Source organism: Pedobacter africanus (assembly GCF_900176535.1).
Taxonomy (GTDB): domain Bacteria; phylum Bacteroidota; class Bacteroidia; order Sphingobacteriales; family Sphingobacteriaceae; genus Pedobacter; species Pedobacter africanus.
The window spans coordinates 2,595,221-3,441,396 of sequence record NZ_FWXT01000001.1; the positions used below are offsets into that span (position 1 = coordinate 2,595,221).

Genomic DNA, 846,176 nt, shown 5'->3' on the forward strand with positions numbered 1-846,176 from the left:
ACCGTTCAGCAAACTTATAAGGCTTACGACTGGTATGAAGCCCGTGAGGAGCGCCGTAAGCTGAGAAGGGAAAGAAATTATCAGCTTAACCTCAACAACGGCTACTATTACGGCAGTCCTTATTATTATCCTTCCATAAGCTATGGGCATTACGGTTTTGGCAGAGGATTTGGTTATGGCGGACATATCGGCTATAGCTGGGGCAACAGCAGACCCTGGTTTGGATGGTAAAAAATAAAACGAGTAGAAACCTTATATTCAATAAAATGCAATTTAAAAAGTTAATGACCATAGCGGCTATTGCCGTTTCCGGAATGATGATCGCATCATGCTCCAGGCAAGTTACACGTGTAAATACCGATCAGGCAATCGACGTAAGCGGTAACTGGAACAATACCGATTCCAGGCTGGTTGCAGAGGAAATGACCCAGACTGTTTTAGGCGGCAAGTGGTTATCAACACATCTGGAAGAGAAACAAGGCAAAAGACCGGTCGTGGTTGTTGGTGTGGTAAAAAATAAAAGCCACGAACATATTGATGCCGAAACCTTTGTTAAAGATGTAGAACAGTCTTTTATAAAAAGTGAACGTGTACGTTTGGTGCAGGGCGGTAAAAAAAGAGAGGAGCTACGTGCAGAGAAAGCAGATCAGCAGGACAATGCATCGGTATCTACCATGAAAAAATTTGGCCTGGAAAATGGTGCAGATTACATTCTTCAGGGCTCTATCAATTCTATTGTAGATTCTCATAAACGCAAGAAAGTGGTTTATTATCAGGTAAACCTGGAGCTTACCGATATTCAGACCAACGAGGTGGTATGGATTGGTGATAAGAAGATCGCTAAATACGTTAAGAATTAGTCGGCAGCAGCCCGCTAAAACAATATGACAAATATCCGCAGGAATATTTTTAAAGCATCATTCCTTTTAGGGATGATGCTTTTTCTTTTCGGCTGTGCCAGTTACAATGACATGATCGCCTCTTACTACAAGCAGGTATCATCTGGTAACTACACGGACGCGCAGAAAGAACTGGAGAAGAACAAACTGCTGCAAAAGCCACGTAACAAATTGCTTTTTTTAATGGAGAAAGGCAAAATAGGCCACCTGGCTGGCGATTATGAGAACAGTAACCGTTATTTCAATGAGGCTGATCAGCTGCTGGAAAACGGTATGGGCGGGGCCATGGATGCAGTGGTTGGGACCTTGGTGAACCCTATGACGCAGAGCTATAAAGGAGAAGATTTTGAGAAATTTATGATCCATTATTATAAGGCCTTGAATTACGTGTATCTGAACCAGACTGAAGATGCCATTGTAGAAGCAAGGCGCATCAGTCTGCAATCGCAGGAACAGGGCGATAAGTTCAATGATAAAGACAGCCGATACTCAAAAGACGCGTTCTCTTTAATGCTTCAGGGACTTATTTACGAGCGGGACGGTGATGTAAACAATGCTTTTATTGCTTACAGAAATGCCGCCGAAGTTTACCTGAAAAGTAAGGATCAAACCTATTACGGCGTAAAAATGCCTTTGGAATTGAAACAGGATGTGCTGCGGATGGCCGATAAAAATGGTTTCACTGCCGAGCTAAGCCGTTTTGAAGAGCTGTTTGGAATGAAATATGAGCAGAAGAACGAGCCTGAAGGTGGCGCACTGATCTTCTTCTGGGAAAATGGGCTGGCTCCCGTAAAGAAGCAGGAGGAGTTGTTTTTTTCACTGATTAAAGGCAGCAATGGCGACCTGTTTTTCACCAACCTGGGCGGAACGATTGTGATTCCTTTTAACCATGCTTACAGCAACAGCAATTTCAGCCTGAATGGTGTAGAAAGCCTGCGCGCTACTTATCCAAAATATGTAGCACAGACCCCTTATTACAGCGGTGCCACACTGGCCAATGGGCAGCAAACTTTTTCATTTGAAAAAGCAGAAGATATCAATGAGCTGGCATTTAAAACCCTGGAGCAGCGTTTCATGAAAGAGATGGGTAAGGTTTTAACCCGCCTTGCGGTTAAAAAAAGTGCTGAATACGTCTTAAGGCAAAGCGCCAAGGGCAATGGGAAAGATGGTAAGGACAATTCTCTGCTGGAAGGCCTGGGTATAGGGATGCAGTTGTACAGCCTGCTTTCAGAAAAGGCCGATACCCGCAACTGGCAATCACTGCCGGCCCAGATCAGCTATACCCGCATACCCCTGAAAAAAGGACCTAATACCATTACCCTTAGCTTAAAGAATGCCGGAGGAGCTGATGAAACAAAAACGATAGAGGTGAACGGTACGGGGAAACTTCAGTTCTATAATTATTCTACTTTACGCTAATTATTGCCAACTTGCGTTGATTTTAACAAATAGTACCCACACAGTATGCAACAACCCTTTGACATCAATATCGGACCAGACGCCTATGCAGTGTTCCCGGAAGGAAATGATACCTATGTGATCTTTAAAAACGGCAAAGAATATGTCCAGATCCAAAAAGACACCGAAGAGCAATGGTTAAAACTAGACCCGGAAACGGCTTTGCCGTTGTTTGAGCCAGATGAAGAGATCAACGCCATAGGCCGGGAAATTGTGGCTTATGTGCCTGATGAGGACGACGACGACAATTTGAGCATATAGAAGATTAAGCTGTCCAGCTGTCGCGGTCTAAGCTCCGGTAATGAATGGCTTCGGCCAGGTGCTCCAGTTTAATCTCTTTGCTTTCTGCCAGGTCGGCAATGGTTCTGGCCACTTTTAAGATCCGGTCGTAAGCGCGGGCCGAAAGCCCAAGCTTTTCCATGGCCTGTCTGATCAGGGCCTTTCCTGCCTCGTCTATTTTACAGATTTCTCTAACTGCCCTGGGAGCCATCTGTGCATTATAATGCAGGTTGTTGTTGGCCTTAAACCTGGCATCCTGTATCGTGCGTGCGCGGATGACCCTGTTCCTGATCACCGAACTTTTTTCTGCCTGTACCTGCGATGTCAGTTCGTTAAAATTCACCGGGGTTACTTCCACATGCAGATCGATGCGGTCTAACAAAGGACCGGAAATTTTACTCATGTACTTCTGCACCTGTCCTGGTCCGCAGATGCACGTTTTCTCCGGATGGTTATAGAAACCACAAGGGCAGGGGTTCATAGAGGCAATGAGCATAAAACTGGCCGGATATTCGACACTCAGTCGCGCCCGGGATATGGTTACTTTCCTGTCTTCCAAAGGTTGTCGCATCACCTCCAGTACACTGCGTTTAAATTCGGGCAGTTCGTCTAAAAAAAGCACCCCATTATGGGCAAGGGAAATTTCCCCCGCCTGCGGGTTGGCACCCCCACCTACCAGGGCCATGTCGGAAATGGTGTGGTGCGGACTGCGGTAAGGCCTTTCTGTCATGAGCGATTCTGCAGCACCCAGTTTTCCCGCTACCGAATGTATTTTTGTAGTTTCCAGAGCCTCCTGCAGGTTTAAAGGAGGCAGTATTGTGGGAAGCCTTTTGGCCAGCATGGTTTTTCCCGCTCCGGGCGGGCCGATCAGGATCAGGTTATGTCCGCCTGCTGCTGCGATCTCCAGTGCCCGTTTGATGTTCTCCTGGCCTTTTACATCCGAAAAATCCTGTTCATAGCTGCTTACATGATTAAAGAACTCGTCTCTCGTGTTTACAACAACCGGTTCCGGCTCTGCGGTTCCGTTAAAGAAGGCTACCACCTCTGCCAGGTTACGCATACCATACACCAGCAGATCTCCCACAATCGCCGCTTCCCTTGAGTTGGAGACCGGCAGTATAAAGCCTTTGAAGCCTGCCGATCTGGCCTGTATGGAAATGGGCAGGGCCCCTTTTATGGGCTGCAGACTGCCGTCGAGCGACAGCTCTCCCATGATAAAGTATTTGTCTGTTTCTGCAGTACTTTCCAGCTGCGCTGAGGCAGCCAGAATGGCGATGGCAATAGGCAGATCATAGGCCGAACCCTCCTTTCGGATGTCGGCCGGAGCAAGGTTGATGACGATTTTTTGCCGGGGCATTTTTAGCCCTGCCGATTGGATGGCACTCTCAATCCTTCTTAAACTTTCTTTAATGGCATTATCGGGCAGGCCCACAATATGGTACCTATTGCCGCCGCCTATGCTTACTTCGATGGTAATGGTTAAAGCGTTTACGCCAAAAACGGCGCTTCCGTATGTTTTTATCAGCATAAGATGAAATCCGTATAAATCACTGTTGTGAATCTATACGGATTTCATCTTATGGTAGTCAAAAAAGCCAGATTATTTTTCCAGAAATGAATTACATTCTTCCCTGCGGCATTTTAGGCATGTTTTTCATCATCCTGGCTGCGGTGGCCGGATTAGAGAATTGCTTCATTACCTTACGCATGTCCTCGAACTGTTTGATCAGTTTGGTCACATCTTCTACCTTATTGCCAGAGCCTTTGGCAATACGCAGTCGGCGGCTTTGCTGAATGCTGTCCGGATTTTCACGTTCGTATTTGGTCATCGACTGGATAATGGCTTCTACATTTTTAAAGGCATCATCTTCTATGTCCACATTCTTCATCATCTTTCCTACTCCAGGGATCATACCCATCAGGTCTTTCATGTTACCCATTTTTTTGATCTGCTGGATCTGGTTGTAGAAGTCGTTGAAGTCAAATTTGTTTTTACGGATTTTTTTCTGAAGTTCGGCAGCCTCTTTCTCATCAAACTGCTGTTGGGCACGTTCAACAAGGGAAACTACGTCACCCATGCCCAGAATACGTGAAGCCATCCTGTCAGGATAGAATACGTCAAGGGCCTCCATTTTTTCACCGGTACCAATGAACTTGATGGGTTTGTTTACCACAGATTTAATGGAAAGAGCAGCACCACCACGGGTATCGCCATCCAGTTTGGTAAGCACTACCCCGGTAAAGTCCAGACGGTCGTTAAACGCTTTGGCAGTATTTACAGCGTCTTGTCCGGTCATGGCATCCACTACGAACAAAATTTCGTGTGGCTTTGTGCTTTCTTTTACAGCGGCAATCTCGTCCATCATTTGCTCGTCTACTGCTAAACGGCCAGCTGTATCTATAATAATTACGTTATTGTTTTGTTTTTTACCCTCGGCAATGCCTTCCATCGCAATGCCCACCGGGTCTTTGGACGTGGTATTGGCATATACAGGAACGCCGATCTGCTCGCCCAGGATCTGAAGCTGGTCAACCGCTGCCGGACGGTAAACATCGCCTGCAACCAACAGGGGTTTCTTTCCTTTGCTTTTCAGGAAGTTGGCCAGTTTTCCGGTAAATGTAGTTTTACCCGCACCGTTCAAACCTGCTATCAAAATAATGGTAGGATTTGCTTTCAGGTCAAGTTCTGTAACCTCCCCACCCATTAAGGCGGTAAGCTCATCGTTCATTACTTTGGTTAGCAATTGACCCGGAGAAACAGCTGTAAGTACGTTCAGGCCAATCGCTTTTTCTTTTACCTCGTCGGTAAAGCTTTTGGCTGTCTTGTAATTTACATCGGCATCCAGTAAAGCCTTACGGATTTCTTTCATGGTCTCGGCCACATTGATCTCTGTAATGCTTCCTTGTCCTTTTAAAACTTTAAATGCGCGGTCTAGCTTATCCTGTAAATTTTCAAACATTTTTCTTTAATGCTTAGTGTTCAATTTTTTGTAGCCCCAAAGGTAATTAATTTTGGAGGAAAAGATTGGCTAATAATAAAAGTATTAGCGGGGGAAAACAAACATTACACCAAGCGCAAGGGCCTGGCTGGCCTGTATCTTGGTATCGTTGTCTTTGTCAAATAAGCCTACACAGGTCAGCGAAACATTCATCAGCCGGTTTAATTTGGAGGTTACAGAAACATCCAGGCGGTGATCTACATGTGCCAGCGCCCTGTCGTATGGTATGAACATCTGGTACCTGGCCTTAAGCATGGTATTGGTCAGTACCTCTTTTTCAAAATTGCTTACAATCTGAAAAGCCAGCTCATTTTTGAACTTTTTGTTGAAATCGACTCCGTATTTGGTGGCGGCCCGTTTATTTTTTGCCGGGTTATCCGGGTCATTGGGATCTTGGGTAATGTAAACGGCAGTATCCAGAACGAAGGTTTGTCGCGCACTTCCTGTACCAATCCGGGTAGAAAAGAATTTATTAGGTTTATATTCAAAACCGAAGGACTCAGTCAGATAGCCGGGCGCCATGAACCTGGAAATGAGGTTGGGGAACTCTCTGCCATCACTGGTTTTGCTATAGGAATAACCTGCATCGAACTGCGACTCAAAGCTCACCGATCCAAAAAAATACCAATTTTTAGACAATTGTAAGGCTGCTTTATTATCCCAGAAAATACGATCTCGGGTCTTTTTCTGCAACTGGTCCTTATTTTTTACCTTACCATATTCCAGGACCACCTCGCTAATATAACTATAGCTTTCTTTAGCGTATTCGGCTTTATAATTTACCAAACCTCCTACTGCCAGTGAGTTTACCCCACCACCTTTCCAGTTGTTGGAAAATGTAGCCTGGTTTACATTGATCCCCACTGAAGTCCTGGTTTTCCAGTAATTTACCCGTGCATCTACTACAACAGGGTTCAATTCAACGGGCTTAAACGGAATGGTTCCGGTTCTTGAAGGTAGCGGACTGCGTTTTAACTTAATGTCAAGACCTTTGGTGTTGATAGGGATGGTGTCAACCTCCTGCGCGCGCAGGCTGGTGATACCCATAAAAACGAACAGTAAATAGGCATAAAAAATCTTCATTGCTACAAAGAAAAACAAAAAAGTGCTTGATTAAAAGTTTAATAGCAAACTAATTGGATCGGGGGATGCCAGAAACATGCTTTAGCAATATTTTAACCAGGCAAAGAACGGCCTGTTCCTGAGGTAAAGCGGCTTATGGTCGCAGGCATAGGCCTCTTTTTCAAAAACGATATTAAAATAGGCCAGGTAATGGTTTTTATACCTGATCAGGTTAACAAGGTAATTGAACAGGTACAGCAGGTAAAAAGGGAAAACCAGCAATTCCAGTTGCTGCCTCAGATGTATGCGTTCATGGTTGATCAAAACCGGATCGGCTTTCTGGCCTTTGTTCTTTAACAGGATAAATGGAAAAAGGGCCATGGCATTGGCCGGTATTTTGGGTACGATGATGAACCAGGGCCTCAAAACTCTTCAACTTTGATCTTTGGCAGTGCCGGCAGCCTGAAGGCCGATGGGTTCCGCTTATAACTGGTGTAACTGTTTTGCAGGTAAACTACAAAGGCATAATCGGAAGCGCCCAGTACAAACTGGTAAGAAGGGCGGTATTGCTGCATAAAGTCTGTGAGTTCAAAATCACTGATTCTTAAAATCCTTTTTACGTAATCTGGTGTGAAGCGGTAATCGACAATTGCTTCCTTATAGTCGCGCTCCAGTATTTTTTGTAAATGCCGTGCATTTTTTCCCTCCCGGCTCAGCAGGTTATATATGGCATCAATTCCCAGACCGGCACCTCCAAGGCCCAGGTTAAGCAGATCTTTCGCTTTTCCCTTGTCCAGCGCATATTTATACTCCTTAAGCGTTTGCTCGTGCCGCTGCATTGGGGTATACTTATTGCCCACAATAGAAACCTCCCTTAAGGGGATCCCCAGTGATTTTAGCTGGAAATAAACAGCTTTCTGGTTTTTTACCACCAGGGTATCCGGGGCATAGCCCTGCAAAACGGCAAATAAGGTGTCCCCCGCTTTGGCCTTAATGCCAAATTCCCCTTTAGGGTTATTGTAAATTCCTTCGTCGTTGGCCGGGTTATAAACATAAACTTTGGCCAGCCGTTGCCTGGAATCCTTGTCTACCACAAAGCCCTGCACCAGAGTTTGCTGTGCAAAAACTTTAAAAGCTAAACCGTAAAAAATAAGCAGGAGACCTAAAAACTTCATTTAAAACAAAATTACAAGATAACGATATCTGTGTAATAATATTAACATTATTTAACTAAGATCAGTTTTTGGCCGATTTTAATCCCTGTATCTGTAAGGTTGTTTAAGGATTTCAGATCGTCAATGCTGATTTTGAACTTTTTGGAAATGCCATAAAGGGTATCCCCTTGTTTTACGGTATAGGATGCCGGTTTAAATACAGGCGCTATATCCGGTTGTGCCGCGCCGGCTGTGTCGGCTGCTACAGGGGCGGATATTCTTAAAGTGTCCGGGGTTTTGATCACCTGTTTTGACGGAGGGGTGTCAACCGGAGTGAATTTCTTTTTCTCATTGGGGATGTTGGCATTGATCTCGGAAAAGACCTTGTCCTCGCGCTTCAGTTTGTCTTTCTCGGATTCGGGCTGATCGTACTGGTACAATTGATATTTGTCTATCACATTGATCAGCAGGTCCGGATATTTAGGGTTAGTGGCATAGCCGGCTTGCTTTAAGCCGTAGGCCCAGTTCTTATAATCGTTTTTATCCAGCTCAAATAAAAAGCTGTAGCGCTTTCTTTTCAGGAACTCTGAATGGTCTTTGTAAGATTCCCGCGCGTCTTTATAAACCCTGAAGCAGTCGTTCGCCTGGTCATCATCCTTGTAATAGGCTTTTCCCTTCCATTCGGAGGTACATTTAATGCCAAAATGGTTGTTGGCATATTTGGCCAGACTGCTGTTTCCGCTTCCCGATTCGATGATGCCTTGTGCCAGGGTAATGCTGGCAGGTATGCCGTATCGGTTCATCTCTTCGATTGCTACGCCTTTAAACTGCTCGATATAGCTTAGGGTGGTGAATGATTTGGCGTCCGGGTTTGCCTTATTGGCTGCCTTTTCAATCTGTTTATTGTTCCGGCTGTATTTTTTTGTTTTGCAGGCACTCAGAAAAACAACTGCAAGGGCCAGGACAAATAGTTTTTTGTTCATTATAATTTTAGTTTTTGCCCGGGCTTAATTGCCGGACTCTTTAGACCGTTCTTTTTCATTATCATTGCCGGTGTAGTGTGGCGCACCCTGGCAATGTTATGCAGGTTGTCGCCCCGTTTAACCGTATAGGTTGTTAAGCTGCTGCTTTTGCGTCTGGGGCTTGCTTTGGCTACAGGCGCAGTAGGCTCTACATAATCATCCGGTCTTTCATCATATTGGTAAAGGTCGTTTTTCCTGATGATGTCAATGATTTGTGCTGCCCAGGTCCTGCTGCGGGCGTATCCTCCCCGCTGAATGCCCCTTGCCCAGTTTTTATAATCGTACTGGTTATATTTATCAAATAGCTTGCTAAAGGAAACCCTGCTTTTCAGAAATTCAAGAAAATGACCGTACGACTCGGCTACCGTGGGATAATCTTTATAGGAAGAGCGGATCTCGTTATTGCTGTTGGGGCCCTTTATGCCAAAATGATTGTTCAGGTAGCGGGCAATTTTGCTGGTTCCTGAGGCCGATTCATGAATGGCCACAGCCAGGATAACACTTGCCGGGATTTTGTATTCGCGCATCAGCATTTGGGCGGTTTCAGCATAGGTGCTGATGTAATCGTCAGTAGTTTGTGCGTCAGCATGGAAAGTGAACAGGGTAAAACTTAGCCAGGTATAAAATACTGTTTTAAGCATACTTTATTTTTTTCTGATGACAAACAGACCATCTCTCACCGGGAGGATAAGTTTCTCTACCCGGCTGTCTGCCGCTATTTTATCGTTAAATGTAGTGATATTTTTAGTGTCTTTGTCTGGGCTGCTGCTGAGTACTTTTCCACTCCACAGCACATTATCAACAATGATGAGCCCGCCCGGCCGTACCCTGTCGAAGATCAGGTCGTAGTATGTGCCGTTGTTTTTTTTATCGGCATCAATAAAAACAAGATCAAAGATTTCATCAAGGGAATGAATGGTTTCTGTCGCATCCCCCAGGATGTAATTTATTCTGGAATGGTATGGGGAAGCTTCAAAACTACGTCGTACCATTTCTTCCAGTTCTTCGTTGATATCCAGGGTGTAAATAATGCCGTTCCCGGTTAAGCCTTCTGCCAGGCAGAGGGTAGCATAGCCGGTAAATGTGCCTACCTCCAGGATCCTGTTGGGGCTGGTCAGCTTACTGAGCATGCTCAGTACCCGGCCCTGGTAGTGTCCGGAAAGCATTCTGGGCATCAGAACTTTCAGGTTGGTTTCCCGGTCTATCTTTTGCAGCAATTCGCTTTCAGGCTCGCAATAATTGAGCAGCAGCTGCTGCATGTCTTCATTAATTAAACTCATCTTCGAATGCTATAAACGGGGTTGTTCCATAAAATATTGCAGGATCAGGATGGCCGATATCGTGTCAACCCTTTCTTTGTTCCTCCTGTCCTGTTTTTTTAATCCGCTTTGCAGAATGGTCTGATGTGCCATTTTGGAGGTAAAACGTTCATCTATCCAGTGCTGTGGAATATCGGGAAAGGTTTTTTTCAGGGTTTTTGCAAAGCCCTTTACGTGCTGTGCCGATTCGGAGGGCGAACCGTCCATTTGTTTGGGGTCGCCAAAAACAAAGGCCTCAACGGGCTCCTTAGAAAGGTATTTTTTTAAATATTCGATAATATCTTTCGGGTGTATGGTGTCTAATCCGGTTGCAATAATCTGCAGGGGATCTGTAACAGCGATCCCGATACGCTTGGTCCCATAATCAAAGGCAATAATCCTTGGCATAAGGGCAAAGATAAGTAAATTCCAAAAAGGGACCAGCTATTGGACAAATCAAGGGCTGCTCAAGGTTTGCTTCGGGTTTTGTTGGGAAAAGAGGTGCTTTGTCCCAGGCAGCCTCAAACCAGTCCCGAAGCAAACCTTGAGCAGGTAGCAGGTTGTCCTGTTCCTGTCAAGTTTAAGGGGGCTTACAGGCAAGTGTTAAAATTTTACTATTTTGCACCAAATGCAATTTAAAGAGATCATCGGTCAGGAGAATATAAAGCAGCAATTGATACAGACAGTTGCCGAGAACAGGATTAGTCACGCCCAGTTGTTTTTGTCCTGCGACGGCAGCGGGGCGTTGCCTCTGGCCATTGCCTATGCACAATACATCAACTGCCTCGACAAAAAAGCCGACGACAGCTGCGGAGAATGTTCTTCCTGCCGTAAATACGAAAGGTATATTCATCCCGATCTGCATTTCTCTTATCCCTTTTTCGCTTCAAAAGATGTAAGGGTTGCTGTTGATGTGCTGGAAGAGTGGCGCAGCATGCTGCTTGCAGATCCTTATTTTGATATAGACATCTGGCGTTCAAAATTGAGTGCCGAAAATAAACAGGCCAATATCAATATTGCTGAATGTCATGACATCATTAAGAAATTAAGCTACAAAGCTTTTGAAGCCAAGACAAAAGTACTGATCATGTGGCTGCCCGAATACCTGGATAAGGAGGGCAACGCTTTACTTAAAATCATTGAAGAGCCACCTCAGAATACCCTATTCATTCTGGTGGCCAATAACCAGGAGCAAATTCTTTCTACCTTGCTTTCGCGTACGCAGATTGTGAAAATACCAAAGCTTTCCTACGCCATTGTAGAAAATTACCTCATGGAAGGCCATGGGTTGCCGGAAAATCAGGCTACAGAATATAGTTTTCTGGCAGATGGAAACCTGATTGAAGCAAAATCGCTGGTTTCCAATACGCAAAACGAAAATGCAGATAAGTTTGCCGAGTGGCTGCGCATGGGCTATGGGAACAGGGTTTTGGATTTGACCGGTTTCGTAGAGCAGATTGCGGGATGGGGAAGAGAAAACCAAAAGAATTTTTTAAAATACGGGATCAGCTTTTTAAGGGAATGCAGCCTGCTGCTTAGCGGAGCTGAAGCGCTGGTAAAACTGCCGCCCCGGGTATTGGAAACCGCTAAAAAACTGGCAACGCATGTGCTGGACCTGAACATGGCAGATGCCATTATTTCAGAGCTGGAACAGGCACATTATCATATTGAAAGAAATGCGAACCCGAAAATTCTGTTTTTAGATGTATCTTTACAATTGGTAAAAATAATTAAGTTTAAAACGCTCCCGAAAGGGACTCAATATATATACAATTAGTATGGGATGTGGAAGTTGTTCTACCGGTGGCGGTTGTGCCCCCGCAGGCTGCAAAAGTAATGGCTCTTGCCTTACTGGTGGATGCGGAAAAATGGAAGTTTACGATTGGCTGTCAAATTTGGACATGCCCTCAAATTATAAGCCTTTTCAGGTAATTGAAGTTAAATTTAAAGGAGCAAGGAAGGAATTCTTTGTGAATAACGATAACATTTATCTTGAAATTGGCGAACTTGTAGCGGTTGAAGGCCCTACAGGTGGTTACGATATTGGCCATGTTTCACTTACCGGAGAGCTGGTGAGAATGCAAATGAAACGTCGAAAGACTACGCTGGACCAGGTTACCCGAAAAATTTACAGAAAGGCTACGGAAGCGGATGTAGAGAAGTGGAAAGTTGCAAAATCCATGGAGTGGGAAACGATGCACAAAGCCCGTACCCTGGCCCTCGACCTGCGCTTGTCTATGAAGATCAGCGACGTGGATTACCAGGGAGATAAAACGAAAGCAACTTTCTTTTATACCGCCGAAGGCCGTGTCGATTTCCGGGAACTGATCAAGAAAATGGCCGAGACCTTCAGGATCAGGATTGAAATGCGCCAGATTGGTATGCGCCAGGAAGCCGGACGTTTGGGCGGAATTGGCTCGTGCGGACGGGAGTTGTGCTGCTCTACCTGGCTTACCAATTTTAAAACCGTATCAACTGCCGCGGCCAGATACCAGAACCTTTCCTTGAACACCCTGAAGCTTGCCGGTCAGTGCGGTAAGCTGAAATGCTGTTTAAATTATGAGTTGGATACCTATCTTGATGCGCTGAAAGATATTCCAGACCGCGTAGACAGCTTACAGACAGAAATCGGTGTGGCCAGGCACCAGAAAACCGATATTTTTAAAAAACTGATGTGGTTTGCCTATCCGAATACGGAAGACTGGATTCCCCTGAAAGTGGACCGTGTGAAAGAGATCATGGCCATGAACAAAAGAGGCCAGAAGCCAGTTAACCTTAAAGAGGAAGCTGTTGCCTTGGTTAGCACGGCGGTGCTGGATAAAATACCGGATTACGAAAATGTGGTTGGCCAGGATAGTTTGACCCGCCTGGATGATAAGCCACGCAACAAAGGCAATAAAAACAGGAACAACAGCCGCAACCGCAACAACGGCGAGCGTGGAGAGCGTTCAGATCGTGGAGAACGTGACCGGTCTGAAAGGCAGCAAAAGCCTCCGCAGCAGGGAAAAAACAGGCCTGAAGGGAAAAAAGAAAATACTCCTGGTCCGCAGCAAGGTCAGCCTAAGCCTAAAGCGCCCCAACAGCAGGCGGCGGGGTCGCAGCAAGCAGGAGAAGTAAAACCATCGGGCAACAGAAACAACCGTAACAGGAACAATCGCAGAAAAAAGCCAACGGACAAGCCTAAAGATGAACCGCAGTAAAATTTTACTCTTATTCGTTGCACTGCTGGTTACCTTTAGTAGCTGCGACACCAATAATATTGCTGACACCAATCAGACCATGCCTTCGCGCAACTGGAGTTATGCCAATAAAGTAAAGGTGGTGGTTGACATTAAGGACATCAGTAAACCGTTTAACATCTATTTTAAGCTGCGACATACTGCAGATTACCGCTATGCCAACATCTTTGTGCTTTTTAACGTTAAAAGCGTCCAAAAGAAGCGTAACAGAAGGTATGAGTTTAAACTGGCGCAGGCCGACGGGCAGTGGAATGGTTCAGGTTCAGGAAATCTGTATACTTATACTTTCCCTTTGCTGACCAATTTTAAATTCCCCGCTCCGGGTAAATACGAGCTGGAGCTGGAACAGAATATGCGCGATAACCCGCTTAAAGAAATAAGCGACGTGGGCATTAAAGTCGTCTCCGTAAATTAAAGTAAGGGAAGGAGCTGTTCAAGGGCCATTCCTCTCGATCCTTTTAACAATACCAAGCTGTTTTTTATGGGATTGTGCTTTAAAAATTCAGCGGCTTCGGCCGGGCTTTCAAAGAATTGTCCTGTGTGGTTTCCTTTTGCAGTATGGAAATCTTTTCCAATAAAGATCAGGGTATCCACCTTTAGCTTTTCTGCCTGTTCCACAATGTTCTGGTGCTGTACTGCAGATTCCTGCCCCAGTTCAAACATGTCTCCTATGATAATGGCTTTATTTTCGCCGCTCAATTGAGCAATGTTGTTTAACGCTGCTGACATGCTGCTGGGATTGGCATTGTAAAAGTCGCAGATTACGGTATTGTGCGCTGTTTTGCTGATCTGAGAGCGGTTGTTGTTGGGTGAGTAGCCCGAAAGGCCTGTGTTGATCTGTTCAGGGCTCAGTTCAAAGAACTGTCCGATGCAAATGGCGGCAAGGATGTTCTCGAAATTATACGCGCCGGTAAGCTGAACGTTTGTATGAAATGTACCTGATTTATTTCCCCAATTGAGTTCAATAAGCGGATCGGCTTTCAACAGCTTTCCGGAGATGGTGTTGCTGGCTTCCGTACCGTAATAAACCACTTTATTTAGTCCGGCTTTTTCGCTCATCTCCAATAGATAAGGATTGTTCCTGTTGATGAAGGCGAAGCCATGATGCGTTTTGAGGTAGGCATATAATTCTGCTTTTCCTTTTTTTACACCCTCAAATCCACCAAATCCATCTAAATGGGCCAGGCCTACATTGGTAATAAGACCATGTGTGGGCTGTGCAATACTGCAAAGAAACGCTATTTCCTTTTGATGGTTGGCCCCCATTTCTATGACGGCCATTTCTATTTCGGGACCTAGTGACAGCACAGAAAGCGGAACACCGATATGGTTGTTCAGGTTGCCCCTGGTTGCAAATGTTTTGTATTTGCGCGAAAGTACTGTATTGATCAGCTCTTTGGTAGTCGTTTTGCCATTGCTGCCGGTTAAACCCACTACCGGAATATCAAGTTGGGCACGGTGATGTCTGGCCAGGTCCTGCAGCGCGCTGAGCACATCTGCCACCAGCATGCAGCGGTCGTTAACCTGGTAATCTTTATTGTCGATAACCACATATGCAGCCCCCAATCCCAATGCCTGTTCTGCAAAGGTATTGGCATCAAATTTTTCACCCTTAAGGGCAAAGAAAATACAGCCCGCTACAATATTCCTTGTATCTGTACATATCGTTCTATGTTTGAGGTAATGCTGGTATAAGGAGCCGGTGCTGGTCATATGCTAAAATTAATGCAACAAATTTATTCTAATGAAGCCTAAACAAAGAATAATCTTTATTATTTTGGTATATTGACTACAGCATACCAGGCCATCACGAATGTAAACGAATCTATATGGTAAAATGCCTTCTGTTCTCTTTTTTGTTGTGGTGCGGCTGGAATATTGCGGAGGCACAGGTCAAATCTCCTGATGATTTCCTGGGCTATTCATTGGGGAGCAGGTTTACCTCGCACAATAGGACGTTGGAGTATTTCCGGTACCTAGGCAAGATCGTTAAAAACATCAGGCTTGTAAATTATGGAAAAAGCTATGAGGGGCGCGATCTACTGGTTGCTATTGTATCGGCCAAAGAGAACATAGACAACCTGGAACAGATCAGGAAGAATAACCAGAGCTTAAGCAGGGGCGAAAAGAGCTTAGCAAAAGCCATTAAGCAACCAGCGATACTTTGGCTGAGTTATAATGTTCACGGGAATGAGGCCAGTTCAACGGAGACGGCTTTAAAAACACTATACGTTTTGGCAGAAGGTAAACTGCCGGGCGTTCAGGACTGGCTAAAGAACACGATTGTAATTATAGACCCTTGCCTTAATCCGGATGGCAGGGAACGGTATGTCAATTATTTTAACAGTGTAAGCGGAACAAAGCCGAATCCTGACCCGATGGCCAGGGAGCATACCGAACCCTGGCCCGGAGGAAGATCTAACCATTATTACTTTGACCTGAACCGCGACTGGGCCTGGCAAACACAGGTAGAAACGCAGCAGCGCCTGGTGTTGTATCAAGACTGGATGCCCCAGGTTCATGTTGACTTTCATGAACAGAATTACAATGAGCCTTATTATTTTGCCCCAGCTGCCGAGCCTGTCCACCAGGATGTGACCCCCTGGCAAAGGGAGTTTCAGGTTACCGTTGGAAAGAACAATGCCAAATATTTTGACCGCAAAGGCTGGCAGTACTTTACAAAGGAGCAATTTGATCTGTTATACCCGTCTTATGGAGATACTTATCCTTTATATAATGGCGCAATTGGCATGACCTATGAACAGGGAGGTATCGGTGCCGGGTTGGCTGTGATCACTATAGATAAGGATACTTTAACACTGAAAGACCGGATCGATCATCATTTCACCACCGGAATAGCCACGCTGGAAACGGTGTCAAAGAATGCAGACAAGCTGGTAGACGAGTTCAGAAAGTATTTTGAAAAGGCATTGGTTACTCCTCCCGGCGTTTTTAAAACCTATGTGGTAAAGGCTCAAAATCTGAGCAGGCTAAAGCGCCTGGCGGAGCTTTTAAGGAAGAACCATATTGAGTTTGCCTTTGGTGGCAGCAGGCAGCTAAAGGGGTATAATTATGAAACAGGAAAGGTAGAGGCTTTTACAGTAGAGCGCAATGATTTGATTGTTAATGTAGCGCAACCCAGGGCCATGCTGGCAAATGTGCTCTTTGAGCCGCAAACAGCGGTGAGCGATTCCAATACCTACGATATTACGGCCTGGGCTTTGCCTTATGCTTACGGGTTGAACGCCTATGCCTGTAAAGAATCTCTAAAGGGAGCGCAGCCCTTTCCGGAAGCACCTGCTGCTGCGGTATCAGGCGTTGAAAAGCCCTATGCATGGCTTTTACCCTGGAACGCTATTGAAGATGCAAAGGTCCTGATGGCCTTGCAAAAAGCCGGTATCAAAGTAAGAATGGCCGAGGAAGGTTTTACGGTTAAGGGCAAGGCTTATCCTGTGGGCTCTTTGCTGGTTTACAGGCCGGAAAATGAAAGATCGCTTAAAGACCTGGCTACGCGGATTGCATCAATTGAAAAGACTTTTAAAATAAAGTTTGAGCAGGCTGCCGGAGGTTTTGTAGATAAAGGAAAGGATTTTGGCTCCTCGGTGTATCCGATATTAAATGTACCTAAGGTGGGCATTGTTGCCGGACCAGAGAGTTCTGCCCAAAGTATGGGTGAAATATGGTACTTTTTTGAGCAGGAACTTGGCTATCCCTTAACCATTATTAGCCTGGATGATATTGGTGCCCTGGATATCAATAAAATCAATACATTGATTTTTCCGGATGGCGCTTATGGGGACAACATCAATGAAAAGCTGGAAGATTGGATTAAGATCGGGGGGCGGTTAATTTTAATGGAAGATGCGATCCTGAGCGCTGTGGGAAAGAAGCCTTTCGATGTGCAAAAAAAAGAGCAGCTTAAAGATGAGCTAGTGATTAACAATACGCCAAGATTCTTTAGCCGCAAACAGGCCAATTTATCGAATGCAATTCCAGGGGCAATTTTAAAAGTAGAACTTGACCATAGCCACCCTATTGCAGCTGGGTTGGGGAATTATTATTACACGCTGAAAACAGATGATAGACTGTATGAATTCTTAAATAAAGGCTGGAATGTTGGAGTGCTGAAGCCCGGAAGTTATGTTGCGGGAATTGCAGGGGAAGGGGTTCTGAAGAAATTGGGCAACGGGATGCTTTTTGGTGTACAGCCGGAAGGCAAAGGGGCAGTGATTTATTTCGGAACGAATTTGCTTTTCCGGTCGTTTTGGGAGCACGGGAAACAGTTGTTTACCAACGCGATTTTTTTGGTGAATTAGGTGGTTGTAACTGAGCAACGTAAAATGTTGCATTATGTTTTGTTAAAAGATGTTAAAATGTATATAGCGGCGGGTTTTGAAAATTAGTTTAGAATAAAAATCTTTTATAACTTGATTTGTTGGAATATAATTTCAAATATTTTAATTATTCCGTTTTTAATTTTGTGCTTTCTTGTCATAAAATTGTCATATGTAACAATGTTGTTGTGGATAGTTATGCACGCATATTAAAATCCACTATCTTTAGGGTAATTATTAACTAACCTAAATTACTTTTTATGAAAAGACTTGTACAAAGTTTGTTCATATTGCTCTCCTTGGCGGGGTTCTCCGCTATGGCGCAAAATAGAACAATTACGGGTACAGTTACAGCCAAGGATGATGGATTGCCATTGCCTGGTGTAAGTGTAAAAATTCAAAATTCCACTGGAGGAACAACAACCGGAGGCGACGGCAAGTATGCCTTGAGCATACCCTCTGGTGAAGTAACCTTAGCATTTTCTTACCTGGGATACCTTACAGAGGTTAAAACTGTTGGCAGCAGCAATGTGCTGAATGTGGTTTTGTCGCCTGATGACAGGATGCTCAGTGAAGTTGTGGTGACAACCTTTGGTATCGAGCGGAAAACCAAGGCAATTGGCTATACGGCTTCAACATTAACCAATGCTCAATTGGCTCAAAAATCGGAACCGGATCCGTTAAGGGCGTTGACCGGAAAAGTTGCCGGTGTAAACATTATTGCTTCCAATGGTGTTCCCGGAAGTGCCACAAATATTACGATTCGTGGTAATACTTCATTTTTAGGGAATAACAAGCCATTAATGGTTGTGGATGGTATTCCTTTTAATAACTCTTCCGATCAGTCCGGTGCTTCTACCCTGGTAAACAACAATGCGGTATCTAACAGGGCGGTAGATTTAGACCCGAACAATATTGAAAGCGTTGTGGTGATCAAAAGTGCTGCGGCCGCGGCTTTATATGGTTCAAGAGCCGCCAATGGTGTTATTTTGATTACAACTAAGACAGGTAAATCGGGAGGAAACAAAAAAGGTTTTGAAGTTTCTTTGCTGAGTTCTTATGCCTTTGAAAACGTTGCTAGCCTGCCAGATTATCAGAACAAATATGGTGCTGGTAGCGAGTTTAACTATTCAAATGCCAATGGCAGTTGGGGGCCAGCTTTTAACTCGCCAAGCATATATCCGCAAGGCAACGGAATTGCTGCAGATGGGACGATTCCGCACTGGTATGCTGGCAATGCTGCTTTTCCTCAGTTCCCAGCCGGAACAAGGGCACCTTACCAGGCTTATCCAAACAATGTAAAGGATTTCTTCCAGACAGGCTCGGTGTTTGAAAACCAGATCCAGATGAGTAGTGGAGGCGAAAAAGGGAATTTCACAGTGTCGGCATCTAAAAGTAAAAATGATGGTGTCATTGACTTTTCTGATTTTGTGCGCTCAACCCTAAACGTTGGAGGAAATATGAAGCTAAATGATAAATTGACCGTTATGGGAACTTTGTCTTATGTAAATTCCAAACAGGATGGTTTAATCCTCGGTGCACAGAACGGGGTAGGCCAGGCCTCCGCTTTTGCAAGGACTATGTATTTTGCCCGAAACTGGAATCTGTCTGATTTCAGCCAAATGCCTTATCAAAACCCGGTTACATTGGGCCAGGTATTCCCGGTTGCAGGGGTGGATAACCCTTACTGGTCTATCCGGAACAATACCTATAAAAGCGACGTGAATAGGGTTTATGGTAACGTGGGTGCGAGTTACGATATCAATAGCTGGTTAAACCTGAATTATAAAATCGGTTTGAACCAGTTCTCTGATACCCGTATCAGGACAATCCGCAGGGGCTCCGTCGGTGCCAGTGGTATTGGTGAAGTCACAAATGATGACATTTATAACCAGGAAATAGAATCGACTTTTCTGGCGACAGTAACCAGGCAACTCACACCTGATTTGGGATTCAAAGGTATTTTAGGTCATAACGTGAACCAACAAACCAGGAAACGCCAGTCGGTAGTGGGTACAAATATGGTGGTGTTTGATATTGATGACATTGACAATACAGCGAACGTACTGCCAAATGGAGGGATATATACGCAAAGGAGATTGATTGGTGCGTTTGCCGATGTGCAGCTTGATTATAAATCTTATTTGTTTTTAAACCTCACCGGGCGTAACGACTGGTCGTCTACCCTGCCAAAATCGAACCGCAGCTTTTTCTATTGGGGAGCAAATGCTTCTTTTGTGTTTTCTGAATTGATCAGAGATAAAACACCATGGCTTTCTTATGGAAAAATAAGGGCGAACTGGGCTAAGGTAGGTAATGATGCAACTCCATATCAGTTGATCCCTACATATACAGTGAATCCTGTTTTAGGAAATAATGCCAGCAATTTGACCTTTCCATTTTTAGGTGTATCTGCAGGAACAGCAGGAAACCAATTGTCAGACCCTAATTTGACTCCTGAGTTTACCACAGAAAGGGAAGTTGGTTTGGAATTGAGATTTTTGAATGACAGGATCGGAATTGACGCGACTTATTACGACAAAAAATCAACCAATCAGATTGCAGGGATCACTGTTGCTGCTACCTCTGGTTTTACAAGTAAATTAACGAATTTTGGAGAAATGCGAAATAGGGGTTTTGAGTTGGGTTTAGATCTGAATCCATTTAAAACTTCGGATGGCTTTAGTTGGAATATTTATGGTGTGTTCTCTGCCAACAGAAATAAAGTGGTAAGCTTAACTGAGGGACTAAATGAAATTTCTGTTGTTCCCGGTTTTGGGGACCCTGCTGTTGTATTGAGGCCTGGAAGGCCCTATGGTATTCTGGTTGGAAGCAAGACTGCTAAAGACTCAGAGGGGAATGTGCTGATAAACAGGGTAACTGGTTTGATGATTAAAGTTCCTAATATGGAAATTGGAGATCCTAACCCGAAATTCATCGCAGGCTTAACAAATACTTTCAGTTATAAAGGAATAAGTCTGGGTGTTGTAGTTGATTACAGACACGGAGGCGACTTGTATTCCGGTACGGTGGGCCAGTTATTGGGCCGTGGTGTAACCACTGATACGGATGACCGTTTAACGCCGAAAATTATAAAAGGTTTCTACGGAGATCCGTCTCCTCCTTTCCAGCCAATCCTGGATGGCAATGGTAATAAAATTCCTAATCAAGTGCAGACCACCACAAACGATCTGTATTTCAACGCAAACGGGTTAAGCGGCCAGAACGATCTACTAATTTTTGATGCTAGTGTTTTCAGGTTAAGGGAAATCTCATTAGGTTATATGATTCCAAAAAAATGGATTGAAAAAACACCGATCTCCTCATTAAATGTTTCGCTTACTGCACGTAACCTGTATTTCTATGCCCCAAATTTTCCTAAAGGAACCAACTTTGATCCTGAAACCAGTACTTATGGTGCTGCCGATACCAGGAACATATCAGGTATAGAATATACCAACGCGCCTAGCACAAGAAGATTTGGTTTGAACCTGAGAGCGACATTCTAATCAATTCATTATATAAAATTGATACAACATGAAAAATAGATATAAATACTTTACAGGGCTGGCAATAATTGGCTTCTCTGTTATTTTTGGGGGATGCCAGAAGAATTTTCTGGATATCAATACCGATCCGAATAATCCGACTGATCTTCCTTTAACGCAAATTTTACCGGCCGCGGAAGGCGGGCTTACATTTAACTTATGTCAGAATGTTGGCGGGATCAATTCTGCAACCTCTACATTTGTGCACCAGATTGTGAATTCCCGGGTAAATGACTATGTAATAGATGGTACAAACTTTCAAAACGCATGGGGTTACGCAGGTGGTTCATATGGCGTGTTCCCTGGGGTATTGTACGATTTGCAGACCGTAATAAACAAAGGGACAGCGCAAAATGCACCACATTATGTAGGTGTTGCACAAGTGCAAAAGGCATATGTATTTAGTCTTTGGGTTGACCTTTTTGGCGATGTGCCTTATTTTGACGCCTTAAAAGGAAATGATGATCTGAAACCTAAGTATGATGCGAGTTCGGCCATCTACGACGATCTTTTCGTACAGTTGGATAATGCCATTACCAATTTAAGTGCAGCCTCTTCGTCGCTTTCTCCTGATGTTAACAGTGACCTTATTTATGGAGGAGACAGAACAAAATGGATCAGATTGGCAAATAGCATTAAATTAAAATTATATAATCAGGTTCGGTTAAAACGTAATGTTACAGCCCAGATCAATGCCTTAATTGCAGGAAATAACCTGATTTCAGCAGAAGATCAGGACTTTCAGCTTAAATTTGGCACTTCATCTTCACCTGAAAACAGAAATATTGGCTTCTTTGCCAATTATGGTACTGGACAGCGCGAGAGTTTTGTAAGCCCATTTTTTTATACCATTTTAAAGAATTCGGCCGATCCGCGGATGCCTTACTACATCTATAACCAGCTTACGCCAACAGGCAATCCCACCAACCCTGTCGATTTCAGGGATGGACGGTTCCTTTCTGTCCGGTTTGCTTCTAAAGGGCCAAACCGTAATCAGGACCAGCGTACATTCCAATCGCTTGTGGGGCTTTTTCCGGTAGGCGGCCGGTATGACAATGGAACTGGTGGGGCAGCGTCATTGACTAGCGGACCTGGAGATGCCCCTGTGCGGGTTTTAACCAGCTATCAGGTTAAATTTATCCAGGCAGAGGCTGCATTAACTATAGGTACAACAGGTGCTGCGGATGCGCTATTGAGGGCAGCTATGGTAGAAAATTTTGCGAAAATTAATAAACAAGCTGCAGCTGTTCCAGGCTCTGTTCAGACCGTTCCTTCAATTACTGATTTGGCCAGGGATACCTATATTAACGCCATTATGGCTAATTATGCAGCGGCCACAACAACTGATGCAAAATTAAATATCATTATGACCCAAAAATGGATTGCCAGTTTTGGCTATGGCATGGATGCTTATACAGATTACCGCCGTACAGGTTTCCCGGCTATACCAAATACTACTGGTGCTGTTGATCCGGAAATGGTGAGTATAAGAACTTTCCCCTTCCGTTTGCCATATCCTAATTCTGAGCAAAGTTCTAATCCTAATTTTCCTGGTCAGCCTGATATATATGGTACTGCCGGAAAAATATTCTGGTCCAATTAAATACGCATACATATGAAATATTTAAAATTCTTACTCATCATAGGTTTAATTACAGGCACGGTTGCCTGTAAAAAGAGCCGTTATCCCGAATTTGAAAATTCGGCAAATGCACAGTTTACACGCACTGCTGCAACCGGAACAGCGGCAGCTCCATATAATAATGGAACGCTGAGCAAGGCGGCGCCTGCTACTGCAGATCAGTTTTTGTTAAAAGTAGTAGAGAGCGGAAATGTGCAATCTGTGGCTGTAATGGTAGATTATAGAAAAGCCACTGCACCAAATACAACTGTTTATACACAGCAGTTTGCATCCATTACCAGCTGGCCTCAAACCTACAATGCTAGCTTGAATAGCTTGGTGACACTGTTTGCATCTAACGGCCTCACGGTAGGTGGTTTGGCCGTAGGAGATAAATTTGTTTTCCGCATCGTAATTACGCTGAACAGCGGCACAGTTATTTCTGAACAAGCGGCTATTATGAATGCTGCACCTTATGCAATTACATTAACATATACTGTTGGGGCTTAGCCTCAATTTGTAAGGTTATAACAAAAGCGCCAATTTTCATCATGAAAATCGGCGCTTTTGTTATAAATCCGTTTTGGATTAAAAACAATTTCAATTTTCTCATTTTTCTGCCTTGACAGATTTAATTGCATCTAACACTTTAAAAAAGGTGACTTTTGCTTATTGAATATAAATAATTTAGCTAATGATTAAAATAATTTATCCGGTTTGTTAAAGTGTGTTAAAAGTTTTGTGATCTGGGCTGTGAATATTAAATATTGAAATTTTGTTTTGTTATGCTGGAAAAACAAAAATAATATTCTAAAATAAAACTTTTTTCAGTGCTAAATTGTTAAATGTTCATGTCACGGAAGTGTCATTTGTAAATGAGCTGTCTCTGATATGCTATGCATGCATATCATATTCGGTATATTTGACAATTATTAACTAACCTAAATTTTTTTATCTAATGAAAAAACTTCTACAAAGTTTGTTCATTTTGATGCTAGTTGCAGGAGCAGCAATAGCTCAGGATCGGACAATTACAGGTACGGTTACAGGAAAGGATGATGGCTTGCCAATTCCCGGAGTTTCCGTAAAAATTGTAGGTACTCAGACCGGTACCTCTACAGATGCAAATGGGAAATATGCACTAAAAGCCCCTTCAGGCGCAACATCTATTCAGTTCACCTCAATTGGTTATACGCAATTAACACTTCGTTTGGGAGCGTCAAATGTTTTGAATGCTACCTTATCAACAGATGCACAACAATTAGGTGAGGTTGTAGTAACAGCCTTAGGTGTTTCTAAAGAGAAAAGAACTTTAGGGTATTCTGCACAGGCGGTTAAACCCCAGGACATCCTAAACTCCAGGGAATCCAACGTAGTGAATGCCCTTGCTGGTAAGGTTGCTGGTGTTCAAATCAATAACTCCGGTGGTCAGGCAGGTTCTTCTTCAAGGATTACCATTAGGGGTACCACTTCATTAATTGGAAATAACCAGCCGTTATTTATCATTGATGGTATTCCAATGGATAATTCTACCAACAGGGGGATTAGCGAGACGGATGAAAGCGCATTGTTTAATGGGGCCGGAGGAAACAGGGGGATTGACCTTGATCCGAACACAATTGAAACAATGACCGTTTTAAAGGGAGCTGCGGCATCGGCATTATATGGTTCGAGAGGAGCGATGGGTGTAATTATGATCACAACCAAAAGAGGAAAGAAAGACGCCAACCGGAAATATCCAAAAGTTTCTTTTTCTTCCAGTTTAGCCCTTGACAATGCCTTTACAGACGGTTATCAGACCTCTTATTTGCAGGGTACCTTGGGTAAATATAAAAACGGGTTGCCACCTACTGCAGGTGGGTATTCAGAAAATGGCGGCGCCACGCAGACATCTGCCAGCTGGGGACCTCATAAGGACAGTGTAAGCCAGGCGGTGATCAGTGCCATCGGCATGCCTAAGGTTATGGATCCAAGAAAAGAGTTTTATCGTACAGGTAAGGTATGGAATAATTCAGTGTCCCTTAGTGGTGGAACAGACAAGTCTACCTATATCCTTACTTATTCAAATCTGGACCAGCAGGGTATCGTTGAGAAAAATACCTTTAAAAGGAATAGTATTACCGGTAATTTCTCTTCACAGCTAGGTAGTAAATTTAATACCAGCACATCTGTGAATTATACCAATTCCAAAAACATGCGGATGCCTGAAGGAAACTCTAAGCGTTCATACCTGTATTCATTGAACTTTGCCCCTATTAGTTTCGATAGCAAGGCCCAATATGAATTGGCGGGTAATCGGTCTTGGACAAATGAGGCCGGATTTAACAACCCTTACTGGTTATTGGATAACATCGAAATGCCAAGTAGCGTAGATAGGTTTGTGGTTTCAAATGAATCCACCCTCGAAATTTTACCTTGGTTGAAATTAACCAACAGGGTTGGTCTGGATACCTATACTGATAACCAGGCAGAACACGTAAATGTGGGTACGATCAGTGTGCCCAGAGGTAGGATGTATGATGCATTGATCAAACAAACACAGATTAATAATGACCTGATCTTAAATGCTGATTATAAGATCAATGATGATATGAAGATTTCCGGGTTGATCGGTAATAACATCAATCAGCGGAAATTTGCAAGAAGAACAGTAAGAGGCTTGGACATCATTCCTGGTTTCTATGACATCACCGGAGCCCAAACTACAGAAGCGCTTCAGGCAGATGAGCAAAGGAGGCTGATTGGTATCTACGGATCCGCAACTTTTGAATATAAAAACTTTCTTTATTTAAACGCTACAGCAAGAAATGACTGGTCTTCAACTTTACCGGTGGATAACAATTCATTCTTTTACCCATCTGTATCTGCAGGTTTTGTATTTAGTGATGTACTGGGTCTGAACAATAACAAATATTTCAACTATGGTAAGTTGAGATTGCCTTATGCTCAGGCTGGTAATGATGCTGATCCTTATTCAGTTTATCAGACTTATGTAAGGGCAAACCCAGGGGATGGCCAGAGAGGAAACATTGCTTTTCCTTTCAATGGAGTGAACGGCTTTGAAAGAAATGCGCGTTTGTATAACCAAGGGCTTGTTCCTGAAAAAGTGACAGAAAAAGAAATCGGTTTGGAACTGAAGTTTTTCAAAAACAGGTTAGGCATTGATGCTGCTTACTACGATAAAGTCAGCAGGAACCAGATCCTTCCACAGGAGGTATCCGGTGCTAGTGGTTATGTAGACCGCATGATCAACGCAGGTGAGATTTTGAACCGTGGTATAGAGGTAACATTAAATGCGACGCCAATACAAACAGAAGCATTTAGCTGGGATATCGCTGTAAATTTTGCAAAGAACCGTTATAAATTAAAATCTATCGCCGAAGGTGTAGATAACATTTTCCTTGCGGGTTTTGAAAGTCCACAGATCAGGGCCGATAAAGATTACGGCTATGGTGTAATATGGGGAACCAGGTTTGCCCGTAACGACCAAGGCAAGATGCTGATTGACGACGATGGTTTGCCTATTGTTGCGGATGACCTTGGGCCAATTGGTAATGTGACACCTGATTGGACAGGCGGCATCAGAAATACTTTTAGTTATAAAGGACTGTCGTTATCTGCTTTGTTTGACATCAGACATGGCGGAGACATCCTTAACTTTGATTTGTACTACTCTACTTTTTATGGAACAGCTAAGGTAACCGAACAAAGAAACACTATGAAACTTTGGGAAGGTGTAAGACAGTCTGATGGCCAGCCAAATACAACGCCTGTTTTACAGGATCAGGCCTATTTCCAGAACTGGTATACTACTTCGTACGAAACATTGGTTGAAGATGGTGGTTTTGTGAAGTTAAGAGAAGTTACACTGAGCTATAATCTGCCGCAAAAACTTATCGCTAAAACCCCTTTTGAGTCTATCGGTTTTTCTGTTACCGGGCGTAACCTTTGGATCAAGTCTGATTTTAGTTTTAAAGATCCTGAAGGCAGCTTGCTGGGTAATGGAAATGCACAGGGCTTTTATCATGCAGTTACCCCGGGAACAAGAGGAGTTACTTTTGGTCTTAACGTTAAATTTTAAAGAAAGCTATCATGAAAATAAAATATATCATATACCCCGTTGTATTTTTATTGCTGACTGCATTATTCAGTTGCAAAAAATACCTGGATGTTAATAGGGATCCCAATAATCCTTCTGAAGTAACAGAAGGATTGATGACTTCGGCGATCATCAGCACATTCTCTTACGAAGTTGCCGGCGGATACCCGACCAGGGTAACATCCTTTTGGACAAAACACTTAGCTTATGCTACCCCAGGGCCACATGAAGGTAATTATTACCTTGTTGCCAATGATGTAGATAACTTCTGGAGATATTCTTCTTATACAGCCATCATGGGAACTGCAAAGGAACTCATTGAAAAAGCAGATAAAAACGGAAATCCATCTTATGCTGCAATTGGAAGAATAATTATGGCCTGGAACCTGGCTTACCTGACCGAGTGCTATGGCTCTATTCCATATACTGATGCCTTTAAAGCAGAAAGTGGAAATACCAAGCCAAAATACGACTCACAGGAAGATATTTACAAGCAAATTCAGGCTTTGTTGGATCAGGCAATTATCGATGCGGGAAAAGGAACAGGACTTAAGCCTGGCACAGAAGACTTCATTTATGGTGGAACAATGTCTAAATGGGTGCATTTAGCCAATACCTTAAAGGCAAGGTATTACCTTAGATTATCAAATGCTCCTGGATATAGTGCGGTTACTCAGGCAAACCTTGCATTAGGCGCTTTAAATGCTGGATCTATTACGGCAGCAGAAGCTCCTTTTTTCCAGTACATGGCTGCTACAAATTCTGATAACCCATGGTATCAGTATGCAATTGACGGTAAATGGAGTACCACCCCAAGGCCGTCGCAATATTATGTAAATCTGTTGCAGAATTCTAATGATCCTAGGATTGCATTCCAAGTGGCAAAAGTTGCCACTGGTGCAAATGCCGGAAAGTATATTGGTGTAACAAATGACGGCCCTCCGATTGCAATTGCCAATTATTCGCCAATTGCACCTTTTTATAGTGCCAGGGATGCAAAGTTAAATCTAGTGGTTTACGCGGAAGTTCCTTTTATCAGGGCAGAAGCGGAATTCCTTAAAGCAGGAAAAGTGGTGAATGCTGCTGTGATCTCAGCCTATAATGATGGGATTGCTGCTTCAATGGCCCTGTATGGCATTACAGATTATACAGCTTATGCGGCAGCCAATCTTCTTACTGTTGCTACGCCTTCGGCTACTGCGTACAGGATGATTATGACTCAAAAATACATTGCCAACTACCTGCAGTTTGAGGCCTATAATGACTTTAGAAGAACTGGTTACCCTGTGTTGCCAATAAACAATGAAGTTTATGACGGTGAGGATATTGATATCGAACCTTATATGAATATTGTTCCTTTAAGATTCCCTTACCCTTCATCAGAAAGGTCATATAATGCTGGAAACATCCCTTCCGATGTTCCTATTAACCCGGTAAATGCAATGCAAGTACCATTGTGGTGGGATAAGTAGATTCTACTACGGCAAAAAAAAGCCCCCGTAATTAATGGGGGCTTTTTTTATTATAAAGAATTTTAGGTGCGTTATTTCTCTTTATTAACTCAATTTAAAAAAGTTGTTTTACTATTTAAATGAAGCTTAGATAGGACAATTTAAGCAGTAAATTATAGTTACTTGTTTTGAAATAGTTAAGATCTCACCGTTACTTTTGGTTATTTTAACCTTGATAGTTTTGGTATTTGGCGCAGTTCCCGCCCTTTTTGGTACAAGTGTAATGCTAAAGTCTGTTAATCCACTAACTACTGTGAAATTGGTTGGGATTATCCATTCATAAGTTTCGCCTGGAGAACGGTTTCCTACAAAATAAGTGTAATCTACCGTGGTATATGCTTGGTCTGGGCCTTCTATATAAGGAACAGCAATACACATTCCGTTTGCATTTGCATAGTTCTGGCCGTTTGCGTCAATGTCTGCTTGTGCTTTCGCATCTGCGTCTGCTTGTGAGATGAGGGACTTATGTTTATTCGCGGTGACAATATAAGTTACTGCTGTAGGTGTCAAATTTGGACCACAGTTGTTTTTCGTAAAAACAGCTGAAGCCTCGGTATTATAGTATACTTGTTTACAGGTTAATGCAGCGTTCGCAGCATTTTGTCCCTGAGCATCAATTCTGGCATCTGCCAGCGCGTTGGCTTCAGCCTGGGTTGGAGCGGTAAATGTATTGGCAGGTACAGTATAGACATATGGGTCTGATTCGAACCCAGAACTACAATCATTTTTATAGAAAGTTCTCGACCGAACCTGATTACCATATGATGTTGGTACAGGAGTAGGATTTACTGTAATTTCGCAAAAAACTCTCTCGCTACCCGAGCCCCCGGTTCCATTGTATGAAACTTGAAACGCTATTTTAATTTTTATAGCAGCTGTATATGAATTGTTAATAGTAGCTTTAAAGCTTGTGGGTCTTTGGGTGGCTATCGAGTAGAAATCGGGGAGCCCATTCATTACCGAAGAAATGTAGCCAGCATATGATGAGCCGGGAGTAATGCTGATAGAATTAATTTCTGAAAGATAGATGTTTGTAAGATACTTTGTGGCAGTTTCGCCAGAAGTAGTTATTGTTACCTGGTCTCCCGAATTAATGGTAGCACTTGAGGGGCTGAAAGTTTGGGCATACCCCTGCAGGCAGCAGATAATTGCACTGCATAATAGAAAGAGTTTTTTCATAAGTTTTGAAATTTTGAGAGTTTGAGAAATCGCATTTATCGAATATACTAATTATTTCAGGTTGTTGAACTTATAATTGAAGCCAATGAGGAAATAATTTTTAAGGTTGTTGTATTTAATTGTTTGTGTGTAGTAAGAGCTGAATAAATTATTATCATACCTGAAGGAATTGAAGATGTCGTATCCTTTTATCCATACTGAACCATAGTTTTTTAAGATAGACTTTTTGATTTCCAGGTTTAACGCAGCAGTAAAATTGCTTCTGTTTTTTGTTTGGCTGTAGTTGATTATTGGGGAGTTGATAAGCCGGAGCCCTAGTAAGTTTATTGCTACCTGATCAGAATAGGTAAAATTAATCTGGTTGGTAATCCCATTCTCATAGATATACCTGTTGTATTGAGCGGAAACGGACGATGAAAGGCTTATATCGTTGTTCAGGAAAGATTGGTTTAGCGTAAATGTATTTGAAATGTTTAATCCCTTTGTTAACGATACCTTTTCATTTACTTTAGTAGGAGACTCATTATAATCAAGGCTAATCCTGTTGTATAGTTGCTGGCTGGTTTTTAAAGATTTCCGAAGTAAAAAAGCAAAATTTGCTGCGCTTGAAGAACCAATGTTATCAAAAAAATAGTACTGGGCAAAATTGTTACCCGTTGAAGCATTAATGCCGTGTTTTTGATAATAGCGGTTAAGACCAAATGTAATTGAATAATTTGTAACCTCACTTTTTTCAACTGAATAAGATGCTGTGAAAAAGTGCTTAATCTCTGGCTTTAAATTTATATTTCCAATCATCATGGATGAAATGTCAAAAGAGCCATTAAAATTGGTTAGTTGATCTGAAGTTGGGTAGCCGGGCTTTATTCCATAATTTAAAATAAGTGTATTCTTATTATTAACCCTGTATTCTAATTTTGTATTAATATCCATGTTAAAAAGGGGATTCGCTTTTTTAGAATTAAAAGCCCTTGAATTCAGAATGCCATCAAAACTTCCTTCCAAGGCTACTTTATCGAAGGTTTTGTGATAAAGGACCCCTGTTGTCCAGTAACCCATAGCCAGTTCATTTTGTCCTGGAGGTAGATTTTCGGCATACACTGGCGAGATTTCTGTTTTAAATTTTAAATTTTCATTTCGGTATGATCCATTAAATCTTAAATATGAAGTAATTCCCAATGGTTCGATCAGGTAACTTTCCATTTTGGACAATACTTCGGATGCTTTTCTCCACCCAGTAATCCTTTCAATCCTAGGAGTTCCACTAGAGTCTTTTTCCAAGTTATTTATCTCAGTATTTCTGTAGGTGTTAATTTTTGAAAAAATGTCGAAACCTAATATTCTGCCTTTTTTCTCGGGAAAAAAATGCTCGTAGTTAATGGTATTTAAAACACTCGTACTATGTACATCTTTTTTCCTCCTGAGGTAAAGTGAGGTTTTTAATGATTCAGATTCGAAATCATAGTCAGATGTATCGATGGTCGTGGTTTGATTGTAGTTTATGGTATTTCTGAATTTTAGCTTATTAGCGGAATCTATCTTGTAGATTAAATTAGTGGACAGATCTTCTATCATGAAAGAAGAGGAAGCGGTTGTTGTTTTAGTTATTGAAGTCTGGCGTATTACTTCTTCTGTTCTTTCAGAATTAGACATAAACTCTTTCTCTTCTTTCTTAACCATACCGGAAAGGCCATATTCCAGTTTCTTCTTGGCATTACTATATGTCAATTTCGCGAATTTGCGACGGGTGTTGTTTCCCATCGCCGAAAACCTAATAATTGGCTCTGGAAGATTAATGGGGTTGTCGATATTATTTACTCCGGCACTTAACGAGATTTGTTCCTTTTTCCTGTAGCTAAAGTTATCTGTTGCCAAAAAATATCTTTGTCTGCTTCCAATGCCTGGCGCGCCATTACCAAATTTTCCTTTTTGATATGCGGATTTTAAATTCAGATTAACCTTAACCGTCGGCCTTATCAATGTAATTTGTGTTATACTGTCAATATCGGTTTCTACAACTTCAATATTCTTTAATACCAGGGCTGGCAGCTTGTCATAAATCGATAGATTATTCTTCCCAAAAAAATCTCCTCCATTTACCAAAACTTCAGAAACTGGTTTCCCTTTGTAAAAGAGCTTTCCATTTGCATCTTTATAGAAACCTTTTTGAGAAAACAGATTATCGATCATAATGGAACGTTCAAAATTCTCATTCGATAAGTCAATAACTGTGGTGTCTCTATACCGTTTGTTTCTTTTGATAACCACTTCTTTGAGTTCAATTGCTTTAGAGTTTAGTTCAAAGATGCCAAGATCTTTTTTCCTCTGTTTTTCATTTTCATCGAAACTTTTTTGATTTCTGTGAACGTCTAAGCTATGATAATTAAGCTGAGAGATCCGGAGACTTGTATGTTGTTTATATTTATCCGTTGAAAGATAAAATAGACCTAAACTATCTGTTTTAGCTATTTGGATAACTTCTTTGTTTTTATACACTTCAATTGTAGCACTTGCAAGTGGCAAACTTGAGTTGTAGTCAATCACCTTTCCTTTCATGACCTCGGAAGTCTGGGCCTTAGCGAGGTCAACAGAAATAAAAATCAACAAAAAAAGGAGAGCGCATTTTGCCATTTATTCTTGGTTTGTTATGATTTATTCCTCAAGTTTAGATAACAATTAAAGGGTATAGAGACAATATTAAGGCTATGTAGCTGAATAAGCAAACAAATTGGAGGAAACTTCTATTCTATCCGATGAACTATGAACTATTACTACGTATGAAGCAATAACCGAAGATCACTACAATAACTATTATCCCAACATACACCCATACCTTCCCAGGCTCACTCTTTTTAACCTTTGTCTCTTCTTCAGTCTTCTGCTAACTTCAATTGACCAGACTTAGCCTGGTCAATCTTTTCTTTTATATGGCGAAATTGGTAAAAGCCACGATCGTTCCAGTAGATAAAAATCTGGGTTTCCTTATTTGCGCTTTTCAAAACCAGTTGGCGTTGCTCTATTTCCTTTGCTGATGACTGCGCATAGCTTGTCGTGGTTTTGCTCGTCTTTTTAAACAAGCCACAGCTGCTGATGGCCATTTTTGCAAACATAAAACCATTTCATCTGGAAGACCCTTTCCTTGTCCAATCAGCATAGCGGTAAATGGTTTTGGCATGTCTAGTTCTCCTGTGCACGCCATCCCCATCCCTGCTGCCCGATAAATTTGTATTGGCCTCAATAGTGTTTATCCAGGTACCCCTGATGCTTTCCACAAAACCAACCTGGGCAATCCTTTTAAGCGCAGGGAAATACAACCCGAATACAACCCCAGGCTTTGCCGTATTCGCAAGCCGACTTGTGGGAAACAAAGCCGGAGACACCAGCTTGTGCGGGGCAAAGGATATCCTGCTTCTTTAAAACCTATGAAATAAATGCCGCGCAATAAGCATGGCCCTTATCCAGACCAACGGCTGCTAAATAGTGCTCTATCCTGGTTCCATCATTGCGTCCTGTAGCTTCCCTTACACCAATTTCGGCCCGGGCTATGCTTAGCAGATGGCGTTCAGGCATCCTATAGCTGCCAGCAGCAGTAAAGTAAAAGATGCAAAGTAAAATCCTAATTGATAACATAAGCTTAATGTTTTAAATTGTGAAACCATGTTGCTTAAAGCGGGCAGGCCTAGCAGAACCCAAACCTTTTGCAAAAGCCACCAGCACAAACCGGCCACTAGCAGAAAGAAGATAAGGCCAAGCAAAATCAGCAGCCAGATATTGGGATCTATATAGCCTATGTTCGGGTCGGAGCCCGTTATAACATGCGGCAGTATTTGCCAGAGCAAAAGCAATAAACCCCAGCAAATAGCCGGAGTTATTAACCAGCTTGCCTGTTGATGGTGTTTTAAGTGTGTTTCTTTCCGAAACCTCTCCCTTTAGTATTTTTAGTGTATTCATTCTGTTTATCATTTAATGGTTTAAAATTTAGAAAACTGTTCAGGCTATTGTGCCAGCTGCACGTCACCCAGGTGTCCGTCTAAGCCGCTTTTCAAGAACAAGAACAGCCTCCTGTTAATTCAGCCTATAGCACCGTGAATTCTCCAATATATTCGCTGTACGATACAAGCTTGCTATTGATGGTTGATCTGAAGCTGATGTAGCAATGCACATCATCGCCAGCGTAATCTGGTGGCACGGTTAGATTGTAGCCCAGGGCAGAACGTGCCGCGGCGCCTGGCAAAACCACAAAGGTGTTTTTTACAGGATTGTACACCACTACATTTGCCCTGTCGGTCGCGTCTTTGTACTTGCCATCAGGTACGGTGTTTAGCCAGGTAAAATCAATTCGGCCGGCAGTAGTAACGGCTACCTGAATACCATTGGCCAGCAGCAGTTTGCCCCGGTTAATCTTTACCTTGGTATAATCTATGGTAAAGTTTGGCGCCACACCGGTAATTGCATTTTCCAGATGATAGGCTACAGCCTGGTTCATGGCACTGGTAGAACCATCGCCAGAGCCAAAGCCCATGTCAATAAAGTTGGATAGGCGTGCCGTAAAGGCGGTAACCAAGCCAAACTTAATGCGCTGGTTAATTTGTAATTGTGTAGCGGCCTTGCTGTTTTTACGGGGCAAGCCCCTGATCACATCTCGGTTGCGCCAACGTGCACCTACAACGGTGCCGGCCTTATTGCTGAATCCGCCAAGGATCCCTTGTCTGATGATTCGCTATAGTGCAGCCGCTAAGGTACAACAATAATCGTTATGGGCATTAATCTATTGTCTCTTCCCTAAGTTGTCAGAATTTGGTAGTCGAGACTCTTTATTAATACCTCTTAAGAAGTAAAATTTATGCTGTTGTTTATTTCATTGGCCGTTTTTTAATTAATCGTTCTGCTTTGTTCATATTGTTTTAAGTTATCCCTGTTTTCCAGATAATTACTGAGACGCCTAATTATTAAGTCCAATTTCTCATTTTGCTTTGCTATCTGTTTATCAATTTGATCGAGCCTTGCAAGCAGGCTTTTATAGTCCAATAAGACTTCACTGGCATTAACTATTTTGTTCATATATGGGTTATTAATGTCAAATCGTTAATTATTTTTTAATTTTGGGGTAGCCTTTTTACGTTTAGCATTTATTGTTTTAATGCTGTTCATACTTGGGAGGTTTTCCGGCATAGTACCACCTAATTCCTTTATGGTTTTTCTAACTTTCTGCCCTACTTCAAAGTGGGTTTTATTTGCTTTTTCTTTGCTATTGATACGCTCTCTCCGTAACTTATCTTCTGTTTGCGTAACCCTAAAAAGGTTTGCAGCCAGTTCTGAACCTCCCATATGGTCTAATATATTTTGGCCCTTTTTGAGATTTTTAAGCTTATGTATTCCACTGGCATCTAATCCATTGTACAGCCCTTGTAGCCAAAGTTTTGGAAGATTGCATAGTCAATCGGATCAATTACCCCTGCTCCACAGGCTGCACCCGCCAAATGCTTATTTTTTTCATTCATCTCTTTTCGCAAAAACAACCGCTTTTCATCTTCACTATTTAGGTTTTGATAAGCTTCCAATTGTTGCATCTCTTGTATGCGGGTTTGCACCGCAAAATAAGTCTGCCCTAATGCTACAACCTCTTTACCAGGATCTGCATTTTGAACAATCAAGTAACACGCGTACCGGGATAGTTTTACACTTGGGTAAGATTTGGTGGCACCTTTACCATGTCTGATCTCCTCGTTGAAGTCAACGATGTGATCGTCGGTGCTGTAGCCGCTATTTCGGCAGGCTTCTTTAGCTTTCTCGACAACAACAAGAAAATTTCTAAAATCTGCATATTCCAATACTTTTGCCAGTTTGCGGCCAGTCCAATACTCATTCCCATTTTCGTCTAGTTGTTTGAGTTGCTCAAAAACCGGCAGGCCATTATCTTTTATTTCTTCTGCTATCATATTTGATATAGTTACAATCAAATATGATAATAATAACTTAAACAATCAAATATTTCTCATTAATTAATTTGATGTGTTTTGTTATAAAATCTTGAATACTTTCACAGAATTTTGACAGAAAAATATTGTTGTGCTGAAACTTGCGCGTCATTCCTTTCACAGTCAGAATTGGCACCTAACCTGAAATTTAACTTCCGCTTTTTTGCTGCCTTCAATTTCGTCCAGGCCACTGCCTATGGTATTAACCCCACTGTAGCTGTAAAGCGCATACCTGCCCAAATTGGGGGTTATAATCGCCCAGTACCAGCTTTTTAAGCCTGCCCAGCTTAAATAATGCCAGATGGCCAGAGAGATGATCCATGCCTGTTTTTTTGTTAAAGAGTGTTTCTCCGGCATCTTTTTCCCTCACCAACGCCGCCGAAAGGATATTTGAAAACTGGTACCTGTACCTTAACAAACACTTTTTCGGGGCTGCCTAAATACCTGCTTCCAGCGAGTGCTTTAAAACCCTTTTGTTGTTGCATTAACCGGGCATACGTCAAAATAAGATCGTTATTGCCCCTGCTTAGCAAGCTTTTCATCTTTAACTGGTCATAACCTTCAGCTAAGCTTAGGCTTACAAAAGGCAAAAGCCTGTTATGGTTGTAATGTCAAAGCCGGGTATGGCCTGCAGCTCCAGCACATCCAGTAATTTGGTATTGCTCTGGAAGTAGTTAAAAAAACTGCCTATTTGTGCTGCCGATAGGAATACCAGGCTCTTTAGTTGCTCTGGTGTGGTTTTATTGAGGTTAATGGGATGCTTACGAAAATAAGCCAGCTTTTCGGTTAGTTCCGACAGGTCGGTATCTTCCGGTAAATTTTCGGCAAGGCTCTCTATAATATCCTTAACCTTTTCATCTTCCTGGGCCAGGCCGCTAAAAGCCGGGAACAGGAAAAACAATACATATAATATTTTCATTGTGAAGGGTATAAATCAGACCGATCACAACCTTTTTTAGGAAATAAAAAAATAATTTTATAAGACCTTGCTTATGCAATCAAGGACAGTTCTGCATTTTCCTGTTTAACGGCCAGCCTCACCTTAGCCCCAACCACCATCGCTCTGTTATCATTGATATGTCCTACAGGAAAATTAAAACACACCGGGTAATTGTATTCCTTAACGACATCCCATATCACCTGCTCTGGTGTTTGCCCAAAAAGGATACTCTCCGGGGTCATTTCATTAAATGCGCCTACAATCAGGCCCTTTAATTTAGCCAGTTTGCCGGCCCGCTTCAATATCCGAATCATGCGGTCGATAGCATATTCATGCTCGCCAACATCTTCTATAAAAAGGATTTTATCTGTATAATCCATCTCAGATACAGAGCCCTGAACGGCAATCAGCAGGGTTAAATTGCCACCGATTAAAATGCCTTCAGCAGATCCGTCTCTGCCGGGAAAACTATTTTCATAAGTATAACTTACTGCTTCGCCAAAAAGCGCCGCATGGAGCGATTCCAAAGATTCAGGAGATGCCTCATCAAAAGTATAAGGCATCTGGCCATGGATGCTTTGAACACCTGTTTCAGCAAGTAAATGCGAAAGGAGTACCGTGATGTCACTAAATCCAACGATCCATTTGGGCTGGGCTTTAAACTTAGTGAAATCAAGTTCGTCAATGATGCGTATGGTACCATAGCCGCCTCTTCCGGCAATAATTGCTTTAATTTCCGGATCATCTAAAAAGCGCTGCAGGTCTGAGGTCCTTAACGCATCATTGCCTGCAAACTGATGATAAGTTGCCTGTACCGTTTCACCTGTAATTACCTCCAGCCCCCACTGTTCCAAAATCTTTATTGCGTTATCAATAGGTTTTGGGATTTTCTTGGCTGGGCAAACAATTGCAATTTTGTCGCCTTTTTTTAAATAGGGTGGCTGTTTAATCATAGGTAAAACACTTATCTTTGACAAAATAATAAAAATAGTTTTGGATAACAGTAAAATAAAAAGATATACGGTTACAGCCGCGCTCCCTTATACCAACGGACCGGTACACATTGGCCACCTGGCGGGCGTTTATTTGCCTGCAGACACCTATGTAAGGTACCTGCGCTCCAACAAGAGGGATGTGAAGTTTATTTGCGGCTCTGATGAAAACGGTGTTCCTATTACACTTAAAGCCAAAAAAGAAGGGGTTACCCCTCAGGTGGTGGTAGATAAATACCATAAAATTATCGGTGATTCCTTTAAGGAATTTGGCGTTTCATTCGACATTTATCACCGCACCTCTTCGCTGATGCACCATCAGACGGCATCCGACTTTTTCGAGAACCTTTACAATAAAGGCGTTTTTACTGAAGAAGTTACAGAACAGTATTACGATGAAAAAGCCCAGACTTTTCTGGCCGACCGCTACATTACCGGAACTTGCCCTAAATGCGGAAATGAGAACGCCTATGGCGATCAGTGCGAAAACTGCGGCAGTACACTGAATGCAACCGACCTGATCAATCCTAAATCTACCTTGTCTGGTGAACCTCCGGTAAGAAAAGAAACCAAGAACTGGTTTTTGCCTTTGGATAAATACGAAGACCAATTGAGAAAATACATTGATGGCCATAAAGAATGGAAGCCAAATGTGTTTGGACAATGCCAATCCTGGTTAAATGCAGGCCTACAGCCCCGTGCCATGACACGCGACCTGGATTGGGGGGTTAAAGTGCCTTTAAAAGATGCCGAAGGAAAAGTGCTTTACGTGTGGTTCGATGCACCGATAGGCTATATCTCGGCCACAAGGGAATTGTTCGAATATGCCCGCCTCGATGTATGGAACCCTAAAGCCGAAGAATACTACATCAACCAGAACGAAGTGGAAAAAGGCAGCTGGGAAGATTATTGGAAAGACGAAAACACCAAACTGGTGCATTTTATTGGTAAAGACAATATTGTTTTTCACTGCATCATATTTCCTGCCATGTTGATGGCGCATGGCGACTATATCCTTGCCGACAATGTGCCTGCCAATGAATTTTTAAACCTGGAAGGACAAAAAATATCGACCTCTAAAAATTGGGCGGTATGGTTAAACGAATATCTGGAGGAGTTCAAAGATAAACAGGATGTGTTACGCTATGTATTAACGGCAACCGCTCCGGAAACCAAAGACAACGACTTTACCTGGAAAGACTTTCAGGCCAGGAACAACAATGAGTTGGTAGCTATCCTGGGGAATTTTGTGAACCGTGTGGTAGTGTTAACACACAAATATTTTGGAGGTAAAGTGCCAATGTGCATGCACCTTACCCCGGAAGATCAGCAGGTGATAGACGAACTGGCAGCATATCCGGCCAAAATCAGCGCTTCAATTGAAAATTACCGTTTCAGGGAGGCTTTGAGCGAAGTGATGAACGTTGCCCGTTTAGGGAACAAATACCTGGCAGATACAGAGCCATGGAAGGTCATCAAAACAGACGAAGACCGCGTGCGCACCATTTTAAATATCAGCTTGCAGATTGCTGCCAATATAGAAATCCTAATAGAGCCATTTCTGCCTTTTACGGCCGATAAGCTGATGAAAATGCTAAACTATGGTGGCCATCAGTGGGAAAATGCGGGTAAGCTGAATTTATTGCACCGCGGCCACCAGCTGAACGAGCCTGTGCTGCTGTTCGAGAAGATTGAAGACGAGACTGTGCAGGCCCAGATAGACAAGCTAAACAAAAGCAAAGCCGATAATGCGACTGCTAATGCTGCTGCTGCCCCGGCAAAAGAGAACATACAGTTTGAACAGTTTACTGCGGTTGACCTCCGCGTAGCAACCATCATTGCCGCAGAAAAGGTGGAAAAGACCAGGAAGCTGCTTAAATTGACATTGGATACAGGAATTGATCAGCGTACAGTAGTGTCGGGTATTGCCGAGTATTACAAGCCGGAAGAGATCATTGGGCAACAGGTAAGCTTAATTGTGAACCTTGCCCCGCGTGAGATTAAAGGAATTGTTTCGCAGGGAATGATCCTGATGTCGGAAGATGCAGATGGTAAGCTGGCCTTTGTAGCGCCAATAGCTAAGCATCAGAATGGTAGCGCGATTCGCTAAATAATAATAAACAGTACAAAATTGTTTAATAGGTTATTTAAACAAGACGTTTTATTGCTATATTTGCGGCCGTTACTTTTTAGGTAACATTGGTTTCGTAGTTCAACGGATAGAATAGAAGTTTCCTAAACTTTAGATATGGGTTCGATTCCCGTCGAGACCACGGATTTGGCCAGCAGTTATATGAACTGCTGGCTTTTTTATGCCCTGAAAACTGTAATTCCTTCCTGCAAGGAAGGGGAGGTTGAAATAAAATTTACTCCTGGTAAAGTGCATGGTTGGATTTTTATAAACTAAATAATTATTTCGATGATTGTGAATCAAGGGGTTTAACTTTGTGTAAACCTTTATATTTAAAATTTGCACCCGGTATTCATTACAATTATTGGCTCAATTTTTATCCTGTGCCTGGCCATAGTAAAACTGCTAATTTTTGGCAGGGAACGGCTATATTTAAACCTTTTGCTATGTTTTGCCATCTTTGGCGTGATCTGGTACGGCTTTATTTATGTGCTTACCAATTCCGGATTGATAAGAGAATATCCAATATTATTTAATAAAGGCCTGCCGGTCTATTACCTCATTGCGCCCTGCTTTTTTCTGTACATCAGGGGGTGCCTGGATCCGAAACATGCGAGTTTTAAACCAAAACATCTGCTGCATTTGTTCATTGTTGTTCCGGCGCTGGTTTCCATTGCGCCCTATACTTTTGCCAATGCGGCTACTCAGCAATGGGTAGTAAACCAGATACATAGCAATGTAGGCTTTGCTTTTAGTGACAATAGGTATATTGTCCAAAATTGGCATTGGACTACTTTTCCGCTATCAGCTTTACTATATACGCTATTGCAATTCCGCCTTGCTGTCCTATCGGCAAAGGCAAAAAAGTTTCCAGGAAAGACGATAACCTGGATTCTTGCGTTTACCACTATTTGCGGTGTCATTTTTTTTGGAATGCTTACCGTGAATATAAGTATCCTTGCAAATTTCGATGATGCCTGGCGCATCCTGAAATCAGGAAGACTGGTGTTCTTCCTCGGACTAACCCTCCTGGTGCTAAGTGGCTCTTTTTTCCTAAGCCCGGCCCTTATCTTCGGTTTTGTTCGTGTGAAAGCTAACGGATATACCAGGGCCAGAGCGCGGTTAAGCCGGCAGGAAAACGAATTCAGTGAAAACCGAGTTAAATTGTATGACAATGCGCTTGTTGCCAGGGTTGAAGATTACATCAGGCAAAGCCAGGTTTTCAGAAAGACCGGGCTTACGGTAAGTGACCTTGCTTCCCAGCTGGAAGTGCCCAACCATAAATTGTCCGACCTTTTCAATAACCACTATAAGCTTAACTTCAACACCTATATTAACAATATGCGTGTCCTTTATGTAAAAGACCGGCTTGAAGCGGGGGAATGGAAACAATTTACTTTAGAGGCAATTGCCCAGGATGCCGGATTTTCCTCCCGGAATACTTTTTCGCTTGCATTTAAAAGGATAATAGGGGTAACACCATCCAATTACCTGACCGCGCTGAAAGATAAAGCCGCTTAAATACATGTCCTGATTTTCAAAATCAGTGCATTAAAAGCCTTTTGTTACGCAATAAAAGCAGATTTATTCATGAATTTTTGCAACGTGGAAACCTCAATCCCTTTCCACGTATAAGCCAAACATTGTAACTGTTTTCATGAACAAACGTCTTCTTCTTTTTTTTATTGCGCAGTTTTTTACCTGCGCTGCAGCCTTCGCGCAATTTACCTTAACCGAGAATTTTAAGAAAAGTTATGCCCCTGGCATTGTTATGGGGGGCGATGCCATTTTAACCTCGGGTAGTGTTGACAATGTAAATCAGGGATGGTTGAGACTTACCCCGAATATTGGTAATAAAAGGGGATATGCTTATATAGATAAGGCATTTCCATCGACTTTGGGGGTGTTGCTTGATTTTGAGTACAAAACCTGGCATGATGACAATAACAGCGGTGCAGATGGCATCGTGGTTTTCTTGTTTGACGGTTCCGTTACGTCCGGTCAATTTGTATTGGGAGGTACAGGTGCAGCGTTGGGTTATACACCGAGAACGGATGTTACCCCAAGCCAAGCCGGTTTGAAGGGGGCTTACCTTGGTATTGCCCTGGATGAGTTCGGAAATTTCTCTGCCGCCGCCGGGACGCCCGGGGGCACTGCGCCAGGGCTTACCGCTCAGCAAAGACCTAATAGTATTACAGTAAGGGGCAGGGAATCGGACAATTACAGAATATTGGCTACTTCGAACCCACCGGGCGGTACACAGATACAGTATACTACAAACACGGCAACCAGACCTGCTGATGCTTCGTTTTACCGTAGGGTGCAGGTAGAAATAAAACCGAACGCTACCGGTAAATATGATATCATCGTAAGATGGGCTACCACGCCTACCGGAGCCTTAACACAAGCATTCAGCTACACGCTGGTCGATCAGCAGGGAGTCAGCTATACGCCTCCTTCTACTTTGAAAGTCGGTTTCACTTCTGCTACGGGTGGTTCACAAAACAACCACGAGATCCGCAACCTCACTGTAACTACTCCGGGAAACGTGAGGGTTGGCAAAAGAGCAGATAAGGATGTACTGCGGACAATTTCCAGCGGAAATGCCAACCAGGTCACTTATACCGTTGAAGTTGTAAACGATAATAGCGTTGCACTTAATAATATAGAATTTAAAGACAGGTTAACAGATGCCAATGGTGTTCTGATTCCATTAAGTGCGTTTAACATTAGCAGTGTAAGTCATACCGGTTTCCTGGCAGGTACTACGGTAAACAAAACAGGTACAACGAATGAGCTTCTGGGCAGCCTGAACATGGCCGCGGGAGCAACAGGAAAAATTACGGTTACCGGAACTTTAAGTGCGGTACCCGCAGGGAACACGCTTCGAAATACGGCGACAATCAATCCGACAGACATTACAGACCTGGACCCGGACAACAACGTTGCCGAAGTAAATACTCCGGTGCTTGCTGAAAACGTGGACCTTACGATTGCGAAAACTGTGGGCGTCCCATGTCTTAATGCGGCAAACGGAAATGATTTTAATGTCGTCGTTTCCAATGTAGGTGCGGTGGCCACCTCTGGAAATAAGATCGTGGTAACCAAAACCTACCCAACCAGCTATACTTTTACTGCGCTTTCCAACCCCAACTGGACTTTAAGCGCAAGGACTACCTCCGGGTCGAATTATGTTTACACTTATACGTATACAGGGGGTAATCTGGCCTCAGGGGCAAGCGCTTCGCCAATAAGCTACCGTATTAAAGTTCCATCAGGTGTAAGTTCCTACCCTGACGATATACAGGTAAATTATTTAAATAACGCTAATGCAAATATAGAAGTTGCGGCCAACCAGGGCAACAATACCGCAAGCAATACCATTGCAACAGTTTCGGCCAAACCAGCAGCGGTTGCAACGGTTACCTATTGTCTGAATTCTACGGCAGCAGCACTCTCTGCCACGCCAACAAATGGCAATACTTTATTGTGGTACAGGACCAAGGGCGGGGTATCATCTTTAAATGCACCGGTACCTAGTACCACAACCGCAGGAAATACCAGTTATTTTGTTACCCAAACCAATGGAAGCTGCGAAAGTGATTACGCCGAAATTGTAGTTACTGTACAGGCCGCAGTTAATGCCGGTGGCATTGCAGGCAATCAAACCATTTGCAATGGTTCGGCGCCTGTGGCCCTGACCTCTTCAACGGGAGGTAGCGGCGGTACCTCCGGGGCGACGGCAGCTTACAGATGGGAACAGTCTGCCGATGGCGGAACTTCCTGGACGGCCATACCCGGTGCAACCACCACCACCTATGCGCCGGCAGCGCTTACAACCACCACACAGTTCAGGAGGGTTTACAGTACAACACTAAATGGTGTGTCTTGTGAGGCCGCTACCAATCCTGTTACCATTACGGTTCAGAACATAACTGGTGCCGGAACCATTGGTGCCAATCAAAGTATCTGTACGGGAACAGTCCCGGCGGCCTTTACTTCAGTTACCAATGGAAGTGGATCAGCCGGTGCTACACTCAGTTACAAATGGGAAAGTTCTACAAACGGGACCTTATGGACAACCATTAACAATGCAACATCGGCGGGCTATACCCCAACTGCGGCCTTAACCGCAACAACCCAGTTCAGAAGGACGACAATCTCTACACTCAATAGCGTTGCCTGTTCTTCAGTGCCATCCAATGTAGTTACCGTTACGGTTAACCAGGTCCCTACCACTGCAAACGCAGGTCAGGATGCAGAACAGTTTAATTCCGGCGTGTTTACTTTACAGGGCAATGCACCGGCTGTAGGAACGGGTTTGTGGACCGTAGCAAGCGGAATAGCAACTATTGATGATCCAGCTAACCGCAATACTACTGTGACCATTGCAGAAAACACCAGCGCAACTTTAAGGTGGAGCATCAGTAATGGCCCTTGCGCTATTTCTGCCGATGATGTGAAAATTACCTATACCAAAAGGGCCGATTTACAGGTGAGCAAAACGGTTGACAAGGCAACACCAAAAGTTGGAGATAACGTGACTTTTACCATAACAGCTAAAAACAACGGGCCAAGTGATGCGAGCGGGGTTAAGGTTACAGATATTTTAAAAGCAGGCTATACTTTTGTAAGCAGCTCTTCAGCAAATTATACTCCTGCGGACGGGGTATGGCTGCTGGGTAATCTCGAAAATGGCGCGGCCCAAAGCCTTACCGTCATTGCACGTGTGAATGCCAATGCCCTAGCCTCAGATTATAGCAATATTGCCAGTATCTCCGGGGGAGAAACAGATCCGGACGGGAGCAACAATACCACAACTTTAAATACAGTTGTCCCTGTTCCTTCGGCAGATATTGAAATCAATAAAACCGCCACACCAAAACCTGCAGTTGCAGGTCAGTCCCTTACCTATACCATTACTTTAAAAAACAACGGGCCTAGTACGCTTAAAACTTCTGATGTTTTTGTGGTTACAGAAAACCTTCCGGCAGGGTATACGGCCAATGCTTTTACCCCTTCGGCGGGAACGTTTAACCCGGCTAATGGAAACTGGAACGGACTGAACCTGGCCGCAGGCCAGCAGGCAACTTTAAGCATTGCAGGAACAGTTGCGGTAGCAGCTAGCGGAACATTGACCAATACCGTTTCGGTTGCTGTTCCGGCCACAATTTCAGATCCGAACATCAGCAACAACAGTAAAACCGACAATACGGTAATTGGCCGGCAGCTTGATCTGGGCATTAGCAAAACATCGTCGCCAAAACCTGTAATTGCAGGTAACAACTTAACCTATATCCTTACTTTAAGCAACAATGGCCCTTCGGCTTTACTGGTATCAGATGTTGTAAAACTGAATGAAAACTTTCCCGCAAATTACACCGCCTCAACCTTTACCCCATCGGCCGGGGTTTTTGACAAGAACACCGGAAACTGGACCGGGTTAACCTTAACCCAGGGACAAACTGCAACTTTAACCATTACAGGTACTGTGGCAGCAAATGCTGTAGCAACGCTGAGCAATACCGTGAGTATTACTGCCCCAGCTGGCACTACTGATAACAATACGGCAAACAACACCGCTACCGAACTGACTGCAGTTAGCCGCTCTATTGATTTTGAAATCAGCAAAACCGCAACGCCAAAACCGGCAATAGCTGGTGAAAACTTAACCTACACCATAACATTGAGCAACAAAGGTATAAGTGCAATGAGTGCTGCCGATGTTTTAAAGGTTACCGATGTCCTGCCCCCGGGCTTTACCGGGGCCAGCTATAATGCGTCGGCAGGTACTTATAATGCGGCCACAGGAGATTGGACCGGTTTAACCCTGGCCAGCGGGCAAAATGCCAGTTTAACCATTACCGGGAAAGTGGCTGCGAGCGCCACCGGCACGCTGACAAACAAAGCCGTTTTAACCGTACCTGCCGGAATAACCGATCCGACCGGAACCAATAATGAATCGACAGACAATACCACTATTGTGGCCAAGCCTGTTCTGGCCATTACCAAATCGGGGGCTTCAGGCTTAACAGCGGGCTCCACGGTAAATTACACCCTCAAAATTGTAAATACCGGAAGCAGTGATGCCATCAATGCACAGATCAATGATGCTGTTCCTGCATCGGTAGAAAATGTAACCTGGGCCGCTACACCTAATGGGGCTGCCACATTGGTTTCCGGAGGCACCGGGAATGGCAATGCTGTAGCACTGAGGGCCAACATTCCGGCAGGAAATGTAAATAACTATATCAGCGTCAACATCAGCGGAACATTAAACCCGGGGGCTGCGGGCAATATCATCAACACCGCTTCGGTGCTGCCTGCAGAGCCTCAGGGCTCGGGGAGCAACTCCTCGGTAAATGCCAACGTAACCAGTTCATCCGGAATTGTGGTGTCAAAAGCAGGCGCATCTTCGGCCGCAGCCGGAGACGCGATTGCTTACCGGATTGAAGTTGGAAATAACGGGCCAAGTAATGCAACAGGAGTTCAGATCGCAGATCTCGTTCCGGCGGCATTGACCAACGTGAGCTGGACAAGCCAGGTTCAGGGTGGAGCAGCCATAATCAGCGGGGCTGCCGGCTCAGGAAACAACATCAACCTGATTGCGAATGTACCGGCTGGTGTACAGCATAAAGTCATTTTGAATGTAACAGGAACAGTAAAGCCCGATTATGCAGGTTCCATTACAAATACTGTTGTTGCCACGCCACAGGAAGCGGGCAGCACACCCATACAGGCGCAGGCAGTAACCGGTGTTAACAGCAGGCCGGTGTTTACAATTGTAAAAAATGGCCCTACTACGGTAATTGCCGGTAATGCCATTGCCTATACCATTACGGTAAGAAACACCGGTCCTTCCAATAGTTTGAACACGGTAATTACCGATAACATTCCTTCTGGTATTACCAATGTAGCCTGGACAAGCAGCGTTATAGATGGTACCGCCAGCATTACCACCGGGGCAAGCGGAACGGGAAATGCCCTGAGCATGACCGGAAATTTTAATGCGAACAGTACCATACAGATCAATGTAACCGGAAAAGTAAGCTCAGGACTGCTGGGCAATATCACCAATTCGGCAACCGTTAGCCCGGCCGAAGCTGGTGTTGTACCGGTAACTTCAAATGAAGTGAAGACTTCAGTAAATACAAAATCCGGATTAACCATAGCCAAGAACGGGCCATCCTCGGTGATCTCCGGTACCAATATCACCTATACCATAGAAGTTGGAAATATCGGGCCAAGCGATGCCCTGAATGCAGCAATTACCGATTTAATTCCTGCAGAAATACAAAACCCTTCCTGGACCACCGCTACAACGGGTGGCGTAATCATAGTTAGCGGTGGGACCGGGAATGGGAACAACCTTCAGACTGTGGCCAATATTCCGGCCGGAGCAGGCAATAAAGTAGTAATTACCATTACCGGCAAAGCAAGTGCAGGCTATAATGGAAGCGTAACCAATACCGCAAGCGTAACGGCAAGCGAGCAAAACAGTGCTTCTCCACAATCCTCGGTTACCACCACGATCAACAGGCTGCCCGCGGTATCAATTACCAAAAATGCCCCTTCTTCGGTTATTTCGGGAGCCAGCATCAACTATAGTATCGATGTTATCAATACCAGCACTGCTGATGCGCAAAACCTGGAGATCAAAGACCTTGTTCCGTCAGAAATCAGCGCAATAAGCTGGACGGCCACTGCAGCAGGCGCTGCTACGATAAACGGAACTGCCTCGGGAACTGGGAATAGCATTGTTTTCACAGGAAATATCCCCGCTGGTGCAGCAAACAAAATCACACTGCATATCAGTGGAAAGGTTAGCCCGGCCTACAATGGCATATTGAGCAATACGGCAACGGCAACACCTGCGGAAACCGGTACTGCAGCAAAAACCTCTACGGTTAATACAGTTGTACAGAAAATGCCGGTACTTTCCATAGAGAAGACAGGGCCGGAAAACATCAGTGCAGGTCAAAACATCAGCTATACTTTAAAAATTAAAAACAATGCTACTGCAGATGCCGATTTGGCCGCCATTACAGATAATGTTCCTGCTGCTATCCAGAACGTCACCTGGTCTGCAACGGCAAGCGGCGCAGCGAGCATTAATGGCCCGGCAAATGGTAACGGAAACAACATCAGCCTGCTGGGCAATATCCCATCGGGAACGGGAAATGAAATTTTGGTTACCATAAATGGAAAAGTAAGCCCATCTGCAAATGCCAGCCTCTTAAACACGGCAACAGTTACCCCTGCGGAAATTGGTGCTGAAGCTAAAACATCAAATACCATAACTACCCAGGTCAGCAAAACACCTTCAGTTAGCTTGATTAAAACCGGCCCGGCTACAGCCAAAGCAGGGGAAACGATTACCTATATTATAGATGCGGTTAATGCCGGCCCGTCTAATGCCGATAACCTGGCGATAGCGGATGTGCTGCCTGCAGTTCTAACCAATGTTACCTGGACTGCCCTGGCCAGCGGAAACTCAACTGTTGCCGCAGCTTCAGGTACTGGAAACCTGGCCTTAAACGGAAACCTGAATGTAGGTGATGCCAACAAGATCAGGGTAATCATTAGCGGAACCATACCGGCAAACCAGTTAAATACAACCATTTCAAATACAGCGACAGCAACTCCGGAAGAGACGGGCCTTACGATCAGTTCCAATGCGGTCAATACGGTTATTGCTAACAGGAGCAACATTTCCATCCTAAAATCAGCTCCTGTGTCTGCTAAGGCAGGCGAGCTGATAAACTATACATTACTGGTAAAAAATACGGGGCCAAGCAATGCTTTAAATGCAAGCATCGCCGATGCTGTTCCGGCCGACATTCAGAATGTAAGCTGGACGGCTGTTGCAAACGGAACTGCAAACATCACTTTTGGTGCTTCGGGAACAGGAAATGCAGTGAATGTTAAAGCCGATCTTCCTGCCGGGGATGCCAACACTGTTCTGATCCAGATAACGGGGAAACTCAACCCGGCATTTACCGGTATATCGATCAGCAATACTGCTTCGGTTACCCCTGCTGAGGCCGGAAACCCTGCGGTTAATTCCAATGTTGCGGTTACTTCAGTAAGCAAACAGGCAGACCTGAGAATTTCAAAAACCGGTCCGGCAACCCTTTTTGCCGGTGAACAGGTCACTTATACCATTTCTGTAGAAAACCAGGGGCCGGGAGATGTTACTGACGCAACGATCAGCGACATGCTTCCTGCGTCCATCATCAATGCCAGCTGGACTGTTGTGACTCAAGGTGCTGCCACGACTAACCTAAGCAGCGGAACCGGAAACCTGAACCTTAACGCAGCTTTGAAGGCGGGAGGAACAGATAAGGTTATTGTTACTTTGGTTGGTACGGTAGATCCGGCTTATCAGGGCGCCGATGTGATCAATACCGCTACTGCGGTACCGCCATCAGGGGTTACAGACCCAAGTCCGGCCAGTGCTGTGGTAACTACGGCAATTGCACGAAAAGCCAATGTAAGGATGGTGAAATCCGGGCCGGCAAATGCGAAGGCCGGTGAGGAAATAGCCTATACCTTAAAAATTACAAACCAGGGCCCAAGTACGGCCACAGGTACAACGATTATTGATAACCTGCCGGCGGGTATTGCCCCGGGATCTGCAACCTGGACCGCCACCGCTACTCCGGGGTCCAGTGTAAGTGCAGCTTCGGGAACAGGGAACATTAACCTGACAGCAGATATTGCCCCGATTTCAGGCGTTATAGAAATAAAGATCAAGGCTTTGGTAAGCCCTTCGCTAACTGACGCTGCTTTGATCTCAAATACGGCAACTGCCGCGGTTGCTGCCGGCATTACAGATCCGGAACCCGCAAACAATACCTCAACATTTAGTACCATTATAGATAACGACCCGAATTTTACGGTAGCCAAATCCGGACCTGCAAACGCAAATGTAGGCGATCAGATCACCTATACAATCCTGGTTAAAAATACCGGTTCGGGCGATATTACCGAAGCCTTTATTGTAGATAATGTGCCAGACGATGTTGAAGTACTTAACTGGACGGCAACTGTCAATGGTACCGCTTTGATTAAAGCCGGTTCGGCATCATCGGGTACAACGAACAATGTGTATACTGTTGCAGATATTCCTACAGGTAATAACAGTGTATTGATTACCATTAACGGACTGATCAAACAAAGTGCCGGTTCTACCTTCACAAATAAAGCGGAAGCAACTTCAGGCGTAGTTAAAGGCAGTTCGGTCTCCACAAGTGTTAACCGCTCAACCGATATTGCGGTGATCAAAGCTGGTCCTCAGACTGCCTCTGCCGGCGAGCGCATGACCTACACGATAAATGTGTACAACAATGGCTCGGTTGATGTTGCCGGTCTGGTGATTACAGACAATGTGAATGCCTTGCTTACAGATGTAAGCTGGACGGCAACCGCAACAGGCTCGGCACGGATCAGCTCGGTACCAAACGGTACAGGTAACAATGTACAGTTAACCGCAGATATTTCCGGTGGCCAGGATAACTACATCACGGTTACCATTAATGGAAAAATTCCTTCGAATGCTGTTTTAGGCCCTTTGTCCAACACCGCAACGATAACGCTGCCTGCAGGTGTTACAGATTACAATATGGCCAACAATACCTCGCAGGTAAGCACGGCTGTCATTAGTAACCCAACCCTGGTGGTACAAAAAACAGGGCCTGCTACAGCTGCTGCAGGAAACCAGATCACCTACAAAATTAAAGTAGACAACACCGGTCCAAGCGATGCCGCTACGGTAAATATTGCAGACCTTTTACCGGCTGAACTTACTGCCATACAATGGCAGGCTTCAGTTGATGGTACAGCCGCAAGCATTACCGGGGCAAACAGCGGAACAGGAAATGTGGCTGTAAATGCCGGTATCCCTGCTGGCGCACGTGTGGTGGTAGATTTGACAGGTACCATTAACCCTGATTTTGCAGGAACCATAAAAAACACCGCAACAGCTAAAATAGGCAGCAACCCTGCAGTATCCTCACCAGAAATCAATACTGTTGTCGATAAATTAACAAACCTGACCATTGTTAAGTCTGCCGCAAATGCTTTGAGTGCCGGACAACCGATTGTTTATACCATTGAACTGGGTAACAACGGCCCGAGCAACGCTTTCGGAGCAGTATTAACGGATAACATTCCGGCGGCCATCCTTAACCCAGCCTGGTCTTCCAGTGCTTCGGGGGGTGCTATGGTTACAGCAAATGGCACAGGAAGCGGAAATACGCTGTCCCTGACCGGAAATATTCCGAAGGGCGGAAAGATCTATGTTACCATTAATGGTACATTAGCTGCCAATGTAAGCGGAAACGTTTCAAACACAGCAACAGTTACCCCTTCGGAACCAGGAAACCCTCCTGTTGTTTCCACCCCGGCTGTTACCGCAGTAAAACAGACACCTGGGCTGCTGCTCACAAAATCTGCCCCAACGCTTTCTTCTGGTGGCAGGAGCATTACCTATGCTCTTAAGCTGAGCAATTCAGGGCCTTCTGATGCAACGGGAACGATTTTAACGGACGCCGTTCCTGGGAATGTTGAAAATGTGAGCTGGACCAGTAGTACTTTGAATGGGGCAACGGTCCTCTCCGGTGACACAGGTTCAGGGAATAACGTATCCTTAACCGCCAACATTCCTGCAAACGGAAGTATAGATGTCCTGATCAGCGGTACAATTAACCCATTGTTCAAAAATACGTTGGTCAATACAGCCACTGCTATGCCATCAGAACCAGGTATTCCGAAAGTTCAAAGCACAGCTTCCACATCGGTTACACCGGCAGTAGATTTTGCGATCTCGAAAAGCGGTCCGGCAAATGTATCTGCAGGCGAAACGATTAACTATCAGGTTGTAGTTAAAAACAATGGCCCGAGTACGGCATTGAATGCGCTGATTGCAGATGTTGTTCCGCCAGAGATCAGCAACGTAAACTGGACGGCCACTGCAGAAGGTGCAACTGCAATTTTATCTGCAGATCAGGGCACAGGCAATAACATTTTAGTAAATGCCGATCTGCCATCAGCAGCGGCCGATCGTATTGTGATAAATATTACCGGAACGGTTTTATCTTCATTTAATGGAACCATCAGCAATACCGCAAGCGTTACCCCTGCTGAAACCGGAACAGCCGTAATTTCTACACCCGTTACAACGGTGGTGAACAGGCAGCCTGTAATTAAGGTTACAAAAGGAGGTCCGGCCATATTGAAGTCTGGCAACAGGATCAGCTACCTGATTAAGGTAGTAAATGAAGGGACAGCTGACGCGCTTAACCTGGCCATAAACGATGCTGCACCAGCAGTACTTACCAATGTAAGCTGGACTGTAGAAAACCTTGGAGCAGCAACAAGTTCGGCAACCAGCGGCTCTGGTGACATCAACATCACAGCAGACCTTCCGGCAGGGGCTGCAAATGCGGTTAACATTTATGTGAGTGGAGAAATTCCGGCTGCTTTTGATGGTACAATCCAGAATTCAATCACTGCGCAGCCTTCAGAGAGCGGGGCTTCAGGCTCAACATCCTCGGTGTCAACCACAGTTTACCGCTCGGCTTTAACGCTGGTTAAAACGGCTTTAAATGCGGTAAGCAAAGCTGGTGACATCATCAACTACGAACTGAGCATCAGCAATACCGGCACCTCTGTTTTAACAAACCTGGTTATTGAAGACGCAGGCGCAGATGCAGGTAGCATTACACCTGCAGGTATTGCATCGCTGGCAGCAGGGGCTACCGTTAAGGTGGCCGCTAAACACACGCTTAGCCAGGCCGATGTAGACCAGGGCAGGTTCAGCAATAGTGCTTCAGTTTCGGCAAAAGCCCCGGACGCTACTGAAATCAGTGATATTTCCGGAAACACAGCGGGAGATGATTTGCCTACGGTGGTACAAATTACACCAGCCCCGGGGCTAACACTTGTTAAAAAGGTAAGCGGAACTGTTCCAAACCAGGCCGGACAGATCATAAACTATGATCTGACGGTTAAGAACACAGGTAATGTTACCTTAAGCAATTTGCTGGTAACCGATGCGAATGCCGTTGTTTCCGGTAGCCCGATCATTCAGCTGGCACCTGGCGCAAGTGCCGTTGTTACGGCAAGCCATGTGCTTACACAGGCCGATGTAGATGCAGGGACCTATGTTAACACTGCAGAAGTTACCGCCAGTCCGGCTATAGGGACTAATGTTTCCGATAAATCCGGAACAGCGGAAACAAATGATGATCCGACGGTAAGTACGATTGTACCTGGCGGAAGCATGAGTCTGACCAAAGTTGCAAACAATACCGGGAACAAGGCTGGTGATGTGATCAATTATACCATAGTCGTAAAAAATACAGGAAATGTCACTTTAAGCGATGTCGTGGTAACTGACACAGGAGCCGACGCGGGATCTGTTCTACCTGCAGCCATAGCTGTTTTGGCACCAAATGCAACGGCAACCTTAACCGCCCGCCATACCTTAACCCAAAATGATGTAGACAATGGAAGTTACAGTAACCAGGCAGCTGTTACTGCGCGGGATACCAAGGGAACACTTGTTGTAACACCTAAATCGGACGATCCGAATACACCGCAGGCAGACGATGCAACGGTAGTGGGCATTGCAGAAAACGGAAGTATGATTTTGACCAAAGCTGCTGACAATACAGGGACCCAGGCTGGTGATGTGATCAGCTACACGATAACGGTTAAAAATACCGGCAACGTAACTTTAAACAATATTGTAGTGAGCGATCCTGGTGCAGATGCCGGATCGGTAAGCCCTGCAAGCATCGCAAGTCTGGCGCCAAATGCAACTGCTGCGGTTACAGTAAAACATACTTTAACACAGGCAGAGGTAGATGCAGGTACATTTAGCAACCAGGCATCGGTTTCTGGCAATACGCCAAATGGAACTGTAATCAGTAAGCTTAAATCCGATGATCCGAATACACCGGAATTGGACGATGCGACGGTAATTACAGTTGTACCTAACGGATCAATGCGTTTAACCAAGGTTGCCGATAATACCGGAAGCAAAGCCGGCGATGTGATCAATTACACCATTGTGGTAAAAAACACGGGTAACGTAACTTTAAGCAATATTGCTGTGACTGATGCTGGTGCGGATGCAGGCTCAGTAAGGCCGGCGGGCATCACCAGCTTAGCCCCGGATGCAACGGTTACAGTTACCGCAAAACACACCTTAACCCAGGCCGAAGTAGATCATGGCAGTTACAGCAACCAGGCTTCGGTTATAGCAAAGGATCCTAAAAACACGAGCATTTCAACACCTAAGTCCGATGATCCGAGTACACCTGCAGTTAACGATGCTACAGTGAGTACCATTGCGCCAAACGGAGCGATGCGCCTGACCAAAGTCGCCAATAATACGGGTACAAAAGCAGGCGATGTGATCAATTATACTATAATAGTCACAAATACAGGCAATGTATCTTTAAGCCATATTGCTGTGACCGATGCCGGTGCAGATGCCGGATCGGTAAGCCCGGCAAATATTGCATTGCTGCTGCCAAATGCCACGGCGACGGTAACCGCAAAACATACCTTAACACAGGCTGAGGTAGACAACGGCAGCTATAGCAACCAGGCCTCTGTCACTGCAAAAGATCCTGCAGGTGCGGTGATCTCAGGTCCGAAATCCGATGATCCGAATACCCCGGCAGTTGAGGATGCCACAGTGAGTGCCATTGTTCCAAACGGAGCTATGCGCTTAACCAAAGTGGCAGATAATACGGGTGCAAAGGCCGGTGATGTGATCAATTACACCCTAGCGGTGACCAACACGGGTAACGTAACTTTAAGCAATATTGTGGTAAGCGACCCGGGTGCAGATGCCGGTTCAGTAAGCCCTGCAATCATTGCCAGCTTAGCGCCAGGTGCTATGGCTACAGTTAGGGCCAAACATGCCTTAACCCAGGCTGAGCTCGACAATGGCAGTTACAGTAACCAGGCCTCGGTTGCTGGCAACACGCCTAAAGGGATAACCATCAGCAATCCTAAATCTGACGATCCGAATACTCCTGCGGCAAATGATGCAACAGTCGTTAGCCTCACTTCCAGTCCGGCCATTACCCTGGTTAAAACCGGTATTGTAAGTACGGATGCCAATGGTGTAAGCTATAGCTTCATCATCAGGAACACAGGAAACGTAACACTATCGGCCATTACCATCAGTGATCCGAAAATCGGGCTGACCAGAACAGTTTCAGGACTGTTGGCGCCGGGGATGTCGATTACAGAAACAGCGGTTTATACTTTAACACAGGCCGATAAAAATGCCGGGAGTGTAAGCAATAGTGCAACAGTTGTGGCACAGGCACCGGGCGGACAAAGCGTAAGTGATGTATCCGGAACTGCCGAGAACAACAATACAGCAACGGTAACGCTTATCCCTCAGAAGCCTTTGATCTCCCTGGTTAAAACAGCCAGTTTCAGCGGAAATAAAATCACCTATACTTTTACCATCAAAAACATAGGAAACATTACTTTAAACACCATCGAATTAACCGATGTTAAGCTGGGAATAACCAGCAAAGCGATAGCCAATAGCTTGTTGCCTGGTGCTTCCGTTGTAACAGCAGAGGTCTATACTTTAAGCCAGACCGATAAAGACCTGGGCCAGGTGAGCAATACCGCAACTGTTCAGGCTAAAGATCCTTCAGGTGCTTCGGTGCAGGATGTATCCGGAACGGCGGAAGGGAATAACACGACCACAGTAACTGTGGTTCCAAAATCACCGGTTGCTGTTGACGACAAGTTAGAAACCAAAGCCAACAGCCCTGTTGTGATACCGGTGCTCAACAATGATGATCCGGGGAATTCAAGCTTTGATCAGTTGACCGTTGAAATCGTAACCCAGCCTCAGCATGGTACAGTAAAAGTGAATACTGATGGAACGGTAACCTTTAGCCCTAATCCGGGTTACACCGGTGCAGATGCTTTCCAGTATCGTGTAAAAGATGCCTTTGGGTATTACACGAATTTGGCTACGGTAACGATCAATTCAAACTTCTTCGAGATCCGTGTACCTAATTTGTTTACGCCGAATGGCGATGGAATAAATGATACGTTCGAAATCAGGGGACTGAACCAGTACCAGGACAATGAGCTGAGCATATTCAACAGATGGGGCAATGAGGTTTTCAGACAGAAGGGTTATCAGAATACCTGGACAGGAGAAGGCCTAAATGAAGGAACATATTATTATGTCCTGAGGGCAAAGCGTATTGGAAGTAACCAGTATGAAGTTTTCAAAGGTTATGTAACCCTGATCAGAGCATTTAAAAAATAGGAAACAGACAGGTTGGGCTTTTAATAGCCCAGCCTGATCAAAAGGATACAAGATGAAGAAACTGATATTATCAATTACGGGATTAATATTTTTCCTTGTGCAGTCTGTCTCAGCACAACAGGATGCGCAATTCAGCCAGTATATGTTTAATGGCATATATATCAATCCTGCCTACGCAGGGTACCGTGAGCAGCTCAATGTTCATGCTTTTTACCGGAGCCAGTGGACGGGGATTGATGGTGCGCCTAAAACCATGTCTCTGGCCGTGGATGCCATCGCCAATGATGGAAATGTTGGCCTGGCTTTCCAGGTGTCGAACGACAAATTGGGCGCACAGACTAACCTTTCGGCCTATGCAAGTTATGCGTACCGGTTGAGAATGAATGCAGATGGAACATCAAGACTGGCTTTTGGGGTAAGCGGAGGACTTGTACAACTGGGTATAGATGGATCCTTACTTAACCCCAATGATCCCGAGCCTTTTCAGTCCGCAGGCTTACAAAGTACTGTTGTCCCTGATGCCAGAGCTGGGGTTTATTATTCCAATGATCGTTTCTATGCCGGGTTTAGTGTCGATAACCTGCTGTCGCAATACATTGATGTAAAAAAACATGCCTTTATTCCACAGCCTAAACCCCACTTTTATTTAACAGCAGGAATGCTGCTGCCATTTTCCGCTGATGTGTTGTTAAAGCCATCTTTCCTATTGAAGGATGACCGTGGCGGTCCTACAAGTTTAGATGTAAGCGCATTCCTTATCCTGGCCGAAAGGCTTTGGATTGGAGGGGCGTACCGCACGGGGGTTAAGTTGTATGATAAGTCCTATATACAGCAGGGCTTGTCCAATCTCAATTCTGCTGTTGCGGCGGTACAGATCTTTCCAACCTCAAATTTAAGAATTGGTTATGCCTACGACTTTTCAATGGGTGCGATGAGGGGATACAGTAACGGCACACATGAGCTGTCCATTGGTTATTTCTTTAACCGCAAAAAAGTCCGCATGCTAAGCCCCAGGTATTTTTAAAACCTTGGAGGTTAAAAAGTTTTAATGCATTTGAGCAATCGAAAAAATATAAAGAAATGAGAAGAACCCAACCGCTGGTATTAACTGTTTTAATATTGCTGTTAAATCTGAGTATTGTACAGGCACAATATATTTTAAAGGAAGCTGATCAGCAATTTGACCTGCTGAACTATGATAAAGCGATCGCGTTATATACACAGGCATACAGGAAAAAAGCAACCGCATATACTGCCCAGCGCCTTGCGGAAGCACATCGGTTAAAAAATGATTATCCTGCAGCAGAGCACTGGTACGCAGTTGCCGTAAAGCTGCCCGACAGCAAGAACGATAACATTTTAAATTATGCAAAGTCATTGCAGCAGAATACAAAATACAGCGAGGCCAAAGCACAGTACCTAAATTATTTCAGTAAAGAAGATACCCTTTCCTCAACTGTAAAAGCACAGCTGCTGGCTTCCTGTGATTCTGCAATCAATTGGATGAAAAGCCCGGCACAGGTTGAGGTCAATAATCTGAGTTCTGTTAATGGGCCTCAATCAGATTGGGGAGCGGTGATGTATCAGAATGCCCTCGTATTTGCATCCGACAGGGCAAATCCTAACGGCAATCATTATGTCAAAACACCATTCTTAAGATTCGATGGGGCTAAATTCCCTGACAGAAAGATTTATGGCTGGACGGGGAACGCTTACCTTAAACTTTATGTGCAGCAAGGTACCGATAGCATAGGGGCTTTTCCGGTTAATGCCCAAACCAATTACCATATTGGTGCGGCTAGTTTTACCGCCGACGGAAACACCTTGTACTTTACCATGACCCGCATACCTGAAAAACTGGTTAAAGACAAGCGCAATACCGCCACCATTAATGTAGAGATCTACAGCAGCAAAAGGTCTGATAAAAAATGGGAAGAACCAATTCCTTTTAAATACAATAATGCGAATGCCTGGTCTGTAGGCGATCCGTTTATTTCCGGTGATGGCAACAGGCTCTATTTTGTTTCAGATATGCCGGGCGGTTTAGGTGGAACGGACATTTATTATGCAGATAAACTTCAATCGGGCGAATGGGGAGATGCAGTGAATTTTCGTGAGGTAAATTCTGAAGGGAATGAGCGTTCTCCATTTATAACTAAGGAAGGGTTATTTTATTTTGCTACCGATGGCAGGACAGGTATGGGGGGGCTGGATGTTTTTAGACGCGCTAAAAATGCCTCTGGAGAAGACCAGATTGAAAATTTAGGATTCCCGGTTAATTCCCCCCAGGATGATTTTGCATTCCATACAGATGTAAATACCGGGATATCCTATCTTTCTTCAAATCGTTTTGGTGGCAAGGGCAGCGACGATATTTATAGTGTAGAAAACAAAATCATAAACAGCCCCGCCATCGTTGCTAAAGAGCCAACAGATCCTCTGGCTGCCCGTAAAGAATTGCCTCAGCAGCCTGCTGAAACCAATCAGCCTGTCCGACTGGAAAACATCTATTACGATTTTAACAAATGGAATATACGGCCTGATGCTGCGGTGGAATTGGAAAAGTTGGTGGAGATCATGAAAGACAACTCGGGGATCTGGATTGAACTGGGTTCACATACCGACAGCAGGGGCAAGGATGCTTATAATTTTAGCTTATCCCAAAAAAGGGCAGAGTCTGCCGTTAGGTATATCATTTCAAGAGGAATAGAAAAAAACAGGATAGCGGCCAAAGGATATGGAGAAACACAGCTGTTGAACCGGTGCTCAAATGGAATAAAATGCACCGAAGCAGAGCACCAGCTCAACAGAAGAACAGAATTTAGAATAATTAAGAAATAAAAAGTTTTACCACCACTTTAGCGGGAATTCCAGCTGGTCAACTGAACTTACGATCAGATCGGGTTTAAAGGCGTATTGGCTTAAACGTTCTTTTTTGGCTATGCCAGATAGCACCAGTACCGTTTTGTAGCCCATTTGTACCCCACCCTGTATATCGGTTTCCATGGTATCTCCAATTACTGTAGTTTCTGCGGTTTCCAGGCCTAGATATTTTCTGGCCGAACGCATCATTACCGGGCTTGGCTTGCCAATTACAAAGGCTTTCCGGCCTGTTGCCTCTTCAATCATGGCGGTAGTTGCGGCAATGCCCAGGTTATTCCACCCTGGTTTCTTAGGCGAAGGATCCTGGTTGGTGGTAATAAATTTTGCCCCTGCCAGGATCATGTCTACAGCGCGCTGTACCATTTCCAAGGTAAAATTTCTGCCTTCGCCCAATACTACAAACTCCGGATCGGTGTTTACCAGGTTAATTCCATTTTCATGTAAGCTGGTAATCAGCCCTCCTTCGCCCAATACATAGGCTGTTCCGTTTTGACTCTGATCGCCCAGGAATTTGCCGGTGGCCATGGCGCTGGTGTAAACATGGTTTTCTGTTACTTCAATGCCCAGGAGCTTTAGTTTGCGAACCACATCAAGCCGGGTGCGTTGGCTGTTGTTGGTCATAAAGGTAAAGGGGATGTCGTTCTTAAGCAGGCTGTCAATAAACTTGTCAGCACCCTCAATTAATGTTTCTCCACTATAAATGACACCATCCATGTCAATCAAAAGTCCGTGTTTCATAAATTTCTTCAATTAAAATAATGTTCAGCCTGCTCGTACGATTTATATGGGTCAGTGCAAAGATGCAGAGATAAATTTAAAACAAAAGTTAAATCTTGTAAATGATATATTTGTGCATGTCATCACATCACATTATTCGCGAGAAACAGGAGCCGGCCCTTTATATTCATGAGTTGGGGGCCTTTAATGAAGAATACCTGGGGCAGCTGCTGGAATGGAGCCCTACCCTGATTGTAAATGGGCCGGTATATGAAAAGGCGCTTAGCATGGGCTTAAAGGTCGATGCTGTAGTCAGTTCAGGAGAAACAGACGCATTCCAGGAAAACACGAAAGTGATCAGCGCGGGCAAGGAAGCTTTGGATGCTGTCCTTGATCATCTGATTGCCGAGCAATATCCGGCGGTTAATGTGATCGATGTTCATAGTAATTTAAGGGAGCTGGGCAGCTATATTGAGGCCATCAATATTGTGGTGTTCACTGGCACCGAAAAAGCCTATGCCATCAAAAAAGGGTTTAAAGTGTGGAAGCCAAAGGGAAGTTTATTCAGAATTGATGTGCTCTCTTATTTTGAGACCAGCAACCTCCGCCAGGAAGAGAACGGCGACTTTGTTGTGATCGATGATGGTTTTGTTGAATTTAATTTCTCAACCGAGTACCTGTTTATTTCTGAAGTATTGTAATCAGGCCAGCCAGGGCCGGCCTGATGTGAACTTATTCTATTAATCTCGGGATTCTTGTAGGTGTATCTGTTCCCTTAATGATGCTGATGGCACTTTTGGCAATACTCTTTATCGTCGACAGGATATTGCTGGTGTCCAGCGTTTCATACTCATCTTTTACCGTATGGTAAAACTCATCCTTGTCGATCTGGTCGGTACTGATGGTATGGGCAGGTACGCCCAATGCGGCTAATGTGGCGTTATCGCTCCGGTAAAACAACTGCTGGCGGATATAAGGATCGGGATGAAAGGTAAATTCCGTACCGGCAAGGTTTTTCTGCAGTATTTTTCCGAAATCAGATTTGTCATAGCCGGTAATAAAGGCAGCATTTTTTCCAAACTTGCTTTCTTTGCCGATCATCTCTATGTTAAACATGGCCACCACATCATCGGGGTTTAGCTTTTTGGAGAAATGACGGGAGCCAAAACCACCGATCTCCTCGGCGGTGAAAGCGATAAAGATGAGCGTGCGTTCATTGTTGTTCAAAGCCTTATAGTATTTGGCCAAAGCAATTACAGCAGTAGTACCAGAAGCATCATCGTCTGCACCATTGGCTATACTGTCGGTTCCGTTGGCTTTAATGATCCCCAGGTGATCGTAATGGGCCGAGAAGACAACGATTTCATTGGGTTTGGATTTGCCCGGGATCATTCCCGCCACGTTAAACAAAGGGCGCTGATCCGTAGAATCCTTAAAGAAGGTCTGGCGGTAGCCTGTTTCGCCCTTCAGGGGCATCAGGCCAATGTTTTTAAATTCTGACTCAATAAAAGAGGCCGCTTTGTCAATGCCCGGACTAAAAGTTGCCCGCCCCTGCATGTCGTCACTGCTCAGCGTCTTAATCAGCTGGTCAACATACCCTGCTGTGATGATCTTGTTGATGTCCTGTGCCCAGGCCAGCTGTGTAAATAGTAAGGCCAGTAAAGTGTAAATGGTTTTTTTCATGTATAACAGTAAGTTTAGTTTTTATGTTTAGTGCTCCCAGTTGTGGTTTTTCAGGTCCTGATAGGCCTGCCCTTTTATAATTTCCCTGCGCTTTTCGGTTTCTGTTGAAACCTTCGTTTCATGGGTCCCGTCTGCTACCTCTGTTTCATATTCCCGCTCTTTATCCGATTGGTAAATTTGTGTTTGCTCAATATTTTCTACTGAGTGGTCGTAAGGCCCTCTGCTGCTCATCAGCTTTACAAATACCGGTAAACATTCAAAGAATATGAACAAAAGACCGATAAAGGTTACCGCCAGGTAGGTACTGGTATCCCTTGTGCCATCCTTGTTAAAGCCCAGCTGTCCCAAAGCCCAGTTCCTGTCGGCAAAGCCGGCAATACTGGTCAGGCTGTCCAGCTGTTTGCCCGTATACAGCTTTTCGCTCATTAACCCATCAAATTGCTTTCTGTCTGCCACAAATTTCTCCAGGTTCCTGACGTCGGCCGCCAAAGTATCCAGTTCCTGTTCCCTTTGTTTTAGCTCGGCCTCTTTTCTTTTGGCATAAGGGCCGTAGCCCATGATACCGGAGGTTTCGGTAGTTTTATTGCCAAAGATCTCAAAATTGAGTTTTTGCCGGTCGGTTTTAATGGCGCCGGCCATAGAATCCCTTTGGGCCCGGCTTTCATTCAGCTTGCCCATTTCAATGGTATACTTGTTCTCAAAAGCAGCATTCAGGGTATCAATTTTCGATCGCTGGTTGTTCAGGTAACTCACCTTCAAACGTTCTTTGATCTCCTTGTCGAATATTTTGAGCTCTAAAGGTCGTGATATGACAATCCCGATTATGATAGCCAGCAATATACGGGGGGTAGCCTGCAGGATCTGCTTATTGGTGCTGGCGCTTTTGTTGATGCTGGATACGATGTAACGATCCATATTAAAAATGGCCAGTCCCCAGATCAATCCAAACAATACAGCAAAAAATACAGCCCCGCCATCACCTTTAAAAACAAAATACATGGCATATCCCCCAGAGAGGGCCGCAAACAAGCCGGTAAAGAATATAGTGGCGCCAATGCCTATATATTTATTATGCTCTGTAGGATGTTTTTCCAGTGTGGAAATGTGGGCCCCCGAGCAGAACCAAAAGAAACGCGATATAGAATTCATGACCTCTAAGCATCAAAGTTAATAAAGAATACTATTTAAACGCCCGGGGTATGAAGTTGTTACAGTAATTTGCTTGAAATGATCAGATTATCACATCTAAGTGTCTAAAAAACAGTTTTTTTACAATGAATGATTTCGGCATTCTGTATCTTTGGAAAAATCAAATGACATGATAAAAGAAATAACAGTTCAGGAGCTTAAAGAAAAAATTGACAATAAAGAGGATTTTCAATTGATCGATGTTAGGGAAACATTTGAATATGAAACCTCCAATCTGGATGGCCTGAACATACCTTTAGCTGGTATTTTAATTGAAGCAGATCAGATTGCACAGGATAAACCTGTTATTATTCACTGCAGAAGCGGAAAGAGAAGTGCTGCGGCTGTAATGCAATTGGAAGCACAACTGGGTTTAACCAATTTGTATAACCTTCGGGGGGGAATTCTTGCATGGCAGGAGGCTTTTGATCCAAACATGCCTGTTTACTAAGCATGGGAAAGAAAATTGCATTAAACGTTTTTTATAACCTAGGCATCATCATTTCTGTTTTTGGAATGGTATGGGGATATAACAACGCCAAATATTTAGCCATAGCCTTATTTGTAGTTACTGCAGCCTTTTTTGTTTATTTAAAGGTACAGCTGGTAAAGGAGATGCGCAATACCCTTAAAAGGAAGTAAAAAGACCGGGGTCTATTCCCTCCAGTCCTAGTCCCGGCAGCTGGTTAAGCTGGTATTTTCCATCAGCCATTGCCGGGGCATTAAACGGGTTGTTTTTGGTCAGCCAGGGGCCATCCAGGTCTGCCCAGTCGCACAATGGTGCCAAAGCTATACCAGCTTGTGTGGCACAGGAGGTTTCACTCATGCAGCCAATCAGTACCTTCATTCCAAGTGATCTTGCTTTCAGGATCATCTGATGGCCTTCGTACATGCCCGCACTTTTCATCAGTTTGATATTGATGCCATGGTAAGCACCCCTTAAACCTTCCAGGTCTGTTAAGCGCTGTACGGCCTCATCAGCAAGAATTGGAATAGGGCTGCGTGCCGTAAGCCAGGCATTGCCTTCCAGGTTGGCCTTGTCCATAGGTTGTTCAATCAAAAGTACTCCATTGTCGTGCAGCCAGTAGATCATGTCTATGGCCTGTTTTTTATTGGTCCAACCCTGGTTGGCATCTACATATAAGGGCAGGTTGCTCACACTCCTGATGGTATTGATCAGCTCCTTGTCATTGTCTCTTCCCAGCTTTATTTTCAATACTTTAAAACCCTTTGCATCGGCCACTTTTTCCCTGATCACCTCCGGAGTGTCAATACCAATGGTGTAAGACGTAACCGGCATTTTTGATGGATCGGCCCCATATATCGCATAGCAGGGCTTATCCAATAGTTTTCCGTTAATGTCGTTCAAGGCGATGTCAATCGCTGCTTTTATCGCCGGATGCCCCTTTTCTACACTATCCAGGTATGCCATGATCTCTCCGAAATCGAAGGGGTAAATAAACCTGTTCCAGTCCACCCGCTTCAAAAAGTTAACTGCAGTTTCTACACTTTCGCCCATATAAGGCACCATTGAGGCTTCACCATAACCATCTGTATTTTCATAGGTTAAGCGGATCAGCATTATTGGGGTACTGGTGCGCGAGAACTTTGCAATTGCAAATGGGTGCTTTAATTCAAGGTTATACGCAGTGTAGGCGAGTTTCATGGGCAGGATACTTTGGTAATTTGAAGGTTAAAAAAAATTGCCGGGGGCTAATGTAAAAATAATATGCCTAATATTGTGCCTTGTATGAGCAGCACAATATACCAACCCTTTAAGAACTTCGATTTTAAATATAAAAGTTGCTTTTTAAGCGGAGATACTTTTAAATCGCCAATTGAACAGATCAATATACTGCCTGCATGGCTGCTGGGGGTAGCCCATTTTAGCGGTGAAGAACAGATTAAATTGCTGGATGAAAGTGTGCGTTCCTATAATGCCTTAAAGGTCCCATGTAATACAGAAATCCTGACACACTTTATACAGCCGCTCGAAGAAAAGGTTTCGGCTGCATTTGCAAAGGGTTATGAAGGGGTATCGGCACTGGATGAAGCAGACTTATTTAAATGGATCGGTAAGTTTATTTACGGATTGATTTATATTGAAATGAATGCTGCCGTTCGGCTGCAGCAACTGAGTGCCGACGGATTAAATATGTCGCAGGGACTGATGCATAAGTTTGGTAACCTGAATACCATGATCCAGAGCATTTACCTGGATGTGGTATTTGAAGATTTTATACCCTGGTCTATCGTTGTGGTTCCGCTGGAAAATAAGGAGACTCCCTTTAGTTTCCGCGACGAGATCAATACGCTCACTTTCTCTTTAAAACTTAAAGACTTCGGCATCATTGCCTGTTTGCAGGACAATGGGACGAACAAAAAATATCACCAGGAGTTGCTGGACCAGATCGAAGAAAAGCCCTTGTCTGCCGAACAGTTTGAAGAACTTTGCGCCCGTTTCTTTTATTCGGCCTATTTGTTTAACCGTTTGCCTGAATATGCCATTATGCCTGTTGAGGGCTCGGTTTATATTGATGCCATGCCACTTAAAGGAACTTTAAACAAGCCGCTTTTTGATCACTGGCAGCATAAAACCTATGCACAGGTATTGCAGGACTTCTGGAAACCCTGGGGGCATACGCTGTTTGAGATCATTAAAGACCCGACCAAACCAATGAGTTATTTTGACCCGGCCGCACTACCGGAAACGAATTAACCGATTTTAGCCATCAGCTGGCTGATGAAATTGGGAATGATTCCGGGAACAATCAGCACCGATATGATTAAGCCGGTTAAAGCGCCAAAAAGGTGTGCGTCGTGATTAATGTGGTCTCTTGCATTTTTCGACATGTAAGCGCAGTATACCAGGTAAAGAGGGCCAAAAATGATTGCCCAGATAGGAATCGGAAGCGGAAATATGATCATGGTAGAAAAAGGCTGACATAGAATATAGCTGAACAAAACAGCGCTTATAGCACCAGAGGCACCAAGGCTATTGTACCACATGTCATCTTTATGGCGTATTACCGAGGGAATATCACTCAGTATTAACCCAAGAAAATAAACTACAGCGAACCGCAGAGAGCCTATCATTGCTTCTAATTGGAAGGCAAAGAAAAAGAAGGTCATCATATTGAACAGCAGGTGCATCCAGTCCGCATGAATCAACCCGCTGGTTATTAGGGTGTATATCTTATGTTTACGTGATACACTATAAGGATGCAGCATGAATTTGCCATACACTCCATGGTTGTAAAAAGCGTAAACGCTGGTAATGATGGTAAATACAAAAATAAATGAAGCAACAGGGGTGTGGATTAAATATTCCATTCTTATTTAAGTGATAATTGGGTTTCAGCAAGCAGACGGGCTATCGGGTACCTGTTGTGCGTTTTTTCGTAATAATCAGAATTTTTATAGATAAAGTCAAGCTGTGCCTCAGCATTTTTACTTAATGCAGGGTCTTTCTGTTTATGCTGTTCCAGTTTTTCCCTTAATGTAGGGTCTTTCTTTAAAAGACCGGCTGCTGTATCTTCAAACACATAGGCCGAAAAATGCTCTTTCATACCTAAAATGGAATCGAAAAAATTCCAGTTAAAAAAAGAATCGGTGGCCTGCGGCTCCAGGGTTTCTACAATATACCGGTTTACAGGCTGGTTCACATAAACTACATAGTCGCCTTCATAAAACTGAAGGGTTTGTTTTGCCGGGCTAACTTTTACCGCAGAGTGTACATAATGCCCCTCAAACGGTTTAGCTGTAGTTTTATAATCTGCAATATAATATACTTCAACCGGTATGGCGGTATCTTTTGTTAGCCGCTGCATTTTTACGCGGTTTAGCTTTAGCAGACCTATCACCTTGTCCCAAGCCTGAGGGATAATATAGGCAATAGGTTTATTCAATGTAACCGCCGGTTTGTAGGTATTCCAGTAGTTAATGGTTTTGGTATAAGGCGCGGCGCGGTCGTAATAAAGTCTTTCCAGGCCGCTTACTTCACTTGGTTTCTGTTTTGCTGTATACCCTTTAAATTCCAGCGCTTCCTGTTTTTCCTGGTCCAGCTTCCACTCTACGGTAAACTCTTTCTGATTGGCCGTTTCTTGATCTGCTTTATGTTTGTTTTCTACCAGTTTTTTTGCATCCCTGGTTACGATCTCAAGATAGGTTTCTAAAAGCTTATAGGTGGCATCCACACGCTTGTCATAAGCTTTCAGCATATGGGTTTCCGGCATAAAGCCGATGGTGTTGTGCAGGGTGGTGTAACCGGTTGAGTAGCGAGGGGACTCCAGGAAACCTGTAATTCCGGCATCAGGTGTTTCTTCTACAGAATTTACATAAGGGATCATTTCATAACCCCGCTGCTTAATGCCTGCATAAAGATCGGGTAGCAAAGTTTTAGTCATGTAAGCCGAGAGCCCCGGATTTAATTTATCCTTATGGGTCGGGATCAGCGTCATGGTGTACTGGTAGTCGGCCCCGTTGCTGGTATGCGTATCTACAAAAATCTCAGGCTGCCAGATGTTGAATATTTCCTGGAAACTGTGCGAATTCTGTGAATCTGTTTTAATGAAATCCCTGTTCAGATCGTAGTTCCTGTTGTTTCCCCTGAAGCCATAGGCCAGTGGGCCATTCTGGTTCGCCCTGGAGGTTCCGCTGCGGTTAAAAATCCCGTCAATGTTATAGACAGGAATGATACAGATGACCACATCTTCCGGCAGTTTACCCGCTTTCAGCAGGTCACGCGCAAGCATCATACTGGCATCAATCCCTTCCGGCTCCCCAGGGTGGATACCATTGTTGATCAGTAGCACACACTTGTTGTTTTTTCTTACCGTTACCGGGTCAAAAACCTTGTCCCTGGCCAGTACAAAAACACTTAACGGCTTGCCAAAATCTGTATTGCCATAGGTAAGCAGTTTGCATTCCGGGTAAGCCTGTTCAAGCAACTGGTAGTGCCTGATCACCTCGGGGTAGGTTGCTGTTTCTTTTTTACCGCTTAATTCGTATGGGGTGTGCTGGGCTGATGCATTCATAAATAACAATAAGAGCAGTAAATTTAGGAAATGTTTCATTACCCACGTGGCTTTTGCTAATACAATGATTTTATGGAAAGCCCCATAGGGCCAAAGTAGTATTTTAAGCCGATGGAGAAGTAGTTATAGATGTCTGGATGGCCGCTTCTGAATCTAATCGGAGAATCATCATAGCCGTCCAGGCCTTCGCCCAGCGTGATGTTTGACTGGTAATTCACATTAAGCCCGTATCTGTAATAGCCCGATCTGTCCGTAAAGTTAAAGTTAATGCCCAGGTTTAAGGGAACCAGCAGGTCGGTAGACTTGTCCTTTCCGGGAAAAATATAACCACTGCCGTCCGGCTTTTCCCTTACTACAAACTTCATCTTGTTCATGATGGCACCTACACCGGCCCCTATGTATAAGCCTTTTATGGCATTGGCAAAATCACTGTGGTTATAATCTATCAAGGCGCCAAGTGCCAGCTTGCCATTCAGGTTAATGGCCTTATAGGTATTGATGAACTGGCGCATGTTGGGGTCTTTATAAACATCTCCTCCGTTGATCTCTCCAAACTGACCTTCCATCCCTAAACTGATAAAAGGGGTCAGGTAATAATCTAAAGTCCCATATCCCGACAAGCCGAAATCGTGTTTATTCAGATCGGCAAAGGACTGGGTAATGCCTGCGCCCGTTCCAAGGCTCAGTTTGTAAAAGTTAGATTGTGCTGCGGCATTTACATATAGTATAACGGGCAGTAGTAGCGCTAAAATTGTTTTCAATTGATCTTCATTAAATTATTAGGCAAAAACTATAATCTTTCTATAACTTTGGATTTTCATAAGAGTATGCTAATTTATACAAATAAAAATAAAAGCCTTCAAAACAGGTTTATAAAATACGTGCAAATCGACACGCAGTCAGACCCTTTGTCGCCTACTGTACCTTCAACAGAAAAACAGAAAAACCTGGGCCGGTTACTGGTGGAAGAGCTGCTGGAACTGGGTATTGCCGATGCACATCTTGACGAATATGGTTATGTTTATGCAACCATCCCTTCCAATTCAGATAAAAAGGTGCCTGTGATCTGTTTCTGCTCCCATATGGATACCTCTCCGGATTGCAGCGGGTACAATGTAAAGCCAATTATCCACGAGAATTACCAGGGACAGGACCTGGTATTGCCCGATGACCATTCCGTTGTGCTAAAGATGAAGGAACACCCTGATTTGAAAGACCAGATCGGCAACGACATCATTACGGCCAGCGGGACTACTTTGCTTGGGGCCGACAATAAAGCCGGTGTTGCAGAGATCATGGAAGCTGCAGCTTTCCTGGTACAAAACCCTGACTTTAAGCATGGCGAAATTAAGATCTTGTTTACACCTGATGAAGAGATTGGCCGTGGGGTAGATAAGGCAGACCTAAAGAAACTGGGGGCTGATTTTGCCTATACCATAGATGGTGAAACACTGGGCTCAATTGAAGATGAAACCTTTTCGGCAGATGGGGCGGTTTTAACCGTAAAGGGGGTAAGCGCTCATCCTGGTTTTGCGAAAGGCAAAATGGAAAGTGCCATTAAAATCCTTTCTGACGTGATCAGTGCACTGCCGGCAGACTGCCTGTCACCTGAATCAACCGAGGGTAAAGAAGGCTTTATTCATCCCGTTACCATTAGCGGTAATGTAGAGCAGGCCGAAGCCCGCTTTATTCTGCGCGCCTTCAATGATGAAGAGCTGGCCGCTAACGGTGAACTGCTAGATGCCACTGTTCAGAACATCATTGAGGATTTTCCAAACTCATCGTATGAACTGAAAATATCAGAGCAGTACCGCAACATGAAGCAGGTGCTGGACAAATATCCTCAGATCATTGAATATGGTATCGAAGCCATCAAGAGGACTGGAATTACCCCTAAGCGGCAAAGCATCAGAGGTGGAACAGATGGTTCACGCTTGTCGTTCATGGGCTTACCATGTCCGAATATCTTTGCAGGAGAGCATGCCTTCCATGGTAAGCAGGAATGGGCTTCTGTACAGGATATGGAAAAAGCGGTAGAAACCATAGTGAACATAGCTGCCATCTGGGAAGAGCGTTCCTAGAGCGCTTAGGGGCGTCTTCTTAAACTTTTAAGGTTAACCTTGCTAAATACTGGTCATTTTCGTCTTCGAAGATGACCTCTGTGCGCCATCCTGTCTGCGTAGCAATATCCGTTAAGGTTTTCTGGTCTACATATACCCATTTAAACCAATTTCCTTTGACACTTTTGTACTCATACCTGAAGCTGACCTCGCCAAAGTACCCGCTTTCAGGGAAGGGGATTTCGAGGTAAAGATAAGAAAGGTCGGAACTGTCGAAAACCAATTGCCCATCAGTGTTGATGAGTTCTTTTGCCTGGTTGAGAAAAGACCTCAGGCCGGGTAAAGAGCCTGTCAGGCCAATACCGTTCATCATAAAAAGCAGCGTGTCGTATTTTTTTCCTTCAGGTTTATAGGTGAGAATGTTGCCTTCTATAGCCTGTTTGAGGCCGCGCTGTTTCATGATGGTTACCGCGGCTGCGGATATGTCCATCCCGGTAACGTCGAGGCCTTTTTTTTGCAGGATAAGGGCGTGGCTGCCTACCCCGGCACCAACGTCGAGCACACGGCCCCTGCATAAATCAAGGGCCTTAAGCTCCAGCTCAGGCATTTCATTTTCATTCCTGAAATAAATGTCGACCGGCATTTCTTCGGGTTCGTCATAAGAATTATGCACCCATAAAGTTTCAGCGGGTGGTTTTATAAACTGGTCTTTTAAAGCTTCTCCGAATATATCCATGCGGCAAAGATAGGAAACCCGGTGTTTTAAAGCTCAAATTCCTCGTGATATTCAGGAATGGCTACATTGCTAAATCCGGCAGCACTTACCCGCAGCGCAAAGTTCTGTTGTACATCGTATTCTCCATGAACAAGGAACACTTTTTTCACTTTTGAAGCATCCTGAACAGAAAGGAACTGGAGCAGGTCTTCAAAATCGCCATGTGCGCTCATTGATTTTATGGATTGTATTTCTGCAATTACATCATACTCCTGTCCAAAAAGCCATACCCTTTTTTGTCCGCCTATAAGCCTGCCGGCCAATGAGCCCGGACTGGCATAGCCCACCATTAAAATGGTATTCTTTTTATCGCTGATGTTGTTTCTGATGTGGTGCCTTACCCTACCTCCTTCGGCCATGCCTGATGAAGAAATGATCACGCAGGGCTGCTGATCGCTGTTTAAAGCTTTAGACTCGGCTACGTCTTCAATAAAACGAAGGCCTTTAAAACCGAAAATATCACGATCTACTTTTAGCACTTCCTTTACACCATTGTTGTAGACTTCGGGGTGGCTCCTCAAAACTTCTGTTGCTTCGAGTGAAAGCGGGCTGTCGACATAGTAAGGAATGGCCGGAAGCTGATTTTTTAATTCCAGTCCGTTTAGGGCGTAAAGCAGCTCCTGTGTGCGGCCCACACTAAATGCAGGTATAATTACTTTTCCTCCTTTTTCCAGGCAGGTATGGGTAATTACCTGCAGCAGCATATTTTCTATCGGGTCAAGGTCAACATGCAGGGAGTCTCCGTAGGTCGATTCCATAACGATGTAATCGGCCTGTGGAAAGGTTTGCGGACTTTTCAGCAGCAAATCGCCATAGCGTCCAACATCCCCGCTAAAGGTAAGCCGGGTTTCTTTTCCTTCTTCATTTATCTTAAGATGTACGGCGGCACTACCTACAATATGCCCTGCGTCTGTAAAATAAACAGAAATATCCGGACTGATATCAAAATTCTGATTGTAAGGTATGGTTTTAAACTGGCTTAAAGTTTGATGAACGTCCTTGTCTGTGTAAAGCGGCATTTCCTGATCTTCCACACGTTTGATTTTTTTGTTAGCGTATTCAGCATCCTGCATCTGAATCTTTGCTGAATCCAGCAACAGGATCCGGGCGAGGTCTTTGGTGGCAGGTGTACAGAATACAGGCCCCCTAAAGCCTTCTGCCACCAGACGGGGCAAAAGCCCGCAATGATCTATATGCGCATGCGATAAGATCATGTAATTAACCTTTGCGGGGTTAAAGCCAAAAGATTCGTTCAGCTTTTCGGTGATGTCGCCCATCCCCTGGAAAAGTCCGCAGTCCAATAATAGCTGTACTCCATTGTTTAATGTAACCAGGTGTTTACTGCCTGTAACGGCGCGTGCCGCCCCATGAAAAGCAATCTTCATTCTTGTCTTTATGTGGCTTAGGCTCTTACTTTTGCTAGCGTATCTTTTACCTGATCGGTCACATCTGCCAGTTTTTCTTTGGAGGCATCTAAAAGGTCACAAAACCAGTCAGACATTTTATCTTTCATCTCTCCTGTTTTATCTGATGACAATATCAGGGCAACAGCAGCACCAAGGGCAGCTCCTGCCAATACGCCTGCAATTATTTTAGTTTCTTTCTTCATGGTTTCTCCTTTTATTTAATCTGTAAATGACGTTGTAAGATAAACAAAAATAGGGCCGAATGGTTTAGGTGCAGACAGTATTGCATAAAAAAGCCGGATAACAATTAAGTTGCCCGGCTTTTTAATAGGGATGGATGAATATTATTTTACATTAACACCTTCAAATTTGAACATTGCGTCCTGAAAGTTGTTTACTAATGACATTTCTATATCAGAATTAGACTGAAAAGAGAAGATCACTACCCTGCTGCTACCGGAAGAAGACATATACTGTTTAGTCGCCTCTGCATAGAGAAAATTTGAAAAGGTTAAAGCAGCAAAAGTGCCGTACTCTTGTCCACTTACTGGTTCAATTGCAACTTCATTGGCCGCTTTTCTGGTTACTTTAATTTTAACATTGTTGTAGTCTACTGTACCTACAGATAATTTTCCCTGATAGGTTTGCGACACCTGTGCCGATTTGTCCTGGCCATCAGGATTTGGTTCTTTGTCCTTGCTGCAGGCAGCAAAAATGGTAACAAGCAATAGAATTGGATAGATGATTGATTTTTTCATAATTAAATAAGAGTTGGTTTGAAAATATTTAGCCATGCCTGTTGTAAAAACTGTGCCAAAGCATAGGGGTAGTCTCAAGGTTATTCTCTTGAACCATTAGAATTAACTACTGGTTTACCGCTAATTGTGCTGTTTGTTAATGGATTGTGTTCTTGATTATCTTTGTATGATAATTGACGTTTCTTTTGGTAAAAGAAACGCTGCAAAGGATAAGATGTCTGTAAAAAGAAACAGAATTTAAGGTGCTTTATCTATTTCAAGGCTTCCTCTAGCTGCTGAATTAATTTGGTCCTTTCCATTGGGTATCCTGCTTTTGAAAGTTCATAGCGACCATCTTTTTTTATCAGGAAATAAGTTGGGTAGCCTTTGCCCTTTACCGCATTCATGACGCTTTCGGTCAAAGTCTGACTAGCCAGAATATGCGTGCCTTCCAGATTAAAATAGCTGATCAGTTCTTTCCATGCCTTTGTGTTGCCGGTATCGTAGTTGGCAACATAGAAGTATTCAAGATCTTTGCCTTTAAAATGTTTTTTAATCTCGGCGCTGTTTTTTTCAATTTCCTGCCTGCATGGGGAGCACCAGGTTCCCCACATGTCAACCAAAACTGTTTTGTTTTTGGCCAGTTTTAATAGGTCATCGAGCGTGTTTAATTGTTTGGCAGTACTATCGGCAAAAACCATACGCTCATTTAAACCTCGTTCCTGCCTCTTTTTAACGGCGTTCACAATGGTTTTTAATTTCGCGTCATATTCGCTGACCGGATATTGATCTTTAAACCTGCTGTAAATGTTCAGTAGATTTTTCGGATCACTGTTATCTATAGCGTCAACAATCAGATGTGCGTATAGATATTCTGCTGTTTTGCCTTTAAAGTATTTCTTGATAATCTTCTCTCTCAAAGCGTTGCTCTTATCTGCCATATACTCTTCTTCTCCCTTAAACTGATCTCCGCCGTACCATTCCTTGTAAAAAGCGTTCTTATTTTCATATTGTTCAGTCCATAATGCTTCTTTTTTTCTGCCTAGAAAATCGGTGATCAGAAGGGTGTAATTGCGAGAAGATAAGGCGTTCGGGTTGTCGAGTGGCTGTATATTGAACAAACTGTCCTGAATGGATTGCCACTTGTCAAGATTACGTTTGTATGCCGATTTAACCTGGAATTTGTTGTTCTCTTTAAAACTAAAATAAGCGCTTGCAGCCCAATAAGTCAGGTTAAGTTTTTTAGCCTCAATAAATTCCTTAGTGGGTTTATAACGGGTACTATATTTTTCCAGCTCAGTCTTATACTGTTTTTCTTTTTTTAAAATTGCACTGATGACCCTGTCGGGTACCGTGTCTCCGTAGAACTTTTGCGGATCAAAACCTGAGGAGCCCTTGTAAATGGATTGGTTGTTATTGCTCCCTTTTCCCGTTACGGCTATTTGGTAATCTTTGGCTAGCATATCAGCATTAAATGTTAGCTTATCGCCAGGAGAAAGAAAAAACGAATAGGATAACCATTGATCAGATTTGCTGCGCTCGCAATAAAAGTCGAACGACCTGGGCCTTGTGATTTTTAAGCTGTAGGTTGCTTGCCCGTTTTTATTAAGCGGTAAAGAGACTTTTTCTTTGCCATATCGGGATAAATTATTTTGAGGGGATAAGGTACAATTGCAGGAGCCGGAGTTTTTAATGTTGAAATGGATGGTAGCAGTTTGTGCAGGCGTAGAGCCTGTGTACAAAATAACCAGAAGTACAGAGCAGATAATTTTTTTCATCACTAAAGATAGACCTTTTTTAGAAAAGCAAAAGCTGTAGTATATGAAAAAGATATATAAACAGAAACAGGGACCACCTGGCGGTGCGTCCCTGTTATAAGATGGTTGATCCACCACAGATCAACCTAAACCAAACAAACTGCAACTATAACGATGGATGTTGTGCAAATGTTTTACGGAAATGGAAAAAAAGTTTTTGATGACTGTTTAATGACTATCAAAGGCAATATATAGCAGCTGTAAGCAGGAGATACATTTTTTGATAGTAAAGTATTTTTGCTGAATTAAGGTAATAATTAATTAATATTGAACTGATTTCTTGAATGTTGTATGGATTAACCAATGAAAATTAACTATAGCTCTTGTCCGGATATTGAACTCGTTAACTTATTGTCTGAAGATGATGAGCATGCTTATTTGGAAATATTCAGCAGGTACAATAAATTACTTTACAGCCATGCTTATAATAAACTTCGGGAAAGAGAAGACGCAAAGGACATTGTTTCGGAAGTCTTTTATGCACTTTGGGCAAAGCGGCAGCAAACTTTACCAAGGGAAAACCTGGTGGGCTACCTTTTTATGGCGGTACGTTATAAAATTGCCGACTTTTTGTCCAGAAAACAGGTAAAGCAGAATTATATCGCATCACTGCAAACTTACATCGATCAGTCCGGGGCCTATACAGATCACCTGGTGCGCGAGAAACAACTGAAAGAGATTATTGAGGAGGAGGTTTCGGCCCTACCTGCACGCATGCAGGAGATCTTCAGAATGAGCAGGTTTGAGCAGATGAGCCACAAGGAAATTGCAGAAAAACTGGAGCTTTCGGAGCAAACCATTAAAGACCAGGTTAAGAAAGCGCTCAGGATTTTGAGGATTAAATTAGGTCTGATCGCATATTTAACGCTTTTTTTTAAAATATTTTAATTTTTTCGTTTCCCCATCCCCCCTAAGCAGGACTTGTCCGACTTATAGTTTAATCAACCAGATAGACCAGATTAAATGAACAGGATAAAAGCCACTGAGCTTCTGCGTAAATACGTGGAGGGCACTTGCACTGATGAGGAGCAACAGCTGTTTGAGCAATGGTACGCAAATCTTAACAGTGAAGATCATCATCTTCTGACAGAAAACGAACTTAAACTGGCCGAACAGGAAATGCTGGGCAGACTGCCCGTTTCAATTCCTGCAAAAACTGTACGTCTTTGGCCTTATGCTACTGTTGCCGCTGCTATTGGCTTTGCTATTGTTGCAGCATTGTGGTTGTACAAACCCGATCCTAAAACCAGCAACAGCAATATGGAGATCCAGGCCCGGAACAATATTCTTCCGGGAAACAATAAAGCCATACTGACCCTTGCCGATGGCTCCAGAATATCACTTACAGATGCCATGAAAGGTGAACTTGCAGAGCAGGCAGGTGTAAGCATTACAAAAACCAGGGATGGCCAGCTGGTATATCAGATAAAAGATTCCGGAAAAAATGCAAACGTTTACAATACCATCGAAACCCCCAGGGGAGGGCAGCATCAGGTCATTCTTCCGGACGGGTCTAAAGTTTGGCTGAATGCAGCATCATGGTTAAGGTTCCCTTCTTCATTGGCGCTGGCTACCGAGCGCAGGGTAGAGTTAAGGGGAGAAGCTTATTTCGAAATTGTACACAAAAGCCAGCATAGCCCTTTTGTTGTAGTTACTGCTAAACAGGAAATAGAAGTACTGGGTACACATTTTAATGTGAGCAGTTATGCCGATGAAGGAACGACCAGGACAACGCTGCTGGAAGGCGCTGTCAGATTGAATGTTTTTACCGGACAATCTTACGTACTTAAACCTGGTCAGCAGGCAGTTTCTGGGGAAAACCAGGCAATAAACATCAGAAATGTAGATGTTAACGCGGCGGTAGACTGGAAAGAAGGGCTTTTCGTATTTAATAAGGAAAGTCTGGAAAGCATTATGCAAAAGTTGTCGCGCTGGTACGATGTGGATGTTGTTTTTGAAAATGAGCAACTAAAAAAACAACTTTTTGGTGGCAGAGTATCCCGTTTCAGTACGGTTGCCGAAGTGCTGGATGTTTTGGAACTAACAGATCTTGCACATTTTAAAACGGAAGGGAGGAGGATTATGGTCGTCAAATAGCTACCCATACCGTAATCCGTAAAAAAGCCAGATGTGGTTGCAACACAACTGGCCAATGTCCGGGTCACGTTCATAAAACTGGATTGTTTCAACTTTAACCCAAACTAACCAAATGTATAAAAAAAAGACCAAGAAACTTGGGATACCCGAGGGGTATGTCCATAAACTTCTGCTAATTATGCGAATCGCCACCGTAATACTAATAGCAACGATCATGCAGGTGAGTGCAAAGGGACGTGCACAAACTTTGTCGTTCATTAAAAACAACACCACTTTTAAGGAACTTTTTGCTGAAATTAAGACGCAGACCGGCTATAATGTGGTATGGCCTGCGGAAAAATTTGACGAGAACAGAACACTGAACGTAAAGTTTAGCAATACCCCGCTGGCCAGTGTTCTGAGCCAGACATTTACCGGTCAGCTGATCAGTTATTCTGTTAAAAACAAAACCATTGTGCTGAAAACCAATGTGCCGATGGCCCAGGTTTACCAGGAAACAATATCGGGCCAGGTGACCAATGCGGCTAACAACGAGCCCCTGCAGGGGGTCAGTGTTATTGCATCGGGCAACGCACTGGTAACGCAAACCGATGCCAGGGGAAATTACAGTATTAAAGCTGATAAAGGTTCGCTGAAGTTTACTTCTGTAGGTTTTGCTGATACCATTATTAATATTAATGGACGAAATACCATTAATGTGCAGATGCGGCCATCCAACACCAAACTTTTTGAAGTTATTGTGGTGGGCTATGGAACACAAAAGAAATCAGATGTCACAGGGTCCATTGTTTCCATCAATGAACAGGCCTTAAAAGAAGTACCGGTCATTAACCTTTCACAGGCGCTTCAGGGAAGGGGGTCTGGTATTGATATTCAAAAAAGTGGCGGTAACAGTAAACCTGGTGCCTCTCCGGTAATCAGGATCAGGGGTGCCAGGTCGCTGGGTGCAAACAATGACCCCTTGTTTGTAGTTGACGGTATCCCCTACAATGGTAACATTAACGATTTAAACCCCGATGACGTGGTATCTGTTGACGTGCTTAAAGATGCTTCTTCAACCGCCATTTACGGATCAAGGGGAGCCAACGGGGTGATCCTTGTGACCACCAGAAGGGGTAAGACGGGAGAAGCGGTAGTCACTTACAGTGGTTACGCCGGTGTAACCAAAAACCTGGGTAAGATAGACGTAATGGATGGTAAGCAATTTGAAATGCTAAAAAAATGGGCGGTGGTAAATGGGAATTTTGTTAACGGAGTACCTAAATATACTGGTATTGATGATCCCAAAATTATGACGGATGGTATTTTTGCGCCACAGGAACTTGAGTCTATTCAATTGGGCAGGAGTACCGACTGGCAGGATTTGATTTATAAAAACGGAATTACCACAAACCATCAGATTGGTGTATCCGGAGGGTCTGAAAAAACACAATATGCTTTGTCCGGAGGTTATCATAATGAGACCGGAATTTATCCCGGGCAGTCTTTTGAACGCTTTACCGCTAAAATAAGTGTAGATCAGAAATTAGGTAAATATGTTCGCGTTGGGTTGAATAGTATAAATACCTTTAGCTATGTTAAAGGTGAAGGGGCCAACCCGATGGGGCAGGTACTGCGTGCAAGTCCGCTTGCCACACCTTACGATGAAACAGGAAAGCTATGGGGATTTGTACCCGGTAGCGCAAACCAGGTATGGAACCCACTGGGCGATTTCGTAGAAGGGGCTAAAATAGAAAACAGAAAACGTTTCGGAACATTTACCACCCTCTATCTCGAAGCTAATTTGGCTCCGGGGTTAAAATACCGCTTTAATGGAGGTGCGGAAATAAAGTCTGATGTTTACGGAAATTTTTATGCCAGTGCCACTTCAAATAACCTGGGCGGTTTATCGACTTCCAGTAACCGTACCGGCTTTAGAACAGACTATACATTGGAGAACATTCTGACTTATGATAAGGTAATTGCCGATGATCATAAAATAAATTTTACCGGATTGTTTTCTTTACAGGAAGCCCAAAATCAATCCAATAATTTTAATAACAATAACCTGATTGCAGATAACCTATGGTATTACAATCCTCAGCTGGGCTCCAATCTTGTTGGATCAGGGGATTATAGTAAATGGTCGTTATTATCTTATATGGGCAGGCTTAATTATGCTTTAAAGGATAAATACCTGTTAACGTTGACCGTACGGTCAGATGGCTCTTCACGCCTGGCACCAGGAGGTAAATATAAAGTATTCCCCTCGGCTGCTGTAGCATGGAACCTGAGCCGGGAAGATTTTATTAAAAATGTTACGGCTATTTCAAATCTGAAACTAAGGGCTTCTTATGGAATGGTTGGTAATACTTCTATTGATGCCTATGCCACACTGGGGCAGCTTACCGGGGCCAACTATAATTTTGGCGATAAGACAACTACAGGATTATATCTTTCTAATGTGCCAAATCCGGCATTGACCTGGGAAAATAGCACAACGGCCAATGTGGCATTGGATTTTGGATTTTTGGACAACAGGATCGTAGGCTCAATTGAGGCTTACCAGGTGCATACAGATAAATTGTTGTTGCCACAAAATCTTCCTTTCACCTCGGGCATTCCTAATGCCGTTTTAACAAATGTTGGTAAAACGGAAAACCGGGGACTGGATTTCCAGCTAAGTACGGTAAATTTTAAAGGTGATGGCAAGAAGCAATTTAGCTGGACTACCGACCTGAACGTTTCTATCAACAGAGGAAAAATTACCCAGTTGCAGGAGGGGGTGCTAAATGACATTACCAATAACAGGTATGTAGGGCAGCCCATCGGGACTATTTTTGATTATAACAGAATTGGTATCTGGCAAAATACTCCGGCAGATACCGCAGAGGCAAAAAGGCTTGGGCTCACATTAACCACCGGAACAGGCTCTGTGATTGGCAACATCAGACTTGCAGATACAAATGGAGATGGTAAAATAACAGCAGACGACCGGATATTTATAGGATCGAGCCAGCCAAAATGGTCTGGAGGTATGACCAACAGGTTTGCCTATAAGAATTTTGACTTTACAGTAGTAACGTTTGGAAGGTTTGGCAGTACCATTATCAGTAGTGTACACAACAGTGGATTTGCCAATACCTTTCAGGGAAATTACAACAACCTGGATGTAAACTACTGGACACCTACAAACCATGAAAACTACTGGCCAAAACCAAATGCGGCATCAACCAATACACCCAACAACTCTACGCTTGGGTATTTTAGCGGCACATTTGTAAAGATCAGGAGCCTGGCCCTGGGTTATAATATACCAGCACCGTTTGCTGCTAAAATAGGAAGTAAATCGTTAAGGGTATATGCTTCTGTAAACGATGCATTTATTCTTTTTTCCAAATATAGAAGCATATATAAAGGTATAGATCCCGAGGCGATAGGAAGTAATAACAGGAGCTCTGTAGGTGTAGATACGCCTGCAAGTTATTCTATGACTTTTGGTTTGAACATGACTTTATAATTCAAATGATCAAGATTATGAAAAAGATAGCTATATACCTTGCTGTGTGCCTGTATCTGACACTCGCTGCAGGTTGTAAAAATACACTGGTTGAAGAACCACATTCTGATTTAACCCCCGAGTTTTTTTCTACCGCACAGGGTTTTCAGAAAGGGCTTGATGCGGCTTATGCAGGTACCCGCTCTTTTTGGGGCAATCAAAACCTTTTTACGATGACGGTAATAGGGACCGATGAGTTCTATACCGGAAAGGACGGCAACAACAACATCAATAAATACAATAGTAATTACGATACGGCCAACGGAACGGTAGAGGCCATCTGGAAAGACTGTTACATGAACATCAATACCTGTAATGGTGTGATAGACAATTCTGCTGCAGTAACGGGCCTGGCCGATGATCTTAAAAGCAGGATTGTAGCCGAGGCTAAATTTCTGCGCGCCAATTATTATTTTATCCTTGTGCAATTCTGGGGGGACGTGACTTTAAATAAAACTTTCCAGAATACGCCTACTACATCTGCAACACGTTCGCCAATGGCAGAGGTTTATGATTTTATTGTTAAGGACCTTCAGGATGCAATTGCCACACCGGCTTTTTACGCCAATCCGAAATCATCTGGTGCACTTCCAGGGGTAGCTACAAAAGCTGCCGCACAGCATTTGCTGGCAAAAGTGTACCTGACCAGGGCTGGTTCTTCGGCAAAAAAAACAACTGATTATACAGATGCCTACAATATGGCCAAAACCGTAATTACTACCAGCGGCTTGTCGCTGCTGCCCGATTTTGGTGATGTATTTGCTGAAGGAAATGAAAATAACAATGAGGTGATATGGACTGTTCAGCACACTTCTAATTTAGCTTACAATGGTCCGAACAACAGCGGCGGTGCCGATAATGTACTGAACCACATGTGGGTACCCCAGTACGAACTGCGCCCTGGTATGCAACGTTCTGTAACTTATGGCCGCCCTTATATCCGTTGTGTGCCTACCGCATGGTTAACCAATGTGGCTTTCCAGGAAAGGGTAAACGATACCCGTTACAACAAAACCTTTTTAACAACCTGGATTAGTAACAATGCGGCTTCGCTGCCTAAATGGCTTGCGCCGTTGCCACCTGGAGCGCCGGCTAATGCTGTCGTTGGACAAGTTAAATTCAATGTTGGAGATACCGCTATATTTATGCCTGGATTTGATGTAACTGATGCTAAAATTGCCGCTACCAGGTACTTGCTGATCCCTCCCCGTAAATATGACATTACGCTCTCTCCTTACATGAAAAAGTACAATGATACCAAGCGTGCCGATTTAAATTACCCATCTATCAGACCGGTAATTGTTTATCGGCTGGCCGAAACTTATTTAATTGCAGCAGAGGCTGCCTATATGGGCGGGGGCACTATGACAGATGCGATTGACAACATCAATATAGTAAGAAGAAGGGCCGCTTTTCCAGGCGCAAATCCTGCCGTAATGAATGTAGTATCCATTCCTTCTATTGATTTTATTCTGGACGAACGGTCGAGGGAGCTTTGCGGCGAAAATGTGAGGTGGTGGGACCTGGTGCGTACCAGTAAACTGATAGACCGTGTAAAAACGAAAAATTACAATCCTGAGGCCGCTGCCAACATTAAACCATTCCACGTGTTGAGACCAATACCACAAAAACAGATAGATGGGGTTACAACAGGCCCCAAATACCCTCAAAACCTGGGCTGGGAATAGTCAAACCAAGGCTGCCTGTAAAGGCAGCCTTTTTTTAGATAGGTTATTAATCCTTAAATCATGAAAAAAAATATATCCGTATCCCTGGTGGTATTGGTCTGCATTGCCTTCTCCGCTTTATCTGTAAGCGGCCAGAAAACAAGTTCAAAAGCCGAAATTACTTATGGCCCTCAACCACCTAATATTGCGGCAATAAGCGCCGATAGCGTTATTGTGATTAGCGGAAGTACTTATCGTTTTACGGTGGATACCCCGGAAGATAAGGGATTGGTAACTACAAATATTAGAGCAAAGGAGCTTCCGGCCCAGATTGCATCCAAAGATGGATCTGTCCAGAAATATGCGGTGCTGGATGGCAAAGGTGTTTTAAAAACCGAAAGTGCAATAGAGAATGGCGACAGACTGCAGGTAATTTCAGCAGATGGAAAAACCAGTAAAACTTACCACATCGGTACAAAAAATATGGCGCTTAGCGGTAGCCTGGTGTTACAGCAAAAGGCAGTAACAGTGGGTACGCTGACAGACCTGGTGCTTTATTTTACGGCAGGACAAAGGAGTCCGGATGCCCGCGTTAAAATCTATTTCCCGGCTGGCATTGAAGTTAACCCGAACAACACTACGGTAAATGTAATTGGCCGGGGCGACGTAAAACTAAAGGACCTGCCCACACAATCCATCGGTCGGGTAGGAACCAAATATTCCTATAAAAAGGTTGGCGATTACAGTCTTTCAAAAACAAGTAACGGAGGGACTGTTCTTGTGCTGGAGCATCTGGATTTAAGACCTGCAAATGGGGCCGATCTGAAAATGGTGGTTTCAGGTGTAAAATTTGTGAAGCCGGGAAACTATCCCTTTAGCGCTACCTATTCCACGTCTAAGCCAGAGGTATTCATCAGCCCGGGAACAGGACGGGAAACCACGGTGCTTACCGTTACAAATGCGCTGTCAAACTTTGAAAGGGTAATTGCCAAAAACTTTCAGTATAAAGAAGATACTGAAACCTATACCAAACTGAACTTTAAGTTTGCATTAAGCGAAGTGCCGGCAGGTATACAGCTCATGCAATCTCTCGACAGGGGGAAAAGCTGGGCCCCATCAGCTGCCACAATTGATAAAAAGAAAGGGACTGCTGCAGTATCCAGGTTAAAGCCCCATCAGTTCTATACTTTCAGGTTGCTGATTAAAGGTGGGATGCATAAGGGTTTTTCCAATACTGTAAGCTTTTATTCAGGAAAACTGGATGTAAAAAGCTTTGGAGCCGGTGCCGATGGAAAGAAAGACGATACAGAGGCAATAAATAAAGCGATCACTTACCTTAACCATATTGGGGGTGGTACATTGCTGTTCAGTGAGGGGACTTACAATGTCAGGACAGTTCATTTGAAAAGCAATGTTTACCTGTATGTAGCCAAAGGTGCTGTCATTAAAGCCATAAAAGGTGCTGATGCACCCGAAACTACCTGGTTTAGCGATAAAAAATACCGCTCAGGACTTTCACCTACAGCCCCGGGTCCGTATGCAGATCCTGAAAACTACATGACCAAGCAGGATGTTGGCCACCATTACTTTAGAAATACCATGTTTTTTGGAGAAAGGCTGGACAATGTAAAGATCATAGGAAGCGGACTGATCACCGGCGACGGGAACCTTGTAAATGGGGACAATGTGATGAACAATGCACCCGATAACCGGGCCGACAAAATGTTTACCCTTAAGCTTTGCACAAACGTGGAGATTGGCGGCTTGTATAGGAATGAAGATTTATGGTATGATCCTGCTAAAGATGAACCTTATTATATACTTAAAGACGGGACAAAATCATTTAATCATGACGATATGTTAAAAATTGAACGTGCAGGGCATTTTGCATTACTGGCAACAGGGACAGACAGTATTAATGTGCACGATACCTATTTTGCAAAATACCATAGCACCAACGCGCGTGATATTTATGATTTTATGGCCTGTAACTATGTTCGCGTAACCAATATTTATTCAAAGGTAAGCTCTGATGATATCGTTAAGCCGGGGTCGGACTGCTCGCTGGGCTTTACCCGTCCGGCCCGCGATTATAAGGTGCGCAACATTATTGGTGATACCAACTGCAACCTGTTCCAGATTGGCTCGGAAACGGCTGATGATATTAAAGACATTTGCGTAGATAACATTTATGTGCTGGGTGCCAATAAAGCAGGTTTCTCCATTTCGACCAATGATGGGGCGCATATCAGTGATATTCATCTGAACTGCGGGCACACCGGAAAATTGCATTCCCGATCTAAAATGCTGCGGACCAGAACCCCTTTTTTTATTTCCATATCTAACCGGGCACGTATTTTAGGAGCCGAGGTAGGCAGGTATGTTTTTATGGAAAACGGGATTAAACATGACGAGCTGCTGGTGAAAAATGTCAACATCGGCCAGGTAGAAAACATCATTATCAACGGGATCGATATTACTGAAGTTTATGGTGGAAGTTCGCACGGCGGGAAAAATGGCCGATGGAAGGCCTTCGATGGTAAACAGAACAAGGCCACCCCTATAGTTGCTGGTTATAAATTGCCGGATGCTGAAGTTGTTGAAGGAGGGCTTGATTTTAAGTTGCCCAACGGACAGCATACAGGTTACATTAAAAATATTGTATTTAATGATGTACATGTTCTGGTTAAAGGAGGGAGCCCTGCATCCGATAAGGATAATATACCGCCTGAACTTGGTGTAGGGCAGTACAATGTAGCCAACCTAAAAGTTCAGCCATCTTATGGCTTATGGGCCCGTCATGTCAAAGACCTGGCGGTAAGCGGAAGTTCTTTTAAATATGAGCAGCCTGATGGACGTTATGCTATTTTTCTCGACGATGTAATTGGGGCAAAAATATCGGATGTAAAACTAACTAGTGGTAATGAAGAGGTAATAGGGTTAAAGAATGCGGTAAATGTACAGCTAGATGGCAAAAATCTATGACCACCTTTAGCCATCATGATACTTTATTTTGTGTCGGGGATATTGCTGGGCTAAAAAAGCATTAAGCGCAGGGTAGAAAAACAGATGAGGTAAATTATCATTACTTTTTAAATAATTATCTGTTCAACTGTTTGACAATTAAATATTTCTATCTATCTTTGCAGTCCCTAAAAATTAGGGGAATAAACAATTGTTAAACAAATTAAATACAAGCAAGTGAATACGTTAAGTTACAAAACTGTCTCTGCCAATGCAAAAACTGTTAACAAACAGTGGGTTGTTGTGGATGCTGAAGGCGAGATTTTGGGGCGCTTGTCATCGAAGATCGCTATGATCATTCGCGGAAAAAACAAGCCTGAGTACACCCCACACGTAGACTGCGGTGATAACGTTATTGTTATTAATGCAGACAAGATCAAGTTGACCGGGAATAAATTTTCTGATAAAGTTTATATCTCTTACACTGGTTATCCAGGTGGTCAGCGTTTCATTTCTCCAAAAGAGTTAATGGCGAAACATCCTAAACGTGTTATCGAGAAAGCCGTTCGTGGTATGCTACCTAAAACTAAGCTTGGTGCAAAATTGTTCACCAACCTTTTTGTTTACACAGGTGCTGAGCATCCTCACGCAGCGCAATCACCAAAAACCATTAAACTTTAATTAAAGAAGAAATGTCAGTTACAAATACTTCAGGAAGAAGAAAAACAGCTGTTGCACGTATCTATTTAAAAGAAGGCAACGGCGCAATTACCGTAAACGGTAAAGACCATAAAGTATATTTCCCAACATTGCCTTTGCAATATATCGTTAACCAATCGTTCGAAGTTGCTGAATTGGTTGGCCAGTACGATGTACAGGTAAATGTTGCCGGTGGAGGTATCAAAGGTCAGGCAGAAGCAGTTCGTTTGGCTATCGCCAAAGCTATTGTTGAATTAGACGCTGAGAAAAAATCAGCATTGCGCGCTAAAGGGTTAATGACCCGTGATATGCGTATGGTTGAACGTAAGAAACCAGGACGTAAGAAAGCACGTAAGAAATTCCAATTCAGTAAACGTTAATCTTAAGGAGACAAAACAATGGCAAGAACTACATATCAAGACTTATTGGATGCAGGTGTACACTTTGGTCACCTTACCCGTAAATGGAACCCAAAAATGGCGCCTTACATTTTCATGGAGCGCAATGGTATCCACATTATAGATTTAAATAAAACTTTAACTAAAACTGAAGAAGCTGCTTCAGCGATCAAACAGATTGTAAAATCTGGTCGTAAGATCCTTTTCGTAGCTACCAAGAAACAAGCTAAAGAAATCGTTGCTGATCAGGCAAAAAAAGTAAATATGCCTTACGTAACCGAGCGTTGGTTAGGTGGTATGTTAACCAACTTTGCTACCGTACGCAAGTCGATCAAAAAGATGGCTAACATCGATAAAATGACTAAAGACGGTACTTATTCGATCCTTTCTAAGAAAGAACGTTTAATGATCCAGCGTGAGCGTATAAAATTGGAAAGCTTATTGGGTGGTATTGCAGATTTAAACCGCTTACCAGCTGCTATCTTTTTAATTGACGTTAAAAAAGAACATATCGCTGTTAGCGAAGCGTTGAAATTGAACATTCCAACTTTTGCAATGGTTGATACCAACTCTGATCCTTCGAACATTGATTTCCCAATCCCTGCGAATGACGATGCTACTAAATCTATTTCTTTAATTACTGATGTAATCATCAAAGCAATTGAAGAAGGTTTAGATGAGCGCAAACGCGAAAAAGACGAAGAAACTGAAAAAGAAGCCGTAGCTGCTAAAGCTGCTGCTGATGCTCCTGAAGCTGCTGCTCCTGGTGCAAGAAGGAAAAAAGTTGAAGCTGAAACCGAAGAAGGTACAGGCGAAGAAGGTTAAATAAAATATAAAAGAAATAAAATGTCTACAGTACAAATTTCTGCAGCTGATGTAAACAAATTGCGCCAACAGACCGGAGCCGGTATGATGGACTGCAAAAAAGCACTAATTGAAACTAACGGTGATTTTGAAGCCGCAGTTGATTACTTACGTAAAAAGGGAGCTAAAGTAGCAGCTTCACGTCAGGACCGCGATTCTAATGAAGGTGTTGTAATTGCTAAAGCAACTGCTGATGGCAAACGTGGTGTGGTTATCGAGCTGAACTGCGAAACTGACTTCGTTGCAAAAAATGCTGATTTCGTAGCCCTGGGCAACAAATTTGCTGATCTGGCTATCGACAAGAACCCTGCTTCCCTGGAAGACCTGCTGGCTCTTGAAGTTGACGGATTGAAAGTAGCGGATCTGATCATTGAAAATACTGGTAAAATCGGTGAGAAAATCGGCATCTCTAAATTTGAGACCGTAACTGGCGAAAAAGTTGTTCCTTATATCCACGGTAACTACCGTTTAGGTGTATTGGTTGCTTTAAACCAGGCTGGTGCTGGTGTAGAAGAAGCCGGTAAAGACGTGGCAATGCAGATTGCTGCAATGAACCCTGTTGCTCTGGATAAAGGTGACGTAGATGCTACTACTATTGAGCGTGAAACTGAAATTGCAAAAGAGCAGATCCGCGCTGAAGGTAAGCCTGAAGAAATGGTAGAAAAAATTGCTGCTGGTAAATTGAATAAATTCTACAAAGACAGCACTTTATTAAACCAGGAATTTGTTAAAGATTCATCTAAAGATGTACGTAAATTCTTAAATGACGTATCAAACGGTTTAACTGTTGTTGCATTTAAGCGTGTACAATTAGGAGCTTAATATTTAATTAATTTTTTTTAAAAGAGCCTCCTGTTTTCAGGAGGCTCTTTTTTTTGTTCTATATTTATCCCTATAAACTTTGATCTTACCCTATGATTGCGATTACCAACTGTAAGCTTTTTATAAATGGCGCCTTGCATACCGATCAATCTGTTTTAATTGAAAAGGGGAAAATAACAGCAATTTCGACCGCAGAAATACCAGAAGCCTATGAGCTTATGGATGCGGAAGGAGCTTATCTGTGCCCTTCATTTATTGACCTTCAGATTTATGGTAGCGGTGGGCCGCTTTTTTCCGCCTATCCTTCGGTGGCCACCCTGAAACAGATGGATGCTGATCTGATGGCCAAAGGAACTACAGGCTTCCTGGCCTGCGTCGCTACCAATAGCATGGAGGTGATGTATGAAAGTATAGCCGCGGCTAAAGCTTACTGGCCAGAGCGTAACGGCTTTTTAGGCCTGCACCTGGAAGGACCATTTATCAACCCCAAACGTAGAGGCGCACATGTAGAAGCTTTTATTCATAAGGCCGGAATGGATGAAGTAAAACGCCTGCTGGATGCGGCCGATGGTACGGTAAGGATGATGACCCTGGCCGCCGAGCTGCAGGACGACAACGTGATCAGCTATTTGCTGGACAATGATGTCGTCTTATCACTGGGCCATAGCGATGCCAGCTTTAGCGAAGCTACGACAGCTTACAACAAAGGATTTAAGACGACCACGCATTTATTTAATGCGATGCCTCCCATTCATCACAGGGCCCCTAATTTACCTGTCGCAGTATTTAACCATCCTTCGGCCATGGCCAGTATTATTGCGGATGGCAGTCATGTCGATTTTGAAATGGTCAGCATCAGTCACAGGTTAATGAAAGACCGGCTTTTTCTGATTACAGATGCGGTTACGGAATGTAGCATCGGACCATACCAGCATCAGCTTTTGGGCGATAAATTTATCACTCCTGATGGTACGCTTTCGGGCTCTAACATCACCATGCTACAGGGCGTTCGGAACTGTGTGGAACATTGTCATATTGCGCTGCCCGACGCTTTAAAACTGGCGTCCGAAAATCCTGCAAAATTAATGGGGTTGACTCAGGAAATAGGTTTTCTTAGCATTGGTAACCGTGCAAACCTGCTGTTGCTCAGTCCTGAACTGGAACTTAAAAAAGTTTTAGTAGATGGTTTATGCATTTAAGCCCTGATGAATTAAAACAGATTTTATTTTTTCGCAGACCTTTGATTTTTTTCATCGGTAGCGAAGAGATCGATAAAATTGCTCTTTTCAGCAATTTTATCTAAGTTTGAAGCCATGAAGTATAAACGGATCCTGCTAAAATTAAGCGGCGAATCGCTGATGGGCGAAAAACAATATGGTATTGATAATGAGGTAGTAAGGCAATATGCTGAAGACATTAAAGCTGTACACGACCAAGGACTTGAAATCGCAATTGTTATTGGAGGGGGAAACATTTTTAGGGGATTAAGTGCAGAGAAGTCGGGTATGGACCGTGCGCAGGCCGATTATATGGGGATGCTGGCCACAGTAATCAACAGCATGGCGCTGCAGGACGCGCTTGAAAAAGTTGGTTTAAAAACCAGGTTGCTTACCGCAATAAAAATGGAGCAGATCTGTGAACCTTTTATCCGCCGCAGGGCTGTACGCCATCTTGAAAAAGGACGTGTTGTTATTTTTGGTGCAGGAACCGGTAATCCTTATTTTACCACAGATTCGGCCGCTGCATTAAGGGCCATTGAAATAAAGGCTGATGTAGTATTGAAAGGGACACGGGTTGATGGCATTTATACCGCTGATCCGGAAAAAGACCCGGCAGCGACAAAATATTCTGAGATTTCCTTTAAAGAGGTTTATGCAAAAGGCTTAAATGTGATGGATATGACCGCCTTTACCCTTTGCGAGGAAAATGATTTGCCAATTATTGTTTTTGACATGAACAAAACCGGTAATTTCATGAAAATTGCAAATGGAGACGGGATAGGTACATTGGTTAGGAGCTGATGCTAAATAAATTTTATATTTTTGGTTAAATTTTACAATTATGAATGACCTCATAAAGAAACAATTACAAGATGCTCAGGCCACTATGGATAAAGCCATTTTGCATTGCGAAGCTGAACTGACGAAGATCCGTGCAGGTAAAGCATCGGCAGGAATGCTGGATGGCATCATGGTTGATTATTACGGAAGTCCAACCCCGCTAAGCCAGGTGGCAAGCATCAATACGCCTGATGCACGCACATTGATCCTGCAGCCCTGGGAGAAAACATTGCTTACACCTATTGAAAGGGCCATTATGGAAGCTAATATTGGCATCAACCCACAAAATGATGGTATTGTGATCCGTTTGGTGGTTCCCCCGCTCACAGAGGAGCGTAGAAGGGAACTGGTGAAAAAAGTTAAGGAAGAAGCAGAAAGAGGCCGGATCACTGTACGTAACATCCGTAAAGATGCCAATGAGAAAATCAAAAAATTAAAAGGAGAGAGTGTTTCTGATGATGAAATCAAAACCGGGGAAGCTGAAGTACAGAAAATCACAGATGCCTACATCATCAAAGTGGATAAACATGCTGAAGCCAAAGAAAAAGATATCATGACAGTTTAATCCCCGGATTATAATCTGCTTGTAAATTAAAGGGAATGAAGGTAATGCTTCACTCCCTTTTTTTATTTTTAACCCCTCAAACAAAAATTGATCTATGAATTTACTGCTGGAATATTTAAAAAACCATAAATGGGTAGTGGTTTTAGCCCTTTTTCTTGCTGCAGTTAACATCGGATTTTCTTTGCTGGACCCCTACATTACAGGTAGAATTGTAGATGAGTTCATTGAAAAGAAGGATGTGCTGAACAAAAGCCAGTTTATTTTGGGTGTACTGGGCCTGGTGGGCTTAAGTGTTGGAGCTGCAATGGTGTCCAGGATAGCAAAGAACTTTCAGGATTATTTTACCAGTATCATTGTGCAAAAAGTTGGGGCACGTATGTATGCTGACGGACTAAAACATTCGCTGGAACTGCCCTATCAGGTTTTTGAAGATCAGCGCAGCGGTGAAACACTCGGCATTCTTCAGAAAGTAAGACTGGATTCAGAGAAATTCATTACCTCTTTTATCAGTATCCTGTTTGTCAGCCTTATAGGGATGGTATTCGTTATCGTCTATTCGGTAACGGTAAGCTATAAGGTAACCCTCATTTATTTTTCTGCAATTCCCATCATCAGCTTCGTGAGCTGGTTCCTGAGCAGGAAAATAAAGACCATTCAAAGAAAAATCATTGGCGAAACTACTGCATTGGCCGGATCAACAACAGAATCTTTAAGAAATATAGAGTTAGTTAAAAGTCTGGGCCTTGCCAATCAGGAAATTGAAAGACTCAATAAAACTACCTACAAAATCCTGGGACTGGAACTTCGGAAAGTGAAATATGTAAGAAGCATGAGCTTTGTGCAGGGCACAACTGTAAATTTTGTCAGGAGTGTAATGGTAGTAGTATTGCTGATTCTCATTTTTGAAAACACCATTTCACCAGGACAGTATTTTTCTTTTCTTTTTTACTCTTTCTTCCTTTTCGGGCCGTTACAGGAGTTGGGCAATGTTATCCTGGCCTGGCGCGAAGCTGAAGTTTCGCTTGGGAATTTTAAACGTATTTTAAGTACTCCGGTAGATGCAAAGCCACTTAACCCGGTTAAACTGGAAAAAATAAATAAGCTGGCTTTTGACTCCGTTAGCTTCAAGCACCTTACGGGGAAACACAACGCATTGAACAATATCAGTTTTACCACTCATAAAGGAGAAACCATTGCTTTTGTCGGGCCCTCGGGTTCCGGTAAAACGACACTTGTAAAACTGCTCGTGGGACTTTATCAACCCGGTGAAGGTGAAGTCTTTTACAACAACAGCTCTGGCAGGGAAATAGACCTGGACCTGTTAAGAGAAAAAATAGGTTTCGTTACACAAGATACGCAGCTTTTTTCAGGCACTATCAGAGAAAACCTGCAATTTGTAAGGCCTGGTGCAACAGATGAAGAATGCATGCGTGTATTACAGCAGGCGGCGTGTAACAATCTGCTGGCGCGTGCAGAGAATGGCCTGGATACCGTAATCGGAGAAGGAGGGGTGAAGGTATCTGGCGGGGAGAAACAACGCCTTTCCATAGCCCGGGCGCTTTTACGTCAGCCTGATATCCTGGTTTTTGACGAGGCAACATCTTCCCTGGATTCTTTAACTGAGGAAGAAATTACTGCAACAATCAGGGATATATCGGAACATACCAGTCACATCACCATTTTAATCGCCCATAGGCTGTCTACGATTAAGCATGCAGACCGTATCTATGTATTGGAACGGGGACATATCATTGAAGAGGGGAAACACGACGATCTGCTGGCCCTGAATGGCCTTTATTATGCCATGTGGAGGCAACAGATAGGAGAACGCCTTGAAGAGAGCGTTTAAACTTTCTGCTCATTGATGTCCTGCAGGCTCAGCTTCATCAGCCCTTTTGTTTTGAGGTAGGTAACCCCGGCCACCACAATGGTCATGCTGCCGCCGAATACTACTGCAGGAACAGTCCGCATCAGCTTGGCCGTTAAACCCGATTCAAAGGCGCCGATTTCGTTGGAGGAGCCAATAAACATACTGTTCACGGCCGATACCCTGCCACGCATTTCATCTGGCGTGAGCAGCTGCATGATCGTAGAGCGGATCAGTACACTTACACTGTCAAATGCGCCTTCCATGAACAGGAAGAACAGGGTGAGGTAAAAGTTTTTGGAAATGCCATAACAAATGATGCTTGTTCCAAAGCCGGTAACGGCAATGAGCAGGTTTCTCCAGGGTTTATTCATTGGCGAAAAGCGGGTCATGGCCAGCATGGTAATTACCGCCCCTGCCGATGCTGCAGCCCGCATAAAGCCCAAACCTTCGGAACCAACCTTGAGGATGTCGTTTGCAAAAACCGGCAACAGCGCCACCGCACCCCCAAAAAAGACAGAAAAGAGATCCAGGCTCATCGCACCCAGCATCATCTTGTTCTTAAATACAAACTTCACACCTTCCGTAAGGCTTTTTACGATGTTCTCCTTAGGGATAAACCTTGGAGGTACGGGTGTTAAAAGAAAGATAAAACCAAGCGCCACCAGAATAAAAGCAATAATAACCGCATAGGTGGTGGTTACGCCAAAAAACGCATAGATCAAACCGCCCACTGCCGGGCCCAGAATTGAAGCGGTCATGTAAGCTGAACTGTTCCAGGTACTTGAGTTTGGATAAAGTGCTTTGGGGACTACCTGCCCCATTACCGAAAAAGCGGCCGGACTATAGAAACCGCGAGCTATACCTATCCCGAAGATCATCAGGTACATCACCGGTACCACATATCCGGCAGGCACATACGCATGCATTTGCGGAATGGTAACCAGCATCATTACAAATGAACACAAAAATACCGTTGCAAAGATTTTCATCAGCAAACCGCGTTTTTCCGATTTATCGGCAACGTAGCCTCCGTATAGTGCAATGCCGATAGAAGGGACGGCCTCACAAAGCCCTACCAGGCCAAGGGCCAGCGGGTCTTTCGTCAGATGATAGATATGGAACCCAATAATTACAGCCTGCATCTGGTAGGCAAACGTAAAAAAGAACCGCATGCCCACATAATATCTGAATTCTTTAAGTCGTAGCGCTGCGTAGAGGTCGGGTTTTTCGGTTATGGCTGTCTGATCGTCCAAGGGTAGATACTTTAGACAAAGCTAAAGAAAAGTATTTACATGATCTTGTCATAAAATGACAGGTAGGCGTCCCGCATATCCTCTGCCTGGTTAATGGCTGCGGAGGCTGCAATTCCGAATATCCCGGTATGCATCAATGGTTCGATATCAGGAATGCCCACGCCCCCAACGGCTAGCACCGGTAAATCAATTGATTTTTCTTTCAAAATCTTCATGGCATTCCTGTACCCTTCAATGCCGAGTAAAGGCAGCTCGTTAGGTTTGGTAATGGTGGTATAAAAAGGGCCAAAACCCGCATAATCTGCGCCTTCAGTGGCCAGTCTTATTAAGCCCTCAGCTGTATTTGCCGATCCTCCTATCGTAACGGCCTCGCCGAGCTCTTCCCTCAACCGAACAAAATCTGCGTCCATATCTTCTATATGAAAGCCCTGGATATCTGCCTTGCCGTTCAGCTGCACATGATCTGTAACGATCAGGGTCGCGCCCCAGTCGTCACAAATCCCTGCAATGGCATTGATATCTTCCAGCAATGCCTCCTCATTTTTTGTCAGGCAGCGGTATTGTATCCATTTCGCACCGGACTCGCAGGCAATCTGTGCCTGTTCAATATGGCTCAGCTGTGGAATGTCGTGGGTAATGAAATGCAGTTTTTCAATGAATTTCTTCATGATGGAATTAAAATTTCAGGTTCAGCGAAATTAAGAAATTAGTTCCGGCCTGAGGAAAGTAAAAATTCTCTGTTGTTTTTCCCCATGGGTAAATGGAGCTGTAGGTATAACCATTGCTCTCATATTTCTCATTAAAGATGTTGTTCACCAATACCCCTATGTTGATGTTTTTAATTCCCTTTAAACGGAAATCGTAGCCTAATCTGGCGTTGCTGACCCAATAAGCATCGAGCCTGCGGCTTTCGTTTTGTGTATTGTCCATGTACTGCCGGCCTACATATTTACTTTGCAGGGCTATGGCAAAGCCCGATAGCGGTTTATACACCAGCTCTCCAAACAATACCGTATTGGGCGAGAAAGCAATATCCGGGCTGGCGTAGGTAGTTGCCTGCATACCTATAAAATCGAAATTGGCATCGTATTCTGCAATGTAATCAATATAGTTTTTGATCTTGTTCCTGCTTAAGGCTGCATTGGCGTTCAGGGCAAACTGTTGGCTGATCACATACGAAGCGTCCAGCTCAATACCCATTCTTGAGCTTTTGTCTACATTCTGACGGTAAGGGTCACCTCCGTCATTGATCTCGCCGGTGAAGATCAGCTGGTCTTTATAAAACATGCCGTAGACATTAATTCCTGCATCCAGACTGCTGTTTTTGAAGCGATAGCCAGCTTCTATATTGTTCAGCTGCTCCGGTTTTGGTACCGGCAAGCCGCTTTTCAGGTTGATGAAATCATCGCGGTTGGGCTCCTTGTTTCCCACACTGAACGACGCATAGACATTGCTTTGCCCATCTACAAAATAAGTAGCCCCGGCTTTGGGATTAAAAAAGTTATAATTATTGTGGAAATCAAGCGCATTACGGTTCTTGTCTGTTCCCGTAATGGCGTAAGCCACATTCCTGTATTGTAAATCGGCGAACAGGTTCAGCTTGTCGTCAACCGTATAATTTACTTTCAGAAAGCTGTTAAAGTCGTCTTTGTTGCCTTTACCATCATAATAATGACGGTCATTGTCGCCGTTTGAGGCATATTCGGCCCAGATCACCTGACCGAAATGCTTGCCCCTGTACTGGTTGTAGGCACCACCCAATGTAAAGCTTAAGTCAGACACGGGCAGGTAATTGAAAGCATAGGTAAAACCATAAAAATCATTGTCCAGCCAGCGCCTGCGCACCAGGTTTGTTCTGCTTACAGACGATCCTCCGATAGTGACATCGGGCAGGCCGTACTTACTGAACTTTTGGCCGTTTTTATATTCTTCGAAATAACCTTTTCCAGCCGTATAATGCAAGGCCCCGTTAAAAGAGAACTTTTCGCTGAACTGTTTTGCGTATAGCGCCTGGTAATGGTTTTGGGTATAATTGTCGTTCTGGTCCTTATACGTAAACTGGTTGTATGTACGGTTGTTTGAATTAAACAGCTTCAGGGAATCGGCCTCGGTATAGTACAAATAATCTCTGTTATTGGCATAATGCTCCTTTAAGCCCTCCAGGTTGCCACGCAGCTTAGCCTCAGGTACCCCGTTCCAGGCCTGGTAGGTTTTTTCCTGCCCGGAGAAAACATTGACCCGCAAAAGGTCTGTTTTGCCGTAGTACGCTCCGGAAAGGAAATACGATTTAAGGTCGGATGCCCCGCGGTCAACAAAACCATCGGATTTGATCCTTGAAAGACGTCCGTCGAAACTCCATTTGCCGTCTATCAGCCCGGAGCCCAGCTTAACGGTATTTTTTAAAGTCCCGAATGAACCTGCCGAATTGTTGAGTTCAGCATAAGCATTCTCCGAAAAAGAACCGGTCTGGATATTGACACTGCCGCCAAAAGCGCCCGCCCCATTGGTTGAAGTCCCTACACCGCGCTGGATCTGTATGTTGTCTACAGAAGAGGCAAAGTCGGGCATGTTCACCCAAAAGGTACCCTGGCTTTCGCTGTCATTGTAAGGAATCCCGTTTACCGTAATGTTGACCCTGCTGGCATCGCTGCCCCGGATCCTGATGCCTGTATAGCCCACGCCTGCACCCGCATCAGAAGTTACCACCACACCAGGGGTATTATTGATAATGAAAGGCAGGTCCTGCCCAAAGTTGTTTTGTTCAATTTCCGTTTTGCCAATATTTTTATAGGTTGTGGCCGAGCGGTCGCCTGCCCTTGTTGCCCGTACTATCACTTCATCTGCCAGGAATGCCTGGGGGCTGAGTACAAAGTCCAGTGTAGCATCTGTGGCTATCCTGACTGTTTTTTCTGTGCTCAGGTAACCGATATAACTGGCTGTTAGCACATAGGTGCCGGCTTTTAAGTTGTGGAACTGATATTTTCCCTGTGCATCTGTGATTAGGCCCGTGGCTTTATGCTTCAGTCTTATTGATGCACCCGGAAGTGCCTGTCCTGATTTTTCTGATACGCTACCGGAAATACTGAATTGTGCCATAGCAAAGCATGGCAATAGCAGCACGGCTAAGGCCGCAATAATTGATTTTTTCAACTGGCTTGTTTTTAAATAATGTTTCATACTCATCTCCCTCCGCCGGCATTATCCGGATCAGGTGCATACATCTGCGTACAGATGTATAGGGTATACTCTCAGCCTTTTTTTGTGTTTTTTACAAACAAGGCACCCCTTTTTGATGAAACAAAGGTACTCGCTTATTTTATCAATAGCAAATCCTCTACCGCTGAAATGGCATTACTCAGCCGGTCTTCCGCTCCGCCTACAACCACATAGTTTGCATTTAAGGCTTTAAGCTCTTTATGCCATACTTCCATGAAATGTTCCCGCTGATGCGGGAAGTCGCGCAAAGGGTCTTCCTGCCAGGGCAGGTCAATATCCATCAGCAGGTAAAAATCATAGCGATACTCAGGCAATGCATCAAGGACTACCTGTGGGGTTTCCCCGAAAACTTCATCGCTCCAGATCTTAACAGTAAGGAATGTGGTGTCACAAAAAATCAGGTCTTTTTGTGCAATGGCCAGTATCGATGCTTCCAGCGCAACCTGCCCGTGAAACATATTGATTTCGTCCTGTAAATTACAAGGCTCAGTTAATGCTGCACAGTAATAGCGGGCATACTCGGGCACCCAAAGGGTTTGGTAATGGGTCGCCAGCTGCGCTGTAATGGTCGATTTGCCGGTGCTCTCCGGACCAACAATGGCAATTTTTTTAATTTTCCTGTTCACGATAAGCCCTCCTCCAGTCTAAATAACCAACTGCTGCAATGTAAATGTATATGGCATACATCAAGGCTGTTGCATACAAATTTTTAGAAACATACATCCCTACATAAATGATGTCAACAAATATCCAGATGAGCCAGTTCTGTATCACTTTCCGGGCCAGGAATATCTGGGCAACCAGGCTGCAGGCGGTACAAAAACTGTCCAGATAAGGAAAGGAGGCGTCTGTTTTTTTATAAAGCAACTGCCCCAGCAGGAAAGTAAAAGTGACAATGCCAATGACCGACAGCAATATTTCTTTCTGGTTGATATTGGCGACGGGCCTGGAGGCCTCCGGGTTATTCCTGTTTTTGCTCCAGTAATACCAGCCATAGATGTTCATGAAAAAGAAGTAAAACTGAAGCCCCATATCTGCATACAGCTTCGATTCAAAGAAAATAAAAATGTAGATGACCACACTGACGATAGCTACGGGCCAGCTGTAAATGTTGTTTTTGGCTGCCAGCCATACACATAATATCCCGGTAAATACACCAAACCATTCCAGTGCCCCGGTCTGGATAAAGAATTGGGAAAAGCTGTCCTTCAGTAATTCGATCATCGCCCAAAAGTACTAAATGCTTCTGCATAAAAAAATCCGGCAGGGATGAACGCCCGTACCGGATAATAAACCAAACAAACTATTTATGAAGATTACCCTCATGAAAGAGGATTTTTTGAATCTTTATTTTAGAAACGCTAATTCTATGCATGTAGTACAAGATGCAGACCAATAGTGGCTATTCCCCTGTTTCGTGACGATCGGATGACCCCGTCATATTTTAGTTACATTTTATAAAACAAAACCCGGTCCCGTTTGTCTATAACAGGCGAGGAGAGAAATATGGCAAATGCTTACCAATTCATTAAAGGTTAAATTAAAATTGATGAAACATGAAAAAGTTAAGTTTTTTGGCGATGGCGGGATTGCTGATCGCTTTTTTCGCCTTTACTTTTATTAAAGATGGTGGCATACAAGGTAAAGTTACTCCTCCCGAAGGAGCCGTTCAGGTGCTTGCAGTTTCTGGGAAAGATACCCTGAAAACAGAAATCAACAACGGCAGCTTTTTGTTTGCGGCCGTAAAGCCGGGCACTTATACGTTATGGGTAAAAGCTAAAGCACCTTACAAAGATACTTCCCTCGAGAATGTAGCGGTAGTGGACAGCTCGACAACAGATGTGGGCGAGATCAAGTTATTGCAGTAATAAGCCTGAAAAAACTACATTTGGAGGACATTTAGTCCTCCTTTTTTATTTGCAGGGGTTTTTTAAAAAATAGCTGATATTTAATACACAAAACTGTATCTTTGCATCCCGACAGAAGAAGTCGGGAATTTTATAGCTCATCAAGAGCATCTCTGCACCACTCCTATCTGCAACACCATTTATTACCCATAAACACATTAGACTTTTTAAAGCCTTATGCCAAAAGACACCTCCATACGCTCAGTATTAATTATCGGATCGGGCCCTATCATTATTGGTCAGGCTTGCGAATTTGATTACTCCGGATCTCAAGCCGCTTTATCTTTAAAAGACGAGGGGATTGAAGTTTCGATCATCAATTCAAATCCTGCGACAATCATGACCGACAAAGTGATTGGCGACCATGTTTACCTCTGGCCTTTAACGGTAGATTCAATAGAGCAGATCCTTCAGGAACGCAAAATCGACGCTGTATTGCCTACCATGGGCGGACAAACAGCCTTAAACCTGTGTATTGAGGCAGACGAGCGTGGAATTTGGGAAAAATATGGGGTTAAAGTAATCGGTGTGGATGTCGCCGCAATCGAGAAAACAGAAAACCGGGAAGCCTTCCGCCAGCTGATGGTAGATATAGGTGTAGGAGTTGCAAAATCAAAAATTGCCAACTCTTTCCTTGAAGGTAAAGAAGCGGCCCAGGAAATTGGTTATCCGCTGGTTATCCGTCCTTCCTATACCTTAGGTGGTTACGGAGGTGGTTTCGTACACAAAAAAGAAGAATTTGACCAGGCCCTGAAACGCGGCCTTGAGGCTTCTCCAACCCACGAGGTATTAGTAGAGCAGGCGGTTTTAGGCTGGAAGGAATACGAACTGGAACTGCTGCGGGACAGCAATGATAACGTAATCATTATCTGTTCTATTGAAAACTTTGATCCGATGGGTATCCATACAGGAGATTCCATTACCGTAGCACCGGCAATGACCTTGTCCGACCGTTGTTATCAGGATATGCGTAACCAGGCGATCAAAATGATGCGTGCCATCGGAAACTTTGCCGGCGGTTGTAACGTACAGTTCTCAGTAAATCCCGACAATGATGAGATCATCGCTATCGAGATCAATCCCAGGGTCTCGCGTTCATCTGCGCTGGCCAGCAAGGCAACAGGATATCCGATCGCTAAGATCGCCGCTAAACTGGCCATAGGATATAACCTGGATGAACTGGAAAACCAGATCACCAAAACAACATCGGCCTACTTTGAGCCTACATTAGACTATGTCATCGTGAAAGTACCACGCTGGAACTTCGATAAGTTTAAGGGGGCCAATATGGAGCTGGGCCTGCAGATGAAATCTGTAGGTGAGGTGATGGCCATTGGCCGTACCTTTATCGAGGCCCTTCAAAAAGCGTGTCAGAGTCTGGAAATCGGCCGTGCAGGTCTGGGCGCCGACGGCAAACACAAAAGAAATATAGACGAGATCATGCATGGCCTGGAGCACGCCAGCTGGAACCGTTTGTTCCTGATCAAAGATGCCATGAGCATGGGCGTGCCATTGGAGTCAATCCGCAAAGTTACCCGTATCGACAAATGGTTCCTGTCGCAAATACAGGAACTGGTGCATCTGGAAACAGAACTGAAACGTTATTCACTAAACAATATCCCTAAAGATTTCTTCTTTACCTTAAAGCAAAAAGGCTTCTCAGATGTGCAGATTGCCTACCTGCTGGGCAATGTAACCGAAGATGAGGTTTACGAACGCAGAAAATCTTTAGGCATCAGACGCGTATATAAAATGGTGGATACCTGTGCTGCCGAATTTGCTGCACAAACCCCATATTACTACTCCACTTTTGAAGAGGAGAATGAATCGCAGCCTTCCGACAGGAAAAAAATTATCGTACTGGGCTCTGGTCCAAACCGTATCGGTCAGGGTATAGAATTCGATTACTCTTGTGTACACGGTTTGCTGGCTGCTAAAGAAAGCGGTTTTGAGGCGATCATGGTAAACTGTAACCCTGAAACGGTATCTACAGATTTTAACATGGCCGATAAGCTCTACTTTGAGCCTGTATTCTGGGAGCATGTTCGCGAAATCATTGAGCTGGAAAAACCGGAAGGGGTAATTGTACAGCTGGGCGGACAAACAGCTTTAAAGATGGCCGAGAAACTACATGAAAATGGCATCAGGATCATCGGTACTTCATACAATGATATGGATGTTGCAGAAGACAGGGGCCGTTTCTCTGATCTGCTGAAAGAACTGGAGATCCCTTATCCTAAATACGGCGTAGCAGAAAATGCTGAAGAAGCCATCGTGGTGGCCAATGAAGTAGGATACCCGGTCCTGGTAAGACCCAGTTATGTACTGGGCGGTCAGGGAATGAGCATCGTGATCAATGACGAAGACCTGGAAAAAGCTGTGGTAAAACTGCTGGGCGACCTGCCAGGAAACCGCGTGCTGATCGATCATTTCCTCGACAGGGCAGAAGAAACGGAGTCTGACTCGATCTGCGATGGCGAGGATGTGCATATTGTAGGATTGATGGAGCACATAGAGCCTGCGGGCATCCACTCCGGAGATTCAAGTGCGGTACTGCCGCCTTTCAGTTTATCTGAAAAGGTGATGAACGATATGGAGGTTTACTCTAAAAAAATTGCCAAAGCGCTGAATGTAATCGGATTGTTAAACATACAGTTTGCGGTGAAAGATGAGAAAGTATATGTGATAGAAGCCAACCCAAGGGCGTCGAGAACGGTTCCTTTCATTGCCAAGGCTTACGATGTGCCTTACATCAATATTGCCGCTAAGGTAATGCTGGGGGTGAATAAGCTGAAAGACTTTACCATCGAACGCAAGCTGGAAGGTTATGCAATTAAAGAACCGGTATTCTCTTTCAACAAATTCCCGGAAGTTACCAAAGAGTTAGGCCCGGAAATGAAGTCTACTGGCGAGGCAATCCGCTTCATCAGGAATACGGAAGATCCTTACTTCAGGCAACTCTATAAAGATAAGTCGATGTATTTGTCTAAATAACAGAAAAGTCCCGAAAGGGACTTTTTTTATTTACCACCTTTAAGACTTGGTCCAGATCCGGGTATTCAGGTCCAGGTCCTGAATGATTCCGTACATGAAACGGATGATTTCCATATCCTCGTTTAAAAAGGCCGGGTCCAGAAGGCTCTTGCGTAGCGGAGGTTCAAAATAATCTTTGTTTAATGGAAAGGCAATAAAAACACTGGACCCGATAAATGAAACAGCTATGGTATAGCTGCACCTGGCGTTTAAAGCACAAAGCCGTTCCATTAGCGCCGGGGTTAAAATGTACCTTGCTTCCACCTGATCGGTAGAATAGGTGACGAACTCTTTTTCGAAATCAGGGTTTTCCAGTTGCACCAGTTCTCTCCCCGAAGTAGAAAAGATAGGCATAGCTTTGGCCACCCATGCGCCTAATGCGGTACCTATATCCTTTGGCCGTACAACAGTGACACCGTTGAAATGTTTGTTGAAATCGGCATTAAATACGATCCCTTTCAGTATGGTATGCCAGTGTTCCTGTCGCCCGTTTTTGGTTTGGGTTACGGTTTTGTATTCGGCGTGGAGCTCAGAAAAGGAAAACTTCGTTTTTCCGGCGGTCCCCCAGATCTGGTCCTCGCTCGAATAACGGTCGGGCTCCATAGTGAATAAACGCGAATAAATGAAATCTTCTTCAGACAGGCCTGTAGTATAGTCTATTTGCAGGCTTTCATCAATTTCTTTCAAAGCCATGGCTACTACCCGCTGTTTAAAGCCGTGCCTGTAATAACCGAATCTGGTATTCGATTTACTGAGAAAAATAAAGCCGGCAATCAGTAAGGCCGCCCCAGCCACCGCTCCGGGTATAACAAAGCCTGAAAAAAATCCGGCTGCGATCAATACTATGCCTCCTGCAATGAACAGGTAGCTCTTTGTTTTGAGTGCTAAAACAGTTTTTCTTTCCTCCTCCAGTTCGGCTAGGGTATGCTGTAACGATTGCTGCCCTGAAGTGCTGTATTCCATTAGCTGTTAAACAGATCTTTTGCGCTGATGTTTTTGCGTTCTTCTTCTGTGCTGGCAAGGACCTCCATCGGTTGAAAGTTCATCATGCCCGCCAGCAGGCTGCCAGGAAACATCATGATGGCATTGTTGTAGGCCGTAATCGATGCATTGTAATTGCGCCTTGCAGCGGCAATCTGTTCTTCGCTCTCTGTCCAGGTGCTTTGCAAATTTAAAAAGTTCTGATTGGCTTTCAGGTCGGGATAGTTCTCTACATTCACCATCAGGCCCTTCATGCTCGAGCTGAGCTGATTGTCTATTTCCAGTTTCTCTGCATTGGTCATATCCGGATTTGCGGCCTTGCTCCGCAGCTCAACAATTTTGCCCAGAAGGCTTCCTTCGTAATCCATGTACTGCTTAACTGTTTCAATAAGGTTCGGCAAAAGGTCAAACCTTTTTTTAACCATTACATCAATAGCTGAAAAGGCATTGGTTACCTGGTTTCGTTTTCCAATCAGGGAATTGTAAATCACAATCCCGATGATAAGTACTGCCAGGATGATTAGCGTTATGATCATTTCTTGTTTTTTTGAATGAATAGATAGGCTAAATATATGTAGAAAAATTCAAAAAAAAATCCTCGTTACCTTACGATAACGAGGATAATCATCCCTATTGTTTGTTAAAATCCATAAATGAACGTTAACGCTTCAATTAAGGCAATTTGCAGGCCATTTTAAAAATGACTTTGATTGTTTGTTTAAGTTGCTGATATATAGGTGTATATGTTATTTGCTAAAAATAATATATAATGAAAAACGTAGAAATAAATACCCTAATTGTAGAATAAAGAGTATTTATTTCTACAATTTAGTCCTATCCGAACAGTATAGAAAATACATCCTCGATCTTACTTACTGCCGTAATCTCAATTTTATAGCGTTCGGTTACCAGTCCTTTTTTATTGTAATTGGAAATAAAGATCCGCTCAAAGCCCAGCTTTTCCGCTTCCATAATGCGTTGCTCAATGCGGCTTACGGCCCTGATTTCTCCGGAAAGCCCAACCTCTGCCGCAAAGCATATTTTTGAAGAAATGGATATTTCTTCATGCGAGGAAATGATGGCTACCATAATGGCGAGGTCTATGGCCGGGTCTTCCACTTTTATACCTCCGGCTATATTTAAAAAAACATCCCTGGTGCTCAATCTGAACCCACACCTTTTTTCAAGTACAGCCAGCAGCATGTTCATCCTTTTGGTGTCGAAGCCATTTGACGACCGCTGCGGCGTTCCGTAGGCGGCGGCGCTCACTAATGCCTGGGTTTCTATTAACATCGGCCTGGCGCCTTCTAAGGTGGCAGATATGGCGATTCCACTTAGCTCTTCTTCCCTTTGCGAAAGCAGGATCTCCGAAGGGTTCGATACCTGTCTCAATCCTGAGTTGTGCATGGCATAAATCCCCAATTCTGCAGCAGCCCCAAACCTGTTTTTGATTGCCCGCAATATCCGGTATACATGGTGCCTGTCGCCTTCAAACTGTAAAACAGTATCCACCATGTGCTCCAGTATTTTCGGGCCGGCTATGGTACCATCTTTGGTAATGTGTCCAATCAGGAATACCGGAGTGTCGGTTTCCTTTGCAAAACGGAGCAGCTCTGCCGTACATTCCCTAACCTGAGATACACTGCCTGGCGTAGATTCTATGTGTGCAGAATGCAATGTCTGTATGGAATCAACGATTACAATATCGGGTTCCAGTGCTTCCAGTTGTTTGAATATGTTTTGTGTGGATGTTTCTGTAAGGATATAGCAGTCGGCCTCGGGCTTGTCAGTAATGCGCTCTGCCCTCATTTTGATCTGCTGCTCACTCTCCTCGCCAGAAACATAGAGGATCTTTTTTCCGGGGATGTTCAAGGCAAGCTGCAGCATCAGCGTAGATTTTCCAATCCCGGGTTCACCGCCAATTAAAATTACAGAGCCGGCCACCAATCCGCCGCCCAGCACCCGGTCCAGCTCCTTATCGCCGGTTAAGGTACGTTCTTCGGTAATGGACTGAATGTGGTCTACCTTGTTGGGCTTATTTGCGCGCTCCATACCCGTATTGGTTTTCCAGGAAGGGACCTTTGCCGCTGCTTTTTCAATAACTTCTTCTACAAAAGTATTCCATTCATTACAGGAAGGGCATTTGCCCAGCCATTTAGCAGATTCATATCCGCAGCTCTGGCAAAAATATGCTGATTTTGTTTTAGCCACTTTATTTTATTTTAATGAAACATTTCGTTACCCTGAATATTCCAGGACCCCTTACTGTAACGCAGCTTTCTCTTTCGAGATCCTGACCTGAGTCGTAGCCGAAAGCTACGTGGTAAATTAATCACCTGCTGTAAGCGCGCTAAGGGCTCGGTGCAGGATGACAGGATGCACAGGAAAATGCGATATTTGTAAGGGTTTACGAATTTAGGTTAAATTCCAATAAGATCTGCTTCCAAACAAAACAGGCCTGATCTCTGTAATGAAATCAGGCCTGTTGAACAACCAATGTGCTGTTATAATTTGATCTCTTCGTCTTTAGACGAAATGAAGTGGAATTCTGTAAGGTTATAAGAGGGTACAGCTTTAATTTTTATGCGCTGTCCGAATTTAAAGAACCACTTCCACTGCAGGGAAATAAATCCCTTTTTGATAAAAGCTTCAATGTAAGGATGTACACAAAGTGTAATATTTTTTTCGTTTTGCTCCTGCAAAATATAGGTCAGGTTGTTTTCAATGTCATCCATCAAAACAATGCTGGCCTTAATTTCTCCCGTACCATCACAGGTTGGGCATTTCTCGCTGGTTACAATGTTCATCTCCGGTCTTACACGCTGACGGGTGATCTGTACCAGACCAAATTTACTTGGCGGAAGTATGGTATGCTTGGCGCGGTCAAGCTGCATCAGGTCTCTCAGATGATCGAACAGGATCTTCCTATTGGCCGCTTTGTGCATGTCAATAAAATCGATCACCACAATACCGCCCATATCACGTAAGCGAAGCTGACGGGCAATTTCTTTTGCTGCTTCCTTGTTCACCTGCAGGGCATTGTCTTCCTGGTTTTCCTTGCTTGCTGTTCTGTTGCCGCTGTTCACGTCAATCACATGCAGGGCCTCGGTATGCTCTACCACCAGGTAAGCGCCGCCGGCCAGGTTTACCGTTTTTCCAAAAGCATTTTTAATCTGCTTTTCAATTCCGAAATGCTCAAATATCGGCTCTTTATGCCGGTACAGTTTTACGATCTTTTCCATCTCCGGAGAGATCTCATGAACATAGGAGCGGATATCTTCGAAAAGATTACTGTCGCTCACATAAACATTCGTGAAATCAGTACTCAGGATGTCACGGATCAATGTTGATGTACGGTCCATTTCTCCCCATACCCGTTTGGATGGTTCAGCATCCGGAAGCTTCTTGATAAAGCTTTCCCATTTAGCTACCGAATCCAGAAGATCTTTCTGAAGTTCGGCAACGCCTTTTCCTTCCGATACGGTTCTGATGATGACACCAAAATTCTTCGGCTTAATACTTTCAATAATCTTTTTTAAACGATTACGTTCAGTATTGCTCTTGATCTTTTTTGAGATGGAGATCACATTTGAGAAGGGCACCAATACAATATATCTTCCTGCAATAGAAAGATCAGAACTTAAACGCGGTCCTTTAGTTGAAATTGGTTCTTTAGCGATCTGGACAGGCAGTACCAGGTTTTTAGCAACTACTTCTGATATTTTACCTGCTTTATTAATGTCACCCTCTAACTTGAAATTATCAAGTAAAGTGCCATTAACAGAGCCGTTTCGCTTAATTTTCGTAAGCTTTATTAAAGATTGGACTTGCGGGCCCAGATCGAAATAATGCAGGAATGCATCCTTTTCATAACCTACATCTACAAACGCAGCATTCAGGCCAGGCATAATTTTCTTTATACGGCCTAAATAAATGTCGCCTACAGCGTAGTTATTATCAATCTGTTCCTTATGAAGTTCTACAAGTTGTTTGTCTTCAACTAAAGCTATGGTTACTCCCTGAGGAGATGAATCTATAATTAGTTCCTTTACCAAAAGCTACAGATTTTAAGGTATAAATACCTTATTTAACACATGGACAATAAAAAAAAACTTGCTGCCAACAATTAAAGGCTACGATCACAAATCCTAGCCTTTTTTAGTTGTGCAATACATTAAGAAAAATTATTTTTTCTTATGTCTGTTTTTTCTTAAACGTTTTTTGCGTTTGTGCGTAGCCATTTTATGTCTCTTTCTTTTTTTACCGCTTGGCATAGTTTTAAATTTTAAATATTTTTATAAATCTGTTTATTAATTTTTGCTGCTCAACGCTTTAACTTTATCGTCAATAAATTTTGATAAGGTAGCATTGCCAGCTAATTTTTTACTTTTTAAGTAAGCATCGATCGCTTCCTGGTTTTTTCCAAGGTTTTCATAAGCCGTTCCCAGATAAAAATAAGCATCTGGTGTAGGTTTTATGGCAATGATGCTGTTAAACCTGGTAATCGCTTTGTCAAACTGACCCGATTTGATGGCAAAAGTACCTAAGCTCATGTTAGCTTTTAAGTTCTTAGGGTCTTTTTTAACCACATCCATCAGCATGGCTATCCCCTGCATTGGCATGCCCATTCCATTTACTATGGTTATGCCCAATCCGGTTTTAGCATCCGCGCTGGTAGAGTCTATCTTTGCCGCATGGGTATAGGCCGTGTTGGCTTTTTGTAACAATGCAGGCTGCAATAAACTGTCACGGGTATTGTCAAAAGCTTTTAAGAACCGGTCGCCGGTTACCAGCCAGTTATTTAAGCTCTGCTCCTTTTCTGCTACGATCTCTAAATACAGTGCGCTGGGAACAGCTTGTTCCACATCGTCCCATTTTTGGGCCAGTAATTTCGCCGCTTCAGCTTTTTTAGCTTCCGGAGCCGATTTAAAGGCGTTTTCCAATGAAGTGATCTCGGCAGAGAGGTTTGCACTCAGTAAATTCTTGCCAGTAGTTGAAACCTCATTTAAATTAATAGCTGCTGTTTCAGTGGCGGCCATCTGACCACCAGCAGGAACAGCAGCTTTAGGCTCTTCTTTTGGCTTCACCAAACCTTTAATATCCCTTGTAAACAAAAATGCAACGAGCAAAACCATTGCACTTATTAAAATAATTTGTTTAGAACGGATACTGTTTATCATGGCTATTAAGCTTCTACACTAAGTTTTTTAGAGTTGTTTTTTACCTTGTCAACAAAAACCTTTGCTGGTTTAAAACTTGGTACAAAGTGCTCAGGGATGATGATCGCTGTATTTTTAGAAATATTTCTTGCAGTTTTTTGTGCTCTCTTTTTTACAACAAAACTACCGAAACCTCTTACATATACATTTTCGCCACCGATCATACTGTTTTTGATGACCTTGAAAAATGCCTCAACGGTTTCTTGTACATCTACCTTTTCAATTCCTGTTTTCGTTGATATTTCTGAAATAATATCTGCCTTAGTCATATTTTTTGTTTTATTAATTTACTGTGTGTTGTATATTATAAATGTTTTGGGGTTGCAAAAGTATTGCTTTTTAATGAGATAGGAAAATAAAAGATGATTTATTTGTCAGTTCTTCCATCACCGTATTGCAAGTTTTACGAAAATCAAATATTTACCCCGTATTTTTACAGCCATGAGTTTTCAAACTGAAATCGTAAACTGGTACTTTAAAAATAAGCGGGCACTGCCCTGGAGGGACACTACAGATGCCTACGTGATCTGGTTATCTGAAGTGATCCTGCAGCAAACCCGGGTAGAACAAGGCTTGCCCTACTTTAATAATTTTTTACAAAACTATCCAACAGTTCAGGATTTTGCCGCTGCAACGGAAACACAGGTCCTGAAATTATGGCAGGGGCTGGGCTATTACTCCAGGGGGAGGAACATGCTTTTTACGGCAAAGCAGGTATGCGAGCTATACAACGGACAATTCCCAACCAGTTACAACGAACTGATCAAACTAAAAGGGGTGGGCGAGTACACTGCGGCTGCCATAGCCTCTTTTTCTTCAAACGAAGCCAGGGCGGTGTTGGATGGGAATGTATTCCGGGTATTGGCCCGGTATTTCGGGATAGCGGAACCCATCAATAGCACAGCAGGAAAGAAACAGTTCCTGGAACTGGCGCAATCGCTCATCGAAGGCCAGGAGGCTTCGGTGTACAACCAGGCCATTATGGAGTTTGGTGCAATGCAGTGTAAGCCCAAATCGCCCGCCTGCAACAACTGCCCATTGGAAAGAACCTGTTTTGCCCGTAAACATCAGCAGGTGGCCAGCCTCCCTGTTAAACTCAATAAGCTCAAAAAACGTACCCGGTATTTCAATTATTTCCTCTGTACAGATAGGGAAAACATCCTGGTTAAGAAACGGAACCCGGGCGATATCTGGCAGGAACTTTACGATTTTCCGCTGATTGAAACGGATAAAAATTACCTGGAAGACCAGGAGCAATTTAGCCATATGCTCAAAAAAGCCTTTGGTAACGACTGTAAAATCACCGCTTTATCGCAGCAGAAGCATTTATTAACACACCAAACTATATATGTTCAATTTTTTGGTTTAGATAATTATATCATTAACTTTAATCAGAATGCAGAAATAAAATGGGTCTCATTGCAGGAGTTTGACGAATTGCCGCAACCTAAAGTGATCTCCAGTTTTGTAGCTAAGCATCTTATTACATAGAAAAACCAAAGTTCATGTCAGGTATTAACAAAGTTATTTTAGTCGGACATTTAGGCAAAGATCCTGAAGTCAGGCATTTAGACGGAGGTGTAACTGTAGCCAGTTTTCCACTGGCAACCTCAGAAACCTATAATAAAGACGGCAAGCGCGTAGAGCAAACAGAGTGGCACAATATCGTTTTGTGGAGAGGCCTGGCAGAAGTTGCCTCCAAGTATTTGCAAAAAGGTAAACTGGTGTATATCGAGGGTAAATTGCGTACACGCTCCTTTGAAGACCGGGAAAAAGTAAAGAAGTATGTTACTGAAGTGGTGGCAGAGAATTTTACTATACTGGGCAGGAAAAGCGATTTTGAGCAAACAGCGGTAAGCAGTGAAAATGCAGCCGCGCCAAAAAGCGAAACGGAATACCCAGATCTTACAGATCCTTCGGGCGATTTGCCCTTTTAAATAAAAAGGGTGCTTTTAAGCACCCTTTTTATTTTATTCTACCGTTACCGACTTGGCCAGGTTCCTTGGCTGGTCTACATTGCAGCCTCTCAAAACCGCTATATGATACGATAGCAATTGCAGTGGTATGGTTGCCAGTAAAGGCAAAAATGCCTCACTTGCATCCGGTATCTCTATGCAATAATCGGCCATTTTTCTAACCTCAATATCACCTTCGGTTACAATAGCCAGTACAATCCCTTTCCGGGCTTTCACTTCCTGGATATTGCTGATCACTTTCTCGTAGGAAGAGTTCTTGGTGGCGATCACCACAACTGGCATTTCTTCATCAATTAAAGCGATGGGGCCGTGTTTCATCTCGGCAGCAGGATAGCCCTCTGCATGGATGTAAGAAATCTCCTTCAGCTTTAAAGCCCCTTCCAGCGCTACAGGGAAACCGCTTCCCCTGCCCAGGAACAGGCAGTTCCGGGAGTCCTTGAATTTCTCAGAAATTTCCTTGATCATCTCATTCGACTCCAGTGCCATCTGGATCTTCTCCGGAATGCAATCCAGTTCAGTTAACAGTTCCACCAGTTTGGAATGGGTTAATGTTCCTTTTTGCTGTGCCATGTAAAAGGCCATTAGCGTAAGTACCGTAACCTGTGCGGTAAAGGCTTTGGTAGAGGCAACCCCGATTTCCGGCCCGGCATGGGTGTATACACCCGCATGGGTAAGCCTTGGAATGGATGCACCCACCACGTTGCAGACCCCAAAAATGGTGGCACCTTTTTCCTTGGCCATTTCTATGGCGGCCATTGTATCCGCTGTCTCACCAGATTGGGAAATGGCGATAACTACATCTTTCTCGGTAATGATCGGATTGCGGTACCTGAACTCTGAGGCATATTCAACCTCAACCGGGATGCGCGCATATTCTTCAATCAGGTACTCGCCCACCAGTCCGGCATGCCAGGACGTGCCGCATGCCACAATGATAATGCGGTCTATGTTCTTTAATTTATCGGCATATTCTTTTATTCCGCCAAGCTGCACCTTGCCCTCGTTCGGATAAATACGGCCCCGCATACAATCTCTTATCGAGCGTGCCTGCTCAAAGATCTCTTTCAGCATAAAATGCTCATAGCCGCCTTTTTCCAGCATCTCCAGCTTCAGTTCCAGCTCCTGGATATACGGACTCTGAACTACATTGTCCAAACGCTTGATCAGCAACTCATCGCGTTTTAAAAATGCGATCTCATTGTCGTTCAGGTAAATTACATTTTTAGTATATTCTACAATAGGGGTAGCGTCTGAGGCAATAAAATACTCCCCGTCGCCAACACCAATCACCATCGGGCTTCCTTTCCGGGCTGCAATCAGCTGGCCAGGTTGTTCTTCATCCATCACTACAATGGCATAGGCCCCGCTTACTTCATTTAAAGCAAGTCTAACCGCCTCTAAAAGATCAGTGTTGTCGTTTTTATAGATTTCTTCAATCAGGTGTACCAGTACTTCCGTGTCTGTATCGCTTTTAAACTCATGGCCACGCGTCAGCAGTTCTTCCTTAAGCGTTGCATAGTTCTCGATGATCCCGTTGTGGATGATGCTCAGCTTGCCATTGTTTGAAGTATGCGGGTGGGAATTCCTGTCGGAGGGTGCACCGTGTGTTGCCCATCTGGTATGGCCAATCCCGATCGATCCTGAAAGGTTTTTCCCGGCAGCAAAATTTTCCAGTTCCTGTACTTTTCCTGCCTTTTTATAGATATTTAATCCCGAATCGTTAATCAAAGCAATACCGGCACTGTCATAGCCACGGTATTCTAATCTCTTTAGTCCTTTAATAACAATGGGCCAGGCTTCTCTATGGCCTATGTAACCAACTATTCCACACATACAATAGGTTTATATTTAGGTATAAAAATAAATCCCCCGAAATTAAATATTCCCGGGGGATTTGACCACATCATCTGGCTAATTTTTTTAATTGACCTGTGTGTAATAAATATTCAATTTCAGGAGCTTATCTGCTGCAGCCGGATTTTTTTTCCATTTGCTGATGATCGATCTTGCTGCTGAAGTTACAGGAGGACTGATGTTAAATTCTGTAAGTGAGCTTGGGGCCAGGAAAGTTCCGTAATCTTCGGTTTTTCCATCCATTAAATCCTGTATATAGCTGGTGATGTTAAAAATATAACGCTTTCTAACAGAGTCAAAATAGCCGCCAAACAACAATTCGCTTTCCAAGGCCCTTGCATCTCCAATGTAAGTTTGGGTTCTGCGATCGTTATCTGGTACGTTGGCCCGCTGACCGGCAATGTCGTACCTGTACAATGAAAGTCGCTGCGCAGCGCTGAAAGGCAGTACGTCTGTTCCGGCGCTGAGGTCAATTACCAGTTCGGCTTTGTTGATCACTATTTTGGTATTCGCATTTCCACCTTTTGCCGGATCTGCTTTTTTATCTGCAAGGAATTTCTTGAGGTAAGGGAATGAAATTTTGTTTTTCAGTCCGCCCAAAGCCTGTAAATAAGTTACAGTATAAGGTGTAGCCGGGTTAGGATTGTCCAGTTGGGTTTTAACAGGAGTACCTGTATAATCATGTTTGATGGAAGCGTGTACCGGTCCGGCAGAAGCACCTGTTGAGCTGTTGCTGCCAATCGGGAAGTTTACCACTACCGTATCGGTATTGGCCGGAGTTGTGGCATTTGGCCGTTTATAATAGATCTCTACCCTGCTGTCCGACGCGTTTGCCGTAAAAAACATCATCCCGCCTTTGTCCGTCGCGCTAGAGGTCACATTCAATCCTTTAAAAGCCTTCCAGAAGTTGGCCGCTTTAGATAAGGTTACCGAGTCCAGGTTCATGATGTTGTTCTGGATAAACGCATTTGTCAGTTTAATCCTTACCTGTGGGACTACCGATTTAAGGGTGTCAGCACCTCCGGTTACAATATCTGTAATCTTAAATTTAGTGTTTGGCTTGATCTTTCCGCTATAAGTACCAATAACTGTGGGCTGAACAGGCCAGGTTTTATCTGTAGTGTACGATGTTTCTTTAGAAAGATCGTTGGCCAGCTGTTTTACCGTAAAGGTATAAACAGGGGCAATGGTATCGCCATAGAACTGCGTAGCATAAGGTAAAACCAATACCGCAGAGTCAATTACAGCGCCTGTGCCAAACTTATAGTCTGCCTGTGGCAGGCCAACCGACATGGATAGCGCGGCCTCCGATTTGCCAAAATCGGGATCGGTCATATAACCCAGTGGGTACCTTAAAAGACCTACGCCCGAACTAAGATCCTCTTTAAGTGTTTGAGAGGTAACTGTAACGCTGTCTACAAGCTCACCAAGTATGCCCTGGCCATCTTCCGTACCCAAACCAATGGTGTTGGAATCTTTACAGGAAGCAAAAAGAAAAAGACCTATCAACAGGGTTAATAAGTCTTGTTTTGTAAATTTCATATATATTTTAATAACCTGGGTTTATGCTATTGAAGCCAATTCTTCATCCGAAATCTCCTCATATAAAGAATAGAAGTTTTCAAAATTTTCGGTTAAATTATAAGCTAAAGTTGGTTTATTAGAATCTTTAACAAATTTTAACACATTTTCGCTGATGTTCTCATCGGCCAGAACCACAGCATCCGAGTAGCTAACAGCCCCCATATGCAAGGTATTGCAGTCTGCATTTTCAAATATCTTGGTGTCTTCAGCGGTCATGGCGTTCATGATCGCCTTTTTATGCAGATCGGCATTTAAAGTCTCGGTAAAGCAGTTCTCATAAATGGAGTAAACAACTTTTGAGTTTTTAAATGTAGGGTCGTTTTTGTACGTAGTTTTAATGTAAGCCGGTACCAGCGCGGTCATCCAGCCATGACAATGTACAATATCCGGTGCCCAGCCTAATTTTTTAACGGTTTCGAGCGCGCCTTTGCAAAAGAAGATTGTTCTTTCGTCGTTATCGGCATAAAACTTATCTTCCTTATCCCTGAATACATACTTGCGTTGAAAATAATCTTCATTGTCCAGGAAATATACCTGCATGCGGGCCGCAGGGATAGAGGCTACTTTAATGATTAAAGGGTTATCATTGTCGTCAATAATGATGTTCATTCCTGAAAGACGGATAACCTCATGCAATCTGTTCCTTCTTTCATTGATATTCCCGAACCTAGGCATCAATATGCGGATCTCAAATCCTTTATCCTGCATTGCCTGAGGTAATTGACGGGTAATTTCAGAAATCTTTGTGAGTTCAAGGAAAGGCGACATCTCGTGTGTAACAATCAGTAGCTTCGTTTTTGCCATCTCCATATTCTAAATAAAAATTTATGTTAAAGAAAAGATTATCAAGGGGCAAAGGTAAGCAAAATAATAACATTTATCAATATTATACGCAAGATGTTTTGTTGCTTGGGTATAAATAAGCAACTTTGCCCCTTGAAATTTTACAGGCTGGTTTGGAAGTAATAAATACTATTGCGGCATTAAAGTCGCTGCTTGGGCCAATTCAATTGACTCAACAGAAAATTGCCCTGGTACCTACAATGGGTGCCTTGCATAAAGGACATGTATCGCTGATCAAAATAGCACAGCAACAGGCTGATGTGGTGGTGTGCAGCATTTTTGTAAACCCTACCCAGTTTACAGATCCCAAAGACCTGGAAAAATACCCCCGCCCGCTGGAGCATGACCTCAAAATGTTAAGTGAAGCAGGCTGTAATGTGGTATTTATGCCCTCGGTTACAGAGATGTACCCCAAGCCCGAAGCCTGGCATATAGACCTGGGGCCGGCAGAGTTTCTTTTAGAGGGCGAATTCCGCAAAGGACATTACCAAGGCGTAACGCAAATCGTAAAAAAGCTTTTTGATGCCGTAAACCCCGATGTGGCCTTTTTTGGACAGAAAGATTTTCAGCAGGTACTCATGATCAAAAATATGGTCGCCTATTTCGACATGCCCTTGCAGATTGTTTCCTGCCCCATCATCAGGGAGGCCGACGGACTGGCCATGAGCTCGCGCAACATACACCTTACTGCGGCCGACCGTAAAAATGCACTGGTGCTGAGCCGTGCGCTCAGTTATGTTCAGGAAAATTTTGCTGACAAAAGCATTCCCGAGCTGCTGAAGGCTGCCAAAGAGATGATCAAAGCAACCCCGGGTGTAGCGCTGGATTATTTCACCATCGCCAATGGAGAAACCCTTTTGCCCGAGGAAGATAAGGCGCATCACAATATCGTTGCGCTGGTGGCGGCTAAAGTAGGCCAGACCCGCCTCATTGATAATATGATACTCAACTGAAACAAGAAAAACCAAGCATTGATAAATTTAGTTTAACTTTGCACCATGATTATCGAGATCTTAAAATCGAAAATACACCGTGTTAAAGTAACACAGGCAGAACTGAACTATGTTGGCAGCATCACTATTGACGAAGATCTGATGGATGCAGCCCAGATCATTCCCAACGAAAAGGTGCAGATCGTAAACAACAACAATGGCGAGCGTTTCGAAACCTACGTGATTAAAGGTGCACGTGGCAGTGGTACCATTTGCCTGAACGGTGCAACAGCCCGGAAAGTTCAGGTGGGCGATATCCTGATCATCATGTCTTACGGTTCCCTGCCCATAGAGGAAGCAAAAAAATACCATCCCATACTTGTATTCCCAGATGATAACAACCACTTGTTGAAATAGCTTAGTGTATTTTATTGCAAAATAATATTATGCAGCCATAGTAATTTGCCGGAGAATATATAAATTTGGCGTAACTTATTATTTTACAATATTATTATGCGATTTCAATTAAGTGAAGAACAATTGATGATCCAGCAGGCCGCCCGCGATTTTGCGCAGAACGAACTGAAACCTGGAGTTATCGAAAGAGATGAGCACCAGAAATTCCCTGCCGAACAGGTAAAAAAGCTTGGCGAACTGGGTTTTCTGGGAATGATGGTATCAGAAAAATACAATGGCAGTGGCCTGGATGCATTATCGTATGTACTGGTTATGGAAGAGCTGTCTAAAGTAGATGCATCTGCTTCGGTGGTCGTTTCTGTAAACAACTCACTGGTTTGCTACGGACTGGAATCTTATGGTTCCGAATATCAAAAGGAAAAATATTTAAAGCCACTTGCCGCTGGCGAAAAGATCGGTGCTTTCTGCTTATCAGAGCCTGAAGCCGGGTCGGATGCGACTTCGCAGCAAACCACAGCTGAAGATAAAGGCGATCATTACCTGCTTAACGGGACCAAAAACTGGATTACCAATGGCAGTACAGCTTCTACTTACCTTGTTATCGCACAAACAGATAAATCTTTGAAACATAAAGGCATCAATGCTTTTATCGTAGAAAAAGGAATGGAGGGTTTTACTGTAGGACCTAAAGAAAATAAACTGGGTATCAGGGGGTCTGATACACACTCGCTGATGTTTAACGATGTAAAAGTACCTAAGGAAAACCGCATAGGCGAAAATGGCTTCGGCTTTAAGTTTGCCATGAAAACCCTTGAGGGGGGGCGGATAGGTATTGCTGCTCAGGCATTGGGCATTGCTGCTGGTGCTTACGAACTGGCGCTGCAATATGCACAACAGCGCAAAGCTTTTGGTAAGCCCATTGCTGAGCACCAGGCCATAGCTTTCAAACTGGCCGATATGGCTACACAGATTGAAGCGGCCAGGATGCTGGTTTACAAAGCTGCCTGGCTCAAAGATCAGGGAGAACCTTATACACTGGCCGGCTCTATGGCCAAGCTATATGCTTCTAAAGTGGCAATGGACGTTACTGTTGAGGCAGTTCAGATTCACGGAGGCTACGGCTTTGTAAAAGAATATCATGTAGAGCGCCTGATGCGTGATGCAAAGATCACACAAATTTACGAAGGGACTTCCGAGATCCAGAAAATGGTAATTTCAAGGGAGATTATCAGGTAAAATGTTGTGGAGGTTCGGCTAAGAACAAAATTACCATTCTCTTCGTCCGCGAATTTTTAAGGCGCGAAAAGCACATAAAAATGATGCGTCCTCTGAGGAGGTAATTTTGTTTTTAAACGCCGAATTTGATTGTTTAATCTTTATCGCCGAGTTTAAACGCTTAGTCTTTGTCCGTTCCGGCAACGGCATTAAATACGGCCTTGATCAGTGCTACTACAATGGCCAGAAAAGCTGCTGCCCAGAAACCGGTGGTGTTGAATCCGCTCATCAGGTTGTCTACCAGTAAAATCATCAGTACCGTAATGATAAAAGATACCAAGCCTAATGTTAAAAAGTTAACAGGAAAGGTCATTACCCTTAAAATAAATCCGATAGTGGCGTTGGCCAGGGCTATTAAAACCGCGGCAATAATTGCCGTTCCGTAACCGTCTACCTGTACACCTGGAACGATGTAAGCCCCGATCAGTACGGCAAGGCCCATTAATAAAATTTCTACAATAAGTCTCATAATGTTTAATTTAGTGATATGGTTAAAAGTGTTGTTAAGTTATTTGCTGTTTTGTGTACCCTGGTGTGTTTGCTTGCCTGTTCATCTGCAAATAATAAGCCACTTTTAATTGGTTTTACGGCCGACAGTACGGCTATTGTTTTTAAGGGCATTGACAGAGCAGGTTTGCTGCAATTAAAAAGTATTAAAAATACCGATTCCATATTGTATAGCCTGATTTCTGTTTTAGAAACGCCTTCAGAAAAAAACCCGGCAATTCAGGAGGCGCCTGTTGAAGGGCGCTTTAAGCTGGGCAACGACAACTTGGTTTTTATTCCTTCCAGGCCGTTTGTTAAAGGTCGGGACTACCTGGTGATTACCCATTTGAACACCAAATTTGGAACGCTGAAAGATGCAATCAGCGGTGGATTGAACAATAGGGTTAAACCTGTACACCAATTATTAAGCAGGTAAAATGAAAGGGTAGCTAAAAGAATAGCGACCGGGTTTTGTTCGAGATTGATTTTAGGTTTATACAATGTTCATACAATAGTTATACAATTTTTATACAATGCTGATACAATTAAGTATTGTATAAACAAAGTATAATAAAAGCTTAAGAATTGTTAAAATAAAGTTTTATACTTAAATTAGTATCGGACTCATCTTAAATTACGTTAGAGCAGATTATGGGAAAAGCACCTGAAGGGATCGCCGGCCCTGTTTCCGGAAAAGTAGGCCCGCATGTCTACTATATTCTTAACGGCAAACCTTGCGTACGCAGTCTTCCAAGTAAAAGAAGCGGCAAAAAAACAAAAAGGGAGAAAAACAATACCACTGGTTTTGCAAAAGTACAGGCTTTTTTACGGCCTATCCAGTTGTTCTTAAAAGTAGGTTTTAAAAATTACGGTACTGCAACAGGCGGTTATAAAGGGGCGGTGTCTTATGCCTTGAAAAATGCGGTTGAAGGGGAGCATCCTGATCGGTTTGTGAACCCGGAAAAAGTAAGGGTTTGTGGTGGTGAGCTTCACTTCCCTGAGGCTTCGGATATTGTTGTGGAACCAGATTATACAGTGAGGTTTAACTGGAGCAAGGAAATTGGTGCGAACGGCAATTCGCGCGACCAGGTTTTTATGCTGGCTTATTGTCCCTCCGATATTGCGCTGCTAGGTGGCAAGGCAGTGGGCATTTCCACCGGTGCTTTCAGGATGACCGGAACAGATAGCCTGCAGCTTAGCCCTCAACGCCTGCCACAGCAATACCATATTTATATGGGCTTTATTGCCAGAGACAGGTCGCAGCAGGCACATAGCCAATATATGGGCAAGGTATTGGTGCCGGCCAGATAAATATTCCTTTGGAAAAATGTTGGCAATACGAACTTCCATGTCTGATTTCAGGGCAGAAGAATGGCTGGTAAACCTGCCGTTTTATGTGATTGCTGAATTGAAAAACCTGATTTGATTGTCTGGCTAAGCTATTGATTGCTAGCCGGCATTTTTATTTTGTAAAAATATTTCTTACATTTGCGGTGTAATAGAGGTAAGAGGGGACAGGAGTCCCCTCTTTTCTGTTATTGGCAAATTGGTTATGCAGGTAGAAAAAAGAGTAACAGAATTAGTTGAAGAGAAGATTTCGGACAGGCCCGAGCTGTTTTTAGTTGAGGTAAAAATGCTGCCAAACAATAAGCTTATTATTCATGTAGATGGCGATGAAGGGATCAGTATCCAGGATTGTGCGGCCATCAGCAGGCATGTAGGCTTTCATTTGGAAGAGGAAAATACAATTGAAAAAGCTTATAACCTGGAAGTCTCTTCACCAGGTGTTGGAGAGCCCTTAAAATTGAAGAGGCAATACCTTAAGAATATCGGCCGCGAGGTAAGTGTTAAGTTAAATGGCGGCGAGGTAAAAGAAGGAAAATTGCTGGCGGCGGATGAACAAGGGATTTCCATCGAGGCAAAAGTTAAAGAAAAAGGCAAAAAAGTTCAGCTGGTTGAAACCAGGGCAGACTTTGATAATATAACAGAAACAAAGGTTTTAATTTCATTTAAATAAAAATGAGCAATATTAATTTAATCGATTCATTTCAAGAGTTTAAAGACTTCAAGAACATCGACCGTCCTACAGTGATTAGTGTGCTGGAAGAGGTATTTCGCAGTATGTTGCGTAAAAAATATGGTACTGATGAGAATTGTGACGTAATCGTTAACCCGGATAACGGCGATTTGGAAATCTGGCGTACCAGGAAAGTGATGGAAGATGGTTTTTCTGAGGATGACGATCTGGAAATTGAACTTGCAGAGGTGAAGCAGCTGGACCCGGATATGGAGGTTGGAGACGATTACATCGAGCAGATCACGCTGGAAAGCTTTGGCCGCAGGGCAATTTTAGCTGCCCGTCAGACCCTGGTTTCTAAAGTTCTAGAACTGGAGAAAGACGAGATCTTTAAGAAATATAAAGACAGGGTTGGCGAAATTGTTACCGGTGAGGTTTACCAGGTATGGAAAAAAGAGACTTTGGTGCTGGATGATGAAGGCAATGAGTTGATGATGCCTAAAACGGAGCAGATTCCTGCCGATTATTTCAAAAAAGGAGATTCTGTTCGCGCGGTGATCCTGAAGGTGGATATGGTAAATGCTACGCCTAAGATCATCATTTCGAGGATTGCCCCTGAATTCTTACAACGTTTGTTTGAGATTGAGGTTCCTGAGATCTTTGACGGTTTGATCACCATTAAAAAGATTGTTCGCGAACCAGGTGAAAGGGCTAAGGTCGCTGTTGAATCTTACGACGACAGGATTGATCCGGTAGGTGCCTGTGTGGGTATGAAAGGCTCACGTATCCATGGTATCGTTAGAGAACTTAAAAACGAAAATATTGACGTAATTAACTTTACCAACAATATTTCGCTCTATATCACCAGGGCCTTAAGTCCGGCCAAGATCACTTCTATTAAGCTGGATGATGAAACCAAACATGCTTCGGTTTACCTGAAGCCAGATCAGGTTTCATTGGCTATCGGCCGTGGTGGTCACAACATTAAACTGGCAGGTAAACTGACTGGTTACGAGATCGATGTATATCGTGAGGCAGGTGAAGAAGATGAGGATGTGGATATCGAAGAATTCTCTGATGAAATCGATAGCTGGATCATTGATGAGCTGAAAGCGATAGGCTGTGATACGGCGAAAAGTGTGCTGGCACTTTCTGTAGATGAATTGGTAAAACGTACCGATTTAGAGGAAGAAACCATCAAAGAAGTGATGAGTATTTTGAAATCAGAGTTTGAATAAAATGCTTGTCAACGTGTTTACAAAATTCTGTAGTTATTAAAAACTAATTGACTACACATGAAATAAACAAGAATAAACGTTACTTTTGTATAAGAACTAATAGAAAAAAAGGATATCAATGTCAGACGACAAACCAATAATTTTATTTAAGGCAGTTAAGGAACTTAACGTAGGCATTGCTACGGCCGTTGAGTTTTTGGAGAAGAAAGGCTTTTCTGTCGAGAATAAACCCACTACTAAGCTCTCCCGCGACATGTATAATGCATTGTTGAAAGAGTTTCAGGGCGATAAGATCGTAAAAGAAGAAGCCAATCAGATTGTTATTGGTAAAATCCGTCGTGATGAACCTGAAGTGACTGAAAAAGTTACGGACGCACCTAGAAAAAATGTTGAATTTGAAAATGAAGGTGTTTTAATCAAAAACCTGAATGCTTATACTCCTCCTGCTGAAAAACCAAAAGAGGAGGCTCCTGCTGCTGAGAAGGCAGAAGAAGGTGCTTTACCTGGTGTGAAAATAGTAGGAAAGATCAACCTTGATGATTTAAATGCTAAAACGCGCCCTGTTAAGAAGGAAGAAGCTGCAGAACCGGAACCAAAAGCTGAAGCACCTGTTGCTCCCGCCGCTCCGGTTGAAAAAGCACCTGAGCCGGTAAAGGAAGTAGAGAAGCCGGTTGAACAGCCTGTTGCAGAAATAAAACCTGAACCTGTTAAGCCAGTGGAAACACCTAAAGCCGAGGAACCTGTGGTAAAAGCTCCTGAACCAGCAGCTACACCAAAAGTGACTCCTGAACCGCCGAAAGCGGACAAACCTGAAGAGAACGAGGTCATCAAAGCCCGTTCTGTAAAACTTTCGGGCCCGAATATCATTGGAAAGATTACTTTACCGGTAACGCCGGACCGTAAATCTCAGCCGGTGGCATCATCGGGCGAGAGTGCGGATGCAAAAAGGAAGCGCAAGCGTAAGAAAACCCCGGGAGGACATCCTGGTCAGCCGGGACAACACGGCAACCAGCATGGTGGTCAGCAGGGCCAGCAAGGCGGGCAACAAGGTCAGGGCGGAGCGCCAAGGACAGGTGCGCCTTCATTTGGTAACAGACCGGATTTTAGAAATAACACAAATAATGCGGCCAACAGGCCTAATTTTAGGAACAATAAGCCAGGAGCTCCAGCTTCCGGACCTAAGGAAGAGCCTACGGAAAAAGAAATACAAGACCAGATTAAAGCAACGCTTGCACGCCTTAGCGGCGCAGGTAAGTCTGGTAAATTTGCACAACGTGCCAAACTTCGTCGCCAGAAACGTGACGATGTGGCCATGTCGGCAGATGAAGCGGCAATGGAGCAGGAACTGCAATCGCGTGTACTTAAGGTAACCGAGTTTGTAACTGCAAACGAGCTGGCAACGATGATGGATGAGCCGGTTACAAAAATTATCGCGACTTGTATGAGTCTGGGTATGTTTGTATCCATTAACCAGCGTCTGGACGCTGAAACTCTAACAATTGTTGCTGATGAGTTTGGCTACGAAATTCAATTCGTTAAGCCGGATGATGAAAGCGATGTGCTGATTGAAGAAGAGGATAATGAAGAGGATCTATTGCCAAGGGCACCAGTGGTTACCATTATGGGACACGTGGATCATGGTAAAACATCTTTGCTGGATTATATCCGTAAAGCCAATGTGGTTGCCGGCGAGGCGGGTGGTATTACCCAGCACATCGGGGCCTATATGGTAACGACTTCGACAGGTAAAAAAGTAACCTTCCTGGATACACCGGGTCACGAGGCCTTTACGGCGATGCGTGCAAGGGGTGCCAAGGTTGCGGATATTGCCATTATTGTGATTGCTGCGGATGATGCCGTGATGCCTCAGACAAAAGAGGCCATCAACCACGCACAGGCTGCAGGGGTACCATTGGTATTTGCCTTTACAAAGATTGATAAACCGGGAGCAAACTCCGATAAGATACGTGAACAGCTGTCGATCATGAATATCCTGGTTGAGGATTGGGGAGGTAACTTCCAGTCGCAGGAGATTTCTGGTAAAAGTGGCTTGAATGTAGACCTGCTTTTAGAAAAGGTATTGTTGGAGGCCGAGTTGCTTGAGCTTAAGGCCAACCCTAATAAACGTGCTACAGGTAGCGTAATTGAGGCTACATTGGATAAAGGACGTGGTATTGTAACTACAGTGCTTGTTCAGGCAGGTACACTTAAAATAGGTGATCCTATTCTTGCAGGTAGCTATAGCGGACGTGTGAAAGCTTTGTTTAATGAGCGCGGCCAGAAAGTAGATAAAGCGGGCCCGTCTGTGCCGGTACAGGTATTGGGTATGCAGGGCGCACCTACTGCTGGTGATAAGTTCAATGCACTGGAAAGTGAAGTTGAAGCCAGGGAGATTGCGAACAAACGTTTACAACTGATGCGCGAGCAAGGCCTTCGTACACAGAAACACATTACACTGGATGAGATCGGCCGTCGATTGGCTATCGGTAACTTTAAAGAGCTGAACCTGATCGTTAAGGGTGACGTGGATGGTTCTATCGAGGCTTTATCAGATTCATTGCTGAAACTTTCGACTCCGGAAATACAGATCAATATCATTGGCAAGGCCGTAGGTCAGATCTCAGAATCTGATGTATTGCTGGCCTCTGCTTCTGATGCGATCATTGTTGGTTTCCAGGTACGTCCTTCCCCGGGAGCACGTAAACTGGCCGAGGCTGAGCAGATCGACATCCGCCTGTACTCTATCATCTACGATGCCATTAACGAGATTAAAGCAGCGATGGAAGGTATGCTGGCGCCAGAGTTTGAAGAGAAGATCACGGCTAACGTTGAGATCAGGGAGACCTTTAAAATTACCAAGGTGGGTACCATTGCCGGATGTATGGTATTGGACGGAACAATTACCCGTAATAGTAAGGTACGTATCATCAGAGATGGTGTGGTAATTTACACTGGCGAGCTGGCCTCGCTGAAACGTTATAAGGATGATGTGAAAGAAGTAAGCAGGGGTTACGAGTGCGGATTGAACATCCAGAACTTTAACAACATTGAAGTAGGCGATATTGTAGAAGCCTACGAGCAGGTTGAAGTGAAACGGAAGTTGTAATAATTCCTTTTAGATATGATAAAGGCGTTGAGAGAATTCTCAACGCCTTTTTTGTTTTCGGGATTATGGGTGCTGTAGTTTGTTTAAAAAAATAATTGCAACGTTTCTGTTGTTTATACCAGAATATTGTTGGCGTAATAGGGGTGCTCATTCACGTAAGATATCCCGTGGTTCGCGTAATAAAATTGCCATTGGAATTTTGTTATGGTAGCTTTAGGCTAAACTTTTTTATTTAAGAACATGTTTTCAGCGCTCACTCCACAGGGTTAATTTCTCGTCAGATCATAATTCCCAAAATTTTTTAATTCTTACACGGGCTAAAAATAGCTGTACTTGATACGCCTCCTGCTTTTACTGCTCCGGTTAGTGGTTCTGTACCTCTTTATGAATATGCGTCGGATACAAAGAGAGTATTGACTACTACTTACTATTCAAGTTATCCTGAACTTACTTACAACGGAATCCTTGGGTATGTATTTAATTCACCGGTTACAGGAGCGGTTCCCCTCTATCAATATTTTCGACAAGAAAGTGGAAATCGTTTCTATACAGTGGTTCATGATACTCCATGGGGTTATACAGGCGGGGATATAGTATGTTATGTGTATCCAAATCAATCAGTCAAAACTCTACCTGTTTATCAACACTATAAGGGAGGTGCAACAGGAGGTTATCACTTCTACACTAATTACCCCGGTGTTCATGAGAATTATGAGTTTCAGGATGTTCAATTTTATCTTTTGCAGAATAAGCAGCCTACAACTAATCCTTTGCCTGATGACGATTATGCGGAGGTCTATTGCTATTGGAACCCCAACATTAATGATCACTATTATACAACAGTAAAGAAAGACTATTGGGGTTATACCTATGAATTTGTCTTAGGTTATGTTTCAAGGACTCAAAGGCCAGGAATGGTACCACTTTATAGTTACTATAAATCGGCGGATAATCATTTCTATACAGTTCAGAAACAAGATTACTGGTCCTATTTATATGAAGGAATAGTCGGATATGTGTATACAACAGCAGAATCTGGAACGGTTGGTGTTTACAGTTATTATAACGATTATTCAGTAGATCATTATTATAAAACCTCCAATACAACTATTCCTGGCTATGCTAATGAAGGAATAAAGTTCTATATGATGCAGTACAATTATTAAATCAAATATTAAAGAGGGTATCTTTTTGGATATCCTCTTTTTTTTAATAGCTTCGGCAAAGCTTTACTAGCGGAAGAATTGTCCTCATATAGAATATAATTCTTCTGAATCTAAAACACATGGATTTTTTTTACAATCTTCACTATAATAGTCTTCAGAAAAGGTCTGATCTTTTATTATTCTTATTTAAAAACCGGTATAGGGAATTTCTATTTAACTACAAACATGCCTTTGACGATAAAAAAGGATTGGAAATAGGTGGCCCTAGTAGTTTTTTCTCCTCAGAGATTCTTCCAATATATAAATGGGCAAAGCAGGTCGATGGATGTAATTTTACCAACAACACAATTTGGGAAGGTGATATTGATACCAGTCAGTATAGATATTTTGCTGGGAAAACTGGAAGGCAATACATCATGGAGGGAACAGATCTTTCTGAGATAGAAGATGAAAAGTATGATTTTTTATTGTCGTCCCATAATTTAGAACATATTGCAAATCCATTAAAGGCAATGAAGGAGTGGATTAGAGTGATAAAACCAGGCGGTTTTTTACTGTTAATTTTGCCCGATAAAAGGTTTACATTTGATCGCAAAAGGCCAGATACCACTTTCTCTCATATTTTATCAGATTATGAAAACAATGTTGATGAACATGATTTGACTCATTTAGCTGAAATTTTGGAACTTCATGATTTGAAGTTAGACCCAGGGGCCGGAAAGGATTTTAATATATTCAAAAAAAGATGCGAAAATAATTTTGAGGTGAGAGGGCTTCACCACCATGTTTTTTCATTTGATCTGATGGAAACATCAGTTCAGTATTTTGATCTCAATGTACTAACAAAATATGATGTGCCCCCCTATCATAAAATAATTCTGGCAAAGAAATAATAATCAGAGAGTTTATATGGGCTTGAGAAGTATAGTTGCTGATAAAATCAGAAAATCAAAGCTAACTAAAATTGAAGCAGAGTTAGAGCGAATTCAAAAATGCCCTCGTTTTACACCAGGCTATACCGATATATTTGGCCTGCAATTCAGGTTTCATGATAGCTTGAGTTTTGTCATTACCTATAGGGAGATTTTCATTAATAAAATATATGCGTTTAAGGCCATTCCGGGTAAAAATGTAATTCTCGATTGTGGTGCAAACATGGGCTTAGGAACACTTTATTTTGCCCGGAATTACCCGGATCATATCATTTATGCTTTTGAGCCAGATCCTCAAATATACCAGGTTTTAAAGGAGAATATTGAAACACTTAACCTCGGTAATGTGGTCTTGCTGGAAAAGGCAATATGGGATAAAGAAGAGACGCTGGCATTCTATGGGGACAATGGAATGAGGAGCAGAGCTAATACCGGCTATCTGGATCAATCCCTACCAACTAATGTTGAGTCTGTGCGACTATATAATTATTTAACGTCGGAGATAGATTTTTTAAAGCTGGATATTGAGGGAGCAGAAAATACTGTATTGAGAGATTGTAAAGATAAGCTTCAAAATCTAGGTTCTTTTTTCTTTGAATATCACAATGATGTTAACCAAGCTCAAACGTTAGATCAATTATTAGCCATTGTAAAAGATGCGGGGTTTCATTATTACATTAAAGAATCCTGGACAAGAACGAGTCCTTTTGCCGATAAAGAACTAATCGGAGGAGTTTTTGATATGGCTATTAATGTTTTTTGCTATAAGCAGTGATAACACCAAATTTTAGAACTCCTTCTGACCATGATTTCTATCATAATTGCTTCTGCTAATAAAAATCTACTTAATGATGTAAGTGTCAATATCCGCGAAACTATAGGAGTTGAATATGAAATTATCAGTTTTGACAATGCAGGTGCAGCAAAGGGGATTTGCGAGGTTTATAATAAGGGTATTCAAGCAGCCAGATATAATCTGATCTGCTTTATGCATGAGGACATCTGCATAAAGACGTCTAACTGGGGATTTATAGTTCAAGATTGTTTTGATACACGGCCCGAACTTGGTTTACTGGGAATTGCGGGTGGACGTTACAAGACCTTGTTTCCGTGTTCATGGTATATTGGTTCGGAAAAATCAGATCGCTATCAGTTGCTGCAGCATTTTAAACACCAGACAGTTGCGGCGAAAGTAGACTTTAATAATCCGAATAATGAGAAGCTATCGATGGTTTCCAGCATAGATGGTGTTTGGTTTTGCACACGGCGAGAGGTTTTGAATGAAGTTCGGTTTGATGAGTTGCTTTTAAAAGGCTTTCATGGATATGACCTTGATTTTTCATTAAATGTTGGTAAAAAATGGGACATAGGCGTTACATTTGATGTGCTATTAGAACACTTTTCAGAAGGAAAATATGATCGTGAATGGGTAAAAAGTATTTTGCTTGTTCATAAAAAATGGAATGAGACCTTACCAAAGCAAGCTGGAAATGATTTCGACAAACAAGAATGTGCGGCATTAGAACAGAAGGCTTTTGAAACGCTTATGTACGCAATGGCTGAAGCAGGTTATTTGAAAGTGCAAATGCGAAAGGTATTATGGAATAGTAAACTGCCGGGCATTTTGGGATGGAAAAGATATTTTAAAATGCATTGCTTTATTTCAGCTCTTAGAGTTCAAGCCGTTTAAACTATCGGAGCAGTTACCTCATATGCTTTTGAAAATCTGCGTTATCTGGCGGCTGATATTGTCCGGTGCATACTTTTCAATGGCAGAAAAGGAATGAGAGGCTAGATGCTTCCAGAGCGTTTCGTTGTAATATAAGTTGATGATCTGATATGCAATTTCTTCAGTTGTATTTGCAATTAGGACATGATGCCCATGTCTTAGATTCATACCTTCGGCACCAATATCCGTGGTGATGACGGGAAGGCTGAATTCCAGGCTCTGACCAATTTTACCTTTCATGCCTGCCCCATATCTTAGCGGTGCTACAAAAATCCGCGAAGATGTAAAGTAGCTGGTCACATCTTCAACGTAACCCGTTACCTTAACCAGAGCTGATTCTAGCTTTAGTATTTCTGGAGTGGGGTGACTACCAATTATGGTCAATTTAATATGTGGGTGATCTCTCCACACAAGCGGCATGATTTCCTTTGTAAGCCACATAACTGCATCTACGTTGGGAGTATGGTAGTAGCCTCCTATAAAACAAATCCCTGATCTTTCTTTATATGGAAAGGTGTTACCCACATAGGGAATATGGACATTTGGGATAACCCTTACATTTCTGGCTCCTTTATCATTTAATATCTCTGCTTCAGTTTCTGTTATTGCAATGGTCACATCTGCTTGTTTTGCTAACGCTATCTCCTCGGACATGATGCGGTCTACAGATTCGATTTCTGTCTGGGTTATAGAACCTTGTAGTTTAAGTCGCCGCTCTTCCCGAATGAAATGTAAGTCAACGGTATCATATACCCAGGTAATTGAAGGGTTTGTTTTAATTAATGAAGCGTAGATCTGATTGAGTTCGGGCCTTGATATCCATGCAATGTTTATTTTCCGAAGCACTTCTCCTAGCTGCTGAAAGATGTCTTTGTCAAAATGTTCTGGATACAAAACACGTATCCCAAGATTTATAAGCGCTGAAAAATAAGGCTCTGTTCTTAGGCCGTCATGAGGTAGGAAAACCACATTAAAATTCAGGGACCTAAATATTTTTAACAGTTCAAATATCCGTCTCGATCCTGAGTCTTTATCGTATGTGGGAAGGGTAACGTCTATGAAGAGAACCGTATTGCTTCTATTAAACTTACCGGCAGCCGCTTCATGCGAAAGTTCTGGGGAAAAAGTGCCTAAAACATCAGCCCATTTGTCTTTGAATTTCTGCGCATTTATTTGTTGATATTCTTTTATGCTGCCTCTTTTAACGGTCTTACCAGAGCTTATGCCTTCAAAATGTATAACGTGGGATAAAGGTTGGTAGTAAACTTTTTTATTTAGCTGATAACGAATAGCCATACAGAGGTCCGTATCTTCATAATAAGCTGGTGCGTAGCGTTCGTCGAATCCCATAAGCAGATCAAAATCTGCTTTGGCCAGCAATATGCTTGCTCCAGAGCAGTAGTCGGTTTGCCTGAGGTAATTAAAGGTCCATAGATCCGGGTTTTGATATTTGCCAAAATTGGCTGGATTGCCTAAATGATCAATTAGACCGCCAGCTTCTTGAAGCAATCCATAAGGATAAATCAATTTACTGCCTACAAGGCCAGTTTCCTTATCATTGTTGAAAACCGCAAGCATTTGATAAAGCCAATCCGGCTGCACTTGAGTGTCGTTATTCAGGAAACATAAATACTTACCTTTTGCAAAGGCTGAAGCTTTGTTACACGATTTCAAAAAACCAAGGTTCTCTGTATTTTCCAGATATTTGATATGGCTGACCTCCTTAAGAAATGATGCGGTACCATCCGACGAACAGTCGTTCACGATAATTATTTCGTAACCAACATTCTGAGTATTTGCAAGAATTGATTTCAGGCAATTGTAAGTATGGTTGAGGTGATTGTGCACAGCAATAATTATACTTACAACTGGGCTTGCTTCTTCTTTAAACTGCAATGGTGTAAATATAGGGTTTTCCGGCATCAGGCCAGAAATCTCTAGTTTGTATAAGCCAAAAATACGTTTGAAGAACTGACTTGGGTTATTAGATCCCAGATATTTTTTGTACGGATTTTGATTAAAACGAAAGAGGTTGATAAATACCAGAAAAAGACGCTTAATTAAAAGTGGCAATAAATCCTTTTTCAAAAAAATGTTACTTTGGCCCTCGTCGACATAGATATAATATTTTTGAATGATTTTAAAACAGGTTGTGTAATTTTTTTTATCTACCCATTTGGTGAATTTTTTTGAGCTCATATGATTATTGTTGGCGACCTTTAGAAGATTTCCATTTTTGCTTAAATCCTTTCCAGATGCCAATTGGAACTAGCCGCATAGGACTGTTTTTAGTGGATAGCGGATGGTTTATTATTTCTTCAATGATTTTTTTATTGTTTGGTTCGATGCTGTCCTTGGTTAGCCAATATTGAATAAACTTTTTCTTATAGGCATTATGATAAACCGACTCACAGATCATTTTTTCTTGATACAATTGATTGATGACCTGTAATTCTTCAATAAAATTAAGCCCGCTTTGGGAAACTTTGCCCGTTACATCATTGCTATGTTTTCTAAAATAGTTTAATAACCTGCCACTGATGTGAACCTTACCCAGTTTGGCCAGTTCTATCCAGAAAAGCCAATCGCCGCAAAATTTGTAATTCACAAAATCTTTTGGTATATGATAAAACAGATCTTTTTTCCAGATTACCATGCTGGCATTGAAAATCGAATTATTGGCCGACATTCTTTTTTTTATAAATTCATGACCGTCAACTACTTCGGATAAGAAGGAGTGCTGGGATTGCCACTGAATTATATTGGTGTTTTGAATGCAATAAGATTGACAATAGCTAATCACTGTATTTTCTTCTTTGGTTATCCCCGCTATTAATTCTTCCAGTAAGTTGGTTTCACACCAGTCGTCACTTTCAGCGATCCATATAAATTCTCCTTTTGCTTTAGATATCCCTTTTTCCCATTGTTTGAAAGTACTGCCGCTGTTTTGTTCATTGTAAATGATTTCGGCTATTTTAGGGTGGCTGTGATATTGTGCTATCACTGTTTTACTATTGTCAGTTGAGCAATCGTCTAATATGATAACTTCAAAATCCTGATAAGATTGGTTCAATATACTTTCTATTCTTTGTACAAGATATTCGGCATGGTTATAATTGGGGACAATAACAGAAACTTTGGGACTATCCATGTATCTTCGTGTTTTAAATTCAAATATACTATGTCTTTAGTGAATGGCCTTGATTATTCTGTTATTATCTGTACCTATAATCCTGATCCAAGACTGCTTCAACGCTGTTTAGTTGCTGTAAGTCTATTAGATGTCCGTGGAATTGCTTTGGAAGTTATTTTGGTAGATAACAACAGTACTGAGCCATTAAGAGGAGCAGATTATGTAAAAGAATTTTTAAATAAAACTCCTCATGCAAGTTTGATTGAGGTGAAGGAACAGGGGCTTAGCTTTGCAAGGATTGGCGGAATTAAGTCTTCTAAAGGCAATTGCATTGTTTTTTTTGATGATGATAATGAGCCAATACCTTCTTATATACAGGAATTGCACATTCTTCGCAAAGATTGCCCGCATGTTGCTGCCTGGGGGCCTGGCGAGGTAGATGTAGATTTCGTTGATGGAATAGATTCCCGTTTAGTAACATATGCGAGGGAAGCTTTTCAGGATAGGCATGAAGCAGTGATGGCTTATGCTAACCAGCGCCTTTGGCAGGACTGTTATCCTTTTGGTACGGGACTTTGTATAGAAAGAGAATATTTGATAGGATACATTGAATTAGCTGAGCTGGGGAAGTTTACTTTGTCTGGAAGAAAGGGCGGGCAAATGAATAGTGGTGAAGATACCCAGATGATCTTTTACTGTATAAGTAGGGGTGCCGCTGCCGGGGTATCACCAGCTCTTAAGATAACACATATGGTGCCGCACAAACGAACGTCACTTAACTATCTGAAACGGCTGGCTTTTGGAACCAGCGTTTGTTACAGTACTTGTCTCGTAGAAGTATTTCCTGACTATCTGGAAAAACTGCGCCCGATTAGCGAGTGGAAATTTGCATTTAAAACACTGAAGAGGTATTTCCTGCTGCTGTTCAATTCCAGTCCGCGCAAAACTTTAGGCCTTGTGGGTTATATAGGTTCTGTAGCCGGTGATTATATGGTTTTAAAAAGAAAGCTGCCTAATTCGGTAACCTGGGTGCTTAAAAAATTAAGGGCTATCTAAAAACAGCTTTCTTAACCACCTTTTGAATCGCCTTCGCACAGAATAGTGTTTTCTTCTTCTTTCTTCCAGGTTCAGTTCCTTATTAAAAGTGAAGTAATCTGCACCTTTCTCTGGAAGGAAATATTTGGGGTGGGTTATTTTGGTTATTTCCTGTAAGGGCAGGTTTGCAAATGTCGCGTTGGGATCAGGGGTATGGGTAGCATCGGCCCTGAACCCAATATTCCGGATCAGGTTTACATTGGGGTTAACAGAAAGTGAATGGTTAAAATAATTGATCAATGTAAGCTGATAATCCCAGGTATCTATTTCTTTCAATTGTAGCTTTTTAAATATAGAAAACCACTGTGCCGCAAGAAACTCGTCTTCAAATATATTCCTGAGCTGGTGTTCAACCTCTGCTTCTTTATAATTGCTAAGGTTTTTATCATAGTCGTTCCAAACCCTGCGCCAGGATGCCCAGCCCCATACATTGGTAGCCAGGCCAAAATAATAACTGGCATCGCCCCAGGTTTGGCCCAGCTGCATATTGGTGCCCGTGATGTGCCTGATGCGGCTGTCGTTCCTGTACCTGTCCAGCATCTCGTCGCAGAAATAGAAGAAGCTCTTTGCCGGTAAACAATCATCTTCCAGTATTATGCCTTCTTCCTCTTGTTCGAAAAACCAGGTTATGGCCGAGGATATCGCATCCTTACAGCCCAGGTTCTTTTCACGAAAAAGTGTTTTTACCTCACAGTCCCAGTCTATATTGCCTACTACCGCAAGGGTTTCTTTGCACAATCTGGTATCTTGTTCATTGCCTGTACGAGGGCCGTCTGCAGCAATATACAATTTTGAAGGCCTGGCTTCCCTGATTTCATTTAAAACCTTTAACGTGGTATCAGGCCTGTTAAAAACAAGGAATAAAACCGGTGATTTGGTAGGGTACATGGTCATGGAGTGAGTTCGTTATAGCAGTTAAGCGTTTTGTTGAGACAGGATTCAAATGTAAATTCCTTGAGTTGCTCATATCCATCTATACTGCGCTTATTTCTTAAGCCAGGGTTTTCAATGAGTTCGGAGATGGCCTGGGTAATGGCTTGTTCCCGGTTAGGATCGAAGTAACTTACCGCATTTCCACCAACCTCTGGCAAACAAGAGGTGTTACTGCTAGCCACAGGGCACCCGTTTTTAAAAGCTTCCAGCATAGGCAGTCCAAACCCTTCTTCCAGGGATGGGTAAATGAACAACAAGGCCTGCTGATAGAGCTGTTTCATTAAAGGGTCTGAGGGATTGATCTGGATTATTTTATTTGTTATGCCCAAAGTGGAGAATACTTCAATTTCTTTTTGTGTAAATTTTCCTCCTCCGGCGCAGATCAGGTAAGGGCTATTTTGTTTGCTGATGAGGCCGGCAATCGCATTTATTGTTGGAAGAAAGTTTTTGTAGGGTGTATTCCTGTCACCAACATACAACATATAATTTTCCGGAAGGTTTTCTTGTGCCGGTTCGATCTGCCTGTCGGGCAGTCCATGATAGATCACCCTTATTTTATCTTTTAAATGCGGATAGTAACCTACAATACCATCCCGGGTATAATTGGATATGGCAATGATCAGGTCTGCGGCTTCCATGCATGCCCTTTTGTTGGCGATCACCCGATCTGAATCGTTAAACAGCTCAGAATGATTTTCATGAATCATATCATGTACCGTCACTATCAGCGGCTTATTCAAATAAGGTAAAAAATAAGGGTCGTAATAGGTTGCATGAAAGATATCAAAGTTGGTTTCCTTTATTTTCTTAATACAGTATTTCAGGTTCCAGTGGTATTTTTTGCTGGGTTTCTTTAATAACAGCTTACCCATTTGTGTGCTTACCAATTGGGGAAAGTTTCTGACATAGTAATTATAGGAACATACCAGGGGTAAAATGGCGGTATAGGCTTCAGTTTGATTAACTGCCGTGATGAGATTGGCAAAATAGCGGGTAATGCCCCCATACTTCTGCAGATCGAACATCTGTGGATCATATAATATGGTGTGCTTATTTGTCATTCTTGTTTTTATGAAACAGGGTTTCTTTAAGTTTTTTAAACATAAAGCGCAGCCATGGCCCATAGCCATGATATTTTTTAATCAGCTGGGCTTTTCTTTCTTCAAATAAAAGGTCGTCTTTCAGAGAGGAGATGCCCGTATGGTTAAAATTGGCAATGGTATAGTCCAGGTATTTCATGCTAAATTCCGGATCGGCAAAGCATTTCATATTCAAATGCCTATCGGCCGCTATTTTATATTCCAGATCGAAACGGTATTTTTCAAAAACACGTTTGGGATAAAATATAGATTGGTGGCATATGCCGTTTTTTGCCTGGTTATAACTGCTGATGTGGCTTTGGCATTTAACCCCTTTGGAAATGATGCTGCCATAATAAATGGTATGTTTGTTCTCCAGTGTCTTCGCCATATCGGAGAAACCGGGTAAAAGTGTATCGTCTGCACCCAGGAAATAAATCCAGTCGCCCGTAGCCAGGTCCAGCGCCTTGTTCATGGCATCATAAATGCCCTGGTCTTTTTCACTGATCCAATTGTTGATCAGGTCCTCATTTTTTTTTAAAATATCAATGGTCCCATCCTCGCTGGCCCCATCGGCAACAATAACTTCTATGGGCGCATAGTTCTGGCTGCGGATGCTGTCCAGGCAAGACTGAAGGTCTTTTTCTGCATTGTAAGTCACTATGATTATCGATACTTTGTCCATCATATTGTTATACCTGGGCCAGACCATTGGTGCATGTTTTTAGCTGTTGTTCCATAGCTGCTTTCACTGCATCGGAATGCAGGGCCTCCTGTTCACGAGACGAGAGTTCGTGTTGCAGATGAAACTGCACAGCTTTAAACTTAACGGATTTTTTAAGGATATTGTTGTTGATAAAGCGGGCTGCCAGCTCTTCATCTTCATGCCCCCAGCCCTGCAGGGCATTGTTATATCCGTTGACGCGTACATAATCTGACTTCCAATAGGCCAGGTTGCTTCCCCTTACGCTGTTTGAATTGTTCTGCTTTTTGGTAAACATAAAAGCCAGGAAAGGAAGCCGTATGGAATTGAAACGATGGATGATCCCCCTGGAAAAATAATTGAAATTTGTTTTGCCGCTCTGGTATGCCGCGGCGATTTCTTTGCGGCTCAGATGGGCCCGGGTTCCCCTTACAAAGGTTCCTTTTTCGGCAAGGCCGATATGATCCTCAACAAAATGCTGGTTTAAAATCACGTCGCCGTCAACCTGGACAATATAATCGCCAGATGCAGCTTTAATGGCCTTGTTTAAGATAATGGCTTTTCTAAAGCCCAGGTCTTCATGCCATATATGGATTAAAGGAACCGGAAAGTTTGCCTGAAACTGCTCAATCAGCTCCCTGGTTTCAATGGCCGAGCCATCATCTGCAATAATCACCTCTAAGGGCATTACTTTCTGCCTCATTATGCTCAGTAAGCATAATTTAAGTGCCTCAGGCCAATTGTAAGTTGCCACTATTAGGGATGTTGCAATCATAATGGTGCAGATAGTTATTCAGAGAAAGTCTGCATATCTATTAAACGTCTGTATAAGCCGTCGTTTCTCATCAGTTCACTATGGGAACCTTGTTCAACCACCGTGCCATTGTCTAACACAATGATCAGATCGGCATTTTGTATGGTCGATAAACGGTGTGCGATAATTAAGGATGTCCGGTTTTCCATTAACTTATAAAGGGCTTCCTGAACCAGTTTTTCCGACTCGGTATCCAGCGCAGAGGTAGCCTCGTCGAGCAGCATTAATGGCGGATTGCCCAGGATTGCCCTTGCAATACAAAGCCTTTGTTTCTGGCCACCAGATAAACGGATGCCCCTGTCGCCGATAAAGGTTTCGTAGCCGTTTTCTGCATTCGTAATAAATTCATGGGCATTGGCAATTTTTGCAGCCCGTTCTACCTCTTCATAAGAGGCGTCTGGTTTGGCAAAGGCGATATTGTTAAAAATGGTATCGTTAAACAGAATGGATTCCTGGTTTACAAAGCCCATTTGCGCTCTTAAAGAATCGGTATTTACATCTTTCAGGTTAACACCATCCCAATAGATATTTCCTTGCTGTGGTTCAATAAACCTGGGCAAAAGGTCCATTAGTGTAGATTTTCCTCCGCCTGAAGGCCCTACAAGCGCAACGGTTTTACCTTTGGGGATTTCTATGTTTACACGCTTTAATATCGGTCGTTCGCCGTAGGCAAAAGATACATCTTCCAGGCGGATCGAATCTTTAAAGGATTTGACAACAACAGCGTTAGGTTTGTCAATCACCTCAGGCTTGGTATCAATCAGGTCCAACACGCGTTTACCTGCAGCAAGACCGGTGTGTATCCCTGTAAACGCATCAGATAATGCTTTTGCAGGGCGGGTAACCTGTGAAAAAATGGCAATATAGGCAATGAACTCTGCAGAGGTTAGTGTCGATTCGCCATTTAAAACCATAGAGCCGCCAAAATATACAATGCCAGCAACCATCATTACCCCCAGGAATTCTGAAACAGGGGAAGCCAGTTGCTGCCGGCGTACCATTTTACGCGTAATATTGGAATAGGTAACGTTTTCCTGGTGAAACCGGTCCTTTACATATGTTGTAGCATTGAATGCTTTTACAATTTTGATCCCGGCCAAAGCTTCATCCAGATAGCCCAACATGTTTGCAAAAGTTTCATGGGCCTGTGTAGCTTGCTGCCTTAATCGTTTTACAATTTTTGCAATGATAAATGCCGAAAGGGGGATAACAAGCAGGGAAAACAAAGTTAATTTTGCGGAAATAGAAAAAAGCAACACGATGTACACAATCAGGGTTACAGGCTCCTTGAATACCACCTGCAGGGTATTGGTCACCGTGAATTGCACCACCTGTACATCTGATGATACTTTGGAAAGGATATCACCTTTTCGCTGACTGTTGAAATAGCCCAGGTGCAGGTTCATCACATTGTTGAATACTGATTTTCTAAGGCTAAGCAGGGTATGGATCCTGAGGTCCTCCATGATCCGGGCAGAGAAGTACTTGAAGATATTAGATAGAAGTACAGAGATCACAATCGTGATGCATACGAATTTCAGGGCTTCCTGTGAGCCATAATTGCCAACGAAATAGTCTGTCAGTTCTCTGAACTTGGCCATCACGTCCCACCATGAAGCTGGTTCAGCCGCCACTTCAACAGCTTTTTTATGGTTGAATAAAGTATCTAGTAAGGGTGCTAATAAAGCAAGGTTTAAGGTGTTAAAAAGTATGTACAGTAGGGTCGCAATAACATAGGGTATAGCAAACTTTTCAATAGGCCTGGCGTACGATAATAACCTGAAATAGTCTTTCATTTAAAGTTTTGAAATTTTCCAAAGGTAAGGATTTACGGCAATGTTTAAAATACGGGCAATATGCGTACTTTATCTACAATGCTTCGAGGCTAAAATAAATTGCTTTTATTTGTACATACAGAAGCTGAAATGAATACCCTTTTATCACTGATCACAGAAATTGAGCACGGAAACTTTAATGCATTGGCAAGGGCCATTACTTTGGTCGAAAACGACATCCCGCCGGCTGCGGAATTGTTAAGGTCAATAAATGTTGAAGTCAATGTTCCGGTGATTGGCATAACGGGCCCTCCTGGAGCAGGTAAAAGTACGCTGGTAAATGCCATTACCGCCAAGATAACCGCGGACGGTAAAAAGATAGCAATTCTGGCGGTCGACCCTACTTCTCCTTTTAATTTTGGCTCGTTGCTGGGTGATAGGATCAGAATGGCACAGCAGTTCAATAACCCTAATGTTTATATCCGTTCTTTGGCTACACGGGGCGCATTGGGTGGTATATCGGCAAAAACCATTGAGATTGTGGATGTGCTGAAGGCCGGCGGATTTGATCTGATCCTGGTTGAGACTGTTGGGGTGGGGCAGTCGGAAGTAGAAATTGCCGGACTTGCAGATAAGACAGTTGTGGTACTGGTGCCTGAATCGGGAGATGAAATTCAGAATATCAAATCAGGTTTAATGGAGATTGCCCAGGGCTTTGTGGTGAACAAGGCAGACCGGGAAGGGGCAGATACTTTTGCAAATAACCTGAAAAAGCTGGTTCATCAGCAACACCAGGTAATCCCGGTTTTTAAGACCGTGGCCGATAAGAATGAAGGAATTGACTCGCTTTGCGATTGGCTGCTGAAGCCTGCCGTAGCCGACAATAGCCGTAGGTCATTTCTACTGGCGGAAAAAGCGTTTAAGATTATTCAGCATTACCGCATGACGAATGTAGACAGGAAGCGGCTGCGGGAGGAAATAGATAAGGCATGGCATAAACCGGGCTTTAACATTTATCGTTTTACAGACAATTGGAGCTGAAATTTACCTGCTGTCTCAAAAACAGGACTTCGTTGTATGTCGTATTAGGACAATAATGAACAGATTTTTAACAAAATGGCAATATTTAATACGTTGTTGAAGTGTATTTTGAACACTGGCGTTAAAGCCACGATGATTTCATTGCCGGGAAAATTGACTTTTTCGGTGTTTTAGACAGTGTTTTTCTCTGTATTTAACCTAATTGAGGTTATTTTTTGAGAATTTAGAAGTTTGGAACGGAGTTTGTGTAAGTGTTTTGAGAATTTAAAAATTTGTTTAATTTTGCTACACAAAAAAATTATACAATTAAAATTTGTTTAACCTTAAAAAAGAAAAATTATGAATTATTCTACTTTAAAAAAGGGTCTGGCGGCCTCTCTGGTAGCTTTAATGGGTGCTACAACCCTTGCTACTGCTCAGGACGCTTCGACTTCTTCTTCGGCCAAGGTATTTGGTGGAAGAGGCCAGTACAGAACGTGGTCACTGGGTGTTAACGGTGGTGTTTTATCTCCGTTCATCGCTATTGGTGGTACCAACGATTTCACGAATGCTGATGTAAACTTAGGTTATGGTATCTCGTTGAGAAAACAATTAGGTCATGCATTTGGCTTAGAAGGTAACGTTTTCCGTGGAAAAATTTCAGGAACCAACAAAGATGGTGGTCCTGCTGCACTTCCTGGCTTAACTTCTTTCGAAACTGAATTGGCTTATGCTGCAGATTTAAGAGGTGTTGTTAACGTTGCAACTGTTGACTTCTTACGTCGCGAAAACTCTGTTAACTTCTTCGTAACTGCTGGTTATGGTGTTGCTGCTTACAGGGCTGCATTAAACGGTGCTGATCCTAAAGATTTACCAGAAACTTTTGGTAAAGACGGAGACAAAAAATACATCAAAGAAGCTTATATCCCAGTTGGTGCTGGTATTAAATTCAAAGTTTCTGAGCGTGTTTCCTTCAACTTGGGTTACACTATGCACTTTGTTGATGCTGATAACCTGGACGGAGTTTGGGCTAAAGCAACTACTAAAGACAAATTCTCTTACGGATATGCTGGTTTAGAATTCTCATTAGGTTCTAAATCTAAACCGAACCTGGATTGGGTTAACCCATTGGCTTTGATGTATGATGAATTGAAAGATCCTTCATTACGTCAGGAAGTTGAAGCTTTGAAAGGCCGTGTGGCTAACATCGAGAAATCTGTTGAAGATCTGAAAAAAGATAGCGATGGTGACGGTGTAGCTGATCAGTTTGACAAATGCCCAGGTACTCCAGCTGGTACTGCTGTTGATGGTTCAGGATGTCCTCTACCTAAAGCACCAGAGCCTACTGCAGTTAACACTAGCAACCTGACTGGTTTCGAAACTATCCAATTTGAATTCAACTCTTCAGTTTTAAAAACTGAGGCTTACCCAACTTTAGATAAATTATCTTCAGTATTGCGTGAAAACGGTGGTAAAGTAACTGTAAACGGTTACGCTTCTAGCGAAGGTACTGCTGCATACAACCTGAAATTATCTAAAGACAGAGCTAACTCTGTTAAAACTTACTTAGTTAACTCTGGTGTTAACGCTAGTCAAGTTGTAACTAAAGGTCATGGTGAAGCTAATCCAATTGCTTCTAACGATACTGAAGAAGGTCGTATCCAGAACCGTCGTGTTGAATCAGCTAGAAACTAATTATTTTCTAATTCATACGAAAAAGAGGGCTTCAATTTTGAAGCCCTCTTTTTTTTATTTATACCTTTGTATAGCTATGTATCTATTCAGAAAAAAAGACCCGAACCGACCTATAAATACCAATATCAGGATCATGCACATCATTAATGCTATTGCCATTATTGTGTTTGCCGCAGGTGTTTTATGGAAACTGATGGCATGGCTTTTTAAATAAAAAATAAAGATGAAAAAGATAATCAATACCACAAATGCCCCTGCGCCGATAGGCCCCTACAACCAGGCTGTAATGGCCAATGGGTTTTTATTTTTATCTGGCCAGGTAGCCATCAATCCCGAAACCGGGGGGCTAACCCAGTCGTCTATTACTGAGGAAACCCACCAGGTGATGCGCAACATCAAAGCTGTTTTGCTGGAAGCTTCCTACAGTTTTGAAGATGTGGTTAAGACCACAATCTTTTTATCAGACATGGCGCTGTTTGCCGAAGTGAATGAAGTATATGGCGCTTATTTCGAAACTGATTTTCCGGCCCGTGAAACTGTAGCTGTAAAAGGCCTGCCAAAAGGGGTGAATGTAGAGATTTCGATGACTGCATATAAGGGCTAAGCTTTGCAAAAGTCTAACCTCCGGTATTTCTTTGCTGGCATTTTATCTTTTGCTATCTGGGGTTTTTTCTCTATTCCCTTGAGAAACCTGAAAGCCTATCCTTCCGAAGAGATTCTGTATTACCGTATTTTTACTTCGCTGGTTTTCATCTGGCTGGCCATTTTCATCTTTAGAAAAAAGCAGCTGAAGGCAGATCTGGATTACCTCAGGTCTATTGAAGTAAGAGGAAAGCGGATCATCCTGTTGCAGCTTGTAGCCTCAACCTTGCTGCTTACAGGAAACTGGTATACCTATATTTATGCGGTAAACAATGTAAGCCTGCAGTCGGCTGCCTTTGCCTATATGGTTTGTCCGCTCATTACCGCCTTTGGCGGATTTATAATTTTAAAAGAAGCGCTCTCCCGGCTAAAACTGGTTTCGCTGGGGATTGCACTGTTAAGTATCCTGCTGCTGGCTACGGGTTCCCTGATAGAAGTGCTCTGGTCTGTGGTTATTGCTTCATTGTATGCCTTTTACCTCATTATACAACGCAAGATGCAAAACCTCGATAAACTGAATGTACTTGCGGTTCAGATTGCTTTGGCGGTGCTGTTGATGCTGCCCTTTTACCTGGGCAAGCATGCCGGCATCCCCAACGATCCCTGGTTCTGGGGAAATATTATTGTGATTGCGGTTTTCTTTACCATTATCCCTTTGTTCATGAGCCTTTATTCTTTGATCGGGATTCCGTCCTCTACTTTGGGCATTATCATTTATATCAATCCTATCATTGCTTTTACAGTGGCCATTTTTTATTTTGGTGAACAGGTGGATGTTCACCGTTTGTTTGCCTACAGCTTGCTGCTGGTATCTGTGATTGTATTTAATTGGGGCATCTTAAAAGATATCCTTACATTTAAAGGGAATAAGAATATTCCATTGAAAAATAGTTAAAACCTTGTTTACTGCTACCTTAGATACAACGATCGAATATTTGAAGGGCGTAGGTCCCAAACGTGCCGAACTTTTACAGAAGGAACTGGGCATTTTTACCTATGAACAATTGCTCAATTATTTCCCTTTCCGCTATATCGACCGAACGAGGTTTTATAAGATAAATGAGCTCAGTACCGAGCTTCCCTATGTTCAGATATTGGGGCGTATAACCAGTAAGGAACAGGTTGGTGAGAAACATAAAAAGCGGATTGTAGCAAAATTGGCTGATGAAACCGGTTCTATCGAACTGGTGTGGTTCCAGAGTTTAAAATGGGTTGATGAGCATGTAAGCAAGGGCAAAGTTTACATCGTATTTGGAAAACCATCAGTATTCAATGGTAGTTACAGCATCTCTCATCCGGATCTGGAAAGTTATCCCCGTCCTGCAACAGTTACAGGCAATCTGCGGCTGCAGCCTGTTTACAATTCGACCGAAAAATTAAAGAAGTTTTTTTTAGACAGCAAGGGCATACAGAAATTGCAAGCTTTGCTGTTGGAGCAGCACCTGCGGGAGGTTAGGGAAACCATTCCGGTATATATTCTGGAGAAATATCAGATGCTTTCCCGGAAAGAGTCGGTTTTAAATATTCACTTTCCAAAGGATGTAGCGACTTTAAAAAAGGCCGAGAGCCGATTGAAGTTTGAAGAGCTGTTCTTTATCCAGCTGCAGCTACTGTACAATAAGCAACTTCGCGAACTCAAATTTAAGGGTCATTTGTTTGAAACCGTAGGCGAGCGCCTCAATACATTTTATAAGGAAATATTGCCCTTCAATCTGACCAACGCGCAGAAAAGGGTGATCAAGGAAATCAGGCTGGATACACAACGTGGCATTCAGATGAATAGACTGGTGCAGGGAGACGTGGGGAGTGGTAAAACTGCGGTGGCTTTGATGAGCATGCTGCTGGCCAATGACAATGGATATCAAGCCTGTATGATGGCCCCTACAGAGATTCTTGCCCGTCAGCATTACGAGTCTATCGCATCCTTGCTGAAAGGCCGTTTGGTTAATGTCGCAATCCTTACGGGCAGCAGTACCAAAAAACAAAGGATCCAGCTGCACGCGGCGCTTGAAGCTGGCGAAATTGACATATTGGTGGGCACGCATGCCCTGATTGAAGATAAAGTGGTGTTCAGGAACCTGGGCATGGTAGTGATTGATGAACAGCACAGGTTTGGCGTGGAGCAAAGGGCAAAGCTCTGGCGCAAAAATGCGGTTCCCCCGCATATTCTGGTGATGACTGCAACGCCCATACCCAGAACGCTGGCCATGACCATGTACGGCGATTTGGACGTATCCGTAATAGACGAACTTCCAGCTGGAAGGAAGCCTGTTGAAACCAGGCATTTGTTTGAAGGACAGCGCCTGAGGATGTTTGGTTTTATGAAGCAGGAGATTGCCAAAGGCCGCCAGGTATACGTAGTTTATCCGCTGATCAAGGAAAGTGAAAAATTGGACCTCTTACACCTTGAGGCAGGCATAGAGCAGATGGGCTATCAGTTTCCACGGCCGCAGTACCAGATCAGTATTGTGCATGGAAAAATGAGCAATGCAGACAAGCAATATGAAATGCAGCAGTTTATAGAGGGGAAGAGCCAGATCATGGTGGCAACCACGGTAATAGAGGTTGGCGTGAATGTCCCTAATGCTTCTGTGATGATCATAGAGAATGCGGAGCGTTTTGGGCTTTCGCAATTGCACCAGCTGCGCGGCCGTGTAGGAAGGGGTGCGGAGCAGTCGTTTTGTATCCTGATGTCTGGAAATAAACTGAGTGCGGACGGAAAGTTGCGCCTGGAAACTATGGTCAAGACCAATAATGGTTTCGAGATATCCGAGATCGACCTGCAGCTCCGTGGACCTGGCGACATTACGGGCACACAGCAAAGCGGGGTACTGGAATTAAAAGTAGCTGATCTGGCCAAAGACCAGCTCATCCTGCAGGAAGCACGGAATACCGTTATAGAGGTATTGGCCAAAGATCCGCAATTGGAACTGCCTGAAAACAGTTTGCTCCGGACTTACCTGTCTAAAAGGCACAAGGGCATCGCTTTCGATAAGATATCCTGATTAATCTTCGTCGCTTCCCGGCAACGAGCCTGCACCAGAATAGGCCCCCTTGCGGATAACAGGGACACCGAGGTGTTTATACAGTTCATCAAGTTGCATCAAACTGCCATTGGTTAAATTGCCCAGAAATATAATGACGATATCCTTTTGGAAATCCCGCACATAGATGTGCCTGAAGCCATGCCACCAGCCTGTATGATACACTACTTTTCTGTTTTTTTCTCCGTCAAATATGCGCCAGCCATAACCGTAGTTAAAGTGACCTTTGATGGCTTTGTTCCTGCCTTTATATGCTGAGTCCAGACTTTTTTGTGTTAATAATCTGCCGTTCTTCAGGTATTTATCATACAACACCAGATCGTGCAAAGTGCTGTAAATACCTTTATCACCAACTGGTCCGTCTAGAAAATTTTGCACTACCGAATAGCGGAAGCTGTTGCGATCGTGGCCCACAACATCAACAGGTATTTTTTCATATTCTGTTGTGGAATATACATGGGTGTTCTTCATCCCTGCAGGTTTAAAAACGTGCTCCATCATGTACTGTGAAAAACGCTGGCCTGTCACCTTTTCTATAATGGCGGCAAGCACCATGAAATTGGAATTGTTGTAATGAAAAACGCGATTGGGTTTGGTGTAGGGATTCGGTTTTTTATCGGCTATAACCTCCATCACCTCCTGGTTGGATACACCTTTTTTCATGTTGCGCTTTTCCTTGCGCCAGATGTCATCAATAAAATAGACGTAGTTCATCATCCCGCTGCGGTGTGACAATAAAAGCTCCACTGTAATTCCCTCGTAAGGGAAGTTTGGATAGAATTTTTTTACATCGTCGGTCAGCTTCAATTTTCCTGCTTCTACCAACTGCATGATGGCAACCCCGGTAAAGGTCTTGGTGATAGATGCGAGTTCAAATTCGGAGTTTATTTTTAAGCTGTCGCGGTGCAGGTAATCGGCCCAGCCGACGGCTTTCTCATAGATGATTTTTCCACCTTTTGCCACCAGCATATTTCCGTTGAAATTATATTTTTTATGTAAGTTCTGTACAAAATCAGCAATCCATTGGTCGGCTTTTGCCGGGTTGTAAACCAGTGCCAGGCTATCGGCCCGGTCGTCTTCCTTAACTCTGACCTTTTTATCGGCTTCGGCTTTTTTAGCTTTTTCTTCTGGCGTTGAACATGAGGAGAGGGATAAAATGCTTAGTGCTGTGATTATGGTTAAGAACTGAAACTTCATGAAGGATAGTATACGATTTAAAAAGTCGAAAAATAAGGATTTTTACCCCTTTAAACGTAAAAGAGTTTTAAACATTATATCATTTGTTACATAAATAAAGATCATTGAGGGACAAAAACATTAAATTTGGGGACAACAAAAAATAGAACAAATGAATTTTAGAACAGAACACGATACGATGGGTGAAGTGCAGGTGCCTGCTGATAAATATTGGGGTGCTCAAACTGAACGTTCAAGGAATAATTTTAAAATTGGTCCTGAGGCCTCTATGCCAAAGGAAATCATTCATGCTTTTGGATATCTGAAAAAGGCAGCTGCGTTGGCCAACACAGAGCTTGGTGTTTTGAGTCAGGATAAGGCGGATCTGATTGCAAAGGCTTGCGATGAGATCATTGCCGGCGAGTTGGATGAGCAGTTCCCGCTGGTGATCTGGCAAACCGGGTCAGGTACGCAAAGCAACATGAATGCCAATGAAGTGATTGCCTATCGTGGGCATGTTTTAAATGGTGGTGCATTAGGGGATGAAAAGAAAGTGCTGCACCCTAATGACGATGTAAACAAATCGCAGTCTTCAAACGATACCTACCCTACTGCTATGCATATTGCTGCGTATAAGCAGGCGGTAGAAGTGACCCTTCCGGGCCTGGAAAAACTGCATGGCACCCTTGCTGCAAAATCGCAGGAGTTTGCTGCTATTGTTAAAACCGGCCGTACCCATTTTATGGACGCTACACCTTTAACATTAGGGCAGGAATTTTCCGGTTATGCGCAGCAAATCAGTAATGGCATCAGGGCCATTAAAAATGCCCTGGTAATGATCAGTGAGCTGGCATTGGGCGGTACCGCTGTGGGCACGGGGTTAAATACCCCGAAGGGTTATGATGTATTGGTCGCTAAAAAAATAGCTGAGTTGACAGGCTTGCCATTTGTAACCGCGCCCAATAAATTTGAGGCCCTGGCAGCGCATGATGCCATGGTTGAACTTTCGGGCGCTTACAAACGTGTGGCTGTTTCCCTGATGAAGGTGGCCAATGATGTAAGGATGCTGAGCTCCGGCCCAAGATCGGGAATAGGTGAGATCATTATCCCCGACAATGAGCCGGGTTCTTCAATTATGCCTGGCAAAGTTAATCCTACACAGCCTGAAGCACTCACCATGGTTTGTGCACAGGTAATTGGAAATGACGTAGCCGTAAGTATTGGTGGAAGTACCGGTCATTTTGAATTGAATGTATTTAAGCCGGTAATTGCGGCTAATGTATTGCAATCTGGCCGTTTGATAGGTGATGCTTGTGTTTCATTTAATGACCATTGTGCTGCAGGGATCCTGCCAAACCTTCCGGAGATCAAAAAGCACCTGGAAAACTCATTGATGCTGGTTACTGCGTTGAACCCGCATATAGGCTATGAGAATGCTGCAAAAATTGCAAAGAAAGCACATAAGGAAAATAAAACACTTCGTGAAGCAGCTGTAGAACTGGGCTTGCTGACTACCGGGCAATTTGAGGAATGGGTGCGTCCGGAAGAGATGGTAGGCAGTTTAAAGTAAGCCGGGTTAGCTGGAAAGATATGCTGAGATTGTTGTTTGGCTTTTTGTTGATCCTATGTATTGCGGTTTCATGCAGGCGGTTACCTGATGTACAGGGAAAAGGCGAAGCATTTTTGCAGGGGGTATGGAACCAGGACAGTATCGCGAATGCCGACAAATTACTGAATTACACGCAGCATAAATTCAGGTTTACCTGTGACTCCTTTTATGTGGATCTTACCACACACTCTAAAGTGAATTACTATTCAGATTCCTGTTTTAATGGAGGGGTCTGGAAGGAGTATGCCAAAGGGGTGTATGAAGTGAGGGCCGACAGCCTTTTCCTGGTTGGAACTTATACCAAAGCCAATTATAAGCAGAAGATTTCCGGCTGCTATCGGATTGGACAGTATATACAAACTTTTTACATCAGGTCGGCCGGCCAGGACCAGCTGAAGCTGGAAAGCACCAGCAATCAGAGGGATTGTACCCTGGCCTTAAAAGAACGCATCACCTGTAAGCCTAAAGAATTATAGTAATGAACAAGAAAGTAATGATAAAAATGAGTAAAGGCCTTCTGGCCTTTGCCTTTGTTTTATACATGCCGCTACATGCAGGGGCCTGGGGTATGCTGGGACACCGGATAGTTGGGCAGATTGCCGAAAGTCACCTTAGCGGCAAAGCCAGGAAAGGTGTGAAAGAGGTATTGGGTAACGAAAGCCTGGCTATGGCAAGTAACTGGGGCGATTTTATCAAGTCGGACCCTGCCTACGATTATTTATACAACTGGCATTTTGTAAACCTGCCTGCCGGGTTAGACAAACAGGGGGTATTTGATCTTTTAGAACAGGAAAAATCGCCGAACGTTTATAATAAAATCCCGGAAATGGCGGCCGTATTGAAGAACAGAAAGACCAGTGCTGAAGAAAAAAGACTGGCAATGCGCCTGCTGATCCACTTGGTGGGTGATTTGAACCAGCCCATGCATACCGCAAGGAAAGAAGACCTTGGCGGCAATAAAGTATTTGTAACCTGGTTCGGTGAAAAGTCTAACCTGCACAGGGTTTGGGACGAATCACTGATCGAATACCAGCAGCTAAGTTATACAGAGTACGCAAATGCCATCAACTTTCCTTCGGCCGATCAGTTGAGTACCTGGCGGAACAGTTCTTTAAAAGATTATGTCTATGGTTCTTACATGGCCTGCAACAGAATTTATGCCAACGTTAAACCTGAAGAAAGGCTGAGCTATAAATATAATTTTGAGTTTGCAGGCTTGTTGAATGAACAACTGCTTAAAGGAGGGATTTGTCTGGCAAATATCCTGAATGACATTTATAAATAGCGGATATGAAGATACTGATGGTTTGTTTGGGCAATATATGCCGTTCGCCCCTGGCAGAAGGTATTATGCGACAGCTGCTGGAGGAGCAAGGGCTGAGCTGGGAGGTTGCTTCTGCGGGGACGGGCGATTGGCATGTAAACCAGCCTGCAGACAGGAGAAGCATCGCCATTGCCAAAAAATTTGGATATGATATCTCAAAGCAAAGGGCAAGGCATTTTGGTAAACAGATGTTTGATGAGGCAGATCATATCCTGGTGATGGACCGGAATAACCTCAGAGATGTGCTGAAACTGGCAGAGAATACCGAACAGCGTGAAAAAGTGAAACTGTTTTTGGCCGGCGATCTGGAAGTGACAGACCCCTATTATGATGACCAGCTTTTTGAGCCTGTCTTTTTAGGTATCGAGGAACGTTGCAAGGCATTGATAGAGGAAATGAAACTATAACGATGGAACCACTCAAGCTTTTTATGTTTTTGCTGGGTTGTAAGCCCCCGGGCCGGCATACCGAGCAGCACGATATCTTTTTTACAATCGGAATTTCATTGGCAGCAGTGAAACAGGATATCATAGACTTCTGGCCAGAAGCAAAGGGAAAAATCCATATTGATGCCTGGAGAATGGTTGACAGAGTTGGGGAGTATCAACTGAAGGTTGTGCCGGCTGCAGAAAAATTAGATGATCAGAAAAATAAACTGTTTTTTTTGAACCTGGGCGGGTACAGAAAAGGCGAGTTTGATGAATTGCATTATAAGCTGTTGATTGTGGCGGACAGTCTGGGCACAGCTTCTAAAACGGCTAAAGAGACTGCCTTTTATAAACACACGGGGTTTGAAGGGGCGGTGTCGCATATTGACGACAAATACGGAATTGACGTAGATGACGTTTTTGAAATAGCAGATGTCCTTCCATCAGGTGTTAAAAGTAAATACAGGTTACAACTAGAGGTGGGTGCCGATGGGCCTGCCGATGAAATGCACCTGGGTTATTTGCCTTTAAGCAGGCTTTGATTTCATAGCTTTTGATTTAGTTTACAGCTGCTTAAGTAAATTTATCCTATCTTTAGCGAATGAACAAAATTTGTTTGATATTGATTGGCCTTTTTTTTTCCAGTAAGGCCATGACCCAAACCGGTACCTTTTTGTCGCAGGACTCACAACCGGGCAATGGGGCTGTAAATATTGTGGTGTCCAATCTGGATGAGAATGATGGCGACGATTATTTTGCGGAGGCAGAAAAGAACGAGCGCCGCGGAGACCTGAACGATGCGATCACTTTATTTGGAAAAGCTGCATTCGAATACAACAGTGCTAAAAAATTTTCACAATATGGTTCAGCACTTTTAAGGCTCGCCAATGTGCATTACCTGCTTGCCCATTATTCGGAAGCAGAACAGGTAACCCTGAACGTTGCCTTAAAGAATTACGCCAAAATTGGCAGCAGAGCGGGGCAGATGGAGTCATACGGACAGCTTGGCAAAATATATCTGGCCGCAAATAAATTGACGCAATCGCTCTGGTTTTATACACAGCAGGGCATACTGGCCCAACAGATGGGTAACAATAATGCCTATATCGATTCTATATTGGGCCTGGCACAGGTTAAGATCAGAAAAAAAGAATACACCCTTGCGGCAAGGGACCTCAACAGGGCCGAACTGCTGGCAAAGTCTTCCAGTTTAGCCAGGTTTAAGGGCCAGATTAAAGAAGCCAGGGCACAGATCCCGGCTAAAGTTATGGCAAAGAAATAGTTGCCCTGTCAAATATTTGCAGCTCAAATAGTTTTTTTGTATCATTGATTCTATAGTATTTGACTACTTTTGGGTATGTTTACAGAAAAGAGACAGTATTATTACTGTCTCTTTTCTGTTTATTTCTGAAATTGGTATCATATTAGTGCGAAATATAAAAATGGATTTTAAAAATGTTAAAGAGATGTTGAAGAAGATATTACTGGTAACCTTTACTGCCGCCGTTCTTGCCTGCCACGCTGCCCCTAAAACACAGCCCCTGGTTCAAGGTGTAAGCAACATTGTGCCTGATGAAAAGCAAGCACTGGTATGTAAGGAAATTGTGGGGTTGATAGAGAATTATAACTACAAGAAAATTAAAATTAACGATTCCATTTCTTCACTGGTACTGGATAAGTACATCAAAGATCTGGACCCTTATAAGTACTATTTTCTGGCTTCTGATATAAAAGAGTTTGAGAAGTTCAGGTATTCACTTGATGATGATTTCCGCAATGGAGACCTGAGTGCACCATTTTATATTTTTAATGTTTACCTGAAACGTTATAACGAATTTCTGACCTATGCTTTTACAGAGATTAAAGCGAAGCAGAATTACACCCAGAATGAAACCTATGTATTTGACAGGGAAAAGATGCCATGGACCAGTTCTAAGGCTGCATTGGATGACCTTTGGAGAAAAAGGGTAAAATATGAGCTGGTAAACTTAAAAATTGCAGGGACACCGGAAGCCAAGAACGTAGAAACTCTGACAAAACGATATGAGGCGCTGAAATCCCAGTCGTCTAAGCTGAACAACCAGGATGTTTTCCAGACAATCATGGATGCTTTTACCGAAACCATTGATCCGCACACCAATTATTTTAACCCAACCAATGCCCAGCAGTTTAACGAAGATATGGCCCGTTCTTTTGAAGGGATTGGTGCCAGGCTGCAACTGGAAAACGAGGTGCTTAAAATTGCTGAAGTGATTCCCGGAGGACCTGCCTTTAAGAGCAAGCTACTGAGTGCGGGCGACAGGATCGTTGCAGTTGCGCAGGGTGCCGGAGAATTTGAAGACATTATTGGCTGGAGGATAGAAAGTTCTGTGGCTAAGATTAAAGGCCCTAAGGGAACCAAAGTAAGGCTTAAAATTATTCCTGCGGGAATGGAAATGTCGGCCAAACCGGTAATTATTGAATTGGTAAGGGAAAAAATTGTAATGGAAGACCAGTCTGCCAAAAAGAAGGTACAAACCATACAGTCAAACGGCAAGCCTTATAAGATCGGAATCATTACTGTGCCTGCATTCTATGCCGATTTCAAAGCGGCAAATGCCGGTGACCCCAACTATAAAAGCACTACACGTGATGTAAGGTTATTGATTGATACCTTAAAAAACCGCGATAAAGTAGATGCCATTGTAATGGACTTACGTGCAAATGGAGGTGGTTCTTTGGTTGAGGCGATTGATTTAACAGGCTTATTTATCAATAAAGGGCCGGTTGTGCAGGTTAAGGATCTTAGGAACGGGGTAGAAGTGAGCGAAGACAACAATCCAGGTGTAGCCTGGGCCGGGCCTTTTGGTGTTATGGTTGACAGACTGAGTGCTTCTGCATCTGAAATCTTTGCAGGTGCTATTCAGGACTATGGAAGAGGAATCATCATGGGCACACAAACCTATGGAAAAGGAACGGTACAATCCTCGATTGACATGAATAAGCTGGTTAATCCTTCCATCATTCAAAGGCTTGCTGCACTTGTTGGTAAAACCGGTAGTGTGATAAAAACTGAAAAAGAAGGAATCCAGCTTGGCCAGATCAATTTAACGATGGCGAAGTTTTATCGTGTAACTGGTAGCAGTACCCAGCATAAAGGGGTAATGCCTGATATTGAATTCCCTTCTTTATACCCAATGGACAAGATTGGTGAAGATACAGAGCCTTCCGCTTTGCCATGGGATGAAGTAAAAGCCTCTAATTTTACACCGGTGGCGAACCTTGCGCCGCTTAAGCCAGGTCTGATAGCGCTGCATAAACAACGGATGGCCAAATCGCTGGATTATAAAGTAATGGAGCAGGACATTGCAGAGCTGAATAAAAGCGATAAAGAAGTTTCGGTTTCTTTAAATGAAGTAAAATTAAAACAGGAAAGAGACAGCCTTGAGGCGAAAAACCTGGCTAAAATCAACTCATTAAGGGCTTCAAGAGGTCTGCCTGCCGTTAAAAAGGGAGATAAGATAAAGAAAGAAGAGAGCTTTGATTTTGTACAGGATGAGAGTCTGAGGATCATGGCCGACTTTATGCAAATGACTGATCCTGCGGGGAAAGGCCTGGTAAAGAACCAAACTCCTTTGAAATAAGCTCACCTAAAGTATTTCAACAAAAAGGCTCCTGGCACAATGTGTCAGGAGCCTTTTTTACATTAGTGGCAGTTATTTCCCAGATTTATCCTGGGTGGCTTTCTGTATTTGCATGGCCATCATTTCTTTCATCGTACGGTTCATACCTTCTGTGGAACCATCCAGGAAGATGACATTGCCTTCGCTGTTTTCTGCAAATTGTTTGATGGATTCCGTCCACATTGTGAAGAGAATAACCGAGATATCCAGATTGGCTTCTTCCATTTCCTGGGCCGCTTTGGTCATACCATGTGCAACCTCAGCCCGGAAGAGGGCAATACCCTGTCCGCGTAACTGTGCAGCCTCGCGTTCTGCTGCGGCTGCAATTTTAATGGCATTCCCATCGGCTTCGGCACCTTTGGTCTTGGTGATCAACAGGGCCTGGCCTTCGTTTTCTGCCGCGGCCTTCAAGTTGTTGGAGGCCACTACCCTGCTCATCGAGCGCATGATCTCTTCATCAAAGGTAATGTCGTTCAGCTGCAGGTCCTGCAGGTGATACCCCCAGCTTTCCAGTACCTGGTCTATCTGCTGCTTTACGTGTTCTACAATTTCGTTCCGCTGGGCAAGTACATTCGCCTGTTTTTGTGTAGCTACATAGGCCCGGATAGAGCCTTCTATGGTGCGGATCAGGGCCTGCATCAGGTTGTTGGAGTCCACAAACTTAAAAGCTACGTTTTTGATGGTTTCTTCGTCATGGTTGATGACAGAATAAAGCAGCATGGCTTTAAAATAAACATTGGCCTGGTCTTGTGTAACCGCCTGAAAGGACAATTCTACCGATCTGTTCTGTATAGAGATCCTGGAATGGATGTTTTCGATCAGGGGGATTTTTAAGCTCAATCCCGGGCGCAATAGCCTCCTGTATTTTCCGAAGATGGTAATTACAGCAATTGTCCCTTGTTTTACGGTAACAAATGAGCTGATCAGGACAATAAAAGCTACAAAGAGAAAAATGTAAAGCGAGTAATTCATAAGTCGTTTTTAAATGATGAATAATTTATTCAAGATACGAACAAATCTGAATGATAAGCGGTTTTTGTTTCTGGAACTGAACATTACATGCAGGCACGGATGTTGTATATGGATAGTGAACTAAATTTTAAACGTTATGAATGTAAAAAGAACATTTGGTACCATATTAACTATTTTAGGCATAATAGGGCTTATTTATGCAGGGTATGGATTTATTAATCATAGTATGCAGAGCCGGGAATTGATTGTTGCCGGGATCATAGGGCTTATTTTTTTCGTTTCAGGAATAGGTTTGGTCAAGAATACAAAAGACGAGTCTTAATCCATTAATTCAATACGGCCTGATCCGGAGAATTTTAGCCGGTGACCCGGGAAATCGGCATTGGTTAGCGATTTGATCTTCTTAAATGCCCCCTGGTTTTCATCTAAAGTCAGGCGGTTAACTTTGTCCTGTTTTACAGATACCACATCGGCATACAGAAAATCACCTTTGGCGTTTATTTTTAATTGAAGTAATGGTGCTATGCCATTAGGACCTTTAAGGCTAAACATACCATAGGTACAAAAGTTGCCGAGGCTGTAAGCGATAAACTTGTTCCTGTATACTTCCACCGCCCTGGTGACATGCGGGCCATGTCCAAGCACTATGTCTGCCCCGGCATCTACTACGGCATGGGCAAAGGCATATACATTACCCCTGTTCTCACCATAAAATATTTCCTTACGTTTTAAAACGTGCTCAGCTTTGGCGCCTTCGGCACCCCCATGGAAAGAAACGATCACAATATCGGCCTGTGCTTTCAGGCGTCGTACCAGTTGTATGGCACTGTCTGTCTGGTTAATGGAAACGGTATTTTCGTTTGGTGCGAAGGCACAGAAAGCATACTTAATACTATCTTTTTCAAAAATGGCATAGGGATGGGATTGTAGCCCGGCATATGGAATTTCCAGGGAATCCAGAATCGCTGCGGTGCGGCTTCGGCCTTTGAGCCCGAAATCGCCCACATGGTTGTTGGCGATGCTCAACAGGTTAAACCCGGCTTTTTTGATGATGCCTGCGTACCGTTCTGGCATCCTGAAAGCGAAACAGCTGTTGCTGTTCGGGTCTTTGCATTTGGTAGACTTGCCATTGTCGAGCAGACAGCCCTCCAGGTTGCCAAAAACAATATCACCTTGCAACAGGCTGTCCACTGCTTTAAAACTATGGACTGCATCATCAGGAGGTAGATTTGATTTTGTTGGATAGGCAGAGCCGATCATGATATCACCAACGGCAACAATAGCTAATGTATCTTTTTTAGGAATTACTGGCGTGTCAATCTGAACCTTTTTGGGTACACTGGCGGTATTATTGGAGCAGCTTAGGGCAATCAGTGCAATTTTTACACTAAGCAGGGCTATTGCTGAAAGTTTCAATGGTCTATTCCTGGATCAGGTCTTCCTTAACACCGTCTAATATCCGACCACCCTTGTAAAAATATCTTGAATAATAAGGCTCGTTTAAATTGCTGATTACTACACCTCGACTGGAAGAGGCATGGGCAAAGCGGTTATCGCCCAGGTAAATTCCGATATGTGTGATGCTCCTGCTTTTGATTTTAAAAAATACGAGGTCGCCTTCTTTCAGTTCGTCTTTTGGTAGCGGGTCTACCATGCTGAAAATATCACGGGAGTTACGTAATATGGTAGTGTTGAAAACTTTATCGTAAATGGCTTTGGTAAAAGCCGAACAGTCAATTCCTTTCTGAGTATTTCCTCCGAACCGGTAAGGGGTTCCAATCCATTCGTAGATGAATTTGTATAATTTAACATTGGAGGTTGCATCTACCGCAACGCCCATAACCTGTGAGAAATATTGGGATGCTAAGTTGTCGGGGTCTGCTAATTTATTGGTCTCTTTTGTTTTTGTTTGCGCATTTACAGCTGTTAAACTGCACAAACCAATGAGGGAAGAAAACAAAAACTTTTTAATCATGTTATACTGTTAAGTTTGGGTATTAATCACTTACACTTAAACGTACACCACTAGGGCTTATTGTCAGGCTGTCAAAACTATGTATTTTACAAATGTTATCCAAATGTATTGTTTCTAAATGTGAAAGTTATTAACAATTTTGGCATAATGCTTTATTTTTTTGCACCATATAAGTTTCGGCTGGTTCTAAATTAGAAGCAACTTTATGATGGTTTATCGGGGATCTGTTTGCTTAAAATTTGTCAGGATGTCTATATGCACTAATATTGACCTTGTTAGCACTTCTGATAGATGGGGTAAAATAAGCTTCCTTAGTGTGCATTTTACATCATTTACTTCTATATATTGCAATAAAAAAGTAGATTTGCTCTCGTAAAAAAAATCAACACCCCAAAATGAGTGCAGTAGAAATAAATAAAGATACCTATCTGAAGTGGTTTGAGTCGATGTTGCTGATGCGCAAGTTCGAAGAAAAAACCGGTCAACTTTATGGACAACAAAAAATCCGTGGTTTTTGTCATTTATACATCGGTCAGGAAGCTGTAGTAGCCGGAGCGATTTCCGCGCTTCAGCCTGAAGATACGATGATTACTGCTTACCGTGATCACGCTCATGCATTGGCAAAAGGTGTAAGTGCAAACAGCATCATGGCCGAAATGTACGGTAAGGTAACTGGCTGTTCAAAAGGTAAAGGCGGTTCGATGCACATGTTCAGCAAAGAATTCAATTTTTATGGCGGGCATGGTATTGTAGGGGGGCAGATCCCTTTGGGTGCAGGTATTGCATTTGCTGAAAAATATAAAGGCACTAAAAATGTAAACGTTTGCTACATGGGAGACGGTGCCGTACGCCAGGGAGCTTTAAACGAAGCTTTCAACATGGCCATGCTGTGGAAACTCCCGGTTATTTTCGTTTGCGAAAACAACGGTTATGCCATGGGTACTTCGGTAGAACGTACCACCAACATGACTGATATTTATAAAATTGGTTTAGGTTTTGATATGCCATGTGCCCCTGTAGATGGTATGGACCCGGTTGCAGTACACAACGCAATGGATGAGGCAGCACAGCGTGCCAGGAACGGAGAAGGACCAACTTTCCTGGAAATGAGAACTTACCGTTACCGTGGACATTCTATGTCTGACCCTGCCAAGTACCGTACCAAAGACGAGCTGGAAGAATATAAGGCTAAAGATCCGATTGAACTGGTGAGAGAGGTAATCCTTAAGGAAAAATATGCTGATCAGGCCTGGATCGAGGAAATTGAAAATAAAGTAAAGCAGATTGTTGATGAGTCTGTAAAATTTGCTGAAGAATCTCCATTCCCGGATGCCTCAGAATTGTATACTGATGTATACGTGCAGCAGGATTATCCTTATGTAAAAGATTAATTAAGAACGCATTTCAATAGATATATAGCATGGCTGAAATAGTTAGAATGCCCAAAATGAGCGATACCATGACCGAAGGGGTGATGGCTAAGTGGCATAAAAAAGTTGGCGATAAAGTAAAGAGCGGCGATGTAATGGCCGAAGTGGAAACCGATAAGGCGACCATGGATTTAGAATCCTATTGGGATGGTACCGTATTGTACATTGGTGTAGAAGAAGGTAAGGCCGTTCCTGTTGATGCAGTTATTGCTGTTATCGGTAAAGAGGGCGAAGATTATAAAGCTGCTTTGGACGCAGAAGGTGCAGCAGCCCCTGCAGCTGATAACAAGACTGCCGAAGCAGCCCCTGCAGCGGAAAAAAATGATGCACCTGCTGAGGAAGCCAAAGGCGGATTGTCTGAAGCTGAGCTGGCAGCAAAAGGTGTTACGGTAATCCGTATGCCTTTGCTTAGCGATACCATGACTGAAGGCGTAATTGCGGAATGGCATAAAAAAGTTGGCGATAAAGTTAAAGACGATGATATCCTGGCCGATGTGGAAACCGATAAGGCAACCATGGAGGTAATGGGCTATGCCAGCGGAACTTTACTGCACATTGGTGTGGAAAAAGGGGCTGCGGCAAAAGTAAATGGGATCATCGCCATTGTAGGACCTGAAGGAACAGACATCAGTGGTATCCTGGCGCAAGGAGATGTTCCTGCCAAACCAGTTGCTGATGCGAAGTCTGATGCCCCTGTGGCAGAAAAAGCTCCTGAAGCAAAAGAAGCTGCAGCTGTTTCGTCTGGAAACGGCGAAAGGGTAAAAGCATCTCCATTGGCCAAACGCATCGCGAAAGATAAAGGAATCGATCTTTCACAGGTTGCCGGAAGTGCCGATGGTGGTCGTATCATTAAAAAAGACATAGAGAACTTCAAACCTGCTACCGCAGCTCCGGTCGCAGTATCTTCATCTGCCCCTGCTGCAGAAAAAGCTGCACCGGTAATCCCTCAGTATGTGGGTGAAGAGAAATTTACCGAGAAACCAGTGTCGCAGATGCGTAAAGTGATTGCTAAGCGTTTAGCAGAGAGCTTGTTCACTGCTCCGCATTTTTACCTGACCATCAGTATAGATATGGACAATGCAATGACTGCCCGTACGGCAATTAATGCGGTTGCTCCGGTTAAGGTTTCTTTCAATGATATCGTAATCAAAGCGGTGGCTGTTGCCTTAAAACAACACCCTGCGGTGAATTCTTCATGGGGTGGTGATAAGATCCGTTTCAACGAGCACACCAATATCGGCGTAGCGATGGCGGTGGAAGATGGCTTACTGGTTCCTGTGGTTCGTTTTGCAGATGGCAAATCCTTATCTCATATCTCTGCCGAGGTTAAAGAATACGGACAGAAAGCAAAAGCCAAAAAACTGCAGCCATCAGATTGGGAGGGTTCTACCTTTACCGTTTCTAACCTGGGTATGTTTGGTATTGATGAATTTACTTCTATCATCAATTCCCCTGACGGCGCGATCCTTTCTGTAGGTGCGATCCAACAGGTTCCTGTTGTTAAAAACGGAGCCGTTGTACCCGGTAATGTAATGAAGCTGACTTTAGGCTGTGACCACCGTGTGGTTGATGGCGCTACTGGCGCTGCATTCCTGCAAACATTAAAAGGATTGCTGGAAGAGCCAATCAGGCTGCTGGCTTAACATCAGCATTAAGAGCGCTTAAAGAGCGCATTAAATAATATAAAGGTTGTCTGCCCATTAAAGCAGGCAGCCTTTTTTTATGCCTGTTAGTTTTGTACTTTTGCGCCTATGTCAAACATCAAACCCTCTTTAGCAAAAGGAACCCGAGATTTTTCACCACAGGAAATGGTGAAACGCAATTATATTTTTGATACCATTAAAACGGTATTTAAAAAATATGGTTATGCCGAAATACAGACCCCGGCAATGGAAAACCTGGCAACACTAACCGGAAAATACGGTGATGAGGGTGATAAACTTATATTTAAAATCCTGAACAGCGGTGATTTCCTTTCCAAGGTGAAACCAGAGCAGATGGCCCAGGCCAATTCAAATGCCATCACCTCATCCATCAGTGAAAAAGCGTTGCGCTATGACCTCACAGTGCCCTTTGCCCGGTATGTTGTGATGCACCAGAACGACATTGCCCTCCCCTTCAAACGTTTCCAGGTGCAGCCTGTATGGCGTGCAGACCGCCCGCAGAAGGGGCGTTACCGCGAGTTTTATCAATGTGATGTTGATGTGGTGGGCTCAGACAGCCTGTTAAACGAGGCAGAATTTGTATTGATCTACCAGGAAGCATTGAGTAACCTTGGTCTTAAAGACTTTACTATAAAAATCAACAACCGCAAGATCCTTTCCGGAATTGCGGAGGTGGTGGGTAAACCCGAACTGATTGTTGATATGACTGTTGCCATTGACAAGCTGGATAAAATTGGTTTGGAGGGCGTGATCAAAGAACTCCTGGAGCGTGGCTTTACTGAAGCGGATATTGAGCAGTTAAAGCCGGTTATTTTGCTGGAAGGTTCCAATACCGAGAAGTTAAACAGCCTCCGGGCGGTGTTGTCCGCATCAGCCACAGGCCTTAAAGGAATAGAAGAGATAGAACAGGTTTTTGAATATTTAGCTGGAATGCTTATGCCTGAGGCACCGAAGCCAGACCTGGAACTGGACATCACACTGGCAAGGGGATTGAACTATTATACGGGCTGTATATTTGAGGTGAAAACCAATGAGGTAGCAATGGGAAGTATAGGCGGTGGCGGTCGTTATGATGACCTTACTGGAATGTTTGGGCTGAAGGGCTTAACAGGTGCGGGAATTTCTTTCGGCGCAGACAGGATTTACGATGTTTTGCAGGAACTCAACCTTTTCCCTGAATCTGCAGCAGCAGGAACAAAGGTCCTGATCAGCAACTTCGATCAGGATGCCGAAAGATATGCATTACCGATACTGCAGCAGCTGCGCAATGCCAGCATTGCCACAGAGTTGTATCCTTCTTCAGCAAAGCTGAAAAAACAAATGAGCTATGCAGATGACAAGGGTATCCCATTCGTTATCTTAATTGGAAGTGATGAAATGCAGACGGGATTACTTACTTTAAAAGACATGCAGAGCGGCAAACAACAAAAGCTTACAACGATAGCTATAATAGACCTGTTAAAGCGCTAATAGGTTTTGCCGGCCAGTATACCTTCAATCCGGTCCAGTAATTCATCTATATCAAATGGTTTCGGCAGGAAGCCATTTGGTTTGTATTCTCCATGTTGTATATTTTCTGCTGTATATTTTGCCGATATCAGCAACACGGGGATATGCGCTGTGGATGAATTTGTTCTGATCTCCTTTAACAAATCCCTTCCATCACCGTCTGGAAGCATGATGTCCAGGATCACCAGATCAGGTTTCATCTGGTCAATATGGGTCATCATATCTGCACTTTTATTCAGGCCGGTTACTTTATACGATTCGCTTTGCAGGATCAGGGTGATCACATCAAGAATGGCATGATTGTCCTCAATGACAAGTATCTTTTTGTATGTTGTGGTATTTTTTTTCAATTCGACCAGTTTGAGTTGCAAATATATTAAGTAGAATGATTTGTTTATCTAATTTTTATTTTTTTTAAACAACCTCGCCTGAAGTCATATTAGCGCCATGTTCTCAAGTCCGGATGCCGGAATAATCACAGAATTGATTAATTTTGGCTCCAATTGAAAAAGAAGCACCAGCATATTCATCGGCACCTGTCGATTTTGCTGTTATGGGTATTTGCCATAGCACTTACTCCTTTTGGTGCTTTTCATAACCACAAACACGAGGAAACCTCTTGTACAGGTCATCAGAAAAACTGTAAGCATAAATTGCACGTCAGCAATCACAATGACGATTGTCTGGTATGTAAGGTCCATTTTGAAAAGAATTACCTGAAAGCACAGCAGTATTTTCCCACCTACACCACTTATACGCATGCCAGGCCGTATTATACCGTACTGAGTGGTACTTATGTTGAACTGATCGGCCTTTCTCTCAGAGGCCCCCCTGTAGTTTAGGTACCTCTTAACAGGCAGTCTGCTGCCTTATTTTTATCCATACCCTACATTTCATAAACCTGCATCGCTATGCTATGGCCCTGCAGTAAAATAACAGATAAATGAAAAAGACCTATCTTTTACTATATACATTATTGTGCTCATTTTTTACATTGAGCGGCTTTGCAACCGATATGGCCCAGTTCAGGGGCAAGGTTGTTGATGCTTCAGACCAGAGCCCGCTGGTGGGGGCAACCATTTACATTACAGATTTAAAGGCCATTACCACAACCAATGCACAAGGTGAATTTGTTTTAAAGAATGTGCCTGCAAAAGGAAAATTCCTGCTGGAAGTCCGTTATGTGGGTTACAGAACCTATTCTTCAGTGGTTGACCTCGGCAGTCAAAATGGCTTGTCCATTTCCCTAACCCCATCAATTATTGAAAGCGCCGAGGTGGTGATTACAGGCTCACCCTTTAGTTCCAGCAACAAGACGAGTAGTTTATCGGTCGTGACGGTGGGCAAAACGAAACTGGCGCAGGCAGGGAGTACCAACTTAATGGACGCGATTGCCAAAATACCTGGTGTTGCTCAGGTAAGTACGGGTGGGGCAATCTCCAAGCCTGTTATCCGTGGCTTAGGTTATAACCGGGTCTTGACCATGGTTGACGGCGCCCGTGAAGAAGCCCAGCAATGGGGGGATGAGCACGGAATAGAGGTTGACCAGTTTTCGGCAGCAAGGATAGAAATTTTAAAGGGACCGGCAAGTTTACTGTACGGTTCGGATGCCTTAGGCGGGGTGATCAATGTAATTGATGACCTGGTTCCTGCTCCGGGGGTACACAATGGAGAGTTTACCAGTAACTACAGCACCAATAATGGCCTTACCGCTTCTTCCCTAATGCTGCAGGGGAATGAAAATGGTTTTGTATATCGTGGCCGTGCATCTTACAAAAATGCCTACGGCTTTAGGTATAAGGACACCACAGTGCCCAATTCTGGTTTCAATGAACTGAATTTTAACGGGATGCTGGGCCTGAACAAGAGCTGGGGCTATTCTCACCTAAGTTTCTCCCGTTTTCATACCAATATCGGTCTGGTAGAAGACGGGCCTGATGAAAATGGCAACTATTTAAATGAAGATGGGGAGCTTATCTCAAATGCGGCAGCAAAGGAGCGGAGGCTGGGATTGCCTTATCAGGATATCAATCACTACCGTGCTGCTTTAAACAGCAATTTTATTTTAGGTAAGGGCCAGCTGAAAACCATTTTTGCCTTTCAGAACAACATCAGAAAGGAATTTGAAGAAAGTATAAGCGAGCCGGGTTTGAACCTGAACCTCAAATCCTATACTTATGATGTAAAATATTACCTCCCGAATATAGGAAAATGGGAACCTGCTTTTGGCCTGCAGGGCATGTACCAAGACAATGTGAATAAGGGAGATGAGTTTCTGATCCCCGATTACAGCAGCAATAACATTGGTGCATTTGCTTACTTGAAGAGAAATTTTGAGCAGGGCGCGATCAATATAGGTGCGCGGTACGATTATAAAAAGGTGAACGGGAAAGACCTGAATTTTGAAGGGGAACAGGTGTTTTCAGGTTTCAGTAATGAATTTTCCAATGTATCAGGATCAATAGGCCTTGCCTTTGAGATTGCGAAAAACCTGGTGCTTAAAGGGAATGCAGGATCGGGCTTCAGGGCGCCGAATATTGCCGAGCTCGGGGCAAATGGCCGACATGAAGGAACTTTCAGGTACGAGATCGGTAACAACAAGCTAAAACAGGAAACCAGTCTGCAGTTTGATCTGGGCCTGGAGTACAATGCAGAAAATGTAAGCTTTGGCTTAAACGCTTATGCAAACCGCATCTTTAATTACATATACCCGGGCAACTTTAACAACGAAACCATGCCTTTTGAGAACGAGGATGGTAGCATGGGAACACTACCGGTATACCGTTATGTACAAACCAATGCAGATTTAATTGGGGGCGAGGCCTCGGTAGATTTTCACCTGGTGAAATCATTGCATTTTGAAAACTCTTTTGCCTATACCCGGGGTGTTAACCGCGCCAATGATACGGCGCTGCCTTTTATTCCGGCAGCAACCATTAACAATGAGATCAGGTTTGAGCCCAATATTAAAGGGTTTGCAGACAGCTACATTAAGGTTGGGGTAAACAATACCTTTAAACAAGCCCGCTTTGATAGTTTTGAAACACAGACCGATGGTTATACCTTGCTGGATGCCGGAATCGGGACAAGCATCAATACCAAAAGGGGTAAGCTGAACCTTTGGATAACGGGGCAAAACCTACTGGATAAGCAGTATTACAATCACCTGAGCAGGTATAAGCCTGTAAATATTTACAATCCGGGCCGGAATATAACCTTTGGCATCAGTGTACCGTTTTTATAGTCAGTAAAACCCTTAATAAAATAGCCTGGGCATATTGTTCAGGCTATTCTTTTTCCTTTAAATTTCCGGGGAGTTATAATAATGCTTATGTTTAGAACTTTCGCTAACACTTATTGTTCTTTCAGAAAAAACCTATGTTAAAAAAAATATCATTCTCCATTTTAATGCTTTGCGGGCTTGCTTTTACGGCAAGTGCACAACAGGTAGATACCCTGTCCATTACATTAGAAAACGTTAAATACGCATACCCTGTAAAATATTTCCCTATAGTTGCAGAAGGCCAGGATTTACGCATGGCGTATATGGATATTGCGCCTACACAACTGGCTAATGGACGTACTGTAGTTCTTTTTCATGGGAAGAACTTTGGGGGCTATTACTGGACAGGGGTAATCAGGTCTTTAACCAGCAGAGGGTTCAGGGTAATTGTGCCTGACCAGATCGGCTTTGGTAAATCGTCTAAGCCATTTATACATTACAGTTTTCACCAGATGGCTGCCTGGAACAAAGCTTTGCTGGACGCTCTGAGCATCCAAAGGGCCAGTATTTTAGGTCACTCTATGGGCGGAATGCTGGCTACGCGTTTTGCGCTGATGTATCCCGATCAAACCGAAAAACTGCTGCTTGAAAATCCGATCGGCCTGGAAGATTACCGTCGCTTTGTTCCTTATGTGAGTACTGATGAGCAATATAAAACCGAATTGAAGTCGACAGCAGAGAGCATACGTAAGTATTATCAAACTTCTTATTTCACCTTGTGGAAACCAGAGTACGAGGAACTGGTGCGCATAGCAGGAGGTGTAACCAATAGTGCCGATTTCCCGCGCTGGGCAAAGGTTGCGGCCATGACTTATACCATGATTTACGAGCAGCCTGTAGTGTACGAGTTCATTAACATTAAGGTGCCTGCCGTTTTGTTTATAGGTAAAGAAGATAAAACGATAGTAGGAAAAGGCTTGCTGAGTCCCGATCAGCAAGCACTGTATGGGCAGTACCGGTTTTTAGGGAAACAAACTGCCGCGAAAATTCCGGGAGCCAAGATCATCGAATTTGACGGATGCGGTCATATTCCACATATCGAAATACCAACAGAGTTTAATGTGGCTTTGCTAGGCAGCCTGTAATTTACTGCTTTGCCGGATCCTGTAAAAAGGTTTCTGATAGGATATGATAAAGCTCGGGGTGTTTTTCTTTTAACTGTCCGGGCTTTTCAAAAAAGTATTCAGACACTACGGCAAAGAATTCTGCTTCGTTGGTAATGGCGTAGGGGTTAATGTCCGACTTTCCCTTTTCAATACGCTGCATTTCCTTGTGGATCATTTTTACCCAGGGAAGGGTATACTCATGCTTCATTAAATTGTCGGGTACACCATCTGTTGCACCGTCAGACTTGTCCAGTAAGTGAACGAACTCATGGATGGCGGTATTCTCCTTATCGGCCATATTGGAAAAACCCAGGTGTAATGCCGATTTGGAGAGGATCATTTGTCCGTTCATATATCCATCGCCTACCATCCCTAAAATACTCCGCTCCTTGCCTTCAAACTGAAAATCGCTATTAAATGTATCGGGATACAACAGCACGCTCGACAGGTTTTTATATTGCCAGTCTTCTTCGAAGCCAAATACAGGAATAATGGCGCTGGAGGCAACGAGTAGCCTGTCGAGGGCTTCAATGGGGATGCCCACACCTTCAATGCGTACATAGGCTAAAAATGCCGCTATCTTATGCTCAAAGCGTTGCTGGGCTGTTGTGTTGAGTTGCTGGTAATAGTGAACATGGTGTGCCAAAAGGTTCCGTTCCTCTTCAGTAAGGTTGTTTATGGGCCCCTGTCCTGACTTATTGCCCCTTAGTATAAAATAGACAACAATTATAAATACCGGAATAAGTACAAACAGAATGGAATTCATGCGTTATGCTTCCAGGATTTCCAATTGGGCAATGATTTGCTCTTCTGTAACCGGATAAGCCACGTCATTCACGATTGATTGGTAAACTGCTTCAAACAAGCCGATATAGTTTCCTTTTTCAGAATCAATATAGGTTGAGGAGGGCTTTCCCTCTTCATCCATAATGGTCAAACGACCTTTGCTATCAGCCGGTTCAATGCCATAGGCAGGATTATCTAATTTCATCCCTTTTAACAATTGTTCTTCCTGTACATCGGAGCGGCCTTTGACGAATGAGCCTGCGGAACCGTTCAGTACAAATGCTTTTTGCGGATCTGCAACCAGCAGGCTAGAGGTAAGGAATATATTGAGGTCGTCGGGGTAGGCCAAATGGATCATAAAGTAGTCGTCCACTTTAGTACCCGGCCGGTGTTTTCCCAATACTTTATAAAAGGACTTGGGTTTCCCGAACAGGCTGATGGCCTGATCCAGGAGGTGAGGCCCCAGATCATAGAGCAGTCCGCTGGCAGGGTGGGGCTCTTCTTTGAATGTTTTAGGCCCGATCGCCTTCCTGTAACGGTCAAATCTGTAGTGGACCTCATTGATCTGGCCCAATTGCCCGCTTTCAACTACTTTTTGAATGGAGGTACAATCGCTGTCCCACCGCCTGTTGTGGTAGACAAAGATCTTTTTACCTAAACTTTCCGCAAGCATAAACAGTTCTCTGGCCTCAGCAGAAGTCGCAGTAAAAGGTTTTTCGACGAGGATATGCTTGCCTGCCTTTAACGATTTTTGTGCGTAATCGTAATGGGTGTAATTGGGTGTATTGATAATGATCAGTTCGATCTGCTCATCTGCAATTAAGTCGTCTATAGTATCATAGCTTATAATTCCGGGGTAATCTGCGCTTGCTTTCTTCTGCGTCCGCTCGGTTACCGCATGCAATTTAAACCCCGGGTGTTTATCTATAAAAGGGGCATGAAAAACTTTTCCTGACATCCCATATGCCATTATACCTGTTACAATTTCCGTCTTCATTGTTTAAAATTCTGTGTTAAGCGCCGTTCGGATCAGTTAAAATCCCTGGCTGGCTAAATTTAGCTAAATCAGTTTGGTATTCGGACAATATATTGCAATAAACCTACATTGCTAATTGTATCTTTGCCGTATGAAACCTGCAGAAACACATGCGAAATGGAAAATTTTGCAACAGAAGATAGCGGATGAGTTCGATGCGGAAGCACCTGATTTAAAAGTAATATTGTTTTTGATTGGGGTGCAGGAACTGGGTAAGGGGCCACGTAAGTACAGCAAGCGTCAGAAAGAAGAGCTGATGCACATTGCTACCTGCCGTTTGTTAAGTGAAATGGGCTTTTATGAACTTGAAGGCCTTGATCAGGACGGCTGGCCACACTGGAAACTGGTTAAACCCGTCCCTTCCTTTGCGATGATGGAGCAGGAACTGCTGCTCAAATCGCTGGCCATACATTACTTTGAAGATATCTACGAATTTTAGCTTTAAATTGAAAAACCCGAAGTACATGGTACAACGGGTTTTCTTTTTATAGGTAGATGTAAATGTGCTGAATTATTTTCCTTGCTGCTGTGCTTCTTTTTTCAATTGATCGTTGGCAACAATAACCACCTCAACCCTACGGTTGGCAGCTCTTCCTGCTTCAGTTGCATTGTCTTCAATTGGCTCAGAAAATCCTTTACCGATCGTGATCAGACGCGAAGAAGGTACACCTTGTGACACGGCATAAGCTTTAACGGCTGCAGCTCTTCTTTCAGATAAGCTCATGTTGTAAGACTCTGTACCTTTATTATCGGTATGACCAATTACTTTAATATCTGTTCCCGGATACTGGTTTATCGATCCTGCCAATGACTTGATGTTTGTTTTTGCCTGGGCTGTCAAATCAGATTTGTCAAAGCCAAAAAGGATACCGCTATCAAATTTAACGATGATACCTTCACCCTCACGGATAACTTCGGCATTTGGGATGGCATTTTGTATCTCTGCAGCTTGTTTATCCATTCTTTTGCCGATAAAACCACCTGCTGTACCACCCACGGCTGCACCTATAATAGCACCAACTGCTGTGTTACCAGCTTTTTTACCGATGATTGCGCCAATAACACCACCCGCTGCCGCACCAATACCCGCTCCTTTTTGAGTTTTTGTTAAACTATCACAACCTTGAAATGCCATGGCACCAAGGGCTAATGCTATACTAAATGTTGCTATTTTAAATTTTGAAGTCATCATAATGTTATCATTTGTTTATAGGATCAACAAATCAAACCTGATGCCAATCTTTTTTGTTTCCTGATTTTAGCGTTGTGCATCCTCAAATTAAGACAATCTACGAGTTAGTCCCGGAGAAACAGTTAGGGCAGAAGCGGTGGGTGACCACAATACTATACAATCCTTATTCGGCAAAATATGCTTCCAGTTCCTTTAGCGTATTTTCATCTTTATGGAAGTCTTTAATCACCACGCCTTTTTCCAGGAGGATAATCCGGTCGCATACGTCGGTTACATGATTCAGGTCGTGGCTTGAAATTAAGGTTGTCATGGTTTGCTGTTGTTTTAAGGATTTGATCAGTGTTTTAAGCCTGATCTGTGTGGTTGGATCCAGATTGGCGAAAGGCTCGTCCAAGATCAGTAGTTCCGGATTTTGCATCAATGCAGCTGCAATCCCAACCTTATTCTGGTTTCCCTTAGAGAAATCGCGGATGTATTTCCCTTTGTTAAGTATCTCACCGTTAAAAAACTCCTTGTAACTTTGCAGGTAATCTTTGACATCCGCCAGGCTAAGGTCATGCAGGCTGCCTATAAACACAAAGTACTCTTCTGGCGTTAGGTAATCGATCAGAAAACCTTCATCCAGGTAAGAAGCGGTATAGTTTTTCCAGTTGTCGCTGTGCATCACGTCTTCACCTTTTGAGAAAACCGAACCCGAAGTTGGGCGGATGAGGTCTAAAACCATGCGGAAGAGCGTGGTTTTTCCGGCGCCGTTGTTTCCTACCAGTCCAATGGTTTCTCCTGCACCTATTTTCAGCTGTGCAATGTCTACAACAGGCCGCTGGCCATAAACTTTTTTTAAATCCTGTATTGCTAACATCATATTATTCTCTAAACCCTTCGGCTATTTTATATCGTTGTTTTTCAAACTTTCTGGTGATGATGTTGACCCAATACCCACGCATGAAGATCATAATGAGGCCAAATAAGGAAACAATCATCAGGCCTATATAGGGTTTGTCGACCAGGCCAAAGGGAATGTATATTAAAATGGGGGTAAGCGTGTAAGGGAGCATGAGCAGCCATTGATTGGCGCTTATGCCCTGGTAATTAAAGGTCGCAGCTTTGTTGATTTCCAGTCTTTTATAATTGAAGTTGGCCAGGTAAAGCACCACTACAGTTCCGAAACCAACATTATAAAGATAGGCGGTTAAGTGCAGCAACAGTAGTTTCGGGCTTAAAAATCCATAAAAGCTGGCGAGCAGCGTAATCAGGGTGCAGGCAATTGTAAAGAGCAGGAATTTGGCTTTTATAAAATCCTTAAAGCTGATTTTATTGCTAAGCAAACCATCAAAATGGGCACTTTGCCAGGCAAACATGAATTGCCCGTACATCAGAATAGAAACGCCGGTCATAAAGATGGCCCCAAACATCATCTGTCCAAAGGCATCTGTTGCAATTGCTTTTTGCTTATAAAAGATAAAGCCATAAAGCAGGAACAGAAAGCCCATAAATAATGAGGTGCGGGAACGTTTATGTCGTAAAATCAGTTTTAATTCTAAAGCGGCCAGTTCGCCTGTCTTGCCAAAACGGTTTAAAAATGGGTAGTCTGTACTTACCTTTTTTTCTTCTGCGGCGTTCAGCTCTTCTGCGTATAAATTTTGCCGCAGATAACGGCTGTTGAAATAAAATATCAACAGGGCAGCTACAGAAAAACCAAGCGCCGTTAACGGCTGTCCTGAAATGATCCTGAAAATAGAGTCGGATCCGCCCATGATGGAGATGATCTTATAATATTCCAGAACTGCGAAAAGGCCGATTACTGCAAGCCCGATCACCGTATACCAGATGTTGGTTATGGACTTTCGCTTAATGTACAATACCAGGTAGTTGTTAAAAAAGGCAATGGAGAGTATGGCAACAATATACATCAGGGTTACCCAGGCTCCGTATGCGGGCACTATTTTTACGAAACAGAAAGGCAGGAACAACAGGAAAGGCCAAAGGTTAAAGGCCGAAAACAACGCCCTGATGTTTAAAAAACTGATGATTTTGCGCTTCGGGATCTTCAGGTGAAGATAAGGAACTATGCTTAGCGTGGGTAGTTCCTGCAGTTGCAGGCGCATCACAAAATCAAAGGCAAAATAGTATAAAATGATACCGTTGAAACTTTTGATGATGTTCTGGTCGGGAAATACTTTTGAAAGGAGCGGAGCCATTCCAAAGCCTGCAGCCAAAACTACGATCAGGAAATACAGTAAAAAAAAGATCAGTACGATCTGTGCGGCCAGGCTGCCCTTGCGGTTCCTGGAGCGCCAGAAGGCTTTCCACTGATGGTTTAAAAAGGTACCCAGCATATCAATAGTTGTACTTATTTTTCCAGTTTCTTCTCAATTGTTCTCTCAGTTTTTCTTCTGCCGGATTCTTGCCCGGATCGTATAATTTGGTGCCGGCCAGCTGTTCCGGCAGATATTCCTGTTCCTCAAAGTTGCCCTCATAGCTGTGCGAATATTTATAATCCTTGCCATAACCGATGTTCTTCATCAGCTTAGTTGGTGCATTGCGGATGTGCAGGGGTACAGGCAGGTTTCCGGTTTGTTTAACTAATGCCTGGGCATGGTTAATGGCTTCATAGGCAGCATTACTTTTTACAGAAGAAGCCATATAGGTAACGGCCTGGGAAAGGATGATCCTGGATTCGGGAAAACCGATCACGTTGACGGCCTGAAAACAATTGTTGGCCAGTAGCAGGGCGTTGGGGTTTGCATTTCCGATATCTTCGGAGGCAAGGATCAGTAACCTGCGTGCAATAAACAGCGGATCTTCCCCTCCTTCTATCATCCGGGCCAGCCAGTACACAGCCGCATTTGGGTCACTTCCCCGTATAGATTTGATAAATGCAGAAATGATGTCGTAATGTTGTTCACCCGCTTTATCGTATAAGGCCAGGTTCTGCTGGGCATGCTCCAGCACATTTTCATTGGTCAGGACTATTTTACTGCCACCGATACCATTAATGGCAATCTCCAGTACGTTCAGTAATTTCCTGGCATCCCCTCCTGATAAGCGGATCAGCGCTTCATGTTCCTTGATGGTAATTTTCTTTTCCTTCAGGAGCACATCCTGTTTAATGGCTGTTTGTAGTAAACCGGATAGTTCAGCCTCATCCAGGGCCTTCAGAATATATACCTGGCAACGGGAAAGCAAGGCCGATATGACTTCAAAAGAAGGATTTTCTGTGGTAGCACCAATCAGGGTTACCAGCCCGCGCTCTACGGCACCCAGCAGGCTATCCTGTTGTGATTTGCTGAAGCGGTGTATCTCATCTATGAAAAGAATGGGCAGGCCCATCAGGCTATCCTTTAATAAGGCTGCTCTGTCTATGACATCCCGGATGTCCTTTACCCCGGAATTGATGGCGCTAAGGTTAAAAAAAGGACGGTCCAGTGTTTGCGATATGATATAGGCCAGGGTAGTTTTGCCAACCCCCGGAGGCCCCCAGAATATCATTGAAGGTAATTGTCCGCTTTGTATAGCCTTTCTCAGTACGGCATCAGGGCCTACCAAATGTTTTTGCCCCACATACTCATCCAGGTTTTGGGGGCGCATACGTTCGGCTAATGGAGGGAGGTTCTGCATAAGCGTAAATATACTAAAAAAAGTAGCAAAGAAAATGCTTTGTTTATGCGCTTTCTTTCGGGCCGGCCTTAGGTTTTTTCTTCCAGAACTTACGTTTAGGCTTACCGGTGTCACTTTTTTTAGGGGATTTATGTGTGGATGGGCTTACCGCAGTTTCCGAAAGGGCCTCGCCAAGATGTTCAGGTAAAGGAATTCTTTCGATCTGTTTCTCGATCAGCTTTTCTATGCTGGTCAATTTCCGTTTATCCCTGCTGTTCACGAGCGTAATGGCCGTTCCTTTAGTGGCAGCCCTTGCAGTACGTCCGATACGGTGCACATAATCTTCTGCATCATGGGGTACATCAAAGTTAACCACCAGGTCTATGCCTTCCACATCAATACCGCGACTCAAAACATCGGTACCTATTAAGATCGGCAACTGTCGGTTCTTAAATTTCAGCAGAATGCTTTCCCTTTCTTTCTGCCCAAGGTCTGAATGGAAGGCTTCGGCTTTAAGGCCAAGGTTCCTGAATACCTTACCCAGGTTTTTAACCTTTTCTTTGGTGGAGGCAAAAATGATCACACTTTTATAGGTATCTTCTTTTAAGATTCCTGTCAGCAAAGGAATTTTTTGCTCGTCGTGGACAAAATAAATCTGCTGTAGGATACCCTCTGCAGGCTTGGAGATCGCAATGTTGACCTGCTCCGGATGCTTTAACAGGTTTGCTGCCAGTTTCCGGATCTTTGGTGGCATAGTTGCCGAAAACATAACTGTCTGCCTTTTCTGCGGCAGATAGCTTACAATGCGCATGATGTCATCATAAAAACCCATGTCAAGCATCCTGTCGGCCTCATCAAGCACCAGGTGCTGCAGCTGGTCGAGTTTTAAAACACCGGAAGAAAGGTGTGAGATCAAACGGCCTGGCGTGGCAATAATGATGTCTACCCCTTCACGCATCGATCGTTTTTGCTGCTCATAGGCAATGCCATCCCCACCTCCGTAAACCGTTAAGGAGCTGATGTTTGTGAAATAAGACAGTGCCTCTACCTGCAGATCTATTTGCTGGGCAAGTTCTCTTGTCGGCGCCAGGATCAGGGTGTTGTTGTGGCGGTTTTCTGTTTCAACGATCATGTTCATGATCGGCAACAGGTAGGCGCCGGTTTTTCCGGTTCCGGTTTGAGCGCAGGCAATTAAATCTTTCTTATTTAAAATAAGCGGAACTGCCTGCTGCTGTATTGGGGTTGCATTGCGGAAACCCATCGCTAATAACCCTTCTAACAGTTCAGGGTTAAAATTAAAATCTTTAAAATCCAATATACTTTTATTGTTGTTAGTATGTTACCGTATAAAAGTAATGCTTTTATTTCTATTTATTCTTATCTGCATAACCAAACACCTTCTGAAGCAGAGAAGATGACCTTGCCCCCAGATTGTCCCTGATTTTAAGCTCTTCCTGCGCCACCTGAATAAACATACCGTCTATCGCTTTTTGGGCCACATAGTCGGAAAGGTCGGTGCTTACCGGCTTTACCAGTGGGATTTTATTGTATTGCCCTGCCGCGTCGCCCCAGTATTTAGTGGCGCCTACAGTGGCCAGGCTTTGTGTAATAACTGGTTTAAATTTTTCCATCAGCTGTGCTGTGGTTACCCTTTTAAAATAAGTGGTGGCTGCATCTTTACTGCCCAGCAATATATTGGTGGCATCGGTAATGGTCATTTGTTTAATGGCCGAGATAAAAATAGGCTTTGCCTCTTTGGCTGCACTCTCGGCTGCGCGGTTCAGACTCAGGATTACATTGTCGGCCAGTTTTCCCATCCCCAGGCTGCGTAAAGTTTTTTCCACTTTCTGGGCTTCCGGAGGGAAAAGGATCTTTACAGCCATATTGCCCAGAAAGCCATCTTTTGCTGAAAGTAGGTCGGCCCCTCTGGAGGTACCAATTTCCAGTGCCTCCTTAATGCCCATTCCGATCTCCAATGCACTCGGCGTACCTGTGGTACCTGTTGTGCTCCCGGTTTTACCGGTAACCTGCTTTAAAATATTTCCGAGTTTGATCTGGCTGTAAGCCCCGGATGTATTGAATGATAAACCGGCAGCCAGGGCCAGGTATATTAAACTCTTTTTCATTCCTGTTGTTTTTGGGCTGAAGATAGCAAATCTTCTGCCACCTTTGGCTCCAGTCCAGCATATTTATTGATCAGGCGGTTCAGCAGCTGGTTCAGGTACTCTACCTGGTAACTGCCAACTGTCGGTTTCAAGTGACTGTTTCCTATTCCGCTGTCATCTGTTAAGAATACATAGGTTCCATTGGTTCCGATAGCCATAAAACGCATTAAAAATTCTGTGCGTTTGTCGATGCCGCTGGCTACAACCGGGATTAAGGCTATCCCGCGTGAAGCCGCTTCTTTTACCGAACGCTGGATGCTTTTTATCCTTGCAGCGTCGTAATGTGGCGGAGCATCCAGGATCATGAACATGAGCCTGGCCGACGTCCCGGTTTCAGACCATCGTTGCTGGTAAATCGCATTTTCCATCGCCTCTTCTACTGCTTCTTCAAAATCGCCCCCGCCGTCGGCGTACTGATTGGCCAGGTTCCGTTTTACCTTTTGGAGGTCCTGCTCAAAACCGAAATCCCGGATGACATATTCATCACCCCTATCCCGGTAAAATACCATGGCTGTGCGGGTGTTCAATTGGCTTTTGGTGTTCAGGCGGCCAATGATATCTTCCAGTTCCGACTTCAGGTAGCTGATCTCATCACCCATAGAACCCGTTGCGTCGACCATAAACAACACCTCCAGGTTCGTGATTTTTTCTGCGGGCTTGTCTATAGAAATATTAACCTTGCGCGTATTTTGTGCAAACACTTTTTTGTAGATTTCCTGTCCCTCCCGACTTTCGACCATTATGGTCAGGCCTTCTTTGCTGTTGTTGTATATGGATGGCCATAACTCGGCCTTGCCTTCAAAATTGGTTTTTGCTTTCCATACCGGGTTCCCGTTCTGTAGCGCTGTAACGACATACCCGATCAATGGCCGCTGCTGCTTATTGCTGAGTTCTACGCTGATGCGGCTGCCGGTATAGAAAGACCAGTACGATTGCATGTCCGACCATTCCTGCGTATTCATCAGATTGCTCCAGAAGGCCCAGTGCTCGATGTCGTTCCATTCGCCGGCCGTAAGCTGGTTTGACTGAGGTTTTGGTCTTTTTGGCCATGGACCAGGGGCGGGGGATTTCTTGTCGCGGACTGTTGCCGAGCGCGCACCACGTATAGAGCTTGTGGAAGCTGATGCGGCTATGCCTGCTGCCTTGCTTTCCAGGGCCGGAGCCGGCTCCCTGTGGCCGGATATTGCTTTAGCTTTGCCATATCCCGTTACCACAACCTCGGCCAGGCTCACGTCACTCGCTGCCATGGATACATTAACCGTTAATCCGCCATTCAGCTTTATAATAGCGGTATGGTAACCGATATAGCTAAACTTCAGATGCTGCTCTTTATCTTTTACACTGATGGAATACCTGCCATTTTTATCGGTAACTGTACCTGTCTTACTCAGCAGCGCGGTTACCGCGACACCCGCCAGCGGGCTGCCGCTATCCTTATCTTTTACTGTTCCACTAATAGTTTTAGCGCTAAGGGGTTCAAATGCTGCAAACAGCAACATCAATACTGGAAACAAAATCTTTTTCATAGCCGTTGTTTGGACTTATGATGTCAGCTTTGCAGAAATTCCATACCAGTGTCAAAAAATATTTTTATACTTGGGCAGCCGTTACCGTTTTACAGCCTACGATTTGACATCACCTATGTTTTAAACAACCTTTGAGATTTATAAAAAATAACGCCCGGATACAGGAGCAGGATGATGCTGCTTTGATTGCGCACTACAAAAGCAGTGGCGATCTGGAAGCATTGGGCACACTTTATAACCGCTATATGCACCTGGTGTTTGGGGTGTGTTTAAATTATCTTAAGGATGAGGAACAGAGCAAAGATGCGGTAATGCAGATTTTTGAAGAGCTGGTATTGAAACTGAAGGTCCATGAGGTTCAGAATTTTAAAAGCTGGCTGCATGTGCTCACCCGGAACCATTGCTTAATGGCCCTTCGCAAACAATCTAAGCACAATACGGTTTCAATAGACGATACTTTTGTGGAAAACAGGGATTTTGTGCATCTTGATATGGATGATACAAAAGAGAAGAGGCTGACCGTGATGGAAAAATGTATGGAAACGCTTTCCCTGGAGCAGCGCATCAGTGTTGATCTGTTTTATCTGCAGGAAAAATGTTATAAGGAAGTTGCAGACATTACAGGCTACGAAATGGTTAAGGTGAAAAGTTACATACAAAACGGAAAAAGAAATCTTAAAATTTGTATAGAGAAGAACAGCGGTGAATAAAGATTGGTTAGATATAGGTGTTTTAGAAGATTACCTGGACGGTAAGCTAGATGCTAAGACCATGAACAGGGTGGAGCGCGAAGCGCTTGAAGATCCTTTCGTGGCCGAAGCCCTGGCCGGTCTGAGCGAATCACCAAAACGTTCCCTGAAGTCGCTGTCATTGCTCCAGAAACAGTTGCAGGAAAGGGTTGCAGAACAGCATACCCTAAAGAAAACCTCGGTGGTTACCTGGCAGCGTTTGAGCATTGCGGCTGCGGCTGCAGTGATGTTTATTGCGGTGAGTGTAATGTTCTGGATGCGCGAAAATAACCTACGGAAAGAACTGGCAGGCAGCACCAAAAAAGTAGATGTAACCATCTCGGCAGAAAATTCTGTTATGGCTGATACTCCCATTGCAGTGGCAGCAGCGCCGGTTCCTGCAATTGAAAACACAGACCGGAACCAGGTGAAAGAAAAGGAAATTGAAAAGGCTATAACAGCGGCGAAAACCAATACCTATGCAGCCAGGGCCAAAGCTGAATCAGTTATAGTGCAGAACCGGGTAGCCCCAGCCCCTGCAACTCAGCAACTCAACGAAGTTACAGTGGTTGGATATGGGGTTCAGCGAAAACAGAACATGACGGGTTCCGTATCTTCATTTGCTGCTTCATCACTGGCAAATGTGCTGAGTGGCCGGGTAGTGGCCCAGGACGATGGAAAACCTTTGCCAGGGGTGTCGATAAGTATGCGGGGAACCAATGTCGGTACAGTTACAGATAGCAATGGAGAGTTTAAAATTATTGCAGATACGGCTGTTAAGGCAGCGATCCTCCGTGCAAATTATATTGGTTTTAACGGCGCAGAGATGCTTGCAAAAGCAAATTTGCCGGTAAACATTGCGTTAAGCCCGAATAACCAGCAATTAAATGAAATGGTGATTACAGGCTTATATAAAAAGAAGGGACTGGCCACGGATAGTGAGAAGGTGGAAGGGGCGCTTAACGGAAAAGCCGCCGGGATCAGGATCCGCGGCATGAGCACGATAGCAAAAACCACCGCAAAGCTGGCTTCCAACCCTGTTGGGGGCTGGGATAAGTTATTTGACTACATCAAAGCAAACAATGCTTTTGCCCATGAGCCTCAGACAGGGCAGGAAGTTGAACTGAGCTTCAAGGTTGACCGTAAGGGTAATCCGGCGGATATAAGGATCATTAAAGGTGCAGAGCTTAAATACGAACAGGAGGCAATCAGGTTGCTGATTAACGGCCCTAAATGGGAAAAACCTGAGAAAGCCCGGGAGCGGATGACCTTTACCATAAACTTCTAAACAAAAATGCCCGGGGTTTAAATCCGGGCATTTTTGTGAGTATATAAACTAAAACCTTCTGCTTAAAAGAACAGGTGGATGATGCTGAATACAATGGCAGCAAGTGTAGCAGAAACGGGGATGGTCAATACCCATGCCCACAATAGGCTTACGGTAACCCCCCACCTTACTGCAGAAACCCTTTTTAACAGTCCTACGCCCACGATAGATCCGGTAATGGTATGTGTGGTAGAAACCGGGATACCAAAATGCTCCGTAATACCAAGGGTTACCGCGCCTGCAGATTCGGCTGCAACACCTTCAAAAGCATTTACCTTGGTAATTTTTGAACCCATGGTTTTCACAATTTTCCAGCCGCCGCTCATGGTTCCAAGCGCAATTGCTGCATAACAGGAAATAGGCACCCATTCCGGCATCGCATCGCCGGAGTTTAGCTGATTGCCTGCTACCATGGCTACATAAATGATACCCATAACCTTCTGCGCATCGTTACCACCATGGGTAAAGCTTAGTGCAGCAGAGGAGATCAGCTGCAGGCGTTTAAACCATTTTTCGGCCACTGAAGGTCTTGCATTTTTAGAGATGTGCAAAATAATGATGGAGATGATCACCGAGATCACCATACCTATAACCGGGGCCAGGACAATAAAGGCCACAACTTTTAATATAGGGGCCAAATTGATGGCCGACATAACGCCTGCACCTAATGAAGCTGCCTTTGCCATACCTGCACCCGCAAAACCACCTATAAGGGTGTGCGAAGAACTGGACGGGATACCAAACCACCAGGTAAAAAGGTTCCAGGTGATGGCCGCTAAAAGGCCTGCCAATATGACTTCCAGGGTAATAAAGTTTTCTACTACCGTTTTGGCAATGGTGTTGGCTACTTTGTGGTCTGTAAAATAAAAATATGCGGCAAAATTGAATACTGCCGCCCACAGTACCGCCTGGAAGGGCGAAAGTACTTTTGTGGATACAATGGTTGCAATGGAGTTTGCAGCATCGTGAAAACCGTTTATATAATCGAAGGCAATAGCCAGAACGATTACAATAACCAGTAACGTAAATGTAGATACCATTTTTTAAGCTTTAAGCATTCTTTACCAAAATAGATTCCAGCACATTTGCTGCATCCTCACATTTATCTGTAGCCAGTTCAAGGGTCTGCAGCACTTCTTTTTGCCTGATCAGTTCGATGGCATTGGTTTCAAATTCGAACAAACGGGCAATTGCCAGGTTACATACGTAGTCGGCCTGGTTTTCCCCGCTGTTGATCCTGACACAGGCATCAGCAATTACACGGATATTTTTAAAGCTTCTCAGTTCTTTGATCGCCTTTTCAAGGTCTGTACACATTTCAACCAGCAATTCAGCCAGTTTAATCATGGCATCAGCAATATTGGTTACATTGTACAATTCAATATTACTTGCCGATGCATGGATATAATCTGCAATGTCATCAACCGCACTGGCCAGGGCATGGATATCTTCCCTGTCGAAAGGCGTAATGAAGTTTTTACTTAATTCAAGAAAAATGGAGTGGGTAATGTCGTCACCAACATGCTCAAGACGCTCTACTTCTTTGATGTGCTCTTTCCTTTTCTCCAGGTCGGTAGCACTCAGTGCAAGCAGCAGGGCCTGTGAAATTTTCAATACATTGCTTCCTGCCTGCTCAAACAGGGGCTGAAATTTCTTGTCTTTAGGGGTAAAGAACTTAAAAATGCTGTTCATATTAATTTAAAATATGATGCAAAAGTATGAGAGTAATGTTAAGTTAGTGTTAAGTGTTAAGTTATTTTTGAAAATGCACTTTGTTGTTAACCAATCTTTTCAAGTGTAAAAGCAAAAGTTGTCCCGATTTGCAGGGTACTCCTTACCGTGATGATCTGTTCATGCGCTTCCAGGATATGTTTTACGATAGCCAGGCCAAGGCCGGTACCGCCCTCTTCCCGGGACCGGTGCGAATCTATCCGGTAAAAGCGCTCGAACAGGCGAGACAGGTGCTTTTCATCGATGCCTATCCCGTCATCCGTTACCTCTATCAGATACTGGTCATGCAGTTCAAAGATTTTAATGGCAGTAGAACCCTGTTCTTTACCATATTTTAGTGAGTTGTGGATCAGGTTGATCATGACCTGTCTGATCTTTTCCCGATCGGCCCTTACAAATGCCGGATGGGTATATTTATCTTTAAAGGAAAGTTTGATGTTTCGCTTTTTGGCGCGGTCTTCAAGACTTTCCATGACTTCTTTAGCCAGCAGAACGAAATCAAACTTTTCATAATTGATCGGGATCTCGCCGGTTTCCAGCTTCGATATGGAATCCAGGTCGGTAATCAGGTAACTCAGCCGCTCTACATTTTTTTCGGCTTTGTCCAGGAATTTCGCCGCCATCTCCGGATCATCGGTAAGGCAGTCCTGCAAAGTTTCAATATAACCTTGTATGGCGAACAAAGGGGTTTTAAACTCATGCGATACATTGGACAAAAACTCCCTTCTGAACTGCTCCTGCTTTTTCAGCATTTCAATCTCACGTTTTTTTGCTCCTGCCCATTCTTTTACTTCCTGTTCTACATCATTAATAGGATCAGAACTTACGTATTCGCCTAGCGCATCTTTAAGGTCTTTGCCCAGTTTCAGGTTATGGATCATTTTATAGATCAGCACGATTTTGGAATAGATATATTTTTCGAGCAGGTAATAGAAAACAATGAAGCTGGTGATAAAAGTTACTACAAAAGAAACCAGCATAAAATACCAGCTTTGCTGGAAATAGAAATTAACAAGGCCTATAGATAGGCCTACTGCAAAGGCAGCAATTAATACAAGGACACTTAATTTCATTACAAAAGCTTTAGGCAAACGGCCCTGGCCGTTTTGGACCAATTTACAAGATTAATGTGATATGAATGTTTTTTCTGTAAGATATTTCCAATATCTTTTTGGAACGTGCCGGACATGCAGCCTGGTATTTTTGCGTGCAGTAATATTTGTACTTTTAAAGTAGTCCTTCCAGAGTATGGCGTAAAGGCTTTCTTTTTTATCGCCGAGGTGTTGTGCGGGTTTCTGCAGCAATTTTTCACTTTCAGGCGCCAGCTGAACCTCTTCAACAGTGTTCAGGTTATAATGCAGGCCGTAATGCCTTTTGATGTCATATATGATCCATTGCTGGTCTGCATAACGATTTTTGAAATGAAACAGCAGTAAGGGCAGTACATTGAAGTCGGGATCTATAGCGCAGTAGAAAATGCCATCTGCGGCATGTTGAAATCGGATGAATGCTTCCATGCGGTGTTTTTCACGTTCCACTTTCTTTGCCATTTGTGCAATGGCCAGCACATAAGGGTTGCCGTAATTGGCTTCGGCACCCGGGGGATGTGTGAAGATATAGCAGGCAAAAGAAAACAGGCTTTGATAAGCTGCTGCGTCTTCCGACAGAAAAGTACAGTAAAAGCGCCTTATCCAGTCTTTGGTCAGTCGTTTTTCCAGGCCTTTCCAAACTCTTTCGGCTTTTTTCTGGTCAGAATAGACGCTAAAACATTCATTAAAGGCTTCAGGTTGGTAGGTTTGTTTTGTTTTTAACAATACTCCGCCAGGCTTGCGCTCGAACCAATCGAATATCGCACAAAGAAGGCCTTCAAAGCTTCCGTCAAATATATAGGTCATAGTCAGGTTTTTCAGAATAGTGCCAGTTGTTTCAGGTCGTTTTTAAGGTATTTACTTTGGCTTTCTGCCAGGATAAATGATTTGATCTGGGTAGCCTGATAATCTCTCAACTGATAAGGTGTGTCTGCACAGTGGATAAAGTAGCGGGCCTTATTGTAGGCGATGCCAATTTTCTTCAGCTGATCTGATCTCAGCTTCCCGAACTTACGGGCCTGCACAATCTTCAGGGCAGAACTTAGCCCTATGCCAGGAATGCGGAGTATCATTTTGTAGGCAGCCGTATTGATGTCCACAGGAAAGTATTGCAGGTTCCGGAGTGCCCAGCTTAGTTTGGGATCTATATCTGCATCCAGGTTTGGATTGGCATCATTGAGCAGTTCATTTACATGAAAACCATAAAAACGCATCAGCCAATCGGTTTGGTATAGCCTGTTTTCCCTAACCAGCGGCGGCTGTGATCCCAGGAGCGGGAGGCGTTTGTCGTTACTGATGGGAATATAGCCAGAGTAATAAACCCTTTTCAACGAAAATTCTTTGTAAAATGCTGCGGCAGTGTGCATGATGTCTTTATCAGTTTCGGGACTTGCCCCGATAACCATTTGCGTGCTTTGCCCGGCCGGAACAAAAACCGGAATGCTTTTGATCAGCTTTCTTTCATCCTTAAACTGTACAATTTGCTGCTGTACCAGGCCCAATGGCTTTTTAACGTCTTCATGGCTTTTTTCGGGTGCGAGTAACTTCAGTCCGCTTGCAGTAGGCATCTCCAGGTTAATACTCATCCTGTCGGCATATAAACCTGCTTCTCTAATGAGTTCGTCACTGGCGCCAGGAATGGTTTTCAGATGTATATAGCCGTTAAAACGTTCCTCAAGCCGTAGTTTTTTTACAATCCTGAGCAATCGTTCCATGGTAAAGTCAGCATTTTTAAAAATGCCGGAACTGAGGAAAAGGCCTTCGATAAAATTGCGCCGGTAAAAGTTGATAGTAAGCGAAACCACTTCCTCAACCGTAAAAGCTGCCCGGGCAATATTGTTGCTCTTTCTGGAAACACAAAAAGCGCAATCGTAAATGCAATGATTGGTGAGCAGGATCTTTAGGAGGGAAACGCAACGCCCGTCTTCAGTATAAGTATGGCAGATGCCTGATTTGTGGCTGTCGCCCAGTCCCTTATTCTCATTCTTCCTCGTCCCGCCACTCGATGAGCATGATACATCATATTTTGCTGCATCGGCCAGGATATTCAGTTTTTCCCTTATTCTCTCATCCATAATTACCACATTTGCTAACAAATATAGTAATTTCGCTAATTATAATAGTATTTTGTGATTAAACTTCAGTATAAAATTGTTCCAGGTAAGCCAGCATAAAATCGTGCCGCTGCTGTGCCATTTTTTTCCCTTCATCCGTCTTCATCAGGTCTTTAAGCCTCAATAGTTTTTCGTAAAAATGATTGATGGTAGGAGCGGCACTGTTCTTATACTCTTCCTTGCTCATGTTCATGTTGGGTTTGATGTTGGGATCGTACAATACCCGGTTCTTATAGCCTCCATAAGTAAAGGCACGTGCTATGCCAATGGCACCTATGGCATCCAGACGGTCGGCATCTTGTACCACGTCCAATTCTTTAGAGGCAAAGCTGATCTCACCCAGACTGGCCTTATAGCTGAGGTTCCGGATAATCTGCTGTACATGTTCCGCTATTGCTTCGGGCAGGTTAATGGACCGCATAAAATCACCCGCTATACGGGGGCCTATTTCTTCATCCCCGTTATTGAACTTGGCATCTGCAATGTCATGCAGCAAGGCAGCCAGTGCTACGATGAGTTCGTCGGCCTGTTCAATGGCGTTAATGCGGAGTGCATTTTTATATACCCGTTCAATGTGGAACCAGTCGTGACCAGCCTCAGCATCGGCAAGTGTGGCTTTTACAAAGGCTGTGGTTTGTTCAATAATAGTATACATAGGATAGATAGCTTATCGTTTCGGACGCTCTTCGTCTGGTCTGCGGCTTCCATCGTACAATTCGTACTCCAGCATGCGGCAATCGAGTTTCCCATTATAAAATTCGACCTTACGGTCGGCTTTAAGTCCAATTTTTTTTGCCAGATCGGGGTTCCCGGTAAAGATATAGCCAAAATATCCTTTACAATGCTGTTTCATGAAATCACCCATGCGTTTATAGGTCGCCTCCAGTTTGGAATGCACACCTAAACGTTCTCCATATTCGGGGTTAAAAACTATCACGCCTTTTCCGGTATCGGGTACCGGGGTATCCGCAAAGTCGCACACCTCAAAAGTAATGAGCGTATCTACACCAGCTGTTTTGGCATTTTTACGGCTTACCTCTACCGCATCTTCCGATAAATCAGTAGCGATGATCTGCAGTTCTGCATTTTTGATCACCTGATCTTTAAGGATTCGTCTTTCTGCAAAAAATACCTGCTCATCATAGCCCATGATGTGCATGAAACCATAGTTCATGCGGAAAAGGCCGGGGCGTCGGTTGGTGGCAATTAATGCCGCTTCAATGGCCAGGGTACCAGACCCGCACATAGGATTTACAAAAGGTGATTTCTGGTCCCATTTGGTAGCCATTACCACACTTGCGGCAAGGGCTTCCAGCATAGGAGCTTTTCCCGGAATCTTGCGATAGCCATGCTTGGCCAGGGTTTCTCCCGAAGTATCTAAAAATATAGCTGCTTCGCTGTCTTTCCAGTATAAATGCACCACCGCCTTGTTGGCATCCGGGCCCGAATTAGGGCGCAGGCCTTTTTGGGCTTTAATGCGGTCAACAATAGCATCCTTAACTTTTAAGTTTGCAAAAAGCGGGGTGGTAATGCTGGGGTTATCCACATTCGAGGTTACAGAAAAGTAACCCGAGAAGTCGATCAGCTCTTCCCATGGCATTTCCGACAGTTCGCTGTACAGCTCATCCGGGGTATTGGCGCTGAAGTTTTTCAGGCAATACAGGATCTGGCTTGCACACCTCAGGTTTAAATTGAGTTTAATACATTCCGTCAGGGTGATGTTGAGTTCTACCCCGGTTGGAAAATCCCTGACAATCTCGTAGTTCAGTGCTTTAACCTCTTCCTGGAGGTAGGGGGAAAGGCGCTTGTTACAGGTGATGATCACCTTGCTTTTGGTGTGGAAAACTTGCATAATTAATTCTGCGAAGTTATCAATAAAAATATAGAGATTTGAACTTCGTAGTAGAATAAAAGAGTATTTGATATGGAAATAAAAGGAAAGGTGCATGAAATTGGTGCATTACAACAGGTGAGCGAGACTTTTAAGAAAAGAGACCTGATTATAGAGTATGCAGAAAACCCAACTTATCCTGAATACATCAGGTTTGAAGCCTTACAAGATAAAACCGCTTTATTTGACAGCTTGAAACAAGGTGATGACGTTGAGGTTTCTTTCAATTTACGCGGTCGTCCCTGGACGGACAAAACAGGTAAAACATCTTATTTTAACAGTTTAGTAGTATGGCGCATTAACGCACTGACCAATAGTGCAGCTGCTGCGTCTGCTCCTGCATATGCCCCACCAGCTGATTTAAACAGCGCTCCGGGCGAGGAAGATGATCTTCCTTTTTAAGAGCTTTTTTTAAGTAAACAAATTGACCAATCTGCCGGAAGCCTTTCCGGCATTTTTTTTGCCTCCTTCTTCGGGTGCCAGGCGGGGCAGCCAGCACCTTCGGCCTACCCTGGTTATGCCTTTCCTTTGCCTTTGTTCGGAAAAAGTACCTGTTTGGGATACAAGGGGGCACAAGCTCCGAACAAAGGCCGGCAAAAGCCCGGTTTAGCCCCAGTTCTTTCTTTTTTTTTGTGTTTATTTAGAATAATTAAAAATAGTTTACATTGTAACGCTTGATTTGCATAGATTTGCGACTGTTTAGAATTAATCCAAACAACGCAGTCATGAAGAAAACTTTATGTAATTTAAATTCTGGCGCTCTCTTATATACGCTATTAAACGCTTTTCTGGCGTTTACCGTACTAACGGCATCTGCACAGCAAAATGCGACGATTAAAGGCCGCGTAGTTACTGCCGAAGGAAAACCCGCTGAAGGGATTTCGGTGAAAATAAAAGGCAGGAAAATGGGCGATGCCACAAATGGCAAAGGAGAATACAAAATCAGCAATGTTTCTCCGGGCGATTATACCTTACAAATTTCGGCAATCGGTATCTCTTACCAGGAAAGACGGGTTACCGTGGCTGGCGGAGAAGAAGTTCAGCAAAACTTTTCCCTGGATGAAACCAACGCCAGGCTAAATGAAGTAAATATCATAGAAGGTCGGAAAAATAAATTTGCAGCGAGAAAGAGTGAAACCGTTGCCAAAATGCCCTTAAGGAACCTGGAGAATCCGCAGGTATATACCAGCATTGGTAAAGAACTGATGGTTGATCAGATGGTAACCAATTTCAATGACGCTTTGAAGAACTCGCCAGGTTTAGATAAATTGTGGACTTCGACCGGACGCGGCGGAGATGGCGCTGCTTATTACGCTTTACGCGGTTTTACCATTCAACCTACTATGGTAAATGGCGTGGCAGGCTTAACCAATGGCGATCTTGATCCTGCGGGGATAGAAAAAATTGAGGTGATCAAAGGCCCTTCAGGTGCATTGTTTGGCGGAACATTGACCAGTTTTGGTGGTCTTATCAATATCATTACCAAAAAGCCTTTGGATACCTTAGGCGGATCGTTAAGCTATACCGCCGGTAGTTTTGGTCAAAGCCGCTTAACCGCTGATGTGTACGGCCCGGTAAATAAAGATAAAACGCTGTTGGCACGGTTTAATGCCGCTTACCATACCCAAAACAGCTTTCAGGATGCGGGTTTTAAAAAGTCGTTTTACTTTGCTCCGGCCATTGAATACCAGGCTTCTGATCGGCTAACTTTAAATCTGGATGCAGAATTCTACAGCTACGAAGGTACAAACCCTTTGATGGTATTCTTAAACAGGAACAGGCAGCTGATTGCACGCAGACCGGAAGAATTGAACTTTGATTGGAAGCGGTCATTTACAGCAAATGACATTACGGTTAAAACCCCTTCCGTGAATATCCGTGGGAAAGCCAATTATAGAATTAATGATCAATGGGTATCAGAAACCAATTTATCACGTAGCTATCGCCAGTCAGACGGATATTACCAGTATGTGATGTTTCTGGGCGCAAATGATATTGACCTGAGCAGATTGGCTGCTTATCAGAATTCGACCAGCACAGCCATTGCTGTACAACAAAATTTTATCGGTGATTTTAAAATTGGAGATTTGAGGAACCGTCTGGTTGTTGGTCTGGATTTTTTAAGTCAGCACAACATCACCAACAATTCCCCTTATGTAACATATGATGTACTTCAGCTCAATGACGCACAATTTAATGCCAACTACATTAAATTCAACCGGTCGGGCCTGATTACCAAAATCGGGGCAAGCACAGCAGTACCTTCAAAAAGCAGCAATGTGATGAATGTTTATAGTGTTTATGCTTCAGATGTGCTAAACATCACCGATCAGCTGATGGCGATGGCAAGTTTAAGGATAGACCGTTTTCATAATCAGGGCACTTTTAATCAGGTTGCCGGCGCAAATACCGGCGCTTACCTGCAAACAGCGTTTTCTCCAAAATTCGGTCTGGTTTACCAGGTTATTAAAGATCAGGTTTCCATTTTTGGAAATTATATGAACGGATTTAAAAATTCTGGAAATGCTACGATATTTAGAGACGGCAATTTTGAAGACAATAGCCCGCTTAAACCGCAACAAGCCAATCAAATTGAAGGTGGGGTTAAACTGGACGTGCTTAGGAATAGGTTGAGCCTTACCGCTACCTATTATGACATCTCTGTAAATAACATGCCGCTTAGTTTAAGTGCAACAGATAATTCGGGGACTACCCGTAATTATACCGTGCAGGATGGTACGCAAAAAAGCAAAGGTTATGAGTTTGATTTGACGACAAATCCTGTTGAAGGCTTGAATGTTGTGCTGGGCTACAGCCATAACGATAGTAAAATGACTAAAGCCAGTCCGACCATCGAAGGCAGAAGGCCGGTTAGTGCAGGACCTGAAGACCTGGTAAATTTCTGGCTGAACTATACGGTGCCTAATGGAGTGTTAAATGGTTTAGGTGCTGGCTTCGGTGGTAACTACGCCAGCAAAAACGTCATTACCAGCACAACAACCACCGGCGATTTTACCTTGCCCGCGTATACTGTGCTCAACGCCTCCTTGTTTTACAACATGGCCAAATTCCGCATTGGCTTAAAAATGGATAACCTGACCGATAAGCAATACTTTAAGGGCTGGACCACAGTTGAGGTGCAGCAGCCAAGAAGTTTCATGGCCAATATTTCATTTAAGTTTTAAGGCCTGATGGCAGCCGAAAACAAAAAAGTTAAAATCGCAAAAAGCCGGGCCAAAAAGGTTGCCGGCATTTTGCACTTATGGTTCGGGCTGGCCTCGGGTATTGTGGTCATGCTCTTGGGCATTACAGGCTGCCTCTTTGTTTTTCAGAAAGAGATTTCTGATGTCGTATACCGCGACCAGCTCTTTGTGAAGCCTCCAGCAAACGCAATTACATTACCAGTTAGCCAGCTGAAGGAAATTGCCCAAAAGGCGTTGAACTGTAATAATGTGTATGTGACCACTTACACCAATCCCGAAAATGCCTGGGAGTTTATGTATTACAAAGCTGGAGATAAAAATGCCCTTACTTTTTTTGGCGCAGTAGCTGCTTATAAATCGGCATTTATCAATCCCTATACCGGGCAGTTGACCGGCATCATGGACTATGAGAAGAATTTCTTTGTTATTGTAAAATACCTGCACTGGAGCCTGCTGCTGAACGACAAATATGGACAACCTGTTGTGGGTTACAGTACATTGATATTTGTGGTGATGTTAATTACCGGACTGATTCTGTGGTGGCCGAAAAACCTGAAGAAAAGCAATTTCAATAAGAGTTTTAAGATCAACTGGAAAGCCAGGTTTAAGCGGCTTAACTACGACCTGCACAATGTACCGGGCTTTTATGCCCTGCTCATTACCCTGGTGCTGGCACTTACAGGAATGGTATGGGCCATGAAGTGGTTTCAGACCATTGTTTATGTGGTAGCGTCACAGTCTATTACTCCGCCAAAGCCAAATACCCTTGTTTCAGATTCAACTGCAGCTGCTTTGAAAGATCCTTTGAGCATTGCCTTCGAAACAGCCCGAAAGCAGTTCCCGGATGCGAGAAGGATCACTTTGTCGGCCCCGGACGAAGGGGATAAGACCGGCCTGATCAGCGCTTCGGGTTACCGCGGGAAAGAGGACTATTATGATGCAGACGTCATTTATTTCGACCAGTTCACGGGGGCTGCGCTGGGCCGTGAGAATTTTAAGGACAAGAACAATGGCGAGAAGATCATTACGATGAATTATGATATACACGTGGGTGTAATATTGGGATTGCCCGGAAAAATTCTTGCTTTCTTTTCCAGTTTTGTTGCCGCCAGTTTACCTTTCACCGGTTTTATCATTTGGCTGGGCAGGGGTAAAAAGAAGAAAAAGGCAATGCTGGCTACTTAATCCGGCTCCATACTTCATAAATTTTTGCACCCTTACTGCTTAGTCCGCTATGGTGCCATGCACCGTCTTCCAGCTTACCATCGAAGGCTAGTGAGGCACCAACGCGACTGTTATCGCGGGAAAAGAACTCGATGTTCTCGGTATATTTTCCGTCTTTAAAAGTATAGCTGCCGCCGCCTGTGCCTGAAAACTGTTTTTTTTCCGGGTCTATAGCTACCCACTGAAATTTAGTGCCGGTCAGCATTTTATAGGTTTGTCTTGTGCCACTCTGGTGTATGGCTGCAATTTTTCCATCCTCTTGCATCCTGCCGGTAATCCGCCATACGCCTGCCAATGGGGCTTTTCCATCATCGATGCGTTTGAAATAGACACGGCCTTCGGGTGCGTGCAGTGAAAGGGCATTGTCTGTAGCACTAAAATTTACATTCATGGGTAAGCCAACCTGCGAGGAGTCAGCACTATTGAACAGGATGGTGCTTTTGATCTGATCATTTTTGATTTCATATGATCCGCCCCGTGTCATTATAAATTTACTGCCCTGGGATACCGTATGAAAATACATGCCATCCATAAAGAACAGATGGTGTGTTTTGTCGTCTTCATTAAATTCCCAGGCCCCGGTAATAGAAGCTGTTTGTGCGTAAATGCTGCAGGTACTGCCAAATATAAATGCTATAAATAAAATGATTCTCATGAGCGGTATGCCATCGCTTTTAAACTGGGCAGAAGGCTTATAAATATAACAATTGTAGAGCAGGCCTGTGTTAAAAATTGTTAAATAAGGCGTTTTGTGTGAATGCTTGCTTATTTTTGAGTAGTTTATCATGAAAAAAAGGAGCCTTTGGCTGATCACCGGCCTCATGACCGTAGCCTTGCTAGGTGTGTTTGTAATGCAATTGTATTACATAAGGGAGGCCTATAACCTTAAATCCCAGCTTTTTGAACAAGATGTACAGCAAGCGCTGGGCACAGTAGTGAACAAGGTGCAGAAGATTTATGCTGCGGGACATATCAATAAAAAAGATGACGAACTCAGAAAAGAAAGGGAAAGGGATTTTAGGGTAAAAGCACAGCAGATTGTCGATTTTAAGGAAAAATACAAGGAAGAGGAAGCAAAACGTAAGCTGGAACAGCAGAAAAAGATCATTGCCGACCTGAACCTGCGTGATGCTGAAGTAAAAAGGGCCTTCCTGAGGGCACAGATGATTAGTGAGGATGTATTCCGCGAAATCTCCAACCCGAATAACAAAGGCAATTCTTCCCTGCAGGTAGAGGTTAATTTTGGGGTGGATGATTTCGGTAATGTAATCGGTAATGTAAGCCAGACTGTAATTTCCAAATCGGGTTCTGCTTTTTCTGTTGGTGGCGCCAAGCTCCCTGACAGCATCCGGTACCTGGCCACAAACCCGCGAACCTTAATGCCAATGACCGTTTCTATTGAACGTGTGAGGCCGGAAATTGCCCTTAAATTTAAAACCGAAGACCACATTGCGGAACAGAAATACGAACAGGGTTTGAAAGCACTGATGCAGGATACGCTTGCGCTTGAGGGAAACAACCTCAGTCTGCTGGAAGATGTGGCCAAAGAAATGCGCCAGGTATATGTGCCCATCAACCAGCGTGTGTCAAGGGATGTGCTGGATACCCTCATCAAAAAAGAAATGCTGGACCGAAACATTACGCTGGCCTATGACTTCTGGCTGAAGCTCGCCAACAAAGATTCTGTGCTGTACCAGAAAGTGGCTAACGGTTTTGTGGATCCGCTGCCGCAGAATACCTATCGGACTACTTTGTTCAGTAACGATGTATTTAATGATCCGGGGATGCTATACCTGTATTTTCCGAATAAAAATTCCTTAATTCTGAGTAATATGTGGGCAACCATGGCCTCTTCTGCAGGCCTGCTACTCGTGCTTATCTTCATTTTTACCTATACCATATACGCGATCCTGAAACAGAAAAAGATCTCGGAAATGAAAACCGATTTCATCAATAACATGACCCACGAGTTTAAAACGCCTGTGGCCACCATTATGATTGCGAGTGAAGCACTGAAAGACCCGGAAATTGTGGAAGACAAAGGCAGGGTAAGCAGACTGGCCGGCATCATTTACGATGAGAACGTACGCCTGGGCAATCATATAGAACGTGTTTTAAGCATTGCCCGGCTAGAAAAGAAAGAGCTGAAACTGGAGCATAAGGAAGTAAATATTCATGACCTGATCGCTGCGGTGGTAGACAGCATGAGCCTGCAGCTGCAAAAGAAAAACGCTGTGCTGACCTTAAACCTGAATGCTCCGGAATCGCTTATTTTTGGAGATGAATTGCACCTTTCCAATGTGTTTTATAACCTGGTTGACAATGCCAATAAATACAGCACCGAGCCCCCGGAAATCACGATTACCACCCGCAATACAGGTAAACACCTCCTGATCGCCATCGCCGATAAAGGTATTGGCATGACCAAGGAACAAACAAAACGCATCTTTGACCAGTTTTACCGGGTACCAACAGGCAACCTGCACGATGTGAAGGGCTTCGGTTTAGGCTTGAACTACGTACAGGATATTATTGAGCAAATGAATGGAACCATCAAGGTGCATAGTGAAAAGGATAACGGGACTACATTTGAAATCAGTTTACCGCTAAACCATAACCATAACAGATGAAAAAAATTCTATTGGTAGAAGATGATCCCAATCTTGGATTGCTCTTACAGGATTACCTTCAATTAAAAGGCAAATTTGATGTTGTATTGTGTACCGACGGAGAAGAAGGATTAAAGGCATTCAGCAAACAGGAATTTGATCTCTGTATCCTTGATGTGATGATGCCTAAAAAGGATGGGTTTACCCTGGGCAAAGAGATCAGGAAAATTAACCAGGACGTGCCGCTTATATTTGCAACAGCAAAAGCCATGATGGAAGACAAAGCCTCGGCTTACGACCTGGGAGGCGACGATTACATCACCAAGCCATTCAGAATCGAAGAATTGCTGCTCCGCATTAATGCTTTGTTGAAGCGTACCGCAACCAAGGAGCAAAATGATGTTACTCCTGCACAAACACAATTTCAGATTGGCGATTACGTATTTGACTATACTACACAACTCATCAGCTACCAGGGAATCATGCAAAAGCTGTCTACTAAAGAGGCAGAATTATTACGCCTGCTGTGCCTCAAGAAAAACAGCGTGCTTACCCGGGAGGAAGCCTTGCTGAGCATCTGGCATGACGACAACTACTTTAATGGCCGAAGTATGGATGTATTCCTGAGCAAACTGCGCAAGTACCTCAGGGACGACCCTAAAGTTGAGATCCTGAATGTACATGGCAAAGGTTATAAACTGCTGGTGAACTAAAGCACCAATGGCCGGATAAAACTGTTTATCTGGTTTTCCCGTCCTCCCCATTTGCTTACCAACTTGTTGATGGTTTCCATCAATCCTTTATTGTTTACAGGCTTTCCTTTAACAGGTGGTTTTATTTCGTTCTCCGGAACAGACTTGTCGGTTACCGTTTTGGCAAACCAGGTAATGTGATCGTGGGGCAGGGCCAGGCCAAGGATCATTCCCGGCAGGCCGGTAAAGGATTCCGGTCCGCCCGAAACCGGGATCTTATCGGTATAAAAGGCGACCACATAAACTGAATCCATAATGATGGCATTTGCCCTCCGGCACTCGTAGCCGGCAATGGTGCGGATCTCATTGGTCAGCTTCCAGTTGATCTTCCGGGTACTGTCTTTTACCAGGAAGGTTTCTTCAAAGAGCTTCTTTTCTGTGGTAGAAATGCTGCTGTTCAGATCGGTATAAATCGTGTTGATCTGTCCTGCCCCGGTATCGAACATATGGCCATCCGTTTCTGCCACGGGGGTAAATAAAGATTTATCGCCAGAGAATTTCAGTATACTTTTGGAGATCTTAAACTGAGGGGTGTTTTTTTTCATGTCTTCGAACATGCTTCCGAACCTGGCGTCGGTTGAACTGCCAAAATTTTTCTTCATCAGCGCATGCTGATTGGTGCTTTTTTCAAATTCGATGACGCCGCTTTTTGTAAAGCGCGCATTTTGAGCAAATAAGCCAAATGTGCTGAAAATTAAGCTTGTAAGTAAGATGAACTGCGTTTTCATGGTGTTTTATTTATAGTACGCCCATTTTGTTGAAATCCCAGGATAGGGACAGCATAAAATAGCGACGGATCGTAGTGTAAGTATTTTGATTGATCATGTTGCCCGAAACTGACCTGCTGAAGCCTGAGTTCTGGTTAAGGAGGTCTTTACCCGTAAGCGTTAGCACAAGGTCTTTTGACTTCATGAACTTTTTGCTGATGTAGGCATCCCAGATCAGACGGTTCAGCGACTCGTTGAAGGTCTGGCTTTTGCCGGTATATTGGTATGTCCCATCGGTACCGATCTCAATACTGCCCGGCAGGGTTAACCCGGTGTCGAAATTCCCATTGGCACCCCAGCTGTTGTTGCTGGTTTTGATGCCCCTTAATGTGCTGCTTGAGGTGTTATAGCCCGGACTTAAATTTAAACTGAAGTTGAATTTCTCTTTGTAATAACGGACGGTAGGTCCAAGGGAGTAATTTAAGGACTTGGAAGTGTTCAGTATCCCATTGGAAATGCTGTAGCTCTGATTTCCGCTGACATTGGCGCTGGTCTGTAAGTTTATTCCCTTGATCTTTCTGCCCATATTTGCCATCACCATGAAATTGATGGGGGTCTTGTTGTTCAGGTTTATGGCCTGGGTAGTGGTGATACCCGCATCATCAGTAACCGTATTGCTGGAAATGGCGTTTGAGGTAAAGCTGAAATTACCGCTTATCCATAAGTTCTGCTCACTCAGCATTTTGAAGGAATTGTAGGATATGTTGATGTTGCTGCTAAATGAAGGCCGCAGGTCTGGATTTCCAAGAACAATGTATAAAGGGTTGGTGTTGGCCCTGTAAGGTTGGATTTGCTCCATGGAGGGCTGACTGGTATTGCCATTGTAGTTGACCCTTAAAGAAGCGCTTCTGCTGAAATTGTAACTGTAGCCAATTTGTGGGGCCCAATTGATGAAGTTCCGCTTTAAGGTCCTGTCTTCGTATCTGTCGAACTGTTTGAATTGTACGGCAGTAAGCCTGGTCCCGAAATTCAGAATGGATTTCCCCTTTTTATAGTTAAAGTTGAAGCCTCCGTTGTTGGTCATCTGGTCCAGATCAAAGTTGTTGCTGAATTTAAGGTCCAGATCGTCATAATTGCCGGCGGCGTCTTTGTTGAAGGAGCGTTTGTCGGAACTGCTGTTGTCGATATTGAGGCCATAATTTAAGATCATGGACAAAGATTTGGACAAAGGCTCAGTATAGGTCGCATTGCTGCTAAAGGCAGATTTAAGGATCTTACTGGTTTTGAACTGGTCAATATTTACCGTACTGTCCAGCTGGTTCTGTTCGTTAAAGAAACGGTTTTCGGAATTCAGGAAGCCGGAGCTGGTGTTTTCGTTCACTGATTGCTTTAAGTTTACAGAAAGCGTACGCCCCTTTTTTTTCAGCTTTTTTGTCCAGAATGCTGTGGCGCTAACGCCCTTATTGTTCCCTTCATTGGTAATCGTTCTGATGTTCTTGTTTAAAAAGCTTTCATTCTCCCTTTGGGTAGAAGCATTATAGGTGTCATCAGAATTGGTGTTTTTAAGCGAGCCACTTACCGTTACCTTCAGGTTTGAAGTAGAGTCGATCTGCATGTTAAATGTCCCGTCCAGTTTCTGGCTGAAAGAAAAATTATCGGATTGCTGGTTGGATGCCGTGGTCATATTTCCGTTCGGGAGCGTGTTGATGCTCAGGCTACCCGCTTCTCCTTTTGTACGAACAGAACCCAGCTTATAATTGCTGTTGATGCCGTATTTGTCTTTCCATTTGTTTTCATAATGGAAGCCTGCATTTTTGTTGACCGGGATTCCCCCTGCGCCGCCACCACCCATGTCAAAGTCATCCGAGCTCATGCTGTAGGCCATCCCCATCGCACCACTGCCGTCCATAAATTCAACGACATCATAAGACATCCCATTGCCCAAAGACTCTCCGGTATTTCCTGTGGAACCATACACAGAAGCCTTTTGTTTGCCTTTGAAAATATTTGCTGTTACCTGACCCTTGTAAAAGTCGCGCGTGCCCCCTCCGACTTCAGCTTTACCAAAATAACCATTCTTCTTATCCTCCTTAAGCTTAATGTTGATGGTCTTTGATTTTTCACCGTCATCTATGCCGGTAAAGGTGGCCTGGTCGCTTTTTTTATCGTATAGCTGCACTTTATCCACCATATCGCCCCGCAGGTTTTTGGTCACCAGTGTAGGATCGTCCCCAAAAAACTCTTCCCCATCCACCAACACTTTATTCACCTTTTGTCCTTGTGCGGTAATCTTCCCGTCCTTGTCTACCTGTATCCCCGGCAACTGTTTCAGCAGGTCTTCCACCTTGGCGTTGGGCGGTAGGTTATAACTGCCGGCATTAAACTCAGTGGTGTCGCCTTTTATGGTAATGGCGGCAGCTTTTCCTTTAATGATGACACCCTCCAGTAAGGTTGATTTCAGGATGAGGTTAATAGGCCCAAAGTCTTTGACAGGGTGCAAACTATCGAGCACAAAATCTTCGGTATAATCGGCATAGCCGGGATAGGTGATCAGCAGCATAAACTTACCCGGGCGCAGACCGCCAAGATTAAAATTACCGGCTGTATCGGCCCGCGTATATTTGACCAGTGTAGAATCTTTTTTGTTGAGTAATACAATTGAGGTATTTACCAGTTTGTAGGTAGCCATGGAATCCGTTACGGAGCCTTTCATGGCATAGGGGCGCTGGGCAAATACGAATAAAGTATTCAATACCAGCAAGAGGGTTAAATAAGTCAGTTTCATTGTGTGTGGTTAGCTCATGCTAAGCTATAACTAAAAGTTTAGTAATAGAAGTCTGCAAATGTTAAAGTTTGTTAAACAATGTTAAAAGCGATGATTTTGCTAAATATGATTACATTTAGGTTTAAATGTTACAAGACATTAAACTCTACCTATGAAACTCAAACTTCCATCTTTACACGCTTTATGGCTCAGCTTTCTGAGGGTTGTTGCGCGTTTTCCCTTACAGGCAATAGTTGCCCTTGCGGCAAGCATTGCCTGGTGCTATGTGGTCGATATTCCTTATACCAATCCGCACAGGGAAGAGCAGCTTATGGAATTTTTGGCAGTCTGTAACCTGGCCCTGACGCTGTTACTGGCGGCCGACCTCTATGCTGAAGTGAACCATTTTGGTAAAGCAAAACAATGGTCCCTGCGTTTACTGATGGTATTGCTCTGTGCTGGCCTTTACTTCCTGCTCAAGCCTTATTTTTACCTTGCAGATATGTACCGCCTTGGCCTGCTGGCTTTCGCCTTTCACCTATTGGTGGCTTTTGCCCCTTTTATCGGCAAGGGAAGTCTGAATGGTTTCTGGCAATACAATAAATCGCTGTTCTTAAGGATCCTGACTTCAGGATTGTACGCTGTAGTATTGTTTGCCGGTTTGGCTATTGCGCTGGGCGCCATCGACGGCCTCTTTAATGTGAAGATTGGCTGGCAAACCTATATGCGGCTGTTTGCGGTGGTAAGTGCAGGTTTCATGACCATTTTCTTCCTGGCGGGTGTTCCCGATGATTTTGATGCGCTCAATAAAGAGGAAAGTTATCCTAAAGGCCTTAAAATATTTACACAATACGTACTGATTCCACTGATGACCATTTACCTGGTGATTTTGCTGGTATACGAAGTAAAGATCATGCTGAGCTGGCAGCTGCCCAAAGGACTGGTATCTACCCTGATTCTGGGCTATGCCGTCTTCGGAATCCTCTCGCTGCTGCTGGTTTATCCCATTAAAGAAAAAGAAGGCAATGGCTGGATGAAGCTTTTTTCCAGGTTCTTTTACGTGATGATGATCCCCCTGGTCATACTGCTGCTCCTGGCGGTATGGAAAAGAGTGGGTGTATATGGCATTACCGAATCACGATATATTCTGGTGGTCCTTGCGCTGTGGCTAACCATAGTTACGCTCTATTTCCTGGTCAGCAAAAAGCAGAACATCAAAATTATTCCGGTTAGCCTCTGTATCCTGGCGCTGCTGGCTACCTATGGCCCGCAAAGTGCATTTTCTGTTTCCCGGTATTCGCAGGTGGCCCGTTTGAAGAAACTCATGGCCTCTAAAAAGGATAAAGACATTAAAGAACGTGGCCCGGTGGTAAGCTACCTGGTTGACCGCCACGGACTGGCCGTATTACAGCCTTTTACCAAAAGAGACCTTAGGGAGATTGAAAATAAAATAGAAAAGAATGCCGATAGCCTTTCGCGATATTCCGTAATCAGCATCAAAACAGATACAGCCAACGTCTTGCTCAACATCAAATACGATCCCCGCAATTCTTACATCGACAGCCGCCGTTTTGAAACAGAAACAGGCACCCTCTTACCGGTTAGTGGTTATGACTACGTTGTCGCCGTTGAAAATTACCTGGACAAACAGCACTTTAAAGTGAATGGGGTGGATGTAACGGTTGAAAAGACAAATCAGTATGGGAACCTGAAACTGAAGGTGGGCACTGCAGCAGCAGTAGAATATGATGTGCGAAAGCTGGCAAGGGATGCGGTTGCCTTGTACAAAGCGGGTAAATTAAAAGGCAAAAAGGAGGATTTGGGAATGTCCTATATGCCTTCGGAAGGACTTTCTATAACAAAGCAGGTGGGTGGACTGGAGATAAAACTGGTGATCACGCTTTTAAATACGACCACCAATACCACTGAAGAAGAGGAACTCAACAAGTGGTTGAGCTATAATGGTTACCTGCTGGTTGGGTCAAAGCGGTAATTCTTGTTAGATTTGCATTATGCTGAATCCAGAAAATGCAAATCTAACCGGAACTGATGGGGTCAAAGCTGCCGGCGGCCTTGATGCACCCAACGCGCTTACGGGGTTGGCGGCAAGGTTTGTAAACTATACGTCTAAACACATTTTCCTTACGGGTAAAGCCGGTACGGGCAAAACAACTTTTTTACGGCAGCTGATGGAATTGACGCATAAAAAGGCGGTAATTGCTGCTCCAACGGGCATTGCAGCCATCAATGCCAATGGGGTTACCATTCATTCCCTTTTCCAGTTGCCTTTCGGCGCCTACCTGCCCAAGCAGCCTGCCGCAGATGGAGGGCATTACAATCAGCAGTACAATACACCGAAATCCATAGTCAGGCATCTGAACATGACCGCTGCCAAACGCAAGGTGCTTACAGATATGGAACTGCTCATTATTGATGAAGTAAGTATGTTGCGGGCTGACCTGCTGGATGCCATTGATATGGTGCTGCGCTATGTCAGGAGAAACAACAACGCCAGCTTTGGCGGGGTGCAGGTGCTGTTCATTGGCGATCTGCACCAGCTGCCGCCGGTTGTAAAGCCTAATGAATGGACCATGCTGGCACAATTTTACAACAGCGCTTACTTTTTTGATGCCCATGTCCTGCAGCAGCATCCGCCGGTATATATAGAACTGGAAAAGATTTACAGGCAGGCCGACGATGTATTTATCAATCTGCTAAATAACCTGAGGAATAACCAGGTAAACCAGCAGGACGTGGCCTTGCTCCAAAAATATTACCAGGCCAATTTTAAGCCCTCGCTGAACGATAAATACATCACCCTGACTACCCATAACAACAAAGCAGATGCGCTGAACAAGCAGAGCCTGGAAGAGTTGAAAACCCCTTCTTACCTTTACATGGCCAGGGTAGAAGATGAGTTCAGCGAATATGCCTATCCTGCAGAACAGATCCTGGAACTGAAAGTTGGGGCGCAGGTGATGTTCATCAAGAATGACTCCAGCGGGGAGCAACGCTTTTTTAACGGAAAGATAGCCACCGTTACCGCACTTAAGCCGGATCAGATAGAGGTGCAGACCGAGGGCAATAACCTGAAGGTCATTGTAGAAAAGTACAAATGGGAAAATATCAGGTACACTACTGATAAGGTGAGCGGCGAAATAAAAGAAGAGCTGATGGGGACTTTTACCCAATATCCGCTCAAACTGGCCTGGGCCATCACTGTACATAAAAGTCAGGGCCTGACTTTTGATAAAGCCATTGTCGATATTGGCAATGCTTTTGCTCCCGGACAGGTTTATGTGGCCCTGTCGCGCTTACGCTCGCTCGACGGGCTGGTGTTGACCTCCCAGATTTCAGGCTCAGGCATCCGGCAAGACCAGAATGTCTCCTTTTTCTCTAAAAACAAACAGGAGCCTGCTGTGCTCGAAAATCAGATCAGCCAGGAGAGCGAAAACTTTTTACAGTCCTACCTCCTCCAATGTTTTGATCTTGCCCCGCTCGATAATTATGTATATGAACACGTGCATTCCTATACCAAGGACATTAACAAATCGGCCAAGCAGAAACACGTGAAATGGGCCGCCCAGCTATTGAAAGAGCTGAGCGAGGTAAAAGCAAATGCCAGTAAATTCCTGCTGCAGATCCAGCGCCTGTACCAGGACAAATCGGATAGCGGACTACAGACTTTGCTTGACCGGACTACGGCTGCCGAAAATTATTTTAAGCCATTGCTTTCCGGTTTTTCGAAAAGGATATTTGAAAGGATGGAGCTGGTAAAGCAAGATAAACAGGTGGTGGCTTACTTAACTGAATTGCTCGAGATGGAGGCGCTGTTTTATGAACAGGTCAAAAAAATATGTAAGGCAAGTGCATTGCTCAGCGCTACGATCAACGGTAAAGAGTTTACCAAAAAGGATGTAAATGCGCTGCTGAGCCAGGCTGAAAGGGCGGCACAGATGGAAAAGGTATTTGCCATGCCTGGTAAGCTCGATTTTACGGAGAGGAAAACAAAAAGCAAAACCAGCGGCTCAAAAACAGTAAAAGCAAAAAAAGAAAAGGAGCCTAGGGCCGATACCAAAGAGCTTTCGCTAATCCTGCTGAAAGAAGGAAAAACCATTCAGGAAATTGCCGAGGAACGCAAAATGGTGATCGGTACGATAGAAGGTCACCTGGCGCACTATGTGGCCAAACAGGAAATATCCGCCAAAGACATCATTGGGGGCAGAAAGCTGGAGAGGATCCTGGCCGCCATACAGGAACTGAAGACTTTACAGATGAACCCGATCAGGGAGTACCTGGGCCGCGATTACTCTTACGGAGAAATTAAGATTGGCCTGGCTGCCCATCTTGCGGAAAGGGAATAGTGCCTTCAAAAACCTTTTCAGCTGGGCCGCAAAGGAATACGTTGCTAAACTGTTCCCCGTTGTAATCAAAGCTAATGCGCAGATCTCCACCGAGAACTTTTACCGGGGTTTCAATATGCCCGTTCTGGTGTTTGTGCTGTGCCATGGACAGGGCAACAGCGGTAACACCTGTTCCGCAGGCATAGGTTTCGTCTTCTACACCGCGTTCAAAAGTGCGCACAAAGAGGTAGTCGCCTTTGTCTTCGACAAAATTAACGTTAATCCCCTCTTTTTTATAAGTGTCATTGTTACGAATGGCTTTGCCGTTCTGGTATACATCATAGCTGGCCAGGTTTTGCATCTGTAGTACATAATGCGGCGATCCGGTGTTGAGCACATAAGCATCCCCATCGGTATTGATGGTGTCAATATCAATCATCTGCAGGTCTACCCAGTTGCCCTCTGCTGAAATTTTGGCATAATGAGGGCCATCTACTGCCAAAAAGTTAGTTTCCTTATCAATGATGCCCAGGTGTTTGGCAAAAGCTACAATGCAACGGCCGCCATTGCCACACATGCTGCCCGGCCGGCCATCGGCATTAAAATAAAGCATCTCAAAATCATAATCAGGATTGCTGGTCAGAAACATCAGCCCATCCGCCCCGATCCCAAATCGACGGTCACACAGTTGTTTAACCCGTTCATAATCAATATCTTTGATTGGGCCGGTTCTGTGATCGATAAGAATGAAGTCGTTTCCGGCTCCCTGGTATTTGAAGAAATTTATGTTCATTTTGATGACCTGCTGGTATTTAACATTTTTTAACAGTATTCATGACGCATTACAGATGCAAATATCGTTGATATGGTATTAAATTTGAATAAATCAATGAAAAGAATTGTTAACGGTTTTTTTAATGATAAAATTTAAACTGATATATAAATGAAAAGACTAGGATTGATAGCGTTGGCTGCATTTATAGGTGGTGCGGCTGCAATTGGTGGCTATAAGTTATTAGAACCAAAAAATGGTGAGCTGGTGTCTTTTGCAGACCAGCAGAAAGTGTTGTTTGCAAATAACCCGAAAATCTCTTCGGCGGGCACGGTAGATTTTGTTGAAGCTGCGGCGGCGGTCTCTCCGGCTGTTGTCCACATTAAAACTTCTTATTCCGGAGGCGGTTCAGAAGGAAGGGCACGTTCTTCTTCACCTTTTGATATGTTTGACGATTTATTTGGTGGTGGCGGCCGCAGAATGCAGCGCATGCCAAGGGCAGCCTCTGGTTCGGGAGTGATTTTAACCCCTGATGGTTACATTGTAACCAATAACCATGTGGTAGACAATGCCGATAAGATTGAGGTGATCTTATCTAATAAACGTAAGGTAAGTGCCAAAGTGATTGGTAAAGACCCAAATACGGATTTGGCCCTGATCAAAGTAGAAGCCACTGATCTGCCTGTAGTGAAAATGGGTAACTCTGATAATGTGCAGATTGGGGAATGGGTATTGGCAGTTGGTTTCCCGTTAGACCTGCAAACTACTGTTACGGCTGGTATTGTTAGTGCCAAAGCCAGAAGCATTGGTATTTTGGGCAGACAACAGCAGCAAGACTTTACAGAAGAAGAATACGAAGAATACCGCAGGACTGGTAAAGCGCCTGAAAGAACAAACAGCAGTATAGAATCTTTTATTCAGACCGATGCTGCCATTAACCCTGGAAATAGTGGTGGTGCACTGGTAAACGCAAGCGGCGAGCTGATCGGTATCAATGCTGCAATTGCATCGCAAACCGGTACCAATGAAGGCTATGGTTTTGCTATCCCGATTAACCTGGCTAAAAAGATCCTGGACGACTTCAGGAAATATGGTAGCGTAAAACGTGGATATATAGGGGTTTCTTTCAGACCATTGGATGCTGATTATGCAGAAGAACTAAAAATCAATGACATCAATGGATTGTATGTAAGCGAAGTGCTTCCAAACGGAGGTGGTGCAGCTGCAGGTATCAAAAAGGGGGACATTATTAAAAAAGTAGACGGTGTTGCAGTATACGATTCTCCGGACCTTCAGGAAAAGATCGGACGCTTAAGCCCTGGGGATAAAGTACAGCTGACTTTGCTTAGGGATGGTGCTTTGAAAGATGTAAAGGTTACTTTGAGGGGCGACAACAGCGTTGGTGTAAACACTTCAAAACTGGCTGAGCGCTCGAGCGGAACCAGCTTAGGTAAACTCGGAGCTTCTTTTGAGCCTGCATCAGCACAGCTTAAAGCACGTTATGGTGTGAAAAACGGTGTTGTAGTGAGCAACATAGAAACAGGTAAACTGTTCGACTCATGGGAAATACCTAAAGGTGTGCTGATCACTTCAGTGAATGGAATACCAGTAAACAGCGCAAAAGATGTAGAAAGTGCTTTGCCAAACTCAAGGAATGGCATGACCACGATTTCCGGAGTAGGATCACAAGGCAGATTTACCTATTCACTGACCACAGGAAGGTAATTTCAGGCTAATTAAATTGACGAAGGCTGTCTCCCAAAAGGAGGCAGCTTTTTTTGTGGGAATTGTTAATGAATAAAGTTTTCTATAAGGGACCTCTATTGTTACAACTTCAATTATCATTGAATTGTAATGTTAGAATGTTTCTAAATAGCTGATTTGTGCTTGGAATTAACCATTTAATTCTTTTATTAAATACTTTTGCACATAACAGAAATAAAATAAACAATCTAATGGCAAGTTTCGGAAACGCTTTTTCCTCATCAATTGGAAAAAAATTAATAATGGGCATAACGGGCCTGTTTCTCATTTCATTTCTTTTAGTGCATTGCTTTATCAATGCCCTGATTTTTGTTAATGATGGCGGCTTAACCTTTAACATGGGAGCCCACTTTATGGGTACCAACTGGTTGATCCGGGCAATGGAAGTGGTATTATTTGCAGGTTTACTTGCGCATATTTTCCAGGGCTTCAGGTTAACATTTCAAAACCAGGCGGCAAGACCGGTAAAATATGCGGTGAACAATGGCGCAGCAAATAGTAAATGGTACTCCCGCTCTATGGGCTTACTGGGAACTTTGTTGTTGATTTTCCTGATTGTACACATCTCGAAGTTCTGGGTAATGTCGCGCTTTACAGGCATTCCTACAACAGACGCAAACGGGAATCACGACCTGTTTGCGGTAATGGTAGAAACCTTTAAAAACCCGCTGATCGTTTTGCTTTATGTATTGGCAATGGTTTCCCTGGCTTACCACCTGTTACATGGATTTGCTTCGGCTTTCCAGACACTGGGATGGAACCACAAGAAGTATACACCGATTATTAAAGCAGTTGGGGTTTGGTTTTCTATCCTGATCTCACTGATTTTTGCTGCTATGCCGGTAGCAATGTACCTGGGCCTTATTAAATAATTTTAGCATAAAAGACATGTCAGATTTGAATTCAAACATACCAGAGGGAGAATTAACCACAAAATGGACTAAGTATAAGTCTTCTGTGCCTTTGGTTAACCCGTCAAATAAAAGAACGATAGAGGTGATCATTGTGGGCTCAGGTTTAGCAGGCGCTTCGGCAGCAGCAACCCTGGCTGAAATGGGTTATAAGGTGAAGTGTTTCTGCTTCCAGGATTCACCACGCAGAGCACATTCCATTGCAGCACAAGGTGGTATCAATGCAGCAAAGAATTACCAGAACGATGGTGATAGTGTATACCGTTTGTTTTATGATACCATTAAAGGTGGCGATTACCGTGCACGCGAAGCCAACGTACACCGTTTGGCCGAGGTTAGTGCAAATATTATAGATCAGTGTGTGGCACAGGGTGTTCCTTTAGCCAGGGAATACGGTGGTTTATTAGACAACCGTTCTTTTGGGGGCACTCAGGTACAAAGAACATTTTATGCTGCCGGACAAACCGGACAGCAATTACTCTTGGGCGCATATTCTGCTTTAGAGCGCCAGATAGGTATGGGTAAGGTAGAAATGTTTACCCGCCATGAAATGCTTGAAGTAGTAAAAATTGATGGTAAGGCACGTGGTATCATTGCCCGCAACCTGATCACAGGAGAAATTGAGCGTCATTTCGGTCATGCTGTAGTATTGGGCACAGGTGGTTACGGAAACGTTTTTTACCTTTCAACCAATGCGATGGGCAGTAACGTAACTGCTGCCTGGAAAGCGCATAAACAGGGGGCTTATTTTGCCAATCCCTGCTACACACAAATCCACCCTACCTGTATCCCGGTTTCGGGCGATCATCAGAGCAAGCTTACACTGATGTCTGAATCGCTGCGGAATGACGGCAGGATCTGGGTGCCAAAGAAAAAAGATGATCCGCGCAAGGCCTCTGAAATCCCTGAAGAGGAAAGGGATTATTACCTGGAGCGCAGATACCCTGCTTTTGGTAACCTGGTGCCACGCGATGTGGCGTCAAGAGCGGCAAAAGAACGTTGCGATGCTGGTTATGGCGTAGGTGCATCTAAACTGGCTGTATATCTTGATTTTAAAGCCAATACAGAGCGTTATGGTCGTATTGAGGCTGCTAAGGCGGGCAATCATAACCCTGATAAGGAAACCTGTATGCGTTTGGGTACTGAGGTGATCAAAGCCAAATACGGTAACCTGTTTGACATGTATGCACAGATCACGGGCGAAAATCCTTACGAAACACCAATGCGGATCTATCCTGCAGTGCACTATACCATGGGCGGACTTTGGGTGGATTATAACCTGATGACCAGTGTACCTGGGCTGTATTGCACAGGTGAGGCCAATTTCTCTGACCATGGTGCCAACCGTTTGGGGGCATCGGCATTGATGCAGGGCCTGGCAGACGGTTATTTTGTATTGCCTTATACCATTGGGGCATATTTATCGAAAGAGATCTCCGTGAAGGCCATTCCTACAGACCACCCGGCTTTTGTTGAAGCCGAGGCAAGGGCAAAAGGTATTCTGGATAAGCTGATCAATATTAAGGGAACAAAATCGGTAGATCATTTCCATAAACGCCTGGGACACATCATGTGGGAAAAATGTGGCATGGCCCGTAATGAAAAAGGGCTAAAGGAAGCGATTGAGGAGATCAGGGCATTGCGTGCCGAGTTCTGGAGAGATGTTCGCGTACCGGGATCGGCTGATGAGCTGAATACAGAACTGGAAAAGGCAGGTCGTGTGGCCGATTTTATAGAACTGGGCGAATTGATGTGTATCGATGCATTAAACCGCAACGAAAGCTGTGGTGGCCATTTCCGCGAAGAGTATCAAACGGAAGAGGGCGAGGCACTACGTGACGATGAGCATTATGCTTACGTTGCTGCCTGGGAATTTAAGGAAGGAGTAAACTTTGAACTGCATAAAGAAGAGTTGAAGTTTGAAAATATTAAAGTAGCACAAAGAAGTTATAAATAGTACAATATCATGAGTACAGGAAATATGAACTTAACGCTGAAAGTTTGGCGTCAGAAAAATAACAGGACCAAAGGTGCTTTGGTGGATTATAAGGTGTCTGATATTTCGCCTGATATGTCTTTTTTAGAGATGTTCGATGTGCTGAACGAGCAGCTGATCAATAAGGGCGAGGAGCCTATTGTGTTTGATCACGATTGCCGTGAAGGTATCTGCGGAATGTGTTCCATGTTCATTAATGGCAGACCGCATGGTCCTAAAGACCTGGTAACGACCTGCCAGTTGCACATGCGTTCATTTAAGGATGGCGATACGATTGTGGTTGAGCCATGGAGGGCGAAAGCTTTCCCGGTAATTAAAGATTTAACAGTAGACAGAACTGCATTTGACAGGGTGATTGCCGCAGGTGGTTTCATTTCGGTAAATACCGGTAATGCACAGGATGCGAATAACCTGCCGATCCCTAAGATTCAGGCTGATGCTGCTTTTGAAGCTGCGGCCTGCATTGGCTGCGGGGCCTGTGTAGCCACCTGTAAAAATGCATCGGCTATGCTGTTTGTTTCTGCAAAAGTATCCCAGTTGGCATTGCTGCCGCAAGGACAGCCGGAGCGCTACCGCAGGGTACAGAGTATGGTTGCGCAAATGGATGCGGAAGGTTTTGGTAACTGTACCAATACGGGAGCTTGTGAAGCGGAATGCCCTAAAGGCATCTCGTTAGAGAACATTGCCCGTATGAACCGGGATTTTTATTCTGCAAAATTTGTATCTGAGGAAGATATTTAATAGTTTTATAGCACCGAGACAAGGTGCCACATTGCAAAAAGCCAGCTATATCAGCTGGCTTTTTGCGGTTTTTGTGGTTTGGTTATGAAAGCGCGTTGTTTATTCTTTTTCGGAGCCTGTTACTACGACTTCTTTAAGGTTTACGGGCTTACCTGTTTTTGTGGTGATCAGGATAACCCCATTTGCGGCTTTGGCGCCATATAATGCACTGGCCGCTGCATCTTTCAGTATGGTTACGGATTCAATATTATCAGGCACCATACTGCTCATATAGTTGCCGCTTACCGGGGTACCGTCAACCACATAGAGGGGATTGGCTGACCCGGTGCCACTAAGCGATATCAGGTTTCCTTTTTCGTCCCTGAAGCTGATCCCATTGCCCGGTCTGCGCAGTTGCAGGCTACCGGTTTTTAGCTGGGTTGGAGGGGTGTTTGCTTCGCCCAGGCTAAAGCTGATAGGAATATTATACTTTACACGTACAGCTTTGCCCCCTTGTGTTCCAGGTACCCACCTCGGAGATGCCTTAATCACCCTTACGGCCTCTTCATCAGTACCGCTGCCCAGTTTTCTTTCTACCCGGATCCCGGTTAACTCCCCATCTGTCTCGACGATGAAGGAAAGAAATACTTTGCCTTGTATTTTATTCTTTTTGGCTTCTTCAGGGTATTTTATCTCGCCTTTCAGATATTTGTAGAAGTTGGTCATCCCTCCTGGAAAAGTAGGTTGTGTTTCAATAGAAACAAAATCGTAGATTTTTGAAGCATCGTAGGAGCCATTGTTTCCTACTACCTGTGGTCCCTTATAGCCGGTAATAAAGATATCGTTGAGGGAGGTATAGCCTTTTACCGAAGCCGGTCCCAGTTTTTCAGTAGTTCCAACCCCGTCGCTCAGGTAAAAGATGAACCTAATGGCATAACTGCCATTTTTAATAGACTCAAAGCCCGGAAAAGCCAAAACAACACGCATTACTTCGGCATCACATCCTCCGCCTAATTTTTTAGCAATACCAAGATCTTCTATTGCTCCATCCTTAATTTTGAAGCGGATAATGGTATTGCCCTGAATGTTGTTTTTATGTGCCTCGGCAGGATACCGGGTCGTCATTTTTAGGTACCTGTAGAAGGCGTCCCAGGAGGCATCGTTTTTATAAGTCATATCTCCGGACTCAGTAGGCAGGCCGGTTTTCAGTACCCGGCTTTGGCGGCTTTTTATATCCGGAACTGTAATTTTGCTGACCTGCGGAATAATAGCTTCATTAACTACTTCTTTAACTACCTCTACAGGATTGTTCAGAGGGATTTCATCTGCGATGTCCTGGATCTTTTGGTTGTCTCTGATGGTTGCCGATGACAAAAGCAGTGTTATGGCAAACAGGGGCAGGAACAGACCGTATTTCAGAAATACGGTTCTTTTTGAACGTTGTTTATGTAACATAAAAATTCTTTTTTTAATCAGAGACTTATTGAAAAAACTATTGGTAAGGGTGCTGGAAGAAACACCAAAAGCATTGCTGAGCAACAAGAGCGCGTATTCTTTTTTATCGCCCTGAAATTCCGCCGCAGCTTCATCTGCGAGGTATTCATGGATATTCTTTACGGCGCGCTTATAGGCATAAATAACCGGGTTGAACCAGGTAAACAGGCTCAGCAGTTCAAAGAAGATGACATCCAGACTGTGAAGCTGGCGCATGTGTACCTCCTCGTGCCTGTTGATGGTTTGTACCTGTGGAAGGTTTGCGTCCACCTTTTTGCGGTTAAAGAAGGAGAATGCCGATCCTGGTCCTCCCTGTTTCAGCAGCATACTTACCGAGCTGAGTTGCCAGATCAGTTTGCCGGCAAAAATGAGTACACCGAGGACATAAATAAAGACGATAACATTGCCGGGACTAAAGTGGTCTGTTGCTGCCGGCTCAACAATCACCTGGGTCATGAAAGTGTTTACTTGTGCCACGCCCACATATACCGGTTCGGCCACGGGTTGTTTACTGAACCATTCGAACCTTAAAAAAGGAATCGCCAGGGAAAGAAGCCCGGCAGAAACCAGGTAAATCCGGTTCAGGGTAAAATAAGTTTCCTTGTCTAACAATAACTTATAGAAGCCATAAAATACGATGAGGTAGATGTTGACTTGCAGGATGTAATGTGCGGTACTCATCTTGGTCTGTTTTTAATTTTGTTAATCATTTTAAGGATTTCATCCACATCGCTCAGGTCGAGCTTTTCTTCTTTCACAAAAAAGGAGAACATGCTTTCCACAGAGTTTTCGAAATATCCATCGAGCAGTTTTTCTGTAGCATGACGCTTATAGTCTTCCCTGGTGATAAGTGGATAGTATTGGTGCGACTTGCCGAAGGCCTCATGTCCGATAAAGCCTTTGGTTTCCAGGATCCTGATAATAGTAGATACGGTATTATAGGCTGGCTTTGGCTCTGGCAGAAAATCCATCACCTCTTTAACGAAACCCTTTTCTATTTGCCATAGAATTTGCATGATCTGTTCTTCTGCCTTTGTTAGGTCCTTTATTTCCATATTTAGTTTTGTATTGTCAGTTTCATCCGTTAATTATATCGTATAACGCGTATTTTACGGTATAACTAAAGATTTAGTATAAACTTATAACTAATATTTTAGTTTTCAAAATATTTTTCAAAAAAAATGGCGGTATCCACCGCCATATCCAATTATTAACTAAACTAAATTTATGATAGAATCCTCTATTACCTAGAGAATGGATTTGCTATTTTAATGAGGGATGCCTTTGCTGGCTTTTTGGCTGCAAACTCTTCATTCTGGTCCTGATTGCTGCTGCCTGCAGCAAATGTCAATAGCATCATGATAAAGACAGGGATCAATAACAATAAAAATGGTGATGTATTTGCCAGGGTTTTCATAGTTGTATATTTTTATTTGTGGTTGTTTTTTTGTTCAGGAACTTCTCGTCCCTGTTTGATGAAACAAATAGAACCATAAAAAAAATGCTGCTAAAATGTTTTAGACCAAGTGCATAATATCCTAGATAAACGGTTAAAATGAATAGTTTTGTAGTTAAAGCCTCCGTTTGGCCCGTTCGTATAAGAAAAAAGCCAGTTGGTCGAAAGCAGCTGCTTTAAAATAATTAGATTGGTGTAATTTGAATGCGATTATAAAAAGAGATTTTTAATGAAAGGTAAAGGCCCCCTTGTTGTACATCTGTTCTTTTGGCTCATTATTTTGGCCATATTGCTTTGGGATACCTTTAGTGGAAACCAGGCCCCTTCGCGCTATGAGGTGGCCGTTAAGCTGGGTTACTTTGCAGTGATCAATCTTTCTATCTTTTACATCAATTACACCTTATTGATCCCTATTTTGATAGAGCAGAAGAAACGGTATGGATTATATGTACTTTCCATTTGCCTGTTGATTGCCGTTATGGTCATCATCAAGACGGTTGTAGCCAGTCTGAACAGCGATTTCTTTCTGTCTTATTTCAGTCCGGATACCGGACAGATCGAATATTACGAGATCACCAAATATGTGATATTTGCCATTTTTGTATCGGGCTTTTTTGTGGTCGTAAGTGCGCTTTTAAAGTTTGCCATCGACTGGTTTGGGAGCGAGCGGATACAGCGCGACCTGGTCAGTGAAAAACGCGACATGGAGCTGCAGTTCCTCAAATCCCAGTTGAACCCGCATTTTCTGTTCAACTCTTTAAATAATATCTATTCACTGGCTTATCAGAAATCAGATAAAACGGCAGATGCGATTCTGAAACTCTCAGAGATCATGCGTTACATGATCTATGAAAGTAATGATAGCTGGGTTTCATTGAGCAAGGAGATTACCTATGTGCAAAGTTATATTGAACTGCAAAAGCTGCGGTTTAAGGATGGAGCGGCAGTGGAATTTACCGTTAACGGTGAAATAGACGATCAGCCGGTGGTACCGCTGATCCTGATCTCTTTTGTGGAGAACGCATTTAAGCATGGCGTAGCCAATGACCCTAAGGACCCCATCCGCATCAATATCATCGCCAACCAGAAAATATTGCATTTCAGCATCAGTAATAAAAAGAACAAACACAACAAGGACCAGATGGGCGGAGTAGGTTTGAACAATGTGGAACGCAGGCTGCAGCTGCTTTATCCGGAGCGATATAAATTAAATATTGTAAATTCGGCTACTCATTATACCAGTGAATTAATGCTAGATATATGACAAAGTTAAAATGTATTGCGGTTGATGATGAGCCGCTGGCGCTTGATATTATAGAGGACTACGTTTCTAAAGTCCCCTTTCTGGAATTAGTTAAACGTACAGAAAACGCTATTGAGGCTTTGCAAATGGTACAGGCCGGTGGTGTGGATATTGTGTTTCTGGATATACAGATGCCGGAACTGACGGGAATCCAGTTTTTAAAGATTGCCACCGGAAAAGCAGATTATATTTTAACAACGGCCTATTCTCAGTATGCGCTGGAAAGTTATGACCTGAATGTTTCGGATTATTTATTAAAACCCATTGCTTTCGACCGCTTTTATAAGGCTGTAGAAAAGGTACACAATAAAACAAAGGCGTCGGCACCGGTAGAAACCATTCAAACATTTCTAGCACCTGTTCCCGCGGCTGTCCCGGTTAACCCGGTACAGGACTTTATTTTTGTGAAAACAGAGCATAAAATCCAGAAGATCGAGCTGGATGATATTCTTTACATAGAGGGCTTGAAGGATTACATCTCCATTTTTACCAAAACAGAAAGGGTGATCACTTTACAGAATATGAAAAAGATGGATGAGACCCTGCCTAAGGGACAGTTCATCAGGGTGCACAAATCCTATATCATCGCACTCGATAAAATTGAAAGTATAGAGCGGAGCCGGATCAGTATAGGCGATAAGATCATCCCGATAGGAGATACCTACAGGGACGAGTTTTTTAGACATATAGACAATAAGAATATTTAAAGCGATTGTGCAGGTTTAACCTGGTTTAGCTTTACCCTAATTGCATTTTCTGCTTCGAGTACAATTTCCTCGGGGTTTTTGCCGCTAATGTCGAGCGGTTTCAACACTGTCCAGCGTAGTTTTTCGCCAAAACTCAGGGGATATGCGCCGTACCTTACCAGTTTCCATGAGTTTTCGATGGCTACCGGTACGATGAGTGCATTGGGTACAACTTTAAGCAGAGTGGCAATGCCGCCCACCTGGAAAGCTTTCATCCGTCCGTCTTTGGCCCGGGTGCCTTCGGCAAAGATCATGGCCGACCAGTTTTTTTCTTTCATCCTCCGGCCTAGTTTAATGAGTTCAGACACGGCTTGTTTGCTGTCCTTCCGGTCGATATTCGCACCTCCGCCATACTTAAGGTTGTAGGAGATGGAGGGAATGCCCTTGGTAAGTTCAATTTTAGAGATGAATTTTACATGATATTTCCTCAGGAACCAGATCAGTGCCGGAATGTCGTACATGCTCTGGTGATTGGCCACGAATATAATCGGCCTGCCGGTTGGCAGTTCCTGCTTGTTCTGAAAACTGACAGAGGAACCCATCAGCAGGTCGCTGTAGGTAAGAAAAAAGTTCAGTACATCAACGGAGGCCTTATGTGCATTGTATCCCAAAAACCGGTAACAGAGCCATTGTATGGGATGGAAAATGAGGAGCACCAATCCGAAAAAGACATAAAAAACGGGACTGAAGATGTATCCTAAAAACTTATTCATGGTCGATAATGGAATAGTGGTTACAAATGGTTTTCCTGGATTAATATTTTCGTCCTTAAGATGGCGGCTACGCTGATGCTGTCGGTAATTTCGCCGCTGATCACCATGTGGTAGGCTTCTTCAAAGGGGAGTTTGCGCAGGCTGAGCTGTTCGGTTTCTTCGGGAGCGGCCTCTCCCTGGCTTAACCCCCGTGCAATATAGATGATGGCCAATTCATTGCTTACGGAATTAGACAGGTGCATGCGCTGTATTTCTATCCATTCTGCAGCGTGTAGCCCTGTTTCTTCCATTAACTCACGCTGGGCACTTTCCAGCGGGTCTGATTCAAGTGGCCCTCCGCCTTCAGGAATCTCCCAGCTGTAGGCTTTTAGCGGGAAGCGGTATTGACCTACCAGCCAGGTGTTGTGGTGTTCGTCGAGCACCATAATGCCTATGGCATAGTTTTTAAAATGAACCTCTCCGTATATGCCCTTACCGCCGGAGGGGTTGATCACATTGTGCTCTGTCAGGCCGATCCAGTTGTTTTCATAGATCTTGTGGCTGTCTATCGTTACCCAGGGATTATGCTCTTCCATGGGCGCAATATACGAATTTCTGGTTTCAGCACCGCTAGTCAGGCTTGGGCGGAGGGGGAACTTTTTTTATTTTGGTGAAGCGGTAGCTAAGGCTCAGTGTAACATTGCTGGTGTTGCTGGTTGAATAGCTTTGCAGGCGGAAATTGACCCCTTCACTAAACAGGGTATTGTTGCGCCTTCCAAAGGGGTCGCTTACGCTGATGCGTGCATTGAGCCTGTTTTTAAGAAAGACTTTTCTGGCAGCCATACTGCTGGTCACCGAACCTTTGGCTCTGCCCTGGGCATTTACGTTGTTGGCGTAATTAATATTGGCCTCAAAGGCAGTTTTTAGCGGTAACTGCATAGATAAACCCACTGCACTGCGGATGCTCAGGCCTTTTCTGTTCAGCGCCGAATTGAGGGATGAGGTGTAATTACTTTGTGTGAGGGTAAGATTGGCATTGGTAGAGAGTTTTTTGTTTGGCCGGTAATTACCGATCAGGATCAACCCGAAGATATCATTAGTGCCTACATTGTAATAGGTAGTTTCCGATTTGGCTACTCCATCTGTTACGGTAACAGCACGGTAACGTTCGATTACACCGCTGCTGGTTGAATAGGACAGCCGGGGCGTAAATGACCATTTCTCGCCAAAGGCACCAAAGCTGATGTCCATCTGGTGGGTATAGGCGGGTAACAGATCTGGGTTACCATAGGAAATGTTCAGGGTATCGTTGTCATTGATCTGAGGGTTTAAGGCAATTTCACGTGGGCGGTTGATGCGGACACTATAGGTAGCGCCAATATTGTATCTTTTTTTGAAGAAATGGTTGAAGGAGATATTGGGGAACAGACTGAGGTAGGGTTTAACGTTATAAGTGTTTGCAGCTGAGCTTGTGGACCGGGAAGACAGGTCAAAGTCCACATCGGTAAGTTCTGCCCTTATGCCTGCTTTTACACCGATGCTTTTGCCCCGGTAGTTGTAAGCGGTGTAACCGGCAAAAATTCGCTCATTATAGAGGAACTCATTGCTAAGTCTTTCAGAAATCACATATTCCTGAGTACTGAAGTCAAAATCACGCACAAGCTGGTCGTTGTTGTTCCTGCGATAGTTGTACATGATTCCAGCCTCCAGTTGGTCCCTTTTCTTAAAAACAGGCCGGTCGTAATCGATATTGAAGGTTAATCCATCATTGCCTGTGCCATTGGTATTTTCCCGAAGGGAGGGTTTTCCGGTAACCGGTAAGGAATACTTCTGGTCCAGTATCCGTAAGTTATCGTTGTTATTGGTATTGTAGGTTAAACCGATGCTGAGCTTGTCGCCACTTTCTGAACCTTTAATGCTATAGTCGGCATTAAAAACGAAATTGTGGCTGCTGCCATCTGTCGCACTGATCTGGTTACGTACACGTTTTAGCACAAAATCTTCATTCAGGAAATTAAAATCAGTACCCGCCCTGCTGCTGCTGCTGTTGTTATTGAAGTTGGAGTTAATGCGCAGGTTTTGCTGTGGGGTAATGTCCCAGTCGAGCCCCGCCCTGAAATTTCCCCCGTTACTGTTGCTTCTGTTGCTGGCGTAATTGTCGTAATAAAAGGTTGTATCCTTCACCAGATCAAAATTCTCACGGTAGGAATGGGAGGTGCTTTTGCCGATGTTGCTGCGGTAAGCGGCCCCGCCGGTTAAAGCGTAATTTTTACTGCGATAGGAGGCGTTGGTATTCATATTGGTGTTGCCCTGGAGTCCGGCTGTTACGCCCGCATTGCCATTAAAGCCTATGGAAAAGCCTTTTTTCATGACAATATTGATGACCCCTTCACCATCGCCCGAATACCTGGCGGGTGGATTGGTCATGACTTCTATCTTTTCTATAGCATCTGAAGGGAGGACATTCAGGAGGTCAGCAATGTTGGAGGTCATGTAATCCGAGGGTTTACCGTCGATAAAGATCCGGGTAGAGCGCTTTCCGGATATGGTGGCATTGCCATCGATATCTACCTGTACCATTGGTACGTTTTTGAGGATATCAGTAGCAGTACTTCCTTCGGCCAGTATAGATTTGTCTACATTATACGTGATCTTATCGGCAGCAAATTCTATGACAGGTTTTTCTGCGGTGATGGTTACTTCGCTCAGGTTATTCTGGTCGCTGCCCAACTTAAGTGTACCCAGGTTGCGTTCAAAGTCTTTTTCTGTAAGGATGACCTCGTTGATACTGAGACTGGCAAAGCCAACAAAGCTGATCTTAACCTTATACGTACCATATTTAAGGGCGTTGAGCTTAAATACACCATTTTCATCTGTTGCCGTGGTTTGAAAGGGCCGTTCAGAATTGGCCTCATAAACCGCTACCACAGCCGATGGGATAGGGAGCGCGCCTACCTCTTCAATTACCTTACCGGTGATGCTGCCTTTATCGGCCACAGTATGGGCCTGCAGAGCGGTTGCATTGAGCAGAAGCAGGCTGAATATGAATATGGCGTAGTTTTTCAATGTCTGGTCTGTGTATTAAAATGATTCTTCGTCTGAGCGCATTTCCTGCTGATCAGATTTTTTATTCTTTTTAAAGTTAAAATCATTTTTACCAAATCGGTAAGCATAAGTTAAACTGGCCATGGTGCCTTGCATGTTACGTCTGAAATCGGTAATGGCATTGGCCGCACCTGAGGTCATGCTCCAGTTCCTGGTATTGAACACATCCTTGATATTGAAACTGAGGGAGGATTTTTTGTTTTTGAAATCGTACTTTGCCCCCGCATCAACTACATAGTTGGAATTTCTTTTTCCTTGTGCCATGACCTCTCTGGAGCGGTAGTCGCCTTTGATTTGCAGGGTAATTTTGTAAGGGAGCACAAAGTTATTGGTCAGGTTGGCATTCCAGCTGAAACCTGAATTGTCGACAATGCCATAGGCGGGCACACCATTGATTTTACGCTGGTAAAGATTGATGTTGGTGGTAAAGTTCCAGGCTTTAGCGACATCAAAACGACCGATGAGCTCCAGACCGCTGGACAGCTCCCTGGTTAAGTTTTGCGGGGTAACAATGGTAACGCCGTTTTCGTCTGCTTCCGTTCTGATGCGCTGGATGACATCATTGGTCTGGCGCATATAGGCTGTGGAAATGAAAGTAATTTTTTTCCAGTATTTGCTGTAGCTCAGTTCGTAGGCATGTACATCTTCGGGTCTTAGGTTGGGGTTACCCTGACGCCAGATCAGTGGGTCGGATACATCCAGAAAGGGGTTGGTGTCCCATCCCCGGGGCCTGTTTACACGCCTGCTATAGCTCAGCTGCAGCTGTTGCTCGGCCTTGAATTTCTGGGTAAGGAAGATGCTTGGGTAAAGCCGGGTATAATCTACCTTGCCCGGAACATAACTTAATCCGCCGGCTTTATCATACATGCCCAAACGAGTATCCAGCGTTGCATCTTCGGCCCTTAAACCTACCTGGTATCCAAAATTCTTTACCTGATTCTGGTAATTGATATAAAGGGCATGTACCTGGTCTTTGCTGTTAAACTCGTTAGTGAGCGCAAAATTGATGTCGTATTCTCCGCTCAGGTGGTTAAAATTTGTCGAGAACATGTTGTTCTCTGCATACCGGATCTGGCTGCGGTAACCGGCTTCGATTTTTCCTGTTGTACCTACGGGGAGGGTGTAGTCGGTTTGCACATTATAACTCCTGTTGGTGCCTTTGCCATCGTTGATCTGTATCACCGGGAGGGTATTTACTTCCGAGCCGTTGGCATAATATACGTCGGTAAGGTAATTCTGGTAGTTGTCGTTGGTGCCGTCAGAAAAGCTGAAGTTAAACGTGAGTTCCTCTTTTGGTTTTTTAAATTTTTGTACGAAATCCAGGCTCAGGTCGTAATTACCGCCCGAACCGTCGTTAGTATTGTCCCTCCTGCTACGTTCGAGCGGATTTTTTGAAGGGTTCAGCTTGTCGATACTCAGCAGCTCGCTCCGTTCGTTGTCCCTGATGTTGAAACCGCCTGTAAAGCTAAGGATACTTTTTTCGGCCAGATAATAATCCAGTCCCGCTTTAAAGTTGTGCCCCTTGTCCAGCGATTTGGAATCTGTAAGCTGATTGGCAAATGCAGTTGGGAATGTAGGGTTCAGGTAAGTGATGTTGCTGTAGCCGCCACCCAAACGGTTTCCATAGCGGTAGCTGTAATTCCCATAAATATTTACCTTGCTGTTTTGAAAACTAAGGCTGGTATTGGCATTGTAGTTGTCGCGGTTACCTGCGGTAAGTGCCAGGGAGCCGTTTAGTCCCAGTTTTTTGTTTTTCTTTAATACGATATTGATGATGCCCGATTGCCCTTCGGCATCGTACTTTGCCGATGGGTTGGTAATCAGCTCTACACTTTCGATGGAACTGGCAGGGATGGATTGCAGGATCTGCGCTACATTGCCCCCGGCAATCATGGAAGGTTTTCCATCGATCAGGACCTTAACACCCGTTGAACCCCTGAGGCTTACATTGCCGTCCATATCGGCCTGTACTGAAGGAACGTTCTGCAGCAGGTCGGAAGCAGAGCCGCCTTCGCTCACCAGGCTCTGGTCAACCGAAAATACCTTTTTGTCGATGCCCAGCTGCATCGTGCTTTTTTGGGCAGTAATTGCCACTTCTTTTAATGCGGTGCCTTTGGCAGGTTTCATTTTTATGGTTCCCAGGCTGATCTCTTTCTGTGTATCGGAAATGGATACAGAATCCCTGACCATGGTCTGGTAGCCTACGTAACTTATTTTAAAGGTAAAAACACCTTTCGGTAGGGGCGTCATCACCAGATTTCCGTTGGCGTCGGTTTGCATTCCTTTTACTACGGCTTTTGTTTTCCTGTTGAGGATCATGGCTGAAGCAAAGGGAATGGTCTCATTGGTTTGGGCATCTACAACCTTGGCGGTTATTTTGCCGTTGTCTGTTTGTGCATTAAGTTTTACAGAGGAAATACAAATGGCAAGCGTTAAAATCAGAACTTTGTAAAAGTAGTTGGTCATTAAGGTGGTTTTGTGTGTGTTTAGTTGGACAAATAAACGATTAGGAAGTTTAAAAACCCGGGCGTAACTATTTTATTACAGGTTAATTGAAGAATATGATCGATTACAACAGCATTTTTAGCGAAGAAGGCTTGAGCTACGCAGCTTACAGGAATTTAATTGACGAGCTTTTAGCACAGCATAAAACTACGGGACCCGACCACTCAGAAGCTATGCTGCATTATACCAAAATGAATGTGCACCGCATGAGCCGGGTAGACAAGACTGTAGCCTTGAATGAGGATCTTTTAAATGCATTGACTTCCCTGAACGGAGCGTACCGTTTGCTGGTCATATCTGAAGGATGGTGCGGCGATGCAGCGCAGATTGTACCCGTATTCAATAAGATTGTCAGTGCTTTCCCCGAAAAGTTTAAGCTCAGGTTTGTATTGAGGGACATGAACCTTCCTTTGATAGATGCGCACCTGACCAACGGGGGCAGGGCAATACCTGTACTGCTGGTGCTGGATGAAGCCGGAAATGTATTGACCAAGTGGGGACCCCGACCCAATGAGATCCAGGAGCTGCTGATGGAATGGAAAAAGGAAGAAACAGATATTATGGCGCTGGCAGAAAAACTGCACGGCTGGTATGCCAAAGACAAAACCACCAGCACTCAGGAAGAACTTGCTTTGCTATTTTCAGGATTAAAGCAGGTTTAATCGACAGTAACGGTTAAGCCCTCCTGCTGCAGGATTTTACGATAGACTTCCATTTCTGTAAAAGAGCCTTCCAGAACGGCACATTTCCCTTTGTTATGTACTTCCCAGGCTATTTTTTCGGCCTGGTTTTCGGAGTAGTCCAGGTATTTCATCATGCAATGGATCACATGGTCAAAAGTATTCACATCATCATTCCAGAGGATTAAGCGATGAACAGTTTTCAGGGAAGTCAGGATTTCTTCTAATGTGAATGTTTCTTCTTTTGTTTCTGTTGACATCTTACAAAAATAAGCTTATTTCAAAATAATGTTGCAGTTAAAGTTATTTTTGCTTAAAATTAAATAAAGCCAAGTATGATGCAGCGTTCAAAGATTGCCGGAATAGGTTATTATGTCCCAAAAAATGTTTACACCAACAATGACCTGTCGCGTTTCATGGAAACCAGCGACGAGTGGATACAGGAGCGTACCGGGATCAAAGAACGCAGGTTTGCAGACAGGCTGGAAGAAACAACCACTACCATGGGCATTGAGGCGGCTAAAATAGCCATACAGCGGGCGGGTATTACCAATCAGGATGTCGACTTCATTATTTTTGCTACGCTGAGCCCCGATTATTACTTTCCGGGCTGCGGGGTATTGCTGCAACGCGAAATGGGCATGAAGGAAGTTGGCGCACTGGACATCCGCAACCAATGTTCGGGCTTTGTCTATGCACTTTCCGTTGCCGATCAGTTCATCAAGACCGGCATGTATAAAAATATACTGGTAGTAGGTAGTGAAAAACATTCGTTTGCCATGGATTTTGAAACACGCAGCCGCAATGTATCTGTCATATTTGGTGATGGTGCCGGGGCGGTGGTATTGCAACCCACGCAAAAAGAAGGACAGGGGATTTTGAGTACCCATTTGCACAGTGACGGAGCGGACGCAGAGATTCTGGCAATGTTTTACCCGGGCGCGCATGCCAATAAATGGCTTAAAGATAAACCCGGTTATCCGGACCAGGAGCTCGGGGGGTTATTTTTAACAACTGAGCAGCTGGAAAGCGGGGCCGCATTGCCTTATATGGATGGGCCTGCAGTATTTAAAAAGGCTGTAGTTAAATTCCCGGAAGTCATCAATGAGGCCTTAAATGCAAATAATCTGACTGCAGCGGATATCGATATACTGGTGCCTCATCAGGCCAATTTGCGCATTAGCCAATATGTGCAGCAATTGCTTGGGCTTGGTGACGACAAAGTGTTCAATAACATTCAGAAATACGGAAATACCACTGCCGCTTCGGTTCCCATTGCACTTTGCGAAGCCTGGGAAGCAGGAAAGATCAAAGAGGGCGACCTGGTTTGCCTGGCCGCTTTTGGTTCCGGCTTTACCTGGGCCAGTGCGCTGATCAGGTGGTAGCAGCTTAGCTGCCCTTTGCCGAGCGGGTCATCTGCTCAAAGGCATCCCACATTTCGCTGGGAATGGCCTCCAGTCCGTTGAACTGCCCTGCGCCCTGAAGCCATTCGCCCCCATCTATGCTGATGACCTCTCCATTAATATAACCTGCAAAATCGCTGATCAGGAAAGCGGCCAGATTGGCCAGTTCCTGATGGTCGCCTACACGTTTCAGGGGAACCCGGTTTTTAAAGTCGAACTTTTTTGCCAGATCGCCGGGCAGCAGGCGTTCCCAGGCACCTTTTGTAGGAAAGGGGCCCGGCGCGATTGCATTGGTACGGATGCCATATTTGCCCCATTCTACTGCCAGCGAGCGGGTCATGGCCAGTACACCTCCTTTGGCACAGGCAGAAGGCACTACATAGGCCGATCCGGTAAAGGCGTAGGTGGTTACAATATTTAAAACACTGGCCTGCTGCTTTTCTTTGATCCAGTGTTTGCCAAAGGCCAGGGTGCAGTTTACAGAACCTTTTAAAACAATATCAATGATGCTTGAAAAAGCATTTGCAGACAGCCTTTCTGTTGGTGAAATGAAGTTGCCTGCGGCATTATTGAGCAACGCATCTACTTTTCCGAATGTTTTAAGGCTTTCGTTAAGCACATTTTCTACCTGGGTATAGTCGCGCACATCACAGGCTAGTGCCAGTACTTTGCCTCCTGTTTCCTTCTCCATTTCGGCAGCTGTTTTTTGCAGTACGTCCAGCTTGCGGCTGGTGATCACCAGGTTGGCGCCTAATTTCAGGAAATAAGTGCCCATGGCCTTACCTAAACCGGTACCTCCACCGGTAACCACTATGGTTTTGCCTTTTAAGGCATCGTCTCTTAACATGGGCTGATTGAACATAGGCTTATTTCTTTTGAAGGTTACCGATAATGGTTTTCAGGATACTTCTGGTGGAGGGCGACCACCATTGCTGTAGCATTACTTTAAGGGCAGCACGCTGATCTGCACTGGTTGCGGCGATGAGGTCCTGCCGGATGTTGAGCTTGCTCTGCGTCCAGGTGTTGCGTTCCATGGCCATGTATTTCCTGATCTTACGTTCGGCAGCAGTTAAAATGCTGGCCGGATTGGCCAGTTCATCTACCAGGCCAATCTGCAGGGCTTCATCCGGACTAAAAAGCTTCCCTTCCAGCAGGCTTCGGGTGGCATTGGCCTGACCCAGCCAGAAAGCATACAGACTAAAAATGCTGTTGGGTACAATGATGCCAACCGGAACTTCGTTTAAGCCAATGATGTATTTTCCTTCGGCCATGATCCTGTAGTCGCAGGCCAGGGCAATTACGCAGCCCCCGGCCGGACTGTGACCATTAATGGCAGCAACCAGCGGTTTTTTAAAGGCTGTGATGTTGGCGCTGAAATCCAGGAACAGGTGCCAGAAAGATTCGGCCTCTGCTTCGGAATAGTTGTACAGCTCGATCAAGTCCAGTCCTGCCGAGAAAAAGTGTTCCTTACCGGTGATGATGACACCCGCAATATTGGGATCGGCCGATATATTTTTCAGCATATCGTTCAGTTCCGTAATCATTTCCCGGTTCAGGGCGTTGGACTTGCCCCTGTCGAGCGTAATGATGCTTAAATGGTCTTTTATCGTGACTTTTATCGTATTCATTCAGATTTATTTTACTTCATAGGTATAAACCGTTCTGGCCAGGTGACCCATCACATCTATTCCCTCAATAACAACGCGGTAGGTCCCTGCTTCGTCTGTATTGAAATAATTAATTGCTGCTTTTCCTTCTTTATCTGTTACCACATGCGGGTTCCAGTACACAGTGCTGCGCAGGTCTGGCCGGCTGTCAGTTGTTCCGGGCTCATATTTCGGAGAATAAAATTCCCTGATGGTATGGTAGCCTTTAGGGGCAAAGGTAATGATGCCCGGGGCAAAGGTAGATCCTGCAAAACCACCACCTCTTTTTGTGGTGATGATAAGCACACCGCCCCCTCCGCGGGAACCATAGATAGCCGTATTGCCTACTGATTTTAACACTTCAATACTTTCCACATCATTGGGCATAATGTTGTCCAGAAAATCTGCTTCAACATGCATGCCGTCCAGAACAATCTGCATAGGTACCTTGCCGCTAAGACTGCTGAACATGTTCCTGGTAAGATACGGAATGCCATTTTCAATAATCAACCCTGCCACGCGGCCCTGCAGGCACTGGGAGAGTGTGACACAGTTTTGCAGCATCTCGGCTGTAATGATGAAATCGGCCCTGCCTGCCCCGTTTAAGTTTGAGGAGTTCTTGGCGTCGTTTCTTTTTTCTACAATCTTGACTTCATTGAGCATCAGGCTCCGTTCCAGCAATCCTCGTTTGGTCAGTTCGTCGAAATAATTGTTACTGCGTTTCAGGTAGGCCTGCAAAGCCTCATTTACGTTCACTTCAATATCACCAGTGTTTGTATTTTTGGTAACGATCTGACCAGGCACAATATCCAGCTTAATGTCGACACTTTTTTTGTTTTTGGCGGTGCGGCCCTGTACAATAAATTTGGTGCTGTCATTAAAAATGAGGTTATCGAAGTTAAAACGCCCCTGGGCATCTGTTAGTGTATCAATGGCAAAAAAGCCTCCTGAAGAAGAAAATAAAGAAACCTTGCTGTTTGGCAGAGGTTTGCCACCGTAAGAGGTAATGGTACCACTGATGGCCAGGGATCTTTCGGGCTGATAACGGATATTTGGTGGGATGTTATTGATGATGTTTTTCCAGAGGATCCGACGCCAGCCCTGGGTCATGAGCAGGTTATCGAGTGCCTGAGCAGTCTTTTCATCGTTATTGAGGAAATAATAGTTTGGTTTTTCGATATAACCTGCCAGGTCTGAGCGAAGCAATAGGCTGGTCAGGATATTTGTCTCATTTTCCGGATCGGGCTTAACCGAAGCGGTATTGGTTACTGCAATAGAAAAACTGCCCTGTATCGGCTTCTGGGCAAACTGGCTAAGCAGGCTGATGTCTACTTTTTCTCTTTTACTGTAAGTGGGGTTAAGTTTTTCTACACCGGCTTTGATGCGGTCTTCAGTATTGTTTACAAAAGCCAGTCGCTCTGCAACAGGGTTGTTTGTCGCATTGAATAGCGTAAACTGTATGATGCCTGAAGGCAGATCCTTTTTGGGTATGCTTGCCGTAACGATCTGTTTCTGGGATGTGGCCTTGGTTACAAAATAAACATTTCCGCTATGCTGGGCCACCAATTTGAGCTCACTGGTGCCGATCAGGTCGGCCGACATCAATATTTTCACCACAATCTTTTCAGGATTGCTGCTATTTACAGATAAAACATAGCCACTTGGCAATACTTTGGGCAGGGCAAACGTTTGTTCCGAACCATCTTTGAATTTTACTTTTGCGGAGTAGACTTTTCCTGGCTGGGGGTTTACTACAAAATTGCCCATGCCAAGGTGTGTGCTCTCAAAACGGTTTACCTCTGTACCTTCGTTGTCTACAATAAGTCCGGCTACATCTTCGCCCAGACCGCTTGAATTTACGGCCTTTACGGCTATTTTATTAGGCAGGCCCTCTACCAGGTTACCGCCTTCTGGAAAGAACTGCACATCTACGGCATTTGAAGTAGCTTTTAAGGGGATGCTCTTGGTTGCTTTTTGTTTGTCAGGTAAATTTATGGTGGCCACAATTTTTCCTGATTTGTACAAGGCGGGCTGTGTATTGAGGTAGCTGATGGTGATTTCGCCTTCGGCATTGGTAGTTGCTTTCCCCTTGGCAAGGCTCCGGAAGTTGAGTTGTAAATCATAATTGACTTCACTATCGGTATAAGGAAGCCCGTTTTTATCTGCAAACTTTATTTTTGCCGTCACTTTTTCGGCTGTGTTTTCCTTACTGTAGCTGTAGTCGGTATGGGTGAAGACCCGGTTAGCCCAGGAGTTTCCTATTTTTATGGTTTTGTCAAAAAAGAACTCAGTGCCCGCATTTCTCATCCATTGGGTATAGGCCCGGATTCGGTAATTGCCTTCAGACAGGGTATCCGGGAGTTTGAAATCGCCCCAGCTGATTCCGCCGCTCAGGGGTTGTTTCAGCTGTGTTTTTATGGAGTCCTTCTCATTGATGAGCTCTACATATAAGGCCTGACTGATATTTGAGGGTGCCCCGCTTTCGGTATTGATCACATAGGCTTTAAACCAGATGTCATCGCCTATGGCATAGTAAGGCTTGTCGAGGTGCAGGTGTACCTTTTCCTGAGGATATTTTTTGTTGTAGTCCTGCAGTCTTTTAAGCAGTTCATCAAAAGGCGGATCTGCCAGTTTAGCAACAAAAGAGCAGCAAATGCCAAGCACAACCAGGGCAGGAACGACGGATTTAAGTTTCATAGTGTGAGCATAATTAACAAAGCCTCAATATACAAATAATTGAGGCTAATTATGCGAATTAAAACTTATTCTTCCACATCATGCTTTCTACGGGCTTTGTGGTTTTGTTGTTGTATTTAGCGTTGCTTTTGGTGTTGTACAAGGTGCCTATATGGCCTTCAACAACAAAATAAATGAGCTGTCCAATGGGCATACCTGCATATACGCGTACGGGCTGGGCACAGGAAATCTCGAGCGTCCAGGTATTGCAGAAACCCACATCACCTTTACCCGCCGTGGCGTGGATGTCGATTCCAAGCCGTCCGGTACTGGATTTTCCTTCCAGGAAAGGAATATGGACATGGGTTTCGGTATATTCCAGGGTAACACCCAGGTACAGGGTGCCCGGCTGGAGGACATAACCTTCTTTAGGGATTTCAAAATGCTCTACCTTGTTGTGTGCTTTGGCATCCAGTACCCTGTCTTTATAGGTGGCAAGATATTTACCCAGGTGCACATCGTAGGAGTTGGTACCCAGGCATTCGGGTCTGAATGGTTCAATAATAATGGTGCCTTTATCTATTTCTTCAATAATTCGTTTGTCGGACAGGATCATTTTTAAATGAATATTTGTTGTTTAAAGGTCAGGAAGCCTGCAAAAACCAGATTATTCTCTTTAATAAGTTTAAGTTTGCAGGTTTCTGGTATTTGGACGAAATTATGATTAATTTAAGATACTTTTGCATTGTTTTCTAAAATAGAGATGCCTGTAGTTTTTAATAAAAATATTGACGATAAGACCATACTTGCGGTATGGAAAATCGAAGAAACAGAGGAACAGTTGCTTTCGGCTTTACAGCTAAAACAGCATGAACTGGATATCATCTCCTCCTTAAATAACGGTAAACGTTTGCTGCACTGGCTGAGTACACGTGTGCTGCTCAGAACGATGCTGAATACCGATGAATATATTGATTGCCGGATGGACGAACATGGGAAGCCATATTTACCCGATCTGGATTATCACATTTCACTGAGTCATTCCTATGATTATGCCGCTGTAATTATTGGCAAGACCAGAAAGGTTGGTGTGGACATTGAGCTGATCAAGCATAAAATAAAAAGTATCCGGCATAAGTTCCTGTCGGACATTGAGCTGGCACAAAGACAGATCGGGGACAACATTAATGGCTTGTACGTTTGCTGGTGTGCCAAAGAAGCGATCTATAAGTGGAATGGCAGAAAGGGACTTGAATTTAAACAGGATATGCACATCCAGCCCTTCAAGCTAAAGGCGGAAGGCAGTCTGAATGCACTTGTGGATCTGCCTGAAGGTACAGCGAATCTGTGTGTGCATTATTTTAAAATGGGTGATGACTACATGCTCGGCTATGTGGTAGCTTAATTTTTGGCAATGAACAAAAAAGTAGAATTTATAGATTGGGGACTTACCGACTACCATCATGCCTGGCAAAAGCAGGAGGCTGTTTTTGAGGGAACCGTGGCTTTAAAAACACAAAACCGGACCAACAACACGCAACTGGAAACGCCTAACTACCTGATTTTTTGTGAACACCCACACGTGTATACCCTCGGTAAAAGCGGGCAGCCGGAAAATCTGCTGCTGGATGAGCAGGGCTTGCTGGAGAAGAAAGCGACTTATTATAAGATCAACCGGGGCGGAGACATTACTTATCATGGACCTGGCCAGATTGTAGGCTATCCCATCCTCGATCTGGACAACTTTTTTACAGATATACACCTTTACCTGCGGACATTGGAAGAGGCAGTGATTTTAACGCTTGCCGATTTTGGTATTGCTGCAGGTCGTTATGAAGGTTATACCGGGGTATGGTTGGATGCGGATAATGACAAAGCCCGAAAAATTTGCGCCATGGGGGTAAGGTGCAGTCGCTGGGTAACCATGCATGGTTTTGCATTTAATGTGAACACTGATCTTGATTATTTTAAAAATATTGTGCCCTGTGGTATTGACGATAAAGATGTAACTTCCATTCAGCGCGAGCTGGGATATGCACCTGACATGGATGAGGTTAAGGCGAAACTGAAAGGTCACATTGCCCGTCTGTTTAAAATGGAGTTGTTTTAGGGTGTTGAAAAAACATGAAGTTCATAGTTTTGATTTTTTAGAACAAACCTTATCTTTATAGAAAAACTACTTTAAAAAAACAAACTATGGATTACAACTCAGAGTACGCAGCAGCCGGAGCCGGCATTGGAGCTGGAATGGTTATTTTTTATCTTGCCATACTGGTTTTGGTATATGCAGGGCTATGGAAAATTTTTGTAAAAGCCGGAAAACCAGGATGGGCGGCAATTATTCCCATCTACAATTTAATTGTGCTTATCGAGATCGTGGGTAAACCAATGATCTGGATATTATGGTTATTGATCCCTTGCGTAAATATCGTATTTGCGGTTTGGTTGTATAACCTGTTGAGTAAAAGCTTTGGCAAAACAGAAGGATATACTGTGGGTATGATTTTACTGCCTTTTGTATTTATCCCGATGCTGGGTTTTGGTGATGCAAAATACCTGGGCCCTTCAGCTGCAGAAGCACAAGCCGGATTTGCAGGTGGAAACAACCCATTTGGCGTAAATAATCCGTTTAACAACACAAACGATCCTTTCAACCAGCCGCCGACAACCCCTAACGCATAATTGTTGGTATTGGAAACATACTTATTATCCGCCTGGTCTTCTTTTTTAGATCAGGCGGATAGTTTTTTTCTACCCTGCCCGTTTAAGGCCCTTACCGGCATTGATTGCCCTGGCTGCGGTTTTCAACGTTCGTTCTTTGCGCTGTTAAAGGGCGATTTGCAGGAGAGCTTTCATTTATACCCGCCGACCATTCCGCTGCTGATCACTTTTGTTGTGGCCCTCTCCGCACGGTATCTGACCGGTAGAAATAACGACAAGCTCGTTAAAACGCTATACCTTATTACAGGAACGATTATCATCGGAAGCTATTTATTTAAGATATTTGTCCCACATCAACATTGAGCATAAATATGATAAATGACCATACCATCAGCTATCTGGCCCTTGGCGACTCCTATACAATTGGAGAGGCCGTTCCGGCAGCAGGCAGTTTCCCGTATCAGCTGGCAGGGCGGTTAAGGGTGGAGCAAATCATTGTTGAGGAACCGCACATCGTTGCGACTACAGGCTGGACCAGTAGTGAACTTCAGGCGGCCATTAAAAATGCGGCCCTGGCCAGAAAATTTGATTTGGTTACCCTGCTGGTAGGGGTCAATAACCAATACCGGGGAGAATCCATAACGGTTTACCGCCGGGAATTTGCTGCTTTGCTGCAAACTGCGCTCGATTTTGCAAGGGGGGACAAAGCCCGGGTATTTGTACTGTCGATACCCGACTGGGGTGCAACGCCCTTTGGCTTAGCCAGCGGGCGCGGACGGGAAGCGATTGCTTTGGATATAGATGCATTCAATGCCGTCAACAAAGAAGAGACTTTACTTGCCGGCCTCAGCTATACTGACATTACACCAGCTTCCAGAGATGCAGTTTCTGACCCTCTACTGGTAGCGGAAGACGGCTTACACCCCTCAGTAAAAATGTATTCAGATTGGGTAAATAATTTATTGCCCGCGGTGTTGAAGGTTTTAAAGTAGCTAATGTACCAGTGAAGTCTGGTGGTTATAATCTTTCACTACTGTTTTTAAAAATTCCATTTCGTTCATGCCTTCGGGCTTGGTAACCGCCAAAATGCTGGCTACTTTTGCTGCAGTGGCATAAATAAGATCAGGATTATAGGTTTTATAGTAAGTGGCAATCACTTCGTGAATGAGTTCTATGTCCCGGTCGCTCAACAGGTTGACGTTGGCAAAGACCGGATTGTAGGTTTCTTCAACCGGGTGAAAAGCGATATGGTTAATATTTGTACGCGGAACAGTTTTAATAACCGTTGTTCCGGCCACCATATCACCAATCCTTTGTTTGTTCTCGGATACTGCCACAGAAATCAGGGCACCTAGCTGGGCGGTTAACCAGAAATCCACCAGCCGGAACAGCCAGCGGATAAAATATTGCCCAATACTGGCCTGACCACCATTCAGACTGATTACTTTGATTTTCAGCAGGCGTTTGCCTACACATTGTCCGTTCATTAAGATTTCACAAATGAGGTTATAAAAAACGAACCCGGCAGCGTACAGGCCAATCAGTAGGTAGAAAAAATAAGGTGATCTGTCGAGTGCCCCAGAAAGCCCGGTGAGCACAACAAGGAAAACAAAAATCAGGTATAAACCCAGGAATACGGCCAAATCTATTAACCTTGCTGCTATACGTTCGCCTAGGCCCGCAACCGGATAGTCAATATCTATGTGCTGACTGGTATTTACCTTTATTGTTTCCATACTTATTCAAATATAATACTGATGTTCAATTTATTCTTGTAAAATTGTTTTTTGTAGCTATTTTAACAGAAAATTACATTCTACCAAAATCTATGAGAGAGGCGCTGTTTGTCAAACAAAATTCAGGGAAGTGGAAATCCTATGAGCAGTTGCAAACAGCGAACCCCGATGAACTGGCCGAGCGTTTCATTGACATCACCAACGATCTGGCCTACGCTAAAACCTTTTATCCAAAATCCCGAACTACTGCTTACCTGAACGGATTGGCTGCAGGTTTGCATCAATCCATTTATAAAAATAAGAAGGAAGACACCAGCAGATTCATCACCTTCTGGAAGTTTGAATTGCCAGAGTTGTTTTACACCTACCGGCGTCAATTGCTGTATGCTTTTTTATTTTTCCTCGTCTCGGGTGCCATGGGTGTACTTTCTGCAAAATATGATGATACCTTCGTAAGGCTCATTCTAGGGGATGGTTATGTGAATATGACTAACGAAAACATTGCCAAAGGGGATTCTTTTGGTGTATATAAACAGCAAGGCCCTGTAGAAATGTTTTTTATGATTGCCATCAATAACGTCTATGTTTCGTTGCTCACTTTTCTGAGTGGGATCTTTTTGAGTGTTGGACCAGTTTTTATGTTATTGCGGAACGGGATTATGCTGGGATCGTTTGAATATTATTTTTTTAGCAGGGGACTTGGAATTGAGTCCATCCTGGTGATCTGGATTCACGGCACACTGGAAATCTCGGCAATTATTATTGCAGGTGCCGCCGGACTGGTGCTTGGGCATGGCCTGTTGTTCCCTAAAACCTACACGCGCTTTCAGGCATTTAAGAACAGTGCAAAAGATGGGACAAAAATTGCCCTTGGGCTTGTACCTATCTTTATCGTAGCCGCATTTTTTGAGGGTTTTATTACCCGTTATACCCATATGCCTTTGTGGCTAAGTATAAGTATTTTAGGTGGATCGCTGGCATTTATCATCTGGTATGTTATTGTCTACCCGGCCAAACTTTATAAACGCAATCAAATCAGCTAAGCATGTCAGAAAAAATTGAATTTAAGAAATTGAGGGAGTTTGGGGAGGTCATTAGTGATACCGTTTTGTTTATAAAACAGAACTTTAAAGCCCTGCTAAAGGTGTTTGTATATTTCTGCGGCTTTTTTATTGTTGCAGGTATCATTGCTTCGGTGATACAGCAGCTGGGCTTGCAGGGCGCAGCCAAAGATCCTGGCAATCCCTTTAAATTTACCCGGCTGGATGAGATTTTTACGGTTAGTTATTTTATGGTTATTGTGTTTACCTTGTTTACCTACACGGCGATCAATGTTTCGATACTCAGTTTCATCGTATTGTACATCGAAAAACAGCGTAAGGCCCCTTCCCCGGAAGAAGTCTGGGCTTATTTTAAATACTATTTTGTGCGGGTTTTCTTCAGCGGTCTGTTCATTAGCGTTTTTGTGGTGATTGCTTTTACTTTTTGCCTTTTACCTGGTATCTATGTTTTTCCGGCCATGTCGCTGTTCTCTGCTGTAATGGTCATGGAGAACGGAAGTTTTAGCTATTCCTTTGGCCGGTCATTTAAATTGCTGAAAGACCAATGGTGGGTTACGGCGGGAACCATTTTTGTAATCTGGATGATTGCCTATGCCAGTATGTCTTTTGCGTCTTTGCCAGCTGTATTTTTAACGATGGCCGGGACTTTTATGCCGGTGTCGAATGAATGGAGTAAGGTGATGATCGTTATCGGCACGATAGTGCAGCACCTGTGCTATGTATTTATGATGATTCCGGTGATAGGCTGTGCCCTTTGCTATTTTAACCTGGCTGAGCGGCAGGAAAGTACAGGTCTGATGGATCGGATTAACCAGCTGGGGCAAAAGAAAGATCACCTGAGCGGCTTAGAAGAGGAGTATTGAGATGTATAGAGCGCTCGTTCTTTTAGTATTGTTGGGTATATCTGCCGCATGTTTTCCTGCAGCTGCGCAGGCATTGGCCCCGGGTAAGGAAGCGCTGATCAAAAATGACAGTACAAGGCTCGAACTTCGCAATTTTGACCAGCAGAAAATACAGCAGTATAAGGCAGAAAAAGAATTTCTGTATGAGGAGGCCGCGCGTATAGACCTGAGTTACTGGGAGAGGTTCTGGCGATGGTTCTGGGGCTTGTTTGATGGAGTGGTAAGCAATGAATATTCAGGAGGGGTTCTGAAATACCTGGTTATGCTGTTGGCAGCAGGTCTGATCGTTTTTGCAGTAATTAAATTTGCCGGGCTCGATTTAAAAATCTTTGCCGGAAAGGCCAAGGCTGTAGATGTTCCTTACAGCGAATCGCCCGATAACATTCATGAGATCAACTTTAATGAGGAAATAGATAAGGCAGTTGCTGCGGCCAATTACCGGCTCGCGGTACGTTTGTTCTACCTGAAGTCCCTGAAGCTGTTAAATGACAGGGCACTGATAGACTGGCAGCCGGAAAAAACCAATCAGAACTACATCAGCGAGCTGACCGATCCTGATAAAAAAAAGGTATTCACAGCATTGACCATGCAATTTGAGTACATCTGGTACGGTGAGTTTTTTATCGACCGGGAACACTTCATTGAAGTTAAGGATAATTTTGAACGGTTTAACCTTGCAGCTAGATGAAGGGGCTGAGGTTATATCTTATCGGAACTGCACTGGTTACCCTGGTGTATCTGACTGCGCAATATTACAAGCCCAAGCCAACGGACTGGACCCCAACTTATTTGAAGGAAGATAAGGTTCCTTTTGGTCTTTTTATCCTTTACCAGGAATTGACCGCTATATTTCCGGAGGCAACAGTAAAAACAACCCGGCTTCCGGTATACAATACATTGAAGGATAAAAACTTTGAAAATACCAATTACCTGCTCATTAACGGTGATGTTAAAATAGATGAGTACGACTTTAAAGAACTCGCTAAATACATGAACAAAGGCAATCATGTCCTGATTGCAGCTTTTCAACTGAGTGATTTTTTACAGGATACCCTGAACATTCAACTCAATTCTGTGCTCAACCCTCCGAATAAAAAAGGAACGCCCATCAATTTTGTAAATCCGGCGGCAAAAACAGCCCGGGATTATGTTTTTGAAAGGGGCCTGAGCGACCAGTATTTCAGCAAACTGGATACGGGCAGGGCACTGGCCCTGGGCAGAAACAACAAGGGCGATGTGACCTTTGTAAAATATCCTTTTGGCAAAGGTGCCCTGTATATCTTGCCCAATCCGCAATTGCTTTGTAATTACAGCCTGCTGCACAAAGATGGGCTGGATTATGCATCAAAACTTTTGTCGCACCTCCCGGCAGCCAAAACGATCATCTTTGATGAGAACAATGCCAAAGGCAACGCCGAAGAGGCGTCTGTGCTTCGTGTGTTCCTGAAACATACCCCCCTTAGCTGGGCCTATTACCTGGCGCTGGCCGGCTTGCTGGTATTTGTGCTTTTCGAAATGAAGCGCCGGCAGCGGATCATTCCTGTTGTTGAACCCTTAAAAAATACCTCGGTAGATTTTGTGAAGGTAGTAGGCAAAGTATATTACCAGCAAAGGGATAACGGCGACATTGCCCGGAAAAAGATCAGTTATTTCCTGGAACACCTCCGGTCGGCCTATCATTTGAAGACCACGCAGCTGGACGATGAACTTTTAGCTGCAGTTGTTCTTAGGTCTGGTGTGGAGCAGGAGCTGGTGCAACAGTTATTTAAGCTGATGAACCAGCTGGACAAAGCTGCATTTATAAGTGATGAACAACTCATCGCACTCAATAAAACAATAGAGAAATTTTATAAACAAGCCCAATAAATTATGGAAGCGGAAATGTTTACCCAGAGAACGGACCTTACACAGCTCAATACTGCAGTAGAGCAGGTCAGACAAACGCTGGGCAAGATCATTGTAGGTCAGAAAGATACGATAGATTTTTTAATTGCAGGCTTACTTGCTGACGGTCATGTACTGCTGGAAGGTGTACCTGGAGTGGCCAAAACCTTAAGCGCCAAGCTGGTTGCCAGGAGTATTGATGCTTCATTTTCGCGCATCCAGTTTACACCCGATCTGATGCCTTCAGATGTGCTGGGCACCTCGGTATTTGACCCTAGGTCTGCCACCTTTGAGTACCGTAAAGGCCCCATCTTTGGGCACATCATACTGGTAGATGAAATTAACCGCGCCCCGGCCAAAACACAATCGGCCTTGTTTGAAGTAATGGAAGAAAGGCAGGTTACGGTTGACGGGCATACCTATCAGATGGAAGAGCCTTTTATGGTATTGGCTACCCAAAATCCGATAGAGCAGGAAGGCACATATCGCCTGCCCGAAGCGCAGCTGGACCGCTTTCTGTTTAAAGTTGAGGTGAAATATCCGAGTCTGGAAGAAGAAACAGCCATCTTGTTGAATCAGCACCAGCAGAAACTGGATGAAGAACTGAAGGAAGTGAAAGCTGTTTTAAGTATTGAACAGATCAGGGCCTGCAGGGCGATCATAAAAGGGCTCCATGTAGAACCAAAGCTGATTGAATACGTGGCAAAGATTGTCCATGAAACCAGGAACAACAAATCGCTTTACCTGGGTGCTTCGCCCCGGGCCTCGCTGGCCATCGTAAATAGTGCCAAAGCCATTGCTGCCATGCAGGGACGCGACTTTGTGACTCCGGAAGACATTGTTAAGGTTGCCGCACCAGTACTGGCTCACCGGATTATGCTGACACCGGATAAAGAAATGGAAGGGCTTACCGGCAGCGACGTGGTTGCACAGATCATCCAGAAAATAGAAATACCAAGATAAACCCGGCAGATTGAAACACCTGATCAGAAAATATTACACCGACCTGTTCTTAGGTAAGCGTTTTTTTGCCGCAACCGGCTTGTGCGTGACTTTATTCCTGTTCTCTTTCTTCTTGCCATGGCTGGGCGACCTACCCTATATCTGCTTTTGTGTATTTGTATTGCTGGTATTATTGGACCTGTTGTTGCTGTACCGTACAAAGAGGGGTGTTTTTGTGCGTCGCGACCTACCGGAACGTTTAAGCAATGGGGATGACAACGAACTGTATATTTATATAGAGAATTTTTATTCTTTTGCGGTAAGGCTTGGCATTATAGATGAAATCCCCTTTCAGTTTCAAAAGCGGGACCTTTGGTTCAAGAGCAGTCTGAAAGCGGGGATGCACAAAACCATTACCTATACCTTAAGGCCTGTAAAAAGGGGTGAGTATCTTTTTGGAAAGATAAGGCTCTACGTCCAGTCGCCACTTGGGCTGGTTAGTAGGAGGTTTAATTTTGGAGATGAAGACATGGTCCCTGTGTACCCCTCGTTCCTGCAGCTCCGGAAATATGAGCTGATGGCCATTTCCAACCGGTTGAATGAAATTGGCATCAAAAAGATAAGGCGCCTGGGGCACAGTATGGAGTTTGATCAGGTAAGAAACTATGTGCAGGGCGATGATTACAGGACTGTTAACTGGAAAGCGACCGCACGTAAGGGCGACCTGATGGTTAACTCCTTTACTGATGAAAAGGCACAGCATGTGTATTGCGTTATCGATAAATCCAGAACTATGAAAATGCCTTTTGAGGGATTGAGTTTATTGGATTATGCCATTAATGCCAGCCTGATCCTGTCTAACGTGGCCCTGGTGAAGGAAGATAAGGCGGGGTTGATTACTGTTGCCGAACAAACGGCAAGTATTGTACCTGCCGATAGGCGCCCTGCTCAACTCGGTAAAATAATGGAGGTGCTGTATAAAGAAAAGACAAGATACCTGGAACTGAACATGGAGGCCTTATATAGCAGCATCAGGGCAACTTTAAAGCAACGTAGTCTGGTGGTATTTTTTACCAATTTTGAAAGCATGTCGGCCCTGAACAGGCAGCTTCCTTTTTTAAAGCGCATAGCGCGGTTCCACCTGTTGCTGATCGTATTTTTTGAAAATACCGAACTCCGGGCCTTAACAGAAAAGCCTATAAGGAATGTGGAAGATATTTATACTCAAACCATAGCGGCTAAATTTGCTTACGAGAAAAAGCTGATGGTAAAGGAGCTGGCAAAACATGGTATACTGAGTATACTTACCCCGCCGGATCAGCTCACTATAAATGTAGTGAACCGGTACCTGGCCATAAAGGCCCAGCAAAAAATATAAGCCGCTAGCATTCCGGTAAACTGATCGGGATATTGGTTGCCAGTCCTCCGTCTGAGGTTTCCTTGTATTTGGAGTTCATGTCGAGTGCTGTTTCCCACATGGTGTTGACAACCGCATCAAGGCTCACTTTGGCTTTGTCAGGGTTGCTTTGAAGGGCAAGCTGACTCGCTGTTATCGCTTTTATGGCGCCCATGGTATTTCTTTCGATACATGGGATCTGCACAAGGCCGCCTATAGGGTCGCAGGTGAGGCCCAGGTGGTGCTCCATGGCAATCTCTGCCGCCATTAAAACCTGGCGCTGTGAGCCACCCAAACATTCCGTTAGTGCAGCCGCTGCCATAGCAGATGATACACCAATCTCGGCCTGACAGCCGCCCATTGCCGCGGAAATGGTTGCTCCCTTTTTAAAGATACTGCCAATCTCAGATGCGCAGGCAATGAACTGCATGATCTTCTCGTCTTTAAAGCCATCACAAAAAGTAATGTAATATTGCAGTACTGCCGGGATCACACCGGCAGCGCCATTGGTAGGGGCAGTTACCACCCTGCCAAAAGACGCGTTCTCCTCGTTTACGGCAAGGGCAAAGCAGCTTACCCAGTCTAAGGTATAATTAAAACCATTACCGCCTTCCCTTATGGCCATCACCCAACTGGCATAGTCGGTGTACACCTGGCTGCCCAGCAAACGTTTATTTAGGGCCCAGGCCCTCCGGGCAACATTCAGGCCTCCAGGTAAGAACCCCGAAGTGTGGCAGCCACGGTAAATACAATCTTTCATTACCGTATAGTGCTGCATAATACCTTTTTTGGTTTCTGCTTCAGTGCGCCATGCCAGTTCGTTTTCCATCACAATTTCAGATACCTTTAAACCGGTAGACAAGCACCAGTGCAGCAATTCGCTTGCTTTATCTACAGGAAAGGGCAGGTCTACCTGTTCCTTTTCACTTCCATTTTCGCCCTCTTTCACTACGAAGCCACCACCTATAGAATAATAGGTTTCGGAAAAGGCCTTTCCAGAGTCTAAAAAGGCCTGAAACGTTACTGCATTGGGATGAAAGGGCAGGCTTTCAAAGAGAAGGAAAATGAGGTCGTCATTATAATTAAAGGTAGTGGGCCGCTCGCCGGAAAGCGACAGCAACTTTTCTTCTTTAATAGATGCAATGGTGGAATCGATGGCATTGACATCAAAAGTAACCGGATCCGCACCCGAAAGTCCCAGTAAGATGGCCACATCTGTACCATGACCTTTGCCTGTTTTTGCGAGTGAACCATACAGCAGGATTTTTACCTGCTGAACCTGTTCCAGCAATCCGTTTTGTTTTAAAGATGCCGTAAATTGTTGTGCGGCTCTCCATGGCCCTAATGTGTGTGAGCTTGACGGGCCAATGCCTATCTTGAAAATGTCGAATACCGAGATTTGTTCCCTTTGCATAAAACAAAGCTACTATAGTTTGCTGATATTGTTGATACGTTAAGCCTGGGATATGCTTAAAAGTCAAAAGCAATGATGTTTTTATCCTGCAGCATGCGGTCAACAAAGGATTTGTGGTTTTTTGGACTGCCAATGGCGATCCATGTACCACTAATGATGCCGTTGGCCAATTCCTGTTTCCCTCTGGAAAGTTTTAGTTTAGAGGTTTTGATGTCCTGTTCGTATTTCTCAAGGCTTTCCCCTTCATACCTTTTTACGATGCGGTATATTCTTTTGGTGAAGCGGCGTTCTGCCATTTCCTCCAGAAAAGGGAAAATAAGCAGTGCAAGTAAAACGACCAGGGTTACACCTACGGCTTGCTCATAGTAGCCGGAACCAATGGCCATACCTATGGCGGCAACAATCCAGATGACACACGCGGTGGTTAGGCCTTTTACCTGGTTGTCTTCCTTAAATATTACCCCTGCGCCCAGAAAACCAATTCCGGTAACAATGTTTGAAGCAATACGATCGTGACTGCTTAGGCCTATTTTAATGGAAAGAATGGTAAAAAGGGTAGAACCCAGGCCAATCATGATCATGGTTTTTAGGCCCGCTTGTTTGCTCCTGAATTCCCTTTCGGCGCCGATAAGGCCACAGAGCAGGGTGGCCATTAAAAACTTGTTGACCTCACTTTGTGTAAGGAAATGATTGCTCTCAAGAATGTTCTCCATAGCTGATTAAATGATCTAATATAACAAAGATTCCTGTCAATAGAAATCGTAGCAGCGCAGGCCATTGAATTTATTGTAGCCAGAGCTGTTAGGAAAGTATTTTTCGTAGCCAATGCTGGCTTCGGTGGTGCCGCTGGTATTGGTATAATTTATTTTTGAGGTGGTGGCATCATGGCTTAAACCCAGGCGTAGCTTTTCTCCGTTCCTGCTGCCCTTAAAGAGGTCGAAAATGAGCGAAACCACTATCGCATCCGGCCCGCCCTGGCCAGCGCTGCGGTACCAGATGCCGGTATTCAGACCTTTGTACTTGAATTGTGCCCCGGCACTCATAGATGTGGAACTGGCCTGTTTGTAATAAACCACAGATGGGATGAGGTAAGCACCATCATCCTGATTATAATCGTAATAGGCACTCAGCGGAATTTTGTAGCTGGCATTCGCCGTGATGCGCATGGGCAATTTGGCTACCGTGCCGCTAAAAGATTCGTCTGGCTGGTTGATGTGGTGGACCGCTGCACCTACCATCAGGTTCCGGAACACGATGTTTGTCCCGCCCGCGGCGTCAAAAAACATTTTGGTGGCCTGGTCCGGTGGCTGGGCTGCCGATACACTTCCGGGAATGTAACCCAGTCGTTGGTCTATCTGATCAGAAAATACGAGTTTGCTCCAGTCGATCTGTCTGTTGGTAAAACCAGCCTGGATGCCGAATGAGGCTACAAAACCATCACCGCCAACACTGTAGGAATAGGTGGCAGCCGCATTGTTTTTGACCAGAAATGCCGTTCCTTCACTGCTGCGGGTAAACATCAATCCTACGCCTCCTGCAAATTTGGAGATGTTCAGATCAGCTGACGCTGTGATATAGGATAAGTCGCCGCTAAGGCTGGTCCACTGGTTACGGTAAATGAGGTTTAGCCTGATATCGCCTTCAAATTGCCCAGTGAGGGATGGGTTGAGGTAAATAGGCGAATTGAAGAATTGCGAATAAATATGATCCTGGGCCTTTACGGATAAGCTGGCCATCATCGTTAACAACATCGTTATGTATACTGATCTCCCCCTCATTGTTATCTGATTAAATGTATTGCCCCGGTACGTTTAGGTGGTGAGCTGTCGTAAGTCATCCCCTTCCATTCTGAACCGTTGACCATTTTTACGTCTATTTTCCAGTAATATACACCCTGCGGCATGGCGGTGCCTTTAAATGTGCCGTCCCAGCCCTCTGCAGGCCGGCCTTCTTCCAGTTTGGTGGTTTCCCATAAAAGCTGCCCCCATTTGTTGAATACGCCAAAGCGCCAGGACAGGATGCCCGATCCTTTGGCGCGGAACTCGCGCAGTTCGGGCCTGGTATCTCCCGGGGTAAAGGCATTCGGTACAAACAGGTAGCCAGGTACGCCTTTAATGGTTACGTTTTTAAATGTAGTTGTAAAACAACCCTGCTGATTGGTGGTTTTAAGGGTTACTTTATATGTGCCTGTATCCAGATAGGTATGGCTTGGGTTTCTTTGCGAAGATGTAGTGCCATCACCGAAGTCCCATTCCCAGATGCTTGGGTTGTTGGTACTTTCGTCCTGGAAATTGAAAGTATAGTCAGGGATGCTGATGAGTGTCGAAGGATTGACATTAAATGCCGCTACAGGGGGCTGTACAATGCGGATAAACTGGTTCTTGATAACGGTCATTGAGCAGCCCAGCGCATTGGTTGTGGTAAGCGTTACTGCGTAATATTCCTGTGTGCCTGTATAGATATGTGTCGGTTCAAATTCGTTAGACACAGGAGAACCGTCCCCAAAATTCCAGGAATAGCTAACCGCGCCTGTGCTGGTATTGGTAAATTTTACGGCCAAGCCTGTGCAACCGAGTGTATTCAATGCACTAAAGTCTGTCTGTGGCTGTGCACGTACTACTATAGTTTCAGATGTGGTATCTGTAGAGCAGCCATTGGTTGCAGTTAAGAGTACCTTGTAGGTCCCCGGATTGGTAAAGGTGTACTGGAACCTCTCAGGAGCAATGATGGATACCCTGGGCTGGGAACCATCGTTAAAATCGACTGTATAACTTGTTGCTCCGGTGGTATTGTTATCGAAGGTAACAGTATGCGGAGCACAGCCAATAAGTTCAGGGCCATTTACCACCAGTTGCGCATTTACTGTATTTGGTCTCACAATAATCTGATAGGGGGTAGTGGTAATGGTGCCGCATTGATTTACAGCGGTGAGTGTGGCATTAAATGTTCTTACCGTTGTGGTGGTCCGGTAAATGTGGGTTACCGTACTCCTGTCGGTTGTCTCAACTGGAGCGGTTCCGTCTCCGAAATTGAAAGTATAGGTAATTCCGGTTTGTGCCGGTGAATTGTTACTGAAATTAACGGTCAAGGGCGAACACCCATTTGTGGTACTTGGTGAGAATATTGGCCTTGGGGGCGATTTTACCAGGATGTTAACTTTTGCTGAATCTGTTCCGCAGCTGGTAATTGAGTAAAGAGTAACCACATAGGTGGTATCTTTACCCGAAGCATCAGGCTGAAAGGTAATGGTTGGTGGGTTGGCATTGTTTGAGCTTTGGCCATTGCCGAAGTTCCATCTGAATGTAGCACCGGCGTTAAGGTCGGAATTGTTTACGAAATTTACCTGCAATGGGCCGCAACCTTGTGTGGTGTTCTGTGTAAACGAGGCCGGTACAGCCTGGTTGGTACTGAACACATGGCTCATTTCGTGGCTGGTACAGCCCAGGCTGCTGGTTACAAGCAGCCTGATGGTTACTGATTGGTTACTTCCTGTTATGGTGTACCCAGGGAATGCTGGTCCTGTACCGATCTGTGTGGTTCCCGCAAACCAGGTGTATGTACCGTTTCTGTCGGGATGCTCAACTACAGCAACAGGCAGGGCAAAAGGAAAACATCCGATGTCACTTGTCCAGCTGAACTCTGCAAGTGCATTCGGGTTCACCGTTATTTTTACCGGATTACTTGGAATTGCAAGGCTTCCGCAAGCTGCAGTACTGGCATTTCGTCTGAAATAAGTTGTTGCAGTAAGTGCCAAAGGCTGATAATCGATGAAGTTGGCCCCGCTTATATCGGTCCATGTTGTACCATCAGGACTGGATTGCCATTGATAACTGAATGTGCCGTCTCCTCCTGTGGGAGCAATTCCTGTGAGCGGTTGAGGTGTACTTCCAGCACATATGATTTGATCTGCAACAATGTTGTTGTCCTTTATGGCAGGCCGCACATTGATTGTCCATACATTACTGGTGTCTGTACATCCTCCGCTGGTTACTATCCTGCGGAAGCTGACTGTGCCTCCGGTATTGAGGATAATGACCAGGTCTTTGTCCGTACCATCGCTTAGTTGCGGTCTCCAGGGATCGGTATTTACCTGAGATTCCCATTGATAGGTATAGTTTCCGTTGCCCCCTGTAGGAACACTTCCATTCAGGATTACTTCCTGGCCGTTGCAGACAATGGTAACTGTACTGGCAATGCTTTGGTTGAGGGGAGGGTTGTTGGTGATAATAACCTCATCGTTGGTAGGTCCGCAGGCACCGGTTCCGGTTATGGTCCATACAAAGCGGTAGGTCTGGCCTGCAATTAAATTGCTTACCGTACTTGTCGGACTGGTAGGATCCGTAATGCCTGCCGATGGAGCTCCGGCAGGGATAGTCCAAAGCCCGGTTTCGCCTGGGTTGGCCGGGGCATTTCCTGCCAGTATCGCAGTCCTTTCATTGCACAATATCTGATCCATACCCGCATTGGCCACTGTAGATGCCGGTGATACCGTGATCATCGTTGCCGTGGAAGGCATACTGTTGCATTGTCCATTTTGCACTATTGCCCTGTAATAGGTTGTAGCGTTCAGATTGCTAAAGGAGTAGGTTGTACCGATATTTGTACCGGTAATGGTTGTCCAGTTGGTGCCATCAGGACTGCTTTCCCACCTGATCACTGATCCCAGATGTCCGCTAAGCGTAATTGTGCCGGTATTCGTACCAGCGCATACCGTGGTAGGTGTACCTGCTGTTGTACCTGGGACTGTAGGTTCATTAACGATAATTTCAACCTCGTCAGTAGTTGCTGAACAAGCTCCTAGTGCTGATATGGTCCAGGTAAATCGGTACCTCTCACCGGGTTTTAATCCATTTACAGTTGTTGTGGGGCTATTTGGGTTGGCGAAAGTAACGGCTGTAGTGTTGCTGGTGGTGGTGTTCGTCCATACACCTGTCCCAACTGTCGCTGTATTTCCTTCAAGGGTATAACTACTGGCAGCACAGATACTTTTATCAGCCCCTGCATTGGCAACGGTTAATGCAGGATCAACATTTATTGTAACGGTTACCGGTGTTCCGGGACAGCCTGTAGCAGAATGAGGTGTGATGATATAGGTTACACTTCCTTGTATTGTTCCGGTATTGATGAGCACATCATTTAGAATTGTTATTGCAGCAGGAGTTGAATTACTGGTGTTCCCTGTTACGCCATTAGCTGGAGTACTGGTCCAGGTATAGGTAGTCCCCGATAAATTTGAGGTTAATGCAATATTGGTCGATTCGTTGCTGCATACTGTAGTTTTTGCCGGTGTAGCAGTGAGTATAGGTTTTGGTGTAATGGTAACTGTAAGGGTAAAAGTTTCGCCCGGGCAGCCATCATTGTTAGATGTTATCGTATAGGTAACGGTGGCGTTATTTAAAGGATCACTGTTCGATAATAAATCAGCTATAAGGATGCCGGGTGCTGCTGAGTTTGCATAGCCGCTTGCATTGGTTGAGCCTGTTGCGGTCCAGGTGTAAGTGGTATTAACCAGATTGGACGTAGGTGCATAATTTGCCCGGGTATCTGTACATATACTTTTTGTCGGACTGCTGGTAATGAGTATTTCTTTTTTTATGATAATTCTAACTTCATCTGTAACACTGGAGCATGGGGCTTCAAGTTGTGTGTCCGCTGTGAAATTCAGCACGACTAATCCATTTGTTCTTTCCTGAGCAGTTGGAATGTAAGTGGTAACAGGGTTGGTTCTGTCTCCAAACGTACCCAATCCACCAACCCATCTCTGATTGGTTATGGCGCCGGTGTTAGCGGCACTGAGCTGTACCATATTTTGCGTAAAGCAAATGGTCTGATCTGGTCCGGCATTGATCTGCGGGGCTGGGAAAAATTCTAAAATTTGACTGTCCTTTACGCCTAAGGGATTACATGTATTTTTATGGGTTACTGTAATTTTATAGGCTATGTTTCTTTTAAAATTAATTGATGGATATTTTGTATTTGGTCCCGTTCCATCTTCGAAGCTATAATCAGCGTTGGTTAAAGGCGTACCGGCAATATCTGTAACTTCCCATGTATATGTGTCTGAAAGAGGGATTTGGGTTCCTGTGAGCGTTGTTGTTGTTACGGTTCCAGGGGCATCATCAAATTTATAGGTGCCTAAAGTGCAGAGTTTCTTGTCAGGGGATAAAACTGCTACCGCCGGGCCATTTATAATCACAATCGGATCAGGAGAAACGGTTCTGAAAACACCACAGGAACCTGAAGTTATTTCGAGTGCAATAGTATATACCCCTGGTTCAGTAAGATTAAATTCAGGATTAGGGATTCCGTTTGTAAATGTTGTAAAGCGAACTCCATTTGCATTGGTCACTATCCAGTTATAAGTATGGTTTGGGGGTGGGGTACAACCTGGGTCAATAAACGACTTGTCCTGTACACGCACAGTAAATGGGGCGCAACCGGTAGTTCCCCCAATAATATCGAAAGCTGGCCGAGGGGGCTCCTGTATACAAATGGTCGTGGTAAATTCACTGGGCAGGCAAATTCCTACACCGTTTGAGGCAACCAATCTTATCGTATGGATACCCTTTGTAGTAAATGTATAGTCTAAAGGATCTGTATTAGATGTTTCTTTCACTTTAACTCCATCTACATACCATGTATAATCCATGATTGGAGAACAGTTAGCCCTGGTACCACCAATTGAGGCATTTGTAAACCTAATAGATGTATTAATACAACCAACAGAGTTTACTGGTGTAATTCGTGCGATAGGGTTAATGAACACCTGCGCATAGGCTGTTACTGGTCTGCTAAAGTTACAAATCAGACTGATGGCATTTATTGTTGCCTTGAAAGAGTTGAGTATAGGAGGGTTTCCTGGAATTGCTGGTTCGCCACAGGAGCTTCTGGTATAATTATGCGAAACCCTTGATGCGTTGTTGACTACGTCATAAAGTGTAGATTCACTGGTCGAGCCATCACCCCAGTCTACTCTATAGATGGTTCCAGGGTAATTGTTGTCTATACCACCGGCTAATGCAAGCTCAAATGATACCCTTGCCGTTTGCCCCGGCCCATTGATGCAGCCAATATTTTGTCCGCTGTCCTGAATGTTCACCAACAGGGGAGTATTGTGCAAAAAATAGGATCGGATAGATTTTACATCAACTCCCCCAATATTAGTTGTTGATGTAACCGTTACTGAATAATATCCTAAATCTATTCCTGTCAGATCTACTCCGGTACCTATAATCTCATTAAAATTTGTGGAAGTTCCGGTCTTCAGGTTTTTCAAAGTAATGACAACTGAACTTGGCGCTGCAGCATTGCTTTTTACCATCATGCTCTGGCCATTGATTGCTTCGGCCGGACACCAACCAATATGATCAGGCCCGAGAACCCTGTTTTGATTGCTTGGTGTAAGTGTTATAGTGGGGGCTGTCACATTACGAATATCTATTGTTCCAGGAACAGCGATAGTTTGAGCGGGATCGCTGGCTACAATCCTTAATTTGTAGCCATTTCCCGCTGGTAAAGCCGGTAGGATTCCATTAATGAAAGGAGTGTAAAATCCAGTAAATGAGCCTATTTGTGTGCCGTTTCCCGCGAAATTTCCTGAAGCGTCTGAGATATATAGGGTAAAGCTATTTCCGATACCAAATTCTGATTGATTGTTTGGAAAATTAATCGGAACCGTTACGGTACTTCCGCTGCCATACGGCCCTGCATCAACCGTACCAATAGTGATCTGAGAAAATACCTCAGATATTTGGAATAAAACGAGAGCAACTACTAAAATGAGTAAACGTTTTACCATATACACGGGATGCTGTATAAAAGTAAATATTTTTTTGCTCTAATTAATTATTTTGTATTAAAACGGGCCAAAATAAAAAAAAGCCACGGAATTCTGTTCCGTGACTTTCTTCTTATTTAAATATGGTTTTTGTGATTACATCATGCCGCCCATGCCGCCGCCGCCCATTGGAGGCATACCAGCACCGCCGGCAGGAGCATCTTCAGGATCATCAGCCAATACACATTCTGTTGTTAACAACATTGCTGCGATAGAGGCTGCGTTTTCCAATGCTACACGACCAACTTTAGTAGGGTCAATAACACCTGCTGCGATCAGGTTTTCATAAACATCTGTACGTGCATTGTAACCAAAGTCAGCTTTGCCTTCTTTAACTTTCTGTACAACGATAGAACCTTCAATACCAGCATTCTGGCAAATCTGACGTAATGGCTCTTCGATAGCACGCTTAACGATAGCAATACCAGTAGTTTCGTCTTCGTTAGCACCTTTCATGCCTTCCAATGCTTCAATCGCGCGGATGAAAGCCACACCACCACCTGCAACGATACCTTCTTCAACCGCTGCACGGGTTGCATGTAAAGCATCATCAACACGGTCTTTTTTCTCTTTCATTTCAACTTCAGAAGCCGCACCTACATAAAGAACTGCAACACCACCAGCTAATTTAGCCAAACGCTCCTGTAGCTTTTCTTTATCGTAATCAGATGTTGTAGTCTCAATCTGAGCTTTGATCTGGTTCACACGGGCTTTGATGTCTTCAGACTGACCAGCACCATTAATTACAGTAGTATTGTCTTTATCAACAACAACTTTTTCAGCAGTACCTAAGTAGCTCAGATCTGCATTCTCTAATTTATAACCTCTTTCTTCAGAAATAACAGTACCACCGGTTAAGATCGCGATGTCTTCCAGCATGGCTTTTCTGCGGTCGCCAAAGCCTGGTGCTTTAACGGCAGCAACTTTCAGTGAACCACGGATTTTGTTTACTACCAATGTAGCTAAAGCCTCGCCGTCTAAATCTTCAGCGATGATCAGTAATGGCTTGCCGGTTTGAACTTGTTTTTCCAGAACAGGCAGCAATTCTTTCATGTTGCTGATCTTTTTGTCATAGATCAAAATGTAAGGGTTTTCTAATTCCGCTTCCATTTTATCTGCATTGGTTACAAAGTATGGAGATAGGTAACCGCGGTCAAATTGCATACCTTCAACTGTTTTTACTTCAGTTTCAGTACCTTTTGCCTCTTCAACGGTAATTACACCGTCTTTACCAACTTTACCCATTGCTTCAGCAATCAGCGCACCAATTACTTCGTCGTTGTTGGCAGAAATCGCAGCAACCTGTTTAATTTTGTTGTTGTCTTCGCCTACAGTCTGCGACTGTGATTTCAGGTTTTCAACGATGGCAGCAACAGCTTTGTCAATACCACGTTTCAAATCCATAGGGTTTGCACCGGCAGCTACGTTTTTAATACCCGCAGTAACAATTGCCTGTGCCAGCACAGTCGCAGTTGTAGTTCCATCACCTGCAATATCAGCAGTTTTAGAAGCTACTTCTTTCACCATCTGCGCACCCATGTTTTCAATAGGGTCTTTCAGCTCAATTTCTTTTGCTACAGTTACACCATCCTTGGTAATTGCTGGTGAACCGAATTTTTTGTCAATGATTACGTTACGGCCTTTTGGACCTAAAGTTACTTTTACTGCATTAGCCAAAGTATCAACACCTCTTTTCAGGGCGTCGCGGGCTTCTACATTATATTTTACTTGTTTTGCCATTTCTTAAATCTGATTAAGTTTACTGTTTAAATGTTATTCCAATTATCCTACGATAGCGTAGATGTCGCTTTCGCGCATGATCAAATAGTCTTTACCGTCAATAGGAAGCTCAGTACCGCCATATTTACCATAAAGAACCACATCACCAACTTTAACTACTGGTTTCTTACCTTCTGAGTCCTCTTCTGAAACCGAAACCACAGTGCCTTTTGATGGTTTTTCTTTCGCAGTGTCAGGGATATAGATTCCTGATGCTGTTTTTTCTTCTGCCGCAGCAGGTTCAACAATAACTCTGTTTGCTGTACCTGAAATTGGTTTAAGGTTTAAAGCCATAACTTGATATTAATTTATTTTTTTAGTTAAAAATTAAAATTCATATTTCGTACGTAATTGTACACCGGTAACCCATCAGTTTTTATGCCAATACAAATATGCTTGACAAATTTGCATTGCCCTGTCAGCTAAGGTATTTTGACGGAGCTTTTTTGTGTCAGAGTGGCAGGATACAAAAAAAGCCCGGCACAATTGCACCGGGCTTTCTATAAGTTAAGCTTATTTTTATTTCTTGGTGGTATCCTTAGCTGTGGCAGGAGTAGCAGAAGGTGCCAAACCGCTTCCTATTGGTGAAGGAGCAGGTGTTTTGTCCAGATGCTCCTGTATTTTAGAAGCGCCGGCGGCAGACGAACCACCAGATTTTGCAATTGTTGTAATCGATAAAGAAATCACTACAACTAAAGTCAATAAAACCCAGGTGCCTTTTTCCAGAACATCACCCGTACGTTGTACGCCAAACATATTGCTGCCAGCTCCACCTGTTGCCAGGCCACCGCCTTTAGGATTTTGTACCAAAACAAACAGCCCTAAAGCAACGCAAATAATGATCAATAAAATAATTAAAAAAAGCATAATGTGTTATGTTATTAAATTTTCTTTTCTATAGATTGGATAAGGTCGGCAAAGTAACGGCTTTTTTCTGGAAACTTCAAACTTAATTTTTCATAAGTCTCTATCGCTTTGTCGTAAAGCATTTGCTCGATGTAAATTTTGGCTAAAGTTTCAGAGACGAGGTCGTTATGGTCCTCAGCGCTTTTTTTAGCCTTGTTCTCATTATCGATCTGTTCCGGTTTTGGCGGACTGATCTGAGGATCTTTCTTGATGAAACTTTCGATGATCTCATCTCCTTTGGTCGGTGGCCTTAAACCCTCCTTAGGATAGGTAGCATCTTCTTCAGCATCAAAAGGGCTTTGCATATGAAATATGTGTTCTACATATTGCTGCTGCAGTTCACCTGGTTGATGAGGTACACCCGTCTTTTGCTGCCTTGCCGAAGGCATATTTTTCGGGGAGGCGTAAGGCTGAAAAATCTGCTGATGCTCCTTACGCGTTTTGGCCAGCCACCATAAAAAGGTGTAAGGGAGCTTGTCGTCGTCATATTTACTGATCACAACAGGCTCTTCCTGGTTGGCCGCTTCCATTTGTTCAGGCACATCCTGATAGACCATAACTGGTTTTTCCAGTTCGGGGATGGCTGTTTCTACCGTAAAATTCTCCTGAAAGGCAAAGAAGTCGGCCGATACAATGTTTTCGATAACCAGACCCTCCTCCAGTTTAGACTGCTGATTTGTAGGGTCAAACTCTTTAAAGTCGACTTCACTGATTTCCTCAAAGGTCTCCTGCTCATCTGCAGGCAGGTTCAGGTCCCCTTCAGTTTCGGCCAGGACTTCAGCAATTGCATCCATCTCAATCGGCTCCGGCTGACTGCTTACGGTATCAGCAGCAGGAATGACGTTGAAGGTCATATCGACCAGATCTTCCGGCGCATGTATCAGATTGTGCAGCAGCTGTCCGTTTGTGTAAAGTGCCGCGGTCGCCAGGCTATCATTCTTTTCAGGGCTTTGTAAGTTGGCTTTGGCCAATAAAAGGTGCAGGGGCTGGAAATATGGATAACGCTCGGTTAAATCTTTCAACAGCAAGGCATCGTCTTCTACAATTTCCTCAGGCGCTGTAAGCCATGCTGTCAGTTTTTGCTTTATGTCTAATTCCTGCTCCACGTTGCTAAGTTAACAATTGAAACTTCAATTTAGCTACCAATTTGCAAATGCTTTGTTAAAAATGTCCTCCGTAAGCTGCGCAAGTACATCTTTTACCAGTCCCTGTTCCATGCTCTGAAAGCTGCCTGTTAGCGGAAAATCTTTGAAGCGTTCAAAAGATTGCTCAAAGCTGAGCTTAGGGTTCAGGTTATTGGTATATTTTACCATGATGGTGATGCTTAACCTGTTGGCACCTGCCGTTGGCCTGTTGTTGTCCTGTAAAGCTACCGGGCTAACCGAATAGCCAGTGATATTGCCAGAAAAAACACCGTGCGCATCGTTCTGTGTGATGCTCAGGCGCGTCTGGTTACGAATCCTGGTTTTCAGCTCCTCAGTAAACAGCGAGCTTAAATAAGGCACCACCAGCGGAGCGTTGTTCTCAAAAGTAACTACCGAAACGGTTTTCATCTCGGCGGGGATAGAGGCGCCATTCAAGCCTATTTTACATCCGCTGAATGTAAAAAACAACAAGACAATTACTGCTAGTTTTTTCATCCTTAGTTTAAGTTCAGTTCTTTAATCTTTCTGTATAAAGTGCGTTCTGATATGCCCAGCTCCTGTGCAGCAAACTTACGCTTGCCCTTATGCTTTTTTAAGGCTTTTTTGATCAGATCGGATTCCTTATCAATCAGCGAAAGGGATTCTTCCACTTCTTCGGCATCCTGCGTATAGTTGTATTCACCTGAAGGACTTTGCAATGGGTTTTTGATGGTCAGCGTCGCTTCATTGCCCAATGTCTGGTCTACATCCTGGTACAGCTGGTTGATATAATGCGGATTGTCGGCAATAATATGTGAAGTGTTGCCGCCACTCTGGATGATCTCGGCAACCAGCTTTTTCAGCTCAACCATATCTTTCTTCATGTCAAAAAGCACTTTATAGAGAATGTCGCGCTCTGAAAAGTCATCTTTACTGCCACTATTGTTGATGGCCATAGGCAGGTTGCTGCCGCTTTCATTCGGGATATAGTTTAGCAAGGCTGCGCCTGTTACGTTCCTGTCTTTTTCCAGTACGCAAACTTGCTCGGCTATATTTTTCAACTGTCGTACATTGCCTGGCCAGCTGTAATTGGTGAGGATCTGGATAGCATCAGGCTCAAGCTGTATGCCCGGGCTTCTGTATTTATCACTGAAATCAGCAGAAAATTTGCGAAATAACAGGTAAATATCCTCCTTACGCTCGTGTAAAGCGGGTATACGCAGAGGTACCGTATTCAGCCTGTAGTATAAATCTTCACGGAATTTTCCCGATTTTACCCGGTCATAAACGTCTACGTTGGTTGCGGCGATGATCCGCACATCTGTTTTTTGTACTTTGGAAGAACCTACACGCAGGTATTCCCCGCTTTCCAGCACCCTTAGTAAACGGGCTTGTGTGCCCAGGGGCAGTTCGGCCACCTCATCCAAAAAAATGGTACCACCATTAGCCACCTCAAAATAACCTTTACGGGCTTCATGGGCACCGGTAAAGGATCCTTTCTCATGCCCAAACAATTCTGAATCGATGGTGCCTTCCGGAATGGCCCCGCAGTTTACGGCAATAAAGGCACCATGCTTACGGGCACTCATCTGGTGAATAATGTGCGAGAAAACCTCTTTACCGCTACCACTTTCGCCGGTAATTAACACAGACATGTCGGTTGGCGCCACCTGTCTGGCTATATCTATTGCCCGGTTCAGCAACGGAGAGCCACCTATAATTCCAAACCGGTTTTTAATATCCTGTATATCCATTTATACTTTTTTCTAGTTCACCACTGTACCTAGCAACGTAGCTGAAGTACAACGGTCTATATGCACATTTACATACTGACCGGCTTTTACCCCCTCTGTAGCGGGGAAAACAACCATTGCATTCTGGTCGTTCCGGCCACAAAAGTCCTTATCCGATTTTTTAGAGGTCCCCTCTACAAGAATCCTAACAGTTTTTCCAACAAATTGTTGCAGGCGGAACAAAGAAGTTTCCTGTTGTTTGGCTAGGATCTCGGCAAGCCTGCGTTTTTTTACTTCTTCAGGGATGTCATCTTCCAGCTTTCTCGCAGCCAATGTTCCCGGTCTTTCCGAATAACTGAAAGTGAAAGCGAAATCATAGCCTACGTAGTCCATAATGCTCAGGGTTTCCTGATGCTCTTCTTCTGTTTCCGTACAAAAGCCTGCAATGATATCCGATGAGATGGCACAGTCGGGTATGATCCGTTTGATGGCGTCCACCCTGTTGATGTACCATTCCCGGGTATAAGTACGGTTCATCAATTCCAGAACCCGTGTGCTGCCGGATTGAACAGGCAGGTGTATGTAGTTACAGATGTTATCGTATTTGGCGATCGTGTACAAAACTTCGTCCGTAATGTCTTTAGGGTGGGAAGTGGAAAACCTGATCCGGAGTTCAGGGCTGATCAGCGCAACTTTTTCCAGTAACTGGGCAAAGTTAACTTCAATTGCCAGGTTTTCGTTGTTTTCTTGCGTATCAGTACCCTTCCACTTGTAAGAATCGACGTTTTGCCCCAATAAAGTAATCTCCTTATAACCCTTGTTAAACAGGTCCTGTGCTTCGGCAAGTATAGAATGCGGATCCCTGCTTCTTTCGCGGCCTCTTGTAAAAGGCACAACACAGAAAGAGCACATGTTGTCGCAGCCGCGCATGATAGAAATGAATGCAGTGATGCCATTTCCGTTCAAACGTACGGGATTGATATCGGCATAAGTTTCCTCACGGGATAAAAGCACATTGATGGCTTTCTGGCCACTTTCTACCTCGTTCAGCAACTGCGGAAGCTCACGATAGGCATCAGGGCCAACCACAACGTCAACCAGTTTTTCCTCTTCCAGGAATTTAGATTTCAATCGCTCGGCCATGCAGCCGAGTACCCCTACAATCAGTTTTGGATTTTTGCGTTTCTCTGCTCCGAATTGCGACAATCTGTTGCGTACCCGTTGTTCTGCGTTTTCACGGATAGAGCAGGTGTTGATGAATACCACATCAGCTTCTTTATAGTCGCCCGTAGTTTCAAAACCCTGATCCAGTAAAATCGAGGCAACAATTTCGCTGTCGGCAAAATTCATCTGGCAGCCATAACTTTCAATGTACAGCTTCCGGCCATTGCGTACCAAAGGTGCATCAACAACCAAAGCCTCACCCTGGCGCGCTTCATCGTGTTTCTTATCTGTCAGCTCTAAATCAATCATAAATAATCACTTTTATGGGGCTTCAAAAATAAGGAATAATATTTACAAATGACAAATTGGCAGAAATATTACTTTTCAATAGAACTTGAGCAGAAAAGCCCTTTGTAACCAATTGATCATAACAATATATTGAAGGTTCATATTGAATTTAAAAAGGCTTTAGCCGAGGGGAATCCGAAAGAAACCCGAAATGAAGCCGGTATGAACCTGCTATGAAAAAAAAATACAATAAAAGAAGCAACGCTTATAGGACTTTTTAGTGAAGGCGTTGTCTTGTATGCAGATTTTGGGAAAAATATGCTTCAATACTGCACTTTATTTAATTCATTGTATCTGACGCGTGGCCTGGCCATGTACAATTCACTTTTAAAGCATTGCCGTGATTTCCACCTGTATATTGTGGCATTTGATGACGATTGCTTTTATGCTTTGTCGAAACTGCAGCTGGAACATGCTACGATCATTCCATTAAGCGATTTTGAGAATGAAAACCTGTTGGCGGTAAAGGCAGACAGGACGGCCGGCGAATACTGCTGGACTTGTGCCTCTTCATCGGTTAAGTATTGCATAGAAACTTACGGGCTCGACCATTGCACCTACGTTGATGCGGACCTCTTGTTCTTCAGTAATCCAAAAGTATTGTACGATGAAATGGCTGAAAAGTCAGTGCTGATTACAAGCCACAGGTATACACCGCAGTTCGACCAGAGTGCTACCAGCGGAATTTACTGTGTGCAATATGTAACATTTAAAAATACAGCAGAGGGCATGGCTGTTTTAAATAACTGGGTTAATGCTTGTCTTGAATGGTGTTTTAACAGGTTTGAAGACAATAAATTTGGCGATCAGAAGTACCTGGACACCTGGACACAGCAATTCAGTGGGGTACATGAGCTGGAACACCTTGGCGGTGGCGTAGCGCCGTGGAACGTACAGCAATATGCTTTTGATCACGCCTCGGGAAGTATTCAGGGACTGGAACTGGCCAGCAATAGTCGTTTTAACCTGGTTTTTTATCATTATCATGGATTTGCCTATGCCCTAAACAACAATTATATGCTGACCAATGATACCTATCCTTTAAACCGGAACCAGATCAAACATATTTACAAACCTTATGTTCTGGCGCTTTCAGAAGCAGAAGGCCAGATTGAACTATTGGAAGAAAACATTCAGGCTTATAAGGCCACCAATGATGGGGCCTGGGTGAAACAAGTGATCGGAAGATCGGTGCTGTTCTTTTTAAGAGGATTTTATAAGCAATTCTATTCCAAACGTGCCATAGAATACGGTTTCCAGAATTAATGAAGCCATAGTTCCTGAAATTTAGTATTTTAGTGCTTGGTTAAAACACTAAAATGAGCAAGATCATCAGGGGCATGGCAGGAATAATTGTGGCTGCCGGTCTTTTTTTTGGGACAGGCTGTAAGAAGCAAGAGGGATCGGAAGATACGCGGATTAAACCTCCCGTCAGGACTTATGTGGTAACGGCAAGGATAGATAAAAAAGGTACCAACAGCAATTCTGAGGGAACCGCTGTGCTAAAGGGTACTTATGATGAGGGAACAAAGGAATTGAATTATACACTTGAATATAAAGATCTGGTACCTCAATTAATTACCCTCAGAAGCGGAGCCAAAGGTTCTGTGGGAACTTTGGTAAAAGAGCTGTATGTGAATACAGCTGAAAAGGCAGCTCCTTTAACGGTAAAAGGGGGATTTACCTTAACCTCTTTGCAGGAAAGGAATTTGCTGAAAGGGCAGTGGTTTGTTGCTATTGGTACTTTGACATTAAATCCTGAGATATCGGGGATACTTACACTGAAGCAAAAGTAGGATTGGCATGGGGCAGGTGGGCTTTAAGGATGAAGACAGGCATTTGCTGGATGCAATTGTACAGCAAGACAGGCAGCAATTTGAAGTGTTGTATAAAAAATATTATCAGCAACTGTTCGCCATTGCCCTGAGATATGTTGAACATACACAGGTGGCAGAGGAAATTGTACATGATGTATTCATCACCATATGGGATAAAGCGGCGTATTTAAATATTCAGCATTCGGTGAAAGGTTACCTGTTTAAATCTATTGTGAACTCGGCGCTAAACTATATAAAAAAAAATAAGTCAGATGCTAAAAAACAATTACAGTATCTGTCGGTAAGCGATACAGAAAATGTGGTACAGTACCAGGATGATGAAGCCGATGAAGCGATGTTAAATGCTTTGGAAGAAGCGTTGAAGCTGCTTCCCGATAAATGCAGACAGGTAATGTACCTTAGCCGGTTCGGAAAATTGAAACAACAGGAAATTGCCGATCAGATGGATATCTCGATAAAAACAGTTAAAAACCATCTAACCTATGGTTTTCAGAAACTAAGGGAGCACCTGGAAAAACGAAAACAAATGATAATTTCTATTTTAATACTCTTAAATATATTAACGCAAAAATGAACCTCTTATGAAACAATTTGAAACAAACGAAGAATTGATATATGCCCTGATCATAGATGATCTGGATGGGGCAATTACACCTTCGGACAAGGTTTTCCTGTATCAATGGAGGTCTGCTGCCGCTGAAAATGAAAATACCTATCAGGACTTTTTAAGCGTTCAGCTGAATATGGATAAGTTGTACCAAAGAGACAGGTCTGATGTAGAGAATTCCTGGAAGGCCCTGGACAAGAAGATCGTACAGAAGCTGCAAGCTCAGCAGTTTCCACAAAAAGGGCGAAGTATCCGCTTTTGGTTCTCAGCTGCAGCTGCGGCGATGATACTTTTGTCGCTGACTTATTATTTCATAAATGACAGCAGGTATGTCGTTGTTTCTACAGCAAATCATACTGCAATTACCCGTGTTGTTTTGCCCGACGGTACGGAAGTGAGCCTCAATGCAGGAACAACCATCAAATACCTTAAACACGATTTTGTAAAACATAGAAAACTGGAACTGAAAACCGGAGAGGTCTTTATTCATGTTGCCCCGCACAATGATTCACGGTTTAGTGTTGACCTGGGGGATGTGACAGCTGAGGATATTGGCACAAGTTTTAACGTGGTCAAAAATGATAAAAAAGTAAGCGTTATTGTGGAAGAAGGGAAAGTTGCCCTTAAGCATTTACAACTGGACAGGAGCGTAATGCTAAGCGCCGGAAAACTCGGTGTTTATGACATCGGTACCCAGGCACTTGCGGTAGCCGACAATCCGAATGTCAATTACAAGGCCTGGCTTGACAGGAAGTTTATTTTTAAGGAAATCTCTGTCGTGCAGGCTGCGGAACAGCTGGAAAAAGCCTATCAGGTACCGGTCAGGGTTAAAGATGAATCTTTAAAAAACCGAAAGCTAACGGCCAGCCTGCATTATCAAACTTTGGATAGCGCTCTTGCAGTAATTTCTGCATCTTTGCAGTGCAAGGTAACCAAAGAGAAAAACAGGTATGTTTTATCAGACCATTAAACAAGCATTTTTTACACTTCTTTTTTTTTGTCTGTTCTGCTCTGCAAAATCTTTTGCCCAGCAAGGAAACCTTCTTGAAAATAAAATTACCATTCAGTTGCCTGCAGACTCCCTGATCAGGACGCTGCTCAGGCTGGAACAGAAAAGCGGGAGCAATTTTGCTTTTGATCCTGACCAGCTCAGAACCATACGGGTTCCCGGAAGCCGCTTCGTGGAAGCTCCACTGAGTAGGGTACTCGACAGGATCCTGTTTGGTACTGGCCTTGGTTTTAAGCAAATTGGTAATGATATTGTAATTGCACCTGAAAAAGCGCAGGCATGGACCATTCATGGGCATGTGCGTGACCGCTCGAATGGAGAAGAACTGATTGGCGCTACGGTTCAGGTCCCTGCCCTTGAGGCTGGCATCAATACCAATCAGTATGGCTTCTATTCTATTTCTATCCCCGAAGGGACTTATTTACTGCTCATTTCGCATCCTGGCTACCAGAACGTCCGGAAGATGATCCGGCTGGATAGAAACCGGCAGGAAGAAATAGAGCTTGCCCTGAAAGAGCGCAATCTGGAAGAAGTGGTCATTAAAAGGTCTGACGTCAGCCCTAATCCGATATTGCGCAACGAGCAGAATTTTGGGCCGAGACAACTTAGCCATGTACCCTATTATGCCGGTGAAACCGATGTAATGAAAAGGCTGCAGATGGAAAATGGCATTAAGAACATTACAGAAGGTAGTTCTGCATTGTTCGTCAGGGGTGGAAATTCGGATCAGAACCTGATTTTGCTGGACGAGGCCATTGTTTATAACCCCTCTCATCTGTATGGACTGGTATCGGTTTTCAATGCGGATGCGGTAAACAACCTCCAGGTTTACCGGGATTATATGCCCGCCAACTTTGGCGGGAGACTTTCATCGGTAATTGTAAACAGGATGGCAGAGGGTAATAGTAAAGAATTTCATGTGAATGGCGGAATTAACCTGATGTCAGCCCGCATAGCAGCTGAAGGTCCCATAGTGAAGGATAAAAGCTCGTTCATCGTGGCTTACCGTCGCAGCCTGCTGGACGTATTCCAAAGCCAGTTTAAACTCTTTAATCCCAACTCTGTTTACTACGATATCAATGCCAAGGCCAATTATAAAATAAACAAGGACAACAGTATTTTTTATTCGGCTTATATTGGAAAGGATCACCTGCTCTCAGAGAATTCCTACACCAACGATTGGGGTAATTTAACCTCCACCCTACGCTGGAACCATATTTTTAATTCGAGGGTATTTTTAAATGTTTCGGCCATTTATAGTAATTACAGCAACCTGCTTGACCTGAATGCCGATACTTTATCGCAAAAAAGTCAGTGGAGCACTGGTGTAAGAGACCTGACCTTAAAGGCTGACTATACCTATTTCCGCAGCCCGACGAACCAGATTAAATTTGGCATTTCGGGCATATATCATCAGTTTTCTCCTGGTGAAATGTTCCGGCAGGAAGCTTTTGAGTTTAACATTTCCAGGGACAGATCGATTGAGACAGCAATTTACTATGCCCAGCAAATTTCCCTGGGCAGGCGTTTTGAATTAAACTATGGATTGCGGATGGGTTTTTTCAGGAACTCCGAGGAAAAGCGGAATGTTTTTGACGATAAGGGGAACAGGCTGAAGAAATATGAGCATACTTTCTTTGCCAATCCCGAACCCAGGCTGAACATCAGCTATCTGGCTGCGGCAAACCAGCGCATATATGCTACTTATAACCTGAACTACCAATATTTGCAGCTGATCCAGAACAGTACCCTGGCTTTTTCTTCGCTGGAACCCTGGATTCCCGCTTCAGCAAAAATCAAACCTCAAAGGTCCAGTCATGTTGCGCTTGGCTATCGCTATGCGCCATTGAATTACCTCTTTTCGGCCAGTGTATATTATAAAAGGTTAAGCAACCAGCTCGACCTGACGGGACATGCCCAGATTATCCGTAACCCAGAGGTGAGGACCCAGTTGAAGGCCGGCAGCTCAGACGCTTATGGCCTGGAATTGGAGATGAGTAAAACTGCAGGCAAGTTTTCGGGAGCCTTAGCTTACAGCTATTCCAGGGCCTACCGGAAAATTGCCGGTATAAATTTTGGGGAACGTTTTGTGGCCAATTATGACATTCCGCATGAACTAAAGCTTACCGCCAGGTACGAACTGAACAACAGGTTTTCATTTCAGTCGTTTTTTACCTATACAACCGGCCGTCCGCTTACTTTGCCTGTAGGCTACTACCAACATGATGGCCTTAACGTGCCTATTTTTGAAGGAAGAAATACCGACCGTTTCCCAGATTTCAGCAGGCTGGATATTTCTGCACAGTACCGGCTACAATCCAGACTTGGCGGAAAGCGTGCCCTGTCGCATACCATCTCAATAGGGGTTTATAATTTATATAACCGAAAAAATCCCTTATATTACCATCTGAACTCTTCTTCATTTGAATCAAAAAGAAGTACTATTGAATATGGTTTCGGTTTTTACCCATGGCTTGCATATAGCTTTAAAATTTGATCTCTGATATGTGTTGTTTCAGAAATTATATAGCGGTGCTGATGTTGTTTCTTTGCTTTAGCGGTTGTAAGAAGATAGCTATGGAGGATTCCTTTTTAAAACCTCGCAGGGTATACGACCTGGCAGTTGAGGGTGGGATCAATACGCTGACCAGGCCCCAGTACATCCGGCTTACCAAACCAGCCCTGCATCCCGATTCGACACCTAAGCCCATTTCAAAAGCCTCGGTAGTGGTGAACGACGGAAAAACAAATATGGTGTTCCGGGAAACGACTACAGCAGGTGTGTATACGGTAACAAACCTTAACGATCCGAACTACAACTATGCCTACACGCTAACCATAAAATACGACAATAAAACTTATACTGCTGTAGACACCCTGAGACAGGTAGTCAATATTGTAGACGATTTTTTACCACTGTCGGCGCGCCAGCGCAGCGAAACCAAAACCGTAGATGGCACCATTCCCAAACATACATTCGGCTATGTTAACCCTAATAAATGGTTCATAGCCTACCAGGATATCCCCCTCTGGAACCCGGCAAAATTTGATCAGACCAAATATTACAGCTACACACATATCCTTGGTTCACCGAATTCCTTATATCCTCTCAACAACCTGAAAAGAACATTTACATTGGGGCAGGACGACTATATCTCGATATACAAAATTTCCCTGTCGGAAAATTATGCAAAATACCTTTATGCCGTGTTCATGGAGACCGACTGGAGTGGCCTGTTTTCGAGCGTGCCGGTAAATGTTGAGGGAAATATTTCCGGGAATGCGCAGGGATATTTCTCCGTAAGTGATGTGGACATGCGGAGGTACAAGGCCCGGGAGCTGTAACATTTTAAACATTAGGGGTCGCTTTGTTGTTAATCCATGACAGTTTAACAAGAACAGCATGGCCGATAAAAAAGCTAATTATAGATTCTGGAAATGGGTAGGTGGCATTTTGTGCGCCTTACTCATCATTGTTGGAGCCGCTGCCTGGTACCTGAGCGCAAAATGGAAGCCCATCATTACCACTAAATTAAAAGCAGCTGTTTATGACAAATCCCGGCATCTTTATACCCTCGAATTTAAAGATGTCAGCATTAACCCTCTTACAGGAAGTGCTGCCTTGCATGAGGTATCACTGTTACCCGACACCGGTGTATACCGGCAGTTAAAGATGGCAGACCTTGCGCCGGCCAATATTTTTCAGTTGAAACTGAAAAAATTGCAGATCAGCAGGCTGGGGATTTTAACGGCATGGTTCAAAAAGAAAATCGCTATGAACGCCATTGTACTGGAAAACCCCTCCATCAATATGGTTCACTACCAGATCCGAAAAAAAAGAGACAAGGATACCACCGATTTGTACAAAATGATCGCTGAGCAGTTTCGTTCTTTACACGTTAGAACGATCCGGGTTGTGAATGCTGATTTCGACTATATCGATGGGGCAACCTCAAAAAAACTAAATTCTGTGAAGCACCTGAACCTGTATATAGACGATTTTCTGGTGGATTCCCTTTCGCATTCGGATACCCTGAGGTCGTATTATGCTAAGGATATCCGCTTTGAACTGACGGGCTACAGGTCGCTAAGCAAAGATAAAATGTATACTATGAAAGTGGATTCAGTCAAAGGATCGGTTAAAGAAAAATCCATCACTGTTACGGGCTTTCAAATGATCCCGATGTACCCTGAGCTCGAATTCTCACGCAGGTACACTTATGGAAAAGACCGTTATGACCTGCTCTTCAATAAAATCAGTGTCACAGGGATGGATTTTGCCAGGCTTGATGCAGATGGATCTGTTCATGCCAAAGCCCTGAGCCTGGGCCCTGCAAAGGTTGGCATTTTTGTAAACAGGGAGCTGCCGCCGCCACCAAATTTCAACAAGGTCAGAAATTTCCCTCATGTAGCCTTAAAGCGGCTTGGGGTTTCTGCGATTATAGATACTGTGAAACTGAAAAATATCGACCTGGCTTATACAGAGTACAACCCCATTAGCCAGAAAAAAGGTACTGCTTACTTTCAGAATATTAAAGGAAACATTTTAAATGTGACCAACGATTCTCTGCAGCTGTCCAGAAATAACCATGCTATAGCCGAACTGTCGGCCCTGGCTATGAAAACCAGCCAGATTGATGTGCGGATAGATTTTAACCTTACGGCAAAAAATGCGGCCTTCAGCTATAGGGGCCGGGTAGGGTCAATGAATATGAAAACCCTGAACCCAATGGCCAGGGACATGGGGCTGGTAGAGATAGAAAGCGGGCAGATGCAGAAGGCTGATTTTAATATTAATGCCAACGCAGGAGGATCTTCTGGGACCGTAAATTTCTACTATACCGATCTTAAAATAAAGCTCCTTAAAGAAGGAGAAGAGGGCTTACCCGCTAAAAAGAAAAGCTTTCTTTCTTTTCTGGCTAATGAGCTGCTGATAAAAGATGCCAATCCGGCAAAGGGGGAAGTGGCGAGGACCGCGCGGATTAGCTTTCAAAGAACGCCTGCGGCCTCGTTTTTTAACCTGATGTGGAAAAGCTTTTTTATAGGTATGCGTGAAATTGTAGGGATTGGAGTAGTGCCTGTAAAAACACCTGAAGAGGCCATGGAAAAGGTTAAGGATAAGAAACAGGAACGAAAGGAAAAGCGGGAGGCGAAAAAGCAGGAACGACTGAAGAAAAAAGGAGAATAAAAATGTATATTGGGGTTAAACTACTTGCCTATGACCGTAAAAACCCGTCAAAAATACATGATCCTTAAGTGGTTTGGCGTCGGGTTACTCTTTGGTATAGCGTTTCTGGCCGCCATGACCTGGTACCTCAGTATTAAATTGAAGCCTATCATCACCAGGGAAATAAAAGAACTCGTGGCCACGTCAACGGAGCAGCTTTATCACATAGAATTTTCTTCTGTAAGCACCAATGTCTTAACCGGTATATCTGCCCTGCATGAAGTAACGATTATTCCTGATACCAACGTCTACCATCAGCTGATTGCCTTAAAGCGGGCACCCAATAACCTTTACAAAATAAAGCTGAAGAAACTTGCGGTCAGAAATTTCCATGCCTGGCGGGTATGGCGGGAAAAGAAACTGAATATAGACCTGCTGTTGTTTGACAACCCCTGTGTGGTAATGACCAACCGGCAGTTCGATTTTAATGAAAATAAATTGCCACATCCCAGAAAATCGCCGTACGACTACATTTCCAAATACCTGAAGGAATTGCGCATCGAAACCATAGATTTTAAAAATGCCAGCTTTAAATACATCAATAAGAACAGTGCGAAGCCCGAAACGGACTCGATAGCAAACCTGAATGTTACGCTGAAAGACTGGCTGATCGATGCCCATTCGGCTGCGGATAAAAGCAGATTGTACCTGCTGAAGGATGTGGTCATCAACCTCAAGGATTATACATTTGCCACGCCCGATAGTTTATACCATGTGAACCTGAACCAGCTGGATTTTTCAGCGTCCACAGGCGAGCTGAACATCAAGCGTTTTATGATTGTTCCCCGTTTGGATGAAATGACTTTTGCGGATCCGCTTGGCTATGCAAAAGACCGCTACAATGTGCAGATGAGTAATATTAACCTGAAAGGGATCAACCTGCCATTGTACATTTTAAAGCAGGAGCTTTTTGCCCGGGAGATGAATGTGGCAAACGGGTCTGTTGCGGTACTGAACAACAATGCCTTCCCGAAAAAGGTGGAACTGAAAACCGGACGCTATCCGCAGCAACTGCTGCAAAAGGCAAAAGGACAGCTCACGATAGAAAAACTTAATCTGAGCAATATTGACATCAGCTATTCTGAGTTTAATCCAAAAAGCGGGCATAAAGGTACAGTTACTTTTGCACAGACTTCGGGAAGTGTAAGCAATGTAACCAATGTGGAAAGGACTAAAGCCAAAAACCCGGTAATGGAGGCCGGTTTTACCACCTATCTGATGGGCTCAGGGAAGCTGGACCTGAATTTTAAGGCCAATCTGGATGCTAAAGATGGCGCTTTTTCGTATTCGGGAGTGCTGACCAACCTGGACGGGCGTACCCTGAACCGCATGACCAAGCCGCTGGGACTGGTAAAGGTGAACAGCGGAAATTTTAAAAAGCTCGAATTTGCTATTGAAGCGAATGACAGGGAGGCAAAAGGGAATCTTAGTTTAAACTATAACGATTTGTCGGTTGCCCTGCTCAAAAAGGTAAAGGGAGAAGAACGTCTGGTAAAGCAGGGGCTGATGTCCTTTCTGGCCAATGCCCTCATCATCAATTCTGATAATCCCAATGCTGCAGGCGTGTTTGTAACAGCCCCGGTTTATTACAAAAGGGTAGAAACGGCCTCGTTCTTTAATTTTATCTGGAAGACCCTTTTGCAGGGTATAAAATACAGTGTTGGCCTGACACCAGAAAAAGAAAAGCGGGTAAAGGCACAAATATCCCGGTTTGGGAAGATGAAGGCCGAGCGGCAGGAGCGGATAAAAAGAAGGGCCGAGCGGAAAGAAAAAAATAGCCCCTGAATTTCAGGGGCTACGTATGTAAGGGCTATTTCAACAATTCCTGGGGAACCGGCCTGTTCAGCAGGTTCTGGTAATAAAAACGAAAGCGTTCTGCTCTGTCGTGAGGCGATTTTATACCACCCCAGCCATGCCGGCCTCCCGGATAGATCATCAGCTCAAAATGTTTGTTTGCATTCTGCAGTTTATCGATGAGCTGTATGGTGTTTTGCATGTGCACATTGTCGTCCATATCGCCGTGCATAATGCGCAGTAAGCCCTTGTAGTTGTTTACATAAGTCAGTACCGATCCGTTTTTATAACCTTCAGGGTTTTCCTGTGGGGTATCCATAAAACGTTCTGTATAATGGGTATCGTAAAGTTCCCAGCTGGTTACAGGTGCTCCTGCATAACCAAAATCAAAATCATTTGCCCCCATAGTTAAAGCCATACAGGTCATGTACCCGCCATAGCTATGACCGGTAATCAGCAGCTTTTTGTTGTCTACCCATGGTTTGGCTTTTAACCAGCGTGCTGCAGTAGTATAATCTTTCATTTCCCATTTGCCCAGGTTACGGTGCATCAGCGCAACACCTGCTTTCCCGAACTGGCCCGAAGCACGGTGGTCTACAGCAATTTGTATGATCCCCTCATTGGCCCACCATTGGTTTCCGGTCCCTTTCCAGGTATCGGTTACTGTTCCTGCATTTGGACCGCCATAAATACTCATGACCACAGGATACTTTTTGTTCTGGTCAAAATTTGTAGGATAGGTAATTGCTGCTGGCAGGTTATAGCCGTCATCGGTAGGGATGCTGATCATTTCGGTTTTACCAAAGGCATACTGATCAAAATCGGCCGAACGGCTATCGCCAAGGTCTTTAATGATTTTACCTTTATTGTCCAGTAATGCCCTTTTTGGCGGTATAGAAACATTGGAATAGGTGGTGATGAAATAACTTGCGTCTGGCGACAGCTGTACCTGGTGCGTATAGTCGCCAAAAGTCAGGCGCTTGAAGCTCTTGCCACTGTAGTCTGCACGGTAAAGATCAGTTCGGGTTGAGGCTTCTTTACGGGCCATAAAGTAAATCACTTTGTTTTTTTCGTCTACATGCATCAGATCGGTCACCTGCCACTTGCCGCTGGTGATCGGGTTTATAAGCTTCCCCTCCAGTGTATAAAGATAAAAATGAGCCCAGCCTGTCTTGTCACTCTTAAGGATATAGTGTTTTTTGTCCTGCAGGTACGTTATCCGGCCATCATAATCCAGGTCTACCCAAGAAGGTTGTTTTTCGTCATATATCTCTTTTTTAGCCCCCGTAGCGGGATTCACCGCGTAAAATTTCAGGTTGTCCTGTCCGCGGTTCATCCATTGTACCATCAGGCTGCTGCCATCGTAACTCCAGTAAGGTGTGCCAAAATACTGGTCGTCTTTTTCATTAAAATCTGCCCATACAATAGGTCCGCCATTGGTTTTTACAAAACCTACCCTGACTTCCGGGTTGGGATCACCGGCCTTTGGATAGCGTGTCTTTTCTACATAACCATGCTGACCAGCAGCGCCGTTGATTGGGAACATGGGTACCTTGGTGTCATCAAAACGCATAAAGGCAATGTGCTTGCTGTCCGGTGCCCACCAGAAGGCCCGGTAATTGGTTGGCCTGCCAAGGATTTCCTCATAATATACCCACGACGACCAGCCATTGTAAATTACATCCGTCGCATCTGTGGTATACCTGGTCTCTTTTGCGGTCTCTGTATCTACAGAAAATAAGTCGTTGTTACGTGTAAAACCTACGTGTTTGCCATCGGGCGATAAGAGCGGGTTTTTCTCCTCGTCTTTGTCATTAGTCAGGCGTTTTGGCTCGCCCTTGCCATATTGGATATAGATGTCGTTGTCTTTAACGAAAACATTGACGTTGCTTTTTGGAGGAGGGGTATAAGCAGTTTTCGCCCCGGTTTTTAAATCTACAGCATACAATTTGCGGTCTTTGGCATCAACTTCCAGATAGTGGTTAGTGTCGCTCCAGCCAGCTACCATGCTCATTGGTTTGGTTAACGAGGGCTGTCCGCCAAATATTTGCTGTTGGTTTAGTTGTTTGAGCTGGGCCTGCGCATTGCTGCTTAAAAACAATACGCCGGCTAAGCCCAGGATTAAGTGTGGCTTCATTTGAATAAGTGTAGTTAGTTTTATAGGGTTTAAAATAAAGCTTGGAAATGCTAAAGTAATAAAAAAGGCGCCTCTTTAAGGCGCCTTGAAAAAATAATCTTTATGTTACAATACCCAGTTCCAGCCAAATTCGTCTGGCACCAATCCGTAACGGATGTCGTTCAGTGTTTTTGCAATGCCTGCTGAAATGGTACGTGTTGCAGGGTCTGTTAAAGTATAGGTTTTACCTTGGTAACCAATTTCGCCGATAGGGGTAACTGTGGCAGCGGTTCCGGCAGCAAACGCGTCGGTCAGTGTGCCATTCTCAATTCCTGCTATTACTTCCTTTACACTTACACGTCTTTCTTCAACCTCAACACCGGCTTTTTTGGCCAGCTGAATAATGGTGTCGCGGGTTACACCATCTAAAACGGTGCTTCTTACCGATGGGGTCACCAATTTACCGTTAAGTACAAAGATCAGGTTTGCAGTCCCTGCTTCTTCAATAAATTCATGTGTAGCAGCATCTGTCCAGATCAGCTGATCAAAACCTTCTTTCTGTGCTTCGGCAAAAGGATATAAAGAGCGGGCATAGTTGCCTGCGGTTTTGGCATAACCCACTCCGCCGTCATCTGCACGGGTATATTCTGTTTCGATTTTTACTTTTAAAGCTTTGCTATAATAAGGGCCTGTGGGCGTGGTTAATAAGGCAAAGGTGTATTTGTCTGATGGTTTTACGCCCAAATAAGGGTCGGTTGCAAACATTACCGGACGAATGTACAGTGAATAGCCTTCCTGTGCCGGTACCCAGCGCTCATCAATTTCGATCAGTGCAGCGATGCCCTGCATAAAGATTTCTTTTGATATCTCTGGCATTGACATACGTACCGCCGATTTGTTGAAACGCTCAAAGTTCTTCTCTGGTCTGAAAACACTGATCTTACCATTTTCCAGGCGATAAGCTTTCATTCCCTCAAATATTGCCTGACCGTAGTGCAGTGCAGAAATGGCAGGGCTCATTGGAATAGGCCCGTAAGGCAGGACCTGCAGATTACCCCAGCTCCCGTTATCATATTCTGCAATAAACATATGGTCAGAAAATACCTTCCCAAATGGCAACTGGGAAAAATCAGTTACCGTAAGCCTGCTCTGTTCAGCCTTAGTGATCGTCATATCAAGTGTATCATTCATTGTAGTAAAAGTTACCTGATGCAAATTTACGATAAATATCTGTCTGGTAGTTAATATAAAACCCGGAATTTTATGGTATGCTCAATCTTTTTCAGGGATTTGAACAATTGTTTATCGTATTCTGTGTTGATATCGGTAATTACATAGCCTATACTCGGATTGGTCATCAGGAACTGGCCCACGATATTGATGTTGTGTTTTGCAAAAATGGTGTTCACCTTCGCCATGATTCCCGGAACATTTTTGTGGATGTGAATCAGGCGGTGTGACTTGTCAATTCGTGGCAATTGTAAATTAGGGAAGTTGCTGCTGAGGTAGGTGGTTCCCGTGTTCATGAAGTCAATCATCCGCTTAGGGATGAAGATGAGGTTGCGGGGGTTGTGTTTTGCATCGTCAAATACCACTACGCCCTGCTCAGTGCACATTGCCGTGTCTACCTTGCCTTTGGTGCTGCCCAGGTAACCCAGTGTTTTCAGTTTAACCGCTCTTTTCAGTTTTTCGGGTTCAAGCTTTTCTCCATCAGCCAGCAGCAGCATGTGTACATCTGCTACATATTTTTCTTCGAAAGTGGCTTTGTGGCGTACAGAGAACCCATCCTTCTTTAGCATATCAATGCTTTGCGTGTCCACATCGCCTATAATCAGGCAAAGGATCCTGTTTTTTGGATAGGATATGGCCCTTGGCAGGTTGTTTACATATAAAAACTCATCAAAGCTTGGGGTAATGTGGTCGGCTTTTTTTATAATGCTTTCCCGGGCGATGTTTTCTGTAAAAGCGTAAAACTTTTTGATGAGACCACTTTCGCGTAGTTGAAAATCAGAGTACCCATCGCCGATGCCATACAAATCGCCCTCGAGGTTCATCTGCTGCATCAGCTTTACCTTTCCACCTTCTTCGCTCAATGGGTTGGAATGGTCGTAGTCTATAATTTTGCCGTCACCGGTTGTGACAAAGGTATTGGCATAGATGTTTTCTTTTTTAATGTGATACTGGCTAACCACCGGTGTGATGAACTCTTTGAAACCTCCGGAAACGATCAGCACTTCATCTGCATGTTTTTTAAAGAATGCCGCATTGCGCGAAAATGAAGCAGATACCTTTTTCTTTAAGCGGGTAATCAGCTGCTTCAAATGATCTTCATTTGCTTCCAGCAGTTTTACCCTCTGGGCCAGACTTTCGCCGAAGGAAAGTTTGCCTTCCATGGCCAAATTGGTGTAATCTTCAATTTTTTGAAAAATAGCCTCTTTTTCAGGGTGTTTCTTCAGGGAAATGCGTGCCAGTTCATCTAAAGCTTCAACCTGCGTAAAGGTGCTGTCGAAATCAATGATGTAAAAATTCTTTTGCTTCATCCGTTCAGGAGTAATGATATTTAGGTGGTAATAAGGTGGTTAATAATTATGTCAAAGATATAAAACCATTTGATTTTTTGCCAATCCTTAAAATAAATCAACGAAATCGTAGTAGTTTGTTAACGATTAATGAAAAACGTAATGGAGATGAAAAATTAATCTGCTTGCTTGCAGATCTCTTCAATGCTTTGTTTTAAGGGTTTAAAGGTAATCCCGATAGCTGCTTTTATCTTCTCGTTGCTGTAAAGGCTTTCATTTAAGCTGCTCCTTGCCGCATCACTTGTAAGCGAAGCGGGTTTGCCCGTAAATAGGGTGCCCAGTTTTGCGACCCTCCAGGCAATGGCCAGCATCCAGGGCTTTGCTTCTCTTGCGGGAGATTTAACCCCATAGCCACGGGCTATTTCTCCAAAAAACTGTTTGTAATGGTAATTCTCCGATGATATGGTAAAACGTTCTGCTGTTGCCGGGCTATCCATCAATGCCATCATGCTTTTGGCTACATCCGCTACATCCACGAATCCTGTAGCACCCCTGGTATAGAACGAGAGCCCATCTTTCACGAGTTTAAAAATAGCGCCACTGCCTTCAAAGCCCGCAGCTGCACCAATAATGACTGAAGGGTTTACAATGAGGGCATCAAGGCCTTCGGCAATGCCCCGCCATACTTCCATTTCTCCCTCATACTTGGAAACCGCATAACTATGGGCTTTCACATCATATTCCCAGAAATCTTTTTCGGTAATCAGTTCTCCTTTTTTCGCATTGCCCAATGCAGCTACTGAACTTACGTGCAGCAACCGGGCGTTATGGGCTATACAAAGATTTACAATGTTGGCTGTACCTTCAATATTGACCCTCAAAAGCTTTGCTTTGTCTTTAGGGTTAAAAGAAACAAATGCTGCACAATGGTAAACCTGCTCAACGCCTTCAAAAGCATCTTCCAGATCAGAAAGGTTGTTGATATCGGCAATAACCCATTCCACCAATCCGTTGTCTTTGATGAGATCCGGAATAACGGAGCCCTCTCTTTTTAATGCCCTGAGCTTTATGCCCTGTCCGGTTAGCTGGTGTATCAGTTCTGAACCTAAAAAACCAGTGGCGCCGGTAACCAATATCATATTATTTTTTTTAGGATGTTCATTAAAATATGCGCTCAAAAATAGATATTTGATGCCATACATTTATAGCGGAATATGTCTTTATCAGATTTTTTTTCTCCGGTAAACCCAGACAGGTTTACACCAAAACAGGGATTTTATACCAGTCAGCTAGGTTTAAAGGCCGGGTTTTTTACGGACAAATTCCCTGATCTGGGCGAAAAAAAATACGATATTGCCATTTTTGGTGTGCAGGACGACCGGGCTGCGGTAAATAACGAGGGTTGTGCACTGGCTCCCGATTATTTCAGGTCCCAGTTTTACAGTTTAAATGAAGGGCCGTTTATTTCCAGGATCATTGATCTGGGAAACATTAAAGCCGGGGCGTCCATTTCAGATACTTATGTGGCGGTAAAAACCGTGGTTGCCGAATTGATTAAGCTGGATATCCTTCCAGTGATCATTGGCGGGGGCCAGGACCTGACCTATGCGCAGTACCTGGCTTATGAAAGCCTGGAGCAAAAAGTAGACCTGGTGGTGGTTGATAGTAAGTTTGACCTCGACGAGGAAGACGAAGAAGGATTAGCAGCCAAATCGGATACCTATCTGAATAAAATTTTGCTGCATCAGCCCAATTACCTCTTCAATTTCAGTAATATCGGGTACCAGACCTATTTTGTAAACCAGGACAGCCTAAAGGTGATGAGCAAACTCTATTTTGACGCACACCGTTTGGGAGAGTTTGCCAGTGACATTACTTTAACGGAACCCATCATCAGGAATGCAAGTATGATCAGTTTCGATATCAGCGCTATTCGCTCCTCTGATGCAGGTGCCAATGCGAATGCCAGTCCGAATGGCTTTTATGGCGAACAGGCCTGTGCCATTACCCGTTATGCAGGGATGAGCGACAAGCTTACTTCCATTGGCTTTTATGAATTTAACCCCGCATTTGATCAGAACGGACAAACAGCCATGCTGCTGGCACAAATGGTATGGTATTTTATAGAAGGTTATTATAACCGTAAAAAGGATTTTCCGTTGAGTCCAAAATCGCAATACCTCATTTACAGGGCAAGCTTAAATGATGGGTCTGCTGAGATGCTTTTTGTAAAAAGCAAGAAATCGGACCGCTGGTGGATGCAGGTGCCTTATCCTACTGGTATCTCCAAGAATGAACGTTACCATCTGGTTCCCTGCCGTTATGACGATTATACCACAGCTGTAAATGGCGAAATGCCCGATCTTTGGTGGCGGACCTTCCAAAAGCTACTATAATATTACATTAAACCCTGCGTTGTAATTTCAGTCTATTGAGTAAATTTGAACTACAAATAACTTTAACTTATTATTGAAATTATGAAAAAGATCGTATTGATCGCAACCTGTTTGTTGCCTGCCGCTGTTATGGCACAAGGTAAATTTACCATCAACGGTAAAGTTGGCAACCTGGGTTCACCCGCAAAAGCTTACCTGACGTATGGCCCGAGAGCCACTCCGGTAACAGATTCAGTTGACATTAAAGGGGGTAAATTTGCATTTACAGGCTCCACAGAAGGCATAAGCCAGGCTTCCATCAGGATCAAGCACGATAGTGCGCCTGTTAAACGTGGTGTTCCGGGAGACGCACTTACTTTTTATCTGGAGCCTAAAGCTATGGAGATCGTATCGGCTACCGATTCAGTAAAACATGCTGCAATAAAGGGCTCAAAAGTGAATGAGGACAATGCCAAATACAAGGCCATGACCAAGTCGGTAAATGAAAAAAATGCCGCTTTGATGGCCGAGTACTACGGTAAAACCCCTGAGCAGCGTAAAGATGAGGCTTACATGAAAACGGTAATGAGCCGTGATGAGGCCATCAGGAAGGAAACTGCTGAATTGAATAAAAAATTCTATGCGGCAAACCTGGATTCTTATGTGGGCCTTGTGGCTTTCAGAAGCATTATGGATGTTGATGGCGATCTGAAAGGAACAGAAACAGACTTTAATAAGTTCTCTGCTGCTGTTAAGGCTACAGACCTTGGTAAAAGCATTGCACAGGCCATTGATGCTGCCAAAAAAACAGGAGTAGGACAATTGGCGATGGACTTTACACAAAATGATGTAAACGATAAGCCGGTTAAATTGTCTGATTTCCGCGGAAAATATGTATTGCTTGATTTTTGGGCTTCATGGTGCGGTCCTTGCCGTGGCGAAAACCCGAATGTGGTAAAAGCTTATAACGCTTATAAAGACAAAAACTTTACCGTACTTGGTGTGTCATTGGACAATCCAGGTAAAAAACAGGATTGGTTAAATGCAATTGAAAAAGACGGCCTGACCTGGACACACGTGTCGGATCTTAAGGGATGGGACAATGCTGCTTCCAAAATGTATGGTGTGCGTGGTATCCCTGCAAACTATCTGATTGATCCTTCAGGAAAGATCATTGCTAAGAATGTAAGAGGTGAGGAACTACAGAAAAAACTTGCTGAAGTTCTGGGCGCAGGACAGTCCAAATAACCCTTATGATAAGGTAATTTGGTGTCTTATGATAAAAAAAGACCGCTGAGTGCATCACTTCAGTGGTCTTTTTTATTTGTCGGAATTGGCCCCCTAAAATGGCGCCGCTGCCCCTGCTTTATTGTTGAACATCTGGCTAACTTTAATTGTTCATTATAAAAACAAAAGAAGATGGAAACGAAAACAGCTAGCAGCAGAATGCAGTCACTGGTCATACTTTATGACATGCATACCGATTACTTTATAAGGGCTTTGGATGGCATTTCCGATCAGGATGCCCAAAACCGTTTAGATACCAAAGCCAATCATGTGGCCTGGCTTACCGGAAGCCTGGTTCAGGAAAGATTTGAAATGGCTAAGCTTTTGGGAGTAGAGCAGAGCCCAGCTGCAAATGAATTGTTTAAAGATCATCAAGGGATTCAGGACAACGTTACTTATCCGTCACTGAAGACTTTTACTAACGACTGGAAAAAGATCAGTCCATTATTGAGAGATGCTTTTATCAATGTAACAGATCAGCGCCTGAACGAAATGATTGAAATGCCCGGAATGAAATTCAGCTTATTTGAATATGTGACCTTTTTAATTTACAGGGAGGCCAATTGTATCGGGCAGATTGCTTTATGGAGGCGCTTAATGAATTACCCGGGGCTGAAATACGATTAAGCCCATAATTGGTATGTTTTTTGCTGAAAAGCAAGGGGTTAGGTAATGTGAAAACATTAACAGAACCCTCTATGGCTACAAAGACAACCAATCTAGAATCGCAGCAGATCCCATTGCAGAATGAATGCTGTCCGGTTTTTATCAAGTATTTTGAAGGGTATAAGTACCATGAAATTGCTGCAGCATTAAATTTGCCGCTGAAAACGGTTAAAGAACGGCTTAGAAATAATAAACGCAGGTTAAGGATCAATCTCAGGATGTTCGCCCGGCATTTCAGGACTGCCCTGCATGATTTGTAAATATACAATACCTATGTACAGAAGAGGCCGGGGCACCGGCCTCTCTTATTTTGGAATAAATATATTCGGTTTTTTAGGAAATAAGGTCAAACCCAATGTCTTCCCTAAAGTATTTGCCGTCAAAATAAATGCGTGCAGCATCAGCTGTTGCAGATTGTAGAGCTTCAAACTGGCTGTTCTGCAGACTGGATATCGCCAAAACACGGCCCCCGTTTGTTTTTACCACACCACCCTCCAGGACTGTTCCGGCATGGAATACCTTTGAGTCCCGCACATTCTCAATCCCGCTGATGGTTTTGCCTTTTTCATAGTCGCCTGGATAGCCGCCGGCAACTATCATTACTGTTGCCGCATTTTTAGAGCTGATTTCCAGTTTAAAGCCTTTTAGTTTCTTTTTTGATGCAGCAAGGAAGAGTTCTACCAGATCACTTTCAATTCTTGGGATTACACTTTCGGTTTCCGGATCGCCCATACGGCAGTTGTATTCTATAACCAGGGGTTTTTCGTTTACTTTGATCAATCCGAAGAAAATGAAGCCGGTATAATCTATATTGTCTTTCTTTAAGCCATTGATGGTTGGGATAATGACATCGCGTTCTACTTCATCCATAAAGGCTTTGCTGGCAAAAGGTACCGGAGATACTGAACCCATACCACCGGTGTTTAAGCCGGTATCGCCTTGACCGATGCGTTTATAATCTTTCGCTTCCGGCAGAATTACATAGTTCTCACCATCGGTAAGCACAAATACAGAAAGCTCTATGCCATTTAAAAACTCTTCTACAACAACTGTTGCTCCTGCATCTCCAAACTTACCACTTAGCATCAGTCTCAGTTCTTCCTGAGCTTCGGCTGTATTGTCCAATATTAAAACACCTTTACCTGCGGCCAGTCCGTCTGCTTTTAAAACGATAGGAAGGGCGTGCGATTGCAGATAGGCCAGTCCTTCTTCCAGGGTTTCACTGGTAAAAGAGCGTGAGGCTGCGGTAGGGATACCATGGCGGGCCATAAACTGCTTGGAAAAGTCTTTGCTGCCTTCCAGAATGGCGCCTTCTTTTTTAGGGCCGATCACCGGAATGCCTGCAAGTTCTTCATCATTCACAAAAAAATCGTGTATTCCATTTACCAGGGGTTCTTCAGGACCTACAACAACCAATGCAATATTTTCTTTAAGTACCAGAGCCTTTACTGCTTCAAAGTTATTGGGGTTAATGTTTGCATTTTTACCGTAAGCATTTGTACCGCCATTACCCGGGGCGATAAACAGTTGTGAGCATTGAGAAGATTGACTGATCTTCCAGGCAAAAGCACTTTCTCTGCCACCGGAACCTAATAGTAAAATGTTCATTCGCGTTTGATTTGTTGTTTTATCTGATGGATCGCCCATCTCCGGCAAATATACCGCCTAACTCAAACAAATCCTAAACTTACCAGTAAACTGTATAGAGTGCTACCAATATTCCGATAATAATGAGCGCGCCGACAGCAAAACTCCGTGTTGTTTTGAACATGCTGGGATCTACTTCCAGTCCTTTTGGACTTACGCCCTTTTTATTTTCAATTGTACTGATGATGTACATGCCCAGTGCACAAAACAGGAATACAAAGCCCATTCTGTCGAGAAAAGGAATTTCATACAGCATGGTGCCGTTTTCCTGTTTTACCAGTTTAGAAAACCCAAAGGCTTGCAGAAACTCCAGATCTATAATTAACGGCAGTTTCTTTAGCAATACAGATAATGAAAAGCCACCAAGCGTAGCAAATAAGGCTGCGTTTGAAGTGGTTTTCTTCCAGAAAAAACCTAATATGAACATTGCAAAAATACCCGGGGAGAAAAATCCAGTGTATTCCTGGATAAACTGGAAACCTCCCTTTTTATCGATGCCAAGATGGGGGGCGATTACTACACCCAATATCATGGCTACAATAATGGTAATTTTACCTACCATTACCAGATTACGCTCAGAAGCTTCCTTCTTAATGGCTTTTTGATAAATGTCGAGTGTAAAAATGGTAGCAATGCTATTCGCTTTACCCGCCAGTGAGGCCACCACTGCAGCGGTCAGGGCTGCAAAGGATAGGCCTTTTAGTCCGGCTGGCAATAGGTTCAAAAGTACAGGATATGCCCTGTCCGGGTTAATGGTTCCATCCTGTAGCATCTCGGTCTGAAATGCGCCGTCTTTGTATAGTACGTAGGCGGCAATGCCTGGAAGTACTACTATCACAGGCATCAACAACTTCAGGAAGGCGCCGACCTGAATACCACCCCGGGCTGTATTCAGGTCGGCGCCAAGAGCCCTTTGAGTAATGTACTGATTGCATCCCCAATAATTCAGGTTTACAATCCACATGCCACCTGCCAATACGGTTAAGCCCGGTAAATCTATATAGCTTTCGTTGTCGGGTTTAAGGATCATATGGAAATGCTCTGAAGCTTTTTGTGTCATGACAGCATAACCCCGTAAAATTCCCTCAGCACCATAATGTTCTGAAACCAGGTTTAAGGCAAGATAGGTGGTGGCCAGTCCACCAAGTATAAGAAAGAATACCTGGATTACATCAGTGTATCCAATCACCTTCATTCCACCTAGTGTAATGATAATAGCGAATGCAGCGATGGCATACATGCATAGGTTTATATCAAAACCAGAGATGCTGCTCACTGCCAGGGCGCCCAGGTAAAGAATTGAAGTTAAATTGACCACGATATAAAGCAGCAGCCAGAAAACTGCCATGATCATGGCTACTGTACTGTTGTATCGCTGGTGCAGAAACTGGGGCATGGTAAATATCCTGTTTTTAAGGTACACCGGGATAAAGAATACCGCCACAACAATAAGGGTTGCCGCTGCCATCCATTCGTATGTGGCAATGGCAAGTCCCATTTTAAAACCTGAACCGCTCATTCCGATGAATTGCTCAGCCGAGATATTTGAGGCGATCAGTGATGCCCCGATGGCCCACCAGGTTAATGAACCTTCTGCCAGGAAATAATCTTTTGACCCGGCGGATGCCGATTTTTTCTTGTTATAGATGTAGAGCCCATAAGCAGCTACAATGATAAAGTAGATAAAAAATACAATATAATCTTTGGTATCCAGCAGGTTTTTGCTCATGAGATTGTTTATTTGGTTCGGATTGGTAAAGCGTTTTAAAGCCTGGGTTTGGTTCCTTTCAGGCTGTAATATAAGTTGAAAAGGTAACAGGGTATTAGAATGAAGTAGGCATACTGATTATTGGTGTATTTAGCTAAAGCGCCATAAACAAGTGGCATAATGGCACCGCCCGCCACACCCATGATCAGAATTGCTGAACCGCGGTTCAGCAATTTCCCCTTTAAGCCTTTAAGGGCTTGCGGCCATATGGCGGGCCACAACAATGCATTGGACAGGCCTAGCAAGGCAATAAAGATAATGGAGGCAGTACCCGGTACAAATATCGCCAGTAACGATATGCAAATACCTAGACAACTAGAATAAGTGAAAGCTTTTTCCTGAGAAATGATCCTGGGAATGGCAAATACCCCAAACATATACCCTAGCATGGTACTGGCCAGTGTATAAGAAGTAAGGTGTTTGGCAATATTTAAGGATAAGCCATGATAAATGCCATAATTGCCAATGGTATCTCCAGCAATCACCTCTAATCCTACAGTCGAAAATATGGCAATAAAACCCAGTATAAAATTTTTTCTGACCACAGCTGCTTGTTCAGTGGGGCTGTTGTTTCTGCCTGCAGGGGCCACAGGGTTTTCAATTTCAGGCAGGTGTGCAAACCTGATCATATAGGCAATAATCAAAAGTATAGCCGTAAGTACAAGATAAGGCATAATTACTGCGTGGGCGAGGTTATCCAGCCGTGCCTGCCGCTCAGCATTCCCCATGCTTTGCAGTTCGGCAATCAGCCCATCCGAATTTTTTAGAATAATGGCACCCAGGATAAGGGGGGCTATTACACCTGCGAACTTATTGCAGATCCCCATAATGTTAATACGCTGCGCGGCCTTTTCTGGTGGGCCGAGCAGAGTGATGTAAGGATTTACAGCGGTTTGCAGCAAAGTTGTGCCGGTTCCAACCACAAATAGCCCCAACAGAAACAGTGGGTAATAGCGCATCTGTGCAGCAGGAATAAAAAGAGCACAGCCGACTGCCATGATAATCAGTCCTAAACGCATTCCTTTAACCATACCAGTTTTCTCCAGGATCTTGCTGGAGGGAATGGCCATAACCGTATACGATATGTAAAAAGCAAAAGTAACCAGGTAAGCCTGCCATTCTTCCAACTCGCAGGCAATCCTCAGATAAGGAATAAGCGTCCCGTTAACCCAGGTAATGAAGCCAAAAATGAAGAAGAAGGCCCCGATGGTAATGATTTGTCGGGTAAGGACATTCTTCGATGGCGCAGGTATGGTCAAGGTCTCATGTGGCATAATATCTGGTTTTAAGTAAGTCTTTCATATAATTGTTGAGCGCCCACTGATGGGCAGCTGCATCAGCTCTTTTTGAAGCCATATAGGGGTAAGGGCCGAACTCCGAAGTGAAGGTAAAAACACTGGATTTTCTTTTTTCCTGCATCTCAAGCACCTTGTCCCAACATTTTAGATGATGATCAAGGGCCTCTGTCCATTCCGGCTCACGTGGATCACCTACCTGTGGCCCCTGGGTGAAACCAATACGGGAATGAATGTGTGCTGTTCTGGACAGTGCCAGGTCAACCGCAAATGCCTGATCTTCCAGATAGCTTTCTGCAACTGCAAACCAATGTGAAATGTCGAGTGTTAATTGCAGCCAGGGCAGCTTTTCCAGGTAGGCGTGTGTGGTATGTGCAGCAAAGCTGAATTTCCCCCGATGTGTTTCATGGACAATTGGCACGCCGGTCTTTTCGCTGATCTCTTTTGCCAGTGATAAAAGGGCTATATTCTGCTCAAAACTAAAGTGATCTTTTCCGGTATGGGAAGTAATAAACAGCGGTTTGGTTTGGGCAATTGCCAGCAGTCTGGATTCCATTTCCTGCCGGTGCACCTTAAAATCAGGACTTACCGTATCCCAGTGCACGGCGATTAGTTTTAAATCCAGATCGTCAAGGGCGCGTATCATTTTTTTTTGTACAGCCGGGTCTGCCGGGAGGCTGACCTCCAGGCCATCGTAACCCGCTGCTTTTACCTTCCTTAAGAAAACGGCCCATTCCAGCTGCTCGCTGCCCCAGTGTGTACAGAAAAACAGTTTTTCCATGCTAAAGCGCCAGCTCTTTTTTTGGGTCTATCAGTAAGGGGAAAAATTGTCCGCTTATTTTTTCTCCTTTAGGGATGGCAGGAGTGCCAGGCATTAGTTCTTTTTCCGTATCGGAAATCGTACCATCTGCAAACATATTTAGCACAAATGCCCTTCTCGATCGTTCGGATTTATTCTCATACGAGCCATGTACCAATAAAGGATGATGGAAAGTCCCATAACCTTTTTTTAGTTCCATAGGTATTGGTTTAAATGCTGCTTTTTGTTCTTCCGTCAAAAACGACATCAGTCCCTCCATTTCGCCTGCCAATTCCGGTTTATCCAGTAAACCCCACTTATGACTCTTCGGTACATAATACATGCAGCCGTTTTCTGTGGTGGCGTCATCCAATGCTACCCAGCAGGTTAGGTGCTGAAGAGGCACTGTGCGTGTCCAGTAAGAATAATCCTGGTGCCAGGCCACAACACCACCGTGTTTTGCCGGCTTACAGAATAGCTGATCGTGCCAGAAACGTACAGCGCTATCGCCCAGTAACTGACTGGCGGCCATTACAAAGGCCGGGTTCCATAAAATGTCGTGAAAAGCTGGTGTTATTCGCCAGGCTCCAAGTGCATGAAACAAAACCGACTCCGGATCAGTTGAAGCATTTGAAAAGAACTGATGAAATAAGGTATGATCCGGAAGGTTAGGGTCTGAGATCCGTACCAGGTCCTCATTTAACTGATCTACCTGCCACTCTTCCAAAAACTTTATATCGCTCAGGTAGCCATTTTCTTTAAAAAACCTGACCTGCTCGTCGTTGAGGCGGTATTGTTCCCATTCATTTTTATTGGCTGGCCATTTGAAAAAGTCTGATACCAGCTGGTGGTATTCAGAAAGATCTTTAAGTTGATTTGTATTCATCTTTTCTAATTTTAATCCAATTTATTAAGTAGTTATCGCTAAATGTTCCTGCTTATTCAGCAGGCCATTAGTATACAGTTGTTTGATGAACCGAAACGACCTGTCTTCAAAGGGAAGTTCGTAGGGTAAAACTTCTTTACGGACAATTCTTAGTTTGGATATAGCCTCAATCTCGTGTTGCACACCCTTAAAAAAAGCCTGGCACCATTTTAATGGCAGCGCCAGTGGGTCTGCCTTGAGCCAGTCGGCCAAAATCTTGCCGGCTTCAGCCGTATCTCCCGATTGCTTCAACAGCAATATACTTAGAAAATCTGTAGATCCGTACGGGCTATGTTGATAGTGTTTTCTATAATCCACTATTTTACGGGTTAGTGCCCGCCTTTCTGAAATGTTGCCTTGTTCCATGCAAATGAGTTCCATATAATCTTCAAGGCGCTCATCCACATGATGGGGTTTGCCGATACCCATATTTTCGGGCCATGTTCTGGCCAGGCCAATATGCGCTATTGCCTTTTCCCGATCGCCTGTTATTATTCCTTTCATTGCCGCCAGGAGGTGGGTTTCCCGCCAGCTGTTCCTCCCCTCGGAAGCGCCTTCATTAGGAAGTACGGTCATGTTGGCCATCAGTGCAATACCTTGTTCCAGGTTTTGGGTATACATAAAGCATCTGGCCAGTTTTAAGCCCAGATAGTAATTATCGGGGTGTTGTTTGTACCCTTTTTTTGTCACCTGAAGTGCCAGGTTCCAATTCTCATTTTCAGCGTGATATTTAGACAAGCCTAATATGGTTCGCCATTCATTGGGCGCCAGCGCAAAAGCCTGTTTCAGGTCCTGGAGGCATCCTTCCTGTTCAAGCTCCTTTTTTAAATTTGCCCTTACTATATAGAACGGATAAAAATCCGGCAGCTGCCGACAGCTGTTTAACAACGAAAGCGCTTCGTCTTTCCGAAGGTTTTGAATGTAGGCCATGGCCAGGTAATATTTAAATTTCCATTCTTCCTGTTTAGCTACTGCCCAATACAATACATTTACATCTTCTTCACGGTGAGGGAAAACAAACTCAGGGCTTGAGGATGCAGCCAGATCTAAGGTCGGCTTTATCTTTTTAACTGCACCTGAAACAGAATAAAGATAGGCTTTCCAAAGATGTACCATTGCGTAATCCGGAGCGGCATCAAGAATTTGAAGTGCATCCTGATGAAGATTTAAGTTGTAGTAGAAAGCTGCGAGCTCGATATAGGTTTCGTAAGGCATTTCGCTTTCAGTAAGCCTGTTTACTGGCAATTGTTTTGCCTGTGCCAGTTCATACTTTGCCAGGTAATTGAGGGGATCGCTGATCAGTAATTCTTTGATCAGGCGCATCGCTTCTTCATTGGTTCCCTTTAGTTTGTGCACAATTATGCTTAAATATAAAGCTTGCAGGTTACCGGGACCGTACTGCTGTGCTTTTTTAACATAATCGTAGGCCTTATCGACCTGCCCCTCGCGGATATTTATTTTGGCCAGTTCAATAAAAGCTGCAGCCCTGAATTCTAGGGATTGACTGGCAATTGAAAAGCCATCTTTGGCATCGGCCATATTTTGCAGACGGTCGTTCAGTAGTCCATAGAGATAGTTTGCTTCAGGATGATAGGTGTCTACAGATAGGACGTCAATGATAAGATGGAGTGCTTCTTCATATTTCATTTGCCTAAAATATAAGCCAGCAAGTCCGCTGAGGGCTTCCATAAAAAAGGGATCTTGCTGCAGACAAAGCAGGTATTGATCTATAGCGCGATCGAAAAAACGTTGCCGTTCCCACTCTTTAGCCTGTATGCAACAGGCCTGTACAGATTCTGAATCGTATGCAGGATTTGTTTTTGTTGGACGTTTCAATGCAGTATGTTGTTCCAGACCGTTGTAGATCATGGTTTGATCCAGGAAAACCTGTACCTCTTTTTCCTGCATAGCAAAGGGGAGTGTAAAACTGCAGTTTTCCATTGCCCTCAAATCAATTTTTTCTGCTAAAATCTCCTTTTGGTAATGTAAAACCCTAAAAGTTTGTGACAAAGGTTTGTTGGCGCAAATGTTAATTTTATTCCGGCCATTCTGCGAACTAATGTAAAAGGAAAGTTGCCGGTTCCCATAAGTCAGCCCGCCTGTATTTTTTACAGGAAACCAGTGCTCTTCCCAGGTATCGTAGGTATAGGGTAAAAAGGAGCGGTGTTTAAAAGGGGTTTTGGAACTTGCAGCAACACTTTGATTAAAAAGGCGTCCGCTTTGAACTTCGGTATATTGCCCATCGGTATCCGTTAGCAAATCTTCCCAAATCATTCCGTAACGCGAAAGGCCCCATATCCATATTTTTTTTCCTGGTTTTTCATCGTAAGCGGCTGAATGTCCCATGCCAAATTGCTGGTCATGCCAGTAACAGCCCCAGAAATCGCTGTAGGCTCCAAAAACATGATACGACTTGTATTCTCCGTAGTCATTTTGATTGTAGAAAGATATTTTCCGGTTCTCCTCATCTTCAGGCCAGTTTAGTGCTGTTCCATCATGACCCAAGCGCTGCTGTCCCGGGTAAACGTATTCCAGGTTCCCTGAAGTTTTTATACCCACGTTGTTCCATTGATAGTAAGACTGCGGCATGCAGCTGTTGTTGTGCCACCAGCTTTTGGTACTGAAGTAGGCCGTATCTTTGGGCAGATTGATCTCAACGCGCCATTCGGTGCGTGAAGGCCAATCGGTAGCCCCAATGAAACAGCTTACACTGCCATCCTCGTTTTCTATCATTTTATAGTCGACCGGTGCTGAACAGGAGGGCGTATGGCCAATGATGCCCATATTTATTTCCATACCGCCCGATGTCCAGGGCCCCCTCATGGCAACGTCCCTGAATTTTACGGTATGGTTAAAGTAAATAAATTCTTCGGCTGTCGACTTCTCTATAGCACCCCATATTTTGCCGCCCACGGCAGGATTGATCCAGATCTTGATGTGCTCATTCTCCATTACAATCATCTCCCAATCCTTATCGTAACTTTTATTGGTATATCCATCAAACCTATTGTAAGGATATAGGCGGCCAAATTCAGGGATAGGGCTGGGATCTGAATAAGGATAGGTTTTAAGTGAAACAAGTTCCTTTTTGATACTGGCTTTTTCTATAGTGTTGATGTATTTCATTCGATCTCATGAACTGAGCCGCAACAGATAGTCAGGCCCAATGTATTTATATAATCAAACTTAGGGAACAATAAATTAAGAAACAAGCTGACAAGCAAAAAAATGTGTGCGCACACACTAACTTATTTGTTGAAATAATGGATAAAATGTATTTTATTTGTAATACGCATACATTTTAATATTTCAGCATTATAAAGAACATCAGGATAGCGTCTATTTATGTTTATCTTCCAAACTAAATAAATACATTTGTTAAATTTTTTGATGTGATAAAGCCGGGAAGGCCGTTGAAATGTATTGCTTTAAAATATGGAACGCTTAAACTAAATACTACAAAAATAAACAGGAGATGAAAAACATCCGTATTAAGGATATTGCTGTCAAAGCAAAAGTATCTGCAGGTACTGTCGACCGGGTATTGCACGACCGGGGGAATGTTTCGGAAAAGGTAAAGGAAAGGATCCTTAAGATCATTGAAGAGATGAACTACGAGCCTAATTTTATGGCCCGAGCGCTTGGGACTAAAAAGGAGTATCATTTTGCAGCTTTGATAGGCGATCCGAAGTATGATGCCTATTGGCTTGACCCCAAATCGGGAATCCAAAAGGCTGCTAAAGAAGCCAGGCAGTATGGAGTTAAGGTAACCTTGTTTATGTTCAATCCATATGATCCGGGTTCGTTTATTAAAAAGGCAGAAGAAGCGAGCCGAAGCAATCCGGACGGAATATTGCTGGCGCCGATGTTTTACCGTGAGGTACTTCCTTTTTTTGAGGCTTGGAAGGCAAAGGAAATCCCTTTTGTATTGTTCAATACCCAGATCGCAGAATTTGATCCTTTAAGCTATATCGGACAGGATTCCTATCAAAGCGGGCAGGTTGCCGGGAAGCTGATCCATTATGGACAGCCAAATCCCCCATCTGTACTCATTGCCCATATAGATGAAGAGATCAGTAATTCTGCTCACCTTACAAAGAAAGAACAGGGCTTGAGGAATTATTTCCTCCAAAATAACCTGAGCCATCAATATGAGATCATCAAGGCTGAACTGAACCTCCGCAACTATGCCCTGTTTGTTGAACAGCTGGATGCCATATTTGAGAGCAATCCGCAATTACAGTTTTGTTTTGTGACTACTTCCAAGGCCTTTGAAATTGCGAGGTATTTTGAACAGAAATTTATCAGCCACATCCGTATCATTGGGTACGACTTGATCCCACAAAACCTGCATCACCTGAATAAGGGATCTATCAGTTTTCTGATCAATCAGAACCCACTTGGACAGGGCTATTGGGGTATCAATCAGTTGGTCGATCATTTGGTCTTTAAAAAAGAGATTTCGGCCATAAAATTCCTTCCCCTGGATATTGTGACCAAAGAAAACCTGAATTATTATATCGATGATTCTTTACTTTACAACCGGTTTTGAGGCCAGTGTGGTATGCCTGTCTTATAAGTAGGGGTTAACTGGTATCTGTACAAGATGATAACCAGCAGCTTTTAATTGCTGAAGTTCCTGTTCGTTTGGTACTTCTTTGAAAATTATACTGGTCAGCACCTGGCTGCAGCATAACCTGAGGCTCACCATCAGGTCAAATATTCCTTTCTTTAGCTTTAGTTTTAAAAAGCTGAAGTTACTGTTGGTGGCCAGAGCAGTTTCTGCCCCCTTATAATAGAAATTGCTGTTGATCCTTTTAAAGGCAATCAGACGTAGATTTATTCCTGCCGCCAGCTTCTCAAATTCCCGCTCAGAAACTTTGTACACGAAGTTTCCTACGGGCTCGTAGGAAAAGCGGTTTTTCCAGACTTTCTGCACAAGCTTGTCGCTAATGGCAGAAAGGAGGTTTGTCACAAACAGCAGGATCGGCATTTTGATTACCGGGTCCTGAGGTTCAATGATCATCACGCCTTTTCTAGCTACCCGGAGCATTTCATATACCGCCATAAAGGGACGGGGAAAATGGTGGTAGGTTTCCTTACACAAAACGTAATCGAAACTATTGTCGTCAAAAGAAAGCTTTTCCGCATTTTCTGCAGAAAAACTCTGTATAAACCCTTCCTGATGGGATACGTTTAGGAAATCGCTGTTTAGATCGGTAGCATGTGCAGTACTGCCGTTTCCTTTCGAAAGGATATAATTTGCGTCCATTCCATAGGCATCACCTACGGTTAGCCAGGATGTGTCCGGTTTTTTCAGCAGTGGATCCAGGCAGGAAAAGATAATGTTCTGCAGCCAGTTGTTAATCGTATTTTCACCTGCGTCCTTAAATTTTTTAAAAAAAGCTTTTTTGGATTCCTCTGTAGGAAAAAGGTTATTGTACCAGTTTCCGTGTTTATTGTAGCTATCTTCTTGAAACATCTGCTTTTTTTTAGCAAGGTTATAAAAAAACTGCCATTATCCGAAATCAATTGTTCCAAAAAACTCAGGCTGATGAAAATCAGGCTTGGGGGAATGAATGTTATTCCAGACCAGGTAATGGGGCTGGGGAAGGTCATCTCCGCACTTAAAAAAATTGCCTTTGCACAAGATGCTGCTAACTGCATTAATCTGATGAAAACAGAATACTGTAAAAGGTATGACAAGGGCAAGCTCCCAGCAAGCCAGGTTTTCGCTTTGTGCATTTTTAAATGAGCGGCTGTATTTAATTTGCCTGACCACTGCCTCAGCAAGATATGCCCTTTCATTTTTCGTACCAAAGCCCATCAATCCTGTGCCTTCATTGTTGAATTCGAAATTGTAATATTTGGGCTCCTGGTTAAAACCTATGAAAAACTCCACGCAACTATCTTTATAAACCGGGTCATTGATTTTATGATAAAGCGGGATACTAAAAGGCTCACTTACAAAGTATTTGAGTAGAATGCAGTCCTGTCCATGCGCAATTGAAAAAGTAGCGGTTACCGGTGCTGTATACCCTTTCCAGGGCGAAATCGCAATAGGATGCCGCTTTAACCCGTTTAGCAGATCAGAAACTTTTGTGAGGTCTGATCTGCTGTTTATGTTTTGAAGGGATGGGGCCCAAACTGTCATTTTACTTTTTTGTAGCCTATTTTTTCAAATGGGATATTTCTGAACCCGGGAATCTTTCTCCAGATTATTGCATCTGGCCTGAGCTTAAAGTTTTCTGCTGCATAATTTTCAAAGCCCGGATCTTCGTTGGTTTCATAATTGCTGTCTGTAAAAGGCAGCCATTCCTGCTTTCCTTCAACACGGTTCAGCATTTTTACCAATACATTTCTTGAAAAAGTGTCCCGTTTCGGAATTTCGGGATTGTCTTCAAAATACTTTGACAACCAGGGGTAGCGGGTAGCATATGGTGGCTTTTTATAGTTCACAGCTTCCAGTCTCTTTTGAAAAGTGCCATCCTTTGCCAGCATGGCTTTTGCCCAGTGTTTCAGACGGTCGTCTATATGTCCGGCATATTTCGTCTCAATAAAAATGTTATTGTGGTAGGGATTGTCCCTGCCTCCACCAACAAAGCCGGCCACTGTTCCGGCCTTGTAAAAAACATTGTCGTACACTTCCATCCCGCAGGCCCCGTCGTCATGATAAACAGCCATGGTTTTGTGGTCCCCACCTATGTGGTGAAAATAGTTATAGCGTACAATCTGTCCCTGTTCTGAGGGATTTCGGCCGAAATATAAGGCGCCCATGTCATCTGAATCCATAACCAGGTGATGAAAGTTGTTGTATTCTATCAGGTGGTTGTTGCCATGCAGCATTACTCCTGAAGAAGGAGCATTGTAGATATCGCAATTGGAAATGCGGTTGCCCACTCCTGTAATCCAGATACCCGGGCGGTATGATCTTTCGATGCGGTTAAAGTCGTGTATGCTGCAGTTTTTGATGTAATTGTTTCCCGGCTCAAGCGTCAGTCTGTTGCCCCCACTAATCAGAAAGCCTCCAGAGCCGGTATTGTACACCTCGCAGTTCACAATACCATTGTTTTTCCCTGCTTCGCGATCAAAAGTAGTATGATCGTAAACGTATTGGACCAGGCTGCCTATAGTTCTTGATTTGGGCTGTACCGCAAATACACTCAGACTGTCTGATTCTGCTTCTACGCCCTTCCCCATAAAAATGGCAACCATGCCAAGGTTGGTAAACTTGCAGCCATCTATCAGTACTTTTTCGGTTCTTTCCATAGTAATGCCTATGCCCCTGCTACACGTAAAGTTTAAGTTCTTTATCGTTACATTACGTACATCGTCTATCGCAAGCAGTGGTGTTTCCAGTTCAGATAGCTCGAGCTTGCTTAAATTATCCGGTGGCAAAAAATAGAGCATTCGGCTATCCGTATCTACATAGTACTCTCCCGGTTCGTCAATTTCTTCGGGTAGATTGTAAGCTTGCCAGGCCCGCCATGGTTTTCCACTGCCAAATCCATAAGAATGTGGTTTGAGGGTGGTAATGGCCTTTTTAACTGTGTCAATGCCTTTCAGCGGGACCGCATCATCAGCGTAACCCCACATAAAAAAGCCTGCAATCCAAGCGTTATGGGGTTCTTTCCATCTGGAAGGACGGTTGATGTCTTTATAGGTAAATGTTCCTCCGCGGTTGGTTGAATCCCCCCATCTTGGTATTGATCCTGTATCCAATACCATGTGGATGGGCACAGTGCCTTTATTTGGCCATCGGGCTATTCTGCCCGGTTCGTCATTTGTGAAAATCTCTAGTGCTGCGGGGGCAAAGGGTCTGGTGAAGCCCGTCATTCGTAATTTTCCGGTGTTTTTAATACCTGCTTCCTTTAAGTTTACCTGTCTGATCCTGTCTCTGAATTCCGGTAAAAAGCGCTCCAGGTATGACGGATCGCTAACCGGTTTAATCAGTTTTTGAGGAATGATCTTCCCTCCATGTAAAATAGGTTTTTCATTATTCCAGGCTTTAATGGTTAACGGAACTGATGAATTCCAGGTTTTGTGCTGCACAATCTCCAGGGTGCTGGAAATGGGGTATACCCCACCACGTAATATAATCTCTATAGGCTTTTTTGTTTTTCCGCTACGGATATTGGCCAGTTTTAATGCCTGTTCTATAGTAGCCAGCGGAGCTTTAATTTCTCCACTGCCTGTTTTCTTCCCTGTTGGCGAAACATATATTTTATAGGCTTGTTGTGCATAGATTGGCAGTATGCCTATATTTAACAGCAGCAAGCCTGCAAGCCGCCTTTTTATGCCAGTAACAATCATAAGCTCTTTTTCTGGTAATTATTGATTTCTTTTAATGACGATCAGGAAGCCTTTTTCTCCTTCAAGGTCAATCTCCCTGTCAAGGTTGACTTTGCGTTTCTCCTGAAAGTCGGTAATTGCAGGAATCTCTGCGGTTATCTGATCCGGATTAAGACCAAGCGCTTTCCAGTTGATATTCAGTTTACATTTTTGCGGCTCTGACGTCCAGTTGGCTACTGCAATGATTACTTCATCTTTTCCTTTGTATACGGTAGCCTCTGTTTTTTTATTGTCTGTTTTCACCGGAACATCATCGTTCCAGAATCCGATCATCTGTTTGCGTTCAATATGGTAGTCGTCCCAGAATTTCCAGATGTGTTCAGGTGTTTTTGCTTTGAACCAGCCGAGTCGGTTGGTGATGCCAAAAACCATTCCCCGCCATGGGTTTCCGCCTTTGTTCAGCATTTGCGAGGATAACCCAAAAGGGACACCGCTGACTTCTATCAGCCAGTAATCGGATGACCTGTTGTAATCCCTGGCTTCGCCTACCCATAAATGATCGATATAAGGCAGCATGTCCATGTAAAGGTTCAGTGATGATGCCCATTTGGCATATTTGTTATAGTGATTCCAGGTATGCATGTCAATTTTAGCTCCCGGGCGGTCCCTTTCCAGAATTTTACGGGTTCTCTGCATAGTTTCCCTGTCAAGGGCCAGGTCATCCATATAAATGCCATCTATGTTTAATTCTTTGCACATCCATTCCAGCCCACCCAAAAAGAAATTGTTCAGCCTGGAATCTGGTCTGGTCAGTACTGCAAGGTCCTGACGGCCTTTGTATTTGCCAGAGGTAAACGTGGCTACCCAACCGGGGATAAAATCCTTCTTGAGGTTTTGCCCCAGCCATGGATGTACCCCATTTGGATTTACCAGTGTCCTGGTAGCCATACCCGGGCCCGGATAAATGATCTCATCACCCAGGGCACGCATAGTCCATAGTTCAGGTGCATTTACACTGATCTCTCTTGTGGTATAATAAATCTTTGTTTTAAATCCTTTTGTATGACTGCTGTCTATAAATGCTTTCAGGTCTGGTACGTTGTCATTTGCGAAGGGATAATCGAGGAAGGGATAAATATCCTTTTTGTGGTGTACGTTAATGATGTTTGCTCCATGTTCCTGAGCAAGCTTAATGGTGTTGCTGGTGGTGTCGATATCTGAATGATAATAGCGGTCGTTAAACTGTATGTCCTTATTGATAAGTTTGAAAGGCGTTACCAGGAATTCAGCATCAAACTGGTAGGTCTCTCCCTTTTTCAGGATGCGCTTTCCGGAATAGGCCTTTATCATTACAATTTTATCCTGTTTGTAAATGTCTACCCCTCCTTTGTTCCCGTTACCCCAGGATTCAGGTTCGTGGAGCGGGCCAAAAGGGTAATACAGGTTAACAAGCTGGCGTTGGTAGTTTTTTCCTTTAAGTTTTAATTTAAGTCCGCCGTTTACCGCTCCCATCCATACCTCGTCCTGGTGTTTTTCCTGAACGTCCCATTTCCAGTGCCAGTCGGCCGGACTAAAGCCCCCCTCCTTATCCAGCCCCATCATATAGGTTGCTTTCTCCGGGCGCATGGGTACCAGTAGCCTGATGTCATCAATTGCGATGTCTTTTGAAGCGGTTACCAGGGCACTATATCCTATAAAACCATCATAATCTGCACGACCTTTAACGGTAACAGTAATCTCTCCGCTGGTCAATTTTGTTTCCCAATGGGTAGAGGCAGGGAAATGGTCGTCAAATTTTAGGGCATTTGGTCTGAGTGCGAGTTCTTTTCCATTCTGTTCAATAATGAACCTGATGGGTGCAGCGATGATCGGCTCGCCCTTTGGCAGGATCAATTCATTATTCTTGTCAAAATAAGTCTGTATATCAATCGGCAGGCCTTCGTTCGATAATTGTATGGTCCTGCCCAGAATGGAGATGTGCTTTTGCTCACGCGCTACCTGCTTGAAACCATTCGTGATGCCATCGTCGAGTGCAACTTTTGTATTCAACCAAGCCAGCCGGGACAGTTTCGTTTCGTCATTATAGCCGTGATTGGCAATGATATTTCCATTTACATTCAAGCTAACCTCTACAGTTGTTGCGGGTAAGCCCTCGGGTTTAATCTGGATCTGTCCTCTGTATACTCCCTTGTAGTCTTCGGGAATGGATATCCCAAACCATAGCGGTAAAACATTTTTAGCGCTGAGCTGGAGCGATTTGGAAAATTTTTCCCCTTTAAATGAAATGCCACCGGTATTAAAGCAGGTAACGTCTTTGATCGACTGGCCTCCGCTTCCGCTCAAAGGAGAGAGGTTCACCTTTATATTATTTAGTGTAAGCGCATCGGTATAAACACCTACCTGAAATACGTAATATTCTCCTGGCTGTGCAGTGCCTTTAAAAGAATTCATCTCAGCTGCCGAATAACGGGTCCATTTTTCTGGCAGACTGTCCAGCAGTCTGATCGGGTTTTCACGGCTCTCCGGGAATGTAAAATATTTTTTATTTGGAAACCTCTTTATGAAAGACTTTACATCTGCTGGTTTTGCGGGTTTAGACATGATTGTCGGGTTCAGTCCGATGTACCCTGTCAGTTTCGTTTCCCGAATGGCATCTATATCAATTGGGTGCAGGAGCTTGTCTTTGTTTTGCGCGTAAACAAGGCTTGCAATGAGCATCAGCGAAGAGAATAGCAATTTTTTCATAATGTTTTGATTGATAAAACAAATGGAACGGTTTATAGTTGGTTGTGGCAATTAAAGCCTTTTCTGATTTAAAATCGCTCGCTGGCCTGGTGCCAGGATGAGCTGTAAAACAAAAAAAGCTATAGTCCAAACATAGTAACAAAAAGTGGTTAATAAAAAATAATTTCAAAATTGTGTTCGCACACATTAATATTTTATTATGTTTGTGTAAGCAAGATGGGATAATTCTGTGTTCGCACACTTAGTTTGATTTGGCTTGCTTAACATTGGCTGCGCAATTTAACCGTAGCACAGATGACCAGAACCAAATACTTATAAACCTAATTCCTGATGTATGACAAAACTCAAACTACGAAATTGCGGCTTTTTAAACCTGAGAGTTGCAAAAATGATGCTTGTGGCTGTTTTTACAGTTTTACTGGGCTCTGCCGGTAGAGCTATGGCAGCTGTAACGTTGCATGCGCCTATTACTGTTACCGGTAAGGTGATGGATGAGAAAGGCGAAACCATTATTGGTGCCAGTATCAAAAGTTCGGCCGGTGGCGGGGCAGTTACGGATGGCAACGGAAATTTCTCCTTGAGCACAGAACCTACTGCCACACTTACCGTAAGTTATCTGGGATATGTTTCCCAGGAAATTAAAATAAACGGACGTACTAAGATTAACGTTACCCTGGTTCCTTCCCCAAATCAATTGAACGATGTGGTGGTTGTAGGTTATGGTACGCAAAAAAGGAAGGATGTGACTGGGGCTATTACTACGATTAAGTTTGATGAAGGTCCCAAATCATCTATGCCATTTATGAACGTACTGGAAGCCATTCAAGGTACCCCAGGCATCAATGTTGGCCCTTCTACTTCAGCCGGTGCTACACCTAATATAGTGGTAAGGGGACAGAACTCTATTGCAGGCGGTTCACCTATAATTGTGTTGGATGGGGTTATCTTTAACGGTGAGTTAAATGAAATTAACATGAATGATGTCGCTACCTACGACATCCTTAAAGATGCGAGTGCCGCTGCTATTTATGGATCGCAGTCGCAAAATGGTGTGGTGCTGATTACAACCAAACGTGGAAAGACAGATAAGCCGCAGGTGAATTTTGGGACTTACTATGGCATTCAGAACTGGACACGTGTTCCTAAGATGAAATCAGGAGAAAACTTTCTGCAATGGAGAAAAGACAATTTATCCATCCGCGGGCAGGACATTAGCGACATCACAAAAGTGCTGTCGCCTTTAGAACTGAAGGCATATAATGAAGGTCATGAATTGGATTGGATGGATGAAATTACGCAATATGCTCCTGTTCAAAATTATGAGATCAATGTATCAGGAAGAACAGAAAAGCTGAACTACTATTTTTCTGCTGGTTTTCTGGACCAGAAAGGGGTGCTGTATAACGACAAATTTACCAAGCCTAACCTTACACTCAAACTGGAAAATACCATCACAGACTGGTTATCATTTGGTGCAAACGCCTATTACTCATCACGAGACTTTTCCGGTTTTTCGCCTAATTTATACATGGCTACTTATATGTCCCCTTTTAGTTATAAATACCTGGAAGGGACAGATGATAAGATCTTGCAAAGGTACCCTTCTGGCCACACCTCTTTATTTAATCCATTCTGGGGAAATCCGACCAATGCGCTATTCCCAGGAATGTACGATGACGATTTGAATAAACAGTACAATATAAGGGGAACCGGCTTTGTAAATGTGAAGGTGCCTTTTGTAAAAGGGTTAAGTTACCGCTTTGAAGCAACAGGAAATAAATCAACCAGCGAACTGGGCTATTTTCATCATGAGTTTGGTGAGGTAAATACCTTGCTCCCGGCAAATGTGGCCAATCCGCTGCAGTTTTTGTCTACTACAAATGGTTATCGTTCTACAGAACAGGAAAATTCATGGCTAATCAACAGCTTGTTTTCTTATAACCGCTCTTTTGGTGTACACAATATAGATGCGCTTTTTGGATATACCAGAGATTATTCCTCTACTCAGCTTACAAGATTCAGCGGTGCCGACTTTGCAAAGGCGGGAACTACCGTGCTTGGATATAACGGGCTTCATCTGGCCACTACCAAAGATGGCAAAACAGAGCTGGCTGACGTGAAAAACGTGGGCTATTTTGGGAGACTGGCATACAATTACAAACAAAAATACTATGCTACTTTTACATACAGAAAAGATGCGAACTCTGCTTTTGGTGCAGATAATAAATGGGGAACCTTCCCTAGTGCTTCGGTCGCCTGGGCCCTTTCGGAAGAAGATTTTATGAAGAACAACTCTTTTGTAGATTATCTTAAGCTCAGGGTTTCTTATGGAAAGCTGGGTAGCCAGGCCGGTACTGTTTATCAAACGATTGCCTTTACAAACGGGAACAATAATACTGTGTTTGGCAATGTTACGACCCCAACCAGTACTCCTGCAAATCTTGCCAATCGTCAGTATAGCTGGGAAACTACCCTGGGCTTCAACTTTGGCATCGATTTCCAGTTATTTAACAACAGGCTTTCAGGTAATATTGATGGATATGCGACAAAAACCTATGATCAATTGCTGACCCGGGCGCTTCCTTTCTTCACCGGTTTCAGCAGCATCAAGGCGAATACCGGTGAAGTGCGAAACAAGGGGATAGAAATTTCTTTAAATTCTGTGAATATAAAGTCTGAAAGTGGCTTTAACTGGAGTACAGGTGTAAGCTTCTGGTTGAATAGAAACAAGCTGGTAAGTTTATACGGCCTGGATGTAAATAAAGATGGCAAAGAAGATGATGACATCGCAAATGGTCTGTTCATAGGAAAATCATTGGGTGCAAATTTTGACTATACAGTAGATGGCATTGTTCAAAATTCTGATACGGAATATATCGCTAAATACAGAACAGCAAGCGGCGGACAGTTGTTTTTTCCGGGAGATTTAAAAATCCGTGACCTGAATAATGATGGGGTAATCAATGAAGCAGATAAATCTGTAGTTGGATATGGAAAAGAGAATTTTAATTTCAATATTTCCAATACATTCAGCTACAAGAATTTTCAATTGTTTTTTAGCATCAATTCTATTGTTGGGGGAGGTAAAAATAATTTCTTCAGTTCTACCAACTTAAGAGGTCAGTTTACCGGTGCGACCTTACCAACTGTAGGAAACTGGCTTGATCTGCCATACTGGATGCCAGACAATGAAAACAATAAATACCCAAGGCCAAATTATGCCAATACCTATCAATACGGGTTTTATCAATCCAGAACCTTTGTTCGTTTGCAAACTGCTTCTTTAAGCTACAGTTTCCCTAAAACCATTACCGATAAAATAAAAGTAGACAACCTCAAAGTATATGTAAGCGGAACAAACCTGATCACATTAACGGGCTGGACGGGATTAGATCCAGCAAATGGGGCGCAGATTGGCGGAAATGGAGGTTCTTCGAATAGCAGTGTCAACCTTTCTAACCCTTTAATGCGCACGGTGTCTTTTGGACTAAACCTTGGATTTTAATAAATACTAGAGCTATGAGATCATACAAAAATATTGCAATGGCAGTAACAGCAGGACTGATGTTATTCAGTTCCTGTAAAGATGACGCCTTTTTAAATGAAACTTTGAAAGACAGGTTAAATACTGAAACCGCTTATACCAATAAAGCCCAGTTCGATGCCTTAAGTGCCAATATGTATCGAAGCATACAGCTGATGTACAATACAGCCGATCTTACCCACGAAGCTTTTATACTGGGATTGGGAACAGATGTGGCTTTTGACCCCAGAGATGATGCCGCTAAATTTAATAATTGGGGACTAGTTACTTCACGGGAGCCCTTTTCTGAGGACTGGTTTAACCTGCAGTATGCAATCATCAGGGATGCGAATACCCTTATTGAAAATGCTTCTAAACCGACTGTGTTATGGGTAAATGACGCACAGAAAAATGAAACGCTCGCTGAAGGTTATTTTTTCCGGGGCTTTGCCTACAGGAACCTGGCCAACATGTATGGAGGCGTGCCGATTGTAGATAAACCGGTCGACAATGCAAAGATCGATTTTGTCAGAAACACCCGGGAAGAAGTATGGGCCTTTGCAAAAAAGGATCTTGAGTTTGCAAGAACAAATCTGCCTTTAACAACAGCAAGTCCGGGCCGGGTGATCCGTGCAGCGGCCGACCACGTTTTAGCGGAAGTAAGCATTTGTCTTAAAGATTATGATGGCGCTATTGCGGCCGCTACCAGGGTAATCGATGGAACGGATGGTGCATATTCATTAGTCAATGCCCGCTTTGGTGCCAGAAGTTCCGAAACGGATAAGGACTATTATTACGATTTATTTGTAATGGGGAACCAGAACCGCCAGACGGGAAATAATGAAGGTATTTTTGTGGCACAGTTTGAACAAACTTCTACAGGTGCTGCTGTTATCGGGGGTACCCAGTTTGCCGGGCGGCCATTGATTGAAAGGATGATGTGGTGCAACTACTGGGGCTTGGCCAAGGCTGGTTACAACAACGTTGCGCAGGACAGTACAGGACGTGGTGTTGCTTATTGCCGCCCCACCAATTATACCAATTATACCATCTGGAAAAATGCGGGCACCGATATCCGGAACAATGAAACCAACATCAAACGCAAATACTATTTCGCGGCCAACGTGGGTAGCTTTAAAAAAGGCGACATCATCCCTAAATCCTTTTTAACCACCCGTGATGATACGATGATCTATGTTTATCCCAACTGGGCGAAGTTTGGCACAGACAAACACATTGCCCAAAAACCTGATAATGGTTACGTAAGGGATTTCTATCTGATCCGTTTACCTGAAACCTATTTCCTGAGAGCAGAAGCCTATCTCGGCAAGTCAAGAGCTGACCTTGCAGCGGATGACCTTAACGTAGTGCGCAGGCGTGCGAAGGCCCCATTAGTTGCCGCAACAGACGTAAATATCGACTACATCCTTGATGAGCGGGCAAGGGAATTGTTTGGAGAGGAATTCCGGATGATGACACTGACCCGGCTTGGTAAACTCTATGAGCGGACCAAAAAATATGGTTATGAAAGGGCTCAGGAATCAGTTCAGATGTTTAACAACCTGATGCCTATACCACAGACTGCAATAGACCGTAACGTAGGGGCCCAAATGCTCAACAATCCAGGCTACTAAACGCTTTCCATACACACAAACCAAAAATTGCGCAGGAAGAATTCCTGTGCAATTTATTCTTTTACGCAATCGATTGCCAGACCAGAAGACATATGCGATTAATTAGACCCACACTACTCTTCTTAACCTTTATCCTATGTTCGAATACCCGGGCACAGGAAAAAAGTGGTTACATCCCTTTAACCCAAAAGGAAAGACAAAAAGTGGAGCTGCTCCTCAGTAAGATGACACTGGAAGAAAAAGCGCATCAGCTGGCCTCTTTTTATCCCAATGGGAACAAACGACTCAATATCCCGCATATGCAGGCCGGAGAATGCCTGCATGGTGTTGTTGCAGCGGGAACCACTTCTTTCCCCCAGGCCATTGCCATGGCCAGCTCCTGGGATCCGGAACTGATAGAACGTATAGCTACTGTAATTGCAAAAGAAGCCCGCGCGCTAGGCATCCATCACTGCTATACACCCATGTTGGGTGTGTTGCGCGATGCACGCTGGGGACGTTTTGAAGAGGGGTACGCGGAAGACGCCTACCTGGTCAGCAAAATTGGGGCGGCCTTTATCAACGGCCTGCAGGGCAGGGGGAAAGCGCGTTTCAGTAAAGACCATGTAGTGGCTACAGCCAAACATTTTGTGGCCGACAGCGAACCGCTATTGGGTGCAAACGGTGCTGCGGTTGAGATTTCCCTGCGCAGCCTGCACGAGGTCCACCTGCCACCCTTTCGGGCTGCCGTGGAAGAAGCAAATGTGGGCTCGGTGATGCCCGCACACCATACCTTGAATGGAGTGCCATGCCACATCAATACTTATACTTTAAACGATGTTTTCCGGAAGGAATATGGCTTTGGCGGACTGGGTGTTTCCGACAATAACGACCTGCGCTGGGTCCAGGACCGCCTCTTCGCTACCGAAACCCGGGAGGAAACGATTGGGAAGGCATTGGAAGCCGGCGTTCATACCGAGCTGGCCTTTAAACAGACCTGGGCCGATAAGCGTATGTACGGGCCTCCGCTGGTGGCTGCCGTAAAAAGTGGTAAGGTGCCGGTAAAACTACTGGATGAGGCAGTCAGGAAAGTCCTGGAGTTCAAAATCGCCCTGCGACTGGATGAAGAAGAAAACCCGCTTGGCAAAGAGATGACCGAGCTGCAAAAAGGAACAAAAGATGCAGATGTAAATGCCGATGTTTTTTTTTCGCAGATTGACGGTTCTTTATCCAGTCCAAGAAAGGGTTATCAGGAGGTACTCAATAACCCTGCGCATGATGCGCTCGCCCTGGAAGCTGCTCGTAAAAGCATCATCCTGCTAAAAAACGCGAATAACCTGCTGCCCTTCAGAAGAGATCAGTTCAAAAAAATTGCCGTAATAGGCCCCAATGCCGATACCATCCGATTAGGGACTTATTCTACCCAGCAACCCAAACATTTCATTACAGTTAAACAGGGCATTGAAGATGCGGTAGGCAAAAATGCCGGGGTACTTTATGCCAAAGGAACAGATATACAGCATCCTAATGCACAGCAGATTACTGAAGCAGTAGACATCGCCCGGGAGGCTGATGTCTGCGTGCTGGTATTGGGCGATGACGATAAAACGGTAATGGAAAATGTGGACCGGGATGATATTGCCCTGCCAGGCGAACAGGACAAACTTATGCAGGCCATAATGGCCACCGGAAAGCCGGTAGTGCTGGTTCTCCTGCATGGCCGTCCGGCAGCGATACAATGGGCCAAAGACCATGTTCCGGCCATCTTAGATGGCTGGTTTCTGGGCCAGGAAACAGGGAAAGTAGTTGCCGAAGCCCTTTTTGGCAACATCAATCCCTCCGGAAAACTAACCGTTACCTACCCAAGAAATGTTGGACAGGTCCCGGCTTTTTACAATACTTTAATACCTGGCCGGCCCAGAATGATGTGGGGTACAGCAGAGGGGGCTACCTATCCTTTTGGATATGGTATCAGTTATACACAGTTTAAATATTCGGATGTAAAGCTGTCGAAAAGTACAATGAACAGCCGGGAAACCACTTTTGCAGAAGTAGAAGTAACCAACACAGGTAAAGTAGCGGGGGATGAAATTGTTCAGCTTTACATACGTGATGATATTTCTTCCCTTGCCCGCCCCATTAAAGAACTCAAAGGCTTCAAACGCATCAGCCTGAAGCCGGGCGAAACACAAAAGGTTGCCCTGCCTATCAATTCGCGTGCGCTTGAGTTCTGGAAGGATGGCCGCTGGATTACTGAGCCAGGGAGCTTTACCATAATGATGGGGCCCAGTTCCGAAGAATTCAAAACCGTTAAACTTCAACTGACCAAATGATGTACAGACGCCGTTTCCTATCTCTTATACCACCTGCAGCTTTAATGGGATTAAACTTTAATGCCAATGCCACTCCGGTGCCGGTTAACCTGCAGTCTGAAAATGCCGTTATTAAAAATGCGGAAAGCAGGGAATACTGGGTCTCGGTGCTTACCAAAATAGCCAATCCTGTGCTGGAAAACCTTAGCAGAGGAACCCTTAAGAAAAATATGCCGGTTGAAGTTAACCCCACCAGTACTTACGACCGCAGCAAAGTAACCTATCTGGAGGCTTTCGGCCGTTTAATGGCGGGAATGGCGCCCTGGCTGGAACTGGGCCCAGATCAGACAGAGGAGGGGCGTTTAAGGGGGAAATACATCCTGCTGGCACGTAAAAGCCTGGCCAATGCGGTAGACCCGGTCTCACCCGATTTTATGCAGTTCAGCTCACAAAAATATGAACAGGCACTTGTCGACGCTTCATTTTTAGCACATGCACTGATCAGGGCCCCCAAAGAGCTCTGGGAGCCCCTTGATCTTAAAACCAAAACCAACGTGATCAAGGCCCTTAAGGCTACCCGAAGCATTAAGCCCACTTATAACAACTGGCTGCTTTTTATGGGCATGATAGAGGCCTTTTTAATCCGCATAGATGAAGGAGGGGATGTCGTGCGTGTAGACTACGCCCTCAAGAAGCTGGAAGAGTGGTATAAAGGCGACGGCATATATGGTGATGGGCCGAAGTTTCATTTTGATTACTACAACAGCTTCGTGATACATCCGATGCTGCTCGATATTGTAAAAATAATGACGGATAAAGGTCTCGAAAAACCAGAAGTTTACGATACGATATTAAAGCGGGCCGTGCGTTATGCAGATATTCAGGAACGCAGCATTTCTCCTGAAGGTACATTTCCACCGATCGGAAGGTCGCTCGTTTACCGTTTTGGCGCCCTGCAGGCACTTGGGCAAATCGCACTGCTTTCCAAACTCCCGCCAAACATTCAGCCTGCGCAGGTGCGGGGGGCCATGTCGCTGGTGATTAAGCGAATCATAGAAGCACCAGGGACATTCGACAAGAATGGCTGGCTTACCATCGGATTTTGCGGCCACCAGATAGATGTAGGTGAATATTACATGTCTACCGGAAGCTTATATCTATGTACTGTAGGCCTGCTACCTCTTGGCTTGCCGGCTAACGATATGTTCTGGATAGGCAAACCGGCCGACTGGACCTCCAAAAAATTATGGACAGGTATAAATATGCCTGCCGACCATTCGATTCCATAAAACCTCTAAATAAATGAACCACAAACCAAACAAACCAAAAATTTACCTGTTGCTTTCCAGCATGCTCATTTGCTGCTCGCTCTACGCACCGGCGATGATTCATGAACTGCGAAAAAACACATCCTATCCTGATCCGGGAATTTTTAACCCTGCTGTCTTTCAGCGGGTGGTTACAGGAACTGTCTTTGACGAAACAGGACAATCCCTGCCTGGTGCAACCATTAAAGTAGAAGGGGCTGAGCGGGGGGCTGTAACCAATATAGACGGTAAGTATACCATCCAGGTGAACAGTGATACCGAAGTACTTATTGTTTCTTATATCGGCTATATCAGTCAGAGAATTGTGATTGGAGATAAGAAAGTGCTGGATGTAAAGCTCTTGCCCAATCCAAAAAATGCACTTGATGAAGTTTCTGTAGTTGCCTTTGGTGTGCAGAAAAAGGAAAGCGTCATCGGTTCGATCACTACTGTCAAGCCGGGTGATCTGAAAGTCCCATCCAGCAACCTCACCACTGCCCTTGCAGGCAGGGTTGCAGGCGTAATTGCGTACCAGAGAAGCGGTGAACCCGGAGCCGATAATGCCGATTTTTTTGTCCGGGGGATCACCACCTTCGGCACGAATACCCGGCCCCTTATCTTAATTGATGGAATCGAACTCACCACCACAGACCTGGCTAGGTTGCAGACTGATGATATTGCTACCTTCTCTATCATGAAGGATGCTACTGCTACGGCACTGTATGGTGCACGCGGAGCAAACGGTGTAATTCTGGTAACAACCAAACAAGGTGTTGCCGGCAAGGCAAAAGTGTCTTTAAGGGTCGAGAACTCTGCCAGTACGGCCACCAGTGATGTTGAACTCGCAGATCCGGTGACCTATATGAAACTGGCAAACGAGGCAACGGCTACCAGAAGTGCCATCACACCGGTGCCCTACCTGGAAGATAAAATAGAAAATACCGCAAACGGCCTTAACCCCCTGGTCTTTCCGGCGAACGACTGGAAAAAAATGCTGTTTAAAGACTATGCTACCAACCAGCGGTACAACTTAAATGTTAGCGGCGGAGGTACAGTGGCCAGGTATTATGTAGCAGGTGCTTTTACACAGGACAATGGCTTGCTTAAGGTCGATAATAAGAACAACTTTAACAACAACATCAACTTAAAAAGCTACTCGTTGCGTTCCAACGTTAATATTGACCTCACTAAATCTACAGAACTGATTGTCCGCCTGAGTGGTAATTTTGATGACTACAACGGACCAATTGATGGAGGTACCACAATGTACCGCAAGGTAATGCGTTCCAATCCTGTACTTTTTCCGGCCTATTATCCCATCGATAAAGACCACCAGTTTGTAAGGCATATCATGTTTGGTAATGCCGGTCTGGCCAACAACTATATCAATCCCTACGCTGATATGGTAAGAGGCTACCGCGATGAAAGCAGATCGCAAATGCTGGCGCAGTTTGAACTTAAGCAGGGCCTCAATGCCATTACCGAAGGACTTTCTGCCAGGGCAATGGTGAATTTAACCCGTACCTCCAACTTTAGTTACACCCGGTCTTACAATCCCTTCTATTACCAGCTGGGAGGGTACGATCTGCTGACCGACAGCTATTCGGTATCCATAGCCAATACCAACGGTACAGAATATCTGGGCTTTTCGGAAGGGCCAAAAACCTTAAATTCTACTTTTTACTTTGAGTCTACCCTGAACTATAACCGCACTTTTGCCTCAAAACATGAAATAGGCGGATTGCTTGTAATGATAGCCAGGCAAAGTCTGAATGCCAACGCGGAAGACTTACTTCAATCCCTTCCTTCACGTAACATGGGGATATCAGGCCGCGCAACCTATGCGTACGACAGAAGGTATTTCGCAGAGTTTAACTTTGGTTATAACGGAACCGAAAGGTTTGCCGCGAATAACCGCTTTGGTTTCTTCCCATCCGCTGGTCTGGCCTGGAGCGTTTCTAATGAGAAGTTCTTTGAACCCCTGAAGCGGGTAGTGAGCAATTTAAGGCTCCGATATACCTACGGACTGGTAGGCAACGATCAAATTGGGGATATCAGGGACAGGTTCTTCTACCTGTCCAATACAGACTTAAACAATGCAGGCCGTCGCGCAGTCTTTGGAAGGGATTTAACCGAAGTAAAAAATGGTGTAGTAGTGCTCAGGTACCCTAATCCCAACATCACCTGGGAAAGGGCCATCAAACAAAACATGGCCATGGAGCTGAGCCTTTTTGGAAAAGCCAATATCATTGCCGAATATTTTACCGAACAACGCGACAACATTCTCATGTCACGGGCCTCCATCCCAAATACCATGGGTCTGTCTTCCGATACCAAATCTAATATCGGCGAGGCAAGCGGCCGTGGTATCGATGTGTCGCTCGATATGCAACATTCCTGGAACAAAGATCTTTGGCTGTCTGTACGCGGAAATTTTACTTATGCAACCAGTAAATACAAGGTATATGAAGAACCACAATATGCTGAGCCCTGGAAATATAGGGTAGGGAACTCCCTGCAGCAAACGTTTGGCTATATCGCAGAACGTTTATTTGTTGACGATCAGGAAGCAGCAAACTCACCGAGGCAGGAGTTTGGTGGTGTGTATGGTGGTGGAGATATCAAATATACCGATGTAAACCGTGATGGAAAAGTAAACGAGGCCGATATGGTGCCTATCGGAAATCCTTCCGTCCCTGAAGTGGTATATGGCTTTGGTTTTTCGCTTAGCTATAAGAAATTCGATATTTCTGCTTTTGCGCAAGGTTCGGCCAATCAGTCGTTCTGGATTGATCCCGCAGCCACTGCACCTTTTGTACCCTATTTTTATCCGAATACATCCGAATCAACATCCGGCAGGATATTTACCAATCAGCTGCTTAAGGCCTATGCCGATAGCCATTGGTCTGAGGAAAACCGTGATGTTTATGCCACTCTTCCCCGTCTCAGCAACACACCAAATGCCAATAACAACCAGGTTAGTACCTGGTACATGCGCAATGCGGCTTTTTTAAGGCTTAAACAGGTCGAAATTGGGTACACCTTTCCCAAAAAACTGGTCGAACGCATCAGGGCGGCAAACTTCCGTATTTATGCAAGTGGTACCAATCTGCTCATGTTCAGTAAGTTTAAAATATGGGATTCTGAAATGGCAGGCAACGGCCTCGGCTATCCCCTGCAAAAGGTCTTCAACTTCGGACTCAACTTAACCTTTTAATTAAAATTTAGATGTACGATATGAAATATTTTATAAAAAGGAGCTGGGCAGCAAGGGTCGCCATCCTTATTATTTTTTCTGTATTAAGTGCCTGTAAAGACTATCTGGATATTATTCCTGATAATATCCCTACCATAGACAATTCTTTTACGATGCGTACAGAGGCCGAGAAATACCTGTACACCTGTTATTCCTATATGCCTAAAGATGGCAATCTGGAACAGGACCCCTCACTACTTGGCGGGGATGAGATCTGGGCAATCGACGGCCCTCCTAAACCCAACTTTAACCATACCATTTTTAATATTGCCCAAGGCCGTCAGGCGACTATAAACCCTGTTGGAGAAAACATCTGGGTAAACCTATATCGGGCATTGCGCGATTGTAATATCTTTCTGGAGAACATTGGTAAAGTGCCCGACCTGAGCGAAGAAGAAAGGGACCAGTGGATTGCAGAGGTTAAATTTCTGAAAGCCTATTATCATTTCTACCTGGTTAGAATGTACGGGCCAGTTCCCCTGATCAAAGAAAATTTACCTGTTGAGGTTGATATTTCGTCTGTTAAAATTTCGAGGGCGCCTGTCGACGCCTGTTTCGCTTATATCGTGCAGCTTATTGATGAGGGCAAGGACGATCTTCCTCCGGTTGTCGCCGACCCGGTTAAAATGCTGGGCAGAATCACAAAGCCTATTGCCTATGCTTTAAAAGCCAAGGTGCTGGTTACTGCAGCAAGCCCGTTATTTAACGGAAATTCGGAACAGGCTACCCTAAAAAATCCCGATGGTACCCAGCTCTTCAATCAGCAGGTGATGCCTGCAAAATGGGATGCTGCGGCCCTGGCCTGCAAAGAGGCTATTGACATTTGTGAGGCCGCAGGTCACCGCCTTTATAAATTTGACCGTGCAAACTCAACTTTTGTGCTTACAGATCAGATCGTTCAGCAGCTGTCGCTCAGAAATGCTTTCACTGAAAGGTGGAACCCCGAAATTATCTGGGCAAACACCCAGAGCCTTTCGGCGAACACACAGTTGCAGGCCACACCGAACGTAGATTTTCGATATCAGGACAATAATGTTATCGGTTATGAACTTGCCCCACCCCTGAAAATAGTGGATATGTTTTATACCAAAAATGGCATCCCGATAGAGGAAGACCTTCAGTGGAACATCAACCAGCCAGCGGTACGGGCCGGAACACCAGCAGATCAGCGGTACATTAAACTTAATTATGAAACTTCCTCTATTAATTTTGACCGCGAGCCTCGCTTTTATGCCAGCCTTGGTTTTGATGGCGGGGTATGGTATGGCCAGGGTTATTATACGGATGCTACCCCTACCGGAACTTATTATGTCTCGGCAAAAAAAGGACAGCCCAATGGCAAGGGAAAGCCAGACTTTGGCTCGGTGACGGGTTATTTCATTAAAAAATACGTGCATTTCCAGAATACCCAGGGGGCATCGGCAGGTGATTACAGCATCAACAACTATCCATGGCCTATTTTCCGACTGGCTCAACTGTACCTGCTGTATGCAGAAGCGCTGAACGAAAAAAGCGGTCCTGCTGCAGAGGTATATAAGTACATTAACCTTGTGCGGGAAAGAGCAGGGCTGCCGGCTGTAGAGGTTGCCTGGCCTACCTATTCCAGCAATAAGACCAAACATTTAACCCCTACAGGTTTAAGGGAAATCATTCACCGCGAAGAGCTCATCGAGCTGGCATTTGAGGGCGCACGTTTCTGGGATTTGAGAAGATGGAAAGAAGCGCCCCAGGAATATGTCAAGCCTATTCAAGGCTGGGATATTGAGCAGTCGAGCACCAGCTTGTATTACCGCAAAAGGCTGATTTTCTCGCCAAGGTTCGGATTGAAGGATTATTTCTGGCCTATCCGCGACAATACCATATTAAACAATAGAAATTTAGTTCAGAACATAGGCTGGTAGCTTATCATTATAAATAGCATTGTTATGAAAAAAATAGCATACCTCATTATTGGCCTGTTCATAGCGGCAGGTTTGCAAGGCTGTAAAGAAGACCCACGGCTGGATCATCATGATACCAATGCTCCTGCGCCTGCACAGGTAACAGACTTTAAGCAGGAAAATACCCCGGGAGGGGCAAATATCATTTACCGGTTAAATGCAGATGTTAATCTGGCGTACCTGAAGGCGGTATATGAAATCCAGCCCGGTGTTTTTAAAGAAACCAAATCCTCAGTATATACCGACACACTTAAACTGGAGGGTTTTGGCGATACCAGGGAGTACGACATCAAAATCTATAGTGTAGGCAAAAACGAAAAGGAATCAGCCCCGGTTATTGTTAAGATCAAACCTCTCCCTCCACCTGTTGAGCTCGCTTTTAATGATCTGAGCATTGAGCCGGGTTTTGGTGGGGTAAAGGTGAGGGTTAAAAATGAGCTGCAGGCCAGCCTTGCCATAGTGATTGATGCCGATACATCCGGAAGCGGATTGCTTAGGCCCCTGCAAACATTTTATACCAAATCTGCTGCCGGATCTTATTCTGTCCGGGGCCTTACCGCTACGCCTAAAAAATTCTCTGTTTACCTTCGCGATCGCTGGGGAAATAAGTCGCAGGCCATTGTAAAGGACCTTACACCGTTGTTTGAACAGCGTGTTCCCAAGCCCTTTGCCATGTATGCACTGCCAACCGATCAGGCTGCGCTTGCGCCCAATGTGCTTGCCAATATATGGGATGGCCTGGTTAACCTGAACATTTATGCATCTGCAAATAACTCACCTATTCCACAGTGGTTCACGGTCGATCTTAAAATTCCTGTGGTATTGAGCCGAATGAAAATGCATCAGCGCACACCTCCCTATACCTATACCGGGGCCAATGTAAAAGTGTTTGAATTGTATGGATCCAATGCGCCTGCCCTCGATGGCAGTTGGGCTTCCTGGACGCTCATTGGTAAATTCGACTCTTTTAAACCTTCGGGCAGTGTAGGTGTAACCAAGGAAGATGAGGCTTACGGCTTTACCAATGGCGAAGATTTTGAAATGCCGGATACACCACCGGCTTATCGCTATCTGCGTTTTAAAACCTTGGAAACCTGGGGCGGAACCGGACAGGTTACCCTGGCGGAAATCACTTTTTGGGGCAAACTATAAATTAAAACAGTCAGAAAATGAAAATCAGAATATATTTATCAATTGTATTGCCTGGCATTTTTATGCTTTCTGTGCTCTCCGCCTGTAAAAGAATGGATAGTACATATGATCAGTATGTGGTGCCCAATGGCATCATCTACCCCGGAAAAGCCACCGCGCCAAGTCTCAAGTCAGGATATAACCGCGTACAGATCTCCTGGTTGCGGGGCACCGATCCAAAGGTGGTCAGGGCAAGGATTTATTGGAACAATTTTACGGATTCAGTAGAAGTTCCTGTTCCGGCAAACCAGGAGGTGATCACGCACACCATCTCCAATCTTTCAGAAGACTACTACAGCTTCACGATCAAAACATTTGATAAAGATGGTCATGTATCAGTTCCGGTTGAGGTATCGGGAAATGTTTTTGGCGAGCGATACCGCGCTACATTGCTAAACCGCGTGGTATTATCGTCAACAATTAACCTGGCAAATGTACTTACGCTTCAGTTTGAACCCGCCTTGCCCGGCAGCACCATTGTCAAATCAGAAGTGGAATATACCAGTACCTCTGGGGTTTCGAAAACCGTGACAGTTTTACCAGGGGTCTCGTTGCTGCAACTAACCGACTATAAGCTGGAAACCGGCTATAAGTTAAGAACCCAGCATTTAAGCCCCATTGCAATGGATCCACTTTATGCTGCTGATCAGCTGGTGGAAAACTTTTTGCTTAACAAAACAGAATGGAAGGTGATCGATTTTTCTTCGCAAAACCCCGACGCCAATAACGTTAGTGTCCCGGCAAATATGATTGATGGAAATCCTGCTACACGTTGGCTTACCCTGGCCAGCACCTCAAAATATCCACATCACATTACCGTTGATCTGGGCGCGGCAAGAACTGTGAAAACAGTAAGCCTTTGGCGTTGGGTGCAGGCCGCACCTGACGAACGTGGGCCTAACGTGGTACAGTTTTTTGGAAGCGCAAACAACACCACATGGAATGATCTGGGGACGTATAATTTCGACCGTTTAACCAATAACGAACAAATCTATGCCCTTCCCGCTTCAACACAGTTCCGTTACCTTAAAGTTGTTGCCATCAGCGGCCCTCAAACTTATGTCATTCTGGGAGAAGTAAATGTAACCGTGAAGTAATATGAACATAAAATGTAAACTATCCAGGCTCTGCTATCTGCTGTTATCCATACTGCTGACGGGCTGCGCATCGCAGGAAAAAAACTTCAAGTCAGATCCTGCGCTGCTGGTCCGGATTGACAGTAATTTTGCCAGTGCTGGCAGACAGTACCATCTGCTAATGAAAAACCTGCCGCCCGGGCAGTTCCCGAAAACCTATTATCCCCTCACAGGAAAGTTTGAAGCCTGTAAGTCCGACTGGTGGGTAAGCGGTTTTTACCCTGGCTCGCTCCTATACATTTACGAGCAGACCAAAGACCGCACGTTATTGGATGAAACCCGGCGCATTTTAAAGCTACTTGAAAAAGAGAAAAACAACAGGACCACGCACGACCTTGGCTTTATGATGTATTGTAGCTTTGGACAGGCAAATGCCATTAGCCCGCAACCCGGTTACAAAGAAGTTCTGATCGAAAGTGCAAAATCCCTGGCCAGTCGTTTTAATCCTAAAGTGGGTTGCATCCAGTCCTGGGACGCCAAGCCGGATGAGTTCCTGGTCATCATCGATAATATGATGAACCTGGAATTGCTTTTCTGGGCAGCGCGCGAGACCGGGGATTCCAGCTATTATAACATAGCAGTAACCCATGCCAATACCACTATGAAAAACCATTTCAGGTCAGATTACAGTTCTTATCATGTGCTCAACTACCATCCCGAAACTGGTGCTGTACAACAGAAAAGGACAGATCAGGGCTATGCTGATGAGTCGGCCTGGGCACGTGGGCAAGCATGGGGATTATATGGCTATACCCTGATGTATCGTGAAACCAAAGACCATAAATACCTGGATCAGGCCAACCATATTGCTGCATTTATCCTGAAAAACCTGCCGGATGACAAAGTCCCTTACTGGGATTTTAATGCCCCCGATATTCCAGCGGCATTAAGAGATGCCTCTGCAGGAGCGATCATTGCCTCGGCATTACTGGAACTCTGTAGTTACAATAAAGGTCAAAATGCACAGATCTTTTTCAAAACTGCAGAAAAAATAATCAATACACTGTCTTCTGATCGGTATACAGCCGCCGAAAAGAGCAATGGGGGATTTATTCTTAAACATGGTGTAGGGCATATGCCCAAAAGGTCAGAAATTGATGTGCCGCTTACTTACGGCGATTACTATTACCTGGAAGCCATGAAACGATACAAAAGTTATGCAGATTAACTTGCTTCATTTAAAGTGAAATATCATGAAAAGTTTAACCAGAATAGTCTTTTTGCTTGCTGCAGCACTTCCCCTGATGAGGGGATATGCACAGAAAAAAAATGGTGTACCGCACGATACAAGGTTTAGTGGTTATCCCTCGAGGGCTGCGGACTTCGATGTGCGTCCGGGCTTTACCAATCCACCACGGGGTTACGGCAATGTACCCTTCTTTTGGTGGAACGGGGATACACTCTCACGCAAACGCCTGACAGAACAGCTCGATATCCTTAAAGAATCCGCTACGGATGGTTTTGCAGTGAGTTATCTGCATACGGATCCTAAAGGCGCTGATGCCGAGTTAAACAAAAAAATGGGCTACGGACTTTATGGACGGACAGAGCCCGGTAACCCAGCTGTGTATTCTGATGAATGGTGGAAGACATGGAATTGGTTTTCAGGGGAAGCTGCTAAAAGAGGTATGGCCGTTGGCCTCGACGATTATACTATTGGCTGGGTAGGCAATGGGTATTCCACTGACGAAGTACGTGACCTGGAAAAGTTCAGGTCCTATAAAGGGACCCTGGTGATAAAAATCGATACAGTAAAGGCGGGGGGCTCACTAAAAAAGCTGCTCCCGCCAGACCTGGTCAGCCTTACTGCCTGGCCGGTTAATGGCGTAAAAGGTAAGTCCGTATATATTGACCTGAAGGCCAAAGTTAAAAACGGGGGCATCGATTTTAAAGCCCCCCGCAGTGGCGATTGGAAGGTTTACACGATAGTAGCAGCCAACAATTATATGCTACACCCCGATCATGGCAGAGAACTGGTAAAGCACTATTTTCAACGGTTTGAAGATAAAATGGACGCACAGGGGCGAAAAGGCATGAATTACTTTTTTCAGGATGAACTTTTTATCCCTTTCAACATGAATACCTGGTCGGAAGATTTTGCGGTACAATTCAGCCGCATAAAAGGTTATGACGTGCTGCCCTATCTTCCTGCTTTAAAAGAAGATATCGGGGCCATTACCCCTAAAATACGGATGGACTATGCCGATGTACTGATGGAACTGGCAGAAGAAAGATATTTTAAACCCGTTTACAACTGGCATGCCAGCCGGGGCCTTATTTATGGCTCAGATAACCTGGACAGGGGCTTGGAACCGCTCAATTATGTAGATTATTTTCGGGTAGAGAGCTGGTATACCGCGCCTGGAAACGATGCTCCGGCCCGGGGCTCTTCGTTTATCCAAACGAAGGTATCAAGCTCGGTTGCTCACCTATACAAGCGTCCGCGCACATGGCTCGAGGCTTTTCACAGCATGGGCTGGGGTAGTAGCGGTGAATGGCTGACAGAACAGCTCGACCATCATTTTATAGCGGGAGGGAACCTCATTTGTATGCATGGACTCTATTACACCACGCATGGCGGATGGTGGGAGTGGGCACCGCCCGATTTTCACTACCGCATGCCCTACTGGCCGCACATGAAGAAATGGCTGGAATATGGCGAGCGTTTGAGTTACCTAATGAGCCAGGGCACCCATGTTAGCGATATTGCCTTAATGTACCCTACCGAACCGATGCAGGCTTTTCCTGGCAGTAGGCCGGATGTAAGTTTTGCCACTGCAAAAACACTAAGCAATGCCGGGCTGGATTATGACTTTATGGATTACAGGTCACTTCTTAAAACAGAGATCAGTGACAAATCGCTGAAGGTCTCAGACATGTCTTATAAAGTACTTATACTGCCTGATATGAAGGCGATGCACTATGAAGCCCTGCAGCAGGCATTAAATTTTTACCGCAAAGGAGGAATCGTAGTGGCTACAGGCAGCTTACCTATGGCCAGTACGCGCAAAGGTAGTGACGATCCAGAGGTTGATGCCCTTGTAAAGGAAATCTTTGGCCTAACGGCGAAGGAGCAGGAGGCGGGTAAAAAAGCAGGTATTCATCAGAACGCGGCCGGCGGTAAGGGTTTACTTGCGGATACACTGAACATTGCTGCCTTGGTGGCACAGCACATTACACCTGATTTTATTCCAGGGGAAGGCGGTGGTAAGGTATTGCACAGAAAGATCGGTAACAAAGACCTTTACATGACCATGAATGTAAAACCTGGCAATGAAGTTTTTTATCGGGTACAGGGGCGCCCCGAATTGTGGGACGCCAAAACTGGTGAAACCAAAGTTCTGCCTGTTGTAAAGCAGACAACAGCAGGCACTTATATCCGCTCGGAAGTGGGCTACACAAATTCTTCAATCATTGTCTTTTCTCCTGGAAATGCGGTTATTGAAAGCAAAAAACAGGCTGAAGCTGTAGTTGCTGACCGAATTCAGCTCAAAGGAGATTGGAAAATAGAATTTCTGCCTACGATGAATAACAAATGGGGAGATTTCCGCTTGCCGGCTTTTGATGGGCTGATCAGCACTGAGGCCCGGACCTTTAAATTTAGTACTAAGGCCGGTGCCGCCCCCGACTGGACCGCGAAGTCTTTTGTCGATGACAACTGGCAGGAAGGGATTTATGATTACGGCTACCAGATGCAGTGGCTGCTGGATTCCACTTCCAATAATTTTGAGGCTTTAGTCGACCAGGCGCTTAATGATAAACTTGATGGCTGGAAACCTTATCGCTTCAGTTGGCGTTTTGGTGTCTGGGATCACCCGGGCCCTCAAGGTTACCACGGACTAAAGGCCAGGGTAAACGACGGTTTCCTTATTCTGGATGGGGCTGGTGATCATCTTTTTAAAACCTATGTTTATGCCCCTCAGGAGCAGTTGTATCATGTTGAGCTGGGTGAACGGCTGCCCGATCGTTTTTATGTGGATGGTAAAGCTTTAAAAGACACTAAGATTAAATTAAGTAAAGGCTGGCACGCTGTTTTGGCGGCTTATACCGGCGTGCCTAAAAAAGGATATAAGAGAGGGCCAAACTCCCGTGATGAACGTCCCAGAAGCGCAATTGTATTTTTGCCGGCTGCAAATCCGCTTCCGGAAAAAGTGTCTCCTTATTCCAGCATACTTGCCATGCGCTGGTACCAGGCATCGCACCTTCGGTTTGATCCTGCCAGGGGCGAAAACAAAACCTATTGTTACCGTTTTAAATCCACACCAGGCCTGGAGAAAATGGAAATGGGTATTTATGGTAAAAAACCTGCGGTTTGGATTGAGGGTAAACAACTGAATGAAAAATACGTAACACTGCTGAAAACTGAAGCAGGTTTAAATACTTATAGCATAGTTATGCCTGTTAAACATGAAAAGGTAGTTGAAGTGGCTATGCAGATCGAAACCGAACCGGGTATTCAGGATGTGGCCGTATTTCCTTTTCCTATAAAGCTATTTTGCCATACGGGCTTGCTGGAAGCCGGTGATTGGGCATCAACCGGACAAATGCTGCATTACTCTGGTGGTTTGTATTACCGGAAAACTTTAACCCTGAGCGAAGCACAGCTCAAGAAGGAAATCTTCCTTGATTTAGGTGAAGTGGTAGCCACTTGCGCCCTCAGGGTGAATGGACAGGAAGTGACGACAATGATGTCCCCTCCTTATAAAGCAGAGATCACTAAATTCCTGAAAGCAGGAGACAATCAGCTGGAGGTTTTGGTATACAGCACCTTGTCCAATCATTACCAGACCATTCCATCAGCCTATCGCGGAATCCCTCGCGCCGGGCTGATCGGACCTGTTGTACTTGAGCTGGGGAAGTAAAAGGGCTAAATGTAAAATGGCCGTGTCAACATAATCACACGGCCATTTACCTATTGCAATGAATTTAACTCAATAGCTCCTGCAGATCGCGATCTGCCGTTGGTATTTTTTTCAGGAAATCATCAAAACCAGCATTTTCCTGCGATGTGTACATGCCGTAGGCATCCAGGATATAACCAATCTGGCCGTCCTTGTCCTCCAATAAATAAAGTACAGAGTTATCGCCCGGATCAGAATCACCTTCAAAACGGTAGGTTTTTATAATGGTCAGGTCTTCCGGATTATAGATCTTATTGACACCAACCCCCTGCATTTTGCCATGGTCGGTCATTTTAATTTCGTTATCCAGGCCTTTGGTTCTCAGTTTTTCTAAAATCTGGCTCAATGTGTTCATTTCTATAGGATGTTCCATGGTTTCTATTTTTTGTAATAGAACAGCGGGGGAGTGAAATAGTTTTAGCACAAATCGGTTTATCCTCGATCCGGCTTTGAGACTGGTTTGAGATTGCCTTTATTTTAAATCAAAGAATAGCCTTTCTTAAAACACTCTTTATACAATTGCTAATTGTTTAAATATTGTATGAATAATGTTTAAGCATTGTATTAACATTGTATAAACCTTAAACGAAACTGCTACAGATCCCTGACTAACTTGCGGAAAAAATGCTGATTTTAGAGATAAAAAAAGCCTTTCTATTTGTGCAGAAAGGCTTTCATTATTTTGCTGACTATTTTTTATAAATCAAAAGCAGTTTTTACTTTATCTACAAAATCCAGTTTTTCCCATGTGAACAGCTCAACGGTAACTGATTTTTCTTCACCGTTAGGTGATCTGAAAACCTTGGTTACGGTTTCCGGCTTGCGGCCCATGTGTCCGTAAGCAGCAGTTTCGCTATAAATCGGGTTCCTCAGTTTCAGGCGCTGCTCAATGAAATAAGGGCGCATATCAAATATACCTTCAACGATCTTAGCGATCTCTCCATCGGTTTTATTCACTTTGGAAGTACCGTAGGTATTGATATAGATACCCATAGGCTGCGCCACACCAATGGCATAACTTACCTGCACCAGAATCTCATCTGCAACACCGGCAGCAACCAGGTTTTTGGCAATGTGACGGGTAGCATAAGCTGCGCTTCTGTCTACCTTGCTCGGGTCTTTTCCAGAGAAAGCACCACCACCATGGGCACCTTTACCACCATAAGTATCCACAATGATCTTACGTCCGGTTAAACCGGTATCCCCATGCGGCCCTCCGATCACGAACTTGCCGGTAGGGTTGATGTGGTATTGGATCTTATCGTTGAATAAATGAGCGTATTGAGGGTATTTGGCAATGATGCGCGGGATCAGGATCTCTACCAGGTCTTTTTTGATCTTGGCCAGCATTTTAGTTTCTTCATCAAAGTCATCGTGCTGGGTAGAAATTACAATGGCATCAATACGGACAGGTTTGTTGTCGTCTGAATACTCCAGGGTTACCTGCGATTTGGCATCCGGGCGTAAATAAGTGATTTCCTTATTTTCGCGTCTTAAGATAGCCAGTTCCTGCAAAAGGGTATGGGAAAGGTCTAATGCCAGTGGCATATAGTTTTCGGTTTCATTGGTGGCGTAGCCAAACATCATGCCCTGGTCGCCCGCACCCTGCTCTTCTTTGCTGGAACGGTCTACCCCCTGGTTAATGTCCTGGCTTTGTTCATGTATGGCCGAAAGGATCCCGCAGGAGTTGGCTTCAAACATATACTCACTTTTGGTGTAACCGATTTTGCGGATCACCTCGCGGGCAATCTGCTGCACATCCAGGTAAGTGGTAGATTTTACTTCACCAGCTAAAATCACCTGACCGGTAGTTACCAGGGTTTCACAGGCTACTTTAGATTCGGCATCAAAGGCCAGGAAGTTGTCAATTAGGGCGTCCGAAATCTGATCTGCGATCTTATCAGGGTGCCCTTCTGAAACAGATTCTGATGTAAATAAATACGACATTTTAAATAATCAATTTAATGAGTAAACAATTATTAAAATGGAAGATGACCCTGTAAACAGGCGGTAAAATGAAGTGTATGACAGGTTAGCACTTTTTTTTACGTGGTTGCAATCCCGCTATTTTTAGATAGCATCGCAAATCAGTCCACTTTAGTGCCGCAAAATTACATTATATATTTAAATAGTCAAAAAATATCGATTATTTTGTAGATTAATATAACCGGGAAAGGCTTTGTCAAAATCGAATATCTTATTTATTATCAATCCCATATCCGGCGGAAAGGATAAGCTCAGGATTCCTGGGCTGATTGACGCGAATTTAGACCGGCAGAAATTTAATCCAAATTTCGCTTTTACTGAATACATTGGCCATGCTTCTGAAATAGCCGAAGAGGCTGCAAACAAAAATTTTGACATCATTGTGGCCGTTGGCGGGGATGGGACGATCAATGAAGTAGGTACCAAAGTGATGCAACAGCATAAAATACTTGGAATACTGCCTTTTGGCTCGGGAAACGGTCTGGCCAGGTTCCTGAGGATACCCATGAATACGGTAAAAGCCATAAAGGTGATCAACGACCTCCGGGTCAGGCAAATCGATACTGCAACATTTAACGACAAGCATTTTTTTAACATGGCCGGAATGGGGTTTGATGCCCATATCAGTTCTGTATTTGCCGGAAATAAAGGCAGGGGCCTGAGCGGTTATTTAAAGCTGGGCCTTCGCGAAGTGCTGAGCTACAAGCCGCAAACCTACCATATTGTAATCGATGGAAAGGAATATGTACGGACAGCCTTTGTGATCAGTCTGGCCAATTCATCGCAGTATGGGAACAATGCGCATATTGCACCTGCCGCCTCTGTTACCGATGGCTTGCTGGATATTTGCATTGTTAAGGAATTTCCGATGTACAAGCTGCCGGTGCTGGCTTATGAAATGCTGAATTCCAAGACAGACAATTCAAATCTGGTGGAAATCATAAAAGGGGAAAATATACGCATCCGCAGGCCAAAGGACGATGCAATCCATATCGATGGTGAACCCTTTTTTATGGGCCAGGAGATTGCTGCATCAATTCAACCTTTGTCCTTAAACATCATTACACCAGATTATGAAGGCTAAAAAGAAAACATTGAACGATTTTGGTGGGATTATGTATTCTACCGACCCTTCTTTTATTTATGAAGACCAAAATGCAGGCCCGGCCGAAGAGCTGGCAAATAACCAGCAGGACCTTAGGGTTATGCTGGACCGCAAGAACCGCGGGGGGAAAGCGGTGACCTTGGTAACTGGCTTTATTGGAAGTGATGAAGCGCTGGATAAACTTGGGAAAATGCTGAAAAGCAAGTGCGGTGTAGGTGGGTCGGCCAAGGACGGAGAGATTTTAATACAGGGCGATTTCAGGGATAAAGTGTTGCTGCTGCTCCAAAAAGAAGGCTATAAAGCAAAAAAATCTGGCGGTTAAAAGCTAAATATGAAATCGTTTTAAATTACTGGTATACAGGTAGTTGTGTGTTAGTGTACCGGCGACAATAAGTAAATTTTTCGGGCAAAATCATGTTTTTTCCCTTTTAATCTGTATAACTTTGCCGGACTAACTTATTTATTTATGAGCAAAGCTTTTATGCTTAAGCCTGATTTGAACTATCTGAACCTGGATTCGGACAGGGCATTATATCAGCTTAATGTAGCAGAACTGGTTGAAGAAGCCTTGAAGAACGGAGAAGGCACGCTTGCCGATACCGGTGCATTGGCGATCGATACGGGAAAATTTACCGGCCGTTCACCTAAAGACAGATTTATTGTTTGTGACGCCATTACCGAGCGTGCGGTATGGTGGGGTGACATCAACATCAAATTTGACCCGACAAAATTCAACTCACTTTTTGAGAAGATCACCACTTACATGAACAAAAGTGATTTTTATGTAAGGGATGCTTATGCCTGCGCAGATGAGCAGTATAAAACTACCATCAGGGTAGTTACAGAAACTGCTTATCAGAATCTTTTTGCGAATAACCTGTTTTTGCGCCCTATAGCTGAAGAATTGGGTTCAAGACCAGAGTGGACCATCATTGCTGCTCCCACCTTCCTGGCCGATCCGGATGTGGATGGCACCCGACAGTCGAATTTTTCGATCCTGAATTTTACCAGGAAAATGATCATTATTGGTGGCTCTGGTTATACCGGGGAAATCAAGAAAGGGATATTCTCTGTACTTAATTTTGTTTTACCTGAACAGCGGAACACCTTATCCATGCATTGCTCGGCCAATGTAGGCAAGGACGGAGACACGGCGATCTTTTTTGGACTGTCGGGCACCGGGAAAACCACACTTTCTGCTGATCCGGAACGTGGCCTGATTGGCGACGATGAGCATGGCTGGAGCGAGAACAGCGTTTTTAACTTTGAAGGCGGTTGTTATGCAAAATGTGTGGACCTGACTGCTGAAAAAGAGCCTCAGATCTTTAACGCCATTAAATTTGGATCTTTACTGGAAAATATCAATTATTTTCCGGGCACACATACTGTTGATTTTTCGAATATCGATAAGACAGAGAATACAAGGGTGGCTTATCCGATTCATTATATCGACAATGCCATCATTCCTTCAATTGCGGGAATGCCAAAAAATATTTTCTTTTTAACTGCAGATGCCTTTGGCGTGCTGCCTCCCATTTCCAAACTGAGTGCAGGGCAGGCGATGTTCCATTTCGTATCGGGTTATACAGCTAAGGTTGCAGGAACCGAGGCGGGTGTTACTGAACCTCAGCTTACTTTCTCGGCCTGCTTTGGAAAGGCTTTTTTACCGCTGCACCCTATACGTTATGCCAGCTTGCTGGGAGAAAAGATGCGCAAGCATCAGGTTAACGTATGGCTCGTCAATACCGGTTGGAGCGGCGGTGCGTATGGTGTAGGAAAACGGATGAAGCTGGCTTATACCCGTGCCATGATTACAGCAGCGCTGCACGGTGAGTTTGAAAATATAGCTTTCGAGGCCGATCCGGTATTTGGACTCCATATGCCATTGAGTTGCCCTGGTGTTCCTTCTGAAATACTGAACCCAAGAAATACCTGGACAGATGCAAAGGAATATGATCAGAAGGCCAACGAACTTGCCGGGGCATTTATAAATAACTTTAAACAGTTTGAAGCTGATGCGAGCGAAGAAATGCTGGCATCCCTGCCTAAAGTTGTTGAAAACACACATTAAAAGCATTTTTTTTACGAAAAATTTGCATTTCAATTTTTTTTTAGTTTTAATTGCGAAAGATTGTCTCCCCACCGAGGCAATCTTTTTTAATTATAACTAATACGTGAGGGGAAATACTCGGGGAATAGACTAACGATTATTTAATTTGGAATTAAAATCAAAATTATAATTTTGTTGTTACAACAATTGTTTATAATGGTCGTTGTGTGTATTACGGAATATTTAATCTAATTTTAAAAAACAAAGTACTAAAAACTAAAAAACTAAAAAAAAATGGCAAACGCACCAAAACCTACAACAGTAAAGAAAGAGAGCTCGTCAGCTTCAAATTTATTCGCAACCTTAACAATTCCTATTTGTATCATCATCGGAATCTGTGTTTACAAATTCATCTTCGGTGATAGGGGCAACTTTATCGACGGCGCTGATCCTGATTTGCACGATACACTACCGAAAGTAGGTAACTATATGGGTATGGCTTACAAAGGCGGAGTGATCGTACCTATACTTTTAGGGATGTTCCTGATGGTAATCGTATTCTCTATTGAGCGTATGATCGTGATCAGCAAAGCTACCGGCAAAAGCGGATTAGATTCATTTGTTAAAAAAATCCAGTCACTTTTAAATTCTAATAACATCGAGGCTGCTATGGCAGAATGCGATAAACAACAAGGTTCTGTTGCAAACGTTATCAAATCAGGTTTGAAAAAATACCGTGAGATGGAAGTAGAACCTAATATGGATACAGATCAGAAATGTTTAGCTATTCAAAAAGACATCGAAGAAGCAACTACTTTAGAAATGCCAATGTTAGAGCAAAACTTAACTGTAATTGCTACCTTGGTATCTGTAGGTACATTGACCGGTCTATTGGGTACAGTAACAGGTATGATCAAGGCCTTTGGTGGTTTGGCCAACTCTGGTGCTCCGGATCAGGCTGCGCTTGCAACTGGTATCTCTGAGGCTTTGATTAACACGGCTACTGGTATCGGTACTTCTACCTTCGCGATCATCATGTACAACATCCTTACTTCTAAAATTGATAAGTTAACTTACGCAATTGACGAAGCTGGTTTCAGCATCATCCAGACTTACGCTAGTACGCATAAATAAAAAATAATGAATTTTTTTTACCGGCTTTATGGAAAACCGGAAGAATAAACATCATTAGTAAAAACATTAATAATTTTTAAATTATGCCAAGAGCAAAGGTTCAGAGAAAGAGTACTTCGATAGATATGACCGCCATGTGCGACGTATCTTTCCTATTGCTTACTTTCTTTATATTAACAGCGACAGCACGTCAGCCTGACCCTCTGGATGTAACCATTCCTTCATCGACTTATAAGCTTAAGGTCCCTGATACGGATATGGGTATATTATCTATTGGAAAAGGTAAAGTGTTTTATGAGATTGTGGGACAGGATGTAAGAAAAGCTACCTTGCCTAAAATGGGGGAGAAATACGGCATTCAGTTTACTCCTGAAGAAATTCAGCGATTTGGGGTAGTAGGCTCTTTCGGGGTTCCAATCCAGAATTTAAAGCAGTTTCTAGCTATGAATGCTGACCAGAGGAAAAAGTTTCAGGAAACATCTGCTGGGATACCTGCTGATTCCACCAACAACCAGCTTGCTGAATGGTTGATGCAGTCCCGTCATTCAGTTGCTGAATTGCATTCTACACAGATGCGTGTGAGTATTAAGGGTGATGCGAATGAAGAATATCCTACTGTTAAAAAGATAGTTGACATTCTTCAGAAGCAGAAAATTAACAAATTTAGTTTAATTACGTCTGCCGAAGGCGGAGCGCAATAATTATATAACATGGCAGAATTAGATACCTCCAGCGGGGGTGGCAAAAAAGGCGGGAAAGTAAGAACCAAGAAAGCGAATACCAAGGTAGATTTAACTGCCATGGTGGATCTGGCCTTCTTGCTGATCACCTTCTTTATGTTAACCACCTCCCTGTCGAAACCGATAGCAATGGATATTGCAAAGCCTGATAAGGACGATAACTCCCAGGAGCGGAACGAACTGCGTGCATCTGAAACGATGACAATTTTGTTGGGTAAAAACAATAAGGTTGCATGGTATATGGGCGAGGCAGGAAAATCAACGCCTAATATTGAGAGTTTTTCTGATATTAGGAAAACAATACTTGACAATAAAAAGAAGGTAGCAGATGCTACGGGTGGCAGACAGATCATTATGGTGATCAAGCCTACTTCCGGGGCAACTTATAAGAACTTTGTTGACATTATGGACGAGTTGGCGATCACCAAGATCACTACCGCGCCTGCAATTGATGACGAGAACATTACTGATGCTGAAAAAGATTTCATGAAACAAGGTGGAATTTTATAATAAAATAATTAACGATATTAAATAGTAGGCTATGTTTGGTTCTAAAATAGATTTATTAAAAACAGAATGGCTTGACGTAGTATTTGCGAATAAGAACAAGAAATATGGAGCCTATGAGCTGCGTAGGGAAAGTTCCTCCATTACTACAAGGGCCTTATTGATATCAGCAACTGCGTTTGTGCTGTTATTCATCTCGCCGAAGATCTTTAGCTTGATCAAAGGCAAGCTGCCTGAAGATGAGGTAGTGAAACAGGTTGAGGTAGTGGTTGCACCCCCTCCACCGGTAAACCCGGAGACCCCTCCGCCGCCACCGGTTGAGCCTCCGCCACCAAAACAAGACCAGGTAAAATTCCCTCCTCCGATTGTAAAACCGGATAATGAGGTGGTAGATAAAGAGCCTGTTCAGATTGAAGATTTGAAAAAAGCTGATCCGGGTCAGAAAACGATTGCCGGTGACCCTGATGCTGACATTGTGATTGCCGGACCTGTAGGGGACGGGCCTAAACAGGCAGCAGTTGTAGAGGACACCAAAGTTTATGACTTTGTGAGTATCGAAACCCAGCCAAGCTTTCCGGGTGGTATGGACAAATTCTATGCCTACCTGAAAAAAACGGTAAGGTATCCTGCAATGGCCCAGGAAAATAACATTCAAGGTAAAGTGTTTATGTCTTTCGTTGTGGAAAAGAATGGTGCATTGACCGACATTAAAGTGGAAAGAAAACTTGGTGGCGGTACCGATGAGGAAGCCATTAGGGTATTGAAAGAAAGTCCGCGTTGGACTCCAGGTATCCAGAATGGTAAACCTGTACGTGTAAAATACAACATTCCAATCAGCTTTACGTTATCGAATTAAGAATGTTTAATCTTGAAACATTTAAACAGAAATCGCCTCAACAGCGATTTCTGTTCATTTTAGGCCTGGTCATGTTCCTTTTTTACATGGTATTGGGCAGCATGCTAATTTTTGGGACAAAGCTATTAAGCGAGTTTCAGCCCAAATACCGGATTATGCTGGGTTGTTTGTTGATCGTGTATGGAGTGATCCGGTTCATCCGTTTAATGAACCAGAAGCCGGAAGAATAAGCGTATAGCGTTAACCCCTCTTTGCTCAAATAAATTAAAATATCATTTTCAATGAAAAACCTTGGTTTTATCCTTTTATTGACTGTATTTGTTGCCTGCAAGCAAAAGCCAAAACCGGTAGATGCCGTAGAGCAAACACGTACATCCGGTAACGTAGAGATTTTGGTTGATGAGTCTTTCTCTAAAGTGCTTGCCGATCAGATCGAAGTATTTAAAACGGATTATGCGAATGCGGAGTTTAAGATCAGGGAGGGGAATGAACAACAAATTATCCCTACTTTTTTAAATGACAGTGTCAGGGTAATCGTTTTGTCGAGAATGCTGACCAAAGATGAGGACAATAGCTACAGAAAGCGGAGTATTGTCCCTAAAACATCAAGATTTGCAATTGACGGGATCGCTTTAATTACGGATAAGGAAAACCCGGACTCAAATATTACCGTAAATGAAGTGATAGCGGTTTTAAAGGGGACTTCGACCAGTGGCAAGCAATTGGTGTTTGATAACGCTTATTCGAGCACTTTAAGATATTTTAAAGAGCTTGCAGGTATAAATAGCCTTCCTGCTAAAGGTGTTTATACTTTAAAGACAAATAATGATGTAATTAAGTATATTGCGAAAAATAGGGGGATAATTGGTGTGCTAGGCGTCAACTGGCTGATGACCAATGATGACAGTATGTCAGCCGAGTTGGCTAAGGTAAAACAGATGGGGGTTAAGAATTTAAAAGGGAAAAAGGGGGATGATGCGTTTTATAAGCCTGTTCAGGCGAATTTGATCAGCGGCATTTATCCGTTTTTAAGAAATGTATATTTCATTGATGCTCAGGGTAGAGATGGTTTAGGCACAGGTTTTGCAAACTGGTTAGTAAGCCAGAGGGGACAATTGATTGTACTTAAATCCGGACTAGGTCCGCATAAACTGACTTCAAGAGATTTTAATTTTAAGAATACGAACTAAATTTTATATTTGAACCACGAAGCACGTAAACGGTGCTTTGTATGAACTAAAAATCAATAGACGAACCATGAAAATGACAAAGAAAGCAATAACCTTAGGTTTAGGGTTGGTAGTGATGGGTTCTGCCTCTTTTGCTCAGAGCTTAAACGACGCGAAGAAGGCGATAGATGCCGAACAGTATCAGAAAGCGGCTTCTATGCTGAAAACATTGGTAAATTCACAAGCCTCTAAAGGTGAGAATTACTATAGTTTAGGCGAAGTTTACCTTAAAATGGACTACGTAGATTCGGCACGTGCGGTATTTACCAGAGGAGTAACTGCAGATCCAAAAAATTCACTGAATTATATCGGTTTGGGAGAAGCAGATTTGCTGTCAAATAATGCCGCTTCGGCAAAGACAAACTTTGCAAAAGCGGTAGAAGTATCTTCTAAAAAAGATTACATCCCGCAATTGTATATCGGAAAAGCTTATATCTCTACAGATAAGCCTGACTTTGAGGCGGCATTGCCTTATTTGCAAAAGGCAGATGAACTGGATGCCAATGATAAGGATGCAGAAACTTTTGTTGCTTTAGGTGATTATTATGCCTTGCAAAATAAAAACTCTGAAGCCTTGCAGAATTATATGAGGGCAATGAACATCAACGAGAACCTTTTGAGGGCCCCTGTTCAGATTGGCCGGATGTATAAAGATTCGAGGGCCTTTCCAGAGTCGGAAGAGCGTCTGAAAGAAGCGATTGCTAAAGATGCGAACTATGGCCCTGCTTACAGGGAGCTGGCAGAACTTTACATGCAATGGGCTAATCAGGTGCCTGCTGAATTTGCAACAAAGTCAGCTCAGGCATTGGAGAATTACAAGAAGTATCTGGATCTTACTGATAAATCTTTTGAATCTAAATTGCGCTATGCTCAGTTTTTATTTTATGCAGGAGACTTTAAAACCCTGGAGCAGGTAACTTCAGAGATTGCTGCAGCATCTACAAATGATCCTAAATTACCTGTAGTGTTAAGGCTGCGTGGTTATTCTGCATTTGAAAATAAAAATTATCCTGCCAGTTTGCAGTATATGAACGACTATTTTGCGAAAGTGGACAAGAGCCGGATTATTGCTTCCGATTATCTATATTTAGGGAAGGCACAAGCTCAGAACAAACAAGATAGTTTAGCCGTAATAAACCTCACCAAAGCTGTTGAAATGGATTCTACAAAAGCGGAGGCATTGGCGGAGGTGGCTAAAAGTTACTATGATGCGAAAAATTATCCAAAGGCGATTGCGACTTACGATATCGTAAACAAATACAATCCTAATGGAAAAGGTTCTTTGTATAATTACTATTACCAGGGGCTAGCAGGATATTTCCTTTATGGACAAGGTTATAGTGCAAAAACCAATCCGTCAAAAGATCTTTTGGTTAAAGCGGATGCTGCTTTTGCAAGTTTGCTGAAAGGTGCCCCAGGTACTATTGATGCCATACTCTGGAGGGCAAGGGTTGCAAACTTTATGGATAGTGATACAGATCCTAAAGGCTTGAAGCTGCCTTATTATCAGCAATACCTGGATTCGGCTGAAGCGCGTGTGGCTAAAAATGTACAGCCAGCCCCATCACCGAAAAGCATGGTTGAGGCTTACAACCAAATTGCAGGTTTTGCCGCTTATAAAGAAGATAAAGCAAAAGCGAAACTGTACTGGGATAAAGCTTTGGCTTTAGATCCTCAGAATGCTACAGCTCAGGAAGGATTAAAACAGCTGGCCGGACCAGCTCCTAAGGCACCGGTTAAGAAAAAGTAATAAATTGAGTAATAAAATGAAAAGGCAGGGTTGTTATCCTGCCTTTTTGTTTTATTTTTGTTCCAAATTATTGTCAAATGGAAACACAAAGTGTACCTGTAGATTTTTTACCCATTATATTTCAAGTTGTTGTTGCTTTAGGTTTTGTGGTTACCACACTTATTGCTACCCACTTTTTAGGCCCTAAAAGAAAAACCAAAGATAAACTGGAGACTTTTGAAGCAGGGATAAAAACAATTGGTAATGCGCGTCAGCCTTTCTCTATCAAGTATTTTCTGGTAGCTATCCTCTTCGTGTTGTTTGATGTTGAGGTGATCTTTATGTATCCATGGGCGGTGAATTTCCGGGATCTGGGCATGACCGGAATGATAGAAATGTTTGTATTTATGGGCACCCTTTTACTAGGCTTTATATACGTATTGAAGAAGAAAGCACTGGATTGGAATTAGTCTATTTAGATCGTTTCTAAATGCTGATGATGTAAATCATTTGCATCAAAAAATTGTAAATTTGTGGTTCATTCTTTAAAGGAATGAACCTTTTTCGTTTTTTATCATGAGTGACATCAATATAGTAGACGCGCCGCCAGGCATAGAAGGATCTGGGTTTTTTGCAACCTCCCTTGATAAAGTTATTGGTTTGGCTCGCTCGCATTCCTTATGGCCTCTGCCATTTGCCACTTCTTGTTGCGGTATTGAGTTTATGGCAACAATGGGTTCTCATTATGATTTTGGTCGTTTTGGATCTGAACGCTTAAGTTTTTCGCCCCGTCAGGCAGATCTGCTTATGGTGATGGGTACCATTGCAAAAAAAATGGCGCCGGTTTTAAAACAGGTTTATCTGCAGATGGCCGAGCCACGTTGGGTAATGGCCGTTGGCGCCTGTGCGTCGAGCGGGGGTATATTTGATACTTACTCTGTATTGCAGGGTATAGATGAGATTATTCCTGTCGATGTGTATGTGCCGGGCTGTCCTCCAAGGCCTGAAGCCATTCTGGATGGCTTTGGTAAGATCCAGGAGCTGGTTAAAAATGAATCTTCAAGAAGGAGAAATTCTGAGCAGTATAAGGAAATGTTGGCTTCATACGGAATACTATAATGGCAGAAGTAACTAATCAGACAGTAATTGAGTCGTTAAGCGCAAAGTTTGGGGATAAAGTGACTAATGTGAATGAGCCTTATGGTTTGCTTACTTTTGAAACTACCAAAGATGTAATTATTGAAGTGCTGAGATTTTTGAAGGAAAATGACGCTAGGGGCTTTAGTTTCCTTACAGACATTACAGCAGTACACTACCCGGAAAAAAAGCATGGCATTGCCGTGGTTTATCACCTGCACAACATGGTAAGCAGGATCAGGGTAAGGGTAAAGGTGTTTATAGATGAACAGCATCCTACAATCCCTACAGCAACTGTGCTGTGGAATGGCGCCAACTGGATGGAACGCGAAACGTATGATCTGTTCGGTGTAAAATTTGAAGGGCACCCGGATTTGAGAAGGATTTTGAATATGGACGACCTGGGTGTGCACCCGATGCTGAAGCAATATCCTTTGGAGGATCCGAACAGAGTAGATAAAAAAGACGAATACTTTGGTAGATAAGTAATTATGAATCACAATCAGCCAGTATATACAGATAATGATCCGCAGAGTGAGTTGGTTACCCTGAACCTGGGCCCAACGCATCCGGCAACACATGGTGTTTTCCAGAACGTATTACAGCTGGATGGGGAACGAATTGTAAGTGGTGTTTCTACTATAGGGTATATTCACCGCGCTTTTGAAAAGATAGCTGAACACCGCCCTTTTTACCAGATTACCCCGCTTACAGACAGGTTAAACTACTGTTCTTCGCCCATTAATAATATGGGCTGGCACATGACGGTGGAAAAGCTGTTGAACATACAAACGCCAAAGCGTGTAGATTACCTGAGGGTAATTGTGATGGAGCTTTCGCGAATAGCAGATCACATTATCTGTAACACCATTATTGCCCAGGATACCGGTGCAACTACTACCTTCCTTTATCTGTTCCAGTTCAGGGAGCATATCTATGAAATTTTTGAAGAAGTATGTGGTGCCAGGTTAACGACCAATATTGGCCGCATTGGCGGTTTCGAGCGTGATTTTAATGACATCGCTTTTGCTAAGATCAATAAATTCTTAAAAGAGTTCCCGGTGGCACTGAAGGAATTTGAAAGCCTGCTAAACAGGAACAGGATCTTTATAGACCGTACTTCGGGCGTTGCCTGTGTAACACCGGAGCAAGCTTTGGATTACAGCTGGTCAGGTCCTTTGCTGCGCGCTACGGGGGTGGATTACGATGTGCGTGTAAGTGAGCCATATGCTTCTTATGATGATTTTGATTTTGAAGTGCCGGTAGGTACTGCAGGCGATATTTACGACCGTTACCTGGTTCGTAACGAAGAAATGTGGCAGAGTATACGCCTGGTTGAACAGGCTATGCAGAAACTGAAGAACGAACCTGCAGGAATTTTCCATGCAGATGTTCCAGAATTCTATCTGCCTGCCAAAGAAGAAGTGTACAACAATATGGAGGCCCTGATCTACCACTTTAAAATTGTGATGGGCGAGATAGATGCACCAAAAGCCGAAGTTTACCACGCTGTTGAAGGTGGTAACGGTGAGCTTGGTTTTTACCTGATCAATGATGGAGGCAGAACACCCTACCGTCTGCATTTCAGGAGGCCTAGTTTTATAAATTATCAAATGTTTGCACCCATGAGTAAAGGCATGCTGTTATCGGATGCCATTATTAACATGAGTAGCATGAATATTATTGCAGGAGAATTAGATGCTTAAAGTAGAAGAACAACAACCTGTAGAATTTTCATCGGCTTTGATGGCAAAGTTTGATGAGATTGTAAAAAGATATCCGGAAGGACGACAAAAATCGGCCTTGCTGCCTATCCTGCATGAAGTGCAGGCAGAACTGGGCTGGTTAAGCACTGATGCCATGAACAAGGTTGCCGCTTACCTGGATATTCAGGATATTGAAGTATATGAAGTGGCTTCGTTCTATACCATGTACTTTTTAAAGCCTCAGGGCAAGTATACGCTGGAGGTTTGCAGAACCGGACCTTGCTGTTTGGTTGGTGCTGAAAAACTAATGAGCCATATAGAAAACCGGCTTGGCGTGAAAGAGAACGAGGTGACTCCGGATGGCTTGTTTAGCTGGAGAGGTGTAGAGTGCCTGGCCGCCTGTGGCTATGGACCAGTTTTACAGATTGGCCCGGAGTATACATTTTATGAGAACCTGGACGAGGAAAAGGTAGATAAATTGATAGAAGATTTACGCAGAAAATAATGGGACGTAAACTGTTATTAGAACATATTAATGTACCAGGCATCAATACTTTTGATGTTTATCGCCAGAAAGGCGGGTACCGCGCAGTAGAAAAGGCATTGAAAACCCTTACTCCTGATGAAGTAGTAGAAGAGGTAAAGAAGTCTGGCTTGCGCGGCAGGGGTGGTGCGGGATTCCCTACGGGGATGAAATGGAGTTTTCTGGCTAAGCCTGAAGGTGTGCCCCGTTACCTGGTGTGCAATGCTGATGAATCTGAGCCTGGAACGTTCAAAGACCGTTACCTGATGACACACATTCCGCATGCATTGATAGAGGGGATGATCGTTTCCAGTTTTGCACTGGGTGCAAATACCTCTTATATCTATGTGCGTGGAGAAATGATGCCGCAAATCCGTATCCTGGAAAAAGCAATTGCAGAGGCAAAAAATGCGGGTTTCCTCGGTAAAAATATTTTAGGCTCGGGTTATGACTTGGAACTGTATGTACAGCCCGGGGGTGGCGCCTATATCTGTGGTGAGGAAACAGCCCTGCTGGAATCACTGGAAGGTAAAAGGGGTAATCCAAGGATCAAGCCTCCTTTCCCGGCAATTGCCGGATTGTACGGCTGCCCTACTGTAGTAAATAACGTAGAGTCTATTGCTGCTGTGGTGCCTATAGTGAATGATGGCGGCGATGAGTACGCAAAGATCGGTATAGGCCGGAGTACAGGAACGAAATTAATTTCAGCTTCTGGTAACTTGGTAAGACCAGGTGTATATGAGATAGAACTGGGTCTTCAGGTTGAAGAATTTATTTATTCTGAGGAATGGTGCGGAGGTATTGCCAATGGTAAGCGCCTGAAAGCTACTGTTGCCGGAGGATCATCGGTGCCTATATTACCTGCCAATTTAACTTTAAAACTGGCTAACGGCGAGCCGAGACTAATGAGCTATGAATCATTGTCGGAGGGCGGTTTTGCTACCGGAAGTATGATGGGTTCGGGTGGCTTTATCGCGTTTGATGAAGATCAGTGCATCGTTAGAAATACCTGGAACTTCTCGAGATTTTACCATCACGAGAGTTGCGGACAATGCTCTCCTTGTCGCGAAGGAACCGGCTGGATGGAAAAAGTGCTGCATCGAATAGAGTATGGACATGGCAAAATGAGTGATATTGATTTGCTGGTTGATGTGTCTAAAAAGATAGAAGGAAATACGATTTGTCCGCTTGGTGATGCAGCCGCATGGCCTGTTGCCAGTGCGATCAGGCATTTCAGGGACGAATTTGAGTGGCATGTAAATGAGCCTGTAAAGAGCTTAACTACTAATTATGGGCTGGCAAATTATGCCGAGCCAATTGCCAAAGCTGTTACTACAGAGAATTAACATCAGACAATCTTTAACAATGAGTGATAAAGTTAAGGTAACCATAGACGGAATAACAGTAGAAGTAGCGCCAGGTACCTCTATCCTGAATGCTGCAAGACAGATCGGGGGAGATATTGTGCCGCCTGCGATGTGCTATTATTCTAAATTAGAAGGCAGTGGCGGTAAATGCCGTACCTGCATTGTTAAGGTAAGCAAGGGTTCTGAAAAAGACCCGCGTCCGATGCCCAAGCTGGTAGCATCCTGTCGTACAACAGTAATGGATGGGATGGAAGTGATGAACATCACTTCTCCGGAAGTGCTTGAGGCACGTAGTGGTGTGGTGGAAATGTTATTGATTAACCACCCTTTGGATTGTCCGGTGTGTGACCAGGCCGGTGAATGTGACCTGCAGAACCTGGGCTATGAACATGGTTTACAGAAAACGAGATATGAATTTGAACGCCGTACTTTTGAGCGTATAGATATAGGTGATAAGATACAGCTGCACATGAACAGATGTATTTTGTGCTACCGCTGCGTATTTACTGCCGATCAGATCACCAACAAAAGGGTTCATGGGATCCTGAACAGGGGCGACCATTCGGAAATCTCTACATATATCCAGACAGCGGTAGACAACGATTTTTCGGGTAACGTTATTGATGTTTGTCCGGTTGGTGCCTTAACAGATAAGACCTTCAGGTTCAGGAACAGGGTTTGGTTTACCAAACCTATTGATGCCCATCGGGATTGCCCTACCTGTAGCGGCAAAGTAACCCTGTGGTATAAGGGAGAAGATGTTTTAAGGGTAACTGCACGTAAGGATATTTATGGCGAGGTGGAAGAATTCATCTGCAATACCTGCAGATTTGACAAAAAGAAAACGGCCGACTGGGTAATAGAGCACCCTACCCACATCAGCGATACTTCTGTAATTGCTTCCAATCATTATGAAACTTTAAAACCGCTTCCGGTAATACAGCCCAATCCGAAACTGCAGGCCGCAAATAAGGTTGAACTAGAAAAAACCACTAAATTCTAATGGATATAGCTTTTGTAATAGAAAAATTTGTACTTGTAGCTATCATTTTTGGTATCAGTTTACTGATTGCCATGTATTCTACTTATGCGGAAAGAAAAGTGGCGGCATTTTTACAGGACAGGCTTGGGCCGGATAGAGCTGGTCCTGCCGGAATGTTCCAGCCCCTGGCTGATGGTTTAAAGATGTTTATGAAGGAAGAAATCATTCCTTCAAATTCCAGCAAATGGTTGTTTATGGTAGGCCCGGGACTGGCCATGCTTACGGCCTGTATCGGTACTGCGGTGATCCCGTGGGGAAGTCCGATTACAATTGGCGATAAAGTAATTCCTTTGCAGGTAACAGATATCAATGTGGGCTTATTGTACATTTTTGGTGTAGTTTCATTGGGTGTTTATGGTGTAATGATTGGTGGATGGGCATCGAACAATAAGTACTCTTTGCTGAGTGCCATACGTGCCGCTTCCCAGAACATCAGCTATGAAATTGCCATGGGCTTATCTATCATTGCCCTGCTATTGGTGACCAATACATTGAGTTTAAAAGAAATTGTAGAGCAGCAGCACGGCTGGCACTGGAATGTACTGTACCAGCCCCTTGGTTTTATCTTGTTTATGGTTTGCTCTTTTGCAGAGACCAACAGGGCCCCTTTTGATTTACCAGAGTGCGAAACCGAACTGATCGGAGGGTACCACACAGAGTATTCTTCTATGAAGCTTGGCTTTTACCTGTTTGCTGAATACATCAATATGTTCGTTTCATCGGCGGTAATGGCTACTTTATATTTTGGTGGTTACAACTATCCGGGCATGGACCAGATGGCGATATGGTTAGGACCAACCTGGGCACCGCTTTTCGGGACCCTTGTTTTCTTCATTAAGATATTTGCATTTATATTTTTCTTCATGTGGGTGCGCTGGACCATTCCGCGTTTCCGCTACGATCAGTTGATGCATCTGGGTTGGAAAGCATTGATCCCACTTGCGATAGCAAACATCGTGATCACTGGTATTGTGATTGCAATAATTGAGAAGTTTTAAAGCCCGCATCTGCGGATAAATAATAAGGAGGTTTAATGGAACCATTGACCAGTAAAAAGAAAGTATTAGAGAAAAAGCCCCTGACCCTTGCCGAGCGTCTTTATTTGCCTGCAATTGCCAAAGGGATGTCTATTACCATAAGCCACTTTTTTAAAAAAGAGGCCACCATCCGGTACCCAGAAGTGGAAAGAGAGTTTTCCACCAATTTCAGGGGGATGCACTCGCTGAAAAGAGATGAAGAAGGAAGGGAACGTTGTACCGCCTGTGGGTTATGCGCGCTATCCTGCCCGGCAGAAGCAATTACCATGATTGCTGCAGAACGGAAACCGGAGGAGAAGGATTTGTACCGGGAGGAAAAATATGCCTCCGTGTATGAGATCAATATGCTGCGCTGCATTTTTTGCGGGCTGTGTGAAGAGGCCTGTCCGAAAGAAGCCATCTACCTGGATGGCCCGATTGTTCCCTCCGATTATCTGCGGAAAGATTTCATCTATGGTAAAGATAAGCTGGTTGAACAACCATTAACTAAGAAATAAATAAACTAAACAAGAAAAATTAATGGGTACATCGGTATTCTATTTTGTAGCAACATTAAGTATCATCTTTTCTCTCCTGGTTATTTTTTCAAAGAACCCGGTGCATAGTGTGCTTTACCTGATCGTTACATTTTTTACTTTTACGGTTCACTACATCCTGCTGAATGCACAGTTCCTTGCAGTGGTAAACTTCATCGTTTACATGGGGGCTATCATGGTATTGTTCCTTTTTGTACTGATGCTGCTGAACCTGAATAAGGACAATGAGCCGCTTAAATCGGGCTTGCTTAAGGTAGTGGGGGTAATTGCGGGCTGCTGCCTGCTGGTTACACTGGCCGGAGCTTTAAAAGCAACAGCTATTTCTGATCCTGTTGTGCTGAAAAACGCAAACCTGGGACTGGTAAAAAATCTGGGCAAGGAATTGTTCGGCCCTTTCATGCTGCCATTTGAACTTTGCTCTATTCTATTGCTTTCTGCAATGGTAGGAGCCATATTGTTAACTAAAAAAGAAAAAGTATAATGGGTAACATTACTCAGGAATTACAAGGCGTTCCGCTTAACCACTACATTTGGCTAAGCGCCATTATTTTCACCATCGGTGTAATCGGTGTACTGACCCGCAGAAATGCAATTGTGATCTTCATGTCTGTGGAGCTGATGCTGAATGCAGTGAACTTATTACTGACGGCCTTTTCGGTACACAGTAATGATCCTTCAGGTCAGGTATTTGTATTCTTTATCATGGCTTTAGCTGCTGCAGAGGTTGCAGTAGGCCTGAGTATCATTGTAATGGTTTACAGAAATACCCAATCTACCGATATAAATGTATTGAATCGCCTTAAGTGGTAATTATTAAGAAGAATATAAGATGATAAATTTAGTTTGGCTGGTTCCGTTGATTCCTCTGTTGGGCTTTGTAATAAATGGTCTTGGGAGAAATTCACTATCTAAAAACCTGATTGGTTTTATAGGAAGCAGTGTGATATTCATTTCATTTGCAATCAGTGTAGGGATCTTTTTTGAACTGGGTGCAGATGCCAATAAATCTCATGAGTTATTTCTTTTTAACTGGATCAGTGCAGGAAAGCTTGACATTCCATTGTCATTCCTTGTCGATCCATTGAGCTCGCTGATGTTGCTGATCATTACTGGTGTGGGTTTTCTGATCCACATTTATTCGATTGGCTATATGCACAATGATGAGGGCTTTGGTAAATTCTTTAGCTACCTGAACCTGTTCATCTTTTTCATGCTCCTGCTGGTTCTAGGCTCAAATTATATTGTGATGTTCATTGGCTGGGAAGGTGTAGGGCTTTGTTCTTACCTGCTGATTGGCTTCTGGTATACCAACACCAGTTATGCTTCGGCGGCTAAAAAAGCCTTTGTCATGAACCGGATTGGCGATCTTGGTTTTTTGCTGGGCGTATTCCTGATTTTCACCACCTTTGGCAGCATTGAATTCAGCAAAATCTGGCCTCAGGCAGCAAGTATGCTTCCAGGGAATGGTATTATTGCTTTAATTGCTTTATTGTTATTTATTGGTGCCTGCGGTAAATCGGCCCAGTTGCCCTTGTTTACCTGGCTGCCTGATGCGATGGCAGGTCCAACCCCGGTGTCGGCACTGATCCACGCAGCGACCATGGTAACTGCCGGCATTTATATGATTGCCAGATCGAATCTGCTGTTCGACCTTGCCCCGATGATCCAGCATGTGATTGCCATCGTTGGTCTGGCCACTGCAATTGTAGCTGCCATTATTGCTTTAACCCAAACCGATATTAAAAAAGTACTGGCCTATTCAACGGTATCCCAATTGGGCTATATGTTCCTTGGGCTGGGCGTAGGGGCTTATAATGGTGCTTTTTTTCATGTCATTACCCATGCTTTCTTTAAGGCATTACTTTTCTTATGTGCCGGTTCTGTGATTCATGCTTTGCACCATGAACAGGATATGCGCCATATGGGTGGATTGCGTAAAAAGCTGCCGGTAACCTTTTTGACCATGCTGATTGGTACGATTGCTATTGCCGGTTTACCTCCGTTCTCTGGCTTCTTTTCTAAAGATGAAATTTTAGCACATGTTTACCTTCACGATAAGGTCATGTGGGGAATTGCTGTATTTGGAGCTTTCTTAACCGCATTTTATATGTTCCGGATGTTGTTTCTTACGTTTTACGGTAAATATAGGGGAACACATCATGCAGAAGAGAAGATTCATGAGTCGCCAAAATCTATGACCATTCCATTGATTGTCCTGGCAATTTTATCTGCTATAGGTGGGGCAATTGGTATTCCTGAGGCATTAGGGGGAGGCCACTGGCTGTCGCATTGGTTATCGCCTGTAATCAAACACACAGGAGAAGCACCTGACCATGCTACAGAATACATGCTGATGGCAGTTTCCGTAATAGGGGTACTAATCTCCATTGCTCTGGCTTACGGTAAATATGTAAAGCAAAACCATATTCCTGTACCCGATGAGGCGAAACGTCCGGCCTTTGCCAATCTTTCGTACAACAAGTTTTATTTTGATGAAATCTATGATGCAGTGATCAGGAAACCCTTGGATGCGTTGTCAGGCTTTTGCTATAAGATTGTTGACAATAAGATCGTGGATGGCATTGTAAACGGCTTTGGCTGGACTGCATCTGAAGCCAGCAAAGGTCTGCGTCTGATCCAGTCGGGAAATGTTGGCTTTTATATTTTTATGATGGTGATTGGCATCATCTCATTGTTATTGTATACTTATTTATCTCTGTAAAAGATCGTTCAAGAAAAGATAATGGAACAACTTTTAATACTTCTTCTATTTTTACCATTGCTTGGTGCCCTGGTTACCGCATTTTCCGGAAATGCAGCAAAGCATGTTGCATTAGGTTCGGCAGTCGCTTCTCTGGCCCTGGCATTGATCATGGTATGCAATTTTATACCGGATGCAAGTACACAATTTGTTGTAAACTGTCCCTGGATAAAGAATCTTGGCATCAGTTTTCATGCAGGGATCGACGGGATCAGCATGATCACTATATTGCTGACCAATGTACTTGTACCTTTGATCATCCTGGCTGCTTATCAGCATCAATATAAAAGTGCAAATGCATTTTTTGCATTGATCCTGTTTATGCAGACTGGTTTGCTGGTGGTTTTTACGGCAATGGATGCCTTTCTTTTCTATATCGGATGGGAGGCAGCCCTAATCCCAATTTACTTTATCTGCGCCATTTGGGGGGGTAAAAACAGGATAAAGGTAAATATGAAGTTCTTTGTATATACCATAGCTGGTTCTCTGTTTATGTTGCTGGGGATCATTTATCTTTATTTGCAAAACCCAGCCAGTAACTTCGACATACAGGCTTTTTATAGCCTGAACCTTGATGCCACACAACAGACCTGGATATTCTGGGCCTTCTTTGTGGCTTTTGCCATTAAGATGCCGATATTCCCTTTTCATACCTGGCAGCCGGATACTTATACCGAAGCTCCTGCGGCAGGAACAATGTTGCTTTCAGGTATTATGCTGAAAATGGGTATTTACGGTGTGATCAGATGGTTATTGCCTGTAGTGCCTGAAGGGGTTGCCCAATGGGGACAGCTGGCTATTATTTTATCCATTATCGGGGTGGTTTACGCCTCACTGATTGCTTTTACACAAAAAGACGCAAAGCGCCTGGTGGCTTATTCTTCAATCGGTCACGTAGGCCTGATCTCGGCGGGTATCTTTGCGTTAAACGTGCAGGGAATGCAGGGGGCCATGATCCAGATGCTAAGCCATGGCATCAATGTAGTAGGTTTATTCTTCGTGCTCGACATCATTGCCAGTCGCCTGGGTACTTATAAGATTGCAGAATTGGGCGGAATTGCAAAGCAGGCCCCTAAGCTGGCCATTGTATTTTTGATCATTGTGCTTGGAACAGTTGCCCTACCGGGTACCAACGGCTTTATTGGCGAGTTCCTTTTATTGATCGGTATTTATCAATATAACCTCTGGGCTGCTGTATTTGCTGGCCTTACCATCATCTTTGGTGCGGTTTATATGTTCAGGATGTACCAGAATGTAATGCTGGGCAAAACCAATGACCTGACCATTGGCTTTACAGATATCAAAGGTTCGGAACAGCTGGTGTTGTACATCATCTGTGCATTGGTTATTGTTTTGGGGGTTTACCCTAAACCGGTTTTGCAACTGTCGGAAGCGTCGGTACAACATTTATTAGAACAGGTAACTCAAAAATTAAATCAGTAAAAGAAGGAAATGAATATCATCATAACAATAACTGTTACAGCTTTAGTAGTGCTTTATGCAGGTTTGTTTAAAGCTAAAAAAGCATTATTACCCCTTACCTTACTGGGTTTGCTCCTATCGCTGGCATTTGTAGTTACAGGCTGGAATGCCGATCAGACTTATTATGGCATGATGCAAATGGATAATTTTGCATTGGCTTTTACTGGTTTAACGGTTTCGGGAACTTTACTTATATTTTTGCTTACACAGAATTATTTTGCTGCCGATAGTGAAAACATAGCGGAATATTTTACGCTGATTCTGTTTGCGCTGGCAGGTATAGTGATCATGGTTTCCTATAAGAACATGTCGATGCTGTTCATTGGTCTGGAGATCATGTCTGTTAGCCTCTACATTCTTGCAGGTATCAGAAAAGGGAATTTTGCTTCTAATGAAGCGTCCCTGAAATACTTTCTGATGGGTGCTTTTTCAACAGGCTTCCTGTTGTTTGGTATTGCACTGATTTATGGCGCTACCGGATCTTTTGACCTTGATACCATCAACAAGTTCCTGGTGAGCAATTATAAGACCATACCAGCTATGTTTTACCCTGGGGTGATTCTGTTGCTGATCGGTTTGTGCTTTAAAATCGGAGCTGCACCATTTCACTTCTGGACACCCGATGTATATGAGGGGGCACCTACGCTGATCACGGCATTTATGTCGACCGTAGTTAAAACCGCTGGTTTTGCTGCATTTTTAAGATTGTTTGCTGGCACCTTGGCTCCACTGCACGATTTTTGGCTGCCACCAATGATGGGTATTGTATGCTTAACATTGCTGATCGGTAATGTTACAGCCCTGTTCCAGAAAAACTTTAAAAGAATGCTGGCTTACTCGAGTATATCGCATGCTGGCTATCTGCTTTTCTCGCTGATCACCTTAACGGGCAATTCATCCAGCAATGTACTGGTGTATGCTGCAGCCTATACTTTTGCCAGTATCATAGCCTTTGCTGTACTGATCCTTGTGAAACAAAAAACCGGAAATGACAGCTTTGAAAGTTTCAATGGGCTGGCGAAACGTAACCCTTTAACGGCCCTGGTGCTTACCGTGGCCATGCTATCGCTGGCAGGCATCCCGCTAACTGCCGGTTTTATCGGTAAGTACCTGATGTTTGTAAATGTGATGAAAGAATACCAAGTATACCTTGTGGTATTTGCCATTTTAAATGCACTGGTTGGCTTTTACTATTATTTTAAGGTTATTGTTGCCATGTACTTCAAAGATGGGCACGAAACCGAGCTCCAGACCCCTGCGCAGTACCAGGTGGCATTGGTATTGTCGGTATTGATTACGGTGATTTTGGGCATATATCCGGCTGTAATTTTAAATCTGATATAGTCTATTCTCTAGATAATTATTTGTAGTTTTACGAATAATTGAAATATGCAAGATTTCTGGAATACGTTACAGCACTTCATTGATCCCGAAAAATTACTTAGAGAAGGTGGTTTTTACGTTGTAATGTTTGTGATCTTTGCTGAAACAGGCTTGTTCTTTGGATTTTTTCTTCCGGGGGATTACCTCTTGTTTCTTGCCGGGATGTTCGTGGCAACAGGTAAATTAGATGTAAATATATATGTCCTGATCATCGGCTTATGTGTTTCTGCTGTATCCGGTAATTTTGTAGGTTATTGGTTTGGACGAAAGACGGGGCCTGTGCTTTACCATCGAAAGGAGTCTTTCTTCTTTAAAAGACGTTATTTGAAGGCAGCAGAAGAATATTATCATAAGCAAGGGGCATTTGCACTGATTATGGGTAGATTTGTCCCGATTGTAAGGACCTTTGCGCCAATTTTTGCCGGTGTCGTAAAGCTGGACTTCAAAAGGTTTGCTTTATACAACGTAGCAGGTGCATTGATCTGGATTGCATCTTTAACTTTGCTGGGTTATTTCCTGGGCAAAAGGTTTGAAAAAGAAATTAACGATTATTTATTATATATAATTATAGGCTTTATTGTTATTACAACTATTCCATTAATCGTCACATTTGTGAGAAAGAAGGTAGTGAAGGATAACAATGACGAATTATCAAATACGCAACAATAAAATGAAAGACGACCATCACCCGTGGCACAGTGTTTCTCCAGGCAATAACGTGCCTGAGACTGTAAATGCCATTATTGAAATTCCAAAAGGATCAAAAGCAAAGTACGAAATCGATAAGGATTCCAATCTGATAAAATTAGACCGCGTGCTGTTTTCATCAGTAATGTATCCTGCAAATTATGGCTTTATCCCGCAAACTTATTGCGATGATAATGACCCACTTGATATTCTGGTATTGTGTTCCGTAGATGTTTACCCCATGACCATCATAGAAGCTAAAGTTATTGGCGTGATGCATATGGTAGACAATGGCGAGCAGGATGACAAGATCATTGCTGTAGCCAAAAACGACCAGTCGGTAAACTACATCAACGACCTGGCTGAGCTGCCTCCGCATACCATGAAAGAAATTGTTAAGTTTTTCCAGGATTATAAGGCGCTCGAAGAAAAGAAAGTAACCATCGAACATTTATTGGGTGTACGTTATGCCCACAAAGTGATACAGGAAAGTATAGAGCTTTACGACAAGAAGTTTAGAAATAATTCTTAAATGGAAGCATTTAAAATATTTTTTACCTTTTTTCTGGTAGCCCTTAATGGTTTTTTTGTTGCGGCCGAGTTCGCAATAGTAAAGGTCAGGGCTTCCCAGATTGAGATAAAAGCTAAGTCGGGTAGCAGGGTAGCGAATATCGCTAAACACATTACCCAGCACTTGGATGGATATCTTGCTGCTACGCAACTGGGGATTACACTCGCCTCTCTGGGGCTGGGTTGGGTCGGTGAATCGGTGATGCACAGTATTGTGCATGATCTGCTGATCAATTTCTCTCTTTCAGAGGTATACATCACTTCTATTTCTACCGGAATAGCCTTTATGTTCATTACCGTAATGCACATTGTATTTGGAGAGCTTGCCCCTAAGTCGGTAGCGATTCAAAGACCAGTTGCCACCACACTTTTCATTGCATTGCCGCTGCAGGGTTTTTATCTGATATTCAGGCCATTCATCTGGGTGTTGAACGGATTTGCCAATGTGGTGCTCAAGATCTTCGGCATTTCCAATGTAGGCGGGCATGATTCTGTGCACAGTACGGAAGAATTACATTACCTGCTGGATCAGGGTAAGGAAAGTGGTGCGCTGGATACCAATGAGCACGAGCTGATCAAGAACGTTTTTGATTTTAATGAGCGTGTGGTAAAAAATATTATGGTTCCGAGAACCAAAATTATGGGTGTAGAGGTTTCTACGCCTAAAAAAGAAGTTGTAGAAAAGATCATTGCAGAAGGATATTCCCGCCTGCCGGTATACGATGACATTATTGATAAAATCATCGGTATCGTCCATGCCAAGGATATCCTTCCTTTACTAGCGGAAAATAAAGACTGGGGCTTGAAGGATATCATCAGGAAGCCTTACTTTGTTCCTGAAACCAAAAAGATCAACGACCTGCTGAGTGAGCTTCAGCAAAAACGCATCCAGATTGCCATTGTCATTGATGAATTTGGAGGTACTGCCGGTATGGTTACCCTGGAAGATATTGTAGAAGAAATTGTTGGCGAGATCCAGGATGAGTACGACGAGGAAAAACCTAACGTTGAAAAGATCTCGGATACGGAATTCATCATCAATGCTTATGCTACGGTTTATGATGTGAACGAGCACCTGCCGCATGATCTGCCGGAGGATGAGGACTTTGATACCGTAGGCGGACTGGTTTCCCATGCTTTTGGCAAGATACCCGAGGTTGGCGACAGTGAGGAATGCTACGGTTACCTGTTCACGATCCTGAAAAAAACTGAACAGAATATAGAAACCATAAAACTGGAACTGGTCATCAGCAAGAAGGATATGATCGACCTCCACTAAAATCAGCACCATGCATGTTTTTTATACCCCGGATATCAGCGCTGATGCGTATTTGTTAAATGAGGAGGAGAGCAGGCATTGTACGAAGGTCTTGCGTTTGGGCTTAGGTGCCCAGGTTTACCTGATTGATGGTGTTGGGGGGCTTTACAAGGCAGAGATTACCGGCGAAACAAAGAAAAATGTAGCCCTTAGGATAATAGAAACCCAAAGAGAATACAACAAGCGCAGGCAACATCTTCATATCGCCGTTGCCCCTACAAAAAATATAGACCGTTTGGAATGGTTCCTTGAAAAGGCTACTGAAATCGGTATTGAAGAAATCACACCCGTGATCTGCGAGCGGTCGGAACGTAAGGTGGTTAAAGAAGACAGGCTATATAAGGTAATCACATCGGCCGTAAAGCAATCGCTCCAGGCTTACCATCCTGTATTGAACCCGCAAATTGCTTTGGCTGACTTCCTGAAGCAAAATAGCAATAGCACTAAGATGATTGCCCATTGCCTGGACAATGAACCCAGGCAGTATATGTGCGAGGTGATACAGCCAGCACAGGGCTATACCGTCCTGATTGGGCCTGAAGGCGATTTTACGCCTAGGGAGATTGAAATGGCTTTGCAGGCAGGCTATAAACCCTTAACTTTAGGTAATACAAGGCTCAGGACGGAAACCGCCGCTCTGGCAGCCTGTTTTGAAGCAAATTATTTAAACAGATGAAAATCAGGTTAGGCGGTTTTTTGGTATTGTTGCTGCTGAGTAGCTTTTGGGTTCCTACCTATAAAATGGCCAAGCTAAAGTATAATGGCGGCGGTGACTGGTATGCGAACCGGACAGCGTTGCCCAATCTGATCGATTTCTGTAATAAAAACCTGAAAACCAATTTTAGTCCGCAGGATGCCATTGTAGAAGTGGGCAGCGCAGAGATTTTCAATTACCCTTTCGTTTATTTAACTGGCCATGGCAACGTTGTTTTTAGTACTGCCGATGCAGCCAACCTACGCAGGTATTTGACAGGTGGCGGTTTTTTGCATATCGACGATAACTATGGCCTGGATAAATTTATCCGTACGGAGATGAAAAAAGTATTCCCGGAGCTTAATTTTGTTGAACTTCCGGCAAGTCACAGCTTGTACAATCAGAAGTATAAATTTCCGAATGGCTTACCTAAGATACATGAGCATGATGGCAAAGCACCCAAAGGATATGCCCTGATATGGGAAGGTAGGATGGTTTGTTTTTATACCTATGAATGCGATTTAGGCAACGGCTGGGAAGATTTTGGTACCTATCCCGGAGATACACAGGAAAAGCGCTCCAGTGCACTTAAAATGGGCGCCAACCTGATACAGTATGTATTAACACAATAGAATAAGCAGATGAAAGTAAAAGTAAATGATCATTATAATTTTGAGGTAACGCTTGAGCGGGACTTGCTTACAATAGAAGGTGCAGCTGTTCAGCTGGATTCATCGGTACTGTCTGAAAAACATGTAAGCGTCATCTACCAGAACAGGTCTTACAATATAGAGCTGGTGTCGGAAGACAAGAGTGAAAAAACCAGCTTAATAAAAGTAAATGGTAATTTATACCATGTTGCCATTCAAGATCAATATGATCTGTTGTTGCAGCAGCTGGGGTTTGACAATTCCAAAACGAGTAAAATGAAGGAGATTAAGGCACCAATGCCAGGCCTGGTGCTGAATGTGGTTGTGGAGGAAGGGCAGGAAGTAAATAAAGGGGATAACCTGCTGGTACTTGAGGCCATGAAAATGGAGAACATTATCAAATCACCTGCAGGTGGAACTGTAAAAAAGGTCCTTGTCAGCAAGGGTGATAAAGTAGAAAAGAACGAAATACTGATACAGTTTTCATAAAAAAGGGCAGGTTAACCTGCCCTTTTTTATGAAAAATATAATCTTTAACGGCTTTTAAAAGCTTTTGCCGGTTTCGTTTTAAACTGTGGTTTTCCGGTCGATCTGATCTCTGGTGCGCCCAGCATGGTCATGGCACACCTGAAGCCGATATCGGCTGTAGCCTCATCTTGCTGCATGAACCGTCTGCTTGCCGGGTTTAACCATAATGCCTGATCGTTCCAAGAACCACCTTTGTAAACTCTTGATTTGTCATTGATCAGGGTAATTTCTCCATACAATTCACTTTGCGGGTCCCTGTAACCCCTTTGGTCGGCGTAGGTGTTTTTTATCGAATCAGCAGGTTTGTTTGCTGAAGCCTGTTTTTCCGCCCAGGTCTGTTTTTTTGCATAAAGTGCATCCGTCATCACCGGTTTATTGTATTTGTCAATAGCCAGCTTTCCAGTTGCAGGGTCAGCAATTTTTTTGTCCTGATAATAGTTCCCACGATATGGGTTAAATGCGTCTGCCGCTTCAAAAGTATGCGAGCGGTAAACATCGGCCACCCATTCATTTACGTTCCCAGCCATATTGTAAAGTCCAAAATCATTTGGCGTATAAGACCTTACGGCTACCGTAATACTACCTTTATCGTTCAATGAACCGCCTACACCCATATAATCGCCTTTGGTCCTTTTAAAGTTGGCAAGGATCAAACCACGGGTACTTTTCTTTGCCGAGCTCAGGCCCAATCCACTCCATGGATAGATCTTATTGCTGTTGATGTTCTCGTATTGCGTATTGCCAATAAGGCCCAAAGCTGCGTATTCCCACTCTGCTTCTGTAGGTAAACGGTAAGGCTGTTTTAAAATGCCATCTTCCAAGCGTACTGTTCTGGTGGCCGTATTTCTACCCCCTGTAGTACCTGCTGCCGCTGTATTTGCAGGATTAAGGTCCTTCATGGCCTTTTTACCTTTGTCGTCATGCTGTCCGGCCAGGTAGGTATCTGTGCTAAAAGGACCAGTTGGCAGCGGAGTTGCGGCGGATGTGGTGTTGGCCCTTGCTGATCCACCATTTAAATCCTTGAAGGTGGTCATTAAACCACGCTCGCGAAGCAGAAGTTCGTTCACACGGTCTGTCCGCCATTCGCAATACCTTTCAGCCTGCTCCCAGGATACACCTACAACAGGATAATCCTGATAAGCAGGGTGTCTCAGGTAATTATCTACATAAGGCTCATTGTAGGAAAGCGGCCTGCGCCATACCAGCGTGTCTGGCATTTCGTTATAATAATACTCGTAATCTTTAGGAAAATTGGTACGGATCCAGTTCAGGTATTCCAGCCAGTTGGTATTGGAAACCTCAGTCTCATCCATATAGAAGGAAGAAACTGTAGTCTCCCTTTTGTGGTTGTACGAACTGAGCTCCTGTCCAGGAACATTGATGGCGCTTCCGCTCATTACAAAAACACCGCCTTCTATCTCTACCAGTCCGGGGCCTGGACCGCGTTTGTACCTGTTGTTTACTACAAAACCACCATATTCCTTCTTGTTATAGTCCATGCCGGTTTTGTCTGATTTGCCCGACCTGGATTTACAGGAGACAAAAGAGGTTACAGCCACAAGGGATATAAGTAAGTATAAGTATGTTTTCTTCATATGGGAATGATATATATGTTCTTTTAAGGCGCCTGATGTTTTGTCTAAAAACACTTTAGCACTACTAAGAGTTAAAATTACGTAAAAAAAGGGTTACGCACCAAGAAGATAATTAATAAAGTGAAAATAACTTTCCGGTTTAAAACCAATAGTTAGGGCAACAATACTTTGAAATTACTGAACACTATGTTAACTTGCAGACAATAATTGTTTAAAATTATTTATAGCGGATGAATTTTAGGTGTATTGTTAAAGCTGCTTTAAGCGTTATCTCCTTAGTGGCAGCTGGAGCAACGCTGCGTGCCCAGGTAGTCCAGCCGGGTACCCAAACCAATGGCAGCCAAGCGAACAACATCATTACTGCGGTACCTTTTTTGCTGATCACACCGGATGCACGTGCAGCTGGTATGGCCGATGCAGGTGTAGCTGTGCAGCCCGATGCCAATGCCATGAGCATTAATCCAGCTAAGCTCGCTTTTTTAGAGAAAAAATACGGTTTTTCTGTTTCCTATAGCCCATGGTTAAAAAGCCTTGTTCCGGATGTAAACCTGACGTATGTCAGCGGTTTCTATAAACCGGATGAGCGAACCACACTTGGCAGCGCGCTGCGTTATTTTAACCTCGGAGAGATTCAGCTTACAGATATAAACCAGCAGGACCTGGGTGTTTACAGTCCGAATGAACTGGCCTTTGACCTGACCTATTCCAGACGTATGGGCGACAGTTTTTCCCTGGGCACCTCGTTGCGTTATATTTATTCAAACCTCAGCTCAGGACAGTTCACTGCCGGACAGGAGACCCATGCCGGATCGGCACTCGCAGTGGATGCATCTGCTTACTTCAAAAAACAGACGGTATTTTTGGGCACTGACGCCATACTTTCGGCCGGGCTCAACATCTCCAATATTGGCACTAAAATGAGTTATTCTGATGGGGGGAACCGGTATTTTCTGCCTGCAAATTTAAAAATCGGGGGAGCATCCACTTTTTTGATGGACGACTATAATCAGGTTACCTTTGCCCTTGATTTTAATAAACTGCTTGCGCCAACAGCACCCGTTTATGACGGAAATGGAAAGATTTTGCAGGGAAGGGACCCTGATCGTTCTGTTCCGGCCGGGATTTTCGGATCCTTTACAGATGCACCGGGAGGTTTCAGCGAAGAGATTAAGGAAGTAAATATAGGGGCAGGGATGGAATACTGGTATAACCAGCAATTTGCCTTCAGGGCAGGTTATTTTTATGAAAGTCCAAAAAAGGGAAACAGGCGCTACGCTACAATTGGGGCCGGGTTAAAATATAATGTATTCAATATTGACATTGCCTATCTTATTGCCAATGCCGAAAAAAGCCCCCTGGCCAATACGCTAAGGTTTACCATGCTTTTCAATTTTGGAGAAGTAAAGCATTGAACAAATACAAAAGATTAAACAGATAAAGAGAATGAAGATTAAAGTAGGTTTTGGATTTGACGTACACCAGTTAAAGGAAAATCATCCTTTTATTGTGGGAGGGGTTCAACTGGAACACCATAGCGGCGCTTTTGGGCACTCTGATGCTGATGTGCTACTGCATGCCATATGCGATGCTTTGCTGGGCGCGGCCAATTTAAGGGATATTGGTTTCCATTTTAAAAATATAGATCCCCGCTGGAAAGGAATTAGCAGCCTGATCCTGTTACAGGAAACTGTAAAACTGCTCAAAGAAAAAGGCTATGAAATCGGGAACATCGATGCCATGCTGTGTATGGAAGCACCTAAAATCAACCCGCATATCCCTGCCATGCAGCAAAATATTGCTGAAGCGGCAGGGATATCAGTAGAAGATATTTCTATCAAGGCCACCACCAATGAGCAAATGGGCTTCGTCGGAAGGGAAGAAGGTGTTGTTGCTTATGCCGTGTGCCTGATACAGCGGTAGATCAGGCTTGTTTCACAAACTGAAGTTCACCCAGGATTTTCACTTCTTCGCTTACCATTACACCGCCTGTTTCCAACGCAGCATTCCAGGTTAAACCAAAATCTGTACGGTTGATCTTGCCGCTGATGGTAAAACCGGCTTTGGTATTTCCCCAGGGGTCTGTAGCAATACCACCAAACTCTACATCCAGTTTTACCGGTTTGTTGATGCCTTTAATCCCCAGATTGCCTTTTAACTTGTAAGTGTCGTCATCTTTTTCAAGTGACGTAGACTCAAAAGTGATTTTCGGGAATTGATCTGCGTCGAAGAAGTCACCGCTTTTCAAATGGTTATCGCGGTCGTTGTTTCCCGTGTCAATAGATGCTGTATCGGCTTCAAATTTAACACTGGCATTCTCGAAATCATCTGATGGACTGGTTAATGATGCGCTTAACGATTTCAGACTGCCAGTTACAGTAGTAATCATTAGATGTTTTACTTTAAATTGTAGTTCGCTGTGTGCGGGGTCTAATGCCCAGTTTGTAGTTGCCATAATATTGTTGTGTTAGGTATTTCAATTATTTAACAACACAAAGTTATGGCGCTATGTTTAGCCGGACATTGATGTATGATAAGAAAAAGTTAAGCTTTAAAATGCTTATGTGCCAGGTCTTTGCGTACCCTGCTTAAAGATTCTGGTGTAATGCCCAGGTAGGAGGCAATCATCCATTGTGGTACCCTTAACGTAAGATTGGGGTACAGCTTGATAAAATTCAGGTAACGTTCTTCAGCCGTTGCGCTGAGCAGCATATTGATCCTTTTCTGCATAAACCTGATGGAATTGTTTAATATGGTGTGGTTCAGGTCATGCATGCAGGGTACTACCTTGGCTGCTTCATTGATGTAATCCTTTGGGATCACAACTGCTTCGGTATGCTCAATAGCATCAATAAAGAAGTCAGAACCTTCATTAAAAAGCATACCATTACGGTCTGACAACCACCATTGCTCAGGGGCAAACTGAATGATGTGTGTTTTGCCTTTGCTGTCGATGGAATAACTGCGTAGGAGGCCGCTCATCACAAAATAACCATGCGTAGAAACTTCACCCTTCATCAGGATCATTTCATTCCGTTCAAAGGTTTTTATTCTCAATTTGTCAGAAATCAGCGCAAACTGTTCGTCGGTAAGGGCTACTTTATTTTGTAAATAGGCTTTAAACTGTTCCAGCATAAGGATATGGATGAATGCTATTTTTTATGAGGTTCAATATTGGAGAAGTCCACGCCGCATTTGCAATTGCCCCCACAAGCACCTTTTTTTTGAAATATTGCACGGTAAACCATACGCCCTACATATAATATAGCGGCAGCAAAAAGTAATATCACCAAGATGCTTTGAGTATCCATAATACAAAATTAGCAGACCTCTCTGCAATTGGGGTCTGTCAAATGTCAATTTACTGTTCCATGAGGCCAATTGTTCCGCCTACCCAGTCAAAATCCTGATTGTACCTCACCCCAATCATTTTGCCCCGGCTTAGCCTGGCCAGGTTAATGCAGAGCCTGGGCGCTTCGCCCTCAGGCCATAAGTACATGAGCCTGATCTCTACCTTTACCCCGCCATCAGGGGCTTGTACCACCGGCTCATATGCTACCTTTTTCTGCAGGATCCAGTTTTCGGGATCAGGAATGCCATGTATGTCGGAGGCTTTTACGTCTATGATTACACCCATCCCTGCAAAAGAGAACAAGGGTTTCAGCACATAGTTTTCCAGATCGGGCGGAGTGCTTTTCAGGGTATTCAGAAAAATAGTTTCGGGGACAAACCTGCTTTTCAGGAAAGGCATGGTGTATTTGCTTATCCTGTAAAACCAGTTGGGGTGGGTAATCCATTCTATATCCAGTTCGGCTCTCGGGTCAAAACTTTCCTTAAACAAGCCGATCTGACCGGCAATCTCATCAAAGATCAGCCGGTTATATATCCTTCTTAACCTAATCTTCTGCTCTCCCTCCCGGTAAAACAGCTCATTCCCTTCTTTAAAGATATCGGTAAGGCTTAATATTTTTATGCCTAAGAGGGCCTGTGTCATAAAAAAATCTATAGCTGTTTTCTGGTTCGGGGCATCCAGGTCCATCAATGCCACTTCATGAGGCTGGTTAGGGCCTACGATTACTTTTTTCAGCAGATCGATGTATTCACCTTCATCCATTCCCCCAAAATAGGGCGTTAAATTTTCGGGCAGTTTAAATGTGCTCTTATAGGCTTTCCCCAAAACAGCCTGGAAGCCATATAAAGACGGGAAGCCCTGCATTTCTATCAGTTTCGGCGTAAGTTTGCCTTGCTCATCTTTACAAACTCCAAAATCAAAAGTCAGAAAATGAGGGTGGCTATTTTCTCCAGGCACATTCCACTGTACAGGAATAGCATTTTGTGTGGATGCGATGAAATCCGGTCCTTTAATCAGGTTAATGATGTCTTCCCCGGCTGCAACTAGCTGTTCTTTTAAGGATGCCGGGATAAAAACAGGTGTCTCCGCCACGCGGAAAGGAATTTTTGTATATCCTTTCTGCAAGGCAAGGATCAGTTTCCGGTACTTTTCTTCGGAAAAGGAAGCGTTGAACTGCTTTCGGTACTGTGCGATCATATCAGGCCTCCTGTAAAGTGTTAATGGCCTCATTTAAAAAATTAGGTAAAACAATGCGCTGCGTTAGGGCAATCCGCATCGGGTCGTCCAGGCTATTGAGCATGTCGTAATACTTTTGTTCCCCATGATTTTTAATGATGACTTTCTTTTTGTCTTCCTGCAGCAGGTAGGTTTTCATGCCCAGGGGATCAGCTTCCGGATGAAACTGGGTGCCTACAATCTCTTTGGTAAAGCGTATAGACATTACACAGCGTTCCAGATCAACATGCGGGCGCTCTTTTTCCAGGGCCAGCACGCTGGCTTCGGCGGCACAGAACAAGGCATCGTTGGGGTTGGTCACCTGCCAGTCGCGGCTGTCTACCGTATAAAAAGGATTTGGCAATCCGGCAAATAAGGTGTCGTCTTCCCCTTCTTCCGTCAGAAAAACAGGAAAAATGCCAAAAGCCGTAGAGCGCCTTCTGATCACCTGGCCCAATCCGAATTTCCGGCAAGCCATCTGGAAAGAGTGGCAGATTAAAAAAACGTGTTTTTTTAGCTGTGTGTTATTTTTATTAAAGGCCACAAGATCATCCAGCAACTTAAAGAAATTATTTTCCCATTGCTGGCCTTCGCCATCGTAAGGACTGCCAGGGCCACCACTTGAAATATAGATGTCGTAATCCAGACCGGGTATTTCGTCTTTTTGTCTTAAATCAAACAGATCAAAGCATAAATCCAGTTCCATTTCCTCCCTGTAACGCAGCAAGACTTCCTGTATCCCTCGCATTCCCTGGTTGGTAACCCCGTTATTCATGTCAATAACAGCTACCTTAATCTTATTTCTGTCGGTCATAACCACTACTTAGCCCCAATCAATGTTTGTGTAGTAATGTAGTCTACTACGGCCTCAAAGTTACCAAATTGTTCGTAAACAGACAATTGCCGGTCAGCTCCTGTTCCGTTTTCCAGTATCTTCGTCACATAATTGATTTCGTTGCGGCAGCCCAGGTCGTCTACCACATCGTCTACAAAGTCGAGCAGTTCCAAAACCAGATTGCGACAATTCACTTCCATTTCCTTGCCGAAATCGATCAGGTTGCCGTCGATCCCATAACGTGCAGCCCGCCACTTGTTCTCGTTAATGAGTGCCCTGGAATAGCTGATGAACTTCATGTTTTGCAGGCGAAGCTTATACAATTTGGCACATAGAGCCTGGAAAAGGGCCACAAAAGCCATGGTTTCGTCAATCAGCATCGGGCAGTCGCAGATCCTGAACTCTATGGTCTCAAAAAAAGGATGTACCCTGATGTCCCACCAGATCTTTTTGGCATTGTCGATGCTGTTGGTCTTGATGAGCAGCTTTACGTAGTTGTCGTAATCTTCAATACTGTTGAAAATATCGGGGATGCCTGTCCTCGGAAATTTGTCAAATACCTTCGTACGAAAGGATTTATAGCCGGTATTTCTGCCCTCCCAAAAAGGAGAGTTGGTAGACAGCGCAAATACATGGGGCAAAAAGTAACGCACCTGGTTGGCAATGTGTATGGCCAGCTCTCGCGATTGAAAACCCACATGCACATGCAGGCCAAAGATCAGGTTGGAACGGGCTGCCTCCTGAAGTTCATTTACAATTTCGCTGTAGCGTGGGTGTTCAGTGATCAGCTGCTTTTCCCAATGGGAAAAGGGATGTGTGCCTGCCGCACCTATTCTCAGGCCGAGTTCTCCTGCAAGCTGGGAAACTGTGTAACGCAGCTGAGAAATCTCTTCCCGGGCCTGTGTTGTATTTCTGCAGATACCGGTGCCCACCTCTACTACCGCCTGGTGCATTTCTGCCTTTACCTGGTCTTTGTGTATTTTTTGTGCTGCTTCAACTATTTTCTGGTCGTGCGAGGTCAGTTCCCTGGTCACAGGGTCTATTACCATATATTCTTCCTCGATCCCAAGTGTAAAATCGTTCATCATGTTTTTCCCTCCTAATGGTAACTGTTCTTATTTTTTAGCTGCAGCAGTTTTAGCAGGGGCTTTTTTTACTGAAGGTTTGCCAATAAGCGGTAAGCCTGCCGCGCTGGTCTTGATGTACTCGCCCCAGGTCAGATTGTCCTGGTCGTTTACCTGTGCCCTTGCCCTTTCAATGGCATACTTTGCGCTGGTTTCTACCACCCAGTCGAAGTTTTCCTGTCCAACGCTGGCTACATCAGCATCCGGCGCCGGGTTACAGAAATCTATGGCATACGGAATCCCGTCGCGTACGGCAAATTCCACGGTATTGAAGTCATAACCCAGGTACTGGTTCAGCTTAAGTACATAATTTTCGATGGTTTGCAGCAGCTTTTTACTGGAAGGGGGGGTGTTTACCACGTAACGCAGGTGAAAAGGGTTGCGGGGTTCGTATTGCATAATGCGTACATATTTTCCACCAATACAATAGCAGCGGAAGTATTCCTCAAAAATGATCTCTTCCTGCAGCATCATTACCGTTTGTTTGGTCTGACTGTGCTTGTCGAAAAAGTCTTCCTTATCGTTTAACTTGTAAACTTCTTTCCAACCTCCGCCATCAAAAGGCTTCATATAGGCCGGAAAACCGGTATATTGAAAAATCGCATCCCAGTCTAACGGAAATACCAGATTGCTGAACGACTGGTCTGAAGTATCATCCGGCTGTTCGTAAGAAGGGACCAATGCTGTTTTTGGTACCGGTACACCTAGTTTTTCTGCAAGGGCATTATTAAAAAATTTCTCATCGGCACTCCACCAGAAGGGGTTATTGATAACAGCCGTTCCGGTAATCGCCGCGTTTTTCATCGCAGCGCGATAAAAAGGGACATCCTGTGAAATACGGTCGATAATGACTGCATAATTTAAAGGCTCGGCCTGGAAGATCTTGTCGATACTGACAAATTCGGCCCGGAATTCCTTTCCTCCCATCTGGTTCACACGTTTTACAAAAGCTTCCGGAAAAGATCTTTCCTTCCCAAATAAAATTCCAATTTTTTTCATCTTTCAATTTGTTTTTCAGGGGTATATATTCAGTTTAGGGATGTCTGTTGATAGGGGTTTATGGCAATTGACTTAAATATTCGGGTAACATTTGCCGCCATATGGGCCAGTCGTGATCTGCATTCTGTCTGATGTCCAGCCAATGATGGATACCTTTGTTGTGCAGGGTCTGAGACATACGTTCATTGTCTGCACGGCACATGTCCCGGTCTGTGGTGCCAAGTATGATCTTCATGTGCCAGAGCTCCGGGTTGTTGTCGTTTGGTACAAAATCTACAGGGTTGTTAAAATAAACGTCATCGTTATAGAATCCGTCAAGCTGTCCTTTTATGTCGAACGCACCACTCATACTGAACAGGTGGCTCACTAGCCAGGGATGCCTGAAAGCAAAGTTGGCGGCATGGTAGCCTCCAAAACTGCAACCTGCAGCAATGATCTTTGCGTGCCCGGTTTCCTGTCGCATCAGGGCCGAAACTTCTTCGAGCAACAGTTTATCATACCAGATATGGTTTTTTACCCTGTCTGCCGGATGGATGTCTTTATTGTACCAGCTCATACGGTCTATACTGTCTGCGCAGTACACCTTAATCTTTCCCTCGTCTATGAACCAGCGAATGGAATCTATCATTCCAAAATCCTTATTCTCAAAATACCGGCCCATGCTGGTAGGAAACAACAACACCGGGTAGCCGCTATGTCCAAAAGCGAGGAGTTCAAAATCGGCGTTCAGATTGTGACTATACCACTTTTTATATGCTTCTTCCATAGCGCGACAGATTAGATGCTTTAAGTTAGACAAACAATTTGTTAAAGAGCAAACAATAATTGCATTTATTCGTCTTAATTTAACTTTTTTACAAAAAGCACTGAGTCGCTCAAGTATTTTTTACAGAGATTATTAACTTTGCGAATTATTTGTGAGAAAGGGGAATCGCTGAATTATGTATACTGTCATGTTACTTCCGGAAGTTGTAAAAACTGAACATATTTTAAAATCTGTTTGCCTGAAAAGGGAAGTAGCGCTGGAGATCTTTATTCCGGAGAACCTGCTGGGCAATGAGCAGCTGAACCTGCTGTTGCTGAACGATGGACAGGATACAGGAGCACTTCAGCTTCAGGAAACATTGAACCGCCTTTACCGCAATTTTAAAATGGAGCCACTTGTTGTGGTTGCCATTAAAGCTGGCACTGAGCGCCTGCAGGAGTATGGCGTGGCTGGTATGCCTGATTTTTTGGGTAGGGGAAGCAAAGCTGGAGCTTATACCGATTTTATCATAAAAGAGCTTGTGCCATTTGTACAGACTGAAGTTGAATTGCCGATCAATGGCAAGCGGGCTTTTGCAGGATTTTCGCTGGGAGGGCTTAGCGCTTTTGATATTGCCTGGAACAATGACAACTATTTTGATGCGGTAGGTGTTTTTTCCGGATCTTTCTGGTGGCGGAAAAAAGACCTGAAAGAAGGTTACACCGATAATGACCGCATTTTGCACCAAAGCATAGCAGAAACAATAGCAAAGCCTGAACTGAAATTCTGGTTAATGACCGGAACGGAAGATGAGCAGGCCGACCGGAACAGGAACTTTATTATCGATTCTATTGACGATACAATTGATGTCATTAAGGAGCTCCTGAAAAAAGGCTATGAGCGACCACATGACATCTGCTATTATGAAATGGTTGGGGGCAAACATGAAGTGCCTACCTGGGCAAAGGCGATGCCTGCGTTTTTATGCTGGGCGTTTGGCCGGAAAATTACACCTATAGATTAATTTCTGCATAAAAACTTAATACCTGGCTTAAGCTAATTGCTTGATATGTCGATAATAAACGCTATCTTTGCGCGAAAAATCAGACGCATTTTATGCAAAAAATTAGAAATATAGCAATCATAGCCCACGTTGACCACGGTAAAACTACACTGGTTGATAAGATCTTACACTCTTGTTCAATCTTCCGTGATAACGAACAATCCGGGGATTTAATACTTGATAACAACGATCTGGAACGTGAGCGTGGTATCACCATCGTTTCGAAAAACGTTTCGGTTAAATATAAGGATGTTAAAATCAATATCATTGATACTCCGGGTCACGCCGACTTTGGGGGTGAGGTAGAAAGGGTATTGAAGATGGCCGACGGTGTACTTTTACTTTGCGATGCTTTTGAAGGTGCGATGCCTCAAACCCGCTTTGTAACTCAAAAAGCACTTTCTTTAGGTTTAAAACCAATAGTCGTTGTAAACAAGGTAGATAAAGAAAACTGCCGCCCTGAAGAGGTGTACGAGCAAATTTTTGAATTGTTCTTTAACCTTGAAGCAACTGAAGACCAGCTGGACTTCCCTGTAATTTATGGTTCTTCCAAACAAGGATGGATGAGTACAGACTGGAAGGTCCCTACTACAGATATTTTTGCGTTACTGGATACTGTAGTTGAAAGCATTCCGCCTGCACCTGTTAACGATGGTACGCTGCAGATGCAGATTACCTCACTTGACTACTCTTCTTTCGTTGGCCGTATCGCTATCGGGCGTGTACATCGCGGGAGCATTAAGGAAAACCAGCCGGTTACCCTGATCAAACGTGATGGAAAGATTGTAAAATCGAGGGTAAAAGAATTGTATACCTTTGAAGGGCTTGGAAAAATTCGCACTACAGAGGTCAAATCTGGTGACATCTGCGCTGTTGTGGGTATTGAAGGATTTGATATTGGCGATACGATTGCTGATTTTGATGCTCCGGAGCAACTGCCCGTAATCAAAATTGACGAGCCGACGATGAACATGCTGTTCACCATCAATAACTCTCCTTTCTTTGGTAAGGAAGGTAAATTCGTGACTTCACAACGTGTGAAAGAACGTTTGTACAAAGAGATGGAAAAAAACCTGGCGCTGAAGGTTGTTGAGACCGAATCGCCTGATGCCTACCTGGTTTACGGAAGAGGTATCCTGCACTTGTCGGTACTGATCGAGACCATGCGTCGTGAGGGTTATGAAATCCAGGTTGGCCAGCCGCAGGTTATTGTTAAGGAAATTGACGGTAAAAAATGTGAGCCGGTTGAGACCCTGATCGTGGATGTTCCGGGTGAGGTTGCTGGTAAGGTAATTGAGCTGGTAACGCAGCGTAAAGGCGAGCTGCTGATCATGGAGCCAAAAGGCGATCTGCAGCACCTTGAGTTTGAGATTCCATCACGTGGTATCATTGGCTTAAGGAATAACGTGCTTACGGCAACAGCAGGTGAAGCCATCATGGCACACCGTTTTAAAGCCTACGAGCCATGGAAAGGAACTATTCCGGGCAGATTAAATGGTGTTCTGGTGTCTATGGAAAAAGGCAATACTACTGCCTATTCAATTGATAAATTGCAGGACCGCGGACGTTTCTTTGTTGATCCTGGAGTGGATATTTATGAAGGCCAGATCCTGGGTGAACATATACGCGATAATGACTTGGTAATCAATGTGGTTAAAGGAAAAGCGCTGACCAACATGCGTGCTTCTGGAAGTGACGACAATACCCGTATTGCACCAGCCATTAAATTCTCATTGGAAGAGGCTATGGAGTATATCCAGGCTGATGAATACATTGAGGTAACGCCGGTAAGCATGCGTTTACGCAAGATCTATTTGACAGAGAACGAACGTAAGATCAATGCGAAGAAATTTCAATAATTAGCATCTTGCTTTGAAAATAGAAAACCTGTAAGCCATGGCTTACAGGTTTTTTTATGGGCTTAATCGTTGGTTTTGCGGTGGCGGACAAAATATACTGCCAGGTTGGCCGCAATCACAATGTGGTTGATGAGGTTGGGCACCAAGCCATAGTATCGGGTAAATATGCGGAAGCGCTCTTTTAAGCTGGCCAGATGTTTTTTCTTGGATATGCCACCAACCAGGTATTTGGCTACATACATATGGGTGTTTACAATGCTGGATGCATTTTTAGTTGCCCTGATGATCCAGTCGATATCTGAACTGTATTTATATTTAAGGTTAAAAGCCCCGGCTATGCTCCTTTTTACATAGATAGCCTGGTGGCTAATGCTCATGCCATATTTAAAGCTTTTCCAGTTGAAGTGTTCCGGAGCACAGTGACGCCTTTGGCCCAGGCTTTGCCATTGTTCATTGAACATTTCGGTTTCGCCGTAATAGATGTCGGCCGATGCAGCACTTTCAAATACTTCTTTCACGGTTTCAGGAGCATACAACTCATCGCCAGAGTTCATAAACAAGACGTAGTCGCCCGTTGCCAGCCGAAGACCTTTGTTCATGGCATCGTAAATGCCTTTGTCGGGTTCGGAAATGAATTGCGCCAGCCTGGATTTATAGTTATAAATGATGTCTTTGGTACCGTCAGTTGATGCGCCATCAATAATGATGTATTCTATATTCGGATAGGTCTGGTTCAGTACAGAACGCATGGTGCGTTCTATGTCTTTCACGTTATTGTATACGATGGTGATGACGCTTAATTTTGGTTGCATGGGCTTGGACAAAGGTTATTTGGGTTGGAGATCGAGGAGCGACTGGTACAATAACTGGTGCTTTCCGGCAATAACAGCTTCAGAGAATTGGCTCAAGATGGTCCGACGTGCTTCTTTCTGGATATCAGGAGCATTTTCATCGTGATACAGCCATTCTATTCCGGTGGCCAGGTCTTCAGCCGACTGGTATTCGGCCAGATACCCGTTTTCGAGGTGTTTTACCATGTCGGGAATGCCGCCGGTTTTAAATGCCACTACAGGCGTTGCACAGGCCAGGCTTTCCATGACAGTATTGGGCAGATTATCCTCCAGCGAAGGGGCGATGAACACATCGGCAGCGGAATAACACTTGGCCAGGTGCTCATCGTTGTTGATGTTGCCTAAAAAAGTGGTCTTGAAAGGGAACTCCGGCAGTTCAGCATTGCCTTTATTACCAAATATGACCAGTTCTATCTTTTCTTTTATGATGCCCGGCCTTGTAGCCAGGTCGTTTAACGCATCAATGAGGTACGAGGTGCCCTTGTGCTTGTCATTTTTTGAGGGCATAAAGCCGCTCATCATGACAAATTTTTCGGGGCTGATCTTCAGTATTTTTTTTGCTTCTGCTTTTACATAGGGTTTAAATACCTGGGTTTCGATGGTATTGGGAATTACAGTCACCTCCCTGAAGCCCATAAGGCTGCTTATCTTTACTGACTTTGCCATCCAGTTGCTTGGGGCAACGATATGGCAGTTGAGTTCGGAGTAGGCTTTCTTTTTGCGCATCCAGGTTTTATGGGAAAGATCGTTTTTTCCGTTGAACCTGAGTAGGGGGCAGGAACCGCATTCTTTGTGGTAGTTTTCGCAGGAGTAGCGGACATGGCAACCACCGGTAAAGGCATTGCTATCATGAAAGGTCCATACAACTGGTTTTTCCAGTTCATCCAGTTCGGCCAGGAATTTGGGCGATAGGAAGCCATGATTGATCCAGTGCAGGTGTATAATATCGGCTGATTTAACTTCAGGATGATCGATAACTGAGCGCCCAAACCATTGCAGGGAAAAAGGTGTTTTTACGGCTTTTGTAAATGCTTTTGACAGGTAACGCTCGGCCAGGATATGGAATATTGCCCAGGCTTTTTGAAATGGGTTTTTACTGAAGGTACCTGTCTTGCTGCTGGGGCTGAACTGGAAATAGACCATCACTTTTGATGAAGTTCCCGAAGCATTCAATGCCTCACTTAACCGCAGGCAGGCACGTCCGGCGCCGCCGTTACCTTCGTACGTATTTAAGTGGACTACTTTCAATTTCTCAAATTTACATATTATTGTTAACCTTTATTAAAAGTGTTACGTATTTTCGCTGCTTCAGGAGCTTTGCCCAGCAGTCGGAAAATTTAGCAAATAATACGTGAAAATAACGACAGGTAAGGAAACTTGTTGTCGGTTTATTTATTGAAGAAAGCATTATTATGGATAATCTGTTAACAGACAGATCATTTTGGGTAAATTATTGGGAGCGTAAAACCGGCTTGTCGGTTAGGATTCCTGCAAACTATTTGTTCCATGAGCAATTATCTGCCATCATTAAAGGACAGTCTGTAAAAACAGCGATAGAGCTTGGCGGTTTTCCAGGTTATTATGCGGTTTTTTTGAAAAAATATTTTAGCCTGGATGTTACCCTGCTGGATTATTTTGTGCATCCTCCGGTTACCAGGGGTTTATTGGAAGCCAATGCGCTGAAAGAAGAGGATATTCATATCATTGAAACAGACCTGTTCAGTTATGTGCCGGAACAGCAGTTTGACCTGGTACTGTCTTGCGGGCTGATTGAGCATTTTAAAGATACGGCGGATATCATTAACCGACATATTGCCTTTGTAAAACCGGGCGGAACCTTATTTATTACCCTTCCCAATTTCAGGGCTTTAAACGGCTGGCTTCAAAAATCTTTTGATAGGGAAAATTACGATAAACACAACATCGGCTGCATGGATCCCCGCCTTCTGGAAAGGATTTGCAGGGAGGCGGGCCTTACCGTTGTGCAGTCGCGGTATTTCGGGCATTTTAGTTTATGGCTGGAAGATGAGCAGCAAAAGCCCGCAGGCCTGCGCCTGTTTAAAAAGGCACTGTGGCTGGTGGGTAAGGTATTTACCAAAATATTTCCCTTTAATTCAAGGCAATTGTCACCTTATATCATTCTTGAAGCTAGAAAGCCCTAAGTTTAAAACTGGTACTGCTCTGCCCCTGGCTTAGCTTTTTAAACGCTGAATGACGTATCGTTTTAATCTTTGCCAAAGGGAACCTTTCCTGGTGGAGAGGAAGTGTTTTATGGCTGCATACGCTTTTGGATCTTCTTTGATCTCATCTGGGAACGTGGAGATTGGTTTTGGATTGATGATTACGTTGTAAATTTCATTGATCCCGGAATGGACACCACTGCCGTCGTGACCAATGTTATTGACCATTGAATGGGAGGGATTTAGGGTGAGGCCGCCCCTTAAAAAAATAGAAGCATACCAGCGGATTGCCCAGGAATTGTTCTTCCCATTTTTAAAATCGAGCATTTGTTTCCAGAAATTCATGTTGTGCTCTATGGAGAAAGCATTTTTTTGATTTTTGTCAAATCCCGATATAAGTATATCTATATTGGGCTCAAAGTGCTGCCAGGCCCTATCCCATGTGGCCCATCCCCAGCTGGTTGCTGCACGGTAAAAAAAAGTTTCAGGCAAGTCCGGGGCTTTCAGGTTATACATATATGCCCCGATATGCATCACTTTGTCTTCTTCGCGGTACTTATTCAGGGCTTCGTTAAAATAGGTTAAGGTATAAGGAGAAGTAATGAGATCGTCTTCCAGTACAATGACCTGCCGGTAATCCTTAACGAGGCGGGTTACGCCTGCGATTACGGAATTGGCAAGTCCCATATTGGCCGGCCGCGCTATGATTTCTATTGATTTGAACCCGCTGATATTTCGGAGCAGTTCCCTTACCTGTGCTACACTGTCTTCATCGGCAGCTGATTTTGGTCCATCAGAAAAAACGAACAACCTGCTTTCGGAAGCCAGCTCATTCTCTTTTAAAAACTTTAAGGTCCGTGCGGTATGCTGCGGGCGGTTATATACGAATAAGGCAATGGGGGCGAAGGTTTGCATGTTCAGAATATCTGCAGTTTGTTTGCTGATTTTTTTGTTAAAATGGTATAGGCATTGCCAAACTGCTCTTTTTTCTTTTTCCCCAACAGGCTGCTGAGCAGTTTTTTTAGTCTGTACTCCAGATCTATTTTCAGTACCTTAACAACAGATTTGTTTCGTTTTCTGTTCACAAATTCATTGAATTTAGTGGCTTCGGGATTGGTTAATGAAACTTTGTCCGATAAAATTTCGAGCCCTTCGCTTTGCAGCAGGAAGCGAAGGAGGGTTGGGCTGTACATGTTGATGTGGCCGTAGTCCAGAAAATGTTTCATCCGCTGGTCAACCCCAAAGCGATAGTCGAGCGGGACTTCTATGGCGATAAACCGGGCTACGCGTTTGAGTTCTCTCAGCAGCAGCCGTTCATGCTCTACATGCTCCAGCACATGCGTCAGAATAACCAGGTCAAATGTATCATCGGGATAAGGAATGTTATATCCGTCAAAAGCCTGTGCTTCCACGAGTTTATCCAGGTTCCTGTTTCTGATCAGTTCTACACCACTGGAAGCAATTTCCAAAGCATACAACTGCTGGCCAAAGTTCCACTGGTCTAAAAAATGGAGCACACTACCGTCTCCGGCTCCAACCTCCAAAACCTTTTGGAAAGTTCTGTTTTTACAAACCTCAATGAGGTTTTGCGCTTTGGCCCTGGCGCCAAGCAGGCGCCATTCTGTATCGCTTTCTTTATAGAAGTTGTCGTATGCCCGGACTACGGTATCGGTAATTTTAGTCATGCAGGAATTGAAAGTTGCGTAAAGGTATCATTTTATAGTTTTATCTGTATTTTTACGCAAAAATTGATTGATCTTCAAAACAGGGCGTCCTTTTGTAAAAATAGATGAATGCTGGCTAAAAAGAGAATTTATGTTAAAGAAACTAATTGCAAAATACTTACCTGTTCATTATTTCAGCTCATCCAGATCGTATTCACAGGATGGTGAGGACATGATCCTTAAATCCATTTATGAAGGGAGGAAGGACTACAAAGGTTTCTTTGTTGATGTAGGGGCACACCATCCGGTGAGGTATTCCAATACGCTTTTTTTTTACAAGAGGGGCTGGAGGGGCATTAATATTGAGCCCACCCCCTCAGCCATCAAACCTTTTAACCTGTTCAGAAGAAGGGACATTAACCTGAATATTGGTGTAGGGGAAAGCCGGGACACGCTGACTTTCTATTGTTTCAATGAACCTGCGCTGAACAGTTTTTCGAAGGATGTTTCAGAAAAAATTGTAAAGGAAAGGCCAAAATACAAGATCATAAAGGAAGTGAAGATTGATGTATTCCCACTTGCTGAAGTGTTTGATCAATATTTACCCGCAGGCACCAGGATAGATTTTATGACCATAGACGTAGAGGGGCTTGATTTTGAAGTGCTGAAATCAAACAATTGGGAGAAGTATAAGCCTGAAGTGCTGCTGGTTGAAGAGAATATCAATGTGGATGAAATGGGCAATTCGCGGATATATCCTTTTTTGAAGGAGAAAGGCTATGTTTTTTTTGCCAAAACCTTAAGGACCTGCATTTACCGCCTCAACAGCGCTGGCTAACGTTTTCTTATCTTCTGAAACAGTGTAATCAGGAACAGTGATTTCAGCATCATAAGGGCCTGACGGCGTAACTGCGGGATGAAGACAACGAAGAAGGTAGAAACAAAATAGGAGATCAGGGTAGCTACTGCGGCGCCCAGTGGCCCCATAACCGGAATGAGCCAGAGGTTGAGCAGGATGTTGACTATAGCCCCAACGGTAGTTCTGATGAAAGTGATCTTGTTGAGGTTTTCGGCAATCATGTATTGGGTGTTGGCAGTACCCAGGAAAACAAAAATGCCCGACCATACGTGTACGGCCAGGATGGGTGCCGCACTGGCATATTCGGGCTTAAACAGTTTATAGATCAGCGGTGCCGCTATGGTAACGACCAAGGCAAAGAGTATGCTGAACCAGACCATAATATCGTACAGGTTCTGCAGTCTTTTCTGATACCTTTCCGGGTCATCCCTCCGGGCATTGAGGATGGCAGGGAACAGGGAGCTGACAATGATGGTGGGCACAAAATACCAGGCCGAGCTGAAAGCGACAGCTGTGCTGTATAAGCCCTGTGCTGCAGGACCGCTCATTTCATGCAGCATCAGCTGGTCGATATACATGTACAGGGATACCATGATCCCGGAAATGATGAGCGGCCAGGAAAAAGAGATCAGTTTTCTGGCGAGCCTCAGGTCGAATTTCCATTGTCCTACACTTCTTCCCTTGCGGTTGTATACGGCAAGATAACCCAGTGCCAGTGAGATGAAGTCGAAAATAGATGCATATACGAACCAGACCAGCGCGCAATTGCTGAATATCAGTACCAGTTTTATGCCCGCAGCAAGCAGAGTAGCGGTAATCTGTACCTGCATGATGTATTTGGACTGGACTTCTGACTGGAAATAAGAGTCGATGATGTTGAAGGATTGAAAAAAACCCGTAAAGGAAAGGATGAGCACATAGAGGTAGGGCGTTTTTTCCAGTCCGAAGAACTGCCAGCTAAGGTAAATTACAGGGATGCAGAGCAATCCGGCCATCAGCCTCATGCCAAAAGCAGTACCTAAAATACGGTCGCGCTCTTCAGGATAGGCATGCAGCTCCTTTACCGTAAACTGATCGAGCCCCAGGGAGGCCACTGCAGCAAAAAGGGCTACGTAAACGATGGCGCCGTTTAATATTCCGTTGTTAAAGGCACCCAGGTGATTGGCAATCTGTATGCTAACCAGCATTTTGATAACCAGGCTCCCTATCTTTCCAAACATAAGCATGCCTGTATTTTTCAGGTACTTGTTGAATGCTTCATGGTCAAAGCCTTTAATGGCGGGGAATTTCATGCCTGCAAAGATGCAAAATTAAAAATGATGGAGCAGTTCTTCCAGGTTATTGATTTGCCATTCCACATCGCCTGGCTTATCCTTGTTCAGCGGATTGAAATAAATGGCTTTCATGCCAAAGTCCTGCGCCCCTCTGATGTCGGCCTCCAGGCTGTCACCAATCATGATGCTCTCGTGCTTCTGGGCCTGTGCTTTGTTAAGGGCATATTCAAAAATGGCTTTATGAGGTTTGTTTACGCCTACATCTTCAGAGATGATGACATTGCGGAAGTATGGGTTTAAGCCGGAAACATTCATTTTGGTAAGTGTGGTTTCCTTAAAGCCGTTGGAAATGATATGCAGTGTATATTTTTTGTAAAGATAGCCCAGTACTTCTTCAGAGCCCCTGAAGAGATTGGTTTTGGTGGGGCTGATGCGTACATAGTCTTCCTCGAACTGCGTAGGGATCTGATCGGGTTTTACCCCAAGCTGCCTGAAGGTTTTGTTGAACCTTTGTGACCGCAACTGTTCCTTACTGATCCTGCCTACGTGGTATTCTGCCCACAGCTGGTGGTTATTTTCGGTGTAGGTAGCAATAAACTCCTCGCAGGAACGGAGGCCAGCTTTTTCGAGCTGGTACAGTTCATAAAGTTCCTTTAGTGTTTCCTGGGCATTGCGGTCGAAATCCCAGATGGTATGGTCTAAATCAAAAAAAATATGCTTGATCATGCTTTATGTTCTCGGGTAACAGGGAGCTAGACTTTTGGCCCATAGGCCAGGTCGCCGGCATCTCCCAATCCGGGCACAATGTACGATTTACTCGTCATTTCTTCATCAATAGCCCCTATCCATAATTTTGCTTTGGGCAGGTTTGCCCTTACATGCCTGATGCCTTCAGCGCTGGCGATGGCCGATACGATATGCAATTCTTTGATCGGATAACTGCGCATCAGTTCTTTACAGCAAAGCACCATACTCATGCCGGTAGCCAGCATGGGGTCGGCCATGATTACGATCCTGTTACTTAGGTCTGGTGTGGAAACATATTCGAGTGCGATTTCAAAGCTACCGCTCTTGTGCACTTTTCTGAAGGCCGCCAGAAATGCGGATTCCGCCCTGTCGAAAATATTGAGCATGCCTTTGTGCAAGGGAATCCCCGCGCGGATGATGGTAGCGAGTACCGGCTGCTCTGTCAGTTTAACCGTTTGTGCAATGCCCAGTGGGGTTTGTGTTTCTGTTTTGGTATAAGCAAAGGTACGGCTGATTTCCATTGCAAAAAATTCTCCGATGCGTTCCATGTTGTAACGGAAGCGCATGGAATCTTTCTGAATGTTTTCGTCCCTGATCTCAGCGACAAAAACATTTGCAATGGAATTGATTTTACTGAGCTCAAATATCATTATATAAAGATAAAAAATAAAAATGGCCATTTACCAGTTTAACACTATCTAAAAGTTCATTCAACTGTAACAACAATGCTTCGGTGGTTTTGTTGTTAAGCAGTGCCAGGTCTGTCGCTGCGACAGGGTGAATGATTAGCCTTGTGGTTTGCTCGAGCTGAAGATCGTACCATAGGAAGGGGCTGCAGGTTCCGGCCCTGAAGCCAGGCTGGTTGCTGTAATACATGCTGTAGTCATTGCCCGTATTGTTTTTAATCAGTCTGATATAACTTTTTGGCAGCAGTAGCTGCGCATCAAAATGAGCGGCGCTGTTTGCCGGTGAGATAAATACCTGCGCTGTTTTTATAGATCCTTCCTGCTGCATTTGTACAATAAGCTGATGGACACAGGCGAGTTTTTCCTGGTCGTTTGTTGTGACCCTGCGGATCATTGATCTGAAATAACCAGCCATACGGGCAATCGGGCTTAGAGCTTTTGTTTTTGCAGGAAGGGCATATACAGGGTTAAAAGAGAATTCCCTGGAGCCAAAGGAGAGTTCAGGGAAATGTTTTAACAGGATGTTTTTAAGGAGCAGTGCCCAGCCATCTATCACCGGAAGTTTTAATAGGCCGGCATGGTACTGCAGACTTTGTAAGGGTGCATAAAGGTTGTTGTCCTGCGCTGGTGGCAGGTATTCTTCATACCTGCTTAGGAAATAGAAGGATGCAGCAAAAACATCGAATGGCAGCGTACTTTTTTCGACAGCGAAAGGCACTTTATGGTCGCCAAACCGGGTTGTGCGGATTTGCTGTGCTGTTATTTTATGTTCAAGCAGTAGCTGCGCACTTTTAAAGAACAATTCACCTCCGATAGGTTGGGGAGCATAACAGAATTTGGGCAGTGTAGATTGCACGAATTCTTCGATGCTGACACTAAAGCCTACCTCGGTTTTAAGGATGTCATGGAATATAAAGTTGAAGATGTACTTTATGCGGGGCGTAAGCAGGGGTACGTAAATCAGAAGCTTCATGAGGAATAAATTTAGCATATTATTCTTTATATTTGATGCCCATCTCAGCTCATTAATCACATATACTCAGGAATGAAATTTAAAATTGTTTCAGACTACAAACCGACAGGAGATCAGCCCAGTGCCATTAAACAATTGGTTGAGGGTGTTAAGGCCGAAGAGCATTACCAGACCCTACTTGGGGTAACCGGTTCGGGTAAAACCTTTACCATAGCTAATGTGATTCAGGAAACGCAAAAACCCACCCTGATCTTAAGCCATAACAAAACACTGGCAGCCCAGTTGTACGGGGAGTTCAAGCAGTTTTTTCCGGAAAATGCGGTGAACTATTTTGTGTCTTACTATGATTATTACCAGCCAGAGGCCTTTATTGCAAGTAGCAATACCTATATAGAAAAGGACTTAAGTATTAATGAAGAGATTGAAAAACTGAGGCTGCGGACTACTTCTGCGCTAATGTCGGGCCGCAGGGATGTGATTGTGGTTTCTTCTATCTCCTGCATTTATGGTATGGGTAATCCAGAGGATTTTTCAAGGTCCGTATTCCGCTTTTCTGTGGGTACGCGGATTTCGAGAAATTCTTTTCTGCATAGCCTGGTAGAAATTCTATATGCCCGGACAACAAATGATTTTAAACGGGGGACTTTCAGGGTAAAAGGTGATACCGTGGATATTTTTCCTGCCTACCTGGATTCAGCCTACCGGATTTCGTTTTTTGGTGATGATATTGAGGAACTGAGTGTGATTGACCCCGTTACAGGTAAGACACTGGAAAAGCTGGAAGATATGGCCATTTACCCCGCCAACTTATTTGTAACTCCTAAAGAGCGGTTCAACTCGTCGATCTGGGGGATACAGGAGGAACTGGAAGTGCGCAAGAACCAGCTGATTGGGGACCGTCACTTACTGGAGGCAAAAAGGCTGGAGGAGCGGGTGAACTTTGATATAGAGATGATGAAGGAACTGGGATATTGTTCTGGTATTGAAAACTACTCCAGGTTTTTTGATGGCCGCGCCCCGGGGATGCGACCTTTCTGTCTGCTGGATTATTTTCCGGATGATTATCTGATGGTGATTGATGAAAGCCATGTTACTGTGCCGCAGATCCGGGCGATGTATGGAGGAGACCGATCGAGGAAGATGTCGCTGGTTGAATATGGCTTCCGTTTGCCTTCGGCACTGGACAACAGGCCGCTGAATTTTGATGAGTTTGAGCGCCTGGCTCCGCAAACCATATATGTAAGTGCTACACCTGCAGACTACGAATTGCAGAAATCGGAAGGGGTGGTGATTGAACAGGTAATCAGGCCTACGGGACTGCTGGACCCTTTGATAGACGTGCGTCCGGCAATTAACCAGGTAGATGACCTGCTTGATGAGATCGATAAGACAATTAAGCAGGGTGACAGGGTACTGGTAACCACGCTAACCAAACGTATGGCCGAGGAGCTGACCAAATACATGGACCGGTTGAACATCAAATGCCGCTATATTCATTCGGAGGTGAAAACTCTGGAACGGGTAGAGATTTTGAGAGGGCTGCGCCTGGGCGAGTTTGATGTGCTGATCGGGATTAACCTGCTGCGGGAAGGGTTGGATTTGCCGGAGGTATCGCTGGTGGCCATTCTCGATGCAGATAAAGAAGGCTTCCTGCGCTCGGACAGGGCGCTGATCCAGACCATTGGCCGGGCCGCCAGGAACGACAGGGGCAGGGTGATTATGTATGCAGATAGCATGACAGAATCTATGCAGCGTACCATCGAAGAAACCAACAGAAGAAGGGAGAAGCAGGTGGCCTATAATCTGGAGCATGGCATCATTCCTAAAACCGTAGGGAAAAGCAGGGAAGCTATTATTGAACAGACGTCTGTGCTGGACTTCTCGTCGGGCGAAAACAAGCGGGCGAAGGCTTATGTAGAGGTAGATGAAGTAAGCATTGCCGCAGATCCTATTGTGCAGTACATGACCAAGCCGGAAATGCAGAAGTCTATAGACAAGACCCGTAAGGAAATGAGCAAGGCTGCTAAGGATATGGATTTTTTACTGGCCGCACGATTGCGGGACGAAATGTTTGCAATGGAAAAACTGTTTGAAGAAAGGTTTGGGAAGTAGTATGTTTGCATGATGGACGGAAAAAGCAGAAAAGACATTTATCCAGGACTTGAGGTAGACATCATTCTTAAAAAGGACCAGCGCAGTGGTAAACTGACGAGGGGAATTGTGGCCAATTTACTGACTTCGGCCGCTTTTCATTCCAGGGGTATAAAAGTGCGCCTGGAGGACGGACAGATAGGCCGGGTAGCAAATATTGTTGAATAAAAACCCAAAACAATATATATTTGTAATTGTTTTAAAAATAATGGGAGTTATAAAATTCATATTAATTGCACTACTGGTATTGTACATCATCAGGATCATCCTGCGTCTGGTGTTTCCCGTAGTATTGAGGAATATGTTTGCAAAAGTGCAGCAGCAGGCCCAGGACCAGCACAGGCAGCAACAACGTCAAAATAAACCGGAAGGATCCATCTCTATTGATTACATGCCCCCGCCCCAACCAAAAAAAGGCAATTCTGATAAACTGGGTGATTTTGTAGACTACGAAGAACTCAAATAAACATTTTTGAAAAAAGCTTACGGGGAGTCCGGTAAAAATAAATCATTTTACTAAGTTTGGGGTTAGTTTAATCTTAAACAAACCTTAATGAATAACTGGTTAAAAGCAAATGGCATTCACCTGGCCATAATTGGATTTTTTGTAATTATCTGTTTCGTTTATTTCAGTCCTGTTTTACAGGGCAAGGGCCTTTCGCAAAACGATGTGCTGCAAGCTAAGGCCACTGCCAAGGAGATCATGGATTATAAAGCCAAAGATGGCAGGGGCCCACTCTGGACCAACCAGATGTTTGGGGGTATGCCTGCTTATCAGATCTGGGTGCAGCATCCTTACAATGTGGGCACCTATGTGATCGATTTTATGAAAACGGTTTTCCCGGATCCTGTAGACGTGGTGCTGATGTACCTGTTGGGGGCATATTTACTTTTTTGTGTACTGAAAGTAAACCCTTTGCTGGCAGCAGCAGGGGCCGTTGCAGTAGCTTTTACTTCTTATAACTTTATCATAATAGAGGCTGGGCATAGCAATAAGGCCCTTGCTATTTCTTATATCGCCCCGATAATTGCAGGAATAATTTTAACGCTGCGGGGCAAATACTGGCTGGGCGGAAGTTTAACAGCTTTGTTTCTTGCCCTTGAGATCAGGGCGAACCACATCCAGATGACCTACTACCTGATGATTGCTTTGCTTATTTTTATGGGTATAGAGCTTTACCATGCGGTTAAGGAAAAGAAGCTGGCGCAGATGGGACGTGCTATAGGTTTTCTCGCCATAGCGCTGGTACTGTCGCTGATGGTAAATGCGGGCAAGCTGTGGACCACCTACGAATACGGCAAGGAGTCTAACAGGGGTAAGTCCAATCTGACTACAGACAGTGCAGAAGAAAAGAATGGCCTGTCTAAAGAATATGCCTATGGCTGGAGCCAGGGTGTAGCGGAGTGTTTTACATTTGTGATCCCTAATCTTTACGGTGGCCCTACAGGTATTGATGAACTGGTGAAGCCGGAAAGCAATACTTATAAAGCGCTGCAAAGTGTTACTGGAGGAGATCCTACGCAAGCTATACAGCAGCTGGCCGGCAATATTGGCTTACAGCAGTACTGGGGCGAAAAGCCTTTCACTTCCGGTCCCTATTATTTTGGGGCAATTGTGTGCTTCCTGTTTGTATTTGGTTTGCTGGTTGTTAGGAGCCGCTTAAAATGGTGGATTTTAGCCACCACAATTTTGTTCATGCTGCTTTCCTTCGGGAAGAATTTCCCATTGGTATCTGACCTCTTTTTTGAGTACTTCCCTATGTACAACAAATTCAGGGCTGTGGAGTCTATTCTGGCAATTGTAGGTCTGATGGTACCTGTTTTGGCTTTCCTTGCAGTAAAGGAAGCGCAGGAAAGTACGCTGGATCAGAAAACGCTGGTTAAGAAACTGAGCATTGCTGCAGGCATAACCGGCGGTTTTGCATTGCTGGTAGCGGTAATGCCTACTGCATTTTTCAGTTTTACGAATTCTATGCACGGACAAATGGTTCAGGCGCTCACCCAAATTGCCCAGAACAATGCCAGTGTAGCGCATAGCATTGCCAATGCATTGGTGGAGGATAGGGTAGGTATAGCGCGAGCAGATGCTTTGCGTTCTTTGCTGTTCATAGCCATAGCTTATGGGCTGGTGTGGGCTATGATTACTAAAAAAATGGGCCTGCAGATGGTGATGATTTTACTGGGGCTTGCAGTGCTGATTGACATGTGGCAGGTAGACCGTCGTTATTTGAACAACAAGAATTTTGTGAGCAAGGCCGACCTGGAGAATCACTTCCAGGCCAGGGAAATTGACCATATGATCCTGGCGGATAAAGATCCGGATTACCGCGTACTGGACCTTACCATTTCTACTTTCTCTGATGCGAGTGCCTCACAATTCCACAAAACAGTGGGCGGCTATCATGCGGCCAAGCTGAAACGTTACCAGGAACTGATCGACAAGCAGTTCTCAAAAAGTATCAACCAGGATGTATTGGATATGCTGAATACCAAATACATCATCATGCAGGATCCGCAGAATGGGTCGGTGAAGATGCAGCGGAATGCAACTGCCGCAGGGCATGCCTGGATTGTGCAGACCGTTCAGTTTGCAAAGGATGCAGATGAGGAGATGAAAGCAATCAACAGTTTCGATCCTAAAAAAGAGGCTATTGTGGATGTGAGGTATAAAGGCCTTATTGATGAAAAACGTTTAAGCCCGGGTGCAGGTGCGTTCATTAAACTGGATAGCTATCATCCCGATCATCTGGTATATTCTTACAGTGCGCCAACGGATGTAATTGCAGTGTTTTCAGAGATTTATTACGATAAAGGCTGGAGCATGTATGTAGATGGGGCTAAAAAGCCATATTTTAGAGCGGATTACGTTTTGCGCGCTGCACAGCTTGAGGCTGGGAATCATAAAGTAGAATTTAAGTTTGAACCTGTTTCGTATTATGCGGGTGAGAAAATTTCACTTGCCGGATCAATTTTGTTGATCGCCGGACTGGGATTTGCGCTTTATTCTGAGAAGAAGAAGGGAAAAAATCAATAAATGTTGCTCATCGCCACATCTTTGCTGAATGGCAAGGATTTGCATGTATTCGCAGCACATTGTTTTTTCTGGTAAAGAGATTAAACCCCGACTGGAACAGTCGGGGTTTTTTATTATAACACTTCCTTAACTTATTGTTAATCTGAATATTCCACATTTGTGGAATAAACTAATGCCGCTATGCTGGAATTGTTTTTTATAGTATGCCTTATTGTGATTGCCGCACTTTTTTTTGGGCCTTATGAACTAACAATAGATGAAGACGATGTCTAAAAGAGAAGTTGATATAGCCGTAATCTCTGACGTACATTTAGGTACTTATGGTTGTCACGCTAAAGAGTTATTGAAATATCTGAAAAGTATTAAGCCTAAAATGCTGGTACTGAACGGGGATATTATAGATATCTGGCAGTTCAGCAAAAGATACTGGCCCGAAACTCACATGAAAGTGGTGAGAAAACTGATGAAGTTTGTAGTAGAAGGTGTCCCGGTTTATTATCTGACAGGCAATCATGACGAGCTACTGCGAAAATTTGCAGATATGCATCTGGGGGCATTTCACCTTCAGAACAAACTGGTGATAGAACTGGATGGTAAAAAAGCCTGGTTTTTTCATGGCGATATATTTGATGTGACCATGCAGCATTCAAAATGGCTGGCCAAACTGGGCGCTGTAGGTTATGATACTTTAATTCTGATCAACAGCTTTGTGAACTGGTTTCTTGGGCTGATCGGGCAGGAAAAAATGAGTTTCTCGAAAAGGATCAAAGCAAAATTTAAGGATGCGGTAAAGTTCATCAACAGTTTTGAAAATACTGCGGCCGAGCTGGCCGTGGAGAAAGGCTATGAGTACGTGATCTGCGGACATATTCACCAGCCGGAAATGCGGAGTATCAGGACCGAAGACGGATCGGTAACTTATTTGAACAGTGGTGATTGGGTTGAAAACCTGACGGCTTTGGAATATTACGATAAATCCTGGAAAGTGTTTAAGTACGAACAGAAGGATTTTGAGAAAGATGAAGTGGAGGAGGGCGAAATGTCGGACGGTGAAGATCTGCATAGCAAGCTGGATGTGCATACGCTGCTGCAAAAGATTAAATTAGAAATTGCCTAAGGCCTAAAAAATACGGATATTCGGTGCGGATGAAAATACTTTACGCCATACAGGGTACGGGCAACGGACACATTAGCCGGGCCAGAGAGATTGTACCACTGTTGCAGCAATATGGTGATGTGGATTTACTGGTAAGCGGCACCCAGGCGGATGTGAAGCTGGTACAGGAGGTTAAATTTCAGCTACATGGTTTCAGTTTCATCTTTGGTAAGAAGGGTGGAGTAAACCATTATGAAACCTGGAAATCGATGGACCTGCCCCAGTTTGTAAGAGACATGCGTAGCATCCCGTTGGAAGACTATAACCTGATCCTGAACGATTTTGAACCAGTGACGGCCTGGGCCTGCAAAAGCAGGGGTATCGAAAGTGTAGGGCTAAGCCACCAGGCTTCCTTCCGGTCCAGGAAAGTCCCTAAGCCTAAAAGCATAGATTGGGCACAACTGGTGATGAAATATTATGCACCGGCCACACATTACGTAGGATTTCATTTCGATAGGTACGATGATTTCATTTACACCCCGGTGATCAGGGCTGGCATCAGAAATATGGAAACCAGTAACCTGGGGCATTATACGGTTTATCTGCCAGCAATAGACGACCGCTACCTGGTACCTCTGCTGAAACAGATTCCGCAGGTGCGCTGGGAGGTGTTTTCGAAGCACAGCAAGGAAGGATACGTGAATGGGAATGTGACGGTTACGGCTGTGAACAACGAGCTGTTCAATAAGAGCCTGGCCTCCTGTGAAGGGCTATTGACTGGCGGGGGGTTTGAAGGACCTGCTGAGGCCTTATTCCTGGGCAAAAAATTGCTGGTGGCACCCATGAAGTTCCAATATGAGCAACAATGCAACGCCTATGCGCTTAAGCAGTTTGGTCTGCCCGTGCTGTGGGGCAGTAACAAAAACTGGCTGCCGGTAATTAAACACTGGGTAGAATGTCCGCAGGTACATCAGTTTCATTTTCCGGATGAGACAGCTGCAGTAATTGATAAAGTTGTAAAGCAGTTTGCCAGATAATTTGCTTTACTTTGCCTTTAGGCATGATTAATCAATTTAGAACTTTAAACCCTGTCAACCTGCTCATCTTGTTCGCATATACTTTTTTTATGCGGATCGCCATTTTTGCTGATCTTCCAGCCCATCTCAACTTTGAGTTCCTGGAACCTTATACCAAGTTTTTTGTGAAAATACCAGTGCAGGACTTCTTTTCGCCAGCTGGGAATGTATTTTTTGCAGGCATCATTGTTTATGGCCAGGCCCTGCTGTTTAACCGGGTAATCAATAACCATGGACTGTTGAACAAGCCGGGGTATTTACCTGCGCTGATGTATGTAACCGGAGCCAGCTTGTTCATGCCTTTTCTGGTACTGAGTCCTACGTTGATCTGCAATTTTTTGCTGGTCTGGATGATGGATAAGTTCCTGAAGATCGGCAAATCGCCCAATGCCATAATGATCATGTTTGATATCGGGATGATCATTGCACTGGGCACCTTGATCTATTTCCCTTTTATTGTAATGCTGGTGATGATCTGGCTGACATTGCTGTTGTACAGGAGTTTTAACTGGCGGGAATGGGTTGCTGGCCTGGTTGGGTTTTTAACGATCTTCTTTTTTGTAGGTGTATTTTATTACTGGAACGATAGCTTGTCTATGTTCTATAAAATATGGCTGCCACTGGGCAATAAATTCCCTTCGGTTTTCAAAATTAAATATAACGATTACCTGGTACTGGTTCCTGTTCTGGTGATGATGGTCCTGGCCGTTCTGCAACTGAGAGAGAACTTCTTCAGGAGTTTTATCAGTACAAGAAAAGCATTCCAGATGCTGTTTTTTATGTTCATTGTGAGCATCCTGAGTTTTTATACAAAACCCGACTTTCGCTTGTACCATTTTTTACTATGCGTGCCTCCGGGTGCTGTTTTGCTGGCCTATTATTTTTCTAATGCAAAAAGGCGATGGTTTTATGAAAGTTTGTTCCTTATCCTGGTTTTTGCCATCCAGTACTTTTTGTTTGTTTAACTTTTTTTAACAATTGGACAGCTTGAAACTAGCTAAAGATTAATAGATTTGTGCAATGAAGTCGGGAGTAGTTAATGCATAACCTCGTTATAGATATAGGTAATACGAATAGTAAACTGGCCGTTTTTAATGAAAAAACATTAGTTGACTACCAGGTTCTTCATCAAATTACCCCGGCTGTACTGAGCGGTTTAATTAAACAATATGAGGTGAGCAGTTCAACAATTTCGAGTGTTGACAGTATGAATGAGGCATTGGAGCAAGTAATTGCAGTGCTGAAATCGAAAACCACTTACGTTCCGTTTTCTACAAAAAGCAATACCGGTATAAAAAACCATTATCAATCCATTGCAACCCTTGGCCTGGATCGCTGGGCAAAAGTGATCGCAGCACAACGCTGTTATCCCGGGAAAAATTGTTTAATGATAGATGCCGGCACCTGTATCACCTACGATCTGTTGAACAGTGCGGCTGAATATTATGGGGGAAGCATCAGTCTGGGCTTAACGATGCGGTTTGAGGCCTTGCATCATTTTACAGAACGTCTGCCGCTGGTGAGCTGGGACAATAAAGAGACTAAAGTGCCTGATGGAAGGGATACCATTACTGCAATTAAGAATGGGGTTTTACAAGGTGCAATTCATGAAGTAGAGGGCTTTATTGCCTCATATAATAATAAAAATACAGGCCTGACGGTATTGTTGACAGGGGGTAACGCTGCTTTTTTGCTAGAACAATTAAAAAACAGCATCTTTGCGCCTCAAATTATTCACGATCCGTATTTGGTATTAAAAGGATTAAATGAAGTTATTGCATTTGAATATGTACAAAAAAATTAATTATATAGCGGCAGTAGTGTTATTGCTGGCCAGTTACTCGGTTAAGGCACAGGTTACTTCACAGTCTCCTTATTCCAGGTATGGACTTGGAAATGTTAAAGGTATGCTGTTGCCACAACTCCGGGCAATGGGTGGGATCTCTACTGCGGTCAATAAACCGAGTACGTATTACAGCAATATCAACATGCAAAACCCGGCATCTTATGCGGGTATTACTATGGCTACGGCTGATATAGGCATGAGCGCCGGATTTAAGGAACTTAAAAAAGGAAGTCTTAGCGAGGGCAGCTTTAACTCCAGCCTAAGCCATATTGCATTGGCCTTTCCACTTAAGGCTGGTCGTACTGGTTTGAGTTTTGGTTTGGTGCCTTATACCGAACTGGGCTACGAGTATACCAATACTGAGCAGCTGGATACCACTACAGTGAACAAGCTGTATGCCGGTGAAGGTGGTCTGACCAAGGCCTATTTCGGTTTAGGGCAGCAATTCGGCGATCATTTCAGGATCGGTGCAAATGTGGAATATGTTTTTGGTAACCTGATAGAAAGCCGTTCTACCGAACTTCAGGCTGCAGGGGTTTTAAATACCAAACAGCAGAACAAGAACAGTGTTGGTGGTATTGGGTTTTCTTATGGCGCCCAGTATGAAATTCCTTTGAGTGTGAAGAGCAGGATTACATTAGGTTATTCGGGCTCTTACAAATCGGATATCAATACCAAGACCAGTTTTGTGGTTACACGTTACAAGCTTAACAGTGCAGGAGAGGAAGAGCCGGCGCTAGATTCAGCAAGTTTCCTGGAGAACAACTCGGCAAAACTGAAACTGCCCCTGGTGCATAATTTTGGGATTTCAATTCAGAAGGATAACAAATGGCTGATCGGTGCAGATTACCGGATGGGGAAATGGTCGCAGTTGAGCATCAATGGTGTAAATAAAGGATTGGAAGACAGTTGGGGATTTTCGGCAGGAGGACAGCTTACACCGGATATGACTTCGATTGGCAGTTACTTTAACCGTGTAGACTACAGGCTTGGCTTTACCTATGACAAGACCTATATCAGGATAGGAAATCAGGATGTGAAGCAGATGGCCGTTACTTTTGGTTTGGGGCTTCCACTGGCATTTAACAGGTATGCCTTTCATAAACTTAACTTTACCACCGAGCTTGGAAGAAGGGGGACAACAAGCAATGGGCTGGTGCAGGAAAACTACATCAATTTTCATATCGGCTTTACGCTTAACGATACCTGGTTCAGAAGGTTTAAATTTGACTAATGAAACGCCCGGGTATAATTTTTGGCCTGGTAATCCTTTGTGTGTTTCAGCTTTCGCTGTATTCCTGTGGCGAGGACGATCTGAAAAAAGCGGTAAATCTGTCTAAAAAGATCAGTCTGGATACCAACCGGACAACCTCAGTAGAGATCATTTACAGTGATTCTGCAAAAGTTAAGGCCAAAGGTTTTGCCCCTATATTGGACAAGATCGCCCCATCGAACGGCGCAAATTACCAGGAAATGCCCAAGGGGATCAAGATTCAATTCCTGGACGAACAGCAGAAAATAACCGGTTCTATCACCTCTGATTATGCGATCATGAAGGAGACCGAAAAGCTGATCATTTTTAAAAAGAATGTAATTGTGGTGAACCAGAACATTACCTTTAACACAGAGGAACTGACATGGGACCAGAACAAGCAGATGTTCTTCTCGCCAAAAGGGGTGGTTACTCAACCGGATGGTTCTTTTGCCAATGCGGTAGACTTTAGCGCACCTCAGGATTTCAGTTATTACAAGACCGGAAGCGGTTACGGGGAAACCTATTTGAAAGAAGGTTTCGGAGAATAATGAGCGCAAAATTGCAGCACTTATTTCCTTAATTTTTAATTACTTATTCAAATACAATTTAATGTTTTCTTTTTTTTGCAAAAGTTGTATCTTGCGCCCTCTTAAAAAAGATTTATAAATAAGAATATTATGGGATTAATGACATTTTTGCGGAATCGCGCAGGCTATATCCTGATTGGAGCCATCGGTTTTGCAATTGTTGCATTTTTAGTTGGTGATGCAATTAACGTAGGTAAGCCTTTCTGGGCCGAATCTCAAAAAGTTGTAGGATCAGTTGACGGCGAAGAAATTAGTATAGAACAGTTTGGTCCGAAGGTAGACCAGAGTTTAGCTCAGTTCAAACAACAATACGGTTCAAGCAATGCACAAATGCAGGCTATGGCCGTTGATAATGTATGGCAAGGTGAAATCGCCGGAATTCTTTTGGGCAAAGAATACAGCAGGCTTGGCCTGACTGTTTCGAGTGATGAGCTGGCAGACCTGATTAATGGAAATAATCCAAGCCCTATTATTGTACAATATTTCGGTAACCCTCAGACAGGACAGGTTGACAAGGCTCAGGTATTGAGGACTTTCAAAGAAGGATATAAAGATCCGAAAGTTGCTACGCAATTGAGGGCTGTTGAGGATGAAATTGAAAGACAGGCATTGCAAAAAAAATACGCAAACCTGATTACCAATTCCATCTATGTAACCACACTGGAAGCTAATGACGAGCACCAGAACCGTAACAAGCTGGCCAGCTTCAAATATGTAAGCCTGGATTATGCTTCTGTTCCGGATGCAACAGTTAAACCTACTGATGCCGATTATTCTGATTATTATAACGAAAACAAAAAACGTTTCGAGAATCCTTCTGAGACACGTTCATTTGAATACGTTTCATTTAGTGTAAACCCTACCAAAGAAGATTCTGCAGCAGTTAAGGCGCAAGTAGATAAACTTGCTGCTGATTTCAAAACAGCAGGCAATGATTCCCTGTTTGCTGCTGTGAACTCAGATGTTAAAGTTCCTTATACTTATATGTCGAAAGGTAAATTAGATCCTGCTGTTGATTCAGTGGTATTTAACCTGCCTGCAGGTAGTTTCTATGGCCCTAGATTTTCAGGTAACTCTTATAAACTGATTAAGGTTATTGATACCCGTTTTTCTCCGGATTCAGTAAAGGCGAGTCATATTCTGATCGATCCATCTAAACTGGGTGGTGTAGATAAGGCTAAGAAACTGGCCGATTCATTGAAGGGCCTGGTTCAGAATGGTGCAAGCTTTGCTGAACTGGCGGCTAAATATAGTATTGACGGATCTAAAGACAAAGGCGGAGACCTGGGTACCTTTGGCCGCGGGCAAATGGTACCTGTTTTTGAAGATGCTGTATTTAACGGAAAGGCAGGCGACCTGAAAGTAGTTGCTTCGCAATTCGGTGTACACCTGATCAAGATTGAGAAGCAGGTAGGTTCTTCTAAGGTAGCCAAGCTGGCCTACATAGAAAAAGGCCTGGTTTCAAGTAATAAAACAAGAGATGCTGCTTATAAAAAAGCGAGCAGCTTTATGAATGAAGTTAAGAGCAATAATTTTGCAGAACTGGCACAGAAAAAAGGGTATACAATTGGTGTTGCTGATAAGGTTACCCCTACCCAGGGTTTTGCGCCTGGACTGGACAACCCGCGTCAGCTGATCCGTGATGCCTATGCTGCTGATAAAGGCGAAATCCTTAAAGAGGTGTATCAGATGGACAATGCGTATGTAGTTGCGCGCTTAACCGATATTAAACCTAAAGGAACACTTTCGCTGGAGGCCGTAAAGAAAGATATTGAGCCGATGGTACGTAATGCTGTTAAAGCTAAGATGCTGATCGAAAAAGCAAACAAAGCTTTGCAGGGTGCCAGCAGTCTGGAACAGGTTGCCCAGAAATTGGGTAAAACAGTTACCCCTGTTGAAAATATTGTATTTGCCAATCCAATTCTGCCGGGTGCTTCCCAGGAGAACAAGCTGGTAGGAGCTGTATTTGGTGCTCAGCCAGGGAAACTTTCGAAAGCGATTGACGGCAGCCAGGCTGTATATGTATTTAGCGTAAATGGATTTAGCAAACCAGCTCCCCTTGCAAATACCTATAAGCAAAAAGAAGCGATGATGCAGATGGCTGCGCAACGTTCTTTAGGTGCCGCTTTCCAGGCTTTGCAGGACAGAAGCGAGATAAAAGACAATAGGGTGAAATTCTATTAAGCTTATTTTACGTAATTTTGTAGCCGGAAGTGATTGAACTTCCGGCTTTTTTATTATTAGAGCAATGGATATTCAGGAAAATTTTGTCAACAAAGTAGCTGCAAGTGGTTTAATAACCCTTAACCTGGAAGATTATTTTCATCCGGGCGAAAGAGTGGTATATGATATCAAAGAAAACCTTTTTCATGGCCTGATGCTAAGGGAAAAGGATTTCAGGGAGTTTATAAAGAACCATGACTGGCAGGCTTACAGCGGGAAGAATATAGCTATCATTTGCAGCGCCGATGCCATTGTGCCTACCTGGGCTTATATGTTGCTGGCCAGCAGAATGAAGCCTTATGCAAACGAGGTGGTTTTTGGCAATCTGGAAACGTTGGAGGCCGTTTTATTTACCAAAGCACTGGCAAAGATAGATGTGAACGCCTTTGCAGATGAGCGCGTGGTGATTAAAGGCTGCGCCGATATCGAAGTTACTGCTGCGGCTTTTGTAGAGATTACTAACCTGCTTACGCCAGTAGTGAAAAGTATTATGTACGGGGAACCGTGTTCTACGGTGCCTATCTATAAACGAAAGGATTAATTTGGATTGCTTTTTGCGTAGCTTAGGTATGAGATCACCGTTTTTGTTTGTAATTGTTGCATTCCTAAGCTTTAGGGGCATGGCCCAGGAGTTGCCTTTTGTGAAGGACCCCGTTTTTCAGGCAGGCGAAAAGCTGACCTACAAATTGAAATATGGTTTTATTACTGCTGCCGAAGGGACACTTCGGGTACAGGAATCAGACCTTAAATTTGATGGAAAGCCTACATTCAGACTGCAGGTAGACGCACAGACTTCGGGTACTTTTGATGTTTTCTATAAAATAAGGGATCATTATGATTCTTATATAGATAAAGGCGATTTAAAACCTTATTTCTACCAGGAGAATATCAGGGAGGGCAGTTACAGAAGGCAGGATAAAGCAAGATTTAGCCAGGATGCTAAAAAAGTGGTGGCTACCAAAGGCACATTTACCACGCCTACCACGCAGACTTTTGATCTGGTTTCGGCTTATTATTTTGCCAGGAGCCTGGACATCTCTAAAATGAAAATAGGCGACTATGTGAAGCTAAACTATTTTTTAGGCGATGAGATCAACCAGCTGGAGATTCAGTTTGTCGGAAGAGAGGAAGTGAAGACCAAGCTTGGAAAAATTAAGTGTCTGAAATTTAGTCCTTCGATTAAGCCCGGACGGATTTTCAGAAAGGACAGCAAGCTTTACCTCTGGATAACAGACGATGGCAATAGGGTGCCTGTAAAAGCACAGGTGGAGATTATTGTTGGGGCAGTAACCATGGAAATTAAATCGGCCGAGGGATTAAAGTACCCGCTGGCCATAGTTAAATAGAAATAATGATTGAAGTACAACATACACTGGTGCATGAAGACATCATCTCGGAGAGTTTTGTATGTAACCTGAATAAGTGTAAGGGAATCTGTTGTGTGGAGGGGGATGCTGGTGCGCCCCTTGAGGTGGCTGAGACAGCTATACTTGCAGACATTTATCCAAAAATTAAACATTTGCTCGAACCCAGGGGCATAGCTGCAATTGAGCAGCAGGGGACATCAGTAGTAGATGCCGATGGTGACTTGACTACGCCTTGTGTGGATGGGAATAAAGAATGCGCCTATGTGACGTTTGAGAACGGAGTGACTAAATGTGGTATAGAGAAAGGTTACGAGCAAGGTCTGGTAGATTGGCAAAAGCCCATTTCCTGTCACCTCTACCCCATCAGGGTAACATCTTATCCGGAGTTTGACGTGCTTAACTATGACCGCTGGCACATTTGCCATGATGCCTGTTCTTTTGGTAGGGAACTGAAAGTGCCTGTTTATCAGTTTCTAAAGGGGCCTTTGGTGAGAAAATACGGTGCAGACTGGTTTGCGGAACTGGAACAGGCAATTGCGTCTCCGGATACTGAAAAATAAACGTTAATTATTCGGGAAAAAATCTATATTCGAAAAGGATAAACCCAACTGACCATTATTGAATATTAATCTCAAATTACAGATAACTTGAAAGGAATAATTTTAGCAGGCGGAAGTGGTACAAGACTTCATCCGCTTACCCTGGCAATGAGCAAGCAGATGATGCCTGTTTACGATAAACCAATGATCTATTATCCGCTGTCTATCCTGATGCTCGCGGGCATTAAGGAAATCCTGATCATTTCAACACCTCATGACCTTCCGAACTTTGAAAAGCTATTGGGTGATGGGGCAGGCCTGGGTTGCAAATTTTCATATGCCGTACAGGAGCAACCAAATGGTCTGGCGCAGGCTTTTGTTATCGGTGCCGATTTTATTGGTACGGATAAGGTAGCACTGGTACTTGGGGATAACATTTTTTATGGAGATGGGATGTCAAAGCTGCTGCAGACCAGTGCCGATCCTGATGGAGGGGTGGTTTTTGCATACAGGGTTTCTGATCCTGAACGTTATGGCGTTGTGGAATTTGATGAAGAGAATACGGCCATATCCATCGAAGAAAAACCAACACAGCCAAAGTCAGACTATGCCGTTCCTGGCTTATATTTTTATGACAACAGCGTTGTAGAAATCGCAAAAAACATCAAACCTTCGCCAAGAGGGGAATATGAAATTACCGATGTAAACAAAGTTTATCTGGAGCAGGGAAAATTAAAGGTGGGTGTATTGAGCAGGGGAACAGCCTGGCTGGACACCGGAACCTTCGCGTCGCTGATGCAGGCCGGACAGTTTGTACAGGTGATTGAGGAGCGGCAGGGTTTAAAAATTGGTTGCATTGAGGAAGTCGCTTATCGTATGGGTTTTATTGATAAGGAACAGTTGCGCACCATCGCTACGCCGCTGGTAAAGAGCGGTTATGGAGAATACTTACTGAAAATGATAAAATAACAATTGAGTGTTCTCTTCTGAGAAACTAAATTGTTGTGAAACCAGATGTATAAATTGATTTATGCATTGTGGCATGAGCTTAAAGCCCCGGGTAATTCCGGGTTTTTTTTTGCTAAAAAGTTTATGCTTTTAACACGCGGAGCGCCTTTGAATAGAAAAAGATGCTAAAATCGTTTAATCATATGATAATATCATAAAATAAATAAAGCCAGAAATCACGTCCTTTGAATAACCAAATATTTAAACCCAATGACTAAAAACAAATATCTTTTTCCTTTTATCATGATCACCTCCCTATTCTTTATGTGGGGGTTTGTACATAATCTTGATCCGGTATTGATCCCGCATTTAAAGCGGTCATTTAGCCTGAGTACTTTACAGGCATCTTTGGTCGATTCTGCAGTATTTATAGCCTATTTTGTAATGGCATTGCCCGCAGGATTTCTATTAAGGAAATACGGGTACAAAAAAGGAATTATTATTGGTTTGGCTTTTTTTGCGTTGGGTTCCTTCTTGTTTATCCCAGCTGCGAATACCCAGGCCTATGTTTTTTTTCTGGGAGCGCTTTTTATTATTGCCTGCGGGCTAACCATATTGGAAACGGCTGCAAATCCTTATGCCTCGCTCCTTGGGCCTCCAGAAACAGCTACTTTTCGTTTAAACTTTGCACAGACGTTCAACGGGCTTGCCGCTGCAATGGCACCGGTTATTGGAGTGCGGGTTATTTTAATCAAGGGGCTTTCTGATGAGCAGTTGAGTACAATGACGGAGTCAGCAAAGCAATTGGCCCTCGCATCGGAGGCTTCATCTGTAAAGACACCTTATTTTATTATAGGAAGTGTTATTCTCGTTATTGCTGTGATCTTTCTTTTTCTGCGGCTTCCGGAGATCAAAGAAGAGGATGACAGTCAGGATGAAAAGACAGGTATATTTCATGCACTGCGCCACAAACATTTATCATGGGCGGTTGCGGCGCAGTTTTTTTATGTTGGTGCACAGGTTTGTGTATTTAGTTTTTTCATCATTTATGCTCCCTTCGCGGCAGGTATCAGTCAGGAGACTGCGGGGAATTATGCCGGTGGATTAGGCCTTGCTTTTCTTTTGGGAAGGATTTTAGGTACATTCTTAATGAAATTTATGAAGCCGGAGCTAATGCTAAGAATCTACGCATTGATCAATGTGCTATTGTGTATCGTGGCCATGACTGCAGGGGGGACTCTGGCACTGTTTTCGGTTATTGGTATTGCTTTTTTCATGTCAATCATGTTCCCTACAATTTTTTCGCTGGGTATCAAAGATTTGGGACGAGATACCAAGCTGGGCAGCAGCCTGATCATTATGTCTATTGTTGGCGGAGCAATTCTGCCTCCGGTAATGGGCTATATAAGTGATGTGACGCATAACATTCAGATCGGATACATTGTGCCATTGATCTGTTTTATTGTGGTGTTTGTATTTGGTTTAAAAGGTCATAAGATCGTTAAAAATTAAGCTATGAATAGAAGATATTGTCTAGCGCTGGACCTGGTTGATGATCCGGTGCTGATTGCGGAATATGAGGAGATGCACCGGAAGGTATGGCCTGAAATTTTGGAGAGTATTACTTCATCAGGGATTGAACAGATGGAGATTTACCGGACCGGAAACCGGCTGTTCATGATCATGGAGGTAAATGCAGGCTTCAGCTTTGAAAAGAAAGGAGCGATGGATGCAGGGAACGAAAAGGTGCAGGAATGGGAAGAACGGATGTGGAAGTACCAGCAAGCAATCCCTGGGTCCAACCCGGGAGAGAAATGGATAATGATGGATAAAATATTTGAGTTAAGGAGCTGAGATGTCAGTAAATACAGTGAAGAGTTTTTTACAGATCCACCCGGACGATAACGTACTGGTGGCTTTGCAGGATTTGCCAAAAGGGCAGATTATAGTGTGGAATGGTAAAGAAATCATTTTGCAGCAAGATGTGCATGCCAAACATAAGTTTTTTATAGACGATCTTGAAGTTGGAGGGAATGTACTGATGTATGGTGTATTGGTTGGAAAGGCAACAGATTTTATCCCCAGGGGCGGGCTGATGACCACCACCAACGTGCATCATGCCTCGCAGGATTATGCTTACCGGAAAGTGAATTATGAATGGCAGGTGCCAGACATTTCGCAGTTCGAGGGCAGAACTTTTAATGGTTACCATCGTGCCGACGGACGTGTCGGGACAGCCAATTACTGGTTGTTTATACCTACGGTTTTTTGCGAAAACAGAAACCTGGATGTCATTAAAGAAGCTTTGTATAATACTTTAGGTTATGCAGTAACCGATAAATATAAACAGTTTACAGAACAGCTGTTGGAGGCCTACCAGCATGGCGATGATATTAGCTCTTTCAGCGCAGAAGGGCTTGCACCAGCAGCGCCGCAGAAGAAAAGGGTGTTTAAAAATGTAGATGGAATTAAATTTTTAAACCACCAGGGTGGCTGTGGTGGTACGCGGCAGGATTCAGCATTGCTGAGCCAGCTGCTGGCGGCTTATGCCGACCACCCGAATGTTGCCGGTATAACGGTGCTGAGCCTGGGTTGTCAGCATTTGCAGACCCAGAGTTTACTGGAAGATGTAAAAAGCAGGAACTCTTCCTTTGATAAACCTGTTTTGATATTTGAACAGCAGCAGAGCCAGAGTGAGGAGCAGCTGATTAAAGATGCAATCCGGAAAACATTTGTTGGCTTAACAGAAATCAATAAGGCCGAAAGAAAACCTGCTCCATTAAGTAAGCTTTGCGTGGGCGTAAAATGCGGTGGCAGTGATGGCTTTAGCGGCATATCTGCAAATCCTGCTGTTGGTTATACCTCAGATTTATTGGTAACTTTAGGAGCAAAGGTTTTGCTGGCGGAATTCCCGGAGTTGTGTGGTGCCGAACAGAATATCATTGACAGATGTGTGAGCGAGCCCACGGCAGAGAAATTTATCCGGTTGATGCAGGAATACGACGCCCAGGCGCATGCAGTAGGCTCGGGTTTTCATATGAACCCTTCGCCGGGCAATATTAAAGATGGTTTGATTACGGATGCGATAAAGAGTACGGGCGCAGCAAAGAAAGCAGGTACTTCACCTGTGGTTGACGTGTTGGATTATACGGAACCGGCAACGAAAGCTGGTTTGAGCCTGGTATGCACCCCTGGTAATGATGTAGAAGCAACAACGGGCAAGGCGGCAAGTGGTGCTACATTGATTTTGTTTACTACCGGATTGGGCACACCTACGGGTAACCCGGTATGTCCGGTGATTAAAGTGGCTACCAATACGGCCTTGGCTACGCGGATGAGTGACATTATTGATATAGATACCGGGGCAATCATCAGGGGAGAGAAAACGATTGAAGAAATGGGGATTGAAATTCTGGAATATTGCATCAGGGCAGCAAGTGGAGAGATAAGCCCTAAGGCTGTATTGTTGAACCAGGATGACTTTATCCCTTGGAAAAGAGGAGTTTCATTATAATTATTAAAAAATGTTTAGTTTAAAAGGAAAATCAGCAATTATTACAGGTGGGGGAAGTGGTATCGGTAAAGCAATATCCTTGCTTTTCGCCAGGCAGGGTGCATATGTTCATGTTATTGAATTGAATGCAGAAGCAGCAGCCCAGACTGTGAAGGAAATAGAATCGGAAGGTGGGAAAGCAGCAGCGCATGGTTGTGATGTAACCAGTCAGGCTGCGGTTGTTGCGGCATTTGAGCAGATTGGTGATATTGATATCCTGGTAAATAATGCAGGTATTGCCCATATTGGAAGGGCTGATAATACTTCTGAAGCTGATTTTACAAAGGTGTTTGACGTGAATGTAAAAGGGGCCTACAATTGCCTTTATGCGGCCATTCCGGCCATGAAGCGTAAAGGGAAGGGCGTGGTACTGAATATGGCATCCATAGGGGCCCTGGTTGGCCTGGCAGATAGGTTTGCCTATTCGATGAGCAAGGGTGCCATTTATGCCATGACATTGTCGGTAGCCAAAGACTATATGGCCGATGGTATCCGCTGCAACAGCATTTCGCCGGCCAGGGTGCATACCCCTTTTGTCGATGGCTTTATCGCAAAGAACTATGCGGGCCAGGAAGCAGAGATATTTGAAAAACTTTCTAAAAGCCAGCCTATAGGCCGCATGGGTAAACCCGAAGAGGTGGCCGCCCTTGCGCTGTACCTGTGTTCGGATGAAGCCGGCTTTGTAACCGGAAATGATTATCCGCTTGATGGTGGTTTTATTAAATTGAACAACTAAGCCGTAAACTTTTGTTATTTTAACAGGGTTAAATTAAAAAGGTGGTTTCCATTGATGCCACCACTGAATTGAAAATATAAATAGCATATGAAACTAATTAGATGGGGAGCCGCCGATCAGGAAAAAACCGGTGTAATTTTAAACGATAAGTGGTACGATACTTCAGCCTTTGGCGAAGATTATAACGAGCAGTTTTTTAATGACAACGGATTGGAGCGACTGGCCGCGTTTGTTAAAGAGAACGAAGGCAAACTGCCTGTTATTGATGCGTCTGCAAGGCTGGGATCGCCGGTGGCACGTCCTTCAAAAATTGTATGCATTGGCCTGAACTATGCAGACCATGCCAGGGAAACCAATGCGCCCATTCCACCTGAACCTGTTATCTTTATGAAGTCAACCACTTCACTTACCGGTCCTTTTGATGATATTGTTATCCCAAAAAATTCGGTAAAAACGGATTGGGAAGTAGAGCTGGCCATTGTTATCGGTAAAAAAGCATCCTACGTGGAAGAAGCAGATGCCTTGAAGCATGTTGCTGGATATGTATTGCACAATGATGTATCAGAGCGTGCATTTCAACTGGAAAGAAACGGTACCTGGGATAAGGGAAAAGGCTGCGATACTTTTGCCCCTTTGGGCCCTTTTCTGGCAACACAAGACGAGATTGCTGATGTAAACAACCTGAGGCTATGGCTGAATGTGAACGGGCAGAAAATGCAGGACGGCAATACTTCCAATTTTATCTTCAATGTGCCTTTTGTAATTTCCTATGTGAGCCAGTTTATGACCTTGCTGCCTGGTGATGTGATTTCTACGGGAACCCCAGCTGGTGTAGGCTTAGGCTTTAATCCGCCAATATACCTTAAAGAAGGCGATGTGGTTGAGCTGGGTATTGACGGTTTGGGTACATCCAGACAGACGGTAAGGAACTATGTTAAAAATTGATGCCCATCAGCATTTCTGGATATACGATCCTGTAAGGGACAGCTGGATTAATGATGATATGGCTGTGCTCAGGGCCAATTTTATGCCGCAGCAATTGCTGGGCTTATTGCAGCAGCATCATTTTGATGGCAGTGTTGTGGTGCAATCGGACCAGTCGGATACCGAAAACCTGTTCCAGCTTAGCAATGCAGCAGAGAACCCTTTTGTTAAAGGGGTTGTGGGATGGGTTGACCTCCAGGCGGCAGATGTGGCTGAAAAGCTGGAAGAGTTGTCGGGCTATGAAAAGATGAAGGGCTTCCGGCATATCCTGCAAGGTGAACAGGACCGGGCGCTGATGTTAAAGCCGGAGTTTGTGAAGGGCATCGGTAAACTCAGACAGTTCAATTATACCTATGACATTCTGATCTTTCCGGATCAGTTGAAATATGCTGCAGAACTGGTATCAAAATTTCCGGACCAGCCCTTCGTACTGGACCATATCGCCAAGCCCGATATCAAAAACGGGACAACGGCTGATTGGAAAAAAGACATCCTTGCCCTGGCTAAACATGAGAATGTAAGCTGTAAGGTTTCGGGCATGGTAACCGAGGCCGACTGGAAAAACTGGAAAGCCAGTGATTTTGAACCTTACCTGGACATTATTTTTGAGGCTTTTGGAATTGAAAGGCTGATGTATGGTTCGGACTGGCCGGTTTGCCTTGTGTCAGCTTCTTATGCACAAACTTTGGGTTTAATCGAAACATATACAGCAAAACTCTCTGTAAACGAACAGGAACTGTTCTGGGGCGGGAATGCAGTAAAATTTTATAATTTATAAATAAACAAGCAATCTATGGATCTGCAATTGAAAGATAAAGTTGTAATTGTAACAGGTGGTGCCAAAGGTATTGGTGAAGGTATTGTGAAGGTACTGGCCAGAGAGGGTGCTATTCCTGTAATTGTAGGGCGAAACGAGCAGGACAACCTGAAGGTGGTAAATGAGATCCTGGCCGGAGGTGGTAAGGCATCCCAGGTAGCTGCAGAGCTGAACAAACCTGAGGAAGTAGCGAATGCTGTTGAAACTGTGCTCGCCGCGTTCGGGCGAATCGACGGACTGGTGAACAATGCCGGGGTAAATGATGGTGTTGGACTGGAAAATGGGAGCTATCAAGGGTTTGTAGACAGCTTACATAAAAACCTGATCCATTACTACCTGATGGCGCATCATGCATTACCAGCATTGAAAACATCAAAAGGCTCTATTGTAAATATCGGCTCTAAGGTTGCCAGTACCGGACAAGGAGGAACTTCCGCCTATGCGGCTTCAAATGGGGGCAGAAATGCCCTAACGCGGGAGTGGGCGGTAGAGTTGCTGCCTTATGAGATCAGGGTGAACGCGGTTATTGTAGCAGAATGTTATACGCCGTTGTATCAGAACTGGATCAATTCTATTCCGAATTCTGAGGAGAAGCTGGCTTCCATTAAGTCGAAAATCCCTCTGGGACAAAGGATGACTACGGCTGAAGAGATTGCCAATGCGACAGTATTTTTGCTGTCTAATGCGGCTTCCGGTCATACTACCGGACAGCTGGTGCATGTTGATGGTGGCTATGTACACCTGGACAGGTCTATCAGTCCGGCATAAGATATCAGAAAAAACAGATATATTATTCGAAGACTGCATCTTTCGCTGAAAAAGCGAAAGCGCTGAGGTCTTCTCCTAACATATCTGTTTTTTTTATTTATATCGCTTTTGTCTCTTCTTTTAGAAAGGCTGTTTCCTCAGCAGTCAATAAAGGACTTAGTTTTTCGAATACCATTGCATTGTAGCTGTTCAGCCATTCGACCTGCGCCTCTTCCAGTAATTCTTTCTTTACAATTTTAGTGCTTATTGGAGCAATCGTTAAACATTCAAAGGCATAGAACTCATTGAATTCGTTGCTTGCATCTTTAATGGTATTGACCAGGTTCTCTATACGGATCCCATGTTTGCCAGGGCGATAGATGCCTGGTTCAACTGAAGTGATCATGCCCAATTCTACCGGCACAGGGTTGGCTGTAGGGTTAAACACCTGTGGGCCCTCATGTACATTGAGGAAATAGCCTACGCCATGCCCGGTACCATGGCCATAGTTGATGGCATGTTCCCAAAGCGGCTTACGGGTAATGGCATCGATCTGGTAGCCGCAGGTGCCTTTAGGAAAACGCACTTTGCAGCCTTCTATCATACCCTTTAACACTAAAGTGTAGTCTGTTTTTTCTTCTTCTGTGTTGTTGCCCATCGGAATGGTTCGGGTGATGTCTGTTGTACCGTAACGATATTGCCCTCCGGAATCGACAAGGAACAAACCCTCAGCTTTTACTTCGGAGTTGCTTTCTTCGGAAGCGCTGTAATGCGGCAATGCCCCATGTGCTTTGTATGCGCTGATGGTAGTGAAGCTATCGCCCACAAAGCCCTCCTGGTCGGTTCTGAACTTGCGCAGTTCGGCTGCGGCGGAAAGTTCTGTTATGGTAATTTTTCCAATATGCTCTGAAAGCCATTTTAAGAAGCGGGTGATGGCTACACCATCTTTAAGCATCGCTGTGCGTGTATTGGCCAGCTCTGTCTCATTTTTAATAGCTTTTAAATTGGTACTTGGGTTGGTGTCTTTAATAATTTTGACTCCCGCCGGAATGCATTTGTATAAGCCAAAACAATTGCGTTTCGGATCAATAAGGATGGTGCTGTCTGATGGAATGCCTGCTATTGCCTGCTCAATGTCCTGGTAAGGCTGTACTTCAACACCGCTTTGGGTAAGGCTGGCTTTTTCCTGTTCGCTTAGTTTAGCTGCATCAATAAAGATGCGGGCACCCTCTGGGCTGATCAGCGCAAAACTCAGCACCACGGGATTGTAACTTACATCTTTTCCGCGGATGTTGAATAGCCAGGCCATGTCATCGAGTGAAGAGATGAGGTGATGGCTTGCGCCTTGTTTTTGCAGGGCGGTTTTTACCTGTGCCAGTTTAGCTGTTACAGATTGGCCGATGTGTTTTTCATCAATTAAGAAGGCCTTTTCAGCCGGGAGCTCGGGCCTGTTTTCCCAGATCGGGCTTAAATAATCTTTACTTACCAGTGTAATTTCCCTTAATGCCAGTTGCTGTGTTAACAGGTCGCCCAGCAATACGGAAAGCAGTTTGTCATCTGCGGCAACCTGTGCGCCTTTGTCTAATTTTTCCGTTAGCCATTGAATGTATTCAGGTGCATGTTGTACCTTTTGTTTTACCAGTTCAAAACCACTGTTTTTCAGCTCCTCGGCGGCCTGCTCAAAATAGCGAAAATCCGTCCACAGGCCGGCAAAGTCATGCGTAATAACCAACGTACCGGCAGATCCTTTAAAGCCAGAAGTAAAAGGGATGCATTTATAACGATCCGGCAGATATTCACTAATGTGGGGGTCAGCAGATGGAATGATATAGGCGGCTACTTTGTCGGCCTGCATTTGTTTGCGTATTTCAGTCAGTTTTTCCTGGTAAGTCATAGTCAGTTTTTATTCAAAGTATGTGGCAAAGCTATGAATTTATTCTTTTACAGTATAAATTCCGTAACTTCCCCGGTAATAAACAAATCTGTTGAGTTTACAGATAAATCTACTAGATTTGTAGAGTATGCGATTGGCTACTACTGGGGAAATAGAACTATTAGAGAAACTTAGACAACAGGACTCAGCGGCTTTTGCCGCACTATACGACCTGTATGTAAGAAAGATCTATGCCTATGCCCTGGGGGTTCTTAAATCGCCGGCTTTAGCAGAAGACGTTACGCAAGATACTTTTGTCAAACTCTGGGAGCATGCCAGAGGTATTCATACAGACCGGTCACTGCAGCCTTTCCTTTTTACCATCGCCAGAAACCATTGCCTGAATGTGATCAAGCAGGCTTCCCGCGAATCCCGAATTTCGGATGAAGTATTTGCGCATGCACTGGACCAGGCAGAAAATGGGCTGGAATATGTGGAGCGGAAGCAGACAAGCGAATTTATAGGCCAGGCGATAGCAGAACTTCCCCCACAGCGCAGGCTGATTTACGATCTTTGCCGGAACTACGGGTATTCTTACAAGCAGGCAGCTGAGAAATTAGGCATTAAAGACAGTACGGTGAACAGCCAGATGGTGAAGGCATTAAAAACCATCAAAGATTTTATGGTCCGTAACGGGGCATTGCTGCTGCTTTTGTACTATCGCAGTTAATTTTCAAAATTTATTTTTCATTGGAGTACATGTACCCCGCCTGTTAATTGTAATACTATAAAACAGGTAAAGAAAATTGGAAAATCACATCAAACAATTATTTGTAGATTTTATTTTGAACCGCTGTACACCTGCGCAAATAAAACAGGTGCAGGAACTGGTTGAAACCGGAGCTTATGAACAGGAATGGCGTGGGGCACTGGAAGAAACGGAGCAGCATTTTGCGGGCACTGAACAGGCAAAATTGCCAGTAAATGAAACGGCACTTTTTGAGCGCATGAACCTGGTGATAAACAGCAGGCCGGTAGTCGGCAAAAAGCGTCCCTGGATATGGATAGCTGCTGCTTCTTTATTTCTGATGGCGGCAGGAGGCCTTTGGTTAAGCCAATCTAATGAAAAAGTGCCTGTACCTGCACAAACAGCAAAGGTTAAGGAGGAATATCCTAAAGATACAGCGCATAAATGGGTTAAGCTGCCTGATGGAAGCTCTGTACAGCTTAACCGGGGCAGTTACCTGGAATATGCAGATTCCTTTGAAGGAAAGGCCTTGAGAGAGGTCCGGCTGATAGGAGAAGGATATTTTGACATTAAGCATGATGCCAAACATCCTTTTGTAATCCATACCGGCAGAATCAAGACAACAGTGCTTGGAACTGCATTTAACATTAGCGCTTATAAGGCAAATCAGGCAGTAACCGTAACGGTAACCCGGGGAAAGGTAAAAGTGGAAGATGAAAAGCGCGTATTGGCCGTTCTTACACCAGACCAGCAATTGGCATGGGATGCTAAGAAAGCGGAGCCTGTAAAAGCAAAGGTGAATGCAGAGGCGGTTACCGAATGGAAAAAGCAGGACCTGATTATGGATGACATTACCCTTGAGGAAGCGGCACAGCTGATCGCCACACGTTATGGTGTAAAAACCCATTTTAAGAATGAAGAGGTGAAGAACTGCCGTTTTACTGCAGCCTTTCTAAACAGGGATGACATCACACAGGTACTGAAGGTTACGGGATCTGTTACCGGAGCTACAATAACTTTAAAAAATAACCTGGTAACTTTTGATGGCCAGGGCTGCTATAATTAATCAACTAAACTCAACAACCACAAATGAACAATAAGGCATCACCATAATACTGGCATCCCAGATCAGAAGAAGCAAACTCCGGGTGCAACCGGAGTTTGCAGATGGTCTTAATTTATGTATCAGTTCAAACTAAAACCAACGCAATGTATTACAATTCTACACGTTTTGCAAGCCGGTGTGTTCCGGTATTTTATGCTCCGTTTAACATTAAAAAATTAAAGTTTTTTATGAAGGTGAACGCGATCCTCTTGATGATTATTTTATTTGCTGTGAGCAGTATCAACGCTTCTCCGGGTTCTGCCCAAACGCTTTCCGATGTGAAGGTGTCGGTTGGAATGGATAAGGGGACGCTCAGGAGTGCTTTCTCCCAGATTGAAAAACAAACAGATTTCAGGTTTGCCTACCGCAACGAGCTGATCTCTGTATTTAAAAACCTCAGTCTCAAGGGAGAGCTGCGTTCTGTTAAAAGTACGCTGGATGAGTTGCTGAAAGGCACAGGGCTTTCGTACAGGCAGCTCAATAACAGCATTATTATTTTTAAGGAAAGTGCTCCTGTACAAAGCCAGATTTCAAGCCGGGATATTTATATCAACGGCCGGGTAACCGATGAAAACAATCTTCCGCTGCCGGGTGTATCCGTAAAGATAAAAGGCACGAATAAAGGGGTCGTTACCGATAATGAAGGTAAATACATTATCCAGGTGCCAAATGAAAGCGCTATTCTTGTTTTCAGTTACATAGGCTATGTTACTGCCGAAGGAACCGTGCAAAATGGCCGGATGACCAATATCCGTTTGAAGCCGGATGTGGGGTCGCTGGATGCTGTGGTGGTGATTGGATACGGTACGACTACGAAAAGGGCCAATACGGGGTCTGTAACTTCCATCACATCAAAGGATATTGCCAACCAGCCCGTATCAGATCCTATTGCCGCTCTGCAGGGCCGTGTAGCGGGCCTGGACATCACCGGGACTACAGGATATCCGGGATCAAGCTATAATATCAAATTAAGAGGCATTAATTCTATCCTCGGACGCAGCAGCCCGCTTTTTATTGTGGATGGCATGCCTTTCAGTGATGAGTCCCTGGACCAGTTTACTGGTGCCAATGGTACCACGAGTCCGTTGAACAGCATTAATCCAGCTGATATTGAGCGCATCGATATCCTGAAGGATGCAGATGCTACAGCCATATATGGCTCCCGCGGTGCCAATGGCGTGGTGTTGATCACTACCAAACGGGGTAAAAGCGGTAAAGTAACCACTGATGCCAGGGTTTACACCGGGGTATCTATGGTGAACAGAAAGGTTGATATGCTGAACACACAACAATACCTTGCCTTAAGAAGGGAGGCATTTAAAAATGATAACCGGACCCCTGATGAAACCAATGCCCTCGACCTGACCGTGTGGGACCAGAACCTGGACCAGAACTGGCAGGAAAAGCTGATCGGTAATACAGCCAAGTTAACGGAGGGACAGCTTTCCTTGTCGGGTGGTTCAGAACAAACCAATTTCTTGCTGAGCGGAACGTACAGAAGGGAAACGACGGTGCTCCCTACCAATACCGATTATAACAGAGGGGCATTTAATTTCAATGTGAACCACAAATCGGCTAATGATAAGTTCTCAGTCGCGGCTTCGGTTAAATATATAGCTGATGAAAACAATTCTTTGCCTACCGACCTGACACAATATTATAACCTGGCACCCAATACCCCAATTTATAATCCAAACGGTTCTTTCTACTGGAATGGAAATGACCAAAACCCAATAGCCTATTTTGAACGTAAATATTTATCAAACACAAATAACCTCCTGGGCAATGTGGTGATCAAATATAATGTACTGCCAAACCTGACTGCGCAATTGAACACAGGTTACAACCGCATGTCGATGAAGCAAACACAGACCCTTCCGGAGAAATCATTTAATCCGGCTAATTACTCAGCCAGCATGGGTTATTATGGTGACAATAAAGTAAGCGGATATAACATTGAGCCGCAGCTGGATTATAGTCTTCAAATTGGAAAGGGTACACTTAAAGCACTTCTTGGCGGAACCTGGCAGTCTAGTATAAAAGAAGGGCAAAACCTGCTTGGCGAAGGTTTCGCCAGCGATGAGCAGCTGAGCAATCCAAAAGCTGCTACAAAACTAACCATGAGGTCTTTTAACTATGCCGATTACAAATACAATTCAGTGTTTGGCCGTGCAACTTATAACTGGGATGAAAAATACATCGTTAATGGAACATTCCGTCGTGATGGATCTTCCCGCTTTGGCTCCGCATCAAGGTTTGGGAATTTTGGTGCCGTTGGGGTGGCCTGGCTGTTTAGCAATGAATCATTCATTAAAGATAAACTCAGTTTTTTAAGTTTTGGTAAACTGAGGGGAAGTTATGGAACGGTAGGTAACGACCAGATTGGCGATTATCAGTACTTTGACAGCTGGAGTGCCGCCAGCTTCCCTTATGCAGGCTCTGGAACATTGTACCCATCCCGTTTTGCAAATAACGATTTCCAGTGGGAGGTTACCCGTAAGCTGGAAGGGGCATTGGAGCTTGGTTTTCTGAAAGACAGAATTTTGTTGAATGCCAGCTATTACTATAACAAATCGAACAATATGCTGATTTATTATAGTCTATCACCGCAATCGGGCTTTTCTGAATTTGTAGATAACCTTCCGGCAGAATTGGAAAACAAAGGGCTGGAACTTGAGCTGAATACAGTAAACGTAAACCGGGGCGACTTCAGGTGGAGCAGTGCATTGAATTTTACCGTTGCAAGGAACAAACTGCTGAAATACCCGGACCTGGAGAAGTCACCTTTTACAAAGACTTATTTTATTGGAAAGCCTATCAATGTAACCACAGGATATATTTCTACAGGGATCGACCCTAAAACAGGCCTGCCTACATTTCAGGATCTGGATGGTGATGGCAGTGCCAGTGACCCAGAAGATTTTGCTATATTGGGCAACGTTACCCCGAAATTTTACGGTGGTTTCCAGAACAGCCTGAGTTACAAAAACTGGAGCCTTGATTTTTTCTTCCAGTTTGTAAAACAGGAGGGACCGCTGTTAAACTACGGATATACTTCAGTTCCTTATGGTTCGAGGGTAAACAAGGATGTCAGTGCTTTAGACCGTTGGTCGGCAGTTGACCAGGTTACCAATATCCCGATTGCCACCTCGACGACCGGACCTGCATATAGTGCCTATAATCAATGGAGGATATCCAGTGCAAACTGGGGCGATGCTTCTTTCATCAGGTTAAAAAATGTGATGTTGAAGTATAACCTCAGCTCATTGCTTAAAAATTTAAAGCTAAGCAATGTGAGCATTTACATGCAGGGACAGAACCTGTTTACCATTACCAATTACGATGGATTTGATCCGGAGACGAAAGGAATAAAACTGCCTCCTTTAAGCACCTATACGGTAGGTTTACAAGTTTCGTTTTAACCCTTAAATTTTGAACAATGAAAATCATTAAATATATAATGGCCGTACTGCTGATGACATCGGCCGTTTCCTGTGAAAATTATGTTGCTGTTGATCCTCCTAAGACAGAGTTGGCTTCGGCCAGTGTGTTTGTAAACGACAGATCGGCTATAGCTGCAATGGTTGGCGTATATTCGGATATGAACGCGCTCAATTATTATTTTGCCAATATTGTGACCATGTTCCTGGGCTCAATGTCGGCAGATGACTTTATATATGCCGCTTCCCTGGCCGAGTTTGATGAGTTTAAGAACAATACCGTTCAGCCGGGTAACAGGTATATAGCACAGCTATGGGCGCAACCTTACGATTATATTTACCGTTGCAATGCGATTATTGAAGGGGTAACGGCTTCAACAACACTTACGCCGGCAGTGAAAAACCAGTTATTGGGCGAGGCCAGGTTTACACGGGCATTTTGTTACTTCTACCTGGTCAACATTTTTGGCGACGTGCCATTGATCCTGGATACGGATGTGCGTAAAAACACCAATTTGCCAAGAACTGCAGTAAACCTCGTATATGAAGCGCTAATTGATGATCTTAAGCAGGCAAAAGGTTTAATGGACCTGAATTACCCCCCAAATGGCGCACGCACAAGGCCAACAAAATCTGCCGCTACCTTATTGCTGGCGCGTGCCTATTTATATACGGGTAACAATGCGCAGGCAGAAATTGAAGCTGCTGAGGTCATCGGCAATACCAATTATGAGCTGCTGCAGGGTGCCAATATGAACAAAACTTTCCTGGCGAACAGCCGTGAATCGGTATGGCAATTAGAAGCTGTAAACACCGGTGGTAACAGAAATACCTGGGAAGGCTTTACTTTTGTTCCGGCCAATCTTGCCGCACCTACCGCTTTTTACCGCTTAACAAAAGGCACCGGAGGCTTGGTAGATGCATTTGATGCCGGCGACCTGCGCAGAACAAACTGGACCGGCAGTTATACAACAACCGCAAATCCTCCTGTAACACATACCTATCCTTATAAATACAAGGTTAGGACTGGTACACCAGTAACTGAATATTCAATGGTATTGCGGTTTGCTGAAGCTTACCTGATCCGCGCGGAAGCAAGAATGCAGCAGAATAAGCTAAAACCTGGTGCAGAAGATCTTGACGTAATCAGAAGTCGTGCCGGTTTTACTACCCCACTCGCCACACCTGCAAATACTGCTGCGGGAATGCTTTTGGTAGAGAAAGAAAGGCGACTGGAGCTATTTGCGGAATGGGGGCACCGCTGGTTTGACCTGAAAAGATGGAAAAGTGTTACCGGGGTTGCCGGCAAGACGCGAGCAGATGATATTTTGCCTGCTACCAAAACATTCTGGAAATCTACGGCGGTTTTAATGCCTATTCCAACCGATGCAAGAAATACCAATCCTAACCTTACACCTAACCCAGGTTACAACTAATTCACATCCCTATGTTTAAACATGCGTTAGCGTGCTGCCTGCTTGTACTTGCTTTATTGCAGGTACAGGCCCAGGTGGTGCAGATCATCCCTGAAAAACCTGAAAGAGGAGATAAAGTGACCATTATTTATCATCCCGGTGCTCCTGGTGCCGCTATTGGCCCGGATGCTACCGAGGTGCTCATCAATTTTACCTACTCTACCTTTTATGAGCTGCCCTGGAAACTGCCCATGACCAGGCAGGGAAAGGACTGGGTAGCCTCATTTGTGCTGCAGCGTTATGCTACTTTTGCTACCTTTTACCTCCAAAACGGAGAGCGTGGAGAACTAATAGATAAGCCGGCGGCAGATCGTCACTACTCAATTGCCGTATACAAAGGAGATAAAAGGGTAAGAGATGGTTTTTTACATGAATCGTATAGCCTTGGTGCACAAATGCCCAAGTCGCCCCGCATCCCAGCGTTGCAGCTGGAACTGCTAAGGAAGGAGCTGGCAAACTATCCTGACAATTATGAAGCTAAGGTACGCGAGCAAAGTGTATTGATGGCTATGGCAAAGAGCCCGGCTGAAAAGCTGAAGCATCGGAATGAAGCCCGGAAAATTATTGCAGCCCAGTTTGAAAAGAACCCTACCTTCGGGGGCAACCTGAACAAGGTAACCATGGGTTACCTGATCATTGGGGAGAATTCCAGGCTTGATTCTATCCGAAAGGTGGTTTCTACCCGCTTCCCGGAATCAGACCTGGCCAAAGATTACCTGATATCGGCAATTGGTAAAGAAAAGGATACGCTTAAGAAGATAAATCAGCTGGAGGCCCTGTTAAAAAAGGGGAATGAAACGGGCGAAAACTCGACCGATATACACCGCATGTTGTTTGACTATTATACCGGCAAGGGTGATGCAGGGAAATCAGTTTACCACGCCCGCAGAAGCCTGGGGCCACTTAACCCTTATACCCCACAGCAATTGAAAGTAATAGCTGAGGAAATGACAAAGGCCAGAATAGCACCCGATACCGCCATTGCCTATGCAGAGGCCGCTTTAAAAATCGCAGATCAGTGGCCTATAGGCGTAATCAGATATTTTCCTGAATATGGGCACATCTTACCCTATGTGGCAGACAGTACCCGTAAAAAGACGGTTGCCGAAGCAAGGTCCAGCCTGTACTCCATCATTGCACTGAACAAATTATACACCGGTAATAAGCCTGCCGCCTTTGAACATCTGGACAAAGCAGCAGCCACAGGTGCAAATAAAGAAAGCCTGATGAATATTGCAGCCGTTTATGCACAAACAGCAAACCCTCAGAAAGCTTTTGAGGCCGTATGGAGTGTATTGCTAAAAGATCCATCAGACAAGCAGGCCATTGGTGTTGCCCGGAAAAATTTTTTAGCTGCCAGCGGTACCGAAGCCGAATTTAATACCCGGCTAAAGGAATTGGAAGAATTGAAACTTGCCCAGCTAAAGCAAACCTTAAGAAAGCAACTGATGAACAAGCCGGGGCCGGAACTTGCAAAGTTAACCGATCTTAAAGGAAAGCCGGTTACCCCGGAAATGATGAAGGGTAAGGTGGTGATCCTTGATTTTTGGGCAACCTGGTGTATACCTTGTATGCAGGAAATGCCTTACCTGCAAAAAGTCTATGATAAATATAAACATCGCCCGGAGGTAATGTTTATGGTGGTAAACAGCGGAGCACGAAACACCATTAAGGATGCCATTGGCTGGGAAGCTAAAAACCCGCAGTATACTTTTCCTTTATATTTTAACAACGATCCTGAAATAGGGGAGAAAGTTGGCTTTACACTGATCCCGACCATAGCCATTATTGATCAGCAAGGTCTGATGCAGTTTAGGACCATAGGTTTTGAAGGCGCCGAACTGGAACATAAACTGGCGGCACAGATCGATATCTTACTGGAGGCCGGTAAAAAGTAGCCTTTCCTTTGAGCTTTTAGTCGTATATTGGATGCATAAACCCGGCAATCCAATAAATTTATCGATGAAAGGTCTTTTGAAGTTCTGTTTCACGGTTATTCTTATTTTCATAGGCAAATTGCTGCCTGCTGCAGCTGGGCCGGGCCCGCTGCAGTTTTATTTTCAGCAGTTTGATAACCGCAATGGCCTTTCCAACAGTGCCGTAAACGTAGTTTTTCAGGACAGGGACCAGCTTTTATGGGTGGGTACCTGGGATGGGTTAAACATGTACGACGGTACCGATTTCCGGGTTTTCAATTATAACGCGGAAAGTGAAGGGGGCAGCATCGGTAACAATGTTGTTCAGGATATCAAAGAAGATAAGGCAGGAAACATCTGGATCAGTACCATTGGAGGGATTACGCGCTTTGAAAAGCAGGCGGGTAAGTTTTACCGTTACTTTTATAACCAGGCAACAAAAAGAAGCATTGCAGAAAAGGAATATGAGCTGGTAATTGCTGCCGATGGAAGTGTTTATTGTTACAGCAAAACCTATGGCCTAAGCAGGTTTGAATTGCAAAAGAACCTGTTCCGGCCAATCGGACTTCCATTGGGAACCAAAAAGATCCTGAAAATAGAAAGCGGCGCAGATGGCCTGGTATGGCTTCTTCGGGATGACGGGCGGTTAATGGCCTGCAGCATGAGTGCCAGGGGTGTAAAACCGGTCAAAACCCTGGCAAATAACCACATCAGCAATTTTTTTGTGGTTAATCAAAAGCTGTTCTTCACAGATCGGAATAATGGGCTCTGGCGGCTAAACGCACAGCTTGTCCCTCAAAAGATCAGTGCCATGCGGGCGGGCGTTAAATCTATCAGCTATTACCAATCCGGTTACCTGGTTGCCTGGGAAGGGCTCGGCATTGCAGTATTCGACAGCGAATTCAGGGCATCCGGCCTGATGCAGCAAGAGGTAAAACAGCTGGCAAATACCAGGGTAACCTCTGTGGAAACAGCGAAAGATGGGGTGCTGTGGGTTGGAACGGATGGCAATGGCCTGATCAAGATCTATCCAAAAACAAATCATTTTGGTTTGCTGAACCAAAACAGCATTGCAGACCTGAACAAACCGGTCCGTGCTTTTGAGGAGGCCGAAGGGAATTTATGGGTAGCCACCAAGGGCCGGGGAATAGTGGTGCTGAACGGTTTCCTTTCGGGTGCGGGGCTTAGGGGCGCCAGGCGGGGGCTAACTACCGATATTGGCTTAGAGAACAACTCAGTCTACGCCTTAAAAAAGGGAATAGAACCCTATATCTATATTGGCACAGATGGGGAAGGCATTGGCATTTATGAGCTTCAGGCCAGGCATATGATCCGATGGCGCGATGTTGGAGGAAGTTCCGGACTTCCTTCCTTTGGCTCTGTTTATGCCATTTTGCAGGATGCGGACAGTTCGCTTTGGCTGGGTACAAGCGGGCATGGCCTTATTCACCTTAAGTTGGCCGGAAGCGGTAAAAATTTAAAAGTAAGCTATTTTAAGCAGTACCTTTCGGGCGCAGCACAGGGCCCCGCCAATGATATCATTTATGCTTTGTGTAACGATGGCAACCGGCTGTGGATAGCCTGCCGGTACGGGGGGTTAAGTGTGCTGGATAAAAAAACCGGAAAATTTAAAACCTTTAAGGCCTTTTCTTCTCCAGCAGGCCTAACCAATAACGATGTACTTTCCTTGTATAAAGACAGCCGTAAAGGTTTATGGATAGGGACCAGCTATGGCTTAAATTGGTTAAGCCAGCAGGAATCTATAAAAGACAAACCGGTATTCCGGAAGTTTACGATGCAGGAAGGCCTGCCCAACAATACCATCCATGCCATCGAAGGTACACCTTCGGGCAATATATGGGTCAGCACCAATAAAGGTCTGGCCAGGCTAAATCCGGTAAATGGGGCAATCGCCAGTTTCAGGGAAAGCGATGGTTTGCAGAGCAATGAATTCAGCGATGGCGCAGTTTGGAAATCGGCCTCAGGGGTACTTTATTTTGGCGGAATCTATGGCTTTAATTATTTCATTCCTGAAAACATTACCGGCAATAAATTGCAGCCGAATGTATTGGTTGCAGGCATTCAGATGGGCGGAAAAAACCTGGATGGCAATCGTCTGCAGGTAATAAAGACCACTCAGACGAAAATTCCAGAATATGTGCTGCCACGCAAAAGTAATTTCTTTCAGCTGAGTTTAAAACCCATGAGTTTTTTAAATGAGGCCAAGAACGAGTTCGCCTATAAATTAGAGGGGCTGGATAAATCCTGGAATTATGCAGGAGTTGTAGGGAACATTGTGTACAATAATGTACCTCCTGGAAATTACACCATGCAGGTAAAATGGAGCAATGGCGAGGGGGTCTGGACTGAAGGCAGCAGTGTATTTAAGTTACATGTAGAACAATATTTCTGGCTCACCTATCAGGCCATGCTGGCTTATCTTTTTATTGTTATCGCCTCGGGGTATGCCTTTCATCTGTACAGAAAAAATAAGCTGCAGATGAAATACCAGTTGCAGATGGAGCATTTGCTAAGACAAAAAGACGAAGAAGAACATCAGCAGCGGCTGAATTTCTTTACCAATATAGCCCATGAGATCCAGACACCTTTAACTATGATCATGGGCTCGGTTGAACATTACCTGCGCAGTAAAAGGACAGAGCTTCTGAAGAACCGGGAAAGCAATTATTTCATTTCTATTGTGCACCAGCATACGGCAAGGCTTACTTATCTGGTACAGCAGCTGCTGGAATTCAGGAAGGCCGAAGCGGGGTACCTGCAAAAGAATGATGATTATGTAGACATCAGTAAGATGCTGAACAGCCTGTCTGAACTGTTTGTTCCCTTAAGTAAGCGGAACCAGCAGCAGTACACAAGGGAGGTACAGGGAGGGATTGCTGGTTTCGTGGACAAGGATAAATTTGAGAAGATATTATTTAACCTGTTGTCCAACGCTTTCAAACATTCGGGGCAGCAAGAGCGGATTTGTTTTTCGGCAACATACCGTCCTGAGGAAAGCATGCTCGAAGTAGCGGTCTCGAACTCCGGATGCAGTTTGAAAAAGGAACACCTGGACAAGATCTTCCATAAATTCTATGTAAGCAATGAACAGCAGACAGAAAAGTTCAGTACCGGTATAGGGCTGGCCTTTACCCGCGAGCTGGTTACGTTAATGGGTGCTGAAATTACAGTAGAACTGGAAGAGGATGTGATTACCTTTAAGGTTAGGGTAAAGCTGGCTGCTGCAGAGAATAAAGATGCCAAAGTGATTACCTCTGCGCCCTCGTCCTTGTACGAATCGCTGGTAGAGGTATATGAACGGCCGGAGCTTGTTCCGGCAGAGGAGGAAAATAAAAACAGTCTGATAGACAACCTGCAGCAGGCGCAAAAACCAAGTATTCTGCTGGTAGAAGACGAACCCGAGCTGCGGTACCTGATCAGGAACGTGCTGAAAGAGCAGTATGTGATTTACGAGGCCGGCACCGGACTGGAAGCGCTTAGTTTTTTAAATAAAACCATCCCCAGCCTCATTGTCAGTGACGTAATGATGCCCGACATGAACGGCCTTGAACTTTGCCGTACAGTTAAGCAGACGCCCGCAATGGCGCAGATCCCCTTTGTCATTCTATCCGCCCGTGGTTCTGAAGACCATAAAACCGAAGGCTACGAACTGGGCGCAGATGCCTATATCCCGAAGCCTTTCCAGATCAATTACCTTCATGTACGCATCCGTAAACTGCTGGACAACCAGGCCCGGATGGACAGCCTGATCAAAGATCAGCACATTACCAATCAGTTTGTGGATGCTGATATTGCCGAAACAGACAAGAAGTTTCTGGAAGCACTGCTGAAGGTCATTGAAAATAATTTAAGTGAGCCGGACCTGAACGCGGCTACACTGGAGGATGCCTTGTCCATCAGCAAAATGCAGCTGTACAGAAGACTGAAGTCCCTTGCCGGAATGACCCCCGCTGAATTTATCAAGAGGATCCGGCTGAAACATGCTGCTGACATGCTGATTGCTTCCCAATACACGGTGTCTGAAATCTTTTACCGCACAGGTTTCAATAACAAATCTTATTTCTTCAGGGAATTCAAAAAGATTTACCGCTGTGCACCAAACGAGTACCGGCAGCAGCAATACGAGGCAAATACTGCCGATTTGTAACTATAGTGAACTAAAATGTAACTATAGTGCACTCTTCCGGGTTATGTACTGTATAAATTTGATTCAACCAAATATATCACAGATGAAAAGAAATCTACACTTCTCTCTGGGTCTGGTACTTTTAATGGTACTGTCAGGATTTACGGTCCTGGCCCAGGTAAAACTAAGCGGAAAGGTTACAGATGAAAACAACCAGCCTTTACCTGGAGTTATTGTCCAGCAGCTCAATACGCAGAATAAGACCGCTACCGATGTTAACGGCGCCTATGTCATTACGCTCGAAGCTGCGGGCGGAAAAGCGCTGGTGTTTAGCTATGTGGGCTATACTCCTGTAACCCTGCCCTACACCGGTAATGCGGTGTTGAATGCGGGCATGAAGCCCAGTGCTTCTGATCTGGATGAGGTTGTGGTAGTGGGTTACACCAGTCAGAAAAAATCCTCCCTTACCGGTGCTATAGGAACCGTTAATATGGCCGAGGCCGATAAACGCCGGGTACCAGATGTGGCCCAGGTTTTACAGGGCCAGGTGGCTGGGGTGCAGGTAACCCAAAGTACAGGGGCCCCTGGCGATCCGATTAATATCCGGATTCGCGGAGAAGGCACAATTGGTAACAACAGTCCGCTGTTTATTGTGGACGGGGTACCTTCCAAAGACATATCTTTCCTGAATCCTTCAGATATCAAGTCTATGACCGTGCTTAAAGATGCATCTGCAGCGGCCATATACGGATCAAGGGCATCTGCAGGAGTGGTGGTCATTACCACAAATCAGGGCGTTGCCGGAAAATCGAGGATTGACTTTAATTATTTTAACGGGATTCAGAAGGCTACCAATTTGCCGCAAATGCTCAATGCCACACAGTATTTAAATAAACAGGAAGAAGCCTGGGTCAATGCCGGAAATACAGGCACAAATCCATATACTACCGCAAAATCAAGAACAAACCTGGCGAATACAGACTGGCTGGATGAGTTGTTTGAGACCGGACATTCGCAGAGTGCACAACTGTCTGTTAGCGGGGGCTCTGAGAAAGTACAGTATTTGCTGGCCGGAGGCTTTTACAAGCAGAACGGCATTGTGGTGTATAACAATGACGAATATAAGCGGATTAACTTTAGGGCCAATATCAATGCCAACGTTACTGAGCGGTTTAAACTGGGCACCAATTTCCAGCTCTCCAATGAAAGCCAGGATGCGCTTTCTTCAAAAGGAGATGCCCCCGGTATCATCCGGCATGCCTTTTTACGGCCGCCGGTATTGAGTGTCTATAAAGACCCTTCCGACCCTACATGGTCTGCCGACGATCCTTTTACCGATTTGCCTTTTTACCTGAACAACAACCAGGTAAACGGCTGGGATAAGAATTTTGAATTGAGTCAGAACCCGATCGCGCTGGCCTATTTCAGTAATGACAAGCGGAGCAACTTCCGGACTTTTGGAAACGTATACGGAGAATACGCTTTACTGGCAGACCAGTCTCTAAAATTTCGTACAAACCTGGGTGTAGATCTGCTGTTCCGGCACAACAAACAATTTCTTAAAAATTTTGGCGACGATGACGGGCAAGGGGCAAAAGACGATTCCGGAAATTTTATTGATCCCGGAGCTGGCAGGCAGAACCGCCCGAACGGTTTAAATGAGGAAAGGGGACAGCAAACGAATTTTACCTGGAACAATACCCTGGCTTATGACAAAACCATCAATCAACATCAGATTAGCGCACTGATAGGTTCAGAATACATCAGTAATAAATCTGATGCCATTTCAGCTTCCAGGCGCAGGTATGATTATACCATGGATACATTTCAGTATATAGATTTCGGCGGTACAAGCAGAGACCTGTACAATGGTGGTTCCGGGGCCGAAAGTTCCTTGTTCTCCTTGTTTGGTTCTGCCACCTATTCTTATGGCAACAGGTATTTTGTTACCGGTAATTTAAGGGCTGATGCTTCGTCAAGGTTTGGGGAAAATCACAAATGGGGATATTTCCCCTCTGTATCTGTGGGCTGGAAAATCTCTCAGGAGGGTTTCATGAAAGATGCGGAGTGGATCTCTGATTTAAAACTGAGGGCCAGTTATGGTCAGCTGGGCAACCAGGAAATTGGAGACTATACTTATTTGACCTTAATCCGCAAAGATGGGGAAGAATATAAGACAGACCGTTATGGTAACCCAGACCTGAAATGGGAAACTACCACACAAACCAACATCGGACTTGATTTGGGCCTTATCAAAAACAGCCTGTACCTGTCTGCAGATTACTTTCATAAAGTGACCTCAGGGATATTGCTTCCCTTACAGCTACCCTCGCTGGTTGGCGATGTAAAACCTACAAATGTTAATGCAGGCGAAGTTCAGAACAATGGATTTGAACTTGGCTTAACCTATACCAATCAGCAGCATGAGTTTAAATATAGCATCAATGGTAACATCGCAACATTAAAAAATAAAGTGCTCAAGTTACATCCTAACCTTTCACTGATCGGGAGCCTTCAAAGTCCGTTCAGAACTGTAGTAGGTGAGTCTTTAAACTCATTTTACGGGTACAAAATGATTGGCATCTATCAAAATGCTGCCGAAGTTGCCAGCCACTTACACGGCACGCCAGGTTATACAGAAAAGCCAGGCGATATTAAATTCGCAGATCTGGATGGAAACGGTGTGATCAATGATAACGATAAGCAATTTATTGGCAGCAATATACCAGATCTCACTTATGGCTTAACTTTTTCAGGCTCATACAAAGGATTTGATCTGTCTGTCCTGTTACAGGGCGTTGAAGGTATCGATAAATATAACCAGCTGAAACAGATTATTGATTACGACAGCAGGCCTTTTAACCACACCACCGCAGTGCTCGAAAGCTGGCATGGAGAGGGGACTTCCAATACGGTTCCGCGTTTAACCCTTGGTAAAAATGGAGGAGATAAAGTGTCGAGCGTATTTGTAGAAAATGCATCCTACTTCCGGATTAAGAACATTGAACTGGGTTATTCATTTGGCCCTATTGTCAAAAAAATGAACATCGGCGTACAAAACATCAGGTTGTATGTTTCCGGGCAAAACCTGTATACCCGCACCAAATACAGCGGATTGGATCCTGAAACAGTAGATGCACAGGATTTCGGGACCTATCCCCAATCCAGGGCATTTTTGTTCGGTGTAAACGTAAACTTCTAATCAAATCATATGAAAACGATATATATATCATTTGTAACTGCCCTGATCATTATGGCTGCGGGCTGCAAAAAGGAACTTTATAAAGACCCGATCGGATTGATTACTCCAGAACAGGTGAGTACAGATCCTACCGCAAATACAATCCTGTCTTCGGTAAACTCTTCTTATAAAATGCTTTCCAATACCCTTAACCTTTTAGGGACCTGGAATTGGGACAATGGCGTGGTTTTTAGGAATGATTTTATTGTTCAGGACATTGCCTCTGATGACGCCATGAAAAAATGGGCTTCAGATGGAGATCAGGCCTGGATGGATGATGTGGACAATTTTAGCTTCACCAGCTCCAATCAGGCTTTTAACGGGATCTGGAGCTATGATTATGAAGGCATAGCCCGGGCAAACAGGGCCTTGTTTTATTTAACAGACGATGCCCTTGTTGCCAAAACCGGTATCAATGCAGCATTGAGAAGCCGTTTATTAGGAGAAGCCTATTTTTTAAGGGCATACTATTACTTTGACCTGGTCAATAACTTTGGGGATGTGCCTATGGTGTTAAAACCCTTAACCAGCTTTAACGAGGCTTATGATGTTGCCGTTAGGGTTCCCAAAGCACAGGTATGGGCACAGATCTCGTCAGATCTTGCTGCTGCAAAAGGAAGCCTGCCAGCGGGCAAGTTTTCTGATGCCACAGACAAATGGCGGGTTTCTAAAGGCGCAGTAATTGCTTTACAAGCTAAAGTAGCTTTGTTTAACGAGAAGTATGCAGAGGTAATTACACTGGTTAATGAATTGCAGACTTTAGGCTTTTACAGCCTCAATGCCAATTATTTCGATAGCTTTGATCAAACCAAAGAGTTTGCCGATAACGAGGTGATCTTTGCGTATAACCATACCTCCGGACAGACACCGGGCAATGGAAACGGTTATTGTGCACCTCTGGGTTGGGGCTTTTTTGCACCAACACCAAACTTTATCGCAGCTTTTGAGGCGAATGATCCAAGATTGGGGTATACTGTCGATGTGCCCAATCAAAGGATTTATAAACTGCTGGGCGAGAAAACCGGTGCAAATAAGGGCAATGACGATGCACCGAATAATAAGATCTATATCCGTTATGCGGATGTGCTGCTGTGGAAAGCAGAGGCCTTAAATGAAACCAACGACCAGCCAGGCGCCATTGCCATTATCAACCAGGTAAGAACAAGGGCCAGAACATCGCCAACCCTTACCGGCGCACCGGTTCCGGCCGGAACACTTCCTAACCGTCCGGCAAGTACGGATAAAGCGCAGGTAAAAACCTGGCTGATGCAGGAGCGGAGAGTGGAGCTTGGCCTGGAAGGTGAGCGCTTCCTCGATCTAAAACGATGGAAAACAGCCAAGGCGGTACTAACCGCACAAGGCAAAAATTTTCAGGACAGAAGTTACCTGTATCCAATCCCTCAGGGCGAAGTGAGCAAGACCAATGGGGTCATCACCCAAAACCTGGATTATTAGTTAACTGTTAATCCATAGAATTTAAAAACAGCTGACTATGAAAGACCTGGCACAAAGATTTGTACAAAACCCATTGTTATCACCAAAAGATTTAAAGCCAAGCAGGCAGGGGCTGGAAATTACCTGCCTGCTCAACCCCGGCGTGTTTACGTTTGATGGTAAGACCTGGCTCCTTGTTCGGGTAGCCGAGCGGCCACAGCAGCAGGAAGGGCTCATCTCTTTCCCGGTGCTGAAAGGGGATGGCATAGAGATCATCGAAATTTCGGCCAATGATTCCGACCTGAAAGCAGACGATCCGCGGGTAATCCATTATAAAGACAAAGATTATTTAACCACACTGTCGCACCTCAGGCTGCTTTGCAGTGAGGATGGCACCCGGTTTTATGAGCCGGAAGGCTATGCCTATTTACAGGGGCAAACTTTTCAGGAGGCTTTCGGAATTGAAGACTGCCGGGTAACTTTTCTTGATGGTGTTTACCACCTTACCTATACGGCGGTATCAGAGCTGGGTGTGGGTGTGGGCCTGCGTACCACAACAGACTGGAAAAATTTCAAACAAGAGGGGATGATCATTCCGCCGCACAATAAAGACTGCGCCATCTTTGAAGAAAAGATCAATGGAAAGTTTTATGCCCTGCACCGTCCAAGCAGTGTAGATATTGGGGGTAATTACATCTGGATCGCCGAATCGCCCGATGGCATACATTGGGGCCGGCACAGGTGTATCATTACTACCCGTAGAAACAGTTGGGACAGTGCAAGGGTAGGTGCAGGCGCTGCCCCTATAAAAACAGATAAGGGCTGGCTGGAGATTTATCATGGCGCCAATACCGCACATCAATATTGCCTGGGGGCATTTCTGATGGATTTAAATGATCCAGGCATTGTACTGGCCAGATCGGAAGAGCCCATCATGAAACCGCTGGAAAATTACGAGCTCAGTGGTTTTTTTGGCCATGTGGTGTTTACCAATGGCCATGTAACCAATGGAGATGAACTTACTATTTATTATGGGGCTGCAGATGAGTTTGTATGCGGCGCTAAATTTTCCATAGCTGAAATCCTGGCTTCCTTAACCTACCATCATGATCAATAAACTAAAATCTGAAATTGCGCATTTTAAGGCCCAGTCACACAATTTCAAGGTACTTACCTTAACCAATCTTATCTACAGCATTGTGCTGCCGGTAATAGATATTTTTGTGGCCGCCTATGTAATGCGGAGCTCCAATGATCCGGTAAAGGTGGTGGTATACCAGCTTACCATTTATACCGGTATCCCGCTAACTTTTCTGATCAATGGATGGCTGTTGAACCGCTTTCCGATTAAAGTGCTGTATTCCCTGGGGATGGTACTCAGTGCTGTTTCCATGATGATCATGATGTCGTTGACCACGCTTGACATTACCGGTATCGGTATTGCCGGTATTGTGATGGGGATGTCTTTTGGGTTTTACTGGGCCAACCGGGATTTCCTTGCGCTGGCTACCACCAACGATGGAAACCGCAATTATTATTATGGCCTGGAGACTTTTTTCTATACCATCATTGCCGTGGTCATACCGGTTATGATTGGCTGGTTCATTGAAGGGCTTGCCGGTACGGGTGATGCCAAGTTGGCCTATAAAATTGTGACCGGTATTGTGTTTGTCATTACCCTTGCCGCTTCCTTCATGTGTTTTACCGGCAAGTTTGTAAATCCCATTGCCAAGCGGTTCATCTACTTTAAGTTTAACCCTTACTGGTACCGGCTCATGTTTCTGGCGGTGTTAAAGGGGCTTGTACAAGGTTTCCTGGTTACCGCACCAGCCATGCTCATTATGCTTTTGCTGGGTAAAGAAGGTGCGCTGGGTACGGCACAATCGGTAGGGGCTGTATTTGCCGCTGTGCTGATGTATATCATTGGCCGTAAAACGGGCCCGGAGCACCGGGTTTATGTATTTGGTATAGGACTGGTACTGTTTACCATTGCTGCCCTTATTAACGGCATCCTGTTTAACGAAACCGGCGTAATCCTGTTCATGCTATTCCTGTTGCTGGCCAAACCTTTGCTAGACCTGGCCTATTTCCCGATACAGTTCAGTGTAATCGATATCCTTACCAAAAAAGAGAAACGGAGCGAATTTGCCTATATCCTTAACCACGAAGCCGGCCTGTATGTGGGCAGGCTAACAGGGGCAGGTACCTTTTTGCTGCTTGCTTACAGCTTTTCCAATGAAATTGCCTTAAGGTACGCCATTATTATAGTTGCCGTATTGCAGCTCAGTTCTTACTGGGTGGCAAAGGGCATCATTAAAAAAGGAAAAATTATGAACCAGGAACTGGAGCTTGACGAGCGGAGCCTTGCCGAAACCGCCAATCCTGCCCAGTCTGTAGTTTAACTGATATATTTAGAACCAACCAATGAACATGAAATTTAAGCTGTTTGCACCATTTACACTTCTGCTCCTTTTTATTGTTACACTTAGCTTTGCACAGGTTAAACAGGTTGATATTAACCGCGTAAACGATATGGCCGGGCTGCCTCAGCCCTTACAGATTATAGACTGGAAGGCCATGGCCCTTAATTTTGACCGCACCGTATACGATTTTAATGCAAAGGGCAGGTACTGGCCTATGGTGTGGATAGACAGCACAGGCAAAAATTTTAACCAGCCTGTTGTGGGCATGTACACCGCCATTGGCGATGTGCGGCAGGGCCTGCAGCACAATAAGGGGATGTTTCATGAAGCGCTGGCCAATATGGGTGCTGTATTGGGTGCTACACTGGTTGGCTTAGATAAGAGCCGGCAACAGGGCCGTAATTATGTGGGCATGCTGAAAAACTATTTCAATAAAGATACCGGCTGGGACATCATGATGAACAACACTGCCCCAGAGGTGGCCCTGCTGGGCGGCGGCTATGGGCGAGACTGGTGGTACGATGTATACCCGAACGTGCTTTTTTATGCCATTTACGATAAGTACCCTGCCGAACCGGGATTTGAACAAATGGCCAGGAGCATAGCCGAGAAGTTTTTCAAAGCAGATTCTATCCTGAACGGCAATTACCACTATTCTTATTTTGATTACGGGAAGATGAAACCCATGACCAACCAGATCTGTGCGCAGCCAGATGCGGCAGCCGGCCATGCCTATGTGCTGTATGCCGCCTATAAGAAATTTGGCGATCCACGTTACCTTAAAGGGGCAATAAATGCCATGAAAGCGTTGGAAAGCCAGCCCGTAAACCCAACCTACGAGTTGCTGATGCCCTTTGGGGCTTACCTGGCCGCCCGCATGAATGCAGAGCAGGGCACCACTTTTGATACGGCCAAAATGCTGGACTGGACTTTTGATGGAACTGCAATTTGCCGCGAAGGCTGGGGGTTTCTAGTGGGCAAATGGAACGGTTTCGACATTTCGGGTACTGTAGGCAGTACGGTAGATCACGGAGGCTATGCTTTTTTAATGAATACCTTTGATGCGGCATGGCCACTGGTGCCTATGGTAAAGTACCAGCCGCAATACGCCAATGCCATCGGCAAATGGATGCTGAATGCGGTAAATGCATCCAGGCTTTTTTACCCCCAATATATGCCGGCGGCCCATCAAACTATACCGGAGCTGGCCGAAGTTACCAAAGGCGTAATTGCCTACGAGGGCTTTGCCAAGGCCTCTACATTTGACACACTTTACCAGTCGTTAAAGGCGCCGGTTGCGCAGGGCGATGGCCCGAAATGGGTACCGGGTAAAAACCCGGAGGTATCGCAGTTTAGCGTTTATGGCAGTGCCCATGTGGGTATTTTTGGCGGTATGGTAAAAGAAACTGAAGTAAAAGGTTTGCTTCGCCTGGATTTACGCGCTACAGATTTTTATGCGCAGAATGCCTACCCAACCTATTTGTTTTATAATCCTTACCCAACTGTTAAAGCAATCGGGTTCAGCTCAACTTTGGGCAAAGGCAAAAAAACAGATGTTTATGACCTGGTTTCACAGCGTTTTATTGCACGTAACGTAAGTGCTACTACAAAAGTTGCTGTTCCTGCATCCGGATCGGTAGTGCTGGTATGTGTGCCGGCTGGTGCTAAAACAGTTGTAAAGAACGGGCAGCTGCATGCAGCAGGAGTAGTTGTAGATTATCATTATAAAAAGTAATTATTCCGTATGTTTGCCTGCATGTCAGCAAACAAGCCGCATATTGCAATTATAGGTCTGGGTTATGTGGGGCTCCCCCTTGCCATTGAATTTGCAAAGCAATACCAGGTGCTGGGTTTCGATATCGATACGGCGCGGGTCAATGAACTTAAAGCCTGTAAAGACCGCACCAAAGAAGCCGATCTGAATGCCTTAGGCAAAGTATTGGACCAGGGGCTAAGGCTTTCCTCAGATAAGCAAGACCTGGCTGCCTGTAATGTTTATATAGTAACCGTGCCTACGCCTATAGATCAGTTCAAGGCACCCGACCTTAAACCCCTGCTCGGGGCTTCCGAAATGCTGGCGGCCTATCTGGCAAAGGGCGATATCGTGATTTATGAATCTACGGTTTACCCGGGCTGTACCGAGGAAGACTGCGTGCCTGTGCTCGAAAAATACTCCGGACTAAAATACAATACAGATTTTTACTGCGGCTATTCCCCCGAGCGGATCAACCCGGGCGATAAGGTCAATACGCTTACCAAAATCATTAAAGTTACCGCAGGTTCAACACCCGAAGTGGCCGATTGGATTGACAGCTTGTACGGCAGCATCATTACAGCGGGTACTCATAAAGCACCCAGCATCAAAGTGGCAGAAGCTTCAAAGGCTATAGAAAATGCGCAGCGCGATGCCAACATTTCTTTTGTAAATGAACTGGCCCTGATATTTGATAAACTGGATATAGATACCGCAGATGTAATTGCTGCCGCGGGCACCAAATGGAATTTTTTAAAATACAAACCAGGCCTGGTTGGCGGGCATTGCATCGGTGTAGATCCTTATTACCTTGCCCATAAATCCAATGCCCTGGGCTATACACCGCAGGTCATCCTTTCGGGCCGTAGGGTAAACGAGAACATGGGCGTTTTTGTGGCCAGCAAAGTGGTTAAAATGATGATCGCCAGCGGTTCGCCGGTAAAAGGCGAGCAGGCGCTAATCCTGGGCTTCGCTTTCAAAGAAAACTGCCCAGACATCAGAAATACGAGGGTAATAGACATTTATACCGAGCTGCAGCAGTTTGGCATGCAGGTAGATGTGTATGACCCATGGGCAAATGCAGATGAAGTTGCGCTGGAATATGGCATTACCCTTAAACCGGCCTTAACAGGCTTTAACTATAAGGCTATTGTAATTGCGGTAGCTCACAATGAGTTCCTGGAACTCGATTATGCAAAGTATAAAGCAAACGGTGCCATTATTTTTGACACCAAATCTTTTATAGACCGTAGGTTTGCGGATGCCAGGCTGTAAGAAAAATTAAAAATTCCGTATGTTTACGGCTTAATTAAGAATTTAAAATTGATGAAAGTTGCGTTAATAACCGGTGTTACAGGACAGGATGGAGCATATTTAGCTGAGTTTCTACTCAAAAAAGGATATTTTGTACATGGTTTAAAAAGACGGGCCTCATCATTCAATACCGATCGTATAGATCACCTGTATCACGACCAGCATGAGCAGGGCGTTAAGTTTAAGCTGCATTACGGCGATCTTACCGATTCTACCAACCTGATCCGTATTATCCAGGAAATACAGCCAGACGAAATTTATAACCTTGCGGCCATGAGCCACGTGCATGTCAGTTTTGAAATGCCCGAATATACGGCCAATGCCGATGGCATAGGTACATTAAGGCTGCTGGAAGCCATCAGGATTTTAGGATTGGAAGCTAAAACTAAAGTTTACCAGGCTTCCACATCCGAGCTGTACGGGCTGGTACAGGCTGTTCCGCAAAGCGAAACCACACCTTTTTACCCTCGTTCGCCTTATGCTGCGGCCAAGCTGTATGCTTACTGGATCACCGTAAACTACCGCGAGGCTTACAACATGTACGCCTGCAATGGCATTTTGTTTAACCATGAAAGCCCGCTAAGGGGAGAAACCTTTGTTACCCGTAAAATTACACGTGCTGCGGCTAAAATTGCCCTGGGCCTGCAAAACTGCCTGTACCTGGGCAACCTGTCGGCACAGCGAGACTGGGGCCATGCCAAAGATTACATCGAGGCCATGTGGCTCATCCTACAGCAGGAAAAGGCCGAAGATTTTGTAATTGCTACAGGCATAACCACTACCGTAAGGGATTTTGTGAAGATGAGCTTTGCAGAACTGGGGATAGAGGTAGAATTTAGCGGTAAAGACCAGTACGAGCGTGGTGTGATCATCGATGTAGACCAGGAAACTGTGGCCAGACTGGGCTTAAACGATACCAATCTTAAGCCTGGCACTGTTGTAGTACAGGTAGACGAGAAATACTATCGCCCTACAGAAGTAGACCTGTTACTGGGCGACCCAACCAAGGCCAATACCAAGCTGGGCTGGAAACCAAAGTACGACTTACCTGCACTGGTAAAAGACATGGTACAGTCAGACCTGCACCTCATGAAAAAAGACGAGTACCTGAAACAGGGCGGTTATAAAACCCTTAATTATTTCGAATAAGCTGCCACCTCTTTATCCTTTTTCTCTTTCCTGTATTTGGCCAGGTTAATGAGCAATACACTGGCCAGGATAACCACCAGGCCTATAATCTGTATAAAGGTTACCCTTTCGCTGGTAAACAACACACTCAGTAATACGGCAACCACCGGGTTAACGTAGGCATAAGTGCTTACCTGTGTTGCCGGGCGTACGCTCAACAACCATACATAAGCACTAAATGCGGCTATAGAGCCAAAAATCACCAGGTAGCCTACCGATAGCCAGGCATCGGCCGATACATTTTGCCAGTTAAAAGTTTCAGCTTCTGAGTTCAGGAATATGCCCGGTATAAAGGCCAGGCCTGCAGCCAGCATCTGCCAGGAAGTCGTTACCGACACGGAAACGGTATCTGTTGAATTGTATTTTGAATATAAAGAACCTGCTGCCCAGCCAATAGGGGCAAGCAACAGCAACACAATACCTATAATCTGCGTGCTGCCCTGATTGCTGCTGAGCGTATGCGACAGCTGCTCGGCAAACAACAGGATTACACCTATAAACCCTACAATAAGCCCCATAATGGTAGATTTGCTGCGCAGGTTTTCGCCCCATTTGGGTTTATCCAGCACCACAAACCACATCGCTGCAGATGATACCAGGATGGCCACCAGGCCGCTGGGGATAGACTGCTCTACCCATATCACCAGGCCATTACCTACCCCCAGCATCAGTATACCGGCAATAACGGCATGCTTAATGCTTTTCTTGTCAATGATCTTTTCACCTTTCAGGGTACACCAGCCCAGCAGCAATATACCGGCTGCCAAAAAGCGGAAGGCACCCAATATAAAGGGAGGAAAACCCGCCAGGGCTTTCTGGATAAAGAAATAGGTAGAACCCCATACGATATAGACTACGGCGAAGGCAATAATCACCATCAAAGGGGAGGCTTTTTTGTTCAATTGTGAGGGCATGACTTATGTTTTTGGATGAAGTATAATCAGGAATACAAAAGTATGTAAAATCTTAATCCTCAGCAGCCCGAATATTGCTATCTTGCTGCTTAATTTAAAATAATACGCTCATATGATTATTATTATACAATGCAAAGACCAGGTAGGCCTGGTAGCCGATATTTCCAGGATTTTGTCAGAGGCCCGGCTCAATATCATCTCCATGCGCGAGCATGTAGATAAAGCGGAAAACCGTTTTTTCATGCGTTTAGAGGTCGATGGCCTTGCCGATGAGGTGCTTTTGGAGGCAGAAATGAAAGCCGTATTGCCCGATGGGGCCATTATCCAGGTAAACCCGGTTCCGGATAAAAGGATTGTGGTCATGGTAACCAAAGAATACCATTGCCTGGCCGATATCCTGATCAGGAACAGCTTTGGTACCTTAGGGGCCAGTGTGCTGTGTGTAATCGGGAACCACGATGTACTCAAGAAGATCTGCGACCGCTTTGACATCCCATTTTTCCTGATCCCCTATCACGAAGACAAGGCAGTGTCTGAACAGGAGATCATAGCCAAAATCCAGGCCTATAATCCTGATTACATTGTGCTGGCTAAGTTTATGCGTATCCTGTCACCGGCTTTTGTGGCCAATTTCCCCAACAGGGTCATCAATATACACCACTCCTTTTTACCTGCCTTTGCCGGGGCCAACCCTTACAAGCAGGCTTTTGAAAGGGGCGTAAAGCTAATTGGTGCTACAGCCCATTTTGTAACCGACGATCTGGATGAAGGGCCAATCATTGCCCAGCAAATCATCCCGGTAAACCATTCCTATACTGCTGCCGATATGGTAAAATCGGGCAAGGAGATTGAAACTGCTGTGCTGGCCAAAGCCTTAAGACTGGTGCTGAACGACAGGGTATTTGTATACCGGAACAAAACAGTAGTATTTGAGTAGGTTCAATTTTCAGTGATTTGGCGATCATGATCACCAAAAAAGTATTAATTTGGTGATTACGATCACTAAAAAAGGTTATATTTGGTGATTAGCATTTTCGATTATGATTGAAAGAACACTACAGGCTACCTTGAAGAAAAGGGTTGATTATAAGAAAGCGATAATTTTATTAGGGCCCCGCCAGGTTGGAAAAACTACACTGATCTCAGAAATAGCGGCAGATTTGAATCCTGATTATATTTATATAAATGGAGATGATCCTGCTACTCGTTTGTCCTGGGCTAATCCGAGTCAGGCTTTCATTAACAACTATATTGGCAATGCCAAAGTTGTGGTGATTGATGAGGCGCAAAGACTTGAAAATATAGGCTTAAGCGCCAAGATGATTATTGACGCCAAGAAGGATATTCAGCTTTTTATATCGGGATCATCAGCATTGGAAATAGCAAATAATATAAACGAACCTTTGACAGGACGTAAATGGGAGTATCGGCTATATCCCTTTTCCTGGAAAGAGTTAAAAGAATCTTTTTCTTTCCCCCAGGTTGAATCGAGACTAGAAAATTTTTTGATCACTGGGATGTATCCTGACGTAATAACGAATCCTGGGGATGCAGTTGAAATTCTTAACAACCTGGCCGGTAGTTATCTGTATAAAGATATTTTGGAATCTGGGGGTGTACGCAGACCTGATGTATTATTAAAACTCCTGCAAGCTTTGGCCTGGCAGGTGGGTAATGAAGTTTCTTATAATGAACTAGCCCAAACAGTAGGTGCAGATAAGGTGACAATAAGCAGTTACATTGATCTGTTGGAAAAGTCCTTCGTGGTTTTCAGGCTTAATCCTTTTTCCAGAAATCTTCGTAACGAAATCAGCAGCACAAGAAAGATCTATTTTTACGATAATGGGGTTCGCAATACCATTATCAATAATTTCGCCCCAATATCAGAACGAAATGATGTAGGGGCTCTTTGGGAGAATTTTATCATTAGCGAGAGAAAGAAACAGCTTTCTTACAACGGTTTTTATGGTAATACTTTTTTTTGGCGTAACACCGCACAAGCTGAAATAGATTATATGGAGGAGCAGGATGGTAAAATATCTGTTTACGAAATCAAATGGAATCCAAAGGTTAAGGTAAAGTTTCCCAAAGCATACCTGGAAACTTATCAACCAAATCTCATAAGTGTTATCAACAGAAACAATTACTGGGAATTTTTGGGCTAATTATGAACCAGCTGGTAAACTTGCTGCATAAACTGCGCTTCATATAGCGCCTGGAAAAACTCATACCATTCGGCGCGGGTAAATACCATGCTGATGTCTGGGTAGGGGGTGGCCAGTATCACCACTTCAGTCCCATCAGGTGCATGTTCCAGGTAATCGTCAAATTTCAGGTTTTCTGTTGCCCGTATAAAGGCGTGGAACTGCTCAAACGAAAAGCTAATGAGGGTACTTTTGTTCCAGATGTTGATCATTTTGCAATTCAGGCATTGCGTTACCGATACATCTCCTTTTTTACTGATTACTGTTGGCTTGCACATAGATAAAGATTTGACTCAATTTAGAATTGTTCTAAACTGAGTCAAATCTAATCAAACTGCTTCAACTTACAAATTATTTTGAATAATTCTAAATAACAGCATTGTTATTTTATCATTGCCGCATATTTCTCGCGGTTTTCTACAATTACCCATAGGTGTACGGCCAGCAGCGGCGCTACAATGGCAAAGCCCGATGGTGCATACATGGCATTGGTTAATACAATCCCTACCATTACCGGGAAAAGGATAATGGCGCCCAGGGCCCTGGTTTTGCTAGGAATAAAAAGCAGACCGCCAAGAACTTCGGCCAGCCCTACCAGGGGCATCAGCCATTCTATCTGCATGGCCGCCCCCATTACTTTCATCAGGTCTGCCGGCATGTCTTTAGGGGCTGGCATGTAGTTAAAAAATTTGTTTAATCCGGCGTTAATAAACATCAGCCCAAAAAGCAGGCTCAGTACAAAGAGGATTTTCTGTTTCATTTATTTAGTTTTAAGGGTTTATTGCTTGCACTAGTGTACTATTAAAGTTAATTAACTTTTCCTAAATACATGCTGTCGCTAATTTTTTTCCTGTCGGCCGCAATAAAGGCAATGTATACCTCCATATGGGCTGTTAACAGCGCTGGCTGTAAGGGCAATACATCAGCACCTTTTATCCTGCTGGCACCAGCCAGCACATATACCGCCTTTTGCAGTTCCGGAAAATAGGCAAGCAGCATCACCTGGTCTGTTGTTTCGGGCCATTCTGTACCTTGCTGTACTTCCCAGGTAAAATTAAGTCCCTGTGGGCCGGGGCTTACAGCTGCATTAAGCGGCGGGCATAAGCTCCCTTGCGTAAGCAGCACCTTTTCATAATCAATGCTAATGCCATCAGCGCAGTTGCCTTGCAAGGCATATTTTTTGTTGTAGCCCAGGGCCAGGTTAAAGGCGTTTTTGCCGGTGTTAATGGCTTTTAAAGCAAAACCCAGGCTTATAAATTCAAGAACCGGCTTTAAAAACTTATTGATGGCCGCCATCTCTGCATGGGTCTGTTTTTGTTTTTCTGTTGGAGGTTTGGTTGTTTTACCTATGGTACGTGTTACCTGTTTGCCATTTATGGTATAAAATACCAGGTTGCCCACTTTACCTTTTATATGGCCTGTCAGGCCGTTTTTCATGATTCTTCATTATTAATATTAGTTTAGGCGGTATACGCAATAACGGTATACCTGGGTTATAAGCAAATAATTGCATAACTTTGGTTTGGTTGAGTTGATAAATTGTTGTTGACTAATAACTTTTTTATGCCGGTCTTGTACCGGCAAAGGTTGGCTCAATCATCTGCCGGATCGTGCTTGAGACCACTTTCCGGCTTATTATTTTGCCCCTATATTTTTCCTCTTCTTTCTTGTTCCTTTAGCGCGTTTGGTTTTGTTCCTCCTATTGTTTAATTACTTAATCTTATTATCTGGTAAGAGTTGGTTAGGCTCTTTGATGATTCATATTGGTTATTTTGATACGATGATCTGTTTTCCTTCTATTTTGAATTTCACCTTCATAATCTGCAGTATCCGTAAGGCTTCTGATGCTTTGCTGTTTCGGTTTATGCCTCCTGTAAACCTTTCATCTGGTATCCCGTTAGGGTATATTACCTCAACATCATACCATCTGGCCAGTTGTTTCATTACCTCTTCCAGGCTGGTATTGTTAAACCGGAATTTTCCGCTTTTCCAGGCGGTGGCATTAGGGTCGGCTTCGCCGACGGTTATTTTTTCATTCCCTGTTACAACAGCCTGTTGGTTAGGTTTAAGAACAGTACCTGAATAAGTTATTGCTCGTGTGTCAGATGTTTTAGGTAGGGGGGTAGTAGAAGTTACCGCTACAGAGCCTTCTAGCAAAGTAGTCCTGATCGGTTCGCCTTTATACGCACTAATGTTAAAGTGTGTACCCAATACCTCTACAACCTGCCCATTGCTTTCTACAATAAAAGGGAGCCGTTGGGGGCCTTTTCCATTCCTGGCCGGAGAGAATACCCTGGCTACTTCAAAATATCCTTCACCGGTTAACTTTACAATTCTTTGGAGTTTATTCCTATAATTTGAGAAAAACTCCAATTTACTATCAGCGTTTAACCAAACTTTTGTACCATCTTGCAAAATTATGGAGTAAGTTCCACCTTTTGGGGTGGCAAGCGTTAACACGCTTGCGTCATCTCGACCTCGCGCGTCATCTCGACTGTTAGGGAGAGATCTCTTGTCTGTGCTATTCAAGAGATCTCTCGCTGCGCTCGAGATGACGGTACCATCGTTATAGGATAGCGTAGAAGCTTTAACATCTATTCCGGTTTTAGCTTCGCTTAAGTTTATGGTGTTACCATTGCTGGTTAAGGTAGCGTGGTTGCCGCCGGGGGCAATGTCGTTTTTAACCCACTGGTCATTGCCAGGAGCTTTTCGCAACCAGGCAAGCTCATTGGTATAAAACCAGGTGCCCATGGCTATGCCTGCAACCGCCGCAGCTATGCCAATGCGTGGCCATAATTTGCTACGTTTGCTAACCGGCTTAGGCTGGTTAATATAATTTGCCAGCCAGGTCTCCATTTCCTGCTGCATACTTTCCTGCGTTGCAGGGTCTAATGGCAGGTCTTGTTTATGGTGCTGGTCAAAAAAAGCATAATACCTGTCAATAAAGGCTGTTTCAGCTGCGGTAGCAGTACCTTCCTCATACTTCTGCATCATTTTTAACAAGTCTGGCCGTGTGGTATATCTGTTCATGCTGTATGCTTAATAAAGCCCCTTTGTATGTATGTACCATAAGGCACAAAAACTCCCAAAAAAAAATTGAAATAATTTAATTTATAAACCCCGCTACAATTACAACTGTAAGCAAATGTGCCATTCTGGCCCTTAAAGCTGTATTAACGGTATTGATCTGGTTTTGTACTGTTTTTTGCGAAATGCCCAGCCGCTCGGCTATTTCACTGGTAGAAATCCCCTCGGTATAATACAGCACAAAAATCTCTTTCCTTTTACGGGGCAGGGTATCAATATACAACTGCAGCAGCTTAACAATTTCTTTTTCCAGTAAAGGGTCATCTACCTGTATGGGCGAACTGATCAGTTCATCAAAGCTTTCCAGCAGCTCACATTGCCTGGGCCTGCGGCTTACATATTTTATAACCTGGAACTTTACTGCCGTATGCAGGTAAGCAGCAATGTTGTTCACCTGGTTTTGCAGCCTGTGGTCCCAAAGCATTGCAAATACATTCTGCACAATGTCCTGGCACTGCTCTTTGTCGCGTAGCCTCCGGTATGCACCCTGGTAAACCTCGGGCCAGTACTTGCGGTAAATTTCGGTAAACGCAGTTTGGTCACCCTGCTGTAGCAAGCTGGTCAGTTCCTGGTCGGTAAATGAACTATAAGCAGTCATAGTATGGTACCCCGTTATATAAAGATACTAAAAAAATTATCGCAATGGTATAAAGAAAAATATATTCGCTGGTAAAAAACTTTTAAAAATATGCCGATAGTGTAAGGTTAACACTCAGAATTTGAGCTGTCAAATGTATTTTTGAGTAGGTTTGGGGCTGTTTTCGAGTCTGATCGTTTAGACTAAAAAATAAATATCTCATTTTCTGTGGTTGCTCAGGTGTTAAGCCCATAAATTTACCATGCTTACTAATTGAAACAGGAATAAAATAAATCATGTTTCACTTTAGTGAAACTTTAACCATATTTGTATGGTTAATAAAAAGAAAACAATAGTATTCTACAAAGATCATTTTGAGCAGTTCTTTATAAAGCAACGGGATAAAGTAAAGGACAAGATTATTTGGACTATCCAACTCATTGAGGAACTGGATAGGGTTCCTGAAAATTACTTAAAGCATTTGGAGAATACTGATGGGCTATTTGAAATACGTGTTCAGCAGGGGAGTGATATTTTTAGAATATTTTGCTTCTTTGACCAGGGTAGCCTGGTTGTGCTCATGAATGGTTTTCAGAAAAAGACCCAGAAAGCACCCAAACAAGAAATAGAAAAGGCAATTCAGATAAAAAAAGAGTATGAAAACAGGTAAACCAGATACAATAAGCTTGGAGCAGTTTAAAGATAAACATTACGGCAAAGCAGGCACTGAAAAACGAATGGTACTTGAAGCTGGTTATGAAAATTTCAAGATCGGGGCACTCATACATGAAGCCCGGTTAGAAAAGGGTTTAACACAGCAGCAATTGGCAGACAAAACAGGTACAACCAAATCTTATATTTCCAAAATTGAGAACAACATAAAAGAAGTCCGGTTTTCAACGCTGCAGAAAATTGTAGAAATTGGATTGGGAGGCCATTTGGAACTTTCAATCAAGCTCTGATATAAAATCCTTGGTGATTTGTCAGATCATTTACCTGAAAATTTACCACCTATGGCCGTAAGGGCTGAAAAAGCCCATACAGCAACAGGTGGTTCTTGCAGCGAGTGTGCCAAAACATAATTATTAAAGAAGTTGAATTACTACTGGGAAGGACTACTCCTATGGGAACAGAAGAATATTTATTAGACAAATTCAAGAAAGAGGGCAGAGAAGAAGGACGCCATGCCGAGGCTCTGGAAATTGCAGCTGAAATGAAAAAAGATAAGTTCTTGATCGAAACAATTTCGAAACTTACCAAACTTTCAATAGAAGAGATCAAGGCGCTATAGTGCAACATGCAGCGGGTACATCACAGCCCGCGCGACTTTCCTACACCAGCATTTTGAATTCATACATCTTAAAAAAACGACGTGCCGGGGCAATTTTTTAGCCCCGACTTTTTTTATGTATTCAGGTTTTTTTGGTTCGGTCGGTTCTTTTTTATGCCTTAAAAGTAGTTTAAAAGCGGTTTTATACTCTGAAAAAATTATTTTAAAATATTTTCAGAAAAATAACAAAGGGCAAACTGGTTGCCCTTACTATTCTTAGTATTGGAAGGTTGTTCAGGCAATAAATGAACAGCAGGTATTATGAGAATAGTTTTAACGCAGATCGAAACCACTTATGATTTGGAACTCCTGGAACAGCAGTTTTACACAGAACTGGGTATCGCTATCCGTAGCTACAGGAGGTCAAAGAATTTGTCGCAGGATTACATGGCCAAAAAGCTGAATATTTCGCAGACTGCCTATAGTAAAATGGAAGCCGGGAAGTCTGGTTTTTCTGCCTTCAGGCTAAGGCATATTTTTAAACTTTTAGGTATAGATCCGCGCATCATAATCGCACCCATTTTAGAGGGCTGAGCTGAATTGTCATGAAAATATTCCTCCTGGTTATATTTTATAACCTGGGGTTCTTCTTTAGTACTGGGGGTTATGCGAATGTTCTTTTTTGTTAAGAATGAGTGATTTAGCTTTAGCTGTCTAAGTATTTCACTCTTATCACAACAGGTTATGAAGAAAATTTACACCCTGATTCTGGCAGTTTCATCACTTGCCGCAACCGCTCAAACTACGAACACATTTCCGACAACAGGTAATGTTGGGATAGGGACGACAAGTCCTGCTGCGAAATTGAGTTTTAACGAAGTTAACGATGGAACAAATGGTCCGGATGGGATTACCTGGTATAATACTGCTCCTTTAAATTATGGTATATATAGAACCCCCGGACCATGGACAGCGCCAGCCTATCAACAATTAAGATTGCAGTGGGATACAGGGATTATTCTTTATCCGGGATATGGACATAGCAAGAGTTTTGTAGATGTGCAAGGGGATGGCTTAAGGGTAACTTCTGGAAATGTTGGAATAGGAACAGAAGCTCCTGCTGCAAAACTTGATGTTTTCGTTCCGGCATCAACCTTTACCAACAATATTAAATTTGGAGATGCTACCCCAGCTTATTTAGCCTCCGGAAATTCTGGCATCTATTTAAGCAATAATACCGGTAATCAATTATTTATGATCCAACATACGGGTAATGTAGGTATTGGCACCATGACGCCTAATTCCAAGCTTGCTGTTAATGGCAATATCCGTGCGCATGAAATCAAAGTAGAGACAGCGAACTGGCCGGACTATGTCTTTGCAAAAGACTACGAGCTTCCAACGCTTCAGGAAACAGAAAAACACATTAAAGACAAAGGGCATTTGCCGGGTATTCCTTCTGCTGCAGAAGTAAAAGCCAATGGGGTTGATTTGGGTGAAATGAATGCGAAGCTGCTGCAGAAAATAGAGGAGCTGACGCTGCATTTGATTGAGCAGAATAAAAAGTTTGAAGCTAAAATATCAGCCCAGCAGCAGGAAATAGACCTTCTAAAACGTAACCGCAAATAATCTTAAAAAACTGAACATGAGATGGACAGTCAAATCTAAAATAATGGCCATTGCTATTGTTTTAATGAACCAGCTATCGCTGAGCGCTCAGAACCTTTTGAATATGCAGGATTGGGTAGAGGGGCAGGGGAGCGCAGGCATATTTGGTGCAAATGGGTCTAGTGCAGAAAATGTGAGAGAGTGGGGAATTGGCCCTCATGGAAAGCGGGTGCTGCTATGGAAAGCAATCCCAGATGGAAATTCCAATGCAGATGGCGGATGGAATTCTTTGCCTTTTGCAATTAATCACAACAGCATGTACCGCTTTACGGTATGGATGAAAAAAACGAATTCCGTTTCTGGTGACTCGTATTTAGGTTGTGGTGAAGTACTGGGATTGGACGGTGTTGCTAATGGCAATCCGTATTTCTGGTATGGGGATTTGCCGGAGCTGAACAAATGGTACCTGATTGTGGGCTACGTTCACGGTAGTGGTGATCCTTCAACAACTAGTTATGGTGGAATTTATGACGGAGTAACCGGAGCTAAGGTTAATGAAATTATGGATTATAAATTCTCCACGTCATCAACCACCACTTACCATCGATCCTATTTATACTATGATCCGGATGTAAATGACCGGCAATACTTTTATGCGCCACGGGTAGATATGGTAAACGGAGACGAGCCTTCAATAGCTTCCTTGTTGGGAGTTCAGCCCTCTTCATCCGAACAATCTTATTTCTCTGGAAAAGTAGGAATCGGTACAACAGACACCAAAGGTTATAAACTGGCTGTTGCAGGCAATATGGTTACAGAATCGGTTAAGGTTAGCTTACAGGGAGCCTGGCCAGATTATGTTTTTACAAAAGAACATCAACTTCCAACCCTTCAGGAAACTGAAAAACACATTAAAGACAAAGGGCATTTGCCGGGTATTCCTTCTGCAGCGGAGGTGAAGGCTGGTGGGATTGATTTGGGAGAGATGAATGCGAAGCTGCTGCAGAAGATTGAGGAGCTGACCCTGCATTTGATTGAGATGGATAAACGGTTAATTGATGAACGTAAGGTTAACCAAAACCTGGAAGAAAGACTAAGGAAGACAGAAATCAAATGAGTAATCATTAAAACTTAAATACATGAAGAATATAAAGAAAAAATGGATTAAAATAATTGCTATTCTAGCCATTTTCCATTGTGCAACAATATTAACAGGCAATGCTCAGGAAACACGTGTTTCGATTCCAATTCCGCCTTCGCCCACTGCTGCTGGTCTCGGAGCATATGCGGAGACTCCTGTTTCTACCTATACAGGTGTGCCTTCGATCAACATTCCACTGTATGAAATAGATGCAAAGGGATTTAAATTGCCAATATCATTAGCCTATCAGGCAACTGGTGTAAGGGTTGAGGACGAAGCGTCATGGGTAGGTTTGGGCTGGAGTCTGTTTGCTGGAGGAGTAATTACCAGATCAGTCAAGGGATTAGATGATATCCCTGTTGAGAGTAGTAGTGGAACAGGTCATATCGGTTATCCTGATGTTAAACTGCCGAGCGTGGGGGAAGATAATGTTTATCCAGGAGGGAACAATACTCAGGACGAGGTGCTGGCAAATTCTATTCTTAGTAAGCAGTACGACCCAGAGCCTGACGTATTTTATTTTAATTTTTTAGGGAACTCCGGAAAGTTTATTTTCAAACCCAGGGAATCTGTTTCCCAACCCCTGGAGGTTCAGCTGATTTCGCAGCAGAAAATGCAGATTGATGTTTCCTTAAATATTCAAACCAATTCATATGAATGGGTAATTACAACTGTAGATGGAAATCGATTTTTCTTCAGTACTCCGGAAAAAACAAAAAGTTATACACAAACCTTGCCTGCTTTAGATTGGAATAGTGACCCGATGCAACAATACCCTCAATTGCATACCTCTGCATGGTATCTAAAACAGATTATTACAAATAAAGGCGAGATTATAGATTTTCAGTATACCGATCCCTCGCCTAATGGAAGTAGGAGAGCAATTTTGAAGAGTGAAATGTATGCTAAATATCTCTATACTGAGGACCTTTTTCCTGGGGTTCAATGTGAGAGTGATCCTGCTTGCAGCAGTAGTACTCATTTTTATACAAATAGTCTGATGATCAACTACGACGTATACTTAAAAGAAATTCGGTATAAGCATGTTTCTATTGAATTTTCGACAGCATCAAGGGAAGATATTGCACCTTATAATGACCTATATGTTACCAATACACAACCTCAAAAATTAACCCGAATGACCATTAACAGGGTTATCAATGGTCAAAAGGAATTATTCAAATTTTTTGATTTTCAAACTGATTATTTCGAAAGTGGGACTAATAGAGGGACGTTAAGTAAGCGATTAAGACTAAAATCTGTAACAGAAAAAACAGCATCTGAAAGTAAGCCTCCATATGTGTTTGATTATAATGAATTTAACAACTATAGTATTGCTGATAAAGATTCCAGGTCTAAAGATCATTGGGGTTTTTACAATGGTAAGGACAATACCAATATACTGACTATGGGAGTGGCCAAGCCCACCACTATTCCGCGTATCAGGGTTGTAAATCCCTTGTCCGGGGCGGTTGATTATGTAAATGGAGCAAATAGAGAATGTGATGCCAATTATTTAAAAATTGGTTCGTTGTCTAAAATCACTTTTCCCACCGGAGGTTCTGAAAATTTCGACTATGAACCTAATGACTACCTAGAGCCGGAACTTGCTAAAATTCCGCACGTTGTATCCTTTTTTAGGTATGGAGAACATGTTCCAAATCCTCCGGGACCAGAGATGCCTTCTTATACATTGAACCTATCTCAAACTACATTAATCGAATTTCTTGTAGCAGCTTCTGTTTCATCGCCCGCGTGTAATCTTGAAACCATGGATAGAACAGTTGCTTCAATTATCAATACCTCGACTAATGTGCCCATACACATAACGCTTAATTTCGGCTGTAATAAAAATGACAGAACCAATTACATTACAGAGTTACCGGCTGGAACCTACAATGTGGTAGTTTATGCTACTCCCTACTTTACTACGGAAGGTACTCTGAAATGGGAAGAAATTACAGGGAGTTACACGTTATCGAAAGTTGGAGGAGGGATGAGAATTAAACGCATCAGAAAACTGGATGGTATCACGCAAAAGGAGGCAATTACAAATTATAAGTATACAACTTCTGATGGTACTGCAAGTAGCGGTAAATTAATGAGTCCGCTTGTATATGATTATAATTGGTATAATGTTTTAAATGTTACTTGTCAGATTTTGGGGGGGAGCTATCGGGACGATCAAAAATGCTATTATAATTATAGTGAGTCAGCGCCGTATATTCCACTTTCGAATTCGGCTAACGGAAGTGCTGTTGGTTATAGTGAAGTATCTGTGGAACTTACAGACGGGATTTCTATGTCAGGAGGAAAGACCGTTTACCATTACCTGAATGAACCAGATGTTTTTTTCTCACGGTATCTTCCCACGCGGCCAGATTTGTCGAATGGCTTAATGAGCAGAAAAGAAGAGTTTCTTAAAAATAGTCAGGGAGCTTATGTAAAAATCCGGGAACTTGAAATTGGCTATCAACGAGAAGATTCATCTAGAGTGAGGTTAGTTGGAATGAAAGTACTCATGCCTCAAGGCTACCCTTGGTACTTGAATTATTCAGATACGTTCAAATTTTATTCAACTTATTCTGATTGGTGGCATAAGAAAACGGAAAAATTGACAAACCTTCCTTATGGAGAGGGAGCTGTTACGTCTGTCAATATCGAAAATACAGATTTTTTCTATGAGAACCCGGAGCATAAACTATTAACGAAAACTGTTTTGACGAATAGTGATGGAAGCAATACCATTACAAAATACCTCCGCCCTGCTGACTATTTAAATGCTAACAATGCAGTGTTGGACGAGATGAGGAGCTTTGCTCATATGCATGATAGGGTGATAGAGGAAATTGTTGAAATAGAAAAAGGAGGGCAACAAAAAACAAAAACTGCGGCATTTACAGAATATGATTATGGAGATTTATCCATGGTTCCCCGGTCTACACATGCGCTAAAAAATGCCGAATCTAAATCTGGCTTTGTGAACTCATTGTCCAATGGAATGCCGAATGATTCGGATTATAGCCTAACTGCTACTTATCGTTATGACCCATGGTCAGGAAACGTAACTGAAATAGAAGAAGAGGGCAATAGTTATACAACGATTTTATGGGGATATGGAAATCTCTATCCCATTGCCAAGATTGAAAATGCACGAAGGGTAGATGTTGAGGCCGTAATTAGTGGTATGGATTTGGGTGCTTTTGGTGAAGGTTATCATAGTGATTCAGAGGTAAACTCATTTTTAGCGCCCCTAAGGACCAGTGCGGCATTGAAACATGCATTTATTACAACCTATACCTATAAACCATTAGTAGGTATTACAAGTGCTATGGACACCAAAGGAATGAAAGTTTATTATGAGTATGACAGCTTTGGTAGGTTACGGTTCGAAAAAGACCAGAATGGGAATATCATTAAAAGTTACGATTATCATTATAAACTTTAACGCCTTATACCATGAAAAGATATCTGAATTTAAAGCCTGAAAAGGCATGGAAATATATCGCTGTTTGCTTGCTTGCAGGGTTTACAGGTGCAAAAGCGCAGCAACCAAACCCTATCTTAAATGTTTACAATAATGAAACCGAGATTAAAGGTGTACGGAGTGTAACCTTAAAGGATGGCTTTTATATACCTGCAGGAAAAACGGTAAGGATCTTTGCCCTGGCTAGTTTCAAGGAATGTGTACCCCTCCTGAGCAGCTTAAGTGATAATCAGAATTACGTGAGTACCAAAATATTCAAAGTACCGGGGGTATTGAACAGCACCCAGGTGAACCAAAGCGGTCGTAGCACCTGTGAGGTGAACCAAACGGTGCAGTATCTTGACGGTTTGGGCAGGCCTTTGCAAACGGTGACAGTACAGGGTAGTCCGACTTTCAGGGATGTAGTGCAGCCGGTGGCTTATGATGCTTTGGGTAGGGAGCAGAACAAATACCTGCTCTATACAGCAGGTATTTCTACAAGCAATGGTAGTTTCAAACCAGCCGCGTTGACAGAACAGCTTGCCTTTTACAACAATCCGATTGCCCAGGCTGCGGTTGGGGTAGCTGCTATATCAGGTGCTTTTTCGGAAACTCTCTTTGAAGCCTCACCCTTAAATCGTGTATTAGAACAAGGCTCTCCTGGAGCCAACTGGCAACTGAGCGCGGGTCATACCCAGAAAATAAAGTATAGCACTAATATATCCGACGAAGTAAAACTCTGGGTCGTGACAGCAACTGGAGCTAGTGGGGCAACAAGCTATGAAGAGGGAAAATTGTATAAAACAATTACTAAAGATGAAAACTGGACAAGTGGGGATGGGAAATCGGGTACGGTTGAGGAGTTTAAAGACCAGGAAGGAAAAGTGGTGCTGAAAAGGACTTATAACACCGGGGAAATAGCCCATTCCACTTATTATGTTTATGATGATTTAGGGAATTTGAGGTATGTACTGCCCCCGGCAGTCTCTGTAAATTCGTTTACAGAGGCAGATGCTGTGTTCAGTCAGTTCATCTATGGATACCACTATGATGGCCGCAAGCGGATTGTTGAGAAGCAGATCCCGGGCAAAGGTCGGGAAGAGATGGTTTATAACAAACGGGATCAGCTGGTATTGAGCCGTGATGCCGAACAACATGCCAAGGGCAAATGGCTATTTACCAAGTACGACGCTCTGGGCAGGGTGATAATGACGGGGGTTCATTCCAATACTGCTGGCAGGGCTGCATTGCAATTGGCAATGGATGCCCAAAGTACTTTATGGGAAGGTAGGGATGACGGCAATAACAGTAGTACCGGAACAGGTTATACAAATTCGGTATTGCCAAATACTGGCATTGATACTTATTTCACCATCAATTACTACGATGATTACAATTTTTATGGCAATACCTTCCTCCCACCAAATGGCAGCACCCAAATGCCTGCTGCAAGGACTAAGGGATTGCAGACCGGTGGTTTTGTATACCAGTTGGGGAGTAGTACAACCCGTTATCTGAATGTAAACTATTACGATGAGGAGGGAAGGGTGATCCGTACGGCATCAGAAAACCATTTAGGAGGTAAAGATTATACCGACAATACCTGGAACTTTGCTGGTGAACTGACAGCCAGTACCCGTACTCATACAGGCAGTGCCTCTGGCCCTGAAACGATCATTGCCACCCGTTATGAGTATGACCATATGGGCAGGGAACTGGCTACGATGCAATCCATCAACGGGCAACCAGAAGTGGTGTTGAGCAAATTGGCCTATAATGAGGTTGGGCAGTTGCTGAAAAAAGAGCTGCACAGCGGGGACAATGGCACCACCTTCTTGCAGAATACCAGTTATGCGTATAATGAGCGAGGTTGGCTGAATAACAGCAAATCAGATCAGTTCAGCATCAACCTAAAGTATGATACGGGTACTATTCCACAGTACAATGGCAATATTGCCAATCAGGAATGGGGTGCCGGTACCAGCTACCCAAATGTTTATACCTACGAGTATGACAAGCTGAACCGCTTGAAAAGTGGGGTGAGTACAGGTGTTGTAATGAGCGAGTATCTCACCTATGACTTGATGGGCAATATTGCTTCCATGAACAGGGATGGCGCAGGAGCAAGTACTTACAGCTATACCGGTAACAAATTAAACAGTATTAGCGGTGCGCTTACAACGGGAGGTTATGTTTATGACTTGAACGGCAATGCAACTACTGATGGAAGAAAAGGGGTAACGATAGGTTACAATATCCTGAACCTGCCTTCAACAGTAAGTAAATCAGGCTTAAGCATGAGTTATACTTATGATGCTGCTGGTAATAAACTGAAGAAAGTAAGTAGTGATGAAGCGACTTCAGATTATGTGGGCGGCATCCAATATACCGGTGGTGCAATTGATTTCATCATTACCGAAGAAGGCAAGGCCAGGAATAACGGGGGTACTTATGTTTATGAATATAACCTGACAGACCATCTGGGAAATGTACGCTATACCTTTAACCAACATCCAACTACTGGCGCAGTTCAGGGCCTGCAGTCTAATAATTACTATCCATTTGGAAAACAAGTTGGAGGTACAGGGGTAAATAAATATCTTTATAACGGCAAGGAGTTGCAGAATGAGCTGGGACAGCTCGATTATGGTGCAAGGTTTTATGACCCGGAAATAGGAAGATGGAATGTGGTGGATCCGTTGGCGGAGAAACATTTTAACGTTAATCCTTACAATTATGTACTAAATAATCCTATTAATTTTATTGATCCTTTAGGACTTGATACTATTCCTGTTAATAAAATTGTAGAGAATAGATCCGATGCTAGACAATTTAATCCTGCGAAGGATGAGATTGCTTTAGATCGTAATGCTGTTGTGATTCGGCCCGAGGTTAATATGGGGACTGGCGAAACAGAGGGAATGTTAGGCGCTGCGGTTCCTATCGCATTAACAAGTTCTGCAATCGACGGACCATTACCTATCGGCGAAGCAATCGGCGCAGGTATAATAACTGCAGCTGCAGTGCATGATGCCTTGACCAGGGTATATGTTACCTATACGTTGGTTGGTCCACAAGGGCAGATTTACGTTGGAAGATCAAGTGGATATGGTGATCCTCAATCCATAATGATGAATAGGTATTATGGACATCATATGCGAGCTTTGGGATATAGAAACCCGGTACTTGATAGGTCAATTGTTGGAGTCATGGGTTATACTGCAATTAGAGGTAGAGAGCAACAGTTAATCGACAGTTATGGTGGTATAGGAAGTAGCAGAGTTGGGAATAGGATAAGAGGCGTTGGATATTATAATCCTGCTGGGCCAGGATATCATAAAATGTCGGATTTTGCTTTTGGACCACTATCTCCTTACACTGGCTATTTTAAATAATAACGTTATGAAACAAAAAGAAGAATATCTGGTTGAGTTGGAATTTATTAAAAGCTGGAATACTACAGTTTTAGATTTTATGTCTACTAAGATACCGGAGTTAAAAGATTTTTCGGAAATAACAAAACAGAGTTTAAGCAGTTACTCCGGTAAAGTGAATAAGAATGTTCTATTGGGTTTTAGATCATCCTACAGAGATATCAATGAGATGGCTAAAAACTTGTCTCCCTTGGATTATGAAGAATTAAATAAATTACTTTTAGCAAAATTCCATTTGGATTTTACTGATATTGATCAGCGTATCAATAGCAAAATAGCATCTGTCGTTCTGCTGGGGAGAATCGACAACGAAGAAGAATATAAAATGATCGAAGACAAAGTCAATGAACTTTGTCAGAACAAAGAGAAAAATCCAACGATTGATGCATTGAATACTTTGCTACTGAGTTATGAGCAGTCTAGCTATAATAAATAATATACGGACTTCATTCCATGAACTTGTCCATGAAAATGATAGATAAAGAATCAGATATATTAAAAACTAAATGCTTTTTGTTTAATCAATTTATGATTGAAAAAGGTGGTTTCCCAGTGGAAATGCGCTCATCTTTTGCTGCATCCAACAAACTTATTAATGAAGCTTATACTAATGGCAAGATCAAAGTACTTAGGTCTATGAGTAAGGATATGATGAACAGGTTCTAAAGCATATGCCGTTATCTACTGTTTTAGAACTAAAGACTTATTTTGCACAATTTAATGTCGACTTTGAGGCAGTTGATAGGGCCAGGTTAAAAGCAATTGATAAAATAGTTAAAAAAGGAAAGATATCTGGCAATAGTGAATACGAACTTCTAATTAATCGTGTCGACGATATTTATAATGATCCGAAAAGAGCGGGCGAGCTGGATATATTAAATGATTTGCTTTTAGCATTTGATGCTAATAGGAGTAGCTAATTCTTTCCTGTACTTTTAAAAAAGTACTTCCTTGAATTATGAAGGATTAAATATCAAAAAACGACATGCCGGGGCAATTTTTTAGCCCCGGCTTTTTTTATGAATTCCGGTTTTTTTGGTTCGGCTGGTTCTTTTGTAGGGTTTTAAAGTGGTCTAAGCGCGGTTTTTCCGCTCAAAAAAATATTTTAAAATATTTTCAGAAAAATAACAAAGGGCAAACTGGTTGCCCTTACTATTCTTAGTATTGGAAGGTTGTTCAGGCAAGAAATGAACAGTAGGTATTATGAGAATAGTTTTAACGCAGATCGAAACTACCTATGATTTGGAACTCCTGGAACAGCAGTTTTACACTGAACTGGGTATCGCTATCCGTAGCTACAGGAGGTCAAAGAATTTGTCGCAAGATTACATGGCCAAAAAGCTGAATATTTCACAGACTGCCTACAGTAAAATGGAAGCCGGGAAGTCTGGTTTTTCTGCCTTCAGGCTAAGGCATATTTTTAAAATTTTAGGTATAGATCCTCGCATCATAATCGCACCCATTTTAGAGGGTTAAGTCGAATTGTCATGAAAATATTCCTCCCGGTTATATTTTATAACTGGGAGTTCTTCTTTAGTACTGGGGGTTATGCGAATGTTCTTTTTTGTTAAGAATGAGTGGTTTAGCTTTAGCTGTCTAAGTATTTCACTCTTATCACAACAGGTTATGAAGAAAATTTACACCCTGATTCTGGCAGTTTCATCACTTGCCGCAACCGCTCAAAATACTTTTCCTACATCAGGAAATGCGGGTATTGGAATTTTAAATCCAACGGAAAAACTGGATGTCCGTGGAAATATCTATTGGGATGGTTTTAATTCCGGAAATCCAAGAGCGGTGAAAATAGGGTACAGTGGTGGGAATTACGGGGGTATCGGGTATAATCTCGACTTTACTACTTCCACGGGCGTATTTAACAGGCCGCTGAATGACTATAGCTCTTATTTAGAACTCTGGAACGGGGGCTTTAGGTTTTTCGGAACAAATAATTTTGGCAGCGCTTCCAATATTGGTTTAGGCAGTGGCAGCCAGGACCTATCCCTGCGGGCTATCATCAGCCGGGAAGGCAATATGGGAGTAGGAACAGATAACCCTTTACAGAAATTCGTGGTCTCTAATAGTGGGACCGATGGATTTGAAGTCTATGTTAACCATCCTGGTATAATTGGTCTTCAGGCTTACAACAGGACTGCGCTCAATTATTCAAAAATGCAATTCGATGCCAGCCAGTTTGCCTTCAATAACGGCAACGTTGGTATTGGCACAACAGATCCAAAAGGCTATAAACTTGCTGTAGCCGGAAACATGATTGCCGAGTCTGTAAAAGTCAGTTTGCAGGGCACCTGGCCAGACTACGTCTTTGCAAAAGACTACGAGCTTCCAACCCTTCAGGAAACAGAAAAACACATTAAAGACAAAGGCCATTTGCCGGGCATTCCTTCTGCCGCCGAAGTAAAAGCCAATGGGCTTGATTTAGGGGAAATGAATGCTAAGCTATTGCAGAAGATAGAGGAGCTGACGCTGCATTTGATAGAGAAGGATAAAGAACTCTCCTTAGAAAAACAAGCCAGGAAAGATCAGGAGAAAAGACTTCAAAAACTAGAATCAATAGTTCTTAATAATAAATAGCATGAAAAAATTTATACTATTCTCAAGTTTGGTTTGCGCTTGTTTTTCAGCGGATGCCCAAACCCTACAAGCGGTAACGGATAATGGAGCATCGACAAGCAATACTTTAAATTCCTCCAATCCTAATGGCTTTCAGGTAACAGGCACTTCAGGTAATCCCGCTTATATGGTTATCGATCAAACTGCCAATTCAGGGGGTAAACGATGGAGATTCGGGCACACTGGAGCGGCCTCCGGCTTTAGTAGCTTTGATATTCTCAATATAACAGACGGAATTGCACCTCTGTCGTTAGCACCAAACGGTAATGTTGGAGTTGGGACGACTAATCCTCAGAATAAACTGCACATTCATCAAAATGTTCCGGATCAAGCAGGTTTGATCGTTCAGGGAAATACTATAAATACAGACTTCGCTAAGCACTATGTGGCAATTACCTTGGATGGTGATTATGGTAATGGCACAGGTAATTATTCTCAGATAAGGAGTTATAGCAACTTATACAGTAGCTGGGGAAGCCAATTGGCTTTTTTCACAACCACTTTGGGTGTTGTAAACACACTTGAAGAGCGGATGAGGATAGATGATAAAGGGAATGTTGGCATAGGAGTCCAGGACCCAGCAAGTAGAAAACTGAAAGTTTTGACCTCGAATCCTGTTAATGATGTTGGGGCAGAAATAGAAATAGCGAGAAGTTCTGGAACCAACTACGGAATCATCGGAAAAGCCATTGGTTCAGGTGCGGATTATAATGTTGGTATGTTTACCAGTGCAAATGGCGGAACTTCAAATTTTGGCCTTCGAATTTATAACGTGCCAAGTGGAGCAAATAACTACACAGTTTATAGTGATTCCCCAGCCCAGGCTTATTTTGAAGGCAACATGGGTATAGGGACAACGAATCCTGACGGCTATAAACTAGCCGTAAAAGGCAAAGTCCGTGCGCACGAAATCAAAGTAGAAACTGGCAACTGGCCAGATTATGTTTTTGCAAAAGACTACCAGCTTCCAACCCTTCAGGAAACAGAAAAACACATTAAAGACAAAGGCCATTTACCGGGTATTCCTTCTGCCGCAGAAGTAAAAGCCAATGGGGTTGATCTGGGTGAAATGAATGCGAAGCTGTTGCAGAAGATTGAAGAGCTGACGCTGCATTTGATAGAGCAGAATAAAAAGTTTGAAGCTAAAATATCAGCCCAGCAGCAGGAAATAGACCTTCTAAAACAAAAAAATAAATAATATGAGAAGATGGTATTTAAGCATTGCTGTCGTGATTTATTCTACATATGCATCTGCTCAGCAAACCAATGTGTTCCCGAATGACGGAAATGTAGGAATCGGATTTACAAATCCTTCAGCAAAATTTACTGTCATTGGAGGAGGCTTGGCTACCTCAAATGCAGGATTATCAATTTCATCATATTTAAACTATGGCAGACTTACATCAGGTACAGTAAATTCAATTCACAATTTCCTTGATCAGGAAAGCTTAGAACTTAGCTCAGGATCATCACAAAAAACAGGTATTGCTATTGAAGGCTTAACGAGCTCATTTGGCTCTGCCATAAGGATGTTTACAGGGAACTATGAGAGATTTCGGATAAACTCTAATGGTGACGTGGGCGTTGGCACTTCCACTCTTGATAATTCACAGGGTTGGAATAGGGTATTTCAGGTAAACGGACCAAACAATGCTAAATTATTGGTTACTGAAAGTACTGGTGTTAAAATAGGGATATATAGTCATTCAGGTTATAACGGAAAAATTGGAACGGAAAGTAACCACAACCTCACTTTTACAGCAGGCTATTGGAATGATGTGATGACTTTAACTACTGCCGGAAATGTAGGAATAGGTACAACTTCACCCGATTCAAAACTTGCGGTAAATGGAAATATTCGAGCAAGGGAGATCAAAGTAGAGAATTCAAACTGGCCGGATTATGTTTTTGCAAAAGACTACGAGCTCCCAGCACTTCAGGAAACAGAAAAACACATTAAAGACAAAGGCCATTTGCCGGGCATTCCTTCTGCCGCGGAAGTAAAAGCCAATGGTATTGATTTAGGGGAGATGAATGCGAAGCTGCTACAGAAAATAGAGGAACTGACGCTGCATTTGATAGAGATGAAGAAGGATAGTAATGATGAAAGAGAAAAAAATAAAGCTCAGCAAAAAGAGATCGAATATTTAAAATCTAAATTAAAATAAGATGAGAAAATTATATCTGATATTACTAGGTTTTACGCTGCCGTATTTACTGTATGCTCAAGCACAAGAGGTGAGAATACCGGTTGTTAAACCCGTTTCGCCTTCTGCAGCAGGAATATTCAAAACCTTAGAACGGCCAATTGGTTCTTATACCGGAACGGTGCCTGTAAACTTTCCGTTATTTAAAATTACTAGCGGGTCACTCGAAACTTCAATAGCCCTTGATTATAATAACACTGGTGGTATAAGAGTTGAAGAGATAGCAACAAACGTTGGTTTGGGCTTTAATTTATCAGCAGGTGGCAGAATTACCAGGATACAAAAAGGGGGTATTTCAGATGATGAACCCGGGATTGGTTATTTAGCAAATAGTGTTAAGCCTTCTCAAATCCAAATGAACAATTCAAGCCATTTAATAGGCATACAGAGAAAAAGTATAGACCTCGATCCAGATATTTTTATGTACAATTTTAATGGTGAGTCTGGAAAATTTTTCTTTAATGAATCTGGTCAGCCAATTATGATGCAGGAGTCTAAAGTTAAAGTGCAGTATTTTACAGATGCCGGAGGAATTAAATCGTGGATATTACATGATCGCGATGGTAATAAGTACCATTTTACGCTTAAAGAATATACTACTTCCAGCTATCAAAACTATGGTGGTGGTAATACTCCTTTATCATCTAGTTATGCCTCGTCCTGGTTGCTGACAGAAATAAAAGATATTAATAATCAAAATTCAATCACATTCTCATATCAACAAAGTACATCTGGTTTTTTTGCGCATTCTGGAGGAAATAGAAAAGTTCAGGCAATTAACTATTCGGAATGCGATCCAGACTATTTCGATGAAAGGGTTTCAGTTTATACGGAAACTTCTGAATATATCCTGTCAAAAATAATGGGTAGTTCTGGGCATGTTAGCTTTAGCTCATCTAATAATAGGTTAGACCTAAATGGAGGATCAAAGTTGACAGATTTGACCTTATATGATCACAACAACATCAGGCTTAAGAAATGCCATTTTAATTATGATTATTTTGTGAGTGGTAGTGACGCCTTTGGAACTCCCAGCAATAACCCTAATTATTATAGGCTGAAATTAAAAAGCTTTTCTGAATTTGGAGAGAATAACACAGATAGCCTGAATTATTCTTTTACGTATAATGAGCAGGAACACCTTCCTCAAAGACTGTCTTATGCAGTTGATTACTGGGGTTTTTACAATGGACAAGTTTACAATCCAAGCCCACTTCCAAATATATCATCGACTTACTATGGACAAACTGTTCATTTAACTAGTTTTTCAAATAAAGAGGTTGTGCAAGGCTACCCGGAAGCAGGTATTTTAACTAAAATTACCTACCCCACAGGTGGCTCAAGGGAGTTTTTATACGAAGGTAATACTGCTTTACTGACATTGGATAGCCAAATAGCACCATCCCCATATTCTATAGTTGGTCAGGAAATTAGCCGAACGGATTTTAGTAATGTATCTTTTCCCGGACCCTGTCTGAAACAGACGTTCAATATAAACAGCACTAATGGTTTTTCTGTCTTTAGTTATGTGTTATTTCAGGGAAATCTATGTGGAGATTACAGTATTAGAATTTACGCAATCTCGTCTATGGATGATGAATGGGGAGGGGCTTTGTTGTATACCTATGAAAACGAACAAAGCTGGAGCCAAACCTTAAACAATGGGATGTATAGATTGGAAGTCTACAAATCCGGGCCTGGTTGCAATTTTTCTAATCTGCAATTAAATTGGGATGAATCAATTTTTGTGCATGAGAACGTTACCACGCCTTACGGATCATTTACTAAAACAAACAGACCAGTAGGAGGGGTGAGGGTTAAAGAAATAAGGGATTATGATCCTGTCTCTGCAAAGACATTTTCTACCAAATACCTGTATAAACTTTATTCTACAGACTCAACATTAACCAGTGGTCTGCTTAACACGCCTGTAAGGGTTATGAACGAGTTTAATACTGTTTGCAGTGCTTGTCGGTATATGATGTTATATACTTCAAGCTGCTATCCGTTAGCTAGTGAGGGTGGATCATTTGTCGTGTATCCAGAAGTAAGAACCATAGAAGAAGGCAATGGTTGGACCGACAGATTCTATACTTATTCTCCGGATGATTTAGGATCAGAATTTGAATATCCGATCCCCCCACTTTCTACAGAACCAGCAAAATTAAGGGGGAAATTACTGTCGGAAAAGACCTATACCAATGGTGGGAATTTGTTAAATGAAAACTCTTTTTTTTATGAACCAATATTTTTGCCTGGCCCAGGCTATAGTGCAAGTGGAGCAGTAGCTAAGTTATTTTATGTAAGATTGATTGACTCGCAGGTTCCATGTATGGAATATGGAAATTCTCCAACAGCGGGACCAAGTTCTGGTAAGATAAGATACCACGATTTATCCGGCATAATTTATGGCCTGGCTGGGAAGTCCGAAAAGAAATACTATTCAAATGGAAGTTATGTGGAGACTAAAACTTCGTACGCTTATGATACGGATGGCATTGGGCATCCAATTATCAAACAGATGCTAACAACAGGTGACGGTAAAACAAGGGAAACTAATTATCGTTATTCTTTCAATAACTTATCAGATTTTAAATTTGGACTAACAAGTGAAGAACAGACATTTAAAAGCGTTTTACTTGATTCAAATTATCTGCAGCCACTTGAGATAACGTACGCTGTAACTTATCCCAATGCTTCACCAATATTTCAAGGAGGCTCAAAGTACAGTTTTAACCGGTTTAATGGTGTAGAGTTAAATATTGGAAATGTAAAAGAGTATACATCCAATACAGATTATAAGGAAACTGTTTTTTCAGCTTATCAGAATGGACGCTTATTGGAGAAATATACTGCGGGTGGCCCTAAAGAGGTTTACTTGTGGGGTTATAATGACCAATATCCGGTTGCTAAAGTTACGGGACGTGATTACAATACATTGACTGGTTGGTTCTCTTCGTCAGTTCTTAATAATCCGGCAAGTGATGGGCAATTGCAAACACACTTGGCGGCACTAAGAAATAATTTGTCTAGTGAGCTAGGTCAGGTTGAAACTTATTCCTATAAGCCGGTGGTGGGGATGACCAGCCAGACCGATGCAAAAGGTACTACCACCTATTACGAATACGACAATTTCCAGCGGTTAAAATACATTAAAGACCAGCAAGGGAATATCATCAAGAGTTACGATTACCATTACAAACCATAACGCTTTGTACCATGAAATTACATCTGAATTTAGCGCCTGAAAAGGCATGGAAATATATCGCTGTTTGTTTGCTGGCAGGATTTACCAGTGCAAATGCGCAGCAGGCAAATCCTGTCTACAGCGTTTACAATAATGAAACGGAGATCAAGGGTATACAGAGTGTAACCTTAACCAATGGCTTTCATATCCCTGCAGGTAAAACGGTAAGGATCTTTACCGGTGCCAGCTTTAAGGAATGTGTACCATTTTTAAGTAGCCTGAGTGCTGATCAGAATTATGTGAGTACCCGGATCTTTAAAATGCCTAAGGTTAATGCGGCAAATATCGACAGTGCCAGAAGCACCTGCGAGGTAAACCAGACTGTTCAATACTTTGATGGCCTGGGCAGGCCATTGCAAACTGTAACCACACAAGGCAGCCCAAATTTTAAGGATGTGGTACAGCCTGTGGCTTATGATGCCTTTGGCAGGGAGCAGTTTAAGTATTTGCCTTATGTTGCAACAGCCGGAAGCAATGGCGCTTTTAAAACCGGTGCGGTAGCTGCACAGACGGCCTTTTATACCAGTCCTTCGGCTGGGGTAACTGCAATCAACGGCGCATTTTCAGAAACCCGTTTTGAGGCCTCGCCTTTAAACCGGGTGCTGGAACAGGGCGCACCGGGAACCAGCTGGCAGCTTTCAGGGGGGCATACCCAACGCATGGCTTATGAGACCAATGTTTTAAATGAGGTGAAACTCTGGAATGTAACTTCCAACGGGGCAACAAGCAGTGGGGCATATCTGCCAGGTACTTTGTACAAAATGGTTACCAAAGATGAGAACTGGACAAGTGGTGACGGCAAATCGGGTACTGTTGAAGAGTTTAAGGACCTGGATGGAAGGGTAGTGCTGAAAAGAACCTATAATACCGGTGAAGTAGCCCATTCTACTTATTATGTATATGATGATCTAAGTAACCTAAGGTATGTATTGCCTCCGGCAGTGTCCGTAAGTACATTTTCAGAAGCCGATCCGGTTTTCAGCCAGTTCATTTATGGTTACCATTACGATGGCCGCAAGCGGGTAATTGAAAAGAAAATCCCTGGTAAGGGCTGGGAAGAGATGGTGTACAACAAGCTTGATCAGCTGGTGTTGAGCCGTGACGCTGAACAGCGAAACAGCGGCAAATGGCTGTTTACCAAGTATGATGCTTTGGGGAGGGTAGTGGTGACTGGTTTGCATTCCAATGCTGCTGAAAGAAGTACTTTGCAACCCCTTGTGGATGCACAAGGCACATTATGGGAGAACAGGGATAATGGCAATAGCAATAGCACAGGTTCGGGCTACACGAATCTAACTTTACCAAATACAGGCATTGAAACTTACTTAACCATCAATTATTACGATGATTATGATTTTCATGGCAACAGTTTCCCCCCACCTAATGGGACAACCCAAATGCCTGCAGCAAGAACAAAAGGACTGCAGACCGGTAGTTTTGTATACCAGTTGGGCAGCAGCACTACCCGTTACCTGAGTGTAAATTACTATGATGAAGAAGGAAGAATAATCCGCACTGCAGCAGATAACCATTTGGGTGGTAAAGATTATGTAGACAATACCTGGAACTTTGCCGGAGAACTGACAGCCAGTACCAGAAGCCACACCGGTGCTTCTGGGCCGGCTACTACCATTGCTACCCGTTATGATTACGACCACATGGGTAGAAAACTGGCCACGATGCAATCCATCAACGGACAACCGGAAGTGGTGCTGAGCAAAATGGCTTATAATGAAATTGGGCAATTGCTGAAAAAAGAACTGCACAGCAAGGACAATGGAGGCAGCTTTCTGCAAAGGACAGACTACGTATATAACGAAAGGGGCTGGCTGAACAACACCACCTCAGACCAGTTTAGCATGAGGCTGAAATATGATGTGGGAACCTTTCCTCAGTACAATGGGAACATTGCCCATCAGGAATGGGGAGCAGGTATCAGTTACCCAAATGTTTACACTTACGATTATGATAAGCTGAACCGTTTGAAAAGCGGTGTAAGTACCGGTGTCGTGATGAGCGAATACCTGACTTATGATGTAATGGGCAACATAGCATCAATGAACAGGGATGGTGCTGGTTTAAGTGTTTACGATTACGTGGGTAATGGCAATAAGCTAAACAGAATTAGTGGCCCTCTTGCAACAGGTGATTATATCTATGATCTGAATGGTAATGCCACAACTGATGGAAGGAAAGGGGTAACAATAGGTTATAACATCCTGAACCTGCCATCAACCGTGAGTAAGCCCGGAGTATTGAGCATGAGTTATGTTTATGATGCCACAGGAGCCAAACTGAAAAAAGTAAGTAACATGGAAGCCACCTCAGATTATGTGGATGGCATCCAGTATACCGGAGGAGTGATTGATTTCATCATGACCGAGGAAGGCAAAGCCAGGAACAATGGCGGTACTTATGTTTACGAGTATAACCTGACGGATCATTTGGGTAATGTAAGGTATACTTTCAATCAGCATCCTAGTACTTTTGCATTGCAACCGCTTCAGGCCGATAACTATTATCCATTCGGAAAACAGAGGGTTGCAAGTGCTGGAGTAAATAAATATCTTTACAATGGCAAGGAGTTGCAAAATGAGCTGGGACAGCTTGATTATGGAGCGAGGTTTTATGATCCGGAGATCGGAAGATGGAATGTAGTAGATCCGTTGGCGGAGAAGTTTTTATCCGTTAACCCCTACAATTATACAGATAACAACCCTGTAAACAATATCGATCCAGATGGTATGGAAACATATTATGGCCAGGATGCCCAAGATATGTTTCGCCAAATGCAGAGCAGAGCGTCTTCTCAACAGAATGATCCTGAAGATCCGAGGAAGAAGGGTAGAAATGCAGTAAATACACCTGGTTCTATAATTCGAAAAAATTCTGTAAGCCATGTGCCAGAAGGGGATATAAAGACAAACCAATTCTTAGAGGAATATCTGAGCTTTCTCGATTATACTCCAGTAGGCAGATTTGCTTCCATGATTAGGGATGTAACCTCGGAAAACACAGAAGATGCAATGACCGCGTCATTAAGTGCACAAAGTTATATTGCAGGAAGAAAACTGTCTTCACCTGTCGCTAAAGAGGAAATATCCTTAAAAAAGACATTCGAAGAGCAAGTAGATGGCTTAGTAAAGTTAAATAAAGGGAAGAATTCTGTTACCATTAGAACAGAAAAAGGGGCAACTCATTTTGATTTGAAAGGGGCGCCACATAAAGGAACTCCTACCCCACACGTTCAGCATAGTTATAAAAATGTAAACCCAAAGACTGGTCAGACTTTTCTTAATAAGGATAGAGGGCCAGCAACACCAATAACCCAGCAACAAATAAGGTTAATTAGAAAATTTCTAGAAAAACAAAAATAGTAGTATGAAGAGAAGCATGAAGCCCGAGAAATACATTTGGAGTGAAAAAGACTTTCCTGATTTAGGATGGCATGATAATAGAATTCGCGCTATGTTTTTTGACCATAAAGATCATGTGTTTAGCCTTTCCATTGATTATATCTATAAATGGGAAGAGAATTTTAAAGGTTATTGGGTAACTCCAGCGATGCAATCTTTTTATGATGTTTCATATTTGGAGATGAATCTATCTTTTGGAATAATGGCTGACTTGATCATCGAAGATATATTCAGAGGTAAGGAGAGGAGTACCCCAAATGGCTTAATGACGGAATATGAATATACTGTAAATACAAATGTTGGTACGATTATTTTCTTTTCTACAGGATTTGAATTGGAACTAAAACAAGACCCGGAGTTTTCTGAAAGTCAGGATTTCGAACTTTGACAACTTTCTTAGCTGTTGTGAGCCTGCGGCTCGTACCTTAGAAGAACAAAAAGCCCAGCAAATTAAATTTGTTGGGCTTTTGTTATTTATAAGCCAGCCTGGTTTTCTGGTAATGTTTTAGAGTTGAAGGATAACAGGCCGATACTAAGACTATCTCCAACCTCAGATAGAGGCTTAGGTGGACAAAGTTCGCCCCATTGATCCCCTTTCGCCAGTTCAGATTGACCCAATTCAGTATTTAAAACCAACCAATTATCTTTGATTTTAAATTGGCGGAATGGGGTCTGTCAAAATGGTTTGTCCAGCTAAGCTATGGAAAACTTTGATGAAATTATTTTGGCGGAACAAGAGCACGCCTAAATATTCCAGCAGAAATTTCAATTGTTTTGGAATTTTTAAATGGGATCGAGTATGAACAAACTACCTATGATAATATTCAGACCATGCTAAAATACAACAATTTATACCAGGATTTTAATGGAATATATAGAACAATTACAGGCTCGTTGGGATGATTTAAGAAGCAGACCAAATACCAAGGAAGAAATAGAAGAGGTACTAAAACTTGGCAAGTTAATAGAACTTGAAAGAGCAAAAGAGTTTGGCGACCTTTTTCTAAAGTTAAGGTCATTGGGATTAGATGCTAATTCAATTTGGGATTTAGTAAATCTGAAGGATTCCTATCCTTCAGGTGTAGTTGAAATCTTATTAAACTATTTACCTGGCAATTACTGCGAAAGAAATAAGGAAGGAATTGTTAGAGCGTTGACCGTAAAAGAAGCACAAGGTAAGGCGGCTCCTGCATTGATATATGAATATGAAAATACGCCAAAAGAAAAAGGCAATTTAAGATGGGTGATTGGTAATGCGATAGCTACAACAATGACCTTAAAAGAGGTAGAGTGGATATATGCTGCCGTGCTTGACAAAACTAATGGAGCAAGTCGAGGCCAGTTGGTTTTAGGTGTTGGAACTGTTAAAACAGAAAAATCGGAAAGTATTTTAATTGACCTATTAAATGATAATGAAGTTGCTCCCAAAGCTTTAGCTGCATTAGGCATGATGAAATCTAAAAAGGCTAAGGACAAAATACTTGAAATGAGGGAGACGACTAAGGATCCATTAATTCGCTTGGAAGCGACTAAAACTTTAAAAAAGATAGGATCACTATAGTGATTATACTAGGGGCGGGCTTGGCATCATGTTGTAGAGCAGATGCCGGGCAATATTGTCAGGTTTGGGGAAGAGATGATCCATAATACAGTTAGTCTTATGAAATTGCCACTTTGAGCGGGCTCAATCCATGCTAGAGTCTCTAGGTACTATTCATCAATAAGACCGACAATCACCGGTTCCTCTATACAGACGATAAGATATTGGTTAAGTACGCAAAGTTATCAGGCACAATATGATTTTAGGATTCAAATGTTAAAACAACTTGGATGGACATTTTAATTATAATTAATGGAGAAGGCAAAATACGCTATCCAAAACTGGAATAATAACCAATGGCATATAGATTAATTAATGAGATTGTGAGATGATATTCACCAGCCGCATCGATCTTTTCTTTTTCATTTAATCAGCAGGTGTTAACTGGATAAACGCCTAACCCGGTTTTATATTTCCGTTTCATGAAAAAAGTATATCCTAATCGTATGGTTGTTTGCATAGATGGAAATAAAAGGATTGCATATCTTGAAAAGATAAAAGATGATGGAAATGTTGTTGTCATTAAATTTGATGGCGAACGACTAGATACCCAATATACAGTTTTCATTTCTTTTCCAGTTGGCCTTAATCGTCCAATGATCCGTGTGGATAAATCTAGTTTGATAGAAGCTTTAAGGGATGTTGTGAAAGAGTATTTGTCTGTATAATTGGACATCCCTCGTAACATTGATCTCCTTTGGCCAATTCAGCATGATCCATTCAGTATTTGAAACCAACGTGTTATCTTTAATTTTAAATTGACGGAATAGGGGCAATCAATAAGCGACCGATTGAAGCCTTTTCCTCAGAAAACCTTAATATAACAGGAAATATTCACCACCTAATTTCAACTTATTATAAAATCAATAGTGGAAATTCGGGAGAGATTAAGTTGCTTGGAAAGGACTATGCGGCAACAAAAAACTCATAAATTGAAAGTAAAATATGGAAAATAGGTTAGATGTTAAAGAGAAGTATGAGCTTCTTAATTCAACTTTAAATTTGGTCCTTTTTCCAATGAAGGAAATCAATATTTCTTATTCAGAGGCAATAAAAAGTTGCTTGAATGAATTAGAAGGGGACTATTACACATTTTTAAATGAAGATTATGTATATGAATTGTATAATGCAGGAATGATTTCTGAGAAAGCGATTGAAACAATAAAAGATATAAGATTGAAAATTGAGGTTATAAATAAGAGTAAATGGAATATTAAAGACTTTGTAATGGATAAAAGTTGGAGCGAAGTTCGTGCGCTTATTATCAATTTGTATTTGTCAGATTTCGTTTATACATCTTGAAAACAGCAAGCCCAAACCATACAAGTTTAGGCTTTGCTGTTTTATAGGAATTGCTAATTTTTTTTCCTTGTGTGAGCTGCAAGTCTAGGAGTGAACAAATATCTTAACAATGGCAAAAAGTTGCAAAGTGACCCGGAGCAGCTCGATTATGGGGCCAGGTTCTACGGTCCGGAGATCGGAAGGTGGAATGTGGTTGATCCGTTGGCAGAAAAGATGAGAAGGCATTCACTTTATAATTATGCGTTTAACAATCCGATCAAGTTTTTAATATCTTTGATTTTAACTTGGCGGGATGGGGTCAGCCAAAATGGTTTGTTCAGGAGGTGCTAAGGGAGGTTATTAAAGTAAAATATGAACAATAATAGAAAATCATGAACAGCAGTATTTCTTTAATGGGGTTCATTTTTATGATGTTCTTTGTCTCTTTTTGTAAACCTGAGCAAGAATTATATCTTATCCCAAACGGCTATAGAGGGAAGGTTAACATCGTCTTTAACCAATCAAAGGGAACACCTATAAAATTTGAGGGAAAAAATAGAGTCTACAAGATCCCTAAAAATGGCATCCTTCTTATAAGTTCAGAAATGGAAGTTGGAGTTGTAAAACGTACGTTTTATGCTGTGGACTCTTTGGGGAGAAGGTCTTTGTTAAAGATTTTCAGTGACGATAATTTTCACGGAAATAAAGCCGAGGTCGGGATTTTTTATGATGGAACTGTTGGAGTTTATGGAAACTCTGATGATAAAGAACCTTTGGATTACCAAGAGTTTTTAGTATCAACTTATGAGGGTATAGATGCTTTTTTTAAGCCGGAGTATAAGCATGCTTTTCACGAAAAACTGGTAAAAGTTGTTGGTAGGCCATTTTAATCTATAGCTTTTCTCTCGTGTAGAAGAGGATATAGCCTTCTCAATCGCTGAATATGCTGCACTAAAATATCATTTTGTTGGGGATGGGAAGATACAAGAAGAATATCTCAACTATTTGAATAATAAATGAGAGGATAATTGAAATTAAATAATGATGAAAAAGATAAGATTTACAGGTTGGAATAAGAATATGAATAAAATAGAATTTATTCATATTCTTAATGAGCATGCGAGGCTTTCTCTCAAAGAATCAAAAGATATCAAAGACCGAATTGTTAATAACGAGATCATAGAAGTTATAGTGGATGAAGAAAAAATGGACTTAATAATATCTGATGCTATAAAATTTGGTTTATATGTAGAGAAAGTGACGTAATTGAGATTGTGAGATGATCTGTGTAACTGCAGCAGCGCGTTCTTTACCGGCCGCCCGACCAATACGCATTGTTGCGTTAAACCTTGTTCCTGGCGGAGTTCCTGAAATCATTACCCCTAATTTAAAGGTTTCAAATTCTGCTTCATAGGTATCTCTCCCCGGTGTCTCTACAACCCCGCACTGCTGATCCAGATGTTGAGCAAATGAAGTTGAATCCAAATCAAAGAGCTATTCCGGCAGAATGCCAATACTGAGAACAAAACCAGTAATCCGCTGTTATTTGTGAGATACAGCCATAGTAAGATTATGAAATTTGATAACCCCATAATCAAACACAAGTTTACTGCCGATCCAACAGTGCTAACTCATGAGGGAACTGTTTTTTTGTATACAGGGCACGATGAGCCGCCTGCCGGTGTAGACGATTATGTGATGAAAGAGTGGTTGTGTTTCTCTTCCGGCGATTTGCTGCATTGGCAGGAACACCCCGTACCTTTGCAGGCAACAGATTTTAAATGGGCCAGCGGCGATGCTTTTGCTTCCAAAGTGATTTACAGGAACGGCAGTTTCTATTGGTATGTAGCAGTAACACATCAAAGTATACAAGGCAAGGCAATCGGTGTTGCCGCTTCTGAAAATCCCGAAGGCCCATATGTAGATGCAAGGCAATCTGCACTCATTAGCGGAGATATGCTGCCCTATGCTGCCACTGATAAGGCTAACCTGGATCCTACGGTACTCATAGATGATGATGGCCAGGCATACCTGTTTTGGGGTAATGGCACCTGCCACTATGCCCGGCTAAAAAATAACATGGTAGAAATTGATGGGGCTATCCGGATTCTGGACTTACCGGGCTTTAGCGAGGGGGCACATATTTTTAAACGAAATGGTTGGTACTACCTGATGTACGGCTATGGCGCTCCTGAAAAAATAGCCTATGCCATGAGTACCCATCCGGAAGGGGAGTGGAGTTTTAAAGGAATAATTGCTGATGTCAGTTTCAACAGCGAAACCAACCGGCCGGCAACCCTTGATTTTGAGGGACAATCCTATTTCTTTTATCATAATGGAGCGCTGCCTGGAGGCGGCAGTCACCGCAGGTCTGTTTGCATAGATCTTCTGGCGTACAATCCCGACGGCACGATTCAACCTATAGTACCTTCCCCTCCTTTTGGGCTTTAAGGTTAATTCCGGCGCCAATGGCCAAACCTTTTTCAAATTCCGAAAACTATTGTTTGTTGCTGATCTGATCAGGCACTTTAAGGATTGCGCTTTCAATAAAGGCTATCTGATAACGCTTTCGCTGTTGGTTGGTCAGTTGTGCTATTTTGTCTGCTAAGGCTTGCCGGGCCTCGGTTTGCCAGATGTGATTGTAGTTGTTTGTGTCGTAACGACACCACTTTTACATTCTATGTTTCAAATTTTAAAATTTATTTCAATAATTAAAACATTAATATATTTGCGATGGTAATACTGAGTAAAAATGATAACCAGAATAAGAACTGAAGCGCAATACCATCAGATAATGCAATTGATAGAAACATTCATTGGGAAAGCCACAGATAATGGTGGCTTCCATACGCTTACTGAGGCAGAATCTAACGAATTGGAACAACTGAGTGTGTTAGCGGAGCGATACGAAGACCGGGTGCTGAAAATTATGCCTATTCCAGTTACAATTAACGCGGTTATTCAGTATAAAATAAAAGAATTGAATATTACTCAGGCAAAGCTGGCTGATTTATTGGGTATTGGAACATCCAAGTTGTCTCAAATACTTACCGGCAAACGCGAACCGGATGTTTCATTTTTGAAAGCTGTACACTTGAAATTGGGAATCAGTGGTGATTTTTTATTGGAAAGTGTGTGATTTGCACACTGCTATTCTGCCTTAGTTATTCCAAATCTCTATATAGAGACCATGAATATCAAAAAACGACGGGCCGGGGCAATTTTTTAGCCCCGGCTTTTTTTGTGAATATAGTAAAATTGAAGCCGGGAAGTCTGGTTTTTCTGCCTTCAGGCTAAGGCACATTTTTAAAATTTTAGGGATAGATCCGCGCATCATAATTGCACCCATTTTAGAGGGTTGAGCGGAATTGTCATGAAAATATTCCTCCCGGTTATATTTTATAACCTGGGGTTCTTCTTTAGTACTGGGGGTTATGCGAATGTTCTTTTTTGTTAAGAATGAGTGATTTAGCTTTAGCTGTCTAAGTATTTCACTCTTATCAAGACAGGTTATGAAGAAAATTTACACCCTGATTCTGGCAGTTTCATCGCTTGCCGCAACGGCTCAAACGAACAATGATTTTCCGGTTACGGGAAGTGCCACAATTTATGATTACTCACCCATGCTTTTCTTGAAAAGAAATACCAATGATGGGGGCTACATACAGGGAATCCAGACACAGCTTTTGGATGGAACAAACAATTGGTTTTATGGGAATTTACTTGATGACCAATGGATGGTGTCTAAAGGCGATTTTCAAAACCCAAAACTTGTTGTAGCATCAAATGGAAATGTGGGCATTGGAACAGCGACACCAAGTTATAAGATGCAGGTTGCAGGTGGAACAACGGGTATTTCTAACACTACTATTGATTGGTCTGTTGGCTCAAGTGGCAGTATTATTAATATCTCAAATGGTTCTAACTCGGGCAATACCTATGGGATGATCAATGTGCTTAAAGCTGGAGGAGGCGCATGGGATAATCTGGTTTTGCAAAGTGGGGAGGGAAATGTGAGTATTGGAACGACTGATCCAAAGGGTTATAAGCTGGCTGTAAATGGAAAAGTAAGAGCCCATGAAATCAAAGTAGAAACTGCCAACTGGCCAGACTATGTCTTCGCAAAAGACTATCAGCTCCCAACCCTTCAGGAAACAGAAAAACACATTAAAGACAAAGGTCATTTGCCGGGGATTCCTTCCGCTGCAGAGGTAAAAGCCAATGGACTTGATTTAGGGGAAATGAATGCGAAGCTGCTGCAGAAAATAGAAGAGCTGACCCTGCATTTGATCGAAATGAATAACCGGCTTGGTACGGTGGAAAAAGAAAATGCACTGTTAAAAAAATCAATAAAAAAGTAATAGAACCAGATGAAAATATATTTCCTTATTGCATGCCTTTGCATTAGCTTATCCATTAAGGCACAAACAGACGTTCCAGTGGATGTTCCGGGAATAGGGTATGGTGCTACAAGCGCCAGTTCTACTTTTCGTTTCGATTATTTGGGAAAACCGGTGGCACATTATGGCTTAGGCTGGTACAGTGAAAATGGTACCCCATCTGCTTATCTATCTGGCTATGCAGGTTTAAAGTTTTTTACTAGCGGAGGAGTAAAAATGATGGTTGGTGCAGACGGAAATGTTGGTATAGGTACCACCAATGCTACAACCCCGCTTTTTGTAAATGGTGGATCCTCAATGACCAATGGCTGGAATAAAACCGCTACACTTAGATCAACATACCCGGTTTTAATTTTTAACAGTAGCGATGCCAAATGGGCTGGCTTAGGTTATGACAACAGCAGTGGGTTCAATTTATGGGTTAACGCTGCATCCGATGATCTTCCAGGAACGGGAAATATACCATTTCATGTTAGTAACGCCGGAGATATCAGTCTTGGAAACGGAAATGCTGCATTTAAATTGAACGTAAACGGCGAAGCCGACTTCACCAAGTACTTGCGTCTTAGGTCTAACGATCAGGAGATGCAGTTTTACAGAGACGGAAGTGTTTATGGTTACCTATGGAGTTCATCTAATGGCTTACACTGGGGGAAGGGGTCCGGTTCTAACAGTATAACTATTGACAACAGCGGGAACACCGGCATTGGAATAACAGATCCTAAAGGGTACAAACTCGCTGTCAATGGTAAAATCCGCGCTCAGGAAATCAAAGTTGAAGCCTCACCTTGGCCGGATTACGTGTTTGCAAGCGATTACCAACTTCCAACCCTTCAGGAAACAGAAAAACACATTAAAGATAAAGGTCATTTGCCGGGTATTCCTTCTGCTGCAGAAGTAAAAGCAAATGGGATTGACTTAGGGGAAATGAATGCGAAGCTGTTGCAGAAGATTGAGGAGCTGACGCTGCATTTGATAGAGCAGAATAATAGGAACCAAAAACAAGATGCGATAATCGCAAAGCAACAAAATGAAATTAATCAGTTAAAAAATAAATTGAGTATCCCATGAAAATTTATTGTTTAGCCTTTATTGGCCTCTTTTCTTTGACAGATTCATTTGCACAGGATCTGGAAAGTGGAGGATCAAACTCATGGATATTTCATACTCCTGATGATGGAAGAAGCACTTTGTTTATTGCCCCAAAAATTGATGGTAGCTATACTTGGGGTAATGCAACCCAGTTTCTGAATAATGGGAATGTTCTTTTCAGCGGAAACTTAGGAGTTGGAGTTTCTAACCCTAGAGCAAAATTGGATGTTAATGGAAATATCTTGATCTCCAACGCAGCAATTCCTATGGGATTGATAACCGAACTAGCTGGTACAACTACACCGCTATTGAATATGAGTGTAAATTTTAGGGAAGAAAATAAGAATAATGCCTATGCTGGCGGTGGATTTAGAATTGATACACGCGGCGAAGGTGTTGGCGCACCGTTGTTTCAATGGATTTCAAGAAAACCAAATTCAGAAGTTGAATCTGTGGAAATGAGCTTAACATCTTCCGGATACTTAGGCATCGGAACCTTATCTCCCCGGGAAAGATTATCAGTAAATGGTAATATCCGTGCTCACGAAATAAAAGTAGAGACTGCCAACTGGCCGGATTATGTCTTTGCAAAAGACTACGAGCTGCCAACCCTTCAGGAGACAGAAAAGCATATTAAAGACAAGGGCCATTTGCCGGGCATTCCTTCTGCCGCGGAAGTAAAAGCCAATGGGGTTGATTTGGGAGAAATGAATGCGAAGCTGCTGCAGAAAATAGAGGAGCTGACGCTGCATTTGATAGAGATGAAAAAGGAGAACAAGGATATGAAACAACGGATCTCAAGCCTTGAAAACAAAAAATAATATGAGAAAATTTATCGTTATCAGTTTATTGTTATTGTCTGCAAATGCAATGTCGCAGATCAACCTGGATCAGAACGGGCTAAAAACAACAGTAACCAATACGATATTGAACATAAGTGTACAGGCAGCCAGGTACAATATAGCTGATGTAGGTTTTAATCCATATCACTGGCAATATGGCGGGTCAATTATCATAGAACTGTTTCACAAATATCATGGAAGTGGGTATGATAAATATTCGTTGGGAGTTAGCTACGGAAATCCGTCGTTGAAATTAGTAGAATCTCATGGTGTGATGCACACCGCAAAGATAAGTTTGGGTGCTGCAAGCGATTTAAGTACTTCCAGTGGTGGAGTGAACAATAAAATCCTGCCCGTTTATCTGGATGCGCAATCTTACGCCGGTTACGTAGTGAGAGTGACTTACTTGCAGGAAAAAGTTGATGAAGTGACCGATCAAAATCAAATTAAGATCATTACCAATCCATCTTTTGAAACAATTGCAGACTTTGCGGTCCCTACCATTTTGGCAAGTAATGTATTTTCTTCTGGGAACCTAATGCTTAGTGGAAGCGGCCCGCATTATATAGAGAATGGAAATGTTGGCATTGGCACTGCTACACCTGATTCAAAGCTCGCGGTTAATGGAAACATCCGTGCCCACGAAATCAAAGTAGAAACTGCCAACTGGCCGGATTATGTCTTTGCAAAAGACTATGAGCTCCCAACCCTTCAGGAAACAGAAAAACACATTAAAACCAAAGGGCATCTGCCGGGCATTCCTTCTGCCGCGGAAGTAAAAGCCAATGGGATTGATTTAGGGGAAATGAACGCGAAGCTGCTGCAGAAAATAGAGGAACTGACGCTGCATTTGATCCGTCAACAGAAAGAAATAGAACAACTAAAGGCACGTAAATGAAGAGCAAAATTTTACTATTAGGACTATCTGTTTTTGCTTTGAGGTTGAATGCTCAAACCCTGCAAAATGTTACAGATAACGGAAGTACAACTTCTAACACGATCTCAATTAATACCGGAAATGAAGGCATATCCCTAATTGGCAATTCATATTTATCTTTTAGAAATGCAGGAACTCAATCGAGAACGGGATATCTACAGCATGATGGGAGCAATCTTGTTATCAACGCAGATGCGGGGAATGTTAGATTCATGAATAATGTAGGGATTGGAGTATTGAATCCTTCCTATAAATTGGATGTTTCAGGGGAAGCCAGGGTTGCAACGACTGTTATAACGAATTCAAATGCTCCGTTTTCAAGTTCTTCAGTATTATTTTCTTCAAGCGGTTTTCACAATATGTTTGGAGTAGATGGTACCTGGACATCCAAGTATTTTGGAATGAAAACCGATGGGACATTTGTGGCTATGGGAGGTAATGTAGGTATTGGAACAACTTCGCCAAACTCAAAACTTGCAGTAAATGGAAATATCCGCGCTCACGAGATCAAAGTAGAAACCGCCAACTGGCCGGATTATGTATTCGCGAAAGATTATCTGCTTCCAACTCTTCAGGAAACAGAAAAACACATTAAAGAGAAAGGTCATTTGCCGGGCATTCCTTCTGCGTCGGAAGTAAAAGCCAATGGGGTTGATTTAGGAGAAATGAACGCGAAGCTGCTGCAGAAAATAGAGGAGCTAACACTGCATTTGATAGAAAAGGAAAAATTGGTAAGTGACCTATCGATAAGAGTTAAAAAGTTGGAAGAAAAAAACTAATAACCGTATGACTATGAAACACAATTGTAATACTGATAACGTATTTAAGCTTTGCCTTGCCTTATTTGCAGGATTTATATCCTTTAACAACTGTTTGGCTCAAACAAATGAAATTAACGTAAGTGACACCAGGTCTGTAAATGATCTGCCGGGGTTTTTACAACGCAAAGTTAGGTTTGACTTTAAAGAGCGAGCTGTTGTGAGTGTACCAGGCTCTGGAGAATATTCGGCCACGATGACGATTGCGCCATGGGAAAACGCATCTGGAGGTAAAAACCATCAACTTAATTTTAATGATGGCGGTATATTCTATAGAACCGGTACTCATAGCTCAAGCTCTTGGGAGCAGTGGAAAAAACTGCTTATTGAGGATACAAATGGAAGAATTGGTATTGGTACAGAGAGCCCCCTGGCAAAAATAGACGTTAGAGGAAATATTTTAGAAAGTGAATATGGTGTCATTAATCCGGTTTTAAATGTTTTTTCAAGCAATACACCCGCAATTGGTGCCGGTGCCTCGATTTCGTTAGGGGGCAAGACAAATAATGCTACTCCCGAATACGCATTTGCTTATCTATCAGGCGGCAAAGAAAGTGACTTGGCGAATAATTATGCAGGATATTTTGCCATTCGTACTGTTTCCGGAGGCAGTAATGGTGAAGTTCAGAGTGCGAATTACGAAAGATTCAGAATAACATCTTCGGGTGATGTTGGAATAGGAACAACCGATCCGAAGGGTTATAAACTAGCCGTAAACGGTAAAGTTCGTGCCCAAGAAATCAAAGTCGAGGCCTCGCCCTGGCCGGATTACGTTTTTACAAAAGATTACCAACTCCCAAGCCTTCAGGAAACAGAGAAACACATCAAAGACAAAGGACATTTGCCAGGCATTCCTTCGGCCGCAGAAGTAAAGGCTAACGGAATTGATTTAGGGGAAATGAATGCCAAGCTGTTGCAGAAGATTGAGGAGCTGACCCTGCATTTGATAGAAAAGGACAAAAAAGATAAAGAACAACAAAGTACCATCGAAAAGCTTCAAGAACAAGTGATGATGATTCTAAAGAAAGTAAAATAAACTAACAGTCAAAATATGAAAAGATTATTATTTATTTTTTTGTTATACTGGATTTGTTCAGATATAAACGCTCAGACTCCAACTCAGATTATAAATTTTCCTGTTACAAAATATGTTTTTGTAGGCAGTCTGTTTATGGACAATACTTCATCTGCAAACTCTCAAAAAATCATTGTTAAAATATATGGGGGAGGATGGTTTGAAGACTCTAATGGTGAAACAGCTTATTATATTTCTAATAGGGAAGGTCTAAATGTTCGGCAAGTTAGCCTTGGGGGATCAGCCAATTCTCATCTTCCGATAAAGGCATATCAGAATGGAACTAATATAGATTTCTATATCGTGCCTAACGCGGCAATTTACACATCGTTTGCGGTAAGTTCCTTTTCGTATGGATATGGGCTTACGCCTCAATATGTTACCATTACCGAGCAAACAACTACTCCCGAGGGAAATGACATTACCGCTTCTGCTTCCATCAAAACCGTGACTTCAACTGATGGTAATGGAAATGTTGGAATCGGAACCACAGATCCAAGAGGTTACAAGTTGGCTGTAAATGGAAAAGTAAGAGCCCAGGAGATAAAGGTTGAAGCTTCACCATGGCCGGACTATGTTTTTGCAAAAGACTACGAGCTCCCAACCCTTCAGGAAACAGAAAAACACATTAAAGACAAAGGGCATCTGCCGGGCATTCCTTCTGCTGCAGAAGTAAAAGCCAACGGGGTTGATTTAGGGGAAATGAATGCGAAGTTGCTGCAGAAGATAGAGGAGCTGACGCTGCATTTGATAGAGATGAAAAAAACGAGTGACCTGCAAAATGATAAACACACGAAAGAAATTGAATATCTAAAATCAAAGATTAAATAGTATGAAACATTATCTAATCACGATTGGACTGTTTATTTATTCCATATCTGTTACAGCACAAACAAATTCATTTCCGCCAAATGGAAATGCTGGTATCGGTACGGAAGATCTGGTAGCTAATCTTACGATCGGTGAATACGGAGGATCAATAGCTTTAAGGGATAGAACGACATCGATATCTGGAACGTCTTCACTAGGTAGATTAAAATTCTATGATTATTACGGCGAAGCGGCCAATATCGCGCTTGAACATAATTATTATTTTGGCAGCACACCCCGAGCCATGCTATTTTCAGTTAACGGCAGTGAAAGGCTGCGAATAACGTCGAATGGAAATGTTGGCATCGGCTTAGCTGACCCTATCGTGCCATTTCATATATCCCGGTATGGCGCAAATGTTATTGGTGACCTTACTCTAATTAGTCGTTTTACCGATCCTACAGGTATAAAAGGTGTGTCATTAGGCTATAATCAATCATCTCAGGCTGGAATAATATATTCTGAAAATAATACCGGAGTTGGTTCCCCTTTAGAATTCTGGACATATAACGGTAGTTCATTTGCGTCCAGAATGGTATTTACCCAAGGAGGAAATTTGGGAATAGGAATTAATTCGCCATCTGATAAACTGGCCGTAAACGGGAACATTCGTGCTAAAGAAATCAAAGTAGAAACCGCCAACTGGCCAGATTATGTCTTCGCAAAAGACTATCAGCTCCCAACCCTTCAGGAAACAGAAAGGCACATTAAAGACAAAGGCCATTTGCCGGGCATTCCTTCTGCTGCTGAAGTAAGCGCTAATGGCGTTGATTTAGGGGCAATGAATGCGAAGCTGCTGCAAAAGATAGAGGAGTTAACGCTGCATTTGATAAGGTTGGAGAAGGAGAATCAGGAGGTTAAAAATCAAGTTAAAAGACTACTAGAGAAATGAAAAAGGCTTTATTAAGTGTGTTTATGCTTTTAATAGCGTTTGTTGTTAAATCACAAACTATTATATCTGGCAATTATAAGGTTATTGACATAGGAAATAATGGCTATGGAGATTATACCAAATCGCTAATACTATTACACGAGGTGTATAACGGAACGTTTATAGAGCACAATTTCGCTTCAGGAACAATAACTGCGATGCGGGGCAGCAGCTCTTCTGGAAACCGGCAAAATGTGGCCTTGATAAACACTTCATCTTCATATAATGGTACAGTAGGAGCACTATCATCTTTTGATGATTATGATACCATTTGGAAATTGAAAACCTGTATGTATCAGGGGAAAAAGTACATGGCCGTGGATGTACCCTATAATCCTGCATATCATGACCTGGGCTTTAAATTTCTTGGAGCAACAGCTTCAACAGGCGAAAACATGAAATGCGTGTCGTATGAAGTCAATGGTCAACCGGTTAATCAGAACCTGCTTAGCAATATACTAGACTATTCTCCAACCCTTAGGGAAACTCATGATGTTTATAGCCTGAATGTTACAGGTAATTTAGGCATTGGAGTAGGCAATCCGCAAGATAAACTTGCCGTCAATGGAAAAATACGTGCCCACGAGATCAAAGTGGAAACTGCCAACTGGCCAGATTATGTCTTTGCAAAAGACCACCAGCTGCCAACGCTTCAGGAAACAGAAAAACATATTAAAGACAAAGGCCATTTGCCGGGTATTCCTTCTGCAGCGGAAGTGAAAGCCAATGGGATTGATTTGGGGGAAATGAACGCGAAGCTGCTGCAGAAGATTGAGGAGTTAACGCTGTATTTGATTGAGATGAAGAAAGATAACATTGCAGACAAAACCAGCATCAATGAGCTAAAAACGCTAACCGATAAACTACAATTGGAGATTGATCAATTAAAATCAAAAAAATAACCTTCATGAAAAGAGCAGTAATAATTTTTATTATAACATTATGTAGCTATGAGATTTTTGCTCAGGCGGATAGCTTAAATATACATGATACCAGAAGTGCTGGTACTTCGCCCGCTGATTATAGTCGAATGCTAAAGGCTCATTTTAAATATTCCAATGTTTTGGGATTACCTTGGGGTGGAAGTTCATATCATACTGTGATCGGATTAAGGGGTTGGAGTGACAACACCGGCGGTAAGGCTCATGAACTTGCCTTTTCTGACGATGGTAGATTTTTTTTTCGTTCGGGTTACACACCCAATTGGGAAGGATGGAGACAAATTCTTGTTTCTAGTGAAAATGGCAATTATGGAATAGGAACATTTACTCCAATTGGAAAATTTGATGTTAGGGGAAATGCATTTATTGGAACTACAGATCTTGTTCTAGGATCCACTGGATCTTTTGTTCAAATAGATCAGGGAGCAATTGCGGGAGATACTTTTACGCAGATTAGGGCCTTTAGCGGCGGGGGCAATGCAGTAAATGATTTGATTCTCCAAAATACGGGGGGAAATGTCGGTATCGGAACTGCCAATCCTAAAGGGTATAGACTGGCAGTGGCAGGTAATATGATTGCAGAATCTGTTAAGGTAAGCCTTCAGAACAACTGGCCGGATTATGTCTTTGCAAAAGATTACCAACTTCCAACGCTTCAGGAAACGGAAAAGCATATTAAAGACAAAGGCCATTTGCAGGGTATTCCTTCTGCCGCGGAAGTAAAAGCCAATGGTATTGATTTAGGGGAGATGAATGCTAAGCTGCTGCAGAAAATAGAAGAACTGACCTTGCATTTGATAGAGCAAAACAAAATGCTCAAGACTCAGCAAAACGCATTGAAAGTTCAGCAACAAGAAATCAACGCTCTAAAATCAAATAGAAAATGAAGATCAATTATAAAGCAATAGCCGTGGCCATGTTATTTCCTATCTCAGTAGCTGCGCAAAGTAGAAACGACGCAGGGTTAAGAGGGGATGCTGGTGCAACCTCCGGTTTTTTTGAAGCAAGTGCGCCTATCAATTTTCCAAATGGAGCAACTGGCTGGTGGCATTTACTCGATGTAAGGCATAGTAATCCAAATAACTATGCTATGCAATTTTCCGGGAATTTTTATGATCAGGACCTTTTCTTTAGGAAAACAAACGACAATCCAAGTACTGCCTGGAGTAAAGTATTGTTAGAAACAAATGGCAAAGTTGGTATCGGTACAAACAGCCCGGTAAAAAAGCTTGAAGTTAATGGAGATATTTTTAACAGAGGTATTCTGTATCAAGATACCAATAGTGGTTTAGGTTCGGCAGCTCACGGCATAAGCTGGTACTCTACCGGTTATACTACTTGGTTTGACTATATGGCACCTGCAGGGTCAACAAATGCCCCCAGTGGAACTGCTGCACCTGCTGATGCTGCTTCCGGAGTGACAACCTGGGCGCTCCGATCCAATATAGAGAACAGTCCAAGTTACGGATGGATTTTTGAATCCGGTCAAAACGGACTGGGAAATGCTCCTACTGTTAAGTTTGCTATTAACGCGAGTAATGGCACATTTCATTCCGTTGGCGATGGAATAGTTGATGGAAATCTGGGAGTTGGCACTACAGATACAAAAGGTTACAAGCTGGCTGTAAACGGAAAAGTGCGAGCCCAGGAAATAAAGGTTGAAACAGCCAACTGGCCAGACTATGTCTTTGCAAAAGACTACGAGCTTTCAACGCTTCAGGAAACAGAAAAACACATTAAAGACAAAGGCCATTTGCCAGGTATTCCTTCTGCTGATGAGGTGAAAGCCAACGGGGTTGATTTAGGGGAAATGAACGCGAAGCTGCTGCAGAAAATAGAAGAGCTGACGCTGCATTTGATTGAGAAAGACAGGCACATAGAGAACATGGAAAGTAGGTTAAAAAAAGTGGAAACCCTATTAATAAAATAACTTAACTATATGAAAAAATTATTCCTCTTGCCGCTCTTATTATCTGCCATGATAAAAGCAAATGCGCAACAAACAGTGCAAACTACATTATCTATAAGTAGTAATGGAGTGAATTCTACAGAGATTTTAATGTACAAAGAAGACAACTCCAGCTACCATAGTCTTTCTTCAAATCATAGTGGTTTTGGCCTTTACAATAGCACAACCAACGCATATTCATTTCATGTAACTTCTAATGACTTTTTTGGAATCGGTACCTCAACCCCTTCACGGAAGTTGGATGTAAATGGAGGTATTAATGCAACAGGATATTACCTGAAGAATTCAGGTTCGTCAGATTATCCTGGGTCATATTTACATCGTTTGAGAGCTGAGGATGGGAATTTCTATGTCGATGGAGATGTTGGAGGTTCAACGTATGCTCCAGCGCTCACTGTTCATAGGCTAGGAAATGTAGGCATAGGGACGGCAGATATGCGTGGATACAAACTGGCCGTAAATGGTAAGGTTCGCGCACAAGAGATCAAAGTAGAAACTGCCAACTGGCCGGATTATGTCTTTGCAAAAGACTATTCTCTCCCAACGCTTCAGGAAACAGAAAAGCACATTAAAGATAAAGGGCATTTGCCGGGTATTCCTTCTGCTGCGGAGGTAAAAGCCAATGGAATTGATTTAGGGGAAATGAACGCGAAGTTGTTGCAGAAGATAGAGGAACTGACGCTGCATTTGATTGAGATAAATGAGATAGTTAAGCGGCAGCAAAACGAGATCAATCACTTAAAAGTTAAATGCGATGAAAGATAAAATACTGTTGCTCATTTTGATGATGCCAATATCTCTGATGGCTCAAATTCTAGGATCTAACCCAGGGGATAATGTAGAGGTGTCGTCTGTAAGTGGAAGCACTACAAACACTTTTATGAATAAGAACTGGCTGTTGCGAATTCAAAGTGGTAATGATTGGACTACTGCCAAACTACATAATGGAATTAGTGTTGATGATTCGTTTCTTGTACCGGGAGTAAATTCCAAAACCTGGTGGGAACGAGACCCGTATCGTAATATTCAATCGTGGGGGAATAACTCAGATTCTTATCTAACGATAAATCAGGGAAAAATTGGCATAAACACAATGAATCCAACAGTTGGTTTACAATTGGGCGATTTAAATGCCAACATTGGTTCAAAGCAAATACTGATACCAGGAGTATATAATTTTGAAAGGCTAATGTTAGGCCATTTGGGCAATGGGAATATGGCTCTGGAGATGGTTAATCATTCTGGAATAGCTTCCTCATATGGAGTCAGACTGATGGCCAATATAGATGCAGGGGCTCAGGGATTAATGTTTCAGTATGCAACGTCGAAAGGCGACTATAATTTGCTGGATTATCAAACTTCATTTTTTATGGGAATTAGTGGCAATGTAGGAATAGGCACAGTAGTTCCATCAGATAAACTCTCAGTAAATGGTAAAATCCGCGCTCACGAGATAAAAGTAGAAACCGCCAACTGGCCGGATTATGTTTTTGCCAAGGACTACCAGCTTCCAACGCTTCAGGAAACAGAAAAACACATTAAGGATAAAGGCCATTTGCCGGGCATTCCTTCTGCCGCGGATGTAAAAGCCAACGGGGTTGATTTAGGAGAAATGAATGCCAAACTGCTGCAGAAGATTGAGGAACTGACGCTGCATTTGATAAGGTTGGAAAAAGAGAATAAAAACCAGGCGCTGCTGAATCAGCAATATCAAAATGACATCAAAATGCTTAAGGCAAAGGTGATCAAATGATAGCCCTTAATCCATTGATTATATAACATAACCTTAGAAATGAATAAATTCTTAACCTTGTTTTTTTTCGGAATTCTTTTTACGCTGTCGGCTTATAGTCAGAACTATGATCATATTCTGAATTATAATTTAAACACCACATCTACCTATGGGGTCAAAATTAAGACTAACCTGCCGTTTGAGCCGGATGGGGGCATGCCCACTATAACCATTAAAGGGTATAACTACGGTACGGCAGATCCTATAAGTTTAACACTGATTTATTACGTTTGGAGGGGCACTCCCGGTGATCCGAACACTTATTACTTCTCTAATCCAATAGTGTCATCTTCAGGCGCTTACACACCGCCAATCTATCTGAGTAACGAGGGTGGCAAAGTAGTTATATTCATCGACGATAGGTCTTACTTCCAAAGGCTTACAGTAAGCGCTTTTGGACAGGGCGATAATGAAACGCTTAGTTGGTTTCAGGGGTGGACAGCGGCTGATGAACCACTTGGCAGTACATATACAGTAGGTGTTCCTTATCGCAATAGGTTTGCAGGAGAAGTTTATATGCCTGGCAATAGTTTGTGGAAAACAGATGGTGTAGGAATAGGAACCGGAGATTTGAGAGGGTATAAGTTAGCCGTAAATGGGAAGATCAGAGCTCAGGAAATAAAAGTTGAAGCTTCACCTTGGCCAGATTATGTCTTCGCAAAAGACTACCAACTCCCAACCCTTCAGGAAACAGAAAAACACATTAAAGACAAAGGCCATTTGCCGGGCATTCCTTCTGCCGCGGAAGTAAAGGCGAATGGGATTGACTTAGGAGAAATGAATGCCAAGCTGCTGCAGAAAATTGAGGAGCTGACGCTGCATTTGATTGAAAAGGATACCGCTTTGAAACTTCAAAAGGAAACTCTTGATGAACAACAGTTACAGCTTAAAAAGCTACAGGAACAAATTAATTCAATCGTTCAAAAATTAAAATAGCCTGATATGAAAGTCCCAATTCTAAGTTTTCTCTCTGTATTTTTTGCTTCTTCAGTTTATGCTCAGGACGCGAACTATAATACGGTAACTACAACCTCAACAGATTCAAACAGTCCGGTCTCCATCAGAATACTTGGACAAAATGATCCTGTAGGAGAGACAAGTGTTAGAAAAATATCTTTTGATTTTTCTGCAGCAGGAAAAGCTCAAATCCAGGCTTATAGAAATAATTCCATGGGAACTACATTGCAATTTTTAACAAATGATGATGGGGATCCGCTTGGAGGTTCCCCATCTATAAGAATGCAGATCAGTCGGAATGGTCATGTTGGCATCGGTACAACTGCCCCTGCATCCAGACTGTCTGTTTTTCATGAATCAGGATACGGAAAGGTGGCTTCGTTTAGCAGTGCGCTTGGTGATGAGCAGGTAGGTATTGGTGCAGAAAGTAACGGTTTTTCATGGGTAGGAACTACATCTAATCATAATTTCCAGATTTACGCCAATAACGATGCAAAGATGTCGGTATTGGCCAATGGAAATGTCGGTATAGGTACTGCTATGCCCAATTCAAAACTGGCGGTTAATGGCAACATCCGCGCTCATGAGATCAAAGTAGAGACGGCCAACTGGCCAGACTATGTCTTTGCAAAAGACTATGAGCTTCCAACGCTTCAGGAAACTGAAAAGCACATTAAAGACAAAGGCCATTTGCCGGGTATTCCTTCTGCCGCGGAAGTAAAAGCTAATGGAATTGATTTAGGGGAAATGAATGCGAAGCTGCTGCAGAAGATAGAGGAGCTGACACTTCATTTGATAAATGAAAATAAAGAAAATACCGAAACCAAGAAAAAATTGAGAGCGTGCGAAGAAAAGATTAAAGCATTGACCGAACTCATATTACCATCAACCCATTCGAACTAATCCAAAACCCTATATTAAAGTTTCAAAATGCAGAAGTTAAAAACGCCTATTTAAGTAAAACTAAGCAGGTTGTCTCTTCTACTAGCGCTGGTGTATTAAAGTAATAAAAACTAAAATAAAATAAATATGAAACTCATCGTTCAGATTTTCATTAGTCTTGTTTTTCTTTCCATTGCAAAAGGTCATGCAGCTAGTGCGGCGTTGAATAACACTTGCATGCTTATTAAATCTATTGATAGCTGTGTTGAGAACCTTTTTTTTAAATCTAATTATTTAAAAAGTCTTCAATATATCGAAGGATGTGTGGAAGGTAGAGAAACAAGTAAAAAAAAGTTTGGTAATTGTATTGACAATATGGTCAGAAATTCGGGAATAAAAAGCTCTGTTTATTATGGTTATATTTTTAGATATCGTAAGAAAACAGATTTTTATGCTGATAAAAAAAATGGTTGTCATGGTATGAGAGAAATAAGTGTAAAAACTTACGCTGGAAATAGCTTACTTCACTAATATTGGCATTATCTAAAAAAACGACGTGCCGGGGCAATTTTTAGCCCCGGCTTTTTTTATGTATTCAGGTTTTTTTGGTTCGGTCGGTTCTTTTTTATGCGTTAAAAGTAGTTTAAACGCGGTTTTTCCGCTCAAAAAAAATATTTTAAAATATTTTCAGAAAAATAACAAAGGGCAAACTGGTTGCCCTTACTATTCTTAGTATTGGAAGGTTGTTCAGGCAAAAAATGAATGGCAGTTATTATGAGAATAGTTTTAACGCAGATCGAAAACACTTATGATTTGGAACTCATGGAACAGCAGTTTTACACTGAACTGGGTATCGCTATCCGTAGCCACAGGAGGTCAAAGAATTTGTCGCAGGATTACATGGCCAAAAAGCTGAATATTTCGCAGACTGCCTATAGTAAAATTGAAGCCGGGAAGTCTGGTTTTTCTGCCTTCAGGCTAAGGCATATTTTTAAACTTTTAGGGATAGATCCGCGCATCATAATTGCACCCATTTTAGAGGGTTGAGCTGAATTGTCATGAAAATATTCCTCCCGGTTATATTTTATAACCTGGGGTTCTTCTTTAGTACTGGGGGTTATGCGAATGTTCTTTTTTGTTAAGAATGAGTGATTTAGCTTTAGCTGTCTAAGTATTTCACTCTTATCACAACAGGTTATGAAGAAAATTTACACCCTGATTCTGGCAGTTTCATCACTTGCCGCAACGGCTCAAACGAACAATGATTTTCCGGTTACGGGAAGTGCCACAATTTATGACTATTCTCCCCGGCTTTATTTAAAAAGGAGCTCGAATGAAGGTGGGTTTATACAAGGGATACAAACGCAGCTTTTGGATGGAACAAACAACTGGTTTTTTGGAGCTGTACATGAGGGCAAATGGACAGTAGGCAAAGGCGATTATCAAAACGAGAAACTGACTGTTTTGAATAATGGGAATGTTGGAGTGGGAAATGATTCTCCTGTAGAGAAACTCGACATAAACGGTCGAATAAAGGCAGGCGATAGGATTTATGCAAATTCCACAGATGTTAATGCGTTAAGCTTGGTACAGGCTTATAACTCTGCAGGAGGCCCTTCTGTTCTTCGTAGCTATTCTGGTACTTCTTACTGGGATTTTGCAGCTAACCAAGGTGCTGGAGGAAACTCCTTATTTATTGGGAGAGGAATAGATTTATCCACAGATAATGCTGCAATTACTGTAGTGTCAAATAACAATGTAGGGATTGGAACTTCCACACCTAATTCCAAACTCGCAGTGAATGGGAATATTAGAGCCCACGAAATCAAAGTAGAAACCGCCAACTGGCCGGATTACGTCTTTGCAGAAGACTACGAGCTTCCAACCCTTCAGGAAACAGAAAAGCACATTAAAGACAAAGGCCATTTGCCGGGGATTCCTTCTGCCGCGGATGTAAAAGCTAATGGGGTCGATTTAGGAGAAATGAATGCAAAGCTGCTGCAGAAGATAGAAGAGCTGACGCTGCATTTGATAGAAAAGGATAAGGAGATAAAACAGCTTAAAAAAGATCGGAAAATTATCGGAAGCCTGCAAGAAAGATTGGAACAGTTGGAAGCCAAAGTAAGTAACCAGAAATGAGAAACTAATAATTAAAGAATAAATGAAACCAAAAGAACAAACGCAAAAATCAATTCAAACAATCATCAATGTAGCTAGTATAGCAGCAATACTATTTCTGATCGTTTACATTTTTATTTTGAAAAATGACCGGATCGTATATGTTGATTCCGGTAAAATCATGAATGAATATAAAGGGGCAATTCAGGCAAAGAAAGCCTACGAGGCAAAGACCAAATCGTGGCAGGCAAACATTGATACTTTAACGCTGGACTTTCAGAATGGCATGCGGAAATATGAAAAAGATATGGCGGGAATGTCAGCAAAAGAAAAGGAACTTTCTAAGCAATTGTTGAATAGCAAACAAAAGCAACTGAACGATTACCAGCGTGCCATACAGGAAAATGCGAGACAGGAGGATGGCAAGCTTTACCAGGGAATTGTTACCGAGATCAATGCATTCCTTTTAAAATATGGAAAAGACCACAATTACAAAATGATATTGATTGCCAATCAGTCTGGTACCATAGCTTACGCAAGAGAAGGCCTGGACGTGACTGCTGAGGTTCTGAAAGAACTAAATAAATAAGCATATGAATCGATTCAGCTATTTGCTACTTGTACTAATACACATCACTGTTTTATTCCAGTCCTGTAGTCCTACAATAAAAAGTAAAGCAGAATTGCAGGCCTACCTGAATGACCAGGATAATGGTTTAACAGAGACTACTCAAAAGTCAGACGTTGCGATAAAAATGACCTGGCAGCCCTGGCAGCTTATTGCAAATAAACTGGGCAGCCCGAAAGACAAAACCAATACAGGTTCATCTCCTTTTGCTGAAAACCTATACTTCATTTTAAGCTTATCTAAAGGCAACAAGGAACTGTTAAGACAATTGCCTTTTGAAACCTATAGTGAAATGGTGCAGGTGCTTTCGTTCAGGATGCAAAATTTCATCTCGGCAGAATTAGGGAAAACTAGTATAGAACCGGTTGAATGTGTATTCCAGCAAACATATGGAATGACAGAGGCCAATATGCTGCTGCTGGTTTTTAACAAAAAAGATGTTGGAGAAGCTGACAACCTAACCATCTCCTTAAAGGAGTTCGGTTTGGGGCTGGGCAATTTAGAATTCCCTTTCAAGCTTAAAAATATCAACCAAATAGAGAAACTGGACTATGGTAAAATTTTATAGATGTATTTTATGCTTTTAAAGAAAAAACGCAGAAACAAGATAACCAGGGTGATTGTAGCATTCCTGTTGTTGTCTATTTTAAACCAGGTAGTTGCGCCTACGGTAGCATTTGCTTTAACCTCAGGGCCAACTGCTCCGGAGGCTACCAGTTTTGAACCGATAGATACCACGGACATGGTAAATCCGCTGACAGGCGATTTTACCTATAATTTGCCGCTGTTGGAGGTTCCTGGGCCTGAGGGTGGATATCCGCTTTCCCTGTCTTATCATGCAGGTATACAGCCCAATGAAGATGCCAGTTGGGTAGGGTTAGGCTGGACACTTAATCCCGGTGCAATTACCAGAAGTGTAAATGGTTTTCCTGACGATTGGGTGGGCACAAATATTTCAAGAAGGGATTATTGGGATGGAGGAACACAAACAACTTATAATATTGGTGTATCACTTGGAGCGCCAGGACCAGCAGGAAATGTGTCTTTTGGACTTTCTTTTTCGCAAGATACCTATCGTGGTTTTGGTATTGGCGCAAATGTAGGACTAGGCTTGGGAATTGGGCAAACGGGCTTGGGATGGAATGTTGGTGTTGGTGTTTCGCCTTTTGGTGACGCTTACATCAGTGCCGGTGTGGATTATGGAAGAGGAATTACAAAAGGCATTTCTGGTAGCATCGGTTTAGGAATTACAACGAATTTTGAGAGTATATCGGGTAACGCTTCAGGAGGGATTGGCTATTCTATACCGTCATCGTCAGGGAAAAGCTATCGAGGATCACTTTTAGGAGCATCAATATCTAGTGAGGGAGGAAGCCCGTCATTTGCTGCCGGAGGTATGTCTGCTTCAACTGAAAATAATAAAGCAGGAAATATTAGTACTTCATCGACAGGCTTTTCTATTGGAATTCCAATTCTTCCATTGGTAAATATAAATCTGGGCTACAGTAAAGTGAGATACTGGTCAGACGAAACAAGTAATACGAGCATTATAGGAAGTTTGACACCGTTTTCAATCGGTGCGCCGGATGATCAGGCTTACGACAATTATGGCCTGCGTGATATGGACGATCCTATTTTTGCCAATATCGATCCAGGAAAAGGGCAAGGTGGAGCATTCCCCGATTTTGATATTTATACCGTGTGTAGCCAAGGTTTGAATGGGAGCATGCGGCCTTATCATTTTCAAGGCCAATTACTTTCCCAAAATAGAAAAGATGCCAACAATACGAGGCTTATACAATATTTTCGTACAAGAAGTTCAGGTAGCTCTCTCTCAGCACAATCCAGATTCAGGTTTGTAAATGACTTTTCAAATTCGTATCGGCAAACATATCCAGACTATTCAAGTGGGAATGTAGATCTCAAGGCAACCGAACCTCCGTTCGATAACAATCCGCAATATGGCAATAGCGATGGTACTTTCGGTTATGAACCACTTGTTGACAAATTGGCAGGGTCAAAATCGATAGAATATTTCACCGCTTCCGGAGGAACAATTATAGGAACCTCCGGATCAGCCTTTATACAACCTACCGCCCATGGTCTTATCAGAAATCTCCATTCATCTGGTAGTGGACATATAGAGGGTTTTAAAATAACAAATTCAAGCGGGGTAACCTATCATTATAACTTACCCGCATATAGCTATGGAGAAGAACTTTACCAGGAAAAAATAGGAGGTAACTCTTCAAATCGTCAAATACGTACTGAAGGTTACGCTTACACCTGGTACCTCACATCTATAACTGGACCGGATTATGTAGATAAGAATAACAACCAGAAATTAGATGAGGGTGATTGGGGATATTGGGTAAATTTTGAGTATGGAAAGTGGTGTGATGACTATGTATGGAGAAATCCCTCTGAGGGCTATCATCGGGACGAAGATAATGCATTTCAGGATGTTTCAATGGGAAAGAAAGAACTTTACTATTTGAATGCTATAAGAACAAGAAGCCATATCGCCATTTTCGAAAAAGAGACCAGATTGGATGCAAAAGGCGCATCTTCGCTTATATTTAACAAAGCGGCTCAAAATAGATATGAGCATACGGAGGGCATATTTGATGCAAATTCTGCCAAAAGTTTAAAGCTTAATAAAATCTATTTGCTGAATACTTCCGATGCTAATTTAGTTACCCCAGGCAGTTCAGGAACTTCGTTTTATGGAAATGTTGTAGATAACAATGATATTGATGCTGTTGGAAGGAGTAATGTTGAGGCAAAAGCAATTCGGGTTATAGATTTTAATTACGATTACAACCTATGTAAAGGAACAACCAATAGTTTTGATCCTTCTGCTGTAAGCCAGAAATCAGGGAAATTAAGTCTGTCCTCTCTGCGCTTTAGAGGCGTTGGGGGGGCTAACCTAACCCCTCCAATCGAATTCGAATACAATCTTAGTGGTGCCGAATTAAAAACTGCCTCTGGTACATTAAGTTCAACATCTTTTTTAAGTTCCAGTAGCACTTTTGAGGTAGGAGATCTTTTAGAAACAGATGAAGTCAGCTCTGTATACTGCGGAGTGATCATTGCTAAAGAACAGACAGGATCAAATTATCTTTATACACTTAAAAAATCAAGGTACAGTGCGGGTTCTACTACTAAACAAGTAAGAACGACTAAAAATCCACCATATGATAAAGATGCTTTTGATATGTGGGGAACGTACAAGTCTGATTATGAGTATTCTCTTAATGAGAATTTTTCAAGATTAACCAGTTCCGTTTCTAACCAATCTTCGGATGTATGGTCTTTAAGGAAAATAAAAACCAATCTGGGATCGGAAATAACAGTGAATTATGAGGGGGATACCTATAACAAATCTGTTCTAAACAAAAATCTGTCGATGATGATAACAGATTTTAACAGAGTTGCTCAAAACTCATGGGTACTCACTATCAATACGAATGGACAGGATCTTAGAAAATTTTATAAAATTAATGATGAACCTGATTTTCTTTTTTTATTAGAATATTATCAACTCATTCCTCCAAATGGTTATGATACCCGTTATACTGTATATTCTCCATTAAATTCTGCAGGTTTTAAACCTTATGTAGAAAATGTTACTGTTAATGAACTTCATATTAAAGTAAGCAGTGAATTTGATTTTCTTATGGATGGGTATTATGATTTATTTGGAAATGGTGGTAGCGCATTGGTCACCGGAAATATAAAGGTCACCGGAGGATCGAAGTATTACGGTGGTGGAATCCGGGTTAAGTCAATGCAGATTGATGACATGTTGGCCAACCAGCACCGAACAAATTATTCATACAATTTATTGGATAATTCCAGTAGCTCTGGGGTAACATCTTATGAGCCTGTTGTTTATGAGGTGGATGGTGCCGCGCAGTACGGACAACTAGCAAAAGATACTTATAGGAATAAGCTTTATCAGGAGATGGATCAGTTGTTTCAGGTTGCGCGTGAAGTACCTGCACCAGGCGTAATGTATGAGTATGTGACGGTAGAGAATGAGGTATATCACCCTGGTTCGCAAATCCCCGTTAAATCAGATGGAAAAACGGTGTATCAGTTTGAGGTTTTCAGAAATAATATGGCTGGAAAAGTTCAGGCTTCAGCAGCTCAAAGTGGTTCAGCAAATGGAAAATCTCAGTCTATAAAAAATCTTGTGTTCAAGAAATTTATAGCCTCATTGGGCGCTTTAAAAAGAACCATCAGATATGATTCTCAAAATAAAAAACTATCGGAGACAATTAACCATTACCTCCACGATGGTTTGGAGAGCCTGTCTCTAGCTGATTTTATGAGTCAGTATGAACAACGGTTAAACCAATTTTATTATCAAGGCCTTTTAAAAGAACGCTATTCTGAGGTAAAAGAAGTAAGACAGAATAATGGATCGTATAATGTGAAGGCCACATTTAGCGCTAAAGAAGAATTCCCAGCTGTTCCACTTGGACAAACAACAAAAGATTACGTGTCTGGTGTTGAAATGGGAACGGAGAACCTGGCTTTTGATTTCTACAGTGGGGCTTTAACAAAAATGATATCGAAAGATGCCTATGGCAATAGGTTCCTAACTGAGATAGAGCCTGCATATAGGAAGTATAGCGCAATGGGACTGAAAAGTATGAACGGAAGCTTTGGAAATATGCTCACTCAGGAAGCATCTAAAACCATTTATAAGGTAAATACTGCGAATCAGTACCAAGGTGTAGTTTCTGCTTTCTCGCAAACATGGTCGAATAATATTAGGATAGACGATGAAAATGGTGATCCTACAACTTATGGGCAATCTGATATTTGGAGAAGCAAAGGAACGTACCAATGGATGAGCCCAGGCGCAAGTGCTAACAATGTTACTCCAATTGGACTGTTTACTTCTTTTAATCATTCTGGTAGTAATCCCTCATCCTGGAAAAAGACGGGTGAAGTAACCAGATATAATGTTTATTCAGCGGCTTTAGAAGGAACGGATATCAATAACCATTATGCTTCGAGCAGAATGGGATATAAAAGTTCAAAAGTGATTGTTAGTGCATCACCTGCAAGGCAGATGGAAATTGCCTACACTGGTGCGGAAGATGCCTTTCTACCAAATGGTAAATTTAGTTCTGGCGTAGCCTTGGGATCGGGTACAATTGACAATTCTGTAGCGCATACAGGCTCAAAAAGTGTGAGCCTGGCTGTGGGAGCCACGGGGCTAACTTATCAGGTTGCTTTATCGGACTTAGATCCAACCAGAAGAGATTATCAAATCTCGGTGTGGGTGAAATCAGCAGATATTTCTAATGCACGTTTATTTTATGAGCTTGATAATCAAGGTGCGCAAATGGTTACCCCTACTTTTCAGAAAACAGCTGCTGGATGGTATTTGCTGGAGATGCGTGTTCCGGCATCTGCTCTTGTTTCAGGAAACAACCTGGTTGTTGGCTGTAAAAATGTTGGTGGGGCTCATGCAATCAATTTTGATGATTTCAGGTTCCAGCCATTCAATGCGCCGACAACCAGCTATGTATATGACAACACAACAGGGCAGGTAACTTATATTTTAGACAATAATAATTTGTTTGTTAAATACGAATATGACGCGATCGGTCGCCTTGTTAAAGTGTATAAGGAAGTGTTAGGTAAATCTGCAATACCACTCGTGAAAGAGATTGCCTACAACTATGCAAAGCCGTTAACTCAATAAATTACTGTTATGTATAAAAGAATTCTTTTCCTGTTTCTGGGTTTAAACTTATGGGCAGGCTTATCATTTGCACAGGATATTCATAGTAGTTCTGCCCTCATCTTACCTCAGTCACCCGCCACAAGTTATGTAGTCGGTTCTGGTCAGAATGTTAGGATCACCTCTTCGCAGTCTGTTACCCTGGGCCCAGGAACCTGGCTTCAGCAAGGTTCAACAGTTAGTATAAAAATCGGGAACTCGCCGATCATTAACCCTGCACCAAATAATCCAGCTGCGGATTTGGATAAAAACTGGGTACAAACCAAATCTTATGACGATGATGGTAATCTTGTTGGGGAGTCGAAATCGTTTTACGACAAGACGGGAAAGGCTTTGCAGAACCAGGTAAAAAGCATCTCTGCTGGTCATGTTTTGGCTAGTCAGCCAGTGTATGACGCTTTGGGAAGGCCAGCGGTACAAACGCTTGCTGCGCCAATTAATAATGCAGGGTTTGCATATAAAGGAGGTTTTGTAACAAATGGCTCCGGTACAGCTTATACTTACGAGAACTTTGATCAATCCAAAACAAATAACCCAGATCCAATAGGGAATAGCGCAGAGGGAACTTTGGGATGGTATTATAGTAACAACAACACTATTGATCCATTTGTACCCGCAACTTCATATCCTTACAGCAGGGTAGATTATTACAAAGACGGCACCGGTGCAGCAAAACGTTCTGCTGCCGTAGGTGAGCAACTAAAAATGGGAGCCGGGCATGAAGAAAGCTCATTTGTAATGCCTGTAGCAAATGAATTGGATTTTTACCTGCAAATACGCAATAAGTTTTTTCCTTCTTCAGTTGTTGGAGAAGTACCGACATCTATGGTTGCTAATGCAGCGCAAAGCATTGTACATGATGCCAATGGAAAGGAGGCTGTTGTTATAGCAGATAAATCGGGCAGTCAGCTGATGTCTGCCAGGCCCGGAACAGACCTCTCTGTAACCAATACCGTAACTATTAACCCCGAGGGCAAGAGTGTACATTACTTTAAGCTGTTAACACCGGGTACGGTAGCGGTATCATCTGGAACCCAGTATAAATTATACAATATGTCTGGGGATGAACAGGAAATCAGCTGGAACGGAAACAGCAGTTTAAGCGCTGGTTATTACAAACTGGTAGCCACAGGTGGGCCAACCGATCTGGTAACTTTTACCTATGTGAATGGTTACACTGATATCAGCTATAATTTTTACAATGAGCTGGGGCAGTTACTTGCCTCAATAGCTCCCAACGGTGTAAAGGCATTAATCACTAATGGATTAAACAGTTACGCCACATTAGGAGATGTTCCCTTTGTAAATACCAATGAATACGACCTTCAGGGTAGGCTCATTGCAGCTACGCAAACAGATGCTGGCCGCACCGAATTCATCTATAGAAAAGATGGAAGTATTCGTTTTTCTCAAAATACACTTCAGCGTAATGCCAGCCCATCCCGTTTCTCTTATGTAAATTACGATAGATGGGGCAGATCTATTGAATCCGGAGAATATGTTTCGGGAACTATTTCCTTTACAGGAGCCAAAACTGATGAGACCCTTCAGGAAAATACTGAAGCCGATGGTGGTTTAACAGGAGGGACAAAATTAGCGCAGGTGAAAACACACTATGATCTGGCCGATAACAGCCATGGTTTGGGCAGTTACCTGCAGGATGAAAGTTTCTTAAAGGGCGCAGTTAGTTTTACTGAAAATGAAAATGTAAAAACCTGGTACAATTATGATGCGGAAGGAAGGGTGTCCTGGATGGTTAAGCGGGTTACGGGCCTTGGAACTAAAACTGTAGACTATACTTACGATGCAAAAGGCAATGTGAGTAAGGTAGATTTTCAGCGGGACAATAATGCCGAGCGTTTTACACATGAATATGAGTACGATGCCGACAACCGGTTAAAGATTGCCTATACTTCGGCTTCAGGCGCTGCCAAAAAAGAACAGGCCAGATATTATTATTACCTGCACGGGCCTTTAAAGCGTGTAGAACTGGCTGAGAATCTGCAAGGGACAGATTATACGTATACTCCGCAAGGATGGTTAAAAACCATCAATCATCCACTGGCAGGAAATGACCCGGGAGCAGATGGCTCACAGAATGGCTTCGGTACTGATGCGTTTGGAATGACGATGGAGTATTTTAATGGAGATTATATCCGAAATAATGTAGGTATTGCAAGTTTGGCAACAGGCGGACAACCCTCGTACAACGGTAACATTATGGGCCAAAGCTGGAAAAGCCAGAAGCCGCAGTCTGTTGTGAGTACTTATGGTGCTGGTGTGAACAACCCTGCAATGGTTACCTACAATTATGATGACAAGTATCAGTTTGACAACAATAAATACGGCGCACCTAATTTTAGCGGCAATAGTTTTACAGAAGTCCTTAACGCCAACCGCGAACATGGTTTGAGTTACGATGCCAATGGAAACATAAAAACGCTCAATCGGACCAATGCAGCCGGAGCAAGTACAGCAGCTTTTAATTACAATTATCAAAGCAATACCAATAAACTGGCCAGTGTAGATAATTATGCTTCGTATAGTTATGATGTGCTGGGGCAGATGACAGGGCAGCAAAGAACCAGTGGACAAGGTTTTTATGTTGAATACGATGTAAATGGCAAAGTAACAGCGATCTACTCGGATGCAGCGAAAACACAACTACGTATTTCCTTTGCTTATGATGAGGCTGATCTGCGGATACGGAAAACAGATCATATTCAAAATGTAATAAGTTATTACTTCCATGATGCGTCGGGCAATGTGCTAGCCATTTATGACAATAAAGGAACTGCATTGCAGCAGAAAGAAATGCCGGTTTATGCTGCTTCCCGAATTGGTATGTACAATAGATCGGGCAACAGTTATCAGTACGAACTCACAGACCATTTGGGTAACGTAAGGGTAGTGTTAAATGGCGCTAAACAAGGAAATGGTCAGGCCGATGTAGTTTATTACTCTGACTATTATCCTTTTGGTAGTCCTTTTACATTGGCTACTAACGATTACCGTTATGGCTACCAGGGTCAATATGCTGAAGTAGATAAGGAAACCGGCTGGAACAACTTTGAATTGAGAATGTATGATCCGGAGATTGGACGATGGATGAGTACAGATCCTTATGGGCAGTATTACTCCCCATATCTGGCAATGGGAAATAATCCAGTGTCCTCTGTAGACCCTGATGGGGGACAGGATAGTGATCCAAAAAATAAGTATAGGAAAAATGGTGATACTTATGAAGGGGAGAATCTAAATGAGGTTAAAATTGTAGCAGAACGTTGGTCGGCTCATAGAGTTTATCAAGAAAGGGCGCAACGAGGCTGGCAAGGGGAAGCCCGTTTTTCTGGGCCAAGAGGTGCTGAGATCAGAAGATGGTATGAAAATCAGATATATGCATATTCATGGAATAAAGACAATCCATTTCAAGATGCAATCTATTCAGCGGTTTCGTTTTATGCGACGGGAGAAGTAGGTGGAGCTGCCATAAAAGGAATATGGAATTTTGGAAAGGCAGCTTATTTAAGTAGATTTGCCCCAACCGTAGGCAATTTATCTGGAGATGTTGCTAGTACTTTTCAATTTGGTAGATACAGTGAAGTGGTTTTGGATCAACCGGTAGTATTATCTCGTTATTATGATAACATTAATGCCTTTGCAAAAGGGAGGTTTATGACTACTAGTTTATCGAAGTTTCGCATATTAGATAGAATTGGTATGGCAATAAGGCCTTCTTGGAATAGTATGACGAAAGTTGCTCACTGGGAACTTCCAGCTGGAACAACTGTATATCGGGGAAAAGCTGCAATGCAATTCCCATGGATTGGAGGTAAAACCCAATATTTTGTTCCAGATCTTGGAAATTTAACAAGAGTTATAAGATGATTAGACTTAGAATTACAGAAGTGAATTTTACTACCAAAGAGAATTGGCTGTTTCGTTTAGTGGACGATGAAAAAAATGAGTACTATATAATGAATCAACTATTTTATGAAGCCCAAAACCTCAAAAGTCCTATTACAAAGAGGGAGTTGGATCAATATGATAAAGGTTACATCATAAAAGCATTGATAAAGCAGTTTGACAACAAAAATGTGGTTATTGAAATCTTGTAGCTAATTTGTTGGTCGAGGGAATGTAAGTTTAAGAGTTTTAGTTAAGCCTCCTTTCCACCCAACGCCAACACCATGCAACTCTAAAGAAAGACGTGTCGGGGCAATTTTTTAGCCCCGACATTTTTTATGAATTCAAGTTTTTTTGGGTTTGGCCGGTTCTCTTGTAGGCCTTTAAAGCAGTGTGAATGCGGTTTTTCCGCCTGAAAAAAATATTTTAAAATATTTTCAGAAAAATAACAAAGGGCAAACTGGTTGCCCTTACTATTCTTAGTATTGAAAGGTTGTTCAGGCAAGAAATGAACAGCGGGTATTATGAGAATAGTTTTAACGCAGATCGAAGCCACTTATGATTTGGAACTCCTGGAACAGCAGTTTTATACCGAACTGGGTATCGCTATCCGTAGCTACAGGAGGTCAAGAATTTGCCGGATTACATGGCCAAAAGCTGAATATTTCGCAGAATGTCTATAGTAAAATGGAAGCAGGGATGTCTGGTTTTTCTGCCTTCAGGCTAAAGCATATTTTAAACTTTTAGGGATAGATCCGCGGGTCAGTCAAAATGGTTTGACCATATGCCTCTTGATTAGTTTCATGTATATCGTAAATTTTCAACGCATCTCAAATAGATCAGCTATGCCATCTTCACCTAGTTCCTCCCATAACATGTCCCTAGCCCATTGCGCTTTATTGGCTTCTGCTTCATCTTGGGAATGCTTTGCTAAGCCACGCAATTTCTGATCGTAATTCCAAATTGCTAAAGAAAGTTTACCAACATTCAACGCCTGGTTAGCTTCGTGGCTTTCCTCAGGAAGGTTAAATTCTAAAATCATTTTCATCGAAGTATTGTTTTTTAAGCTTTTCAGCTAATTGTAAAATATTACATGTCTTCCAGGGAATAACCTTTCAATTCGACTTCATAATTACCCAACTGCTTTTGTATACTGAGTGCCTTGGTTTTCAGTAATTCAATGTTAATCTTTTTGGTATTGCGTTTAACTTCTGCTATAATAGCGGTCTTATCCAGATCGTTAAGTGCAATGATGTCAATTTCATTTTCTCCCTTCCCGTCCCAATAACTTCCTATGGCTGTTATTCTGCCTTCTGCCAGTTTATCTCGAAAATATTTTTCCAGCAGGTGGCCACTGTACTGTGTATAATGTACATTGATATACTCTCTAAGAAGTTCATTCTTACCTAATTCAAGCATGGATTGGTTCGGGTAAATGAAACGGAACCAGAACCTTAAAAAATTGTCGCTAATGTTCCACCTTGATTTACGTGTCTCTGGTTTAGCAAACATCGGCTTGCTCCTGCTTACCAATGAATATTCGTTTTCAAGGTTACTTAAATAGGCACCTGTATTCTTACCAACAATCGAGTCAATCTCTGGTTGTGTCGTTTTACCGGCAGCAATAAGCTGTAAAATGGAAAAATAGGTTCCATATTCCTTTCCAAACTCCGATATCAACAGGTCTTTACCTTCGGAAAGGAAAGGAGAATCTGTACGTGTTACATAATCGAAGATCTTTTTGACAGTAGTAGCCCCCGCCTCCATAAGCAAAGTGATGTATTTCGCTACGCCACCTGTAATAGCATATAAGCACAATAAATCTTCCGGTTTATAGTTAGGGTGATAGTCTTTAAGAATTTCCTTCATTGTACTCACCGGAAAAGGCTTTATAATCATTTTAGAAGTTAAACGTCCAAATAAAGGTTCCTTTCTGTTTTCAAAAATTTTTAGCATCATCGAATAGACTGAACCACACACAATGAAATTCATCTTCGCCTGATCTTTGTATTTATCCCACAGGTACTGAATATCACTAAAAATAGCTGGATTTACATATTCAAACTCCTGAAATTCATCGATAATTAAGGTGTAATGCTTGTCAATCGAATAGACCAATAGCTGTTCAAATACATCACGAAATGATGTCATTGTACCATATATTTTAAAATCCATTGCCTTTTCAATCTCCTCTTGAAATTGGGAACTTAATAATTGTTCATTTTTACGTGAAACGAATAAATATATATATGGCTGATCTTGAACAGAGGCTAACAATAAAGAGGTTTTGCCAATTCTCCTGCGACCAATTATTACTGTAAAACAAGCGGTTCTGGTAGATTGAATCCGGCTGGCAGTTAGTATTTCTAATTCGTTTTGTCGACCATAAAACTTCATAGCGAATTAATTTAACGGTTATTATCTTAATGGTCATTAAATTAATGACTATTGCAAAAGTAGTTATTTTTTGTTGTTTAACAATTTATAAGCCGCTACAATTACAACTATAATGGAGCGCTGCCTGGAGGTGGCGGTCACCGCAGTCAGTTTGCATGGATCTGCTGGCTTACAATCCCAACGGCAATATCAAAAAACGACGGGCCGGGGCAATTTTTTAGCCCCGGCTTTTTTTATGAATTCGGGTTTTTTTGGTTCGGTTGGTTCTTTTTTATGCGTTAAAAGCAGTTTAAACGCGGTTTTTCCACTTGAAAAAAATATTTTAAATTATTTTCAGAAAAATAACAAAGGGCAAACTGGTTGCCCTTACTATTCTTAGTATTGGAAGGTTGTTCAGGCAAGAAATGGACAGCAGGTATTATGAGAATAGTTTTAACGCAGATCGAAGCCACTTATGATTTGGAACTCATGGAACAGCAGTTTTACACTGAACTGGGTATCGCTATCCGTAGCTACAGGAGGTCAAAGAATTTGTCGCAGGATTACATGGCCAAAAAGCTGAATATTTCGCAGACTGCCTATAGTAAAATAGAAGCCGGGAAGTCTGGTTTTTCTGCCTTCAGGCTAAGGCACATTTTTAAAATTTTAGGGATAGATCCGCGCATCATAATCGCACCCATTTTAGAGGGTTGAGCTGAATTGTTATGAAAATATTCCTCCCGGTTATATTTTATAACCTGGGGTTCTTCTTTAGTACTGGGGGTTATGCGAATGTTCTTTTTTGTTAAGAATGAGTGATTTAGCTTTAGCTGTCTAAGTATTTCACTCTTATCACAACAGGTTATGAAGAAAATTTACACCCTGATTCTGGCAGTTTCATCGCTTGCCGCAACCGCTCAAAATACCAACACTTTTCCTACATCAGGAAATGTTGGGATAGGGACGACAAGTCCTACAGAACTTTTAACTGTGTCCGGGATGAATCCAATTCGTGGCACTTTTTTAACTCTTGATGATCAGGCAATAACAGACCGAACAGGGGTACGTATCAGATTTCAATCAAAGGGAATAGCGCATTGGAATATGGGTATTCCCGCAGATGTTGATGCCTTTACCATCAATGGCTGGAGTGGAGCTGCAAATCCGGAATATTTCCGGATAAATTCCAGCGGCAATGTAGGAATAGGAACCGTTTCCCCTTCATCCCTTCTTCATATTAATGGAATAACAAGTGTTAGAAATAATACATTAACAGATGGTTATTTAACTATAAATCCTGGAGGACCAACAACACAGGGCTATATTAATTGGTGGAAGCCCGGAGATATCAGAGTAGCATATATGGGGTACAATGATGGATCAGGTGTCAATAATCTGGGATTAACCCTCGAAAATGCAAGTTTTAAATTAATGGAGGTAATGTCGGCATCGGCACTTCAACCCCAAATTCAAAACTGGCAGTTAATGGAAATATCCGTGCGCATGAGGTCAAAGTAGAAACAGCCAACTGGCCGGATTATGTCTTTGCAAAAGACTACCAACTCCCAACCCTTCAGGAAACAGAGAAACACATCAAAGACAAAGGTCATTTGCCGGGCATTCCTTCTGCTGCAGAGGTAAAAGCCAATGGGCTTGATTTAGGGGAAATGAATGCTAAGCTATTGCAGAAAATAGAGGAGCTGACTTTGCATTTGATTAGGCTGGAAAAAGAGAATGCAAAACAACGTGAAGATATCAATGAACTAAAATCAAAACGCGACTAAGATGAAAACAAAAATGCCTTTTGTGAGCCTTTTTCTTGCATTGGCCCTGCTAATGGTCAATCAAAAGATAATCGCCTCCGGCACCAATTTAACCGATGTATACACCAACCAGGTTGTTTTTCCTGCTGGTTTCCAGGTTGGGGATTATATAGAGTTTTTAGGAGTTTCTCCTGCTGATGCAGGGGCGTCCGGTAACTATGAGATATCGATCTCCTACACTCGAGGAAGTGTCGCAGCAGCTGCCACATATCTGGCATCTATTTCTCATGCAAGTCCTGATATATGGAGAGAAGTTGGCAGGGTTAACAGCAACGGCTACCATGGTATGGGATCTACCGGGCATAACTTCACTATTGATTGTAATACCCAATACGGTTATGCAAGGTTTAGACTAAGGGCCATAAATACTATTGGGGTACTTACGGATCCCATTTATGTAAATGTTAAAGTAAGATCGATAAACCTTAACGGTGGATGGGCATCCCTGAATGTTACCGGAAACGATTTGACCGTGACAAAGCTGTTGCCAATGACAAACGACTGGAGCCTGTATGTCGGGAATACGTCAAACACGAACAGTGCCCATATAGCTATAAAGGCACTGGAAAATGGCAATGTCGGCATCGGCACTTTAATCCCAAATTCAAAACTGGCTGTAAATGGAAATATCCGTGCGCATGAGGTTAAAGTAGAAACTGCCAACTGGCCAGATTATGTCTTTGCTCGCGATTACCAACTCCCAACCCTTCAGGAAACAGAGAAACACATTAAAGACAAAGGCCATTTGCCGGGCATTCCTTCTGCCGCAGAGGTAAAAGCCAATGGGGTTGATTTAGGGGAAATGAATGCTAAGCTGCTGCAGAAAATAGAAGAGCTGACGCTGCATTTGATAGGGCAGAATAAGACCATAGAATTACAGCAAAAAATGAATTCGACATTAAATGAAAAGGTTAGAACCCAGGAAATACGCCTGTCCAATCTTGAAGACAAACTGGGCTTAATTCACAAGAATCAAAAATCTAATTAAAGCTAAGCATATGTATAAGAAACTATTCTCATTATTTGTAGCTTTTGTAGCAGCAGGTAATTGTTATGCGCAAAGTCAAGGGCCGGAAATACCAAAGGTTATTCCACCCTCTCCAAATGCGGCAAACCTTGGTCAGTATATCAATACACCGGTGGGGTTGTATACCGGAACCCCTCAAATTTCAGTTCCAATATGGACGATTTCTGAAGGTAGCCTTAAACTGCCCATTTCTTTAAGCTATAAATCAGGCGGTATAAAAGTCTCTGAAATGGCTTCTTCCAGTGGGTTGGGCTGGGTACTGAATGCAGGAGGTACGATAACCAGGTCGGTTGTAGGTTTACCAGATGAAACGCCATCGGTGGGTTATCCCTATACTATAATTCCAACTCCACCTCTTGATGAGTATGAAACTTTTATCGGCCGCCAGATTTCTACAGGAGCTATAGATGGGCAACAGGACTTGTTCTTTTTTAGCCTGCCAGAGAAATCGGGTAAATTTGTTTTCGATAAGTCGATGACTGTCAGAACCATTCCAAAGCAAAATTTTAAGTTCAGCCATCAAAACGCCACCAATGTTTCCTTTAGCTATGGTGAAAATGGAACCGAAATTTGTATCCCCCAGTGGACAGTGACCGATGATAATGGAGTAATTTATCGATTTGAAGTTTACGAAAAAACCAGTACGTCGGTACGGGAGCTGAGTGGTCTTTCCGCCGGAAATGGATCTAGAACAGTTAACACCTGGTATCTCACAGAAATGACCTCGCCAACTGGAGATAAAATAACATTTGCTTATGATGATGTGCAATTGAGTTACGATTTGCCGCCTAACAGAACCAGTTATTCATTGGTTAGTGGGTCACTTTGGGACCATGAAATGACAGGTACTAAAATTGTTCAAAGACAATTTGTAGAAACAAAGCGTCTGCGTACCATAACATTTTCAAACGGAAGCGTTGAATTTGTGCCCTCTCCAATTGGCAGGGCAGACCTGATTGGAGACAGTGCCCTTGAAAAGATTGTGATTAAAAATAAGGATGGAGCCATCATTAAACAATTTAAATTTCAGTACCAGTATCTGGTTGAAAATACCTTATTGGCTTACAATTCAATTAATTTTTCCGGACAGAACAATTATTTTCAGTCAGGAACTACACTTCCTTCAGAGCCCTTGAAACGCAGACTTATGCTCCAGCAAATCCTGGAGCAGGACAATAACGGAAATGCCCTTAACAACGGCCATCAGTTTGAATACTTCCATGATATAGGTTTGCCCCAAAGAGGATCAGCTTTGATGGATCATTGGGGATATGCCAATAAACCTGAGAGTGAGAGAGAGCCTTTTTTTGTAGGAATGAGTGACCTGGGCTCTATACAGCGTATAAATTGGTACTTAACGGGAAAGGAAGCCAACTTTAACTATGGCAAGCAAGGAAGCCTATCGAGAATTACCTATCCAACAGGAGGGTTTACAGAGTACGATTTCGAAGCCAATGAAGTTGCACCAAGTCCACTTGTTCCACCTGTGGTAACAAAAAGTGATTTTACTGCCGGCTTTGAGTTTACCCATGCAACTTATGGAAAGCCCTGGTATGATGAATATCATCCTTATGAAGTACGGCCGAGTCCAGATGGAATAGGTACAATCCGTAATTATTACACCGAATTCGTCATCAGCGAACGCAAATCCTATAAAATTCAGATCGTGAATATGCCTTACTATCCAAACGGGGGAATGAGCTATTACATAGAAAATGTTAATAACCCGAATGTTGCTATATGGCGGGAGTACTTGAACAATACATATTACCTGACCTTAAATCCGGGTATGTATAGGTTGTATCATTGTCCATCGCCCGGTTTGTTGGCAACGCCAAGTGATCCCAATTATACTGCACTTTATAGTGCATCGATTGAGGGATTATATGAGGTTAATGTAGTTCCTGGAACGCCTGGCGCTCCTTTGAAAGTAGGGGGGATAAGGGTTAAAGGCATCAGCCAATATGATCCTATTATAGGAAATGCTATCAATAAAGCCTATAGTTATGAACTGGATGGCTCATCCGGTCAATTGGTTTCCACTCCACTTTATACTTACCCTCTACTTGCAGAAGCGGGCATACACAGTGCTGAATATAAAGTATTCAATTATAATTCAGTTTATCCGCTGAGTACCACACACAATTCTTATGTTGGTTATGAATTTGTAACTGAAAAGAAGACTTTACCTAGCGGGCAAGACCTTGGGAAATCTGAATACAGCTATATTGGTCCTAACCAGGAACCTGATATTTTATTTAAAAGTGTTGATGCGGTGGTTGGTCCCGGGTTTTCAGATTACCCTAATCCGCCGGTGGATAATCGCGATTGGTTAAGGGGCTTTTTAACCAATCAACAAGACTATGAAAATAAAAACAATACCTATTCCTTGGTTAGAACAGTTTCTAATACATATACCAAATATCTGGAACCCGTTAGTCCTGGGGTAAAAATTGATGTATTTCGTACCTATATTGATATCGGTAAAACCGATGGTATCATTAATTTCTACAACTATAATTCCGGATACATCTACCTGGATAAGTCTGAAGAAACCATGATTAACAATGGTGTAAGCACTAAAAAAACAACCACATTTGAACAAAGCCCGACAAGTTTATTGCCTGTAAGAGAGACCTTGCTGAGCAGTGATGGATCAAAAAAACATACATTCTCTACCTATCCATTAGAATATGCTGCGGGCACCCCATTTATAGACAGTTTGGTTTATAAGAACAATGTAAATGTGCCGATAGAAAAAGTAACTGTTAAAGAGTATGCCAATGGGGATAAAGTGGTATTGTCTGGAAACATTACCAAGTATCAGACTAACCACAAAGGCCTGAAAGATGCTGAACTGGTATTTGAACATCCGGCAGCTACCCCGCTAAGTACTTTTAACTTTTCCAATCGCGGTACGGGTGTGCTTCCTAATACAGGAACAGCAACGACATTTTCAGCGGATGCAAAGTATCAGCAAAGATTGAAATACCAGACCTATGATGATAAAGGAAACCTGCTGAGTGCAAAGCTGGAAAATGGTTCCAGTGTTTGCTACATCTGGAGTTACAACCAGCAATACCCGGTAGCGGAAATAAAAAATGCTGATTATGCTGCTGTAGTAGCTGCCTTAGGCGGAGCTTCTGCTGTGAATAGCTTTGCAATTGGCGCACCAGCCAACAAAGCTGCAATTGATGCATTCCTGGCACCGGTACGTAACCATACTACTACATTAAAAGATGCCCAGGTTACCACTTATACGTATGATGCTTTGGTAGGTATGAAAAGCAGTACAGATGCCAAAGGGCAAACCTCTTATTTCGACTATGATACTTTCCAGCGGTTAAAATATGTGAAAGACCAGAACGGGAATATCATTAAGGCTAACGAATACCATTACAAACCATAAGGCGCTGTACCATGAAAAGATATCTGAATTTAATGCCTGAAAGGGCATGGAAATATATAACTGTTTGTTTGCTGACCGGGTTTACTGGTGCGAATGCGCAGCATATTACTCGTAATGCATATAACAATGAAACCGAAATTAAAGCTACTGGTAGTGTAACCTTGACTGATGGATTTCATATCCCTGCGGGTAAAACGGTAAGGATCTTTACCGGGGCAAGTTTTAAGGAATGCGTGCCTTTTGCTGGAATATTGAGTACAGATCAGAACTATGTGAGTACGAAAATATTCAAAGTTCCGCAGGTATTAACCGATAACGATGTAGCCCTTGCCGGGCGCAGTACCTGCGATGTAAACCAAACGGTGCAGTACTTTGACGGGCTGGGCAGGCCATTACAAACAGTAACTGTACAGGGTAGTCCTTCGTTTAAGGATCTGGTGCAGCCGGTGGCCTATGATGCCTTTGGCAGGGAGCAGTTTAAGTATTTGCCTTATGTGGCAACAGCCGGAAGCAATGGCGCTTTTAAAACTGGCGCTGTAGCAGCACAGGCCGCTTTTTATGCCAGTCCTTCGGCTGGGGTAGCTTCAATCAGCGGGGCATTTTCAGAGATACGTTTTGAAGCCTCACCATTAAACCGGGTGCAGGAACAGGGCGCGCCGGGAACTAGCTGGCAGCTTGCTGCCAATGGCACTGGCCATACCCTAAAAACTGAATACGGCTCAAATAATGCTTCGGCCGCTTATAGCACTACAGGATTTGCCGTGAGGTTATATACTGCGGTGCCTGTAACGGCCAGCGGTCAGGAGCACCAAAGAACCCTTTCCGGAACAGGGTATTATACAGCTAACGAGTTGTACCTGACCATCAGTAAAGATGAGAACTGGGTAAGTAACGATGGCAAGGCTGGAACGACAGAAGAATACAAAGATAAGGAAGGCCGTGTGGTGCTGAAACGCTTGTTTAACCGGAAACCAGACAATAGCATTGAGACCCTGAGTACCTATTACGTTTATGATGATCTGGGCAACCTGAGTTTTGTGTTGCCACCGGGCGCTAACCCAGATGCCGAAGCAGTGCCTTCAGCAACTGTTCAGGACAATTTCTGTTACCAGTACCGCTATGATGGCCGAAAGAGGTTGATAGAAAAGAAAATCCCAGGCAAGGGCTGGGAAGATATGGTATACAACAAGTTGGACCAACTGGTGCTGAGCCGTGATGCAGAACAGCGGAACAGCCAAAAATGGCTGTTTACCAAATATGATGCTTTGGGCAGGGTAGTGATGACTGGCCTGCATTCCAATGCAACCGAAAGAGTCAACTTGCAGCCGCTTGTAGATGCGCAGGGCACTTTATGGGAAAGCAGGGATAATGCCAATAGCAATAGCACAGGTACGGGTTATACGAATTTAACCTTACCAAACACCGGTATTGAAACCTACTTAACCATCAATTATTATGATGATTATGATTTTCATGGCAACAGTTTTCCTCCGCCTAATGGGACAACCCAAATGCCTGCGGCAAGAACAAAAGGACTCCAGACCGGTAGTTTTGTATACCAGTTGGGCAGCAGCACTACCCGTTACCTGAGCGTAAACTATTATGATGAAGAAGGAAGAATAATCCGCACTGCAGCAGATAACCATTTGGGTGGTAAAGATTATGTAGACAATACCTGGAACTTTGCCGGAGAACTGACAGCCAGTACCAGAAGCCACACCGGTGCTTCTGGGCCGGCTACTACGATTGCTACCCGTTATGATTATGACCATATGGGCCGAAAGCTTGCCACGATGCAATCCATAAACGGGCAACCCGAAGTGGTGCTGAGCAAACTGGCTTACAATGAAATTGGTCAGCTGCTGAAAAAAGAACTGCACAGCAACGATAACGGCGGCAGCTTTTTACAAAAGACGGATTATGCTTATAACGAAAGGGGCTGGCTGAACAACACCACCTCAGACCAGTTTAGCATGAGGCTGAAATATGATGTGGGAACTTATCCTCAGTACAATGGGAACATTGCCAACCAGGAATGGGGAGCAGGTAACAGTTATCCGAATGTTTACACTTATGATTATGATAAGCTGAACCGTTTAAAAAGCGGTGTAAGTACAGGTGTGGTAATGAGCGAGTTCCTGACTTATGATGTGATGGGTAACATTGCTTCGATGAATAGGGATGGTGCCGGTGTAAGTACTTACAATTATGCAAATAACGACAATAAGCTAACTAGTATCAGCGGCCCACTTGCAACAGGTACTTATATGTATGACCTGAATGGCAATGCTACTACCGATGGAAGGACTGGGGTAACGATAGGGTACAACATCCTGAACTTGCCATCTACTGTAAGCAAATCAGGCCTAAGCATGAGTTATGTTTATGATGCGGCGGGCGGTAAGCTAAGGAAAGTAAGCAGCAGCGAAGCCACCTCTGATTATGTGGATGGGATACAATACACTGGAGGTGCAATTGATTTCATTATGACCGAGGAAGGAAAAGCCAGGAACAATGGAGGCACTTATGTTTATGAGTACAACCTGACGGATCATTTGGGTAATGTAAGGTATACTTTCAATCAGCATCCAAGTACCTATCAGCTTCAACAGTTACAGGCAGATAATTATTACCCTTTCGGAAAACAGAGGGTTGCAAGTGCAGGAGTAAATAAATATCTTTACAATGGCAAGGAGTTGCAGAATGAGCTGGGACAGCTCGATTATGGAGCGAGGTTTTATGATCCGGAGATTGGAAGGTGGAATGTGGTGGATCCGTTGGCGGAGAAGTTTTTATCTGTTAACCCCTACAATTATACAGATAACAATCCTGTAAACAATATCGATCCGAATGGTATGGAAACATATTATGGGGAAGAAGCGCAGGGAATGTTTCGACAAATGCAAACTCAAATGGCTTCCAGACCTCCAGACGAGTATTATATCGATGCTAATGGTAATAGAACTAAGGTTAGTAATAAGGGAGGGACTGTCTATGATTATTATAATTTTGCAGCCGGGACAAATGACCCCCTATCTGGTAAAACGCTAGTTGTTTCTCACTCTGATGAGAAGACTATCCCTGTGAATGGTAAAGTGCCAAACTTGCAAGCGAAGAAGTATTTAGATGCTGCAGCGTCAATAAATAGTGGATTAGGAAATATTGCTGAAGCAGGTGAGATAGTAGTTTCCTCTTCATTTTCTGCGAGTTCAAGGGTTTTATCGACTTCAAAAGTTCTTGGTGTGTTGAAAAATTTAGGCACTGCAACTTTTGTAACTGAGGGTGTTATTGAAGTTGGTCTAGGTGTCACCGGAAATCAAACAAAAGGTGAAACTATGAAGAATGTTGGGATATCAACAATAGCTTGGGGAATTAGTTCCGTAGCTTCTGCAGGAGCTGGATTTGTTATCGGAGGAGGGCTTAAGTTGGCTACTCAGGATTTAAAATTAAAAGGAAATTATTCGAGTAATCCTATGATTAAACAGGCTGATGCAACAAGATATGTTATACCAATTATTAAATAGAAGTATGTTAAAAAAAATGTATTATTTTCTTCATAGGGATATTGAAAGAGCAAATAAAGGCGGTCAGTCGGCTTTTAATGCTTACATTGGGCTGTCTTTTTTTTTGTATTTATACCTTGGTTCGTTGTTTGGTATCATTAATTTTTTTTTAAAAATGAACATACCTAGAAATGATGCGATGCTCGTTTCATTAGTAGCTTTTGGTGTGATACTTGTGTATAATTACTTTTATCTTTTGCGAAAAACAGAAGAAATAACTTTGAAATACAATAATTTGTCCGCCGCAAATAAAAAACTAGGCTCCATATTTATATGGAGCTTTATAATCATTTCTCTATGCCTTTTTTATATAGTTTTACAAAATTTTGTGGAATAGTTGGATCATTTCAATTTTTTAATGGATCTAACTAAAAATTACAGAATCCCGGTGGACCAGCGTTATCTCATAAAAATAAAACATCTACGACGGAGGTAGGCGCATTTACGAAAGCGTATTAGAAGAGGAACAGGGATAACATGGGTATTTCGGTAAATGTTTGCCAATAGCTGCCTTTGATCGTTGTTTTACGGATACGGGAGAAGAAAACATTACAATTAAGTCTGGAAAATAATAGATTATTATTATGTCATTAGATATTTTAGAAAAGGAGGGTGTTTCCTGAACTGTGTCAATAGTGTAACTTTAAACTATCGACATAACAATGGCAACACAAGAAGATTTTGACTTCGAGAGCTTCAAAAAGGAAGCTATAGCTGGCTTATATGCCGGCAAAAAGATGACCGGCACAGATGGCGTACTGGCCCCGATGATGAAACATTTTCTGGAATCGATGATGACCGGGGAGCTGGAGCACCATATTTCCGAGAGTAAACTGTCCGATCAGTCCAACCGTAAGAATGGTAAAAGTAAGAAGACAGTACGTAGCCTGAGTTCGGGAGAATTCGAGCTTGAAACGGGCCGTGACCGTCTGGGTACCTTTGACCCAAAAGTTGTCCCCAAGCGCCAGCTGATCATTACCGAGGAACTGGAAGGAAACATCCTCTCAATGTATGCCATGGGCATGAGTGCACGTGCGATGCGGGATTATGTGCAGGAAATGTATGCCATGGATATCTCTGCTGCTGAGATTTCCAGGATTACAGATAGTGTACTGCCTGCGGTACAAGAATGGCGCAATCGTCCACTAGAAGCCGTTTATCCCTTTGTATTCCTGGACTGTATGTTTTTTAAAGTCCGGGTAAACGGCGCGGTGGAAACCCGTGCCATCTACAATATTCTGGGCGTGGATATCGAAGGTAAGAAGATGTGCTAGGCCTTTACACCGCTGAAAATGAGGGCGCGAAATTCTGGCTGTCAGTGCTTACCGATCTGAAAACGCGTGGCGTGGAAGATATCCTGATCGCCTGTATCGATGGGCTCAAGGGCTTTCCTGAAGCTGTGGAGGCGATCTTCCCAAAGACCAGCGTGCAGCTTTGCATCGTTCACCAGATCCGTTCATCTATGCGCTATGTTCCTGAGAAAGACAAGAAGGCAGTAATGGCTGATATGAAGCCGATCTATCAGGCAAATAACGAACAGCAGGGCTATGAAAGACTGCTGGAGTTTGAAGATAAGTGGGGCAAGAAATATCCCCTGAGCTGCAAGTCTTGGTTGGACAACTGGGTCAACCTGTCGGCATTCTTTGAATACGACCAGGTGATCCGCAAGGTCATTTACACCACCAATCCGATTGAAGGTGTACACCGCCAGATCCGCAAAATTACCAAGACTAAAGGGGCTTTCCCTTCCGAACAGGCACTGATGAAACTCATGTACCTGGTCATTAAAAATATTAGCAAGAAATGGACAATGCCAATCCATAACTGGAGACTGGCATTCTCGCAATTATACATTAAATTTGGTGAGAGAATTCTTCAGGAGAACAGAGGCTTCTGAGAGGCGTTAATTTTGAATGACACAGTTCACGTTACACTCCCATTGTGTAATGCAGGAATGATTTCTAATTCCTTTTGTCGGCCATAAAACTTCATAGCGAATTAATTTAACGGTTATTATCTTAATGGTCATTAAATTAACGACTATTGCAAATAGTAGTCATTTTTTGTTATTTATCAATTATAACCCGCTACAATTACAACTGTAAGCAAATGTGCCTCCTAGCCCTCAAAGCCTTATTTACTGTATTGATCTGATTCTGCACGGTTTTTTGCGAAACACCCAGCCGTTCGGCTATTTCACTGGTAGAGATTCCTTCTGTATAATATGCATGGATCTGCTGGCTTACAATCCCGATGGCACGATTCGAGCTATAGTACCTTCCCCTCTTTTTGAGCCTTAAGGTTAATTCCGGCACCAATGGCCAAACCCAATCCCAACCCCAGGGAAAGTCCGAGTGCAATGTTTTTCATGGCCAGTCCGATAGACATTCCGATTGCTACGCCCAATGGCATCCATACCGCCATGTAGTAACCATTTGGCACTATCTTGTGCTTTTTCATCAGCATGCCCTTATAGGTCGAAAGCTTTCCGGTATAGTTTTTTGCGGATAATCGCTGCTCATCTGCCGGAGTCGGCAAGCAGGAGATCAGTTCTTCGGTATCTTTTTTAAATTCCGAAAACTGTTGTTCGTTGCTGATCTGATCCGGCACTTTAAGAATTGCGCTTTCAATAAAGGCTATCTGATAACGCTTTCGCTGTTGGTCGGTCAGTTCTGCTGTTTTGTTTGCTAAGGCTTGCCGGGCCTCGGTTTGCCAGATGTGGTTGCCGTTCATTAGGGAAGGTTTAACTCAAATATATCAAAAATAAATTCATGTTTTTCTTACCAGGATATATTCCAATTTGTAGTTGTTTGCGTTGTAACCACTCCACTTCTAATCTTATATTTCTGTTTTTAAAATTTATTTCAATAATTAAAATATTTATATATTTGCGATGGTAATACTGATCAAAAAAACAATACAGGAGTTTGCACTTAAATATCCTGCGTCAGCGCCAGCATTAAACAAATGGTATGATGTTGTAAGAAAAGCGAATTGGAGCCATTTTTCTGATGTTAGGAAAGACTTTAATAGTGTAGACTATATTGCAAACGATAGGTATGTATTTAACATTAAGGGCAATGATTTTAGAATAGTGGCTATGATCTTTTTCGACAAGCGCACCGTTTTTATTCGGTTTGTTGGAACACATCGTGAGTACGATAAAATTGATTGTTCAATAATTTAATAGTATGATAAGCAAAATAAGAACTGAAGCACAATACCATCAGATAATGCAATTGATAGAAACATTCATTAAGAAAGCTACAGATAATGGTGGCTTTCATACGCTTACTGAGGCCGAATCTAACGAATTGGAGCAGCTGAGTGTATTGGCAGAGCAATATGAAGACCAGGTATTGAAAATTATGCCTATTCCGGTCACTATTAATGCTGTTATTCAGCATAAAATAAAAGAATTGAATATTACTCAGGCAAAGCTTGCTGATTTATTGGGTATTGGAACCTCCAAGTTATCTCAGATACTTACCGGCAAACGTGAGCCAGATGTTCCATTTTTGAAAGCCGTACACTTGAAGTTGGGAATCAGTGGTGATTTTTTGCTGGAAAGTGTGTGATTTGCACACTGCTATTCTACTTTAGTTATTGGATTAAAAGTTGTATTTTTGATTATGGCAACATATCGTTTAGATCGGACATCCTTCAAAGCGCAAACAGTCAGTGAGGCGGCCGACCATGCAAGCTACTACAAAAAGCTGAGCTGGGTTGAGCGTTTAAAAATAGCTGCTTATCTAAATAGCGTTGCTTTTGATTATGCGGAGGGACATCCGCCAAAAATTGACAAAACAAAGTTTAGAGCGCATTCCAGATCAGCTAATGGGTAATATATTTAATGAAGATTTCAGGGATTTTTTAAATGCCTTAAATAGAAACAACGTAAGGTATTTACTAGTTGGTGGCTTCTCTGTAATTCTTCATGGATATTCCAGAACAACCGGTGATATGGATATATGGGTTGAACGTACATCTGCAAATTATCATAATTTAAAAAAGGCTTTTGCTGATTTTGGAATGCCTGTTTTTGATATGACCGAACAGAATTTTCTATCACATCCGAATTGGGATGTGTTTACTTTTGGCGTACCCCCGGTTGCAATTGATATCATGGTTCAGGTAAAGGGACTAGGCTTTAACGCCTGCTTTGATAATGCTGTTTTTTTTGAGGATGATGATCTTCAAATAAGAACAATTCATAAAGACAATCTGATCCAAGCTAAACGTTCGGCAGGAAGACCTAAAGACCTGGATGACCTCGAAAATATAGGCTCTTAATGTTTATCTGGCTTAAGTTGTTGAATTTTCTACAATAACTGAAACTTATCCAAATTATTGACAGAACATCCAAGGTTCTGATTTCTATTTCAATTGTTTGATTTACAAATATTTATAAAAATTAAATTCCTGTTTTTCTTACCAACGTATCACTGAATCTGTATAGACTTGTAAAAAGAAACTTATAGATTATGGACATACAACTTGGTTTAAAGAAGATATTAAAGAAAGGTATACTAACATCAGAACTTGAGTTTGAGAGAGCGTCGATCATTGATCGCAAGTTACGATTGTTGGTAAAAGAGCATCCCGAATTAGCCGATGACTGCAATCGCTTGCTTGATATACTCTATGCTTATGAAAAACAACATTGGAGCGGTAATAAAATAGCAGCCAGTCAAATCGAAGAAAATGATATCGCTGAACAAATTGCCGAATACGAAAATAAGTTCTACAAACAATGCAGTGGAGTTGATAGGGGCTAAAATTAAATGGCCTGATACTTATAAATAAATTGTTCAGCATTGTTATGGATGTGTATCTTTGAAATTGTGCAAAAGCTAAGCAGTCATATCAGAAAATACAAACGCATTGCCATACTGTGGCTTATTGTGTTTTCGCTGGCACCCTGCACTGTAAAAGAAGCCTGGCTTTCTACGTTTGATATTGACTATTCAAAGCCGCTTAACCAAAGCCGTACCACCGTAGGGCAACAGTGCCAGTTCACGAATGCCGAACAAAACACAGTTTCCCTGGTAAAAAAAGTCAGATTCAACAGGGAACCGGCTTTTTCGGATTCTTTAGTGAAAAACGATCTTGTTACTGCAGCAGAAGCAATTGATACCCGGAACCTGGATAGCTTTTCAGGCAACAGCCCTCCAAAATATATTTTATACAAACGTTTAAAGCTTGATGTTGCGTAGCCTTTGCTACCGTACAATATCATTTTTACACGTTTAATAAAATATCAATTCAATGAAACATTCACATACTGCAGCTACGGCCAGCCTGGCCGGGCTTTTCACTTTGTCTTTGCGCTGGGTTCTCGGCTGGACATATTTCTCGGCTTTCTGGCGCCGGTTGATCTTAGAAAATAAACTCATACCTGAGGAGGCCGGTTATATTGGCGAAAAATTTAACCATTTCCTTCCCAATGCCCTGGGCATTAAACCCATTATTGAATACCTGGTTTCCAACCCGGATGAACTGCAGCTGGCTATGGTTGTATTTACTATTGTAGAGGCCATTGTGGGCCTGTTCATTATTCTAGGGCTGTTTACGCGCCTTATGAGTATAGGCGTTGTGATGCTGGCTTCGGGAATCCTTCTGGGCTCTGGCTGGTTGGGCACCACCTGCCTGGATGAATGGCAAATTGGGGTGCTGGGCATAGCCGGTGGTTTTACCATTTTCATGAGTGGCAGCGGGGCCTGGTCACTCGATCATTTCCTGATGAAGAGCTATACCTTCACCCATAAAAAATGGTTTGCCTTTACTGGTTCAGGTTTATTACCTGTTAAAAACCTGCAAGTGCCGGTATTGCTGGCTTCCGTTTTCATTTTTGGCCTTACGCTGTTTACCAATCAGTATTTTCATGGCGGGGTTTGGGGCAAGCTGTACAACAAATCTGTTAAGCCTAAGGTAGAGATTTCAGCTATCCGCTATAGCAATTCAGAGCTGGTGTTCCGGCTGTTCCGTACCGAAGGTGCAGATGTGTATGGTTCTTTTCTAATCGGGATCGAAATTTTGAACGAGCAAGGGGAGGTTGTCAGGTCTCTTGGCCAGAAAGAGCTGGCAGGTTTCCCGGCACACAAGATCAGAAACCACTATGTAGCCAAAATTAAACCTGGAAAACATAGCCTGGTGTTACCGCTTGGTGCAAAAGCTGATCTTACTATAGATATCAATGGGCTGGCTTTAAACGAAAACCACTCCATTAAACTGACGGATATTAGTGGTGCAGAATGGCGGGCTGATATTAGAGACTAGTGATGCGGTGGTTTTACTATGGCTAGCCGGTTAAAGCATATTTAAACCGGTATTGGGCTATAGTTGAACCACCTGGAATTACAGCAACCCTAGCCTAAGTATGGTTTAACAATAGAGGAAGTGTGCTTGAACAGGCCATGCACAGGAGAAAGAAAGGAGCAGAAATGGGCGATGAGCAATAAAATCTGGTTAGCCTGTGGCGCTTTCTTTCTTTTCCCTGATTTCGTCGTACAGCTCAATTACCTTCTTTTGAAGTTCAATAAGTTCTTCCTCTTTTTTTGCCAGCTTAATTTTAAGTTGTTTTACGCGCTGGTTGTGCAGCATCTGCGGGCTTTCGCCCTCTTTTGCCATCAGGTCCATCAATGTAGTGTCCAGTATAACCGCAATTTGCATCAGCCTTTTGATGTTTACATCAGTAATACCATTCTCAATTTTAGAAAACGCAGGAATAGAAATTTTTAACTGTTCCGCCATTTGCTTCTGGCTCCATCCTTTCTTTTGTCTGAATGTCTTGATGTTTTTACTTATTGAGCTCATTGGTTTCGTTTGAGGATATTGGATTATCAATTAAGTAACAATATTCAGGCCTAAATTTTTAAAAAACATAGGTTTATGAAATAAATAGCTAATATTATGGCATAATAAATGTTAGGTTATGAATTTTACATGCGGATTGTAATTATGCATAATTATTTTACATTTGACTAATTTTAAAATTTACATTCCGGGGGGAAATAAATGAAGAAAAATCTACTAATTGTCCTATTAATTCTACTAAGTGGGACCGCATTTTCGCAAATGAACGGCAATTACAACTACAGTCTGGCCGTATACGGATTTAGCCAGATGCAGATGCCAAAAATTTTAAACCAAAAGAATTCCGACAGGTTTACCAATGCAACCTTCCATGGAGGGATGATCAAGTTTAACGACAATCAGATCAATTACCGTTTGGGGGGCAGTTACCTGAAAAAAGATGTGAAGCTGGTGAACAATTGCGTGGGCTGCCAGGAAGCAAGCGGAGAAATGAAAGATTACGCGTTTAAAGTTGGGTTTGAGAAGAACATGAACTTTGCACGGATACAGCCTTACGTGGGTTTCGACATCGGGTTCCGGTTCAATAAGTTTGACGGTTCATTGGTTTCCACCAATGATGCGTTGAATTCGCAGACACCTAGTGCTTTGGCGCCTAATGGCGTAGAAACAACCAAAACTGGTTTTACAGCGGCACCCTTGATCGGGATAAAAATTAATCCTGTTCCTTTTATCTCTATTTTTGCGGAGAGTAGCCTGGAGATGTTTTATTCGTATGAAAGGCAGGAAACGATTGCTGCAGGTGAGCGGTCTTTAAATAAATATAATAAGTCTGAGTTTCTGTTGAACCCGGTAACGGTTGGGATACAGGTACACTTGGGGAGTAACCGATGATTACTTCAGTCACAATTTTATCACATATGAATATAATTAATATATTTGCAACCGAAACTAAAAACTAAACATTTTACCCTATGAAAGTTGAGTTGAACAGTGAGAATTTTAACGCTTATCATCTAAAATAACCCATTACCCTCTCTACACACAAATATGAATTTTAAAAGAACGATAACTGCAATATTATTTCTCTTTGCCGTTCTGGTCACGCAGACCGCCTTTTCGCAGTCGAATTATTCTGATATCAAAGTTGATGATTTGTCTGATGCACAAATCAGGCAGATGATCCAACGCGCGGAATCTATTGGATATAATGATGCGCAACTGGAACAAATGGCAAAAGCCCAAGGTATGAAGCAGGAAGAAATTGAGAAACTGCGCTCCAGAGTAGCAAAGATTAGAGCTGGCGGTGCTGATTCTAAAAAGTCGGGGGAAGAGATAAATACTGATGAGGTTAAAGAACGCCAGGTTGTAGGGATGGATAAAAAGGAGGCATCGGAAAAAAAGGACCCGGTTAAGGTTAATATTCTCGAGGACTTGCGTCCAAAGATTTTTGGTTCAGAATTATTTTCAAATAGTAATATCTCGTTTGAGCCAAATTTAAGGATGGCGACTCCAAAAAATTATGTAATTGGTCCTGACGATGAGTTGCTTGTTGACCTGAGTGGTGATAACGAAGCAAATTATAAATTAAAAGTAAGTCCTGAAGGAATTATTCGTTTGCAATATGCAGGTCCTGTTTCTGTTGGTGGTTTATCCGTTGAACAGGCGACTGCCAAGATCAGAAGTAAACTTGCGGGCACCTATCCTGGTTTGAGAAGTGGTCGTACCAGCGTTGCTGTTAATCTCGGAAATATCAGGAGTATTAAAATAACCTTAGTGGGGGAGGTTGTAAAACCAGGTTCCTATACCTTGTCTTCTCTATCGACCGTTTTTAATGCCCTGAATGCTTCTGGGGGGCCTAATGCTAATGGGTCTTTCCGTAAGATACAGGTTGTACGAGGCAATAAGGTGGTTTCTACCATAGACGTATATGATTTCTTATTGAACGGAATTCAGCAGAATAATATTCGATTACAAGACCAGGATGTAATTAATATTCCGGTTTATCAGAGCCGGGTTGAGATTACAGGCGAGGTTAAGCGCCCGGCATTATTTGAGGTTCTGAATAATGAAAGCTTACAGGATGTAATTAGGTTTGCTGGTGGTTTTACCAATCAGGCTTATACTGCTAATATCAAAGTCCTTCAAAATACAAATAAGGAACGAAAAATTAGTGATGTAAATGCTGAGCAGTTCACAACCTATGGGCCTTTAAATGGTGACAAGTACATCGTTGAGACCATCTTAGACCGTTTCGAAAATAGGGTTGAAATAGCAGGTGCAGTTTTTCGTCCGGGTAAGTTTGAATTGGAAAAAGGATTAACTTTGAAAGGCTTAATTGCAAAAGCAGATGGTTTAACGGAAGATGCTTTCTTGAATAGAGGTTACATCAATAGATTAAATCCCGATAATACATTTGCTTTAATTTCTTTTGACGTGGCCAAAATTATGGATGGTTCCCAAGAAGATGTTGCATTACAACGGGAAGATAAGGTAACAATTTCGTCTTTGTTTGATTTAAGAGATGAATACAAGATTACCATTCAGGGCGAAGTCAGATCTGGAGGAACTTTTGATTATGCAGATAACATGACATTAGAAGATGTAATCCAGATGGCTGGTGGTTTTAAGGAAAATGCTACACCGAGGAGAATTGAGATTTCCCGCAGGATAAAGAATAGTGATGCGAAATCTGAATCTGCAAAGACAGCTCAGGTATTTACAGTTGGAGTAGATCAGAACCTGAAGGTAATGGATAAGAAATTTATATTGAAACCTTTTGACGTGGTATCAGTTCGGAGTTCTGAAGGGTATCAGGTGCAAAAACAAGTTAAGATAGAGGGAGAGGTTTTGTATCCTGGTTTATATACTATTACCCAGAAAAACGAAAAGATCTCTGATCTGGTAAAAAGAGCTGGTGGCTTAACACCTGTTGCTTATGCCGAGGGAGCTTCTTTAAAAAGACCAGGTGCTGAGAAAGTAAATCCGGGAGATCGAAATGCGATAAATAATCAAGAGGAAGACAAAAAGAAGTTCTTGAATCTGAAACGTGTTCAAGAAGCCGGTGTGAAGGATACAGTGAAGGCAGAAATTGAGCAACAATTGATACAATCGGATCTGGTGGGGATTGATCTGGAGAGAATTTTGAAGAAACCTCAATCCAGATATGATTTAATTGTGGAAGATGGAGATGTGATTAGAGTGCCGAGGCAATTGCAGACAGTGAAAGTTACCGGAGAGGTTTTAAATCCGAACAGTATTGTTTATTTGCCGGGGAAAAGCTTTAAGCAGTATGTAAATGGTGCTGGTGGATTTACTTCTAGCGCATTAAAAAGAGGGGCATATATTAAATATGCAAATGGATCAGTTGAAGCAGGAAGTAAGTTCTTGTTCTTTAATAACTTTCCTAAGGTAAAACCTGGTGCGGAAATATTGGTGCCGAAGAAAGCTGAAAGAGAAAGAATGACAGCACAAGGATGGATTGGTATAGGAACAGCGATTGCATCGTTAGGGGCTATTATTGTAAGTTTATTAAGATAATTTATAATAGATGAATTTGGAGAATGTTAATTCCAGAATTTCAACAACTTCAGACGATATCTCGTTGAAAGAGTTACTTTTAAAAGTAGGAGAATGGTGGCGTTATTTGCTTTCCAAATGGATTATAGTTGTTGGTTTTGGGATAATTGGAGGAGCTTTAGGTTTCCTCTATGCTTATATGAAGAAGCCAAATTACGTAGCAACCACAACTTTTGTGTTGGAAGATGACAAAGGAGGAGGGGGACTTGGGTCTTTGGCTGGTCTAGCTTCAATGGCAGGAGTTGATTTAGGAACAAGGGGAGGCGGGATTTTTCAAGGAGATAATATTCTAGAATTATATCGTTCTCGAAATATGATAGAGAAAACTTTGCTCAGCTATTGGAAAGGTAACGAACTTCTTATAGAACGTTATATTACAGTTAATAAACTTAAAGAAAATTGGGCTAAAAGACCTGAACTTATGAAACTTCAGTTTGTTTTAGATAGTCTGGAATTAAATAAGCCCGACGTTGAAGGATTGAGACTTAGAGACAGCATCATTGGGGACGTTGTTGAGAATATTCGTCGTAATTATCTTTTTGTGAGTAAACCAGATAAGAAGTTAAGTATTATTAGGGTTGATGTAAAATCGAAAGATGAATTGTTTGCGAAATCTTTTAATGACATTTTAGTAAAAAATGTAAATGAATTTTATATTCAAACAAAAACTAAAAAATCATTAGAGAATGTAATTATTTTACAGAAAAAAACTGACTCGGTTAGGAATGTCATGAATGGAGCGATTTACTCTGCAGTTGCCGTAAATGATGCAACCCCAAATTTGAATCCTACTAGGCAAATACAACGAGTAGCTCCAGCGCAAAAAGCACAATTTTCTGCTGAAACGAATAAAGCTGTTTTAAGTGAGCTCGTTAAAAATTTAGAGATGAGCAAGATTTCTCTTTTAAAAGAAACTCCATTAATACAAGTAGTTGATCAACCGATTTTTCCATTAACACAGGAGAAATTGGGAAAAGCTAAAGGGTTAGTTATTGGGGGAATTTTATTTGGAGGGCTGATGGTCTTTTTTTTGATATTGAGAAAGGTATATAGAAATATTTTATTAAATGATTGAATATAAAATTGGAATTATTGGCTTAGGATATGTTGGACTTCCTTTGGCCGTGGAATTTGGTAAAAAGTATGAAACTTTAGGTTTTGATATCGATAACAAGAGAATCGATGAGCTAAATAACTATGAAGATAGAACATTAGAAGTAAGTGCTGATAAATTAAAAGAGGCTAAAAAACTTAAATATAGTTCTTTTGCCACTGATTTGGAAAAATGTAATTTTTTTATAATTACTGTACCAACTCCGGTTGATAAATATAATAAACCTGACCTCACTCCATTAAAAAGAGCCAGCCAAACGATTGGGAATGTACTAAAAAAAGGAGACGTGGTTGTATATGAATCTACCGTTTATCCAGGAGCAACAGAGGAGGAATGTGTTCCTGTTTTAGAAGAAACATCTGGTTTAAAATTTAATAGAGATTTTTACTGTGGTTATTCTCCAGAACGCATAAATCCGGGTGATAAAGAACATACTGTATCTAAAATATTAAAGGTTACTTCCGGCTCTACTCCGGAGATAGCGGATGTTATTAATGATTTATACGGGTCTATTATAACTGCAGGAACTTTTAAAGCTTCTAGTATAAAAGTTGCTGAAGCAGCCAAAGTAATTGAAAATTCTCAAAGAGATATTAATATCGCATTTGTGAATGAACTATCTAAAATATTCAATTTGTTAGACATTGATACAAAGGAAGTATTAGAGGCGGCAGGCACTAAATGGAACTTTTTGAAGTTTAGTCCCGGATTAGTTGGGGGACATTGCATTGGGGTTGATCCTTATTATTTGGCACAAAAGGCACAAGAGGTTGGATATCATCCAGAAATTATATTAGCCGGGAGAAGATTGAATGATAGTATTGGCGCTTATGTGGCAGATGAAACTGTAAAATTACTTGTAAAAAAGCAAATTAATGTTTCTAAAGCCAACGTTTTAATAATGGGTATTACTTTTAAAGAGAATTGTCCCGACGTTAGAAATACGAAAGTTATTGATATTATCTATGAACTTCAGAAGTACCATGTGGATATAACTATTTTTGATCCATGGGCGAGTAAAGAAAGTGTAAAACATGAGTATAATTTGAATATCATTAATCAGCTTGATGAATCGTCACATGAAAAATATGATGGGATTATATTGGCTGTAGCTCACAAGGAGTTTTTGGATTTGAATGTTGAAGATTTAAAGAAAAGTAATGCTGTCATTTTTGACGTAAAGGGCGTTTTACCAAAGGTATTAGTAGATAAAAGATTATAGTATGGGTATTGAACTAAATAAAATTAAAGAGAATTCATTTTTAATTACAGGAGGTGCTGGGTTTATAGGTTCTAATTTAGTTGAATTTTTATTAAGTCATAATGCAAGAAAAGTACGTGTTCTTGATAACTTTAGCAATGGACACAGAAAAAATATTGCCAGTTTTATTTCAAATCCAGCTTTTGAAATAATAGAAGGTGATATAAGAAATTTAGAGACGTGCTGTGAAGCGTGCATTGATATAGATTTTGTATCTCATCAAGCTGCACTCGGCTCTGTTCCTCGTTCGATTAACGATCCAATAACAACTAATGAGGTAAATATTAATGGATTTCTGAATATGCTTATAGCGATAAAGGATTCTAATGTAAAGAGGATGGTTTATGCTGCGTCTTCATCTACCTATGGAGATAGTAAATCCCTGCCGAAAGTTGAGTCTATTATTGGAAATCCGCTGTCACCGTATGCAGTAACTAAGTATGTAAATGAATTGTATGCCCATGTCTTTGCTCTAAATTATGGCGTTGAAACTATTGGATTAAGGTATTTTAATGTGTTTGGGCCCAAACAAGATCCGAATGGAGCCTATGCTGCGGTAATACCATTGTTTGTTCAAGCTATCCTAGATAATCAATCACCTTTTATAAATGGTGATGGAGAGCAAACTCGTGACTTTACATACGTTGATAATGCCGTTCAAGCAAATGTGAACGCTATGCTGTCAGATAATTCTGAAGCAACTAATCAGATTTACAATATCGCGGTTGGAGACAGAACATCTTTGAATCAGATGTTCGAGATATTGAAGGGAGTTGAAAACAGAGATATTGTCGCAATATATAGAGAAGGCAGAAAAGGAGATGTAAGAGATAGTTTAGCTGATATATCAAAGGCTGCCGACTTATTAGAATATAAACCTCAGGTAAAATTTAAAGATGGGCTAGTGAAGACATATAATTGGTATAAGAATAATCAAGGCTTTGTTAGGTCATGATACTTTGTAAATTCGTTAATATTATTCTCATAATTCGATTGTTGTTACATTGATGGGACTTCAGAAGGCCACAATTTCGGGGTTAATTTGGACATTAGCTCAACAATTTAGTGTTCAGATAATTTACTTTATCACTCAAATTATTCTTGCGAGACTGTTGTCTCCTTCTGCTTTCGGCTTAATTGCTATGTTGCAAATTTTTATATCTATCGGGCAAATTTTGATAGATAATGGGATGGCTACTTCATTAATCAGAACTCAAAATGTTGATGAACGGGATTACTCAACCGTTTTTATTATTAACATGGTGTCTAGCGTATTGATTTATATGATCATCTTTATCCTTGCACCTTTTATCGCGTCTTTTTATAATCTTTCTGAATTGACTTTGATTGTAAGGGTTTATACATTGTCGTTCATTATTCAAGCATTGGTCGGTGTCCAAACAACTCAGTTAACGAAAGCGATGAATTTTAAGCTCCAAATGTTAATGCAGGTTCCTTCAGCAATTATTGGAGGAATATCAGGGATAATATTAGCAATAATGGGGTATGGCGTTTGGAGTTTGGTTTGGATGGCGCTTATCCGCACTTTTGTTTTTATGGTGCAGCATTGGTTCTATACAGATTGGAGACCTAAATTAATGTTTGACAAATTAAAATTAAAATATCATTTTGGCTTTGGCTACAAACTTACACTTTCTGGGGTGCTTGATGTGATTTATACTAATTCCTATAATCTTATCATCGGAAAGCTATTTTCAACTACACAGCTTGGATATTATAATCAAGCGGACACATTGAGGATGTTTCCTGTAAACAATATTTCTATGGCATTGAATAAGGTAACCTATCCAATGTTTGCCTCCATTAACAATGACGATGAGAAATTAAAGATTGCATATAAAAAATTAATGACGCAGATTTTATTTTGGATAGTACCATTTATGCTTTTATTAATTGTGATTGCCAGACCTTTGTTTATTTTTTTGATTGGAGAAAAATGGGAACCAGCAGTCCCGTATTTTAGGATACTATGCATTGCTGCTATAGTATACCCACTTCATATTTATAACCTTAATATAATTAATGTTAAAGGAAGAAGTGACCTTTTCTTAAGGTTAGAAGTGATTAAAAAAATTGTTGGGTTATCAGTGATTGGCATTTCACTTTTTTTTGGAATGCCTGGACTTTTGATTGGACAAGTATTGTTTTCATTTGGTGCGGTATACATTAACACCTATTATAGTGGTAAAATGATTAATTATTCGTTAAAAGAGCAAATGAAAGATATTTACCCCATTTTTTTAATCGCGGTATTTACTTTAGTCATTACTTGGGGAGGGTACTTAATATTAGGCAACTATTTTCGTCTGGCAAATTTATTGCAGGTCGTTTTAGTTGGAACGGTTTTTTTTGCAACATACATAGGTGTTTGTTTTTTATATAAAGTTCCTGCTTTGCAAGACTTTAAAAATATTGTGTCTAATAAACCTTTGTTACCTTAATTGAAAATTTTATGATCCCTGTTACCAAACCTTTTTTGCCACCTAAAGAAGATTACGAAAAATATTTAAAAGGTATATGGCACCGTCGATGGCTAACCAATATGGGGCCATTGGCTAGTGAGTTGGAGATGAAACTAAAGGATCATTTGTGCATCGATCATTTGTTGTTTGTAACAAATGGTACGGTCGCTTTGCAGATGGCCATTAAAGCCCTTGATTTAAAAGGAGAGATTATAACTACTCCATTTTCTTTTATTGCGACGACAAGCAGCATTGTATGGGAAGGTTGTACTCCTATATTTGCAGATATTGATAAGGATACATTAAATATCGACGTGAAGAAAATCGAAGAAGTTATTACAGAAAGAACAACAGCGATTTTAGCAACTCATGTTTACGGTAATCCTTGTGATGTATTGGGAATTCAGAAGATTGCTGATAAATACAATTTGAAAGTGATTTATGATGGTGCTCATGCCTTTGGAGTTAAAGTTGAAGGTAAGTCAGTTTTTGAGTACGGAGATATAACGACCTGTAGTTTGCATGCTACCAAACTTTATCATTCAGTAGAAGGTGGGTTGATGATTACGCAGAATGCGGCTGTTTTAAAGAAATTAGCCTACATAAGGAATTTTGGGTTTAATGGGCCGGAAGCTTTTGCAGAACTGGGCCTGAATGGGAAAAATTCTGAATTTCACGCGGCAATGGGATTAGCAAACTTGGATCATATAGAAAGTATTCATACCAATCGAAAGTTGATTTGCGAGCACTACGATAAAAAGCTTAAGAATTTCAAAGGTGTTAAACCTGTGTGGAATAGTTTTGCGACTATGAATTATGCTTATTACCCAATAGTTGTAGAAGATGAAAGCCTGCTTTATAAATGCATCGAGATTTTAAAACTTAATGAAATTTTTATAAGACGATATTTTTATCCTTCACTTTCCACAGTTTTGCCTTATGTAGAATCCGTTGAAATGCCAATTACTGAGGATATTGCCAGAAGGGTTATGTGTTTGCCGTTGTATCATGATTTGAGCCTTGAAGAAGTTGATTTAATTTGTAGGTTATTGTTAAGGACACAAAATAATTAAATGTATGTTAATTGTAGGAGCGAGTGGATTTGCTAAAGAAATATTGCAGATATTTCATGATACAAATAATCTTTCTGATTTGGCTTTTTATGATGACATAAATGCTAACCAATCGGTCTTTGAAAGATTTCAGGTTTTAAAAAATGAGTTGGAGGTAAAAGCATATTTTGAAGCACATGGACCCGAATTTACACTTGGTCTTGGTAATCCTCAGTTGAGAAATAAGTTGTATATTAAATTTAAAGAACTTGGAGGGAAATTCAGCTCGGCTATTAGCCCATTTGCAAGAATCGGGAACTACAATGTGACATTAGGTATTGGTACAAATGTACTTAGTGGTGCTACCTTTTCTAATAGTACCAAGATTGGAATAGGGGGAATAGTATATTATAATGTTGTTGTTACTCATGACTGTATTATTGGCGACTTTGTTGAATTGTCACCAAATGTCCAGCTTCTTGGCCGGTGTGAAATCGGTAGTTTTACTCAAGTAGGATCCAATGTGGTTGTATTGCCTGACGTTAAGATTGGCACTAACGTAATCATCGGGGCGGGGGCGGTTGTGACGAAAAATGTACCGGACAATTGTTTAGTTGTGGGTGTGCCGGCGAAAGTCATTAAATATCTTGAACCATTGAATCTTGCCAAACTGTTTTAAACTATAAAAATAAAAATATGACGTCTTCTGGGCCGAAAGTTTCCATTTGTATTGTTACTTACAATCAGGAAAAATATGTTGAAAAGTGTATCGATAGCGTGCTGGCTCAAATTGTAAATTTTGAATATGAGATAATAATAGCAGATGATTGTTCGACTGATGAGACAAAAAATATCCTAAGCAGGTATTCTTCTGCCCATTCAGATAAGATAAAGTTTGTTTCGCACGAGCAAAATATCGGACCATTTCGGAATTTTGTTTTTGCGCATACTGAGGCACGGGGTGACTATGTAGTCCACCTTGATGGTGATGATTATACTTTGCCGGGAAAATTACAAGCTCAAGCGGATTATCTCGATGAAAATCCAGATTGTGCTATCGTATGGCACAGAATGAATTCAATAGATCAGAGTAGTGGATTCATGTATGAAGATAATTATGTTGAAAATGGAATAGTTTACAAAAAAATAGATATTGTAGATTTAATATCTAATATAACTATTGGTTTTAATAGTTCCAAGATGTATAGACGCGATTATGAGCATCGAGACTGGCTGGATTATTATGAATTGGATTTTCCGTTTAATGTTTTAAAAGTTATAAATAAAAAGAAGTATGCGGCTTTTGTTTCTGATGCTGTTTACGGCGTATATCGAAGTAATATTGGAATAAGTTTTACTCATAACTATGAAATTAAGATTAAAATTTATAAATGGCTGTTAAGATATTATAAGGATAAATTGATTGATAAATCGCAAATAAATGCCAAAATAGCTTTGTTGCTATTGAGTGATTTAAAGCATCGTCAAAGAACAGTATTTTATGGTGTCTATGCATTTTTAAGTACTTGTATGAGTTTTAAGATACAATCTCTTCGATTAATTCATTCGAAAAGGATCAATATTCTTACTAAGTTTAAAAAAGTTGATAAAGACCTTTATTTATGATTTATTCTATATTTAATCATTTGGAACAGATGAAGCTATTGCTGCTTCTGGGTCAGAAAAGTTTAAAAATTCCTATGGTCGGTAATTTTTTTTCTGTTGGATTTGAATATTTAATCAGAATTTTTTTTGCCAGTGACATTTCATGTAAGGCAACAATTCCTAGGAATGTAACTTTTGTTCATGGTCATGATATTGTTATTGGAAGTGAAGTCATAATAGGAAACAATTGTAAAATATTCAATGGTGTGACTTTAGGAAATAAAGATACCGAGAGTGGTTTAAACAGCCATCCAACTATTGGTGATAATTGTGTAATCTCAACGGGTGCCAAAGTAATGGGAAATATTCGGGTAGGAAATAATTGTATCATAGGAGCGAACTCTGTTCTGTTTATTGATGTTCCAGATAATTCCATTGCTGTAGGGGTACCTGCCAGGATTTTAAGAAAGGATTAACTGAATGACGACGGCAGATGCATATAACAGTATAAAAAAGTGGTGGTATCTGCCCTTCTTAGCCTATGTAATACCGAATATATTTATGGCCGGTTTTACCTCAGTTATTGACCTGCTATTTGTAGACAATATTCCTCTACCACTAACTGCGAGTTATTGGCAAATAGGTATTTCCTTGATTTTAGTGCTTCTGTCTTTTTATTTCATAAAGTATGTATCGTTAACGTTTAATAAAATTGGATTTGCTTATAGGGATTCTGCCCCAAGTAGTTACTTAGGAGTAGTTATCTTTATATTGCAGTTTTTTCAATTGATTGTACTAATCATTTTTGATTTTGGAAGAGTTGGAGGCGTTTCAACATCTAGTAATTATTTAGTTTTACTGGCTAGCTATATACCTTCAGATACACTTTTCTTAGTTTATTATGGTCACCATAGGAAAAATGGAGTTCCTTGGTTTAACCTTGCTGTCTATTTAATTACGTCTATATTACAAGGTTGGACGGGTATTTGGTTGATATTGTTTTTTATAGAATTTTACCATCAGCTAAATGTGATACCCTTTAAGAGAGTCGTAAGAAGAGGTTTATTGGTAATAATTGTGTTGGCGTTGCTTTACCCCGTAATAGATAAATATAAATATATATTGCGAGGAGGAGAAGACTTTCAGGCTCATACAGCACTTGAGTCAGCAGGTGCATTGATGAATAGGTTACAGCAAGTGTCCGGTGTTATTTTAATATATCAAGAGCAGGCCCAGTTAAGTCGGGCCTTAAATGATAATGAAATAATACCCTTCTATTTAGATAATAGATTAGGGCTTTTGTTTTCTTATTCAGCGCAAAGGGTAAGTATGCAAAAGTATCTTACGACTAATTATTTAATTGACAGAGATTTATTTAGCAGAGACACTGATATTGACGCACTTGGATGGTATACAAATGTTGGAATAGCAGGTTGGTTTCTAGTATTGAGTCCGATTGAGAATGTCTTTTATATTTTTTTTATCATTTTAATAATAGTAGTGCCATTTTTAATTAATCATTATTTTTTAAAAAGTAAGGAGATTATACCTGTAATCCAGACTTTAACTATTATTTATGCATTTCATGGGTGGTTTAGTGTTCAATTAGGGTTTATATCGGGTGTTATTTTGTATGTTATGTTATACAATTTATTTATTAAAAGGGTAACAAATAGCTATTAATATGAAGGAATTTTTAAATAAAGTGTTTGATTTGGTCCTTTTTTTTACAAAAGGAGGAGTGGTGTATGCCAGAAGAAAGGGAGTTAAGGTTGGTAAAAATTGTAGGATTTATACTACGAATTTTGGAACAGAGCCTTGGCTGATTGAAATCGGTGAAAAGGTTACCGTGACATCAGGAGTTATAATTTTAACTCATGATGGATCAACATGGCTGTTTAATGATCAAAAGGGTAGACGATATTCTTACAAGAAAGTATTGATAGGGAATAATGTATTCATAGGTGTAAATAGCATAATATTACCTGGAGTCAAAATTGATGACAATGTAGTAATAGCAGCAGGAAGTGTTGTTACTAAATCCGTGCCATCAGGAGTTCTAATTGGCGGAAATCCGGCGAAAATAATCGGGAGCTATGATGAATACAAAAAGCGGGCTTTAGAAAGTTATACTTCAGATGACGATCTGGACAAAAATCTTAACTATAAAGAAAGAATAGATAAAATTATTGATAGTGATTTTAAGAAATATTTAGATTAGTATGTGTGGAATTTATGTGAGCAATATTGTCGAAAATGCTAGTGAGGCAAAATCTAAATTGGAACAGATTAAATTTAGGGGGCCTGATTGTACTGGAATACTTGAAGTTGGTAATATTGTTTTTGGGCACCTCAGATTAGCAATTTTGGATCTGGATGTCAGATCTAATCAACCATTTGTTCACGACAATCTGATTATTGTTTTTAATGGCGAGATATATAACTACCTGGATATTAAAAAAGAGTTGGTCGCTTGCGGGTATTCATTTCATACCAATAGTGATACAGAGGTATTGATTATTGCTTATCAAGAATGGGGGGTAGGTTGTCTCGACAAGCTTAATGGTATGTTTGCTTTCTCTATTTACAATAAGCAGACTAACACACTATTTGTGGCGAGGGATAGACTGGGTGTAAAACCACTTTATTATTCGTGGGATAACGGGAAGATTGAGATTTGCAGCCAATTAAGGCCCATCGCGGATGAAAAAACAATTAATGCTTCGGCTGTGAGTATGTTCTTGGAATTGACCTATATTCCGAGTCCATTTACTATATATAATGAAGTCAAGAAATTACCTCCCGGTAATTACATGTATGTCGATTTGAATAGTAATGAGCTGACAATTAGTGAGTATTGGAATTTGAAGAAAGTTCAACTCGTAAATATTTCTTATGATGAAGCGAAAACTGAATTAAAGAAACTATTAGCTGATGCAGTTAAAATAAGATTACAATCTGATGTTCCAATTGGTACTTTTTTATCTGGAGGTATAGATTCTGCTCTTGTGACGAGTATTGCATCTTCTGTTGCTGGGAATACCGTAAATACTTATTCGATTGGCTTTGATGAGTCTAAATATGATGAAAGTAGACTTGCAGAAACTTATAGTAGTATTTTAGGTACAAACCATACAACGATAAAATGTACACCTGAAGATGTTATTAAACATATACCTCAGCTGATAGGTGTGTACGATGAACCGTTTGCTGACAGTTCCGCGCTTCCTTCAATATTATTGGCCTCTATTACAAGACAACATGTTACCGTCGCCTTATCGGGTGATGGCGGAGATGAAAGCTTTATAGGATACAATTATTTTGAATGGATAAGAAAATTCGCGTATTTCTTGAAGATCCCGGGATTTATGAGAGGTATTTTAGGTGCAAGAATTATTGGCAAGATATTTCCAAAAGCTGCTAAATACACAGAACTGTTATCAATCAGCACTATTCATGAATTTATTCTGGAAATCTTCCGAGGATTTAATTCGATTACTTTGGTGAGAGAAGATTCTTGGTTTAAACATTATGCTAAGTATTTCCAGTTGAGCAATGATGTTTATCAGAATGCGGCAGACTTAAATATAAAGCTATGGCTGGAAAACGACAGTAATGTGAAGGTGGACAGAGCAAGTATGGCTTCTTCAATTGAAGTTAGAAGTCCTTTTTTAGATTATAGAATAATTGAATTTGCCAGAAGTCTTCCAATTTCTTTTCGGTATAGGAAAGGGGTTAGAAAGAAAATATTAAGAGATCTTTTAAAGGAATATATTGCGGAAGATATATTTACTGCACCTAAAAAAGGATTTGCGATTCCGATTTCATCTTGGATACGTAATGAACTTCGGGAAGAATTCATGCAAACACTTTCTGATGAATTCCTCCGAACAGTTCCTAATCTAAACGTAAAAAAGTTTAAAATGATGATTGATGCTCATCTTAATGGTACCAGAGATTATTCGTCCTATATTTGGAGAGTATACGTATTGGCAAAATGGTATGAGGAGTTTGGTTTCTATCAAGGGCATGAAAAGAAATAAAATTCTGATAATTGTTCCAAGTCTAAAGGCTGGAGGAGCGGAGCGGGTATTGTCTTTCTTGTCTAAAGAAGTTGATAAAGTTAAATTTGACGTATTATTGGTCGTAGTGGGATTTGAAAAAGACGCGACTTATGAAACGGGTCCGAATGTGGTTTTTTTGAAAGAAGAGAGACTACTTTTTGCTATTCCCAAACTGGTAAATGCGATATTTAGATTTAAACCCAGGATTATCGTTGGGTCAATAGTGCATGTTAATATATTTCTCGGGTTGTTGAAGGTGTTTTTGAGAGGCAAAAAGATAGTTATAAGAGAAGCCAGTGTGATATCAAAAATGAGTAAGTATACTTCTCATCGCTTAATTTTTAATCCAAATCTAATCAGATGGATTTATGGGAAGGCAGATATGATCATCTGTCAATCTTATGATATGTATAATGATTTTAGAAATCACTATGGTATCCAAGGTAAAAGATTGACTGTAATTAACAATCCGATTACTCAGGCAAATTCTTCTACAAAAAAAACGTTTGTTAAGAAAAACGTGCCACCAGTTAAATTTATAACTATAGGTCGGTTAAGTGAAGAGAAAGGGCATATAAGGATTTTAAACCAGCTTGCGAAAATTACTTTTGAATTTGAGTATACAATTATTGGCGAAGGTCCTCTGAAGGATAGCATTTTTGAGATTGTTCATCGTTTTGGGCTAAGCGATAAAGTTAAATACATCCCACATACTCATGATGTAATAGGACAACTTGAAAATCATCACTTGTTTTTACAAGGGTCGTTTGTTGAAGGTTTTCCGAATAGTTTACTTGAAAGTTGTGTTTCGGGAACTCCTGTACTGGCGTATTCTGCTCCAGGTGGTACGAATGAAATTATTGAAGAAGCAGTTAATGGCTATATGGTAGATGATGATGAAGCGTATTTCAGGATTTTAAATAATCCAGATGCTTACGTTCACTTGGATAGACTGAAAATAATAGAATCTGTTGATGTCAAATTTTCTCCCGAAAGAATTTTGTCACAATATGAACGCCTTTTTGAAGAGATATGATAATGCACATTATTACTTCTCTCGGCGTAGGTGGCGCGGAGACTATGCTTAGTAAAATTGTACTTGGAAGAAAAAAACAAGGTTTAGACGACGTTGTGATCTGTTTAACCGCAAGAGACAAAATAGGAGATTTGTTAGTGTCAAATAATGTCCAAGTTTATTATTTAAACATGAACTCATTTTCGACTTCAGTTAAAGCTTTATTTTTATTAAATAAATTGTTAAAAGAATATAGTCCGGAGATTGTTCAGACTTGGCTCTATCACGCCGATTTTATTGGTGGAATCATTGCTAAGCTTCGTAAAATAAAGGTTGTCTGGAATATCAGGCAAACTAAATTTACTTCGCTCGCTTCCTTTACAACCATAATCATAATGAGGTTGTGTGCTGTATTATCTTATTTTGTACCGAGCAAGATTGTTTGCGCAGCGAATGCTTCCTTGCAACAGCATGCTAAATTTGGATATTCGAGGAAGAAGCTAGTTGTTATTCCTAATGGATTTGTAGCGGCTGAGGATATCGATTCAAAGATATTGAACGAGCTGAAAACTGAACTAAATATTGACACAGGAACTTTAATTGTTGGAACTGTGGGTAGATTTCATCATGATAAAGATTATCTCACCTTTATTAAGGCAGCTGCTATCGTTGTCAGGGAAAAACCTTTTACTAAATTTTTAATGGTCGGTAAAAATTTGGATGTAAATAATAAAACATTAATGGAGTGGATTAGCGCTGAGCACCTCGTATCAAATTTTATACTGATTGGAGAGACAAGAAATGTTAATTTATATCTATCTATTTTAGACGTATTTTGCTTGTCGTCAATTTCGGAGGGGTTTCCTAATGTTGTTGGGGAGGCAATGCTAAAAGGTGTGCCTTGCGTGGTTACAGATAGTGGCGATTCAAAGTTCGTTGTCGGGGATACGGGGACAGTTGTAATGATTAAAAACCCAGAACTTCTCGCCATTGAATTGATTAGATTTCTTGAAATGAGCAATATCGATAGAATTTCATTAGGTCAAGAGGCAAAAATGAGAATAATGCAAAATTTTATGATAGATGAGATTGTTGCGGAATATTCATTATTATATAATCATCTCTCAAATAATAAATAACTAAGTATGTGTGGCATAGCAGGCTTCTTAACTAAAGAGAAAAATATAAATTTTGACAAGCAACTTCTTTCTATGGGAGAAGCTATTAAATACAGGGGACCGGATGATTTTGGTGTATGGTTTGATGAAAATAACGGAATCGGATTGTCGCACAGGAGATTGTCTATTTTGGATTTATCACCTTTGGGACATCAACCGATGCTATCTGAGTCAAGAAGATACGTGATGATCTTTAACGGAGAAATTTATAACCACTTGGATTTACGAAAAGAGCTTTCAAATCGCTTTTTGGAGATTAAGTGGCGAGGGTATTCTGACACTGAAACAGTTTTAAAATCGATTGATCTGATCGGTATTGAAAGTACTGTCAACTCCTTAATCGGGATGTTTGCCATTGCTCTGTGGGATAGAGAAAATGCGCTACTTTATCTGATACGAGATAGAATTGGAGAAAAACCACTTTATTATGGGTGGCAAGGTGATACATTTCTGTTCGGATCTGAGCTTAAAGCCTTGAAAACTCATACGGCATTTAACGGCGAAATTGATAAAGATGCGTTGTCGTTATATTTCAGGTATAACTATGTGCCTTCACCTTATTCGATTTATAAAGGTGTAAGTAAATTAACTCCTGGTTCCATATTAACAGTTTCATTAAACAAACCCATGCCATCGGTTATTAAATATTGGGATCTAAAGGCGGTTATTTCTGAAAATAATGATGAACGACTGCAAAATAATCTTCAACCGGATGAGTTGCCCCAGAAATTAGACGATTTATTACAGGATGCGATAAAAAGACAAATGATGTCGGACGTTCCATTGGGTGCTTTTCTTTCCGGGGGAATTGATTCGAGTACTATTGTTGGAATAATGCAGTCGCAGTCATCGCAGCCAATTAAAACTTTTACAATTGGCTTTGATGAAAAAAAATACAACGAAGCCGTACATGCAAAAAATATAGCGGAATATTTAAAAACGGACCATACGGAACTTTATGTACAGGCAAAAGATACTTTGGCTGTTATTCCCAAGTTACCGACAATGTATGACGAGCCATTTGCGGACTCTTCGCAAATCCCCACTTACTTAATAACGAAATTAGCTAAGCGTAATGTTACGGTTTCACTTTCAGGAGACGCTGGAGATGAGTTGTTTGGGGGATATAATAGATATATCATTGCCAATCATACATGGTCAAAAATTTCGGGTTTACCTTTAGCGGTTAGAAAGCTGATAGCAACAACTATGCATGGAATTTCTCCCGGAGCCTGGAACGAAGCGTATGCCCTTTTTAAAGGTGTCATACCAAAAAAACATAGAATGATGAACTTCGGAGATAAGATGCATAAGTCCTCACGGGTACTTGCGAGTATGAACCTGGAAGAACTGTATAATACATTAACTACACAGTGGTCTGGCGAAGATAATGTGGTATTGGGAGCCGGTTTATTGCCGACAGCCAATCTGCAACAGTTTGGTGATTTATCGAATATCGAAAGTATGATGGGATTGGACATGTTGACTTATCTTCCGGATGATGTCCTTGTAAAAGTAGACCGTGCCGCAATGGCTAATTCTTTGGAGACAAGAGTGCCGTTTTTAGATCATCGCATTGTTGAATTCGCCTGGCAAGTACCATTAAATTACAAATTGAAAGATGGTATGGGAAAATGGTTATTAAGAGAGGTTCTTTATAAGTATGTTCCAAAGGAGTTGATTGAACGCCCAAAAATGGGATTTAGCATACCAATAGATTCCTGGTTAAGAGGGCCACTTAAGGATTGGGCGGAGGATTTATTAGATGAGGGGAAAATGATACAAGAAGGTATATTAAATGTTAAACCAATTAGGACGAAATGGATTGAACATTTAAGTGGTAAGCGAAATTGGCAGCATCATTTATGGACAGTATTGATGTTTCAAGCTTGGTACAGAGATGAAGATAATGTTATAAAGCGAAGTTCGTAAATTGCCTCATTGTTTAATCAAAAAAATATCATCATTTTTCAAAAAACCTATTTTAGCTTTGAAAAGAAATAAAATTTTTAGAATAGCTACAAGTTCGCATTCGTTTAGAGCTACGCTAAAAGGACAGTTTAAGTACATTAAGGAAAAGGGCTTTGATTACATTTTAATATGTACAAAAGATGATTTAATCGATGACGTCGCTGTAGAAGAAGAAGCAAAATATCTTCCGCTAACTCTTACCCGAAAGATAACCCCTCTCAATGATCTTAAGGCGTTATTTGTGTTGATATTTTATATTTTAAAGGAAAAACCAGAGATTGTTCATACCCATTCTCCAAAGGCAGGGCTAATTGGCATGTTGGCTGCATTCATTTGTAGAGTGCCTAAGAGAATTCATACAGTTGCCGGACTTCCTCTAGTTGAAAAAACGGGTGTTGTTAAAAAGATTCTAATAATGTGTGAGAAAATCACTTATTTATGTTCCTCTGTAATATTTTTTAATTCTCGAGTACAAGCTGATTATGTATTGAAGGAAGGTTGGGTATCAAAAAGCAAAAGTAAAGTTATAGGTGAAGGAAGTAGTAACGGAATTGATTTGTCCTATTTTGATCCCGGAGCTTTAGATGAACAGAAATTGGCTCCTATAAAAAAACAATATGAACTGTCAGATAATGATTTTGTTATCTGCTATATAGGCAGAATGGCCAGTGCAAAAGGTATAAATGAACTCGTTAAGTCCTTCGTTGATTTAGAAAAAAGATATGATAATCTGAAGTTAATACTTGTTGGTGAAGAAGAACCAAAAGAACCTTTGGAGCCAAAAATTTACGAAACGATTAGTAATGATGATAATATTATAAGAATTGATCATCAAAAAGACATAAGACCTTATTTATCACTCTCTGACATTTTTATCTTGCCCAGCTATAGAGAGGGGTTTCCTCAGGTAATCATGCAGGCCTGTGCAATGAAATGTTGTATAATTTGTACTGATATTAATGGATGCAATGAAATGATTAAACATAATTTTAACGGTCTTTTAATCGCACCAAAGTCAGTTCAGGAAATAAACATTGCCGTTGAGAAATTGATTGATAATCCTGATTTAAGGAGCCGTTTTAAAGGGCGCGCGCGCAGCTACATCGAGGAGAATTTTAGCCAGCAAGAGTTTTGGAATAAATTATCTATGTTTTATCTTAACGATCTGACCTCAAATGGTGATTAAAAATATATTGCTGACCGGCTCAAGTGGCTTCTTAGGTAAATACATTTATACACAGCTTAAAACTCAATTCGAGTTGGATACATTAGGCAGAAATAAAATTGATGATGTTTGTTTTGATTTTTCCAATGATAATTTGTGTATCGGTAAGCCATATGATCTCGTTATTCATTGTGCAGGAAAGGCACACGTAGTTCCTAAAACTGATAATGAGAAAAGAGCTTTTTTTGAAATGAATGTCCAGGGAACACAGTTTTTATTAAATGGATTAGAAAAACATATTCCGCCCAAAGCTCTTGTTTTTGTTAGCTCGGTTGCGGTTTATGGTAGGGAATTTGGAAATCTGATAAATGAAGAATGTGAACTACTTGCCGTAGACCCCTACGGGTTGAGTAAAGTGCAAGCAGAAAATTTAATTCTAAATTGGTGTGAGAAGCATAATGTGATTTGTACTATTCTCAGGTTACCACTTGTTGTCGGGACAAATCCACCGGGTAATCTTGAGGCTATGATAAAGGGAATATCTAAAGGGTATTATTTTGATATTGCCGGTGGTACCGCACGTAAGAGCATGGTGCTGGCAAAAGATGTTGCGGGTATAATCCCTAAGGTAGCTTCAATAGGAGGAATTTACAACTTAACAGATGGAAAGCATCCTAGTTTTTCAGAGTTGTCCTTATATATTTCAGGTCGGCTAGGTAAATCGAAACCGTTCAATATACCTGCTTGGATAGCAAGAACTGTAGCTTACGCTGGAGATCTTTTAGGTAGCCGTTCACCTTTTAATTCAGGTGTTTTTACTAAAATTACAAAGAATCTTACTTTTGATGATAAGAAGGCAGTAAATGCATTTGGTTGGAGCCCTAGCTCAGTATTAAGTGATTTTAAAATTAATTAACATGCAATATTTCCTTTATACTTTCTTGATGTTCGTCTTCATGATCAGTTATTTTAAGGTAGCCGACCATTACAATATTATTGATAAGCCTAACGAAAGAAGTTCTCATACAGAAGTAACCATCAGAGGCGGTGGGATTGTGCTTTTAGTGTCTTCAATCTTAAGCTTGATTATGCATCTTTCTTTTTGGATGCCAATAGTTGGAATGCTGATCATTGGGGTGATAAGTTTTATTGATGACAGGATCACTTTGTCAAATAAAATCCGGCTCCTTTTTCACTTAGCTGCAGTAACCTTGCTTTTCATTTCCACTAACGTATTTCAGCTTTATTCGTGGTATATCTGCATTGCGCTATATATAGTGTGTATCGGGATTATCAATGCCTACAATTTTATGGATGGCATTAATGGAATCACCGGGTTGTACAGCCTGGTAATATTATTTGGCCTTCAATATGTTAATCATTATATAACTCCTTTCATCGAGCCAGATTTGATTTGGCTGCCTATTCTGGCAACTTTAGTTTTTCTATTTTTCAATCTCAGAAAAAAAGCAAAATGCTTCGCTGGAGATGTGGGAAGTATAAGTATTGCATTTTGGATTTCCTTTTTGATTTTGAAATTAGTCGTTCAAACAGATAATTACATTTATATTTTATTTTTAGCTGTATACGGAGTGGATGCGACACTCACTATTATTCATCGTCTAATATTAAAACAAAATATTTTTAAAGCGCATAGGCTACACTTTTATCAAATTCTTGCAAATGATCAAAAATGGCCACATTTGCTGGTTTCCGCTTCTTATGCCATAATCCAGGCTACAATCATTGGATTAATTATTTTTGTCCCCTTTGGCTTTTCCTATCTTTTTTTCCTAACTACCATGCCATTAGCTGTATGCTACATTTCTTTTAAAGGCAAGTTGATGAAGAAATCAGAATTTTAGATTTTTTGATGTTATTCTGAAGATTTAATCTTTTTCCTATTAGTTTAATGTGATAATTTGGTTTAATTATTGTTAGTTTTGCAAGGATCATTTTTATGTAAGGTGTATGTTTACAAAACTACAAATTGTATCACGCTGGATTATTTTTACAATTGACATATGTTTGAGCATCGTAGCGCTTGCATTTGCAGTCATTCTCCAGAACAATTTTATCGTCAATACTATTGATTTCCTTGCTTTTTATAAAGCAGTAGTTTTAGTGATAGCTGTAAATTCCTTTGTATTCTATTCTGTAAAAACATTCGCCGGAATTGTTAGATATACTTCGGCACAAGATTCTTTCCGGATTTTATTTGCGGTTATACTAAGTTCCTTAATCCTCTTTTTTACCCATGCATTAGCAATTGTAATAACAGGGGAACACGTAATTAGCAGTGTAACGATCATTACTTACACACTTTCAAATTTCTTGTTGCTGATTACCTATAGGATTATAGTAAAGTACTTTTTTATGTACATAAAGAATGCTAATCTGGACAAAATCAGGATTATCATTTATGGAGCAGGAGAAGCAGGTGTTGCTACCAAAAGAACTTTTGATCATGATCCTAAGGTAAATAAAACGATTATTGCCTTTGTTGATGATGATTTGCGCAAAGTTGGAAAGACTATTGACGGTGTGAGGATTCTGGATGCTGCTCAGTTGGAGCATCTAATTACCAAACATGAAGTAGACGAAATTATCTTTGCTTCTTACACCATTCCATCTGAAAGGAAAAATCAGGTAGTAGATATCTGTCTGGAGAATGATGTCAAAATTTTGAACATTCCTTCCCCTGAAGTTTGGGCCAAAGGGCATGTGACAACTGCACAAATTCAAAACATCAATATTGAAGATCTATTAAATAGAAAAACTATCGAAATAGATATTGATGGCATTCAGAATCAGCTAAAAGATAAAAGAATACTCATTACTGGAGCAGCGGGGTCAATTGGCAGTGAAATAGTACGGCAGTTGCTAAAATTTGAAACAGGTTTAATTATTCTTTGTGACCAAAGCGAGACTGCACTACATAACATTTATCTTGAATTGGAAGAAACCCACATAAATACTAATTTTCATGCTTTTATTGGTGATGTAAAAGACCAAAAGAGGATGGAAGTTCTCTTTACTACTTACAAACCGCATTATGTATATCATGCCGCGGCTTATAAGCATGTGCCATTAATGGAAGATAACCCCGCAGAAGCGATCAAAACGAATGTTTTGGGTACTAAAACTATCGCAGATCTTTCCGTGAAACATGGCGTTCAAAAATTTGTAATGATTTCGACAGATAAGGCTGTAAACCCTACCAACGTAATGGGGGCCTCTAAGCGTATTGCGGAAATTTATGTGCAATCGCTGAATAATTCATTAAACAATCCTAATCTGATATTTTCGAATGGGCTAAGTTATTTGAATGATGGTAATGTAAAACCAATTACTAAATTCATCACTACCCGCTTTGGAAATGTTTTGGGTTCGAATGGATCAGTAATCCCTCGTTTTAAACAACAAATAGAAAAGGGTGGCCCGGTTACCGTTACTCATCCCGAAATCACCCGTTATTTTATGACTATACCGGAAGCTTGCCGCTTGGTATTGGAAGCTGGCTGTATGGGCAAAGGAGGAGAAATCTACGTTTTTGACATGGGTAAATCTGTAAAAATTGCTGAACTGGCTAAAAAGATGATTCGTTTGGCTGGATTGGTTCCTAATCAGGACATCAAAATTTCTTATTCAGGACTAAGACCGGGAGAGAAGCTTTTCGAGGAACTCTTAAATGATAGTGAAGTGACCAAGCCTACACATCATGAAAAAATCATGATTGGACAGGTAAGAGAGTATATATTTAATGAGATTGAAGCCCAGATTTATCAACTGGTACAGTTTGCTACAAATAGTAACAATAGGCAGGTAGTAAAGCAAATGAAGATAATTGTGCCTGAATTTATTAGTAAAAATTCCGTATTTGAAGAACTGGATACCCAGGTTCCGGTAGAAGAAACCCCTTAAGAATGAGAAAAATCCTATTGCTAGGTGTATTCGTTCTGGCTTTTCAAAGCTTGAGCGCTCAAACGCCTAATGTAAACATACCCTACTCTTACCAATTTTATCAGAAACTGAATAAATCTGTATATGATGTAAATAATCGCTCACACTCTGCTATTAAGGGGTTTTATGCGGATGATTCTTTGCTGGTAAATCGCTATCAGAATTTGATGGATATGGGCGTAGATTCCTTAAATCAACGTTCATGGTTTCGCAGAAAACTAACACAAGAGCATTTGGTTAATGTTAAGGGGGATGACTATACGGTATATGCAGATTATCTCCCTGATTTATTAATTGGTCGTGATTTTAAAAATAGTTCTACAGCCTGGAAAAATACAAGAGGTTTTCAGATCGGTGGAACAGTAGGGGATAAATTTTCATTTTATACCAATGGCTTTGAGAATCAAGGAGTATTTGCCAACTACATTACAGATTTTATCAATGCCAATCAGGTAGTGCCAAGTGAAATGACGGGAAAGCTAGGTAAGAAGACAAAAGACTGGTCTTATGTTACGGCTTTATTGTCTTATACGCCCAACAAGCATTTAAACGTTGCTTTGGGCTATGATAAGAACTTCATCGGTGACGGTTACCGTTCGATGCTTTTATCTGATGTAGCCGCTAATTATTCTTTTTTAAGGGTAAGGGCAACATTGGGGAATGTACAATATCAAACCATATTTGGTTACATGCTGGATCCGGGTGCAGAAAAATTGACTACTGACAGACGACTTGGCGACCGTGGTAAATGGGCAGCAATGCATTACATTGATTGGAATGCTACTGATCGTTTTTCTGTTGGGTTTTTCCAGGCGGTAACCTGGGCTGATGCAGAAAAAGAAGGAAAGCGCGGCTTTGATTTTAATTATGTCCATCCCTTTATCTTCTTAAGATCTGTGGAAGGAGCCAATACAACTTCGCCAGATAAAATGCGCTTAGGTATCAATAGCAAATACGAAATCCTGGATAAAACAACTGTTTATGGACAATTCATGATTGATGAGTTCACCGCAAAAGAATTTTTTGGTAACAAAGGCTATTGGGCAAACAAATGGGCTTTGCAGTTGGGTGTAAGAGGCTCAGATTTGTTTAAGGTTGAAAATTTAAACTATCTGGCTGAATTCAATACAGCAAGACCATACACTTATGCTCACTTTGACAGAATATCCAACTACGCTGCTATGAACCAACCATTAGCACATCCAATGGGTGCTAATTTTAAGGAGGTGCTCGGTATATTGAACTATAGCTATAAGAGATTTGATTTGCAGGGACAGGTAATGTATGCACGGTATGGATTGGATCCCGAGGGCATGAATTATGGTAAAGATATTTTTAAAGGATATGATACGAGAGTTGCTGATTATGGTAATAACATTGGGCAAGGTATTAAAACCAATCTTTATTTTGCTGAAGGAAGGGCCTCTTATCTGATCAATCCAAAATACAACCTTCGACTAGAATTGGGTGGTATATTGAGAAGGGAAACCAATTCAGTAAAAAATACCAACACTGCATTATTCACATTTGGTTTACGTAGTACATTCAGGAATTTGTATCAGGATTTTTAACAGTATATTAGTAACCCATTAGATCAAAACAAAACTTGAAAACACTAGTATTAGGTGCCTCCGGCCAGCTTGGCCAATGCTTAAAGGCTGTTGCTGTAGAGCGAAATATTGATACGCTTGACTTTCCAGATGAAGCTGCAGGCAATATCCTGAATGTTGAAAAGTTGCAAAATCTGTTTGCTGAAAAGAAACCTGACTTTGTGATCAATTGTGCAGCCTATACTGCGGTAGATAAAGCTGAAGATGAGATAGAACTTTGCAGGTTAATCAATCAGCAAGGCGCTTTAAACGTCGCTCAGGTTTGCAAAGAATTTGGTGCTACGTTAATTCATGTTTCTACAGACTTTGTGTTTGAGGGTAATGAGATAACATTATTAAAGGAAGATGACATTGCTAAGCCTATAAACGTTTACGGCCTAACCAAACTGGAAGGTGAGAAGGATATTGAAAACACGCTTGTAAAGCATTACATCATCAGAACAAGCTGGCTGTATTCCGAATATGCCAACAACTTTGTTAAAACCATGTTAAAGCTGGGTGCAGAAAGAGATGAACTGAGCATTATTGCAGATCAGATTGGCTCGCCAACTTATGCCATTGATCTTGCCGGGGCAATTTTGGATATTATAGCTTCTGGAAAAGAGGCCTATGGTGTATACCACTATAGCAATGAGGGATCAGTGTCCTGGTTTGATTTTGCAAAAGGTATTTTTGAATTGAGCAGTACAAATGTTAAGGTTAATCCTATTCCAACATCGGCTTACCCTACAAAAGCTACACGGCCCAAATTCTCTGTTATGGACAAATCAAAAATCAAATCAACATTTGGAATTGCAGTACCTTATTGGAGAGATAGCTTGAAAGTTTGTATAAGTAGGTTAGTAAGCTAAACAGCAGGTTCTTTCGTAAACCGGATGCTTTTTGTGATCGCATCCTTATGATGTGCATTCACTTTTTCTTTCAACACCTCAAAATCAAAACCTTCATTCGTGCCACAATCCAGCAGGTTAAAATAAACCGAAGGCTTGGTGCTTTCAAAATATTCAATCAGGTTACTGCTCCAAACGAGCTGGCATTTGCCAGAGATAAAAGGAACAATTTCCTTAAGCCCATTCTGAAACAAAATATGTCTGATATGCGTGCTTTCCAGGTTGCCCTGGGGATAAAGCAGCAGTACATTGCCAGGCACAGATAACACCTCGGCAGCATAATCAAAACTCTCCTTTACAGAGCGCTTACCCGGCTCAACAGAGAAGGAGCCAAAATACCGGAGCCATTTGTTTTTCTCCATCTGCTTTTTCAGCGACATGATATACAGGCTCCTAAAAACACCCTTTTCTTTGAATACCTTATTGCACAGGTAATAAGCCAGAAAACCATCCAGAAAACTGAAATGGTTACACATCAGCAGGTAGGAATGACCGGGTTTAAGATCTATATCCCGGATCACCAGCTTATTGAAACGCCTTTTTAATATCCGGCCAATCAGAAAAACAACAATTCTGAAAAGGAAGGGAGAAAGTGGTTTCGATTTAATGATCATAAGAGGGATTGAACTAGCCGGTTTACAAAGTTGAGATTGATCATTTCATGGGTTTCTTCCAGTACAATTACATCTCCTGATGTATATTTAGAAAAGAAACGCTTTCCAATACGTGGTAAATACATCTTGTCGTACCGCCCAAATATAAATATACTTTTAATCTTATGGGATTCCAGATTGCTGATCAGCTTGTCTTCGTCTGTTTCCAGCAGCCGCAGGTAAGTAAAACAGGCATATAAAGCAAAGCGCAGCTTTGGCGTCCCGATTTCTTTGTGTAAAAGTTTCTGACCGGTTGCATCAATAAAGCGGAGCCATCGGGCAAAATCTATAAGCCTTACCGTAGCTTTTTCGCTAAGCAGAAACTTCTCGAGCATTTTATTCCCGGCTTTATTGCTGCTGAAAAAACGGACAAGCTTACCCGGATATACCGAAGAAGGGGCAGCAACAATATATTCATTTACCATAGCAGGCAGCTCTTCTACAAGTGCAGTAGCATAATGCGAACCCATTGAATACCCTATTACAGAAAAAGAGCTGATCTGCTGGTGTTTGCAAAAATCGAGTATCAGGCTTGCGAGTTCTGATTTTAACAAACCCTTTTTTACTGTAGTAAGCGATTGATCTGTTAGCCGCGTTTCTTTATGAAAAAACAAATCAAAGCCCCAGAAAGTATACTGCTGGCCCAGCTGGGCTGTAAGCAGCTTAAACTGCTTGCCATGCATCCCAAAGCCATGAAAGCAGAGCATATGCCGCGGGCCGGTACCAAATTTATAATAATGTAGTTTTACGAATGGATGTTCAAAAAAATGTTCTGTCATGGTGGTTTAGCGATAAAATTACTATCAATTGCTATACCAAAAACAGGCTTTTTTTCTCATTTGCTCCTTATTTAATGCCTGGGTGCAGCTTTGCCTTAAACATCATCGTCTGTTGTTAATAGAATTGATGCTGCTCCAAACAATTTGGTATATTATTTGGTATTAAGAAAGTGTTGAACTAATTTCCACCTTACTTACACACAATTTGGATTGCTGCTGTACAGCTACAACAGGGGAGTATAATACATGACAGAAAGAAAAAACTTTGATTCTGAATTTTGCGGCAGCCTGCCCTTGCACCATGTGAACCTGATTCAGGATTATGGTTATTTACTGGTACTTGAGCCTGCAAACTTAAGCCTGATCCAGGCAAGTGAAAATATTGTTGAGGTTACAGGACAGCCTGTACAGGACATGATTGGTAAAAACATCGCAGATTATATGGATGTACCCGGCCTGCAAAGTATTAAAAGTGGTTTAAACAGTGGCATCAGACAAAGGATCCCTGTTGAGGTCAACATAAAAAATGTTTCGGCACTGCAGCCATTTCATGGATTGATGCACCTTAAAGAAGGTTATATCCTGCTGGAACTGGAAAATGCAGGAGAACAGCGCAAGGCTGCTTTTACGCAGGTATTTCAGAAGGTAAAAAAAGTAATGGCAGCGATAGACCAGGCAGATACCGTACAGGCGGTGTGTGAAATTGCGGTTCATGAGCTGCGCGAGCTGTCTGGCTTTGATGGGGTACTGATGTACAAGTTTGATCAGGATTGGAACGGGACTGTAGTTGCGGAAGAAAAAGACGACAGGCTGGAACCCTATATTGGACAAACCTTTCCTGCTTCCGATGTACCCAGACAGGCCAGGCAGCTGTATCTGAAAAATCCTTACCGCCTGATTCCAAACCGCGCTTACCAGCCATTCCGGCTGTACCCGGTCATTAACCCGGTAACCAACTCGTTTATTGACCTGTCCGACTGCAACCTTAGGGGCGTGGTAGCGGTACACCTGGAGTATATGAAAAACATGAACATTGAAGCCTCCATGTCTATTCGCGTTATCAGGAACGGTGAATTGTGGGGCCTCATATCCTGCCATCACCTTACACCTAAATACCTTGATTATGAGTTATGCGCGGTGTTTGAATGGCTATCGGCTGTGATATCAAACGGGGTGAGCCGCATCCTGGATAAGGAAAAATATGATTTTTCATCGGCCCTGCAGCGCAAACGTGCAGAACTTACGGACCGTATTTATGAGGAAGACAACATTGTTTCGGGCTTGCTGCCCGATGAAGGCACCAGCCTGCTCGATCTTTTTAATGCTACAGGTGCCCTTATAGTATTGAATGACAGGATAGAGACCAAGGGGAAGGTGCCCGGGAAAGAAATGACAGACAACCTATTGCTTTGGGTAGAAGGCAAAAGTGGCAGCAAAGTTTTTGCGCACAACCACATGAGCGGTCTGTACGATGAGGCAAAGGCCTTTGCTGATGTAGGCAGTGGCCTGCTGGCCATACCCATAGACGCTGCAAAAGGCGACTACGTGATTTGTTTCAGGCCTGAAGTTATTGAAACCATTAACTGGGGCGGCGATCCTAACCAGGCCATAAATTTTGAAAAGGATGGGGTAAAGTATCACCCGAGGACTTCTTTTAAGTTGTGGCAGGAAACCGTTAAACAGTATGCCCAGCCCTGGAATGAAGCGGAACTGGAAATGGCAGAAGCTTTAAGGAGTTTTCTTTTCGAGTTCAGGACAAGGCAGCTTTACAATTGATTAATATATGAAAACCAGGAATAACGATAAATATATAGTTGCTATTGGTGCCTCTGCAGGTGGCCTGGAGGCCATCCATGAGTTCTTTGATCACATGCCTCAAAGTTCCAGCTTTTCTTTTATTGTGATCCAGCACCTTTCTTCAGATTATAAAAGCCTGCTGGTGGAACTGGTGGCCAAGCATACCAATATGAAGGTCCTGGAAGCTGCCCATGACATGCCGATTGAAGCCGATAGCGTTTACATTATCCCTAACAATAAGCTGATGACGGTAAAGCAGGGAAAACTGAAGCTGGCCGATAAATCTTTAATTAAAGCCCCCAACACCGCAATAGATACCTTTCTGCATACCCTGGCAAACGACAAAAAAGACAAGGCCATTGCCATTATTTTGTCGGGCACCGGAACAGACGGAACAAAGGGGATCCAGAGCATCAAGGAATGCGGGGGAATGGTAATTGTGCAGGACCCTGAGACCGCGCGCTTTGATGGCATGCCCAACAGTGCCATTGCCTCGGGCAACGCAGATTTTATTATGCCGCCAAGGAAAATGAACGGGGAGCTGTTTAACTATGTAAAGGAAGAGCCGATAGCGGTACTGGAGAATGGGAATTTTGACGAGGCGCTGCTGGATGAGATCTTTAGCCTGGTACACCAGCAAAGCGGTAACGATTTTAACCTGTATAAAACCCCTACCATTATACGCCGTATTGGGCGCAGGATGAACGAAACAGGTCTCAAAAAACTGGAAGATTATGTAAAGCACCTGGCCTCAGACAAAGAGGAGATCAAAGTTCTTGGCCAGGATTTTTTAATAGGGGTAACCAGGTTTTTCAGGGATACCCAGGCTTTTGAGTTGCTGGAGACTAAAATATTGCCAGATCTGATCCATTCTAAAGCCGACAATGATACCCTAAAGATATGGGTATGTGCCTGCAGTACCGGACAGGAAGCCTATTCTATAGCCATATTGGTAAATGAATGCCTGGAAAAGGCAGGCAAAACACTGGATGTAAAGATCTTTGCAACAGACATTGATGAAAAAAGCATAGAGATTGCCGGACGCAACCAATATCCCGAATCGGTAACAAAAGAAGTACCACCCAAACTGTTCCGCAAGTATTTTGTGAAAGACGGGAAATTTTTCGGGGTACTGCCCTACATCCGCAAACAGGTGGTATTTGCCAAGCACGATGTGATCAAATCGCCGCCTTTTATTAAAAATGATATGGTAACCTGCCGCAACATGCTGATTTACGTGAACAGCGTATTGCAGGAAAAGATCCTGTCGACCTTTCATTTTTCCCTCAATAAAAACGGGTACCTGTTTCTTGGCGCCAGTGAAACGGCATCAGCACTTAAAGAGGGGCTAAGGGAGCTTTCCGGGAAATGGAAGGTTTACCAGAAATCGGCCCCGATCAATTATTCCAGCTACAATACCTACAATACCAGCGGAAGGATTACCACACGGCAGGAGCAGAAAAAAAATGCTGCCGAAAGTATGCCCAGCGGCGCTGAAAAAGCCTTTAATAACTTCATTACCAAAGACCTTGGTTATGTCGGGATTTTTATTGACAAAGCCTATATCATACAGGATGCGGTGGGGAATTACCGCCAGTTCCTTTCCCTGCCCGATGAGAAGATAGAACTCAACATCCTGAAAATGGTGCCAAGGGAAATCTCCATAGTGCTGAACACCGCCCTGCGCAAATCATGGAAAGAAAATAAAAAGACCCACTTAAAACGCATCCGATTTAAGCGTAAAAGTGATGAGGTTTACCTGAATATCTCTATCCAGCCGCCAGGGCCGGAAAATGGGAGCGAATATACCATGATTGTATTTGGGGAAAGCACGATGGAGATCATCCCGGATAAAGAGGACCTGGTCATGTCGCTGCTATCCAACGATCAGCAAAACGAATATGTTTTTGAGCTGGAAGCAGAGCTGAACGAAACCCGCAGCAACCTGCAGCTGGCCATAGAAGAAATGGAGACCACCAACGAAGAGCTCCAATCCAGTAACGAGGAGCTGCTGTCGGCAAACGAAGAGCTGCAATCGGGCAATGAGGAGCTGCAATCGCTGAATGAGGAACTCCACACTTTAAATACCGAACACCAGGTTAAAATAAGGGAGCTGGTAGAGCTGAACGACGACCTGCACAATTATTTCCGGAGCATTGATATCGGCCAGCTGTTCCTTGACGGGAACCTGCAGATCCGCAAGTTTAACCCGGCAGCAACTGGAATGGTGAACCTGATTGAAGCAGATATAGGCCGTTCAATTGACCACATCTCTAACAACATTAAAGCCGAAAACCTTTCAGAGGACATCCGCAGTGTATTGCTTACCGGCCGGATACTGGAAAAAGAAGTTCAGTTGAAAAACGGCCGCCGCAGCTTAATGCGCATTATGCCTTACCTGCGCAAGGATAAGAAAACAGATGGTGTGGTGATCACCTTTGTAGACATATCCTACATCACTGAACTGAACAACATCATAACAGGGGTGTTCAATGCCAGCTTAAATGCCGTTCTTGCTTTTACAGCGGTAAGGAACCAGGACCATTTTATAGTAGACTTTAAATGCGTTGCATTTAACAATGCAGCAGAGGATTTACTGGGCAGGAAGAAAGACGAACTGGACAGTGCCATGCTGGTAAAGCAGCTGCCGGAACTAACCGAAGGCAGCCTGTTTACGAAATATGTTGCCGTAGTGGAAAAGGGGGGCTCATTGCAGACAGAGATCCACATGGGTGGCAAAAGATGGTTTCAGCTGGTAGCCGTTAAAATGTCTGATGGCTTTGCCGCAACCATTACAGACGTTACCGAGCGCAAGCTGGCAGACCAGCGACTGAAAAAGAATTACAACGAGCTGATTGATACCCGTGAAAACCTGAAGCTGTTAAATACGGAACTGGAAGAAAAGGTACGGGAAAGAACTGTTGAACTGACCGCCAGTGAGGACAGGTTCCATGAGATTGCCAAAGCTACAAATGATACGATATGGGACTGGAACCTGGTAAACAATACCATGTGGAGAAGCAATAATCTGGACATCATGTTTGGGTATTCCAACTCGGCCGAAACCAGTAATATTGCCTTCTGGTTTGATAAGATCCACCCGGAAGACCGCAAGCAGGTTAAGGAAAGTGTATACGAAGCCATTAACGGAAACCAGAAGCAATGGTCTGCGGAGTATCGGTTTCTGAAAGCAGATGGGAAATATGCGGTCATTTTTGATCGTGGAAGCATTCTCCATGATGAATCTAACATGCCCTACAGGATGGTGGGCTCTATGGTAGACATTACCAAGACCAATGAGCTGCAGAAAGAACTCATGGAAAAAAAGGATGAGTTTATGAGTATTGCAAGCCATGAACTGAAAACCCCGATTACCAGTATTAAGGCTTTTTTACAGCTTACAGCCAGGGTTGCGAGGAAGGGCGTGGTAAATGCAGACATGCTGACCTATATTGACAAAGCGGAAAGGCAGCTGGAAAACCTGACTTTCCTGGTGAGCGACCTGTTGGATGTATCAAAAATACATGCGGGGAAAATGCAGTTCAATTACAGTCGTTTTAACATGACAGACCTGATTACCGAATGCGTGGGCGACATGCAGAATACGGAAGATTTTGAGATCGTTATTAAACATATAGATGATGTTGAGGTATATGCAGATCAGCACAGGATTGAGCAGGTGCTTAAGAACTTCCTTTCCAATGCCATTAAATATTCTCCGGAAAGCAAAGCTGTAGTTGTGTATACAGAACAGATAGGCCGGGAAATTAAGGTAATAGTGAAAGATTTTGGCATTGGGATACCCGCAGATAAGGCCAACCTGGTTTTTGACCGCTTCTTTAGGGTAGACAATTCCAACTACCAGTTTTCGGGTCTGGGATTGGGCCTTTACATCTGTGCAGAGATTGTAACCCGGCATGGCGGAACCTTTGGTGTAGAGAGCGAAGAAGGGAAAGGCTCGGAGTTTTGGTTCCGGATTCCGCTGGATGGGCCAGAGGCTGCTGGTTAGGCTTAGGTGCTGCTAGTTTGCTGTGCGCAGCGCGATGTAGAACGTAGTCCCAACTTTCGGGACACTCTCAAACCAGATCTTTCCGCCCTGCTTTTCTATGAAGTCCTTGCAAAGCGATAGCCCCAGGCCGGTGCCCTTTTCGTTCTCGGTACCATAACTTGAAGCGATCCTTAAGGTGAATATCTGCCGCTGTTTTTCTTCAGATATCCCTACCCCGCTGTCCTTCACCGAAAAAACACATCGGTTACCATCCTGCCTGGCCTTTACCTCTATATCGCCATTGGCAGGGGTAAATTTAAAGGCATTGTTAAGCAGGTTACGCGCTACCGATTGGATCATGAGCTTATCGCCCATGACCATAAGATGGTCCGGCAGGTTAACCAACACCCGGATGTTCTTGTTTTTGGCCATCTGTAAAAACATCTGTAAAGTATGGTTCAGGGTATCCTTAAAATTGAGCTGCTCCAGTTGAACCTCATTATTTTGCAGCTGGTTCCTGGCCCATAGCAGCAGGTTGTTTAGCAGGTACTGGGCATCGTCCACAGAACTGATCAGCTTTTGCTCCATCGCACTGCGGTCCTGGATGTCCAGCTCTACCGCAGTAAGCAGCTGCATGTATTGTTTTACAGAAGCCAGTGGCGTGGTAAGGTCGTGCGAAATCAGCGAAAACAGCTTGTCCTTTTCTATATTGATCAGTTCCAGCTTATGCGCTTTTTCTATGGCCTCGTTTTTTTGCCTGTCGTAGCTTTTCCTGACCAGCGTAGTGCAGATGTACAGCAGGCAGATCACAATAAAATAAGTAACCCCTATGTCGATAAACATTTCCTGTCGGTTGCTGTAGTGCTGCAATACCATTCCGGGCCGGATGAACTCTACATACAGCAGGGACAGTACCGTGGCTGCATTGAAGATGAACAGGAAGAGCCATTGCCTGCGCGCCGAAATGAGGATGGTGAGGAACAGGGAAACTGCAAACAGGAGCAATATGGATCCTTCAATTCCGGAATTGTAGATATAGGCAAAGGAATTGGAGATGTTGATTTCTATGGCCGACAGAATGATGGCCAGGTTGAGCTTGTTTTTAAACCGGCTTAAATAGTAGAGGAAAAGCTGGATAACAGCAACTGCCGCTGCAACAACAGCGGCCTGGTACAGATGAATGAAGAGGTTGAAGATAACCTGTATACATACCGTAGGGATGGCGATAACTGAGATGGTATGGAAGATACGCCCTTCCAGCGTAATTGACATAGGATCCCCAACCAACCAAAACCAGTACTTTTTTAACATTATTTCTCTTGACAGCAAATTGAAAAACAGGAACTAAGAGCAGGCGGGATGAGGCTCATTTCAAAGACAAATTTAGCATTTTACTATACAAATATGAAATTGTAATTCTGAAGGGTTAATAATTTATACAAAAAGGTTACGTAACCTGTGGCTTTTTCGGGCTTTGGAGCAAATAAAAAAATTAACGGCCGGTATCATTGAGTTGATTTGGACAGGACAGCCCATGACAGTTTTGCTTTCATAATGTTATACTTTAGGAAGTAAATGCAGTATTTTGTGTTGTTTTTTGAAAGTTAATTAAACTTTATTAAATATTTAACACGGCTATTGTTATTTTGTAACCTTATATAAACCACACCAAATGCGTAAAACCAGCTTGTTCCTTCTGTTTATCTTATTATCCATCTTCGTAAGGGCCCAGAAACTTCAGGTTTCCGAACTGACATGCAACTATAAATCTAATCCTGTAGGCATTGATGCCCTCCAGCCACAGCTGAGCTGGAAGCTGGAAGCTGCGGAAAGAAATACCATGCAGACTGCCTATGAGCTGCGGGTTGCAGTAAGCAAAACAGATCTGCAAAACGGCAGGCAGCTGGAGTGGCAAAGTGGAAAGGTTAACTCAGGGCAATCTGCCCACCTGCCTTACAAAGGTGCAGCGCTAAAAAGTAAAACCCGTTATTACTGGCAGGTAAGGGTTTGGGACAATCATAAAAATACCTCAGAATGGTCGGATGTAAATTACTGGGAAACCGGCTTGCTTACACCAAATGACTGGACTGCCAAATGGATACAGACCAGTACCGATACCGAAGGAAAAGTTGGGCCTGCACCGATGTTTGGCCGCAGCTTCGATCTGTTGGGCCCGGTTAAGAACGCAAGACTTTACATTACAGCTCACGGTTTATACGAAGCCAAACTGAACGGACAAAAAGTTGGCGACCATTATTTTACACCTGGATGGACCAGCTACCATAAACGCCTGCAGTACCAGACTTATGATGTAACCGCTATGCTTAGACCAGGGAAAAACGCAGCATTGGTGACCATTGGCGATGGCTGGTACCGCGGCAACCTGGAGTTTAACCATAAACGCAACCTGTACGGAAAGGAAGTGGGACTGCTGTTCCAGCTGGAGATCGAGTATGCAAATGGCAGGAAAGAAACCATCTCATCAGACGAAAATTGGAAAGCCTCATTCAATGGGCCGGTAAAAGCGTCTGATATCTATAATGGCGAAACCTATGATGCCCGCCTGGAAAAAAATACCGCTGTGCAGGAATTTACTACTGCGGGCTGGCAAAAAGTAAAAACAGTTGATTTTAAGCTGGACAATCTGGTTGCACCAATTGGGCCAGCGGTAAGCAAGCATGAACGCTTTGCACCGGCAAAAGTATTTAAAACCCCCAAGGGTGAACTGGTGGCCGATTTTGGCCAGAACCTGGTAGGCTGGGTGCAACTGAAGCTGAAGGGTAAAGCAGGTGATACGGTTACCCTGAACCACGCCGAAGTGCTGGATAAGGACGGGAATTTCTATACCGAGAACCTTCGGAACGCCAGGCAGGAAAATAAATACATCCTGAGTGGTGCCAAAACAGATGTATTGGAACCGCATTTTACCTTCCAGGGTTTCAGGTATATTAAAATCAGCGGCTATAACGGCAAACTGGACAGTACCAATCTGAATGCCATTGCTATTTATTCAGATATGGCCCCAAGCGGTAAATTCGCTACATCCAACCCTTTGCTGAACCAGCTGCAAAGCAATATCCAATGGGGGCAAAAAGGGAATTTTGTAGATGTGCCTACGGATTGCCCCCAACGTGATGAACGCCTGGGCTGGACCGGAGATGCGCAGGTATTCTTTAAAACTGCCGCTTACAATATGGATGTAGCTGCTTTCTTCAGCAAATGGCTGAGCGACCTTAACGTAGACCAGCATGCAAATGGCAATGTGCCTGTGGTGATCCCCGATGTGCGTGCCATAAAAAATGCAGGCTCGGCAGGATGGGGAGATGTGGCCACCATCATTCCCTGGGATTTTTACCAGGCCTATGGTGATAAGGCGCTCCTTGCCCGCCAGTATAACAGTATGAAGGCATGGGTGGAGTATATCCGCAGCATCAGCAAAAATAATTTGTGGAACAGCGGTCCGCATTATGGCGACTGGCTTTTTTACACCATGGCAGATGACCGCGACGGTAAGGCTGCGATAACCGATAAGTTTTTCATTGCCCAGGCCTTTTATGCACACTCTACACAAAACCTCATCAATGCTGCTAAAGTATTGGGCAATAATGCCGATGTACAAACCTATACCGAATTGCTCAAAGCCATTAAACAGGCTTTCCTGAACGAGTACGTTACCCCCTCGGGGAGGCTGGTGTCCAGCTCTCAGACCGCGTATGTACTGGCGCTGAATTTTGATCTTTTACCGGAAAACCTGAGGGCACAGGCAGCGCAGCGACTGGCAGATAACGTTGCGGCCTATGGGAATCATTTGACTACCGGGTTTTTAGGGACACCTTACCTCTGTCATGTACTTAGCCGCTTCGGCTACAATGATGTGGCTTATAAATTGCTGCTGCAGGAGACCTATCCTTCCTGGCTGTATCCGGTAAAAAAAGGCGCTACCACCATTTGGGAAAGGTGGGATGGGATTAAGCCCGACGGCTCTTTCCAGGCGGTGAGCATGAACTCTTTTAACCATTATGCTTACGGTGCCATTGGCGATTGGATGTACCGTACCGTAACGGGAATTACTGAATTGGAACCGGGGTATAAAAAGATCAGCATAGCCCCAAAGCCGGGAGGAAATCTTAAAAATGCCTCGGCTGAACTGCAAACCATATATGGTAAAGTAAAATCTTCATGGACAATTGAGGGGGGCAGAACAAAACTGACCGTAATTATTCCGGCCAATACTACGGCCAAAATTGTGTTGCCAAATACGGCGAACCTGAAAATAACAGAGTCGGGGACGGCTATAGACAAGATCAAAGCCATAACTGATGTGAAAAATGTAGCAGGCAATACCGAACTTACGGCTGGTTCGGGGACTTATCAGTTTGAATATTAATGCGCTTTACTAAAATGAAACCAGGAAGAAGGAATTTTATAAAAATCAGTTCTATAGCTTCATTGAACGTATCATTGCTGGGGTTAAAAGGCTCTGCAGCTGTATTGAATGACAATTCCAATGAACTGTCTGCATCAGCCCTGTCCGATCTGGAAGCTAACTTTATACATCCCACTGATAGCAGCAAGTCTTCCTGCTACTGGTGGTGGTTCAATGGCCTGGTGAATGAAGCAGGCATCACCCGCGACCTGGAAGAATTCAGGGCAAAAGGAATGGGGGAGGTTTTGCTGGTCAACTCTTCCGGTGGCCTGGGCGGCGTGCCCTTCCCGCAGGGTGCAAAATTCCTTTCAGAAGAATGGAAAGCACTTTACCGCCATGCGATGAAAGAAGCTAAAAGACTGAACATAGGAGTTGGCATCAATATGAGTTCTGGCTGGTGTATGGGCGGACCATGGATTGAGCCCGAAAATTCCGGGCGCTGGTACCTGCAGGCAGAAATGGATCTGCAGGGACCGCAGAAATTCTCGGGAAAGCTGCCCCTGCCTGGGAACAGGACAGGATACGATAAGGTATTTAACCCGCCGGGATACAAGGAATACATTGACCTTCCTTTGGAAAAACTGGACTACAGGGATACTGCTGTTGTGGCTATTCCTTTACAGCAAGGTCGTAACCATAAGATTAATGGCAGGCGGGCCGAACTCCTGGCCGCCAAGTCTAACCACAAAGACATCAGTAACTGGGCAAAATCAACTGAAGTTATGGGCCCGGTTTCAGCGCCCTGGGAAAACGAGGCCGCTGATGCTGCAATTCCTGTTCATCAGGTCATTGACCTCACAGATAAAGTGTCAAAAGATGGACAGCTGGACTGGGAAGTCCCTGCCGGGAGCTGGAGGGTTATCCGTACCGGTCACAGGATGACGGGGTCCAGACTGATGATTGCCCAGCCAGAGGGCGATGGGCTGTCGGTAGACTGGTACGACCACAAGGGAGTTGACCTGCAGTTCGAAAATCTTGGGCGGATGTTTATAGATGAAGCCGCCAAGGTAGGCAATAAGCCGGTTTATTTTTGCGACGACAGTTTTGAGGACGGTTTTCCGAACTGGACGGAAAAGATCATTGAACATTTTAAAAAATACAGGGGCTATGACCCCAGACCTTATCTTCCGGCACTCTCGGGCTATCTGGTGGGAAGTGCGGAGATCTCTGACCGTTTTATGCACGATTACCGCAAAACACTGGGCGATTGTATGGCAGATGAGCATTACAGGCATTTTGCCGACCTGTGCCATAAAGAAAATATGCTGGTGCAGAACGAATCGGCAGGCCCAAGTCGTTCCGGTACCATTTCCATCGATGGCCTGAAAAATCTTGGGCGCAGCGATTTCCCTATGGGTGAGTTCTGGCTGGGGAATAACCATGAGGATGAAAGCACCATCGCACCCGACAAACCTTATGGCGTGTCGAGACTGGACTATGGCCAGAACAAAGTATGCAAAATGGTGGCCTCTGCTGCCCACCTTTACGGAAAAAAAACAGCTTCGGCCGAAGCTTTTACCAGCATGCGGCACTGGCTGGACTATCCCGGGTCTTTAAAACAAGCCTTAGATCGCGCCTTTTGTGAAGGCATCAACCGAATTGCCATACACACCTCAACCGCAACGCGGCCGGAAGACGGAAAGCCCGGCTACGAATATGGCGCGGGTACGCATTTTAACCCCAATGTAACCTGGTGGAACAAATCGGGGCCATTTTTTGATTACGTAGCCAGGTCGCAATACCTGCTGCGTGCGGGCAGTTTTGTAGCCGATGTGCTGTATTACAACGGCGACGGGGTACCCAATCTGGTTGCCCAGAAACATGTGGACCCGCAACTGGGAAAAGGCTATGATTATGATGTGTGCAATGAAGAGGTCTTATTGACACGCTTAACTGTTAAGAACGGGAAAATAACCCTGCCAGATGGCATGAGCTACCGTATCCTGGTCTTACCCGAAAGCACAAGGATGCCTTTGGCCGTACTCCAGAAAATCAGCAGCCTGGTGAAAGCAGGAGCTACGATTGCAGGACCTAAACCCCTCAGCGATTCCGGCCTTAAAAATTACCCCGATTGTGATGTGGAACTGAGGAGCCTGGCCAAAGCACTCTGGGGCAATGCCGGAGAAAAACTGCGCATCCATACCTATGGAAAAGGGCGGGTCTTTGATAAAGAACCGATCCGTAACATATTGCTGAATGACGGGATCAAGCCGGATTTCGAATGCAGTGCTGATGCAGCCATAGATTTTATTCACCGCAGCACGCCAGAGGCCGAAATTTATTTTGTTACCAATAAGCACGGGCAGCCTGTGCTTACCGATTGCAGCTTTAGAATTAAAAACCGTTTGCCCGAAATCTGGGACCCGGTAAAAGGTAGCATCAGCCGACAGGTTGATTTTAAAATAACAGATGGCAGGATCCGGTTACCTTTAAAATTTGAGGCTTTTCAATCCTGGTTCATTGTATTTCCAAAAAGCAGTACCGGTACCCAGGCAAAAAAAGCCACGCACAATTATCGGGAACTGAAACCTGTTCAGGAAATATCCGGCCCATGGCAGGTTCAGTTTGATACCCGCTGGGGCGGACCGGAGAGCATTACTTTCGAGAATTTGCAGGATTGGAGCCTGCACAGTGATAACAGGATCAAATATTTTTCGGGAACAGCGGTTTATACCAAACAATTTGAGTTTGCCCTGGAACCTAAAGCAGCCGGCCCTGTTTATCTGGACCTGGGTACCGTAAAAAACATAGCTGAGGTTAGCCTGAACGGCAGGAACCTGGGCATAATCTGGACCGCACCCTGGCAGGTAGACATCAGCTCTGCTTTGAAGAAAGGAAAGAACGAGCTGAAAATAGAAGTGGTCAATTTATGGCCTAACCGCCTGATCGGGGATGCTGCATTGCCCAAAGAACAGCGGCTTACCAATACGAACATCAGCTTTAAAAAGGACGATAAATTGCTGGCATCTGGTTTATTGGGGCCGGTTGTGCTTAAAAAGTAAAAACAATAGCAGGATGGCATGACAGTACATGACAGAAGTTTAGGCGAATCGGGGTACTTTAGTAAAACCAAATTTAAATCCTAAACTATGCAGGTCCTACTAGGCGTTATCTTTCACTTCATCGGCGGTTTTGCCTCCGGTAGTTTTTACATCCCTTTTAAAAAAGTTAAAGGCTGGGCCTGGGAAACCTACTGGATTGTTGGGGGGCTGTTCTCCTGGCTCATTGTACCCCCGCTAGCGGCTTACCTTACCATTCCGGGCTTCATGGACATTATTGCCCAAACCAATGGCAAGATATTGCTGCTTACCTATTTCTTTGGTGTATTGTGGGGCATAGGCGGGCTTACCTATGGTTTAGGCGTGCGTTACCTGGGCATTTCGCTGGGCAGTACCATTATACTGGGGCTTTGCTCTGTATTTGGGGCTTTGATTCCATCTTTATATTACGACTTTAACCCTGTAGCCGGAAAAGACAGCCTGTCGGATATGGCCGGCGCACAATGGGGACAGATGGTGTTGTTTGGTTTGCTGGTCTGCGTAATCGGCATTGTGGTATGCGGACTCGCAGGAAGTATGAAAGAAAAGGATCTTGTGGCCTCTGGTAAGGCAGATCCCTCGAACAAGGAATATAAGCTGGGCATAGGCCTTATTGTTTCCATCGTGTCTGGTGTACTGAGTGCTTGTTTCGCCTTTGGCATTGATGCCGGAAAAGACATGGCCCAGCATGCCAATGAAGCCTGGAAGGTACTCAATCCCGGACAGGGCGAATTCCTTTTTCAGAACAACGTAACCTATGTGGTGATTTTATGGGGAGGTTTAACCACCAATCTTTTCTGGTGTATGCTGCTGAATGCGCGCAACAAAACTTTTGGTGACTATACCGATAAAAAGGCCCCCCTGGTTAAAAATTATATTTTCTCGGCCCTGGCAGGTACAACCTGGTTCCTGCAGTTCTTTTTTTATGGGATGGGCGAAAGTAAACTGGGCAACGGGGCCAGTGGATGGATCCTGCACATGGCCTGCATCATTCTGGTGGCCAATGGCTGGGGGCTGGTCTTTAAGGAATGGAGCGGGGTAAAGAAAAAAACCTTCGGTACCGTTGTAGCCGGCATTGTGATTCTCATTTTGTCTATCCTCATTGTAGGATACGGAAATTCTATCAAGTAAAAACAATTAATAAAATATCTATATGAATACTCGAACAAAGATTTTTAAACATGTAAGCTATTTGTGGGATGATGCAAAGGCTGCTGAAATGGCCGGAGATGAAGTAGCGTTGTTGATCTACCGTTCAAATTTATTAGGTGCCGACCTGCGTTTGACCAATTACGGCGGAGGCAATACTTCATGCAAGGCTATAGCCAAAGATCCGCTTACCGGACAGGAGGCTGAAGTGATGTGGGTGAAAGGCTCGGGCGGCGATTTAGGCACACTGAAGAAAAGTGGCCTTGCAGCACTGTATGTAGACCGGCTGCGCAACCTTAAAAATATTTACAGGGGACTGGAACATGAAGATGAAATGGTCGAATTGTTTAACCATTGCATTTACGACCTGGCCAGTAAAGCCCCCTCCATTGATACTCCTTTGCATGGGTTCCTGCCCTTTAAGCACGTAGATCACCTGCATCCCGATGCGGCAATTGCCATCGCAGCGGCCAAAGACGGAGAGCGTATCACCAAAGAACTGTTTAACGGCACTATCGGCTGGGTGCCATGGCAAAAGCCGGGTTTTGAACTGGGCCTGATGCTGCGCAAGTGCCTGGATGAAAATCCTGGTATCAGAGGGATCATGCTCGGTTCGCACGGACTGTTTACCTGGGGCGATACGGCTTATGAAAGTTATATCAACACCCTTGAAGTTATTGAAAGGTGTGCGGAGTACCTTGAAGAAAATTATGGAAAAAAAGGCCCGGTGTTTGGCGGGCAAAAAATAGAAAGCGCCGCAAAAGAACAACGCTTGAAACAGGCTGCGGCAATAGCGCCTGTATTGAGGGGCTTCTGCTCAAGTGAAAGAAACATGATCGGTCATTTTACCGATGATGCAAGGGTACTTGAATTTATCAATTCCCAGGACCTGGACCGCCTGGCGCCCCTGGGTACCAGTTGTCCTGATCACTTTCTACGCACTAAGATCAGTCCGCTGGTATTGAAGCTGGACATCAACGAAGACCTTGCCGATGTAAAATCCCTGAAAGAAAAACTAACACCGGAGTTTGAGGCCTACCGTAAAATGTATGCCGAGTACTACAACTCCTGTAAACATAGCAACAGTCCGGCTATTCGTGATGCCAATCCGGTCATCATTTTGTACCCGGGCATCGGCATGTTCTCTTTTTCAAAAGATAAGCAAACGGCGAGGGTCGCTGCAGAATTCTATACCAATGCCATCAATGTAATGAAAGGGGCGGAAGCCATTTCTGAATACACTTCTTTACCGAGACAGGAAGCGTTCAACATTGAGTACTGGTTACTGGAAGAAGCCAAGCTGCAGCGCATGCCTAAGCCGAAAGCCCTTACCGGAAAAATTGCCCTGATTACAGGCAGTGCCGGAGGGATAGGCAAGGCCATTGCTAAAAAGTTTGTAGAGGAGGGTGCCGTGGTGGTATTGAACGATATGAATGCAGAGCGCCTGGAAAGTGCAGGGGAAGAGTTTGAAAGTAAATATGGTAAGGATAGCTATGCCAAGGCTATGCTGAACGTAACCAGTGCTGAAGATATCTCGGCCGCGTTTGATGCTGCAGCATTGGCTTTTGGAGGGGTGGATATTGTGGTAAACAATGCCGGTCTTTCCATCTCCAAAACCATAGCCGATCATTCAGAAAAAGACTGGGACCTGCTCTACGATGTATTGGTGAAAGGCCAGTTTTTCATTACCCAGGCTGCTGCCGCGGTAATGCAGAAACAGGATATAGGAGGTGACATTTTGAACATTGTAAGTAAAAATGCACTGGTAAGTGGTCCAAACAATGCCGGTTATGGCAGTGCCAAGGCGGCACAACTTCACCTGAGCAGGTTAAACGCTGCAGAATTGGGTGCTGACCGCATCCGCGTAAATGTAGTGAACCCGGATGCCGTGATCAGCGACAGCAACATCTGGGCCGGAGGATGGGCCGAAGGCCGGGCAAAAGCTTATGGAATAACCGTGGCAGAGTTGCCGGCTTATTATGCAAAACGTACCTTGCTGAATGAAATAATTTTACCTGAAGATATTGCCAACGCCTGCTTTGCTTTTGTAGGGGGGCTGCTGAACAAATCGACAGGAAATGTGTTAAATGTGGATGGTGGTGTAGCCAATGCCTTTGTCCGTTAAAACCAGAAATGATGATATTAGAGAATTATCAGATAGATTCGCACAATAGCGAACTTTTAGCCAAACACCAGCGCAGGCTTGCCTTTATAGCTGATGAGGTTTCAGATGCCGAAGCAATTATACAGAAATTGATAGCTTTTCAGATCGGCATACCCAGCTGGGCCCTGGGTACAGGCGGCACCCGCTTTGGGCGCTTCTCTTCGGGAGGCGAGCCGCGTAACATCGAAGAGAAAATAGAAGATATAGGTTTGCTGCATAAATTAAATGCGGCAAGTGGTGCCATCTCGCTGCACATTCCCTGGGATACCGCAGATGATGTGCAGGCGGTTAAGGCCCTGGTAGCGCAGCACGGACTAAGTTTTGATGCCATGAATTCCAATACCTTCCAGGATCAGGCGGGTCAGGTGCATAGCTATAAATTTGGCTCCCTGCAACATGTCAGCAAAGCAGTGAGGAAACAAGCCATTGATCACAATATAGAGGTCATCCGTCAGGGCGTGGAACTGGGTTCTAAGGCACTTACTGTATGGCTGGCCGATGGCTCGTGTTTTCCCGGACAGCTCAACTTCCGGAAGGCCTTTCAGCATACTTTGGAAAGCCTGCAGGAAATTTATGCCGCTTTACCGGCCGACTGGAAGGTCTTTGTGGAGTACAAGGCCTTCGAGCCTAATTTTTATTCTACAACTGTGGGGGATTGGGGCCAGTCTTTATTGTATGCCAGTAAATTAGGCCCTAAAGCGTATACCCTGGTTGACTTGGGGCATCACCTGCCGAACGCCAACATTGAGCAGATCGTTTCCCTGCTGTTGATGGAAGGTAAGCTGGGCGGCTTCCACTTTAACGATTCCAAGTATGGTGACGATGACCTGACGGCCGGAAGTCTGAAGCCTTACCAGCTGTTCCTGATCTTCAATGAACTGGTGGAAGGAATGGATGCCCGCAACATGAAACACCATAGCGATCTGGGATGGATGATTGATGCCTCGCACAATGTCAAAGACCCGCTGGAAGATCTTTTACAGTCTGTTGAAGCCATCATGCTGGCTTATGCCCAGGCTTTGTCGGTAGACCGTAAGGCTTTACTGGAGGCACAGGAAACAAACGATGTGGCCCGGGCTCAGGAAATACTGCAGCAGGCTTTCCGGACCGACCTTCGTCCGCTGGTAGCCGAAGCACGATTACGTGCCGGCGCAGCCCTTGCCCCGCTGGAGCTGTTCAGAAAAATTAAAGTAAGGGAAGAACTCATTAAAAGCCGTGGTCTGAAAACCGTAGCGACAGGATTGTAACGGATGGAGGTAAAGATGAAGGCGGTTCCGGTAGTAGCGGTTTTTGATGTAGGTAAAACCAACAAGAAATTGTTCCTGTTTGACGAACAGTACAAAATTGTTTTCGAGCGCTCAGCAAGGTTTACTGAAACGGTGGATGAGGACGGTGACCCCTGCGAGAACCTGGAAAGCTTAAGGTTGTCCGTTTTTGACTCCTTAAGGGAGGTGTTCAGGAATCCTGCATTTGAGGTGAGGGCCATCAATTTTGCCACGTATGGTGCCAGCTTTGTTTATGTTGACGAAGATGGCAAAACTCTGGCGCCATTATATAATTACCTGAAGGAGTATCCTCCGGCACTGAAAGATCAGTTTTACGCTGCTTATGGAGGCGAGACTGAGTTCTCTAACCGTACGGCCTCTCCTGTGCTGGGTAGCCTCAATTCGGGTATGCAGCTGTACCGTATCAAGTATGAAAAACCAGAGCTGTTTAAACAGATCAGGTATGCGCTTCACTTACCCCAGTACCTGAGCTACCTCATTTCGGGTGAGGCCTATTCTGATCTGACGAGTATAGGCTGCCACACCAATCTCTGGGATTTTACCCGGAACGATTACCATGAATGGGTACGCAAGGAAGGTATAATAGATAAGCTGGCGCCTATCGTTCCCTCAGACAGTGTAATCCCGGCTGCTTTCCCGGGAAACAATTATGCCGTTGGTGCCGGTTTCCATGATAGCTCAGCAGCATTGGTGCCTTACCTGGTCAACTTCCACGAGCCTTTTGTCCTTTTGTCTACCGGTACCTGGTGCATCAGCTTAAACCCCTTCAACTCAAATCCGCTCACAGCAGATGAACTGGAAAACGATTGCCTTTGTTATTTACAGTATGAGGGAAAGCCTGTAAAAGCTTCCCGGCTGTTTGCTGGCTATGAACACGAACAGCAGGTAAAACGGATAGCAGCCCATTTTGGAACAGATGTGATTGCTTACCGCTCAGTATCTTACGAACCGCAACTCATTGTAGCGTTACAGGAGGCAAACAAGCCAGATGGATCGGGCGATCGGCAGGGCGGTGGACTGAAAGAGTCCCCTTTTGCTAAACGCGACTTAAATCAGTTCAGTTCAGACATTGCTGCTTATCACCAATTAATGCTGGATCTTGTTGGCCAGCAGTATATTTCTACAAACAGGGTGCTTGCGGGCACTGCGGTAAAACGCATATTTGTAGATGGGGGGTTCAGCAAAAATGTAATATTCATGAACCTGCTGGCAGCGGCTTTTCCTCAGCTGGAGGTTTTTGCCGCCCATATGGCCCAGGCCACTGCAGTAGGCGCTGCCCTGGCCATCCACAAGTCCTGGAACACAAAGCCTTTGCCGAACGATATTGTGGAGCTGAAATATTATGCCGCAGGCACGGTTTTGTCTTAAATTTTGTTAACTTAAGCCTTAACCTTAGCCGACGAGATGAAGCCGCTGAATTTTTTCGATTTTATCCATGTAGACGAATATTCTTCTACGCCTAAATACCTGCAGCTAACGAATTCTATCTTAAGCGGTATAGAATCCGGTAAGATTGAGCAGGGCTATCTGCTGCCTTCTATCAATGAACTGAGCTATGAACTGGATATTTCCAGGGATACTGCCGAAAAAGGCTACAAACACCTTAAAAAGATTGGCATTGTAGGCTCGGTGCCAGGCAAAGGCTATTACATCATCAGTACGGCTTTCAGGTGCACCCTTAAAATATTCCTGCTCTTCAATAAACTCAGTGCGCATAAAAAGATCATTTATGATTCCTTTATCAAAGCACTGGGCGAGCATGTTGCTGTAGATTTTTACATCTACAATAACGATTTTAACCTTTTTAAAAAATTGTTGTCCAATAAAAAGGGCGACTATTCCCATTATGTCATCATTCCTCATTTTATGGAAGCAAATGACCATGTTCACGAAGTGATCAACCAGATTCCCAAGGAAAAACTGGTCTTGCTGGACAAACTGGTGCCAGGTGTAAGCGGAGAATATGCTGCGGTATATGAGAATTTTGAAAATGACATTTACAATGCGCTTGAACAGGCCAGGGAGCACCTGAGTAAATACCATACCATCAAACTCATTATGCCGAAACGGAGTTATTATCCTATGGAAATCCTGAAAGGTTTTTACCGTTTCTGTCAGCAATACGCTTTTACCTCCAAAGTTGTGAACCAGATCCAGACCGAAGAGATTGCCGAAGGAGAGGTTTACATCAACCTGATGGAAGATGACCTGGTTAGCCTGATAGAAAGGATCATTAACCTGAAACTGGAACTTGGGAAAGACATTGGGGTGATTTCCTACAATGAGACCCCTTTAAAAAAAATCATTTTAAACGGCATTACTACTGTGTCTACAGATTTCAGGCAGATGGGCGAAATGACAGCCAGATTGATTCTGGACAACGCCAAAGATCACCTGGAAGTGCCCTTTCATTTAACGCTCAGGGCTTCGCTTTGATATTTCTCTTCTTCCATTAAGACAAGCACTTCCTGCCAGTTGTTTACCCGGGTGTGGTGGGTATGATTTGTATTGTGCCCTGCAGTAAACATAATAGGCATCCCTTTGCAGTAATCAAGGTTTTTGCAGTGGTCGTCAATCAGGTAATCGGTATTTACCACACTTTTGTCTCCGCAAAAAATAATATTTTTCCAGCTGATAAAAGGAAAGTGCTCGGCTAGCCATTCCCTTTTTTCAAATAAAGACAGCGGGAATTCCATTGCTGCCGAGACGATGTAAATTTCAAAGTCTTCAGCCAGTTTTTTTACTGCTGCTACAGCGCCTTCCATTACCGGGATTGTACGGAAAAATCCAGGCGAATAAACAAACTTTTTTACAGCCTCTTTATCAGGAAAAGCATCTGACTCCTTTACACCAATAAAAACCTCGTGACCCAGTTTAACGCCATAGTCGCGCTCATACCAGTTTAACCACTGGGCCTCGATGTTTGCGAGGACCCCGTCCATATCAATTCCGATTGTTTTTTTCATGTGTTTCGAATTATTTTGCAACAAATGTAGTTATATATTGCATAATATTGCAATATTTATTTATTATATTTGCACAATATTGCAGTTAAATTATGATTAAGGCAGAAAGACAACGGTTGATCATCTCGCATGTGAGTAAAGACCAAAAGGTACTTTTGAGCGACCTGAGTACATTATTAAGTGTATCTGAGGATACGGTAAGGAGAGACATTAAAGAACTTTCCGATCAGGGATTGCTGAAGGCCGTGCGCGGAGGTGCGATCTCTCATTCGCCCATTCCCCTGCATTTCAGGGACAGGGAACATTATGATGTAAGTCATAAAGCAATTATTGCCGAAAAGGCGCAGCAATTTATCAGCGACGGGCAGGTGGTGCTTTTTGATTCCGGTACTTCAGCGCTCGCGGTAGCTACCCACCTGCCAAAAGAACGGAAAATTACCGCGGTGACCAATAGTTTCCCTGTGGCGGCTGTACTGGAAGACCATCCCAATGCCGAAGTGATCTTTATCGGGGGGCGTTTAAACAAGACCGCGTTTTCAACCTCTGGTCATGAGGTTATACGGGCGCTTGGCGGCCTAAGTCCGGATGTCTGTTTTCTGGGGATTTGCAGTATTGATGTAAACCATGGCATAACCGGAAAAGATTACGAAGATTCGCAGGTCAAGAAAATGATGGTAGAGCGGGCCAGGTATGTTATAGCCCTTTCAACATTGGAAAAAATCGGGACGGCAGAACCTTATCTGATCTGTGAGGCACAGTCACTCGACGCCATCATTACGGACATGGAGCCTGATCACGAAGCGCTGCAGGTTTATACAGCTGCAGGAATAGAAATTGTCTGAAGTTTTAAGAAGCCATTGTTTCGGTAGTTCTGCCTACCGCAATCTTTCTGATGGTTTTGATGATCGAATTGGTATCATAACCACACAATGCCCATAGTTCCGCTTGTTCTCCGTGGTCAATAAAGCTGTCGGGGATACCCAATCTGATCACCTGCGCGCTGTATTTGTGGTCGGCCATGAATTCCAGTACGGCAGATCCCATTCCGCCCTGTAAACAGCCATCTTCAACGGTAATTACATTCCTGTAGCGTTTAAATACATCGTGCAGTAAGGCTTCATCCAGCGGCTTAACGAAGCGCATATCGTAATGCGCAGGGTGTATACCTTCACTGTTCAGCTCTTTACAGGCTTCTACGGCAAAGTTCCCTACATGGCCAATGGTTAATATGGCTACATCTTCTCCGTCGCATATTTTTCTTCCTTTTCCAATTTCAAGTGCTTTAAAAGGTCTTTTCCAGTCTGGCAGCACTCCATTTCCCCTTGGGTAACGGATAGAAAATGGGCCGGTATTTTCCTGCTGGGCGGTATACATCAGGTTGCGCAACTCCTCCTCGTTCATTGGGGCAGCTACGGTCATATTGGGTATGCAACGCATATAGGCCAGGTCGTACGCGCCGTGGTGAGTGGCGCCGTCGGCGCCGGCAAAACCTGCCCGGTCCAGACAAAACACTACATTCAATTTCTGGATGGCCACGTCATGGATCACCTGATCATATGCCCTCTGCATAAAGCTGGAGTAAATGTTGCAAAAGGGTACGAGGCCCTGTGTTGCCAGTCCGGCCGAAAATGTAACGGCGTGCTGTTCTGCAATGCCCACATCAAAAGCGCGGTTCGGCATGGCCTTCATCATGATGTTCATGGATGAGCCTGAAGGCATGGCGGGGGTGATCCCTACAATTTTTTCATTGGCTTCTGCAAGCTCTACAAGGGTATGCCCAAATACATCCTGGTATTTAGGCGGCTGCGGCTTGTCGGATACAGATTTTTTGATCTCACCGGTAATCTTGTCGAACAAACCCGGTGCATGCCATTTGGTCTGGTCTTTTTCGGCCAGGGCAAAGCCCTTTCCTTTTAAGGTTACACAGTGCAAAAGTTTAGGTCCCGGGATATCTTTCAAATCCCTGATGACCTGCACCAGACGCTGTACATCATGGCCGTCAACCGGGCCAAAATATCTGAAGTTTAGTGCCTCGAACATGTTGCTTTGTTTAAGCAAGGTGCCCTTAATACTTTTTTCTATTTTCTTTACAAACTTATGTGCATTTGGTCCCAGTTCAGATAACTTAAACAGTACCTGCGAAATATCTTCACGGAAACGGTTATAGGACTTCGAAGTGGTAATGCTGGTCAGGTACTCTTTCAATGCGCCAACATTGGGGTCAATAGACATGCAGTTGTCGTTCAGGATCACCAGCAGGTTTGAATTTTCGATTCCGGCATGGTTTAGACCCTCAAAAGCAAGGCCGGCGGTCATGGCCCCATCGCCAATCACGGCTACGTGCTGTCTGTCGGTCTCCCCTTTATAGTGAGAGGCTACGGCCATACCCAAAGCGGCAGAAATGGATGTGGAAGAATGCCCTACACCAAAAGTATCGTATTCACTTTCACTAATTTTTGGGAAACCACTAATGCCATTCAGCAGGCGGTTGGTATGAAATACAGCTTTCCTGCCGGTAAGTATTTTGTGCCCGTAAGCCTGGTGTCCAACATCCCATACCAATTTGTCGTAGGGGGTATTTAAGACATAATGCAGGGCCACCGTTAATTCCACAACCCCTAAACTGGCCGCAAAATGCCCGCCGTTTACACTGACCACATCAATAATGTACTGACGCAGTTCCTGTGCGATTTGTTCGAGGTCTTGTTCTTTATACTGCTTTAAATCAGCAGGATAGTTTATGTTGGGTAAAAACGGGCCGTTAATATCTTCCATGCAGGCTTTATTCGAATAGAAAGTACAAAGTAAGGTATTTTGTTATCAAACTAAGAAGGAAAATCGTTAATTTTACAAAATAATAATTCGATAAATGACTAGAGATACTTTAATTTTTGATTTGATTGACAGGGAATTGGACCGTCAGGAGAATGGTCTGGAACTGATTGCTTCGGAAAATTTTGTAAGCAAGCAGGTAATGGAGGCCGCAGGTTCTTGTTTAACTAATAAATATGCTGAAGGCCTGCCAGGTAAAAGGTATTATGGTGGATGCCAGGTAGTTGATGAGGTGGAAAGCCTTGCTATTGAAAGGGCAAAAAAACTTTTTGGTGCAGAATGGGTGAATGTTCAGCCGCACTCTGGTGCACAGGCAAATGCAGCAGTAATGCTGGCCGTAATTCAGCCTGGAGATAAGATCCTGGGTTTTGACCTTTCGCACGGCGGTCACTTAACACATGGTTCACCGGTTAATTTTTCAGGAAAATTGTATCATCCATTATTTTACGGTGTAAAAAAGGAAGATGGAAGAATAGATTATGCCAGGCTGGAAGAGGTAGCGCTGGCAGAACGCCCTAAGCTGATCATTGTTGGTGCATCTGCTTATTCAAGGGAATGGGATTATGCTTTTGTACGTAGTGTGGCCGATAAAATTGGTGCCCTGTTAATGGCGGATATTTCTCACCCTGCAGGTTTAATTGCCCGCGGATTGTTGCAAAACCCGCTTCCACACTGTCACATCGTAACCACTACCACACATAAAACCTTACGCGGCCCACGTGGCGGTATGATTATGATGGGTAAAGATTTTGAAAACCCATTCGGATTAAAAACTCCTAAAGGCGAAACCCGCATGATGTCATCTGTTTTAGATATGGCTGTTTTTCCTGGTACCCAAGGTGGGCCATTGGAGCACATCATTGCTGCTAAGGCCATTGCTTTTGGTGAGGCTTTGAGCGACGAGTACCTGACTTATGTGAAACAGGTACAGGCAAATGCCCAGGCCATGGCCAAAGCTTTTGTAGCTAAAGGATATGGCATCATATCAGGAGGGACAGATAACCACCTGATGCTGATCGACCTTCGCAATAAGAACATTACCGGTAAACTGGCCGAGAGCGCACTGGAAAAGGCAGACATTACCGTAAACAAAAATATGGTTCCTTTTGATGATAAGTCACCATTTGTAACTTCGGGAATCCGGGTAGGTACTGCTGCGATTACCACAAGAGGTTTCAAAGAATCGGAAATGGAACAAATTGTTGACCTGATTGATCAGGTGCTGACCAATGCAGAAGATGAAAATAATTTGAAGCAGGTTAAAGAAAAAGTTATAAGTTTAGTAAGTCGTTTTCCACTATATAAATAACGGCTTTTACCAAAGCTAAATGTTATCAGAGAACCAGTTTGATCGTATTGCTAAGCTCGCATCACTTTTATGTAATGCACCAATTGCAATTATTGGATTAGTAGATGGCGACAGGCTCTGGTTCAAATCAGCAATAGGTACTGCATTAAATGAGATGCCCCGGGGCATCTCATTTTGTGAACATACCATGCAGGGTGAGCATACTTTTGAAGTATATGATGCCCAGGCGGATGAAAGATTCAAAGACCACCCTTCTGTTGTGGGCCATCCCCATGTCAGGTTTTATGCCGGAGCGCCTTTGATAGACGAAAAAGGTGAAAAATTGGGTGCCCTTTGTGTATTAGATCCTACGCCGAGAAGCCTCAGCGAATCGCAAAAGGAGGGGCTCGAAACCCTTGCCCAGGAAATCATTACCCATATTGTCCTGGATAAGAAAAGCAGGGAACTGGAAGCCAATACCCATCGATATGAAGAGTTGCTTACCATCTCTGCTGTTTCTCCGGAGATTCACTGTATTCTTGATTACAGCGGGAATGTATTGTTTATTAACGATGCCGTTACCAATATTCTTGAATATACCGTTGAAGAAGCCATTGGTTTAAACATCTGGAATTTTTTTCACAGGGATGATTTGGACCGTGTGGTAAAGACCATTGAGGATGGGCTGAGGAACAAGATCAAAGAATTTGCCATCGATTTTCGCGTGGTAAGTAAAACAGGCGTAATCCGCTGGCTGGGCTGGAGCATGATTGCTAAAAAAGGGCGGTGGTATGCTTACGGCAGAGACATTAGCGACAACAAGAAAGTAGAACACGAGCTCAGAAAGCTCTCATTCGTAGCCAGCAAGGTGAACAATGCTGTGGTGATCAATGATGCCAACAACCATGTAACCTGGGTAAACGAGGCTTTTGAAAAAATTACAGGGTTTAACCTGGATGACCTGAAAGGAAAAAGGTTGGGCGATTTAATTGCCGGGCCAAAAACCGATATGGAACTTCTGGCAAAAGCAAGAGAACTCACCAGGCAAAACCAGTCTTTCACCGTGGACATGCTTGCTTACCGGAAAGACAAGCAGCCCATCTGGCTGTCTATTTATAATACGGTGGTCTTTAACGAAGCCGGTAAAGTTGAAATAGAAGTCGAGATCATTATTGACATTACCGAAAAGAAACAAGCCGAACGGGAAATGGTAGAAGCCCGGGAACAGGCACTGCAATTGAGCGAGGCTAAAGAAATGTTCCTTTCTGTAATGAGCCATGAAATCAGGACGCCGCTGAACGCAGTAATTGGCATGACGCATTTGCTGATGGAGAATGACCCAAAGCCATCACAGCTGGAGGACCTCAATATCCTTAAATTTTCGGGTGAAAACCTGCTGAACATCATCAACGATATTCTTGATTTCACTAAAATGGAAACAGGGAACCTACAGCTGGAATCGCTGCCATTTAGTATGAAAGCGCTTACTACAGACATCATCACTTCTTTGTATGTGAATGCAACCAAGAAAGGGAATGTGCTGCAGCTGCTGGGCGATGATCAGATCCCGTCCAGCTTGCTGGGGGATAAAACACGGTTGTACCAGATCCTGATGAATTTGCTGGGTAATGCCATTAAATTTACCGACCAGGGAAAAATAACCCTGCAATTAAAGCTGGTTGCAGCCAGTGAAACGCAGGCGACCATACATTTTGAAATAACGGATACCGGAATTGGGATTCCGGAAGATAAGCTGTCTTACGTTTTTGAAACATTTACACAGGCCAAAACCGATATTTCAAGAAAATATGGTGGAACAGGTCTTGGGCTCGCCATCACCAGGAAACTGCTGGAGCTCTACAACTCAAAGATTGAGGTAAGAAGCAAGGAAGGTGAGGGGACTTCTTTTTCATTTACACTGACTTTTGATAAAGCGCCCATTGTTTTCCCTTCAATGAAACCTTCGGCGCAGCCGGTTAATTTTAGCGGTAAAAAAATACTGATTGTTGACGACAATGAGATTAACCTGTTGATTGCAAAAAGGATACTGACGAAGTTCGGGCCTGAAATGGATTTTGCACTGAACGGAGAAGAAGGCATTGGAATGGTGCAAAAACAAACCTATGATCTCATTTTTATGGACATCAAAATGCCAGGGATAGATGGATTTGAGGCTACACGCAGCATCAGGGCGCTGGATGGTGATTATTTCAAAAGTGTGCCGATTATTGCTTTAACGGCTTCCACGCTTCATAACGAATACATCAAATTTAAAGCATCGGGAATGAACGGGCATATTTTGAAACCGTTTAAGCCAGAAGAAATCCGGGATATCCTTTCTGCTTATTTATAGGTTTGAATTATTGGGTGATATGGCCTGGTAAATTGGAGATTTTCTTAAAAGATAAAGGGCCGACAATTCATTGGGATGAATGTGTCGACCCTTAAATTAACGCTCTCACCACAAAGATGATAATTTTTTTTGAATTCCAAAAAATATCTGAAATTATTTTTTGCAAGGGCATTTGTACTTAAAAGCGCCTATTCCGTATAAGCAACAGTGGCGATACTTATTTTTGCCGGGCTGCAGGTTTGAAGTGTAATACAGCAGGCCTCCAGGGTTGCTCCCGTTGTCATTACATCATCTACCAGTAAAATATGCAGGTTTTTAAACAGAGCGCTATCCTGTACTGCAAATACAGACTGCATATTCTTAAAGCGGTCGTACCTCCCTTTTTTAGTCTGGCTTTTGGTAATCCCCGTTCTAACCAAGCCATTGCGGCTTACGGGCACGTTTAATACCGCTCCAATACCTTCGGCAATACACTGGCTTTGGTTATACCCTCTGAGGCGCTCCCTGCGGGGATGAAGCGGTACCGGTACGATCAGATCAATTCCACTATACACTGGTGCCTGCATCAATTTTTCGGCAATCATATGGCCAAGCTTAGTTCCCAAATCCTTTCCTCCCCTGTATTTTAAATGATGGATGAGGTTTTGTGTCCGGTAACCTTTCTTGAAATAAAGGAGAGACATTACCGCATTGCAATGTACACGTCCCCAAAGCTGTTTTGCTGCTTTGTTTTCGGGGAAGAGGTGATAATCGGTATAGGGTAACCGGTACAGGCAGTGTGTACAGATCTGGTCTTCCCCTTTGTACAAGTGTGTGTCACAGCCACAGCAAAGATTGGGAAACAGCAAGGCCAGCAGGTCCCTGAAAATATTTTTAAGCAGCTTCATGCTGCCAAGCTATACAGATTTAGATTTACGTTGGTAAATTTTTTAACCTGAGCTAAACGTTATCTAAACGGTCTCCTTAACGGCAAGCTGTCCGCAGGCGGCATCTATGTCTTTACCGCGACTGCGCCTGATGTTGGTGTTGATGCCCTGGCTTTTCAGGTAATTGGAAAAGGCATCTATCTTATCGCCTTCTGCATTGAGGAACCCTGCAAATTGTATCGGGTTGTATTCGATCAGGTTAACCTTGCAAGGCACATGTTTGCAGAACCTGGCCAGCTCCATGGCATCGGCTATCTCATCATTAAACTGGTTAAAAACTATATATTCGTAGGTTACCGGGTTCTTGGTTTTTGCAAAATAATACTTTAATGCTTCGGCCAGTGCTTTCAAAGAGTTGTGCTCATTGATGGGCATGATCTCATTGCGTTTTTTGTCGTTGGCTGCATGGAGGGATAGCGCAAGATTAAATTTAACGCCATCATCTCCAAGCTTTTTGATCATCTTGGCAATGCCTGCTGTAGAAACTGTAATGCGCTTGTACGACATATTTAACCCATCGGGAGCGGTAATCCTGTCTATGGATTTTAATACATTGGCATAATTCAGCAAGGGTTCGCCCATGCCCATATATACAATATTGGTTAAAGGCGCATTGTAATTTTGTTTGGCCTGCTGGTCTATCAGTACTACCTGATCGTAAATCTCATCGGCATTTAAGTTACGCTTACGGTCCATATATCCGGTTGCGCAAAATTTGCAGGTTAAGCTGCAGCCCACCTGTGAGCTTACACAGGCGGTCATCCGCTCGTCCATAGGAATCAGCACACCTTCTACAATATTGCCGTCATATAACCTGAAAGCACTTTTTATGGTATGGTCGTTGCTGATCTGCGATTTGTTTACCTCAACTACATTGATGGCGTAACTGGCATCCAGCTTGGCCCTGAGCTCTTTTGAAAGGTTGCTCATCTCGGCAAAGCTGCGTGCCGATTTTTCCCAAAGCCATTGGTAAACCTGTTTTGCCCTGTAGGCAGGCTCCTGCATAGCAGTAAAGTGCTGTTGCAGCTGATTGAGGTCTAATGAACGGATATCTGTTTTATTTGTAGCAGGCATTTGCTGCAAAGATACCAAAAATAAAATTTCTAACGGCGCCTGCTGTTCTTTTTGGATGGCCCGCCCGATTTGTTCCAGTCGTTAGCCGGTGTGGCTTTGTGTTTACCTGCAGGCTTTGCTGCCCCAGGCTTTTTCCTGTTATCTGCGTTGCGGGGTTTTGCTACTGCTTTTTTACTGGCGGGGAATTCCTCATTTTGAGCCTTGGGCTTTTTGCTTACTCTTTTCGGCGTGGTATCGGCCTGCGCATTGGATTTGGCTACCATATTATAAATTTCAGTAAGCTCTTCGGGGCTCAGCTCGCGCCATTCACCCAGGGGAATACCTTTTAACTGAATATTCATGATCCGTACCCGCTCCAGCTTGGTCACCTCGTAGCCAAAATACTCGCACATCCTCCTGATCTGGCGGTTCAGGCCCTGTATAAGTGTAATCCGGAATACCAGTGGACTTTCCTTTACCACTTTGCATTTTTTTGTCATCACCCCCAGCACAGGAACGCCCTTAGCCATTCCGGTAATGAACTGATCTGTAATCGGCTTGTTTACCGTTACCACATATTCTTTTTCGTGGTTGTTGCCCGCGCGCAGGATTTTATTGACCAGGTCGCCATTATTGGTCAGGAAAATCAGCCCCTGGGAGTCCTTATCCAAACGGCCAATAGGGAATACGCGCTCACTATGGTTTACGTGATCAACAATATTTCCTTTCACTCCGGCTTCTGTAGTGCTGGTAATGCCAACGGGTTTGTTGTAGGCAATTAAAACGGATTGCTCAACCCCTTTAGGCTCAATGCTCTGCCCGTTCACTGTTACAATGTCCCCAAAAAATACTTTGTCGCCCACCTTGGCTTTTTTGCCATTAATGTATACATTTCCCTGCTCTATATACCTGTCGGCCGCTCTTCTAGAGCACAAGCCACTCTCACTAATGTATTTATTTAATCGGGTAGTCGAATCGGACATGGGTATGGGTATAAATTGAAATTATTTACAAAGAAATCAATTTATACCCATATTAACTATCAAATTGTATTTTTAAAAATCCATTTCATCGGCACTTGGGCCAAAACTGCCGGGTATAGGGATGTTGAGCAATCTCAGATATACACCTAATTGTGCCCGGTGATGAACAACCTGGTTCAGGCTCATGCGGATCACATCGGCTTTAGGCTCTACGCTGTAAACCTGCTCTCCGTTTCTTAGCGTCCAGCCTTTATCCAGCACCTCTTCATATTGATCTGTAAGATGGCTGCGCCCGTCTGCCAGCGACTTTTCAAAATAGGCGAGCAGCTCTTCTGTATTTTTGATGTCTTCCGGTTGATAAGGGTTATTGGCAAAATCCAGTTCATCGGTAGTTAGCGCCATTGTTATCCAGGAAGGAAGTTCGGCGATGTGTGTAGCCAGCCTTTTAACCGTCATACTTTTTGGGTGCGGCTGCCAGTCAAATTTATCGGTTGGTACTCTTTCCAGCATTTTACGGGTGGTTGCTGCTGCTTCATTCAGTTCTTTCAAAAACATTCCAATTCTGTTCATAACGTTGTTTATTTGAGTTTTAATGATTAACAACACAAAGAAACAGAGGGGCACTGACAACCCTATGGCAGTCTGTTTTTTTATCTAATATTTTACAGGCAATAACTTCATGTACTCATTGATGTGCATGTGGTCCGTTTTGCGGAACGGTATTTCCAGGTTCCTTACTTTTTTGATGCGGGAGACCCTGAAATCGCGGTATTCCCTGCGTAGGTGGCACCAGGCAATCAGGTGCCAGTTAAATGCATAGAATACAAGCCCTATAGCTTCAACTTGGCGTTTGCTACTTTCTTTGTTGTTGTTCTGGTAATCGAGCTCTATTACATACTGACCTGATATTGCATTTTGAAGACCGGCCAGATGGTCAAACTCCTCATTGATCATTTCATGGTGCAGCTGGAACTTGATGCTGTCATTGAGCAGTTCCAGTTTTTCCTTTTGCGAATGTTTCAGTACGGCCTTTACCTTATTAAGGGCGGTTGTATAATTGGTAAAAATAGATTTGTCTGCAAAGCGGGACACCAGTCGCTCCATGATCAGCAGGGCATTGGCCTCATCAGAAGTGAAAGAGACAGGGGGCAGGAAATAACCCTGTACAATAAAGTAACCTTTGGGCTGCTCAAAGCTGATGGGTACTCCTTGTTCCAAAAGTGCTTTTACGTCGCGATAGACCGTACGTATGCTGATCCCGAATTGTTCAGAAATTTTTTCTGCAGTAATATATTTCTTGGTTTGCAGCAGTATAAGTATGCCAAAAAGGCGGTCTATGCGATTCATGGGAGCTGGAATGGTGTTGCACAAATATAACAGATGGGCAGGGCGTTTGCATAAAAAATTCTTTAATTTGCATATGATATCTCCTGTTTCTGCAACATATATTTATCCTGTTTCTGCCCCGCCCGTAAAGAATGGCGTTTTAACTTTTGATGAACAAGGCACGATAACAGGTGTTTTTACAGCAGAGGAAGCCCGGGAGCGGCAGCTGAAAAATATACGGCATTATGAGGGCTTACTGGCTCCGGGTTTCGTAAACACACATTGCCACCTGGAGCTTTCTCATTTGAAAGACCAGATTCCGCAGCATACCGGCTTGCCTGAGTTTGTACAATCGGTGATTAAACTCAGGAACTTCAATGCGCAGGAACGGGAGGAGGCTATGGCAAAGGCTGATGCGGCTATGTATGCAAGCGGTATTGTAGCTGTAGGTGATATTTCCAATCAACCCGTTACAAAGCCTATCAAACAGCATTCAAAGCTATATTATCATACTTTTCTGGAGATTATGGGCTTCAGGCCAGAACAGGCCGAAGCCATCATGGAAAGGGTGAAGCAGTTAAAAGACGAGTTTGGATCGCTCCCGATATCTATAGTACCCCATGCACCTTATTCTGTATCGTCCGAATTATTTAAGGTGTTGGCTGAATATGCTGCGGAAACAGGCGGGCCGATCAGCATTCATAACCAGGAGACCAAAGAGGAAAACGATTTTTTTGAGCGTAAAGAAGGCGGCTTTTTAGATCTTTTTGAATTTCTGGGGCAGGACATAGACTTTTATCAGCCATCCGGAAAAACATCGTTGCAGACTTACCTGCCACTTTTGCCGCCTGAGCTAAAAACCTTGCTGGTCCATAATACTTATACCTCTGCTGCTGATGCCACTTTTGCAGCGTCCGTTCATCCGAACTTATATTGGGGCCTTTGCCCGAAAGCAAATTTATATATAGAGAACCGCCTGCCTGATGTAGACATGATGCGCAGGGCCGGGTTGAGGATCACGATAGGAACGGATAGCCTGGCCAGCAATAACAGTCTGGACCTGCTATCGGAGTTAAATGTATTGCAGCAGCATTTTAATGTCCCTACGGAGGATTTGCTGAAATGGGCTACATTCAATGGCGCAGAATTTTTAGGGATAACGCAGCAGTTTGGTAGCTTTGAACCTGGAAAACGGCCGGGGCTAAACCTGCTTGGCTTTAAAGAACAGGATGGAAAAGTGATTTTGGGCAATGAGCTACAGCGTTTATTATAAATTAATGCAGATTTATGAAGAACAGGATTACTGAACTTTTTAACATACAATTTCCTATTATACAGGCAGGGATGATCTGGTGCAGTGGCTGGCGGCTGGCATCAGCAGTTTCCAATGCAGGTGGCTTGGGCATCCTGGGAGCCGGCTCCATGTACCCGGAAGTACTGCGTGAACATATTCGCAAGTGCAAGGTTGCAACTTCAAGACCTTTTGCTGTAAACGTACCCCTGCTTTATCCGAATATACAGGAAATCATGCAAATTATTGCCGAGGAGCGGGTCCCCATTGTATTTACCTCTGCCGGTAACCCAGCAAGCTGGACTTCTTTTTTAAAGGAGAAGGGGATGGTTGTAGTGCATGTAATTGCCAATACCAAATTTGCATTGAAGGCTGAAGCATGTGGTGTGGATGCTATTGTTGCGGAAGGATTTGAAGCCGGAGGACATAACGGCAGGGAAGAAACCACCACCATGTGCCTGATTCCTATGGTATGTGATGCAGTGAAGATACCGGTGATTGCCGCCGGTGGAATTGGCAGCGGAGGGGCAATGCTTGCAGCCATGGCCCTGGGCGCCGAAGGGGTACAGATTGGGTCTGCTTTTGCTGTTGCAGAAGAGTCATCTGCACATCCGAACTTTAAAGAACGCATTGTCCATGCCGCAGAGGGGGATACCCAATTGAGGATGAAAAAGCTGGTGCCGGTACGTTTGCTGAAGAATGAATTTGCCGATGCCGTTGCCCTGGCAGAAGCCGGTGGGGCGAGTGCGGAGGAACTGGTAAATATTTTAGGGAGAGCAAGGGCAAAATTGGGTATGTTTGAAGGAAATATGCAGGAAGGTGAACTGGAGATCGGGCAGGTATCGGCAATGCTGAAAGAAATAAGGCCTGCGGCGACAATTTTAGAGGAAATCTGGCAAGGGTTTTTAGCTGCTAAAACCAGGCTGCTAGCACAATAACATGCTATATTTGTAGATCAGGAAAAGAAAGTAAATGAAAATTATACATATTGATGTCAAGATAACAGGTAAGGTTCAGGGGGTTGGGTTTAGAGAGACTACCAAGTATGTCGCAGATCAGTCGGGAATTAAAGGTTTTATCAGAAATGAGGCAGACGGCTCAGTATATATTGAAGCAGAGGGCGGACAATGGGAACTGGATTCTTTTCTGGAGTGGTGCAATGACGGACCGGATCGGGCTAAAGTAGAGAATTGCGAAGTGAGCCAATCAATGGAGCCTAAACACTTCAAAGATTTTGTAATCTTAAAGAAATAGGATGTCGGCTATCAAAAAATTTCTTGGACAGACAGCCATTTATGGAGTGACGACAGTTGTGTCGAGGATGTTCAATTTTATCCTTACACCTTTGTTTACTGGGGTATTCCAACCGGCAGTGTATTCCATATTTACAAAAATGTATGCCTCTGCATCGCTGATCAATGCCATACTGGCTTTTGGAATGGAAAGTACTTATTTCAGGTACCTTAACAAACACGAGGATAAACGACAGGAAGTATATAATAATTCCTTTTTTACCGTTGGTTTTCTTTCCCTGCTTTTTCTGATTACAGGCCTGCTGTTCGCAAAGCCAATTGCTATTCATTTTTCTACTGAACCGGGGCAGGTAACGGATTACATGAGTTATGTAAATTATTTTGTGTGGCTATTGTTTATCGATGCCATTTGCGTAATCCCCTTTGCAAAGCTCAGGGCCGATGGAAAACCGATTAGGTTCAGCGTGATTAAGTTTCTTAACATTGGGAGTTTTATTGGTTTTAACCTGTTTTTTTTATTTGTTGTACCGGCTATCATCAGGACAGAAAGTTCAATTGGGCACTGGTGCGCCTCCTGGTATAGAGAGGGATGGATTGGCTATGTCTTCATTTCTAATCTGATTGCTAGTGTGTTAACATTGCTGCTGTTGGTTCCTGAACTGCTGAAGTTAAAGCTGAAGTTTGATGCAGAATTGTTTAAGAAGATGTTTTCATATTCCTGGCCTGTTCTTATAGCGAACTTATCTTTTGTAGTGAACGAGAACCTGGATAAGATGATCCTGGAACCATTGGGCGTTTCAGCCTATAACCTTGGGGTATATGGCGCGGTCTGTAAGATTGCAGTATTTTTAAGTCTTTTCATAACTGCATTTCGTTTGGGGGCAGAACCCTTCTTTTTCAGTCATGCTAAAAATGCGAATGCCAGAACGACTTATGCTACTGTACTCAATTATTTTGTGGTCGCACTTGCTCTCATTTTTGTAGGCCTGGTTGCCAACATAGAGATACTGAAACATTTTATTGATAAAGAATACTGGGTTGGACTAAATGCAGTGCCCATCTTATTGTTTGGCTACGTATGCCTTGGCATCTATAGCAACTTATCGATCTGGTATCGCTTATCAGACCAGACTAGATATGGACTATACATATCTGTAATTGGTGCAATCATCACCATTGTGCTCAATATTGTATTGGTACCCGTTTACGGCTTTATGGGCTCGGCCTGGGTATCCATGCTGGCATATTTTGTAATGATGGTGATCTCTTACGTACTGGGACAAAAAAATTATCCTATTCCGTATAACCTGAAACGGATCCTATGGTATATGTTGGTATCAATTATACTTGTTGCCCTTTCTTTTTGGGTATTTAACAGAAATATTTATATTGGAAATGTCTTGTTTCTCGTTTTCATAGCTGGGTCATTTTATGCGGAGAAAAAAGAATTGAAACAAATACTCAAAGGAAAATAGTTTTGAAAATAAGCTTATGAACATTAATATCATTAACCATTCAGGACATCCCCTGCCACAATATGAAACTGCACATGCCGCAGGGATGGACCTGCGTGCTGCTATAGAAACAGAGATTACCATTAAACCTTTGCAGCGTGTGCTGGTTCCAACAGGTTTATATATTGAACTTCCGGTAGGCTATGAAGCGCAGATCCGTCCGCGCAGCGGCCTGGCCTATAAACACGGGATCAGCATTGTGAACGCTCCCGGCACCATTGATGCCGATTACCGCGGAGAGTTGAAAGTGCTGCTGGTGAATTTATCGGACACAGATTTTGTGGTGAATAATGGCGACAGGATAGCACAGATGGTAATAGCCCGGCATGAAACCGTGGTGTGGAATGCAGTTGAAGAACTGAGTGATACCGCACGTGGAGCAGGGGGGTATGGACATACAGGAAAATAGCAGATGAAATACACGGTGTTTTTATGGATTTTACTGGGCTGTATAACTACAGCGGCCGCACAGCCGCCGCCGGTGGTTGCTCAGGTAGACAGCAATGTCATAAAAACACTTTTTTTTGCCGGTCTCCGAGATAAACTGAGTGAAGATTATAATAAAGCAAACGAGAGTTTTACTAAAATACTGGCCATCGATCCTAATAATTCGGCTGTTCATTACGAAATTGCGGTACTGAACTACCGGCAGAATAAACTTTTTGAGGCCGAAATGGCCATCAAAAAAGCAACTGCTGTTAATGCCAATAATATCTGGTACTGGCTGCTGATGGCTGAGTTGTATAAGCGAAAAGGAGATATGGAGGCTTTGGTGAAGGTCTTGAACCAGATGATCAGGCTCTCTCCGCAAACCGAAGCTTATTATTTTGACCGCTCCAATGCCTGGTTGCTGGCGGGTAAAACTGAAGAGGCCATGAAGGGATATGAGGAGCTGGAAAAGAAATTTGGCAGTTCAGAGGCTTTGGTTCATGCAAAACAAAGAATAATTGCAGAAAAAACACAGGGCAACGGAGCAACGCCCCAGGATAACAGACAGGCAGAGGCTTCGCTTACACCAGATCAGTCTAAACTGCTGCTGGCAGAAAAGCTGTTTAAACAGGGTGACCTGAATGGCGCGCTGATCCAGTATAAATCTATACTGAAAAATACGGATCAGATCTACGTGGCCTGGGAACGTACGCTGAATATCGAAGTTGCACTGGGACTCTACAAAGAAGCCCTGAAAACTGCCGATGAGGCTTTGGGAATTTATCCAAATCAGGCGGTTTTGTATTACCATCTGGCCATTGCCTTGCAGCGGGAAGCCAGGTACGCTGAAGCGCTGGTAAATATCAAGTCGGCTTTGCAACTCGATGAAGGGAACGGTCTTTATATGGAGCTATACGGTGATGTATTGTATTTAAAGGGGGATAGAGACCTGGCTTTACTGCAATGGAAAAAAGCCAAAGCAACCGGTATGGGATCGGAAAAATTAAATAGGAAGATCAATGAGCAGAAGTATGTGGAATAGGTTGATATACATGGTATTGGTTATGGGTGCGTTGCTGGGATGTAAGGTAAGGAAAGCAGTAGTTGTTGTCCCTCCGACGGATGCAGCGAAGGCAATGAGCAGCAAAAAAGCAGAAAACCTGGCTTTGCTCAAAAAGAACGATCTTGCATTTAATACCCTTGCTTTAAAAGGGAAGGCCGGTCTGGATATCAATGGCAACACAAATAATGTGAGCATGAACATCAGGATGAAGAAAGACGAAATGATTTGGATCAGTGTAACTGCCATAGCTGGAATTGAAGTTGCGCGGGTATTGATTACTCCCGATAGCCTTAAGGTTAGAAACAACTTTCAGAATGTATACCTGAAAAAGCCTTTTAGTTATGTTCATACCTTTACCAATAAACAAGTGAATTTTAAATTGCTGCAATCTATATTCTCGGGAAATACGATTGATGATTTTATGACCGAAGAATCTGAACTGGAGCAGAAGGATGGTGTGTGGGTGTTAAAAGGGCAGCAGCAGGATCTGGCTTACAGAGTGTTGTTCAATACTTTGATGAAGGTGCAGGAGAACAATCTGAATGATGTAAGATCGGGTAAAGCCTTGAAAGTTGTATATGGCGATTACCAGAAAGTAGCGGATGAGCTGTTCCCTTCGAGCATGCAGATCAGTTCGATGGCAGGGGCTAAAAACGTAGGGCTTAAGCTCGACTTTTCAAAAATTGAACGCAATCTTCCGCTTGATTTTCCGTTTAGTGTTCCAGGGAAGTATGAAGTAATAAATTGATTTTTTTTATACTTTTGACCCAATGAAGCTACGCAAATCCCTTATACTCTTATTATTTGTTTTCTTTACCCTCGTCACATCGGCCGTATTTGCCCAAAGCAGTGCGGAGCTCAAAAGAAAAAAAGAAGCTATACAAAGGGAGATTGAACTCCTGCAGCGCAATCTGACAAAAACTGCAAAAAGTAAGAAACTGACATTGGGGCAGATCAGTGCGTTAAATGCAAAGATTAACCTGATGCAGGATAAAATCACGGTGATTAACTCGGAGATCAAAAATCTGGACAACCAGATTCACGAAAATACCAACACGGTGATCAGTCTTAAAGGACAACTTAGCCAGCTTAAAAAAGAGTATGGTGCCATGATCCGCTTTGCACAGCGCAATAAGAATGCCTATGATAAGATGATGTTCATTTTTGCGGCCAAAGATTTTAACCAGGCTTATAAGCGTATTAAGTACCTGCAGCAATTTGGACAATACCGTAAAAAACAGGCGGGATATATACAGGGTACCCAAAAAGACCTGAACAATAAAATTGTTGTACTGGATAAAAACCTGAAAGAAAAAAGCAATTTGCTGCACGAACAGGAGAATGAAAAAGACAAGCTGGGCAAGAACAAGTCGGAACAATCGGCCGTACTGAACAAGTATGCCAAACAGGAAAAACAATACCAAAAGGATATTGCCGCCCGCAAGAAACAACAGGCACAGATTGACAGGAGCATCAGGGCTGCTATTGCTCGTGAGATTGCATTGGAACGTAAACGTGCAGAGGAAGCTGCAAGGGCTGCTGCTGCAAAAGCCGCCGCTGCTGCCGCCGCCGCTGCTGCAAAAGCCAAGGCCGAAAACAGGCCTGCGCCGGCTGCTGTCCCTGCGGCCAAGCCTAAAGCCGGGGGCGACTACCTGGCAGCAACGCCAGAGGCGGCAAAATTGTCCTCTGCATTTGAAAGCAACCGTGGGGGATTGCCATGGCCGGTAGCATCGGGATCTATTACCGAAAGTTTTGGTAAACATAAAAGTGGGCAGGCCAATTATGATAACGTTGGTATTACCATACAGACTGCTGATGGTGCAGCGGTAAGGGCCATCTTTAACGGTGAAGTTAGAAAGGTAAGTGGTGTAATGGGTAAATACTATGTACTCATCAGGCATGGGCAGTTTTTTACCGTCTATTCGAATTTAAGATCTGTAAGTGTTGGGGTAGGTGACAAGGTGACGACCAAACAAACCATTGGTGTTGTGGCCCTTGAGGGCGGAGTGCCTGAATTGCAGTTCCAGATATGGAGGGGGCAAACGCCTCAGAACCCTGCCGGATGGATTGCGAAGTAAACTATTGCAATTAAAATGATTATATTTGTGTTAAAGAGGTAAAAACAGAGCGAAAGATGTATACAGGTACGTTAGTTGAATTCTTAAATATGGGCGGTGGAGAGATCATGCTGATCCTTGCCGTTGTACTTTTGTTATTTGGAGGTAAAAAATTGCCTGAACTGGCGAGGGGGCTGGGAAAAGGATTGAGAGAATTTAAAGATGCATCTGATGGCGTAAAACGTGAAATCCATAGGAACATTAATGCCGTAGGTATAAATGATGAGATCAACGAATTTAAATCTGCATTTAATGATGAGCCCTCTAACCGGAACCATCCATACGCCCATACTCCAAATGATGGCACCTATACACCAGATCCTTATTCGGGGCATGATGAACCTTACAGTGAGGCCGCAAATTTTGATAAACAACAGGCTGCGGCCCATACCGAAGATACAACAAAACCAGGCACAGAGCACAGTCCTGCCGATAGCAACGAACACACTAAAACAGAAACAGATAAAACTAAAAATTAATTAAAACATCATGTTTGACACAACAATATTAGCCATGCTTGGCGGGCCGGAAATTGCCATAATCCTGGTAATTGTACTATTACTTTTTGGTGGCAGAAAAATTCCTGAGCTGATGCGTGGTCTTGGAAAGGGGATTAAAGAATTTAAAGATGGTAAAGATGGTGCTGATGATCCGGTTGAGCAAAACCGCAGCAACACCAATAAACCTGTATAGGATTACCAATCTGATTTTTTAATTTAATGTATTCTTTATTTTGAAGAAGTATAGCTCCTTAGCAGAGATACAAACCCTTATTGAGCAAAAAAAGCTCAGCGTGCCCGGGTTATTAGACTATTATTTTAAGCAAATAGAAGAACATCAACACCTCAATGCGTTTAATGAGGTGTTTTTTTATTCTGCGGCCAGCCAGGCGAAGCTTGTGCAGGAGAAGATAGATAAAGGTATGCAGGGCAAACTTGCCGGAATGGTTATCGGTATCAAAGATAACATCTGTTACCAGGACCATAAGGTAAGTGCTTCTTCAAAAATGCTGGAGGGCTTTGTTTCCCCCTATTCCGCAACCGTGGTTGAGCGGCTGATTGCAGAGGATGCAGTCATCATAGGCCGGTTAAACTGTGATGAGTTCGCCATGGGCGGTTCCAATGAAACTTCTTATTATGGCCCGGTAAAAAATGCCGCAAACCATGGAAAGGTTGCCGGAGGCTCTTCGGGTGGTTCGGCGGTTGCTGTTCAGGCAGATTTATGCCTGTCAGCATTGGGAACGGATACCGGAGGTTCGGTAAGACAGCCTGCGGCTTTTTGTGGCTGTATAGGTTTGAAACCGACCTATGGCCGGATTTCAAGATACGGTGTGATCGCCTATGCCTCGTCTTTTGACCAGGTCGGGACCATAACTTCTTCAGTTGCTGACGCAGCCATTTTGCTGGAAGTATTGGCGGGGGCCGATGCCTACGATAGTACAGTCTCCAGATTGCCTGTTGGTGCATATCATAAGGCTTTGGAGGACGCCGGCACGCGGGGAGCGCAGGAGCCTAAGAAAATTGCAGTTTTAAAGGAGACGCTGGAAAGCAGCGCCCTGGATGCCGACATCAAAAATAGCATACTTGAAGCGATAGACGAATTTAAAGCACAGGGACATACCGTAGAATATGTGTCTTTTGATTTACTGGATTACCTGGTGCCTGCCTATTACGTGCTGACGACTGCAGAGGCTTCATCCAATTTATCACGTTATGATGGAGTACATTACGGGCACCGTAACCTGGAAGCTGGAAGTTTAGATGAACTCTACAAATTGTCGAGGGCAGAAGGTTTTGGTGAAGAAGTAAAAAGAAGGATCTTATTGGGAACTTTTGTGCTGAGTGCGGGTTACTACGATGCTTATTATCAGAAAGCACAGCAGGTGAGGCGCCTGATCAGGGAAAAGATGGAGGAAATGCTCAACCATTTTGACGTTATCATCAGTCCGGTGACCCCGACGCCAGCTTTTAATATAGGAGAAAATATTGATGACCCGCTGGTCATGTATATGGCGGATATATTTACTGTATTGGCCTCATTGACGGGAATTCCGGCAATTGCTATTCCTTTGGGCAATAATACCAACGGTTTACCGTTAAGTGTACAGTTAATGGCCAGACATTTCGCGGAACAGGAGCTATTGTCCTTATCCCACACTTTTTTAAATGCCAGGCAATTGATTAACCATTAAACCAAACCATAAGCCTTTGCACCACCAAATGCCTGTGACAGAACATAAACATTAAAAAAACTAATGATGTGCCTATGAAACTAGTAGTACGTTGTGTATCTTATTGCATGTTAATCCTGAGCTGTCTTTCTGCAACAGCACAAATACGGAGTCTTAATTTAACCGATACCACCTATGTACCGATGGTGGATGAGACTGTTTTCTATAATCATAACTATATTTACAAAGCCAGGCTGGACTCCATAGAAAAAACGGTGCCGCTCAGCTACAATGAATTTGTACAAAAGTACATTGACATTTATGCCGGACGTAAGGATATGATGGGAAAGATGCTTGGATTATCCGGCTATTATTTCCCAATTTTCGAAAAAGCATTAAAAAGCTATAATATTCCGGAGGAGATCAAATACCTTCCTATTATTGAATCTTCTATGAACCCGCATGCGGTATCGAGAGTTGGCGCTACCGGATTGTGGCAGTTCATGTTTGCTACGGCAAAAGGCTATGGCTTAAACATGGACAACTTTGTAGATGAGCGTAAGGATCCTATTCAGGCCAGTTATGCTGCTGCTGCCTATTTTAGGGATGCTTATGAAGAGCTGGGCGACTGGCTGCTGGCCATTGCCGCCTATAACTGCGGTATGGGGAATGTAAATAAGGCCATTGCAAAAGCAGACTCCAGGGATTTCTGGGAGATCAGGCGCTTTTTACCTATGGAAACGCGCAATTACGTGCCAGCTTTTATTGCTGCGGTCTATGTAATGAACTACTCGGGCAATCACCAGATTAAAACCCAGAAACCCGCATTGTTAAAAAATACCGATACCATCCAGGTAAGCCGCTTTGTTTCTTTGACTTCATTGGCCGAGGCCATGAATGTTGAGACAGAGGAATTACTGAATCTGAACCCATCTTATAAGAAGAAGATTGTGAACGGGACTGAAGATGCGCCCAAACGGGTAATTTTACCGAAAGTAAACCTGGCCAGTTTTACCCGGATTTATGAGCTGCTGAACGAGACGGAAGCAGATTTAGACAGACATGTCATCCTGGCTTCCAACGATGGAAGAGTGAAGCGTAAAGCCAGAAGTGCCAGTGCGGCGAAGCCTGCTGTGGTATACCATAAAGTGCTGCAGGGGCAAAATCTAAGTGTTATAGCTGATAAGTATCATGTGGAAGTGCAGGATCTGAAAGTATGGAATAACCTGAAGAGTTCTTCTATTGTACCAGGCCAGCGCCTAAAGATATTCAATAATGCCGAAAGCAGGCACGCTGCAAAACCTTTTAAAGGTTAGCCTCAGGTTCTGCTGCTCTTTTTCCGGATTAAATTTATGTGCGTTTTTTTATTTATGGCTTATCAAAAGAATTGTAACTTTGGCCCCTTACATAGGATCATTTTATGAGTAAGATTAATAGAAAACAAGATGCACTGGACTACCACTCGCAAGGGCGGCCCGGAAAAATTCAGGTTATACCAACCAAGCCAACAAATTCTCAAAGAGATCTGGCACTTGCGTATTCACCTGGAGTTGCAGAACCTTGTTTAAAGATAGCCGAAAATACAGAAGACGTTTATAAATATACTGCCAAAGGAAATCTTGTAGCAGTAATAAGCAATGGTACCGCAGTTTTGGGTTTAGGTAACATTGGTCCGGAGGCAGGTAAACCTGTAATGGAAGGAAAGGGCCTTTTGTTTAAAATATTTGCTGATATTGATGTTTTTGATCTGGAGCTGGATACCACAAATGTGGACGAGTTTGTTAAGATCGTAAAAGCCCTTGAACCTACTTTTGGCGGGGTAAACCTGGAAGATATCAAGGCACCTGAGTGTTTTGAAATTGAACGCAGGTTAAAAGCGGAAATGAATATTCCGGTGATGCACGACGACCAGCATGGTACAGCCATTATTTCTGCTGCTGCATTGTTAAATGCCTGCGAACTGCAGAAAAAGAAAATGGACAAAATAAAGATCGTAGTAAACGGTGCAGGTGCGGCGGCTATTTCCTGCTCACGTTTATACGTTTCCTTAGGTGCCAAAAAAGAAAATATTGTGATGTGCGACAGAGCAGGCGTGATCAGGAATGACCGGGAGAACCTGGACGAAATCAAAGCCGAGTTTGCCACGTCCAGGAAACTGGATACACTGGAAGAGGCAATGAAAGATTCTGATGTATTTATCGGATTGTCGTCTGCAGATTGTGTGACAGAGGAGATGCTGAAGTCTATGGCTAAAAACCCTATTGTATTTGCCATGGCTAACCCAAATCCGGAAATTGCTTATGAACTGGCCATTAAATCCCGTAAGGACATCATTATGGCTACCGGCCGTTCTGATTATCCTAACCAGGTAAACAATGTGTTGGGTTTCCCCTATATTTTCAGAGGAGCGCTTGATGTGAGGGCCACCGCTATAAATGAGGAAATGAAGATCGCAGCAGTAAGAGCAATTGCCGAACTGGCCAAGAAATCTGTTCCCGAGGCAGTAAATATGGCCTATAATGAAAAGAATATCAAATTTGGTAAAGAATACATCATCCCGAAGCCAATGGACTTAAGGCTGATGACCAATGTTTCGGCCGCTGTTGCTAAAGCAGCAATCGAATCGGGAGTGGCCAGGAAAGTGATTACTGACTGGGATGCTTACGAAGAGGAACTGAAGCACCGCCTGGGAATGGACGATGCCATTATGCGTGCAATTACCAATAAGGCGAAATCTGATCCTAAGCGCGTGGTTTTTGCCGAAGCAGATCATTATAAGATATTAAAGGCAGCGCAGATCGTAAAAGACGAGAACATTGCCATTCCTATTTTATTGGGTAATAAGGAAGTTATTGAAAGGATCATTGAAGAAAGCGCGCTGGATCTGGAAGGTGTGACGATCATTGACACTTTTAAAGAGCCCCAGCTGATGCAGAAATATGGACAGGCACTTTACGAAAAAAGACAGCGCCGCGGACTGACACTGTTTGAGGCAACTAAACTGATGCGCGATAGAAATTACTTTGGTGCATCTATGGTAGAGTTTGGTGAGGCGGATGCCATGATTTCTGGTCTGACCAGAAATTACGTATCGACCATTAAACCTGCTTTGCAGGTAATTGGTACTGCTCCTGGTGTTAACAGGGTGGCAGGGATGTACATGATGATGACCAAAAAAGGACCTGTGTTTTTTGGGGATACTACAGTAAATGTTGACCCTACGGCAGAGGAACTGGTAGACCTTACGTTGCTCGTTGCGCAATCGGTAAGTAAATTCAATATTCATCCGCGTGTAGCACTGTTGTCTTATTCCAACTTTGGCTCTAACCAGGGCGTTGTTCCGGAGAAGGTAAGAAAGGCAGTAAAAATATTGCATGAAAAACATCCTGAGGTGATGGTTGACGGAGAAATGCAGGGTAATTTTGCAATTAACAATGCCTTGTTGAGAGACAATTTTCCGTTCAGCAGACTGGTAGACGGACCGGCAAACACATTGATCTTCCCCAACCTGGAATCAGGTAATATTGCTTATAAGCTTTTACAGGAATTGGGTGAAGCAGAGGCTATAGGGCCTATTTTGCTGGGCTTAAACAAGCCTGTTCATATTGTTCAACTTGGAAGTTCAGTTAGGGAAATTGTAAATATGGTTACCTTAGCAGTACTGGATGTTCAGGGAAAAGAACAGGAGGCATACCCTAAAAAAGGCGGATTTTTAAAAAGAACAGCTAAGAAATAGAATATGTTTGAGTATATTGATGGCAAGCTAGCTTTTAAATGCCCTACGTATATCGTTGTTGAGGCGGGTGGTGTTGGCTACCATTTGAATATATCTTTAAATACTTATAGTAACCTGGCAGATACCGAAAGGTGTAAGGTTTATACCTGGTTGCATGTAAAAGAAGATGCGCACACCCTTTATGGCTTTGCTGACGAGGGTGAGCGCAGGCTTTTTTTACACCTCATCTCTGTTTCCGGTATTGGTCCGAATACAGGGAGAATGATGCTCTCCTCGATCACTCCGGCTGAAATTCAGACGGCAATAGTGAATGCGGACCTTGCATTGATCCAGCGGATTAAAGGGATTGGTGCAAAATCTGCGCAGCGCCTGGTTTTAGAGCTGCAGGACAAATTGAAAAAAGAAGGATCAGGCTCATTGATGGCTGCTCCATTAAACAATACAGTAAAAGAAGAGGCGCTGTCGGCATTGATGATGCTTGGCTTTGCGAAACCTGCTTCTGAAAAGGCAATAGACAATGCGGTGAAAGTAGGTGGGCAAGATTTGTCTGTTGAACAAATGATAAAAATAGCATTGAAGAATTTATAGAAATTGCCCTTGAAAAACTTATTAACGCTATTTCTCTTCCTGATGGTTACTTTTGGCGGACAACAGGCTTTTTCGCAGGTTACACCGCAAAAGTCCAGGCAGGACACCGCAAGAAATTCCTTCGGCCTGAAGGAGAAGAAAAGACTTGGAATCAGGTCTTTAACAACTCCTTTTTACCCCTTACCCGACAATTTACACCGAAAAGTTGAATACGACGCTTTAAATAAAAGATACATCATCCAGGAACTGCTGGGAGATAAGCCTTTTGGGCCGGTTCAATACCTTACCGTAGATGAATACATGCGCCTGATAAACAGCGAGATCAAGCGAGAAAACTGGCGGACACTGTCTGACCAGGAAGTTAACGATGTACGGAGAACAGGTATCATTCCAAGTCTTAAGATAAACAGCAGGGCCTTTGAAAAGATTTTCGGGGGGACTACCATAGACATACAGCCCCGGGGCGAGGCTGAACTTACATTCTTAGGCCGCATTAATAAGAACGAAAACCCCTTGTTTAATGAGCGCCAGCGTGTGCAGGGAAATTTTGATTTTAACCAGCGTATTCAGATGGATGTGATTGGTAATATCGGTACCAAGCTGAAAATCAACATGAACTACAATACAGAAGCTCAGTTTGATTTTGAAAACCAGGTAAAGCTGGATTATACTGGTGGTGAAGACGATATTATTCAGAAAATTGAGGCAGGTAATGTAAGCTTACCTTTAAATACCACACTCATTAATGGTACCCAGGCCTTATTCGGGGTAAAAACCCAACTCAAGTTTGGCAAGTTAAACGTGGCCACAGTATTTACCCAACAGAAATCGCAATCCAGGCAGATCCAGATCAATAACGGGGCGCAACAAAATGAGTTCAGGCTGAATGCCGATAACTATGAGGCCAACAAACACTTTTTCCTGGCGAGATATTTCAGGGACAATTACAATAAATCGCAGCTGAATGCGCCAACCATTACGTCTGGTGTGCAGATTACCAAAATGGAGGTCTGGATTACCAATAAGTCGGGCAATACCCAGGATTCAAGGGATGTACTCGCTTTTCTTGACATGGCCGAAAACCAGCCATACAACAGCGGCATTGCCGGCGGGGCCTCGGTACTTCCATCGGCTTTTACAAATCCTCAGTTTCCCAGGAGTTCTAACGACCTTTTGAGTAAAATCCCCGCGAATTCGAGGCTGACCAATTCCAATGAGATCATTTCTTATTTTGCGCCAACAGGCGGCACAGACAACTATGCCAAGCTTACCTACGCCAGAAAGCTGACCGACAGGGAATATTATTTCCATCCGCAACTGGGTTACATCTCCCTGAACAATGCACTAAACTCAGACGAGGTACTGGCAGTTGCCTACAGGTATACTTTTAACGGGGTGGAATACCAGGTGGGGGAATTCTCTACCGATGTTCCATTTGACCCGGGAACACCAAAAGTTTTGTATACCAAGTTGCTGAAAAATGATGTAATCAAGACCAGCCTGCCTACCTGGGACCTGATGATGAAAAATATTTATTCTATTGGGGGCTATCAGATCAGTCAGCAAAACTTTAAACTGGACATATTCAGGATCGATGAACGGACTGGTGTGGAAAAGCCCTTGATACAGGAGGGCGAAAAGCTGGATGCAGACCGCAGGCCCCTGAACGGAAAGCAATGGATACAGGTGACAGGACTTGACCGGCTGAACCAGCAAAAGGAACGTAAGCCCGATGGGGTTTTTGATTTTGAAACAGAGAACCGGCCGTTTGGCACTCCGGCAAACAATGGGCAGACCCCAATTTTTAACAGCCCTAACCCGGGAGGTACAAACAATAGCAATACACAGCTGAATTTCTCGCTGAACACCGTAAATGGCTATATCACCATAGATCCGCTGAACGGAAGAATTATTTTTCCGCTGATAGAGCCGTTTGGAAAGGATCTTGCCGACCAGTTTTTGCCTACAGAGCAGGCATTGATCGATAAATATACCTTTACCGCATTGTATGATTCGACAAAGGTGATTGCCCAGCAGCTGTTCAGCAACAGGAACAGGTATGTGATCAAGGGGGCATATCAGTCGGAAATTGCCTCGGAGTTCAGTTTAAATGCCATTAACGTCCCGGAAGGCTCGGTAAAGGTTTTTGCCGGGACGATCCCATTGCAGGAAGGGGTAGATTTCACGGTAGATTACCAGGGAGGAAGGGTCAGGATCATTAATCCGGCTTTACTGAGTTCGGGTCAGCCTATCCGGATATCTACAGAAAACAACGAGCTTTTCGGATTGCAGCAACGTTCATTGTTCGGGACAAGGCTGGATTATAAGGTGAACAACAAGCTGAACCTGGGCGGTACCCTGATGAACCTGACGGAAAAGCCCTTGACGGCTAAAGTGAACATTGGCGAGGAGCCGATTTCGAATACCATGTGGGGGTTGGATATGAACTACAGTTCGCCTTCAAGGTTTCTGACCAAGCTGGTAGATAAATTACCCCTGATCTCAACCAAGGCGCCTTCCAGTATTACGTTTGCCGGGGAATTTGCACAGTTGATACCCGGGCATCCCAGCGCGTTGAATTTTGGCGGTAAGAAGGGCGGAGTGAGTTATCTGGATGATTTTGAAGCTTCACGTTCGGTGATAGACCTGAAGAGTGCGGTAGCCTGGCAGTTGTCAGGAACACCACAGCTTTTTCCCGAGGCCAGCAGGATAGACGACCTGAGCTATGGTTTCAACAGGGCGAGAATAGCCTTTTATAATATTGATCCTCTTTTCTACAACAGGAGCACAGGAAATATCCCGGATAACCTGAGAAACAACCGGAACGAGCTTTCCAATCACTATGTCCGTGAAATTATTGAGCAGGAAGTTTTTCCTTTTAAAGAAACCAGTACAGGACAAGCCATTACCCTACCCACGCTCGACGTTGCTTTTTACCCCACACTCCGCGGGCCTTACAACTATACCACTACCGGTTTTAACGCAAATGGTACGCTTACCAATCCGCGCTCGCGTTGGGGCGGTTTGTTCAGGAGGATAGAAACCAATGATTTTGAAGCACTGAACATTGAATATATTGAGCTTTGGGTAATGGACCCCTTTATTTATAAACCCAACTCGGCCGGGGGCGATCTGTATTTTAATTTGGGTAACATCTCTGAAGACATCCTGAAAGATGGTCGGAAATCCCTTGAGAACGGATTGCCAGCTGATGGCGACCCATCCAAGTATGATGAGACCAACTGGGGTAGGGTGCCAAAGCTGCAACCGGTGGTACAGGCTTTTGACAACGACCCTGCTGCAAGGAAGGTGCAGGATGTTGGTCTGGACGGTTTGTCGAATACAGACGAGAAAACAAAATTTGCCAATCTGATCAATCAGATCAAGGCGCAGCTGAACCCGGACGCGGCAGCAGAGCTTGACAACGACCCTTCATCGGATGATTATGTTTATTTCAGGGGTAGGGCGCTCGATCAGGCAAATGCAGGCATATTGAAAAGGTATCAGCGGTACAACGGGCCGGAAGGCAATTCCAAAACCGCACAACAGTCGCAGGAAGATTTTGGTGTAGACAACTCTGCTTCCACTTCTCTACCCGATGGAGAAGACATCAACAGGGACAACAACATGACCCAGAGTGATGAATATTTTGAGTATAAAGTTTCCATGCGTCCGGGTGATCTGATGGTTGGACAGAACTTTGTAACTGATAAGATCACTTCGCAGGTTAAATTGGCAAACGGGCAGACGCAAGCTGTAACCTGGTACCAGATCCGGATTCCACTGGCACAGCACACGCAAAGAGTTGGAAATATTCAGGACTTCAAATCTATCCGTTTTGTGCGGATGTTTATGACCAATTTTGCCGATACTGCTGTTCTGCGGTTCGGAAAGATACAGTTGGTTAGGGGTGAGTGGAGGCAGTATAACGCAAAGAACGAAGCTTCGCAAATCATCCTTGACCCCGCCTTGCAGAATGCCGGACCAGATAATTCGACTATAGAAATTTCTACAGTAAACATTGAAGAGAACGGCAAGCGTACCCCTATCCCTTACGTGATACCGCCGGGAATAGAAAGGGAACGTGATTTCAGCAATTACAGGGGCGATACCCGTCAGAACGAACAATCACTTGCGGTAACCATCAAGAACCTGAGAGATGGTTATGGAAGGGCGGCATTTAAAACTGCACTTAACGATTTCAGGTCGTATAAACATCTGGAGATGTACATTCACCTGGAGGCATTGGGTAACTCGCCGATCAACGATAACGAGCTGAGTGCCTTTTTGCGGATAGGGACGGATAATCAGGACAACTATTACGAATATTCACAACCACTAAAGGTTACCCGTCCGGGTACGAGTGATCCGTATTCTATCTGGCCCGATCAGAATAAACTGGACATTCAGCTGGAGTTATTTCAGAAGGCAAAGATTGCCCGTAACAATGCCCTGGATAGTGATGGACTGCCATGGAACATCAGTAAGCCTTTTACTTATGTGGTTGACGGAAAGACGATTATTGTGAAGGGGCAGCCCGATATGAGTAAAGTAAGGGTTTACATGCTTGGTGTGATGAATCCTTACCGTAACGGTGCTAATCCTGCAGGAGATGATGGGCTGGATAAAAATGCACAGGTATGGTTCAACGAAATGCGGCTGACGGAATTTGATGAACGTGGCGGCTGGGCGGCAACTGCAAGGATGAACGCCAAGCTGGCGGATTTTGCGGATGTTAATGTGTCGGGAAGTAAATCGACCATTGGTTTTGGTGCATTGGAAACAAGAGTTAGTGAGCGGAACAGGGCAGATAATGTGTTTTTTGATATCTCATCCAGCGTGGAGCTGGGTAAGTTCTTCCCTCAGAAAAGCGGTATTAAAATTCCGATGTTTGTGAGCCATTCGAGCCAGGTCAGCACCCCTCAATATGACCCTAAGATGCCGGACATCGAACTGAAAAATGCATTGGATAAGGCCTCCAAACCGGAAAAGAAGGCCATCCTGGAATACGCACAGGATTATACCACCAGGAACAGCATCAACTTTACCAATGTAAGGAAGGAACGTACCAATCCGGACAAGAAGCCGCAGCTATGGGACATTGAGAACTTTAATGTAAGTTATGCGTATACGAAGTTGTCGCACCGCGATTTTATCAACGAAAACAACATACAAAAAACTTACAGGGGCTCGCTGGCTTACAATTACTCAGGGCAGCCGAAGTCTATTGAGCCTTTTAATAAGATCATTAAAACAAATACCCTGGCGCTGCTTAAAGATTTTAACTTTAGCATCCTGCCAAGTGCTATCAATTTCAGGATAGATGTTGATCGCTATTATGCAGAAAACAGCTTGAGGAACAACGACCCTAATAATGCAATCCCGATCAATACCACTTTTAACAAAAATTTCCTGGTAACACGGGTATACGGTATTTCCTGGAATCTGACCAAATCACTGACTCTGGATTTTGATGCCACCAACTATTCCATTATAGACGAACCGGAAGGTAGGATTGAAGGGTTGAAAAGAGACACAGTATGGCAAAACCTGAAGCGTTTGGGCCGGACCACTGATTATAACCACAACATGAACATTACCTATTCGCTGCCAATGAACAAAATTCCGGGCATGGACTGGGTAACAGTGGCGACACGGTACGGTACCAATTTCAACTGGCAGACCGAACCGTTGTCAACCTTAAGGGATCCTCAGATCGACCTGGGCAATACCATTCAGAATTCGCGTACGATACAGGTAAACCCTACCTTAAACCTGGCTGGCCTATACAATAAGTTTGGTTTTGTAAGACGTGCGGGAGGTGCTGGCGATAAACAGGTGTCGGGAGGAACCTCATTCTTTGTAGGGTTACTGACAAGTGTTAAAAATGTAAATGCGGCCTTTACACAAACCAAGGGCACATTTTTGCCAGGCTATCTGCCAAGGGTGAGTTATTTTGGCTTGGACGAAGCTACAGGGGCGCCTGGATTGGGATTTGTTTTCGGTAGCCAGCGCGACATTCGGCAAATGGCTTTAAACAATGGCTGGATTACCAGGGACACCCTACAAAATCAGCTATACATCAATACCTTAAGGGAAGATCTGAGCATAACGGGTTTGGTTGAGCCAATCAAAGATTTGAGCATTACTTTAACAGCCAATAAAAACCGTACACTGAACTATTCCACTAATTTCAGGTACGATCAGACACAGCGGGATTTTGATAATCTGAGCCCTTTTACTACCGGCGATTACAGTGTCTCATTCATTTCACTGGGTACTGCATTTTCTGAGAAGCAGGGCAGTACTTACTCTAAACTGTTCAGACAGTTTATGGACAACAGGCAGGTGATCTCGCAACGTCTGGGCGAAACCAATGTGAATTCAGGAGGGCGAGGCCCGTCTGGCTATGCTGATGGTTATGACAAGAACTCGCAGGACGTAATTGTTTCTGCATTTCTGGCTGCATATACCGGTAAAAGCGCTTCATCCATTAGCCTGAACTCCCTACCAAAAATTCCGTTGCCAAACTGGCGCTTAAACTATAGGGGATTAACCAGGATTCCTTTCCTGGCCGATCGTTTCAGTTCTATTGATCTGCGGCATTCCTATCGTTCTGTATATAGTGTTAATGGCTTTAACTCACTGATCCGCTACAGGGAAACCAATGGCTTTGTGAGCAGCAAGGACGAGAACGGGAACTTTCTGCCTTTTTACCAATATACCCAGGTGACTATTGCAGAACAGTTTTCTCCGCTGATTGGCGTAGACACCCGACTGAAAAACAACATGACGCTTAATTTTGAACTGGGCCGGACGAGGTTGTTGGGTTTGAGTATGGCCAATAGTCAGCTTGCGCAGTTGTCGGAAAACAATATGGTTTTCGGCCTGGGCTACCGCACTACAAAGTTCCGCTTCCCTTTTGGTTTGTTTAAGGGGTTAAAGACAGATAACAATATGGACTTTAAGCTTGATATAGCTGTGCGGGATAACAAAACAGTTATTTACAGGGCCGATGTGATTGAAGCGGAAGTTTCATCCGGTGCCAAAAACATTACTTTGAGACCTAGTGTTGATTACATCCTGAACCAGCGTTTTAACATCAGGGTATTCTACGATTCGAATGTTACCAAGCCTTACACCTCTCAAACCTTTAACACATCGTTCAGTAATTTTGGTTTTAGCCTGAGGATTACACTGAATTAGAGTTGTTTTAAATGAGCAGATTTAATTACCTTTGGTGCGGTAGGTCGCGGGCCTGCTGCGGCTTAAAAAAGAATTGCAAAACAAATAAAATAAAACAATGAATTTTCCATCAGAATTAAAGTACACAAAAGACCACGAGTGGGTTAGGATTGAAGGTAATGAGGCTTATGTAGGCATCACAGATTTTGCACAACGCGAGCTTGGCGATATTGTATACATCGATATCAATACTGTAGGTGATGAGGTAACTAAGGATGATGTATTTGGTACTGTTGAAGCTGTTAAAACCGTTTCAGATTTGTTTATGCCAGTTACTGGTACAGTATTGGAAACCAATGCGGCATTAAACGATAATCCTGAATTGGTAAATACTGATCCTTATGGTCAGGGCTGGATGGTAAAGGTTGCTGTTGCGGATGCAGCGCAGGTTGAAGGCCTGTTAACGGCAGATGCTTACAAAGCTCTTGTAGGCGCCTAGTAAATGAACATTTTAGGGCAATTGAAATATCAGCTATGGGCCGTGATCTGGGCTATAGTGGTAGTGATACTTTGCAGTATAAGGATGCCTGCAGGTAACGGAACAGGCTTTTTTTTCGAAGGCTTTGATAAATTTGCCCATATGGGATTTTTTTATGTGCTCACCATATTGCTGTTTTACGGAAAGATCAGGCACCAGCACAATTACAGTTTCCGTTCTTTAACCATTTTTAAAATCATCTTGATCACGGCTGCACTTGGTGCAGGAATAGAAATGTTACAATGGAAATTTTTTAACTACCGCTCTGCTGAGTGGTGGGATTTTGGCTGTGATATGATCGGTGTTTTTATGGGCGTTTTCAGTTATATACTCTTGCATAAATCTAATTACAATGAGAAGAGCAGCAATTAAATTGGTGATTCTGGTACTTGTTTGTACAATAAGCAGTTGCGGTATTTTTAATTCCGGTTGTAAATGCCCGCCGGTGCGTTACAGCACTTATCCCCAACGTTAAGCATCTGATCTTGACCGAAAAATAACTCGGTATAAAAAATGACTAAATAAAGACCCTGTCAGAGTACCCTCAGGCAGGGTCTTTATTTGGAATTATTATAAATTAAGTCTAAATTGCACCCCATAGCATATTAATACAAACCTATACAGATGAAACTTTCGCAGCTGAATCCAGGAGAACAAGGAACTATAGTAGCATTTACAGATTTGGAAATGTCTGTAAAATTAATGGAAATGGGTTGTTTGCCTGGTGAAGTTGTGGCTGTTGAGCGCTTTGCGCCGCTAGGCTGTCCAATAGCTATCCGTGTCGCAGGTTATCAGCTTTGTTTACGTAAAGCTGAGGCTGCTGTTATCATTGTTCAATAAAATTACTGGGTCTTGGATATTAAAGTTGCATTAGTTGGTAATCCCAATACAGGTAAATCTACCCTTTTTAATCGCCTGACAGGATTGAATCAAAAAGTAGGAAATTTTCCCGGAGTTACAGTTGATAAAAAGACCGGCTATACCCGATTGGCCGATGGCAGGCAGGTACAGATTACCGATTTGCCCGGTACCTATAGTTTGTACCCTAAAAGTGCCGATGAGCGCATCGTATTCCAGGTACTTGCCGATGCAAAAGGAAAGAGTTACCCGGATGTGATTGTGCTTATTGTGGATGCTTCTAACCTGAAACGCAATATGCTGTTATATTCACAGGTTGCCGACTTGGGAATACCAGTAGTGCTTGCCCTGAATATGATCGACCTGACGGAGAAGCAGGGCATAAAGATCAACATAGATAAATTGGCAGTAAAACTCGGCGTTCAGGTTGTCCCGATTTCTGCCCGGAACAATATCGGCATCGATGCTTTAAAAAAAGCTATAGAACATACGAATATTGCTACACAGGTAAGTGATTTTGATGTTAATTTTCTGGCACCAGAGGCCATAAACGCCATTAAGCATACACTCAGTTCCAGCAACAATTATTTCGCATTACAGGTATTGCACCAGCATGAGCATTTGAGTTTTTTTAATGATGCTGAGCAAGAGGAAATTGAGCACATAGAACAGTCGAACGGTTTCCAGTCCTCGAAAGTTCAGGCTGAAGAAACCATTGCACGTTATAAACATCTGAGCGATATTTTAACAGATGTGGTTATAGAGATACCGGACAATAAACCAAAAAACTCTTTCAGTGACCGGCTGGATGCCGTACTCACACATAAAGTATGGGGTTTTGCTACATTCATGCTGATTCTTTTTGTGATTTTCAATGCCATATTTGCCTGGGCAACCTATCCAATGGAATGGATTGAAAACGGATTTGGGTGGGTAACCGGATTTGGACATGAGCATTTGCCACCCGGAATGCTAACTGATCTGCTTTTGGATGGAGTGGTGGCGGGCCTGGGCGGTATCTTTGTATTCATTCCTCAAATTGCGATACTGTTTGCTTTTATTTCTATTTTAGAAGATACGGGCTATATGGCGCGGGTAACTTTTATGATGGATAAGATCATGAGTAAGGTAGGGCTGAATGGTAAATCAGTAGTTCCTATGATTGGTGGACTGGCTTGTGCCGTTCCTTCAATTATGGCTGCAAGAAATATAGAAAATTGGAAAGACCGGATGATCACCATTATGGTTACACCGCTGATCAGTTGTTCTGCCAGACTTCCGGTATATATTTTACTCATTTCGCTGATCATCCCTGCGGATACAGTTTTTGGGATCATTAATTTACAGGGACTGGCTCTGATGGTGATGTACCTGATCAGTTTTTTAGCTGCCATTTTGGTGGCATGGGTAATGAAGCTCATCATCAAAACAAAAGAAAGGTCGTATTTCATTATGGAACTGCCGATATACCGCGCGCCGAGATGGAAGAATGTAATCTACACCATGTATGAAAAGTCGAAGACTTTTGTGATTGAAGCTGGTAAGGTTATCATTGCAATTTCTATTATACTCTGGGTAATGGCTGCTTTTGGACCGGGAAACCGCTTTGAAGAAATTGATCAGAAGTATGCTGCCGCCTTGGCAGATCCAAAGACCAATACCAAACATGTGGAGACGCTGATCGCAACGGAAAAGCTGGAAAACTCTTATGTCGGATTGCTCGGACATGCTGTAGAGCCAATTATACGCCCCTTAGGTTATGATTGGAAGATAGGTATAGCTTTGATTACTTCTTTTGCTGCCCGTGAGGCCTTTGTTGGTACTATGGCCACCATTTATAGTGTTGATGGGGGAGATGAAGATAGTGAAACCATACGTGAAAGAATGGCCGCTTCTGTGAACAGTAAAACGGGACTACCTGTTTATACCTTTGCTACCGGTATTTCCCTGATGTTGTTTTACGCTTTCGCCATGCAATGTATGAGTACCATCGCCATTGTTTACCGTGAAACAAAGGGATGGAAATGGCCAATGATACAATTGGGGTATATGACGGCTATGGCCTATGTAGCGGCCCTTATTGCCTATCAACTTTTGAAGTAATTTAGTTATATTGGTCTTTGTGGAAAAGGAAAGCATTTTATCACAATATATGCCTCCCGGAGCGGCCCCGGTTATCGCAAAATGGATAGATTATTTTCAATGTGAATTTAAAATATCCAAAGGTAGGGCTACAAAGTTGGGCGATTACCGGCACCCTTTCCGGGATACCGGGCATAGGATCTCTGTAAATAATAACCTGAATGCTTATGCCTTCCTTGTCACTACAGTACATGAGTTTGCCCATTTATTAACCTGGAATGATCATCGCAACAAAGTTAAACCCCATGGCAACGAGTGGAAGCATAACTTTAAAAGGATGATGATCCCTTTTTTAGAAAATGATGTTTTTCCCGAAGATTTAAGGAAAGCAATTATTGGCTATCTGAACAATCCTTCTGCAGCCAGCTGCACCGATCTGAAACTTTCACGTGCCTTAAAGAAGTATGACAGACATATGGACGTTTCCCGGTTGGAAGAATTGCCCTTGAATGCGGTATTCAGCATTAAGGATGGCCGCAAGTTTAAAAAGGGGGAGAAATTGAGGAAGCGCTATCGTTGTGTATGCCTGGATAATGGCAATATTTATCTCTTTAATCCGCTTGCAGAAGTAACCCTGGCTGCGACGGGAACCTAAAACTAGTAGGCCAATAGCTGATTGAGGCTCTGTTTTAAGCGGCTTTTTGCCAGGAAACCCTCTTCAAGTGTCTTATTCATTGGTATTGCGGTATCAATGCTTGCACATCGCATAACTGGTGCATCCAGATATTTAAAGCAGTGCTCAGAGATCCAGGCGGCCAGTTCAGCGCCAAAGCCACAGCTTAGGGTGTCTTCATGTAAAATAAGGGCTCTGCCCGTGTTTTGAACGGCTACACTTACTGTTTCTTTATCCCAGGGTTGCAGGCTCCTCAAATCTATCAAAGTGGCTGAAATGTCAGGGTTTTCGTCCAGGTAATCCAAGGCCCAGTGGACACCCAGTCCGTAAGTAATTATGCACAACTGCTCGCCTTGCCTTAAAACATTTGCTTTTCCGATTTCCATCGTATAGAAGCCTTCCGGAACAGGACCGGTTAAGCTTCGGTATAAATATTTATGCTCAAAATACATCACCGGGTTAGGGTCTTCAATTGCTGCAAGCAATAGCCCTTTGGCGTCAGCCGGAAAGGCGGGATATATTACTTTTAGTCCCGGAGTTTTTGTAAACCATGCCTCATTGCTTTGAGAGTGAAAAGGACCGGCTCCGGTACCCGCACCTGTAGGCATACGTACCACGACATCGGCTTTTTCTCCCCAACGGTAATGTGTTTTGGCCAGGTTATTTACAATTTGATTAAATCCGCAGGAAACAAAATCTGCAAACTGCATTTCTACTACAGCCTTGAAGCCATTAATTGAAAGTCCCAGGCCTGCACCTATAATAGCAGATTCGCAGATGGGAGTATTGCGTACTCTGGCTTTGCCAAACTCCTGAACAAAACCCTCGGTAATCTTAAATGCCCCGCCATATTCAGCAATGTCCTGGCCCATCAACACCAGGTTGGCATGTTTATGCATTGCAATTCGGAGCCCGTCTGAAATGGCATCGAGGTAACGCAATTCCTGTACTGGTCCTTCCGGACTTACAGAATAGCTGGCGTAAGGGAAATACATGTCCTTCAACTCCTCCTCATCATTGGCCTGAGGTTCCGGCTCATTGAAGGCTGCTTCAATTTCCTGTTCGATCTCCATTTTTAGATTTGCCCTGATTTCAGCAATTGCATCAGGAATAAGGATATCCTGTTCCAACAAGTATTGCTCAAAATTCCGGATGGGGTCTTTTTTTGCCCATTCTTCAAGCAGTTCCTGAGGAACATACTTTGTCCCAGAGGCCTCCTCATGACCACGCATCCGGAAGGTCAGGCATTCGATAAGCACTGGTCTCGGGTTTTCCCGCATTCTTGTAGCCACTGAATCAATCAGGTCATATACCGCAAGGATATTGTTACCATCCACCTGTAAGCCCTCTATCCCATAGCCGACAGCCCTGTCTACCAGGTTTTTGCATTTGTATTGTTCGTTAGCCGGTGTGGAAAGTCCGTAACCGTTGTTTTCTATAAGGAAGATGACGGGAAGGTTCCATACAGCGGCTACATTTATGGCTTCATGGAAATCACCCTCACTGGTTGCACCTTCACCGGTAAATACCAATGTTGCTTTTTCCTTATTGGCAATCAGATCTGCCAGTGCAATGCCATCAGCGAGTGCCATTTGAGGCCCTAGGTGAGAAATCATCCCAATGATCTTATGCTCCTGAGTACCAAAGTGAAAGGAGCGGTCGCGCCCTTTAGTAAAACCACTTAACTTACCTTGCCATTGGGCCATGAGCCGGGTAAGGGGAACATTCCGGGAGGTAAAAACACCAAGGTTTCTATGCATGGGCAGGATATACTCATTGTTTTTCATGGCCATAGTACTGCCAACGGCAATAGCTTCCTGACCTATGCCCGAAAACCATTTTCCTATACGGCCCTGACGAAGGAGGATCAGCATTTTTTCTTCGACCAAACGTGGATAAAGCAACTGTAAATAGAAATTCAGCAAAGTAACGTTATCCTTGTCTTTTCGGTCGAAAGTCATGTTTACAAGTTTTTGGTGTCTTTATTTCTTTCTTCCCACAACTTAGCAAAGGATTTGGGGGCCACTTCAGGCATATTGCGGTATTTACCCCAGATTTTTTTAAACATGAACTTTAGAAAAAAGTTCTTTATCTTTCCGCTAAAGCCATCCATTCTTTTTCTTTTCAGCATGCCAATCTTCCAGATCTTCCAGCCGATTTCCTCTGTTTTTGTATTTTCGTGCTGCCTGGCTGCATCCCTTCGGTTAAGTAGCAGCATTTTGTGTATGTCTATCTTAACAGGGCAGACTTCCGAGCATTTGCCACACAAGCTCGAAGCATAACTCAGGTGCTTAAACTCTTTCATTCCCTTTAAATGCGGGGTAATGATAGAACCGATGGGTCCACTATAAGTTGTATTGTAGGTATGACCGCCAATATTTTTATAAACCGGACAAGCATTAAGACAGGCACCGCAACGGATACAATACAGTCCCTGGCGCTGCTCTTTCTGTGCCAGCAAATTGGTGCGGCCATTGTCCAGCAAAATCACATACATTTCCTCAGGCCCATCTGTTTCATCACCACGTTTAGGGCCACTTAAAATGGTATTGTAAACGGTTAAGTTTTGGCCTGTACCATGACTGGCAAGTAAGGGCCAGAAGAGGTCGAGGTCGGCCATAGAAGGGATGACCTTTTCAATGCCTACTATCGCGATGTGTATTTTTGGAAAAGTAGTACACAACCGGGCATTTCCTTCATTTTCGGTTAAGGCAATGCTTCCTGTATCCGCAATCAGGAAATTCCCTCCGCTAATACCGATATCTGCACTCAGGTATTTCTCCCTTAAAAGCTCCCGGGCTTTATGGGTCAGCTGCTCGGGTGTATAATCCAGAGGAGTTCCAAATTTTTCATGGAACAGTTTTGCAATATCCTCTTTACTGAGGTGCATGGCGGGTGTTACAATGTGGTAGGGGTGTTGCCCAAGAAGTTGAACGATGTACTCTCCAAGGTCGCTTTCCAGCGATTCTATTCCATGTTCTCCAAGAAATTCATTAAGGTGAATTTCCTCGGTGGTCATGGATTTTGACTTAATGACCGTTTTGCCCCCGCTCTTATTAATGATGTTGAGGATTTCTTTTTGAGCTTCCTGTGCATCTGTTGCCCAAATGACTTTCCCTCCGCGACGCTGAAAGTTGGATTCAAACTCGGGCAGATATTTATCCAGGTTCTCCATCACGCGCCATTTGATGACATGAGCTTTCTTCTTGGAGTTTTCCAGATTTTCGAACTTGGATAGTCCACGCTCTACAGCAGTGTTGTACCTGCCAATATTGAAGTTAATTGTTTTGCGATGTCCTAAATCAAAGGCTTTTTCATCCGCCTTCACCAAAAATTCCTCAGATACCTTCATATCTTTCAAATATAAAAATAAATCACATTAAGCATTTGTTATGCCAGAGATATATGGCATAAAAAAAGCCTGCCGGCTAAGGACAGGTTTTCTGTAATTTATTTTTTTCGGGTGCCGTCTTCGTTCTTATCAACTACAGGACGCTTCAATCCATTTGCGAGTTCCCAGGCTGTGAAGTAGACCAGTTTTGATCTTTTGGCCAGCATCGGGAAATCGATCTTGCTGATCTCATCTCCAGGCTGGTGATAATCTTCATGGACACCGTTAAAATAGAAGATAACGGGGATGCCATGCTTGGCAAAGTTGTAATGATCTGAACGGTAGTAAAAGCGGTTGGGGTCTGTACGGTTGTTGTACCGTTCATCGAGATTCATTTTTACATAATCCTTGTTCGCTTTTTTACCTATGCGATCCAGGTCGGTACTCAGCATGTCCGAGCCGATGATGTAGACAAAATTGTTGTCAGATGCGTGGTCTTTGTCGCCCCGCCCAATCATGTCAATATTTAAATTGGTGATGGTATTGGCCAGCGGAAATACAGGATATTCAGAATACCACTCAGAGCCAAGCAAGCCTTTCTCTTCACCTGTAACGGTCATAAACAATATGCTCCTCTTAGGTCCCTTGCCAGCTTTTTTTGCTTTGGCAAAAGCTTCGGCAATCATAAGAACGCCTGTTGTTCCTGAGCCATCATCGTCTGCCCCATTGTTGATCTTATCGTCACCTTTGGCATTTGCATCGATGCCTATGTGGTCGTAATGTGCTGTGATTACCAGTACCTCTTTCTTTAATTTAGGATCAGAGCCCTCGAGAAAGCCCAGCACATTTTCGGCCCTTACTTTTGTTTCAGTTTTTTGTGCACTGGCTGTAACAGCTACCTTTAGTTCCTGCGAAGCGGGTTTGCCGCTTTCAGCTATTTTCTTTTTTATCGCTTCAACATTGGTCTTTGCCACTTTAAACAATTGGTTAGCAATGGCTGTCCCAATATAAACCACTGGTGTGCCTTGTGGGCTGTTCATGCGTTCAACGTTTTCTTTGGTTTTCATGATCATTTGTCTCGACTGCAGATAACTTTTTAAGTTATCTGGCATATTGTCGACCATAGGATCTATAACCAGTACTGCTTTCGCTTTATTGTCCGACAGGTATTTGATTTTGCTGTTAATATTTCCCCCTGCGTTTTTTGCGGCTGAACCTGCCGGATCACCTGATTTAAAGATCATGACTACCTTACCGGCAACATTCTGGCTTTCAAAATCATTATAACCTTCTTTATTCAATCCATAACCGGCAAACAGCACTTGTCCGCAATTAAAGGCAAAGCCATTTGCAGACACCGACGATGGCATGATATAAAAATCTTTTAAAGGTTCTACTGGCTGCCCTTCTACTGTTAAAATCTGAGCCATCCCAAAAGTAACCATATCAACCGGCTGAAAATAATCTCCGTTTACCGGACCCTTTAAACCCAGGGTTTTAAAATGTTCGCGAATGTAATCTGCGGCCATCCATCCCCCCTTGGTACCGGTTTCACGGCCTTCGTACGCATCTGAGGCCAGTATGGAGAGGTGCTTATAGGCATTGTCTTTATTGATCGTTTGACTAAACCTTATGGCATCTTTATTTTGCGCAATGGCAGTGCAGCCCATTAATAAGACAAGTGCAGTATAAATTAAGTGCTTTTTCATGATCTTTTGTTTTAGCATGACATTTTGTTCACTCTTGTGGCATGTCTTCCACCCTCAAAAGCTGTATTCAAAAAGGTAGCGACCATTTCTTTGGCCAGTTCTTCAGAAACGAAACGGGCAGGTACACAAATGATGTTCGCATTGTTGTGTTGTCTTGCCAGTTCAGCAATTTCTTTTTGCCAGCAGATGGCTGCGCGGATCTGCTGATGTTTATTGGCCGTGATGGCAACTCCGTTGGCGCTACCACAGACCAATATCCCAAAGGTAAATGCCCCACTTTCTACTGCTTCTGCTACCGGGTGAGCAAAATCAGGATAATCAACAGAGTCGGCCGAATAAGTGCCAAAATCTTTCAACTCATGTCCATTTAAGAATGATTTTATGAGTTCTTTATATTCAAAACCGGCATGATCTGCGCCAATAGCAATTTTAAATTTTGTATCTGCTGACATTTCTGTTATTTATATTTGGTTGATAAATGTTTACGATTTCTTTATTTTGGCTACACCGTATAGCTCTTTGTTTCTTTTTCGTTCAATATTTGCTGAAATAAATATACTCAGTTCATAGAGAATAAATAATGGCAATGCGACTACAAGCATGGTCAGGATATCTGGCGTAGGGGTTACAACAGCTGCAATTATCAGAATAACCACTGCTGCGTACCTTCTGGTAGAACGCATAAATGCAGGTGTCATAATTCCGAATTTAGATAAGATATAAATGACTACCGGAAGCTGGAAAATGATTCCTGAACCAATGGTAAGTGTGGCTACTGAAGAAAGATAAGAGGAGATGGTAAAGGTATTTTCTATGTCAGGGCTTACCGTGAAATTTGTCAGAAAGTTAACAGACAACGGGCACACAATGTAGTATCCAAACAGGATGCCAATAAAGAACAAAATAGAGGCAAAGGTTACAAAACTGCTGGCAGATTTGCGCTCATTTGCATGCAATGCAGGTTTAACGAAGAGCCAGAGCTCGAAAAGTATGTATGGAATGCCCAAGGCTATACCGACCATTACGCAGGCATTGATCTGCAGGGTAAATTGCCCGGCCATTTCTGTATTGATGATCTTGGCATCGATATGGGTAATACAAAAATCAGAACCAACAAGGCTTGGCCATGCTTCGGCCATTTTGCACATCATTCTATAGGTCCAGAAATTGGGGTTCTTTGGCCCCATGATCAACTCATTGAATATAAAGTCTGAAAACCAAAATGCTCCGGCGGTGAGTATAACCACAACCAATAATGCACGGAGTAAATGCTTCCTGAGTACATCAATATGGTCAAAGAAAGACATCTCAGCCTCTAAAGTTTTTCCTTTTTCTTTTATGGCCCCAATCAGGTCGCGCTTTTTATTTTCGCTCATGTGTGTTATTTGTAAAACAAAAATACCATTCTTTTATTTAGAATGGTATTTACGGTTAAAATCTGACAAATAGTTTTTTCAACTGTATAACTTATATTTTATCAGTGAGTTTATCCTTCTGAAAACTCGAAAGTTTCCATAAATTTAGTCGTAAAGTTACCGGCCCTAAAGTTAGGATCTTTCATTAATTTCAGGTGAAATGGTATCGTAGTTTTTACACCTTCTATCACAAATTCACTTAGTGCGCGTTCCATAGTACTAATGGCTTCCTCGCGGGTTTGCGCAACACAGATCAATTTGGCGATCATCGAATCGTAATTTGGAGGAATCTGATAACCCGCATAAACATGTGTATCTACCCTTACACCATGACCGCCCGGTGAGTGGAAATTGGTAATTTTACCTGGAGAAGGCCTGAAATTGTTGAAAGGATCTTCTGCATTTATCCTGCATTCAATGGCATGCATATCCGGCATGTAGTTTTTTCCGGAGATCGGAACACCCGAAGCAACTTTTATCTGCTCTTTGATCAGATCGTAGTTGATCACTTCTTCGGTTACCGGATGCTCTACCTGGATACGGGTATTCATTTCCATGAAATAGAAGTTGCGGTGCTTGTCGACCAGGAACTCTATGGTGCCTGCCCCTTCATACTGTACGGCAATAGCTCCTTTTATGGCCGCTTCCCCCATTTTTTCACGAAGTTCAGGAGTCATAAACGGCGATGGTGCCTCTTCTACCAATTTCTGGTGCCTGCGCTGAATAGAACAATCGCGCTCAGATAAGTGACAGGCTTTACCATACTGGTCACCAATAATCTGTATCTCGATGTGGCGCGGGTCTTCAATGTATTTTTCCAGGTAAAGGCCATCGTTGCCGAAGGCAGCACCTGATTCTTGCCTGGCACTATCCCAGGCATTTTCAAAATCTTCATCTTTCCAAACCACACGCATCCCGCGGCCACCGCCACCAGCGGTTGCTTTTAGAATTACCGGATAGCCTATTTCATTTGCAAGTCTGATCCCTTCTTTTACGTTTTCAAGCAATCCCTCTGATCCTGGGATGGTAGGTACGCCTGCCAGCTTCATGGTTTCTTTGGCTGATGCTTTATCACCCATTGAATTGATCTGCTCTGGAGTTGCACCGATAAACTTGATCCCATAATCGCGGCAAACGGAAGAAAACTTAGCATTTTCAGATAAAAAACCGTAACCTGGGTGTATGGCATCAGCATTGGTCAGTTCAGCAGCAGAGATGATATTTGGAATGCTCAGGTAAGAGTCCTTACTTGGGGGAGGGCCAATACAAACAGCTTCATCAGCAAAGCGCACATGTAAACTCTCCCTATCGGCAGTAGAATACACAGCTACGGTTTTGATGCCCATTTCTTTACAGGTACGAATAATACGCAAGGCAATCTCGCCCCTGTTGGCAATTAGTATTTTTTTAAACATATACTTCCTTCCGATTAAATCGGTTCTACTAAAAATAAAGGTTGATCGTATTCCACAGGAGATGCGTTTTCAACAAGAACTTTTACGATTCTTCCTGATACTTCACTTTCAATCTCATTAAAGAGTTTCATGGCTTCAATAATACATACCACTTTTCCTGAAGCAATCTCATCACCTACGTTTGCAAATGCTGGTTTTTCCGGGCTTGCAGAGCGGTAGAAAGTACCAATCATTGGCGATTTGATGGTGATGTATTTTGAGGTATCTTCAACAGGTGCAGCTTTTGGTTCTGTTGGGGCAATAGGTTGTGGTGCAGCAGCAGCTGGCACAACAGCAGGTGCAATCTGGGCAGGTACAGTTGCCTGAACAATTGTCGGAGCCTGATTGGTTTTAATTGTAATTTTGAAGTTTTCCTGCTCAATTGCAACTTCATTTACGCCCGAACGAGAAACAAATTTAATAAGTTCCTGAATTTGTTTAATATCCATTTTTTAGGTGTTATAGTAGAAAAAATAGTACGTCTTAAGAACTATCTAAGTTAATATTATTTATTTTATAAAGTTAATAAGCCCATTTTAAATAAACGGAACCCCAGGTAAAGCCTCCTCCAAATGCGGCCAATATTACATTGTCTCCTTTTTTCAGTTGATTTTCCCACTCCCATAAACACAATGGAATAGTTCCGTTTGTGGTATTGCCATAACGTTGAATGTTGATCATCACTTTCTCTGAGCCTACACCCATTCTGGAAGCCGTAGCATCAATAATACGTTTGTTGGCCTGATGTGGAACCAGCCAGGTTACTGCTTCTGAAGTCAGACTATTGCGTTCCATGATTTCGGCTGCTACATCGGCCATATTGGTAACTGCAAATTTAAACACGGCCTGACCTTCCTGGTAAACCACATGCTCGTTATTGTCTATGGTTTCATGAGTTGCGGGTCTGGCAGAACCACCAGCTTTCTGGTGTAAAAACTGTTTCCCTGAACCGTCAGTCCTCAGAATAGAATCCATCACGCCAAGCCCTTCTTCGTTGGGTTCAAGGAGCACAGCTCCACAGCCATCACCAAAAATGATGCAGGTAGTACGATCCTGGTAATTGATGATGGACGACATTTTATCACCACCTACAACCAGAACTTTTTTGTGCTTGCCAGATTCAATGAATTGAGAGGCAGTCGATAATCCGAAAATAAATCCTGAACAGGCAGCCTGAAGATCATAACCCCAGGCGTTTTTTGCGCCGATTTTATCGGCTAGTATATTGGCTGATGCCGGAAAAGGCATATCAGGAGTAGTGGTACAAAAGATGATCAGTTCAATTTCTTCAGCGCTGATACCGCGTTTTTTAAGCAAGCCATTTACAGCATGTACCGCCATATCCGAGGTGCCCAATCCTTCGCCTTTTAATATTCTTCGCTCTTTGATGCCTGTTCTGGATGTAATCCATTCATCGGTAGTGTCTACAATCGATTCAAGCTCTTTGTTGGTCAGTACATAGTCTGGTACATAACCATGAACAGCTGTAATCGCAGCGTGAATTTTATTCATTTTATCTAAAATTATTTAAATGCGGCCTGTATTTTTCCAACCAAGCCAGTTGTAATCATGTCTCTGGACTGCAGGATCATGTTTTTTACGGCAGTAGGGCTTGAAATGCCATGGCCGATGATCACAGGAGCGTTTACCCCTAAAACAGGGCTTCCTCCGTAGTTCTCATAGTTAAAGCGATCAAAGAACTCATCCTTTAAACCTCTTTTTAAGGTTAACACGTAAAACGATTCAGCAAGTTTTAGCATTACATTTCCCGTAAAACCGTCGCAAACAATAACGTCAGCCTTGTCGTTAAATAAATCCCTTCCTTCCACATTGCCCACAAAATTAAACAGCTTGGTATCTTTCATTAAGGGGAAGGTAGCCAGGCTCAGCATGTTACCTTTTTCATCTTCTTCGCCAATATTCATCAATGCAACTTTAGGCGCCTTGATGCCCATTACATTTTCAGCATACAGGCTACCCAGAACGCCAAATTGGAGTAAGGTATCTGGTTTACAATCGGCATTGGCGCCAACGTCAACCATGAGGCCTACACCACCGCTTAATTTTGGAAGAAAAGTAGAAAGACAAGGTCTGATGATGCCAGGAATAGTTTTTACACTAAATACGGCACCTACTAGCATTGCTCCGGAGTTTCCTGCACTGGCAAAGGAATCCAGTTTACCTTCTTTCAGTAAATTGAACCCAACAGAAATGCTTGAGTTAGGCTTTTGAACAATAGCCTTAGTGGGATGTTCGCCCATACCGATTACTTCTTCGGTATGAACATATTCAAAGTGATCAGGATTGAATCCGTTTTCGGATAGGAGGGGCTTAATCTGCTGGGTATCTCCGATAAGCACCAAGTGTTCATCTGGAGACAACAATGGATGAGCAGCTATTGCTCCTAAAACATTTGCTTTAGGAGCATAGTCTCCGCCCATTATATCGAGACCTATTTTCATAGTAAAATCAGTTTGTGGACCAGGCAAAATTGCCGCTTTATTAAGGCCTCTAAGTTAAACTATACAGGACTTAAAACACAAACTATTTTTCAAGAAAATTAACCTATTGAAGTGTTTTCGATAACCAATTTACCGTTGTAGTATAAGTTACCATCAACGTTGTAAGCGCGGTGAGGAGTGTGTATTGCACCTGTTGTCTGACAAGTAGCTAAAGAAGGAGCTTCTGCTTTATAGTGAGTTCTTCTCTTATCTCTTCTGCTCTTAGAAACTTTACGTTTTGGATGTGCCATTGCTGATTTATTTAATTATTATTTTAATTTCTTTAATGCCGCCCACCTTGGATCGTCATTTTGTTGTTCTTCTTCCTGTTGTGATCCTACAGCCAAACTTTCCAGTCTGGCAATCATCTCCTGGTCGCATTTAACACCAGTCCCATTCTCTTCACATATCTTTATGTAAGGTACCGATACGGTGATGAATTCGTAAATCAGTTCAGCTACATTGATTTCACTTTCCTTTTTACTCAGTACAATGATCTCCAGATCATCGCTTTCCAGTTCATCTTCAGCAAACTTTACAATTTGTCTTTCCTGTATGCTTATCGGCGCCTCAAATTCAGCTAAACACTTGTCGCAATCCAATACTATTGTTCCGTTAATGCGGAACTGAAGTATCAGCATAGTTTCCTGTTTGTCTAGCTCAACTTCCGCTTTTAAGTTTCCTTTTTTTACCAAAGAATACTCAAATGCGTCAAAAAAGCTGTTATCAATCTCAAAATCAAACTGATGTTTGCCAATTTTTAAGCCTGTAAAGGGGATTGAAAATTGTTTTAATGGTTTCAATTGTAACAAAATTTTAGCCCGCAAATGTATGGATTATTTTAATTGCCTGCAAATTTTATTTAATCGCCTCGTTATGAAGCGTCATCTTTAATATCGAATTGGGTCTCAGTGATTTTTCCGCCGCTTCTCAGCTGGTTGCTCAACATGGCTTCCTGCTCTCTTCTATGCTGTACAATGTGGGTAGCAGCAAATACAGCTTCAATAAATGAGGAGGGATCGGCCAGGTTTTTTCCGGCAATATCGTAGCCTGTACCGTGATCGGGCGAAGTGCGTACAATCTTTAAGCCGGCCGAGAAGTTGACCCCTCTGCCAAAGGCTATAGTTTTGAAAGGGATCAGTCCCTGGTCATGATACATAGCCAATACGGCGTCAAATTGTTTGTAGCTGCCATTTCCAAAAAAGCCATCAGCAGGATAAGGGCCAAAACAGATCACGCCTTTGTCAAATGCTTCCTGGATGGCAGGTATAATTATCGTTTCTTCTTCTTTCCCCAGCAGGCCGTTATCGCCGGCATGAGGGTTTAAACCAAGCACGGCAATTTTAGGTTTCTCAATCCAGAAATCTTTCTTCAGGCTTTCGTTCATCAGTACCAGCTTTTTGACAATCTGTTCTTTTGTAATGCTTTGTACTATATCTTTAACCGGTATATGTCCGGTTACCACACCAACACGTATGTCTTCGCTGATCATAAACATCAGCACATCGTTGCTGTTGCTTTGCTCTTGCAAATATTCCGTATGCCCGGGGAATTTAAAAGCATCCGACTGGATATTGTGCTTATTGATCGGGGCAGTAACCAGCGCATCAATTTCTCCTTTCACCAAAGCTTCAGTAGCTCTCTGGAGCGATAGCAAGGCGTATTTTCCTCCTGTATCGTTTGATATGCCTAGTTCTATCTTCACATCTTCTTCCCAGCAATTGATCAGGTTTGGTTTTTTTGGACTGGCCGCATCAGGTGCATTTATTACATTGAATGCAAAATCGGCAAGCCCCAGGGCTTTTCTATGATAAGATGCAACTTTTGTATGTCCATAAACTATAAGTGTACAGTAATCGAGGATGCTGTTGTGCGACAGTGTTTTTAAAATCACTTCCAGTCCGATGCCATTCGTGTCACCTATGCTTATCCCAATTTTAATTTTATTGCTCATACCCAAATAGAAATTTGGCGCAAAATACAGTTTTTCAATTAATGTTAACCCGATACTGATAAAACTTTACTTATTTTGTAGTCTAAGGGCAAAATATATGAGTTTGGTTAAGGCAAAAAAACATTTAGGACAACATTTTTTAACCGATAAAAATATTGCGGCAAAAATAGTAAACGGCCTTATTCATACTGATAAATATACACAGATATTGGAAGTGGGGCCAGGTATGGGTATTTTGTCGGATTTGCTGTTGGAAAGGAAAGATCTGGAGACCTTTTTAATTGATATTGATGTAGAGTCCTATCACTTCCTGCAGCAGAAATATCCGCAGCTGGGTAATAGGCTGATCAATGGAGATTTTCTGGCCCTTGATCTTTCAGCCATTTTTAAAGAGAAATATGCCATCATCGGTAATTTTCCTTACAACATCTCCTCTCAGATTCTGTTCAAGGTATTGGAAAACAGGGCAAATGTAGTAGAGATGGTGGGTATGTTCCAGAAAGAAGTGGCTGAACGGTGTGCTTCGAAAGCCGGAACCAAAGATTATGGCATCCTGAGTGTGCTGATTCAGGCCTATTATGATATAGAATACCTTTTTACGGTAAAGCCAGGGACTTTTAATCCTCCTCCAAAAGTGAATTCTGGGGTGATCAGGCTGAGCAGGAATAAGGTAGAAACACTTCCATGTGATGAGAAATTGTTTTGGCGGACAGTTAAGGCCGGGTTTAACCAGCGCCGGAAAACGCTTCGAAATGCACTTTCAGGAGTAGTTCCTAAAGATAAAATGGACAATCATCTATTCTTCGATAAACGTGCAGAGCAGCTGAGCGTTGCAGACTTTATTGACCTTACCATTCATCTATCCCAACTCTCAAAATAAAGAATGCCAAGTATGAAAGGAAAAATCTTAATTGTTGACGACCTGCACCCCGCCTTTAAAGACTCCGCTGCAGGTATGGGATATGAAGTGAACGACCAGCCTTTAATTACCAGGGCGGAAACCCTGGCCATAATTGCAGACTATGAAGGAATTGCAGTGCGTACAAAATTCCGCATTGATGAAGAGCTTTTGACGGCAGCACCAAAGCTTAAATTTATTGCAAGGGCAGGGGCAGGGCTGGATAATATTGATGAAGCTCCTGCTAAGCAAAGAGGAATTCAACTCCTGAATGCACCAGAAGGCAATATGGATGCAGTGGGCGAACATGCCCTTGGTTTATTGCTCGCGCTGATGAATAATTTTCGCAGGGCAGATGCCGAAGTTCGCAATGGTATATGGGACAGGGAAGGGAACCGTGGCTATGAACTGAGAGGAAAAACAGTAGGTGTCATTGGTTATGGCCATATGGGCCAGAGCTTTGCAAAAAAACTTTCGGGGCTCGACCTTAAAGTGATAGCCTATGATAAGTATAAAACAGGCTTTGGTGACACCTGGGCAAAAGAGGCGAGTATGGAAGAAATAGTAAAGTACAGCGATGTGCTGAGCCTGCACATCCCTTTGACAAAAGAAACCCGGCATATGGTGGATGAGGAATACCTGTTCCATTTTCGTAAGCCCATTTTCTTTATCAATACTGCCAGAGGGGAAATTGTGCAAACCAAGGCCCTGTTACAAGCTATTGAACAAGGAAAAATATTGGGTGCAGGATTGGATGTGCTGGAAACAGAGAAATTTCCTGCACTAAGCGTGCAGGATTGGTATCCTGCACTCCGTTCCTCAGAAAAAGTGCTCCTTACACCTCATGTCGGGGGCTGGACTTTCGATTCTTACCGCAGGATTTCGGAAGTACTGGCAGAAAAACTTAAGGAATTAAAGAAATAATTTGCTTTTTTGCTAGCCCGCTATTATCTTCGTTTTAATTGAAGCAAGACTATGTAGGCTTAAAAGCCGATATAGTCTTGTTTGTTTTTTAGAGGACTTACAAAAATAAATGAGCTATGACAGAGGTAACGTATTATACCCAAGATGGTTTAGATAAACTGAAAGAAGAACTGCAGCAACTTAAAACTACCGGAAGGCAGTTAATTTCTAAGGCAATAGCAGAAGCAAGGGATAAAGGAGATCTTTCTGAGAATGCGGAGTATGATGCAGCAAAAGAAGCACAGGGTTTGCATGAAGCAAAAATAGCCAAACTTGAGGCTACCCTTTCTACTGCCCGACTGATAGATGAGTCTAAACTGGATACTTCAAAAGTGCTTGCACTTTCTATCGTAAAAATAAAAAATATAAAGAATGGGGCTACGATGTCCTACCAGTTGGTAGCAGAGTCGGAAGCGGATCTTAAAACCGGAAAAATTTCAGTAAAATCACCTATTGCAAAGGGGCTACTGGGGAAATCAGTTGGCGATAAAACCGAAATTGAAGTTCCGGCAGGAAAAATAGAGTTCGAAATTTTAGAGATCAGCAGATAAATTCTATAACATGGCAAGTATCTTTTCTAAAATAATAAGCGGCGAGATTCCTGCCCACGTGGTAGCCGAAACTACCGAATTTTTAGCTTTCCTGGATGTAAACCCACTGGTTATGGGGCATGTACTGGTTATCCCTAAAAAAGAGGTCGACTATATTTTTGATATGGACGATGAAAGCTATTTCGGGCTAACCTTGTTCGCTAAAATTGTAGCGACGGGATTAAAAGAGGCTTTCCCATGTAAAAAGGTAGGTGTGGCGGTGATCGGATTGGAGGTGCCTCATGTACATATTCATCTCATCCCGATGAACAACGTCAGCGATATGAATTTCAGTAGAGAAAAACTGAAACCTAGCCAGGAAGAACTTGCCGAAGCAGCGGTTAAAATAAAAACTGTACTGGGAAAAGATTAGGGCCTGTAAGGCATTAGCAGAAACGGCAGCATTATTATCATGCTGCTGTTTCTGTTTATTTTAATTTCTCGTTGTTCTTATGCCGTTCAGCGTCGCGGATGCTCTTTTTTGCCAGATTTTTTTCCATAGCCGCTGTCAGGTCTATGCCTGTTTGGTTGGCCAGGCATATCAACACAAAAAAGACATCGGCCATTTCATCACCGAGGTCTACAGCTTCATCACTCTTTTTGAATGACTGCTCGCCATATTTACGCGACATGATCCTGGCCACTTCTCCAACCTCTTCCATCAGTATGGCGGTATTGGTCAGCTCATTGAAATAACGGATGCCTGTTGTTTTGATCCATTGATCTACGGTTTCCTGTGCTTCCTGTATCGTCATTATTCTTTATTTTTTGTGTCAATTGTTATCGTTACGGGGCCATCATTTACCAGGCTGATTTTCATGTCGGCCCCAAATACCCCAGTCTGTACAGGTTTTCCAAGTAATACTGAGAGCTGCTTAGTCATCGCTTCATACAAAGGAATGGCCTTATCTGGTCTCGCAGCCTTTGTAAAACCTGGTCGGTTCCCCTTTTTGGTAGATGCAAATAGGGTAAACTGGCTGATCAGAAGGACATTCCCGTCAACGTCCGGCAATGCTTTGTTCATTAAACCGTTTTCATCGCTGAATACCCGCATGTTCACTATTTTTGAGGACAGCCATTCCAGATCTTCGATATTGTCTGCATCTTCAATACCCAATAATACCACAAAACCGTTATCAATAGTTCCTGTAACTATGCCTTCTACTTCGCAGTTTGCTGCTATAACCCTTTGGATAACCGCACGCATCTTTAAGCCCTGGTTTCGTTACCGTGATAAATACTCAGGTAGCTTTCGTACCTGCTTGGGGCAATTTCGCCCTGCTCAACGGCTTTTATTATTGCACAGCCAGGTTCATTAACATGCCTGCAGTTGTTGAATTTACATTCGTGCATCATGTCCCTCATTTCCCTGAAGTAATGGCCCAATTCTTCAGGCCGGATGTCAAATATACCCAGTTCGCGTATGCCCGGTGTATCAATCAGATAACCACCGAAAGGCAGGGTATGCATCTCTGCAAAGGTGGTGGTATGCTGGCCTTTATCGCTTGACTCTGATATTTCGCCGGTTTTGATGTCCCTTCCCGGTAGCAAAGCATTGATGAGGCTGGACTTACCCACGCCGGAATGTCCTGAAAATAAGGTGGTTTTATCTTTAAGTAAAGTTTCAATTAAAGGGATATTTGTGCCTTTCAGGGCTGACACCGTGTAACAGGGATAACCAATGTTCTCATAAATTGCCGCATATTCGGCAAGAATAGCCAGACCTTCTTCATGGAAAAGATCAAGCTTATTGAAAATCAGTATTGCCGGAATATCATAGGCTTCGGCAGTGGCAAGAAACCTGTCTATAAAACCCAGCGAAGTACGTGGAGAAGCCAGAGTAACCACCAGAAAAGCCTGATCTATATTGGCGGCAATTATTTGGGCTTGTTTAGACAAGTTGATCGACTTACGGATGATGTAATTTCGCCGGTCATGCAACTTATTGATAATGCCATTGTCGGAATTTGGTTCAAATTCAAACTCTACATGGTCGCCCACCGCAATAGGGTTGGTCGTTTGAATGCCCTGTATCCTGAATTTTCCCTTTATCCTGCAATCGTAATCCTGGCCATCTTCTGCATGTACCTGGTACCAGCTTCCTGTCGATTTTATAACTAATCCTTGCATATAAGTGGGTAAAGATAATAAATACCAACTCCACCAAACTGAATAATTTATTTTTATAATCATTTGCTAATTAGAAAAATATAGCTTTACTTTACCGCCGCATTACAGATAGTGTAAAATATACATGTTTAACAATTCAATCATTACCACTACAACTACCACAACCACCGGCATAGCACGGAGGAAGGTAAGCTAGTGGGCTGAGAAAAAAATAAAAAACCACAAAAAAGCGCCTTCCTCTAAACCAGGAAGGCGCTTTTTTTTTAACCAACAACTATGAATATTTTAAAATTTGGAGGTACTTCTGTCGGTTCTGTCGAAAGCATACGGGCCCTGATCGGGATACTCAAAGAGAGAAAGGGAGCTGAAAACCCCGTTGTTGTTCTGTCCGCTATGGGGGGTGTAACGAACTCTCTGCTGCAGATGGCCGAAAATGCCCGGAACGCCCAGGACTATACCGATGACCTTAAAAAGGTAGAGCAGAAACATTTTGACGTGATACGTGCATTGCTGCCAGCCATTGCCCAAAACCCAGTCCTGACCAGACTGAAAATCTATTTTAATGAGTTGGAGGATATCCTTCAATCGGTATACAACCTGCGGGAACTGAGCCTGCAGACGAAAGACCTGATACTCAGTTATGGCGAACGGTGTTCAAATGTAATGGTGAGCCACATCGCCAGACAACATTTTGCCAATGCCGGATATGTAGATGGTTCTGAACTGATCAAGACCGACAGCAACTTTGGGCAGGCTAAGGTAAATACTTACCTGACTGAAACACTCATCCGTGATTTCTATGAATCCAACGCAGATAAGCTGCTGTTTGTTACCGGTTTCATATCCAGTAACGACGAAGGCCGGATCACTACGCTTGGTCGTGGCGGAAGTGATTATACTGCGGCCATCTGGGGTGCCGCCCTTAGTGCCGATGAAATAGAGATATGGACAGATGTGGATGGGATGCTGACCGCCGACCCGAGAATTGTAAAAAAGGCATTTTCTTTACCTGAATTAAGTTATACCGAAGCAATGGAGCTTTCTTATTTCGGCGCAAAGGTGATCTACCCGCCGACGATGATCCCTGCTTTCCTGAAGAAAATCCCAATCGTCATTAAAAATACCTTCAATGTTGACTTTCCGGGAACTTACATCAAACATGGGGCACACGCATCAAAACTGCCTATCAAGGGTATTTCTTCTATTGATGAGATCAGTATCCTGAATCTCTCAGGAAGCGGCATGGTAGGCAAGGCAGGTTTTGCCGGCCGACTCTTTTCTCTCTTGTCAAGAGAGCAGGTTAATGTAGTGCTCATCACTCAATCGTCATCAGAACACAGCATTACCTTTGCAGTTAAACCCGCAGATGCTTTAAAAGCACTTTCGCTCATCAACAGGGAATTTGAGCTTGAACTTCAGGCCCGTAAGCTGGAATATCCTGAGGTAGAGAACGGGCTTTCTGTGCTGGCTATCGTTGGGGAAAACATGAAACGGACCCCCGGGATTTCAGGACGTTTGTTTAGTGCCTTGGGAAGAAATGGTGTGAACATCCGTGCCATTGCGCAGGGTTCTTCAGAGTATAACATCTCTGTAATCATTGGGCGTTCCGATTTGTCGAAGGCTGTAAATGCGGTACATGATGCCTTTTATGCCGACCTTAAAAAAACACTGAACGTGTTCTGCCTGGGGACCGGAAATATCGGCAAAACCCTTTTCAGGCAATTACAGGACCAAATGCCTTTCCTTGCGCAGAACAACGACCTGCAGGTAAAGGTAATGGGGGTCAGCAATACACGGAGAATGTACCTCAACCCCGAAGGGATAGACCTCAGTAACTGGGAAAAAAGTCTTGAAGAAAAAGGGCAAAAAGCCGATCTTACAGAATTTATCGGGCAGATGAAGGACATGAACCTGGCCAATTGTGTGTTTGTAGACAATACCGCAAGCCATAACCCCATCCAGCATTACCTGGATGTGCTGCAATCCAGCATTTCTGTGGTAACCTGTAACAAAATAGGGAATTCTGCAGAATATGATCAGTATGTAGCCTTTAAGCAGGCTGCCAGAAAGCATGGAGTAGATTTTTATTATGAGACCAATGTTGGTGCGGGACTGCCCATCATTCGTACTTTGAAAGATCTGATGATGAGCGGCGACCGGATTGCCCGTATAGAAGCTATTTTGTCGGGCACCATATCTTATATCTTTAATAATTTTAAGGGCCAGCGCTTATTTCATGACGTGGTAAAAGAGGCGCAAGACCTGGGGTACACTGAGCCGGATCCGCGTGACGACCTGAACGGAAAAGATTTTATGCGCAAGATGCTGATCCTGGCCCGCGATGCAGGCTATGCATTGGAAGAAAAAGACGTAACCATTGAAAGCATGCTCCCAGCGGCCTGTCTTGCCGCCAAAAGCGTGGAAGAATTCTATGTAGAATTACAAAACAATGCGGCTTATTTTGAAAACCTTAAAAATGAAGCTGCACAAAACCAAAAAGTGTTAAGGTATATAGGTAAACTGGAAGATGGCAAGGTTACCATTACCCTGCAAATGGTTGATGATGCGCATCCTTTCTTCATGCTTTCGGGAAGTGACAACATCATCTCTTTTACGACCGATCGCTATAAGGACCGCCCGTTAGTGGTCAAGGGGCCAGGAGCCGGTGCCGAGGTTACCGCCGCAGGCGTATTTGCTGACATTATAAACGTAGGAAAAAGATAAGCCATGACTAGAAGATCTATAAAAGTTTTTGCCCCCGCTACCGTTGCCAATGTGGTTTGTGGTTTTGATGTACTGGGTTTTGCGGTAGACCAACCCGGTGATGAGGTGATCATGCGCCTGAGCGATAAACCAGGCGTTTCCCTTTTAAAGATAACCGGTGACGGAGGAAAACTACCCCTGAATCCTGAAAAAAATACGGTGAGTGCCATCGCCCGCGAGTATCTGGGGCACATTGGCCGGCCCGAAGTTGGGGTGGAAATAGAGCTGCATAAGAAAATGCCGATTGGCAGTGGCCTGGGCTCCAGTTCTGCCAGTACCGTAGCTGGGCTTTTTGCCATCAATTCCTTAATGGACAGTCCGCTCAACAATAAAGAACTGGTTCCCTTTGCTATGAAGGGTGAGGAACTGGCCTGTGGTTATGGACATGCTGATAATGTTGCGCCCGCTTTGATGGGAGGTTTCGTTCTCATCAGAAGTTACAGCCCTTTAGATATCATCAGCTTGCCTTTTCCTGCTGATCTCCACGCAGCAATTGTGTATCCTGAAGTGGATGTGCCTACCAAAGATGCGAGGCAAATGATCCGCTCCAAGGTTTTCCTGAAAGATGCGGTAACCCAATGGGGAAATGTGGCGGGGTTGGTTTCAGGATTGTTTATGAATGATTATGAACTGATAGGTCGGAGCATGACCGATGTACTGGTTGAACCCACCCGGTCTATTCTTATACCTGATTTTTATAAACTCAGGTCGCAGGCCATGAAAGCAGGAGCTGTGGGCTTCGGGATTTCCGGTTCTGGGCCCTCTGTATTTGCGCTTACAAAGGATAAGGAGACGGCCCTGCAAATTACTGCCAGCTTACAGCATCATTTAAAAAACATTTCCATTAACAGTCTGGCTTTCGTGTCGGAAGTCAACAAAAAAGGACCAGTAATATTAGACTAAAATGAAACTATACAGTACCAATAACCGTGACTTACGTGTAGACTTCCCTACTGCTGTTTTTAACAGCATGCCCCTGGACAAAGGTTTATATATGCCTGTCGACATTCCCCGGCTCAACCAGGAGTTTATAGATCAGATTGATCAGTACAGTCTGCCGCAAATCGCCTTTAAAGTAGCTTCTGCCTTATTGAAAGATGCTATACCTGCAACCGATCTTAAAATTATCATCGATGACGCCATAAATTTTGATGCACCGGTACTGAGACTGGCCGATAACGACTATGTGCTGGAACTGTTTCATGGCCCTTCGCTTGCCTTCAAGGATTTTGGCGCCAGATTTATGAGCCGGGTAATGGGCTATTTTTTAAAGAAAAATGAACAGATGCTCGATGTGCTGGTTGCTACTTCAGGTGATACAGGTGGGGCGGTGGCCCTGGGTTTTCTTGGAGTAGAAAATACCCGGGTAACCATTCTTTATCCTAAAGGAAAAGTGAGCGATATTCAGGAACTTCAACTGTGTACGAATGGGCAAAACATCCATGCGATTGAAGTAGATGGTACCTTTGACGATTGCCAGCACCTGGTAAAACAAGCTTTTGCAGATGAGGAACTGAATAAAAAACTCAGGTTGACTTCTGCCAACTCCATTAACATTGCGCGGCTTATTCCCCAGACATTTTATTATTTCAATGCCTATGCGCAACTGCGCCAACAGGGAAAGAAGGACATCGTATTTGTAGTGCCGAGCGGCAATTTTGGAAATATTGCAGCAGGCCTACTGGCCTATAGAATGGGGCTGCCGGTAAAACAGTTTGTGGCGGCTACCAATGTAAATGATACTGTACCGCGCTTTTTAGAAACCGGAGTTTATCAGACCAGGCCTTCTGTACAGACGTATGCCAATGCAATGGATGTGGGCGCACCAAGTAACTGGGTAAGGATCATGGATTTGTTTAATCAGGATAAAAGCGCTTTGCAGCAGGTAATGAAAGGTTATCGTTTTACGGATGAAGAAACGTTGGAAGGGATCGATGCGATTTATAATGAATTCAATTATGTTGCCTGTCCGCATACCGCAATCGCATGGTTGGCCTTGCAGGAATATAGAATGGAAACTGCGGATCAGGAATCTACAGGCGTTTTCCTGTCTACCGCGCATCCATGTAAGTTTCCAGACGTTTTTCCGAAGGAAATAAAAGCGAATGTTCAGGTGCCGGAACAGGTAGCAGTACTTGTTAAAAAACAAAAACATGCTACGGCAATGGATACCAGTTTTGAATCCTTTAAAAGCTACCTGCTTACTTTTTGCTAAAGCGCATGATGGCTATGTCGCCCATCAAGAAGTTTAGTGTACTGTCGCTGGTTACTTCGTAGTTACTTGTTTTTCTAAGCATTTCAATAAAAATGGCCTCTCCCTCGCCAGGACAGGCCATTTTTGTCATTATAAAGGGTTTTGTAAAATTGATGCCCGAATCATCGGCAACCAACTGGCCTGAAAAAGAATTACAACTGGTATTTCCACTAAACCTTTTTTCTGCAATATCAAATTTGATGGTTGGTTTTTTACCCGGATACAGTCCGTTAAACGCTATTCTGGGCCCGGATATATAGCTTAGTTCCCAGCTTCCCCCAAGCTGGGATAATCCGCCATTACCAATAGTTCCGGGTTTAATTGTTGTGCAGGCGGTTAAAGAACCTGCAGTAACCAATATCAATAGCATCAACCTTTTCATATCTCCTAAAGTTACAAAGAGTATTCCAGAAATGCACAATGGGCCCTGATATTAAAATATAGCCCTTGCAATTCTTTTGGTTGGCTCCGGATTTCCCATAGTATAAAAATGTAATACCGGGGCACCCATTGCTTTCAACTCGTTGCATTGATTGATCATCCATTCTATTCCCACCTCTTTTACTTCTTTCTCCGATTTACAGGTCTGTATTGCCTCACTGAGCTCCACAGGAATGTCAAGATGGAATATTTTTGGCAGACTAATGAGCTGCTTGCTGCTGGTAATGGGTTTTAAGCCTGGTATGATGGGCACGTTAATACCGTTTTCTCTACATTTATCAACAAAGGCCTTATATTTTTGGTTGTCGAAGAACATTTGGGTTACAATAAAATCTGCACCTGTGTCTACCTTATGTTTCAGGTACCGGAAATCAGTATCCAGGTTGGGCGACTCAAAGTGTTTTTCCGGATAACCGGCAACGCCAATGCAGAAATCCGTCTTCTCCGGACTTTCCATATCATCATGCAGGTATTTTCCGTTGTTCATATCAACAACATGTTGCAGCAGCTCTGAAGCATAGGCATGGCCATTGGGAGTAGGGATAAAAGCATTGTCGCTTTTGCGGGCGTCGCCTCTTAAAACAAGGACATTGTCAATGCCCAGAAATTGCAGGTCTATCAAGGCATTTTCTGTTTCATCTTTGGTAAAGCCCCCGCAAATGAGGTGAGGCACTGCATCTACCTTATATTTATTCATAATGGCAGCGCAGGTAGCAACGGTACTTGGGCGTTTGCGGTAAGCTACTTTTTCCAGCAGCCCATTGGCGTGCTGCTTGTAAATGTAGTCTTCTCTCAGATATGTTACATCTATAAAAGGAGGATTAAACTCCATCAAAGGATCTATGGCATCAAAAATGCCTTTGATGCTCTGGCCTTTAATAGGTGGCAGCAATTCAAAGGAGAAGAGGGTTTTGCCTTTGGCATTTATAATATGATCGGTGATCTTCATCGTGTCTGGGTTGTCTAAGTACTAAATAATTACGAAAGCTAATAGGCCAGGTTCGGGCTTAACCATCTTTCCGCTTCTTCCAGCGGCATCCCTTTTCTAACAGCGTAGTCTTCTACCTGGTCTTTGGTGATTTTACCCAGGCCGAAATACCTGGATTGCGGATGTGCAAAGTAGAAACCGCTTACTGCTGCGGTAGGGTACATCGCATAGCTCTCTGTAAGTTTCAGGCCAATTTTGGCCTCTGCATCCAGTAAGGCAAATAAAGTCCCCTTTTCGGTATGTTCCGGACAGGCAGGATAGCCGGGTGCCGGGCGTATACCCGCGTATTCTTCTTTAATCAGTGCCTCATTGTCCAGGTTTTCATCCTTGGCATAACCCCAGTATTCCTTACGGACCAGCTCGTGCATGCGTTCTGCGAAAGCCTCTGCCAGTCTGTCGGCCAGTGCCTTGGCCATAATGCTGTTGTAATCGTCGTAAACAGCTTCAAATTCAGCTACCAGTTCATCACAGCCAATCCCCGCAGTAAGGGCAAAGCCCCCAAAATAATCAGGGATACCACTTTCCTTTTGGGCTACAAAGTCAGACAGGGCATAATAGGGCTGTCCATCGGTTTTTTCGGCTTGCTGGCGAAGGGTATGGATCACAACCTCTTTGCCCTCAACATTTAAAATGATGTCATCTCCAACTGCATTCGCCGGCCAGAAACCAATTACGGCTTTAGCAGTTAACAACTTCTCCTCAACAATTCTTTTCAACAGGGCCTGAGCATCATTGAAAAGCTTTCTGGCTTCGTCGCCTACTGTTTTGTCTTCCAGTATCCTTGGGTAGCTGCCACGCAACTCCCAGGTTTGAAAAAACGGGGTCCAGTCGATGTAAGGTACCAATTCTTCCAGGGGATAGTCCTCAAATACCCGGGTTCCGGTAAATTCCGGAGCAGGAGCTACCAATGAAGGGTCTATTTTAAAGTTCTCCTTACGAGCCTCTTCTATGGTTTTGAAGCGCTTGTCCGAACGTTTGTTCAGGTGGGCTTCTCGGGCTTTATCGTATTCTGCCCTGATGCTGGCAATATACTCATCGCGGGTATCTTTGTTCATCAAGGTACTGGCAACGGTAACGCTCCTTGAGGCATCGAGCACGTGTATGGCAGGACCGGAATAATTAGGCGCTACTTTAACCGCCGCATGGATACGGGAGGTTGTTGCTCCGCCTATCATCAGCGGAATGGTAAAGCCTTCACGCTCCATTTCTTTGGCAAAGTGTACCATCTCATCCAGTGAAGGTGTGATGAGGCCGCTTAAGCCAATAATGTCGGCATCAATTTCCTTGGCTTTTTTAATGATGTCCTGGGCAGGCACCATTACACCCATGTCTACAATCTCGAAGTTGTTACAGGCCAGTACCACACCAACAATATTCTTGCCGATGTCATGTACATCGCCCTTAACCGTAGCCATCAGTATTTTTCCGGCTGATGAATTCTGGTCCTGATCAGGGTTGTTCAGCTTTTCCTGCTCAATAAAAGGCAGCAGGTAAGCCACGGCTTTTTTCATTACACGGGCAGATTTTACCACCTGCGGCAGAAACATTTTTCCGGCTCCGAACAGATCGCCCACAATATTCATTCCGTCCATTAAAGGGCCTTCGATCACCTGGATCGGCCTGTCGTACTTTTGGCGGGCCTCTTCAACGTCTGCATCCAGGTATTCAATGATCCCTTTTACCAATGCGTGCGATAAGCGCTCCTCTACACTGGCCTTGCGCCATTCTTCATCTCTTACAACCTCTTTCCCTTTAGATTTGATAGTATCTGCAAATTCAACCAGACGCTCGGTGGCATCTGACCTCCGGTTCAGCAATACATCTTCAACAAGCAACAGCAGTTCTGGTGGAATTTCCTGGTAAACTTCCAGCATCCCCGCATTTACAATCCCCATGTCCAGTCCGGCGTGGATGGCATGGTACAGAAATGCAGAGTGCATGGCTTCCCTTACGGTATTATTGCCCCTGAAAGAGAAGGAAATGTTGGAAACGCCACCGCTTACTTTGGCATGTGGAAGATTCTCTTTGATCCAGCGTGTGGCGTTTATAAAGTCGACCGCATAGTTATTGTGCTCTTCCAGGCCGGTTGCTACCGTTAGGATGTTGGGGTCAAAAATGATGTCCTGTGCCGGGAAGCCGACTTCGTTCACCAGTATATCATAAGATCTTTTACAGATCTTTTTTCTTCTTTCAAAATTGTCTGCCTGTCCCAGTTCATCAAAAGCCATCACTACTACGGCTGCACCGTAATTCATGATTTTACGGGCATTCTCACGGAATTTATCTTCACCTTCTTTTAAGGAGATTGAGTTTACAATTCCCTTACCCTGCAGACATTTCAGTCCCGCCTCTATTACCGTCCACTTGGAAGAATCCACCATAATGGGCAGTTTGGAAATATCCGGTTCGGAAGCGATCAGGTTAAGGAATTTTGTCATCGAAGCCTCCGAATCGATCATTCCCTCATCCATGTTCACATCAATTATCTGGGCGCCACCTTCAACCTGCTGACGGGCAACGGCCAGGGCGGCTTCAAAATCTCCGCCTAAAATCAGCTTGCTGAATTTAGGGGAACCGGTAATATTGGTTCTTTCCCCAATGTTTACAAAAATGCTTTCAGGGGTAATCGTTACCGGTTCTAAACCGCTCAGGCGCAGATAGGGTGCTATTTGTGGTATTCTGCGGGGTTCCACATTTCTTGCTTTTTCAGCTATACAGCCAATATGATCGGGGGTAGTCCCACAACAACCACCTACAATATTTACAAAGCCATGCTGGATGAAATCTTCAACCAGGTGGGCCGTTTCGTGCGGCATCTCATCGTATGCCCCAAATTCATTAGGCAAACCTGCATTTGGATAGGCTGAAACATAGCAACCAGCTTTGGCAGAAAGCTCTTCAATATGCGGACGCATGTCTTTAGCACCCAAAGCACAGTTAAAGCCTATGCTTAGTGGCCGGGCATGCATTACCGAGTTTAGAAATGCTTCGGCTGTTTGTCCGGATAAAGTTCTTCCGGATGCGTCCGTAATGGTACCCGAGATCATGATCTCTATTTTACGGCCAATTTCAGCTTCATATTTTTTTATCGAAAATATGGCCGCTTTGGCATTCAGGGTATCAAAAATTGTTTCAATGAGCAAGAGATCAGCACCGCCGTCTACCAGTCCGCGTACCTGTTCGTCGTACGCCTCTACAAGTTCGTCAAAAGTAATGGCACGGAAACCCGGGTCGTTTACATCAGGAGAAATGGACAGCGTTCTGTTGGTCGGACCTACAGCACCTGCAACAAAGCATTTGCGCTCCGGATTTGCGGCCATAAATTCATTTACGGCTTCTTTGGCAATTTTAGCGCCTTCAAAACTCATTTCATAAGCCAGCGGCTCCATCTGGTAATCTGCCAGTGAAATGCGCTGAGTGCTGAAAGTGTTGGTTTCAATGATGTCTGTACCGGCTTTTAAGTACTCGGTATGGATTTCTTTAATGACATCCGGACGGGTGATGTTCAGCATGTCATTGTTCCCTTTTACATCGCAAGGGTGATCTTTGAATCGTTCGCCTCTAAAATCTTCCTCTGTTAAGGCGTAACGTTGTATCATGGTGCCCATTGCACCATCAATGATCAGGATACGTTTCTCTAATTCTTTTCTGATATCCATTTAACAATAATGATATGAGCAGACAATCAGCTAAAGTTGATAGAGGCCGGGGCCTAAACAAGTGCCGAACCAATTGCGTGCAAAGCTTATCTGAGAATCTGTTTGGGGAGCAGTTTCCACTTATCTTTCAGGAACTACGGCTGCATTTCCTGTAGAATGTAGCACCTTGTTAGCACAGGTTGCCAAGACTTCGCAGGGTCTAATCCCTCCATCTTTCTCTATAAGCATTACAAAGGTGCAACAAAGAAAAATCAATTCCAAAAAAAAGCGGTTTAAAGCATATAAAATTGCAAAGCATGTGTCGGACAACTTAACTTTTGGAATATTATTCTGTACCACTCGGCTATTTCAGACTCAATTCAATAACCGGAACTGTGAAGTTTGGTTTTTGCAGAGGAAGTTTTAGTACCAGATTTCCGGAGGCCGATAGGTCTTTGTCTGTTAAAAGTTCGGAGTTGTCATGTAAAAACTGAGCATAAATGACTTCGTCCTTGTAACCATCAAGTACGAGCTTGCCGTCTTTCGGATAGTCAAAAAGATGAACATATAATTTTTTATTGACTTTATTATAAGTTAGTTGTGTTCCAGGAGCTGGCTTAAATTTGTCTGGTGCAAAGCTGCAGTCATACACTGATTTTGAATTTGCATGCATCCAGGTTCCCAGGCTATCCAAAGCCGTGTTTGCCCTGTTGTCAAATTCGCCTCTTGCCGTGGGCCCAACATTTAACAGCAAATTACCCCCATTGGCTACTGATGTAATTAGGAGGTCTAACAATTGTGTGTTCGTTTTCCAGGTGTTCTCATCTCTGTAATAACCCCATGAACCTGAAAAAGTCTGGCAGGTCTCCCAGGTCTTTCCTTTATATTTTGCTAGGCTTTTGGCACTAACTTGTTCGGGAGTTTCAAAATCCTCGGCATCACTGTATGCTGCCAGATCTAGCCTGTTGTCTACAATGATACCGGGCTGCAATTTTCTGATCTGTTTCAGGAGTTCTACTGATCCCCAGTCATCTTTCCCTTTTCCATGTTTGCCCGGATAAGAAAAGTCGAGCCACAGGATGTCAATTTTTCCATATTTTGTTAAGATCTCAGTCACCTGATCGTTCAGGTACCTGCGATAATTTGCCATATTTCTCCCTTTGTTCAAGGTCAGGTATTCCTGATCGTTATTGTCGGCTGGCCTTGAGGGGTGATACCGGTCAACCGTAAAATCCGGGTGATGCCAATCTATCAGAGAATAATAGAAGCCTATTCTGATGCCCTCTGCCCTGAAGGCATCCACAAATTCTTTTACTAAATCCCTTTTAGCAGGCGTATTTGTTGCTTTGTAATTGGTAAATTTACTATCAAACAAAGTAAAACCTTCGTGGTGTTTGGTAGTTAAAACAGCATATTTCATGCCGGCGGCTTTAGCTTTTTTTGCCCATATTTTAGGTTGAAACTGATCTGGGTTAAAATTTTTAAAGTATTTGTTGTAATCCTGTTCTGATATCTTTTCCCTGCTTTGTACCCATTCGTGACGGGCTGGCAGGGCATAAAGTCCCCAATGAATAAACATCCCAAACCTGGCATCTGTCCACCATTTCATTCTTTTCTCTTTTTGTTCCGGGGTTTCGGTCCCGATTTTTTTCTGTGCTTGCAATGGCCTTGCAGAAATGAGTATCATTAAAATCATACCCAGGCTCAGCAATAGTTCTTTTCTGTTCATTTGTGTTTGGTCTTCAATAGTTTGTATCAAAATTATGAGCTAATTTCAACCTTAAATAAGCAATATTGGCAAATAACTAAGCGTTTTTTGCAAAAAGTGGTATCAGTGGAATTGTTGCCTGGCAAAATCAATATTCTTCCGTAAAGATTGTATCTTGATTTACACACAAATAAAATCTTACAGATATGAAAATTACATTAGATGTAAAATCACTCTTATTGGGAGTCTTGGCAGCGGGCTTTTTGTTTACTGCCTTCAGTTTCAAAAATACACAAGGGCAGGGGAATGGCAGGTTCAGTACATCATTGCCCCATCCATGTATGATCTCAGCAAAATACAATGGCTAAAAGGGGATTTCTATGATACATTCAAGACAGGAAAGGATAATAAAAAGACAGTAAATTGATTGATGTGCTATTAAGATAAGAAATTAGCGAATGGGTAAAATAATATTGCCCGTAATGCACGAATGGCTGCAAATTTCAAATTTGCAGCCATTTTGATGATTTTAACATGATGCCTTGTAGCCCGTAGGGGAATCGAACCCCTGTTTCCAGAATGAAAATCTGGCGTCCTCACCCCTAGACGAACGGGCCATTTAAGATTGCCTCAGCTGTATTAAAGCTGCGAACCTTTTGGTAGCGGGGACCAGACTCGAACTGATGACCTTCGGGTTATGAGCCCGACGAGCTACCAACTGCTCCACCCCGCACTATATACAATTCTTTTAGTTTCCGTTAAATCCTTAACTCTTCTTCCGAATTGGAATGCAAAGATATAATTCGTTTCTTTGTGGTGCAAATTTATTTTAAAAAATATTTTCATGTCGCATAAAGCAGGTTTTGTAAGTATCATCGGTAAGCCTAACGTAGGCAAATCAACCTTAATGAATGCCCTGGTGGGTGAAAAACTTTCTATCATTACTCCTAAAGCGCAGACCACCCGTCACCGTATTTTAGGAATCGTAAACGAAGAAGACTATCAAATTGTTTTTTCGGACACGCCCGGCATCATCAAGCCCCGGTATGGGCTGCAGGATTCCATGATGAATTCTGTTAAAGGAGCATTAACAGATGCCGACCTGATCCTGTTTGTTACCGATATTAATGAACAGCACGATGAAAATGATGTATTGGAGAAAATTACGCATACCAGTATTCCTATGATCGTCCTGATCAACAAGATTGACAATGCTACCCAGGAACAGGTAGATGAAAAAGTAGCCTATTGGCAGGAACAGCTAAAACCTAAACATATTTTTGCCATTTCGGCACTGCATCAATATAACCTGGATGGCATCTTGAATACTGTACTGGATTACGTGCCCGAACATGCGCCCTTTTACGACAAGGAAGACCTTACAGATCGTAATCTGCGTTTCTTCGTTTCAGAGATCATCCGCGAAAAGATTTTCAACAATTATCAGAAAGAAATTCCTTACAGCACAGAGGTAATTATTACCGCATTTAAAGAAGAAGAAAATATTACGCGCATCAGCGCTGAAATTATTGTAGAGCGTGATTCCCAGAAAAACATCCTGATAGGAAAAGGTGGTTCCAGCCTAAAAAAAGTTGGCATGGAAGCCCGTAAGGACATGGAGAAATTTCTGGGTCAGAAGGTTTTCCTTGAAACCTTTGTAAAGGTCTTGCCAGACTGGCGTAGCAAAAAAAATTATCTTAAAAGCTTTGGTTATGATCAATAACATTTTTTCTTTGTATGAGACTAAGTACTTATCATGAAAAAATTATTTTTATTGATTGCCATTTTAGGCGTGAATATGGCTTTTGCACAGGAATCCAACAACGACAAAAAGTTATGGGCTTCCTCTATCCTCAACCAGCAAGCGCCTGAACTGGTTGTAGAAAAATGGATCAGTGCCGCGCCTGATACAAAAGGCAAATTTGTGCTGATCGATTTCTGGGCCACATGGTGTGGTCCTTGCAGAAAATACATCCCTACTTTAAACAGCTTTCACGAAAAATTCGGGGATAAACTTGCAGTCATCGGTTTATCAGATGAGCCCGCTGAAACAGTAGAGAAATTTGAAAACCCTAAAATCAGGTACAGCGAGGCTATAGATACCAAGGCAACGCTGAAAAACTCCTTGCAGGTAAAAGGAATCCCTCACGTAATCCTCATTAGTCCAAAAGGCGTTGTGATCTGGGAAGGCTTTCCTTTGCTTGACAACCACCAGCTTACGGAAGATGTACTGAAGGCGCTGATGGAAAAATACAAATCCTAAACTGGTTTAACGGTCTTTTTTAAGCCGCAAAAAACTAAACCCAATCATATCGATGGGATTATGTATCTTTGTGGCTTTTAAAATATTCGTATAAAATACCCATGTCAAATATTATCGCAATTGTCGGAAGACCAAACGTAGGCAAATCTACCCTTTTTAACCGCTTAACCGAAAGTCGTAAAGCTATTGTTGATGATTTTAGTGGCGTTACGCGCGACCGTCATTATGGCGTGGCAGAGTGGACAGACAAGCAATTCACTGTGATTGATACAGGTGGCTATGTGGCCAATTCAGAGGATGTTTTTGAGGCCGCTATTCGCGAACAGGTGGTTATTGCTATCGAAGAAGCTACTGTTTTGCTGTTCATGGTAGATGTCACAACAGGAATTACTGATTTGGACGATGAAATCGCTCAGCTACTGAGAAGAAGCAAGAAGCCGGTATTTGTTGTTGTAAACAAGGTTGACAATACGCAGCTTCAGAACGATGCCGCTGAATTTTATGGCTTTGGTCTGGGCGAGATCCACCCGATATCTTCTATGACAGGTTCGGGAACAGGGGATTTGCTGGATGAGGTGATCAGGCATTTTGAAGATGTTCCGGAAGAAGAGAACACCTTGCCAAAAATTACCATTGTAGGCCGTCCAAATGTTGGGAAGTCGTCCCTTATCAATGCTTTAATCGGTAAAGAAAGAAACATTGTAACCCCTATAGCCGGTACCACCCGAGATTCCATACACATTCATTACAATCAATTCGGGCATGAATTTATGTTTATTGATACGGCTGGGCTGCGTAAAAAAACGAAGGTTAAGGAAAACATAGAGTTTTACTCTGTTATGCGGACCATTAAGGCACTTGAAGAAGCTGATGTCGTGATCCTGATGATAGATGCCGTAGAAGGCCTGGAATCACAGGATGTGAACATTTTCCATCTGGCAGAAAAAAACAAGAAAGGAATTGTGGTGCTGGTCAATAAATGGGACCTGATAGAAAAAAACAGCAAAACAGTGAATGTCTTTGAAGAGCAAATCCGTCAGAAACTACAGCCTTTTACTGATGTCCCGATCATTTTCATTTCTGCATTGAATAAACAGCGGATATTCCAGGCGGTAGAAACGGCATTGGATGTGTTTAAAAACAGAAGCAAGAAGATACCTACATCAAAGTTAAATGATGTCATGCTGCCTATCATTGAAAATTATCCGCCGCCAGCATTGAAAGGAAAATACATCAAGATCAAGTACATTACACAGATCAATGCAAGTTCTCCGATGTTTGCTTTCTTCTGCAACCTTCCTCAATATATTAAAGAGCCCTACAAACGTTTCCTGGAGAATAAACTACGCGAGCATTTTGATTTTAGCGGGGTGCCGGTTCAGATCTATTTCAGACAGAAATAAGTTTATTGCAAGCTGGCGATGGCTTGCTTAACCACCGGGTCATTTAGGTTTAAGGCTTTGTAATAGCCTGCATCGCCCAAATGGTACTTGTATAAAAGCACCTTCAGATCATTGTATATCAATGGTTTGGCCATATACAGTTGCTTCGGATCTATTGGAATATTGCGCTTTTGGATATACTTCAGAAAATCGCTGTAGTCTGATTCGCTGATCGCAAACTTCGTCATTTTCTGTTCCAGCTGTTCTGCATTGTATCGGGCGCCCAGTATATCGTACACAAAATCGAACAAGACCTTTTTGGCCACCAGTTTACCATAAAACCGATTGTAGCCATTCGTATCCAGCTTTACGTAAATATCCGGACGGATACCGCCACGAGTCAAATTTTTGCGCTGCAGGCTATCTTTTCCTGTGCCAGTCACATCAGAAGTAAGCTCCCCATCATTAAAACGGTCTTCGATTTCATTCTGATAAGCGTTGTATCCTTTTTTGTAAGATTTTTGGATGCTTTTACCCGAAGGAGTGTAATATCTGGCAATAGTAAGGTTCAGGGCAGAACCATCCCCGAAAGGAAACTGCTCCTGTACTAAGCCCTTGCCAAATGAGCGCCTGCCTACAATTACACCTCTGCCCCAATCCTGTACCGCCCCGGCCAGAATTTCGCTCGCCGAAGCGGAGTTTTCATTGATCAGTACCGCCAGTTTCCCTTGCTCAAACTCTCCTCCACCGGTAGTCATATAATCTGTCCTGGGCTCATGTTTACCTTCAGTATAAACAATCAGTTTATTTTCTTCGAGTATCTGGTTGGCCAGCCCAGTTGCCGCACTCAGGTAACCACCGCCATTGTCCCTTAGATCAAGGATTAGCTTCTTCATCCCTTTAGCTTTTAGCTGCCTTACTGATTCTACAAAATCTTTGTCGGTATCTGCGCCAAACTTGCTGATTCTGACATAGGCCGTTTCAGGGTTCAGCATGTAAGCCGCATCAATACTGCTTACCTTTACACGGTTACGGTTAACGGTATATACCATACGCTGGGTATCTCCGGGATGAATAATGGTTAATTTTACAGCAGTCCCTTTGCGTCCTCTTATACGCCCTACCATCTTTTCTCGCGGCAGCGCTTTTCCGCTCACTATGGCCGTATCGATTTGCAATATCTTATCTCCCTGTCTTATTCCAGCTATAAATGCAGGTCCGTCTTTTACCACATTGGTAACCAGCAAAGTGTCATTGAGAATATAATATTCAATCCCGATCCCTTCAAAATTGCCTCCCAGGGTCTCGAGCATTTCACTGGCTTTCGCTGGCGGAAGGTATGTGCTGTGTGGGTCCAGCTGATGCAGCAGGCTATCGATAGGCAAATGGTTTAAAGAGTCGGCATTTACCTCATCAACATATTTTTTATTGATGATATGGATAATTTCATCTACCTTTTCGGCGTTACTATCAGCAAATTGAACAGGCTTATGAAATTGATACCCCTGATCTTTTAAAAATTTGTAACCAAAGAACATCCCACCTATTAATGTAGCGGAATAAGTGAGGGCAATAAGGGCATTATAGCGGGTATTTTTCTTCATGGGTAAATACTGTGTAAAGTTATAAAATTACCCTTCAATAAATAAATATATTGTGCTGATTTTAAGGTTATATTTCGCGTTTAGGAAGAAAATACCGAATTTTATGAAACATTTGCCAAATTGAAAGCGACTTATGTGAAAGGCTTGCCGTGAGGTAATCGGAAAATGAGCAAAAATTAAAGAAAACACAGCATTATGATTAGAGTAACCGAGCAGGAATCAAAGTACCACGACATCGACAAAATGTCGGTACTGGAGATTCTGACAGGCATAAATAATGAAGATAAAATTGTTCCCCAGGCTGTAGAAAAAGCAATTCCTCAAATAGAAAAGCTGGCTTCTGCCGTAGCTGAGCGTATGATCAACGGGGGTAGATTATTTTACATCGGGGCAGGCACAAGCGGTCGTTTGGGAGTAGTTGATGCTTCCGAATGTCCACCTACATTTGGTGTGCCTTTCGACTGGGTGGTTGGCATCATTGCCGGGGGCGACACCGCGATCAGAAAAGCGGTTGAAAATGCCGAAGATGATGCAGCACAAGCCTGGATTGATTTGCAGGAGTATAAGATCAATGAAAAAGACTGCCTGGTTGGTCTTGCGGCCTCAGGTACCACGCCTTATGTCATTGGTGGACTGCATACCGCGCGTGAAAACGGTGTGCTTACCGGGTGTATTGTTTGTAATGAGGGTGGCCCCATTGCAGGTGAAAGTGACTACCCGGTAGAAGTAGTTGTAGGCCCGGAGTTCTTAACCGGATCAACGCGCATGAAGTCGGGAACCGCACAAAAATTGGTGTTGAATATGTTGAGCACGACGGTTATGATCAGGCTGGGCAGGGTAAAAGGGAACAAGATGGTAGACATGCAGCTGACCAACCATAAACTGGTTGACCGGGGTACGCAAATGGTAATGGACGAACTGAATATAGACCATGACCATGCTGCCGACCTGCTGATCCGTTATGGGAGTGTCCGCAAGGCGGTTGAGGCCAGCCACAAGTAAAATTCCGGACCATGCACGAAATTGAACCTTTTTATCTTTGGCGCGATGATTATATTGCTGCCGAAGATGATCGTTCGCCTTTTTACAATACGGAGTATTCGGAGTTTTATTTCGATAAACAGCTCTACAACTTCCTGATCCATCCGCAGTGGGATGATTTTGGATCAGCTACCTTATACTTGAAAGTATTGTTTGTTGATTACGACAGGCAATACGCTATTATTGAGCTCATAGGGGAATGGAACGATGCAATAGGTAACGATATTATGCTTTTGAAGCGTGAGATTTTGGAACTCATGATGGACGAAGGTATCAATAAGTTCATTCTGATCGGCGAAAATGTCCTGAACTTCCATTCCTCTGAAGACAGCTACTACGAAGAGTGGTTTCAGGAGGTAGAAGATGGCTGGATTACGGGCATCAATTTCCAGCCGCATGTAATTGATGAGTTCCGGAACAACAATATTGACTACTATATTAATTTTGGTGGACAGCTTGACGATTTGGCATGGAGGACTTTAAAACCTCTTCAATTCTTCAAAAAAGTTGAAGAAACCCTGACAAAAAGGCTTGGGGCATAGCTTTTGTATAAGTAAAAACAATAAGTATCTTTAAATAAATTTATAATAATTATGGACAACAACAATCAAGATTGGTCAAAACAATCCGTTTTTGTAGAAGATATAACGGGTAAAGTTGCCAAAAAATTCTTTGCCAATGTATTCCTTTGGATGTTTGTGGCTTTGAGTGTTTCAACAGCCGTTGCATTTTATCTGGCAACCAATTCGGAATTACTTTATACTTTTTTTAGTGCCCAGACGGGTAAGCCAAATATTCTTGGCTGGATAGTAATGCTTTCACCTTTGGGGATTTCATTGGCAATGAACTTCGGGCTAAGCCGATTCTCCTATGGTGCTATAGTTGGCCTGTTCATTCTGTTTGCTGCCTTATTAGGTATCAGTCTTAGCACAGTTTTATTAGTATACACTTCAGCTTCTATTATCAGTTGCTTTGCCGGTGCAGCAGGAATATTTGGCATCATGGCCTTTATGGGATATACCACCAACATAGATTTAAGCAAATTTGGTCCTATATTAATGATTGGTGTGATAGGACTTATTATAGCAAGTATATTAAATGTCTTTATTCAAAGCGCAAACTTTAGCTTGTTCATGGCGTATGTGGGTATTGCTATTTTTACAGCTTTAACAGCATATCATGTTCAAATGTTAAAAAGGATAGGGCAGGGAATAGAGGAAAGCGGTGCACAGATTCTGGATGCTGATTCTAAAAAACTGGCAATTATAGGAGCCATGTCTCTTTACGTTACCTTCATCAATATATTCTTGTCGTTGTTAAGAATATTCGGAGACAGAAGATAGTTCTTTAACAATAATCTAAAAGAAAGGCCCGTACAAAATGTACGGGCCTTTCTTTTTATACCATGGGTTCCATTTCGGTCACCAGATCAGATACAAACTCATCTATTTTTTTCCTGGTAATACCAGGCATACAGATGATATGGCTTTGCCCGTTCTCTGTGGCAATCTGCCATTTCAGACATATTTTAAGTGAGGGCTGCGGAAACACCACGGTGAGCGCTGAAGGGTTTCTCCAGGCGCCAAAACCGATCTCATTTAGCTTTTCAACTGCGTAGGCGGCAACTTCCAGGCTTTCCAGCGCCCGCTGTCTCAAGCCATCTATACCCATCTTTTTGATGGCATACCATAAAAAAACCGGACTGTGCCCATTTCTACTGCCGGTGATGGTAGTATCTACGGTACCTATATAAGGTACAGCCCTGCCAATCCTTTCCTTATAGTTCTTTTTAACCAACACCAAGCCACATGGAATTGGTGAGCCTATAAATTTATGGCCACTGATAGCCAAGCTGTCGGAACCACAGCTAAAATCAAAGCCCGGCTTTAAATCCAGCACGGCACTGTAAGTTCCAGCCAAAGCGGCATCACAATGGATGTACTGGTTTTTTACAGCCAGCTGGCGCAGGATGCTCTTTATTTCAGTCAAATCATCCTTAGCTTCGGTCATCGTAGTGCCAATATTGGCCAGAATAATCACTGGCTGATCACGATGCATCTGTATCATCTGCTTCAGATCGTTGTAATCCATCTCTCCGTTTTCCTGGGTACTGATAACGATACTTCTCAGGTTGAGCAGTTGAATATTCTTTTGGACACTATAGTGAGTAGATTCAGAGTAGTAAACAATCCCATTAGGATACAGCTCCCGTGCTACATAAAGGCCATATAAATTGCCTTCCGAACCACCATTGGTCACATACCCCCACCAGTTGTTTTGGGGAGCATTAAACAATTGCGCAAAGAACTGCAGTACTTCCTGTTCAAGTGACCTTGAATTGAGATCGTATGTAGATTCAACTTGCGGATCACCTACATTGTTCAAGGGGAGCTTCAATAGCGGATACAATTCAGAATAGTCAAAATCCCTGGCAATCGGATAGCCGATAAAATGTTCAGAACGCTTTTCGGCCTTTTTCATGTAAGCATTTAAACGTTCAAAGTCGACAGAATTTAATTTGGTTTGCATAAAAAATATTTATGCCACAAAAGTACATTTACAAGGATTAAAACGATGCTAATAATAAAATTCAGTAATATTATCTGATTTTATAGATATTTACAGTTATTTTAACTTAACGTCGATACCATCATCCATTTTAACAGTAAAATTTATGGCAGGCGAACTGGATAACTTTGACAAGCAGATACTTAACATCCTACAAAAAGATGCTGCCCTGGCAGCTAAAGACATTGCAGCGCAGATAGGCCTTAGCGTTTCTCCTACCTACGAACGCATCAAAAGGCTAAAGCAAGATGGTTACATCGATAAATATGTGGCCCTGGTAAATCGTGTTAAACTGGGCAAGCATCTCCTGGTCCTTTGTCACGTTACCTTGAAACAGCAATCGTTAGACACCCTAAAACAATTTGAAGAGGCTGTAGTTTCTCTCAACGAAGTGCTGGAAGTGATGTGCATTGCCGGCAGTCAGGATTATGTGCTTAAAATTGCCGTAAAGGATGTAAACGATTACCACGAATTTGTGATGCAACATCTGTCTACCTTTTCCAATGTATCTAATCTGAACAGTAGCTTCATCTTAAAAGAGATTAAAAAAGAGACTGCATTAGAGATTGAGTAAGGTCTTCTGTTTTTCCAGCGGCCAAACCAACACCAACTATTGGGCAGATCAGGGGCTTATCCAAGTTTGCTCCAGGTTTGGCGGGGAAAAGGTACTCATTATCCCGATAAGTTTCGAAGCGGACTCAGATCAGCCCTTGATTTGGTATTTACTTAACCTTAATTAGACATATAGCTTAACAGTACATTATATCGTGCTTATCTGATTCCGCATTTAAGCTGATCCCCTCATTCCGGGGCAAAGTGGCTGTTTTGAATAGGTAGACCATGTTTTCGCCATCATCTTTCTTGAAAATCGGTTTCAGCAAGAGCAGCAGGGTAAAGGCAACTCCTGATCAACCTGTACCATATTGTCTGTATTATTATTTATTAAACTCCGGATAAGGGAAACCCTTTCCGGTTTCGCAAAGCGATTTCAGGCTCCTGAAAAAAAGCGCCCAGTCAAAGCTGCAGCTTGCAAATTCTGGTGTGTATGCTGCCCAGCCATCATGATGAAATAATAAAATACAGCCTTTTTTATGCGCTTCCAGTTCAAAAGTGAGCGTAGTGCCGATCCAGTCCTCAAAGGCTTTTAAGCAGCGCCATTTAACCAGGCTATAAGGCCTGAGTTCCGTTACCTCCATCTCTTTGAAATAATCGGGGCCAAAACCGAACCTCAGTGTGCTTCCGGTTTCCGGCTTTGCAATCGTATCTGGTGTCCACCAGCCAGCCAGCCCTTTCTGTGTGGTGATGGCTTCATAAACTGTTTCTATAGGTACGGTAATCAATAGCCTGTGGTAAATGCTTTTTGTAGCCTGCTGGTCAGGGGTTTCGATAGATTGGCTGGTAACGTCCGCTGTGGTTTCTTTTGGTGTAGGCTTACCTGCGCCTGTTGTAATGAGCATTTTTAAGCTGCCCTGTATGTAATGTGTCCACGCATCGTGGCAAACCTGGTAACATTCATAGGTAGGAACCAGGCCTTTGTGCGTGAATTTTAATGCTGTCTTTCCTCCCTTTTTGGTGAGTTCAAAGGTTACATAGGTGTCTTTCCATTCCGTTTTGTCGGTAGTAAACTTAAAATAGTTATCTAGCACATGCCAGGTTACCCTGGTGTTCATTTCCATGTCCGTAATTTTTATTTTACAGCGATGTACATCCTGGTAATGGTACAAAAACTCATCATTGATTTTGTCAGTAGATCCTTCAATGTTTTCTGACCACCATCCGCGGACGTTATTGATGGCCTTGAATACCTGTTCGGGGGTAGCATCTACGGTAATTTCTGTTGTGAAATCTTCTTGTTTCATCTTTGGGCTTTTTGATATGTAATTGTCAAGTTTTCATTTTGTTAGGTCAAATTTACGAATGGGTTAGGACTTAAGTAGGGTGTAAAATAGACTTTATAAGGGGTTGATTTAGACAGTTGACTTGTTTAACTTTGTCATACAGATCAATAGCTATGAAACACCTCAGTATACTGGTACCGGATGTCCAGGCTGGCCCTAATACCTTATCCTGCATAGTGGGGGCTTACCACATTTTTACTGAGGCCAATAAATATAGGAATCAACATAACCAGCCAGAGGTGTTCAGTATTGAACTGGCCGGGGTAACGGGGCAGTCGAGTTTTGTGAATGGTTTGCTAACCATTATGCCACAGGTGCATGTGGATACGATACACAAAACCGATCTGATTATTATTCCTGCAATTGCGGCGGCTTTTAAAGAAGTGGAAGCGGGCAATGCCGTACTTGTAGATTGGATTCTTAAACAGTATAAAATAGGGGCTGAGGTTGCCAGCATGTGTACCGGCGCGTATATACTGGCTTCGACGGGCTTGCTGGATAAAAAAAGTTGCTCTATTCACTGGAATGCTGCTGCAAATTTCCGAACGCTATTTCCCAAGGTAAACTTAAAAGCTGAAAAACTGATTACAGACGAGGAGGGTATTTATACCAATGGTGGGGGCTACTCGTTTTTGAACCTGTTGATTTATCTGGTTGAAAAATATTACGACCGGCAAACGGCGATTTATTGTTCCAAGATTTTTCAGATTGACATCGACCGGCAAACGCAATCTGATTTTGTCATTTTCAGTGGGCAAAAATCGCATGGAGATGAAGTGATCAGGCAGGCACAGGAGTATATTGAGGAGAATTTTGCAGAGAAGCTTTCTGTTGAACAGCTTTCCAAAAGGTTTACTGTTGGAAGGAGGAATTTTGATCGTCGCTTTATTAAAGCAACAGGTAATACACCCGTAGAATATCAGCAGCGTGTAAAGATTGAGTCTGCAAAAAAGGCATTGGAAACTTCGCGTAAAACGATCAACGAGGTAATGTACGAGGTGGGGTATGCCGATGTAAAGGCATTCCGGGAAGTTTTTCGTAAAATTACCGGAATGTCGCCCCTGGAGTATAAAAGCAAATACAATAAATCCATGGGGAATTTTTAATTTCGTTGCATCGCTTTCGGGCGCAAACGATACATCATGAAAAACACATTGCTAATTGCCTTGTTTACCTTTTTTGCACTTTCTGGCGCAAAATCGCAATCTAAATGGATTCCCGAAAATACCAAAATATTCGGTCTTGGCTATGTAGATCAGTTGCATTCCGAAATTTTGAAGGAAGACCGGGTCCTCAATATTTACCTGCCGGAGGACTATGATCTTAAAAAACGATATCCGGTGATTTACCTGCTGGACGGAGCTGCTGATGAAGATTTTATCCATGTTGTGGGCTTGGTACAATACAACACTTTTTCCTGGATCAGCAGGATTCCGCAGTCGGTAGTGGTAGGCATTGCCAATACCAACAGGCGCAGGGATTTTACTGCGCCTTCTATACGGGAAAGCGATCAAAAGATCATCCCTCAGAATGGGGGAAGTGAAAAATTTATGGCTTTCCTCGAGAAGGAACTTCAGCCATTCATCGAAAAAAAGTACAGGACAAGCTCCGATAAAACCATTATCGGACAGTCTTTAGGCGGCTTGCTGGCAACTGAAATATTGTTCACAAAACCTTCGCTGTTCAATGCCTACATCATTATCAGTCCGAGTTTATGGTGGAAAGACGGCGCTTTGCTAAATGACAATCCCGCGATTTTGAAATCGGATTATGCCATTCCAACCAAAATCTATATCGGTGTAGGTAAGGAGGGTTCTATTGATGGCTCAAAAAATCACATTATGGAAGATGATGCCAGGTTGCTGGCAGATAAAATAAAGAAAGGACAGTCTAAATACCTGAAAGTGTATTTTGATTACCTCCCTGAAGAGGACCATGCCACGGCTGGACATCCGGCATTGTTTAATGCATTCCGTCTTTTATATCCAAAAAAATAATACGGGTTTAAAACAATTTGATTTTTATTGGGTATATTAAGTAACTAATTAACCAATTGTTCAATAAAGACTTTATAATGAAAAATACCCCTCTTTACCTTGCATTTATGGCCTTGCCATTGTTGTTAAGCTGCGGTAGCAATACTAATACCGATCAGAAAGGCGATCTCGCGGATACAGATTCTGTGATCAATAAACAATGTTTTGTTGCTGCCGATGGCAAAGACACCGCAAATCTTGTGGTAAATACCAAAGGGAGCGGAAAGGTAAGCGGCCATCTGACCATTAATTATGCAGAGAAGGGGAAAAATGATGGGGAAATTGAGGGTAAATTTAGTGGTGATACCCTATTCGTTGATTATACCTTTAAAATAGGTGAGACCAACAAGACCGTTTATAAAAATCCGCTTGCTTTACTGAAGAAAGACGGTAAAATGGTGCTTGGCGTTGGACAGATAGAAACCACCATGGGCAGGTCTTATTTTGTAAAGGGCAAACCCATCAGCTTTGACAAAGGCCGGTTTATTTTTAGTTCTGCTGAGTGTAAGGAATAAAGACTTATTTTTTATGTTGCTTTACAGACCAATTGATGCCCTGTTGAAGCAGTTTCCTGAAATTGGGATTTGCAAAGGCTTCCGGCCCATGGCCTAATTGGATAAACAAGACATCAGTGTTGCCGTAGTAGTTGGTCCAGGCAATATACCTGGAACTGCCGGGGTGACTGGTACTCAACAAAGGTTTAATGCCAGGTTGGGTACCAAACTTGCCGTACACCTCATCAAATATTTCAAAATCTTTAATGCCCCTGGTTACAGGATGGCGCTTGTTTTCTATTTTTACCGGAATGGTTACATCATGCTGGTAGGTCGATTGAAATGTATCGCGATTGACGACGGTGGCTTTTTCATAGTATTTTCCGCCAATGATGCGCTGAAATTCATCCCAGTCCTGATAGGAGACCAGTGCATGATGCAGGAATATCATGGCTTTGCCCTTTTGTAACAGCCGCAGGTAGGCCTGCTTTTGCTGTTCGGTAATGCTGTTGTACATATCGTAAAAGACGAGGGCATCATAGCGGGCTACCCCTTCACCGGCAATCAATTCGTTGGCTCTGGGCTGTTCCAGTTTGTCGTAGCTAAAATTTAGGTCGTCAAACATTTGATAAAAAGGTGCCTGCTTAAAGCCATGGCCACCCGTAACAATCAGCAGGTGTGTTTTTTTCTGCGTAAAGGCTGTAACACTGAATAGCCACAATAATAGGGTTAACCTGATCGTCTTCATTATCATTAAATTTTAATGAAGATAAGCTTTCTATTTGTGATTTAACAGAAGGGCGGCCGCTTGCCGGCGCGAAAATTTTGTTTTATAGAATACAAACAATATAGTTGCCAGCAGGCCGATCATTCCGGATAGGCAAACCGCCAGTCGTGGGCCGAAAGCATGTGCTGTCCAGCCGATCAGGAGGCTCCCGATAGGGATCATACCCTGGTAGGCCATTACGTAGTAGCTGATGGCTCTGCCTCTCATTTCGGGAATCGCATGTGTTTGGATATACGTATTGATGGATGAGGTCTGTGCCATCATGCCAAGTCCGCTTAATCCCATAAAGGCAAGCGCTAATGGCAGAATGCCCGACCAGGAAAGCAGCATCAGACTGACGCCAAATATGGCACTGGCGATAATGGTGATCTTCATGATAGGTTTGGCTGATTTTAGGTTGGCCAGATACATGGCCGCAACAACTGAACCTAAGCCGGCTGCACTTTCAAACCAGCTGAAAGTACCGGCATCACCATGAAAAAGATCCTTGGCAAAAATGGGCATCAGGGTGTTGAACGGAATAACAAACAAGCTGCTGATCCCTATCATTACAATCATGCTGCTCAGGTCCTTATCCCCGGAAATGTATCTGAAGCCCTCCTCAAGCTCTGTCCAGATGCTTTTTTGACCATGAGGCAATACCCTGATGTTGAGTTTCATCATCATCAGGCAGGTGAGCACGGGTATATAACTTACAAAATTTCCGATAAAACAAAAATCTTCACCCAGGGTGCTCAGGATTACACCTGCAATGGCCGGGCCCATAATGCGGGCAAGATTGGCCATAGTAGAGTTCAGGGCAATGGCGTTGGGCAGATCATCTTTATCTTCCACCATTTCTACCATCAGGGATTGTCGGCAGGTGACATCAAAGGCGTTGATGATCCCCTGAATAAGGCTTAGGGCAATAATCAGTGGAATGTTATAGAACTTAAAGAATATCAGGAGGGCAAGGGCGCCAGCCTGCAGCATGGAAATGACCTGGGTGATGAGCAGAATTTTATAACGGTTATGCCTGTCTATTAAACTACCCGCGTAGGGCGACAACAAGAGGGAGGGTATTAAGCTTACAAAACCCACCAGTCCGAGCATCATAGCCGAATCTGTTAATCTGTAGACCAACCAGCTTACCGCAGTCTTCTGCATCCATGTGCCAATAAGTGAAATGGATTGTCCGTAAAAGAAGAGTTGAAAATTGCGGTACTTTAATGATCTGAACATAGGTGTCTTTTGTTTTTAATGACGTGCCACAAATTTCGGGATTCGATTTAAATAGATAAAATTGATTGTTTTAATGATATTGATTAGTTTTAACGATTGATAATTGCCGTTATATGGAAATCAGACAAATCAATTATTTCATTAAAGCTGCTGAACTTCTACACTTTACCGAAGCAGCTGCAGCATGCTTTGTTACACAATCTACCTTGTCACAGCAAATCAAGCAACTCGAGGAGGAACTGGGAATGTTGCTGTTTGATAGAATAGGTAAACATGTGAGACTAACAGAAGCCGGAAGTGTTTTTCTCCATCACGCCCGGCAAATCATATTGAGCGTAAACAAATCGAAGCAGGCAGTTTTTGAATTGAATAACCTGGTTATCGGTGAATTGAGAATAGGGGTAACCTCTGCCTTCAGTTCGGTATTGCTACCTGCCCTGGCACCTTTTTCTTCTAAATATCCGGGAATTAAGATCGTTGTCGAATATGGAACAGCAGCGGAATTGGAGCATAAACTGAAGCAGGCCGAACTGGATGTGCTTCTTGCCTTTCATGAGCAGACGGATAGTGATCGGACCAGCCTGGAGATGGAACATCTTTTTTCATCCAGGATAATGATGGTGGTATCTAAGCGTCACCCACTGGCCAACCTTAAAAAGATTTCTCTGGCCAATCTCGCTAAAATAGAACTGTGTTTGCCTAGTAAAGGGTTTAGTTCCAGGGATCTGCTGGATGAGCTATTCCATAAGGCAAACCTTTTACCACTAATAAAGATTGAACTTAACAATATACACTCCCTGCTTTCGCTGGTGGATGAAGGGAACTGGGCTACCATTCTTAACGAGAAGGCCCTTATTACCTGGGAGAACCTGGTGGCCGTCCCGATATCGGGCAAAGAATATTACAAACAGGCCTTTATTTTATGGCAGAAAGGTGGTTACCGCAAAAAATCAGCTACCTTATTTGTGAACGAATTGGTTAAAACCCTGCTCGGATAGCCGGTAATGTTGTTGGTGAATTGCCCCATTCATCATTGAAATAAATGATGTTTTCGGTACTCAGGGCTGATGCATCCTTTAGTTTTATTACTGTGTTATTGTCGCTGGCGCGAACAACCTTCAATGAAGATAGGTTTGCCCCGACAACATCATCCAGAAAAATGGCGTACCTGCTGTCGCGCTTTTCGTAATTGAAAGTACTGTTCTTAACGGTAAGGTTTTTTACATGCCTTGCCCAGATACCATAAGATGGCTGCACCTTAAGGTTGGCAACATTGTACTGCCCTACGCCAAGCTCCGGTGCCAGGTTTGCCGTATCGGCTACCGCATTGCCGCCTTTTACCAATATGTGTACATCATTAAAGCTGATATTGGAGATGTAACCGGTATGCAGGCCGTTGGGCAGTGTAAAATCAAGTCCCCCGTTTACTGTTTCGGTATCTGGGAGTTTATATCCGGCAATGATAGGAGTGGCCTTATCCTGGGTGCCGTTGTAAGCTTTCCAACGTCCGTTTTTTTCCCCATACGAGCTTCCTCCATACACTTCGTAGATATCTATTCCATTAAGGATAATATGCTCTACTTTTCCAATATTTACGTTTTTAATCAGCAGTTCATCGTGCTGTACCCCATTTTCAATAAACTTATACCTGCCAGCAGAAGCTCCAAGAATGCGTGCCCTGTTGGATATGGAAATAAAAAAAGGCGCTCTGGTGCGGTACATTTTAGATCGGGAATGTAGCTTTCCGGTATGTCCGCAGTTCAGGTGAATATCGCTGATATGCGCACCGTCGTTCGTGGAAATGGAGAATCCGGCTTTATTTGCGCCAAGTACATAAATGTTGTCTACACAGATGTCTTTAATGTCATCTGCAGTTTCCGATCCAATCTGGAACAGGTTGCAATTGGTATCCCCTATGATGTTCCTGACCTTGTAATTACGGGCTGGCCGGGTAAAACCCAGGGCGCAGTCAGAGCCTGGCTTAATGATGTCATCAGAGCTTACTTTTGAATAGATATTGGTGGCCGTTACATGATTACAGCCCATAAAGTCGTAAATGTCGCGTGCGTTGGACTGATTTTCTTTAGCGAAATAGGTGTTGTGAACGTTGATGTGGTCTGTGCCGGTTGCAAGCAGTACAAAGTGGCCCGCACGATCAATGTGCAGCATGTTGTCCAGGTTAAACTGCCTGGAGCCATCTTTGCCAATATAATAGGGTTCGTCCTTTTCGGGGTCATACCATAGATCCTCAGCGCGGTAAAGACCGCCAATTTCCAGGTTGGTGCAAAGTTTCAGGCTGAACATTTTATCTGCCCGGTTGTCAGGTGCATTGTTCATGACCTTATCACTCGTCACCAGATTTCCATTTCCGGTGATCAACCCATTGCCTATAATTTTTATGTTGTCCAGTCTTTCTCCAAAAAACATAGCGTTCCGGAAGTAGTGGTGCCCAACATCCTGTTTGGTCAGATAGTTTTCCGGATCAGCATAGGGCCCCGCATCCGTGGGTGAAAGCCCGGAGCGGTATTTTTTATCACTAAACCAGGTTGATTCTGGTGCATTAGCACCTTTAATGGCCCTGATGGTGGCCTCTTTGGCTACAAAAAGATAAACGTTGCTTTTCAGATGAACAGTTCTTACGTTATAGATACCCGGACTAAAAAGCAGTGTGCCCCCGCCCATTTCATTTAATGAGGCTATGGCCGCATTTATTCCCGCTGTCTCGTCCTCTTTACCATCGCCCTTCAGGCCAAAACCTTTCACGTCCATTTTCCCTGAAAAGTACTTCAGCACATTGGAAAAACCTTTATTTGGTCCTGCTGCTACCCTCAGTTTAAAATGGTACATTTTATTGCTTTCCAGACCTGTAACAGTAGCCTTTGAATTTTTAGGATCTATATCAGTCTTTGCAACCTTCCAGGTTTGGCCATTATCGGAGGATTGCATTAACGCCAATTTACTGATATTGTCGTTAGCGCCCCAGGTAAAATTGACAGTGGTATAGTTTTCAGGAATATCCTTATATTGAAGATCTTTATGCAATATGCGTTCAAAATCGCTCACTTGATTGGTAACAGTGAGTACAGCCGTTTCTGCACCGATGCCGGCACTATGTAAAATTTCTGGTTTTGAGGTGGTGTAATCAGCTTTAAAGGAATATAAACCGGCTTTATCCAGTTTTACATCGCTGATGACAACCTTCAGATCGTGTCCGTTGGATGGCCTGAAATCAAGATTGCCAAAGGCAAGGACCGTACTACCATTATTCTGTTTCATGATGCGTGCATTACCTACTTTTGAGTAAGAATAATTCCCTCCTACGCGACCAATGGATTGAGATGACAGGTCTTTTAACTTTACATCACCGCGTCCAATCACATTTACCGTCGTATTGTCCATCGTTGCATTTATCCCTGCAGGTAAAAATATCCTGACGGTCGCATCAGGTGTTCGTTGTCCCGCACTGAAATAAAGTGTTAGTTTGCCTTTGCTGTTTACAGTGGCTTGCTGGTGTTGCAGACTGAGCTGTCCACCTACAGCCATAGGTTTTAACAGGATAAAATATTTTTTGCTGTGCTGTCCATCGGCAGAAGTGACGGTGAGTTGATCGCCGCTGAGTAGGGGCCCATCTGATTTAATATTGCCCTTCTTATCGGTTACGCTATATTTTTGCGATGATCCATCTTTTGAGCGAATCTGCTGTGGGAGTTGCTGCACATCAATTGTGGTAGCAACCAATCCTTTGTCTTCAGGTGTATCCACCGTAAAGCAGTAAGTGGTTCCGGAAACGAGCACAAGTGTATCATTTGTAATCCTTACAATATGGGTTGCGTTTTTGCTGATCTCTATAGTTGTAACGGGGTTTGTTGTGGAATTGGCGATAGCTGAACAGATGGCCATACACATCAGCAGTATAAAAAATAAAGATTTTAGCCTGGTCATAAGCATACAAATGGTTTTTAAAAATCGGCATTAAATAGTAAATTTTTATGGCTAGATATTCAGCTATTCTGGCTTTTATTGCTTTGACCTTTAGCTGTTTTGGACAGCATTTACATAAAAATTACATCTAAGTAATGTCCAAAAACCTATATTTACTGATGATGAAGAAGATTCTTTCTATTGACGGCGGCGGAATAAGGGGAGTGATACCCGGGATGATATTGGTAGCGCTTGAAGAGAAATTAAAGCGCGAAAGTAAAAACCCGGATGCTGCTATTGTCGATTATTTTGATTTTTTTGCGGGCACCAGTACGGGTGGAATTCTTACCTGTTTGTTGTTATGCCCCTCGGAAGAAAATCCGGCAAGGCCCCGTTTCTCTGCCCGTGAGGCACTTGATCTGTACCTTAAGCATGGGAATGAGATTTTTAAAATGAGTTTTTTTAAACGAATAAGGGCAAAATTCGGCCTTGCGGGCGAGCGGTACAACAGTGCGATTTTTGAGGGAGTGTTAAAAAATTACTTTCAGGATACGCGGCTTAGTCAACTCATCAAGCCCTGTATCATTAGTGCCTATAATATTGAACTGCGGAAAACACACTTCTTCAGGCAGCAGAGTGCCATTGCAAGAGGTGACGCCCGGGACTTTTACCTGAGGGACGTGTGCCGTGCCACTTCTGCCGCGCCTACCTATTTCAGCGTTGCTGAGATCCATTCAATGGCTAATGTCCGTTATCCTTTGCTGGATGGAGGAGTGTTTGCGACCAATCCGGCTTTAAGCGGATTGATTGAAGTAACCAAAGCATTTAACCAGACCCGGATTAATGATATTTTATTGGTTTCACTAGGAACGGGGCGTTCGCGCAGGTCATATGATTATGAGCACTTTAAAAAAAGCAGTGCTATGGCCATTGTGCCTGCAATTCTGGATATCATGATGAGCGGTGTCGCAGAAACGAGTGATTTCTTTCTACAGCAACTGTTCCATTCGGCCGGGAAGGCAGAAAACTATATCCGCATCGAGCCAAATAGCCTTGAAAGTATTAAAGAGGGCCTGGATGCTGCCAATCCGGCAAATATAGAAAAGCTGGTGGCCTTGGGCGACAGGACGGTTAGCGAAAATGAAGCCCGCTTAACTCTGCTGGCAAGATTGCTTATCGCCGAGCATAAGCAGGGGGCCACCAAACCCTGGGATTTCCTCAAAGCAGTACGATCGCTGGGCTCCTTTTAAGGCTTGCCCGATTTGTAGCATGTTTTTTGTCATTGTAAAATGTGAAGGTTAAAATACGATTCGCATAAAGGCGTTTCATAATGAAGAAAGATGAATGCTATACCCCGTAAAAGTTTTTTCAAGGCCGTTAAAGGAAAGATCATCATTGCCCTGTTGCTTGCATGCTTTGCTTTGTTTATGGCCTGGGGGGTAAGCAAAGTAGCCTTTAAAGAGATGTTAACAACCGTTGAGAACATCTCTGCACCCAGCGAAAGGCTCAGGATTGTAAATGCCATATCCAGGAAAATCAGCAGCCTGGATCAGCTTCAAAAAAAACAGGCTTTTAATGATCCCGGTAATTATGGCAAACTTTTTAAGGAATCAAGACAATTAAGACTGGTGTTGGATACACTGGGTAGGCTTTACCGGGATGACTCTTTACAACTTGCGCGCATTTTAACCATTAAAAAATTACTTACCGAAAGAGATAAGCAGTTTATAAACTATCTTAAAGTTAGAGAACGCCTGGTAAATAATAAAGCTTTCTCGGCCCAGGTTAAGAACCTGAATTTACTTGTTTCTAAAGGCTCGGAACCAACCGACAGCACGATCGTCGCCACTGAAGAGAAAACTTCTACAACGACCATCTATCCGACAGAAGAACGGCCAAGAAGTTTTCTCAGCAAAATTTTTGGACGCAGAAAGAACAATGACAATTCTTTTAAGATTGTCAATGAAGAGAAGGTAAAACGGGATACCATAGCTTTGTCTGCAGAGGAACGCATGGCCAGAAACCTGGGTGAGTCTTTGAAGGTGATTGAAAAGGAACAACGCATTAAGAATACCAGTTTTTTAAACCGGGAGGCTATGCTTGCCAATGCAAATAACCAGCTGATCAGTCAGATGCTGGATGTATTACGCAAAGTGGAAAGCGAGGTGGTCGCTCAGATAGAGTTGAATGGTATGCAGGCAAAAAACGTGGTAAACACAGGGATAAATACCATTAGTGTCATTATGCTTGTGTTTTTTTTGCTTACCGTATTGCTGCTGTATTTCATTCTAACCGATATTACAAGAAGCAATCAGTATCGGAACGAACTGGAACAGGCAAAAGACGAAGCGGAATATCACAGCATGGCCAAGCAGCGCTTCCTTTCTAATATGAGCCATGAAATCAGGACCCCGTTGCAATCTATTATCGGCTATTCAGAATTGATTAGAAAGCAGGATCGCCCGCAAAAAAAGGATGTCGATGCAATTTACCATTCCTCAGAACACTTGCTGCAGATTGTGAATGAAGTACTGGATTACAACAGGATCATCTCCGGCAGGTTTACCTTTTCAGAAAAGGTTTTTCACATGGAGCAGCTGCTGGAGGAGGTTATTTCGGTAATCCGGCCCCAGGCAGAATCGAAGTCGTTGGAATTGTGTACTGATTTTGTGCTTGACGGGCAAAAATATATGAAAGGGGATCCTTTCCGGTTGAAACAGATCCTTTACAACCTGCTTGGCAATGCCATCAAATTTACTCCGGCGGGAAAGGTTACCCTGTCCGTTTTTTATAAGCGTCAGGGAGAACGTTTGCATTTCAGCTTCATGGTTAAAGATACCGGGGTAGGGCTTACAGAAGCAGAGAGTAGGCTCATTTTCAATGAGTTTGAGCAGGTTGATGGTGATGAAAATGAAGAGGTGAACAAGACAGGCGCAGGCTTAGGGCTTACGATCATTAAGGCACTCATTGAGAACCAGGGGGGAAGAATTTATGTTAAAAGCAAAAAGAATGAAGGAAGTGTATTTACTGTTTACCTGACATTTACCATTGCCGAAGCGCCGGAATATGAAACGGCAGATGTTTTAAAACCGGTATACAAGGATAAGGTATGGATTGTTGATGATGACCAGCTGATCCTGGATCTTTGTGAGTTGATTCTTCAACAACACGAAATTACTGCCCGTTTTTTTAATTCACCTTCCCAGCTGTTGAATGCCGAATGGGACATGAACGTGAAATACATACTTATGGATATGCGCATGCCTGAAATGACAGGTATAAAGCTCTGTAAGTTAATGAGGGAACGAGTAGGCAATGGCGTAAAGATCTTTGCGATGACGGCACAGGTTCTGCCAGATGAGAGGGAGTTTCTTCTCGGTAACGGGTTCGATGGTATGTTGATGAAGCCTTTTAAGGAAAATGAGTTTTTAGCTGTGTTTCAGCAGAAAGACGAATCGCTACAAGCGTCAGGAATAGAGCTTGACCTCCGCGGATTAAAGAAAATGACCTTTGACGATGAAGTCCAGCTAAACAGGATATTGCTGCGGTTTTCTGAAGACTGTCTGGCAGACAGTGAAGCGGTAAGGGAGGCCTTAACAAATGATGATAAAGCTACCTTAAGCCTGATCATCCATCGCCTTGCTGGTAGGATTGCCCAGATCGGGTCAAAGAAACTGGCAGCTGAATTCCGGCTGATGGAAATCGCACTTTCAGGAGATGAGGCCGTAGATCTGCACCAGAAAAACAAGGTGCTTGGGTTATTACAGCAACTGAATCAGCTATTGAGCTTGGTAAAGCAGCAAGCATCAGCTTATTCTATATCGTAGCGCTCCATTTTGCTATATAAAGTTTTCCGGTCGATATTCAGGAGCTTAGCGGCCTTAGATTTATTGTATTTAACTTTTACAAGGGTTTCAATAATGATGGCCTTTTCGTTAATTTCATTGATTGCTTTCAGATCAGATGTTTGCGGTCGTGGGGCTTGATTTACAGAAATGATCATCTCTTCAGGCAGGGAGTCAAGTTCTGCAGTTTCCCCCGGGGTCAATAGTACCATGCGCTTGATTACATTTTTTAATTCACGCAGGTTTCCGGGCCAGTCGTATTGCAATAACAGCTCCTTAGCTTCCGCAGAGATGTTCTTTACATTCCTGTCCAACTCTTCGTTGGAAAGATTTATGAAATGACTAATGAAAAGTTCGATGTCTTTCCCTCTTTCTCTCAGGGCAGGGAGTTGAATCTTGAATTCGTTGAGCCGATGGTAAAGGTCTTCCCTAAAGGTGCCGTTAGCGACACTGTTTTTTAGGTCGTCGTTAGTAGCAGTAATGATTCTGACATTTACTTTAACTGTTTTTGTACTGCCCAGGGGTTGCACGGTTCTTTCCTGTAAGGCCCTCAGCATTTTTACCTGAACTTCATAGCTGAGATTTCCAACTTCATCAAGGAACAATGTCCCGCCATCTGCAGCTTCAAATTGTCCTTTTTTATCAGTAAGGGCTCCGGTAAATGCTCCTTTTGCATGGCCAAACAATTCGCTGGCAGCCAGTTCTTTAGACAGGGCACCACAATCTATGGCAACAAAGGGTTTATTGCTCCGTTTGCTTTGCATGTGCAATGCCCGGGCGGCATATTCCTTTCCGGTGCCGCTCTCTCCCTGGATAATTACCGACATGTCGGTGGGTGCAACAAGATTAATGTGTTCATATAACTTGTCTGCCGTTGCGCTTTTGCCCTTTATGGCATCGTTGTGTTCTATTGGCCTGCTCGTATGGCCCTTTTCTTTTTTACCCAGGGCATTTTTGATGATCATCAGTAGTTCATCGGGATTAACAGGTTTGGTAATGTAATCGAAAGCGCCCAATTGTATCGACTTCACTGCAGTCCTGACATCGTTAAAGCTGGTCATGATAATTACCGGCTGTTGCATTCCTTGTTCAAGGAGATGAGCAAGAATATCCAATCCTGTTCCGTCAGGCAAGCGATAATCTATCAGTAAAAGATCAAAGCCCAGTTGCCCGATTATCTTAAAAGTTTTCTTTACATCATTCACAACATGCGGCTCATGACCATGTTTGGTCAGAAAGCCTTCAAGGACTTGGGAAAAAGTGGAATCGTCTTCAATGATCAGTATTTTTGCCATAGGGATTTTCGCTGTAGATATAGCAAAAATACAAAAGCCGGAACGAAATCCGGCTTCTGCAAAGGTGAAATTGTTATTATTATTAGGGATATAGGGCTATTCTATCACTACGCCGTCTTTACCTATTTTTAAAGAGGCTGTTTCTTCTTGTTTTTTAACATCTACCTGATAATATTCCGATTTATCAGCTTTTGTTACCAAAAATGCTGCGGTAGGAACCCATTCTTTATATTTATCTGACGCTAATGTGGTTTTTACTGCATCAGGAAGGTCCTTAACTTCAACAGGTGTTTTAGTTACACTGTCTTGTTGAGCGGTAATTGCAACCGGAACTTTAATGTCATTCGCTTTAACTGTTGTTAATCCTGCAAAAGCAAGGATGGCTGCTGATAAAATGATCTTTTTCATAATTATAATTTTAAATTTTTGTTCTGATTAATTACGGTTAGATATAGTACATAATGATGCCATAAATTTGTTTTTTGTATAAATAGCTCTTAACTAGTTGTTTAATGTGTTTTGCGTTTTTTAATGTTGTTGACTTATTCCACAATATGTAGCCATAGTATTCATAAAATATTTTAGGGAATAAAGGCAGCCAAAACATCCAAACATGAGGTATACCTGAACTGAGGACAGATTGTAAAGCGAAACCTTTATAAATACATAAATCTTTTCTTAGCTTTGCTAGTATGCTGTCTAAGAAAACAAAATATGCAATAAAGGCACTGGTTGCTCTTGGCAAAAACAGAGAAAATCCTCCAATGCAAATAGTGAGGCTGGCAGAGCAGGAAATGATACCTAGAAAATTTCTGGAACAGATCCTGCTGGATATGCGTAATGCGGGTTATTTGTATAGCAAAAAAGGAGCGGGTGGAGGATATAGCTTAAATAAAGATCCGAACGACATTTACCTGGCGGATATCCTTCGGATTACCGACGGGCCTATTGCGATGGTTCCTTGCGCAAGCCTTAAGTTTTACCGCAAATGCGATGAATGCCATGACGAAGTGACCTGCGGAATCCGCAAAACTTTTATAGATGTAAGAGATGCCACACTGAAAGTACTCGCGCAGACTTCAATCGCAGACGTAATTGCCAGGGAAACGGATGATAAAGTAGTTCATTAAAATTTACAGGTAATTTTTTTGATATTAAAACCAGGGTATAGCCCTGGTTTTCTGTTTGTGGTGAGATTGACCTATAACCTATTGTAATCTTGGTCTTATAATTGATTAACTTTGATCAAAATTTAATATATATGAATAAGAATAAAATGAATTTTTTCTGCAGCAGGGGGGTATATCTGGGGTTGCTAACAGCGTTGCCGTTTATATCATTTGCCCAGAAACCAAACTGGCAAAACCTTGATTTAAAAGCAGATTCTACATTTGGCATAAGTACTGAAAAAGCTTATAACGAATTGCTCAAAGGTAAAAAATCTGTTCCTGTAATAGTGGCTGTATTGGATGGAGGCGTAGATATCGCACATGAAGACTTAAAAGCCCTGATCTGGGTAAATAAAAAAGAAAAAGCGGGCAACGGTAAAGACGATGACAAAAACGGTTATGTAGACGATATAAATGGGTGGAATTTTTTAGGCTCATCAAAGGGTTCCGTTAATTACGAAACCCTGGAACTTACGCGTTTGGTAAAAAGGGACAATGCCAGATTTGGCAATGCTGATGCTACTTCGGTAAAAGCGAGTGACCTTACTGCATTTGAAACCTATCAAAAAAATAAAGCTGCTTTGGAACAGGAACTTGCAGAAGCAAAGACTGGTCTGGAGCGCTTCTCAGGAATAAAATTGGCTATTGATGCGGTAGTAAAGAAAATTGGTAAGGAAAATCCTACGGTAGCTGATTTTCAGGCTTTCAAACCTGAAAATGATATGGAAACCAATATCCAACGGATTATGGTTAGCCAATTAAAGAACAGTAGCTATGAAGAATTTTACAATAGCCAGATCCTGCCCGGTTTTGAACATTTTAAAAATCAGGTCGAATATAACTTAAATGTTGATTATGATCCACGTGCTATTGTTGGGGATGATCCTAACAACAGTAAGGAACGTTTTTATGGGAACAATGATGTAACTGGTCCGGATGCTAAGCACGGGTCTCATGTTGCAGGTATTATTGGTGCGGTACGGACAAATGATATTGGCATCAAGGGTGTTGCAGATAATGTAGTCATTATGGGGGTGCGCAGTACACCAAATGGTGACGAGCGCGATAAGGATGTGGCCAATTCCATTCGTTACGCTGTGGACAATGGAGCCAAAGTAATCAACATGAGTTTTGGAAAATCTTATTCCTGGGATAAAGCCATTGTTGATGAAGCTGTGAAGTACGCAGTTTCTAAAGATGTTTTGCTGGTCCACGCTGCTGGTAACGACAATAAAGACCTGGAGGTTGAGCCTAATTTTCCTGATCCTGACTATGTAGGTGGGGGTAAGGCTGCTTCCTGGATTACGGTTGGCGCTTCAGGCTGGACAAATGACGGAAAGATCAAGGCCAATTTTTCCAACTATGGTAAAACCAAAGTGGATGTTTTTGCACCTGGTGTAAACATCAATTCAACTGTTCCCGGATCAAAGTATGAAAAGTTGAATGGAACAAGTATGGCGGCTCCTGTTGTTGCCGGTTTAGCTGCGTTGATCCGCTCCTACTATCCGAAATTAACTGCTTTGCAGGTTAAGGATATCATTATGAAATCGGTGGTGAAAGTAGATCAATCGGTAGAGGTTGAAAGTGAATCAGGAGTGAAGACAATTCCTTTCGCAGATCTATGTGTAACCGGCGGAATTGTAAATGCCTATAATGCATTACAACTTGCAGCCGGATATAAAAAATAGTAGTAAGGCTAACTGATAAAAAGATCCCTTGACAAACTCAAGGGGTCTTTTTATGTTAATGATGTTTGAAATCTGTGAATTCCTTTGGAAGTGTGAACAGGGTAGTGGGAATATTTTTCTCCTCCATAAAGCAAAGCCTCTCGTACTTGTACTCATTTACCTTGGCAATGTAATTCAGGTCGGAATAGACAGATATGATCAGATTGTACATCAACAGGCAGTTTAAGTTTAGATCATTTCTTTTAAACAATTGTATGCATTCTTCGCAATACTGACACGCTTTGGTATATTCTCCCTTATTTTTAAGCTGGTAGGCCTGGGTCATTTTTAGGAGAGACTCGGCATATTGCGTGACTTTAAAACGCGATTTGTGTTCATGCAGGGTAGAAAGAATCCTCTCAAGCCGATCGGCTTCTTTGCCGGGGTGAGACTGGGCAAGTGATAGGGCCTTAAGGTTCATGATCAAAATGGTAAATGCAGACCTTTTCGAAAACTCAGCCGGATGTAATTTGATGATGGTATCGATCAATTGAATGCTTCCTTCCTCAGATCCATAAAATATATTTAACGTTATGGTCAATAGATAAATGATTCCTTGTCTGGTGTCAAGTGTGATTCCAGGCTTAAAAAATGGGTACTTAAAAGTCTCCAGTCCCGTAATCAGTTCATTTCTTTCGACGGGCTTGCCGGTTATTTTTGAATGCGCAAGCAAGGTGATTTCGTAAGGGTCTACCTGCCAGCCAGAGGCATCAAAACCTTCAAGCAACTGTAGCCGGGTGCTTATTGCAGATTGATTCAGGCTTTGAATGTCCATTATGGCAAGAATCGCCTGGTAGGTTAAAGTATGTTTTTCTGAATCTGCAATCTCCAGTAAAACACTTATGGCCTCTTTGTACCCTGAATCCACAAAATCAAAATTGATCAATTCGCTGATAATGGTTTCGTGCAAATCATGCTCTTTCAGCAGCTGCACCGTGTCGGTACTGTACCGCGCCCGATATTTTAGATTTTCGGCAATGAACAGGATTAAATAGCCATGCTCGAAATGGTTTAAAGGTAGATGGAATACATTGGCAAGGGATTTCAGGTCTCCGATCCGGACGATGAAACGTATGGTCCATTGCAGGAGCTGGAACCGGACTGCATCAGTTTCATATTCAGTCTGTATGTACTGGAAAAATTCCCTGTCGACTTGCAAATGGAATTTCTCAAGCAATTCAATGAATAGAAAATATTCAAATATATGCGGATGAATAAACCTGACAAACTCTCTTGGATGATAGTCTTCGTAACGTTTTTCTTCCATAAGAATCCCATCCGATAGCAGTTCCATATAAGCATTTTTAAAGGCAGACAGCTCAGCAATGAGATTGTCTTTTGGAACTGAATTTCCTTTTTTTCCATAGCTGGTAAGCTGTATGACTTTTTTCAGGAACAGGATTTTTTCAGTATAGTAATTAGAACGGTAGATATTCTCCTGTATGAACCGTGATATCAGCTCGTGAAAAGTAATATTGGTAGAGTAGTTGAAGTCTGGGTCCTCTTCCCGAAGCTGGTAGTATAGCTGTATATGGAAAGGGAATTTTAATTGGACTTTTAGTTTTGGATTAATTTCTCTGATATCAATTCCATCTATCTTTGATATAATAAGGTCTACTTCTTTTTCCGTAAGAGAGGGGACATTAGATACGTCAGTCACATTGAAGTAGTTTCCCGGGAACCATTTTGTTTTCAGATAAGCAGAATGCCTAATGAGCTCATAGAACCTGATCCAGGTGGTAGAGCGCATCCCCATTACCAGTTTAATGGAGTCCATATTTTCTATAGCACAAAGAAAATTGATGATACTGTCGAACAGCTGTTTTTTCAGGTCCTTCTTGAGATTAAGCTCAGAGAAGCCATCAAGAAAGATGACAAACTTTCCGCCGGATTGAGCATAGTTATTATCAATAAAATTGATAAGATTTTCTTTTTTTGAAATGTTAAGTAGTAATTTGAGTTGATCCTCAAAATTTAGAGAAGCTTGTTCAGCATTAAAGAAGCTATATGCCTGGATGAACAAAATGGTAGAGTCTTTGTAGTTTGGGGCGTTGTCAGCAAGTACTTTTTCGGCGAGGTGACTGAGCAGGATGGTTTTGCCATATCCTGGCTGAGAGATGAAAGCTGTAAAGCTATGTTTGCTCTTAAAAAAATCGTTAAAGTCGTGTTCAGCGAACTTTCTGCTGATGGTCATGTTATAGGGCATGCCTGAACGGTTTTTTACACCCTTCAATGTGAAGTCAGTGATCTTGTTCACCTTATTTCTAATTGCTGTCCAGCTTAATGGTGTGTTTTCTGCATTGATGTTTATTGCTGAGGGCCAGTTTTCCAGGCTTTCTCCACTCACATATTCAGATAAGGTGGTGATGGTGAATTTAGAGAAATTATGTTTTACAACTGCAAAGCCAAATAACCTTTTAATGGTAGTTTCACTAACGTTCTTATTTAAAGTCTTGCTGATTTCAATGGATATCCTTTTGCAATCAGCCGGAGTAATTGTTCTAATTCCTGTCTTAATTAGAATTAATCCTTTGAGTTCATTTAAGATAGATATTTCATCCATACACTTTGTAAGTGAGCGTTAAATATTTCAACTAAACGAATATAATGCTTTAGTAAGAATAATGAACACCGATAATTTTGATAAAAAATGAATAAAAAAGATAACAAAAGGCCAAAAACCTAGCCTACAGGGCTTTATTGGGCTATAACACGATTTCGGGGGATGTTTGGGATTGTGAAAATGAACAAAATGAACAAAAATAAGCAGTAGGGTGTTCCTGAATGAACAATTCGAACGGAGAATGGGATGCAATCTATGACTAAAATTGTAGCAGTAAATCTAATAATCTCAATCCCTCTCCTATGAAAAGGACATCTACACCGTTAGAATTGTTTAAAAAATCCATCTTTCTTCTCATTGGCCTTCTATCTATAACGATCTTAAATTCAAAATCGTATGGGCAGGCAAGAAGCTATGCAACAGTAGCGCCTTCAAGCGGACTTGTTGCGTATTATACCGTACTTGGCAACCCTACTGTGGAAAACAATCCGGGGTCGGCTGCCGGTGAGGTGCTTGATCCAGGCAACGCCGCTGACGGAACACCAAGTTTTGCCACGTTAACCTGCAAATACAATAACATCCTTGGCCTTATCAAGGCAGAGGGGGAGGCTTGGTTACAGGTAAAGTATCCCAGTCCTGTTGCAGCAGGTAAAACCAGCTACATCAGGTTTGATGCGCCAACAACCGGTGGTGGCCTTAATCTCGACCTGCTACAGATCGTGGGTGACCTGACAGGATTGCTAAAGAAGGATTTGGTTAAGTTAGATGTATATTCAGGTGCAGCGGCCGGTGATGCAAATAGCGGGACGCTTGTGAATGCGGCGAATGTAAGTGCTGCTGTAGTAAAAGACGCTGCAGGTAATAACTATTTTGCAGTTACCTCCACCGTTGGATACAACTCCATACGTATAAGATTAAGGTTTCAGGGTAATTTGCTTGGACTTGCTTTAGGGTCATCGCTGAGCATGAAGGTTTATGACACTTTTAGTGTAGCTGCCGAGAATTGTGCACCTGCTATATATGCAACTACGGGAGAGTCGACAGGAGTCAATGTTACTTTGACCGAACTGGTTAAAACACCTCAAAATGCGATTGACAATAATATGGCTACTTCGTCTCAGCTTCAGGCGGGTGTTGTAGGTCTTGGATCAACCATTTCTCAGACTATATATTTAAACGGGCTTTCAACTGCCGATGACTACGCGAAGGTAGTCTTGTCGGTACCGGCAAGCGTGCTGAATGTAAATCTTTTTAATACAGTTACAGTACAGGGCTATAATGGCAATTCACCCGTCGGCGTGCCAAGTCCCATCAGCAGTTTACTTACGTTGGACCTGCTGGGTTTACTGGCAAACACTACAGTTACGCCTGTCTTCTTTAAACCCGGAGCACCATTTGATCGTGTTAAGATCAGCATAGACAATACCCTGGCTGTAGGGGGTAATATTTTATCAGGCGGATTAAACATCCATGAAGTGCAACGTACGGTGGAAAGGCCTTCTTTCGCAGGCTTAACCGGTGGGGCTCTGGCGGTATGTGGCAGCCAGGTTTCGCTGTCTGTTAATAATCCAAATGCAGGTTTTACTTATAACTGGTACCGGCAAACAGGGGCCGCTCCACGTGTATTGCTGGCCAGCGGTACAGGATCTTCCTTTTCTGAATCGAATATCCCACAGGGACAATATACTTATTATGTGTCTGCCCAAAAAGCAGGCTGTATTGGTGAATCGGATGCAGATGTGGCTGTCGTAAATGTTACTGCAACGCCAACGGTTCCTGTTGTTTCCGCACCGCAGATCTGTGCGGGATCTCCGGCTGTTTTAACGGTTACAAATGCGGTAGCAGGACAAACTTACCAGTGGTATACGGCTGCAGCGGGGGGAACAGCCGTTGGCACTGGTACTATTTTTACATCAGCCGCACCTTTAACCGCAAATACATCTTATTTTGTTGAAGCAGTAAACGGACCATGTGTGAGTGCAAGTAGGGTTGAAGTTCCGGTGACTGTTAATCCTATTCCGGCCGATGCGCAGGTTTCGACAAACAGTATTACCATTATTGCCGGACAAACAGTTACCCTGGAAGCTGTAGCGCCGGTGGGAAGCACGGTTAGTTGGTTTACTGTTGCTAATGGGGGTACGCCCATTGCATCAGGCCCCAGCTATACCACAGGTCCTATCAATGCCAGTACTACTTATTATGTAGGAACACAAAGTGCAAGTGGCTGTCCAAGTGCAAGCAGGGTTGCAGTTACCATTACGGTAACGGGTGTATCTACAGGAGTTAGCTGTAACGCCGCCAATAGTCAGGAGAGTGGCGTAAACGGACTTGCATGTCTGGTTTGTGCGGTCAACAATCCAACTGGAGCGGTAGATAACGATCCCGCAACTTTTTCTACTATCAACCTTGGTGTAGGGGTAGGTGCAACAGGTTATCAGCGTTTGATCTTCCCTGGTGCAGGATTGGCAACAGATAGTATCCGCCTGGACATGAATATACCGGCTGGTTTACTGGATGCTACAGTTTTAAGTGGCATTACAGTGAATGTAATGAACGGAAATACAATCGTTAAAACCTATCAGCTAAACAACGCGCTGATCAATTTAAGGCTTTTAAGTGGTAACCGGTTTAAGGCAACTTTACCTGCTGGTGCTGCATATGATCGTGTAGAAGTGCGTTTTGGTGGAACAGTAGCCGCATTAAGCAGTGTAGAAATTTATGGGGCAGAGGTAATTTACCCTAACCCGACCATTGCACAGGGGGGACTGGCTGTATGCTACAATACCAATACTACTTTAAATGCCACTCCAAACGGAGGAACATCATTAAAATGGTATTCCGCACCAACAGGTGGTACTTTGTTGGCTACCGGAAATACTTTTACCACCACTACACCACTAACAGGGAATACTACATTTTACCTGGAAGTAAGTAAAGGTAGCTGTGCCAATGCAGAGCGTGTACCGGTACAGGTAACTGTAAATCCTCAGATCGTACTTGCAGCTACAACATTGAGCAATGCAACGATAGCATCTGCTTATTCCAAACAAATTACGCCTGCAACAGGCGGAACCCCTGCATATACCTATGCACTTGCAGCCGGAAGCAACTTGCCTGCCGGACTGACCTTATCGGCTGATGGCACCATCGCCGGTACGCCGACTGCAGCCGCAGGCGATTTTAATTTTTCAATAACCGCTACAGACAGCAAAGGCTGTTCGGTTACTACGGCGTATACCTTAAAGGTGACCCCTGAAATGGCACTTCCGGCAATGGCGCTGCCAAACGGAACAGTAGGTGTAATTTATCCTACACAGGTTATTCCCGCAGCTACAGGGGGAACTACTCCATATACTTATACTGCTTCTAATCTTCCTCCGGGGCTTACCTTCGATCCGGCAACAAGGGAGATTAAAGGTGCGCCTACACAAAAAGGCACTTACCCGGTGCACGTTACAGCAACGGACCTCAACGGTAACAGTATCACCAGGGATTATACTATTGTGGTGAGAGATCCACTGCTGCTACCTGCTGCTACCTTGGCTAATGGTACTGTAAATATGTTATATCCAACCCAGATTATTCCTGTTGCTACCGGTGGAAGCGGTTCTTATACCTATTCGGCAAGCGGACTTCCTCCGGGATTGACCTTCGATCCGGCAACAAGGGAGATTAAAGGTACACCTACACAGGCTGGTACATTTACAGTTCCGGTACAGGTTAATGATACAGAAGGAAATAAGATCACTACCAATTACACCATCGTGGTTGGAAACCCACTGGTACTCGCTGCAAAAACGTTGGCCGACGGAACAGTAGGAACAATTTATGCGACAGAAACCATCCCAGCTGCAACAGGAGGTACAGGACCTTATGTTTACGAGGCAACAAACCTACCTCCGGGTTTAAGCTTTAATCCGGCCACACGCCAGATTGCGGGCACGCCCACCCAATCGGGGTCATATAATGTTGGTGTTAAGGTAACAGATGCAAACAATGCTACTGCCAACCAGATCTATGTCATTAAAGTAAACGGAGAACTCAATCTTCCATCGGCTACATTGCCAAATGGGTTGGTGGGTACAGCATACCCTGCACAAACGTTGCCTGCAGTAATCGGCGGAACCGCCCCTTATACTTATGCAATTGCAGGTTTGCCTCCGGGTTTAACTTTTACTCCTGCAACACGTGAAATTAAAGGTACTCCGTTATCGGGGGGGACATTTACGGTAACCATGACTGCATCTGATAGCAATGGTTTAACGACTTCTACTGATTATACCATTGTAGTGAATGTTGCTGCACCGGTTGTGAATGCCGTTGTGATCTGCAGTGGAACGGCAGCTACTTTGTCGGTATCAAATGCTCAGGCGGGTGTTACGTATAACTGGTATGCAGCAACAGGTAGCACCGCTATATTTACAGGGACCACCTATACTACCACTGCACTTAACGCCAGTACAACCTATTATGCTGAAGCTGTATCGGGAACTGCGGTAAGTAACAGGACCCCGGTTAATGTTACGGTAAATGCCAGCCCTAACGCGGCTACGGTGATTACTGCCAATGAAACCATCACTGCTGGCCAGACCGCTACATTGTTGGTGAGTGCCGATGCAGGCAATACCGTAAAATGGTATACCGCTCCAACAGGCGGCGCTTCGTTCTTTAGCGGAACAAGTTATACCACCCCGGCATTAAATGCCACTACTACCTATTATGTAGAAACAGAGAACGCATCCGGCTGCGTAAGCCCAACAAGAGCTGCAGTTACTGTAACGGTAACCAATGGCCCGGCCAATCCAAACTGTAATGCTGCGGTAAGTCAGCAGTCGGGTATAGACGGCATTTGCCTGCTTTGCTCTGTTCAGGATCCCGGCAATTCAGTCGACGCTGATCCGAATAACTTTACCAAAATTAACCTGGCTGTAGGTGTAGGTTCTACAGGATATCAACGCCTGATATTTGCTGGTCCGGGTGCTGCAACAGACAGCATCAGGCTGGATCTGGCAACACCGGTTGGCCTTGCAGACTTAAGCTTACTAGGTAATATTACGGTAACGGTAATGAACGGAAATACTGTGATAGGTACCTATCCGTTAAATTCATCTGTTCTGGATCTTAAACTGTTAAGTGGTAACCGCTTCAAGGCAACTTTAGCAGCAGGTGGAATTTATGACCGTGTTGAAATCCGCTTTGGCGCATTGGTTGCAGCATTAAGTAACCTAAGCATTTACGGAGCAGAGATCATATATCCTAATCCAACTGTGGCTGCCACAGGAACACTTATCTGTGCGGGAAGTGGTACTACATTAACTGCAACTGCAAATGGAGGCACTACTTTAAAATGGTATGCAACTCCAAATGGTGGTACTGCATTGGCAACAGGCGAAACATTTACCACACCAGGTCCATTAACTGCTACAACAACTTACTACATAGAGGTTAGCAAAGGCACTTGTGCCAATGTACAACGTGTACCAGTTACTGTTACAGTAACTACAGCTCCTGGTGTTCCTGTACTGGCTGCGTCATCCGCAGTATGTGCAGGATCGCCGGCAGTTTTAGCCGTAAGCAATCCTTTACCGGGAACAGCCTACAAATGGTATACCGCATCAACCGGCGGTACATCCATTTTTGAGGGGCCGGTATTTACCACTCCGGCACTGAATGCAAATACAACTTATTTTGTTGAGGCTGCGAATGGAAGCTGTACCAGTGCCAGCCGGGCTATAGCTGCTGTAACGGTAAACCCTCGTCCGGTATTGCCGCAGTTGCAGGCTTCGTCAACAACTGTTAATCCAGGACAAACAGCTATCCTTAATGCTTCATCTACAGAAGCCAATGTTATTTTTAATTGGTATAACACTGCAAACGCAACTACACCGGTGGCCACGGGGCCTACTTATGTAACCCCTCCACTTATGGTTGCAACTACTTATTACCTGGAGGCCGTCTCTACGACCACCGGTTGTGCATCAGCCAGCCGCGTACAAGTAACTATTAATGTTGACAACGGTGGTGTGCCTAACCCTGTACCGTGTGAGGCAGCCATTACAGAAACGAATGGTGTTGATGGAATCGGATTGCTGGCTGGAGTGTTTAATCCGGCATTGGCCATCGATAATGATACGAAAACAAGTTCGTCATTGGTATTGCCGGTAGGTCTGCTGGGCGGATCGGTGTATCAGAGGGTAGGCTTCAACGGCCTTTCAACTATTGGGGATACAGTAAGGATTCAGTTAACAGCCCCTGGTAAATTGTTATCGGTAGGTCTGCTATCAGGCATTACCCTAACGACCTATAATGGAAACACCAGCAACAATGATGCTTTAAATCTGGGCAATCCACTGATTAAGCTTGAACTGTTAAGCGGAAATTCGGAAGCGCTCCTTTCTTTTGTTCCTGCGCAGGCTTTTGATAAAGTTGAGATCCGTCTGAATGCAGGTCTTGCAGGAGTATTGACAACTGTAGACCTGAATTATGCGCAACGTGTGCTGGTGGCGCCAAAAGTCATCTCCGCAGATGTAACGGCGTGTGCTACCCAGACCGCTACTTTACAGGTGGCTAATCCGCAGGCAGGTCTAACCTATAAATGGTATGATGCAACAGGCGCCTACCTTTCAGGTAAAGATGGTACTTCGTTCGTAACCCCTGCCTTAACTGCCAATACAAAATATTACGTTGCAGCCAGCAATGCTTCAGGCTGCCTAAGCTATAAAACCTTAATCAATGTAAGTGTAACACCAGTTCCTGCGGTTCCTGAACTGCAGTCTCCAACGGTAAATACCTGTGTTGGAAGTGATGTCATTTTACGTATAAACAACCCGGTTGCAGGTATAACTTATCAGTGGTTTGACAGCAGCAATACTTACCTTACCGGTAAGGATGGCACGTCGCTGACGATCACTTCAGTAGGGGCAACGACCACCTATTCGGTAAAGGCTGTAAACAGCTGCGGCGTATCTTCTGCTGCAGCCATAGCAACCATTAATGTTGGAGCGCTCGATGCCCCTATTATCACTCCGCCTTCGGTTACTGTAAGGGTAGGTGTAGCGGCAGTTTTAACCGCAAGTTCCAGTACTGCAGGCGTTGTATTTACCTGGTATGATGCTCCGGTAGGGGGCAACCTGCTGCATACAGGGCCAAGCTTTACTGCACCGGCACTAACGACCCCAGGAAATGTAACCTATTATGTGGAAGGTGTGGCCCCATCAGGCTGTACTACACTGGCAAGGGCATCGGTTGTGGTAACCGCCATACCTGATGGTACCCCTCTTCCTGTGCCTTGTGAAGCGGCCGTTGCTGAAACGCATGGTGTTAACGGAATCGGAATTCTTGCAGATGTATATAACCCGGGACTGGCTGTCGATCAGGATGCATCTACCGCGTCCTCACTGGTGATTCCTGTAGGGATATTGGGTTCAGTTTATCAGCGCCTGGCTTTCACAGGTGTTTCCAATATCGGAGATACTGTTCGTGTGCTGCTTTCGTCGCCGGGTAAGATACTCTCACTCGCAGTTTTACCATCTCTTGATATCACTACTTATAACAATGGTGTAAGTAATAATGACGCCACAACCATCAATAGCTCACTGATCAAACTCGAACTGCTGAACGGAGGATCGCAGGCCCTGCTGAGCTTTGTGCCAACAAGTAAGTTTGATGCCGTAGAAGTGAAATTGAATTCAGGGCTGCTGGGGGCATTTACTTCTATAGATGTAAATTATGCACAACGTGTAATTGTAGCGCCAACTGTTCAGGCACAAACTGCTACAGCATGTCAGGGCTCATCTGCTACCTTGTCTGTAACCAATCCACAAGCTAACGTAACTTATAAATGGTACCAAGGGACAGTATTTCAGGCCGACGGGGTAACATTTACAACACCAGGCTCTCTGGCTGCCGGTACTTACGAGTTCTTCGTAACAGCTGCCAGGAACGGATGCGAAAGCAGACGGGTAAAAGTATTGGTAACCATATTGCCATTGCCTGTTCCACCGGTTCCTGATCCGGCTAATCCTGCAACAACCTGCATCAATACACCGGTGACTTTAAAAGTTGCTGCTGTAACGGGTATTACCTATAACTGGTATGATGCTGCTACGGGTGGGAATCTGCTGGTAGCCAATAATACAAGCTATACCACTTCTGCAAATCTGGCTGTGGGCATTTACGATTACTATGTTGAAGCTGTAAATAACAACAGCTGTACCAATACAGGGAGAACAAAAATTACAATTACGATTAAATCAAACGCAGTTGCCAGTGATATCACTGCTGCTGATCAAACGATCTGTTCAGGATCTGCTGCTACTTTAACTGCGTCAAGCACAACGGTAAGTGCACCAGTGTTCAGCTGGTATAAAACACCGACATTAACGGATGTACCATTTGTAGGGGCAACCTTTGTAACTGATGCCTTGACCGCCACTACCAAATATTATGTGACTGTGAGTGGTCCGGGTACTTGTACCAATGACGCGTCTTCGGCTAAAGTAGTTACGGTTACAGTGAACCGGAATGCTACAGCTGCAGATATCACTGCGTCCGACAAGACTATTTGCTCAGGAACAACAGCTATGCTGGCTGCTTCAAGTACTACAGTTTCGAGTCCGGTGTTCCGCTGGTATAAAACTGCAGACTTAAGCGATGCTCCGTTTGTAGGTGCCAGTTTTACTACTGATGCATTAACTGCCACAACAAAATATTATGTAACCGTGAGCGGAAGCAATGCCTGCGCCAACGGTGCTGCTGCGGCCAAAGTGGTTACAGTAATTGTAAACAGAAATGCTACCGCTGCGGATATTACAGCCGCCGACAGAACAACCTGTTCAGGCACCGCAGTAACCCTGACAGCTTCAACGACAACAATAACCAACCCTGTATTTAGCTGGTACCGTGATGCTAATCTTACAGACCTTGCGGTAAGAGGAAGTTCACTGACTACTCCTGCTTTAACGGTGACCACAAAATACTATGTTACTGTAAGCTCGGCGGATGTTTGTGCCAATGATGCTTTATCTGCTAAAGTGGTAACTGTGACTGTAAACCGAAATGCAACAGCCGCCGATATTACCTTAGCTGATAAAACCATTTGTGCAGGTAATACAACCGTACTGAGTGCAAGCAGCACAACGGTAAGCAACCCGGTATTCAAATGGTACCGTGATGCCTCATTGACCGACCTGGCTTTTGAAGGCCCTAACTTTACAACTCCGGCATTAACACTGACTACCAAATATTATGTAACTGTAAGCGGAAGCAATGCCTGTGCGAATGATGTACTTTCAGCTAAAGTAGTCACAGTAACGGTAACACGTAATGCAGTGGTTACTGATATTATTGCCGCCGATCAGAGTATTTGTGCCGGAAATTCGGCTGCACTGACTGCAAGCAGTACTACAGTAGCAAGCCCGGTATTCACCTGGTACCGTGATGCGGCGCTAACAGATGTAGCCTTTACAGGTGCAAATGTTACAGCTGCAGGTTTAGCTGCTACCACCAGGTACTATGTAACTGTAAGCGGAACGGGCGTTTGTGCCAACCTTCCGGGATCAGCTAAAATTGTTACCATAACAGTTAATCTGCTGCCAAATGTACCAATTATAGGAACTGCCGGCACGGCAATCTGCTCTGGTGACGGTACGGTGCTGAGTGTTCAAAATCCGCAAGTAGGTGTGAACTACGAATGGTATGATGCCGCAACAGGCGGAACGCTGGTAAATACGGGTACAACATTTACCATTAATGCACTGAGTGCAACAAAAGATTACTATGTTCAGGCAACCAGTGCCTCTGGCTGCGGAAGTGCAACAGGCAGGGTAAAAGTAACCGTTACGGTAACCCCTAAACCTTTACCGCCATCGGTAGTGTCAGGGACTGTAAATACCTGTATTGGAAGTACTGCGGCGCTAAGCGTAGCTAATCCTGTAGCAGGTGTTACTTATAACTGGTATGCGACAGCTACAAGTACCGCTATACTGGGGTCAGGTGCAAACTTTACAACACCTCAGATCAGTACTACTACCGCAACGTTCTATGTAGAAGCAAGGTCGGGCAACTGCACCAGTACATCACGTACTCCGGTTGTGGTAAATGCCGGAGATCTTCCTGTTCCTCCGGTATCTGTATCAGGTGCGAGTGATCCTTTATGTCCTGGAAGCAGAACGGTATTATCGGTAAATAATCCGAATGCCTCTCTTAAATATGCGTGGTATGACGTTCAAACAGGCGGCACAGCGCTGGCAGAAGGAAACATATTCAATGTTCCTGCGCTAAACACTACTACCGTCTACTATGTGGCCAGTATAAATCTGTTAACTGGCTGCGTGAGCACCACACGTACTGCTGTAACTGTAACAGTACTGACCAAGCTTGCAGCGCCGGTAGTATCTGTTCAGGGTGTTACAGCAACAAGTGTGACATTTGTTTGGAACGCTGTTCCTGGGGCTACTGCTTATGAGGTTTCTGTTGACGGCGGACTTACATGGATTGCACCTAGTTCTGGTGCTGCAGGAATCAGCCATGTTGTAAACGGCCTGCAGCCAAATCAGAAAGTAAATATTAGGGTGAGGGCCAAGGGGCAGCTGGACTGTCAGTTAAGCGACGCCGGCAGTATAGATGGAACAGCCGATAACCCATTGGGCAATACCATATTTGTTCCAAATACTTTCACACCAAATAATGATGGTAAAAACGATATTCTGTACGTATATGGCAACACAATTGCCAAAATGAGGTTGCGTGTATACAATCAATGGGGACAATTCCTTTATGAATCCCTGAACATTCAGAACGGATGGGATGGAACGCATAAGGGGGATATGCAGCCTAACGGAGTATATGTTTACTATCTGGAAGCTGAATTTAATGATGGTACCAAAACCACGAAAAAAGGAACTATAACCCTGTTACGATAAATGTACCTGATAAACAAATACATACTGATGAAACCGCCGAAGGCAGCTTGAAGGCGAGATTAAAAAGATATACTACTGAAAAAACAAATTTGTTATGAAGAAACTAATAAGAACAATAGCGGTTGCTGCATTTTTAAGTCTGGGTGCTTTAGAGGGGATCGCGCAAATAGATCCTCACTTCTCTCAGTATTATGCGCATCCGCTATGGTTAAACCCGGCCTTAACCGGGGTAACCGATGGCGAGTACAGGGTATCGTTAAATGCGAAGCAACAGTGGGGATCTATTTCCAATTCATTCCTAACAGGTGGTGCATCTTTTGATATGGCACCGGTAAAAAATCTTGCTTTTGGCGCTATGGTACTCAACCAAAATGCAGGAGACATCAGTTACAATCACCTGAGCGCTTTGGTTTCCGGAGCTTATCGTATTCATTTTGGAAAGGAGGGATTGAGCATGATCAACTTTGGTTTGCAGGCAGGTATTCTGAACAAAAGTTTTGACCCTTCTAAAATTACCCTCGGTAGTCAGTTTAACCCTGTTACAGGTTATGACCCAAGCTTCGGGATCAGCGAATCATTTGCTTCATCCAATACCCTGGTTCCGGATGTTAACTTCGGGGCTATGTTTTTTGACGGTAACCCCGATAAAGGTGTAAATGCATTTGCCGGAGTAATGGCCGCGCATTTAACCCGACCTGTCGATAAATTTTTAGGCAATAGCGTACGAATGCCGATCAGGTATGCCGCCCATGGAGGTGCGCGGATCAAGGTTTCAGAAGTATTTGACATTACGCCAAACGGTTTATATATGAAACAGGGGACAGCGAGAGAAATTTCTGCAGGTGCATATGCCCAGTTTATGCTCAATTCAGAATCTGACCTGCTTTTTGGATCGAATTACCGGGTAGACGATTCGGCAATTGCTTTTTTCGGATTACACCTGAGAAATATGGTTTTTGGATTGAGTTATGATTTCAATACTTCCAACTTAAACCGGGCCACTGGAAGTAAGGGAGGATTGGAACTTTCGATATCATTTACCGGTAGAAAAGGTGTTCTGGGGCCTAATTTCTTTTGTCCGCGCCTATAACAATGAAAATTAACATAGAACCTGAAATACGTATACTGATGAAAACAAAGATACTACTGATCTTATGCTTACTTGCCTCTGCCACCCATGCACAATTTGTGACCAACAGCAAGAGAGTGGCAGATGTATATTTCCAAAATAAGGAATATTATGCGGCGGCCGAGTATTATAAAAAAGCGTTGCAGATCTCGGCCGACAGTGTTGGTTTTGTAGTTCCCTATGGTTTTGAAAGTAAGATAAAGGAAGAAAGTCCGAAAAGAGAAGATTTTGAATATTGTACTTTTCAGCTTGCCGAATCTTTAAGACTTTATAAAAATACTATAGATGCGGAAAAATGGTATGCGGTGGCTAAGGATTTCACGAATCCGAAGTACATACTCAGCACCTTCTGGTATGCCGAGACTATGCGTTCCAACCAGAAATTTGACGAGGCCATTGGCATGTTTAATGAATTTCTGGATAAATACAAAGTAAAAGATAGCTATACCGCCAAAGCAAAAACCGAAATTGCGTCCTGTAAGTTTGCGCTTCATGAACTGCGCTATCCAAGGCTGTTTAAACTGAGCAGGCTTCAGAATAACATTAATGATAAAGGCTCTAATTACACACCTACAGTAAGGGGCGGCAATTTTTACTTCACTTCCTCCAGACCTGTAGGTACCGGGGGAAAAAAAGAAATCCTGACCGATAAAAATGCCAAGGTGGCCAAAAAAGAGACCCCGTTTTTAAATGCAGTTTATGTGGCCTCCGGCAATCCGATGGGTGGTAACATTTCCATAAAAAAAACAGCTGTTGATGGTAAGGACAGAGAGTCTGCTGCACCGGCATTTCACCCTAATGGAAAGGTTGCCTACGTAACCAGCTGGACAACCACAGGAAATAAAAAAATATACCAGCTCAATGCTACTCCGGGGATAGGAAAGGACTGGTCGGAACCCATAGAGTTAGGTAACCAGGTCAATGTTAAGGGATTTAATTCCATGCAGCCCTTTGTTACTTCCGATGGGAAATATCTGATTTTTTCGTCCGATCGTCCGGGAGGTGCTGGGAAATACGACCTGTGGTATGCTGCGATCCGCGCCGATGGCTCACTTGGGGTGGCTGTCAATATGGGTAACGTGATCAATACCTCTGAGGATGAACAGGCCCCATATTACAACAACGCAACAAAAAAATTGCTGTACAGCAGTAATGGCAGGGTAGGAATGGGTGGATTTGACTTTTTTGAAAGTGAAGGAGATTTTACAAAATGGTCTGAAGCCAGGAACCTTGGTTACCCTTTCAATTCTTCCAAAGATGATCTTTATTTTACCCCAAACAACAGTACAGATTCAGAAGGGTATATCAGCTCTGACAGGGAATCGCTTTGCTGCCTCGAGATTTTTTATGTTAAAAGGGAAGTGCTTTTTATCAAGGGAACGCTGTTGGACTGCAATACGATGAAACCATTAAAAGATGCGACCATAACGTTAAGCGATTCCACGCAGCAGTTTAAGGTGACTACCGATGAAATGGGAAAATACCTTTTCCAGGTAAATTCCAATCGCGGTTTTAAGCTGACTGCCGAGAAAGAAAAATATTTCAGTAAAAATATTGCCTTTACCTATGAGCAAATGGCGCAGAGAGATACCTTGTTTAGTCCTGAATTGTGCCTGATCCCTTATGAAATAGATAAACCAATTGTATTGAAGGATGTTTTGTACGAATTTAACAAGGCTGAGCTGACAGAAGATTCAAAAGGGAAATTGGACTACCTGTATACGATTATGATAGACAATCCGACGATTGAAATCGAATTAAGTGCACATACAGATAGCAAAGGTAAAGATGCTTATAACCTCGACCTGTCTAACCGGAGGGCTAAGTCTTGTGTGGATTACCTGGTCGGAAAGGGGATCCCCTTATCAAGGATGACCAGCAAAGGCTATGGCGAAACCAGGCCCGTTGCACCAAATGAACTTCCGAACGGAAAAGATAATCCGGCAGGAAGGGCGTTAAATAGAAGAACTGAATTTAAGGTTACCAAAAAATAAACAAACATTAATTCTCAGCAGAGCCCCTTATAGATTCCGGGAAACCGGAATCTATAAGGGGCTTCTGATTTGTAAATGATTTCCCGTGTTTTGTTAAAATAATTGTGCTATAATTACATTAAATTTAAATTAGCCTTCATTTTTAACTATGCGCTACTCTAGATATGTCGCTTTAATCTGCCTGATGATCAGCTGTCTGGCTGGTTTTTCACAGACTGTTGTGGTTACCAATACCAATGATCAGGGAGTTGGATCGTTGCGGCAGGCGCTGATGGATATCCCCGTGGTAAGGACAGTTCCATATATCATCAATTTCAATCTGCCTGGCACACCAAGCTCAGACGCAGTTCGTACGATCAGATTAAAAACTGCGTTACCTTTTATTCCATCTAATGTAATTATTGATGGAAGTTCACAAAATTGGCCAAAGCTTGGAGTCTCTGACGCAAAGGTGATCATTGAACCTGAAGATGCGAATGTCGTTTTTAACTGTTTTGCCATAGGTGACCTCAATACCATGAATTCTCAGGTGAGTGATGTAGAAATTTACGGTCTTTACATTAAGGATTTTGCAAAGATCAATAATTTGCAAACGGTGAATATGAGTCAGGGTTCGGGTATTGTCATCAATTCAAGGGCTAACAACATCAAAATCGGGGCACCGGGAAAAGGGAATGTTATTGGAGGCAATATCAATGGTATAGCCATACAGAATCCTTATTATTATACCACGCCTACACCTCTAACGGAAATTAGTATACGGTCTAATTTTATAGGGGTAACTTACGACGGGAATACCGCGAAAACCAACGTCAATGGTATTTCTGCTGCACTATACGATTGTTCACTGAGTATCGGTGGCGATAATGCTGACGAAGGCAATCTGATTGCGGCAAATCAGATCAATGTTAACATTACAAGGAATAGCTATTCTACAAACAACAGATTTAACATCAATGTGATCGGCAATAAGATCGGAACCAATCGTACCGCAACTGATGATTTCAGTAATTTACAATTGTATAATACTTCATCGGCTATCGAAATATCGGGTGTAAAAGTAAATGCAGTTAATACCAATCTGTATGTAAGGAACAATGTGATATCTGGTCACAGAAATGTAGGGGTTTCTATAGCAAACGCTGATTTTGTACTGGCAGGGAACATTATTGGTACAGGGGCACAGGGCACAGAGCCGTTTAGGAACGGCACGGGGGTCAAGATAGAACAGAACGCTGTAGGCAAGATAGGTGGTGATACGCCTGAAAGTGCTAATAGAATTGCGTACAATAACAATGGCATTGAATCTGTTTCAGCAAGGCCGGTCACCATAACCCGTAACAGTATGTATTGTAACAGGGATGTGAGCATCAACAAAACACTGCTGATCGCCCAACCCTATGTTCAGGTATTGGTCATCAGAACTGATTTCCTTTCGGGAAAGGCAACGCCTAATGCGGATGTGGAGCTTTTTTATACGGAGAATTGCCAGGGTAAATGTGAAGGGAGAACCTATTTCGCAACTGTCAGGGCCCAGGGCGATGGGCGCTGGACTTATAATGGCGCAATAAATGGAAAAGTTACAGCTACGGCGTCATTGCTGAACCTTACTACTTCTCCTTTTTCTATACCGGAAGTATTCGATAATGAAATCATAAAGAAAAATGTAACTTGTCAAAATAATGGGCTGGGATCTATAGACGTTCCTGAACCTCGGGAAGGCATCACATTTACCTGGAATAAAGTGCTGCCAAATAGTACGCGTCAGTTTTTAAGCAATGCACAAAAGATTGAAAATCTGGAAGAAGGAACTTATGAGCTTATAACCAATGATGGTTGCAGGGAGGTACAACACCTTCCTTTGTTCGAAATTAAAGATCAGAAGTTGACCAACTTGCAGGTAAGCTGGCCTACACCGGCATGCGGACAAACAAGTTTTGCTTTTTCAGGAAATGTGGACAGGGGAGAAGGTACGATCACTTATGAATGGATTGACGCGATTACAGGGCAGACTGTCCGTACCGGAAAAAATGTGTTTATGCCTGAAGGGACCTATAAGCTGAAAGTAACGGATCAGGCTGGTTGTCATATGGAGTCCCCTCCAATGCAGATCAGACGCTTGCCATCACCTGTTATCAATATGGTATCCCGCTTGATTAGCCCTGCTGCCTGCGGTGCTGCAAATGGAGCGATCAGAAACATACTTATTACCGATCAGACCGGAACTTTAACTTACAAATGGTATGTGATGAATACTGATCCTCAGACAGGCAGCCTGGTACAAGGGCCGGAAGTGGGGCAGGGCCTCGATCTTATTGACGTAGCAGGTGGTATATATGTACTGGAGGTTAAAGATCAGGGGCCGTGTCCTGCGGTTAGGAGCCCATTTATTACAATTCCGATCACGAATTCTGTAATCATAAATGGGGGCATTGTGGCGAGCACCACCTGTAACAACAATAACGGGGCCATCAATGGCATCGTCATCACACAGGGAACAAACTATAAACTCACGGCAATTGGCGGTACGTTTGAAGAGAGTGGTACTTGCCAGCCTGGCATGGCCTTTAATATTACAGGTCTTCCCCCGGGGAATTATACCCTTAATGCCAGCAATGTTCAGACGCTTTGTACTGCTGTGCCAAAAACATATACCATAACTGCAACACCTATCCTGCAGTACATTGCACAGGTTTCATCAATTTTCGATGCCTCTTGTGGTACAGATAATGGTATGATCCGGTTGGTATATCCAAATAACATTAAGCCTATGCCCGGAAAATATCAATGGGAAAATGCTGCCGGACAGCAATACAATGGTACTGCTGAGCTGACTCAGAACCTCCCGGAAGGAACTTACACCTTAAAAATAACGGATCCCAATGGCTGTACATCAGACCCACTTGGGCCTTACGAAATCAAAAGGATCCCTCTGCTGATTGTGGATAAGACCATAGGTGTTGTTACAGACGACCTGTGTGCTTTGGGCAGAGGCAGCATAACGGGAGTAAAAATTGCCGGAGGCTTACCTTTAAGTGGTTCAGGAGCAGATGCCGTATATAGATATGCCTGGAAGGATAGGGATGGAAACATTGTTGGTACCAGCCGTGATCTGGTTAACATTGGCGCTGGAGATTATTACCTGGAAGTAACCGACCAAACCACCTGTGGTATGGATGTGAGCAAGACCTTTACCATAGCAGCTCCCGTTATCAGACTTGTTACACCAACTGTCAATGATATGCGGGTTTGTTATGCAACGGAGATCATGCTGCCGGTTCTGGCTCCAGAAGAAGGTACTTATCAGATGTACCTCGATGAAAATGATGCAAGGCCACTTATGGAAACCAGCAACGGGAAATTTATTTTCAAAGTCAGCAAAACGGGCGACTATAAGATCAGGAGAAAGCTGGGGACTTGTTACAGTAATTTTACTTCAGTGCATATCGAGGTAACCAATGATAACCTGGAGATCAAGAACACCATGACCCCTAACGGCGACGGGATGAATGATTATTGGATGGTAACCGGCCTGCCAGATCATGCCGATATTAACATTAAAGTTTATACCCGCAGCGGACAATTGGTATATGAATCAATAGGAAGGTACGACAAACCTTTTGATGGACGTTTCAGGGGTAAGGAACTTCCTGCGGGGGCATACTATTACAAGATAGACCTGAGGGCCGATTGCAAACCTATAGGTGGGAGTATTACCCTCCTACGCTAATCAGCTATACAGGCAATCAAAACTGGCGTGTAGAACATTTAACGTCGTAGCGGTTGTTGAGCAGAATGCCCAATACAATTTCATGCGTACCGTTGTTAACTGATCTTAATTGAGAGGTAGTAAAATCATAAGAGTAGCAAATATTGATTAATGACGCTACATTAAAGCCCGCCAATGCAGAGAAAGAATCATTATTCCTTAAGCTCCCGCCAATCCAAAATTTATCCTGGTAAGCTATTTTTAGGTTGGCGTCTATGGTAGCTGGTGCGCTTAACCAATAAGTTAGTAAGGTGGAGGGAATGAAGGCGATATCCTCATCAACAAAAAACTTATAGCCAGCTGTTCCATAAAATACTGTGGTTTGATAGGCAGGTAAATTTGTCTGACGATTAGGTGTTTTAGAGCGGTAACCCAGTATTTGTTTGGCAGAGGCACCTGCAAAAAAGCGTGGACTGTACAGCCATACCCCGCCACCAACATCCGGTCTTATCTTATTGTTATAGTCGGCAGTCAAAAGCGGGTCGGCAGTGTTGTCTACTGTTACATTGGCTACATCTATGCTGGTAGAAGCTATCCCTGCTGAAACCCCGACCGATAGGTTAAGGTCATAGCTTAAACCCAAATGATAGGCATAGGTTGCATTGATATTCGTTTGCCTGATCCTGGCTGCCTTATCCGTGATGGCGTAAAAACCAATCCCGTGATGCGGTTCGGCAGAAGTGTAAGCGTTTACGTAGCTGCGGCTTAAAGGGTTATACCCGGCCCCTGAAAACGAGTTTACGGAACTTCTTACAAAATTCTGTCCTATGGGTGCATGGATGGAAATGTACTGTGTAACCGGTGCTCCCTCCAGGCCTTTCCATTGGTTCCTATAACCCAGTTTCACATCCGTATAATTGTCTATGCCCGAAATAGCTGGATTAATGAGATAACTGTTGAAAATATATTGCGTAGATCTGGGATGTTCCTGACCCAGGCTTAGTAAACTACACATTAGGAGCATAGAGAGGTTAAAAAATGATCTCATTGTAAATTAAATAGCCATTGGGTAATCAATAATAAGACATTTTTTGTGTATAATAAACATTTAAAATAAAATCCTTAACTAAAACATTATTGTATGCACCCAGAGACGCAAATAAAATCCATTGCTGACACGCTGCTGCCAGGTTTTATACCTAAAGACGGTCAGTTAAAAGAATTCAGTTTTCATTTTACTATCCCTCCAAATCATAGTTATAAAGTAAACTATAAAAAGAACCAGAAGAGCGAATGGGAGTTCAATAGCTACGAAAAGGTTGATGTTAGTGCAGGTTGAAAGGCCCTGCCTGCGGATGTTTGCTGTTTAATTCAACAGTATGAGTAAAAATTGCCCCCTTTTGTTAATTTGACTGATGTAATTTTTTCAATTACAGGGTATAGGTTTTTTCTTTGTTCTGCAAAATTACTTGCCTAAATTCTGGGTTAAAACCTTAAAAACGAGGTTTTTCAGTGCCTTTTGTTTTCGGGTGCTGTGTCATGGCCCTATTTAAACTTTCAGCAGAAAATAAGGTATGGTAATTGCCTAAGTATTATACATCTAAATATGAAAAAATTGGAAAATAAACTTAGGAAGAACATTGGACTGGACGAAAAATACCAGTTAGAAAATCTTAAAAAATACAAGATCGTTTATTCAAAAACAGAATCTGTATTTGATCAGCTTGCAGCATTTACTGCAACTATGTTAAATACCCCAATAGCACTGATCAATTTTATTGACAGAGCAAATGTTTGGGCAAATGTTGAAAAAAATAGAACACACAATACATCGGTACATGAATCCGAAAGCAGTTTGTATGCTATGGCAATAAGTAATGAAAATGCAGGGGCATTTAAACAATTTGCAGACAGCCCGGAATTAATGTCCAATGCACTCATCGCGGGTGAGTCCGGTTTGAAATTTTATGCCGCTGCTCCGATCACCAATAATGAAGGTGTTAGGATAGGAACCGTTTGTATCCTTGATAAAAAATACCGCCCATTCTCTGCTTATGAACAAGAGCAGTTGGACTGGGTGGCTACTATGGTAGCAAAAGAGATGAACAAGAAGACTGCGGGCAGCATATGCGCATAATTAGCAATTGCCGTCTTTAACTGATCGTTATTCCCTCTTTTCTTAAGATGTAATTGTAAATGCCTTCAATAGGTTTTTGAAGGATCTGGCCCAGCTTTACCTGATTATTTAGGCAAACCTCCCTTAAAATATCCTGGTAAATGAAAGCGATGGACCCTACAAAATGACAGTCAAGGCTTTTGTAATTGCTATAATCTTTGATATTGGTGTCTACAAACTCCTGAAAGCCTTCGCGAAGGATATTGATAATGAAGGGATGGTCTTTATGCTTTACCATAAAACGGCTAATGGATGCCAGATAGGTATTTGGGCCAGGCTTCTGATAAACATTGGTAATCACAGTTTCCTTATCAATCTGGAATTCATGGCCAAACTCAAAGCCAAGTTCGGCTGGCATTTGGTTGTAAAGGTAGCTGGTGATCAGCTTGCGGCCAAACCATGTACCTGAACCTTCGTCGCCAAGCACATAACCCAGCCCATGAGCGCCATGGTGCAGATTTTTTCCGTCATAATAGGAAATATTTGATCCCGTTCCTAAAATGCAGGTCAGTCCTTTCTTATTGCCACAGGTTGCATAGGCGGAGCCCATCAGGTCATGTTCCACTGCAACATATGCATTGGTAAAAAAGGAGGAGATCCCATTGGAGATCACTTCAACTTTATCAGGGGAAGAACAGCCTGCTCCAAAAAAATAAACCTCTTTTACCTGACTTGCATAGGCCGCAATTTCCTTTTTCTTGGAAAAAAGCTTAAAAATGTCGTGGGCATTTAAAAAATAAGGGTTTATTCCCTGCGTATTAAAGCTGATTTGTTCATTTGGGCTATAACCCATCCAATCAGTTTTGGTAGAACCGCTGTCTGCTACTAGAATCATTTGCTAAAAATAGTAATCTTATTGAATATTTAAAGTACCGCTGATTTCTTTTAGGCTGATTTCAGTAAGTTTTGCCTGATATTGTGCTTCAAGATACCGGGTTACGGCGTCAATCGAGTTCCGCTGCGCCTCTCTGAGTTCCAGCGGGGAGATGCTGCCCAGCCTGTATTTTTCCAATGTGATGTCCAGGTTTTGCCGGGCAATGTCCACGTTGTTCTTTTCTATTTTGAGCAGGTCCAGATTGGTTCCATAACTTTGGTAAGTAGAGATCAATTGTGCGGTAAGGTCCTGTTTTGTTTTATCCAGTGTAAGCGCTGATGAATTGATGCCAATTTTAGCATTGCGTTCATTTTGCCTTTGTAGAAAACCATTAAAAATATTCATACTTGCGGTTAGGCCATAAGTAAAGCCATTGGAACGGGTTTGGGTATTGAAACCTGTGGGGCTTGTACTTTTCTGGAATTCGTATCCGCTGTTTATAGCTACTACCGGATATCGTTGCCCCTTAACCTGTTTCAGGTTTAGTTCAGCAATCTTTTTACTGATGAATGCATTTTGCAGGTCGGGGTTCAGCTGTTCCATCTGTGCGGCAAGTGCGGTATAATTCAGCTGTGTATCAATGCCAATGGTTTCATTTACTGTAAAGTCAGTATTCAGGTCGCGTGCCATAACCTGGTTCAGGGTTGTTTTTGCATTTTTTAGCAGGTTAATCTCCTGCAGGTAGGAAGAAGTATCGGTATTGTAATCTACCTTAGCTGCAAGGACATCTAGTTTTGAGCCTCTGCCTATAGCCAATTTGTTGTCCGCAATTTTTAGACGAAGCTGTGAGATGTCCAGTGCCGTATCTTTGGCTTTTACCAGCTGCTGCTCCTTTAATACTGTATAGTAAGCGTTGATGACATTGCTTACCGTAGTCAGGATGGTAGCTTTGGCATTTATTTCGCCCAGTTTTTGCAATTCCTTTAACCGCTCGTAGTTGGTAAACATCTGCAGGCCATCAAAAATTGTCCAGCCCAATGCGGCACCGTAACTCATGTTGGTGTTTCTTACCCCATCCAGTGTTTGCTGATTGCCATTGCTTTGCGTTCTGGTGATGTTTTGCCTGCTGCCACCATCGCTAAAGCTGCCGTCCAGTGTTGGGAGCATCCCGGCATTGCCTAGGTTTGCATTGTTTTTGGCGATCTGAACATCGTTGTTTACCAGCTTTATATCGTAGTTGTTTGCCAATGCAGTAGCAATCGCTGTTTCCAGGCTCAGCTTTTCCTGTCCGGAGGCCAGCCGGGCCTCGCCAAGCAAAAGGGCCAGGAGCATTAAAATAGCACTATGCTTCTTTATCTTTCTCATGTTCTAAGGCTGCTTTTAATGAAAGTTCCAGTTCTGTATTTGCTTTGTGTTCTTTAGACCAGTATGAATAAATTGCCGGGATTACAAACAAGGTCAATATCAGTGCAAAAGTTGTTCCGCCAACAATTACAATACCCATGCCCATCCGGCTTTTTGCTGCTGCACCCAACGCCATAGCAATAGGCAATGCGCCAATGGCGATAGCCAGACTGGTCATCAATATCGGTCTTAACCTCGAAACCGAAGCTTCTCTTATGGCATCATGTACACTTTTACCCTGTTCTTTTAGCTGATTGGCAAATTCGACAATCAGGATCCCGTTTTTTGTAACCAGACCTATGAGCATAATGGTACCGATCTGGCTAAAGATGTTCCAGCTTTGTCCGAATAGCCAGAGTGATAAAAATGCACCTGCTACGGCCATTGGTACCGTTAAAATGATGATGATAGGATCTATAAAACTTTCGAACTGTGCGGAAAGGATTAAATAAACCAATAACAAAGCAAGGCCGAAAGCAAAGAGGGTATTGGATGAACTTTCCTTAAAATCCCTCGATTCGCCTCCCAGGTCGGTAGAAAAGGACTCATCCAGTACTTTTTCAGAGATCCTGTCCATTGCGGCAATACCTTCTCCAATGCTTTTGCCAGGTGCAAGACCTGCAGAAACTGTGGCCGCCGTAAAGCGGTTGTTGCGGTAAAGTTGTGGCGGACTACTTTCTTCCTTTGCTATTACCAGGTTGTCGAGTTGGATCAGTTCGTTTTTATCATTTCGTACATATACTGAACTCAGGTCTAAAGGATCTTTACGGTCACCCACCTCAAACTGCCCTATCACCTGATATTGTTTACCGTTCATAAAGAAATAGGAGAACCGCTGTCCGCTTAGGCCGAGCTGCAGGGCCGTTCCAATGTCAGAAACAGAAACGCCCAGGTTTTTGGCTTTATCCCTATCTATGGTCAGGTCAATTTCAGGTTTGTTAAATTTCAGGTTTACATCTGAAGTGGTAAAGGTGGGGTCTTTTGAAACCTCATCCATAAACTGGGGTACTTTTTCCCTCAGCTTTTCAAAGTTTTGCGCCTGGATGATATAATTGACCGGCAATCCCCCCCGGCGCCCTACCGAAATTGTAGGCTGCTGGGTAACGGTAACTTTTCCTTCCGAATATTTTCTGGTTATTCTCGTGAGTTTGGAAGCAATCTCGGCCTGTGTTTTTTCCCTGTCGCCCGGGTCGCTTAAACCCATTCTGACAAAACCACTGTTGGTTGCCCCCGTGCCACCAAAACCAGGAGAAGTTATGGTAATGTTCACCTTCTTTTCCGGTACCGAATCGTTGATCATTTCCTGTATCTTCATCATAAATCGGTCTGTATAGGCAAAGGAAGATCCCTCTGGAGTGGTCAGGTTCATGTTGATCGCACTGCGGTCATCATAAGGCGCGGTTTCTTTCGGCAATACTTTCCAAAACAGTATGATCAGCGCTACACAGGTTAGTATGATCGGAATAGCGAGCCATTTTTTGTCCAGGAACTTATTTAATTTTTCCGCATACCCATCGTTCAGTTTTACAAAATAAGGCTCTGTCATTTCATAGAACCTGGATTTTTTGTGCCCTGTTTTTTTCATCAGGTAGGCGTTCAGCATTGGCGTTAAAGTAAGGGACACAAAGGCCGATATCAACACTGCCGCGCCAATTACTACCCCAAACTCCCGGAACAGCCGCCCCACAAAGCCTTGCAGAAATATTACCGGTAAAAACACCGCTGCCAGGGTAATGGAAATGGAAATTACCGCGAAAAATATTTCGTTCGAGCCTTTAATGGCTGCTTCAAACGGAGAATAGCCCTCTTCTACTTTTTTAAAGATGTTTTCGGTTACCACAATCCCATCGTCAACTACCAGTCCGGTGGCCAGGACTATGGCCAGAAGCGACAGTACATTGATGGAAAATCCAAAAATGTACATGATAAAAAAAGTGAATACCAACGATACGGGGATATCTATAAGTGGCCTGAAAGCGATGGCCCAATCCCTAAAGAACAGGTAAATGATCAGTATCACCAGGATCAGCGACAACACGATGGTTTCTGCAACCTCTGTTACCGAGGCCTTGATGAACTTGGTAGTATCCAAAGAGATGTTTAGTTTAATGTCTTGTGGTACATCTTTTTGCAGCTGCGCAAACCTTTTGTCGAATTCTTTGGAGATATCCAGGTAATTTGCTCCCGGTTGTGGGATGAGGCCAACGGCCACCATGGGCTTGCCCGACTCACGCAATACAGTTTCCTCGTTTTCTGAACCCAACTCTACAAAGCCAACATCTTTTAACTTTACTACATTATCGGTATCGTTTTTCAGGATCAGGTTATTGAACTGGTCTACATCGGTTAGCTTGCCCAGGGTTTTTACAATGAGTTCTGTATTGGCACCCGTAATCTTTCCTGATGGCAATTCCACATTTTCGCGATCGAGCGCGGCCACAATATCCTGTGAAGTTAAGCCATATGCAGCCAGCTTATCGGGCGATATCCTGATGCGCATGGCATATTTACGCTGACCCATGATCTGGATGCTGCTAATACCGGTAATGGTCTGAAGCCTGTCGGAGATCACATTCTCCGCGTAATCACTCAGTTCCATGACATTACGCTTGTCGCTTTGCACCGTCATGGTAATTACGGCATCAGAATTGGCATCGGCTTTACTCACAACGGGGTTGCCGTCTATGTCTTTCGGCAATCTTCTGGCTGCTTCCGATACCTTGTCGCGTACGTCATTGGCCGCATCGTCAATATCTTTATTAAGGTTAAACTCAATGGTAATGTTACTGCTTCCCTGGTTGCTGGAAGAAGAAATGTTCCTGATTCCATCGATACCATTGATGGATTTCTCGAGCGGCTCGGTTATCTGCGATTCGATAATGTCCGAATTTGCCCCCGGATAAGATGTTCTTACGTTGATTACCGTAGGGTCTATATTGGGGTATTCACGTACGCCCAGAAAATTGTAACCAATAACCCCAAATAAGAGAATCATCAGATTCATCACTATGGCCAGGACCGGTCTCTTTATACTGGTGGTTGAAATACTCATAACGCAGTTTTGTTTTTAACCACAGTAACTTTAACAGGAGCATCTGGTTTAAGGGCCATTGCACCCGTGGTAAGCACCGTATCACCAATATTTAGTCCGGAAGTAATCACAATATGATCGGCAGTGCGCGTCCCCGCTTCCACTTCTACCTGCTGGGCCTTGCCATCTTTACATATAAAAACGGTTTTACCTTTAAGTACCGGAATAATGGCTTCGTTAGGGATCAGTAGCGCATCTTTTAAAGTGCTGAGGGCCAACCTTATTTTGGCAAAGGAACCCGGTAATAGTTCATTGCTGGCATTGGGCACCAGTGCTTTGATCTGTAAAGTACGTGTTTGCGTATTGATGCCTGGCTCTATGGCGAAAATCTTGCCGGTAAATTTTTTACCGGTACCATCCGTGGTAAATGAAATCTCGGACCCGGTTTTAATCTGCCTCATGTATTTCTCTGGTACAGAAAAGCTGATCTTTAATGGATTAACACTGGACAGGTTTGCAATAAGTGTGGTAGGGGTAATATAGCCGCCCATAGAAATGGAGCGCAGGCCAATTTTCCCACTAAATGGCGCATAGATGGCAGTTTTCGCCAGTTGGGCCCTAATCAGCTGTGTTTGTGCTTTAAGCGATTGGAGGTCAGCCAATGAGGTGTCGTATTCTTCCTGACTGATGGCCCCTTTTTCCAGCAATTGTCGCGAGCGGTTTTCATTGGTGGCCGATAGTCTTTGTTTGGTCATTGCTTCCTGCAGCTGGGCCTGTATATCGCGGTCGTTAATTTTCACCAGCAGCTGGCCTTTGCTTACCTGGGCACCTTCTTTAAAGTTGATGGCGGTCACCAGTCCCGAAACTTCGCTGCGCAGTTCTACAGACTCATTGGCTTCCAGGGTCCCGGTAATGTCCAGGTCGTTGGTAAAATCGCTTGCTTTTACCACAATGCCTTCTACCTGCAGGCCTTTTGGGGCCCCGCCTTTGCCTTTGCCTATTCCGCCACCTTCTTCCGCAATTTTTTTATTGGCCGAAATGCGGTAATAGATTAAGTAAGCAATCCCCAGAACGATCAGGGTGTAAACGACGTATTTTAGTTTCATTTGTAAGTTTTTATGGTTGGGTTGCGGAGATCGTCAACACACAAAAATATTTAAATAGAACAAAACAAGTTGTATTAAGTGTGTTACAGCGTATAATTATTGTGAAGGAATTTCTCTAAGTTTGGCGTATCAATTAATGTAAACATGACTAAAACATCATTATTGGGATTAGTAATATTACTATCAATAGGTATGACAGCTAAATCACAGGTAAAAGTAGGGTTCGAAATAAGCTTTAAAGAACCGCAGGCACATTATGCAGAAGTAGAAATGACCATTTCAGGTCTGGTTAAGGATTATGTGGATGTAAAAATGCCGGTTTGGGCCCCTGGATCATACCTGGTTCGGGAATTTTCCAAGAGCGTGGAAGGTTTTGCGGCTACTGCTGCCGGGAAGACCCTGAAGTATGAAAAAGTAAGAAAAAATGCCTGGAGGGTGTATTCGGCTAAAGCCAATACCATCAAAATAAACTATAGGGTATATGCTTTTGAGGTTTCGGTGCGTACTTCGTTCATAGATGAAAGCCATGCATTTTTATCGAGCACTGGGGTATTCATGTATCCTGACGGTATGCTGAAACTGCCAAGTACAGTAAAAATCATTCCTTACAAAGGCTGGACTAAGGTTTCGACCGGACTGGAGCCTGTGGCCGGACAGGCATTTACTTATACAGCAGCCGATTTTGATATTTTGTTTGACAGCCCTATTGAGGTTGGAAATCAGGATATATTTGAGTTTACCGCTTCGGGTGTAAAACACGAAGTAGCCATGTATGGTGGAGGAAATTATGATAAAGAACGGTTGAAAGTAGACATGGCTAAAATTGTAGAACAGGGAACAGCCATTTATGGCGAAAACCCGAATAAACATTATACGTTCATTGTGCACAATTTTGTACAGGGCAGCGGAGGGCTCGAGCATTTAAACTCTACCGTTTTGGGTGCCAGCAGGGATGCTTACAACAAAAGGGAGGGATACAATGGCTTTTTAAACCTGGTAGCACACGAATATTACCACCTTTGGAACGTGAAAAGGCTACGTCCCATTGCCTTAGGGCCGTTTGATTATGATAACGAGAACTATACTACCAATTTATGGATTGCAGAGGGCTTTACTGCCTATTACGAAAATAAACTGATGGTACGCTCTGGCTTCATTACTGAAAAAGAATGTGTCGACCAGCTGGTTACAGCGGTTAACAATGTTTACAATACACCAGGCGCCAGGGTACAGTCTGTTGCAGAAGCCAGCTACGATGCCTGGATAAAGTTGTACAGGCCCAATGAGAATTCCAACAATACCACAGTTTCCTATTACGCCAAAGGCGAGGTGGTGGGTTTGCTGATGGATCTTGAGATTGCACACGCCACTAAAGGGGCGAAAAGCCTTGATGATGTAATGAAGGCCATGTATGATACCGGCAAAAAACTGAAAAGAGGTTATACCGATGCGGAGTTTAAGAAGATGGTAGAGCAGATCAGTGGAAAGGATTTTACTGCTTTCTGGGCAAGATACGTAAACGGTACAGATGTAATTGAATATGCAAAATATTTTGACTATGCTGGTGTTAAGGTTACGAATGAAAACGAAGGGAAAAATATTCCGTACCTGGGCATCGCCTCTAAAAAAACAGAAGGTAGGATATTTGTTTCTGCTATCGCACGCAATTCGGCAGCCTGGGTTGATGGGGTAAATGTGAACGATGAGCTGATCAGTGTAGATGGTACGCCAATTGAATCGGCGATTGACCGCATGCCGGCCATTACCAGTAAAAAGGTAGGCGATGTGGTAGAGATCAGGGTAGTAAGGGATGGCATTGTAAAAGACATTAAGGTTAAACTGAAAAATACACCTAGTGTGAAGCTTGCAGGGCTGATTGATGAAAATGCCAGCGAACTGCAAAAGGCGGTAAGAAAGGCAGTTTTGTTTTAAAAAGGGAGGCAAAGCCTCCCTTTTCTTTTTTTATCCAATGTGTTTCTATATCCTAACACCTGAAGTTAAGCGAAATCATCTCATGCCGTTAATAGTTTAGCAGCTTTCCTAAACTCCCGCATATAGTCACCTTTCCACAGCCTGCTGGTCCGTATTAACAACATGTTTAAAGTATGTTTGCTCTATGATTGGTATATGCTGGCATAGGTGAGACATACAGTAGCGCCGGCTTATATCAGTAACATAGGCTAAACACAGGAGAAGAACAGAGGCTGATTTGAAGGGGCGTCAATTAGGAAATACTTAAAAAACAGGCTGACCAAAAGCCATCGGATGTATGGTTATTTGCTTGGATTTATAAGCGCAAAAAAATATTCAGAAGTTTTAACATCTAAAAAAATAAAAAAGCCAGCGCCCAAGTCAGGCGCTGGCTTTTTTATGATAGGTAAATTACTGCTTAGAAAGTGAAACGTACACCTAAACCTATATCACCACCCCAGAAACCTGTATCAGGAGTGATCTGTAAAGCAGGGATCCAGTCTAAAGATAAGTTGATCGGTGCACCTTTAAATTTATAGTCCAGACCTAAAACACCATTGGCAGAAAGATAGATGTCGCCATCAAAACCTTTAACTTTGTAAGAACCGATGGTAGCACCAGCACCATAGAACCAGTGTAAACCTTCAGCACCGCCAATTGGGTTGTAAACTTCGTATAAACCGGTAAGGTTTGCATACTTCACACCACTATTACTTCTAAAGTTTCCAATCAGTTCCAGCATTGCACCTTTGTTAAGGCCAGTTTTAAAACTCACACCATTGGCGTTACCAAAACGTCCACCGATAGCATTTTTGTAGTCCTGGGCACTTGCCTCATTTGTTGTAAGGGTAAAAAATGCAGCAACAGCAATTACAGTAAAAAGTAATTTTTTCATAATCATAATGTATTTGTTTAATTTTCTTATTGAACCATGCGTAGCAACTATTGTGCCGTATTTAAATAAAAAATGTTTTTAAGCGACTGTTTTAGGAAATACCAGAAAACCAGTAGTTGTTTTTCATTAAATTTTAAGGGTGTCATGAGAGCAGGAAAAATTAATTATTTTTAATTAAGTTTGAGAAGCAAGGTTATGTATTAAATAAGCTGAGGACGTATGGCTACAACGGTAACAAGAGTATTCGATTTACTTCAATACAATTTAGAGAATTTTCCAAAACAAGAGTTTATTAGTGGTAAAGTAAACGGAACATGGCAAAAATACAGTACGCAAGAGTTTTGTGACACTGTGGATGCGCTAAGCAGAGGGCTTATTGACATAGGGGTTGGTAAAAACTCCAGAGTGGGAGTGATGTCGGCCAACAGGCCGGAATGGAACCTTACCGATTTTGCCATTATGCAGATAGGTGCCTATCAGATACCGTTATACCCTACGCTTGCGGAACATGATATTAAATTTATCATTGAAAACGCGGAGATTACGGTGATTTTTGTGGCCGATGAAGCCCTTTATGTGAAATTAAAGGCTGTATGTGAAGAGGTAAGTAGTGCCATTAAAATATATACTTTCAACGAAGTGGATGGTGCAGCGCATTGGAAAAGTCTGGTTACCGCAGGTGAAAGCTTAAAAGATACAGACCTGGCCCCTTATCGTAATGCAATAACGCCGGATGATATTTTGACACTGATCTATACTTCAGGCACAACCGGTACCCCTAAAGGAGTAATGCTGACCCATAATAACCTGGTAAAGAATTTTGAACACTCGGCCGTTGTAATGCCGGAAGGCATAAAAAGAGGCTTAAGCTTTTTGCCGCTCTCGCATATTTTTGAGCGGATGATTGTGTACCTGTATATGTATACGGACATTGCCGTGTATTATGCAGAAAGTATCGAAACAATTGTAGCTGATATACAACATGTGAAACCAAATGCATTTTCGACAGTGCCCCGTTTATTGGAAAAGGTGTACGACAAGATCATGGAAAAAGGGAAAGCCCTTACGGGAATAAAACGAGGTATATTCTTCTGGTCAGTAGCCCTGGCAGAAAGGTTCGATTTTAATAATGGGTGGTTTTATCATTTTAAACTCAGTATTGCCCGTAAACTGGTCTTTAAAAAATGGCAGGAAGCACTGGGAGGGGAGATTGTGGTGATAGTTTCTGGCGGCGCGGCATTAAACCCACGCCTGGCACGTATTTTCTGGGCTGCAGGCATGCCTGTGTTTGAAGGTTATGGGTTGACAGAAACATCGCCGGTAATCACTGTAAACCATTTTGGTGCTACCATGTTTGGAACTGTAGGTCCGGTAATCGAAGGAGTTGAAATCAAAATAGCCGAAGATGGAGAGGTGCTGACAAGGGGGCATAACGTGATGAAAGGCTATTATAATCGCGAAGACCTTACCGCAGAAAATATAGATAGCGATGGCTGGTTTCATACCGGTGACATAGGTGAAATTAAAGAAGGACGTTTTTTAAAGATTACTGACAGGAAAAAAGAGATTTTTAAAACTGCGGGGGGCAAATATGTAGCGCCCCAGATGTTGGAAAATAAATATAAAGAATCACCTTTGGTGGAGCAGATCATGGTGTTGGGGGAAAACCGGAAGTTCCCTTCTGCCCTTATTGTGCCAAATTTTGAAGCATTAAAGGCATGGTGCGGCAAAAAGGGGATCAATTACACCACTAAAGAAGAGATGATCAGGAATGAGCAGGTGATAGCAAAATACGATCAGATCATAGCCTACAGCTCTAAAGAATTTGGAAAGTGGGAGCAGGTTAAACGCTTTGCTTTGCTGGCGAAAGAGTGGAGTATAGATGGTGGCGAGCTGACACCTAAGTTAAGCCTGAAAAGAAAAGTCATTCTTGAAAAAAATGTAGAGGTGATAGAAAAGATCTATAAAGATGCTGAAAACTATAAAGCTTAAGGCCTTAATGCGGTTGGGTATGCTAGGTTTGGCCTCAGGACTTTTGTGCGCCTGTGTGGGTGGGCAGCTTGGGAAAAACAACAGCGCGGAATACCACAATGGAATGGTGGTCTCTGCCAGTGCCGAGGCGTCTGAAGTAGGACTCAATATTTTAAAAAAAGGGGGTAACGCCGTAGATGCCGCAGTGGCAGTTCAGTTTGCCCTGGCGGTGGTATACCCTAATGCAGGGAACCTGGGTGGCGGTGGCTTTATGGTTTACCGCTCGGCTGCCGGAGAGGTAAATGCATTGGATTTCAGGGAGAAAGCTGCTGCGCTGGCTTCCAGGGATATGTACCTGGATAGTGCGGGGAATCCGGTTGCAGATCGCAGCTTATATGGACATCTCGCTGCGGGTGTGCCAGGTTCCGTGGCTGGTATGGCCGAAGCTCATCAAAAATATGGTAAGCTGAAATGGGAAGAATTGGTAGCGCCTGCAGTGAAACTGGCAAAGGAAGGCTTTAAAATCAATGCAAGGACAGCAAGGGAGCTAAATCGTTTACGGGAAAGTTTTGTCAAATATAATCCTGCAGGGACAGCCCTGGTTAAAGAGGAGGATTGGGCTGAAGGTGATGTTTTGGTGCAGCCGGAGCTGGCCGGTACTTTGGAACAGATCAGGGATAAAGGAGCAGCTGGTTTTTACAAGGGCGCTGTGGCCGATAGCATTGTAGCTGAAATGAAACGCGGCGGTGGCATCATCAGCCTGGAAGATCTAAAGAATTACAGGGCCGTCTGGCGTAAACCTGTAACAGGACATTACAAGGCATATAAAATTATTACCATGCCGCCGCCTTCAAGCGGGGGGATTGCTTTATTGCAGCTGCTGAAAGCTGTGGAACCATTTCCTTTAAAAAGATGGGGACTGAATGCTGATTCTACAGTGCAGGTAATGGTAGAGGCCGAAAGAAGGGTATATGCCGACCGGGCGGAGTACCTGGGGGATCCTGATTTTTATAAAGTACCTCAAACGGCATTGCTTTCCGATGCTTATATCAAGAAGAGGATGGCTGATTTTAAATGGGACAAGGCTGGTCTAAGTTCAGAAATTAAAGCTGGTGTGCTTAATGTCGAGGAACATGAAGAGACCACACACTTTTCAATTGTAGACCGGGATGGCAATGCGGTGTCGTTAACAACTACGTTAAACGGTTCCTATGGTTCGGCTGTCGTGGTAAGAGGTGCAGGTTTTTTGCTGAACAATGAAATGGACGATTTTTCGGTAAAGCCGGGCTCGCCAAATATGTATGGTTTAGTGGGCGGTGAGGCAAATGCCATTGCACCGGGCAAAAGGATGCTCAGCTCTATGACACCAACTATTATCGAAAAAGAAGGTCAACTGTTTATGGTTGTAGGTACTCCCGGTGGCTCTACCATCATTACTTCGGTGTTTCAAACGGTTTTAAATGTAATAGAATTCGAACAGAAGATGCAGCCTGCTGTTGCGGCCAGGAAGTTTCATCACCAATGGTTGCCCGATACCGTGTTTGTAGAAAAGGGCGCTCTTGATAGTGTAACCAGGTTGAAATTGTCCGGAAAGGGCTACCGGATTGTAGAAAGAAGTGACATTGGAAGGGTTGATGCCATTTTGAAAACGAAATGGGGCTATTACCTGGGCGGAGCCGACCCCAGGGGTGACGATACAGCTTTGGGTTGGTAATGTATAGTATTATGTTCAGCATTTCCGTTTATTTGAGGATTAAAAGCCATTTTTTGATTTGGCCTGAGAATTGAATAGTTATATTTAGAATTAAATATTCTACTAATTATTTAACCCTCATATTATGAAACAAAAATTATTTAAATGTTTGCCCTTAGCCGCTGCTGCTTTACTGTTTGTGAACACAACACAGGCACAGGAAAAGCTAGATTTGTCAACCTGGTCTATCGGTGTAAATGCTGGTGTTTTAACTCCGGTTTCGCCGTTTGGAGGCAAAAATGATTTCTCGAACTGGAAATCCAGTTTGGGATATGGTTTATACGTTAAAAAACAGATTACTCCGTATTTCTCACTGCGTTTAGATGGGGTGAGAGGAAAACTGAAGGGCGATAATTCTGAGCCTTGGGATGGTGGAAGCACAAACGCCAGTCCGGTTAGCGCTTTTGAAACGGACCTTTCTTACTCCGGTAGTTTAAATGCTGTAGTGAACCTGTTTAACATCAGTATGTTCAACAAAAACAGTGCGGTGCAATTGTACGCATCAGGTGGTGCCGGTTTGGCGGGTTACAAAGTAAAAACTGCTGCGGGTAGCGGCGCACTTGCCGATTATGCAGGTGGTAAAACCATAAAGGAACTGATTATCCCTGTAGGTCTTGGTGCTAAATTTAAGGTGGCTGAAAAGGTTAACCTGGATTTGGGTTGGACGGTAAATTTTGTTGACGGGGACAACCTGGATGGTTACTACCGGGGAGGCAACGACAAATACAACTACGCTTACGCAGGCCTCGAGTTTGCCTTAGGCAGTGGAAAACAGCAGTTGGCATGGCACAATCCAGTTGCTTTAACTTACGATGAAGCGTTGCAGGCAAAACAAACAGCTAATGCACTGAAAAGCGATCTGGATGCACAGAAAGCTGAGAATGCAAAATTGAGGGCTGAGATGAGCGACTTGTTAAAAGACAGCGATGGTGATGGTGTTGCAGATAAACTGGATAAATGTCCGGGCACACCTGCTGGAACTGTAGTAGATGGGTCTGGTTGTCCGTTGAAAGTACCTGCTCCGGTTGAAAAAGTGATCATTACTGAGTCTGATCGTAAAGTAGTTGCTGATGCAATTAAAAACCTGGAATTTGATTTGGGTAAAGCAACGATTCGTTCAAAATCGTATGCTACTTTGAACCGTGTTGCAGAATTGCTGATCCAGAAAAACTTTAGCCTGAAACTTGCCGGTCATACGGACAATACAGGGTCTGCAGCTTTAAATATGAGGTTATCTAAAGACAGGGCAGAATCGGTAAAAGCTTACCTGGTTTCACAAGGTGCCAATGCATCAAGAATTGAAGCTACAGGCTATGGCATGAACCAGCCTATCGCCTCAAATAAGACTGCCGCAGGCCGTCAGCAAAACAGAAGGGTAGAATTTACTTTATTCTAGTATGAATTGGTATTAAGTTTAAAAAGCCTTCCTAAGTGTTTAGGGAGGCTTTTTTTATGTTGGATTATTTTGACAAAACTGTTTGCATTATAGGATATTATTGTATAGCTTTGTTATGCAAGCATAGTATTTAATGAAACAACAGGAAACAATTGATTATTTTTTGAAGGTAGTTTGGCAGAACGTGTCCAATACATACAACCAGATTGCCTCAGGTTTTGGGATAACGCAGGCCATTGGCTACGTACTGATCAATATTGACAAAGAGGGGACTGCTGTTTCACAGCTTGCAGCCCTGCTTGGTGTAAAAGCAACAAGTTTGTCGAGAATGCTAAACAATATGGAAGAACTTGGGTTAATATACCGTGAGGCTTCTGCAGACGATAAGCGTTCGGTTAAAGTCTACCTTACGCCGCTGGGCTACGAGAAAAGGCACATGGCAAAGGGGGTGGTGATTGCTTTCAACGAATATCTAAACAAGAACCTGAGTACTATAGAAAAAAACAACCTGCTGCTGACCTTGCAAAAATTGAACAAACTTACATTGGCATATAAAATTCCTGATGAAACGATTATAAACACACCACCTGCAAATCTGGAGAGATAGTTTATGATAGCTTCATAGCCTTTGAAAAAAAATATATTCTAATGAAAATGATGAACAAAAAGATAAATAAAGTAGCGGTACTGGGCTCAGGTATCATGGGGTCCCGTATTGCATGTCACTTTGCGAATATAGGGGTGGAGGTGCTTTTGCTGGATATTGCCGCGAAAGATGGAGATAAGAACAGCGTTGTGAATGCGGCCCTGCAAACTGCAGTAAAAACAAATCCCTCCCCTGTTTATTCTAAGAAAGTTCTCGCCAAGATTGTGACTGGTAATTTTGAGGATGATATGCCTGGAATCTCGGGTTACGACTGGATCATAGAGGTAGTGGTAGAGAACCTGGACATTAAAAAGAAAGTATTTGACCAGGTAGAGCAATACCGCAAACCCGGAACACTGGTCACTTCAAATACCTCAGGTATCCCTATTCATCTGATGGCAGAAGGAAGGACAGAGGATTTTAAGGCGAACTTTTGCGGGACACACTTTTTTAATCCGCCAAGGTATTTACGTTTACTTGAAATTATACCAACCCCTTACACCAAACCGGAGTTGGTCAACTTTCTGATGTATTATGGCGATAAGTTTTTGGGCAAAACTACGGTTTTATGCAAAGATACTCCGGCATTTATTGCCAACAGGGTAGGCGTTTACTCGATCATGGCATTGCTGCACCTGGTAGAAAAAATGGAACTTACGGTAGAGGAGGTCGACAAATTTACAGGTCCGGCTCTAGGCCGGCCTAAATCGGCCACCTTCCGCACTACCGATGTAGTTGGTCTGGATACCATGATCAAAGTGTCAAAGGGACTTTATGACAATTGTCCTGACGACAAAGCACATGAGTTGTTTAAGCTGCCAGCCTACGTAGAAAAAATGGAGGCCAATAAATGGCTTGGCGATAAGACCGGGCAGGGTTTTTATAAGAAAACAAAATCTGCAGAGGGCAAGACGGAGATCCTGGCACTTAACCTGAAAACGTTGGAATACCGGCCGCAGGAAAAAGTGAAATCTGCTACGCTTGACCTGACAAAGAGCATTGAGAATGTGAGAGACCGCATGAAGGTGTTTGCCAGTGGAAAGGATAAAGCCGCTGAACTGTTCAGGGCTTCTTTTTTCGGTCTTTTTGAATATGTATCAGACAGGATTCCCGAAATATCCAACGAATTGTACAGGATCGATGATGCCATGCGTGCGGGCTTTGCCTGGGATTTAGGACCCTTTGAGGTGTGGGATGCGGTAGGTGTGGCAGAAGCCATTGAGGGTATGAAAAAATACGGGCACGAAGCTGCAGCCTGGGTGCAGGAAATGCTTGCTGCCGGAAATACTTCTTTTTATAAGGTAGAAGATGGCATCAGGAAGTACTACGATATTCCATCCAAAAGCTATAAAGCTGTGCCAGGTACCGAAGAATTTATTATTCTGGATAATTTAAGGTCCAATAAAGTGCTTTGGAAAAATTCAGGCGCTTCTATCATTGATCTGGGCGATGGCATCATCAATGTTGAATTCCATTCGAAAATGAATACGATAGGTGGTGATACTTTACAAGCCATCAATAAAGCCATTGATATGGCCGAAAAGGATTACAGGGGGGTAGTGATTGGTAACGATGGGGCTAATTTCTCGGCCGGGGCCAATGTGGGGATGATTTTTATGATGGCTGTGGAGCAAGAGTGGGAAGAGTTGAACATGGCGGTTCGGATGTTCCAAAATACCTCCATGAGGATCAGGTATTCGTCCATACCTGTTGTAGTTGCACCACATAACTTAACCCTGGGCGGGGGTTGTGAGTTTAGCTTACACGCCGATCATGTGCAGTTGAACGCCGAGACTTATATGGGGCTGGTTGAATTTGGTGTAGGGGTAATCCCTGGCGGGGGCGGAACAAAGGAATTTGCCCTGCGTGCCTCGGATGAATTTAAGGATGATCAGATTGTGCAGGGCGTGTTAAGGGATCGGTTCCTGACTATAGGAATGGCTAAGGTTTCTACCTCTGCGGTCGAAGCATTTGAATTGGGGTACCTGCAGAAAGATAAGTATTCCATTAGTATGAACCGGAGCAGATTGATTGCAGATGCAAAGGCTAAAGCAATTGAACTGGCTGATGCCGGTTATACCAAACCTGTTCAAAGAAAGGACATTAAAGTGCTGGGCAAGCAGGGATTGGGGATTATCTATGCCGGAGCCAATACCATGTACTCGGGGCATTACATTTCGGAACACGACAAGAAAATCTCTGAGAAACTCGGCTGGGTCATGTGTGGCGGGGATTTGTCTTCTCCAACTGAGGTAACTGAGCAATACTTGCTGGACCTCGAAAGGGAAGCGTTTTTGTCGCTTTGCGGGGAAAGGAAGACCCTTGAGCGCATCCAGAGTATAGTCACAAAAGGTAAACCGCTTAGAAATTAAGCATTAAAAAGATATAGAAATGCAGGAAGCATATATTATAGCAGGATATCGTACCGCAGTGGGCAAGGCCCCGCGTGGGGTATTTCGTTTCACAAGGGCCGATGATCTGGCTGCAGATGTGATCAGGCACCTGGTGGCAACTGTGCCGAACCTGAATAAAGAACAGATTGATGATGTGATTGTAGGTAATGCGACCCCGGAAGCAGAGCAGGGGCTAAATATCGCCAGGATGATCTCGCTGATGGGCCTGGATACAGATAAAGTTCCGGGCGTAACGGTAAACCGTTACTGCGCATCTGGCCTGGAGACAATAGCAACGGCTGTGGCGAAGATCAGGAGTGGAATGGCTGATTGTATCATTGCTGGGGGAGTCGAGGTCATGTCGGGCATGCCGTTCGGGGGATGGAAAATTGTTCCTAATGCCGAAGTAGCCAGGGTGAACCCTGATTGGTACTGGGGTATGGGCTTAACTGCAGAAGCTGTGGCTAAAGAATACAATGTAAGCAGGGAAGATCAGGATGTGTTTGCGTATCAATCGCACCAGAAGGCAGTTGATGCCATTAAAAACGGGCATCTGAAAGCAGGGGTATTGCCCATTACGGTAAATGAAAACTATCTGGATGCAGATATGAAGAAGAAAACGCGCAGTTACGTAGTGGACACAGACGAGGGGCCAAGAGCAGATACCTCTATAGAAAAACTGGCTAAGCTGAAACCGGTATTTGCTGCCGATGGATGTATTACCGCTGGTAACTCTTCGCAAACTTCTGACGGGGCAGCTTTTGTACTGGTGGTTTCTGAAAAGAAAATGAAGGAACTGGGGGCAGAGCCCATTGCCAGGCTGGTGAGTTATGGTATTGCAGGTGTACCACCCCGGATTATGGGAATCGGGCCAATTTATGCCATTCCAAGGGCGCTGGAGCAAGCGAGGATGACGCTGGATCAGATAGAATTGATAGAACTGAATGAAGCCTTTGCTTCACAGTCCTTGGCTATTGTAAGAGAGCTGAACCTAAACCCGGAAATTTTGAATGTAAATGGAGGGGCAATTGCTCTTGGACATCCATTGGGCTGTACCGGGGCTAAATTGTCCGTGCAATTATTTAATGAATTGAAAAGAAGAAACCAGAAATACGGCATGGTAACCATGTGTGTGGGTACCGGACAAGGTGCTGCGGGTATTTTTGAAGTGTATTAATTTAAGCAGGATTGACGACTGCATTATAATGGAATAAAATGGAAACTACAGACAAAAAGACTATTAAAGGGGGCGAATTTTTGATTACTGAGACTGCCTTCCAGGATGTATTTATTCCTGAAGAATTTGATGAGGAGCAAAATATGATTGCTCAGACCTGTCGTGATTTTCTGGCGGCAGAGGTGTATCCTAACCTGGACAGAATAGATGCCCAGGAAGAGGGTTTGATGCAGTCGCTGATGGATAAGGCAGGTGAGCTGGGTATTTTAGGCGTATCTATCCCTGAAGAATATGGTGGCTTTGGCAAAAACTTCAACACTTCTATGCTTGTGGCCGATGTAATTGGTGCAGGACATTCTTTTGCCGTTGCCCTATCTGCGCACACTGGTATTGGGACTTTACCTATATTGTACTATGGTACTCCGGAACAGAAAAGCAAATATATTCCTAAGCTAGGCACCGGAGAATGGAAAGCGGCCTATTGCCTGACTGAGCCGAACTCCGGTTCAGATGCCAACTCGGGGAAAACGAAAGCAAAGTTATCGGCAGATGGCAAACATTATGTGATCAACGGTCAGAAAATGTGGATCACTAATGGTGGGTTCGCAGATGTATTTATCGTTTTTGCCAAAATTGATGACGACGCAAACTTAACAGCATTTATTGTTGAACGTGAGTTTGGGGGAATTACGATGAACCCTGAAGAACATAAAATGGGAATTAAGGGTTCTTCTACACGCCAGGTGTTTTTTAATGATTGCCAGGTACCGGTAGAAAACATGTTGTCGGAACGTCAGAATGGATTTAAGATTGCTGTAAATATTCTGAATATCGGCCGTATTAAACTGGCCGCTGCCGCCATAGGCGCATCGAAAGCCGTAATTGACACCGCAGTAAACTATTCAAATGAACGTATCCAGTTTGACCGTCAGATTTCTAAGTACGGGGCAATAAGATACAAGCTGGCCGAAATGGCTACTAAGGTTTATGCGGTGGAGTCGGCAAATTATCGTGCCGGTCAGAATATCGATGATGCCTATGATGCCTTGGTTGCAGGTGGCATGGATGCAGGTAAGGCCAAACTGAAATCAACAGAGCAGTTTGCGGTTGAGTGTGCCATATTGAAAGTATGGGGCTCGGAAGCATTGGATTATGTGGTAGACGAAGGCGTGCAGATTTACGGCGGTATGGGATTCTCTGCTGATGCACCAATGGATAGGGCCTATCGTGATGCAAGGATCAACAGGATATTTGAAGGAACCAATGAGATCAACAGGTTGCTTACCGTAGACATGATGCTGAAGCGTGCGATGAAAGGTGAGCTGGACCTGATGACTCCCGCTACTGCCGTGGCTGCTGAACTAATGTCTATACCTGATTTTGGTGAAGAAGATACCACACTTTTTGCTGCTGAGAAGAAAATCATCAGGAACCTGAAGAAAGCAACACTCATGGTTGCCGGGGCCGCTGTGCAGAAACTGATGATGAGTTTATCCAAAGAGCAGGAAATATTGATGAACATCGCAGATATGGCCAGCTATGTTTATGTTGCAGAATCAGCCATGCTGAGAACTGAAAAACTGGTAAACATGCGTGGAGAGCCGGCTTGTGAAGGACAGCTGAACATGATGCGTATTTATCTGGTGGAAGCAGTCGATGCTGTTCAGAAAGCAGGAAAAGAAGCATTATGGGCTTTTGCAGAGGGCGATGAGCAGCGGATGATGATGGTTGGCCTGAAGCGTTTTACGAAAATGGATGCCTTTAATGTGAAAGAAGCCCGTCAGAAAGTTGCGCAGCAGCTGATAGCCGCCAATAAATATTGCTACTAAGAAACAATTCATAATTAAACTGAGCGCCCATGATTGATTTATGGGCGTTTTTTATTGGGCCTGTAATTGTTAAAATTGGTTAAAAATTGTTCCATGAGCAATAAAAGACTATTTTTGTGAATTATGTTAAAAACCAGTGCTTTGTTGGGAGGTGTTTTTATTGCAGGTATGTTTGCGGCCTGCGAAAAACCAGCACCTTATGATGAAGCAGGGCAGGCGTTGATAGACGATGCGATCATTGTGAAATATATGAAAGACAGCAATGTTGTAGCGACAAAAGACCCCTCTGGTTTGTATTATAACCTGATCAAAACAGGTAAAGATGAAGTTAATCCAACCGATACGGCATGGGCCCTTTATACGGCCAGGATCCTGAAGGACACGATAGATTTTGACAAAAGCTTGGATACCACATTTAAGTTCAATACGCCCGGCTATTTTATGGGATGGAAAAGAGGAGTGGAACTGGCCAAAGTGGGAGGCAAGGTACGGTTGCTGATCCCTTCTACACTGGCTTATCAAAACAGGGCCGTTTCTATAGTAAAAACCATCCCCCCAAATTCAATATTAGATATCACATTAGAAATACTTTCTGTAAATAAAGACCCCAAATCACGAAAAAATGATTAAAAAATTATCATTATATACTTTTGCTTTATTAGGCACTTTAGTTCTTTTCAATTCCTGTAAAAAAGAGTACGAATCTGTTGAAACTCTGGACACGCGTTCGATAAAAGAATATCTTGCTAAAAATAATATTCCGGAAAACATGGATCCTTCAGGTTTTTATTATCAGATTATTAACCCGGGTACAGGTGCTGCAGTAGCCAATACCGATTCTGTGTATTATACTTACGATTTTAAACATGCCGATGGGACCAGCATTACAAAAAACGGGGACTACACTATTCCAGGGACGTTTTTAGGCTATACCGACCGTTTTAGCTTTTTGACCATACCCGCAGTCAGGATTACTTTAGGTAAATTGAAGAAAGGTGGCGCCGCAAGGGTAATTTTACCTTCAAGGATGGCTTTTGGAAAAAACGGCCTAACCGCTTTGGGAGTTGAATCTAACGAGATCATTGTGATTGACCTGACCCTGCCCTTGTTCAATAACCAGGTAGAAGTAGATAATTTCCTGATCAATAAATTCATAACAGCAAATAGCTTGCAGGTTACAACTGATCCTACTCGTGTGCGCTACATCATTTCAGCCGAAGGTACAGGGAAAACTGATCTGAAAGAGACTTCAAAAGTAAATGTAAAATATACAGGAAGGTTTTTAAACGGGACCACATTTGATTCCAGTACGGATGGTGTGACCTTTACGCTGAACGAATTGATACCTGGATGGTATAAAGTGATGCCGGGAAAAATTGGTACGGGTGGTAAAATCAGGCTCATCATACCTTCTGATTTAGGTTATGGGCAATCTTCACAAACTGATGGGATGGGAACGGTTACCATTCCTGGAAATTCCTGCCTGGATTTTGACATAGAGATTGTAAGTATTACAAACTAAAGCTATTCCTGCAGGGCTTCTTTAAATATCCTCAGGGCCCTTTCCCTTGCAAAAGCATGTTCAACAATAGGTTGTACATGCTTTTGTTGTTTGATCTCAGGTACCCAATGGTGGATGTATTTATTGTCAGGGTCGAACTTTTTGGCTTGCAATTCGGGGTTAAAGACCCTGAAATAGGGTGCTGCATCGTTGCCGCATCCGCATGCCCATTGCCAGCCACCCACATTGCTGGCCTGTTCGTAATCAAGCAGTTTTTCTGCAAAGTAAGCTTCGCCCCAGCGCCAGTCTATAAGCAGGTGTTTGGTCAAAAAGCTGGCCGTTACCATGCGTACGCGGTTATGCATGTAGCCGGTTTGATTGAGCTGCCGCATTCCGGCGTCTACCAGTGCATAGCCGGTGTTGCCGTTGCGCCATTTTTCGAAATCAGATTCGTTATTGATCCATTTGATCCTGTCATAAGCAGGTTTGAAAGACTGATAAATAGTATTAGGAAAGTGCCAGAGTATCATCATATAAAATTCCCGCCAGGCCAGTTCTGATAACCATTTTTCGGCCTTTTGGTTCAGTGCGTGTGCCACTGCCTGTCGGATGCTGATGGTGCCAAACCGAAGGTGCAGGCCGATATGTGTTGTTGCATCTTCGGCTGGGAAATCTCGTTTTTGCTCGTATGCTGTCAGCTTACCGCTGAAATTTTTGCCCGGGAATTTCAACTGAGCTTTCTCGAAGCCGAGCGCTGATAGGTTGGGAATAGGGAGTTGCTTCCTTTTCAGTAAATTACCGAGGTACTTATGTACAGGATAGGGTTTGATGTAAAATGGTTTTAGTTGCTGCTGCCATTGCCGAAAATAGGGGCTGAATACCGTATAAGGTTTGCCATCAGCTTTTGTAATTTCGTTTTTCTCAAAAATTACCTGGTCTTTAAATGTTTCAAACCCGATATTTTCTGAACGCAGGTATTCGGCCAGGTTATCGTCACGCTCCCGGGCATAAGGTTCATAATCGTGATTGGCATATATTGCTTTAACCTGGTAGGTGTTTAGTACATCTGCCCATGCCGCTTCTGGTGTTCCATGCTTGATTTCAATCGCCGAATTGTAGTCTTTCAGCTTTTCATTAAGTGCTTCAAGGGTTTGGTGGATGAAGCTGACACGCGCGTCTTGCCTGTTGCAAAGTTTCTTTAGGATGTTTGTATCAAAAATGAAGAGCAGCAATACCGGATAGTTGCCTTTAAGGGCATGATAAAGTGCTGCATTGTCGTCAATTCTTAGGTCTCTGCGTAGCCAGCAGATGCTGATTTCTGTTTTCATGTAGATTTATAGCCTCAAATTCAGGCGCCGTAAATATCGGTTAATGCATCATTAAGTTGGGTATATTTAAACTTAAAATCTGTTTCCAGTATTTTTTCAGCAGATGTATTTGTGCTCAGGAAAACAACATCACTCATTTCTCCAAGTATAAATTTCAGTACTTTTTCCGGTACATTGAATGGCCATACGGGGCGATGCAGTTTTTTGGCAATTGCCCTGGTTAAAGTTTTATTTGTGACTGGAAACGGAGCACAGGCATTGTAGGCCCCGGAAAGTGTATGCTGCGTTAAGGCATAAACCAGCATAGCTACGATATCATCAATATGAATCCATGGAATCCATTGCTTGCCCGAGCCCAGCGCAGCTCCCGCAAAAAAACGTATCGGCTTTTCAAGGGAAGCCAGTACACCTTCTTTGGCTGCAAGGATAACCCCAATTCTTAGTTTGACAATCCTAATGCCTAATTGCTTTCCCTTGTCAACTGCCTGCTCCCAGGCCTGGCAACATTCTGCCATGAAGCCATAGCCCGAAGGGCTTTCTTCAGTAAGGATTTCATCGCCACAGTCTCCATAATAGCCAACAGCAGATGCCGAAATGAAGCTGCTTACCGGGGCTTTGGTCTCTTTTATGGTTTGGTAAAGTAGCTGGGTCGATAATACCCTGCTGTCTATAATTTGCTGCTTACGTTTTGGACTCCACTTTTGTGCGGCAATGTTCTCGCCCGCAAGGTGGATGATGGTGTCTGTGCCAGACATGCATTCCTGGTCAATTTTATGGTGGTAGACGTCCCATAAAAATACTTTCACGCCAGGGATTTTTTTCTGTTTTCTGGATAAAACGGAAACCTCATGACCTGACTTTAATAAGATGCTGATCAGCTTTTTTCCGATCATTCCTGTTGCTCCCGTTATTAAAATATGCTTGCCCATCTACAGGTTTTTAGTATATAACTATTTGTTGCGTTTTATGTTTGGTAAATTATCTTTTTATAGTAAATATTTTGTTCTGCTTATGTAAAGATTATGTCTGGATTCGCTTTAAGATAAAAAATGGCATATTTTTGAAAATTATCTAAAAGTTTAGTTCAGTTAATGAAGAATAAAAAAATATTGGTTTGGTTTAGAAACGACCTTCGCTTGCATGACAATGAAATGCTGATCGAGGCCATTGCTAAATCTGACAGTATTTTACCGGTTTATTTCTTTGATCCACGTTATTTTGAGGCTACAAGATTTGAAACAGCCAAAACAGGTGTATACAGAACTCAGTTTTTGCTGGAGAGTGTAGCGGCTTTGCGGTTGGCCTTTCAGAAACTAGGAGGTGATATTCTTTTGATTCAGGGAAAACCGGAAGATAAGATCAAAGAAATTGTTGAGCAATTTGAAATCACGGAAGTCTATCATCACAGAGAGGTTGGGCCTGAAGAAACTGAAATTTCCGGGCATGTTGAAGATCTTTTATGGACACTCAAACTCAATTTAAAACACTTCATCGGTCATACCCTGTATAATAAGGAGGACCTGCCTTTTCCGATTAAAGATATTCCTAACGTATTTGCGCAGTTTAAAAAGAAAACCGAGCGGGATGCTATAGTTAAAGCTTGTTTCTTGAGTCCGGATAAGATTAACTTTGTGGAAAACGAAGAATGGGGAGGACTGCCCTCGCTGACTGAACTTGGATTGAATGCAATCGAAAAGGAAATTCCCGAAGGGATATCAACAGGTGGAGAAGAAGCAGGCCTGAAGCATTTGAGCGCGTTATTAGCTGAAAATTCAGAAGTTTATCTCAAATCAGGGTCCAGAAATAATCCCGAAAAACAGGCTTTCTCTTCAAAGCTGTCTGCATGGTTGGCCCTGGGCTGCCTTTCGCCCCGGAAAGTTTATTGGAAAGTGAAAGAAGCCGAGAATACATATGGAGCAAATGCTAACTTTAACCAGATTCTGTTGGGCTTGCTATGGCGGGATTATTTCAGGTTTATGTTCAAAAAGCATGGAATAGCTTTCTTTAAAGAAGATGAACCCGAAAAAGATGCCTTGATTGTTACCGCAGTTATTAATCCAGCTCTTGAAAAATGGAAGGCAGGCAATACAGGGCATCCGATTGTAGACAAATATATGTATGAGTTGAATGCTACTGGTTTTATTCCTCATATTGGCCGTTTGCTGGTGGCAACCTATTTAATCTATGTTTTGAAATTACACTGGGCAAGTGGTGCAGCTTATTTTGAAGAGAAATTGGTTGATTATGCGCCGGCCAGTAATTGGGGTAATTGGGCCAATGTTGCAGGTATAGGTATCGATGCCAAATCTAAAAATACATTTGATCTGGATAAACAATTGAGAATTCTTGATACCGCCATTTCCGATAGCCCCTCCTTCGCCTGATCTGCGGCATTGTCTTTCATGTTTGCCCTGCTTTGATAAATGTTAAACAAAAGTTGTATTTTAAACAAAGTTGTTTAACATTTGTTGTTTGATTAATGTGAAGAAATATTCCATCAGTGATATAGAACGTCTTATAGGTGTAAAGGCCCATACCATCAGGGCCTGGGAGGTGAGGTATAACCTTGTGCCACCCAAGCGCACGGCAACTAATATCCGCTATTACGACGACGAAGACCTGAAAATGCTGCTTAATATTGTCGCATTAAATGAAAACGGGTATAAAATCAGCCGGATTGCGAAACTTAGCAAGGAACAGATCGCAGACCTGGTTAAACAGCTGAATACCGAGTGGGGAAATGAAACGGTACAGTTATTGAACCTTTCGAATGCTGCATTAAGGTACGATGAAAATGATTTTTCAAACATCCTGACCGGATGTATTGAAGAAATGGGCCTGATCAAGACAATGGATGTGGTTTTGTTCCCTTTTATGAAAAGGGTTGGGATGCTGTGGCAAAGTGGCACAATAGACCCTTCTCAAGAACATTTTGCTTCCAATCTCATCAGGGACCGGATTATTGTAGAGATCGATAAAATAGAAAAACCTGAAAAAAAGGACGCATTACGTTTTATCCTTTTCCTGCCGGAAGCTGAAATGCATGAAACAGGATTGCTTTTTGCACGTTACCTGTTAAAAAGGTGCGGGCATGAGACACTCTACCTGGGGTCTGAGATTCCTTATCTTGATATTCAGAAATTAATTAAATCTTACAAGCCAGATTATACATTTATTGTTTTGACCTCTTTAAATCTGGGTAAAGACATTAATAAAATTATCGGTAGGGTAATGGACCATGTAGATGTTCCGCTGCTTGTTGCAGGGAGCCTGATCTCTGAATTCGACATTCTTGTAAAGGATAAACTTATACCTTTAAAAAATGTTTGTGACATGGTCGATTTTCTTGAAGAATTATAAAGAAGTTTGCCTGTTTTTTAAGGTAAAATCCTAATTTTGCATCACTTATAGCATATTTACATATAATGGATAATTTATCTTATCTCAATGGCGCGAACGCCGAATACATAGAGTCCTTATACCAATCCTACAGGCAAGATCCGAATTCAGTAGAATTTGGCTGGCAGAAATTTTTTGAAGGCTTTGACTTTGGCAGAGATTCTTCAGGAACTTCTGTAAGTGCTGAAGCCCCTGAACACTTTTTGAAAGAAATTAATGTGTTAAACATGATCAATGGCTATCGCCAGAGAGGTCATTTGTTTACCCACACCAATCCTGTAAGGGAACGGCGCCAGCATTTACCTACGCTGGATCTGGAAAATTTTGGCTTAGCACAAGCTGATCTGGATACTGTTTTCAACGCAAGCATTGAACTCGGTATCGGAGCCGCAAAATTAAGTGATATCATTGCTTTTTTAAAGCAAACTTATTGTCGTTCAATAGGTGTTGAATATAAATACCTGCGCACCCCGGAAGTGCTTTCCTGGTTGGAGCAAAAAATGGAAGGTGTTCGTAACACGGCAAGTTTCTCTATTGAAGAAAAGAAAAGGATCCTTAAAAAATTAAATGAAGCCGTTAGCTTCGAGAACTTTTTAGGAACCAAGTTTCTTGGACAGAAAAGGTTCTCGCTGGAAGGTGCAGAAGCGCTGATTCCGGCACTTGACTCAGTAATTGAAAAAGGGGCAGAACTGGGAATCGAGGAATTTGTGATTGGCATGGCCCACAGGGGACGCCTGAACGTGCTGGCCAATATTATGCAAAAAGCGTATAAAGATATTTTTGCAGAGTTTGAAGGTAAAAGCTATAGTGCAGATTCTCCGTTTGGTGGTGATGTTAAATACCACCTGGGCTACTCTACGGATGTAACCACAAATGATGGCAAAAGTGTACACCTGAGTTTATGCCCTAATCCATCCCACCTGGAAACGGTTGATGGCGTGGTTGAGGGAATGACGAGGTCTAAAATAGATTTTAAATATGGTGGCGACAACGCCCGTATTGCTCCGATACTGATCCATGGAGATGCTTCCGTTGCCGGGCAGGGAATTGTTTACGAAGTGATTCAGATGGCCGGACTGGACGGTTACAAAACCGGTGGTACCATTCACCTGATCATCAACAACCAGATTGGTTTTACGACCAATTTTAAGGATGCGCGTACAAGTACGTATTGTACCGATATTGCTAAGGTAACCCTGTCACCGGTATTTCACGTAAACGGTGACGATGTGGAAGCTTTGGTTTATGCCATTAACCTGGCGATGGAATATCGTCAGAAATACAGAAATGATGTGTTCATAGATATTCTATGCTACCGCAGGTTTGGACATAACGAGTCGGATGAGCCGAAATTTACGCAACCACTACTTTATAAGGCCATAGAAAAGCATGCCAACTCGAGAGATATTTATATAGATCAGCTGGTAAAGGAAGGGTCTATAGAAGCGAGTGCCGCAAAAGAAATGGAAAAAGAATTCCGTGGTCTTTTGCAGGAGCGCTTGAATGAAGCAAAAGCAATTACTTCTACTTATCAGGACGTGAAATTTGGTGGTGCATGGTCTGACATGCGTATTGCTACACCTAAGGACTTTGAAAGCTCTCCGGTAACCGCTGTTAAGGAAAGTACATTGCTGGAGATTGCAAAGCGGATCAGTACTTTACCTGAGAATAAGAAATTCTTCAAGAAAATTGAAAAACTTTTCGAGGAACGCAGTAAAATGGCCAATACCACGCATGTATTCGACTGGGCCATGGGCGAGCAACTGGCTTATGGCACTTTGCTGGCTGAAGGTAAAAGGGTAAGGTTAAGCGGACAGGATGTGGAACGGGGTACGTTTTCACACCGCCATGCAGTGATTACGCTGGAAGACTCAGAAGAAGAATACATCCCATTGGCGCATATTTCTGATCAGCAGGCGCCATTTGACATTTACAATTCACACTTGTCTGAGTATGGTGTGCTGGGCTTTGAGTATGGTTATGCCATGGCCAACCCCAATGCTTTAACCATTTGGGAAGCCCAGTTTGGTGACTTCTTTAATGGCGCACAGATTGTAGTAGATCAGTATATTGCAAGCGCTGAAACAAAATGGCAGCGTGAGAATGGTCTGGTAATGTTGTTACCTCATGGTTATGAGGGGCAGGGACCTGAGCATTCCTCAGCAAGGATTGAACGCTTTATGGAATTGTGTGCAGATTATAACATGCAGGTAACCAACTGCACTACACCGGCAAACTTTTTCCATGCTTTGCGCAGGCAATTTAAACGCGATTTTAGGAAACCTCTGGTAGTATTCTCACCTAAAAGCCTGTTGCGCCATCCATTATGTGTTTCGCCACTGGCAGACTTTACTGAAGGTAAATTCCAGGAAGTTATCAATGACCCGAATGTGAAAGCAGCGGATGTAACCCGGGTATTGTTCTGCAGCGGTAAGATTTACTACGAGTTACTGGAAAAACAGCAAAAGGATAAAATTAAAGATGTTGCTATCGTGCGTGTAGAGCAGTTGTACCCTACACCTGTTGCACAAATGGAAGCGGTTTATAAAAAATATAAAAACGCTAATGAGTCGGTATGGGTACAGGAAGAACCAGAGAATATGGGCGCATGGCCATATTTGCTGCGCAAATTGAGAAAGACTATTTTTAGCAATATTGAATTGATTTCCAGAAAGGAGAGCAGCAGTACTGCCACGGGATATGCTAAGCAACATGCAGATCAGCAGGCTTATATCCTGGCAAAGGCTTTTGAGATGCCGGTTACTGAAGTAGAGAAGAAGATCGCTAAAAAATCAGTAAGTAAAGTATTTAATGTAGATTAGAAAAATAATACATCAGTTATGAGTATAGAAATAAAAGTTCCGCCGGTTGGCGAGTCGATAACAGAAGTTGTTTTATCCCGTTGGGTGAAAAATGATGGTGATGCAGTTGAAATGGATGAAGTGATTGCTGAGTTGGAGTCTGATAAAGCAACTTTCGAATTAACTGCAGAACAAGCCGGAACTTTAAGAACGGTAGCTAGCGAAGGGGATACCCTTGCCATAGGTGCTGTAGTTTGTAAAATTGAAGATGGGGGTGCTGCACCTGCAAAACCTAAAGAAGAAGCTGCCCCTGCTGCCGAAAAGCCTGTTGCCGATAAAGCTGCTGCACCGGTTGCTGAGAAATCTGGTGAAAGCTATGCTACAGGTACGCCATCGCCTTCTGCAGGTAAAATACTGGCAGAAAAAGGGGTTGATCCTGCTGCTGTTAAAGGAACAGGGGTAGATGGAAGGATCACTAAAGAAGATGCCTTGAATGCACAGAAAGCTGCACAGCCTGTTGCGAAAGCTGAGGCACCAAAGGCAGCAGCAGCTGCCCCGGTTGCTGGTTCAAGAAACGAACGTCGTGAAAAGATGTCGCCGCTGCGTAAAACAGTAGCTAAACGTTTAGTGAGCGTAAAAAATGAAACGGCCATGCTGACTACCTTTAACGAGGTGAACATGAAGCCAATTATGGACCTGCGTGGAAAATATAAAGATCAGTTTAAAGAAAAATACGGTGTTGGCCTTGGGTTCATGAGCTTTTTTACTAAAGCGGTATGCGAAGCATTGAAAGATTTCCCTGCTGTAAACGCACGCATTGAAGGTGAAGAACTGGTATATAATGAGTTTGCGGACATTTCTATTGCGGTTTCTGCACCTAAAGGGCTTGTTGTTCCAATCATCAGGAATGCAGAAAGCATGAGCCTTGCGCAGATTGAAAAAACAGTAATTGAACTCGCTACTAAAGCGCGCGATAGCAAACTGACCATTGAAGAGATGACAGGTGGTACATTTACCATTACCAATGGTGGTGTTTTTGGTTCGATGATGTCGACCCCGATTATCAATGCCCCTCAGTCGGCCATTTTAGGCATGCACAATATTATTGAGCGTCCGGTTGCTGAGAAAGGTGAAGTGGTAATCCGTCCGATGATGTACGTGGCTTTGTCTTACGATCACCGCATCATTGATGGCAGGGAATCTGTAGGCTTCCTGGTTAGGGTTAAGCAATTGCTGGAAGACCCAGCCAGATTACTTTTAGGCATATAATATTTTGTAAAATATTGAATAGAAAAGGGCACTGAAAATATTCAGTGCCCTTTTTGTTGCGATTGTTTTCTATTTTAGCGGCTTTACCCGATACAGATTTTTATGAAACTTTTTATCAGTACCCTCTTCCTTGCTTGTTTCCTGACATTGAATGCTTTTTCACAAACCCGCCAACAGCATTCTGGCTGGCTGTTTATCCTGAACAGTACTAAATTTAATGACAAATGGGGGGCACACCTTGATGTTCAACTCCGGTCGGAAGACAACTGGGACGGGCTAAGGAACTTTTTATTCAGACCTGGTGTCACCTATTACATAGATAAAAACAGTAATGCGACGCTGGGGTACTTGCTGGCCAATACTTATTTAAGTTTAGACGGACTTAAGGACAATACCCTAACCGAACACCGCATATGGGAACAGTACATCCTGACCCATAAAATTAAAACCTTAAACATACAGCACAGGTTCCGGTTGGAGCAGCGTTTCATGGAAACCAATCAGGCTGATGTTTTTGCTCAGCGTTTGAGGTATTTCTTCAGATTCGTATTGCCTATTGGTCAGAAACAGGAAACTTTTACAAAAGGCCCCTTTGTTGCCTTGCAGAATGAACTGTTCTTTAATGTTCAAAATAAATCAAAGTTAAACAATCACTTTTTTGACCAGAACAGGGCGTATGGCGCATTGGGTTACCGCTTTTCCAAAAGCTTTGACCTGGAAGCAGGTTACATGAACCAGGCCACAAAAGGAACCACCAATAACACCATGAACAACATAGTGCAGCTGGCCGTTTATACCAGGTTTTAATTTACAGGCTTTAAGCCGATGTAAAAATTAGGGTCTGCCTGAAAAGATTTATTGGTTATCTGTGGATCCACAGTGGTTGTTTTCCATGCCTCAGAAGGGTAAATGTAACTGAAAACCCCAGGCTTTAATGAAACTTTGACTGGCATGTCAAAGTCTTTTACACTGGCCAGCCAACGGTACTTAAGCAGCCCCCCGCTAATCTGGTATTCAAGTACCGGGATGTCTTTGGACCGCAGGTACTGATCGAATATTTTGCTCAGTTTCAATCCGCTTTGCGCAGTTATATAATCTTCTACCTGTTTTGTGGTTACAGTTTTGTGGTAAAACGTTTTGTTAAGACCGCGAAGAATATTCCTGAACTTCTTGTCATTGTTAATCAGTTGCCGGATCAGGTGCAGCATGTTGGCGCCTTTGTAGTACATATCCCCTGAGCCTTCACTGTTCACATCGTAATGACCAATGATGGGCCTGTCGTTTTTGACATTTGCCCGGATGCCTTTTACATAGGCTGTAGCAGCTTCTTTGCCATACCTGCTTTCTGTAAACAGCGCTTCAGAATAGTTGGTGAAACTTTCATGCACCCACATGTCGGCAATGTCTTTTGTGGTGATGTTGTTGCCAAACCATTCGTGACCGCTTTCGTGAATGGTAATGAAATCAAATTTCAGTCCCCAGCCAGAATCTGAGAGGTCGTTGCCCTGGTAACCTTTTCTAAAACCATTGCCATAGGCAATTGCACTTTGGTGCTCCATACCCAGATGGGGCGCCTGAACAATTTTATAGCCATCTTCATAGAACGGATATGGGCCGAACCAATGTTCAAAAGACTGAAGCATGGGTTTTATATCTGCATCCCAATGCGGCCGGGCTTTGGTGCTGTCTTCCTGCAGTGACCAGAAGTCGAGCGATAGGTTGCCTTTTTCGCCTTTGTATTCTGCTGTCCAGTGTGCATATCTTCCAATATATAAAGTTACATTGTAATTGTTAATGGGATTGGCTACAAACCAGTTGTACTGTGTATAGTTGCCGGGCTGCTGAACAATACTCCTTAGCCGCCCGTTAGACACCTCTTGCAAACCTTTTGGAACACTGATGCTGATGAGCATGCTGTCTACCTCATCACTCTGGTGGTCTTTGTTGGGCCACCATGAGCTTGCTCCAAAGCCCTGACAGGCCACAGAAACCCATGGGTTTCCTGATTTGTCTTTGCTGAAAATAAAGCCCCCGTCCCATGGCGGTCTTTTTGCAATGACAGGCTTCCCGGAATAATACACTGTGAAGCTTGCTTTTGCGCCCTTACTGATGGTTTTAGGAAAAGTTACAAAGACTGCATTAAACTCTCTTTTGAATTTCAGTTCCTGATTGTTGTAGACCACTTTTTCTACTTTCAGGTTGCTAAAGAGGTCGAATTGCAATTGACTGAAGTTTTGAGTAGCCGTAAATTGAAACTCATTGCTGCCGCTGATGGATTTATTGTTGATGTCGACCTTTATATCCAGGTGATAGTATTTCAGGTCATAACAGCTGCGCAGCGGGGTTAACTTTCCTCTTAATGTATCGGCCCGTGAGTATTGCTGGGGTCCGTCCATCAGCTGTGCTGAAGCTGTGCCGGTTATGAAAAGCAGAAGGGCAATGGCAGTATACAGGAAGGTTTTCATTTGAGCTTATGGTTTTAATACGGTAACGGTTATGGCCGAGGAATTGTGTACATCATGAAAAATCCGGTGCGTGGCTTTTTGGAAGTCACCCGGTTCCGCTTCATAAATGTTCATAAACTGCTGTGGATTGCGGTCGGCCAGCGGAAACCATGAGTTTTGTACCTGTACCATGATCCGGTGGCCTTTTTTGAAGGTGTGGGCAACATCTGGGAGAGTGTAGTTCACTTTTGTTATTTCACCTGGAACCATTGCCTCAGGTTTTTCAAAGCTGTTCCGGTATTTGCCCCGCATGATCTCTGCCCGCACCAGCATCTGGTAACCGCCCATCACCAGGTTTTTCGGATTTGGATTCGGATTGGCTTCATCTTCAGGATACACATCTATGAGTTTTACCACGTAGTCTGCATCGGTACCTGTAGTAGAAACCACGAGTTTGGCCAATACCGGGCCGGTAAGTGTAATGTCAGTTGTGAGCGGTTTGGTCTTAAAAACCCGTACATCCGGTCTGCGCGAGGCGAAACGCTGATCATCGATCATGTACTCTCTCGATCTGCCTGTCATCACCCCGTCCTGTGAAGGTACCGGAGCGTTGGGGTCACTCACATATTCATCCCAGCTATCGGTTCGTTGCACCTTTTCAAAACTAAGCCCCCCGTTTGGTTGGAAATACAATGTTTTTTCCTCTGTTTCCTTCGGCGGCCAGGTATTAAAGCCTTTCCACTGGTTGCTTCCTGTAATAAAGATGTTGGCTTCCGCAGGTTTAAAGTTGCCTTCGTTTTTGAGGTGATATTTAAAAAAAGGGAGTTCAAAATTTTCCTGATACCAGCTGCTGGTCGGTTGCCCGAAGTCAATGTCTCCGAAGCTGCTGCCATTTCCCCTTACCCAGCCGCCATGAAACCAGGGGCCTGCAACCAGGATGTTATTGGCTCCGGGGTTTTGTTTTTCAATAGATTTATAGGTTGCAAAAGTACCGTAGGCATCTTCGGCATCAAAGAAACCGCCTACTATCATTACTGCGGGCCTTATTCCTGTTAAATGCGGTTCGATGTTTCTTGCTTTCCAGAAAGTATCCAGGTTAGGGTGGGCAAACAAGTTGTTCCAGAATTTGATGCTGTCTGCAAAATATTTCTCTTTCAGGTTTTTAACAGAACCCTCTTCGAGATAAAACCGATATAGATCCTGGGTAGGAAATTTAAATCTTTTGGGCCCTTTGTCGGGTGTAATGGGGCTTGGTCTTGGTGCCCCAAACGTGCTCATAAAAGGAAATGCATCCGCAAGAAACAGGGTGCCGTTGTGGTGAAAATCATCACCAATGTACCAGTCGGTAACCGGGGCTTGCGGTGAAACAGCTTTTAAGGCGGGATGGGCACCCGGCAGGGATGTTGTCGCATAAAACCCAGGATAGGAAATTCCATAGATACCCACCTTCCCGTTATTGTTCCCGATATTTTTGATCAGCCAGTCTATGGTATCATAGGTGTCAGAACTTTCATCAATGTCTTTTTTGCTCTTTTTACGGGCAACATGCGGTCTGATGTCTTCAAAGTCCCCCTCGCTCATCCATTTTCCCCTTACGTCCTGGTACACGAAAATAAAGCCTTCCCTCATTTCAGCAGGGAAATTGCCCAGGCTGGTTTTGTATTTGTCTTTGCCGTAGGGCGAAACGGTATAAGGTGTTCGGTTGAGCAGAATAGGATATTTTTTTGTTTTGTCTTTAGGAACATAAATCGAAGTGAAGAGCCTGATACCATCGCGCATAGGGATCAGCTGCTCCAGCTTGGTATAATGCTGCCTTACATATGCAGAATCTGTTTGCTGTGCATAGCCCGAAAGGTCATTAAAAAGAAAGAAAAATGCAACAACCAGAAATTTTAAAGAAGTCATAGTCAGCGTTTGTTTAAAGCATAAATATATGGAATTGCATACTGAATACGGGATAGGTTTATTAACTTTACGCAAAAAAATCCTTAATATGCAATACGATGTAGTTGTAATTGGCTCGGGCCCGGGCGGTTATGTTGGAGCAATCAGATGTGCCCAATTAGGCTTAAAAACGGCAGTTATAGAAAAGTATAAAACTTTTGGTGGTACCTGTTTAAATGTAGGTTGTATTCCTTCAAAAGCACTGTTAGATTCTTCAGAGCATTTTCATAACGCAGCTCATACGTTTCAGACACATGGCATCAATTTGAAAGATCTGAAGGTTGATATGCCGCAGATGATCGCACGTAAAAATGATGTGGTAGCTCAAAATACAGCAGGCATACAATATCTTTTCAAAAAAAATAAGATAGATGCATTTGAGGGGGTAGGCTCTTTTGTTGACAAGAACACGATTAAAATTACCAAAGATGGTAAATCGGAAACCATAACAGCAAAAAATGTAATCATTGCTTCAGGTTCCAAGCCTACTGCACTGCCTTTTTTGCCAATTGACAAAAAAAGGATCATTACTTCTACGGAGGCTTTGAACATTACTGAGGTGCCAAAACAAATGATTGTGATTGGTGGCGGGGTAATCGGTCTGGAGCTGGGGTCTGTTTACGCACGTCTGGGCACTAAAGTTTCTGTCATTGAATTTATGCCTTCTATTATCGGAACTATGGATGCCGGCCTGGGGAAAGAGTTACAGCGTGTTTTGAAAAAATCGCTTGGCATGGAGTTCTTTATGGGGCATAAAGTTACCGGAGCAACGGTTAAAGGTAAAAAGGTTACGGTAACTGCCAATAATGCAAAAGGCGAGGAAGTTAAATTTGAAGCCGATTATTGTATTGTTGCAGTAGGACGTACTGCTTATACAGATGGGCTGGGATTGGAAAACATTGGCATTAAAACCGAAGAAAGAGGCAATAAAATCCCTGTGAACGACCATCTGGAAACCTCCGTTCCTGGTGTTTATGCAATTGGTGATGTAATTAAAGGTGCCATGCTGGCGCATAAAGCCGAAGATGAAGGCGTATATGTTGCAGAAAGAATAGCGGGGCAAAAGCCGCACATTAATTATAACCTTATCCCTGGTGTGGTTTATACCTGGCCGGAAGTCGCTTCAGTGGGCTATACCGAGGAGCAGCTGAAAGAAAACGGTGTTCAATATAAAGCAGGATCGTTTCCTTTTAAAGCCAGTGGCAGGGCTAAGGCAAGTATGGATACCGATGGATTTGTAAAGGTATTGGCAGATGCAAAGACTGATGAGATATTAGGCGTGCATATGATTGGCCCACGCGCTGCAGATATGATTGCTGAAGCTGTGGTAGCGATGGAATTCCGTGCTTCGGCAGAAGATATTGCCAGGATATGCCATGCGCACCCTACTTATACGGAGGCCATGAAAGAAGCAGCTATGGCAGCTACTGAAAACAGGGCCATACACATTTAACAAGAATTATTTGTTTGAAAAAGGGAGGTTTAATTAAAGCCTCCCTTTTTTATGCGCTTAGCTAATATTTTATGAAGTAAAAATAGGGGTATTGGCATGGGGCTGATTTGAAGTGTTGAGCCCTTATCTTCACCCTTTGTTCGGAGATTGGTGTGCCCTTGCCCTCAAAAAGTACCTTTTTCCGAAGCAAAGGCAGAGCCAGCGGATAACCAGGGCAGTTGCAGCCCCCTCGCAGTCCCCTTTATGGCCCTTCTTTGCTGGCCTTTTGTTTTAACTGTGGATAGGCTTGATACAAAACCTTGATGGCAATTTCGATCAGCCTCAGGTTTTCATCGTAATGTCCATGCTGTACTTCCACATTGATGTATGGGATTTTGTTGAGCATTGCATAGATGGATAAAGAGCCATCGTCTGGCGCATTTGCAGATTGTAAAACCACATTCACGTTTTCTTTTTTGAGCCCATTGAATAATTTAAGATCAGTAACAAAAACCAGATCGTCGGGGTCCATCCCAAAATTAATATACACAGAATCTGCACTTGTTTCCAGCTCATAACCTTTCAGATAGGATGCAATGCCGAAATCTCCATCCGTATTGTTGTGCAGGGTAAAGATGTAGCCCTGTTTTTCAGGATCATAAAGCTGCAATATGGTTTTTGCGCCACGTTCCAGGTGCTTTACCACATCGTCGTCTACAAGCCCATACTTTTCAATCCCTATTGGAAGGCCTTTTTTGGTATAAATGCTGTTGGGGTCTGTCTGGAACCTTTCTCCCTGGTTCGACAGCCTGAAATTTCTGATGCCGCCGTATTGGCAGTCGATCAGTGTTCCTCCGCTAAACCTGATGTATTCAAATGCTGCTTTTACACCGGTGTCCTCATCATCATGTATAGCCAGAAACTGAATTCCGGGCGTGCGGTAGGTATATCTGACCAGATTTACGGTCAGGTCGTTCATCGCAATCCTGGTGGTGTCTGAAACAATCCCTTCAAATACAGGAGGGTGTTGGGCCTGTGCCGGAAATAAAAGACAAAGCAATATAATTAAGGTGTTGTATTTCAGCATGCTGTAATTATACAGCTTTGGATTGAAAATTGTTTGGTCGGGAAAACAAAAAGAGGAACTTTTCAGGGTTCCTCTTTCTTATTCGGATATGTTATAGGATTACTTTACCTCTTCAAGATCGTACTCTAAAACATCTTTGTGGTCATATGGCTCAACCAGCAATTCGTCTATCGTCTTACCTTTTTTATTGAAGCCTAATTTTTCCAATATGATGTCGAAAATCAGGTAAACCACAGGTACAACGATCAGGGTCAAAAACAGGGAACTGGTTAATCCGCCTACGATAACCCAGGCCAGACCATTTTTCCATTCTGCACCGGCACCACTTGCCAGGGCAATAGGAAGCATACCAAAAATCATGGCTATAGTAGTCATCAAAATCGGACGCAAACGTGCGTGGTTAGCTAAAATTAACGCTTCTATCGTTGATTTTCCTTCTGCTTTCATGTGGTTGGTAAAATCGACAAGGATAATTGCGTTTTTGGCCACAAGCCCCATCAGCATGATAAAACCTAAAATGGTAAAAATACCGATAGAGTTGTTTGTGAGCGCAAGCGCAAGGAAAGCCCCGATCAATGCCAGTGGCAGCGAGAACATCACCACAAATGGGTAAACAAAACTGTCATACAATGCCACCATAATCAGGTATACCAGAATGATGGATGCCATTAAGGCAATGCCCAGTGTACCAAAGCCTTCAGCCTGGTTTTCCTGATCACCAGCCCAGGTGTAGCTCACGCCTATAGGGGCTTTCATCTTCCCGTTTTCCTGAAGTTCTTTCAGCTTGGCCTGGAATTCGGCAACTACCGTTCCTGTTGGCCTACCGATAGACTGTGCCTTAACCGAAACTGAAGTAGATTTGTTTAAACGCTCCAGCTGACTTGGTCCTGAACCTTCTGTAATGGTAGCAAATTGTGACAGTTTGATCTGTGCACCCTGATTGTTTACAAAGACCAGATTACGTACATCATCCACATTTTTTCTGTTGAAATCCTGATATTGGATATTGATGTCGTATTCATACTCACCTTTCCTGTATTTACCATCGGTGTTTCCAGCAAAGGCGGTTTGCATGGTGGCACCTACAGTTTGCAGGGTTAAGCCTAAAGCCGACATCTTATCCCGGTCTACCTGAACGTTGATCTCAGGTGTTCCTTTTTCAACAGACAATTTAATCTCTGTCGCACCTGGAATTTTTGCAAGGACCTTTTGTGCCCCTTCGGCATATTTTAATGCGCTGTCCAGGTCAGATCCCATTACAACCAATTGTATCGGTGCGTTTTCGGCAATACCCAGGATACTGATCGGAACGGTTTTAACTTTTGCACCTACCAGTTCTTTGGCAAGGGCACGACTCATCTTTGTTGCAAAAATATCTGAAGAAACACCTTCACGCTGGTCGCGTTCAACCAGCTTAACGTTGATCTCCGATTTATAGGCTGTAGCCTGGGTTCCGCCGAAGTCACCGCTGGCCTGTCCCACTGTGGTAATCAACTGCGTAATTTCAGGTTGTTTGCTTAAGAATGCTTCGGCACGTTGGGTATAGAAATTGGTTTGCGACAAAGGCGCATCTTTAGGCAATTCAATCTGCACCAGGAACTCCCCTTTATCAGATTTTGGGAAGAACTCTGAACCGATAAAGCCCGCAACAGCTAACCATATTGACGCAATAAACAACACTACAATTGCTAAAATGGTACGTCTTTTATGGTTTAAAGACCATTTTAAAATGTTTGTAACCCAAAGGGTGAATTTTTTCAATTGCTTTTCAAACCAAAGGATAAAGCGGCCGAAGACGTTCTTGCCTTCAATATGTTCCAGTTTACCATACCTCGAAAAAAGGAGCGGTACAATGGTAAATGAGGCCAGCAAGGAAAGTAGTGTTGCAATAATTACAACCACACAGAACTGTCTTAAAATGTTGGAAACCAGGCCTGTACTTACGGCGATAGGGAAGAAAACGACTACAATTACAAAGGTAATGGAAACAACTGTAAAACCAATTTCCCTTGTAGCATCTGAAGCGGCCCTCACTTTGTTTTTACCCATCTCCATGTGTCGCTGGATGTTTTCCAGTACCACAATCGCGTCATCCACAAGGATACCTACCACCAGCGAAAGCCCCAGTAAGGACATCAGGTTTAAGGTAAAGCCAAACAGACCGATACCAATAAAAGTTGCAATTAATGAGGCAGGGATAGATACCATTACAATTAACGCGTTCCTCAAACTATGCAGGAAGAACAACATTACAAATGCTACCAGCACTACTGCCAGCATTAAATCGTGAATAACCGCATCTGCAGATTCCAAAGTGAAAATAGAGCTGTCGTTTACGATCTTAATGTCCAGATTGTTGGCTGCATATTCTACCTTAAGCTTTTCAATAATGGCATGTACACCTTTACTTACTTCTACGGCATTTGCATCACTTTGTTTAATGATCTGAATGGCAATCGCACCTTTTCTGTTGATACGGGCTAGTTTTTCTGTTTCTTTCTGAGCATCCTGTACATCGGCAACATCGCGCAGGCGGATTTGAGAACCATCTTTGGAGGTGGTCAGTACCAGGTTCCTCAATTCATCCAGGTTTCTGTATTTACCAGATAAACGGATTAAAACGTCCTGGTTTTCTGTTTTTACACTCCCTGTAGGGAAATCCAGGTTCGAAGTCAGGATCATCTGTTGCACCTGTGGTACAGAAAGGTTGTAGCCTTGTAGTTTATCTGCATCCAATGATACCTGGATCTCTCTTTCGGAACCACCAATCAGGTTAACCTGGGCAATACCGCTCACCCTCGAAATTACCGGGGCAATCCTTTGGTCCATCAGATCATAAAAGCTGATGTCGTCCATTTTTGCAGAGGCCGACATCGTGATCACCGGTAAATCATCCAAAGAGAATTTACTTAAGGATGGTGTTTTTACATCTTCAGGCAGTTCTGATAAAATGGCGTTTACCTTACGTTGCGCATCATTTAGGGAAATGTCAATATTGGCTTTATCTGTTAAGGTAATGGTAACGGTAGATAAACTCTCAAATGAAACTGCGTTTATTTTTTTGATGTTTTCCATTGACGATACCGCATCTTCGATCTTCTTGGTTACGGTATTCTCTACCTCGGCAGGGGATGCTCCCGGGTAAATGGTTGAAATAGATACTACGTTGTTTGAGAATTTTGGCAATAACTCATAACCCAACGAAAAGTAACTCAACAGCCCCAGCAGGGTAAGTGCGGTAAACACCACAATTACCAGGGAGGGCCTTTTTATCGATATATCTGTTATCTTCATCTTCTTTTTATTTTACTATGCTCACAGGAGTACCGTCGGCCAGGTTGATCTGTCCGCTGGTGATTACAGTCTCGCCTTCATTTAATCCTTCCAGAATTTCAACTGAATCACCCAAAATACGACCTGCAATTACTTTGCGAAGTTTAGCGGTATTGCTGGCCTTGTCTAACACAAATACCTGGTTGCTGCTTACACTACCCACAAAAGAAGTGCGGGGAACCAAAATTCCGGGAGCCTGTTTAGGAAAGTTAAATACGGCGGTACCATACATTCCTGCTCTAAGGCTGTTTTTGGTATTGTTGTCTACTTCAATTTCTATCGGGAAGTTCAAAGTCCCATCAGCTTTAGCTGCAATAAAAGTAATTCTGCCATTGAATTTTTCTGTAGGAAAAACAGAAGACTTGATTTCTATTTTATCACCTATTTTAAGATTGGCCACCTGTGACTCATTTACATTTACCTTAAGCTTTAATTTGGAAACGTCAACAATTTCAAATAACTGTGTTCCCTGAGCGGTAACAAATGCACCAACTTCAATGTATCTTTTGTTGATGATGCCATTAATCGGAGATTTGATGTTAGCATCGCTCAACCTTCTTTGCGAGGCCTGTAAACGTAATTTCGCATTTTGCGTTGCCAATTTCGCCTGGTCCAGCTGCTGTTGGGTTACGCCGCCAGTTGCATAAGAGCTTTTGTACCTGGCTTCGTCCCTTAACGCATTTTGATAGGTTGCTTCGGCAGTTTCCCTGTCCGTATTGATGATCTCTGCATCGATACGAGCCAGTACCTGTCCTTTGCTTACACGGTCGCCTTCTTCTACAAGGATCTTACTCACCCTTCCGGCATTTTCCGATAGGAAGTTCAGTTCCTGTTTAGGTACAAAGCTTCCGTTGCTGCTAAAATCCAGGTCAACTACTTTTTTCTCTACACTTGCAACACGCACGGCAATAGCCCCACTTCCTTGTGCAATAAAGGCTGTTTTTGCTTCGTTCTTCTTCTTATTGTTGCTGAGCACCAAAGCAATCCCGCCCAGGGCAAGTATAATTATTAAGGCTGTTATTATCCCTCTTTTCATTGTAATAGCGATTTTATATTTCCGTTTGATTTGATTAATTGTATTTCGGCAATTTTATAATTTAATAATGCCTGAGTGTAGCTGTTTTGTGCTGAAGTAAGTGCGTTTTCGGTATCCAGCAGATCTGTTAAACTGGCCAGACCGTTGTTGTAATTGTTTTGTGTGCTTCTGTAGATTTCATCAGCCAGTTCAGCATTTTTCTTTTGTGAGTTAATGGTGTTTATGCTGTTACGTAACTGGATTTTTGCATTTTCGTAAGCCATGTTCAACGAGTTTTTCGACTCTCTTCTGTCTTCCCGAGCTTTTTGAATATCTACATCGGCCTGGCGGATTTTTGAACGGGTTAAGAAACCGTTAAAAATCGGCACTTTTAAGGTTAAACCAACGGCCGATGCCCCAAAACCAATTGCATTAGGGTTGGATTTTAAAAAATCGAAACCGCCGCTCTGGCTGGAATAGGTGTAGTTTCCTGTTAAAGCCAGGCTTGGATAATATTCAGACACATAAGCCTTGCGCTGCAATGAAAGCAATTTGTCCTGGATGTCCAGAATTTTGATCTCAGTCCTGTTGTCCATGCTTAAAGAATCACTAAACTGCGGTAAGTGGGTCACTTCCGTGAGCTCTGTTTTTGGTAATGTGATTTCCGTGCTTACAGGCATGCCCATTGCAAATTTCAACTGGTTCTCCAACTGTGTAATGGCATTAATGGTCTGCTCCCGTTGTGTCTCTAAATTCGTGAGGTTTACTTTGATCCGGTCTACGTCAATCTTTTTTGCCAACCCGTTTTTATACTGATTGGAAATGATCTTCTCTATCACATTTACATTTTTGATATTAGTGTCTATCACATTCAATTGCTGCCTGTTCACTAAGACCTGGTAATAGTTATTGGCAACCAGTTCAATGATCTGTTCCTCGGTTAACTGGGAAGTCAGATTGTAGTATTCCTCACTGGATCTCGCAGCCTGCAGCCCTGTGAAAACCTGCTGGTTGAACAATTGTTGTGAAAGCTGGATTCCGGCAGATGAATTCCAGTTTTGTCCGAGTTTGATAGATTGCGGGCTCCCGCCGAAGTCGGCTACCAGTTTTCCAATGATAGGGTTGTAGTTTAAACCAGCATTACCTGTAATTTGTGGTAAAGCCTGGGCCCTTACCTCCTGCACTTTATATTTACCGCCGTCTATGTCAAGCTTTGATTTCCGTACTTTGACGTTGTTTTGCAGCGAGTAGTTCAGCGCTTCCTTTAACGTCAGCGTTTGCTGAGCGTTAACCGTACCCGATAACAGTAACCCCAGCAGTGCCAGTGGAATTATTTTTATCTGTTTGATTATTGTATTCATATATAGCCTATTGTTATTTTAGTCCTTTAATAAATATACGCGACAGGCTAAGCTGCCTTTCCAGTATGTTTTTCATTTCCTTTTTGCTGGGAAAGAGCTCTTTATTGCCATGCAGTATGCATAAGGATGTGATCCCTGCCAGACTGTCCAGGTAAAGCTCCGCAGTTTTATAGGTTTCCATTGGTCCAATCTCCTTTTTGTCTATCGACCTTTGAAATATATCTGCATGCAGCTGTATGTTTTTTCCGTGCATATTCATGAAATGTTCTTTCAGTTCATCCGAGTTCAATGAAGAATCAGGGCTGCCCCCTGATAAATGGAGCATATAGTACTTTTGAAAGAAGCGATGTCTGATTTCGATGAAGCCAGCCATACAATCTTCCAGCGGAACATCAGCAAACTGATCTTTCTCTACCATCTCAAAATAGTCATTGAATATTTTTTCGATCACTCCAAGTACCAAACTGTTTTTATCAGGAAAATAATAATACAGAGAAGGTTTGGATACTGAGAGGTCTTCCGCAATTTCATTCATTGTGGTTTTATTGATTCCATAATGTATAAAACGTTTGATCGCCCCTTCAATAATTGCTTCTCTTTTTTTATCTGTCTCTACCATTCTACTTTTTTACTTTCTGACTTTTTTATTTCAGTAGTCAAAAATACGGCCATAATTCCGCTTAAAGAATTTTACCTTTAAAATGCAGGTAAACTGACAATTAAATGACTGTTTAAGCTAGGATTTTGGCTTCAGGCCTTGTAAAAAAATTTCGGCAAACAATTTTTCCTTGATAAAGATCTGTTTAAACTGCTCTTTTCCAGGGAATATGTTCTTGTCTTTGGACATGATATTGAAGTGTATGCCAGACAGGGCGTCGAGAAATATTTCGGTAGTAAGTTTGGGGTCTTCCATGGCAAGTTCACCACTTGCAATCCCCCTGCTGAATAAGGAGCTGATGATGATGGCTTCAAAGGCCCGGGCTTTACTGAACTTGTCGTAAAGGTTATCGGGCAATTCACTGCCAATAATTTGTGTTGATTCCAGCAGGTTGTAGTATTTTTGAATAAAAGACTGTCTTTTTTGTAAAAGTTTATAAATGCCTTCTGTCGAAGTACTGGCTTTATCAATGGACTTTACCAGGTCCCTGCTAATGATCTGCATCAGGTGTTCAATGGAACTCACATATAAACTCAGTTTGTCCGGAAAGTAGTAGTAGAGCAAAGCCTTTGAAAATGAGACATCTTTTGCGATTTCGGTCATGGTTGTTTTTGACAGGCCATAATGTGCGAACCGTTTCAATGCAGCTTCAATAATTAAGCTTCTCTTTTTATCCTGATTTTCCATACAAATTACTATTCTCTCCTTTAGGGCAAGTATTACTAAGCTATTTTATCAATTCAGGCGAAAAATAGTCAAAATTTTTAAATATTACTTTTAACATATTTATTACAAGTCTTAACAATTACATTTGTGCCAGATCTAATCATTTAGCTTACTTATGTCTATTCTACAGCAAAATATATCTCTTAAACCCTACAACACATTTGGTGTCGATGTCAAATCATCCCTTTTTGCCGAGGTGTTCAGTATTGAAGCACTGAAGGGATTGCTGGGAATGGATGTGGTAAGACAGAACCGCTTACTGGTTTTAGGCGGAGGAAGCAATCTGCTGTTTACAAAGGATTTTGATGGACTGGTGATTAAAATAAGCATACCCGGCATTTCGGCTACTACTGATACTGATGGGGAGCGGGTACTGGTAACGGCTGGAGCGGGTGTGGTATGGAACGATCTGGTGAACTACTGTGTGGTAAATGGCTATGCAGGTATAGAAAACCTGAGCCTTATTCCTGGAACTGTAGGTGCATCGCCTATACAAAATATAGGTGCCTACGGTGTGGAGCTCAAAGATGTTTTTCATTCCTGTACTGCTTATGAAATTGCGACAGCAGAAGAAAGGACCTTTAAATTTGAAGATTGTAAGTTTGGTTACCGGGATAGTACCTTTAAAAATGAGCTGAAAGGCCGTTACATCATTACTGCTGTCAGTTTTAAATTGAACAGACAGGCGCAGCTAAATACCAGTTACGGGGCAATCCAGGCCGAACTTCAGAATAGGCACATATTACAACCAACAATTGCCGATATCTCAAAGGTGGTAGCTCACATCAGGGTAAGTAAGTTGCCGGATCCATCTACGATAGGTAATGCCGGAAGTTTTTTTAAAAATCCCGTAATTAGCCAGGCACAGTTTAAAGAAGTGTTGACTAAATTTCCTGATATTGTACATTATCCCGCTGCCGACCAGAAAGTTAAGCTGGCTGCCGGCTGGCTTATTGAGCAATGCGGTTTTAAAGGAAAGGTGGTTGGCGAGACAGGTACCTGGAAAAATCAGGCCCTGGTTCTGGTTAATCATGGCGCTGCAACAGGACAGGAAGTGTATGATTTTTCAGAAGAGATCATACGTACAGTGTATGCCAGGTTTGGTGTAGAGCTGGAGCGGGAAGTAAATATTCTGTGAAATAGACGGTTAGCGTCATTTATCGGAAAAAAATTAATTTCTTAACATCAATATCCTCCTTTTTGGTACATATCTTGTGTAGTGTTTAGTGTCTAAGATTAAACAGATTTTGAGCGCCACTCAAAAAAATGCTTGTTAGTTTTTTAACCCTAAAACTTAAACACTATGACAAAAAATGAGTTCAACCTTCAGCTAAACAATCATTCAATTTCTTTACAATCCTTCGCCCTGAATTTTACGAAAGATATTGAGGATGCAAACGATCTGGTGCAAGATACCATGCTTAAGGCGGTTACCTATTATGGGAAGTTTAAAGAAGGGACCAATCTAAAAGGCTGGTTGTTTACGATAATGAAGAATACTTTCATTAATAATTACAGGCGTCTGGTGAAAACAAACGCTTTGATTACCAAATCAGATGATATTTCCTCGGCCAACCTGCACTACAGTGCTACCAAAAATGCCAGCGAAAGTAAATTTATTATAGGAGACATCAATAAAGCGCTTGCTAACCTTCAGCCAGAGTATTACGTTCCTTTTGTAAAATACTTTGAGGGTTATAAATATCATGAGATTGCCGAAATGCTGGAGATTCCAATTGGAACCGTAAAAACCAGGATCCATGTGGCCAGACAGATTCTGAAAAAATACCTGAAAACCTATTCTAAGGATATTCTGGGAACAGAAATGGTTTAAAACTCATTTTGTTCTTTTAATGAAATGGTTTGCCGGTATGCCTTTTACCCCAGGTTTTACTGTAAACATTCCGCCGCTGTATGGACATTGCAATAGTTCTGCTTCAGAAGTCGATGTCCGTGCAGTGGTGATGTAAAGCGTGTCCAGATTTTCTCCTCCAAAAGCGCAGGAAGTTACATTTTTTGCCGGAACCTCGACCCTACAGCGTAAGACGCCTGTTCTGGGGTCCCATCTCCCTACTGCATAGCCGCCCCAAAGCGCAATCCAGATCATCCCTTCAGCATCCAGGCTGCAGCCATCTGGTTTCCCCATATCCTCCGGAATGGTAATTGCATCATAAGGAGTAGATATCCGGCCAGTTTTATCGTCATAACTATAGGCCACAACCTTATGTACTGAGGTGTCGATGTAATACATCGTTTTTTTGTCATCCGACCAGGCGATCCCATTTGAGGTGGTTATACCTGTTTCCATCCTATGGATGGATAGATCTGCATCTATCCGGTACAGCGCCGCCGAACGTGATGCGCCCATAGTTCCCAGCCACAGCCGTCCCGAAGGATCGCACTTCCCGTCATTAAAACGATTGCCTGATGTGCGATTTTCAGGGTTTGACAACAGCCTGCGGAGCAGTCCGGTCAATTTTTCATAACTGTATACACCGTCTTTTAAGGCCAGTAATAGTGTATCATCTGTGCCGGGTATTACAGCACTTATTTTTTGTCCAAAATGTGCAGTCTGGTTAGTTGAGGTAAGCGGGTCAAACCAATGGAGCAGCTGCGCTTCGATGTCTACCCAGTAGAGCTCTTGTGTTTTATGGTTCCATATTGCGCCTTCTCCCAGCATTGAGCGGCTGTCTAGTAGTAGTTCTGCTTTAAGCACGATTGGCTGTTGGTGGTCGGACATGATTTCTCTGCTGCTCGTTTTATTATTTTTTAAAAGTACATAAATTATTTTGTTTACAAAAAAACTATATATTTGTATACATAGTTATGAAGGTAAAAGCAAGTATTATTGGTCTGATAGGGCTCTGCATTGGTTGGTTAGGTGTTGTTGCCCAGGTTCATCCTTATGTAGTTGGCGACAAATATGTGAAAAGGTTTATGGCAGCAGAAGGGCGGCCTAATGAAACTTCCCCCGGATCGCCTGATCTGGTATTTCAGCTTAAAGTTCCTGTTGCAGGTACTTATGAGTTGTCTACCTATGCGGTTCCTGCCTCCGGCCTGTCACCCGAAAAAGATGAGCAGGGGAATATTAAAACTGCTTACGTTAAAATCCAGATTGACGACCAGCGGCCTACCAGGAGAATACTATATGATATACATCAGGCTGCCAGCCAGGTTTCAGGTAAATTTGAACTCAATGGGGCTAATCAGCAGCTTAAATTATGGTTGCCAAAGGGGATAGAGCTGGTGCATGTAGAGTGGAAAAATTACAATGCTCCCGAAGTGCCTTTGGCGGCAAAAAACTATATCCCTAAAATTATCCCACCTGCGGTACATCCCCGGCTTTGGGTAACACCGCAAACATTGCCCATGGTTAAAGCGAGGCTTACTGAAGGTGAAAACAAGCCTGTATGGCAACAGCTTGCTGCTGTTGCGAAAACACCCTACCGCTTCGATTTTAATCCTGGAAAAGAGGTGTTTTACCAGGAGGAACTGGAAAAGGTGGTGCAGGTCAAGGCGTTTTATTACCTCATGACCGGAGATCGAAAGATCGGCAATGAAGCGGTTCGGCTTATGGTCAATTATATGTCTGTGCTGGAATTTGGAAATGTTAAATACGGAGATATAACCCGGGAGATTGGCCGGGCTATCTATACCGCCGCACTGGTGTACGACTGGTGTTATGGCCTGATCGATAAAAATGACAGAAAACGGCTGTATGACAAGATGCTGTACCAGGCCAGAGAGATGGAAATAGGTTGGCCCCCTTTTATGGATAGCATTGTTAATGGTCATGGAAATGAGGCGCAGATCAGCCGCGATCTCCTTTCGATGGCTATTGCCTTATATGAAGAAAACCCTGAGCTTTATAAGTATACAGCCTATACCATATTCGAACACCTGATTCCGATGCGGAAATTTGAGTACGAATCTTCCAGACATAACCAGGGTGTAGACTATGGTGCTTATCGTTTTGGCTGGGAGATGCATGCGGCCTGGTTGCTTTACCGCATGAGCGGGATGCCTGTTTTTGATGATAACCTAAAAAAACTACCTTACTACTGGTTATACATGCGTTTGCCGGATGGTTACATGTTGCGCGATGGTGATATGTTCAGCGCAAAATTTGGTGGGGCCAGGCCACTTTACTGGAAGCAGCCGCAAACCATGTTGTTGAGTTATGCTTACGCAAATGATCCGTTGATTAAGGGTGAATTTGAGCGTGAAGGTGGATTGCCTGATAATCCGGTGTTATTTTTACTGGTAAATGATCCGGCGCTCAAAGCCCGGCATGACCTGGGCAGTCTTCCGCTTACCAAAGATTTTGGGCCTGTGCTGGGCTCCATGGTAACGCGTACCGGCTGGAACAATACAGAAACAAGTAAGGATGTGGTTGCCGAGATCAAAGGTGGGGGCTATATTTTCGGGAACCACCAGCAGGCAGATGCAGGTGCATTGCAGATTTTTCATCATGGTGTGCAGGTTGGTGATATCGGACTTTACCTTTCCTACGGCTCTCCTTACGATTATAATTTTAACAAACGATCTGTTGCGCACAGCGTGATGTTGGCAATGGATCCTTCGGAACCCCTGCTTTTCCGTTCTAAAGTGCGGGATGGAGGGACCAGGTTTAATCAGCGCTTTCCGCTAACGCCGCAGGAAGTTATTGCTGATCCCTGGTTCAGTAATGGTCAGGTTTTGTCCGCTAATTTTGGCCCCTTACAACTCAAACCTTCTTTTAGCTATTTTAAGGCTGACCTGACGGCTGCTTATACAGCAAAAATGACAAAATATACCCGGGGCTTCTGCTTTTTGAACCTCGGTCTTGAAGATGTACCTGCGGTAATTATCCTGGCAGATCATATGACTACCGCAAAGCCTGAATTCCGGAAGTACTGGCAAATCAATACCCTCAATAAACCTGAGGTGTCGGAGCGTGAGATGGTGTTAAGTAACGAGCTGAAGGGGCTTAAGGGAAAAACCCATGTAACTATGCTTTTGCCTGCAGCCGCCGACCGGAATATGGAAGTATTGAGCGGGAGGGAGGCCAACAGTACTTTCGGTCAGTCGTTTGATCTGGTTTCACAAAAGCCGGAGGCCAATGCGCACCGGATACTGGTTTCGCCTAAAAAGCAGCAGGGGCAGGATGGGTTTCTGACTGTTTTTCAGATGGCAGAGGGTGATGCAAAGCCATTGCCCATAGGTTTTAAGGAAAGGCAGGGCTGCTGGCAGCTTGCGGTAGCCGACAGGGTCGTGTGCCTGTCTTCTGGAGGGGGGCTGCTTGAAAATACTTTTACTGTTGATGTGCCTGATGCAGGTATGTTTGAGGTGTTGCTGACGGATATGAAGCCCGGTTACTGGAATGTAAAAAGTTCCGATGGGAAAATGAATTTTAATTACGCTGTAATGTCGGGTAAAAATACCTTGTTTTTTAAAGCGGAGAAGGGAAGTTATGTAGTGGCGCCTGGTAGGCTGTATGGAATAGAAGATCTGAAGTAGGTCTGGTATTTTGTTTACAAAAAATATAAGTTAGTTTTATGAAGTGCCATTTTCAGGATTGAGGTGGCATTTTTTATTTCTGATTGTTTTTGTTAAAAAAATGATAATAAGTTTGATTTTCATTTTGTTGTATACAAAAAAATAATATATTTGTATACATACTAACAAATTCTTAAACCAAACCTATAAACCAACCGTTATGAAGACAAACTGACTACATCTTGTTCATCTATCCTTGTTCCTATTAATAAAACAGTGTTTACTATGCAAATCACATAGGTAATGAAATCAAAATTTTTTTGGCCATATGGCTTTATTAAATGTTGGAGAATAATGTGCTTCATTGCTGTGCTTTCTGCAGCAGAGGTTTTTCAGGCCAGCGCAAGTCTAACGCGCGGCACTTTGTTCTTTCAGCAGGATCCCGCTTCCCAGGAGGGCAAGGTTGTGGATTCTGAGGGTATCCCTTTGCCTGGGGTCGAGGTAAGGGTTGTGGGTTCTGCAGCGGTAGCTGTTACCAACGGCAGCGGTCAGTTTGCCATAAAAGCCAAACGGGGCGATCTGCTTAAATTCCATATGCTCGGCTATGTGGATATGGAAAAGGTTGCTGAACTTAAGTTTATAACAGTCACCCTGTCTTCTTCTTCCCAGAACCTCAATGAGCTGATTGTTGTAGGCTATGGTACGCAGAAAAAAGTGAACCTTACCGGCGCTGTGGCTTCTATAAAGGTAGATGACCAGCTGACGAGCCGCGCCTTGCCTAACGTATCTTCTGCGTTACAGGGGATGTTGCCGGGCTTGGCCGTAAATCAGACTTCTGGTATGGCGGGTAACAATAGTGCAACCCTGCTTATTCGTGGCTTAGGTACAGTAAATGATGCAAACCCGCTAATTGTGGTAGACGGGATGCCTGATGTCAATATCAACCGCATCAACATGAATGATGTAGAAAGTGTGTCGGTACTAAAAGATGCAGCGTCTGCAGCCGTGTATGGCTCGAGGGGTGCAAATGGCGTAATTCTTATCACAACAAAATCAGGTAAAGGCGCACAAGGAACAAAAATCAGTGCTTCTGCAAGTTCTACCATACAAAAGCCAACCAATGCCTTTGAATTTTTGCCGAATTATGCGAAGGCATTAACGGTTACGCAACGTGCGCAGGCTGTTGGTTCTGTGCCTGCATCTATTAACTTTAAGAACGGGACAATTGATGAGTGGTTTGCCAAGAGCATGATTGATCCGCTTCGTTATCCAAATACAGATTGGTGGGATATCATTACAAGAAACGGACAACTCAATAACTACAATGTATCGGCTACGGGAGGAAATGAAAAGTCAAACTTTTATCTTTCTGTAGGTGCGATGGATGAAAAGGGGATCCAGATCGAAAATGACTTTAAGCGGTACAATGCGCTTTTTAGCTATGATGCTAAAATCAAAAATAACATCAGTACGGGTGTCCGGTTTTCGGGTAACTGGTCTAATTACAGGTATAATTATGAAGAGGGTTTTACCGCTAACGGGAGCAGTGGACTGGATATTTTTACCGCTCCTGCAGGGGTAACCCCTTATGATCCGGTTACGGGATATTATGGGGGTGCAATGGCCTATGGTGAAAGTATACTGGCCAGCAATCCTTATGTCGACTATATCAACAGGAACAAAAATAATGTGGAACGGCAGGAGGCGATGGGGAACATCTATATTGAGTACAATCCGATTCCCGGACTTAAAGGACGTATTGACTACAACTTAAACTATGGTTCCCAGTTTACCTGGCGTGCGGATATCCCCTCTAAAGCTTATAATTTTCAATTGGGCCAGTTTAATAACCGCGCGTATGTTGGTGATAACGAACGGATCTATAATGCCGACAGAAATAACTATAAAACCCAGCTTACTGCAAAAGTTAATTACGATAAGGTAATAGCCAAAAACCATGAGTTTAACTTAATGGCAGCTTACAGTGAGGAATTCTGGAAAATCAGAAATCTGAGTGCCAACAGGGAGAACAGGTTTCACCCCCTGCTGCATGAACTGGATGCTGCCCTTGGTAGTGTGAACATTACCAATAACGGAAACTCGAGTACGGAGGGAATGCGTTCTTATATCGGGCGCTTGAATTATTCGGCATTTAATAAGTATCTGTTTGAGGTAAACTTCCGTGCCGATGGCTCGTCCCGTTTTATTAAGGGTGCTCAATACGGCTTTTTTCCTTCCGGTGCTATAGGCTGGCGTTTTACGGAAGAATCTTTTATCAAGCCATTTACCCAAAAAATTGGGCTTACCAATGGTAAATTCAGGGCCTCTTATGGTTCGTTGGGTAACAACAATGGAATTGGCTTATACGAGCAGCAGGAGGTTTTGACAAATACCAATTATGTAGCCAGTTCTTTGAATGGCTCTGTAGTCAACCAGGTTGCTGTTCCTGGATTTCAGAACAGAAAATTAATCAATACAAACCTAACCTGGGAAAAAACCACTATGTTTAACCTGGGGCTTGATATGGCATTTTTTGCGAACAGGTTAACCACAGAGTTCGATTATTATGACAGGTTGACAACGGGAATGATTCGGCCCGGAGATCTGTCGATCCTGCTTGCCGCGGCGCTTAGTCCGGCACCAAGAAGAAATCTTGGTGATCTGAGAAATCGGGGGATAGAGGCCAACATCACCTGGAAAGAAAACCGGGGGGGCTTTGGTTATATGTTGAACCTGAATGCAAGCTATAACAGGACCATCCTTGAAAAATGGCCTGAGTTCCTTAACCGGAGTGCTGTTTTTATCGATATGCCTTATCAATTTGTCTATGCTTATCAATCGTCCGGAATTGCCCAGAGCTGGGAAGATGTGTATAATGCACCGATACAGGGTGCGGCTCCGGGAGATATTTTGCTAAAAGATTTGAATGGGGATGGCAGGATTGACCACAACGATCAGGTGGCCTATCCAAATTTCCAGACACAGCGTCCGACTACAAATTTTGCTTTAAGGGGCAATGTAACCTGGAAAGGTTTTGATCTTGGTTTTATGTTGCAGGGGGCCACAGGGCGTAAAGATTACTATAACAACAACATGACCAATACAAGGATTTCGCAAGCTACCAATCAGGCCATCAACTGGAATCAGTACCTCAATACCTGGACTGTGGATAACAGGGCTGCTGCCCTGCCTCGCCTGACAAGCGGGACTACCGCAGCGCCATTTACTGCTAATCAGAGTACATTCTGGCTGGATGACGTGACTTACCTGAGGCTGAAAAACCTGCAGTTGGGTTATACCTTCAATAAGCCATATATGAAGAAAATAGGCCTGAGTAGTGTCCGTATTTATGGTTCGGCCGATAACCTGGCCACCATTACCAATTACCGCGGCCTGGATCCTGAAAAGGTGAGTTACAGTAATGATGTGTACCCGCTTAGTAAGCTATTTGTACTGGGCCTGAATGTTGAATTATAAAAGAAGATCATCATGAAACAATATTATTTTATACGGCTGTCTGTTTTGATGCTCCTGTCTGGGTTGTTTTTACTGAGTTCATGTAAAAAGGATCTGCTCGACCAAAAGTCTACAGTTGGTTTGCCTTCTGCCATTTACTGGCAAACAGAGGCCGATGCGACCTCGGCTTTGATGGGTGTTTACAATGCTTTTCGTGCCAGTTTTGACCGTGATTACCATTTCGACGGGCATGGTGACTTTGTTAAAGTATACAATACCGGAGCGGTTACTCCTGTTCCGCTTGGGGTGAATAGCCCAAGTAATTACGGTGGTTCGGCTTTGGAGACCTACAAAAATCTATATGGTATAATTACCCATGCAAATTATGTGATTGAAAACATAAACCTTCGTATGCTGCCTGTTGCTAAAACGGAGGCGGCTACCCGGAGTTTGGAAAGCATAGCCGGAGAGGCCCGCTTGCTTCGCGGGATCACCTATTTGCGCCTTATCTCTTTGTGGGGGGATGTACCTTATGTAGGAAAGATCATTTATAATCCGATAGAGGTTGATACACTTTCCAGGATGCCGATCAGGAAAGTCAAAGATTCTATTCTGGCCGATTTTACCTATGCTTTTGAGAAACTGCCTTTGAAAAATTCGGTAATCAGCCGGCCTTCAAAACCGGCAGCTTTAGCTTTCCGCGGAAAAATGCAGTTGTTCTGGGCAAGCTGGAATAAATTTGGCTGGCCTGAGCTGGATAAGTTCACACCAAGTGCTACTGAAGCAGAGACTGCCTACAGGGCGGCCGCCTCAGATTTTAAGCACGTAATTCAGGACTACGGGCTGGATCTTTTCCGGGGAGGGGATCCGGGACAATGGGGTACCATGGGATCTGCAGATGTATTGCCTAATTATTATTATATGTTTATCCCTAACCCGGGAAATCTGAATGCAGGTGGAGAAATGCTGATGGTTTTGCCGCATGGTTCCGGCTTAACCCCGGTGCAGGGCGATGAATATCAACGGGTGTTTACCGGTCCGCTTAATGGTTTGGGGCAGAACCAGGTGATACCACGTTATGAGCTGGCCAATCGTTATCAATCCACCATTACCGGCGACTTTTTACCTCCGCTGGTGCAAATACAGCCAAATGTAGCAGGGGCACGCACGGCTCCGAACTCAGCCATCAATCCGGAGAGTTATAGAGACCGCGATTACAGGATGAAAGCTACGATGTTATGGGATTATGAAAAACTGATGGGGCAGGGAGAGATTGATCAGACTTCATACGTGAATTTTCTTTACAAGACCTTTTCGGGCAAGTCCGTCATCAATGGTGTGGAATACCCTAACTTTACGGATAATGGAACCAACTTTTCCGGCTATCAGTTCAGAAAGTTCGTTAGAAATTATGGCGGCTTGGCCAGGAGTAACGGGGATTTCAACTGGCCTGTGATGCGACTGGCGGATGTCTTCCTGATGTATGCTGAAGCTACCAATGCCGTAGATGGGCCGCAGGCCGATGCGATTGCGCTCGTGAACAGGGTACGTCGCAGGGGTAACCTTCCGGCACTGGCGGGTTCCAAGACTTCAAGTCCGGCTGCCTTTTTCAGTGCAATAGAGCAGGAGCGCATCGTTGAGCTTGTCGGAGAGGGCCAAAGGGCCTTCGACTTGCGACGCTGGAGGGCGCTGGAACGTGTATTTGGTGCGCCTTATGGCGATGGAAAATGGTTTATGGATACGCATGGTAACAACTGGGAGCGCTTTTTTCAGAATGCACCCGAGCTCACCTATCAGCGTTGCTACATTTACCAGATCCCGGAAAGCGAACGTACACGCAACAGTAACCTGACCCAGAATATACCATGGAGATAAGCAGTAAATTTAAACTCAGACAGATGAAAAGAACAATATTTTATAGCATCATCTTTTTAGCCCTTCTGGCAACAGGATGCAAAAAAAGTTTTCCGGTTGATGAGGATGGTCTGCTGATCACCACAAGATCAGAATGTTATGTCAGCAGTTTTGAATTGCTGGGGGCCGATTATCAAACCGTACGCAGTAAGGCTGCAGTTGTAGATACTACCGCGCAAACCGTAAATGTAGAGGTGCTGTTTGGTACGGACCTGAAGAACCTGTACCCTCAGTTTACCCTGGTTACAGACGCCAAGCTTGATCCGAAAATTCCCGGAAAGGTTGATTTTTCGGATTTAAGCAACCCTAAAAAGTGGACAGTGGTTTCGGGTAACCGTAAGGTCAGGAAAACCTATACTGTTTATGTTACCGTTCAAAAAATAAACTAAAAACAGCGTCATGAAGAATACATATATTTTATACCTGTTAGGGCTCTTAGTGGTAACCTTTACCGGCTGTAAAGAAAAAGAATACGAAGTGCCTACACCAAAGTCAGACCTTCAGAACGATGTGATCAAACGCTCGCTGGGACCTGCCATTGTGGGAACTGATATAGAGTTTGCCTATGCCATGGCATTGTTGCCTGAGCAGGGTAAATTGTCGTCGGCAACCGTTACGGCATCTATTGCCGGTGCTGCTGAAACCTATTTGGACAATAAGTTTTACAGCACCAGTTCCAGCGGTACCGAGGTGGGGACTGTTGTAGGGAGTGCTTCTGTAAATGCTGAGAACACAACAACAGTAACGTATAGTCCTGATGTTTCTGCGGCTACTCTCCGGTATTTCTACCGGGTGCCCGAAGCAGCCAGGGGTAAGAACGTCACTTTTACCTTCTCTGTAAAAGCTACGAACGGACAAACGGTAAGTTATACCATGGGGCCATACCCTGTCAGGAGTATGGACCTGAAGAAGAATCTTGTGCTTACGGATGCGACCAATTGTTATTTGTCGATAGCTGATATGACAGTATACGATGCGGCATATGCTGCTGCCAATCCTGCAAAGATCGATATGGTTTACTTATACCGGGTCATTACGGGGGCTACCTTTAACCATTCCCTGGTGGCGCCCACGGCCAGTGCCGAATACCGGCCTGGTATTACCTTGCCTGTGGGCCTGGGTAACAAAACCAAACTGATCAAAGCCTGGGACATCAGGGATGCCCAGCTGGTAATTGGTACATCGGTAGCAACAAGTGTGTTTGTAGATGATGTTGACCTTCAGCAAAGAAATTTTGCAGACGCACCCGATTTTGCCATCAATACCCGTGCAGAGTCTGGTGTTTGGGTTGAAACCGCAGATGGTAAATACCGGGCCTATGTTTACGTCAATAGTGTAAATAATACAACCAGGCAAATGACCATCGGAATTAAGCGGCTGACAATGAAGTAATATTATATTAAATAAATGCTTAAATTGTTTAGTATCTTGCGGGGATTTTAATATTGTTTACTTTTTACAAATCAATTTGTTTACATATTTGCTATGAAAGAGGATTCGCAATCAAATAAGGTATATTCAGAACTTCGAAGAAAGATATTGTCTAACCAGCTGGTTCCCGGAACCAGGTTGAAAGAGGATGTCTGGGCTACAAAAACCGAAGTAAGCCGGGTATCGGTCCGCGAAGCGCTGAACCGTTTGCTGGGCGAGGGATTGCTGGAAGTAGGGGAGAAGGGTGGCTATTATGTAAAATCAATGACTGCAGCTGATGTGCGTGAGATCCGCGAGATCCGTGAATTGCTGGAGCTGGGAGCTTTACGCCTGGCTTTCAACCATGTTACTGATGAGGATATTACCGAACTTGAGCGCATCTGCGACGATTTTTCGGCCATGGTGAGGAATGGTTACTTTTCCGGCGCTTGCGAGGCCGATGTGAAGTTCCATGAAACCTTAATCAATATGTCCAGGAATGCCAAATTGAAACACCTCTACGAGTTGAGTAACATTCCCCTGTTTCATCTTAAGCTGGGGCGCTCCCAGACACAGATGGACGATTATGAGTTAACCGACAAAGAGCATCGCGAAATTCTGAAGTCATTAAAAGCTAAAAGCCTTAAAAAGGCAGAAGAATTTCTGGTTAAACATTTACTCCGTGGGGAGGTAGCTTCGCTTGAAATAGAATAAGCCAGGTCTCTTACCGGAAGATAAAGCCGCGCCTTAAAACAGGTGCGGTTTTTTTTTGCTGCGGTTTGGGGGAACTAAAAAATATTAAATAGCACATAATTTTGTTGTATACAAAAAATAAATATATTTGTATACAAAACTAGTATATCCCTATAGCGCATGGATCTCTCCTACAGCTTCACCCGGATATTGGTTTATTGAAAATTTTAAAATCTAAAGAAATGATAAACAGTTGGCAAAAATCGGCGGCAGTAATTACCAGAAACGAAAAATGGATCCCGGGCGGGGTGGTTTCCCTTAACCGTAAATCGGAGCCCAATATTTGTTTTTCAAGGGGCATGGGAAGCCGGGCCTGGGACATTGAAGGTAATGAATACATCGATTATCAGGCTGGCTTTGCTGCTGCTTTCCTGGGGCACAATGACCCGGATGTAAACGCTGCGGTCATGGATGCCATACACGGCCAGTCAGTATTGATGGGCGCAGGGCCTACTGATCTGGAAGGGCAGTTTGCTGAACTGTTCTGCAAAAGTGTACCTACGGCCGAAAAATTACAGATTACCACAACCGGTTCTGAGGCTACCTATCATGCCATTCGCATTGCGAGGGCAGTAACCGGTCGCGATCATGTGATCATCATGCAGGGCGGCTATAACGGCTGGCACAATGATGTTGCCGGCAATGTGATCAGTAACCTCGAAGATGTAGGGCCAAGGGTAAGCCGCGGGGAATATCCTTTTGATTCCCTTTCTGCCGGTATCCCTGAGCAGCACAAAGCCCTGATCCATGTCATCAATTACAACGACCTGGAGTCTGTTGAATATGTTGTGAACAATTACCCTGTAGCTTGCATCATTCTGGAGCCGATATTGCAAAATATAGGCATAGTAAAGCCAGAAAACGGTTACCTGGAAGGCTTGCGCCGGCTTGCGGATGAAAATGGTTTTTTGTTGATTTTTGACGAGGTTAAAACCGGTTTCCGGCATGCCTTGGGCGGTTACCAGAGCATATGTGGCATAACACCCGATCTGAGCACTTTCGGCAAGGCCGTTGCTAATGGTTATCCTATGGGTGTAATTGCCGGTAAAGCAAAATACATGGATTATTTTGTGCACCCCGATAAAGAAAAACGGGTGCTTATTGCAGGAACCTTTAATGCACATCCACTGACCACCATTGCTGCCATTGCCACCCTTAAAAAGCTGGCCTCAGCAGAGTTTGCTGTGTATGCGCATGTCGAAAAGCTGGGGGCAACTCTCGAGGCTGGATTAAATGATATACTATCGGCTTACGACAAACCTTTTTATACTGCGCGCCAGGGCTCTGCATTTTGTGTCTACTTTATGGACCATGCTCCGAAAGATTTTCACGATATTGCTTTGCATAACGATGCCGCATTTGATAAAAACTATCGCCATAAACTGATCGCAGAGGGGATTTTTAATTTTCCCCTGGCCTCTAAACAAGGAAGTATATCTTATGCACACAGCATGGCCGATATAGAAGAAACATTAGAGAAAAGTAAAAAAGTATTGTCAGCTTTATTGGGCAAATAAAAATGAAGATAACCGCTATAGAAACCTATGTGTGCCATGCGCGCATGAGGAACTGGATATTCGTAAAGGTGCTTACCGATCAGCCCGGGCTTTGGGGCTGGGGAGAGGCCACACTGGAGTGGCATACCCGCAGTGTGGTCGGTGCGATTGAAGATTTATCACAACTGCTGATCGGTGAAGATCCCCGCCGTATAGAACACCTCTGGCAGATGATGTACCGCCAGCACTTCTGGCATGGCAACGGTATCGTCAGGGGAACAGCGATTAGTGGTATCGACATTGCCCTGTGGGACATTGCCGGTAAAATACATGGAGTGCCTACACACGAGCTCTGGGGTGGCCGCGTTCGCGATTACATTCGTTTATATTGTCATCTTGGGGGCGGAAAAATGGAAGACTTTTACCAGACCCGGCCCGATGACGCCAGCCGGTTTGGTGAGTTGGCCAAACAGGCGGTAGAAGATGGTTTTACAGCTTTCAAATCTATGGCTGTGCCCGAAACCATGCCACTGGAAGGCCTAAAGCCTATTCACTATGCCGAGGCCTGCGTCAGTGCTATGCGTGAAGCTGTTGGAAACGATATTGACATTATGGTCGACTGCCATGCACGTCCCAGCCCGCGCATGGGTATGCAGTTTGCCAAAGCACTGGAGCCTTACGGGTTGTACTTCTTTGAAGAACCCTGCTGGCCGGAATCGATAGAAGATATTGCGCTCATCCAGCGGGCAGTCTCTACTCCGATTGCCAGTGGCGAACGCCTGGTAACCATTCATGCCTTCAGGGAGTTATTTGAAAAAAGAGCGGTAAGTGTAATCCAGCCCGATATTACCCATTGTGGCGGCTTGAGTGAGGTTAGGCGCATCGCCGCTATGGCTGAAGCTTACCGTATTGCGATAGCTCCGCATAACCCGCAGGGGCCGGTAAGTACAGCGGCATCTATTGAGTTCGGCTTTGCCACTCCGGGTTATATCATTTGTGAAAGTGTGCACAATGATGTGCCATGGCGTTCCGACGTGGTAAGTGAAGGTTTTACCGTTGAAAAAGCCGGGCGGATCGTTCGCCCGAATACCCGTCCGGGCCTGGGTATCGAAATCAACGAAGAAGAAGTTAAGAAGCATCCTTTTCAGCAGGAAGTGCTGCAAAGGACATTTTATAAAGACGGTAGCGTAGGCGATTGGTAAAGCTAAAGTAAAGGGCATATGGAAAAATTGTTTCAGGATAGAGTGATGGTCATTAGCGGCGGACTGGGTGATATTGGCCGGGCCATATGCCATCAATTTGCAGCCCAGGGGGCGGCTATAGCCATTGGGGATCTGCGTACGGTTAGTGAGTCCCGGGATTTTTTAAGCGAGCTGAAACAGCGGTATGGAGTGCCTTCGCATTATACGCAGGTAGATGTTTCGGATCCTGTTGCTGTAGACAGCTGGTTGCAGGAAGTTGTACTGCAGTTGGGTGTCCCCAGCCTTGTCATTTCAAATGCCGCAACGGTTACACAGGCCGGTGTGCATCAGATCGGGCCAGAGGAATGGTCGCGCGAATTGCGCATCAATCTTGATGGGGCATTTTACCTGTGCCAAAAAGCAACAAAGCTGATGACAGCACAACAAATGCCTGGAAACGTTGTGTTTATTGGCAGCTGGGCCGCTGAGGCTGTGCACCCGGGGCTGCCTGCCTATTGTGTATCTAAAGCAGGCCTGCGGATGCTTTGTAAATGCATGGCACTGGAACTCGCGCCACATCAGATCCTGGTCAATGAACTGGCACCCGGCTATGTAAATGCAGGCTTAAGTGCCGAGATCTGGGCTCAAAACCCCGGTTTAATTCAGGAGGCAGCCGAAAAAGTTCCGTTAGGAAAAATTATGACTGCTGAGGATGTTGCGCGTCAGGTATTGTACCTCTGCCATCCGGCCAATACACACCTTACCGGGAGTACTTTATTAATGGATGGCGGGCTTTCATTGCGTTCAGTATGATCAGCGATCCATCATTTACCGGTATTATAGGCGTTACGCAGGAAGACATTACCCCGCCCGCAGGCATTTATGCCAGAAACTGGGGCGCTGCAACACAGGATGTGGCGCTGGGTATTCACCGCCCGCTGAAGCTTACCTGCATTACCTTTCAGGACAATGTGAAAAACCAGCCTTTGGTGCTCATTACAGCCGATCTGGGCTGGTGGAAAAGTGCTGCTGATGAGCGTGAGCTGCGTTATGCCATACTGGAAACTTTTCAGCTGGATGCTTCCCGTTTGATGTTTTGCTTATCTCATACCCATGCCGGTCCTGGTCTGTTCTCTGAAGATGCTGGCAAGCCGGGCGGGGAGTTTATAGTCCCTTACCTGATGCAAATCAGGGCCTGCGCTATTTCAGCTGTCAAAAGGGCTTTGAGCTCGGCGGTACCCGCAACACTTTCCTGGCGTTACGGAAAATGCGATCTTGCAAGCAACCGCGATCTGCCCGAAGAAGGGACTGACAGATTGCTGGTCGGATTTAATCCGGAGAAACCAGCCGATGATACCCTGCTGGTGGGGCGAATTACCAATGGCGATGGAAAGATCACCGGAACCCTGGTCAATTATGCCTGTCATCCAACCACACTGGCCTGGGATAATGTGCTGATTTCTCCGGACTACATTGGGGCCATGCGGGAATTGATAGAAACACATACCAATGCACCCTGTGCCTTTTTGCAGGGCGCATCGGGAGAACTGGCTCCGCCGGAGCAATATTCGGGTGATTGCCTGCTTGCCGATGCCTATGGGTACCGGCTAGGACATGCTGCGCTAGCGGTGCTGCAGGGTATGTTTCCTGCAAATACCGGATTGGAATTGAGCCGGGTGGTAGAATCCGGCGCAGCTCTGGCGGTATGGAACAAGCAAAGCCGCAAAGCTGCCTGCGAACTTGGGGTTGAACTGTATGATGTTGCAATGGCCTTGAAAGCCATGCCTACCCTTGCAGAGCTTGAAAGTCAATGGCGCGAATGCCAGGACCATGTGCTTAAAGAGCGCTTGTGGCGGATGCGCGGAATCCGGAAAACTGTCGGCGAGGGGGATATTTCTGTAATGCCACTTTGGGTATGGCGTTTGGGCGAAGCCTGTCTCATCGGACAGCCCAACGAAGCCTATTCCTATTTTCAGCAGGAACTTCGCAGGCAGCTGCAACCGGCCGCGGTAGCGGTAATGAATATTGTAAATGGCTATGCAGGGTATCTGCCGCCAAAAGAACTATATGCTAAAAATATGTATGCCGTTTGGCAAACGCCCTTTGCTGCCGGCGCACTCGAGCAGCTAACTGAGGCCGCAATCGTTACGGCTAAAAAACTACAGAACTAAGCAAAACCACATGAACTCAAACCTCAGCACACTTGATGCCGCAGTCTTTGGCGTATATATCCTGGGTATTATCGCATTAGGTATCTATGCTTCCCGCAAGGGCAGCAGCACTAAACGAGATTATTTCCTGGCAGGCGATAAACTGCCCTGGTGGATGATCGGCGGCAGTATCATTGCGGCCAATATCAGCAGTCATCAGCTGGTTGGGGTGATGGGCGTGGCCTATAACCGGGGTTTTGTAGCTATGGTTACAGAATGGGGTGCCATATTGATCGGTTTTAATGCCTTGCTTTGGGTGTTTTTGCCCTTTTACCTGCGCAATGGTTTTTATACCATGCCCGAGTTTCTTCAGAAACGTTTTGGCGAAGGCGCGCGTACCATTTATTCGGTACTGGTGCTGCTTACCTATATTTTTGTAGAGATCAGTGCTGTACTTTACCTGGGCGCCCTGTCGCTGCAATCGCTGCTGGGGATCCCTATGGTAACGAGTGTGCTCATTCTGGCCATTACAACAGGTTTGTATACCATTGCGGGTGGGTTGCGGGCAGTAATCTGGACTGAAATGGTGCAGCTTGGTGTGCTCATACTGGGGATGTTCGCGCTTTCCTATACTACTATTGATGCGGCAGGAGGCTTTTCAGCTGTGCTGGAAACGACTAAGGACTGGAAACTGATGATGCCGGCCAATGACCCTGATTTTCCATGGACCATGTACCTGGGTGGCTTGTTGTGTATCAGTATCTTTTACAATGCCACCAATCAGTTTATTGTGCAGCGTACGCTGGCGGCTAAGAATGAGTGGCATGCACGTATGGGCATCATTTTTGGCGATTACCTTAAATTCCTGCTGCCCCTGCTGATCATATTCCCAGCACTGGTGGCCCCAAAATTATTTCCGGACCTGGACAAGCCCGATCTGCTGTTTGCAACATTGGTGGAAAACCTGCTGCCTTCCGGGCTGGTAGGCCTTGTAATGGCCGGACTGATTGCTGCAGTGATGTCGCACCTTTCGGGTGCGATCAATTCCTGTACCACCATTTTAACCATGGATGTATACCTGCCTTACATTAAGCCGGACTCTACCGAAAAGCAGTCGGTAAGTTTTGGACGTATCGCTGGTGTGGTCATTATTGTATTGGGAATCATCTGTACCGGCCTGCTTACCCTATATTCAGAAAAACCGGTTTTTATTTACCTGATGAACGCTTACGGTTATTTTACACCGGGTATTGCCGCGATGTTCCTGCTGGGTATTCTTTGGAAACGCACTACACACGCTGGGGCCATGGCTGCCGGATTGCTTACCATTCCGCTGTCGCTGGCCATTGAATATGGCTTGCCTGGAATGCCTTTCTTTAACCGTACAGGGATAGTATTCTGGGCTTGTATGCTGTGCTGCGTATGCGTTAGCCTGCTTACCAAACCTAAGCCCGAAGCTGAGCTTACCGGCCTGATCTGGACACGCGATAGCCTTTCCTTGCCTGCAAATGAGCGTGATCAGCAAAAAGGAATGCGTAACCCTTTCATCTGGTGGGCTATTATCACGGTTGTTGTGCTGTATTTCTACATTAAATACGCCTGATAGGTTGATCTTCGAAATTTTGTATATTATTTTTTTGTATACAAAAAAATAATATATTTGTATACATAGTGTTAAAAGCTTAAGTCCATATGAACAACTCTGTTAAAAAATGGCTGGTTTCCCTTGGCCCTGGTATTGTTACTGCTGCCATTGTTTTTGGTCCAAGTAAAATAACCATCACCTCAAAAATGGGGGCCATGTATGGCTATAGTTTGATATGGGTAGTGGTGGTGGCTATATTTTTCATGATCGTATTTACTTCTATAGGGTCAAGACTGGGGATGGCTACTGATGTATCGTTGCTCGCTACCATACGGAACACGTATGGCAAGTGGGTTTCGGGTTTAATGGGAATCGGGATTTTTCTGGTCACGACCTCTTTCCAGGCCGGTAATTCCATTGGCATTGGCATTTCACTTTCAGAAGCGACCGGCACCAGCTCTACCTGGTGGATATTGCTTTTTAACGTCATCAGTATAGGGCTTTTGTTTTTTCGTAATTTCTATCAAACCCTGGAACGGCTGATGATCACCATTGTAGCGTTGATGCTTTTTGCATTTTTAACAACCATGTTTATGGTGAGACCTGATGTAACTGGTATTTTGCAGGGCTTTGTTCCTGCTGTTCCGCAGGCATCAACGGGGTTGATCATCGCATTTACTGCTTCCTGCTTTTCGGTGGTCGGCGCTTTTTACCAGGCCTACCTGATGCAGGCCAGGAAAAGGGCAAACCCCGGAGCCCCGCTTGAAAACAGCAATGGATTTGCAGGTATGGTAATATTGGGTGTCATGAGCGCGGTGGTGATGATCTGCGCGGCAGCAGTGCTGCATAGCAAGGGTATTCCAGTAAACAAAGCATCTGATATGGCGCTTGCGCTGGAGCCCTTGTTTGGCCACAATGCTTCACTGTTGTTTCTAATTGGTTTGTTTGGCGCATCTTTTTCCTCCCTTATTGGCAATGCCACTATCGGTGGCTCATTGCTTTCGGATGGCTTTGGTTATGGTAGTCAGCTCGACTCCAAAGTGGTAAAAGGCCTGATTGCGCTGGTCATGGTTATCGGGGCGATAGTAGCCGTAAGTTATGAAAAGCCCCCGCTGGAACTGATTATTTTTGCACAGAGTGTGACCATTTTCCTGGTACCTTTTATTGGTACAGCCATGTATCTGCTTTCTAATAAACGAAGCCTGATGGGTGAATATGTGAATACAGTGTTTATAAAGTATGCCGGCCTGGCGGGCCTGCTCTTACTTTTTGTATTGGCCATTTATAATTTCCATGAGCTGTTCCTGAAGTGATTTATTTTCGAACCTAAACACACAACATATGAGTAATTTAGCCCAGTTAGAACAAGAGATACTGAAGCCTTCAGCAGCATTGGTTGAAGATGTGAGCCGTATAGAAGGCGATATTTTACTGCTTGGTGTAGGTGGCAAGATGGGCCCATCCATGGCCCGTGCTGCGCGCCAGGCCATAGACATTGCAGGTAGCAGACAGCGTGTCATCGGTGTTTCCCGTTTTTCCGATGCTGCATCGCGTGCTGCACTGGAGGCGGTTGGTGTAGAGACCATTGCAGCCGACCTCCTCAATGATGCAGAACTCAATGCGCTTCCGGATGCCCCGAATGTCATTTATCTGGCAGGCCATAAGTTTGGCACCACAGGTAAAGAAGCTTTTACCTGGGCCATGAATGCTTATCTGCCGGGCAGGGTAGCCGAAAAATACCGCAATTCTAATATAGTGGCATTTTCTTCCGGCAATGTGCTGCCCTTTGTACCTGTCACTTCAGGCGGGGTATCGGAAGAGAGCAGCCCGGAACCTATAGGTGAGTATGCACAATCTTGTCTTGGCAGAGAACGGATATTTGAATATTTCTCCCAAAAGAACAACACCCCGATGCTGATCTACAGGCTCAACTATGCGGTCGATTTTCGCTATGGGGTACTGGTTGAATTGGCAAAGTCGGTATTAAGCGGTAAAGAAATAGACCTGCGTACAGAGAATGTCAATGTGATCTGGCAGGGCGATGCCAATGAAATTGCCATACGGTCTTTATTGCATTGCGCATCACCGGCCAAGATATTAAACGTTACGGGGCCCGAAATCCTTTCTACCCGTTGGGCGGCCAATCAGTTTGGCCGGATCTTTGGCAAAGAACCAAAGTTTGTGAATGAAAGTGCCGGAACAGCGCTGCTCAACAATGCTTCAGAATGTCATCGTCTATTTGGTTACCCTAAAGTAACGATAAGGGAAATTATTGAACTTACCGCTACCTGGATGCAACAGGGAGGCGAAGCGCTAAATAAACCAACTCATTTTCAGGAAAGAACAGGTAAATTTTAAATTATGGCAGCTCAACTATCCGCAGAAAAAGAAAGCATACTCAGGCAGGGAACGGTTATTCCTGCACACCCGCTGGCGCTCAACATTAACCTAAAGCTGGATGAAGTGCATCAGCGATTGCTTAGTCAATATTACCTGGCGTCGGGTGCAGGCGGTATAGCGGTAGGTGTGCACAGCACCCAATTTGCTATCCGTAACCCTCAGGTAAACCTCTACGAAAAGGTACTGGCCCTTGCAGCAGAAGAGGTGGCCAAATCAGGAAAAGAGAACAGTTTTATCAAGGTAGCCGGGATTTGTGGCGACACTCAGCAGGCAGTACGCGAGGCCGAAACCAGCCTGCATTATGGTTACGACCTGGGCCTGCTCAGCATGGGCGGGCTGCAAAGTAAAACGGAGACCGAGATTCTTGAACGTACCCGTGCCATAGCCGAAATTATGCCGGTGTTTGGTTTTTACCTGCAGCCCAGCGTTGGCGGGCGGATATTTTCCTACGACTTCTGGCTTCAGTTTGCAAATATTGACAATGTACTTGCCATTAAGGCGGCACCTTTTAACCGGTACCAAACGTTAGACCTTGTACGTGCAGTGTGTCATTCTGAGCGCCGTGACGAGATTACTTTGTACACCGGCAACGACGACAACATTGTGGCCGACCTGCTAACTACTTATCAGTTCGAAATTGACGGGCAGACCGTCAGCAAAAGATTTGAAGGCGGTTTGCTGGGCCACTGGGCGGTATGGACACATGCTTCGGTGAAGCTTTTTGAAGAAATAAAGCGTTGCCGGGATGCCGGCTATAACGGCACAGCTGAATTGCTTGACAAAGGCATTGCAGTAACCGATATGAATGCGGCAATTTTTGACCCTGCAAATGCTTTTCATGGTTGTATACCGGGTATACATGAGGTACTCAGAAGGCAAGGTTTAATGCAGGGCACCTGGTGCCTCGATCCGAATGAAAAACTTTCAGCCGGGCAGGCTGAAGAGATTACCCGGGTGTGCCAGGCCTATCCGGAATTAACAGATGATGATTTTGTAAAGGATTTCCTTGCCCAACTTCAAAAAGTATGATACGTGTAATCAGAACAGGAGCCCTTTTGGCATTGGCAGGGGCGTTTATCCATTGCAGTTCTTCAATGTTCAGCAATCCGCCGGAGCAGCAGTTCCGGATTGGTGCCAGCACAGTTGGTGTCCAGTCGGTAGCCAGCCACTTAAATGTGCCCTGGCAGATTACCTGGGGCCCCGATCAATGCATCTGGTATACGGAACAATCGGGGACCATCAGTAAAGTAAATCCTGAAACAGGTAAAACCAAACTGTTGCTTACCCTTAGGGATGTTTTTCGCGACCGTACTTCGGGCCTGCTGGGCATGACTTTGCATCCCGATCTGAAAAACAACCCTTACGTTTTTATTAACTATACCGGCTATTCCAAAACCAAAACCAAGGTTTCTAAGGTAGTCCGCTATAGTTATGATGCCGCAAAAGATACACTGGTCAGTCCGGTTGTGTTTTTGGAATACCCGGCCTGGACTTCACATTTTGGCTCACGCATCGTGATTGCTCCCGATGGAAAGGTCATGGTGGCTACGGGTGACGGTGCCCAGGATGGTAATGCGCAGAACATTCAGTCGCCCAATGGCAAAATACTACGTTACAGCCTGGATGGAAGTATCCCGGCCGACAACCCCTTTAAAGGCAGTGCTGTATGGGCATGGGGGCTTCGTAATCCGCAGGGATTGGTGTATGTTAAAGGCAAGTTATATTGCTCAGACCATGGTGATGCCATTGATGACGAGCTGAACCTGCTGGTGAAAGGAGGTAATTATGGCTGGCCTGTTGTAGAAGGTGCGGTGAATACGGATAAGGAAAAAGCTTTTGCCAAAGATTCGGCTGTTGTGGCCCCACTGCGGGCCTGGACACCCACCATTGCCCCTGCGGGTATGACCTATTACAACTCAGCTAAAATACCCGAACTCAAAGGCCGTCTGCTGCTTACAACTTTAAAAGGAAACAGTTTGCGTTCATTGACGCTGGATCCAACGGGCAACAAGATCGTTGGCGATGTCAACTACTTTGAAAAGATATTTGGCAGGTTACGTTCGGTATGTGTTTCACCGGCGGGTGATGTATACCTGGCCACCAGTAACCGCGACTGGAACCCCAATGCAGCCCCGGCTAGAAATGACGACCGGATCATCCGTATTTACCGTATCGATGCCAAACACGCAAGTCCTACGGCCAAACCGGCTATTGTCGCACACAAAAGTAACGAGGCTATAAATAAAGGAGCTTTGTTGTATACCAATTATTGTGCTTCCTGCCATAAAGCCGATGGAAAGGGGATTGACAAGATATTCCCTGCTTTGCTGAATTCGGCTGTTGTGAAAGGAGATCAGCGTAACCTGATCCGTACCGTATTGAATGGCAAGAACCAGATGCCTAAGTTTGCCTTTATTGAGAACAACGACATGGCAATTTTGCTGACCTATGTGCGCAGTAAGTTTGCTGCGGGGGCAGGACCGCTTACTGTAGCAGATATACAGTCGGAAAGAAAATGATCGGGAAAAGTATTATTTTTTCAAGGCCCCAAGGTGCTTGTAAGTGTTGAGCAGTACACCTGTTGGTGTGGTCAGTGTGCTAACGAATTCAAGTTCCCTGGCATCAATACCATCCGATAAAAGGCGTTTGCCCCGGCCCAGTAATACGGGGTATACAATGAGGATGACCTCCTCTGCCAATCCCGCATCGAGGAGCATAGACGTCAGCGATATACTTCCGCAAAGCACCAGATCAGGGCCATCCGTCAATTTGAGCTTGCGAATACCCTCCATGATGTCAGCACCCAGATCTTTTACCGGTCCCCATTCCAGGCTTTCAGGCCTGTGAGTTGCTACATATTTGGTTGCTGCATTTATGGCATTGGCTATGGGAAAATCACCGGCATTTGGCCAGTAACCCAAAAACTCATCATAGGTTTTGCGGCCAAGCAGCATGTCAAAGCTGTCACCGTATGCCTCAAGCAGCATGGCCATGCCTTCAGGGCTTCGGTAGGGTGCAGTCCATCCTCCATAAGTATAGTTTTTGTCGTGCTCGATCACGCCGTCGAGGGAAATATGTTCGAAAATTCTGATCTTTCTCATTTGTTGCTCTTAGTTAAAGTATGACCAAATATAAAGCGAAATGGGCTGCAAAAGTGAGGTGCAATTACGACAATAAGCGGGTATTTTATGCTCAATGCCAGTGTATGCATTTGATCTGCGTTTGGGTTGCGTAGTAATATGACGGGGTTCTGAGAAGACGTTGGTTAGCCCCTGATAGGGCAAATGGCTATACCAATCCCCTGTCAACCCCTGTCAAAGCCGGCCCAATGGCGCAGACAAGACGAATGCAGACCGAATGCACTTCGAGCGCAGATGGGGTTTAGTACAATACTTTATTCATAAAAGCTTAGATAAAAGTGTTATATTCAGTAATGAAAAATAATGTTCAGCAGGTCGAATGGATGCCCATTTTGATAACCACTATAATTGCGGGTACACTTGACATTACTGCAGCTTGCATTAATGCGTGGCTGTCAAATGATGTTATGCCCGGCCGTGTTCTGGCATATATCGCCAGTGGTGTCTGGGGCAAAACAGCTTACAATGGGGGTCCGGAGATGATGTTTTTCGGACTGCTTTTTCATTATATAATTGTTTTTTTCTGCGTATTTTGCTTTTTCTGGCTTTATTCAAGATGGTCTTTTTTACATAGAAGTATGGCTGTCAATGCAGTTTTAATCGCATTTACTGCCTGGCTTGTTACCACACAGCTGGTGTTGAGAATGAGTAAAATCACTGTTCCTCCGTTTCGGGTTTCAGGGGCTATCATTGCCATAGCCATACTGATCATTTGCCTTGGTTTTCCAATTGCCTATGCCGCAAGGCGGTTTATCAAATCCAGCCGCCCGATGGAGCATTAGCCTTGCGTGGAGGGGCCAATACTTAACGCCAGCCCAACCCTGGTGCTACATGCTCAAGGATAGACGATAATACATGTACGTTGTAGTCAACGCCCAAAGTGTTGGGGATGGTCAGCAACAGGGTATCCGCTTCCAGAATGGCTTCGTCTTCGGCCAGTTCTTTTATCAGCTGATCGGGCTCTGCAGCATAACTTCTGCCAAAAATGGCACGTTTGTCCTGTTCAATCATCCCGATTTTATCTGCCCGATCGGCTTCCTGTCCAAAGAAATAACGGTCCTGATCATTTACCAGTGCAAAAATAGACCGGCTTACCGATACCCTGGGCGCACGTTGGTGCCCTGCTTTTTTCCAGGCTTCTTTGTATAGCCTGATCTGTTCCGCTTGCTGTACATGGAAAGGTTTACCGTTTTCGTCATATTTCAGGGTAGAACTCTGGAGGTACATTCCATTTTCGGCTGCCCAAACGGCGGTAGCGTTCGAAGCCGCTCCCCACCAGATACGCTCCCGCAATCCTTCCGAGTATGGTTCCAGGCGTAACAGTCCGGGTGGGTTGGGAAACATCGGGTACGGGTTAGGCTGGGCAAAGCCTATACCTTTTAGCTTATCCAGAAATTCGAGGGCTTTACGACGTCCCATATCTGCGTCGTTTTCCCCTTCAGCTGGTGCATATCCAAAATAACGCCAGCCATCTATTACCTGCTCGGGCGAGCCCCTGCTGATTCCCAGCTGCAGCCTTCCTTCTGAAATTAAATCCGCAGCTCCGGCATCTTCCACCATGTACAGCGGGTTTTCATAACGCATGTCAATTACACCCGTCCCGATCTCTATTTTATTTGTTTTGGCACCGATTGCCGAAAGCAAGGGAAATGGGGAAGCCAGCTGGGCTGCGAAGTGGTGTACACGAAAATAAGCGCCATCCAAACCAATTTCTTCGGCGGCAACGGCCAGATCAATAGACTGGAGCAGGGTATCGCTTGCTGTCCTGGTGCTGTAGGCAGGGTGCTTAGACCAATGCCCAAACGATAAAAATCCTATTTTCTTCATAAACAAATATACCCATTACATTTTATATGCTACTTTTGAAGGCAGAGATATCCTTTAAATGAACATCAATACAATTAAAGCTGCTTTATTGTCCCTGCTGGTTACCGGCGCAGTGTTTTCGCTGCTTACTTTTGTGTTTGTTAGCCAGAGGGTTCTTTCTTTCAACAGCCCCATCTTAGCAGGGTTATCGGCATTTCTGGTACCTGCAATTGCTATAGGTTTATACCAGTTTTTAAACGATCGTTTTCCCAATAATGCGCTTGAAAAATACAGTTTGTTAACCAGTAACCTGTTACTTGGGCTGTGTGTGGCCCTGCTGTTTTTTGGTTACCAGAAATGGTATACGGCAATTACTTTTTTTACCCTGTTTGTCTTGCTGTTTTTTATTGAATATAAAAACAAGCTCAGGTTTATGTATCGTTTTTATCGCTGCTATGTGCTTTTATTGATCCCGTTTTACATCACCGCTACGGTGCTTCATAAAAAAGGGACCGTTAAATTTAGCGAGGCTGCAACATTGAAATTAAAGCTGGGCCATATAGGGATTGAAGCTTATTTTTACTTCATGGCCATGCTGCTGTTCGCGGTGTACTTTTTTGAATTTTTTAAGCGTAAGCCCGGCAAGGCCAATGGATAACCTACCCACATATACCAAACAACAGCTGGCCTTGCGCAACGGACAGGATAAGCCCCAGATATGGGTAGCCTATAAGGGAATAATTTATGATGTTACCGAAAGCCGCTTATGGCGTAACGGCAAGCATTATGAGCATTGGGCAGGACAGGACTTAACCGCTGAACTGCCCGATGCACCGCATACAGAAACGGTTTTTGAAAAGTTTAAGGTAGTGGGGCTGATAAAATAAAGCCTATGCCTCGATGGTAAATGCGCTCAGGCTTACAAATTCCTGCACACGTGCCGAAACTTCTTCTGCTGTAAGGTTCAGGATTTTCTCTGTTCCGAATTTTTCTACACAGAAAGAAGCCAGGGCAGAACCAAAGATGATCGCATTCTTCATATTATTGAAGTTTACGGTTCCTACTTTGGCCATATAACCAATAAAGCCGCCGGCAAAAGTATCGCCTGCTCCGGTCGGATCAAAAACATCTGCCAATGGAAGTGCCGGGGCCGAGAAGATCTTGTCTTCATGGAACAGCAATGCACCATGCTCACCTTTTTTAATGATCAGGTATTTAGGGCCCATGGTTAAAATCTTTTTGGCGGCCTTTACCAGCGAGTATTCACCCGAAAGCTGGCGCGCTTCGGCATCATTGATGGTCAGCACATCTACCATTTTAATGGTTTCCAGCAGATCCGGCATCATAATGTCCATCCAGAAGTTCATGGTATCCAGTACGATCAGTTTAGGCCTGTTTTTTAAACGTTTAATTACCGTTTGCTGCACAATAGGGGTTAGGTTGCCCAGCATCAGGTATTCACAGTCCTGGTAATTGTCCGGAATGATCGGGTCAAAATCAGCCAGTACATTCAATTCGGTAACCAGGGTATCCCTGCTGTTCATATCATTGTGATATTTGCCCGACCAGAAGAAAGATTTTTCTCCCTCTTTTATTTGTAAACCTTCGGTGTCTATCCCATGTGCTGTAAAGGTGTTAATGTCTTCTTTATGGAAATCATCACCAACTACTGCTACAATTTTTACTTTATCATAGAAGTAAGATGCAGCTAAACTGGCATAAGTTGCGGCACCACCTACTATTTTATCGGTTTTTCCGAAGGGGGTTTCTATAGCGTCGAAAGCTACAGTTCCTATGATTATCAGGCTCATATAAATTCGTTGAATTTTTTTTTATTTTTTTTCACTGCAAATATTGCATAAATAATTTAAAAGCCCTAATATTGCATTCCCAAAACGAACAAGGCTTTATGTTCTTTAAGAGTTCTAAAAGCCCGTTTTGATAGCCGGATACTCCCGAATAGCTCAGCCGGTTAGAGCATCTGACTGTTAATCAGAGGGTCGCTGGTTCGAGCCCAGCTTCGGGAGCCAATTGCAAAAAGCCTTTCAGGAGTACTGAAAGGCTTTTTTGTTTTAAAATAATATGATCAATTGTTAAAGCGGAAGGGCTATAATCCTGACGTTGTCATGATAAGCAATGCGGGTAAGGACATTGTCGCTGGTAATGACGTTACCATTGGCGTCTTTTCCGGCTTCGCGGTATACACCCCATTTGATGTAACCTTTTTGCCCGTTGGCCAGCTGTGTACCGGTAAATGTCCTGGCATTCAGGTTCTGCAGCCTTAGGGTATAGCTTTGCTCATTACTGTAGCGGGTGTAAATTTTAAAGTAGCCGGTATTGTCCAGTGTCCATTTTACATCTATCCGGAAATGAATCCATTTGTTGATCTGTGGCCTGAAATCAGAGATTACTGTACCATTGCCGCTGGCATCGTACCTGGCTACAATCGCGTTGCGCTTGGTTAGTAGCCTTACCGGAACCGGATCACCACCTGTTACTTTTAGTTGAAAAATGTTGTCTCCATAGGGCGGGTTTGCCGAATTCCATTGCTCCCAGTCTTTCAGGTATACACTAAACTCATATCTCCTTTCCATTCCCGGGAAAAATAAAGAAGGCTGGTGTTCCAGGGCATCCGATTCACTGCGATAGGCTTCAGCCGAATAATAATCAGGATTGCCCAGGGTAACCTTATGGGCAATGGCGTAGGTGCTGCTGTCGCCAGGAACAGTATAGGCGGCATCAGCACCCGGGGCCACGGTACCTCTTACGCCTGTTATGCCGGAATTCAGCTGCCCGTTTTCGTAGTTCACGTTCAGGATGGTATCGCCATTGGCGGTAAGGCCCTGGACGTTGGAAAGGGTTTCCACTTTGTTTTTTTCAGCCCCCTCTTCATTGGTTAAGCCTGTTTTCTTACTGCAGGCAGTGCCCAGTAGCAATACAGCAATTGCGGCAAAGCCGCCAACTTTCATGATTTGTGTTTTCATATTTGGTTTTTTAGGTTAGGAATGATTGGCCGGGGAACAGCGGCTTAGTAAAGCGTTGCCTTAACCTGCTGCTGTTTCCCGTTAATGATAAGGCTAAGGTCAATGAACCCTTTCCCGAAATCGTTGCCCTTGTTGGGTACGATCCGGATCTCAGGTGCCTTTTCTCCCTCGAAAGGATAAACAATACTGACAAACTCCTGGCTCGCGGCATTATTCTTGAGCTTTTCAAATGCAAATGCAGGGCGAGACAGTTCCTTGTTATAAAAATAAGATACTTTACCCTCTTCTTCTTTGAGGCTGATGTTATCGGTGTTCAGCGATTGGATCAGCAGGTTGTTCCCATCTTTGTAACTGGTGTAAACCCTGTTTTTTGCTTTGTCGAAAACAGCTTTACTGTCTTCCTTCAGCTGCCAGTGTACGCCCAGCGTTCCGGTAGCTTTGCCTATGGCTTTGTCAATGACCAAAAAGTACTTTTTATTGATGAAAAGCACACTGCGCTGATGTTCCAGATCGGGATAGCTTGGATTGGTATAGCTAAGCATATCCAGATTGGCACTGGTTTCCCATTTGTTTTGCCGGGCTTTGGTGATCACCATATTCTGGTTGTCCAGGGTAAGTGTGCTGTGGATGCGGGTCTGGCGGTACCAGTTCCGCTGCTTCATGATGGCCTGGTCGCCACTGTATACAAATACACCGGCATCCGGGGTAAAGTTCCGGCCCTTTATGAAAAGCTCAAAAGTCCCGTTGTCGGGCTGGGCATGGAATTCTCCAGGAGGACTGGCTTTTAACACCATAACGGTTGCATTTTTATCCCATCCGGTCCTGAAAGTATAAAAGCCCGCATTGCTCAGCGCATGGGATAAAAAGGCCGGGGCCTTGCCTTGTTTGCCATCGGTAGCAAAATACCGGATGGCTTCATTTGCAGGAAAAACTTTAGACCAGGCAGCAAATTGTTTCATCCTGAAATCTTTTTCGGTTAACCAGGAATCGCCGAACATAGGCGTGTTGTAGTCTGGCAGTGAAATACTGATCACCGCCATGATCATACTTTCCACAGTTTGTACATAGGATTTCGGAAATTCTTTTTCCAGGTTTACACGCTGTGCAGAGCGGTAAGCTTTAAGGAATATATCGATTGCGGCGACATGGTAAATTGGCGAAAGTTCGAACTGCATTCCATCAGGGTAAACCTGTTTTTTGATCTCTGTGGTTAGTACTTGTATGCCGCTTTCTCTCCATTTTGGGGAATCCTTAAATTCGGGAAAAGATACGCCGGCAAACAAAACACGCTGTGCTTCAAATAAACGGTGGTTACCTTTATCTGCATAATTGGCGGGTAAATAATCGGCCTGCTGGTGGTAGCTTTTCAGGAACTCCATCAAAAAAGCAGGGGTAAAAGCGGGCGAATTCACAAATAAATCAAAGGTAGGGGGAAGACTCTGCACCCTGTCTGATACTTCTAAAGGACGCCATACAAACCTGTCATTGTCGGCCGATAAGCCCAGGGGATTTTTTCTGGCCCAGTCGCTATACTGGTACACCCATTCTTTTGCATACTTTTCATCGCCGGTTGCATGGTAGACCAGCGCCATCGGCTGCCACCATTTTACGCGGTGCAGTTGCCAGCGTACCTCATTGTCTTTAACCGGCCACATCTGCCAGTTGATGTCTTTGCCATAATCAAAATAGCCATAGCCTTTGTGTGGTTGAAACTGGTGAAGCAAGGCTTTATCGGCCATTTCCTGAGTCACCTTATTAATAGGCTGGTGCAGGTCGGCAGGTTTTTCGGAGTTGCTGAAATCCGGCTCCCTGGATTTGCTTTTTTTCTGATAATAGGCCAGCAGTGCTTTGGCCGCATCATCGTATTTACCAGCTGTTACCAGTTTGCTCACTTTCTCCAATCCGGGATAGACCAGGTTAATGGGATCAAAGCTTGCTTTGCCAACTGCTGCATGTTGTGCAAAGCCAGTTAAGCTGTTAAAGGCAAAAGCCAGGAGGATGCCTAAGGTCTTGTTCATAGTCTGATTTTTTATTCTTTGTTAAGAATAAAGATAGGAGTGCATGAAGCAGTGACCTTTCAAATTTGTTCGGAAGTATTTTGAATTTGGTTAAATCTCTACTTATCCGGATAGTTCTCAAATAAAGCCATCAGGTGTTGTTGTTCTTTGGTATATTTAGGATCATCATACAAATTGTACCGCTCTGTAGGGTCCCAGCTGAGGTTAAACATTTCTTTAAGCACCTGGTCATTTTGCCCGCTGATCCTCAGCTTCCAATCCCCGTCTTTTACGCCTTCCAGCTTGTAGTTAAAATAATAGATGGGCTTATGCGGCACCTTATAATTTCTTTGCGACAAAAGCGTAACGACAGATTCTCCATCCAGTATGCGCTTGGGCAATGCTGTGTGCGTCCATTCGGCAAGGGTTGGCAAAATATCGAGATTGGATACAGGCGTTCGTACTACTTGTGCGGCTGTATGGTTTTTGTAGTAAACAATAAAGGGAACGCGGTGCCCACCTTCGTAAGAAGTTGCCTTGGAGCCCCTGAATATCCCTGCCGTGCCCACATGGTAAGGTTTGGTTACCCCGTCATCGTACATGCGCTGCGGCGCATTCAGCCATGGGCCGTTGTCGCTCGTAAATATAAAAATGGTGTTGTCTGCCTCTCCGTTTTCTTCCAGGGTTTTCCATAGCCTGGCCATTTCGGTGTCCATTTCTTCTATTACACTGCCCAGTTCGCCGCCGGCTGATTTTTTGCTGTCTTTTCTTACCGCAGTGGCCACGGGCAGGTGGGGCATGTTATAGGCCAGGTAGAGGAAAAAGGGCTGTTTTTTTGCTCCTGATTCTTTCACAAACTTTATGGCCTCAGTGGTATAGGCCTTGGTAAGGATGGTATCATTTGGGCGGTAGATTTCTGGTTTCTGGTTCCTGAATATTTTGATGACTGTATCCGTTTTTACATAGGGCGCCCTGAAATCATGGCTGTACAGCATGCCATAAAACAGATCGAAACCCTGTTTATTGGGCAATCCTGTACCATAGTCGCCAATATGCCATTTACCGATGCAGGCGGTACGATAGGCCGAGGTTTTCAGCATCTCGGCAATGGTCACCTCCTCGTCGGGAATGGCAGTTTTGTCGCCTGGTCCAATGACGCGCGGCATTTTGGAGCGGCTGCAATAGCGTCCGGTTAGGGTCGATACTCTTGATGGGGAACAAGTAGGCGAGGTGGTTACAAAATTGGTGGCCAGCACACCCTTGGCAGCCATGTTATCCAGAAAGGGGGTGTTAAATAGGGGATTGCCATAGCAGGCCAGGTCGCCATAGCCCATATCATCGGTAAGTACAACAATTACGTTTGGCCTTTTTTGGGCATATGATGCTGTGCTGAAAATCAATATTGTAAACAGTGCTAAAAGAAAAGTCTTTTTTTTCATCAGATTGACATTATTTAAGGGCTAAGTTAAAACAAATGAGAGAAAAATAATTTCAATTGCGTCCCAAGTTCTTTTTAATCCGGATATCCCTGTTTTTTTGTGTCAGACATTTTTTAATCTATGAAGACAATACGGATATCATTAAAAAAGTAAACGGTGTTGATGAAAAACATAAAGCCTTGCAGGTAAAATGATATCTTTGCCGCGCACCTATAAAAAACACCAGCATAATGCCTTCAAAGTATAAATACCTGCTCTCTATATTTATTTTACTTTGTTTTTCTTCCTGCTTCCAGGTTATAGAAGAAATTAACCTTACCAAAGCCGGAACAGGAACAGTTAATTTAACCTTAAACCTTAGCGCCAGCAAAACAAAGGTGGCTTCTGTAATGCTGATGGACAGCATTCAGGGCTATAAGGTGCCTTCTAAACAAAAAATCCAGAAAGAACTGGATGAGGTTGTCGCTTATTTAAAGCGGTCGCCCGGCATCAGCAATGTACAGAAGAAAGTCGATTTTGAGAACTATATTGTAAGTGTCTCTTTTGCATTTAAAGATATCGCGAACATCAACAATGTGAACCAGGATGTGCTTAAAAAATTGAAGGTTAAAGGGGTTAGCAATTCTTCTTACATCTATAACGCTAAAAATCAGGTTTTTCAACGGAGTTATCAGCACGCCAAAGATGCGGTTGTGCAGTACAACAGGCTGAAACCGGAAGTCAAAAAAGTGTTTAAGGATGCTACTTATACCAGTATTTACCGCTTTGAGCAGCCTATCGTTTCCAGTAACAATCCTCTTGCCAAGGTATCTAAGTCTAAAAAAGCAGTCATGCTCAATACAGGTGTTCTTGGTTTGATCAATGGCAAAACCGACCTGTCTAACAGCATTGTGCTTACAAAGTAACATTACCATTTAAATTATACTCTATCTATGAATTCCCTTTACAAATGCTTAATTGCTTTATTTCTAACCAGTCTCACCTTTGATGCTGCTGCCCAGGACCTGGTGCGTAAAATACCCTCGGATGCGCTTGCCGTAGCTACAATTAAGGGTAAGAATTTAACAGCGCTCATGTCCTTAAATGAGTTTAACCATACTTTTATCGGAAAAGAGATCCTTTCCAAACTTTCAAAAAAGTCTGACAAAGCTTTTGTAACCATCGAAGATATTGGCTTTAACCTCAGTTCTTCATTTTATTATTACAACAGGAGTAACGACAGTGTAACTTATAACTGTTTCCTTGCACCGGTTAAGGACCTTGCCCAGGTTGATGCGCTTTATCAGCAGGCAAACCAAAAATTCAGTGTAAAAAATGGCCTAAGGTCTTATTATAATTCCGATTCTACCGAAGTAGCGCACTGGAATGCCGATACCTTTCTTTTTGTAGCAGGAAGTGCTAAAAAGGAATATTTCCTGCGCCCCGACGTAATCGGGCGTTTTGGTTTAACGGCCATTAGCCCGGCAGAAGAGGTACTGACAGATTCAGCAGCTGTGGCTGTTGAAGATGCTGTTGCTACCGATTCCGTAATTGTAGCGGTTGAGGAGCAGGAGGAAGTGGTTGCTGCCGACTCAGCTGGCCTTGCATCAGATTTTGGTTATGGAGATGAGCAGCTAAAGAAAACCATTGTTGCCGGCTGGATACAAAATATGGTAAACGATTTTTTTGCGGGCACGAACAAAGCATCTATACTGGATAATGCTGATTTTATGGGGAGCCTGGATCCGAACGCTGAAGCAACCATCTGGATTTCCGGTGCCGATAAGCTGTTCAATGCTTATATGCCTGCCCTTACTTATCTCAAGGGAATGAACTTTCTGAATGGCTATGGTAGTGCAAATGCCAGGGTTTACCTGGAAGACAAATCGATCCGACTGGCTACAAGCATGACCTTCAGCAATGAAATTGCAGCCGTTTTTAAAAGAGTGCATCAGCGCAAATTGAACAAGCGCTTTTTGAAATACGTAAACGAAGAGCGTATGATCGGGTATATGGGGTACGCATTGGATACCAAAGCCTATCTGGAAGAATATCCTAAGCTGATGTCGAAGTTATATGGTTCGGTATACGCTGATGAAGTGGGAATGGCTACAGACCTGCTTTCCCTTTTGCTGGATGAGGCTGCGGTTGCTAAAGTGGTAAAGGGGGATGCCTTGTTTATCTTTAACGGCTTATCCCAAAGCGAAGTCAGTTATAAATCTTACGAATACAACGAGGATAACTTCGAGAGCAAAGAGGTCATGAAAACAAAAAAAGAAACTTTACCCGATTTTTTGCTCATGGTCTCATCCGAAGACACTCGTTTAATTGATAAACTCATTGCCTACGGTGTAAAAAAGGAACTGGTAAAAAAGGGAGCGGGGTATTATGAGCTCAGCATTCCTAAAAGCCCGCTGGGGCTTTACTTTGCCATTAAAGATGGCATCATTTTCTTTGGCACCAGTAAAGCTGAAATGGATAATATTGCTGCCAACAGGTATGTCGCAAAGGTTTCTGCCAGGCATAAAAAAGCTTTGCTGAGCAGTAATTACTCCGCCTATTTCAGCGCGAAGAAGCTGTCCGGAAAAATTCCGGCAGAAGAATTGGGCAAAAAGCTGGATAAGGTTAACCGGGTATTGAAAAGTATGGGCGATATTTACCTGAAATCAGAACCACTTAAGGGGAATGTGTTGTCCGGACAGCTGAGCATGGATATTCCTGCAGATCAACCTAATGCTTTAAAATACCTGTTCTCTATTATTGAAGACGCGCAGAAATAAGCTTAAACGCATCATAGCCATGCTGGCGGCAGTTATCTTACTGCTGCTTGCCTTTGTTTATGGTTATCTGTCCTTACGCCAGTATACTTCTTACCGGCATCGCATCCATGCTGATGCGGCCCTCATTATCAAAGTTGATGCAGATCGGCTTTATCGTACGCTTGCCGCAGATTACCTGTTAAATTCATCTCATTATAAAGGTAGCAAGCGGCCTAAGCGGAAAACAGGTTTGGATATTCCGGCCAATGTTTTTATCTATACTGTTTATTCCAGGTCTGTACAAACATATTTCTGCAGCCTGCCGGTTGCGGATACCGCTGAGCTGCGGGTGTTCCTCAAAAAGACACTGGGAATAACCAGATTTAAAAATACAGGTAAATACATCCTGGGCAGTTCAGCAAACGGACGGCTGACCGTTGCTTTTAATGATCAGACATTTGCTGCTGCTTATTCCCTGAAAAAAGAAAATGTTCAGGAAATCCTTGAAGAACTCATTAATGGAGGAAACTTCCTTCCGGAAACCGACCCGAGGATAAAAAAACTAAAAGCTTTAACAGCACACCTGGCTTATGTATTTGAAGAATACACGGGAACAGGGCAGTTTAAAGCTGGGCACTTTCATATGCAGGGTGATTTTAATTTTAAAGGGCTCCAGGTTCAGGGAAAAGTATTTACCCATCGTGTTTTCGACAAAGATGCCGTGCTTAAGTTGTGGCTTGATGCAAAACCTGTAGTATCGCAGCAGCTTGCACCCGTTCAGGTTAAGACGCATACAATTTATCCCGATAGTTTATTGAAATACAGCAATGGGTATTTTGATGCAGAACTAAGCAAGCCGGTAAACCATGCAGATACCCTGATCACATACGAGTATAACGATAATTTTGAAAAGGTAGCCGTAACCAGGCCGCGTATAGTCCGGGTGCCCGGAATAAACAGCATGTTGAGCGCAAGGCCGACCGGCTTAATGCACCAGCTGGTAAGCCAAGGCATTTTGAATGGCGCTAAAGTAGACCCGCAGTTGTTTCCACTTTACCCGGTTTACACCAAACACCGCCCATCGGCGTTCCTGCTCAGCACCAATGAAAATGCGGCTTTTTCAGGTTTGAAAATTCAAACGCCTTATTTTTTTTACCTCGAAGCCGATTTCAGCAAAATCAGGGAGCAAGAACAGTTTCCTCTAGTTGAAACTTACATCAAAACATTCGGTAAGCTGGAAGTTAAGGCCTTGAATGTGAAGCCAGGCCTTCAGCATTTTGAAATGGACCTTTACTTCAGGTTAAAGCAGGTCAACGCACTTGGGCAGCTGTTCTAGAAATTGCCTTTTTTGTAGTATATTAGGGTTTAGTTAAGATTTTATGTCAAATATCAACCTGATTATCGAAGAACGACCTGCAAGTATAGGCAGTTTTATGGTAGGGCGGCTCCTGCCTTTTCGGGAAAAGAGAATGGTAGGCCCTTTTGCCTTTATAGACCATATGGGGCCTGTGTGTATGAGCGATAAGGAAAATATGGATGTGCCACCGCACCCGCATATCGGGCTTTCTACCCTCACCTACCTATTTGAAGGCAGCGTTATGCACCGCGACAGCCTGGGTACTGAGGTTGAAATCAAACCCGGACAAGTAAACTGGATGACCGCCGGAAAGGGGATCGTACATTCTGAACGGACACCGCAGTACCTTCGCAATTCGGATAAAATGATGCATGGATTGCAGATCTGGGTGGCTCTGCCGAAACACCTGGAGCAGATGGAGCCTGAGTTTTTCCATGTTGAGGGAAAAGGCTTGCCGGAGTGGACAGAGCAAGGTGTAAATATAAAACTTATTGCCGGAGAAGTTTTCGGAAGAAAATCGGAAGTTCCTGTTTACAGTCCCCTTTATTTTCTGGAGCTTAAGACCAGCAGTCGCCAAACCATAAAAATAGGGAAAGACCTTTTTGGTGAAAGTGCCCTCTACATTTTAGAAGGAGCAGTAGAAAGTGAAGGAAATACCTTTGGGCCTAAACAGCTTTTGGTGGCTAAAGACAGTAAACTTTGTGAATTCGACATGCAGGAAAATAGTACCATCTACATTTTTGGGGGCGAGCCCTTTCCGGAGGGGCGTATCATTTACTGGAATTTTGTGGCTTCTACTGCTGAAAGGATAGAAGAGGCGAAAAAGATGTGGCTGGAACAATCGTTTAAACCGGTACCTGGTGAAACGGATTTTGTGCCCTTGCCGCCCCAAAGCAACCACATCAAAGCCCACAATCCGGCGAATGACTAAGCTGTTCTGCGTACTTTTTCCAGCTCCCGCTGCATTACTTTAGCCGTTTGTGTGCTGCCATCATGGCTCCAGCCCGGAGGATAAAGAAAATATTTCAGCTTGTCTTTAAAGTCAGGGGCTTTCCTGGCATCAGCAATTAAAGCCCTGAACTCATGGAAGATGATGTTCACGGCGCCCGTATCTTCGGGTTGTTTGGTAAGTCCGTATACGATGTCTTCTTCAGGTACTTCTTCCTGAAAAGTACCGAACATCCGGTCCCACAAGATCAGTACCATCCCCATGTTTTTGTCAAGATAACGCAGGTTGCTGGCATGGTGTACCCTATGGTGAGAAGGGGTTACAAAAATATACTCAAATATTGGGTGCAGTTTACCTATGGTTTGGGTATGTACCAGGTTGCCATAAATTTGTGTGACCAGGTAAGCAAACAGGATGTCGAATGCACTAAAGCCCATAAAGGCAAGCGGCAGGTAAAAGAATACCCGGTATAGCGGCTCAAAAACTGTAGAGCGAAATCCGGTAGTAAGGTTAAAATAAGGGGAGGAGTGATGGGTAACATGCATGGCCCAGAAAAAGCGTACATAATGGCCGGTATAATGCAGCAGCCAGTACAGCAGGTCCTGCGCCAGGATCAGTACAAGCCAATAGAGGTAAACATTAGAAATATGGAACAGGCTGTAATGGCTGTAAACGTAATCCAGCAGCATAAATGTTCCCGCTTTGGTGGCTACATTGATGACAAATGCGGCTGCCATAAGGTAAACATTGGTGAGGGTGTCACGCCCATGATAGTGTTTCCTGTCATGAACGTAACTAAAATACATCTCGAATAAGGTAAGCAGTATGACGAAGCCAAATAATGCGCCAACAGTTATACTTTTATCCAATTCAATCATTTTTTTATTTATTAAGGTATTGTTATTGTTTTACGTGCAGAGGTATGGGCACTGAAAAATCCCAGCGCACCACCACTGATGTTACTCAGCGGGTTGGTAGGTGCAGCACCATTATCGCTTCCGTTAGCACCAAACAGGCTAAACAGATAGGTAAAAACCGGCTCATCAATACAATGCATCTCCGCGGTTAACCTATCGCCTTTTTTCAGGTTAAGCGCCCGGTTTTTTGTTCTGTTCTCAAATACAAGGTACTCATTAACTTCCTGTCCCGGAGTATATTCATCATTAAGGACTTTATAGCCGATTTGCAGCTGATCATTGATGTATTGCTGAAACCAGTACCTGTTTCCGGGCGCTACAGGATCCTTAAATTTTACCCTGGGTGTTGCCCTGGTCGTATCAACGTCATTCGGCTTAAGTGTAAAATCCAGGAACTCAACAACAGCAGGCATGGTACTGGAGGCTGTAAAAACCTCTCCCTTAATGTTAACGCTAAGGCGATAGGTTTGTCCGGGTGTCCCCGTAACTGCCGTACTTTCATAAATACCTTTTGACGTTTCTGTTAACATAAATGTATTGCCGTTATTTTCAATTTTTACACTAGCCCCGCTTATCCCGTTAAACTGGTTGTCATCGCCAAAGTTCTTGGTTTCACTAATTGCAACCTTAGCGCCATTTGGCTGGTTGGTAACTGTTCCTTCAATTACATATTTTGGTGATTCATTGTCCTTCAGTTTAAGATCAATAGCTTTTTCGCAAGACCAGAGCATTGAAATTGATGCCAAAATTATAAAACGAACTACTGTTTTCATAGTGTTAAAATTTAAAATTATACGAAATTGACGGAACGAACCTGAAAAGGGTTGTTCGGATGGCTTCCGTTCTGTTGGGGTCTGTTTCTTTATCTTTAAAGGTAATGCGGTAGGCATTTTCACGGCCATAGGCATTGTACAGACTGAAATTAAGTTCCGATGAGAATTTTTTGGTTTGTTTCAGCAGCTTTGTGGCCCCTATATCCAAGCGATGGTAACTTGGCATGCGGTCGGCATTGCGTTCCGAGAAAAAGAAATAGCTATGTCCCAGCATCTTGTATTTTCCGTTTGGAAAAGTTACCGCATTGCCGGTGGCAAATACCCAATTGGCCGATAGCGACCACTTTTTACTGAGCTGGTACATGCTTACGATAGAAATATCATGCGTTCTGTCCTGCCTGGCGTTGTACCAGTTGTTATTATTGATGCCATCGATCTGCCTTTCCGTTTTTGACAGGGTATAAGCCAGCCATCCGGTTAATTTCCCTGTTTTCTTTTTAATCAGAAATTCTGCTCCGTATGCCCTTCCTTTACCATAAAGCAATTGTGTTTCAATGGGCTGGTTGGTGTAAATGTCGGCCCCGTTACGGTAATCTATCTGATTTTGAAGCGTCTTGTAATAGGTTTCCACAGTAAGTTCATAAGCATTGCCGCCAAGGTTTTTGTAATAGCCTAAAGACACCTGGTCACTCAGTTCAGGCTTAATGATATTGGTGCTGGCCACCCACCTGTCTGTTGGAGAGGAGGAGTTAGCGTTGGAAATCAGGTGCAGGTTCTGGGCATTCCTTACGTAGGAAGCCTTAATGGAGCTCGATTCATTTAACTGCAAAGCTGCTGCGAACCTGGGTTCCAGGTTAACATAGGTCTTTACCAGCTCCCCTGGCTTATAACTTGTAGCGCCCGTCACTTTGCCTTCCGTATCTAAAGTATAGTAATCGCCTTTCCCAAGGATACTAAAGGCCGAAACACGCAAACCGTAGGTGAAACTAAGTACAGGACTGGCTTTCCAGGTATTGCTGATGTAAACTGCATTTTCAAGGGAATACCTGTCCTGAAGCTTCTGCGAGATAAAGCCAGAATCCCCATTGGCCTGAACTTCTCCGGGCTTAATGGTATGAAAAATGGAGTTGAAACCAAAACTAAGGGTATTTTTGTCGTTGGCATACCATTGGAGGTCTTCCTTAAAGTTCCAATCCCTGATCTGTGAGAATAGCCTTACCGAACTTTCGTCTCCATTCGACTGGATCTTATAATTGAAATTGCTAAAGATCAGCGAGGTATTCGAAAACAGCTTGCTGCTGAAAATATGGTTCCAGCGCAGGGTAGAGGTAGCATTGCCCCAGTTGATCCCTGACAGGTTATCACTCCTCAGCACATCTTTTCCAAAATAGCCCGAAATGAACAGGCGGTCTTTTTCCCCGAGGTAATAATTGGCCTTTAGGTTAAGGTCATAAAAATAAAGCTGGGTATTTTTAGTTGCCGAATCGCCCGAAAGTTTCAGGAACATATCGGCATAGGTTCTTCTGGCCGAAATCAGGAAAGAGGATTTATCTTTCTGGATGGGCCCTTCTGCATTTACCCGGGCAGCGATAAGACCAATACCCCCGCTTACACCAAATTTCTGGTTATTGCCCTCGTTCATCTTAACATCCAGCACAGAGGACAACCCGCCGCCATATTGCGCCGGCATTCCGCTTTTATAAAGCGTTACATTTTTTATGGCGTCAGAGTTAAAGGTCGAAAAGAACCCGAGCAGGTGTGTGGCGTTATACACCGGGGCTTCATCCAGCAAGATCATGTTCTGGTCTGCACTACCGCCCCGTACAAAAAAACCTCCGCTTCCTTCCCCTGAAGTTTTTACGCCCGGTAAAAGCTGCAATGTTTTGATCACATCACGTTCACCAAGCAGAACGGGTACATTTTTTGTTTCGCTGATGCTCAGTCGTTCCATTCCCATCTGCGGGTTCTCAATATTTCTTTTGCCCGCATTGGCACTTATGGTTACCGTTTCAAGCTCATTCAGGTCGTCGTCAAGTGCGATATTCAAAACCAGGTTTTTATCCAGCTCTACTTGTACTTTATGGCTTTTTGAACCTACGGCCTTTGCTTCGATGGCATAATTCCCTTTAGGCAGGGTGATGGAATAAAAACCATATTCGTTGCTGAATGTGGCGTATTTCGTACCGCTTATCCGTATGGTGGCTGCAATCAGGGTTTCTCCCGTAGCTGTAGATTTAATAGTACCACTTAAAGTATGTTTTTCCTGATTTTGTCCCGGATTGGCCGCCGGGTCGGCCACCGGCTTTTTTTCCTTAGCAGGATCTAATCGTATAAAAACCTCTTTGTCTAAGGCACTGAACCGGAGGGCCTCGTTCATAAATGCGGCCTCAAGCACAGCCGCCAGCGGCTTATCCCTGGCACTAACACTGATCCTGATCTTACTGAGCGCGATCTGTTCGTTATAAGTGAATTTTACCCCGCTTACCCTGGTGATCTTATCCAGGGCAGTTTTTAAGGGCTCGTCTTTGAGCGTGATGCTTACCTTCTTTGCCAGCTGATCCTGCGCCCGGGCCTGGACTTGGGCCAGGGCCAGCAGGAGCAATATCAGGCTAATGAGTGTCAGGAGTCTGACAGGTCCAATTGATTTCATATGTGTATGTTTGTGTGTGTTGCGTGAAGCGTGCGTTTCAGTTTAATATTTAAGGATGATATACTGCGTGCCCTCTTTTTTCCATTGGGCTTCCATGACTGTGGAGAATTTGTTTAAGGTTTCGGCCAATGGATCGGTCATCTTGAGATGGCCATAAAACGCACTTTCTATCAGGCTGCTATCAGTTTTGATCTGAATACCATACTGATTTTCCAGGTCACGGATCACCTCCCCAAGCGCTGCTCCCCTGTATTCATATAAGCCTAACCTTTTATTCAGGAAAGCAGCAGCATCAGGATAGTCTACCTTACTGATACTCGCTGCAGCTTTATCAACAATAATGCGCTGATTGGCCACTATCGTATCCCTTTGGGTAGTGTTTTGGCCTTGGAGGGCCACGGCTACCTTACCGGTAACCAGGGTAACATTTATGGTGTTTTGTTGTGTGTAAGCCGTAACATTAAAGCTGGTTCCCAGCACCGTAGTGCTCACTTGGCCGCTTTTAATGATAAATGGGTGCCGGACATCGTGAGTGACTTCAAAAAAAGCTTCACCTTCAAGCGTTACGTTTCGCTCCGTTCCCTCAAATTTTTCCGGGTACCCGAGTTTACTATTCGGACTAAGCCAAACCCTCGTCCCGTCGGGTAGACTTACCAGTTTGCGCTCAGCAGTTGCTGTAAGTAACTGGTGCGCCGGTGCAGGCGCAATCAGTCTGCTGAGGTCCGACCTATACAGGTACAGGCCAGACAAAATCAGTAATACTGCCGCGGCACTGACCAATCTTCGCCATAGCTGCACTGTTTTTCTTTCCTGCGGAAGGAAAGGAGGGGTAAGCCCCTTTTCAGGAGATAAAGCGGTCTGATCCCAGGTGTCGGACAGCAGGGCCATAAGCTCCTGATCGTCCCTCCTTTTTTCCAGCAGATCGAAAAAATGCTTAAGTTCTTCTGCTGTGCAGGAATTGCTTAAGTAAAGCTGATATAAGTGTTTAAATTGTTCTTTTTCGCTCACAGTTTATTCGTTTAAACAGGGTGCTTTTAAGCTGCCCGTTTATTACAATACAATTGAAAAAGGCAAGAGGACTAGTTGGGGCGAAAATAATTTGATGAAGCAATAAGAAAACAGATGATACTGCCATGTTTACTCACATAGCTGCGGATAAATTTAGTAGCCTCAACCATATGGTTTTTTACGGTGTTCTTAGAAATGTTCAGTTTTTCAGCGATCTGGTCATGGGTCATTTCCTCATTACGGCTCATCTGGTAAATCAGCTTTTTTTGAGGTGGTAAAAGCTCAATAGCCTTGTCGTAGGTTTTCAGCAGTTCCTTTTCCAGTAAGTTGTCCTCTGTGGTATTGCGTATGGTGTCTATGTAATTGAATATCTCTTCCTGCAGCACCTTATCGCGGGCTGCTTTTTTCAGGTGGTTCAATACATGGTTGAGGGTAATCTTTTTGAGGTAGGCCCCAAAGTTGAGTTCGGTATTGATCTGCTCTTTTTTTTGCCAGATCCGGATAAACACTTCCTGTACAATTTCCTCTGCCGTTTCCGGTGATTTGCATAAATTACAGGCGTAAACATACATTTTTGCCCGGTAGAGGTTGTACACATCGGCAAATGCCAGCTGATCTCCCTTCCTGAGTTTGATGAGCAGTTCAATGTCTTCTGTTGTTGCCGGTTGATCTGTATGCATGAAAAATTATTGCGCCCAATGTTAAATAAATTTTTCAATACTAAGAAATCGGTAGTAATGGCAGGGCTTTTTTTACCTTCCGGTGAGATCGATGCGGAAACTGTCGAACAGGCTTGCCTTTAACGATGCGGCTGCCAGCATAGGGTCTGATATCACGGTATAATACGCTCCTTTGATGCTGAAATCAAAAGGTGTTTTTTCCAGGGTAATCTTTAGGAACCCATGTTTGTTATCGCAGTACTTGTCCAGATGCACCTGATCCAGAGCAGGGTTATGTAGCTCATAGGCTGGATTATACGGATCGGCAAGTGCGTGCAATGCGTCAAACCCACCGGCACCTGCCACAATAAAAGGGACAGTTTTTCCATCTGCATATTGCTTACTGAACCGTTGGTAATTGTGCACATGGCCGCTGAAAACAATATCGGGCTTTACGCCCGCCTCTTCGAATGCACCTTCTAAAAATTCGATCATCGGCAGGCTCGATCCATGGTTAACATCAGCCGAGTAGGGAGCATGATGCAGACACACGATAATTGCTTTCTCTGCTCTGTGTTTCGCAGCGTGTTGTAACTCCCCGATGAACCAGCTTCGCTGTTCTTTTTTGATGCAGCCATATTTCGGGACATTCGTATAAAGACCTATAATCGTGGCCAGGGGGGCTTCCATAGTCCAGTAAGCATGCGGCTGTACCTGGCTTTTTCTTTTACTGTCCGGACTAAAATAAATGGTTCTGGGGGCACTATTGCAAAAGGTCGTATAGAAGGCTTCCAGGCTGTCGTAATGCTCGCTTTCCGGATTGATATCACCGTCGTGGTTCCCGGCGATTGCGTAGACCTGGCCAGGGTAAGCTTCAAAAGGCTCAAGAAACTGCGGCGCATATTGTTCTGCCTCACCATAATGGTATACAATGTCGCCCAAATGGTATAAAAAAGAGGGCGCTTCTTTTTCGGCATACTGGGCCGCCATTTGTTTGGCAACTATTTGCTGGTTACCGGGAGCATTTACGCTGCCTGTATCGCCAACCATATGAAATATCAGCTTATCCTTACCGGCAGGGATATCGGCGCTCAGGCGATATGGATAGCTGCCTGTTGCCACAGGCAGTGGCTGGAATTTATGCGAATCATCCAGCTGTTCTGTTTTTAAAACAGCGCTGTACAGGGTTTTTGTGCTGATCATAACCATATGTTTTTGACTACAATAAAATTAATGCCGTTGTATTAAATTATTGTTAAGAAAAGAATAACAACCAATTTTGGGGATTTAAACTAAACTGTAATCCTGGTGTAATTAAATGCTGTTCCGGGGTGTATTCGGCTGGTATTGTAACATTTGCATTATTTTATTCTCTAATTTTGAAAATCAAATTAAAGATCTTTATGAAACCTTTCATTTTTTTAGCTGCTGTGGTAATGGGCCTTAGCGCTTGTGACAACACTAAATTGCAGCTAAGAGCACCTGAGCCCGGCAAAGCCAGTGAAATGGCATCCACTATAAAAACAGATACCAGTAAAGCAGACACCTTTAAGCTGGATACGGTAAAAGCAGTAGCCGTAAAACACTAAAAACTGTTTTGCTGTGTATATTTGCTTTTATGCCAATGGAACACAGCGGAATATCAAGACTGCCCAGGCTTACGGCCATACTCACTTGTCTTCAAACCAAGCGGCTTACTACAGCTACAGAGCTGGCCGAAAAATTTGAGGTGAGTGTCAGGACCATTTACCGTGACATCAGAGCACTGGAAGCTGCAGGCATTCCCATTTTTACCGAAGAAGGAAAAGGCTACTCCCTGGTTGACGGCTACAGATTGCCGCCGGTTAGTTTTACGGAAAGCCAGGCGAATGCACTCATTACTGCCGAACAACTGGTGCTGAGAAATAAGGACGCTTCTTTTGTTAAGGAATATACCGAAGCCATCACCAAAATAAAAGCGGTATTAAAAGAGAATACAAAGGATAAAGCTAACTTGTTGTCCAAAAGGATTGCCATCAGGAACAATCTTCAGAACAGCAGCACCAGCAACAACCTTTCTGTGGTACAGCTTGCACTTACAGGATTCAACCTCGTAGAGATTGCTTATCGCGATGAACAGGCACAGGAAACGACAAGGATTTTAGAGCCATTTGCCCTTTACAGCACCCAGGAGAACTGGATACTAATTGCCTTTTGCAGGCTCAGAAAAGATTACCGGACCTTTCGTTTAGACCGGATCATTCAGCTCCAAACCCTCAGCGAAAAATTTGAGCCCCATAAAATGTCGCTCGCGGAGTATTTTGAGCTTTGCAGAATCAAATCCCAAGCCCTGACATAGGGCTGTCACAAGCCGGGTATATATTTGCTGTAAAATGTATTAAAATGGAAAAACAAACACTCAATTCATTTCCTGTGATAGGAATTACAGTCAGAACATGTAATGCAGACGGAAGCGCTGCCAGGGATATTCCCGAACTTTGGGCCAGGTTTCATGCTGCTCAAATAGCAGGGCAACTGAGCAATATGGCCGGTCCGGAAATCTATAGCATTTATACCGGTTATGAGGGCGATTATACCCAGCCTTACACCACCCTGATTGGCTACAAAGTGGAAAACCTTGACCATATACCAGAAGGACTGACAGGTATCATGATAGGGGGCGGCAGTTATGAGAAACGCACAGTAAAAGGCAACCTGCATAAAGGACTGGTATACGATGCCTGGGTAGAAATCTGGAACTCGGACCTGCAAAGGGCTTATACTGCTGACTTTGAAGTTTACGGAGCAGCGGCCCGGGATCCGGAGGATGCAACTGTCGAAATTTACATTTCCCTCAGACCCTGAAGCTGAGCACATTTTTCCGGCAGGTATCGGCACACAAACCTGTAACAAAATCATTTGCTGTGTCTCCAATAGCAGATGGTTAAATATCTTTTACTAAGTTTGAATAACTAACTCATTTTTTATGAAGAAAATCAATAGATCAATTGGAGTGTCTGTGCTTGCCGGAACTGTGCTTTTTATGGCTGCCTGTAACAGTTCAGAAACAAAAAGAGAACTGCAATCTGGTGTTATCCTCAAAAACATGGATACAACGGTTGTTCCGGGCAACGACTTTACTGCCTATGTAAATGGTACCTGGATGAAAAATACAAAAATCCCTTCTGATAAAGCTGCTTATGGAGTGGGGTCGATGGTCAATGACAAGGCCCAGGAAGATGTAAAGGCCATTATAGAAAATGCCGCAAAGGCAAAAGCAAAGGATGGGTCTGAGGAGCAAAAGATAGGTGACTACTACGAGTCTTATATGAACATGAAAGTGCGGGATGCTATCGGATTAAGCCCTTTGACAGCAGAATTTAAAAGGATTGATGCTTTAAGCGGCATTAAGGATCTGGCTGGTTATTTTGCCTATGCCAATAAAACAGGGGTCAAGATCCCTTTCAGTATAGGGGTAATAGAAGACTTTAAAGATCCTAAAAAATACATGCTGTATACCTGGCAGGGTGGTCTTGGTTTGCCCGACCGCGATTTCTATTCGCTGCAGGATGCAAAATCAAAAGAAATCAGGGCCAAATACCTGCAGCATGTCGAAAATATGCTGAATCTGGCAGGCCTGACTGATGCGAAAGCCAAAGCTGCCCAGATCATGGCCCTGGAAACAGCAATGGCGCTCAAACAAATGAAGAAGGAAGAAACCAGGAATATAGCGGGGCTTTACAACAAATATGCAGTGAAAGACCTGAATAAACTGCTGCCCGATTTTGATTGGAATACCTTGCTGAAAGAAGCCGGTGTAAAAAATCAGGACAGCCTGGTCATTACCCAGGTTGCCTACACCAAAGACCTGAATGCTATATTGAAGAGTACCCCGATTGACACCTGGAAAACTTATCTGAAATGGGGTGTGATTACAGGGGCTGCATCTTCCCTGAACAGTGCATTGGATAAAGAACACTTCGAATTCTATGGCAAGACCCTGAACGGGATTAAGGAGCAGAAACCCCAATGGCGCAGGGCTGTTGATGCCGTAAATGGAAGCCTAGGTGAAATGGTGGGTAAACTATATGTAGAAAAACACTTTTCTCCTGAAGCCAAGGAGCGGATGCTGAAACTGGTGGGCAATCTGTTAAAGGCGTATGAAAGCAGCATCAGGGAACTGGACTGGATGAGCCCGGAGACTAAAAAGCAAGCGCTGGCAAAGATCAGTAAATTCACACCGAAAATTGGTTATCCGGATAAATGGAGAGACTACAGTGCCTTGAAAGTGGTAAGAGGTGATCTTTATGGCAATAACCAACGGGCCGATGAGTTCGAATACAACCGTACCATCAATAAACTGGGGAAACCGGTTGACCGTACTGAATGGGGCATGACACCACAAACGGTAAATGCTTACTACAACCCGACCATGAATGAGATCGTATTTCCGGCAGCAATATTGCAACCTCCGTTTTTTGACATGAATGCAGATGACGCGGTAAACTACGGAGGTATAGGGGCAGTAATCGGTCATGAAGTAGGACATGGTTTTGACGACCAGGGCAGCACTTTTGACGGAGATGGTGTGATGCGAAACTGGTGGACAAAAAAAGACAATGAAGAGTTCAAGAAAAGAACAGGTGCACTTGTGGCGCAGTATGGGGCCTTCCAGGTGTTTCCTGATTTAAAGGTGAATGGCAATTTTACGCTTGGAGAGAATATAGGTGATCTGGGTGGCCTAAGCATTGCCCTTAAAGCCTACAAGGCAAGCTTAAACGGTAAGCCCGCTCCGGTTATGGACGGTTTTACAGGTGAGCAAAGGGTGTTCATTGGCTGGGGACAGGTTTGGTTAGAGAAATCTACAGATGAAGCGTTACGGAACCAGATCGCTACTGATCCGCACTCGCCTGCACGGTTCAGGGTAAACGGTATTGTCAGGAATATTCCTGAATTCTATACCGCATTTAAGGTAAAGCCTACAGACTCTTTATACCTGGCGCCCGAAAAAAGGGTGAAGATCTGGTAAATAAAGAGAGATCCGGTAAATAATAAGGCCGCTTCACACTATGAAGCGGCCTTTTTTTGAGATGAGGTATTTAGATGATATTAGCTGCTGATATAGTTCTCCAGTTGGGAAATGGTCTGCCTCTGGTCTTCAATGATGAACTTTACCACATCTCCAATGGATACCATGCCATAGAGCAGGTTATCCTGCATCACAGGTAAATGCCGGATGTGTTTATCTGTCATCAACCCCATACAAAATTCAATGGTATCTGAAGGAAGTACCGTAATTGGCTCTGCAGTCATGACCTCCCGGATTGGGGTTTCTGCTGAAGATTTGCCATGTAATATGATCTTTCTTGCATAGTCACGCTCCGTAAAAATTCCCAGTAGCTGTTTGTCTTCCAGGATAAGCAAGGCGCTGATGTTTTTCTCCATCATTAATTTTAATGCATCTAAAACTGACGAATTCTCTGATATGGAGAAGATCTGGGCTGATTTGGTGCTGAGTAACTGCTGAACCGTTTTCATAAGAAATTCACATTTAACTAAATTTGCCCACTTTCTTTCTTCCTTTAAAAGAAATATAAGTGTACATGAATTTAATTAAAAAAAATTGAATATCAATGAATTGTCAGCAAAAAATAATTAACTGTACGGCTCAGTTAAAGAATTGACAAAATCTCTTCTACGTATTTCCTGTCATTTGCCAGCCGCGGAACCTTATGCTGCCCGCCCAGTTTACCTTTGGATTTTAACCAGTTGTAAAATGTATTGGAAGGGGCATTGTGTACTTTCGGTCTGCGCAGCGCAAGATCTTTAAAGCGCTTGGCATCATAATCAGAATTTACTTCCCTTAAAGTCTGGTCCAGGACATCTATAAAATGCTCGAAGTCATTGGGCTGCTGGTCAAATTCGATGATCCATTCATGTCCGCCTACTTCTTCACCTTTAAAATAGATAGGACAGGCCGTATAGTCTTTAAATACCGCACCTGTTTCTGTACAGGCTTTACAAATGGCCTGCTCTGCATTGTCAATAATCACCTCTTCACCAAAAGCGTTGATGAAATGTTTGGTACGACCCGTGATTTTTATCCGGTAAGGGAAAAGGCTGGTAAACTGAACGGTATCCCCGATCATGTACCGCCACAGGCCCCCATTGGTAGAGATGATGATGGCGTAGTTCTTGTTCTTCTCAACTTCTTCCAGCGACAAGGTCTTCGGATGTTCATCTTCAATATGCTCCAGGGGCAGAAATTCATAGTAAATGCCATAATCGAGCATCAGGAGCATCTCATCTGAGTTTACTTCATCCTGTATGCCAAAGAAACCTTCCGATGCATTGTAAGTCTCCAGGTAGTACATGTCCGAAGATGGGATCAACTCCCGGAACTGTTCCCTGTAGGGTTTAAAATTCACCGCGCCATGAATGTAAAGTTCCAGGTTTGGCCATACCTCCAGCAAATGCTTCTTTCCGGTAATTTCAAGAACCTTTTTGGCCAGTACAATAGTCCAGGTGGGCACACCGGCTATATTGGTTACATTTTCTTTGATGGTAGCCTCGGCCATTCTTTCCATTTTTTCCTCATAGTTGTCCATAAGGGCAATAGAGATGTTGGGCGTGCGATAATATTCCGCCCATACAGGCAGGTTTTTGATCAGTACGGCTGAAAGATCGCCGTAAAAAGAATCCTCATTCAGTTGGTTGATCTGGTGGCTTCCGCCAAGTACGAGGCCTTTGCCGGTCAGGATCTGGTTGTCGGGGCGATTGTTGCAAAAGATAGAAAGCATGTCCTTTCCCCCTTTGAAATGGCATTCCTGCAGCGATTCCTCAGAAACCGGAATAAATTTGCTCCTGTCGCTGGTCGTACCCGATGATTTGGCGAACCACTTGATCTCCGAAGGCCAGAGGATATTCTGTTCACCCTTCAGCATCCGCTCTATATAAGGCTTTAAAGTATCGTAATTTTGAATGGGTACCCTCTCTTTAAACTGATGGGTAGAGAGGATGGATTGATAGTCATACTTTATGCCCCATTCCGTGTACTCAGCGCTGGTTATCAATTTGTGAAACCATTCTTCCTGTACTTCATGGGGATATTTCATAAAAAGCTCGATCTGATGAACGCGCTTCTTCATATACCAGGTAAAAATCGAATTTACAATTGCCATGTGTTGGAATTTGAATAAAGACTAGAGTTGTTTTTTGCGCAGTACGAAGTTCGACCCCAGGTAAACCCTTCTTACCATTTCATTGGCTGCAAGCACTTCAGGTGTGCCCGATTCTAATATCTTGCCTTCAAAAAGCAGGTAAGCCCTGTCGGTAATAGACAAAGTCTCCTGCACGTTATGGTCTGTGATCAGTATCCCGATGTTTTTATTTTTTAGCTTATGCACTATGGTCTGGATCTCCTCTACTGCAATAGGGTCAACCCCTGCAAAAGGCTCATCCAGTAATATAAAATTAGGGTTCGCTGCAAGTGCGCGGGCAATTTCTGTCCTTCTTCTTTCTCCACCTGAGAGCAGGTCGCCCCTGTTTTTGCGGACTTTATGCAAGCTGAACTCCGTAATCAGTTCTTCCAGCTTTTCATGACGTTCCTCGCGGCCCATTTCTGTCATTTCCAGGATGGCCATGATGTTGTCCTCTACCGAAAGTTTCCTGAATACCGAAGCTTCCTGCGCCAGGTACCCGATACCCTTTTGGGCCCTGCGGTACATTGGGTCTTTGGTGATGTCGTGTTCATCCAAAAATATAGTGCCTTCGTTCGGTTTGATCAACCCCACGATCATGTAAAATGAAGTGGTTTTACCCGCCCCGTTTGGCCCCAATAGCCCCACAATTTCACCCTGACTCACACTAAAAGAGACGTCGTTAACAACAGTCCGCTGTTTATATTTTTTTATGAGATGCTCAGCCCTTAAGATCATTATCCGCTTTTATTCCTTTTATATTTAATTGTAAACGCCTTTGTTCTCTCCATACATTTTCTTCTATAGTATAACAAACAGAAAAAGGCCGGTTTGGTTGCAGCACATGTTCATATTCTTCTGCCATGCCAAATCCGATGCTTTCAAAAATAGGTGAATTTTGTTGTTTTATTGCCAACTTTAAGTGTTTTGTGCCTACAACATAGGGCCTGCCCATAATTGTTACATTATGGCTCACAAAAACCGGGGCCATATTATGCGGTCCAAACGGTGCCATCTGGGCAATGATCCGCTGAAATTTGCCATCTATCTGGGATAACATGATTTCGTTGTCTATCCTGATTTCAGGGCATAACAGGTCTTCTGTAATGGTAGCGGCTACAATATTTTCGAAACGCTCGCTGAAAGCGTCGATATGCTCAGGCTGCAGGGTAAGGCCGGCTGCGAACTTATGCCCTCCAAATTGCACCATCAGATCTTCGCAGCCCAGCAGGGCCTCATAAAGATCAAAGCCCGCAACCGAACGGGCCGACCCTGTAAGCAGACCGTTTGATTTGGTCAGAACCACCGTAGGTCGGTAATATTTTTCTGTCAGCCTGGAAGCAACGATGCCAATAACCCCCTTGTTCCAGTTTTCATGGTAAACTACAGTTGTTTTTTTATTGACCAGTATCTCACATTCCCCAATCAGGGCCAGTGCTTCGGCAGTAATGTTCTGGTCAGACGTTTTACGTTCTGTATTTTGCAGGTTAATTAAAAGGCTTTGTTCCTGTGCCAGATCGTTCTCTGTACACAACAACATTTTTACAGCCTGTTTGGCATGGTCCATACGCCCGGCGGCATTGATCCTTGGTGCAAGTGAAAATACCACATCGGTAAGCGTATAGTCCTTGGCCTTCCCGGATATTTCCATCAGGGCTTTCAGGCCTATAGAGGGATTGGTGTTTAGTTTGATCAGGCCATGATAGGCAAGCACCCTGTTCTCATCATTAACGGGCACAATGTCGGCAGCAATGCTTACCATAACCAGGTCAATATACTGCTCGTATTGCGCCGCGGGTAATCCATGTTGCAGGGAATATGCCTGCGCCAGCTTAAAGCCTATGCCACAACCTGCCAATTCCTTGAAGGGGTAGCTGCAATCTTCGCGTTTCGGATCAAGTATGGCCGCCGCCGCCGGTAGGGTCTCGCCTGGCAAGTGATGGTCGCAAATGATAAAATCTATGCCTAAAGAATTGGCATATGCCACCTTGTCAATAGATTTGATCCCGCAGTCCAGGGCTATGATCAGGCTGAAGCCATGGGCTTTGGCATAATCAATTCCCACCGTAGAGATGCCGTAGCCCTCTTTATGCCTGTCGGGTATGTAAAAGTCGATCTCCTTTGTGAGCCTGCTAAAAAAACTATAGGTGAGGGCAACCGATGTTGTTCCGTCCACGTCGTAATCACCATAAACCAGAATTTTTTCTCCTTTTAACAGGGCCTCGTCTATGCGTTCAATTGCCCTGTTCATATCCTTCATTAAAAAAGGGTTGTGCAGGGATGCCATTTCCGGCCTAAAGAAACTACGCGCCTCATCAAAAGATGAAATGCCCCTTTGCGCCAGTATCTGAGCTAAACTTTTGTCTATATTTAATTCTTGTGCAAGCGAATCTGCCACTTCCATATTGCCTTGTATAGCCTGCACCCATCTTTTCTTCATTATTATATCTTTGGTTATCAGTAGTTACGGAAGATCCGGCAGCTTTTATCAGCACGATTTCCTGCAGGTTCCATATCTTTGCAATGATTCGTAAATATATCATTAATATTTCTTCTTACTAATAACTACGCCATTGCAAGTTTTCACTTTATACGAGGGTTCTTATTCTGTAGACGCAAGCAAAAAGTTCATCCCTTTTAACCCCGAAACGGACGATCCTAAAAGCCGGCCTGCCTCTTTGTTTATTCATGTGCAGCCATTCCTTGTACAACTGAAAGATCAATTGTTGTTGCTGGACACGGGTTTGGGCTATAGTAACGACAAAGGACTGCTTATTCTGCATGAAAACATCAGGAAAGCGGGATTTGATCCTGAAGATGTAACCATGGTACTCATGTCACACCTGCATTTCGACCATTCAGGAGGGATGATCCATAAACTGGATAACAAAATCGAACTGAGTTTTCCTCATGCCAATTATGTGATCCAGCGGGGCGAATGGGAGGCGGCATTTACCAACCCGTCCTCTTCCTATAAGACAGAGATCTTTGATTTTTTACAGCGTAATGCACAGCTTACTTTTATAGATGGCTCAGGGCAGCTCAGTGAGGGGATCAGTTACGAGTTAACTGGTGCGCACACACCTTTTCATCAGGTTTTTCTGCTGGATGACGGTGTGGATAAAGTCTTTTTTGGGGGCGATGTTCTACCTGAACCGGAAGAACTGCTCAGGAAGTTTATCGCCAAATATGATTTTGATGGCCGTAAAGCAATGGAATTGAGGGAAGAATTTGGGAACAGGGCCGCTGAGGAAAACTGGAACTGCCTTTTTTATCATGGCAAAAGCCGGGCATCAGGCCATGTAAGCAAGGCCGAAGGACAGTTCAAGATCAGCTAGAGCTTATTGTTCCAGCTGTTTAAAAAGCTCTATTAATCTTTCAATAGAAAGAGGTTTGGATATGAAGCCCTTAACCTTGGCAAAGGTTTTGGCTTTTTCTATGTCGTTCTCATAAACCGATGAAGAAAGCATATACATGTCTACTCTTTGCGTTACATGTAATTCTTCATAGGCATCCAGAAACTCCCATCCGTTTAAAACCGGCATATTAATGTCGATAAGAATGAGCTGAGGGAAGGATTCCTGGTCTAAAGTTTCTTTCAGGAACTCAATAGCCAGCAAGCCGTTGGCCTTGGATACCATATTAACATTGTATCCCGTTTTTTCTACAATCTTTTTGATAATGAAGATGTTAATGTCGTCATCATCAATAACGAGAAGGTTAATTCTATTATCCATCATAAGGGTTGCTTGGCCCCGGGCCAAAAATGTTTGCTACTGATATAAAGTTATGAAATATGTCTGTAAATATTTTAACTCTTAAACATTTATTTTATTAATAAAAAAAGCCATTACGAAGAATGGCTTTTTAATAATTTAATTTAAGTTCTATTTCTTTGCTACCAGTTTTACTGAAAGTTCAAAATCATCGTAGATCATTTTATCGCCAACGTCAGGGAACATGCCTTTAGACCTGTATTTGATACCAAATTTTGTTCTGTCCACTGTTACCTTTTCAGCTGTTGCCGAAACCGAACCATCAGCATTCCATGTTACAGTGGCAGGGAAGGTAATCGAATTGGTTACCCCTTTAATGGTCAGGTCGCCTGTTACATTTACCTGATTTGCAGCTGCGGCAGCAACTTTTTTAATCACGAATGTAGAAGTAGCAAATTTATCGGTGCCAAAAAAATCGTCTGCCTTCAGGTGGCCTTCAAGCCTTGCGCTTTTGTCGGCATCCTTAATGGTAGTCATATTAATTACAAAGTTTCCTCCCGATAGTTTTTTGCCATCAAACAACAGGCTTCCTGATTGCAGGTCAATTGTACCATTATGGCTGCCTGTTAGTTTTTTACCCAACCAGGTGATGCTTGATTTTTCAAGATCAACTTTATAGGGTACAGGTTTCAATACCGGGGCTATAAAAGCCGAAGAAACGATTACCGTTAAAAGTAATGCGAATGAAGTCAGTTTCAATTTCATTTTTTACGTTTTGTTTTTAAGTTAGTTATGGTCCTTTTGATATACTTAGAAGGTAAATATATCAAAGGTTTAGCTGAAATAAAAACTATTTATGCAAGACTTTCTTCCATGTAGCTTTCAATCGGAGGGCAGGCACATACCAGTGACCGGTCGCCAAACGAATCGTTAACCCTGCCTACTGATGGCCAGAATTTATAAGCGGCAACATATGGCAATGGGAAGGCAGCAGTCTGTCTGCTGTAGGTATGGTTCCAATCATCTCCGGTTACTACCGCAGCAGTATGTGGTGCATTTTTTAACGGATTGTCCGTTTTGTCCAGTTTGCCATCTTCAACTCCCGCAATTTCCTTACGGATGGCAATCAAAGCATCACAGAAACGATCAAGCTCATGCTTAGGCTCACTTTCAGTGGGTTCAATCATTAGCGTACCCGCAACAGGGAAAGATACAGTCGGTGCATGGAAGCCATAATCCATTAAACGTTTGGCAATGTCAACCACTTCAATGCCGAAATTTTTGAAGCCCCTGCAATCCAGGATCATTTCGTGTGCACAGCGTCCGTTTGCTCCCGAATATAAAACAGGGTAATGCTGCTCTAAACGCGCTTTCATGTAATTGGCATTTAAGATCGCGTAACGGGTAGCATTGGTTAAGCCATCAGCGCCCATCATTGCGATATAAGCGTGCGAGATCACCAGGATAGATGCCGAACCCCAAGGAGCAGAAGATACCGCATGGATAGATTTTTCGTTATTGATGTCTACAACCGCATGGCCAGGTAAATAAGGTGCCAGGTGTTTGGCTACTCCAATTGGTCCCATGCCAGGGCCACCGCCACCATGAGGGATGCAGAATGTTTTGTGCAGGTTTAAGTGACAAACGTCAGCACCGATATGGCCCGGACTGGTCAGCCCAACCTGTGCATTCATGTTTGCACCGTCCATATACACCTGTCCGCCATGCTCATGGATGATGTTACAGATGTCTACAATACTTTCTTCAAATACCCCATGTGTAGAAGGGTAGGTTACCATTAAACAGGAAAGATTTGCAGCATGCTCTTCAGCTTTCGCTTTCAGGTCATCTACATCTATGTTCCCATTTTCCATCGATTTAACGATCACGATCTTCATGCCTGCCATTGCAGCAGAAGCCGGGTTGGTACCATGTGCAGAGGAAGGAATCAAAGCAATGTTACGGTGGGCATCGCCACGGTCGTTGTGATAGGCCCGGATTACCATTAAGCCTGCATATTCACCTTGTGCGCCTGCATTTGGCTGAAGGCTCATCGCTGCAAAGCCAGTGATTTCACTTAACCATTTGTCCAGTTCATTAAACACAGTGTAGTAACCTGCTACCTGATCCGCAGGGGCAAATGGATGTATTTTCCCGAATTCAGGCCAGGTTACCGGGATCATTTCCGTAGTTGCATTCAGTTTCATGGTACAGGAACCCAATGCAATCATAGAGTGGCAAAGCGAAAGGTCTTTGGTTTCCAGCGATTTGATGTAACGCAGCATTTCATGCTCTGAATGGTGTGCGTTAAATATCGGGTGGGCCAGGTAAGCAGAGGTACGTTGTAATGCAGCAGGAATAACCGTTGCCAGGTTTTTGTCATCAGCCAGTTCAACTGCATCAGCAGCAATGGCTTTCACTTTTGAAAAAATCTTCACCAGCAGTTTAATATCTTCAAAAGAAGTGGTCTCATCCAATGCAATGGTAACGATGCTGCCATTGTAATGCAGGTTGATTTCGTTATCTATACATTCCCGGTGGATAGAATCCGCAAGATCACCCAAGTCCAGCTGGATGGTGTCAAAATAAGCTTTATTCAGTTGCTTATAGCCGATTTTTTCCAATGACTTAGCCAAAGTAACGGCCAGCCCATGTGTACGCTCGGCAATCAGCTTTAGGCCTTTTGGCCCGTGGTAAACGGCATAAAAGCCAGCCATAATGGCCAGTAAAGCCTGTGCGGTACAGATATTGGAAGTCGCTTTATCTCTGCGGATGTGCTGCTCCCTGGTCTGTAATGCCATGCGCAGCGCGTAATTGTTGTTGCTGTCTATCGTTACACCGATGATACGGCCTGGAATAGAACGTTTGTATTCATCTTTAGTGGCAAAATAAGCAGCATGTGGACCACCAAAGCCCATTGGAACACCGAACCGCTGAGTTGTACCCACCACTACATCAGCACCCCATTCTCCAGGGGGCGTAAGTAGGGTCAGGCTCAGCAAATCTGCCACAACTGTTACTTTTACATTTTTATCATGTGCTTTTTGTGCAAAACCGCTATAGTCAAATACCTCGCCATTTCCCGCTGGATACTGAATAATGGCACCAAAAAAATCTTCAGTAAGTTCAAAAGACTGGTGGTCGCCAATTACCAGCTCAATACCATAAGGATTGGCGCGGGTTTTTAGAATATCAATAGTCTGAGGAAACAGCAGTTCAGATACAAAGAATTTTGTAGCCTGCTGGTTCTTCTTTAAGCTGTATTGCATAAACATAGCTTCTGCCGCTGCGGTACCTTCATCCAGTAAGGAAGCATTGGCAATTTCCATCCCGGTAAGGTCAATTACCATGGTCTGGAAATTTAATAAGGCCTGTAAACGGCCCTGAGCAATCTCGGCCTGGTAGGGTGTATATTGCGTATACCATCCCGGGTTTTCCATTACATTACGTAAAATAACCCCCGGTGTAATGGTGTCGTAATAACCCTGACCGATATAAGATTTAAAAACTTTATTTAAAGAGGCTGTTTGTTTCAAGGCTGCCAGGTAGTCTGTTTCAGATTTGGCCTTAGGCAAATTCAGCGGCTGCGCTAACCTGATTTTTTGCGGAACAGTTTGTTCAATCAGTTCGTCAACAGAACCCACACCAATAGTGTGTAGCATTGCATTGGTATCCTGTGTGTTGGGTGCAATGTGGCGGTCTTTAAAGTCCTCTTTGTAATGAATATTTAAGCTCATGAAGTCTATGAATAAAAAGTTGCGCAAAGGTAATAAAAAATACCCTTAGCTTCAGTTAAAAAGACAGCATAAAACTTTAAGAAATTGGGTTTTATTCTCCGGAAACCGTCCAGCCTGATTCTTTTTTGAATTTCAGTTTAAAAGTTTTGGTTATAAAACTACTGCCTGTATTTTTGTCCTTGTAAAAAACACTGAATGCATTTTTGACTTTTTTGAGCATAACTGTAACTTTTGCAGTTTTGTTATTGCGCTTTTCCACATTGACAGGCTTGTCCTCGTCAAGCGTGTATTCAATTACTTTAACAGTGACTTTGTTTTCTTCCTGTTTCAGCACAAAAGGCTTTGATTTGTCTGTGAGGCTCAGCAGGTAGACATAGGCGCTGTCTTTAGACAGGAACTTTTTCTTTTGTTGCTGCAGTTCCATTTCTACAAAGCCCTTTTGTTCCAGCTCTTTATATTTTGCTAACTCCGTTTTGTCGCTTTTGCTTTTAAATTTCAATTCTCCGAGCTGCAGCTTTTCGGTTTCGTATACAGGGTTCGTTTTCAGGTAATCCGTTACAATAGCTGTTGCAGTTCCCTGATCTAAAACCGCATTGTTGCTGCAAGAGACAGCAAAAACAAGGAGTAAAAGGTATAAGCAGGCAGTTTTTTTTACGCTTTTCATAGGGGAGCCGTTAATGTTTTAATTGTTTCAGGTATAGCTGTATGGTGTTCTCCAGACCTAAATAGAGCGCGTCGCTGATCAGGGCATGGCCGATACTGACTTCCAGTAAACCCGGAATGCTCTGTGCAAAATACTTCAGGTTATGCAGGTCAAGATCGTGCCCGGCATTAATCCCCAGACCAAGTTCATTGGCCTTATGGGCTGCTGCAACATAAGGCAGTACCGCTTTCTCCCTGTTGTCGTAATAATTGTGTGCATAGGCTTCCGTATACAACTCAATCCTGTCCGTGCCGGTCAACACGGCCGCTTCAATCATTTCAACCACCGGGTCAACAAATATAGATACCCTGATGCCTTCTGATTTAAACAAGGCCACCATCTCTTTCAGGTATGCTGCATGCTTTATCGTGTCCCAGCCATGGTTGGATGTGAGCTGTCCCTCTGCATCTGGCACCAGGGTAACCTGGGCAGGTTTATTGGCCAGTGCCAGGTCTACAAATTTCTGCTCCCGGCAATTGCCTTCTATATTGAATTCGGTAGCAATTACGGCTTTCAGATCGTAAACATCCTGGTAGCGGATATGCCTTTCATCGGGGCGGGGGTGTACAGTGATCCCCTCTGCACCAAAGCGTTCGCAATCTAAGGCCACTTTAACAAGGTCCGGATTATTACCGCCGCGGCTATTGCGGAGCGTAGCTATTTTGTTGATATTTACAGATAGATGTGCCATGCACAAATATAAAATAAATAATCTTTCCCATGTCGATACGATCTCTCTTTGTTTTAATCCTGCTGACCGGCTGCTGCGGCCTTACCTATGCACAAAAGGATTCTGCCGCTTTTAAAGGTTATCCGGTCATTGCCCATTCAGATACACTATTTCATATCAGGAATAAACTGGGCTCCCTCTCGGCTCCCGAAAGGGCGCAGCGGACTTCCGGAAAGGTAGAGGCACTTGCCGAAGATCTGCTGTTTGTGCCGGACTCCCTGGTTACCGAGAACGACTCGTCGCTGGTAGCCATCGTTTACAAGGGGAATGTTTTATTAAGTTTGTCAAAGGCCGACGCGGATTCGGTAAAGATGGACAGGGAAGTGATGGCAAAAGCTTACCAGGAGATCATCATTAACAATATTCATAAATATAAAAGTGAAACTGACCTGACCGAATTGCTCAAGCGTGCAGGGCTGGGCCTGCTTATCCTGTTTGTGCTTGGCCTCTGTATCTATTTCCTCAACAAGTATTCAAACCGTTTTAATGCCTGGCTGCGTGTAAAACTGCATCAGAAGATCGTGGGTTTTAAGATTAAAAACTACGAACTTATCAACAGGAAAAATGAGTTGCTGCTGATCAGTAAGCTGCTGAACCTGGTTAAGTTCATCGTGATCATTATCCTGATCTATCTTACCCTGCCCGTTGTATTCCGGCTTTTTCCCTGGACAAAGCCCTGGAGCGATAGCCTGATCGGCTTTGTGCTTAACCCGCTAAAGAACATATTCCAGGGGATCATAGATTTTATCCCGAAACTCATCACAATCGCTGTTGTGGTAATGGTATTTCATTACATCAAAAAGGCAATTAAATTCCTGTCCGATGAAATTGAGGCTGAAAAGTTAAAGATCAATGGTTTTTACCCGGATTGGGCAAAACCAACTTTTAATATCGTTCGGATAGTCCTGAATGCCTTTATGCTTGTGGTAATCTGGCCATTTATTCCCGGCTCCAATTCCGAAATATTTAAAGGGGTATCTGTTTTTTTAGGTCTGCTGATCTCCTTTGGCTCCTCCTCCGCCATCAGCAACGGGGTGGCGGGAATGGTTATCACCTATATGCGGCCTTTCAAAATCGGGGATATTGTAAAGATTGGTGATACTACAGGTGCTGTGCAGGAAAAGTCGCTGCTGGTAACACGCATCCTGACTTTCAAAAATGAAGTCATTACCATTCCGAATAGTGCAATATTAAATGGCAATACCATAAATTACAGCAGTATGGCCAACCAAGACGGTCTGGTGCTGCACACTACAGTCACCCTGGGCTATGATATCCCCTGGACAACTGCCCATGAACTGCTCATTCAGGCGGCCATGACTTCCGAAGGTGTGATCAAAGAGAAAAAACCTTTCGTGCTGCAAACCAGCCTGGAAGACTGGTACGTTTCTTACCAGCTCAACGCCTACATCGACAACCCTAAGAGAATGCCCGCCATTTATTCAGAAATTCATAAAAACATTCATATTGCATTTGATGAAGCAGGGGTAGAGATGATGTCGCCGCATTACCAGGCCATCAGGGACGGGAATGCAAGTACGGTGACAAATCCATAAAAAAATGTAAAATATTTTTACTTTTGCCGAAAAAACCACTCATGAAAAGAACGCTCCTGTTATCAGCGGCAATGTTATGCACGGCAGTGGCCTTTGCTCAAAGTCCTGCCCAGCCATTTTCCGGCAAAAACATATGGAACGACCGACCTGATGTCATCATCAAGGCCGAAGAACTGAAAAATTTTCCCGGCGCCGAGCTCGCTGAAATGTTATACGGCCGTTTGCCCGGATTAGATCAACTCAATGCCGGCGGATTAACGGTAACTTTTATTGTTGATGGAGTGGTATGGCCAGGGGCCGATGCCCTGAGCATTCACAATATTGAAGAGATTGCCTATTATCGCGGGGGCCTTAACAGTAAACTTGGCATTCAAAATATCAGTACAGGCGGGGTAATATATATCACTACCAAAACCGCGGCCTTTAAACAGCCCCTTGGCCTGACTTTTAACACTTTGCTGGGGGCCAATAGCCTGAAAACAAACGACAATAAAGATCATTCTACTTTTCAAAGTTATCAGGCTGCATTAGCACAGGGAACGGATAAGTTTGCCTGGCGTGCCGCAGCAGTTTACAACCGGAATGCGAGGAACCTGACCAGGTTTGATTTTATGAACCAGTTTCAATTGAATGCCGATCTCAGGTTCAGCCCCTGGAGTTGGATAGAGCTGGGACTAAAAACAAATTATGCCCCGGCAAAGGGGGATTCCCCGATTGATACAGACCCCGTTTCTGGCTTGGAAAAGCAATTAAAAAACAAGCAGGATAATTGGAATGGATCATTTTACCTGAAAGTGGAGCCACTGAAAGGCCTTCTAAATGAAACACGCCTGCAAAAGCAGCGTATCATCGCTGATTTCGATAGCTACACTGTATCAGCAAATGGCTCCAATGATGGTACACGCAATTATCAAACGAACCTTTTGCATTCCAGCTATAAGAATTTGACCGCCCTGAATAACCTCAGTTACAGTTTTAACCTCCATAAAGAGCAGATCAAAGCAAAAGCAAGTGCTATCTTCCAGTACAATCATATGAAATCAAAGTCAGATTTCAGTATGGCTTCCTACAGGAGTAAAACAGGCTGGGCGGGGGCTGTCAGCCCTGAGATGTCGAATACCCAGATGATGGAAACAGGCGCCAGGAGTTATGGCCTGGTTGGAGACCTTTCTTTGGATTTCTACAATATACTTTCACTAAAGGCCGGGGTTAGAAGGGATAGTTATACACAAGGCAATATCGGGCGCGCTTTTTATGCACCATACTTTTATGGGGGGCTGAGTTTAAAGCAGCTTGTGCTGAAAGATGTAAAAGCGGTGAACGATTTTCTGGTTTTTGGGAGTTACGGACAATATCATGCTGATGCCCCTCTTGATTTGAACACCGGGGCGGGGATAACAGGTACTGGAATGACTACGATAAGTGGTGATTTTGCAGAATCGAATAAGAGCAGCATGGAAAGTTTTGGTGCAAAGCTAATGCTGTTTGACCGGGTAACCATTGGCGGGGACTGGTATAGGAACGATCACTACGTTGTAATGTTACTCCCGGTAAGCCCTGGATATATTTATGTCGATTTGCCTGCTGAATACAGCAACTGGAGGATATGGGCTAATGCAGAAGTATTTAGGAGTACTGCGTTCAAGTGGAACATGGGGCTTAATATATTTAAAAACAATACTAAAATCGACCTGGCTTCAGCAGGGATTATGTTGAAAAACGATCCGAATGCCTCAGCAGCACTTCAGACCGGAATGCAGCAGAATTTTTCTTATGCAAATTTTTCGCTGAACATAAATGGCAATGCCTATTTTGATCACCTTGTTTTTAAAACAGAAGGTACAAATACCGGTGTTCAGGTTATTGCAAATAAAGCTGATTTCATTAACCTCAATTACTTGTCTTTTGGTTATAATTTTAAAGGGAAGTTAAGGCCCAAGGCCTGCAAAAGTTTAAATGTAAGCCTGGTTGCAAGGAACCTGGTACAAGAGAGAAAAAACGTCCAGGATAACCCGGGTTCCAAAACAATAGGCTTTGCCATAAATGCAGGTTTTTAAAGCGGAACAATCCAAATAAAAAAAGCGTTGCAAATCCTGCAACGCTTTTTTTATGTTAATCTGTTTGGATTAGTACCTGTAGGCTTCCGGTTTAAACGGACCTTCTACAGGAACGCCAATATAATCGGCCTGGTGCTGATCCAGTACATCCAGTTCCACACCAATTTTAGCCAGGTGTAAACGGGCAACTTTTTCGTCCAGGTGCTTAGGCAATACATAAACCTTGTTCTCGTATTTTTCCGGGTGCATCCAAAGCTCCAACTGTGCCAGCGTCTGGTTGGTAAAGGAGTTTGACATTACAAAACTCGGGTGACCGGTTGCACAGCCTAAGTTTACCAAACGGCCTTCGGCCAATAAGATGATATCCTTACCGTCAATGGTATATTTATCTACCTGAGGTTTGATCTCTACTTTGGTATCGCCGTAGTTCTTGTTTAACCAGGCAACATCAATTTCATTGTCGAAGTGGCCAATATTACAAACGATGGTTTTATCCTTCATGGCTTTGAAGTGCTCAGCACGAACGATATCGCAGTTACCGGTAGTGGTTACCACAATGTCGGCTTCTTTAACGGCAGTAGCAAATTTCTTTACTTCATAACCTTCCATGGCGGCCTGCAGGGCACAGATCGGGTCAATTTCTGAAACGATCACACGCACACCCTGTGAGCTTAAAGATTCTGCAGAACCTTTACCCACATCGCCATAACCGGCAACAACAGCTACTTTACCAGCCATCATCACATCAGTTGCCCTGCGGATCGCGTCAACCAGCGACTCGCGGCAGCCGTATTTATTGTCAAATTTAGATTTGGTAACAGAGTCGTTTACATTGATGGCAGGTAAATGCAAAGTGCCATTTTTCATGCGCTCATATAAACGGTGTACACCTGTAGTGGTTTCTTCAGATAAACCTTTGATACCGGCAATCAGTTCAGGGAACCTGTCGAATACCATATTGGTTAAATCGCCTCCATCATCAAGGATCATATTTAAAGGCTTACGCTCCGGACCGAAATGTAAAGTCTGTTCAATACACCAGTCAAAGCTTTCTTCATCTAAGCCTTTCCATGCATACACCTGGATACCTGCAGCAGCAATAGCAGCAGCAGCGTGGTCCTGTGTAGAGAAAATGTTGCAAGACGACCAGGTCACTTCTGCACCAAGTTCTACTAAAGTTTCAATTAAAACCGCAGTCTGGATGGTCATGTGTAAGCATCCTGCAATGCGGGCACCTTTTAAAGGTTTTGATGGTCCGAATTCTTCACGCAATGACATTAATCCGGGCATTTCTGCCTCTGCCAGCCCGATCTCCTTGCGGCCCCATTCTGCCAGTGAAATGTCCTTAACTTTGTAAGGAACATAAGTTGTCTCTACTGATGACATATTTTTTTGTTTAAATGAACTGCAAATTTACAGCATTTGCCGGTCAATAACAAAAGCTTACACTTAAGTTCCTTGGTCATTGAAAAGTAAAGTGTGAAAAATCAAACCCTACTTTATATTTCTTGTTATATTTTCAAAAATATATGAAGGGTTCGAAGATATTGCTGATTGAGGATACACCGGATCTGGTGTCTGTCATTTTAAGAGGGCTTAGCGAAGAAGAGGTAGAAGTCAGTGTGGCTGCAGATGGGGTGACAGGTCTTGAGATGGCCTTTAAATATGATTTCGACCTGATTGTACTGGATATTATGTTACCCGTTATGAATGGGATCCAGGTCTGTAAAGAGGTTAGAAAACGCAACGCAGAGATCGCTATTTTGATGCTTACAGCACTGGGCAGCACGGAAAATATTGTTACAGGCCTGGAAAGCGGGGCCGACGACTATCTCGTTAAACCATTTAAGCTTGAAGAGCTGGTCGCCCGTATGCGGACCCTGATCCGACGGAGCCGTAAGCAAATTACCTTTACAGACCGGATAAGTATAGCCGATCTTGAGATCAATACGGCTTCTAAAATGATCACCAAAGCGAACCAGCCGGTAAACCTCACTGCCACAGAGTACCGTTTGCTCGAATACCTGCTCAAAAATCAGAATAAAGTGCTTTCGCGAATTCAAATCCTCGAAAATGTCTGGGATATCGATTTCAATATGGGAACCAACGTAGTGGATGTTTACATCAACTATTTGCGAAAAAAAATTGATAATGATAAGGGCCCCAAACTCATTCATACTGTTTTTGGGATGGGCTACATCTTAAAAGAAGAAATGCCAAATGAAATTTCAAAATAAGCTCACCCTCTTATTTTTTTTCATTGGCACGATCGGACTCATCTTTTTCCATGCCGCCATCTTTTATTTTGTGTCCGATTTTAACTTTGAAGATTTCTTTAAGCGCCTGCAGGCCAGGGCCAGACTTGCAGCAGAAATCAATATCAATCCCAATGGGAAGTCGGCAGTAACCCAGGAAATGCGTAACCGCTACCTGGAAAAGATGGAAGATGAACAGGATTTCATCATCAAGGTAGATACGCTAAAGCGCATGCAGTTCGAAAGGCCCATCAACCTTCCCGAAAATTTTTATAAAACCATTGTTTCCAAAGGGAATGCCCGCTACAATAAAGACAATCGATTCTATTACGGGCAATTGTTCGGAACCAAAAGCGGCAACTATATCGTAGTAGTGGCGGCTTCCGATCCATCAGGCTTTCATGAGCTGGAAACGCTTAGGAAGGTTCTGCTTCTGGTCTTTGCAGTCGCTGTGCTCCTCACTTACATTGCCGGCCGCGTATTTTCGCATTATTCAGTAATGCCGCTACGCAACCTGATCCGCAACGTGCAAAATATCTCCGCAAATAACCTTCACCTCCGGCTGGAAGAGCTTAAAGGAAATGACGAAATGGCTGAACTTGTGCTTACCTTTAACAATATGCTTAATCGGCTCGAGACCGCCTTTTCTACCCAGAATAATTTTGTCAGTAATGCCTCTCATGAGTTAAAAACCCCACTGGCAATCATCATTGCAGAAATACAAATTATGCTGGCGCAGCAAAAAATGGCGCCTGATACTGAAGCCTCTGCAAGGGTAATCCTGTCACATGCCGAGAAATTAGGCCACATCATCACCAGTTTACTTGGCCTTGCCCAGACCGGCTTTGACGGGAAAAAACAAAACTGGCAGAAGATCCGTATCGATGAACTCATCATGACCGTTGCAGACTCTGTAAAAAAAATAGATCCTGAAAGTATCATTCAGATCGACTTTTCTTCGCTCCCTGCCGATGAAAGCGAACTTTATACGGAGGGAAATGTCAATCTGCTGCAACTGGCACTAAGTAACATTCTGGGCAATGCCTGTAAATATTCCAACAATCAGCCAGTCGAAATTAAACTAAGGTTTGAGAACAGGCGCATTGTGATTGCGATAACCGATCATGGGATAGGAATACCCGAAAATGAACAACAGCATATTTTTGAGCCTTTTTTTAGGGCATCTAATACCAGCGATTTTGAAGGGCATGGAATAGGCCTTCCACTTACACTCAACATCATCCGCTTGCATAAGGGCACCATAGGCATACGCTCAGAAGAGCAGATCGGTACCGAAATAAAGATTATTTTACCTGTTTCTAATGAAATTCTAATAAGTAGTTAGTTTTAAGGCCTCAATTTCTAATGAAATTCTAACCAGGTTCTTATCAGCGCTTAATAACTGTGGGATAATATTGTATCAATAAATAATTGATCATTAACCCTTTAATACAAAGTTATGAAAACTATCCTGATTCCAACCGATTTTAATGCCTCAGCCTTAAATTGTATACCCAACCTCTGCGCCGGAATCGACGAAAAGGAGTTGAATATTATTTTCGTTCATTTGTTCAGGTTATCAGATTCGGTTGCGGACCTGCTGATGCTCTCCAGAAGATCAAAAGAATTTGAATATATAGGTGATGATTTTCACCAGGGATGCCGGGAGTTGAAATCAGCTTTTCCCGTTATTAAGTCTGTAAGGATCGAATTTTTCTACGGCAGTACGCTGAGGATGTTCAAAAACTTCCTGGATGCGCAGGCGGTAGATGGTATCCTGCACCCCGATTTCTGGAACTGTGAAAAACTGAACAAAAATAGCATCAACCCTTCTGACCTGATTGCAAAATCAGGTCTGCCAGCAGTTACCATTTTAAAAAAACACGAAAAAATAAGTCCGGAAACTACTCCCGTATTGGAAGAGGAACTTATGGTAGTCTAATCGATCATCTTTAAGAATCTGCATTATGCTGTTAAAAGAAAACATTCCCGCTAAATATATTTTCGGTAAAATAGGAAAGGAAATGATGACGGTAGCCTTGTATGCTACACTGATTACAGTACTGTATAACAATTTTCATGTCACCAGGATTTCCATTCCTATCGCGGTACCCACCATCCTGGGTACAGTTATCTCCTTATTACTGGCTTTCAAGTCTAACCAGGCCTACGATCGATGGTGGGAGGCGCGTACCATCTGGGGCGCTATTGTGAACGATTCCAGGTCGCTGACCCGCCAATTGCTCACTTTTGTTGACAACCCCTATGCGGCCGACGATGAAAAGGCTTTTTGCGAACGCCTGGCAAAGCGGCAAATTGCCTGGTGCCATGCCCTTAGCAAACATTTACGAAAACAAAACCCACTGGAGGGATTGTCACGGCTAATCAGTGCCGATGACCTGCAATACCTGAAAAATTATGCCAACGTTCCCCTGGCACTACTGGAATTGCAGGGAAACGATCTTCGTAATGCCTTAAAGTTAGGTTGGATCAACGAATACCAGCAGGTACAAATGGATAAGACGCTTAGCAATTTTTCAAACCAGATGGGCGGTTGTGAGCGGATCAAGAATACCGTCTTTCCGGTAACTTACAGCGTTTACATCCACTTTTCTATCATTCTTTTCGTCATGTTGTTGCCTTTCGGGCTCATAGAAGTTTTTGCTTACGCTACTATTCCATTGGTAATCGCTATTGCCTGTTCATTCTTTCTTATCGAAAAGATGTCCATTCACCTCCAGGATCCTTTTGAGAACAAGCCAACAGATACACCTACAACAACCATCTGTACTACAATTGAACGCGATATTAAGCAAATGCTGAAAGAGAACTACAGGCAGGAAGAAAAGCTGGCTTCCTATAGTCCAGGCAAAGCTAAAATGTATTATATACTTTAACACGGCATTGCCAGGTCATCATCGAAAGGTAAAAAAGCCCTGCCGGCCGCTTAATACTTTGATGCTAGCCAGAAGTGCTGTACCTTTGTAAGGTAAAACAGAAATCAAAAAAAGCATAAAGATATGTATCCAGAATATTTAGTTGAACCAATGCGTGCAGAACTTACCAAAGTAGGTTTTGAAGAATTGAAAACAGCAGAAGAGGTAGATCAGGCACTTGCTGGCGAAGGCACGGTGTTCGTGGTTGTAAACTCAGTGTGCGGTTGTGCTGCAGCTAACGCACGTCCGGCAGCAAGACTGGCTGCTGCTAACGAAAAACACCCTGATAAACTGGTGACCGTTTTTGCTGGCATGGAAAAAGAAGCAGTGGACAGGGCCAGAGGTTATATGATGCCTTTCCCTCCATCTTCGCCTTCCATGGCATTATTTAAAGATGGAAAACTGGTACACATGATCGAGCGTCACCAGATCGAAGGGCGTCCGGCACAAATGATTGCCGATAGTTTAATCGGTGCATTTGACCAGTACTGCTAAACAAAAGGCCGAAAAAAAATAAAAAGACTGCAATGAATTCAATTGCGGTCTTTTTTATGTCCTATACTTTAAGCATCATGCTATAGAAAAAGTATGCGTTCTCTGAGCAGGCAGAGTATGCTTACTTTTTCCCTCAAAAAAATTAATAATCTTTATTCAGCAGCTTCTCCAGCTCCCCAAAAGAAACATTCATCCTTACCCGGCCCTGCTTGGCATAGGCTATTTCACCTGTTTCCTCAGAAATGATTACCGCAACCGCGTCCGTAGTTTCCGAAACACCAATACCAGCCCTGTGGCGCAAACCAAACTGAGGCGGTAGCTTATCATTATCCGTTAAAGGCAAAATACAGCTCGCACTTTTGATCTTGTTCTCCGCAATTACCACTGCGCCGTCGTGCAATGGACTATACTTCTGGAAGATGCTCTCCAGCAAACGCTTGGAGATCTTGGAATCTATCATTTCACAGCTGTTGGCAAACAGCTGGTCGTCGTAAAATTTAACAAATACAATCAAGGCCCCGGTCCTGGACTTTTTCATGCTCTTACAGGCATCGATAATAGGCTTTATGCGGATCAGGTTGTTCTGCTCAATGTTCTTGCTGCCAAACAGGTAACCCCACCAGGCCTTGTTCTGCTGCAAAAAGGTATTCTTGCCAATCAATAGTAAGAAACGCCGGATCTCCGGCTGGAAGATCACGATCAGTGCAATGATGCCCACACTCATGAACTGGTTGATGATGGTCGACAGCAGGCGCATATGCAATGCATCCACCACCCAGTAAATGATGAGGATAATGAGCATCCCCAGCAGCAGGTTTACTGCAAGCGTATTTTTAATCAGGTTGTAAATATAATAGATCAGGAGTGCAACAAAAATAATGTCTGCCACATCTGTAAAAGATACCCTAAGGAAATCAAAATCAAAGCCTTTCATTGATGCCAAGTTAGGAATTTTTTTGCTGCGTTTTCCGGAATAAAGCAATGCACTCTGCTGCCGCCCTTACATCATGGACCCTTAGAATGTTTGCCCCTTTCATCAGGGCAATGGTATTGAGGGCGGTCGTGCCGTTTAAAGCATCTTCAGGTCCGCCGCCTAAAAATTTATAGATCATAGACTTTCTGGACAGGCCAGTCAATACCGGCAGTTCAAAAATATCCAGGTCATGCAGCTGCCGCAGCAGTTCATAATTCTGGTCGAGCGTTTTTGCAAAGCCGAAGCCAGGGTCAAGGATAATGTCCTTCAGCCCAAGTTTTTTTAATATATAAAGCTTTTTCGAAAAATAAGAGACAATCTCCACCATCATATCCTGGTAATTCGTCTGTTGCTGCATGGTTTGTGGTGTACCCCTCATGTGCATCATGATGTACGGAACATTTAAGCCAGCTACAGTTTCAAACATTGCTTCATCCATTTCGCCAGCCGAAATGTCGTTGATCATGTGCGCACCCGCCTCTACAGCAGCCCTGGCAACGCCAGCCCTGAAAGTATCGATGGAAAGCAGGATATCCGGAAAATCTCTGCTGATGGCCCCGACGGCTTTAACTATCTTTTCGGTTTCCTCCTCTGTACTTACATCTGCCGCGCCAGGCCTCGAAGAATAGGCGCCGATGTCGATAAACATTCCGCCTTCTTCGATGATTTCAGCAGCACGTATTAATGCCAGGTCAACTGTATCCATACGGCTTTTGCTGTAAAAAGAATCCGAAGTCAGGTTCAGTATACCCATAACAGCCGGAACAACCAGGTCAACCAGTCTGCCTTTTACGTTTAATGTTGTCTTTCGGTTTAAAAATGTATCTTTAGCCATTGTTTCAATGCAAACTTAGGCAAAAAAATGTTTGGCTATTGAAACAGCTTTAAACTAAATATTTTAATTGTTTTGGCAGCAAATACAGCTCAGGAATTCGACTCGGTTATAGCGGTATGCAGATCGCTTTTTTTAAAGAAAACAAAAGATTATGGAACCGCATGGCGCATTTTGAGGCCGGCTTCTATTACCGATCAGATCTTTATCAAGGCACAGCGCATCCGCACCCTCGAAGAGAAAAAAATCTCTAAAGTAGGGGAAGACATCAGCTCAGAATATATCGGTATCATCAATTATTGTATCATCGCCATGATGCAGCTGGAACTGGATGAAAATGACCCCATGGAACTGGATGTTCAGGCTGTAGAATCCGTATACGATCAGAAGGTACAGGAAACCAAAGAACTCATGTTCAATAAGAACCACGATTACGGCGAGGCCTGGAGGGATATGCGTATCAGTTCTTTGACCGACCTCATCCTGATGAAAATACTGCGGGTGAAGCAGATTGAAGACAACCAGGGCCAGACCCTGGCTTCCGAAGGCGTAAATGCCAACTACCAGGACATGTTAAATTATTCCGTTTTTGCACTAATTAAATTGGGGGTACAGTAATGAGGAAGATTGCCACAAACTTTTCAAGGATATTTGTAGGTGTCCTTTTCATATTTTCAGGATTGATCAAAGCCAATGACCCGCTGGGTTTCGGCTATAAATTGCAGGAGTATTTTGATGTATTCCACATGTCCTTCCTCGGGGGCATGGCTACCGGAATCGCGATATTGTTATGTGTACTGGAAATCGTACTGGGTGCATTGTTGTTGTTTGGCTTCTGGAGTAAAAAGGTAACAGGCGGGCTGCTGGCCATCATTGTCTTTTTCACATTTCTCACCTTTGTATCTGCCGCTTTCAAGGTGGTTACTTCCTGCGGCTGTTTTGGCGACGCCATACCACTTACACCATGGCAGTCCTTTTCAAAGGACCTGGTACTGCTGGTGCTGATTATTTATCTGTTCATCAACAGGGCTAGCATTAAGCCCGTTACCAACAATTCAAAAGTACAGCAAGGCCTGTTTGCCCTGGTAACACTGGCATCCCTGGGCTTTGGCATCTTCACTTACAGCACCCTGCCTGTGCTGGATTTCCTGCCTTATAAAGTAGGGGCAAACCTGCCTCAGCTCATGAAGATCCCCGAAGGTGCCAAAGGCGATGAGTATGCCATCATGTATAAAATGAGCAACAAAAAGACCGGCGAAAAAAAGGTAATGAGCGATAAGGATTACCTGAAAACCGAGATCTGGAAAGATGAAAACTGGGAGATCGTAGGTAATCCCGATAAAGTGCTGGTAAAAAAGGGTTATGAGCCTAAGATCAAAGACCTGGTTATCAATGATGCTTCAGGCACAGACTATACCAAAGAACTGATAGAGAACCCTTTCTATAACCTCATCATTGTGGCTTATAACCTGGATGAAACCAATGAAAACGCAGTGGCCAAACTCAATGCCCTGGCGCTTAATGCTGCCCAGCAGTACAACATCAGAACGGTACTGCTTACCTCCAGCTCGGCGCAGCGTGCAGATGCCTTCAGCAAAAACATGAAACTCTTTGCGGAAGTCTTTTATGCTGATGCTGTACCACTGAAAAGTATGGTGAGATCGAGTCCGGGCGTATTGCTGCTGAAAAATGGGGTAGTGGTCAACAAATGGCACTACCATACCGTTCCTTCATTCGATAAGCTGTCCGAAGAATATTTCAGTAAATAAAGATGCTGCGCTACGCCCTTAAAAAGTTCCTGTATGGACTCGCCGTGATGGCAGGGGTGGTAGTTGTGGTTTTCATCCTGTTTAACATTTTGCCCGGAGATCCGGCAAGAATGACCATGGGGCAACGCTCAGATGTTTCTTCGCTGGAAGCAGTAAGGAAAGAATTTGGCCTCGACAAATCAAAGCCCGTACAGTTCTTCCTTTACCTGAACGATCTTTCGCCTATAGGTTTTCATGAAAATACAGCCGAGGCCAGAGAAAAATACCATTACGTAAAACTCTTTTCTGTGGGAGAAAATGTACTGGCCCTCAAATTACCATACCTCCGGCGTTCTTATCAAACCAAAAGGGACGTGACCGCCATCCTGTCAGAAACAGTTCCCAATACCTTTATACTGGCGCTCACGGCCATAATATTTGCCACCATAATCGGGGTGTTCCTGGGCGTGCTGTCAGCCATCCACAAAGATACCTGGGTCGATAAAGCCGCTAATTCCTTTGCCATCCTGGGCATATCCGCACCCTCTTTTTTTGCGGGGATCATCATTGCCTGGTTGTTTGGCTTTGTATTGAGCGATTATACAGGACTCAACATGTCGGGCAGCCTTTATAGTTATGACCCTTTTAAAGGGGAGATTATGACCTGGAAGAACCTCTGGCTTCCCATGCTCACCCTGGGCTTAAGGCCCCTGGCCATTATTGTCCAACTTACCCGCAGTGCCATGCTCGATGTGCTGGCGCAGGATTATATCCGCACCGCCAGGGCCAAAGGGCTGGGCCGAAATGCCATCATTTATAAGCACGCTTTAAAAAATGCTTTAAACCCTGTAATTACTGCTATTTCAGGCTGGTTTGCTTCCCTGCTTGCAGGCTCTTTCTTTGTAGAATACATATTTGGTTACAACGGACTGGGGCGTACTACAGTCAACGCCCTCGAAATGTCCGACTTCCCCGTAGTCATGGGTTCCATTCTTTTCATTGCGCTGGTATTTGTAATTATTAATATTTTGGTAGACGTTTTATATGCCTTTGTTGATCCAAGGGTAAAATTAGCTTAAGTAATGAGGATATTTCTGATCGGGTTTATGGGCTCCGGTAAAAGCACAATGGGGAAAAAACTTGCTACAAAGCTGGGGTACGACTTTATTGATCTGGATCACGAGATCGAAAAACAAATTGGCACATCCATAAGCGATTATTTTGGCAGTCATGGTGAAGCCGCATTCCGGGAGTTGGAAAGCCAGAGCCTTAAGAACTTCGCTTATCCCCAGAATGCTGTTGTTGCCACAGGTGGTGGCACACCCTGCTTTTTCGACAACATGGACTGGATGAATGCCAGCGGTACATCCATGTATATTGAAATGCCCCCTGCTGCACTGGCAAAAAGGCTCGAAGGCGGTAAAGAAAAAAGGCCCCTGTTAAGGGATCTTGATGAAGCCGGGATGATCGCTTTTATAGAAAGCAAGCTCTCAGAGCGCGAAAGCTTTTATAAACGCGCCACCATCATTATTAACGGGATCAACCTCAATGCCGACGCAATGAGGGCTGCCATACTCAATAGCTAAGGTTACCTGTGGAGGTTGGGCCTTTTCTTCATCACCTGGTCCACAGAAAAAGGACCCGAGCCCACTACCCAGAACAATACCAGTAACAGCAGCACAATAATAGACAACCACAACTCACTGTTCAGTGCCGAAAAGCCCCGGGCCAGGTTCACAAAAAACACAGCACATAACAGGATAGGGATCTGGATCACTGCAGCAAAACGGGTAAGCAAACCAATTGCAATCAGCAGTCCGCCCACAAGGTGTACAAAGCCGATAATGTGAATGGCCAGGCTCCACATCATGCCCGAAAACCCAAAAGTGTTGTTTTGCAGCAGCATATCCTGCAATGAGTTGGTGTTGCTTACAATGGCAATACCCTTGCTGAAGATCAGGATGCCCAAAACAATGCGGATCACATCCAGCCATTTGGCATGGTGCACATCACCCCAGCGCTCAATTTTTTGAATAACTGTCATAAAGAATACTTCATTTTAGCGAAGTCCCCTATTAAAGTTAACGAAAAGCAGTGACAATAACAACAATAAAAACCAGGTACTTACAGCTGATGCCAGCTCAGTTCGGCCTCATTTTGCAATATCGACGAAAACTCCGGCCTGGGTGGCAGGTTCAGGTACGGATAGCTTACTTTCGATAAATAAAGGCCCTGGGGATGGGCAGGATTGAGCATTTCCGGTGTCCGCTTTTCAATCAGGTAGTTTTCAAATTCATCTACACTCTGTTCCCCTTTACCAATTCTTAACAGCTGCCCCATAATGATGCGGATCATCCTGCTCAGGAACCTGTTGGCCGAGATCTGAAAACGCAGTTTGTCGCCCCGCTCATTAACATACAGGCTGGCTGTCATTACCTTACAGCGGGTATGCTCGTATTTATCCGGACTGGTACAGAAAGGCCTGTAGTCCCTGTACTGGGGCAGTAGCGCTACCGCCTGCTTCATTTTATCAAAGTCCAGTTTGTCCAGCAGGTAAAATGAACTCAGGTTGCTTAAAAAAGGGTCTTTATAGGTATGCAGAAAATAATCGTAGGAACGCAGTACCGCATCAAAGCGGGCATGCCGGTGTGCTGCTACCGGGATGATGTCAAATACTGCGATGCTGTGCGGCAGCAGTTTGTTCATGCGGAAAACCAGGTCGAAATCCCATTCCTGCTCCATGTCCATATGGAAGAAAAACTGGCTGGCATGTACACGGGTGTCCGTCCGTCCGCAGCCAATAATGCCCACAGGCATTTTGAACACATCGCTCAATGTCTTTTCCAGGACCGCCTGTACGCTTGTTAACCCGGGCTGTTTCTGCCAGCCATTGTAAACGAGCCCGTTATAAGCTATATGAACAAAATACCTCATCTCTATCTTCTTCCCGCCCGCTTGTTCAGCTCCTCTATTGGCATATTCATCATGCGGCCTACCGGTATTTTACCGCGATAGGTGATCACCTTCAGCATGGTTGCATCTTTTGGCGGTGTCAGCTTCTCCGTATATTTAGGATAAAAGCGGTCCGGGAACGAATTGTCAAAGCTGTAATAAATGTCAAGCCCTTCAACTTCCGTGCTCAGTTCAATCTGCAATTGCCGGTCGGCCGATCTGCTCACTTTAAATATCGGATCATATACACTAGGCGCATATTTGGTCTCGGCTATATCCAAACGCTTAAAATGCTGTTCAACGCGGCCAAAAAAGTTGGGCCAGTTTTTCTTCTCCCGGGGTGACCATACCGATTCCGCAATGGCCATTCCTCTTGGCCAGGTCATGTACTCCGCCTGCCTGATGTTGTACACCTGCTCCGTCCATAAATTGGCTTGTCCCCCTTTAATGTATTTAGGGTCAACACCGGCCGGTACAGGGTCAAACTCGTACGATTTGCTCAACCGCAATGAAGCGTATACCCTCGGCTCGGTAATGGCATCGGCCTGCATATAATCCAGGTATGCATAATCCGTAGGGCTCATCACCACTTCGTGTTTCTTCTGCGCTGCCTGTATGCCGTATTTCATCCCGCGCCAGCTCATTACTGCCGCACTGGAAGGCATATCCCCGTTCAGGATCTCGTCCCAGCCCATAAATTTCTTCCCTTTCGAGGCTACAATCTTCTGCACCCGTTTTTCAAAATAGCCCTGTACCTGGTGCATGTTTTTTAGGCCCTCTCTTTGCATCAGGGCCTTAACAGCCTCGTTCTTTTCCCAGAAATTGAATGGGGCTTCATCCCCGCCCATATGGATGTATTCAAAAGGGAACAGCGCAGCTACCTGGGTAATTACTGTATCCAGAAAGCCATATACCTTTTCATTGGCCGGGCAAAGCGTATTGTCTACCAAAGCGGTAGGAGGGGCACCCCTCGACCAGTCCATGATCCGCTCGCCTGAACGTACGCGGTAGTTCTCCGCACCAGGGGTACACGACAATTCCGGGTAAGCCGCTATGGTGGCCAGGCTATGTCCCGGCACATCAATCTCCGGCATAATATTTACAAACCTTTCCTGTGCATATTGCACCAGTTCTTTAATGTCTTCCTGCGTATAGAAGCCACCGTAATTGCGGGGCTCATCTGCCGCCGGGGGGATGAAATTCCCGAACTCTCCAACTTTTTTGACACTCCAGGCACCTACCTCAGTCAGCTTAGGCAGGCCTTTGATCTCAATTCTCCAGCCTTCATCATCCGTAAGGTGCAGGTGCAGTATGTTGTACTTGTAGCGCACCATGGCATCGATATACTGTTTCACCTCATCTTTTGTGAAAAAATGCCGGGCTACATCAAACATCAATCCTCTCCAGGCCAGGCGCGGATAGTCCATCACCTCCACGCAGGGAACTGTCCATTCTACATTTTCTACCTTTTCACTGCTCTCAATTGCAGCTGGAAACAATTGCAGCAAACTTTGAATGCCGTAAAACAAGCCTGCCGGTTTATTCGCCTTTATGGTAATGAAATTTGGCGTAACAGAAAGCTGGTAGCCCTCATCGCCCAGCAGGTGATGGCCCTTCTCGTTGATGATCAGCTTAATGTTTGCAGTTGCCGATGGACTGCTCACCGCCGATACAAAACTGCCCGTTGCTGCCGAAAGTCTTTCCTGCAAAAAGGCCAGTGCCTGTTTCAGCTCCGGCAGGGCCGGCGATTGGATCAGCACATTTGCCGGTAAGATGTAATGCCCTTCAGCTTTGGTTACAGCTACCGGTTCGGGTATAATGGCAATTTCAGGAGGCGTGTTGGCTACAGCTGTGGCCGACTGGCCCTCAGGGGTTGCCTCAGAAACAGCCGTCTGGCTAAAAGCCGGAAAATTTACGGAAAGCATTAACAGGATTAAACCCAACGGGGCGAAAAATCTACGCATAAAACTTATTTTAAGGCATCCAGTACACTGAAAAGCTTCCTGTTGATGCCGGAACCTGAATAATTGTTGATGTTGATCACGACGATGTATTTATTACCGGCTTTATCGGTATGGTATCCCGCAAAGGCAGAAACATCATTGATGGTACCACTCTTGATTTTCATGCCATTGTATTCCGGAAAACCTTTGTAATAGTCGTTAAACCATGGCGCTTGCTGTACCTGGAAGAGGATGCTGGCCATGGCCGCAGCCGTAACCCGGTTGGCAGGCGATAGCCCGCTGCCGTCCACAATGTTCAACGCATTTTTGTCGATGCCTTTATCTGCCCAGAATGCAATTTCCGTTTTTGCGCCATTTGCCGTACCTGCGGCTTTCCCTGACCGCAAAGCAATGGTCTTTAGGAAACTTTCTCCGTATAAATTGATGCTCTTTTTGAGAAACCAGTAGCTCATCTCCGACAGGCTGGGCGAACTGATGGTGCTGAGCTTTTGTGTAACCACAGGAACAGTCTGGTTTTCCAGTGCCATCAGCCTTGCCGTAGTTGCCGGCTGGTTAGCTGGAATGCCCAGTCTCTTTAAAGTGTCCTGTAAGCGAAAGGCGAGCTCATAAGCAGGGTCTGGCAGGGCTGCCGAAATGCCTGGTTTGCCAATTCCCATACCCCAGCTTCCCCTCAAATAGGCAACCGTAGCGTAAGGCGGCAAAAAGACATAGGCATTGTCGCCAGTGCCTGGTGCACCGGTCTTCAGTTCATTGACAATCTTCAGGTAAGGCATTTCCGGAATCGTCCTCAGCAGTTTAACCTCTTCATTTATGCCGCTGCCTGGTTTTAAATGGATGTCAAACTGGTTCTCGCGCCAGGCCAGACCAGAGGTACCAGCACCGTAATAATTCCCAATGTCCTGCCAGGTCCAGCCCTCGGGGGTAGTTTGTGTACCAAAAATACGGTCATCTCCAATCACGGCCCCTTCAATTCTCTTGATACCTGCTTTTTGTATGGCTGCCGCCCATTCAGCAAGTACCTTAATTTCTTTGTTCTGGTAACGCTCCGAACCTAAGGTCGGATCGCCACTCCCGATGAGCACTAAATTTCCTTTTAAAGTGCCATCGGCCATAATATTACCCGTATAGGCCAGTGTGGTCTGGTATTGAAAGTCTTTGCCCAGCAGGCTAAAGGCTGTTGCTGCAGTAATGGTTTTCAAGGTAGATGCCGTGGCGAGTCCTATATTTTCATTCCTGGCAAACAGGGTTTTGCCGGTAGCTGCATCCAGTACCACCAGCGCTGTTAGGGCATAGCGCGTTTGCGGGTCAGTCTGGAAAGCACTAAACGCCCGCTCAATTTTCTGAGCGGGCGTTTGTGCAAATGTAAAACTGCTGTAAAGCAGCATCAATAAAGTGAATATACGTTTAGGCATAGCCTTATCTCAATCCTTCTTTTACCAGGTATTCAGCAATCTGGACCGCATTGGTGGCTGCGCCTTTGCGCAGGTTATCGGCCACAATCCACATGTTCAGCGTATTGGGCAAAGAATCATCACGTCTGATCCTTCCCACAAATACTTCGTCCCGCTCATGCGCATCTTTAGGCATCGGGTATTTCAGGTTTGCCGGATCATCTACCAAAATTACGCCATCGGTTTGTTCCATCAGCGCTTTTACATCGGCTACAGTAAAGTCATTCTCAAACTCTATGTTCACAGATTCAGAGTGGCCACCCATTACCGGGATACGTACCGTAGTTGCGGTAACTTTAATGCTGTTGTCGCCCATTATTTTCTGGGTTTCCAGTATCATTTTCATCTCCTCCTTGGTGTATCCGTTATCCTGGAAAACATCAATCTGAGGAATCACATTCAGGTCAATAGGGTAGGCATAAGCCATTGGTCCATCTGTAATACCTTTACGCTCGTTCATCAGCTGGTCAACAGCTTTCACACCGGTTCCGGTTACCGACTGGTAGGTCGAAACCACCACGCGTTTGATTTTATATTTATCGTGGAGTGGTTTTAGGGCCACTACCATCTGAATGGTCGAACAGTTCGGGTTGGCAATGATCTTGTCTTCGGTAGACAATACATTGGCATTTACTTCTGGTACGACCAGCTTCTTCGACGGATCCATGCGCCATGCAGAGGAATTGTCGATCACTGTAGTACCTACTTCAGCAAAACGAGGGGCTTCGGCCAGCGAAGTGCTTCCCCCTGCAGAAAACAACGCAATATCAGGTCTCATCGAAATGGCAGTGTCCATGCTTACAATCGCATACTTCTTGCCCTTGAAAGTGATTTCCTTACCAACGCTCTTCTCAGAGGCTACGGGGATCAACTCAGTCAGGGGGAAGTTACGCTCTTCCAACACTTTCAACATCACGGTACCTACCAGTCCGGTAGCACCAACTACTGCAATTTTCATGTTTCTAATACTTGTTTGTTACTTGTTTTTAAATTATTTAAGCTTTGTAATTTGTTTAAATGAATAATATGCTCCAAATATGGTCATTTTTTCCACATAAAAAAAGGGATTGGCTTTTCGTTAACCAGTCCCCTTCTATTTATTAAGCTGTTTCTTATTAAATCAGTTCGCGGTTTACATAGTCGAAGCTTTCCTTAATGCTTACAAATGCATCCTTCTTATAGTTTTCCTGCTCAACGATCAGGTGCTCCAGTCCAGATTGTTTGGCATGTTTATAAATGTGCTTAAAATCAATGGTACCGGTGCCAATCTCGGTATTCAGCGAGTGGTTGGCCTTGTCCATATCCTTTACGTGCCACATCACAAAACGGCCCGGATATTTGTTGAACAGCGCCACAGGATCATTGCCAGAGCGCACTACCCAATACAGGTCCATCTCAAAGCTCACCAGGCTTTTGTCTGTGCCGTTCAGCATCAGCTCATAGCCCGTGGCGCCAGCTTCATAGGGCTTAAATTCGAAATCGTGGTTATGATAGGCCAGCTTCAAGCCCGATTGTTTCACCAGTTCTGCGGCCTCATTCAAACGCGCGGTAACTTTTTTATAGTCCTCCAGCGATCTTCTGATCGGCTCACCCAGGTAAGCAATCGTAAAATAACGGTTGCCTATCGCAGCTGCACCTTCAATCAGGGGCTTCAGTGGCTCTATATTTCCGCTGCTCACAAAATCATCCATTCCAAAATGTCCGCTTGGCGATTTCAGGCCATTGGCAGTCAGCAGGCTTTTAAAGGCTTTGGCATCCATGCCCCAATAGCCGTCTTTGGCCGAATAGCCATAAGTCTCTACTTCTTTGTAGCCTGCCCTGGCCACTTTTTCAATGACTCCCTTTACGTCATGCGGAATCTGTTCCCTGAGGGAATACAACTGAATGCCCACTGTTTTTCCCTTTGAGGCCTCAGTGCTGCAGGCAAATGAAGGCAGTAAAGCTGCTGCTGCAGCTGCCATGCCGGCCTGTTTGATAAAAGTTCTTCTTGAGTTCATATACGTTGCATTATACGTCGCAAATGTGTACGGCGTCCCTTAGTGATTTGATCTTGTCCTTATATTTGGGAATGAATTCCTGCGCAAGGTAGCCTTTAAAGCCGGTTGCCACAATTGCCTTTATGATGGCCGGATAAAAAAGTTCCTGGGTATCGTCAATCTCGTTCCTGCCCGGTACACCGGCAGTATGGTAATGCGAAATGTACTGGTGGTAAGTCTGGATGTTGCTGATCACGTTCCCTTCGTCAATCTGCATGTGGTAAATGTCGTACAACAATTTGAAATTTTCAGAACCCAGCCTTTTGCAAAGCTCTGCGCCCCATGCGGTATGGTCACATTGGTAATCCTTATGGTTTACCTTGCTGTTCAGCAGTTCCATAACCAGTACTACCCCGTGTTTTTCGGCCAGGGGCAATACCTGCTTCAAACCTTCTACACAGTTTTTCAGCCCGGTCTCATCGTCTTTTCCCCTCCTGTTGCCGCTAAAACAGATCAGCTGGGTGTAGCCTGCCTCTGCCACTTTAGGGATCATCTCGGTATAGTTTTTAATGAGTGTGGCATGAAACTGCGGGTCATTCCAGCCATCTACCAGGTTGATCTCGGCGCCGTTGCACATAGAAGAATAGAGCCCGTGCTTTTTTAAGGTAGGCCAGTCTTTAGGGCCTACCAGGTCAATGGCTTTGATGCCTATTTTTTTTGCCTCAATGCAAAGTTCATCAAGGCTCAGCTTGCCAAAACACCAGCGGCATACGGAGTGGTTTACGTTCCCTTTTAACATAGTCGATACTGGTTGTTCAAGTGCAAAAGAGGGTATTGCAGCAGAAACACCTAATGCGGCAGTTCCGGCAACCATATTTTTCAACGCAGTTCTTCTGCTTAAATCTTTGCTCATTCCTAAATCAGTTAATTTGCAGTTTCAGTTGCCGGTTTATTGTTGTCTTTAAAAAACAACAAGAACAATAGGGTAACCAGTGCAGCAATGCCTGCCGGGATAACCCAAATGCTATGCCAGTCGTGCCCGCCCTGGCCTGCATACTTGTCTACTACCATTCCTGAAATAATTGAGCCAAATAACATGCCCACCCCATAGGTAGCCAGGGTAATAAAGCCCTGAGCAGCACTTTTAAAGCGCTCGCCCGCAAGCCTGTCGGTATAAATCTGTCCGGTTACAAAGAAAAAATCATAGCAGATCCCATGCAGTACAATACCACCAATTAACATCCAGTAATTGGATTCCGCATTGCCAAAGGCAAAGAACAGGTAACGTACCACCCAGGCAATCATACCTATAGCCAGCATTTTTTTCACACCCAGGCGCACAAAAAATAGCGGCATAAGGATCATGAACAAAGTTTCAGAAACCTGACCAAGCGACTGTATACCTGCTGCTGATTTCATTCCCACTTCGTTAAGGAATGGATTGGTAAAATTGTAGTAGAAGGCCAGCGGAATACAAATGGCCACCGAAGCAAGGAAAAATAACAGATAAGATTTGTTTTTTAGCAGGCCAATCGCATCCAGCCCGATGATGTCGCCGAAAGATGTTTTCTCTCCTTTTTTTGCCGGTGGAGTATGCGGTAAGGCAAAGCTGAAAAGCCCCAGTATAATAGAGGCTATTGAAGCCATTTTAAAGGTCATTACCAGATTGCCGCCCTGCTCCCAGTTTAGCAGGCCGATCAGGATTCCTGCAACGATCCAGCCGATGGTACCAAATACACGGATCGATGGGAATTCTTTTCCCGGATCAGTCATTTGTTTGAACGAAATGGAGTTTACCAAAGCAAGTGTTGGCATATAAGCAATCATATAGCCCAGGACAAAAGGGAAGAAACTTTCGAAATTGAGCGCTGTAGATGCAAACCATAACAATATACCGCCCATAAGGTGTAAAAAACCCAGGATTTTTTGCGCCGCAAAAAAGCGGTCGGCAATTAAACCGATGATAAAAGGAGCAATAATGGCGCCTAGTGATTGGGTACTGTAAGCGGATCCTATTTGTACACCATCAGATAAAAGGTTTTTTCCCAGGTAAGTACCCATAGTCACAAACCACGCGCCCCAGATAAAAAACTCCAGGAACATCATGGTTGAAAGTTTGATGCGGTTGTTTAAGTTCATGTTTGGTTAGTATTTCTTTTTTATTCGGTTGGTTATAACTTTTTGATCATGATGTTACGGTACCATACATCATTGCCATGGTCCTGCAAAGCAATTTTGCCCGACTTAAAAGTGCCCCAATCTGGCCAGGTTGCAAATTTGCTGCCGGCAACAAGGTTTTTCCAGTTGTCGTCCCATAAGGTAGTAGATACGACCTTCACACCATTCAGGTATTGCTCCAGCTTGCCGTCTTTGCAAATGATCTCTGCCGTATTCCATTCTCCAACCGGCTTAACCGGTTCAGAACTGCTTTTTACCAGGTCGTACAGGTCACCTGCCCTGTGTTTGGTGATTTTACCATCCGGATGGCCATCATTGTCCAGCACCTGCATTTCCAATCCCGTGCTATAGGTCTGTCCATACTTGGGATCTTCTTTCACGTAAAAAATAATCCCGCTGTTCGCTTTTGGCGCCACTTTCCAATCCAGCTTTAAATGAAAATTGCTGTACTCTTCGTCGGTAACCAGATCGCCACCCTGACTTTTATCCCCTCCTTTAGGGTTAAAATACAAGGCCCCATCCTGAACAGACCATTTCTGGCCTACCGTAGTCTTTCCATAGGTATGCCATCCTTTGGTAGTTTTACCGTCAAACAATTTCGTAAATCCTTTTTTACCCTTCTGGGCCTGTGCAGCACTGCCGGCCATAACAGCAGTCAGTATAATGGCAGAGAAAATATAATGTTTCATAAATGTTTTTAAATTGATGTTGTTGGTTAAAGTTATAAGCCAAGTGACCAGCCATTGCGGTATTCGCGTTTCACAAATTGGTTCACATCGTCAAAATTGGTAATTCTCATATTGGCATTGTCCCACAGCAATTTGATGTTCCTGCCCGGATAGCTTATTTTGCCTTCCTGGTTTTTGCGCTGAACATCAGTGCCCCTGATGGCCAGGTTTGCCATCAACAGCGATTCTGTAAGCGGGCCGGCAATAGAGAACGGAGAACTCAGCTCTTTTTTGCCATAACCGGCAATGCAGGCCTCAACCCACTGGTTGTAATGCCCTTTTTCGCCATCAGGTACCCTTGCATATTTTTGGGCCACTTTGATGTTTTCGTTCCTGCTCAGCGGCAGCAGGCGTGGGTTACGGCCATAGGTGCTCGACATCATTTTGCCTTTGGTGCCCACAAAAAGGGTTCCGTTGCCGCCATCGCCAAACACATCATTTGCACCAAGTTCTTCAGGTCTTTCCGGCTGTATACCGCCGTCCATCCAATGTACCACTACGTCGCCCTTGGTTTTATTGGTTTTAGGGAATTTTAAGGTCACATGACTTGAGGGAGGGCAGCTATCCGGGAAATAACCCCGTTTAAATTCATCTACATACACAGAGCCTACACTGGCCTGCACTTCGGTGGCATATTTTAAATTCAATACACTGAAGGGTGCTTCCAGCAGGTGGCAGCCCATATCGCCCAGCGCACCGGTGCCATAATCCCACCAGCCACGCCAGTTAAACGGAACCAGCTTCTCTACATAGTCTTTGTAAGGTGCTGTTCCCAGCCATAGGTCCCAGGCCAGGTCGGCAGGTACCTGCGCTTTATTGGCCGACCATGGAATACCCTGTGGCCATACCGGCCTGTCGGTCCAGGCATAAATGGTATGCACATCGCCAATTAAGCCGGCTTCGTACCATTCTTTCATCTGCCTCGGCCCATCATTAGATGCGCCCTGGTTGCCCATCTGGGTCACTACCTTGTACTTATCGGCAGCAGCAGTCAGCATACGGGCCTCGTAAATATCGTGGGTCAATGGTTTCTGAACATACACGTGCTTGCCCAGCTGCATGGCCGCAACAGCTTGTATGGCGTGGTTATGGTCGGGGGTAGAAATGGAAACCGCATCAAAATTCTTAGCCTCCTTATCCAGCATTTCGCGGTAATCCTTGTAATATTTTGCTTTCGGGAAAGCTTTTACCGACTTGGCAGCCCTGCTGTCATGCACATCGCAAAGGAAAGCAATGTCTGCTTTTCCGCTTTTGTAAAAAGCAGCAATGTCCGACTCACCTTTACCGCCAACACCAATACCGGCAATCAGCAGCCTGTCGCTCGGTGCCAGAAAGCCTCGGCCCCCCAGCACATGACGGGGAACAATCATAAATGCGGAAGCAGCAATAGCAGTAGTTTTTAAAAAACTGCGTCTTGAGCTGGTCTGCGTGTCTTTTTTCATTTCTTCCATTACCTTAAGGGTTAATTATTTTTTTAGCGATAAAATGTATCTGACCATAGTTTTTGCATCATCCTTGCTCAGCGAGGCATGCGGTGTCATCGGAACTTCGCCCCATACACCCGTTCCGCCGGCAATCACTTTATCTGCAAGGTGGTTTACATTCTCCTCGTTCAGCGGGTATTTTGCAGCAATGTCTACATAGGCCGGGCCTACAATTTTGGTGTCTTTGTTGTGGCAGGCAATACAATCGGCCTTGGCAATCAGCTGTTCACCGGCGCCGTTGTCTGCCGGAGCAGCGGCTGATGTACCTTCCGCTGTAGCAGTAGTTTCAGTAGTTTTGTTTGCATCTGCAGCCCTTTCTTCAGGACTTGCGCAGGAGGCCATAGCCAATACATAGCAGCCCAGGATCAATAGTGTTCTTTTCATTTGTGTGTTTATTTCAGACCTAAAATCTTATTGTTAAAATCGTCGTCACCGCCCGAGGCTGCGAAATCGTCGAATGCCCTGTCGGTTACTTTAATGATGTTCTTTTTGATGAACTCCGCACCTTCTCTGGCACCCACCTGGGCATCCTTGATGCAGCATTCCCATTCCATTACTGCCCAGCCTTTATAATCGTACTGCGCCAGCTTGCTGAAAATGGTTTTGAAATCTACCTGCCCATCACCTGGAGAGCGGTACCTGCCCGCACGGTTTGCCCAGCTCTGGTAGCCGCCAAAAGTGCCCTGCTTCCCGGTAGGGTTAAACTCGGAATCCTTTACGTGGAAGGCCTTGATGCGCTCATGGTAAAAATCGATATACTGTATGTAATCCAATTGCTGCAATACAAAATGCGACGGATCGTACAACAGGCATGCACGCGGATGGTGGTTTACTTTTTCAAGGAACATTTCGTAGGTGATGCCATCAAAAAGGTCTTCACCCGGATGGATCTCGTAGCAAACATCAACGCCACAGGTCTCAAATTCGTTAAGTATCGGCATCCAGCGTCTGGCAAGTTCTGTAAAACCGGCATCTACCAGTCCTTCCGGGCGCTGCGGCCAGGGGTGGAACATGTGCCAGAGCAGCGAGCCGCTGAAAGTGGCATGGGCATTTAAACCCAGGTTTTGCGATGCCCTGGCCGCATATTTCATTTGCTGCACTGCCCACTCGGTCCTTGCTTTGGGGTTGTTGTGGTATTCCTTTGGCGCAAAAGCATCGAAAGCAAGGTCGTAAGCCGGGTTTACCGCTACCAGCTGCCCCTGTAAATGGGTAGATAGCTCCGTGATTTCCAGCCCGTGTGCCGCCACCCTGCCTTTCAGCTCCTCTGCATAGGTCTTGCTTTCTGCAGCTTTTTGCAGGTCAATAAAGCGTGCGTCAAGGGTAGGCACCTGTATACCTTTAAAGCCCAATCCTGCTGCCCATTCACATATGGCATCCAGGGAATTGAACGGCGCCTCATCTCCAATAAACTGGGCTAAAAAAACGCCTGGTCCTTTAAGTGTTGTCATTCTCCGTTATATTTTAAAATCGAACCATTTTTGGTCAGACTGGCTCGAGGCCACTGCATTTTCAATAAAAGCCATGCCCCTTACACCATCTTCAACCGTAGGGAAGTCCAGCATCGCTTCAGTTGGTGTTCCGCCTTCCAGTTTGGTCCTTAGGGTCAGTACAAAATTTCTGTAAATGTTGGCAAAAGCCTCCAGGTAACCTTCGGGGTGCCCGGCAGGAACACGGGTGTTATGTTTGGCAATGTCAGACATATAGCCCTGGCCAACGCGATAAACCTGCATCGGCTCATTCAGCCATTTTACCACCAGGGTATTCGGTTCCATCTGGTGCCATTCCATACCGCCTTTTTCGCCGTAGATCCTGATTTTTAGCGCATTTTCTTCCCCGGCAGCAATCTGTGAGGCCATTAAGATGCCATTTGCGCCATTGTCAAACTTCAGCAGCATATTGCCATCATCATCCAAAGCCCTTCCCGGAACAACAATGTTCAGATCGGCACAGAGCTTTGCAATCTTTAAGCCCGAAATGTATTCTGCCAGCTGGGCTGCATGGGTACCTATGTCACCCATACATCCGCTCTTGCCGCTTTTGGAAGGATCGGTACGCCATGCCGCCTGTGCATTGCCTTCCCTTTCCGTCAGCGTACTTAACCAGCCCTGAGGGTATTCCACTACTATTTTTCTGATGGCACCCAGCTTTCCTTCCTTCACCATCTGCCTGGCCTGTTTTACCATCGGGTAGCCCGAATAGGTATGCGTAAGGCATAAAATCAAGCCAGTTTCTTTGACCTTCTGCTGCAGCTGTTTGGCTTCCTCCAGCGACAGTGCGATGGGTTTTTCAATTACCACGTTAAAGCCATGCTCAAGCGCCAGCATTGCCGGTGCAAAATGGGCGAAGTTAGGGGTAACAATGGTTACAAAATCTATACGTTTACCGGCAGGCATTTTGCTCTCCTGCACAATCATTTCTTCGTAATTCAGGTAAACCCGGTCTTCCGGCAAAAACAGCATCTTCCCCGATTCACGGGCTACTTCCGGGTTTATACTTAAGGCTCCGCAACAGAACTCAACCTGTCCGTCCATATTGGCAGCAATGCGGTGAACGGCCCCGATAAAGGCATCTTTACCGCCGCCTACCATGCCCATTCTGATCTTTCTATTCTCCATTAAAGGTTTCCTTTTTTTAATTCACTAACCGCGAAGTCACAGGCCCTGGCAGTTAGCGCCATATAAGTTAATGATGGGTTCTGGCATGCCGCAGAGGCCATGCACGATCCATCGGTTACAAAAACATTTTTTACTTCGTGCATCTGGTTCCATTTGTTCAGGACAGACGTTTTAGGGTCATGGCCCATGCGTGCCGTTCCCATTTCATGGATGGCCATGCCAGGTGCCGATCCGTTGTCAAAGGTCTTGATGTCCTTTGCCCCGGCAGCTTCCAGCATTTCGGCAGCATCATTCATCATGTCTACACGCATTTTGCGCTCATTGTCCTTAAACTCACAATCGATGGCCAGCACAGGCTGTCCCCATTTGTCTTTCTTGCTCTTATCGATGTATACCTTGTTCTCAAAATAAGGCAGCGACTCACCAAACCCACCCAATCCCATGGTCCAGGCACCCGGTGTGGTCATCTGATCTTTAAATTCAGCACCAAAGGCCATTTCGGCCACATCGGCATGCCAGTTTCCGCGACTTCCGCCTCCCTGGTAACCAAAGCCACGCACATAGTCGCGCTTATCGTTGCCCATGTTCCGGTACCTTGGAATGTAAATCCCATTGGCACGTTTGCCGTAGGTATATTTGTCTTCAAAGCCTTCAAACCTGCCATTGGCGCCGCAGCGGAAATGATGGTCCATCAGGTTGTGGCCCAGCTGCCCACTACCATTGCCCAGCCCGTTAGGGTGTTCATCAGAAACAGAATTCAGCAATATAAAGGTTGAAGCCAGGGTAGAGCCGTTTACAAATACAATTTTGGCAAAGAACTCAGTGGTCTCCTTGGTTTCCGAATCAATTACCACAACGCCTTTAGCTTTTTGCGTTTCCTTATCATAAATGATGCTGTTCACCAGCGAGAAGGGACGCAGTGTTAAATTCCCTGTAGCTACAGCCGCAGGAAGGGTAGAGGACTGCGTACTAAAATAAGCGCCAAAAGGGCAGCCCCTGCTACAAAGGTTGCGGTACTGGCATTGTCCGCGGCCGCCGTGCGGCACCGTTAAATTGGCTGTTCGGCCAATGGTCATGATCCTCGATTTGTTCCATTTGGCCTCAATGCGTTTCTTTACTTCCTTTTCCACACAGTTCATTTCCATAGGTGGAAGGAACTGCCCGTCTGGCAATGCGGGCCAGCCTTCGGCCTGACCGCTGATGCCTGCAAATTTCTCTACATAATCGTACCATGGAGCAAGGTCCTTATAGCGGATGGGCCAGTCTACACCATGTCCGTCCTTCAGGTTGTCCTCAAAATTCAGGTCGCTGAAACGGTAGCTCTGGCGGCCCCACATCAGCGATTTGCCGCCCACATGAAAACCACGGTACCAATCGAACCGCTTTACTTCGGTATACGGACAATCGTGGTCGTTTACCCAGAAGCTCTCGTTAAATTCAGAATAAGGATAATCCCTCTTCTGCACGGGATGCGCCTCTTTCTGGGCTTCAGTTAATTTGCCCCTGTGCTCAAACTCCCAGGGCTTTTTCATCGCCGTGGTATAGTCTTTTACATGTTCAATGTTCCTGCCCCTTTCCAGCAGTAAAACCTTTAAACCTTTTTCTGTTAATTCTTTTGCAGCCCAGCCACCGCTAATGCCAGATCCTACAACAATTGCATCATAGGTGTTCTGTGCTGTTGCCTTTGTATTTAAATTACTCATTATATATGCTATAAAAGATTTATGCCCAAACTTTCTGACCTGGCTTCAGGTCTACACAGCCATCATACCTGCCCGGTATTTCCACAAAAGAATAAGCCTGTGTGGCACCGATTTCTGAAGTGAAATACCCCAGTAAGGTCAAATCCCTCACAATGGCAAAGAACCTTGGCTCAGTCTTGGGCTTGTCTTTAGGTAAGATAGAGGCATTGCCCGCATTCTCTGTCTGCGATTTGGCCTTATCATCCGGATCTGCAGTCTGTTTGTCCTTTTCAGCCGCTTCCTGCTTATCGAGCTGTTCTTTTTCGGCCTTGGTGGCCGCCACAGTCTCGTCGCGCAGTTTGCCCAGCAGTTCCTGACGCTGCGCTACACTGATCTCCAGGAAAGTTTTTTTGTAGGCGTCGTTCGACCGCTTTTCCAGGTCTTCCAGGCCTTTTACAAAAGCCTTTTGTGCATCTTCCGGATAGCAGTCTTTAACCATCATGGCAATGAATGGTCCAACGCCTGCAGCTTTGGCACCAGGCGAACTGGTGGTAGGAATAATAATGTCTGCAACTTCAGTGATCACTTTCTGCTGCTCTTCCGTAAATAAGCTGCCTGTGGCTTTGCCGGATGGTGAATTACAACTGTCTAAAAATACGCCAATCGTAGTTGCTGATAGCGCGCCTCCCATTAAGAAGGCAACACTTTTCACCGCTTCTCTTCTGTTCATATTTGGTTGTTAAGGGTGTTGTGTGTGTTTAAAGTGTATTCTAAGTATCTTTTGTTTTGTAATATTAAGTAAAAAAAAATAGTTAGTGTTATAAATACACCATAAAGTAAATATATAATGTTTTTGTTACTAAATCAATTTTTCCGTCAATTATTCGCCTTCAGGTTTTGGTTGCTATGAACAATTTTGAATAGGTTTGCGTGTTTAATTATTAGCCTATAATCATATTTATTTATGAACGAAAAAATATTAGTACTTGGTTCAAACGGTCAGATCGGTACAGAACTGGTAACTGCCCTGCGCAAAACCTATGGTGAAAGCAATGTCATCGCCTGCGACATCCGCCGCCCGGATTATGACATCAAGAACTCGGGTCCCTTCGAGTTTGTGAACGTCCTGGAAAAAGACACCCTCAATAATATTTTTGAAAAGTACAGGCCTGCGCAGGTTTACCTGCTGGCGGCCTTATTGTCGGCCACCGGAGAGCAGAACCCTAAGCTGGCATGGGATCTGAACATGAACGGTCTGCTGAATATCCTGGACCTTGCCATTTCCTATAAAACGGCTAAGGTATACTGGCCAAGCTCTATCGCCGTGTTTGGGCCCAACTCGCCAAAAGACCAGACCCCTCAATATTGTGTGATGGATCCGAATACGGTATATGGGATAAGTAAGCTTGCCGGCGAGCGCTGGTGCGAATATTACAACCAGAAATACGGACTGGATGTGCGCAGTATCCGTTACCCGGGCCTGATCAGCTGGAAGGCCGCGCCAGGGGGCGGTACCACCGACTATGCCGTGCACATTTTTCATGATGCCCTAAAAAAAGGAAGCTATGCCTCTTTTTTAAATGCGGCTACGGAATTGCCAATGATGTATATGGACGATGCCATCCGCGGTACCATTGAACTGATGGATGCCGAAGCCAGCAAAATCTCTATCCGCTCCAGCTATAATTTTGCGGGGGTAAGCTTTACACCGGAGATCCTTGCAGCCGAAATCCGAAAACATATCCCGGATTTTAAACTGAGTTATACCGATAATGATCCGCGCCAGCAGATTGCCAACAGCTGGCCACGTTCTATTGACGACAGCTATGCTACGGCCGACTGGGGCTGGAAGCCTGAATTTGACCTCGCTAAACTCACAGCAGACATGCTGAAGAATTTAAAAAAATAGTTAGTTTTGAAACCTGGTTTACTCAGGATGACGTTCCGCTAATGCTGACTGCCAATCAGGAAACCAGAAAAATAAGCTAAAACAAGAAAATGGGAAGAGCATTTGAATTCAGAAAAGAAAGAAAATTTAAACGTTGGGCCAAAATGGCCGTTCAGTTTACCAGGATAGGTAAGGATATCGTAATTGCAGTAAAGGAAGGCGGCCCGCATCCCGAAACCAACTCACGCTTGCGCACGGCCATACAAAATGCCAAGGCAGTAAACATGCCTAAAGACCGCGTGGATGCAGCCATCAAAAGGGCTTCCGATAAAAGCATGGCCAACTACGAAGAGATTGTTTACGAAGGATACGCCCCGCACGGTGTAGCTGTGCTCATTGAGACTGCTACCGATAACACCAACCGTACCGTTGCCAATGTGCGCAGTTATTTCAACAAAACAAACGGTACCCTGGGCAAAACCGGCTCACTGGATTTTGTGTTCAACAGGAAATCTATTTTTCGGTTTGTACCTGCCGAGGACCTGGACCTGGAAGAACTGGAATTTGAACTGATCGATGCAGGACTGGAAGAACTGTATGTAGAGGCCGACGAGGAAGGAAATGATATTGCCGTTGCACAGGGTGCTTTTGAAAGCTTCGGTTCTCTGCAAAAAGCACTGGAAGAAAAAGGTATAGAACTGAAAAGTTCCAAACTGGAGCGTATCGCTTTATCACATCACGAGGTAACTGAAGAGCAGGCTGCCGATGTGCTGAAACTGATCGATAAGCTGGAAGAGGACGATGACGTTCAGGCCGTTTATCACAATATGGCCGAATAAGGCTTTTTCAAACTATTTGTGGTTAGAAAATAACCATGGCAACAGCTGGGGTTCTGCAAAAGCGGAATCCCAGCTGTTGTGATTGGCCTCCGGGTAAAGTGTAAGTTTGGCCGGATTGCCCAGCACTTTCCGTTGATCCGCTATAATTGTGGAGCAGCTCATTGGTACTACATTGTCTTTCTCGCCATGGAAGATCCATAAAGGCACCTTTCTGTATTTTTGAACATTGGCTACATGGTCTCCCCCGCAAATGGCAAAAGCAGCAGCAAAAGTCCGGGGCTTACGCCTCAGCAATTCATAAGTACCCATTCCACCCATAGACAAACCGCCTACGTACACCTGCTTTTTATCTACATAAGGTTTATTCAGAAAATCATCTACCATACCTAGTAATGCTTTCATGGCCCTGGTTGGCTCGCCCTTTTCCCGGAAATGGAATTCGCGTTTACCGGTTGAATCGGTGATGATGTTTACATTGGCCCAATAACTGTCAGCGCTACATTGCGGAAATACAACGATAGCCGGGAACTGTTTCCTGAACTCTTCTTTTAAGAAAAGTCTGGCCCCATGGGTCAGCTGTTTCTGGTTGTCGTTACCACTTTCTCCCCGGCCATGTAAAAAGAAAAGGATGGGATATTTTTTGGTATCATCAAAATTCTCAGGAAAAAGCACCCGGTAGCTAATGCTGTCCGTTTTTTTAATGAAACTACCTTTCTCGTATTTTTCCAGATCCTGGGCTTTGCTGCCGAAAGCGTAAAACAGCAAAATCAGTGGGATGATCATTTTGAACCTGTTCATGCTGCTAATTTAGGAAATTTATTTTCAGCTGCGGGCATCTGCTAAAATATTTGAGGCACTCCCGGAGGGCTAGTATCTCCCTCTGCAGCCGGCAGATCCTTGTACAACTTCAACTTGTCTACATTCTTCCATACTGAAGCCAGCCGGCCATTTGGAACAATTTCACCTGGTGTCAGTACAAATTCGCCTGGTGTCATTACTGCTCCACAAAGTCCGGCAGGGTTAAAATCCTTAGTGTTTCTGATGACTTTAACATTGTCTGTGAGCATTGCATATTTTAGTCTGATCCCCATTACACATAAACATCCGGCCGGAACTTCAAAAGTAAAATCATGAGCAGGTACCAGGCACTGTTCCGTATTTATTTCCAGTTTCTGAAACACGCTGTTTTTATGTACGCCTGCCTCCAGGTTATAAAAAGCAAGGGCTACGGTAATTTCGCAAACATTGCTTCTTGCAGGGAACTTCAGGTGCTCATTGATTTCCATAGCGGGGAGGCTTAAAGTAAGCTGGTTGCCGATAAGGTTCAGCTGCGGCACTGCCCAAAGGCTTTTTGCCAGGGGCGATTTCAGGTTGAATTCAAAGCCAGCCAGCCTTGAAAAGCTATCTTCATTAAATGTATACTGTTTTGTATCTTTGTTGTAACACTGTTCCAGAATTTCGCGGTTTTGCCTGGTAAGGCGGTTAACCATGGCACCATCATAAAAACCATTGATCAATACAGAGAGGTCCAGACGAATGACCTTAGATAAGGTACTGGCCTTGGCAAATATATTTGCGGTTGTTTTTGAAGCTGCTGTCTGCTTACCAGGATGTGGCCTGGTTTGAATAATTGTTGAGCCTTTTGGCCCTTTTTTTAAAACCAGGTTACCAACCAGGCCAATGATTTGTTTTCCATCAAATTTACCCATAATACTATTTCTTTATATCTAGTTTTCAGGAACCCTCTGGCTGCGCTTTAGATGCGTTCGTGCTGCTCCTGCCATTACCTTACAATTAATCCAGAATAAGCCCACATTTTTTCTAACAAAACGTGGGCTCACTGTGGGCTGACTGTGGCCTCACTGTGGGGTCAGTACGAACGCAACCCGAGGGCAGCTTAAATACTAACGAAATTCACAATGAGGTTTACGTAAAATCTTATAACTAAAGATAGGGAATTTTGTTTTAAAATAAAATTGAAAGCCATGGTTTCACTCATTAAAAGTCGCTTCATTCTTCAGTTATAGCTTACAAAAATATATGATCATAGAAAAGATTACGTTATGATTGAAGTTCTCGTTATTTTTGATAAACATTCAATTATACTGGAAGTTTAGGAGTGATGACTTCATTTGATAACCCTTATACAACAAAAATGAAATTTGACAACATACGACTGCTGGTAAATGATTTTGATAGATCCTATAGTTTTTACAGTGAAACACTTGGACTAAAGGCTACCTGGGGTAAACCAGGTGAAAATTATGCCAGTTTTGATGTGAGGTCCTCATCCGGACTTGCTTTATTCAGGGCTGAGTTAATGAACGTGGCGATCAGCACGCAGGAACAAACCAGGACTGAAACTTTACAGGACAAGATGGCCATAGTTATTGAAGTTGATGACGTGGACGATACTTATGCTAAACTGAAAAGCAAAGGTGTGTTATTTCTCAACGAACCCAAAGATATGCAGGTTTGGGGCATAAGAGTAATACACCTCAGGGATCCTGAAAACAATTTAATCGAATTGTTTTCGGGCCTGAAAGGTGTTTAGGCAATTGCTTTACCAGCATGCTCAAAACCAGGTAAACAGTTATTACCGGGCAAGTTTGTTTCACAGGATGGAAGATGGCTAATGAAAGATTACAGCCCGATTGTGGTTTTTAGCCTGAAAATGTATAGACTTGCAGGAAATAAGCCTAACTTAATACCAGGGAAACCATAAGCCATATGAGTGCATACAGCACATATACCGATCAGGAGCTGACTGCTCTTTTAAGGCAGGGCAACCAGAGTGGTTATACGGAATTGTACAACCGCTATAAAACCCTGCTGTATGTATTTGCCTTGAGAAGGCTGGATGATAGGGCAGAAGCCCAGGACCTGATACAGGAACTTTTTTTAACACTGTGGCATAAAAGGGAGGAACTGGTGCTTACCGGTTCTTTCAGGAGTTATATTTTTACTGCCCTGCGCAACAGGATGCTGGACCTGATTGCTCATAGGAATGTAGCATCCCGGTATCTGGACAGCTTCCAGTCTTATCTGAATACAGCAGAAGGCACAACAGATCATCTGATCAGGACGAAGGAACTCAGTGCGCTCATAGAAAAGGAGATTGCAGCACTACCACCAAAAATGCGCGCGGTTTTTGAACTGAGCCGGAATACCAATATGAGCCGGAAAGAAATTGCCGAAGCGCTTGACCTGCCGGAAGATACAGTGAAAAGCAGAATGCACAATGCTTTAAAAATTTTGAAGGGAAAACTGGGCGATAAAAGTTTTTTAATATTTTTTTGACCCTGCCCCTTCGGCTGCCCGTCTTATAACTGATTAGCCAATAGCATAAGAAATGGATCATAAACAGGCATCGGAAATTATTGCCAGGTATAAAGCCGGAACCTGCACAGCCGAAGAAAAGGCTTTGCTGCAGAACTGGATATTGTATGGTGAATTTGATGGGCTGAAATATACAGCGGCTGAAATACTTGCAGACGTAAAAGAAATAGACAGCAGGATTGCTGCCGGTAGGGGCAATAAAACTAAACTCTGGCTGCGTATTGCAGGCATTGCCGCTGTGGTAACAGCTATGGTTTTTGGGATCTGGTTTTTACCGCAGAATAAGCCCGGTGTGGAATATGTAAAAGACATTGCCCCGGGCGGCAACAGGGCTACCCTTACCGTACAGGGAAAGACCCTAAGCCTGAGCAAGGACAAAACGGGAATAGTTGTAGGGAACGACTTGAAATACAGTGATGGCACACAGGACCACACCTTGGCTCAGACCATCTTTGCAAAGGGAGCCCAGAGCAGCCTGGTAACCGCCGCAACACCGAGGGGCGGAACTTACTTTATTGTTTTGCAGGATGGCACAAAAGTTTGGTTAAATTCGGATAGTAAACTGGAGTTTTTATCAAGTTATGCAAACAAAACCCAGAGGCAGGTAAAGCTTACAGGTGAAGCGTATTTTGAGGTGGCTAAAGATGCCACGCGCCCTTTTATTGTGAGCAGCTCCGGCCAGCAGTTAGAGGTGCTGGGAACGCATTTTAATGTTAATGCCTATAATGAGGAACCATTGATCAGGACCACGCTTTTGGAAGGCTCTGTTGCAGTTCGCGGAAAGAGCAATACGATTGTCCTGAAGCCTAACGAGCAATCGGCCGTGGCAGGCAATGGCAATATTACTGTGAAGCCTGTAGATCCTTCGGAAGCTTTGGGCTGGAAAAGCGGCCGCTTCATATTTAACAATACGCCTATGCAGGTAGTTATGCGGCAAATTGCCAGGTGGTATGATGTGGAGGTGGCTTACCAGGACGAAGATTTAAAAAATAAACTGCTGGACGGATCCGTATCGCGCTATGAAAATGTTTCAGGCATATTGAATGCCATAAGCCAGACCGGGGCAGCAAAATTTAAAATAGATGACCGAAAAATTATTGTAATCAAATAATCCATTACCAAACTTTAAACAACCAAACGATGAAAAGAAATTTACAAGAACCAGCATAAGCCACAGGCTTTGGGTGTGGCCATAAAAAACCGGATAGTGTTCGTAGCACTATCCGGCGAAATTTTGAGCCAACCCCTTCCCGTTACCATGTAGCGGGATAAAATAATTGCGACACTATTTCATGTTATAACTCAAAACCTAACAAAAGTAATGAAAAAAATTGCTTTTAAACCAGGTGTTGTACGCTATTGGGTACCACCAAAAATATTATTGATTGTGAAACTGATCATAGTCTTACTTACCGCCTGCTTTTTGCAGGTATCTGCCTCAAGCTTTGGCCAAAAGCTTTCCTATACCAGGAAAGATGCAAGTCTTCGTGAAATTTTTAAGCAGATTACCCTGCAAACCGGGTACAACGTATTGTACGCTCCGGAAAAGATTGCAGCCAGCAAAAAACTGGATGTAAATTTCAGCAATGCAGATTTAAAAACGGTGCTTGAAAAACTGGCTGCCGAACAGTCATTCGTTTACAGCATAGAGGACAAGAATATCATTATCAAACCAAAGGAGCTTTCTCTGTTTAATAAGCTTGTTACCGCCATTTCAGCGCAGGGCAAGTTTATGGCAGACATTAGGGGGATAGTAGTTAACGAAAAGGGCGAAGCACTGGAAGGGATAACTGTAGTAATTAAAGGGGCGAACAAAGGCACCACAACCAATGCAAAAGGAGAGTTCTTTTTAAGGAATGTAGATGAAAATGCCATATTGCGCATTTCGTCTATCGGCTATGAAACCAGGGAAGTAAGCGTTAAAGGAAGCGGAGCTTTATTGACGGTTACCATCAGCAGGTCTGTTTCTATGCTGGATGAAGTGCAGATGATTGCCTATGGCACTACGACGGTGAGGATGAACACCGGCACAGTGGCCAAAATGAAAGGCGAGGACATCAGGCGACAACCGGTAGACAACCCTTTGCTGGCACTTGGTGGCAGGATGCCGGGAGTGCAAATTGCACAAACCAATGGTTTGGCAGGTTCGCCGGTAAGTGTGCTGATTCGTGGCAAAAGTTCATTGGGCGCGGCCTCAGATCCATTGTACATCATTGATGGGGTCCCTTTTGCACATTCACTTTCGAGCATCACTTTTTCGAGTGGTGTTAGTGCCCAGGCACTTGGTGGTTTAACCAGCGCTGCTTTCCGCACCAATCCTTTTGTAGCCATTAACCCGGCAGATATTGAAAGCATTGAGGTGTTGAAAGATGCTGATGCAACGGCAATTTATGGATCAAGGGGGGCAAATGGCGTGGTGTTGATCACTACCCGGAGGGCAAAATCTGGCAAAACCACGATAGATGCGAATTTTTATACCGGTTGGGGAACACCAACGCGGATACCTGAGTTCATGAATACACAGCAGTATGTGGCCATGCGGAAAGAGGCATTCAGGAATGACAACATTACTCCAACAGCCGCAAATGCTACTGATCTGATGGTTTGGGATACCACGCGTTATACCGATTGGAAAAAAATGCTGCTGGGCAATACGGCAAAGAGCACCGACGCGCAGGTAAGGTTGTCTGGGGGAAGTCAGCAAACCACCTTTTCGCTTGCCGCAGGATACCACCGGGAAACCCCTATCTATACCGGGGATATGAATGACGACCGGGGCAGCTTCAGGGCCAATTTACAGCACCGTTCTGCAGACAATAAATTCCAGGCGGCCTTCAATTTTGGGCTGAGTACCGATAGGAACAACATCATCACAACAGATTTGTTCCAGTTGATCAATACCATTCCAAACGCTCCATATCCGTACGATGAAAAAGGCGATCTGGTATGGAGGGATAAGGGGATCAATTTCTCCAATCCCCTGGCCTATCTCTACAAAACATACATTGGCAAGACCGATAACCTCATTACCGGTTTGAACCTGAAATACAATGTGCTGACCGGCTTGCAGCTGAGGGTAGATGCGGGTTATACAGCCATGATACTTGACCAGCGCACGGCAAACCCTATCAAATCGCAAAGTCCTTTTGGTACGAACGTTACCAGTTCGGCAGAGTTTTATGACCAGACCCACAAGAACTGGATTGTAGAGCCACAGGCAGAATATACCAGGCAACTGGGGGGCGGGCAGCTCCAGGTATTGCTGGGCAGCAGTTTCCAGGAACAACTGAATGAAGGCACCAATATTACTGCTACGGGTTACGCCAACGACGACCTGATGGAGTTTCCGGGGCTGGCCTCTTCTAAAGCTGTTTCCAATTCTTTCAGCAAATATCATTATGCGGCTTTATTTGGACGTATCAATTACAACTGGAAAAGTAAGTACCTGATCAACCTTTCTGCCCGTCGTGATGGCTCGAGCAGGTTTGGACCGGGCAAACAGTTTGGTAATTTCGGAGCTGTTGGTGCGGCCTGGGTTTTCAGCGAAGAGGGCTTTATGAAAAAAGCCCTTCCCTTCCTTAACTTTGGTAAACTGAGGACCAGTATGGGGGTTACCGGTAATGACCGTATAGGCGATTACCAATACCTTTCTACCTGGGCCCAGGTAACGGCAGATAACCCTTACCAGGGCCTTACCGGGCTGGCACCTACCAGGCTTTATAACCCGGATTTTGCCTGGGAGCGGAACAGGAAATGGGAAGCAGCACTGGAGTTGTCGTTCCTGCAGGACAGGATTTTCTTCAGTGCAGATTATTACCTGAACAGAACAGACAACCAGCTTACAGGCCTAACGCTGCCAACACAGGTAGGCTTCGGAAGTATCACTGCCAACCGGCCTGCCGTACTTCAGAATTCGGGCTGGGAACTGATGCTGAATACCACCAATATCCACAAAAAGGGATTGAACTGGAAAACATCTTTCAACATTACCCTGCCAAAAAATAAGCTGATTGCTTATCCCGGGCTTGAAAATACTTCATTTGCAAGCATATGGCAAATTGGTCTGCCCATCACCATCAGGAAATCCATTCCTTACCTGGGCGTGGACCCGCAGACGGGAATTTACCAATTGGCCGGTCTTGAAACGCCAAAATACCAGACGGCCATAAACGATATGGCCCCAAAATATTACGGAGGACTACAAAACACATTTGAGTACAAAAATTTTACCCTCGATTTCTTCTTTCATTTTACCAAACAGAAGGGGATGAGCAGCATTCAGTTTTCAGCTCCGGGGGCGCGTGTGAACCAAACTGTGGAAATGCTTGACCGCTGGCAAAAGGCGGGCGACGTTACCAATGTGCAGCGGTTTGCTACTACCGGAACGCCGGTTACCACTTACAGCTATTACGCCAACTTCTCTGAAGCGCGTATAGTTGACGCCTCGTATGTGAGGCTAAGGAACCTGTCGCTGTCCTATCGTTTGGACAAGGCCATGGTGCAGAAAATAAAAGCACAGGATATAAGGCTTTATTTCCAGGGGCAAAACCTGCTTACGTTTACACCGTACAAGATCAGCGATCCTGAAACCATGTCGCTGTCGGCTATGCCACCCATCAGGATGCTCTCTGTTGGCCTCCAGGTAGTTTTTTAATCAGATCAAAAAGCTGTAATTATGAAAAGTATATCGAATATCAATTGTTTATTTTCAAAGGCCGGCAGCAGCTTGCTTGCTGTATGCCTGGCTGCCATAATGCTGCTCAGTTCCTGTGAGAAATTTGTTGAGGTGGAAGACCCACCGCACCAGCTTACGGACGACAAGGTGTTTACCAGCGATAATTCTGCGACCTCTGCCATGTTATCTGTTTATATCGCTATGATGAACGACCAGTTTGGCAATTCGGGGTCCTTTGTTTTTTTTTCTATGAGTTCGCTGGCGGGCATGTCGGCCAATGAACTGACATGGACACAAAACAATACTACAGCCCCAACGTTTCAGGAGTTTTCTGACCGTAAGCTGACCCCCGAAAATACTTATGTTTATAGTTTCTGGAGAGATGGCTACAAATATATTTACAGGTTAAATGCAGTGCTGGAGGGGCTGAAGACAGCTACGGGTATGACAGAAGATGTGAAAACTCAGCTTGGTGGGGAGGCCAGGTTTATGCGTGCATTTTGTTATTTCTATTTGGTAAACCTGTTTGGCGATGTGCCGTTGGTGCTGAATACCAATTACCAGGAGAATATGCTATTGCCCCGTGCGCCTGCTGAAAAAGTGTGGGCGCAGATCATCACAGACCTGAAGGATGCGAAAGGCATGTTAAAAGCAGCTTATCCGACTGCTGAAAGACTGAGGCCAAACCTTTATACCGCTTCGGCACTGCTGGCAAGGGCTTACCTGTATACCGGCAAATGGGAAGCTGCAGAGCAGGAAGCAGACGGTATCATTCAATCGGGGGTATATGGCAGCAACCTGCCTGCACTGAACACCGTATTCAAAAAAAGCAGTGCCGAGGCCATCTGGCAATTGCAGCCCGTACGTGCGAATTCCAATACCACGGAAGGGGCCCAGTTTTTGGTGCTTGGCACTACGCGGCCCAATTATGAGCTTACCCCACAGATGCTGAGCGCTTTTGAGCTGGGCGATAACCGGAAAACGGAATGGGTGGGCTTCAGTGATCCGCTGAATAACCCAACCTGGGCTTTTCCGGCAAAGTATAAGGCTGGTACGGGTGCTTTAACTGAATATTATGTCGTGTTCAGACTTGCGGAGCAGTTTCTGATCAGAAGTGAGGCCCGGGCAATGCAGGGGGTAACAAAATTGACTGCGGCAAAGCAGGACCTGAATGTGGTGCGTGGCCGGGCAGGCCTGTTGCCAACATTGGCTAACGACCAGCCTGCTATTTTAACCGCCATAGCGCAGGAGCGCAGGGTAGAGTTTTTTGCTGAATTTGGCCATAGATGGCTGGATTTGAAAAGAACCAGCAAAGTGAATGCTGAAGGTTTATACCCTGTGCCGGGACCGGAAATGAGGGCAAACCCTAAACTGGAACAGAATGCAGCTTATAAATAGATAAGAAAATGAAAACATTAAAAACACTACTGACCGCAACGTGCCTGTTAATTGGCATTTTGCCGGCATCGGCACAGGGAATCAATTTTGAGCATGACTTTAACAAAGCCTTAGACCTGGCAAAGAAGGAAAATAAAATGATCTTTGTAGATTTCTACACCTCCTGGTGCGGCCCATGTAAGCTGATGTCTGCCGAGGTTTTTCCTCAAAAAGAAGCGGGAGATTATTTCAACAGGGAATTTATCAATCTGAAAGTACAATGCGACGATAAGGGAGCTGGTGTGGAACTGGGCAAAAAATACAAAATAAATGCTTATCCGACATTAGCCTTCCTGGATAAGGATGGAAATACGGTGCATTCTACCGCGGGCGGCCTGAGTGTAGCGGGACTGATAGAGCTGGCAAAAACAGCGACAGATCCGAATAAGAATCAGCTGGCAATGGTTAAAGAATGGGAGGGGGGCAACAGGGACCATGCATTTGCTTCCCGGTACTTTAGAACCCTGACCCGGTCTTACCGCAGTGAAAAAGCGAATGCTGATTTTGAGAAGTACTTTGGTACATTGAAACCCTCGCAGAAAGCAGCCAAAAATACCTTTGAGCTGATGGGGATCGTTAAAACAGGCCCTTTCTCGCCATCATTTGAATATATGGAGCAACATACCGGCGATTTTTACAAATCGGTTGGACAAGCAAAGATCGATAGTACCATTGCGAACGCTTATCTAGGGTACTTTAAGGGCTTGCAGGCGGCGGGTTTCAGTAATAGGGACATGACTGAGTTCAACAGCAAAATGAAATTGTTTAAGGCAAAGAAATATCCTTTTTACGATGAATATGCTGAGTTTTATGCGGTTTTTGATTCAAAGGGCGTCAATGGAAAGGACGATATCAATGTCTACATGCAAAGGGGCACAGAATTCCTGAGAAAATATGGGAAGAAAAACGATTCATATACCTTATCGCTGGCAAGCATGCTGGGAAACTGGACCGGAAAAAAAGATCAGGGGCTTGAAGGTATCCGCTGGATGGAAGAGCTGCTGCAGCGAAACAATAATCCTCGCTACCTGAACACCTATTTTTACATTCTGTGGCGCAATTTTCACTTTGATAAGGCAATGGAAGTTGCACAGCTGATGAAAGCCAATGCGGTAAAGGAAAACAGTTCTACTGCTGATATTGACAAACAAATCCAGATGGTGAAGGATTTAAAAGAAAAGTATAAGAACATCTGAGTTTGAGGAAGCTAAGATCGTAGCTATAATATAAAAAGGCCTGGCGTTTTGCCGGGCCTTTCTGCTGTTGAAATGTGCAGACCAAAGTTACTTTACCAGTGTAAATTTTTCCGTCAGCACATCCCTTGAATTACCGCCTATATATATATTGAAATCGCCGGGTTCGGCTATAAACTTTAAGGCTGTATTGTAGAATTTTAAATCTTCTTCACTGATTTTAAAGCTTATTGTTTTACTTTCACCAGCGTTTAAACTGATTTTTTGGAAGCCTTTTAACTCCTTAACGGGGCGGGTGGAGCTGCCTTCCAGATCGCGGATGTACAATTGTACCGCCTCTTTGCCTGCGGTATTGCCGGTATTTTTTACTTCAATGCTGACTGTAATGCTTTCGCCTGGTTTAAAGCTGTTTTTGCTCAGTTTTAAATTGTTGTACGCAAAAGTGGTATAGCTTAGGCCATAGCCAAAAGGATAAAGCGGTTCGTTGCTTACATCGAGGTAATTGGAGCGGAACTTACTGAACCATTTGCCTTCGGCCAGGGGCCTGCCTGTGTTTTTATGGGCATAATACAATGGGATTTGCCCTACATTTTGCGGAAAGGTTGCCGTGAGTTTACCTGAAGGGTTTACTGCTCCGAACAATACATCGGGGATGGCATTGGCGGTTTCTGTGCCGCCAAACCAGACATTCAGGATGGCCGGAACATGCTCGTCTTCCCATTTCAGGGTAAGGGGCCTGCCGGTAAAGAGTACCAATACTACAGGTTTCCCGGTTTTTAGCAGGGCCTGCAGCAGGCGTTTTTGTACTTCAGGGATTTCCAGATCGGTACGGCTGGAGGCTTCGCCGCTCATTTCAGAGCTTTCGCCCAGGGCGGCAACAACTACGTCTGCTTGTTTGGCCAGGTTCAAGGCCTCATCAATCACTTCCTGCTCCGGGCGGTTGTCTCGCGGGATGGTACGGCCAAACATGGTGGCGCGTTCCTGGTAAGCGGCATCACTGAGCAGGTTAGACCCCAGGCTGTGCAGGATTTTAACCTCGTTCCCTGCGGCTGCTTTCATGCCTTCCAGCAGGGATTTGGTATTGGCCAGATCGCTGTTTACGCTCCAGGTGCCGGGCATATTGGCGCCGGTATTGGCCAGCGGGCCGATCAATGCAATTGTGCCGGTTTTTTTTAGTGGGAGGGTGTGGTTTTCGTTTTTCAGCAGCACAAAAGATTCAGCGGCCACCTGGCGTGCAAAAGCAAGGTGTTCTGGCTTCAGGATCTCTGTTTTGGCGCGCTCTTCATCGCAGTAGCGGAAAGGATCTTCAAATAAACCCAGTTTGTATTTGGCTTCCAGGACCAGTCGGCAGGCCTCGTCAATTCTTTGCTGTTTTACCTTGCCTTGCTCAACCGATTTTTTTAAGGTGGTCAAAAAGCCTTCGCCTACCATGTCCATATCTACGCCTGCATTTAAAGAGAGGGCAGAAACCTTTTGCAGATCGCCCAACCCGTGGTCTGTTAGCTCGTTAACGGCGGTATAATCGGTTACCACGAAGCCTTTAAAGCCCCATTCCTTACGAAGCAGATCGGTCATCAGCCATTTGTTCGCTGTTGCAGGTACACCGTTGATGTCGTTGAAGGAAGTCATGATGCTCCCGGCACCTGCATCAAGGGCAGCTTTGTAGGGCGGCAGGTACTCGTTATACATGCGATCAAGGCTCATGTCTGTAGTGTTGTAATCTCTGCCTGACTCGGCTGCTCCGTACAGGGCGAAGTGTTTTACACAGGCCATCATGGTGTTATACTTACTGAGGTCATCGCCCTGGTAACCTTTAACCATGGCTTTCGCGATCTGGCTGCCCAGAAAGGTATCTTCGCCAGAACCTTCAGAGATCCTGCCCCAGCGCGGATCGCGGGATATGTCGACCATAGGCGAAAAGGTCCAGTTCAGGCCATCGGCGGTAGCCTCAATGGCGGCAATACGGGCCGTTTTCCGGATCATCTCCATGTCCCAGGTACTGGATAAGGCCAGGGGGATAGGGAAAGTGGTTTTATAGCCATGGATTACATCCTGCCCAAAGATGATCGGGATTTTAAGCCGGGTATGGTTTACAGCAATTTCCTGAGCCTTGCGGATGCGTGCAGGCGTGGTTAAGCTGAAAATACCGCCTACCTGGCCGTTTTTGATCTTCGTCTCTACACCTGTGCTCACTACCGAACCGGTAGTGGCTTCACCGCCGGTAAGGAGGTTCAGCTGGCCTATTTTTTCATCGAGTGTCATTTTTGACATCAGGTTAGTGATGAAGCTGTTCATTTTTTGATCGGCAATGCTCTTTTTCTGGGCAAAAGCTGTGGCCGTTGTCAGGAGCAGGGCCAGGATATATAGGGAAGGTGCTTTCATAGTGATCTGTTTAAGCATATGGGCAAAATGTTAGTGTTCAATAAGGGGAGATTTCGGGATTGATGGCCCCTCGAAATTCAGACTTTGTAATCCCTTTTGTACTTCTGGGCTGCTCATGAACAGTTTCCAGAGCAGGCCGCTGCGGTAGTTTTCGATCATGACAATAATAGGACCCTGATCTATGGCCAGATGCGATTTGGCGTACCAGTTTTTTTCTTCGCTAAAGGCATCTGTGAAGCCGTACTCAGACCATAGTTTATCACCCAGGTTAAAATAGAAATGCTTTAAGGCCTGCATGGATTCTGCAGGCGTATAAGGAAAAGAGGACAGTGCCGCGGTAGGGGTAATGACGGCATCATCGTTGGTTGGCGAGTGCGCAGAATAGCCCGACCAGCTGTCGCTGGCAGTTAAGCCCCAGCAATTGGTGCTGTAACCCTTGTATTTTTTAGGATTGTCTATGCAATAGGCGCGGTTGATGAGCGTATGGTTTTTGTTTTGCTCCCAATAATCGGCATGGCGGTCTTTAAGGCCACGCGGATCTAAACCCATAAAAGAGTAGTGGGCAAAAAATAAGGGGCCTCCATAGTCGAAGCCTAAAGGAAGTGTAATGTTATAGAACTTTTTACCGTTCAGGTAGGTATTGCTGTTGGCAAAACCTTCATGGTATACCTTTGGGCTGATGGCATGGCGCGGTGATGAGGCGGCAAGCACATAGGTAATGAGGCATTCATTATAACCTTTGATGGGGTGGTTCATGGCCCAGCCATTATTTGGGCTCCAGTGCCAATACAAAACATTTTGGTTTTGGGTAAACCAGTTCCATTCTATGGCATTCCACATCTCGTTGATCTTACTGCGGATGCTGTTCTCGACCGGGTTACTGGCAGTATAATACTGACGGGCGCTGAGCAGGCCCTGGAACAGGAGTGAGGTCTCCACAATATCGGCCCCATCATCTTTGAGGCTGAAGCGAATCGTTTTACCGGTTTCTCCATTGAGCCAGTGCGGAAAAGCACCATGGTACATGTCTGCTTTGTACAGGAAATCGACGATTTTTTTTGTGCGTTCAGCGGCCTGTTCGCGGGTAATGAATTTTCTTTCTGCGGCAACAATAATGGCCATTACGCCGAAGCCGGTACCTCCGGTGGTAACTACCTCGTTGCCATAATTTAAGGTAGTATTGCTGCGTTCGCGGGCCATACCACTTACAGGATGTCCGAAATCCCAGAAATAGCGGAAGGTTTGTTTTTGCACCAGGGTAAGCAGCTGCTCGTCGGTCAGGTTCTTTTGTATTTTCATTTCAGGCTTTATGCCTGCTGTTTGATCAGATTTATGCTTTACCTGGGCACAGGAAAAAAAGCTTGTAAGTAAGGTGAGGGCTAAAAACAGGTAAAGTGGATTTCGTTTCATGTTGTTGTGCTATTATTATAGGTTTGGACTACTGAAGCCCAGTTTTGTTAATCCCAATTTGATTTCAGGTGCGCTCATCAGCAGGTTCCAGAGTAATTTACTGCGATGGTTTTCGATCATGATGATGATTGGCCCCTGGTCTATGGCCAGGGTTTGGGTATCAAACCACTTGTTTTGGATGGAGAAGGCATCTACAAAGCCATACTCCTTAAAAAGTTTGTCGCCCAGTTTGTAATAGAAAAACTTAAGTGCCTGCATGGATTCTGCAGGAGTATAGGGAAAAGAAGACAGGGCTGCCGTAGGGGCAATTACGCCCAGATCGTTATTGGGCGAGCTGGCGGCATAGCCCGTTGGGGTATCACTTGCGGTAAGGCCCCAGCAGTTTTCGCTGTAGCCGGCATAATTTTTAGGATTGGCCTTGCAGTAGTTGTAATTGATGAGGGTATGCGCACGGTTCTGTGTTTCGTAATTGGCATAGGCATCGGTTAAACCCATAGGGTTGATGCCCAGGAAAGAATAATGTGCAAAGAACAGCGGGCCGCCGTTGGCGGGGCCTAGCGGCAATTGAATGCCGTAATAGGTATTGCCGTTTTTCATGGCACCATTTTTTGCCCAGCCATTGTCGTACACCGATTTTGGGATGGTATAAGTAGTTGAGGACGCCGCAAGGATATAGGTAATGAGGCATTCGTTCCAGCCGCTAACCGGTAGGTTCATCTCCCAGTTGTAATTGTTGCTCCAGTGCCAGTAGAGGGTGTTGCTGTCGTTTTTTCGGTACCAATCCCACTCCACGCCATTGTAAAGGGCGGTAATGTCGTTTCGTAATTTTGTTTCTGCAGCATCATTGCCGTTAAAATACTGGCGTGCGGTAAGCAGGCCCTGCATGAGCAGGGAGGTTTCGACCAGATCGCCGCCATTGTCTTTTGCACTGAAAGGCTGTACCGCACCGGTATTGCCATCGAGCCAATGCGGAAAAGCGCCATGGAATTTCTGGGCTTTGGTGCTCAAAAAGCTGACGATTTTTTGCACCCGGGACAGGCCCTCGGTACGGGTAATGAAATTGCGGTGTATGCCTGTTACCAGGGCCATTACGCCAAAGCCTGAACCGCCGGTAGTTACGGTATTGCCGGATGTGCTTCTTTCGCGGGCCAGTCCGCTTTCGGGGTGACCAAAATCATAAAAGTATTTAAAGGTTTGCTTTTGGACCAGTGTGAGCAGTTCCTCGTCGGAAATGCGGGGAAATTTATCGGTATCGTTAAAGCCGGTGCTCAGGCTGATGTTTACAGGATTAATGAGCCGACCGCCTTTTGCCGGTTTAAGGGCTTCTGTAAGGGCAAGGACATAACTGCTAAAAGCGGAAAGGTTATTTTGAGGAGTAAGGGTTAAGGTTTTATCGGCATCGGACAGGGTAGTGGTAAAGGCTGTATTGCTGCCCGAAGCATCGGTTAATTTAATGCCGGCCATAACGGTGGAGGGGTCTATGGCGGCAGTAAAGCTGAATTTTATAGTGGGTTTCCCGCTTACTTCGTAGTTTAAAGTGCCGTTATAGCTACCGTTTACGGTGAAGGACAGGGAAACATCGACAGTTGATGCGCCCGGTTCCTTGCTTTTTTTGCAATTACCAAGGAGCAGCAAAATGCTGCAGCAAATGATATAGAAAGATAAGGTTTTAAAGCGGATCATCAGCTTGAAAAGGGGATTTTAGATGCCGGAGGCGAATGCCTCCGGCAAGTAGTTATTTACCAGCCTTGCCGAGGTTGAACAGTGCTTTTACATGCGCTTCAGGTAAGGCTATATTGTAGATCCTGATCTCATCAATATTGCCTGTCATAGCTGCGAAGCTTTGATCGGTACTTACGGATTTGCCCGGAATGACGTTATAGTTTCCGCCTATAATAACCTCGCTGGGTTCATTGGACTTGAACAGGTTATTTCCTGTGCCCCTGCTTGAAAAGGCCCCTATCTGCACGCCATCTGCCCAGATGTAGAAAAACCCGGTTGTTCCATTATAGGTCAATAAAATATGTGTCCATTTGCTCATTCCTATTTTTGGACTGAGATATGGAAAATAGTTTATATCACCGGGATTGTCCCTTTTGGTATTGACATTGTCTTGTGTGCCGCCGCCAATGGTGGTAAAGGTTGGATTGATTTTTAACTCATCGGTATTGCTTGCAGGAAAAGCATTTGTGTTCAATATAAAGTTGATACTTCCGGTAAAGATTCCCGGCCTGGTCAATTGGAACAACATGGTTTTTTTACTGCCGTTGTTCAATATCTGAACCCAGGTGCTGATGCTGAAGCTTTTAAAAACATCTGTTTTTAATGTGTTGAATTGGTTAGCATAGTATAGATAACCTGTGGTTAAGCTAAGGGCTTTCCCTCTAACCCCTGCGGCAATAAAGGCATCATTTGCACTTGTTGTGGGACTTGCGCCGGAAACCTTTTCGGCCTTGGTATCATCAAATGACCAATAAGCTACCAGGTTTTTGGGAAAAACCTCGTCAGAACTTGTAAATCCATCGATCTTTCCGGCATAATCATCAGGACTTACGTCGGGAAGATTGTTTGGGTTGCCATCTTTCTTGCAGGATGTGCCGACGGTAAGGATTACGATACCTATTACCCATCCGATTTTATATAAATTTGAGAATTTCATCTTTCTGAATTTTAGTTTAATATCCAAAGTTTTGGGTCAGTACATTTTTGCTTAAATCGATCTGTACCAGTGGTATGGGAAGTAGGTTGTCGCGGCTTGGGGAAAATGCGGTTTTTCCTGCGGCAGCCATTGCCTCTCCTGAGATTCCCCACCTTACGATGTCAAAGAAACGGTCATGCTCCATTGCCAGTTCAATTCTTCTTTCCTGACGAATAGCTGTTCTTGCCACAGCCTGATCTGTTGTGACTACATCAGGCAACACGCCAGAAGCGGTACCGCGTGCTCTTTTTCTGACAGTATTTAATGCGGCTACAGCTTTTGAGATGTTATCAGCTCCGCCAACTTCATTTGCCGCTTCGGCATACATCAGGACTACATCTGCATAACGCAGGATGCGGACATTCATCCAATATCCCATGTTGCTGCTAACCTTTGATCGGTAACTTGGGCTGGTGTACACCTTGTTGTTATATTTTGGATTCGGTAAAATTGTAGGATAGATAGGCAATGGTTCCCCATAGATGGACATGTTGGTTGTAGTTGTGGTGCTGGAATATAAGATCGTCCTGGCTTTCCGGGGATCATTTGGTTCATATGCCGCTTCCAGAGCTGCGCTTGGCATATTCCATCCCCAACCCATGTTAAAATTGCCCTGACCCCTTAAGCCCTGGATGCTGGTATATTGACAACCATTTTTTTCTTTCTCTTCTGCACTGGCTGTAGCCTGTATTTCGAATACGGATTCTTTACTGTTCTCTCCATCCTCACGGAAGATTTTGTCGTAGGGTGTGCTGAGATCGTACTGCCCGGAGGTCATGACAAGATTAGCCGACTGCATGGCAGCTGCCCATTTCTTTTGTGTAAGGTAGACTTTTGCCAGTATTCCGTTTGCTGCCCCGCTGGTTATTCTTCCTACAAATGCGGATGGCCAGGAAGGCGGTAAATTGGATGCAGCAAACTGAAGGTCTTGTTCTATGAAAGCATAAACCTGCTCCGGACTGCTTTGCGGTACATTACTTTCCTCAACGGAAAGCAACCGGTCTACAAGGGGAACCCTTCCGTATAACCTTACCAGCATAAAATAAGCATAACCCCTGATAAAGCGGGCCTCTGCCGCTGCTGCGGTTTTTTGCTGGTCCGTGGCTTCGATCTTAGGATCATTGTTGATTTTATCCATTACAGTATTTGCTCTGTTGATGAGGCCATAATAGGCAACCCAAAGTGAGTTTGCCCTGCTGCTGCTAGATGAAACAGGGAAGTTGTCCATGCTGATCACATCAGCGCCTCCGTCAGAAGGTGTACTCCCTTTCTCTGCATCATCACTTCTAATACTGGTAGCAACCACAAAACCGTCTGCATGTACATTATAATCCCTCAGGAAGTTATAGGCTGAATAAATATACAGATCATAAGGCCCTGAATTTCCTGGATAAGGATAATCGTCTGTCCGGTAGACACCCTGTTTTTGAGTATCCAGGAACTTTTTGCAGCTGCTTGCTGTTGAAATTAACAGTATGCCCATTATGGCGATACTAATATTTCTATATGTTGTGTTCAATGTTTTCATCTTTTTATCTCTTAAATCACTTAAAACGTCACATTTATGCCAAAAGAATAAATGGCAGGAATAGGGTAAACGCCATTGTCGGCCCCGCCGGCGGTAATGCTGCCGATCTGGGCTTCCGGACTGTATCCGGTAGTTTTGCTCCAGGTTTTTATGTTTTGGCCACTAACGTATAAGCGGATATTCTGTATGCCTGTTTTTTCTAAGGCCTTTGCGGCAAGGTTATAGCCGAGCTGAACATTGCGAAGGCGGAAATAATCACCTGGTTCAAGATAGTAGCTGCTGAATAAATAGTTGTTACTTCTGGTATTGTCGGAAATCGGCTCGACGTTGGATGTTCCTGGTGCCGTCCAGGCATTTAAGCGGTTTGCTTCATAATTTAACACAGTAAAGTTTGCGGTTCTCCTTTGTGTGTAGATCTTATTGCCGGCAACGCCCTGACCTTCTAACATCAAGTCAAACCCTTTATAACCAAGGCTTAAATTTAAACCATAGCTATAAGGAGGAAAAGGCGTGCCGAGATAAGTCCTGTCGGCCGGGGTAATGGCACCATCTCCATCGATATCTGCATAAGCAATGTCACCAGGAAATGAATTGGACATGGCCGGCATCAGACCAAGATCGTAAGAAGACTGGTAAATACCAATCTGTCTGTATCCGTAGAAGTAACCTATCGACTGTCCGGTTTCTGTTTTGTTTACTCCTCCGTTACCCAGGATCTGGAAATTGGTTGTGTTGCCCAATGAGTTAACGATGTTTTTATTGTAGCTGAAATTTCCGGATAAGCCATAAGTAAAGCTTTCGCCTATTTTGTCGTTCCAACCAAGACTCAGCTCAATTCCTTTATTGGTGATTTTACCGAGATTGGTGAAATAGGTAAGTCCTCCTTCCGAGGCAGGTAGTGGGTAGGAGGTGATGATGTCTGACGTGGTTTTGTTGTAAAGGTTCAATTCTGCATTAAGCCTGCTGTTTAGCGCTTTTATATCCAGACCAAGGTCAATACCCTGAACAATTTCAAAGTGGAAATTGGGGTCGGGCCTGTAAGCTGGCTGAATAGCGGGGTATATATTGTCCCCGAAAACTGCACCAGATGAGTTGGAGATTTCAACCTGGTAACGGTTGTTTGGTGCCCCGTTGGAGTTGCCCAATCGCCCCCAGGCGCCACGAAATTTCACAAAATCTAATCCTTTGACATGTTCTTTGAAGAAGCTCTCTTCGCTCAGCACCCATCCTAAACCAATACTACCAAAGGTACCCCATCTGTTTTCAGGCGAAAACAAGGAAGATGCATCTCTTCTAACAGTTCCATTAAAAAGGTATTTATTCTGATAGGAATAGCTTAGCCTCATAAATGCACCGGCATTGGATTCATCAGATCCGCTACCACCGGCCCTTTGTACGTTCTGATCGGGTACAATTCCAAGGAACCATAAATTGGGGTCACGAGGAATGGTTAGGGTGCTGTCAACCCTTGTTCCACTCAAGCTGGTGCTTGAGGTTCTCAGAGAAGAGAAACCGGCAAGCGCAGTGATTTTGTGGCCGCCATCAAGTTCTTTTTCATAAGTAAGGGTATGGTCTTGTTGGTACCGGCGACCTTCAAAAGTATTCTGACTTACACTATTACGGATGGAGTTGTCGAAAGAAGTAGTATTTGGCCCTCCGTTTTCGCCGATGTTGATCACCCTATAGGCAGGTGGGGAAAAGCTTCTGGCATTATTAAAACCTAAATCTGTGTAGACGGTAGATCTCCAGGTGAAGTCTTTCAGGAACTTTACTTCTCCGAACACACTCCCGGTAAATCTGTAACCTTTATTGATGGAGTTGCCTTTACCCCTGTCTAGCGCAAGTGCAGGATTGGCTACATTTGACCGCTGGAAAGAAGGCATGCTGTAAAACAGTCCATCCTCTTTTGTTGAAGGCACAATCGGAGCAGCCCACAAGATGTTGTTTAACGTAATGGCAACCGGATTGTTGATCCAATGAAATCCGGTAAGGCCGGCGCCTACTTTAATGTTATCTGTGATCTTGATTTCTTCGTTCAGCCTCGCGATGAATTTTTGATAGTCGCTGGATTTAACAACCCCCTGCTGCTTGTTGTAGCCCAGACTTAATAGCGTGGTCGTTTTTTCTCCCGTATTGGAAATGGTTACTGAGTTGGTGCTCATTGCAGCATTACGCAGTACATAATCTTGCCAATTGGTATTGGCGGTATAGTTTTTGAAGTCGAATGGGGCAGCACCCAGGTTGGCCAGTTGGGCGGAGTATAGTTTTTTAAAACCTTCTGCATCTGCTACAGCAATTCTGTTTGGGATGTACTGAACCCCAATGGTACTTTGTAAGTTAACCGTTGTTTTACCTTTGGCGGCTCTTTTGGTGGTTACAGCAATAACGCCGTTTGCTCCCTTCATCCCATAAATGGCAACGGATGAGGCATCACGCAGCATGTCTATGCTTTCAATATCACTGGGGTTCAGGTAATCAATATTATCCTGAATAATACCGTCTACCACATATATAGGATTTGCGCTATTCGTGCTGTTCACCCCTCTGATGCGTACAGTAGGACTAGCCCCTGGTGTGCCGGACGGAATTACCGTTAAACCGGCCACTTTTCCCTGCAATGCAGCAATTGGATTAGTTACCGCAAGCTTCTCAATATCCGAGCCCTTAACGCTGGCAATTGATCCGGTTAAATCACGCTTCTTTTGCGTGCCATAACCTACTACCACTACCGCTTCGAGCTCCTGTGATGAAGATTGCAATTCTACATTAATGGTAGTCTGGTTGTTTACAGCTACTTCTTTAACTGTATAGCCCACATATGTGAACACCAGTGTGGCATTGGCAGGCGCACCAATGCTGTATTTCCCTGTAGCATCTGTCTGTACAGCTGCCGTGCTCCCCTTTACCTGTACGCTTACACCTGGCAATGTGGTTTTGTCACCCCCATCACTTACCGTTCCTTTAACAGTGATGTTTTGTGCAAGTGCTGCGTTTGTAAAAAGAAAACAGAGAAAAGTTAAAACTGAAAGTTTTGTAGAGATTCTTTTCATACTATTTGGTTATTTAATAATTGTTGTATAAATCTCCGCTACAATTGCGGGCAAAACAAAAAAAACGCCTCTACATTAATACATCATGAGTGTGGGGTGTACTATCTCAAATTCGCTTTCCGAATCTGTATCTGGTTCAAAAACCGGGTTTTTAGACTGCAATGTGAAAAACAGGCACTACAGCAACATGGTATTTCCATATTAAAATTAAGCTAACAAAAAATTGCTTATGACTGGGCGATGAGAGGTAATGATGTAGTGTTAAAGCTCCATCAGGAACTCTACGAGGTTCTTGTCGTGGGGTACATCAAGCTTTTTGCGCAGCCTGTAGCGCCGTATTTCTACACCTCTTAAAGAAATGTTCAATAAAGATGCCATTTCTTTGCTGCTCATGTTCATCCTCAGGTAGGCACAAAGCTTCAGATCGTTCGGCACAAGATCAGGATGGTTTACCTTAAGTTTCTTAAAAAAACTTTCATGCGCTTCGTTAAAACTGCTTTCAAAAAGGTTCCAGTCGCGTTCATCATTCATGCCCTCGTCAATTACCTTCTGGAGCTTGCGCAGTTGCTCTTCAGCTAGGGGCTTACCGTTGCTGTCTTTCAATTTCAGGATTTCCTGACTGAGTTTTTGCAGTAACTCATTTTTGTACACCAGGCTCATGGCGGAGTTGGCCAGTTCCCTGGTCTTGCCAGCCAGCTCGGTATGGAGTTTCTCGGTTTGCAGTTTAATGATCTGTTTCTCTGTGGCCTCGGCTTCCTTTTTAAGGAAAGCCTCTTTCTCTGCCTGCAGTTTTTTGGCAATGGCTTCCTGGTCTTTCTTTAACTTGCGCTCATAAAGCCGTTTAAAGGCCATAACCAGGAAGCCAAGCAAGATCAGATAAAAAGCCAGGGCCCAGTTGCTGGCATAAAATGGGGGCAATATGGTAAATTCAAATGTAGTTATCTTGCTTACGGTATCTTCATTGATCCTAGCCCTTACTTTAAATACATAGCTGCCAGGGGCCAGGTTGGTAAAATCTTTCTGGGAAGCTGCACTCCAGTCAGCCCATTGTTTGGAATAGCCTTCCAGGTAGTACTGAAACCTGATTTTGGCCTGCCGGTAATAAGGCAGGGCAAAGGAAATCCGGATGCTGTTGCGCTTAAACGGAATTTCGATTTCAGTGCCGTCGTTATCAAATTCAGTAATGGTGCTGTAGGTGTCGGTAATGTCTTCCAGCTTTCTGATGAGTACAGCAGGCAAGTCAACATTTCTTTTTGGTGTGGGAGGTTCGGTGGCGTTATAGATCACGAAGCCGTCATCGACACTCAGCAGGTAGATGTTGCTGCTGATTTTACTGATGTTCTCGTAGTACTGCACCATGCGTCCGTCCAGTATGCTGAAAGTACTGGAGTCTACGCTTACCTTGCCAGGCTCGAGCAGGTGTACAAGCCCCATTTTGCCATGATTGATAAACCAGTATTTTTTTGCGCCGGCGTCGATGATCTTATTGGAACCTGCAAAGCTGCCCAGTTCCCGGTTCAAAGTGCCATAGGGGCTAAAGTGATTGCTGATCTCATCATAGATCAGAAACCCTTTATCGGATGAAAATACCAGCTTGTTTTCGAGCGTAAAGACGTTAACACCATAATCGCTTGGGAGCCCGTTCTTTTCATTATAGGTTTTGATGGTGGTTACCCTTCTCAGGTCGGGGCTCAGTGTAAGTTTATACAGGCCACGGTAAGCATGGCTTACCCAGACATCGCCCCTGGCATCCTGTTCTACATAGCGGGAGGGCTCTCCGAAGTTTTCTATCCTATGCGAGAATTTCCAGTTTCCGGAGGCATCTTTTTTGAACAGTACCAATCCGTTATAAGTGCCCTGGATGAGGAAACGGGGATCGGAGTTTAACTTTTTGATGGTCCATCCGCCCTTTATAGAAGAGATGCTTTGGAGCTGGTTTCCGGATACTTTAAAGGTACCATCGTTATGGCCACAAAATAGCTGGTCATCTATCAGGGTAAGGTCCCATACCTGCCCCTGTGAGTTGGGGATGAGTTTAAAATCGAATGAATTGAAAAGGTTTCCTGTTCCCGATGCCCATGCACTGTAGAACAAGCCCTGGTTAGTGCCCAGATAAATGTTGTTTTTATAGATCAGGCTGGAATAAACGGTACCAAACTGGCCGGTTTTGTCGAAATAGAAATAGAGCGGTGAATTGAGTTCGATGCGGTCAATGCCGTTATCCAGTCCGGCCCATAGGTTCTGGTCCTGATCTGCGTAGAGGCTCAGCACGGTATTGTTCTGCAGGCCACTTGATTTGTTAATTCGCTGCACTACGTTCCCATCTTCATCCATGATGATGAGCCCGTTGAGGATAGTGCCATAGGCGTAGTATCTGTCTTGGATACGTGTGCCATTATTGAGCTGGTAGGTTTTCAGGAAGGCATTGGCGGGGGTGTTCAGCGGACTGAAGCTTTCGCCATTGTAAACAAACAGGCCATCTTTGCTGGTGCCGATCAGCAGGCTGCCATTCTTATAAGGAAGTATAGACAGTATTGCTCTGGGAACCGTGAGACTTGTGTTTTTCAATGGGACAAGTTTATTGCCAATAAGTTCGAAAAGCCCCCGGCCTATAACCTCTACATAAAAGTGCTGTCCGACCTGATGCAGGAACAGCAGTGATTGTTGTGCCGTTACCACGCTGATCTTTTTGTTCTCGTAGATGTATATGGCAGAGAAGGACTGGAATATGACCTTTTTGCCGCTCGTGTAGATTTTCCAGATTTCATCCTTGATGCCATGGGCTGCGGGGATAAGGCTGGTAAGGGAGGTGTAAGATAAAAGCCTGTTTTTATTAGACCAGTAGCCAAATTCACCGAAACCCCCGGTGTACACGATCCCATTTGCTCCGCTGGCAACAGAGCGGACGATTTGCCGGTTGGGCATTTTATATTGATTCCAGTATCTGCCGTCAAAACTGAGCAGGCCCTGGGCATTCCCAAAATACAGTACGCCGGATTTGTCTTTTGCTATAGACCAGTTCTGATTGCCCGATAGGTAAACCGATTTGGGGTAATTTTGTACATAAGGAACCCCAATACTCTTTATATTATCTGCTGTTGCAAAGAATGGCAATAATAAAGCAAGATAAAATAGACAGTATTGGAGGTGTCTGTGTTTCATTGGTAGCTAAGATAGCTATTTCGCAATTACGTTTACAGGTTGTGGTACTTTTACATAATATCCTGTTCCATCGTACTTACGCTTACGCGGATTGGTGGTACAGGCTACAGAACAACAGCCTTGCAGCTCATTGCCGCAGTCGTCGCATTGGGTAATGTGCTCATTGCATTCCGGATTGGCACAATTGATCATCTTAGGTGTGGTTTTACCACAATTGAAGCACTTGGAAACTACGGTAGGGTTTACCGTATTGACGTCTACGGCGATACGGTTGTCAAATACATAGCATTTGCCCTCAAAATCCTGTCCGCCCGCCTCTTTGCCATATTTAATGATACCTCCATGAAGCTGGTATACATCGCTGAAACCATGGTGCAGCAGCAGGGCGGAAGCCTTTTCGCATTTGATGCCCCCGGTACAGTAGGTCAGCACTTTTTTGTCTTTATACTGGGCCAGCTCGTTGATTTTATCCGGGAAGTCCCTGAAGTTCTCTATGTCGAGTGTTACCGCATTTTTAAATTTGCCCAGGTTATGCTCGTAGTTAGAGCGGACGTCCAGGATAACTACATCTTCCTGATCAATCATTTTCTGGAATTCAGCGGGCTCGAGGTGTTTCCCGGTTTGTTTGTTTGGGTCGATGATATTCGGGTCCCTGAGTCCGGAATGCACAATTTCTGCTTTGTAGCGGCAGTGCATTTTGATAAAAGATGGTTCTGCAACATCGTCAATCTTGAAATCTGTTTTTGCAAAGCGCTCATCAGCTTTGATGGCAGCCATATAGGCTTCACAGGCTGCTACGGTTCCGGATACGGTTCCGTTCAAACCCTCATCGGCTACGATGATCCGGCCTACCAGGCCCAGTGATTTACAGAATTTAAGGTGATCGTCGGCAAACTGTGCTGCCTCTGCTATAGGACTATAGCAATAATAAAGTAAGGTCTGAAATTTTGTCATAATTCATTGATACCGATGCAAACGGCGTTTAATGCTTTTGCAAAGGTATAAAAATATTGTGTTTTTGGTAAATAGCTGACGTCGTATTGCTGGTCTTGTAAACTTTTATTATTTTAGCAATAAGTAATTAATTTATATTTAATAGTTCCAATCGACTCATGACCACAGAACAAAATTATAAACTGATGAAAAGCGCCAATTTAACCCTATTCCGGTGGACATAAACGCGTATTTGAAAAGCGGTGTACTGGAAGCTTATATTTCCGGTACTGCAACAGCAGCTGAAACAGAGGAATTGTTGCTGCTGAAGTCCAAGCACCCACAAATTGATTATGCTTTATACAGATTGGAGATTGACCTGGAGAACCTGGCGCAATACATGTCTATTGCACCACCGCCGGTGGTATGGGTAAAAATTGATGCTGAATTAAGGGAGCTAATTAAAACCACCGAGTCTCCTGTCCCTTTAAAGATACATTCGAAACGTATAGGAGAGGAACCAGCTGGACCTTTCAGGGGCGGCCAGTTCATTGAAGTCCAGGGCGCATCCAGTCACATGCGGATCCATAAAATATGGCGTTGGGTATTGTTTGTCATCTTTATATTGGGGAAAATATTTTTAGGCTTTGCCATTTACTTTTACTTTGAAAGCAGGGAAGCAAAAAAAGAGCTTGAAAAGCTGCAGAAAGCAATCGAAAAACAGCAAGGCCGGTAATCATCCTGCAACTTTTGTAACAAATACAATGGCTGACGGTTAAAATTAACCCTTCAGGGGGGAATTTCTATAAGCCAGGTTTCCTGAGCAATAATTTGTGTCGGATAATTGTTAAGTTTGCCTCCTTTACTTACAATTGCATTTAAGTATACTAACTAATTTTAAACATAAAATGACTAAAATTTCAATGAAACCATTGTGGTTAACCGCCACGCTTTTGTTGGGTTCTACAATTGGCTTTGCACAGGATAACCTGGTTAATTCATTAAAAAATAACCAGAGTGCAAACAGTGCAGGAAGCTTTACTTTTACACCAGTGATCAGCACTGAAGCTACTTCTGTTAAAAACCAGAAATCATCAGGTACCTGCTGGAGCTATAGCACGAATTCTTTTCTGGAGTCGGAAATGATCCGTATGGGTAAAAAACCTGTAGACCTGGCCGATCTGTTTACTGCACGTAATGCCTACGTGGAAAAAGGGATCAACTATGTACGTATGCATGGTGCTTTAACTTTGGGTGATGGAGGTGCGTGCCATGATGTAATTAACATGTTTGCGAAATATGGTGCATTACCTCAGGAAGCTTATAGCGGGAATGATTATGGGAGTCCGGGATCATCTGACAGGATGAACAAACTGACAGAAGCCATCCTTAAAAAAGCGGTGAGTGGTAAGTTCGATCCGAGCTGGAAAGCAAAGTATATCGCTACCATCGATTCCTGTATGGGTGCTATACCTGAAAAATTTACCTATGAGGGTAAAGAATATACACCTAAGACTTTCGCTAAGGAAGTGGTAGGTATCAATCCTGCTGACTATGTGGAGCTTTCTTCCTTCAATACCAGCCCTTACTATGAGAAGGCTGTTTTAATGGTGCCTGATAACTGGTCATACGATCAGGTGTACAATGTACAAATGGACGATATCATCACCATCATAGACAATGCCGTTAAAAAAGGGTTTACTGTTGCCTGGGCTACTGATGTGAGCGAAAAAGGTTTCAGTTGGAAAAATGGTGTGGCTTATGTTCCTGAAAAAGATTTTGACAGCATGTCTGCCGACGAGAAGAAAGCCATGTTCAATGGTCCTAAGGGGGAAAAAGAAATTACTGTGGCCATGCGTCAGGCCGCTTTTGACGATTACGAAACTACAGATGATCATGGCATGCAGATCACGGGGATTGCAAAAGACCAGAACGGTAAAGAGTATTATATCGTTAAAAACTCATGGGGTGCCAGCAACGATTACAAAGGTTATTTATATGTAACCAAAAATTTTGTGAAGTATAAAACTACTGCATTCTTATTGCATAAAAACGGAATCCCGTCTGACCTACGTAAGAAAATGAGCATTAAATAAGCAGGAATTGCTGCAATAAAAAAGGGGAAATGATTTTTCATTTCCCCTTTTTTATTGTTCTTTTTTAGAACCCGTAAGACATCCGGAAACCATGCTGAACCCTGGTTTTTCCGTCGTAAGCGAAGCCGTAGGCCACCCTGAATATGAGGCGCTGCAGGCCAAAATAGAACTCCGTATAATTTCTTTTTACCGGCTGGCTCAGGTAGCTTATACCCACAACTTCTTCTAGTTTTAACTTGCGCAGTAAAGGCACTTTATTGGTGAGCAGTCCGGAAAAATTGTGTTCAAAATGCCCTTCCAGGTATTCGCGGTCGGTACTGAACAGGTAGAAATCCAGGAACAGGAATTTACGCAGGTTGGGAACTGAAAACAAAGAGTTATTGCCCCGGAAATGTCTTGCATCAGGATAGAAGACCTGATTGTGGTTCAGGAATTTTCCGGCTCCGATTATAAAAGACGAATAGCCCCACAAGCCGGAACTCATTCTGTTTTGCGAGATTTCCAGTGCTATCAGGTCGTAATCCACATCGCTATTGAACACTTCATTAATGCCTTTCCGGTAAGAAAGATCAATAGTTGGGTATTTAGAGGCTTGATAAAATTTGCCGTCGGGCCTTGTAATGTAGCTTTGGCCTATGGTGTAATTTAAGGAAGCCATAACCGTTAAGGCTTTATAGGTAGGAAACAGCGGTGTTTCCGTTTCCGGTGTAAAAGGGTTATTGGAACTGAACTGCTCGCCTTTCAGGTCTTTGATCTTAAAATGGGTGGTGTTCACCAGCTGGGTATTGCGCGAATAATCTACAGACAGGTTGGCCAGCAGTCCATTGCTCAGTTCCCGGCTTGTACCCGCATTGATAAATTCCTTTTTGTAGAACTTGGAAAAATTGGTCTCAAAAAACAGGGAGTTGATGGAGTTGCCCAGCAGGCTCATGGAACCGAAATTGTTAAGGTCGTAGATGCCCGAGCCCCCACTGATACTGATGTTGGCACGTTTTACCGGATTGTAATAATAGTTGGCCGTTAAGCTTCCGGTTAGTGTTTTATTGGAAAAGCCGTATCTCGCTTCCGGGCGGATGCTGTAATAGCGGCTGTTTTCCAGGTCTTTTTTATAGGTCACCCCATATTTGAGGGCAAGACCTTCAACGGTATTGTAAAGAATAGAGCGGTACAGCGGGTCGAAGCTGTAATGCTTGCCGGCATAACGGTTATTGATGGTATAGCCGGTTGCGGCAAGTTTTACAATGCCGAATTTGTTGTTCTCCCGTTCCATTGAATCCAGGTAACGTTTAGAAGTTTTTAAAGCAGCGATGCTGTCCTTTCTGATGTAATCACGACTTTCTTCTTTAGTTAACGGGATAGGCCTGTTGTTGAGCCAGAACAACGAATCTTTTTTGTTGACCGCTTTGCTGATCTTTAAGATTTCACCGTTAAAGTAATTTTTGGGGAAATTGGGTTGGATGTTGTAGTTGCTGTATACCCCAACATAATAGCCCTCAAACTTAAAGCCCAGCACATTTCCGTTAAACTGGAAATTGATATTGGAGGGCATGTATGTGTTTTCTACCTTGAGGAATTGCTGCTTGATATGGAGCGTGTCTAGCAGGTTAATGCCCGTATTTTTGCTGAGGTATACCTCGGCATTGACCAGGTGCCAGCTGTCGTCGGCAATATAGATCACCCCCCGGAATACCGGATCGTGTTCCCTGCGGGGGATGATCTGGATTTTATTTACAGTAATTCCATTTTCTGTACTTACACCCAGTAATTTATACCGGTAGTACAAGAAGGCATTGTCTGAAATCGGCGATACAAACCCACGTGTGCTCAGTTTGTCTTCAAGGAGAATGTTTTCATAAAAATTAATGATCAGATCGGACGCCTTATTAAAACTGAATGCGTTGTTGCGGCCAGAGGTTTTAGAAGAAATCATCTCTTCGTGGATTTTGTCGGGCCGCTGAAATGCAAATGTGGAGGTGGATTCCGACAGGTAGATGATCCCTTTGCGGTTGGTGTCCAGATCGAGCATTTTCTGAATGTCGCGGCCAAATATTTTTTTTGGTGCCCCAACAAGCTTCTGTACGCCTTTGATATAGACATTAGTGGTATAGGCGTTGACCTCAGTTAAGTGTGCCTTTCTTTGTTTTATGGTTTGCCGGATAATGGCATAAGCAGGGTCTTCTGCATTTGCGTTGATGGTAACGCCTGAAAGGGTATAGGTTTCCGGACTGAGGACGATATGCTCAGCGGCATCTTCAGCAATGCTGATATTCCTTTCTACGGCCTTGTAACCAATGGCTTTGTAAACAATGGTGAAAGTCCCTGCCTCAATAGCGAGCCGATAAAATCCGTCGATGTTTGCAGAAGTGCCTTTTGTGGTGTTCTTAATATAGACAGAGGCAAAGGATACAGGTTGCCCATCTGTGTCTTTTATCGTTCCACTGAGTTTAAATTGCTGTGCCAGTGCTGTAGTAAAGGTAATTACAAGCAGTATTAGCGTTAAAAATGGTTTCTTCATGCAGTGGATAGACCTTAAATGATGTGATTAGTTACAGGTAAATATAGTTATTCTGCTAAAGTTTGCCAGGCCAAGCTAATTTAGGTTACCACCCGAAAGCTGGAATTGCATAACTTTGACCTCAATAAACAATAGCATTATGTATAAAACATTACAACCAGTTCTTCAACAAGAACTAGACCAGATAGAGAAAGATGGCCTTTACAAGCGTGAGCGCATTATTGTAACCCCACAGGGCGCGGATATAAAAGTAAATACAGGACAGGAAGTGATTAATTTCTGTGCAAACAATTACCTGGGCCTTTCGTCTGATCCCCGTGTAACTGAAGCAGCCAAAAAGGCTATTGACAAATATGGCTATGGCATGTCCTCTGTACGCTTTATTTGCGGTACCCAGGATATTCATAAAGAGCTGGAAGAAAAGATCTCCAAGTTTTTAGGCACGGAAGATACCATCTTATATGCGGCTGCTTTTGATGCCAATGGGGGTGTTTTTGAGCCTTTGTTTAATGATCAGGACGCCATCATTTCTGATGAATTGAATCATGCATCCATTATTGATGGTGTCCGTTTGTGTAAAGCGAAACGGTTCAGGTATAAAAATGCAGATATGGAAGATCTGGAGCAGCAGCTGATTGCTGCAAAGGATTCCAGACACCGCATTATTGTAACCGACGGGGCTTTTTCTATGGATGGTGTTGTAGCACCGCTGGATAAGATCTGTGATCTGGCGGACAAATATGAGGCCCTGGTGATGATCGATGAGTCACACTGTACGGGATTTATTGGCAAAACCGGACGGGGAACGCATGAGCATTTTAATGTAATGGACAGGATTGACATCATTACGGGTACCTTGGGTAAGGCTTTAGGTGGTGCTTCCGGAGGTTTTACATCAGGTAAGAAAGAAATTATTGACATGCTGCGCCAGCGTTCGCGCCCATACCTGTTCTCCAATACATTGGCCCCGGCTATTGCAGGTGCTTCTGTAGCTGTACTGGACATGCTGAGTGAAACCACCAATTTAAGGGATAAGCTGGAAAACAACACCCGTTACTTTCGCGAAAAAATGACTGAGGCGGGGTTTGACATCAAACCGGGTGTACATCCGATAGTGCCTGTTATGCTTTATGATGCCAAGCTGGCGCAGGAGTTTGCTGCCAAAATGCTGGAAGAAGGGATCTATGTGATCGGATTTTACTACCCTGTTGTAGGGCAGGGCAAAGCGAGGATCCGTGTGCAGTTGTCGGCCGCCCATGACCAGCATCATTTAGATAAGGCAATTGCAGCGTTTACCAAGGTAGGGAAGGCATTGGGAGTAATATAAATTAGCCGTATATTTGACCCCATGTTACAAGATAAGATAACACAATATTCCGCAGAAATCAATGCGTTTTCGACAAGCAATGCCGATGAGTTAGAGCAGTTCCGTATTAAATTCCTTGGAACGAAAGGGATCATTAAGGATATATTTGATGAATTTAAAGCCGTTTCGCCAGAGGAGAAAAGAACGCTGGGCAAAGTTTTAAATGAATTTAAGCAGCTCGCAGAAGGTAAATATCAGGAATTGAAAGAGCAGACTGCGGTTGCCGATACTGCAAAGGGACCTGATATGGACCTTACATTGCCGGGTGAGGGTTTTGAAGTGGGTTCGCGTCACCCTTTGGCGCTGGTAAGAAGGGAGATCATAGAGATCTTCAATAAGCTGGGCTTTGTGGTTGCCGAAGGACCTGAAATTGAAGATGACTGGCATAACTTCTCTGCATTGAACTTTCCGGAGGAACATCCGGCGCGGGATATGCAGGACACCTTTTTCATTAAAAAAGCAACTGAGAAAGACGAAAGCGGTGATATTGCTTTACGTACGCATACCTCTTCTGTTCAGGTGCGGATGATGGAGGCTGGCAAACCGCCGTTCAGGGCCATTATGCCGGGGCGTGTATATCGTAATGAAGCGATATCTGCAAGGGCGCATTGCTTTTTTCATCAGGTAGAAGGCTTGTATGTGGATGAAAACGTGTCTTTTGCTGATCTGAAACAAACTTTATTCTATTTTGTTCAGGAGCTTTATGGCGAAGGCACAAAAGTAAGGTTCCGTCCGTCTTATTTCCCTTTTACCGAGCCATCGGCAGAAATGGATATTTCCTGCACCATTTGTAAGGGGGCAGGCTGCCAGATGTGTAAGTACAGTGGATGGGTAGAGATATTGGGCTGCGGTATGGTAGATCCTAATGTTTTGGAAAACTGTGGTATCGACAGTAAACAATACAGCGGTTTTGCTTTTGGAATGGGTATAGAGCGTATTGCCAATTTAAAATTTGAAATAAAGGACCTGCGTTTGTTCTCTGAGAACGATGTGAGGTTCCTGAAACAATATAAAACTTCATTGATCTGATGAAAGGGATCGTGCCGGGCATATTGTTGGTTTTGCTGTTGGCGGGCTGCGGTAAGGAAAACCTGGTAATTCCCAATGTGCCTGTCAATTTTAGTGTCCAGCTTACCGACCCCAGGATGATCAGGCTGAGCAGTCCGGGTGGTGCGGTAGCATTTGACAACTACGGTGTGGCCGGAATCGTGATTTATCGTACCACAAGCGGTAATTATGTAGCTTACGATCGCTGCAGTACGGTGAACCCTGAAAAAAGATGTGCGGTAGAACTGGACGATCCGAGTTTTACCGTAACAGACAAATGTTCAGGCGCAAAGTACCTGCTGGAAGATGGCAGTCCGGCTAAAGCGCCGGCAGAATTATCGCTCAAAAAGTACAATACCTCTGTATCGGGAGGAAACACATTACGCGTAACCAATTGATGGAACCAGAAAAAATAAAAGAAAGTATAGTAAAGGCGGCCAAAGAGTTGTTCAGGAAGTACGGTTATCATAAAACTAGTGTGAATGAGATAGCCAGGAAAGCGCGTATTGCCAAGGCTACCATATACAAGTATTTTGAGAGCAAGGAGCAGATACTGGATGCCATTTTAATGGATTATCTGGATTTGAACCTTCATGAGATACTCAAGAACAAAGCCCAGTTCTCTAATGAGGAAGAACACCTTAAAGCCCTGGTAATGAAAACCTGCAGGCTTACCTATACAGTTTGCAATGAGTTTATTGGCTGGGACTTTGTAAGGGAAAACGCCAACTCCCAGGAGTTTTTAAAACACCTGTCCGATCAGCTGGAATCCTTATTGCTTTCTGCCTACCTGGAACTGGATCATTTTAAAAACCATCCTTCCCGCAGGGAAGGGCTGGCCTTTTTGTTGAAGGCCAGTAAAAACATCGTATTCTCTTTTGCCTTTACTTCGGTAAGCGACTCGGATGTCCGCAAAAACTTCGTCAGCTTCCAAAAGGAACTGCTGCCCTTTCTGGTAAAAGCGGCATTGTAATCGTTACGGCCCTGCATGCGGCCAGTATCAGATTTCTTTACAATATCTTAACGCATACCGATTGGGTATTTGGTATAAAACAGCTTATATTTGCTTTGTTAGCAAGATGTAACACCATGAGTAAAGAAGTTTTAGAGATTTCTGTATTGGTAGATGAGAAATTCGATGTGAAGTTTGATCTTGCTGGAGGTTTTTGGGGTTTTCTGTTCAGAATCTTTGGCAAATAACAATTGACATTCCATTTTCTTTTCCCGGAAAGGCCTTTGCCTGCCTGACGGAGATCTTATGTCTGAAAAAAAACTTACTTTTGCGCCATAATGAGTAGAAATAGAAAAGCCGGAGTGGTAACGATCATTCCTGATTTAAGCATTATTGACATTGCCGAAGAAGGTAAAGGTGTAGGTAGGGCCGATGAACTGGTAGTTTTTGTGGAAAAGGCAGTACCAGGCGACATTGCGGATGTCAGGATAGTGCGAAAAAAGAAGAACTTTGCCGAAGCGGTTATAGATAACCTGCAAAAAAAATCTGATTTAAGGACTGATCCTTTTTGTCCGCATTTTGGTACCTGCGGAGGCTGTAAGTGGCAGCATATGGAATACGATGCCCAGCTGAAATTTAAACATAAAAATGTGGAAGCCGCCTTGCAGCGTCTGGCAAAAATAGATACTACCGGAATGGAGCCTATTCTGGGTTCTGCCGAAAATAAATATTACAGGAACAAACTGGAATATACTTTCTCTAATAAACGCTGGCTGGATAAGAGCGATATGGCAGAGCGTCCTGACGGGCTGGCGCCTGAAAGTCCCCAACCTGATCTGGAAATGAATGCCCTGGGTTTTCATGTGCCTTTGCGTTTTGATAAGATCCTGGATATACAACATTGTTATTTGCAGGCCGAGCCATCCAATAGCATCAGGAACCAGGTTAGGGAATATGCACTAAAGGAAGGTCTTTCATTCTATGATTTACGCAACCACGAGGGAAACCTGCGTAACCTGATCATCCGTACTTCATCGACTGGTGAAGTGATGGTGGTTGTGGTTTTTGCCTATGCTGAGCAGGAAAAGATCGATGGGCTGATGGAGTATCTGAAGCTCAGCTTTTCGCAGATCAGCTCGTTATTGTACATTATTAATCAGAAAAAGAACGATACCATTTTTGATCAGGAGGTAGTTACCTATGCAGGGCGTGACTACATTTTTGAGGAAATGGACGGACTGAAGTTTAAAATCGGTGCGAAATCTTTCTACCAGACCAATTCTGGACAGGCACATGAACTGTATAAAATTACCCGAGAATTTGCTGGCTTTACCGGTGATGAACTGGTTTATGACCTGTATACCGGTGCAGGCACCATAGCGAACTTTGTGGCAGGAAGTGTAAAACAGGTAGTAGGCATCGAATATGTGCCTACAGCCATTGAAGATGCTAAATTCAATTCTGAGCTGAACGGCATCAACAATACGATCTTTTATGCCGGGGATATGAAGGACATCCTGACAAGGGAATTTATAGCCGCACATGGTAAGCCGGATGTGGTGATCACAGACCCGCCAAGGGCAGGAATGCATGCTGATGTAGTGGAGCGGCTACTGGAAATGGAAGCAGAAAAGATCGTTTATGTGAGCTGTAATGCGGCTACACAGGCGCGCGATCTGGCCCTGCTGAAAGAAAAATATGAAGTGGTAAGGATTAAACCGGTAGACATGTTTCCGCATACCCAACATGTAGAAAATGTAGTATTGCTAAAGTTGAATAGTGTGAATTAATTATAAGTACTGAAATGGATATTGAAGAATTGATGCCACAACAGCCTGAAGAGGATAAGTCCGCACTAAAAAAGAGCCCGCTCATCAGTCTGGAAAAAGACCTGGGACTCTATGCCGATTCAATCAAAGAGGTGGCCGTTGAAATTATGGTGGAAGGCATTTCTGCCAATCCGATCTTTGTGGCGCACCAGCACACGGTAAGTATAGGTGAAATGATTTTAGACCGAAGTGAGTTGAATACCGAATGGACCATACAGGCTTCCACGCTGGAAGAGTTTATAGAGAAAGGCATTATCAATCCAGAAAAAAAAGCCTTGTTTTTGAAGAGTTACAAACGGCCGGAGGATTATATGTGCGTATTTGTAATTGTACCGGAAGGAGCCAATTTTATCTATTACCCCTATAAGGCCAAACAGTAATAACTGCTCCTAAAAAAGAAATCCCTATCCGGGCAAACTTGGATAAGGATTACTAAAAAACTATTGATTAGACGCTGCTGAGTCCGAAAGGTTTCAAGATTCGGAAAATATTTTTTATTATTTGAATATGAACCTTAAAATCGTTCTTTTTGCAGTATAAAACAAGGTGTAAAAATGGCAGGATCTCAATTACTTATTCTGGATAAAAAGCAGATACAGCAAAAAATAAACAGGATTGCTTACCAGATACTGGAAGATAACCTTTCTGAAAAGGAAGTGGTACTGGCAGGGATATGGGACAGGGGATATAAACTGGCTGTGCGCCTGAAAAAGGTATTGTCCAAGATATCTGAGCTAAAGGTCACCATGCTTAAAATTGAGCTGGACAGGCAAAACAGTAAACTGGTTGCCAATACAGACCTGGACGAAACGCACTGGAGAAATAAAGTTATCATTCTGGTAGATGATGTGCTGAACAGCGGCAAGACACTTGCCTATGGCCTGGGCGTTTTCCTGAATACCCCACATAAAAAGATCAGAACAGTGGTATTGGTAGATAGGAGTCATAAAATCTTTCCGATTGCTACAGACTATGTTGGTTTGGAGCTGGCAACAGTGCTAAAAGAGCATGTGGATGTGGTAATGGACGTGGAAGGTGAGGAAGACCGGGTTTATTTAAGCTAATGGTTTGCATTTAAAGCAAAATTTTCTCATTTTAGAGGGATGCACAAGTCCCATAAAAACAGTTTTGTTTTTGGCTTCTTTTCCTGGTATATCAGGTATATCATAAAAAGGGACTTTTCTGCTTATACTTTTAACAACTTTAAGATCAACAAAAATGAAGCTGTATTGCTGCTGGCTAATCATTTCAGCTGGTGGGACGGCTTTTTAATGTTTCAGTTGAACAGGTTACTCTTTAAAAAGGAATTTCATGTACTGGTGACCGAAGAAGATTATAAAAAGCATTGGTTCCTGAAATATGTCGGTGCTTTTGCCGCCGAGGGCAAAGGCAAGGATGTAGTGGAAACGCTGTTGTACGCGGGAGAATTGCTGAATGATCCGGATCGCCTGGTATTGGTGTTCCCACAGGGTAAACTGTATTCCGTTTACCAGAGCAATATCGCTTTTGAGAAGGGGGTGATGCAGCTTGTAAATGCCTCGAAGAAAAAGTTTCAGATTATTTTTGCGGCTAACCTGGTCGACTTTTCTGCCAGAAAACCTATAGTGCAGACCTGCCTGAACAGCTGGGAAGCAGAAGAATACATGAGCCTTCAGTTGCTCAAAAGTGAGTACAATAAACATTATACCGAAGCCATAAAAGCCCAAAATAAGGTTGCGGTATGATGGTATTTATCTACGCCGTGCTGATTTTCCTCGTGCTGAGGTTTTCCGTTACTTTATTTAATTTTCTATCTAACCCAAAGCTGGGCTATTATGGAAAGCATTTTACCGATAAAGTTTCCATTATCATTGTAGCGGATCACTCGGGCGCTAATGTGCAGGGGCTGCTGGACTCCATAGAACAGCAGGATTACATACATATTGAGGTATTGGTTCAGGGTCATGAAAGTGAAACTGAACTGGCCGCCAGGGCTAGCGGCAGGTACCTGCTGTTTCTGGACGCGGCTACAACCATCCATCGTGGTCTGATTAACAGTTTGGTGTATAGGACAAAGGTCTTTAACCTGGCTGTGCTGGGCGTGCTTCCTACCCTTAAGCCTTCCAATGTTTTGGAATACTGTATTTATCCCTTGAATTATTTTGTGTTATTAAACCTGTTGCCCCTAAGGCTCGTCAGATTGAGTGACCTCCCGGCGTTTGCTGCAGGAAGCAGTGACTGCCTTTTTTTTGATGCCTCCGTTTATAAGGGATATAACTGGCACAGACAGTTTGGGAAACCTGGCTGGACAGGTACAGACATGATAAAGCTGGTGAAACAGCAACAACTGAAAGCTGAGGTATTGCTGGGGAATAGGTTCGTTTACAGTAATCCGGGTGTAAAAGATTTGGAAGGCCTGGCCGCGCGTCTGCTGGCAAACTTTGGAAGCAACATTTTTGTGGCGCTGATTTACCTGTCATTGGTAATTGCAGGGCCATTGTTTGTACTGTTCAATTTTGATCTTGCTCTTGCCGCGCTGCCGATAGGACTAATCTTTTTGTCGAGAATTATGATTGCCTTCCTAACTGCCCAGAAACCATTTTTTAATGTGCTGCTGCACCCAATTCAAATGCTTTTGCTGTTTGTATTGCTGTTAAAAGGAATCTGGATGCGCATGTTGGGCTCAATTAAAACGAAGAAATAGGAATATCAAACAGTTTTTGCGTAATTTTGTTGCAGCTCAAAAAGGATGTCAAATGAAATACGATTTAGCTGTAACTATAGATAAGGCCTCGGGCTTTTGCTTTGGGGTTGTTTATGCAATAGATATGGCAGAAGATATACTGGACCATGAGGATCACCTGTATTGCCTGGGGGATATCGTACACAACGATGAAGAGGTCAAACGGTTGACCGATAAAGGGCTGCGCATTATAGACCATGAGCAACTCAAAGAATTGCATAAAGAGAAGGTGCTGATCCGTGCGCATGGTGAAGCCCCCTCCACTTATCAGCTGGCGCTCGAAAACGAACTCACCCTGATCGATGCTTCCTGCCCGGTTGTGCTGAAATTGCAAAACAGGATCAAGAACTCTCATGATGAAAAGGAACAGATCCTGATATTTGGAAAACACGGTCATGCTGAGGTGATTGGTTTGCAGGGGCAAACTGATGGAAAAGCCATAGTTTTTCAGGATATCGCTGAGTTGGACAATGTAGAACTGCCTTCCGGTTTTACCCTTTACAGCCAGACTACTAAAAGTACAGATAAATTTTACAGCATCAAGGATGAACTGATCAGCAGGGGATATGAAGTAAAGGCAAACGATACCATTTGCAGGCAGGTATCTAACCGTTACAGCGATCTGGAGAAGTTTGTGGCCAATTACGATAAGATCTTGTTTGTTTCGGGAAAAAAATCGTCAAATGGCAAGGTGCTGTATGATGTTTGCAAAAAATTCAACGATCAGTCCTATTTCATTTCCAACGTTGATGAAATTGACATGAACTGGTTTGCACCTAACGATAAAGTTGGGATTTGCGGGGCAACATCTACACCTATGTGGCTGATGGAGGAGGTTAAGGCCTATCTGCTTCATCATTAAAAAGTAATTATTCCTTTTCTGATCAACGAGAGAACCTATTAATGGATGTATTAGTTAATTTTGCTGGATAATTATGGGAAAAAAGGGTGTACTGCTAGTGAATTTAGGAACTCCGGACAGTCCGGAAGTTAGTGATGTACGAAAATATCTTGATCAGTTTTTGATGGATGAACGGGTAATAGATATAAATATCGTTAACCGGACCTTATTGGTTAAAGGTATTATTGTTCCCTTTCGCAGTCCGAAAACTTCTAAATTATACAAAGAAATCTGGGATGAAAACGGTTCGCCGCTGTTGTATTTCAGCAAAATCCAGGCCGCCATGGTTCAGGAGCAGTTGGGAGAGAATTATCACGTTGAACTTGCCATGCGCTACCAGAACCCCTCCATTTCATCGGCATTAGCTAAAATGAAAACGGCTTTGGTGGAAAGCATCAGGGTGATTCCATTGTTCCCACAGTACGCGTCAGCCAGTACAGGTTCTGTGATTCAGCTGGTAATGGAGATCGTTAGCAAATGGGCAACCATTCCTCCTGTGACCTTTGTAAACTCTTTTCACAACAATGAGCTGATGATCGAAACCTTTGCAGAAAATGCAAGGAAATATCAGCCGGAAACCTTTGATCATATCCTGTTTAGTTTTCACGGATTGCCCGAACGTCAATTGCTGAAATGCGATCATACGGGTAGTTATTGTCTGAAAAAGAAGGACTGTTGCGATACACTTAACGATACCAATAAATTCTGCTATTCCGCACAGGGGCATGATACTGCAAGATTGATTGCAGCTAAGTTGAATATTGCCAGGGAAGATTATACGGTTTGTTTTCAGTCGCGCCTGGGCAAGGAGCCCTGGGTTCAGCCTTATACTACCGATGTTTTAAAGAAGCTGGCTGCAGAAGGAAAGAAGCGGCTCCTGGTATTTAGTCCGGCTTTTGTCGCCGACTGTCTGGAGACCATTTATGAGATTACTGTAGAGTATCAAGAAGAGTTTAAGGCGCTCGGTGGGGAGCATGTTCAATTGGTGGAAAGCCTGAATGATGATCCTAAATTTATTGAAGCCCTGGTAGAGATGGCTAAGGCTTAAAATACCCCGATAAAAAATTCACGATCTGATCGGTAGCGCCGGTTTTTGCATTCACATAATCTTTAGCAATAAGGCCTGCCTCTTTATTTTTGCCGAGCTCATTAAAGGCTGTCGACAGTTCATCCCAGTTGCTGATGCTTTTTGCAGCACCAAGTGCAATCAGGTCTTTTGCTTCCTGGAACTTATCGTACCGCGGGCCAAATATAACCGGAATGCCAAATGCTGCTGCTTCGAGTGTGTTGTGGATGCCCGCCCCGAACCCGCCGCCGATATAAGCAATTTTCCCATAAGCATAGAGCGCAGACAATAAACCTATATTATCGATAATGAGCACCTGTTGATTACCAACAGCAGCATTAGTTGTTTTTTGCAGTGCAGAATATTTTACCGCTTCAGGAAATAGCTTTTCTATTTCGTTGATGTGGGTTTCGCCAATTTCATGAGGTGCAACGATAAATTTCCAATCGGGATGTGCTTTACATAGCTTTGCAATGAGCTGCTCATCCGGAGGCCAGGTACTTCCCGCAACCAAAACAGGTTGTGTTCCACAAAACGATTGAACGAGATCTAGTTTTTTTGCAGAACGGGCATGCGCTGCCACGCGATCAAACCTGGTGTCTCCGCTTAGGGTGGCATTTTGAATGCCTATGGTTTTGAGCAAGGTCATACTTTCCTGATTTTGTAAAAAGAAGTGGTTTACGAAGGTCAGCATCTTTCGATGAAAGCCACCATAAGGCTTAAAAAAGACCTGGCCCGGACGGAAGATGCCGGAGATGATCAGCAGTGGGATATTGTTTTTATTTAATTCGCTGAAGTAATAGTACCAGTATTCGTATTTGGTAAAAATGGCCAGTTCGGGGTTAATGGCCGCAATTAATTTCTTTGCATTGGAAGCGGTATCCAGAGGCAGGTAAAAGATGCCGTCGGCAAGTGCATAGTTTTTTCTGATCTCATAGCCTGAGGGCGAGAAAAAAGTGATGACAATCTTCTTTTCAGGATACTGTTCCTTTATTTTTTCCAGAACAGAGCGGCCCTGTTCAAATTCGCCCAGTGAAGCGAAATGAAACCAGATGTGTTTTTGCCTATTGTCTATTTTTTGCGCTATCCGGGCAAAAATATTTCGCCTGCCTTGGATAAAAAGTGATGCTTTGGTGTTAAAAGTAGAAAAGATCCTGATTAATAGTGCATAAAGTTGGATACCGATGTTATAAAGCCAAAGCATTTTGTATGTTTATTTATTATCTTAGCCGAAGATACTTTAATATAACTAAAACAGGATAATATATGAGTTTATCGTGCTGTAGCAGGGGGCAAAAATAAGGTTTCTGCCGCATGATTCACTCCTCACTTTTAAAACAAAAAATAGAAAATGAAAATAGCCGTTATAGGAACCGGGTACGTAGGTTTAGTTACAGGTACCTGTTTATCTGAAACAGGGAACAATGTGATCTGTGTAGACATCAATGAGACCAAAGTGCAGCAAATGCAGGCTGGTGTGGTGCCGATCTATGAACCCGGACTGGATGTATTATTCCACAGGAACATTGCCCAGGGACGGCTTACTTTTACCACCGACCTTGCCCATGCAGTTAAAGAAGCTCAGATCATCTTTATGGCGCTGCCTACGCCTCCGGGAGGAGATGGTGCTGCCGATCTTTCTTACATTCTGGGAGCGGCAAAAGACATTTCCAAACTGGTAACCAGTTATAAAGTTATTGTCAATAAATCTACCGTTCCGGTAGGTACGGCCGATAAGGTGCAGGCTGTTTTTGCCGCCCATACGGATGTGGAAATTGATGTGGTATCTAACCCTGAGTTCTTGCGTGAAGGTGTTGCTGTAGAGGATTTCATGAAGCCTGACCGGGTGGTTATCGGTACCAGGAGTGAAAGGGCACAAAAGCTGATGAATGAACTGTACGGACCTTATGTAAGACAGGGGAACCCGATTCTGTTTATGGACGAGCGTTCATCGGAGCTGACAAAATATGCCGCCAATTCTTTCCTGGCCACCAAGATCACTTTTATGAACGAAGTGGCCAATCTTTGCGAGATCGTGGATGCAGACGTTGACGCTGTACGTAAAGGTATCGGCTCGGATGCCAGGATTGGCAAACGTTTCCTGTTCCCTGGAATAGGATACGGTGGAAGCTGTTTTCCTAAAGATGTGCAGGCCCTGGCCAAATCTGCTGATGAACACAATTATGATTTCCAGATTTTAAGGTCTGTGATGCAGGTGAATGAAAAGCAAAAAACCATTATTGTTGACAAACTGCTTAAATATTACAAAGGTGATTTAAAGGGTAAACACTTTGCGTTATGGGGCTTGGCCTTTAAACCTGAAACAGATGATATCCGTGAGGCACCGGCATTGTATATCATTGACGAACTGGTGAGACAGGGAGCTACTGTTACTGCTTTTGATCCTGAAGGTATGGCCAATGTAAAAGGTCTTATCGGGGATAAAATAAAATATGCGGAGAACCAGTACGAAGCATTGATTGGTGCGGATGCCTTGCTGATTGCTACAGAATGGTCTGTTTTCAGGAACCCTGATTTTGAGAAAATGGAAGAGAGCCTGAGCAATAAGGTGATTTTTGACGGCCGTAATTTATATGACTTGCAAAAAATGATTGACCTGGGATATTATTATAATAGTGTTGGCCGTAAGCTTATATATAACTAATGAAAAGAAAAAGAGTTTTAATTACCGGGGCAGCGGGTTTTCTGGGATCACATTTGTGTGACAGGTTTATCAAAGAAGGTTATCATGTAATTGGAATGGACAATCTGATTACAGGAGATATGCAGAATATCCAGCATTTGTTCGGACTGGAGAATTTTGAATTCGCCCATCACGATGTTTCTAAATATGTATATGTTGCAGGCGAACTGGATTATATTCTTCATTTTGCATCACCAGCAAGTCCGATTGACTATTTAAAAATTCCTATACAAACCCTTAAAGTGGGGTCTTTGGGCACACACAATCTGCTTGGGCTTGCAAAAAATAAAAATGCTAGGATGTTGATTGCTTCTACATCTGAAGTATATGGTGATCCGAGTGTAAACCCGCAACCTGAAGAATACTGGGGCAATGTTAACCCTGTTGGGCCTAGAGGTGTCTACGATGAAGCGAAACGTTTTCAGGAGGCAATGACCATGGCCTATCATACTTTTCATGGTTTGGAAACCCGTATTGTAAGGATATTTAATACCTACGGACCAAGGATGCGCCTGAATGACGGCCGGGTGTTGCCTGCTTTTATTGGCCAGGCTTTACGTGGGGAAGATCTAACTGTATTTGGTGATGGTTCACAGACCCGCTCATTCTGCTATGTGGATGACCTGATAGAAGGAATTTACCGTTTGCTACTGAGCGATTATGCCCTGCCGGTTAATATTGGGAACCCTGACGAGATCACCATTAAACAATTTGGCGAGGAGATCATCAAATTAACAGGCACGAGTCAGAAACTGGTGTTGAAAGATTTGCCGGTTGATGATCCTAAGCAACGCAGGCCGGACATTACCAAGGCCAGATCCATATTGGGCTGGGAACCCAAAGTAAGTAGGGCCGAAGGCTTAAAAATTACCTATGAATATTTTAAATCGTTACCACAGGAGGCTTTGACAAATAAGGAACATAAAGATTTTACAGGATATAACCGTTAATAAGAGCATGTCAAAAATATTAGTAACCGGCGGAACCGGGTTTATTGGTTCACATACAGTAGTTGAATTGTACAATGCGGGCTATGAAGTGGTCATCGTTGATGATTTCTCTAATTCCAATCCCAAAATATTACAGCAGATAGAAACGATAACCGGCAATAAGCCCGAGTTTGTGCAGCTAGATCTTTGTGACGAAGCTAAGGTGAAGGATTTTGTTGCGAAAAACAGTGACATAAGCGGGGTAATCCATTTTGCTGCCTTTAAAGCTGTAGGGGAATCCGTGCAGCAGCCTTTAAAATATTACCGGAATAATTTTTATTCGCTGATTAATCTGATCCTGGCATTTGACAGTAAAGTTAACCTGGTATTTTCATCTTCCTGCACCGTATATGGGCAACCAGATGTGTTGCCTGTAACCGAAGATGCCCCGACCAAAAAAGCAGAATCGCCTTATGGCAATACCAAACAGATTGCAGAGGAGATTTTGCAGGAAACCTGCGCGGTAACCCCTGGCTTAAACGTAACTTCGTTACGTTATTTTAATCCTGTTGGTGCACACCATACCGCATTGATTGGTGAATTACCTATTGGTGTTCCGCAAAACCTGGTTCCTTTCATCACACAGTCGGCCATAGGTAAACGCGGGCCGATTACAGTGTATGGGGATGACTACAATACACCTGACGGTAGTGCTATCCGTGATTATATCCATGTGGTAGACCTGGCGAAAGCTCATGTAGCTGCAATCAGACGCCTGGAAAGCGGCAAAGCTACATCCAACTATGAAGTGTTTAACCTGGGTACCGGCAAAGGCTCTTCTGTGTTGGAGATCATTAAGGCTTTTGAGCAATCGACCGGTGTGAAGCTGAATTATACCATCGGTGCAAGAAGAGAGGGCGATATAGAAAAGGTTTGGGGAGACGTAAGCAAGTCGTCCAGGGATCTGGAATGGAAAGCTGAACTGGACCTGGCAGAGATGATGTCATCGGCCTGGAAATGGGAACAATACTTACAGGAAAATCCTTTTTAAATGTTGCTGAGCGAGCATGCAGCCCTGAAACTGGAAATCAAATCCCTTCCTGTAAAGGAAAAGGATAAGCTGCTGCTCAGGCTGATTGCTAAGGATAAAGTTTTAACTGAACATCTGCACTTTAAATTACTGGAAGATGAGCAGGATCTGGTCTTGCGCCAGGAAAAGCTAACGGTAATTATAGATGAAGGCATAGCAGCACTGTTGAACAGTCAGAAACCAAACTCAAAGGAAACTTTACTCCGGATGCGGAGGCTGAATGGTAATATAAATCACCATTTTAAAGTAACAAAGGACATTACCAGTGAACTGGAACTGAGGCTCTATTTGCTCAACCGGATTCCTGTTGAGTTTAATGAAAGTATTTTTTCGGCACTTTATAAGTTCAGCGAGAAACTGAACGTTTACTTTGTGAAGACAGCTGTTTCTTTGCTGAATAAATACCATAAGGTACATGAGGACCTGCAATTTGATTTGAAGGCTTCTGTAAATGAACTGTTGAATAAGATTTATAGCCATAAAACGGCAGGTATAGCCAAAGCGCTTGGTTTGCCGGATGAATTATAAATTATAAAACGAATAAAAACGATTGATACCAATGAAGAAAATATTAATAACAGGCGGGGCAGGATTTATCGGTTCCCATGTGGTACGCAGGTTTGTGAATAGCTATCCACAGTATGAGATTGTGAACCTGGACAAGTTGACTTATGCAGGAAACCTGGCCAATTTAACAGATATAGAAAGCAAACCAAACTACCGTTTCCTTAAGGCTGATATTACTGATGCCGCCGAGATCAATGAACTGTTTCAGCGCGAACAATTTGATGCAGTGATCCACCTGGCCGCGGAATCTCATGTTGATCGCTCAATTGCAGACCCGACAGCCTTTGTGATGACGAACGTGATTGGTACGGTTAACCTGCTGAATGCTGCGAGAGAATACTGGAAAGGCAATTACGACAGTAAGCGCTTTTACCATGTATCTACGGATGAGGTTTATGGTGCTTTGGGTGAAACCGGTATGTTTACCGAAACCACCGCCTACGATCCGCACAGTCCGTATTCTGCATCCAAAGCCTCTTCCGATCATTTTGTAAGGGCTTACCATGATACCTACGGATTGGACGTGGTGATCTCCAATTGCTCCAATAACTACGGATCGCACCATTTTCCGGAAAAGCTGATCCCGCTGGCAATCAACAACATCAAAAATAACCGCCCGGTACCGGTGTATGGTAAGGGAGAGAATGTACGCGACTGGCTTTGGGTGGTAGATCATGCCAGGGCAATCGATGTAATATTTCATCAGGCCAAAACCGGAGAGACCTATAACATTGGCGGGCATAACGAATGGAAAAACATAGACCTGATTCAGTTGTTATGCAAAATTATGGACAAGAAGCTGGGCCGGGAGGCAGGGACCTCAGCTAAGCTGATCACCTTTGTAACCGACAGGGCAGGGCATGACCTGCGTTATGCCATAGATTCTACCAAACTACAGGAAAAACTAAACTGGGTTCCGAGTTTACAGTTCGAGGAAGGGTTAGAAAAAACAGTAGACTGGTACCTGGAAAATGAAAAGTGGCTCTCTGATGTTACATCCGGTAACTATCAGGCGTATTATGAAACACAATACCACGGAAGATAAGCAAGAAAGGCCCTTTTAAAAGGGGCCTTTTTTATTCGTATCTTAATGCTTCTACAGGATCGAGCTTAGAGGCTTTTTTTGCCGGGTAGTAACCGGAAATAATTCCGACCAGTACGCAGAGTGCAAAGCCCCCGAAAATCCAGCCCCAGGGAATGATAAATGAACCTCCCATAAGCAGGGATATGGCATTTCCTATGGAGATGCCGAGGAATATCCCGAAAGCCCCCCCCATCAAACAGATCATTACTGCCTCAATAAGGAATTGCTTACGTATTACAGCCGGATTAGCCCCAATGGCCTTTCTGATACCAATTTCGCGTGTCCTTTCTGTTACTGATACCAGCATAATATTCATTAAACCGATCGATGCACCAATTAAAGTAATCACACCTATGGCTATGCCCCCCCAGACGATGTAACGCAGGTTTTCAAACAGGGTTTGCGCCATCGCATCACTCTTGGTGATTTCAAAGTTGTTCTGGTCGGTCACCTTTATTTTTCTGATGTTCCTGAACAGGGCAGTTGCTTCGCCAATAACATTATCAATGATGTCGTTGCCCGGAACAATTACTGTAATGGTATACGACGGGTTTGAACTGGAATTTATCAGCTTAGCTTTTTTGAGCGGTATGTAAACGGCACGGTCGCCGCTAAAACCCATACTCTGCCCTTTAGATACCAATACGCCAATAACTTTTAAGCGGGTGTTCCCCGCGTTAATGATCTGGTCAAGAGGAGATTGTTTTTTGAATAGCTTTTCTGCAACTTCACTGCCAATGATGCAGACGTTGTTCGCAGACAGCGACTCCGATAAACTGAAATTGCGCCCCTGTGCCAGTTCCAGTCCCTGCGAACTCAGGCCATTCTCATCTACGCCCTGCATGGTAATGTTGGGGTTTGTCTTTTGCGCACCAAATTTTACCGTAATTGCCCGGCTGGCAAAAACACTTACCGCAACTTTAGCAGGTGTATTTAAGCGCTCTTTGAAGGTTAATGCATCCTCGTAGCGGATCGATTTGAAAGGTTTTTGCCGATGCCCTGACCCACCGATCCTGATTCCGGTGCCCCGGTTCCTGATGGTGAAAGAATTTGCGCCCATACTGGAAAAAGCTTCTGTCATACTTTTCTTAACAGCATCCAGTGTCGTTAAAATTCCTACAAGCGCAGAAAGGCCTATTGCAATAATCAATGCGGTAAGCATAGTGCGTAGCCGGTTCCCGGTGATGGATTGTATGGCTAGTTTTACGTTTTCGGTATAGGTCATGCAGCAGAATAGAATAAATAGGGATGCTAAAATAAAAGTCCTGTTGTTAAGACAACAGGACTTTATATAATGTTACAATGGTATGGAAATAATTGGCGGTTTATACCGAAAAGCTGGTGCCACAGCCACATGTGCTGGCTGCGTTTGGATTGCTGAAGGTGAAACCCCTCGAATTCAGCCCGTCCTGCCAGTCCACCTGCATGCCCAACAGGTACATCTGGTGTGCTTTATGCATAAAAACCTTTATTCCATCGATGATAAACTCCTGATCTCCATCTTTTTTCTGATCAAAACCAAGTACATAGTTCATTCCTGAACAGCCTCCGCCTTCTACACCGACACGTAGCCCGAAATCTTCTGCAATCTCCTGTTGGTTTTTTAATTTATTTAGTTCCTTGACAGCACCTTCTGTAAAGGTTACTGGCGCAAACGCTGTATCTACAATATTACTCATCGTATTCAAAATTAATTTTATGCCCAGTGCTCCAGGCGTTAAAAAAAACGTTTAATAGAGCAAATATAAATCAAAATGTACATTTTTGTCGGTACTCACATTAATTATTACGGTATTTAAACAAAGCAGAATGGATGTAGAAAAATTTTTAACCGATGCAGGTGTACTGGTAGTTGGAGGTGTTGCCACAATTTCTGCGGGTTATTATTTAATTAAAGGCGATATCCGTAATTATTTAAGACTCAGGTTCGCGTTTCAGAAAAAAGATGAAAATCAGCAATTGCTGTCCTTACGCCTGCAGGCGCATGAACGTTTGATCGTTTTTATTGAAAGGATAAACCCGACAAATCTGTTTATCCGGCTCCACCACCAGGGCATTTCACTGCAGGAACTTCAGGCTGCGGCATTGAATGAGATCCGATCGGAGTTTCAGCACAATGTTAGTCAGCAGCTGTACATCAGCACTGCCAGCTGGAAGGTAGTTAAGCAATTGAAAGACGATACCATTGCTACGGTAAACAATGCTGTTAAAGGTTTGCCTGCCGATGCCATGGGAGTAGACCTGAGCAGAAAAGTACTGCAGCATATGGCAGAACTTGAAAGTAACCCTTATGATCTGACATTAGATCTGATTAAAAAAGATATTCATCAGCTGTTTTAATTATGAGCAAAAAATTTATCACCACATCGGGTATAACCATAAAAGAAGTATATACTGAGGGCAGGACGGAGATGGAACTGCCGGGGGCATTTCCATATACCAGGGGAATCCAAAAGGATATGTACAGGGGGCGACTATGGACCATGCGGCAATATGCTGGTTTTTCTACTGCAGAAGAATCCAATAAACGGTATCATTACCTGCTGAAGCAGGGCACAATGGGGCTTTCTGTTGCCTTCGACCTGCCTACGCAAATCGGTTACGATTCGGATCATGAAATGTCTGAAGGAGAGGTAGGGAAGGTGGGTGTAGCGATCGATTCCTTAAAAGACATAGAGATATTATTTGATGGTATTGAGCTCCAGAAGATCACTACTTCTATGACTATCAATGCCACTGCCTCTATTTTACTGGCGATGTATATTGCACTGGCCAAAAAGCAAGGGGCGGATATTAAACAGATTTCCGGTACCATACAGAACGATATTCTTAAAGAATATGCCGCCCGTGGCACTTATATTTATCCACCTAAACCATCCATGCGGATCATTACGGATATTTTTGAATACTGCAGCAAAGAAGTGCCTAAATGGAACACCATCTCTATTTCAGGATATCATATCCGCGAAGCTGGATCGACTGCTGTTCAGGAACTGGCCTTTACCCTTGCGAATGGAAAGGCCTATCTGAATGCTGCACTTGAAAAGGGACTTGACATTAATGTGTTTGCAAAGCGTTTATCGTTTTTTTTTAATTGTCATAACAATTTCTTTGAAGAGATTGCCAAATTCAGGGCTGCGAGGAGGATGTGGGCGAAGATTACCAAAAAACTGGGTGCCACGGACGAAAAGGCGCAGATGCTTCGGTTCCACACGCAAACAGGAGGTTCTACATTGACTGCCCAGCAGCCCCTGAACAATGTGATCAGGGTAACCAATCAAGCCATGGCTGCTGTGCTGGGTGGTACACAGTCCCTGCACACCAACGGCTATGATGAAGCACTTTCCTTACCTACAGAAGCTGCGGCAAAGATAGCGCTGCGCACGCAACAGGTGATCGCTTTTGAAAGCGGGGTGACCGACACCGTTGATCCTTTAGCCGGTTCGTATTTTGTAGAAAGCCTTACAGACGAAATTGAGGCCGCCGCACAGCTGTATATTGATAAAATTGACGCAATGGGCGGATCAGTAAATGCGATCGAGAACGGCTATATCCAAAATGAAATTGCTGACGCGGCTTACCAATACCAGGTTGAGGTAGAGGAAGCCAGCAGGGTAATTGTAGGGGTCAATAAATTTGTACAGGAAAAAGAGGGCATTAACGATGTATTTACGATCGATGAGTCCATCCGAACAATACAAACGGAGAAGCTGAACAAACTCAAGGCAGAAAGGGACAATGATGCGGTTAAAAAGGCATTGCAGGAGCTGGAAATGGCTGCTAGAAATACTGACAATCTGATGACGTTTATCCTCTCGGCCGTAGAAGCTTATGCCACACTTGGAGAGATCGCAGACGTGATGCGTAATGTTTTCGGAGAATATTAAAAATTATGTTAATAAATAGTTATCAACATAAAAAATTGAGGTTAACAGAGGTATGGTATTGCTGTATAAGTACTTACCAAATAAATGAAAATTAAGTTTTTTTTGTTGATAATTTTTTGAATATTCGATCTCTCGAACGGGTTCATTTAATGTGCTCAAATCGTTACTGTAAACCAACAAATTATAGAAGGACTATGGAAAAAACTTGCATCGAAGTATGGAAAAACTGTCTCCAAATCATAAAAGATAATATTCCGAGCCAAAGTTTTAAAACCTGGTTCGAACCTATATCGGCTCTGAAGTTGGAAGGCAATGTTTTAACTATACAAGTGCCAAGTTTGTTCTTTTATGAATGGTTGGAAGAGCACTATGTTGGACTGCTCAGAAAAACTGTAAAAAAGCAGCTTGGAGATGAAGGTCGGTTGGAGTACAATATTGTGGTAGACAAATCGTCTAATTCAGGTTCTCCTTATACGACCAATATGCCAAGTACCGGTAACGGTGCCGAAGCTAAAAAGCAGTCGATGCCTATTCCGGTTTCTATCAATAAAGATATTAAAAACCCTTTCATTATCCCGGGTTTAAAAAAGCTGAATGTAGACCCTCAGCTAAATGCAAATTATACTTTTGAGAACTATATTGAGGGTGATTGCAACCGTTTGGCCCGTTCTGCGGGTTATGCCGTTGCTGCCAAACCTGGCGGTACTTCTTTTAACCCTCTGATGATTTATGGCGGGGTAGGACTGGGAAAGACACACCTGGCCCAGGCCATTGGAAACGAGATCAAGAGAAACATGCCGGATAAACTGGTGATCTATGTGTCGTGTGAAAAATTTTGCCAGCAATTTGTAGATTCACTAAAAAACAATACCATTAACGACTTTGTCAATTTTTACCAGGCAATGGATGTGATCATCATGGATGATGTACACAATTTTGCAGGTAAAGAAAAAACACAGGATATATTTTTCCATATTTTTAACCATTTGCACCAGTCGGGAAAGCAGGTGATCTTATCGTCTGATAAAGCACCAAAAGACCTGGCGGGCCTGGAAGAGCGTTTGCTAAGCCGCTTTAAATGGGGCCTTTCTGCCGATCTGCAGGTGCCGGACCTGGAAACCAGGATTGCCATACTTAGGAAAAAGATGTATGCAGATGGAATAGAGCTGCCAACCGAGGTCATAGAGTATGTTGCACATAATATAGACAATAACGTTCGGGAACTGGAAGGCGCCATGGTATCTTTACTGGCACAGTCTACTTTAAACAAAAAGGACATCGACCTGGCATTGGCCAAGCAGATGTTAAAGAACTTCATCAAAAATACCTCGAAGGAGATTTCAATGGAGTACATTCAAAAGCTGGTATGCGAATATTTCGAGGTGCCGGTTGATATGGTCAAGTCACAAACCCGAAAGCGCGAGATTGTTCAGGCAAGACAAATCTCTATGTACCTGTCAAAAAGCCATACCAAATCATCATTAAAAACAATAGGCGCTTTTTTTGGTGGCAGGGACCACTCCACAGTAATTTATGCCTGCCAGACTGTAGAAGATCTGATAGATACAGATAAAAAATTTAAAGGTTATGTGCACGATATCCAAAAGAAATTGAAAATGAGCTAAGGAAGCTCATTTGTATTGAAAAGCCCTGTAAGTTTTTGCTTACAGGGCTTTTTAATTTATTCAGGACTAAATTAGTTTTTTTCAAGCCGTATCAGGCCGTAAAACAGGGCTGCACAATGCAAAGCCTGGTCTATTTTATTGTCGGCCAGCAACTGCTTAACTTCAGCAATGCTATATTCCTCTACATTCAGGATTTCATGCTCATCTAAATGCTGTTCCTGCGTTTTTGTTCCTCCTTTAAGCAGGTAGGTATAAGTTACATTATTGGCCGTAGCCGGATTTGGGTATAATGTGGCAATGAGTTCAGCACTTTTAAATGAATAACCTGTTTCTTCCAGCAGTTCCCTTCTGATTGCAGATTCCGGTAGCTCATCTCCATCGATCACCCCACCCGGGACTTCCAGGGAAACAATATCAGCAGCATGACGATACTGACGTACCATTAGGAGTTTATTTTCTTCGGTAAGGGCTATGGCGTTCACCCAGTTTGGATATTCCAGTACATAATAATCGTCTTTTACACTCCCATTCTGTAATTCGCAGGTGTCTACCCTGAGTGTTGCCCACTTTTCCTTCACCAGATATTTTGATGAAAGCTTTTTCCATTTTAATATTTCCATAGGTTATCAAATTACCAGCTGCCACTGCTTCCGCCACCGCCAAAACTGCCTCCCCCAAAACCACCGAAGCCTCCACCACCACTGCTTCCGCCGCCCCAGCCTCCGCCACCACCAGAACCACGGCCTCCGCCAAGCAGCATACTCCAGAAAAGTGCATCGGCAACGCCCCGGCCGCCGATAACCTGCCCGCCGCCGCCTCCACCGCCTCTTTTCAGCAGTACAACCACAACCACTATAATAATAATGATTACAAATACCCCCGATGCACCACCGCCGCGTCTGCCAGGTTTAGGTTTGTCGTTTTTATATTCACCTTTGGTTACACTAATGATGGCATCGGTACCCGCATCAAGCCCTTTAAAATAGTTCCCCGCTTTAAAATAAGGCTTAATGTCGTTTTCGATGATCCTCCGGGTATACATATCAGGCAATACACCTTCCACGCCATAGCCTGTTTGTATGGCTATCTTTCTATCGCCCAGGGCCACTAGGACTACAACACCATTGTCTTTGCCCTTCGTGCCCACTCCCCAGTTACGGCCAAGGCCCATTGCGTATTCGTTGATATCGTATTCACCGACGGATTTTAAGATCACTACAGCGACCTGTATAGATGTTGAGTCATCAAAGGCAACCAGCTTTTGTTCCAGCTGCTGAATTTCGCTGCTTGTGAGTGTTCCTGTATAGTCGTTAACCAGCGTATTGGGTTTAGCCGGAAAGTCCTGACTAAAACCTGCTAAGGTAGTAAAGGATAAAAATAAGGCTATGATTAACTTTTTCATCGCCTGTTGGTTTTGTGTTGATCCATAAAAATGATGTCATTCGGAAGTTCGTTGATGTCGCCCCCTTCAAATGGAAAGAAAGTCGCCAGTTTTTCTCCGGCCAGTACAATACCGGCTATAATCCCCTGCACAATATTGCCACCCAAAAAATGGGCTTTCATGGCTATCTGGGTGGTCTCCCAGAAATCGGTAGGTACAACTTTGTTGATACCGCTATCGCCAATTATTGCGAATTTATGGTCTTCGTAAGCCAGATAAATCAGTACCCCATTGTGCTTGGTGGTTTTGTCCATGCCCAGTTTTGAAAAATAGGTGGTTGCTCTTTCAAAAGCATCGCCCGTACAATGTGCTTCTACTGCAATTCTTATTTCTCCTGAAGTTGCTTTTTCAGCTTCCGAAATTGCATTGGCAATAAGTTCCTGGTCTTGTTCTGTGAATATGCCCATGATTAGGATTATTGGGTAAGAATAAGGGTAATGAATGTTTAATTATTAAACACGCATTACCCTTAAATGTTATTTTGGGATATTAGAATTCTACTTTTGGGGCCTTTTCTGCACCAGCTTCTGCTTTAAAGCCCGCTTTCTGGCTAAAACCAAACAGGCCCGCCATTAAGTTGTTCGGAAAGGACCTTACTTTTGTATTGTATACCTGAACAGATTCATTGAAGTCTTTACGGGCAACCGCAATCCGGTTTTCAGTTCCCGCCAATTCGGCCGAAACATCCCTGAACTGTTCGGTAGCCTTTAATTGGGGGTAGTTTTCAGTTACCATCAATAAGCGGCCTAAAGCCTGGCTAACCTGACCTTGTGCTGCCTGAAATTTTTCAATGCTCTCAGGGGTTAATTTATCAGGGTCTACAGTTACCTGTGTTGCTTTGGCGCGCGCCTCTGTTACCTGGGTTAATGTACTTTGCTCAAATTTAGCGGCACCTTTTACTGTGTTCACTAAATTCGGAATCAAATCCGAACGACGCTGATACTGGGTTTCAACCTGGTTCCATTTTGCTTTTACATCTTCATCCAGTTTAACCATACTGTTATAGCCACAACCACTCATTGCTACAACCAGGATTAAGATGCCTGCTATCGCCAATACTGTTTTTTTCATTTTTCTTTTGTTTTAGTTTTTCCGGGCCTGCTTTTGCCAGGCTTTCTGTTAATAGGTGTTAATTTACACATTAGAACTCAATTTCCGTACCTTTGTTACAATTCAGGATAAAAACCTGACAGGTTTATGCAAAAAGAAATAGAAATTACCATGGCTCCTGAAGAAAGGGAGTCTGAAACGCTACGCTTAAAAAAGCTTGCAAATGCCTTACATATAGATGTATTGCGCATTAAAGGGCATAAAATACTCAAAAGATCTATTGATGCCCGATCAAGAAAAGTAATTTATCGGTTACAGATAAGAGTGTTTGTTGATGAAGCACCTTTGGCAGATGTTTATACTGTAAACTATCAAAATGTCAGTAATTCCAGGCCGGTAGTTATTGTAGGTGCTGGTCCGGCTGGCCTGTTTGCTGCGCTGCAGTGTATAGAAAACGGATTAAAGCCAATCGTTTTAGAACGGGGCAAGGATGTAAAGCAACGCAGAAGAGACCTTGCGGCAATCAATAAAGAGGGGATAGTCAATACTGAATCCAATTATTGTTATGGTGAAGGTGGGGCAGGGACCTATTCTGATGGTAAGCTCTATACACGTTCCAATAAGCGGGGGGATATCAATAAGGTATTACAGTCTTTTGTACAGCACGGCGCAACAGAAGACATTTTAATTGATGCCAGACCGCACATAGGGACCAACAAACTGCCTCATATCATTACTGCTATCCGGGAGACCATTTTAAATGCAGGTGGAGAAGTTCGTTTTGATCAGAAAGTTACCGATATACTTATTGATTTCGGAAGAGTAAAGGGTGTTGTGGTTAATGAGGCAGAGCGTTTACTGGCGGATGCTGTGATTCTTGCTACAGGGCATTCGGCCCGCGACATATACGAATTACTTCACCACAAAGCTATACTGGTTGAAGCTAAGCCTTTTGCCTTAGGGGTAAGGATTGAGCATCCTCAGGCTATTATAGACGCTGCACAGTACCATTGTGATGTCCGGAGCGGGTTTTTGCCCCCGGCCTATTACAGTTTGGTGGAACAGGTGGGCAGCAGAGGGGTATTCTCTTTCTGTATGTGTCCGGGAGGGATTATTGCCCCCTGCGCCACCTATGAAAATGAAATCGTGGTAAATGGCTGGTCGCCCTCGAAAAGGAACAATCCTTTTGCCAATTCTGGTACAGTAGTACAAATAACGCTGGAAGATGTGAAAGGTGATGATCCTTTAAGGATGATGCACTTCCAGTCGCAGATAGAGCAGGCTGCTTTTAAACTGGGTGGGGGCAATCTGGTTGCTCCGGCACAGCGGATGGTCGACTTTGTTGAAGGCAGGCTTTCCGCTGATCTTCCCAGGAATTCTTATCTGCCCGGTACGAAAAGCGCAATGCTCAAAGACACCCTGCCTGATTTTGTGGCTTTGAGCTTAAAAAATGCCCTGCCTATTTTTGGAAAGAAGATGAAGGGGTATTATACGAATGAAGCCATTTTAGTGGGGGTCGAGAGCAGGAGCTCATCGCCGGTTCGTATTCCGCGCGACAGGGGTACTTTTCAGCATCCGCAGGTAAACGGTTTATTTCCATGTGCTGAAGGCGCTGGATATGCTGGCGGTATTGTTTCGGCAGCTATTGATGGGATTAATTGTGCAAACGCTGTTTTGAAAATTTTTTAAAGCAAACAGATGTTTGCCATTTTTGTTGTAGAGTACATATGAAGCACGCCATTTTTCATTGTGCTTCTTGTATAATGATTTGCTGGTTAAGAATAAGATAGTGAAAAAGACATTAATAATAGGGGCAAGTCCCAATCCATCGCGATACGCATATCTGGCAGCAAATATGCTCAAATCCAAGGGATACGAAATCGTGAATGTAGGTATAAAAAGAGGAGAGGTTGCAGGGGTTGAAATAGAGGAGCCGGGAAATATCCATTCGGATATCCATACCGTTACTTTATATATAGGCCCTCATTTGCAGCAGCAATACGTGGATTATATCCTGAAGACTAAACCTAAGCGTGTGGTTTTTAACCCTGGGACTGAAAATGCCACGTTTGAAGATCTACTGAAGAAGAATGGTATTGAAACTATAGAAGCCTGTACCCTGGTCTTATTATCTACAGGACAATATTAATTTTAGATTGGTTTAGATTGGCCCATGAGACATGAAAGTTTTAAGGGCTTTTTTGTGTGGTCTCCGGGGGCTCTATATGCTTTAGCTAGATTTTGCATGTTCACATTTTTCGTGGCTGCTTTGCCGCCATCCACAAAAGGGTGCTTTTTTGTGAAGAAAGTTAGTGGAATGTGTATATGAAGTGGGGGCTGGCTGGCTGTTTTTTGCCTTTGCTTTACTGAAATAGACTGGGAACAAA

The 846,176-nt window shown here is 43.6% G+C and carries 694 protein-coding genes, 4 tRNA genes, 1 pseudogene and 1 riboswitch (1 of these 700 cut by a window edge); of the genes and pseudogenes, 434 read left to right on the forward strand and 265 right to left on the reverse strand.

Annotated features, from left to right (window positions below; translation table 11 throughout):
• The 4 genes in view from B9A91_RS10800 to B9A91_RS10815 are tightly spaced (at most 45 nt apart) and all read left to right on the forward strand, a layout consistent with a single transcriptional unit that may run on beyond the window.
• Nucleotides 1–231: the 3' portion of a hypothetical protein gene (locus tag B9A91_RS10800; protein WP_084239676.1), read on the forward strand. 168 nt of this gene lie to the left of the window's left edge; the window shows 231 of its 399 coding nt (coding positions 169–399); its start codon lies beyond the left edge, outside the window; its stop codon occupies nucleotides 229–231.
• Between the two features lie 35 nt (nucleotides 232–266).
• On the forward strand, nucleotides 267–860 hold the full coding sequence (locus B9A91_RS10805; protein WP_084239677.1) for a penicillin-binding protein activator LpoB: 594 nt from the start codon (nucleotides 267–269) through the stop codon (nucleotides 858–860).
• A 24-nt stretch (nucleotides 861–884) separates the two neighbouring features.
• Nucleotides 885–2,318, forward strand: coding sequence for a COG3014 family protein (locus tag B9A91_RS10810; protein WP_084238340.1), 1,434 nt, complete (start codon nucleotides 885–887; stop codon nucleotides 2,316–2,318).
• Nucleotides 2,319–2,363: 45 nt separating this feature from the next.
• On the forward strand, nucleotides 2,364–2,618 hold the full coding sequence (locus tag B9A91_RS10815) for a hypothetical protein (protein ID WP_084238341.1): 255 nt from the start codon (nucleotides 2,364–2,366) through the stop codon (nucleotides 2,616–2,618).
• A 4-nt stretch (nucleotides 2,619–2,622) separates the two neighbouring features.
• On the opposite strand, the gene B9A91_RS10820 is transcribed toward B9A91_RS10815, so the two are convergent.
• The 9 genes from B9A91_RS10820 to ruvX all read right to left on the reverse strand — a co-directional run bounded on the left by B9A91_RS10820 (nucleotide 2,623) and on the right by ruvX (nucleotide 10,579).
• Nucleotides 2,623–4,164 carry a YifB family Mg chelatase-like AAA ATPase gene (locus B9A91_RS10820; RefSeq protein WP_084238342.1) on the reverse strand — a complete coding sequence of 514 codons (1,542 nt, stop codon included), beginning with the start codon at nucleotides 4,162–4,164 and terminating at the stop codon, nucleotides 2,623–2,625.
• A gap of 91 nt (nucleotides 4,165–4,255) precedes the next feature.
• Nucleotides 4,256–5,596, reverse strand: a complete 1,341-nt coding sequence (gene ffh, locus B9A91_RS10825) for a signal recognition particle protein (RefSeq protein ID WP_084238343.1) — start codon at nucleotides 5,594–5,596, stop codon at nucleotides 4,256–4,258.
• A gap of 84 nt (nucleotides 5,597–5,680) precedes the next feature.
• Nucleotides 5,681–6,718 (reverse strand): DUF3078 domain-containing protein, encoded by a 1,038-nt coding sequence (locus tag B9A91_RS10830; RefSeq protein ID WP_084238344.1) that lies wholly within the window; start codon nucleotides 6,716–6,718, stop codon nucleotides 5,681–5,683.
• 81 nt (nucleotides 6,719–6,799) lie between these two features.
• Nucleotides 6,800–7,123, reverse strand: a complete 324-nt coding sequence (locus B9A91_RS10835) for a hypothetical protein (protein WP_084238346.1) — start codon at nucleotides 7,121–7,123, stop codon at nucleotides 6,800–6,802.
• On the reverse strand, nucleotides 7,120–7,872 hold the full coding sequence (locus B9A91_RS10840) for a hypothetical protein (RefSeq protein WP_084238354.1): 753 nt from the start codon (nucleotides 7,870–7,872) through the stop codon (nucleotides 7,120–7,122). Before B9A91_RS10840 ends, B9A91_RS10835 begins: the two co-directional genes overlap by 4 nt.
• Nucleotides 7,873–7,919: 47 nt before the next feature.
• Nucleotides 7,920–8,834, reverse strand: a complete 915-nt coding sequence (locus tag B9A91_RS10845) for a glucosaminidase domain-containing protein (RefSeq protein ID WP_084238364.1) — start codon at nucleotides 8,832–8,834, stop codon at nucleotides 7,920–7,922.
• Nucleotides 8,834–9,514 (reverse strand): glucosaminidase domain-containing protein, encoded by a 681-nt coding sequence (locus tag B9A91_RS10850; protein WP_084238366.1) that lies wholly within the window; start codon nucleotides 9,512–9,514, stop codon nucleotides 8,834–8,836. Before B9A91_RS10850 ends, B9A91_RS10845 begins: the two co-directional genes overlap by 1 nt.
• A 3-nt stretch (nucleotides 9,515–9,517) precedes the next feature.
• A complete protein-coding gene (locus B9A91_RS10855) occupies nucleotides 9,518–10,153 on the reverse strand; it encodes an O-methyltransferase (protein ID WP_084238376.1) in 636 nt (211 codons plus the stop codon).
• A 9-nt stretch (nucleotides 10,154–10,162) separates the two neighbouring features.
• A complete protein-coding gene (gene ruvX, locus B9A91_RS10860; RefSeq protein ID WP_084238387.1) occupies nucleotides 10,163–10,579 on the reverse strand; it encodes a Holliday junction resolvase RuvX in 417 nt (138 codons plus the stop codon).
• 220 nt (nucleotides 10,580–10,799) lie between these two features.
• Between ruvX and B9A91_RS10865 the strand changes: the two genes are divergently transcribed.
• From B9A91_RS10865 to B9A91_RS10875, 3 genes are read left to right on the forward strand one after another with little or no spacing between them, the layout of a single operon-like run.
• Nucleotides 10,800–11,948: a DNA polymerase III subunit gene (locus B9A91_RS10865; protein ID WP_084238389.1), complete on the forward strand. Its 1,149-nt coding sequence runs from the start codon at nucleotides 10,800–10,802 to the stop codon at nucleotides 11,946–11,948.
• A 1-nt stretch (nucleotide 11,949) separates the two neighbouring features.
• Nucleotides 11,950–13,371, forward strand: a complete 1,422-nt coding sequence (locus tag B9A91_RS10870) for a PSP1 domain-containing protein (protein WP_200815631.1) — start codon at nucleotides 11,950–11,952, stop codon at nucleotides 13,369–13,371.
• The gene (locus B9A91_RS10875) at nucleotides 13,358–13,825 is read left to right on the forward strand and encodes a gliding motility lipoprotein GldH (protein ID WP_084238392.1); all 468 of its coding nucleotides are present in this window, start codon (nucleotides 13,358–13,360) and stop codon (nucleotides 13,823–13,825) included. The genes B9A91_RS10870 and B9A91_RS10875 overlap by 14 nt, the downstream gene beginning before the upstream one ends.
• Here B9A91_RS10875 and B9A91_RS10880 read toward each other — a convergent pair.
• On the reverse strand, nucleotides 13,822–15,123 hold the full coding sequence (locus B9A91_RS10880; protein ID WP_084238393.1) for a UDP-N-acetylmuramoyl-tripeptide--D-alanyl-D-alanine ligase: 1,302 nt from the start codon (nucleotides 15,121–15,123) through the stop codon (nucleotides 13,822–13,824). The two genes, B9A91_RS10875 and B9A91_RS10880, sit on opposite strands and share 4 nt — an antisense overlap.
• Before the next feature lie 116 nt (nucleotides 15,124–15,239).
• On the opposite strand from B9A91_RS10880, the gene B9A91_RS10885 reads away from it, so the two are divergent.
• The 6 genes from B9A91_RS10885 (at nucleotide 15,240) to B9A91_RS10910 (ending at nucleotide 28,484) form a co-directional block, all read left to right on the forward strand.
• On the forward strand, nucleotides 15,240–17,726 hold the full coding sequence (locus tag B9A91_RS10885; protein ID WP_084238395.1) for a M14 metallopeptidase family protein: 2,487 nt from the start codon (nucleotides 15,240–15,242) through the stop codon (nucleotides 17,724–17,726).
• Nucleotides 17,727–18,004: 278 nt separating this feature from the next.
• On the forward strand, nucleotides 18,005–21,253 hold the full coding sequence (locus tag B9A91_RS10890; protein WP_084238398.1) for a SusC/RagA family TonB-linked outer membrane protein: 3,249 nt from the start codon (nucleotides 18,005–18,007) through the stop codon (nucleotides 21,251–21,253).
• Nucleotides 21,254–21,281: 28 nt separating this feature from the next.
• Nucleotides 21,282–22,895 (forward strand): SusD/RagB family nutrient-binding outer membrane lipoprotein, encoded by a 1,614-nt coding sequence (locus tag B9A91_RS10895; protein WP_084238401.1) that lies wholly within the window; start codon nucleotides 21,282–21,284, stop codon nucleotides 22,893–22,895.
• A 12-nt stretch (nucleotides 22,896–22,907) separates the two neighbouring features.
• Complete coding sequence (locus tag B9A91_RS10900; RefSeq protein WP_084238404.1) at nucleotides 22,908–23,423, forward strand: hypothetical protein; 516 nt, start codon at nucleotides 22,908–22,910, stop codon at nucleotides 23,421–23,423.
• Between the two features lie 448 nt (nucleotides 23,424–23,871).
• Nucleotides 23,872–26,994, forward strand: a complete 3,123-nt coding sequence (locus tag B9A91_RS10905; protein ID WP_084238406.1) for a SusC/RagA family TonB-linked outer membrane protein — start codon at nucleotides 23,872–23,874, stop codon at nucleotides 26,992–26,994.
• Between the two features lie 11 nt (nucleotides 26,995–27,005).
• The gene (locus B9A91_RS10910) at nucleotides 27,006–28,484 is read left to right on the forward strand and encodes a SusD/RagB family nutrient-binding outer membrane lipoprotein (protein WP_084238407.1); all 1,479 of its coding nucleotides are present in this window, start codon (nucleotides 27,006–27,008) and stop codon (nucleotides 28,482–28,484) included.
• Nucleotides 28,485–28,610: 126 nt separating this feature from the next.
• Here B9A91_RS10910 and B9A91_RS10915 read toward each other — a convergent pair whose 3' ends face one another.
• From B9A91_RS10915 to B9A91_RS10970, 12 genes are all read right to left on the reverse strand, one after another.
• Complete coding sequence (locus tag B9A91_RS10915; RefSeq protein WP_084238408.1) at nucleotides 28,611–29,702, reverse strand: DUF5977 domain-containing protein; 1,092 nt, start codon at nucleotides 29,700–29,702, stop codon at nucleotides 28,611–28,613.
• A gap of 51 nt (nucleotides 29,703–29,753) precedes the next feature.
• Nucleotides 29,754–32,333 carry an outer membrane beta-barrel protein gene (locus B9A91_RS10920; protein ID WP_144008894.1) on the reverse strand — a complete coding sequence of 860 codons (2,580 nt, stop codon included), beginning with the start codon at nucleotides 32,331–32,333 and terminating at the stop codon, nucleotides 29,754–29,756.
• Between the two features lie 239 nt (nucleotides 32,334–32,572).
• A complete protein-coding gene (locus tag B9A91_RS10925) occupies nucleotides 32,573–32,812 on the reverse strand; it encodes a hypothetical protein (protein WP_144008895.1) in 240 nt (79 codons plus the stop codon).
• Nucleotides 32,813–32,821: 9 nt separating this feature from the next.
• Nucleotides 32,822–33,070, reverse strand: a complete 249-nt coding sequence (locus B9A91_RS24390) for a hypothetical protein (protein WP_235012526.1) — start codon at nucleotides 33,068–33,070, stop codon at nucleotides 32,822–32,824.
• A 52-nt stretch (nucleotides 33,071–33,122) separates the two neighbouring features.
• Nucleotides 33,123–33,332: a hypothetical protein gene (locus B9A91_RS24395; RefSeq protein WP_235012527.1), complete on the reverse strand. Its 210-nt coding sequence runs from the start codon at nucleotides 33,330–33,332 to the stop codon at nucleotides 33,123–33,125.
• A 12-nt stretch (nucleotides 33,333–33,344) separates the two neighbouring features.
• Nucleotides 33,345–33,653, reverse strand: a complete 309-nt coding sequence (locus B9A91_RS10935) for a hypothetical protein (protein ID WP_084238411.1) — start codon at nucleotides 33,651–33,653, stop codon at nucleotides 33,345–33,347.
• 124 nt (nucleotides 33,654–33,777) lie between these two features.
• Entirely contained in the window at nucleotides 33,778–34,419 is a 642-nt protein-coding gene (locus tag B9A91_RS10940) for a DUF6266 family protein (RefSeq protein WP_317043336.1), read from the reverse strand.
• A 368-nt stretch (nucleotides 34,420–34,787) separates the two neighbouring features.
• Nucleotides 34,788–35,030, reverse strand: a complete 243-nt coding sequence (locus B9A91_RS24230) for a hypothetical protein (protein WP_200815632.1) — start codon at nucleotides 35,028–35,030, stop codon at nucleotides 34,788–34,790.
• Nucleotides 35,031–35,089: 59 nt separating this feature from the next.
• The gene (locus B9A91_RS24235) at nucleotides 35,090–35,641 is read right to left on the reverse strand and encodes a BRO family protein (RefSeq protein WP_200815633.1); all 552 of its coding nucleotides are present in this window, start codon (nucleotides 35,639–35,641) and stop codon (nucleotides 35,090–35,092) included.
• Between the two features lie 162 nt (nucleotides 35,642–35,803).
• Entirely contained in the window at nucleotides 35,804–36,037 is a 234-nt protein-coding gene (locus B9A91_RS10955; protein ID WP_084238416.1) for a hypothetical protein, read from the reverse strand.
• A 220-nt stretch (nucleotides 36,038–36,257) separates the two neighbouring features.
• On the reverse strand, nucleotides 36,258–36,599 hold the full coding sequence (locus B9A91_RS10965) for a helix-hairpin-helix domain-containing protein (protein WP_084238422.1): 342 nt from the start codon (nucleotides 36,597–36,599) through the stop codon (nucleotides 36,258–36,260).
• A gap of 71 nt (nucleotides 36,600–36,670) precedes the next feature.
• The gene (locus B9A91_RS10970; RefSeq protein WP_084238424.1) at nucleotides 36,671–37,573 is read right to left on the reverse strand and encodes a S66 peptidase family protein; all 903 of its coding nucleotides are present in this window, start codon (nucleotides 37,571–37,573) and stop codon (nucleotides 36,671–36,673) included.
• Nucleotides 37,574–37,613: 40 nt separating this feature from the next.
• Here B9A91_RS10970 and metG point away from each other — a divergent pair, with 40 nt between their 5' ends.
• The 6 genes from metG to B9A91_RS11085 all read left to right on the forward strand — a co-directional run bounded on the left by metG (nucleotide 37,614) and on the right by B9A91_RS11085 (nucleotide 58,908).
• On the forward strand, nucleotides 37,614–39,722 hold the full coding sequence (gene metG / locus B9A91_RS10975; RefSeq protein WP_144008897.1) for a methionine--tRNA ligase: 2,109 nt from the start codon (nucleotides 37,614–37,616) through the stop codon (nucleotides 39,720–39,722).
• Between the two features lie 91 nt (nucleotides 39,723–39,813).
• A tRNA-Arg gene (locus tag B9A91_RS10980) sits at nucleotides 39,814–39,885 on the forward strand.
• Between the two features lie 299 nt (nucleotides 39,886–40,184).
• Entirely contained in the window at nucleotides 40,185–41,264 is a 1,080-nt protein-coding gene (locus tag B9A91_RS10985; RefSeq protein ID WP_144008898.1) for a helix-turn-helix domain-containing protein, read from the forward strand.
• Nucleotides 41,265–41,400: 136 nt separating this feature from the next.
• On the forward strand, nucleotides 41,401–56,067 hold the full coding sequence (locus tag B9A91_RS23960; protein WP_144008899.1) for a DUF7507 domain-containing protein: 14,667 nt from the start codon (nucleotides 41,401–41,403) through the stop codon (nucleotides 56,065–56,067).
• A 52-nt stretch (nucleotides 56,068–56,119) separates the two neighbouring features.
• On the forward strand, nucleotides 56,120–57,091 hold the full coding sequence (locus B9A91_RS11080) for a PorP/SprF family type IX secretion system membrane protein (protein ID WP_084238431.1): 972 nt from the start codon (nucleotides 56,120–56,122) through the stop codon (nucleotides 57,089–57,091).
• Nucleotides 57,092–57,147: 56 nt separating this feature from the next.
• Entirely contained in the window at nucleotides 57,148–58,908 is a 1,761-nt protein-coding gene (locus B9A91_RS11085) for an OmpA family protein (protein ID WP_084238433.1), read from the forward strand.
• A 6-nt stretch (nucleotides 58,909–58,914) separates the two neighbouring features.
• Here B9A91_RS11085 and B9A91_RS11090 read toward each other — a convergent pair whose 3' ends face one another.
• Nucleotides 58,915–59,688 (reverse strand): HAD-IIA family hydrolase, encoded by a 774-nt coding sequence (locus B9A91_RS11090; RefSeq protein WP_084238436.1) that lies wholly within the window; start codon nucleotides 59,686–59,688, stop codon nucleotides 58,915–58,917.
• A gap of 116 nt (nucleotides 59,689–59,804) precedes the next feature.
• Here B9A91_RS11090 and B9A91_RS11095 point away from each other — a divergent pair, with 116 nt between their 5' ends.
• A complete protein-coding gene (locus B9A91_RS11095) occupies nucleotides 59,805–60,368 on the forward strand; it encodes a thiamine pyrophosphokinase (protein WP_084238438.1) in 564 nt (187 codons plus the stop codon).
• 31 nt (nucleotides 60,369–60,399) lie between these two features.
• On the opposite strand, the gene B9A91_RS11100 is transcribed toward B9A91_RS11095, so the two are convergent.
• A complete protein-coding gene (locus B9A91_RS11100; protein WP_084238440.1) occupies nucleotides 60,400–61,350 on the reverse strand; it encodes a M20/M25/M40 family metallo-hydrolase in 951 nt (316 codons plus the stop codon).
• Between the two features lie 27 nt (nucleotides 61,351–61,377).
• Nucleotides 61,378–62,499: a DUF4407 domain-containing protein gene (locus B9A91_RS11105; protein ID WP_084238443.1), complete on the reverse strand. Its 1,122-nt coding sequence runs from the start codon at nucleotides 62,497–62,499 to the stop codon at nucleotides 61,378–61,380.
• 172 nt (nucleotides 62,500–62,671) lie between these two features.
• Here B9A91_RS11105 and B9A91_RS11110 point away from each other — a divergent pair, with 172 nt between their 5' ends.
• Both B9A91_RS11110 and B9A91_RS11115 read left to right on the forward strand, forming a co-directional pair.
• Nucleotides 62,672–62,989: a rhodanese-like domain-containing protein gene (locus tag B9A91_RS11110; RefSeq protein ID WP_084239680.1), complete on the forward strand. Its 318-nt coding sequence runs from the start codon at nucleotides 62,672–62,674 to the stop codon at nucleotides 62,987–62,989.
• A 2-nt stretch (nucleotides 62,990–62,991) separates the two neighbouring features.
• Nucleotides 62,992–63,180: a DUF6358 family protein gene (locus B9A91_RS11115; RefSeq protein WP_084238446.1), complete on the forward strand. Its 189-nt coding sequence runs from the start codon at nucleotides 62,992–62,994 to the stop codon at nucleotides 63,178–63,180.
• Here the strand turns inward: B9A91_RS11115 and B9A91_RS11120 are convergent.
• Entirely contained in the window at nucleotides 63,167–64,204 is a 1,038-nt protein-coding gene (locus tag B9A91_RS11120) for a dipeptide epimerase (RefSeq protein WP_084238449.1), read from the reverse strand. The genes B9A91_RS11115 and B9A91_RS11120 overlap by 14 nt on opposite strands.
• A gap of 84 nt (nucleotides 64,205–64,288) precedes the next feature.
• On the opposite strand from B9A91_RS11120, the gene B9A91_RS11125 reads away from it, so the two are divergent.
• Nucleotides 64,289–65,257, forward strand: coding sequence for a hypothetical protein (locus B9A91_RS11125; RefSeq protein WP_084238451.1), 969 nt, complete (start codon nucleotides 64,289–64,291; stop codon nucleotides 65,255–65,257).
• On the opposite strand, the gene B9A91_RS11130 is transcribed toward B9A91_RS11125, so the two are convergent.
• Genes B9A91_RS11130 through B9A91_RS11140 form a run of 3 tightly spaced genes read right to left on the reverse strand, consistent with a single transcriptional unit; the run spans nucleotide 65,254 to nucleotide 68,335 of the window.
• Nucleotides 65,254–65,871 carry a rhomboid family intramembrane serine protease gene (locus B9A91_RS11130; protein WP_084238453.1) on the reverse strand — a complete coding sequence of 206 codons (618 nt, stop codon included), beginning with the start codon at nucleotides 65,869–65,871 and terminating at the stop codon, nucleotides 65,254–65,256. The two genes, B9A91_RS11125 and B9A91_RS11130, sit on opposite strands and share 4 nt — an antisense overlap.
• A gap of 2 nt (nucleotides 65,872–65,873) precedes the next feature.
• The gene (locus tag B9A91_RS11135) at nucleotides 65,874–67,613 is read right to left on the reverse strand and encodes a M14 family metallopeptidase (RefSeq protein WP_084238455.1); all 1,740 of its coding nucleotides are present in this window, start codon (nucleotides 67,611–67,613) and stop codon (nucleotides 65,874–65,876) included.
• A 17-nt stretch (nucleotides 67,614–67,630) separates the two neighbouring features.
• On the reverse strand, nucleotides 67,631–68,335 hold the full coding sequence (locus tag B9A91_RS11140; RefSeq protein WP_084238458.1) for an outer membrane beta-barrel protein: 705 nt from the start codon (nucleotides 68,333–68,335) through the stop codon (nucleotides 67,631–67,633).
• 66 nt (nucleotides 68,336–68,401) lie between these two features.
• Here B9A91_RS11140 and pepT point away from each other — a divergent pair, with 66 nt between their 5' ends.
• The gene (gene pepT / locus B9A91_RS11145) at nucleotides 68,402–69,655 is read left to right on the forward strand and encodes a peptidase T (RefSeq protein WP_084238461.1); all 1,254 of its coding nucleotides are present in this window, start codon (nucleotides 68,402–68,404) and stop codon (nucleotides 69,653–69,655) included.
• 19 nt (nucleotides 69,656–69,674) lie between these two features.
• Here the strand turns inward: pepT and B9A91_RS11150 are convergent, their stop codons facing one another.
• From B9A91_RS11150 to B9A91_RS11170, 5 genes are all read right to left on the reverse strand, one after another.
• Entirely contained in the window at nucleotides 69,675–70,370 is a 696-nt protein-coding gene (locus tag B9A91_RS11150) for a class I SAM-dependent methyltransferase (RefSeq protein ID WP_084238463.1), read from the reverse strand.
• Nucleotides 70,371–70,396: 26 nt separating this feature from the next.
• Nucleotides 70,397–71,794: an MBL fold metallo-hydrolase RNA specificity domain-containing protein gene (locus B9A91_RS11155; protein WP_084238465.1), complete on the reverse strand. Its 1,398-nt coding sequence runs from the start codon at nucleotides 71,792–71,794 to the stop codon at nucleotides 70,397–70,399.
• A gap of 17 nt (nucleotides 71,795–71,811) precedes the next feature.
• Nucleotides 71,812–72,018 (reverse strand): YtxH domain-containing protein, encoded by a 207-nt coding sequence (locus B9A91_RS11160; protein ID WP_084238467.1) that lies wholly within the window; start codon nucleotides 72,016–72,018, stop codon nucleotides 71,812–71,814.
• Between the two features lie 141 nt (nucleotides 72,019–72,159).
• Nucleotides 72,160–72,573 carry a hypothetical protein gene (locus tag B9A91_RS11165; RefSeq protein WP_144008900.1) on the reverse strand — a complete coding sequence of 138 codons (414 nt, stop codon included), beginning with the start codon at nucleotides 72,571–72,573 and terminating at the stop codon, nucleotides 72,160–72,162.
• 251 nt (nucleotides 72,574–72,824) lie between these two features.
• The gene (locus tag B9A91_RS11170; RefSeq protein WP_084238473.1) at nucleotides 72,825–74,330 is read right to left on the reverse strand and encodes a TlpA family protein disulfide reductase; all 1,506 of its coding nucleotides are present in this window, start codon (nucleotides 74,328–74,330) and stop codon (nucleotides 72,825–72,827) included.
• A 342-nt stretch (nucleotides 74,331–74,672) separates the two neighbouring features.
• Here B9A91_RS11170 and B9A91_RS11175 point away from each other — a divergent pair, with 342 nt between their 5' ends.
• The 13 genes from B9A91_RS11175 to B9A91_RS11240 all read left to right on the forward strand — a co-directional run bounded on the left by B9A91_RS11175 (nucleotide 74,673) and on the right by B9A91_RS11240 (nucleotide 91,892).
• A complete protein-coding gene (locus B9A91_RS11175) occupies nucleotides 74,673–75,257 on the forward strand; it encodes an RNA polymerase sigma factor (protein WP_084238476.1) in 585 nt (194 codons plus the stop codon).
• Between the two features lie 75 nt (nucleotides 75,258–75,332).
• Nucleotides 75,333–76,466 carry a FecR family protein gene (locus tag B9A91_RS11180; protein WP_084238478.1) on the forward strand — a complete coding sequence of 378 codons (1,134 nt, stop codon included), beginning with the start codon at nucleotides 75,333–75,335 and terminating at the stop codon, nucleotides 76,464–76,466.
• A 178-nt stretch (nucleotides 76,467–76,644) separates the two neighbouring features.
• A complete protein-coding gene (locus B9A91_RS11190; protein ID WP_235012528.1) occupies nucleotides 76,645–79,965 on the forward strand; it encodes a SusC/RagA family TonB-linked outer membrane protein in 3,321 nt (1,106 codons plus the stop codon).
• 17 nt (nucleotides 79,966–79,982) lie between these two features.
• Nucleotides 79,983–81,692 carry a RagB/SusD family nutrient uptake outer membrane protein gene (locus B9A91_RS11195; RefSeq protein WP_235012529.1) on the forward strand — a complete coding sequence of 570 codons (1,710 nt, stop codon included), beginning with the start codon at nucleotides 79,983–79,985 and terminating at the stop codon, nucleotides 81,690–81,692.
• A gap of 60 nt (nucleotides 81,693–81,752) precedes the next feature.
• Nucleotides 81,753–84,656, forward strand: a complete 2,904-nt coding sequence (locus tag B9A91_RS11200) for a glycosyl hydrolase family 28-related protein (RefSeq protein WP_084238485.1) — start codon at nucleotides 81,753–81,755, stop codon at nucleotides 84,654–84,656.
• A gap of 216 nt (nucleotides 84,657–84,872) precedes the next feature.
• Nucleotides 84,873–85,316, forward strand: coding sequence for a 50S ribosomal protein L13 (gene rplM / locus B9A91_RS11205; RefSeq protein ID WP_084238486.1), 444 nt, complete (start codon nucleotides 84,873–84,875; stop codon nucleotides 85,314–85,316).
• Nucleotides 85,317–85,327: 11 nt separating this feature from the next.
• Complete coding sequence (gene rpsI, locus B9A91_RS11210; RefSeq protein ID WP_084238488.1) at nucleotides 85,328–85,714, forward strand: 30S ribosomal protein S9; 387 nt, start codon at nucleotides 85,328–85,330, stop codon at nucleotides 85,712–85,714.
• An 18-nt stretch (nucleotides 85,715–85,732) separates the two neighbouring features.
• Nucleotides 85,733–86,557, forward strand: coding sequence for a 30S ribosomal protein S2 (gene rpsB / locus B9A91_RS11215; protein ID WP_084238489.1), 825 nt, complete (start codon nucleotides 85,733–85,735; stop codon nucleotides 86,555–86,557).
• A 21-nt stretch (nucleotides 86,558–86,578) separates the two neighbouring features.
• Nucleotides 86,579–87,418 carry a translation elongation factor Ts gene (gene tsf, locus B9A91_RS11220; protein ID WP_084238491.1) on the forward strand — a complete coding sequence of 280 codons (840 nt, stop codon included), beginning with the start codon at nucleotides 86,579–86,581 and terminating at the stop codon, nucleotides 87,416–87,418.
• 92 nt (nucleotides 87,419–87,510) lie between these two features.
• Nucleotides 87,511–88,617 (forward strand): N-acetylglucosamine-6-phosphate deacetylase, encoded by a 1,107-nt coding sequence (gene nagA, locus B9A91_RS11225; protein ID WP_084238493.1) that lies wholly within the window; start codon nucleotides 87,511–87,513, stop codon nucleotides 88,615–88,617.
• Nucleotides 88,618–88,731: 114 nt separating this feature from the next.
• Nucleotides 88,732–89,439 (forward strand): UMP kinase, encoded by a 708-nt coding sequence (gene pyrH / locus B9A91_RS11230; RefSeq protein ID WP_084238495.1) that lies wholly within the window; start codon nucleotides 88,732–88,734, stop codon nucleotides 89,437–89,439.
• Between the two features lie 40 nt (nucleotides 89,440–89,479).
• Nucleotides 89,480–90,043, forward strand: coding sequence for a ribosome recycling factor (gene frr / locus B9A91_RS11235; protein WP_084238497.1), 564 nt, complete (start codon nucleotides 89,480–89,482; stop codon nucleotides 90,041–90,043).
• Between the two features lie 94 nt (nucleotides 90,044–90,137).
• A complete protein-coding gene (locus tag B9A91_RS11240) occupies nucleotides 90,138–91,892 on the forward strand; it encodes an ABC transporter ATP-binding protein (protein ID WP_084238499.1) in 1,755 nt (584 codons plus the stop codon).
• Here the strand turns inward: B9A91_RS11240 and B9A91_RS11245 are convergent.
• From B9A91_RS11245 to pnuC, 5 genes are all read right to left on the reverse strand, one after another.
• The gene (locus tag B9A91_RS11245) at nucleotides 91,889–93,166 is read right to left on the reverse strand and encodes an MFS transporter (protein WP_084238500.1); all 1,278 of its coding nucleotides are present in this window, start codon (nucleotides 93,164–93,166) and stop codon (nucleotides 91,889–91,891) included. The genes B9A91_RS11240 and B9A91_RS11245 overlap by 4 nt on opposite strands.
• Nucleotides 93,167–93,201: 35 nt before the next feature.
• Nucleotides 93,202–93,834, reverse strand: a complete 633-nt coding sequence (locus B9A91_RS11250; protein ID WP_084238503.1) for a thiamine phosphate synthase — start codon at nucleotides 93,832–93,834, stop codon at nucleotides 93,202–93,204.
• A 7-nt stretch (nucleotides 93,835–93,841) separates the two neighbouring features.
• A complete protein-coding gene (locus tag B9A91_RS11255; RefSeq protein WP_317043329.1) occupies nucleotides 93,842–96,316 on the reverse strand; it encodes a TonB-dependent receptor in 2,475 nt (824 codons plus the stop codon).
• Nucleotides 96,317–96,477: 161 nt separating this feature from the next.
• Nucleotides 96,478–97,008, reverse strand: coding sequence for an AAA family ATPase (locus B9A91_RS11260; RefSeq protein ID WP_084238506.1), 531 nt, complete (start codon nucleotides 97,006–97,008; stop codon nucleotides 96,478–96,480).
• Nucleotides 96,992–97,606, reverse strand: coding sequence for a nicotinamide riboside transporter PnuC (gene pnuC / locus B9A91_RS11265; RefSeq protein WP_084238508.1), 615 nt, complete (start codon nucleotides 97,604–97,606; stop codon nucleotides 96,992–96,994). Before pnuC ends, B9A91_RS11260 begins: the two co-directional genes overlap by 17 nt.
• A gap of 332 nt (nucleotides 97,607–97,938) precedes the next feature.
• On the opposite strand from pnuC, the gene B9A91_RS11270 reads away from it, so the two are divergent.
• Both B9A91_RS11270 and carB read left to right on the forward strand, forming a co-directional pair.
• Complete coding sequence (locus B9A91_RS11270; protein ID WP_084238511.1) at nucleotides 97,939–98,250, forward strand: carboxypeptidase-like regulatory domain-containing protein; 312 nt, start codon at nucleotides 97,939–97,941, stop codon at nucleotides 98,248–98,250.
• A gap of 216 nt (nucleotides 98,251–98,466) precedes the next feature.
• Entirely contained in the window at nucleotides 98,467–101,283 is a 2,817-nt protein-coding gene (gene carB / locus B9A91_RS11275) for a carbamoyl-phosphate synthase large subunit (RefSeq protein WP_084238513.1), read from the forward strand.
• 39 nt (nucleotides 101,284–101,322) lie between these two features.
• Here carB and B9A91_RS11280 read toward each other — a convergent pair whose 3' ends face one another.
• From B9A91_RS11280 to B9A91_RS11305, 6 genes are all read right to left on the reverse strand, one after another.
• Nucleotides 101,323–102,285 carry a DUF3137 domain-containing protein gene (locus B9A91_RS11280; RefSeq protein WP_084238515.1) on the reverse strand — a complete coding sequence of 321 codons (963 nt, stop codon included), beginning with the start codon at nucleotides 102,283–102,285 and terminating at the stop codon, nucleotides 101,323–101,325.
• Nucleotides 102,285–102,839, reverse strand: a complete 555-nt coding sequence (locus B9A91_RS11285; RefSeq protein ID WP_084238517.1) for a LemA family protein — start codon at nucleotides 102,837–102,839, stop codon at nucleotides 102,285–102,287. Before B9A91_RS11285 ends, B9A91_RS11280 begins: the two co-directional genes overlap by 1 nt.
• Before the next feature lie 298 nt (nucleotides 102,840–103,137).
• A complete protein-coding gene (gene radA / locus B9A91_RS11290; RefSeq protein ID WP_084238519.1) occupies nucleotides 103,138–104,514 on the reverse strand; it encodes a DNA repair protein RadA in 1,377 nt (458 codons plus the stop codon).
• A 293-nt stretch (nucleotides 104,515–104,807) separates the two neighbouring features.
• Complete coding sequence (locus B9A91_RS11295) at nucleotides 104,808–106,358, reverse strand: Rne/Rng family ribonuclease (protein ID WP_084238521.1); 1,551 nt, start codon at nucleotides 106,356–106,358, stop codon at nucleotides 104,808–104,810.
• Nucleotides 106,359–106,613: 255 nt separating this feature from the next.
• On the reverse strand, nucleotides 106,614–107,390 hold the full coding sequence (locus B9A91_RS11300; protein ID WP_235012530.1) for a tetratricopeptide repeat protein: 777 nt from the start codon (nucleotides 107,388–107,390) through the stop codon (nucleotides 106,614–106,616).
• A 98-nt stretch (nucleotides 107,391–107,488) separates the two neighbouring features.
• Complete coding sequence (locus B9A91_RS11305) at nucleotides 107,489–107,791, reverse strand: HU family DNA-binding protein (RefSeq protein ID WP_012780307.1); 303 nt, start codon at nucleotides 107,789–107,791, stop codon at nucleotides 107,489–107,491.
• Nucleotides 107,792–107,963: 172 nt separating this feature from the next.
• Here B9A91_RS11305 and mutY point away from each other — a divergent pair, with 172 nt between their 5' ends.
• Nucleotides 107,964–109,013, forward strand: a complete 1,050-nt coding sequence (mutY, locus tag B9A91_RS11310) for an A/G-specific adenine glycosylase (protein WP_084238525.1) — start codon at nucleotides 107,964–107,966, stop codon at nucleotides 109,011–109,013.
• A gap of 14 nt (nucleotides 109,014–109,027) precedes the next feature.
• Nucleotides 109,028–109,459 (forward strand): single-stranded DNA-binding protein, encoded by a 432-nt coding sequence (locus B9A91_RS11315; protein WP_084238528.1) that lies wholly within the window; start codon nucleotides 109,028–109,030, stop codon nucleotides 109,457–109,459.
• 33 nt (nucleotides 109,460–109,492) lie between these two features.
• On the opposite strand, the gene glmS is transcribed toward B9A91_RS11315, so the two are convergent.
• The 3 genes from glmS to B9A91_RS11330 all read right to left on the reverse strand — a co-directional run bounded on the left by glmS (nucleotide 109,493) and on the right by B9A91_RS11330 (nucleotide 113,746).
• Nucleotides 109,493–111,331 carry a glutamine--fructose-6-phosphate transaminase (isomerizing) gene (glmS, locus tag B9A91_RS11320; protein WP_084238530.1) on the reverse strand — a complete coding sequence of 613 codons (1,839 nt, stop codon included), beginning with the start codon at nucleotides 111,329–111,331 and terminating at the stop codon, nucleotides 109,493–109,495.
• Between the two features lie 87 nt (nucleotides 111,332–111,418).
• Entirely contained in the window at nucleotides 111,419–112,894 is a 1,476-nt protein-coding gene (locus B9A91_RS11325) for a DUF4270 domain-containing protein (RefSeq protein WP_084238533.1), read from the reverse strand.
• A gap of 21 nt (nucleotides 112,895–112,915) precedes the next feature.
• Entirely contained in the window at nucleotides 112,916–113,746 is an 831-nt protein-coding gene (locus B9A91_RS11330; protein WP_144008901.1) for a glycogen/starch synthase, read from the reverse strand.
• A gap of 146 nt (nucleotides 113,747–113,892) precedes the next feature.
• Here B9A91_RS11330 and panC point away from each other — a divergent pair, with 146 nt between their 5' ends.
• From panC to B9A91_RS11345, 3 genes are all read left to right on the forward strand, one after another.
• Nucleotides 113,893–114,732 carry a pantoate--beta-alanine ligase gene (gene panC, locus B9A91_RS11335; RefSeq protein WP_084239684.1) on the forward strand — a complete coding sequence of 280 codons (840 nt, stop codon included), beginning with the start codon at nucleotides 113,893–113,895 and terminating at the stop codon, nucleotides 114,730–114,732.
• 45 nt (nucleotides 114,733–114,777) lie between these two features.
• Nucleotides 114,778–115,128, forward strand: a complete 351-nt coding sequence (panD, locus tag B9A91_RS11340) for an aspartate 1-decarboxylase (RefSeq protein ID WP_084238535.1) — start codon at nucleotides 114,778–114,780, stop codon at nucleotides 115,126–115,128.
• A gap of 96 nt (nucleotides 115,129–115,224) precedes the next feature.
• The gene (locus B9A91_RS11345) at nucleotides 115,225–116,364 is read left to right on the forward strand and encodes an acyl-CoA dehydrogenase (protein ID WP_084238537.1); all 1,140 of its coding nucleotides are present in this window, start codon (nucleotides 115,225–115,227) and stop codon (nucleotides 116,362–116,364) included.
• A 160-nt stretch (nucleotides 116,365–116,524) separates the two neighbouring features.
• Here B9A91_RS11345 and B9A91_RS11350 read toward each other — a convergent pair whose 3' ends face one another.
• Nucleotides 116,525–116,872: a phage holin family protein gene (locus B9A91_RS11350; protein WP_084238540.1), complete on the reverse strand. Its 348-nt coding sequence runs from the start codon at nucleotides 116,870–116,872 to the stop codon at nucleotides 116,525–116,527.
• Nucleotides 116,873–116,890: 18 nt separating this feature from the next.
• Here B9A91_RS11350 and B9A91_RS11355 point away from each other — a divergent pair, with 18 nt between their 5' ends.
• The 9 genes from B9A91_RS11355 to B9A91_RS11395 all read left to right on the forward strand — a co-directional run bounded on the left by B9A91_RS11355 (nucleotide 116,891) and on the right by B9A91_RS11395 (nucleotide 127,038).
• Complete coding sequence (locus B9A91_RS11355; protein ID WP_084238543.1) at nucleotides 116,891–117,325, forward strand: hypothetical protein; 435 nt, start codon at nucleotides 116,891–116,893, stop codon at nucleotides 117,323–117,325.
• A 215-nt stretch (nucleotides 117,326–117,540) separates the two neighbouring features.
• The gene (locus tag B9A91_RS11360) at nucleotides 117,541–118,200 is read left to right on the forward strand and encodes a DUF6266 family protein (RefSeq protein ID WP_084238545.1); all 660 of its coding nucleotides are present in this window, start codon (nucleotides 117,541–117,543) and stop codon (nucleotides 118,198–118,200) included.
• 241 nt (nucleotides 118,201–118,441) lie between these two features.
• Entirely contained in the window at nucleotides 118,442–118,906 is a 465-nt protein-coding gene (rimP, locus tag B9A91_RS11365) for a ribosome assembly cofactor RimP (protein ID WP_084238547.1), read from the forward strand.
• A gap of 2 nt (nucleotides 118,907–118,908) precedes the next feature.
• A complete protein-coding gene (nusA, locus tag B9A91_RS11370; RefSeq protein WP_084238549.1) occupies nucleotides 118,909–120,144 on the forward strand; it encodes a transcription termination factor NusA in 1,236 nt (411 codons plus the stop codon).
• A 118-nt stretch (nucleotides 120,145–120,262) separates the two neighbouring features.
• Nucleotides 120,263–123,250 (forward strand): translation initiation factor IF-2, encoded by a 2,988-nt coding sequence (infB, locus tag B9A91_RS11375; RefSeq protein WP_084238551.1) that lies wholly within the window; start codon nucleotides 120,263–120,265, stop codon nucleotides 123,248–123,250.
• 413 nt (nucleotides 123,251–123,663) lie between these two features.
• A complete protein-coding gene (locus tag B9A91_RS23965) occupies nucleotides 123,664–124,416 on the forward strand; it encodes a hypothetical protein (RefSeq protein ID WP_144008902.1) in 753 nt (250 codons plus the stop codon).
• A 119-nt stretch (nucleotides 124,417–124,535) separates the two neighbouring features.
• Nucleotides 124,536–125,309 carry a methyltransferase domain-containing protein gene (locus B9A91_RS11385; RefSeq protein ID WP_084238556.1) on the forward strand — a complete coding sequence of 258 codons (774 nt, stop codon included), beginning with the start codon at nucleotides 124,536–124,538 and terminating at the stop codon, nucleotides 125,307–125,309.
• A 16-nt stretch (nucleotides 125,310–125,325) separates the two neighbouring features.
• Nucleotides 125,326–126,123, forward strand: coding sequence for an FkbM family methyltransferase (locus tag B9A91_RS11390; RefSeq protein ID WP_084238557.1), 798 nt, complete (start codon nucleotides 125,326–125,328; stop codon nucleotides 126,121–126,123).
• A 30-nt stretch (nucleotides 126,124–126,153) separates the two neighbouring features.
• Nucleotides 126,154–127,038, forward strand: a complete 885-nt coding sequence (locus B9A91_RS11395; protein ID WP_084238560.1) for a glycosyltransferase — start codon at nucleotides 126,154–126,156, stop codon at nucleotides 127,036–127,038.
• Between the two features lie 18 nt (nucleotides 127,039–127,056).
• Here the strand turns inward: B9A91_RS11395 and B9A91_RS11400 are convergent, their stop codons facing one another.
• Both B9A91_RS11400 and B9A91_RS11405 read right to left on the reverse strand, forming a co-directional pair.
• Nucleotides 127,057–129,276, reverse strand: a complete 2,220-nt coding sequence (locus tag B9A91_RS11400; RefSeq protein WP_084238562.1) for a glycosyltransferase — start codon at nucleotides 129,274–129,276, stop codon at nucleotides 127,057–127,059.
• 4 nt (nucleotides 129,277–129,280) lie between these two features.
• Nucleotides 129,281–130,228 (reverse strand): glycosyltransferase family 2 protein, encoded by a 948-nt coding sequence (locus B9A91_RS11405; RefSeq protein WP_084238565.1) that lies wholly within the window; start codon nucleotides 130,226–130,228, stop codon nucleotides 129,281–129,283.
• A gap of 30 nt (nucleotides 130,229–130,258) precedes the next feature.
• On the opposite strand from B9A91_RS11405, the gene B9A91_RS11410 reads away from it, so the two are divergent.
• Entirely contained in the window at nucleotides 130,259–131,266 is a 1,008-nt protein-coding gene (locus B9A91_RS11410; RefSeq protein ID WP_159451685.1) for a glycosyltransferase, read from the forward strand.
• Here the strand turns inward: B9A91_RS11410 and B9A91_RS11415 are convergent.
• Genes B9A91_RS11415 through B9A91_RS11435 form a run of 5 tightly spaced genes read right to left on the reverse strand, consistent with a single transcriptional unit; the run spans nucleotide 131,252 to nucleotide 136,630 of the window.
• Complete coding sequence (locus B9A91_RS11415) at nucleotides 131,252–132,199, reverse strand: nucleotide-diphospho-sugar transferase (RefSeq protein WP_084238570.1); 948 nt, start codon at nucleotides 132,197–132,199, stop codon at nucleotides 131,252–131,254. The two genes, B9A91_RS11410 and B9A91_RS11415, sit on opposite strands and share 15 nt — an antisense overlap.
• Nucleotides 132,196–133,299 (reverse strand): glycosyltransferase family 4 protein, encoded by a 1,104-nt coding sequence (locus B9A91_RS11420; RefSeq protein ID WP_159451686.1) that lies wholly within the window; start codon nucleotides 133,297–133,299, stop codon nucleotides 132,196–132,198. Before B9A91_RS11420 ends, B9A91_RS11415 begins: the two co-directional genes overlap by 4 nt.
• Nucleotides 133,289–134,005: a glycosyltransferase family 2 protein gene (locus tag B9A91_RS11425; protein ID WP_084238576.1), complete on the reverse strand. Its 717-nt coding sequence runs from the start codon at nucleotides 134,003–134,005 to the stop codon at nucleotides 133,289–133,291. Before B9A91_RS11425 ends, B9A91_RS11420 begins: the two co-directional genes overlap by 11 nt.
• Nucleotides 134,006–134,009: 4 nt before the next feature.
• A complete protein-coding gene (locus tag B9A91_RS11430) occupies nucleotides 134,010–134,795 on the reverse strand; it encodes a glycosyltransferase family 2 protein (protein WP_084238578.1) in 786 nt (261 codons plus the stop codon).
• Nucleotides 134,796–134,809: 14 nt separating this feature from the next.
• Nucleotides 134,810–136,630 carry an ABC transporter ATP-binding protein gene (locus B9A91_RS11435; RefSeq protein ID WP_084238580.1) on the reverse strand — a complete coding sequence of 607 codons (1,821 nt, stop codon included), beginning with the start codon at nucleotides 136,628–136,630 and terminating at the stop codon, nucleotides 134,810–134,812.
• A gap of 129 nt (nucleotides 136,631–136,759) precedes the next feature.
• Between B9A91_RS11435 and meaB the strand changes: the two genes are divergently transcribed.
• From meaB to recG, 6 genes are all read left to right on the forward strand, one after another.
• Nucleotides 136,760–137,650 carry a methylmalonyl Co-A mutase-associated GTPase MeaB gene (gene meaB / locus B9A91_RS11440; protein ID WP_084238583.1) on the forward strand — a complete coding sequence of 297 codons (891 nt, stop codon included), beginning with the start codon at nucleotides 136,760–136,762 and terminating at the stop codon, nucleotides 137,648–137,650.
• Nucleotides 137,651–137,989: 339 nt separating this feature from the next.
• Nucleotides 137,990–139,324, forward strand: coding sequence for an OmpA family protein (locus tag B9A91_RS11445; RefSeq protein WP_084238585.1), 1,335 nt, complete (start codon nucleotides 137,990–137,992; stop codon nucleotides 139,322–139,324).
• A 76-nt stretch (nucleotides 139,325–139,400) separates the two neighbouring features.
• Entirely contained in the window at nucleotides 139,401–139,538 is a 138-nt protein-coding gene (locus B9A91_RS24240) for a DUF6728 family protein (protein WP_200815634.1), read from the forward strand.
• Between the two features lie 9 nt (nucleotides 139,539–139,547).
• A complete protein-coding gene (locus tag B9A91_RS11450) occupies nucleotides 139,548–139,928 on the forward strand; it encodes a RidA family protein (protein WP_084238587.1) in 381 nt (126 codons plus the stop codon).
• Between the two features lie 3 nt (nucleotides 139,929–139,931).
• Nucleotides 139,932–140,861 (forward strand): EamA family transporter, encoded by a 930-nt coding sequence (locus tag B9A91_RS11455; RefSeq protein WP_084238590.1) that lies wholly within the window; start codon nucleotides 139,932–139,934, stop codon nucleotides 140,859–140,861.
• 4 nt (nucleotides 140,862–140,865) lie between these two features.
• A complete protein-coding gene (recG, locus tag B9A91_RS11460) occupies nucleotides 140,866–142,971 on the forward strand; it encodes an ATP-dependent DNA helicase RecG (protein ID WP_084238592.1) in 2,106 nt (701 codons plus the stop codon).
• Here recG and B9A91_RS11465 read toward each other — a convergent pair whose 3' ends face one another.
• Complete coding sequence (locus tag B9A91_RS11465; RefSeq protein WP_084238594.1) at nucleotides 142,972–144,207, reverse strand: serine hydrolase domain-containing protein; 1,236 nt, start codon at nucleotides 144,205–144,207, stop codon at nucleotides 142,972–142,974.
• A 151-nt stretch (nucleotides 144,208–144,358) separates the two neighbouring features.
• Between B9A91_RS11465 and fumC the strand changes: the two genes are divergently transcribed.
• The 7 genes from fumC to B9A91_RS11500 all read left to right on the forward strand — a co-directional run bounded on the left by fumC (nucleotide 144,359) and on the right by B9A91_RS11500 (nucleotide 151,170).
• Nucleotides 144,359–145,756, forward strand: coding sequence for a class II fumarate hydratase (gene fumC, locus B9A91_RS11470; protein ID WP_084238596.1), 1,398 nt, complete (start codon nucleotides 144,359–144,361; stop codon nucleotides 145,754–145,756).
• Between the two features lie 20 nt (nucleotides 145,757–145,776).
• Nucleotides 145,777–146,271 carry a fumarate hydratase gene (locus B9A91_RS11475; protein ID WP_084239685.1) on the forward strand — a complete coding sequence of 165 codons (495 nt, stop codon included), beginning with the start codon at nucleotides 145,777–145,779 and terminating at the stop codon, nucleotides 146,269–146,271.
• 2 nt (nucleotides 146,272–146,273) lie between these two features.
• Nucleotides 146,274–147,080 (forward strand): S1/P1 nuclease, encoded by an 807-nt coding sequence (locus tag B9A91_RS11480; protein ID WP_084238599.1) that lies wholly within the window; start codon nucleotides 146,274–146,276, stop codon nucleotides 147,078–147,080.
• Nucleotides 147,081–147,085: 5 nt separating this feature from the next.
• A complete protein-coding gene (locus B9A91_RS11485; protein WP_084238601.1) occupies nucleotides 147,086–147,526 on the forward strand; it encodes a low molecular weight protein-tyrosine-phosphatase in 441 nt (146 codons plus the stop codon).
• A gap of 2 nt (nucleotides 147,527–147,528) precedes the next feature.
• Nucleotides 147,529–148,089, forward strand: a complete 561-nt coding sequence (locus B9A91_RS11490; protein WP_084238603.1) for a DUF1543 domain-containing protein — start codon at nucleotides 147,529–147,531, stop codon at nucleotides 148,087–148,089.
• A gap of 59 nt (nucleotides 148,090–148,148) precedes the next feature.
• The gene (locus B9A91_RS11495; RefSeq protein ID WP_235012531.1) at nucleotides 148,149–148,829 is read left to right on the forward strand and encodes a tetratricopeptide repeat protein; all 681 of its coding nucleotides are present in this window, start codon (nucleotides 148,149–148,151) and stop codon (nucleotides 148,827–148,829) included.
• A gap of 160 nt (nucleotides 148,830–148,989) precedes the next feature.
• Entirely contained in the window at nucleotides 148,990–151,170 is a 2,181-nt protein-coding gene (locus tag B9A91_RS11500) for a carboxy terminal-processing peptidase (RefSeq protein ID WP_084238605.1), read from the forward strand.
• Between the two features lie 72 nt (nucleotides 151,171–151,242).
• On the opposite strand, the gene B9A91_RS11505 is transcribed toward B9A91_RS11500, so the two are convergent.
• Nucleotides 151,243–152,181: an SPFH domain-containing protein gene (locus tag B9A91_RS11505; protein ID WP_084238606.1), complete on the reverse strand. Its 939-nt coding sequence runs from the start codon at nucleotides 152,179–152,181 to the stop codon at nucleotides 151,243–151,245.
• A 136-nt stretch (nucleotides 152,182–152,317) separates the two neighbouring features.
• Here B9A91_RS11505 and B9A91_RS11510 point away from each other — a divergent pair, with 136 nt between their 5' ends.
• Complete coding sequence (locus B9A91_RS11510; RefSeq protein WP_084238608.1) at nucleotides 152,318–152,503, forward strand: hypothetical protein; 186 nt, start codon at nucleotides 152,318–152,320, stop codon at nucleotides 152,501–152,503.
• Here the strand turns inward: B9A91_RS11510 and B9A91_RS11515 are convergent.
• Nucleotides 152,500–153,597 carry a CapA family protein gene (locus B9A91_RS11515; RefSeq protein ID WP_084238610.1) on the reverse strand — a complete coding sequence of 366 codons (1,098 nt, stop codon included), beginning with the start codon at nucleotides 153,595–153,597 and terminating at the stop codon, nucleotides 152,500–152,502. The genes B9A91_RS11510 and B9A91_RS11515 overlap by 4 nt on opposite strands.
• Nucleotides 153,598–153,601: 4 nt before the next feature.
• On the reverse strand, nucleotides 153,602–154,156 hold the full coding sequence (locus B9A91_RS11520; RefSeq protein ID WP_084238613.1) for a C40 family peptidase: 555 nt from the start codon (nucleotides 154,154–154,156) through the stop codon (nucleotides 153,602–153,604).
• A gap of 395 nt (nucleotides 154,157–154,551) precedes the next feature.
• Here B9A91_RS11520 and pdhA point away from each other — a divergent pair, with 395 nt between their 5' ends.
• The 3 genes from pdhA to hisS all read left to right on the forward strand — a co-directional run bounded on the left by pdhA (nucleotide 154,552) and on the right by hisS (nucleotide 158,720).
• On the forward strand, nucleotides 154,552–155,547 hold the full coding sequence (pdhA, locus tag B9A91_RS11525; protein ID WP_084238615.1) for a pyruvate dehydrogenase (acetyl-transferring) E1 component subunit alpha: 996 nt from the start codon (nucleotides 154,552–154,554) through the stop codon (nucleotides 155,545–155,547).
• Between the two features lie 29 nt (nucleotides 155,548–155,576).
• Complete coding sequence (locus B9A91_RS11530; protein WP_084238617.1) at nucleotides 155,577–157,229, forward strand: pyruvate dehydrogenase complex dihydrolipoamide acetyltransferase; 1,653 nt, start codon at nucleotides 155,577–155,579, stop codon at nucleotides 157,227–157,229.
• Between the two features lie 108 nt (nucleotides 157,230–157,337).
• On the forward strand, nucleotides 157,338–158,720 hold the full coding sequence (gene hisS, locus B9A91_RS11535; RefSeq protein ID WP_084238620.1) for a histidine--tRNA ligase: 1,383 nt from the start codon (nucleotides 157,338–157,340) through the stop codon (nucleotides 158,718–158,720).
• Here the strand turns inward: hisS and B9A91_RS11540 are convergent.
• Nucleotides 158,717–159,109: a response regulator transcription factor gene (locus B9A91_RS11540; protein ID WP_084238623.1), complete on the reverse strand. Its 393-nt coding sequence runs from the start codon at nucleotides 159,107–159,109 to the stop codon at nucleotides 158,717–158,719. The two genes, hisS and B9A91_RS11540, sit on opposite strands and share 4 nt — an antisense overlap.
• Before the next feature lie 153 nt (nucleotides 159,110–159,262).
• Here B9A91_RS11540 and B9A91_RS11545 point away from each other — a divergent pair, with 153 nt between their 5' ends.
• The 3 genes from B9A91_RS11545 to B9A91_RS11555 all read left to right on the forward strand — a co-directional run bounded on the left by B9A91_RS11545 (nucleotide 159,263) and on the right by B9A91_RS11555 (nucleotide 163,127).
• On the forward strand, nucleotides 159,263–159,601 hold the full coding sequence (locus B9A91_RS11545) for a hypothetical protein (protein ID WP_084238625.1): 339 nt from the start codon (nucleotides 159,263–159,265) through the stop codon (nucleotides 159,599–159,601).
• Between the two features lie 101 nt (nucleotides 159,602–159,702).
• Entirely contained in the window at nucleotides 159,703–162,003 is a 2,301-nt protein-coding gene (locus B9A91_RS11550) for a TonB-dependent receptor (protein ID WP_084238628.1), read from the forward strand.
• A gap of 134 nt (nucleotides 162,004–162,137) precedes the next feature.
• A complete protein-coding gene (locus B9A91_RS11555) occupies nucleotides 162,138–163,127 on the forward strand; it encodes an alpha/beta fold hydrolase (protein ID WP_084238630.1) in 990 nt (329 codons plus the stop codon).
• Nucleotide 163,128: 1 nt separating this feature from the next.
• On the opposite strand, the gene B9A91_RS11560 is transcribed toward B9A91_RS11555, so the two are convergent.
• The gene (locus B9A91_RS11560; protein ID WP_084238632.1) at nucleotides 163,129–163,914 is read right to left on the reverse strand and encodes a M90 family metallopeptidase; all 786 of its coding nucleotides are present in this window, start codon (nucleotides 163,912–163,914) and stop codon (nucleotides 163,129–163,131) included.
• A gap of 3 nt (nucleotides 163,915–163,917) precedes the next feature.
• Nucleotides 163,918–164,931: a Gfo/Idh/MocA family oxidoreductase gene (locus B9A91_RS11565; RefSeq protein ID WP_084238634.1), complete on the reverse strand. Its 1,014-nt coding sequence runs from the start codon at nucleotides 164,929–164,931 to the stop codon at nucleotides 163,918–163,920.
• Nucleotides 164,932–165,061: 130 nt separating this feature from the next.
• Here B9A91_RS11565 and B9A91_RS11570 point away from each other — a divergent pair, with 130 nt between their 5' ends.
• Complete coding sequence (locus B9A91_RS11570; protein WP_084238636.1) at nucleotides 165,062–165,409, forward strand: hypothetical protein; 348 nt, start codon at nucleotides 165,062–165,064, stop codon at nucleotides 165,407–165,409.
• Nucleotides 165,410–165,481: 72 nt separating this feature from the next.
• Here B9A91_RS11570 and B9A91_RS11575 read toward each other — a convergent pair whose 3' ends face one another.
• The 7 genes from B9A91_RS11575 to B9A91_RS11605 form a co-directional block, all read right to left on the reverse strand.
• Nucleotides 165,482–166,162, reverse strand: coding sequence for a YiaD family glycine zipper/OmpA-like lipoprotein (locus B9A91_RS11575; RefSeq protein WP_144008903.1), 681 nt, complete (start codon nucleotides 166,160–166,162; stop codon nucleotides 165,482–165,484).
• A 163-nt stretch (nucleotides 166,163–166,325) separates the two neighbouring features.
• Complete coding sequence (locus B9A91_RS11580; RefSeq protein ID WP_200815635.1) at nucleotides 166,326–167,024, reverse strand: ABC transporter ATP-binding protein; 699 nt, start codon at nucleotides 167,022–167,024, stop codon at nucleotides 166,326–166,328.
• A 1-nt stretch (nucleotide 167,025) separates the two neighbouring features.
• Nucleotides 167,026–168,498: a DUF5687 family protein gene (locus B9A91_RS11585; RefSeq protein WP_084238641.1), complete on the reverse strand. Its 1,473-nt coding sequence runs from the start codon at nucleotides 168,496–168,498 to the stop codon at nucleotides 167,026–167,028.
• A gap of 1 nt (nucleotide 168,499) precedes the next feature.
• Entirely contained in the window at nucleotides 168,500–169,780 is a 1,281-nt protein-coding gene (locus tag B9A91_RS11590) for a replication-associated recombination protein A (protein ID WP_084238642.1), read from the reverse strand.
• Nucleotides 169,781–169,823: 43 nt separating this feature from the next.
• Nucleotides 169,824–171,074 carry a DEAD/DEAH box helicase gene (locus tag B9A91_RS11595; RefSeq protein ID WP_084238644.1) on the reverse strand — a complete coding sequence of 417 codons (1,251 nt, stop codon included), beginning with the start codon at nucleotides 171,072–171,074 and terminating at the stop codon, nucleotides 169,824–169,826.
• Between the two features lie 52 nt (nucleotides 171,075–171,126).
• Nucleotides 171,127–171,885: a DUF4197 domain-containing protein gene (locus tag B9A91_RS11600; protein ID WP_084238645.1), complete on the reverse strand. Its 759-nt coding sequence runs from the start codon at nucleotides 171,883–171,885 to the stop codon at nucleotides 171,127–171,129.
• Nucleotides 171,882–173,450: a vWA domain-containing protein gene (locus B9A91_RS11605; protein WP_084238647.1), complete on the reverse strand. Its 1,569-nt coding sequence runs from the start codon at nucleotides 173,448–173,450 to the stop codon at nucleotides 171,882–171,884. The genes B9A91_RS11600 and B9A91_RS11605 overlap by 4 nt, the downstream gene beginning before the upstream one ends.
• 131 nt (nucleotides 173,451–173,581) lie before the next feature.
• Between B9A91_RS11605 and B9A91_RS11610 the strand changes: the two genes are divergently transcribed.
• Complete coding sequence (locus tag B9A91_RS11610) at nucleotides 173,582–174,160, forward strand: RNA polymerase sigma factor (RefSeq protein WP_084238649.1); 579 nt, start codon at nucleotides 173,582–173,584, stop codon at nucleotides 174,158–174,160.
• Nucleotides 174,153–175,466 carry a carboxypeptidase-like regulatory domain-containing protein gene (locus B9A91_RS11615; RefSeq protein ID WP_084238650.1) on the forward strand — a complete coding sequence of 438 codons (1,314 nt, stop codon included), beginning with the start codon at nucleotides 174,153–174,155 and terminating at the stop codon, nucleotides 175,464–175,466. The genes B9A91_RS11610 and B9A91_RS11615 overlap by 8 nt, the downstream gene beginning before the upstream one ends.
• Before the next feature lie 62 nt (nucleotides 175,467–175,528).
• Here B9A91_RS11615 and B9A91_RS11620 read toward each other — a convergent pair whose 3' ends face one another.
• From B9A91_RS11620 to B9A91_RS11650, 7 genes are all read right to left on the reverse strand, one after another.
• Nucleotides 175,529–176,545 carry an inorganic phosphate transporter gene (locus B9A91_RS11620; RefSeq protein ID WP_084238652.1) on the reverse strand — a complete coding sequence of 339 codons (1,017 nt, stop codon included), beginning with the start codon at nucleotides 176,543–176,545 and terminating at the stop codon, nucleotides 175,529–175,531.
• A gap of 10 nt (nucleotides 176,546–176,555) precedes the next feature.
• Complete coding sequence (locus tag B9A91_RS11625) at nucleotides 176,556–177,197, reverse strand: DUF47 domain-containing protein (protein ID WP_200815636.1); 642 nt, start codon at nucleotides 177,195–177,197, stop codon at nucleotides 176,556–176,558.
• 86 nt (nucleotides 177,198–177,283) lie between these two features.
• Nucleotides 177,284–178,309, reverse strand: a complete 1,026-nt coding sequence (locus tag B9A91_RS11630; RefSeq protein WP_084238656.1) for a sensor histidine kinase — start codon at nucleotides 178,307–178,309, stop codon at nucleotides 177,284–177,286.
• A 51-nt stretch (nucleotides 178,310–178,360) separates the two neighbouring features.
• On the reverse strand, nucleotides 178,361–179,131 hold the full coding sequence (locus B9A91_RS11635; RefSeq protein ID WP_084238657.1) for a TIGR03915 family putative DNA repair protein: 771 nt from the start codon (nucleotides 179,129–179,131) through the stop codon (nucleotides 178,361–178,363).
• A gap of 11 nt (nucleotides 179,132–179,142) precedes the next feature.
• Entirely contained in the window at nucleotides 179,143–180,399 is a 1,257-nt protein-coding gene (locus tag B9A91_RS11640; protein ID WP_084238659.1) for a putative DNA modification/repair radical SAM protein, read from the reverse strand.
• A 58-nt stretch (nucleotides 180,400–180,457) separates the two neighbouring features.
• Nucleotides 180,458–181,093 carry an HD domain-containing protein gene (locus B9A91_RS11645; RefSeq protein ID WP_084238661.1) on the reverse strand — a complete coding sequence of 212 codons (636 nt, stop codon included), beginning with the start codon at nucleotides 181,091–181,093 and terminating at the stop codon, nucleotides 180,458–180,460.
• 12 nt (nucleotides 181,094–181,105) lie between these two features.
• Entirely contained in the window at nucleotides 181,106–182,290 is a 1,185-nt protein-coding gene (locus tag B9A91_RS11650) for a THUMP domain-containing class I SAM-dependent RNA methyltransferase (RefSeq protein WP_084238663.1), read from the reverse strand.
• 72 nt (nucleotides 182,291–182,362) lie between these two features.
• Between B9A91_RS11650 and B9A91_RS11655 the strand changes: the two genes are divergently transcribed.
• The 3 genes from B9A91_RS11655 to B9A91_RS11665 all read left to right on the forward strand — a co-directional run bounded on the left by B9A91_RS11655 (nucleotide 182,363) and on the right by B9A91_RS11665 (nucleotide 186,717).
• Nucleotides 182,363–182,731 carry a DUF3127 domain-containing protein gene (locus B9A91_RS11655; RefSeq protein WP_084238665.1) on the forward strand — a complete coding sequence of 123 codons (369 nt, stop codon included), beginning with the start codon at nucleotides 182,363–182,365 and terminating at the stop codon, nucleotides 182,729–182,731.
• Between the two features lie 323 nt (nucleotides 182,732–183,054).
• Nucleotides 183,055–185,514: a TonB-dependent receptor gene (locus B9A91_RS11660; RefSeq protein ID WP_084238667.1), complete on the forward strand. Its 2,460-nt coding sequence runs from the start codon at nucleotides 183,055–183,057 to the stop codon at nucleotides 185,512–185,514.
• A 6-nt stretch (nucleotides 185,515–185,520) separates the two neighbouring features.
• Entirely contained in the window at nucleotides 185,521–186,717 is a 1,197-nt protein-coding gene (locus tag B9A91_RS11665) for a PepSY-associated TM helix domain-containing protein (protein WP_235012532.1), read from the forward strand.
• On the opposite strand, the gene B9A91_RS11670 is transcribed toward B9A91_RS11665, so the two are convergent.
• Nucleotides 186,710–187,411, reverse strand: coding sequence for a membrane or secreted protein (locus B9A91_RS11670; protein WP_144008904.1), 702 nt, complete (start codon nucleotides 187,409–187,411; stop codon nucleotides 186,710–186,712). The two genes, B9A91_RS11665 and B9A91_RS11670, sit on opposite strands and share 8 nt — an antisense overlap.
• A 130-nt stretch (nucleotides 187,412–187,541) precedes the next feature.
• Between B9A91_RS11670 and B9A91_RS11675 the strand changes: the two genes are divergently transcribed.
• Both B9A91_RS11675 and B9A91_RS11680 read left to right on the forward strand, forming a co-directional pair.
• On the forward strand, nucleotides 187,542–189,386 hold the full coding sequence (locus B9A91_RS11675) for a sensor histidine kinase (RefSeq protein ID WP_084238673.1): 1,845 nt from the start codon (nucleotides 187,542–187,544) through the stop codon (nucleotides 189,384–189,386).
• On the forward strand, nucleotides 189,383–190,078 hold the full coding sequence (locus B9A91_RS11680) for a response regulator transcription factor (RefSeq protein WP_084238675.1): 696 nt from the start codon (nucleotides 189,383–189,385) through the stop codon (nucleotides 190,076–190,078). The genes B9A91_RS11675 and B9A91_RS11680 overlap by 4 nt, the downstream gene beginning before the upstream one ends.
• Here the strand turns inward: B9A91_RS11680 and B9A91_RS11685 are convergent.
• Together B9A91_RS11685 and B9A91_RS11690 are read right to left on the reverse strand one after the other, a co-directional pair.
• Entirely contained in the window at nucleotides 190,075–190,845 is a 771-nt protein-coding gene (locus tag B9A91_RS11685; RefSeq protein ID WP_084238677.1) for a GLPGLI family protein, read from the reverse strand. The genes B9A91_RS11680 and B9A91_RS11685 overlap by 4 nt on opposite strands.
• Nucleotides 190,846–190,855: 10 nt before the next feature.
• Nucleotides 190,856–193,609 (reverse strand): outer membrane beta-barrel family protein, encoded by a 2,754-nt coding sequence (locus tag B9A91_RS11690; RefSeq protein WP_084238679.1) that lies wholly within the window; start codon nucleotides 193,607–193,609, stop codon nucleotides 190,856–190,858.
• A gap of 151 nt (nucleotides 193,610–193,760) precedes the next feature.
• Between B9A91_RS11690 and B9A91_RS11695 the strand changes: the two genes are divergently transcribed.
• Nucleotides 193,761–195,581: a DUF4153 domain-containing protein gene (locus tag B9A91_RS11695; protein ID WP_084238681.1), complete on the forward strand. Its 1,821-nt coding sequence runs from the start codon at nucleotides 193,761–193,763 to the stop codon at nucleotides 195,579–195,581.
• A gap of 19 nt (nucleotides 195,582–195,600) precedes the next feature.
• Nucleotides 195,601–197,952, forward strand: coding sequence for a helix-turn-helix domain-containing protein (locus B9A91_RS11700; protein ID WP_084238683.1), 2,352 nt, complete (start codon nucleotides 195,601–195,603; stop codon nucleotides 197,950–197,952).
• Here B9A91_RS11700 and dapF read toward each other — a convergent pair.
• Nucleotides 197,912–198,724 (reverse strand): diaminopimelate epimerase, encoded by an 813-nt coding sequence (dapF, locus tag B9A91_RS11705; protein ID WP_084238685.1) that lies wholly within the window; start codon nucleotides 198,722–198,724, stop codon nucleotides 197,912–197,914. The genes B9A91_RS11700 and dapF overlap by 41 nt on opposite strands.
• Before the next feature lie 150 nt (nucleotides 198,725–198,874).
• Here dapF and B9A91_RS11710 point away from each other — a divergent pair, with 150 nt between their 5' ends.
• From B9A91_RS11710 to B9A91_RS11725, 4 genes are all read left to right on the forward strand, one after another.
• Nucleotides 198,875–200,428, forward strand: coding sequence for a trypsin-like peptidase domain-containing protein (locus B9A91_RS11710; protein ID WP_084238687.1), 1,554 nt, complete (start codon nucleotides 198,875–198,877; stop codon nucleotides 200,426–200,428).
• A 281-nt stretch (nucleotides 200,429–200,709) separates the two neighbouring features.
• Entirely contained in the window at nucleotides 200,710–201,339 is a 630-nt protein-coding gene (locus B9A91_RS11715; RefSeq protein WP_235012533.1) for a succinate dehydrogenase cytochrome b subunit, read from the forward strand.
• A gap of 16 nt (nucleotides 201,340–201,355) precedes the next feature.
• Nucleotides 201,356–203,335 (forward strand): fumarate reductase/succinate dehydrogenase flavoprotein subunit, encoded by a 1,980-nt coding sequence (locus B9A91_RS11720; RefSeq protein ID WP_084238691.1) that lies wholly within the window; start codon nucleotides 201,356–201,358, stop codon nucleotides 203,333–203,335.
• Between the two features lie 9 nt (nucleotides 203,336–203,344).
• Nucleotides 203,345–204,115, forward strand: coding sequence for a succinate dehydrogenase/fumarate reductase iron-sulfur subunit (locus B9A91_RS11725; protein WP_084238693.1), 771 nt, complete (start codon nucleotides 203,345–203,347; stop codon nucleotides 204,113–204,115).
• A gap of 99 nt (nucleotides 204,116–204,214) precedes the next feature.
• Here B9A91_RS11725 and B9A91_RS11730 read toward each other — a convergent pair whose 3' ends face one another.
• From B9A91_RS11730 to B9A91_RS24130, 3 genes are all read right to left on the reverse strand, one after another.
• On the reverse strand, nucleotides 204,215–206,269 hold the full coding sequence (locus tag B9A91_RS11730) for a TonB family protein (protein ID WP_084238695.1): 2,055 nt from the start codon (nucleotides 206,267–206,269) through the stop codon (nucleotides 204,215–204,217).
• Nucleotides 206,266–206,643, reverse strand: coding sequence for a BlaI/MecI/CopY family transcriptional regulator (locus tag B9A91_RS11735; protein ID WP_084238697.1), 378 nt, complete (start codon nucleotides 206,641–206,643; stop codon nucleotides 206,266–206,268). Before B9A91_RS11735 ends, B9A91_RS11730 begins: the two co-directional genes overlap by 4 nt.
• Nucleotides 206,644–206,831: 188 nt before the next feature.
• Nucleotides 206,832–207,005 carry a hypothetical protein gene (locus B9A91_RS24130; protein ID WP_159451687.1) on the reverse strand — a complete coding sequence of 58 codons (174 nt, stop codon included), beginning with the start codon at nucleotides 207,003–207,005 and terminating at the stop codon, nucleotides 206,832–206,834.
• Between the two features lie 268 nt (nucleotides 207,006–207,273).
• Between B9A91_RS24130 and B9A91_RS11740 the strand changes: the two genes are divergently transcribed.
• On the forward strand, nucleotides 207,274–208,308 hold the full coding sequence (locus tag B9A91_RS11740; protein WP_084238699.1) for a sensor histidine kinase: 1,035 nt from the start codon (nucleotides 207,274–207,276) through the stop codon (nucleotides 208,306–208,308).
• Nucleotides 208,305–209,054 carry a LytR/AlgR family response regulator transcription factor gene (locus B9A91_RS11745; RefSeq protein WP_084238701.1) on the forward strand — a complete coding sequence of 250 codons (750 nt, stop codon included), beginning with the start codon at nucleotides 208,305–208,307 and terminating at the stop codon, nucleotides 209,052–209,054. Before B9A91_RS11740 ends, B9A91_RS11745 begins: the two co-directional genes overlap by 4 nt.
• Here the strand turns inward: B9A91_RS11745 and B9A91_RS11750 are convergent.
• From B9A91_RS11750 to B9A91_RS11765, 4 genes are read right to left on the reverse strand one after another with little or no spacing between them, the layout of a single operon-like run.
• Nucleotides 209,051–209,806 carry a lysophospholipid acyltransferase family protein gene (locus B9A91_RS11750; protein WP_084238703.1) on the reverse strand — a complete coding sequence of 252 codons (756 nt, stop codon included), beginning with the start codon at nucleotides 209,804–209,806 and terminating at the stop codon, nucleotides 209,051–209,053. The two genes, B9A91_RS11745 and B9A91_RS11750, sit on opposite strands and share 4 nt — an antisense overlap.
• Before the next feature lie 20 nt (nucleotides 209,807–209,826).
• Nucleotides 209,827–210,381 carry an NUDIX domain-containing protein gene (locus B9A91_RS11755; RefSeq protein WP_084238705.1) on the reverse strand — a complete coding sequence of 185 codons (555 nt, stop codon included), beginning with the start codon at nucleotides 210,379–210,381 and terminating at the stop codon, nucleotides 209,827–209,829.
• Between the two features lie 34 nt (nucleotides 210,382–210,415).
• On the reverse strand, nucleotides 210,416–212,851 hold the full coding sequence (locus B9A91_RS11760) for a TonB-dependent receptor (RefSeq protein ID WP_084238707.1): 2,436 nt from the start codon (nucleotides 212,849–212,851) through the stop codon (nucleotides 210,416–210,418).
• A gap of 15 nt (nucleotides 212,852–212,866) precedes the next feature.
• A complete protein-coding gene (locus B9A91_RS11765; protein ID WP_084238709.1) occupies nucleotides 212,867–215,356 on the reverse strand; it encodes a TonB-dependent receptor in 2,490 nt (829 codons plus the stop codon).
• A gap of 95 nt (nucleotides 215,357–215,451) precedes the next feature.
• Between B9A91_RS11765 and B9A91_RS11770 the strand changes: the two genes are divergently transcribed.
• Complete coding sequence (locus B9A91_RS11770) at nucleotides 215,452–216,057, forward strand: thioredoxin family protein (RefSeq protein WP_084238711.1); 606 nt, start codon at nucleotides 215,452–215,454, stop codon at nucleotides 216,055–216,057.
• Here B9A91_RS11770 and B9A91_RS11775 read toward each other — a convergent pair.
• Entirely contained in the window at nucleotides 216,054–216,335 is a 282-nt protein-coding gene (locus B9A91_RS11775) for an ATP-dependent Clp protease adaptor ClpS (RefSeq protein WP_084238713.1), read from the reverse strand. The genes B9A91_RS11770 and B9A91_RS11775 overlap by 4 nt on opposite strands.
• Before the next feature lie 75 nt (nucleotides 216,336–216,410).
• Between B9A91_RS11775 and B9A91_RS11780 the strand changes: the two genes are divergently transcribed.
• Nucleotides 216,411–217,460 (forward strand): 3-oxoacyl-ACP synthase III family protein, encoded by a 1,050-nt coding sequence (locus tag B9A91_RS11780; RefSeq protein ID WP_084238715.1) that lies wholly within the window; start codon nucleotides 216,411–216,413, stop codon nucleotides 217,458–217,460.
• A 4-nt stretch (nucleotides 217,461–217,464) separates the two neighbouring features.
• On the opposite strand, the gene B9A91_RS11785 is transcribed toward B9A91_RS11780, so the two are convergent.
• Genes B9A91_RS11785 through dcd form a run of 4 tightly spaced genes read right to left on the reverse strand, consistent with a single transcriptional unit; the run spans nucleotide 217,465 to nucleotide 222,416 of the window.
• Nucleotides 217,465–218,340 (reverse strand): SDR family oxidoreductase, encoded by an 876-nt coding sequence (locus tag B9A91_RS11785; protein ID WP_084238717.1) that lies wholly within the window; start codon nucleotides 218,338–218,340, stop codon nucleotides 217,465–217,467.
• Nucleotides 218,341–218,344: 4 nt separating this feature from the next.
• Nucleotides 218,345–219,106: an enoyl-CoA hydratase/isomerase family protein gene (locus B9A91_RS11790; protein ID WP_084238719.1), complete on the reverse strand. Its 762-nt coding sequence runs from the start codon at nucleotides 219,104–219,106 to the stop codon at nucleotides 218,345–218,347.
• A 6-nt stretch (nucleotides 219,107–219,112) separates the two neighbouring features.
• Nucleotides 219,113–221,821: a carboxypeptidase-like regulatory domain-containing protein gene (locus tag B9A91_RS11795; protein WP_084238721.1), complete on the reverse strand. Its 2,709-nt coding sequence runs from the start codon at nucleotides 221,819–221,821 to the stop codon at nucleotides 219,113–219,115.
• Between the two features lie 58 nt (nucleotides 221,822–221,879).
• Nucleotides 221,880–222,416 carry a dCTP deaminase gene (gene dcd / locus B9A91_RS11800; protein WP_084238723.1) on the reverse strand — a complete coding sequence of 179 codons (537 nt, stop codon included), beginning with the start codon at nucleotides 222,414–222,416 and terminating at the stop codon, nucleotides 221,880–221,882.
• A 147-nt stretch (nucleotides 222,417–222,563) separates the two neighbouring features.
• Here dcd and B9A91_RS11805 point away from each other — a divergent pair, with 147 nt between their 5' ends.
• The 5 genes from B9A91_RS11805 to B9A91_RS11825 all read left to right on the forward strand — a co-directional run bounded on the left by B9A91_RS11805 (nucleotide 222,564) and on the right by B9A91_RS11825 (nucleotide 225,453).
• Nucleotides 222,564–223,205, forward strand: a complete 642-nt coding sequence (locus tag B9A91_RS11805) for a 4'-phosphopantetheinyl transferase family protein (RefSeq protein WP_084238725.1) — start codon at nucleotides 222,564–222,566, stop codon at nucleotides 223,203–223,205.
• Nucleotides 223,206–223,214: 9 nt separating this feature from the next.
• Complete coding sequence (gene lipB / locus B9A91_RS11810) at nucleotides 223,215–223,910, forward strand: lipoyl(octanoyl) transferase LipB (protein ID WP_084238727.1); 696 nt, start codon at nucleotides 223,215–223,217, stop codon at nucleotides 223,908–223,910.
• 86 nt (nucleotides 223,911–223,996) lie between these two features.
• Complete coding sequence (locus B9A91_RS11815) at nucleotides 223,997–224,482, forward strand: DUF5684 domain-containing protein (RefSeq protein ID WP_084238729.1); 486 nt, start codon at nucleotides 223,997–223,999, stop codon at nucleotides 224,480–224,482.
• 9 nt (nucleotides 224,483–224,491) lie between these two features.
• Nucleotides 224,492–224,824 carry a DUF2752 domain-containing protein gene (locus B9A91_RS11820; RefSeq protein WP_235012534.1) on the forward strand — a complete coding sequence of 111 codons (333 nt, stop codon included), beginning with the start codon at nucleotides 224,492–224,494 and terminating at the stop codon, nucleotides 224,822–224,824.
• 8 nt (nucleotides 224,825–224,832) lie between these two features.
• Nucleotides 224,833–225,453 (forward strand): SGNH/GDSL hydrolase family protein, encoded by a 621-nt coding sequence (locus tag B9A91_RS11825; RefSeq protein WP_084238731.1) that lies wholly within the window; start codon nucleotides 224,833–224,835, stop codon nucleotides 225,451–225,453.
• Here B9A91_RS11825 and B9A91_RS11830 read toward each other — a convergent pair whose 3' ends face one another.
• On the reverse strand, nucleotides 225,454–226,197 hold the full coding sequence (locus B9A91_RS11830) for an RDD family protein (protein WP_084238733.1): 744 nt from the start codon (nucleotides 226,195–226,197) through the stop codon (nucleotides 225,454–225,456).
• 92 nt (nucleotides 226,198–226,289) lie between these two features.
• Between B9A91_RS11830 and B9A91_RS11835 the strand changes: the two genes are divergently transcribed.
• The 6 genes from B9A91_RS11835 to B9A91_RS11860 are packed head-to-tail and all read left to right on the forward strand — an operon-like array spanning nucleotide 226,290 to nucleotide 232,364.
• Nucleotides 226,290–227,240 (forward strand): stage II sporulation protein M, encoded by a 951-nt coding sequence (locus B9A91_RS11835; protein WP_084239689.1) that lies wholly within the window; start codon nucleotides 226,290–226,292, stop codon nucleotides 227,238–227,240.
• Between the two features lie 2 nt (nucleotides 227,241–227,242).
• Nucleotides 227,243–228,121 (forward strand): hypothetical protein, encoded by an 879-nt coding sequence (locus tag B9A91_RS11840; RefSeq protein WP_084238735.1) that lies wholly within the window; start codon nucleotides 227,243–227,245, stop codon nucleotides 228,119–228,121.
• A 1-nt stretch (nucleotide 228,122) separates the two neighbouring features.
• Entirely contained in the window at nucleotides 228,123–228,848 is a 726-nt protein-coding gene (locus B9A91_RS11845) for a DUF4129 domain-containing protein (protein ID WP_084238736.1), read from the forward strand.
• Nucleotides 228,845–230,026, forward strand: coding sequence for a DUF4350 domain-containing protein (locus B9A91_RS11850; RefSeq protein ID WP_084238738.1), 1,182 nt, complete (start codon nucleotides 228,845–228,847; stop codon nucleotides 230,024–230,026). Before B9A91_RS11845 ends, B9A91_RS11850 begins: the two co-directional genes overlap by 4 nt.
• Nucleotides 230,027–230,029: 3 nt before the next feature.
• On the forward strand, nucleotides 230,030–231,007 hold the full coding sequence (locus tag B9A91_RS11855; protein ID WP_084238740.1) for an AAA family ATPase: 978 nt from the start codon (nucleotides 230,030–230,032) through the stop codon (nucleotides 231,005–231,007).
• Between the two features lie 10 nt (nucleotides 231,008–231,017).
• Nucleotides 231,018–232,364, forward strand: coding sequence for a DUF58 domain-containing protein (locus B9A91_RS11860; protein WP_084238742.1), 1,347 nt, complete (start codon nucleotides 231,018–231,020; stop codon nucleotides 232,362–232,364).
• A 4-nt stretch (nucleotides 232,365–232,368) separates the two neighbouring features.
• Here B9A91_RS11860 and B9A91_RS11865 read toward each other — a convergent pair whose 3' ends face one another.
• The 11 genes from B9A91_RS11865 to miaB form a co-directional block, all read right to left on the reverse strand.
• Nucleotides 232,369–233,796, reverse strand: a complete 1,428-nt coding sequence (locus tag B9A91_RS11865; RefSeq protein ID WP_084238744.1) for an L-serine ammonia-lyase — start codon at nucleotides 233,794–233,796, stop codon at nucleotides 232,369–232,371.
• A 56-nt stretch (nucleotides 233,797–233,852) separates the two neighbouring features.
• Entirely contained in the window at nucleotides 233,853–234,509 is a 657-nt protein-coding gene (locus B9A91_RS11870; RefSeq protein ID WP_084238747.1) for an MgtC/SapB family protein, read from the reverse strand.
• 36 nt (nucleotides 234,510–234,545) lie between these two features.
• The gene (locus B9A91_RS11875; RefSeq protein ID WP_084238749.1) at nucleotides 234,546–235,574 is read right to left on the reverse strand and encodes a PorP/SprF family type IX secretion system membrane protein; all 1,029 of its coding nucleotides are present in this window, start codon (nucleotides 235,572–235,574) and stop codon (nucleotides 234,546–234,548) included.
• A 2-nt stretch (nucleotides 235,575–235,576) separates the two neighbouring features.
• Nucleotides 235,577–241,594 (reverse strand): PKD domain-containing protein, encoded by a 6,018-nt coding sequence (locus tag B9A91_RS11880; protein ID WP_084238750.1) that lies wholly within the window; start codon nucleotides 241,592–241,594, stop codon nucleotides 235,577–235,579.
• Nucleotides 241,595–241,729: 135 nt separating this feature from the next.
• Nucleotides 241,730–243,373 (reverse strand): chaperonin GroEL, encoded by a 1,644-nt coding sequence (groL, locus tag B9A91_RS11885; protein ID WP_084238752.1) that lies wholly within the window; start codon nucleotides 243,371–243,373, stop codon nucleotides 241,730–241,732.
• A 42-nt stretch (nucleotides 243,374–243,415) separates the two neighbouring features.
• Nucleotides 243,416–243,706, reverse strand: coding sequence for a co-chaperone GroES (locus B9A91_RS11890; RefSeq protein ID WP_084238754.1), 291 nt, complete (start codon nucleotides 243,704–243,706; stop codon nucleotides 243,416–243,418).
• 225 nt (nucleotides 243,707–243,931) lie between these two features.
• On the reverse strand, nucleotides 243,932–244,279 hold the full coding sequence (secG, locus tag B9A91_RS11895; RefSeq protein WP_084238756.1) for a preprotein translocase subunit SecG: 348 nt from the start codon (nucleotides 244,277–244,279) through the stop codon (nucleotides 243,932–243,934).
• 14 nt (nucleotides 244,280–244,293) lie between these two features.
• Nucleotides 244,294–245,424, reverse strand: coding sequence for a hypothetical protein (locus tag B9A91_RS11900; protein ID WP_084238758.1), 1,131 nt, complete (start codon nucleotides 245,422–245,424; stop codon nucleotides 244,294–244,296).
• A 33-nt stretch (nucleotides 245,425–245,457) separates the two neighbouring features.
• On the reverse strand, nucleotides 245,458–245,958 hold the full coding sequence (locus B9A91_RS11905; protein ID WP_084238760.1) for an LptE family protein: 501 nt from the start codon (nucleotides 245,956–245,958) through the stop codon (nucleotides 245,458–245,460).
• Nucleotides 245,959–245,960: 2 nt separating this feature from the next.
• Nucleotides 245,961–247,196 (reverse strand): sigma-54 interaction domain-containing protein, encoded by a 1,236-nt coding sequence (locus tag B9A91_RS11910; RefSeq protein ID WP_084238762.1) that lies wholly within the window; start codon nucleotides 247,194–247,196, stop codon nucleotides 245,961–245,963.
• A 12-nt stretch (nucleotides 247,197–247,208) separates the two neighbouring features.
• The gene (gene miaB, locus B9A91_RS11915) at nucleotides 247,209–248,648 is read right to left on the reverse strand and encodes a tRNA (N6-isopentenyl adenosine(37)-C2)-methylthiotransferase MiaB (RefSeq protein ID WP_084238764.1); all 1,440 of its coding nucleotides are present in this window, start codon (nucleotides 248,646–248,648) and stop codon (nucleotides 247,209–247,211) included.
• Nucleotides 248,649–248,945: 297 nt separating this feature from the next.
• On the opposite strand from miaB, the gene B9A91_RS11920 reads away from it, so the two are divergent.
• From B9A91_RS11920 to B9A91_RS11955, 8 genes are all read left to right on the forward strand, one after another.
• On the forward strand, nucleotides 248,946–249,953 hold the full coding sequence (locus tag B9A91_RS11920) for a glycosyl transferase (protein ID WP_084239690.1): 1,008 nt from the start codon (nucleotides 248,946–248,948) through the stop codon (nucleotides 249,951–249,953).
• A gap of 53 nt (nucleotides 249,954–250,006) precedes the next feature.
• Entirely contained in the window at nucleotides 250,007–250,483 is a 477-nt protein-coding gene (locus B9A91_RS11925; protein WP_084238765.1) for a CHRD domain-containing protein, read from the forward strand.
• A 7-nt stretch (nucleotides 250,484–250,490) separates the two neighbouring features.
• On the forward strand, nucleotides 250,491–251,099 hold the full coding sequence (locus B9A91_RS11930; protein WP_084238768.1) for an RNA polymerase sigma factor: 609 nt from the start codon (nucleotides 250,491–250,493) through the stop codon (nucleotides 251,097–251,099).
• 7 nt (nucleotides 251,100–251,106) lie between these two features.
• Complete coding sequence (locus B9A91_RS11935; protein ID WP_084238770.1) at nucleotides 251,107–252,102, forward strand: FecR family protein; 996 nt, start codon at nucleotides 251,107–251,109, stop codon at nucleotides 252,100–252,102.
• Between the two features lie 97 nt (nucleotides 252,103–252,199).
• Nucleotides 252,200–254,638, forward strand: a complete 2,439-nt coding sequence (locus B9A91_RS11940) for a TonB-dependent receptor domain-containing protein (protein WP_235012535.1) — start codon at nucleotides 252,200–252,202, stop codon at nucleotides 254,636–254,638.
• 80 nt (nucleotides 254,639–254,718) lie between these two features.
• Nucleotides 254,719–255,486, forward strand: a complete 768-nt coding sequence (locus tag B9A91_RS11945) for a DUF4249 family protein (protein ID WP_235012536.1) — start codon at nucleotides 254,719–254,721, stop codon at nucleotides 255,484–255,486.
• Between the two features lie 58 nt (nucleotides 255,487–255,544).
• On the forward strand, nucleotides 255,545–257,329 hold the full coding sequence (locus B9A91_RS11950; protein ID WP_084238775.1) for a hypothetical protein: 1,785 nt from the start codon (nucleotides 255,545–255,547) through the stop codon (nucleotides 257,327–257,329).
• Nucleotides 257,330–257,359: 30 nt separating this feature from the next.
• Entirely contained in the window at nucleotides 257,360–259,153 is a 1,794-nt protein-coding gene (locus B9A91_RS11955) for a hypothetical protein (protein WP_084238777.1), read from the forward strand.
• A 25-nt stretch (nucleotides 259,154–259,178) separates the two neighbouring features.
• Here the strand turns inward: B9A91_RS11955 and B9A91_RS11960 are convergent, their stop codons facing one another.
• The 4 genes from B9A91_RS11960 to B9A91_RS11975 form a co-directional block, all read right to left on the reverse strand.
• Nucleotides 259,179–261,299, reverse strand: a complete 2,121-nt coding sequence (locus B9A91_RS11960; protein ID WP_084238778.1) for a S9 family peptidase — start codon at nucleotides 261,297–261,299, stop codon at nucleotides 259,179–259,181.
• Nucleotides 261,300–261,404: 105 nt separating this feature from the next.
• Nucleotides 261,405–262,469 (reverse strand): branched-chain amino acid aminotransferase, encoded by a 1,065-nt coding sequence (locus tag B9A91_RS11965; protein WP_084238781.1) that lies wholly within the window; start codon nucleotides 262,467–262,469, stop codon nucleotides 261,405–261,407.
• A gap of 50 nt (nucleotides 262,470–262,519) precedes the next feature.
• A complete protein-coding gene (locus B9A91_RS11970; RefSeq protein WP_084238783.1) occupies nucleotides 262,520–263,818 on the reverse strand; it encodes an HAD-IB family phosphatase in 1,299 nt (432 codons plus the stop codon).
• 155 nt (nucleotides 263,819–263,973) lie between these two features.
• Nucleotides 263,974–264,936 carry an NAD-dependent epimerase/dehydratase family protein gene (locus tag B9A91_RS11975; protein ID WP_084239691.1) on the reverse strand — a complete coding sequence of 321 codons (963 nt, stop codon included), beginning with the start codon at nucleotides 264,934–264,936 and terminating at the stop codon, nucleotides 263,974–263,976.
• 75 nt (nucleotides 264,937–265,011) lie between these two features.
• On the opposite strand from B9A91_RS11975, the gene B9A91_RS11980 reads away from it, so the two are divergent.
• From B9A91_RS11980 to B9A91_RS11995, 4 genes are all read left to right on the forward strand, one after another.
• The gene (locus B9A91_RS11980) at nucleotides 265,012–266,193 is read left to right on the forward strand and encodes a formimidoylglutamase (protein WP_084238785.1); all 1,182 of its coding nucleotides are present in this window, start codon (nucleotides 265,012–265,014) and stop codon (nucleotides 266,191–266,193) included.
• 81 nt (nucleotides 266,194–266,274) lie between these two features.
• Nucleotides 266,275–267,420, forward strand: coding sequence for a TlpA disulfide reductase family protein (locus B9A91_RS11985; RefSeq protein ID WP_084238787.1), 1,146 nt, complete (start codon nucleotides 266,275–266,277; stop codon nucleotides 267,418–267,420).
• A gap of 171 nt (nucleotides 267,421–267,591) precedes the next feature.
• On the forward strand, nucleotides 267,592–268,086 hold the full coding sequence (locus B9A91_RS11990; RefSeq protein ID WP_084238789.1) for a hypothetical protein: 495 nt from the start codon (nucleotides 267,592–267,594) through the stop codon (nucleotides 268,084–268,086).
• A gap of 71 nt (nucleotides 268,087–268,157) precedes the next feature.
• Nucleotides 268,158–268,385 carry a sigma factor-like helix-turn-helix DNA-binding protein gene (locus B9A91_RS11995; protein WP_144008907.1) on the forward strand — a complete coding sequence of 76 codons (228 nt, stop codon included), beginning with the start codon at nucleotides 268,158–268,160 and terminating at the stop codon, nucleotides 268,383–268,385.
• A gap of 73 nt (nucleotides 268,386–268,458) precedes the next feature.
• On the opposite strand, the gene purD is transcribed toward B9A91_RS11995, so the two are convergent.
• The 6 genes from purD to B9A91_RS12025 form a co-directional block, all read right to left on the reverse strand.
• Nucleotides 268,459–269,733: a phosphoribosylamine--glycine ligase gene (purD, locus tag B9A91_RS12000; RefSeq protein WP_084239692.1), complete on the reverse strand. Its 1,275-nt coding sequence runs from the start codon at nucleotides 269,731–269,733 to the stop codon at nucleotides 268,459–268,461.
• A gap of 79 nt (nucleotides 269,734–269,812) precedes the next feature.
• Nucleotides 269,813–271,501, reverse strand: a complete 1,689-nt coding sequence (locus tag B9A91_RS12005; protein ID WP_084238793.1) for a sodium/sugar symporter — start codon at nucleotides 271,499–271,501, stop codon at nucleotides 269,813–269,815.
• Nucleotides 271,502–271,536: 35 nt separating this feature from the next.
• A complete protein-coding gene (locus tag B9A91_RS12010) occupies nucleotides 271,537–272,814 on the reverse strand; it encodes a sugar MFS transporter (RefSeq protein ID WP_084238795.1) in 1,278 nt (425 codons plus the stop codon).
• Nucleotides 272,804–273,616 carry a sugar phosphate isomerase/epimerase family protein gene (locus B9A91_RS12015; RefSeq protein WP_084238797.1) on the reverse strand — a complete coding sequence of 271 codons (813 nt, stop codon included), beginning with the start codon at nucleotides 273,614–273,616 and terminating at the stop codon, nucleotides 272,804–272,806. The genes B9A91_RS12010 and B9A91_RS12015 overlap by 11 nt, the downstream gene beginning before the upstream one ends.
• Before the next feature lies 1 nt (nucleotide 273,617).
• The gene (locus B9A91_RS12020; RefSeq protein ID WP_084238799.1) at nucleotides 273,618–274,520 is read right to left on the reverse strand and encodes a phytanoyl-CoA dioxygenase family protein; all 903 of its coding nucleotides are present in this window, start codon (nucleotides 274,518–274,520) and stop codon (nucleotides 273,618–273,620) included.
• 24 nt (nucleotides 274,521–274,544) lie between these two features.
• A complete protein-coding gene (locus B9A91_RS12025) occupies nucleotides 274,545–277,685 on the reverse strand; it encodes a DUF5107 domain-containing protein (protein WP_084238801.1) in 3,141 nt (1,046 codons plus the stop codon).
• A gap of 349 nt (nucleotides 277,686–278,034) precedes the next feature.
• On the opposite strand from B9A91_RS12025, the gene B9A91_RS12030 reads away from it, so the two are divergent.
• Nucleotides 278,035–279,111, forward strand: coding sequence for a substrate-binding domain-containing protein (locus B9A91_RS12030; RefSeq protein WP_084238803.1), 1,077 nt, complete (start codon nucleotides 278,035–278,037; stop codon nucleotides 279,109–279,111).
• 21 nt (nucleotides 279,112–279,132) lie between these two features.
• On the opposite strand, the gene B9A91_RS12035 is transcribed toward B9A91_RS12030, so the two are convergent.
• From B9A91_RS12035 to B9A91_RS12050, 4 genes are read right to left on the reverse strand one after another with little or no spacing between them, the layout of a single operon-like run.
• Nucleotides 279,133–280,041, reverse strand: coding sequence for a class I SAM-dependent methyltransferase (locus tag B9A91_RS12035; protein ID WP_084238805.1), 909 nt, complete (start codon nucleotides 280,039–280,041; stop codon nucleotides 279,133–279,135).
• Nucleotides 280,042–280,077: 36 nt separating this feature from the next.
• Nucleotides 280,078–280,713 (reverse strand): carbohydrate-binding family 9-like protein, encoded by a 636-nt coding sequence (locus B9A91_RS12040; protein ID WP_084238808.1) that lies wholly within the window; start codon nucleotides 280,711–280,713, stop codon nucleotides 280,078–280,080.
• Entirely contained in the window at nucleotides 280,710–282,872 is a 2,163-nt protein-coding gene (locus tag B9A91_RS12045) for a right-handed parallel beta-helix repeat-containing protein (protein ID WP_084238810.1), read from the reverse strand. Before B9A91_RS12045 ends, B9A91_RS12040 begins: the two co-directional genes overlap by 4 nt.
• Nucleotides 282,873–282,890: 18 nt before the next feature.
• Nucleotides 282,891–285,596 carry a glycoside hydrolase domain-containing protein gene (locus tag B9A91_RS12050; protein WP_084238812.1) on the reverse strand — a complete coding sequence of 902 codons (2,706 nt, stop codon included), beginning with the start codon at nucleotides 285,594–285,596 and terminating at the stop codon, nucleotides 282,891–282,893.
• A 334-nt stretch (nucleotides 285,597–285,930) separates the two neighbouring features.
• Between B9A91_RS12050 and B9A91_RS12055 the strand changes: the two genes are divergently transcribed.
• The 10 genes from B9A91_RS12055 (at nucleotide 285,931) to B9A91_RS12100 (ending at nucleotide 306,736) form a co-directional block, all read left to right on the forward strand.
• Nucleotides 285,931–289,101, forward strand: coding sequence for a SusC/RagA family TonB-linked outer membrane protein (locus B9A91_RS12055; RefSeq protein WP_084238814.1), 3,171 nt, complete (start codon nucleotides 285,931–285,933; stop codon nucleotides 289,099–289,101).
• A gap of 14 nt (nucleotides 289,102–289,115) precedes the next feature.
• A complete protein-coding gene (locus B9A91_RS12060) occupies nucleotides 289,116–290,753 on the forward strand; it encodes a RagB/SusD family nutrient uptake outer membrane protein (RefSeq protein WP_084238816.1) in 1,638 nt (545 codons plus the stop codon).
• Between the two features lie 92 nt (nucleotides 290,754–290,845).
• The gene (locus tag B9A91_RS12065) at nucleotides 290,846–293,065 is read left to right on the forward strand and encodes a glycoside hydrolase family 3 C-terminal domain-containing protein (RefSeq protein WP_084238817.1); all 2,220 of its coding nucleotides are present in this window, start codon (nucleotides 290,846–290,848) and stop codon (nucleotides 293,063–293,065) included.
• Entirely contained in the window at nucleotides 293,062–294,333 is a 1,272-nt protein-coding gene (locus tag B9A91_RS12070; protein WP_235012537.1) for a DUF2264 domain-containing protein, read from the forward strand. Before B9A91_RS12065 ends, B9A91_RS12070 begins: the two co-directional genes overlap by 4 nt.
• A gap of 13 nt (nucleotides 294,334–294,346) precedes the next feature.
• Complete coding sequence (locus tag B9A91_RS12075) at nucleotides 294,347–297,568, forward strand: SusC/RagA family TonB-linked outer membrane protein (protein ID WP_084238822.1); 3,222 nt, start codon at nucleotides 294,347–294,349, stop codon at nucleotides 297,566–297,568.
• 20 nt (nucleotides 297,569–297,588) lie between these two features.
• The gene (locus B9A91_RS12080; protein ID WP_084239693.1) at nucleotides 297,589–299,508 is read left to right on the forward strand and encodes a RagB/SusD family nutrient uptake outer membrane protein; all 1,920 of its coding nucleotides are present in this window, start codon (nucleotides 297,589–297,591) and stop codon (nucleotides 299,506–299,508) included.
• Nucleotides 299,509–299,532: 24 nt separating this feature from the next.
• A complete protein-coding gene (locus tag B9A91_RS12085) occupies nucleotides 299,533–300,699 on the forward strand; it encodes a DUF5000 domain-containing lipoprotein (protein ID WP_084238824.1) in 1,167 nt (388 codons plus the stop codon).
• A 17-nt stretch (nucleotides 300,700–300,716) separates the two neighbouring features.
• On the forward strand, nucleotides 300,717–301,835 hold the full coding sequence (locus tag B9A91_RS12090) for a DUF4998 domain-containing protein (protein ID WP_084238826.1): 1,119 nt from the start codon (nucleotides 300,717–300,719) through the stop codon (nucleotides 301,833–301,835).
• A gap of 1 nt (nucleotide 301,836) precedes the next feature.
• Nucleotides 301,837–303,042, forward strand: coding sequence for a glycoside hydrolase family 88 protein (locus tag B9A91_RS12095; protein ID WP_084238828.1), 1,206 nt, complete (start codon nucleotides 301,837–301,839; stop codon nucleotides 303,040–303,042).
• A 25-nt stretch (nucleotides 303,043–303,067) separates the two neighbouring features.
• Nucleotides 303,068–306,736 (forward strand): glycosyl hydrolase, encoded by a 3,669-nt coding sequence (locus B9A91_RS12100; RefSeq protein ID WP_084238830.1) that lies wholly within the window; start codon nucleotides 303,068–303,070, stop codon nucleotides 306,734–306,736.
• A 64-nt stretch (nucleotides 306,737–306,800) separates the two neighbouring features.
• Here B9A91_RS12100 and B9A91_RS12105 read toward each other — a convergent pair whose 3' ends face one another.
• Nucleotides 306,801–307,148, reverse strand: coding sequence for a hypothetical protein (locus B9A91_RS12105; protein ID WP_084238832.1), 348 nt, complete (start codon nucleotides 307,146–307,148; stop codon nucleotides 306,801–306,803).
• 323 nt (nucleotides 307,149–307,471) lie between these two features.
• Nucleotides 307,472–308,722, reverse strand: coding sequence for a methionine adenosyltransferase (gene metK / locus B9A91_RS12110; protein WP_084238834.1), 1,251 nt, complete (start codon nucleotides 308,720–308,722; stop codon nucleotides 307,472–307,474).
• 232 nt (nucleotides 308,723–308,954) lie between these two features.
• Here metK and B9A91_RS12115 point away from each other — a divergent pair, with 232 nt between their 5' ends.
• The 30 genes from B9A91_RS12115 to B9A91_RS12260 all read left to right on the forward strand — a co-directional run bounded on the left by B9A91_RS12115 (nucleotide 308,955) and on the right by B9A91_RS12260 (nucleotide 335,493).
• Nucleotides 308,955–309,845 carry a diacylglycerol/lipid kinase family protein gene (locus B9A91_RS12115; protein ID WP_084238836.1) on the forward strand — a complete coding sequence of 297 codons (891 nt, stop codon included), beginning with the start codon at nucleotides 308,955–308,957 and terminating at the stop codon, nucleotides 309,843–309,845.
• Complete coding sequence (locus B9A91_RS12120; protein WP_084238838.1) at nucleotides 309,835–310,188, forward strand: translation initiation factor; 354 nt, start codon at nucleotides 309,835–309,837, stop codon at nucleotides 310,186–310,188. Before B9A91_RS12115 ends, B9A91_RS12120 begins: the two co-directional genes overlap by 11 nt.
• 144 nt (nucleotides 310,189–310,332) lie before the next feature.
• Nucleotides 310,333–311,937: a phosphoenolpyruvate carboxykinase (ATP) gene (pckA, locus tag B9A91_RS12125; RefSeq protein WP_084238840.1), complete on the forward strand. Its 1,605-nt coding sequence runs from the start codon at nucleotides 310,333–310,335 to the stop codon at nucleotides 311,935–311,937.
• Nucleotides 311,938–312,210: 273 nt separating this feature from the next.
• Entirely contained in the window at nucleotides 312,211–313,050 is an 840-nt protein-coding gene (locus tag B9A91_RS12130; RefSeq protein WP_084238842.1) for a MotA/TolQ/ExbB proton channel family protein, read from the forward strand.
• Nucleotides 313,051–313,133: 83 nt separating this feature from the next.
• On the forward strand, nucleotides 313,134–313,751 hold the full coding sequence (locus B9A91_RS12135) for an ExbD/TolR family protein (protein WP_084238843.1): 618 nt from the start codon (nucleotides 313,134–313,136) through the stop codon (nucleotides 313,749–313,751).
• 9 nt (nucleotides 313,752–313,760) lie between these two features.
• Nucleotides 313,761–314,300 carry an ExbD/TolR family protein gene (locus B9A91_RS12140; protein ID WP_084238845.1) on the forward strand — a complete coding sequence of 180 codons (540 nt, stop codon included), beginning with the start codon at nucleotides 313,761–313,763 and terminating at the stop codon, nucleotides 314,298–314,300.
• Between the two features lie 31 nt (nucleotides 314,301–314,331).
• The gene (locus B9A91_RS12145; protein ID WP_084238846.1) at nucleotides 314,332–315,153 is read left to right on the forward strand and encodes an energy transducer TonB; all 822 of its coding nucleotides are present in this window, start codon (nucleotides 314,332–314,334) and stop codon (nucleotides 315,151–315,153) included.
• Between the two features lie 2 nt (nucleotides 315,154–315,155).
• A complete protein-coding gene (locus B9A91_RS12150; protein ID WP_084238848.1) occupies nucleotides 315,156–315,383 on the forward strand; it encodes a hypothetical protein in 228 nt (75 codons plus the stop codon).
• A 51-nt stretch (nucleotides 315,384–315,434) separates the two neighbouring features.
• Nucleotides 315,435–316,343 carry a substrate-binding domain-containing protein gene (locus B9A91_RS12155; protein ID WP_084238850.1) on the forward strand — a complete coding sequence of 303 codons (909 nt, stop codon included), beginning with the start codon at nucleotides 315,435–315,437 and terminating at the stop codon, nucleotides 316,341–316,343.
• 67 nt (nucleotides 316,344–316,410) lie between these two features.
• Entirely contained in the window at nucleotides 316,411–318,132 is a 1,722-nt protein-coding gene (locus tag B9A91_RS12160; protein WP_084238852.1) for a tetratricopeptide repeat protein, read from the forward strand.
• A gap of 77 nt (nucleotides 318,133–318,209) precedes the next feature.
• Nucleotides 318,210–318,581 (forward strand): NADH-quinone oxidoreductase subunit A, encoded by a 372-nt coding sequence (locus B9A91_RS12165; RefSeq protein WP_084238854.1) that lies wholly within the window; start codon nucleotides 318,210–318,212, stop codon nucleotides 318,579–318,581.
• A 106-nt stretch (nucleotides 318,582–318,687) separates the two neighbouring features.
• Nucleotides 318,688–319,230, forward strand: coding sequence for an NADH-quinone oxidoreductase subunit B (locus B9A91_RS12170; RefSeq protein ID WP_084238856.1), 543 nt, complete (start codon nucleotides 318,688–318,690; stop codon nucleotides 319,228–319,230).
• The gene (locus B9A91_RS12175) at nucleotides 319,230–319,733 is read left to right on the forward strand and encodes an NADH-quinone oxidoreductase subunit C (protein WP_084238858.1); all 504 of its coding nucleotides are present in this window, start codon (nucleotides 319,230–319,232) and stop codon (nucleotides 319,731–319,733) included. The genes B9A91_RS12170 and B9A91_RS12175 overlap by 1 nt, the downstream gene beginning before the upstream one ends.
• Before the next feature lie 6 nt (nucleotides 319,734–319,739).
• Nucleotides 319,740–320,954, forward strand: a complete 1,215-nt coding sequence (locus tag B9A91_RS12180; RefSeq protein WP_084238860.1) for an NADH-quinone oxidoreductase subunit D — start codon at nucleotides 319,740–319,742, stop codon at nucleotides 320,952–320,954.
• Entirely contained in the window at nucleotides 320,947–321,459 is a 513-nt protein-coding gene (locus B9A91_RS12185) for an NADH-quinone oxidoreductase subunit NuoE family protein (protein WP_084238862.1), read from the forward strand. The genes B9A91_RS12180 and B9A91_RS12185 overlap by 8 nt, the downstream gene beginning before the upstream one ends.
• Nucleotides 321,459–322,823, forward strand: a complete 1,365-nt coding sequence (gene nuoF, locus B9A91_RS12190) for an NADH-quinone oxidoreductase subunit NuoF (RefSeq protein ID WP_084238864.1) — start codon at nucleotides 321,459–321,461, stop codon at nucleotides 322,821–322,823. Before B9A91_RS12185 ends, nuoF begins: the two co-directional genes overlap by 1 nt.
• Nucleotides 322,824–322,842: 19 nt before the next feature.
• A complete protein-coding gene (locus tag B9A91_RS12195) occupies nucleotides 322,843–323,847 on the forward strand; it encodes an NADH-quinone oxidoreductase subunit G (RefSeq protein WP_084238866.1) in 1,005 nt (334 codons plus the stop codon).
• On the forward strand, nucleotides 323,847–324,884 hold the full coding sequence (gene nuoH / locus B9A91_RS12200) for an NADH-quinone oxidoreductase subunit NuoH (protein ID WP_084238868.1): 1,038 nt from the start codon (nucleotides 323,847–323,849) through the stop codon (nucleotides 324,882–324,884). The genes B9A91_RS12195 and nuoH overlap by 1 nt, the downstream gene beginning before the upstream one ends.
• Before the next feature lie 35 nt (nucleotides 324,885–324,919).
• On the forward strand, nucleotides 324,920–325,420 hold the full coding sequence (locus B9A91_RS12205; protein ID WP_084238870.1) for a NuoI/complex I 23 kDa subunit family protein: 501 nt from the start codon (nucleotides 324,920–324,922) through the stop codon (nucleotides 325,418–325,420).
• A 22-nt stretch (nucleotides 325,421–325,442) separates the two neighbouring features.
• Nucleotides 325,443–325,940, forward strand: coding sequence for an NADH-quinone oxidoreductase subunit J family protein (locus B9A91_RS12210; protein ID WP_084238872.1), 498 nt, complete (start codon nucleotides 325,443–325,445; stop codon nucleotides 325,938–325,940).
• Complete coding sequence (gene nuoK / locus B9A91_RS12215; protein ID WP_084238874.1) at nucleotides 325,940–326,269, forward strand: NADH-quinone oxidoreductase subunit NuoK; 330 nt, start codon at nucleotides 325,940–325,942, stop codon at nucleotides 326,267–326,269. The genes B9A91_RS12210 and nuoK overlap by 1 nt, the downstream gene beginning before the upstream one ends.
• A 19-nt stretch (nucleotides 326,270–326,288) precedes the next feature.
• Nucleotides 326,289–328,181: an NADH-quinone oxidoreductase subunit L gene (nuoL, locus tag B9A91_RS12220; protein ID WP_084238876.1), complete on the forward strand. Its 1,893-nt coding sequence runs from the start codon at nucleotides 326,289–326,291 to the stop codon at nucleotides 328,179–328,181.
• A gap of 21 nt (nucleotides 328,182–328,202) precedes the next feature.
• Nucleotides 328,203–329,663, forward strand: coding sequence for a complex I subunit 4 family protein (locus tag B9A91_RS12225; protein WP_084238878.1), 1,461 nt, complete (start codon nucleotides 328,203–328,205; stop codon nucleotides 329,661–329,663).
• A 9-nt stretch (nucleotides 329,664–329,672) separates the two neighbouring features.
• A complete protein-coding gene (locus tag B9A91_RS12230; RefSeq protein ID WP_084238880.1) occupies nucleotides 329,673–331,046 on the forward strand; it encodes an NADH-quinone oxidoreductase subunit N in 1,374 nt (457 codons plus the stop codon).
• A 45-nt stretch (nucleotides 331,047–331,091) separates the two neighbouring features.
• Entirely contained in the window at nucleotides 331,092–331,754 is a 663-nt protein-coding gene (locus tag B9A91_RS12235) for a DedA family protein (protein ID WP_084238883.1), read from the forward strand.
• Nucleotides 331,726–332,304 (forward strand): inorganic diphosphatase, encoded by a 579-nt coding sequence (locus B9A91_RS12240; protein ID WP_394334669.1) that lies wholly within the window; start codon nucleotides 331,726–331,728, stop codon nucleotides 332,302–332,304. The genes B9A91_RS12235 and B9A91_RS12240 overlap by 29 nt, the downstream gene beginning before the upstream one ends.
• Nucleotides 332,305–333,621 (forward strand): hemolysin family protein, encoded by a 1,317-nt coding sequence (locus B9A91_RS12245; RefSeq protein ID WP_084238885.1) that lies wholly within the window; start codon nucleotides 332,305–332,307, stop codon nucleotides 333,619–333,621.
• A 10-nt stretch (nucleotides 333,622–333,631) separates the two neighbouring features.
• The gene (locus tag B9A91_RS12250; RefSeq protein ID WP_084238887.1) at nucleotides 333,632–334,336 is read left to right on the forward strand and encodes a 16S rRNA (uracil(1498)-N(3))-methyltransferase; all 705 of its coding nucleotides are present in this window, start codon (nucleotides 333,632–333,634) and stop codon (nucleotides 334,334–334,336) included.
• On the forward strand, nucleotides 334,333–334,986 hold the full coding sequence (locus tag B9A91_RS12255) for a DUF4159 domain-containing protein (RefSeq protein ID WP_084238889.1): 654 nt from the start codon (nucleotides 334,333–334,335) through the stop codon (nucleotides 334,984–334,986). The genes B9A91_RS12250 and B9A91_RS12255 overlap by 4 nt, the downstream gene beginning before the upstream one ends.
• A 9-nt stretch (nucleotides 334,987–334,995) precedes the next feature.
• On the forward strand, nucleotides 334,996–335,493 hold the full coding sequence (locus B9A91_RS12260) for an acyl-CoA carboxylase biotin carboxyl carrier protein subunit (RefSeq protein WP_084238891.1): 498 nt from the start codon (nucleotides 334,996–334,998) through the stop codon (nucleotides 335,491–335,493).
• Nucleotides 335,494–335,537: 44 nt separating this feature from the next.
• Here B9A91_RS12260 and B9A91_RS12265 read toward each other — a convergent pair whose 3' ends face one another.
• Complete coding sequence (locus B9A91_RS12265) at nucleotides 335,538–337,127, reverse strand: SUMF1/EgtB/PvdO family nonheme iron enzyme (RefSeq protein WP_084239695.1); 1,590 nt, start codon at nucleotides 337,125–337,127, stop codon at nucleotides 335,538–335,540.
• Nucleotides 337,128–337,357: 230 nt separating this feature from the next.
• On the opposite strand from B9A91_RS12265, the gene porV reads away from it, so the two are divergent.
• Entirely contained in the window at nucleotides 337,358–338,539 is a 1,182-nt protein-coding gene (gene porV / locus B9A91_RS12270) for a type IX secretion system outer membrane channel protein PorV (RefSeq protein WP_084238894.1), read from the forward strand.
• A 31-nt stretch (nucleotides 338,540–338,570) separates the two neighbouring features.
• On the forward strand, nucleotides 338,571–339,047 hold the full coding sequence (ispF, locus tag B9A91_RS12275; protein WP_084238896.1) for a 2-C-methyl-D-erythritol 2,4-cyclodiphosphate synthase: 477 nt from the start codon (nucleotides 338,571–338,573) through the stop codon (nucleotides 339,045–339,047).
• A gap of 1 nt (nucleotide 339,048) precedes the next feature.
• On the opposite strand, the gene B9A91_RS12280 is transcribed toward ispF, so the two are convergent.
• From B9A91_RS12280 to B9A91_RS12315, 8 genes are all read right to left on the reverse strand, one after another.
• Nucleotides 339,049–339,579 carry a YceI family protein gene (locus B9A91_RS12280; RefSeq protein ID WP_084238898.1) on the reverse strand — a complete coding sequence of 177 codons (531 nt, stop codon included), beginning with the start codon at nucleotides 339,577–339,579 and terminating at the stop codon, nucleotides 339,049–339,051.
• A gap of 89 nt (nucleotides 339,580–339,668) precedes the next feature.
• Nucleotides 339,669–340,259 (reverse strand): Crp/Fnr family transcriptional regulator, encoded by a 591-nt coding sequence (locus B9A91_RS12285; RefSeq protein ID WP_084238900.1) that lies wholly within the window; start codon nucleotides 340,257–340,259, stop codon nucleotides 339,669–339,671.
• 17 nt (nucleotides 340,260–340,276) lie between these two features.
• On the reverse strand, nucleotides 340,277–340,435 hold the full coding sequence (locus B9A91_RS24490) for a FeoB-associated Cys-rich membrane protein (protein ID WP_084238902.1): 159 nt from the start codon (nucleotides 340,433–340,435) through the stop codon (nucleotides 340,277–340,279).
• A gap of 50 nt (nucleotides 340,436–340,485) precedes the next feature.
• Nucleotides 340,486–341,706 carry a hypothetical protein gene (locus B9A91_RS12295; RefSeq protein WP_235012538.1) on the reverse strand — a complete coding sequence of 407 codons (1,221 nt, stop codon included), beginning with the start codon at nucleotides 341,704–341,706 and terminating at the stop codon, nucleotides 340,486–340,488.
• A complete protein-coding gene (locus B9A91_RS12300) occupies nucleotides 341,675–342,505 on the reverse strand; it encodes a type 1 glutamine amidotransferase (RefSeq protein ID WP_084238906.1) in 831 nt (276 codons plus the stop codon). Before B9A91_RS12300 ends, B9A91_RS12295 begins: the two co-directional genes overlap by 32 nt.
• Nucleotides 342,506–342,510: 5 nt before the next feature.
• Entirely contained in the window at nucleotides 342,511–343,611 is a 1,101-nt protein-coding gene (locus B9A91_RS12305; protein ID WP_200815663.1) for a carboxylate-amine ligase, read from the reverse strand.
• Between the two features lie 30 nt (nucleotides 343,612–343,641).
• Nucleotides 343,642–344,649: an ATP-grasp domain-containing protein gene (locus B9A91_RS12310; protein ID WP_084238910.1), complete on the reverse strand. Its 1,008-nt coding sequence runs from the start codon at nucleotides 344,647–344,649 to the stop codon at nucleotides 343,642–343,644.
• Between the two features lie 58 nt (nucleotides 344,650–344,707).
• Nucleotides 344,708–345,415 carry an esterase family protein gene (locus tag B9A91_RS12315; protein ID WP_084238912.1) on the reverse strand — a complete coding sequence of 236 codons (708 nt, stop codon included), beginning with the start codon at nucleotides 345,413–345,415 and terminating at the stop codon, nucleotides 344,708–344,710.
• Between the two features lie 187 nt (nucleotides 345,416–345,602).
• On the opposite strand from B9A91_RS12315, the gene B9A91_RS12320 reads away from it, so the two are divergent.
• Together B9A91_RS12320 and typA are read left to right on the forward strand one after the other, a co-directional pair.
• Nucleotides 345,603–346,418 carry an alpha/beta hydrolase gene (locus B9A91_RS12320; RefSeq protein WP_235012539.1) on the forward strand — a complete coding sequence of 272 codons (816 nt, stop codon included), beginning with the start codon at nucleotides 345,603–345,605 and terminating at the stop codon, nucleotides 346,416–346,418.
• Nucleotides 346,419–346,510: 92 nt separating this feature from the next.
• Complete coding sequence (gene typA, locus B9A91_RS12325) at nucleotides 346,511–348,316, forward strand: translational GTPase TypA (protein ID WP_084238916.1); 1,806 nt, start codon at nucleotides 346,511–346,513, stop codon at nucleotides 348,314–348,316.
• Nucleotides 348,317–348,378: 62 nt separating this feature from the next.
• Here typA and B9A91_RS12330 read toward each other — a convergent pair whose 3' ends face one another.
• The gene (locus B9A91_RS12330; RefSeq protein ID WP_084238918.1) at nucleotides 348,379–349,128 is read right to left on the reverse strand and encodes a glycosyltransferase family 2 protein; all 750 of its coding nucleotides are present in this window, start codon (nucleotides 349,126–349,128) and stop codon (nucleotides 348,379–348,381) included.
• 15 nt (nucleotides 349,129–349,143) lie between these two features.
• Nucleotides 349,144–350,415 (reverse strand): glycosyltransferase family 4 protein, encoded by a 1,272-nt coding sequence (locus B9A91_RS12335; protein ID WP_084238920.1) that lies wholly within the window; start codon nucleotides 350,413–350,415, stop codon nucleotides 349,144–349,146.
• A 164-nt stretch (nucleotides 350,416–350,579) separates the two neighbouring features.
• On the opposite strand from B9A91_RS12335, the gene B9A91_RS12340 reads away from it, so the two are divergent.
• A complete protein-coding gene (locus tag B9A91_RS12340; RefSeq protein ID WP_084238922.1) occupies nucleotides 350,580–351,329 on the forward strand; it encodes a class I SAM-dependent methyltransferase in 750 nt (249 codons plus the stop codon).
• 30 nt (nucleotides 351,330–351,359) lie between these two features.
• Here B9A91_RS12340 and B9A91_RS12345 read toward each other — a convergent pair whose 3' ends face one another.
• Nucleotides 351,360–352,262, reverse strand: coding sequence for a glycosyltransferase family protein (locus tag B9A91_RS12345; RefSeq protein WP_084238924.1), 903 nt, complete (start codon nucleotides 352,260–352,262; stop codon nucleotides 351,360–351,362).
• Nucleotides 352,263–352,264: 2 nt separating this feature from the next.
• Nucleotides 352,265–353,032 carry a class I SAM-dependent methyltransferase gene (locus B9A91_RS12350; protein WP_084238926.1) on the reverse strand — a complete coding sequence of 256 codons (768 nt, stop codon included), beginning with the start codon at nucleotides 353,030–353,032 and terminating at the stop codon, nucleotides 352,265–352,267.
• 130 nt (nucleotides 353,033–353,162) lie between these two features.
• Here B9A91_RS12350 and B9A91_RS12355 point away from each other — a divergent pair, with 130 nt between their 5' ends.
• Nucleotides 353,163–353,849, forward strand: coding sequence for an FkbM family methyltransferase (locus B9A91_RS12355; protein WP_084239696.1), 687 nt, complete (start codon nucleotides 353,163–353,165; stop codon nucleotides 353,847–353,849).
• Here the strand turns inward: B9A91_RS12355 and B9A91_RS12360 are convergent.
• From B9A91_RS12360 to B9A91_RS12375, 4 genes are read right to left on the reverse strand one after another with little or no spacing between them, the layout of a single operon-like run.
• Nucleotides 353,846–355,162, reverse strand: coding sequence for a flippase (locus tag B9A91_RS12360; protein WP_084238928.1), 1,317 nt, complete (start codon nucleotides 355,160–355,162; stop codon nucleotides 353,846–353,848). The two genes, B9A91_RS12355 and B9A91_RS12360, sit on opposite strands and share 4 nt — an antisense overlap.
• A gap of 18 nt (nucleotides 355,163–355,180) precedes the next feature.
• A complete protein-coding gene (locus B9A91_RS12365) occupies nucleotides 355,181–355,870 on the reverse strand; it encodes a YjjG family noncanonical pyrimidine nucleotidase (protein WP_084238931.1) in 690 nt (229 codons plus the stop codon).
• A gap of 26 nt (nucleotides 355,871–355,896) precedes the next feature.
• On the reverse strand, nucleotides 355,897–356,541 hold the full coding sequence (upp, locus tag B9A91_RS12370; RefSeq protein ID WP_084239697.1) for a uracil phosphoribosyltransferase: 645 nt from the start codon (nucleotides 356,539–356,541) through the stop codon (nucleotides 355,897–355,899).
• Nucleotides 356,531–357,550: a DUF7033 domain-containing protein gene (locus B9A91_RS12375; RefSeq protein ID WP_084238933.1), complete on the reverse strand. Its 1,020-nt coding sequence runs from the start codon at nucleotides 357,548–357,550 to the stop codon at nucleotides 356,531–356,533. Before B9A91_RS12375 ends, upp begins: the two co-directional genes overlap by 11 nt.
• Nucleotides 357,551–357,622: 72 nt before the next feature.
• Here B9A91_RS12375 and uvrB point away from each other — a divergent pair, with 72 nt between their 5' ends.
• The 22 genes from uvrB (at nucleotide 357,623) to B9A91_RS12485 (ending at nucleotide 380,530) form a co-directional block, all read left to right on the forward strand.
• Nucleotides 357,623–359,662, forward strand: a complete 2,040-nt coding sequence (gene uvrB, locus B9A91_RS12380) for an excinuclease ABC subunit UvrB (RefSeq protein WP_084238935.1) — start codon at nucleotides 357,623–357,625, stop codon at nucleotides 359,660–359,662.
• A gap of 12 nt (nucleotides 359,663–359,674) precedes the next feature.
• A complete protein-coding gene (locus tag B9A91_RS12385; RefSeq protein ID WP_084238937.1) occupies nucleotides 359,675–359,869 on the forward strand; it encodes a YwbE family protein in 195 nt (64 codons plus the stop codon).
• A 40-nt stretch (nucleotides 359,870–359,909) separates the two neighbouring features.
• A complete protein-coding gene (locus B9A91_RS12390) occupies nucleotides 359,910–360,167 on the forward strand; it encodes a DUF4834 family protein (RefSeq protein ID WP_084238940.1) in 258 nt (85 codons plus the stop codon).
• 87 nt (nucleotides 360,168–360,254) lie between these two features.
• Nucleotides 360,255–362,735 (forward strand): hypothetical protein, encoded by a 2,481-nt coding sequence (locus tag B9A91_RS12395; RefSeq protein WP_084238942.1) that lies wholly within the window; start codon nucleotides 360,255–360,257, stop codon nucleotides 362,733–362,735.
• A gap of 265 nt (nucleotides 362,736–363,000) precedes the next feature.
• Nucleotides 363,001–363,852, forward strand: coding sequence for a UDP-2,3-diacylglucosamine diphosphatase (locus B9A91_RS12400; protein WP_084238944.1), 852 nt, complete (start codon nucleotides 363,001–363,003; stop codon nucleotides 363,850–363,852).
• A 29-nt stretch (nucleotides 363,853–363,881) separates the two neighbouring features.
• The gene (locus B9A91_RS12405; RefSeq protein ID WP_084238946.1) at nucleotides 363,882–364,868 is read left to right on the forward strand and encodes a glycosyltransferase family protein; all 987 of its coding nucleotides are present in this window, start codon (nucleotides 363,882–363,884) and stop codon (nucleotides 364,866–364,868) included.
• Nucleotides 364,869–364,891: 23 nt separating this feature from the next.
• Complete coding sequence (locus B9A91_RS12410; RefSeq protein ID WP_084238949.1) at nucleotides 364,892–365,872, forward strand: DUF6427 family protein; 981 nt, start codon at nucleotides 364,892–364,894, stop codon at nucleotides 365,870–365,872.
• A gap of 74 nt (nucleotides 365,873–365,946) precedes the next feature.
• Nucleotides 365,947–366,711, forward strand: coding sequence for a type III pantothenate kinase (locus B9A91_RS12415; RefSeq protein WP_084238951.1), 765 nt, complete (start codon nucleotides 365,947–365,949; stop codon nucleotides 366,709–366,711).
• Nucleotides 366,674–367,987, forward strand: coding sequence for a BamG family beta-barrel-assembly machinery protein (locus tag B9A91_RS12420; protein ID WP_235012540.1), 1,314 nt, complete (start codon nucleotides 366,674–366,676; stop codon nucleotides 367,985–367,987). Before B9A91_RS12415 ends, B9A91_RS12420 begins: the two co-directional genes overlap by 38 nt.
• Nucleotides 367,987–368,556, forward strand: coding sequence for an LPS export ABC transporter periplasmic protein LptC (gene lptC, locus B9A91_RS12425; protein WP_235012541.1), 570 nt, complete (start codon nucleotides 367,987–367,989; stop codon nucleotides 368,554–368,556). The genes B9A91_RS12420 and lptC overlap by 1 nt, the downstream gene beginning before the upstream one ends.
• A 129-nt stretch (nucleotides 368,557–368,685) precedes the next feature.
• A complete protein-coding gene (locus B9A91_RS12430; RefSeq protein WP_084238955.1) occupies nucleotides 368,686–370,779 on the forward strand; it encodes a peptidylprolyl isomerase in 2,094 nt (697 codons plus the stop codon).
• 64 nt (nucleotides 370,780–370,843) lie between these two features.
• Nucleotides 370,844–371,359: a DUF2480 family protein gene (locus tag B9A91_RS12435; protein ID WP_084238957.1), complete on the forward strand. Its 516-nt coding sequence runs from the start codon at nucleotides 370,844–370,846 to the stop codon at nucleotides 371,357–371,359.
• 28 nt (nucleotides 371,360–371,387) lie between these two features.
• Nucleotides 371,388–372,164 carry a DUF3108 domain-containing protein gene (locus tag B9A91_RS12440; RefSeq protein WP_084238960.1) on the forward strand — a complete coding sequence of 259 codons (777 nt, stop codon included), beginning with the start codon at nucleotides 371,388–371,390 and terminating at the stop codon, nucleotides 372,162–372,164.
• Nucleotides 372,165–372,169: 5 nt separating this feature from the next.
• Entirely contained in the window at nucleotides 372,170–372,745 is a 576-nt protein-coding gene (locus B9A91_RS12445) for a DUF3109 family protein (RefSeq protein ID WP_084238963.1), read from the forward strand.
• Nucleotides 372,746–372,832: 87 nt separating this feature from the next.
• A complete protein-coding gene (gene rfbA, locus B9A91_RS12450) occupies nucleotides 372,833–373,693 on the forward strand; it encodes a glucose-1-phosphate thymidylyltransferase RfbA (protein WP_084238965.1) in 861 nt (286 codons plus the stop codon).
• Between the two features lie 249 nt (nucleotides 373,694–373,942).
• Nucleotides 373,943–375,184, forward strand: coding sequence for an L-fucose:H+ symporter permease (gene fucP, locus B9A91_RS12455; RefSeq protein WP_084238967.1), 1,242 nt, complete (start codon nucleotides 373,943–373,945; stop codon nucleotides 375,182–375,184).
• Between the two features lie 3 nt (nucleotides 375,185–375,187).
• Nucleotides 375,188–375,526, forward strand: a complete 339-nt coding sequence (locus B9A91_RS12460) for an L-rhamnose mutarotase (RefSeq protein WP_084238969.1) — start codon at nucleotides 375,188–375,190, stop codon at nucleotides 375,524–375,526.
• A gap of 1 nt (nucleotide 375,527) precedes the next feature.
• Complete coding sequence (locus tag B9A91_RS12465) at nucleotides 375,528–377,186, forward strand: UxaA family hydrolase (protein ID WP_084238971.1); 1,659 nt, start codon at nucleotides 375,528–375,530, stop codon at nucleotides 377,184–377,186.
• Nucleotides 377,187–377,196: 10 nt separating this feature from the next.
• The gene (locus B9A91_RS12470) at nucleotides 377,197–377,961 is read left to right on the forward strand and encodes an SDR family NAD(P)-dependent oxidoreductase (RefSeq protein ID WP_084238973.1); all 765 of its coding nucleotides are present in this window, start codon (nucleotides 377,197–377,199) and stop codon (nucleotides 377,959–377,961) included.
• A gap of 87 nt (nucleotides 377,962–378,048) precedes the next feature.
• A complete protein-coding gene (locus B9A91_RS12475) occupies nucleotides 378,049–378,906 on the forward strand; it encodes a fumarylacetoacetate hydrolase family protein (protein ID WP_084238975.1) in 858 nt (285 codons plus the stop codon).
• Nucleotides 378,893–379,723: an amidohydrolase family protein gene (locus B9A91_RS12480; protein ID WP_084238977.1), complete on the forward strand. Its 831-nt coding sequence runs from the start codon at nucleotides 378,893–378,895 to the stop codon at nucleotides 379,721–379,723. The genes B9A91_RS12475 and B9A91_RS12480 overlap by 14 nt, the downstream gene beginning before the upstream one ends.
• 15 nt (nucleotides 379,724–379,738) lie before the next feature.
• Nucleotides 379,739–380,530: an SDR family oxidoreductase gene (locus B9A91_RS12485; protein ID WP_084238979.1), complete on the forward strand. Its 792-nt coding sequence runs from the start codon at nucleotides 379,739–379,741 to the stop codon at nucleotides 380,528–380,530.
• A 97-nt stretch (nucleotides 380,531–380,627) separates the two neighbouring features.
• Here the strand turns inward: B9A91_RS12485 and B9A91_RS12490 are convergent, their stop codons facing one another.
• Nucleotides 380,628–382,403, reverse strand: coding sequence for an aminopeptidase P family protein (locus tag B9A91_RS12490; protein WP_084238981.1), 1,776 nt, complete (start codon nucleotides 382,401–382,403; stop codon nucleotides 380,628–380,630).
• Nucleotides 382,404–382,530: 127 nt separating this feature from the next.
• Here B9A91_RS12490 and B9A91_RS12495 point away from each other — a divergent pair, with 127 nt between their 5' ends.
• The 13 genes from B9A91_RS12495 to gmd all read left to right on the forward strand — a co-directional run bounded on the left by B9A91_RS12495 (nucleotide 382,531) and on the right by gmd (nucleotide 406,527).
• Nucleotides 382,531–383,112 (forward strand): RNA polymerase sigma factor, encoded by a 582-nt coding sequence (locus B9A91_RS12495; protein WP_084238983.1) that lies wholly within the window; start codon nucleotides 382,531–382,533, stop codon nucleotides 383,110–383,112.
• Nucleotides 383,113–383,188: 76 nt separating this feature from the next.
• A complete protein-coding gene (locus B9A91_RS12500) occupies nucleotides 383,189–384,196 on the forward strand; it encodes a FecR family protein (RefSeq protein WP_084238985.1) in 1,008 nt (335 codons plus the stop codon).
• A gap of 227 nt (nucleotides 384,197–384,423) precedes the next feature.
• Nucleotides 384,424–387,657 (forward strand): TonB-dependent receptor, encoded by a 3,234-nt coding sequence (locus B9A91_RS12505; protein WP_235012542.1) that lies wholly within the window; start codon nucleotides 384,424–384,426, stop codon nucleotides 387,655–387,657.
• Between the two features lie 17 nt (nucleotides 387,658–387,674).
• Nucleotides 387,675–389,111: a RagB/SusD family nutrient uptake outer membrane protein gene (locus tag B9A91_RS12510; RefSeq protein WP_084238989.1), complete on the forward strand. Its 1,437-nt coding sequence runs from the start codon at nucleotides 387,675–387,677 to the stop codon at nucleotides 389,109–389,111.
• A gap of 11 nt (nucleotides 389,112–389,122) precedes the next feature.
• Nucleotides 389,123–391,048, forward strand: coding sequence for a TlpA family protein disulfide reductase (locus tag B9A91_RS12515; RefSeq protein ID WP_084238991.1), 1,926 nt, complete (start codon nucleotides 389,123–389,125; stop codon nucleotides 391,046–391,048).
• 64 nt (nucleotides 391,049–391,112) lie between these two features.
• Complete coding sequence (locus tag B9A91_RS12520; RefSeq protein ID WP_084239699.1) at nucleotides 391,113–395,234, forward strand: hybrid sensor histidine kinase/response regulator transcription factor; 4,122 nt, start codon at nucleotides 391,113–391,115, stop codon at nucleotides 395,232–395,234.
• An 82-nt stretch (nucleotides 395,235–395,316) separates the two neighbouring features.
• Entirely contained in the window at nucleotides 395,317–398,415 is a 3,099-nt protein-coding gene (locus tag B9A91_RS12525; protein ID WP_084238993.1) for a SusC/RagA family TonB-linked outer membrane protein, read from the forward strand.
• A 9-nt stretch (nucleotides 398,416–398,424) separates the two neighbouring features.
• A complete protein-coding gene (locus B9A91_RS12530; protein WP_084238996.1) occupies nucleotides 398,425–399,909 on the forward strand; it encodes a RagB/SusD family nutrient uptake outer membrane protein in 1,485 nt (494 codons plus the stop codon).
• Nucleotides 399,910–399,946: 37 nt separating this feature from the next.
• Nucleotides 399,947–401,005, forward strand: a complete 1,059-nt coding sequence (locus B9A91_RS12535; protein WP_084238998.1) for a glycoside hydrolase family 130 protein — start codon at nucleotides 399,947–399,949, stop codon at nucleotides 401,003–401,005.
• Complete coding sequence (locus B9A91_RS12540; RefSeq protein WP_084239000.1) at nucleotides 400,995–402,290, forward strand: MFS transporter; 1,296 nt, start codon at nucleotides 400,995–400,997, stop codon at nucleotides 402,288–402,290. Before B9A91_RS12535 ends, B9A91_RS12540 begins: the two co-directional genes overlap by 11 nt.
• 28 nt (nucleotides 402,291–402,318) lie before the next feature.
• Nucleotides 402,319–404,046, forward strand: coding sequence for a hypothetical protein (locus B9A91_RS12545; protein ID WP_235012543.1), 1,728 nt, complete (start codon nucleotides 402,319–402,321; stop codon nucleotides 404,044–404,046).
• A gap of 21 nt (nucleotides 404,047–404,067) precedes the next feature.
• Nucleotides 404,068–405,339, forward strand: coding sequence for a nucleotide sugar dehydrogenase (locus B9A91_RS12550; RefSeq protein WP_084239700.1), 1,272 nt, complete (start codon nucleotides 404,068–404,070; stop codon nucleotides 405,337–405,339).
• A gap of 51 nt (nucleotides 405,340–405,390) precedes the next feature.
• Nucleotides 405,391–406,527, forward strand: coding sequence for a GDP-mannose 4,6-dehydratase (gmd, locus tag B9A91_RS12555; RefSeq protein ID WP_084239004.1), 1,137 nt, complete (start codon nucleotides 405,391–405,393; stop codon nucleotides 406,525–406,527).
• On the opposite strand, the gene B9A91_RS12560 is transcribed toward gmd, so the two are convergent.
• Complete coding sequence (locus B9A91_RS12560) at nucleotides 406,515–407,480, reverse strand: EamA family transporter (protein WP_084239007.1); 966 nt, start codon at nucleotides 407,478–407,480, stop codon at nucleotides 406,515–406,517. The two genes, gmd and B9A91_RS12560, sit on opposite strands and share 13 nt — an antisense overlap.
• Nucleotides 407,481–407,592: 112 nt before the next feature.
• On the opposite strand from B9A91_RS12560, the gene purU reads away from it, so the two are divergent.
• Together purU and B9A91_RS12570 are read left to right on the forward strand one after the other, a co-directional pair.
• Nucleotides 407,593–408,417, forward strand: a complete 825-nt coding sequence (purU, locus tag B9A91_RS12565; RefSeq protein ID WP_084239009.1) for a formyltetrahydrofolate deformylase — start codon at nucleotides 407,593–407,595, stop codon at nucleotides 408,415–408,417.
• Nucleotides 408,418–408,520: 103 nt separating this feature from the next.
• Nucleotides 408,521–409,645: an ATP-binding protein gene (locus B9A91_RS12570; RefSeq protein WP_084239012.1), complete on the forward strand. Its 1,125-nt coding sequence runs from the start codon at nucleotides 408,521–408,523 to the stop codon at nucleotides 409,643–409,645.
• Here B9A91_RS12570 and B9A91_RS12575 read toward each other — a convergent pair.
• From B9A91_RS12575 to B9A91_RS12595, 5 genes are all read right to left on the reverse strand, one after another.
• Nucleotides 409,642–409,962 (reverse strand): hypothetical protein, encoded by a 321-nt coding sequence (locus tag B9A91_RS12575; RefSeq protein WP_084239014.1) that lies wholly within the window; start codon nucleotides 409,960–409,962, stop codon nucleotides 409,642–409,644. The genes B9A91_RS12570 and B9A91_RS12575 overlap by 4 nt on opposite strands.
• A 104-nt stretch (nucleotides 409,963–410,066) precedes the next feature.
• Nucleotides 410,067–410,444, reverse strand: a complete 378-nt coding sequence (locus tag B9A91_RS12580; protein ID WP_084239016.1) for a DoxX family membrane protein — start codon at nucleotides 410,442–410,444, stop codon at nucleotides 410,067–410,069.
• Between the two features lie 47 nt (nucleotides 410,445–410,491).
• Complete coding sequence (locus B9A91_RS12585) at nucleotides 410,492–411,121, reverse strand: DUF6266 family protein (protein WP_084239019.1); 630 nt, start codon at nucleotides 411,119–411,121, stop codon at nucleotides 410,492–410,494.
• Nucleotides 411,122–411,451: 330 nt separating this feature from the next.
• Complete coding sequence (locus B9A91_RS12590) at nucleotides 411,452–412,714, reverse strand: FecR family protein (protein WP_084239021.1); 1,263 nt, start codon at nucleotides 412,712–412,714, stop codon at nucleotides 411,452–411,454.
• 76 nt (nucleotides 412,715–412,790) lie between these two features.
• Nucleotides 412,791–413,369, reverse strand: coding sequence for an RNA polymerase sigma factor (locus B9A91_RS12595; RefSeq protein WP_084239023.1), 579 nt, complete (start codon nucleotides 413,367–413,369; stop codon nucleotides 412,791–412,793).
• A gap of 310 nt (nucleotides 413,370–413,679) precedes the next feature.
• Between B9A91_RS12595 and B9A91_RS12600 the strand changes: the two genes are divergently transcribed.
• The 50 genes from B9A91_RS12600 to B9A91_RS24135 all read left to right on the forward strand — a co-directional run bounded on the left by B9A91_RS12600 (nucleotide 413,680) and on the right by B9A91_RS24135 (nucleotide 469,251).
• Nucleotides 413,680–414,018, forward strand: coding sequence for a type II toxin-antitoxin system RelE/ParE family toxin (locus B9A91_RS12600; protein WP_084239025.1), 339 nt, complete (start codon nucleotides 413,680–413,682; stop codon nucleotides 414,016–414,018).
• Entirely contained in the window at nucleotides 414,005–414,310 is a 306-nt protein-coding gene (locus B9A91_RS12605; protein ID WP_084239027.1) for a helix-turn-helix domain-containing protein, read from the forward strand. Before B9A91_RS12600 ends, B9A91_RS12605 begins: the two co-directional genes overlap by 14 nt.
• A gap of 161 nt (nucleotides 414,311–414,471) precedes the next feature.
• Entirely contained in the window at nucleotides 414,472–414,639 is a 168-nt protein-coding gene (locus tag B9A91_RS24245; RefSeq protein WP_200815637.1) for a hypothetical protein, read from the forward strand.
• Between the two features lie 300 nt (nucleotides 414,640–414,939).
• On the forward strand, nucleotides 414,940–415,212 hold the full coding sequence (locus tag B9A91_RS12610) for a helix-turn-helix domain-containing protein (RefSeq protein ID WP_084239029.1): 273 nt from the start codon (nucleotides 414,940–414,942) through the stop codon (nucleotides 415,210–415,212).
• A 150-nt stretch (nucleotides 415,213–415,362) separates the two neighbouring features.
• A complete protein-coding gene (locus B9A91_RS12615) occupies nucleotides 415,363–416,247 on the forward strand; it encodes a hypothetical protein (protein WP_084239031.1) in 885 nt (294 codons plus the stop codon).
• A 16-nt stretch (nucleotides 416,248–416,263) separates the two neighbouring features.
• Nucleotides 416,264–417,343 (forward strand): hypothetical protein, encoded by a 1,080-nt coding sequence (locus B9A91_RS12620; RefSeq protein ID WP_235012544.1) that lies wholly within the window; start codon nucleotides 416,264–416,266, stop codon nucleotides 417,341–417,343.
• A gap of 22 nt (nucleotides 417,344–417,365) precedes the next feature.
• Nucleotides 417,366–420,815 carry a hypothetical protein gene (locus B9A91_RS12625; protein ID WP_084239036.1) on the forward strand — a complete coding sequence of 1,150 codons (3,450 nt, stop codon included), beginning with the start codon at nucleotides 417,366–417,368 and terminating at the stop codon, nucleotides 420,813–420,815.
• Nucleotides 420,816–420,826: 11 nt separating this feature from the next.
• Nucleotides 420,827–424,228, forward strand: coding sequence for a DUF6443 domain-containing protein (locus B9A91_RS12630; RefSeq protein ID WP_084239038.1), 3,402 nt, complete (start codon nucleotides 420,827–420,829; stop codon nucleotides 424,226–424,228).
• 7 nt (nucleotides 424,229–424,235) lie between these two features.
• Nucleotides 424,236–424,703, forward strand: coding sequence for a hypothetical protein (locus B9A91_RS12635; RefSeq protein ID WP_084239040.1), 468 nt, complete (start codon nucleotides 424,236–424,238; stop codon nucleotides 424,701–424,703).
• 29 nt (nucleotides 424,704–424,732) lie between these two features.
• Nucleotides 424,733–424,933: a hypothetical protein gene (locus B9A91_RS12640; protein WP_084239042.1), complete on the forward strand. Its 201-nt coding sequence runs from the start codon at nucleotides 424,733–424,735 to the stop codon at nucleotides 424,931–424,933.
• A gap of 5 nt (nucleotides 424,934–424,938) precedes the next feature.
• A complete protein-coding gene (locus tag B9A91_RS12645) occupies nucleotides 424,939–425,187 on the forward strand; it encodes a hypothetical protein (RefSeq protein WP_084239045.1) in 249 nt (82 codons plus the stop codon).
• 283 nt (nucleotides 425,188–425,470) lie between these two features.
• Nucleotides 425,471–425,743 carry a helix-turn-helix domain-containing protein gene (locus B9A91_RS12650; protein WP_084239047.1) on the forward strand — a complete coding sequence of 91 codons (273 nt, stop codon included), beginning with the start codon at nucleotides 425,471–425,473 and terminating at the stop codon, nucleotides 425,741–425,743.
• Between the two features lie 150 nt (nucleotides 425,744–425,893).
• The gene (locus B9A91_RS12655) at nucleotides 425,894–426,856 is read left to right on the forward strand and encodes a hypothetical protein (protein WP_084239049.1); all 963 of its coding nucleotides are present in this window, start codon (nucleotides 425,894–425,896) and stop codon (nucleotides 426,854–426,856) included.
• A gap of 1 nt (nucleotide 426,857) precedes the next feature.
• Nucleotides 426,858–428,093, forward strand: a complete 1,236-nt coding sequence (locus B9A91_RS12660; RefSeq protein WP_084239051.1) for a tail fiber protein — start codon at nucleotides 426,858–426,860, stop codon at nucleotides 428,091–428,093.
• A 1-nt stretch (nucleotide 428,094) separates the two neighbouring features.
• Nucleotides 428,095–429,063, forward strand: a complete 969-nt coding sequence (locus B9A91_RS12665) for a hypothetical protein (RefSeq protein WP_084239053.1) — start codon at nucleotides 428,095–428,097, stop codon at nucleotides 429,061–429,063.
• A 1-nt stretch (nucleotide 429,064) separates the two neighbouring features.
• Nucleotides 429,065–432,310 carry a hypothetical protein gene (locus tag B9A91_RS12670; RefSeq protein WP_084239055.1) on the forward strand — a complete coding sequence of 1,082 codons (3,246 nt, stop codon included), beginning with the start codon at nucleotides 429,065–429,067 and terminating at the stop codon, nucleotides 432,308–432,310.
• Nucleotides 432,311–432,321: 11 nt separating this feature from the next.
• A complete protein-coding gene (locus tag B9A91_RS12675) occupies nucleotides 432,322–435,726 on the forward strand; it encodes a DUF6443 domain-containing protein (protein WP_159451688.1) in 3,405 nt (1,134 codons plus the stop codon).
• A gap of 4 nt (nucleotides 435,727–435,730) precedes the next feature.
• Nucleotides 435,731–436,153, forward strand: a complete 423-nt coding sequence (locus tag B9A91_RS12680) for a hypothetical protein (protein ID WP_084239057.1) — start codon at nucleotides 435,731–435,733, stop codon at nucleotides 436,151–436,153.
• Nucleotides 436,154–436,630: 477 nt separating this feature from the next.
• Complete coding sequence (locus B9A91_RS12685; RefSeq protein ID WP_084239059.1) at nucleotides 436,631–437,326, forward strand: HEAT repeat domain-containing protein; 696 nt, start codon at nucleotides 436,631–436,633, stop codon at nucleotides 437,324–437,326.
• A gap of 461 nt (nucleotides 437,327–437,787) precedes the next feature.
• The gene (locus tag B9A91_RS12690) at nucleotides 437,788–438,033 is read left to right on the forward strand and encodes a hypothetical protein (RefSeq protein WP_084239062.1); all 246 of its coding nucleotides are present in this window, start codon (nucleotides 437,788–437,790) and stop codon (nucleotides 438,031–438,033) included.
• Between the two features lie 277 nt (nucleotides 438,034–438,310).
• Nucleotides 438,311–438,667, forward strand: a complete 357-nt coding sequence (locus tag B9A91_RS12695) for a hypothetical protein (protein ID WP_084239065.1) — start codon at nucleotides 438,311–438,313, stop codon at nucleotides 438,665–438,667.
• 90 nt (nucleotides 438,668–438,757) lie between these two features.
• Nucleotides 438,758–438,997: an RHS repeat domain-containing protein gene (locus B9A91_RS12700; RefSeq protein ID WP_084239067.1), complete on the forward strand. Its 240-nt coding sequence runs from the start codon at nucleotides 438,758–438,760 to the stop codon at nucleotides 438,995–438,997.
• Between the two features lie 41 nt (nucleotides 438,998–439,038).
• Nucleotides 439,039–439,536, forward strand: coding sequence for a DUF6843 domain-containing protein (locus B9A91_RS12705; RefSeq protein ID WP_144008908.1), 498 nt, complete (start codon nucleotides 439,039–439,041; stop codon nucleotides 439,534–439,536).
• 151 nt (nucleotides 439,537–439,687) lie between these two features.
• Nucleotides 439,688–439,912 carry a hypothetical protein gene (locus tag B9A91_RS12710; protein ID WP_084239072.1) on the forward strand — a complete coding sequence of 75 codons (225 nt, stop codon included), beginning with the start codon at nucleotides 439,688–439,690 and terminating at the stop codon, nucleotides 439,910–439,912.
• 306 nt (nucleotides 439,913–440,218) lie between these two features.
• Entirely contained in the window at nucleotides 440,219–441,097 is an 879-nt protein-coding gene (locus tag B9A91_RS12715) for a glycoside hydrolase family 43 protein (protein WP_084239074.1), read from the forward strand.
• A 301-nt stretch (nucleotides 441,098–441,398) separates the two neighbouring features.
• Entirely contained in the window at nucleotides 441,399–441,785 is a 387-nt protein-coding gene (locus tag B9A91_RS12720) for a helix-turn-helix domain-containing protein (RefSeq protein ID WP_084239077.1), read from the forward strand.
• Nucleotides 441,786–442,158: 373 nt separating this feature from the next.
• Nucleotides 442,159–443,007 carry a hypothetical protein gene (locus B9A91_RS12730; protein WP_084239081.1) on the forward strand — a complete coding sequence of 283 codons (849 nt, stop codon included), beginning with the start codon at nucleotides 442,159–442,161 and terminating at the stop codon, nucleotides 443,005–443,007.
• Between the two features lie 9 nt (nucleotides 443,008–443,016).
• Nucleotides 443,017–444,117 carry a hypothetical protein gene (locus tag B9A91_RS12735; RefSeq protein WP_084239083.1) on the forward strand — a complete coding sequence of 367 codons (1,101 nt, stop codon included), beginning with the start codon at nucleotides 443,017–443,019 and terminating at the stop codon, nucleotides 444,115–444,117.
• Nucleotides 444,114–444,959, forward strand: coding sequence for a hypothetical protein (locus tag B9A91_RS12740; RefSeq protein WP_084239086.1), 846 nt, complete (start codon nucleotides 444,114–444,116; stop codon nucleotides 444,957–444,959). Before B9A91_RS12735 ends, B9A91_RS12740 begins: the two co-directional genes overlap by 4 nt.
• A 1-nt stretch (nucleotide 444,960) precedes the next feature.
• Entirely contained in the window at nucleotides 444,961–445,878 is a 918-nt protein-coding gene (locus tag B9A91_RS12745) for a hypothetical protein (RefSeq protein ID WP_144008909.1), read from the forward strand.
• Nucleotides 445,875–446,696, forward strand: a complete 822-nt coding sequence (locus B9A91_RS12750; RefSeq protein WP_144008910.1) for a hypothetical protein — start codon at nucleotides 445,875–445,877, stop codon at nucleotides 446,694–446,696. Before B9A91_RS12745 ends, B9A91_RS12750 begins: the two co-directional genes overlap by 4 nt.
• 13 nt (nucleotides 446,697–446,709) lie before the next feature.
• Nucleotides 446,710–447,771 carry a hypothetical protein gene (locus B9A91_RS12755; RefSeq protein ID WP_144008911.1) on the forward strand — a complete coding sequence of 354 codons (1,062 nt, stop codon included), beginning with the start codon at nucleotides 446,710–446,712 and terminating at the stop codon, nucleotides 447,769–447,771.
• Between the two features lie 15 nt (nucleotides 447,772–447,786).
• On the forward strand, nucleotides 447,787–448,641 hold the full coding sequence (locus tag B9A91_RS12760) for a hypothetical protein (RefSeq protein ID WP_144008912.1): 855 nt from the start codon (nucleotides 447,787–447,789) through the stop codon (nucleotides 448,639–448,641).
• Nucleotide 448,642: 1 nt separating this feature from the next.
• Complete coding sequence (locus tag B9A91_RS12765) at nucleotides 448,643–449,572, forward strand: hypothetical protein (protein WP_084239097.1); 930 nt, start codon at nucleotides 448,643–448,645, stop codon at nucleotides 449,570–449,572.
• On the forward strand, nucleotides 449,569–450,513 hold the full coding sequence (locus B9A91_RS12770; protein WP_084239100.1) for a hypothetical protein: 945 nt from the start codon (nucleotides 449,569–449,571) through the stop codon (nucleotides 450,511–450,513). Before B9A91_RS12765 ends, B9A91_RS12770 begins: the two co-directional genes overlap by 4 nt.
• A 5-nt stretch (nucleotides 450,514–450,518) precedes the next feature.
• Complete coding sequence (locus tag B9A91_RS12775) at nucleotides 450,519–451,439, forward strand: hypothetical protein (RefSeq protein ID WP_084239102.1); 921 nt, start codon at nucleotides 450,519–450,521, stop codon at nucleotides 451,437–451,439.
• Complete coding sequence (locus B9A91_RS12780; protein ID WP_084239104.1) at nucleotides 451,436–452,482, forward strand: hypothetical protein; 1,047 nt, start codon at nucleotides 451,436–451,438, stop codon at nucleotides 452,480–452,482. The genes B9A91_RS12775 and B9A91_RS12780 overlap by 4 nt, the downstream gene beginning before the upstream one ends.
• A 129-nt stretch (nucleotides 452,483–452,611) precedes the next feature.
• The gene (locus B9A91_RS12785; RefSeq protein WP_159451689.1) at nucleotides 452,612–453,286 is read left to right on the forward strand and encodes a hypothetical protein; all 675 of its coding nucleotides are present in this window, start codon (nucleotides 452,612–452,614) and stop codon (nucleotides 453,284–453,286) included.
• A complete protein-coding gene (locus tag B9A91_RS12790; protein ID WP_144008914.1) occupies nucleotides 453,276–454,274 on the forward strand; it encodes a tail fiber protein in 999 nt (332 codons plus the stop codon). Before B9A91_RS12785 ends, B9A91_RS12790 begins: the two co-directional genes overlap by 11 nt.
• Nucleotides 454,275–454,313: 39 nt before the next feature.
• The gene (locus B9A91_RS12795; RefSeq protein ID WP_084239110.1) at nucleotides 454,314–455,249 is read left to right on the forward strand and encodes a hypothetical protein; all 936 of its coding nucleotides are present in this window, start codon (nucleotides 454,314–454,316) and stop codon (nucleotides 455,247–455,249) included.
• Between the two features lie 6 nt (nucleotides 455,250–455,255).
• Entirely contained in the window at nucleotides 455,256–456,173 is a 918-nt protein-coding gene (locus tag B9A91_RS12800; protein ID WP_084239112.1) for a hypothetical protein, read from the forward strand.
• A gap of 126 nt (nucleotides 456,174–456,299) precedes the next feature.
• Nucleotides 456,300–456,683 carry a hypothetical protein gene (locus B9A91_RS12805; protein ID WP_084239114.1) on the forward strand — a complete coding sequence of 128 codons (384 nt, stop codon included), beginning with the start codon at nucleotides 456,300–456,302 and terminating at the stop codon, nucleotides 456,681–456,683.
• Between the two features lie 243 nt (nucleotides 456,684–456,926).
• On the forward strand, nucleotides 456,927–457,199 hold the full coding sequence (locus B9A91_RS12810; protein WP_159451690.1) for a helix-turn-helix domain-containing protein: 273 nt from the start codon (nucleotides 456,927–456,929) through the stop codon (nucleotides 457,197–457,199).
• Nucleotides 457,200–457,349: 150 nt separating this feature from the next.
• A complete protein-coding gene (locus B9A91_RS12815) occupies nucleotides 457,350–458,291 on the forward strand; it encodes a DUF4200 domain-containing protein (protein ID WP_084239119.1) in 942 nt (313 codons plus the stop codon).
• Between the two features lie 22 nt (nucleotides 458,292–458,313).
• On the forward strand, nucleotides 458,314–458,859 hold the full coding sequence (locus B9A91_RS12820) for an OmpH/Skp family outer membrane protein (RefSeq protein WP_084239121.1): 546 nt from the start codon (nucleotides 458,314–458,316) through the stop codon (nucleotides 458,857–458,859).
• Nucleotides 458,860–458,863: 4 nt separating this feature from the next.
• Nucleotides 458,864–459,466: a hypothetical protein gene (locus B9A91_RS12825; protein WP_144008915.1), complete on the forward strand. Its 603-nt coding sequence runs from the start codon at nucleotides 458,864–458,866 to the stop codon at nucleotides 459,464–459,466.
• A gap of 9 nt (nucleotides 459,467–459,475) precedes the next feature.
• Nucleotides 459,476–464,623 carry a fimbria/pilus outer membrane usher protein gene (locus B9A91_RS12830; RefSeq protein WP_144008916.1) on the forward strand — a complete coding sequence of 1,716 codons (5,148 nt, stop codon included), beginning with the start codon at nucleotides 459,476–459,478 and terminating at the stop codon, nucleotides 464,621–464,623.
• Nucleotides 464,624–464,632: 9 nt separating this feature from the next.
• Nucleotides 464,633–468,550, forward strand: a complete 3,918-nt coding sequence (locus B9A91_RS12835; protein ID WP_084239128.1) for an RHS repeat domain-containing protein — start codon at nucleotides 464,633–464,635, stop codon at nucleotides 468,548–468,550.
• On the forward strand, nucleotides 468,547–468,780 hold the full coding sequence (locus B9A91_RS12840; RefSeq protein ID WP_084239130.1) for a hypothetical protein: 234 nt from the start codon (nucleotides 468,547–468,549) through the stop codon (nucleotides 468,778–468,780). The genes B9A91_RS12835 and B9A91_RS12840 overlap by 4 nt, the downstream gene beginning before the upstream one ends.
• Nucleotides 468,781–469,092: 312 nt before the next feature.
• Nucleotides 469,093–469,251, forward strand: a complete 159-nt coding sequence (locus B9A91_RS24135; protein ID WP_159451691.1) for a hypothetical protein — start codon at nucleotides 469,093–469,095, stop codon at nucleotides 469,249–469,251.
• 137 nt (nucleotides 469,252–469,388) lie between these two features.
• On the opposite strand, the gene B9A91_RS12850 is transcribed toward B9A91_RS24135, so the two are convergent.
• Both B9A91_RS12850 and B9A91_RS12855 read right to left on the reverse strand, forming a co-directional pair.
• Nucleotides 469,389–469,616 carry a hypothetical protein gene (locus B9A91_RS12850; protein ID WP_084239134.1) on the reverse strand — a complete coding sequence of 76 codons (228 nt, stop codon included), beginning with the start codon at nucleotides 469,614–469,616 and terminating at the stop codon, nucleotides 469,389–469,391.
• A 41-nt stretch (nucleotides 469,617–469,657) separates the two neighbouring features.
• The gene (locus B9A91_RS12855) at nucleotides 469,658–470,965 is read right to left on the reverse strand and encodes an ATP-binding protein (protein WP_084239135.1); all 1,308 of its coding nucleotides are present in this window, start codon (nucleotides 470,963–470,965) and stop codon (nucleotides 469,658–469,660) included.
• A 420-nt stretch (nucleotides 470,966–471,385) separates the two neighbouring features.
• On the opposite strand from B9A91_RS12855, the gene B9A91_RS12865 reads away from it, so the two are divergent.
• The 7 genes and pseudogenes from B9A91_RS12865 (at nucleotide 471,386) to B9A91_RS12895 (ending at nucleotide 482,663) form a co-directional block, all read left to right on the forward strand.
• Nucleotides 471,386–471,658: a helix-turn-helix domain-containing protein gene (locus tag B9A91_RS12865; protein WP_144008917.1), complete on the forward strand. Its 273-nt coding sequence runs from the start codon at nucleotides 471,386–471,388 to the stop codon at nucleotides 471,656–471,658.
• Nucleotides 471,659–471,808: 150 nt separating this feature from the next.
• Nucleotides 471,809–472,462: a hypothetical protein gene (locus B9A91_RS12870; RefSeq protein ID WP_084239141.1), complete on the forward strand. Its 654-nt coding sequence runs from the start codon at nucleotides 471,809–471,811 to the stop codon at nucleotides 472,460–472,462.
• Between the two features lie 92 nt (nucleotides 472,463–472,554).
• Nucleotides 472,555–472,728 carry a hypothetical protein gene (locus tag B9A91_RS24140; RefSeq protein ID WP_159451692.1) on the forward strand — a complete coding sequence of 58 codons (174 nt, stop codon included), beginning with the start codon at nucleotides 472,555–472,557 and terminating at the stop codon, nucleotides 472,726–472,728.
• Nucleotide 472,729: 1 nt separating this feature from the next.
• Nucleotides 472,730–473,755, forward strand: a complete 1,026-nt coding sequence (locus tag B9A91_RS12875; protein ID WP_144008918.1) for a hypothetical protein — start codon at nucleotides 472,730–472,732, stop codon at nucleotides 473,753–473,755.
• A gap of 10 nt (nucleotides 473,756–473,765) precedes the next feature.
• On the forward strand, nucleotides 473,766–477,203 hold the full coding sequence (locus tag B9A91_RS12880) for a hypothetical protein (protein ID WP_084239143.1): 3,438 nt from the start codon (nucleotides 473,766–473,768) through the stop codon (nucleotides 477,201–477,203).
• Nucleotides 477,204–477,214: 11 nt separating this feature from the next.
• Nucleotides 477,215–480,727 (forward strand): DUF6443 domain-containing protein, encoded by a 3,513-nt coding sequence (locus tag B9A91_RS12885; protein WP_084239145.1) that lies wholly within the window; start codon nucleotides 477,215–477,217, stop codon nucleotides 480,725–480,727.
• 701 nt (nucleotides 480,728–481,428) lie between these two features.
• Nucleotides 481,429–482,663 (forward strand): annotated as a pseudogene (locus B9A91_RS12895) (IS256 family transposase).
• A gap of 196 nt (nucleotides 482,664–482,859) precedes the next feature.
• Here the strand turns inward: B9A91_RS12895 and B9A91_RS24595 are convergent.
• On the reverse strand, nucleotides 482,860–483,081 hold the full coding sequence (locus tag B9A91_RS24595; protein WP_159451693.1) for an HTH domain-containing protein: 222 nt from the start codon (nucleotides 483,079–483,081) through the stop codon (nucleotides 482,860–482,862).
• Entirely contained in the window at nucleotides 483,035–483,499 is a 465-nt protein-coding gene (locus B9A91_RS12905; protein ID WP_084239152.1) for a glycine zipper domain-containing protein, read from the reverse strand. Before B9A91_RS12905 ends, B9A91_RS24595 begins: the two co-directional genes overlap by 47 nt.
• Before the next feature lie 160 nt (nucleotides 483,500–483,659).
• On the opposite strand from B9A91_RS12905, the gene B9A91_RS12910 reads away from it, so the two are divergent.
• The 7 genes from B9A91_RS12910 (at nucleotide 483,660) to B9A91_RS12940 (ending at nucleotide 487,045) form a co-directional block, all read left to right on the forward strand.
• Nucleotides 483,660–483,953: a type II toxin-antitoxin system HigB family toxin gene (locus tag B9A91_RS12910; RefSeq protein WP_084239154.1), complete on the forward strand. Its 294-nt coding sequence runs from the start codon at nucleotides 483,660–483,662 to the stop codon at nucleotides 483,951–483,953.
• A gap of 4 nt (nucleotides 483,954–483,957) precedes the next feature.
• Nucleotides 483,958–484,344, forward strand: a complete 387-nt coding sequence (locus B9A91_RS12915) for a helix-turn-helix domain-containing protein (protein WP_084239156.1) — start codon at nucleotides 483,958–483,960, stop codon at nucleotides 484,342–484,344.
• A gap of 54 nt (nucleotides 484,345–484,398) precedes the next feature.
• Nucleotides 484,399–484,611: a hypothetical protein gene (locus B9A91_RS12920; protein WP_084239158.1), complete on the forward strand. Its 213-nt coding sequence runs from the start codon at nucleotides 484,399–484,401 to the stop codon at nucleotides 484,609–484,611.
• Nucleotides 484,604–485,059: a hypothetical protein gene (locus B9A91_RS12925; protein WP_084239159.1), complete on the forward strand. Its 456-nt coding sequence runs from the start codon at nucleotides 484,604–484,606 to the stop codon at nucleotides 485,057–485,059. Before B9A91_RS12920 ends, B9A91_RS12925 begins: the two co-directional genes overlap by 8 nt.
• Nucleotides 485,060–485,250: 191 nt before the next feature.
• Nucleotides 485,251–485,544, forward strand: a complete 294-nt coding sequence (locus B9A91_RS12930) for a hypothetical protein (protein ID WP_084239161.1) — start codon at nucleotides 485,251–485,253, stop codon at nucleotides 485,542–485,544.
• A gap of 48 nt (nucleotides 485,545–485,592) precedes the next feature.
• Nucleotides 485,593–485,982, forward strand: a complete 390-nt coding sequence (locus B9A91_RS12935; protein WP_084239163.1) for a hypothetical protein — start codon at nucleotides 485,593–485,595, stop codon at nucleotides 485,980–485,982.
• A gap of 52 nt (nucleotides 485,983–486,034) precedes the next feature.
• The gene (locus B9A91_RS12940) at nucleotides 486,035–487,045 is read left to right on the forward strand and encodes a TQO small subunit DoxD (protein WP_084239165.1); all 1,011 of its coding nucleotides are present in this window, start codon (nucleotides 486,035–486,037) and stop codon (nucleotides 487,043–487,045) included.
• A gap of 189 nt (nucleotides 487,046–487,234) precedes the next feature.
• On the opposite strand, the gene B9A91_RS12945 is transcribed toward B9A91_RS12940, so the two are convergent.
• On the reverse strand, nucleotides 487,235–487,582 hold the full coding sequence (locus tag B9A91_RS12945) for a helix-turn-helix domain-containing protein (protein ID WP_084239167.1): 348 nt from the start codon (nucleotides 487,580–487,582) through the stop codon (nucleotides 487,235–487,237).
• Between the two features lie 201 nt (nucleotides 487,583–487,783).
• Here B9A91_RS12945 and B9A91_RS12950 point away from each other — a divergent pair, with 201 nt between their 5' ends.
• From B9A91_RS12950 to rfbD, 22 genes are all read left to right on the forward strand, one after another.
• Nucleotides 487,784–488,473, forward strand: coding sequence for a hypothetical protein (locus B9A91_RS12950; protein WP_084239169.1), 690 nt, complete (start codon nucleotides 487,784–487,786; stop codon nucleotides 488,471–488,473).
• Nucleotides 488,474–488,629: 156 nt separating this feature from the next.
• Nucleotides 488,630–491,119, forward strand: coding sequence for an SLBB domain-containing protein (locus tag B9A91_RS12955; protein WP_084239171.1), 2,490 nt, complete (start codon nucleotides 488,630–488,632; stop codon nucleotides 491,117–491,119).
• A gap of 10 nt (nucleotides 491,120–491,129) precedes the next feature.
• On the forward strand, nucleotides 491,130–492,233 hold the full coding sequence (locus B9A91_RS12960; protein WP_084239173.1) for a GumC domain-containing protein: 1,104 nt from the start codon (nucleotides 491,130–491,132) through the stop codon (nucleotides 492,231–492,233).
• Complete coding sequence (locus B9A91_RS12965) at nucleotides 492,226–493,494, forward strand: nucleotide sugar dehydrogenase (protein ID WP_084239175.1); 1,269 nt, start codon at nucleotides 492,226–492,228, stop codon at nucleotides 493,492–493,494. Before B9A91_RS12960 ends, B9A91_RS12965 begins: the two co-directional genes overlap by 8 nt.
• 1 nt (nucleotide 493,495) lies before the next feature.
• A complete protein-coding gene (locus B9A91_RS12970) occupies nucleotides 493,496–494,488 on the forward strand; it encodes an SDR family oxidoreductase (RefSeq protein ID WP_084239177.1) in 993 nt (330 codons plus the stop codon).
• Nucleotides 494,489–494,540: 52 nt separating this feature from the next.
• Nucleotides 494,541–495,995 (forward strand): lipopolysaccharide biosynthesis protein, encoded by a 1,455-nt coding sequence (locus B9A91_RS12975; protein WP_084239178.1) that lies wholly within the window; start codon nucleotides 494,541–494,543, stop codon nucleotides 495,993–495,995.
• A gap of 11 nt (nucleotides 495,996–496,006) precedes the next feature.
• Complete coding sequence (locus B9A91_RS12980) at nucleotides 496,007–497,089, forward strand: DegT/DnrJ/EryC1/StrS family aminotransferase (RefSeq protein ID WP_084239180.1); 1,083 nt, start codon at nucleotides 496,007–496,009, stop codon at nucleotides 497,087–497,089.
• Between the two features lie 4 nt (nucleotides 497,090–497,093).
• On the forward strand, nucleotides 497,094–497,747 hold the full coding sequence (locus B9A91_RS12985) for an acetyltransferase (protein ID WP_084239182.1): 654 nt from the start codon (nucleotides 497,094–497,096) through the stop codon (nucleotides 497,745–497,747).
• Nucleotides 497,748–497,764: 17 nt separating this feature from the next.
• A complete protein-coding gene (locus tag B9A91_RS12990) occupies nucleotides 497,765–498,694 on the forward strand; it encodes a glycosyltransferase family 2 protein (RefSeq protein WP_084239184.1) in 930 nt (309 codons plus the stop codon).
• A gap of 29 nt (nucleotides 498,695–498,723) precedes the next feature.
• Nucleotides 498,724–499,149, forward strand: coding sequence for a serine O-acetyltransferase (locus B9A91_RS12995; protein WP_200815638.1), 426 nt, complete (start codon nucleotides 498,724–498,726; stop codon nucleotides 499,147–499,149).
• Nucleotides 499,150–499,153: 4 nt separating this feature from the next.
• A complete protein-coding gene (wzy, locus tag B9A91_RS13000; RefSeq protein WP_084239187.1) occupies nucleotides 499,154–500,356 on the forward strand; it encodes an oligosaccharide repeat unit polymerase in 1,203 nt (400 codons plus the stop codon).
• A 1-nt stretch (nucleotide 500,357) separates the two neighbouring features.
• Entirely contained in the window at nucleotides 500,358–500,894 is a 537-nt protein-coding gene (locus tag B9A91_RS24535; RefSeq protein ID WP_144008919.1) for an acyltransferase, read from the forward strand.
• Between the two features lies 1 nt (nucleotide 500,895).
• Nucleotides 500,896–502,716 (forward strand): asparagine synthase (glutamine-hydrolyzing), encoded by a 1,821-nt coding sequence (gene asnB / locus B9A91_RS13010; protein ID WP_084239191.1) that lies wholly within the window; start codon nucleotides 500,896–500,898, stop codon nucleotides 502,714–502,716.
• Nucleotides 502,703–503,773, forward strand: coding sequence for a glycosyltransferase (locus B9A91_RS13015; RefSeq protein ID WP_159451694.1), 1,071 nt, complete (start codon nucleotides 502,703–502,705; stop codon nucleotides 503,771–503,773). The genes asnB (B9A91_RS13010) and B9A91_RS13015 overlap by 14 nt, the downstream gene beginning before the upstream one ends.
• 2 nt (nucleotides 503,774–503,775) lie before the next feature.
• A complete protein-coding gene (locus B9A91_RS13020; RefSeq protein WP_159451695.1) occupies nucleotides 503,776–504,891 on the forward strand; it encodes a glycosyltransferase in 1,116 nt (371 codons plus the stop codon).
• Between the two features lie 6 nt (nucleotides 504,892–504,897).
• Complete coding sequence (gene asnB / locus B9A91_RS13025; RefSeq protein WP_084239197.1) at nucleotides 504,898–506,862, forward strand: asparagine synthase (glutamine-hydrolyzing); 1,965 nt, start codon at nucleotides 504,898–504,900, stop codon at nucleotides 506,860–506,862.
• A gap of 58 nt (nucleotides 506,863–506,920) precedes the next feature.
• On the forward strand, nucleotides 506,921–508,087 hold the full coding sequence (locus B9A91_RS13030; protein ID WP_159451696.1) for a glycosyltransferase family 4 protein: 1,167 nt from the start codon (nucleotides 506,921–506,923) through the stop codon (nucleotides 508,085–508,087).
• Nucleotides 508,077–508,982, forward strand: a complete 906-nt coding sequence (locus B9A91_RS13035) for an NAD-dependent epimerase/dehydratase family protein (protein WP_235012545.1) — start codon at nucleotides 508,077–508,079, stop codon at nucleotides 508,980–508,982. The genes B9A91_RS13030 and B9A91_RS13035 overlap by 11 nt, the downstream gene beginning before the upstream one ends.
• Before the next feature lie 40 nt (nucleotides 508,983–509,022).
• Nucleotides 509,023–509,931, forward strand: coding sequence for an MraY family glycosyltransferase (locus B9A91_RS13040; RefSeq protein ID WP_235012546.1), 909 nt, complete (start codon nucleotides 509,023–509,025; stop codon nucleotides 509,929–509,931).
• Between the two features lie 106 nt (nucleotides 509,932–510,037).
• On the forward strand, nucleotides 510,038–511,990 hold the full coding sequence (locus B9A91_RS13045) for a polysaccharide biosynthesis protein (RefSeq protein WP_084239204.1): 1,953 nt from the start codon (nucleotides 510,038–510,040) through the stop codon (nucleotides 511,988–511,990).
• A gap of 2 nt (nucleotides 511,991–511,992) precedes the next feature.
• The gene (locus B9A91_RS13050) at nucleotides 511,993–513,600 is read left to right on the forward strand and encodes a gliding motility protein RemB (RefSeq protein ID WP_084239206.1); all 1,608 of its coding nucleotides are present in this window, start codon (nucleotides 511,993–511,995) and stop codon (nucleotides 513,598–513,600) included.
• A gap of 35 nt (nucleotides 513,601–513,635) precedes the next feature.
• Nucleotides 513,636–514,490, forward strand: a complete 855-nt coding sequence (gene rfbD, locus B9A91_RS13055; RefSeq protein WP_084239208.1) for a dTDP-4-dehydrorhamnose reductase — start codon at nucleotides 513,636–513,638, stop codon at nucleotides 514,488–514,490.
• Here rfbD and B9A91_RS13060 read toward each other — a convergent pair.
• On the reverse strand, nucleotides 514,487–515,143 hold the full coding sequence (locus tag B9A91_RS13060; protein ID WP_084239210.1) for a lysophospholipid acyltransferase family protein: 657 nt from the start codon (nucleotides 515,141–515,143) through the stop codon (nucleotides 514,487–514,489). The genes rfbD and B9A91_RS13060 overlap by 4 nt on opposite strands.
• Nucleotides 515,140–515,961: an alpha/beta hydrolase gene (locus tag B9A91_RS13065; protein ID WP_084239212.1), complete on the reverse strand. Its 822-nt coding sequence runs from the start codon at nucleotides 515,959–515,961 to the stop codon at nucleotides 515,140–515,142. The genes B9A91_RS13060 and B9A91_RS13065 overlap by 4 nt, the downstream gene beginning before the upstream one ends.
• A 246-nt stretch (nucleotides 515,962–516,207) precedes the next feature.
• Here B9A91_RS13065 and B9A91_RS13070 point away from each other — a divergent pair, with 246 nt between their 5' ends.
• The gene (locus tag B9A91_RS13070; protein ID WP_084239213.1) at nucleotides 516,208–517,737 is read left to right on the forward strand and encodes a GAF domain-containing protein; all 1,530 of its coding nucleotides are present in this window, start codon (nucleotides 516,208–516,210) and stop codon (nucleotides 517,735–517,737) included.
• A gap of 7 nt (nucleotides 517,738–517,744) precedes the next feature.
• On the forward strand, nucleotides 517,745–521,767 hold the full coding sequence (locus B9A91_RS13075) for a chemotaxis protein CheB (RefSeq protein WP_084239215.1): 4,023 nt from the start codon (nucleotides 517,745–517,747) through the stop codon (nucleotides 521,765–521,767).
• 12 nt (nucleotides 521,768–521,779) lie between these two features.
• On the opposite strand, the gene B9A91_RS13080 is transcribed toward B9A91_RS13075, so the two are convergent.
• Complete coding sequence (locus B9A91_RS13080) at nucleotides 521,780–523,018, reverse strand: sensor histidine kinase (protein ID WP_159451697.1); 1,239 nt, start codon at nucleotides 523,016–523,018, stop codon at nucleotides 521,780–521,782.
• Nucleotides 523,019–523,418: 400 nt separating this feature from the next.
• On the opposite strand from B9A91_RS13080, the gene B9A91_RS13085 reads away from it, so the two are divergent.
• The 7 genes from B9A91_RS13085 to B9A91_RS13115 all read left to right on the forward strand — a co-directional run bounded on the left by B9A91_RS13085 (nucleotide 523,419) and on the right by B9A91_RS13115 (nucleotide 536,245).
• Entirely contained in the window at nucleotides 523,419–526,133 is a 2,715-nt protein-coding gene (locus tag B9A91_RS13085; protein WP_084239219.1) for a glycoside hydrolase family 78 protein, read from the forward strand.
• Nucleotides 526,134–526,147: 14 nt separating this feature from the next.
• Complete coding sequence (locus tag B9A91_RS13090) at nucleotides 526,148–529,174, forward strand: glycosyl hydrolase (RefSeq protein ID WP_084239221.1); 3,027 nt, start codon at nucleotides 526,148–526,150, stop codon at nucleotides 529,172–529,174.
• Nucleotides 529,175–529,261: 87 nt separating this feature from the next.
• On the forward strand, nucleotides 529,262–530,341 hold the full coding sequence (gene rhaT, locus B9A91_RS13095) for an L-rhamnose/proton symporter RhaT (RefSeq protein ID WP_084239223.1): 1,080 nt from the start codon (nucleotides 529,262–529,264) through the stop codon (nucleotides 530,339–530,341).
• A gap of 22 nt (nucleotides 530,342–530,363) precedes the next feature.
• Complete coding sequence (locus tag B9A91_RS13100; protein ID WP_084239226.1) at nucleotides 530,364–532,484, forward strand: bifunctional aldolase/short-chain dehydrogenase; 2,121 nt, start codon at nucleotides 530,364–530,366, stop codon at nucleotides 532,482–532,484.
• An 11-nt stretch (nucleotides 532,485–532,495) separates the two neighbouring features.
• A complete protein-coding gene (locus B9A91_RS13105) occupies nucleotides 532,496–533,770 on the forward strand; it encodes a sugar isomerase (protein ID WP_084239228.1) in 1,275 nt (424 codons plus the stop codon).
• 15 nt (nucleotides 533,771–533,785) lie between these two features.
• Nucleotides 533,786–535,177, forward strand: a complete 1,392-nt coding sequence (locus B9A91_RS13110; protein WP_084239703.1) for an FGGY-family carbohydrate kinase — start codon at nucleotides 533,786–533,788, stop codon at nucleotides 535,175–535,177.
• A 36-nt stretch (nucleotides 535,178–535,213) separates the two neighbouring features.
• Nucleotides 535,214–536,245: a GntR family transcriptional regulator gene (locus B9A91_RS13115; RefSeq protein ID WP_084239229.1), complete on the forward strand. Its 1,032-nt coding sequence runs from the start codon at nucleotides 535,214–535,216 to the stop codon at nucleotides 536,243–536,245.
• Here B9A91_RS13115 and B9A91_RS13120 read toward each other — a convergent pair.
• On the reverse strand, nucleotides 536,218–536,775 hold the full coding sequence (locus B9A91_RS13120; RefSeq protein WP_084239231.1) for a 5' nucleotidase, NT5C type: 558 nt from the start codon (nucleotides 536,773–536,775) through the stop codon (nucleotides 536,218–536,220). The genes B9A91_RS13115 and B9A91_RS13120 overlap by 28 nt on opposite strands.
• Nucleotides 536,776–536,867: 92 nt before the next feature.
• Here B9A91_RS13120 and B9A91_RS13125 point away from each other — a divergent pair, with 92 nt between their 5' ends.
• Nucleotides 536,868–537,617 carry a DeoR/GlpR family DNA-binding transcription regulator gene (locus tag B9A91_RS13125; RefSeq protein ID WP_084239233.1) on the forward strand — a complete coding sequence of 250 codons (750 nt, stop codon included), beginning with the start codon at nucleotides 536,868–536,870 and terminating at the stop codon, nucleotides 537,615–537,617.
• A 4-nt stretch (nucleotides 537,618–537,621) separates the two neighbouring features.
• On the opposite strand, the gene dxs is transcribed toward B9A91_RS13125, so the two are convergent.
• Nucleotides 537,622–539,550, reverse strand: coding sequence for a 1-deoxy-D-xylulose-5-phosphate synthase (gene dxs / locus B9A91_RS13130; RefSeq protein ID WP_084239235.1), 1,929 nt, complete (start codon nucleotides 539,548–539,550; stop codon nucleotides 537,622–537,624).
• A 94-nt stretch (nucleotides 539,551–539,644) separates the two neighbouring features.
• Here dxs and glyA point away from each other — a divergent pair, with 94 nt between their 5' ends.
• Both glyA and B9A91_RS13140 read left to right on the forward strand, forming a co-directional pair.
• Nucleotides 539,645–540,916, forward strand: coding sequence for a serine hydroxymethyltransferase (gene glyA, locus B9A91_RS13135; protein WP_084239237.1), 1,272 nt, complete (start codon nucleotides 539,645–539,647; stop codon nucleotides 540,914–540,916).
• A 19-nt stretch (nucleotides 540,917–540,935) separates the two neighbouring features.
• Nucleotides 540,936–543,248, forward strand: coding sequence for an ATP-binding protein (locus B9A91_RS13140; protein ID WP_084239238.1), 2,313 nt, complete (start codon nucleotides 540,936–540,938; stop codon nucleotides 543,246–543,248).
• Between the two features lie 188 nt (nucleotides 543,249–543,436).
• Here B9A91_RS13140 and B9A91_RS13145 read toward each other — a convergent pair whose 3' ends face one another.
• The 5 genes from B9A91_RS13145 to B9A91_RS13165 all read right to left on the reverse strand — a co-directional run bounded on the left by B9A91_RS13145 (nucleotide 543,437) and on the right by B9A91_RS13165 (nucleotide 547,557).
• Nucleotides 543,437–544,135 (reverse strand): ComF family protein, encoded by a 699-nt coding sequence (locus B9A91_RS13145; protein WP_084239241.1) that lies wholly within the window; start codon nucleotides 544,133–544,135, stop codon nucleotides 543,437–543,439.
• 63 nt (nucleotides 544,136–544,198) lie between these two features.
• Complete coding sequence (gene rlmN, locus B9A91_RS13150; RefSeq protein ID WP_084239243.1) at nucleotides 544,199–545,248, reverse strand: dual-specificity RNA methyltransferase RlmN; 1,050 nt, start codon at nucleotides 545,246–545,248, stop codon at nucleotides 544,199–544,201.
• 29 nt (nucleotides 545,249–545,277) lie between these two features.
• Nucleotides 545,278–546,210, reverse strand: a complete 933-nt coding sequence (gene rluF / locus B9A91_RS13155) for a 23S rRNA pseudouridine(2604) synthase RluF (protein ID WP_084239245.1) — start codon at nucleotides 546,208–546,210, stop codon at nucleotides 545,278–545,280.
• A gap of 72 nt (nucleotides 546,211–546,282) precedes the next feature.
• The gene (locus B9A91_RS13160) at nucleotides 546,283–546,780 is read right to left on the reverse strand and encodes a DinB family protein (protein ID WP_084239246.1); all 498 of its coding nucleotides are present in this window, start codon (nucleotides 546,778–546,780) and stop codon (nucleotides 546,283–546,285) included.
• Nucleotides 546,781–546,864: 84 nt separating this feature from the next.
• The gene (locus tag B9A91_RS13165; RefSeq protein WP_084239248.1) at nucleotides 546,865–547,557 is read right to left on the reverse strand and encodes a helix-turn-helix transcriptional regulator; all 693 of its coding nucleotides are present in this window, start codon (nucleotides 547,555–547,557) and stop codon (nucleotides 546,865–546,867) included.
• Nucleotides 547,558–547,630: 73 nt separating this feature from the next.
• Between B9A91_RS13165 and B9A91_RS13170 the strand changes: the two genes are divergently transcribed.
• The 20 genes from B9A91_RS13170 to B9A91_RS13265 all read left to right on the forward strand — a co-directional run bounded on the left by B9A91_RS13170 (nucleotide 547,631) and on the right by B9A91_RS13265 (nucleotide 573,015).
• Nucleotides 547,631–548,809 (forward strand): amidohydrolase family protein, encoded by a 1,179-nt coding sequence (locus B9A91_RS13170; protein ID WP_084239704.1) that lies wholly within the window; start codon nucleotides 547,631–547,633, stop codon nucleotides 548,807–548,809.
• Nucleotides 548,810–548,823: 14 nt separating this feature from the next.
• Nucleotides 548,824–549,765 (forward strand): NAD(P)H-dependent flavin oxidoreductase, encoded by a 942-nt coding sequence (locus tag B9A91_RS13175; protein WP_084239249.1) that lies wholly within the window; start codon nucleotides 548,824–548,826, stop codon nucleotides 549,763–549,765.
• 34 nt (nucleotides 549,766–549,799) lie between these two features.
• Nucleotides 549,800–550,081 carry an acylphosphatase gene (locus tag B9A91_RS13180; protein ID WP_200815639.1) on the forward strand — a complete coding sequence of 94 codons (282 nt, stop codon included), beginning with the start codon at nucleotides 549,800–549,802 and terminating at the stop codon, nucleotides 550,079–550,081.
• Nucleotide 550,082: 1 nt separating this feature from the next.
• Nucleotides 550,083–551,555, forward strand: coding sequence for a lipopolysaccharide biosynthesis protein (locus B9A91_RS13185; RefSeq protein ID WP_084239251.1), 1,473 nt, complete (start codon nucleotides 550,083–550,085; stop codon nucleotides 551,553–551,555).
• A gap of 16 nt (nucleotides 551,556–551,571) precedes the next feature.
• The gene (gene dut, locus B9A91_RS13190) at nucleotides 551,572–552,003 is read left to right on the forward strand and encodes a dUTP diphosphatase (RefSeq protein WP_084239253.1); all 432 of its coding nucleotides are present in this window, start codon (nucleotides 551,572–551,574) and stop codon (nucleotides 552,001–552,003) included.
• 3 nt (nucleotides 552,004–552,006) lie between these two features.
• Nucleotides 552,007–553,065: a tetratricopeptide repeat protein gene (locus B9A91_RS13195; RefSeq protein WP_084239255.1), complete on the forward strand. Its 1,059-nt coding sequence runs from the start codon at nucleotides 552,007–552,009 to the stop codon at nucleotides 553,063–553,065.
• Nucleotides 553,043–553,834: a lipoprotein insertase outer membrane protein LolB1 gene (locus B9A91_RS13200; protein ID WP_084239257.1), complete on the forward strand. Its 792-nt coding sequence runs from the start codon at nucleotides 553,043–553,045 to the stop codon at nucleotides 553,832–553,834. Before B9A91_RS13195 ends, B9A91_RS13200 begins: the two co-directional genes overlap by 23 nt.
• Before the next feature lie 22 nt (nucleotides 553,835–553,856).
• Nucleotides 553,857–555,164 carry a murein hydrolase activator EnvC family protein gene (locus tag B9A91_RS13205; protein ID WP_084239260.1) on the forward strand — a complete coding sequence of 436 codons (1,308 nt, stop codon included), beginning with the start codon at nucleotides 553,857–553,859 and terminating at the stop codon, nucleotides 555,162–555,164.
• Between the two features lie 56 nt (nucleotides 555,165–555,220).
• A complete protein-coding gene (gene tatA, locus B9A91_RS24415; protein ID WP_084239262.1) occupies nucleotides 555,221–555,682 on the forward strand; it encodes a twin-arginine translocase TatA/TatE family subunit in 462 nt (153 codons plus the stop codon).
• Between the two features lie 10 nt (nucleotides 555,683–555,692).
• Nucleotides 555,693–555,896: a Sec-independent protein translocase subunit TatA/TatB gene (locus B9A91_RS13215; RefSeq protein WP_084239263.1), complete on the forward strand. Its 204-nt coding sequence runs from the start codon at nucleotides 555,693–555,695 to the stop codon at nucleotides 555,894–555,896.
• 40 nt (nucleotides 555,897–555,936) lie between these two features.
• The gene (gene gatA, locus B9A91_RS13220) at nucleotides 555,937–557,394 is read left to right on the forward strand and encodes an Asp-tRNA(Asn)/Glu-tRNA(Gln) amidotransferase subunit GatA (RefSeq protein WP_084239265.1); all 1,458 of its coding nucleotides are present in this window, start codon (nucleotides 555,937–555,939) and stop codon (nucleotides 557,392–557,394) included.
• Between the two features lie 74 nt (nucleotides 557,395–557,468).
• On the forward strand, nucleotides 557,469–558,689 hold the full coding sequence (locus B9A91_RS13225; RefSeq protein WP_084239267.1) for a lytic transglycosylase domain-containing protein: 1,221 nt from the start codon (nucleotides 557,469–557,471) through the stop codon (nucleotides 558,687–558,689).
• Nucleotides 558,690–558,793: 104 nt separating this feature from the next.
• The gene (locus tag B9A91_RS13230; protein WP_084239269.1) at nucleotides 558,794–561,109 is read left to right on the forward strand and encodes an NADP-dependent malic enzyme; all 2,316 of its coding nucleotides are present in this window, start codon (nucleotides 558,794–558,796) and stop codon (nucleotides 561,107–561,109) included.
• Between the two features lie 3 nt (nucleotides 561,110–561,112).
• Nucleotides 561,113–561,697 carry a Holliday junction branch migration protein RuvA gene (ruvA, locus tag B9A91_RS13235; RefSeq protein ID WP_084239271.1) on the forward strand — a complete coding sequence of 195 codons (585 nt, stop codon included), beginning with the start codon at nucleotides 561,113–561,115 and terminating at the stop codon, nucleotides 561,695–561,697.
• Nucleotides 561,698–561,700: 3 nt separating this feature from the next.
• Nucleotides 561,701–568,903, forward strand: coding sequence for a T9SS outer membrane translocon Sov/SprA (sov, locus tag B9A91_RS13240; RefSeq protein WP_084239273.1), 7,203 nt, complete (start codon nucleotides 561,701–561,703; stop codon nucleotides 568,901–568,903).
• A gap of 97 nt (nucleotides 568,904–569,000) precedes the next feature.
• The gene (gcvH, locus tag B9A91_RS13245) at nucleotides 569,001–569,381 is read left to right on the forward strand and encodes a glycine cleavage system protein GcvH (protein WP_084239275.1); all 381 of its coding nucleotides are present in this window, start codon (nucleotides 569,001–569,003) and stop codon (nucleotides 569,379–569,381) included.
• A 3-nt stretch (nucleotides 569,382–569,384) separates the two neighbouring features.
• Nucleotides 569,385–569,792, forward strand: coding sequence for a VanZ family protein (locus B9A91_RS13250; protein ID WP_084239277.1), 408 nt, complete (start codon nucleotides 569,385–569,387; stop codon nucleotides 569,790–569,792).
• Between the two features lie 252 nt (nucleotides 569,793–570,044).
• The gene (locus B9A91_RS13255; protein ID WP_084239279.1) at nucleotides 570,045–570,260 is read left to right on the forward strand and encodes a FeoA family protein; all 216 of its coding nucleotides are present in this window, start codon (nucleotides 570,045–570,047) and stop codon (nucleotides 570,258–570,260) included.
• A 12-nt stretch (nucleotides 570,261–570,272) separates the two neighbouring features.
• Complete coding sequence (gene feoB, locus B9A91_RS13260) at nucleotides 570,273–572,381, forward strand: ferrous iron transport protein B (RefSeq protein WP_084239281.1); 2,109 nt, start codon at nucleotides 570,273–570,275, stop codon at nucleotides 572,379–572,381.
• 19 nt (nucleotides 572,382–572,400) lie between these two features.
• Nucleotides 572,401–573,015, forward strand: a complete 615-nt coding sequence (locus B9A91_RS13265; protein ID WP_235012547.1) for a SprT-like domain-containing protein — start codon at nucleotides 572,401–572,403, stop codon at nucleotides 573,013–573,015.
• A gap of 2 nt (nucleotides 573,016–573,017) precedes the next feature.
• On the opposite strand, the gene B9A91_RS13270 is transcribed toward B9A91_RS13265, so the two are convergent.
• The 12 genes from B9A91_RS13270 to pdxA form a co-directional block, all read right to left on the reverse strand.
• Nucleotides 573,018–574,994 (reverse strand): alpha-ketoacid dehydrogenase subunit alpha/beta, encoded by a 1,977-nt coding sequence (locus B9A91_RS13270; protein ID WP_084239286.1) that lies wholly within the window; start codon nucleotides 574,992–574,994, stop codon nucleotides 573,018–573,020.
• Nucleotides 574,995–574,996: 2 nt separating this feature from the next.
• Nucleotides 574,997–576,385: a LutB/LldF family L-lactate oxidation iron-sulfur protein gene (locus B9A91_RS13275; RefSeq protein WP_144008920.1), complete on the reverse strand. Its 1,389-nt coding sequence runs from the start codon at nucleotides 576,383–576,385 to the stop codon at nucleotides 574,997–574,999.
• 98 nt (nucleotides 576,386–576,483) lie between these two features.
• The gene (locus tag B9A91_RS13280; RefSeq protein ID WP_084239706.1) at nucleotides 576,484–578,073 is read right to left on the reverse strand and encodes a M28 family peptidase; all 1,590 of its coding nucleotides are present in this window, start codon (nucleotides 578,071–578,073) and stop codon (nucleotides 576,484–576,486) included.
• A gap of 11 nt (nucleotides 578,074–578,084) precedes the next feature.
• A complete protein-coding gene (rpiB, locus tag B9A91_RS13285) occupies nucleotides 578,085–578,525 on the reverse strand; it encodes a ribose 5-phosphate isomerase B (RefSeq protein WP_084239289.1) in 441 nt (146 codons plus the stop codon).
• 30 nt (nucleotides 578,526–578,555) lie between these two features.
• Nucleotides 578,556–579,449 carry a twin-arginine translocase subunit TatC gene (gene tatC, locus B9A91_RS13290; RefSeq protein WP_084239291.1) on the reverse strand — a complete coding sequence of 298 codons (894 nt, stop codon included), beginning with the start codon at nucleotides 579,447–579,449 and terminating at the stop codon, nucleotides 578,556–578,558.
• Between the two features lie 110 nt (nucleotides 579,450–579,559).
• Nucleotides 579,560–580,903, reverse strand: coding sequence for an acetyl-CoA carboxylase biotin carboxylase subunit (gene accC / locus B9A91_RS13295; protein WP_084239293.1), 1,344 nt, complete (start codon nucleotides 580,901–580,903; stop codon nucleotides 579,560–579,562).
• 14 nt (nucleotides 580,904–580,917) lie between these two features.
• A complete protein-coding gene (gene accB, locus B9A91_RS13300) occupies nucleotides 580,918–581,391 on the reverse strand; it encodes an acetyl-CoA carboxylase biotin carboxyl carrier protein (RefSeq protein WP_084239296.1) in 474 nt (157 codons plus the stop codon).
• 73 nt (nucleotides 581,392–581,464) lie between these two features.
• A complete protein-coding gene (locus tag B9A91_RS13305) occupies nucleotides 581,465–582,454 on the reverse strand; it encodes a beta-ketoacyl-ACP synthase III (RefSeq protein ID WP_084239298.1) in 990 nt (329 codons plus the stop codon).
• Between the two features lie 11 nt (nucleotides 582,455–582,465).
• Nucleotides 582,466–583,404, reverse strand: a complete 939-nt coding sequence (gene plsX / locus B9A91_RS13310; RefSeq protein WP_084239299.1) for a phosphate acyltransferase PlsX — start codon at nucleotides 583,402–583,404, stop codon at nucleotides 582,466–582,468.
• A 98-nt stretch (nucleotides 583,405–583,502) separates the two neighbouring features.
• Nucleotides 583,503–583,694: a 50S ribosomal protein L32 gene (gene rpmF / locus B9A91_RS13315; RefSeq protein ID WP_084239301.1), complete on the reverse strand. Its 192-nt coding sequence runs from the start codon at nucleotides 583,692–583,694 to the stop codon at nucleotides 583,503–583,505.
• Between the two features lie 18 nt (nucleotides 583,695–583,712).
• On the reverse strand, nucleotides 583,713–584,246 hold the full coding sequence (locus B9A91_RS13320) for a YceD family protein (RefSeq protein WP_084239303.1): 534 nt from the start codon (nucleotides 584,244–584,246) through the stop codon (nucleotides 583,713–583,715).
• A 71-nt stretch (nucleotides 584,247–584,317) separates the two neighbouring features.
• Nucleotides 584,318–585,397 (reverse strand): 4-hydroxythreonine-4-phosphate dehydrogenase PdxA, encoded by a 1,080-nt coding sequence (gene pdxA, locus B9A91_RS13325; protein ID WP_084239305.1) that lies wholly within the window; start codon nucleotides 585,395–585,397, stop codon nucleotides 584,318–584,320.
• A 97-nt stretch (nucleotides 585,398–585,494) separates the two neighbouring features.
• Here pdxA and rsmA point away from each other — a divergent pair, with 97 nt between their 5' ends.
• From rsmA to B9A91_RS13345, 4 genes are all read left to right on the forward strand, one after another.
• A complete protein-coding gene (gene rsmA / locus B9A91_RS13330) occupies nucleotides 585,495–586,277 on the forward strand; it encodes a 16S rRNA (adenine(1518)-N(6)/adenine(1519)-N(6))-dimethyltransferase RsmA (protein WP_084239308.1) in 783 nt (260 codons plus the stop codon).
• A 12-nt stretch (nucleotides 586,278–586,289) separates the two neighbouring features.
• Complete coding sequence (locus B9A91_RS13335; RefSeq protein ID WP_084239707.1) at nucleotides 586,290–587,219, forward strand: 2-hydroxyacid dehydrogenase; 930 nt, start codon at nucleotides 586,290–586,292, stop codon at nucleotides 587,217–587,219.
• Between the two features lie 116 nt (nucleotides 587,220–587,335).
• The gene (gene greA, locus B9A91_RS13340) at nucleotides 587,336–587,809 is read left to right on the forward strand and encodes a transcription elongation factor GreA (protein ID WP_084239310.1); all 474 of its coding nucleotides are present in this window, start codon (nucleotides 587,336–587,338) and stop codon (nucleotides 587,807–587,809) included.
• Nucleotides 587,810–587,819: 10 nt separating this feature from the next.
• The gene (locus tag B9A91_RS13345) at nucleotides 587,820–588,221 is read left to right on the forward strand and encodes an HIT family protein (RefSeq protein ID WP_084239313.1); all 402 of its coding nucleotides are present in this window, start codon (nucleotides 587,820–587,822) and stop codon (nucleotides 588,219–588,221) included.
• Between the two features lie 55 nt (nucleotides 588,222–588,276).
• On the opposite strand, the gene B9A91_RS13350 is transcribed toward B9A91_RS13345, so the two are convergent.
• The 3 genes from B9A91_RS13350 to rsgA are packed head-to-tail and all read right to left on the reverse strand — an operon-like array spanning nucleotide 588,277 to nucleotide 589,978.
• Complete coding sequence (locus B9A91_RS13350) at nucleotides 588,277–588,603, reverse strand: nucleotide pyrophosphohydrolase (RefSeq protein ID WP_084239315.1); 327 nt, start codon at nucleotides 588,601–588,603, stop codon at nucleotides 588,277–588,279.
• On the reverse strand, nucleotides 588,603–589,055 hold the full coding sequence (dtd, locus tag B9A91_RS13355) for a D-aminoacyl-tRNA deacylase (protein ID WP_084239317.1): 453 nt from the start codon (nucleotides 589,053–589,055) through the stop codon (nucleotides 588,603–588,605). Before dtd ends, B9A91_RS13350 begins: the two co-directional genes overlap by 1 nt.
• 2 nt (nucleotides 589,056–589,057) lie before the next feature.
• Nucleotides 589,058–589,978 (reverse strand): ribosome small subunit-dependent GTPase A, encoded by a 921-nt coding sequence (rsgA, locus tag B9A91_RS13360; RefSeq protein WP_084239319.1) that lies wholly within the window; start codon nucleotides 589,976–589,978, stop codon nucleotides 589,058–589,060.
• A gap of 276 nt (nucleotides 589,979–590,254) precedes the next feature.
• On the opposite strand from rsgA, the gene thrA reads away from it, so the two are divergent.
• The 3 genes from thrA to thrC are packed head-to-tail and all read left to right on the forward strand — an operon-like array spanning nucleotide 590,255 to nucleotide 594,956.
• A complete protein-coding gene (gene thrA / locus B9A91_RS13365; RefSeq protein WP_084239321.1) occupies nucleotides 590,255–592,702 on the forward strand; it encodes a bifunctional aspartate kinase/homoserine dehydrogenase I in 2,448 nt (815 codons plus the stop codon).
• Nucleotides 592,703–592,705: 3 nt separating this feature from the next.
• Nucleotides 592,706–593,644 (forward strand): homoserine kinase, encoded by a 939-nt coding sequence (locus tag B9A91_RS13370; protein ID WP_084239323.1) that lies wholly within the window; start codon nucleotides 592,706–592,708, stop codon nucleotides 593,642–593,644.
• 1 nt (nucleotide 593,645) lies between these two features.
• Nucleotides 593,646–594,956 carry a threonine synthase gene (thrC, locus tag B9A91_RS13375; protein WP_084239325.1) on the forward strand — a complete coding sequence of 437 codons (1,311 nt, stop codon included), beginning with the start codon at nucleotides 593,646–593,648 and terminating at the stop codon, nucleotides 594,954–594,956.
• Here thrC and B9A91_RS13380 read toward each other — a convergent pair.
• From B9A91_RS13380 to B9A91_RS13395, 4 genes are all read right to left on the reverse strand, one after another.
• The gene (locus B9A91_RS13380; RefSeq protein WP_084239326.1) at nucleotides 594,943–595,377 is read right to left on the reverse strand and encodes an META domain-containing protein; all 435 of its coding nucleotides are present in this window, start codon (nucleotides 595,375–595,377) and stop codon (nucleotides 594,943–594,945) included. The two genes, thrC and B9A91_RS13380, sit on opposite strands and share 14 nt — an antisense overlap.
• A 51-nt stretch (nucleotides 595,378–595,428) precedes the next feature.
• Complete coding sequence (gene metF, locus B9A91_RS13385; RefSeq protein WP_084239327.1) at nucleotides 595,429–596,385, reverse strand: methylenetetrahydrofolate reductase [NAD(P)H]; 957 nt, start codon at nucleotides 596,383–596,385, stop codon at nucleotides 595,429–595,431.
• A 38-nt stretch (nucleotides 596,386–596,423) separates the two neighbouring features.
• A complete protein-coding gene (gene metH, locus B9A91_RS13390; protein WP_084239328.1) occupies nucleotides 596,424–600,083 on the reverse strand; it encodes a methionine synthase in 3,660 nt (1,219 codons plus the stop codon).
• Nucleotides 600,084–600,200: 117 nt separating this feature from the next.
• Nucleotides 600,201–600,310: riboswitch (SAM riboswitch) on the reverse strand.
• A 116-nt stretch (nucleotides 600,311–600,426) separates the two neighbouring features.
• On the reverse strand, nucleotides 600,427–601,791 hold the full coding sequence (locus tag B9A91_RS13395) for an alpha-L-fucosidase (RefSeq protein WP_084239329.1): 1,365 nt from the start codon (nucleotides 601,789–601,791) through the stop codon (nucleotides 600,427–600,429).
• Between the two features lie 185 nt (nucleotides 601,792–601,976).
• On the opposite strand from B9A91_RS13395, the gene B9A91_RS24145 reads away from it, so the two are divergent.
• Nucleotides 601,977–602,138 carry a hypothetical protein gene (locus tag B9A91_RS24145; protein ID WP_159451698.1) on the forward strand — a complete coding sequence of 54 codons (162 nt, stop codon included), beginning with the start codon at nucleotides 601,977–601,979 and terminating at the stop codon, nucleotides 602,136–602,138.
• Between the two features lie 177 nt (nucleotides 602,139–602,315).
• On the opposite strand, the gene B9A91_RS13405 is transcribed toward B9A91_RS24145, so the two are convergent.
• Nucleotides 602,316–602,387: transfer RNA gene (locus B9A91_RS13405), tRNA-Glu, on the reverse strand.
• 40 nt (nucleotides 602,388–602,427) lie between these two features.
• Nucleotides 602,428–602,503 (reverse strand) — tRNA-Met (locus B9A91_RS13410).
• A 111-nt stretch (nucleotides 602,504–602,614) separates the two neighbouring features.
• Here B9A91_RS13410 and era point away from each other — a divergent pair.
• The 3 genes from era to der all read left to right on the forward strand — a co-directional run bounded on the left by era (nucleotide 602,615) and on the right by der (nucleotide 605,436).
• Nucleotides 602,615–603,493 carry a GTPase Era gene (gene era, locus B9A91_RS13415; protein ID WP_084239331.1) on the forward strand — a complete coding sequence of 293 codons (879 nt, stop codon included), beginning with the start codon at nucleotides 602,615–602,617 and terminating at the stop codon, nucleotides 603,491–603,493.
• A gap of 33 nt (nucleotides 603,494–603,526) precedes the next feature.
• Nucleotides 603,527–604,033, forward strand: coding sequence for a TlpA family protein disulfide reductase (locus B9A91_RS13420; protein ID WP_084239332.1), 507 nt, complete (start codon nucleotides 603,527–603,529; stop codon nucleotides 604,031–604,033).
• 101 nt (nucleotides 604,034–604,134) lie between these two features.
• Nucleotides 604,135–605,436: a ribosome biogenesis GTPase Der gene (gene der / locus B9A91_RS13425; protein WP_084239333.1), complete on the forward strand. Its 1,302-nt coding sequence runs from the start codon at nucleotides 604,135–604,137 to the stop codon at nucleotides 605,434–605,436.
• Between the two features lie 2 nt (nucleotides 605,437–605,438).
• Here der and B9A91_RS13430 read toward each other — a convergent pair whose 3' ends face one another.
• A complete protein-coding gene (locus B9A91_RS13430; RefSeq protein ID WP_084239334.1) occupies nucleotides 605,439–607,019 on the reverse strand; it encodes a S41 family peptidase in 1,581 nt (526 codons plus the stop codon).
• Between the two features lie 195 nt (nucleotides 607,020–607,214).
• Between B9A91_RS13430 and murQ the strand changes: the two genes are divergently transcribed.
• Genes murQ through B9A91_RS13445 form a run of 3 tightly spaced genes read left to right on the forward strand, consistent with a single transcriptional unit; the run spans nucleotide 607,215 to nucleotide 609,403 of the window.
• Nucleotides 607,215–608,021, forward strand: a complete 807-nt coding sequence (murQ, locus tag B9A91_RS13435) for an N-acetylmuramic acid 6-phosphate etherase (protein ID WP_084239335.1) — start codon at nucleotides 607,215–607,217, stop codon at nucleotides 608,019–608,021.
• An 11-nt stretch (nucleotides 608,022–608,032) separates the two neighbouring features.
• Nucleotides 608,033–608,602 (forward strand): hypothetical protein, encoded by a 570-nt coding sequence (locus B9A91_RS13440; RefSeq protein ID WP_084239336.1) that lies wholly within the window; start codon nucleotides 608,033–608,035, stop codon nucleotides 608,600–608,602.
• Nucleotides 608,603–608,653: 51 nt separating this feature from the next.
• Complete coding sequence (locus tag B9A91_RS13445; RefSeq protein WP_084239337.1) at nucleotides 608,654–609,403, forward strand: Bax inhibitor-1/YccA family protein; 750 nt, start codon at nucleotides 608,654–608,656, stop codon at nucleotides 609,401–609,403.
• Between the two features lie 55 nt (nucleotides 609,404–609,458).
• Here the strand turns inward: B9A91_RS13445 and B9A91_RS13450 are convergent, their stop codons facing one another.
• Nucleotides 609,459–610,589 (reverse strand): histidine decarboxylase, encoded by a 1,131-nt coding sequence (locus B9A91_RS13450; RefSeq protein WP_084239338.1) that lies wholly within the window; start codon nucleotides 610,587–610,589, stop codon nucleotides 609,459–609,461.
• Between the two features lie 145 nt (nucleotides 610,590–610,734).
• On the opposite strand from B9A91_RS13450, the gene B9A91_RS13455 reads away from it, so the two are divergent.
• Nucleotides 610,735–611,202 carry an Lrp/AsnC family transcriptional regulator gene (locus B9A91_RS13455; protein WP_084239339.1) on the forward strand — a complete coding sequence of 156 codons (468 nt, stop codon included), beginning with the start codon at nucleotides 610,735–610,737 and terminating at the stop codon, nucleotides 611,200–611,202.
• Nucleotides 611,203–611,563: 361 nt separating this feature from the next.
• Here the strand turns inward: B9A91_RS13455 and B9A91_RS13460 are convergent, their stop codons facing one another.
• Entirely contained in the window at nucleotides 611,564–612,487 is a 924-nt protein-coding gene (locus tag B9A91_RS13460; RefSeq protein ID WP_084239340.1) for an SRPBCC family protein, read from the reverse strand.
• A 152-nt stretch (nucleotides 612,488–612,639) separates the two neighbouring features.
• On the opposite strand from B9A91_RS13460, the gene B9A91_RS13465 reads away from it, so the two are divergent.
• The 3 genes from B9A91_RS13465 (at nucleotide 612,640) to B9A91_RS13475 (ending at nucleotide 615,077) form a co-directional block, all read left to right on the forward strand.
• Nucleotides 612,640–613,632, forward strand: a complete 993-nt coding sequence (locus B9A91_RS13465) for a GlxA family transcriptional regulator (RefSeq protein WP_084239341.1) — start codon at nucleotides 612,640–612,642, stop codon at nucleotides 613,630–613,632.
• A 36-nt stretch (nucleotides 613,633–613,668) separates the two neighbouring features.
• Nucleotides 613,669–614,523 carry an alpha/beta hydrolase gene (locus tag B9A91_RS13470; RefSeq protein ID WP_084239342.1) on the forward strand — a complete coding sequence of 285 codons (855 nt, stop codon included), beginning with the start codon at nucleotides 613,669–613,671 and terminating at the stop codon, nucleotides 614,521–614,523.
• 77 nt (nucleotides 614,524–614,600) lie between these two features.
• Nucleotides 614,601–615,077 (forward strand): hypothetical protein, encoded by a 477-nt coding sequence (locus B9A91_RS13475; RefSeq protein ID WP_084239343.1) that lies wholly within the window; start codon nucleotides 614,601–614,603, stop codon nucleotides 615,075–615,077.
• Nucleotides 615,078–615,081: 4 nt separating this feature from the next.
• On the opposite strand, the gene B9A91_RS13480 is transcribed toward B9A91_RS13475, so the two are convergent.
• Together B9A91_RS13480 and B9A91_RS13485 are read right to left on the reverse strand one after the other, a co-directional pair.
• A complete protein-coding gene (locus tag B9A91_RS13480) occupies nucleotides 615,082–615,804 on the reverse strand; it encodes a ThuA domain-containing protein (protein WP_084239344.1) in 723 nt (240 codons plus the stop codon).
• 30 nt (nucleotides 615,805–615,834) lie between these two features.
• Nucleotides 615,835–617,064, reverse strand: a complete 1,230-nt coding sequence (locus B9A91_RS13485) for an MFS transporter (RefSeq protein ID WP_084239345.1) — start codon at nucleotides 617,062–617,064, stop codon at nucleotides 615,835–615,837.
• A gap of 113 nt (nucleotides 617,065–617,177) precedes the next feature.
• Here B9A91_RS13485 and B9A91_RS13490 point away from each other — a divergent pair, with 113 nt between their 5' ends.
• The gene (locus B9A91_RS13490) at nucleotides 617,178–618,062 is read left to right on the forward strand and encodes a LysR substrate-binding domain-containing protein (protein ID WP_084239346.1); all 885 of its coding nucleotides are present in this window, start codon (nucleotides 617,178–617,180) and stop codon (nucleotides 618,060–618,062) included.
• Here B9A91_RS13490 and B9A91_RS13495 read toward each other — a convergent pair.
• The gene (locus B9A91_RS13495) at nucleotides 618,043–621,006 is read right to left on the reverse strand and encodes an endopygalactorunase (protein ID WP_084239347.1); all 2,964 of its coding nucleotides are present in this window, start codon (nucleotides 621,004–621,006) and stop codon (nucleotides 618,043–618,045) included. The genes B9A91_RS13490 and B9A91_RS13495 overlap by 20 nt on opposite strands.
• A gap of 158 nt (nucleotides 621,007–621,164) precedes the next feature.
• Here B9A91_RS13495 and B9A91_RS13500 point away from each other — a divergent pair, with 158 nt between their 5' ends.
• Nucleotides 621,165–622,235, forward strand: coding sequence for a patatin-like phospholipase family protein (locus B9A91_RS13500; protein WP_235012548.1), 1,071 nt, complete (start codon nucleotides 621,165–621,167; stop codon nucleotides 622,233–622,235).
• A 90-nt stretch (nucleotides 622,236–622,325) separates the two neighbouring features.
• Nucleotides 622,326–624,812 (forward strand): ATP-binding protein, encoded by a 2,487-nt coding sequence (locus B9A91_RS13505; protein WP_084239348.1) that lies wholly within the window; start codon nucleotides 622,326–622,328, stop codon nucleotides 624,810–624,812.
• Here B9A91_RS13505 and B9A91_RS13510 read toward each other — a convergent pair.
• Both B9A91_RS13510 and B9A91_RS13515 read right to left on the reverse strand, forming a co-directional pair.
• A complete protein-coding gene (locus B9A91_RS13510; protein WP_084239349.1) occupies nucleotides 624,797–626,125 on the reverse strand; it encodes a sigma-54-dependent transcriptional regulator in 1,329 nt (442 codons plus the stop codon). The genes B9A91_RS13505 and B9A91_RS13510 overlap by 16 nt on opposite strands.
• Before the next feature lie 96 nt (nucleotides 626,126–626,221).
• Nucleotides 626,222–626,533 carry a hypothetical protein gene (locus tag B9A91_RS13515; RefSeq protein WP_084239350.1) on the reverse strand — a complete coding sequence of 104 codons (312 nt, stop codon included), beginning with the start codon at nucleotides 626,531–626,533 and terminating at the stop codon, nucleotides 626,222–626,224.
• A 284-nt stretch (nucleotides 626,534–626,817) separates the two neighbouring features.
• On the opposite strand from B9A91_RS13515, the gene B9A91_RS13520 reads away from it, so the two are divergent.
• Together B9A91_RS13520 and B9A91_RS13525 are read left to right on the forward strand one after the other, a co-directional pair.
• A complete protein-coding gene (locus B9A91_RS13520; RefSeq protein WP_084239351.1) occupies nucleotides 626,818–627,255 on the forward strand; it encodes an RrF2 family transcriptional regulator in 438 nt (145 codons plus the stop codon).
• A 131-nt stretch (nucleotides 627,256–627,386) separates the two neighbouring features.
• A complete protein-coding gene (locus B9A91_RS13525; protein WP_084239352.1) occupies nucleotides 627,387–628,982 on the forward strand; it encodes a S8 family peptidase in 1,596 nt (531 codons plus the stop codon).
• A 55-nt stretch (nucleotides 628,983–629,037) separates the two neighbouring features.
• Here the strand turns inward: B9A91_RS13525 and B9A91_RS13530 are convergent, their stop codons facing one another.
• Nucleotides 629,038–631,584 (reverse strand): NACHT domain-containing protein, encoded by a 2,547-nt coding sequence (locus B9A91_RS13530; RefSeq protein ID WP_084239353.1) that lies wholly within the window; start codon nucleotides 631,582–631,584, stop codon nucleotides 629,038–629,040.
• A gap of 302 nt (nucleotides 631,585–631,886) precedes the next feature.
• Here B9A91_RS13530 and B9A91_RS13535 point away from each other — a divergent pair, with 302 nt between their 5' ends.
• The 4 genes from B9A91_RS13535 (at nucleotide 631,887) to B9A91_RS13550 (ending at nucleotide 649,359) form a co-directional block, all read left to right on the forward strand.
• Nucleotides 631,887–642,506, forward strand: a complete 10,620-nt coding sequence (locus tag B9A91_RS13535; protein ID WP_084239354.1) for an Ig-like domain-containing protein — start codon at nucleotides 631,887–631,889, stop codon at nucleotides 642,504–642,506.
• 94 nt (nucleotides 642,507–642,600) lie between these two features.
• Nucleotides 642,601–643,596, forward strand: coding sequence for a PorP/SprF family type IX secretion system membrane protein (locus tag B9A91_RS13540; RefSeq protein ID WP_084239355.1), 996 nt, complete (start codon nucleotides 642,601–642,603; stop codon nucleotides 643,594–643,596).
• A gap of 2 nt (nucleotides 643,597–643,598) precedes the next feature.
• Nucleotides 643,599–645,629: an OmpA family protein gene (locus B9A91_RS13545; RefSeq protein ID WP_084239356.1), complete on the forward strand. Its 2,031-nt coding sequence runs from the start codon at nucleotides 643,599–643,601 to the stop codon at nucleotides 645,627–645,629.
• A 148-nt stretch (nucleotides 645,630–645,777) separates the two neighbouring features.
• On the forward strand, nucleotides 645,778–649,359 hold the full coding sequence (locus B9A91_RS13550) for a T9SS type B sorting domain-containing protein (RefSeq protein ID WP_084239357.1): 3,582 nt from the start codon (nucleotides 645,778–645,780) through the stop codon (nucleotides 649,357–649,359).
• Nucleotides 649,360–649,375: 16 nt separating this feature from the next.
• Here the strand turns inward: B9A91_RS13550 and B9A91_RS13555 are convergent, their stop codons facing one another.
• Nucleotides 649,376–650,386 carry a PorP/SprF family type IX secretion system membrane protein gene (locus B9A91_RS13555; RefSeq protein WP_084239358.1) on the reverse strand — a complete coding sequence of 337 codons (1,011 nt, stop codon included), beginning with the start codon at nucleotides 650,384–650,386 and terminating at the stop codon, nucleotides 649,376–649,378.
• Nucleotides 650,387–650,479: 93 nt separating this feature from the next.
• Between B9A91_RS13555 and B9A91_RS13560 the strand changes: the two genes are divergently transcribed.
• Both B9A91_RS13560 and B9A91_RS13565 read left to right on the forward strand, forming a co-directional pair.
• Nucleotides 650,480–650,677, forward strand: a complete 198-nt coding sequence (locus tag B9A91_RS13560) for a hypothetical protein (protein ID WP_084239359.1) — start codon at nucleotides 650,480–650,482, stop codon at nucleotides 650,675–650,677.
• Nucleotides 650,678–650,944: 267 nt separating this feature from the next.
• Nucleotides 650,945–651,475: a GAF domain-containing protein gene (locus B9A91_RS13565; RefSeq protein WP_084239360.1), complete on the forward strand. Its 531-nt coding sequence runs from the start codon at nucleotides 650,945–650,947 to the stop codon at nucleotides 651,473–651,475.
• Nucleotides 651,476–651,491: 16 nt separating this feature from the next.
• Here the strand turns inward: B9A91_RS13565 and B9A91_RS13570 are convergent, their stop codons facing one another.
• The 4 genes from B9A91_RS13570 to B9A91_RS13585 are packed head-to-tail and all read right to left on the reverse strand — an operon-like array spanning nucleotide 651,492 to nucleotide 657,869.
• Nucleotides 651,492–652,349: an N-acetylglucosamine kinase gene (locus tag B9A91_RS13570; RefSeq protein WP_084239361.1), complete on the reverse strand. Its 858-nt coding sequence runs from the start codon at nucleotides 652,347–652,349 to the stop codon at nucleotides 651,492–651,494.
• Nucleotides 652,350–652,367: 18 nt separating this feature from the next.
• Entirely contained in the window at nucleotides 652,368–653,693 is a 1,326-nt protein-coding gene (locus B9A91_RS13575) for a TolC family protein (RefSeq protein ID WP_084239362.1), read from the reverse strand.
• Complete coding sequence (locus tag B9A91_RS13580) at nucleotides 653,671–656,784, reverse strand: efflux RND transporter permease subunit (RefSeq protein WP_084239363.1); 3,114 nt, start codon at nucleotides 656,782–656,784, stop codon at nucleotides 653,671–653,673. The genes B9A91_RS13575 and B9A91_RS13580 overlap by 23 nt, the downstream gene beginning before the upstream one ends.
• A complete protein-coding gene (locus tag B9A91_RS13585) occupies nucleotides 656,781–657,869 on the reverse strand; it encodes an efflux RND transporter periplasmic adaptor subunit (protein ID WP_084239364.1) in 1,089 nt (362 codons plus the stop codon). The genes B9A91_RS13580 and B9A91_RS13585 overlap by 4 nt, the downstream gene beginning before the upstream one ends.
• A gap of 192 nt (nucleotides 657,870–658,061) precedes the next feature.
• Between B9A91_RS13585 and B9A91_RS13590 the strand changes: the two genes are divergently transcribed.
• The gene (locus B9A91_RS13590; RefSeq protein WP_235012550.1) at nucleotides 658,062–659,801 is read left to right on the forward strand and encodes a M61 family metallopeptidase; all 1,740 of its coding nucleotides are present in this window, start codon (nucleotides 658,062–658,064) and stop codon (nucleotides 659,799–659,801) included.
• A 457-nt stretch (nucleotides 659,802–660,258) separates the two neighbouring features.
• Here the strand turns inward: B9A91_RS13590 and B9A91_RS13595 are convergent, their stop codons facing one another.
• On the reverse strand, nucleotides 660,259–660,735 hold the full coding sequence (locus tag B9A91_RS13595; RefSeq protein ID WP_235012551.1) for a hypothetical protein: 477 nt from the start codon (nucleotides 660,733–660,735) through the stop codon (nucleotides 660,259–660,261).
• A gap of 219 nt (nucleotides 660,736–660,954) precedes the next feature.
• Between B9A91_RS13595 and B9A91_RS13600 the strand changes: the two genes are divergently transcribed.
• The 9 genes from B9A91_RS13600 to B9A91_RS23975 all read left to right on the forward strand — a co-directional run bounded on the left by B9A91_RS13600 (nucleotide 660,955) and on the right by B9A91_RS23975 (nucleotide 673,422).
• Complete coding sequence (locus B9A91_RS13600) at nucleotides 660,955–662,727, forward strand: AMP-dependent synthetase/ligase (RefSeq protein WP_084239367.1); 1,773 nt, start codon at nucleotides 660,955–660,957, stop codon at nucleotides 662,725–662,727.
• Nucleotides 662,705–664,420 (forward strand): gamma-glutamyltransferase, encoded by a 1,716-nt coding sequence (gene ggt / locus B9A91_RS13605; RefSeq protein WP_084239368.1) that lies wholly within the window; start codon nucleotides 662,705–662,707, stop codon nucleotides 664,418–664,420. Before B9A91_RS13600 ends, ggt begins: the two co-directional genes overlap by 23 nt.
• Nucleotides 664,421–664,544: 124 nt before the next feature.
• Complete coding sequence (locus tag B9A91_RS13610; RefSeq protein ID WP_084239369.1) at nucleotides 664,545–665,855, forward strand: OmpA family protein; 1,311 nt, start codon at nucleotides 664,545–664,547, stop codon at nucleotides 665,853–665,855.
• 133 nt (nucleotides 665,856–665,988) lie between these two features.
• On the forward strand, nucleotides 665,989–666,462 hold the full coding sequence (locus tag B9A91_RS13615; protein WP_084239370.1) for a MarR family winged helix-turn-helix transcriptional regulator: 474 nt from the start codon (nucleotides 665,989–665,991) through the stop codon (nucleotides 666,460–666,462).
• 50 nt (nucleotides 666,463–666,512) lie between these two features.
• Complete coding sequence (locus B9A91_RS13620) at nucleotides 666,513–668,873, forward strand: 3-hydroxyacyl-CoA dehydrogenase/enoyl-CoA hydratase family protein (protein ID WP_200815664.1); 2,361 nt, start codon at nucleotides 666,513–666,515, stop codon at nucleotides 668,871–668,873.
• 19 nt (nucleotides 668,874–668,892) lie between these two features.
• Nucleotides 668,893–670,071 carry an acetyl-CoA C-acyltransferase gene (locus tag B9A91_RS13625; RefSeq protein ID WP_084239371.1) on the forward strand — a complete coding sequence of 393 codons (1,179 nt, stop codon included), beginning with the start codon at nucleotides 668,893–668,895 and terminating at the stop codon, nucleotides 670,069–670,071.
• A gap of 38 nt (nucleotides 670,072–670,109) precedes the next feature.
• A complete protein-coding gene (locus B9A91_RS13630; protein ID WP_084239372.1) occupies nucleotides 670,110–671,900 on the forward strand; it encodes an acyl-CoA dehydrogenase family protein in 1,791 nt (596 codons plus the stop codon).
• Nucleotides 671,901–672,023: 123 nt separating this feature from the next.
• Nucleotides 672,024–672,530 (forward strand): FKBP-type peptidyl-prolyl cis-trans isomerase, encoded by a 507-nt coding sequence (locus B9A91_RS13635; RefSeq protein WP_084239373.1) that lies wholly within the window; start codon nucleotides 672,024–672,026, stop codon nucleotides 672,528–672,530.
• Nucleotides 672,523–673,422 (forward strand): FKBP-type peptidyl-prolyl cis-trans isomerase, encoded by a 900-nt coding sequence (locus tag B9A91_RS23975; protein WP_144008921.1) that lies wholly within the window; start codon nucleotides 672,523–672,525, stop codon nucleotides 673,420–673,422. Before B9A91_RS13635 ends, B9A91_RS23975 begins: the two co-directional genes overlap by 8 nt.
• Before the next feature lie 2 nt (nucleotides 673,423–673,424).
• Here B9A91_RS23975 and B9A91_RS13645 read toward each other — a convergent pair whose 3' ends face one another.
• Both B9A91_RS13645 and B9A91_RS13650 read right to left on the reverse strand, forming a co-directional pair.
• Nucleotides 673,425–674,729: a cryptochrome/photolyase family protein gene (locus tag B9A91_RS13645; protein ID WP_084239374.1), complete on the reverse strand. Its 1,305-nt coding sequence runs from the start codon at nucleotides 674,727–674,729 to the stop codon at nucleotides 673,425–673,427.
• Between the two features lie 20 nt (nucleotides 674,730–674,749).
• A complete protein-coding gene (locus B9A91_RS13650) occupies nucleotides 674,750–675,658 on the reverse strand; it encodes a TIGR01777 family oxidoreductase (protein WP_084239375.1) in 909 nt (302 codons plus the stop codon).
• A gap of 162 nt (nucleotides 675,659–675,820) precedes the next feature.
• Here B9A91_RS13650 and B9A91_RS13655 point away from each other — a divergent pair, with 162 nt between their 5' ends.
• From B9A91_RS13655 to B9A91_RS13675, 5 genes are all read left to right on the forward strand, one after another.
• Nucleotides 675,821–677,113 carry a DASH family cryptochrome gene (locus B9A91_RS13655; RefSeq protein ID WP_084239376.1) on the forward strand — a complete coding sequence of 431 codons (1,293 nt, stop codon included), beginning with the start codon at nucleotides 675,821–675,823 and terminating at the stop codon, nucleotides 677,111–677,113.
• Between the two features lie 97 nt (nucleotides 677,114–677,210).
• On the forward strand, nucleotides 677,211–678,089 hold the full coding sequence (locus B9A91_RS13660; RefSeq protein ID WP_235012566.1) for a MerR family transcriptional regulator: 879 nt from the start codon (nucleotides 677,211–677,213) through the stop codon (nucleotides 678,087–678,089).
• A 65-nt stretch (nucleotides 678,090–678,154) separates the two neighbouring features.
• Nucleotides 678,155–680,950 carry a 2-oxoglutarate dehydrogenase E1 component gene (locus tag B9A91_RS13665; protein ID WP_084239378.1) on the forward strand — a complete coding sequence of 932 codons (2,796 nt, stop codon included), beginning with the start codon at nucleotides 678,155–678,157 and terminating at the stop codon, nucleotides 680,948–680,950.
• Nucleotides 680,951–680,968: 18 nt separating this feature from the next.
• Nucleotides 680,969–682,198 carry a 2-oxoglutarate dehydrogenase complex dihydrolipoyllysine-residue succinyltransferase gene (gene odhB / locus B9A91_RS13670; RefSeq protein WP_084239379.1) on the forward strand — a complete coding sequence of 410 codons (1,230 nt, stop codon included), beginning with the start codon at nucleotides 680,969–680,971 and terminating at the stop codon, nucleotides 682,196–682,198.
• Nucleotides 682,199–682,300: 102 nt separating this feature from the next.
• Complete coding sequence (locus tag B9A91_RS13675) at nucleotides 682,301–683,005, forward strand: DUF2490 domain-containing protein (protein ID WP_084239380.1); 705 nt, start codon at nucleotides 682,301–682,303, stop codon at nucleotides 683,003–683,005.
• Here the strand turns inward: B9A91_RS13675 and B9A91_RS13680 are convergent.
• Both B9A91_RS13680 and B9A91_RS13685 read right to left on the reverse strand, forming a co-directional pair.
• A complete protein-coding gene (locus B9A91_RS13680) occupies nucleotides 683,002–684,663 on the reverse strand; it encodes a M1 family metallopeptidase (protein WP_084239381.1) in 1,662 nt (553 codons plus the stop codon). The genes B9A91_RS13675 and B9A91_RS13680 overlap by 4 nt on opposite strands.
• Before the next feature lie 6 nt (nucleotides 684,664–684,669).
• Complete coding sequence (locus B9A91_RS13685) at nucleotides 684,670–686,547, reverse strand: CocE/NonD family hydrolase (protein ID WP_084239382.1); 1,878 nt, start codon at nucleotides 686,545–686,547, stop codon at nucleotides 684,670–684,672.
• An 88-nt stretch (nucleotides 686,548–686,635) separates the two neighbouring features.
• Between B9A91_RS13685 and lpdA the strand changes: the two genes are divergently transcribed.
• Nucleotides 686,636–688,039, forward strand: a complete 1,404-nt coding sequence (gene lpdA / locus B9A91_RS13690) for a dihydrolipoyl dehydrogenase (protein ID WP_084239711.1) — start codon at nucleotides 686,636–686,638, stop codon at nucleotides 688,037–688,039.
• A 241-nt stretch (nucleotides 688,040–688,280) separates the two neighbouring features.
• On the opposite strand, the gene B9A91_RS13695 is transcribed toward lpdA, so the two are convergent.
• The 6 genes from B9A91_RS13695 to B9A91_RS13720 all read right to left on the reverse strand — a co-directional run bounded on the left by B9A91_RS13695 (nucleotide 688,281) and on the right by B9A91_RS13720 (nucleotide 696,159).
• Nucleotides 688,281–689,105: a hypothetical protein gene (locus B9A91_RS13695; protein WP_235012552.1), complete on the reverse strand. Its 825-nt coding sequence runs from the start codon at nucleotides 689,103–689,105 to the stop codon at nucleotides 688,281–688,283.
• A 99-nt stretch (nucleotides 689,106–689,204) separates the two neighbouring features.
• The gene (locus B9A91_RS13700; RefSeq protein WP_084239384.1) at nucleotides 689,205–692,399 is read right to left on the reverse strand and encodes an efflux RND transporter permease subunit; all 3,195 of its coding nucleotides are present in this window, start codon (nucleotides 692,397–692,399) and stop codon (nucleotides 689,205–689,207) included.
• A gap of 7 nt (nucleotides 692,400–692,406) precedes the next feature.
• Nucleotides 692,407–693,474 carry an efflux RND transporter periplasmic adaptor subunit gene (locus tag B9A91_RS13705; protein WP_084239385.1) on the reverse strand — a complete coding sequence of 356 codons (1,068 nt, stop codon included), beginning with the start codon at nucleotides 693,472–693,474 and terminating at the stop codon, nucleotides 692,407–692,409.
• Nucleotides 693,471–694,814: a TolC family protein gene (locus tag B9A91_RS13710; protein ID WP_084239386.1), complete on the reverse strand. Its 1,344-nt coding sequence runs from the start codon at nucleotides 694,812–694,814 to the stop codon at nucleotides 693,471–693,473. Before B9A91_RS13710 ends, B9A91_RS13705 begins: the two co-directional genes overlap by 4 nt.
• 13 nt (nucleotides 694,815–694,827) lie before the next feature.
• Nucleotides 694,828–695,433, reverse strand: a complete 606-nt coding sequence (locus B9A91_RS13715) for a TetR/AcrR family transcriptional regulator (protein ID WP_084239387.1) — start codon at nucleotides 695,431–695,433, stop codon at nucleotides 694,828–694,830.
• Between the two features lie 117 nt (nucleotides 695,434–695,550).
• Nucleotides 695,551–696,159 carry a TetR/AcrR family transcriptional regulator gene (locus B9A91_RS13720; protein WP_084239388.1) on the reverse strand — a complete coding sequence of 203 codons (609 nt, stop codon included), beginning with the start codon at nucleotides 696,157–696,159 and terminating at the stop codon, nucleotides 695,551–695,553.
• 154 nt (nucleotides 696,160–696,313) lie between these two features.
• Here B9A91_RS13720 and murB point away from each other — a divergent pair, with 154 nt between their 5' ends.
• A complete protein-coding gene (murB, locus tag B9A91_RS13725; protein ID WP_084239389.1) occupies nucleotides 696,314–697,336 on the forward strand; it encodes a UDP-N-acetylmuramate dehydrogenase in 1,023 nt (340 codons plus the stop codon).
• 165 nt (nucleotides 697,337–697,501) lie between these two features.
• A complete protein-coding gene (locus B9A91_RS13730) occupies nucleotides 697,502–698,032 on the forward strand; it encodes an RNA polymerase sigma factor (protein WP_084239390.1) in 531 nt (176 codons plus the stop codon).
• 3 nt (nucleotides 698,033–698,035) lie between these two features.
• Here B9A91_RS13730 and B9A91_RS13735 read toward each other — a convergent pair whose 3' ends face one another.
• Nucleotides 698,036–698,938 carry an SMP-30/gluconolactonase/LRE family protein gene (locus tag B9A91_RS13735; RefSeq protein WP_084239391.1) on the reverse strand — a complete coding sequence of 301 codons (903 nt, stop codon included), beginning with the start codon at nucleotides 698,936–698,938 and terminating at the stop codon, nucleotides 698,036–698,038.
• Between the two features lie 86 nt (nucleotides 698,939–699,024).
• Between B9A91_RS13735 and B9A91_RS13740 the strand changes: the two genes are divergently transcribed.
• The 15 genes from B9A91_RS13740 to B9A91_RS13810 all read left to right on the forward strand — a co-directional run bounded on the left by B9A91_RS13740 (nucleotide 699,025) and on the right by B9A91_RS13810 (nucleotide 720,540).
• Nucleotides 699,025–701,697 (forward strand): hypothetical protein, encoded by a 2,673-nt coding sequence (locus tag B9A91_RS13740; protein WP_084239392.1) that lies wholly within the window; start codon nucleotides 699,025–699,027, stop codon nucleotides 701,695–701,697.
• 333 nt (nucleotides 701,698–702,030) lie between these two features.
• Nucleotides 702,031–705,153, forward strand: coding sequence for a SusC/RagA family TonB-linked outer membrane protein (locus tag B9A91_RS13745; protein WP_235012553.1), 3,123 nt, complete (start codon nucleotides 702,031–702,033; stop codon nucleotides 705,151–705,153).
• A 12-nt stretch (nucleotides 705,154–705,165) separates the two neighbouring features.
• Entirely contained in the window at nucleotides 705,166–707,007 is a 1,842-nt protein-coding gene (locus B9A91_RS13750) for a RagB/SusD family nutrient uptake outer membrane protein (protein ID WP_084239394.1), read from the forward strand.
• 23 nt (nucleotides 707,008–707,030) lie between these two features.
• The gene (locus B9A91_RS13755; RefSeq protein WP_084239395.1) at nucleotides 707,031–707,435 is read left to right on the forward strand and encodes a DUF5018 domain-containing protein; all 405 of its coding nucleotides are present in this window, start codon (nucleotides 707,031–707,033) and stop codon (nucleotides 707,433–707,435) included.
• 10 nt (nucleotides 707,436–707,445) lie between these two features.
• Nucleotides 707,446–708,438: a DUF4466 family protein gene (locus tag B9A91_RS13760; protein ID WP_084239396.1), complete on the forward strand. Its 993-nt coding sequence runs from the start codon at nucleotides 707,446–707,448 to the stop codon at nucleotides 708,436–708,438.
• A gap of 93 nt (nucleotides 708,439–708,531) precedes the next feature.
• Nucleotides 708,532–709,170 carry a GntR family transcriptional regulator gene (locus tag B9A91_RS13765; protein WP_084239397.1) on the forward strand — a complete coding sequence of 213 codons (639 nt, stop codon included), beginning with the start codon at nucleotides 708,532–708,534 and terminating at the stop codon, nucleotides 709,168–709,170.
• A gap of 221 nt (nucleotides 709,171–709,391) precedes the next feature.
• Nucleotides 709,392–710,726, forward strand: a complete 1,335-nt coding sequence (locus tag B9A91_RS13770; RefSeq protein WP_084239398.1) for an aspartate aminotransferase family protein — start codon at nucleotides 709,392–709,394, stop codon at nucleotides 710,724–710,726.
• Nucleotides 710,727–710,728: 2 nt separating this feature from the next.
• Complete coding sequence (gene dgoD / locus B9A91_RS13775) at nucleotides 710,729–711,907, forward strand: galactonate dehydratase (RefSeq protein WP_084239399.1); 1,179 nt, start codon at nucleotides 710,729–710,731, stop codon at nucleotides 711,905–711,907.
• Nucleotides 711,908–711,925: 18 nt separating this feature from the next.
• On the forward strand, nucleotides 711,926–712,699 hold the full coding sequence (locus tag B9A91_RS13780; RefSeq protein ID WP_084239400.1) for an SDR family NAD(P)-dependent oxidoreductase: 774 nt from the start codon (nucleotides 711,926–711,928) through the stop codon (nucleotides 712,697–712,699).
• Nucleotides 712,696–714,057, forward strand: a complete 1,362-nt coding sequence (locus tag B9A91_RS13785) for a neutral/alkaline non-lysosomal ceramidase N-terminal domain-containing protein (RefSeq protein ID WP_084239401.1) — start codon at nucleotides 712,696–712,698, stop codon at nucleotides 714,055–714,057. Before B9A91_RS13780 ends, B9A91_RS13785 begins: the two co-directional genes overlap by 4 nt.
• 10 nt (nucleotides 714,058–714,067) lie before the next feature.
• Nucleotides 714,068–715,639 carry an SLC5 family protein gene (locus B9A91_RS13790; RefSeq protein WP_084239402.1) on the forward strand — a complete coding sequence of 524 codons (1,572 nt, stop codon included), beginning with the start codon at nucleotides 714,068–714,070 and terminating at the stop codon, nucleotides 715,637–715,639.
• An 89-nt stretch (nucleotides 715,640–715,728) separates the two neighbouring features.
• A complete protein-coding gene (locus B9A91_RS13795) occupies nucleotides 715,729–716,934 on the forward strand; it encodes an Nramp family divalent metal transporter (protein ID WP_084239403.1) in 1,206 nt (401 codons plus the stop codon).
• A gap of 28 nt (nucleotides 716,935–716,962) precedes the next feature.
• Nucleotides 716,963–717,979: an NAD-dependent epimerase/dehydratase family protein gene (locus tag B9A91_RS13800; RefSeq protein ID WP_084239404.1), complete on the forward strand. Its 1,017-nt coding sequence runs from the start codon at nucleotides 716,963–716,965 to the stop codon at nucleotides 717,977–717,979.
• A gap of 3 nt (nucleotides 717,980–717,982) precedes the next feature.
• Nucleotides 717,983–719,050 (forward strand): dihydrodipicolinate synthase family protein, encoded by a 1,068-nt coding sequence (locus tag B9A91_RS13805; protein ID WP_084239405.1) that lies wholly within the window; start codon nucleotides 717,983–717,985, stop codon nucleotides 719,048–719,050.
• The gene (locus B9A91_RS13810; RefSeq protein ID WP_084239406.1) at nucleotides 719,047–720,540 is read left to right on the forward strand and encodes a PQQ-dependent sugar dehydrogenase; all 1,494 of its coding nucleotides are present in this window, start codon (nucleotides 719,047–719,049) and stop codon (nucleotides 720,538–720,540) included. Before B9A91_RS13805 ends, B9A91_RS13810 begins: the two co-directional genes overlap by 4 nt.
• Before the next feature lie 12 nt (nucleotides 720,541–720,552).
• On the opposite strand, the gene B9A91_RS13815 is transcribed toward B9A91_RS13810, so the two are convergent.
• A complete protein-coding gene (locus B9A91_RS13815) occupies nucleotides 720,553–721,122 on the reverse strand; it encodes a dihydrofolate reductase family protein (RefSeq protein ID WP_084239407.1) in 570 nt (189 codons plus the stop codon).
• Nucleotides 721,123–721,454: 332 nt separating this feature from the next.
• Here B9A91_RS13815 and B9A91_RS13820 point away from each other — a divergent pair, with 332 nt between their 5' ends.
• Entirely contained in the window at nucleotides 721,455–721,943 is a 489-nt protein-coding gene (locus B9A91_RS13820) for a hypothetical protein (protein WP_084239408.1), read from the forward strand.
• 22 nt (nucleotides 721,944–721,965) lie between these two features.
• On the opposite strand, the gene B9A91_RS13825 is transcribed toward B9A91_RS13820, so the two are convergent.
• Nucleotides 721,966–722,988 carry an LLM class flavin-dependent oxidoreductase gene (locus tag B9A91_RS13825; RefSeq protein ID WP_084239409.1) on the reverse strand — a complete coding sequence of 341 codons (1,023 nt, stop codon included), beginning with the start codon at nucleotides 722,986–722,988 and terminating at the stop codon, nucleotides 721,966–721,968.
• A 58-nt stretch (nucleotides 722,989–723,046) separates the two neighbouring features.
• Between B9A91_RS13825 and B9A91_RS13830 the strand changes: the two genes are divergently transcribed.
• Nucleotides 723,047–723,625, forward strand: coding sequence for a lycopene cyclase domain-containing protein (locus B9A91_RS13830; RefSeq protein WP_084239410.1), 579 nt, complete (start codon nucleotides 723,047–723,049; stop codon nucleotides 723,623–723,625).
• Nucleotides 723,618–723,854 carry a cytochrome b5 domain-containing protein gene (locus B9A91_RS13835; protein ID WP_084239411.1) on the forward strand — a complete coding sequence of 79 codons (237 nt, stop codon included), beginning with the start codon at nucleotides 723,618–723,620 and terminating at the stop codon, nucleotides 723,852–723,854. Before B9A91_RS13830 ends, B9A91_RS13835 begins: the two co-directional genes overlap by 8 nt.
• A 3-nt stretch (nucleotides 723,855–723,857) precedes the next feature.
• Here the strand turns inward: B9A91_RS13835 and B9A91_RS13840 are convergent, their stop codons facing one another.
• Nucleotides 723,858–724,778: a PfkB family carbohydrate kinase gene (locus B9A91_RS13840; RefSeq protein WP_084239412.1), complete on the reverse strand. Its 921-nt coding sequence runs from the start codon at nucleotides 724,776–724,778 to the stop codon at nucleotides 723,858–723,860.
• Between the two features lie 142 nt (nucleotides 724,779–724,920).
• Between B9A91_RS13840 and B9A91_RS13845 the strand changes: the two genes are divergently transcribed.
• Nucleotides 724,921–724,997: transfer RNA gene (locus B9A91_RS13845), tRNA-Asn, on the forward strand.
• A 63-nt stretch (nucleotides 724,998–725,060) separates the two neighbouring features.
• Here the strand turns inward: B9A91_RS13845 and B9A91_RS13850 are convergent.
• The 3 genes from B9A91_RS13850 to B9A91_RS13860 all read right to left on the reverse strand — a co-directional run bounded on the left by B9A91_RS13850 (nucleotide 725,061) and on the right by B9A91_RS13860 (nucleotide 729,387).
• Nucleotides 725,061–725,951 carry a heparin lyase I family protein gene (locus B9A91_RS13850; protein ID WP_144008922.1) on the reverse strand — a complete coding sequence of 297 codons (891 nt, stop codon included), beginning with the start codon at nucleotides 725,949–725,951 and terminating at the stop codon, nucleotides 725,061–725,063.
• Between the two features lie 44 nt (nucleotides 725,952–725,995).
• Entirely contained in the window at nucleotides 725,996–727,969 is a 1,974-nt protein-coding gene (hepC, locus tag B9A91_RS13855; protein ID WP_084239413.1) for a heparin-sulfate lyase HepC, read from the reverse strand.
• A 98-nt stretch (nucleotides 727,970–728,067) separates the two neighbouring features.
• Entirely contained in the window at nucleotides 728,068–729,387 is a 1,320-nt protein-coding gene (locus tag B9A91_RS13860) for a sulfatase-like hydrolase/transferase (RefSeq protein WP_084239414.1), read from the reverse strand.
• Between the two features lie 230 nt (nucleotides 729,388–729,617).
• Here B9A91_RS13860 and B9A91_RS13865 point away from each other — a divergent pair, with 230 nt between their 5' ends.
• The 4 genes from B9A91_RS13865 to B9A91_RS13880 are packed head-to-tail and all read left to right on the forward strand — an operon-like array spanning nucleotide 729,618 to nucleotide 734,413.
• Nucleotides 729,618–730,292 (forward strand): hypothetical protein, encoded by a 675-nt coding sequence (locus tag B9A91_RS13865; protein WP_084239415.1) that lies wholly within the window; start codon nucleotides 729,618–729,620, stop codon nucleotides 730,290–730,292.
• Between the two features lie 27 nt (nucleotides 730,293–730,319).
• Nucleotides 730,320–732,146 (forward strand): hypothetical protein, encoded by a 1,827-nt coding sequence (locus B9A91_RS13870; RefSeq protein ID WP_084239416.1) that lies wholly within the window; start codon nucleotides 730,320–730,322, stop codon nucleotides 732,144–732,146.
• On the forward strand, nucleotides 732,127–733,461 hold the full coding sequence (locus tag B9A91_RS13875) for a hypothetical protein (protein ID WP_084239417.1): 1,335 nt from the start codon (nucleotides 732,127–732,129) through the stop codon (nucleotides 733,459–733,461). Before B9A91_RS13870 ends, B9A91_RS13875 begins: the two co-directional genes overlap by 20 nt.
• Before the next feature lie 43 nt (nucleotides 733,462–733,504).
• Nucleotides 733,505–734,413, forward strand: a complete 909-nt coding sequence (locus tag B9A91_RS13880; RefSeq protein WP_084239418.1) for a pirin family protein — start codon at nucleotides 733,505–733,507, stop codon at nucleotides 734,411–734,413.
• Here the strand turns inward: B9A91_RS13880 and B9A91_RS13885 are convergent.
• From B9A91_RS13885 to B9A91_RS13910, 6 genes are all read right to left on the reverse strand, one after another.
• Nucleotides 734,410–735,309 carry a sterol desaturase family protein gene (locus B9A91_RS13885; RefSeq protein ID WP_084239419.1) on the reverse strand — a complete coding sequence of 300 codons (900 nt, stop codon included), beginning with the start codon at nucleotides 735,307–735,309 and terminating at the stop codon, nucleotides 734,410–734,412. The two genes, B9A91_RS13880 and B9A91_RS13885, sit on opposite strands and share 4 nt — an antisense overlap.
• Before the next feature lie 11 nt (nucleotides 735,310–735,320).
• A complete protein-coding gene (locus B9A91_RS13890) occupies nucleotides 735,321–736,121 on the reverse strand; it encodes a DUF4249 family protein (RefSeq protein ID WP_159451699.1) in 801 nt (266 codons plus the stop codon).
• Nucleotides 736,122–736,125: 4 nt separating this feature from the next.
• Complete coding sequence (locus tag B9A91_RS13895) at nucleotides 736,126–738,771, reverse strand: TonB-dependent receptor (protein WP_084239421.1); 2,646 nt, start codon at nucleotides 738,769–738,771, stop codon at nucleotides 736,126–736,128.
• A 42-nt stretch (nucleotides 738,772–738,813) separates the two neighbouring features.
• On the reverse strand, nucleotides 738,814–739,779 hold the full coding sequence (locus B9A91_RS13900; protein ID WP_084239422.1) for a FecR family protein: 966 nt from the start codon (nucleotides 739,777–739,779) through the stop codon (nucleotides 738,814–738,816).
• Nucleotides 739,780–739,850: 71 nt separating this feature from the next.
• Entirely contained in the window at nucleotides 739,851–740,459 is a 609-nt protein-coding gene (locus B9A91_RS13905) for an RNA polymerase sigma factor (protein ID WP_084239423.1), read from the reverse strand.
• Between the two features lie 72 nt (nucleotides 740,460–740,531).
• Nucleotides 740,532–741,641 carry a metallophosphoesterase family protein gene (locus B9A91_RS13910; protein WP_235012554.1) on the reverse strand — a complete coding sequence of 370 codons (1,110 nt, stop codon included), beginning with the start codon at nucleotides 741,639–741,641 and terminating at the stop codon, nucleotides 740,532–740,534.
• Nucleotides 741,642–741,841: 200 nt separating this feature from the next.
• Here B9A91_RS13910 and B9A91_RS13915 point away from each other — a divergent pair, with 200 nt between their 5' ends.
• From B9A91_RS13915 to B9A91_RS13930, 4 genes are all read left to right on the forward strand, one after another.
• Nucleotides 741,842–742,027, forward strand: a complete 186-nt coding sequence (locus tag B9A91_RS13915) for a hypothetical protein (RefSeq protein ID WP_144008923.1) — start codon at nucleotides 741,842–741,844, stop codon at nucleotides 742,025–742,027.
• A gap of 35 nt (nucleotides 742,028–742,062) precedes the next feature.
• Nucleotides 742,063–742,776, forward strand: coding sequence for a helix-turn-helix transcriptional regulator (locus B9A91_RS13920; RefSeq protein WP_084239426.1), 714 nt, complete (start codon nucleotides 742,063–742,065; stop codon nucleotides 742,774–742,776).
• A gap of 44 nt (nucleotides 742,777–742,820) precedes the next feature.
• Nucleotides 742,821–743,282, forward strand: a complete 462-nt coding sequence (locus B9A91_RS13925) for a GyrI-like domain-containing protein (RefSeq protein ID WP_084239427.1) — start codon at nucleotides 742,821–742,823, stop codon at nucleotides 743,280–743,282.
• 121 nt (nucleotides 743,283–743,403) lie between these two features.
• A complete protein-coding gene (locus B9A91_RS13930; protein ID WP_084239428.1) occupies nucleotides 743,404–745,446 on the forward strand; it encodes a M13 family metallopeptidase in 2,043 nt (680 codons plus the stop codon).
• 80 nt (nucleotides 745,447–745,526) lie between these two features.
• Here the strand turns inward: B9A91_RS13930 and B9A91_RS13935 are convergent, their stop codons facing one another.
• The 4 genes from B9A91_RS13935 to recJ all read right to left on the reverse strand — a co-directional run bounded on the left by B9A91_RS13935 (nucleotide 745,527) and on the right by recJ (nucleotide 750,056).
• Complete coding sequence (locus B9A91_RS13935) at nucleotides 745,527–745,955, reverse strand: CBS domain-containing protein (RefSeq protein ID WP_084239429.1); 429 nt, start codon at nucleotides 745,953–745,955, stop codon at nucleotides 745,527–745,529.
• Nucleotides 745,956–746,089: 134 nt separating this feature from the next.
• Nucleotides 746,090–747,598: a GH3 auxin-responsive promoter family protein gene (locus tag B9A91_RS13940; protein ID WP_084239430.1), complete on the reverse strand. Its 1,509-nt coding sequence runs from the start codon at nucleotides 747,596–747,598 to the stop codon at nucleotides 746,090–746,092.
• Between the two features lie 21 nt (nucleotides 747,599–747,619).
• The gene (gene lptB, locus B9A91_RS13945) at nucleotides 747,620–748,354 is read right to left on the reverse strand and encodes an LPS export ABC transporter ATP-binding protein (protein ID WP_084239431.1); all 735 of its coding nucleotides are present in this window, start codon (nucleotides 748,352–748,354) and stop codon (nucleotides 747,620–747,622) included.
• Nucleotides 748,338–750,056: a single-stranded-DNA-specific exonuclease RecJ gene (gene recJ, locus B9A91_RS13950; protein ID WP_084239432.1), complete on the reverse strand. Its 1,719-nt coding sequence runs from the start codon at nucleotides 750,054–750,056 to the stop codon at nucleotides 748,338–748,340. Before recJ ends, lptB begins: the two co-directional genes overlap by 17 nt.
• Nucleotides 750,057–750,189: 133 nt before the next feature.
• Between recJ and B9A91_RS13955 the strand changes: the two genes are divergently transcribed.
• Nucleotides 750,190–750,954 (forward strand): MBL fold metallo-hydrolase, encoded by a 765-nt coding sequence (locus tag B9A91_RS13955; RefSeq protein WP_084239433.1) that lies wholly within the window; start codon nucleotides 750,190–750,192, stop codon nucleotides 750,952–750,954.
• 3 nt (nucleotides 750,955–750,957) lie between these two features.
• On the opposite strand, the gene B9A91_RS13960 is transcribed toward B9A91_RS13955, so the two are convergent.
• The 5 genes from B9A91_RS13960 to B9A91_RS13980 form a co-directional block, all read right to left on the reverse strand.
• Complete coding sequence (locus B9A91_RS13960) at nucleotides 750,958–751,356, reverse strand: response regulator (RefSeq protein WP_084239713.1); 399 nt, start codon at nucleotides 751,354–751,356, stop codon at nucleotides 750,958–750,960.
• A 147-nt stretch (nucleotides 751,357–751,503) separates the two neighbouring features.
• Nucleotides 751,504–752,097, reverse strand: a complete 594-nt coding sequence (locus tag B9A91_RS13965; RefSeq protein WP_084239434.1) for a YceI family protein — start codon at nucleotides 752,095–752,097, stop codon at nucleotides 751,504–751,506.
• An 89-nt stretch (nucleotides 752,098–752,186) separates the two neighbouring features.
• A complete protein-coding gene (gene gcvP / locus B9A91_RS13970; RefSeq protein WP_084239435.1) occupies nucleotides 752,187–755,069 on the reverse strand; it encodes an aminomethyl-transferring glycine dehydrogenase in 2,883 nt (960 codons plus the stop codon).
• A 91-nt stretch (nucleotides 755,070–755,160) separates the two neighbouring features.
• Nucleotides 755,161–755,733, reverse strand: a complete 573-nt coding sequence (locus B9A91_RS13975; RefSeq protein WP_084239436.1) for a hypothetical protein — start codon at nucleotides 755,731–755,733, stop codon at nucleotides 755,161–755,163.
• A 10-nt stretch (nucleotides 755,734–755,743) separates the two neighbouring features.
• The gene (locus B9A91_RS13980) at nucleotides 755,744–756,463 is read right to left on the reverse strand and encodes a pyridoxine 5'-phosphate synthase (protein ID WP_084239437.1); all 720 of its coding nucleotides are present in this window, start codon (nucleotides 756,461–756,463) and stop codon (nucleotides 755,744–755,746) included.
• A gap of 29 nt (nucleotides 756,464–756,492) precedes the next feature.
• On the opposite strand from B9A91_RS13980, the gene B9A91_RS13985 reads away from it, so the two are divergent.
• Nucleotides 756,493–758,058, forward strand: a complete 1,566-nt coding sequence (locus B9A91_RS13985; protein WP_084239438.1) for a mechanosensitive ion channel family protein — start codon at nucleotides 756,493–756,495, stop codon at nucleotides 758,056–758,058.
• Between the two features lie 41 nt (nucleotides 758,059–758,099).
• Nucleotides 758,100–760,115 (forward strand): TonB-dependent receptor, encoded by a 2,016-nt coding sequence (locus B9A91_RS13990; protein ID WP_084239439.1) that lies wholly within the window; start codon nucleotides 758,100–758,102, stop codon nucleotides 760,113–760,115.
• A 69-nt stretch (nucleotides 760,116–760,184) separates the two neighbouring features.
• Here the strand turns inward: B9A91_RS13990 and ahcY are convergent, their stop codons facing one another.
• Entirely contained in the window at nucleotides 760,185–761,501 is a 1,317-nt protein-coding gene (gene ahcY / locus B9A91_RS13995; protein ID WP_084239440.1) for an adenosylhomocysteinase, read from the reverse strand.
• Between the two features lie 143 nt (nucleotides 761,502–761,644).
• On the opposite strand from ahcY, the gene B9A91_RS14000 reads away from it, so the two are divergent.
• The 5 genes from B9A91_RS14000 (at nucleotide 761,645) to B9A91_RS14020 (ending at nucleotide 765,801) form a co-directional block, all read left to right on the forward strand.
• Nucleotides 761,645–762,352, forward strand: a complete 708-nt coding sequence (locus B9A91_RS14000; RefSeq protein WP_084239441.1) for a response regulator transcription factor — start codon at nucleotides 761,645–761,647, stop codon at nucleotides 762,350–762,352.
• Nucleotides 762,336–763,715: a HAMP domain-containing sensor histidine kinase gene (locus B9A91_RS14005; RefSeq protein ID WP_084239442.1), complete on the forward strand. Its 1,380-nt coding sequence runs from the start codon at nucleotides 762,336–762,338 to the stop codon at nucleotides 763,713–763,715. The genes B9A91_RS14000 and B9A91_RS14005 overlap by 17 nt, the downstream gene beginning before the upstream one ends.
• A 114-nt stretch (nucleotides 763,716–763,829) precedes the next feature.
• Nucleotides 763,830–764,312, forward strand: a complete 483-nt coding sequence (locus tag B9A91_RS14010) for a hypothetical protein (protein WP_084239443.1) — start codon at nucleotides 763,830–763,832, stop codon at nucleotides 764,310–764,312.
• Nucleotides 764,313–764,337: 25 nt separating this feature from the next.
• A complete protein-coding gene (locus B9A91_RS14015; RefSeq protein ID WP_084239444.1) occupies nucleotides 764,338–765,267 on the forward strand; it encodes a bestrophin family protein in 930 nt (309 codons plus the stop codon).
• 123 nt (nucleotides 765,268–765,390) lie between these two features.
• Nucleotides 765,391–765,801, forward strand: a complete 411-nt coding sequence (locus B9A91_RS14020) for a BrxA/BrxB family bacilliredoxin (RefSeq protein ID WP_084239445.1) — start codon at nucleotides 765,391–765,393, stop codon at nucleotides 765,799–765,801.
• A 142-nt stretch (nucleotides 765,802–765,943) separates the two neighbouring features.
• Here the strand turns inward: B9A91_RS14020 and cdaA are convergent, their stop codons facing one another.
• Nucleotides 765,944–766,735: a diadenylate cyclase CdaA gene (cdaA, locus tag B9A91_RS14025; RefSeq protein WP_084239714.1), complete on the reverse strand. Its 792-nt coding sequence runs from the start codon at nucleotides 766,733–766,735 to the stop codon at nucleotides 765,944–765,946.
• Nucleotides 766,736–766,745: 10 nt separating this feature from the next.
• Complete coding sequence (gene folP / locus B9A91_RS14030) at nucleotides 766,746–767,609, reverse strand: dihydropteroate synthase (protein WP_084239446.1); 864 nt, start codon at nucleotides 767,607–767,609, stop codon at nucleotides 766,746–766,748.
• 72 nt (nucleotides 767,610–767,681) lie between these two features.
• Here folP and B9A91_RS14035 point away from each other — a divergent pair, with 72 nt between their 5' ends.
• From B9A91_RS14035 to B9A91_RS14050, 4 genes are read left to right on the forward strand one after another with little or no spacing between them, the layout of a single operon-like run.
• The gene (locus B9A91_RS14035) at nucleotides 767,682–768,224 is read left to right on the forward strand and encodes a DUF1599 domain-containing protein (protein ID WP_084239447.1); all 543 of its coding nucleotides are present in this window, start codon (nucleotides 767,682–767,684) and stop codon (nucleotides 768,222–768,224) included.
• Nucleotides 768,224–769,375, forward strand: coding sequence for a BT_3928 family protein (locus B9A91_RS14040; RefSeq protein ID WP_084239448.1), 1,152 nt, complete (start codon nucleotides 768,224–768,226; stop codon nucleotides 769,373–769,375). The genes B9A91_RS14035 and B9A91_RS14040 overlap by 1 nt, the downstream gene beginning before the upstream one ends.
• Nucleotides 769,376–769,377: 2 nt before the next feature.
• Nucleotides 769,378–770,433 (forward strand): ABC transporter permease, encoded by a 1,056-nt coding sequence (locus B9A91_RS14045; protein ID WP_084239449.1) that lies wholly within the window; start codon nucleotides 769,378–769,380, stop codon nucleotides 770,431–770,433.
• Between the two features lie 3 nt (nucleotides 770,434–770,436).
• Nucleotides 770,437–770,940 carry a shikimate kinase gene (locus B9A91_RS14050; RefSeq protein ID WP_084239450.1) on the forward strand — a complete coding sequence of 168 codons (504 nt, stop codon included), beginning with the start codon at nucleotides 770,437–770,439 and terminating at the stop codon, nucleotides 770,938–770,940.
• 2 nt (nucleotides 770,941–770,942) lie between these two features.
• Here B9A91_RS14050 and B9A91_RS14055 read toward each other — a convergent pair whose 3' ends face one another.
• The 15 genes from B9A91_RS14055 to B9A91_RS14125 all read right to left on the reverse strand — a co-directional run bounded on the left by B9A91_RS14055 (nucleotide 770,943) and on the right by B9A91_RS14125 (nucleotide 787,114).
• Nucleotides 770,943–771,398 (reverse strand): DoxX family protein, encoded by a 456-nt coding sequence (locus tag B9A91_RS14055; protein ID WP_084239451.1) that lies wholly within the window; start codon nucleotides 771,396–771,398, stop codon nucleotides 770,943–770,945.
• Nucleotides 771,399–771,478: 80 nt separating this feature from the next.
• Nucleotides 771,479–772,288: a tRNA pseudouridine(38-40) synthase TruA gene (gene truA, locus B9A91_RS14060; protein WP_084239452.1), complete on the reverse strand. Its 810-nt coding sequence runs from the start codon at nucleotides 772,286–772,288 to the stop codon at nucleotides 771,479–771,481.
• Nucleotides 772,289–772,290: 2 nt separating this feature from the next.
• Complete coding sequence (locus B9A91_RS14065) at nucleotides 772,291–774,270, reverse strand: beta-N-acetylhexosaminidase (protein ID WP_235012555.1); 1,980 nt, start codon at nucleotides 774,268–774,270, stop codon at nucleotides 772,291–772,293.
• Between the two features lie 5 nt (nucleotides 774,271–774,275).
• Nucleotides 774,276–775,682, reverse strand: a complete 1,407-nt coding sequence (gene dacB / locus B9A91_RS14070) for a D-alanyl-D-alanine carboxypeptidase/D-alanyl-D-alanine endopeptidase (protein WP_084239454.1) — start codon at nucleotides 775,680–775,682, stop codon at nucleotides 774,276–774,278.
• 4 nt (nucleotides 775,683–775,686) lie between these two features.
• Nucleotides 775,687–776,679: an aspartate-semialdehyde dehydrogenase gene (locus B9A91_RS14075; protein WP_084239455.1), complete on the reverse strand. Its 993-nt coding sequence runs from the start codon at nucleotides 776,677–776,679 to the stop codon at nucleotides 775,687–775,689.
• 157 nt (nucleotides 776,680–776,836) lie between these two features.
• The gene (locus tag B9A91_RS14080; RefSeq protein ID WP_084239456.1) at nucleotides 776,837–777,718 is read right to left on the reverse strand and encodes a sugar phosphate isomerase/epimerase family protein; all 882 of its coding nucleotides are present in this window, start codon (nucleotides 777,716–777,718) and stop codon (nucleotides 776,837–776,839) included.
• A gap of 10 nt (nucleotides 777,719–777,728) precedes the next feature.
• Complete coding sequence (locus tag B9A91_RS14085; protein ID WP_084239457.1) at nucleotides 777,729–778,610, reverse strand: hydroxypyruvate isomerase family protein; 882 nt, start codon at nucleotides 778,608–778,610, stop codon at nucleotides 777,729–777,731.
• Between the two features lie 11 nt (nucleotides 778,611–778,621).
• Entirely contained in the window at nucleotides 778,622–779,836 is a 1,215-nt protein-coding gene (locus B9A91_RS14090; RefSeq protein WP_084239458.1) for a nucleoside permease, read from the reverse strand.
• 32 nt (nucleotides 779,837–779,868) lie between these two features.
• Nucleotides 779,869–780,564: a 3-keto-disaccharide hydrolase gene (locus tag B9A91_RS14095; RefSeq protein WP_084239459.1), complete on the reverse strand. Its 696-nt coding sequence runs from the start codon at nucleotides 780,562–780,564 to the stop codon at nucleotides 779,869–779,871.
• Nucleotides 780,565–780,596: 32 nt separating this feature from the next.
• Nucleotides 780,597–782,054 carry a Gfo/Idh/MocA family protein gene (locus B9A91_RS14100; RefSeq protein ID WP_200815642.1) on the reverse strand — a complete coding sequence of 486 codons (1,458 nt, stop codon included), beginning with the start codon at nucleotides 782,052–782,054 and terminating at the stop codon, nucleotides 780,597–780,599.
• A gap of 15 nt (nucleotides 782,055–782,069) precedes the next feature.
• Nucleotides 782,070–782,471: a c-type cytochrome gene (locus B9A91_RS14105; protein ID WP_084239460.1), complete on the reverse strand. Its 402-nt coding sequence runs from the start codon at nucleotides 782,469–782,471 to the stop codon at nucleotides 782,070–782,072.
• A gap of 8 nt (nucleotides 782,472–782,479) precedes the next feature.
• Nucleotides 782,480–783,535 (reverse strand): sugar phosphate isomerase/epimerase family protein, encoded by a 1,056-nt coding sequence (locus B9A91_RS14110; protein ID WP_084239461.1) that lies wholly within the window; start codon nucleotides 783,533–783,535, stop codon nucleotides 782,480–782,482.
• 6 nt (nucleotides 783,536–783,541) lie between these two features.
• Nucleotides 783,542–784,702: a Gfo/Idh/MocA family protein gene (locus B9A91_RS14115; RefSeq protein WP_084239462.1), complete on the reverse strand. Its 1,161-nt coding sequence runs from the start codon at nucleotides 784,700–784,702 to the stop codon at nucleotides 783,542–783,544.
• The gene (locus B9A91_RS14120) at nucleotides 784,702–786,405 is read right to left on the reverse strand and encodes a GMC oxidoreductase (protein WP_084239463.1); all 1,704 of its coding nucleotides are present in this window, start codon (nucleotides 786,403–786,405) and stop codon (nucleotides 784,702–784,704) included. The genes B9A91_RS14115 and B9A91_RS14120 overlap by 1 nt, the downstream gene beginning before the upstream one ends.
• A 19-nt stretch (nucleotides 786,406–786,424) precedes the next feature.
• Nucleotides 786,425–787,114: a gluconate 2-dehydrogenase subunit 3 family protein gene (locus B9A91_RS14125; RefSeq protein ID WP_084239464.1), complete on the reverse strand. Its 690-nt coding sequence runs from the start codon at nucleotides 787,112–787,114 to the stop codon at nucleotides 786,425–786,427.
• A gap of 234 nt (nucleotides 787,115–787,348) precedes the next feature.
• On the opposite strand from B9A91_RS14125, the gene B9A91_RS14130 reads away from it, so the two are divergent.
• Both B9A91_RS14130 and B9A91_RS14135 read left to right on the forward strand, forming a co-directional pair.
• Nucleotides 787,349–788,293 (forward strand): NAD-dependent epimerase/dehydratase family protein, encoded by a 945-nt coding sequence (locus tag B9A91_RS14130; RefSeq protein ID WP_084239465.1) that lies wholly within the window; start codon nucleotides 787,349–787,351, stop codon nucleotides 788,291–788,293.
• Nucleotides 788,294–788,382: 89 nt separating this feature from the next.
• Nucleotides 788,383–789,111, forward strand: coding sequence for a YebC/PmpR family DNA-binding transcriptional regulator (locus tag B9A91_RS14135; protein WP_084239466.1), 729 nt, complete (start codon nucleotides 788,383–788,385; stop codon nucleotides 789,109–789,111).
• Between the two features lie 12 nt (nucleotides 789,112–789,123).
• On the opposite strand, the gene B9A91_RS14140 is transcribed toward B9A91_RS14135, so the two are convergent.
• Together B9A91_RS14140 and B9A91_RS14145 are read right to left on the reverse strand one after the other, a co-directional pair.
• Entirely contained in the window at nucleotides 789,124–789,909 is a 786-nt protein-coding gene (locus tag B9A91_RS14140) for a carboxylesterase family protein (protein ID WP_144008924.1), read from the reverse strand.
• 41 nt (nucleotides 789,910–789,950) lie between these two features.
• Nucleotides 789,951–790,820 carry a hypothetical protein gene (locus B9A91_RS14145; protein ID WP_084239467.1) on the reverse strand — a complete coding sequence of 290 codons (870 nt, stop codon included), beginning with the start codon at nucleotides 790,818–790,820 and terminating at the stop codon, nucleotides 789,951–789,953.
• A 446-nt stretch (nucleotides 790,821–791,266) separates the two neighbouring features.
• Here B9A91_RS14145 and B9A91_RS14150 point away from each other — a divergent pair, with 446 nt between their 5' ends.
• The 6 genes from B9A91_RS14150 (at nucleotide 791,267) to B9A91_RS14175 (ending at nucleotide 799,758) form a co-directional block, all read left to right on the forward strand.
• Nucleotides 791,267–791,665, forward strand: coding sequence for a VOC family protein (locus B9A91_RS14150; RefSeq protein ID WP_084239717.1), 399 nt, complete (start codon nucleotides 791,267–791,269; stop codon nucleotides 791,663–791,665).
• Nucleotides 791,666–791,841: 176 nt separating this feature from the next.
• The gene (locus B9A91_RS14155; protein ID WP_084239468.1) at nucleotides 791,842–792,411 is read left to right on the forward strand and encodes an RNA polymerase sigma factor; all 570 of its coding nucleotides are present in this window, start codon (nucleotides 791,842–791,844) and stop codon (nucleotides 792,409–792,411) included.
• Between the two features lie 52 nt (nucleotides 792,412–792,463).
• Entirely contained in the window at nucleotides 792,464–793,561 is a 1,098-nt protein-coding gene (locus tag B9A91_RS14160) for a FecR family protein (protein WP_084239469.1), read from the forward strand.
• A 210-nt stretch (nucleotides 793,562–793,771) separates the two neighbouring features.
• A complete protein-coding gene (locus B9A91_RS14165) occupies nucleotides 793,772–797,104 on the forward strand; it encodes a TonB-dependent receptor (RefSeq protein WP_084239470.1) in 3,333 nt (1,110 codons plus the stop codon).
• A 21-nt stretch (nucleotides 797,105–797,125) separates the two neighbouring features.
• The gene (locus tag B9A91_RS14170; RefSeq protein ID WP_084239471.1) at nucleotides 797,126–798,523 is read left to right on the forward strand and encodes a RagB/SusD family nutrient uptake outer membrane protein; all 1,398 of its coding nucleotides are present in this window, start codon (nucleotides 797,126–797,128) and stop codon (nucleotides 798,521–798,523) included.
• A gap of 8 nt (nucleotides 798,524–798,531) precedes the next feature.
• The gene (locus B9A91_RS14175; protein ID WP_084239472.1) at nucleotides 798,532–799,758 is read left to right on the forward strand and encodes a thioredoxin family protein; all 1,227 of its coding nucleotides are present in this window, start codon (nucleotides 798,532–798,534) and stop codon (nucleotides 799,756–799,758) included.
• 87 nt (nucleotides 799,759–799,845) lie between these two features.
• On the opposite strand, the gene bglX is transcribed toward B9A91_RS14175, so the two are convergent.
• From bglX to trhO, 8 genes are all read right to left on the reverse strand, one after another.
• On the reverse strand, nucleotides 799,846–802,137 hold the full coding sequence (gene bglX / locus B9A91_RS14180; RefSeq protein ID WP_084239718.1) for a beta-glucosidase BglX: 2,292 nt from the start codon (nucleotides 802,135–802,137) through the stop codon (nucleotides 799,846–799,848).
• 30 nt (nucleotides 802,138–802,167) lie between these two features.
• A complete protein-coding gene (locus B9A91_RS14185; protein ID WP_084239473.1) occupies nucleotides 802,168–803,547 on the reverse strand; it encodes a glucoamylase family protein in 1,380 nt (459 codons plus the stop codon).
• Nucleotides 803,548–803,562: 15 nt separating this feature from the next.
• Nucleotides 803,563–805,230, reverse strand: a complete 1,668-nt coding sequence (locus B9A91_RS14190) for a glucoamylase family protein (RefSeq protein WP_084239474.1) — start codon at nucleotides 805,228–805,230, stop codon at nucleotides 803,563–803,565.
• A gap of 52 nt (nucleotides 805,231–805,282) precedes the next feature.
• Complete coding sequence (locus B9A91_RS14195) at nucleotides 805,283–806,206, reverse strand: LamG-like jellyroll fold domain-containing protein (RefSeq protein WP_084239719.1); 924 nt, start codon at nucleotides 806,204–806,206, stop codon at nucleotides 805,283–805,285.
• A gap of 16 nt (nucleotides 806,207–806,222) precedes the next feature.
• Nucleotides 806,223–807,773: a RagB/SusD family nutrient uptake outer membrane protein gene (locus B9A91_RS14200; RefSeq protein WP_084239475.1), complete on the reverse strand. Its 1,551-nt coding sequence runs from the start codon at nucleotides 807,771–807,773 to the stop codon at nucleotides 806,223–806,225.
• A 20-nt stretch (nucleotides 807,774–807,793) separates the two neighbouring features.
• Complete coding sequence (locus B9A91_RS14205; RefSeq protein WP_084239476.1) at nucleotides 807,794–810,823, reverse strand: SusC/RagA family TonB-linked outer membrane protein; 3,030 nt, start codon at nucleotides 810,821–810,823, stop codon at nucleotides 807,794–807,796.
• Nucleotides 810,824–811,084: 261 nt separating this feature from the next.
• Nucleotides 811,085–813,985 carry a ligand-binding sensor domain-containing protein gene (locus B9A91_RS14210; protein WP_084239477.1) on the reverse strand — a complete coding sequence of 967 codons (2,901 nt, stop codon included), beginning with the start codon at nucleotides 813,983–813,985 and terminating at the stop codon, nucleotides 811,085–811,087.
• Nucleotides 813,986–814,000: 15 nt separating this feature from the next.
• Entirely contained in the window at nucleotides 814,001–814,939 is a 939-nt protein-coding gene (gene trhO, locus B9A91_RS14215; RefSeq protein ID WP_084239478.1) for an oxygen-dependent tRNA uridine(34) hydroxylase TrhO, read from the reverse strand.
• Between the two features lie 214 nt (nucleotides 814,940–815,153).
• On the opposite strand from trhO, the gene B9A91_RS14220 reads away from it, so the two are divergent.
• Together B9A91_RS14220 and B9A91_RS14225 are read left to right on the forward strand one after the other, a co-directional pair.
• Complete coding sequence (locus tag B9A91_RS14220; protein ID WP_084239479.1) at nucleotides 815,154–815,654, forward strand: hypothetical protein; 501 nt, start codon at nucleotides 815,154–815,156, stop codon at nucleotides 815,652–815,654.
• Between the two features lie 187 nt (nucleotides 815,655–815,841).
• Nucleotides 815,842–817,014, forward strand: a complete 1,173-nt coding sequence (locus tag B9A91_RS14225; protein WP_200815643.1) for a C1 family peptidase — start codon at nucleotides 815,842–815,844, stop codon at nucleotides 817,012–817,014.
• A 64-nt stretch (nucleotides 817,015–817,078) separates the two neighbouring features.
• Here the strand turns inward: B9A91_RS14225 and B9A91_RS14230 are convergent, their stop codons facing one another.
• Nucleotides 817,079–819,529: a DUF5686 and carboxypeptidase regulatory-like domain-containing protein gene (locus B9A91_RS14230; protein ID WP_084239481.1), complete on the reverse strand. Its 2,451-nt coding sequence runs from the start codon at nucleotides 819,527–819,529 to the stop codon at nucleotides 817,079–817,081.
• A gap of 139 nt (nucleotides 819,530–819,668) precedes the next feature.
• On the opposite strand from B9A91_RS14230, the gene kbl reads away from it, so the two are divergent.
• The 11 genes from kbl (at nucleotide 819,669) to hemH (ending at nucleotide 829,394) form a co-directional block, all read left to right on the forward strand.
• Nucleotides 819,669–820,856 carry a glycine C-acetyltransferase gene (gene kbl / locus B9A91_RS14235; protein WP_084239482.1) on the forward strand — a complete coding sequence of 396 codons (1,188 nt, stop codon included), beginning with the start codon at nucleotides 819,669–819,671 and terminating at the stop codon, nucleotides 820,854–820,856.
• A 21-nt stretch (nucleotides 820,857–820,877) separates the two neighbouring features.
• The gene (gene pheS, locus B9A91_RS14240) at nucleotides 820,878–821,924 is read left to right on the forward strand and encodes a phenylalanine--tRNA ligase subunit alpha (protein WP_084239483.1); all 1,047 of its coding nucleotides are present in this window, start codon (nucleotides 820,878–820,880) and stop codon (nucleotides 821,922–821,924) included.
• Nucleotides 821,924–822,340 carry a Rieske (2Fe-2S) protein gene (locus tag B9A91_RS14245; protein ID WP_084239484.1) on the forward strand — a complete coding sequence of 139 codons (417 nt, stop codon included), beginning with the start codon at nucleotides 821,924–821,926 and terminating at the stop codon, nucleotides 822,338–822,340. The genes pheS and B9A91_RS14245 overlap by 1 nt, the downstream gene beginning before the upstream one ends.
• Nucleotides 822,340–822,915, forward strand: coding sequence for a TetR/AcrR family transcriptional regulator (locus B9A91_RS14250; RefSeq protein ID WP_084239485.1), 576 nt, complete (start codon nucleotides 822,340–822,342; stop codon nucleotides 822,913–822,915). The genes B9A91_RS14245 and B9A91_RS14250 overlap by 1 nt, the downstream gene beginning before the upstream one ends.
• Nucleotides 822,916–823,232: 317 nt before the next feature.
• A complete protein-coding gene (gene rlmD / locus B9A91_RS14260; RefSeq protein ID WP_084239487.1) occupies nucleotides 823,233–824,684 on the forward strand; it encodes a 23S rRNA (uracil(1939)-C(5))-methyltransferase RlmD in 1,452 nt (483 codons plus the stop codon).
• A gap of 14 nt (nucleotides 824,685–824,698) precedes the next feature.
• Nucleotides 824,699–825,103, forward strand: coding sequence for a hypothetical protein (locus B9A91_RS14265; protein WP_084239488.1), 405 nt, complete (start codon nucleotides 824,699–824,701; stop codon nucleotides 825,101–825,103).
• Between the two features lie 174 nt (nucleotides 825,104–825,277).
• A complete protein-coding gene (locus tag B9A91_RS14270; RefSeq protein ID WP_084239489.1) occupies nucleotides 825,278–825,787 on the forward strand; it encodes a phosphoribosyltransferase family protein in 510 nt (169 codons plus the stop codon).
• A 39-nt stretch (nucleotides 825,788–825,826) separates the two neighbouring features.
• Nucleotides 825,827–826,447 carry a 1-acyl-sn-glycerol-3-phosphate acyltransferase gene (locus B9A91_RS14275; protein ID WP_084239490.1) on the forward strand — a complete coding sequence of 207 codons (621 nt, stop codon included), beginning with the start codon at nucleotides 825,827–825,829 and terminating at the stop codon, nucleotides 826,445–826,447.
• Nucleotides 826,444–827,406 (forward strand): hypothetical protein, encoded by a 963-nt coding sequence (locus tag B9A91_RS14280; RefSeq protein ID WP_084239491.1) that lies wholly within the window; start codon nucleotides 826,444–826,446, stop codon nucleotides 827,404–827,406. The genes B9A91_RS14275 and B9A91_RS14280 overlap by 4 nt, the downstream gene beginning before the upstream one ends.
• A 52-nt stretch (nucleotides 827,407–827,458) precedes the next feature.
• Nucleotides 827,459–828,307, forward strand: a complete 849-nt coding sequence (locus tag B9A91_RS14285) for a 4-hydroxy-3-methylbut-2-enyl diphosphate reductase (RefSeq protein ID WP_084239492.1) — start codon at nucleotides 827,459–827,461, stop codon at nucleotides 828,305–828,307.
• 73 nt (nucleotides 828,308–828,380) lie between these two features.
• Nucleotides 828,381–829,394, forward strand: a complete 1,014-nt coding sequence (gene hemH / locus B9A91_RS14290; protein ID WP_084239493.1) for a ferrochelatase — start codon at nucleotides 828,381–828,383, stop codon at nucleotides 829,392–829,394.
• Here the strand turns inward: hemH and B9A91_RS14295 are convergent.
• Entirely contained in the window at nucleotides 829,384–830,616 is a 1,233-nt protein-coding gene (locus B9A91_RS14295) for a 3-deoxy-D-manno-octulosonic acid transferase (RefSeq protein WP_084239494.1), read from the reverse strand. The genes hemH and B9A91_RS14295 overlap by 11 nt on opposite strands.
• A gap of 147 nt (nucleotides 830,617–830,763) precedes the next feature.
• Between B9A91_RS14295 and B9A91_RS14300 the strand changes: the two genes are divergently transcribed.
• Genes B9A91_RS14300 through rfbB form a run of 5 tightly spaced genes read left to right on the forward strand, consistent with a single transcriptional unit; the run spans nucleotide 830,764 to nucleotide 835,747 of the window.
• On the forward strand, nucleotides 830,764–832,077 hold the full coding sequence (locus B9A91_RS14300) for a UDP-glucose dehydrogenase family protein (RefSeq protein ID WP_084239495.1): 1,314 nt from the start codon (nucleotides 830,764–830,766) through the stop codon (nucleotides 832,075–832,077).
• On the forward strand, nucleotides 832,077–833,066 hold the full coding sequence (locus B9A91_RS14305) for a UDP-glucuronic acid decarboxylase family protein (RefSeq protein ID WP_084239496.1): 990 nt from the start codon (nucleotides 832,077–832,079) through the stop codon (nucleotides 833,064–833,066). The genes B9A91_RS14300 and B9A91_RS14305 overlap by 1 nt, the downstream gene beginning before the upstream one ends.
• 7 nt (nucleotides 833,067–833,073) lie before the next feature.
• Nucleotides 833,074–834,096 carry a UDP-glucose 4-epimerase GalE gene (gene galE / locus B9A91_RS14310; protein ID WP_084239497.1) on the forward strand — a complete coding sequence of 341 codons (1,023 nt, stop codon included), beginning with the start codon at nucleotides 833,074–833,076 and terminating at the stop codon, nucleotides 834,094–834,096.
• Entirely contained in the window at nucleotides 834,097–834,663 is a 567-nt protein-coding gene (locus B9A91_RS14315; RefSeq protein ID WP_084239498.1) for a hypothetical protein, read from the forward strand.
• Between the two features lie 31 nt (nucleotides 834,664–834,694).
• Nucleotides 834,695–835,747, forward strand: a complete 1,053-nt coding sequence (gene rfbB, locus B9A91_RS14320; RefSeq protein ID WP_084239499.1) for a dTDP-glucose 4,6-dehydratase — start codon at nucleotides 834,695–834,697, stop codon at nucleotides 835,745–835,747.
• A gap of 31 nt (nucleotides 835,748–835,778) precedes the next feature.
• Here rfbB and B9A91_RS14325 read toward each other — a convergent pair whose 3' ends face one another.
• Nucleotides 835,779–837,011 (reverse strand): ABC transporter permease, encoded by a 1,233-nt coding sequence (locus tag B9A91_RS14325; RefSeq protein WP_084239500.1) that lies wholly within the window; start codon nucleotides 837,009–837,011, stop codon nucleotides 835,779–835,781.
• Between the two features lie 100 nt (nucleotides 837,012–837,111).
• Nucleotides 837,112–837,465: a HesB/IscA family protein gene (locus tag B9A91_RS14330; RefSeq protein ID WP_084239501.1), complete on the reverse strand. Its 354-nt coding sequence runs from the start codon at nucleotides 837,463–837,465 to the stop codon at nucleotides 837,112–837,114.
• A 130-nt stretch (nucleotides 837,466–837,595) separates the two neighbouring features.
• Between B9A91_RS14330 and B9A91_RS14335 the strand changes: the two genes are divergently transcribed.
• From B9A91_RS14335 to dnaA, 3 genes are all read left to right on the forward strand, one after another.
• Complete coding sequence (locus B9A91_RS14335; RefSeq protein ID WP_084239502.1) at nucleotides 837,596–838,126, forward strand: DUF7935 family protein; 531 nt, start codon at nucleotides 837,596–837,598, stop codon at nucleotides 838,124–838,126.
• Between the two features lie 2 nt (nucleotides 838,127–838,128).
• A complete protein-coding gene (locus B9A91_RS14340; protein ID WP_084239503.1) occupies nucleotides 838,129–839,673 on the forward strand; it encodes an acyl-CoA mutase large subunit family protein in 1,545 nt (514 codons plus the stop codon).
• Nucleotides 839,674–839,867: 194 nt separating this feature from the next.
• Nucleotides 839,868–841,298, forward strand: a complete 1,431-nt coding sequence (gene dnaA, locus B9A91_RS14345; protein ID WP_084239504.1) for a chromosomal replication initiator protein DnaA — start codon at nucleotides 839,868–839,870, stop codon at nucleotides 841,296–841,298.
• A gap of 71 nt (nucleotides 841,299–841,369) precedes the next feature.
• Here dnaA and B9A91_RS14350 read toward each other — a convergent pair whose 3' ends face one another.
• The 4 genes from B9A91_RS14350 to B9A91_RS14365 all read right to left on the reverse strand — a co-directional run bounded on the left by B9A91_RS14350 (nucleotide 841,370) and on the right by B9A91_RS14365 (nucleotide 843,810).
• A complete protein-coding gene (locus B9A91_RS14350; RefSeq protein WP_084239505.1) occupies nucleotides 841,370–841,918 on the reverse strand; it encodes an NUDIX hydrolase in 549 nt (182 codons plus the stop codon).
• An 11-nt stretch (nucleotides 841,919–841,929) separates the two neighbouring features.
• The gene (locus tag B9A91_RS14355) at nucleotides 841,930–842,700 is read right to left on the reverse strand and encodes a TPM domain-containing protein (protein WP_084239506.1); all 771 of its coding nucleotides are present in this window, start codon (nucleotides 842,698–842,700) and stop codon (nucleotides 841,930–841,932) included.
• Nucleotides 842,697–843,146, reverse strand: a complete 450-nt coding sequence (locus B9A91_RS14360; protein ID WP_084239507.1) for a TPM domain-containing protein — start codon at nucleotides 843,144–843,146, stop codon at nucleotides 842,697–842,699. The genes B9A91_RS14355 and B9A91_RS14360 overlap by 4 nt, the downstream gene beginning before the upstream one ends.
• Nucleotides 843,147–843,228: 82 nt before the next feature.
• Nucleotides 843,229–843,810 (reverse strand): LemA family protein, encoded by a 582-nt coding sequence (locus B9A91_RS14365; RefSeq protein ID WP_084239508.1) that lies wholly within the window; start codon nucleotides 843,808–843,810, stop codon nucleotides 843,229–843,231.
• Between the two features lie 126 nt (nucleotides 843,811–843,936).
• On the opposite strand from B9A91_RS14365, the gene B9A91_RS14370 reads away from it, so the two are divergent.
• Complete coding sequence (locus B9A91_RS14370) at nucleotides 843,937–845,478, forward strand: NAD(P)/FAD-dependent oxidoreductase (protein WP_084239509.1); 1,542 nt, start codon at nucleotides 843,937–843,939, stop codon at nucleotides 845,476–845,478.
• 100 nt (nucleotides 845,479–845,578) lie between these two features.
• Entirely contained in the window at nucleotides 845,579–845,938 is a 360-nt protein-coding gene (locus tag B9A91_RS14375; protein ID WP_084239720.1) for a CoA-binding protein, read from the forward strand.
• A gap of 2 nt (nucleotides 845,939–845,940) precedes the next feature.
• Here the strand turns inward: B9A91_RS14375 and B9A91_RS24420 are convergent.
• Nucleotides 845,941–846,176 (reverse strand): hypothetical protein (locus tag B9A91_RS24420; protein WP_235012556.1); only part of this gene is annotated, 236 nt, incomplete at its 5' end.

Excerpts from the sequence above, each read along its gene's own strand:
- B9A91_RS10805 (WP_084239677.1), top strand. The coding sequence starts at position 267 with ATGCAATTTAAAAAGTTAATGACCATAGCGGCTATTGCCGTTTCCGGA.
- B9A91_RS10810 (WP_084238340.1), top strand. The coding sequence starts at position 885 with ATGACAAATATCCGCAGGAATATTTTTAAAGCATCATTCCTTTTAGGG.
- B9A91_RS10815 (WP_084238341.1), top strand. The coding sequence starts at position 2,364 with ATGCAACAACCCTTTGACATCAATATCGGACCAGACGCCTATGCAGTG.
- B9A91_RS10820 (WP_084238342.1), bottom strand. The coding sequence starts at position 4,164 with ATGCTGATAAAAACATACGGAAGCGCCGTTTTTGGCGTAAACGCTTTA.
- ffh (WP_084238343.1), bottom strand. The coding sequence starts at position 5,596 with ATGTTTGAAAATTTACAGGATAAGCTAGACCGCGCATTTAAAGTTTTA.
- B9A91_RS10830 (WP_084238344.1), bottom strand. The coding sequence starts at position 6,718 with ATGAAGATTTTTTATGCCTATTTACTGTTCGTTTTTATGGGTATCACC.
- B9A91_RS10840 (WP_084238354.1), bottom strand. The coding sequence starts at position 7,872 with ATGAAGTTTTTAGGTCTCCTGCTTATTTTTTACGGTTTAGCTTTTAAA.
- B9A91_RS10845 (WP_084238364.1), bottom strand. The coding sequence starts at position 8,834 with ATGAACAAAAAACTATTTGTCCTGGCCCTTGCAGTTGTTTTTCTGAGT.
- B9A91_RS10850 (WP_084238366.1), bottom strand. The coding sequence starts at position 9,514 with ATGCTTAAAACAGTATTTTATACCTGGCTAAGTTTTACCCTGTTCACT.
- B9A91_RS10855 (WP_084238376.1), bottom strand. The coding sequence starts at position 10,153 with ATGAGTTTAATTAATGAAGACATGCAGCAGCTGCTGCTCAATTATTGC.
- ruvX (WP_084238387.1), bottom strand. The coding sequence starts at position 10,579 with ATGCCAAGGATTATTGCCTTTGATTATGGGACCAAGCGTATCGGGATC.
- B9A91_RS10865 (WP_084238389.1), top strand. The coding sequence starts at position 10,800 with ATGCAATTTAAAGAGATCATCGGTCAGGAGAATATAAAGCAGCAATTG.
- B9A91_RS10870 (WP_200815631.1), top strand. The coding sequence starts at position 11,950 with ATGGGATGTGGAAGTTGTTCTACCGGTGGCGGTTGTGCCCCCGCAGGC.
- B9A91_RS10875 (WP_084238392.1), top strand. The coding sequence starts at position 13,358 with ATGAACCGCAGTAAAATTTTACTCTTATTCGTTGCACTGCTGGTTACC.
- B9A91_RS10880 (WP_084238393.1), bottom strand. The coding sequence starts at position 15,123 with ATGACCAGCACCGGCTCCTTATACCAGCATTACCTCAAACATAGAACG.
- B9A91_RS10885 (WP_084238395.1), top strand. The coding sequence starts at position 15,240 with ATGGTAAAATGCCTTCTGTTCTCTTTTTTGTTGTGGTGCGGCTGGAAT.
- B9A91_RS10890 (WP_084238398.1), top strand. The coding sequence starts at position 18,005 with ATGAAAAGACTTGTACAAAGTTTGTTCATATTGCTCTCCTTGGCGGGG.
- B9A91_RS10895 (WP_084238401.1), top strand. The coding sequence starts at position 21,282 with ATGAAAAATAGATATAAATACTTTACAGGGCTGGCAATAATTGGCTTC.
- B9A91_RS10900 (WP_084238404.1), top strand. The coding sequence starts at position 22,908 with ATGAAATATTTAAAATTCTTACTCATCATAGGTTTAATTACAGGCACG.
- B9A91_RS10905 (WP_084238406.1), top strand. The coding sequence starts at position 23,872 with ATGAAAAAACTTCTACAAAGTTTGTTCATTTTGATGCTAGTTGCAGGA.
- B9A91_RS10910 (WP_084238407.1), top strand. The coding sequence starts at position 27,006 with ATGAAAATAAAATATATCATATACCCCGTTGTATTTTTATTGCTGACT.
- B9A91_RS10915 (WP_084238408.1), bottom strand. The coding sequence starts at position 29,702 with ATGAAAAAACTCTTTCTATTATGCAGTGCAATTATCTGCTGCCTGCAG.
- B9A91_RS10920 (WP_144008894.1), bottom strand. The coding sequence starts at position 32,333 with ATGGCAAAATGCGCTCTCCTTTTTTTGTTGATTTTTATTTCTGTTGAC.
- B9A91_RS10925 (WP_144008895.1), bottom strand. The coding sequence starts at position 32,812 with ATGTTTGCAAAAATGGCCATCAGCAGCTGTGGCTTGTTTAAAAAGACG.
- B9A91_RS24395 (WP_235012527.1), bottom strand. The coding sequence starts at position 33,332 with ATGTTATCAATTAGGATTTTACTTTGCATCTTTTACTTTACTGCTGCT.
- B9A91_RS10935 (WP_084238411.1), bottom strand. The coding sequence starts at position 33,653 with ATGAATACACTAAAAATACTAAAGGGAGAGGTTTCGGAAAGAAACACA.
- B9A91_RS24230 (WP_200815632.1), bottom strand. The coding sequence starts at position 35,030 with ATGGGAGGTTCAGAACTGGCTGCAAACCTTTTTAGGGTTACGCAAACA.
- B9A91_RS24235 (WP_200815633.1), bottom strand. The coding sequence starts at position 35,641 with ATGATAGCAGAAGAAATAAAAGATAATGGCCTGCCGGTTTTTGAGCAA.
- B9A91_RS10955 (WP_084238416.1), bottom strand. The coding sequence starts at position 36,037 with ATGCCGGAGAAACACTCTTTAACAAAAAAACAGGCATGGATCATCTCT.
- B9A91_RS10965 (WP_084238422.1), bottom strand. The coding sequence starts at position 36,599 with ATGAAAATATTATATGTATTGTTTTTCCTGTTCCCGGCTTTTAGCGGC.
- B9A91_RS10970 (WP_084238424.1), bottom strand. The coding sequence starts at position 37,573 with ATGATTAAACAGCCACCCTATTTAAAAAAAGGCGACAAAATTGCAATT.
- B9A91_RS23960 (WP_144008899.1), top strand. The coding sequence starts at position 41,401 with ATGAACAAACGTCTTCTTCTTTTTTTTATTGCGCAGTTTTTTACCTGC.
- B9A91_RS11080 (WP_084238431.1), top strand. The coding sequence starts at position 56,120 with ATGAAGAAACTGATATTATCAATTACGGGATTAATATTTTTCCTTGTG.
- B9A91_RS11085 (WP_084238433.1), top strand. The coding sequence starts at position 57,148 with ATGAGAAGAACCCAACCGCTGGTATTAACTGTTTTAATATTGCTGTTA.
- B9A91_RS11090 (WP_084238436.1), bottom strand. The coding sequence starts at position 59,688 with ATGAAACACGGACTTTTGATTGACATGGATGGTGTCATTTATAGTGGA.
- B9A91_RS11095 (WP_084238438.1), top strand. The coding sequence starts at position 59,805 with ATGTCATCACATCACATTATTCGCGAGAAACAGGAGCCGGCCCTTTAT.
- B9A91_RS11100 (WP_084238440.1), bottom strand. The coding sequence starts at position 61,350 with ATGAAAAAAACCATTTACACTTTACTGGCCTTACTATTTACACAGCTG.
- B9A91_RS11105 (WP_084238443.1), bottom strand. The coding sequence starts at position 62,499 with ATGAATTCTATATCGCGTTTCTTTTGGTTCTGCTCGGGGGCCCACATT.
- B9A91_RS11115 (WP_084238446.1), top strand. The coding sequence starts at position 62,992 with ATGGGAAAGAAAATTGCATTAAACGTTTTTTATAACCTAGGCATCATC.
- B9A91_RS11120 (WP_084238449.1), bottom strand. The coding sequence starts at position 64,204 with ATGAAACTCGCCTACACTGCGTATAACCTTGAATTAAAGCACCCATTT.
- B9A91_RS11125 (WP_084238451.1), top strand. The coding sequence starts at position 64,289 with ATGAGCAGCACAATATACCAACCCTTTAAGAACTTCGATTTTAAATAT.
- B9A91_RS11130 (WP_084238453.1), bottom strand. The coding sequence starts at position 65,871 with ATGGAATATTTAATCCACACCCCTGTTGCTTCATTTATTTTTGTATTT.
- B9A91_RS11135 (WP_084238455.1), bottom strand. The coding sequence starts at position 67,613 with ATGAAACATTTCCTAAATTTACTGCTCTTATTGTTATTTATGAATGCA.
- pepT (WP_084238461.1), top strand. The coding sequence starts at position 68,402 with ATGCTAATTTATACAAATAAAAATAAAAGCCTTCAAAACAGGTTTATA.
- B9A91_RS11150 (WP_084238463.1), bottom strand. The coding sequence starts at position 70,370 with ATGGATATATTCGGAGAAGCTTTAAAAGACCAGTTTATAAAACCACCC.
- B9A91_RS11155 (WP_084238465.1), bottom strand. The coding sequence starts at position 71,794 with ATGAAGATTGCTTTTCATGGGGCGGCACGCGCCGTTACAGGCAGTAAA.
- B9A91_RS11160 (WP_084238467.1), bottom strand. The coding sequence starts at position 72,018 with ATGAAGAAAGAAACTAAAATAATTGCAGGCGTATTGGCAGGAGCTGCC.
- B9A91_RS11165 (WP_144008900.1), bottom strand. The coding sequence starts at position 72,573 with ATGAAAAAATCAATCATCTATCCAATTCTATTGCTTGTTACCATTTTT.
- B9A91_RS11170 (WP_084238473.1), bottom strand. The coding sequence starts at position 74,330 with ATGAAAAAAATTATCTGCTCTGTACTTCTGGTTATTTTGTACACAGGC.
- B9A91_RS11175 (WP_084238476.1), top strand. The coding sequence starts at position 74,673 with ATGAAAATTAACTATAGCTCTTGTCCGGATATTGAACTCGTTAACTTA.
- B9A91_RS11180 (WP_084238478.1), top strand. The coding sequence starts at position 75,333 with ATGAACAGGATAAAAGCCACTGAGCTTCTGCGTAAATACGTGGAGGGC.
- B9A91_RS11190 (WP_235012528.1), top strand. The coding sequence starts at position 76,645 with ATGCGAATCGCCACCGTAATACTAATAGCAACGATCATGCAGGTGAGT.
- B9A91_RS11195 (WP_235012529.1), top strand. The coding sequence starts at position 79,983 with ATGAAAAAGATAGCTATATACCTTGCTGTGTGCCTGTATCTGACACTC.
- B9A91_RS11200 (WP_084238485.1), top strand. The coding sequence starts at position 81,753 with ATGAAAAAAAATATATCCGTATCCCTGGTGGTATTGGTCTGCATTGCC.
- rpsI (WP_084238488.1), top strand. The coding sequence starts at position 85,328 with ATGTCAGTTACAAATACTTCAGGAAGAAGAAAAACAGCTGTTGCACGT.
- rpsB (WP_084238489.1), top strand. The coding sequence starts at position 85,733 with ATGGCAAGAACTACATATCAAGACTTATTGGATGCAGGTGTACACTTT.
- tsf (WP_084238491.1), top strand. The coding sequence starts at position 86,579 with ATGTCTACAGTACAAATTTCTGCAGCTGATGTAAACAAATTGCGCCAA.
- nagA (WP_084238493.1), top strand. The coding sequence starts at position 87,511 with ATGATTGCGATTACCAACTGTAAGCTTTTTATAAATGGCGCCTTGCAT.
- pyrH (WP_084238495.1), top strand. The coding sequence starts at position 88,732 with ATGAAGTATAAACGGATCCTGCTAAAATTAAGCGGCGAATCGCTGATG.
- frr (WP_084238497.1), top strand. The coding sequence starts at position 89,480 with ATGAATGACCTCATAAAGAAACAATTACAAGATGCTCAGGCCACTATG.
- B9A91_RS11240 (WP_084238499.1), top strand. The coding sequence starts at position 90,138 with ATGAATTTACTGCTGGAATATTTAAAAAACCATAAATGGGTAGTGGTT.
- B9A91_RS11250 (WP_084238503.1), bottom strand. The coding sequence starts at position 93,834 with ATGAAGAAATTCATTGAAAAACTGCATTTCATTACCCACGACATTCCA.
- pnuC (WP_084238508.1), bottom strand. The coding sequence starts at position 97,606 with ATGATCGAATTACTGAAGGACAGCTTTTCCCAATTCTTTATCCAGACC.
- B9A91_RS11270 (WP_084238511.1), top strand. The coding sequence starts at position 97,939 with ATGAAAAAGTTAAGTTTTTTGGCGATGGCGGGATTGCTGATCGCTTTT.
- carB (WP_084238513.1), top strand. The coding sequence starts at position 98,467 with ATGCCAAAAGACACCTCCATACGCTCAGTATTAATTATCGGATCGGGC.
- B9A91_RS11280 (WP_084238515.1), bottom strand. The coding sequence starts at position 102,285 with ATGGAATACAGCACTTCAGGGCAGCAATCGTTACAGCATACCCTAGCC.
- B9A91_RS11285 (WP_084238517.1), bottom strand. The coding sequence starts at position 102,839 with ATGATCATAACGCTAATCATCCTGGCAGTACTTATCATCGGGATTGTG.
- B9A91_RS11305 (WP_012780307.1), bottom strand. The coding sequence starts at position 107,791 with ATGACTAAGGCAGATATTATTTCAGAAATATCAACGAAAACAGGAATT.
- mutY (WP_084238525.1), top strand. The coding sequence starts at position 107,964 with ATGAGTTTTCAAACTGAAATCGTAAACTGGTACTTTAAAAATAAGCGG.
- B9A91_RS11315 (WP_084238528.1), top strand. The coding sequence starts at position 109,028 with ATGTCAGGTATTAACAAAGTTATTTTAGTCGGACATTTAGGCAAAGAT.
- glmS (WP_084238530.1), bottom strand. The coding sequence starts at position 111,331 with ATGTGTGGAATAGTTGGTTACATAGGCCATAGAGAAGCCTGGCCCATT.
- B9A91_RS11325 (WP_084238533.1), bottom strand. The coding sequence starts at position 112,894 with ATGAAATTTACAAAACAAGACTTATTAACCCTGTTGATAGGTCTTTTT.
- B9A91_RS11330 (WP_144008901.1), bottom strand. The coding sequence starts at position 113,746 with ATGGAGATGGCAAAAACGAAGCTACTGATTGTTACACACGAGATGTCG.
- panD (WP_084238535.1), top strand. The coding sequence starts at position 114,778 with ATGATTATCGAGATCTTAAAATCGAAAATACACCGTGTTAAAGTAACA.
- B9A91_RS11345 (WP_084238537.1), top strand. The coding sequence starts at position 115,225 with ATGCGATTTCAATTAAGTGAAGAACAATTGATGATCCAGCAGGCCGCC.
- B9A91_RS11350 (WP_084238540.1), bottom strand. The coding sequence starts at position 116,872 with ATGAGACTTATTGTAGAAATTTTATTAATGGGCCTTGCCGTACTGATC.
- B9A91_RS11355 (WP_084238543.1), top strand. The coding sequence starts at position 116,891 with ATGGTTAAAAGTGTTGTTAAGTTATTTGCTGTTTTGTGTACCCTGGTG.
- B9A91_RS11360 (WP_084238545.1), top strand. The coding sequence starts at position 117,541 with ATGGGAAAAGCACCTGAAGGGATCGCCGGCCCTGTTTCCGGAAAAGTA.
- rimP (WP_084238547.1), top strand. The coding sequence starts at position 118,442 with ATGCAGGTAGAAAAAAGAGTAACAGAATTAGTTGAAGAGAAGATTTCG.
- nusA (WP_084238549.1), top strand. The coding sequence starts at position 118,909 with ATGAGCAATATTAATTTAATCGATTCATTTCAAGAGTTTAAAGACTTC.
- infB (WP_084238551.1), top strand. The coding sequence starts at position 120,263 with ATGTCAGACGACAAACCAATAATTTTATTTAAGGCAGTTAAGGAACTT.
- B9A91_RS11385 (WP_084238556.1), top strand. The coding sequence starts at position 124,536 with ATGGATTTTTTTTACAATCTTCACTATAATAGTCTTCAGAAAAGGTCT.
- B9A91_RS11390 (WP_084238557.1), top strand. The coding sequence starts at position 125,326 with ATGGGCTTGAGAAGTATAGTTGCTGATAAAATCAGAAAATCAAAGCTA.
- B9A91_RS11395 (WP_084238560.1), top strand. The coding sequence starts at position 126,154 with ATGATTTCTATCATAATTGCTTCTGCTAATAAAAATCTACTTAATGAT.
- B9A91_RS11400 (WP_084238562.1), bottom strand. The coding sequence starts at position 129,276 with ATGAGCTCAAAAAAATTCACCAAATGGGTAGATAAAAAAAATTACACA.
- B9A91_RS11405 (WP_084238565.1), bottom strand. The coding sequence starts at position 130,228 with ATGGATAGTCCCAAAGTTTCTGTTATTGTCCCCAATTATAACCATGCC.
- B9A91_RS11410 (WP_159451685.1), top strand. The coding sequence starts at position 130,259 with ATGTCTTTAGTGAATGGCCTTGATTATTCTGTTATTATCTGTACCTAT.
- B9A91_RS11415 (WP_084238570.1), bottom strand. The coding sequence starts at position 132,199 with ATGACCATGTACCCTACCAAATCACCGGTTTTATTCCTTGTTTTTAAC.
- B9A91_RS11420 (WP_159451686.1), bottom strand. The coding sequence starts at position 133,299 with ATGACAAATAAGCACACCATATTATATGATCCACAGATGTTCGATCTG.
- B9A91_RS11425 (WP_084238576.1), bottom strand. The coding sequence starts at position 134,005 with ATGATGGACAAAGTATCGATAATCATAGTGACTTACAATGCAGAAAAA.
- B9A91_RS11430 (WP_084238578.1), bottom strand. The coding sequence starts at position 134,795 with ATGATTGCAACATCCCTAATAGTGGCAACTTACAATTGGCCTGAGGCA.
- B9A91_RS11435 (WP_084238580.1), bottom strand. The coding sequence starts at position 136,630 with ATGAAAGACTATTTCAGGTTATTATCGTACGCCAGGCCTATTGAAAAG.
- meaB (WP_084238583.1), top strand. The coding sequence starts at position 136,760 with ATGAATACCCTTTTATCACTGATCACAGAAATTGAGCACGGAAACTTT.
- B9A91_RS11445 (WP_084238585.1), top strand. The coding sequence starts at position 137,990 with ATGAATTATTCTACTTTAAAAAAGGGTCTGGCGGCCTCTCTGGTAGCT.
- B9A91_RS24240 (WP_200815634.1), top strand. The coding sequence starts at position 139,401 with ATGTATCTATTCAGAAAAAAAGACCCGAACCGACCTATAAATACCAAT.
- B9A91_RS11450 (WP_084238587.1), top strand. The coding sequence starts at position 139,548 with ATGAAAAAGATAATCAATACCACAAATGCCCCTGCGCCGATAGGCCCC.
- B9A91_RS11465 (WP_084238594.1), bottom strand. The coding sequence starts at position 144,207 with ATGAAGTTTCAGTTCTTAACCATAATCACAGCACTAAGCATTTTATCC.
- fumC (WP_084238596.1), top strand. The coding sequence starts at position 144,359 with ATGAATTTTAGAACAGAACACGATACGATGGGTGAAGTGCAGGTGCCT.
- B9A91_RS11475 (WP_084239685.1), top strand. The coding sequence starts at position 145,777 with ATGCTGAGATTGTTGTTTGGCTTTTTGTTGATCCTATGTATTGCGGTT.
- B9A91_RS11480 (WP_084238599.1), top strand. The coding sequence starts at position 146,274 with ATGAACAAGAAAGTAATGATAAAAATGAGTAAAGGCCTTCTGGCCTTT.
- B9A91_RS11485 (WP_084238601.1), top strand. The coding sequence starts at position 147,086 with ATGAAGATACTGATGGTTTGTTTGGGCAATATATGCCGTTCGCCCCTG.
- B9A91_RS11490 (WP_084238603.1), top strand. The coding sequence starts at position 147,529 with ATGGAACCACTCAAGCTTTTTATGTTTTTGCTGGGTTGTAAGCCCCCG.
- B9A91_RS11495 (WP_235012531.1), top strand. The coding sequence starts at position 148,149 with ATGAACAAAATTTGTTTGATATTGATTGGCCTTTTTTTTTCCAGTAAG.
- B9A91_RS11500 (WP_084238605.1), top strand. The coding sequence starts at position 148,990 with ATGGATTTTAAAAATGTTAAAGAGATGTTGAAGAAGATATTACTGGTA.
- B9A91_RS11505 (WP_084238606.1), bottom strand. The coding sequence starts at position 152,181 with ATGAATTACTCGCTTTACATTTTTCTCTTTGTAGCTTTTATTGTCCTG.
- B9A91_RS11510 (WP_084238608.1), top strand. The coding sequence starts at position 152,318 with ATGAATGTAAAAAGAACATTTGGTACCATATTAACTATTTTAGGCATA.
- B9A91_RS11520 (WP_084238613.1), bottom strand. The coding sequence starts at position 154,156 with ATGATTAAAAAGTTTTTGTTTTCTTCCCTCATTGGTTTGTGCAGTTTA.
- pdhA (WP_084238615.1), top strand. The coding sequence starts at position 154,552 with ATGAGTGCAGTAGAAATAAATAAAGATACCTATCTGAAGTGGTTTGAG.
- B9A91_RS11530 (WP_084238617.1), top strand. The coding sequence starts at position 155,577 with ATGGCTGAAATAGTTAGAATGCCCAAAATGAGCGATACCATGACCGAA.
- hisS (WP_084238620.1), top strand. The coding sequence starts at position 157,338 with ATGTCAAACATCAAACCCTCTTTAGCAAAAGGAACCCGAGATTTTTCA.
- B9A91_RS11550 (WP_084238628.1), top strand. The coding sequence starts at position 159,703 with ATGAAAAAGACCTATCTTTTACTATATACATTATTGTGCTCATTTTTT.
- B9A91_RS11555 (WP_084238630.1), top strand. The coding sequence starts at position 162,138 with ATGTTAAAAAAAATATCATTCTCCATTTTAATGCTTTGCGGGCTTGCT.
- B9A91_RS11560 (WP_084238632.1), bottom strand. The coding sequence starts at position 163,914 with ATGAATTCCATTCTGTTTGTACTTATTCCGGTATTTATAATTGTTGTC.
- B9A91_RS11565 (WP_084238634.1), bottom strand. The coding sequence starts at position 164,931 with ATGAAGACGGAAATTGTAACAGGTATAATGGCATATGGGATGTCAGGA.
- B9A91_RS11570 (WP_084238636.1), top strand. The coding sequence starts at position 165,062 with ATGAAACCTGCAGAAACACATGCGAAATGGAAAATTTTGCAACAGAAG.
- B9A91_RS11575 (WP_144008903.1), bottom strand. The coding sequence starts at position 166,162 with ATGATGACTTCAAAATTTAAAATAGCAACATTTAGTATAGCATTAGCC.
- B9A91_RS11580 (WP_200815635.1), bottom strand. The coding sequence starts at position 167,024 with ATGATGTTAGCAATACAGGATTTAAAAAAAGTTTATGGCCAGCGGCCT.
- B9A91_RS11585 (WP_084238641.1), bottom strand. The coding sequence starts at position 168,498 with ATGCTGGGTACCTTTTTAAACCATCAGTGGAAAGCCTTCTGGCGCTCC.
- B9A91_RS11590 (WP_084238642.1), bottom strand. The coding sequence starts at position 169,780 with ATGCAGAACCTCCCTCCATTAGCCGAACGTATGCGCCCCCAAAACCTG.
- B9A91_RS11600 (WP_084238645.1), bottom strand. The coding sequence starts at position 171,885 with ATGAAAAAGAGTTTAATATACCTGGCCCTGGCTGCCGGTTTATCATTC.
- B9A91_RS11605 (WP_084238647.1), bottom strand. The coding sequence starts at position 173,450 with ATGAAAAAGATTTTGTTTCCAGTATTGATGTTGCTGTTTGCAGCATTT.
- B9A91_RS11620 (WP_084238652.1), bottom strand. The coding sequence starts at position 176,545 with ATGGTATCTACATTTACGTTACTGGTTATTGTAATCGTTCTGGCTATT.
- B9A91_RS11625 (WP_200815636.1), bottom strand. The coding sequence starts at position 177,197 with ATGAACAGCATTTTTAAGTTCTTTACCCCTAAAGACAAGAAATTTCAG.
- B9A91_RS11630 (WP_084238656.1), bottom strand. The coding sequence starts at position 178,309 with ATGAAATTAAGTGTCCTTGTATTAATTGCTGCCTTTGCAGTAGGCCTA.
- B9A91_RS11635 (WP_084238657.1), bottom strand. The coding sequence starts at position 179,131 with ATGACCTATATATTTGACGGAAGCTTTGAAGGCCTTCTTTGTGCGATA.
- B9A91_RS11640 (WP_084238659.1), bottom strand. The coding sequence starts at position 180,399 with ATGGATGAGAGAATAAGGGAAAAACTGAATATCCTGGCCGATGCAGCA.
- B9A91_RS11645 (WP_084238661.1), bottom strand. The coding sequence starts at position 181,093 with ATGTATACTATTATTGAACAAACCACAGCCTTTGTAAAAGCCACACTT.
- B9A91_RS11650 (WP_084238663.1), bottom strand. The coding sequence starts at position 182,290 with ATGCAAGTTTTCCACACCAAAAGCAAGGTGATCATCACCTGTAACAAG.
- B9A91_RS11655 (WP_084238665.1), top strand. The coding sequence starts at position 182,363 with ATGGAAATAAAAGGAAAGGTGCATGAAATTGGTGCATTACAACAGGTG.
- B9A91_RS11660 (WP_084238667.1), top strand. The coding sequence starts at position 183,055 with ATGAAGAAAACTTTATGTAATTTAAATTCTGGCGCTCTCTTATATACG.
- B9A91_RS11665 (WP_235012532.1), top strand. The coding sequence starts at position 185,521 with ATGGCAGCCGAAAACAAAAAAGTTAAAATCGCAAAAAGCCGGGCCAAA.
- B9A91_RS11670 (WP_144008904.1), bottom strand. The coding sequence starts at position 187,411 with ATGAGAATCATTTTATTTATAGCATTTATATTTGGCAGTACCTGCAGC.
- B9A91_RS11675 (WP_084238673.1), top strand. The coding sequence starts at position 187,542 with ATGAAAAAAAGGAGCCTTTGGCTGATCACCGGCCTCATGACCGTAGCC.
- B9A91_RS11680 (WP_084238675.1), top strand. The coding sequence starts at position 189,383 with ATGAAAAAAATTCTATTGGTAGAAGATGATCCCAATCTTGGATTGCTC.
- B9A91_RS11685 (WP_084238677.1), bottom strand. The coding sequence starts at position 190,845 with ATGAAAACGCAGTTCATCTTACTTACAAGCTTAATTTTCAGCACATTT.
- B9A91_RS11690 (WP_084238679.1), bottom strand. The coding sequence starts at position 193,609 with ATGAAACTGACTTATTTAACCCTCTTGCTGGTATTGAATACTTTATTC.
- B9A91_RS11695 (WP_084238681.1), top strand. The coding sequence starts at position 193,761 with ATGAAACTCAAACTTCCATCTTTACACGCTTTATGGCTCAGCTTTCTG.
- B9A91_RS11700 (WP_084238683.1), top strand. The coding sequence starts at position 195,601 with ATGCTGAATCCAGAAAATGCAAATCTAACCGGAACTGATGGGGTCAAA.
- dapF (WP_084238685.1), bottom strand. The coding sequence starts at position 198,724 with ATGAACATAAATTTCTTCAAATACCAGGGAGCCGGAAACGACTTCATT.
- B9A91_RS11710 (WP_084238687.1), top strand. The coding sequence starts at position 198,875 with ATGAAAAGACTAGGATTGATAGCGTTGGCTGCATTTATAGGTGGTGCG.
- B9A91_RS11715 (WP_235012533.1), top strand. The coding sequence starts at position 200,710 with ATGGGCATAACGGGCCTGTTTCTCATTTCATTTCTTTTAGTGCATTGC.
- B9A91_RS11720 (WP_084238691.1), top strand. The coding sequence starts at position 201,356 with ATGTCAGATTTGAATTCAAACATACCAGAGGGAGAATTAACCACAAAA.
- B9A91_RS11725 (WP_084238693.1), top strand. The coding sequence starts at position 203,345 with ATGAGTACAGGAAATATGAACTTAACGCTGAAAGTTTGGCGTCAGAAA.
- B9A91_RS11730 (WP_084238695.1), bottom strand. The coding sequence starts at position 206,269 with ATGAGTACCGCACATTACATCCTGCAAGTCAACATCTACCTCATCGTA.
- B9A91_RS11735 (WP_084238697.1), bottom strand. The coding sequence starts at position 206,643 with ATGGAAATAAAGGACCTAACAAAGGCAGAAGAACAGATCATGCAAATT.
- B9A91_RS24130 (WP_159451687.1), bottom strand. The coding sequence starts at position 207,005 with ATGAAAACCCTGGCAAATACATCACCATTTTTATTGTTATTGATCCCT.
- B9A91_RS11740 (WP_084238699.1), top strand. The coding sequence starts at position 207,274 with ATGAAAGGTAAAGGCCCCCTTGTTGTACATCTGTTCTTTTGGCTCATT.
- B9A91_RS11745 (WP_084238701.1), top strand. The coding sequence starts at position 208,305 with ATGACAAAGTTAAAATGTATTGCGGTTGATGATGAGCCGCTGGCGCTT.
- B9A91_RS11750 (WP_084238703.1), bottom strand. The coding sequence starts at position 209,806 with ATGAATAAGTTTTTAGGATACATCTTCAGTCCCGTTTTTTATGTCTTT.
- B9A91_RS11755 (WP_084238705.1), bottom strand. The coding sequence starts at position 210,381 with ATGGAAGAGCATAATCCCTGGGTAACGATAGACAGCCACAAGATCTAT.
- B9A91_RS11765 (WP_084238709.1), bottom strand. The coding sequence starts at position 215,356 with ATGACCAACTACTTTTACAAAGTTCTGATTTTAACGCTTGCCATTTGT.
- B9A91_RS11770 (WP_084238711.1), top strand. The coding sequence starts at position 215,452 with ATGATCGATTACAACAGCATTTTTAGCGAAGAAGGCTTGAGCTACGCA.
- B9A91_RS11775 (WP_084238713.1), bottom strand. The coding sequence starts at position 216,335 with ATGTCAACAGAAACAAAAGAAGAAACATTCACATTAGAAGAAATCCTG.
- B9A91_RS11780 (WP_084238715.1), top strand. The coding sequence starts at position 216,411 with ATGATGCAGCGTTCAAAGATTGCCGGAATAGGTTATTATGTCCCAAAA.
- B9A91_RS11785 (WP_084238717.1), bottom strand. The coding sequence starts at position 218,340 with ATGTTCAATCAGCCCATGTTAAGAGACGATGCCTTAAAAGGCAAAACC.
- B9A91_RS11790 (WP_084238719.1), bottom strand. The coding sequence starts at position 219,106 with ATGAATACGATAAAAGTCACGATAAAAGACCATTTAAGCATCATTACG.
- B9A91_RS11795 (WP_084238721.1), bottom strand. The coding sequence starts at position 221,821 with ATGAAACTTAAATCCGTCGTTCCTGCCCTGGTTGTGCTTGGCATTTGC.
- dcd (WP_084238723.1), bottom strand. The coding sequence starts at position 222,416 with ATGATCCTGTCCGACAAACGAATTATTGAAGAAATAGATAAAGGCACC.
- B9A91_RS11805 (WP_084238725.1), top strand. The coding sequence starts at position 222,564 with ATGCCTGTAGTTTTTAATAAAAATATTGACGATAAGACCATACTTGCG.
- lipB (WP_084238727.1), top strand. The coding sequence starts at position 223,215 with ATGAACAAAAAAGTAGAATTTATAGATTGGGGACTTACCGACTACCAT.
- B9A91_RS11815 (WP_084238729.1), top strand. The coding sequence starts at position 223,997 with ATGGATTACAACTCAGAGTACGCAGCAGCCGGAGCCGGCATTGGAGCT.
- B9A91_RS11825 (WP_084238731.1), top strand. The coding sequence starts at position 224,833 with ATGATAAATGACCATACCATCAGCTATCTGGCCCTTGGCGACTCCTAT.
- B9A91_RS11830 (WP_084238733.1), bottom strand. The coding sequence starts at position 226,197 with ATGGAAACAATAAAGGTAAATACCAGTCAGCACATAGATATTGACTAT.
- B9A91_RS11835 (WP_084239689.1), top strand. The coding sequence starts at position 226,290 with ATGAGAGAGGCGCTGTTTGTCAAACAAAATTCAGGGAAGTGGAAATCC.
- B9A91_RS11840 (WP_084238735.1), top strand. The coding sequence starts at position 227,243 with ATGTCAGAAAAAATTGAATTTAAGAAATTGAGGGAGTTTGGGGAGGTC.
- B9A91_RS11845 (WP_084238736.1), top strand. The coding sequence starts at position 228,123 with ATGTATAGAGCGCTCGTTCTTTTAGTATTGTTGGGTATATCTGCCGCA.
- B9A91_RS11850 (WP_084238738.1), top strand. The coding sequence starts at position 228,845 with ATGAAGGGGCTGAGGTTATATCTTATCGGAACTGCACTGGTTACCCTG.
- B9A91_RS11855 (WP_084238740.1), top strand. The coding sequence starts at position 230,030 with ATGGAAGCGGAAATGTTTACCCAGAGAACGGACCTTACACAGCTCAAT.
- B9A91_RS11865 (WP_084238744.1), bottom strand. The coding sequence starts at position 233,796 with ATGCAAAGGGAACAAATCTCGGTATTCGACATTTTCAAGATAGGCATT.
- B9A91_RS11870 (WP_084238747.1), bottom strand. The coding sequence starts at position 234,509 with ATGGAGAACATTCTTGAGAGCAATCATTTCCTTACACAAAGTGAGGTC.
- B9A91_RS11875 (WP_084238749.1), bottom strand. The coding sequence starts at position 235,574 with ATGAGGGGGAGATCAGTATACATAACGATGTTGTTAACGATGATGGCC.
- B9A91_RS11880 (WP_084238750.1), bottom strand. The coding sequence starts at position 241,594 with ATGGTAAAACGTTTACTCATTTTAGTAGTTGCTCTCGTTTTATTCCAA.
- groL (WP_084238752.1), bottom strand. The coding sequence starts at position 243,373 with ATGGCAAAACAAGTAAAATATAATGTAGAAGCCCGCGACGCCCTGAAA.
- B9A91_RS11890 (WP_084238754.1), bottom strand. The coding sequence starts at position 243,706 with ATGGCTTTAAACCTTAAACCAATTTCAGGTACAGCAAACAGAGTTATT.
- secG (WP_084238756.1), bottom strand. The coding sequence starts at position 244,279 with ATGCTTTTTTTAATTATTTTATTGATCATTATTTGCGTTGCTTTAGGG.
- B9A91_RS11905 (WP_084238760.1), bottom strand. The coding sequence starts at position 245,958 with ATGAAAAAACTAGCAGTAATTGTCTTGTTGTTTTTTACATTCAGCGGA.
- B9A91_RS11910 (WP_084238762.1), bottom strand. The coding sequence starts at position 247,196 with ATGGATATACAGGATATTAAAAACCGGTTTGGAATTATAGGTGGCTCT.
- miaB (WP_084238764.1), bottom strand. The coding sequence starts at position 248,648 with ATGATTGATTTAGAGCTGACAGATAAGAAACACGATGAAGCGCGCCAG.
- B9A91_RS11920 (WP_084239690.1), top strand. The coding sequence starts at position 248,946 with ATGCTTCAATACTGCACTTTATTTAATTCATTGTATCTGACGCGTGGC.
- B9A91_RS11925 (WP_084238765.1), top strand. The coding sequence starts at position 250,007 with ATGAGCAAGATCATCAGGGGCATGGCAGGAATAATTGTGGCTGCCGGT.
- B9A91_RS11930 (WP_084238768.1), top strand. The coding sequence starts at position 250,491 with ATGGGGCAGGTGGGCTTTAAGGATGAAGACAGGCATTTGCTGGATGCA.
- B9A91_RS11935 (WP_084238770.1), top strand. The coding sequence starts at position 251,107 with ATGAAACAATTTGAAACAAACGAAGAATTGATATATGCCCTGATCATA.
- B9A91_RS11945 (WP_235012536.1), top strand. The coding sequence starts at position 254,719 with ATGGAGGATTCCTTTTTAAAACCTCGCAGGGTATACGACCTGGCAGTT.
- B9A91_RS11950 (WP_084238775.1), top strand. The coding sequence starts at position 255,545 with ATGGCCGATAAAAAAGCTAATTATAGATTCTGGAAATGGGTAGGTGGC.
- B9A91_RS11955 (WP_084238777.1), top strand. The coding sequence starts at position 257,360 with ATGACCGTAAAAACCCGTCAAAAATACATGATCCTTAAGTGGTTTGGC.
- B9A91_RS11960 (WP_084238778.1), bottom strand. The coding sequence starts at position 261,299 with ATGAAGCCACACTTAATCCTGGGCTTAGCCGGCGTATTGTTTTTAAGC.
- B9A91_RS11965 (WP_084238781.1), bottom strand. The coding sequence starts at position 262,469 with ATGAATGATACACTTGATATGACGATCACTAAGGCTGAACAGAGCAGG.
- B9A91_RS11970 (WP_084238783.1), bottom strand. The coding sequence starts at position 263,818 with ATGAAGCAAAAGAATTTTTACATCATTGATTTCGACAGCACCTTTACG.
- B9A91_RS11975 (WP_084239691.1), bottom strand. The coding sequence starts at position 264,936 with ATGATATTGGTTACCGGCGCCACTGGTTTTTTAGGTTCAGAACTGATA.
- B9A91_RS11980 (WP_084238785.1), top strand. The coding sequence starts at position 265,012 with ATGTCTTTATCAGATTTTTTTTCTCCGGTAAACCCAGACAGGTTTACA.
- B9A91_RS11985 (WP_084238787.1), top strand. The coding sequence starts at position 266,275 with ATGAAAAAGATCGTATTGATCGCAACCTGTTTGTTGCCTGCCGCTGTT.
- B9A91_RS11990 (WP_084238789.1), top strand. The coding sequence starts at position 267,592 with ATGGAAACGAAAACAGCTAGCAGCAGAATGCAGTCACTGGTCATACTT.
- B9A91_RS11995 (WP_144008907.1), top strand. The coding sequence starts at position 268,158 with ATGGCTACAAAGACAACCAATCTAGAATCGCAGCAGATCCCATTGCAG.
- purD (WP_084239692.1), bottom strand. The coding sequence starts at position 269,733 with ATGAACATTTTACTATTAGGTTCCGGTGGCAGAGAAAGTGCTTTTGCC.
- B9A91_RS12005 (WP_084238793.1), bottom strand. The coding sequence starts at position 271,501 with ATGAGCAAAAACCTGCTGGATACCAAAGATTATATTGTATTTTTTATC.
- B9A91_RS12010 (WP_084238795.1), bottom strand. The coding sequence starts at position 272,814 with ATGCCACATGAGACCTTGACCATACCTGCGCCATCGAAGAATGTCCTT.
- B9A91_RS12015 (WP_084238797.1), bottom strand. The coding sequence starts at position 273,616 with ATGGAAAAACTGTTTTTCTGTACACACTGGGGCAGCGAGCAGCTGGAA.
- B9A91_RS12020 (WP_084238799.1), bottom strand. The coding sequence starts at position 274,520 with ATGAATACAAATCAACTTAAAGATCTTTCTGAATACCACCAGCTGGTA.
- B9A91_RS12025 (WP_084238801.1), bottom strand. The coding sequence starts at position 277,685 with ATGAAATACATCAACACTATAGAAAAAGCCAGTATCAAAAAGGAACTT.
- B9A91_RS12030 (WP_084238803.1), top strand. The coding sequence starts at position 278,035 with ATGAAAAACATCCGTATTAAGGATATTGCTGTCAAAGCAAAAGTATCT.
- B9A91_RS12035 (WP_084238805.1), bottom strand. The coding sequence starts at position 280,041 with ATGTTTCAAGAAGATAGCTACAATAAACACGGAAACTGGTACAATAAC.
- B9A91_RS12040 (WP_084238808.1), bottom strand. The coding sequence starts at position 280,713 with ATGACAGTTTGGGCCCCATCCCTTCAAAACATAAACAGCAGATCAGAC.
- B9A91_RS12045 (WP_084238810.1), bottom strand. The coding sequence starts at position 282,872 with ATGATTGTTACTGGCATAAAAAGGCGGCTTGCAGGCTTGCTGCTGTTA.
- B9A91_RS12050 (WP_084238812.1), bottom strand. The coding sequence starts at position 285,596 with ATGAAAAAATTGCTATTCTCTTCGCTGATGCTCATTGCAAGCCTTGTT.
- B9A91_RS12055 (WP_084238814.1), top strand. The coding sequence starts at position 285,931 with ATGACAAAACTCAAACTACGAAATTGCGGCTTTTTAAACCTGAGAGTT.
- B9A91_RS12060 (WP_084238816.1), top strand. The coding sequence starts at position 289,116 with ATGAGATCATACAAAAATATTGCAATGGCAGTAACAGCAGGACTGATG.
- B9A91_RS12065 (WP_084238817.1), top strand. The coding sequence starts at position 290,846 with ATGCGATTAATTAGACCCACACTACTCTTCTTAACCTTTATCCTATGT.
- B9A91_RS12070 (WP_235012537.1), top strand. The coding sequence starts at position 293,062 with ATGATGTACAGACGCCGTTTCCTATCTCTTATACCACCTGCAGCTTTA.
- B9A91_RS12075 (WP_084238822.1), top strand. The coding sequence starts at position 294,347 with ATGAACCACAAACCAAACAAACCAAAAATTTACCTGTTGCTTTCCAGC.
- B9A91_RS12080 (WP_084239693.1), top strand. The coding sequence starts at position 297,589 with ATGAAATATTTTATAAAAAGGAGCTGGGCAGCAAGGGTCGCCATCCTT.
- B9A91_RS12085 (WP_084238824.1), top strand. The coding sequence starts at position 299,533 with ATGAAAAAAATAGCATACCTCATTATTGGCCTGTTCATAGCGGCAGGT.
- B9A91_RS12090 (WP_084238826.1), top strand. The coding sequence starts at position 300,717 with ATGAAAATCAGAATATATTTATCAATTGTATTGCCTGGCATTTTTATG.
- B9A91_RS12095 (WP_084238828.1), top strand. The coding sequence starts at position 301,837 with ATGAACATAAAATGTAAACTATCCAGGCTCTGCTATCTGCTGTTATCC.
- B9A91_RS12100 (WP_084238830.1), top strand. The coding sequence starts at position 303,068 with ATGAAAAGTTTAACCAGAATAGTCTTTTTGCTTGCTGCAGCACTTCCC.
- B9A91_RS12105 (WP_084238832.1), bottom strand. The coding sequence starts at position 307,148 with ATGGAACATCCTATAGAAATGAACACATTGAGCCAGATTTTAGAAAAA.
- metK (WP_084238834.1), bottom strand. The coding sequence starts at position 308,722 with ATGTCGTATTTATTTACATCAGAATCTGTTTCAGAAGGGCACCCTGAT.
- B9A91_RS12120 (WP_084238838.1), top strand. The coding sequence starts at position 309,835 with ATGAAGGCTAAAAAGAAAACATTGAACGATTTTGGTGGGATTATGTAT.
- pckA (WP_084238840.1), top strand. The coding sequence starts at position 310,333 with ATGAGCAAAGCTTTTATGCTTAAGCCTGATTTGAACTATCTGAACCTG.
- B9A91_RS12130 (WP_084238842.1), top strand. The coding sequence starts at position 312,211 with ATGGCAAACGCACCAAAACCTACAACAGTAAAGAAAGAGAGCTCGTCA.
- B9A91_RS12135 (WP_084238843.1), top strand. The coding sequence starts at position 313,134 with ATGCCAAGAGCAAAGGTTCAGAGAAAGAGTACTTCGATAGATATGACC.
- B9A91_RS12140 (WP_084238845.1), top strand. The coding sequence starts at position 313,761 with ATGGCAGAATTAGATACCTCCAGCGGGGGTGGCAAAAAAGGCGGGAAA.
- B9A91_RS12145 (WP_084238846.1), top strand. The coding sequence starts at position 314,332 with ATGTTTGGTTCTAAAATAGATTTATTAAAAACAGAATGGCTTGACGTA.
- B9A91_RS12150 (WP_084238848.1), top strand. The coding sequence starts at position 315,156 with ATGTTTAATCTTGAAACATTTAAACAGAAATCGCCTCAACAGCGATTT.
- B9A91_RS12155 (WP_084238850.1), top strand. The coding sequence starts at position 315,435 with ATGAAAAACCTTGGTTTTATCCTTTTATTGACTGTATTTGTTGCCTGC.
- B9A91_RS12160 (WP_084238852.1), top strand. The coding sequence starts at position 316,411 with ATGAAAATGACAAAGAAAGCAATAACCTTAGGTTTAGGGTTGGTAGTG.
- B9A91_RS12165 (WP_084238854.1), top strand. The coding sequence starts at position 318,210 with ATGGAAACACAAAGTGTACCTGTAGATTTTTTACCCATTATATTTCAA.
- B9A91_RS12170 (WP_084238856.1), top strand. The coding sequence starts at position 318,688 with ATGAGTGACATCAATATAGTAGACGCGCCGCCAGGCATAGAAGGATCT.
- B9A91_RS12175 (WP_084238858.1), top strand. The coding sequence starts at position 319,230 with ATGGCAGAAGTAACTAATCAGACAGTAATTGAGTCGTTAAGCGCAAAG.
- B9A91_RS12180 (WP_084238860.1), top strand. The coding sequence starts at position 319,740 with ATGAATCACAATCAGCCAGTATATACAGATAATGATCCGCAGAGTGAG.
- B9A91_RS12185 (WP_084238862.1), top strand. The coding sequence starts at position 320,947 with ATGCTTAAAGTAGAAGAACAACAACCTGTAGAATTTTCATCGGCTTTG.
- nuoF (WP_084238864.1), top strand. The coding sequence starts at position 321,459 with ATGGGACGTAAACTGTTATTAGAACATATTAATGTACCAGGCATCAAT.
- B9A91_RS12195 (WP_084238866.1), top strand. The coding sequence starts at position 322,843 with ATGAGTGATAAAGTTAAGGTAACCATAGACGGAATAACAGTAGAAGTA.
- nuoH (WP_084238868.1), top strand. The coding sequence starts at position 323,847 with ATGGATATAGCTTTTGTAATAGAAAAATTTGTACTTGTAGCTATCATT.
- B9A91_RS12205 (WP_084238870.1), top strand. The coding sequence starts at position 324,920 with ATGGAACCATTGACCAGTAAAAAGAAAGTATTAGAGAAAAAGCCCCTG.
- B9A91_RS12210 (WP_084238872.1), top strand. The coding sequence starts at position 325,443 with ATGGGTACATCGGTATTCTATTTTGTAGCAACATTAAGTATCATCTTT.
- nuoK (WP_084238874.1), top strand. The coding sequence starts at position 325,940 with ATGGGTAACATTACTCAGGAATTACAAGGCGTTCCGCTTAACCACTAC.
- nuoL (WP_084238876.1), top strand. The coding sequence starts at position 326,289 with ATGATAAATTTAGTTTGGCTGGTTCCGTTGATTCCTCTGTTGGGCTTT.
- B9A91_RS12225 (WP_084238878.1), top strand. The coding sequence starts at position 328,203 with ATGGAACAACTTTTAATACTTCTTCTATTTTTACCATTGCTTGGTGCC.
- B9A91_RS12230 (WP_084238880.1), top strand. The coding sequence starts at position 329,673 with ATGAATATCATCATAACAATAACTGTTACAGCTTTAGTAGTGCTTTAT.
- B9A91_RS12235 (WP_084238883.1), top strand. The coding sequence starts at position 331,092 with ATGCAAGATTTCTGGAATACGTTACAGCACTTCATTGATCCCGAAAAA.
- B9A91_RS12240 (WP_394334669.1), top strand. The coding sequence starts at position 331,726 with ATGACGAATTATCAAATACGCAACAATAAAATGAAAGACGACCATCAC.
- B9A91_RS12245 (WP_084238885.1), top strand. The coding sequence starts at position 332,305 with ATGGAAGCATTTAAAATATTTTTTACCTTTTTTCTGGTAGCCCTTAAT.
- B9A91_RS12250 (WP_084238887.1), top strand. The coding sequence starts at position 333,632 with ATGCATGTTTTTTATACCCCGGATATCAGCGCTGATGCGTATTTGTTA.
- B9A91_RS12255 (WP_084238889.1), top strand. The coding sequence starts at position 334,333 with ATGAAAATCAGGTTAGGCGGTTTTTTGGTATTGTTGCTGCTGAGTAGC.
- B9A91_RS12260 (WP_084238891.1), top strand. The coding sequence starts at position 334,996 with ATGAAAGTAAAAGTAAATGATCATTATAATTTTGAGGTAACGCTTGAG.
- B9A91_RS12265 (WP_084239695.1), bottom strand. The coding sequence starts at position 337,127 with ATGAAGAAAACATACTTATACTTACTTATATCCCTTGTGGCTGTAACC.
- porV (WP_084238894.1), top strand. The coding sequence starts at position 337,358 with ATGAATTTTAGGTGTATTGTTAAAGCTGCTTTAAGCGTTATCTCCTTA.
- ispF (WP_084238896.1), top strand. The coding sequence starts at position 338,571 with ATGAAGATTAAAGTAGGTTTTGGATTTGACGTACACCAGTTAAAGGAA.
- B9A91_RS12280 (WP_084238898.1), bottom strand. The coding sequence starts at position 339,579 with ATGGCAACTACAAACTGGGCATTAGACCCCGCACACAGCGAACTACAA.
- B9A91_RS12285 (WP_084238900.1), bottom strand. The coding sequence starts at position 340,259 with ATGCTGGAACAGTTTAAAGCCTATTTACAAAATAAAGTAGCCCTTACC.
- B9A91_RS24490 (WP_084238902.1), bottom strand. The coding sequence starts at position 340,435 with ATGGATACTCAAAGCATCTTGGTGATATTACTTTTTGCTGCCGCTATA.
- B9A91_RS12295 (WP_235012538.1), bottom strand. The coding sequence starts at position 341,706 with ATGAGGCCATTAACACTTTACAGGAGGCCTGATATGATCGCACAGTAC.
- B9A91_RS12300 (WP_084238906.1), bottom strand. The coding sequence starts at position 342,505 with ATGACCGACAGAAATAAGATTAAGGTAGCTGTTATTGACATGAATAAC.
- B9A91_RS12305 (WP_200815663.1), bottom strand. The coding sequence starts at position 343,611 with ATGAACGATTTTACACTTGGGATCGAGGAAGAATATATGGTAATAGAC.
- B9A91_RS12310 (WP_084238910.1), bottom strand. The coding sequence starts at position 344,649 with ATGAAAAAAATTGGAATTTTATTTGGGAAGGAAAGATCTTTTCCGGAA.
- B9A91_RS12315 (WP_084238912.1), bottom strand. The coding sequence starts at position 345,415 with ATGGAAGAAGCATATAAAAAGTGGTATAGTCACAATCTGAACGCCGAT.
- B9A91_RS12320 (WP_235012539.1), top strand. The coding sequence starts at position 345,603 with ATGTTACTTCCGGAAGTTGTAAAAACTGAACATATTTTAAAATCTGTT.
- typA (WP_084238916.1), top strand. The coding sequence starts at position 346,511 with ATGCAAAAAATTAGAAATATAGCAATCATAGCCCACGTTGACCACGGT.
- B9A91_RS12330 (WP_084238918.1), bottom strand. The coding sequence starts at position 349,128 with ATGCAACCAAAATTAAGCGTCATCACCATCGTATACAATAACGTGAAA.
- B9A91_RS12340 (WP_084238922.1), top strand. The coding sequence starts at position 350,580 with ATGGATAATCTGTTAACAGACAGATCATTTTGGGTAAATTATTGGGAG.
- B9A91_RS12345 (WP_084238924.1), bottom strand. The coding sequence starts at position 352,262 with ATGCAAACCTTCGCCCCCATTGCCTTATTCGTATATAACCGCCCGCAG.
- B9A91_RS12350 (WP_084238926.1), bottom strand. The coding sequence starts at position 353,032 with ATGACTAAAATTACCGATACCGTAGTCCGGGCATACGACAACTTCTAT.
- B9A91_RS12355 (WP_084239696.1), top strand. The coding sequence starts at position 353,163 with ATGTTAAAGAAACTAATTGCAAAATACTTACCTGTTCATTATTTCAGC.
- B9A91_RS12360 (WP_084238928.1), bottom strand. The coding sequence starts at position 355,162 with ATGAAATTCCCCGCCATTAAAGGCTTTGACCATGAAGCATTCAACAAG.
- B9A91_RS12365 (WP_084238931.1), bottom strand. The coding sequence starts at position 355,870 with ATGATCAAGCATATTTTTTTTGATTTAGACCATACCATCTGGGATTTC.
- upp (WP_084239697.1), bottom strand. The coding sequence starts at position 356,541 with ATGATATTTGAGCTCAGTAAAATCAATTCCATTGCAAATGTTTTTGTC.
- B9A91_RS12375 (WP_084238933.1), bottom strand. The coding sequence starts at position 357,550 with ATGAAGCTTCTGATTTACGTACCCCTGCTTACGCCCCGCATAAAGTAC.
- uvrB (WP_084238935.1), top strand. The coding sequence starts at position 357,623 with ATGAAATTTAAAATTGTTTCAGACTACAAACCGACAGGAGATCAGCCC.
- B9A91_RS12385 (WP_084238937.1), top strand. The coding sequence starts at position 359,675 with ATGGACGGAAAAAGCAGAAAAGACATTTATCCAGGACTTGAGGTAGAC.
- B9A91_RS12390 (WP_084238940.1), top strand. The coding sequence starts at position 359,910 with ATGGGAGTTATAAAATTCATATTAATTGCACTACTGGTATTGTACATC.
- B9A91_RS12395 (WP_084238942.1), top strand. The coding sequence starts at position 360,255 with ATGAATAACTGGTTAAAAGCAAATGGCATTCACCTGGCCATAATTGGA.
- B9A91_RS12400 (WP_084238944.1), top strand. The coding sequence starts at position 363,001 with ATGTCTAAAAGAGAAGTTGATATAGCCGTAATCTCTGACGTACATTTA.
- B9A91_RS12405 (WP_084238946.1), top strand. The coding sequence starts at position 363,882 with ATGAAAATACTTTACGCCATACAGGGTACGGGCAACGGACACATTAGC.
- B9A91_RS12410 (WP_084238949.1), top strand. The coding sequence starts at position 364,892 with ATGATTAATCAATTTAGAACTTTAAACCCTGTCAACCTGCTCATCTTG.
- B9A91_RS12415 (WP_084238951.1), top strand. The coding sequence starts at position 365,947 with ATGCATAACCTCGTTATAGATATAGGTAATACGAATAGTAAACTGGCC.
- B9A91_RS12420 (WP_235012540.1), top strand. The coding sequence starts at position 366,674 with ATGAAGTTATTGCATTTGAATATGTACAAAAAAATTAATTATATAGCG.
- lptC (WP_235012541.1), top strand. The coding sequence starts at position 367,987 with ATGAAACGCCCGGGTATAATTTTTGGCCTGGTAATCCTTTGTGTGTTT.
- B9A91_RS12430 (WP_084238955.1), top strand. The coding sequence starts at position 368,686 with ATGGGATTAATGACATTTTTGCGGAATCGCGCAGGCTATATCCTGATT.
- B9A91_RS12435 (WP_084238957.1), top strand. The coding sequence starts at position 370,844 with ATGGATATTCAGGAAAATTTTGTCAACAAAGTAGCTGCAAGTGGTTTA.
- B9A91_RS12440 (WP_084238960.1), top strand. The coding sequence starts at position 371,388 with ATGAGATCACCGTTTTTGTTTGTAATTGTTGCATTCCTAAGCTTTAGG.
- B9A91_RS12445 (WP_084238963.1), top strand. The coding sequence starts at position 372,170 with ATGATTGAAGTACAACATACACTGGTGCATGAAGACATCATCTCGGAG.
- fucP (WP_084238967.1), top strand. The coding sequence starts at position 373,943 with ATGACTAAAAACAAATATCTTTTTCCTTTTATCATGATCACCTCCCTA.
- B9A91_RS12460 (WP_084238969.1), top strand. The coding sequence starts at position 375,188 with ATGAATAGAAGATATTGTCTAGCGCTGGACCTGGTTGATGATCCGGTG.
- B9A91_RS12465 (WP_084238971.1), top strand. The coding sequence starts at position 375,528 with ATGTCAGTAAATACAGTGAAGAGTTTTTTACAGATCCACCCGGACGAT.
- B9A91_RS12470 (WP_084238973.1), top strand. The coding sequence starts at position 377,197 with ATGTTTAGTTTAAAAGGAAAATCAGCAATTATTACAGGTGGGGGAAGT.
- B9A91_RS12475 (WP_084238975.1), top strand. The coding sequence starts at position 378,049 with ATGAAACTAATTAGATGGGGAGCCGCCGATCAGGAAAAAACCGGTGTA.
- B9A91_RS12480 (WP_084238977.1), top strand. The coding sequence starts at position 378,893 with ATGTTAAAAATTGATGCCCATCAGCATTTCTGGATATACGATCCTGTA.
- B9A91_RS12485 (WP_084238979.1), top strand. The coding sequence starts at position 379,739 with ATGGATCTGCAATTGAAAGATAAAGTTGTAATTGTAACAGGTGGTGCC.
- B9A91_RS12490 (WP_084238981.1), bottom strand. The coding sequence starts at position 382,403 with ATGACTTACCAGGAAAAACTGACTGAAATACGCAAACAAATGCAGGCC.
- B9A91_RS12495 (WP_084238983.1), top strand. The coding sequence starts at position 382,531 with ATGCGATTGGCTACTACTGGGGAAATAGAACTATTAGAGAAACTTAGA.
- B9A91_RS12505 (WP_235012542.1), top strand. The coding sequence starts at position 384,424 with ATGAAGGTGAACGCGATCCTCTTGATGATTATTTTATTTGCTGTGAGC.
- B9A91_RS12510 (WP_084238989.1), top strand. The coding sequence starts at position 387,675 with ATGAAAATCATTAAATATATAATGGCCGTACTGCTGATGACATCGGCC.
- B9A91_RS12515 (WP_084238991.1), top strand. The coding sequence starts at position 389,123 with ATGTTTAAACATGCGTTAGCGTGCTGCCTGCTTGTACTTGCTTTATTG.
- B9A91_RS12520 (WP_084239699.1), top strand. The coding sequence starts at position 391,113 with ATGAAAGGTCTTTTGAAGTTCTGTTTCACGGTTATTCTTATTTTCATA.
- B9A91_RS12525 (WP_084238993.1), top strand. The coding sequence starts at position 395,317 with ATGAAAAGAAATCTACACTTCTCTCTGGGTCTGGTACTTTTAATGGTA.
- B9A91_RS12530 (WP_084238996.1), top strand. The coding sequence starts at position 398,425 with ATGAAAACGATATATATATCATTTGTAACTGCCCTGATCATTATGGCT.
- B9A91_RS12535 (WP_084238998.1), top strand. The coding sequence starts at position 399,947 with ATGAAAGACCTGGCACAAAGATTTGTACAAAACCCATTGTTATCACCA.
- B9A91_RS12540 (WP_084239000.1), top strand. The coding sequence starts at position 400,995 with ATGATCAATAAACTAAAATCTGAAATTGCGCATTTTAAGGCCCAGTCA.
- B9A91_RS12545 (WP_235012543.1), top strand. The coding sequence starts at position 402,319 with ATGAAATTTAAGCTGTTTGCACCATTTACACTTCTGCTCCTTTTTATT.
- B9A91_RS12550 (WP_084239700.1), top strand. The coding sequence starts at position 404,068 with ATGTCAGCAAACAAGCCGCATATTGCAATTATAGGTCTGGGTTATGTG.
- gmd (WP_084239004.1), top strand. The coding sequence starts at position 405,391 with ATGAAAGTTGCGTTAATAACCGGTGTTACAGGACAGGATGGAGCATAT.
- B9A91_RS12560 (WP_084239007.1), bottom strand. The coding sequence starts at position 407,480 with ATGCCCTCACAATTGAACAAAAAAGCCTCCCCTTTGATGGTGATTATT.
- purU (WP_084239009.1), top strand. The coding sequence starts at position 407,593 with ATGATTATTATTATACAATGCAAAGACCAGGTAGGCCTGGTAGCCGAT.
- B9A91_RS12570 (WP_084239012.1), top strand. The coding sequence starts at position 408,521 with ATGATTGAAAGAACACTACAGGCTACCTTGAAGAAAAGGGTTGATTAT.
- B9A91_RS12575 (WP_084239014.1), bottom strand. The coding sequence starts at position 409,962 with ATGTGCAAGCCAACAGTAATCAGTAAAAAAGGAGATGTATCGGTAACG.
- B9A91_RS12580 (WP_084239016.1), bottom strand. The coding sequence starts at position 410,444 with ATGAAACAGAAAATCCTCTTTGTACTGAGCCTGCTTTTTGGGCTGATG.
- B9A91_RS12585 (WP_084239019.1), bottom strand. The coding sequence starts at position 411,121 with ATGAAAAACGGCCTGACAGGCCATATAAAAGGTAAAGTGGGCAACCTG.
- B9A91_RS12590 (WP_084239021.1), bottom strand. The coding sequence starts at position 412,714 with ATGAACAGATATACCACACGGCCAGACTTGTTAAAAATGATGCAGAAG.
- B9A91_RS12595 (WP_084239023.1), bottom strand. The coding sequence starts at position 413,369 with ATGACTGCTTATAGTTCATTTACCGACCAGGAACTGACCAGCTTGCTA.
- B9A91_RS12600 (WP_084239025.1), top strand. The coding sequence starts at position 413,680 with ATGGTTAATAAAAAGAAAACAATAGTATTCTACAAAGATCATTTTGAG.
- B9A91_RS12605 (WP_084239027.1), top strand. The coding sequence starts at position 414,005 with ATGAAAACAGGTAAACCAGATACAATAAGCTTGGAGCAGTTTAAAGAT.
- B9A91_RS24245 (WP_200815637.1), top strand. The coding sequence starts at position 414,472 with ATGGGAACAGAAGAATATTTATTAGACAAATTCAAGAAAGAGGGCAGA.
- B9A91_RS12610 (WP_084239029.1), top strand. The coding sequence starts at position 414,940 with ATGAGAATAGTTTTAACGCAGATCGAAACCACTTATGATTTGGAACTC.
- B9A91_RS12615 (WP_084239031.1), top strand. The coding sequence starts at position 415,363 with ATGAAGAAAATTTACACCCTGATTCTGGCAGTTTCATCACTTGCCGCA.
- B9A91_RS12620 (WP_235012544.1), top strand. The coding sequence starts at position 416,264 with ATGAGATGGACAGTCAAATCTAAAATAATGGCCATTGCTATTGTTTTA.
- B9A91_RS12625 (WP_084239036.1), top strand. The coding sequence starts at position 417,366 with ATGAAGAATATAAAGAAAAAATGGATTAAAATAATTGCTATTCTAGCC.
- B9A91_RS12630 (WP_084239038.1), top strand. The coding sequence starts at position 420,827 with ATGAAAAGATATCTGAATTTAAAGCCTGAAAAGGCATGGAAATATATC.
- B9A91_RS12635 (WP_084239040.1), top strand. The coding sequence starts at position 424,236 with ATGAAACAAAAAGAAGAATATCTGGTTGAGTTGGAATTTATTAAAAGC.
- B9A91_RS12640 (WP_084239042.1), top strand. The coding sequence starts at position 424,733 with ATGAAAATGATAGATAAAGAATCAGATATATTAAAAACTAAATGCTTT.
- B9A91_RS12645 (WP_084239045.1), top strand. The coding sequence starts at position 424,939 with ATGCCGTTATCTACTGTTTTAGAACTAAAGACTTATTTTGCACAATTT.
- B9A91_RS12650 (WP_084239047.1), top strand. The coding sequence starts at position 425,471 with ATGAGAATAGTTTTAACGCAGATCGAAACTACCTATGATTTGGAACTC.
- B9A91_RS12655 (WP_084239049.1), top strand. The coding sequence starts at position 425,894 with ATGAAGAAAATTTACACCCTGATTCTGGCAGTTTCATCACTTGCCGCA.
- B9A91_RS12660 (WP_084239051.1), top strand. The coding sequence starts at position 426,858 with ATGAAAAAATTTATACTATTCTCAAGTTTGGTTTGCGCTTGTTTTTCA.
- B9A91_RS12665 (WP_084239053.1), top strand. The coding sequence starts at position 428,095 with ATGAGAAGATGGTATTTAAGCATTGCTGTCGTGATTTATTCTACATAT.
- B9A91_RS12670 (WP_084239055.1), top strand. The coding sequence starts at position 429,065 with ATGAGAAAATTATATCTGATATTACTAGGTTTTACGCTGCCGTATTTA.
- B9A91_RS12675 (WP_159451688.1), top strand. The coding sequence starts at position 432,322 with ATGAAATTACATCTGAATTTAGCGCCTGAAAAGGCATGGAAATATATC.
- B9A91_RS12680 (WP_084239057.1), top strand. The coding sequence starts at position 435,731 with ATGAAGAGAAGCATGAAGCCCGAGAAATACATTTGGAGTGAAAAAGAC.
- B9A91_RS12685 (WP_084239059.1), top strand. The coding sequence starts at position 436,631 with ATGGAATATATAGAACAATTACAGGCTCGTTGGGATGATTTAAGAAGC.
- B9A91_RS12690 (WP_084239062.1), top strand. The coding sequence starts at position 437,788 with ATGAAAAAAGTATATCCTAATCGTATGGTTGTTTGCATAGATGGAAAT.
- B9A91_RS12695 (WP_084239065.1), top strand. The coding sequence starts at position 438,311 with ATGGAAAATAGGTTAGATGTTAAAGAGAAGTATGAGCTTCTTAATTCA.
- B9A91_RS12705 (WP_144008908.1), top strand. The coding sequence starts at position 439,039 with ATGAACAGCAGTATTTCTTTAATGGGGTTCATTTTTATGATGTTCTTT.
- B9A91_RS12710 (WP_084239072.1), top strand. The coding sequence starts at position 439,688 with ATGATGAAAAAGATAAGATTTACAGGTTGGAATAAGAATATGAATAAA.
- B9A91_RS12715 (WP_084239074.1), top strand. The coding sequence starts at position 440,219 with ATGAAATTTGATAACCCCATAATCAAACACAAGTTTACTGCCGATCCA.
- B9A91_RS12720 (WP_084239077.1), top strand. The coding sequence starts at position 441,399 with ATGATAACCAGAATAAGAACTGAAGCGCAATACCATCAGATAATGCAA.
- B9A91_RS12730 (WP_084239081.1), top strand. The coding sequence starts at position 442,159 with ATGAAGAAAATTTACACCCTGATTCTGGCAGTTTCATCGCTTGCCGCA.
- B9A91_RS12735 (WP_084239083.1), top strand. The coding sequence starts at position 443,017 with ATGAAAATATATTTCCTTATTGCATGCCTTTGCATTAGCTTATCCATT.
- B9A91_RS12740 (WP_084239086.1), top strand. The coding sequence starts at position 444,114 with ATGAAAATTTATTGTTTAGCCTTTATTGGCCTCTTTTCTTTGACAGAT.
- B9A91_RS12745 (WP_144008909.1), top strand. The coding sequence starts at position 444,961 with ATGAGAAAATTTATCGTTATCAGTTTATTGTTATTGTCTGCAAATGCA.
- B9A91_RS12750 (WP_144008910.1), top strand. The coding sequence starts at position 445,875 with ATGAAGAGCAAAATTTTACTATTAGGACTATCTGTTTTTGCTTTGAGG.
- B9A91_RS12755 (WP_144008911.1), top strand. The coding sequence starts at position 446,710 with ATGAAACACAATTGTAATACTGATAACGTATTTAAGCTTTGCCTTGCC.
- B9A91_RS12760 (WP_144008912.1), top strand. The coding sequence starts at position 447,787 with ATGAAAAGATTATTATTTATTTTTTTGTTATACTGGATTTGTTCAGAT.
- B9A91_RS12765 (WP_084239097.1), top strand. The coding sequence starts at position 448,643 with ATGAAACATTATCTAATCACGATTGGACTGTTTATTTATTCCATATCT.
- B9A91_RS12770 (WP_084239100.1), top strand. The coding sequence starts at position 449,569 with ATGAAAAAGGCTTTATTAAGTGTGTTTATGCTTTTAATAGCGTTTGTT.
- B9A91_RS12775 (WP_084239102.1), top strand. The coding sequence starts at position 450,519 with ATGAAAAGAGCAGTAATAATTTTTATTATAACATTATGTAGCTATGAG.
- B9A91_RS12780 (WP_084239104.1), top strand. The coding sequence starts at position 451,436 with ATGAAGATCAATTATAAAGCAATAGCCGTGGCCATGTTATTTCCTATC.
- B9A91_RS12785 (WP_159451689.1), top strand. The coding sequence starts at position 452,612 with ATGTACAAAGAAGACAACTCCAGCTACCATAGTCTTTCTTCAAATCAT.
- B9A91_RS12790 (WP_144008914.1), top strand. The coding sequence starts at position 453,276 with ATGAAAGATAAAATACTGTTGCTCATTTTGATGATGCCAATATCTCTG.
- B9A91_RS12795 (WP_084239110.1), top strand. The coding sequence starts at position 454,314 with ATGAATAAATTCTTAACCTTGTTTTTTTTCGGAATTCTTTTTACGCTG.
- B9A91_RS12800 (WP_084239112.1), top strand. The coding sequence starts at position 455,256 with ATGAAAGTCCCAATTCTAAGTTTTCTCTCTGTATTTTTTGCTTCTTCA.
- B9A91_RS12805 (WP_084239114.1), top strand. The coding sequence starts at position 456,300 with ATGAAACTCATCGTTCAGATTTTCATTAGTCTTGTTTTTCTTTCCATT.
- B9A91_RS12810 (WP_159451690.1), top strand. The coding sequence starts at position 456,927 with ATGAGAATAGTTTTAACGCAGATCGAAAACACTTATGATTTGGAACTC.
- B9A91_RS12815 (WP_084239119.1), top strand. The coding sequence starts at position 457,350 with ATGAAGAAAATTTACACCCTGATTCTGGCAGTTTCATCACTTGCCGCA.
- B9A91_RS12820 (WP_084239121.1), top strand. The coding sequence starts at position 458,314 with ATGAAACCAAAAGAACAAACGCAAAAATCAATTCAAACAATCATCAAT.
- B9A91_RS12825 (WP_144008915.1), top strand. The coding sequence starts at position 458,864 with ATGAATCGATTCAGCTATTTGCTACTTGTACTAATACACATCACTGTT.
- B9A91_RS12830 (WP_144008916.1), top strand. The coding sequence starts at position 459,476 with ATGCTTTTAAAGAAAAAACGCAGAAACAAGATAACCAGGGTGATTGTA.
- B9A91_RS12835 (WP_084239128.1), top strand. The coding sequence starts at position 464,633 with ATGTATAAAAGAATTCTTTTCCTGTTTCTGGGTTTAAACTTATGGGCA.
- B9A91_RS12840 (WP_084239130.1), top strand. The coding sequence starts at position 468,547 with ATGATTAGACTTAGAATTACAGAAGTGAATTTTACTACCAAAGAGAAT.
- B9A91_RS24135 (WP_159451691.1), top strand. The coding sequence starts at position 469,093 with ATGAGAATAGTTTTAACGCAGATCGAAGCCACTTATGATTTGGAACTC.
- B9A91_RS12850 (WP_084239134.1), bottom strand. The coding sequence starts at position 469,616 with ATGAAAATGATTTTAGAATTTAACCTTCCTGAGGAAAGCCACGAAGCT.
- B9A91_RS12855 (WP_084239135.1), bottom strand. The coding sequence starts at position 470,965 with ATGAAGTTTTATGGTCGACAAAACGAATTAGAAATACTAACTGCCAGC.
- B9A91_RS12865 (WP_144008917.1), top strand. The coding sequence starts at position 471,386 with ATGAGAATAGTTTTAACGCAGATCGAAGCCACTTATGATTTGGAACTC.
- B9A91_RS12870 (WP_084239141.1), top strand. The coding sequence starts at position 471,809 with ATGAAGAAAATTTACACCCTGATTCTGGCAGTTTCATCGCTTGCCGCA.
- B9A91_RS12875 (WP_144008918.1), top strand. The coding sequence starts at position 472,730 with ATGAAAACAAAAATGCCTTTTGTGAGCCTTTTTCTTGCATTGGCCCTG.
- B9A91_RS12880 (WP_084239143.1), top strand. The coding sequence starts at position 473,766 with ATGTATAAGAAACTATTCTCATTATTTGTAGCTTTTGTAGCAGCAGGT.
- B9A91_RS12885 (WP_084239145.1), top strand. The coding sequence starts at position 477,215 with ATGAAAAGATATCTGAATTTAATGCCTGAAAGGGCATGGAAATATATA.
- B9A91_RS12905 (WP_084239152.1), bottom strand. The coding sequence starts at position 483,499 with ATGAACGGCAACCACATCTGGCAAACCGAGGCCCGGCAAGCCTTAGCA.
- B9A91_RS12910 (WP_084239154.1), top strand. The coding sequence starts at position 483,660 with ATGGTAATACTGATCAAAAAAACAATACAGGAGTTTGCACTTAAATAT.
- B9A91_RS12915 (WP_084239156.1), top strand. The coding sequence starts at position 483,958 with ATGATAAGCAAAATAAGAACTGAAGCACAATACCATCAGATAATGCAA.
- B9A91_RS12920 (WP_084239158.1), top strand. The coding sequence starts at position 484,399 with ATGGCAACATATCGTTTAGATCGGACATCCTTCAAAGCGCAAACAGTC.
- B9A91_RS12925 (WP_084239159.1), top strand. The coding sequence starts at position 484,604 with ATGGGTAATATATTTAATGAAGATTTCAGGGATTTTTTAAATGCCTTA.
- B9A91_RS12930 (WP_084239161.1), top strand. The coding sequence starts at position 485,251 with ATGGACATACAACTTGGTTTAAAGAAGATATTAAAGAAAGGTATACTA.
- B9A91_RS12935 (WP_084239163.1), top strand. The coding sequence starts at position 485,593 with ATGTGTATCTTTGAAATTGTGCAAAAGCTAAGCAGTCATATCAGAAAA.
- B9A91_RS12940 (WP_084239165.1), top strand. The coding sequence starts at position 486,035 with ATGAAACATTCACATACTGCAGCTACGGCCAGCCTGGCCGGGCTTTTC.
- B9A91_RS12945 (WP_084239167.1), bottom strand. The coding sequence starts at position 487,582 with ATGAGCTCAATAAGTAAAAACATCAAGACATTCAGACAAAAGAAAGGA.
- B9A91_RS12950 (WP_084239169.1), top strand. The coding sequence starts at position 487,784 with ATGAAGAAAAATCTACTAATTGTCCTATTAATTCTACTAAGTGGGACC.
- B9A91_RS12955 (WP_084239171.1), top strand. The coding sequence starts at position 488,630 with ATGAATTTTAAAAGAACGATAACTGCAATATTATTTCTCTTTGCCGTT.
- B9A91_RS12960 (WP_084239173.1), top strand. The coding sequence starts at position 491,130 with ATGAATTTGGAGAATGTTAATTCCAGAATTTCAACAACTTCAGACGAT.
- B9A91_RS12965 (WP_084239175.1), top strand. The coding sequence starts at position 492,226 with ATGATTGAATATAAAATTGGAATTATTGGCTTAGGATATGTTGGACTT.
- B9A91_RS12970 (WP_084239177.1), top strand. The coding sequence starts at position 493,496 with ATGGGTATTGAACTAAATAAAATTAAAGAGAATTCATTTTTAATTACA.
- B9A91_RS12975 (WP_084239178.1), top strand. The coding sequence starts at position 494,541 with ATGGGACTTCAGAAGGCCACAATTTCGGGGTTAATTTGGACATTAGCT.
- B9A91_RS12980 (WP_084239180.1), top strand. The coding sequence starts at position 496,007 with ATGATCCCTGTTACCAAACCTTTTTTGCCACCTAAAGAAGATTACGAA.
- B9A91_RS12985 (WP_084239182.1), top strand. The coding sequence starts at position 497,094 with ATGTTAATTGTAGGAGCGAGTGGATTTGCTAAAGAAATATTGCAGATA.
- B9A91_RS12990 (WP_084239184.1), top strand. The coding sequence starts at position 497,765 with ATGACGTCTTCTGGGCCGAAAGTTTCCATTTGTATTGTTACTTACAAT.
- B9A91_RS12995 (WP_200815638.1), top strand. The coding sequence starts at position 498,724 with ATGAAGCTATTGCTGCTTCTGGGTCAGAAAAGTTTAAAAATTCCTATG.
- wzy (WP_084239187.1), top strand. The coding sequence starts at position 499,154 with ATGACGACGGCAGATGCATATAACAGTATAAAAAAGTGGTGGTATCTG.
- B9A91_RS24535 (WP_144008919.1), top strand. The coding sequence starts at position 500,358 with ATGAAGGAATTTTTAAATAAAGTGTTTGATTTGGTCCTTTTTTTTACA.
- asnB (WP_084239191.1), top strand. The coding sequence starts at position 500,896 with ATGTGTGGAATTTATGTGAGCAATATTGTCGAAAATGCTAGTGAGGCA.
- B9A91_RS13015 (WP_159451694.1), top strand. The coding sequence starts at position 502,703 with ATGAAAAGAAATAAAATTCTGATAATTGTTCCAAGTCTAAAGGCTGGA.
- B9A91_RS13020 (WP_159451695.1), top strand. The coding sequence starts at position 503,776 with ATGCACATTATTACTTCTCTCGGCGTAGGTGGCGCGGAGACTATGCTT.
- asnB (WP_084239197.1), top strand. The coding sequence starts at position 504,898 with ATGTGTGGCATAGCAGGCTTCTTAACTAAAGAGAAAAATATAAATTTT.
- B9A91_RS13035 (WP_235012545.1), top strand. The coding sequence starts at position 508,077 with ATGGTGATTAAAAATATATTGCTGACCGGCTCAAGTGGCTTCTTAGGT.
- B9A91_RS13040 (WP_235012546.1), top strand. The coding sequence starts at position 509,023 with ATGATCAGTTATTTTAAGGTAGCCGACCATTACAATATTATTGATAAG.
- B9A91_RS13045 (WP_084239204.1), top strand. The coding sequence starts at position 510,038 with ATGTTTACAAAACTACAAATTGTATCACGCTGGATTATTTTTACAATT.
- B9A91_RS13050 (WP_084239206.1), top strand. The coding sequence starts at position 511,993 with ATGAGAAAAATCCTATTGCTAGGTGTATTCGTTCTGGCTTTTCAAAGC.
- B9A91_RS13060 (WP_084239210.1), bottom strand. The coding sequence starts at position 515,143 with ATGATCATTAAATCGAAACCACTTTCTCCCTTCCTTTTCAGAATTGTT.
- B9A91_RS13065 (WP_084239212.1), bottom strand. The coding sequence starts at position 515,961 with ATGACAGAACATTTTTTTGAACATCCATTCGTAAAACTACATTATTAT.
- B9A91_RS13070 (WP_084239213.1), top strand. The coding sequence starts at position 516,208 with ATGACAGAAAGAAAAAACTTTGATTCTGAATTTTGCGGCAGCCTGCCC.
- B9A91_RS13075 (WP_084239215.1), top strand. The coding sequence starts at position 517,745 with ATGAAAACCAGGAATAACGATAAATATATAGTTGCTATTGGTGCCTCT.
- B9A91_RS13080 (WP_159451697.1), bottom strand. The coding sequence starts at position 523,018 with ATGTCAATTACGCTGGAAGGGCGTATCTTCCATACCATCTCAGTTATC.
- B9A91_RS13085 (WP_084239219.1), top strand. The coding sequence starts at position 523,419 with ATGCGTAAAACCAGCTTGTTCCTTCTGTTTATCTTATTATCCATCTTC.
- B9A91_RS13090 (WP_084239221.1), top strand. The coding sequence starts at position 526,148 with ATGAAACCAGGAAGAAGGAATTTTATAAAAATCAGTTCTATAGCTTCA.
- rhaT (WP_084239223.1), top strand. The coding sequence starts at position 529,262 with ATGCAGGTCCTACTAGGCGTTATCTTTCACTTCATCGGCGGTTTTGCC.
- B9A91_RS13100 (WP_084239226.1), top strand. The coding sequence starts at position 530,364 with ATGAATACTCGAACAAAGATTTTTAAACATGTAAGCTATTTGTGGGAT.
- B9A91_RS13105 (WP_084239228.1), top strand. The coding sequence starts at position 532,496 with ATGATATTAGAGAATTATCAGATAGATTCGCACAATAGCGAACTTTTA.
- B9A91_RS13110 (WP_084239703.1), top strand. The coding sequence starts at position 533,786 with ATGAAGGCGGTTCCGGTAGTAGCGGTTTTTGATGTAGGTAAAACCAAC.
- B9A91_RS13115 (WP_084239229.1), top strand. The coding sequence starts at position 535,214 with ATGAAGCCGCTGAATTTTTTCGATTTTATCCATGTAGACGAATATTCT.
- B9A91_RS13120 (WP_084239231.1), bottom strand. The coding sequence starts at position 536,775 with ATGAAAAAAACAATCGGAATTGATATGGACGGGGTCCTCGCAAACATC.
- B9A91_RS13125 (WP_084239233.1), top strand. The coding sequence starts at position 536,868 with ATGATTAAGGCAGAAAGACAACGGTTGATCATCTCGCATGTGAGTAAA.
- dxs (WP_084239235.1), bottom strand. The coding sequence starts at position 539,550 with ATGGAAGATATTAACGGCCCGTTTTTACCCAACATAAACTATCCTGCT.
- glyA (WP_084239237.1), top strand. The coding sequence starts at position 539,645 with ATGACTAGAGATACTTTAATTTTTGATTTGATTGACAGGGAATTGGAC.
- B9A91_RS13140 (WP_084239238.1), top strand. The coding sequence starts at position 540,936 with ATGTTATCAGAGAACCAGTTTGATCGTATTGCTAAGCTCGCATCACTT.
- B9A91_RS13145 (WP_084239241.1), bottom strand. The coding sequence starts at position 544,135 with ATGAAGCTGCTTAAAAATATTTTCAGGGACCTGCTGGCCTTGCTGTTT.
- rlmN (WP_084239243.1), bottom strand. The coding sequence starts at position 545,248 with ATGCCTGCTACAAATAAAACAGATATCCGTTCATTAGACCTCAATCAG.
- rluF (WP_084239245.1), bottom strand. The coding sequence starts at position 546,210 with ATGTCCGATTCGACTACCCGATTAAATAAATACATTAGTGAGAGTGGC.
- B9A91_RS13160 (WP_084239246.1), bottom strand. The coding sequence starts at position 546,780 with ATGAACAGAATTGGAATGTTTTTGAAAGAACTGAATGAAGCAGCAGCA.
- B9A91_RS13165 (WP_084239248.1), bottom strand. The coding sequence starts at position 547,557 with ATGAATCGCATAGACCGCCTTTTTGGCATACTTATACTGCTGCAAACC.
- B9A91_RS13170 (WP_084239704.1), top strand. The coding sequence starts at position 547,631 with ATGATATCTCCTGTTTCTGCAACATATATTTATCCTGTTTCTGCCCCG.
- B9A91_RS13175 (WP_084239249.1), top strand. The coding sequence starts at position 548,824 with ATGAAGAACAGGATTACTGAACTTTTTAACATACAATTTCCTATTATA.
- B9A91_RS13180 (WP_200815639.1), top strand. The coding sequence starts at position 549,800 with ATGAAAATTATACATATTGATGTCAAGATAACAGGTAAGGTTCAGGGG.
- B9A91_RS13185 (WP_084239251.1), top strand. The coding sequence starts at position 550,083 with ATGTCGGCTATCAAAAAATTTCTTGGACAGACAGCCATTTATGGAGTG.
- dut (WP_084239253.1), top strand. The coding sequence starts at position 551,572 with ATGAACATTAATATCATTAACCATTCAGGACATCCCCTGCCACAATAT.
- B9A91_RS13195 (WP_084239255.1), top strand. The coding sequence starts at position 552,007 with ATGAAATACACGGTGTTTTTATGGATTTTACTGGGCTGTATAACTACA.
- B9A91_RS13200 (WP_084239257.1), top strand. The coding sequence starts at position 553,043 with ATGAGCAGAAGTATGTGGAATAGGTTGATATACATGGTATTGGTTATG.
- B9A91_RS13205 (WP_084239260.1), top strand. The coding sequence starts at position 553,857 with ATGAAGCTACGCAAATCCCTTATACTCTTATTATTTGTTTTCTTTACC.
- tatA (WP_084239262.1), top strand. The coding sequence starts at position 555,221 with ATGTATACAGGTACGTTAGTTGAATTCTTAAATATGGGCGGTGGAGAG.
- B9A91_RS13215 (WP_084239263.1), top strand. The coding sequence starts at position 555,693 with ATGTTTGACACAACAATATTAGCCATGCTTGGCGGGCCGGAAATTGCC.
- B9A91_RS13225 (WP_084239267.1), top strand. The coding sequence starts at position 557,469 with ATGAAACTAGTAGTACGTTGTGTATCTTATTGCATGTTAATCCTGAGC.
- B9A91_RS13230 (WP_084239269.1), top strand. The coding sequence starts at position 558,794 with ATGAGTAAGATTAATAGAAAACAAGATGCACTGGACTACCACTCGCAA.
- ruvA (WP_084239271.1), top strand. The coding sequence starts at position 561,113 with ATGTTTGAGTATATTGATGGCAAGCTAGCTTTTAAATGCCCTACGTAT.
- gcvH (WP_084239275.1), top strand. The coding sequence starts at position 569,001 with ATGAATTTTCCATCAGAATTAAAGTACACAAAAGACCACGAGTGGGTT.
- B9A91_RS13250 (WP_084239277.1), top strand. The coding sequence starts at position 569,385 with ATGAACATTTTAGGGCAATTGAAATATCAGCTATGGGCCGTGATCTGG.
- B9A91_RS13255 (WP_084239279.1), top strand. The coding sequence starts at position 570,045 with ATGAAACTTTCGCAGCTGAATCCAGGAGAACAAGGAACTATAGTAGCA.
- B9A91_RS13270 (WP_084239286.1), bottom strand. The coding sequence starts at position 574,994 with ATGACTTTCGACCGAAAAGACAAGGATAACGTTACTTTGCTGAATTTC.
- B9A91_RS13275 (WP_144008920.1), bottom strand. The coding sequence starts at position 576,385 with ATGAAGGTATCTGAGGAATTTTTGGTGAAGGCGGATGAAAAAGCCTTT.
- B9A91_RS13280 (WP_084239706.1), bottom strand. The coding sequence starts at position 578,073 with ATGAAAAAGCACTTAATTTATACTGCACTTGTCTTATTAATGGGCTGC.
- rpiB (WP_084239289.1), bottom strand. The coding sequence starts at position 578,525 with ATGTCAGCAGATACAAAATTTAAAATTGCTATTGGCGCAGATCATGCC.
- tatC (WP_084239291.1), bottom strand. The coding sequence starts at position 579,449 with ATGAGCGAAAATAAAAAGCGCGACCTGATTGGGGCCATAAAAGAAAAA.
- accC (WP_084239293.1), bottom strand. The coding sequence starts at position 580,903 with ATGTTTAAAAAAATACTAATTGCCAACAGGGGCGAGATTGCCTTGCGT.
- accB (WP_084239296.1), bottom strand. The coding sequence starts at position 581,391 with ATGGATATTAAACAAATTCAGGAACTTATTAAATTTGTTTCTCGTTCG.
- B9A91_RS13305 (WP_084239298.1), bottom strand. The coding sequence starts at position 582,454 with ATGAATAAAATTCACGCTGCGATTACAGCTGTTCATGGTTATGTACCA.
- plsX (WP_084239299.1), bottom strand. The coding sequence starts at position 583,404 with ATGAAAATAGGTCTCGATATAATGGGCGGAGACTATGCTCCTAAAGCA.
- rpmF (WP_084239301.1), bottom strand. The coding sequence starts at position 583,694 with ATGGCACATCCAAAACGTAAAGTTTCTAAGAGCAGAAGAGATAAGAGA.
- pdxA (WP_084239305.1), bottom strand. The coding sequence starts at position 585,397 with ATGAGCAATAAAATTAAAATTGGGATAAGCATAGGTGACACGAATGGC.
- rsmA (WP_084239308.1), top strand. The coding sequence starts at position 585,495 with ATGAGTTTGGTTAAGGCAAAAAAACATTTAGGACAACATTTTTTAACC.
- B9A91_RS13335 (WP_084239707.1), top strand. The coding sequence starts at position 586,290 with ATGAAAGGAAAAATCTTAATTGTTGACGACCTGCACCCCGCCTTTAAA.
- greA (WP_084239310.1), top strand. The coding sequence starts at position 587,336 with ATGACAGAGGTAACGTATTATACCCAAGATGGTTTAGATAAACTGAAA.
- B9A91_RS13345 (WP_084239313.1), top strand. The coding sequence starts at position 587,820 with ATGGCAAGTATCTTTTCTAAAATAATAAGCGGCGAGATTCCTGCCCAC.
- B9A91_RS13350 (WP_084239315.1), bottom strand. The coding sequence starts at position 588,603 with ATGACGATACAGGAAGCACAGGAAACCGTAGATCAATGGATCAAAACA.
- dtd (WP_084239317.1), bottom strand. The coding sequence starts at position 589,055 with ATGCGTGCGGTTATCCAAAGGGTTATAGCAGCAAACTGCGAAGTAGAA.
- rsgA (WP_084239319.1), bottom strand. The coding sequence starts at position 589,978 with ATGCAAGGATTAGTTATAAAATCGACAGGAAGCTGGTACCAGGTACAT.
- thrA (WP_084239321.1), top strand. The coding sequence starts at position 590,255 with ATGAATATTTTAAAATTTGGAGGTACTTCTGTCGGTTCTGTCGAAAGC.
- B9A91_RS13370 (WP_084239323.1), top strand. The coding sequence starts at position 592,706 with ATGACTAGAAGATCTATAAAAGTTTTTGCCCCCGCTACCGTTGCCAAT.
- thrC (WP_084239325.1), top strand. The coding sequence starts at position 593,646 with ATGAAACTATACAGTACCAATAACCGTGACTTACGTGTAGACTTCCCT.
- B9A91_RS13380 (WP_084239326.1), bottom strand. The coding sequence starts at position 595,377 with ATGAAAAGGTTGATGCTATTGATATTGGTTACTGCAGGTTCTTTAACC.
- metF (WP_084239327.1), bottom strand. The coding sequence starts at position 596,385 with ATGAAGATCACCGATCATATTATAAATGCCAAAGGCAAAACCCTCTTC.
- metH (WP_084239328.1), bottom strand. The coding sequence starts at position 600,083 with ATGGATATCAGAAAAGAATTAGAGAAACGTATCCTGATCATTGATGGT.
- B9A91_RS13395 (WP_084239329.1), bottom strand. The coding sequence starts at position 601,791 with ATGAACAGAAAAGAACTATTGCTGAGCCTGGGTATGATTTTAATGATA.
- B9A91_RS24145 (WP_159451698.1), top strand. The coding sequence starts at position 601,977 with ATGAAAATTACATTAGATGTAAAATCACTCTTATTGGGAGTCTTGGCA.
- era (WP_084239331.1), top strand. The coding sequence starts at position 602,615 with ATGTCGCATAAAGCAGGTTTTGTAAGTATCATCGGTAAGCCTAACGTA.
- B9A91_RS13420 (WP_084239332.1), top strand. The coding sequence starts at position 603,527 with ATGAAAAAATTATTTTTATTGATTGCCATTTTAGGCGTGAATATGGCT.
- der (WP_084239333.1), top strand. The coding sequence starts at position 604,135 with ATGTCAAATATTATCGCAATTGTCGGAAGACCAAACGTAGGCAAATCT.
- B9A91_RS13430 (WP_084239334.1), bottom strand. The coding sequence starts at position 607,019 with ATGAAGAAAAATACCCGCTATAATGCCCTTATTGCCCTCACTTATTCC.
- murQ (WP_084239335.1), top strand. The coding sequence starts at position 607,215 with ATGATTAGAGTAACCGAGCAGGAATCAAAGTACCACGACATCGACAAA.
- B9A91_RS13440 (WP_084239336.1), top strand. The coding sequence starts at position 608,033 with ATGCACGAAATTGAACCTTTTTATCTTTGGCGCGATGATTATATTGCT.
- B9A91_RS13445 (WP_084239337.1), top strand. The coding sequence starts at position 608,654 with ATGGACAACAACAATCAAGATTGGTCAAAACAATCCGTTTTTGTAGAA.
- B9A91_RS13450 (WP_084239338.1), bottom strand. The coding sequence starts at position 610,589 with ATGCAAACCAAATTAAATTCTGTCGACTTTGAACGTTTAAATGCTTAC.
- B9A91_RS13455 (WP_084239339.1), top strand. The coding sequence starts at position 610,735 with ATGGCAGGCGAACTGGATAACTTTGACAAGCAGATACTTAACATCCTA.
- B9A91_RS13460 (WP_084239340.1), bottom strand. The coding sequence starts at position 612,487 with ATGAAACAAGAAGATTTCACAACAGAAATTACCGTAGATGCTACCCCC.
- B9A91_RS13465 (WP_084239341.1), top strand. The coding sequence starts at position 612,640 with ATGAAACACCTCAGTATACTGGTACCGGATGTCCAGGCTGGCCCTAAT.
- B9A91_RS13470 (WP_084239342.1), top strand. The coding sequence starts at position 613,669 with ATGAAAAACACATTGCTAATTGCCTTGTTTACCTTTTTTGCACTTTCT.
- B9A91_RS13475 (WP_084239343.1), top strand. The coding sequence starts at position 614,601 with ATGAAAAATACCCCTCTTTACCTTGCATTTATGGCCTTGCCATTGTTG.
- B9A91_RS13480 (WP_084239344.1), bottom strand. The coding sequence starts at position 615,804 with ATGAAGACGATCAGGTTAACCCTATTATTGTGGCTATTCAGTGTTACA.
- B9A91_RS13485 (WP_084239345.1), bottom strand. The coding sequence starts at position 617,064 with ATGTTCAGATCATTAAAGTACCGCAATTTTCAACTCTTCTTTTACGGA.
- B9A91_RS13490 (WP_084239346.1), top strand. The coding sequence starts at position 617,178 with ATGGAAATCAGACAAATCAATTATTTCATTAAAGCTGCTGAACTTCTA.
- B9A91_RS13495 (WP_084239347.1), bottom strand. The coding sequence starts at position 621,006 with ATGACCAGGCTAAAATCTTTATTTTTTATACTGCTGATGTGTATGGCC.
- B9A91_RS13500 (WP_235012548.1), top strand. The coding sequence starts at position 621,165 with ATGATGAAGAAGATTCTTTCTATTGACGGCGGCGGAATAAGGGGAGTG.
- B9A91_RS13505 (WP_084239348.1), top strand. The coding sequence starts at position 622,326 with ATGAATGCTATACCCCGTAAAAGTTTTTTCAAGGCCGTTAAAGGAAAG.
- B9A91_RS13510 (WP_084239349.1), bottom strand. The coding sequence starts at position 626,125 with ATGGCAAAAATACTGATCATTGAAGACGATTCCACTTTTTCCCAAGTC.
- B9A91_RS13515 (WP_084239350.1), bottom strand. The coding sequence starts at position 626,533 with ATGAAAAAGATCATTTTATCAGCAGCCATCCTTGCTTTTGCAGGATTA.
- B9A91_RS13520 (WP_084239351.1), top strand. The coding sequence starts at position 626,818 with ATGCTGTCTAAGAAAACAAAATATGCAATAAAGGCACTGGTTGCTCTT.
- B9A91_RS13525 (WP_084239352.1), top strand. The coding sequence starts at position 627,387 with ATGAATAAGAATAAAATGAATTTTTTCTGCAGCAGGGGGGTATATCTG.
- B9A91_RS13530 (WP_084239353.1), bottom strand. The coding sequence starts at position 631,584 with ATGGATGAAATATCTATCTTAAATGAACTCAAAGGATTAATTCTAATT.
- B9A91_RS13535 (WP_084239354.1), top strand. The coding sequence starts at position 631,887 with ATGAAAAGGACATCTACACCGTTAGAATTGTTTAAAAAATCCATCTTT.
- B9A91_RS13540 (WP_084239355.1), top strand. The coding sequence starts at position 642,601 with ATGAAGAAACTAATAAGAACAATAGCGGTTGCTGCATTTTTAAGTCTG.
- B9A91_RS13545 (WP_084239356.1), top strand. The coding sequence starts at position 643,599 with ATGAAAATTAACATAGAACCTGAAATACGTATACTGATGAAAACAAAG.
- B9A91_RS13550 (WP_084239357.1), top strand. The coding sequence starts at position 645,778 with ATGCGCTACTCTAGATATGTCGCTTTAATCTGCCTGATGATCAGCTGT.
- B9A91_RS13555 (WP_084239358.1), bottom strand. The coding sequence starts at position 650,386 with ATGAGATCATTTTTTAACCTCTCTATGCTCCTAATGTGTAGTTTACTA.
- B9A91_RS13560 (WP_084239359.1), top strand. The coding sequence starts at position 650,480 with ATGCACCCAGAGACGCAAATAAAATCCATTGCTGACACGCTGCTGCCA.
- B9A91_RS13565 (WP_084239360.1), top strand. The coding sequence starts at position 650,945 with ATGAAAAAATTGGAAAATAAACTTAGGAAGAACATTGGACTGGACGAA.
- B9A91_RS13570 (WP_084239361.1), bottom strand. The coding sequence starts at position 652,349 with ATGATTCTAGTAGCAGACAGCGGTTCTACCAAAACTGATTGGATGGGT.
- B9A91_RS13575 (WP_084239362.1), bottom strand. The coding sequence starts at position 653,693 with ATGAGAAAGATAAAGAAGCATAGTGCTATTTTAATGCTCCTGGCCCTT.
- B9A91_RS13580 (WP_084239363.1), bottom strand. The coding sequence starts at position 656,784 with ATGAGTATTTCAACCACCAGTATAAAGAGACCGGTCCTGGCCATAGTG.
- B9A91_RS13585 (WP_084239364.1), bottom strand. The coding sequence starts at position 657,869 with ATGAAACTAAAATACGTCGTTTACACCCTGATCGTTCTGGGGATTGCT.
- B9A91_RS13590 (WP_235012550.1), top strand. The coding sequence starts at position 658,062 with ATGACAGCTAAATCACAGGTAAAAGTAGGGTTCGAAATAAGCTTTAAA.
- B9A91_RS13595 (WP_235012551.1), bottom strand. The coding sequence starts at position 660,735 with ATGAAAAAATTACTTTTTACTGTAATTGCTGTTGCTGCATTTTTTACC.
- B9A91_RS13600 (WP_084239367.1), top strand. The coding sequence starts at position 660,955 with ATGGCTACAACGGTAACAAGAGTATTCGATTTACTTCAATACAATTTA.
- ggt (WP_084239368.1), top strand. The coding sequence starts at position 662,705 with ATGCTGAAAACTATAAAGCTTAAGGCCTTAATGCGGTTGGGTATGCTA.
- B9A91_RS13610 (WP_084239369.1), top strand. The coding sequence starts at position 664,545 with ATGAAACAAAAATTATTTAAATGTTTGCCCTTAGCCGCTGCTGCTTTA.
- B9A91_RS13615 (WP_084239370.1), top strand. The coding sequence starts at position 665,989 with ATGAAACAACAGGAAACAATTGATTATTTTTTGAAGGTAGTTTGGCAG.
- B9A91_RS13620 (WP_200815664.1), top strand. The coding sequence starts at position 666,513 with ATGAACAAAAAGATAAATAAAGTAGCGGTACTGGGCTCAGGTATCATG.
- B9A91_RS13625 (WP_084239371.1), top strand. The coding sequence starts at position 668,893 with ATGCAGGAAGCATATATTATAGCAGGATATCGTACCGCAGTGGGCAAG.
- B9A91_RS13630 (WP_084239372.1), top strand. The coding sequence starts at position 670,110 with ATGGAAACTACAGACAAAAAGACTATTAAAGGGGGCGAATTTTTGATT.
- B9A91_RS13635 (WP_084239373.1), top strand. The coding sequence starts at position 672,024 with ATGTTAAAAACCAGTGCTTTGTTGGGAGGTGTTTTTATTGCAGGTATG.
- B9A91_RS23975 (WP_144008921.1), top strand. The coding sequence starts at position 672,523 with ATGATTAAAAAATTATCATTATATACTTTTGCTTTATTAGGCACTTTA.
- B9A91_RS13645 (WP_084239374.1), bottom strand. The coding sequence starts at position 674,729 with ATGAAAACAGAAATCAGCATCTGCTGGCTACGCAGAGACCTAAGAATT.
- B9A91_RS13650 (WP_084239375.1), bottom strand. The coding sequence starts at position 675,658 with ATGGGCAAGCATATTTTAATAACGGGAGCAACAGGAATGATCGGAAAA.
- B9A91_RS13655 (WP_084239376.1), top strand. The coding sequence starts at position 675,821 with ATGAAGAATAAAAAAATATTGGTTTGGTTTAGAAACGACCTTCGCTTG.
- B9A91_RS13665 (WP_084239378.1), top strand. The coding sequence starts at position 678,155 with ATGGATAATTTATCTTATCTCAATGGCGCGAACGCCGAATACATAGAG.
- odhB (WP_084239379.1), top strand. The coding sequence starts at position 680,969 with ATGAGTATAGAAATAAAAGTTCCGCCGGTTGGCGAGTCGATAACAGAA.
- B9A91_RS13675 (WP_084239380.1), top strand. The coding sequence starts at position 682,301 with ATGAAACTTTTTATCAGTACCCTCTTCCTTGCTTGTTTCCTGACATTG.
- B9A91_RS13680 (WP_084239381.1), bottom strand. The coding sequence starts at position 684,663 with ATGAAAACCTTCCTGTATACTGCCATTGCCCTTCTGCTTTTCATAACC.
- B9A91_RS13685 (WP_084239382.1), bottom strand. The coding sequence starts at position 686,547 with ATGACTTCTTTAAAATTTCTGGTTGTTGCATTTTTCTTTCTTTTTAAT.
- lpdA (WP_084239711.1), top strand. The coding sequence starts at position 686,636 with ATGCAATACGATGTAGTTGTAATTGGCTCGGGCCCGGGCGGTTATGTT.
- B9A91_RS13695 (WP_235012552.1), bottom strand. The coding sequence starts at position 689,105 with ATGCTGAAATACAACACCTTAATTATATTGCTTTGTCTTTTATTTCCG.
- B9A91_RS13700 (WP_084239384.1), bottom strand. The coding sequence starts at position 692,399 with ATGAAGATAACAGATATATCGATAAAAAGGCCCTCCCTGGTAATTGTG.
- B9A91_RS13705 (WP_084239385.1), bottom strand. The coding sequence starts at position 693,474 with ATGAAAAGAGGGATAATAACAGCCTTAATAATTATACTTGCCCTGGGC.
- B9A91_RS13710 (WP_084239386.1), bottom strand. The coding sequence starts at position 694,814 with ATGAATACAATAATCAAACAGATAAAAATAATTCCACTGGCACTGCTG.
- B9A91_RS13715 (WP_084239387.1), bottom strand. The coding sequence starts at position 695,433 with ATGGTAGAGACAGATAAAAAAAGAGAAGCAATTATTGAAGGGGCGATC.
- B9A91_RS13720 (WP_084239388.1), bottom strand. The coding sequence starts at position 696,159 with ATGGAAAATCAGGATAAAAAGAGAAGCTTAATTATTGAAGCTGCATTG.
- murB (WP_084239389.1), top strand. The coding sequence starts at position 696,314 with ATGTCTATTCTACAGCAAAATATATCTCTTAAACCCTACAACACATTT.
- B9A91_RS13730 (WP_084239390.1), top strand. The coding sequence starts at position 697,502 with ATGACAAAAAATGAGTTCAACCTTCAGCTAAACAATCATTCAATTTCT.
- B9A91_RS13735 (WP_084239391.1), bottom strand. The coding sequence starts at position 698,938 with ATGTCCGACCACCAACAGCCAATCGTGCTTAAAGCAGAACTACTACTA.
- B9A91_RS13740 (WP_084239392.1), top strand. The coding sequence starts at position 699,025 with ATGAAGGTAAAAGCAAGTATTATTGGTCTGATAGGGCTCTGCATTGGT.
- B9A91_RS13745 (WP_235012553.1), top strand. The coding sequence starts at position 702,031 with ATGTGCTTCATTGCTGTGCTTTCTGCAGCAGAGGTTTTTCAGGCCAGC.
- B9A91_RS13750 (WP_084239394.1), top strand. The coding sequence starts at position 705,166 with ATGAAACAATATTATTTTATACGGCTGTCTGTTTTGATGCTCCTGTCT.
- B9A91_RS13755 (WP_084239395.1), top strand. The coding sequence starts at position 707,031 with ATGAAAAGAACAATATTTTATAGCATCATCTTTTTAGCCCTTCTGGCA.
- B9A91_RS13760 (WP_084239396.1), top strand. The coding sequence starts at position 707,446 with ATGAAGAATACATATATTTTATACCTGTTAGGGCTCTTAGTGGTAACC.
- B9A91_RS13765 (WP_084239397.1), top strand. The coding sequence starts at position 708,532 with ATGAAAGAGGATTCGCAATCAAATAAGGTATATTCAGAACTTCGAAGA.
- B9A91_RS13770 (WP_084239398.1), top strand. The coding sequence starts at position 709,392 with ATGATAAACAGTTGGCAAAAATCGGCGGCAGTAATTACCAGAAACGAA.
- dgoD (WP_084239399.1), top strand. The coding sequence starts at position 710,729 with ATGAAGATAACCGCTATAGAAACCTATGTGTGCCATGCGCGCATGAGG.
- B9A91_RS13780 (WP_084239400.1), top strand. The coding sequence starts at position 711,926 with ATGGAAAAATTGTTTCAGGATAGAGTGATGGTCATTAGCGGCGGACTG.
- B9A91_RS13785 (WP_084239401.1), top strand. The coding sequence starts at position 712,696 with ATGATCAGCGATCCATCATTTACCGGTATTATAGGCGTTACGCAGGAA.
- B9A91_RS13790 (WP_084239402.1), top strand. The coding sequence starts at position 714,068 with ATGAACTCAAACCTCAGCACACTTGATGCCGCAGTCTTTGGCGTATAT.
- B9A91_RS13795 (WP_084239403.1), top strand. The coding sequence starts at position 715,729 with ATGAACAACTCTGTTAAAAAATGGCTGGTTTCCCTTGGCCCTGGTATT.
- B9A91_RS13800 (WP_084239404.1), top strand. The coding sequence starts at position 716,963 with ATGAGTAATTTAGCCCAGTTAGAACAAGAGATACTGAAGCCTTCAGCA.
- B9A91_RS13805 (WP_084239405.1), top strand. The coding sequence starts at position 717,983 with ATGGCAGCTCAACTATCCGCAGAAAAAGAAAGCATACTCAGGCAGGGA.
- B9A91_RS13810 (WP_084239406.1), top strand. The coding sequence starts at position 719,047 with ATGATACGTGTAATCAGAACAGGAGCCCTTTTGGCATTGGCAGGGGCG.
- B9A91_RS13815 (WP_084239407.1), bottom strand. The coding sequence starts at position 721,122 with ATGAGAAAGATCAGAATTTTCGAACATATTTCCCTCGACGGCGTGATC.
- B9A91_RS13820 (WP_084239408.1), top strand. The coding sequence starts at position 721,455 with ATGAAAAATAATGTTCAGCAGGTCGAATGGATGCCCATTTTGATAACC.
- B9A91_RS13825 (WP_084239409.1), bottom strand. The coding sequence starts at position 722,988 with ATGAAGAAAATAGGATTTTTATCGTTTGGGCATTGGTCTAAGCACCCT.
- B9A91_RS13830 (WP_084239410.1), top strand. The coding sequence starts at position 723,047 with ATGAACATCAATACAATTAAAGCTGCTTTATTGTCCCTGCTGGTTACC.
- B9A91_RS13835 (WP_084239411.1), top strand. The coding sequence starts at position 723,618 with ATGGATAACCTACCCACATATACCAAACAACAGCTGGCCTTGCGCAAC.
- B9A91_RS13840 (WP_084239412.1), bottom strand. The coding sequence starts at position 724,778 with ATGAGCCTGATAATCATAGGAACTGTAGCTTTCGACGCTATAGAAACC.
- B9A91_RS13850 (WP_144008922.1), bottom strand. The coding sequence starts at position 725,951 with ATGAAAACACAAATCATGAAAGTTGGCGGCTTTGCCGCAATTGCTGTA.
- hepC (WP_084239413.1), bottom strand. The coding sequence starts at position 727,969 with ATGAACAAGACCTTAGGCATCCTCCTGGCTTTTGCCTTTAACAGCTTA.
- B9A91_RS13860 (WP_084239414.1), bottom strand. The coding sequence starts at position 729,387 with ATGAAAAAAAAGACTTTTCTTTTAGCACTGTTTACAATATTGATTTTC.
- B9A91_RS13865 (WP_084239415.1), top strand. The coding sequence starts at position 729,618 with ATGCCTTCAAAGTATAAATACCTGCTCTCTATATTTATTTTACTTTGT.
- B9A91_RS13870 (WP_084239416.1), top strand. The coding sequence starts at position 730,320 with ATGAATTCCCTTTACAAATGCTTAATTGCTTTATTTCTAACCAGTCTC.
- B9A91_RS13880 (WP_084239418.1), top strand. The coding sequence starts at position 733,505 with ATGTCAAATATCAACCTGATTATCGAAGAACGACCTGCAAGTATAGGC.
- B9A91_RS13885 (WP_084239419.1), bottom strand. The coding sequence starts at position 735,309 with ATGATTGAATTGGATAAAAGTATAACTGTTGGCGCATTATTTGGCTTC.
- B9A91_RS13890 (WP_159451699.1), bottom strand. The coding sequence starts at position 736,121 with ATGAAAACAGTAGTTCGTTTTATAATTTTGGCATCAATTTCAATGCTC.
- B9A91_RS13895 (WP_084239421.1), bottom strand. The coding sequence starts at position 738,771 with ATGAAATCAATTGGACCTGTCAGACTCCTGACACTCATTAGCCTGATA.
- B9A91_RS13905 (WP_084239423.1), bottom strand. The coding sequence starts at position 740,459 with ATGCATACAGATCAACCGGCAACAACAGAAGACATTGAACTGCTCATC.
- B9A91_RS13910 (WP_235012554.1), bottom strand. The coding sequence starts at position 741,641 with ATGATCAGCACAAAAACCCTGTACAGCGCTGTTTTAAAAACAGAACAG.
- B9A91_RS13915 (WP_144008923.1), top strand. The coding sequence starts at position 741,842 with ATGAAACCTTTCATTTTTTTAGCTGCTGTGGTAATGGGCCTTAGCGCT.
- B9A91_RS13920 (WP_084239426.1), top strand. The coding sequence starts at position 742,063 with ATGGAACACAGCGGAATATCAAGACTGCCCAGGCTTACGGCCATACTC.
- B9A91_RS13925 (WP_084239427.1), top strand. The coding sequence starts at position 742,821 with ATGGAAAAACAAACACTCAATTCATTTCCTGTGATAGGAATTACAGTC.
- B9A91_RS13930 (WP_084239428.1), top strand. The coding sequence starts at position 743,404 with ATGAAGAAAATCAATAGATCAATTGGAGTGTCTGTGCTTGCCGGAACT.
- B9A91_RS13935 (WP_084239429.1), bottom strand. The coding sequence starts at position 745,955 with ATGAAAACGGTTCAGCAGTTACTCAGCACCAAATCAGCCCAGATCTTC.
- B9A91_RS13940 (WP_084239430.1), bottom strand. The coding sequence starts at position 747,598 with ATGGCAATTGTAAATTCGATTTTTACCTGGTATATGAAGAAGCGCGTT.
- lptB (WP_084239431.1), bottom strand. The coding sequence starts at position 748,354 with ATGATCTTAAGGGCTGAGCATCTCATAAAAAAATATAAACAGCGGACT.
- recJ (WP_084239432.1), bottom strand. The coding sequence starts at position 750,056 with ATGAAGAAAAGATGGGTGCAGGCTATACAAGGCAATATGGAAGTGGCA.
- B9A91_RS13960 (WP_084239713.1), bottom strand. The coding sequence starts at position 751,356 with ATGATGGATAATAGAATTAACCTTCTCGTTATTGATGATGACGACATT.
- B9A91_RS13965 (WP_084239434.1), bottom strand. The coding sequence starts at position 752,097 with ATGAAATTGAAACTGACTTCATTCGCATTACTTTTAACGGTAATCGTT.
- gcvP (WP_084239435.1), bottom strand. The coding sequence starts at position 755,069 with ATGAGCTTAAATATTCATTACAAAGAGGACTTTAAAGACCGCCACATT.
- B9A91_RS13975 (WP_084239436.1), bottom strand. The coding sequence starts at position 755,733 with ATGAAAAGCGTAAAAAAAACTGCCTGCTTATACCTTTTACTCCTTGTT.
- B9A91_RS13980 (WP_084239437.1), bottom strand. The coding sequence starts at position 756,463 with ATGGCACATCTATCTGTAAATATCAACAAAATAGCTACGCTCCGCAAT.
- B9A91_RS13985 (WP_084239438.1), top strand. The coding sequence starts at position 756,493 with ATGTCGATACGATCTCTCTTTGTTTTAATCCTGCTGACCGGCTGCTGC.
- B9A91_RS13990 (WP_084239439.1), top strand. The coding sequence starts at position 758,100 with ATGAAAAGAACGCTCCTGTTATCAGCGGCAATGTTATGCACGGCAGTG.
- ahcY (WP_084239440.1), bottom strand. The coding sequence starts at position 761,501 with ATGTCATCAGTAGAGACAACTTATGTTCCTTACAAAGTTAAGGACATT.
- B9A91_RS14000 (WP_084239441.1), top strand. The coding sequence starts at position 761,645 with ATGAAGGGTTCGAAGATATTGCTGATTGAGGATACACCGGATCTGGTG.
- B9A91_RS14005 (WP_084239442.1), top strand. The coding sequence starts at position 762,336 with ATGAAATTTCAAAATAAGCTCACCCTCTTATTTTTTTTCATTGGCACG.
- B9A91_RS14010 (WP_084239443.1), top strand. The coding sequence starts at position 763,830 with ATGAAAACTATCCTGATTCCAACCGATTTTAATGCCTCAGCCTTAAAT.
- B9A91_RS14015 (WP_084239444.1), top strand. The coding sequence starts at position 764,338 with ATGCTGTTAAAAGAAAACATTCCCGCTAAATATATTTTCGGTAAAATA.
- B9A91_RS14020 (WP_084239445.1), top strand. The coding sequence starts at position 765,391 with ATGTATCCAGAATATTTAGTTGAACCAATGCGTGCAGAACTTACCAAA.
- cdaA (WP_084239714.1), bottom strand. The coding sequence starts at position 766,735 with ATGAAAGGCTTTGATTTTGATTTCCTTAGGGTATCTTTTACAGATGTG.
- folP (WP_084239446.1), bottom strand. The coding sequence starts at position 767,609 with ATGGCTAAAGATACATTTTTAAACCGAAAGACAACATTAAACGTAAAA.
- B9A91_RS14040 (WP_084239448.1), top strand. The coding sequence starts at position 768,224 with ATGAGGAAGATTGCCACAAACTTTTCAAGGATATTTGTAGGTGTCCTT.
- B9A91_RS14045 (WP_084239449.1), top strand. The coding sequence starts at position 769,378 with ATGCTGCGCTACGCCCTTAAAAAGTTCCTGTATGGACTCGCCGTGATG.
- B9A91_RS14050 (WP_084239450.1), top strand. The coding sequence starts at position 770,437 with ATGAGGATATTTCTGATCGGGTTTATGGGCTCCGGTAAAAGCACAATG.
- B9A91_RS14055 (WP_084239451.1), bottom strand. The coding sequence starts at position 771,398 with ATGACAGTTATTCAAAAAATTGAGCGCTGGGGTGATGTGCACCATGCC.
- truA (WP_084239452.1), bottom strand. The coding sequence starts at position 772,288 with ATGAGGTATTTTGTTCATATAGCTTATAACGGGCTCGTTTACAATGGC.
- B9A91_RS14065 (WP_235012555.1), bottom strand. The coding sequence starts at position 774,270 with ATGCGTAGATTTTTCGCCCCGTTGGGTTTAATCCTGTTAATGCTTTCC.
- dacB (WP_084239454.1), bottom strand. The coding sequence starts at position 775,682 with ATGCCTAAACGTATATTCACTTTATTGATGCTGCTTTACAGCAGTTTT.
- B9A91_RS14075 (WP_084239455.1), bottom strand. The coding sequence starts at position 776,679 with ATGAAAATTGCAGTAGTTGGTGCTACCGGACTGGTAGGTACCGTGATG.
- B9A91_RS14080 (WP_084239456.1), bottom strand. The coding sequence starts at position 777,718 with ATGAACTCAAGAAGAACTTTTATCAAACAGGCCGGCATGGCAGCTGCA.
- B9A91_RS14085 (WP_084239457.1), bottom strand. The coding sequence starts at position 778,610 with ATGAGCAAAGATTTAAGCAGAAGAACTGCGTTGAAAAATATGGTTGCC.
- B9A91_RS14090 (WP_084239458.1), bottom strand. The coding sequence starts at position 779,836 with ATGAACTTAAACAACCGCATCAAACTTTCAACCATGATGTTCCTGGAG.
- B9A91_RS14095 (WP_084239459.1), bottom strand. The coding sequence starts at position 780,564 with ATGAAACATTATATTTTCTCTGCCATTATACTGACTGCTGTTATGGCC.
- B9A91_RS14100 (WP_200815642.1), bottom strand. The coding sequence starts at position 782,054 with ATGGAAGAAATGAAAAAAGACACGCAGACCAGCTCAAGACGCAGTTTT.
- B9A91_RS14105 (WP_084239460.1), bottom strand. The coding sequence starts at position 782,471 with ATGAAAAGAACACTATTGATCCTGGGCTGCTATGTATTGGCTATGGCC.
- B9A91_RS14110 (WP_084239461.1), bottom strand. The coding sequence starts at position 783,535 with ATGACAACACTTAAAGGACCAGGCGTTTTTTTAGCCCAGTTTATTGGA.
- B9A91_RS14115 (WP_084239462.1), bottom strand. The coding sequence starts at position 784,702 with ATGGAGAATAGAAAGATCAGAATGGGCATGGTAGGCGGCGGTAAAGAT.
- B9A91_RS14120 (WP_084239463.1), bottom strand. The coding sequence starts at position 786,405 with ATGAGTAATTTAAATACAAAGGCAACAGCACAGAACACCTATGATGCA.
- B9A91_RS14125 (WP_084239464.1), bottom strand. The coding sequence starts at position 787,114 with ATGAACAGAAGAGAAGCGGTGAAAAGTGTTGCCTTCTTAATGGGAGGC.
- B9A91_RS14130 (WP_084239465.1), top strand. The coding sequence starts at position 787,349 with ATGAACGAAAAAATATTAGTACTTGGTTCAAACGGTCAGATCGGTACA.
- B9A91_RS14135 (WP_084239466.1), top strand. The coding sequence starts at position 788,383 with ATGGGAAGAGCATTTGAATTCAGAAAAGAAAGAAAATTTAAACGTTGG.
- B9A91_RS14140 (WP_144008924.1), bottom strand. The coding sequence starts at position 789,909 with ATGAACAGGTTCAAAATGATCATCCCACTGATTTTGCTGTTTTACGCT.
- B9A91_RS14145 (WP_084239467.1), bottom strand. The coding sequence starts at position 790,820 with ATGGGTAAATTTGATGGAAAACAAATCATTGGCCTGGTTGGTAACCTG.
- B9A91_RS14150 (WP_084239717.1), top strand. The coding sequence starts at position 791,267 with ATGAAATTTGACAACATACGACTGCTGGTAAATGATTTTGATAGATCC.
- B9A91_RS14155 (WP_084239468.1), top strand. The coding sequence starts at position 791,842 with ATGAGTGCATACAGCACATATACCGATCAGGAGCTGACTGCTCTTTTA.
- B9A91_RS14160 (WP_084239469.1), top strand. The coding sequence starts at position 792,464 with ATGGATCATAAACAGGCATCGGAAATTATTGCCAGGTATAAAGCCGGA.
- B9A91_RS14165 (WP_084239470.1), top strand. The coding sequence starts at position 793,772 with ATGAAAAAAATTGCTTTTAAACCAGGTGTTGTACGCTATTGGGTACCA.
- B9A91_RS14170 (WP_084239471.1), top strand. The coding sequence starts at position 797,126 with ATGAAAAGTATATCGAATATCAATTGTTTATTTTCAAAGGCCGGCAGC.
- B9A91_RS14175 (WP_084239472.1), top strand. The coding sequence starts at position 798,532 with ATGAAAACATTAAAAACACTACTGACCGCAACGTGCCTGTTAATTGGC.
- bglX (WP_084239718.1), bottom strand. The coding sequence starts at position 802,137 with ATGAAAGCACCTTCCCTATATATCCTGGCCCTGCTCCTGACAACGGCC.
- B9A91_RS14185 (WP_084239473.1), bottom strand. The coding sequence starts at position 803,547 with ATGAAACGAAATCCACTTTACCTGTTTTTAGCCCTCACCTTACTTACA.
- B9A91_RS14190 (WP_084239474.1), bottom strand. The coding sequence starts at position 805,230 with ATGATCCGCTTTAAAACCTTATCTTTCTATATCATTTGCTGCAGCATT.
- B9A91_RS14195 (WP_084239719.1), bottom strand. The coding sequence starts at position 806,206 with ATGAAATTCTCAAATTTATATAAAATCGGATGGGTAATAGGTATCGTA.
- B9A91_RS14200 (WP_084239475.1), bottom strand. The coding sequence starts at position 807,773 with ATGAAAACATTGAACACAACATATAGAAATATTAGTATCGCCATAATG.
- B9A91_RS14205 (WP_084239476.1), bottom strand. The coding sequence starts at position 810,823 with ATGAAAAGAATCTCTACAAAACTTTCAGTTTTAACTTTTCTCTGTTTT.
- B9A91_RS14210 (WP_084239477.1), bottom strand. The coding sequence starts at position 813,985 with ATGAAACACAGACACCTCCAATACTGTCTATTTTATCTTGCTTTATTA.
- trhO (WP_084239478.1), bottom strand. The coding sequence starts at position 814,939 with ATGACAAAATTTCAGACCTTACTTTATTATTGCTATAGTCCTATAGCA.
- B9A91_RS14225 (WP_200815643.1), top strand. The coding sequence starts at position 815,842 with ATGAAACCATTGTGGTTAACCGCCACGCTTTTGTTGGGTTCTACAATT.
- B9A91_RS14230 (WP_084239481.1), bottom strand. The coding sequence starts at position 819,529 with ATGAAGAAACCATTTTTAACGCTAATACTGCTTGTAATTACCTTTACT.
- kbl (WP_084239482.1), top strand. The coding sequence starts at position 819,669 with ATGTATAAAACATTACAACCAGTTCTTCAACAAGAACTAGACCAGATA.
- pheS (WP_084239483.1), top strand. The coding sequence starts at position 820,878 with ATGTTACAAGATAAGATAACACAATATTCCGCAGAAATCAATGCGTTT.
- B9A91_RS14245 (WP_084239484.1), top strand. The coding sequence starts at position 821,924 with ATGAAAGGGATCGTGCCGGGCATATTGTTGGTTTTGCTGTTGGCGGGC.
- B9A91_RS14250 (WP_084239485.1), top strand. The coding sequence starts at position 822,340 with ATGGAACCAGAAAAAATAAAAGAAAGTATAGTAAAGGCGGCCAAAGAG.
- rlmD (WP_084239487.1), top strand. The coding sequence starts at position 823,233 with ATGAGTAGAAATAGAAAAGCCGGAGTGGTAACGATCATTCCTGATTTA.
- B9A91_RS14265 (WP_084239488.1), top strand. The coding sequence starts at position 824,699 with ATGGATATTGAAGAATTGATGCCACAACAGCCTGAAGAGGATAAGTCC.
- B9A91_RS14270 (WP_084239489.1), top strand. The coding sequence starts at position 825,278 with ATGGCAGGATCTCAATTACTTATTCTGGATAAAAAGCAGATACAGCAA.
- B9A91_RS14275 (WP_084239490.1), top strand. The coding sequence starts at position 825,827 with ATGCACAAGTCCCATAAAAACAGTTTTGTTTTTGGCTTCTTTTCCTGG.
- B9A91_RS14280 (WP_084239491.1), top strand. The coding sequence starts at position 826,444 with ATGATGGTATTTATCTACGCCGTGCTGATTTTCCTCGTGCTGAGGTTT.
- B9A91_RS14285 (WP_084239492.1), top strand. The coding sequence starts at position 827,459 with ATGAAATACGATTTAGCTGTAACTATAGATAAGGCCTCGGGCTTTTGC.
- hemH (WP_084239493.1), top strand. The coding sequence starts at position 828,381 with ATGGGAAAAAAGGGTGTACTGCTAGTGAATTTAGGAACTCCGGACAGT.
- B9A91_RS14295 (WP_084239494.1), bottom strand. The coding sequence starts at position 830,616 with ATGCTTTGGCTTTATAACATCGGTATCCAACTTTATGCACTATTAATC.
- B9A91_RS14300 (WP_084239495.1), top strand. The coding sequence starts at position 830,764 with ATGAAAATAGCCGTTATAGGAACCGGGTACGTAGGTTTAGTTACAGGT.
- B9A91_RS14305 (WP_084239496.1), top strand. The coding sequence starts at position 832,077 with ATGAAAAGAAAAAGAGTTTTAATTACCGGGGCAGCGGGTTTTCTGGGA.
- galE (WP_084239497.1), top strand. The coding sequence starts at position 833,074 with ATGTCAAAAATATTAGTAACCGGCGGAACCGGGTTTATTGGTTCACAT.
- B9A91_RS14315 (WP_084239498.1), top strand. The coding sequence starts at position 834,097 with ATGTTGCTGAGCGAGCATGCAGCCCTGAAACTGGAAATCAAATCCCTT.
- rfbB (WP_084239499.1), top strand. The coding sequence starts at position 834,695 with ATGAAGAAAATATTAATAACAGGCGGGGCAGGATTTATCGGTTCCCAT.
- B9A91_RS14325 (WP_084239500.1), bottom strand. The coding sequence starts at position 837,011 with ATGACCTATACCGAAAACGTAAAACTAGCCATACAATCCATCACCGGG.
- B9A91_RS14330 (WP_084239501.1), bottom strand. The coding sequence starts at position 837,465 with ATGAGTAATATTGTAGATACAGCGTTTGCGCCAGTAACCTTTACAGAA.
- B9A91_RS14335 (WP_084239502.1), top strand. The coding sequence starts at position 837,596 with ATGGATGTAGAAAAATTTTTAACCGATGCAGGTGTACTGGTAGTTGGA.
- B9A91_RS14340 (WP_084239503.1), top strand. The coding sequence starts at position 838,129 with ATGAGCAAAAAATTTATCACCACATCGGGTATAACCATAAAAGAAGTA.
- dnaA (WP_084239504.1), top strand. The coding sequence starts at position 839,868 with ATGGAAAAAACTTGCATCGAAGTATGGAAAAACTGTCTCCAAATCATA.
- B9A91_RS14350 (WP_084239505.1), bottom strand. The coding sequence starts at position 841,918 with ATGGAAATATTAAAATGGAAAAAGCTTTCATCAAAATATCTGGTGAAG.
- B9A91_RS14355 (WP_084239506.1), bottom strand. The coding sequence starts at position 842,700 with ATGAAAAAGTTAATCATAGCCTTATTTTTATCCTTTACTACCTTAGCA.
- B9A91_RS14360 (WP_084239507.1), bottom strand. The coding sequence starts at position 843,146 with ATGGGCATATTCACAGAACAAGACCAGGAACTTATTGCCAATGCAATT.
- B9A91_RS14365 (WP_084239508.1), bottom strand. The coding sequence starts at position 843,810 with ATGAAAAAAACAGTATTGGCGATAGCAGGCATCTTAATCCTGGTTGTA.
- B9A91_RS14370 (WP_084239509.1), top strand. The coding sequence starts at position 843,937 with ATGCAAAAAGAAATAGAAATTACCATGGCTCCTGAAGAAAGGGAGTCT.